The organism is Mesorhizobium sp. U510 (assembly GCF_059180695.1).
Genome location: NZ_CP180532.1, coordinates 1,966,635 through 2,889,380, shown reverse-complemented (window position 1 = coordinate 2,889,380; position 922,746 = coordinate 1,966,635). Strand labels below are relative to the sequence as shown.

761 protein-coding genes, 3 tRNA genes, 72 pseudogenes and 2 riboswitches (2 of these 838 running past the window's edge) are annotated in these 922,746 nt (G+C 61.1%); of the genes and pseudogenes, 322 read left to right on the top strand and 514 right to left on the bottom strand.

Annotation, left to right across the window (positions count from 1 at the left end):
- The 11 genes from copD to ACLGL5_RS15510 all read right to left on the bottom strand — a co-directional run.
- Window positions 1–299 carry the beginning of a copper homeostasis membrane protein CopD gene (gene copD / locus ACLGL5_RS15560; protein WP_171903267.1) on the bottom strand. The gene continues 586 nt to the left of window position 1, outside the view, so 299 of the gene's 885 nt are visible here — the first part of the coding sequence; the start codon lies at window positions 297–299; its stop codon lies beyond the left edge, outside the window.
- The gene (gene copC, locus ACLGL5_RS15555) at window positions 296–664 is read right to left on the bottom strand and encodes a copper homeostasis periplasmic binding protein CopC (protein WP_069091472.1); all 369 of its coding nucleotides are present in this window, start codon (window positions 662–664) and stop codon (window positions 296–298) included. The genes copD and copC overlap by 4 nt, the downstream gene beginning before the upstream one ends.
- 721 nt (window positions 665–1,385) lie before the next feature.
- Entirely contained in the window at window positions 1,386–3,371 is a 1,986-nt protein-coding gene (tkt, locus tag ACLGL5_RS15550; RefSeq protein ID WP_069091471.1) for a transketolase, read from the bottom strand.
- 80 nt (window positions 3,372–3,451) lie between these two features.
- Window positions 3,452–4,219 (bottom strand): triose-phosphate isomerase, encoded by a 768-nt coding sequence (locus tag ACLGL5_RS15545; protein WP_069091470.1) that lies wholly within the window; start codon window positions 4,217–4,219, stop codon window positions 3,452–3,454.
- Window positions 4,220–4,336: 117 nt separating this feature from the next.
- Window positions 4,337–5,260 (bottom strand): sugar phosphate isomerase/epimerase family protein, encoded by a 924-nt coding sequence (locus tag ACLGL5_RS15540; RefSeq protein WP_069091469.1) that lies wholly within the window; start codon window positions 5,258–5,260, stop codon window positions 4,337–4,339.
- Window positions 5,261–5,311: 51 nt separating this feature from the next.
- The gene (locus ACLGL5_RS15535; protein WP_069091468.1) at window positions 5,312–6,034 is read right to left on the bottom strand and encodes an HAD-IA family hydrolase; all 723 of its coding nucleotides are present in this window, start codon (window positions 6,032–6,034) and stop codon (window positions 5,312–5,314) included.
- A gap of 12 nt (window positions 6,035–6,046) precedes the next feature.
- The gene (gene lpdA, locus ACLGL5_RS15530; protein ID WP_069091467.1) at window positions 6,047–7,459 is read right to left on the bottom strand and encodes a dihydrolipoyl dehydrogenase; all 1,413 of its coding nucleotides are present in this window, start codon (window positions 7,457–7,459) and stop codon (window positions 6,047–6,049) included.
- A 110-nt stretch (window positions 7,460–7,569) separates the two neighbouring features.
- Entirely contained in the window at window positions 7,570–8,874 is a 1,305-nt protein-coding gene (locus tag ACLGL5_RS15525; protein WP_083246641.1) for an acetoin dehydrogenase dihydrolipoyllysine-residue acetyltransferase subunit, read from the bottom strand.
- A gap of 18 nt (window positions 8,875–8,892) precedes the next feature.
- Complete coding sequence (locus ACLGL5_RS15520; protein ID WP_083246640.1) at window positions 8,893–10,113, bottom strand: transaldolase family protein; 1,221 nt, start codon at window positions 10,111–10,113, stop codon at window positions 8,893–8,895.
- A gap of 33 nt (window positions 10,114–10,146) precedes the next feature.
- The gene (locus ACLGL5_RS15515) at window positions 10,147–11,151 is read right to left on the bottom strand and encodes an alpha-ketoacid dehydrogenase subunit beta (RefSeq protein ID WP_069091464.1); all 1,005 of its coding nucleotides are present in this window, start codon (window positions 11,149–11,151) and stop codon (window positions 10,147–10,149) included.
- Window positions 11,152–11,174: 23 nt separating this feature from the next.
- Window positions 11,175–12,116, bottom strand: coding sequence for a thiamine pyrophosphate-dependent dehydrogenase E1 component subunit alpha (locus ACLGL5_RS15510; protein ID WP_171903266.1), 942 nt, complete (start codon window positions 12,114–12,116; stop codon window positions 11,175–11,177).
- A gap of 521 nt (window positions 12,117–12,637) precedes the next feature.
- Here ACLGL5_RS15510 and ACLGL5_RS15505 point away from each other — a divergent pair.
- Complete coding sequence (locus ACLGL5_RS15505) at window positions 12,638–13,549, top strand: MurR/RpiR family transcriptional regulator (protein ID WP_069091462.1); 912 nt, start codon at window positions 12,638–12,640, stop codon at window positions 13,547–13,549.
- Between the two features lie 28 nt (window positions 13,550–13,577).
- On the opposite strand, the gene ACLGL5_RS15500 is transcribed toward ACLGL5_RS15505, so the two are convergent.
- The 9 genes from ACLGL5_RS15500 to ACLGL5_RS15460 all read right to left on the bottom strand — a co-directional run bounded on the left by ACLGL5_RS15500 (window position 13,578) and on the right by ACLGL5_RS15460 (window position 23,172).
- Window positions 13,578–14,297, bottom strand: coding sequence for an HAD-IA family hydrolase (locus ACLGL5_RS15500; RefSeq protein WP_069091461.1), 720 nt, complete (start codon window positions 14,295–14,297; stop codon window positions 13,578–13,580).
- 3 nt (window positions 14,298–14,300) lie between these two features.
- A complete protein-coding gene (locus ACLGL5_RS15495; RefSeq protein ID WP_069093329.1) occupies window positions 14,301–15,182 on the bottom strand; it encodes a class II fructose-bisphosphate aldolase in 882 nt (293 codons plus the stop codon).
- A 333-nt stretch (window positions 15,183–15,515) separates the two neighbouring features.
- Window positions 15,516–17,240, bottom strand: a complete 1,725-nt coding sequence (locus tag ACLGL5_RS15490) for an ABC transporter substrate-binding protein (RefSeq protein ID WP_069091460.1) — start codon at window positions 17,238–17,240, stop codon at window positions 15,516–15,518.
- A gap of 79 nt (window positions 17,241–17,319) precedes the next feature.
- Window positions 17,320–17,607 carry a DUF2160 domain-containing protein gene (locus ACLGL5_RS15485; protein ID WP_038652733.1) on the bottom strand — a complete coding sequence of 96 codons (288 nt, stop codon included), beginning with the start codon at window positions 17,605–17,607 and terminating at the stop codon, window positions 17,320–17,322.
- Between the two features lie 2 nt (window positions 17,608–17,609).
- Entirely contained in the window at window positions 17,610–18,533 is a 924-nt protein-coding gene (locus tag ACLGL5_RS15480; protein ID WP_069091459.1) for a carbohydrate ABC transporter permease, read from the bottom strand.
- Window position 18,534: 1 nt separating this feature from the next.
- On the bottom strand, window positions 18,535–19,401 hold the full coding sequence (locus tag ACLGL5_RS15475) for a carbohydrate ABC transporter permease (protein WP_069091458.1): 867 nt from the start codon (window positions 19,399–19,401) through the stop codon (window positions 18,535–18,537).
- Window positions 19,402–20,466 carry an ABC transporter ATP-binding protein gene (locus ACLGL5_RS15470; RefSeq protein ID WP_069091457.1) on the bottom strand — a complete coding sequence of 355 codons (1,065 nt, stop codon included), beginning with the start codon at window positions 20,464–20,466 and terminating at the stop codon, window positions 19,402–19,404.
- 10 nt (window positions 20,467–20,476) lie between these two features.
- Complete coding sequence (locus ACLGL5_RS15465; protein ID WP_069091456.1) at window positions 20,477–21,556, bottom strand: ABC transporter ATP-binding protein; 1,080 nt, start codon at window positions 21,554–21,556, stop codon at window positions 20,477–20,479.
- A 47-nt stretch (window positions 21,557–21,603) separates the two neighbouring features.
- Entirely contained in the window at window positions 21,604–23,172 is a 1,569-nt protein-coding gene (locus ACLGL5_RS15460; RefSeq protein WP_069091455.1) for an FGGY-family carbohydrate kinase, read from the bottom strand.
- Window positions 23,173–23,444: 272 nt separating this feature from the next.
- Between ACLGL5_RS15460 and ACLGL5_RS15455 the strand changes: the two genes are divergently transcribed.
- The 3 genes from ACLGL5_RS15455 (at window position 23,445) to lipA (ending at window position 27,023) form a co-directional block, all read left to right on the top strand.
- A complete protein-coding gene (locus ACLGL5_RS15455; protein WP_069091454.1) occupies window positions 23,445–25,157 on the top strand; it encodes a glycerol-3-phosphate dehydrogenase/oxidase in 1,713 nt (570 codons plus the stop codon).
- A 72-nt stretch (window positions 25,158–25,229) separates the two neighbouring features.
- On the top strand, window positions 25,230–25,991 hold the full coding sequence (gene tpiA / locus ACLGL5_RS15450; RefSeq protein WP_069093328.1) for a triose-phosphate isomerase: 762 nt from the start codon (window positions 25,230–25,232) through the stop codon (window positions 25,989–25,991).
- Between the two features lie 36 nt (window positions 25,992–26,027).
- Window positions 26,028–27,023 carry a lipoyl synthase gene (gene lipA, locus ACLGL5_RS15445; protein WP_069091453.1) on the top strand — a complete coding sequence of 332 codons (996 nt, stop codon included), beginning with the start codon at window positions 26,028–26,030 and terminating at the stop codon, window positions 27,021–27,023.
- Window positions 27,024–27,055: 32 nt separating this feature from the next.
- Here lipA and ACLGL5_RS15440 read toward each other — a convergent pair whose 3' ends face one another.
- The 9 genes from ACLGL5_RS15440 to ACLGL5_RS15400 all read right to left on the bottom strand — a co-directional run bounded on the left by ACLGL5_RS15440 (window position 27,056) and on the right by ACLGL5_RS15400 (window position 38,634).
- On the bottom strand, window positions 27,056–28,663 hold the full coding sequence (locus ACLGL5_RS15440) for an FGGY-family carbohydrate kinase (protein WP_069091452.1): 1,608 nt from the start codon (window positions 28,661–28,663) through the stop codon (window positions 27,056–27,058).
- A 6-nt stretch (window positions 28,664–28,669) separates the two neighbouring features.
- On the bottom strand, window positions 28,670–29,674 hold the full coding sequence (locus tag ACLGL5_RS15435) for an ABC transporter permease (protein ID WP_069091451.1): 1,005 nt from the start codon (window positions 29,672–29,674) through the stop codon (window positions 28,670–28,672).
- Window positions 29,671–30,675 carry an ABC transporter permease gene (locus ACLGL5_RS15430; protein ID WP_069091450.1) on the bottom strand — a complete coding sequence of 335 codons (1,005 nt, stop codon included), beginning with the start codon at window positions 30,673–30,675 and terminating at the stop codon, window positions 29,671–29,673. Before ACLGL5_RS15430 ends, ACLGL5_RS15435 begins: the two co-directional genes overlap by 4 nt.
- On the bottom strand, window positions 30,668–32,188 hold the full coding sequence (locus ACLGL5_RS15425) for a sugar ABC transporter ATP-binding protein (RefSeq protein WP_069091449.1): 1,521 nt from the start codon (window positions 32,186–32,188) through the stop codon (window positions 30,668–30,670). Before ACLGL5_RS15425 ends, ACLGL5_RS15430 begins: the two co-directional genes overlap by 8 nt.
- 78 nt (window positions 32,189–32,266) lie before the next feature.
- The gene (locus tag ACLGL5_RS15420; RefSeq protein ID WP_069091448.1) at window positions 32,267–33,277 is read right to left on the bottom strand and encodes a sugar ABC transporter substrate-binding protein; all 1,011 of its coding nucleotides are present in this window, start codon (window positions 33,275–33,277) and stop codon (window positions 32,267–32,269) included.
- A gap of 82 nt (window positions 33,278–33,359) precedes the next feature.
- Complete coding sequence (gene xylB, locus ACLGL5_RS15415) at window positions 33,360–34,862, bottom strand: xylulokinase (protein ID WP_069091447.1); 1,503 nt, start codon at window positions 34,860–34,862, stop codon at window positions 33,360–33,362.
- An 85-nt stretch (window positions 34,863–34,947) separates the two neighbouring features.
- Window positions 34,948–36,471: a glycerol-3-phosphate dehydrogenase gene (gene glpD / locus ACLGL5_RS15410; RefSeq protein WP_069091446.1), complete on the bottom strand. Its 1,524-nt coding sequence runs from the start codon at window positions 36,469–36,471 to the stop codon at window positions 34,948–34,950.
- Window positions 36,464–37,288: an HAD-IIB family hydrolase gene (locus tag ACLGL5_RS15405; RefSeq protein ID WP_069091445.1), complete on the bottom strand. Its 825-nt coding sequence runs from the start codon at window positions 37,286–37,288 to the stop codon at window positions 36,464–36,466. The genes glpD and ACLGL5_RS15405 overlap by 8 nt, the downstream gene beginning before the upstream one ends.
- Window positions 37,288–38,634 (bottom strand): sn-glycerol-1-phosphate dehydrogenase, encoded by a 1,347-nt coding sequence (locus ACLGL5_RS15400; RefSeq protein ID WP_069091444.1) that lies wholly within the window; start codon window positions 38,632–38,634, stop codon window positions 37,288–37,290. The genes ACLGL5_RS15405 and ACLGL5_RS15400 overlap by 1 nt, the downstream gene beginning before the upstream one ends.
- 224 nt (window positions 38,635–38,858) lie before the next feature.
- On the opposite strand from ACLGL5_RS15400, the gene ACLGL5_RS15395 reads away from it, so the two are divergent.
- The gene (locus tag ACLGL5_RS15395) at window positions 38,859–39,797 is read left to right on the top strand and encodes a sugar-binding transcriptional regulator (RefSeq protein WP_069091443.1); all 939 of its coding nucleotides are present in this window, start codon (window positions 38,859–38,861) and stop codon (window positions 39,795–39,797) included.
- A 402-nt stretch (window positions 39,798–40,199) separates the two neighbouring features.
- Here the strand turns inward: ACLGL5_RS15395 and ACLGL5_RS15390 are convergent, their stop codons facing one another.
- The 7 genes and pseudogenes from ACLGL5_RS15390 to ACLGL5_RS15360 form a co-directional block, all read right to left on the bottom strand.
- A complete protein-coding gene (locus ACLGL5_RS15390; protein WP_069091442.1) occupies window positions 40,200–40,994 on the bottom strand; it encodes a GNAT family N-acetyltransferase in 795 nt (264 codons plus the stop codon).
- 345 nt (window positions 40,995–41,339) lie between these two features.
- Window positions 41,340–41,504: pseudogene (locus tag ACLGL5_RS15385) on the bottom strand (Arm DNA-binding domain-containing protein); the annotation flags it as partial.
- A 293-nt stretch (window positions 41,505–41,797) separates the two neighbouring features.
- Window positions 41,798–43,360 carry a glutamine-hydrolyzing GMP synthase gene (gene guaA, locus ACLGL5_RS15380; RefSeq protein WP_069091440.1) on the bottom strand — a complete coding sequence of 521 codons (1,563 nt, stop codon included), beginning with the start codon at window positions 43,358–43,360 and terminating at the stop codon, window positions 41,798–41,800.
- A 55-nt stretch (window positions 43,361–43,415) separates the two neighbouring features.
- Window positions 43,416–44,081: a 5'-methylthioadenosine/S-adenosylhomocysteine nucleosidase gene (locus ACLGL5_RS15375; protein ID WP_038644938.1), complete on the bottom strand. Its 666-nt coding sequence runs from the start codon at window positions 44,079–44,081 to the stop codon at window positions 43,416–43,418.
- Window positions 44,081–44,539: a PaaI family thioesterase gene (locus tag ACLGL5_RS15370; RefSeq protein ID WP_023686843.1), complete on the bottom strand. Its 459-nt coding sequence runs from the start codon at window positions 44,537–44,539 to the stop codon at window positions 44,081–44,083. Before ACLGL5_RS15370 ends, ACLGL5_RS15375 begins: the two co-directional genes overlap by 1 nt.
- A gap of 96 nt (window positions 44,540–44,635) precedes the next feature.
- Window positions 44,636–45,088: a TspO/MBR family protein gene (locus ACLGL5_RS15365; RefSeq protein WP_064986472.1), complete on the bottom strand. Its 453-nt coding sequence runs from the start codon at window positions 45,086–45,088 to the stop codon at window positions 44,636–44,638.
- 75 nt (window positions 45,089–45,163) lie between these two features.
- Entirely contained in the window at window positions 45,164–46,453 is a 1,290-nt protein-coding gene (locus ACLGL5_RS15360) for an RsmB/NOP family class I SAM-dependent RNA methyltransferase (protein WP_069091439.1), read from the bottom strand.
- A 301-nt stretch (window positions 46,454–46,754) separates the two neighbouring features.
- On the opposite strand from ACLGL5_RS15360, the gene ACLGL5_RS15355 reads away from it, so the two are divergent.
- Window positions 46,755–47,432, top strand: a complete 678-nt coding sequence (locus ACLGL5_RS15355) for an MIP family channel protein (protein ID WP_019860000.1) — start codon at window positions 46,755–46,757, stop codon at window positions 47,430–47,432.
- 72 nt (window positions 47,433–47,504) lie between these two features.
- Here the strand turns inward: ACLGL5_RS15355 and katG are convergent, their stop codons facing one another.
- Window positions 47,505–49,703, bottom strand: coding sequence for a catalase/peroxidase HPI (gene katG / locus ACLGL5_RS15350; RefSeq protein ID WP_064986469.1), 2,199 nt, complete (start codon window positions 49,701–49,703; stop codon window positions 47,505–47,507).
- Window positions 49,704–49,853: 150 nt separating this feature from the next.
- Here katG and ACLGL5_RS15345 point away from each other — a divergent pair, with 150 nt between their 5' ends.
- Complete coding sequence (locus ACLGL5_RS15345; RefSeq protein ID WP_019860002.1) at window positions 49,854–50,762, top strand: hydrogen peroxide-inducible genes activator; 909 nt, start codon at window positions 49,854–49,856, stop codon at window positions 50,760–50,762.
- A gap of 18 nt (window positions 50,763–50,780) precedes the next feature.
- Here ACLGL5_RS15345 and ACLGL5_RS15340 read toward each other — a convergent pair whose 3' ends face one another.
- The 4 genes from ACLGL5_RS15340 to ACLGL5_RS15325 are packed head-to-tail and all read right to left on the bottom strand — an operon-like array spanning window position 50,781 to window position 54,484.
- Window positions 50,781–51,587, bottom strand: coding sequence for an amino acid ABC transporter ATP-binding protein (locus tag ACLGL5_RS15340; protein WP_019860003.1), 807 nt, complete (start codon window positions 51,585–51,587; stop codon window positions 50,781–50,783).
- Window positions 51,584–52,525, bottom strand: a complete 942-nt coding sequence (locus tag ACLGL5_RS15335) for an amino acid ABC transporter permease (RefSeq protein ID WP_069091438.1) — start codon at window positions 52,523–52,525, stop codon at window positions 51,584–51,586. Before ACLGL5_RS15335 ends, ACLGL5_RS15340 begins: the two co-directional genes overlap by 4 nt.
- Before the next feature lie 56 nt (window positions 52,526–52,581).
- Window positions 52,582–53,439, bottom strand: coding sequence for an ABC transporter substrate-binding protein (locus ACLGL5_RS15330; RefSeq protein ID WP_038644927.1), 858 nt, complete (start codon window positions 53,437–53,439; stop codon window positions 52,582–52,584).
- A gap of 31 nt (window positions 53,440–53,470) precedes the next feature.
- Window positions 53,471–54,484: an isopenicillin N synthase family dioxygenase gene (locus ACLGL5_RS15325; RefSeq protein WP_064986464.1), complete on the bottom strand. Its 1,014-nt coding sequence runs from the start codon at window positions 54,482–54,484 to the stop codon at window positions 53,471–53,473.
- A 103-nt stretch (window positions 54,485–54,587) separates the two neighbouring features.
- Here ACLGL5_RS15325 and ACLGL5_RS15320 point away from each other — a divergent pair, with 103 nt between their 5' ends.
- Both ACLGL5_RS15320 and ACLGL5_RS15315 read left to right on the top strand, forming a co-directional pair.
- The gene (locus ACLGL5_RS15320) at window positions 54,588–55,532 is read left to right on the top strand and encodes a nucleoside hydrolase (protein WP_038644923.1); all 945 of its coding nucleotides are present in this window, start codon (window positions 54,588–54,590) and stop codon (window positions 55,530–55,532) included.
- A 103-nt stretch (window positions 55,533–55,635) separates the two neighbouring features.
- The gene (locus ACLGL5_RS15315; protein ID WP_019860008.1) at window positions 55,636–56,307 is read left to right on the top strand and encodes a TetR/AcrR family transcriptional regulator; all 672 of its coding nucleotides are present in this window, start codon (window positions 55,636–55,638) and stop codon (window positions 56,305–56,307) included.
- A 52-nt stretch (window positions 56,308–56,359) separates the two neighbouring features.
- Here ACLGL5_RS15315 and ACLGL5_RS15310 read toward each other — a convergent pair whose 3' ends face one another.
- Window positions 56,360–56,884 (bottom strand): DUF8737 domain-containing protein, encoded by a 525-nt coding sequence (locus ACLGL5_RS15310; protein WP_069091437.1) that lies wholly within the window; start codon window positions 56,882–56,884, stop codon window positions 56,360–56,362.
- A gap of 12 nt (window positions 56,885–56,896) precedes the next feature.
- Window positions 56,897–57,727, bottom strand: a complete 831-nt coding sequence (locus ACLGL5_RS15305; protein ID WP_069091436.1) for a class I SAM-dependent methyltransferase — start codon at window positions 57,725–57,727, stop codon at window positions 56,897–56,899.
- Between the two features lie 77 nt (window positions 57,728–57,804).
- Here ACLGL5_RS15305 and ACLGL5_RS15300 point away from each other — a divergent pair, with 77 nt between their 5' ends.
- On the top strand, window positions 57,805–58,713 hold the full coding sequence (locus ACLGL5_RS15300; RefSeq protein ID WP_069091435.1) for a LysR family transcriptional regulator: 909 nt from the start codon (window positions 57,805–57,807) through the stop codon (window positions 58,711–58,713).
- A gap of 46 nt (window positions 58,714–58,759) precedes the next feature.
- Here ACLGL5_RS15300 and ACLGL5_RS15295 read toward each other — a convergent pair whose 3' ends face one another.
- The 5 genes from ACLGL5_RS15295 to hisS all read right to left on the bottom strand — a co-directional run bounded on the left by ACLGL5_RS15295 (window position 58,760) and on the right by hisS (window position 65,299).
- Window positions 58,760–59,863, bottom strand: coding sequence for a calcium:cation antiporter (locus ACLGL5_RS15295; RefSeq protein ID WP_069091434.1), 1,104 nt, complete (start codon window positions 59,861–59,863; stop codon window positions 58,760–58,762).
- A gap of 69 nt (window positions 59,864–59,932) precedes the next feature.
- On the bottom strand, window positions 59,933–61,705 hold the full coding sequence (locus tag ACLGL5_RS15290; protein WP_069091433.1) for an AMP-binding protein: 1,773 nt from the start codon (window positions 61,703–61,705) through the stop codon (window positions 59,933–59,935).
- Window positions 61,706–61,807: 102 nt separating this feature from the next.
- Window positions 61,808–62,506 carry an ATP phosphoribosyltransferase gene (hisG, locus tag ACLGL5_RS15285; protein ID WP_069091432.1) on the bottom strand — a complete coding sequence of 233 codons (699 nt, stop codon included), beginning with the start codon at window positions 62,504–62,506 and terminating at the stop codon, window positions 61,808–61,810.
- Window positions 62,503–63,624, bottom strand: coding sequence for an ATP phosphoribosyltransferase regulatory subunit (locus ACLGL5_RS15280; protein WP_069091431.1), 1,122 nt, complete (start codon window positions 63,622–63,624; stop codon window positions 62,503–62,505). The genes hisG and ACLGL5_RS15280 overlap by 4 nt, the downstream gene beginning before the upstream one ends.
- A gap of 178 nt (window positions 63,625–63,802) precedes the next feature.
- Window positions 63,803–65,299: a histidine--tRNA ligase gene (gene hisS / locus ACLGL5_RS15275; protein ID WP_069091430.1), complete on the bottom strand. Its 1,497-nt coding sequence runs from the start codon at window positions 65,297–65,299 to the stop codon at window positions 63,803–63,805.
- Window positions 65,300–65,649: 350 nt separating this feature from the next.
- On the opposite strand from hisS, the gene ACLGL5_RS15270 reads away from it, so the two are divergent.
- Window positions 65,650–65,901, top strand: a complete 252-nt coding sequence (locus tag ACLGL5_RS15270; protein WP_019860017.1) for a hypothetical protein — start codon at window positions 65,650–65,652, stop codon at window positions 65,899–65,901.
- 87 nt (window positions 65,902–65,988) lie between these two features.
- Here ACLGL5_RS15270 and ACLGL5_RS15265 read toward each other — a convergent pair whose 3' ends face one another.
- Entirely contained in the window at window positions 65,989–66,627 is a 639-nt protein-coding gene (locus ACLGL5_RS15265; RefSeq protein WP_038644905.1) for a DNA-3-methyladenine glycosylase I, read from the bottom strand.
- A gap of 214 nt (window positions 66,628–66,841) precedes the next feature.
- Between ACLGL5_RS15265 and ACLGL5_RS15260 the strand changes: the two genes are divergently transcribed.
- Together ACLGL5_RS15260 and ACLGL5_RS15255 are read left to right on the top strand one after the other, a co-directional pair.
- Entirely contained in the window at window positions 66,842–67,573 is a 732-nt protein-coding gene (locus ACLGL5_RS15260) for a L,D-transpeptidase (RefSeq protein ID WP_019860019.1), read from the top strand.
- A 264-nt stretch (window positions 67,574–67,837) separates the two neighbouring features.
- Window positions 67,838–68,758, top strand: a complete 921-nt coding sequence (locus tag ACLGL5_RS15255) for a bifunctional 5,10-methylenetetrahydrofolate dehydrogenase/5,10-methenyltetrahydrofolate cyclohydrolase (RefSeq protein WP_019860020.1) — start codon at window positions 67,838–67,840, stop codon at window positions 68,756–68,758.
- Between the two features lie 10 nt (window positions 68,759–68,768).
- Here the strand turns inward: ACLGL5_RS15255 and glcF are convergent, their stop codons facing one another.
- The 5 genes from glcF to ACLGL5_RS15230 form a co-directional block, all read right to left on the bottom strand.
- Entirely contained in the window at window positions 68,769–70,094 is a 1,326-nt protein-coding gene (gene glcF / locus ACLGL5_RS15250) for a glycolate oxidase subunit GlcF (RefSeq protein ID WP_038644901.1), read from the bottom strand.
- 10 nt (window positions 70,095–70,104) lie between these two features.
- Window positions 70,105–71,310: an FAD-binding protein gene (locus tag ACLGL5_RS15245; protein ID WP_069091429.1), complete on the bottom strand. Its 1,206-nt coding sequence runs from the start codon at window positions 71,308–71,310 to the stop codon at window positions 70,105–70,107.
- Window positions 71,307–71,891: an ASCH domain-containing protein gene (locus ACLGL5_RS15240; RefSeq protein WP_019860023.1), complete on the bottom strand. Its 585-nt coding sequence runs from the start codon at window positions 71,889–71,891 to the stop codon at window positions 71,307–71,309. Before ACLGL5_RS15240 ends, ACLGL5_RS15245 begins: the two co-directional genes overlap by 4 nt.
- 4 nt (window positions 71,892–71,895) lie before the next feature.
- The gene (locus ACLGL5_RS15235) at window positions 71,896–73,392 is read right to left on the bottom strand and encodes an FAD-linked oxidase C-terminal domain-containing protein (RefSeq protein ID WP_027047180.1); all 1,497 of its coding nucleotides are present in this window, start codon (window positions 73,390–73,392) and stop codon (window positions 71,896–71,898) included.
- 125 nt (window positions 73,393–73,517) lie between these two features.
- Window positions 73,518–74,840, bottom strand: coding sequence for a DUF3422 family protein (locus ACLGL5_RS15230; protein WP_010914419.1), 1,323 nt, complete (start codon window positions 74,838–74,840; stop codon window positions 73,518–73,520).
- 224 nt (window positions 74,841–75,064) lie between these two features.
- Here ACLGL5_RS15230 and ACLGL5_RS15225 point away from each other — a divergent pair, with 224 nt between their 5' ends.
- The 3 genes from ACLGL5_RS15225 to ACLGL5_RS15215 are packed head-to-tail and all read left to right on the top strand — an operon-like array spanning window position 75,065 to window position 77,833.
- Complete coding sequence (locus ACLGL5_RS15225) at window positions 75,065–75,868, top strand: FCD domain-containing protein (protein ID WP_019860026.1); 804 nt, start codon at window positions 75,065–75,067, stop codon at window positions 75,866–75,868.
- A 23-nt stretch (window positions 75,869–75,891) separates the two neighbouring features.
- Window positions 75,892–77,028: an alpha-hydroxy acid oxidase gene (locus ACLGL5_RS15220; RefSeq protein ID WP_069091428.1), complete on the top strand. Its 1,137-nt coding sequence runs from the start codon at window positions 75,892–75,894 to the stop codon at window positions 77,026–77,028.
- Between the two features lie 37 nt (window positions 77,029–77,065).
- Entirely contained in the window at window positions 77,066–77,833 is a 768-nt protein-coding gene (locus ACLGL5_RS15215; RefSeq protein ID WP_038644895.1) for a metallophosphoesterase family protein, read from the top strand.
- 44 nt (window positions 77,834–77,877) lie between these two features.
- On the opposite strand, the gene ACLGL5_RS15210 is transcribed toward ACLGL5_RS15215, so the two are convergent.
- Together ACLGL5_RS15210 and ACLGL5_RS15205 are read right to left on the bottom strand one after the other, a co-directional pair.
- Window positions 77,878–78,009: a hypothetical protein gene (locus ACLGL5_RS15210; RefSeq protein WP_257784452.1), complete on the bottom strand. Its 132-nt coding sequence runs from the start codon at window positions 78,007–78,009 to the stop codon at window positions 77,878–77,880.
- Between the two features lie 298 nt (window positions 78,010–78,307).
- Window positions 78,308–79,006 (bottom strand): type 1 glutamine amidotransferase, encoded by a 699-nt coding sequence (locus ACLGL5_RS15205; RefSeq protein ID WP_027047181.1) that lies wholly within the window; start codon window positions 79,004–79,006, stop codon window positions 78,308–78,310.
- An 87-nt stretch (window positions 79,007–79,093) separates the two neighbouring features.
- On the opposite strand from ACLGL5_RS15205, the gene ACLGL5_RS15200 reads away from it, so the two are divergent.
- The 4 genes from ACLGL5_RS15200 (at window position 79,094) to ACLGL5_RS15185 (ending at window position 83,127) form a co-directional block, all read left to right on the top strand.
- Complete coding sequence (locus ACLGL5_RS15200) at window positions 79,094–79,741, top strand: hypothetical protein (RefSeq protein ID WP_069091427.1); 648 nt, start codon at window positions 79,094–79,096, stop codon at window positions 79,739–79,741.
- Between the two features lie 31 nt (window positions 79,742–79,772).
- Complete coding sequence (locus ACLGL5_RS15195) at window positions 79,773–80,507, top strand: 16S rRNA (uracil(1498)-N(3))-methyltransferase (protein WP_069093327.1); 735 nt, start codon at window positions 79,773–79,775, stop codon at window positions 80,505–80,507.
- 143 nt (window positions 80,508–80,650) lie between these two features.
- Window positions 80,651–82,024, top strand: a complete 1,374-nt coding sequence (locus tag ACLGL5_RS15190; protein ID WP_019860032.1) for a glutamate--cysteine ligase — start codon at window positions 80,651–80,653, stop codon at window positions 82,022–82,024.
- An 89-nt stretch (window positions 82,025–82,113) separates the two neighbouring features.
- Window positions 82,114–83,127, top strand: a complete 1,014-nt coding sequence (locus ACLGL5_RS15185; protein ID WP_019860033.1) for a DUF937 domain-containing protein — start codon at window positions 82,114–82,116, stop codon at window positions 83,125–83,127.
- A gap of 171 nt (window positions 83,128–83,298) precedes the next feature.
- Here the strand turns inward: ACLGL5_RS15185 and ACLGL5_RS15180 are convergent, their stop codons facing one another.
- Window positions 83,299–83,589: a DUF1127 domain-containing protein gene (locus ACLGL5_RS15180; RefSeq protein ID WP_069091426.1), complete on the bottom strand. Its 291-nt coding sequence runs from the start codon at window positions 83,587–83,589 to the stop codon at window positions 83,299–83,301.
- A gap of 177 nt (window positions 83,590–83,766) precedes the next feature.
- On the opposite strand from ACLGL5_RS15180, the gene ACLGL5_RS15175 reads away from it, so the two are divergent.
- The gene (locus ACLGL5_RS15175) at window positions 83,767–84,723 is read left to right on the top strand and encodes a LysR substrate-binding domain-containing protein (RefSeq protein WP_019860035.1); all 957 of its coding nucleotides are present in this window, start codon (window positions 83,767–83,769) and stop codon (window positions 84,721–84,723) included.
- Between the two features lie 8 nt (window positions 84,724–84,731).
- On the opposite strand, the gene ACLGL5_RS15170 is transcribed toward ACLGL5_RS15175, so the two are convergent.
- Window positions 84,732–86,921, bottom strand: coding sequence for a bifunctional diguanylate cyclase/phosphodiesterase (locus ACLGL5_RS15170; RefSeq protein WP_083246633.1), 2,190 nt, complete (start codon window positions 86,919–86,921; stop codon window positions 84,732–84,734).
- A 157-nt stretch (window positions 86,922–87,078) separates the two neighbouring features.
- Here ACLGL5_RS15170 and xseA point away from each other — a divergent pair, with 157 nt between their 5' ends.
- Together xseA and ACLGL5_RS15160 are read left to right on the top strand one after the other, a co-directional pair.
- Window positions 87,079–88,644: an exodeoxyribonuclease VII large subunit gene (gene xseA, locus ACLGL5_RS15165; protein ID WP_069091424.1), complete on the top strand. Its 1,566-nt coding sequence runs from the start codon at window positions 87,079–87,081 to the stop codon at window positions 88,642–88,644.
- Window positions 88,645–88,646: 2 nt separating this feature from the next.
- Window positions 88,647–89,783 carry a DmpA family aminopeptidase gene (locus ACLGL5_RS15160; RefSeq protein ID WP_019860038.1) on the top strand — a complete coding sequence of 379 codons (1,137 nt, stop codon included), beginning with the start codon at window positions 88,647–88,649 and terminating at the stop codon, window positions 89,781–89,783.
- Between the two features lie 59 nt (window positions 89,784–89,842).
- Here the strand turns inward: ACLGL5_RS15160 and ACLGL5_RS15155 are convergent, their stop codons facing one another.
- From ACLGL5_RS15155 to ACLGL5_RS15145, 3 genes are all read right to left on the bottom strand, one after another.
- Window positions 89,843–90,094 (bottom strand): DUF768 domain-containing protein, encoded by a 252-nt coding sequence (locus ACLGL5_RS15155; protein ID WP_069091423.1) that lies wholly within the window; start codon window positions 90,092–90,094, stop codon window positions 89,843–89,845.
- A gap of 390 nt (window positions 90,095–90,484) precedes the next feature.
- The gene (locus ACLGL5_RS15150) at window positions 90,485–91,174 is read right to left on the bottom strand and encodes an SDR family NAD(P)-dependent oxidoreductase (RefSeq protein ID WP_069091422.1); all 690 of its coding nucleotides are present in this window, start codon (window positions 91,172–91,174) and stop codon (window positions 90,485–90,487) included.
- Window positions 91,175–91,466: 292 nt separating this feature from the next.
- Window positions 91,467–92,486 (bottom strand): isopenicillin N synthase family dioxygenase, encoded by a 1,020-nt coding sequence (locus ACLGL5_RS15145; protein WP_069091421.1) that lies wholly within the window; start codon window positions 92,484–92,486, stop codon window positions 91,467–91,469.
- 591 nt (window positions 92,487–93,077) lie between these two features.
- On the opposite strand from ACLGL5_RS15145, the gene ACLGL5_RS15140 reads away from it, so the two are divergent.
- The 11 genes from ACLGL5_RS15140 (at window position 93,078) to ACLGL5_RS15090 (ending at window position 103,599) form a co-directional block, all read left to right on the top strand.
- Window positions 93,078–94,127, top strand: a complete 1,050-nt coding sequence (locus ACLGL5_RS15140) for a hypothetical protein (RefSeq protein ID WP_069091420.1) — start codon at window positions 93,078–93,080, stop codon at window positions 94,125–94,127.
- A gap of 32 nt (window positions 94,128–94,159) precedes the next feature.
- Window positions 94,160–95,452: a hypothetical protein gene (locus ACLGL5_RS15135; protein WP_064986434.1), complete on the top strand. Its 1,293-nt coding sequence runs from the start codon at window positions 94,160–94,162 to the stop codon at window positions 95,450–95,452.
- An 11-nt stretch (window positions 95,453–95,463) separates the two neighbouring features.
- Complete coding sequence (locus ACLGL5_RS15130; RefSeq protein ID WP_244748261.1) at window positions 95,464–97,224, top strand: hypothetical protein; 1,761 nt, start codon at window positions 95,464–95,466, stop codon at window positions 97,222–97,224.
- 23 nt (window positions 97,225–97,247) lie between these two features.
- Window positions 97,248–97,922, top strand: coding sequence for a hypothetical protein (locus ACLGL5_RS15125; protein WP_069091419.1), 675 nt, complete (start codon window positions 97,248–97,250; stop codon window positions 97,920–97,922).
- Window positions 97,923–97,994: 72 nt separating this feature from the next.
- Complete coding sequence (locus ACLGL5_RS15120) at window positions 97,995–99,098, top strand: hypothetical protein (RefSeq protein ID WP_019860046.1); 1,104 nt, start codon at window positions 97,995–97,997, stop codon at window positions 99,096–99,098.
- 30 nt (window positions 99,099–99,128) lie between these two features.
- On the top strand, window positions 99,129–99,965 hold the full coding sequence (locus ACLGL5_RS15115; protein ID WP_038644874.1) for a hypothetical protein: 837 nt from the start codon (window positions 99,129–99,131) through the stop codon (window positions 99,963–99,965).
- On the top strand, window positions 99,962–100,996 hold the full coding sequence (locus ACLGL5_RS15110; protein ID WP_019860048.1) for a DUF4438 domain-containing protein: 1,035 nt from the start codon (window positions 99,962–99,964) through the stop codon (window positions 100,994–100,996). Before ACLGL5_RS15115 ends, ACLGL5_RS15110 begins: the two co-directional genes overlap by 4 nt.
- A 44-nt stretch (window positions 100,997–101,040) precedes the next feature.
- Window positions 101,041–101,742: a hypothetical protein gene (locus ACLGL5_RS15105; RefSeq protein ID WP_069091418.1), complete on the top strand. Its 702-nt coding sequence runs from the start codon at window positions 101,041–101,043 to the stop codon at window positions 101,740–101,742.
- A 16-nt stretch (window positions 101,743–101,758) separates the two neighbouring features.
- The gene (locus ACLGL5_RS15100) at window positions 101,759–102,115 is read left to right on the top strand and encodes a hypothetical protein (RefSeq protein ID WP_019860050.1); all 357 of its coding nucleotides are present in this window, start codon (window positions 101,759–101,761) and stop codon (window positions 102,113–102,115) included.
- Window positions 102,112–102,927 carry a trypsin-like serine peptidase gene (locus ACLGL5_RS15095; RefSeq protein WP_019860051.1) on the top strand — a complete coding sequence of 272 codons (816 nt, stop codon included), beginning with the start codon at window positions 102,112–102,114 and terminating at the stop codon, window positions 102,925–102,927. The genes ACLGL5_RS15100 and ACLGL5_RS15095 overlap by 4 nt, the downstream gene beginning before the upstream one ends.
- A gap of 183 nt (window positions 102,928–103,110) precedes the next feature.
- A complete protein-coding gene (locus tag ACLGL5_RS15090; RefSeq protein ID WP_064986423.1) occupies window positions 103,111–103,599 on the top strand; it encodes a response regulator transcription factor in 489 nt (162 codons plus the stop codon).
- A gap of 271 nt (window positions 103,600–103,870) precedes the next feature.
- Here ACLGL5_RS15090 and ACLGL5_RS15085 read toward each other — a convergent pair whose 3' ends face one another.
- Window positions 103,871–105,310, bottom strand: coding sequence for an FAD-binding oxidoreductase (locus tag ACLGL5_RS15085; RefSeq protein WP_019860053.1), 1,440 nt, complete (start codon window positions 105,308–105,310; stop codon window positions 103,871–103,873).
- A 199-nt stretch (window positions 105,311–105,509) separates the two neighbouring features.
- Here ACLGL5_RS15085 and ACLGL5_RS15080 point away from each other — a divergent pair, with 199 nt between their 5' ends.
- Both ACLGL5_RS15080 and ACLGL5_RS15075 read left to right on the top strand, forming a co-directional pair.
- Entirely contained in the window at window positions 105,510–105,986 is a 477-nt protein-coding gene (locus ACLGL5_RS15080) for a carboxymuconolactone decarboxylase family protein (protein ID WP_069093325.1), read from the top strand.
- Complete coding sequence (locus ACLGL5_RS15075) at window positions 105,986–106,843, top strand: sigma-70 family RNA polymerase sigma factor (protein ID WP_069091417.1); 858 nt, start codon at window positions 105,986–105,988, stop codon at window positions 106,841–106,843. Before ACLGL5_RS15080 ends, ACLGL5_RS15075 begins: the two co-directional genes overlap by 1 nt.
- Before the next feature lie 7 nt (window positions 106,844–106,850).
- Here the strand turns inward: ACLGL5_RS15075 and uxuA are convergent, their stop codons facing one another.
- Window positions 106,851–108,035, bottom strand: coding sequence for a mannonate dehydratase (gene uxuA / locus ACLGL5_RS15070; protein WP_069091416.1), 1,185 nt, complete (start codon window positions 108,033–108,035; stop codon window positions 106,851–106,853).
- Between the two features lie 101 nt (window positions 108,036–108,136).
- Between uxuA and ACLGL5_RS15065 the strand changes: the two genes are divergently transcribed.
- On the top strand, window positions 108,137–108,922 hold the full coding sequence (locus ACLGL5_RS15065) for an SDR family NAD(P)-dependent oxidoreductase (RefSeq protein ID WP_019860056.1): 786 nt from the start codon (window positions 108,137–108,139) through the stop codon (window positions 108,920–108,922).
- A gap of 42 nt (window positions 108,923–108,964) precedes the next feature.
- On the opposite strand, the gene ACLGL5_RS15060 is transcribed toward ACLGL5_RS15065, so the two are convergent.
- Complete coding sequence (locus ACLGL5_RS15060) at window positions 108,965–109,579, bottom strand: alpha-ketoglutarate-dependent dioxygenase AlkB (protein WP_069091415.1); 615 nt, start codon at window positions 109,577–109,579, stop codon at window positions 108,965–108,967.
- Window positions 109,580–109,717: 138 nt separating this feature from the next.
- On the opposite strand from ACLGL5_RS15060, the gene ACLGL5_RS15055 reads away from it, so the two are divergent.
- From ACLGL5_RS15055 to ACLGL5_RS15035, 5 genes and pseudogenes are all read left to right on the top strand, one after another.
- Window positions 109,718–109,918: a KTSC domain-containing protein gene (locus ACLGL5_RS15055; protein ID WP_027047184.1), complete on the top strand. Its 201-nt coding sequence runs from the start codon at window positions 109,718–109,720 to the stop codon at window positions 109,916–109,918.
- Window positions 109,919–109,997: 79 nt separating this feature from the next.
- Window positions 109,998–110,963, top strand: coding sequence for an SDR family oxidoreductase (locus ACLGL5_RS15050; protein ID WP_069093324.1), 966 nt, complete (start codon window positions 109,998–110,000; stop codon window positions 110,961–110,963).
- A 10-nt stretch (window positions 110,964–110,973) separates the two neighbouring features.
- Window positions 110,974–112,686: an HAD family hydrolase gene (locus ACLGL5_RS15045; RefSeq protein ID WP_069091414.1), complete on the top strand. Its 1,713-nt coding sequence runs from the start codon at window positions 110,974–110,976 to the stop codon at window positions 112,684–112,686.
- Between the two features lie 101 nt (window positions 112,687–112,787).
- Window positions 112,788–113,105, top strand: a complete 318-nt coding sequence (locus tag ACLGL5_RS15040; RefSeq protein WP_019860061.1) for a hypothetical protein — start codon at window positions 112,788–112,790, stop codon at window positions 113,103–113,105.
- Between the two features lie 56 nt (window positions 113,106–113,161).
- A pseudogene (locus ACLGL5_RS15035) lies at window positions 113,162–113,595 on the top strand (PPC domain-containing DNA-binding protein).
- A 35-nt stretch (window positions 113,596–113,630) separates the two neighbouring features.
- Here the strand turns inward: ACLGL5_RS15035 and ACLGL5_RS15030 are convergent.
- The 9 genes from ACLGL5_RS15030 to cyoA all read right to left on the bottom strand — a co-directional run bounded on the left by ACLGL5_RS15030 (window position 113,631) and on the right by cyoA (window position 122,784).
- The gene (locus ACLGL5_RS15030) at window positions 113,631–114,869 is read right to left on the bottom strand and encodes a DUF763 domain-containing protein (RefSeq protein ID WP_069091413.1); all 1,239 of its coding nucleotides are present in this window, start codon (window positions 114,867–114,869) and stop codon (window positions 113,631–113,633) included.
- 102 nt (window positions 114,870–114,971) lie between these two features.
- Window positions 114,972–115,580, bottom strand: a complete 609-nt coding sequence (locus ACLGL5_RS15025) for a cysteine hydrolase family protein (protein WP_027047187.1) — start codon at window positions 115,578–115,580, stop codon at window positions 114,972–114,974.
- A gap of 317 nt (window positions 115,581–115,897) precedes the next feature.
- Window positions 115,898–116,434, bottom strand: coding sequence for a response regulator transcription factor (locus ACLGL5_RS15020; protein WP_069091412.1), 537 nt, complete (start codon window positions 116,432–116,434; stop codon window positions 115,898–115,900).
- Window positions 116,424–117,776 (bottom strand): ATP-binding protein, encoded by a 1,353-nt coding sequence (locus ACLGL5_RS15015; protein ID WP_069091411.1) that lies wholly within the window; start codon window positions 117,774–117,776, stop codon window positions 116,424–116,426. Before ACLGL5_RS15015 ends, ACLGL5_RS15020 begins: the two co-directional genes overlap by 11 nt.
- Window positions 117,773–118,588 carry an SURF1 family protein gene (locus tag ACLGL5_RS15010; protein WP_083246628.1) on the bottom strand — a complete coding sequence of 272 codons (816 nt, stop codon included), beginning with the start codon at window positions 118,586–118,588 and terminating at the stop codon, window positions 117,773–117,775. The genes ACLGL5_RS15015 and ACLGL5_RS15010 overlap by 4 nt, the downstream gene beginning before the upstream one ends.
- On the bottom strand, window positions 118,585–118,962 hold the full coding sequence (gene cyoD / locus ACLGL5_RS15005; RefSeq protein WP_038644851.1) for a cytochrome o ubiquinol oxidase subunit IV: 378 nt from the start codon (window positions 118,960–118,962) through the stop codon (window positions 118,585–118,587). The genes ACLGL5_RS15010 and cyoD overlap by 4 nt, the downstream gene beginning before the upstream one ends.
- Window positions 118,959–119,585 carry a cytochrome o ubiquinol oxidase subunit III gene (cyoC, locus tag ACLGL5_RS15000; protein WP_038644849.1) on the bottom strand — a complete coding sequence of 209 codons (627 nt, stop codon included), beginning with the start codon at window positions 119,583–119,585 and terminating at the stop codon, window positions 118,959–118,961. The genes cyoD and cyoC overlap by 4 nt, the downstream gene beginning before the upstream one ends.
- Before the next feature lie 9 nt (window positions 119,586–119,594).
- On the bottom strand, window positions 119,595–121,592 hold the full coding sequence (gene cyoB, locus ACLGL5_RS14995) for a cytochrome o ubiquinol oxidase subunit I (protein ID WP_069091410.1): 1,998 nt from the start codon (window positions 121,590–121,592) through the stop codon (window positions 119,595–119,597).
- Between the two features lie 10 nt (window positions 121,593–121,602).
- On the bottom strand, window positions 121,603–122,784 hold the full coding sequence (gene cyoA, locus ACLGL5_RS14990; protein WP_494372931.1) for a ubiquinol oxidase subunit II: 1,182 nt from the start codon (window positions 122,782–122,784) through the stop codon (window positions 121,603–121,605).
- A 218-nt stretch (window positions 122,785–123,002) separates the two neighbouring features.
- On the opposite strand from cyoA, the gene ACLGL5_RS14985 reads away from it, so the two are divergent.
- Complete coding sequence (locus ACLGL5_RS14985; protein WP_069091408.1) at window positions 123,003–124,325, top strand: MFS transporter; 1,323 nt, start codon at window positions 123,003–123,005, stop codon at window positions 124,323–124,325.
- Between the two features lie 119 nt (window positions 124,326–124,444).
- Here the strand turns inward: ACLGL5_RS14985 and ACLGL5_RS14980 are convergent, their stop codons facing one another.
- Window positions 124,445–125,974: an MDR family MFS transporter gene (locus ACLGL5_RS14980; RefSeq protein WP_083246627.1), complete on the bottom strand. Its 1,530-nt coding sequence runs from the start codon at window positions 125,972–125,974 to the stop codon at window positions 124,445–124,447.
- Between the two features lie 118 nt (window positions 125,975–126,092).
- Here ACLGL5_RS14980 and ACLGL5_RS14975 point away from each other — a divergent pair, with 118 nt between their 5' ends.
- The 7 genes from ACLGL5_RS14975 to gspG all read left to right on the top strand — a co-directional run bounded on the left by ACLGL5_RS14975 (window position 126,093) and on the right by gspG (window position 133,052).
- Complete coding sequence (locus ACLGL5_RS14975; RefSeq protein WP_069091407.1) at window positions 126,093–126,731, top strand: MarR family winged helix-turn-helix transcriptional regulator; 639 nt, start codon at window positions 126,093–126,095, stop codon at window positions 126,729–126,731.
- 50 nt (window positions 126,732–126,781) lie between these two features.
- Window positions 126,782–128,935 (top strand): RHS repeat-associated core domain-containing protein, encoded by a 2,154-nt coding sequence (locus ACLGL5_RS14970; protein ID WP_069091406.1) that lies wholly within the window; start codon window positions 126,782–126,784, stop codon window positions 128,933–128,935.
- Window positions 128,919–129,392: a hypothetical protein gene (locus ACLGL5_RS14965; RefSeq protein WP_171903265.1), complete on the top strand. Its 474-nt coding sequence runs from the start codon at window positions 128,919–128,921 to the stop codon at window positions 129,390–129,392. The genes ACLGL5_RS14970 and ACLGL5_RS14965 overlap by 17 nt, the downstream gene beginning before the upstream one ends.
- A 72-nt stretch (window positions 129,393–129,464) precedes the next feature.
- Window positions 129,465–129,734, top strand: coding sequence for a transposase (locus ACLGL5_RS14960; protein WP_069091405.1), 270 nt, complete (start codon window positions 129,465–129,467; stop codon window positions 129,732–129,734).
- A 224-nt stretch (window positions 129,735–129,958) separates the two neighbouring features.
- Window positions 129,959–132,085, top strand: a complete 2,127-nt coding sequence (gene gspD / locus ACLGL5_RS14955; protein ID WP_069091404.1) for a type II secretion system secretin GspD — start codon at window positions 129,959–129,961, stop codon at window positions 132,083–132,085.
- Between the two features lie 2 nt (window positions 132,086–132,087).
- Complete coding sequence (locus ACLGL5_RS14950; protein ID WP_069091403.1) at window positions 132,088–132,582, top strand: prepilin peptidase; 495 nt, start codon at window positions 132,088–132,090, stop codon at window positions 132,580–132,582.
- Complete coding sequence (gene gspG / locus ACLGL5_RS14945) at window positions 132,582–133,052, top strand: type II secretion system major pseudopilin GspG (protein WP_245307093.1); 471 nt, start codon at window positions 132,582–132,584, stop codon at window positions 133,050–133,052. Before ACLGL5_RS14950 ends, gspG begins: the two co-directional genes overlap by 1 nt.
- A 21-nt stretch (window positions 133,053–133,073) precedes the next feature.
- Here the strand turns inward: gspG and ACLGL5_RS14940 are convergent, their stop codons facing one another.
- The 12 genes from ACLGL5_RS14940 to ACLGL5_RS14885 all read right to left on the bottom strand — a co-directional run bounded on the left by ACLGL5_RS14940 (window position 133,074) and on the right by ACLGL5_RS14885 (window position 143,237).
- Complete coding sequence (locus tag ACLGL5_RS14940) at window positions 133,074–133,793, bottom strand: general secretion pathway protein GspJ (protein WP_083246625.1); 720 nt, start codon at window positions 133,791–133,793, stop codon at window positions 133,074–133,076.
- A complete protein-coding gene (locus ACLGL5_RS14935; protein ID WP_069091402.1) occupies window positions 133,790–134,164 on the bottom strand; it encodes a PulJ/GspJ family protein in 375 nt (124 codons plus the stop codon). The genes ACLGL5_RS14940 and ACLGL5_RS14935 overlap by 4 nt, the downstream gene beginning before the upstream one ends.
- Window positions 134,146–134,619, bottom strand: coding sequence for a GspH/FimT family pseudopilin (locus tag ACLGL5_RS14930; protein WP_069091401.1), 474 nt, complete (start codon window positions 134,617–134,619; stop codon window positions 134,146–134,148). The genes ACLGL5_RS14935 and ACLGL5_RS14930 overlap by 19 nt, the downstream gene beginning before the upstream one ends.
- Window positions 134,616–135,833 (bottom strand): type II secretion system F family protein, encoded by a 1,218-nt coding sequence (locus tag ACLGL5_RS14925; RefSeq protein ID WP_069091400.1) that lies wholly within the window; start codon window positions 135,831–135,833, stop codon window positions 134,616–134,618. The genes ACLGL5_RS14930 and ACLGL5_RS14925 overlap by 4 nt, the downstream gene beginning before the upstream one ends.
- Complete coding sequence (locus ACLGL5_RS14920; protein ID WP_069093319.1) at window positions 135,833–137,476, bottom strand: GspE/PulE family protein; 1,644 nt, start codon at window positions 137,474–137,476, stop codon at window positions 135,833–135,835. The genes ACLGL5_RS14925 and ACLGL5_RS14920 overlap by 1 nt, the downstream gene beginning before the upstream one ends.
- A complete protein-coding gene (locus ACLGL5_RS14915) occupies window positions 137,473–138,402 on the bottom strand; it encodes a hypothetical protein (RefSeq protein WP_069091399.1) in 930 nt (309 codons plus the stop codon). Before ACLGL5_RS14915 ends, ACLGL5_RS14920 begins: the two co-directional genes overlap by 4 nt.
- Window positions 138,399–138,971 (bottom strand): hypothetical protein, encoded by a 573-nt coding sequence (locus tag ACLGL5_RS14910; RefSeq protein ID WP_069091398.1) that lies wholly within the window; start codon window positions 138,969–138,971, stop codon window positions 138,399–138,401. Before ACLGL5_RS14910 ends, ACLGL5_RS14915 begins: the two co-directional genes overlap by 4 nt.
- On the bottom strand, window positions 138,968–139,561 hold the full coding sequence (gene gspM, locus ACLGL5_RS14905) for a type II secretion system protein GspM (RefSeq protein WP_069091397.1): 594 nt from the start codon (window positions 139,559–139,561) through the stop codon (window positions 138,968–138,970). Before gspM ends, ACLGL5_RS14910 begins: the two co-directional genes overlap by 4 nt.
- A gap of 2 nt (window positions 139,562–139,563) precedes the next feature.
- A complete protein-coding gene (locus ACLGL5_RS14900) occupies window positions 139,564–140,613 on the bottom strand; it encodes a PilN domain-containing protein (protein ID WP_069093318.1) in 1,050 nt (349 codons plus the stop codon).
- A 294-nt stretch (window positions 140,614–140,907) separates the two neighbouring features.
- Window positions 140,908–141,195 carry a serine hydrolase gene (locus ACLGL5_RS14895; protein ID WP_348628529.1) on the bottom strand — a complete coding sequence of 96 codons (288 nt, stop codon included), beginning with the start codon at window positions 141,193–141,195 and terminating at the stop codon, window positions 140,908–140,910.
- Complete coding sequence (locus ACLGL5_RS14890; protein WP_280949016.1) at window positions 141,195–142,034, bottom strand: serine hydrolase domain-containing protein; 840 nt, start codon at window positions 142,032–142,034, stop codon at window positions 141,195–141,197. Before ACLGL5_RS14890 ends, ACLGL5_RS14895 begins: the two co-directional genes overlap by 1 nt.
- Window positions 142,035–142,196: 162 nt before the next feature.
- Window positions 142,197–143,237: a proline racemase family protein gene (locus tag ACLGL5_RS14885; RefSeq protein WP_069091396.1), complete on the bottom strand. Its 1,041-nt coding sequence runs from the start codon at window positions 143,235–143,237 to the stop codon at window positions 142,197–142,199.
- A gap of 108 nt (window positions 143,238–143,345) precedes the next feature.
- Between ACLGL5_RS14885 and ACLGL5_RS14880 the strand changes: the two genes are divergently transcribed.
- Window positions 143,346–144,308 carry a dihydrodipicolinate synthase family protein gene (locus ACLGL5_RS14880; protein WP_069091395.1) on the top strand — a complete coding sequence of 321 codons (963 nt, stop codon included), beginning with the start codon at window positions 143,346–143,348 and terminating at the stop codon, window positions 144,306–144,308.
- 71 nt (window positions 144,309–144,379) lie between these two features.
- Here the strand turns inward: ACLGL5_RS14880 and pldH are convergent, their stop codons facing one another.
- The 7 genes from pldH to ACLGL5_RS14845 form a co-directional block, all read right to left on the bottom strand.
- Window positions 144,380–145,126 carry a pyridoxal 4-dehydrogenase, SDR-type gene (gene pldH / locus ACLGL5_RS14875; protein ID WP_064986367.1) on the bottom strand — a complete coding sequence of 249 codons (747 nt, stop codon included), beginning with the start codon at window positions 145,124–145,126 and terminating at the stop codon, window positions 144,380–144,382.
- Between the two features lie 37 nt (window positions 145,127–145,163).
- A complete protein-coding gene (ppaT, locus tag ACLGL5_RS14870; RefSeq protein ID WP_019860083.1) occupies window positions 145,164–146,342 on the bottom strand; it encodes a pyridoxamine--pyruvate transaminase in 1,179 nt (392 codons plus the stop codon).
- Window positions 146,343–146,367: 25 nt separating this feature from the next.
- On the bottom strand, window positions 146,368–147,174 hold the full coding sequence (gene pldA, locus ACLGL5_RS14865) for a 4-pyridoxolactonase (RefSeq protein ID WP_019860084.1): 807 nt from the start codon (window positions 147,172–147,174) through the stop codon (window positions 146,368–146,370).
- A 47-nt stretch (window positions 147,175–147,221) separates the two neighbouring features.
- Window positions 147,222–148,157 carry a putative B6 ABC transporter permease subunit 1 gene (locus ACLGL5_RS14860; protein WP_019860085.1) on the bottom strand — a complete coding sequence of 312 codons (936 nt, stop codon included), beginning with the start codon at window positions 148,155–148,157 and terminating at the stop codon, window positions 147,222–147,224.
- A 3-nt stretch (window positions 148,158–148,160) separates the two neighbouring features.
- On the bottom strand, window positions 148,161–149,258 hold the full coding sequence (locus ACLGL5_RS14855; RefSeq protein ID WP_064986365.1) for a putative B6 ABC transporter permease subunit 2: 1,098 nt from the start codon (window positions 149,256–149,258) through the stop codon (window positions 148,161–148,163).
- Entirely contained in the window at window positions 149,255–150,823 is a 1,569-nt protein-coding gene (locus ACLGL5_RS14850) for a putative B6 ABC transporter ATP-binding protein (RefSeq protein WP_069093317.1), read from the bottom strand. Before ACLGL5_RS14850 ends, ACLGL5_RS14855 begins: the two co-directional genes overlap by 4 nt.
- Window positions 150,824–150,901: 78 nt before the next feature.
- Entirely contained in the window at window positions 150,902–151,930 is a 1,029-nt protein-coding gene (locus ACLGL5_RS14845; protein ID WP_069091394.1) for a putative B6 ABC transporter substrate-binding protein, read from the bottom strand.
- Window positions 151,931–152,030: 100 nt separating this feature from the next.
- Here ACLGL5_RS14845 and ACLGL5_RS14840 point away from each other — a divergent pair, with 100 nt between their 5' ends.
- Window positions 152,031–152,456 (top strand): hypothetical protein, encoded by a 426-nt coding sequence (locus ACLGL5_RS14840; protein ID WP_027047190.1) that lies wholly within the window; start codon window positions 152,031–152,033, stop codon window positions 152,454–152,456.
- A 37-nt stretch (window positions 152,457–152,493) separates the two neighbouring features.
- Here ACLGL5_RS14840 and ACLGL5_RS14835 read toward each other — a convergent pair whose 3' ends face one another.
- From ACLGL5_RS14835 to ACLGL5_RS14790, 10 genes are all read right to left on the bottom strand, one after another.
- The gene (locus ACLGL5_RS14835; RefSeq protein WP_027047191.1) at window positions 152,494–153,504 is read right to left on the bottom strand and encodes an ABC transporter substrate-binding protein; all 1,011 of its coding nucleotides are present in this window, start codon (window positions 153,502–153,504) and stop codon (window positions 152,494–152,496) included.
- 33 nt (window positions 153,505–153,537) lie between these two features.
- The gene (locus ACLGL5_RS14830) at window positions 153,538–154,365 is read right to left on the bottom strand and encodes an ABC transporter permease (protein WP_019860091.1); all 828 of its coding nucleotides are present in this window, start codon (window positions 154,363–154,365) and stop codon (window positions 153,538–153,540) included.
- On the bottom strand, window positions 154,362–155,192 hold the full coding sequence (locus tag ACLGL5_RS14825; protein WP_019860092.1) for an ABC transporter ATP-binding protein: 831 nt from the start codon (window positions 155,190–155,192) through the stop codon (window positions 154,362–154,364). Before ACLGL5_RS14825 ends, ACLGL5_RS14830 begins: the two co-directional genes overlap by 4 nt.
- 91 nt (window positions 155,193–155,283) lie before the next feature.
- Entirely contained in the window at window positions 155,284–156,213 is a 930-nt protein-coding gene (gene fhmpcd1, locus ACLGL5_RS14820; protein WP_019860093.1) for a 5-formyl-3-hydroxy-2-methylpyridine 4-carboxylate 5-dehydrogenase, read from the bottom strand.
- Window positions 156,210–157,841 (bottom strand): GMC family oxidoreductase, encoded by a 1,632-nt coding sequence (locus tag ACLGL5_RS14815; RefSeq protein WP_069091393.1) that lies wholly within the window; start codon window positions 157,839–157,841, stop codon window positions 156,210–156,212. The genes fhmpcd1 and ACLGL5_RS14815 overlap by 4 nt, the downstream gene beginning before the upstream one ends.
- Before the next feature lie 111 nt (window positions 157,842–157,952).
- Complete coding sequence (locus ACLGL5_RS14810; protein ID WP_245307089.1) at window positions 157,953–158,609, bottom strand: class II aldolase/adducin family protein; 657 nt, start codon at window positions 158,607–158,609, stop codon at window positions 157,953–157,955.
- Window positions 158,610–158,745: 136 nt separating this feature from the next.
- Entirely contained in the window at window positions 158,746–159,204 is a 459-nt protein-coding gene (locus ACLGL5_RS14805) for a YbhB/YbcL family Raf kinase inhibitor-like protein (protein WP_019860098.1), read from the bottom strand.
- Between the two features lie 30 nt (window positions 159,205–159,234).
- The gene (locus ACLGL5_RS14800) at window positions 159,235–159,825 is read right to left on the bottom strand and encodes an amino acid synthesis family protein (RefSeq protein ID WP_019860099.1); all 591 of its coding nucleotides are present in this window, start codon (window positions 159,823–159,825) and stop codon (window positions 159,235–159,237) included.
- A 69-nt stretch (window positions 159,826–159,894) separates the two neighbouring features.
- Window positions 159,895–161,034: an FAD-dependent oxidoreductase gene (locus ACLGL5_RS14795; protein WP_019860100.1), complete on the bottom strand. Its 1,140-nt coding sequence runs from the start codon at window positions 161,032–161,034 to the stop codon at window positions 159,895–159,897.
- Between the two features lie 42 nt (window positions 161,035–161,076).
- A complete protein-coding gene (locus ACLGL5_RS14790; RefSeq protein WP_064986356.1) occupies window positions 161,077–161,913 on the bottom strand; it encodes a 2-(acetamidomethylene)succinate hydrolase in 837 nt (278 codons plus the stop codon).
- 181 nt (window positions 161,914–162,094) lie between these two features.
- On the opposite strand from ACLGL5_RS14790, the gene ACLGL5_RS14785 reads away from it, so the two are divergent.
- Both ACLGL5_RS14785 and ACLGL5_RS14780 read left to right on the top strand, forming a co-directional pair.
- Window positions 162,095–162,766: a GntR family transcriptional regulator gene (locus tag ACLGL5_RS14785; protein WP_010914325.1), complete on the top strand. Its 672-nt coding sequence runs from the start codon at window positions 162,095–162,097 to the stop codon at window positions 162,764–162,766.
- A gap of 131 nt (window positions 162,767–162,897) precedes the next feature.
- A complete protein-coding gene (locus ACLGL5_RS14780; protein ID WP_069091391.1) occupies window positions 162,898–164,460 on the top strand; it encodes a GMC family oxidoreductase in 1,563 nt (520 codons plus the stop codon).
- Here the strand turns inward: ACLGL5_RS14780 and ACLGL5_RS14775 are convergent.
- Window positions 164,457–165,500 carry a bile acid:sodium symporter family protein gene (locus ACLGL5_RS14775; RefSeq protein WP_069091390.1) on the bottom strand — a complete coding sequence of 348 codons (1,044 nt, stop codon included), beginning with the start codon at window positions 165,498–165,500 and terminating at the stop codon, window positions 164,457–164,459. The genes ACLGL5_RS14780 and ACLGL5_RS14775 overlap by 4 nt on opposite strands.
- A 48-nt stretch (window positions 165,501–165,548) precedes the next feature.
- Between ACLGL5_RS14775 and ACLGL5_RS14770 the strand changes: the two genes are divergently transcribed.
- On the top strand, window positions 165,549–166,397 hold the full coding sequence (locus tag ACLGL5_RS14770) for a LysR substrate-binding domain-containing protein (protein ID WP_069091389.1): 849 nt from the start codon (window positions 165,549–165,551) through the stop codon (window positions 166,395–166,397).
- 177 nt (window positions 166,398–166,574) lie between these two features.
- Window positions 166,575–167,249 (top strand): GntR family transcriptional regulator, encoded by a 675-nt coding sequence (locus ACLGL5_RS14765; RefSeq protein ID WP_064986351.1) that lies wholly within the window; start codon window positions 166,575–166,577, stop codon window positions 167,247–167,249.
- Window positions 167,250–167,459: 210 nt separating this feature from the next.
- Here ACLGL5_RS14765 and ACLGL5_RS14760 read toward each other — a convergent pair whose 3' ends face one another.
- Window positions 167,460–167,900 carry an Lrp/AsnC family transcriptional regulator gene (locus ACLGL5_RS14760; protein ID WP_038644816.1) on the bottom strand — a complete coding sequence of 147 codons (441 nt, stop codon included), beginning with the start codon at window positions 167,898–167,900 and terminating at the stop codon, window positions 167,460–167,462.
- Window positions 167,901–168,034: 134 nt separating this feature from the next.
- On the opposite strand from ACLGL5_RS14760, the gene rocF reads away from it, so the two are divergent.
- Together rocF and ocd are read left to right on the top strand one after the other, a co-directional pair.
- Window positions 168,035–168,967: an arginase gene (gene rocF / locus ACLGL5_RS14755; RefSeq protein WP_019860107.1), complete on the top strand. Its 933-nt coding sequence runs from the start codon at window positions 168,035–168,037 to the stop codon at window positions 168,965–168,967.
- Between the two features lie 2 nt (window positions 168,968–168,969).
- Window positions 168,970–170,025 (top strand): ornithine cyclodeaminase, encoded by a 1,056-nt coding sequence (ocd, locus tag ACLGL5_RS14750; RefSeq protein WP_064986349.1) that lies wholly within the window; start codon window positions 168,970–168,972, stop codon window positions 170,023–170,025.
- Window positions 170,026–170,128: 103 nt separating this feature from the next.
- Here ocd and glmS (ACLGL5_RS14745) read toward each other — a convergent pair whose 3' ends face one another.
- A complete protein-coding gene (gene glmS / locus ACLGL5_RS14745; protein ID WP_069091388.1) occupies window positions 170,129–171,952 on the bottom strand; it encodes a glutamine--fructose-6-phosphate transaminase (isomerizing) in 1,824 nt (607 codons plus the stop codon).
- 667 nt (window positions 171,953–172,619) lie between these two features.
- Here glmS (ACLGL5_RS14745) and ACLGL5_RS14740 point away from each other — a divergent pair.
- Window positions 172,620–174,077 (top strand): coiled-coil domain-containing protein, encoded by a 1,458-nt coding sequence (locus tag ACLGL5_RS14740; protein WP_027047195.1) that lies wholly within the window; start codon window positions 172,620–172,622, stop codon window positions 174,075–174,077.
- 53 nt (window positions 174,078–174,130) lie between these two features.
- Here the strand turns inward: ACLGL5_RS14740 and ACLGL5_RS14735 are convergent, their stop codons facing one another.
- The 9 genes from ACLGL5_RS14735 to ACLGL5_RS14695 all read right to left on the bottom strand — a co-directional run bounded on the left by ACLGL5_RS14735 (window position 174,131) and on the right by ACLGL5_RS14695 (window position 184,761).
- Window positions 174,131–175,474 carry an HlyD family type I secretion periplasmic adaptor subunit gene (locus ACLGL5_RS14735; RefSeq protein ID WP_019860110.1) on the bottom strand — a complete coding sequence of 448 codons (1,344 nt, stop codon included), beginning with the start codon at window positions 175,472–175,474 and terminating at the stop codon, window positions 174,131–174,133.
- A 26-nt stretch (window positions 175,475–175,500) separates the two neighbouring features.
- Window positions 175,501–177,213: a type I secretion system permease/ATPase gene (locus tag ACLGL5_RS14730; protein ID WP_245307083.1), complete on the bottom strand. Its 1,713-nt coding sequence runs from the start codon at window positions 177,211–177,213 to the stop codon at window positions 175,501–175,503.
- Between the two features lie 391 nt (window positions 177,214–177,604).
- Window positions 177,605–178,366, bottom strand: coding sequence for a class I SAM-dependent methyltransferase (locus ACLGL5_RS14725; RefSeq protein WP_038644810.1), 762 nt, complete (start codon window positions 178,364–178,366; stop codon window positions 177,605–177,607).
- 237 nt (window positions 178,367–178,603) lie between these two features.
- Complete coding sequence (locus tag ACLGL5_RS14720) at window positions 178,604–179,863, bottom strand: polysaccharide biosynthesis/export family protein (protein WP_069091384.1); 1,260 nt, start codon at window positions 179,861–179,863, stop codon at window positions 178,604–178,606.
- Complete coding sequence (locus tag ACLGL5_RS14715; protein WP_069091383.1) at window positions 179,850–181,133, bottom strand: hypothetical protein; 1,284 nt, start codon at window positions 181,131–181,133, stop codon at window positions 179,850–179,852. The genes ACLGL5_RS14720 and ACLGL5_RS14715 overlap by 14 nt, the downstream gene beginning before the upstream one ends.
- Window positions 181,130–182,134, bottom strand: a complete 1,005-nt coding sequence (locus ACLGL5_RS14710; RefSeq protein WP_019860115.1) for an NAD-dependent epimerase/dehydratase family protein — start codon at window positions 182,132–182,134, stop codon at window positions 181,130–181,132. Before ACLGL5_RS14710 ends, ACLGL5_RS14715 begins: the two co-directional genes overlap by 4 nt.
- A 46-nt stretch (window positions 182,135–182,180) precedes the next feature.
- Window positions 182,181–182,855, bottom strand: coding sequence for a sugar transferase (locus tag ACLGL5_RS14705; protein WP_494372930.1), 675 nt, complete (start codon window positions 182,853–182,855; stop codon window positions 182,181–182,183).
- Window positions 182,852–183,988, bottom strand: a complete 1,137-nt coding sequence (locus tag ACLGL5_RS14700; protein ID WP_038644803.1) for a DegT/DnrJ/EryC1/StrS family aminotransferase — start codon at window positions 183,986–183,988, stop codon at window positions 182,852–182,854. Before ACLGL5_RS14700 ends, ACLGL5_RS14705 begins: the two co-directional genes overlap by 4 nt.
- Window positions 183,989–184,038: 50 nt before the next feature.
- Window positions 184,039–184,761, bottom strand: a complete 723-nt coding sequence (locus ACLGL5_RS14695; protein ID WP_069091382.1) for a nucleotidyltransferase family protein — start codon at window positions 184,759–184,761, stop codon at window positions 184,039–184,041.
- A 623-nt stretch (window positions 184,762–185,384) separates the two neighbouring features.
- Here ACLGL5_RS14695 and ACLGL5_RS14690 point away from each other — a divergent pair.
- Window positions 185,385–186,062, top strand: a complete 678-nt coding sequence (locus ACLGL5_RS14690) for a LuxR C-terminal-related transcriptional regulator (RefSeq protein WP_019860122.1) — start codon at window positions 185,385–185,387, stop codon at window positions 186,060–186,062.
- Window positions 186,063–186,201: 139 nt separating this feature from the next.
- On the opposite strand, the gene ACLGL5_RS14685 is transcribed toward ACLGL5_RS14690, so the two are convergent.
- A complete protein-coding gene (locus ACLGL5_RS14685) occupies window positions 186,202–187,944 on the bottom strand; it encodes a sensor histidine kinase (protein WP_038644798.1) in 1,743 nt (580 codons plus the stop codon).
- Between the two features lie 289 nt (window positions 187,945–188,233).
- Here ACLGL5_RS14685 and ACLGL5_RS14680 point away from each other — a divergent pair, with 289 nt between their 5' ends.
- The gene (locus tag ACLGL5_RS14680) at window positions 188,234–188,911 is read left to right on the top strand and encodes a helix-turn-helix transcriptional regulator (protein WP_019860125.1); all 678 of its coding nucleotides are present in this window, start codon (window positions 188,234–188,236) and stop codon (window positions 188,909–188,911) included.
- 258 nt (window positions 188,912–189,169) lie between these two features.
- A complete protein-coding gene (locus tag ACLGL5_RS14675) occupies window positions 189,170–190,231 on the top strand; it encodes an NAD-dependent epimerase/dehydratase family protein (protein ID WP_083246932.1) in 1,062 nt (353 codons plus the stop codon).
- A gap of 133 nt (window positions 190,232–190,364) precedes the next feature.
- Here the strand turns inward: ACLGL5_RS14675 and ACLGL5_RS14670 are convergent, their stop codons facing one another.
- From ACLGL5_RS14670 to ACLGL5_RS14650, 5 genes are all read right to left on the bottom strand, one after another.
- Complete coding sequence (locus ACLGL5_RS14670; RefSeq protein WP_064986338.1) at window positions 190,365–192,599, bottom strand: oligosaccharide flippase family protein; 2,235 nt, start codon at window positions 192,597–192,599, stop codon at window positions 190,365–190,367.
- A 76-nt stretch (window positions 192,600–192,675) separates the two neighbouring features.
- Window positions 192,676–194,880, bottom strand: coding sequence for a GumC family protein (locus tag ACLGL5_RS14665; RefSeq protein WP_069091381.1), 2,205 nt, complete (start codon window positions 194,878–194,880; stop codon window positions 192,676–192,678).
- Between the two features lies 1 nt (window position 194,881).
- Window positions 194,882–196,879, bottom strand: a complete 1,998-nt coding sequence (gene asnB, locus ACLGL5_RS14660; protein WP_069091380.1) for an asparagine synthase (glutamine-hydrolyzing) — start codon at window positions 196,877–196,879, stop codon at window positions 194,882–194,884.
- Window position 196,880: 1 nt separating this feature from the next.
- Window positions 196,881–198,140: an O-antigen ligase family protein gene (locus tag ACLGL5_RS14655; protein WP_069091379.1), complete on the bottom strand. Its 1,260-nt coding sequence runs from the start codon at window positions 198,138–198,140 to the stop codon at window positions 196,881–196,883.
- Entirely contained in the window at window positions 198,137–199,360 is a 1,224-nt protein-coding gene (locus ACLGL5_RS14650; RefSeq protein ID WP_064986334.1) for a glycosyltransferase, read from the bottom strand. The genes ACLGL5_RS14655 and ACLGL5_RS14650 overlap by 4 nt, the downstream gene beginning before the upstream one ends.
- Window positions 199,361–199,846: 486 nt before the next feature.
- Here ACLGL5_RS14650 and ACLGL5_RS14645 point away from each other — a divergent pair, with 486 nt between their 5' ends.
- The 3 genes from ACLGL5_RS14645 (at window position 199,847) to ACLGL5_RS14635 (ending at window position 204,547) form a co-directional block, all read left to right on the top strand.
- Entirely contained in the window at window positions 199,847–202,426 is a 2,580-nt protein-coding gene (locus ACLGL5_RS14645) for an AMP-binding protein (protein ID WP_494372929.1), read from the top strand.
- 303 nt (window positions 202,427–202,729) lie between these two features.
- The gene (locus ACLGL5_RS14640; RefSeq protein WP_494372928.1) at window positions 202,730–204,217 is read left to right on the top strand and encodes a calcium-binding protein; all 1,488 of its coding nucleotides are present in this window, start codon (window positions 202,730–202,732) and stop codon (window positions 204,215–204,217) included.
- Between the two features lie 117 nt (window positions 204,218–204,334).
- A complete protein-coding gene (locus ACLGL5_RS14635) occupies window positions 204,335–204,547 on the top strand; it encodes a DUF768 domain-containing protein (RefSeq protein WP_019860134.1) in 213 nt (70 codons plus the stop codon).
- Window positions 204,548–204,677: 130 nt separating this feature from the next.
- Here ACLGL5_RS14635 and ACLGL5_RS14630 read toward each other — a convergent pair whose 3' ends face one another.
- Window positions 204,678–205,403 (bottom strand): AAA family ATPase, encoded by a 726-nt coding sequence (locus ACLGL5_RS14630; RefSeq protein ID WP_064986330.1) that lies wholly within the window; start codon window positions 205,401–205,403, stop codon window positions 204,678–204,680.
- Between the two features lie 316 nt (window positions 205,404–205,719).
- Between ACLGL5_RS14630 and ACLGL5_RS14625 the strand changes: the two genes are divergently transcribed.
- From ACLGL5_RS14625 to ACLGL5_RS14605, 5 genes are read left to right on the top strand one after another with little or no spacing between them, the layout of a single operon-like run.
- Window positions 205,720–208,476, top strand: a complete 2,757-nt coding sequence (locus ACLGL5_RS14625) for a non-ribosomal peptide synthetase (protein ID WP_069091376.1) — start codon at window positions 205,720–205,722, stop codon at window positions 208,474–208,476.
- The gene (gene nadE / locus ACLGL5_RS14620; protein ID WP_083246621.1) at window positions 208,473–209,456 is read left to right on the top strand and encodes an NAD(+) synthase; all 984 of its coding nucleotides are present in this window, start codon (window positions 208,473–208,475) and stop codon (window positions 209,454–209,456) included. The genes ACLGL5_RS14625 and nadE overlap by 4 nt, the downstream gene beginning before the upstream one ends.
- A 6-nt stretch (window positions 209,457–209,462) precedes the next feature.
- The gene (asnB, locus tag ACLGL5_RS14615; protein WP_038644781.1) at window positions 209,463–211,490 is read left to right on the top strand and encodes an asparagine synthase (glutamine-hydrolyzing); all 2,028 of its coding nucleotides are present in this window, start codon (window positions 209,463–209,465) and stop codon (window positions 211,488–211,490) included.
- Window positions 211,480–213,033, top strand: coding sequence for a class I adenylate-forming enzyme family protein (locus tag ACLGL5_RS14610; RefSeq protein ID WP_069091375.1), 1,554 nt, complete (start codon window positions 211,480–211,482; stop codon window positions 213,031–213,033). The genes asnB (ACLGL5_RS14615) and ACLGL5_RS14610 overlap by 11 nt, the downstream gene beginning before the upstream one ends.
- Before the next feature lie 55 nt (window positions 213,034–213,088).
- On the top strand, window positions 213,089–213,355 hold the full coding sequence (locus ACLGL5_RS14605; protein WP_494372927.1) for an acyl carrier protein: 267 nt from the start codon (window positions 213,089–213,091) through the stop codon (window positions 213,353–213,355).
- A 54-nt stretch (window positions 213,356–213,409) separates the two neighbouring features.
- Here the strand turns inward: ACLGL5_RS14605 and ACLGL5_RS14600 are convergent, their stop codons facing one another.
- On the bottom strand, window positions 213,410–214,102 hold the full coding sequence (locus ACLGL5_RS14600; protein ID WP_019860143.1) for a N5-glutamine methyltransferase family protein: 693 nt from the start codon (window positions 214,100–214,102) through the stop codon (window positions 213,410–213,412).
- Window positions 214,103–214,197: 95 nt separating this feature from the next.
- The gene (locus tag ACLGL5_RS14595) at window positions 214,198–215,028 is read right to left on the bottom strand and encodes an aldo/keto reductase (protein ID WP_348628528.1); all 831 of its coding nucleotides are present in this window, start codon (window positions 215,026–215,028) and stop codon (window positions 214,198–214,200) included.
- Between the two features lie 793 nt (window positions 215,029–215,821).
- On the opposite strand from ACLGL5_RS14595, the gene ACLGL5_RS14590 reads away from it, so the two are divergent.
- The 3 genes from ACLGL5_RS14590 to ACLGL5_RS14580 all read left to right on the top strand — a co-directional run bounded on the left by ACLGL5_RS14590 (window position 215,822) and on the right by ACLGL5_RS14580 (window position 218,852).
- Window positions 215,822–216,784: a GAF domain-containing protein gene (locus ACLGL5_RS14590; RefSeq protein WP_069091374.1), complete on the top strand. Its 963-nt coding sequence runs from the start codon at window positions 215,822–215,824 to the stop codon at window positions 216,782–216,784.
- 144 nt (window positions 216,785–216,928) lie between these two features.
- On the top strand, window positions 216,929–218,446 hold the full coding sequence (gene adh / locus ACLGL5_RS14585; RefSeq protein ID WP_019860147.1) for an aldehyde dehydrogenase: 1,518 nt from the start codon (window positions 216,929–216,931) through the stop codon (window positions 218,444–218,446).
- Window positions 218,447–218,513: 67 nt separating this feature from the next.
- The gene (locus tag ACLGL5_RS14580) at window positions 218,514–218,852 is read left to right on the top strand and encodes a DUF779 domain-containing protein (RefSeq protein ID WP_010914203.1); all 339 of its coding nucleotides are present in this window, start codon (window positions 218,514–218,516) and stop codon (window positions 218,850–218,852) included.
- A gap of 216 nt (window positions 218,853–219,068) precedes the next feature.
- On the opposite strand, the gene ACLGL5_RS14575 is transcribed toward ACLGL5_RS14580, so the two are convergent.
- The 5 genes from ACLGL5_RS14575 to ACLGL5_RS14555 form a co-directional block, all read right to left on the bottom strand.
- Window positions 219,069–219,434 carry a hypothetical protein gene (locus ACLGL5_RS14575; protein ID WP_027047201.1) on the bottom strand — a complete coding sequence of 122 codons (366 nt, stop codon included), beginning with the start codon at window positions 219,432–219,434 and terminating at the stop codon, window positions 219,069–219,071.
- Window positions 219,435–219,587: 153 nt separating this feature from the next.
- The gene (locus ACLGL5_RS14570) at window positions 219,588–220,661 is read right to left on the bottom strand and encodes an HD domain-containing phosphohydrolase (RefSeq protein ID WP_019860150.1); all 1,074 of its coding nucleotides are present in this window, start codon (window positions 220,659–220,661) and stop codon (window positions 219,588–219,590) included.
- A 2-nt stretch (window positions 220,662–220,663) separates the two neighbouring features.
- A complete protein-coding gene (locus tag ACLGL5_RS14565; protein ID WP_069091373.1) occupies window positions 220,664–222,853 on the bottom strand; it encodes an ATP-binding protein in 2,190 nt (729 codons plus the stop codon).
- Window positions 222,850–223,353 carry a putative pterin-binding protein gene (locus ACLGL5_RS14560; RefSeq protein ID WP_027047202.1) on the bottom strand — a complete coding sequence of 168 codons (504 nt, stop codon included), beginning with the start codon at window positions 223,351–223,353 and terminating at the stop codon, window positions 222,850–222,852. Before ACLGL5_RS14560 ends, ACLGL5_RS14565 begins: the two co-directional genes overlap by 4 nt.
- 165 nt (window positions 223,354–223,518) lie before the next feature.
- Window positions 223,519–223,785 carry a hypothetical protein gene (locus ACLGL5_RS14555; protein ID WP_494372926.1) on the bottom strand — a complete coding sequence of 89 codons (267 nt, stop codon included), beginning with the start codon at window positions 223,783–223,785 and terminating at the stop codon, window positions 223,519–223,521.
- 24 nt (window positions 223,786–223,809) lie between these two features.
- Between ACLGL5_RS14555 and ACLGL5_RS14550 the strand changes: the two genes are divergently transcribed.
- A complete protein-coding gene (locus ACLGL5_RS14550; RefSeq protein WP_236952284.1) occupies window positions 223,810–224,097 on the top strand; it encodes a potassium channel family protein in 288 nt (95 codons plus the stop codon).
- A 12-nt stretch (window positions 224,098–224,109) separates the two neighbouring features.
- Here ACLGL5_RS14550 and hemN (ACLGL5_RS14545) read toward each other — a convergent pair whose 3' ends face one another.
- A complete protein-coding gene (hemN, locus tag ACLGL5_RS14545; protein ID WP_019860154.1) occupies window positions 224,110–225,459 on the bottom strand; it encodes an oxygen-independent coproporphyrinogen III oxidase in 1,350 nt (449 codons plus the stop codon).
- Window positions 225,460–225,615: 156 nt separating this feature from the next.
- Between hemN (ACLGL5_RS14545) and ACLGL5_RS14540 the strand changes: the two genes are divergently transcribed.
- A complete protein-coding gene (locus tag ACLGL5_RS14540) occupies window positions 225,616–226,344 on the top strand; it encodes a Crp/Fnr family transcriptional regulator (RefSeq protein WP_027047203.1) in 729 nt (242 codons plus the stop codon).
- 2 nt (window positions 226,345–226,346) lie between these two features.
- Here ACLGL5_RS14540 and ACLGL5_RS14535 read toward each other — a convergent pair whose 3' ends face one another.
- Window positions 226,347–226,757, bottom strand: coding sequence for a hemerythrin domain-containing protein (locus ACLGL5_RS14535; RefSeq protein ID WP_038652171.1), 411 nt, complete (start codon window positions 226,755–226,757; stop codon window positions 226,347–226,349).
- 242 nt (window positions 226,758–226,999) lie between these two features.
- On the opposite strand from ACLGL5_RS14535, the gene ccoN (ACLGL5_RS14530) reads away from it, so the two are divergent.
- The 8 genes and pseudogenes from ccoN (ACLGL5_RS14530) to ccoS (ACLGL5_RS14495) all read left to right on the top strand — a co-directional run.
- Window positions 227,000–228,610 carry a cytochrome-c oxidase, cbb3-type subunit I gene (ccoN, locus tag ACLGL5_RS14530; protein ID WP_019860158.1) on the top strand — a complete coding sequence of 537 codons (1,611 nt, stop codon included), beginning with the start codon at window positions 227,000–227,002 and terminating at the stop codon, window positions 228,608–228,610.
- 9 nt (window positions 228,611–228,619) lie between these two features.
- Complete coding sequence (gene ccoO / locus ACLGL5_RS14525) at window positions 228,620–229,351, top strand: cytochrome-c oxidase, cbb3-type subunit II (RefSeq protein WP_494372925.1); 732 nt, start codon at window positions 228,620–228,622, stop codon at window positions 229,349–229,351.
- A gap of 11 nt (window positions 229,352–229,362) precedes the next feature.
- A complete protein-coding gene (locus ACLGL5_RS14520) occupies window positions 229,363–229,512 on the top strand; it encodes a CcoQ/FixQ family Cbb3-type cytochrome c oxidase assembly chaperone (protein WP_019860163.1) in 150 nt (49 codons plus the stop codon).
- 2 nt (window positions 229,513–229,514) lie between these two features.
- A complete protein-coding gene (gene ccoP, locus ACLGL5_RS14515) occupies window positions 229,515–230,378 on the top strand; it encodes a cytochrome-c oxidase, cbb3-type subunit III (RefSeq protein ID WP_019860164.1) in 864 nt (287 codons plus the stop codon).
- 210 nt (window positions 230,379–230,588) lie between these two features.
- Window positions 230,589–232,148, top strand: a complete 1,560-nt coding sequence (gene ccoG, locus ACLGL5_RS14510) for a cytochrome c oxidase accessory protein CcoG (RefSeq protein ID WP_069091372.1) — start codon at window positions 230,589–230,591, stop codon at window positions 232,146–232,148.
- On the top strand, window positions 232,145–232,642 hold the full coding sequence (locus ACLGL5_RS14505) for a FixH family protein (protein ID WP_069091371.1): 498 nt from the start codon (window positions 232,145–232,147) through the stop codon (window positions 232,640–232,642). The genes ccoG (ACLGL5_RS14510) and ACLGL5_RS14505 overlap by 4 nt, the downstream gene beginning before the upstream one ends.
- Complete coding sequence (locus ACLGL5_RS14500) at window positions 232,639–234,930, top strand: cation-translocating P-type ATPase (protein ID WP_069091370.1); 2,292 nt, start codon at window positions 232,639–232,641, stop codon at window positions 234,928–234,930. The genes ACLGL5_RS14505 and ACLGL5_RS14500 overlap by 4 nt, the downstream gene beginning before the upstream one ends.
- Window positions 234,927–235,067 (top strand): annotated as a pseudogene (ccoS, locus tag ACLGL5_RS14495) (cbb3-type cytochrome oxidase assembly protein CcoS); the annotation flags it as partial. The gene ACLGL5_RS14500 and the pseudogene ccoS (ACLGL5_RS14495), both read left to right, overlap by 4 nt.
- A 59-nt stretch (window positions 235,068–235,126) precedes the next feature.
- On the opposite strand, the gene ACLGL5_RS14490 reads toward ccoS (ACLGL5_RS14495), so the two are convergent.
- The 5 genes from ACLGL5_RS14490 to ACLGL5_RS14470 form a co-directional block, all read right to left on the bottom strand.
- Complete coding sequence (locus ACLGL5_RS14490; RefSeq protein WP_069091369.1) at window positions 235,127–236,182, bottom strand: ABC transporter ATP-binding protein; 1,056 nt, start codon at window positions 236,180–236,182, stop codon at window positions 235,127–235,129.
- A gap of 25 nt (window positions 236,183–236,207) precedes the next feature.
- The gene (locus ACLGL5_RS14485; protein ID WP_069091368.1) at window positions 236,208–236,963 is read right to left on the bottom strand and encodes an RraA family protein; all 756 of its coding nucleotides are present in this window, start codon (window positions 236,961–236,963) and stop codon (window positions 236,208–236,210) included.
- Between the two features lie 109 nt (window positions 236,964–237,072).
- Entirely contained in the window at window positions 237,073–237,951 is an 879-nt protein-coding gene (locus ACLGL5_RS14480; protein ID WP_083246618.1) for a carbohydrate ABC transporter permease, read from the bottom strand.
- On the bottom strand, window positions 237,948–238,871 hold the full coding sequence (locus ACLGL5_RS14475; RefSeq protein ID WP_051726728.1) for a carbohydrate ABC transporter permease: 924 nt from the start codon (window positions 238,869–238,871) through the stop codon (window positions 237,948–237,950). The genes ACLGL5_RS14480 and ACLGL5_RS14475 overlap by 4 nt, the downstream gene beginning before the upstream one ends.
- Window positions 238,872–238,873: 2 nt before the next feature.
- Entirely contained in the window at window positions 238,874–240,154 is a 1,281-nt protein-coding gene (locus ACLGL5_RS14470) for an ABC transporter substrate-binding protein (RefSeq protein WP_069091367.1), read from the bottom strand.
- 403 nt (window positions 240,155–240,557) lie between these two features.
- On the opposite strand from ACLGL5_RS14470, the gene ACLGL5_RS14465 reads away from it, so the two are divergent.
- Window positions 240,558–241,211, top strand: coding sequence for a FadR/GntR family transcriptional regulator (locus ACLGL5_RS14465; RefSeq protein ID WP_196774196.1), 654 nt, complete (start codon window positions 240,558–240,560; stop codon window positions 241,209–241,211).
- Window positions 241,212–241,298: 87 nt separating this feature from the next.
- On the opposite strand, the gene ACLGL5_RS14460 is transcribed toward ACLGL5_RS14465, so the two are convergent.
- On the bottom strand, window positions 241,299–242,285 hold the full coding sequence (locus tag ACLGL5_RS14460; RefSeq protein WP_064986303.1) for an aldo/keto reductase: 987 nt from the start codon (window positions 242,283–242,285) through the stop codon (window positions 241,299–241,301).
- A 287-nt stretch (window positions 242,286–242,572) separates the two neighbouring features.
- On the opposite strand from ACLGL5_RS14460, the gene ACLGL5_RS14455 reads away from it, so the two are divergent.
- The 8 genes from ACLGL5_RS14455 to ACLGL5_RS14420 all read left to right on the top strand — a co-directional run bounded on the left by ACLGL5_RS14455 (window position 242,573) and on the right by ACLGL5_RS14420 (window position 251,603).
- Window positions 242,573–243,730 carry a mandelate racemase/muconate lactonizing enzyme family protein gene (locus ACLGL5_RS14455; RefSeq protein ID WP_069091366.1) on the top strand — a complete coding sequence of 386 codons (1,158 nt, stop codon included), beginning with the start codon at window positions 242,573–242,575 and terminating at the stop codon, window positions 243,728–243,730.
- A 62-nt stretch (window positions 243,731–243,792) separates the two neighbouring features.
- Window positions 243,793–244,686, top strand: a complete 894-nt coding sequence (locus ACLGL5_RS14450; RefSeq protein ID WP_038644760.1) for an NAD-dependent epimerase/dehydratase family protein — start codon at window positions 243,793–243,795, stop codon at window positions 244,684–244,686.
- Window positions 244,687–245,243: 557 nt separating this feature from the next.
- Window positions 245,244–246,416, top strand: a complete 1,173-nt coding sequence (gene dgoD / locus ACLGL5_RS14445; RefSeq protein WP_069091365.1) for a galactonate dehydratase — start codon at window positions 245,244–245,246, stop codon at window positions 246,414–246,416.
- A 5-nt stretch (window positions 246,417–246,421) separates the two neighbouring features.
- The gene (locus ACLGL5_RS14440) at window positions 246,422–247,198 is read left to right on the top strand and encodes an SDR family oxidoreductase (protein ID WP_069091364.1); all 777 of its coding nucleotides are present in this window, start codon (window positions 246,422–246,424) and stop codon (window positions 247,196–247,198) included.
- 22 nt (window positions 247,199–247,220) lie between these two features.
- Window positions 247,221–248,204 (top strand): substrate-binding domain-containing protein, encoded by a 984-nt coding sequence (locus ACLGL5_RS14435; RefSeq protein WP_019860184.1) that lies wholly within the window; start codon window positions 247,221–247,223, stop codon window positions 248,202–248,204.
- A 74-nt stretch (window positions 248,205–248,278) separates the two neighbouring features.
- Window positions 248,279–249,802, top strand: coding sequence for a sugar ABC transporter ATP-binding protein (locus ACLGL5_RS14430; RefSeq protein WP_069091363.1), 1,524 nt, complete (start codon window positions 248,279–248,281; stop codon window positions 249,800–249,802).
- Complete coding sequence (locus ACLGL5_RS14425) at window positions 249,799–250,800, top strand: ABC transporter permease (protein WP_064986293.1); 1,002 nt, start codon at window positions 249,799–249,801, stop codon at window positions 250,798–250,800. The genes ACLGL5_RS14430 and ACLGL5_RS14425 overlap by 4 nt, the downstream gene beginning before the upstream one ends.
- A 2-nt stretch (window positions 250,801–250,802) precedes the next feature.
- Window positions 250,803–251,603: a FadR/GntR family transcriptional regulator gene (locus ACLGL5_RS14420; RefSeq protein WP_245307079.1), complete on the top strand. Its 801-nt coding sequence runs from the start codon at window positions 250,803–250,805 to the stop codon at window positions 251,601–251,603.
- Between the two features lie 128 nt (window positions 251,604–251,731).
- Here ACLGL5_RS14420 and ACLGL5_RS14415 read toward each other — a convergent pair whose 3' ends face one another.
- The 3 genes and pseudogenes from ACLGL5_RS14415 to ACLGL5_RS14405 form a co-directional block, all read right to left on the bottom strand.
- The gene (locus ACLGL5_RS14415; RefSeq protein WP_069091361.1) at window positions 251,732–252,421 is read right to left on the bottom strand and encodes an SDR family NAD(P)-dependent oxidoreductase; all 690 of its coding nucleotides are present in this window, start codon (window positions 252,419–252,421) and stop codon (window positions 251,732–251,734) included.
- Between the two features lie 42 nt (window positions 252,422–252,463).
- Window positions 252,464–253,594: pseudogene (locus ACLGL5_RS14410) on the bottom strand (NAD-dependent succinate-semialdehyde dehydrogenase); the annotation flags it as partial.
- Between the two features lie 143 nt (window positions 253,595–253,737).
- Window positions 253,738–254,643 carry a LysR family transcriptional regulator gene (locus ACLGL5_RS14405; RefSeq protein WP_019860191.1) on the bottom strand — a complete coding sequence of 302 codons (906 nt, stop codon included), beginning with the start codon at window positions 254,641–254,643 and terminating at the stop codon, window positions 253,738–253,740.
- 135 nt (window positions 254,644–254,778) lie between these two features.
- On the opposite strand from ACLGL5_RS14405, the gene pxpA reads away from it, so the two are divergent.
- From pxpA to ACLGL5_RS14355, 10 genes are all read left to right on the top strand, one after another.
- The gene (pxpA, locus tag ACLGL5_RS14400) at window positions 254,779–255,501 is read left to right on the top strand and encodes a 5-oxoprolinase subunit PxpA (RefSeq protein ID WP_019860192.1); all 723 of its coding nucleotides are present in this window, start codon (window positions 254,779–254,781) and stop codon (window positions 255,499–255,501) included.
- 64 nt (window positions 255,502–255,565) lie between these two features.
- Window positions 255,566–255,799 carry an acetyl-CoA carboxylase gene (locus ACLGL5_RS14395; protein WP_019860193.1) on the top strand — a complete coding sequence of 78 codons (234 nt, stop codon included), beginning with the start codon at window positions 255,566–255,568 and terminating at the stop codon, window positions 255,797–255,799.
- A complete protein-coding gene (locus ACLGL5_RS14390) occupies window positions 255,799–257,163 on the top strand; it encodes an acetyl-CoA carboxylase biotin carboxylase subunit (protein ID WP_019860194.1) in 1,365 nt (454 codons plus the stop codon). The genes ACLGL5_RS14395 and ACLGL5_RS14390 overlap by 1 nt, the downstream gene beginning before the upstream one ends.
- 9 nt (window positions 257,164–257,172) lie before the next feature.
- Window positions 257,173–258,048, top strand: coding sequence for a 5-oxoprolinase subunit B family protein (locus ACLGL5_RS14385; protein WP_019860195.1), 876 nt, complete (start codon window positions 257,173–257,175; stop codon window positions 258,046–258,048).
- Window positions 258,038–259,009 carry a 5-oxoprolinase subunit C family protein gene (locus ACLGL5_RS14380; protein WP_069091359.1) on the top strand — a complete coding sequence of 324 codons (972 nt, stop codon included), beginning with the start codon at window positions 258,038–258,040 and terminating at the stop codon, window positions 259,007–259,009. Before ACLGL5_RS14385 ends, ACLGL5_RS14380 begins: the two co-directional genes overlap by 11 nt.
- Window positions 259,010–259,258: 249 nt before the next feature.
- Entirely contained in the window at window positions 259,259–260,011 is a 753-nt protein-coding gene (locus tag ACLGL5_RS14375; RefSeq protein ID WP_069091358.1) for an ABC transporter ATP-binding protein, read from the top strand.
- On the top strand, window positions 260,008–260,742 hold the full coding sequence (locus tag ACLGL5_RS14370) for an ABC transporter ATP-binding protein (RefSeq protein ID WP_019860198.1): 735 nt from the start codon (window positions 260,008–260,010) through the stop codon (window positions 260,740–260,742). The genes ACLGL5_RS14375 and ACLGL5_RS14370 overlap by 4 nt, the downstream gene beginning before the upstream one ends.
- Before the next feature lies 1 nt (window position 260,743).
- The gene (locus ACLGL5_RS14365) at window positions 260,744–261,649 is read left to right on the top strand and encodes a branched-chain amino acid ABC transporter permease (RefSeq protein ID WP_019860199.1); all 906 of its coding nucleotides are present in this window, start codon (window positions 260,744–260,746) and stop codon (window positions 261,647–261,649) included.
- A 3-nt stretch (window positions 261,650–261,652) separates the two neighbouring features.
- A complete protein-coding gene (locus tag ACLGL5_RS14360; RefSeq protein ID WP_051726724.1) occupies window positions 261,653–262,741 on the top strand; it encodes a branched-chain amino acid ABC transporter permease in 1,089 nt (362 codons plus the stop codon).
- A gap of 42 nt (window positions 262,742–262,783) precedes the next feature.
- Window positions 262,784–263,980: an ABC transporter substrate-binding protein gene (locus ACLGL5_RS14355; RefSeq protein WP_038644746.1), complete on the top strand. Its 1,197-nt coding sequence runs from the start codon at window positions 262,784–262,786 to the stop codon at window positions 263,978–263,980.
- A 99-nt stretch (window positions 263,981–264,079) separates the two neighbouring features.
- On the opposite strand, the gene ACLGL5_RS14350 is transcribed toward ACLGL5_RS14355, so the two are convergent.
- From ACLGL5_RS14350 to ACLGL5_RS14245, 22 genes are all read right to left on the bottom strand, one after another.
- Window positions 264,080–264,493, bottom strand: a complete 414-nt coding sequence (locus tag ACLGL5_RS14350; RefSeq protein ID WP_019860203.1) for a nuclear transport factor 2 family protein — start codon at window positions 264,491–264,493, stop codon at window positions 264,080–264,082.
- Complete coding sequence (locus ACLGL5_RS14345; RefSeq protein ID WP_019860204.1) at window positions 264,490–265,872, bottom strand: aspartate aminotransferase family protein; 1,383 nt, start codon at window positions 265,870–265,872, stop codon at window positions 264,490–264,492. The genes ACLGL5_RS14350 and ACLGL5_RS14345 overlap by 4 nt, the downstream gene beginning before the upstream one ends.
- Before the next feature lie 96 nt (window positions 265,873–265,968).
- Window positions 265,969–266,700: a LamB/YcsF family protein gene (locus ACLGL5_RS14340; protein ID WP_020628982.1), complete on the bottom strand. Its 732-nt coding sequence runs from the start codon at window positions 266,698–266,700 to the stop codon at window positions 265,969–265,971.
- A 12-nt stretch (window positions 266,701–266,712) separates the two neighbouring features.
- Window positions 266,713–269,061 carry a xanthine dehydrogenase family protein molybdopterin-binding subunit gene (locus tag ACLGL5_RS14335; protein WP_019860207.1) on the bottom strand — a complete coding sequence of 783 codons (2,349 nt, stop codon included), beginning with the start codon at window positions 269,059–269,061 and terminating at the stop codon, window positions 266,713–266,715.
- Window positions 269,054–269,551: a (2Fe-2S)-binding protein gene (locus tag ACLGL5_RS14330; protein WP_069091357.1), complete on the bottom strand. Its 498-nt coding sequence runs from the start codon at window positions 269,549–269,551 to the stop codon at window positions 269,054–269,056. The genes ACLGL5_RS14335 and ACLGL5_RS14330 overlap by 8 nt, the downstream gene beginning before the upstream one ends.
- Window positions 269,542–270,396 carry an FAD binding domain-containing protein gene (locus ACLGL5_RS14325; protein ID WP_038644744.1) on the bottom strand — a complete coding sequence of 285 codons (855 nt, stop codon included), beginning with the start codon at window positions 270,394–270,396 and terminating at the stop codon, window positions 269,542–269,544. The genes ACLGL5_RS14330 and ACLGL5_RS14325 overlap by 10 nt, the downstream gene beginning before the upstream one ends.
- Before the next feature lie 163 nt (window positions 270,397–270,559).
- The gene (locus ACLGL5_RS14320; RefSeq protein WP_019860212.1) at window positions 270,560–272,527 is read right to left on the bottom strand and encodes a hydantoinase B/oxoprolinase family protein; all 1,968 of its coding nucleotides are present in this window, start codon (window positions 272,525–272,527) and stop codon (window positions 270,560–270,562) included.
- A 3-nt stretch (window positions 272,528–272,530) separates the two neighbouring features.
- Window positions 272,531–274,558 carry a hydantoinase/oxoprolinase family protein gene (locus ACLGL5_RS14315; RefSeq protein WP_069091356.1) on the bottom strand — a complete coding sequence of 676 codons (2,028 nt, stop codon included), beginning with the start codon at window positions 274,556–274,558 and terminating at the stop codon, window positions 272,531–272,533.
- 102 nt (window positions 274,559–274,660) lie between these two features.
- A complete protein-coding gene (locus ACLGL5_RS14310) occupies window positions 274,661–275,641 on the bottom strand; it encodes an AraC-like ligand-binding domain-containing protein (RefSeq protein WP_019860215.1) in 981 nt (326 codons plus the stop codon).
- Between the two features lie 324 nt (window positions 275,642–275,965).
- On the bottom strand, window positions 275,966–276,934 hold the full coding sequence (locus tag ACLGL5_RS14305; protein ID WP_038644738.1) for a cyclase family protein: 969 nt from the start codon (window positions 276,932–276,934) through the stop codon (window positions 275,966–275,968).
- Window positions 276,935–277,002: 68 nt separating this feature from the next.
- Window positions 277,003–278,376: an amidase gene (locus tag ACLGL5_RS14300; RefSeq protein WP_494372924.1), complete on the bottom strand. Its 1,374-nt coding sequence runs from the start codon at window positions 278,374–278,376 to the stop codon at window positions 277,003–277,005.
- A 21-nt stretch (window positions 278,377–278,397) separates the two neighbouring features.
- The gene (locus ACLGL5_RS14295) at window positions 278,398–279,618 is read right to left on the bottom strand and encodes an ABC transporter substrate-binding protein (RefSeq protein WP_069091355.1); all 1,221 of its coding nucleotides are present in this window, start codon (window positions 279,616–279,618) and stop codon (window positions 278,398–278,400) included.
- A 5-nt stretch (window positions 279,619–279,623) separates the two neighbouring features.
- Window positions 279,624–280,673, bottom strand: coding sequence for a CobW family GTP-binding protein (locus ACLGL5_RS14290; protein ID WP_069091354.1), 1,050 nt, complete (start codon window positions 280,671–280,673; stop codon window positions 279,624–279,626).
- Window positions 280,666–280,998: a hypothetical protein gene (locus ACLGL5_RS14285; RefSeq protein ID WP_069091353.1), complete on the bottom strand. Its 333-nt coding sequence runs from the start codon at window positions 280,996–280,998 to the stop codon at window positions 280,666–280,668. The genes ACLGL5_RS14290 and ACLGL5_RS14285 overlap by 8 nt, the downstream gene beginning before the upstream one ends.
- Window positions 280,999–281,040: 42 nt before the next feature.
- Window positions 281,041–281,922 (bottom strand): polysaccharide deacetylase family protein, encoded by an 882-nt coding sequence (locus ACLGL5_RS14280; protein ID WP_019860221.1) that lies wholly within the window; start codon window positions 281,920–281,922, stop codon window positions 281,041–281,043.
- A gap of 51 nt (window positions 281,923–281,973) precedes the next feature.
- Window positions 281,974–283,083 (bottom strand): ABC transporter ATP-binding protein, encoded by a 1,110-nt coding sequence (locus ACLGL5_RS14275; RefSeq protein ID WP_019860222.1) that lies wholly within the window; start codon window positions 283,081–283,083, stop codon window positions 281,974–281,976.
- A 65-nt stretch (window positions 283,084–283,148) separates the two neighbouring features.
- Complete coding sequence (locus ACLGL5_RS14270; RefSeq protein WP_027047212.1) at window positions 283,149–284,384, bottom strand: ABC transporter substrate-binding protein; 1,236 nt, start codon at window positions 284,382–284,384, stop codon at window positions 283,149–283,151.
- 117 nt (window positions 284,385–284,501) lie between these two features.
- Window positions 284,502–285,275, bottom strand: a complete 774-nt coding sequence (locus tag ACLGL5_RS14265; protein ID WP_027047213.1) for an SDR family NAD(P)-dependent oxidoreductase — start codon at window positions 285,273–285,275, stop codon at window positions 284,502–284,504.
- A 17-nt stretch (window positions 285,276–285,292) separates the two neighbouring features.
- A complete protein-coding gene (locus tag ACLGL5_RS14260) occupies window positions 285,293–286,039 on the bottom strand; it encodes an SDR family NAD(P)-dependent oxidoreductase (RefSeq protein WP_120145541.1) in 747 nt (248 codons plus the stop codon).
- Window positions 286,036–286,881, bottom strand: a complete 846-nt coding sequence (locus ACLGL5_RS14255) for an ABC transporter permease (protein WP_069091352.1) — start codon at window positions 286,879–286,881, stop codon at window positions 286,036–286,038. Before ACLGL5_RS14255 ends, ACLGL5_RS14260 begins: the two co-directional genes overlap by 4 nt.
- A 2-nt stretch (window positions 286,882–286,883) precedes the next feature.
- Window positions 286,884–287,783 carry an ABC transporter permease gene (locus ACLGL5_RS14250; protein WP_019860227.1) on the bottom strand — a complete coding sequence of 300 codons (900 nt, stop codon included), beginning with the start codon at window positions 287,781–287,783 and terminating at the stop codon, window positions 286,884–286,886.
- Window positions 287,784–287,830: 47 nt separating this feature from the next.
- The gene (locus ACLGL5_RS14245) at window positions 287,831–288,907 is read right to left on the bottom strand and encodes an ABC transporter ATP-binding protein (protein ID WP_027047215.1); all 1,077 of its coding nucleotides are present in this window, start codon (window positions 288,905–288,907) and stop codon (window positions 287,831–287,833) included.
- Between the two features lie 629 nt (window positions 288,908–289,536).
- Here ACLGL5_RS14245 and ACLGL5_RS14240 point away from each other — a divergent pair.
- Window positions 289,537–290,544, top strand: coding sequence for a GntR family transcriptional regulator (locus tag ACLGL5_RS14240; protein ID WP_019860229.1), 1,008 nt, complete (start codon window positions 289,537–289,539; stop codon window positions 290,542–290,544).
- Between the two features lie 115 nt (window positions 290,545–290,659).
- Here ACLGL5_RS14240 and kce read toward each other — a convergent pair whose 3' ends face one another.
- The 10 genes from kce to ACLGL5_RS14190 form a co-directional block, all read right to left on the bottom strand.
- Complete coding sequence (gene kce / locus ACLGL5_RS14235; protein ID WP_069093313.1) at window positions 290,660–291,589, bottom strand: 3,5-dioxohexanoate:acetyl-CoA acetone transferase; 930 nt, start codon at window positions 291,587–291,589, stop codon at window positions 290,660–290,662.
- A gap of 47 nt (window positions 291,590–291,636) precedes the next feature.
- Window positions 291,637–292,650 carry a branched-chain amino acid ABC transporter permease gene (locus tag ACLGL5_RS14230; RefSeq protein ID WP_069091351.1) on the bottom strand — a complete coding sequence of 338 codons (1,014 nt, stop codon included), beginning with the start codon at window positions 292,648–292,650 and terminating at the stop codon, window positions 291,637–291,639.
- A complete protein-coding gene (locus tag ACLGL5_RS14225; RefSeq protein ID WP_019860233.1) occupies window positions 292,650–293,513 on the bottom strand; it encodes a branched-chain amino acid ABC transporter permease in 864 nt (287 codons plus the stop codon). Before ACLGL5_RS14225 ends, ACLGL5_RS14230 begins: the two co-directional genes overlap by 1 nt.
- On the bottom strand, window positions 293,513–294,223 hold the full coding sequence (locus tag ACLGL5_RS14220) for an ABC transporter ATP-binding protein (protein ID WP_069091350.1): 711 nt from the start codon (window positions 294,221–294,223) through the stop codon (window positions 293,513–293,515). Before ACLGL5_RS14220 ends, ACLGL5_RS14225 begins: the two co-directional genes overlap by 1 nt.
- Window positions 294,216–294,950 carry an ABC transporter ATP-binding protein gene (locus ACLGL5_RS14215; protein ID WP_069091349.1) on the bottom strand — a complete coding sequence of 245 codons (735 nt, stop codon included), beginning with the start codon at window positions 294,948–294,950 and terminating at the stop codon, window positions 294,216–294,218. Before ACLGL5_RS14215 ends, ACLGL5_RS14220 begins: the two co-directional genes overlap by 8 nt.
- Window positions 294,951–295,012: 62 nt before the next feature.
- Window positions 295,013–296,311: an ABC transporter substrate-binding protein gene (locus ACLGL5_RS14210; RefSeq protein WP_069091348.1), complete on the bottom strand. Its 1,299-nt coding sequence runs from the start codon at window positions 296,309–296,311 to the stop codon at window positions 295,013–295,015.
- Window positions 296,274–297,239, bottom strand: coding sequence for a 3-hydroxyacyl-CoA dehydrogenase family protein (locus tag ACLGL5_RS14205; RefSeq protein ID WP_069091347.1), 966 nt, complete (start codon window positions 297,237–297,239; stop codon window positions 296,274–296,276). Before ACLGL5_RS14205 ends, ACLGL5_RS14210 begins: the two co-directional genes overlap by 38 nt.
- Window positions 297,240–297,242: 3 nt before the next feature.
- A complete protein-coding gene (locus ACLGL5_RS14200; protein WP_069091346.1) occupies window positions 297,243–298,043 on the bottom strand; it encodes an SDR family NAD(P)-dependent oxidoreductase in 801 nt (266 codons plus the stop codon).
- Between the two features lie 92 nt (window positions 298,044–298,135).
- On the bottom strand, window positions 298,136–298,486 hold the full coding sequence (locus ACLGL5_RS14195) for a cupin domain-containing protein (protein WP_019860240.1): 351 nt from the start codon (window positions 298,484–298,486) through the stop codon (window positions 298,136–298,138).
- Window positions 298,486–299,325: a cyclase family protein gene (locus tag ACLGL5_RS14190; protein WP_069093312.1), complete on the bottom strand. Its 840-nt coding sequence runs from the start codon at window positions 299,323–299,325 to the stop codon at window positions 298,486–298,488. Before ACLGL5_RS14190 ends, ACLGL5_RS14195 begins: the two co-directional genes overlap by 1 nt.
- 213 nt (window positions 299,326–299,538) lie before the next feature.
- On the opposite strand from ACLGL5_RS14190, the gene ACLGL5_RS14185 reads away from it, so the two are divergent.
- Entirely contained in the window at window positions 299,539–300,297 is a 759-nt protein-coding gene (locus tag ACLGL5_RS14185) for an IclR family transcriptional regulator (RefSeq protein ID WP_069091345.1), read from the top strand.
- A gap of 80 nt (window positions 300,298–300,377) precedes the next feature.
- On the opposite strand, the gene ACLGL5_RS14180 is transcribed toward ACLGL5_RS14185, so the two are convergent.
- On the bottom strand, window positions 300,378–300,629 hold the full coding sequence (locus ACLGL5_RS14180; RefSeq protein WP_027047219.1) for a hypothetical protein: 252 nt from the start codon (window positions 300,627–300,629) through the stop codon (window positions 300,378–300,380).
- 111 nt (window positions 300,630–300,740) lie between these two features.
- Window positions 300,741–301,043: a hypothetical protein gene (locus ACLGL5_RS14175; RefSeq protein WP_069091344.1), complete on the bottom strand. Its 303-nt coding sequence runs from the start codon at window positions 301,041–301,043 to the stop codon at window positions 300,741–300,743.
- A gap of 230 nt (window positions 301,044–301,273) precedes the next feature.
- Between ACLGL5_RS14175 and ACLGL5_RS14170 the strand changes: the two genes are divergently transcribed.
- From ACLGL5_RS14170 to ACLGL5_RS14130, 9 genes are all read left to right on the top strand, one after another.
- Entirely contained in the window at window positions 301,274–302,416 is a 1,143-nt protein-coding gene (locus tag ACLGL5_RS14170; protein WP_019860244.1) for a helix-turn-helix domain-containing protein, read from the top strand.
- 394 nt (window positions 302,417–302,810) lie between these two features.
- Window positions 302,811–304,457 (top strand): putative bifunctional diguanylate cyclase/phosphodiesterase, encoded by a 1,647-nt coding sequence (locus ACLGL5_RS14165; protein WP_069091343.1) that lies wholly within the window; start codon window positions 302,811–302,813, stop codon window positions 304,455–304,457.
- A gap of 175 nt (window positions 304,458–304,632) precedes the next feature.
- A complete protein-coding gene (locus ACLGL5_RS14160) occupies window positions 304,633–305,148 on the top strand; it encodes a hypothetical protein (protein ID WP_027047220.1) in 516 nt (171 codons plus the stop codon).
- 2 nt (window positions 305,149–305,150) lie between these two features.
- Complete coding sequence (locus ACLGL5_RS14155) at window positions 305,151–306,329, top strand: class I SAM-dependent methyltransferase (protein WP_069091342.1); 1,179 nt, start codon at window positions 305,151–305,153, stop codon at window positions 306,327–306,329.
- On the top strand, window positions 306,326–308,692 hold the full coding sequence (locus ACLGL5_RS14150; protein ID WP_069091341.1) for a SpoIIE family protein phosphatase: 2,367 nt from the start codon (window positions 306,326–306,328) through the stop codon (window positions 308,690–308,692). Before ACLGL5_RS14155 ends, ACLGL5_RS14150 begins: the two co-directional genes overlap by 4 nt.
- A 2-nt stretch (window positions 308,693–308,694) precedes the next feature.
- On the top strand, window positions 308,695–309,255 hold the full coding sequence (locus ACLGL5_RS14145) for a slr1658 superfamily regulator (protein WP_019860250.1): 561 nt from the start codon (window positions 308,695–308,697) through the stop codon (window positions 309,253–309,255).
- 18 nt (window positions 309,256–309,273) lie between these two features.
- On the top strand, window positions 309,274–309,612 hold the full coding sequence (locus ACLGL5_RS14140) for a slr1659 superfamily regulator (RefSeq protein ID WP_019860251.1): 339 nt from the start codon (window positions 309,274–309,276) through the stop codon (window positions 309,610–309,612).
- 344 nt (window positions 309,613–309,956) lie between these two features.
- On the top strand, window positions 309,957–310,598 hold the full coding sequence (locus ACLGL5_RS14135; protein WP_236952276.1) for an ATP-dependent DNA ligase: 642 nt from the start codon (window positions 309,957–309,959) through the stop codon (window positions 310,596–310,598).
- A gap of 118 nt (window positions 310,599–310,716) precedes the next feature.
- Window positions 310,717–311,019, top strand: coding sequence for an Hpt domain-containing protein (locus ACLGL5_RS14130; RefSeq protein WP_080643801.1), 303 nt, complete (start codon window positions 310,717–310,719; stop codon window positions 311,017–311,019).
- Between the two features lie 15 nt (window positions 311,020–311,034).
- Here ACLGL5_RS14130 and ACLGL5_RS14125 read toward each other — a convergent pair whose 3' ends face one another.
- The 6 genes from ACLGL5_RS14125 to ACLGL5_RS14100 all read right to left on the bottom strand — a co-directional run bounded on the left by ACLGL5_RS14125 (window position 311,035) and on the right by ACLGL5_RS14100 (window position 318,739).
- Window positions 311,035–312,462: a glycosyltransferase family 2 protein gene (locus tag ACLGL5_RS14125; RefSeq protein ID WP_064986241.1), complete on the bottom strand. Its 1,428-nt coding sequence runs from the start codon at window positions 312,460–312,462 to the stop codon at window positions 311,035–311,037.
- Window positions 312,459–313,496, bottom strand: a complete 1,038-nt coding sequence (locus tag ACLGL5_RS14120; protein WP_069091339.1) for a HEAT repeat domain-containing protein — start codon at window positions 313,494–313,496, stop codon at window positions 312,459–312,461. Before ACLGL5_RS14120 ends, ACLGL5_RS14125 begins: the two co-directional genes overlap by 4 nt.
- A 2-nt stretch (window positions 313,497–313,498) precedes the next feature.
- Window positions 313,499–315,256, bottom strand: a complete 1,758-nt coding sequence (locus ACLGL5_RS14115) for a YaiO family outer membrane beta-barrel protein (protein WP_494372923.1) — start codon at window positions 315,254–315,256, stop codon at window positions 313,499–313,501.
- Window positions 315,256–315,648 carry a response regulator transcription factor gene (locus ACLGL5_RS14110; RefSeq protein ID WP_019860258.1) on the bottom strand — a complete coding sequence of 131 codons (393 nt, stop codon included), beginning with the start codon at window positions 315,646–315,648 and terminating at the stop codon, window positions 315,256–315,258. The genes ACLGL5_RS14115 and ACLGL5_RS14110 overlap by 1 nt, the downstream gene beginning before the upstream one ends.
- A gap of 257 nt (window positions 315,649–315,905) precedes the next feature.
- Window positions 315,906–316,292, bottom strand: coding sequence for a response regulator (locus tag ACLGL5_RS14105; protein WP_080643975.1), 387 nt, complete (start codon window positions 316,290–316,292; stop codon window positions 315,906–315,908).
- A gap of 5 nt (window positions 316,293–316,297) precedes the next feature.
- Window positions 316,298–318,739 (bottom strand): ATP-binding response regulator, encoded by a 2,442-nt coding sequence (locus ACLGL5_RS14100; protein WP_069091337.1) that lies wholly within the window; start codon window positions 318,737–318,739, stop codon window positions 316,298–316,300.
- Between ACLGL5_RS14100 and ACLGL5_RS14095 the strand changes: the two genes are divergently transcribed.
- The gene (locus ACLGL5_RS14095; protein ID WP_019860263.1) at window positions 318,738–318,926 is read left to right on the top strand and encodes a hypothetical protein; all 189 of its coding nucleotides are present in this window, start codon (window positions 318,738–318,740) and stop codon (window positions 318,924–318,926) included. The two genes, ACLGL5_RS14100 and ACLGL5_RS14095, sit on opposite strands and share 2 nt — an antisense overlap.
- 534 nt (window positions 318,927–319,460) lie before the next feature.
- On the opposite strand, the gene ACLGL5_RS14090 is transcribed toward ACLGL5_RS14095, so the two are convergent.
- On the bottom strand, window positions 319,461–320,363 hold the full coding sequence (locus ACLGL5_RS14090; protein WP_069091336.1) for a GNAT family N-acetyltransferase: 903 nt from the start codon (window positions 320,361–320,363) through the stop codon (window positions 319,461–319,463).
- Between the two features lie 238 nt (window positions 320,364–320,601).
- On the opposite strand from ACLGL5_RS14090, the gene argE reads away from it, so the two are divergent.
- The 6 genes from argE to ACLGL5_RS14060 all read left to right on the top strand — a co-directional run bounded on the left by argE (window position 320,602) and on the right by ACLGL5_RS14060 (window position 327,179).
- Complete coding sequence (gene argE, locus ACLGL5_RS14085) at window positions 320,602–321,726, top strand: acetylornithine deacetylase (protein WP_069091335.1); 1,125 nt, start codon at window positions 320,602–320,604, stop codon at window positions 321,724–321,726.
- An 11-nt stretch (window positions 321,727–321,737) separates the two neighbouring features.
- The gene (locus ACLGL5_RS14080) at window positions 321,738–322,661 is read left to right on the top strand and encodes a 2-hydroxyacid dehydrogenase (RefSeq protein ID WP_069091334.1); all 924 of its coding nucleotides are present in this window, start codon (window positions 321,738–321,740) and stop codon (window positions 322,659–322,661) included.
- 22 nt (window positions 322,662–322,683) lie between these two features.
- Window positions 322,684–323,037, top strand: coding sequence for a cupin domain-containing protein (locus ACLGL5_RS14075; protein ID WP_027047222.1), 354 nt, complete (start codon window positions 322,684–322,686; stop codon window positions 323,035–323,037).
- 149 nt (window positions 323,038–323,186) lie between these two features.
- Window positions 323,187–324,650 (top strand): aldehyde dehydrogenase family protein, encoded by a 1,464-nt coding sequence (locus ACLGL5_RS14070; protein ID WP_069091333.1) that lies wholly within the window; start codon window positions 323,187–323,189, stop codon window positions 324,648–324,650.
- Between the two features lie 10 nt (window positions 324,651–324,660).
- Window positions 324,661–325,704, top strand: a complete 1,044-nt coding sequence (locus tag ACLGL5_RS14065) for a tartrate dehydrogenase (protein ID WP_038644698.1) — start codon at window positions 324,661–324,663, stop codon at window positions 325,702–325,704.
- Window positions 325,705–325,721: 17 nt separating this feature from the next.
- Window positions 325,722–327,179 carry an NAD-dependent succinate-semialdehyde dehydrogenase gene (locus ACLGL5_RS14060; RefSeq protein WP_069091332.1) on the top strand — a complete coding sequence of 486 codons (1,458 nt, stop codon included), beginning with the start codon at window positions 325,722–325,724 and terminating at the stop codon, window positions 327,177–327,179.
- A gap of 53 nt (window positions 327,180–327,232) precedes the next feature.
- Here ACLGL5_RS14060 and ACLGL5_RS14055 read toward each other — a convergent pair whose 3' ends face one another.
- Together ACLGL5_RS14055 and ACLGL5_RS14050 are read right to left on the bottom strand one after the other, a co-directional pair.
- Window positions 327,233–328,507 carry an NAD(P)/FAD-dependent oxidoreductase gene (locus ACLGL5_RS14055; protein ID WP_069091331.1) on the bottom strand — a complete coding sequence of 425 codons (1,275 nt, stop codon included), beginning with the start codon at window positions 328,505–328,507 and terminating at the stop codon, window positions 327,233–327,235.
- Between the two features lie 16 nt (window positions 328,508–328,523).
- A complete protein-coding gene (locus ACLGL5_RS14050) occupies window positions 328,524–329,192 on the bottom strand; it encodes a haloacid dehalogenase type II (RefSeq protein WP_038652131.1) in 669 nt (222 codons plus the stop codon).
- Window positions 329,193–329,501: 309 nt separating this feature from the next.
- Here ACLGL5_RS14050 and ACLGL5_RS14045 point away from each other — a divergent pair, with 309 nt between their 5' ends.
- The 7 genes from ACLGL5_RS14045 (at window position 329,502) to ACLGL5_RS14015 (ending at window position 337,893) form a co-directional block, all read left to right on the top strand.
- Window positions 329,502–330,341, top strand: coding sequence for a GNAT family N-acetyltransferase (locus ACLGL5_RS14045; protein ID WP_027047224.1), 840 nt, complete (start codon window positions 329,502–329,504; stop codon window positions 330,339–330,341).
- A 10-nt stretch (window positions 330,342–330,351) separates the two neighbouring features.
- A complete protein-coding gene (locus tag ACLGL5_RS14040; RefSeq protein WP_069091330.1) occupies window positions 330,352–331,725 on the top strand; it encodes an aspartate aminotransferase family protein in 1,374 nt (457 codons plus the stop codon).
- 264 nt (window positions 331,726–331,989) lie between these two features.
- Complete coding sequence (locus ACLGL5_RS14035) at window positions 331,990–332,682, top strand: HAD-IA family hydrolase (RefSeq protein WP_420871198.1); 693 nt, start codon at window positions 331,990–331,992, stop codon at window positions 332,680–332,682.
- A 63-nt stretch (window positions 332,683–332,745) separates the two neighbouring features.
- A complete protein-coding gene (locus tag ACLGL5_RS14030; RefSeq protein WP_069091329.1) occupies window positions 332,746–334,356 on the top strand; it encodes an ABC transporter substrate-binding protein in 1,611 nt (536 codons plus the stop codon).
- A gap of 86 nt (window positions 334,357–334,442) precedes the next feature.
- Entirely contained in the window at window positions 334,443–335,393 is a 951-nt protein-coding gene (locus ACLGL5_RS14025; protein ID WP_069091328.1) for an ABC transporter permease, read from the top strand.
- Between the two features lie 2 nt (window positions 335,394–335,395).
- Complete coding sequence (locus ACLGL5_RS14020; protein ID WP_141700908.1) at window positions 335,396–336,241, top strand: ABC transporter permease; 846 nt, start codon at window positions 335,396–335,398, stop codon at window positions 336,239–336,241.
- Window positions 336,238–337,893, top strand: a complete 1,656-nt coding sequence (locus tag ACLGL5_RS14015) for an ABC transporter ATP-binding protein (RefSeq protein ID WP_069091327.1) — start codon at window positions 336,238–336,240, stop codon at window positions 337,891–337,893. The genes ACLGL5_RS14020 and ACLGL5_RS14015 overlap by 4 nt, the downstream gene beginning before the upstream one ends.
- A 15-nt stretch (window positions 337,894–337,908) precedes the next feature.
- On the opposite strand, the gene ACLGL5_RS14010 is transcribed toward ACLGL5_RS14015, so the two are convergent.
- A complete protein-coding gene (locus ACLGL5_RS14010; protein ID WP_038644676.1) occupies window positions 337,909–338,385 on the bottom strand; it encodes an Lrp/AsnC family transcriptional regulator in 477 nt (158 codons plus the stop codon).
- A 223-nt stretch (window positions 338,386–338,608) separates the two neighbouring features.
- Here ACLGL5_RS14010 and ACLGL5_RS14005 point away from each other — a divergent pair, with 223 nt between their 5' ends.
- Window positions 338,609–339,934, top strand: a complete 1,326-nt coding sequence (locus ACLGL5_RS14005) for an NAD(P)/FAD-dependent oxidoreductase (protein ID WP_069091326.1) — start codon at window positions 338,609–338,611, stop codon at window positions 339,932–339,934.
- A 38-nt stretch (window positions 339,935–339,972) separates the two neighbouring features.
- Here the strand turns inward: ACLGL5_RS14005 and ACLGL5_RS14000 are convergent, their stop codons facing one another.
- From ACLGL5_RS14000 to ACLGL5_RS13980, 5 genes are all read right to left on the bottom strand, one after another.
- On the bottom strand, window positions 339,973–341,340 hold the full coding sequence (locus ACLGL5_RS14000; RefSeq protein WP_069091325.1) for an FAD/NAD(P)-dependent oxidoreductase: 1,368 nt from the start codon (window positions 341,338–341,340) through the stop codon (window positions 339,973–339,975).
- Window positions 341,337–341,639, bottom strand: a complete 303-nt coding sequence (locus ACLGL5_RS13995; protein WP_019860290.1) for a (2Fe-2S)-binding protein — start codon at window positions 341,637–341,639, stop codon at window positions 341,337–341,339. The genes ACLGL5_RS14000 and ACLGL5_RS13995 overlap by 4 nt, the downstream gene beginning before the upstream one ends.
- Entirely contained in the window at window positions 341,636–343,621 is a 1,986-nt protein-coding gene (locus ACLGL5_RS13990) for a hydantoinase B/oxoprolinase family protein (protein ID WP_069091324.1), read from the bottom strand. Before ACLGL5_RS13990 ends, ACLGL5_RS13995 begins: the two co-directional genes overlap by 4 nt.
- A 4-nt stretch (window positions 343,622–343,625) precedes the next feature.
- A complete protein-coding gene (locus ACLGL5_RS13985) occupies window positions 343,626–345,704 on the bottom strand; it encodes a hydantoinase/oxoprolinase family protein (RefSeq protein WP_069091323.1) in 2,079 nt (692 codons plus the stop codon).
- An 89-nt stretch (window positions 345,705–345,793) separates the two neighbouring features.
- Window positions 345,794–346,699 carry a LysR family transcriptional regulator gene (locus tag ACLGL5_RS13980; RefSeq protein ID WP_069091322.1) on the bottom strand — a complete coding sequence of 302 codons (906 nt, stop codon included), beginning with the start codon at window positions 346,697–346,699 and terminating at the stop codon, window positions 345,794–345,796.
- 114 nt (window positions 346,700–346,813) lie between these two features.
- On the opposite strand from ACLGL5_RS13980, the gene ACLGL5_RS13975 reads away from it, so the two are divergent.
- The 11 genes from ACLGL5_RS13975 to apnL all read left to right on the top strand — a co-directional run bounded on the left by ACLGL5_RS13975 (window position 346,814) and on the right by apnL (window position 361,559).
- Window positions 346,814–347,932: an NAD(P)/FAD-dependent oxidoreductase gene (locus ACLGL5_RS13975; RefSeq protein ID WP_069093311.1), complete on the top strand. Its 1,119-nt coding sequence runs from the start codon at window positions 346,814–346,816 to the stop codon at window positions 347,930–347,932.
- Window positions 347,933–348,556: 624 nt separating this feature from the next.
- Window positions 348,557–349,579, top strand: coding sequence for an ABC transporter substrate-binding protein (locus ACLGL5_RS13970; RefSeq protein ID WP_027047226.1), 1,023 nt, complete (start codon window positions 348,557–348,559; stop codon window positions 349,577–349,579).
- 67 nt (window positions 349,580–349,646) lie between these two features.
- A complete protein-coding gene (locus tag ACLGL5_RS13965) occupies window positions 349,647–352,130 on the top strand; it encodes an ATP-binding cassette domain-containing protein (RefSeq protein WP_083246614.1) in 2,484 nt (827 codons plus the stop codon).
- Window positions 352,127–353,152, top strand: coding sequence for an ABC transporter permease (locus tag ACLGL5_RS13960; RefSeq protein WP_069091321.1), 1,026 nt, complete (start codon window positions 352,127–352,129; stop codon window positions 353,150–353,152). Before ACLGL5_RS13965 ends, ACLGL5_RS13960 begins: the two co-directional genes overlap by 4 nt.
- Window positions 353,153–353,259: 107 nt before the next feature.
- Window positions 353,260–354,087: a phosphogluconate dehydrogenase C-terminal domain-containing protein gene (locus ACLGL5_RS13955; RefSeq protein ID WP_027047227.1), complete on the top strand. Its 828-nt coding sequence runs from the start codon at window positions 353,260–353,262 to the stop codon at window positions 354,085–354,087.
- A gap of 289 nt (window positions 354,088–354,376) precedes the next feature.
- Window positions 354,377–355,318: a D-ribose ABC transporter substrate-binding protein gene (locus ACLGL5_RS13950; RefSeq protein ID WP_019860299.1), complete on the top strand. Its 942-nt coding sequence runs from the start codon at window positions 354,377–354,379 to the stop codon at window positions 355,316–355,318.
- 78 nt (window positions 355,319–355,396) lie between these two features.
- Window positions 355,397–356,062 (top strand): DUF2291 family protein, encoded by a 666-nt coding sequence (locus ACLGL5_RS13945; RefSeq protein WP_019860300.1) that lies wholly within the window; start codon window positions 355,397–355,399, stop codon window positions 356,060–356,062.
- Window positions 356,059–357,630, top strand: a complete 1,572-nt coding sequence (locus ACLGL5_RS13940; protein ID WP_019860301.1) for a sugar ABC transporter ATP-binding protein — start codon at window positions 356,059–356,061, stop codon at window positions 357,628–357,630. The genes ACLGL5_RS13945 and ACLGL5_RS13940 overlap by 4 nt, the downstream gene beginning before the upstream one ends.
- On the top strand, window positions 357,623–358,687 hold the full coding sequence (locus ACLGL5_RS13935) for an ABC transporter permease (RefSeq protein WP_038644660.1): 1,065 nt from the start codon (window positions 357,623–357,625) through the stop codon (window positions 358,685–358,687). The genes ACLGL5_RS13940 and ACLGL5_RS13935 overlap by 8 nt, the downstream gene beginning before the upstream one ends.
- Window positions 358,688–358,689: 2 nt before the next feature.
- Entirely contained in the window at window positions 358,690–359,724 is a 1,035-nt protein-coding gene (locus ACLGL5_RS13930; protein WP_069091320.1) for a Gfo/Idh/MocA family protein, read from the top strand.
- On the top strand, window positions 359,721–361,559 hold the full coding sequence (apnL, locus tag ACLGL5_RS13925) for a D-apionate lactonase (protein ID WP_069091319.1): 1,839 nt from the start codon (window positions 359,721–359,723) through the stop codon (window positions 361,557–361,559). The genes ACLGL5_RS13930 and apnL overlap by 4 nt, the downstream gene beginning before the upstream one ends.
- A 6-nt stretch (window positions 361,560–361,565) precedes the next feature.
- On the opposite strand, the gene ACLGL5_RS13920 is transcribed toward apnL, so the two are convergent.
- Window positions 361,566–362,279, bottom strand: a complete 714-nt coding sequence (locus ACLGL5_RS13920) for a transcriptional regulator NanR (protein ID WP_019860305.1) — start codon at window positions 362,277–362,279, stop codon at window positions 361,566–361,568.
- A 183-nt stretch (window positions 362,280–362,462) separates the two neighbouring features.
- On the opposite strand from ACLGL5_RS13920, the gene oiaX reads away from it, so the two are divergent.
- Both oiaX and ACLGL5_RS13910 read left to right on the top strand, forming a co-directional pair.
- A complete protein-coding gene (gene oiaX, locus ACLGL5_RS13915; protein ID WP_069091318.1) occupies window positions 362,463–363,713 on the top strand; it encodes a 3-oxo-isoapionate-4-phosphate decarboxylase OiaX in 1,251 nt (416 codons plus the stop codon).
- Between the two features lie 4 nt (window positions 363,714–363,717).
- A complete protein-coding gene (locus ACLGL5_RS13910; protein ID WP_069091317.1) occupies window positions 363,718–365,046 on the top strand; it encodes a four-carbon acid sugar kinase family protein in 1,329 nt (442 codons plus the stop codon).
- A 258-nt stretch (window positions 365,047–365,304) separates the two neighbouring features.
- On the opposite strand, the gene ACLGL5_RS13905 is transcribed toward ACLGL5_RS13910, so the two are convergent.
- The 5 genes from ACLGL5_RS13905 to ACLGL5_RS13885 all read right to left on the bottom strand — a co-directional run bounded on the left by ACLGL5_RS13905 (window position 365,305) and on the right by ACLGL5_RS13885 (window position 371,068).
- Entirely contained in the window at window positions 365,305–366,369 is a 1,065-nt protein-coding gene (locus tag ACLGL5_RS13905) for an ABC transporter ATP-binding protein (protein ID WP_019860311.1), read from the bottom strand.
- Window positions 366,370–366,385: 16 nt separating this feature from the next.
- Window positions 366,386–367,903 (bottom strand): DUF5060 domain-containing protein, encoded by a 1,518-nt coding sequence (locus tag ACLGL5_RS13900; protein ID WP_069091316.1) that lies wholly within the window; start codon window positions 367,901–367,903, stop codon window positions 366,386–366,388.
- An 18-nt stretch (window positions 367,904–367,921) separates the two neighbouring features.
- Window positions 367,922–368,788: a carbohydrate ABC transporter permease gene (locus ACLGL5_RS13895; RefSeq protein ID WP_051726721.1), complete on the bottom strand. Its 867-nt coding sequence runs from the start codon at window positions 368,786–368,788 to the stop codon at window positions 367,922–367,924.
- On the bottom strand, window positions 368,785–369,738 hold the full coding sequence (locus ACLGL5_RS13890; protein ID WP_019860315.1) for a carbohydrate ABC transporter permease: 954 nt from the start codon (window positions 369,736–369,738) through the stop codon (window positions 368,785–368,787). Before ACLGL5_RS13890 ends, ACLGL5_RS13895 begins: the two co-directional genes overlap by 4 nt.
- 85 nt (window positions 369,739–369,823) lie before the next feature.
- Window positions 369,824–371,068 carry an ABC transporter substrate-binding protein gene (locus tag ACLGL5_RS13885; protein ID WP_069091315.1) on the bottom strand — a complete coding sequence of 415 codons (1,245 nt, stop codon included), beginning with the start codon at window positions 371,066–371,068 and terminating at the stop codon, window positions 369,824–369,826.
- A gap of 263 nt (window positions 371,069–371,331) precedes the next feature.
- Here ACLGL5_RS13885 and ACLGL5_RS13880 point away from each other — a divergent pair, with 263 nt between their 5' ends.
- Complete coding sequence (locus ACLGL5_RS13880) at window positions 371,332–371,736, top strand: ABC transporter permease family protein (RefSeq protein WP_171903262.1); 405 nt, start codon at window positions 371,332–371,334, stop codon at window positions 371,734–371,736.
- Window positions 371,737–372,001: 265 nt separating this feature from the next.
- Here ACLGL5_RS13880 and ACLGL5_RS13875 read toward each other — a convergent pair.
- A tRNA-His gene (locus ACLGL5_RS13875) sits at window positions 372,002–372,078 on the bottom strand.
- Window positions 372,079–372,433: 355 nt separating this feature from the next.
- Entirely contained in the window at window positions 372,434–372,892 is a 459-nt protein-coding gene (locus ACLGL5_RS13870; RefSeq protein ID WP_019860319.1) for a phasin, read from the bottom strand.
- A gap of 250 nt (window positions 372,893–373,142) precedes the next feature.
- Between ACLGL5_RS13870 and ACLGL5_RS13865 the strand changes: the two genes are divergently transcribed.
- Entirely contained in the window at window positions 373,143–377,144 is a 4,002-nt protein-coding gene (locus ACLGL5_RS13865) for a PAS domain S-box protein (RefSeq protein WP_069091313.1), read from the top strand.
- A 373-nt stretch (window positions 377,145–377,517) separates the two neighbouring features.
- Here the strand turns inward: ACLGL5_RS13865 and ACLGL5_RS13860 are convergent, their stop codons facing one another.
- Window positions 377,518–379,476, bottom strand: a complete 1,959-nt coding sequence (locus ACLGL5_RS13860) for an acetoacetate--CoA ligase (protein ID WP_069091312.1) — start codon at window positions 379,474–379,476, stop codon at window positions 377,518–377,520.
- Between the two features lie 197 nt (window positions 379,477–379,673).
- Between ACLGL5_RS13860 and ACLGL5_RS13855 the strand changes: the two genes are divergently transcribed.
- The gene (locus ACLGL5_RS13855; protein WP_064986141.1) at window positions 379,674–381,527 is read left to right on the top strand and encodes an AsmA family protein; all 1,854 of its coding nucleotides are present in this window, start codon (window positions 379,674–379,676) and stop codon (window positions 381,525–381,527) included.
- A gap of 139 nt (window positions 381,528–381,666) precedes the next feature.
- Here ACLGL5_RS13855 and ACLGL5_RS13850 read toward each other — a convergent pair whose 3' ends face one another.
- The 6 genes from ACLGL5_RS13850 to ACLGL5_RS13825 form a co-directional block, all read right to left on the bottom strand.
- A complete protein-coding gene (locus ACLGL5_RS13850; protein ID WP_019860323.1) occupies window positions 381,667–382,485 on the bottom strand; it encodes an ABC transporter permease in 819 nt (272 codons plus the stop codon).
- The gene (locus ACLGL5_RS13845; RefSeq protein WP_069091311.1) at window positions 382,482–383,447 is read right to left on the bottom strand and encodes an ABC transporter permease subunit; all 966 of its coding nucleotides are present in this window, start codon (window positions 383,445–383,447) and stop codon (window positions 382,482–382,484) included. The genes ACLGL5_RS13850 and ACLGL5_RS13845 overlap by 4 nt, the downstream gene beginning before the upstream one ends.
- 9 nt (window positions 383,448–383,456) lie before the next feature.
- Entirely contained in the window at window positions 383,457–384,599 is a 1,143-nt protein-coding gene (locus tag ACLGL5_RS13840; RefSeq protein WP_019860325.1) for an ABC transporter ATP-binding protein, read from the bottom strand.
- 82 nt (window positions 384,600–384,681) lie between these two features.
- Window positions 384,682–385,779: a polyamine ABC transporter substrate-binding protein gene (locus tag ACLGL5_RS13835; RefSeq protein ID WP_019860326.1), complete on the bottom strand. Its 1,098-nt coding sequence runs from the start codon at window positions 385,777–385,779 to the stop codon at window positions 384,682–384,684.
- Between the two features lie 326 nt (window positions 385,780–386,105).
- A complete protein-coding gene (locus ACLGL5_RS13830) occupies window positions 386,106–387,059 on the bottom strand; it encodes a DMT family transporter (RefSeq protein WP_069091310.1) in 954 nt (317 codons plus the stop codon).
- A gap of 136 nt (window positions 387,060–387,195) precedes the next feature.
- Window positions 387,196–388,644, bottom strand: coding sequence for a helix-turn-helix domain-containing protein (locus ACLGL5_RS13825; protein WP_027047235.1), 1,449 nt, complete (start codon window positions 388,642–388,644; stop codon window positions 387,196–387,198).
- 237 nt (window positions 388,645–388,881) lie between these two features.
- On the opposite strand from ACLGL5_RS13825, the gene aceA reads away from it, so the two are divergent.
- From aceA to ACLGL5_RS13810, 3 genes are all read left to right on the top strand, one after another.
- Window positions 388,882–390,171, top strand: coding sequence for an isocitrate lyase (gene aceA, locus ACLGL5_RS13820; protein WP_038644640.1), 1,290 nt, complete (start codon window positions 388,882–388,884; stop codon window positions 390,169–390,171).
- Window positions 390,172–390,227: 56 nt separating this feature from the next.
- Complete coding sequence (locus ACLGL5_RS13815) at window positions 390,228–390,470, top strand: SMc00767 family acetate metabolism repressor (protein ID WP_006202762.1); 243 nt, start codon at window positions 390,228–390,230, stop codon at window positions 390,468–390,470.
- A 240-nt stretch (window positions 390,471–390,710) separates the two neighbouring features.
- The gene (locus ACLGL5_RS13810) at window positions 390,711–391,154 is read left to right on the top strand and encodes an ANTAR domain-containing protein (protein WP_038644637.1); all 444 of its coding nucleotides are present in this window, start codon (window positions 390,711–390,713) and stop codon (window positions 391,152–391,154) included.
- An 89-nt stretch (window positions 391,155–391,243) separates the two neighbouring features.
- Here ACLGL5_RS13810 and ACLGL5_RS13805 read toward each other — a convergent pair whose 3' ends face one another.
- Entirely contained in the window at window positions 391,244–391,960 is a 717-nt protein-coding gene (locus tag ACLGL5_RS13805; protein ID WP_038644635.1) for an HAD family hydrolase, read from the bottom strand.
- Window positions 391,961–392,103: 143 nt separating this feature from the next.
- On the opposite strand from ACLGL5_RS13805, the gene ACLGL5_RS13800 reads away from it, so the two are divergent.
- From ACLGL5_RS13800 to ACLGL5_RS13785, 4 genes and pseudogenes are all read left to right on the top strand, one after another.
- Window positions 392,104–393,540: a glutamine synthetase family protein gene (locus ACLGL5_RS13800; protein ID WP_019860333.1), complete on the top strand. Its 1,437-nt coding sequence runs from the start codon at window positions 392,104–392,106 to the stop codon at window positions 393,538–393,540.
- A gap of 79 nt (window positions 393,541–393,619) precedes the next feature.
- A pseudogene (locus tag ACLGL5_RS13795) lies at window positions 393,620–393,989 on the top strand (four helix bundle protein).
- Window positions 393,990–394,094: 105 nt separating this feature from the next.
- Window positions 394,095–395,381, top strand: coding sequence for an NAD(P)/FAD-dependent oxidoreductase (locus ACLGL5_RS13790; protein WP_069091309.1), 1,287 nt, complete (start codon window positions 394,095–394,097; stop codon window positions 395,379–395,381).
- A 407-nt stretch (window positions 395,382–395,788) separates the two neighbouring features.
- Window positions 395,789–396,616: an SH3 domain-containing protein gene (locus tag ACLGL5_RS13785; protein WP_245307074.1), complete on the top strand. Its 828-nt coding sequence runs from the start codon at window positions 395,789–395,791 to the stop codon at window positions 396,614–396,616.
- Between the two features lie 123 nt (window positions 396,617–396,739).
- On the opposite strand, the gene ACLGL5_RS13780 is transcribed toward ACLGL5_RS13785, so the two are convergent.
- The gene (locus tag ACLGL5_RS13780) at window positions 396,740–397,486 is read right to left on the bottom strand and encodes an SDR family oxidoreductase (RefSeq protein ID WP_038644630.1); all 747 of its coding nucleotides are present in this window, start codon (window positions 397,484–397,486) and stop codon (window positions 396,740–396,742) included.
- Between the two features lie 309 nt (window positions 397,487–397,795).
- Between ACLGL5_RS13780 and zwf the strand changes: the two genes are divergently transcribed.
- From zwf to edd, 3 genes are all read left to right on the top strand, one after another.
- Complete coding sequence (gene zwf / locus ACLGL5_RS13775) at window positions 397,796–399,265, top strand: glucose-6-phosphate dehydrogenase (protein ID WP_019860336.1); 1,470 nt, start codon at window positions 397,796–397,798, stop codon at window positions 399,263–399,265.
- Window positions 399,247–399,963 (top strand): 6-phosphogluconolactonase, encoded by a 717-nt coding sequence (pgl, locus tag ACLGL5_RS13770; protein WP_069091308.1) that lies wholly within the window; start codon window positions 399,247–399,249, stop codon window positions 399,961–399,963. Before zwf ends, pgl begins: the two co-directional genes overlap by 19 nt.
- Window positions 399,964–400,033: 70 nt before the next feature.
- Window positions 400,034–401,857, top strand: coding sequence for a phosphogluconate dehydratase (gene edd / locus ACLGL5_RS13765; RefSeq protein ID WP_064980331.1), 1,824 nt, complete (start codon window positions 400,034–400,036; stop codon window positions 401,855–401,857).
- 65 nt (window positions 401,858–401,922) lie between these two features.
- On the opposite strand, the gene ACLGL5_RS13760 is transcribed toward edd, so the two are convergent.
- The 4 genes from ACLGL5_RS13760 to ACLGL5_RS13745 all read right to left on the bottom strand — a co-directional run bounded on the left by ACLGL5_RS13760 (window position 401,923) and on the right by ACLGL5_RS13745 (window position 408,408).
- Window positions 401,923–403,584 (bottom strand): vWA domain-containing protein, encoded by a 1,662-nt coding sequence (locus tag ACLGL5_RS13760; protein ID WP_069091307.1) that lies wholly within the window; start codon window positions 403,582–403,584, stop codon window positions 401,923–401,925.
- Between the two features lie 171 nt (window positions 403,585–403,755).
- A complete protein-coding gene (locus ACLGL5_RS13755; protein WP_032920700.1) occupies window positions 403,756–404,754 on the bottom strand; it encodes a GlxA family transcriptional regulator in 999 nt (332 codons plus the stop codon).
- Between the two features lie 28 nt (window positions 404,755–404,782).
- Complete coding sequence (gene folD, locus ACLGL5_RS13750) at window positions 404,783–405,682, bottom strand: bifunctional methylenetetrahydrofolate dehydrogenase/methenyltetrahydrofolate cyclohydrolase FolD (protein WP_038644621.1); 900 nt, start codon at window positions 405,680–405,682, stop codon at window positions 404,783–404,785.
- Between the two features lie 182 nt (window positions 405,683–405,864).
- The gene (locus ACLGL5_RS13745; protein WP_069091306.1) at window positions 405,865–408,408 is read right to left on the bottom strand and encodes a GumC family protein; all 2,544 of its coding nucleotides are present in this window, start codon (window positions 408,406–408,408) and stop codon (window positions 405,865–405,867) included.
- Window positions 408,409–408,607: 199 nt separating this feature from the next.
- On the opposite strand from ACLGL5_RS13745, the gene ACLGL5_RS13740 reads away from it, so the two are divergent.
- Window positions 408,608–409,903, top strand: a complete 1,296-nt coding sequence (locus ACLGL5_RS13740) for a lipopolysaccharide biosynthesis protein (RefSeq protein ID WP_038644617.1) — start codon at window positions 408,608–408,610, stop codon at window positions 409,901–409,903.
- Between the two features lie 128 nt (window positions 409,904–410,031).
- Here the strand turns inward: ACLGL5_RS13740 and ACLGL5_RS13735 are convergent, their stop codons facing one another.
- The 3 genes from ACLGL5_RS13735 to ACLGL5_RS13725 are packed head-to-tail and all read right to left on the bottom strand — an operon-like array spanning window position 410,032 to window position 412,915.
- The gene (locus ACLGL5_RS13735; protein WP_069091305.1) at window positions 410,032–410,955 is read right to left on the bottom strand and encodes a DUF6492 family protein; all 924 of its coding nucleotides are present in this window, start codon (window positions 410,953–410,955) and stop codon (window positions 410,032–410,034) included.
- Entirely contained in the window at window positions 410,952–411,746 is a 795-nt protein-coding gene (locus tag ACLGL5_RS13730) for a WecB/TagA/CpsF family glycosyltransferase (RefSeq protein ID WP_069091304.1), read from the bottom strand. Before ACLGL5_RS13730 ends, ACLGL5_RS13735 begins: the two co-directional genes overlap by 4 nt.
- On the bottom strand, window positions 411,743–412,915 hold the full coding sequence (locus ACLGL5_RS13725; protein WP_069091303.1) for a glycosyltransferase family 4 protein: 1,173 nt from the start codon (window positions 412,913–412,915) through the stop codon (window positions 411,743–411,745). Before ACLGL5_RS13725 ends, ACLGL5_RS13730 begins: the two co-directional genes overlap by 4 nt.
- 171 nt (window positions 412,916–413,086) lie before the next feature.
- Here ACLGL5_RS13725 and ACLGL5_RS13720 point away from each other — a divergent pair, with 171 nt between their 5' ends.
- The 3 genes from ACLGL5_RS13720 to proC are packed head-to-tail and all read left to right on the top strand — an operon-like array spanning window position 413,087 to window position 416,276.
- Window positions 413,087–414,085 carry a glycosyltransferase family 2 protein gene (locus ACLGL5_RS13720; RefSeq protein WP_069091302.1) on the top strand — a complete coding sequence of 333 codons (999 nt, stop codon included), beginning with the start codon at window positions 413,087–413,089 and terminating at the stop codon, window positions 414,083–414,085.
- A complete protein-coding gene (locus tag ACLGL5_RS13715) occupies window positions 414,054–415,400 on the top strand; it encodes an O-antigen ligase family protein (RefSeq protein WP_038644609.1) in 1,347 nt (448 codons plus the stop codon). Before ACLGL5_RS13720 ends, ACLGL5_RS13715 begins: the two co-directional genes overlap by 32 nt.
- 60 nt (window positions 415,401–415,460) lie before the next feature.
- Window positions 415,461–416,276 carry a pyrroline-5-carboxylate reductase gene (gene proC / locus ACLGL5_RS13710; RefSeq protein WP_069091301.1) on the top strand — a complete coding sequence of 272 codons (816 nt, stop codon included), beginning with the start codon at window positions 415,461–415,463 and terminating at the stop codon, window positions 416,274–416,276.
- A gap of 4 nt (window positions 416,277–416,280) precedes the next feature.
- Here the strand turns inward: proC and ACLGL5_RS13705 are convergent, their stop codons facing one another.
- The 5 genes from ACLGL5_RS13705 to ACLGL5_RS13685 all read right to left on the bottom strand — a co-directional run bounded on the left by ACLGL5_RS13705 (window position 416,281) and on the right by ACLGL5_RS13685 (window position 423,084).
- Entirely contained in the window at window positions 416,281–417,597 is a 1,317-nt protein-coding gene (locus tag ACLGL5_RS13705) for an NAD(P)H-dependent oxidoreductase (protein WP_019860350.1), read from the bottom strand.
- Between the two features lie 88 nt (window positions 417,598–417,685).
- The gene (locus ACLGL5_RS13700) at window positions 417,686–419,080 is read right to left on the bottom strand and encodes a multicopper oxidase family protein (RefSeq protein WP_069091300.1); all 1,395 of its coding nucleotides are present in this window, start codon (window positions 419,078–419,080) and stop codon (window positions 417,686–417,688) included.
- A gap of 139 nt (window positions 419,081–419,219) precedes the next feature.
- Window positions 419,220–420,848 carry a peptidoglycan L,D-endopeptidase MepK gene (locus tag ACLGL5_RS13695; RefSeq protein ID WP_069091299.1) on the bottom strand — a complete coding sequence of 543 codons (1,629 nt, stop codon included), beginning with the start codon at window positions 420,846–420,848 and terminating at the stop codon, window positions 419,220–419,222.
- Window positions 420,849–421,051: 203 nt separating this feature from the next.
- Window positions 421,052–422,194, bottom strand: a complete 1,143-nt coding sequence (locus ACLGL5_RS13690; RefSeq protein WP_069091298.1) for a hypothetical protein — start codon at window positions 422,192–422,194, stop codon at window positions 421,052–421,054.
- 170 nt (window positions 422,195–422,364) lie between these two features.
- Window positions 422,365–423,084 carry a methyltransferase family protein gene (locus ACLGL5_RS13685; protein WP_244748276.1) on the bottom strand — a complete coding sequence of 240 codons (720 nt, stop codon included), beginning with the start codon at window positions 423,082–423,084 and terminating at the stop codon, window positions 422,365–422,367.
- A gap of 170 nt (window positions 423,085–423,254) precedes the next feature.
- Here ACLGL5_RS13685 and ACLGL5_RS13680 point away from each other — a divergent pair, with 170 nt between their 5' ends.
- The gene (locus ACLGL5_RS13680) at window positions 423,255–424,091 is read left to right on the top strand and encodes a sterol desaturase family protein (protein ID WP_069091297.1); all 837 of its coding nucleotides are present in this window, start codon (window positions 423,255–423,257) and stop codon (window positions 424,089–424,091) included.
- 19 nt (window positions 424,092–424,110) lie between these two features.
- On the opposite strand, the gene ACLGL5_RS13675 is transcribed toward ACLGL5_RS13680, so the two are convergent.
- The 5 genes from ACLGL5_RS13675 to ACLGL5_RS13655 are packed head-to-tail and all read right to left on the bottom strand — an operon-like array spanning window position 424,111 to window position 428,570.
- Window positions 424,111–424,635: a prepilin peptidase gene (locus ACLGL5_RS13675; RefSeq protein WP_019860358.1), complete on the bottom strand. Its 525-nt coding sequence runs from the start codon at window positions 424,633–424,635 to the stop codon at window positions 424,111–424,113.
- A gap of 1 nt (window position 424,636) precedes the next feature.
- Window positions 424,637–425,194, bottom strand: coding sequence for a tetratricopeptide repeat protein (locus tag ACLGL5_RS13670; protein ID WP_069091296.1), 558 nt, complete (start codon window positions 425,192–425,194; stop codon window positions 424,637–424,639).
- 53 nt (window positions 425,195–425,247) lie between these two features.
- Window positions 425,248–426,165: a type II secretion system F family protein gene (locus ACLGL5_RS13665; protein WP_244748278.1), complete on the bottom strand. Its 918-nt coding sequence runs from the start codon at window positions 426,163–426,165 to the stop codon at window positions 425,248–425,250.
- A gap of 48 nt (window positions 426,166–426,213) precedes the next feature.
- Window positions 426,214–427,185: a type II secretion system F family protein gene (locus tag ACLGL5_RS13660; RefSeq protein ID WP_069091294.1), complete on the bottom strand. Its 972-nt coding sequence runs from the start codon at window positions 427,183–427,185 to the stop codon at window positions 426,214–426,216.
- Window positions 427,185–428,570, bottom strand: a complete 1,386-nt coding sequence (locus tag ACLGL5_RS13655; protein ID WP_069091293.1) for a TadA family conjugal transfer-associated ATPase — start codon at window positions 428,568–428,570, stop codon at window positions 427,185–427,187. Before ACLGL5_RS13655 ends, ACLGL5_RS13660 begins: the two co-directional genes overlap by 1 nt.
- 541 nt (window positions 428,571–429,111) lie before the next feature.
- Here ACLGL5_RS13655 and ACLGL5_RS13650 point away from each other — a divergent pair.
- From ACLGL5_RS13650 to ACLGL5_RS13600, 11 genes are all read left to right on the top strand, one after another.
- Complete coding sequence (locus ACLGL5_RS13650; protein ID WP_027047241.1) at window positions 429,112–429,303, top strand: Flp family type IVb pilin; 192 nt, start codon at window positions 429,112–429,114, stop codon at window positions 429,301–429,303.
- Window positions 429,304–429,460: 157 nt separating this feature from the next.
- On the top strand, window positions 429,461–429,706 hold the full coding sequence (locus ACLGL5_RS13645) for a Flp family type IVb pilin (protein ID WP_069091292.1): 246 nt from the start codon (window positions 429,461–429,463) through the stop codon (window positions 429,704–429,706).
- A gap of 143 nt (window positions 429,707–429,849) precedes the next feature.
- Complete coding sequence (cpaB, locus tag ACLGL5_RS13640; RefSeq protein ID WP_019860366.1) at window positions 429,850–430,914, top strand: Flp pilus assembly protein CpaB; 1,065 nt, start codon at window positions 429,850–429,852, stop codon at window positions 430,912–430,914.
- 54 nt (window positions 430,915–430,968) lie between these two features.
- A complete protein-coding gene (locus ACLGL5_RS13635) occupies window positions 430,969–432,414 on the top strand; it encodes a type II and III secretion system protein family protein (protein ID WP_069091291.1) in 1,446 nt (481 codons plus the stop codon).
- Between the two features lie 4 nt (window positions 432,415–432,418).
- On the top strand, window positions 432,419–432,706 hold the full coding sequence (locus ACLGL5_RS13630) for a hypothetical protein (protein WP_019860370.1): 288 nt from the start codon (window positions 432,419–432,421) through the stop codon (window positions 432,704–432,706).
- A 78-nt stretch (window positions 432,707–432,784) separates the two neighbouring features.
- On the top strand, window positions 432,785–434,287 hold the full coding sequence (locus tag ACLGL5_RS13625; protein ID WP_069091290.1) for a TadE/TadG family type IV pilus assembly protein: 1,503 nt from the start codon (window positions 432,785–432,787) through the stop codon (window positions 434,285–434,287).
- Window positions 434,288–434,292: 5 nt separating this feature from the next.
- On the top strand, window positions 434,293–434,835 hold the full coding sequence (locus ACLGL5_RS13620; protein WP_223217872.1) for a TadE/TadG family type IV pilus assembly protein: 543 nt from the start codon (window positions 434,293–434,295) through the stop codon (window positions 434,833–434,835).
- A 2-nt stretch (window positions 434,836–434,837) separates the two neighbouring features.
- Entirely contained in the window at window positions 434,838–435,473 is a 636-nt protein-coding gene (locus ACLGL5_RS13615) for a TadE/TadG family type IV pilus assembly protein (RefSeq protein WP_069091289.1), read from the top strand.
- Window positions 435,470–436,633 carry a CpaE/TadZ family protein gene (locus tag ACLGL5_RS13610; protein WP_019860373.1) on the top strand — a complete coding sequence of 388 codons (1,164 nt, stop codon included), beginning with the start codon at window positions 435,470–435,472 and terminating at the stop codon, window positions 436,631–436,633. Before ACLGL5_RS13615 ends, ACLGL5_RS13610 begins: the two co-directional genes overlap by 4 nt.
- Window positions 436,617–437,207: a L,D-transpeptidase gene (locus tag ACLGL5_RS13605; protein ID WP_069091288.1), complete on the top strand. Its 591-nt coding sequence runs from the start codon at window positions 436,617–436,619 to the stop codon at window positions 437,205–437,207. The genes ACLGL5_RS13610 and ACLGL5_RS13605 overlap by 17 nt, the downstream gene beginning before the upstream one ends.
- Window positions 437,204–437,779 carry a hypothetical protein gene (locus tag ACLGL5_RS13600; RefSeq protein ID WP_069091287.1) on the top strand — a complete coding sequence of 192 codons (576 nt, stop codon included), beginning with the start codon at window positions 437,204–437,206 and terminating at the stop codon, window positions 437,777–437,779. Before ACLGL5_RS13605 ends, ACLGL5_RS13600 begins: the two co-directional genes overlap by 4 nt.
- Before the next feature lie 88 nt (window positions 437,780–437,867).
- Here ACLGL5_RS13600 and ACLGL5_RS13595 read toward each other — a convergent pair whose 3' ends face one another.
- Window positions 437,868–438,404 (bottom strand): hypothetical protein, encoded by a 537-nt coding sequence (locus tag ACLGL5_RS13595; RefSeq protein ID WP_069091286.1) that lies wholly within the window; start codon window positions 438,402–438,404, stop codon window positions 437,868–437,870.
- A 451-nt stretch (window positions 438,405–438,855) separates the two neighbouring features.
- Here ACLGL5_RS13595 and ACLGL5_RS13590 point away from each other — a divergent pair, with 451 nt between their 5' ends.
- From ACLGL5_RS13590 to ACLGL5_RS13575, 4 genes are read left to right on the top strand one after another with little or no spacing between them, the layout of a single operon-like run.
- The gene (locus ACLGL5_RS13590; protein WP_081295854.1) at window positions 438,856–440,304 is read left to right on the top strand and encodes a TolC family protein; all 1,449 of its coding nucleotides are present in this window, start codon (window positions 438,856–438,858) and stop codon (window positions 440,302–440,304) included.
- 40 nt (window positions 440,305–440,344) lie between these two features.
- Complete coding sequence (locus ACLGL5_RS13585) at window positions 440,345–442,477, top strand: type I secretion system permease/ATPase (protein ID WP_083246608.1); 2,133 nt, start codon at window positions 440,345–440,347, stop codon at window positions 442,475–442,477.
- Between the two features lie 45 nt (window positions 442,478–442,522).
- Window positions 442,523–443,812: an HlyD family type I secretion periplasmic adaptor subunit gene (locus tag ACLGL5_RS13580; protein ID WP_069091284.1), complete on the top strand. Its 1,290-nt coding sequence runs from the start codon at window positions 442,523–442,525 to the stop codon at window positions 443,810–443,812.
- The gene (locus ACLGL5_RS13575; RefSeq protein WP_019860381.1) at window positions 443,802–444,443 is read left to right on the top strand and encodes a ribbon-helix-helix domain-containing protein; all 642 of its coding nucleotides are present in this window, start codon (window positions 443,802–443,804) and stop codon (window positions 444,441–444,443) included. Before ACLGL5_RS13580 ends, ACLGL5_RS13575 begins: the two co-directional genes overlap by 11 nt.
- Before the next feature lie 85 nt (window positions 444,444–444,528).
- Here ACLGL5_RS13575 and ACLGL5_RS13570 read toward each other — a convergent pair whose 3' ends face one another.
- Window positions 444,529–445,473 (bottom strand): transglutaminase-like cysteine peptidase, encoded by a 945-nt coding sequence (locus ACLGL5_RS13570; protein ID WP_038644568.1) that lies wholly within the window; start codon window positions 445,471–445,473, stop codon window positions 444,529–444,531.
- A 322-nt stretch (window positions 445,474–445,795) separates the two neighbouring features.
- On the opposite strand from ACLGL5_RS13570, the gene ACLGL5_RS13565 reads away from it, so the two are divergent.
- The 6 genes from ACLGL5_RS13565 to ACLGL5_RS13540 all read left to right on the top strand — a co-directional run bounded on the left by ACLGL5_RS13565 (window position 445,796) and on the right by ACLGL5_RS13540 (window position 459,949).
- Complete coding sequence (locus ACLGL5_RS13565; RefSeq protein WP_494372922.1) at window positions 445,796–456,343, top strand: beta strand repeat-containing protein; 10,548 nt, start codon at window positions 445,796–445,798, stop codon at window positions 456,341–456,343.
- 72 nt (window positions 456,344–456,415) lie between these two features.
- The gene (locus ACLGL5_RS13560) at window positions 456,416–456,784 is read left to right on the top strand and encodes a hypothetical protein (RefSeq protein WP_027047245.1); all 369 of its coding nucleotides are present in this window, start codon (window positions 456,416–456,418) and stop codon (window positions 456,782–456,784) included.
- A gap of 18 nt (window positions 456,785–456,802) precedes the next feature.
- A complete protein-coding gene (locus ACLGL5_RS13555; protein WP_141700907.1) occupies window positions 456,803–457,009 on the top strand; it encodes a hypothetical protein in 207 nt (68 codons plus the stop codon).
- Window positions 457,010–457,094: 85 nt separating this feature from the next.
- Window positions 457,095–458,294 carry a type 1 periplasmic-binding domain-containing protein gene (locus tag ACLGL5_RS13550; RefSeq protein WP_069091282.1) on the top strand — a complete coding sequence of 400 codons (1,200 nt, stop codon included), beginning with the start codon at window positions 457,095–457,097 and terminating at the stop codon, window positions 458,292–458,294.
- Between the two features lie 63 nt (window positions 458,295–458,357).
- The gene (locus ACLGL5_RS13545) at window positions 458,358–459,035 is read left to right on the top strand and encodes a thermonuclease family protein (RefSeq protein WP_236952272.1); all 678 of its coding nucleotides are present in this window, start codon (window positions 458,358–458,360) and stop codon (window positions 459,033–459,035) included.
- 161 nt (window positions 459,036–459,196) lie between these two features.
- Entirely contained in the window at window positions 459,197–459,949 is a 753-nt protein-coding gene (locus ACLGL5_RS13540; protein ID WP_027047246.1) for a GGDEF domain-containing protein, read from the top strand.
- Window positions 459,950–460,135: 186 nt separating this feature from the next.
- Here the strand turns inward: ACLGL5_RS13540 and ACLGL5_RS13535 are convergent, their stop codons facing one another.
- The 4 genes from ACLGL5_RS13535 to ACLGL5_RS13520 all read right to left on the bottom strand — a co-directional run bounded on the left by ACLGL5_RS13535 (window position 460,136) and on the right by ACLGL5_RS13520 (window position 464,089).
- Entirely contained in the window at window positions 460,136–461,179 is a 1,044-nt protein-coding gene (locus ACLGL5_RS13535; protein WP_494372921.1) for a CBS domain-containing anti-phage protein, read from the bottom strand.
- A 42-nt stretch (window positions 461,180–461,221) separates the two neighbouring features.
- Window positions 461,222–461,914 (bottom strand): hypothetical protein, encoded by a 693-nt coding sequence (locus tag ACLGL5_RS13530; protein WP_245307070.1) that lies wholly within the window; start codon window positions 461,912–461,914, stop codon window positions 461,222–461,224.
- 139 nt (window positions 461,915–462,053) lie between these two features.
- Window positions 462,054–463,364, bottom strand: coding sequence for a hypothetical protein (locus ACLGL5_RS13525; protein WP_069091281.1), 1,311 nt, complete (start codon window positions 463,362–463,364; stop codon window positions 462,054–462,056).
- 143 nt (window positions 463,365–463,507) lie between these two features.
- Entirely contained in the window at window positions 463,508–464,089 is a 582-nt protein-coding gene (locus tag ACLGL5_RS13520; protein WP_069091280.1) for a recombinase family protein, read from the bottom strand.
- Window positions 464,090–464,261: 172 nt separating this feature from the next.
- Between ACLGL5_RS13520 and ACLGL5_RS13515 the strand changes: the two genes are divergently transcribed.
- The 5 genes from ACLGL5_RS13515 to ACLGL5_RS13495 all read left to right on the top strand — a co-directional run bounded on the left by ACLGL5_RS13515 (window position 464,262) and on the right by ACLGL5_RS13495 (window position 471,312).
- Entirely contained in the window at window positions 464,262–464,783 is a 522-nt protein-coding gene (locus ACLGL5_RS13515; protein WP_141700906.1) for a hypothetical protein, read from the top strand.
- A 93-nt stretch (window positions 464,784–464,876) separates the two neighbouring features.
- A complete protein-coding gene (locus ACLGL5_RS13510) occupies window positions 464,877–465,098 on the top strand; it encodes a hypothetical protein (RefSeq protein ID WP_023732381.1) in 222 nt (73 codons plus the stop codon).
- 82 nt (window positions 465,099–465,180) lie between these two features.
- The gene (locus ACLGL5_RS13505) at window positions 465,181–466,749 is read left to right on the top strand and encodes a type I restriction-modification system subunit M (RefSeq protein WP_069091278.1); all 1,569 of its coding nucleotides are present in this window, start codon (window positions 465,181–465,183) and stop codon (window positions 466,747–466,749) included.
- Window positions 466,746–468,041, top strand: a complete 1,296-nt coding sequence (locus ACLGL5_RS13500; RefSeq protein ID WP_141700905.1) for a restriction endonuclease subunit S — start codon at window positions 466,746–466,748, stop codon at window positions 468,039–468,041. Before ACLGL5_RS13505 ends, ACLGL5_RS13500 begins: the two co-directional genes overlap by 4 nt.
- A gap of 49 nt (window positions 468,042–468,090) precedes the next feature.
- A complete protein-coding gene (locus tag ACLGL5_RS13495; protein ID WP_069091277.1) occupies window positions 468,091–471,312 on the top strand; it encodes a type I restriction endonuclease subunit R in 3,222 nt (1,073 codons plus the stop codon).
- A gap of 23 nt (window positions 471,313–471,335) precedes the next feature.
- On the opposite strand, the gene ACLGL5_RS13490 is transcribed toward ACLGL5_RS13495, so the two are convergent.
- Window positions 471,336–473,009 carry a DUF6538 domain-containing protein gene (locus tag ACLGL5_RS13490; protein WP_069093305.1) on the bottom strand — a complete coding sequence of 558 codons (1,674 nt, stop codon included), beginning with the start codon at window positions 473,007–473,009 and terminating at the stop codon, window positions 471,336–471,338.
- A 79-nt stretch (window positions 473,010–473,088) separates the two neighbouring features.
- Window positions 473,089–473,163 (bottom strand) — tRNA-Thr (locus ACLGL5_RS13485).
- Between the two features lie 94 nt (window positions 473,164–473,257).
- Between ACLGL5_RS13485 and ACLGL5_RS13480 the strand changes: the two genes are divergently transcribed.
- The 9 genes from ACLGL5_RS13480 to yacG all read left to right on the top strand — a co-directional run bounded on the left by ACLGL5_RS13480 (window position 473,258) and on the right by yacG (window position 478,922).
- Window positions 473,258–473,503: a hypothetical protein gene (locus ACLGL5_RS13480; protein ID WP_069091276.1), complete on the top strand. Its 246-nt coding sequence runs from the start codon at window positions 473,258–473,260 to the stop codon at window positions 473,501–473,503.
- Between the two features lie 128 nt (window positions 473,504–473,631).
- Entirely contained in the window at window positions 473,632–474,924 is a 1,293-nt protein-coding gene (murA, locus tag ACLGL5_RS13475; RefSeq protein ID WP_010914066.1) for a UDP-N-acetylglucosamine 1-carboxyvinyltransferase, read from the top strand.
- 168 nt (window positions 474,925–475,092) lie between these two features.
- Window positions 475,093–475,524, top strand: a complete 432-nt coding sequence (locus ACLGL5_RS13470; RefSeq protein ID WP_019860404.1) for a DUF2948 family protein — start codon at window positions 475,093–475,095, stop codon at window positions 475,522–475,524.
- Window positions 475,525–475,530: 6 nt separating this feature from the next.
- Window positions 475,531–476,823 carry a histidinol dehydrogenase gene (gene hisD, locus ACLGL5_RS13465; protein WP_038644550.1) on the top strand — a complete coding sequence of 431 codons (1,293 nt, stop codon included), beginning with the start codon at window positions 475,531–475,533 and terminating at the stop codon, window positions 476,821–476,823.
- Window positions 476,824–476,829: 6 nt separating this feature from the next.
- Window positions 476,830–477,315 carry a UPF0262 family protein gene (locus ACLGL5_RS13460; RefSeq protein WP_019860406.1) on the top strand — a complete coding sequence of 162 codons (486 nt, stop codon included), beginning with the start codon at window positions 476,830–476,832 and terminating at the stop codon, window positions 477,313–477,315.
- Window positions 477,303–477,773 carry an arsenate-mycothiol transferase ArsC gene (locus tag ACLGL5_RS13455; RefSeq protein ID WP_080643811.1) on the top strand — a complete coding sequence of 157 codons (471 nt, stop codon included), beginning with the start codon at window positions 477,303–477,305 and terminating at the stop codon, window positions 477,771–477,773. The genes ACLGL5_RS13460 and ACLGL5_RS13455 overlap by 13 nt, the downstream gene beginning before the upstream one ends.
- 87 nt (window positions 477,774–477,860) lie before the next feature.
- Window positions 477,861–478,079, top strand: coding sequence for a translation initiation factor IF-1 (gene infA, locus ACLGL5_RS13450; RefSeq protein WP_006200926.1), 219 nt, complete (start codon window positions 477,861–477,863; stop codon window positions 478,077–478,079).
- Between the two features lie 22 nt (window positions 478,080–478,101).
- Entirely contained in the window at window positions 478,102–478,728 is a 627-nt protein-coding gene (locus tag ACLGL5_RS13445; protein ID WP_019860408.1) for a Maf-like protein, read from the top strand.
- A complete protein-coding gene (yacG, locus tag ACLGL5_RS13440) occupies window positions 478,725–478,922 on the top strand; it encodes a DNA gyrase inhibitor YacG (RefSeq protein ID WP_019860409.1) in 198 nt (65 codons plus the stop codon). The genes ACLGL5_RS13445 and yacG overlap by 4 nt, the downstream gene beginning before the upstream one ends.
- 15 nt (window positions 478,923–478,937) lie before the next feature.
- Here the strand turns inward: yacG and ACLGL5_RS13435 are convergent, their stop codons facing one another.
- From ACLGL5_RS13435 to ACLGL5_RS13410, 6 genes are all read right to left on the bottom strand, one after another.
- The gene (locus ACLGL5_RS13435) at window positions 478,938–480,308 is read right to left on the bottom strand and encodes an alpha-glucosidase/alpha-galactosidase (RefSeq protein ID WP_027047248.1); all 1,371 of its coding nucleotides are present in this window, start codon (window positions 480,306–480,308) and stop codon (window positions 478,938–478,940) included.
- A gap of 19 nt (window positions 480,309–480,327) precedes the next feature.
- Window positions 480,328–481,995: an ABC transporter ATP-binding protein gene (locus ACLGL5_RS13430; RefSeq protein ID WP_069091275.1), complete on the bottom strand. Its 1,668-nt coding sequence runs from the start codon at window positions 481,993–481,995 to the stop codon at window positions 480,328–480,330.
- Window positions 481,996–482,005: 10 nt separating this feature from the next.
- Entirely contained in the window at window positions 482,006–483,145 is a 1,140-nt protein-coding gene (locus tag ACLGL5_RS13425; RefSeq protein ID WP_019860413.1) for an ABC transporter permease, read from the bottom strand.
- Complete coding sequence (locus tag ACLGL5_RS13420; RefSeq protein WP_069091274.1) at window positions 483,146–484,153, bottom strand: ABC transporter permease; 1,008 nt, start codon at window positions 484,151–484,153, stop codon at window positions 483,146–483,148.
- Window positions 484,154–484,269: 116 nt separating this feature from the next.
- Window positions 484,270–486,351, bottom strand: coding sequence for an ABC transporter substrate-binding protein (locus tag ACLGL5_RS13415; protein ID WP_069091273.1), 2,082 nt, complete (start codon window positions 486,349–486,351; stop codon window positions 484,270–484,272).
- Between the two features lie 103 nt (window positions 486,352–486,454).
- A complete protein-coding gene (locus tag ACLGL5_RS13410; RefSeq protein ID WP_019860416.1) occupies window positions 486,455–487,921 on the bottom strand; it encodes an alpha-glucosidase/alpha-galactosidase in 1,467 nt (488 codons plus the stop codon).
- 66 nt (window positions 487,922–487,987) lie between these two features.
- Here ACLGL5_RS13410 and ACLGL5_RS13405 point away from each other — a divergent pair, with 66 nt between their 5' ends.
- Window positions 487,988–489,043 carry an AraC family transcriptional regulator gene (locus ACLGL5_RS13405; protein WP_019860418.1) on the top strand — a complete coding sequence of 352 codons (1,056 nt, stop codon included), beginning with the start codon at window positions 487,988–487,990 and terminating at the stop codon, window positions 489,041–489,043.
- Between the two features lie 24 nt (window positions 489,044–489,067).
- On the opposite strand, the gene ACLGL5_RS13400 is transcribed toward ACLGL5_RS13405, so the two are convergent.
- The 5 genes from ACLGL5_RS13400 to ACLGL5_RS13380 all read right to left on the bottom strand — a co-directional run bounded on the left by ACLGL5_RS13400 (window position 489,068) and on the right by ACLGL5_RS13380 (window position 495,280).
- On the bottom strand, window positions 489,068–491,095 hold the full coding sequence (locus tag ACLGL5_RS13400) for an aldo/keto reductase (protein ID WP_069091272.1): 2,028 nt from the start codon (window positions 491,093–491,095) through the stop codon (window positions 489,068–489,070).
- A gap of 36 nt (window positions 491,096–491,131) precedes the next feature.
- Entirely contained in the window at window positions 491,132–492,211 is a 1,080-nt protein-coding gene (locus ACLGL5_RS13395) for an ABC transporter ATP-binding protein (protein ID WP_019860420.1), read from the bottom strand.
- 8 nt (window positions 492,212–492,219) lie between these two features.
- Window positions 492,220–493,056 (bottom strand): carbohydrate ABC transporter permease, encoded by an 837-nt coding sequence (locus ACLGL5_RS13390; protein WP_019860421.1) that lies wholly within the window; start codon window positions 493,054–493,056, stop codon window positions 492,220–492,222.
- Window positions 493,053–493,913 carry a carbohydrate ABC transporter permease gene (locus ACLGL5_RS13385; protein ID WP_069091271.1) on the bottom strand — a complete coding sequence of 287 codons (861 nt, stop codon included), beginning with the start codon at window positions 493,911–493,913 and terminating at the stop codon, window positions 493,053–493,055. Before ACLGL5_RS13385 ends, ACLGL5_RS13390 begins: the two co-directional genes overlap by 4 nt.
- A 95-nt stretch (window positions 493,914–494,008) precedes the next feature.
- Window positions 494,009–495,280 (bottom strand): ABC transporter substrate-binding protein, encoded by a 1,272-nt coding sequence (locus ACLGL5_RS13380; RefSeq protein WP_019860423.1) that lies wholly within the window; start codon window positions 495,278–495,280, stop codon window positions 494,009–494,011.
- A 104-nt stretch (window positions 495,281–495,384) separates the two neighbouring features.
- Between ACLGL5_RS13380 and ACLGL5_RS13375 the strand changes: the two genes are divergently transcribed.
- From ACLGL5_RS13375 to ACLGL5_RS13365, 3 genes are all read left to right on the top strand, one after another.
- A complete protein-coding gene (locus tag ACLGL5_RS13375) occupies window positions 495,385–496,257 on the top strand; it encodes a helix-turn-helix domain-containing protein (protein WP_064980434.1) in 873 nt (290 codons plus the stop codon).
- A gap of 304 nt (window positions 496,258–496,561) precedes the next feature.
- A tRNA-Phe gene (locus tag ACLGL5_RS13370) sits at window positions 496,562–496,637 on the top strand.
- 212 nt (window positions 496,638–496,849) lie between these two features.
- Complete coding sequence (locus ACLGL5_RS13365; protein WP_069093304.1) at window positions 496,850–498,160, top strand: tyrosine-type recombinase/integrase; 1,311 nt, start codon at window positions 496,850–496,852, stop codon at window positions 498,158–498,160.
- A gap of 100 nt (window positions 498,161–498,260) precedes the next feature.
- On the opposite strand, the gene ACLGL5_RS13360 is transcribed toward ACLGL5_RS13365, so the two are convergent.
- From ACLGL5_RS13360 to ACLGL5_RS13335, 6 genes are all read right to left on the bottom strand, one after another.
- Window positions 498,261–500,903, bottom strand: coding sequence for a GAP1-N1 domain-containing protein (locus tag ACLGL5_RS13360; RefSeq protein WP_069091270.1), 2,643 nt, complete (start codon window positions 500,901–500,903; stop codon window positions 498,261–498,263).
- A 2-nt stretch (window positions 500,904–500,905) separates the two neighbouring features.
- Window positions 500,906–501,751 carry a TRAFAC clade GTPase domain-containing protein gene (locus ACLGL5_RS13355; protein ID WP_069091269.1) on the bottom strand — a complete coding sequence of 282 codons (846 nt, stop codon included), beginning with the start codon at window positions 501,749–501,751 and terminating at the stop codon, window positions 500,906–500,908.
- Window positions 501,748–502,779 (bottom strand): TRAFAC clade GTPase domain-containing protein, encoded by a 1,032-nt coding sequence (locus tag ACLGL5_RS13350; RefSeq protein WP_069091268.1) that lies wholly within the window; start codon window positions 502,777–502,779, stop codon window positions 501,748–501,750. The genes ACLGL5_RS13355 and ACLGL5_RS13350 overlap by 4 nt, the downstream gene beginning before the upstream one ends.
- Complete coding sequence (locus ACLGL5_RS13345) at window positions 502,776–503,804, bottom strand: GTPase-associated system all-helical protein GASH (RefSeq protein ID WP_069091267.1); 1,029 nt, start codon at window positions 503,802–503,804, stop codon at window positions 502,776–502,778. Before ACLGL5_RS13345 ends, ACLGL5_RS13350 begins: the two co-directional genes overlap by 4 nt.
- Window positions 503,804–505,165, bottom strand: coding sequence for a metallophosphoesterase (locus ACLGL5_RS13340; RefSeq protein ID WP_494372920.1), 1,362 nt, complete (start codon window positions 505,163–505,165; stop codon window positions 503,804–503,806). The genes ACLGL5_RS13345 and ACLGL5_RS13340 overlap by 1 nt, the downstream gene beginning before the upstream one ends.
- Before the next feature lie 446 nt (window positions 505,166–505,611).
- The gene (locus tag ACLGL5_RS13335) at window positions 505,612–506,094 is read right to left on the bottom strand and encodes a hypothetical protein (protein ID WP_069091266.1); all 483 of its coding nucleotides are present in this window, start codon (window positions 506,092–506,094) and stop codon (window positions 505,612–505,614) included.
- A 433-nt stretch (window positions 506,095–506,527) separates the two neighbouring features.
- Between ACLGL5_RS13335 and ACLGL5_RS13330 the strand changes: the two genes are divergently transcribed.
- The 3 genes and pseudogenes from ACLGL5_RS13330 to ACLGL5_RS13320 form a co-directional block, all read left to right on the top strand.
- A complete protein-coding gene (locus ACLGL5_RS13330) occupies window positions 506,528–506,698 on the top strand; it encodes a hypothetical protein (protein ID WP_210184872.1) in 171 nt (56 codons plus the stop codon).
- 453 nt (window positions 506,699–507,151) lie between these two features.
- The gene (locus tag ACLGL5_RS13325) at window positions 507,152–508,339 is read left to right on the top strand and encodes a Fic family protein (protein WP_006329252.1); all 1,188 of its coding nucleotides are present in this window, start codon (window positions 507,152–507,154) and stop codon (window positions 508,337–508,339) included.
- Between the two features lie 10 nt (window positions 508,340–508,349).
- Window positions 508,350–508,857: pseudogene (locus ACLGL5_RS13320) on the top strand (tyrosine-type recombinase/integrase); the annotation flags it as partial.
- Between the two features lie 225 nt (window positions 508,858–509,082).
- On the opposite strand, the gene ccoS (ACLGL5_RS13315) reads toward ACLGL5_RS13320, so the two are convergent.
- The 8 genes from ccoS (ACLGL5_RS13315) to ccoN (ACLGL5_RS13280) form a co-directional block, all read right to left on the bottom strand.
- Complete coding sequence (ccoS, locus tag ACLGL5_RS13315; protein WP_006329249.1) at window positions 509,083–509,232, bottom strand: cbb3-type cytochrome oxidase assembly protein CcoS; 150 nt, start codon at window positions 509,230–509,232, stop codon at window positions 509,083–509,085.
- Window positions 509,229–511,517 (bottom strand): cation-translocating P-type ATPase, encoded by a 2,289-nt coding sequence (locus ACLGL5_RS13310; RefSeq protein WP_069091265.1) that lies wholly within the window; start codon window positions 511,515–511,517, stop codon window positions 509,229–509,231. The genes ccoS (ACLGL5_RS13315) and ACLGL5_RS13310 overlap by 4 nt, the downstream gene beginning before the upstream one ends.
- Entirely contained in the window at window positions 511,514–512,011 is a 498-nt protein-coding gene (locus tag ACLGL5_RS13305; RefSeq protein ID WP_069091264.1) for a FixH family protein, read from the bottom strand. The genes ACLGL5_RS13310 and ACLGL5_RS13305 overlap by 4 nt, the downstream gene beginning before the upstream one ends.
- On the bottom strand, window positions 512,008–513,573 hold the full coding sequence (gene ccoG, locus ACLGL5_RS13300) for a cytochrome c oxidase accessory protein CcoG (protein ID WP_083246600.1): 1,566 nt from the start codon (window positions 513,571–513,573) through the stop codon (window positions 512,008–512,010). Before ccoG (ACLGL5_RS13300) ends, ACLGL5_RS13305 begins: the two co-directional genes overlap by 4 nt.
- A gap of 203 nt (window positions 513,574–513,776) precedes the next feature.
- Window positions 513,777–514,640 carry a cytochrome-c oxidase, cbb3-type subunit III gene (gene ccoP / locus ACLGL5_RS13295; protein WP_069091262.1) on the bottom strand — a complete coding sequence of 288 codons (864 nt, stop codon included), beginning with the start codon at window positions 514,638–514,640 and terminating at the stop codon, window positions 513,777–513,779.
- A gap of 2 nt (window positions 514,641–514,642) precedes the next feature.
- Window positions 514,643–514,792: a CcoQ/FixQ family Cbb3-type cytochrome c oxidase assembly chaperone gene (locus tag ACLGL5_RS13290; RefSeq protein ID WP_069091261.1), complete on the bottom strand. Its 150-nt coding sequence runs from the start codon at window positions 514,790–514,792 to the stop codon at window positions 514,643–514,645.
- Window positions 514,793–514,802: 10 nt separating this feature from the next.
- The gene (gene ccoO, locus ACLGL5_RS13285; protein WP_027056289.1) at window positions 514,803–515,534 is read right to left on the bottom strand and encodes a cytochrome-c oxidase, cbb3-type subunit II; all 732 of its coding nucleotides are present in this window, start codon (window positions 515,532–515,534) and stop codon (window positions 514,803–514,805) included.
- 11 nt (window positions 515,535–515,545) lie between these two features.
- On the bottom strand, window positions 515,546–517,156 hold the full coding sequence (gene ccoN / locus ACLGL5_RS13280; protein WP_069091260.1) for a cytochrome-c oxidase, cbb3-type subunit I: 1,611 nt from the start codon (window positions 517,154–517,156) through the stop codon (window positions 515,546–515,548).
- A gap of 129 nt (window positions 517,157–517,285) precedes the next feature.
- On the opposite strand from ccoN (ACLGL5_RS13280), the gene ACLGL5_RS13275 reads away from it, so the two are divergent.
- Window positions 517,286–517,825 carry a hemerythrin domain-containing protein gene (locus ACLGL5_RS13275; protein WP_010914029.1) on the top strand — a complete coding sequence of 180 codons (540 nt, stop codon included), beginning with the start codon at window positions 517,286–517,288 and terminating at the stop codon, window positions 517,823–517,825.
- A gap of 3 nt (window positions 517,826–517,828) precedes the next feature.
- Here the strand turns inward: ACLGL5_RS13275 and ACLGL5_RS13270 are convergent, their stop codons facing one another.
- Entirely contained in the window at window positions 517,829–518,584 is a 756-nt protein-coding gene (locus tag ACLGL5_RS13270; protein WP_069091259.1) for a Crp/Fnr family transcriptional regulator, read from the bottom strand.
- Window positions 518,585–518,741: 157 nt separating this feature from the next.
- Between ACLGL5_RS13270 and hemN (ACLGL5_RS13265) the strand changes: the two genes are divergently transcribed.
- Window positions 518,742–520,091 carry an oxygen-independent coproporphyrinogen III oxidase gene (gene hemN, locus ACLGL5_RS13265; RefSeq protein WP_069091258.1) on the top strand — a complete coding sequence of 450 codons (1,350 nt, stop codon included), beginning with the start codon at window positions 518,742–518,744 and terminating at the stop codon, window positions 520,089–520,091.
- 104 nt (window positions 520,092–520,195) lie between these two features.
- Here the strand turns inward: hemN (ACLGL5_RS13265) and ACLGL5_RS13260 are convergent, their stop codons facing one another.
- The 15 genes from ACLGL5_RS13260 to hemN (ACLGL5_RS13190) all read right to left on the bottom strand — a co-directional run bounded on the left by ACLGL5_RS13260 (window position 520,196) and on the right by hemN (ACLGL5_RS13190) (window position 535,459).
- Window positions 520,196–520,468: a DUF2274 domain-containing protein gene (locus ACLGL5_RS13260; RefSeq protein WP_027033457.1), complete on the bottom strand. Its 273-nt coding sequence runs from the start codon at window positions 520,466–520,468 to the stop codon at window positions 520,196–520,198.
- Window positions 520,469–520,480: 12 nt separating this feature from the next.
- A complete protein-coding gene (locus ACLGL5_RS13255) occupies window positions 520,481–521,695 on the bottom strand; it encodes a TraB/TrbI/VirB10 family type IV secretion system protein (RefSeq protein WP_069091257.1) in 1,215 nt (404 codons plus the stop codon).
- Window positions 521,696–521,705: 10 nt separating this feature from the next.
- Window positions 521,706–522,734, bottom strand: coding sequence for a P-type conjugative transfer protein TrbG (gene trbG, locus ACLGL5_RS13250; protein ID WP_069091256.1), 1,029 nt, complete (start codon window positions 522,732–522,734; stop codon window positions 521,706–521,708).
- Window positions 522,731–523,456: a conjugal transfer protein TrbF gene (trbF, locus tag ACLGL5_RS13245; RefSeq protein WP_010914023.1), complete on the bottom strand. Its 726-nt coding sequence runs from the start codon at window positions 523,454–523,456 to the stop codon at window positions 522,731–522,733. The genes trbG and trbF overlap by 4 nt, the downstream gene beginning before the upstream one ends.
- Window positions 523,457–524,779 (bottom strand): P-type conjugative transfer protein TrbL, encoded by a 1,323-nt coding sequence (trbL, locus tag ACLGL5_RS13240; protein ID WP_069091255.1) that lies wholly within the window; start codon window positions 524,777–524,779, stop codon window positions 523,457–523,459.
- Between the two features lie 31 nt (window positions 524,780–524,810).
- The gene (trbJ, locus tag ACLGL5_RS13235) at window positions 524,811–525,536 is read right to left on the bottom strand and encodes a P-type conjugative transfer protein TrbJ (protein WP_069091254.1); all 726 of its coding nucleotides are present in this window, start codon (window positions 525,534–525,536) and stop codon (window positions 524,811–524,813) included.
- Window positions 525,533–527,983 (bottom strand): conjugal transfer protein TrbE, encoded by a 2,451-nt coding sequence (gene trbE / locus ACLGL5_RS13230; RefSeq protein WP_069091253.1) that lies wholly within the window; start codon window positions 527,981–527,983, stop codon window positions 525,533–525,535. The genes trbJ and trbE overlap by 4 nt, the downstream gene beginning before the upstream one ends.
- Entirely contained in the window at window positions 527,977–528,249 is a 273-nt protein-coding gene (locus tag ACLGL5_RS13225; protein WP_069091252.1) for a VirB3 family type IV secretion system protein, read from the bottom strand. Before ACLGL5_RS13225 ends, trbE begins: the two co-directional genes overlap by 7 nt.
- Window positions 528,249–528,557: a TrbC/VirB2 family type IV secretion system protein gene (locus ACLGL5_RS13220; protein WP_010914020.1), complete on the bottom strand. Its 309-nt coding sequence runs from the start codon at window positions 528,555–528,557 to the stop codon at window positions 528,249–528,251. Before ACLGL5_RS13220 ends, ACLGL5_RS13225 begins: the two co-directional genes overlap by 1 nt.
- 11 nt (window positions 528,558–528,568) lie before the next feature.
- Window positions 528,569–529,537 (bottom strand): P-type conjugative transfer ATPase TrbB, encoded by a 969-nt coding sequence (gene trbB, locus ACLGL5_RS13215; protein ID WP_069091251.1) that lies wholly within the window; start codon window positions 529,535–529,537, stop codon window positions 528,569–528,571.
- Entirely contained in the window at window positions 529,534–529,947 is a 414-nt protein-coding gene (locus ACLGL5_RS13210; RefSeq protein WP_069091250.1) for a CopG family transcriptional regulator, read from the bottom strand. The genes trbB and ACLGL5_RS13210 overlap by 4 nt, the downstream gene beginning before the upstream one ends.
- Window positions 529,948–530,065: 118 nt before the next feature.
- The gene (locus tag ACLGL5_RS13205; RefSeq protein WP_006329207.1) at window positions 530,066–532,096 is read right to left on the bottom strand and encodes a conjugal transfer protein TraG; all 2,031 of its coding nucleotides are present in this window, start codon (window positions 532,094–532,096) and stop codon (window positions 530,066–530,068) included.
- 664 nt (window positions 532,097–532,760) lie between these two features.
- Window positions 532,761–533,150 carry a hypothetical protein gene (locus ACLGL5_RS13200; RefSeq protein WP_069091249.1) on the bottom strand — a complete coding sequence of 130 codons (390 nt, stop codon included), beginning with the start codon at window positions 533,148–533,150 and terminating at the stop codon, window positions 532,761–532,763.
- Window positions 533,141–533,539 carry a hypothetical protein gene (locus ACLGL5_RS13195; RefSeq protein WP_167434262.1) on the bottom strand — a complete coding sequence of 133 codons (399 nt, stop codon included), beginning with the start codon at window positions 533,537–533,539 and terminating at the stop codon, window positions 533,141–533,143. The genes ACLGL5_RS13200 and ACLGL5_RS13195 overlap by 10 nt, the downstream gene beginning before the upstream one ends.
- 594 nt (window positions 533,540–534,133) lie before the next feature.
- Window positions 534,134–535,459, bottom strand: a complete 1,326-nt coding sequence (gene hemN / locus ACLGL5_RS13190) for an oxygen-independent coproporphyrinogen III oxidase (RefSeq protein ID WP_069091248.1) — start codon at window positions 535,457–535,459, stop codon at window positions 534,134–534,136.
- A gap of 1,077 nt (window positions 535,460–536,536) precedes the next feature.
- Here hemN (ACLGL5_RS13190) and ACLGL5_RS13185 point away from each other — a divergent pair.
- Window positions 536,537–537,700: a porin gene (locus tag ACLGL5_RS13185; RefSeq protein ID WP_069091247.1), complete on the top strand. Its 1,164-nt coding sequence runs from the start codon at window positions 536,537–536,539 to the stop codon at window positions 537,698–537,700.
- A 331-nt stretch (window positions 537,701–538,031) separates the two neighbouring features.
- A complete protein-coding gene (locus ACLGL5_RS13180; RefSeq protein WP_069091246.1) occupies window positions 538,032–538,439 on the top strand; it encodes a hypothetical protein in 408 nt (135 codons plus the stop codon).
- A gap of 145 nt (window positions 538,440–538,584) precedes the next feature.
- On the opposite strand, the gene glmS (ACLGL5_RS13175) is transcribed toward ACLGL5_RS13180, so the two are convergent.
- Window positions 538,585–540,408, bottom strand: coding sequence for a glutamine--fructose-6-phosphate transaminase (isomerizing) (gene glmS / locus ACLGL5_RS13175; protein WP_069091245.1), 1,824 nt, complete (start codon window positions 540,406–540,408; stop codon window positions 538,585–538,587).
- A gap of 451 nt (window positions 540,409–540,859) precedes the next feature.
- Window positions 540,860–541,504 (bottom strand): acyl-homoserine-lactone synthase, encoded by a 645-nt coding sequence (locus ACLGL5_RS13170; protein WP_069091244.1) that lies wholly within the window; start codon window positions 541,502–541,504, stop codon window positions 540,860–540,862.
- Window positions 541,505–542,185: 681 nt separating this feature from the next.
- Between ACLGL5_RS13170 and ACLGL5_RS13165 the strand changes: the two genes are divergently transcribed.
- The 7 genes and pseudogenes from ACLGL5_RS13165 to ACLGL5_RS13135 all read left to right on the top strand — a co-directional run bounded on the left by ACLGL5_RS13165 (window position 542,186) and on the right by ACLGL5_RS13135 (window position 550,025).
- A complete protein-coding gene (locus ACLGL5_RS13165) occupies window positions 542,186–542,938 on the top strand; it encodes a carbonic anhydrase (RefSeq protein ID WP_069091243.1) in 753 nt (250 codons plus the stop codon).
- A 399-nt stretch (window positions 542,939–543,337) separates the two neighbouring features.
- The gene (locus tag ACLGL5_RS13160) at window positions 543,338–544,027 is read left to right on the top strand and encodes a B3/B4 domain-containing protein (RefSeq protein WP_069091242.1); all 690 of its coding nucleotides are present in this window, start codon (window positions 543,338–543,340) and stop codon (window positions 544,025–544,027) included.
- Between the two features lie 84 nt (window positions 544,028–544,111).
- Window positions 544,112–544,750 (top strand): LysE family translocator, encoded by a 639-nt coding sequence (locus ACLGL5_RS13155; protein WP_010914002.1) that lies wholly within the window; start codon window positions 544,112–544,114, stop codon window positions 544,748–544,750.
- An 18-nt stretch (window positions 544,751–544,768) separates the two neighbouring features.
- Window positions 544,769–545,656: a dihydrodipicolinate synthase family protein gene (locus ACLGL5_RS13150; protein WP_069093303.1), complete on the top strand. Its 888-nt coding sequence runs from the start codon at window positions 544,769–544,771 to the stop codon at window positions 545,654–545,656.
- 112 nt (window positions 545,657–545,768) lie between these two features.
- A pseudogene (locus tag ACLGL5_RS13145) lies at window positions 545,769–545,896 on the top strand (IS630 family transposase); the annotation flags it as partial.
- 14 nt (window positions 545,897–545,910) lie between these two features.
- A pseudogene (locus tag ACLGL5_RS13140) lies at window positions 545,911–546,522 on the top strand (ISKra4 family transposase); the annotation flags it as partial.
- A gap of 983 nt (window positions 546,523–547,505) precedes the next feature.
- The gene (locus tag ACLGL5_RS13135) at window positions 547,506–550,025 is read left to right on the top strand and encodes an ATP-binding protein (RefSeq protein WP_069093302.1); all 2,520 of its coding nucleotides are present in this window, start codon (window positions 547,506–547,508) and stop codon (window positions 550,023–550,025) included.
- A gap of 122 nt (window positions 550,026–550,147) precedes the next feature.
- On the opposite strand, the gene virB11 is transcribed toward ACLGL5_RS13135, so the two are convergent.
- The 11 genes from virB11 to ACLGL5_RS13080 are packed head-to-tail and all read right to left on the bottom strand — an operon-like array spanning window position 550,148 to window position 559,571.
- On the bottom strand, window positions 550,148–551,188 hold the full coding sequence (virB11, locus tag ACLGL5_RS13130; RefSeq protein ID WP_069091240.1) for a P-type DNA transfer ATPase VirB11: 1,041 nt from the start codon (window positions 551,186–551,188) through the stop codon (window positions 550,148–550,150).
- Window positions 551,172–552,311: a type IV secretion system protein VirB10 gene (gene virB10, locus ACLGL5_RS13125; protein ID WP_069091239.1), complete on the bottom strand. Its 1,140-nt coding sequence runs from the start codon at window positions 552,309–552,311 to the stop codon at window positions 551,172–551,174. The genes virB11 and virB10 overlap by 17 nt, the downstream gene beginning before the upstream one ends.
- Window positions 552,308–553,189 carry a TrbG/VirB9 family P-type conjugative transfer protein gene (locus tag ACLGL5_RS13120; protein WP_494372919.1) on the bottom strand — a complete coding sequence of 294 codons (882 nt, stop codon included), beginning with the start codon at window positions 553,187–553,189 and terminating at the stop codon, window positions 552,308–552,310. Before ACLGL5_RS13120 ends, virB10 begins: the two co-directional genes overlap by 4 nt.
- Window positions 553,186–553,899: a type IV secretion system protein VirB8 gene (locus ACLGL5_RS13115; RefSeq protein WP_006329145.1), complete on the bottom strand. Its 714-nt coding sequence runs from the start codon at window positions 553,897–553,899 to the stop codon at window positions 553,186–553,188. Before ACLGL5_RS13115 ends, ACLGL5_RS13120 begins: the two co-directional genes overlap by 4 nt.
- The gene (locus ACLGL5_RS13110; RefSeq protein WP_081609673.1) at window positions 553,896–554,054 is read right to left on the bottom strand and encodes a type IV secretion system lipoprotein VirB7; all 159 of its coding nucleotides are present in this window, start codon (window positions 554,052–554,054) and stop codon (window positions 553,896–553,898) included. The genes ACLGL5_RS13115 and ACLGL5_RS13110 overlap by 4 nt, the downstream gene beginning before the upstream one ends.
- A 26-nt stretch (window positions 554,055–554,080) precedes the next feature.
- Entirely contained in the window at window positions 554,081–554,968 is an 888-nt protein-coding gene (locus tag ACLGL5_RS13105) for a type IV secretion system protein (RefSeq protein ID WP_027056320.1), read from the bottom strand.
- Between the two features lie 57 nt (window positions 554,969–555,025).
- Window positions 555,026–555,700, bottom strand: coding sequence for a TrbJ/VirB5 family protein (locus ACLGL5_RS13100; protein WP_006329143.1), 675 nt, complete (start codon window positions 555,698–555,700; stop codon window positions 555,026–555,028).
- Between the two features lie 13 nt (window positions 555,701–555,713).
- The gene (gene virB4 / locus ACLGL5_RS13095) at window positions 555,714–558,083 is read right to left on the bottom strand and encodes a type IV secretion/conjugal transfer ATPase VirB4 (protein ID WP_069091237.1); all 2,370 of its coding nucleotides are present in this window, start codon (window positions 558,081–558,083) and stop codon (window positions 555,714–555,716) included.
- Window positions 558,083–558,409, bottom strand: coding sequence for a type IV secretion system protein VirB3 (locus tag ACLGL5_RS13090; RefSeq protein ID WP_006329140.1), 327 nt, complete (start codon window positions 558,407–558,409; stop codon window positions 558,083–558,085). Before ACLGL5_RS13090 ends, virB4 begins: the two co-directional genes overlap by 1 nt.
- Entirely contained in the window at window positions 558,409–558,774 is a 366-nt protein-coding gene (gene virB2, locus ACLGL5_RS13085; protein ID WP_032925931.1) for a pilin major subunit VirB2, read from the bottom strand. Before virB2 ends, ACLGL5_RS13090 begins: the two co-directional genes overlap by 1 nt.
- A 14-nt stretch (window positions 558,775–558,788) precedes the next feature.
- Window positions 558,789–559,571 carry a type IV secretion system lytic transglycosylase VirB1 gene (locus tag ACLGL5_RS13080; protein WP_006329137.1) on the bottom strand — a complete coding sequence of 261 codons (783 nt, stop codon included), beginning with the start codon at window positions 559,569–559,571 and terminating at the stop codon, window positions 558,789–558,791.
- A 1,302-nt stretch (window positions 559,572–560,873) separates the two neighbouring features.
- Here ACLGL5_RS13080 and virG point away from each other — a divergent pair.
- Window positions 560,874–561,599, top strand: a complete 726-nt coding sequence (gene virG, locus ACLGL5_RS13075) for a two-component system response regulator VirG (RefSeq protein WP_027033428.1) — start codon at window positions 560,874–560,876, stop codon at window positions 561,597–561,599.
- Window positions 561,600–561,688: 89 nt separating this feature from the next.
- Here virG and ACLGL5_RS13070 read toward each other — a convergent pair.
- The 16 genes and pseudogenes from ACLGL5_RS13070 to ACLGL5_RS12995 all read right to left on the bottom strand — a co-directional run.
- Window positions 561,689–562,151: pseudogene (locus tag ACLGL5_RS13070) on the bottom strand (IS66 family transposase); the annotation flags it as partial.
- A gap of 121 nt (window positions 562,152–562,272) precedes the next feature.
- Window positions 562,273–567,933 carry a Ulp1 family isopeptidase gene (locus ACLGL5_RS13065; RefSeq protein ID WP_436251097.1) on the bottom strand — a complete coding sequence of 1,887 codons (5,661 nt, stop codon included), beginning with the start codon at window positions 567,931–567,933 and terminating at the stop codon, window positions 562,273–562,275.
- Window positions 567,934–567,997: 64 nt separating this feature from the next.
- Window positions 567,998–568,291, bottom strand: a pseudogene (locus ACLGL5_RS13060) (type IV secretory system conjugative DNA transfer family protein); the annotation flags it as partial.
- Window positions 568,292–568,346: 55 nt separating this feature from the next.
- Window positions 568,347–569,387: a type III secretion protein gene (locus tag ACLGL5_RS13055; RefSeq protein WP_245307067.1), complete on the bottom strand. Its 1,041-nt coding sequence runs from the start codon at window positions 569,385–569,387 to the stop codon at window positions 568,347–568,349.
- Window positions 569,388–569,741: 354 nt separating this feature from the next.
- Window positions 569,742–571,433: a type IV secretion system ATPase VirD4 gene (gene virD4 / locus ACLGL5_RS13050; protein WP_069091234.1), complete on the bottom strand. Its 1,692-nt coding sequence runs from the start codon at window positions 571,431–571,433 to the stop codon at window positions 569,742–569,744.
- A gap of 1,411 nt (window positions 571,434–572,844) precedes the next feature.
- A pseudogene (locus ACLGL5_RS13045) lies at window positions 572,845–573,055 on the bottom strand (cold-shock protein).
- Window positions 573,056–573,411: 356 nt separating this feature from the next.
- Window positions 573,412–575,064 (bottom strand): MFS transporter, encoded by a 1,653-nt coding sequence (locus tag ACLGL5_RS13040; protein ID WP_006329112.1) that lies wholly within the window; start codon window positions 575,062–575,064, stop codon window positions 573,412–573,414.
- A 405-nt stretch (window positions 575,065–575,469) separates the two neighbouring features.
- Entirely contained in the window at window positions 575,470–576,525 is a 1,056-nt protein-coding gene (gene fni / locus ACLGL5_RS13035) for a type 2 isopentenyl-diphosphate Delta-isomerase (protein ID WP_006329110.1), read from the bottom strand.
- Between the two features lie 84 nt (window positions 576,526–576,609).
- Entirely contained in the window at window positions 576,610–577,512 is a 903-nt protein-coding gene (locus ACLGL5_RS13030; protein WP_027033421.1) for a terpene synthase family protein, read from the bottom strand.
- Entirely contained in the window at window positions 577,509–579,059 is a 1,551-nt protein-coding gene (locus tag ACLGL5_RS13025; protein ID WP_069091233.1) for a hypothetical protein, read from the bottom strand. Before ACLGL5_RS13025 ends, ACLGL5_RS13030 begins: the two co-directional genes overlap by 4 nt.
- Window positions 579,060–579,369: 310 nt before the next feature.
- Entirely contained in the window at window positions 579,370–580,335 is a 966-nt protein-coding gene (locus ACLGL5_RS13020) for a polyprenyl synthetase family protein (protein WP_069093301.1), read from the bottom strand.
- 150 nt (window positions 580,336–580,485) lie between these two features.
- A complete protein-coding gene (locus tag ACLGL5_RS13015; RefSeq protein WP_069091232.1) occupies window positions 580,486–581,829 on the bottom strand; it encodes a cytochrome P450 in 1,344 nt (447 codons plus the stop codon).
- Window positions 581,829–582,653: an SDR family oxidoreductase gene (locus ACLGL5_RS13010; protein ID WP_027033417.1), complete on the bottom strand. Its 825-nt coding sequence runs from the start codon at window positions 582,651–582,653 to the stop codon at window positions 581,829–581,831. Before ACLGL5_RS13010 ends, ACLGL5_RS13015 begins: the two co-directional genes overlap by 1 nt.
- A gap of 18 nt (window positions 582,654–582,671) precedes the next feature.
- Window positions 582,672–582,953 (bottom strand): annotated as a pseudogene (locus ACLGL5_RS13005) (ferredoxin); the annotation flags it as partial.
- A 1-nt stretch (window position 582,954) separates the two neighbouring features.
- A complete protein-coding gene (locus tag ACLGL5_RS13000) occupies window positions 582,955–584,244 on the bottom strand; it encodes a cytochrome P450 (protein ID WP_069091231.1) in 1,290 nt (429 codons plus the stop codon).
- Window positions 584,245–584,338: 94 nt separating this feature from the next.
- Window positions 584,339–585,541, bottom strand: a complete 1,203-nt coding sequence (locus ACLGL5_RS12995) for a cytochrome P450 (protein ID WP_069091230.1) — start codon at window positions 585,539–585,541, stop codon at window positions 584,339–584,341.
- A 698-nt stretch (window positions 585,542–586,239) separates the two neighbouring features.
- Here ACLGL5_RS12995 and ACLGL5_RS12990 point away from each other — a divergent pair.
- A pseudogene (locus ACLGL5_RS12990) lies at window positions 586,240–586,714 on the top strand (Tn3 family transposase); the annotation flags it as partial.
- Between the two features lie 204 nt (window positions 586,715–586,918).
- On the opposite strand, the gene ACLGL5_RS12985 reads toward ACLGL5_RS12990, so the two are convergent.
- Window positions 586,919–587,401 carry a ProQ/FINO family protein gene (locus tag ACLGL5_RS12985; RefSeq protein WP_245307066.1) on the bottom strand — a complete coding sequence of 161 codons (483 nt, stop codon included), beginning with the start codon at window positions 587,399–587,401 and terminating at the stop codon, window positions 586,919–586,921.
- Between the two features lie 687 nt (window positions 587,402–588,088).
- Complete coding sequence (locus ACLGL5_RS12980) at window positions 588,089–588,280, bottom strand: hypothetical protein (RefSeq protein ID WP_027033412.1); 192 nt, start codon at window positions 588,278–588,280, stop codon at window positions 588,089–588,091.
- Window positions 588,281–588,483: 203 nt separating this feature from the next.
- On the opposite strand from ACLGL5_RS12980, the gene ACLGL5_RS12975 reads away from it, so the two are divergent.
- Window positions 588,484–588,798: an aminotransferase class I/II-fold pyridoxal phosphate-dependent enzyme gene (locus ACLGL5_RS12975; protein WP_263496943.1), complete on the top strand. Its 315-nt coding sequence runs from the start codon at window positions 588,484–588,486 to the stop codon at window positions 588,796–588,798.
- The gene (locus ACLGL5_RS12970) at window positions 588,701–589,258 is read left to right on the top strand and encodes an aminotransferase class I/II-fold pyridoxal phosphate-dependent enzyme (protein WP_027033411.1); all 558 of its coding nucleotides are present in this window, start codon (window positions 588,701–588,703) and stop codon (window positions 589,256–589,258) included. Before ACLGL5_RS12975 ends, ACLGL5_RS12970 begins: the two co-directional genes overlap by 98 nt.
- Window positions 589,259–589,905: 647 nt before the next feature.
- On the opposite strand, the gene ACLGL5_RS12965 is transcribed toward ACLGL5_RS12970, so the two are convergent.
- Entirely contained in the window at window positions 589,906–590,901 is a 996-nt protein-coding gene (locus ACLGL5_RS12965) for a LysR substrate-binding domain-containing protein (RefSeq protein WP_069091229.1), read from the bottom strand.
- 103 nt (window positions 590,902–591,004) lie between these two features.
- Here ACLGL5_RS12965 and ACLGL5_RS12960 point away from each other — a divergent pair, with 103 nt between their 5' ends.
- From ACLGL5_RS12960 to ACLGL5_RS12925, 8 genes are all read left to right on the top strand, one after another.
- Window positions 591,005–592,537: an ATP-binding cassette domain-containing protein gene (locus ACLGL5_RS12960; RefSeq protein ID WP_141700901.1), complete on the top strand. Its 1,533-nt coding sequence runs from the start codon at window positions 591,005–591,007 to the stop codon at window positions 592,535–592,537.
- Window positions 592,534–593,538 carry an ABC transporter permease gene (locus ACLGL5_RS12955; protein ID WP_069091228.1) on the top strand — a complete coding sequence of 335 codons (1,005 nt, stop codon included), beginning with the start codon at window positions 592,534–592,536 and terminating at the stop codon, window positions 593,536–593,538. Before ACLGL5_RS12960 ends, ACLGL5_RS12955 begins: the two co-directional genes overlap by 4 nt.
- 22 nt (window positions 593,539–593,560) lie before the next feature.
- Window positions 593,561–594,523: a substrate-binding domain-containing protein gene (locus tag ACLGL5_RS12950; protein WP_069091227.1), complete on the top strand. Its 963-nt coding sequence runs from the start codon at window positions 593,561–593,563 to the stop codon at window positions 594,521–594,523.
- Between the two features lie 66 nt (window positions 594,524–594,589).
- Window positions 594,590–595,483: an amidohydrolase family protein gene (locus tag ACLGL5_RS12945; protein ID WP_069091226.1), complete on the top strand. Its 894-nt coding sequence runs from the start codon at window positions 594,590–594,592 to the stop codon at window positions 595,481–595,483.
- 34 nt (window positions 595,484–595,517) lie between these two features.
- Window positions 595,518–596,270, top strand: coding sequence for an SDR family NAD(P)-dependent oxidoreductase (locus tag ACLGL5_RS12940; protein WP_069091225.1), 753 nt, complete (start codon window positions 595,518–595,520; stop codon window positions 596,268–596,270).
- A gap of 19 nt (window positions 596,271–596,289) precedes the next feature.
- A complete protein-coding gene (locus ACLGL5_RS12935; RefSeq protein WP_106406568.1) occupies window positions 596,290–597,129 on the top strand; it encodes a transketolase in 840 nt (279 codons plus the stop codon).
- Window positions 597,126–598,148: a transketolase family protein gene (locus ACLGL5_RS12930; RefSeq protein WP_069091224.1), complete on the top strand. Its 1,023-nt coding sequence runs from the start codon at window positions 597,126–597,128 to the stop codon at window positions 598,146–598,148. The genes ACLGL5_RS12935 and ACLGL5_RS12930 overlap by 4 nt, the downstream gene beginning before the upstream one ends.
- Before the next feature lie 119 nt (window positions 598,149–598,267).
- Entirely contained in the window at window positions 598,268–598,483 is a 216-nt protein-coding gene (locus ACLGL5_RS12925; RefSeq protein WP_083246596.1) for a helix-turn-helix domain-containing protein, read from the top strand.
- A 643-nt stretch (window positions 598,484–599,126) separates the two neighbouring features.
- On the opposite strand, the gene groL is transcribed toward ACLGL5_RS12925, so the two are convergent.
- Both groL and groES read right to left on the bottom strand, forming a co-directional pair.
- A complete protein-coding gene (gene groL, locus ACLGL5_RS12920) occupies window positions 599,127–600,785 on the bottom strand; it encodes a chaperonin GroEL (protein WP_494372918.1) in 1,659 nt (552 codons plus the stop codon).
- A gap of 65 nt (window positions 600,786–600,850) precedes the next feature.
- Complete coding sequence (gene groES, locus ACLGL5_RS12915; protein ID WP_069091223.1) at window positions 600,851–601,147, bottom strand: co-chaperone GroES; 297 nt, start codon at window positions 601,145–601,147, stop codon at window positions 600,851–600,853.
- A gap of 486 nt (window positions 601,148–601,633) precedes the next feature.
- Between groES and ACLGL5_RS12910 the strand changes: the two are divergent.
- Window positions 601,634–601,896, top strand: a pseudogene (locus ACLGL5_RS12910) (DNA -binding domain-containing protein).
- A gap of 404 nt (window positions 601,897–602,300) precedes the next feature.
- On the opposite strand, the gene ACLGL5_RS12905 reads toward ACLGL5_RS12910, so the two are convergent.
- The 3 genes and pseudogenes from ACLGL5_RS12905 to ACLGL5_RS12895 form a co-directional block, all read right to left on the bottom strand.
- Window positions 602,301–602,957 carry a molybdopterin-binding protein gene (locus tag ACLGL5_RS12905; RefSeq protein WP_245307065.1) on the bottom strand — a complete coding sequence of 219 codons (657 nt, stop codon included), beginning with the start codon at window positions 602,955–602,957 and terminating at the stop codon, window positions 602,301–602,303.
- Window positions 602,958–603,006: 49 nt separating this feature from the next.
- Window positions 603,007–603,356 (bottom strand): annotated as a pseudogene (locus ACLGL5_RS12900) (c-type cytochrome).
- A 1,498-nt stretch (window positions 603,357–604,854) separates the two neighbouring features.
- Window positions 604,855–605,037: pseudogene (locus tag ACLGL5_RS12895) on the bottom strand (Tn3 family transposase); the annotation flags it as partial.
- Between the two features lie 436 nt (window positions 605,038–605,473).
- Here ACLGL5_RS12895 and ACLGL5_RS12890 point away from each other — a divergent pair.
- Together ACLGL5_RS12890 and ACLGL5_RS12885 are read left to right on the top strand one after the other, a co-directional pair.
- Window positions 605,474–605,821 (top strand): hypothetical protein, encoded by a 348-nt coding sequence (locus tag ACLGL5_RS12890; protein WP_069091219.1) that lies wholly within the window; start codon window positions 605,474–605,476, stop codon window positions 605,819–605,821.
- A pseudogene (locus ACLGL5_RS12885) lies at window positions 605,703–606,173 on the top strand (trehalose-6-phosphate synthase); the annotation flags it as partial. The gene ACLGL5_RS12890 and the pseudogene ACLGL5_RS12885, both read left to right, overlap by 119 nt.
- An 84-nt stretch (window positions 606,174–606,257) precedes the next feature.
- Here the strand turns inward: ACLGL5_RS12885 and ACLGL5_RS12880 are convergent.
- From ACLGL5_RS12880 to ACLGL5_RS12850, 7 genes and pseudogenes are all read right to left on the bottom strand, one after another.
- Window positions 606,258–606,962 (bottom strand): annotated as a pseudogene (locus tag ACLGL5_RS12880) (IS110 family RNA-guided transposase); the annotation flags it as partial.
- Between the two features lie 170 nt (window positions 606,963–607,132).
- Entirely contained in the window at window positions 607,133–607,828 is a 696-nt protein-coding gene (locus tag ACLGL5_RS12875) for a histidine phosphatase family protein (RefSeq protein WP_069091218.1), read from the bottom strand.
- A complete protein-coding gene (gene kdsB, locus ACLGL5_RS12870; RefSeq protein WP_069091217.1) occupies window positions 607,825–608,694 on the bottom strand; it encodes a 3-deoxy-manno-octulosonate cytidylyltransferase in 870 nt (289 codons plus the stop codon). Before kdsB ends, ACLGL5_RS12875 begins: the two co-directional genes overlap by 4 nt.
- A 27-nt stretch (window positions 608,695–608,721) precedes the next feature.
- Complete coding sequence (locus ACLGL5_RS12865) at window positions 608,722–609,993, bottom strand: sialidase family protein (RefSeq protein WP_069091216.1); 1,272 nt, start codon at window positions 609,991–609,993, stop codon at window positions 608,722–608,724.
- Window positions 609,994–610,067: 74 nt separating this feature from the next.
- Complete coding sequence (locus ACLGL5_RS12860; RefSeq protein WP_083246591.1) at window positions 610,068–611,132, bottom strand: KpsF/GutQ family sugar-phosphate isomerase; 1,065 nt, start codon at window positions 611,130–611,132, stop codon at window positions 610,068–610,070.
- Window positions 611,133–611,342: 210 nt separating this feature from the next.
- Window positions 611,343–612,347 (bottom strand): zinc-dependent alcohol dehydrogenase, encoded by a 1,005-nt coding sequence (locus ACLGL5_RS12855; RefSeq protein ID WP_171903259.1) that lies wholly within the window; start codon window positions 612,345–612,347, stop codon window positions 611,343–611,345.
- 16 nt (window positions 612,348–612,363) lie between these two features.
- Window positions 612,364–613,686, bottom strand: coding sequence for an aspartate aminotransferase family protein (locus ACLGL5_RS12850; protein ID WP_069091212.1), 1,323 nt, complete (start codon window positions 613,684–613,686; stop codon window positions 612,364–612,366).
- A 1,294-nt stretch (window positions 613,687–614,980) separates the two neighbouring features.
- On the opposite strand from ACLGL5_RS12850, the gene ACLGL5_RS12845 reads away from it, so the two are divergent.
- Entirely contained in the window at window positions 614,981–616,750 is a 1,770-nt protein-coding gene (locus ACLGL5_RS12845) for a GMC family oxidoreductase (protein ID WP_083246588.1), read from the top strand.
- Window positions 616,751–617,104: 354 nt separating this feature from the next.
- Here the strand turns inward: ACLGL5_RS12845 and ACLGL5_RS12840 are convergent.
- Window positions 617,105–617,954 (bottom strand): annotated as a pseudogene (locus ACLGL5_RS12840) (IS110 family RNA-guided transposase); the annotation flags it as partial.
- 47 nt (window positions 617,955–618,001) lie between these two features.
- Between ACLGL5_RS12840 and ACLGL5_RS12835 the strand changes: the two are divergent.
- The 3 genes and pseudogenes from ACLGL5_RS12835 to ACLGL5_RS12825 form a co-directional block, all read left to right on the top strand.
- Window positions 618,002–618,612 (top strand): annotated as a pseudogene (locus ACLGL5_RS12835) (transposase family protein); the annotation flags it as partial.
- A gap of 272 nt (window positions 618,613–618,884) precedes the next feature.
- On the top strand, window positions 618,885–619,571 hold the full coding sequence (locus tag ACLGL5_RS12830; protein WP_069091209.1) for a Rossmann-like fold-containing protein: 687 nt from the start codon (window positions 618,885–618,887) through the stop codon (window positions 619,569–619,571).
- Window positions 619,572–620,071: 500 nt separating this feature from the next.
- Window positions 620,072–620,851 carry an IclR family transcriptional regulator gene (locus ACLGL5_RS12825; protein ID WP_069091208.1) on the top strand — a complete coding sequence of 260 codons (780 nt, stop codon included), beginning with the start codon at window positions 620,072–620,074 and terminating at the stop codon, window positions 620,849–620,851.
- Between the two features lie 645 nt (window positions 620,852–621,496).
- Here the strand turns inward: ACLGL5_RS12825 and ACLGL5_RS12820 are convergent.
- Window positions 621,497–621,769 (bottom strand): annotated as a pseudogene (locus tag ACLGL5_RS12820) (integrase core domain-containing protein); the annotation flags it as partial.
- A gap of 78 nt (window positions 621,770–621,847) precedes the next feature.
- Between ACLGL5_RS12820 and ACLGL5_RS12815 the strand changes: the two are divergent.
- Window positions 621,848–622,867 (top strand): IS110 family RNA-guided transposase, encoded by a 1,020-nt coding sequence (locus ACLGL5_RS12815; RefSeq protein ID WP_069091206.1) that lies wholly within the window; start codon window positions 621,848–621,850, stop codon window positions 622,865–622,867.
- Between the two features lie 865 nt (window positions 622,868–623,732).
- On the opposite strand, the gene ACLGL5_RS12810 is transcribed toward ACLGL5_RS12815, so the two are convergent.
- Both ACLGL5_RS12810 and ACLGL5_RS12805 read right to left on the bottom strand, forming a co-directional pair.
- Complete coding sequence (locus tag ACLGL5_RS12810; protein ID WP_069091205.1) at window positions 623,733–625,088, bottom strand: aspartate aminotransferase family protein; 1,356 nt, start codon at window positions 625,086–625,088, stop codon at window positions 623,733–623,735.
- Between the two features lie 8 nt (window positions 625,089–625,096).
- Window positions 625,097–626,167, bottom strand: coding sequence for a phosphotransferase (locus tag ACLGL5_RS12805; RefSeq protein WP_069091204.1), 1,071 nt, complete (start codon window positions 626,165–626,167; stop codon window positions 625,097–625,099).
- 662 nt (window positions 626,168–626,829) lie between these two features.
- On the opposite strand from ACLGL5_RS12805, the pseudogene ACLGL5_RS12800 reads away from it, so the two are divergent.
- The 6 genes and pseudogenes from ACLGL5_RS12800 (at window position 626,830) to ACLGL5_RS12775 (ending at window position 633,943) form a co-directional block, all read left to right on the top strand.
- Window positions 626,830–627,905 (top strand): annotated as a pseudogene (locus ACLGL5_RS12800) (IS5 family transposase).
- A 470-nt stretch (window positions 627,906–628,375) separates the two neighbouring features.
- Window positions 628,376–628,684: a hypothetical protein gene (locus ACLGL5_RS12795; RefSeq protein WP_141700899.1), complete on the top strand. Its 309-nt coding sequence runs from the start codon at window positions 628,376–628,378 to the stop codon at window positions 628,682–628,684.
- Window positions 628,685–628,846: 162 nt separating this feature from the next.
- On the top strand, window positions 628,847–630,220 hold the full coding sequence (locus ACLGL5_RS12790) for an aspartate aminotransferase family protein (RefSeq protein WP_171903258.1): 1,374 nt from the start codon (window positions 628,847–628,849) through the stop codon (window positions 630,218–630,220).
- Between the two features lie 374 nt (window positions 630,221–630,594).
- Window positions 630,595–631,698 carry a CaiB/BaiF CoA transferase family protein gene (locus tag ACLGL5_RS12785; RefSeq protein ID WP_171903257.1) on the top strand — a complete coding sequence of 368 codons (1,104 nt, stop codon included), beginning with the start codon at window positions 630,595–630,597 and terminating at the stop codon, window positions 631,696–631,698.
- A gap of 170 nt (window positions 631,699–631,868) precedes the next feature.
- Window positions 631,869–633,137, top strand: coding sequence for a CaiB/BaiF CoA transferase family protein (locus tag ACLGL5_RS12780; RefSeq protein ID WP_069091200.1), 1,269 nt, complete (start codon window positions 631,869–631,871; stop codon window positions 633,135–633,137).
- A 164-nt stretch (window positions 633,138–633,301) separates the two neighbouring features.
- Entirely contained in the window at window positions 633,302–633,943 is a 642-nt protein-coding gene (locus tag ACLGL5_RS12775) for a GNAT family N-acetyltransferase (protein WP_069091199.1), read from the top strand.
- Window positions 633,944–634,255: 312 nt separating this feature from the next.
- Here the strand turns inward: ACLGL5_RS12775 and ACLGL5_RS12770 are convergent.
- The 13 genes and pseudogenes from ACLGL5_RS12770 to ACLGL5_RS12710 form a co-directional block, all read right to left on the bottom strand.
- Window positions 634,256–634,782, bottom strand: a pseudogene (locus ACLGL5_RS12770) (ATP-binding protein).
- The gene (locus tag ACLGL5_RS12765; protein WP_494372953.1) at window positions 634,779–635,147 is read right to left on the bottom strand and encodes a Mu transposase domain-containing protein; all 369 of its coding nucleotides are present in this window, start codon (window positions 635,145–635,147) and stop codon (window positions 634,779–634,781) included. The pseudogene ACLGL5_RS12770 and the gene ACLGL5_RS12765 overlap by 4 nt, the downstream one beginning before the upstream one ends.
- 156 nt (window positions 635,148–635,303) lie before the next feature.
- A pseudogene (gene istB / locus ACLGL5_RS12760) lies at window positions 635,304–636,117 on the bottom strand (IS21-like element helper ATPase IstB).
- Window positions 636,114–637,545, bottom strand: a pseudogene (locus ACLGL5_RS12755) (IS21 family transposase). The pseudogenes istB and ACLGL5_RS12755 overlap by 4 nt, the downstream one beginning before the upstream one ends.
- A gap of 193 nt (window positions 637,546–637,738) precedes the next feature.
- Window positions 637,739–638,362 (bottom strand): annotated as a pseudogene (gene istA / locus ACLGL5_RS12750) (IS21 family transposase); the annotation flags it as partial.
- Between the two features lie 523 nt (window positions 638,363–638,885).
- Entirely contained in the window at window positions 638,886–639,446 is a 561-nt protein-coding gene (locus ACLGL5_RS12745) for a GNAT family N-acetyltransferase (protein WP_069091198.1), read from the bottom strand.
- A gap of 49 nt (window positions 639,447–639,495) precedes the next feature.
- A complete protein-coding gene (locus tag ACLGL5_RS12740) occupies window positions 639,496–640,926 on the bottom strand; it encodes an amidase (RefSeq protein ID WP_494372917.1) in 1,431 nt (476 codons plus the stop codon).
- Between the two features lie 9 nt (window positions 640,927–640,935).
- Window positions 640,936–641,334, bottom strand: a complete 399-nt coding sequence (locus ACLGL5_RS12735; RefSeq protein ID WP_069091196.1) for a RidA family protein — start codon at window positions 641,332–641,334, stop codon at window positions 640,936–640,938.
- Window positions 641,335–641,391: 57 nt separating this feature from the next.
- A complete protein-coding gene (locus ACLGL5_RS12730; RefSeq protein WP_083246585.1) occupies window positions 641,392–642,414 on the bottom strand; it encodes a histone deacetylase family protein in 1,023 nt (340 codons plus the stop codon).
- 6 nt (window positions 642,415–642,420) lie between these two features.
- Window positions 642,421–643,965, bottom strand: coding sequence for a UxaA family hydrolase (locus tag ACLGL5_RS12725; protein WP_069093298.1), 1,545 nt, complete (start codon window positions 643,963–643,965; stop codon window positions 642,421–642,423).
- Between the two features lie 60 nt (window positions 643,966–644,025).
- Entirely contained in the window at window positions 644,026–644,931 is a 906-nt protein-coding gene (locus tag ACLGL5_RS12720; protein ID WP_069091194.1) for a fumarylacetoacetate hydrolase family protein, read from the bottom strand.
- Window positions 644,932–644,940: 9 nt separating this feature from the next.
- A complete protein-coding gene (locus ACLGL5_RS12715) occupies window positions 644,941–645,618 on the bottom strand; it encodes a hypothetical protein (protein ID WP_141700898.1) in 678 nt (225 codons plus the stop codon).
- 12 nt (window positions 645,619–645,630) lie between these two features.
- Complete coding sequence (locus tag ACLGL5_RS12710) at window positions 645,631–646,329, bottom strand: fumarylacetoacetate hydrolase family protein (RefSeq protein ID WP_494372916.1); 699 nt, start codon at window positions 646,327–646,329, stop codon at window positions 645,631–645,633.
- A 154-nt stretch (window positions 646,330–646,483) separates the two neighbouring features.
- On the opposite strand from ACLGL5_RS12710, the gene ACLGL5_RS12705 reads away from it, so the two are divergent.
- Together ACLGL5_RS12705 and ACLGL5_RS12700 are read left to right on the top strand one after the other, a co-directional pair.
- Entirely contained in the window at window positions 646,484–648,013 is a 1,530-nt protein-coding gene (locus ACLGL5_RS12705; protein WP_280949014.1) for an FAD-dependent oxidoreductase, read from the top strand.
- A gap of 62 nt (window positions 648,014–648,075) precedes the next feature.
- On the top strand, window positions 648,076–648,840 hold the full coding sequence (locus ACLGL5_RS12700; RefSeq protein ID WP_245307254.1) for an IclR family transcriptional regulator: 765 nt from the start codon (window positions 648,076–648,078) through the stop codon (window positions 648,838–648,840).
- 105 nt (window positions 648,841–648,945) lie between these two features.
- On the opposite strand, the gene ACLGL5_RS12695 is transcribed toward ACLGL5_RS12700, so the two are convergent.
- From ACLGL5_RS12695 to ACLGL5_RS12675, 5 genes are all read right to left on the bottom strand, one after another.
- On the bottom strand, window positions 648,946–650,553 hold the full coding sequence (locus ACLGL5_RS12695; protein WP_069093296.1) for a GMC family oxidoreductase: 1,608 nt from the start codon (window positions 650,551–650,553) through the stop codon (window positions 648,946–648,948).
- 81 nt (window positions 650,554–650,634) lie between these two features.
- Window positions 650,635–651,486 (bottom strand): ABC transporter ATP-binding protein, encoded by an 852-nt coding sequence (locus ACLGL5_RS12690; RefSeq protein WP_245307060.1) that lies wholly within the window; start codon window positions 651,484–651,486, stop codon window positions 650,635–650,637.
- The gene (locus ACLGL5_RS12685; protein WP_069091190.1) at window positions 651,483–652,283 is read right to left on the bottom strand and encodes an ABC transporter permease; all 801 of its coding nucleotides are present in this window, start codon (window positions 652,281–652,283) and stop codon (window positions 651,483–651,485) included. The genes ACLGL5_RS12690 and ACLGL5_RS12685 overlap by 4 nt, the downstream gene beginning before the upstream one ends.
- 81 nt (window positions 652,284–652,364) lie before the next feature.
- Window positions 652,365–653,372 (bottom strand): ABC transporter substrate-binding protein, encoded by a 1,008-nt coding sequence (locus ACLGL5_RS12680; RefSeq protein ID WP_069091189.1) that lies wholly within the window; start codon window positions 653,370–653,372, stop codon window positions 652,365–652,367.
- A gap of 45 nt (window positions 653,373–653,417) precedes the next feature.
- Window positions 653,418–654,188, bottom strand: coding sequence for an ABC transporter permease (locus tag ACLGL5_RS12675; protein ID WP_069091188.1), 771 nt, complete (start codon window positions 654,186–654,188; stop codon window positions 653,418–653,420).
- A 385-nt stretch (window positions 654,189–654,573) separates the two neighbouring features.
- On the opposite strand from ACLGL5_RS12675, the pseudogene ACLGL5_RS12670 reads away from it, so the two are divergent.
- The 3 genes and pseudogenes from ACLGL5_RS12670 to ACLGL5_RS12660 all read left to right on the top strand — a co-directional run bounded on the left by ACLGL5_RS12670 (window position 654,574) and on the right by ACLGL5_RS12660 (window position 657,584).
- Window positions 654,574–655,667 (top strand): annotated as a pseudogene (locus ACLGL5_RS12670) (IS1595 family transposase).
- A 132-nt stretch (window positions 655,668–655,799) separates the two neighbouring features.
- Window positions 655,800–656,390, top strand: a complete 591-nt coding sequence (locus ACLGL5_RS12665; RefSeq protein ID WP_069091187.1) for a PD-(D/E)XK nuclease family protein — start codon at window positions 655,800–655,802, stop codon at window positions 656,388–656,390.
- Window positions 656,391–656,597: 207 nt separating this feature from the next.
- Entirely contained in the window at window positions 656,598–657,584 is a 987-nt protein-coding gene (locus ACLGL5_RS12660) for a hypothetical protein (protein WP_141700896.1), read from the top strand.
- Window positions 657,585–657,769: 185 nt separating this feature from the next.
- On the opposite strand, the gene scpB is transcribed toward ACLGL5_RS12660, so the two are convergent.
- Together scpB and ACLGL5_RS12650 are read right to left on the bottom strand one after the other, a co-directional pair.
- Complete coding sequence (gene scpB / locus ACLGL5_RS12655; protein WP_069091186.1) at window positions 657,770–658,531, bottom strand: SMC-Scp complex subunit ScpB; 762 nt, start codon at window positions 658,529–658,531, stop codon at window positions 657,770–657,772.
- A 5-nt stretch (window positions 658,532–658,536) separates the two neighbouring features.
- Window positions 658,537–659,559: pseudogene (locus ACLGL5_RS12650) on the bottom strand (DUF1403 family protein).
- Window positions 659,560–660,281: 722 nt separating this feature from the next.
- Between ACLGL5_RS12650 and ACLGL5_RS12645 the strand changes: the two are divergent.
- The 6 genes from ACLGL5_RS12645 (at window position 660,282) to ACLGL5_RS12620 (ending at window position 663,227) form a co-directional block, all read left to right on the top strand.
- Window positions 660,282–660,575 (top strand): DUF2604 domain-containing protein, encoded by a 294-nt coding sequence (locus ACLGL5_RS12645; RefSeq protein ID WP_069091185.1) that lies wholly within the window; start codon window positions 660,282–660,284, stop codon window positions 660,573–660,575.
- Window positions 660,568–660,864: a putative metal-binding protein gene (locus ACLGL5_RS12640; RefSeq protein WP_245307059.1), complete on the top strand. Its 297-nt coding sequence runs from the start codon at window positions 660,568–660,570 to the stop codon at window positions 660,862–660,864. Before ACLGL5_RS12645 ends, ACLGL5_RS12640 begins: the two co-directional genes overlap by 8 nt.
- Entirely contained in the window at window positions 660,857–661,186 is a 330-nt protein-coding gene (locus tag ACLGL5_RS12635) for a putative metal-binding protein (protein ID WP_494372915.1), read from the top strand. The genes ACLGL5_RS12640 and ACLGL5_RS12635 overlap by 8 nt, the downstream gene beginning before the upstream one ends.
- Before the next feature lie 98 nt (window positions 661,187–661,284).
- Window positions 661,285–661,671, top strand: coding sequence for a Mov34/MPN/PAD-1 family protein (locus tag ACLGL5_RS12630; protein WP_245307057.1), 387 nt, complete (start codon window positions 661,285–661,287; stop codon window positions 661,669–661,671).
- A gap of 3 nt (window positions 661,672–661,674) precedes the next feature.
- Window positions 661,675–662,739 (top strand): E2 ligase fold family C protein, encoded by a 1,065-nt coding sequence (locus ACLGL5_RS12625; RefSeq protein WP_245307056.1) that lies wholly within the window; start codon window positions 661,675–661,677, stop codon window positions 662,737–662,739.
- Window positions 662,697–663,227 (top strand): ThiF family adenylyltransferase, encoded by a 531-nt coding sequence (locus ACLGL5_RS12620; protein WP_245307054.1) that lies wholly within the window; start codon window positions 662,697–662,699, stop codon window positions 663,225–663,227. The genes ACLGL5_RS12625 and ACLGL5_RS12620 overlap by 43 nt, the downstream gene beginning before the upstream one ends.
- Before the next feature lie 57 nt (window positions 663,228–663,284).
- On the opposite strand, the pseudogene ACLGL5_RS12615 reads toward ACLGL5_RS12620, so the two are convergent.
- From ACLGL5_RS12615 to ACLGL5_RS12560, 12 genes and pseudogenes are all read right to left on the bottom strand, one after another.
- Window positions 663,285–663,864: pseudogene (locus ACLGL5_RS12615) on the bottom strand (DUF3363 domain-containing protein).
- Window positions 663,818–664,261 carry a nucleoside 2-deoxyribosyltransferase gene (locus ACLGL5_RS12610; RefSeq protein ID WP_210184870.1) on the bottom strand — a complete coding sequence of 148 codons (444 nt, stop codon included), beginning with the start codon at window positions 664,259–664,261 and terminating at the stop codon, window positions 663,818–663,820. The pseudogene ACLGL5_RS12615 and the gene ACLGL5_RS12610 overlap by 47 nt, the downstream one beginning before the upstream one ends.
- Before the next feature lie 13 nt (window positions 664,262–664,274).
- Entirely contained in the window at window positions 664,275–665,894 is a 1,620-nt protein-coding gene (locus ACLGL5_RS12605) for an SIR2 family protein (RefSeq protein WP_069091182.1), read from the bottom strand.
- A complete protein-coding gene (locus ACLGL5_RS12600) occupies window positions 665,887–667,065 on the bottom strand; it encodes a GIY-YIG domain-containing protein (protein ID WP_083246580.1) in 1,179 nt (392 codons plus the stop codon). Before ACLGL5_RS12600 ends, ACLGL5_RS12605 begins: the two co-directional genes overlap by 8 nt.
- Window positions 667,066–667,719: 654 nt before the next feature.
- Window positions 667,720–668,619: a hypothetical protein gene (locus ACLGL5_RS12595; protein ID WP_069091181.1), complete on the bottom strand. Its 900-nt coding sequence runs from the start codon at window positions 668,617–668,619 to the stop codon at window positions 667,720–667,722.
- 11 nt (window positions 668,620–668,630) lie between these two features.
- Complete coding sequence (locus ACLGL5_RS12590) at window positions 668,631–670,994, bottom strand: S8 family peptidase (RefSeq protein WP_245307253.1); 2,364 nt, start codon at window positions 670,992–670,994, stop codon at window positions 668,631–668,633.
- 103 nt (window positions 670,995–671,097) lie between these two features.
- Window positions 671,098–672,180 (bottom strand): AAA family ATPase, encoded by a 1,083-nt coding sequence (locus ACLGL5_RS12585; protein ID WP_069091179.1) that lies wholly within the window; start codon window positions 672,178–672,180, stop codon window positions 671,098–671,100.
- Between the two features lie 231 nt (window positions 672,181–672,411).
- Entirely contained in the window at window positions 672,412–674,382 is a 1,971-nt protein-coding gene (gene rlxS, locus ACLGL5_RS12580) for a relaxase/mobilization nuclease RlxS (protein WP_069091178.1), read from the bottom strand.
- Between the two features lie 190 nt (window positions 674,383–674,572).
- Window positions 674,573–675,256, bottom strand: coding sequence for a lytic transglycosylase domain-containing protein (locus ACLGL5_RS12575; RefSeq protein WP_069091177.1), 684 nt, complete (start codon window positions 675,254–675,256; stop codon window positions 674,573–674,575).
- Window positions 675,244–675,792 (bottom strand): S26 family signal peptidase, encoded by a 549-nt coding sequence (locus ACLGL5_RS12570; RefSeq protein ID WP_069091176.1) that lies wholly within the window; start codon window positions 675,790–675,792, stop codon window positions 675,244–675,246. Before ACLGL5_RS12570 ends, ACLGL5_RS12575 begins: the two co-directional genes overlap by 13 nt.
- Window positions 675,789–676,058, bottom strand: a complete 270-nt coding sequence (locus tag ACLGL5_RS12565) for a helix-turn-helix transcriptional regulator (protein WP_069091175.1) — start codon at window positions 676,056–676,058, stop codon at window positions 675,789–675,791. Before ACLGL5_RS12565 ends, ACLGL5_RS12570 begins: the two co-directional genes overlap by 4 nt.
- Before the next feature lie 162 nt (window positions 676,059–676,220).
- Entirely contained in the window at window positions 676,221–676,544 is a 324-nt protein-coding gene (locus ACLGL5_RS12560) for a DUF736 domain-containing protein (protein ID WP_006328923.1), read from the bottom strand.
- 1,685 nt (window positions 676,545–678,229) lie between these two features.
- Between ACLGL5_RS12560 and ACLGL5_RS12555 the strand changes: the two are divergent.
- Window positions 678,230–678,620, top strand: a pseudogene (locus tag ACLGL5_RS12555) (RNA polymerase factor sigma-54); the annotation flags it as partial.
- Between the two features lie 56 nt (window positions 678,621–678,676).
- Window positions 678,677–679,903, top strand: a complete 1,227-nt coding sequence (locus tag ACLGL5_RS12550) for an MFS transporter (RefSeq protein ID WP_069091172.1) — start codon at window positions 678,677–678,679, stop codon at window positions 679,901–679,903.
- Between the two features lie 623 nt (window positions 679,904–680,526).
- Here the strand turns inward: ACLGL5_RS12550 and ACLGL5_RS12545 are convergent.
- Window positions 680,527–680,642 (bottom strand): annotated as a pseudogene (locus ACLGL5_RS12545) (nitrogen fixation protein NifQ); the annotation flags it as partial.
- A 111-nt stretch (window positions 680,643–680,753) separates the two neighbouring features.
- The gene (locus ACLGL5_RS12540) at window positions 680,754–681,659 is read right to left on the bottom strand and encodes a LysR family transcriptional regulator (protein ID WP_172352351.1); all 906 of its coding nucleotides are present in this window, start codon (window positions 681,657–681,659) and stop codon (window positions 680,754–680,756) included.
- Between ACLGL5_RS12540 and ACLGL5_RS12535 the strand changes: the two genes are divergently transcribed.
- Window positions 681,571–681,858 carry a GNAT family protein gene (locus tag ACLGL5_RS12535; protein WP_085987813.1) on the top strand — a complete coding sequence of 96 codons (288 nt, stop codon included), beginning with the start codon at window positions 681,571–681,573 and terminating at the stop codon, window positions 681,856–681,858. The genes ACLGL5_RS12540 and ACLGL5_RS12535 overlap by 89 nt on opposite strands.
- Before the next feature lie 35 nt (window positions 681,859–681,893).
- On the opposite strand, the gene nolL is transcribed toward ACLGL5_RS12535, so the two are convergent.
- Window positions 681,894–683,015, bottom strand: a complete 1,122-nt coding sequence (nolL, locus tag ACLGL5_RS12530; protein ID WP_069091169.1) for a nodulation factor fucose acetyltransferase NolL — start codon at window positions 683,013–683,015, stop codon at window positions 681,894–681,896.
- Window positions 683,008–683,523: pseudogene (locus tag ACLGL5_RS12525) on the bottom strand (GNAT family protein); the annotation flags it as partial. The gene nolL and the pseudogene ACLGL5_RS12525, both read right to left, overlap by 8 nt.
- Window positions 683,524–683,729: 206 nt before the next feature.
- Here ACLGL5_RS12525 and ACLGL5_RS12520 point away from each other — a divergent pair.
- Window positions 683,730–684,674, top strand: a complete 945-nt coding sequence (locus tag ACLGL5_RS12520; protein WP_436175696.1) for a LysR family transcriptional regulator — start codon at window positions 683,730–683,732, stop codon at window positions 684,672–684,674.
- A 13-nt stretch (window positions 684,675–684,687) separates the two neighbouring features.
- Here the strand turns inward: ACLGL5_RS12520 and ACLGL5_RS12515 are convergent, their stop codons facing one another.
- The 4 genes from ACLGL5_RS12515 to nodB form a co-directional block, all read right to left on the bottom strand.
- Window positions 684,688–685,500, bottom strand: coding sequence for a TIM barrel protein (locus ACLGL5_RS12515; protein ID WP_245307053.1), 813 nt, complete (start codon window positions 685,498–685,500; stop codon window positions 684,688–684,690).
- A 263-nt stretch (window positions 685,501–685,763) separates the two neighbouring features.
- Window positions 685,764–686,414: a LysE family translocator gene (locus ACLGL5_RS12510; protein WP_069091166.1), complete on the bottom strand. Its 651-nt coding sequence runs from the start codon at window positions 686,412–686,414 to the stop codon at window positions 685,764–685,766.
- A gap of 27 nt (window positions 686,415–686,441) precedes the next feature.
- A complete protein-coding gene (locus ACLGL5_RS12505) occupies window positions 686,442–687,065 on the bottom strand; it encodes an FMN-binding negative transcriptional regulator (protein ID WP_494372914.1) in 624 nt (207 codons plus the stop codon).
- A 494-nt stretch (window positions 687,066–687,559) separates the two neighbouring features.
- Window positions 687,560–688,219, bottom strand: coding sequence for a chitooligosaccharide deacetylase NodB (nodB, locus tag ACLGL5_RS12500; protein ID WP_069091164.1), 660 nt, complete (start codon window positions 688,217–688,219; stop codon window positions 687,560–687,562).
- 329 nt (window positions 688,220–688,548) lie between these two features.
- Between nodB and ACLGL5_RS12495 the strand changes: the two are divergent.
- A pseudogene (locus ACLGL5_RS12495) lies at window positions 688,549–688,709 on the top strand (LysR family transcriptional regulator); the annotation flags it as partial.
- A 22-nt stretch (window positions 688,710–688,731) separates the two neighbouring features.
- Here the strand turns inward: ACLGL5_RS12495 and pdxR are convergent.
- Window positions 688,732–690,201 (bottom strand): MocR-like pyridoxine biosynthesis transcription factor PdxR, encoded by a 1,470-nt coding sequence (gene pdxR / locus ACLGL5_RS12490; RefSeq protein ID WP_069091163.1) that lies wholly within the window; start codon window positions 690,199–690,201, stop codon window positions 688,732–688,734.
- A 318-nt stretch (window positions 690,202–690,519) separates the two neighbouring features.
- Here pdxR and ACLGL5_RS12485 point away from each other — a divergent pair, with 318 nt between their 5' ends.
- Window positions 690,520–690,642 carry a PLP-dependent transferase gene (locus ACLGL5_RS12485; protein WP_245307051.1) on the top strand — a complete coding sequence of 41 codons (123 nt, stop codon included), beginning with the start codon at window positions 690,520–690,522 and terminating at the stop codon, window positions 690,640–690,642.
- Window positions 690,643–690,900: 258 nt separating this feature from the next.
- Here ACLGL5_RS12485 and ACLGL5_RS12480 read toward each other — a convergent pair whose 3' ends face one another.
- The 17 genes from ACLGL5_RS12480 to ACLGL5_RS12400 form a co-directional block, all read right to left on the bottom strand.
- Window positions 690,901–691,011, bottom strand: coding sequence for a nodulation protein NodZ (locus ACLGL5_RS12480; RefSeq protein ID WP_083246576.1), 111 nt, complete (start codon window positions 691,009–691,011; stop codon window positions 690,901–690,903).
- Between the two features lie 117 nt (window positions 691,012–691,128).
- The gene (locus tag ACLGL5_RS12475; RefSeq protein ID WP_069091162.1) at window positions 691,129–693,150 is read right to left on the bottom strand and encodes a carbamoyltransferase family protein; all 2,022 of its coding nucleotides are present in this window, start codon (window positions 693,148–693,150) and stop codon (window positions 691,129–691,131) included.
- A gap of 305 nt (window positions 693,151–693,455) precedes the next feature.
- Complete coding sequence (locus ACLGL5_RS12470; protein ID WP_010913823.1) at window positions 693,456–694,244, bottom strand: ABC transporter permease; 789 nt, start codon at window positions 694,242–694,244, stop codon at window positions 693,456–693,458.
- A 3-nt stretch (window positions 694,245–694,247) separates the two neighbouring features.
- Window positions 694,248–695,270, bottom strand: a complete 1,023-nt coding sequence (nodI, locus tag ACLGL5_RS12465) for a nodulation factor ABC transporter ATP-binding protein NodI (RefSeq protein ID WP_006328887.1) — start codon at window positions 695,268–695,270, stop codon at window positions 694,248–694,250.
- 49 nt (window positions 695,271–695,319) lie between these two features.
- Window positions 695,320–696,594 carry a chitooligosaccharide synthase NodC gene (nodC, locus tag ACLGL5_RS12460; protein WP_069091161.1) on the bottom strand — a complete coding sequence of 425 codons (1,275 nt, stop codon included), beginning with the start codon at window positions 696,592–696,594 and terminating at the stop codon, window positions 695,320–695,322.
- A gap of 127 nt (window positions 696,595–696,721) precedes the next feature.
- Window positions 696,722–697,315 carry a NodA family N-acyltransferase gene (locus ACLGL5_RS12455; RefSeq protein ID WP_069091160.1) on the bottom strand — a complete coding sequence of 198 codons (594 nt, stop codon included), beginning with the start codon at window positions 697,313–697,315 and terminating at the stop codon, window positions 696,722–696,724.
- Window positions 697,316–697,988: 673 nt separating this feature from the next.
- Window positions 697,989–698,597 carry a nodulation methyltransferase NodS gene (gene nodS / locus ACLGL5_RS12450; protein WP_083246575.1) on the bottom strand — a complete coding sequence of 203 codons (609 nt, stop codon included), beginning with the start codon at window positions 698,595–698,597 and terminating at the stop codon, window positions 697,989–697,991.
- Between the two features lie 1,020 nt (window positions 698,598–699,617).
- A complete protein-coding gene (ubiM, locus tag ACLGL5_RS12445) occupies window positions 699,618–700,799 on the bottom strand; it encodes a 5-demethoxyubiquinol-8 5-hydroxylase UbiM (protein ID WP_069091158.1) in 1,182 nt (393 codons plus the stop codon).
- Between the two features lie 419 nt (window positions 700,800–701,218).
- The gene (locus tag ACLGL5_RS12440) at window positions 701,219–702,193 is read right to left on the bottom strand and encodes a hypothetical protein (RefSeq protein ID WP_069091157.1); all 975 of its coding nucleotides are present in this window, start codon (window positions 702,191–702,193) and stop codon (window positions 701,219–701,221) included.
- 213 nt (window positions 702,194–702,406) lie between these two features.
- Window positions 702,407–704,092 (bottom strand): ParB/RepB/Spo0J family partition protein, encoded by a 1,686-nt coding sequence (locus ACLGL5_RS12435; RefSeq protein WP_245307049.1) that lies wholly within the window; start codon window positions 704,090–704,092, stop codon window positions 702,407–702,409.
- Between the two features lie 79 nt (window positions 704,093–704,171).
- On the bottom strand, window positions 704,172–704,591 hold the full coding sequence (locus ACLGL5_RS12430) for a DUF2958 domain-containing protein (RefSeq protein WP_069091156.1): 420 nt from the start codon (window positions 704,589–704,591) through the stop codon (window positions 704,172–704,174).
- A 44-nt stretch (window positions 704,592–704,635) separates the two neighbouring features.
- Entirely contained in the window at window positions 704,636–704,794 is a 159-nt protein-coding gene (locus ACLGL5_RS12425; RefSeq protein ID WP_171903255.1) for a hypothetical protein, read from the bottom strand.
- A complete protein-coding gene (locus ACLGL5_RS12420; protein WP_069091155.1) occupies window positions 704,791–705,753 on the bottom strand; it encodes an ArdC family protein in 963 nt (320 codons plus the stop codon). The genes ACLGL5_RS12425 and ACLGL5_RS12420 overlap by 4 nt, the downstream gene beginning before the upstream one ends.
- A 424-nt stretch (window positions 705,754–706,177) precedes the next feature.
- Window positions 706,178–707,146: an omptin family outer membrane protease gene (locus ACLGL5_RS12415; protein WP_069091153.1), complete on the bottom strand. Its 969-nt coding sequence runs from the start codon at window positions 707,144–707,146 to the stop codon at window positions 706,178–706,180.
- Between the two features lie 344 nt (window positions 707,147–707,490).
- Window positions 707,491–707,946 carry a GNAT family N-acetyltransferase gene (locus tag ACLGL5_RS12410; protein ID WP_069091152.1) on the bottom strand — a complete coding sequence of 152 codons (456 nt, stop codon included), beginning with the start codon at window positions 707,944–707,946 and terminating at the stop codon, window positions 707,491–707,493.
- 379 nt (window positions 707,947–708,325) lie between these two features.
- Window positions 708,326–709,414 carry a threonine aldolase family protein gene (locus ACLGL5_RS12405; protein ID WP_069091151.1) on the bottom strand — a complete coding sequence of 363 codons (1,089 nt, stop codon included), beginning with the start codon at window positions 709,412–709,414 and terminating at the stop codon, window positions 708,326–708,328.
- Between the two features lie 70 nt (window positions 709,415–709,484).
- Window positions 709,485–710,360, bottom strand: coding sequence for an AraC family transcriptional regulator (locus ACLGL5_RS12400; RefSeq protein ID WP_069091150.1), 876 nt, complete (start codon window positions 710,358–710,360; stop codon window positions 709,485–709,487).
- A 231-nt stretch (window positions 710,361–710,591) separates the two neighbouring features.
- On the opposite strand from ACLGL5_RS12400, the gene ACLGL5_RS12395 reads away from it, so the two are divergent.
- The 5 genes and pseudogenes from ACLGL5_RS12395 to metE all read left to right on the top strand — a co-directional run bounded on the left by ACLGL5_RS12395 (window position 710,592) and on the right by metE (window position 716,334).
- A complete protein-coding gene (locus tag ACLGL5_RS12395; RefSeq protein WP_069091149.1) occupies window positions 710,592–710,909 on the top strand; it encodes a transposase in 318 nt (105 codons plus the stop codon).
- 230 nt (window positions 710,910–711,139) lie between these two features.
- Window positions 711,140–711,832: an OmpW/AlkL family protein gene (locus ACLGL5_RS12390; RefSeq protein WP_069091148.1), complete on the top strand. Its 693-nt coding sequence runs from the start codon at window positions 711,140–711,142 to the stop codon at window positions 711,830–711,832.
- Between the two features lie 90 nt (window positions 711,833–711,922).
- A complete protein-coding gene (locus tag ACLGL5_RS12385; protein ID WP_069091147.1) occupies window positions 711,923–713,155 on the top strand; it encodes a cytochrome P450 family protein in 1,233 nt (410 codons plus the stop codon).
- A gap of 16 nt (window positions 713,156–713,171) precedes the next feature.
- A pseudogene (locus tag ACLGL5_RS12380) lies at window positions 713,172–713,414 on the top strand (cytochrome P450); the annotation flags it as partial.
- Between the two features lie 273 nt (window positions 713,415–713,687).
- Window positions 713,688–713,887, top strand: a riboswitch (cobalamin riboswitch).
- 116 nt (window positions 713,888–714,003) lie between these two features.
- Entirely contained in the window at window positions 714,004–716,334 is a 2,331-nt protein-coding gene (metE, locus tag ACLGL5_RS12375; protein ID WP_069091145.1) for a 5-methyltetrahydropteroyltriglutamate--homocysteine S-methyltransferase, read from the top strand.
- Between the two features lie 708 nt (window positions 716,335–717,042).
- On the opposite strand, the gene ACLGL5_RS12370 is transcribed toward metE, so the two are convergent.
- Both ACLGL5_RS12370 and ACLGL5_RS12365 read right to left on the bottom strand, forming a co-directional pair.
- On the bottom strand, window positions 717,043–717,291 hold the full coding sequence (locus tag ACLGL5_RS12370) for a DUF982 domain-containing protein (protein ID WP_069091144.1): 249 nt from the start codon (window positions 717,289–717,291) through the stop codon (window positions 717,043–717,045).
- Window positions 717,292–717,562: 271 nt separating this feature from the next.
- Entirely contained in the window at window positions 717,563–717,865 is a 303-nt protein-coding gene (locus tag ACLGL5_RS12365) for a DUF982 domain-containing protein (protein WP_019863483.1), read from the bottom strand.
- Window positions 717,866–718,109: 244 nt separating this feature from the next.
- On the opposite strand from ACLGL5_RS12365, the gene ACLGL5_RS12360 reads away from it, so the two are divergent.
- A complete protein-coding gene (locus tag ACLGL5_RS12360; protein WP_069091143.1) occupies window positions 718,110–718,574 on the top strand; it encodes a Ros/MucR family transcriptional regulator in 465 nt (154 codons plus the stop codon).
- 256 nt (window positions 718,575–718,830) lie between these two features.
- Here the strand turns inward: ACLGL5_RS12360 and ACLGL5_RS12355 are convergent, their stop codons facing one another.
- The 5 genes from ACLGL5_RS12355 to ACLGL5_RS12335 all read right to left on the bottom strand — a co-directional run bounded on the left by ACLGL5_RS12355 (window position 718,831) and on the right by ACLGL5_RS12335 (window position 724,121).
- Entirely contained in the window at window positions 718,831–719,433 is a 603-nt protein-coding gene (locus ACLGL5_RS12355; protein WP_083246573.1) for a cold-shock protein, read from the bottom strand.
- 376 nt (window positions 719,434–719,809) lie between these two features.
- Window positions 719,810–720,802: an adenosine kinase gene (locus tag ACLGL5_RS12350; protein ID WP_069091142.1), complete on the bottom strand. Its 993-nt coding sequence runs from the start codon at window positions 720,800–720,802 to the stop codon at window positions 719,810–719,812.
- 101 nt (window positions 720,803–720,903) lie between these two features.
- Window positions 720,904–722,079 carry a methionine adenosyltransferase gene (metK, locus tag ACLGL5_RS12345; RefSeq protein WP_069091141.1) on the bottom strand — a complete coding sequence of 392 codons (1,176 nt, stop codon included), beginning with the start codon at window positions 722,077–722,079 and terminating at the stop codon, window positions 720,904–720,906.
- A 57-nt stretch (window positions 722,080–722,136) separates the two neighbouring features.
- Entirely contained in the window at window positions 722,137–723,474 is a 1,338-nt protein-coding gene (gene glyA / locus ACLGL5_RS12340) for a serine hydroxymethyltransferase (RefSeq protein ID WP_069091140.1), read from the bottom strand.
- 338 nt (window positions 723,475–723,812) lie between these two features.
- Window positions 723,813–724,121, bottom strand: coding sequence for a hypothetical protein (locus tag ACLGL5_RS12335; RefSeq protein ID WP_171903254.1), 309 nt, complete (start codon window positions 724,119–724,121; stop codon window positions 723,813–723,815).
- 88 nt (window positions 724,122–724,209) lie between these two features.
- On the opposite strand from ACLGL5_RS12335, the gene ACLGL5_RS12330 reads away from it, so the two are divergent.
- Complete coding sequence (locus ACLGL5_RS12330) at window positions 724,210–724,521, top strand: hypothetical protein (RefSeq protein ID WP_141700895.1); 312 nt, start codon at window positions 724,210–724,212, stop codon at window positions 724,519–724,521.
- A gap of 58 nt (window positions 724,522–724,579) precedes the next feature.
- Here the strand turns inward: ACLGL5_RS12330 and ACLGL5_RS12325 are convergent.
- A pseudogene (locus ACLGL5_RS12325) lies at window positions 724,580–724,721 on the bottom strand (LuxR family transcriptional regulator); the annotation flags it as partial.
- A gap of 834 nt (window positions 724,722–725,555) precedes the next feature.
- Complete coding sequence (locus tag ACLGL5_RS12320) at window positions 725,556–725,906, bottom strand: molybdopterin cofactor-binding domain-containing protein (RefSeq protein ID WP_141700894.1); 351 nt, start codon at window positions 725,904–725,906, stop codon at window positions 725,556–725,558.
- Window positions 725,907–726,219: 313 nt separating this feature from the next.
- On the opposite strand from ACLGL5_RS12320, the gene ACLGL5_RS12315 reads away from it, so the two are divergent.
- The 5 genes from ACLGL5_RS12315 (at window position 726,220) to ACLGL5_RS12295 (ending at window position 730,880) form a co-directional block, all read left to right on the top strand.
- Entirely contained in the window at window positions 726,220–726,612 is a 393-nt protein-coding gene (locus tag ACLGL5_RS12315; protein WP_171903252.1) for a hypothetical protein, read from the top strand.
- A gap of 134 nt (window positions 726,613–726,746) precedes the next feature.
- Window positions 726,747–727,919: a M20 aminoacylase family protein gene (locus ACLGL5_RS12310; protein WP_494372913.1), complete on the top strand. Its 1,173-nt coding sequence runs from the start codon at window positions 726,747–726,749 to the stop codon at window positions 727,917–727,919.
- 384 nt (window positions 727,920–728,303) lie between these two features.
- Entirely contained in the window at window positions 728,304–729,002 is a 699-nt protein-coding gene (locus ACLGL5_RS12305; RefSeq protein ID WP_069091135.1) for a CoA transferase subunit A, read from the top strand.
- Between the two features lie 16 nt (window positions 729,003–729,018).
- Entirely contained in the window at window positions 729,019–729,648 is a 630-nt protein-coding gene (locus ACLGL5_RS12300) for a 3-oxoacid CoA-transferase subunit B (RefSeq protein ID WP_069091134.1), read from the top strand.
- 53 nt (window positions 729,649–729,701) lie between these two features.
- Window positions 729,702–730,880 (top strand): acetyl-CoA C-acetyltransferase, encoded by a 1,179-nt coding sequence (locus ACLGL5_RS12295; RefSeq protein WP_069091133.1) that lies wholly within the window; start codon window positions 729,702–729,704, stop codon window positions 730,878–730,880.
- A 367-nt stretch (window positions 730,881–731,247) separates the two neighbouring features.
- On the opposite strand, the gene ACLGL5_RS12290 is transcribed toward ACLGL5_RS12295, so the two are convergent.
- On the bottom strand, window positions 731,248–731,454 hold the full coding sequence (locus ACLGL5_RS12290; protein WP_494372912.1) for a hypothetical protein: 207 nt from the start codon (window positions 731,452–731,454) through the stop codon (window positions 731,248–731,250).
- Between the two features lie 751 nt (window positions 731,455–732,205).
- On the opposite strand from ACLGL5_RS12290, the pseudogene ACLGL5_RS12285 reads away from it, so the two are divergent.
- The 4 genes and pseudogenes from ACLGL5_RS12285 (at window position 732,206) to asnB (ACLGL5_RS12270) (ending at window position 735,195) form a co-directional block, all read left to right on the top strand.
- A pseudogene (locus ACLGL5_RS12285) lies at window positions 732,206–732,996 on the top strand (nucleotide-binding protein).
- Between the two features lie 105 nt (window positions 732,997–733,101).
- Window positions 733,102–733,194 (top strand): annotated as a pseudogene (locus tag ACLGL5_RS12280) (nitrogenase); the annotation flags it as partial.
- Window positions 733,194–733,350, top strand: a pseudogene (locus ACLGL5_RS12275) (nitrogenase molybdenum-iron protein subunit beta); the annotation flags it as partial. The pseudogenes ACLGL5_RS12280 and ACLGL5_RS12275, both read left to right, overlap by 1 nt.
- A 12-nt stretch (window positions 733,351–733,362) precedes the next feature.
- A complete protein-coding gene (gene asnB / locus ACLGL5_RS12270) occupies window positions 733,363–735,195 on the top strand; it encodes an asparagine synthase (glutamine-hydrolyzing) (protein ID WP_069091130.1) in 1,833 nt (610 codons plus the stop codon).
- 8 nt (window positions 735,196–735,203) lie between these two features.
- On the opposite strand, the pseudogene ACLGL5_RS12265 reads toward asnB (ACLGL5_RS12270), so the two are convergent.
- The 3 genes and pseudogenes from ACLGL5_RS12265 to ACLGL5_RS12255 form a co-directional block, all read right to left on the bottom strand.
- Window positions 735,204–735,461 (bottom strand): annotated as a pseudogene (locus tag ACLGL5_RS12265) (nitrogenase iron-molybdenum cofactor biosynthesis protein NifE); the annotation flags it as partial.
- A 708-nt stretch (window positions 735,462–736,169) separates the two neighbouring features.
- A complete protein-coding gene (locus ACLGL5_RS12260) occupies window positions 736,170–736,613 on the bottom strand; it encodes a hypothetical protein (RefSeq protein WP_069091129.1) in 444 nt (147 codons plus the stop codon).
- A gap of 208 nt (window positions 736,614–736,821) precedes the next feature.
- Window positions 736,822–737,136: pseudogene (locus ACLGL5_RS12255) on the bottom strand (transposase); the annotation flags it as partial.
- A gap of 608 nt (window positions 737,137–737,744) precedes the next feature.
- On the opposite strand from ACLGL5_RS12255, the gene ACLGL5_RS12250 reads away from it, so the two are divergent.
- The 5 genes and pseudogenes from ACLGL5_RS12250 (at window position 737,745) to tnpC (ACLGL5_RS12230) (ending at window position 741,197) form a co-directional block, all read left to right on the top strand.
- Window positions 737,745–738,482, top strand: a complete 738-nt coding sequence (locus tag ACLGL5_RS12250) for a class I SAM-dependent DNA methyltransferase (RefSeq protein ID WP_069091127.1) — start codon at window positions 737,745–737,747, stop codon at window positions 738,480–738,482.
- Window positions 738,483–738,579: 97 nt separating this feature from the next.
- Window positions 738,580–738,719 (top strand): annotated as a pseudogene (locus ACLGL5_RS12245) (IS1380 family transposase); the annotation flags it as partial.
- A 75-nt stretch (window positions 738,720–738,794) separates the two neighbouring features.
- The gene (gene tnpA, locus ACLGL5_RS12240) at window positions 738,795–739,241 is read left to right on the top strand and encodes an IS66-like element accessory protein TnpA (protein WP_069091117.1); all 447 of its coding nucleotides are present in this window, start codon (window positions 738,795–738,797) and stop codon (window positions 739,239–739,241) included.
- The gene (gene tnpB, locus ACLGL5_RS12235) at window positions 739,238–739,594 is read left to right on the top strand and encodes an IS66 family insertion sequence element accessory protein TnpB (protein WP_023709031.1); all 357 of its coding nucleotides are present in this window, start codon (window positions 739,238–739,240) and stop codon (window positions 739,592–739,594) included. The genes tnpA (ACLGL5_RS12240) and tnpB (ACLGL5_RS12235) overlap by 4 nt, the downstream gene beginning before the upstream one ends.
- Window positions 739,595–739,663: 69 nt before the next feature.
- Window positions 739,664–741,197 (top strand): annotated as a pseudogene (gene tnpC / locus ACLGL5_RS12230) (IS66 family transposase).
- 386 nt (window positions 741,198–741,583) lie between these two features.
- On the opposite strand, the gene ACLGL5_RS12225 reads toward tnpC (ACLGL5_RS12230), so the two are convergent.
- The 4 genes and pseudogenes from ACLGL5_RS12225 to ACLGL5_RS12210 form a co-directional block, all read right to left on the bottom strand.
- Window positions 741,584–742,525, bottom strand: a complete 942-nt coding sequence (locus ACLGL5_RS12225; RefSeq protein ID WP_069091126.1) for a methyltransferase domain-containing protein — start codon at window positions 742,523–742,525, stop codon at window positions 741,584–741,586.
- A gap of 153 nt (window positions 742,526–742,678) precedes the next feature.
- Window positions 742,679–745,354, bottom strand: coding sequence for a condensation domain-containing protein (locus ACLGL5_RS12220; RefSeq protein ID WP_171903251.1), 2,676 nt, complete (start codon window positions 745,352–745,354; stop codon window positions 742,679–742,681).
- A 239-nt stretch (window positions 745,355–745,593) separates the two neighbouring features.
- A pseudogene (locus ACLGL5_RS12215) lies at window positions 745,594–746,879 on the bottom strand (IS256 family transposase).
- A gap of 312 nt (window positions 746,880–747,191) precedes the next feature.
- Window positions 747,192–747,950, bottom strand: coding sequence for a class I SAM-dependent methyltransferase (locus ACLGL5_RS12210; RefSeq protein WP_083246569.1), 759 nt, complete (start codon window positions 747,948–747,950; stop codon window positions 747,192–747,194).
- Window positions 747,951–748,799: 849 nt separating this feature from the next.
- Here ACLGL5_RS12210 and ACLGL5_RS12205 point away from each other — a divergent pair.
- Window positions 748,800–749,747: a tyrosine-type recombinase/integrase gene (locus ACLGL5_RS12205; RefSeq protein WP_245307046.1), complete on the top strand. Its 948-nt coding sequence runs from the start codon at window positions 748,800–748,802 to the stop codon at window positions 749,745–749,747.
- A gap of 140 nt (window positions 749,748–749,887) precedes the next feature.
- Here the strand turns inward: ACLGL5_RS12205 and tnpB (ACLGL5_RS12200) are convergent, their stop codons facing one another.
- Both tnpB (ACLGL5_RS12200) and tnpA (ACLGL5_RS12195) read right to left on the bottom strand, forming a co-directional pair.
- The gene (gene tnpB, locus ACLGL5_RS12200; RefSeq protein WP_069091125.1) at window positions 749,888–750,043 is read right to left on the bottom strand and encodes an IS66 family insertion sequence element accessory protein TnpB; all 156 of its coding nucleotides are present in this window, start codon (window positions 750,041–750,043) and stop codon (window positions 749,888–749,890) included.
- 22 nt (window positions 750,044–750,065) lie between these two features.
- Entirely contained in the window at window positions 750,066–750,413 is a 348-nt protein-coding gene (gene tnpA / locus ACLGL5_RS12195; RefSeq protein ID WP_141700892.1) for an IS66-like element accessory protein TnpA, read from the bottom strand.
- Between the two features lie 76 nt (window positions 750,414–750,489).
- On the opposite strand from tnpA (ACLGL5_RS12195), the pseudogene ACLGL5_RS12190 reads away from it, so the two are divergent.
- Window positions 750,490–750,895, top strand: a pseudogene (locus tag ACLGL5_RS12190) (hypothetical protein); the annotation flags it as partial.
- A gap of 387 nt (window positions 750,896–751,282) precedes the next feature.
- Here ACLGL5_RS12190 and ACLGL5_RS12185 read toward each other — a convergent pair.
- From ACLGL5_RS12185 to ACLGL5_RS12175, 3 genes are read right to left on the bottom strand one after another with little or no spacing between them, the layout of a single operon-like run.
- Window positions 751,283–753,985, bottom strand: coding sequence for a lyase family protein (locus ACLGL5_RS12185; RefSeq protein WP_494372911.1), 2,703 nt, complete (start codon window positions 753,983–753,985; stop codon window positions 751,283–751,285).
- Window positions 753,982–755,040, bottom strand: a complete 1,059-nt coding sequence (locus ACLGL5_RS12180) for a cysteine synthase family protein (RefSeq protein ID WP_069091123.1) — start codon at window positions 755,038–755,040, stop codon at window positions 753,982–753,984. The genes ACLGL5_RS12185 and ACLGL5_RS12180 overlap by 4 nt, the downstream gene beginning before the upstream one ends.
- A gap of 10 nt (window positions 755,041–755,050) precedes the next feature.
- Window positions 755,051–756,106: a GHMP family kinase ATP-binding protein gene (locus tag ACLGL5_RS12175; protein ID WP_069091122.1), complete on the bottom strand. Its 1,056-nt coding sequence runs from the start codon at window positions 756,104–756,106 to the stop codon at window positions 755,051–755,053.
- A gap of 273 nt (window positions 756,107–756,379) precedes the next feature.
- On the opposite strand from ACLGL5_RS12175, the pseudogene ACLGL5_RS12170 reads away from it, so the two are divergent.
- Window positions 756,380–756,643: pseudogene (locus tag ACLGL5_RS12170) on the top strand (transposase); the annotation flags it as partial.
- A 237-nt stretch (window positions 756,644–756,880) separates the two neighbouring features.
- Here the strand turns inward: ACLGL5_RS12170 and ACLGL5_RS12165 are convergent.
- Window positions 756,881–757,933 carry an IS110 family RNA-guided transposase gene (locus ACLGL5_RS12165; protein ID WP_069093289.1) on the bottom strand — a complete coding sequence of 351 codons (1,053 nt, stop codon included), beginning with the start codon at window positions 757,931–757,933 and terminating at the stop codon, window positions 756,881–756,883.
- A 65-nt stretch (window positions 757,934–757,998) separates the two neighbouring features.
- On the opposite strand from ACLGL5_RS12165, the pseudogene ACLGL5_RS12160 reads away from it, so the two are divergent.
- A pseudogene (locus ACLGL5_RS12160) lies at window positions 757,999–758,927 on the top strand (IS3 family transposase); the annotation flags it as partial.
- A 79-nt stretch (window positions 758,928–759,006) separates the two neighbouring features.
- Here the strand turns inward: ACLGL5_RS12160 and ACLGL5_RS12155 are convergent.
- Window positions 759,007–760,220: pseudogene (locus tag ACLGL5_RS12155) on the bottom strand (IS5 family transposase); the annotation flags it as partial.
- 55 nt (window positions 760,221–760,275) lie between these two features.
- On the opposite strand from ACLGL5_RS12155, the pseudogene ACLGL5_RS12150 reads away from it, so the two are divergent.
- Window positions 760,276–761,040 (top strand): annotated as a pseudogene (locus tag ACLGL5_RS12150) (DDE-type integrase/transposase/recombinase); the annotation flags it as partial.
- Between the two features lie 95 nt (window positions 761,041–761,135).
- Here ACLGL5_RS12150 and ACLGL5_RS12145 read toward each other — a convergent pair.
- Window positions 761,136–762,339: pseudogene (locus tag ACLGL5_RS12145) on the bottom strand (IS110 family RNA-guided transposase).
- Window positions 762,340–762,596: 257 nt separating this feature from the next.
- Here ACLGL5_RS12145 and ACLGL5_RS12140 point away from each other — a divergent pair.
- A pseudogene (locus ACLGL5_RS12140) lies at window positions 762,597–762,839 on the top strand (integrase core domain-containing protein); the annotation flags it as partial.
- A gap of 306 nt (window positions 762,840–763,145) precedes the next feature.
- Entirely contained in the window at window positions 763,146–763,448 is a 303-nt protein-coding gene (locus ACLGL5_RS12135; RefSeq protein ID WP_245307252.1) for an Lrp/AsnC family transcriptional regulator, read from the top strand.
- Window positions 763,449–763,734: 286 nt separating this feature from the next.
- Here the strand turns inward: ACLGL5_RS12135 and ACLGL5_RS12130 are convergent, their stop codons facing one another.
- The 6 genes and pseudogenes from ACLGL5_RS12130 to ACLGL5_RS12105 form a co-directional block, all read right to left on the bottom strand.
- A complete protein-coding gene (locus ACLGL5_RS12130; RefSeq protein WP_069091121.1) occupies window positions 763,735–763,935 on the bottom strand; it encodes a hypothetical protein in 201 nt (66 codons plus the stop codon).
- A gap of 173 nt (window positions 763,936–764,108) precedes the next feature.
- Window positions 764,109–764,478 (bottom strand): annotated as a pseudogene (locus tag ACLGL5_RS12125) (Ros/MucR family transcriptional regulator); the annotation flags it as partial.
- Between the two features lie 30 nt (window positions 764,479–764,508).
- Window positions 764,509–764,697: an IS3 family transposase gene (locus ACLGL5_RS12120; protein ID WP_083246567.1), complete on the bottom strand. Its 189-nt coding sequence runs from the start codon at window positions 764,695–764,697 to the stop codon at window positions 764,509–764,511.
- A gap of 57 nt (window positions 764,698–764,754) precedes the next feature.
- A pseudogene (locus ACLGL5_RS12115) lies at window positions 764,755–764,919 on the bottom strand (IS3 family transposase); the annotation flags it as partial.
- Between the two features lie 133 nt (window positions 764,920–765,052).
- Window positions 765,053–766,567, bottom strand: coding sequence for a group II intron reverse transcriptase/maturase (ltrA, locus tag ACLGL5_RS12110; RefSeq protein ID WP_069091120.1), 1,515 nt, complete (start codon window positions 766,565–766,567; stop codon window positions 765,053–765,055).
- Window positions 766,568–767,199: 632 nt separating this feature from the next.
- Window positions 767,200–767,472, bottom strand: coding sequence for a helix-turn-helix domain-containing protein (locus ACLGL5_RS12105; RefSeq protein ID WP_083246566.1), 273 nt, complete (start codon window positions 767,470–767,472; stop codon window positions 767,200–767,202).
- 217 nt (window positions 767,473–767,689) lie between these two features.
- Here ACLGL5_RS12105 and ACLGL5_RS12100 point away from each other — a divergent pair, with 217 nt between their 5' ends.
- Window positions 767,690–768,937 carry an ATP-grasp domain-containing protein gene (locus ACLGL5_RS12100; RefSeq protein WP_069093288.1) on the top strand — a complete coding sequence of 416 codons (1,248 nt, stop codon included), beginning with the start codon at window positions 767,690–767,692 and terminating at the stop codon, window positions 768,935–768,937.
- Between the two features lie 457 nt (window positions 768,938–769,394).
- On the opposite strand, the pseudogene ACLGL5_RS12095 reads toward ACLGL5_RS12100, so the two are convergent.
- The 4 genes and pseudogenes from ACLGL5_RS12095 to tnpA (ACLGL5_RS12080) form a co-directional block, all read right to left on the bottom strand.
- Window positions 769,395–769,914, bottom strand: a pseudogene (locus ACLGL5_RS12095) (ATP-grasp domain-containing protein); the annotation flags it as partial.
- A 147-nt stretch (window positions 769,915–770,061) separates the two neighbouring features.
- A pseudogene (gene tnpC / locus ACLGL5_RS12090) lies at window positions 770,062–771,595 on the bottom strand (IS66 family transposase).
- 69 nt (window positions 771,596–771,664) lie between these two features.
- Complete coding sequence (gene tnpB, locus ACLGL5_RS12085; protein ID WP_023709031.1) at window positions 771,665–772,021, bottom strand: IS66 family insertion sequence element accessory protein TnpB; 357 nt, start codon at window positions 772,019–772,021, stop codon at window positions 771,665–771,667.
- Window positions 772,018–772,464: an IS66-like element accessory protein TnpA gene (gene tnpA, locus ACLGL5_RS12080; protein ID WP_069091117.1), complete on the bottom strand. Its 447-nt coding sequence runs from the start codon at window positions 772,462–772,464 to the stop codon at window positions 772,018–772,020. Before tnpA (ACLGL5_RS12080) ends, tnpB (ACLGL5_RS12085) begins: the two co-directional genes overlap by 4 nt.
- A 1,285-nt stretch (window positions 772,465–773,749) precedes the next feature.
- Between tnpA (ACLGL5_RS12080) and ACLGL5_RS12075 the strand changes: the two genes are divergently transcribed.
- Window positions 773,750–774,841 carry a hypothetical protein gene (locus tag ACLGL5_RS12075; protein WP_171903248.1) on the top strand — a complete coding sequence of 364 codons (1,092 nt, stop codon included), beginning with the start codon at window positions 773,750–773,752 and terminating at the stop codon, window positions 774,839–774,841.
- Between the two features lie 333 nt (window positions 774,842–775,174).
- Window positions 775,175–775,903, top strand: coding sequence for a LuxR family transcriptional regulator (locus ACLGL5_RS12070; protein ID WP_069091115.1), 729 nt, complete (start codon window positions 775,175–775,177; stop codon window positions 775,901–775,903).
- 339 nt (window positions 775,904–776,242) lie between these two features.
- Here ACLGL5_RS12070 and ACLGL5_RS12065 read toward each other — a convergent pair whose 3' ends face one another.
- Window positions 776,243–776,524 carry a DNA -binding domain-containing protein gene (locus tag ACLGL5_RS12065; protein ID WP_069091114.1) on the bottom strand — a complete coding sequence of 94 codons (282 nt, stop codon included), beginning with the start codon at window positions 776,522–776,524 and terminating at the stop codon, window positions 776,243–776,245.
- A gap of 116 nt (window positions 776,525–776,640) precedes the next feature.
- Between ACLGL5_RS12065 and ACLGL5_RS12060 the strand changes: the two genes are divergently transcribed.
- Window positions 776,641–776,874 carry a helix-turn-helix domain-containing protein gene (locus tag ACLGL5_RS12060; protein WP_069091113.1) on the top strand — a complete coding sequence of 78 codons (234 nt, stop codon included), beginning with the start codon at window positions 776,641–776,643 and terminating at the stop codon, window positions 776,872–776,874.
- A 372-nt stretch (window positions 776,875–777,246) separates the two neighbouring features.
- Here the strand turns inward: ACLGL5_RS12060 and ACLGL5_RS12055 are convergent.
- Together ACLGL5_RS12055 and ACLGL5_RS12050 are read right to left on the bottom strand one after the other, a co-directional pair.
- Window positions 777,247–777,844, bottom strand: a pseudogene (locus ACLGL5_RS12055) (mobile mystery protein B).
- A pseudogene (locus tag ACLGL5_RS12050) lies at window positions 777,841–778,226 on the bottom strand (mobile mystery protein A); the annotation flags it as partial. The pseudogenes ACLGL5_RS12050 and ACLGL5_RS12055, both read right to left, overlap by 4 nt.
- Before the next feature lie 412 nt (window positions 778,227–778,638).
- Between ACLGL5_RS12050 and ACLGL5_RS12045 the strand changes: the two are divergent.
- Window positions 778,639–778,902: pseudogene (locus ACLGL5_RS12045) on the top strand (transcriptional regulator domain-containing protein); the annotation flags it as partial.
- 115 nt (window positions 778,903–779,017) lie between these two features.
- Complete coding sequence (locus tag ACLGL5_RS12040; RefSeq protein WP_171903247.1) at window positions 779,018–779,533, top strand: DUF2285 domain-containing protein; 516 nt, start codon at window positions 779,018–779,020, stop codon at window positions 779,531–779,533.
- A 580-nt stretch (window positions 779,534–780,113) separates the two neighbouring features.
- Here ACLGL5_RS12040 and ACLGL5_RS12035 read toward each other — a convergent pair.
- Entirely contained in the window at window positions 780,114–780,341 is a 228-nt protein-coding gene (locus tag ACLGL5_RS12035; protein ID WP_245307043.1) for an aldehyde dehydrogenase family protein, read from the bottom strand.
- Between the two features lie 265 nt (window positions 780,342–780,606).
- Window positions 780,607–780,717 (bottom strand): annotated as a pseudogene (locus ACLGL5_RS12030) (aldehyde dehydrogenase family protein); the annotation flags it as partial.
- A 51-nt stretch (window positions 780,718–780,768) separates the two neighbouring features.
- Here ACLGL5_RS12030 and ACLGL5_RS12025 point away from each other — a divergent pair.
- Window positions 780,769–780,932 (top strand): annotated as a pseudogene (locus ACLGL5_RS12025) (aldehyde dehydrogenase family protein); the annotation flags it as partial.
- Between the two features lie 23 nt (window positions 780,933–780,955).
- Here ACLGL5_RS12025 and ACLGL5_RS12020 read toward each other — a convergent pair.
- A pseudogene (locus ACLGL5_RS12020) lies at window positions 780,956–781,033 on the bottom strand (iron-sulfur cluster assembly accessory protein); the annotation flags it as partial.
- Window positions 781,034–781,136: 103 nt separating this feature from the next.
- On the opposite strand from ACLGL5_RS12020, the pseudogene ACLGL5_RS12015 reads away from it, so the two are divergent.
- Both ACLGL5_RS12015 and ACLGL5_RS12010 read left to right on the top strand, forming a co-directional pair.
- Window positions 781,137–781,379: pseudogene (locus ACLGL5_RS12015) on the top strand (iron-sulfur cluster assembly accessory protein); the annotation flags it as partial.
- 26 nt (window positions 781,380–781,405) lie between these two features.
- The gene (locus ACLGL5_RS12010; RefSeq protein WP_245307041.1) at window positions 781,406–781,558 is read left to right on the top strand and encodes an iron-sulfur cluster assembly scaffold protein; all 153 of its coding nucleotides are present in this window, start codon (window positions 781,406–781,408) and stop codon (window positions 781,556–781,558) included.
- Window positions 781,559–781,706: 148 nt separating this feature from the next.
- Here ACLGL5_RS12010 and ACLGL5_RS12005 read toward each other — a convergent pair whose 3' ends face one another.
- From ACLGL5_RS12005 to ACLGL5_RS11955, 11 genes are all read right to left on the bottom strand, one after another.
- Window positions 781,707–782,492 (bottom strand): crotonase/enoyl-CoA hydratase family protein, encoded by a 786-nt coding sequence (locus ACLGL5_RS12005; RefSeq protein WP_069091111.1) that lies wholly within the window; start codon window positions 782,490–782,492, stop codon window positions 781,707–781,709.
- Window positions 782,489–783,349 (bottom strand): hydroxymethylglutaryl-CoA lyase, encoded by an 861-nt coding sequence (locus tag ACLGL5_RS12000; RefSeq protein ID WP_069091110.1) that lies wholly within the window; start codon window positions 783,347–783,349, stop codon window positions 782,489–782,491. The genes ACLGL5_RS12005 and ACLGL5_RS12000 overlap by 4 nt, the downstream gene beginning before the upstream one ends.
- Window positions 783,350–783,654: 305 nt before the next feature.
- On the bottom strand, window positions 783,655–785,775 hold the full coding sequence (locus ACLGL5_RS11995) for an acetate--CoA ligase family protein (RefSeq protein ID WP_069091109.1): 2,121 nt from the start codon (window positions 785,773–785,775) through the stop codon (window positions 783,655–783,657).
- 3 nt (window positions 785,776–785,778) lie between these two features.
- On the bottom strand, window positions 785,779–786,552 hold the full coding sequence (locus tag ACLGL5_RS11990; RefSeq protein WP_069091108.1) for an enoyl-CoA hydratase/isomerase family protein: 774 nt from the start codon (window positions 786,550–786,552) through the stop codon (window positions 785,779–785,781).
- 757 nt (window positions 786,553–787,309) lie between these two features.
- Window positions 787,310–789,082, bottom strand: a complete 1,773-nt coding sequence (locus tag ACLGL5_RS11985) for a CocE/NonD family hydrolase (RefSeq protein ID WP_069091107.1) — start codon at window positions 789,080–789,082, stop codon at window positions 787,310–787,312.
- A gap of 521 nt (window positions 789,083–789,603) precedes the next feature.
- The gene (locus ACLGL5_RS11980; protein ID WP_494372910.1) at window positions 789,604–790,782 is read right to left on the bottom strand and encodes a M20 aminoacylase family protein; all 1,179 of its coding nucleotides are present in this window, start codon (window positions 790,780–790,782) and stop codon (window positions 789,604–789,606) included.
- 647 nt (window positions 790,783–791,429) lie between these two features.
- Window positions 791,430–793,112 carry an ABC transporter ATP-binding protein gene (locus tag ACLGL5_RS11975; protein WP_494372909.1) on the bottom strand — a complete coding sequence of 561 codons (1,683 nt, stop codon included), beginning with the start codon at window positions 793,110–793,112 and terminating at the stop codon, window positions 791,430–791,432.
- Window positions 793,105–793,986 (bottom strand): ABC transporter permease, encoded by an 882-nt coding sequence (locus tag ACLGL5_RS11970; protein ID WP_083246923.1) that lies wholly within the window; start codon window positions 793,984–793,986, stop codon window positions 793,105–793,107. Before ACLGL5_RS11970 ends, ACLGL5_RS11975 begins: the two co-directional genes overlap by 8 nt.
- A 12-nt stretch (window positions 793,987–793,998) precedes the next feature.
- Window positions 793,999–794,949 carry an ABC transporter permease gene (locus ACLGL5_RS11965; RefSeq protein WP_348628527.1) on the bottom strand — a complete coding sequence of 317 codons (951 nt, stop codon included), beginning with the start codon at window positions 794,947–794,949 and terminating at the stop codon, window positions 793,999–794,001.
- A gap of 171 nt (window positions 794,950–795,120) precedes the next feature.
- Window positions 795,121–796,692 (bottom strand): ABC transporter substrate-binding protein, encoded by a 1,572-nt coding sequence (locus tag ACLGL5_RS11960; protein WP_171903246.1) that lies wholly within the window; start codon window positions 796,690–796,692, stop codon window positions 795,121–795,123.
- A 477-nt stretch (window positions 796,693–797,169) separates the two neighbouring features.
- Window positions 797,170–798,153: a LysR family transcriptional regulator gene (locus ACLGL5_RS11955; protein WP_069091103.1), complete on the bottom strand. Its 984-nt coding sequence runs from the start codon at window positions 798,151–798,153 to the stop codon at window positions 797,170–797,172.
- A gap of 172 nt (window positions 798,154–798,325) precedes the next feature.
- Between ACLGL5_RS11955 and ACLGL5_RS11950 the strand changes: the two genes are divergently transcribed.
- Together ACLGL5_RS11950 and ACLGL5_RS11945 are read left to right on the top strand one after the other, a co-directional pair.
- Window positions 798,326–799,192, top strand: coding sequence for a carbon-nitrogen hydrolase family protein (locus ACLGL5_RS11950; RefSeq protein WP_210184868.1), 867 nt, complete (start codon window positions 798,326–798,328; stop codon window positions 799,190–799,192).
- 26 nt (window positions 799,193–799,218) lie between these two features.
- Window positions 799,219–800,004: an aspartate/glutamate racemase family protein gene (locus ACLGL5_RS11945; protein WP_348628493.1), complete on the top strand. Its 786-nt coding sequence runs from the start codon at window positions 799,219–799,221 to the stop codon at window positions 800,002–800,004.
- A gap of 163 nt (window positions 800,005–800,167) precedes the next feature.
- On the opposite strand, the pseudogene ACLGL5_RS11940 reads toward ACLGL5_RS11945, so the two are convergent.
- From ACLGL5_RS11940 to ACLGL5_RS11900, 9 genes and pseudogenes are all read right to left on the bottom strand, one after another.
- Window positions 800,168–800,425 (bottom strand): annotated as a pseudogene (locus ACLGL5_RS11940) (IS110 family transposase); the annotation flags it as partial.
- A 108-nt stretch (window positions 800,426–800,533) separates the two neighbouring features.
- Window positions 800,534–801,745, bottom strand: coding sequence for an NAD(P)/FAD-dependent oxidoreductase (locus ACLGL5_RS11935; RefSeq protein WP_494372908.1), 1,212 nt, complete (start codon window positions 801,743–801,745; stop codon window positions 800,534–800,536).
- 304 nt (window positions 801,746–802,049) lie between these two features.
- Window positions 802,050–802,260, bottom strand: a pseudogene (locus ACLGL5_RS11930) (IS6 family transposase); the annotation flags it as partial.
- A gap of 317 nt (window positions 802,261–802,577) precedes the next feature.
- On the bottom strand, window positions 802,578–803,981 hold the full coding sequence (locus tag ACLGL5_RS11925; protein WP_069091099.1) for a CapA family protein: 1,404 nt from the start codon (window positions 803,979–803,981) through the stop codon (window positions 802,578–802,580).
- Window positions 803,982–804,021: 40 nt separating this feature from the next.
- Window positions 804,022–805,083, bottom strand: a complete 1,062-nt coding sequence (locus tag ACLGL5_RS11920) for an ABC transporter ATP-binding protein (RefSeq protein WP_245307035.1) — start codon at window positions 805,081–805,083, stop codon at window positions 804,022–804,024.
- Window positions 805,080–806,081: an ABC transporter ATP-binding protein gene (locus ACLGL5_RS11915; RefSeq protein ID WP_171903320.1), complete on the bottom strand. Its 1,002-nt coding sequence runs from the start codon at window positions 806,079–806,081 to the stop codon at window positions 805,080–805,082. Before ACLGL5_RS11915 ends, ACLGL5_RS11920 begins: the two co-directional genes overlap by 4 nt.
- A gap of 7 nt (window positions 806,082–806,088) precedes the next feature.
- A complete protein-coding gene (locus ACLGL5_RS11910) occupies window positions 806,089–806,970 on the bottom strand; it encodes an ABC transporter permease (RefSeq protein WP_069091097.1) in 882 nt (293 codons plus the stop codon).
- Window position 806,971: 1 nt separating this feature from the next.
- The gene (locus tag ACLGL5_RS11905) at window positions 806,972–807,913 is read right to left on the bottom strand and encodes an ABC transporter permease (RefSeq protein WP_494372907.1); all 942 of its coding nucleotides are present in this window, start codon (window positions 807,911–807,913) and stop codon (window positions 806,972–806,974) included.
- A 3-nt stretch (window positions 807,914–807,916) separates the two neighbouring features.
- Complete coding sequence (locus ACLGL5_RS11900) at window positions 807,917–809,521, bottom strand: ABC transporter substrate-binding protein (RefSeq protein ID WP_069093283.1); 1,605 nt, start codon at window positions 809,519–809,521, stop codon at window positions 807,917–807,919.
- Between the two features lie 507 nt (window positions 809,522–810,028).
- Here ACLGL5_RS11900 and ACLGL5_RS11895 point away from each other — a divergent pair.
- A complete protein-coding gene (locus ACLGL5_RS11895) occupies window positions 810,029–810,613 on the top strand; it encodes a hypothetical protein (RefSeq protein WP_171903245.1) in 585 nt (194 codons plus the stop codon).
- A 174-nt stretch (window positions 810,614–810,787) separates the two neighbouring features.
- Here the strand turns inward: ACLGL5_RS11895 and ACLGL5_RS11890 are convergent, their stop codons facing one another.
- The 6 genes and pseudogenes from ACLGL5_RS11890 to ACLGL5_RS11865 all read right to left on the bottom strand — a co-directional run.
- On the bottom strand, window positions 810,788–811,987 hold the full coding sequence (locus ACLGL5_RS11890) for a glycine C-acetyltransferase (protein ID WP_069091095.1): 1,200 nt from the start codon (window positions 811,985–811,987) through the stop codon (window positions 810,788–810,790).
- Between the two features lie 380 nt (window positions 811,988–812,367).
- Window positions 812,368–813,336 (bottom strand): aminotransferase class IV, encoded by a 969-nt coding sequence (locus tag ACLGL5_RS11885; protein ID WP_083246557.1) that lies wholly within the window; start codon window positions 813,334–813,336, stop codon window positions 812,368–812,370.
- A 193-nt stretch (window positions 813,337–813,529) separates the two neighbouring features.
- A complete protein-coding gene (locus ACLGL5_RS11880) occupies window positions 813,530–813,982 on the bottom strand; it encodes an Lrp/AsnC family transcriptional regulator (RefSeq protein WP_069091094.1) in 453 nt (150 codons plus the stop codon).
- Between the two features lie 352 nt (window positions 813,983–814,334).
- Window positions 814,335–814,848 (bottom strand): annotated as a pseudogene (locus ACLGL5_RS11875) (IS110 family RNA-guided transposase); the annotation flags it as partial.
- A gap of 183 nt (window positions 814,849–815,031) precedes the next feature.
- Window positions 815,032–816,273 carry a D-amino acid dehydrogenase gene (locus tag ACLGL5_RS11870; RefSeq protein WP_069091093.1) on the bottom strand — a complete coding sequence of 414 codons (1,242 nt, stop codon included), beginning with the start codon at window positions 816,271–816,273 and terminating at the stop codon, window positions 815,032–815,034.
- 139 nt (window positions 816,274–816,412) lie between these two features.
- Window positions 816,413–816,503: riboswitch (glycine riboswitch) on the bottom strand.
- A gap of 163 nt (window positions 816,504–816,666) precedes the next feature.
- A pseudogene (locus ACLGL5_RS11865) lies at window positions 816,667–816,891 on the bottom strand (IS701 family transposase); the annotation flags it as partial.
- Between the two features lie 893 nt (window positions 816,892–817,784).
- Between ACLGL5_RS11865 and ACLGL5_RS11860 the strand changes: the two are divergent.
- Window positions 817,785–818,105, top strand: coding sequence for an iron-sulfur cluster assembly accessory protein (locus tag ACLGL5_RS11860; RefSeq protein ID WP_069091091.1), 321 nt, complete (start codon window positions 817,785–817,787; stop codon window positions 818,103–818,105).
- 288 nt (window positions 818,106–818,393) lie between these two features.
- Window positions 818,394–818,558 (top strand): hypothetical protein, encoded by a 165-nt coding sequence (locus ACLGL5_RS11855; RefSeq protein WP_171903244.1) that lies wholly within the window; start codon window positions 818,394–818,396, stop codon window positions 818,556–818,558.
- 578 nt (window positions 818,559–819,136) lie between these two features.
- Here ACLGL5_RS11855 and ACLGL5_RS11850 read toward each other — a convergent pair.
- The 12 genes and pseudogenes from ACLGL5_RS11850 to ACLGL5_RS11795 all read right to left on the bottom strand — a co-directional run bounded on the left by ACLGL5_RS11850 (window position 819,137) and on the right by ACLGL5_RS11795 (window position 832,697).
- Window positions 819,137–820,150, bottom strand: a complete 1,014-nt coding sequence (locus tag ACLGL5_RS11850) for a 1-aminocyclopropane-1-carboxylate deaminase (RefSeq protein WP_069093281.1) — start codon at window positions 820,148–820,150, stop codon at window positions 819,137–819,139.
- Between the two features lie 402 nt (window positions 820,151–820,552).
- A complete protein-coding gene (locus tag ACLGL5_RS11845; protein WP_083246555.1) occupies window positions 820,553–821,512 on the bottom strand; it encodes a S8/S53 family peptidase in 960 nt (319 codons plus the stop codon).
- A 220-nt stretch (window positions 821,513–821,732) separates the two neighbouring features.
- Window positions 821,733–822,719 (bottom strand): S8/S53 family peptidase, encoded by a 987-nt coding sequence (locus ACLGL5_RS11840; RefSeq protein WP_245307033.1) that lies wholly within the window; start codon window positions 822,717–822,719, stop codon window positions 821,733–821,735.
- 34 nt (window positions 822,720–822,753) lie between these two features.
- Entirely contained in the window at window positions 822,754–823,314 is a 561-nt protein-coding gene (locus ACLGL5_RS11835) for a hypothetical protein (RefSeq protein ID WP_069093279.1), read from the bottom strand.
- Window positions 823,315–825,066: 1,752 nt separating this feature from the next.
- On the bottom strand, window positions 825,067–825,387 hold the full coding sequence (locus ACLGL5_RS11830; RefSeq protein ID WP_069091089.1) for an exopolysaccharide production repressor protein: 321 nt from the start codon (window positions 825,385–825,387) through the stop codon (window positions 825,067–825,069).
- Window positions 825,388–825,424: 37 nt separating this feature from the next.
- Window positions 825,425–825,742 (bottom strand): ferredoxin III, nif-specific, encoded by a 318-nt coding sequence (fdxB, locus tag ACLGL5_RS11825; protein WP_069091088.1) that lies wholly within the window; start codon window positions 825,740–825,742, stop codon window positions 825,425–825,427.
- Window positions 825,739–825,942 (bottom strand): CCE_0567 family metalloprotein, encoded by a 204-nt coding sequence (locus ACLGL5_RS11820; RefSeq protein WP_027033222.1) that lies wholly within the window; start codon window positions 825,940–825,942, stop codon window positions 825,739–825,741. The genes fdxB (ACLGL5_RS11825) and ACLGL5_RS11820 overlap by 4 nt, the downstream gene beginning before the upstream one ends.
- Before the next feature lie 25 nt (window positions 825,943–825,967).
- Window positions 825,968–826,386 (bottom strand): annotated as a pseudogene (locus ACLGL5_RS11815) (DUF269 domain-containing protein).
- 1,136 nt (window positions 826,387–827,522) lie between these two features.
- Window positions 827,523–829,523 (bottom strand): class I tRNA ligase family protein, encoded by a 2,001-nt coding sequence (locus tag ACLGL5_RS11810; protein ID WP_069091087.1) that lies wholly within the window; start codon window positions 829,521–829,523, stop codon window positions 827,523–827,525.
- Window positions 829,524–829,689: 166 nt separating this feature from the next.
- Window positions 829,690–829,827 carry a hypothetical protein gene (locus ACLGL5_RS11805; protein WP_171903243.1) on the bottom strand — a complete coding sequence of 46 codons (138 nt, stop codon included), beginning with the start codon at window positions 829,825–829,827 and terminating at the stop codon, window positions 829,690–829,692.
- Between the two features lie 22 nt (window positions 829,828–829,849).
- The gene (locus ACLGL5_RS11800) at window positions 829,850–830,629 is read right to left on the bottom strand and encodes a phytanoyl-CoA dioxygenase family protein (protein ID WP_069091086.1); all 780 of its coding nucleotides are present in this window, start codon (window positions 830,627–830,629) and stop codon (window positions 829,850–829,852) included.
- Window positions 830,630–831,392: 763 nt separating this feature from the next.
- Complete coding sequence (locus tag ACLGL5_RS11795) at window positions 831,393–832,697, bottom strand: lysine N(6)-hydroxylase/L-ornithine N(5)-oxygenase family protein (protein ID WP_069093278.1); 1,305 nt, start codon at window positions 832,695–832,697, stop codon at window positions 831,393–831,395.
- A gap of 656 nt (window positions 832,698–833,353) precedes the next feature.
- On the opposite strand from ACLGL5_RS11795, the pseudogene ACLGL5_RS11790 reads away from it, so the two are divergent.
- From ACLGL5_RS11790 to ACLGL5_RS11780, 3 genes and pseudogenes are all read left to right on the top strand, one after another.
- A pseudogene (locus ACLGL5_RS11790) lies at window positions 833,354–834,243 on the top strand (GDP-mannose 4,6-dehydratase); the annotation flags it as partial.
- A gap of 1,712 nt (window positions 834,244–835,955) precedes the next feature.
- A complete protein-coding gene (locus ACLGL5_RS11785; RefSeq protein ID WP_069091082.1) occupies window positions 835,956–836,699 on the top strand; it encodes an acetoacetate decarboxylase in 744 nt (247 codons plus the stop codon).
- 24 nt (window positions 836,700–836,723) lie between these two features.
- A complete protein-coding gene (locus ACLGL5_RS11780) occupies window positions 836,724–837,125 on the top strand; it encodes a hypothetical protein (RefSeq protein ID WP_069091081.1) in 402 nt (133 codons plus the stop codon).
- A gap of 723 nt (window positions 837,126–837,848) precedes the next feature.
- On the opposite strand, the pseudogene ACLGL5_RS11775 reads toward ACLGL5_RS11780, so the two are convergent.
- From ACLGL5_RS11775 to ACLGL5_RS11575, 41 genes and pseudogenes are all read right to left on the bottom strand, one after another.
- Window positions 837,849–838,470, bottom strand: a pseudogene (locus ACLGL5_RS11775) (NAD(P)/FAD-dependent oxidoreductase); the annotation flags it as partial.
- A 176-nt stretch (window positions 838,471–838,646) separates the two neighbouring features.
- Entirely contained in the window at window positions 838,647–839,534 is an 888-nt protein-coding gene (locus tag ACLGL5_RS11770; protein WP_069091080.1) for a universal stress protein, read from the bottom strand.
- A 99-nt stretch (window positions 839,535–839,633) separates the two neighbouring features.
- Window positions 839,634–840,419: a response regulator transcription factor gene (locus tag ACLGL5_RS11765; RefSeq protein WP_069091079.1), complete on the bottom strand. Its 786-nt coding sequence runs from the start codon at window positions 840,417–840,419 to the stop codon at window positions 839,634–839,636.
- A 24-nt stretch (window positions 840,420–840,443) separates the two neighbouring features.
- Window positions 840,444–840,923: a NifX-associated nitrogen fixation protein gene (locus ACLGL5_RS11760; RefSeq protein WP_006331754.1), complete on the bottom strand. Its 480-nt coding sequence runs from the start codon at window positions 840,921–840,923 to the stop codon at window positions 840,444–840,446.
- Window positions 840,924–840,940: 17 nt separating this feature from the next.
- On the bottom strand, window positions 840,941–841,438 hold the full coding sequence (gene nifX / locus ACLGL5_RS11755; RefSeq protein WP_069091078.1) for a nitrogen fixation protein NifX: 498 nt from the start codon (window positions 841,436–841,438) through the stop codon (window positions 840,941–840,943).
- Complete coding sequence (gene nifN / locus ACLGL5_RS11750) at window positions 841,404–842,786, bottom strand: nitrogenase iron-molybdenum cofactor biosynthesis protein NifN (RefSeq protein WP_069091077.1); 1,383 nt, start codon at window positions 842,784–842,786, stop codon at window positions 841,404–841,406. Before nifN ends, nifX begins: the two co-directional genes overlap by 35 nt.
- A gap of 9 nt (window positions 842,787–842,795) precedes the next feature.
- Window positions 842,796–844,286: a nitrogenase iron-molybdenum cofactor biosynthesis protein NifE gene (gene nifE, locus ACLGL5_RS11745; protein ID WP_069091076.1), complete on the bottom strand. Its 1,491-nt coding sequence runs from the start codon at window positions 844,284–844,286 to the stop codon at window positions 842,796–842,798.
- A 60-nt stretch (window positions 844,287–844,346) separates the two neighbouring features.
- On the bottom strand, window positions 844,347–845,888 hold the full coding sequence (nifK, locus tag ACLGL5_RS11740; RefSeq protein WP_069091075.1) for a nitrogenase molybdenum-iron protein subunit beta: 1,542 nt from the start codon (window positions 845,886–845,888) through the stop codon (window positions 844,347–844,349).
- A gap of 127 nt (window positions 845,889–846,015) precedes the next feature.
- Complete coding sequence (gene nifD / locus ACLGL5_RS11735; RefSeq protein ID WP_069091074.1) at window positions 846,016–847,521, bottom strand: nitrogenase molybdenum-iron protein alpha chain; 1,506 nt, start codon at window positions 847,519–847,521, stop codon at window positions 846,016–846,018.
- A gap of 105 nt (window positions 847,522–847,626) precedes the next feature.
- A complete protein-coding gene (gene nifH, locus ACLGL5_RS11730; protein WP_069091073.1) occupies window positions 847,627–848,520 on the bottom strand; it encodes a nitrogenase iron protein in 894 nt (297 codons plus the stop codon).
- Window positions 848,521–849,860: 1,340 nt separating this feature from the next.
- Complete coding sequence (locus ACLGL5_RS11725) at window positions 849,861–851,528, bottom strand: DUF6119 family protein (protein WP_069091072.1); 1,668 nt, start codon at window positions 851,526–851,528, stop codon at window positions 849,861–849,863.
- 326 nt (window positions 851,529–851,854) lie between these two features.
- Window positions 851,855–852,604 (bottom strand): phosphonate C-P lyase system protein PhnL, encoded by a 750-nt coding sequence (phnL, locus tag ACLGL5_RS11720; RefSeq protein ID WP_069093277.1) that lies wholly within the window; start codon window positions 852,602–852,604, stop codon window positions 851,855–851,857.
- Window positions 852,605–852,656: 52 nt separating this feature from the next.
- Window positions 852,657–853,862: a phosphonate metabolism protein PhnM gene (gene phnM, locus ACLGL5_RS11715; protein WP_069091071.1), complete on the bottom strand. Its 1,206-nt coding sequence runs from the start codon at window positions 853,860–853,862 to the stop codon at window positions 852,657–852,659.
- Window positions 853,863–854,660, bottom strand: a complete 798-nt coding sequence (gene phnK / locus ACLGL5_RS11710; protein ID WP_069091070.1) for a phosphonate C-P lyase system protein PhnK — start codon at window positions 854,658–854,660, stop codon at window positions 853,863–853,865. It lies immediately after the preceding gene.
- Window positions 854,657–855,607, bottom strand: coding sequence for an alpha-D-ribose 1-methylphosphonate 5-phosphate C-P-lyase PhnJ (locus tag ACLGL5_RS11705; RefSeq protein WP_069091069.1), 951 nt, complete (start codon window positions 855,605–855,607; stop codon window positions 854,657–854,659). Before ACLGL5_RS11705 ends, phnK begins: the two co-directional genes overlap by 4 nt.
- Window positions 855,604–856,710 carry a carbon-phosphorus lyase complex subunit gene (locus ACLGL5_RS11700; RefSeq protein ID WP_069091068.1) on the bottom strand — a complete coding sequence of 369 codons (1,107 nt, stop codon included), beginning with the start codon at window positions 856,708–856,710 and terminating at the stop codon, window positions 855,604–855,606. The genes ACLGL5_RS11705 and ACLGL5_RS11700 overlap by 4 nt, the downstream gene beginning before the upstream one ends.
- Entirely contained in the window at window positions 856,711–857,316 is a 606-nt protein-coding gene (gene phnH, locus ACLGL5_RS11695; protein WP_069091067.1) for a phosphonate C-P lyase system protein PhnH, read from the bottom strand.
- Window positions 857,313–857,768, bottom strand: a complete 456-nt coding sequence (gene phnG / locus ACLGL5_RS11690; protein WP_069091066.1) for a phosphonate C-P lyase system protein PhnG — start codon at window positions 857,766–857,768, stop codon at window positions 857,313–857,315. The genes phnH and phnG overlap by 4 nt, the downstream gene beginning before the upstream one ends.
- Before the next feature lie 238 nt (window positions 857,769–858,006).
- Entirely contained in the window at window positions 858,007–858,708 is a 702-nt protein-coding gene (gene phnF, locus ACLGL5_RS11685) for a phosphonate metabolism transcriptional regulator PhnF (RefSeq protein WP_083246551.1), read from the bottom strand.
- Window positions 858,709–858,771: 63 nt separating this feature from the next.
- Window positions 858,772–859,974 carry an alkaline phosphatase family protein gene (locus ACLGL5_RS11680; RefSeq protein WP_280949034.1) on the bottom strand — a complete coding sequence of 401 codons (1,203 nt, stop codon included), beginning with the start codon at window positions 859,972–859,974 and terminating at the stop codon, window positions 858,772–858,774.
- A gap of 53 nt (window positions 859,975–860,027) precedes the next feature.
- Entirely contained in the window at window positions 860,028–861,056 is a 1,029-nt protein-coding gene (locus ACLGL5_RS11675) for an ABC transporter ATP-binding protein (protein ID WP_083246549.1), read from the bottom strand.
- Window positions 861,053–862,069: an ABC transporter ATP-binding protein gene (locus tag ACLGL5_RS11670; RefSeq protein WP_069091065.1), complete on the bottom strand. Its 1,017-nt coding sequence runs from the start codon at window positions 862,067–862,069 to the stop codon at window positions 861,053–861,055. Before ACLGL5_RS11670 ends, ACLGL5_RS11675 begins: the two co-directional genes overlap by 4 nt.
- 35 nt (window positions 862,070–862,104) lie before the next feature.
- Entirely contained in the window at window positions 862,105–863,619 is a 1,515-nt protein-coding gene (locus ACLGL5_RS11665; RefSeq protein WP_245307029.1) for an ABC transporter substrate-binding protein, read from the bottom strand.
- Between the two features lie 70 nt (window positions 863,620–863,689).
- Window positions 863,690–864,592: an ABC transporter permease gene (locus ACLGL5_RS11660; protein ID WP_069091064.1), complete on the bottom strand. Its 903-nt coding sequence runs from the start codon at window positions 864,590–864,592 to the stop codon at window positions 863,690–863,692.
- 2 nt (window positions 864,593–864,594) lie between these two features.
- On the bottom strand, window positions 864,595–865,506 hold the full coding sequence (locus ACLGL5_RS11655) for an ABC transporter permease (RefSeq protein WP_027033194.1): 912 nt from the start codon (window positions 865,504–865,506) through the stop codon (window positions 864,595–864,597).
- 721 nt (window positions 865,507–866,227) lie between these two features.
- Window positions 866,228–866,929, bottom strand: a complete 702-nt coding sequence (gene phnF / locus ACLGL5_RS11650) for a phosphonate metabolism transcriptional regulator PhnF (protein ID WP_069091063.1) — start codon at window positions 866,927–866,929, stop codon at window positions 866,228–866,230.
- Between the two features lie 245 nt (window positions 866,930–867,174).
- Window positions 867,175–867,951 carry a class I SAM-dependent methyltransferase gene (locus ACLGL5_RS11645; RefSeq protein ID WP_069091062.1) on the bottom strand — a complete coding sequence of 259 codons (777 nt, stop codon included), beginning with the start codon at window positions 867,949–867,951 and terminating at the stop codon, window positions 867,175–867,177.
- Between the two features lie 344 nt (window positions 867,952–868,295).
- A pseudogene (nifH, locus tag ACLGL5_RS11640) lies at window positions 868,296–868,494 on the bottom strand (nitrogenase reductase); the annotation flags it as partial.
- A gap of 699 nt (window positions 868,495–869,193) precedes the next feature.
- Window positions 869,194–870,903 carry a pyridoxal phosphate-dependent aminotransferase gene (locus ACLGL5_RS11635; RefSeq protein WP_069091061.1) on the bottom strand — a complete coding sequence of 570 codons (1,710 nt, stop codon included), beginning with the start codon at window positions 870,901–870,903 and terminating at the stop codon, window positions 869,194–869,196.
- Window positions 870,904–871,032: 129 nt separating this feature from the next.
- On the bottom strand, window positions 871,033–872,925 hold the full coding sequence (asnB, locus tag ACLGL5_RS11630) for an asparagine synthase (glutamine-hydrolyzing) (protein WP_069091060.1): 1,893 nt from the start codon (window positions 872,923–872,925) through the stop codon (window positions 871,033–871,035).
- A 32-nt stretch (window positions 872,926–872,957) separates the two neighbouring features.
- The gene (locus tag ACLGL5_RS11625) at window positions 872,958–873,872 is read right to left on the bottom strand and encodes a class I SAM-dependent methyltransferase (protein WP_069091059.1); all 915 of its coding nucleotides are present in this window, start codon (window positions 873,870–873,872) and stop codon (window positions 872,958–872,960) included.
- A 30-nt stretch (window positions 873,873–873,902) separates the two neighbouring features.
- Window positions 873,903–874,502, bottom strand: coding sequence for a CDP-alcohol phosphatidyltransferase family protein (locus ACLGL5_RS11620; protein WP_069091058.1), 600 nt, complete (start codon window positions 874,500–874,502; stop codon window positions 873,903–873,905).
- Window positions 874,499–875,317, bottom strand: a complete 819-nt coding sequence (locus ACLGL5_RS11615; RefSeq protein WP_069091057.1) for a phosphocholine cytidylyltransferase family protein — start codon at window positions 875,315–875,317, stop codon at window positions 874,499–874,501. Before ACLGL5_RS11615 ends, ACLGL5_RS11620 begins: the two co-directional genes overlap by 4 nt.
- A 30-nt stretch (window positions 875,318–875,347) precedes the next feature.
- Window positions 875,348–876,538: a pyridoxal phosphate-dependent aminotransferase gene (locus ACLGL5_RS11610; protein WP_069091056.1), complete on the bottom strand. Its 1,191-nt coding sequence runs from the start codon at window positions 876,536–876,538 to the stop codon at window positions 875,348–875,350.
- A gap of 45 nt (window positions 876,539–876,583) precedes the next feature.
- Window positions 876,584–877,492, bottom strand: a complete 909-nt coding sequence (aepX, locus tag ACLGL5_RS11605) for a phosphoenolpyruvate mutase (protein WP_069091055.1) — start codon at window positions 877,490–877,492, stop codon at window positions 876,584–876,586.
- A 511-nt stretch (window positions 877,493–878,003) separates the two neighbouring features.
- Window positions 878,004–879,047 carry an LLM class flavin-dependent oxidoreductase gene (locus tag ACLGL5_RS11600; RefSeq protein WP_069091054.1) on the bottom strand — a complete coding sequence of 348 codons (1,044 nt, stop codon included), beginning with the start codon at window positions 879,045–879,047 and terminating at the stop codon, window positions 878,004–878,006.
- A 227-nt stretch (window positions 879,048–879,274) separates the two neighbouring features.
- Window positions 879,275–880,915, bottom strand: coding sequence for an SDR family oxidoreductase (locus ACLGL5_RS11595; RefSeq protein WP_069091053.1), 1,641 nt, complete (start codon window positions 880,913–880,915; stop codon window positions 879,275–879,277).
- Window positions 880,916–881,098: 183 nt separating this feature from the next.
- A complete protein-coding gene (locus ACLGL5_RS11590) occupies window positions 881,099–881,638 on the bottom strand; it encodes a nuclear transport factor 2 family protein (protein ID WP_069091052.1) in 540 nt (179 codons plus the stop codon).
- Window positions 881,639–881,849: 211 nt separating this feature from the next.
- Window positions 881,850–882,095, bottom strand: a complete 246-nt coding sequence (locus tag ACLGL5_RS11585) for a ferredoxin (protein WP_027056547.1) — start codon at window positions 882,093–882,095, stop codon at window positions 881,850–881,852.
- A 38-nt stretch (window positions 882,096–882,133) separates the two neighbouring features.
- Window positions 882,134–883,351, bottom strand: a complete 1,218-nt coding sequence (locus ACLGL5_RS11580) for a cytochrome P450 (RefSeq protein WP_027056548.1) — start codon at window positions 883,349–883,351, stop codon at window positions 882,134–882,136.
- A 17-nt stretch (window positions 883,352–883,368) separates the two neighbouring features.
- Window positions 883,369–883,842, bottom strand: a complete 474-nt coding sequence (locus ACLGL5_RS11575; protein WP_141700890.1) for a hypothetical protein — start codon at window positions 883,840–883,842, stop codon at window positions 883,369–883,371.
- A gap of 923 nt (window positions 883,843–884,765) precedes the next feature.
- On the opposite strand from ACLGL5_RS11575, the gene ACLGL5_RS11570 reads away from it, so the two are divergent.
- Together ACLGL5_RS11570 and rpoN are read left to right on the top strand one after the other, a co-directional pair.
- Window positions 884,766–885,314: a peroxiredoxin gene (locus ACLGL5_RS11570; RefSeq protein WP_069093274.1), complete on the top strand. Its 549-nt coding sequence runs from the start codon at window positions 884,766–884,768 to the stop codon at window positions 885,312–885,314.
- A gap of 74 nt (window positions 885,315–885,388) precedes the next feature.
- Entirely contained in the window at window positions 885,389–886,843 is a 1,455-nt protein-coding gene (gene rpoN, locus ACLGL5_RS11565; protein ID WP_069091050.1) for an RNA polymerase factor sigma-54, read from the top strand.
- On the opposite strand, the gene ACLGL5_RS11560 is transcribed toward rpoN, so the two are convergent.
- From ACLGL5_RS11560 to ACLGL5_RS11550, 3 genes are read right to left on the bottom strand one after another with little or no spacing between them, the layout of a single operon-like run.
- A complete protein-coding gene (locus ACLGL5_RS11560; protein ID WP_069091049.1) occupies window positions 886,840–887,487 on the bottom strand; it encodes a nitrogen fixation protein NifQ in 648 nt (215 codons plus the stop codon). The two genes, rpoN and ACLGL5_RS11560, sit on opposite strands and share 4 nt — an antisense overlap.
- Window positions 887,484–887,801 carry a ferredoxin III, nif-specific gene (gene fdxB, locus ACLGL5_RS11555; RefSeq protein ID WP_006333844.1) on the bottom strand — a complete coding sequence of 106 codons (318 nt, stop codon included), beginning with the start codon at window positions 887,799–887,801 and terminating at the stop codon, window positions 887,484–887,486. Before fdxB (ACLGL5_RS11555) ends, ACLGL5_RS11560 begins: the two co-directional genes overlap by 4 nt.
- The gene (locus ACLGL5_RS11550; protein WP_069091048.1) at window positions 887,798–888,001 is read right to left on the bottom strand and encodes a CCE_0567 family metalloprotein; all 204 of its coding nucleotides are present in this window, start codon (window positions 887,999–888,001) and stop codon (window positions 887,798–887,800) included. Before ACLGL5_RS11550 ends, fdxB (ACLGL5_RS11555) begins: the two co-directional genes overlap by 4 nt.
- Here ACLGL5_RS11550 and ACLGL5_RS11545 point away from each other — a divergent pair.
- Window positions 888,000–888,128 (top strand): hypothetical protein, encoded by a 129-nt coding sequence (locus tag ACLGL5_RS11545; protein WP_494372906.1) that lies wholly within the window; start codon window positions 888,000–888,002, stop codon window positions 888,126–888,128. The two genes, ACLGL5_RS11550 and ACLGL5_RS11545, sit on opposite strands and share 2 nt — an antisense overlap.
- Before the next feature lie 491 nt (window positions 888,129–888,619).
- Here ACLGL5_RS11545 and ACLGL5_RS11540 read toward each other — a convergent pair whose 3' ends face one another.
- Window positions 888,620–890,515, bottom strand: a complete 1,896-nt coding sequence (locus ACLGL5_RS11540; RefSeq protein WP_245307250.1) for an ABC transporter ATP-binding protein — start codon at window positions 890,513–890,515, stop codon at window positions 888,620–888,622.
- A 34-nt stretch (window positions 890,516–890,549) separates the two neighbouring features.
- Here ACLGL5_RS11540 and ACLGL5_RS11535 point away from each other — a divergent pair, with 34 nt between their 5' ends.
- The 13 genes from ACLGL5_RS11535 to ACLGL5_RS11475 all read left to right on the top strand — a co-directional run bounded on the left by ACLGL5_RS11535 (window position 890,550) and on the right by ACLGL5_RS11475 (window position 902,099).
- Complete coding sequence (locus ACLGL5_RS11535) at window positions 890,550–890,705, top strand: hypothetical protein (RefSeq protein WP_171903241.1); 156 nt, start codon at window positions 890,550–890,552, stop codon at window positions 890,703–890,705.
- Window positions 890,706–891,226: 521 nt separating this feature from the next.
- Complete coding sequence (gene nifS, locus ACLGL5_RS11530; protein WP_069091046.1) at window positions 891,227–892,483, top strand: cysteine desulfurase NifS; 1,257 nt, start codon at window positions 891,227–891,229, stop codon at window positions 892,481–892,483.
- Entirely contained in the window at window positions 892,464–892,847 is a 384-nt protein-coding gene (gene nifW / locus ACLGL5_RS11525) for a nitrogenase stabilizing/protective protein NifW (RefSeq protein ID WP_027056555.1), read from the top strand. The genes nifS and nifW overlap by 20 nt, the downstream gene beginning before the upstream one ends.
- Window positions 892,848–893,033: 186 nt before the next feature.
- Window positions 893,034–893,885: an electron transfer flavoprotein subunit beta/FixA family protein gene (locus tag ACLGL5_RS11520; RefSeq protein ID WP_010913571.1), complete on the top strand. Its 852-nt coding sequence runs from the start codon at window positions 893,034–893,036 to the stop codon at window positions 893,883–893,885.
- 20 nt (window positions 893,886–893,905) lie between these two features.
- The gene (locus ACLGL5_RS11515; RefSeq protein WP_069093273.1) at window positions 893,906–895,012 is read left to right on the top strand and encodes an electron transfer flavoprotein subunit alpha/FixB family protein; all 1,107 of its coding nucleotides are present in this window, start codon (window positions 893,906–893,908) and stop codon (window positions 895,010–895,012) included.
- Window positions 895,013–895,023: 11 nt separating this feature from the next.
- The gene (locus tag ACLGL5_RS11510) at window positions 895,024–896,331 is read left to right on the top strand and encodes an FAD-dependent oxidoreductase (RefSeq protein ID WP_069091045.1); all 1,308 of its coding nucleotides are present in this window, start codon (window positions 895,024–895,026) and stop codon (window positions 896,329–896,331) included.
- Between the two features lie 12 nt (window positions 896,332–896,343).
- The gene (locus tag ACLGL5_RS11505; protein ID WP_006333856.1) at window positions 896,344–896,643 is read left to right on the top strand and encodes a ferredoxin family protein; all 300 of its coding nucleotides are present in this window, start codon (window positions 896,344–896,346) and stop codon (window positions 896,641–896,643) included.
- 157 nt (window positions 896,644–896,800) lie between these two features.
- Window positions 896,801–898,561, top strand: a complete 1,761-nt coding sequence (nifA, locus tag ACLGL5_RS11500; RefSeq protein ID WP_069091044.1) for a nif-specific transcriptional activator NifA — start codon at window positions 896,801–896,803, stop codon at window positions 898,559–898,561.
- A gap of 250 nt (window positions 898,562–898,811) precedes the next feature.
- Window positions 898,812–900,293, top strand: a complete 1,482-nt coding sequence (gene nifB / locus ACLGL5_RS11495) for a nitrogenase cofactor biosynthesis protein NifB (protein WP_069091043.1) — start codon at window positions 898,812–898,814, stop codon at window positions 900,291–900,293.
- A gap of 32 nt (window positions 900,294–900,325) precedes the next feature.
- Window positions 900,326–900,520, top strand: coding sequence for a 4Fe-4S binding protein (locus ACLGL5_RS11490; RefSeq protein WP_083246548.1), 195 nt, complete (start codon window positions 900,326–900,328; stop codon window positions 900,518–900,520).
- Between the two features lie 90 nt (window positions 900,521–900,610).
- Window positions 900,611–900,937, top strand: coding sequence for a nitrogen fixation protein NifZ (locus ACLGL5_RS11485; RefSeq protein ID WP_006333875.1), 327 nt, complete (start codon window positions 900,611–900,613; stop codon window positions 900,935–900,937).
- Window positions 900,934–901,146 (top strand): putative nitrogen fixation protein NifT, encoded by a 213-nt coding sequence (gene nifT / locus ACLGL5_RS11480; RefSeq protein WP_069091042.1) that lies wholly within the window; start codon window positions 900,934–900,936, stop codon window positions 901,144–901,146. Before ACLGL5_RS11485 ends, nifT begins: the two co-directional genes overlap by 4 nt.
- A 41-nt stretch (window positions 901,147–901,187) precedes the next feature.
- Window positions 901,188–902,099 carry an SIR2 family NAD-dependent protein deacylase gene (locus ACLGL5_RS11475; protein ID WP_069091041.1) on the top strand — a complete coding sequence of 304 codons (912 nt, stop codon included), beginning with the start codon at window positions 901,188–901,190 and terminating at the stop codon, window positions 902,097–902,099.
- A gap of 302 nt (window positions 902,100–902,401) precedes the next feature.
- Here the strand turns inward: ACLGL5_RS11475 and ACLGL5_RS11470 are convergent, their stop codons facing one another.
- From ACLGL5_RS11470 to ACLGL5_RS11455, 4 genes are all read right to left on the bottom strand, one after another.
- A complete protein-coding gene (locus ACLGL5_RS11470; protein ID WP_069091040.1) occupies window positions 902,402–902,785 on the bottom strand; it encodes a hypothetical protein in 384 nt (127 codons plus the stop codon).
- Between the two features lie 395 nt (window positions 902,786–903,180).
- Window positions 903,181–904,149 carry a GDP-L-fucose synthase family protein gene (locus ACLGL5_RS11465; protein ID WP_069091039.1) on the bottom strand — a complete coding sequence of 323 codons (969 nt, stop codon included), beginning with the start codon at window positions 904,147–904,149 and terminating at the stop codon, window positions 903,181–903,183.
- Between the two features lie 73 nt (window positions 904,150–904,222).
- Window positions 904,223–905,323 carry a GDP-mannose 4,6-dehydratase gene (gene gmd / locus ACLGL5_RS11460; protein WP_069091038.1) on the bottom strand — a complete coding sequence of 367 codons (1,101 nt, stop codon included), beginning with the start codon at window positions 905,321–905,323 and terminating at the stop codon, window positions 904,223–904,225.
- A gap of 142 nt (window positions 905,324–905,465) precedes the next feature.
- Window positions 905,466–906,455, bottom strand: coding sequence for a nodulation protein NodZ (locus ACLGL5_RS11455; protein WP_069091037.1), 990 nt, complete (start codon window positions 906,453–906,455; stop codon window positions 905,466–905,468).
- A gap of 462 nt (window positions 906,456–906,917) precedes the next feature.
- Here ACLGL5_RS11455 and ACLGL5_RS11450 point away from each other — a divergent pair.
- Window positions 906,918–907,319 (top strand): annotated as a pseudogene (locus ACLGL5_RS11450) (transposase family protein); the annotation flags it as partial.
- 68 nt (window positions 907,320–907,387) lie between these two features.
- On the opposite strand, the pseudogene ACLGL5_RS11445 reads toward ACLGL5_RS11450, so the two are convergent.
- The 5 genes and pseudogenes from ACLGL5_RS11445 to ACLGL5_RS11425 all read right to left on the bottom strand — a co-directional run bounded on the left by ACLGL5_RS11445 (window position 907,388) and on the right by ACLGL5_RS11425 (window position 913,207).
- Window positions 907,388–908,554: pseudogene (locus ACLGL5_RS11445) on the bottom strand (NAD(P)/FAD-dependent oxidoreductase).
- 132 nt (window positions 908,555–908,686) lie between these two features.
- Window positions 908,687–908,824 (bottom strand): methionine adenosyltransferase domain-containing protein, encoded by a 138-nt coding sequence (locus ACLGL5_RS11440; protein WP_425280318.1) that lies wholly within the window; start codon window positions 908,822–908,824, stop codon window positions 908,687–908,689.
- Window positions 908,825–909,382: 558 nt separating this feature from the next.
- Window positions 909,383–909,896: pseudogene (locus ACLGL5_RS11435) on the bottom strand (IS3 family transposase); the annotation flags it as partial.
- Between the two features lie 75 nt (window positions 909,897–909,971).
- On the bottom strand, window positions 909,972–911,339 hold the full coding sequence (locus tag ACLGL5_RS11430; RefSeq protein WP_069091035.1) for a sigma-54-dependent transcriptional regulator: 1,368 nt from the start codon (window positions 911,337–911,339) through the stop codon (window positions 909,972–909,974).
- A complete protein-coding gene (locus tag ACLGL5_RS11425) occupies window positions 911,336–913,207 on the bottom strand; it encodes a sensor histidine kinase (protein ID WP_083246921.1) in 1,872 nt (623 codons plus the stop codon). Before ACLGL5_RS11425 ends, ACLGL5_RS11430 begins: the two co-directional genes overlap by 4 nt.
- Window positions 913,208–913,463: 256 nt before the next feature.
- Between ACLGL5_RS11425 and ACLGL5_RS11420 the strand changes: the two genes are divergently transcribed.
- From ACLGL5_RS11420 to nifA (ACLGL5_RS11410), 3 genes are all read left to right on the top strand, one after another.
- Window positions 913,464–914,897 carry a dicarboxylate/amino acid:cation symporter gene (locus ACLGL5_RS11420; protein ID WP_494372952.1) on the top strand — a complete coding sequence of 478 codons (1,434 nt, stop codon included), beginning with the start codon at window positions 913,464–913,466 and terminating at the stop codon, window positions 914,895–914,897.
- A 318-nt stretch (window positions 914,898–915,215) separates the two neighbouring features.
- A complete protein-coding gene (locus tag ACLGL5_RS11415) occupies window positions 915,216–916,247 on the top strand; it encodes a LacI family DNA-binding transcriptional regulator (protein ID WP_069091033.1) in 1,032 nt (343 codons plus the stop codon).
- A gap of 546 nt (window positions 916,248–916,793) precedes the next feature.
- Window positions 916,794–918,620, top strand: a complete 1,827-nt coding sequence (gene nifA / locus ACLGL5_RS11410; RefSeq protein WP_083246543.1) for a nif-specific transcriptional activator NifA — start codon at window positions 916,794–916,796, stop codon at window positions 918,618–918,620.
- A gap of 184 nt (window positions 918,621–918,804) precedes the next feature.
- Here the strand turns inward: nifA (ACLGL5_RS11410) and ACLGL5_RS11405 are convergent, their stop codons facing one another.
- The 3 genes from ACLGL5_RS11405 to panB form a co-directional block, all read right to left on the bottom strand.
- The gene (locus ACLGL5_RS11405) at window positions 918,805–919,320 is read right to left on the bottom strand and encodes a hypothetical protein (protein WP_069091032.1); all 516 of its coding nucleotides are present in this window, start codon (window positions 919,318–919,320) and stop codon (window positions 918,805–918,807) included.
- A 984-nt stretch (window positions 919,321–920,304) separates the two neighbouring features.
- The gene (locus ACLGL5_RS11400) at window positions 920,305–920,415 is read right to left on the bottom strand and encodes a pantoate--beta-alanine ligase (RefSeq protein WP_340163197.1); all 111 of its coding nucleotides are present in this window, start codon (window positions 920,413–920,415) and stop codon (window positions 920,305–920,307) included.
- The gene (gene panB / locus ACLGL5_RS11395; RefSeq protein WP_069091030.1) at window positions 920,412–921,257 is read right to left on the bottom strand and encodes a 3-methyl-2-oxobutanoate hydroxymethyltransferase; all 846 of its coding nucleotides are present in this window, start codon (window positions 921,255–921,257) and stop codon (window positions 920,412–920,414) included. The genes ACLGL5_RS11400 and panB overlap by 4 nt, the downstream gene beginning before the upstream one ends.
- Before the next feature lie 178 nt (window positions 921,258–921,435).
- On the opposite strand from panB, the gene ACLGL5_RS11390 reads away from it, so the two are divergent.
- Both ACLGL5_RS11390 and nadA read left to right on the top strand, forming a co-directional pair.
- Window positions 921,436–922,392 carry an NUDIX hydrolase gene (locus tag ACLGL5_RS11390; protein WP_069091029.1) on the top strand — a complete coding sequence of 319 codons (957 nt, stop codon included), beginning with the start codon at window positions 921,436–921,438 and terminating at the stop codon, window positions 922,390–922,392.
- 64 nt (window positions 922,393–922,456) lie between these two features.
- Window positions 922,457–922,746 carry the start of a quinolinate synthase NadA gene (gene nadA / locus ACLGL5_RS11385; protein ID WP_069091028.1) on the top strand. It continues 685 nt past the right edge of the window, so only the first 290 of its 975 coding nucleotides appear in the window; the start codon lies at window positions 922,457–922,459; its stop codon lies off the right edge, out of view.

The window sequence follows — 922,746 nt, the reverse complement described above, 5'->3', positions numbered from 1 at the left end:
AGTATATCCCATGCCCGTCCACTGGTTGTCAGCGTGAGAAACGACCACAACGTCTGCGGGTCAACGGTCGCGCGCCAATCATCGGTCACGACAGCAATCTGCGCCGGAAGGACGACCAGGACGCTTCCCGCCACCATCATTGTGCAAATTGCGGAGACCCCTGAAAAGCGCCGCACCAGGAGGGCGCATAAGGGTGGCGGCGTAGCGGCCGAAAACAACCCCCAACACCCCCAGAGCAACATGAGGGTGGTGTCAATAACGGCACGACCCAAAATCCAAAGCCCTTGCGGATCGATCAAGGCTTGACCGTGAAGCTGTAGCTGCCGTCGCTCTTGTGACCGTCGTTGGAAAGAATGTGCCATTTGACCGTATAGTCGCCAGGCCTGATCGCCGATTGCAGAGGAATGGTGAGGGTTTCGTCTTCGTTCGACAGCTGCGCCTTGCCCGACGAAACCTGCGAACCCGAAGCGTCCTGCAGATTGGCACCGGAAAAAGCTAGATTCAGTCCCTCTGTAAAGTCGAGCGTCAGCGCCATCGGCGAGGTCGATATGAGCGCCTTGTCGGCGGGCGTGACGCTCTTGAGATGGGCATGCGCGAACGCCGGGCCGGCTGCAAGAAAGAAACCGACGCCGGCGAATGCGAGGAAAACGGAAGCATGTTTCATCGATATGTCCTTCCATGCGTGGAGTGATTTCCACCCATGTGGACATCCTGGAAGCGCGATTATTCCATCGGACAACGAAAATTGCCGCAGGTAATGTTGCAAGAGAGACGAGGCGTTCACGCAGAAATTCGCTTAGGAGAGCCAGACACTAAGGGGTCCAAGAAGATGGTCTTCGTGGACACGTGAATGTCGGATTCTCCAAACCCATCAATTTCGACAGCTTTCGTGGGTGATGCCTTAGTTGGATGCCGATTGGCGGAAAACAAAGTATGCATTGGCTCTCGGCCCAGGGGATTCGTCTGCTTTTGGGACCCTGCACAACAGTCCGCAACGACCGATATGAGGCGCAAAGCTGCCGTTCAAAATGTTGCATAGTTGTAAGTTCGTGCTGACACGCTATCCGGCGCACGTCCCAGAAATCGGTGCCTTCAGACCTATCCAAACACCGAATCTACTATCCCACTTTGTCGATAAGCACCCGCAATTCGAGCTGAGGCGCTACCCAGAAAGTTCGAAAAGCTTCCAGGAACCCCAGCCAAATTGGATGCCTCGTCAGCCACACATCCCCACGAGCTTGTGCAACTGCCGCAGACGCGGCCGTTCCGGCAAGTAAATCAAACGGTTGCCTGAAAACCGCGCGGACCTCGCCGCGATTCCATTCGCAGTTCGACAGCACCACTCCGCAGGCATGGTTCCGGGACATGACGGGCCCGCCTCGGTCTTATCTCGCGGGGGGCAACTTCCTCAGCGCGATAGCGACGATCGCTTCGGCGGTTATGCCGAAATGCCGGAACAGATCCTTGCCGGGGCCGGATGCGCCAAAGGACTGCATCCCGACGAAATCGCCATCCCGGCCAATGAAGCAATCCCAGCCTTGACGAATGGCGGCCTCGACGGCGATGTTGACCGGCGTATTGCCGATGACAGACGCGCGATAGGCGGCCGGCTGTTCGGTGAACAATTCGAAGCAGGGGACAGAGACGACACGCGCGGCGATGCCCTTGTCCGTGAGATCGGCGGCGGCCTTGACCGCAAGCTCGACCTCGGAGCCGGATGCGAAGATTGATACCTTCGCCTCGTCGGCCGCGATCAGCTCGTAGGCGCCGAGCGCACAAAGGTTTTGCGCCTCATGTGTCAGGCGCACGGGCGAAAGGTTCTGGCGGCTCAACGCCAGGCCGGAGGGGCGGCGCTGCTGCTTGAGCGCCATCTGCCAGCATTCCGCCGTCTCGATGGCATCGGCCGGCCGGAACATCAGCAAGTCGGGAATGGCGCGCAACGCCGCCATGTGTTCGACGGGCTCGTGCGTCGGGCCGTCTTCGCCGACACCGATCGAATCATGCGTCAGGACGTGGATGACGCGAATGCCCATCAGGGCGGCCAGGCGGATCGACGGGCGGCAATAATCCGAGAAGATCATGAAGCCGCCGGAGTAGGGAATCAGGCCGCCATGCAACGCGATGCCGTTCATGGCGGCGGCCATGCCGTGCTCGCGAACTCCCCAATGGACGTAGCGGCCGGAGAAGTCCGTCGGCGTGAGCGAGGCCATCTGGCTGGTCTTGGTGTTGTTGGACGGCGTCAGATCCGCCGAACCGCCGAGCATTTCGGGCAGCACACCGTTGATGACCTCAAGCACGTCCTCGGACGCCTTGCGGGTGGCGATGAGGGGGGGCTTCTCGGCAAGCGTCCTCTTGTAAGCCGCGATCGACGCATCCAGGTCCAAAGGCAGCGCGCCGGCGAAGCGGCGGGTGAATTCGGATTCAGCCGCGGCCGCCGCCAGACGGCCTTCCCAGGCCTTTCTCTGCTCGACGGAGCGGCTGCCGGCTCTGCGCCAGTCGTCGAGAATGTCGGCCGGCACCGCGAAGGCCTCGGCTTCCCAGTGAAGCGCCTTGCGGGTGGCGGCGATTTCCTCCGCCCCGAGCGGCGAACCATGCACCTTGTGGGTGCCAGCCTTGTTGGGTGCACCGAAACCGATGACGGTCCTGCATGCGATGAAGGTGGGGCTGTCGGATTTCTGCGCGGCTTCGATGGCAGCTGCGATCGCATCAGGATCATGGCCGTCGATTTCGATGGTGTTCCAGTGGACCGCCTCGAAACGCATGATCTGGTCGGTCGAATCCGCCAAGCTCACGGCGCCGTCGATCGTGATCCTGTTGTCGTCCCAGAACAGCACCAGCCTGTTCAACTTCAGATGTCCGGCAAGCGCAATCGCCTCCTGGCTGATGCCTTCCATCAGGCAGCCGTCGCCGCACAGCACATAGGTGAAGTGATCCTGCAGTTCGCTCCCAAACTCCTCACGCAGCCTGCGCTCGGCAATCGCCATGCCGACCGCATTGGCAAGCCCCTGGCCGAGCGGGCCGGTGGTTGTCTCTATGCCGGTGGCATGGCCGTATTCCGGGTGACCGGCCGTCTTGGAACCAAGCTGGCGGAACTGCCTGAGATCATCGATGCTCATGTCCTCATATCCCGTGAGATAGAGGAGCGAGTAAAGGAGCATCGAACCATGGCCGGCCGAAAGGACGAAACGGTCCCGGTCGGGCCACAGCGGCGTCTTCGGATCGACCTTCAGGTAACGGGAGAACAGCACCGTGGCCACATCCGCCGCGCCCATCGGCAGGCCGGGATGCCCGGAATTGGCCTTTTCGATCGCATCCATGGAAAGAAAGCGGATCGCATTTGCCATCCGGTCGTGCTGTTCGCGAGAGATCATGGTGGTGTTTCCTGATGCCAGACCGTGAGCTTCCGGCTTGCAACTTGGCAAGCTGGGGCATGTCGTCATGTTGGGTTCATCTACAGAGAGGCGGCGACCCGCTGCAGAATGTCGAGATAGCCTGTGACCGTCCAAGCCGACCGGCCGATGAACAGGCCATCTATGGCAGGCTGACTCACGAGTTCCGCGCAGTTCTGTGGATTGACGCTGCCGCCATAGAGTATTGGGACCGCGACCCCGAGGGCCGCTTTGGCAACGGCCGCGATTTTCTCATGCCGTGCGTTGGCATAGTCAATCGTTGCGGGAATTCCGTTGACGCCGATGGCCCAGACCGGCTCGTAGGCGATGAGAATCGTGGCCGCCTTCTCATCTTCTGAGAGCTGCGACAAGGCCGCTTCAACCTGCCGACGAAGCACGGCATCGGCTTCCCCGGCCTCCCGCTGAGCCAGTGTCTCGCCAATGCAGATGAGTGGCACCAGCCGATGGCGGACTGCGGCTGCCGTCTTGAGGCCAACCGCCCTATCCGTCTCATTGAAGAACTCGCGCCGCTCGCTGTGCCCGATCTCGACGAGATCGAGATTGCAGTCCTTGAGCATCAACGGCGAGATTTCGCCCGTCCAGGCGCCGCCGTCATCCCAGTGCATGTTCTGCGCACCAACCTTCACGCTGGTGCCAGCCAGCCTTTCCTTGACCTGACGCATGGCCGTGAACGGCGGAATGATGAAGCGCTGGACCCGCTCGTGCCTGCCGGCATCGGCGGCGGCCAGACCGTCCGCGAAGGCCATCGCCTCGGCAAGCGTCTTGTTCATCTTCCAGCTGGTGCCGACCCAGAGACTTGATGCAGTCATCCTCTATTCCTTCCGGCGGCCAAGCCGCGCTCGCGGAGGATTCTTTCGAATAGGCCCCCGCCTCTTTCTCTGAATACTGGTCTTCCCGGACCCGGTTCCCAACTCGGGGCCGATGCTCTAGCGATTGAAGCCGGTGTCGATATGGGGCTCCCAATAGGCGACGGATTCGCGGATCATGTCGACGACGTTGCTGTCGGTGGGTTCGCGCTCGCGAAAAGACAGCTCCATGCAGATCTCGTTGTCGGTGCCGCCGGCGGCCTCCACGGTCCTGATAAGCTTTTCCGGTTGGATGCGGCCGTCCTTGTTGTGCTCGGCTGTGAAGGGCCAATGGCCACCCTTGTTCATCGACGATTGCTTCACGTGGATGATGGGCGATTCGCGTGGAAAGGCCGCGGCCCAGGCATAGGGATCCACATCGTCGGGATTGCTGGAAGTGACGTCGCCATGATCGACATCGACGATCATCTTGAACGGCAGCGGTAGCTTTGCCTTGGCCAGGCGCATGTCGAAGGAGCGGCATTCGGCGATCGTGTGACCGAATTCGCGACCGACCGACATCGGTTCCCAAAAAATATAGGACAGTCCGGCCGCCTTCGCGTGCTCGGCCACGTCGCGCCAGCAGTCGATGACAATGTCGATCAGCGCCTCGCGTCGGACTGGATCGTTGTAGTCCTTCTGGGTGAAGACGGCGAACTGGGTGCCCATGCCTTCGGCGCCGAGTTCGCCGGAAATGTCGGCCAGCGTGCGGAACCAGTCGAGGTAGTAGCGCCGGATATCTGCATCGGGATGGCCGAAATGATTGAGGCGGCCGTAGGTGCTGGTCATCACCGATGTGACCTTGACCCCGGTGCGGTCGAGTGCGTTGCGAAACTGGCGCACCCGCTTGGCGATGGTCGCGGCCGGCCAGGACGGATTGATGAACTCCGGCGTCAGTTGGATATGGCCGATGCGGATGCGTTCGGCCAGCGTATCGACCAGATCGTCCACCTCGGCAAAGCGGTTGATAAGCGGGTTCGTGTTGAGCGACAATCGCAATGCCATGATGTTCCTCCTCGGCTAGGGGGCGTGGGCCGCCTATGCCGTCATCCGTCTTCAGTTGCGTTTTGGCTTCGCTTGCCCTTGATCCGGGACAGACTGAGCCAGGATGCGGTTCAGGCCAGCTGGAAGATCGGCGAAGCGATCGACCAGCGCATCCGGTAAAAGCGAGGCGAGTGGGGCTTTTGAATAACCGTAGCTGACTGCGACGATGGGAACGCCGGCTGCCTTGGCCGTGGCGATGTCGACCTCGGAATCGCCGACGAAGATCACCGGACCGTCGGCCCCCACGGCTCTCGCGGTTTCCAGGAGATGACGTGGATCGGGCTTACCGAAGCCGAACGTGTCGGGGCCGGCAATGATTGAAAAAAAGACATCAAGGCCAAGATCCCGGATGATCGTCTTGGCGTACCGCTCCATCTTGTTGGTGCAGACCGCCATGCGCCACCCGTCCTGCGCCAGAAGCGAGAGGGTCTGCTCGACATCCGCATAGGGCCGCGTCTCCCGCGATACGCGCTGCGCGTAGATGTCGGTGAAGCGCTTGATATCGGCAGCGCCCTGCCCGTCCCAATCGACGCCACGCAGCGCCAGCGCACCGCGCACCAGATTGGGAATACCATGGCCGATCAGTTTCCTTGCCGCCACAATCCCGATGGCCTCCAGCCCCTTGTCGGCCATGAGGCTGTCGAGCGAGCCAGCAAGATCGGGTATGCTGTCGACGAGCGTGCCGTCGAGATCGAAAATGACGGTGCCTCTGGAGTGATCTTGCGGTCCGTTCATTGCCCTCGGTCCCTATGCATGAATGGCGCGCCCGTCGGAGGCGAGAATAGCCTCATGCATAGCCTCGGAAATCGTGGGATGTGGAAAAATAGCCGTTATGAGCTGCTCGCGCGTGGCCCCCAGCGTCATCGCTAGCGAGAAAACCGCGATGAGTTCGCTCACCGAAGGCCCGATCATATGCGCACCGACGACTTTCCGGCTCGCCCCATCGAAAATGACCTTGACCATGCCGTCGGTTTCGCCGAGCGTCACCGCCTTGCCATTGCCGCGCAGGCTGAAACGACCGATTTCGACCGGCCGTCCAACCGCGCTGGCCGCCTCCTCGGTGAGGCCGATAGATGCGATCTGCGGATGGGCGTAGACGCAGGACGGCACCGCCCCCAACGCCGAATGCACGCTTTTCCCAGCGATCGCCTCGACGCATAACACGCCTTCATGCTCTGCCTTGTGCGCCAGCATGGGCGGGCCTGCCACATCGCCGATTGCATGGATGCCCGCGACATTGGTACGCCCGTTCGCGTCGATCCGGATCGTGCCATTCGAAAGCTCGACCCCGAGGCGCTCCAATCCAAGCCCCTCGATGTTGGCAACGACACCGGCAGCCGACAGCAGCCGCTCGGCTTCCACTGTGCGAACCCCACCGCCGGCCTGCCCGATTTCGGCGGCAAGTCCAGCCATACCCGCAACAACCTTCGTCACGCCGCCGCCGCAGACGACCTCGACACCCTTCTTCTTCAGGGCCTTGGCCATCAGATCGGCAATCTCCGCGTCCTCGAGCGGCAGGATGCGCGGCATGCTCTCGACAAGCGTCACCTTCGTTCCCAGCGCCGCGTAGAAGGAAGCGAACTCGACGCCGATGGCGCCACCGCCGATGACGATCAGCGACGCCGGTCGCTCGCGTGCGGTCATGGCATGATGATAGGACCAGATACGCTGACCGTCGGGTTCTATTCCCGGCAACGCGCGCTCGCGCGCGCCCGTCGCCACGATGATGTCAGCTGCCTCGTAGTCACCGGCCGGCAACGTGCCCTTGGGCGGTTCTCCCGCGGTTGGCTTGACGCGCACATGCCCGTGGCCGGCCAGTTCCGCCTGGCCCCAGATGATATCGATCTTGTTCTTGCGCAGAAGAAACTGGACGCCGGCGTTCAATTGACCGGCAACGCTGCGGGACCGCTCGACCATCTTCGACAGGCTGACGGCCTGTTCACCAGGCTCGACGCCGAACTGCGGCGCCAGGGTCTGGCCAAGGACGACCTCGGCGGAATGCAGCAGCGACTTCGTCGGGATGCAACCCCAGTTCAGGCAAATGCCACCGAGGTGTTGTCGTTCGACCACGGCCGTGCGTAGGCCGAGTTGAGCGGCGCGGATCGCGGCGACATAGCCGCCCGGGCCAGCACCGATGATAATCAGATCATAGGCTGGCATCCACCTGCCCTTTCACGCAAAATGGTCAGAACTTCTGGACTGGCGCGCGATTTTCATTTCAGCGGTCACCACGCGTCCTGGCGGACGCGTGGTGCGGCCTGAGTGCCGGCTCAACCGGCACTTCGAACGTTTTCAGCGACCAGCCGCCCGACCAGGCGCGCGGCCTCGAGTTGCGGCAGATGGCCGATATTGGCAAGGCGGTACAGGCCGACATGCGCCGGCACCGCATCTGATTGCTCGGCCGGGATGATCTGGTCCTCGCGCCCGACGATCACGCGCGACGGACCGGCAAACCTCTGAAGCGCCTCGCGGATCGAGAAGAGCTGGGTGTTTGCGGAAAAGACACCGGATGCAAGACGGGCTTGATTGCTGGCCAAGGGGGTGCCTTCGCGTGCCGCAAGCGTGGCCCGGACGAGCACCCCTGGGAGAGAAGCCGGATCGTGAACTAACAGCTCCAGCCAGATCTTCAATGCTGCCTCGCTCGACGACGACAGGAAACCGGCGACAAAATCGCCGTTGATCTTGGGGCCGAGGCCAGCCGGCGATAGCAAGGAGAGAGAGCGGATATCGAGGTCGCCGCCGCCCGCGATATTTGCCGCCACCGCCGCCCCAAGCGAGTGGCCCACAAGATGAAGCCTCTCGATGCGTTCGCCGCAAAGGGCCGAGCGAACAGAGGCGGTCAGGCTCTCGAAATCGGTTGCCGGCAAGGCTGCGGACGCGCCGTGGGCGGGCAGGTCGAGCGCCAGGATCGGGTTTGTCAGTCCGAGATGGGCGACGAACGGCCGCCAGGCCGAGAGTTCGGCGCCAAAACCGTGGATCAGCAGAACCGGATCGCCCGTTCCAGCCTGCAGCGTGCGGATCGGCAAGGCGCCACCGGAGCTGGCGGCCGCGCCGCCAGTGAAGGCAACAACGGAAGAAACGCCGGGCTTGCCGCGCTGATAGTTTTCGATATCGCGCTTGACGACGGCGCCGCGGGAACCGCTTCCCTTGACGGCGGCGATGTCGACGCCTGCCAGGGCAGCCAGACGCCGGGCCAGCGGCGAGGAGCCGCCGGTTCCGGTTTTGAGGAACGCGGTTTCGACTTCGCGGGTGGCTTGCTCGGGGGCAGCCCTGCTGACGATCGCCTCGGCATCCTCACCCGCAAAGCCGACGGTGGAGACCGTTTCGAGGATCTCCCCTTCCTCGCCGACCATGATTATCGGTTCGAGGACGATTGCCATGTCACCGACATTGTAGCGGATTTCGAGGACTGTTCCGGTTTCGAAAGCTTCCACCTCGAACACGGCCTTTTCCGATTCCACCTCGGCTACGATATCGCCTTTCTTGACCTTGTCGCCGACCTTCACGTTCAGCGCGGTTATCTTGCCTTCGGTCAGATCCTGTCCGACCTGCGGCATGAGAATGGGACGTGCCATGACGTTTGCTTTCTTTTCTCAGGCAACCCGGCGCCGGACGGATTCGACCGACCGGGCGACGAAATCGACGGTTTTGCGGGTCGCGGCGGCGAATTCCCCCGCTGTCGTTGCGAATGCGGCGAACTGCGAAAACTCTTCCGCGCGCATGCCGTCGAACTCGTAGGCCTGCCGGAAATATGGGATGCGCAGCAGCTTCTCGATCGTCTCGGCCGGCGCGTCCTCGTCGATGGCGCGCGGATCGAAATCGGGAAGCCTGTCTTCGGCGTGCATCAGTTGCGCGATATAGCCCGGTGGGCACGTGTAGACGAAATCGCCTCCGGCAAGCTTGGCGATGTGCCAGCTCGACGCCATCCCGCCGGGACCGCTGTCCGTTACACGCATGGAGCATTGCAGCATCTTGCTGGGATGTCCGCGGTCCTTGCCGTAACGATAGGCCCGCTTCAGAACGGCAAGCTCGCCATGAAGGATGTCCTCCGCCGACAGCGCAATGCCGCGGGCGTCCGCCTGGGCCTTGAGATCGCCGACATTGCCGAGCCGAGCCGACATGTGGGTGATGACCGACCGCCATTTCGACAGGTCCACCCCCTTCGCCCTGGCTCGCTCCAGACCCCGCGAAACCGCATCCATGCAGGCAACATATTGCGGCACGGTGAAGGAGGTCGTGTTGTTGGTGGAGATACCCCGCGCCGTCAGTTCCTCGATGACCTCGTAGCCTTCTTTCGACCCGGGAATCTTGACCATGACGTTGGGGGCGATTTCGGCAAGCTGCAGCCCCTGTTCGAGCATGCGCTCCCGGTCCATGACGAACCGCGGATCGACCTGCCCGGAAACCAGCCCATACTTTCCGCCAGATACGTCGTAGACCTTGCTGATCATCGCGGCACCACGGCGAACCACCTCAAGATAGATGGCCCAGTAGATATGCTCGATGTCGTCCGAGCCGCAGGCCGTGGCGAGCTTGCGGATTTCATCCGCCCAGAATGCCGGGTCGGACTGGATCGCCTGCAGCGACAGCGGCGGATTTGTAGTGACCCCGCGAAACCCCATCTGACCGGTCGCCAGTGCGTGGTCCGCATCGAACAGGCGCGTCAGCTGGGCTTCCCAGTCGGCCCGCTTTTCAGCCGGCGCATCTTTCAGAAGCGATGCTTTCCATCCCGGGTAGACCAGCGGCGAGGAATCCCACCAGATTTCGCAATCCGGATTGGTTGCGGCAAGTTTTTCCAACACATTCATAGACATCGTCGTTTTCCTGTCCTGTCCGGGGATCCGCACTCATTCAGCGGCAAGCGCGAAAGGCTTGGCATGAAGGGTGCGGCGGGCGGCGGCGATGATGTCGTCAACCTGGGGAACGCTGGCCTTTTCGAGCTCGAGGTTGAACGGAACGGGAATATTGAGGCCAGCCACGATCTCGATTGGCGCATCGAGGTGGTAGAAGGCTTCCTCCTGGATGATGGAAGCGATGTCGGAGGCGACGCCGCCTCGGCGGACGGCTTCCTGGACGATGACAGCCCGGTTGGTCTTGGCAACCGAAGCAAGGATCATTTCCCTGTCGAGCGGCACCAGCGTGCGCGGATCGAAGACCTCGGCGTCAATTCCCTCCTCGGCCAGCTTGGCGGCTGCTTCCAGCGCGCGTGGGATCATGTTTGACCAGGCGATGATGGTCACGTCCTTGCCCGGGCGCTTGATGTCGCCCTTGCCAAACTCGATGACATGCTCGCCGTCGGGCACGAGGCCCTTGGTCATGTAGAGGTGCTTGTGCTCAAGGAAAATGACCGGGTCCTGCTGCCGCAACGCATATTTCAGCAGCCCCTTGGCATCGGAAGGCACCGACGGCATGACGACCTGGAGACCGGGAATGTGGTAGAACAGGGCCTCAAGGCTCTGCGAATGCTGCGCGGCCACGCCGCCGCCCGTGCCGCCCTGGGTGCGCATGACGAAAGGCACGCGGCCGTCGCCGCCGGTCATCAGCCGGAACTTCGCCGCCTGGTTGACGAGCATGTCCATGCCGAGCATGGCGAAGTCGACATAAAGGATTTCCACGATCGGGCGGGCACCCGCGATCGCGGCACCGACACCGACGCCGATCATGCCGGCCTCGGCGATCGGCGTGTCACGGACACGCTTCGAGCCATATTTTTCGAGCAGCCCTTCCGTCACCTTGTAGGAGCCGCCGCGCTCGGCGATCCCCTCGCCGATGATGAACACCGAGCTGTCGCGCCCCATTTCCTCGTCGATCGCCTCGCGAAGGGCGTCGCGATACATGATTTCTCTGGCCATTATGGTTCTCTCTCCCGGGAAACTCAGTAAGCGGCGGCGAATTCGCGGAAATCCGCGATCGTCACTTCACCGCTCGCCTTCGAAAATTCGATCGCGTTCTCGAACTCCTGCCTGATCTCGCTCTCGATCGCTTCGATTTCGGACTGATCGATGCCCGACATTTCGATCAGCGCGTTGCGCGCCCGATCCACAGGATCGCGCTCTTTGTAATAGGCAAGGCGGTCGGCCGGCATGTACTTGCCGGGATCGTTCACATGGTGCCCCATGTGGCGGTAGGTCTTTGCCTCGATAAGGATCGGGCCTTCGCCGCGCCGGCATTTCTCGACCGCTTCCTTCGTCATGTTGTAGACGGCGAGCGGATCGTTGCCGTCGACCTGATGGCTCTCCACGCCAATGGCGAGGCCACGCTTGTAGAGATCGACGTCGCGGGTCGATTCCTCGATCCTGGTTGAAACCGCGTACTGATTGTTCTCGACGACCAGTACGAAGGCGAGGTTCCAGATCGCCGCGAGATTGAGCGATTCCAAGAAGGTGCCGTTGTTCGCCGCACCATCCGTGGTGAAGGTGACGGTGACGGCATCAGAACCCTTGATCTGCGCGGCGAGCGCCGCTCCGACGCCGAGCGGCGTTCCGGCGCCGACGATGCCGTTGGCGCCGAGGTTGCCGGCCTTGATATCGGCGATGTGCATGGAGCCGCCGTAACCGCGGCAATAGCCGGTGTCTTTTTGGAGCAGTTCGGCGACCATCTTGTTGATGCTGGCGCCCCAGGCGATGCAGTGACCGTGGCCGCGATGGGTCGATGCAATGTAGTCGCCGTCTCGCAAGGCCGCACAGACACCCGTCGCAATGCCTTCCTGCCCCAGATAGGGGTGGAAGTAGCCGCGGATCAGGCCCTGACGGTAAAGCTTGATGCCCTCCGTTTCGAAGACGCGGATCTTAAAGGCCGTTTTGAAAAGTTTTTCCAAAAGCTCCCGCGATGGGGCATTAGCCTTTCTGGACTGGGCTGACATGGATTCTTTTCTCCCCGAATTTGTCCGCTTGTTCATTGTGGAAATCTCTCTAGCATCCAGGAATAGACCTGTCGAGAAAATTTTCTTCACAAAATCTCCGATCTGAAAATTCGAAACGACGCGTCAATCGATCCAGGAGCCCCTCTTAACGAATTGTTTTAAAGGAACAAAGGTGAGAGCGCCGCAAAAGCCGGAGATTTCACTCCGGCAGTTTCCTGCTGACACCGCGCCTCTGCCGTCACAATTTTTTATTTTCAGAAAATTATTTTCAGGCCGAAATACGAAGAGTCCAAGCGGCAGCCGGCACGCTCTTCCGAGCTGCAAGAGATCTCGTCCACCGACCTCCCGGCGGCGGCCTCGCATCCAATCGGAAAAGCCTGAACTTAGCGGGTGAAAACTTTTATTCTTCTACCGGAAATGCTAGTGTCGAGGTACGCTGTCGCGATGGCGGCACATTTCGGGAATGGACGTCCTGCATGACAGAGCCTCGCCAGCTTTCGGATCTTCAGCAAAGCGATCTTCTCGAGCGGATACAGGAGCGTTACGGCACACTGCGCAAGTCCGAACGGATCGTTGCCGATTTCCTGCGCAACAATGCCGGCAAGCGATTGGACTCTTCGATCACCGAGTTGGGCCGGAATCTGGGTGTCAGCGAAGCCACCATCAGCCGCGTCAGCCGCGCTCTCGGCTACGAGGGCTACCCGGATATGAAGCTGTCTCTCGCGGAGGGCGCACGCAGCCGCCGATCTTTCGTCAACATTCCCCTCGAGATCGACGACAGCGATTCCCTGATCGTGACCAGCGGTAAGCTCGCGTCTCTCTTGATTTCGGGCCTCGAAGGCACGCATCGCATGCTCGACGCACAACGCCTTGAACTCGCTGTCGAAGCCCTGCGCAAGGCACGCAAAATAGTCTTCGTCGGCGTTGGCGGCGCTGCCGCCATCTGCGACGAAGCGGCTCACCTCTTCATGAAGGCAGGCTTCGACGCGACCAGCTACCGCGACGGCTACACGCAAACGATCGTGGCAGCGACACTTCAGCCCGACGACGTGATGATTGGCGTGTCACACACCGGAACGACGGAAACGGTCACCGGCGCGTTGCTCCTCGCCCGCGAAAAGAAGGCGACGACGATCGCCATTACCAGCAATGCCGCCTCGGACGTAGCGAAGGCCGCCAACGTTTCACTGACGACTTGGGGGGCGAGCCCGCAACTCGTGCCACTGCACGGCGACTTTCTCGAAGGCAGGATCAGCCAGTTGTTCTTGATCGACCTGCTTTACGTCGGCACACTGTTCCGCATGGGAGAAAAGACGGCCGAGAGTCTGCGGACAACCGGCACCGCCCTTGAAAAGCGTTACCGGCACGGCGGCAACAGCGCGGCCTGAACCGGTGGACCTCATGACGCCCTGATATCTATAGAACCGCCTGAGCGGATGCGTCGACGATCGCGCGGCATGCCGGAATGTCGACGCCGGCATCGAGGTCGGCGACAACCCTGTCGGCGAGCGTAAAATCCTCTTCGCTGGTGTAGGACGAAATGGTGACGATGCACTTCATGCCGGCCGCCTTGGCCGCCCGCAGCCCATTGTTGCTGTCTTCGATCACCATGCAGTGCGCCGGCGAAAGACCGAGTGTTTTGGCGGCGAGATCATAGATGTCGGGCGCGGGCTTCTTTGCCCCGACCGCGTCGCCAGCGAAAACGGATATTTTTCCGGACCGTTGCGGTCCGAGCATGACGTCCACCACGGACTGCACCGCTTTTTCGTCGGAGGTGGAACAAACGGCAAGCGTGACGTTTTCGGCAATGGCCTCATCGACGATCCGGCGCACGCCCGGTCTCAGGGGGAGTTCTCCAGTCCTGATCAAGGCCATGAAGATATCTGTCTTCAGACCGTGGATGAGAGCGATCAAAGCTTGGCGGTCCGGATAATTTGGCGGCCATTGCGTCTCGTCGAAATGCCGGCGCATACGCTCCTTGCCGCCAGCGGTCGCCAGCAATTCGCCGTAGCGCTCGATACTCCAGACGCAATCGATGCCAAGCTGGGCGAAAGCCTGATTGAAAGCGACGCGGTGGCCGTCCCGCTCGGTATCGACGAGCACGCCGTCGCAATCGAAAATGAGCGCCTGCATCATCGCTCAGGCCTCCGCGCCTGCCGCATGCGCCGCCTTGCCCGCCGAACCGAAGGCGACGATCATGTCCGTCACATCCTTTTTCATGGCATCATACTGGCCGATGATGAAGGGCAGCGGCTCCTCAAGCTTGGGCTTGTCCTGCCGGACGGCGACGAAACCATCGATGAAGCGATGCTTGTGCATGGTGGAGATGTTGACCTTTGCACAGCCTCCGGCAATGCATCGGTCGAATTGCTCCTGGCTGAGGCCCGTGCCGCCATGCAGGGCGATGGGAATGGCGACCGCGGCGGTAATTTTCTCCAGCAGGGCATAGGCGATCTTTGGCTGCCCCTTGTAGAAGCCATGCGCAGTGCCGATGGCGGGCGCGAAAACGGCAAGGTTTGGCATGTTCTTCACGAATTCGAGGCATTCGTCATAGTCTGCCAAGATGGCCGAATCCTCGGCGACAAACTTGTCGTCCTCGACGCCGCCGATCGCGCCGATCTCGGCCTCTAGCCCGACACCGGCCGCCTCGGTCAGCCGATAGATCTCTTCCGAACGTGCCTTGTTTTCCACGAACGGCAACGACGAGCCGTCAAACATCACGGATGTCCAACCCGCGTCGATGCACCGCCTTATGACATCGCCGTCGCTGCAATGGTCGAGATGAAGAGCTACCGGCACCTCTACGGCTTCCGCCAGCATCCGCACCCATGTCGCGATCGGCTTGAAGCCCCAATGCCTGATGGTCTTGACCGAGACCTGAACGATCATCGGCGCCTTCATGTCGGCGGCACCCTCGACGATAGATCGCGCACTGTTGTAGTCGATCATGTTGAAGGCGGCGATGCCATAGCCGGCCGCCTGTGCCCGCTTCAGCATCGGCCCCATCGATACAAGTGCCATGTCCGTGCCCATCCCATCCGTTGTCTGTTGTTGCGATCGCCATCATGCGGCGCTGGCGCCGGGCGATTGCGAGTCAATAGCGACCCTTGCCAAGATTGATACCAAACTTGGACGATTTGTAAATATTTTTCTGGCTTCACGTATACAAAATTATCAATCATTTCAACGTAGTCAGCCTTGCTGACCGGATCGACATTCCGATTCATTCATTTTTTAGATGCCATCTTGAAAATTATTTCATTCGCATTGCCTTATCCTTGATCAACGAGGAACGCCCGGAGTGCTGCTCCGGGCGTTCTCCATGGGTTGATCAGTTTCAGCTTGCGCCCACGGTTACTTCTGCCAGCTCTTCACCAGCTCGTCATAGTTGATGGTGATCGGCTTTTCCTTCTCGTTCTCGATCTTGAGCTGAGGCGCGAGATTGCCCTTCTTGACCGCGTCGGCGTTCCAGTAAGCAAGGTCATGCTCTTCGGCCATCTTCGGGCCGATATCGCCCTGGACGCCCGACTTCTCGATGCGGCTCATGACCTTTTCCTGCTCGCCGCAGAGCGAGTCCATCGCTTCCTGCGCCGTCTTGGCGCCCGACGAGGCGTCACCGATCGCCTGCCACCAGAGCTGCGCCAGCTTCGGATAGTCCGGCACGTTGGTGCCGGTCGGCGACCACTGAACGCGGGCCGGCGAGCGGTAGAACTCGATCAGACCGCCGAGCTTGGGCGCGCGTTCGGTGAAGCTCTTGTCATGGATGGTGGAGTCGCGAATGAAGGTCAGGCCGACATGGCTCTTCTTCACATCGACGGTCTTCGAGGTGACGAACTGCGCGTAAAGCCAGGCGGCCTTGGCGCGGTCGGTCGGCGTCGACTTCATCAGCGTCCAGGAACCGACGTCCTGATAGCCGAGCTTCATGCCGTCCTTCCAGTAGACGCCATGCGGCGACGGTGCGTAACGCCATTTCGGCGTGCCGTCATCGTTCATCACCGGCAGGCCGGGCTTGACCATTCCGGCGGTGAACGCCGTATACATGAATATCTGCTGGGCGATGTTCCCCTGCGCCGGAACAGGACCCGCTTCAGAGAAGGTCATGCCCTGCGCTTCCTGCGGCGCATAGGCTTTTAGCCAGTCGAGGTACTTCTGGATCGAATAGACGGCTGCCGGACCATTGGTGTCGCCGCCGCGCGCCGTGCAGGAGCCGACCGGCCGCGACTTCTCGTCGACCTTGATGCCCCATTCGTCGACCGGCAGGCCGTTCGGCAGGCCCTTGTCGCCATTGCCGGCCATCGACAGCCAGGCATCGGTGAACCGCCAGCCAAGCGACGGATCCTTCTTGCCGTAGTCCATGTGGCCATAGACCTTCTTGCCGTCGATCTCGCGGCCGGTGAAGAATTCGGCGATGTCCTCATAGGCCGACCAGTTGACCGGGACGCCGAGCTCGTAGCCGTACTTGGCCTTGAAGTCGGCCTTGTTCTTCTCGTCGTTGAACCAGTCGTAACGGAACCAGTAGACGTTCGCGAACTGCTGGTCAGGCAGTTGGTAGAGCTTCTTGTCCGGAGCCGTCGTGAACGAGGTGCCGACAAAATCCTTGAGATCAAGGTTTGGGTTGGTGACGTCCTTGCCGTCGCCGGCCATCCAGTCGGTCAAATTGCGCACCTGCTGGTAGCGCCAGTGGGTGCCGATCAGGTCGGAATCGTTGACCCAGCCGTCATAGAGGTTCTGGCCGGTCTGCATCTGGGTCTGGATCTTTTCGACGACGTCGCCTTCCTGCAGCAGATCATGCGTGACCTTGATGCCGGTGATGGCGGTAAAGGCCGGGGCCAGCACCTGCGATTCATACTCATGCGTGGCGATGGTTTCGGAAACCACCTTGATGTCCATGCCGGCGAAAGGCTTGGCTGCATCGATGAACCACTGCATCTCGGCTTCCTGGCCGGCGCGGTCGAGCGTCGAGAGCGGGCCTATCTCTTTGTCCAGAAAGGCTTTTGCCTCATCCATCCCGGCATAGGCATTGCCCACGCCGAGCAACAGGACAAGGGCCGTTGTTGATGTTAAAAATTGCCGTCGCATGTGTTTCCTCCACTGTTTTAGGTTTCTAGTGCGATCTGGAGCGGTCGCCGGCACGCTGCCGCTCCAACAGTTTCCCCCTCTATACGTAGCGGAACACGCCAATGGCGTAGACCACGGAGAGAGCGAGAGCCCACCACAGGTTGGATCCAACGAGACCCAGCCAAGCGAGATGAATAAAGGCGCTGCCAAGCAGCGACAGGAAAAGACGATCGCCGCGCGTCGTCTCGAAGCGCAGGATACCGACGCGGGGATTGCCGCCCGGCGAGGCGTATTCCCACGCCGCCATGCCGCACAGCAACAGCAGGACGGTCGCGAAGAAGGCCGCCGTCGGCCACGTCCACGCCATCCAGGAGAGGTCTAGGTTCATGATCACACCCTCCCCAGGGCAAAGCCCTTGGCGATATAATTTCGCACGAACCAGATGACGAGCGCGCCGGGGATCAACGTCAGCACGCCGGCGGCGGCGAGCAGGCCCCAATCCATGCCCGCGGCCGAAACGGTGCGCGTCATGGTGGCGGCGATCGGCTTGGCGTCGGTGGTCGTCAGCGTGCGTGCGATCAGCAATTCGACCCACGAGAACATGAAGCAGAAGAAGCAGGCCACACCGATGCCGCTGGCGATCAGCGGCATGAAGATCTTTACGAAGAAGCGCGGGAAGGAATAGCCGTCGATATAGGCGGTCTCGTCGATTTCCTTCGGCACGCCCGACATGAAGCCCTCGAGGATCCACACCGCCAAGGGCACGTTGAACAGGCAGTGCGCCAGCGCCACAGCGATATGCGTGTCGATCAGCCCGAAGGCCGAGTAGAGTTGGAAGAACGGCAGTGCGAACACCGCCGGCGGCGCCATGCGGTTGGTCAGCAGCCAGAAGAACAGATGTTTGTCGCCAAGGAATCGGTAGCGCGAGAAGGCATAGGCCGCCGGCAGCGCCACCGATACCGAAATCACCATGTTCATGACCACATAGGTGATCGAATTGATGTAGCCGGAGTACCAGGACGCATCGGTGAAGATGGTGACGTAGTTGGCGAGCGTCGGCGCGTGCGGGTAGAGCGTCAGCGACGAGACGATCTCGGCATTGGTCTTGAAGCTCATATTGATGAGCCAGTAGATCGGCAGCAAAAGTACGATGATGTAGAGCGTCGGCACGATCCACCACCAGCGCGATTCCTCACCGCGCCGGCGCATCAGCCGCGCTATCTGGTCCTGCGACATTGCGCTGGCAAGCCCTTCCGAAGCCGTCGTTTCACTCACTCTGTCCTGCCTCGTCGTTCGTTCATTGGCGCCGCTCATCTCAGCGCTCCGCGTCGTAGTTGGTCATCACGGTGTAGAACACCCATGACAACAACAGGATGATGAGGAAGTAGACGAGCGACATGGCCGCGGCCGGGCCAAGGTCGAACTGGCCGAGCGCCGTCTTGACGAGATCGATCGACAGGAAGGTCGTCGAACTGCCCGGCCCGCCGCCGGTGACGACGAAGGGTTCGGTGTAGATCATGAAACTGTCCATGAAGCGCAGCAGCACGGCGATCAAAAGCACGCGCTGCATCTTCGGCAGCTGGATGTAGCGGAACACCGCCCAGCGCGAGGCCCCGTCGATCTTGGCCGCCTGGTAGAAGGCATCGGGGATCGAGACCAGTCCGGCATAGCAGAGCAGCACGACGAGGCTGGTCCAGTGCCAGACATCCATGACGATGACGGTGACCCAAGCGTCGAACGGATCCTGTCCATAGTTGTAGTCGATGCCGAGCGCGTTGACGTAGTAGCCCATCAGCCCGATGTCGTTGCGTCCGAACACCTGCCAGATGGTGCCGACGACGTTCCACGGGATCAGCAGTGGCAGTGCCATCAGCACCAGGCAGACCGGCACGCCCCAGCCCTTCTTCGGCATGTTGAGCGCGATGAAGATGCCGAGCGGCACCTCGATCGCCAGGATGATGAAGGAAAAGATCAGGTTGCGGACCATCGCCTCCCAGAAGCGGCTGGACGACAGCAGTTCCTCGAACCATTCGGTGCCGGCCCAGAAGAAGACATTGTTGCCGAACGTGTCCTGCACCGAATAGTTGACCACCGTCATCAGCGGGATGACGGCCGAGAATGCCACCAGCACCAGCACCGGCAGCACGAGGAACCAGGCCTTGTTGTTCCAGGTCTTGTCCATCTATGCCCCCATCTCGACACGCCAGGAATCGGCATAGATGTTGATGCCGGCCGGATCGAACCGCACCTTCGGTTCGGCTGGCACGGTCTCGTCCTCGCCGATGACGGCCGCGATGTCGCGCCCCTCCAGCTTGGCGCGAACCACCTTGTGGCGGCCGAGATCCTCGACCTTGCTGATCGAGACGGCCATGCCGTCACGGCCGAGCCGCACATATTCGGGGCGGATGCCGAGTTCGACAGCGCCGGCGGCTTTGGGCGCGCCCGGCAGGTCGATCCGCTGCGAGCCAAGCGTCGCCGTCCTGCCGTCGATCGCCACCGGCATGACGTTCATGCCCGGCGAGCCGATGAAATAACCGACAAAGGTATGACGCGGCCGCTCGAACAGTTCCGCCGGCGTGCCGATCTGCACGATGCCGCCATCATACATGACGACGACCTGGTCGGCGAAGGTCAGCGCCTCGGTCTGGTCATGGGTGACGTAGACCATGGTATAGCCGAAGCGGCGGTGAAGCTGCTTCAATTGCGAGCGCAGCACCCACTTCATATGCGGGTCGATGACGGTCAATGGCTCGTCGAACAGGATGGCGTTGACGTCGGAGCGCACCAGGCCGCGGCCGAGCGAGATTTTCTGCTTCTGGTCGGCGGTCAGGCCTCTCGCCTTCTTCTTGGCCCAGGACGCCAGGTCGATCATCTCCAGCGTCTCGCGCACCTTGCGGTCGACATCGACCTCCGGCACGCCGCGGTTGCGAAGCGGGAAGGCCAGATTGTCGTAGACGGTCATGGTGTCGTAGATGACCGGAAACTGGAACACCTGCGCGATGTTGCGTTCCTGCGTCGACAGATTGGTGACGTCCCTGCCGTTGAACAGCAACTGGCCGTGCGAGGGATGCAGCAGTCCCGAAATGATGTTGAGCAGCGTGGTCTTGCCGCAGCCCGAGGGCCCGAGCAGCGCATAGGCGCCGCCATCCTCGAATGTGTGGTGCACTTCCCTGAGCGCGAAATCGGCATCCTTCTGCGGGTTCGGCAGGTAGGAATGCCTGACATGGTTGACGTCGATGCGCGCCATATCGCCCTCCTCAAGCCGCCAGCTTCGGCGCGGTCACGGCGCGGCCGTGCTCGTCGAAGACCATGATGTGACGCGGATCGATGAACACCTCGACCACTTCGTCGGTCTCGAAATCCCTGATGCCGTGGGTCAGCATGACCCAGCGCACGTCGGCAAAATCGAGATGGATGAAACTCTCCGACCCGGTGATCTCGGTGATGGTCACCTTGGCCCGCACAGGCACGGCGCCGGCGTTGGGACGATCGAGCGACAGATGGTGCGGTTGGAAGCCGATCGTGTAGTTGCCGTCGGCGATGCCGACGAGTTCGGGCGGCACCGGCAGCTTCACCCCGCCTTCGAGCAGGAAGTCGACGCCCTTCTTGGCCAGCACGATGGTGTTGAGCGGCGGATCGGCGAAGGTCCTGGCCGTCACCAGGTCGACCGGCTTGCGGAAGACGTCGATGGTCGGTCCGAACTGCGTGATGCGGCCTTCCGACAGCGTTGCCGTATTGCCGCCGAGCAGCAGCGCCTCGTGCGGCTCTGTCGTGGCGTAGACGAAGATGGTGCCGGCGGCGGCGAAGATCCTCGGCAGTTCGGCCCGCAACTCCTCGCGCAATTTGTAGTCGAGATTGGCGAGCGGCTCGTCGAGCAGCACCAGGCTGGCATTCTTGACGATGGCGCGCGCCAGCGCGGTGCGCTGCTGCTGGCCGCCCGACAGGCTGAGCGGCGTGCGGTCGAGATAGGGCGTCAGCTTCAGCAGCGCCGCGGCCTCGCGCACCTGGCTGTCGATCTTGCCTTGCTCCCCGCCGGCCACCCGGAGCGGCGAAGCGATGTTCTCATAGACGGTCATCGCCGGATAGTTGATGAACTGCTGGTAGACCATGGCGATCTTGCGCTTCTGCACCGGCACACCGGTGACATCCTGGCCATCGAACCAGACCGAGCCGGAGGTCGGCACATCGAGACCTGCCATCAGCCGCATCAGGCTGGTCTTGCCGGAGAGCGTCGGCCCGAGCAGGACGTTGAGCGAGCCGTGCTGAAGCGTCAGCGAGACATCGCGTACGTGCTCGACCGCACCGACCGTCTTGGTGACGTTCCTCAGTTCAAGCATGCGTCGCAATACCTTCCATAAAACATCGATGGCTCATGAGCGGCACGTCAGACAACAGCAAGCGCCGGCCTGGACCGGCTGATTTCATGCTGAGCATCCTGGACCTGGGTTTGCGACCAGAGGGGGGCAATGACGTCGATGGCGTTGCGGTAGATGTTGTACTTCGCGGTCAACACGTTCGCCCGCACCGGATCCGGCTCGAACCGCTGATCGATGCGAACCATGGCTGCGATCGCCGCCGGAATATCGGCATGGATACCAGTTGCCACGGAAGCGCAGATGGCAGCGCCCTTAGCCCCAAACTCGGTTCCGTTGGCGATCTCGATGGGAAGACCGAGACCATCGGCGAACATCTGCGCCCAGACAGCGCTTCGCGACGGGCCGCCGGCGAGACGGATTACCTTGGGGTCTGCGGCATCCGCGCCGTTGAGCAGATAGGACATGTCATAACGATGAGCGAAAACCACCCCCTCGTAGACCGCCCGCACGATATCGGCGAGCGAAACGCCCGCCCTCAACCCGAGAAACCCCGCGGGCGCACCGTTAGGACCATCATAAAGGAAGGGGAAGAAGAGAATTTTGTTGTCGCGCGCCAGTGCGCCTGCGACCAGATCGTTGCAAATATCGTAGACGCTACGGCCTTCGAGCAGCGCACGCTGCGCCTCGGCCGAAAGCATGGTCTTGCACATCCATTCCAGATTGCTCGCGGAGGTCGGCGTCGCCGTGGTTGCCAGTATCTGGCCTCCAACCGGATAAGGCGTCTGGATCGTCGGCAACGGGTTCAGCGACGGCTTGCCGTGAACGGTCGAGTGAATGCTGAACGTCCCCGCGACCGCTGCAAGCTGGTCAGGGTGCTCGACGCCCGAAGCGAGCGAGCAGCCGACAACGTCGTATACGCCTCGCACGACCGGCGTGCCGGCACGCAGGCCCGTTTGTCGTGCAGCTTCGTCGCTGATGCCACCGACGATCTCCACCCCTGGACCGATCGATGGCAGCTTGCCGAGCCATGACGTGAGGCCCGCCTCCTCGAAGGCTTCTCGCGAAATTTCGGAACACGAGACATTGATGATGCCCGCGCAGCCGGCATCCGTCGGGTCGGTCGAGATATCGCCGCAAAGGCGCAAGCGCAGGAAGTCCTTGCACGACATGACATGCGCCGTGCGACGCAACACCTCCGGCTCGTTCTCCTGTATCCATGCAAGGATCGGCAATGTCTGACCGGGCCAGATCTGTTGCTGGATGTGCCGGGAGACCGCGGCCGCGCGACCAGTCGCCGTCCATCGCGAAATTAGCGGAATAGATCGGGTATCGGTGGACACCAGCGCGTTTCGAACAGGAGTTCCGCGATCGTCAACCAAATAGACGCCGCCGCCATAGCCAGAAGGCGTGACGGCGACTATGTCCGCGGGATCGGTACCCGTCTTCTCCAGCAAGGTCCGGACGCACTCGCACGTTGCGCGCCACATTCTATCCGCATCGCGCTCCGTCCAGCCCTCGTGCGGCAGCAACATCACATTGGCCCGCCGCTCGCTGGCGACTTCATTTCCGTGGACGTCAAACAGAACGACTTTCGTCATCGTCCCACCGGCGTCGATGCCAATAAGGCGCTCGCGCATGGTTCCTCCTCCAGACCGGCACGCATCGTCTCCAACCGACGCGCTAGGAACGCGAATTCCTGCCCGGCATTCTCCTCTGCAGTGAGGCTATTTGACCGAGAAAAATTGTCAATCCAATTTGTAAGAAAATTTTTTACATGCATAACTATCAGATATATATTGGTTTTTTAGATTTCAATCGGAAAATTTCTCATTGCTTCGCTTCCAAAAGGAATAAACTGCCATTATGCAGAGCCCCTGGATGTCAGCCCCAGAAGAGCCAGGAGAAGACGATGCGTAATCGCGAAGAGGTGTTGCGGCAGCTCAGCGCCTTGCCTGATGGGAGCGCGCCCATCTTGATTGTCGGCGGCGGCATTAACGGCATCGGCCTCTATCGCGATCTCGCCCTGCAGGGCGTACCGGCCGTCCTGATCGACAAGTACGATTTTTGTTCAGGAACGAGCGCCGCACCCTCGCGTCTTGTCCATGGCGGACTGCGCTATCTTGAAACGGGCGAGTTCGAGCTGGTGCAAGAGTCCGTCATCGAGCGCAATCATCTGCTGAGGAATGCGCCGCATCTGGTGAAGCCGATCCCGGTCTGGGTTCCGGCTTTCAGTTGGCTTGGCGGCATCTTCTCGGCGGGCCTCCGCTTCCTGAAGCTCAAGAAGAGGCCTGGCGCCAAGGGCATTCTCGTCGTCAAGCTCGGCCTCGTCTTCTTCGATCGCTTCGGCGGGGCCAGCCAGACCATGCCTCGACACCGGCTCGTACCGCACGCGGAAAGCCGACGCAGGATGCCTGGGCTGTCGGACAAGGTGCGTGCTGTCGCCGAATATTTCGATGCGCGCCTTCTGCATCCGGAGCGCCTGGCCCTCGAACTGATCAAGGACGCCGAGCGAGACTGCCCGCGGTCCCTCGCCATTCCTTATGTTTCGCTTGAGGAAACCCGGGACGGCGTTGTTCGCCTGAAGGATGGCATCACCGGCGAGATGTTCGCAATGGACCCGCGGCTTGTCATCAATTGCTCAGGCGCATGGGTCGACGACGTCAATCGCCGGCTGAACATTGACAAGCGCCTGATCGGTGGCACGCGCGGATCGCATCTCATCATGCGTCGGCCCGATCTGGCACGGCAGTTGGACGATGGCATGCTCTACTTCGAAACCAAGGATTTTCGCGCCTGTCTGGTCTACGCTCTCGACTCGCAAAACATCCTCCTCGGCACCACCGATATCCGCGCCAGCGATCCAGAGGCCGCCAGTTGCTCCGATGAAGAAATCGACTACCTCTTCGACGCCCTGGAACAAGTGCTGCCCGGCGCCAGGGGCCAAAGGTCGGAAATCGTTTTTGCCTACGCCGGCATTCGCCCTCTGCCCTGGAGCGGCGACACTACAACTGGCGCGATCAGTCGTGACCATGCGCTGCATGAATTCGAACCAGGGTCAGATCGCCCCTTTCCCGTTCTGACATTGGTCGGCGGGAAATGGACGACCTATCGCGCCTGTGCGGAACAGATATGCGATGCCGTCCTCAAACGCCTAGCCATCAGGAGGTCCGGCAGCACGATCTTGCAAGCCATCGGTGCCGCACGGGCTCTTCCAACCAACGAGATCGGAAGCGACCGCGCTCTGGAAGAAATCGTCAACGCATCGGGATTGGAGCGCCAGCTTGTGGCGAAGCTGTTGCGTCGCTACGGCGGCGCAGCCGGACAGGTCGCCGCCATGGTGGCTGACGGCGGTCGGCAGACACTCGGCCGCGAGGGCCAGTATCACGAAGGCGAAATTCGCTGGGTCGCGCGGAACGAGCGCGTAACCCGTCTTGCCGATATCGTTTTGCGCCGCACGCTTCTTCCATTCGAAAATGCAATCACAGGCGATGCCATTACCGGCATCGCCGCGATTGCCGCTCGCGAACTGGGTTGGGACGAGGCGCGGCGGGCTGAGGAGGTCAAGCTGACCACAGCCCTGTTGACGCAGCATCACAGGGTCAAGTCGCTGGCCGCGGCGTAAACGGCGCTCCCCTTCCCGCAAACAGTATCTCCGCTTTGACATTTTTGAGACACGCGAAAGGCATCGATGACCATGACACCCGGAACAAAGCCGCTGGTTGCCGGCAACTGGAAAATGAACGGCCTGCGCTCGTCTCTAGACACATTGAAGAACATCGCTAGCGGAGCCGCGGCCTTTGTCGGCAAAACGGACATGCTGATCTGTCCGCCGGCAACCCTGCTTCGGGAGGCAACATCACTGTGTTCGGGAGCGGTTCTCCAGATTGGCGCGCAGGATTGCCACCCTCTCCCGTCGGGTGCTCATACGGGGGAGATATCCGCGGCGATGGTCGCGGATTGCGGCGCTACCTTCGTCATCGTGGGGCATTCGGAGCGTCGTGATTTTCAAAACGAGACCGATGCTATCGTTCGCAGCAAGGCAGTGGCGGCGCACGGCGCAGGACTGGTCGCCATCGTGTGCGTCGGCGAAACCGGAGCGGAGCGGCAGTCCGGTGAAACCCTGAATGTCTTGAAGCGGCAGCTTGCCTGTTCCGTTCCCGACGGCGCCGCCGCCGTCAACACGGTCATCGCCTACGAGCCGGTCTGGGCGATCGGGACAGGGCTCACGCCGACGACGGACGACATTCGCGAAGCCCATGCTTTCATGCGCGCCGAACTCGTGTCCCGTTTCGGTAGAGGCGGCACAAATATGCGGATTCTCTACGGCGGTTCGGTCAAGGCTTCCAACGCCGCCGAACTGATGGCGATCGACAATGTGGATGGCGCGCTTGTCGGAGGCGCGAGCCTGAAGGCCGACGATTTTCTCGCCATCGCCGGGATCTATGAAACCCTTTGAAGCCGGTCGTCAGACGGCGACGGAGCAGGAACGAATATGGTCACCATTCTCGACAGAACCAATCCAGCCGCGGCAACAACCCGGCCACGGCATCCGGAGAAGGCCCACAAGCCCGATAAGGAAATGCTGAAGAAGCCAGACTGGATTCGCGTCAGGGCATCCATGTCGGCAAGTTACCACGAAACGCGCTCGATCGTGAAGTCGCACAAGCTCGTGACCGTCTGCGAGGAGGCCGGTTGCCCCAACATCGGCGAGTGCTGGGATAAGAAGCACGCAACCTTCATGATCATGGGCGAGATCTGCACCCGCGCTTGCGCCTTTTGCAATGTCGCGACGGGTCGGCCCAGCGCGTTGGACATCGCCGAGCCACAAAATATTGCCCACGCAGTCAAGCAGATGGGCCTCAGCCATGTCGTCATCACCTCGGTCGACCGCGACGATCTGGACGATGGCGGCGCGGAGCATTTCGAGAGAGTTATCTTCGCGATCCGCGCGGCCTCGCCACAGACGACCATTGAGATCCTGACACCCGATTTTCTGAGAAAGCCCGGGGCACTCGAGCGCGTCGTCGCGGCCAGGCCGGACGTTTTCAACCACAATATGGAAACCGTGGCGTCCAACTATCTGACCGTTCGTCCCGGCGCGCGTTACTTCCACTCCATCAGGCTTCTGCAGCGGGTCAAGGAACTCGTCCCCACTGTGTTCACCAAGTCCGGCATCATGCTGGGCCTGGGCGAGGCGCGCAACGAAGTGCTGCAGTTGATGGACGACCTGCGCGTCGCCGACGTCGATTTCCTGACCATCGGCCAATACCTCCAACCGACGCGCAAGCACCACAAGGTAGAGGCCTTCGTGACGCCGGAAGAGTTCAAATCCTACGAAACAGTTGCCTATAGCAAGGGCTTCCTGATGGTGGCTTCAAGCCCGCTGACCCGCTCCTCCCATCATGCCGGCGACGATTTTTCCCGGCTGAGGGCAGCGCGCGAAAAGAAGGTGGAGGCTGCCGGGATTGCGGCTTGGGAAAAGGCCTGATCAGCCCGCCGCCCAGATCGTCCGCCACTCCACTACAGGGCCGCCTGCCGCTGCTGCGGCTTTAAATCCGGGACCGACGCCCGCGGGAAAGCAGCCGCTTCCATGCCCGGTTTCCGTTCGCCACGCCGCGCCATGCGATGCATCAGAGGTGCCAGCGCTGCGTGCGTATCGCGGTAGAAGCCGAAAACCTCGCCATACTGGTCGTTGCGGCGCATGTCGGGTTCGACGATATGATCTTCGGCGACCATGGCTGCGGCGGCCTCGGGGAGACTGCCGTAGAAACCGGCGCCAACGGCTGCGGCAATTGCCGATCCAAGAGCGGTCGCTTCCAGAACCTTCGGAACGATGATCGGAATGCCGCAGACATCGGCATGCATCTGCATCAGGAACGGGGTGCGCGTCGCACCGCCGCATATCACCATGGTCTGGACGGCGACATCATGGCGGGCGAGCGTGCGCAGAATGTTTTCGGTACCATAGGCAATGGATTCCAGCAGCGCCCGCAGCATATGCGCCGGCGTATGCTTCAGGGTCAGACCCCAGAGCGCGCCCTGAAGATCGTAGTCGATATAGGGGTTTCGGTTGCCCTGCCAGAAATCGAGCGCGATGAGGCCGTCGGCGCCGATGGGAATATCGCCTGCCTCCCGCAGCATCCGCTCATATGCGTCGGGTCCAGAACCCACGAGCTTTCCCATGTGATCGTGCCACCAGCGGATGATCGAGCCGGAGGAGACCTGCCCGCCCTCCATGACGAAGAGGTTCGGCACGACGCAATCGGGATGCGGACCGAAGATGCCGGGAACCTCGGTGTCCTGATCTGTCATCGGCAGGACGAGATGGGACGAACCGGTGATGAAGGCAGTCCTGCCGGGCTCGCACACGTTGAGGCCCACCATCGCCACATAGGCATCCGTTCCACCGCACACCACCGTCGTGTGGGGCGCCAGGCCCATGGCTTCGGCCGCCTCCGGCACGATCCGGCCTATGGAGGCGCCCAGTGGCTGGATATCATCGGGGAAACGTCCGGTAATATCGCCGAGTCCGATCTTGCGGTAGAACTCTTGCGGCCAGCCGCCACGGCGCCCATCGTAGAACCAGCGGTTGGTGATCTGGTTGAGGCCAAGGGTCAGCCTGCCAGTCATGCGGAAGGCGAGATAGTCGGCCATCTCGACGAACCAGCGCGAGCGCTCGTAAATCTCCGGCCGGTTTTCCTTGATCCACAGGATTTTGGGAATCATCCATTCCGAACTGACGCCAAGTTGCGAACGCCGGAGGGCTGCGTCGTTTGTCTCCATCATCCGCCGCGCCTGGGGTGACGCCCGATTGTCCATCCAAAGGATCGCCGGCATGCTTGGCGTGCCGTCCCGCTCGAGCGCCACCAGCGTGCTCGACGTGCCGTCGGCCGAGATGGCCGAAATGTCGGCCGGGCTAACGCCGGACATGTGGACGGCCTGACGCACCGCAAGGCAGGCGGCGTGCCACCAGTCGGCGGGCGTCTGCTCGGCCCAGCCGGCACGGGGGAACCTCGTCTCGTATTCGTGGGTCGCCATGGCGACGACCTTGCCATCGAGATCGGCAACGATCGCCCGCGCGCCTCCAGTGCCGCCGTCGAGGCCAATGAAGTAAGCAGACTTTTTCATCGGCTCCTAAGCTCCCTGTACGGGTGACGACGACCGGTGCCCGAACTGCATGGCCACAGCGACGCCAACCAGCAGAAGCACACCCTTGATGATCTGGCGCTGATAGTCGGCCCAGCCGAACATGGCGCTGCCGCTGACGAGAACCGACAGCAACAGGATGGCTGTCGTCGTGCCGAGCACATTCGGCTTGCCAATGCGCAGCATCAAGCCGCCCAGCAGCACCGCCGTCAGCCCGTCGATGAAATAGGAGGAGCCGATCATGGGCTGGCCGGACGACAGGCTTGCCGCCAGCAGGACGCCGGCGATCGCCGAACAGATGCCGGAGAAGACGAAGAGAAAGAGAAGGAGGCTGCGGGCAGCGATCCCCGCCTCGTTGACTGCCTTCTCGTTCTGCGCCAAGGCGAAGATATAGTGTCCAAAGGTGAGCTTCTCCTGCGCGTACCAGGAGACCAGGTAGAGCAGCGCGGTGATGACCGCGATCACCGGCACCGGCCCCCAATTCGTAAAAAGCAGGTCGCCGAGAGGTCCCGCATCCGCGATGCGGATCGACGTTCCCTTGCCAAGTGCTGCCGCGATGGAGGCGCAGATGCCGCCGGTGGCGATGGTGACGATCAGCGCCGGAATCCTGAGGATCGCGATCAGGGCGCCATTGAGCAAGCCGGCCACCGCGCCGACGGCGACGCCGCAGATCGCCGCCAGGCTCCAGCCGCTTCCGCTCGCCAGAAGCCAGGCCGTCGTCATGTTGCCGAGGGCCGCGACCTGCATGAAGCTGACGTCGATCTTGCCGGCGGCAATGACCCATGTGAGCCCGAGGATCATGATCGCCATCAACGCTGAGGAGCGCAGTATCGTCGCGATATTGGAGTTATCGAGCAACTGCGGTCGGAGGAAAGCGAAGACGGCGATCATGACAAGTAAGGTCGCAACCAGCCAGTAGCGCCCTATAATGCGATTGATTGCTTTCGAGTGCCGGCGTTCCGCGACGGCGTGCGTGGAAATGACATCCGTCATGAACGTTTCTCACTGGCTGATGTGACCGGCTGAATGAACGAGGCCAGATCGCTGAAAAGCTCGCGGACCCGCGCATCGAACAGCACCACGCCGGTGAGCAGGATCGCGCTGACGACACCGTCGCTGTAGTAGTAGGGCACTCCGAGAAGCGAGAACCCATCCAGCAGCATGGTGATGAGAAAGGTGCCGGCCAGTGTCGCCAGAACCGAGGTGCCGCCTAGAAGCGCGGCGCCGAGGAAGACGCCGGCATAGGCAGGCATCAAGAGGGTTGCGCCCTTGTTCGTGTCGGCCGTTCCTGATTCGGCAAGAATGAGCACAACGGCGAGGACAGAGGTGACGGCGCAGATGACGAAGGCCATCATCGTGTAGGTCCGGACGGGAACGCCCGAGAAATAGGCAGAGACAGGGTTCTCGCCGGTTGCATAGAACGAGGCGCCGTAGCGCGTGCGGTGCATGAACACCCAGGCGATGGCGTAGAGTGCGATCAGGAAGAAGAACGAGACGCTGTAACCGAAAAGGCGAGCATCGTTGAGGTTCAGAATGCCCGAGGTGACGAAGTTCTGGAAGATCGTCCTGCCATTGGAATACAGGAACGCCAGGCCTCCGGCGATCGAACCGGTGGCAATGGTGGTGACGATGTCGGGTAAGCCGAAATAGCTGATTGCCATGCCGTTGAAAGCGCCGACGATGGCCGCGGCTAGGACACCCACCAGAATGCAGAGCCAGAGTTCATGTCCCCCGGCAATCATGAAGCCGATGGTCATGGCCGCGAAGCAGGCAGTCCCCGCAAAGGAAAGATCGAATTTCCGTACGATGACCACCAGGGTGAGGCCGAGGGCAGCCAGTCCGTTCGCGGCCATGTGCCGGGTGACGGCGGATATGTTCTGGGTGGACAGAAATCGCGGCTCGACCGTCGTGAAGGCGGCGCCGATTATGAAAACCAGTGCAGCGAACGCCAGGAACCGGACGGTCCCGGCGGACACGATCCCAAATTTAAGCATGACTTGGGTCTCCCATGATGCCGGCCATCAGAAGTTCGTTGCGGGTGAAGACCCTGTCGCCGGGAACGACCTGCCGCCCTTTGTAGAGGGCGAAGGCGCGATCGGAGATACCATGCGCCTCGTCGCAATCCGTCGACATGACGATCACGCCCGACGTCATGGCGAGTTCGCGCATCAGCCCGTAGAGCTTCGCTCGCGCGCCGATATCCACGCCGACCGTCGGCTCGACGAAAATATAGACATCCGCATCGGCGAAGAGGCCTTTCGCCACGACGATCTTCTGCTGGTTGCCACCGCTGAAGCCGCTTACCGGCATCGTCACATTAGCCGGGCTGAGCGTGACACGGGCCGCAAACTCCTCGCTCTTGCGCCGGTTGGCCGAACGCTTGAGAAAGCCGGCAAAGCTCGAGGCGCGGCCGAGATTGGCAAGCGTGATGTTGAAGATCGAGGATTGCTGCAGCGCCAACCCTTCGACACGACGGTCGCCGGGAACAAGGAAGATCCCCGCCTTCAGGGCTTCGGCTGGAGATTTCGGGCTGACTTTCCTGCCGTTCAGTTCGACAGAGCCCGCTTCGGTCGCCAGCGCGCCGTAAAGCACCTTCGACAACTCGTCGATACCGGAACCGACGAGGCCGAAAACGCCGAGAATTTCGCCCCGTCTCAATTGGAAGCTGACATTGGAGAACAGCCGCTGATGCCGCAGATTGCGGACATCCAGTACCAGTTCGCCCAATTGCTCCGGTTCGGCCTTTTCCGGAAAGACGGCACCAAGCGTTTCGCCAAGCATCAACTCCGCAAGCGACAGGTTCTTGTCGCGAACCTGCTGCGGTGTCATCGTCGAAATCATCCGCCCGCCGCGAAACACGGAAAACCGGTCCGCGATTTCCATGACCTCTTCAAGCCGGTGCGTAATGTAGAGAATTGAGATACCGCTGGCGCGCAGCGTGTTCATAAGGCGGAAAAGCACTTCCTTTTCCACTTCCGTAAGCGTCGATGTCGGCTCGTCGAGAATGAGAATGCGAATGTGATCCCCGGCGATCGCCTGCAGGATCGCGATGATCTCGCGTTCCACCGCCGGCATGTCGTCGATTCGCCGCGAAAGATCGATCTCGACCGGGAAACGCGACAGAAGCTCGTCACCGCGGCGTTTCAGGACGCTCCGATCGATGCCGGAAAGGAAACGCCCGCGCTCGGATTCGCGGCCAAGAAATATATTCTCATAGCCGGTGAAATCAGCGACCAGTTCGGGATGCTGCTGCACCGTGGCGATACCGCAGCGAATGGCATCCTTAGGGTTGTGGCAATCGATCTCGCGACCATCGACTTCGATCACACCCTTATCCCTAGTATAGACGCCGGAGAGGATTTTGATGAATGTCGATTTTCCAGCACCGTTGACGCCAAGGAGCGCGTGGACCTCGCCCTTCTCCAGCACGAAATCGACATCGTCGAGCGCGTTGATCCATCCGAACCGCTTCGAAACCGCCTTGGCGCATAGTGCGGGAACCGTCATCACCCACTCCTGAGCTGCATTGTCACATGCCGTCGTGGACCGACGCGACCCTTTCGAGCCGCGCCGGCCTTTTCGCAATCACACCGCGCGAACCCATCCGAGTTCGGCGCCACGACCGGGAACGTCAAAGTCGTCCGGAATGCTATCCTTCAGCATCGACTGATCGACGGCATAAGTCGGCGTCACCACCAGTCGCGGCGTCTTTTTGCCTTCCAGATGCTGATGCGCGTAGAAAACCGATAGGTAGGCCATTTCGTAGAAGCTCTGCGCCATGGAGAGCTTCAACTGCGAGGGAGCAGCGATGTAGTTGAAGGCCTGCGAGCCGCCGTCGATGCCCGTGATGATGAGGTTCGGCCGATCCGCTGCGCGGGCGGCCAGCGTGCCTTCGACAGCAGCGCCATCCCAGGCGCACCAGATTGCGTCGATATCGGCATTTGCCGTCAGAATGTTGTCAACGGCCTGGCGTGGGGTCACGTTTCCGGCAAGCGCAAAGGCCCAGTCGGTTACGATCTTGATGTCTGGATAGCGGCGCAGCGTCCATTCCATGCCGAGTGTACGCTGGTCCCAACTTTCGTTTTGCGGCAGGAGAACGCGCGCGATGCGACCCTTGCCCTTCAGTTGCTTGGCGATGTACTCGCAGGAGTATTCACCCATGCCGAAATTGTTCGACATCGAGGTGGTGTTCACAGCCACGCCCGGCACGGCGCTGTCGGCACAGAAGACCGGGATACCGGCGGCAATGGCGCGCTGGACGGCTGGCGCGATCGCGACGGCGTCGGCCGGCGTGATGAACAGCGCTTCCGGCTTCGATGCGATCAGCGAGTCGATCTGGTCGGTCTGGGTCTTGGCGTCGAAGCCGGCATCCGTGGTGGTCAGCGTGCCGCCGAGTTCCTTGACTGCGGCGTTGAAGCCGTCCTGAAGATGGCGGCCGGAATCGTAGGTCGTCCAGCCGAGCGCCGCTGCGAACTTGCGGTCCGCCGCTTGCGCACGAGCACCGGTCGAACCAAGATATTGCGCGGCGATGAGCGCTGCTGTTCCGCCGAGCATTGCGCGACGGGAAAGTCCAAAGTTCAGTTCGTCGAAATTCATGTCTATCCTCCCATGAGAAACATTTGCCGTTCAATCCCGGACATCGTCCTGATGTCCGCGGACAGTCTCGCCTTCGCCACCTTCAGTGCCGAAGGACGTTCTTTGCGAGCCCCTCCGCGCTTGTCGCCACCGATACGCGCCGAACCTCCGGCAGCACGGTGAGCCACGTCCGATAGGCATCCGAATATGCGGGGGCGAGGTTCTGCACCGGATAGATCGTCCGGCTGATTTTCGGCGGCTTCAGCACATCGCCGACGCTGGCGCCGGTGGCGGCGATCATGCCCAGACGCGCCGCGCCGAAAGCGGCGCCAAGCTCGCTTGCTTCCGGCACCCTGAGCTCGACGCCAAGACATGTGGAAACTATCGACAGCCAGATGTCGGACCGCGAACCACCACCGATCGCCAGCAGCCTGTCGATCGAGGTGCCGGTCGAACGGAAGGCTTCGGCACATTCCAGAAGCGCAAAGGCGACACCCTGCAGCACAGCACGGGTCAACTCTTCATCGCCTGACGAGTGCTGCAGGCCGATGAGCGCACCACGAATTTCCGCATCGCTGCGCGGCGACCAGCACCCGTCCAGGAAGGGCACGAACACGACAGGGCTGGGTGCATTGAGGACCATGCCGAGTTCGGCAATCAACTCCGCCGCTGGGCGTTTGACCAGCCGCGACAGCCAGTTGACGCAGGACGTCGCGGAGAGAATGACCGACATCTGGTGCCAGACACCGGGAACGGAATGGCAAAGCGTCTCGATGGCGTGCTCGTGGCTGGGTCGCGCATCGTGCATGGCGACGAAAAGAACGCCTGAGGTTCCCAGCGATACCGTGCCCTCGCCCTCGTGGACGACGCCCGTCCCGCAGGCGCCGCACGCATTGTCGCCACCGCCGGCGGCGATCACCGGGCGACCCGGGATGCCCCATCGATCCGCCAATTCACGGCGCAATTGCCCGGTCGCTTCGGTTCCTTCGTAAAGTCGCGGCATCTGCCTGCGCTGCATGTTCGTTGCGTCGAGCAGACGATCGGACCAGTCGCGCGCGGCGACATTCATCCACATCGTGCCGCTTGAGTCGGCCATGTCAGAGGCCTTGTCGCCGGATAGCAGGAGACGGATGTAGTCCTTTGGCAGCAGCACATGTTCGACCTGCCTGAAAACCTCCGGCTCGTTGTCGCGTATCCAGGCAAGTTTTGTCGCTGTGACGCCCGGCGTCGGCCTTCGTCCGGCGATGCCGCGCACATCGGGCACGCGCATTTCAAGATCGGCGCACTGCTGTTTCGTCCGGGTGTCGTTCCACAAGATAGCGGGACGCAAGGGCCTGTCGGACGCATCCAGCACCGTCGCGCCATACATTTGACCCGACAGGCCGATGCCATGGACGCTGGCCAGCGCGGGTCCATGCTGTGCGGCAAGGCCATCCAGACTTTCGCAGACCGCATTCCACCACAGATCGGGTTGCTGCTCCGACCAGCCGCGATGCGGACGTGATATTTCGAGCGGCCGGGAACTATGCTCCCCCACGAGCTTCTGATCATCGTCGATCAGAACAGATTTCACGCCCGATGTACCCAGATCTATCCCGAGATACATGACATTCTCCTCCCTTGCCGGTCTTTGAGGCGCCCTGCGTTCCCCTGCCTTTCCTGCCCGTCACGTTGTGTCAGCGATGGCGGGATCAGCCCGCCATCAGCATTCGCTTTCCCTCCAGAAAGCGATCGATTGCGTCTATTTCGGATTGCGTCAGCCTGATACCGAGCTTGCTCCTGCGGAAAACGATATCGCTCGCCGAGCGCGCCCATTCCTCGCGAACCATGTAGTCAACTTCTGCTTCGGTCAGTCCCATCCCGAAGCCGATGCCCAGATCGGCCCAGGATCGCGCCTGCCCGAGAATCTTGTCGGCGCGCGTGCCGTAGTAACGGAACAGCCGGGTCGCATCGCGCTTGCCAAGAAACGGATAGGCTACACGAAGGGCCTTGACCCTTTCGTCGAAAGAGTCGATCGGGAAATCGCCGCCGGGCAGAGGTTTGCGCCCGGTCCAGCCAGCTTTGGCCGCGACGGCCCTTGCCTTCTCCGCCGGGAGATGGGAGGCAACTTTCTCCATGACGGATTCAGCAAGCCGGCGAAATGTAGTGATCTTGCCGCCGAACACCGACACCAGGGGGGCGCCGTCCGCGTCGTCGACCTCCAGAACATAGTCGCGTGTCGCCTTTTGAGCGGCGCCGCCGCCGTCATCGTAGAGCGGCCTGACGCCGGAATAGCTCCAGACAACGTCGGAAACGAGAACCGGCCGTTGGAAATAGCGACTGGCGGCATGGCACAGATATTCGATCTCTGCGTCGGTGGCTTCGACATTCGCCAGGTCGCCGGCGAAATCGCGATCGGTGGTGCCGATCAAGGTGTAATCGTCCTCGTAGGGAATGGTGAAGACGATGCGGCCGTCGCCGTTCTGAAAAATGAAGCAGCGATCATGCGAGTAGAGCTTCGGCACGACGACGTGGGAGCCCTGGACCAGGCGAACCTTGCCCCTGGCGGGACGCTTTGCGCACAATTCGACAATGTCATTGGCCCAGGGGCCGGCGGCGTTGACCACCACGCGTGCCCTTACGGTCTTCTGAAGATCGCCGGCGGCGATCTTCAACGACCAGCCGTCCGTCCTTCGCGAAGCGCCGACGCAACACGCATGCGTGTCAATGACGGCACCGAGTTCCTCGGCGGACCTGGCATTCATGACGACGAGTCGATTGTCCTCGACCCAGCAGTCCGAATATTCATAGCCGACCGAAAGCGATGGAACGAGGCCTTCACCGATGCGGCTCTGCTGAAACCTTACGACGGACGTTGGCGGCAGGCGTTTACGGCCACCGATATGGTCGTAGATGAACAGACCGAGCCTGAGCAGCCATCTGGGCCTCATCCCCGGCATGTGTGGCAGGACGAACCGCAACGGACGCACGAAGTGCGGGGCGACGCTCCACAGCGCCTCGCGCTCCTGCAGGGCCTCGCGAACTAGACGAAACTCATAATGTTCGAGGTAACGCAGGCCACCGTGCAGAAGCTTTGTCGACGACGACGATGTCGCGCCGCCGAGGTCACCCTTTTCGCAGAGATAGACCTTGAGGCCACGCCCTGCCGCGTCGCGCGCAATGCCGCAGCCGTTGACGCCGCCGCCGATGATGGCCAGGTCGAAAACCTCAGCCATGCGCCCGCTCCCGTCCCTGCAGGAAACTGATGGCAAGCAGACGCTCGGCAATTTCCACGAAGCCGCCACCGCCGCGACGCACGGCGACGAAGGCAGGCAATGCGGTGCCGTTGTCGCTGAAATCGCGGACATTGGCGACGCCGCAGGAATTGGGAAAGAACGAAAACATCGGCCCGTCGTTCGGACTGTCCCCGGCAAATACGACGCGCTCCTTTTGGGCATCGAGATCGAAGCCCAGAATGTCAGCGGCGAAAATGCGGCTCATGGACAGCTTGTCGTAGTCCCCGAACCAGCCGTTCACATGGATGGACGAAAGTTTCGCCACCGCACCTTCTTCCTCGAAGATTTCCAGAATGCGGGCGACCTCGCGAGGATGAAGCGGCTTAACGTCCTCGCAGACATCGATGGCGAGATCCGCCTCACGGTAGAGCTGGTCCGAGGCGATGCCGGCTCCAGGCACCTCGCGCAGAATGCGCTCCCGCAGCCGGTCGAGTCTCGCACGGTTCGCCTTGCGCTCGGCATCGGGTGCAAAGAACCGCTGGCGCATTTTTCGAGCCGAACGGTCGTAGGAGAAATAGAAAGCGCCATTCTCGCCGACGATTCCGGTGACCGGCCAGAAACGGGCGATCATATCGCACCAGCCGGCGGGGCGGCCGGTGATCGGCACCACGTCGAAACCCGCCCGCGCCAGTTGCTCAAGTGCAGCGTAGGCATCCGCCAGAAGCTGGCCCTCGGTGGTCAGCGTGTCGTCGATGTCGGTGAACACGGTTGTCACCTTCGATAGCGATGCGTCGGAAAGCTCACTGAGGGGGCGCATCAGCACTCCTCCTCGATGAACTGATCGAGAATGCCCATGTCGGAGGCAAGGTCGAGCATGGAATAGCGGTTTCGCATCTCCTTCGAATAGCGCACGGCATCGCGGTACAAGTCGCGGTCCATGCCGATCTCAGAAGCCGTCGCACCGCCGCCGGCGGCGCGAAGATGTGCGGCAAGCGCGGCGGAGGGAATGGTCATTGCCTTGAGCCGTTCGCGCAGGACCGGCCAAAGCCGTTCGAGGTCGGCATTGAACCGGTCCACCCGCGCAGCATCCATCACCTTGGCACGCGACGCCTGGAGACAATCTTCGACGGCGGCAGCGGGGTAGCGGGCCCGGATATCCATCTCGTCGAACAGGCTTGGGCGCACTGTCGGCGCGGTTTCGCTGCCGAGGATGATTTCCTGCAGCCGCGCCATCGTAACCGAGGCAACGCCGACCTGCTGGCCGTGGACGGTTCCGGGGCGACGCTCGCCGGCGAAGCTGTCGATCCAGTGCGAAATCTGGTGTTCGCCCATGGAGCCCGGATGGCTCATGCCCGTGATGGTGATGCCGAAACCACCGAGAGCCAGGATGCGATGCAGATATCCGATCGCTTCATGGTCCCGGCGCCCCAGGCCTTGCGAACGCGCCAGGATCGCTTTTTCATCGTCGGCCTGCAGCACATAGGGCGACGTGGCATATTCGGTGCCCAGCAACAGATGGGAAAAATACCAGTCCACCTGCGCCGTGGAGCGGCACAAACTGTCGCCGAATCCGGCCGCGATCAGATATTGCGGCGCGGCAGCGCTTACCGCGACATCCAGGAAAACGCCCTTGGCCGCGTGCGCCGGCTTTGTCGTCTTCAGGCCGCTGTCGAGCGTGATCGACGCGGTGGTCGATGTGTAGCCGTTCATCGACGGGGCCGTGCCAAAGACACTGTAGGAGCGGCCGTCGCACGCGGTGGCGTATTTGCAAAGATCGTTGATGGTGCCCGAGCCCACCGCGATCAGCGCTTCGACATGGCGCGTCTGGTCGCACAACGCCCTGACCTGCTCCTCATCGGCATGAGGATGGTCGAGAACGAAGACCGAGGCCCGGCCGCCGAGGCTGCGGGCAATGGCATGGCCGTAAGCGTCGTATGTATTCTGGTCCGCCACCACGCCATAGGTTCCGGCGGGCATGGTCCGCTCAATGAGATCGGCTTCCGCCCCAAGGAGGCTGTCCTCGATGATCACCGTTTTGAACGGGATTTCCGCCTTCAGGCCGGTGTCCGGGTTGACCCAAAGGCCGGCGGTCACGTCCTCGATCAGATGGTTCCACCCGCGTCGCGTCAAATCGCTGGGAATAGCGCCCGCCGAATTGTGCATTTTCCCCTCCCAAAGCATGGTGGCAATTTTCATGTGCCAGTGCAAAATGTCAATGGCTTTTTTTTAGTGGCCGTGGCAAATGCCAAAATTGTGAAGCGTGGGAATTTCCACGACTGGACTTGCCGTCAAAAAACTGCCAATCATCTGCGCGGGGAGACTTATCGAATTCAATGCGCGCGCCCAGGGCTGCCGACAAAACCGAGAGGCGGAAGCCATCTCCTCCCATGCAGTTCGGCGCGGATCAGGCGCTCTGGGCGGCATGGCTCTATTACGAAGAAGATCTGAAACAGGACGAGATCGCCGAACGCCTCGGCATTTCTCGCGCCTCGGTGTTCAACCTGCTGCAAAAAGCGCGCGAAGAACGCATCGTCACCATCACCATCGATCCGACGCGCCTGGAGCGCGCGGATCTTTCCGTTGAGCTGAAGGAAAAAGGCGGCTTGCTGGAATGCTACGTGCTTCCGGCAGGCGGGTCGGCCGCAACGCTATACGATCGGATCGGCCTGCTCGGCGCACGTATCCTTGACCAAAAGATCGAGGGTGATGACGTTATTGGCGTCGCATGGGGACGCACGGTCATGTCCCTATCAAAGGCACTTTCGCCCGCCAACAAACCCGGCGTGACCGTGGCGCAGGTGACCGGGAGTTCGATCGCGACCTACGACTTCTCCCCGGAACTGTGCACCTCCAACATTGCCGCCCGGCTCAACGCGCGATGCGTCAACCTGCACGCACCGGGCGTGGTCTCGAATTCGAGGATGAAGACGCTGTTGATGCAGGAGCCCATCATCGATCAGCATTTCAACCTGCTGCGCCAATGCACCAAGACGCTGTTCGGCGTCACCCATCTGAGTGGTCCCACGCTTCTCGAGGACAGTGGAGTGATGACCGAGGAGTTGCTGATGCAATATCAGAACAGCGGCGCGGTTGGTTTTGCTTCGGGTTACTTCTTCGACCCCGACGGCAGGATTGTTCGGACAGGGTTCGATGACCGCCACATCGTCATGCCGATCGAGGACTTCATAAAGGTCCCGCAGCGCATCTGCATCGGCGGCGGCATCGAGAAGATAGCGGCAATCCAAGGAATGCTGAAAGCCGCGCTCGCAAATGTGCTGATCACCGATCAGGAGACCGCCAGCAGCCTATGTGCCCGCCTGCGTTGATTGCCACTTAGAAGTGACCCGGTGCTGAAGGATGTTTCTGTCGAGAATAGATCCATGTCTGAATCACACTGCGCAATCGTTAAGCCGCGTGCCTCCGGTTGCAGAAGAGTGCTTCCTGGATAGTGGGTCTCGCGATGTGCGCCCCCACAGGTGCTTGAATCAAGGTTGCACTACAGCGGGTCCAGGCAGCCCAACCTCCTTCAGAAGGGCGCGCATTTCGACTGGAGCCGTAACACAGAAAGTTTGAAAAGCTTCCAAGAATCCCAGTAGTCGATTCCTACTTGTAGAACCGTGCGCTGACCGCTTTGGGGCCGAAAGCAGGCCGTCCGGTATCCGACTGCACCCGGAGACAAGCTGCCGTTTAGTTTGTGGCCCTACAACGAACGTTGGAGCACTGTTGAATTACCGCGTCAGACGTGGGCTCTGGCGAGGCGTTGCAATGCCGCAGACAAGCTCAGATTCGTGCCTTAGCCCGCACGCCTCCATCATTCGACGGGATGGTAAGTTCGTTGGTGAGATAAGCTCGTAGACGTGGGTCGCGTTGAGATCGCGGAATACGCTGACAATCATACGCGCGTTGACATAGCTGCCCAACCCTTTACCCCGCTGCGCTTCCGCCACAGCAACAAGCCCGCCCCAAGCATATTGGTGATAGGGGCTGAAGGAGTTGTGTGGCAGGTAGCCGTGAGCCGCTGCCACTACAGTGCCGTCCTTTTCACCAATCGTCATAGTGGATGCGGGGCCTACGCCGCCCGTCAGCATTGAGCCTGAAAACGGCACCACGCCCGCATCATTCATAAGGGTCTGAATTCTAGCCATGTCCCTACCCTGCGGGTCGGCCGGCCGCTCAAGCTCCCTAAATTCGTCCGGTAGACCATGTGACAGGATTGCCTCCGAAGCTGCGAGAGCGGAACGGCGATCAGCGAGGAAAACGTCCCATCTATCGAAGCGGAAACCCTGCGCTTCCAGATGGGACTGTAGCTTGTCCGCATTGCTGGATGGGATAAGACGGAAGCCGCAGACGCCGTCGCGATCGAGAAATTCAGCAATCCGTGCCCAGCCCAGTCGCTCGGGGTCGTCGCAGCCCATGGTACGCCCTGTCTGGCAGGCACCGGCTGTTACGTTGATGAACTCAGCACTCGCCTCCGCCTGGGCCTGCAGGCGCTGCTGTATCGGCGTGCCGAAATAGCCTGTCATGATTGTTCCCTCCGAGGGGTTCAACCTACCCAGAGAGAAATAACTTGCCAAGCAACCGTCGCCACGAACGCTAGCCGTCCCATCGCAAACATGCGGAGCCATACGCATGGCCACGGCGCCTCAGCCGTCCCGTCTGTTCGGTAATTGGCACGGCCACCGGTTTCATCACGATGTATTGTGTCCGATCTAATCGGACACGTTATGGTCCACGAGCTAGGATCGCATCGAAATTGCAATCAACGAGTCGGCGACGCGGTCGAGGCGGCAGGAGTTGTCAGCGTTGGCGACGGCGCAGCCCTCGTCGCCAGCCAGATTACTGAATGGCGGCTTTGGCAACATAGAATCATATCTGCCCAGGTAGACCGTCTCGCGGCGTCCATTGAGCCTGTAATCCAGCCGAAACGAGATCGCGCCACTGGGCATGACGCGGACATACATGCCATCACGGTCCACAATTTTGTAGACTTTCTCCTTTGGTTTCAGTGCCTTAAGGGCGGCGTCCGTGAGCATAGCAATTGCCTCCTAAAAAGTACCGTCAGTACAATTTCGAGGTTTCGTGACAGGAAATTCCTTTTTTGTTCAATGCCTTAAGGCACAAAAAAGTACCGTCACGAGCCTCACTGGCTGTGACGGTACTTAGAAAAATTCGGGTGGGCAATATGCGGGAGGTCCGTCAAGCGGTCCGTCAAAGCCAATCTCTGCGTACCGATTGTCGCCGATTGTCCCTGGAAGGATTTATTTTTATTTTCAGTACGTTACGTCGCAGATTGGCGTATTTTCGGCGGCGTTTGAGTGGGTCTGAATCATTCCCACTCGATCGTACCAGGCGGCTTCGACGTCACGTCGTAGACGACGCGGTTGATGCCGCGGACCTCGTTGATGATGCGGGTGGCGGCGGCGCCCAGGAAGGCCATGTCGTAGTGGTAGAAGTCCGCCGTCATGCCGTCGACCGAGGTGACGGCGCGCAGCGCGCAGACGAATTCGTAGGTGCGGCCATCGCCCATCACACCGACGGTCTGCACCGGCAAGAGCACGGCGAAGGCCTGCCAGATGGCGTCGTAGAGCCCGGCCTTGCGGATCTCGTCGAGATAGATGGCGTCGGCCTCGCGCAGGATCTCCAGCTTCTCGCAGGTGATGCCGCCCGGGCAGCGTATGGCAAGGCCAGGACCTGGGAACGGATGGCGGCCGATGAAGCTTTCGGGCAGGCCGAGCTCCTTGCCCAGCGCCCGCACCTCGTCCTTGAACAGTTCGCGCAGCGGCTCGACCAGTTGCATGTTCATACGCTCAGGCAGGCCGCCGACATTGTGGTGCGACTTGATGGTCACGGACGGGCCGCCGGTGAAGGAGACGCTCTCGATGACGTCGGGATAGAGTGTGCCCTGTGCCAGGAAGTCGGCGCCGCCGAGCTTTTTGGCCTCTTCCTCGAACACTTCGATGAACAGCCGGCCGATGGTCTTGCGCTTCTTCTCGGGGTCAACCTCGCCTTCCAGCGCCGAGATGAATTTTTCCGAGGCATCGACCAGGATCAGCGGCAAATTGTAATGCTGACGGAACATCGCCACCACGCCCGCCGCCTCATCCTTGCGCATCAGGCCATGGTCGACGAGGATGCAGGTGAGCTGGTCGCCGACCGCCTCGTGGATCAGCAGCGCGGCGACCGAGGAATCCACACCGCCCGACAGCGCGCAGATGACCTTGCCCTTGCCGACCTGCTTGCGGATCGCCTCGACCGCGTGTTCGCGATAGGCGCGCATCGTCCAGTCGCCCTCGATGCCGGCGATGTTGTGGACGAAGTTCCGGAGCAGCCTGGCGCCGTCGGGCGTGTGCACCACCTCGGGGTGGAACATGATGCCGTACATCTTGCGCTCGACATTGCCAAAAATGGCGAAAGGCGAGCTTTCCGACTTGCCGAAAACCTGAAAACCCGGCGGCAAGGCAATGACGCGATCGCCATGGCTCATCCACACCTGGTGGCGCTGGCCGGTCGCCCACAGCCCCTCGAACAGTGGGCTGTCCTTCTCGATCTCAACGAAAGCGCGTCCGAACTCGCGATGGTTGGAGCTTTCGGCGACACCGCCCATCTGCACGCACATGGCCATCTGGCCGTAGCAGATGCCAAGCACCGGCACGCCGGCATCGAAGACGATCTGCGGCGCGCGCGGGCTGCCGATATCCGATGTCGAAGCCGGGCCGCCCGACAGGATGACGGCTTTGGGATTGATGCGCTTGAACGCGGCTTCGGCCGATTGGAACGGCACGATCTCGGAAAACACGCCGGCCTCACGGATGCGGCGGGCGATGAGCTGCGTAAACTGGCTGCCGAAATCGACAATCAGGACGGTGTCGGGATGATTGGCTGTTTTCATGGCGAGCGTTTAGAGAAAGAAATGAGTCGACGCAATGGGTTGCGTAGCCTGACTTTCAGACTGGTCTGGCCTGGTCGTTGGACGGAGCCGTCCGCAGCAGACCCGAGCCGATCGCCTGTTCGAGGCGCATGACGGCGTCGGCCAGCCTTTCGTCGATGACATGAAGATATTCGGTCCAGTCGCCGACATGCCTGAGATCGGCAGCGCCGTCAGAAATACCGCGCAGCCCGATCAGGGGCACATCGAACAGCTGGCAGGCGCGCAGGCAGGCGAAGGTCTCCATGTCGACCATGTCGGCCGCGATTGCGTCATAGGCAGCGCCGGTGATGATGGCGCCGCCGGTCGACAGTGTGGCTTGTCTGATTTCAGGAATACGAAACGGCAGCGGCACGGTGACCGGCAGATCGAGGAACGGCGTCGCACCTTTCTCGAAACCCAAAGCCGAGGCATCGATGTCGCGATAGCTGACCGAGACGGCCTGATAGATTTCCGTCTGTTCCAGCGTCCGGCTGCCGGCTGAGCCGAGCGAGACGACAAGGTCGGGCAACGCCTTCTGCGACTTCAGCCAGGACAGTTCCGCACCTAGCCGGACGGCTGCCTCGACCGGACCGACGCCCGTCATCAGCGGTGTGAACAGTTTTTGCAGATGCGAACCATATTCGGCCTGCGCCGCCATGACGAAGAGGACGTCCTTGCCGCCAATTCGCGTAACGTTGGCCATCACCCAGCAATCCCGTCACGCCCAACCACCGTCATCATCGTTCCGGTCATGGTGGCGATGAGCTTGGCCTCGCCATCGGCGGCGAAGGCGTAGGCCTGGCCGTCGGCGACGATGATGGTGCGGCCGGGCTTGGTCACCGAGCCGCGGAACAGGAAACGTTCGCCCCTGCCCGGCGCCAGTAGGTTGACCTTGAATTCGATGGTCAGCACGCCGGAATTCTCAGGCATCAGCGAAAAAGCCGCGTAACCGCAGGCCGAGTCCAGCGCCGTCGAGATGACGCCGGCATGGAGGAAGCCGTGCTGCTGGGTCAGTGCCGCCGAATAGGGCATCTCGATCTCGATGATGCCGGGCGTCACCAGTGTCAGTTCGGCGCCGATCGTCGCCATTGCCTGCTGGCGCGCGAAGGACGCCCTGACGCGATCCTCATAGTCCGGGGCCGGTACGATCTTTGCTGCCATCGCAATTGCCTTCAGTTTTGCCGGGAAAGCTTATCGCAGAGGCACGCGCGGCAGGCAAATGCTTTTGCTGCACTGCAACAAAACGATCTGAAGCAGCTAGTTCAACCCCAGAAGCGAAGCATTGAGCACGGTGGCGAAGGCCACCCATGCCGCGTAAGGCGCGAACAACCAGCCGGAAAGCCTGTCACGGTTCCAGACGCTGGCGATGAACAAGACGATGCTGGCGAGGAGACAGACGATGACGACCAAGGCAGGTCCCATCATTTTTGCGCCGAAGAAGGTTGGCGACCATGCGAAATTCAAGATGAGCTGGACGCCCCAGACCTTCATTGCCGCTCCCGTCGGCTCTCGTCTCCATGTCCGCCAGCCGGCTATCGCGATCAGCACATAGAGCAGTGTCCAAGCGGGCCCAAATACCCAGTTGGGCGGATTGAAGGGCGGTTTGACCAGCGATGCATACCAGGCGCCCGGCAATGTGGCATAGCCGATCAGCAGGCCTCCACCGAGCACCATGACAAGGAAAAGCAGCAGCGACAGATATTTCTTCAAGAATCCCACCCCAGTGGCGGCACGGCGCCGCGCAACTGCAACTGGGGCACGATCGCTACCTGTCAACGGCAGCGTTCAACTCACGTTGCGCATGGCGCAGAAGTAAAACCCGTCCGTGCCGCTCAGCGCCGGGGACAGCGATATATCCCCGCCAGCGCCGATCCGCGTTGCGGCCTCGTGGCCCGGAAAATAGCGATCCCACAACGCGCGGTGGTCCACCGGAACAAAACGGCTGTTGCGCTCGCGGAACGCGGCGATCTGCTCGTCATTCTCCTCGGAGAATACCGAGCAGGTGATGTAGACCAGCAGGCCGCCGGGTTTGACATAGGCTCGTGCGGCATCGAGGATCGCCGACTGCTCGCCCTTGCGGGCATCGAGCTGCCTTTGCGTCAGCCGCCATTTGGCATCGGGACGGCGCCGCCAGGTGCCGCTGCCGGTGCAAGGCGCGTCGACCAGCACGATGTCCATGTGATTGGAGAGCGGAGCGAGTTCGACCGGCTTGGTGACGACCTGCACGTTGCGGTTTTCTGAGCGGCGGATGCGATCGAAGATTGGCGCAAGGCGCGCCTTTTCGGCATCATGGGCAAAGATCTGGCCGCGATTGTCCATCGCAGCCGACAGCGCCAATGTCTTGCCGCCGGCGCCGGCACAGAAGTCGAGCACCTGCATGCCGGCCTCGGCGCCGGCAAGTGTTGCCGCTATTTGCGAGCCCTCGTCCTGGACCTCGAACCAGCCTTTCTGGAAGGCGGGCTCGACCTGCACGTTCGGGTGCCTGCCGTCGCCGTCGATGGGCGGAATGCGGATGCCGAGCGGCGCGATCCGCGTGGCCTGCGCCCCTGTATCGGCCAGTTCCTTGAGCACCCTGGCGCGATCGGCCTGCAACGTGTTGACCCTTATGTCGAGCGGCGGGCGGGTCGCCAGCGCCGCGCCCTCCCCGACCCATGCCTCGCCAAAAGCCCGTTCGAAAAGCGGTTCACACCAATCTGGTATGTCGGCACGCACCGCGGGCGGCGCGTCGGCAAGCCGGCGACCGGCAATCGTCTGCAGCTCGGTCGCGCTGAGCAGCGGCGGCGCGAACTTGTCGCCATCGAGTGCGTCGTTGAGCGACTGCGCTGTCTGGCCCCATTCGAGCAGCAATGCGCCGAAGCCGACGGCGCGCGGCGTGTCCTCGCCGAGCAGCCAGCCGGCGGAACGTTTGTGGCGCAGCGCGTCGTAGACGATGTTGCCGATCGCCGCGCGATCACCGCCACCGGCGAAGCGGTGTGACAGGCCCCAATCCTTCAGCGCATCGGCCACCGGCCGGTGCCGCCGGCCGATGTCCTCCAGCACTTCGATGGCCGCAGCCAGCCGTCCGCCCAGTCGCATTGATCATTCCATCAAATCAAGATTTATCGCCTGCTCTTAGAGCCTTTCGCGTCCGGATTGAACCCCGCTGCGTCACGCGACGAAGAGGTCGCCTGAAATCTTCCGATCGATAAATATCGCGGGCCGGCAACAGCAGATCGACCAATAAATGCAAGGTCTCTAATGTTCGCAACTGGCGACTGCAAGCACGGCCTGTGGCGCAACCGCTCTGCTTTCCAAGTTTTTCCGTTGGGAATACTATTCACGCTATGATTCGCGGCGCGGAAAACGCGAACCGGCGGATCGCTACGAGGAGAGGGCAATGAAAACTTATCTGGCGGAAGTTCTAGGCACATTTCTGTTGGTGTTCATCGGCACGGCGTCGGTGGTGACGGGCGGCTTCGGCGGCGCGCTGCCGCTCGGTCAGGAAGGCATCGGTCTGGCATTCGGCATCGGCCTCATCGCCGCGGCCTATGCGATCGGCCCGATTTCGGGCGCGCATCTCAATCCGGCTGTGACGCTCGGCGTCTTCCTCGCCGGCCGGCTGCCGGCCAAGGACGTCATCCCCTACTGGATCGCGCAGATCATCGGCGCCATCCTGGCTTCGCTGGCACTGTGGATCATCGTCTCGGGCAAGGCCAGCGAACCCATCACCAACTTTGGCGCCAATGGCTGGGATGTGGCCAAATGGGGCATGAGCTCGGCGTTCCTGTGGGAGCTGATCGGCACCTTCACCTTCGTCACGGTGATCCTCGGCGTTACCGCTGAAAAGCACTCGACGGCATTTGCCGGTCTGGTCATCGGCCTGACGCTGGCGGGCATTCACTTCGCCATGATCCCGGTCACCGGCACCTCGGTCAATCCGGCCCGCTCCATCGGCCCGGCGCTGTTCACCGGCGGTGCAGCGCTCAGCCAGCTCTGGCTGTTCATCGTCGCCCCGCTGATCGGCGGCGCCATCGCTGGTGTCGTCGCCAAGGCACGCATCTTCGAGAAGGATTGATCTCGAGAGCCTGAATGCAAAAGGCGCGGGCCACGGCCCGCGCCTTTTTTGTTGGATAGAGCCTTGTCTGGATCAGCCGGCGATGTCGAAACGGTCGGCGTTCATCACCTTGGTCCAGGCCACGACGAAGTCCTTCGCGAACTTCGCCTTGGCGTCCGCCGTCGCATAGACTTCGGCCAGCGCGCGCAGTTGCGAGTGCGAACCGAAGATCAGGTCGGCACGGGTGCCGGTCCACTTGACTTCACCGGTCTTGCGGTCGCGGCCTTCGAACACGTCCTTGGCGTCCGATGTCGCCTTCCACTCGGTGCCCATGTCGAGCAGGTTGACGAAGAAGTCGTTGCTCAGCGTTTCCGGCTGTTTGGTGAACGCGCCATGCTTCGACTGCCCGGCATTGGCGCCGAGAACACGCAGGCCGCCGACGAGGACCGTCATTTCCGGAGCCGTCAGCGTCAGCAGCTGCGCCCGGTCGACCAGCGCTTCCTCGACGGTGAGCCGCTGCTTGCCGCTGACATAGTTGCGGAAGCCGTCAACAGTCGGCTCCAGCGGCGCGAAGGAGTGGATGTCGGTCTGCTCCTGCGAGGCGTCCATGCGGCCCGGCCAGAAGGGAACGTCGACGCTGTGGCCGGCGGCCTTCGCGGCCTTCTCGATCGCGGCGTTGCCGCCGAGAACGATCAGGTCGGCAAGCGAGACTTTCTTGCTGCCGGTCTGTGCGGCGTTGAAGTCCTTGGCGATCGTCTGGAGCTTGTCGAGCACCTTGGCGAGCTCGGCCGGCTGGTTGACGGCCCAGTCCTTCTGCGGGCTGAGGCGGATGCGCGCGCCATTGGCGCCGCCGCGCTTGTCCGAACCACGGAAGGTCGAGGCCGACGCCCACGCCGTCGAGACCAGCTGCGACACCGACAGGCCCGAAGCCAGTATCTTGGCCTTGAGCGCTTCGGCATCCTGCTCGTCGATCAGCACATGATCGACCACCGGGATGACGTCCTGCCAGGGCAGCTCTTCCTTCGGAACCAACGGGCCGAGATAACGGGCGACCGGGCCCATGTCGCGGTGGGTCAGCTTGTACCAGGCACGGGCGAAGGCGTCGGCGAACTGATCCGGATTCTCGTGGAAGCGCTTCGAGATCGTTGCGTAGGAGGGATCGAAACGCAGCGCGAGGTCGGTGGTCAGCATGGAGGGTGCGTGGCGCTTGGCCGAATTGTGTGCGTCCGGCACCGTGCCGGCGCCGGCACCGCCCTTCGGCGTCCACTGATGCGCGCCCGCCGGGCTTTTGGTCAGCTCCCAGTCGAAGCCGAACAGATTGTCGAAGAAGTTGTTGCTCCATTTGGTCGGCGTCGTCGTCCAGATGACTTCCAGACCGCTGCCGATGGCGTCACCGCCCTTGCCGGTGCCGAATTTGCTCGCCCAGCCAAGGCCTTGCTGCTCGATATCGGCGCCTTCCGGCTCGACACCCACCAGGCTCGCATCGCCCGCACCATGGGTCTTGCCGAACGTATGGCCACCGGCGATGAGGGCTACGGTTTCCTCGTCGTTCATCGCCATGCGCGCGAATGTATCCCTGATATCGCGCGCCGCGGCCAGCGGATCCGGATTGCCGTTCGGCCCTTCCGGGTTGACGTAGATCAGCCCCATCTGCACGGCGCCGAGCGGGTTCTGCAGGTCACGGTCGCCGCTGTAGCGCTCGTCGGCCAGCCATTTGCCTTCGGGACCCCAGTAAACGTCCTGCTCGGGCTCCCAGACGTCGGCGCGGCCGCCGGCAAAGCCAAAGGTCTTGAAGCCCATCGATTCCAGCGCGACGTTGCCGGTGAGGATCAGAAGGTCGGCCCAGGAGATCTTGCGGCCATATTTCTGCTTGATCGGCCACAAGAGCCGGCGGGCCTTGTCGAGGTTGACGTTGTCGGGCCAGCTGTTGAGCGGCGCGAAACGCTGCTGGCCAGCCCCGGCGCCGCCGCGACCGTCGGCGATGCGGTAGGTGCCTGCGCTGTGCCAGGCCATGCGGATGAACAGCGGGCCGTAATGGCCAAAGTCGGCCGGCCACCATTCCTGCGAATCCGTCATCAGCGCATGCAGGTCCTTGATGACAGCATCAAGGTCGAGGCTTTTGAATTCCTCGGCATAATCGAACGCCTCGCCCATCGGATCAGACAGGGATGACTGCTGATGCAGGATCTGGACGTTCAGCTGGTTCGGCCACCAGTCGCGGTTGGTCCTGCCAACGGCTCCGTGCGCAACCGGGCATTTGCCCGCGCTTTTGTCATCGGTGTTCGCGTCCATCTTCAGTCTCCGATTTTTGCCGAGTTTTGATCTTTGCCAGGATTTTGGGTGCGGGCTGGTCGGCCGCACCATCTTGGAATGATTCCAGACTAGGCCGCATTGGCGATAAAAACAAATTGCCTTTCCTGTTCATTTCGATAGGATTTTCTTATGATCGGATTGACAGTTCGCCAGATGCATTATTTCGACGCGCTGGCGCAGACGCTGCATTTCGGACGCGCGGCAAAACTCGCCGGTGTCAGCCAGCCGGCGCTGTCCTCGCAGATCGCGGAGATGGAGCAGAGGCTGAACTGCCGGCTGTTCGAACGCGGCGGCAAGTCGGTGCGCATGACCGACGAAGCGATCGCGCTTTTGCCGCGCATCGAACGCATCCTGGCCGACATACGCGATGTCGAAACGACGGCAAGACGCGGCCGCACCGCCATGGAGGGACGCTTCCGGCTGGGCATCATCCCGACGGTCGCGCCCTATCTCCTGCCGCGCGCTTTGCCCGAACTGAAAAAGCATTTTCCGGCCCTGCTGCTCGAATTGCGCGAGGCGGTCACCGCCACGCTGGTCGATGACATCGCATCGCGCAAGCTCGACGCCTTTATCGCAGCGCTTCCACTCGATCATCCGGGCCTGATCACCGAGGCGCTGTTTTCGGACCGGTTCTTCCTTGCCGTCCCGGCTGGCGACCCGGCATTCGCCTCGCCGCCGGTTCCGCCCGAAAGCCCGGCGCTGGAAAGGCTCATGCTGCTGGAAGAGGGCCATTGCCTGCGCGAACAGGCGCTCGCGGTCTGCGGCAATGTGCGGCCGGTGGCGATGGCCAGCTACGGCGCCACCAGCCTGACCACGCTGTTGCAAATGGTGGCGCACGGGCTCGGTGTCACGCTGATCCCGGAAATGGCGACCGGCCCCGCCGGCACCATCCCCGACCTCAAGATCGTGCCGTTCCAGGAACCGATGCCGCAGCGCATGATCTGCCTCGCCTGGCGGCGCAACAATGCAAGACATGGCGAATGCGTCGAACTCGCCAAGATCATCCGCAGCCTCGGCGCGGCGGTGTTGGCCGCGTGAGAAATGATCAACCGGACGTCACAGAACGCGGGACAGAAACTCGCGGGTGCGCGGCGATTTCGGGTTGGCGATCATCTCGCGCGGCGCGCCACGTTCGACGATCACACCACCATCCATGAAGACGAGCTGATCGCCGATCTCGCGGGCAAAGCCGATCTCGTGGGTGACGACGACCATCGTCATGCCGCTCTCGGCCAGATCGCGCATCACCTGCAGCACCTCGCCGACCAGTTCCGGGTCGAGTGCCGATGTCGGCTCGTCGAACAGCAGCACCTTCGGCTTCATCGCCATGGCGCGCGCAATCGCCACACGCTGCTGCTGGCCGCCGGACAGTTCGCGCGGATAGCGGTCGACCTTGTCGGCAAGGCCGACGCGCCTTAGCAGGACTTCCGCCTCGGCCTTGGCCTGGTCGACCGGGATGCGCCGCACCTGCGTCGGCGCCTCGATCAGGTTCTCCATCACCGTCATATGCGAGAACAGATTGAACGACTGGAACAGCATGCCGATCTCGGCCCGGCGCTGGCACAGGAGATCGTCCTTGACCTCGTAGAGCCTGTCGCCCTGGAGGTCGTAGCCGACGAACTGGCTGTCCACCAACAGGATGCCGCCGCTGAGTTTTTCCAGATGGTTGATGCAGCGCAGGAACGTGCTCTTGCCAGATCCCGACGGGCCGATGATGCAGGCCACCGAGCCCTCGGGCACGTCGAAGTCGACACCCTTGAGGACCTCGAGCGAGCCATAGGTTTTGCGCACGCCGCGCGCGAACACCATGGAATCGGCCGGCACGCCGAAGCGAGCGCGATTATCGGACTTCACATCGCTCATCGGGCAATGCCGAGCAGGCTGACCAGATTGCGCAAGGCGCGCATCGTCAGAGGTTCACGGCGCGTGTCGCTGCGGCCGAAATGACGCTCCAGGAAATGCTGCCCCACCGACAGGATGCTGACCACGGCGAGGTACCAGAAGGCGACCACGATCAAGAGCGGGATCGTCTCGAAGGTGCGGGCATAGATGCTTTGCGCAGTGTAGAACAGATCGTCGACCGCAATGAAGGTCACCAGCGAGGTCATCTTCAGGAGATTGATCGCCTCGTTGCCGGTCGGCGGCAGCACGAAGCGCATGGCTTGCGGCAGGGTGATGCGCTTCAGGATCATCCTGTAGGGCATGCCGAGCGCGCTCGCGGCTTCCGCCTGGCCCGTCGGCACCGACTTGATGCCGGCGCGGATGATCTCGGCCATATAGCCGGCCTCGCACAGCGAAAGCGCCACGACGGCGGAGAAGAACGGGGTCATGAAATCATTGGTGCGCACGGAAAACAGCGTGCCCAGGAAAGGCAGAGTGAGCGAGATTTCTCGCACCAGCAGCGACAGGTTGAACCAGAAGATCAGCTGGATTAGCGCCGGGACACCCCGGAAGAACCAGACATAGACGCCCGCGAAGGCGCGCAGCACCGGACTTGGCGACACCCGCATGATGGCGATGACGGTGCCGACCACGATCGCCAGCGCCATGATGATGACGGTGAGCACCAGCGTGTTGCCAAGGCCGCGCATGATCGAGGGATGGAACAGGTAGCCGGCGGCCGTGCCCCAGGCGAAGGCCGGGTTGCTGGCGAAAGCGCGGATGATCAGGAAGGCCAGCAGCAAGGCGAACGCCGTGCCGACCCAGATGCCATAGCGGCGCTGCGGCACCACGGTCAGTCGTGACACGGCGGCGGCAACGCCGGGCTCGACGCCGATCTCGGTCGGGTGGGCCACGCCCATCAATGGTCTCCTGGTTGCTGGCCGGCGCCTGACCAGGATCAGGCGCCGGGTAATTCCTATTCGGCGCGAAGCGCGTCCATGGTGCCGACGAAATAGGGTTCCTTGATCGCGTAGGCGCCCATGCCGTATCTGTCGAGGATAGCCTTGTAGGTGCCGTTCTTGAACAGTTCGGCTAGTGCTGCCACCATCATGTCGGCGGTCTCCTTGTCGTCCTTGGCAATCGCCATGCCGAGCGGCGCGACGTCGTAAAGCGTCGGCAGCACCACCAGCTGGCCCTTGCTCGTCACCTCGAAATAGCTCGAAGCGGTCGCATCGTCCATGCGAGCGTCGACGCGATCCGACAGCACGGCCTGGACGATATCGGTCGAGGAGTTGAAGACCGACTTCTCGATGGCCGCCTGGCCCTTGTCCGTGCATTCCTTGCTCAGCTTGTCGACCAGGAAGTCCGAGGCGCTGCCGGCCGAAACGCCGATGCGCTTGCCGCAAAGCGGGGTGTCGCCGCTGAAGCTCGCCTTCTTGTCGGGCGATGTCGAGACGGCGAGGCCGGCCTTGAGGAACATGACGAAATCGACCTGCTTCAGCCGCTCCGGCGTCGCCGAGAACGTCTCCCAGGCGATCTTGAAACGGCCGGCCGCAAGGCCTGGGATCATCGAGGGAAAGGGCGTGCGCTGCACGTCGAGCTTGGCGTCGACGAGCTTGGCCACCTCGCCGGCCAGCTCGATGATGATGCCGGTCTGCTTGCCGTCAGCATCGAGATATTCGAACGGAGCATAGTCCAGCGTGTTGGCGACGGCGAGCGTTCCGCTCTGCTTGACCTCGGTGGATTTCGCAACCTCGGCGGCCCGGGAAACCCCGCCCCAGGCCACGGTGGATATCGCCAGCGCAAGGCCGGTCATTCGCAGATATGCATTCATTGCTGTTCCCCTTTCTCTTGCTTGTTTGCCGTTATGCGCCGGCGGCTTCCGCCGCCTTCTTCTTGCGATAGTGGTAGTTCTTGTCGATGCGCTCCATCAGATAGTCGCCGTAGAGCACCGGCCCGTATTTCGGCTGCGTGCCGGCCGGCACGCAGACCGACAGCGCCTCGATCGTCTCGTCCATGGACGGATCGAAGAAGAAGGGCTGCGAATAGCGCTCGCGTCCCGACCGGTTGATGACCCGGTGCGGCGTCGAGACGAACTGGTCGTTCGACCAGCGCGCCAGTATGTCGCCGACATTCATCACGAAGGAATCCGGGACGGGAGGTGCCGGAACCCAGTCGCCGGCCTTGTTCTTCACCTCGAGGCCGCCGACATTGTCCTGCGCCAGCAAGGTGATGAAGCCATAGTCGGTGTGCGGCGCCGAGCCGAAGAGGCCTTCTTCCTGGGGCTGGGTCGGATAGTGCAGCAGCCGCAGGAAGGTGGTCGGCTGCTCGAAATGGCGGTCGAGACTGTCGGAGGGCAGTCCGAGCGAGAGCGCGATGGCGCGAACCATCTTGCGCGCGAGCGTTCCCATCTCCTCGACATAGCGCTCTATCGTCTCCCTGAAACCGGCAAGCGCTGTTTCGTCGGGCCATTGGTTGGGGCCCTGCAGCGGCTTTTCGGCCAGGGCCCTTGGATCGTCGGCGCCGACCTCGTGCATGAAGAAGATCGATTCGCTCTGGTTGGGCTTGCTGACGGTTGCCACCGACGAGGTGACGATGGTCGAACCGGCAAAGGGCAGATAGCCGCGGAAATTCCTATCGATCTTCAGCTTCGCCTTTTCCTCCTCGGGCAAGGCAAAGAAGCGCTTGCTGGCTTCGCGCACGGCTTCGACATCGGCGCGCGGAATGGGGTGCCCGGTGACATAGAGGAAGCCGATCGTCTCGAGATAGCGGCGCAGCGTCGCCGCCGTTGCCCGGATGGCGCCCTCATCGTCGCCATAGAGCGCCGAAACGTCGAGGATCGGAATTTCGGAAAAATCGCCGCGCTCTTGTGCATCCATTTTCGAACACCCTGTCTTGAACATAAGATACAGTACTGTATTTCTACACATCCGAACGGCCTCATCAATAGGCTTTCGATCGCGAAAGGAAGAGCGCTGAAACATGGCACCACGCAAGATCATCATCGACACCGATCCGGGCCAGGACGACGCCTTCGCCATCCTCTTCGCGCTGGGGTCGCCGGCCGAGCTCGACGTGGTCGGCATCACCACGGTCGGCGGCAACGTGCCGCTTGCCCTGACGTCGAAGAACGCACTGAAGGTGGTGGAGCTTGCCGGGCGGCCTGATGTGCCGGTGCATGCCGGATGCCCGGCGCCGATGGTGCGCAAGCTGATCACCGCCGAATATGTTCACGGCGAAACCGGCCTCGACGGCGCCGATCTTCCCGAACCGGTGACGCCACTGCAGAGCGAACACGCGGTTAATTATCTCGTGCGCACCATCATGGACGCGCCGGAGGGCGAGTTGACCGTCTGCACGCTCGGGCCGATGACCAATCTCGCAATGGCCATGACCATGGAGCCGAGGATCGTGCCCCGGCTGCGCGAAGTCGTGCTGATGGGCGGCGGCTTCTTCCAGGGCGGCAACGCCACGCCTGCGGCGGAATTCAACATCTTCGTCGATCCGCATGCCGCGCATAAGGTATTCGACAGCGGCGTGCCTGTGACCATGGCAGGCATAGACTGCACCTACACCGCGCTGATGACGCCGGAATGGCTCGACCGACTGCGGGCAACCGGCAGCCGGGCGGCGATCGAGGCCGCCAATCTGGCCGACTTCTACCGCCAATACGGCACGCACAAATTCGAAACGCCGGCGCGCCCCATCCATGATGCCTGCGTCACCGGCTATCTGCTGGCGCCGCAAATCTATGAGCAGCGCCAATGCGCGGTGACGGTCGACATCGTCTCGCCGGAGACGATCGGCATGACCGTGGTCGACTGGTGGCATGTGACCGGCCGGCGGAAGAACTGCAACGTCCTGCGGCGCATCGATCCGGCGCCATTCTTCGAACTCATGCTGGAGCGGATCAGCGCATTGCCCTGAGCTGCGCCTTCCGCGATAGATGGACACTTGATGAGTCGCGAAGCGCATCGAAGCCGGCGAACGGGTTGCAGGCGTCGCATATGGCGATGAAGGTCTTGATCAGATGAAAGCGGACCCTGCCCCGGCCCGGGCCAAAAGACCGAAGGCCGCCCCGCCTGCGAAGCCGGCGCGGCAGACGCTCAGCCGCGAGGCCTGGATCACGGCTGCGCGCAAGGTGCTGGAGAAGCGCGGCATCGGTGAGGTCAAGATCGACCGCCTGGCGCACCAGTTCAAGGTGACACGCGGCAGTTTCTACTTCCACTTCGCCAGCCTGGCCGACCTTCGCGACGGCCTGCTGCAGGAATGGCGAAACACCAATTGCGCGCCGTTCTGGGCCATGCGCGACGTGCACGACATAGACGGCCTGCAATTCTTCACCGACATCGTGCATGTCTGGGTCGATGAGGCGCCTTTCAGCCCGCTGCTTGATCTGGCCGTGCGCGACTGGTCGCGAACGTCGAAGAAGCTGGCGCAGGAGGTCAAGGACATGGACGATCTGCGCATCGCGTTGTTGATCCGCTCCTTCCGCGCCATGGGCTATCCGGAGGACGAAAGCCTGGTCCGGGCGCGCATCACCTATTTCCACCAGATCGGCCAGTATGCGCTGTCCTTCAAGGAGGATCCGGCGGTGCGCAGGAGCTACCAGCCGCTGTTCGGAGAGGTGCTGCTTGGACCGCTCGTGCAGGAACCGGGCTCGGCGCCACGGCCGTCGGAGATTCAGAGCGGACGGCGTTAAAGGGCGTGCCAGCGATAGCGGGCTGCGGTGCGTCCAGCGACCTGCCAATCATCTAGGAAGCAGCCGCATCACCTGCCATGGCGCGAGTCGCGTTCTGCTGGGGACGTAGCAGAAAATAGAACGCGGCGACGTGCGTGATCATCAGCAGCGGCACGTAGATGACCGGGATCGCATAGGTCGCACCCAACAATCCCGCATGGGCGGGAAGACCGGCCTGGATCGCTTGGTAATAATCGACGATGAGGTCGATGGTCCCGACGACATTGAAGGCAACGACGAATAACCAGAAAAGCGGGCGTACCCTCACGGCAGACAGTGCCAGCATGGCCAGCACCCCGGTTGCGAAGTCGCCGTAGGCGGCGAAGGTAGCGAAGCTTGCGGGCAGGTCGGGGCTGACGACGCCCGGAAGGATGAAGACGAGCCCGAAGAAACGGAAACTGTGCAGGGTGGCAATGGCGCGTTGCGCTGCGACCCCGTCCATCGAGCTCAGCCGGGGGCAGATGTACACACCGAAGCACAGCAGCCATACAACATAGCCGAGAACGAGCTGGATCTGAAAAAGGACTTCCGTCGACATTGTGGTCTCCCGTCAGCTGTTGGTCGACGCGGCCTCGAACACCGCGGTCAGGATGCCGAGCCGGCCTTCCATGAGGTTTCGTCCCAGATTGGCTGCAAGCTCGGCGAAGTCCGGCCCCATCACCACGCCGAGATTTGGCGAAGGCGGCGGACCCGACGCCCGTAGTTGCGCGAACCAGGCCTTGGCGGTCTCGGTGTCGTCTTGCCATGCCAGCATACGGAAGCCGGCCGGCTCGATCGCCTCACGCGTCGCATCGATTGTCATGAGGAAGCTCGTCGCCGGTGTTCGCGCCCAGGGAAGCGGATAGTCCGGCTGCCCGCCGCCTAACACGACATCGAAGGTGGCAAACCTGCCGCCTGATTTCAGCACGCGCCGAATCTCACGATAGAGCCGCCCCCGGTCGAAGATGTTCATTGCTACATGCTGCAGCAGCACGATGTCGAAACAGCCGTCATCGGACGGAAGCTCCAGGGCGTTGGCGGTCTGGAAAGACAGCCGCTCGTCCTGCCCCGTGCGCTCGGTCAGGTAGCGCGCGGCATCCACGAATGGCTCGCTGAGGTCCACGCCGGTAACCCGGCAGTCATAAGTCGCAGCCAGGAAGCGCGCCGGCCCGCCGACGCCCGAGCCGACGTCCAGAACCGACATGCCAGCGATGATGTCAGCCAATTGGGCAAGCTCGGCGGTGGCGGCAAGCCCACGGGTGTGAAACTGGTCGAGGGTGCCCAGTTGCTGCGGCGTGAGAAGCTGATCCTCAGGGCCAACAGCAGCCAATACCGCCCTCAACCGGTCAGTCAGGCCGGTCGCGCGATAGTGGTCGCGCACTCCATCAAGTTCATCGGTCATGGCAAGATGCTCCTGTCTCAAGCTCTTACCTAAACCCGCTTCCATCGTTCGACTATCCGCTGTAATTACAACAACCCATGAAGCAGAACTACACAATCCGGCACGGGGCGCTGGAGGGCGTCGAGGTGTTCCTGGCTGTCGCCAGACACCGCAACTTCCGCCGCGCCGCCGCCGATCTCGGGGTGACGCCATCGGCTGTGAGCCAGGCGGTGCGCGTGCTGGAAGCGCGGCTTGGTGCGGCGCTGTTTGTCCGCACGACGCGCAGTGTCGGTCTGACCGAGGCCGGTCAGCGCTTCCTCGACCGTGCCGGCCCTGGCTTCGAGGAGATCGTCGCCGCAGGCGAGGCCGCGCGTGATGTCGGCCAACGACCGACCGGCCTGCTGCGCCTGTCGGTGCCGCGCGCCGTCGTGCCGTTGATCCTTGAGCCGGTGATCGCGTCGTTCTGCCAGGCCTATCCCGAAGTCGAATTGGAGATCGCCGCGAGCGACGAGATGGTCGATCTGGCGACAGGCGGGTTCGATGCCGGCATCCGCCTCGGCCAGTTCATTGCCACCGACATGGTGGCGGTGCGGCTGACCCCGTCCTTCCGGTTCGTGGTCGTTGGCAGTCCCGACTATCTCGATCGCCAGGGCCGCCCTGAGCGTATCGACGATTTGCGCCGGCATGCCTGCCTGCGCCTGCGCCGTTCCAACGGCGCCATCGCGCCGTGGACATTCGTCGACGGCAACGAAGCGATCGAGGCGATGGTCTCAGGTCCGCTGATCGCCCACGACTATCCGACATTGCTCGGCGCCGCGGTGCGAGGGATTGGGCTGGCGCAGATCCCGCGACCGGTCGCCGAAGGTCCGATAGAACAGGGAAAACTCGAGCCTGTGCTGGACGCCATCGCGGCGACGACGCCGGGCGTCTTCCTCTATCATCCCGGCAAGCGCCAGATCCTGCCGAAGCTGCGCGCCTTCATCGATCACCTCAAATCCTCGGTCTGAGCAGCGGAGGATGTCGGAGCCTGATCGCTCACTTGTACCAAAGCTCTCATGGTATAAATATCAGAAATATATAGGTAAAAAATACGACAAGATGGACCATTCCGGTCAAGAACGTCGTTCTTTCCGTGCTGAAACTTACATTGCATATGAAAAGTGCCAGGACCAAAAGGACCGCATCAGCAGGCGGCAGCCCCAGGGTCAGTCCTCTCCCCGTCAGCAGGCTGGCGGCTGCGACTGCCGGTATGGTCAGGCCGATCGTGGCGCAAGCCGAGCCCATCGCGACATTCAAGCCGCGCTGCAGCTCGTTGTTGAGTGAAGCGCGCACCGCCGAAATGGCCTCCGGCATCAACACCAGCCCCGCGATCATTGCCCCGACAATGCTGTCAGCCTGGGTCACCTGGTAGGCAACGAGCGTATCTTCGATGCTTGCCGCGACCTGCTCGGCGAGCATGACAATTCCGATCAGCCCGGCCATCAGCAGCAGAGCGCTGGAAGAGATGTTCTCGTGAGGGGCAGCGCGCACCGAAACGTCGTGTGGTTGTCCCTGGATAAAGTCTTCCCGGTGCCGGACGGTCTGCGCGAACACGAAGCTTGCATAGAGCAGCACTGAAAGGACGCTGACGAAACCAAGTTGGGCTGCCGAAAACGTGCCGGGATCCGTGGTCTGGGTGTAGGTCGGCAGAATAAGCGTCATGACGGTCAGCGCGATCAGAACCGCCAGATAGGCACTGGTCCCCTGCCGCACGATGGCCTGCTTGCGATGACGCCAGCCGCCAAACGCGAGACACATGCCGACGACGCCGGTGGATGCGATCATCACCGTCGAGAAGACGGACTCCCGTGCCAGCGTCGGGTTGTTCTCTCCATGCAGCATCATGGAAACGATGATCGACACTTCAATTGCCGTGACGGCAAACGTCAGCACCAGCGTGCCGTACGGCTCCCCTACCCGCCGAGCTACCGCCTCGGCGTGGTCGAGCACCACGAAAATGGTGACGAACATGATCGCACTCGACAGCGCACCGACAAGGATCCTGGCGTTCAGCAAACCCTCGTCCACGGACAGCCCGCTGGCTCTGACCGCGACAGCCATCGCTAGCGCAGCGAGGGGCATCGCGTAGGAAATCGCCGATCGTCCGAAACCGCTCATCCAAGCCCCTGTGCGCTTCTGCGAACCTTGGCTGCATTCGCGCACCGACAGATCGAAGCGTTCACCCGTTCACGCCGTCTTCTGCGCCACCAGCCCCAATTCCTCGACCATCGCCTGACGCATCAGGAACTTCTGCGGCTTGCCGGTCACCGTCATCGGCAATTCGGTGCGGAAGCGGATGTGGCGCGGGATCTTGTAGTGTGCGATCTGGCCCGCACAGAAGGTCTTGATCTCCTGCTCGGTGGCGATCTGGCCGGGCTTGAGCACGATCCAGGCGCACAGCTCCTCGCCATATTTCTGGTCGGGAATACCGAACACCTGCACCTCCCTGACCTTGGGATGGCGGTAGAGGAATTCCTCGACCTCTCTGGGATAGACGTTCTCGCCGCCGCGGATGACCATGTCCTTGACCCGGCCGACGATGTTGCAATAGCCCTCGGCGTCGATGGTGGCGAGGTCGCCGGTGTGCATCCAGCCATCGGCGTCGATCGCCTCGCGGGTCTTTTCGGCGTCGTCCCAATAGCCCTTCATCACGGAATAGCCGCGTGTGCAGAGCTCGCCCGGCGCGCCGACCGCGACGGTGGAGCCGTCGGCGTCGATGGCCTTGACCTCGACATGAGGGTGGATGCGCCCGACGGTGGAGACGCGCTTTTCCAGAGGGTCGTCGACGCCGCTCTGGAAGGAGACCGGGCTTGTCTCGGTCATGCCGTAGGCGATGGTCACCTCGGACATATGCATCAGCGACACCACCTTCTTCATCACCTCGATCGGGCATGGCGAGCCGGCCATGATGCCGGTGCGCAGGCTGGAGAGCTCGAAGGTCGCGAAATCCGCATGGTCGAGCATGCCGACGAACATGGTCGGCACGCCATAGAGGCCGGTGCAGCGCTCCTGCGCCACGGCCTTCAGTGTGGCGCACGGATCGAAACCCTCACCCGGAAACACCATGGTCGCACCCTTGGTGACGCAGCCCATCGTGCCCATCGACATGCCGAAGCAGTGATAGAGCGGCACCGGGATGCAGAGCCGGTCGTCGACGGTGAGCTTGATCGCCGAGGTCACGAAATTGCCGTTGTTGACGATGTTGTGGTGGGTCAGCGTCGCACCCTTGGGCGCGCCCGTCGTGCCCGAGGTGAACTGGATGTTGATGGCATCATTCGGCTTCAGCCCCTCGGAAATGCGGTCAAGACTGTCATGCTCGTCGCGGCCGGCCATGGCCAGCACGTCGGCAAAATTGAACATGCCCGGCGAATTGTCCTCGCCCATGCGGATGACGATCTTCAGGGCCGGCAGTTTTTGCGCCTTCAGCTTGCCTGGCGTGGCCTTGGCGATCTCCGGCGCCAGCGTCTCGATCATGCCGAGATAGTCCGAGGTCTTGAAACTGGCGGCCGTGACCAAAGCCTTGCAGCCGACCTTGTTCAGCGCATATTCCAGCTCAGTCAGCCGGTAGGCCGGGTTGATGTTGACCAGGATCAGGCCGATGCGGGCAGTGGCGAACTGCGTCACCAGCCATTCCCAGCGGTTGGGCGACCAGATGCCGACGCGGTCGCCTTTCTCGAGACCCAGCGCCAGGAAGCCGGCGGCGAGCGCATCCACCGTGTCGGACAGTTCGCTCCAGGTGAAGCGCTTGTCCTGGCCGACGAAGACGGCGGCATCTTGCGTGGCGTATTTGCTTGCGGTGTCGGAGAAAAGCGCCGGAATGGTCTTGTCGAGCAGCGGCACCTTGCGCTCTCCCGAGACATGCGCCCTGCCATCGATGGGTGCGATAAAGACGCTGCCGGCGCGCCCGGCGCGGCCGCGCAGATTGGTGGCGTTCTTCAGCTCGTCGAGATTGACCGGCATCGCTGTTTCCTCCCCAGGCCGCGCCGAGTCTATCAGCCCGGCGTGGCAGTGGAAATCCTGTCGATGGTCGTGGAGTTCTGGTCCCTCGGACGGACGGGATGGCTATCCGACCGCCACCGCCATCTTCGCAGCGATGTCGCGCAAGACCGCTTCGTCAGCCGCCGAACGCGATCTGCGCGATGCCACCAGACAGGCCTGCGACTTCAAGACCACGCCGTCGCCCAGCACCTTGAGATGGTTGGCGCGCAGCGTCGAGCCGGTGGTGGTGATGTCGACGATGACGTCGGCCAACCCAGCCGCCGGCGCGCCTTCGGTGGCACCCAGGCTCTCGACGATGCGATAGACCTGGATGCCGTGTTTCTGCGAAAAGAACTGCTGCGTCAGCCGCCAATATTTGGTGGCGATGCGCAGCCGCCGGCCGTGGCGCTGGCGAAAATCGGCGGCGACGTCGTCGAGATCGGCCATGGTGTCGACATCGAGCCAGATTTCGGGCACCGCCACCACGACATCGGCATGGCCGAAGCCGAGACGGGCGACGATCTCGGCGCGGGCTTCCCAGTCGGCGAGGTTTTCGCGCACCAGATCCTCACCCGTGATGCCGAGGTCGACCGCGCCCTGGCCGATCTCGCCCGATATTTCGGAAGCCGACAGGAAAGCGACCTCGACATTGTCCATGCCCTCGACCCGAGCATGATATTTGCGCTCGTCGCCGGGCAGGCTGATGGCAAGGCCGGCCTTGGCCAGCACCTCGAGCGCCTGCTCCTTGAGCCGGCCTTTCGACGGGATCGCCAGCGTGATCATGGTGCTGTCTCCCGCAACGCCTCGATGCGGTCGACCCAGACGGAAAAGCCGACGCCGGGGATCGCCGTCTTGGCGCCAAGCAGCGTCAGCAGCCGATCGTAGCGGCCGCCACCGGCCAGGGGACGCTCGCCGCCTTGCGCCGCGATTTCGAAGACCACACCGGTGTAATAGTCGAGCGGACGGCCGAAGGCGGCATCGTAGCGGATTTTTTCCGCCGGCAAGCCATGCGCCTCGATCGCCTTGGCACGGGCAGCGAATTTCTCCAGCGCGGCACCGAGCGACAGCCCGGCACCGGCAGCAAAGGTTTCCAGCGCCTCAGCCGCGCCATCGAGCGGCACGTCGATCGCCAGAAAATTCTTCAATGCCGCGAAGGCTTCGTTCGACAGCCGCACACTGCGCAATTCGGCCTTCTCGATCAATCGCCGCGCAATGTCTGTGGGCGCGCGTCCGGCCGATGCCGACAGGCCTGCCTCCTCCATGCCGCCGGCAATGTGCGTGGAAAGACTTTCGAGATCCCCGTCGAGGACAAGGGCGGCGACCTCGCCGGAGAGCTGGCCGTTGCGCGGCGGGTTGGCGAGGTCGGCGAGTGCCGCCTGCAGCATCGGCGCCGAGCCGAAGGCACGGGCCAGCCGCATGCGCCAGCCGCGCGGCAGGCCGAGTGCGGCCAGCACCGCTTCGAAGATGCCCTGGTCGCCCAGCGTGACCGCCAGCGACCGGCCGGGCAGCACCAGCGACAGCAGCGCATGCGCGTCGGCCACGGAGCGGGCGTCGGCCTCAGCGGTGTCGCGGTCGCCAAGGTCCTCGATGCCGGCCTGGAAGAACTCGTTGCCGCCTTCGCGGCGCTGGCGAAACACTTCGCCGAGATAGGAATAGCGGCGCGGCGTGCCGGCCTGCGAGCTTATATGGTCGAGGCAGACCGGAATGGTGAATTCCGGCCGCAGGCACAATGTCTGCCCGGTCTCGCTTTCGGTGAGGAAGATGCGGCGGCGCAGATCCTCGCCGGCCATGTCGAGGAACGGGTCCGCCGGCTGCAGGATGGCGACCTCGACCGCGTGCGTGTTGCGCGTAGCGAAGAGTTTTACGATGTCGGCCGCGATGGCGGGGAAGCGGGAGGTCATGTGGCGCGCCCTTCCCTTCTCCCCTTGTGGGAGAAGGTGTCGCCGAAGGCGACGGATGAGGGGTGTTCCAGCGAAGTGAGACGCTGGCATTCCCTGGAGCACCCCTCAACCGTCTCGGCGCTGCGCGCCGATCCACCTTCTCCCACAAGGGGGGAAGGGAAGAACAGCGCGGCGCTCATCATTTCGCCCGTTCCTCGGCCTGCGCCGCCAGGATCTTCTTCACCTCTGCGACCAACTCACTTTCCGCAACCGTCACCTGCGCCGGGCGCGCGGCGCGCCATTCGGCGTTGTCGGTGATTTCGGCGGACATGCGCGCGCCTTCGATCAGGTCCTTGATCTGCAGTTCGCCCTTGGCGCGCTCGTCGCCGCCCTGGATGACAGCGACCGGGCAACCGCGCCTGTCGGCATATTTCAGCTGCGCCTTCATGCCGGCGCCGCCGAGATACATTTCGGAACGAATGCCGGCGGCCCGCAACTCGCTGACCATCTTCTGGTAGCGGCCGAGGCTTTCGGTGTCCTTGTCCATGACCAGGACCACGACCGGCGCGATCACATCGGCGCTGTCGAGCTTGCCGAGGTTCTTCAGCGCCGTCATCAATCTGGAGACGCCGATGGAAAAGCCGGTCGCCGGCACCGGCTCGCCGCGGAAGCGCGAGACCAGGCCATCATAGCGCCCGCCGCCGCCGACCGAGCCGAAGCGCACGATCTGGCCGTCCTCATTGGGGATTTCGGCCAGGAGTTCGGCTTCGAAGACCGGGCCGGTGTAATATTCCAAGCCGCGCACCACCGAGCGGTCCATGGCGATGCGGTCTTCGCCGTATCCTGCCGCCCTGACCAGGGCTTCGATCGTCGCGAGTTCGCCGACGCCTTCCTGATAGGTCGCGTTGGAATTGACCACGGAATCCTGGCCGGCCTGCGCATTTCTCGCGGTTGCTTGAAGAACCGCCTCGGCTTGCCCGTTGTCCAAGCCCGCGCCCTTGGCGAAATCGCCTTCGCCTTCCTTGCCGCCATCCCAGCGCCCCGGGCCAAGCAGAAGCTTCACGCCTTCCGGCCCGAGCTTGTCCAGCTTGTCGATGGCGCGCAGCACGGTCAGCCGGCGTCCGGCATTCTCGTCGCCGCCAAGGCCGATCGCCTCCAGCACGCCGTCAAGCACCTTGCGGTTGTTGACGCGGATGACGTAGTCGCCACGCTTGATGCCGAGCGCTTCCATGACGTCGGCCATCATCATCGCCATTTCGGCGTCGGCGGCGACGCCCGGCGTGCCGATCGTGTCGGCGTCGAATTGCATGAACTGGCGGAAGCGGCCGGGGCCTGGCTTCTCGTTGCGGAACACCCAGCCCGAGCGGTAGCTGCGATAGGGCTTGGGCAGGCGCTCGTAGTTCTCGGCTACGAAACGCGCCGTCGGCGCGGTCAGATCGTAGCGCAGCGACAGCCACTGCTCGTCATCGTCCTGGAAGGAGAACACGCCCTCGTTCGGCCGGTCCTGGTCGGGCAGGAATTTTCCGAGCGCATCGGTGTATTCGATCAGCGGCTGGTCGGCCGGTTCGAAACCATAGAGCTCATAGACCGAGCGGATCGTCGCCATCATCTTCTCGACGACGCGGATGTCCTCAGCGCTGCGGTCGGCAAAACCGCGCGGCAGCCGCGCTTTCGTCTTTTCCGATTTGTCGGCCATGAGATGGGTCTTTTTGCTAAGTAAAGGATGACTTATTTTCGAGTGCGCGTGTCCTAGCCGAAGCTACCGAGAGCGGCAAGGGTTAGCGCCTCTCCCTTCTCCCCTTGCGGGAGAAGGTGGCCTCGCGAAGCGAGGTCGGATGAGGGTGCTCCAGGGAATGCCAACGCCTCACTCCGTCACGCACCCCTCAACCGTCTCGGCGGCGCGCCGATCCACCTTCTCCCACAAGGGGAGAAGGAAAGATGACTGAAACAGAAACGCACCGAGAATGAAACAATCCCGCCACGGGCACGGCATCGTGCCGACACAATCGGCGCCGATACAGCGCAGGACACGAAGGGGTTCGGAACATGACCAGCGCAGCGAAATTCCATGCCAACAGCGATGCCGGCGAATTGCCTGCGCGGCTGCGCCCGGCCGGCACCCACGCGCCGAAACTGGTTGGCCAGGCTGCCGGGCCGTTCAATGTGCCCGCCGACACCGGCAAGGGCCCCTCCCTGCGCGATGCATTGGTGACCGGCCTGCTGGTGATCTATCCGACGGTGGCCACGGTGGTGGCAATCGTCGCCGGACTGTTCCTTGCCAGCGTCAACGGCACCTGAAACCGCCCGCTTCGTCGGGTTCCATATTTTCTGATCGAGGGATTGAGCAGGCGACTGGGCTTCTCCCCGTGAACGGGGAGAAGGGAGCTACGCCGGCCGCTTGAACGCCTTGCGTTCCTTCTCGACCTGCTTGCGGCAGACACAGCCCTCGAGATGGTCGTTGACCAGGCCCATGGCCTGCATGAAGGCATAGACTGTGGTCGGGCCGACAAAACTCCAGCCGCGCTTCTTCAGCTCCTTCGATATCCGCACCGAGACCGCCGTCGTCGGGTTGGCGCGCAGATGGGCGAGGTCGACGATTTCGGGCCGTTCCGCCTTGCCGGGTTCGAACTTCCAGAACCAGGCGGCGAGCGAGCCGAACTCGTCGACCATTTCGCGGGCGCGCTTGGCGTTGTTGATGGTCGAGACGATCTTGCCGCGATGGCGGATGATGCCGGCATTGCCGAGCAGGCGTTCGACATCCTTGTCGGTGAAGGCGGCGACCTTGTCGAAATCGAAGCCGGCGAAGGCCTCGCGAAAATTCTCGCGCTTTCGCAGGATGGTCAGCCACGACAGGCCCGACTGGAAACCTTCAAGGCAGATCTTTTCGAACAGCCTGCGGTCGTCGGCCACCGGCCGCCCCCATTCATGATCATGATAGTGCAGATAGTCGGGCAGGTTGCCGTGCCAGAAGCAGCGCACGACACCGTCGGGACCGGCGAGCAGGCCGGTGTTTTCATTGCTCATTGCGAAAAATCCATCCGTTAACGCGCTTTAGCGCTGCTTTTACCGTGGCTTTACCAGATTCCTGAACCCGGCGGTAACCACACCAAAAGGTTTACTGACAAAGCCGCATTTTACGCATTCCGATTCATGTTTCGGTTGCTGCTTGCGCGCCAATGATCGCTGGACCGGGGAGCGTTTCCACCCGGTGTATCAGACGATCTAAGGTGCGTTCCCGATGAAGAGAGTTGTGTTTTCCGTGTTCGGCGCCGTGGCTGTGTTTGCCGGCGTCACACCCTCGGCCGCTGGCGACCGCTATGCCGACAGGCCGCCTGTGATGGTGAGCCCCGACCTTTCCGCCCCCTGGGTGCTGCAGCTCGGCAATGCGCCCGGCATCGTGCGGCAGAACCGCCAGCAGCCGCGCCTGCGCACCGCGCAACCGGCACAGCCAGACCGCGTGCAGACGGCGGCAGTGCAGGCACCGGCGAAGCGCATGGTCATGCGCCCGCAGATCAATCCGATCTACCTGCCGCAGGAAGTCGCCTATGACGGCACGCAGAAGCCGGGCACGATCGTCATCGATACGACGCAGAATTTTCTCTATCTGGTCGAGAAGAACGGCAAGGCGCGGCGCTACGGCGTCGGCACCGGCAAGCCCGGCTTCGAATGGTCGGGCACGCACAAGATCACCAACAAGCGCGAGTGGCCGGACTGGCGCCCGCCGGCGCAGATGATCAAGCGCGAAGCCGCCAAGGGCCGTTATCTGCCGACCTATCTGGCCGGCGGCATCGAGAACCCGCTCGGCGCCCGCGCGCTCTATCTCGGCACGACCGAATACCGCATCCATGGCACCAACCAGCCATGGACGATCGGCGGCGCGGTGTCGTCTGGCTGCATCCGCATGCGCAACGAGGACGTGGTCGACCTTTATGAGCGGGTCAATGTCGGAACCACGGTCGAGGTGATATAGTAGCTGCAGCGAATCATCTGGTCGGGAAGCACATCGTTTCCTGAAGTCGAAAGGAACAACGGGGGACGGGCCGTATGGGGATGCGGTCAGTCAGGAAGGGCAGCACGGGAAACCGCGCTGCCCTTCTTCTTTGATCGGCGTCCTGTCCCAGCGACAAAGCCCGCGTCGTTGCGTCGCGCAGAAGGCATGGCGCTTCGCTTTCATGCTGCCATTTTCGGCGGTCCTTTGCTATGTCGGCGCCAACGCAAGCAAAGAGTCCCACCCATGTCCCTGCCCGACGACAGCCGCTATCTCAAGGGCGGCCCGGTTGCCCAGCGCATCATCGCCGCCGTGCGCGAGGATGCGGCGATTGCCAAGGCCGAGGGTTTTCCGCCCAAGCTGATCTCGATCACCGTCGGCGATACCGATGCCGTGGATGTCTATGTGCGCAACCAACGCGCCAAGGCGCAGCTTGCCGGCATCGATTTCGAGGAACGGCGTTTTCCCGCCACCATCACCTCGGGCGAACTGGAAGCGGCCATCCACGGCCTGAACGCCGATCCACGCGTCACCGGCATCATCATCCAGCGGCCGGTGCCGGCGCATATTTCGGTCAAGACGCTGCAGGCGGCTGTGCATCCGCTCAAGGATGTCGAAGGCATGCACCCGGCTTCGATCGGCAACATCGTCTACAACCAGCTTGATCTGGCGCCCTGCACGGCGGCTGCATCCGTCGAACTGCTCAAGGAGACCGGCCTTGACCTCAAGGGGCTGGAAGTCGTCATCGTCGGCCATTCGGAAATCGTCGGCAAGCCGATTGCTTTCCTCTTGATGAGCGAAGGCGCGACGGTCACGGTCTGCCATCACATGACGCGATCGGTCGCAGCGCATGCGCGCCGCGCCGACGCGCTGTTCGTCGCCGTGGGCAAGCCGCGGCTGATCAAGGCCGACATGGTCAAGCCAGGGGCTGCCGTCATCGATATCGGCATCAATTCCGAGATCGGACCCGATGGGACGAGCCGCATCGTCGGCGACGTCGACACCGACAGTGTGAAAGACGTGGCCTCCTGGATTACGCCGGTACCGGGCGGCGTCGGCCCGATCACGGTGGCGATCCTGCTGCGCAACACGATGGTGGCGCTTAGCCGCCAGCGCGCGCTGTACGAGGCGACCTACGGCACCGCGGACAGGCTGGCGGCGGAGTAAGCGCCGATCCCTACTCCGCGGCGATTAGGCTCTCGTCGCGAACACCCTCCGGCTTTGGCCCGCCATAGGCCCAGTCAAGCAGCTTGATGGTATGTATGACGGGCATGCTGGCGGCCGACGCAATCTGGGTGATGCAGCCGATGTTGCCGGTGGCCACGATCGAAGCCCCGGTCGCCTCGATATTCCTGACCTTGCGGTCGCGCAGCTTGGCTGAAATCTCGGATTGCAGGATGTTGTAGGTGCCGGCCGAGCCGCAGCACAGATGACCCTCGCGCGGCTCGCGCACAATGAAGCCGGCCTTGGCCAGCAACTCTTTCGGCTGGCGTGTGATCTTCTGGCCGTGCTGCATCGAACAAGCGGAGTGATAGGCGACGATAGTACCTGGCTTGCGCACCGGCTCCGGCAAGTCGAGGCTTGCCAGATATTCGGTGATGTCCTTGGCCAGCGCCGACACCCGCGCGGCTTTCTCCGCATAGGCCGGATCGAGCCGCAGCATGAAGCCATAGTCCTTGATCGTCGTGCCGCAACCGGACGCGGTGATGATGATGGCGTCGAGCCCGCCCTGGTCTATGGTGCGCGTCCAGGCATCGACATTCTGTCTTGCCGAGGCAAGTGCGGCCTCTTCTCGCCCCATATGATGGACCAATGCGCCGCAGCAGCCCTCACCGGGCGGCACCACGACGTCGACGCCGAGGCGCGTCAGCAGCGAAATCGTCGTGTCGTTTATGGCGGGATCGAGTACCGATTGCGCGCAGCCGGTGAGAATGGCGACGCGGCCCTTTTTGGCCCCCTGCCCGGCATGGACGCCCGGCGAGGCCATCGGCGAGGCTGCCGGGATCGAGGCCGGCGCGAGCTTAAGCATGGCGGCGAGCGGCTTTAGCGCCGGCAGCTTCTCGAACAGGCCGATGAAGGGCTTGCCGAGTTTCGCCAGTCTGAGAGCGGCGCGAAAACGCCGGGGATAGGGCAGCACGAAGGCCAGCATGGCGCGCGTCAAGCGGTCGAGCAGCGGCCTGTCATAGGTCTCCTGGATGTGGGCGCGGGCATGGTCGACCAGGTGCATGTAGTTCACACCCGAAGGGCAAGTGGTCATGCAGGCAAGGCACGACAGGCAGCGGTCGATATGGGTGACGATCTCCTTGTCGGCCGGACGGCCGTTCTCCAGCATGTCCTTGATCAAATAGATGCGCCCGCGCGGCGAATCGAGCTCGTTGCCGAGCGTCACATAGGTCGGGCAAGTGGCCGTGCAGAAGCCGCAATGCACGCATTTGCGCAGGATCTTTTCGGATTCCGCGACATGCGGGTCGGCGAGCTGGGCGGATGAGAAATTCGTCTGCATCGCTGATGTCCTAGGCCATGCGGCCGGGATTGAGGATGTTCTTCGGGTCGAATTCCTGCTTCAGCCGCTGGCTGAGCGCTGCCAGCGCCGGCGGCTGCGGCTCGAACACCGGCAGCGCGGCGCGATGGGCAGGGGCGGCGCGCACCAGCGTCGCATGGCCGCCGCCATGTTTGCGCAACAGGCCGCGCAGCAGGGCGGCTTCGGGGTCGCCCTCTTCCATGCGCAGCCACACCAGCCCGCCCTGCCAGTCATAGAAGGCGCTGGCGGCCGCCTGCATGCGCAGGGTTAGCACCATCTGATGCGCGTGAAAGGGCGCCATCGACACGCGCCAGACCGGTTTCTCGCTGCCGTCGGCGAACGGCCTGATATCGCGCACATCGCGCCAGATCAGATGCGAAGCCTCGCCGGCAATCTCCTCCAGCGGCCCGGCCTTGCCGAGCAGCGTCTTCAGCGCGGCGATGCGATAGGCGACCGACGGGCCAAAACCTTCAACGCGCAGCAGCGTGGCGGCGTCGCTGCCGAGCGCACCGCCGGCGACGCGCGCGGCAATGCGCTCCGGCAGATGGGCAGCGCTCGACACTTCGGCACTGGACCCGAGCGCCAGCGCCATGGCACTTGCCGCGGCATCGTCGAGCAGCCCACGGATAGCGAGCGTCACCTCGGTCTCGGCTGATGGCAGCACCTTGAAAGTGACGTCGGTGAAAACGGCGAGCGTGCCCCAGCTGTTGGCCATCAGCTTCGACATGTCGTAGCCGGTGACATTCTTGACCACGCGGCCGCCGGACTTGAAAGCTTCGCCCCTGCCGGACACGACGTTGATGCCGAGGATATGATCGCGCGCCGCACCGGCCTTCAGCCGGCGCGGACCGGAGAGGTTCGCGCCAAGCACGCCGCCGATCGTGCCTTTGCCCGGCTCCCCGCCGAGCAGCGGGCCATAATCCATCGGCTCGAAGGCCAGTTGCTGGCCGTTTTCCGCCAGCAGCTTTTCGATATCGGCCAAAGGCGTACCGGCCTTTGCCGACAGCACCAGTTCGGCGGGTTCATAGAGGGTCACGCCGGTGAGTGTCGACAGGTCGAGCGTGTGTTCCGTCTGCAGCGGCCGGCCAATGCCGCGCTTGGAGCCGTGGCCGATAATTTCGAGCGGCGTCTCGTCCCCCACCGCCCAGGCGACGGTGGAAAGGACCTCGTCTGACGTGGTTGGGGTCAAAGTCGTCAAAGCCTGTGCTCCCTGAGCTTCTCGAGCACGGCTTCGCCCCTCGGCGACAGCCGGTAACCGCTCTCGAGGCTCTCGGTCAGGCCGAATTCCCCAAGCTTGCGGACATCCTGTTTGAACTTCAGCGTCTCGACCCCGGCCTTGGCCGCCAGGTCAGCCGCCCGCACTTCCGGATGGGCGCCGATTGCCCGCAGGATCGACGGGAAATACCCGGGTGCCGTCTTGTCCCAGCGGGCAAAGCGTGCGGTCAGGGCGTGCCAGTCCGCATCGGAAAGCGAAGCCTCGCCGCGCAAGGCAACCCGTTCGTCGGGTTCAAGACCGATGAGTTCGATGCGATAGACCGGGGCGCCGTCGTCGGACCCCAGCATCTCCCGAAGAGCTTCGAGTGTTGGAAAGCCGGCGGCACTCGAATCCTTTTCCGACAATGCGGACATCTCCACGACCGCGATACCGCCGATCAGCACGACACCCGACGCCGTTCTCACCCGCCCGCCAGCCTTGACCGTCGGTCGCTTCCAGCGGCGAAAGGCGAGCGTCACTTCGCCCAACGCAATGGCCGCAAGGGTCTGGTCCCGGAACAGCATCCCCTCAAAACCTCGGAATGTCCGGAAATGCCACCTGCCCCCGGTGCACATGCATGCGCCCAAGCTCGGCGCAACGGCGCAGTTGCGGGAAGACTTTTCCCGGGTTGAGCAGATGGTTGGGGTCGAAGGCGCATTTGACGCGCATCTGCTGGTCGAGATCGACCTGGTTGAACATTTCCGGCATCAGATCGCGCTTCTCGACCCCAACCCCATGTTCGCCTGTCAGCACGCCGCCGACCTTGACGCAGAGGCGCAATATATCGGCGCCAAAACTTTCGGCCTTGTCGAGTTCGCCGGGAACATTGGCATCGTAGAGGATCAGCGGATGCAGATTGCCGTCGCCGGCGTGGAAGACATTGGCGACGCCGAGACCGTATTTTTCCGACAACTCGCGCATGCCGGCGAGCACGCGCGGCAATTCCTTGCGCGGGATGGTGCCGTCCATGCAGTAGTAGTCGGGCGAGATGCGGCCGACCGCCGGGAAGGCCGCCTTGCGGCCGGCCCAGAAGCTCAGCCGCTCCTGCTCGGATTGCGAGATGCGGCAGGTGGTCGAGCCGTTGCTTATGGCGATCGCCTCGACCGCGGTGATGAGGTGATCGACCTCGACGCCCGGCCCGTCGAGCTCGACGATCAGCAACGCCTCGACATCGAGTGGATAGCCGGCATGGACGAAATCCTCAGCGGCATGGATCGCCGGCCGGTCCATCATTTCCATGCCGCCGGGGATGATGCCGGCGCCGATAATGTCGGCGACGCACTGGCCGCCCTGCTCGCTGGTCGGAAAGCCGATCAGCAGCGCGCGCGCCGTTTCCGGCTTCTTCAGGATGCGCACCGTAACCTCGGTGACGACGCCGAGCAGGCCTTCCGAACCGGTCATCACGCCAAGCAGATCGTAGCCTTCGGCGTCGAGATGGCTGCCGCCGAGCCGCACCACCTCGCCATTCATCAGCACCATCTCGATGCCGAGCACATTGTTGGCGGTGAGGCCGTATTTCAGGCAGTGCACGCCGCCGGAATTCTCCGCGACATTGCCGCCGATCGAGCAGGCGATCTGGGAGGATGGATCGGGGGCGTAGTAAAAGCCCTCCTGCTCGACGGCGGTGGTGATGCCGAGATTGGTGACGCCCGGCTGGGCGACGACGATGCGATTTGGAAAATCGATCGCCAGGATGCGGTTGAAGCGGCTCATCACCAGAAGCACCGCGTCTTCCAGCGGCAGCGCACCACCCGACAGCGAGGTGCCGGAACCGCGCGGCACGACGCGGATGTTGCGATCGTTGCAGTATTTCAGCACCCGGGAGACCTGCGCCACCGTCTCGGGCAGAACGACGACCAGCGGCAATTGTCGATAGGCGGTCAGGCCATCGCTCTCGAAGGCACGCATGGCGTTGGCCGCGTCGACCACGCCCTCGCCCGGCACGATGATGCGCATGTCGGCGACGATCTCTTCGCGCCGACGCATCGTGGCGTCGTCTGGTTTCGGCATGGCCAGGCCGGACATCAGCAGCCTCATTTTGCTTCACTGGTCAAAATCTTTTACCAGTGAAGCGCGCTGCTTGCAAATGCCGCGGTGATGGGAGGCGCCCGCGTCGGGCCGGGACAGGTTTCCGCAGCGGCAATCTGCCGCTATTCGCCCGGGTGCTTGGCCGGCTCGGAATGCATCCGCCGCACGCGGCGCACGCCCCACCAGACCAGCAGGATGGCGACCGGCACCGAGGCGGCGGTGACGACTTCCGGCGCGAAAGCATGGCCGAAGATCGAGGCGCCCTTGGCGACATAACCGATGAGCCCGACGACATAGTAGGAGACGGCGGCGACCGAGAGGCCCTCGACGGTCTGCTGCAGGCGCAGTTGCAGCCGGGCGCGGTTGTTCATCGAGGCGAGCAGGTCACGATTCTGCTTCTCGACCTCGACATCGACCCAGGTGCGCAGCAGCGTCGTGGCGCGGGTCAGTTTGCGCGACAGATTGGCTTGCCGCTCCTCGACCGAGCGGCAGGTGCGCATGGCAGGCGCAACGCGGCGCTGCAGGAACCCACCCCAGGTGTCATAGCCGGGCACGGCCTCTTCCTCGAGCGCTTCCAGCCGCTCGACGACAATGCCGTCATAGGCGCGGCTGGCGCCGAAGCGGTAGAGGCTGGAGGCAGCGTCGGCCTCCAGTTCGGCGGCAAGTTCGGTCAGGTCGGCGAGCAAAGTCTGGCTGTCACGGGTCTCGGCAACCTTCATTTCCAGCGTGGTCTGCGCCAGCCTGTCCTCGATGCGGCGGGCGCGGCCGGACAAGGTCAGTGCCAGCGGCAGGCCGAGCATGGCGAGCGTCCGGTAGGTCTCGATGTCGATCAGCCGCTGCGACAGCGCCCCGGTACGCGCGGGCGTCAGGCCACGGTCGAGCACCAAGATGCGGGTCATGCCGTCGCCATCCTGGCGGAAATCCGTGACGATGGCTGCGTTGCCGCGCTCAACCAGCGAGTAGCACAGGCTGGTCGGGTCGAAAGCCGCAATCAGCCGCTCGCTCGTCTGCGTCCATTTGCGGATCTCCAGCCGAATGCCCGAAATGACGGTGCCCGGCGGCGAAAAGCCGTTGCCGAAGGGCGTATCCTCCTGCGCCCTGCCGCTTTCGGAAAGCGGGCCTTCCCAGAGATAGGTCGAGAACTCCGTATGCCGTTCCCAACGCAGCGAACCCTTGCCCCACTTCATGGCATGGTGACGGGCCTGGCGATCGGGCGCGGCGATACCGAGGCGCCGCGACAGTTCGGAAAGCACGGCATGGTCGACGCCGGAGCCACCCTCGGTCATGAAGGCGAGTTGCACCAGGACGCGCGGCTTCTCGATCAGCGGATGCGGCCGGGCATGGACCTCTCCCAGCGCGCCGGGCCGGCCCTCATGCGCGGGGAAACCCATGACGCTGCCCTTGGCGCGCGGCTGGAATTCGAGATTGGACGGGTCGTCTGACACGGCTTGTCCCCCGGGGTTCTCTAGACCCTCTTTCTCTGACCTTTTGGCAGTCGCGTCCCTCTAGAGCCAATAGGCTGACGACGCAAACAGCAAAGTTTAGCCGAAGATGATATTGCGCCGCGCGGCGAAACCGACACGCTTCGACCAATTGGATAAATAATTTGACCAGTTGGCGACGCAGGCTTTATCCTGCGCGACACCGGTTCAATTCCCAGGCACAGCTGTTGAGCGATATTTTTTCCAGGATCGAGCATTCGCGCACCGCCGACGAGGTGGTGCAGCAGATCGAGAGCCTCATCCTCGAAGGCGTGCTGCGCACCGGCGACCGGCTGCCGGGCGAGCGCGAACTGGCACGCCAGTTCGACGTATCGCGGCCGATCCTGCGCGACGCGCTGAAGGCGCTGGAAGGGCGCGGGCTGCTGACGACCAAGGCCGGCGGCGGCACGCATGTCGCCGACATCATCGGCCAGCTGTTCACCAAGCCGGTGGCCGACCTGATCTCGACGCATCGCAAGGCGGTGACCGATTATCTGGAATATCGCCGCGAGATCGAAGGCATAGCCGCCGAATATGCGGCGCGGCGCGCCACCCCCGAGGATCTGGCGCTGCTCGACCGCATCATGGCGCGCATGGACGAGGCGCATCGCACCGGCGATTTCGACGACGAGGCCGAGATCGACGTCGAGTTCCACCAAGCGATCTGCGAATGCGCGCACAACATCCTGCTCTTGCACACGCTGCGTTCCTGCTACCGGCTTTTGTCGGAAGGCGTCTTCCAGAACCGGCTGCTGGTCTTCACCGTGCCTGGCGCGCGCGAGGCGCTGCTGGCGCAGCACAAGGCAATCCACGCCGCGGTCAAGGCCGGCGATCCCCACGCTGCCCGGCACGCGGCAATGGACCACATGACCTATGTCGAGCGGTCGATGGCCGAAGCCGAGCGTAGCGGCGACTGGCAACGCGTGTCACGGCTGCGGTTGCGGCAGCGTTCGGAAGCCGGCGACACCGAACCGGCGCGCAGGCGCTCCTAGTAGTACGATCAAGCAGGGACATCATGAGCGACATTCTCACCATCGCGGACCTCAAGGATCTCGCCCGCCGGCGCGTGCCCAAGATGTTCTTCGACTATGCCGATTCCGGCGCCTGGACCGAGAGCACCTATCGGGCCAACGAGGAGGACTTCCAGAAGATCAAGTTCCGCCAGCGCGTGATGGTCGACATGAGCAACCGCTCACTGGAATCGACCATGATCGGCCAGAAAGTGTCGATGCCGGTGGCGCTGGCGCCCACCGGCCTGACCGGCATGCAGCATGCCGATGGCGAGATGCTGGCGGCGCAGGCGGCCGAGGAATTCGGTGTGCCTTTCACCCTGTCGACGATGAGCATCTGCTCGATCGAAGATGTCGCCTCGGCGACGACGAAACCGTTCTGGTTCCAGCTCTATGTGCTGCGCGACAAGGATTTCGTGCTCGATTTGATCGATCGGGCAAAAGCGGCGAAATGCTCGGCGCTGGTGCTGACGCTCGACCTGCAGATCCTCGGCCAGCGCCACAAGGATGTGCGCAACGGGCTTTCGGCGCCGCCCAAGATGACGCTGGCCAACATCATTGACCTGGCCAGCAAGCCGCGCTGGTGCCTGGGTATCGCCGGCACCAAGCGCCGCACCTTCCGCAACATCGTCGGCCACGCCAAGGGTGTCGGTGACGTCTCTTCACTGTCGTCCTGGACAAACGAGCAGTTCGACCCGCAGCTGTCGTGGAAAGATGTCGCCTGGATCAAGGAACGCTGGGGCGGCAAGCTGATCCTGAAAGGCATCCTCGACAAGGAGGACGCGCTGATGGCGGCCAAGACCGGCGCCGACGCGATCGTGGTTTCCAACCATGGCGGGCGCCAGCTCGACGGCGCATCGTCCTCGATCATGGCGCTGGAAGAAATCGCGGACGCGGTCGGCGACAAGATCGAGGTGCATATGGACGGCGGCATCCGCTCCGGCCAGGACGTGCTGAAAGCGCTCTGTCTCGGCGCCAAGGGCACCTATATCGGCCGGCCATTCCTTTACGGCCTGGGCGCGCTCGGCAAGGAAGGGGTTACCAAAGCGTTGGAAATCATCCGCAAGGAGATGGACATCACGCTGGCTCTGTGCGGAAAGCGTCTGGTCACCGACATGGGCAAGGATCAGCTCCGGCGCTAGGGTCCGGTGACAGCCTGACCACGGAGACCACGAGGCGTTGGCGGAACCCGGCATCCATTTTCTCGACGCGCATGGGCCGGAAGGTGTGCGTCTTTACGCCATCGGCGACGTGCATGGCCGGCTCGACCTGCTGGCAGCCATGCACCAGCGGATCGAGAGCGAGCTGGAGTGGAAACCGGTTCGCGACTGGCGGGTGATCCATCTCGGCGACTATGTCGACCGCGGACCGGATTCCAAGGGCGTCATCGATTTCCTGATCGCGGCGCGCGAACGCGATCCTCGCCATCTGATGCTCGCCGGCAACCACGACATCGGCTTTCTCGATTTTCTCAGGACCCCCGAGCCGGAAGGGCTTTTCATGCGCTATGGCGGCGTCCAGACGGCGCTGTCCTATGGCGTGTCGCTGACTGCTGACGCCAGCTGGTTCGGCAAGATGGAGACGATGAGACGCGGACATCAGGCCTTGCTTGAGGCGATGCCGCCGGGCCATGTCGATTTCCTGCGATCGCTGCCGTTCTCGCTAACGTTCGGCGACTTCTTCTTCTGCCATGCCGGCATCAGGCCAGGCATTCCGCTGGACAAGCAGAACCCGCAGGACCTGATCTGGATCCGCGACGTTTTCCACGATCACACCGGCCTGTTCCCAAAGATCGTGGTGCACGGCCACACACCCGTCCCCGAGGCCGAAGTGATGGCCAACCGCGTCAATGTCGACACGCTTGCCTGGCAGTCAGGCATGCTGACCGCCCTCGTCGTCGACGGGGCGGACAAACGCATCCTGGAAATGGCTATGAAGGGAGCTTGAGTCCAGCCGCGGCGCAGGGATGCGTCGCGAGCGGGCCGGCTTTTCTAGCGAAGCGAGGCGGTGACGCCGTAGCCGTCGACGGCGTTGTGGTTGTTGGCGGCATCGGCGGAATAGATGCCGAGACCGCACAGCACGATGGCGGACAACATGGCAAAGGACAGAAGAGCTGCTTTCACGGACGTCATCTCTTGTTGAGCTTCCTGCATCTGTGCACCAGGCGGTTACCAATGCGTTGAAACGGAGAATTCGCTTCAAAGTTTCGACGATTTCGCGCTTCTAAGCGCGTTCTGTATCGGAGGTGTGTCGCACGGGTCACACAAAAGGTTCATCCCGGTTGCACAGCCGATGCAGAGCGCGCGCCTTCTAGGATGGCGGTCTGACACAAGCCAAGGATGAAAGGGGTTTTCCCCAGCCGGTTTCACGGCTGCGTGCCAATTATGTCACGTATGTCACGCGAGGCACGAGGGCAGGCTCTCAGATCGTGGCTACCCAGGCGCGGGCAATCGCCATACCGGCGGCATCGGCGTCGGGTCCGTTAAGGGCCATTTCGCCATCGAGCCTCTCGGCCCAATCGGGATGCCGCGAAGCGATTGTCGACGCGAAGGAGGTACTCCAGTCCTTCACCATCGGCCGGTCGGCCTCGAAATGGAACTGGAAACCATAGATAGCGCGGCCGACACGGAACGCCTGGTTGTCGGCGACTTCGTTGCCGGCCAGCCGCACGGCGTTATGCGGCAGATCGAACGTGTCGTCGTGCCACTGGAAGATCGGGAACATTTCCGGCAGTTCAGCCAATACCGGATCGGCCCTGGCGTCTGGCGTCAGCGACACGCCGCACCAACCGAATTCATTGGCGCCGCCGATGCGGTTCTCGCCGCCGAAGGCGCGGGCGACGAGCTGGCTGCCAAGGCAGATGCCGAGCACGGCGCGATCCTTGCCGGCGAAATCGCGGGTGAGTTCGAGCAGTGCTGGGAAATAGGGATACTCATCATCGGCCAGCGCATTCTGGCCGCCGCCGAGCACCACCATCGCATCATGCTCCGTGGCGTCGTCCGGCAGCGGATCACCCTTGTAAGGGAGACGCACGTCGAGATCGGCGCCGGCTTCAGCAAGTGCGGCACCGACCTGGCCGAGGCCGGTATTGTCGTAGTTCTGAACCACCAGCACCCGCATCGCAAAACCCTGCTGACATGAAAATGATGCCAGGAGCGATATCATGCCGCCCGCGTTGCAGCCAAGATCGTATTCTGGGAGAGAACTATGCCACTGCAGAACCGGGTCGATCCGTTCGGCACCATCCACGCCGTGCCCGAGCGCGCACTGTTCACCGGCAATCGCGGCATCATCCACGATCCCGCGACCAAGACGTTGCTGAAGAAGCGCTGGGCGCTTCAGGCCTGGATCATCTGCATATGCCAATTCCGCAATGTGCGGCGCGAGCCGATGGGCAAAAACCGTCCTGGTGGCAAGGCCGGCTGGACCGAGCTGTTCTTCCTCGACGAGGTGACGGCGCTTTCCGCCGGTCATCGGCCGTGCTTCTTTTGCCAGCGCGAACGGGCCAGGGATTTTGTCGGCCGCTTCGGCGAAGCCTTTGGCATTGCCGAACCCCGTGCGCCACAAGTCGACAAAAGGCTGCACAAGGAGCGGCTGGCGTCGAGTGGCAAACGTCCTGCTGTGGCGATGCATGAGCTGTCCAGCCTGCCCGACGGCGCGGTGGTCGCCACCAGCGGCAACGCCTATGCCTTGCGTCACGGCAAGGCGTTGCGTTGGTCCTTCGCCGGATATGGCCCACCCGCCGGCCTTGGCCAACTGGAAGACAAGGCGCTTATGCTGCTGACCCCGCAGACAACGCTTGCCGTCCTGCGGCATGGCTTTCGACCGGTTTGGCATCCGTCGGCCGAGGCTTGACGCCAGCCGCCGGCTCGCTCATTCCTCGGCCATGCGCGCCAATTACAAGATGCAACGTCTGTTCGTGCCTGACGACCTTGGGCCGGATGCCGACTTCGACACCGACCAGCAGCAGAGCCATTATCTCATGCATGTGCTGCGGCTTGGCGAAGGCGCCGAAATCCTGCTGTTCAATGGCCGCGACGGCGAATGGTCGGCGGCCATCGCGGCGAAGTCGAAGAAAGCGGTCAGACTCAGGGTGCGGACCTTGCAGCGGCCACAGCCACCACTGCCCGACCTCATCTATTGTTTCGCACCGCTGAAGCAGGGCCGGCTCGACTATCTCGTGCAGAAAGCGGTCGAGATGGGCGCCGGCGTCCTGCAGCCTGTCATCACGCAGCACACGCAAGTGGCCAAGCCGTCCATCGATCGGCTGCGTGCCAATGTCGTCGAGGCCGCCGAGCAATGCGGCATCCTGGCGGTTCCGGAAGTACGCGAAGCAGAAAAGTTCGAACGCCTGCTGACCGGCTGGGACAGAGAGCGGCGGCTGGTCTTCTGCGACGAGGACGCCTCGACCAACAATCCGCTGCCTGCCTTGCAAGCCGTAAAGGAGAAGAAGCTCGCGCTGCTGGTCGGGCCGGAGGGCGGCTTTTCCGACGATGAACGCAAGATGCTGCGCGCCCTGCCCTTCGTGACCGCCATTCCGCTCGGTCCGCGCATCCTGCGCGCCGACACGGCGGCGGTGGCCGCACTTGCGGTGATGCAGGCAACTGTCGGAGACTGGTAGGACGTCATGTCCTGCAAGAGGCCGCCCGGATCGTGGCCTTCAATTCCTCTTGACCTGTGGCTCAGGATTTTTCGCTTGATCGGCTACTGACATTTCGTCCATTTACCGCCGGCGGTCGCCCGACCGCCTCTGAGGGCTGAACCATGGCGCGCGACACAACCGATTTCCGGCCGATCGAAGGCGTCGACGAACTCGTCGACCACCTGGCCGAGGGCAACAAGCCGCGCGACAAGTGGCGCATCGGCACCGAGCACGAGAAATTCCCCTTCTATGTCGATGGCAACGCGCCGGTGCCCTATGGCGGCGAGCGCGGCATCCGCGCCATCCTTGAAGGCATGCAGTCAAAGCTTGGCTGGGATCCGATCATCGACGACGGCCGCATCATCGGCCTGGTCGAACCGACAGGCCAGGGCGCGATTTCGCTGGAGCCCGGCGGCCAGTTCGAGCTTTCCGGCGCGCCGCTGGAGACCATCCACCAGACCTGCCGCGAGGGCAACGCGCATCTGGCGCAGGTGCGCGAGATCGCCGAGCCGATGGGCATCCGCTTCCTCGGGCTCGGCGGCAGCCCGAAATGGTCGCTGGCCGAAACGCCGAAAATGCCGAAGTCGCGCTATGAGATCATGACGCGTTACATGCCCAAGGTCGGCACCAAGGGCCTCGACATGATGTACCGTACCTGTACGATCCAGGTGAATCTCGACTTCGAGAGCGAGGCTGACATGCGCCGCAAGATGCAGGTGTCGCTGAAGCTGCAGCCGCTGTCGACGGCGCTGTTCGCCAACTCGCCCTTCACCGAAAGCCGGCCGAACGGCTTGCAGAGCTGGCGCGGCGACATCTGGCGCGACACCGACAACCAGCGCTCGGGCCTGCTCGAATTCTGCTTCTCGCCCGATTTCGGTTTCGCCGACTATGTCGAATGGGCGCTCGACGTGCCGATGTATTTCGTCATCCGTGACGGCCGCTATCACGATATGACGCGCATCACCTTCCGCCAGTTCATGGCCGGTGCCGCGCGCAACGAAGTGCCGGACGGCCTGCCGACCATGGGCGACTGGGCGAACCACCTGTCGACGCTGTTCCCCGACGTGCGGCTGAAGCGTTTCCTCGAAATGCGTGGCGCCGATGGCGGCCCGTGGCGGCGCATCTGCGCGCTGCCGGCCTTCTGGGTCGGACTGCTCTATGACGAGGCGGCACTCGATGCGGCCGAGGCGTTGACGGCGAGCTGGACCTACAAGGAAGTGCTGGCGATGCGTAACGCCGTGCCCGAGCTCGGCATTGCCGCGCCCTTCCGCAACGCCACGCTGCGCGAGATGGCGCGCGATGTGCTGGCCATTTCGCGCACCGGGCTGAAGAACCGCGGCAAGAAAAACCGCGACGGCTACGACGAAACCTCGTTCCTCAACACTTTGGACGAGGTGGTCGCGCGCGGCACGACCAGCGCCGAGGAGATGCTTTCAGCCTACCACACGCGCTGGGGCGGCTCGATCGAACCGGTGTTCATGGAATACGCCTATTAACCGCGCGCGTTAGGGAGCGGCAAAAGCCGCTTCAATCGAGCATTGAAACGAATTAGGCTCCCTTCCTAGGAATTCAGGAGGAGAAGCCGATGCCTACCTTGTTCGACATGCTGGCGCAGGCCCAGAACGGCAACGGCATGCAGGCCCTTGCCCAGCAATATGGGCTTTCGATGCAGCAGACACAGGCAGCGGTCGCCGCCCTGCTGCCGGCCTTTTCGCAAGGGTTGCAACGCAACACCGCCGATCCTTACGGGCTCGGCGCCTTCATGACGGCGATGGCAAGCGGCCAGCACGCCAAATATTTCGAGGACGCGACGCGCGCCTTCTCGCCGCAAGGCGTCGACGAAGGCAACGGCATTCTCGGGCATCTGTTCGGCTCGAAGGACCTGTCGCGCGCCGTCGCCAGCCAGGCGGCGCAGGCGAGCGGCGTCAGCCAGCAGATCCTGCAGCAAATGCTGCCGGCGATCGCCTCGATGGTGATGGGCGGACTGTTCAAGCAAACGACAAGTCAGATGCAGGCCGCAGGCGGTTTCGGCGGCGGCAACAATCCGCTCGGCGAGATCATCGAGCAGATGATGCGCCAAGGCGGCATGCAGGCGCCGGCGCCACAACAGCGCCAGGCACCTCAACCCCAGAACCCGATGGACAACCCGCTCGGCAAGGTCTTGCAGGACATGTTCGGCGGCAGCGCACCGCAACCGCAGCCGCAGCCGGCACCCAATCCCTATGGCGACAATCCGTTGGGGAAGGTGCTGCAGGACATGTTCGGTGGCGGTACCCCGCAACCGCAAGGCCGGGCGCAGCCGCAGCAGACGCAGAGCCCCTATGGCGACAACCCGCTCGGGAAAATCTTCGAGGAGATGCTGCGCGGAGGTGGTGGAGGTGGCTTCGGCATGCCTGGGGGGCAGCCGGCGCCGCAGCCGCAGGCACCGCAGCAGCGCCAAGCCCCACAGCCGCAAACCAATCCGAGCGGCCGGCCAAGAAACCCGTTCGACGATCTGTTCGGCAAGATGTTCGAGACCGGCGCCCAGCAGCGTGACGACTACCAGAAGGGCGTGGAAACGATCTTCGACCAGTTCAAGCGAGACATGGACCGTCGGTAGGCGCCAAACCTACGGCCCTTTCTGAGCAAGCCAGAAAAGAAAAGCCCGGTCCTTGGGAGGACCGGGCAACGTGCAGGCAGGCCGGCGGGGAACCGGCAGGGAGTGGGGAGCCTGCATAATCCTTGGTCGCGCTGAACCCTGAAAAGGTTCAGCAGGACCGAAATCAGCCGATCAGGCCACCTTGCGGGCGATGTCCTCGATCGTTTCGACGCGATCGCTGGCGATTTCGCGCAGGATCGCGGTCGGGTCGCGGCCCAATGGCACGTCGATAGCGACATGCAGGTCGGCGCGCGTCAGACCGATATCGGCGAGCTCAGCGTCCGACATCTCGCCAAGGCGATAGAAGGCGCGACGGTTTTTCCAGGCGCGGTAGAAATTGAAGACGGTATTGGCCACGCGCATCGCAACGGCCGGACGCGAGGTGATGCGCGAGGTCTCGGTGGCGAAATCGATCGTGGTCATGTCGGTCTCCTTCAGTCTCGAACAGACAAAGCCAAGCAGTCGGCGCTGGCGACAGCGGCCGTTCCGGCTTCGATTCACATGCCTTCATGTGGATGTCAGCAATTTGCCATCGACCGATTGATTAATCCAACGAATGTTTTTAATCTTTAGCATCAACACCAGTGATGGATCACGCCGATGAAAGCGCCGCTCGATCTCGATCAGTTGCAAACCTTCATCTCGATCGCCGATACCGGCAGCTTCACGCGGGCGGCCGAAGAGGTGCACCGGACCCAGTCGGCGGTGTCGATGCAGATGCGCCGGCTGGAGGAGCGGATCGGCAAGCCGCTGTTCGAGAAGGAGGGGCGCTCCAACAGGCTGACGGAGGAAGGCGACAAGCTGCTCTCCTATGCAAGACGGCTGCTCTACCTCAACCGCGAAACGCTCGCCGCCTTCGACGACCAGCGGCTCGAAGGCACGATCCGCATCGGCACACCGGACGATTATGCCGACCGTTTCCTGCCCGAGATCATGGCGCGCTTCACGCGCTCCAACCCGCGCGTCGAGCTGACAGTCATCTGCGAGCCGACACCGGGACTGGTCGAGCACATCAAGCGCGGCAATCTCGACCTGGCGCTGGTGACGCACAATGATGTGCGCGGCCAGTCGGAGGTGGTGCGGCGCGAGCCGCTGCTGTGGGTCACCTCGGCCAATCATGCGACGCATGAACAGGAAACGCTGCCGATGGCCTTTGGCCGCCCCAACTGCATCTGGCGGCGCGCCGCCGTCGATGTGCTGGACCAGCAGAACCGCGACTATCGCATCCTGTTCACCAGCTTCTCGGCGACCGTCATCACCGCCGCCGTGCTATCGGGCCTGGCGATCTCGGTGCTGCCGGAATGCGCGCTCAGGCCCGGCATGCGGGTGCTGGGCGAAGCCGACGGCTTCGGCGCCCTGCCCGACTGCCGCATCGGCATCATGCGTGGCCAAACCTCGCGGCCTGAAATCGTCGATGCACTCGCCCGCCACATCTCGGAGAGCCTGGACAACATCTCGGTGCCGCTCGTCGAAGAGGCCGGGACGTTCGATTTCGCCGCACTTGCCTACGCCAAGATCAGGCGGACCAAGGCAAACCAGATCCTGCCGGGCTGGTAGGACGGCTCTCAGGCACGGGCAGTGGCTTGACCGCCCTGCTCGCCGGGCAAAGCCAGACCCGGCAAGCCAAGCAACTGAACCGACTCCAGCGGCGGCGACAGCAGGTAGCCTTGCAGTTGATGGCAACCCATGCCGACGAGCAATGCCTTTTGCTGCTCGGTCTCGACGCCTTCCGCGGTGACATCGACGTTAAGCGCGATTGCAAGGTCGATCACCGCCTTGACGATTGCCGTCGAATTGCCCTCGGTGCCGAGCAGGCGCACGAACGAACGGTCGATCTTGAGCTTGTCGATGGCGTGACGCCGCAGATAGCTCAGCGACGAATAACCGGTGCCGAAATCATCGAGCACGATGCCGATGCCGGCCTGGCGCAGAGCCACCAGGGCCGCCGCGGTCATATCGTTGTTTTCCAGGAGGACGTTTTCGGTGATCTCAAGCTGCAGACGTGTCGGCGCAAGGCCTGTCTCGGCAAGGATCGCAGCGACCATTGTGGGAAAGCCGGCATCGCGCAGCTGCAGCGGCGACACATTGACCGCCACCCATGGCAGCGCCGATCGAACGGCGAACCGGCAGGCTTCCAGCAGCACCCATTTCCCGAGTTCGCCGATCAGGCCGCGTTCCTCGGCGATGGCGATGAACTGCGCCGCCGGTAGGGCGCCATGGACTTCGTGGCTCCAGCGGATCAATGCCTCCGCGCCAAGGATCGCCCTGCCGTCAACGGCAAACACAGGCTGATAGTTGAGCTTGATGCCCGTGCCACCGATCAGCGCCTTGCGCAGTTCGCTTTCGACCTTACGCTTGCGCAGCAGCAGATCGTCCATGTCGCCGGCAAAGACCTGGTAGCGGCCGCGGCCATTTTTCTTGGCTTCGTAGAGCGCGATGTCGGCCTTGCGCAGCAGATCGTCGGCGTCGGCCTCGGGACCTGTCGACACGGCGATGCCGATGCTGGCACTGACAAAGACCTGATCGTCCATCAGTTTGAACGGTTCCCGCAACCGCTGCTGAAGCAGCTCCGATACATCCTCGGCATCACGCACGCCGCGGATGTCGACGAGAATGACGGCGAACTCATCGCCGCCAAGCCGCGCCACGGTGTCGACGTCGCGAATGGTCCGTTGCAGCCTGGCCGCGGTCTGGCGCACCAGTTCGTCGCCGGCCGGATGACCGAGCGTATCGTTGACATGTTTGAAGCGGTCGATATCGAGATAGAGTAGCGCCACCTTGGCGGCATCATGGCCGGCAGTCAGCAAGGCGCGGCGCAGCCGGTCCTCGAACAGCGCTCGGTTGGGCAAGCCTGTAAGCGTATCATGAAAGGCAAGATACTGGGCTTCGTTGCGGCTGGTCTGCAGCGCCGTGGATGCGCGACGCAGACGCCGCAGTAGAAATGCCAGCACGCTCGCCGCAAGGAGCATCGCGGCGATCAAGGCTGGGCCGGCCTTGCGCATCAGCGTCAGGCCGGGGCGCTCCTGATCCCAAGCGATATAGCCCAGGATAACCCCACGCGAGTCGAGCAGTGGGATGGCGGCCGAGCCAGTCGGCTGCGACAACGAGAGGAGATGCGCGCCGTCCAGCAGATATTTTCGGGCGATCTTGTCGATAACGGTGTCGTTGATGAACTCGACGGAAACATACAGATATTCGCTGCCCCGCGCTTGGGTGACGCGGTCGGAGCTCGGTATCAACGGCATGACGCTGAGGATGGCCGGCTTGCCGCCGAGCGATATCAGATCCTCCGCAACCATCTTGACCGGGCCGCCGGCCACAGTCTCGTCCGGTGGCCGGTCGATCAGGCCACGCAGCTTTTCGACGGTGGATCGCAAGGCAGTTTCGTCCTCGGCATAGAGGTCCGGCGCCACCACCTTGCCCTCACGCATGGCGTGGATGGGACGGTTGGCCTCATCCAGCACGTAGACGCGGTTGTGGCCGTAATAGGAGTACATCCAGACGCTGAGGTTTTCGGCCATCCACGTCTGATTGCCTGATTTGGCATTTATGACGGAATCGTCCCAGACCGAGACACTTTCCTGCTCTCGCTCAACGGCAGCGATCTGGTCCTGCAAGCCATTGGCGAAGAATATCTTTTGGCGCTCAAGCGAAACGTGATCAGCCTGCACGGCGGCGTAGAACCCAAATCCTACGACCATGACGAACGAGAAAGCGGCAAGCGCCAGCACGGTCAGCGTGACCTGATACGTCAATGGGCTCCGATGTGCGCGTGTGCTCATGCGTCCTTGGCCAGCTGCTTCGAGCGCCAGTCAACTAAAATAGGCTTAAGATCGCGATAAGATCGCGCTATGACATGCGGGCCGACACCGGCGCCTTGACGCGAGGCGCCAACCAGCCCCCAATCGGCCGATGAGCGAAGCAGCATCCGAATCACGCACCAACGCCACCGAATACACGGTGAGCGAGATTTCCGGCGCACTGAAGCGCACGGTCGAGGACGTCTTCGGCAATGTGCGGGTGCGCGGCGAAATCTCGGGCTATCGCGGGCCGCATTCCTCCGGCCATGCCTATTTCGCGCTGAAGGACGACCGTGCCCGGCTCGACGCCGTGGTGTGGAAAGGCACGATGAGCCGGTTGAAATTCCGCCCCGAGGAAGGGATGGAGGTGATCGCCACCGGCAAGCTCACCACCTATCCCGGCAAATCCAACTACCAGATCGTCATCGACAATCTGGAGCCGGCCGGCGCCGGCGCGCTGATGGCGCTGCTGGAAGAGCGCAAACGCCGGCTGCAGGCGGAGGGGCTTTTCGACGCCGGCCGCAAACGCCGGCTGCCCTTCATGCCGCGCGTCATCGGCGTCGTCACCTCGCCGACCGGGTCCGTCATCCGCGACATCATCCACCGCATCAAGGACCGCTTTCCGCTGCATGTGCTGGTCTGGCCGGTGCGCGTTCAGGGCGAGACTTCGGGCGTGGAAGTGACCAATGCCGTCAACGGCTTCAACGCGCTGGCCTGGGATGGCTCCATCCAGCGCCCCGATCTCCTGATCGTCGCGCGCGGCGGCGGCAGCCTCGAGGACCTCTGGGGCTTCAACGACGAGGCGCTGGCCCGCGCCGTTGCGGCCTCCGGCATTCCGGTGATTTCCGCTGTGGGCCACGAAACCGACTGGACATTGATCGACCTCGTCGCCGATGTGCGGGCGCCGACGCCGACGGGCGCCGCCGAAATCGCCGTGCCGGTGAAGGCCGACCTCGAAGCGACGCTGGCCAGCCTTGGCGCACGGCTCAAGGCGGCGGTGTTGCGCAATTTCGAACGCAAGCGGCAGGCCGCCCGCGCGGCGGCGCGGGCCCTGCCCTCGCCTGACCAATTGCTGGCGCTGCCGCGCCGGCGCCTCGACGAGGCGACATCAAGGCTCGGCCGTGGCCTGTCCGTCAGCGTCGATCGCAAGCGGGCGCGTCTCCAGGGCCAGAGGCTGACTCCGGCCACGCTGTCGCGGCGCATGAACGAGGCGCGCACGCTGACCGGGCGTGACCTTGCCCGCGCGCAGGCGGCGTTCTTCGCCATTGTGCGCGAACGGCGCGCGCGCTTCGCGCGCACCGCGACGCGGCTGTCGCCGGCACCGATCGCGCGCAGGCAGAAACTGCAGGCCGACACGCTGGCGGCGCTCGCCAGGCGGCAGGATCGGGTCATCTCGCTGCGGCTCGAGCGCCTGCGCGGCCAGTTGAGCCAGGCCGAACGCCTCTTGACCACGCTTTCGCACAAGGCCGTGCTCGCGCGCGGCTTCGCGCTGGTGAAGGATGCCGACGGCGCCGTCATCAAGCAGGCGGCTGACGTGGCATCGGGGATGGCGCTTTCGCTGGAGTTTGCCGACGGCACGGCGGACGCGGTGGCAACCAGCGGTGCGGCGCGCCCAAAGCCGGCAGCCAAGCCATCAACAAAGGCCAAAGAACCCGGAAATCAGGGATCGCTGTTCTGATCATGACCGATAATCCCCACCATCTGGCAACGCCCAGTGGCAAGCCGCGCGTGCGCAGCTTCGGCATCGGTTTCGACGGAACGCCCGGACCGTTCAATGCAATCACCGACGTGCCCGGTGTCGCGGTCGGCTATGCGACGCTGATTTCAGGCGACGGGCCGCTCGTCGTCGGCAAGGGGCCGGTGCGCACCGGTGTCACGGCGATCCTGCCCAGACCGCGCGCCGACCTGGCTACACCGGTCTTCGCCGGCATCTTCAGCCAGAACGGCAATGGTGAGTTGACCGGCTCGCACATCATCGAGGAAACCGGCGCTTTCAACTTCCCCATCACCATCACCAACACGCATTCCTGCGGTGTTTCGCGTGACGGCACGCTGCGCTGGATGCAACGCGTACTGCCCACCGCGCTCGACAGCGCCTGGGGCCTGCCGGTGGCCGCGGAAACCTATGACGGGTTTCTCAACGACATCAATGGCCACCATTTGACATCAGAGCACGTCGCCCAGGCACTCGATGACGCAAACGGCGGCCCGATCGAGGAAGGCAGCGTCGGCGGCGGCACCGGCATGATCACTTTCGGCTTCAAGGCTGGCTCGGGCACGGCGTCGCGCATCATAGGGTGGCAGGGAAATTCCTACACGGTCGGCGCCTTCGTGCAGTCGAATTTCGGCAAGCGGCGCAATTTCACCCTTCGTGGCCTGCGCGCCGGATCCGAACTCGCGGAGCCCGCGATCCGCGAAGGCACGCCACGCGCCGAAAAGGGTTCGATCATCGCCGTTGTCGCCACCGATGCGCCGTTCCTGCCGCACCAGATGAAGCGGCTGGCACGCCGGGTGCCGCTGGGCGTCGCCATGACCGGCGGCTTCGGCTATCACAGCTCAGGTGACATCTTTCTCGCCTTCTCGACAGCCAATCCTGCCGCCGCACTTGCGCCGTCGGGCCGTATCGCCACGGCCGATTTCATTCCCGATACAGACATCGATCCATTCTTCGATGCGGTGATCCAGACGGTGGAGGAATCGATCCTCAACGCCCTGGCCGCCAATGACGACATGACCGGGCGCGACGGCAATTTCGTGCCGGCGCTGCCGAAGGCGTGGCTGAAAGAAAAATTTGGGCTGATAGAAAAGTTCGACTGAAACGAAAACGCGGGCCAAAAGGCCCGCGCATTCAGACAAACAGAAGTTCAGGGTAAAATCTATTCCGCGGCCTTGCTGGCCGCCTGCTGGTTCTCGTCGGCCTCGGCGGCTTCCTCGAGCCGGGAGGCAATGAGCTCCTGGATGTCGCCGACTTCTTCCTGGATATCCTCCAGGGGAATACCGACTTCCGCAGCCTTGGCGGCACATTCCCTGGCCAAGGTCTCGGCCTGCTTGTCGATCCTGGCCTGGGACTGGCAATGGACCTTTTCGCCGATCCATCCCCGCAAGAACTCGATCGCGTGTTCACTCATACTGCTGTTCCCTGGCGGCAAAGCCGGTTGGTAATCATAAACGTCGGCATCCCGCAAAGGATGCATGCTCCCATTCCAGCCGAGTCGCGGCCAGCCGGCAAGTCAATGCCGTGCAGGGTCCACAGAGTCGAAGGAAATCGAGGGTTCAAGCACATTTCTGATTCTGGAGGGTTGCTTCCGTGAGCTGGATCAACCCAGCTTCGCGCCACTGTTTCTATTTGCTTTTCCGGTTTTCCAGCCGATTTTTGGTCACAAATGATGGCGCAATGCGTAACACATTTTTACAGTCGCTCCGGAGGGCTGCGCTGGGCGCGCCGGTCGAAGCCGCCGCTATATAGTGATATCCCCATGCAATGTCGACTCCCGGAACGTCGCACCTCGCCGGCCCCATCAGAAGGTCTCAACCCAGGGCCTGAGCTCCATTTCCCAAGTCCAGGCGCTGCGGTGCTGGCGATGGATGGAGAGATAGGCCTCGGCGATCGCGTCCGGGGACAGCCGGCGATCCTGCGGCCCGGACTCCTGTCCGGACGCGGCCGAGGCAATGGCGCCATCGATGATGAAATGCGCGACGTGGATGTTCTTCGGCGCCAGTTCACGGGCCATGGACTGGGCCAGCCCGCGCAAGCCGAATTTTGGCATGGCAAAACCGGCGGAGCCGGCGAACCCCTTCACGCTGGCCGTCGCGCCGGTGAAAAGGATCGAGCCCGATCCTCGCGCGACGAGCCGGCGAGCCGCCTGCTGGCCAACCAGGAACCCGCCATAGGCCCCAACCAGCAAAGCTTGACGGACGGCCTCGGGATCGAGCTCCGCTATTGGTCCGCGAGCGCGTCCGCTGGCGTTGAAAATCACCAGCGAGAGCGGGCCGGCCTTGTCGGCGACATCGAACAGGTGCTCCACCGATGCGGGATCGGAGACATCCGTTGCCACGGCCTGCGCGCCGGTCTCAGCCTGCAAGGCACCAAGCTTCTCAATGTTGCGGGCGGCCAGAACGACGCTGAACCCTTCCTTCGCGAGGAGGCGCGCCAGCGAGGCGCTCAAGCCGGAACCCGCACCGGCGATGATTACGACATTGGTTGTCATGAAACCTCTCCTTCTTTCCACGGGACTGCGGTCGATGGCTGGCGAATGTGCTGTGGTGAAACTTGCCGGATCGGCGCGGCGACGGCAACGCGCCTAGAAAAAGGCCGGGCGCGAAACCGGCCCGGCCAAAAAGAAGGTCATAACCTTCAGAGGGGAACACCGCTCGGTGAAATGGGAGGAAAACACCGAACGGATTTTTCTCTTTTGAACCGATTCGCGGGTAGATACGACGAATTGTTTTCCAAAGATCGGACAGAATGGCGAAAATCCTATCCTTTGTTCGCCAGGAAGCTCAGCCAACCCGGCTTTCCCCTTCGAGCATATCCGCATAATGGCGCCGCGCGACGTCGGGATGCGAGCGCAACCGGCTTTTCAGCACATTGGTTCCGACATCGCGAAACAGCGGATTGTCCGGATCGCTGGCCGGCCCGCGCGCCTGCGCCGCCAGTTCCTCGGAAAGGCCAAGCAGCGGGATCGTCGCATCGAGTCTGGCGCTGAAGAAGAACGGCACCGAAATGCGCTCGACGCCGGCGGGCGGCGTCACGACACGATGCACGGTCGCGCGCAAATAGCCGTTGGAGGCCAGTTCAAGCAATTCGCCGATGTTGACGACGAGCGTGCCGGGAATGGGGTCCACATCCACCCAGCTGCCGTCATAATCGACCTGCAGCCCCCTATTGTCATCCTGGAGCAGCAGGGTCAGGAAGCCACCATCCTTGTGCGCGCCGACACCCTGGTCGCCGCCGGTTGCATCACGGCCGGGGTAGCGCACGATCTTCATGCGATGGTTGGGCTCGCTGCTGTAGATCGGGTCGAAGGCATCCTCGGGCTGATCGAGCGACAGGGCGAAGGCTTTCAAGAGCCGGATCGCCACGGCCGTCACCTTGCTCTGCCAGGCAAGCAGAGCCGGTTTGAGATCCGGCAGCGCCGCGGGCCACTGGTTCGGTCCCTGCAGCCGCGTCCAGGCGGGAATTCCCGGCCCTTGCGCGATTGCCTGGCGTTCAACGCCGATGTCGAGCTGCTCGCGCCAGTCCTCCTTGCCCTTGGTCAGTTCGCCGCCGGCGCGGGTGTAGCCGCGAAACTGCGAGGACTTGAGCATCTCGATCGCCCGCTTGTCGGCCTCCGGCAAGGCAAAGAACTGGCGCGATGCGGTGAGCACCTCGCTGATCTCCGCCCAGGAGATGCCATGTCCGGCCAGATAGAAAAAGCCGATGTCGCGCGACGCGGAACGAAGATCCGCCAGAAATGTCCGGCGTTCCGACGCGCCTTGTTCAAGACGGCTCAGATCGAGCACAGGCACTATTCTGGGCATATCAAGCTCCTTTCCCAGTGCTTTCCGGATGTTGCTTGGAATTTCCGTCCGAAAAACCCAGCCGATTGAACATGCAGGCACTTTTGCGCGACCCTGGCCGCCATCATTGCGCGCTAGTCTTATCGACTTCGAATGGCCGGGAAAGGAACGATCGGCCCTTCGGCGCGGCCGTGACGAACAATTTTTCCATTCGCAGGGGCAAGCGGATGATGATCGCGATCCGAGGGAATTCAGGCGGAGTGGGAGTCGCTCTGCCTTGCGCGGCGGCTGCTTCGATATCACCGTCCCTTCAGCTGGCAAGTCCAAGGCCGTAGGGCGAAATATTGGTGGTCGCTCACGATTTGATTGGGCCACATCAATCCACCCTCTCATCGACCACTATGAAAATAAAGATAAAATAATATCTTCATTGTAACTATGATTACGCACAAAATCACTCGACTGAACAGTCGCTGATATTGGCGACCACCTTTCAACTACCCGTTCCTGTCGACTTGAGAGCTATTGTATCGAGGGCGACTATCCCGACCGGCGTTAATCGCTTTGGTCCCGCTCCCCTGAGGGGCCGATCGCTCAAGAGGAGATCTCGAGATGGACGGGTATGACGAATCGATGTTCGACGACCTTGCCTTTGATGAAGCGGAAGGCCCTGCCGACAGTTACGACGAATTCGACGAAATGGACGAGGGCGACGGCTTCGATGAGGCCGACGAAGGCGACGAGTTCGACGAAGGCGACGAATTCGAGGCCTCGGGCTTCGACGAGATGGACGCCGGCGACGAATTCGATGCCGGTGACGAGTTCGACGAAGGCGACGGTTTCGATGAAGGCGATGAGTCCGACGACGATGCCTGGGACCAGGCCATGAGCTACGCGCTTGCGGCTGAAGACAGCGACGAGTTCTTCCGTCGCATCGCCCGCGGCGTGCGCGGCGTCGTACGCACCGTCAGGCGTGCCGCTCCCACAATTGGACGCATTGCTCGCGCGGTGGCACCAGTCGCCAGCCTTATTCCCGGCTACGGCACCGCGATTGGTGGCATCGCCAATGTCGTCGGCCAGTTGATGGCGGACGAAGCCTCCGAGGACGAGGCGCTTGACGCCTTCGCCGAGCTCGCGGTGCGCAATCGTGCCGCCATTCCCGTTGTGGCCGCGCTTGCGACGAGGCGAGTGCTTGGCCCGGTGGCGGTGCGCATGCCCGCGGCCGCACGCACCCAGGCGGTTCGCACCGTGCGCCGCGCCGCCACCCAGCTCGTCAATCGTGGCGGGCCGACAGCGATCCGCGCTCTGCCGCGCATCGCCAACAGCGTCCGCCGAACGGCCGTGACGCGCCGCACCCCGGCGTCTGTCCGGCCGCTGGTCCTGGCGCGTACCGCGCGCCGTGTCGCGGCGCGCGGGCACGGCCTGCGCCGGCAGTTGACCAGGCCCTTGCCGGCTGGTCGCCAGATCGTGCGCCGCACCGCGGCGGCGGTTCGCGCCGGCATGGCCCCAGGACGCAACCTGGCGCGTATCGCCGGACGGACCTTGGGGCGGACTGCCGGCGGATGGCCAGGCGGTTGGACTGGCGGATATGGCCCAAATCACGGGCGCCGGCGGCGTATCGTGATCCGCGGTCCGGTCAGCATCACCATCCGGCCCAATTAAACCCAGTCGGTGCAACAAGAAGGATCGCGGCGATGCGCACGGGTTCTTCGACCAGGCGGTTCCTGGACACCAAGCTGCGGGCTTTGAAGGCTCGCGCACAACGCCTCAACCGCCTGACACCGAGGCGCATCGGACTTCGTCCCGAAGACCTGCCCTATGCGCCGTCGCGGGCTCACTTCCATGCCGCCAACAAGCGGCTGGCGACCATCGGCAACGCCATCAACCGGCATATCGCCGAGATCGAGCGCGGCTGGCCGCCCGCGACGGCCGAGGTCGCGCTCACCCAGATGGCGATGCTCGACCGCAGGATCGATCGGCTGCGCCGGACCTTCGGCATGTTCTTCGAGGTGATGTCGCAGCGCGGCTCGGGCTTCGCGCCGGCGCTCGCCGCCCATGATGCGATCGCCCTCGACTGCTACACGGTCGTCCGCGCGGCCTTGCCGGGCGTCTTCGGCGGCCCGCTGCTCAAACCGCTGACCTACATGGAACACGGCTATTCGCCTGCCACGCAGCGTCGCGGCGTCGCCCTTGCCCGCTTGCTCGGCGACAGCAACCCGTTCCCGGTGATCCGCATTCCGTGGGATCGCGACAATCCCTGGCAGTCGGTCTTCCTGCACGAGGTCGCCCACAATCTGCAGGCCGACATGGGCCTATGGCAGGAGAACGCGCAAGCGGTCGCCAACCGCCTGGCCTCGATGCGTTTCGACCCGTTGGTGGTGACGATCCTGCGCCGCTGGCACAAGGAAATCTTCGCCGACCTCGCCGCACTGCTGCTCGGCGGCACCGCGTCGGTCTGGGGTATGATGGAATTCCTCGCCCATCCTGGCGCGCGGGCCCTCACCTATCGCCCCGGCGGGGCGCATCCAACCGGCTGGATCCGGGTTCTGATCTTGACCGAGATGTTGCGTCGCATGGGCTTTGCCGCCGAGGCGGCGCGTGCCGAACGCGTCTGGCGTGGCCTTTACAATCCGGCGCGCGGCCACAGGCTGCCTCCGGTCCTGCTTGCTTCGGTTCCTCGCGTCGTTCCGGCGGTGGTCGACGAGATCGCCTACCAGCCGCGCCGGGGTCTTGGGCAGCACGCGCTGGCCGACGCCATCCCTTTCACGCGCGCCGACGAAGCCCGCATCCGCCGTGGCGGAATCCAGATCGCGGCGGGGCAAGTGCCTGACCTGCCGCCACGTTTTCTTGTGTCGGCCAGCCGTTTCGCGCTGGAGGCCGGCGCCGAACCGGACGCCATTGCAAAGCTTGTCATCAGAAACCTGGCCCAGCGTCAGGCAAACCGACGGCCTACTGCGCAACCGTCCCCAGCCGCACTCGTTGCATGAGGTGAGATGTCATGGTCGACGTATTTACAGCCGCCGCCAGCCCGGTCTCGAAATTTCGGTCTCCTGCCACGGTTGCCGTGGACAATCTGCTGCGCAAGACGCTTCGCGTCAGTGACCCGCGCGATCCCGACCAGATCGCCAACGCTCTCTTGAACTTCTATCCCGAGGAAGCAGACAGGGATCGACGCGAACAAGCCGGCCTGCCTTATTCGAGCGTGCCCGACTATGTGCCGCAAGCCCGCAACACGGGCCCGTCTTCCGTCGAGATGGCACAGGCGCAGGACGATCTCGAACGCGACCTGCAGACGCTTTCGACCTCCTCGCCGCTGAAGGACATCCGCATCGAGATGATCGGCTGGGGCCGCTCGATCCGGCAGCTCGCCAATGATGGGCTGGCTGCCGCCAGGCTCGCTCTCGATTCGGTCAATCACGACCGTGCCATGTCGGCGCGCCGCCAGCTCGGCGAGTATTCGCGCCTGGCGCGCTATGTCGGCACGCTCACCGACGGCAGCGCCATCCTGTTCAGGCGGTTTGCCCAGAGCTGCGATGTGCTGGCGGGGCTCATTCTTGTCGCCATCGGCGAGGGGCTGGCGTCCAACGGCATCACCCGCAGCACCTCGATCGTGCGTTCGGCCGCCGGAGAACTGCAGGCACGCCGCAACGCCGTCATCATGGCGCTGCGCAGCCTGACCGGTTCGGTCGAAAGCACGCTTGGCCAGGAAGACTGGCCGCGCGGCATCGAGGCCTACCGAAATCTGGTGCAGCAGCTGGAGGCCGGCGGCCAGGCTGATCTGCGCGCGCTGCTGGAAGAGAACGCACTGTCGCAAGCGATGGACGACCTTGTCGACCTCTCGACCGGAGCAAGCGTCGAAGGCTTGCGCGAGCTGTCGACCGCGTCGGCGATGCTGGTCCACCGCTTCCAGCGCCTGATCCAGTTCGGCCAGAGCGTCCCGGTTCCGATCGACGTGCCGATCACTTCAGGCCCGCCGGAATCGCCGCCGCTGGTGGCATTCGTCTCCAGCCTGCAGCTGTTCGTCGACGCCTTCGTCTCGAAAGGCAGCTCGCGGCTGCTCTACGTGGCGCGCCCGCCGATCATCGTCTATGGCCTCTACGGCGCCGGCGGACCGGACCAGGGTGCCATCCGCCTGATGAACCTGACCATCGCGCGCGGTTTCCTGCTCGAGCAGGTCGACTGCTTTGCCGGCTGCGGCTGCGATGACGACGACATCTCCTGCCAGGTGCTGCTGGATTACCTGCTGTTCCTGCTCGACAGAGCGATCGACCTCTATGCGGTCGGCACGGATCCGGACGGCCTCGGCGAACAGGAAAGGCGGGCTACCGCCGTTGGCCTCGCCATCGGCGCGGCGCTGGACCTGACCGACCAGTTGAAGAATCCGGGCGTGCTTCTGTGTGAATTCAGCGACAAGCTGAAAAACAAGCTCGGTGTCATCCGTGATGAGTTGCTCGACCCATTCGGCGCTCCTGGGGCTTGGGACCCGGGCCTGAAGTCGCTGATGGTGCGTGAGCTGCGTATCGCCTACCAGGCTGAGGACCAGACGGAACGCCTGGTGCGTTCGCTGACGCCGCAATGCGACTTCAACGTCTTCAATTTCCGCAACAATCAGTCGCTGATCCGCTGGATGATCCGCGCGATCCTCCAGGATATGTTCGGCCTTGGCACCAATCTGCCGAGCCCGGTCCAGATGCCCTCGCCGATCGCCAGCTCGATGGCGAGCATGGGTCAGAACCGTCCCGACTACTGGTCGGCCTGAGCTGGCAGGAGAGGAGCACGACAATGGCTGCGAAGATTCCGTTTCCCTACCACCCGGCCAACAAGTTCCACGCCGGGGTCAAGGCCCGCTTCGAGATCGAGGCCGAGACACCGCAATCGATCGATAGGCTGACCGACAAGGTCGTCACCAGCGGCGACGGGACCATGACCGCCATCGGCGACGTTGCCAGCGCAATCAGGGAGTTCCCCGATGGAAAACGGTCGAAGCAGATTTTCGACCGGCTGATAGCCGCGATCGAAACCATCGCGACTGGACTGCCCGATGGCGACGCCATCGACAAGAAGCTCGGCGAGATCACCACGGCGATCAACAGGTTGGATGAAACGGTGCAGTCGCTTGGTCTGCGCGACAAGGACAATGTCACGGCGCTCTATGCCGCCGCTGTCGACACGTCGGGCGACATTGTCGGCCGGACGATCGCTGGGCGTTGGTTCAACCAGGCGAAATTCGCGTCGTTGCAGGACATCGTGGCATTGCAGAAGGGCAAGCCGCAGGAGAATCGCCGCAACGAGTTCGTCAAGCGCCTGCGCGATGCCAACACGTTCAGTGGCGGCCTGCCGTCGGTCGTCACCGATAGCGAACTGGTTCGCTTCTTCGACCTCGCGCCAGCCGTGATGAACGCGATCGCCGCCAGCCAGGACGCAGCGTCCGGCGGCCAACAGCCGCCAAGTGCCTGAGAACCCAAGTGCCTGAGATCCCGAGTGCCTGAGAACTATGAGCAGCCAATTCGAGCAAGATGAGGTCTGATTATGGCTAGTGAATCCAACCAGGTCATCCAGCGGCTGTTCCAGCGCTTCTTCAGGGACGAGCTGGCGGGTTTGTCGCCGGCTGACCGCGCCGCTTTCGAGAGCGAATTCGAGGGTCGTTACGGGGAATTGCTTGATCGCTCGTCCAGTGCCAAGACCACCAGTTTCGCCGACCTGGTCGGCTTCGGCGACGGACCGATCAAGCCGTTCGATTCGCTGCAGATGCCGCTGCTGCGCAACGATTTCGACGAATCGATCATACCGCCGCAGCTTCAGGCATCGGCCGAGCTTTACTACATCTACCAGATGGACCGCATGAAGCTGTTCCAGGTTGTCGATGTGCTGCGCCGGCTGTTCCAGAACGGCCAGATCCGCATCCAGCGCGGCCCCGGCGCGCGCGGGCTCTACATCCTCGAGAAATGGCGCCCCATCCGCTACAAGCGCCGCGACCGGCTGATCGCCTATCGACGCGTCTTCAACTACGGTCGCGCCCCGGTGCCCGCCGGAGCCATCGTCAACCGCAGCTTCCACTTCCAGCTGGTCGCCTTCATGAATGCGATGTCGCAGTACTTCCAGGATCTGACCATCGGTCAGGTTATTCGCGGCAGCTCCACCATCAACGACCGGCCCTTCGCAGCGCTGGCCACGGTGCAGCGCGTCGGCACCGACCTGCGCTATCACCTCGACCGGTCGAGCTATGGCAACATCCTGGCCCTGACCCGTGAAACCGGACAGTACGTACAGCAGATCTTCGAGCTGTTCGACGCACCGGACATCAAGAAATCCTTCGACGCCAACACCAAATGGGACGTTATCGAAGCCGTCGCCAACCGTCATCTGGGCGGCGCCACCGAGATGTCGGAGCGCGCCAAGATGGCCGATGCGGGGCGCAGAATCCTGCAATACATCGCCGAGAACGATTTCCGCACGACGATCACGCCGGAGGAGTTCGACGCGGATGCCAAGAAGATGGGCGCGCAGGCCGACGCATGGCTGGCGGCCTACCGGCTGACACGCGAAGGGCGGCGCTTCCCCGGCCTCGACGGCGATCGTGTGCACTGGTCATATGGGCTGAACCGCAACACCGCGTCGCGTATAGCCGCCTGAACCGTTCGCCGGGACTGAAGGGGGTGTGCGATGGACCACCAACTTGCTCTTGCGGGGCGTTTCGCGGCCAAGCCGCCGAACATCGTCATCGACGCCCCGCTGGCGCTGTCGCCGATGGGGCTGCTTGTGACGGTAACGCTTTCGCAATCAGCGCGGGTGTGGCTGCCGCGCGGCTTCTACACCTTGCTCGACAACGACGAGTACTATCGGCGCCGGCCCGATCAGATGGGAGGCGGCTGGCTCGCCCCCGGCACGCGCGATGCCATCCTCAGGGAATTGACCCTGGAGCTCGAACCGTGGCGCCGGGCGTGGCAGAACGGCCGCCTGTCATCGCGGGTGCACTGGATCGGCGACGCCCAGTATGAGAGCGCGCTGCCCGAGCGCGAGGAAACAGCCCTGTTACCGCGCTTTGAAGGCTGCTGCGCCGCGCTTGAAACACGTCTTGGCGATGCGGCCGGCACCGCCGCTCCGCTCGACGAATGCGCGCGCGACGTGATCGCGCTCTCCGCCGCGCTTCAGCCCGATAGCACCTACATTCTCACCATCGCCGGCAATGACGGCGCCAGGCCGCCATTGTGCGACTATCTCGAGCGGCTGGCATTTCCCGCCAAACGCCATCCTGGAGCAACCCCCGGATGGTCCGGCCCGGCGCTGTGGCCCGCCGCGGCTCCAATCGCCGCGAGCGGCCGCAATGCGGCGATCGTGCAGGTGGTCGCCCCGGTCATCCTGGCGCTGCCCGACGGATGGAGCGAGACCGACTGGGCGCTAGAAGATCCGGCCGACCACGATGACGGGACGCCGGACGATCCCTGGCGCAATGCCTGCGCGCTCTGGTACGATGTCGTGCCGGCGGAGGCCGCGGCATGAAACCGCCCCGCATCCACCCGGTGCATGGGCTGCGCACCAATGCGCGCGACCTGGTGATGATCAGCGTCGCCGGACAAGTGGCATCGCCGACCGAGAGGGGCACGCCATGGCGCATCGGTTACGACGGCAGGCCGCGCTCGCTGCCGGGTACCGGCGGCATCGTGCTCAACCATCGCGTCGGCGACCCCTGTGTCGGGCTGGCCGGCGACCATGTCGAACCGGCGGTGTCGATCCGCAACGAAGCGCGCGCCGCCGGCGGCAACCCCGACGCCGCGAACCAGGCGCTGCAGAGCTATTCCTGCGTCGGCAACCACGCCATCGTCACGTCAGGACGCGCGGTCGGCGCACGCGGCGTGGTGACCGGCAAGCATGGCGGCGTCGACACCGTGCTGATCGACTTTCCGCTGCCGGCGATGCGGCAGATGGCGATCGGCGACCGGATCCAGGTCTGGGCTTACGGGCTTGGCCTGCGCCTGACCGACTATCCCGACGTCGCGATCTGGAACTGCTCGCCAAGGCTGCTGGCGCGCTGGCGCCCGGTCGAGCGCAACGGCAGGATCCACGTCAAGGTGACGCACCGCATCCCTGCCCGCGTCATGGGCTCGGGTCTCGGCCGCAACAATGTGCTGCGCGGCGACTACGACATCCAGATGTCCGATCCCGGCATGGTGCGGCGCTACAAGCTCGGATCGCTGCGCTTCGGCGACATTGTCGGCATCATGGATGCCGACAACCGCTATGGCCGGTCGCGGCTGGGAGGACATGTGTCGGTTGGCGTCATCGTGCACAGCGACTCCACTGTCGCGGGTCACGGCCCGGGCGTCGTCTCGCTGCTTTCAGCGCCTGCCTCTGTTCTCCAGCTGGAGCTCAGCCCGGACGCCAACATCGCGCGCTACCTGGACATTCGCCCACCCCGACCGGCACGGCCGTCCTTTCCCTTGCCGACCGTCGAGCAGAGGGAACGAACCGTGGCAAGGCTGCGCCGGCGGGCGACGGCGTCGGACGCAAGCATGGTGGCCGGATCCGGCTAGATCCGAGCCCGAGCGGAAAAACGAGTTACGAGAAAGGGATCGGCATGTCATATCTCGACGAACAACTCGACGCGCTGGTCAACGAGGCCGCGCAAACAGTCGCTCACCGCTCGCCATGCGGCTGCGCGCGCTGTCGCCGGCAGCAGGGCTTTCGCGCCGTCGAGGTCAGGCGCCGGCATTTTCCGAGTTGCGGCTGCGGAAGTTGCGGAGACGTCGCTTCCTTCGACGAGACAGCCACACGGCGCGGGCGCACCCCGAGGCCGGCACGCGGCCAAACTTCGATGCGGGCGCGCGGGTCGCAACTGCCGGGCTGGCGCGGCTGGACGCCGCCGGTCTCGCTGGCGGCGATCGACGCGGCGCGCACCGCCGTGAGCCGGGGCGGACACGTCGATGCTTTGCTGCGGCCGTTCCTGGCACCGGGGCCGCAGGTCTATCGCATCACCCGCGCCGGCATCGACCGCGACCGGCCGCTCAGCATCGGCATGACCAAGGGCAACAATTCGATCGCGCAGAGAATTGTCGAACACTACCGGCAGCCGAGCCGGGCCGACCCCAGGGTAAACACCGCGATCCGCAATCTGCAGCCGGGCCAGATCCTGGTCCAGGCAGCCCGGCTCACCCGCCAGGCCATGCATCCAAGGCGGGCCAGGAACTACGAAGGCTGGCTGCAGGACCGGGAGCGCCCGCTGCTCTACGACCCCAACAGCACGACATTCGATGAAACGGCGCTGATGCGCAACAGTTGAACCAAGGGAGATTCCCATGCACGGGCAAGCCGCAACTCATGCAAGGTCGGTATGGGCCGACCTCGACGCCATCGTTCTTCAGGAGGTCAAGGCGCTGCACGCCGCGTCGCCGCGCCCAGCTGAAACACCCTTCGGCTCCGACGAGGAATTCATGGACCGCGCGGCGGCCTATCTCGAAGGCCGTGGCGACGAGGCTCATCTTCTGATGGAGCGCCTGCGCGGCCTGCTTGGCCTCACTGCAAGTGCTGGCGCGGATCAGGCCGAGGCGTCGCAAGAGCCCGCGCATGAAGGTGGGATCGATGATGCGGCGCAACCGGGAGCCATGCCGGCAGATGCCGCCTCGCCGGGAGCCGAACACGAGCAAGAAACATGATGCTGTTCTCGACCGCGCCATTCGAACTCGACCGGCTAGCGGACGAAGCGGACTATGCGGTGGTTGGACCGACCGACGGGCGCGCCAGGGTCACCCACACCAACCGCTTTCCGCACAGCGCGGTCTGCCACATCGAGCGCGATTTCGGCGACGGCAGGTTGACCGGCTGTACCGCCTTCCTGATTTCGCCGACGCGGCTGTTGACCGCGGCGCACTGCATCACCAGCCCGATCCGTCAGCGGCTTGGCCTGCCCAATCTTGCCGTGCGCATTCGTGTCACGCCGGGTCGGGCCTCGCGTGACGCGCGGCCCTTCGGCTGGCAATGGGCCAAGCAATGGCACGTCAACCCGCCTTACCGCCGCCGTCCGTCAGGCCTGCACGATGTTGGATTGATCGAACTCGAGCGGCCGTTTTCGCCATCGCCCGGACACTTCCAGCTCTGGTCGCCGAACCGTCAGGACCTCGAGCGGCTTCGCACCACGCGTCTGCTGCACATTTCGGGTTATCCGGCCGACAAGCCGGACGGCACGCAATGGGAGCATTCCGAGCGCCTGGACCGGATCACCGAACGGCAGCTTTTCTACAGTGTCGATACCTGTCCGGGGCACAGCGGCGCTCCAGTATGGATCCATCGCCAGCAGGCCGGCGTACCCGTGGTGATCGCGGTTCACACCGCCGGTCCGCGTCCACATTCGGGTGGGGCCTGGGGATGCCGGCCCGGCGTGCCGCTTGCCCCAGCGGGCCTGTTCAACCGGGGCGTCAGGCTGACCCCCGATCTCTTGCGTTCGATCCGCGCCGGATTCAGGCGCTGAACTGGGAAAATTGACGACCCAACGATAATTTTTGGAATGCTAATATTTCGAAAAGTGCTATAGTCCAGACTATCTATGCAGCATTCATACTGGTCGCGCCGGGGTTCGGCGGCGTGGCAGTTTTGTTGGGACGCCAGGGGCTTGTGATTGTACTGAGTTTCCTGCCAACTGGGGCGTTCGGCCATGATTGCACGTGCCGAGAACTTGCAGAGACTTTCCGACTTCGCTGATGAGATTTCCGCGTCACGAAAAGAGTGCGACCCGGAAACGGATACTTCGAGCTTTGTCGTGAACGGCCATTCGCTGGTCGCCATCCGTTACGCGGACGATCGCGGTGATCCAAACAATCATGCAGATCAGCGCCGGCCAGTAGGACGCATCGTCTGCGCCGGCACGCAATACCTGATCTATGACGCCGTCTGCATGCCGGGCGCCACCGCCGATCTTCCGCTCTCGGCCGCCGAGATATTGACCCGGCGTGAGCTGCAAATAGCCCTGCTGATCAGTGACGGAAAAGTCGACAAGGAGATCGCAAGGCAGCTCGGCATCAGCGGCTACACCGTACGCGAGCATATCCGGCGGATTTTCGCCAAGCTGAATATCGGCCGCCGCTCGGCGATTGCGTCCTGTGTGCTCGCGGGTCGGGCGGACTTTCGCCAAGACGCGCGATAGGTCGGTCGAGCGGCTTTTTCGAGGGATCCCCGCCGTCCTCGTCGAGATCCGGCAGGATTTGCTGGCGAGCCGGGCCGGCATAGAGGAGTGGGCGAACCGGCTGGCGGCGGCGCTGCCCGCGCATGAGACCGAGACGGTTTCGTGAGGACCAGCGCCTGACGCGGTGGCAGTCCATGTGAACTGAGCCGCTGAAGAGCCAGACCCTATGGCCATGCGAAAGCCCACGCCTGTGGCGGAGACGCGGGCTTTTCGTCACTGCCATGCGGGCGGCTCAGGCGGCCTGCTGGCTTTGTTTCGGCCGCAAATTCTGGTTCATGCGGAACAGGTTCAGCGGGTCATAGCGCTGCTTGATCTCCAGAAGCCGCTGGTAATTGCCGCCATAGGCCGCTTCCACCCGGTCGACCTCGTCCTCAGGCATGAAGTTCACATAGGCCGTGCCGGCAGCATAGGGCTTGGCCGCCTCATAGAGGCCGCGCGCCCAGCCGATGCAGGCCCTGTCCATTGCCGGTTCGCGCCAGCGGGCATGAACATTCATGACGAAGTGCGAGCTGCGTTGCGGAAACGCCGTCGCGTTCTGCGCCACACGGCCCGCCGCACCGCCGACATGGCCGATGAATATCTCGCATTCCGGGCCAGGAAGCTCACGTATCGCTTCGGTGACGACCTCAACTGCCCTGTCGGAGAGCTCGGTGAAGTCGTGGCTCTTCCAGTAGTTACGGGCGCCGGGGGCGAGCAATGGGTCGAATGCCTGCTGCCAGCCGGCAAACGGGTTGGGGCCAACGACATCGGCAATCGGCGAGCCGATGGCGCGAAGCTTCTTCGTCGCCTTTTCACCCGCCTGGAGATCACCGCAATAGCACATGGCCAGCACCAGAACATCCTTGCCATGCCACTCCGCCGGCAGGAAGGGCAGTGGCGGCGCTTGCCGCATGACCACCCAGCAGGTCAGCTCGTCGGGCGCTGTTTCGAGCGCGTTGCGATACTCCTCCAGCACCTTCTCGGCATCGGCGAAAGGATGCACGACAAGCCCCGACAGAACCTGGGGACCCATCTGGTGGAGCTGAAACTCGAATGCCGTGACAATGCCGAAATTGCCGCCGCCGCCACGCAGTGCCCAGAACAGGTCCGGATTTTCCGTCTGGCTGGCGCGCAGCAACTTGCCGTCGGCGGTGACGACATCGGCGGAGACCAGATTGTCGATGGTCAGGCCGAATTTGCGGGTGATCCAGCCAAAGCCACCGCCCAGGGTCAAGCCCGATATGCCGGTGGTCGAATTGATGCCGGTCGGCACCGCCAGCCCGAAGGCCTGCGTTTCGCGGTCGACATCGGCGAGCGTGGCGCCGGGTCCAACCCATGCCCGCCGTGCGGCGGGATCGACCCGCACCGACTTCATCGGCGACAGATCAATCATCAGGCCGCCATCGCAGACGGCGCTGCCGGCAATGTTATGGCCGCCGCCGCGCACGGAGACGAGAAGCCTGTTTTCCCTGGCGAAATTCACGGCACGAATGACGTCGGAGGCGCCGACGCAACACACGATCAGCCCGGGCCGCCGGTCGACCGTGGCATTCCAGATGGTGCGGGCTTCGTCGTAGGCAGCGTCCCCCTGCTGAAGCAGTGTGCCGCGCAATTGTGCCGAAAGCGCTTCGATGGCTGCAGCGTCGACTGTCGTCTTGCCGCGGTCAAGCGTGGTGAGGCTCATGGTGTTCATGGTTTCCTCCCGATTTGCTTATGAGCCGATCTCCTTCAAACGCCTTCAATTCTGCTCTTATATTAGGCATCGCGCAAGTTATGAGCCAGACGGTGGGCCGCCGAATGACGCGCATCAACGGACGAAAATTCTGGCGTGCATGTCACACTGGCAGATGCTGCTTCGTCATGTGGTCGGCACCAACAGAAGGAAGCCCACCATGACTGCAAAAATCGACCTCTTCGCCGCTGCCCCTTCGCTGATGAAGAACTGGCAACGCTCTTCGATCGAGCTCTCCGCCGCTGCCAGTCTCGAGCACAGCCTCACCGAACTGGTGAAGCTGCGTGCCTCGCAGATCAATGGCTGCGCCAACTGCATCAATCTTCACGCCACCGAGGCGCGTGAGAACGGGGAAACCGAGCAGCGCATTTACCTTTTGCCGGCCTGGCGCGAGGCGCCCTGCTACAGCGACCGCGAACGCGCGGCACTTGGCTGGACCGAGGCCTTGACCCGACTCTCGGAAGGTACCAGCCATGCAAGCGCCTATGACGAGTTGAAGGTGCATTTCACGGAGGAGGAGCAGATCAAGCTTACCTTGACGATCAACATCATCAACGCCTGGAACCGTATCGCTGTCGGTTTCGGCCTCTATGCCGACCCGGCTGCCGTGAAGGCCGCCCGGGTGGCCGCGGCCTGATGACGAGCTCAGCGCCCGACGACGCCGCTGCGGGCTTCGGCCCGCTGCGCCCCAAGCTCATGCGCGTAGCCTACCGCATGCTGGGTTCGGTGTCGGACGCCGAGGACGTCGTGCAGGAGGCCTTCATCCGCTGGATGAAGGCCGACCGCGCCGCGGTGCGCGAGCCCGAGGCATTCCTGCGCCGCACGGTGACGCGGCTGTGTCTCGACCAGCTCAAATCCGCGCGACGCAAACGCGAGACCTACGTCGGCCCCTGGCTTCCCGATCCCGTTGTGGAAGAGGACGAGGTGGAGGACGTCACCTTGCCGCTGATGCTGGTGCTGGAGCGCCTGTCTCCGCTCGAGCGTGCGGCCTTCCTGCTGCACGATGTGTTCGGGCTTGGGTTCGACGAGGTCGCGGCCGCCATCGAGCGCGACCCGGCGGCCTGCCGCCAGCTGGCGGCCCGGGCGCGTGGCCATGTCCGCGAGGCGCGGCCCCGCTTCACGGTGGAAAGGCAACGCGGCCTAGCGCTTGCCGAGGCCTTCTTCATGGCCTCGCGCAGCGGCGACATGAAGGCGCTTGGCGCCATGCTCGCGACCGATGTCATCGCCCATGCCGACGGTGGCGGCAAGCGTCCGGCGGCCACCCAGCCGGCCCTGGGCTTCGATGCCGTCATGAGACAGTATGAACAGGTCGCGGCCTGGTTGCGCACGCATGGCTCGAAGCTTGTCCGCGTCGGTTTCATCAACGGGTTGCCGGGGTTCGTCACCCTGGAAGCCGATGGAGAATTCCAGACCACCGCACTCGACATCGAAGACGGCAAGATCGTGGCCATCTATGTCGTGCGCAATCCCGACAAGCTCAGACATCTCCACTAGGCGCCGCTCAGGCCAGCCCGAACTGCTCCACGGCGCGCATGATGCCACGCAACTCGGCGAGACCCTTCAGCCGGCCGATCAGCGAGTAGCCGGGATTGATCTTCTTCTTGCCGATGTCGTCGGCAAGAAGGTGGCCGTGGTCCGGCCGCATCGGGATGCGCCAGTCGGCACGGCCCTCCTTGCGGCGGCGCGCCTCCTCCTGCATCAGAGCGAGGATGACATGCGCCATGTCGGTGCCGCCCTCGAGATGCTCGGCTTCATAGAACGAGCCGTCCTCCTCGATGGCGATGTTGCGCAGATGGACGAAATGGATGCGGTCGGCGAATTCCTTGACCATGGCGACGATGTCGTTGTCGGCGCGCGTGCCGTAGGAGCCGGTGCAGAAGGTCAGCCCATTGGCCGGGCTGTCGACGGCGTTGAGGATGAAGCGCGCATCCTGCGCGGTGGAAACGACGCGCGGCAGGCCATAGAGCGAAAAGGGCGGGTCGTCGGGATGGATGCACATGCGCACCCCCTCCTCTTCCGCGACCGGAATGATCTCGCGCAGAAACCAGGCGAGGTTGTCGCGCAACTCCTTCGGCCCGATCCCGTCATACTCCGCCAGAGCCTCGCGGAAACTGTCGCGGTCATATTTGCGCTCGGTTGCCGGCAGGCCGGCGATGAGGTTGCGCTCGATCTGATCGACCTGCTCTGACGTCAACGCCTTCAGCCGCTTCTCGGCTTCGGAAATCCGCGCCGGCGTATAGCTGGCGGCGCCGTTCTTGCGCTGCAGCACGAAAAGATCATAGGCGGCAAAATCGATGGCGTCGAAACGCAAGGCATAGCCGGTAGTCGGCAGGCGATACATCAGGTCGGTGCGCGTCCAGTCCACCACCGGCATGAAATTGTAGCAGATTGTTTCGATGCCGGCCTTGGCGAGCGTGCGGATGCTGTCGCGATAGTAGCCGGCGTAGCGCTCGCGTTCGGGCGCGCCGATCTTGAAGGAATTGTGGACCGGGATGCTTTCGACCACCGACCATGTCAGGCCTGCGGCCTCGATGATCCGTTTGCGCTCGAGCACATCGGCTTCGGGCCAGGCTCTGCCGTCGTAGATGTGGTGAAGCGCCGAAACCACGCCGGTGGCGCCAGCCTGTCTGACATGATCGAGTGTCACCGGATCATCCGGACCATACCAGCGCCAGCACTGTTCCATTGCAACTTTCCTTTTTGCGAGAGACCGGCAACCTATTGTTTGACACCGATGAGTGTCAAACTCAGAACCACGTTTTGATAGCGCATGAAGGAGCTCCCGCGATGAAGGATTTCGACGGCAAGGTGGCATTGGTAACGGGGACGACCGGCATCGCGCTCGCTACCGCAAGGCGGCTGGCGCAGGGCGGTGCGGCGATCATCGCCTGCGGCATCGATCGGGCCGCCAATACCGCCATGCAGGAAAGCCTTGCCAAGGCCAGAGCGGACGCGCTGGTGCAAACAGTCGACGTGTCCGTTTCCGACCAGGTGCGTGACGCGGTCGCGGCCGGCGTCAAACGATTCGGCGGCATCGACGTCATCGTCAATTCCGCCGCGGTCCATCCGTACGGAACCGCGACGACGACCGATTGGGAAACCTGGAACCGGGCGATGACGGTCAATGTCGGCTCGATCTACCTGACCGCACATTTCGGCATTCCGGAAATGATCAAGCGCGGCGGCGGCGCCATCGTCAACGTCGCTTCGGTGCAGGGCTTCGCCTGCCAGCAGAATGTCGCCGCCTATGCCACGACCAAGGGCGCCATCCATACGCTGACACGCTCACTGGCGCTCGACTACGCGGCAGCAGGCATAAGGGTGAATTCGGTCAGCCCGGGCTCGATCCGCACGCCCATCCTGGAGAAGGCCGCGCGTGGCGACCACGGCAGCGACGCCGATGTCGAGGAAGCCTACAAGCGCTTCGGCGCGGCTCATCCGCTTGGCCGCATCGGCGAGCCGGAGGAAGTGGCGGAGTTGATCGCTTTCCTGTGCTCGTCCAAGGCCGGCTTCTGCACCGGCGCCGACTACAAGATCGACGGCGGCCTGACCGCCGGCATCGGAGTGAAGTAGAGCCTCGGCGATCGGCCTGGCCTTTCATCGCCGGAGTGATGTTCAGGGGATTTGTGACCGCAGCGTCCGCAGGGTGATCGAGTAGCGATGCTCGGCAAGCGGCGGAATGCTGTGCTCCCACTCCGTGCGCGAAGGTCCCGTCATGAGATAGGCCGATCTTGGCTCGACGACGATGGTCCGACGCTCCCACCGGTCACCGCTCTTTCGCCGAAGCCGGAAGCTGCAGGGCGCCAGCAGCGAGATGCCGGCGACATCCTCGAAATGCGGCTTGTCGCGATGCCAGCCGATACCGGCGCCAGGCCGGTATTCATTGATCAGCACCTGCGCGAAAGCCTCGACGGGCCGGCGCGCAAGGGCCGCGACCCTCTCGCGCACAGGCAGCAGGAAGTCGGGGATCGGCAGCGCCTCGACGACTTCGCGCCGGTCATAATCGTAGCGCAGGCCAAACCCGACGACACGCCGGTTTGCCAGATGGCCATGGAAATCGAACGCCTGGAACGGCAGTCCCTCGAGATGCCGGGCAAGCTCTGTCTCTTCCTGCGGCGTGATCAATCCCGGCTGGTAGGCAAAACCTTCGGGCAGATCCTGCGCGGCACCAAAGAGATCATGCTGGAATGCCGGAGTGCGACCGGTGGCTTTCGATTTGAGTGACGACATCCCGCCTAGATGGTGAGGGCCGAGCCGCAGAGCAATATCGGGTCGCTCTTGGGTGCGCGACAGATAGTGCTGTGGCGAAAGGCAGGGAACCGGACCATTTCTGGCGGATTTATCTGGCTGCGCAGTCAGGTTGCCAACATGCCGTCGACCGCGATCCGGAGCACACAATACGATCCCGCGACCAGAATCCTCTCCGTCTGGTTCGTGCCGAGCGGCCATCGCTACGACTATGCGGACGTTGCCCCGGCAACCTATGCCGCTTTCAGGAAGGCTGCCTCGAAAGGCCGCTTCTTCAATGAATTCATCAGGGATCACTACAGCTACCGCCGCGTGGCATGACGCTGGCGGCAAGATCGTCTTTTGCGCAAACCTTTTCGTCCGACGCGCGTTGTTCTTCCTCGAAGCCGAGGAGACAGACATGCAGAGCAAGACAGCCAGCGAAGCCGCCAAGCAGCGTCGCATCCAGCGTGGCATCGATGCCAGGGACAAATCGAAAGGCAACGGCAAGGGCCAGCACGCCATGCAGGCCGGCGCCCGAAAATATCCGGAGCCACCCTTTCCCGAGCAACATCATCCCAAGCCGGGGGATGAATGGGCGATCGACCCGGCGCCGCTCTACGACGCGCCCTTCTATCTCGGATCGAAAAAGCTCGAAGACAAAGTCGCTCTCATCACCGGCGGCGATTCCGGCATCGGCCGTTCGGTGGCGGTTCTGTTCGCGCGCGAGGGCGCTGACATTGCGATTGTCTATCTGACCGAGGACAGGGATGCCAAGGCGACAAAATCCGCCGTCGAAGCGGAAGGACGGCGCTGTATCCTGGTGAAGGCAGACGTCAGCGAACGCGACCAATGCCGCAACGCGGTGGCGCAAACGGTCAAGGCATTCGGCCGCATCGACGTGCTGGTCAACAATGCGGCATTCCAGATTCATTCAAGCGAGTTCGCCGAACTGACCGAAGAGCATTTCGACACGACGCTGAAGACCAACCTCTACGGCTATTTCCATATGGCACAGGAAGCCGTGCCGCATATGAAGCCGGGCTCGGCCATCATCAACACCGGTTCGGTCACCGGCATAGACGGGTCGAAGGCGCTGGTCGACTACTCCATGACCAAGGGAGGCATCCATGCCTTCACCCGCGCCCTCTCCGGCAATCTTCTCGGCAAGGGCATCCGGGTGAACGCGGTTGCACCGGGTCCGGTATGGACCCCGCTCAACCCTTCGGACAAGGAAGCCGGTGACGTTTCGAAGTTCGGCGCGGATACACCGATGAAGCGGCCGGCGCAGCCGGAAGAACTCGCACCGGCCTATGTGTTTCTCGCCTCGCCGCATTGCTCGAGCTACATCACCGGCGAGATATTGCCCGTGGTCGGCGGCTACTGAGGTCCGTGCAATGTATTTCATCGCATTGGCGACGGACTACGACGGCACGCTGGCGCATGACGGGATCGTCTCGAAGAAGACTCTTGCCGCGCTGGAGCGGTTCAAGAAAAGCGGCCGCAAGCTCATTCTTGTGACCGGGCGCGAGCTGCCTGACCTCAAGCGCGTCTTTCCCGAGATCGGCCTGTTCGACAAGGTCGTCGCCGAGAACGGAGCGCTGATCTACACGCCGGCCAGTGAGGAAGAGCGGGTCATCTCACCATCGCCGGAAGCCGAATTCGTCTCCAGACTGAAGAAGCAGGGCGTCAAGCCGCTGTCGGTCGGCCGGTCGATCGTCGCGACCTGGGAGCCGCATCAGGCCACGGTGCTCGAAACCATCAAGAAGATGGGGCTCGAACTCGAAATCATCTTCAACAAGGGCGCGGTGATGATCCTGCCGAGCGGCATCAACAAGGCCACCGGGCTGGCCGCGGCGCTGCAGGATCTCCGGCTGTCGCCACACAATGTGGTCGGTGTCGGCGACGCCGAGAACGACCATGCCTTCTTGAAGGCCTGCGGCTGCAGCGTCGCCGTCGACAATGCGATTCCCGCGGTCAAGACCACAGCGGATATGGTCACGCGTGGCGCACGCGGGAAAGGCGTGGAGGAGCTCATCGACAGGCTAATCAAACGCGATCACGACATCCTGCCAAGGCGGCATGACGGCATCGTGCTGGGCTCCGCCGGCGGCGACGATATCTATCTGTCGCCAACCGACACGGTCCTCATCGCCGGCAGCTCCGGCATTGGCAAGTCCACCCTGGCCACCGCGCTGACGGAACGCTTCGTCGAGAGCGGGTTTCAATTCTGCATCTTCGATCCCGAAGGCGATTATGACGGCCTCGAAGGCGCCGTGCGTCTGGGCGACGGCTCAAGCGCGCCGACCAAGGCGCAAGTGCTGGACCTCATCGAGAAAGCCGACAGCAATGTCGTCATCAATGGATTGGCGCTGCGCGTCAATGAACGCCCAGATTTCTTTGCTGACCTGCTGCCTGGCCTCGGCAGTTTTCGACGTCGAACGGCCAGGCCACACTGGCTCGTCATCGACGAAGCGCACCACCTTCTGCCCAAACGACGCGATGACACGCGCACGATCCTGTCCCTGGAATTGCCGGGCACGGTGCTGATCACAGTGCATCCCGAAGCGATCTCGACCGACGCGTTGCGCCTGGTGACCGCCATCATCGCCCTTGGCCCCAAGGCGAAGGATGTCGTCAAGGCCTACTGCAGCGAGACCGGCATCGACCCGCCCAAGGACATGGCCCCTCCCAAGGGCGAGCGCGTGCTGTTCTGGCGACCGCAGAAACGCAAGAAGATCGCCGTGGTCAAGGTCATCGAGCCGCGTCAATCCCTTAAGCGGCACAGCCGCAAATATGCCGAGGGGCAACTCGACGAGGCGGGCAGTTTCTATTTCCACGGCCCCGACGATGCGATGAACCTCAGGGCCCATAATCTGATGATTTTCGCTCAGATCGCCGAGGGCATCGACGACAGGACCTGGGAGTTCCACCTGCGTGCCGGCGACTATTCCAAATGGTTCCGCAACCAGATCAGAGACAAGGATCTGGCGCGCGAAACCGCCGAGGCGGAGAACGATAAAAAGCTCTCCGCCGAGGAGAGCCGCAAGCATGTGCTGGAAGCAGTGCGCCGCCGCTACACGGCTCCCGCCACGGCACCGGAAGACTAGCGCGCAACGTGTCGCTCCGCCTGTCCATGAGCCTTTCAGGCATCGGTTGGAACTCACCCGGCGGCTTCACGTTCAGAGCCTGTTCAACAGGAGATACGGCCATGCCACGAGGCGACAAATCGAAATACACCGACAAGCAGGAACGCAAAGCCGACCACATTGCGGAAGGCTATGAGAAGCGCGGCGTCTCCGAGAAGGAGGCCGAACGCCGCGCCTGGGCGACCGTCAACAAGGATGATGGCGGCGGCAAGAAAGAAGGCGGCTCCGGGCGCGGCAAGCACACCGGCCACCCGGCGGCACACAAGGGCGGCAAAAGCGGCGGCAAGGCGTCAGCCGCACGCCCAGCTGCAAGTCGGTCGGAATCGGCGAGGAAGGCCGCGGCAACGCGCAAGCGGAATGCCGAGCACCATGCCCATTGACGTCGACAAACACCCTTTGGTCTGTCCTGAAAGACCAACATGATGAGGGCACAGGCATGAAATCGCGGCTCGTCAGCGAGGCCGGTGGACAGCGAACATTTGTCGTGGTGCTCGACCCCGGCGAAGAAGCATTCGCCGCGCTGACCGCCTTCGCGATCGACCAAGGAGTCGACAGTGCTTCCCTGACAGCGATCGGCGCCTTTGAAAGAGCGATCGTGGGCTGGTTCGACCCCAATGCGAAGACCTACCGCAAGACGAACAATGCGAAGTTCCGAGCGCCATCGGCGATTTGGCGCTGGGCGATGACGGCAAGCCCAGCCTCCACGTTCATACGGTGTTGGGATTGAGCGACGGCACGACCCGGGGTGGACACCTGCTTTAGGCCATGGTGCGACCGACGCTGGAAGTGACCCTGGTGGAGGCGCCCGGCCATCTGCGCCGTAGCAGGCGTCCGGAATTGGGCGTTGCGTTGATCGATCTGGACGGTTGATTTCGAGCCCGACTGCGGAGTTCAGCCTGCCCCTGTCATGCCTTGTCCGGCGGCGGCTCCCAGCCAAAGACACTGCGGCCGCCAAGCAGGTGCGACTGGTCGAATTCGCCGGCAACGATTTCCTTCAGGCTGGGGCCGGTGACATATCGTTCGACCTGCCGCGACTGATCGTCGAGCCGCTTCAACGCGCCGATTTCCTCCTCGCGGCCAAGCCTGGCTTTCTGCACAGCCGACTTCAGCACGCCGATCGTCTCATCATAGACCTTGAACGGAACGGGGAACGGGTGCCTGTCCTTGCCGCCATGGGCGATTGAAAACCGGCCCGGATCCGAAAACCGGCACGGCGCGCCATGCACCACTTCGGCGACCAGCGCCAGCGCGCGCACCGTGCGCGCGCCCACGCCAGGAACCAGAAGAAGTTCGGAGAAATCCGCCGGGCCGCGTTCGGCGGCGGCGGCCATGTTTCCATGCAGGCGGCGCATGACGATATCGCTTTCGCGCACATCATGGTGAGCCGGCATGATCAGATGCGGCAGCATCGGCTGTTCGGGAGCCGCCGCTGTGCCCGCATCCAGGGCAGCGAATTCGCGCAGGATGCGGTCCGGGCCGAGATCCTGGAGCAAGTCCAGCTGTCCCTGGCGCGAGGCCTCGGCACGATGGTCGGTCAGGTTGACGATCTCGCCCTGGTTGGCGCCCTCGATGGCGGCGTGCGGCTGATCGACGAAACTCTTCAAACCTTCGGACAGCCAATGGTAGCGGCGCGCCACCTTGCTGTCGCCGTTCATGCCTTGCTGCACCACCACCCAGTCGCCGTCATCGGTGACGATGAAGCCGTGCAGATAGAGGTCGAACCCATCCTGGACGGCGGCACTGTCCACCTTGGCGACAAGCCGGCTGACGCTTGCCAGGCGGGTTCCGTCGAAGCCGATGCGCTCGCCGATGGCGGCCAACTCATGCGGGGTTTTGCGCGAGTGGGCGCCACGGCCCCCGCAGACATGAATGCCGAGTTCGCCCGACAGCGGCGTCAGACCGCGTTTCAAGGCGCCGACGACGCTGGTCGTGATGCCGGACGAGTGCCAGTCCATGCCCATAACGGCGCCGAAGGACTGGAACCAGAAGGGATGCGCCAGACGCCGCAGCAGCTCGTTGCGCCCATAATGATGGATGATCGCCTCGCACATCACGGCGCCAAGGCGCGTCATGCGGTCGCCGAGCCACTTCGGCACGCGTCCGCCGTGAAGTGGAAGATCAGCACTGCCCGATCGTTGCGCCAATTCCGTTGCCTGTTCCGATCTCTGTCTTGTCTCGACAGATAGGTATCCGAGCCCGCGCGAAGAAGCACCTGATGCTTCGGCCTCCTCGACGCCTGGTGACATTCAAGTCCAGTTCGAAAGAACCGTCTCCATCTCGACCGTCTCGACCTGCTGCGCGAAACGTTGGTGATAGACGGTGAGCAGGGCGTCATGCGTTGCATCGGAAGAACTGCACAGCGCGTCCGTGACGAGAACGACACGGTAGCCGAAATCGATGGCGCCGAGCACCGTGGCCAGTACGCACACGTCGGTTTCACCGCCGGTGATGACCAGCGTATCGATCTCGTGTTCCATCAGAAAGGCTCGCAGACGGCCTTCAAACCAGGGCGAATAAATATGCTTGTCGATGACCGCCGCCGGCGGACAGCAAGCAGCCAATGACGGCAACAGCTCGACCATTTCCGGGCCGATATTGTCGATCGCCATCGAAGACCAGCGCTCATAGTAGCGCTTCCATGCCCCGACACCCTGCCCCGCCCTCTGCGCGGGAAGGAAGCGCGTGAAGACCGTCTGTTCTGCCCGTCTTTCAACGAGCCTCTCAATCTGAGGGAGGACACGCGTGATCCAGGGCGTCGCCCACGGCGACGGTTCCGCGAACAGCCGCTGCATATCCACGCAGACATGCATGCAGCCGTGACCCAACGGCCCATATGCCAAGCCCGGCACCGACATCAAAGAATATCCGGCTGGTGGTGTCTTCTCATGGACTTCTCCCATTGCTGCCCAGGACACGGGAACGCCATAAGCCAGGACTCGTTCCTGGTGGACCGGCGGCAACCAACGCGATTGGTCGACGCGTTCAGCCTGTGGATCGCCGCTCAGCCCGACCTACGATGCATCGCCCAACCAAGGTAGCGATGCATGTCGGCACGTTCGACGATCCGGCCTCGTTACAGCCCCACTACAATTATGGATCAAGCCAGCGGCTTATCTGGGTTTGCTGCGGAATAGACCTGCCGCACCACGACACTGAAGAACGACGGTTGAGCCTACCTCACCACGCGTTTCTCGAGCTTGCGGGCCAAAGTGCGCCGATGCAGGCCGAGCCGGCGCGCCGTTTCGGAGATGTTGAAGCCGGTCTCGACGAGCGTCTCGTGGATACGCTCCCATTCGAGGTTCTTGATCGAGGTGGGACGGCTGCTCAGCGAGACCGAAACATCGCCCTCGGCCCGGCCGAAGGCGGCTTCGATATCGTCGGTGTTGGCGGGCTTGGCCAGATAATGACATGCGCCAAGCTTGATCGCCTCGACCGCCGTGGCGATGCTGGCGAAGCCGGTCAGCACAACGATCCTCATCGACGTGTCGCGGGCGCTGAGCAGCTTGACGCATTCCAGCCCGGAGCCGCCGGCGCCAAGCTTGAGATCGACGACGGCGTAGGCTGGAACCGCCGTTTCGAGGGCGCCGAGCAGATCTTCCCTGCCTTGGCAGACCACGACGTCGTAGTCGCGCTTTTCGAAGGAGCGTTTCAGCGTCTTCGCGAAAGTGGTGTCGTCCTCGACGATAAACAGGGATCGATCAGGCCTCATGATCATCTCCATCGGTCAGCGCCGCGAGCGGCAACGAGAGCGTAACACAGGCGCCCTGCTCGATGTTGCGCGCCGAAAAGTCACCTCCCAGCTTTCGAACCACGTTGACGACGAGGAAAAGGCCAAGGCCGCCGCCGGGTCGCCCCTTGCTCGACATATAGGGCTGGCCGAGCGCAGCCAGAATACCCTCGTCAAAGCCCGGCCCGCGGTCGCGCACCGAAATCACCAGTTTCTCGCCCTGCCGCTCGGCGGCGACGCCGACCCAATCCGGCGATGCCTCCAGAGCATTGTCGAACACGTTGAAGATGACCTGCTTCAGCGCCGTGTCGGAGACGATCTGTTCGTCAGGTTCGAAATCGTTCTTGTACTCCAGATTGAGCGGCTGGCGGCTGACCCGCCATTCCTGGACCAGATCGTCGAGGAAATGGCGGATGCTGGTGCGGATCGTGCCTTCGCCCCGCGCCTGCCCCGACGACATCAATATGCCCGAGACGATGCTTTTGCAGCGCTCGATCTGCGCCTGCATTTCGGCCACGTCCCCGGCCAGCTCGCGGTTGCGGGTGACGCTGCGCATCTGGCGCCAGTCGGAAAGGATGACGGAGATGGTCGACAGCGGCGTGCCCAACTCATGCGCGGCACCGGAGGCCAGCAGGCCCATGCGCACGATATGATCCTCCTCGGCCGAGTGCTGGCGCAGATCGGCGAGATAGGCATCGCGCTCGCGCAGATTGCGGTTGATGCGCGTCATGAAGATGACGATCAGGCCGGCCGCCAGCACGAAGCAGATGAACATGCCCCTGATATGCAGGGCCAGCAGGTCGCTGCCGCCGTGATGCGGGATGGCGATCGGCTGGAACTGGAAGGTGAGGAAGACGAAGCAGGCGGAGGCGGCCGCCACCAGGCTCCAGGTGGACCAGGGCGTCAAAAGCGCGGCGCCAAGCGTGATCTGCAAGAGATAGAGCGACACGAACGGGTTCGAGGCACCGCCACTGAGGTAAAGCTGGGTCGTCAGCGCCGCCATGTCGAAGATGAGCGCGACGAACAGCTGCGCGTTGCTGATCGGCCGCTGGCCGCGCAAAGCGAGCAGGCTGAAGATGTTCAGCCCGACCAGGAAAACCACCACCCCGGCCATCTCCCCCAGTGGCAGCGGGATGTCGAACCAGTATTGCGTCACCAGGATGGTGAGCACCTGACCCGCCACCGCCAGCCAACGCAGTTGGATGAGCAGGAGCAGGTTTTTTCTGTTCGCCGCGTCGGGATCCGAGGCCGTGCCGCCGTTGCCCGCAAGCGATGCGGTCGCGAAGGATTTGTCGTTGCGAAGCGTATGCGTCGGGGCGCTCATCGTGCCGGTCCTTGCCGCCGGCGGGCGCCGATCATCGGCGCGGCCAAGGCCGCGGCAAGCATCGCAGCGAGCGTGAACCAGGTCAAAGCATAGACGAGGTGGCTGTTGCGGAAAGTCACGACCGTCAGGCCGCCGCGCGGCCCGCCCGCGGATGCTTCCGCATCGACGAAATAAGGGGCGATGTCGTTCGTCAAGCCGCGCGCGGCTGCGATGGCGACGACGTCGCGCGAATACCAGCGATTGCCCGCCGCATCGTTGCTGCGCAGGAAGCCGCCGCCGCGCTCGCTCATGCGCAACAGGCCGTCAATGACGGTCGACGAGCCGAGGCCGCCGCGCTCTTGTTCGAACTCGGCCTTGCGCTCCTGGGGGATGAAGCCGCGGTTGACCAGCACGACGAAGCCACGGTCTGTCCGCATCGGCGTCAGCACCCAATAGCCGCCGCCAAGCTCCGTCACCGCCTGCACGAGCGTGTTCTTGCCGCCCAAAAACCGTCCGGCCAATCGCACATGGCTATACTCGTCGCCGGCCGCGGTCATGCCACCCCATGTCGCCGGACCCGGCGCATCGACAACCGGCGCATGGATGCGCTGGTCGACGCGGGCGATCAGGTCGAGCTTCCAGACCCGCCTTTCCAGCTGCCAAATGCCGAGCCCAAGGAACACCGCCACGCCGACGAGCCCGAGCAATGCGAGAAGAAGCCGCGACGCGGACGACCTGCCGGCATCCCTTCCTGGCGCGGCGGGCAAGCTGATGCCGGCCTGTCCGATCCTTACTTCGGCAGTGGTCCTCCCCGCGCCCGGCGCCGGGCTCATGGCATCTCGCGCATGTCGTGAAGCCCCGGCATCATGTTGGCGTTGAGGTGGTACATCACCCAGAGCGAGCCGGTCAGCACGATGACGACCAGGATCAGCGTGAAGATCAGCGCCAGCATCGACCATCCGCCTTCCGAGGCGGTGTTCATGTGCAGGAAGAAAACCATGTGCACGACGATCTGCACCACCGCGAAAGCCATGATGACGATGGCCGTGGCCTGCTTATTGTCGATGGCGCCGCTCATGACCAGCCAGAACGGAATGGCGGTCAGGATCACCGACAGGACGAAGCCGATCAGATAGCCTTTGAACGATCCGTGCGCGGCGCCGCCATGGGCGTGGCCGTGACCCTCGGCATGATCATGAGCGCTCATCGCAACATTCCCATCAGATAGACGAAGGTGAAGACGCCGATCCAGACGACGTCGAGGAAATGCCAGAACATCGAGAGGCACATCAGTCGGCGGCGGTTGGCCTCGGTGAGGCCGAACCGGGCGACCTGCGTCATCAGCGTCACCAGCCAGACGGTGCCGAAGGTGACGTGCAGCCCGTGCGTTCCGACCAGCGTGAAGAAGGACGACAGGAAGGCGCTGCGCTGCGGCGTGGCGCCTTCATGGATCATGTGGGCGAATTCGTAGAGCTCGATCGACAGGAAGGCCAGGCCGAACAGGCCGGTCACGGCAAGCCACGCTTGCGTCGCCGCGACGCGGCCTTTGTCCATGGTCAGCATGGCAAAGCCATAGGTGATCGAGGACAAGAGCAGCATGGTGGTGTTGACCGCCACCAGATCAAGATCGAACAGGTCCTTCGGCGCGGGTCCCGCCGCGTAATTGCCGCCGAGCACGCCATAGGCCGCGAACAGCATGGCGAAGATCAGGCAGTCGCTCATCAGATAGAGCCAGAAGCCGAGCATGGTGCTGCTGCCTTCGGCATGCGCATGCTCTTCTTCCAGGTGGAAGACCGGTCCGGTGCCGGCCGTGGTTACACTCGAAGCCATGCTCAAACCCTAGCCCTGGGCGGCGAGGAGCGTCGTCCTCGCCTCCTCCGTCTGCGTGACCTCGGCAGCCGGAATGTGGAAATCGCGGTGATAGTTGAAGGTGTGGCCGATCGCGGTGGCGATCAGGCAGACGAAGCTCAGCGCCGCCAGCCACCAGATGTACCAGATCAGGCCGAAGCCGAGCGCGACGCTGAAGGCGGCCAGGACGACGCCGGTGCCGGTATTGCTGGGCATATGGATCGGCTTGAAGCCGGAGAGCGGCCTGGCGTAGCCGGCCTTCTTCATGTCCCACCAGGCATCGTTGTCGCGCACCACGGGCGTGAAGGCGAAGTTGTAGGCGGGCGGCGGCGAAGAGGTCGACCATTCGAGCGTGCGGCCGTCCCAGGGATCGCCGGTCGGATCGGTCAAGGCCTCGCGCTTGCGGATGGAGACGAAGATCTGGATCAGGAAGGCAGCGATGCCGGCAGCGATCAGCACCGCGCCGAAGGCGGCGATGACGAACCAGATCTGCAGCGAGGGATCGTCGAAGACACGCATGCGGCGCGTCACGCCCATCAGGCCGAGTATGTAGAGCGGCATGAAGGCGAACCAGAAGCCGACCACCCAGCACCAGAACGACACCTTGCCCCAGAACGGATCGAGCTTGAAGCCGAAGGCCTTGGGCCACCAGTAGGCGATGCCGGCGAACAGGCCGAACAGCACGCCGCCGATGATGACATTGTGGAAATGCGCGATCAGGAACAGGCTGTTGTGCAGCACGAAATCCGCCGGCGGCACGGCAAGCAGCACGCCGGTCATGCCGCCGACGACGAAGGTGAGCATGAAGGCCATCGTCCACATCATCGGCAGTTCGAAGCGGATGCGGCCGCGATACATGGTGAACAGCCAGTTGAATATCTTCGCTCCCGTCGGGATCGAGATGATCATCGTGGTGATGCCGAAGAAGGAATTGACGCTGGCGCCGGAGCCCATGGTGAAGAAATGGTGCAGCCAGACCAGGTAGGATAGGATGGTGATGACCACCGTGGCGTAGACCATCGAGGTGTAGCCGAACAGGCGCTTGCCGGAGAAGGTGGAAGTGACCTCGGAAAAGACGCCGAACAGCGGCAGGATAAGAATGTAGACTTCCGGGTGACCCCATATCCAGATGAGGTTCACATACATCATCGGGTTGCCGCCGAAGTCGTTGGTGAAGAAGTTGGTGCCGACATAGCGGTCGAGCGCCAGCAGCGAGAGCACGGCCGTCAGCACCGGGAAGGACGCCACGATCAGCACGTTGGTGCAGAGCGACGTCCAGGTGAAGACAGGCATGCGCATCATCGTCATGCCGGGCGCGCGCATCTTGATGATCGTGCAAATCAGGTTGATGCCCGACAGCGTCGTGCCGACGCCCGCCACCTGCAGCGCCCAGATGTAATAATCGACGCCGACATCCGGACTGTAGCCGATGCCGGAGAGCGGCGGATAGGCGAGCCAGCCGGTGCGGGCGAATTCGCCGACGAACAGCGAGGCCATGACCAGGATGGCGCCGCCGACCGTCATCCAGAAGCTGAAATTGTTGAGGAACGGGAAGGAGACATCGCGCGCGCCGATCTGCAGCGGCACGACGAAGTTCATCAGCCCGGTGACGAAGGGCATCGCCACGAAGAAGATCATGATCACGCCGTGCGCGGTGAAGATCTGGTCGTAGTGATGCGAATTAAGGTAGCCCTCGGAGCCATTGAAGGCGATGGCCTGCTGCAGGCGCATCATGATGGCGTCGGAGAAGCCGCGCAGCAGCATGACGAGACCGAGCACCATGTACATGATGCCGATCTTCTTGTGGTCGACGCTGGTGAACCACTCGCGCCACAGATACGTCCACAGCTTGAAATAGGTGATCGCTCCAAGAAGGGCGATGCCGCCGAGCGCCACCGCGACGAAGGTGGCGACGACGATCGGCTCATGCAGCGGCAGCGAGTCTAAGGTGAGACGGCCGAAAATGAATTTGGTCAGCGTATCGGGCATCGGCTGTCTCTCACAATTCGCGCCGCAGCAGGCCGAGCGACGGCGTATCCGCCTCGGCGCGACGGCTCTCGGTCCCGGGCCTCAGCAGCCCTGCCCCGCGCAGCGGGGAAAAATTCCTGGCCGGCCAATCCTTCGGCGTGACATCGCTGGCCGCGCGCGCCGCGGCAGCCGCTTCCTCCGCCGTGCAGATGCTGGCGACATAGGACGGATCGTTGCCGAACACCGCGCCGCGCCGGGCGAGCTTGTCGTATTGCAGCGGCAGCGTGTTGCGCACTCCCGCGAGGCCGAGGCCACCCTTGGCGTCGATCGATATCATCTCGTTCATGCACATCTTGCCGCGCTCGACGCACAGATTGAGGATGGCGCCGTAAAGGCCGGGATCGACGGAGGCATAGTGGCGGACCGGCTCGTTCTCGCTCGGCTTTTCAAGGTCGAGATAGTTTTCGCGGCTGAGCGTCGCCGGCGCGGTTCTGGCCTGCGTCACCCACTGATCGAAAGCCTGGTCGGACAGGCCGTGGAAGGCAAAGCGCATTCCGGAAAAACCGGCGCCGCTGTAGTTGGCCGAGAAGCCGCTATAGGTGCCAGGCCGGTTGATGACGGCGTGCAGCTTGGTTTCCATCGCCGGCATGGCATAGATCTGCCCGGCAAGGGCTGGAATGTAGAAGGAATTCATCACCGCCGACGATGTGATGCGGAAGTCGATCGGCTGGTTGACCGGCGCCGCCAGCTCGTTGACGGAGGCGATGCCGTAATCCGGATAGATGAAGAGCCATTTCCAGTCGAGCGCCACGACCTCGACCCGGAGCGGCTTGTGCGCTTCAGTGACCGGCTGGCCGGGTTCGATCCGGTCGATGCGGCGGTACGGATCGAGCAGATGCGTGCCGAGCCAGGTCAGCGCGCCGAGGCAGATGATGATGAGCAGGGGCGCCGCCCAGATCACCAGTTCCAGCTTCGTCGAATGATCCCAGTCCGGCGCGTAGGTCGCCGCGGCGTTGGATTGCCGGTAGCGCCAGGCGAAGAAGACCGTCAGCGTCATGACCGGGATGATGATGACCAGCATCAGCAGGGTCGAGACCACGAGCAGGTCGCGCTGCTGGGCCGCGACGTCGCCGGCGGGCGCCAGCACGACCAGATCGCAGCCGCTCAACAGCCCGGCCAGGGGGAACAGAAGCAAGGCTCCAAATCGTTTCATCAAACGCTGCCCTCGAATGACCGCCCCAACCGTTCATGTTGCAGTGCGGTATCGATCCAAGGGCTACTGCTCGCGGCGCTGTGGTAACATTGGACAATTTGTCCAATGCCCAGCAGGCATGGCTTTGGCGCAGTGTGCAGTGCACAATAGACCCCCCCCGGGGGAATCCCCGGAATTGGGTTCCGGACAGTTCATTCCACGCGGTGGCGACGGATAAGATGGCTCAGACTTCGACTGCCGAAACAAACAGCGAGCTGATCGGCTCGCATCATGGCCAGGTCAGCGCGGGCGATATCGCGGTCGGCGTGATCGTGGGCAGGACGTCGGAATTCTTCGACTTCTTCGTCTATGCGATCGCCTCCGTCATCGTGTTTCCCAAACTGGTGTTTCCGACGCACGATCCGCTCGTTGGCACGCTCTATTCCTTCTGCATCTTCGCGCTGGCCTTCGTCGCGCGCCCGTTCGGCTCCGTGCTGTTCATGGCGATCGACCGCGCCTATGGCCGCGGCGCGAAACTGACGATCGCGCTGTTCCTGCTCGGCACGTCGACCGTTGCCATCGCGTTTCTGCCGGCCTATGGCGACATCGGTGCGGTCGCGGTGTGGCTTTTGGCGCTTGCCCGCATCGGCCAGGGGCTGGCACTCGGCGGAACATGGGACGGACTGCCATCGCTGCTGGCGCTGAACGCGCCGCAGAACCGGCGCGGCTTCTATGCCATGATCCCGCAGCTGGGCGCGCCCATCGGGCTCATCGTGGCAAGCTCCCTCTTCGCCTTCTTCGTCGCCAATCTGTCGGCCGACGACTTCTTCTCCTGGGGCTGGCGCTATCCCTTCTTCGTCGCCTTCGCCATCAATGTCGTGGCCCTGTTCGCCCGGCTGCGCATCGTCGTCACGCCTGAATTCTCGAAATTGTACGAGAGCGGCGACCTGCAGCCGACGCGCATCAGGGACACGATCCGGGCCGAGGGCCACAACGTCGTTATCGGCGCCTTCGCGCCGCTGGCGAGTTTCGCCCTGTTCCACATGGTGACGGTGTTTCCGCTTTCCTGGGTGTTCCTGTTCACCAATGAGGGGCCGGCACGCTTCCTGATGATCGAGGCGGTGAGCGCGCTGTTCGGCATTGCGGCCATCGTCGCATCGGGGCCATTGGCCGATCGCGTCGGACGCCGTGCGCTGCTCGGCGGTTCGGCGATCGCCATCGCGACCTTCAGCGGCTTTGCCCCACAGCTTCTGGATGGCGGCGCCCTCGGCGAGGCGCTGTTCATGGTGCTGGGCTTCATCCTGCTGGGGCTGAGCTTCGGGCAATCGTCGGGCGTCGTCGCCTCGCGCTTTTCCCGGCAGTATCGCTATACCGGCTCGGCGATCACCTCGGATCTGGCGTGGATGTTCGGTGCCGGCTTCGCGCCGCTCGCCGCCCTGCTGCTGGCCGGCAATTTCGGCCTCATCGCCGCCGGCGCCTATCTGCTGTCGGGCGCTGCCTGCACGTTGCTTGCCCTGTGGATCGACGGGCGCCGTCCGGCCGCGGACCGTCAGCCCGACTAGATCGTTTCACTGTTTCATGGAAACGGCGAACCGCTCTAACTCTTTGTTTTGACGCAATTCCCTAAGGAAAGCGCTCCGCGCTTTCCTGGGAAAGCCGCTCAAACTTTTCCTGGATTGCTCTAGCCGCGCTTCGGAATCTGGATATCCTCCAGCAGAAGCGTCAGCGCCATGGCGACGACGTAAAGCGCCGCCACCCAGATGAACATCACGTTGAAACCGCTGGAATAGTGGGCGAGCACCACGTCGCGGACCGCGGCCGGCAGGCTTGACGCCAGATGCGGGTTCAGCCCGGTCAGGCCATCGGGCAGCAGAGCGGCGGCATCGGCGGGAAGCTCCGAAGTCTGCCGGTTCAGGGCCCAGGTCATCACCGCGCCGTTCAGCGCCAGCCCCAGCGATGCGCCGATCGTGCGCGCCTGGGTGATCAGCGACGTCACCGCGCCGATATCCTGCAGCGGAGCGGCGGCCTGGATCGCCACGATCAGCACCTGGAACTGCAGGCCCATGCTGATGCCGAACAGGCCCATCATCCCCGCCAGCACCCAGATCGGCGTGTGCGAATTGATGAAGACAAAACCTATCATCAGCAGCCCGCCAATACCCATCGCCACCACCGGCATCCATTTGTAGCGGCCGGTCGCGGCAATCACCCGCCCGGCCACGATCGAGATGACCATCGAGGTCAAGGAAGCCGGCAGGAACAGGAAGCCGACTTCGGCCGGACTAAGCCCGGTCAGCGTCTGCATGTAGAGCGCGAAATAGAAGAACATGCCGAGCGTCACCGATCCGGCAACCACCGACACGCCCGAGACGATGCGCACCGTCGAGGAGCCGAACAGCCGCAAGGGCACGATCGGCTCCTCGGCCCGCCGCTCGACCAGGATGAACGAGGCGATTGCCGCCAGCGCGACGACGGGCAGCGCCAAGGTGAGCAGGTCCGGTCCGGCGGGGTCGAGCACATGATAGCCCCAATAGACGATTGCCGTGGTGCCGGTCGCCAGCAGCAAGCCGCCCAGATAGTCGATGCTGTGCCTCGTCTCGTTGAACCGGCTGCGCATGGCGAACGCCAGGATCGCCAGCACGACGATGCCGATCGGCAGGTTGACCAGGAACACCCAGCGCCAGCCGAACAGGCTGGTTATATAGCCGCCGGCCAAGGGGCCGAGGACCGACGACAGCGCGAACACCGCCGAACTGTAGCCCTGGTATTTGGCGCGATCGCGCGGCCCGAACAGTTCGCCGATCATGGCAAAGGCCGAGACCATCAGGCCGCCGCCACCGATGCCTTGCAGGACACGTGCCGCGATCAAGCTCTCCATCGACCATGCCATGCCGCAGACCAGCGAGCCCAGCAGGAACAAGGCGATCGCCGTCAGCACCACGTTCTTGCGGCCGTACATGTCGCCGAGCTTGCCGTAGAAGGGCGCGACGGCGGCGGTGGACAGCAGGTAGGCGGCGCCGACCCAGCCGAACAGATGCAGATTGCCGAGTTCGCCGGCAATGGTGGGCAAGGCGGTGACGACGATCTGCATGTCGATGGTGGCCATGAACATGGCGATCAGCGCGCCGGAATAGACGACCAGCGTCGTCATGTCGGGCTTGGCCCCGGCCTCTGCGGGCGGCGCATCCGGGAGGGTCGAGTCGATGCTCATGGGTGTCTCCGACATTCGCGGGCGGTTTATGTGCCCACAGCAGATATATGTCAACATCAAATATATGCTATTAGCATGCAATTGACATCGGCATATATTTTTGCTAGCGCGCTGTGACATGAGCAGCAACGACACCGGGCCGGACAAGCCCGACCGATTTTCCGCCCCGAGCCAGATGCATGGCGATCAGGATCTCGCCGATCTGGCGCGCAGCAATGGCCTGTCCGAAGCGGCCGCCGAGGCCGTCGCCGCCATCGATGCGGTGTTGAACAAGGTGCGCCGCTCCATCCAGCGCCGGGACTTCGGTCGCTTGATCCTGGCCCGCATCGACCCTTCGCTGGAAGTGAGCCATCTCGATGTGATCATCGCCATTGCGCACAATCCGGCCGTCGGCGACGCGCCGCAGGACCAGGTGACGGTCGGCAACATCGCCGAGCGCCTGGGGATCGACCCGTCCCGCGCCAGCCGCATCTCGGCCGACCTCGTCGAGCGCGGCTACGCCTTGCGCGTCGCATCGCAACTCGATGCCCGTCGCATCTGCCTCAGGCTCACCGCCCGCAGCGAGCGCCTGGTGACGGCGGTGCGCCAGACCAAATGGCGGATTTTTGCCGAGTCCCTGGCGCAATGGGACGAGCAGGAGCTGGTGACGTTCGCCCACCTGCTGGAACGCTTTGCCGGCTTGGCCACGGACGATGCGAGCATGCGCAGGTCGGCGGATGCGGTGAAGCAGATAATGGACGAGGCGGAGCCGGTGTAGGCTGCCGGGTTTCAGCTTGCGCAACCCGCACCTTCGACGTGCTGGGCCGGTTGGTCGGCCTTACCGACACCAGCGGCTCGGCCTGGACCTACACCTACGACATGCTCGGCAACCGGCTGTCGGCATCGGATCCCGATCTCGGCACCTGGACCTACACCTACGATGGCGCCAACCGTCTGGTCAGCCAGACCGATGCCAGGGGCACGGTCACCAATCTCAGCTACGACCAGGTGGACCGGCCGACGCTGAACACGGCAACCGCTTCTGGCGGCACCCCCGTTGTGCTGACCCAGAACGCTTACGACCAGGCGGCTCCAAGCTATTGGTACAATATCGGCCAGCTCACCACCTCGACCAATGCGGCGGCGACGCACAGCTACAATTATGACGGGCTTGGCAAGCTTGGCCGGCATGACACGACCATTGCCGGCCTGACGCACATCACGGTCGATATCCACGACAGGTCCGGCCAGACCATCCTGAAGAATTACCAACCGGGCGACCTGTGGTTCGGCACCTGGACCAACCCCTTGCAATACACCGCCGGCAACAAGCTCTACTCGGCACCCGGCTTCACCACCTCGACCATCTACGAGGCCGATGGCCAGACCAAGGAGATCACCTACGCCAACGGCGTGAAGACAAGCTTCACTTATTCGCCGACACGCCGCTGGGTGACGCGCATCACCACCTCGAAGGGTGCGACCGTTCTCCTCGATGAGCAATATGCGCGTGACAACCTTGGCCGCATCACCGGCACAACGGGGCTGACCGCCTCCGACAGCTGGACCTATGTCTATGACAATGCCGACCGGCTAACCTCAAGCACCAATCGGGGCAACACCGGCTTGAGCGAAAGCTTCGTCTATGCCGCCAACGACAACATGCTCTCACGCACCCGCGTCGCCGGCAGCTGTGTCTACCCCTCGGCGAGCGCGGCTCGTCCGCATGCACCAATCTCTGTCGGCGCCAATGCGATGGCCTATGATGCCAATGGCAACCTCACCTCGGACGGCAGCCGCACGCTCGCCTGGGACGAGGCCAACCGGCTGAAGACAGTCAGCCTTGCCTCCAACACCGTCAATCTTGCCTACGGCCCTGACGGCGCCCGCGCCAAGAAAACATCGAGCTTTGCCACGACGCTCTATCCCGACGCCGATGTCGAGATCAATCCGGCGACGCCGGGCGCGGAGATCTACACGCGCTACCCCCATCCCGACATCAAGGTGGTCGGCACGACCAAATACTTCCTGCACCGCGAGCATCTGGCCTCGGTGCGCCTGGTCACCGACATGTCGGGAGCCGTGGTGGAAGGCAACAGCTACGCCACCTATGGCGAGAGCCTCAACACCGGCTTCCAGACGCAAAAGTCCTATATCGGCGAGCGCTTCGACGCCGAGACGGGGCTGCTCTATCTCAATGCCAGGTATATGGACCCGGTGCTGGGGCGGTTTATTTCGCCGGATGATTGGGATCCGACGCTACCGGGTGCTGGGACCAACCGGTATGCCTATGCGCAGAACGATCCTACCAACAAGAGTGACGCGAATGGTCATCTTGTGGGTGTAGACGACGGAATAGCGGCAACGATTGTTGGCGGGCTTATGTTGGCGGAAGCATATCGTGAATGCAGTTCCTGTCATCAAGCTTTGGCTAAAGCGTTGGCCTCGCCTCCTTCGTTAAGCCTTGCGAACTTGGCTAAGATGACCGTATTTGGTCTCCCAATGGCGATGCTAACGGGGGAGGAAGCCAAACCATCCCCTAGTGAAGCAAGACGTGGCCCGGACGTGTCAATTCACGGTGTTGGGCAAAGCGACTGGGGCAACAAAGGCGCCCATGTAAGTGTGGACGGAATAAGGGGGAACAAAGGCCCTATTGAGATCGGGATTACAGTTGGCCCAAACGGCAGTTGGCAACTCGATGGCGCCCGAGCCAAAGACCGCAACAACCCCAACATAGATAAAGCAAAGAATGCTGTCGATGGTTGGCTCAAAGATCGCGACAACCTTTCTAAGCTTGGCGAAAAGGCCAGAAAAACGGCAGACTCCTTGAGGGGTGATCCGAAGGTTAGGGGAGCAAGAATTGATGACATAGAAGCCGTTGCCGACAAAGCAGAGCATGACGCGGCAGCAGCTGGGCAGGGCGATAACAACGGTGGTAACGGCGATCATGGCGGCAACCAGAATAATGACCAACAGCAATAAACTTTTTACTCAACTAAAAGAATCAACATTTTGGAAATTACTTAGAGGAGAGGTTGTATATAACCTTGACGGGCTATCTACGCCTCAAACTATAAACGAAAGTCTTGGACCGGACCCTTTCTGGAATGAGATGGAGAGCCTGATGTGCTTCGATGATGTCGAAGTAGGGCTCGATGAGACGAAAGACCGATCCTCCGCGCGTTACTTTGGTTTATATCCTGGAAAGACAGATAATAAGAAAATAAAGATGCCAGGAAAAGAAGAAATAAGATCAGATAATTTGAGAATGGAAACTGTTTTGTGGTACCTCATAGATCAATCTGTTCCATTCTTTTATGACAAAACCTTTGACAGCGAATCCGACCGTGGAATTCGATTCCATGATGGCGGCACCGCTCACTTCTACAAAAAAAACGAGGCATTCTACTTAGGATCCGTTTTTTTGAAAAAGATATAATGAATTCGAATTACGGTGACAGTGCACTTTTTACCCTGTTCGCTTGGCTATCGCCGCGTTTAGATTAACCGCATGGCCCGCCTTGCCCGCATCGTCGTTCCCGATTTGCCGCACCACGTCACGCAACGCGGCAACGGGCGGGCCAAAGTATTCTTCACGCCCGAGGACTATGCGCTCTACAAGACCCTGCTGGTCGAGCATTGCCGTGCTGCCAATGTCGGCATCTGGGCATGGTGCCTGATGCCGAACCATGTGCATTTGATCCTGACGCCTGCCGATCCGAACGGAATTGCGGCGACAGTGCATTTATTGCCAGACCGTCTTGACCACTCGAGCTGCTAAAGCCACGCCACCTCTGTAGTCCAAAGCAGTGCCGGACGAGACCAATCTGCTCTGCTGGAGCGCAAGCGTCCCCATCGATATCCCGATCGCTGACGCTCCCACCCTACCCCAGCAGCCTGTCCCCCTCCCCCCACCTACCCTGTGGATAGACCCCAAACACCGCCATCATTCCCGACATCGGCCTGCAAGAAGCCCTAGACTGAAGCCCTTGGGGAATCGGGTGGATGTCGAGCAAGCCGAGTCATTGCGTCGTGTTGTTCACGCTGCTGGCTGTTGCCGGCTGCACCTCCGCGCCGGGCAAGGACTTCTTCACCGAGACCATCGACAGCCTGCACGCCAAGAACTCGCCGCTGCGGGCGGGCTATAGCGGGCCTGCCGCCGTCACTTCGGCGTCGAGCGCGGCACAGCGCTTCAACGGCGCGCAATATCAGGGCACTGGCCAGTTCGTCTCGTCGGGCGCGCCAGTCACCAAGGTGACGAGCGACGGTTCCGGCAAGTTCGAGCTCAACCTGGTCAACGCGCCGATCGCCGACGCGGCCAAGGCGGTGCTGGGCGACGCGCTGCACCTCAACTACATCGTCGACCCGCGCGTGCAGGGCACGGTCACGCTGCAGACCTCGCAGCCGGTGTCGCAGGATGCGCTGGTCGATATCCTGCAATCGGCGCTGGCGGTGAATGCCGCCGGCATCACCAGCCGCAGCGGCACCTACCAGATCGTGCCGCTGTCGGAGATCATGGCCTCGACGCCACCAGTCAGCGTGCCGTCGACCTCGCCGTCCGGCCCCGGCGTCAAGGTGCAGGTCCTGCAGCTGCAATTCATCGCCGCCGACGAGATGAAGACCATTCTGGAGCCGATCACCCGCCAGGGCTCGGTGCTGCGTGTCGATTCCACCCGCAACATCATCACCGTCGCCGGCAGCGACAGCGACCTCAATGCCATCCGGGAAGCGGTTTCGGTGTTCGATGTCGACTGGATGCGCGGCATGTCGGTGGCGCTGCACCCCTTGAAGACCTCCAAGCCGGAAGCGGTCGCCGCCGAACTCGATTCGATCTTCGGCACCAAGGACGGCCCGGGCGCCAAGCTCATCCAGTTCATCCCCAACGACCGGCTGAATTCGGTGCTGGTGATCACCTCGCGCCCGGCCTATCTGGCGCGCGCGGCGACCTGGATCAACAAGCTCGACAGGCTGGCCGAGACCAATGAAAGCCAGCTCTTCGTCTACCAGATCCAGAACCGGCCGGCCAAGGAACTGGCATCGGTGCTGAGCTCGGTGCTCGGCACCACGGTGAAGACCGAAGGCCAATCGGGCGGCTCGAACGTGTCGCCCGACCAGACGCCGATCGCCATGCAGTCGGACGGCGTCACGCCGGCGCCGCTGACCGGACCCTCGCCCTCGCTGCCTCAGCAAGACAATGACGCGCCCGCCCATGCCACTGTCGTCGCCGATGTCGAGAACAATGCGCTGCTGATCCAGACCACGGCGCGCGACTACCAGCGCATCGAGCAGATCCTGACCAAGGTCGACGTGCTGCCGACGCAAGTCATGCTGGAGGCGGTGATCGCCGAGGTCACGCTCAACGACGACCTGAAATACGGCCTGCGCTGGTTCTTCGAGAATGGCGGCACCAAGGTCTCCGTGACCGACGTCGCCAAGGCCGCCGCGGCGGCCACCCTGCCCGGCTTCAACTGGAGCTATGCAACCGACAACATCCAGGTGACGCTCAGCGCGCTTTCCAAGATCACCGACGTCAACGTCATTTCGGCGCCGACCATCATGGCGCTCAACAACCAGAAGGCGATCTTGCAGGTCGGCGACCAGGTGCCGATCCTGACCCAGCAATCGCAGGACACCGGCAACGGCAGCGCGCCGATCATCAACTCGGTCCAGATGAAGGATACCGGCGTCATCCTGACGGTGACGCCGCGCATCAACAATGCCGGCAGGGTCATGCTCGACATCCAGCAGGAGGTCAGCAACGTCACCAAGACAGACAGTTCCGATATCGACTCGCCAACCATCCAGCAGCGCAAGATCCAGACGCGCGTGCTGGTCAATGACGGCGAGAGCCTGGCACTGGGCGGCCTCATCCAGCAGAACAACAGCGTCGACCGCAGCCAGGTGCCGATCCTCGGCGACATCCCGATTTTCGGCAACGCGTTCAAGCAAAAGGACGACACCATCAGGCGGACCGAATTGATCATCTTCATCCGGCCGCATGTCGTGCGTGATATCAACGAGGCCCGCGAGGTGACCGACGAATTCCGCGGCAAGATCAGCCTGCAGACGCCGATCCAGAAGCGGCGAGGCGGCACCAAGCTGCAGCAGGATCTGAAGAGGCTGGCGTATTGACGATGGCCACGCACCCTTCTCTCGTGCTTGCCGCCACGATCGCCCTGGCGGTCGTTCTCGCCGCCATTTCGATTACCGATTTCCGCCGGCAGATCATACCGGACGGGCTCAACCTGGCGCTGGCCGGCATCGGCCTTTCCTACCAGCTGGCGGCGGATGCCGAGAGGGTGCCGGTGCAGATCCTCTTCGCCGCAGCGACTTTCGCCGCTGCCTGGCTGCTGCGGCGTGGCCATTTCCTCATGACGGGCCGCATCGGCCTCGGCCTCGGCGACGTCAAGATGCTGGCGGCCGCTTCATGCTGGATCAGCCCGCTGCTCCTGCCGGTGCTGCTGTTCATCGCCAGCGCCAGCGCTTTGCTGTTCGTCGGCGGCCAGGTGGTCGCGACAGGGCCGGCGGCAGCGCGAGCCCGCGTCGCCTTCGGTCCGTTCATCGCCATCGGCCTCGGCGCAAGCTGGGCGCTGGAGCAATTTGCAGGTCTAGACATGGGACTGCTCTGATGATGCGCTTTCTTCAACCCTCCGAAAAGCTTCAATCCTCCGAAAAAATGGGCCGCGCTCGCGACGATCGCGAAAGCGGCTTCACCCTGGTCGAGCTTCTGGTCGTGCTCGCCATCATCGCGCTGATCGCCACGCTGGCGGCACCACAGGTGCTGCGCTATCTCGGCGCGGCCAGGACCAATGCGGCCAAGGCGCAGATCCGCAACATCGAAAGCGCGCTCGAACTCTACTATGTCGACAATGCGAAATACCCGACCTCTGAAGAAGGACTCAACGCCTTGGTCGCGCAGCCGGCCGGTGAAACGCGCTGGAACGGGCCTTATCTCAAGGGAAGCACCGGCCTTAAGGATCCATGGGGCAGGCCCTACTCCTACGAAGTGAAGGCCGATGCCAGCGGCGTGGTCATCCGCAGCCTTGGCAAGGATGGCAAGCCCGACGGAACCGGCGAGGACCAGGACGTCACCAACTGACGGCGGGTGGTGAGAGCGCGCTCAATTCGTGCGAGGGGGGCCGGCCAGATCGAGGCGGGCAAACCCTCGCGATGAATAGGCCGCGCCATCGCGCACCACCGAAAGGGTGAAGCGCACGGCGGCGGGCAGTTGTCGCGGGGCATTCCAGCCCGGCAGCCACGATGGGGGCGCCAACGCGTTGTCGAGATATTCGAATTTCATGGCACTCACGCCGCCGATCAGCCGCACCGGTTCGCTCGACACCGCCGCGCCGGGTTTGCTGCCGCGCCGCGTTTTCTGGACGATGGCCAGCGCCGCCCCCGTCTGGCCTCCGTCGGCAACCGACACGCTGATCTCGCGCAAAGCCGAGGATTTGAAACCGATCGCCTGAACGGCATTGAACTCGATCCGGGCACCATCGCCGCTGAGATAGAGCACCTGGTCCGGCGACGATTTCGACAAGGGCAAAGGCTCGGCATGGCTTATCGCCGTCTCGAGAAACCGCGATGCGGCGTCAACCTCCATCTGGAACTCGGTCGCCTTTTCGATGCGCATCATCGTTCGCGCCTGGCCGAGAAAGACCATCATCAGCGATGTGATGACGCCGATCAGCGCCAACCCCACCAACACATCGATGAGCGCAAAACCCGCCACCGGAGCCGAGGGTTGCGGATGCGCATTGACGCCTGATGAAGCGGCGCCTGCAAGATTGCGGCGAACGGAGCGGGCCTTCGTCCCAGTGCGGGAGAACGGCCAACTCATGGCGCGGCCGGGCCTTGCGCGGGCACAAAGGTCAGAAACGGCGCGCTTGGAAACGCGCCGCCCGGCTTCTCGATGAGAACAGCGGTCACCTTCGCTTTCGCGACGTCTATCGTGCGGGTCTTCAGGGTCCAGCCGGGTTGCGCCGCGGTTTGTGCCCGGGCCTCGTAGTCGGCCAGCATCATGCGAACCGTTCTGGCCGCTTCGACCTGGCGCTTGGCCGCGGCAATGCTGCGGCTGGCCAGCACGATCGACTGGCTGGCGATGCCCAGCACCAGCGCCAGGATCGTCATGGCGACGATCATCTCCAGGATCGAGAATCCGTCTTCGGATGAGGATCGGGGCGATGGCCCGGTCACAGCAGGGTTCGCCATGTCGGAAGCCCTGTCAGCCAGTTGACCCCGATGCGCGCGGTCCGGCCTTTTTGCTCCAGCGTGATGTCCATGCCGGAAGCGCGGCCGTCGGGAAGGAAGGTCAACACCGTCTGCCGGTCGGCGACGACAGTCTCCCGGCCGGTGATGACGGTCATTTTAACATCGTCCGGCAAGGCCAGACTGTCTCGTTCGCCGAAACGGATGAGACGGCTACCCAGATCGACAAGGACCTGCCGCGGCCGCGCGGTGGCGATCGCCGAGGTGCGCGACAGGCGCAACCGCATGGTGATCTCGCCGGCCACCGTTTCCAGGCTCTTGGTGCGATAGTGGCTGACCAGCCCCGGTGCGGCGATGGCCGCGACAAGCGCCATGATCGCCAGCACGACCAGCATCTCGACCAGGGTGAACCCTGCCGTCGCGTGTGCCTGCGTTTCGGCTGCGGGAGCGGCGGTCATTGCAGCGCCAGATCGTTGATGGAGAGGATCGTCGTCATCACCGAAATGACCAGGCTGCCGACGAGAAAGCCGAGTGAGATCGTCAGCGCCGGCGTCAACAGCTTCAGCACGGTGTCGATCCGTCGCGTCAGCGTCAGCTGAAGCATTTTCGCGGCGCGATCCAGCACCACCGGAAGCGCATTGGCCTCTTCGCCAAGGGAGACCAGCGACATGGTCGCGTGATCGAAAATACCCGCCTTGACGATCGCGCCGTGCAGGCGGGCGCCATTGGCGACATTGTCCTCGATCGATGCAAAGCTTGCCGCCAGCGAACTCTGCCTGGAAACATTGGCCGCAAGGCCAAGCGCCTCGGTCATCGCCACGCCATTGCCGAGCAGCAGCGCAAGCGTTTCGAGATAACGCGCGATCACCGCGTCCCTGACCAGCGCGCCGATCAGCGGGATCCGCAGCAGCCAGTGCGAAAGCCGTCTTCTGGCGCCGGCGGAACGGGACAGCAGGAGATAGCAAAGCAGGCCGAGCACCGCCGCCAGCGGGAAAACGAAGGGGTAGTCGCGGAACACCGTGCCGAAGGCGGAAAGCATGGTCATGGTGAACGGCTTGGGGGCGGATGAGCCCTCGAAGATCGGCTCCAGCGCCGGCACCAGGACCGTTGCCAGAATGACGAGCGCCCCGCTCATGACCAGGAGCAGGAAGGCCGGATAGGCCAGCGCCTCGATGATCGCGGCGCGGCGCTTGGCCGTCGCCTCGAACGTGTCCGCCAGCCGCTGGCAGATAAAGGCCATCTTGCCGCTGCGCTCGCCGCTGGCAAGCAAGGCGGCAACGTCCGGCGTGATGCCCGGCAGTGCGGCAAAGGCTTCGGCGATCGGCCGGCCGCCGGTCGTCAGGTCGAGCACCGATTGCAGTTGCTGGCGCCGCTGCCGGTTGGCTTCGCCCGAAATGACCGCGCCCAGGGCGCGGTCGACCGTGAAGCCGGCGTTCAGGAGAACCGAAAGCTCGGAGAACAAGCGGCTGAGGTCGACCCTGCGGGTCAGCGTCAGCGCGCTGCGGCCCGGCAGGCGAAGCTGCGGCCTTTCGCTGTTCACGGGTGCAAGATGATAGGACCGGCGACCCTGCTGCGCCAGTTTTCGGGCGGCGTCCTGTTTGGTCGACGCATCGAGAACGCCGGCCTCCGTCGAGCCGTCGGCCAGGTAGGCGCGATAGGCGAAAGCCGGCATCAGTCACCTCCCGCGAGATCGATGACACGGCGGACCTCGTCCATCGTGGTGACCTGCGATCGGGCAAGCGCGGTTGCGTGGACCGACATCGGCACGAGATCGTCCTCGGCGGCAATGCGGCCGATCTCCATTTCGCCGGCGCCCTGGTCGATGAGTTCGGCGATCCGCGGCGACACTTGCAGCATTTCATAGGTCACCGTGCGCCCGCTGTAGCCGGAGCCGTTGCAGGTGCGGCAGGCCGGACCGGTCTGCTCGGCACCCCGGCAGGTCGGGCAGATGCGGCGCAACAGCCGCTGCGCGATGACGCCGCGGATCGTCGCACCGAGCAGATAGCCATCGATGCCCATGTCGCGCAGGCGCGTCAGCGCGCCTGCGGCACTGTTGGTATGCAGTGTCGAGAACACGAGATGGCCGGTCAAAGCCGCCTGGACCGCGACCTGCGCCGTCTCGCGGTCACGGATTTCCCCGAGCAGGATGATGTCGGGATCCTGGCGCAGGATCGAGCGCAAGGCAGCGGCGAAGTCGAGGTCGATCGCAGGATTGACCTGCAGCTGAGTGATGCCGGCCATGCGGTACTCGACCGGATCCTCGACGGTGAAAATCTTGACGTCCGGCCGCGAACGTTCGGCCAGGATCGAATAGAGCGTCGTCGTCTTGCCACTACCGGTCGGCCCGGTGATCAGCACGATGCCATTGGCCGCTTGCGACATGGAGCGGATCTTCGCCTGCGCAGCACCGTCAAAGCCAAGCTTCTCCAGCTTCAGTTCGACGCCGGCGCGATCGAGAATGCGCAGCACGATGGCTTCGCCGTGGATGGACGGAATGACCGAGACGCGCAGGTCGACGTCACGGCCGCGCACGGCAATGCGCATGCGGCCGTCCTGCGGCAGGCGCCGTTCGGCAATGTTGAGCCGCGACAGGATCTTGATGCGGGTCGAGATGCCGGACAGCATCGCGATCGACGCGGTGTCGACGGTGGACAGCATGCCATCATGCCTGAAGCGGATGCGGACATGGTCCTCGAGCGGCTCGATGTGAATGTCGGTGGCTCTCGCGTCGACCGCCTTGTGGATGGTCTCGGCGACGAAGCGCACGATCGGCGCCTCACGGGCGAAATCCTTCAAGCGCTCGAGATCGTCAGGGCCGAAATCCAGGATTTCACCATTGCCGCCGCCATTCGAAACGGCGGCCAGCGCCGATTGCTCGATGCGGTCGATGCATTCGGCGATCATGCGCCTTGGCAAGATGCGCAGCGCCAGGGTCCGCTCATAGTGAAAGGCCAATGCATCGATGGTGGCCGAGGAGAAAGGATCGGCCACGGCGACGACCAGCCGTTCGGCGTCCATCTGCAGCGGCAGGATGGCGTTTTCCCTGAGATAGGCCAACGGCACGCTTGCCAGCATTTCGGGACTGACCTGTTCGGGGATCTCGACCGGCATCGGCGCTTCGAGGTAGCGGCTGAGGCTGCTGGCTAGCTCCTGCTCGCCGATCAGCCCAAGTTCCGTCATCACCGTATCGAACGGGTGTCCCGATGTTCGCGATGCTCCCAAGGCGCGTTGGGCGGCATGCGCGCTCAGCACTTTCTCGCCCTCGAGAAAGGCGAGAAACGCCTCGATCCCCTTCGTCTGGGCGGAAGCGTTCATGAGCTCCATCCCTTCAGGATCTGCGCCGCCTCGGTGCCGAAAAGCACCTCGCAGCCCGCGGCGCTGCCGGCGACTGGCGGCAATGCGCCGCCTTCGATGGCCGGGCTCCGGGCGACGCGGGAGAATGCCGCGCCCGTCCGAGATTTCTCGATGATGAACCCGGCTTCGCCAGTAATCGCGGAGCCGTCCCGCCTCACCACCACGTCGACCGTGTAGGCAGATGCATCGGCCTCCGCCTGCACGACCGAAGCGCTGGAGCCGCTTGCAAGGGCTGCGCGAAGCCGGCTTGGCGCGCGGTCGGCGCTGATCGTACCACGCTTCGAGTTGACGGTGAAAACGCCATTCAGGATATGCAGCGGTATCGACGACAGCGCTGAAAACTCCTGCAGTTCGGACACGGATTCGAACGGCGCCTGCTTGTCCTCGGCCGGCCCGACGGCGCTTCTCGACCGCGGCAGGTCGGCGAACAGCTTGGCGTTGTCGCGAAACCGGATCGCGGCCTTGGCCAGTTCGGCCGATGTCTGCTGCTCGAAGCCGAACGCCGCAAAGCCAATCTCCAGCAGGCGGTCATCCGCGGCGTTGAGATCGATCAGTCCGCCATGATCCTGGACGCGCACGGTGAAGCTATATTCTCCCGACCGGCATGATGTCGGTGTGGAATCCAGCGGAAACTTTTGCCCGCCGGCGCCGCCGGTCAATGTGCTCGCGACCACATTGCCTAGGCCTTCGGCCAGCAGCGCGAGGCGCTCCTGTTCGACCTCGCTGTTGGCGATCATCAACCGTGTCTTGGCCGTCACGGCAAAGGGGACGACGATCGCCGAGACGATCAGCATGAAGATCAGCACGGCAACCAGCGAAAAGCCGCCGCGGGCGCTTTCATCCCGCGAGTTGGTGCCCGCGCTGTCATGGGGGGCGCGGGCGCTCATAGTTGCGGTTCGCTCGGGGGTGGCGGCGCATTCACGGGTGCCGGGACATTCTTCCATGGCGGATAAAGCGGGATGCGCGCCAGCTTGCCATCCCGCTCCAGCACGGCCTGATCCTTGTCGATCGCCGACACCCTCCAGCCGTCGACGGTGTCGCCACTGCCATACCAGACCGCGGCTTCGCTGCCGGCGACACGCAGCAGCGCCTTCGCCCCGCCGCCGTGAATGCTGATGCCCAGCAGCGATGGGGCAACCGCCGGTGGGGCTTCGGGTGGCGGCGGCGCCGGCGCCGGCTCGACCGGGGCAACAGCAACCTCGACCGGCGGCGGCGCAACCGGCGGGGGCACGAATTTCCGGCGTGTCGGCGTGAACAGCGGACGCTGGAACGTCTCGCTGAAGTCGCCGGCTTCGGGAAATTGCAGCGATCCCGCGACTGAGACCGGGCCGCCATCATGCCCCTTGCCGGAAGCGACGGGCGTGATGTCGACAGGCGTATCGTAGAGCGCGACATTGACGAAAGCGATGGCCGCGATCACAGCCGCAATCGCCAGGCCCGCGAACTTCCCGGTCATGGCTTGACCCCGGCGGGCGCCATCGGTGTTTGCAGCGGCCCGTAAAACAGGATCTCGGCGAAAATCTCGGGATCGCCGGTCCGCCCTGCCGCCGGCCCAACATCGGTTGTGCGCAAGGTGGCCTCGCGGATGAACAGCACCGGCAGCGACGTCTCGATGGCGAGAATGGCGTTGTGGATGCCTTCCAGCGGCCCCGAAAGATTGGCCCGCAGCCCGATGAAATCGACGCCGGCTTCGCTGAGCACCGGTGCATTGCCGGCAGACAGCACGCTGACCCCATTGGCGGCGGCGATCGCGTTCAGCCGGGTCTGCAGCCCGCCGCGGATGATCGCCTCGCTGCCGCCGGTGAGAAATTCGGGATTGGCCGCCGCTTCCGGACTGGCGGCGCTTTCGAGGCGCTTTGCCAGGGCGGCCACGCTCTGCAGCTGGCCGAGAAGCTCGCGCTTTTCCGCGATCCCGGCCTGCGCGGAGGCGACGCTGTCGAACGCCGCGAACACCACCCAGGCAAGCACGCAGGCCGTGACCGCGGCGATCGCCAGCGCGATCAGGCGGCGGATCGTCGGCCTCGTGTTGAGGATGGCGGAGAGCATCGTCAGAGCGCCCCGATCTTGGCCGAAATGGTGAAGTGCTCGCCATCCTGACCGGGAACCTTGACCACCGGCGAGGCGAATTCAGGCGCCGAAAACAGTGGCGAGGCGTCGATCGGCTGGATCAGTTCGGCGGCCGAGGTGGAAAAGCCTGAAATGGTCAGGTCGTCGCCCTTGGCCGAGAGATCGGTAAGCCAGGCCGTGTCGGGCAGCAGATGCGTAAGCTCGGCCCAGACGCGCACCAGCGACGCCGTCGTCTTCTTTTCCTGGCGGATCTTTTCGATCCGCTCGATGCCGGCCTGGCGCTTCTGCAGCGAGGCGCGCGCCGCCTTGGCCAGCACCTGCGCATCGGCGATCTGCGTATCCAGTTCGGCCTCGGCCTGCCAGGCGCGCCAATGCGCGTGCGCGAAGGTCACCAGCACGGCCCCGGCCAGCACAGAAAGGGCCGCAATCCAGGCGGTCCTGGCACGCCGGTCACGCGCTGTCGGCGGCCAGATGGCGGCGAGGCTCAGCGGATCGGCGCGCAGCGCGTTTTCGGGCTGCGACAGCGATAGGCAGCGAACCGACCCGCCGGCCCGGCGGACCGCGTCCAGCACGGCGGCAAGCGTCTTGGCCTTGACGACATGGTAGGCGCTGTCCTGTTCCGCCGTCGCGGCGAAGACGACATGCACCTGCGCCGGGTCGATCGGCGTCGCGGCCATAAGGTCGAGTTCGGCCATGTCGCGCGCCTGCCGAACCGGCAGCCGCCGCGCCGCCAGATGGCGGGTCAGGAACAGGCCTGGCTGGACCCTGATATCGAAGCTCGGCCGCGCGCGCCGAGACCCGCCTTGGAGCAGTGCCAGGATCTCGTCGGAGGAAGCCGTCAGCGCCAGAGGGATCGACTGGAACTCCGGCGCCTTGGCCTCGCGCACGCGAATGCCGTCATCCGCCAGGCTGACGATCCAGTCGGCGTTGGACGCTTGCTCTTTCCCGGGAACAACCCGCGTCCAGACCCCTCGCAGCTCATCGAGCCACCAGTCGAAAAAATCCAGAAATTGCGCGTTGAGTGTCGCCACAATCAACCACCCGCCGCCCCGGCTGATTCTCAACCGAGGTTCAGGCTGAGACTACTACAGATGCTGGTGCGATGCGGATATTTGCGAAGGCGCGGGAGAGGGATTAGCCACAGCTTTTGTTGGAGCGCCAAGAGATAGCGAGAGCTATGTGTCTTCCATCGGAATGGCAGGCCTACAATCTCGAACAACCCGAAGCCGGCAAGCCACCGGCGCGAACCAGGGTCAATTTTCACTTCGCCGACAGCGCACCGCTTCCAGGCTGCGGGACCACCCGGCTGGCCTTCGGCCATTCAGTCAGAGCGAGTCGTAAACGGCGTCGATCAACATCTTGCGGCGTGGGTCCATGTCGTCAAAACCCAGCATGCGGTTGGTGACATAGCCGAAACCGACGCCGGCACCGGGATCGGCAAAGCCGATGGCGCCGCCCCAGCCGGTGTGGCCGAACGTTTGCGGCGATGCACGGCCGGCATAGACCGGATCTTCCATCTGATAACCGGCGGCGAAGGCAGTGGGGGCGGCGAAGCTTTCATCCATGCCGCGAACACGCTGACGCGCCGCCGCTTCGATTGCCGCGCGGCCGATCAGTGGATGGCCCCCCAGACGCCACCGGCTGCCATCATGCCGTAAATACGCGCCAATGCGTGCGCCGTCGACTGGCCATTGCCGCCCGGCACCTCGGCGGCGCGCCAGACGCGGTCGTTGGGGGCCAATGCACGGGGCGCCGGATTGTCGCCTGCGTGGGGAAATGGCGAGGCGCGGACAAATTCGACCCAGTCCGAAGCCCCCGGGCCTTCGATCATCTCGGCGACCCTGGATTCCTCGCGGTCCGGCAGACCGACATGAAAATCGGCACCGAGCGGGCCTGCTATCTCTTGCGCGATGAAGCGGCCGATGCTTCGCCCGTCGACGCGTCGCAAAACTTCGCCAGCAAGGTGGCCATAGGTAAGCGCGTGATAGATGCAGCGGCTGCCGGGCTCCCATAGGGGCGGCATGGCGGCGAGCGCGTCGACAAAGGGCGTCCACGCGAACATGCCCGCTTCGTCCATCGGCACGGCAAGACCATTCAGCCCGGCCTGGTGCGACATCACCTGGTCAAGCGTGATGCGCTCCTTCCCGCCGGCCGCGAATTCCGGCCAGTAGCGGGCAATGGGTGCGGCATAGTCCAGTCTGCCGCGCTCCACCAACATTGCGATCGCCAGCGCGACGACGCCCTTGGTGGAGGACCAGACATTGATCAGCGTGTCCTGCCGCCACGGACGGGTTCGCGCGGCATCCGCATGACCGCCCCACAGGTCAACAACGGTCTTGCCGTGGACCACGACGGATACGCCTCCGCCATGTTCCAGCCCTTGGGCGAAACACTCGGCGAATGCCGCGCGCACGGCGCCAAAGCGCGGATCGCAGATACCATCCATGTTCATGCGTGAACTCTCACCAGGCTGATATGACGGGATGCCGCCGTTGACCATTCTGGCTCGGCGGGAACCCGCCAGTCCAGCGAATTGCCGACACTCAAGATCGTCGCCCACATGATGCGACCCGAAAATCATGGCAACCAGGGCAATCGACGGGCCGGCTCAGGCCTACTGCTTCACCGAGGTGGAGGTGCCCCAGGTATCCGACAGCACGTAGCCTTGGGGATAGGGATCGGTCGGATCGAGATAGTAGCTGTGCTCGCCGGTGATCCAGGCCCGGCCGGTGATCTCCGGAACGATCGCCTTGCGCCCGGCGATTTCCGCCAGCTCCACGATCCTGCCGGTGAAGCGCGAGCCGATGATCGATTCATGGATCAGCACGTCGCCAACGCCCATCAAGCCGCGCGCCTGCAGCACGGCCATGCGGGCCGATGTGCCCGTTCCGGTAGGGCTGCGGTCGGAGCGGCCCGGCGAGACGATGCAGGTGTTGCGCGTGACATTGCCCGGCCCCTGGAACGGCATGGCGAACTGGACGATCGACACGCCGCGCACATGATCGAATTGCGGATGGACGACATCGAGCTGCTCGCGCGCGGCCCGCCTTATCTTCTCGCCGGCCACCGCCAGTTCGCGCGCCTCGTCGGGCGCGACCGAGAAGCCAAGCGCCTTGGCATCGACGATGGCGTAGAACATGCCGCCATAGGCGATGTCGACGGTGAGCGTTCCGAGCCCTTCAACCTCGATGTTGGCATCCAGGCGGTCAACAAAGGCCGGCGCGTTGCGCAAGGTGATCGAGACGCATTTGCCGTCGCGGCATTGGGCGCGCACCTCGATGACGCCACCCGGCATGTCGAGCTTGAAGCGCGTCTCGGGCTCCTGCATCGGCACCATGCCGGTCTCCAGCAGCACCGTGGCGACGCAGATCGTGTTGGAACCGGACATCGGCGGATATTCCGTCGGCTCCATGATGATGGCGCCGGCGGCGCAATCCTCGCGCGTCGATGGAACGAGCAGGTTGACGTGGCGCGCGACGCTGCCGCGCGGCTCGCAGATCAGCATGCGCCTGATATGGTCGTGATCGCGCTCCATCGTGATCATCTTGTCCATCATCGTGCGGCCAGCCGGCGGCAGAACACCGCCGATGATGACGTCGCCGACTTCACCTTCGGCATGGCAGCCGACGACACGAATGCTGGTTTTGCTGCGCATTGCTGTTCCTGCGTTTGTCCCTGCCGGCCACGACTATTTTGCTTGGCAAGCCGTGCCGCTTCGGGACAAACTGATCAATCCGCGTGCAAGCCTCAAGGAGAATCCGAAATGACCTCTAATGTTTTTTCCGGCTGCATGCCGGCGTTGATGACCCCGTGCACGCAGGACCGCCAGCCCGACTTCGACGCGCTGGTGCGCAAGGGACGCGCGCTGATCGCGGCCGGCATGTCGGCCGTCGTCTATTGCGGCTCGATGGGAGACTGGCCGCTCCTGACCGACGAGCAGCGCATGGAAGGCGTCGAGCGCCTGGTGAAGGCCGGCGTGCCGGTGATCGTCGGCACCGGCGCGGTCAACACCGCCAAGGCCGTGGCGCACGCGGCGCACGCCCAGAAGGTCGGCGCCCGGGGCCTGATGGTGATCCCGCGTGTTTTGTCGCGCGGGCCTTCGGTGACGGCGCAGCGCCATCACTTCAAGGCAATTCTTGCCGCCGCGCCTGATCTGCCGGCGGTCATCTACAACAGCCCCTATTACGGCTTTGCCACACGTGCGGACCTGTTCTTCGCCCTTCGCGCCGAACATCCGAACCTCGTCGGCTTCAAGGAGTTCGGCGGCCCGTCGGATCTGCGCTACGCGGCGGAAAATATCACCAGCCGCGACGATGAGGTCGCGCTGATGATCGGCGTCGACACCGCCGTCTTCCACGGTTTCGTCAATTGCGGCGCGTCCGGCGCCATCACCGGCATCGGCAACGTCCTGCCGAAGGAGGTGCTGCACCTTGTGGGCTTGAGCCAGGCGGCGGCCAAGGGCGACGCCGAGGCCCGCCAGCGCGCGCTGGAACTGGACGCCGCGCTCGCCGTGCTGTCCTCCTTCGACGAAGGCCCCGACCTGGTGCTCTATTTCAAGCACATGATGGTGCTGAAGGGTAATCCCGAGTACCTGCTGCACTTCAATGAGACGGATGCCCTCACCGACAGCCAGCGCGGCTATGCCGAGGCGCAGCTCAAATTGTTCGACAGCTGGTATGCCCAGTGGTCGAGGCAACCCGGCGTGATCGCAAGGTCCGCAGCCTGACCCGGCAGGCGCGACAGGCGGCCATAGTACGGCCGCCTTTGCATTGCGGGGCTGAGCAGCCGCTGTCTGACTTAGTGCCTGACCATCCCGGCGTCGACATTCAGCGTCTGGCCGGTGATCCAGCGCGCATCGTCGGAGGCCAGGAACGAAACCACGTCGGCGATATGTTCCGGCTGCCCCTTGCCCTTCATCGCCTGCAGCATTTCGACAAAGCCGAACGCCTCGTTGTGCGGGCTCGCCTTGACGCCGTCGCTCTCGATCAGGCCAGGCGTCACCGCGTTCGCCGTGATGTTGTATTTGCCGAGTTCGGTGGCGAGCGCCCGGGTGAAGCCGATGACGCCGCCCTTGGCCGCGACATAGGCCGCCATGTTCGGCGTGCCGGCAAAGAAGGTGTTGGAGGCGATGCTGATCACCCGCCCGGCCTTGCCAGCCGCGCGCATCTGGTCCGTACCCGCGCGGGTGACGATGAAGGTCCCTGTCAGATTGACGTCGATGATCTTGCGCCAATGGTCGAGATCGACGTCGTCCCAGGCGACGAACGGCACGATGCTGGCATTGTTGACCAGGATATCGACGCCTCCGGTCAGTGCCTGGATTTCGGCGAAGAGTGCCTTGACCGAGGCCGGATCGGAAATGTCGGCGGCGATCGCCCTCGCCTTCCCGCCGATCGACACGGCGGCAGCCTTGGCGCCTTCGGCGTTGATGTCGCTGAGGATGACGGTTGCCCCGTCGGCGGCAAGCCGCGCGGCGATCGCCTTGCCAATACCCTGTGCGGCGCCGGTAACCAGGGCCGTCTTTCCCGCAAGCCGTTCAGTCATGAAAATGCTCCCTCAATCCGTATCTGTTGATGTCTGTTCAGGCGTCGGCGTCGATAACAGCCAGCGCCGCCTCGATGCCTTTGCCGATCGCGAGTTTCTGGCCAGCCGCGTTCACGGCGCCGCCAAGTGCCGTCAGCGCCGCGATCGCATAGATCGGCTGCGCCGTCGGCCCCATATGGCCGATCCGCGTCAGCTTCCCCAATGTCTCGCCGCGGCCCGACGAAAACACCACGCCGTAGCGGGCGCGCGCGGCCTGGCGAAGCGCCGTCTCGTCGACACCATCGGGGGTGCGGACGGCGGTGGTGGTCGGCGACGCGATGCTGTCGCTGGCCGCCCAGATCGATAGGCCCATCGCGGTGACGCCCGCGCGCATGGCCTTGGCGGTGAGCGCGTGGCGCGCCCATACAGCCTCAGGCCCCTCATTGAGATAGAGGTCGAGCGCGACGTCGAGCCCGTTGATCTCCGAGACCGACGGCGTGAACGGAAACGGCTTGTCCCTCGACCAGGCAGTTTCCCAGTCGACAATGCTCAGCATCGATGCGCGCGGCGCCAGGGGATTGGCCTTCATCTTGCCCCAGGCCCGCTCGCTGACGCCCATCATTGTGAGGCCGGGAGGGGCACCCAGGCATTTGTTGGGGCCGGTGACATAGATATCGGCCTTGCAATCCTCGGGATGCGTCTTCATGCCGCCAAAGGACGAGACCGCGTCGACGATGAGATAGCCGCCATGTGCCGAAACCAGCGCGCCGATGGCGTCGATCGGGTTGATGGTGCCCGACGGCGTGTCGTGATGACAGACCGACACGATGGTGATCTCCGGATGCGCCTTGAGCATGTCGGCGACCGCCTGCGGATCGATAGCCTCATTGTAGGGCACTTCAATCTCGAGCAGATGCGGCGAGTACCGCTTCGCCCAGTAGCCAAAGCCCTTGCCGTAGACGCCCGAGGCAAGATTGAGCACGACATCGTCGGGCGCGATCAGCGACGCCGCCGCCGCTTCGAGGCCGAGCACCGGTTCGCCATGCAGGATGACCGGCTTGTTCGACAGCCGCATCGCCTTCTGCGCCTTGTCGACCACACCCTCGTAGAAGAGCTGGAACGCAGGATCGTAGTCGTAGAGCACCGTGCGGCCGAGGCCGCGCAGCACTTCTGGATAGGCGTTTACCGGACCCGCGGTCAGGGTGATGACCGGATCGGCATGATCGGAATAGCGCATGGTGTTGTCTCCGGATTGGCGGCGGTCAGCCGTAGAATTGCGTGCCGGTCCTGTAGGTCTTGAAGTTTTCCATGTCGTGCGAGTACATCAGCTCGGCGCCATGGTCCTCGGCGAGCTTCTTCACCTTGCGCATCGAATTGACGCCTGCCACCGGGTCGATGTGGAAGGCAGCCTGGCACAGCGTCTCCAGGCTCTTCTGGGTGTAGGCGGCGTCGATGGTGAACATGATCGGCTTGCGCTTGGGGAACTCGACCAGCAGGCTGTAGTGGCCGATCGAATGGCCGGGCGTCGAGATCAGCTTGACGCCCTTGGCGAGATCGACGTCGCCGTCGATGCCCTCGAAGGTCGAGTTGGCGCGGGTCGTGCCTTCCAGCAGTTGCGCCGTCGCGCCTCGCGCTTCGGCGGCCTCCGCCGAGAAGCTGAGGTCCGAATAGCCGAGATGTTCGAAAGGCTGCGGATTGCAGGCCTGCGGCACCTCCGAGCGATGGCAGATCTTCTTGGCATGCGGAAAATACTTGTTGCCGCCGCAATGGTCGAAATGGAAATGCGAGTTGACGACGACGTCGATATCCTTCGGCTCGAGGCCGAGCAGCGCAAGCGCGCCGGGGATGGTCTGGTGCTTTTCCTGGATCGGCTTCTCGAAGGGCAGCACCTTCATGACGTGATCGTAGTCGTAGCCGGTGTCGATCAGGAACCGGCCCTCGGCATGCTCGATCAGAATCGAATAGACGGGGAAGCGCACTTCGCCGCCAGGGCCTCGGTTCCAGAACACGTGGTAGCCGTCGAGAACGAGCGAGCCGCCGTCGAGCAGGTAGACTTTGGTATCCGACATTCTTGCCTCCTGTTTGGCGCGGGTCCCTTCCGCGCATCTGATTGTGGTCAGCGCGCGCCGCGCTCGTATGGAATGCCTAGTGCCGCCGGCAGGCTGGCACGCCGGCCAAACAGCACCAGCATGATCATCACCGCCAGGAACGGCAGCATCTGGATGACGTCGGTCGGTATGTTGATGCCCGCCACCTGCATAGCCGTTGTCAGCGACAGGCAGACGCCGAACAGCAGGGCGCCGAACAGCACCCAGACCGGACGGCCGCGCGCCAGCATGGCCAGCACGATGCCGAGAAAGCCGGCGCCATTGGTGATGAACGGAATGAACAGGCCCGCACCGACATTGGCGAGATAGGCGCCGCCGAGCCCGGCCAGCGCACCGGTCGTCAGCACCGCGATGGTCCGGGTCCTGATGACGTCGATGCCGGCGACGTCGAGTGCTGCCGGCTTGTCGCCCGCTGCCTGCAGATTGAGGCCGAGCTGCGTGCGCCGATAGAGGTAGCCCATGCCGAACACCAGCGCGACCGCCAGATAGACGATCAGATGATGTTTGAAGAAGGCGGGTCCGATGACAGGAATATCCGACAGCAGCGGAATGATGGTGGCGTCCGCCGCCGGCAGGCGGGGATAGCTGCGCGAGAACTGGAAATGATGAAGCAGCGCCGTCAGACCTTCGAGACCGAGCGTCAACGCGATGCCGATGACGATCTGGTTCAGCCCGATGCGCACGCACAGCAGCGCCATGATCATCGCCACGGCGACACCGCCGGCGGCACCGGTAAGGAACCCCAGCCACAGCGACCCGGAATAGAAGGCGCCGACAAAGCCGAGATAGGCGCCGGCCAGCATCATGCCTTCGATGCCGATGTTGAGCACGCCGGCTTTTTCCGACATCTGCTCGCCGAGGCCGGCCAGCAGCAGCGGGATGGCGGCGGTGACGGCGCCGAACAGCAGCGCGCTGAGAAAGACTTCGCTGAAGAGCCCGGTCATGCCCTAAGCCTTTCTCGACTGGTTGTAGCGATGGTCGACATATTCGGCGAGCGCGAGCACGATCAGCACGATGGAGACCAGCACCAGCGTGAAATGGTTGGGCACGCCAAGCCGCCGCGCCGCGCTTTCGCCGCCGATCGACAGCACCGAAAGCAGGAACACGAAACCGATAGCAGCAAAGCCGTTCATGCGGGCGAGGAACACGGCTGGAATGACGGCAAGCCCGTAAGCGGGATTCCAGTCGGCGCGGACATTGCCCTGGACGCCGATGATGTCGACAGCGCCGGCAAGGCCGGCCAGCCCGGCCGAAATGGCGAAGACGGTGACGGTCAGGCCAGACACGCCGAGCCCCGCGTGGACCGCGGCGCGCGGATTGGCGCCGACGATCCGCAATTTCAGCCCGAACGCCGTGCGCGTCATCACCAGATGCACGATGATGATTGCCGCCAGGCCGAGCAGCAGGCCGCTGGTGATGGTCGTTTCGAACAGGCGCGGCAGCCTGTCTTCCACCGGCAGCGTACGCGTCTGCGGCACGGTCGTGCTGGGGTCGCGAAACATGAGCTTGACCAGCACATTTGCGAGCGAGGTGCCCAGGAACGTCATCATCAGCGTGGTGATGATCTCGTTGACGCCCTGATAGGCACGCAGCAGAGCTGGGATCAGCGACCAGATCATCGCCACCGCCATGGCGATGAGGAACGAAAAGGTCAGCGCCAGCCAGGATGGCATGATCTGAACGAGTACGGGCGCGCTGGCCGCCGCCGTCACCGCGCCAAGCAGGAACTGGCCGTCGCCACCGAGATTCCACATGCCCGCGCGAAAGGCGACGATGAGGCCGGCGGCAAGAAACAGCAGCGGAGCCATCCGCGTCAGCGTCTGCTGGATACCGAGCGGGGAGAACAGTCCTTTCTCCAGCACGAAACCGTAATAGGCGAGCGGGTCGACGCCGACGGCAAGCAGGATGCAGCCGGCTATGATGAGGGCGATGAGGATCGGGCCGAGCGTCATCAGCAGCCGATGCAGGATGTCGCGGCGCGTCGCCGTCCCGCTCGTGGCATCGAGCGCGGTGGCACTGGCCGTGGGGGCGGTGTCGATGCTCATGCGGCAAGTCCGATCATCAGGCGGCCGATCCTGGTGCGGGCATCGTCGGTGTTCTCGACCGTGCCGACGAGCGCTCCGTTGGCGATGACGGCGACGCGGTCGCACATAGCAAGCAACTCCTCGAGGTCGGTGGAAATGAGCAGCACGGCAAGGCCGCGGGCCGCCGTATCGCGGATGCGCTGGCGCGATGCCAAAGTATTGGCGAGATCGAGTCCATAGGTCGGCTTGTTGAAGATCACCACCTTGGCGCCCTCTGCCAGTTCGCGTGCCAGAAGCACTTTCTGGATGTTGCCGCCCGACAGCCGGGCGACCGGCGTCTTCAGGCTTGGCGTGCGCACGTCGTATTCGCGCACGAGCTGGGCGGCGCGCTCGTCAATCTCGCCACGCTGCTCGACGCCGTGGCGCCAGAACGGGGCAGCGCCGACCTGCTTGAGGAAAAAGTTGATCGAGACCGGGAAGGTGCCGACAGTGCCTTCGCCGAGCCGGTCGTCGGTCAGGTAGCGCAGACCGCGCCGGCGGCGTTCGCCGACGCTCAGCGCCTCGATGGCGACGCCCTCCAGCCGCACCGAACCGCCTGTCGCGGCGCGCTGGCCGGCCAGCGCTTCGGCAAGCTGCTTCTGACCGTTGCCGTCGATGCCGGCGATGCCGAGGATCTCGCCCGGGCGGACGTCGAAGGAGATCGACGACAGGCCGGGCGCATTGTCCGTCGGCGCGACCGCCAGATCCGCGACCTGGAGCAGCGGCGCCGCTTCGGCCTGGACTGTACGGACCGGACGCTCGACGGCTTCCGGATCGTCCTTCTGCTTGCCGAACATCAATTCCACGATCTCCGAGATGATCGCCTGCTCGCCCAGCGCACGAAACCGCTCGGGTGGGATCTCGCCGACCTTGCGGCCGAGCTTCAGCACCGAGATGCGGTCGCCGAAGGCCGCCGCCTCCTTGAGCTTGTGGGTGATGAAGACGATGGCCAGACCCTGCTCGACAAGGCGGCGCATCAGTGCGCCCAGTTCTTCGATGCCTTTCGGCGTCAGCATGGAGGTGGACTCGTCCAGGATCAGCAGCCGGCTGTTGCGCACCATGGCGCGCAGGATTTCGACCTGCTGCTGCTCGCCGAGCGAAAGCTCCGACACCTTGGCATGCAGCTTCACCGTGATGCCGAGACGGCGGGTGATCTCGGCGACGCGCGCCTCAAGCTCCTCGGTCCTGGGGCGTTGCCACCAGGGTCCGCCAAGCAACAGGTTTTCCGCCACCGTCAGCGTCGGCACCAGCATCATGTGCTGGAAGACAGTGCCGATGCCCAGCGCCAGCGCATGGCGCGGCGAGGTGATCGGCGTTGGCTTGCCGTCGACCAATATGCGCCCTTCGTCCGGCTGCTGCAGGCCAGACAGCATGCCGATCAACGTCGATTTTCCCGCGCCGTTCTCGCCGAGCAGCACATGCACCTCGCCGGGACGGATCGACAGGTCGACGCTGTCATTGGCGACAATGCCGGGAAACCGCTTGGTCACGCCCTCAAGCGCGACGATGTCGCGGCCGGCAACGGACGATGAAAAAGAACCGCTCATGAAAGCCTGCACCAAGAAAATGGTAATCGGCCGGAGAGGCGAACGGATCACCCCTCCGGCAGCTAACCCGTGATCGCCTTACTGGGCGACGCTGGTCATCAGCGCCCTTACGGCGGCCGCGTCATAGACCGGATCGACCTTGATCTTGCCCGAAATGACGTCTTCGCGCAGCGTCTGGATTTCCGCCCAGACATTGTCCGGAATGGCGGCGGTTTTCAGCAGCTTCACCGAGTCGTCCTTGAGGCCGATCGTATAGTGCTTGGTGCCGAACGTGTCGGCCTTGATGTCGGCGATCATCGCCGCATAGACCGGCTCGATGTTCCACACCACCGACGACAGCAGGAAGCCCTTGTCGATCGGCGATTTGTCACCGATGACGTCGATGAAATAGACCTTGCCGCCATCTGCTGCCTTGGTCGTCTCGACCGCCTGCAGCATGCCGAAGCTCGAACCGTTGCCCTGGCCGAAGATGATGTCGGCGCCCGACGCGATCACGCTTTCGGTGACCCGCTTGCCGCCGGCCGCATCGCTGTAGGCGGCCGGTCCGATCACCGCATAGGTGATCTTGACGTCCGGGTTTTCCGCCTTCACGCCTTGCGCGAACGCCGCCGACTGCGAATTCCATGATGGCGGTTCGCCCGAGACGACGATGCCGACCGACTTGGAGCGCGACATCTTGGCGGCGAGACGGCCGGCGAGATAGGCGCCCTGGTGGCCACTCAGCGTGTAGTCGGCGACGAGGCCCTTCTCCAGGCCGTTCGGCGTGTCGACGATCGCCACCGGAACCTTCAACTCCTTGGCGATTTCAGGCGCCGAGGTGTTGTAGCCGCTGGCGTGGGCGATCAGCAGGCTGGCACCGTCTGACGCAAGTTCCCGCAGGGTCGGACGAACGTCGCCATAGCCGAGGCCCTGGGCCACGACCACTTCGACGCCGGCGGCCTTGCCAGCCGCCTTGGCGGCGTCGATGCCTTGCTGGTTCCAGCCGTAATCAGTGCCTTCTTCGGGTGTCAGGATGGCGATCGACTTGACTTCGCCAGCAAGCGCGCCACCTATCAAGATGCCGCTCAGTATAACTGCACTTACACTGCTCTTAAGAATCTTTAACATGTTACCCTCTCTGTTGATTTTGCCAACCAATATTCTTATTGTTATTGCGCAGAAGCGAGGTAGACTGCCTGATAAAGTTTACCATTGGAGTTCAGGCAAAGTGAAGATTCGTTATGTTCTCCCTGTCGCGCTGGCGTTCACATCCTTCGCCAACGCGGTCGAGTTGCACCATGTCATCGTCCGCAAGGGCACCGACGGGCTCGACATGGTGCCGTTGACGATTTCGAATGCGAGCAAGGAAGGGCTGTCCTGCAATGCCGACTTCGCCCACTGGTATTCGGCCGGGATCGCGACGGTCGAGCCGGGCAAGAGCGCCCGCGTCGAGCTCTGGTTCGACGCCAAGACCGGCACGTTCACGATCCTCAACGACAAGCGCGAGAACCTGCCGGTCGAGCGGCTGTGGTGCGGCCTGTCGGGCCGCGCATATGCCACACGGGTGCAGATCACGCTTGACCGCAACGACGCGGCCAAGGGAGCGCGCGCCGTGTCCTGCGGCGTGGAGCGGGACACGCTGGCGTGCCGGTAGGCGCTCATCGATCCGTTGGCCCGCGACATAGCGCGGCCTACTCCTTGGCCAGGAATTTGTCGGTGAAGACGTCGTCCGCCGACAGGGCCGCCTTGAGCACGCCCTGATCGGTGAGCGTCTTCAACGTTTCTTCCCACTGCGTCTTCGTCATCCAGCCGAGGCCGTGTTCCTTGGTGTCCGGGCTGGTGAAGGTCGACGCGATGTCGGCGTTGATCTGCGCCAGAAGCACGTCTTTCTTGTCGGCGTAGCCGGGTGCGGCCTTGGCGGTGATCTCAGCTGCCTCTTCGGGGTGTGCCACGACATAGTCGAAGGCCTCCCTGTACGCCTTGACGAAGCGGGCGACGATTTCGGGCTTGTCCTTGATCATCTTCTGCGAGGTGAACAGACCTGAGCCATAGGCCTTCCAGCCATGGTCAGAACCCATCATGATGCTGAGCGAGCCGGGACCGCCGGCCTTGGCCTCAAGCTCGGGAACCTCGGCGTCGACATAGCCGACCACCGTCTGGACCCGTCCCAGAAGCAGGTAGCTTTCATAGGGCGGCGAGACGCTGTTCAGCGTCATGTCCTTCTCGGTCAGGCCATTGGCCGCCAGGAAGCCCTTGAAGAAGATGTAGGTCGAACCGGCCGGATGAATGCCGATGGTGAGACCCTTCAGATCCGCCGGCTTGGTGAGCTTCATCGTCTTCGCCAGCGAGATGATCGCCAGGGGCGAGTGCTGGTTGACGGCCGCCAGCGCCACGACGGGAACATTCTGCGACCGCGCGACGGCGAGCGTGGGAAGATCGCCGAAACCGAAATCCGCGTTCTCATTGCCCACCAGCCGCATGGCGTCCGGCGAGCCCGACCCCTTGCGGATCTCGGCGACGTCGATGTCGTTCTTGGCGAAGAAGCCTTTCTCCTTGCCGACGAAGAACATGGCGTGGTTGCCGCGCACCACCCAGTCGAGCTGGACGTTGACCTTGTCGGCCGCCAGGGCCACGCTGGAGAAGCCGAGTGTCCCGACACACGCCGCAAGCGCGGCTGCCTTGATGAGTGAGCGTCTGAGCATTTTTGTTCCCTTTTTCGTTTGTTGAGAGCGGACCTAGGACTGGCTGAATTTCGGCGCCCATGGCACCACGATGCGTTCGAGAATTTCGGCCGCGTAGTAGAAGGCGATGCCCAGCACCGAAACGAGGAGCAGGGCAGCGAAGACCAGCGCGGTATCGAGCTGGGTCGAGGCGAACTGGATGACGTAGCCGAGCCCGTCCGAGGCGCCGGCGAATTCGCCGACGATGGCGCCGATGACGCTGAGCGTCGCGGCGATCTTGGTGCCGGCCATCAGGTTGGGCAGCGAATGCGGAACGCGGATCCTGAACAGGATCTGCGTGCGGCTGGCGCCGACCGAATTCATCAGCGACAGCAGCGAACGATCGACCGACTGCATTCCCGCCAGCATCGACAAGGTCACCGGGAAGAAGGCGATGACCAGGATCAGGCCGATCTTGGGCGCGAGCCCATAGCCGAACCAGAGGATGAAGATCGGTGCCAGCGCCACCTTGGGCACATTCTGGAACAGCACCACCAGCGGATAGAGCGCTCGCCCCAGCCAGTCGAAGCGTACGATGACCAAGGCGATGGCAATGCCGACCACGACAGAGACAAGGAATCCGAACAGGATCTCGCCCGCCGTCACCAGCGTCGCCTGCATCAGCGTTCCCCATTGCGCGACCAGCGATTGCGCGATCTCGGACGGAGCGGGAATGATGAAGGCGGATATCGCGAAAATCCGCACCACGGCTTCCCACACCACGATCGTCGCCAGTAGAAGGATGACCGCGGGAAGCCAGCTGCCGGTCGCTGCGCCCCAGCTTGAGGCAAACCGCGACTCGGGCCTCGACTCGGAGAAATTGGTGACGGGTTGATCGCTCATGATGCGTCTCCCGGTTGATGGCTGGCGCGCAGCATGGTGCGCAGTTGAACCACGAGCCTGACGAACTCCGGATCCTCGGTGACCGTCAGGTCGCGCGGATAGGGCAGACCAATGTCGAGGCTTTCGGTGATCCGCCCAGGCTTGATCCCCAGCACGTGGACATGGCGCGACAGGTGAATGGCCTCATCTATCGAATGGGTGACGAGCACGATGGTCTTGCCGGTGCGCTGCCAGATCTCCAGCAGCGACTGGCCCATCGCATCGCGGGTAATGGCGTCGAGCGCGCCGAACGGCTCGTCCATCAGCAGCACCGCCGGATCGAGCGCCAGGGCCCGCGCGATGGCGACGCGCTGGCGCATGCCGCCGGACAATTCATGGGGGCGCTTGTGGGCGCTGTCGCCCAACCCCACCAGTTCCAGCATCTCCTGGCCGCGCCCGCGCAACTCAGCGCGCGAGAGCGACTTGTCGGCGATACTGAGCAGCATCGATGCGTTGTCGACGGCGTTCTTCCAGGGAAGCAAATTGGCGTCCTGGAAGACGAGGCCGATCATGCGCTTGCGCGCCGCTTCGACCGGCGAAAGCCCAGCGATCGAAACGCTGCCGCTCGTCGGATTGACAAGCCCGGCCAGGACCTTGAGCAAGGTGCTCTTGCCGCAGCCGGACGGACCAATAAGGGACACAAACGACCCCTTCGGCACCGAAAGATCGATATTCTGCAGAACCAGCTGCTTGGCCATGACCACCGACACACCCTTGGCGGAGATCAGGTCGTCATGGCGGATATGGGCCGGCCGGCCGCCGGCCGCTCGAATGGTCTCAACGCGCATGGCTTGCCACCTCATGCACTGCCGTCAGCCTCGACCGCACCGTCCAGTCCCCGACGGCGTGCCTGTCTTTGTGAGCTCGATAAACCATTGGCTACTCCCGGCCTTCCAGGATGCGTCGCACCGCGACGAGTTTGCGCGCCCTTTCGCCTTGCAGCGCCTTGGTCTGCTCGGGCGTATAGGAGAACATGCCCTCGCCCGACTTGATGCCGAACTTCGACGCGTTGGTCTTTTCCAGCACCATGGGCGCGACATCGCCGCGATTGGAGAGATCGGCGTTGAGGAAGGACGAGACGGACTTGTAGATATCCAGCCCCGCCATATCGAGCAGAGCCATCGGCCCGATCACGGCGATCTTGTAGCCGATGCCCCAGGACACGCAGGTGTCGAGATCTTCCGGATCGATGACGCCTCGCTCGACGAGGTCGACCGCCTCGCGCAGCAGCGCATAGAGCACGCGGTTTTCGACGAAGCCTGGAACATCCTTCTTCACCACCACCGGCAGCAAACCTATCGAGCGGATGAGGTCGCGGATCGTCGCCACGGTTTGCGGCGCGGTCTTCTCGCCGGCGATCACCTCGATCATCGGGATGATGTGCGGCGGGTTCGACCAGTGCATGCCGACCATCCGCTCGGGATGCGAGATATGCGCCTGCAGCTTGGTGATCGGGATACCCGACGTGTCGGACGCGACGATCGTATCCGGGCCGATCAGGCCGTCGACGGTGCGATAGACATCGGCCTTGACCGAAATGTTTTCAGGAACGTTCTCGATGACGAGGTCGGCGCCGGATATCGCATCGCCGATATCGTCGGTGAAGCGAACCGTCCCGACGCCGGCCGACGGTGGCGCGATGCCCAAGGCGTCCAGAACGGTCTCGGCCACGCTCAGCATGGATCGCGCGCGCTCGATCGCTGCCGGGGCAACATCGTAGGCGACCACCTGCAGGCCGCCTCTGGCGAGCCGGGCGGCCATGCCCGGCCCCATCGTACCCAGGCCGATGATGGCGATATTTCGGATCATTGCACTGCCCTGCTTTCTTTTGAGCTCGCGATGAGGTCGGCGGCCTTTTCGGCAATCATGATCACTGCCGCGTTGATGTTTCCGCAGACCAGGTCGGGCATGACGGAAGCGTCCACCACTCTAAGCCGGTCGACGCCGCGAACCCGCAATTGCGGGTCGACGACCGAGGCCGCATCGGCCCCCATCCGGCAGGTCCCGGCCGGGTGATGCACGGTGATGGAGGTCTTGCGGATATGCTCGTCGATCTCGTCGTCGCTCTGGCACTTCGGACCGGGAAAGAACTCCGCCTCGATGAAGGGCTGCATGGAGGGCTGCGCGGCCAGATCCCTTGCCACCCGGAAACCGGCCCGCAGCGACTCCCAATCCTTCGGCGAGGCGAGGAAATTCTGGTGGATCAGGGGCGCCGCGGAAGGATCGGCCGAGGCCAGTTTCACGGCTCCGCGGCTTTCGGGCTGCGTCGCCACGATGCGCGTTGCGAAGCCGTCCGCAAACGGCGCCTTGAACGGCTTGAAGTATGGCCATGCCGCAAGCGGCGCCGCCGTGAAGAGCAATTGCACATCCGGCAATGGTCGCGCCGGGCCGCTCTTGAGGAAGGCGACGACACCGCCGGGCACGTCGCCCGAAAAACCGCGTCCCGTGAGGTAGGTCTTGACGAAATCGAAGCCGATGCGATCGGCACGCATGTTGCGCAGGAAAGGGCCGCCCGGAGCCCGGCGCCGGTACATGAGGATGACCGAGACGTGATCCTGCAGGTTCTTGCCGACCGCCGGCAGATTGACCCGCGTCTGGATACCGTGCGCGGCAAGCTCATCCTGCGCCCCGATACCCGACAGCATCATCAGTTGCGGCGTGTTGATCACGCCGCCGGCAAGCAGCACTTCCTTGCGGGCGAGAACCGTACGTTCGCCACCGCGATGGTTGATGATGACGCCGGTTGCGCGCGCACCCTCCAGTACGATCCTGGTTGCGTTCGCTTCCGTCAGAACGGTCAGATTGGGCCGCTTCAGCACCGGCCGCAGATAGGCTGACGCGGTCGAGGCGCGCCGACCTTTCGAAATCGTCATCTGGAGGCGGCCGAACCCTTCCTGCCGCTCGCCATTGTAGTCCTTCGTCTGCGCATAGCCTGCCTGCACGCTGGCTTGCGCGAAGGCGTCGATCAGCGTGTCCTTGTAGCGGCAGAACTGGGTGCTGACCGGGCCGGCGCCGCCGCGATACTGGTCCTCGCCCCCTTCCCAGCTTTCCTGCTTGCGGAAATACGGCAGCACCTTGTCGTACGACCAGTCGCTGAGACCTGTCGCCGCCCAACGATCGTAGTCCCCGCGATTGCCGCGCACATAGGCCATGGCGTTGGTCGACGATGATCCGCCAATGACCTTTCCGCGCGCACACTCGACCCTGCGCCCGCCTACATTGTCTTCCGGCTCGCAGAAATACATCCAGTCATGGCGGCGCTCGGTCAGGATCTTGCCCCATCCAAGCGGAATGTGGATCATCGGATCGCGGTCCCAGCCGCCGGCCTCCAGCAGCAGCACCGAACATCTCGGATCGGCGCTCAGCCGGTTGGCGAGCACGCAACCGGCCGATCCGGCTCCAACGATGATGTAATCGTAACTTTCCGCGTGCGGCATGGTTTCATTGCTTTCGTCCGACGCCCCGGCGCCAGAGAACTAGTGCGATTGAGGCTGGAAAGTCCTGGCCGACACCAGGCTTCCCAGCTGATGTTCAAAGCCTGATGGACATCAGGCGAGGCCTGCTTTCCTGAGGCGCTGCGACCAGTGGTTCCATCCTCGATCGATCTGGGCGCCGACGAGTTTTCCTGCCGTCTTGATCTCGCCCGGCGACAGGTATTTGACATTGCCGATCTTCAAGCCGGCGGTGAGCGCTGCTGCTTCCTGCTCGAGATAGAAGGCCCGGAAGACGACCTCCCGCACGGAGTTGCCTACATTGACGACGCCATGCCGCGCCATGAGAACCACGGTCTGGCTGCCGAGACTCTCGGCGATATCAGCGCAAACGTCTGGGCTGCCGCCGAAGAGATCCGTTTCGTCGCCGTGCTTGTCGCGAATCTCGTAGACCGGGACCGACTCGCCGATAAAAGCTCCCATGTGGGTGACCGGCCGAAGCGGCGTGTCGACGAAGCAGTACGGCAGGACAGCCGGAGAATGGGTGTGGAGTACACACTGAACGTCGGGCCGCGTTTTGTAGATCTCGCTGTGGATGTACCGCTCGAGATAGGACGGCCGGTTGTCCGAGGTCTCGCCATCCAGATTGAAGCGTTGGATGTCGTCGACGGTGATCAAGCTCGGGGCCAGTTTCTGCGCCAGGAAGAAACTAGCGGGATCCTCGGGGTCACGGGCACTGATATGCCCGAACGTATCCATGATGCCTTCGTTCAAAAGGATCTTGGTCGCTGTGACCAGCTCTTCGAAGACCTTCCGACGCACTGGGCTGTTGTCTGTCATTTCCAAATTCTCCCATTGCGGCGATGGCGACCATTCTTGTTGTTGTTATCGGTCGCCAGGGCCGCGGATTTCACTTGTTTTCGTAGATGCCGACGATCCGGTTCTGCTCGATGATGTTGCCGGCGTATTTCTGCAGGAACTCCTCCCTGGTGGGCGTCCCGTCGACCTTCGTGTCCAGGGCATAGACCCAGAAATAGTAGTGATGCTCTCCATGGCCAGCGGGCGGCTGGGGTCCGTAATATTGCTTGCCGCCGGCGCCGTTGGGTCCCACGCGGAACTTTTCCTGTGCTCCAGAAAGATCCGTCGTCGACGGATCGATGCCGTAGACTACCCAATGCGTGAAGCCATTGGGCAGGGGCGCGTCGGGATCGTGGCAGATGACCGCAAGCTCTTTCGTCCCTGCCGGGACGCCGCTGACCCTAAGCTTGGGCAATACGTTGCCCTTGTCGCCGGCATGCTCGTCGCGCATTTTCCCGAGCGGCTGGAAATCCGCTGACGTAATCTTGAGGTCCTTGATGTTCAGGGGCATGGAATTCGTCCTTCAGTAACTTCGATCGAGCTAGGCGCCGGCCTTGAGGTCGGCGACGGATTTGCCGCCGACGCGCTGGTGCACGCGCGGACCCGATGCGACGGCGACGCAGATCAGAAGTTCGTCCGGGCGCGGGGCATCCGGCACGCAAAAGGTGACGGCATCGTAGTGGGAACGGATGTAGAGCTCGTCCTTGTGGGCAAGCGGGATATCGATGGTCGTGCCGGCGACAGCGACCTTGCTGACCGAGGAGATCCAGGCCTTGCCGCCCCCCACCTGCTGGCGCAGCGGATCTCCGAACACCGTGGTGATGCAGGCGACGACATGTTCCTGTTCGCCTGATGTACCCGCGATACCGCCCTTGCCATAGCTTTCGACCGGCCTGTTGCCGAGCAGCGCCACCGCCCTCTCGCCGAGCGCATGACCGATCGCTGCACTCGGATTGGTCAGATCGGACAGTTCGGCGACGAACTTTCCGGCGAAGGGATTGCGTATGACAACGCCAGTCGCGACTTTGACGAGGGTTTCGCCAGGCGTGCCACCGTCATGCCGGCTTTCCTGGACCGAGGAATACCATCCCCTGACATCATAATCTCTTTCGACTTCACTGGAATAGTTCATCTTTATCTCCTGAAAGGCGCGCGCTGTTTCCGCACGCACCGATTAATTCTTTGACCTGCTCGCCCGACGCTACTGCGGCCACGAGTAGACACGGCGCAGCGGGTCGTAGCGGGCGGCTTCCAGCGCCGCCGGCGTGAACATGTTTCCCTTCGAGAGCGAGCGGTTCGCCGCATAGTCGCCAGACAGGGCCTGGCAGCGATCGGTGATCGGGCGAATGCGCGTCTCCCAAGCGACCAGCGCATCCTCGACCGAAGCGCCCTCCTCCAGGTCCTGCGACAGGCTGAAGGCGTTGACCATCGCGCAACCGGCGCCCTGGGCAAGAGCCGGGCACATGGCATGCGCGGCATCCCCGACAAGGGCGACCTTGCCTCTTGTCCAGCTATCCAGCTTGGTCGTTTCGTACTTGTCGTACCTGGCGGTTTTCAGCTTGGCCGCCTCGACCAGGCATGGCTCCAGGAAAGGAAACATCTCGACCCAGACTTCGAGATCGATCGGAACGCTCGATCCACGAGGATCGGCGGCCGGAGCCATCAAGCCGAGGTAGAGCTCATTCTCATTGCAGGGCGAATAGAGAATCCGCTGAACACGCGGCCAGAAGTTCCACATGTCGATGGTATTGTCCCACTCGCCATGACCGAGCTCTTTCTTCATGCGCGGGACAATCAGCCGGATGAGGCCATCTTTCGAAACCCAGCGATCCTGTTTGAAGCCGATGGAATCCCTGACCTTGGAACCAACGCCATCGGCGCCAACGATCAGGTCGGCTTCGAGAACCTCGCCGGTCTGGAGGGTCAGGCGCCCTTCCGGGTCGGCGGCGACCGCCTCGGAATTGACGCGGATGTCGACGCCCAAGGCGCGGGCCCGGTTGACCAGGGCATCGTGCAGGTGGCTGCGGGTCATGATGCGCCAGGGGAGACCGTTGAACGTCTCCTTGGAAACCGACTTGTTGTGCATCCAGGTCTCGTAGGTCGGAGGCGTGTGCGAGCCCTGGAGAACATCGTCCAAGGCGCCCAGCCCTTCGAGCACGCGAAGGCCATTGTGCCAGAGATAGATGCCCGCGCCGAATGCCCGCAGTTCCGAGCTCTTTTCGTGCAGCCTGACATCCCAACCCTTCTGCTTGAGAGCGATGGCGGCTGTCAGCCCGGCAAAGCCGCCGCCGGCTACCTCGGCACGACGCGTTTTACCCGGAGTTTTGTTTAGATTGGCCATTTTCTATCCTGATGCTGCGTGCAAGAAGACGGCGCTTGGCCGTCAGGCGTCTATGAAGTTGGTGATGGCTTTCAACGTGATCTCGGGAGATACCTCGTTGACGTAGTGGTCGGCGCCCGGAACGACGACGACAGGCAGATCGGGCCGCAGTCGGCTTGTCTTCGCCAGCGCCGCCGCCGAAACCAGCTTGCTCGCCTCACCCCGAACGATGAGGACGGGCTTCGTCACGTCTCGGTAGGCGGGCACCAGATCCGATCGCAGGCCCTTGGCGGTCTGCGCCATGGCCGCGGGCGATGCCAATGGACGCAATCCGCCGTCGACCGGCTGATAGCCGCTTTCAGCCCTGATCCTGATGGCGTCGGCGGGAATGTTCGGATAGCGGCCGGCTAGGTATGCTTCGACGGCCTTCACATCCTCGAAAAGCTGGCTCCCCGCGTTCACGCGCGCTTCCAAGGCGTCCAAGGCGTCGGTCTCGATGTAGGGCGTAAAGTCGATCGCAACGACCGACCGCACCAGATCCGGGTATTTCGTCGCGGCCGTGACGGAGTTTCGAGCACCAAGCGAATGTCCGACGAGGATGGCACGGCCGCGATCGAGCGTGCGTATCAGGCCGGCGATGTCGTCCGCGTAGTCATTCGCCTCGTAGCCGGTTTCCGGCTTGTCGCTGAGGCCATGCCCCCTCTGATCAACCGCAATCGTCGTAAACCGGTCCGAAAGCCGGATCATCAACGGTTCGAAGACGGCGGAGTTGGAGGTGATGCCGTGGAAGAACAGCATCAAGGGACCGCTGCCCTTCTCGCGCACGTTCAAGGTGACGCGGCCAATGTCGACGCGTCGCGAGATGAAGTGGTCGGAAGCTATGTCTGCCGCCATGTCCATGATCCCTGGATCCTCGCCTCGCTGCCCGTCTCCTGCAAAAGGATCATACAGACCGGGGTTACGTCAAGCCGATTGTCTGACAATCTTCATATTTGACAATCTGGCTATCCTGCTGTCAAATTTACGCGGCGTGGCGTATGCTGCTTCAGTTTTGCGACTCAAAGGCCATGAGACGTTACCGATGCCCCCAGATTTGAATTTGCGAATTTCGCCACGGACCGTGCAACGGGAAACCGTCGACAAGTTACGGCTGGCCATCTTCTCCGGTTTGTTCCAGCCGGGAAGCCGCCTCATCGAAAGTCAACTGTGCACACAACTCGGCATCAGCCGCCCCTCGCTGAGGGAGGCTTTGCGCAGTCTTGAGGCGGAACGCCTGATCGAGATCGTGCCCAACCGCGGGCCGTCGATACCGGCGCTTTCGTGGGAGGTGGCAACCGCCATCTACGAGGTTCGAGAGTTGCTGGAAGTCGAGGCAGCAGGACGATGCGCGTTAAGGATTTCCCCGGAACAGTTGCGTGAACTCGAGAAATCGCTTTCTGCATTCGAAGAGGCTGCATCCAGCAATGACAGCCTGGCGCAGGTCATGACCGCCGCGGATTTCTATTCGATCATACTGGCGAATTGCGGCAACCCTATCCTGGAGGAAGTCCATCGTGGTCTGGTGGCCAGGATCAGCTTCTTTCGAGGACGATCGATGTCCCTGGAGGGCAGAGCACAAAGCAGCCTGGCGGAGATGAGGGAGATATTCGAATCCATCGCCGCCGGCGACGAGAAGGCCGCCCGCAAAGCCTCCAAACAGCATGTCTTGAGGGCGAAAGCGGCAGCGAAGATATCCATGGACAACGGGATTTGAGGTCTTCGATGGACTGTCGTTCCGCCTGAAGACTCGAAGTCCTTCATGACGTTTCGGATCGGCCGAACGCGGATTCGTGTGCGGGCCTTCTCCGTGTCGGTGTCAGACATGACGGCTATCGCAACCGGCAAATGGCAGATGGAGTGAGGATGACCAGGGCCAATGTTGAGCACGCACCGAATTGCGATATCGTCATCGTCGGCGGCGGGTCGGCCGGGTCGTTGCTCGCCGCGCGGCTGAGCGAAGATCCGGGCAGCCGCGTTCTGCTGATCGAGGCAGGCGAGGAGGCGACAGATCCCGATATCTGGAACCCCGCCGCCTGGCCGGCACTTCAGGGCCGCAGCTACGATTGGGACTATCGCACGGAGCCGCAAGCCGGCACCGCGGGCCGGGTGCATCATTGGGCGCGCGGGCGGTTGATCGGCGGATCGAGCTGCCTGCACGCGATGGGCTACATGCGCGGTCATCCCTCAGACTTCCAGGCCTGGGTCGACGCAACCGGGGATCGCCGATGGAGTTGGGATGAACTTCTGCCCGTTTTCCAGGCTATCGAAGACCATCCGCTTGGTGGCGACGGCATTCACGGCAAGGGTGGGCCGTTGCCGATCCATTTGCCGGCGGACGAAGTCAGTCCACTTGCTCGCGCCTTCATCGAGGCAGGCGCATCGTTGGGTCTGCCTCGCCTTGAAGGCCACAACCGCGGAGAGATGATCGGCGTCACCCCGAACTCCATGAACATTCGCGACGGGCGCCGGGTTACGGCGGCGGACGCCTGGCTCACAAAGGCGGTTCGAGGCCGCGAGAACCTGACCATCCTCACGGGCTCCCGAGTGCAGCGGCTCAAGCTGGAGGGCAATCAGGTCCGCAGCCTCGAGGTCGTGGGGCGACAGGGTTCGGCCGAAGTGTTTGCGGACAAGATTGTGCTTTGTGCCGGAGCGTTGGAAAGCCCGGCCTTGCTGATGCGTTCGGGCATCGGTCCGCGCGATGTGCTCGATGCGGCGGGCGTCGGCTGCCTGATCGATATGCCTGACATCGGTCGAAACCTTCAGGATCACCTGCTTGGCGCCGGCAACCTTTACGCGACCCGCCAGCCGGTGCCGCCATCGCGCCTCCAACATTCGGAATCGATGGCCTATATGCGGGCTGACAGCTTCACCGCTGGCGGGCAGCCTGAAATTGTCGTTGGCTGCGGTGTCGCGCCGATCGTGTCGGAACGCTTTAAGGCACCCGCCGCCGGCACCGCCTACTCGCTGCTGTTCGGCATCACCCATCCGACGAGCCGCGGCAGCGTGCGCATCAGCGGGCCTGAGCTCGGTGACCGGTTGATCATCGACCCGGGATACCTGCAAACTGATCGGGACCGCGAACGGTTTCGCAGAGCACTTGAGGCAGCACGGACCATCGGGCACAGAGAGGAACTCGCCGGCTGGCGAGAGCGCGAACTCCTGCCAGGAACGCTGAACAGTGAGGCCGAGATGGACGACTTCATCGCGCGATCGGTCATCACGCACCACCATCCCTGCGGCACCTGCAGAATGGGCAGGGACCCGGACGCCGTCGTCGATGCAAATCTGCGGCTCAAGGCGCTCGACAATCTTTTTGTCGTGGACGCGTCGATCATGCCCAACCTCACCGCGGGACCGATTCATGCCGCGGTCCTCGCGATCGCCGAAACTTTCGCCCGACGGCGCTAAGCCACCGAGGCCGTCGGCTCGGCTGGCAGAACCGTCGGCCGGCGCGCCGCCTTGGCATATTTCTGGGCGATCATGGCGCAGACCATGAGCTGTATCTGGTGGAAGAGCATCAGCGGCAGAACGATCGCGCCGACACCCTGGCCGGCAAAGATCACATTGGCCATCGGCACGCCGCTCGCCAGGCTCTTCTTCGAACCGCAGAAGGTGATCGTGATCTGATCGGCCCTGTCGAAGCCGAGAAGCCGGCTGCCATAGGTCGTCAGCACAAGCACCAGGCCGAGCAGCACCATGTCGGCGACAACGACCACGGCAATGTCGCGCAGCGAGAACATGTGCCACAGCCCCTCGGCGACCGCCGTGCTGAAGGCCAGATAGACGACCATCAGGATCGAACCGCGATCGACAGGCATCAGCAGTGTCTTGCGGGAGCGTATCCAGTTGCCGGTCCGCGGTTCCAGCAGCTGTCCGAGCGCAAAAGGCAGGAGCAGCTGCACCAGGATCTGGCTCACCGCATCCCACGAAAATCCGCCATGGCCACCTATGGAGAAGAGCAGGCCGACGAGCAAGGGTGTCAGGAACATGCCGAAGATGTTGGAGGCGGAAGCCGAACAGATGGCCGCGGGGACGTTTCCGCCGGCGATCGAGGTGAAGGCGATCGATGACTGCACCGTCGACGGCAAGACACAGAGAAACAGAATGCCAAGGTAAAGCGGCTTGGGCAGGATCGAAGCCGGCAGGTAGCCAAGCGCCAGACCCAGCAGCGGGAACAGGCCAAAGGTCGTCAGAAGGATCACCAGGTGCAGGCGCCAATGCATCAGGCCGGCGACAACGACATCGCGCGAGAGCCTCGCACCATGCAGGAAAAACAGCAGCGCCACGGCAAGATTGGTCGCGATCGCGAACCATCCCGCGAACGTCCCGGTCGCCGGTGCGACCGACGCGAGCGCGACGGTGCACAACAGGAGGATCAGAAAGGTGTCGGGCAGAAAGCGGCGCATGACATGTTCGCTCCAGAGTGGCGACGCCGTCTTTTTACGCATTGCAAAACAAGATACAATGAATAACAGTTATCGTGATTTGGGATACAAATGCTCGATCTGGTCCAACTTCGCAGCTTCGTCGCCGTCCAGCAGATGGGAAGCTTTACCTTCGCGGCGGAGAGGCTGGGGCTCGGGCAATCCACCGTCAGCCAGCACATCGGCAAGCTCGAGGCCGCGCTTGGCAGGCAGTTGCTGGCCCGCGATACGCACAAGGTGGTGCTGACGCCAGACGGCGAAGCCCTGCTCGGCCATGCCCGGACCCTGTTGTCGATAGAGGGACAGGTGCAGGCGCTTTTCACCGCGCAGAGGCTGCGGGGCACTTTGAGGCTCGGCGTATCCGAGGACCTGGTGACGAGCCGGCTGCCGCTGGTGCTGGAGGATTTCGTCCGGTCCCACCCATCCGTTGATCTTGAACTGACCGTCGCGTTGAGCGGCGTGCTCTACCAGATGCAGGACAATGGCGAGCTCGATCTCGTTCTGGCAAAGCGCCGGCTGGGCGACAGCCGTGGCCGGCTCGTCTATCGCGAGCCGCTTGTCTGGCTCGCCCGCGATCCGGAACACGTCCTGTCGCTCGCGGCCTTGCCGTTGATTGCCTTCCCCGCGCCGAGCGTCACGCGCAGCATTGCGCTGGAAGTGCTCGAACGGCACCGCATGCCGTGGCGCATTGTCTGCACATGCGGGAGCCTGAGCGGGCTGACGGCCGCCGCCCGTGCCGGCATGGGGGTTCTGGTGCAACCGCAAAGCATGTCGCCCCCGGGTTTGAAGGAGATCCCATCCGGGCGCCTGCCGCCGTTGGAGGATGTGGAATTTGTCCTTATCCCCAGCAAGGGCGCCGACAGGGCGCTCGTCTCGGCGCTGTCGGAAGATATTCTGACCAAGGTGAGAGGTCTGCGCTGACCTATTGCGTTGGGGATGCCGGCGGCGAATTTGACGTTGGACAGAAGCCTTCACGCCCGGAAGCGTCTGGCTGATGCCTCTTAGCTGTTGGGGAGGCCCTGGGCCCCTTGTCCCTGGTGCGTTGTATTTGACATTCTAATATTGACCATCTCAGGCGAACGAAGATACGGATTTGCCATGGACCTGGATCCTTCGACGCTCAATCGGGCGCTGCCGCTGCGCGATCAAATCTATCACAAGATCCGCAATCTGATTGTCGTCGGCCAGTTGAAGCCGGGGGAAGTCATCAACGAGGTGGCTATCGCCGAGGCGCTCGGCGTTTCGCGCACTCCGGTGCGGGAAGCGGTCAAGCGCATCAGCGACGAAGGCCTGGTGACAATCCTGGCACAGACCGGCACCTATGTCGCGCCGATCAGCCGCGCCGACCTGGAAGAGGCCTATGTCATCCGCCGGGCGCTCGAGATGGAAAGCGCCAGGCGCGCCGCCGCCAAGATGACCCCGGCGTCCGCCGAACTGCTGGAGGACAATATGGCGGCGCACAAGCTCGCCATAGCGCGCGGGCGGTATGCCACCGCGATCCAGCTCGACGACGTCTTCCATCGCACCATTGCGGAGATCTGCGGCCTGCCGATGATCTGGCGGGCGGTCGATATCTCCAAGGCACAGATGGACCGCGGCCGCTATCTCGCCATTCCCAAGCCCGGCTACGGCGAACAGACGATCGAACAGCACGAGGCCATTCTCGACTCGCTGAAGCGCCACGATGCCGAGGGCGCCGCGCAGGCGATGGAGAACCATCTCGAGACGTCGCTCCGCAACACACTCGAAGTCGCCGCCGAGCTTCTCGGCTGACGCTCGCCATCGATCGCAACGGATCAACACATGCGAAGAATGGGACTGTGTATCGGACTGAAGGGCTGAGGCGATCGCTGAATATAAGCGCGTCCATGCGCGATCTGGCCCGAGGAGCTCGCCGTCATCAGCCGTGCGAAAATCCGCACGATTTGCCCTCGGCTTCGTCGGGGAGAACTTCGGCCACCAGCGTCTTCATTGAACGAGTACCTACGTCAGTCGTGCTCGCGTCGTGCGCGGCGTGGCCAGGAGCAGGCTCGTTTCACTGCCCGTTATGCCGGCAATCAGTCGGATGCGCCGTAGCACGGCATCGAAATCGGTCAATGATGCCGTCCCGAGCTCGACCACCAGATCCCAGCGACCGTTGGTGGTATGAATGGTCGAGACTTCCGGGAAGCCGCCCAGTGCCCGGACCACGCGGTCGGCGGCGTGGCCCTCGATCTCGATGAGCATGATGCCGCGGATGCGCTGATCGACGGCGTCGGCGCGCAGCACCACCGTGTAGCCGATGATGTCGCCGGACCGTTCCAGCCGCTCCATGCGTGCCCGAACCGTGGCGCGCGAGACGCCGAGATCGATGGCGAGATCCGACACGCTGCGCCGGGCGTCATGTCGCAGCAAGGTCACGAGCCGTTCGTCCAAAGCATCCATCAGATTACCATTTCGATAAATTCTGCCGCCATTATGATAGGTTATGCTTCGCGGACTGCCAATTCTCTCTGTTCATATTGCCGGCTCGCCATGATCTCCTGTCGACCATTCGAACTTTGGCCGCGGGAAAAACAATGCGTTGCAGGATCGTCGGGGCGCCGGTGCAGGACGGCGCCGGCAGAATGGGCTGCGAAATGGGGCCGAGTGCGCTGAGGACGGCGGGGCTTGCCGAGGTGCTGTCCGGCCTCGGCCACGCTGTCGAGGATATGGGCGCCGTCCAGCCAATGCCGGCGAGGCGCGTCGTGCACGGCAACCTCGCCCTGAAGGCCCTGCCCGAAATATCGGCCTGGACATCCGCCATCGCAGCGGCAGCCTACGCGGCGAGCGAGGACGCCATGCCGATCTTTCTCGGCGGCGACCATTCGATCTCGGCCGGCACCGTGTCTGGCCTCGCCCGCCGCGCCGCCGAGGCCGGGCGCCCGCTGTTCGTGCTGTGGCTCGACGCGCATCCGGACTTCCACACGCTGGACACCACCGCCAGCGGCAATCTGCATGGTGTCCCGCTCGCGTACGCCAGCGGCCAGCCAGGTTTCAGTGGCTATTTCCCGGATCTGCCGGCGGCGGTCGATCCCAAGCGTATCTGCACCATGGGCCTGCGCAGTGTCGACCCGGCCGAGCGCAGCGCGCTCAACCAGGCGGGCGTGACCGTGCACGACATGCGCGCCATCGATGAACATGGCATCGCGCCGCTGCTGCGCGCTTTCCTGGCGCGCGTGTCTGATGAAGACGGGCTGCTGCACGTCAGTCTCGACGTTGACTTTCTCGACCCGTCGATTGCGCCGGCTGTCGGCACCACGGTTCCTGGCGGCGCGACGTTCCGCGAAGCGCATCTGGTGATGGAGATGCTGTCCGACACCGGCCTCGTCTCCAGCCTCGACCTGGTCGAGCTGAATCCTTTTCTGGACGAGCGTGGCCGAACCGCGACGCTTATGGTCGACCTGACGGCGAGCCTGATGGGCCGCCGCATCATGGATCGCCCGACCCGCAGCCATTCCGGGAGCTTTTGATCATGACCACGGCAAAGCTGAACATTGTCCCCTTCGTCAGCGTCGACCGTATGATGAAGCTGGTGCTTGCCATCGGCGTCGAGCGCTTCCTGACCGAGCTCGCCAGCTACATCGAAGAAGATTTCCGGCGCTGGGAGCTTTTCGACAAAACGCCCCGCATCGCATCACACAGCCATGACGGCGTCATCGAGCTGATGCCGACAAGCGACGGGCGGCTCTATGGCTTCAAATATGTCAACGGCCATCCCAAGAACATGCGCCAGGGCTTGCAGACGGTCACCGCTTTCGGCGTGCTTGCCGATGTCGGCAGCGGCTACCCGATGCTGCTCACCGAGATGACCATTCTCACGGCGCTGCGCACCGCCGCGACTTCCGCCGTCGCGGCCAAGTATCTGGCACCACGCGGCGCGCGCACCATGGCCATCATCGGCAATGGCGCACAGTCGGAATTCCAGGCGATCGCCTTCAAGGCGCTGACCGGCGTCGACCGGCTCAGGCTCTACGACATCGACCGATCCGCCTCGCTGAAATGCGCCAAGAACCTGGCTGCCATGGGATTTGACATCACCATCTGCGAAACCGGGCAGGAAGCGGTCGAAGGAGCCGGGATCATCACGACCGTCACCGCCGACAAGCAATGCGCCACCATCCTCACCGACAACATGGTCGGCTCCGGCGTCCACATCAACGCCGTCGGCGGCGATTGCCCCGGCAAGACCGAACTGCACAGGGACATCCTGCTGCGCTCCGACATTTTCGTCGAGTTCCCGCCGCAGACACGCATAGAGGGTGAAATCCAACAGCTTGATCCCGACCATCAGGTGACCGAGCTCTGGCAAGTGATCGCCGCCAAGGTGCCAGGCCGCCGGGACGCCAAGCAGATCACGCTGTTCGATTCCGTCGGCTTCGCCATCGAGGACTTTTCGGCGCTGCGCTATGTGCGCGACCAGCTGCAGGCAACGGGCCTCTACGAGGAGCTCGATCTGCTGGCCGATCCGGACGAACCGCGCGACCTCTATGGCATGCTGCTGAGAGCGGCCATGCAGACCGCGGCATAACAAGAACCGATGAGATGCCGCGAGCGATCCCGCAGGCATTGATAGTGACTGCGGGTCTTGTCGAACGTCCCCTCGACGAGATGAAGGGCCATCGACGTTGCCGTCACTCCACCGTCACGGATTTCGCCAGATTTCGGGGCTGGTCGACGTCGGTGCCCATGAACACGGCGGCGAAGTAGGCCAGCATCTGGATCGGCAGCGCATAGATGATCGGCGAGATGATTTCAGGCACGTCGGGCAGGATGATGGTTTCCATCGTCTTGACGCTCACCTGTGCGGCGCCTTTGCTGTCGGTGATCAGGATGATCTTGCCGCCGCGCGCCGCCACTTCCTGCATGTTCGACACGGTCTTCTCGAAAATGCGGTCATGCGGCGCAATGACGATGACCGGCATGTTCTCGTCGATCAGCGCGATCGGCCCGTGCTTCAATTCACCCGCCGCATAGCCCTCGGCATGGATGTAGGAGATTTCCTTGAGTTTTAGCGCGCCTTCCATGGCCAGCGGGAAATTGGTGTCGCGGCCGAGATAGAGCACGTCCTTGTAGCGTGACAGTTCGCGCGCGATCCGCTCGATCTGCTCTTCGAGCTTGAGCACCTGGTTGGCATAGCGCGGCGCTTCCGAAAGCGCGCGCACCAGGGTCTTTTCCTGCTCCTTCGAAATCACCCCGCGCGCCACGCCGGCGCGCACCGCAAGCGAGGCCAGCACCGACAGCTGGCAGGTGAAAGCCTTGGTCGAGGCGACGCCGATCTCGGGGCCGGCCAGTGTCGGCAGCACGACGTCGGATTCGCGCGCCATGGTCGATTCGCGCACATTGACGACGGCGCCGATCTTCATGCCGGCCTTGCGGCAATAACGCAGCGAGGCCAGCGTGTCGGCGGTCTCGCCCGATTGCGAGATGAAGAAGGCGGCGTCATTGGCCGACAGCGGCATCTCGCGGTAGCGGAACTCCGAGGCGACATCGATGTCGACCGGCAGCCGCGCATAGCGCTCGAACCAGTATTTGCCGATCAGGCCGGCGAGATAGGCGGTGCCGCAGGCCGAAATCGCCAGCCGGCCGATCTTGGCGAAGTCGAACGGCAGGTCGAGCGGCTTGGAGACGCCGGAGACGAAGTCGACATAATGCGCCAGCGTGTGCGAGATCACCTCGGGCTGTTCATGGATTTCCTTCTCCATGAAATGCCGGCGGTTGCCCTTGTCGACCATGAAGGAGGTCGACAGCGACTGCTGGCGCTTGCGCTCGACTTGTCTGCCGTCGATGTCGAAGATGGCGACGCTGTCGCGGCGCACCACCGCCCAGTCGCCGTCCTCGAGATAGGTGATCGAATTGGTGAATGGCGCCAGCGCAATGGCATCGGAGCCCAGGAACATCTCGCCGTCGCCATGGCCGACGGCCAGCGGCGGGCCATTGCGGGCGCCGACGATCAGGTCCTCATCGCCCTTGAACATGATGGCCAGCGCAAAGGCGCCTTCCAGCCGCTTCAGCGCCTGATGCGCCGCCTCGACCGGCTTCAGTCCCTTGGCCAGTTCGCGCGCCACCAGATGCGCCACGACCTCGGTGTCGGTCTGCGAGGAGAAGGCATAGCCGTCGCGGACCAGTTCGTCGCGCAGCTCGGCAAAGTTCTCGATGATGCCGTTGTGGACGATGGCGACGCCGTCGGAAAAATGCGGATGCGCATTGGTCTCGTTGGGCACGCCATGGGTGGCCCAGCGTGTGTGGCCGATGCCGATCGTGCCGTCGAGCGGCTCCTCCTTGAGCCGGCGTTCGAGGTTGATCAGCTTGCCTTCGGCGCGGCGGCGGGCGAGCTGACCATGTTCGATGGTGGCCACACCGGCCGAGTCATAGCCGCGATATTCCAGCCGCTTCAGCGTGGTGAGGATGAGCGGCGTAACCTGCGAATGGCCGACGATTCCAACGATGCCGCACATGGTTTTGCCCCCTGATCTGCAGAATTCCGGCCTTATCGCCGTAGAAGGCAAGATATCCCTCCTTGATTACGGACTGATCGTTCATTCGAAGGAGCCTACGGCCTTAATCGCGACCAGAAACCGCCATGCTGTGAAGTGGTTCGAGAGGGGGCAGGGTCAGGTAGCGGAGTTTGCGTCGTCGGCCGCGTGAAGCCGCCCGACGAACAGTTCGTTCGAATGATGCGCTTCCGTTGGCCCAGGCGCATGTTGAGGCAGCCGGCAAACCAAAACACACCCAACAGCCGGTTAGGCCCGGCCGCCTGATGCCCCCCTACAAGAGGCTGTCGGGCCGCTTGATCTATCTGGGGCTTGCACGCGAAAGCGCTCCCGACTGCCTCGCGTGCCGGAAAGCGAGCGGCGCTGGGGTCCACGCGACGAAAAACGTCAAGATGAACACGAGAAGGGTCATCCCGGCACAGGTTAAAAAGGTTGGTGGGGAATGACCGACGACCCCCGAACCTTAGGGCTGTCGCTTACAATTCTCGACGACTCTTCGCCGTTAAAGCGATGAATTGCCGGCACCCGGCATCGTTTGATTGAACGAAGACACCGAACTGATCTCTCGATACAGAAGAAAGCTCAGTCCGCGCCTTGCTGGGTCCAGGCATGCGGAAGGGGGATGCAGGGCATGAAGTTCAGAGATCTGATCAGACGTGCCGACAACAATGTGGAGAAGTCATTCGAGGATCTCGAAGCTGACTTGGCTGATGCCGTCGACGAGTGCCTTGGCTTGGATGACCTGTCGGCGCTGGCAATGGACGATGTCGCGGACCAGCCGCCCATGCCAAACGACAACAGCGAACAGGACGAGAGCGCGCAAACCAAGGATGATGCCGGCAGCGACGATGCCGGCACTCCCGAACCCGTGCGACGGCTGACCTCTCATACGCAGAGCCGTATGGCTGCCTTGAGTTCCTTTGACGGGCTGTTTCGCGATGCGAAGCTCCATTTCGAGGAGATCAACGCGAAACTGTCCGAGATCGCAAGCACACATCAGCTGACCTTTGAATTCTTTCACATCCTTCATGCCGACATTCTCCGCGCCAACGAATTGGAGCTGGCCAATCAAAGCCTGACCGCAGAGCAAAAGAGCCTGTCGGACAAGCTCAATGACCTGACCCGAAGGCATCACGAGCGTGAAAGCATGGTGGAGGCCTTGCAGCAGCGCGAGGCAAGCCTGGTTCAGGACGCCGAGGCGCTTCGTGGCGCATTGGCAGCGGCAAGGCTGGAACTCGTGGAAGCCGCGAACACCAACGCAAGAAGCCAAGCGGAATTCGGAGACCTCACAAACACGCTTGCCGCCGCGACCGTCGAGGCCGACCGGCGCGCGCGAGAAAACAAACTGCTGCGTGAAAAGAACGTCAGCCTGTCGATCGACCTGGAAAAGGCGCTGAAGCGGGAGGACGAGGCGCGGCACAGGCTGGACGCCTTCTCCACGATCCATGCCAACGAAGCCGCGCGAAATTCCGAAGTGCTTGGTGCGCTCGGCAAGAGCGAAAAGGAAGCGGCACGGCTCCACACCGCGCTCGAGGCCGCCCAGGCGAAATTGTCGGAAGTGACGGAAACCGCCAGGATCATGGAGGCGGACAAGGGTGCCGAGCTCGAACGCAGCCGTGCCGAGATCCGAGGATTGCGTTCCGAAATTCAGAATCTCCACTCGCGACTAGAGGTCGCGTCGAACGCAAGCAGCGAGGCCTCGGCCGAGATCGCCAGGCTCAAGCTTCAATGGAGCGACGCGGTGGCGGAAAAACAGGTGGCGGACGAAAGGTTGGCGGCCCTCACCAAAGAGGCCGAGACCGACAAGCTGAACCTTTCGAAGATGACCGCGAATTTCTCACAGCTTTCGCTGCAGCAGGCATCCGATCAGCTACAACTCGATATCCGCCGGCAGGAATGCGAAGACCTGCGAGCCGAAATTGCATCGGTCAACGCCCGGATCAGGGAATTGCTGCCCTATGAGAGGTTCCGTGGCGCCGCGAACGCCTTGCCGCATACGAACGATGTGGCCAAGACGCTTCCGGTGGCGGCGGAGCGAGCGGTGCGCACCGCTCGCCGTGTTCGTCGGAGGGCGCTCACCGCGTCGTAGGAGGACGAGCCAGCTGATCATATTTTGCAGCTCGCTTCCAACAGTTCGTCACGTCATTGGCGGAAAGCCCTGGACATCTGATCCGTGAGCGGCTTCAGCAGATAAGACCAGACGCTGCGTTCGTCGGTGCTGATGTGAACCTCCGCCGGCATGCCAGGTTTGAGCACCTTGGCATCGGTCAGGCAGGCCGCCTTGTTCTCGACATTGATGCGCGCCGAGAAATACGAAAGCTGTTTTTGCTGATCCTTGATCAGATCCGCCGAGATGCGCTTGACCGATCCCTGGCAAGCAGGCGTGGTGCCGGCATCGAAGGCCGGAAACCGGATGGAGACGTGCTGGCCTGGACGAACGTCATCTATGCGCGACGGGGGGATCAGAGCGTCGACGACGAGGTTGTCGGTGTCGGGGACGATCATCATGATCACCTCCCCCGGAGCGATCACACCGCCGATTGTGTGGATAGCCGATTCCTGCACCGTTCCCGATTGCGGAGCGCGGATGTTGGTTTTGGTCAGTTCGTCTTGCGCCACGACCTTGCGCTCGCTGAGTTCGGTCTGCTTGGCTTCGGTTTCACGAAGTTCGCTCGTTACTTCACTGCGCCTTTGCTCATCCAGCTGAAGAACCTGCAATTCGGTCTCGCTGACCTTGGCCTGTGCCTCAGCCACCGCCGCCGCCAGGCGTCCTGATTCTCCGTGCGCTCGGGTGGCATCCAATCGGATGTTGCTCAGTCGCTCCTTGGACACCAATTTTTTTGTATAGAGCGCCTGGACATCGCCAAGGTCTCCGTCCAGCAGGACCACGGACTGGTCTTCCGCGGCCTGCTGCGCCTTGAGGCCATCGATCTGGCGTTCGAGTTGCTTCGAGCGGCTTTCCAACTGCGCCTTCTGCCCCGTCAACGCCGTTGCGCGGCTTTCGAAGAGGGTGCGCTCTCCTCTGACCAGTGCAGCCAGCTCCGGGTCGCCCATGCGTTCTTGAAGGCTGGACGGAAGCTGCATTTCCGGCAGGCCTTGCCGCTCGGCCTCCAGCCGTGCAAGCCGCACGGTTGCGCGATCAAGATCCTCGCTGATTATCTGCAGATTGGCCCGTGTCAGCGTGTCATCCAGCCTGGCCACCACATCGCCAGCCCGCACATGATCCCCATCTTGCGCGAAGATGCCCCCGATCGTGCCGCCCGTCAGATGCTGGACTTTCTTGATGTTGCTTTCGACCACCACGGTGGCAGGCGCGATCACGGCGCCGGCGATCTTGGTCAACCCAAGCCAAAGCCCGCCGCCGACAACCAACATGGCCGTGACCGCCGCACCGAGGATCAGGTTGGACCTGATATCATCGCGCGCCTCGACCGAATTCGCCTCGACCCTTCGGCTCCCGTTATCGAACGGAGCATACGAGACCATCGTCGCGTCAGACATGAAACAGCACCTCACGCATGACCGCTCACCCCTTTCTGCATCGGAACAACCGATGCCTGCCGTTCGGCAGGCGTCGGGAAGGGCCGGATGACATTGGCCAGGACCTCCTCGCGCGAGCCGAAGGAGTGAAGCATCCCATTCGACATGACGAGTACCTTGTCGATATTGGTGAGGGCAGAAGGACGATGCGCAACAATGATGACGATGCCTCCACGTCGGCGCACCCCCAGGATCGCGCCGGCCAGGGCGGCATCGCCATCGACGTCCAGGTTTGAATTCGGCTCGTCCAGGACGACCAGAAACGGGTCGCCATAAAGTGCCCGGGCAAGCCCAACCAGTTGCCTCTGTCCGGCCGACAAGGCTGCGCCTCCCTCGCCTACGCGTGTTTGAAAACCATTCGGCAACCGCATGATCATCTTGTCGATGCCGGCGGCCCTGGCAGCCGCCAGCACGCCCTTGGCGTCGTCCTTGCCACCAAATCGCGAAATGTTGTCGGCAACCGTCCCGTCAAACAGTTCGACGTCCTGCGGCAGATAGCCGACATGAGCGCCAAGCTCTTCCGAATTCCATTGGTCGAGCGAGGCTTCGTCCAGCCTTACCCTCCCGCGAAGTGGCTGCCACACTCCAACCAGCGCGCGCACAAGTGTCGTTTTCCCAGAACCGCTCGGGCCGACAATGGCCATTCCCGCGCCCCCGGGCAGGCTAAAGCTGACATTGGCGACCGTCGGTTTTTGCTGGCCCGGCGGCGCTATTGTCAGGTCCTCGACCGCAAGCGCCGCCTGCGGGCGCGGCAGTTCCATGACTTCTTCATGCCCACCGACGACAGCCAGCACCTTGGCCAGCTGGGAATAGCTTTGCCGGAAAGCCGCGAAGCCTCGCCAGTTTGCGAGCGCAGCGTCAACCGGAGCCAACGAGCGGCCCAGCAGTATCGACGATGCTATGATCACACCTGGCGATGCTTCCCCCCCGATCACGAGATAGGCGCCCAGTCCCAGAACAGAGGACTGCAAGGCCATCCGCAGCGCCCTCGAGAGGGCACCGGTGGCGCCGACAATGTCGGAAAGCCGTTCCTGGTGCGTGAGATAGGCGTGGTTGATCTCGCTCCAGCGGCGGGCAAGCCGCCCGGAAAGGCCCATCGCGCGCACAACCTCCGCGTTGCGGCGGCCGGAATCGGCAAGATTGCGTTGCGACACCATCGTCTCGGACGCGCGTGCCGCGGATGCGCGGCCAAGGACTTCCGCTATCACCGTGAGCAGAACGACAATAATCGCACCGCTTGTTGCCAGCAGACCGAGCGCAGGATGCAGAAGATAGATGATCAGCAGATAAAACGGTATCCAAGGCGCGTCGAAGATGACGGTCGGCCCCAATCCCGAAAGGAAGCCGCGGATCTGATCCAGATCACGCAGCGGCTGTATCCGGTTCGCGTCCTGCCCGCCGATGAGCGGTAAGGACAGCGACAGGCCGAACACCCTTCGCTGCAGATTCTTATGGAGACGATTGCCTATTCGAACCAGGAGGCGAAGCCGTACGAAATCCAGCAATCCATAGACCGCGTAAAGGCCCAGCATTCCGACCGTAAATCCGACAAGGGTCGGAACGCTCTGCGAAGGCAGAACGCGGTCGTAGATCTGCAGCATATAGACGGAGCCAGTCAGGGCGAGAAGGTTTATCACCGCCGAGAAGACGCCGACGCCTACCAGCCCGGGCACGGCACCAAGCATGGCGCCACGCAGATCGGGCGAACGTATCCCTCCGGAGCTCATCGCTTGCGACCTCCGGTGAGAAATCGTTGCGCAAGCTCACTGGCCCCGTTGGCCACGGACAATTTTTGGGTTTTCAGGAGCGTATCCCTCTTTGCCTTCTAATTTACGCCCCACTAACGTACGTGGCCTTCGGTCAAAATGTAGCGAAATCGTGGCGCCGAGCCGAGAAACCCGAATCTGACGCATTAAATCAGGGGAAAACTACCGTTTTAAGGAGTACCGGAAGGCTGTGGAGGTCGCGTTCCCGGCAACGCGAGCGACACCGCGCCGTCCTTTTCGGAGGGTGAGTCGCCCCTCAGGCAAACGGCTCCAGGCCGTTTTCACGTGGCCATTTGAGTGTGCGATTCCGCTAGCGCTTCTTCGCGATAACCAGGAAATGTTGCGCCAGTTGTCCAGGAACGTGAAGAGTTCTGGACGCCTTTTCGAAGGGCTCCATCAACGCTTCACAGACTCCGGGCAAGAGGTTTCCCGGCCGGGGCAGATAGCCGTAAGGTATCATCTCCTCGACAAGGAATCCCGACGCGGTCAGGAGCTCCTTGAACTTCGCCACGCTCAGCGTGTTGCGAATTGTGCGTCCAAACAGCCGATTGAGCAGCCGGCAAACCAGGCCGATTGGTGAAGTCGCATTCATGTGAACGTTGCACACAAGACGCCCGCCGTCCTTCAAATGTTCATTTATCGCCTTCAACGCATCCCGCTTCAGCTGATCCTCGGCGTTCAGGAAGAAGCGAAATGCCGTTACGACATCAAAGGTTTCGCCGAGAGGTTCTGTTGTCATGTCGACGTGGCGCAGTCTCACATTGGGCGGAACTTGCGCGCTGCCCAGCATGGATCTCGAAATGTCGGCGCCGACCACCTCGCCAAACACGCCGGCTGCCACGCTGGTGATGCGACCTGTTCCGCATGCGAAATCGAGGCAGTTCCGGCCGGCTCCGCCCATTGGGCGAAGAACGTCCAGGATCAAGGGTTTTTCGATTTTCTCCCAAAGCGCGCCGTAGTAGCCGGACTCGTGCGTCTTGTTGTAATGCGCGCCGTAGCCCGGTGCGCAATGGCTGGCCCTGTAGTCGTCCGACACCCGGTCGCCCGGCGTGTGGACCTGCTGGTTGGACATCAGCTCCTGCCAAATTCCGGGCTCACCGGTCCGCGGCTTGGCCCGGGGAACTCGCGATGCCGAAGGCGTATCGAAAGCGTAACTTGCTGACTGAGCCATCCGAGCCGCGTTCGTCGGCGGCACCCCTTGCCTGGAATTGAGCCTCACCTGTATCTCCCGTTCGGTTGTGTTCGACGCCCTGATCGAACAGTAAGTTCCCCCAACTCATTTCTTTTTTCGGACTGCGACTAAAGCGGCCTATTGGATTGCCGCGCTTTGCAGATCGCTGCTGAACCTGGCTTCGACAGTATCTCCCGGCATCACGATCGTGTCTTCGTCAGCCGACAGCTTGCGCCACTCATCGCCGACCTTGCGGACGATCGTGACCTGAGCCCGGATTGTTTCGCCGGCAATCGGCAATGGCTGGGCGGACGCTCCGGTCGGTTGCAGCTTCTCGCTGGCGGCGTGGAGCCTGGCGGTGATATCACCCAGCCGCGCGTTGGTGTCCTTCAGATCCGTCAGCAAGGCAATCCTCCTTTGATTGTCATTGCGTTCGTGCTGCCTGACATAGTCCTCCTGCTGGCGCCGCGCTCTCATGAGCTCGACCGAGGTTTGCAGCGCACCGCTCGACGACAGAAGCAAGGCGCGCCTGACATCGGCGAGCCGAGTGTTGGTCAGATTGCCTGCATCAAACGCCTTGGTTACTTTCGCCAGGTCTTCCTGATCCGCCTTCACGCTCTCGGCCTCGACCTGTTCGCGCTTCTGCAAAACCTCGATTTGATCAGCCGCATCCTTCTCGCCCCTCTCAAGAAAAGTCTGCTCCTGCTGGAAATCGCTCAGCGCAATCTTCAGCCCGTCCGTTTCAGCCTGGGCGATCGCAGCTCCGACGCTGGGCGACAGAGGTGACCCCTGCGGCGTCTGCTTGTCGAAATCCGCCTGGCCCTGAAGTTCGGCGCGGACACGGGCGGCGTGAAAATAGTCTTTGGTGTACTCCCCCCAAAGTGTTTCGTAATCGCGCCTGAGATCAACCGGATCGGGACCCGTTTGGCCCGCCCGTGACCGCAAAAGGCTGAAGCCGCCGGAGACGGCAAGCGCCTGCCGTACGGTCATGAGCGGACGGTAGGCCTGTTGTCCAGGGGTGAGCACGTCGCCCATCACGTAGATTGGACGATACTCCACGATGATGGCGGTCACGTCGTCCGGTTTGACGACAACCATCTGCTCCCGTCCATCGGCCAGACGCACGTGAAAGATCTTGGTCGGCAAAAGCGCTTGCATGCGCGTCTGCAATTGAGACGCCGTCAGGCCTGCGACCATGATCATCCCGACCTCGGGAAGGGCGATATTGCCATCCATCTGGACCACAGCGCGCTGCGCTCGATCCGGGATCGGCGCTATCCCTATCTCGACGGTATCGCCAGGTGACAGTTGATATTGCTCGGCTTCGCCTGCGGCGGCCATCGATGTCAGGGACATCACCGCAACCGCGGCAAGAACGGTTCGTTTATTGAAGGCCATTTGCGACAATCTCCTTCTGGTTCGGGACCGGCTCCGAAGGCCACTCAACACGGGTAACGAAATCGTATACCGGGCCACCGGGCACACCCCAATTGCTCGACCAGATTACCTGTGAGCCGTCCGGCGAGGGCGAGGCATGCGTCTCGCTCCAGTAGTCGAAGTGGGTGTTCTGCGTTTCCACGATACGGCGGACCTCTCCGCTGCCGTCCGTGCGCACCGCAATGACCTGCTGCGCGTAAGGCGCCCAGTCCGGGTGCTGCGATACTTCGGCTGGCGTTCCGCCATAGCTCAGGAACGCCCAGCCGGGCCTGTCCAGGGACCTGAGCGACGCATGCATGGCCTCGCCATATTTCATCAGCGACGTGACCTTGCCGTCGGCCAATCGGCGCTTGATCACCTGATATATGTCGGGATTCGATTTGCTGATCCCGACATAGATTTCGCTGCCGTCGGCATCGACCGTCATGTCGCCGTGACCGGGCCGGTGGTGCTCCATCCACTTCTGTTGCAAGACGCCGTCGATGGAAAAGACGAAGGTCGGTTCATGGTCTTCCGACAATGCCTGTGAGCACACAATATTGATCCCCAGCGGAGAGATCGAGCAGGAGCCGGTGGTCCCCGGAAGCTGGGTAAGATCGATATCCGGGAATTTCCGCCGCTGCTTGAGGTCGTAGCCAAAGACCACCGATTTGCCGTCATTGCGCGTTGCACGCACCGCAATACGGTTGCCGTCGCGGCTCGGATTGCCTTTGTAAGGTCCGAACTGAAGTTTGCTGTAGGCTGCCGTGTCGAACACGACATCCTCATGATTTGTGCGCGGCGCCCAGGTGTAAATCTGCCTGCCAGCGACGCAGATCATCAGCTGGGGATCCCTGGGATGCCACTCGCATTCAGTTTCATTCGAGCGGTCGCGATGGAACAATGGCACGTAGCTGTGCCCGTCGAGGAAGCACATGCCACCACAACCATTGACGATCACGAGAAGGCTCTGGTCAGCATTCCAGGCCTGTGCACTCGAGTAACGGTGGGTGCAGTATTTCTTCCCGCAGACACCCGCCAGGCCGAGAATTCCAGGCTGGGTGATCCGTACGAAAGTCGTGCCGGACCAGGGATCCGTTGCTTCGCCAAGATAGTCCGGCAGGTTTTTCACCGGTGGTGTGGCCGACGTTTGCGATGCGCTGCTTTCGCGACCACCGAGCATATAAATATTCGCGAACATGGCACCGGCAATCAGCAGCAGTACCAACATGTGCCGGCGGAGCAGGGTCATGTCATGTAACCCATTTCGCGCCGTACCCGGCCTTCACTAAGGCGCGCGCGCCACCATGCGATCGTTCGCTCCAGCCCGTCGCGCAGGCTGGTCTGCGCCTGCCACCCAGTCTCGCCTTCAAAACGCGAGGAATCGGCGAGCAAGGCGCGAACCTCCGAATTTTGCGGCCGCAAACGCCTTTCGTCACGATGGACCGGTTTCTTGGAACCGCTTAGTTCCAGGACAAGATCCAATACGTCGGAGATGGTCACGGCGCGTTGGCTGCCGGCATTGTAGGCGTGGCCGAATTCGAGCCCGGCCAGGCCCGCGGTCTGGAAGGCCGCCGCGGTGTCTTCGACAAAGGTCAGGTCACGGATCGGGCTCGTATCGCCGACCATGATCGCCGGGCAATTCGGATCGAGAGCCTGCCGGATGATGGTCGGCACGATGGCGCGTTCGCTCTGGCGCGGACCATAAGTGTTGAAGGGCCGCATGATGACCACAGGGACATCGAACGACCTGGCGTAGGACTCCGCCATCATGTCGGCGCCTATCTTGGATGCCGAATAGGGCGACTGTCCCTGCAGCGGATGCGTTTCGCTGATGGGCATGGTCTGGGCGGTTCCATAGACCTCGCTCGTGGAGGTATGCACCACCCGCTCCGTCTCCCATTGACGCGCCGCTTCAAGAACGTTCACCGTACCCAGGATGTTGGTTTCCACATAGGACTGGGCAGCCGCGTAGGAATATGGAATCGCAATGAGCGCAGCCAGGTGAAACACGACGGCCTGACCGCGCACGATCCGGTTCAGGAACGCGCTGTCGCGGACGTCACCGCGGACGAGCTTCAGCTGGCTGCGGATCTTGTCCGGCAAATCGTCCAGCCATCCATGGCTGTCGAAGGAATTGTAAAGCGCCAGAGCAGTGACATCCGCGCCGTTGCGGACGAGCGCCTCAGTGAGATGCGAACCGATAAATCCATCCGCGCCTGTCACCAGAACTTTCTTGCCGTTGTAGCTCATGACTGCGCATTCCCTTGGCTGACTGGAGCGCTTTTCCTTTTGGGGTTCATACGTCGATCGGCTGTGATGGAACCCAGCCGACAACCGCCAGGACGCCACGCGCCATCCACACGATGTCGGAGACGATGGTGCGCTGCGGATAATAGGAGAGGTCGAGTTTGGCCTTGGCGGGGAACATAACCTCCCGATAGAACAGGATCGGATCCGCGGATCGGGGGAAGAAATGCGCCTCGTGCCGGAAGACAACCTGGGTTGGCCCCAGCAGGCCGGGCTTGTATTGCAGGACCGCCTCGAGGCCGCCTCGGAAACAATCGGCGAAAGCCATGCTCTCGGGTCGTGGCCCGACGATCGCCATTTCGCCTTTGAGGACGTTCCACAGCTGCGGCAGTTCGTCGAACTTTGTTGCCGCGAGGAACCGGCCCACCGTCGTCATGCGGCTGTCGCCCACGACGGTCAGTGCGAGGCCTTGGGAACCGCAGTTCACACCGAACTTGCGAAATTTGTACATGCGGAAGGGTCGGCCACCGGCGCCCATGCGGGTCTGTGCGAACAAGATCGAGCCACCGCCTTCGAGCAGAAGCGCTCCGGCGATCAAAAGCATCAGCGGTGCAAATACGATGAGCGCGGCGCCCGCGACCGCGAGATCGATCGAGCGTCGCGCCAAACCATGAGCGGGGTTTGAGACGAAGCGCCGATGAAGGGAACGGTCCGACGCATTCATGCCGCAGTTCCTGTTTGGGCACCGCCGTTGAGTGCGCTTGCAAGTGCAGCCACAACCGCCTCGGCGAGAGTTGAGGTGATTTGAGGGTGCAGCGGGATTGTCAGCTCTCGCTGAGCAAAGTCCTCTGTACGCGGCAGAGTGATGTCGGGATAACGCTCGCGATAGAACGTCATCTGGTGCACCGGCGGATAATGGATCGTGGTCTGTATCCCCTGCGTCCGCAGTTCGTCGATCACGTCCTGCCGCCTTGCGTAGCGCGGCAGGAGGATCGGCATGATGTGGTGAGCCGACGTCCGGGGTTCGCTGAATGGAATGGTCACGGCCGGGCAATGTTCCGCGATGAGGCGCCGATACAGGACGGCCAGGATACGCCTGATCTCGTTCCACTCTTGCAGGTTCTGCAGTTGAACGAGCCCGATTGCCGCACGCATTTCGTCCATGCGGTAGTTGAACCCGAGCATCGTGACATCATATTGCGGGGTACGGCTGTTCAGCCGCTGGTGCGTCCCGCTGGTCATCCCGTGCCCGCGGGCTTGGCGAACCCTGTCGAGCAGATCGGAATCACGGGCGATCACGGCGCCGCCTTCCGCCGTCGTCATGTTCTTGTTGCCATAGAAGCTGAAGGCCGCCGCAGTGCCGAACGTTCCCACTTCCCTCAGGCCAGGGGCATGCGCGGCGTCCTCGATGATATGGAGCCCTCGAACCCGGGCGAACCGCTGCCATTGTTCCCTATTGGCGAGATAGCCCGCGAAGTGAACGAGAATGACCGCCTTCGTGCGCGATGTGCACCGCGCTTCGGCTTCCGCGAGAGACATCAACGGCACGTCGACCGACTCGATATCGACGAAGACCGGAGTCGCTCCGACATAAAGCACCGCATTCGCGGTCGCCACGAAAGTCAGCGACGGGACCAATACTTCGTCGCCGGGTCCTATTCCCAGTGCATGCAGGATGAGATGAAGCGCTGCGGTGCAGGAACCAACCGCCACGCAATCTCGCGCGCCATGCATATCGGCAAAGGCCAGTTCGAATGCGCGCACCTGCTCCCCCATGGTAAGCCAGCCGCTGTCAATCACCTTTGACAAGGCTGCCTTCTCCGGCTCGCCTAGAATTGGGGCGCTCACCAAGAGCATCTTGACCTCCTAAAGATCCTTGTGATGGGTTCGGCCTCTACATCCGGATTTCATGCGGCCGCGGCGGCTACCTCGATCGAGGTCGACTGCTCTTCCCAGGCAATCGCCTGCGCATTTTGGAAGTCATCGACGCGACCGATATCGAGCCAGAGACCGTCATGCTTGTACACGTGCACGGTCGTGCCACCCTGCATCATCTGCAACATCAGGTCATCGAACCCGAATGGGATGCCCGAAGGTATGAACCGCAGGACATCCGGGTTCATGCAGTAAATCCCCATGCTGACAAGGTGGGAAAGCGTCGGCTTTTCCCGGAAGAGCTGAACGGCATTGTCGACCTCGTCGATGACGCCGAAATCCATCTTGATGAGGCGGCAGGCAGTGGCGATCGTAACCGGATCCTTATGCATGCGGTGCGCCGCCACAAACCGGCTGAGGCTCAGGTCGGTAAGAACATCGCCGTTGAGCACGACAAAGGTCTCGTTCAGTTCATCCCTGATCAGAGAGAGAGGCCCAATGGTGCCCAATGGCTCCATTTCCTGCGTGTATTTGATCTTCAGATTCCATTGCGATCCGTCGCCGCAGACGCTACGGATCAGGTGCCCGAGATACCCGGTCGTGATATAGACCTCCTCGATGCCGTTGCGCCGCAGCCACTTCAGAAGCAGCTCAAGAACGGGCCTGGCTCCTATCGGCATCAAGGGTTTCGGTAGGACCGACGTGAAGGGCCGAAGGCGCGTACCCATCCCACCACATTGAATCACCGCTTTCATCCGATCCTCCTGATTTGCAGTTGCCTGTGTCCGGGCATTTCGTGTTCGAGCTCATTCGGACCTGGCATTCCGTCAAATCCGGCTCGACCCTCGGCGGCAATCCGAACATCATACTTGAAGGGTATGTGACAGCCGGGGCGGCTGTCGTCGTGCATTCGAATGGTACCGATCCGAAGCGTTTCCGGTATTAGATAACCGTGAGATCAAGGACGGACCCAAGCATCTGGACCTGGCCATGAGACCAATGAAGCCGAACGAGTCCTGCGATCAAAAAGCAGCGATCCGCCAAGTGCCGGAACCATCCCGCGCACCCTCGGTGAAGGCAAGTGCCGCCATCAAAATGCCCTGCCGCACACCGAACATTGGAGGCGGGCACTCGATATCGCTCGGTAGGCAGGCACGGGACGCCAGCGTTAAAAAAAATAACGACGGCTCTCACAAATTAGTATTATATTAGCCATGTGTGATGTGCGTGGGTTGGGACGCTGCGACCATCACAGTGATGTGATGACCAGCGGTTGGCCACGACTTTTAGACTCACCGCGGTTCCGACCATCACAGAGGACTGGGAGGTTCCAGCGAGTGTTCTCGTCGGGAACCGGGTAACGCGTTGGGGTAGTTCAATGTATCGGATCGTCATCGCCGACGATCACGGCTTGTATCGGCGCGGCCTTCGGCTGGCACTTTTGGCTGGAATTCCAAACGCCGAAATATTCGAGGCCTCGTGTTTCGATGCTGTGGTCAATCTTCTAGAGGAGCAGGCATCCATCGATCTTGCGATCCTCGACCTGAACATGCCGGGGCTGGTTAACCAGGAGGTGCTCAGCGACGTTCTGTCTGCGTATCCTGACACACGTTTTGCGATCGTTTCCGGGGACGATTCCCGCTCGGAGATCCTGACCGCTCTTTCGATCGGGCTTCATGGTTACATCGTCAAATCGCAAAAAGACGAAGAAGTCGTTTTGGCGGTAAATGAGATCCTTGCAGGCCGGATCTATGTACCATCACTCTTGTCTCGAACGTCTGCCGACCAGAGAGCGTATGCCGCCCTCCCCTCGGTGAAAAATCCAATCCGTCAGCGCATGGGCTCAAGCGATCTTGGCAGACTGACGTCGAGGCAAAGGGACGTCCTCAAGCTGATGGCGGAAGGGTACTCGAACAAGGAGATCGCCCGCAATCTGGATATTGCCGAAGCGACAACGAAAATCCATGCCGCCGCCATTCTGCGCGAGCTCGGGGTGCGAAACCGGACTGAAGCAGCCGTTTTGCTGCAAACGTGGATGTCGAGAAATATGAACTGATGTTTGCCACCCGAAGCGGGAAGCGGTTCGGGCCGGCATGCATGGGATAGACTTAGGCGCGTGCCATGACACCGGCGCGCTTTTGATCGTCTTACTGTGCATGTGCCCAAATCCGAAGTCGCTTTCGGAGCGGCAGGCACTACAACTCAATTTCCTTCCGCGATAACCGCAACGAATATCGCAGTCCATACTCCGATATTTCCAATTTCGGCGAATGCCCGACAAGCGGCGTGCCGTCCACGCCGATTATCATGGACCCGAACCCATGGCGCACGACGTTTGAGTTCTTCCGACCTCCCGATTCCACCCAATCGAAAACCAGATCGTCCCCTGCCCCGTCGGATGCGAATTGCCACTTAACTCCGACCTTGCCTTGTGAGTCACCCAACGCGCCGTGTTTCACGGAGTTTGTCGTCAGCTCGTGAAGGATCATCGCAAAGCTCTCTGCGACGCCACTTGGCACTGTGAGCGAGGGGCCACTGATCGTTATGTCCCGTGTCTCCTTGAAGGGCTGCAGCTCCCGAGCCACGAGATCGTGGAGCATCCCCGACAGGCTCTTATGACGAGACAGGATGAGATGCGTCGCTTCCAGCGTTCTGATCCGATCGATCAGCATCTCCTTGTATTTGGCAACGTCGTTCTCGGGAACATTGATCATTTTTACCAGGGCCGTGATCACCGGGAACAAATTGCTGAACCGATGGCGGTCTTCGAGCATGATGCGCTCGTGCTTCTTTACGGCGGCGCGAAGAAGCGTGGTCTGTCGACGTTCTGTCAGATCGGCCGCCACCCCGATGCGCATTGCGCGGTCGCCATGTTCTTCCTGCCGTCCGCGCAGAGCAACCCAGCGTATGTGCCCGTCCATCCGCCTGACACGAATCTCGACGTCGTAGTTCACTGCCTGCGAGGGTTTTGCCGAGGCAGCCAATTTCGGCCAGTCGGCCGGATGGACCACGGCCGAGAGTTCTTCCAAGGGGCGGACGGGCTTGGAGGGCAGGCCGAGAATGTCCCAGAACTTGCCGGAGCCCGCGACTGTCCCCTCCTTGATATCTATTCGCCACGTGCCCAGGCGTCCGGCAGACAGAGCGAGATCGAGCCATTCCTTCTGAGCCCGGAGGGCCTCGCGTGCGGCTCGTCGCTCGGAAATATCGTCGACCACCACGAACACGCTTTCGGTGGATGCCTCGTCAGGCCGCGACGAGGACAGGGCCAGACGAGCCCAGAATGCCTTGCCGTCCTTGCGCAACACGCGAATATCGGCCGCGGACGACGCGGCGCCATTATCCAGATCCTTCAACAAGGCCCGCACGGCATCTCGATCGTCGGGAAGAACGAGCCCTTCCAGCTTCAGCTGGGCAAGCTCCTTTTCTCCGTAGCCGGTCATCTCAAAAAAACGTCTGTTCGATTGCAACAGTTCGCCACGTCGATTGGCATTTGCAAAACCCAAGGCAGCGCGCTCGAAGGCCCAACGATAGCGGCTCTCGGCTGCATCGATGGCAGCGAGCCTCGCCTCTGCAACCTCGAGCGCCCCGCGCAAATCCTGTCGCAGGCGATGGAACACGGATGCGATCAGGCCACCCGAGACCAGAAGGAAGATAGCGCTCGTCCAGTCTTCAGCTGAGAGTTGGGCGTTCAGGACGCGTCGCATCCACAAGCCGGCGGCGGCCATGAGAAGCGTTACGGCGATGGCAACCAACCGCCCTTCGAGGTACACGATAACAATAATTACGGGGATAAACGCAATAAACGTAACCCCCTGGCCGATGTATATCGTATTTATCGCTTCGAGTATTATCGATCCGGCAAGCACCAATAGCGAAGCTACATGAGCCAACGGGGTGCTTGACACGTTCGATTTAAGCCAGCGCAGATACGAACCCATGCGCCCAGACTACATCCTTATGTCTAGTTCGTCGAGACTAGGCCACGAGGAGGCAGCCTAATACCACTGCCGGATTGCCATGCCTTTGCCTGCGAATAGAATCAGGATCGGCAGGGTTCTTCAGGAAGCCATATTCAAGGAACGCTGCGGAAAAACCTTCCGCAGATTTCTACAATTGTGTCGAAATTCGAGTCGAAGGAGCAAGTTCCCGCCAGCAGGCGGAATTCAAATCAAGTAAATCATACAAAATTTACTTGAGTGGGCAGCAACTAGGGTTGGGGTAGAAGCGATGACACTGATTGAGAGGCGCAACGAAACCGTTGCAGTCAGCCAATACATTGTATTGAAAGATTCTCGTCACGCACGTCCGATACATCTTTCGGATCGGCCAGACGCCAGACCTGGCGGGCCGCAGCGACGCAGTTTGGAATCCATAACCGGCATGCTTGAGCGTATCGGCTGCGGCTATATCGTGCTGGACCGCGACAGGAAAGTAATCGAATGGAACGCAGCCGCGCAGGAGACGCTTGAGCGCCAGGGCGAAGCGGCTGACACGGCCGTCGAGCTGTCCGCAGGGCTAAGGCGGCTGGTCGCGAATGTTCCGGTCCATTTCCAGCCGGGATTACTCTCATGGGTGGTGATCCGCAGCAGAGGCGATAGGCCTGTGATCCTGAATGAGGCGGGCGTCGTCACACCCGACGGGACAAGCATCGTCGCATTGCTGGACCGGGAGAACACATCGGCGGCCAACCCTCAGACCTTGCAAAGGATGTTCGGTCTGACCAGCGCGGAGACGCAGCTGGCATTGCGCCTGGCGCAAGGCGATGCGCCCCTGGAGATTGCTCGCAGTTGGCATCTCAGTCGCACGACGATCCGCTCCCAGCTTGCCTCGCTGTTCGCCAAGACCGAAACAAGGCGTCAGGCTGAACTGGTTGCTCTTCTGGGACGCATTTCGGTCCTGCCATGAAATAGCGATTTCGGCGGGCGTCAGCACCCGCTCGAATTCAGCAAACCGAGATATGTGCCATGGCAACGCGGCCGCAAATTCTGCGGCCGCGGTTGCGCAGATTGCAAAGCTGGCGGTGCCATCTCCAGCCTGTCCACGCGCTATCGAACGCGGGCGGAGCGCGGAATCTCACAATTGGAGTGACTTGCCATGGTCGAACCAAATTCGACGGTCCACAAGCTGGCTGATGCCGCTCGTACGCGGTCGGATGGTGCTGTACTGAAACTTGCACGCGCGGGACCGATCGTCGTCACAGGTGCCGCCGGTTTCATCGGGTTTCATGTCGCGTTGCGGCTTTTGCGGCGCGGCCTTGTCGTTATCGGCGTCGACAATTTTGCGCCCTACTACGACGTCGTGCTGAAGGAGGCGCGATTTGCGCAGCTCTGTGCCGAGCCGAGGTTCACTCCCATGCGGATGGACCTGGCGGACCAGGCGCGGGTGAAGGCGCTGTTTTCCGACTTCCAGCCATCGCACTTCGTGCACCTCGCCGCCCAGGCTGGGGTGCGTTATTCGCTCGCCGACCCGCATGCCTATGTGCAGTCGAATATAGTGGCGTTTCTCAATGTTCTGGAGGGCTGCCGGCACGCCGGCGTCAGCCATCTCGTCTATGCCTCGTCGAGTTCCGTTTACGGCGCCAATCGAAGCATACCGTTTTCCGAGCACCATGGCGCCAGTCATCCGGTCAGCTTCTATGCCGCGACCAAAAGCGCAAACGAATGCATGGCGCATTCCTACAGCCACCTGTTCGGCTTGCCGGTGACAGGATTGCGCTTCTTCACCGTCTATGGTCCATGGGGCAGGCCTGACATGGCAGTCTATACGTTCACCCATGCCATCGCCGAGGGGCGCACGATCGAGATTGCCAATGCCGGCCGCGTATGGCGAGATTTCACCTATATCGACGACATCGTAGAGGGGGTGGTTCGCGTGCTCGCCGCGCCGCCTCGTCCGGATCCGGACTGGGACAGCCGCGCGGCTGACCCCGCCACAAGTTCGGCGCCATATCGGATCTACAATATCGGCAATGACCGGCCCGAAGAAATCAACCGTCTGATCGCGATCATCGAAGCTGCCCTTGGCCGCCGCGCCCTTCGCGTCAACGTGCCTTTACCTCCAGGTGACGTCCTGAAAACCCGCGCCGACGTCAGCGATCTCCGCCGCGCTGTCGGCTTCGCACCGGCGACGGCACTGGAGGACGGCGTGCAACGTTTCGTGGAATGGTACCGGGATTTCCATGCAAGCCCCGTCGGCCGAGAACGACAAGCATTCGTTCAGGCATAGGGCGAGACGACGGGAGGCCGGACGGCCGCCACTGACCTGCTCCTTCAACCATGTTGGAGGCATGGGCTAGCGGTCGCACGCCGATCGATGCGCCGGCGCTGTCGTGAGGGACATCATCGATGGATCGGCCACTTCATTTGCCGGCTCTCAATAACCAGTTCCATTGTAGGCCGCCAATCGCGCTTGGCCTGATCGAGAGCAGGGCAGACACCAAGCCAGGCAGCATCTTCAGTCGCTTGCCGATATAGACCGCCATGGCAACGTTCCAGATGGCCAGGGCAAGCGCGACACCGACAGCCGCGCCAATTGGGCCGTATATCTCGACGCCCACGGCACAGGCTATGACGTTGGCCGCCGCGCCGGCGATCATGGTCGTTGCCGCGGCCCATTCGTTTCCGGTCATCGCCAGCAGATTCTGCTGAGGCCCGCACAGCGCAACAAAAACATAGCCCAAAATGAGAACCCGCGCGATTGGCGCTCCCGCAGCAAAGCCCTCCCCGAAGAAGCTCAAGAACGGCTCGGCAATCACCATCATTGGGATGGCCACCGCGATGGCGCCGCCCGCAGACAGCAAGGTGGCCCGCGCGAACAGCTGCTGCAGGCCTTTATGATCGCCTCTGGCATGCAGGTCGGCCGCTGTAGGCGAAAACATGGTAGCGACAGCGATGCGGGAAAGCCCCACAAGCATCGCCACGTTCAACGCCAGGGCGAAAATACCGGCCTCACGGATATGGTTGGTCCAGCCCAACACCAGCACGCCGGCACGACTGACGAAAACATCGAGGCCGGTGATGAGCATGAGCGGGGGGACGGCAAGCCACCATCCCCTCGGTTCGTAAGCGGGCTGAGCCTGCCGCAGGCCAGGTGGTTCAAACTTCCTGGCGGTGATGAACACCAGCGCAACCGTGATGGCCGAACTTGTCAGCACCGCCAGCATCACTTGCGGCGCGTGCACCGCCCACAATCCGGACCCGGCCATGATCGCCACCAATACCAGCAGCAGCCCGTCTCGCACGATGCGCTCCGGCAACAATGCCGAAACCACGCCGCCGAAAGCACGCACAAGCGTAGCGCCAATGGCATAAGCGGTAATCAAGGGTACGGCCGCCATGCCAAGCATGGTGCTTATCTCAAGTCCTCTTTGCGTATGATCCGGTTGCGCCTGCTCTGAAAAGAAAAGGACCAAGGCAGCACCCGCCATCCCGAACAGTGTCGCCGCGAGCAGCGATCTCCGCAGGGCGAATCTTATCACCCCTCGCGCCAGATCAAGCCTGCCGTTGGCTCTATAGGCGGGCACAAAACGCAACAGGGACACATTGAAACCAAGCGTTGCCAGATAGGCGAGCACGGAGGTCCAGGCTAGAACGTAGGCATAGATTCCGTAGTCGCGAGGCCCGATGAGGCGCGCAATGGCCAGCTGTGCAAGGCTGGTCAGCCCAGCACCTCCGATATAGATCAAGAGGGCGAAGACGCTCGCCCTCGCGAGCCGTGAGCCGACGTCCCTATTTCGCCGGGGTGTGGCTATTGGAAGAGCACCGGCGGGATGGCCCGGAGACTTTCGAGACACGCGACTATCGATTGCCGCAGCATGCGCAAGTGGTGCGCTTTCTTTTTGGTCTCGATTTGCGAATCCTTTATCCATCCGTGACAGCGCGGAAATGATTTGCTTCTCGACCTTACAAATACTTTTGAGCCCTGATTGACTGTCGGCGTTCTCAACGGAAACGACACTTCGGCCGGAAATCGCGAGGAGATCGTTTATCGATTCGAACACGCCAAAGGCGCTCATATTCACGTCCAAGTCGGCCTCGAAAATCCGCTCCGCCGGCGGCTCGTGCTCCATCCGATGTCTGAGACGGCTCTCAACGATCGCAGATGGCACCACCAGCCTGATGGTGAGATCGGCCGGCGGCGCGAGGCTGAGCGCCTTTTCGAGCGCTTCGCGGTCGTTGCCCCCATTGAACATCGCCAGCGATCCAATCGCTTGAACGTATCCTTGATCGAATATGACAATTTCGGGCGATTGCTTCGCGGCGCTCCAGCAACGCGAAAGGTGCAAGATATATCGCCAGATCCGGGCGCGCCACATTCGTTTCTTTGGCGGTATCAACCTTACCATCGACACCGAACTTGAAATATCGTCCAGTCGCCCGATCGACGATAGAAATATTCCAGCAGTCGAGAATATCGCCGATACTATTCTGGAGACGAACAGAATGATCCCAAGGTCGAAGCTTCCGGCCCTGGTGCTGGGCTTATAGCTGAGAGCGACCTTGGCGTGATAGCCTTTCCCGCGCAACTGCTGCGCGAGCGCATGCGCAAATGTTGTTTTGCCGGATCCTGGCGGTCCGAAAAATTCAATGATCATTCTGGGGCAGGTCCGATTGCTGGAACGCAGTTGGTTCCCTGTGGCATTTTTTGAAGAGCGGAGACGACGGTTCTCATCAAACCCTCTCCAACAGCAGGTCGGCGTTGTCCTCGAGCCTGGAGCCGGCGTACCGCTTTAAATTCACCTGGGTGAGCACACTCCCGACTGGAACTGCGACGGATCCACCGGCCCGGAGCGACTCCAGAACGCCACGGGCGATGCTGCGCCTCGTCTTGGCCCATCGAACGGCAAAAAGCACTGCGTCGGCCCAGCGCTTCAGGAGCCTGGTTTCGGGGCCTCCGAGTCCCAACGGCCCGTTGATGATGACGACGTCGTAGACCGAGAGAAGTTCTTCGGTGAACTGGGATTTGTCGACCGTGGACAGAAGCGTCAGCAGATCATCCGAAGGTGCTGGAGCGGCCATGAGATCGATGCCGACTTCTGGCATTCTCGTGATCGCATCCTGGAGCACGCAGCGTTCACTCACATAGTCTCCAAAGGAGTTGTGAGCCTTGATGGTGCCGAATTCGCCACGAAACTCGTTCGTGAGGCGCGCGTCCTTGCGGTCGAGGTCGAGGAAAAGCACCCTTCCTCCCAATCGCGTTGCCGCCAGCGCCAGACTCCACGCCAACTCTGTCTTGCCATCGTCGAGGATGCTGGACGTCACGAGGACGATGTGCGGCGGCTGCCCCCTTCCCTGAGTTGGCGCCGCAGTGACCAGAAGGGATGTCGCCGCGCGACTGAACGGCGAGTTCTGCTGGCCCAGAACCAGATGCCGCAATTGTTTGGCATGGAGTCCCGAAACCTTGGGAAGCAGTCCTACGCACGGGATCCCAAGCTCGGCTTCGGCTTCAGCTTCGCTGCGCAAGGTCTGGTTGAACATGTTACGGATCAGGACGAAGACCGCCGCCATCAGACCAAATACGATCATGCCGGGTGGAACCAGGAAGATTCTCGACAGGGTGCTGGGATTTGACGGCGGCCATGCCGTCGACAGGACCGCTACACCTGGCGTGGGAGCGGCGATGCGCCGTATCAGGTCCTGCTGCCGGCTAAGGAGCTCGTTGTAGTGCTGTGTCACGATGGTGACCTGCGGCTCAAGGGCACGCAAGCCGGAAAGCTGGCTCGCAGTGTCGGCCACGGCCGCGTCGCGCACCCTCTTGCGGTCTTCGAGAGCCGCAACCTGGGCGTGGTAGACGTTTGCCTCGGCGGCGATGCGCGCGATGCCCTGCTCTATCTCACGGTTGATCGCATTGCCCAGATCGCCGTCCGCAGCGGCACCCGACTGACGTGTCAGGAGGTCGGCCAACACAGGCGATCCGATTTCTTCAGCGATGGCCGATACAGGGGCGCCCGCCTTTCGCAGGTCCTCGATATGGTGAAGGCGCGATTCCGAGGCGGAAAGATTGGCTTTCGACAAGAAGATCTGTCGGCCGAGCTCCGCTGTCTCATTGGCCGCGTTGTTGGCCGCGCTTTGATCAACGGCGCCATGTGTCAGCCGGTACGTCTCCAGCCGATCGGTCGCGTCGACCAGGTCCCTTTGTACTTGCGGCAGGCTGGCGACCAGCGATTCCAGTTCGCGCTGATCCGATGCACGCCGTTTCTGTACGAGATCTTCGATATACACCTGAGCGAATGTGTTCGCGACAAGCGCGGCACGTACCGGACTGGTATCGGTGAAGCCGATGGTGATGACGCGCGAGCGCAGCTCTTGTCCGACCCTCATTCCGCCCCGCAGCGTCTTCAGCGCGGCCGCATCCGCAGCTTCCGGACTTTCGGCGGCAGGTCCACCCTTCGACCAGACCCGGCTCAGCAGGTTGCCCACGAACGAGCCTGAGGTGGGCGGGACGGCACTGATGCCGCTTTTTCCGGCGGCGTCGGCTGCCGGCGGTTGGCGCAGTGCCGTCAGAACTCGGCGCAGGTGGGCTTGCGACGAGAGCATCGTCAGATGGTCATCGATGCTCGAATCCAGCGAGTCCTGGGCGGTCGCCGTAGGGTTCGAAGTGCCGGTGCTCGGGGCGTCTATGATGATCTGGGTCGTCGCCTCGAACAGCACCGGACGAGCAAAGCCCGCGAGGCCGGCTAGTATGCCGCCCAGAAGGGCCACGGCAAGCAAGAGCCATTTTCCCGTCGCCAGAGTGACCACGAGCTGATGGAAGGGAGACGGCGGTTGCACGGGCTCGCGCGGCGGTCGCCTCATCCGCGGATTGGTGTCGAGCGTAGCGACGGCCATCTGCGTGGCACGCGGAAGCCTGGCGCGGCTGGCTATGGAACCTTCCATCTCAATCCCCTGTCAGTTCGATATCGTAAGAAGCGTGCGTTGCCGGCGCCGATGGCCGCATGGCTTCGTTGCGCCATGCCTGGAACATCAGCAGCGGCCACAAGTCACGGAAATGATCCTGGTTTCCATGCAGATGATCGCGCCAACATGCGTCGACCTTCGCACAGTCGATGACCCCATCTCCGGACAGGCGTGTCGTGGCAATGATATCCGTTGCCCAGTCGCGCAGGGGTCCTCTCAGCCAGGCTCCGATCGGAACGTCGAAACCCTGCTTGGGCCGATCGACCAGTCGGCGCGGTACATAACGATCAAGGAGCTGGCGCAGTATCCATTTGCCCTTGCCACTTCGGACCTTGGCGTCGGTTGGCAGTCGCCAGGCGAATTCAACGACGCGATGGTCCAGGATCGGGCATCGCCCCTCGAGGCTGTTGGCCATGGTGGCACGATCGAGCTTCACCAGGATGTCGCCGGGGAGATAGCCGGTCATGTCGTCGAACAGGAGGCGCGACAGCAGGCCGTCGAGTTGTGTGGCGCTGGCATTGGATGCCGCTGGCTTGTGATGAAGAAGCTTGTTGGTCGAAGATTCCGTCAGCCGCTGAAGCAGTTGGTCCTCATTTGCCGCCGCGAACAGGCGGGCGAGGCGGTTCAACCGGTCACCGCGCAATCCGTGCCGCATGTTCGCCGAAAGCGGCAGGCTGCCGAACATGTCTTTCTGGGAGGCCTGGGCCAGCAATCCTGCCCCCGCCGCCAACATCCGCCGAAATGATGATGGCAGCTCATGCTGCCTTCTGAGGCGGGTTGCCAGGAAGTGTCGAGAGTAGCCCGCGAAGCACTCGTCGCCGCCATCGCCCGACAGAGCCACGGTGACGTGCCGCCGGGCGAGGCGCGACACCAGCAGCGTCGGTATCTGCGACTCGTCGGCGAACGGCTCGTCCCAGATCCTCGGCAACTCCGGGATGACCTCAAGCGCCGCGGCCGGTGAAAGATGAAGTTCCGTATGGTCGGTGCCCAGATGCCGCGCAACCGCGGCCGCATGAGGGGCCTCGTCGAACCCGCTCTCGCCGAACGCTATGGTGAACGTGCGAACAGGCGTCGGGGACTGCGCCTGCATCAGGGCGACGACCGTCGAGCTGTCAATTCCACCCGACAGAAAGGCGCCAAGCGGCACATCGGCAACCATTCGTTCTTTGACGGCAAGGCGAAGCAGGCTGTCGAGTTCGGTCGTAAGGTCCTCGTCGCTGCCGGCGATCGGATCCCGCTGCGCCTTGCAGGCGACATCGGCCAGCGACCACCAGCGGCGAATGCGATGCGCAAGCGAGCCGGCGCCGCGGGCATTGGCGAAATCCTCCGCCGTCACCGACAGGACTGAACCGGGCGGCAGCTTGAACACGCCCTGCCAGATGCAACGGTCATCCGGCACCCACCCTTTCGAAAGCATCGTCGCCGCAGCATCGACATCGAGTTCCGGGGCGAAGCCCGGGAAACAGGTGATCGCCTTCAGCTCCGAGGCGAAGACAAGCGCTTCACGTGTCGAGGCGACATAGAGCGGCTTTTTGCCCATCCGGTCGCGGGCGAGGTGGAGAGTCCGGTTCTTCAGATCCCATAGCCCGAAAGCAAACATGCCGGCGAAGCGCGCAAGTGCCGCCTCGAGACCCCAGCTCTCGATCGCGCACAGCATCACTTCCGTGTCGCTGGTGCCGCGGAAATGGTGGCCCGCCCCTTCCAGTTCGCGGCGCAGATCGCGAAAATTGTATATTTCGCCATTGAAGGTAATGACATACCGGCCGCTCGCGGAGTGCATCGGCTGGCGACCCGCCTCCGACAGGTCGACGATGGCCAGACGCCGGTGCCCGAAGGCGATCCCGGCTTCACGGCTCGTCCAGAATGCCTCGCCATCGGGCCCGCGATGACGAAGGGCCGTCATCATCGGCCCGATCGCCCTGAGCGCGTTGGTATTGGCTGCATCGGGCGCCAAGAGGATTCCGGCGATCCCACACATTCTAATATCTCCTCTGGCGAACGATCGCGGGGATCGCCTGCGGCGTTCCGGCGACAAGGCAGAGGGTCACACAGAACCACACGATCGGATGGCGGATGATCAGGTGCGGAGCACTGAAGACAGCGATCGAAGCCACGAGCGCCACGAGCGTGTCCTGTCTCGCGCCCCAGGCGGACAAGGCGGCCGAGCCGAGGATCCACAGCAAGGCCAGGACTGAAATCAGGCCACCCTGAGTGTAGAGATCGAGGATCGTGCTATGGGCCTCGAAAGGCCGCGGCAGAAACTGCTGATCGACTGTGGAGGGACGATCAAGGTGCGGGCCTGGTCCGAGACCCAGCGATCCGGATCTTGCTCCCTTGTCCAATGCCTCGTCCCAAAGCTGGAGGCGAAGTGTCGCGGTTTCCGCGGTTGCTTCCCCGCCCTTGTCCTTGGTGAGGCTCTTGGCGAAGTTTTCGGCGTTGGCGGCCTCGCTGAGGGCGTAAGGCGCGATGGAGACCGCCAATGGAAGGAATGCAACGGTGAACAGGAGGGCAAGTTGCCGTGAAAGGCTGACCTTGCCGCCGTCGCTAGTAAGCCATGCCCGAACCCTCAGCCCAAGAAGGATCAGGCAGGCCAGGATCGTCGTATAGAGATAGGTATCGCTCTTTGTCAGCCTTCCGACATAGAAGGTGAGGATCAGGCTGGACAGCCCGAGACATCTTCCCCATGGATTGCTGGTGGTTGTGGCAAGATGCAGGGCCAGTGGACCGAGGAGCGCGCAGTAGAGCGCAAGCTGGTTCGGATTGTCAGACCAACCGCTGAAGCGGTCCCAGAACCAGGGGTGGACGCCAGACTGATGGATCCAGCCGAAACCAAGCCCCACCTGGATGACAAAGCCTGCATTCGCGACAGCGATCATCCACCAGGCGATACGGCGTAAACGGGAAGCAGCGTTGGGTTCCGCGGCTGCCAGGCAGGTAACGCAGACCAACAGCACGTACGCCATCGTGTCATGCATCAACGGATCGAGGAACAGCGTGGTGGTCAGAAAGCCGATGATGGACCCCACGCCCAGGGCAAGCGTCAGGATCACCCAGAAACATGCAAGTTTGGTGAGGGCCGGCGTAACCTCCAGTCGGCCGCCGGCAAGGATGCGGGTGATCGACAGCAATATCCAGAGCGTGAGGAACAGTTCGCTGTAGCCGAACGGCAGCCCGGGGATGCTGAGCTGCACCGCGTAGGACATTGCGATGCCGAAGGCCAGGATCACATCACGGATCATTGCCGCGCCTCACCCAGTCGGGGGCCCCGCGCACCCTCTTCCCTCGAGATCACGGGCGCGGGCCGAGCAAGACTGCCGCGGTATTTGCCACCGAGGACAGTCTTGTACAGATCGCAATACTGGTCGACGACCCACGACAGCGAAAAGCGCTCCCGCACGAGGCCGACGGAACGGCTGCCCATGACCTTTCCACGGGCGCGGTCGGACAGAAGATCGACTATTCTGGACGCCAGGCCATCGGCATCGCGCGGCGCGACGAGATAGCCATTCCAGCCATCTTCAACCACGTCATTGCAGCCGGGCATTCTCGAGGCGACGATTGGCAACCCGGACAAACCCGCTTCCAGCAGGACGCGCGGAATTCCCTCGCGATACTGTGTTGGAAACGCGAACAGATCCGCCATGCCAAGGAGAGCTGGAACGTCCCGCCTTGGCCCCAAGGCGACGACGTAAGGAGCATATTGCTCGATATCGGACCTGCTGACCGCGAACGGACCTTCAGAGTCCTGCGGACCGACAAGCACGAAACGCGCATTGGGCCTCTTGGAGAGGACGCGGGGAACCGCCTTGATCAGGGTCGGAATCCCTTTCTGGCGAGTCAGCCGACCGACAAAGATTACGACTTCGGCCGACTGAAGCCCAAGCTCCTCGCGCATGGCGGCGGCCGAAGGGCCACGGTACCTTGCTGTCGAGAATGCATTCGGGTCGATGCCAGAACTCCGGATCAGTCGCCCTTTGCCGCGACCCACCAGCCGATAGCGGTCGAAGAAGGCCTGATCGTCACGATTCTGGAAGACCGTCATGGCTGTCCAGAGTGACGCCAGCCCCTGAAGGCCACAAAAGACCGGACGTAGCGCCAGCGCCCGCGGTTCCCGTGATGAGAATGTCCAACCAAGCCCATTGATGGTGCGAATGACCGGAACCTGCCCGCGCACGGCCAGAGGCGTGAGGAGGTTGGGCTTGGTGTCGAAACTTTGAACAATGTCCGGACGCAAATCGGACATCAATTTACGGATCGCGCTGACAGCTCCCCATTCTCCACCGCCACTGGCAAAGCGGTCGAACCCAAAGCTGCGATGCGGAATGCCGTGAGGCGAAAAGGCGTCTCCGGCATCGCTCGAGACGGCAGTGACCCGAAAGCCCCTTTCGCGCAGCGCCAGGAGGAACGGAATTCTAAGCCGGTGATCCTCGCCTCCTATGCAAACCAGATGTGGACTCATCCTGTCCCTCCTGGATGCCGGCAGAATCCCAACCGCGCAAAGCCGCTGGCCCTGTGATCTGTTCACGGCCCGGCTTCATCGCCCCAGTACGCACAACACCCAGCCTCACGCTAGGAGCAGGCTTGCGCGTTGTCCTCGTCTGTTTAAATGAAGCAAGGGATTGGGCGGTGCGGCGATGCAGCGGCAACCGCTGTCGGATCGATGAGTTGAGCGGAAACTCATTCGTTCTAACGATGCCAGGGCCGACATGGTCGCGTAGGACACGGCAAAGCCAATCAGCAAAACAAGGGGGCTGTGTTGGAGACGTCGGGGTACCCGCGTTTAGAAAGCCGTTTTCCACGTGCCTTGCCATCCGTTGGCGGTCCGACAACGGATCAAGATGTTGTGATAGCTCGCAACAGCAGCCCTCCAGACGGCTTCACATGGAAACAGGCCTCCACCCGCCCTCTGGATATGGGCGGACCAACCACCCGTCTCTTCCCGCGGATGGGCGACGACTTCTCCGAAAAATCGGCGTTCTCGCACCTGGAGCGGGTTGTCGAAAAATACCCGGCCAAGATCGCGATCAGTGACGGCTCTACGTCCCTCAGCTTTTCGGAACTGCTCAACGCAGTCCAAAACCTGGCGGCTGCGATTGCCGGTTCCACCCCACCAGGCAAGGCGGTCGGGATTCTGATCGGAAATACCCTCTGGTATCCGGTGGCCATGCTCGCCGCCATGCGGGCCGGCAGGCCCGCCGTGCCGTTGAACCCCCGGGATCCATTTCAGCGCCTCGTCGCAATTTCGACCAGCGCGCGGCTGGCCGCGATCATCAAGCCAGGGCCAGGCAAACCGGCAGGCTGGCCGGATGCTTCCTCGCTTGAATGGATCGACGCGACAAGTTGCACGGCCGCAACGCCGGATGGCAGCCTATCGGCGTTGCCGCCCGAAGTATCGGTCGATGCTCCGGCAATCGTTCTGTACACGTCAGGCAGCACCGGAGCGCCGAAGGGCGTCGTGAACAGCCAGCGGGCGATCCTCCAACGCGTTCAGCAATATGTGGATGCCTGCCACTTCGGTCCCGACGACGTCTTCATGCCGCTGACCGGGCCGGCGACGATCGCGGGATGCCGCGAGATGATGACCCCGATGCTGTGCGGCGCCACATTGTACCTCTCGGATATAGAGAGCGCCGGCATTCGCGCCGTCCGCGACAATTTCGAGAAATGGCAGGTGACGGTCGTCTATCTTGTGCCGGCGCTGCTGCGCGTGTTGATGAATGGTTCTGCGCCCAACACATTCTCTTCCTTGCGGATCGTGCGGGTCGGCGGAGAAAAGATTCTATGGTCCGATATCGACCGGCTCCGCGACAGCGTCCCCGAGTCCTGCCTTGTCCAGATCAGCTATTCGTCCACGGAAACGACCGGCACGCAATGGTTCCTGCCGAGGGGCTACCAGGAACGCGGCGCAACGGTCCCGGTTGGCTTCGTGCTACCCGGCATCGAATACACCGTCGTGGATGAGAACGCATGCGAGGTCGCCCCGGGCGATGAAGGAGAGTTGCTGATCAGAGGCAACTACTCCACGCTTGGCTACTGGACGGATGGGGAAAACGTCCCTCTCCAGGCGAACTCCGGCAACCCGCTGCTTCGAATCTTCGCAACAGGTGATCTGGTCAAGGTCGACGACACCGGAATGATGTGGATCGTCGGACGAAAGGGACGCCAGATCAAAATAAACGGAAGGCGGGTCGAACCCGCCGAACTGGAACTCGTCCTGCGCCGGGCGCCTCAGGTGGATGATGCCGTTGCGGTGGTGACGGACTTGAACGAACTGGTGGCCTTTGCCGTCCCCGCCAGACCTGGCGGAAGCGAGTTCATTGCTGAATTGCGCGACCTGATCAGGACGGCCCTGCCGCCGGCTGTTCATCCGACGCGCCTGCACAGTGTTGCCGAGATACCGCGGCTCAAAGGCGGCAAGGTCGACGGTGTCAAGCTGCGGGAACTGGATCGCGCACTGAACGCGCAAGGCGCCCAGAACACGCCCATGGCCCGGCAGGCGGCAAACCCGCTTGATATCGAAGGCACCGCGGCGGTCGTATGGGAGAGAATTCTCCCGGGCAAAAGGGCAGCTGGCAGCCGCTGGGACGATGCCGGCGGCGATTTATTGAAATTGCTGCAATTCGTCATGGAACTGGAAACGGCTCTGGGGCGGGAACTCAACCTGGACGCGTTCACGGTCGGGATGAGTTTCGCCGATGTCGTCCGGGCAGCGTCTCCAGGACAAGACACAAGCAGCTCGCTTGTCGAGGCTCCCGACCCGAGACCCGTTTTGTTCATCGTGCCCGGATCGATCGGTTACGGTCCAAGCCTGGCTGCCTTCGGCGCCGAGATGGGCAATGTCGCCAGGGTTGTTGCCGTGCGCTACGGGGATCTGAACGATCTGCTGAAGGGACATGGCACGATACCGCGGATGGTGGATGCGGTTGTCGACCAGATCAACCAGGCCCAGCCCGATGGCAATGTGAAGCTGATCGGTTATTCGCTTGGCGGCGGCGTCGCCTTCGAGGTTGCCGCCAAACTTGCTGCCGCCGGTCGGTCGGTCACGTTCCTGGGAATCCTCGACACCAATATCGGGCCTGGACAGCACAACTATCGTGAAAGACTCGCACGCACCGCCCAGCGCATCCGCACGCATCGCGTGACGGTGGATCGCATGATTTTGCGGGCTCTGGCAAAATTGTTTGCCCAATTTGGCGCCGAGGCTTTGCTTGCGAGGGGTATCGACTGGCTGAAATGGAGGAGCTTCGCCAGAACGCGATTCATCTTGCGCCTTGAGCTCGAAGAAGTCCTGCGGATGCGCGCATTTGGCCAGTGGCTCGCGCAACCGAAGCCCACATTGCCGATCACCGCCACCCTGTTTCGATGCAGGCGCACAGGCGTTCCGTCAGACCTTGGCTGGAGTGCTTTCGTCACAGGCCTGAACATAATCCCGATCGTCGGCGGGCACCTGGACATGCTCGTTGAACCCTATCTCAGCCACAACCGTCCGCTGATAGAAAAAGCCTTTGTAGTGAGCGGCACATAGCGGGTGATTCGCGCACGCGGAGGCTGAATCCAGACCGGATGCCCGTGTATCTTGCTGACGGATCCACAACAAATCCGCTGGCACTGCCGTCGTAGCGAGAACAGCCTGGTGCTGCGTCGCCGCGCTGAAATATCCCTAAATAATCAACAAGTACCAGGACCCGGGCAGCCTTCCCGTCGCATAGGCTCTCCTTGCCATGATCAACGATTCTATCAATGGGCGCCGGTATTTGATTTGGCCCTAATATATCCTTTCCAATAGGCAGGCATGGGGCACCACCGAATCGGACGTAAGGATATTTGCATGACAACCCTCCACTATGCCTCGGGTGGGTCGGCCTCCGAGGTCGCAACCGCCGGGTTCAATCTTGTCGACGTTTCATCCGTGGACGAACTCAACGCCTTGCCGGCTGGCACGAAAGGTCTGGTTTGGCTGGATGAAGCCAATGGCGCAACCTCGTCTTTCATTGACAAAGTCACGCCCTTCATCGGCAACCCGAAGGTGTTCGGCTTCTTCCTCGTCGACGAGCCCGATCCCACGGGCAAATGGGGAACCTATGCCACAGCCGACAATCTGAAGGCGGAATCCGACTGGATCCACACCCACCTGCCCGGCGCCAAGACCTTCATCACCATGATGAACATGGGGTCTTCGGCTGATCCCGATTTTTCAAACACTTTCAATCCCGCCAACACGCATATCGACTATTACGGCGTGGATCCCTACCCGGTGCGCACCGGCACAAGCACCGTCGACTACAATATGATCGACAGGACCGTGGCCGCGGCGGTCGCCTCTGGCGTTCCGCTCAGCCAGATCGTTCCGGTTTATCAGACGTTCGGCGGCGGCAACTACACCACCGATACGGGCGGCCAATATGTCCTTCCCAGCGTCGCCCAGGAGCAGACCATGCTGGACCACTGGGCCAAGGTTGCGCCATCGCCCGCCTTCGACTATGCCTATGCATGGGGCTCTCAACAGGGTGACACCGCGCTTGGCGATTTGCCGGCGCTGCAGGCCCTCTTCCTTCAGCACAATCAGAGCACCACCAGCGTGCCTTCGACCGGCGAAACAACTCCGCCCACCAGCACTGTGCCCCCTCCCAGCACGGTGCCCCCAACCAGTACCGTGCCTTCGAGCAGCGATCACACTTTCTACGGCACGGGCGGCGCGGATGTGTTTCACAGCACCACCGGCGTAGATACGATGATCGGTGGCGGCTACAACGACACCTACTATGTCAACAACGTCGGCGACAAGGTGGTGGAACTGTTGGGCGGCGGCAACGATACTGTGCTGGCATCGGTGAGTTATGCGCTGTCGGCCGGCTCGGAGATCGAGCACCTCGCCACCACAAGCAAGTCCGGCACTACGACCATGAACCTCAAGGGAAACGAGTTCTCCCAAACCATAGACGGAAATGCCGGCAGCAACGTCATCAACGGCGGTGGCGGGAAAGACGTGCTGACGGGAAATGGGGGCAAGGACTTCTTTTTCTTCAATGCCGCCCTCAAGACCGGCAATGTCGACAAGATCACCGATTTTAATGTGACCCAGGACAAGATCGTGCTCGACCACAATGTGTTTACCGGCCTTCAAGCGGGCGCCCTTCCCACCTCGGCGTTCCACGAAGGCAGGGGTGCGCACGACAGCGGCGATCACGTCATCTATAACAGTTCGACCGGCGCCCTGTCTTTCGACAGCGACGGCGAGGGTGGCGCACATCAGATCCAGTTTGCCACCCTGTCTCAGCATCTGTCTTTGACTGCGTCCTCGTTCATCGTAGCGTGAGCCTTGGGAAACGTCAGACCCTGATCACAAGGGTCTGACGTTTTCTTGAATATACCTCAATATACTTCGGTGAAATACTTTGATGGAACGAACCGCTCCAACGAGCATTGGTCCATCATGAGCACTCGCGGCATCGAATTCCTGCAGAAATGGGTGGAGGATAATGTGCCGCCCTATTCGAAATCCGACCCGACCCTTGCGGCCAAACTCGCCGAGCAAGTGACGGCGGACGCCATCAAGGCGGGAATTCGCCCCGAGGAAATCTCGGAAGAAGTCGGAAGCATGTTGACCACCATGCTTGAAGTGCTCGACCAACGCGATACGAAATGATTGCGCGGCCAGTTGCATTGACAACGTCGCACAGGTCCACGGCCAACACGCCTGCTGCTCGGCCGAAGTGAGGTCCCCACCACTTCATGATTACCAGCCAAGCCAGTGTTTTTGGCTTTTATCGCCTTGGTCAACCCGGGACGGTCTCGTACTCTTCCAAGACTCGCGCGATGATCTTGTCGAGGTCGTGAGGTTCAGCACCGTTGACTTGTATCAAGGGCCATCCATCCTGGCGCAAGCACTTGCCGATCTCCCTTGAGATATCGGCCTGCCTCAAGCCCCTGTCCACGCCGAGTTCGAACAGGAGGACCTCCAGGAGCGGTTGCTGCGCATGCCGATCCATAAGACGGCGGCGCAGCGTTTCCTGCGGCGCATCGATCTGGATAAGGAGGTCTGGTCGCGGCATGAACGCCAGGCAGTCACGAACCACGTCAATGCTTGGAGTTCGCGCCAGCACAACCAGCGCGCATAAAGCCTGGATTAGGCCCTCTTCGAAAATGAAATAACCTTCCGATTGCTGCGCTTGACGCCATGACTCGCACAGCAGGGCGATATCGACCTTCATGCGCCATGACCATGTGCGGCTTCGTAGTGGGATTGACGCCAGAAGCCGCGCCGCGACACCATCCTTCGGCAGGGTCGACAGCAAGACTGGGCCGGAGGTGGCAATCTTTTTGCCAATGCGCCCAATGCCATGGCGTACTTCCGGACCATCTTCCTGGGCCGACCCATATTCAATCAGGCGATACCCGTTCACTGTCTTCACGTTGATGCCGTGTTTCGCCATCCCCTGGCAGAGGCCGCGAAGAAGTGTGGTCTTGCCTGCACCAGGCGGCCCAAACAACTCGATGATCATCACGCAATGCCCAAATGTCTCCGAGCAAGCAGTCATTCGCCTGCATGTCAAAGATTAGCCGGATTACGAGCCACACCAACGTTCGTTTGAATGACCTTTCATATATGCCGGAGGCACGCGGGATTGGCCCTTGGCAAGCGTCTCAAGATCGGGGACCTCCGGGCGGACCGGCCGTTCCTGAAGGGGAATTGGAGAACTTCCTCGAGGCCGGGGGCGGGAAAGCGCTGTCTGATCAAGATTGAGGCATCATCCGAATGATTGATGAAAAGATTTCGGTGGCGAGTGATGGTCGACGTTCAGCTTGGTGGGGCCCTGAATGTCTTCAGCGTATTTGCAGTCTGAAGCGGTGAATCAAGACCTGCGGGTGGATTGTCGACCGACGACGACCCGCGGATGGTCAGATATTCCCGAATATGCTCTTGACGAAGGGGAACTCCTCTGGCGCCGCTATCAGCGGATGGGCGCCGGTTTTGCTGACATTCCCGTCTTCGATCACCTTAGAAACGTCGCAAGGCAATATCCCGACAAGCTCGCGATCGGCGACGGCGTCAATCGCCTGACTTATTCCGAGCTTTTCAGGGCTGTCGAGACATTGTCGTACCGTATCGCTGCCGTCGTTCCCGAAGGACAGGCGGTCGGAATCCTTCAGGCCAACTCGGCCTGGTACGCTGTGGCGATACTGGCGAGTATGGCGGCCGGGCGGCCTTCGGTTCCGCTCAACATGAGAGATCCGGGCTCTCGGATCATCGAGATTGTGAATGCCGCACGCCTCGGCGCCATTATAGGCGCTGGAAACGTTCGCCCAATCGATTTGCCGCAGGAAGTCCTATGGATCGATATTGCGGCTGGCGTCGCGCAGAACGGTCAACAGGCATCACAGCAGCCACAGCTCCCTTCGGTTTCCGTCGATGCGCCCGCAATGGTGCTTTACACATCAGGCAGCACAGGACGCCCCAAAGGCATCGTCAACAGCCAACGCAGCCTGCTGTGGCGGGTCCGGCAATATGTCGACGCGTGCCATATCAACGCGGATGACGTTTTCCTGCCGCTGACCGGGCCTGCCACGATTGCCGGTTGCCGGGAGATTTTTACCGCACTGCTGACGGGCGCCACGTTGCACCTTCTCGAGGTGGAGGCGGTCGGCCTCCGCGCAGTCCGTGCTCGGGTTCAAGCCGAAGGTGTGACGATCGCCTATCTTGTGCCGGCGCTGCTTCGAGCACTGTTGACCGACGCCCCTCCTGACGCTTTCCAGTCGCTCAGAGTGGCCCGGATCGGTGGCGAGAAGGTATCGTGGACGGACATCGCCTTGCTGCGCAAAGCCGTTTCGGACCAGTGCCTGATCCAGATCGGCTACTCGTCAACCGAGACCACCGGCTCGCAATGGTTCCTGCCGCAGGATTGGCCGGAGCAAGACGCATCGATCCCCGTCGGCAGGCTGCTTCCCGGGATGGCATTCGCCATTGTCGACGAAGCAGGACACGATGTCGGGCCAGGCGAGAGTGGAGAGCTTCTGATCAGAAGCCCCTATGTTCTGCTTGGTTATTGGGAGAACGGCGTCGTCATTCCCGCGCGGCCGGACCCGGACGATCCCGGTGTGCGGGTTTTTGCGACGGGCGACCTCGTTCGGCTGGACGATGATGGCCTGTTGCGCATCGTCGGCCGCAAGGGGCGCCAGATCAAGATCAATGGTCGACGCGTCGAGCCCGCCGAGCTCGAACGGGTCCTGCGTTGCGCGCCTTCGGTGGCGGATGCCGTGGCAATCGTGACGCCGGCCGAGGAACTCATTGCATTCGCGGTTGCAAAGCGCTTCGCCGGGGCTGCTTTCGCGGAGGAGCTTCGTCAGCTCGTCAGAACGACGTTGCCGGCGCCGCTGCGTCCCTTGCGGTTGCACACCATCGCGGAGATCCCACGCTTGCCGGGAGGCAAGGTTGACCTGGCAACGCTCACCGAAATGGATCGTACGGAGAGAAAGACCGCGCCAGCCGTCCAGCCGCCCGCTGCCCGACCGCTCCCCACAGGAGGCCAACTGAATACAAGGCAAATGGTGCAGCACGCGTGGATGCAGGTTCTCAACACGGGCGCTGCGGCTGGAAATTGGGATGAGGCGGGGGGAGATTCGCTGCAGCTGCTGCATTGCGTCATGGCGATCGAGAGCGCCATAGGGCAAGAGCTCGGCCTCGAGGCCTTCACCGTCGGTATGAGCTTCGACGAGATGGTTGAGGCTGTCGTATCCGCACAGGCGGGCGAACGACACGCCAAGAAGCATCACCCTCCGGTTCTTTTCCTGTTTCCAGGGTCCGTCGGTTATGGTCCGAGCCTGGCTGCGTTCGCAGCCGCCATGGGCAAAGTCGCCCGGGTGAACCCCATTCGATATCCTGGCCTCGCTGCGATATTGGACGGACGTAACAGTCTCTCTGCCATGGCTGCCGCCGCACTCGAGCAGATAGACCGCGCCCAGCCTGACGGCCCTGTGCGACTTCTCGGCCATTCGCTTGGTGGCGCGGTTGCGTTCGAGGTCGCGGCGCGGCTTCTGGCGGCCGGTCGATCGGTAAGGTTTTTGGGTATCCTCGATACGAGCCTTCTGGACGAGCCGAGCAACCATTGGGAAACACTTACCCGCACGTTCCATCGCATTCGCACCAATCGCATATCCGCCCACCGGATGGCTTGCCGAGCTCTTGCCAAGATCACCGTCGCCATGGGTTGCGAGGCGTATCTCGCCAGGATTCTCGACCGCTTTGGCAAGGGAGAGTTCAGCCCGACAAGCTTCAGAACCAAACTGGAACTGCAGGAAGTCTTGCGGGCGCAGTCTTTCTTCCAGTGGCTCGCGGCACCCAAACCGGCCCTGCCCATCTCCGGCACCTTGTTCCGATGCCGTCGGGAGGGAATGCCTCGGGCCCTGGGCTGGGAAAGTGCTCTGGCACATTTGGACGTGGTTCCGATCATCGGCAACCACATCGACCTTGTCATAGAGCCCAATCTTGCCACCAACCGCCCGCTCATCGAGACGGCCGTCGTGCAGACCTACTCCCCGGCCGAGTCTCGCAAAAGGGAGGATCTGTCATCGACGTGATCTCACATTTCAGCAAGGACATGCTGGTGCTCGATGCTCGTGCGGAGGTCGATCGAATTGTTGACACCTTGCGCAAGCAGGTTCTTGGCACGCTCCGCCGTCGCGGAGTGGTTGTCGGCCTTTCCGGCGGCATCGACAGCTCCGTCGTCGCGACCCTGTGCACACGGGCGTTCGGCAAGGACAAGGTCTTGGGCCTGTTCATGCCGGAGCGCGATTCCTCCGGCGACTCCCTGAGACTTGGCCGCCGGGTCGCGTCACAGCTTGGCATTGAGAATATCCTGGAAGACATAGGCCCGGCAGTGGAGGCCGTCGGCGCCTACCGTCGGCAGATCGAGGCGATCCGGACCGTCGTTCCCGACTACGGGGACGGCTGGAAATGCAAGCTGGTGATCGAACCGGTTCTCGAGAGCAACGGCCTCAACATCACCCGGCTCACCGTCCAGGATCCGGAGGGCAAGGTCGACACGGTGCGTCTGTCGCCTGCTGCCTATCTGCAGATCGTCGCCGCAACCAACTATAAGCAGCGTCTGCGCAAGATGACGGAATACTACCACGCCGACCGCCTCAAATATGCGGTTGCGGGGACACCAAATCGTCTTGAGTACGACCAGGGGTTCTTCGTCAAGCAGGGTGACGGAACCGCCGACGTGATGCCGATCGTCCACCTTTACAAAACCCAGGTTTACCAGCTCGCGGAATATCTCGGCGTGGACGAGGAAATCCGCCAGCGGGCACCGACCACCGACACATTCTCCATGGCGCAAAGCCAGGAGGAGTTCTACTTCGCGCTGCCCTATCATCTGATGGATCTATGCCTCTACGGCCTGAACCAAGGGATCGCCAACGACGAGGTCGCGGCGGTTGCCGGCCTCACCGAGCCCCAGCTGCAGAAGGTTTTCAAGGACATCGACGCGAAACGGCGGGCCGCCCACTATCTTCACGCACGGCCTTTGCTCTCCGTGGAAATTGGCGAGGATTGAGCGGGAATGTGCGGCATCGCTGGAATTGTGGCCCTGAACGCCGCGGCGGCTTCTCCTTCACGCGAGGCGCTGATGAGAATGGTGGGCACGCTCTCGCACAGAGGTCCGGACGAGCGCGGCCTTTACCGGGACAAACGCGCGGGGCTGGCGCATGCCCGCCTGTCCGTCGTCGATCTTTCCAGCGGCCAGCAGCCGCTTGCGGACACAGGCGATACGACCTGGATCGTGTTCAACGGCGAGATATTCAACTATGTCGAGCTGCGGGAAAAGCTGATTGCGCTCGGCCACCGCTTCCGAACCCGCAGCGACACCGAGGTCGCGCTGCATGCGTATCGCGCGTGGGGCGAAGCGGCCTTCGAGCGGATGAACGGCCAATGGGCGATCGCAATCTGGGACTCAATAGCAGGTCGTCTCGTCCTGTCGCGCGACCGGTTCGGCATTTGCCCCCTGCATTTTTGCGAGCATGCGGGCCGCCTTTATTTCGCCAGTGAAGTGAAGGCCATTTTCGCCGCCGATCCAACCATCCCCCGCGCGTTTGATCCTGCCGGCCTCGATCAGACCTTCACGCTCTGGACGGTCGTTCCACCGCAGGGGGTATTTCAGGGAATCCACGAGCTCGTGCCCGGGCATGTCCGCATCTACCAGGATGGCACTGTTCGCGAGCAGGTCTTTTGGCAGCCTTCCTACCCCGAGAATATTGGAGCGCTGCAGGGCGAGTTCACCGGGTCGTGCGATGACGCGGTGGACCGCGTGCGTGGCGCCCTCGAAGCCGCGACGGCACTTCGAATGGTGCGCGCCGACGTGCCTGTGGGGTGTTACCTCTCGGGAGGGCTGGACAGCTCGCTTGTGGCGACACTGGGAAGGCGCTTCGCCGGCCGACGCTTCCAGACCTTCTCCTTGCGTTTTGCCGACGCCGAATATGACGAGACCCGCTTCCAGCGGCTGGTTGCCGAAGCAACCGGCAGCGAACACCACGAGGTGGTGGTTTCGCGCGGCGATATCGCGGCAATCTTTCCTGAGGTGATCTACCACACCGAGCGCCCGATACTGAGGACCGCCCCGGCGCCGCTGTTCCTGCTGTCGAGGCTGGTGCGCGAGCGTGGCATCAAGGTCGTGCTGACCGGCGAGGGTGCCGACGAAATGTTCGCCGGCTACGACCTGTTCCGCGAAGCCAAGGTCCGCCGATTCTGGGGACGCCAGCCGACGTCGACACGACGCTCACGCCTCCTGGAGCGGCTTTACCCGTATCTCACCCGCTCGCCGGTGCAACAGCAAGCGATGGCGCGCCAGTTTTTCGGGCGCGGGATCGAGGCCTATGAGGCGCCCGGCTTTGCCCATGATACGCGCTGGCGCAGCACCGGCGCCATCAAGCGCCTGTTCTCCGCGGATCTGCGCGCCGAATCCCAGCGCCGCGACGCCGTGTCGGAGTTGCTTGGCCGTCTGCCCGAGGCGTTTTCGCGCTGGAGCCCTCTTGCGCAGGACCAGTATCTTGAGGTCCAGACGTTGATGTCGGGCTATCTGCTTTCCTCGCAGGGCGACAGGATGCTGATGGCTAACTCCGTCGAGGGACGCTTCCCATTCCTGGACGATGAACTTGTGAGGCTCGCCAATTCACTTCCGCCTTCCTACAAGCTGCGTGTCCTCGATGAGAAGCACGTGCTGAAACGCGTGGCGGAGCCAATCGTGCCCTCCGAGATCGTAACCCGCAAGAAGCAGCCATTCCGGGCACCCAATGCGCTTTGCTTCGCTGCCGACGCCGCACCGGAGTACATTCGCGAAGCGCTTTCGGAGACGGCTATACGCAAGGCGAATGTTTTCGATCCGGCTTCGGTCACACGGCTGCTCGACAAGTGCCAGGCCAGGACCGGTGACGGTGATCTTTCCAATGCCGACAACATGGCGCTTGTCGGCGTGCTGTCGACCCAGCTCCTTCACCAGCAGTTTGTCGCGAGCTGTCCCAGTGCAACCCACGTGCGTGGACTCAGCGTCGACGTCGACCGCGAACATCGGGAGGAGCGCTTGCATGTTGCATGATGCCGTACCCCTGCTGCATGACTACCTCGCCCACTCCGCCGGCCGGCTCGGCGACAAGGTGGCGCTGGTGTGCGGCAAGCAACGTGTCACCTATGGCGAGCTCGAGGCGCGCGCCAATGCAGTCGCCACAGATTTGGCCGCATCAGGGGTCGGGCGCGGCGACCGCGTGATGATCTTCGCCGACAACACCGTCGAGACGGTGGTGAGCTTCTGGGCGGTGCTCAAGGCGAATGCGGTGGTGTGCATCGTGAACCCGCTGACCAAGAGCGACAAGCTTGACTATCTGCTCAACGACTGCCTACCCGCGGCGCTGATCACGGACGCGCATCTGCACTCGATCTTCCGCGAACCGGCGCGCAGCTGCCCGTCACTTCTGCGGACGATCGTTTCCGGATCGATCGATGACGACGAGCTCTCCCGATTGCCGCAAGCCGTACGCTGGGACATCGCGGTCGCCGCCAGCGCCAAGCCGCCGGCGCGGCGCTGCATCGATATCGATCTTGCCGCCATCATCTACACGTCCGGCTCGACAGGGGAACCCAAGGGCGTGATGCTGACGCACAGGAACATGATTACCGCATGCACGTCGATCGCTTCCTACCTCGAGCTTGCCGAGGACGAGGTGATCCTCAATGTCCTGCCCCTCGCCTTCGATTACGGCCTGTACCAGATGATCATGGCGTTTCGCACCGGGGCCCGGCTGGTGCTCGAACGTTCGTTCGCCTTCCCGGCGCAGGTCCTTGGGCTGATCAGGCAAGAAGGGGTTACGGGTTTTCCCGGCGTGCCGACCATCTTTGCGGCACTCTCCGAGCTCAAGTCCCTCAAGGACCAGGATTTCTCAAGCATTCGCTACGTGACGAACACCGCGGCGGCCCTGCCTCTCAAGCATATTCTCATGCTTCGGGAGCTGTTTTCGAGCGCACGCATCTATTCGATGTACGGCCTCACCGAATGCAAGCGTTGCACCTATTTGCCGCCGGAGGATCTCGCGCGAAAGCCGTTGAGCGTCGGGATTGCGATCCCGAACACGGAAATGTGGATCGTTGACGAACATGACAGGCGGGTCGCCGCCGGCGTCGTCGGCCAGCTCGTCATTCGCGGCGCGACAGTGATGAAGGGATACTGGGGCAAGCCCGAAGCGACGGCCAGGAAGCTCAAACCCGGCCCGCTGCCCGGCGAGCAGGTCCTATACACCGGCGACTACTGCCGGATGGACGCGGAGGGCTACCTCTACTTCGTCGGCCGTGGTGACGAGATCATAAAGTCGCGAGGCGAGAAGGTGGCGCCGAAGGAAGTGGAGAACGCCCTTATGGATATTCCCGGTGTCCGGGAAGCAGCGGTCATCGGTGTTCCCGACGAACTCCTTGGGCAGGCCGTGAAGGCGTTCGTCGTGATGGAGAATGGAAGAACCATCGGCGAAAAACAGCTGCAGATGGAATGCCAGAAACGACTGGAAAACTTCATGGTTCCGAAGTCCATCGTCGTTGTGGCCAGCCTGCCGATGACGGATACCGGCAAACTCAAGAAAACAGCTTTGTCATGAGGTGGGCTCGGGGACGAGGTCGCTTAATTTATGGTGTCTTACAGAGGGCGAATTCATGTTGACGATCAAGGACCGCACCGGAATCTACAGCGAGCAGATCCGCAGTTTCCTGGTTTCGAATTTCTACGTGAGCGACGTGAAGACATTGATGAACGACACGTCCTTGCTCGATCAAGGCATCGTCAACTCGACGGGAGTGCTTGAGATTATCGGCTTCATCGAGGAGACCTTTGGCATCATCGTGGAAGACAGCGAGCTCTTGCCTGAAAACCTCGATTCCATTCAAGGGATCGAGCAATACATCATCCGCAAGATGAACTGATTGCCGGCGCAAAGCCCGGACCGGTTCGCGCAATTGCTCTGGCTTTCGGCACGCTCATGCCTGCGCCTTGGCTTGTCCCAGAACCACCCGGCCCTCGCCCGCTTCATTCGACACAGCGCGGATGTTCTCGTATGCCTTGCTGCGCTCCAGCAGTCCCATCACCTGCCGGTCCTGGCCAAGGCCGACCTCGAAGAGCAGGGTGCCGCCAGGCCGCAAGTATCGTGGCGCGTCCTTCATCACCCGCATGTGGATGCTCAGGCCGTAAGGGCCGGCCGCGAACGCTTCGCGCGGCTCGAGTTCGACCAGATGCGCTCGGTCGCCCTCTAGCCGCTTTTCCGAAATGTAGGGCGGATTGCAGACGATCACGTCGATCGTCCCGTCGAGCCCGAGGCCCGAGAGAGCGTCGAACAAGTCGCCCTGAAGCACCGAAACGCGGTCAGCCATGCCGTGATGGGCGGCGTTGCGGCGCGCCACGTCGACGCATCCATCGGTGAGGTCGCTCGCCCAGACACGTGCGGTGGGAATGTGGTGGGCGATGGCACACGCCAGATTGCCAGTGCCGCAGCACATGTCGACGATGCGCGGCGCCGGCAGGTTCATTTGATGCAAAACACCAAGGGCCGTCGTGCCCAGCAATTCCGTCTCTGGCCGGGGGACGAGCGCACCGGGCGCGACGAGCAACTCAAGTCCCATGAAGATGGCGCGGCCCGTACCATAGGCGTCGGCGACACTGAACTCTTTGCTCATGGCGACCCCACTGGTTTGATCTTCCCAGTATAGCTGTTCGGCATTCCTGCGCCAGTCAAACCTGTCGTTGGATAACCCGGCAAGCTGCCAACCGATCAGTCTTCCACACCCATGTCGAGCGCGGCTATGACGGCATTCAGGCGGTCGGGTGTTGGATCGTGCTTCAATCGCCGCAGATTGAAATCGAGGTGTTCCTTCTTGAACATGGAGACCAGGGTGACGCCGGCTGAATTCGTTGCGAATGCGTAATCGGCGAGAAATGCGATCGCAATTTCAGTGGGACTGCCGTGGTATCCGAGGTCACCAAGAGCGACCAGTATTTCCTTGCGCGCATTGAATTTCGCGACGATTCGATTGAGGCCCGAGAATGTCCCGTGCGTTACGAACGTTCTGTGCCGGTGAGAGCGCGCCTTCAACTTGGCGAGGTTTGACTCCAGCGGGGTATTGGCAATCTGCACGAACCGATAAGGCAGCGATTCCTGGAGAGCCGTCATTCCGGCCTCGAGATCTCCCGCGACCGAGATGGCCCGGGCTTTCCCGTCCTGAATCACGCGCTCCACGGCCCGGATGATATCCTCGCGAACAAGCTCTTCGGCGGTCGGACGATGCAGTGCGAGGACGTCGACATAATCCGTGCGAAGACGCCCCAGGCTTTCCTCGACACTTGATCTTATCAACGCCGCAGACAGCGGCACCTTGAAAGGCGTGGGGCGCACTCTTGAAGCATGCTGCTTAAGCGCCGGAACCGTCGCCACAGCTATCCGCGACAACGGCTTCAGCAGTCGCATGGTGGCGGAGGTCTTCGGTGGGCGCATGCCAACCTTGGTGCAGACACAGACGCGATCGCGTTTCCTGGACGCAAATTCACCCCAGATCGATTCAGCCATGCCGTCGCCATAAGAAGGCGCTACGTCGTACCAGGTCACCCCTGCTTCGTAGCGCGTTCCAAGGTCTCGATGCCCTTGCGAACTCCGATGCGAGAGCCAAGCGAAGCGCAGCCAAAACCGATACTTGAAACCTTGCTGCCGATAGCTTCGACAAAGACCCGCTTCATGGCGAAGCCTCTTTTTGATATCGGCACCCCAAGCCGCCGTTTTCTCAGTCGAATGATTTTTTATCTTTCTGTCAAGAGACAAGTAAGAAAATCATGAATCCTTCCCCAATTAAAAGGCGGCATGAAATGGCATATCTGCGGGTTTCGGATCTTAACCCCAGGTGACTTCATGCATAGTTTGGCCAGATGCTTCTCCATTGGAACTCACTCCTGAAAGATATTTTCAGGCGCGAAAGATACATTTATATTTTTGATTCTGTTGATTTTTCGTGGATTGGGATCAGAAATCTTCCTGCATTGTTCCACATCGATCAGCGACGTCTGCAGGGCAGTTATCTGTATGCCTTGGCGGTAATTTCGGCAACCAGGCCATAATGAGCAGATCTTTGCTCTCGATCAATGAATGCCCGGTTCTTTGTGCTAGATTTTGAACCACCTGATGGACGCCTAGGAGCAAAGAGTGTTCTCGGCGAGGAGGGCTATGGCTTGGCCGGATATCGCACTTCGATGACTCCTCCTCTGGTTCTTCTGTCGAATTGACAGTGTCATGACTGAAAGCCGAATCTGGTATGGCACCAGCGCGACCTTGTCTTGAAGCAGCGATGTTCCAGGAGCTGAAGGAAAGCCTGATTTAGTTGAAGGAAAGACTGGTCTTGGGAGGAAGCATGGGCGAGGACCTATCCGGTCATCATGCCGACCGCATTCAGGCCGCGATCGCTTCGGACGCGGCGGCGAAATCCGCGCTGGTCGCGTCCTGGCGACGGTCTTCCAATTTGCACCGGCTCGATCCAGCCGACTGCAGTTCCCCACGCTACCTCACGGAGACTGAGCTGGGGCAGGCCCGACAACGCATCGAACCACTCGTCCGGGCTGCCCAATCGAGTCTGGACCGGCTCTATCTTGCGGTGGGCGGCGTCGGGTGCTGTGTCCTCCTCGCCGATCGTGACGGCGTGCCGGTCGAACGGCGCGGCGCGCCCGTGGATGACGAAACGTTTCATTCCTGGGGTTTGTGGACTGGCTCCGTCTGGAACGAACAAAGCGAGGGCACCAACGGTATCGGCACCTGTCTGGTCGAACAGCGCGCGCTGACGATCCACCGCGACCAGCATTTCCATGCGCGCAATACGGGGCTCAGCTGCACCACGGCTCCGATCTACGATCACCAGGGAGATCTGGTGGCAGCGCTTGATGTGTCTTCCTGCCGTGCTGACCTGACCGAAGCTTTTGCCAACCTTATTTCGCTGGCCGTTATCGACGCGGCGCGTCGGATCGAAGCAGAAAACTTCAAAATGGCATTCCCCAAGGCGCGCATTTTGCTGGCGCCGGTGGCCGACAAAGGCTCCGGCGCTCTAATCGCTGTAGATACCGACGATTTGGTGGTCGGCGCGACCCGGTCGGCTCGCCTTGCGCTTGGAATTACCCAGCAGTGCCTCGACAAGCCGATGCCCGCGGCCGATCTGCTCGGCTGGGCTGGCCCCGAAGTCCTTGCCGAGGCGGAGCGCGGTGTTCTGCAGCGAGCGCTCGCGCGGGCAGACGGAAATATCTCGGCCGCAGCCCAGGCGCTTGGCATCAGCCGCGCGACGCTTCACCGCAAGCTCAATCGCCTGGATGTACACAGGTCGCACTGACCAGTCGAAACCTCAAAGGACTGTCGCAATTCTGCGACACATCCCGCCCGCCCGCTGTCTCCGGGGCGGTGACATTGGCAGCATAAATCGCAAGTCTCTTCCGAAGCGTCGCATCCCGCGACGTCAGCTTTGGGAGGAAGACACATGAACAAGGTTGAATTCTCACGCCCGGTCAAGGCGCCTTTCGACAAGCGTTACGGCAATTTCATCGGCGGCAAATGGACCGAGCCTCGCTCCGGCCGCTACTTCGATAACCACTCCCCGGTGAACGGCCAGCTGCTGTGCGAGGTGGCGCGCTCGGATGCCCAGGACATCGAGGCGGCCCTGGATGCGGCCCATGCCGCCAAGGACGCGTGGGGACGCACCAGCGTGGCCGAGCGGTCGCTTATCCTCAACCGCATCGCCGACCGCATGGAGGAGAATCTCGATCTCCTCGCCTGCGCCGAAACCTGGGACAACGGCAAACCGATCCGGGAAACGACCGCGGCTGATCTGCCTCTGGCCATCGACCATTTCCGCTATTTCGCCGGCGCCGTGCGCGGCCAGGAAGGCAGCCTTTCGCAGATCGACGACGACACTGTCGCCTACCATTTCCACGAGCCGCTCGGCGTGGTCGGCCAGATCATTCCCTGGAACTTCCCGCTGCTGATGGCATGCTGGAAGCTTGCGCCCGCGCTTGCGGCCGGCAACTGCGTGGTGCTGAAGCCCGCCGAGCAGACACCGGCCGCCATCCTGCTTTGGGCCGATCTTATCGGCGATCTGCTGCCGCCAGGCGTGCTCAACATCGTCAACGGCTTCGGCCTCGAGGCCGGCAAGCCACTCGCGTCGTCGCCGCGCATCGCCAAGATCGCCTTTACCGGCGAGACCACGACGGGCCGGCTGATCATGCAGTATGCCAGCCAGAACCTCATCCCCGTCACACTGGAACTGGGCGGCAAGTCGCCCAACATCTTCTTCAAGGACGTTGTCGCCGAGGACGACGATTTCTTCGACAAGGCCATCGAAGGCTTCGTCATGTTCGCGCTGAACCAGGGTGAGGTCTGCACCTGCCCGAGCCGTGCGCTCATCCATGAATCGATCTACGACAGGTTCATGGAACGTGCCCTCAAGCGCGTCGAAGCGATCGTGCAGGGCGATCCGCTCGACCCGGCGACGATGATTGGCGCCCAGGCCTCGTCCGAGCAGCTGGAAAAGATCCTGTCCTACATCGACATCGGCCGCCAGGAAGGCGCCGAGGTGCTGACCGGCGGTGCTCGCAATGTTCTGCCTGGCGACCTGGCGGGCGGCTATTACGTCAAGCCGACCGTGTTCAGGGGCCACAACAAGATGCGCATCTTCCAGGAAGAGATTTTCGGACCGGTGGTTTCGGTCACGACCTTCAAGGACGACGACGAAGCGCTCAGCATTGCCAACGACACGCTCTACGGGCTCGGCGCCGGCGTCTGGACCCGTGACGGCAACCGCGCCTATCGCTTCGGCCGCGCGATCCAGGCCGGCCGCGTCTGGACCAACTGCTACCACGCCTATCCCGCGCATGCGGCCTTCGGCGGTTACAAGCAGTCCGGCATCGGCCGCGAGACGCACAAGATGATGCTCGACCATTATCAGCAGACCAAGAACATGCTGGTCAGCTATAGCCCGAAGAAGCTCGGCTTCTTCTGATCGGCTCTTTGTCGCACAGGCGCGACTCCGCGAGGGGCCGCGCCCAAGACTGGAGATCGGAAAGACCATGCACGCAAAGGTCACGGCGACGCCGGCCGCCCTCGAACTGATCGCGGAGATCGTTGCCGAACATGGGCCGGTGCTGTTCCACCAATCCGGCGGCTGCTGCGACGGCTCGTCGCCCATGTGCTATCCGCGCGCCGGCTTCATCGTCGGCGACCACGATGTACTGCTCGGCCACATCGAAGACGCGCCCTTCTACATCGGCGCTTCGCAATTCGAGGCCTGGAAGCACACCGATCTGATCATCGACGTGGTGCCTGGTCGCGGCGGCATGTTCTCGCTCGACAATGGTCGTGAGAAGCGATTCCTGACGCGGTCGACGATCTGCGCCGTTCAGATGTGATGTCGGTGCATCGGGCTGCTTGCCCTTTGCCTCGGTGAAAGGACGCACCAGAAAACAGACGCGTGGACAACCGACAGGCGGCAGGCGGCGCGTGCTTCGGTCCCCACATGCGCGGCTTCCCAGTCCGAACCCGCCACCTGCGACAGCAGCGGGCAAATCGACAGCTCTCGGACGAAGACGGTGTTCGCCAAGCAGATCTGCGGGCTCGGTCGCGCCTTAAAGGCTTAGTATAGCCTTGGACAGTGCCAGGCGTATGTTCATCGCCGATGGATCGGCCGCCGCTACCGATGGCAGCGGATCCACCGCCATGACCTTGACCGCGTTTTCACTGTGCTCGGACAGAAACACGTTGCACCAGATCGCGTTGGCGGTGCCGTTGGCGCCTTGGAAGACGATATCGCGATTGGAAACTCCGAGCACCCTGAAGCCGAAAATCCTGGAACCGTCTTCGGCCCGCTTTTGGCTCCTCATGCCAATGGACTGAACGACGTCGAAGCCATGGGCGGCCAGCGCGCCAGTAACATAGGGAACGGCCCTGGCCAGCGTCATATGGATCATTGTGCTGATGCCGTTGGTAGACATGACGTCGCGTGTGCTCCCCCCTCGCCTCTCCGGAGCGTTTCGCACACAAACGACAGTCGGGCTTTGATCTGGCGCAAAGGCGTCGGATCAAGCAGCCGGCAAGGAGGGAACTGGCAGACCTGCGCCCCGGTTGCTGGACACCTGTATGCGACTTCAAGCCATGTAGCGCTTCTCGGCGGGATCGTCTGGATAGGCGGCTTTCACTTCGAGGATGTCCTTGGACGCCGCTAGCAGTGCCTGGACGCAGGCTGGGTCGAAATGGCGTTCGGATTGTTCCTTGATGTAGTCGAATGCCCGGCCGACAGGCCATGCGGCTTTGTAAGGACGCTCCGAGGTGAGGGCATCGAAGACATCGGCCACCGCGGCGATGCGTCCGACCTGCGGAATTGCCTCGCCCTTGAGACCGTTTGGATACCCACCCCCGTCCCAGCGCTCATGGTGCGATTCAGCGATCTCGGCGGCCAGTTTCAGCAGCGAGCATGTCGATCCGGAGAGGATGGCGCTGCCGATCAGTGTGTGTTCGTTCATCCGCTGTCGCTCGGCATCGCTGAGCTTCTGCTGTTTAAGGAGGATAGCATCGCGAATGCCCACCTTGCCGATGTCATGCATCGGTGCCGCGAGCTGGATGTCGCGGCATTGCTCGGGGGAAAATCCCAGCTGTTTCGCTAGCACGGCGCTGTAGTGCGCCATCCTGGTCGTGTGCATGGCGGTTTCCCGGTCCTTGTATCCGGCGGCGAGGGTCAAGCGATTTATGATCTCTTCCTCGCGGTGGCGCAGTTCGAGCGTGGCCTTTGCCACCTCGCTCCTCAGCCACTCCGCCCTGTGGGCAAGCTCCTTCTGCGCCTCGCACAGCCTCACCAGGTTTCTTGTGCGAGCCTTGAACTCCACGGGCTCGATCGGCTTGTGCAGAAATTCGATGGCGCCCGCATGGATGGCATCCATGCGCGTGCTGGCGTCGCCATCGGCCGTCACCATCACGAAGGGCGTGTCGGCGAACCGTCGGTCGCTGCGGATGTGTTCGATGAGCTCGATGCCGTTGATGCCTGGCATCTGGTAGTCGACGATGCCGAGGTCGAAGCTGATCGAAGGCAGATCGCGCAGCACATCCGCCGGCGCCGGATAGCTGGTGACAACACAGTTCGGGATCTGGCCGACCAGCATCTCCATCAGCATCCGGTTGGTGCGGTTGTCCTCGACGATCAATATGCCGATGCTTTCGTTGCTCATCACTACGCCGCCCTTCTGCCGTTTCGGTCGATCCGCGCAACTTCCTGCTCGATATCCTTGGTCAGCTTGACGTCGAGTGGTCGGCAGCGGCCCTCATCAGCCAAGGCCGCGAGTGACGTCAGGCCCAGATTGGCAGCGGCGCCCTTGAGCGAATGGAGCGTTCTGTCGGCGAGCGTCCGGTCGCTGCTCGACATTGCGCGATGCAGGTCGCGAAGCAGCGCGGCGGAGTCGTCCAGAAACGAATCCATCAATCTGTGGAATGCATCCTGTCCAAGAGTCTCGATCAATTCGCGCGTCCGCAGTTCCATGGGAGTTCCGCCGTCAGCGGCTTCATCGCCGCCCAGGCGGGGTATGACAGGCGCCATTCGGCCGGCGGCTCCGGCGAGCCCGTCAATCAGATGGCCGAGCCTCGCCATGGTGACCGGCTTGGCCTCGAACCCGTCCATGCCCGCCTCGATGCAGCGTCTGCGATCTTCATCGGACGCATTTGCCGTCATCGCAACGATCGGCACCCTGTTGCCCGCCGCCCTGATGGTACGGGTGGCCTCGATCCCATCCATGACCGGCATCTGCATGTCCATGAGGATCAGATCGAACTGCCATTCGGATGCCAGACGAACGCCTTCGCGCCCATCTGCGGCCAGAACGGCGCGTTGGCCCAGCAATTCGAGAAACTGCTGCGCCACCTCGCGGTTCACCGCATTGTCCTCGACCACAAGGATGTTGAATGATGGCAGCACAACGGCGCGCGTCGTGGTGACGACGGGCGGATCGCTGCGCTTGGCCGGCACCTCGAACCAGAAGCAGCTCCCGACCCCTAGGCTGCTGTCGACCCCGATCGTGCCGCCGAGCCCCTCGACCACTTTCTTGCAGATGGCCAGCCCAAGGCCGGTACCCCCGAAGCGTCTGCTGATCGTGCCATCGACCTGGCTGAACGGCATGAACAGGCGATGGCGTGATTCCAGCGGGATTCCGATGCCGGTGTCGGACACCTGGAAGCGCAACCGCGCCCCATCTTCGCTTTCCGCCATGCTGAGACGTATCAGGCCATTCTCGGTGAATTTCACCGCATTGCTCAACAGATTGAGCAGCACGCGCCGCAGCCGGGTGGGATCGCCGACGTACCATCCGCCATGATGCGCGCAGCCATTCGATATCTCGATGCGATCGCGCTGCTCGCCCGCCCTGCCCTCCATGACCCTGGCGACGTCACGCAACATGGCCGGCGCGTCGAAGGGAACACTTTCGGCGGCGAAGTCGCCGTGTTCGATCTTGGCGAAGTCGAGGATCTCATTGATGACCTCGAGCAGGGCTTGACCGGAGCTTGTGATGATACGCACACTCTCCATGTCGCGCGGCGCGAGTTGCGAAAGGGAGAGCAGTTCGGACATGCCGAGAATGGCATTGAGTGGAGTGCGGATCTCATGGCCGACGGTGGCCATGAATTCGGACTTGGCGCGGTTGCCAACCTCGGCCGCACGGTACGCCATCGACAATTCGTCCGCCGTCGCCTCAAGCTGACGGCTAGTGACCTGAACGATGCGCAACTGGCGCATGAGATTCAGGATCAGCAGTCCGATCGAGCAGCCCAGCGCCAGGACGACCAGCGCCGACAGCTGCTGCAGCCGCATCACCTCGTCGCGGGCATCGGCGCGTGAGGCCGAAACCGAGGCGTTGGTGTAGCTGAGCAGGCCTTCCGTGACCTTCAGCAGGCGAACAAGGGTATCCGAGGCGCCGATCAAGGTCGCATGCTCGACCGCTCCGTCGGCGGCTATGCGGTCGAAGACGGATTCAAGTCCGACGACGAGACCCCGCACCTGCATACGCACGCCTCGGAAGGTTTCGTTGGTTTCAAAGAAGGAGGCATATTTTGAATTGTCGAGGATCGAGAGCCGCGAATAAAGGATGTCATAGCGCAGATTGAGCGCCCTGACCTCCTCGGCGCTGACGGCGCTTTTGCTGGTCAGCCGGTCTATCGCCTGCGCGAGGCTCCGGCTTTCCCTATCCAGCTGGTAGACCGCCCACAAGGCGTCCTCGCGAATGCTATCCTGCAGTGTGTTCTGCCTAGCGGCCAGATGGGCGAAGGCGCCCCCAAGCGCAAGCATCAGCCCCACGGAGACCGCGATCAGGTATCGCGTCGCCTTCCCGGCCCGCCGAACGGCCTCCCGGCTCTCGATCAGCTCGGGCTTCAATCGACGACCTCGATTTCCTTGATCTGCCACACCGAACGCGAGAAGTATTTCTCGTTGTAGAGTTCGTGGTTCTTGTCGAACGGGTAGATCATGAAGAGGGGCCCCTTGTCGCGAACCGACATCGGCTTGCCGTTCATCTTGAGTGCAAGGATCGTCTCATAGTCGGTGGCATCCTCGACCGGAACGTCGGCCGCGTAGTCGTTGAGGGCTTTGACCCGCAGCGTCTTGCCATGGGCGCCGGCGGCATCGAGGACGGCCTTCAGATATGGCCCATCGAACTCGGTGGCGCCCTCGGTCCAGGGGGTTTCCATGCTCGCCCGCCTGCCGGCAAGTGCCTGCAGCATGGCAATGTCAAAGGTCGCGGTGTTTCCAGCGTTGGTGTTGTCGATGTGACCGGTGACCGTCAGGACGACATCGCCCCTGGGTGCTCCAAGCGTGGCGCACATGGCATTGGATAGAGGCAGTGCGCCCAGCAGCGCCGCCACGATCAGGATTTTCATCGGATAGCCTTTCGGAAGCCGACGCGCTTGGCGCGGCGGCGAAACAGGGCGCATCGCCGGCGCCGCAGTCATGCGTGAAGAGCGCAACCGCCGGCCTCAAACCGGCACGGACGGGGCGGCATCATGCCTTCGCCTGGCGGCGATCGTCCGAGATATCGATGTACCTTAGCAGATGACTGATTGTAATTCGGTAAAGTCGACCGCGAAATATTTGCGCAATGCCGGATCTTGGCCGGCGCCCCAGAAGAAGGCCGCCTCCATCGGTTTGATCTTGCACAATGCAAAGCGCCGCTGCGCCGCTACGATCAGCATATGGTCATAAATCTGTTCGCCGGCACGATCGTCATCAGCCTGACGGTCCTCATCCACACCTTCGGCCTCATCGCGATCACCCACGCCATGGCGCACCTCGTCGCTCGCTTCCGCATGCATGGCCGGCGCAGCCGAGTGATTGCGATGATCAGCGTCGTCATGGGGCTCTTTGCCGTCATCACGGCCGAGGTGTGGCTGTGGGCCGGCGTATATCTTGAACTCGGCGTCTTGCCTGACTTCGAGACCGCGCTTTATTTTTCCACCATCACCTTTTCGACGGTCGGATATGGCGACGTGGTTCCCGCCCATGGCTGGCGCGTCCTGGCGGCGCTCGAGGGCGTGAACGGGTTTCTCCTGATCGGCTGGTCGACCGCTTATCTGATCGCGGCGGGAACGCGTATCGGCCCGTTCAGGGTCGGCGAGCACTTCTGACCGGACAGGCGCTCAGACCGCCACTGAATGCCTGGCCGTGCCGGCTTCGAGATACTTGTCGAACTTCGCTGCCACCGTCCTGACAAGCGGCCGGCTGTCCTTCGGCACGACGAAGTTTTCGCCGTCGAGCCGAAGCAGCAGGTCGCCGCCGCTGATCGCAAGTCGACTTGCTAGGGCCAGGAGTCGCTGGCCGACGTCGCCGAAGCGTTCGACCAGTTCGATGGCCGAGAAGGCGAAATGGCACATCAGACGCTCGATGATCCAGCCTCTCGCCAGATCGTCGACGCTGAGCTCGATGCCGCGCGCCACTGCCAGCTGTCCGGAATCCACGGCCTTCTCGTATGCGCCGGTTGCGACGATGTTCTGGGCGTAGCCCTGGCGGTACCGGCTGATCGCGGACGGCCCGAGCCCGATCAGCGTCTCGCAATTGTCCTCTGTATAGCCCTGGAAATTGCGACGTATCTTGCCGGTGCGAGCCGAGATGGCGAGCGTATCGTCCGGCTTGGCGAAATGGTCCAGGCCCAGGGCCTCGTATCCGGCGTCCACGATCAGCCGGGCGGCGAGCTGCGATTGCGCCAACCGTCCGGCAGAATCGGGGAGCCATGCTTCGTCGATCATGGTCTGATGTTTCTTGAACCAGGGAACATGTGCATAGCCGAACAGCGCTAGCCTGTCGGGCTGCAACGTCAACGCCTGGGCGACGGTCCGGGCAACACTCTCAAGGGTCTGGTGCGGCAGTCCGTAGAGCAGGTCGAGGTTCACCGAATTCACGCCACGCGCCCGCACGGCGTCCACTACGCTCTTGGTCAGCAGGAAGCTTTGCTCGCGATTGATGGCTTGCTGCACCTTGGGATCGAAATCCTGAACGCCGAGGCTCGCTCTCGTCATGCCGATCGCGCAGAGGGCGTCGAGCCGGGCCTCATCCATGTCGCTGGGATCGATTTCGACACTGAGGCTGGCATCGTCGAGCACATCGAAACGATCACGCAGCGCTTTTCCCAGCGACAGGATGTCCTCGGGCTTCAGCATCGTCGGCGAGCCGCCGCCGAAATGGATGGCGCGCACCCGGCCCTTGCCGCGCACGAGGCTGCCAATCGTCTCGATCTCTCTATGCAAGGAGTGTAGAAAATTTGCCACCGGCTGATAGTGCCGGGTCTGCTTGGTGTGGCATGCGCAGAACCAGCACAGCTTGTCGCAGTAGGGAATATGCAGATAGAGCGATATCTCGTCATGGCTTTCGAGCGCTTCGAGCCAAGTCCGACAGACAGTCGCATCAACCCCCGGGTGGAAATGAGGCGCCGTCGGATAGCTCGTGTAGCGCGGTACATTTTCGCCAAGCCTGGCGGCCACTTCCGGTTGCATGTCGCTTTCCCTGTGTTTGCAAGGTCAGGCAATGGCCCCAATCACGCGCCAATGCCTTGATTTCGGTCAAAGCCTTTGCACCGGACAAACTGTCACAAGGCTTTTTCAATGGCCGACACTTATCTTGCCGATACCCAGGGCCATCGGACGATCGTGATGACAGTGCGTCAAGATGTTCATAGCGCCGGCATTCCCGTGCTTTGCCAATCATGCGAGGCGCGGCATCGCGGCGTCTGCGGTGCGCTCGACGCCGATCAATTGGTCGGGCTCGCCAAGATTTCGTCAAAGCACACCATTGAACCGGGCGTGGAACTGATTGGCGACGCCGAGACCGTCGACAGCTATTCCAACGTGCTTTCCGGCGTGGTGAAGCTGACGAAAAGCCTTTCGGACGGTCGCCAACAGATTGTCGGGCTTCAGTTTGCTCCCGATTTTCTGGGGCGGCCATTCAAGGTGGAAAGCGCTATCAACGCCGAAGCGGCAACGGCCGTCTCCCTGTGCTCGTTTCCAAGAGCGTCCATCGAGAGAATGATGAGGGAATCGCCAGAGCTCGAGCATCGCCTGCTCAAGCAGACATTGAACGAGCTTGACGAAGCACGCGACTGGATGGTGACGCTGGGACGCAAGACGGCCGCCGAAAAAGTGGCGAGCTTCCTGCTGATGATTGCCAGAAACATCGATCCCACGCTCGATCCGGCCACCAACGCGACGAGCTTCGAGCTGCCGCTCACACGCGCCGACATCGCCGATTTCCTCGGCCTGACGATCGAGACGGTGAGCCGCCAGTTGACCCGGCTGCGGACAGATGGGCTAATCCGGACCGAGAACAATCGACATGTGACGGTGACCAGCCTTACCCGCTTGGCCGGCCGCTCTGGCGCCTGACCTCAATCAGCGATCCCGATCATCGGCAGCACATGCTCGCGTTCAAACGCGATGTGCCGGCGCAAGTTCTCGAACAGGCCGCGCAACATGAACCCGATGGCTTCAGGATTCTCGACTGTCTCGCCATGTCCGATGGCCAGCAGGATTTCAGTCACCTCACCGGCAAAGCATTCGTCTTCCACATGCTCGGCCCGCAATCGCCGGGTCGAGGCAAGGTTCGCCTCGCTGCCGACCACCGCCTCCTCGTAAGCCGGAAAAATGATCGCCTCTTCGTACTGATGGATACTGCGCAGAAGCGGCACGATCGAGTTGGCTGTGCTGAGGCATATCATCCGATCAACACCCGGCAGAGCGTCCGCGATTTTTTCCAAAGCATCGCAAAGGCGGAGTTTCTCGTCATGCGCACGCCGCATCACAGCGGTCGGGACGGCCTCCCGCCCGGCCAGCGTGGAGATGTCCCGGTAGTTTTCAAACAGCGACGATCCTCGCACTTTCTCCGAATTCAATGTCAGCCTCCGGTCTTTCACAAGGCTTACGCTGCCCAATGATAACGCGGTGGGCTTTGACATGGATCAAGGCGCCGGCAACCCGGCTGAGGAATTGGTGCTGATGCGGATTGTTCTCCGCGCACGGAATCCGAGGTCGGGGACATGTCATGAAATTCGGCACTGAAACTGTGGCTCTAAGCCTGTTTGCATTCGCGGCCCTGGTGGCCGCCGGCTTTGGCGTGGATGAGCCTTTCCGCCAGCATATGTGGGTGCTGTTCATCGTGCTGCTGGGCTTTATCGCTATTCTTCTGCGCAAGACCAGTTTCGCGCCGGCAGCGCGGATCGATCCGTCCGCCTATATGGATGGGCCGATCCGCTACGGCGCCATCGCCACCATGTTCTGGGGCGTGGTCGGCATGCTCGTCGGCGTGGTCATCGCGCTGCAGCTTGCCTACCCGGATCTCAACATCCAGCCCTGGTTCAATTTTGGGCGCTTGCGGCCGCTGCACACATCCGGCGTCGTTTTTGCCTTCGGCGGCAACGCTCTGCTTTGCACGTCAATGTATGTGGTGCAGCGCACCTGCCGCGCCCGGCTTTTCGGCGGCAATCTCGCCTGGTTCGTGTTCTGGGGCTACCAGCTTTTCATCGTCATGGCGGCCACCGGCTATCTGCTCGGCATTACCGAATCCCGCGAATACGCCGAGCCTGAATGGTATGTCGACATCTGGCTGACCATCGTCTGGGTCGCCTATCTCCTCCTGTTCCTCGGCACGATCCTGAAGCGCAAGGAACCGCATATCTACGTCGCCAACTGGTTCTACCTGTCGTTCATCGTGACCATCGCGATGCTGCATGTGGTCAACAACCTGTCGATGCCAGCCTCCTTCCTGGGCTCGAAGAGCTACTCCGCATTTTCCGGTGTCCAGGATGCGCTGACGCAATGGTGGTACGGCCACAATGCGGTCGGCTTCTTCCTGACGGCCGGCTTCCTCGGCATGATGTATTACTTCGTGCCCAAGCAGGCCAACCGGCCGGTCTACTCCTATCGCCTTTCGATCATCCACTTCTGGGCGCTGATCTTCCTCTATATCTGGGCTGGCCCTCACCATCTCCACTATACCGCCCTGCCCGATTGGGCGCAGACGCTCGGCATGGTGTTCTCGATCATGCTCTGGATGCCGTCATGGGGCGGAATGATCAACGGCCTGATGACACTGTCCGGTGCCTGGGACAAGATCCGCACCGATCCGATCATCCGCATGATGGTGATCGCCATCGCCTTCTACGGCATGTCGACCTTCGAAGGCCCGATGATGTCGATCAAGTCGGTCAACTCGCTCAGCCACTACACCGACTGGACCATCGGCCACGTTCATTCCGGCGCACTCGGCTGGGTCGGCATGATCTCGTTCGGCGCGATCTATTACATGGTGCCGAAGCTGTGGAACCGTGAACGCCTCTACTCGCTGCGCCTCGTGACCTGGCACTTCTGGCTGGCGACACTCGGCATCGTCGTCTACGCCGCGGTCATGTGGGTTTCCGGCATCATGCAGGGCCTGATGTGGCGCGAATACGACGAGCAGGGCTTCCTGGTCTACTCCTTCGCCGAAACCGTCGCCGCCATGCATCCCTATTACGTCATGCGCGCCATCGGCGGAGCCATGTACCTGTCCGGCGCCCTGATCATGGCCTGGAACATCACCATGACGATCCTCGGCCACCAGCGCCAGGAGCAACCGTTGCCGGGCTCCGTTCCCGCTCTCCAGCCTGCACAATAGGAGCCAGAAATGGGCTTGATGGACAGACACGCGATCATCGAGAAGAACGCCACGCTTCTTCTCGTTGGTTCCCTTCTGGTGGTGACGGTCGGCGGCATCGTCGAGATCGCCCCGCTCTTCTATCTCGACAATACGATCGAGAAGGTCGAAGGCATGCGGCCTTACTCGCCGCTCGAACTCGCCGGCCGCAATATCTATGTGCGTGAGGGCTGCTACCTCTGCCACAGCCAGATGATCAGGCCATTCCGGGACGAGGTCGAGCGCTATGGTCATTACAGCCTGGCGGCCGAGTTGATGTACGATCACCCGTTCCAATGGGGATCAAAGCGAACCGGGCCGGATCTGGCCCGGGTCGGCGATCGCTACTCGAACACGTGGCATGTGCAGCATCTGTCCGATCCCCGATCGGTGGTGCCGGAATTGATCATGCCGGGCTATGCCTTTCTCAAAGACAAGCCGATCGAGGTGAAGGACTTCTCGACGCATCTGGTTGCGAACAGGCGCGTTGGCGTCCCCTACTCCGACGACATGATCGCGAACGCCAACGCCGATTTGACGGCGCAGGCCGATCCCAACGCCGACACATCCGGCCTCTTGGCCCGCTATCCGAAAGCGAAGGTCGGCGATCTCGACGGCAATCCGCAGCAGGTCACCGAGATGGACGCGCTTGTCGCCTATCTGCAGATGCTCGGCACGCTGGTCGATTTCAAACACTACGACGAAGCCGCCGGTTACCGCTGAGGAGGACGACCATGGACTACAATCTGATGCGGGAATTCGCTGACAGTTGGGGCTTGCTGGCGATGGCGCTCTTTTTTGTCGGATGCATTGCCTTCGCACTTCGACCAGGCGGCCGCAGCCAGGCCGATGAAGCCGCCCGCATTCCCCTCAAGGATGACTGATCATGAGCACAGAGCATATCGACGACGTGTCGGGCATCTCGACGACCGGCCATGAATGGGATGGCATCAGGGAACTCAACAACCCTCTTCCCAGGTGGTGGGTGATAACCTTCTACATCACCATCGCCTGGGCTATCGGCTACACCATCGCCTATCCGGCATGGCCGATGCTGTCCTCCGCGACGAGTGGGCTGCTTGGCTATTCGAGCCGAAATGACGTCAAGAACGAGCTGGCGGCGGCCGAACTTGCGAAGGGCAAGTATGTCGCGGCAATTCAATCGAAGACCGTGTCCGAGATTGCCGCCGACGATGCCCTCCGTGAATTCGCGGTCGCGGCCGGCGGAGCCACATTCAAGGTCAATTGCGTTCAGTGTCATGGCTCTGGCGCACAGGGGTCCAAGGGCTTTCCCAACCTGAATGACGACGACTGGCTGTGGGGCGGCAAGGCCGACCAGATCCAGCAGACGATCACGCACGGCATCCGCTTCGCGTCCGACCCGGACACACGCATCTCCGAGATGCCGGGCTTTGGCGACATCATCACGCCCGAGCAAATCACACAGGTCAGCGCCTACGTGGCGAGCCTCTCCGGCAAGGTCCAGGACGCAAGTCTGATCGAGCCCGGCGCCAAGGTCTTCGCGGAAAACTGCGTGGCCTGTCATGGCGCCAACGCGAAAGGCAACAGGGAGTTCGGCGCCCCCGATCTGACCGATGCCATCTGGCTCTACGGGTCCGGCGAGGCAGCCATCGCCGCCCAGGTGCGCGCGCCGAAACACGGCGTGATGCCAGCCTGGATTGACCGTCTCGGCGAGACCAAGGTCAAGGAGCTCGCAGTCTACGTACATTCGCTTGGCGGCGGAGAATAGCGACGGGGGCCTATTCTCCTGCCCTCTCCGTCCAGGCGACGAGGCCCGGCCCTGCCGGGCCTCGACTGTATTCTAGTCCCGGGATTGACCTGCATCAACGCGTCGCGATCCAACCGGAGGCAAAGTCCGGTCGACGCTGCATTTCGCGCTGCCACGCATCGATAGGGCGACCGCCTGGCGAAATCACAAGCTGCATGACGGGAGAGACCGGTGCTGGACAATACGCAGGTAGAACGGCTCGAAGCAGAGGCGGTCAACTCCGCCAAAGTGCGCCAGCCATTGTATGCTGCGCGCAAGAAGGTTTTCCCCAAGCGTGCATCGGGCAGCTTTCGCCAGTTCAAATGGCTCGTGATGGCGATCACGCTCGGCATTTACTACCTGACGCCGTGGTTGCGATGGGATCGCGGTCCGTTCGCCCCGGACCAGGCGGTGCTGCTCGATGTCGCCAACCGGCGCTTCTACTTCTTCTTCATCGAAATATGGCCGCAGGAATTCTACTATGTGGCCGGCCTCCTGGTCATGGCCGGCGTCGGCCTCTTCCTGATCACCTCGACGGTCGGGCGCGCCTGGTGCGGCTATACGTGCCCGCAGACCGTTTGGGTCGATCTATTTCTGGTCGTCGAGCGCGCCATCGAGGGCGACCGCAATGCTCGCATGAAGCTCGATGCCGGCCCCTGGACCGCCCGCAAGCTCGTGCTGCGGGTCTCGAAACACGCCATCTGGCTGGTCATAGGCGCGGCCACCGGCGGCGCCTGGATCTTCTATTTCGCCGATGCGCCAACGCTGGCCGGCGAAATCTTCACCGGCACGGCGGCTCCCGTCGCCTACATCACCATCGCCGTACTGACGGCGACGACCTATACGTTCGGCGGGCTGATGCGCGAGCAGGTCTGCACCTATATGTGCCCTTGGCCGCGCATCCAGGCGGCCATGCTCGACGAGAACTCCCTCACCGTCACCTACAATGACTGGCGCGGGGAGCCGCGCTCGCGCCACGCCAAGAAGGTGATCGCCGCGGGGCAGCCTGTCGGCGACTGCGTCGACTGCAATGCCTGCGTCGCGGTCTGCCCGATGGGGATCGACATCCGCGACGGCCAGCAACTCGAATGCATCACCTGCGCGCTCTGCATCGACGCTTGCGACGGCGTCATGGACAAGCTCGGCAGGGAGCATGGGTTGATCTCCTACGCGACGCTCTCCGACTACAACGCCAACATGATGCTGGCGACCGCCGGGGGCTCGGGTTCAGTCAATCCGTCGCTGGTCCGAACCGCTGACGGCCTGTTCTCCGACAAGGTGGCCCATTTCCACATTCGCAAGATCTTTCGGCCGCGCACCTACGTCTACATGGGCCTGTGGTCGCTGATCGGCCTTGGGCTGCTGTATTCGCTGCTGACGCGCGACCGGCTCGAAGTGAACGTGCTGCACGACCGCAATCCGCAGTTCGTCACTCTTTCCGACGGTTCCATCCGCAATGGCTACACCGTCAAGCTGCTCAACATGATCCCCGAGCCCAGGACGATCGTCGTCACCCTTCAGGGCCTGGAAGGAGCAGAGATGAGCGTGGTCGGCATCGATCAGCCGGCAGGCCGCTCCGTTCCCATCTCGGTCGAACCCGACCGGCTGAAGATGCTGAAGGTTTTCGTACGTCAGCCGGCAGGCCAGATCCAGGGCACGGCACAGACCTTCAAGTTCCGGGCCGAGGACAAGGCGAGCTTCGAGTCGGACGAATACACCGCCACCTTCAACGCACCGGAGATCGCCAGATGACCGCCAAGGCGCAAAAGTCCCGCGAATTCACCGGCAGGCACATGCTGGCCATCGTCCTTGCCTTCTTCGGCGTGGTCATCGCGGTCAATCTGACCATGGCGACGCTCGCCAGCACGAGTTGGACCGGCCTGGTGGTCGAGAACACCTATGTGGCGAGCCAACAATTCAACAAGAAAGCCGAGGAGGGGCGCGCGCAGGCGGCCCTCGGCTGGACCGGCAAACTGACCATCGCAGCGGGCGAGGTTCGCTACAGCCTTACCGATGCCGGAGGTAAGCCGGTCGCCTTGCATGGCGTCAGGGTGCTGTTTCGCCATCCCGCCTATGAGAAGGAGGATAAGGCCATCACGCTCACCCTCGCCTCGGGTCAGGACTTCGCCGCGCAGCATACGCCGAAGGATGGTGTCTGGATCGTCGAAGTCGACGCCGATGCCGGTCTGGACAAAGCCTATCGTGACGTCCGCAGGATCATGATTTCCCATGGGGCGATGAAATGAGCTGTTGTGCACCTGGCGCTGAAATGACGCTGGATCTGGCGGGCGCTACATCGGTTCTGCCGTCCAGCCAGGAGATCAGGCTGGCAAGCCGATCGATCGGCGACAACCTTTGCCAGACCGATCTTTCGGTACCCACGGTCCACTGCGCGGCCTGCATCCAGACGATCGAGACGGCACTGGGAAAGCTCGATCGCGTCGAGAGCGCTCGCGTCAACCTGTCGACCAAACGGGTCTCGGTCCAGTGGCATGGCGACGAGGCTCCGCCATTTTTCGCAACGCTCGGGCGGCTGGGCTACCAAGCGCATCTCTTCGATCCGGAGACCGGCAGCAAGGACAAGACGCTTTCGGAGCTGATCCGGGCGGTCGCGGTCGCGGGTTTTGCCGCCGGCAACATCATGCTGCTGTCGGTCTCGGTCTGGTCCGGCGCCGAAGGCGCGACCCGCGACCTGTTCCACTGGGTCTCGGCGCTGATCGCCATCCCGGCATTGGCCTTTGCCGGCGGCATCTATTTCCGCTCGGCCTGGAATGCATTGCGCCACGGGCGCATGAACATGGACGTCCCGATTGCGGTCGGCGTGTCACTTGCCTACGCCATGAGCCTCTACGAAACCGTCAACCATGGCGACCACGCCTATTTTGACGCTTCCGTTTCGCTGCTGTTCTTCCTCCTGATCGGCCGCACGCTTGACCACGTCATGCGCGAACGGGCGCGCACCGCGGTGAATGGCCTGTCGCGGCTCGCGGCGCGCGGCGCCGTCGTGCTGCGCGGTGATGGCGTGCGCGATTACCTGCCGGTCGGCGAGATCGAACCGGGCATGGCGCTGCACATCGCCGCCGGCGAGCGAATTCCGGTCGACGGCAATATCCTCAGCGGTATTTCGGATATCGATTGTTCACTGGTATCCGGGGAAAGCACGCCCCGGACCGTGGGAGCGGGAGCCCAGGTTCAGGCAGGCACGCTCAATCTCACCGGCCCGCTGACCATGCAGGCGACGGCCGCGGCGAAGGATTCTTTCCTGGCCGAAATGGTCCGGCTCATGGAAGCCGCGGAGGGCGGCCGCTCGCAGTATCGCAGGATCGCCGACCGGGTCTCGGCGCTCTACGCTCCGGTGGTCCATCTCGCTGCCTTGCTGACGTTCCTTGGATGGATGGTCGCTTCGGGCGACTGGCATCTGGCAATGACGATCGCGATTGCCGTTCTCATCATCACTTGCCCATGCGCGCTCGGCCTGGCCGTGCCGATCGTGCAGGTCGTCGCGGCGCGACGTCTTTTCGAGGCCGGCGTCATGGTCAAGGACGGTTCGGCCATGGAACGACTGGCGGCGATCGATACGGTGCTGTTCGACAAGACCGGGACCCTCACGCTCGGACGGCCAAGGCTGATCAATGGGCCATCCATCGACCCGGCCATGCTGGCGATCGCGGCCGACATGGCCTCGCATTCGCGCCATCCATTCTCGAAGGCCATAGCCGGTTTCGCGGGCTCTTCCAGTCAACCCGGTCTCCAGTCCGTCAGCGAGCACCCCGGCTTCGGAATGGAAGCCGTCACCGAAGGCAACACCTGGCGCCTCGGCCGGCGCGGATGGGCTGGATGGAAGGCGCGGACCGGCGGCGAAGGCAAATATGGCGGCTATGGCGGGACGGTGCTTTCGAAGAACGGGATGATCGTTGCCACCTTTGCCTTCGAAGACGCCGCGCGCGCCGACGCCAAGGCCGCGGTCGGGCAACTGCAGGATGCCGGAATGTCGGTCCAGATGTTGTCCGGCGACACCGCCAATGCCTGTCGCGACGTCGCCAAGACCTTGGGGATCGAGGACTTCGTTCCAGCCCTGCTCCCGTCCGGCAAGGTCGAGTGGATCGAGGCGCTGTCGAGGGAAGGCCACAAGGTCCTGATGGTGGGCGACGGACTCAACGATACTCCGGCGCTCGGCGCGGCGCATGTCTCGATGGCCCCGGCCACCGCGGCCGATGTCGGTCGCAATGCCGCCGATTTCGTCTTCCTGCGCGAAAGCCTACTGGCGGTGCCCTTGGCATTGGATATCTCGCGAAAGGCAGGCCGGCTCATTCGACAGAACATCGCCATTGCCATTGTCTACAACGCGTTCGCCGTGCCGATCGCCATATCGGGGCACGTGACGCCGCTCATCGCGGCGATTGCGATGTCCGCCTCGTCGCTGCTGGTGATCGGAAACGCCATGCGGCTGCAAGGTTTCGCGAAAAGCTCATCGCCTGAAAACACTTCGCGCAACCGGCGCGAACGCCCCGGCCTGTCGGTCCAACACCCATGACGACGCTCGTCTATCTCATCCCCGTGGCGCTCTTCCTCGGGGCGCTTGGACTGAGCGGCTTTCTGTGGGCCCTGAGAAGCGGCCAGTATGAGGATCTTGATGGAGCGGCGGAGCGCATTCTCATCGATGGGGATGAGCCGCCGAGCGGGCGCATCGCCTTGGCGAAAGTGGACAGTGTCGAGAGAACAAGCGCCCCCTAGTTTATCCTGGTGCCGCTCTGGGTGTCGAACAGATGCACCTTGTGCACCAAGATCTCCAGGTTCACCTCTTGATCAGGTTTGAATGGTGGCTGTTCCCGGATTTCCGCCATCAGGTCGACGCCATCAGCAGTCAGGGTGATTTCCTGGGCTTCCCCGGTTGGCTCGACCACTTGGACCCTCGCCTTTGCGTGACTGCCACCGATAGCGATGTGCTGGGGGCGAATCCCGTAAACCACGCCTTGCCTGTTCCCTATCCCTGCCTCCTTCGGCAGTGGCAGGCGCAGGCCTTGTTCGGCGATGAATGCGCCACTCTCGACGCGGCCCCTGACCAGGTTCATTTCCGGAGATCCTATGAAGCTCGCAACGAACAGATTGGCCGGGTTCTCGTAGAGTTCGGAGGGCGTTCCGATCTGTTCGATGCGGCCTTTGTTCAGCACCACGATGCGGTCGGCGAGCGTCATCGCCTCGGTCTGGTCGTGGGTCACGTAGATGCTGGTGCGGCCGAGCCGCTGGTGAAGCTTCTTGATCTCGGCCCGCATCTTCACGCGCAGCTTGGCGTCGAGATTGCTGAGCGGCTCGTCGAATAGAAAGGCGGAGGGGTCGCGCACGATGGCGCGGCCCATGGCGACGCGCTGGCGCTGGCCGCCGGACAATTGCCGCGGCATGCGGCCAAGCAAATCCTGCAGACCAAGGATTTCGGCCGCCGCCTTCACCCTCGAGACAATCTCTTGCCTGGGAACCTTGGCCAGCCGAAGCGCGAAGCTCATATTGTCGGCCACGCTCATATGCGGATAGAGCGCGTAACTCTGGAAGACCATCGCTATGTCGCGCGACTTGGCGGGCATTTCGTCGACGACGCGTCCGCCGATGCGGATCTCGCCTGTCGTCTGCTCTTCCAGCCCGGCTATCATGCGCAGCAGCGTGGACTTGCCGCAGCCCGACGGACCGACCAGCACCACAAACTCGCCGCTCGCGATTTCGATGTTCACGTCGCGCAGAACTTCCACGGCGCCGAAGCTCTTGCCGAGCTGTTCTATTTCGATTGCAGACATCTGGTTTCCTCCCGTCCGGCATCACTCATTTCTGTTGAGCATGCCGCCATGCGCGGTATTCGGCCTCGCCCTCGGCACTCAGCGGGTAGTATTTCCGCAGGTCTCCTCCTTGCGCCAGGCGCGAGCGCGAAAACTCTTCCCACTCGATATGCGCGCCGGCGAGTTCAACCAATTTTGCCGCAAGGGCGATAGGCACGACGACCACGCCGTCATCGTCGGCGACAATGATGTCGCCAGGGATGACAAGCACGTTAGAGCAGGCGATGGGAACGTTGACGGCAAAGGGGACGATGTTGGTCTGGGCGTGGAAATTCGGCGTGACGTCCCTCACCCAGATGCCGATATCCAATGCCGCCGCCTGGGCCGAATCGCGGATGCAGCCATCGACCACCACGCCGGCCCCGCCGCGCCCGGCGAAATAGGTCAGCATCATCTCACCGAAGATGCCGCTGCCGAGGTCGCCGCGTGCATCGACCACCACCATGTCGCCCGGTTGCGTGGGGTAAAGCACGTGACGGTGCAACTGCCGCTCCGGCTCCTCATACTCGGTCTCGTTGTAGAGATCCTCGCGCTTCGGCATGCACTGGAGCGTGAGAGCAGGTCCCGCCGCCGTTCGGCCAGGTCTCAGAGGATGCGGGCCTCGTATTTGCGGGTCGCGAATGCCCATCTTATGGTAAAGCTCGCTGGCCAGTGTCGCCGAGCCGATCGCCGCAAGCGCGTCGACCAATTCTCTCGGCGGTCGGGAAATATCTGATATCGCCGGTATCTGGTCAGCTGCCATGCCGTTTCCTCCATTGCACGGTGAGGTGACAACCTCATCGATCGTCATTCAGTTGCGTATCCAACCCGTCGTCGAAGCCATCGAGTTCCTTGTGGCGCATGTCCGCCGTTCAGCCGCGAACCGCGCCGGTTGTGAGGCCCTTGACCAGCAGGCCCTGGGCAAACCAGACGAACACAAGGGTCGGGATGACCATGAGGACGCCGGCAGCCGACATGGCGCCCCAGTCGATGCCGTACTGCGAGACGAAGTTGGTGAGCCCGACCGGCAGCGTCTGCGCGGCCTTGCTCGAGGTCAGCGTCAAGGCGAGCAGCAGGTCGTTCCAGGTGAAGAGGAAGGTGATGACCGCGCTCGCGCCGATGCCAGGTGCAATCAGCGGCGCCACGATCTGGACCAAAGTGCGCACCGTGCCGGCGCCGTCCGACTGGGCTGCCTCCTCGATCTCTTTCGGCACATCCTGGATGAAGCCCAGGAGCAGCCAGATGGCGACAGGCAGTTTGGCCGCCGTATGGCTCAGGATCAGCGCCCAGATGGTGTCGAGCAGGCCCAAGGCGGCAAATACGGCAAAGAGCGGTATGGCAAGCGCGATGACCGGGATCATGCGCATGATCAAAAGCAGCCCGAAAATCAGCATGGCGCCAGGCATCCTGAAGCGCGACAGCGCATAGGCGCAAGGAATGGCCAGCAGATGGACCAGGATGACCGTCGCGATCGAGACGATGACGGTGTTCCAGACATAACCCATCGTGTCGTACTCGGCGAAAACCGCCACGTATTGTGTCAGGGTCGCGGTCTCGGGGATAATGTGTACCGGGACGGAGAAGATGTCGGCCGAACTGCGGATCGAGGTCAGGAACAGCCACACAAGCGGAAAGACGGTGAAGGCGACGGTCAAGGCCAGCGCCAGGTATTGACCAGCGGTCCCTGCCGTGAACCGACGGCGTCGGCGCTTTGGCCTGGCGCGTGCGTTGACGATGGCGGCTTCGCTCATATCGCTCTCCGTTTCGCAATCAGCCACGGCACTCCGTAGAGGAGCCCGAGCACGAACAGCGACATCCCGAGGGCGATGTAGGAGACCGCCGCCGCGTGCCCGAAATCCACCGCCTGAAACGCCAGCAGGTAGGAGTAAACGGTGAGCAGGTTGGTGGCGCCACCCGGCCCGCCCTGCGTCATCAGCCACACGACGTCGAAGGTCCGGAACGTGTCGATGATGCGCAGCATCAGCGCTATCATGATGACCGGGCGCATCAGCGGCAGCACGATGTGCCAGAAGCGCTGCCATGGCGTGGCGCCGTCCACCGTAGCGGCTTCGAGCGGCTCCTGCGGCAAGGACTGCAGGCCGGCGAGGAACAGCAGCACCATCAGCGGCGTGTTCTGCCAGACATCGGCGACAATCACCGAGACAAGAGCCCAGGTGGGGTCGTTGAGCCATGGAATGTCGGGCAGATTGAACATGCGCAGCAGCGCGTCGACCAGACCGTACTGGGTGTTGAACAGCCAGCGGAAATTCAGGCCCACCACGGCGGGCGCGATCATCGGCGGCACCAAAAGCAACGTGCGGGCGAGCCGCATGCCGCGCAATTTGCCGTTGACGAGCACGGCGATCGCCATTCCAGCCACCACCTCGATCGTGATGGAAATGATGCTGAATATGGCCTGATTTCGCAGCGCCTGGTTGAACTGGCGGCCAAAGAGTTCGTCTGTGTAGTTTCCCATCCCGATGAAAGGCGCCGAGCCGCTGAGATCCCAGCGGAAGAAACTCATGATGAACGAGTATCCAAGCGGGTAGATCAGGATGGCCAGCATGACGAGGAGCGCCGGGCTGGCCAGAAGGTATCCTCTCTGCCAGGTGTAGGGCAGCGGCGAACGTCGCCGACGCCCCGGCACCTGATGCTGCGCGACGGGCGGCATCGTCAATCGTAAGCTCCGGCCCGGCGCATGATCTCCTCGGCCTCGGTCGCCGCCTGGTTGAGCGAGTCGGCGGGAGAGGCCTGGTCGGTCAGGGCCTGTTCGATGGCCGAGAACATCAGCGTGCAGACTTTCGAGAAGCCGGCGAGCTTCGGCCATTCCTTGCCGTTGGCTATCGTCGTCTCGAGTTGCTGCAGCCACACGGCCTGAGGCCCCTTAGCCGCTGATATCACTTCCTTGGCGATCGCCTGGCTGCTGGGGAAGTTGGTGAACTGATCGAACTGCAGCCGCTGCGCTTCCGGACCGACCGTATATTTGATGAATTCGACGGCGGCGTCCTTGCGTCCGGATTGCCCGTTGAGCGCCATGGCATGGGAGATGGCGCATGAGATCGCCGCCTTGTCCCTGACATAAGGTGCTGTCGACCATTTGCCGACGACGCGCGAGGTCTCCGGATTGGACAGGGTCGCGAAGGCGCCCGGCCAATCGAAATTGGCATAGACCGTGCCCGAGGAGAATTCGGTCGAATTTTCGTTCCACTGATAGCCGACCGCGTCGGGCGGCACGATTTTGTGCTTCTGGATGAGATCGCGATAGAAGGTCAGGGCCTTGATGCCGGCTTCGGAATTGAAAGCCGGTTTGTTGGCCTGGTCCACCCAATCGCCGCCGGCTTGCCAGAGCAGATCGCTGAAGGTGCGTTGCGCGGGGTCGCCCTGCCCCGGCACGACCAGCCCATAATGGCCATTGCCGGTCAGTTTCAGCCCGACATCGACGAGTTCCTCCCAGGTCTCGGCCGGCTTCAGGCCTTTCTCCTGGTAGATGTCGCTGCGGTAGTACTGGACGCGGGAATCCATGTTGCGCGGAATGGCCGCCAGATTACCTGTCTTGGGGTCGCGCAGGTACTTGACCGCAACCGGATAGAATTCCGCCAGTTCGGAATCGCTGAAATAGCTGTTCAGCGGAGCGAAATGGTTGAAGTAGGAATCGATCTGCGCCGTGTGGGTGCTGTAGACGTCGTATTGGCTTGATCGCGCCGCGCTCAGCGTGACCACCTTCGCCGTCAGCGGGGTAAATTCCAGCAGGTCGTAGCGAACCTTTACGCCGGTCTTGGCGGTGAAATCCTGAACGATCTTTTCCCAGTATTTGGGATAGAGCGGGCCGCCGGTTATCAGCAGTGCGGTGATCTCGTTCGCGTCTGCCCTGGCAATCCACGGCGCGGCGAGCGAGCCGGCCGTCACTGCCGCACTTGCGGCCAGGAATTTGCGTCTCGATAGGTTTGCGGACATCACAATCTCCTCCTTGGTTTGATTGGTCGGCCCATCCAGGGGTCGGCCGATAACTTTCAACCCTTCTGGCAAGTCCGCGGCGGCTTGCTCCTCCCGCAGCGATACTGCCTGGATTACGTCCCGGACGACGCTTGCGCGCCCGCCGGGCGATTAGGCACGTTTGTCCCAACGCGAAAGCGTAACGATCCTGATCTCGGACGACGGAAAGCCAGGAAAGCCAGGAATGGAACTGTCGGGGACCTCCACCGTTCGATCCTCCCTTCCCGCAGACCGAGTTATGGGTTAGTGAGCATCCATGAGATAAGTTGACTGCATATCTAGCTATCAGCCTATAAGCTTATCAGACAAGTGGATGTTAATGATGGATGCCATGGAGGTCAAGCTTCAAACTTTGCCCAAGCAGGTGGCCGGCGTGCTCGCGCGTCGAATTGCCAGCAGCGGCATCACCGGTGGCCAGGGACCGTCGGAACAGCAGATCCTTCAGGAGTTCGGGGTTTCGCGCGCGGTCGCGCGGGAGGCGCTGAAGATCCTGGCGTCTCTCGACATGATCGAGATCGCGCAGGGCCGGCGCGTGGTGGTGCGTCCGGCCGAAGAGTGGGACTATCTCAGTCCATTGCTCATCGACTGGCTGCCGCCCGAGCAGAGCCGCGAGATTTTGGCCGAAGCGCATGCGACGCGGATAATCATCGAACCGGCCATCGCCGCGATCGCGGCCAAGCATATGACCAAGGAAAACCTTGAGCGTCTTGGCACCTTGCTGGCGGCGATGTCGGCCAGCGAGGACAATCCGGACGCCTATCTGAAACTCGACCTGGATTTCCACATGGAGATTTGCCGGGCGGCCCAGAACAGGATCCTCGACCGTTTCATGTATTCGTCCCGGTGGTGGCAGATGGCGAGCAGGCGCATTAGCAATCAGATGCCGCATGCGCTGCCCTCGGCAACCGAAATGCACCGGGCAATCTACGAGGCGCTCGTGGCGCGCGATGAAAAGCGAGCGGAAGAAGCCATGCGCCGGCACCTCAAGAAAACCACCGCGGTCGGCTTGCCTCGATGAAGGAGCGGCGCAGCCAGCATTGGCGCTGGCCGCACCGCAGCGTGTCGGGAGGACACGGCTTGATTTGGAGCAATCCGGAAAAGTGAACTAAGCTCTCTTCGCTTGCTGTTCCTGGCGCTGGCGTGCACGGAAACCGAACATGTCGCCCTTGTCCTTGATTTCCGCCCACACCGGCGCGGTAATCCTGTCGATGGCGGCTATGTCCGCGTCGGAAATCGTCCAGCCGGCGCTCTCGACATTTTCCTCCAGCTCCTTGACGGTGCGCGCGCCGACCAGCGGCGAGCTGACGCCCGGCCTGCTGGTCAGCCACTGGATCGCAAGCTGCGGAACCGTCCTGCCATAGCGCGCCGCGATCGGCTTGAGGGCGTCGACGGCGTTCACCGCGCGCTCGTAGGTGCCCGGCTGGAAAAGAACGGTGGTACGACGCTCATCGCCCTCGACGAATTTGGTATCCGCTGACAACAGGCCGGTAAGCAGTCCCTGGGCGAGACCGCTATAAGGCATCACGCCGATATTGTGCTTGCGGCAATAGGGCAGCGTCTCAGCCTCGACCTCGCGCCACAGCATGTTGTAGGGCGGCTGGAGAACATCGATCACGCCATGCTGGCGCGCACTGTCCATGTCGGCGGTGCTGAAATTCGAAACGCCGACCGCCCTGATGCGCCCTGACGAGCGCAGCCGCTCCATCATCTCCATGGTCGGGCCGATCGGAAAATCCGAGTTCGGCCAGTGGACGAAATAGACGTCAACATAGTCCGTCTGCATGCGCTTCAACGAACCGTCGAGTGCCGCCTCAATCGCGGCGGGTTCGAGATGGTTGGGCGCGACCTTGGTCGCGATAACAGCATGGCCCCGGCGGCCGGCCAGCGCCTTGCCGACGACCTCCTCGGCATGGCCATGTCCATAGGCTTCGGCCGTATCGATCAGCGTGATGCCGAGCTCCAGGGCGCGTCTGATCACCCGGATCGATTCCTCATCGTCGGCCGCGCCCCAAAACGCGCCGGACATACCCCAAGTCCCAAGGCCGATCTCCGATACCTTGACCGGCGACGATCCGAGCTGTCGCTGTTGCATCCTGTTCCTCCTGATTGACGGCATGCGTGGGCTATCGCCCTGCAGAAACCTAATTTATACGCTTATATACTCGTCTAACAAGTAGGTTCTTGCGATTTGTGATTCCTGATCGGGAGCCACGAGTTTCTCAAATAACTCAATGGTATTAAATGGTTGATGGGCCATTCACGCAAAATCCCTCAAAGGGGGTTTACGTCTTGTCGCTTCATCTTGTATGCTTATTAGACAAGTTTGGCTTAGATAGAAATCTGCGTCTGTAAGCGCGGCGGCATCACGGGGAGGATTCGATGAAGATCGTGGACATCAAGACGGCGGTGGTCGCGTACCACGGCAAGGCGACCTTGATCCGTATCGATACGGACGCCGGCATCTCCGGCTATGGCGAAGCCAATCCCGACGCAGGTGCGGCCGCAATCGTCGGGCTGATCTCGGAGTTGAAGTCGGAACTCATCGGCCAGGATCCGCGCAATGTCGAATATTGTTGGGACAAGATTCGCCGCGATCATGTTTTTTCCGGCGCCCAGGCCGGCATCTTCCTCATCGCCCTGACCGGGCTAGAAATGGCTTTGTGGGACGTGGCGGCGAAAGCCGCCGGCCAGCCGCTCTACCGCATGTTCGGCGGCAAGTTCCGCGACCGCATAAGGCTCTATGCCGATTGCGGCGACGGCGATGATGAATCGGGATCGCCGCAGGGATGCGCGGCACGCGCGCGCCGCATGGTGGCGGAAGGCTTCACCGCGCTGAAATTCGACATCGACAATCTGCACCACCCTGCGAAGTTCGACGCGGTGAACCACACCATCAATGGCGCCGAGCTGCGCTCCATGATCGAGCGCGTCGCGGCGGTGCGCGATGCGGTCGGCCCTGACATCGATCTGTGCATCGATCTGCACGCACGCTATGACGTGCTCAGCGCCAGCCGCATAGCGGCCGAGATGGAACGCTTCAATCTTCTGTGGCTGGAAGAGCCGATCCCGGCGGAAAATGTCGAGGCCCTGAAGCAGATCCGCATGCGGACCAAGACGCCGATCTGCGTTGGCGAAAATCTATATCTGCGCTGGGGCTTTCGGGAACTGCTCCAGAATTACGGCGCCGACGTCATCATGCCCGACGTGCCAAAATGCGGCGGCTTGGCTGAAAGCCGCAAGATCGCGAATCTCGCCGAGATGTACTACGTGCCGTTCGCGCCGCATCTGGTGTCGACGCCGCTGGGCACGATGGCGACATGTCATGTTTGCGCCAGCGTTCCGAACTTCCTGGTGCTGGAATGGCACGCGCTCGAGGAGCGGGAAGCGTGGGACAGTTATATCCGCCTGCCGAACGGCGCTAGGTCGATCGTCGAAGACGGCCATATCGTGGTGCCCGACGTGCCCGGCATCGGCGTCGAGCTCGACATGGACGGAGTCCGCAAACACGCCGTCCCCGGCTTCGGCGTCTTTGAATAGCGGATGACCGGCTTGGCTGACGGGATCCGGCGCACGATCAAATAAATCCTTGGGAGGAAACCATGGGCAAGCGGATCGTCTTCACCGGCGGCAGCGGCAAGATCGGCCGGCATGTCATACCCTATTTGCTGAGACGCGGGCATCAGGTCCTGAACCTCGACTTGACGCCGCTCGATGTTCCAGGGGTCGACACCGTCATCACCAACCTTGCCGACGCCGGCGAAACCTACAATGCGCTGACGCTGCATTTCGGGTTCAAAGAGTATTTCGGCGGAAAGGGCCGCGGCCCGGTCGACGCAGTGGTCCACTTCGCGGCGATCCCGCGGATATTCCTGCGACCGGACAACGCCATGTTCGCCGCCAATGTGCAGTCGACCTACAATGTGATCGAGGCCGCCACCAAGCTCGGCATCCGCAAGATCGTCACCGCTTCCAGCGAAACGGTCTATGGCGTGTGCTTTGCCGAGGGCGAACGCGATTTCACGTCGTTTCCGGTGGATGAGGATTACGACGTCGATCCGACCGACAGCTATGGTCTTTCCAAAGTGTTGGGCGAGAAGATTGCACGCTCTTTCGCCTCCCGTAGCGGAGCCGACATCTATGCACTCAGGATCGGCGGTGTCGTTGAACCGCAGGACTATGCACGCTTCCCGGAATTCCTGGCCGACGCGTCAAAACGGCGGAGAGACGGCTGGACCTATATGGATGCGCGCGATCTCGGCCAGATCGTGGATCTGTGCATCGAGAAGGACGGTTTGGGATTCCAGATCTTCAACGCCGTCAACGACAACATCGTTGCGGACACGCCAACGGCGGAGTTTCTCAAGAAACATGCCCCCGACACGCCAATTACGCGCTCCATGGATGTGTTCGAGGGGCCAATCTCAAATCGAAAAGTGCGCGAGGTCCTAGGGTTCAGGCAAGTACATGATTGGCGAAGCCCGGCGAATTCATGACAGTGCCTGCGCGATTGGAACGGCGATGTCGCGCGCGCATCCACGTTCGACCCAAATCTTGTGAGGAGCTTGGGGAATCATCGCGAGATGCGGCGGATTCAATTTGGCGTAGAAGCCTTCGCCTGCGAGCAATGTCCTGTCCGGCTCTGATGAGCGGCAGGATCACGGAATCGACCCAGGCCTTCCGCAACGCAGGTGGCGATGCCGAGACGTTCATGATGGCATGGCGTCGGAAGATATCGCCGCGCAGAGAACTGACGGGCGGGACCGGTTTTTTCTGATCAACCTCCCCGCGTTTCATCGACGTGACCTGACCCTATGAAGCCATTGCGGGCTCAGACCCGATGAGGGCTTCGCGCCCGCTGCGGTCATTCGCTGGTGAAAAGCGATGACGGACCCTGACCATTCTGGATCCATCCAACGGTAGTCAGCCGCCAGCACGGCAGCCGAATACGACGCGAAGCCGGTGCAGCCGACGAAGCGCTTGACTTGCTCATATGATCCATAATAAATCATACATAATAACTTTTAAAAAGACGGCGCACCTGGGAGCATCTATGAAAATTACGGCCATCAAGACGCTCGTCTGCAATGCGGAAATGCGCAATTGGGTTTTCGTTCGGGTCGAAACCGATGAGCCCGGCCTGTTTGGCTGGGGCGAGGCAACGCTGGAATGGAAGACGCGTGCCGTCGTTGGCGCGCTTCAGGATCTTGAGGCACTGCTCATCGGGCAGGATCCGCGTAATGTGGAGCAGTGCTACCAGATCCTGACGCGCCACGGTTTCTGGCGTCTCGGCGTCGAGGGAATGTCGGCCGTCAGCGGCATCGAGATCGCGCTCTGGGACATTCTGGGCAAGTCGCTGGGCGTCCCGGTCTGGCGGCTTCTCGGCGGCCAGGTCCGCGATTATCTGCGCACCTATACGCATCTCGGCCTCGGCGACATGAAGGCGGTCTATGAGAGCGGGTCGGCGGACACGATCGTCGAGCGCGGACGCATCGTCACGCAGGCCGGCTACGATGCGGTCAAGGTCGTCTGCATTCCCTACACCCACTATGTCTCGCCGGCGAAGGCGGTCGACTCCGTTGCCAACATGGTTGGCGCGCTGCGCGAGGCCGTCGGTCCCGATATCGACATCATGGTCGACTTTCACGGACGCCCGGCCTCCGTCAACGCGGCAATGGACTATCTCAAGGCGATCGAACCGGCCCGCATCATGTTCGCCGAAGAGCCGGTACCGCCGGAAGATGTCGCCGGCCTGGCGCATATCACCGCGCGATCGTCGATCCCCATCGCGTCCGGCGAGCGGCTGATCGGGCGCCGCGAATTCACCCATTCGATTGCGGCGCGCGCCTTCCACATCGCCCAGCCCGATATCTGCCATACTGGCGGCCTGCTCGAGACCAAGAAGATCGCGGCTCTGGCCGAAACCGCCGGCATCGGCCTTGCGCCGCACAACCCGCTCGGCCCGATCGCCGGTGTCGCAGCGCTTCACTTCGGCATATCGACGCCGAACGTCATCATCCAGGAGGAGATGTCGGGCGCGGTTGCCTGGTACGACGATGTCGTCACCTGGCCGATCGATCGCAAACCCGGCCGCTGGGACGTGCCCGATCTGCCGGGCCTTGGCGTCACCGTGAATGAAGAAGTCATTGCGCGCCATCCCTTCAAGCAGGAAGTGCTGCATGCCCGCAACGCCGTCATGCCCGACGGCACCGTGGTCGACTGGTGAGCGCCATGACAGGCAGGCTTCAGGGAAAGATCGCAATCATCACCGGCGCCGGCCAGGGCATCGGCGCCGCCACCGCCCGGGCCTTTGCGATGCAGGGAGCAAAGACCGTGATTGCCGAGCTCAATGCGACAACCGGCAAGGCGGTCGCCGACGAATTGCGTGCCAAGGGCGCCGACGCCATTTTCGTCGAAACCGATGTCACCGACACCGCGGCAGTGGCCGACATGGTGGCGAAGACGATCGCGGCCTATGGCGGCGTCGATGTTCTCGTCAACAATGCCGGCGCCAATGTCTTCCACGAACCTTTGCAGATGCCGGACGAGGAATGGGACCGCTGTCTCAGGCTCGATCTTGAGGCCACGTGGTTCTGTGCCAAAGCGGTGTTGCCGACGATGCTGGCAAACGGTTCGGGGTCGATCGTCAACATAGCCAGCTGCCACGCCTTCAAGATCATTCCCCACACATTTCCCTATCCGGTCGCCAAGCATGCGCTTGTCGGCCTGACTCGCTCGCTCGCCATCGAATATGCGGCGCGCGGCATCCGCGTGAATGCGATCGCCCCTGGCTACATCGAGACGCCGATCGCGCAAGCCTATTGGAACACGTTTCCCGACCCGGCCGAGGAGAAGCGGCGGGCCTACGACCTTCATCCGCCCAAGCGCATTGGCAGGCCGGACGAAGTTGCAATGACGGCGGTTTTTCTCGCTTCGGACGAAGCGCCGTTCATCAATGCCGAGACGATCACCATCGATGGTGGACGCTCGGTTCTGTACCACGACTGACAACCAAGCAGGGAGGATCCACATGAAAACGACGACAAAGGCTCTGGCAACATTGGCGATACTGGCTGCCGGACTGATGGCTGGCGCAGCAAGCGCCGACGACATCAAGATCGGCTACATCAACAAGATGGGCGAGCATCCATGGTTCGTCGCCGAAGTCGGCGGCGCCAAGAAAGCGGCCGAGGCGGCCGGCGCCACCTTCGTTTCGCAAGACGTCCAGTTCGACTCCAATCTGACGATCACCACCTTCGACACGATGGTCGGTGACGGCGTCAAGGGCATCGCCATCGTCGTTCCCGACAAGGCGCTGGGGCCGGTCATCGCCGAGAAGGCCAAGGCGGCGAAAATCCCCCTGGTGGCGGTCGATGACGATATCTACTATCAGGACGGCACCCAGGTCCCCTATGTCGGCATGAATGCCCACAATATTGGTGCGCGGGTGGGCGAAGAACTGGCCAAGCTCTACAAGGCCGATGGCTGGGCCGGCAAGGAGGTGCGTATCGCCTCGATCGAGGACCGCAAGGCCGACACTTGCATGCAGCGCAACAAGGGTGCCGAGGAAGCATTCCTGAAGGCGGTGCCCGATTTCAAGCCGGCAAATATCCTTCGCGTCCCCTATGACAACACGATGGTCAACGCCATCGACGTCATGACGACCACGTTGACGGCCAATCCCGGCGTCACCAACTGGATCTTCTATTCCTGCAACGATGACGGCGTGCTGGGCGCGGCGCGAGCGCTGGAAAACGCCGGCTATGCCGCGGACCAGGGCATGGGCATCGGCATTGACGGCAGCCGCGCCTGCGAAGCCTTCGGATCAGGAAAGCCTTCGGCATTCCGTGGTACGATGTGGCTCAATTCGGCAAACCATGGCGCGCTGGCGGTGAAGATCCTGCTGGCCTCGATTAAGGACGGAACGAAGCTGCCCGTTCAGTCCTTCACCGACCCGGAATACATCACCGCCGGCAATTTTGCATCTGACTACAAGGCCAAGCTCTGCCACTGAGCCGGACCTGCGTCATGCGCCTCCAAGGCGCATGACGCTCTTCAACTGCTCGGATCGATCCTTGGGAGTGAGCTTTGACGCAATCCGACTTCTTCTCGCTCGATGGCATATCGAAACGCTTCGGCGTCGTGCAGGCGCTCGACAACGTTTCGATCGCCTTCCGGCCAGGCGAGGTGCTCGCTCTGGTCGGCGAGAACGGGGCCGGCAAATCGACGATGATGCGCATTCTCGAGGGCGTCTTCGGGCCCGATAGCGGCACCGTGCGGCACGGCGCGACGCCGATCGTTTTCGGCGAACCGCGCGACAGCCACCGGGCCGGAATTCGCGTCATCCATCAGGAGCCGGAGATCGTTCCGAACCTGACGGTGGCCGAGAACATTTTCGTCGGCGAATTGCCGCGCCTGGCTGGCGTCCTGCTCGACTGGCGCAAGCTGGAGGAGCAGACCGACCGGGTGCTTGCGACCTTCGGCATGCAGCAGGACATGCGGCCACGCCAACTCTGCGGCACGCTCGGCCCCGCGCAACGCCAGATGATCGAGATCATGCGCGCCATCCGTGCCGGCGGCCGGCTGATCGCCTTCGATGAGCCGACCTCGTCACTGACCGATGATGAAGCGCGTCGCCTGTTTTCCGTCATCCGCCGGCTGCGCGAGGAAGGCACATCGATCATCTACATCTCGCACCGGCTGAACGAGATCATCGATCTTGCCGACCGCATTGTCGTTTTGCGCGACGGCAGGCTGGTCGACGATTCGCCGGCGGCCGGCGCCAGCGAGCAGACCATCGCCAAGCTCATGGTCGGCCGCAACATCGACGATCTGTTCACCCGCGAGACCTGGCGGTCCGGGGAACAATTGCTGGATGTGGCCGGATTGACCACAGACCGCGTCAGCGATGTCAGCCTCAGGGTTCGTCGCGGCGAAGTGCTCGGCATCGCCGGCCTTATGGGTGCGGGCCGCTCCGAATTGGCAAAGGCGATTGTCGGCTATGACCGGCGCATCGCCGGCACCATAGCCATGAACGGCGTGCCCGTTCTCCCCAACAGTCCGCATGCGGCAATCGTCGCGGGCATCGGTTTTGCTCCCGAAGACCGCAAGCACGAGGCGTTGCTCCTGTTCCGAAGCATTCTCGACAACGCAGCACTTTGCGTGCCCGACAAGACGTCGAGCTTCGGCTTCTTCAACCGCCGCAAGGCGCTGGAGATTGTCTCGCCGCTGGCAGCCAAGATGTCGATCAAGGCACCCAACCTCGACGAGCAGGTTTCGAAACTGTCGGGCGGCAATCAGCAGAAGGTCGTTCTGGCGCGCTGGCTTGCCCGGCAGCCGATGCTGCTCATCCTCGACGAACCGACGCGCGGCATCGATATCGGCGCCAAGGCGGAAATCTATCGGCTGATCGATGAACTCGCGGCAAGCGGCATTGGTATCATCCTGATTTCCTCGGAAATGCCGGAACTGATCGGTCTCGCCGACAGGGTTCTTGTCATGGCAGGCGGCCGCATCACGGCAGAACTTGCCCGCCCCGACGTCGACGAAGCGACGATCCTCAAACACGCCATGCCGCAATCCGCACCAGCGCCTGGAGACCACATTCAATGAACAGCCTCGAGCTTCGCGCATCGAAAGCGCAGACCGACGCCAGGGGCGCTTCCGCGCGCGTCGTCGAGCGCCTCGGCGTTCACAACATCAGCCTTCTGGTGGCGCTTGCCATTCTCATCATCATCTTCGGCTCGCTGCGCGGCGACGTGTTCTTCTCCAGCCGAAACCTGCTCAACATCGGCCTTGGCGTCACCATTCTCGGCGTGCTGGCGATGAGCCAGACCGTGGTCATCGTCGCCGGCGGTCTCGATATCGCCGTCGGCGCCACGGTCGGTCTGACCACAGTCTCGACGGCAATGGCCATCCAGGCAACCGGGTCGCCGGCGGCCGGCATCGTTGCCGGCCTGGTGCTTGGTGGCCTTGCCGGTCTCGTCAACGGCATCATCATCACCTACGGGCGCGTCAACGCGGTCATTGCCACGCTCGGCACCATGGCGATCTTTCGCGGCATCGCCTTCATCATGTCCGACGGTCAGTCGATCGCCATCTTCAGCGACACGTTCCGGTTCATCGGCATTGGACGCATCCTCGGCCTGCCGTTGCTGGTCTGGATTTTGGTGCTGACCGCGATCGCATTCCACCTCTTCCTCGCGCGTTCGATCGTCGGCCGCAACATCTATGCGCTCGGCGGCAATCCCGTTGTCGCCCGCTTCTCCGGCATCAACATCAACCGCTACCGCGTCGGCATCTACATCATGAGTGGTGTTGCCGCCGGATTGGCCGGGATCCTGCTGGCTGCCCGTACCGGTTCGGGTCAGCCCGTATCCGGATCCCAGGGCCTGGAACTCGAGGCAATCACGGCGGCCGTGCTGGGTGGCTGTGCCTTGCAGGGCGGCAAGGGCACGATTGTCGGCGCGCTGCTCGGCGTCGCCATCATTGGCGTGCTCAACAATGGAATGATACTGACGTCCGTGCCAACCTTCTATCAATTGCTTGCAAAAGGCTCACTGCTGATCCTTGCTGTGGTCATTGCCGAGTACCACTTGAACAGGACATGACGATGGACGCGGCGACCGCTGCAATCGATCAAGGCAAGCAGGACCTTCCTGCCGGGGATGGCGCCAATCTGTCCCTGAAGGATCGCATCGCGCGCGATCTCGGACAGCGCATTCTCGCCGGCACCTACGCGCAGCACGTGGTCCTGCCGACGGAAGCTGAACTGTGCGTCATATACGGCGCCAGCCGCACGGCGCTTCGCGATGCGCTGCTGACACTTTCGGCCAAGGGACTGATCGAGGCGCGCAAGCGGGCTGGCACGCGTGTGCGCGCGTCGAGCGAATGGAACAGGCTTGACGCGCAGGTCCTCGAATGGATGCGCGATATCGAGCCTGATCTCGATTTCGTCCGCGGCTTGATCGAGGCGCGGCTGGTCATCGAGCCGGCTGCCGCCCAGCTTGCGGCCAGGATGGCGACCTCGGGCGATCTCGCAGTGATCGAAGCCGCCTATGAGGCCATGCGCATTGCGCCGGAGGACGACCTCGCGGCCTGTCTCGATGCCGACGTCCGCTTTCATACCGCTATCCTGCGCGCCAGCCGCAACCCGGTTTTCGCCAATCTCGGCAATATGCTGGCAGCCGCACTCAGCTTCTCTTTCCGACTGACCACATCGGCCACGGCCAATTATCAGCAGACGCTCAGCGCCCATGGCGATGTGCTGGAAGCAATCCGCATGCGTAGGGTCGACGACGCTCACGACCAGATGAAAGCGCTGATCGGCATCGCCTCGAACGACCTTCTCGCTGTCGCTCGCAAAGGCCGCCACCAACAGCCGGTCCCTACTGCCAGTGCCGACCCCATCTGAGTTTGATGATCCGGACCATTGTGGAACATCAAAGATATCCCGCGGCGCGAGCAGAATGATCGGCAAGGCCGAGCGACGCACCGTGGACAGGAACAACTGCGCGCGAGGTCACACCGTGTGCGCAGCGCCTACCAAGCAAGGGGTTGGTTGCGGAAATCGACGAAATGAATGCCACCAGCGCCTGAACGGGCGATCAATGTCTCGGCAATTCCGGTGGCGCTCGTCTCTATGTCGAGCGGCGCCCCATCGCCCCCCATCCCCGTGCGTACCCATCCCGGCGACATGGCGATATAGGTTCGCCCGTCTCCTTTGCGGATCGCGAAACTTTTCATCATCTGATTAAGGGCCGCCTTGCTGGCGCGATAGATTTCCCATCCGCCGCCGGCATTGTCGTTGAAGCTGCCCATACCCGAAGACATCACTGCGACAACACCTTCGGGATCGACCATATCGTGGAGCGCTCCAATGACGCGTAAAGGAGAAAGCGCGTTCGTGACCATGACGTCCACGAAGTCCTGGGTCGAGACGGTTTCTGCGGCAATGGAAGGGTCGATAGCAACGCCCGCATTGACGAACAACACGTCGAGCGCGCGCCCCGAGAGCATCGTCCGAAGAGCGGCTATGCCTTCTGGTTTGTTAATGTCCATGTGCGCAATGGAAACCAACCCGTTGCCGGCAAAGGTTTCCAGGGCGCCGCGGCCATGTGCGCTGCGTACGGTCGCGATCACCTCCCACCCGCGTGACACAAAGGCATGAGCGAGCCCGAGACCCAGGCCTCGCGAGGCACCGACGACGAGGGCGACTTTTCGATCTTGCATCTTAGTCCCTTTCAGGGCCTGCCCCTGTTTGGCGAATAAGCGTCATGCCTCACCCACCTTCAACCTGCCGAAGCAGGCATATTTCAGCTCCACATATTCCTCGATGCCGTACTTGGAGCCTTCGCGGCCGAAACCGCTTTCCTTGACCCCGCCAAAGGGGGCAAGCTCGGTGGAGATCAGGCCTTCGTTGATGCCAACCATGCCGAACTGCAACTCTTCGAGGACGTGCCAGATGCGGTTGACATCACGGGCGTAAAAGTAGGCCATCAGGCCGTAGCGTGTGTCGTTGGCGAGGCGGATGACTTCCGCTTCGTCCTTGAAGCGAAAGACCGGAGCGATCGGACCGAAGGCTTCTTCCTGTGCGAGCCGCATCGGCGCCTGCATTCCGCTCAGCACGGTTGGTTCGAACCAGGTGCCGCCGAGCGCATGCGGCTTGCCGCCAGTCTCGATGCGCGCGCCGCGATCCACGGCGTCGCCGACAAGCTCCGCCACCTTCGCCACGGCTTTCGCGTTGATGAGCGGCCCCTGCACCACCTCCGGCGCGGCGCCGTCACCGACTTTCAGACCAGCAACCTGCTCGGTCAGCTTTGCCACGAAGGCAGCGTGGATGCCGTCCTGCACATAGATGCGGTTGGTGCAGACGCAGGTCTGGCCGGAATTGCGGAATTTCGAGGCGATGGCGCCGGCGACGGCGAGATCGAGATCGGCGTCGTCGAAGACGATGAACGGCGCATTGCCGCCGAGTTCCAGCGACAGCTTCTTCAGCGTATCGGTGCACTGCCGCATCAGGAGCTTGCCGACGGCTGTCGAGCCGGTGAAGGAGAGTTTTCGGATCACCGGATGCTCGCAGAGCATTCGCCCGATGCCGGCGGCGTCCTTCGACGGCACGATGTTGAGCACGCCGGCCGGAATGCCGGCCTGCCGGGCAAGCTCGGCGATTGCGAGCGCCGTCAGCGGCGTTTCCTCCGAGGGTTTGACGACCATGGTGCAGCCCGCGGCGAGTGCCGCCGCCGCCTTGCGGGTGATCATCACCAGCGGGAAGTTCCAGGGCGTGATGGCGGCGCAGACGCCGATCGGCTGTTTCAACACGATGAAACGCCGGTCGCGACCGGCCGACGGGATGACGTCGCCATAGACGCGCTTGGCTTCTTCCGAGAACCAATCGACGAAGGAGTTTAGAATCCGGCACGACCACTCGCCGAGCAGTCTACATTCTGGCCGTATAAACTGCGGATGCGCAGGCGAGGTGCCTTGTGGGCTACCCGCTGCTCAACCCAGCTAGCCTGAGGTAAAGTGTCTGTCTGACGGGCTGGCGGTTAGCCGCCGCCGCCCATGGTCACGGACATAAAAGCCCGGAAGGCGGCCGCCGCCGGGCCGATTGGTCTATCACGCGACCAGGCCAAGCCGACATCCATACTGGGGATCGGTTCGACAAGCCGGCGCACTTCGATGCGCTGCCCCTCCAACGACCATGGTCGGTAGACCATGTCGGACAGAACAGTGACTCCCATGCCGGCAGCCACGAGCGAACGCACGGCCTCGACCGAACTGGTGGTAAGCACTGGGCGGAGCGTAAGCCCCGCGGCATCCCAGTAACGGGCTGCCGTCGTGCGTGCCTCGTCCACCGTCAGCATGACATAATCTTCCGCCGCCACATCGGCGAGGCTGATTTCCTGCCGCGCGAGCAGATGATGATCCGCCGAGAGCCAGAGCCGGCGGTTCGACCGCATCAAGACCTCCTGCGCCAGTTCCTCGGTGTGCGCCAGGTTGGACACCAGCATCACAGCCATGTCGATCTCCCCGCTCATCAAGCCGCTTTCGAGAGCGTCTCGAGGAAGTTCCAGCACCTCGACCTCGATCTGGGGGTAGGTCTTTCGAAACCGCGTGTAGTGGCGCGACATGTAGTAGCCGACGACCGTGTAGGTCATGCCCAGCCGCAGCTTACCCTCCAGACCCTTCCTGTCGCGCAACGGGCTTCGGACAGCGGCTGCGACTGCCCCGGTGATGACACGCGCATGTTCAAGAAACCGCGCGCCCTCCATCGTCAACCTTACGCCAGCGTGGTTACGCTCCAAAAGCCGTACGCCCAGATCAGCCTCCAGCGTCTTTATCGCCGCAGTGACCGCCGATTGTGAGATGTTGAGTTCCACCGCAGCATGACTGACCTGTCCGCTCTCGGCGGTGGCGATGAAATAATCGAGCTGTTTCAAGGTGATGGTCATGGCGCACTCCGACCCAGAACCATTATCTGTTTTTTTGATATCACAATCAATAAACTACTATTTCACAAATGCCCGCGCATGCGCAAAAAATGCTGCAACGCCGCAAAGACGGCAGCTTCGAGGGGTAACAATGCGATGGCGGTGACGCTAAACTGCGACATGGGCGAAAGCTTTGGCCTTTACAAGGTTGGCGACGATGTGGGCATGATGCCGATCATCGACGTTGCCAATGTCGCCTGTGGTTTTCACGCTTCCGATCCGGATCACATGCACGCAGCCGTCCGCGGCGCCAAGGCGAATGGCGTAAAGATCGGCGCCCATCCAGGCTTGCCGGACATTCAGGGTTTCGGCCGGCGGGAGATGCGGATGACCCGCGACGAGGTCAGGAACGCCATCATTTACCAGGTGGGAGCGCTTGCCGGCTTCCTCAAGGCAGAGGGTGTGGAACTCCACCATATCAAGCCGCATGGCAGCCTCTACTTCATGGCCATGCAGCAGGAGGCAATTGCCCATGGCGTATGCGACGCGGCAGAGGTTTTCGGCGTCCCCCTCTTCGGCATGACGGGCACCCTGCACGAGAAGATCTATCAACAGCGCGGCATCCCATTCGTCGCCGAGTTCTATGCCGATCTCGACTACGATGCCTCCGGCAAGCTGATCCTGACACGCGTTCATGACGCCAAGGACCCCACGGAGATGGCCGAGCGTTGCGTGCGCGCCATCAGCGAGGGCGAGGGCACGGCACAGGACGGCAGTTTCTTTCCCGTGCGCTGCGAAACCATCTGCGTGCATTCCGATACGCCGAACGCCATCGAAATAGCCAGGGCCGTGCGCGCCGCAATTGCCCCTTGGCATTGAGCCAACCGAAACCGCCGCGCAGGCGGTTTCAAATCAGTCTGTCTGCAGTTTTCCGGAGCTTTTCATGGCCCAGATTCTATCGCCTCTTCCCGGCACTTTCTATCGGAGCGCTTCGCCGGACCAGCCGCCCTACAAGGCGGATGGCGACGCGGTCTCCGCCGGAGACGTAATCGGTCTCATCGAAGTGATGAAGTCGTTCCACGAAGTGAGGGCCGAGACGGCCGGTAAGAACATCCGCTTCCTTGCCGACAATGAAGAGCCCATCATGGCTGGCGCGCCTATTGCGGATCTCGACTGATGCTGAAAAAGCTTCTGGTTGCCAACCGGGGCGAGATCGCGGTCAGGATCATCCGGGCCGCACAAGATCTGGGCATCGCCACTGTGGCGGTGTATTCGGCCGCGGATGCCGGGGCGCTCCACGTCGAGCTTGCGGACGAAGCGGTCAACATCGGCCCACCGGCAGCAAAGAAGTCCTATCTCAACATCGAAGCAATTTTGACGGCTGCCCGCGAAACCGGCTGCGACAGCGTTCATCCTGGCTATGGCTTCCTTGCCGAGAATGCCGCCTTTTCAGATGCGGTCACAGGCGCCGGACTGGTTTTCGTCGGCCCGTCGGGGGATGCGATCCGGATGATGGGCGACAAGGTCTCGGCGCGATCAGCCGCCGCCGCCGCGGGTGTCCCAGTGGTGCCAGGCTCGGCTGGACGGGTCGAGGGCCTCGAGGCTGGCCGCGAGGTGCTGGCCGAAACCGGCTTTCCGGTGATGATCAAGGCTGCGGCAGGCGGTGGCGGGCGGGGCATCCGCATTGCGAACTCGTTCGCCGAATTCGAGCAAGCCTTTCCTCAGGCCGAAGCAGAAGCCCTCGCCGCCTTTGGCGACGGTGGTCTCTACATGGAAAAGGTGATCGGCAAGGCCCGCCATGTCGAGGTGCAGATCCTGGCAGACGGAAGCGATGCCATCCACTGCTACGAGCGGGAATGCTCGCTGCAGCGGCGACGCCAGAAGGTCTGGGAGGAGGCTCCGTCGCGCGCACTTTCCGACGGGCTGCGCGAGGAGCTCTGCGCTTCCGCGGTCGCTTTGGCAAAGGCGGTCAAGTACTCTGGTGCGGGTACGGTAGAGTATCTTTATGACGATGAAGCAGACCGCTTTTACTTCATCGAGATGAACACCCGTATTCAGGTCGAGCACCCGGTCACCGAGGCGATTACCGGCATCGACCTCGTGGCTGAGATGCTTCGCATAGCCGGCGGCGAGAAGCTGCGGATTCGGCAGGGCGATGTCTCCGTCAAGGGGCATGCGATCGAAGTACGGCTCAATGCCGAAGATCCGGCGAAGGAGTTCGCTCCATTCCCCGGGCAGGTGGCCGAGCTTCGCGTTCCCGGCGGTCCGGGCGTACGCTTCGACTCGATGCTCTACCAAGGCTATCAGGTGCCGCCCTTCTATGACTCGCTGCTTGCCAAGCTGATCGTCCATGCAGAGACGCGCGAGGCGGCGATAGTGCGGTTGATCCGCGCGCTTAACGAGTTGAAGATCGGCGGGCTCAAGACCACCAAGCCGCTGTTTCTTGCGCTGGCCGCCGATCCGGCGGTGCGGGCGGGAGACGTGCATACCCGCTGGCTGGAAGGCTGGCTCATCGAAAACGCCGCAGCATCGGCGGGCTAAGGAGGACCGATGTCGATACGATTCAACTTCGGCGGTGACGAACATATCTTCGGCGAGGTTTCCGAGGAAATGTCGCTCACCTCGTTCTTTACCGGCCTTTCGATGACCAACGCGGTGCGTACGGCAGGCATCCGGGGCGTCACCGAGATCTGCCCAGCCAACGCCAGCTTCCAGATCCGCTTCGACCCCGACATCGTCAGGCCGCAGGATTTGCTCAGCGAACTGAAGTCGATGGAAGAGGCGGCCTCAAAGGCTGCCCCGGTGCTGAAGACCCGGATCATCGAACTGCCGGTTTTTTTCCAGGATCCATGGACGCGTGAAACCTGCTTGCGCTTCCGCGAGCGCCATCAGGACCCATCCTCCACCGATCTTGAATATTCGGCACGCATCAACGGCTACGCCACGGTGGAAGAGTTTATCGCGGCCTATTCCGGCCAGCCTTGGTTCGTATCCATGGTCGGCTTCGTCGCCGGACTGCCCTTCCTGTACCAGATGGTTGAGCGCAAGAAACAGATTCAGGCTCCGAAATATTTGCGTCCACGCACCGACACTCCCAAGCTTACCATTGGCCATGGCGGCTGCTTTGCAGCGATCTATTCGGTGCGCGGCGCTGGCGGCTACCAGATGTATGGCATAACCCCGGCCCCGATCTACGACCCTACCAGGAAGGTGCGCTACCTCGCCGATGATATGTGCCTGTTCAAGCCAGGCGACATCGTCAAGTTCAAGGCCATTGGTCGCGATGAGTACGACGCCACGCTGGAGGAAATCGAAGCCAATCAGTGGCAGCCGACGATTCGCGAATGCACCTTCAGCCTGACCGACTTCAACAGCGATATTTACGGCACAAATGCAAAGCTGATGGAGCTTATCAATGGCCGCTAAGGTAATCTCTCCCGGCCTCTCCACTTCGGTGCAGGACCTTGGCCGACCAGGCCACTATCATGTCGGCATCCCCGAAGGCGGCGGCATGGACCGCTTTGCCACACGCATCGCGAACCTGCTTGTCGGCAACGATCCCGGTGCGGCGGTGCTCGAAGCCACCTTCATGGGGCCTGAACTGGAATTCACCCAATCGGCAGTCATCGCCGTCACGGGGGCAGAGCTGCCACCCAAACTTAATGGCGAGGAACGGCCGACCTGGGAAAGCTTTCCGGTGAAGACAGGTGACCGGCTGTCCTTTGGCTTCCTCAAGGGCGGCGCGCGCGCTTATCTAGCCATCTCCGGCGGCATCGACGTACCCGTGGTTCTCGGCTCGCGCTCGACCTATATTCTGGGCGCACTCGGCGGCCATCAAGGCCGCACGCTGAAGGCCGGCGACGAGCTTCCCATCGGTGAAGGCTCCGGAAAAGCCGGTCTTTCGCTGCCTGCCAATCTGCGCCGTATGTGGAATAGTCCGGCGGAACTCAGAATGCTTCCTGGCATGTACTGGCATCGGATTACTGAAGCCGCAGGCAATCGGTTCTTTGAGGAAACCTGGAAGGTCGCGCCCGAGGCTGACCGCATCGGCTATCGCTTCCGCGGCGGGACGCCGCTGGAGTTCGTTGAGCGTGAGCAGCCTTTCGGCGCAGGCTCCGACCCCTCGAACATCGTCGACGCCTGCTATCCCTACGGATCCGTCCAGGTGCCGAGTGGCACGGAGCCGATCGTTCTTCACCGGGACGCGGTTTCGGGTGGCGGCTATATGATGCTGGGTGTGGTGATCTCGGCCGACATGGACCTGATCGCCCAGCTTCAGCCGCACACCCCGGCGCGCTTCGTTGCGGTGACGCTGGAAGACGCGCTGGCCGCGCGAGCGGAACAGCGCGCCGCGCTGGCGCGTGCCGAAGGGTATCTGGCCGGCTGACGTCAGCCGGGAAATGCCGGCGGAGGAGCCGGAGGTGAGGAGATCGGCCGGCCAAAACCGACCGCGCGCGGCGGAAGACAAAATCCGGTGCGCGAAACGACAAGACGACGCCGGGCAACGGCGTGAATTTGGCCATCCGAGCAGTCCGCTAGAGACCGCCGGAACCGACAGGGGAAGACATCAGCAACGTGACTGGCCGCAAGGCCGGATGCTTCGCGCCTTTCCGTCGGTAACAAGAAGGAAAGGGACATGAGTCATCTGAGCGCGGAGAACGTCTCGGTGTCGTTTGCGGGGCTAAAGGCCCTGTCATCGGTGGACCTCCAAATTACGCCTGGGCGCATCGTTGGCCTCATCGGCCCCAACGGCGCTGGCAAGACCACGCTGGTCAACGTGCTGACGGGCTTCCAGGCTCCAACGGAAGGCACCGTCAAGCTCGACGGGGCGGCACTCTCGGGTCTCAAGCCGCATCAGGTCCGCCGGCGCGGCATCGCCCGCACCTTCCAGGGTGGGCGGCTCTTCCGCGACCTGCCGGTGCTGGACAATCTGGAGGTAACCGGCGTTGGTCTGGGAATGAGCCGGCGCGCAGCCATCGCCGAAGCGGAAGCGATGCTCGACTGGATCGGCATCGGCGCGCTGGGTCCCCGCGTCGCCGGAACCTTGCCTTATACGGATGAGCGCCGCGTGGCCATTGGCCGCGCCCTGATGGGACGGCCCGCATACATCCTGCTTGACGAGCCCGCGGCCGGCATGAGCACGCCGGAGGCGCGGGAGCTTTCGGCGCTGATAAGACACATCGCCGGCGATCTCGGCTGCGGTGTCCTGCTCATCGAGCACAATGTCGGGCTGGTGCTCGGCCTTTGCGAGCATATCGTCGTGCTCGATTCCGGAGCGATCATCGAGGAGGGTCCGCCCGCCGCGATCCGCGATAGCGAGAAGGTGCGCCACGCCTATATGGGCACGGCCGCGAACACCGACCTGCCCGTGCTGGAGGTGATGGAATGAGCCTGCTCGCCCTTTCCGATATCACCATCCGCTATAGCCGTCTCACGGCGGTGCGCGACGTCTCCTTCTCCATGGACGAAGGAGAAATCCTGTTCATCACCGGCCCGAACGGAGCTGGGAAGTCTTCGCTGCTGCGTGCGATCGCCGGTGTGACGCCGGTGGCGGGCGGCCGGATCGACCTGGCGGGCCATGAGATCACCGGCCAGGCACCGGAGAACATCGCCCGGCTCGGATTCTCCATGGTGCCGGAGGGGCGCGATGTCTTCGGCTCGCTGACGACCGAAGAGAACCTTCTCGTCGGCACTGGCATGCACGCTCGTGACCGCGGCTGGCGAAGCCGAACGGCGGGCGACCTCGAAGCCGTCTACGCAACCTTCCCGATGCTGAAAGAGAGGCGGCACGGGCAGGCGGGATTGCTGTCCGGCGGGCAGCAGCAAATGCTGGTCATCGGACGCGCGCTGATGACCAATCCGCGGCTCATAGCCATCGACGAGCCTTCGCTGGGCCTCGCCCCCAACATCAACGACCAGGTCTACGAGCGGCTCATCGCGCTGCGTGCGCAGCGCCAACTCACGCTGCTGATCGTAGAGCAGAGTTCGGCCCGGGCGATGATGGTGGGTGGGCGCATGATCCTGATGCGTGGCGGGCAGATCGTGCTCGATGGTGACGCCCGGACACTCGGAAACGGCGAGGCGATCCAGGCTGCCTACTTCGGTTACGAGGACCATTGAGATGCTCCAGATCCTGTTTGACGCACTCTCGCTTGGTTCGCTCTACGCGCTCGGGGCACTTGGCATTGCCCTCATCTTCGGCGTCATGCGGCTTGTGAACTTCGCGCATGGCGACGTCATCGCCTTCTGCGTCTTCGCGCTGCTGTGGCCATCGACGGATGCCATGGCCATCGTCTTTGCTGGCCAATTGCCGTGGTACCTGCTGGTGCCCTTCGTGCTGCTCTGCGGAGCCGGGCTGTCGGTGCTGTGCGAAATCGTCGTCTTCAGGCGGTTCCGCAACGCCAACCCGGCAACGATGATGATTGCTTCTTTCGCGCTCGGTTTCGTCATTCGCTATTTTCTGCTGATGCTTTTCTCGAGCCGGCCGAAGTCGATCAATCTCCTCCCAGAACTCTCCCAGCCCATCGAGATCTTCGGCGCCAGGCTGCCGCTTCTCCAGCTCATCACCATCATCGCGACGATGTTGATCCTGATAGGTCTGACCCTCTTTCTGCGCCGGACCCGGTTCGGACTGGAAATGCGGGCGGCGGCGGAGAATTTCTCCATGGCGCGCATGCTCGGCGTCCGCGCCAACCGGGTCATCATGGGGGCCTTCGCGCTGTCAGGCGCGCTGGCAGGTGCCATCGCCTTGATCTTCGGGGTGCAGACCGGCACCGCCGATATCCAGATGGGGGCGGCGATCATGCTGATGGCGTTCATCGCAACGGTTATCGGCGGCTTGGGCAGCCTGGCTGGCGCCGTGCTGGCGGGCTTCCTGCTCGGTGCCGCGTCGGTGATCATGCAGGTCATGCTGCCTATCGACGCCCGGCCCTTCCGCGATGCCTTTGTCTACGGAGCGGTCATCCTCGTTTTGCTCTTCCGTCCGCAAGGCCTGATTTCGGCGCGTGGCACAAAGGAAAGGGTCTGATCCATGTCCGCAGCGTCCCCGGCCATCGAGCCGCAAATGACCACCGGCGCCATTGTCGCCAAAACCCCCCGGCCCTTCGTGCTGGCGCGTCGTACCATCATCACGCCGATCCTGCTGTCGCTGTTGATGATCGCCATCGCACTCCTGACGATGATGACCGGATCGAGACCGTTCAATCAGGTGATCATTGACGTCTTCCTCCGGGTCATCCTCGTCGTCGGCCTTTATGTATTTATTGGAAATTCGGGCGTGCTGAGCTTCGGGCATATCGGCTTCACCTGCCTCGGCGCCTATGTGGCGGCATGGCTGACGATCAATCCCATCATGAAGAAGATGGCCTTTTCCGGTCTTCCCGGCTGGCTGATAAAAGCCCAGATGCCCTATTGGGAGGCGGCCATTATTGCCGCGATCTTTGCGGGGTTGGCGGCGCTGATCTTCGGACGGATCCTGATGCGGCTGTCGGGCATCGCCGCCTCCATCGCGACCTTCGCCATGCTGGCGATGATCAACACCATCTACTCCAACTGGGAAACCGTTACCGGCGGGACATCGTCGGTCGTCGGGATCCCGATCATCCGTTCGATCTGGCCCTATCTGATCGCCGCCATCCTCTCGGTCTTCATTGCCTGGGCACATGCAATTTCGCGTTCCGGCCTGGCACTGCGTGCCGCCCGCGACGAACCGACGGCCGCGGCAGCCTCCGGCATCGATATTCCCAGGGAGCGGCTTGTCGCCTTCGTGATCTCCGGTGCCATAATGGGTCTCGGCGGCGCCTTGATGGCTCACTCCATCGGGGTTGTGACGCCCGACACCTTCTATCTCGGTCTCACCTTCATCACCATCGCCATGCTCGTCGTTGGCGGCATGGGCAGCCTTTCGGGCGGCGTGATCGGTGTCGTGTTCCTGTCGGCCCTCATTCAGACCCTGCGCTGGCTGGAAGCCGGGGTTTCCATTGGCGACGTCGCGTTCGCCATACCGAAAGGCCTTCAGGAGATCGCCCTGGGCATCATCATGATCATCATTCTGGCGCTTCGTCCGGCAGGCGTCTTCGGCAATCGCGAGATCTCTTTAACCCGCAACCGCGGTGACTGACCGGCGGATTGTAAGCCGCCGCAACCCTGAAAGGAGAAGTCTATGATAAACAAACTGAAAATAACGACAATGACGATGCTCTTCACCGCAACAGCTGCCTTTCCAGCCTTGGCGGACGACAGCAAGATCGTCGTCGGTTTCGCCACGGCGGAATCGGGCTTCATGGAGGCTTACGACAAGCCCGCCACCGATGCCGCGCTGATCCGCATCGACGAAATCAATGCCGCCGGCGGTCTTCTTGGGAAGAAAATTGAAGTCGTGAAAGCCGACACCAAGTCCGACCGTGCAGAAGGCGCAAAGGCCGGTCTTTCCGTTCTCGACCAGGGCGCTGACCTCGTCGTCGTTTCCTGCGACTACGACTTCGGTTCGCCAGCGGCGCTTGCCGCCGAGGCGGCTGGCAAGGTTTCCTTCTTCCTCTGTGCTGAATCCGTAAAGGCGGGCATCCAGGGCGTAGGCCCGCACAGCTTCTCGGCGTCGGTGCTGGCGGCCGTGCAAGGAGCGACGATGGCCGAATGGGCATACAACAAGAAGGAGGCCAAGACCTTCTATCGCCTGCTCGACAGCTGGACGGAATACAACAAGGGCATCTGCGACGGCTTCGACTGGATGATGCCGAAGCTGGAGGCCAAGGGCGCCAAACTTCTGGGTCAAGACACCTTCAAGAATGACGACCCTTCAATCGCTGCCCAGATCAGCCGCATCAAGGCCCTGCCAAAAGAACCCGATGCGATCATGCTTTGCACCATGATGCCGGGCGGCGTTTCGGCGATAAAACAAATCCGTGCCGCTGGCATCAATTCGATGATCCTCAACGGCTCCGGCATGGACGGCAGCTACTGGCTGTCGGCGGTACCTGACCTTTCCAACTTCTACGTTCCGGTTCAGGGTTCCATCTATGGCGACGACCCGAACCCGGAAGTCACCAAGTTCAACGCAGCCTACAAGGCCAAGACCGGCGGCGACCCATCTTCCATGTATGTCTATCCAGGCTATGTCATGATCGACGTCTGGGCAAAGGCCGTCGAGCGCGCCAAGAGCATCGATGCCGATGCCGTTGTCGCGGAACTCGAAAAAATGAAGAACGAGCCGACCCTCTTCGGTTCGCGCACTTTCACCTCCGAACTGCACCACCAGAACCAGACCAAATACCTGGTCGCCGACACCGAGAAGGGCAAGCCAGCGATCATCGACAGTTGGACGATCTCCGAACCGATCCCGCTTGACGCGCTCTTGAAGTAGTCGTGGCGCCGGCTTGGTCCGGCCGTCCTTCCCAAGCAAAGAACCCGGCCCGCACGATGTGGGCCGGGTTCAACCTATCAGTCCATGACATGCGAACTTTTATGTCCGGGCCTTGCGATAGGAATCCTTGAGCGCAATTCGCGCGCCTGAAAAAACGAAGATGTCGCAGCCATCGACCTCGATCTTGTCTCCCGCGGCCGTTGTTCCCGTGAAGCGCCACGAAGACAGTCCGGTATCTCCGCTGACCACATGGTTGTCATTTGACCAGGCAGCGTCCGAAAAGGTTGAGAAGATAGCGGCATAGGCTGCCCGCACGGCCTCCCGCCCAGTGTGACGGCGACCGTTGGGGTCGGGTCCAGCCGAAGCATGGAAGGCGCAATCCTCCGCCATGCAGGCCATCAAGCCGTCGAGGTCATGGGCGTTCCACGCCGCCATGAACCGGCCTAGAAGCGCGGATCGCTGCAACGAAAGATCGCCTCCGGTCATGCCGGTCTGGTCCGCATCGCCGATCATTCCAGCCCTTCCTTCGCCACCGCGCCGACCAGCCGGTCCAGCGATCTCGACATGCGGGTCATGATTTCGGCGATGTCCTCTCCCGTCACGATCATCGGCGGGCAAAGCGCAAGCTGGTCGCCGATATTGCGGAAGATGAGACCTTCTTCGTGACCGATCACCGACGCTATCGCGCCCGCGCGTCCTACTTTTGCGAAAGGCCGCTTGGTCGCCTTGTCAGCAACCAGCTCGACCGCCCCGATCAGGCCGGTGCCGCGAGCCTCCCCGACAAGGGGATGATCGGCAAACGAGCGAATGCCCGCCTGGAAGAGCGCTTCCATGCGGGCCGCATTGCCCATCAAATCGCGCTCCTCGATGATGGCGAGATTTTCCAGCGCAACGGCTGTCGCGACCGGGTGGCCCGACGCCGTGAAGCCATGGCCGAAATTACCGATCGTCACGGTGTTGTCGGCAATCGCCTGATAGATCGCTTCAGAGAAAATGACGGCGGCAAGCGGCATGTAAGAGGAGGTGATCTGCTTGGAGACCGTCATGATATCAGGCGTGAAGCTGAATTTCTGGCAGCCAAAGGGCGTGCCGAGCCGCCCGAAACCACAGATCACCTCATCTGCTATCAGAATAATATCATTTGCCCGGCAGATTTTCTCCACGCCTTCCCAATACCCGACCGGCGGGGGCAGAACGCCGCCAGCTGCCATAAGCGGCTCCCCTATGAAGGCCGCGATCGTATCAGCCCCTTCTTCCGCGATCACCGCCTCCAGTTCGGCGAGCAGGCGCGCCGTGAAGGCGGCTTCGTCTTCGCCTTCCATGCCGAAACGATAGAAGTGCGGGCAGGTCAGGTGACGAACGGGAATCGCCGGCAGGTCGAAGTCGCGATGGTTGATCGGCAGGCCCGTCAGGCTGCCGGAGGCGACTGTGATGCCGTGATAACCCTTGGTCCGCGCCAGGAATTTCTTCTTCTTGGGTCGGCCGAGCGCATTGTTCATGAACCACACCATCTTGACGATGGTGTCGTTGGCTTCCGAGCCCGACGACGTGAAGAAGACACGCGTCAGGTTTTGCGGCGTCATCTCCACGAGTTTCTCCGCGAGCCGGATGGACGGCTCATGCGCCTTGGAGGAGAAGGTGTGATAGTAGGGCAGCTTCAGCATCTGCTGATAGGCGGCGTCGGCCAACCGCTTTTCCGAAAAGCCGACGGCCACCGACCATAGCCCGGCGAGCCCTTCGATATATTCCTTGCCGCGCTCGTCATACACACGGATGCCGTCGCCGCGGCTGATGATCAGCGGCCCGGTTTTTTCGTGCTGACGCAGGTTGGTGTAGGGATGCATGGTGGCGCCGATGTCGGCGGCGGCGAGAGAGTTGGAAAGCGCGTCCATGGAAGTCCTCAGCGGCTTGGGGAAGTGGTTCGGGGTTGTGAGTTCGAGATAGTTTTCGATCCCATGCGCGGAGCCTTCACGATACGGAAGAATGAATCATGGCAGGCTTTTGGAATGCGTGTCGATGATCCGCCGCATCAGCGCGGCGACGTCGCGCGCATTCGGCGGATCGGAGTGGATGCAGACGGTGTCGAAGTCGACCGGGCGGACCGTACCGTCTACCGCGACGAGTTCGCGTCGGGTAAGCGCCCCCATCATGCGGTGCTCGGCAAGTGTCAGGTCGATAGCCGACTGTACGCGCGGGATGATCAGGCTGCCGCCGGGAGCGTAGGTAAGATCGGGAAAGAACTCGCCCACGAAGGCAACGTCAAGCTCAACTGCCGCCGTCTCGTGACAGGTTCCCGCCATGCCGAAGAGCGGGACGCCGAACGGCTTGACCGCCGCGGCGATTGCCCGGGCGGTGTCCATGTCGCGCGCGGCCATGCCGTAGATAATGCCGTGCGGCTTGACGTGGCTGAGCCGCCCGCCCTCGGCGGCCAGTATCCCTTTCAGAGCACCGATCTGATAGAGAAAGGCGGCTGTCAGTTCCTCTGGCTGAAGTTTCATTTCCCGCCGACCGAACCCCTCCCGATCGGGAAGGGAAGGATGCGCGCCGACCTGCTTGCCATGCGAGAGCGCTAGCCGCACGGTCTTCAGCATCGTCCACGGATCGGAGGCGTGGAAGCCGCAGGCGATATTGGCGCAATCGATATGAGGCATGATGCCGGCATCGTCGCCGAAACGCCAGTTGCCGTAGCTTTCCCCCATGTCGCAGTTCAGGGTGACCATGGTTTGCTTGCCTCAGCCCAGGGTGTTCGACGCCCAGCCGGGGGCGATGTGCGGGAAATCCGGCGGCGGTTCGCGCTCGTGCAGCAGTCGAAGCACGCGCGGAGGCGTCAGTGGCAGCTGCCGCACCGGCTTGCCGATGGCACGTGCCACTGCGCAGCCGATCGCCGCGCCAACGGCCAGGATTGGCACCTCGCCGGCGCCCTTGGTGCCGAGCGGGCCCATCGACGGTGCGCCCTCGTAGAGGTCGGCGGCGACCGCAATCACGTCCTGTGCCAGCGGCAGGCGATAGGTCTCGAAATCGTCCTGCGCGATGCGTCCGTCGGCGGTGATCGTCACCTCCTCATGCAACGCATAACCCAGCCCCTGCACCACGCCGCCTTGTATCTGGCCCAGGATGGCGCGCGGGTTGAGCGCGCGGCCGACATCCTGCACCACGCGATAGGCGAGCACCTCGACATGACCGGTGTCCGCATCAACCGCCACCTCGGCCTCGTGAACAACGAAGACGGGGATGTCGAGAGCGTCGATGAAATGCCCCATGGCGCAGCCGGACATTGCCGGGGCGTTCCTGGCGGTAAAGGCTCCGCTTCCTGTGATCGGGCCGGTGGTGGCCTGCGCATGGGCGACGATAGCGGGGATCGACATTCCGGAACCAGGACGTCCCGTGATCTCCACACGCCCCTCGCGCAGCACCAAGTCTTCCGGTCGGGTCTGGAGCATCTCGCCAGCGGTCCGCAGCAACTTCTCACGCACTTCCGCGCAGGCGGCCACGCTGGCCGCGCCGATGGATACAGTGGTTCGTCCCCCGCCAACGCCGACATCGAGACCGGCGGCATCCGTATCGGCTTCGCGCACGATCACCTGGTCGGGAGCGAGGCCAAGCTGCCCAGCCACGATCTGTGGCAAGGATTGCACCATCGTGCCCGATCCGATCTCCACACCCGACGTGACCAGCGTTGCGCTGCCGTCGGCGTTCAAATTCACCGTCGCCGCCGAGGGTCCGACGAAAACGAACCATGTGCCGACCGTGGTCGCAATTCCATAGAGCCTGCCGTCGGCCTTGGCTTGCGATGTGCCGGTGCTGGCGCGCAACGTCTCCATGCGATCGAGCATCGGACCCAGCACGTCGGCCTCGAAAACCTGGCCGGTGGCACCGAGATCGCCATCTCCCAGGACATTCTTCTTCCGAAACGCCATCGGGTCGAAGCCCAGCGCCTCGCAGATTTCGTCGGTATGTCGCTCCAACGCGAAGGTGTTGTAGACGCCGTTGCAGGCTCGGAACGCGCCGTTGGGTGGCGTGTTGGTGTATACGGCGCGGCTGACGAGCCGCGTTGCGCCAACCCTGTAATTGCCGCCCAGCGTGTGCGCCGTCATCGTCGTCAAGAAAACCTGCTCGCCTCCATACGCACCGCAGTCCATCAGCACGACCGCCTCGCGCCCGGCGATGTATCCTTCGGCGGTGACAGCGGACCGAATGCGGATTTCCGCATTCTCACGGCAGAGGCAGGTTGCCATCTCTTCCTGCCGGGTATTTTCCAGCACCACGGTGCGCCCGGTCATCCGCGCCAGAAGTGCCGTGATCGGCTCTATGGACGCATCGAATTTCAGGCCGAATCCGCCACCAACAGGTGGTACGGTGACCCGCACACGCCCGGGCGGAAGCTGCATGACCCTTCCGGTGACGTTGCGCACTGTCCAAGGCACCTGTGTCGAGGTCTGGATGTGAGCACGGCCGTCCTCCCAGGAGCCAATGGCAACACGCGGCTCGAAGGGCACATGGCTCTGCCGGCCGACGGTGAAACTGCTTTCGACAATGCGTATATCGGGACGGGCGAAGGCAGCGTCGACGTCGCCGCGACTGGATTTTGCCTCCCATGCGATGTTGCCTGAACGTGCACCGCCTTCCGTGATCACCTCATAGCCGCGCCAGCCCTCGTGGACGAGACGGGCGGCGGGCTGGAGCGCCTCGGCCATGGTAAACACCGGTGCCAGCGGTTCGACCTCCAGCACGATGGCGGCAAGTGCCGCCCGCGCCTGCTTCTCCGTCTCGGCGGCGATGACGGCGATTGGCTCGCCGTGATAGCGGATCGTGTCGATGGCCAGGAGCGGATGGTCGGCAATGCCGATGCCGTAGAGCCCTGGCGCATCGGCGCCGGTCGCCACCGCGCGCACGCCAGGACAGCGAAGTGCCGCCGAAACGTCGAGCTTGCGGATACGCCCCGCGGGAACGGTCGACCGCAGCAGCACGGCGTGCAACATGTCTGGGCGAGTCCGGTCGTTGGTGTATTTCGTCCGCCCTCGCAGCTTGTCCTGTGCATCGCGGCGCGGAAGATTCATCACCGTGGCCGCCAGCTCAGACATGGATGCCTCCCACCAACTGGCCGGCCTTTCGCGCCTGGTCGAGGCAGTCGGCCACGGCGTCGACGATCCGCTCATATCCCGTGCAGCGGCATATGTTGCCGACCATCGCGGCCTTGATTTCGGGGCGGCTCGCATGCGGATTGTCACGCACGAACGCCGAAAGGCTCATGACCATTCCCGGGAAACACATGCCGCATTGCACGGCATCGGCCGCCTCGAAATTGGCCTGGAGCGGGTGCAGCACCTGGTTTCCCGAACTCAATCCCTCGATGGTCGTCACCGCGCATCCCTGGACGAGTCCAACCGGCTTCAAGCAGGACGGCACCGCTTCGTCGTCGACATGCACCGTGCACGCGCCGCAAAAGCCTTCGCGGCACACAGCCTTGGTCCCCGTCAGGAACCGTTCCTGTCTCAGGATGTCGACGAGCGGCGTCATCGGATCTCCATCAAAGCAGCAGTCCTCGCCATTCAGCTGGAATGTCACAACCATGCCAGGCCCTCGGTCTTGAGAAGTGCGGCAACAGCGCGCCTGACCAGTGTCGGAAGAACCTGGCGCCGGTACCAACCCTCCGCTTCCTTGCCGTCGCGGCCCTGAAAATCATTGTGTTCCAGTGCAAGCTCGGCGGCGCGCTTCGGATCGAGCGCGGGCGCCGGGCCAGCCGCCATCGCCTGTTCGAGCGCCGTCCAGCGCCGCGCTACCGGCTCCACCGAGCCGACGGCGATGCGACATTTGTCTTTGTCCACCGCGAAGGAGACGATAGCGACCGGATAGTCGCCGGCTTGCCGGAGCGGCAGGCGGATGTGAGCACTTGCGATCAAGTCGCGGCGCAGATGAATTCTCGTCACCATCGCTTCGGTCAGCAGCGCAGGCCTGTCTTTGAGGAAATCCGAAATACCGAGGAGTCTTGAGCCTTCGAACGTCTGCAACTCCACCGTCGCCTCACAGGCGAGAAGCGCAGGGGCGAGATCGGCGGCGGCAAAGCCGAGGGCACAGAGGTTGCCGCCCACGGTGGCGACCCTTCGGATGCCGGGATTGGCCGCACCCTCGGCCGCGGCAACCAGACCTTCGAAGCCCGCTACCGCACGCAGCGCGCGGCCAAGCACCGTGTGGGTAACGGCCGCGCCGATCACGATATGGTCGGGCTCGATTTCGACCTTGGACAAGGCCGGTATTCGGTGGAGTGCGACCACCGCCTCGGGAAGGTCGACCCCGCGCCGCGGGTCACGCATCATCCAGGTGCCGCCGGCAAGCACCGTCGCGCCTTGCCGGCGTGCGGCCAATGCCTCTTCAATCGTGCTGGCCGCGGTGAACAATCGTTCCACGCTTGCTGCCATCTGTCATACCCCTCGGAAGCAGCCAACTTTCGCGACGCTGCAACATAGTTGCTCCAGCTTCACGCTCCTGTGAAATAGTAATTCTTTGAATATGGTATCGAAAAAACAGATAACTGCGGCATCCCGCAAGCGCCCGCAAGGTTTGCGGCGCGCTCGTTAGCGCTCAGACCCAGTGGGCGACGGTCCGTTTCTCAAAGCTTTCACGGAACTGGACGGTGGTTTTGGGAAGCAGTTCGCCAGTCTCCCAATCGAGGATCACGGCATAGTGCCGAACCGCATCGAGCGCATCGATCTCGCCCGAGCGGTATTTGCGCGCGACCTCCTCGGGATCCATGCGTGCCCTATCCTTCCGTTTCGCTCGGATGTCGGCGCGGCAGGCTTCGGTCGCCGTCTCGTCGATTTCGTATTGGCACAGGTCGCGGTCGATTTCGCGGATCACCACGCCGTAGTCGGTCCTGGCACGCTCCAGGGAAACGTAGTCGTCGATCACGTCCTCCATCACCTTGCGAGGCTCGCGCTCCAGTGGATCGCCGAAACCACCGCCGCCGGCCGTCGGACGCGCGAACTGGTCGCCTGTGTGGACGGAGTAATCTGAGAACACGGAGCCGAGCCAGATCTCGGTCTCTTCTCCGGCGCGCTTCATGGTCAAGCCGTGGGGCATCGACGGCAGCCCCCCTTCGACGCCCCAGACGACGGCGCGTTCGCGGTCGCAAATATAGGACATGACGGCATTTTCGGCGTCGAGCAACAACGAGGTCTTCTGCACGCCGACGCCACCGCGCCATTTGCCGGGACCGGCTGAATCCTGCTTGATCTGGAACTCGATCGTTCGAGTGGGATTCACCCGCTCGTTGCCTTCGTTCGGTTGCGACATCAGGCCCGTTCCGAAGCAGGCGGTGGTGACATCGGCGCCATCCTTGCCGTTGCGCCCGCCCCAGCCGCCAGGCAGCCATTCGTAGAACATGAAGATCGGCTTTTCGGGTTTGCGTGCGTCCCGCCCCCCGGCCAGCAGATATTCGAGGTTGAAGGCGCAGGCAATGGCGCGTTGGGGCATGATCTTCGACCACATCTCGAAGATCGCGTTCATGATCTTTTCGAATGGCATGAGGAACCCGGTCACCGCCACCGGCCATTCCGCGCTGACGATGCTGTTCTTCGGCGCGGTCACCTCGATCATCCGGTAAAACCCGCTGTTGAGTGGAAGGTCCGGGAAGAAGGTCTTCATACCGGCGACCACGGCCGAGAAGGTCGCGCCCGGCGCGGAATTGTACATCGAGGCGATGGTCGAATGGCTTCCCGTAAAATCGTAGTGGATCGTGTCGCCCTTGATCGTCATCTTGATGCGGATCGGGATCATTCCCTCGCCAGCGCCGAGATCGCGATCGATGTAGTCGACCGTCTCCCAGGTGCCGTCGGGCAGCTCCGCGAGACGCTTTCTCACGGCGCGTTCGACGTAGTCCTGAACCTCCTCCATACCGCGCATGACCTGGCGTCGCCCGTACTTCTTGACCAGCCGCAACAGTTCTCGCTCGGCCGCCTGCGTCGCCTGCGCCTGGGAATGGATGTCGCCAATGATCGATGCCGGATCGCGTGTGTTGGCCGCGATCATGTTGGCGACGTCGGAGCAGAAGCGGCCGCGCTGGAAAAGGCGCAACGGCGTGATCCGCAGGCCTTCGCGGAACATGTCGCGGGCGGTGACGTCGAAGGAACCCGGCACGGAGCCGCCGAGGTCCGACCAGTGGCCGTTCGACTGGGAGAAGCCGATCAGTTTGTCTTCGTCGAAGATCGGACGGACGAGCCGAACATCGCTGAAATGCGTACCGCCGGCATAAGGATCATTGATTGCGTAGACGTCACCGGGTGCCATATCGCCTTCAAAGACCCGGATCACCTCCTTGCATGTGTTGTGCAGTGTGCCGACATGGACCGCGATATCGTAGTTGCCCTGGGCGACGGAGTTGCCATCGGCGTCGTGCAGAGCGTTTGAAAAGTCCCGGTTGTAGATGACGAAGGAATAGCAGGTGCGAAGCATCTGTTCGGCCATCTGGTCGACGGTGGTGATGAAGGAGTTCTTCAGCACCTCGAACGTTACCGGATCGAGGCCAGGGTTCGTTTCAATCAGCTTTGTCATGTCTCAGCCTTTCGTCACGATGAGAATGTTCAGGAAGCCATCGACGGTCGCGCTCATTCCCGGCGGAACCACGGTGGTGGAATCGAACTGTTCGACAATGGCAGGCCCTGTGAAAGCAGCACCGGCGCTGAGCTGATCACGTTCATACACGGCTGCATCGTGAGATACGCCGTCGAACCAGACGCCGCGGCGGCCGAGGGGCTCGGGCACATGAGGCACTACTTCGTGCCACGGTATCTCGGCTTTCGGAACGATGCCGATCGCCTTGACCGCGATGCGGAAGATCGACACCGGCGCCTCTTCGCGGCGGTAGTTGAACTCTCGTTCGTGCTCGTTGTGGAACGCCTCGATCAGCGAGCAGATGCTCTCGATCCGCGCCGGTGCCGACACCGCAAGTGAGCGCCACTGGCCCTGGTACATCATCTCGACCGTGCGCTGCAGCGCCATGTCTTCCTGCGCCACGCCCTCATGGGCCAGGCGTTCGACAGCCTGTTTTTCCATGAGAACAAACGCCGTCTGCATCTCGGCGGGCGAGACAGTCGAAGCATCGGCCATGAAGCTTTCGGAGAAATCGTGCTGCACGTCGACGAGAAGGCAACCGAGCGCGGAGGTGACGCCGGGATTGGGCGGTACGATCACGGTTGGAATCGAAAGCTCCTTGGCCACGGCCGCTCCGTGCAAAGCGCCCGCACCGCCGAATGCGACGAGTGCAAAATCGCGCGGGTCATAGCCTCGGCTGATGGAAAGAAGCCGGACGGCGTTGCCCATGTTGGCGTTAGCGACGGCGATGATCGCCTCGGCCGCTTGATGGAGTTCCATGCCGAAGGGTGCCGCCACCGTCCCCTGCACCGCCTGGGCGGCCAGAGCGGGGTCGAGAGTGATCTTGCCGCCTGCAAGGCTGGTTCCGAGACGGCCGAGCACGACATTGGCATCGGTGTTGGTGGCGGTGCGGTTGCCATTCTTGTAGCAGGCCGGACCTGGAAAGGCGCCGGCGGACTGCGGTCCGTTGCGCAAGCTGCCGCCTTCGTCCTGCCATGCCAGCGACCCGCCGCCCGCACCGATGGTCAGCACTTCGATGGAAGGAAAGCGGATCGGATATCCGAATTCAATGTACCAGTCTTTTGTGATGCGCGACTCCCCGTTCCATGCGAGCGAGACGTCGGTGCTGGTGCCGCCCATGTCGAAGCCGATCGAGTTCGGGAAGCCACAGAGATTTCCGATGAAACGGCTTGCGATCGCGCCGGCAGCGATGCCAGATCCTGCGAGCCGGGCTGAAAAATCCTTGACGCTCGCGGGTGTCATGACGCCGCCACCGCTGTGCAGCAACAGAAGATCTCGCTTGTATCCGGCCGCGGCAAGTTTTTCTCCAAGACGGGACACGTAATCGACGACGACGGGAGCGCAGACGGCGTTCGCCATGGTGGTGGAAAAACGTTCGTGCTCGAAGATTTCCGGCATGACTTCCGAGGAGATCGAGACCGGCACATCCGGCATTGCCTCCTTCAGGATCTCACGCATGCGGCGCTCGTTGGCGCCGTTGACATAGGAGTTCATGAAGCAGACGGCGATGGACTTGACCTGCCGTTTCTTGAGAATGTCGGCGGCACGGCGCGCAGCCTCTTCGTCCAGCGCTTCCAGGATCGCGCCCTCGGCACTGACTCGTTCCCGGACGGTCAGGCGGTCGCGGCGCGGGATATAGGGCTTGGCGACATCTTTATAGGTGTCCCAGAGATCTTCCTTGTTGGCGCGACGGATCTCGACAACGTCACGGAAACCCTCGGTGCAGACCATTGCGGTGCGTGGCAGGCGGCGGGTGATCAACGCATTGGTGGCGACCGTCGTACCGTGAGAAAACATCGTCACCTGTGAAAGATCGATGCGGCCCTGGTCCACGCCATTCATGATGGCTTGCATGGGATCGTCAGGCGTGGAGGCGGTCTTTTCGATGCGGATCGCGCCGCTGTCTTCGTCCATGATGCAGATGTCAGTGAAGGTCCCTCCGACATCGACGGCAACTCTAATTCGGCTCATGACAGTTCCTTCGCAAGGTCTTTGCGGGCAAAGCCCCGCCTTCGCCGCCCCTCGCCGGGGCGACGTTGCAATAAATGGTGGAATGGCCCGGATTCGTCGGGTCTAGTGGCGCGCTCTCGAGGCCGAAGGGCGGCCTGCCCGGTTCGCCGCTTCGCGACGGGTATCGGTCGGTGCGCAGCCGAACCGCGTCCGGTAGTGCTTGCAGAACTGAGACTGGTCAGCGAAACCCCAGCGGTAAGCGATCTCGGCAACGCTGCTGGTGTTGGTCACCGACATCAGCTCCTCGGCGCAAAGTTCAAGCCGGGCGTCGCGGATGAAGCCGTTGATCGACTGGTTGCTGTCCTGAAAAAGAACCTGCAGGTAACGCAGGGAGATGCCGCAGGCATCAGCCACCGCCTGCGGGCCGAGGCCGAAATTCTTCAGGTTGTCACGAATATACTGCTCGGCGCGATGCAAATGTCCGGCCCGGATCGACGAGATGCTGCTGTCCAGCACGCGATCGTCGCTCACGATCGACAGGCACAGCATTTCCAGGATGTGCCTGCCCATCATCTCACGAGCGGCTTCAGTGATCTCATCGACATGGCCGATCGTGGTGCGCACCGTGTCGAGGAAGAGCGCGGCGATGCCTTGGGTCGCATCGAAACTGAGCGCACTGAGCCGTTCGGCGGATCCGATCCGCGCCCGAACACTCGATGACGGCACCTTCAGGACCCACAGCGCGTTTGGCTTGCCATGCCAGAATTCGTAAGGCGCATCTCCCCTTTCAACGAGGAAGCCCCCCGGACCGCAATTGACGGTTCTCGACCCTTGCGAGAAATTCACCTCCGACATCTCCGGGATGGTGATGAGCAGGCTGGCGTCACGCTCGTTGAGGAAGTGGCGGCGATGGCGACGATAGCTTACGGCATCGCAGCGCATTTTAGACACGCTGACGAGCCCGAGGGAGAAGGTTTCCAGCGTACCTGAAAATTCGCGACGGTTCCGATACTCGGTGTCGAGCGGAAAATAGGCTTCGGTAACAGCGGCTTGCCAGGCATCACCACCTGCGGGACCGCCGATCGTATCGACGACGTATTTCATTCCCCGACCTTTCTGGTTGGCCCGGTTATCCCGGTGTTTTTCCGAAGATTACAGGAATCTGCCAGCGCGTATTGGTCAAAAACGAATAAACTTATGTGGCCGTTTGGTGGTTGGCTTGCTTTCCCATGCCTGCGCGAGGTTCGAGTTCCCTTGAAGCAGTCACTGTTTCATGGAAACGGTGACTGCTCCAACTCTTTGTTTCGACGCAATCCCGGACGAAAAACCGTTCACACTTTTCCTGGAATTGCTCTGGCCTGTTGCTGTCGATCGAACGGCCGCGAACATTTGCTTGCAAGCGCGCGGCTTCGTGGGCGTGCGCGCAATTTATCGAAGCGGCATCGCCACCGGCCGCATCGGCGTTCCCGTGGCGCCGCGCAGCTTGATGCAGGCACCAAAAAAGGCAAACTCATAGACCTTTTCCGCCGCCAGCTCCTCCAGCTGGGCCATTTCCAAAATAGGGACGCCGGCTTCGGCCAGGAGATAGGTGTGAACGGGGAAGAAATTCTCCGGATGTGCCGAAGGTGTCTGTTCCAGCGTCAGATTGTCGGCACCGATCATGATCACGCCGTGCTTGGCGAGATACTCGGCGCCTTCGCGATTAAGCCCCGGCGTGTTGCTGGCGAACGCCTTGTCGGGCCACAGCAGCATTTGGCCCGTACGAAGCAGGACGACATCACCAGGCTTGATCGACAGGCCCTGCTTCTTCAGGCAGCCCTCGATATCGGCCCTGCCGATCGGATGGCTCGGCGGCAACGTATCGACGCCGTGCAGAGCCGCGACATCCAGCAGAATGCCACGTGCAAAAATCGGCGGATATTTTTCCGGTCCGCATTTTTGCCAGGCGCGGCTGCCGAGATGGTCCCGCGCGGTAAAGCCGTTGAATATCTCACCATTGTAGCCGAAATGGTTGAAGGTATCGATGTGGGTCCCGCAATGGGTGTACATCGATATCGCATCGCCGGAATAACCGACGAGCTTGTTGGCTTCGGGGGTAACGCCCATGGCGTTGGCAACGATCTCACCCTGCGGCGTGTGCGTCATCCAGATCTGATATGGCTGATCGCCGGCACCAAACCAGCCGGGCATGCCGATGAAATGATCCACCGACAGATCGAACACCTTGGATGGATCGGTGCGGCTCATGATGGCCGAGCGGGACTCGGCATCGATGAGGTTCAGCATGCCGATCTCGTCGTCGCTGCCGTAGGGGCTCTTGGTGACCTTATGGAATTCGGCGTTGTAGGCAATAATTCTGCTCTTCATCGCCTCGTCGACGTAACACGCCATGCACATTGCCGTTCTCCTTGTTCTTCAGGTGGAAAACCCGACCAAAGGCTTGCCTATTCATCTGGACGGCAGCGCTATTCGCCGCGAATGACCGCTTCGGCACAAAGTGCCGCCGACAGCAGTTGCTCATCGCGCGCCGGCAGCGCCGACAGCAGGAAGCCGACAGGCATGCCGGCCTCGCCCGTGCCGCAAGGTATGGAAACGCCGCACCAGTCCAGGAAATTGCCGAGCAGCGTATTGCGCAGCGTGCGCATATTGGTTTTGACGAATAGCTCGTCATCGGTTTTCAACGGCTCCATCGGCGGGGCCACGTGCGCGACGGTCGGGAAGGCGATCAGCGCTCCGGCATCCACGAGTCCAGCGACCTCCCCGATCAGCCGGGTGCGCGAAGTGATGATTTTCAGATAGTCGACAAGGGTAATCTTCGCGCCGAGCCGCGTGCGGGTCACCACGCGCGGATCCATGTCGGCTGCCTCAGGGCCGGCAAGCCGTTGCTGATGCAGGGCATAGGCTTCCGCCGTCACCAGCGCGCCATGCTTGGCCGTCAGGTCCAGAATCTCATCGAACGCAGGAATGGCAAACCGCACGATTTTGACGCCTGCCTTGGCAAGGCGGGCGGTTGCGGCCTCGAACGCGTCCGACACGCCGGACTGGACATCGTCGAACACCACATTCTGCGGGATCACGATGGTCAGTCCCTGGAGGGTGCCTCGGCCTATCGAGGGTGCCGACAAGCCGCGCATGGCGGCATCGATCCAGACGGCATCCTGTACCGTGCGGCAGAGCGGCCCCAGCGCATCAAGGCTCTGCGCCAGCGGAAAGACGCCACGCATCGAGTAGCGCCCGCGGGTGGCCTTGTATCCGACAATCCCGTTGAAAGCGGCCGGGATGCGCACGGAGCCGCCGGTGTCGGTTCCGATCGAGACCGGAACCAGACCGGCCGCGACAGCAACGCCAGAGCCCGACGAGGAGCCGCCCGGAATGCGTGGCACATCCGTACTTCTGGGGTTTTTCGGTGTGCCGTAATGGGGATTGATACCGAGCCCCGAAAACGCAAACTCGCTCATGTTGACGCGGCCGATGGCAACCATGCCCGCGGCTTTCAAATGCGAAACCACATCGGCATCGTCGAGGGCCGGCGCAGTATGGGCAAGAACCTTGGAGCCCGCCGTCGTCGCCAGACCGGTGATGTCGAACAGGTCCTTCCAGGCAACCGGAATGCCATCGAGAAGGCCATGTGAACGGCCATCCCTGATCCGGCGTGAGGCAGCACCCGCCTCGCTCATTGCCCGGTCGCGCAACAGGCTGATGAAAACAGCCGGATCGGCATGAGCGGCAATTGCGTCGGACGTCGCCTCAGCCACTTCGACCGGGTCCACCGCACCGGACTGGATCATCACCGAGAGTTGGGCAACAGACAGGGAATTGAGTTTTTGTGTAATGACCATGCTTCCTTTTTTGAGGCGCGCTCAGGCCGCGACAAATTGCATCCAGCGGCGCACGAGATAATTGTGTTCGTCCATGGTGGTGTTCCAGACGGCAATGGAATTGGCACGCTGCCAGTAGGAGCCGCCGCTTCTGACCGCTCCCGCCTTGACCCGAAGCAATCCATCCGGTCCCGGAAGATCGTTCGCCGCCGGCAGCCCCTGGTACCAGTAGTCCCACTCGGCGGGCGTCATGTGTGCCCGGGATCGTTCCGGCGTCGACATGTAGTAGCCCTGGCGCGCGACCACGGCGCCCGGCCATCCTGACAGCCACCAGTTCAGATATTCGTAGGCCGCGTCCAGCATGCGTCCGCTCAGCCGCTTGGACAGGCATAGCCCGCCATGCCACGCGCGGTAGCCTTCCACCGGATTTGCCAGCTCCACGGGAACGCCGCGCAGATCCAGCTTGCTGATGCCGAGCGACCACATGCTTTCGATCACGGCGTCGCCGCAGGTCATCAGATCTGCGGCATCTTCGGCAGACCTCCAGAATCCCTTGAAAAATCCGGATTTCTTGCGTGCCTCCAGAATATCCATCAGCTTGTCGATCTCCTCGACCGACATGTTGCCGAGATTTTTGAATGCCATCAGGCCCGCCGCCTGGGCTGCCAGCGCCGCGTCGAAAATGCCGATCGCCGGCTCGTTGACCAGCGCCGCGTGTCCGTGAAACTCCTCGTTGAGCAGCGCTGCCCACGAGTTCATTCGCGCGGAGTTTTTCCTTACGACCTCGGGACTGTAGGCGAAGCTGTCGAAATTGTGGGTCGTCGGCAGCATGGAAATCCAGCGCGACGGCTTTTCGTCCAAGGCAAGGTTCGGTTGTACGAAAAGTTTGGTGACCGGCGCATCGCCCTGGCCGATCCGCGCGTTCGGACCGATGCGCCCCGTCTTGGTCAGATCGGTGATTTCATCCCAAAGACCGATGCGGTCGATATCGATCGGCTGCACCGCGCGCCAGTACCAGACGATATCGAGATTGTGAAAACACTGGTCGTAAATATCATAGGTGTCCGGCTCCAGCGCCGCCTTGTGCTGCGCCGTCATGAAATCCTGATTGTCGAATTCGATGTCCATGCCGAGATCGCGCTCGGCGCCGAGCCGCAGTTCCTCCAGCAGGGAAATGGCGGTGCCGAGAATGCGAAGCTTCGGCCGACCCTCTGTGTGAACCGCTGGCGACGAAAGCGCCGATGGCTTGTGATGCTTGGTCATGGCCTCTACGCGGTCTCGGTGATGTTGGCTGCGGGTTGTGGCAGCCCGAGCCGATTGAAGGCTGAAAAGGAGCGTCGGATCAAATCGGCATCCAGTCCGTCAACAATGAAAACGATGCGGGAGCGGCGATCATCGGATGGCCATCCCGTCATGTGAACAGGGGGATGGACGAGATGCTGGACGCCGTGAATGGCGACGGGGTTGTCCTCTCCCTCGATGTTGAGGATGCCCTTGACCCGCAGAACCTTGTCGCCGTGCCTGTTGAGCAGCATGGTCAACCACAGTCCGAAAGCGGTCCAGTCGATACGCGCGTCGATGGTCATGACGAAGGAATGCACCGGCTTTTGATGGGCGCTGCCGGCTTCGCCAATGACGGACACCGGCTCCTCGCAATAAAAGCCGCTCCTTGCAGGCGCGCCCTCACCCGAACCCGATGCCCCGCTCAACAGACGATCGATATCGAAGTGATCGCCATGCGCATCGACAAAGGGAGCATCCGGATTGATCCGGCGCACGCGCTGCATAAGCCGGGCAACCGCCGGCTCGTCGGTCAGGTCGGTCTTGGTCAAAACGATCGCATCGGCGATTGCCGCCTGCCGCACCGATTCGCCATGGGTTTCGAGCTGTGCCAGGCCATTGACTGCATCAAGCGTGGTGATCACATTCGCCGCCTTGAAATGATGGCGCAGCACAGGATCGGATTTGAGGGTGGACAAAACCGGGAACGGATCGGCAAGCCCGGTGCTCTCCATGATCAGCCGCCGGAAGGGCGGCACGATGCCGCGCTCGCGCTTGGACTGCAGGTCGCGCATCGCCTGCGCCAGTTCGCCCCGGATGGTGCAGCACACGCAGCCTGATTGCAGCAGCACCATGGTGTCATCGATCCGCTCCAGCAGATGATGGTCAAGACCGACTTCACCGAACTCGTTGATCAGCACCGCTGTATCGGACAGGGCCGGATCCTGCAGCAGACGGTGCAGCAGCGTGGTCTTGCCGGAACCCAGAAACCCGGTCAGCAGATTGACCGGCGTGAAGTCGGGGAAGGCATCAGACATCGCCGCCGCCCTCCAGCCTCTCGATCAGAGCATGAGACAGCGGATCGCAGACGCGGCCGGATATCTTTTCCGCCAGCGGCCACAGATGTCCAAGATCCTCGACCATCTCCGTCTTGCCCGTGCGGGTCGACAGAAGGAACGAGCTGCCCTGCCAGTCCGACAGGGTCATGCCGAACTCGGTGAGAATACGGCTGGCAATACGGACGCGCTTCGCCCTCTCCCGGCTGCGGTCGACACGCTCGGTGTTGCGCGTGAACACGCCCGGACGTGCAACCGCATCGGTCCAATGCTCATTGCTTCCGAGAATTCCGCACAGCGAACACATGACAAAGACCTCAGGACGGACAAGGCGCTGGCACTATCGGCCTTATTTCCGACGCGGAAAGCGCTTGGCGAAATCATCGGCGATCTCGTTCATCGTAACGAATTTGACGCCGGGATGACTGCTGATATGGGCATAGAGCCGTTCCAGCATCATCAGGACCTGTGGCCTGCCGGCGACATCGGGATGGATGGTGATCGGGAAGACCGCGTAGTCCATTTCGCGATAGACCCAGTCGAACTGCGCCTTCCACATGTCCTCGATATCGCGCGGATTGACGAAGCCATGACTGTTGGGTGACTTCTTGATGAACATCATCGGCGGCAGATCGTCGAGATACCAGGATGCCGGGATTTCGATCAGGTCCGTTTCATGGCCGCGCTTCAGCGGCACCATCCAGTCGGCGGGCTTTTTGGAATAGTCGATCTTGGTCCAGCTGTCGCCGACACGCACGTAATACGGTGTGAAATCGTTGTGCATCAGCGAGTGATCGTACTTGATGCCGCGCTCCAGCAGCAGTTCGTTGGTGACGGTGGAAAACTCCCACCATGGCGCCACATAGCCGGTCGGGCGTTTGCCGGACAGTTTCGTCACCAGTTCGATGCACTTGTCGAGGACCTCGATCTCCTGTTCGCGTGTCATCGCGATCGGGTTTTCGTGGGTGTAGCCGTGGATACCGATTTCATGGCCTGCGTCCGCCACGGCCTGCATCTGTTCCGGGAACGTCTCGATCGAGTGACCGGGAATGAACCATGTGGTCTTGATGCCGAACCGTTCGAACAGTTTCAAAAGGCGCATGCTGCCGACTTCGCCGGCAAACAGGCCGCGTGAAATATCGTCTGGCGAATCCTCGCCGCCATAAGACCCGAGCCAACCGGCCACTGCATCGACATCGATGCCAAAGCTGCACAGAATTTCCTTAGCCACGTCATTTTCTCCTTGAGGTTTTCCGGTCCATTTTATGGGCTCGATGGTCTTTCAGGTCGCCGGGATGACTGTTGCCTGACCCGGGTTCCAGGCAAGCAGGATGTCCGATCCCTCGGGAAAGACTCCAGGCGGATACTTGTCGATATGGGCCTCGAGCGCGATCGCCCGCCCATCCGGCAACTCGACCGAAAGATGGGAAATGTGGCCGACGACATCGAAGCGGCTGACTTTGGCGTCGATGACATTGCCGCCAGACTGCCTGGAGATCGCAGCGCGGGTGACGCTGCTCAATGTATGAACTTCCATGGCTTCGGCCGGAATGACGACATTGACCGCGGCGCCAGGGCTCATGTCGCCATTGGCGCTGCCGGCAAGCGTTCCAAGTGGCGTGTCGACTATGGTGCGCCCGTCTTCAATGCCCCTGACCGCGCCAGTGAAGATCGTGTTGCGGCCGATAAACCGGGCAACAAACGGGGTGTTGGGACGCGTATAGAGCTGATGCGGCGGGCTGATCTGTTCGACCCGGCCCTGGTTCATCACCACGACGCGATCGGAGAGCGCTAGGGCTTCCGACTGCGCATGCGTCACGAACACGAAGGTGATGCCAAGCGTCCTTTGCAGCAGCTTCAACTCGTTCTGGATGGCTTTGCGCAGATTGGCATCGAGCGCGCCCAGCGGCTCGTCCAGAAGAAGAATATCCGGCTCGACCACCAGGCCGCGGGCGAGCGCGATGCGCTGGCGCTGGCCGCCGGAAAGCCTGTCGGTTTTTTTCTCGGCAATATCGTCCAGACCAAGCTTCGAAAGCATGCGATCGACCTTGGCGTCACGCTCGGCCTTCGCCATCCCCTTGACCTCGAGGCCATAGCCGACATTGCGGCGGACCGTCATGTGCGGGAACAAGGCGTAGTTCTGAAAGATCATTGATGTCGGGCGGTCGGCAGGCCGCATGTCGTTGATGCGAACGCCCTTGACCATCATGTCGCCGGAGGAAATGCTCTCGAACCCGGCGATCATTCGCAGAGTCGTTGTCTTGCCGCAGCCCGACGGGCCGAGGAAAGCGATGAACTCGCCCTTGCTGACGGACAGGTTGAAGTCGATCACGGCTGGCGTGCCGCTGTCGTAAACCTTGCCAATCCTGTACAGTTCGAGATCGTAAATCATCGCACTCGCTTCGCAAAAAAGGGGTGGGGCGGGCAAGCAAGGCTGATCGCCCGCCCCGTCAGATATCAGGCGCTCAGGAACTCATCCCACTTCTGCACCAGGTGATCATATTCTTCCGGCCATTGGTGCCAGTAGGCGACGTTGGCCGCGCGCGTTTCGAGTGAACCGCCGTCACGCAGATCGCCTTCCTTGATGCCGCGCTCCGTGGCGCCGACCCAAGGCTTGCCTTCATACCAGAAGGCATATTTTTCCGGCGACATGACCTCTTTGATGTTGGTCGTCGGCGAATAGTAGCCCTGCTCGGAAACGATGATGCCCGGAGGCCCCGACAGCCAGTAGTCGGCGTAAGCTTCGACGGCAGCCTTGTTCGGCGTGCCCTTCAGCATGGTGTTGCCGATCGACCAGCCGCGATAGCCTTCCTTGGGAATGGCGTATTTGCACGCCTTGCCCTGTGCCTTGACAGCCATGACGGCCGGCTGCCAGGCGTCGCACACGACGATTTCGCCGGAGGCGAGGAAGTTGACGAGTTCGCCGAAATCGCCCCAAAGTGCGCGGAACTGGCCGTCCTTCTTCTTGGAAATCAGGAATTTCGCAGCTTCGTCGATCTCGGCCGCCGATGCATTGCCCGGGTTCTTCACATCCGAGAGGCCAAGCGTGTTCATCGCCATCACGGCTTGGCCGAAAGCGGTCAATGGGTCGGTGTTGAGGCCGGACTTGCCCTTCCACTTGGAATCGAAAATCGCCGTCCAGCTGTTTGCTTCTTCCTCGGAAACGATGTCGGGATTGTAGCCAACGGAATCGAAGTTGAAGACCGAAGGCACCATCCACAACGCCGTCTGTGTGTCGTCGGTCCAGATCTGTCCGACGATCTGCGCCGAGGCAGGCCACTTCGGATCGGGCTTCTTGAAGATGTCACGGATGTTCGACCAGTTCTTCAGCGCCGACGTCGCGATCGGATCGGCATTGTCGGTCATGACGACGGACGGCAGACGCTCGCCAATGGTTTCCCAGACGTCATAGTCCTTGGAGCCGGACAGGATCTTGGTCTGCGCATCCGGGAAGGTTGCCGCCGTGCCCGAGGTCGAGCCGACGCCGCTTGCCTTTTTGAAGTCGGCCAGGATGCGTTCCTGAACGGTCACCGAAAGACCGATGGTGCGCAGCTGCTCGGACGCAAGTGCTGTGCTTTGCGCATAAGCGGCGCTTGAAGACAGGAAATGCGTACCGCCTCCCATCGCAAGCGCCATGGCGCCCGCGGAACGCTTCAACAGTGAACGACGATTGATTTCTGACGAAACTGACATTGCTTTGTCTCCAGTTGTTCTTGTGTTCCCCGGAGCGTCCCCTTGTGGACACCCTGATCCGTTGCTCTGGCGAATAATTCCGAAAGGCCGTTGAGGATTTTCGGAGGACGTCGTGTGCTAGTACCGGCCCACAAGGAGGCCGCCGTCCACGACCAGCGTCTGACCGGTCATGTATCTCGCGCCGTGTGATGCAAGGAACGTGATCACGTCTGCGATTTCCTCGGGTTCGCCGATGCGCCCCATTGGAATGAAGGTGCCGGCGGCTTCGGCGCCCGCCGCGCCCAGCGAATTTTCCTCCGACAGCAGCTGGGCGGTGCGGATGTAGCCAGGCGCCATGCCGTTGACGCGGATGCCGTCACGGGCGAGTTCCACGGCAAGGGCGCGCACCAGGCCGACGACGCCGGCCTTGGCGGCGGAATAGTGCACATGCTCGTCCCAGCCGTAGGACGTCCCCATGATCGAGGAGAGCGCGACGATGGCGCCGGATCTTCGTGCCTTCATTGCGGGGACCGCAGCACGCGCAACGCGGAAGATACCCTTCAGATCGATATCGAACGTCAGGTCCCACTTGTCGTCGTCAAGCGTTTCGAGCGGCGCCTTGTGGGCGATACCGGCATTGGCAACGACTACGTCGATCCGGCCCAGACGCGCCTCCACATTGGCGACCAGCGCATCGACGGCGGACGTCGAACGCACGTCCAGCGCATGGAATTCAGCCGAACCACCAGCCATCCGGATGGCCTCGACCGTGTCGTTGCCCTCGCGCTCCAGCACATCGGTGACGACGACATGGTCGCCAAGTGCCGCGAAGGCCTTGGCTGTCGCATGCCCGATGCCGATGCCAGCGCCGGTGATGAGAACAACACGGGAAGAGAGCAGCGTGTCAGTCATGATCGTCATGTCCTCGCTCACAGCATCACGTCGCCGGAATTCGGACCGAGCGTCTGTCCGACAAACAGGCTGGCCTGCGGCGACGCAAGAAAGGCAACGGTTGCCGCCACCTCCTCAGGCTCGCCGAAACGGCCAAGCGGCAGCTCGGATGCCTTGCGGGTGCGCCATTCCTGCGACAGTTCCCGAACAAGCGGTGTGTTGATGGGCCCAGGCGCAACCGCATTGACGCGCACGCCGCGGCTCGACACCTCACGGGCCAGCGACTTGGTCATGCCAATGATCGCGGATTTGGCGGCCGCGTAATGCGAAAGCTCGATACCCCCGACCTGGCCAAGCTGCGACGCGACATTGATGACGGCGCCCTTGCCGGCCTTCAGCATCGCCGGCAGAACCATCTTCGTCATCAGGAAGGTTCCGCGGACATGCACCGCAAACATCCGGTCGAAATCCGCTATTTCGAGATTTTCAAACAGCGACTGATGCACGATGCCGGCATTGTTGATCAGCAGGTCCGTGTCGCCGAAGGCCGCCACGGCCGCCGCATGGATGGCCCTTGCGTCCACTTCGGATGAGACGTCGCCGGCGGCAGCGACAGCCTTTGCGCCAGAGACGGCAATCTCCGAAACCACCGCTTGGGCGCGCCCGAGATCGAGGTCGTTGACCAGTACGGCGTAGCCATCGGCGGCGAGCCGGATGGCTATTGCCCTGCCGATCCCGGAACCGGCGCCGGTTACGATTGCGCTCGCTGTCTCGCCGGGCATCATGCCTCCTCCTGGATGGCCACCCGGCGGGCACGGCGGATCGACAGCATCATCAGCGCCGCATAGGTGCCAAGCAGTGCGAAGGAGAACAGCGTCGTCAGCACACCGAACGCAAAGACGTTCGGATGGACCTCCACCGAGAACGTTCCGTAGATTGCGAGTGGCAACGTCAGGTCACGGCCCGACGCAAACAGGGTGCGCGAAAACTCGTCGTAGGACAGCGTGAAGGCGAACAGCATGGCCGAGAGGACGCCCGGAAAGATCAGCGGAAACGTCACTTTGCGGAACGTTTTCACCGGCGACACGCCAAGCGACCAGGAGGCCTCCTCGACGTTCTGGTCGAAGCGGTTGAGGATTGCCAGCATCACCAGGAACGCGAAGGGATAGGTGTAGACGACGTGCAGCACGAAGGTCGTCCCCCACCAGTGCCGGTCGATACCCAGTGCATTGGCGATCAGCGCCATGCCGAGCCCGACCAGCACACCGGGCACCATCATGCCGAGCACGATCAGGTAGAAAGCAAAACCGGAGCCGGTGAATTTCTTGCGGAATGCCTGTGCCGAGGTGACCCCGAGAACGGTCGAGACGATCATCGTCATCACGGCCAGGACGAGTGAGCGGACGAGCGCCTCCTCGATCGGCAACGGCGCAATGCGCGTCGGCGGCGTCATGCCAAACAGATGCTTGTACCAATAGACCGACCATTCGATGATCGGAAATTGCGGACCGCCTTCCGGTCCTGTCTGGAAGGACAGGATCGCGAGAACCACCATCGGACCGTAAAGGAACACGAGGAACAGTGTCGTGTAGACGCCAAGAACCAGCTTCGTGCCGCTTGCCTGCATGATCAGAGCTCCTTCCTGAGATCGACCACACGCAGCAGCGCAGCCACGACGATGCCCATCAGGATGGTCAGGATCACGCCCGCGACCGCCGCGAAGGCCCATTTCAGCGACCCGACCTGCGTCACGATGATGTTGCCCAGGAGATTGACCTTGCGGCCGGACAAGGCCGCGGACGTCGCGAATTCGCCAAGCACCATCACGGACACGAAGATCGCGCCGACCACGACGCCTGGCATCGACAACGGCAGGATGATGGTGCGGAAAATTCGCCAGAAGCCGGCACCGAGGTCCTGCGCGGCTTCAATGACGCTTTGGTCGATGCGGCCCATCATGAAGGCGATCGGCCCGACCATGAACACGCAATAGATCTGCGTCATGCCGATAATGACCGACAGCTCGGAAAACAGCAGCACCTCGATCGGCTTGTTGATAAGCCCGACACCCTGAAGAATGAGGTTGATTGCGCCCTCCTTGCCGAGCATCGGACGCCAGGCAAGAACGCGGATCAGAAACGACGTCCAGAACGGAATGACGCAGAGCACCAAGAGCACCGTCTGCACGGTCTTGTTGCGCACGAACAGCCCGACGAAGAGAGCAGCCGGATAACCGACGATCAGGGTTGCCGCCAGGACGATGAGCCAGATGCGAATTGTCGTCCAAAGCGCGCTGAGATAGGTGTCGCTGGAGAAAAACATCACCCAGCTCTTGATCGTCAGCGTCGGCGTGATCGCAAATGTGGTCTGCGTCCAGAACGAGACGTAAACCATCATCAGAATCGGCACGACGAGAAAAAGAACCATCCAGATCACGCCAGGCGCAAGCAGCCACAACGTCCTGTCGGGCATTTTCCTTGCGGGCCGGTCGGCGGACGCCGGTTCAGCCGTGGCGGCAGTCATCGCCATCGTTCACAATCTCCATTCCGCAGGCAGACACAGGACCCAAGCGCGTTTCATGCATAGACAAGTGCATTCTGGCGTTTCCAGACGAGGGCGTAGCGGCCGTGCGGCACACAGGTCTGTGGCGCGGCCTGGCTGAGATGGGACTCGACCTCGATCACGCGCCCGTCATCGAGCGAGAAAAACGAATTGATGGCCGCGCCCGAATACTCGTCGGCGATGAACGTGCCCTCGATGCGGACTTCCTCCGCTGTAACAGGGGCCGCGAGCGGCCTGACGGAGATCCGATCGTAACGGATGGCATAGGCTGGTTGACCGCGCACATCGGCCTTCTGCCCCTGCAACGGAAACCTTCCCACCGGACTGATGAAATCGTCCTTCGAGAGCTGTCCCTCGAAAAGATTGTAGCAATTGAGAAATCGTGCCACGGCCGCGGACCGCGGCCGGTTGTAGACGGTGTCGGCGTCGTCAGCCTGCGCGATGCGTCCGCGATCCAGCACGAGTACGGTGTCACCCATTGCCAGTGCCTCGGTTTCGCTGCCGGTCACATGCAGAAACGTTACGCCGCAGCGCTCGCGGATCGCCCGCAGCTCGGCGCGCATGCGCGTGCGCAAATTGGCATCGAGCGCGCCAAGCGGCTCGTCCAGCAGGACCAGCGACGGCTCGGTTATCAATGTTCGGGCCAGCGCCACGCGCTGACGCTGGCCGCCTGAAATCTGCGCGACGCCTCGGTCTTCAAGACCGGTCAGACCGACCAGAGCGACGATATCCTTGACCCTGGCGCGAACGACGGCCGAATCCGTGATTGGATTCAATTCCCGGTTCTCCAGACCGAAAGCTATGTTACCCGCGACGGACAGGTGCGGGAACAGAGCGAAATTCTGGAACACGAAGCCGATGTTGCGGCGATGCGGCGGAACCGCTTCGACGCGTTCGCCCTTGAAAAGGATGCTGCCGCTATCGGGAGCCTCGAAGCCGGCAATCACGCGTAACAGGATTGTCTTGCCCGATCCACTCGGACCGAGAAGCGAGATGTAGGCATTGTCCGGCAGCGAGATATCGATGCCGTCGAGCGCCCGCAGCGCGCCGTACGCCTTTGTCACCTGAGAGAGCTGCAAAACTGCCGCCACGATTTCCCTGCCGGTTTCTCGCAAGTAAACTGTCGCTTACGTCACCGCGTGGTGACGCGGAAACGTTTCCGCGAACGGGCAAGCCGATAGCGGTTGCGCGCATGATCTGCGCGCATTGAAGCAATCCGTTTCTTGTGGTTGTGCTCATCCACCTCGGGATGCTTCTTCCGGCATCCGCTTCAAAATTTATGACATAAATGATTTTTGTATTCAATAGGCTTTTTAGGATTTCGCTATTTTGACCGCATCGCGTCAAATGGCTCACCGGCGCTGGCGCCTGCATCGACATTTCACAAACGGCTTCCCCCATCGAAATGATCAATAGGCTTGTAACGGAGCAACAATTTATGCCCAGGCAATGCAAAACGCTGCCTGTTTGGTGCAAACAGAGCCTAAATTTACGGCACGAACCTCACTCTCAAGCGCAGATTCGCTGACTGCCATGGGTTCAAAGCAAGCGCCATGCCAACTATACGCGCGCCGAAAATTTTGGCGTTGCCGCTCTGGCTTTTCAGATTTTGTATGCAAAAGTCATTATTTGTCGATGTGAAACGTTCGCAAAATAGCGTACACACAGGCATCCAATTTCCTGTTCTCATCAGGGTCAAAGACGGAGAACGCCTCTCGCCATGACACGCAGCAATGCAGGCCAGAACACGCAGCGGCGCTACGAAATTGCAGAAGATGTGCTGCGCAACAATATTAAGGACGGGTTGCTTCCTCGCGGGCTGGTTCTTCTTGAAGGACCGATCGCGGAAATCCTTCAGATCTCTCGGGCTCCCGTTCAGCGCGCACTTCTACGCCTCGAAGCCGAAGGCCTTGTCCATCGCTTCAAGGGCAGAGGTTTTCTTGTCGGCCCGCAAGGTCGCGATGTCGTGCCCAACCGCACCGACATAAAGTCGCTCGGCCTTGTCGTTCTGCAGCATGCCGATGAAGCGCTTCAGAGCCGCTCGTCCTGGGAGCGCATCTACAACACGGTCGAAGCCGACGTCGCCGGCTGCGTCGTTTTCGGCAAGTACCGGATCATCGAGATAGAAATCGCCAATCACTTCAATGTCAGCCGTACGGTGGTGCGAGACGTCCTCAGCCGCCTGCAGGAACGTGGCCTCGTGCGCAAGAACCAGAGTTCCCATTGGATGGCCGGCCCCCTCACCGCCCAGACGATCAAGGATCACTTTGCGCTCCGCCGCATGCTGGAGCCGTCGTCGCTGCTGGCGGGTGCGCCGCTCATCGACCGCGACAGACTGACAAAGCTCTTCAGCCAGCTTGTGACCCTTGAGGAACTGGATACCACCGATCACCTGAAGAACATCGAGGAGCTTCAAACGCGGCTGATCGAAACCTGCATACTGACCACGGAGAACGAGCAATTGCGCGAGCTCATTCGCAACAACCTGCTTCCCGTCGGCGCGTCCGAGCGGCTGCTGCGCAAGCTCGGGCTTCCCGGTGATCCGACGGTCATCACCGAACTGCGCCTGATTGTGGAGCTTCTCATCCGCGGTGCGGTGACAGCAGCCGCCGCGATGCTGGAAACGCATCTCGACGCGGCGATGAAACGCATGATTGCCCAGATGAAAATCGTCGCGATCATTCCAGGCCCGAGTGTGACCGCCGGTTATCTGACGCGAGTCGAGTAGCCGGCCTATAACTATCTTCATGTTCACGGCGCTGAACAGCGTACCGATCACCTCATATCCTTGGTGCTCGTCTGTTCGACGGTTGGCGCGAATGCGATCCAACCGCGGCGCGGTCTCAAAAGCCAACCAGATCGCCGCCCTTCAATCCCAGTATCGCGCGGGCCTCCGACGGGGTGGCGATCTCGTGGCCGAGTTCGGTCAGGATGGCGCGGATCTTGCGTACCTGTTCGGCGTTCGAGCCCGCAAGCTTGCCGCGGCCGATATAAAGCGAGTCCTCCAGCCCGACCCGCACCGAACCGCCGAGCATGGCGGCCTGGGTGGCGAATGGCATCTGGAAGCGGCCGGCAGCCAGCACCGACCAGCGATAGTCCGAACCGAACAGCTTGTCGGCCTTGTGCTTCATGAAGGTGAGATTGTCCATGTCGGGGCCGATGCCGCCGAGAATGCCGAAGATCATCTGGACGAAGAAAGGCGGCTTCACCAGACCGCGATCGACGAAATGCGCCAGACTGTAGAGATGGCCGACATCGTAGCATTCATGCTCGAACCTGGTGCCGTGGCCGTCTCCGAGCAATTTCAGGATGCGCTCAATGTCGCGAAAGGTGTTGCGAAAGATGAAGTCGTCAGTGCCGCGCAGATACGGCTCCTCCCACTCATACTTCCACGACGAATAGCGGTCGGCGAGCGGATAGATGCCGAAATTCATCGAGCCCATGTTGAGCGAGCACATTTCCGGCTTGGCCAAGAGAGGAACGGCCAGCCGCTGCTCGACGCTCATGTTGAGGCCGCCGCCGGTGGTGACGTTGATGACCGCGTCGGTCGCCTGCTTGATGCGCGGCAGGAACTGCATGAACACCGCCGGGTCCGGCGTTGGACGGCCATCCTTCGGATCGCGTGCGTGCAGATGCAGGATCGAGGCACCTGCCTCGGCCGCTTCGATCGACTGGCGGGCAATGTCGTCCGGCGTGAAAGGCAGCGCATCCGACATGGTCGGCGTGTGGATGCCGCCGGTGACGGCACAGGTGATGATGACTTTCTTCGACAGGTCGGCCACGGGCTGGTCCTTTCCTTGCACGGGAAGCGATGATTGTTCTACTGGTCCTGAAAGGTCACGCGCCGGCGTGTGGGCACCAGCGAGAGGCCGGTCTTCTCGGCGAGGATGCCCCATAGCCCTTTCGGCGCTTTCAGCATGACGAGGATGGCGACCGCGCCGAGGATCAACAGGTAGGTGGTTCCGAGGTCGGACAGGGTCTCGCGCAGCAGGAAGAACAGGATCGTGCCGACGATCGGGCCTTCGATGGTGCCGATGCCGCCAATGACGGCGATGAAGATGACATAGGCCGTCCAGTCGTTGACACTGAAGGCGGCATCTGGCGAGATGCGTAGCTTCTGCAGGAAGATGAAGGCGCCCGTCATCGAGGTCAGTCCGGCGACTGCGACATAGACGAAAAGCTTACTGCGCCAGATGTCGATGCCGAGGCTTTCAGAGGCGATCTCGCTGTCGCGAAGCGCCGTCAGCGCCAACCCCATGCGCGAGCGCAGCAGCAGGATGATGAAGGCCAACGCCGCGAGGGCGAGCGCCAGTGCCGTCCAGTAGACCAGCATTTCGCGCACGTCGCGGTTGGCCGCGATGCCGGTGACGACGCTCGCGGTGAGGCTGGTTCCAGAGCCGCCGCCGAGCACCGAGAGCTGGGCGAAACCGAGACGGAAGACTTCGGCCAGGGCCCAGGTGCCGATGGCAAAATAGGCGCCCTGCAGGCGAAACAGCAGCGGTGCGAGTGGAATGGCGATCAGTGCGCCCAGCACACCGGCAAGCAGGATCGCCAGCAACGGATGGACGCCAAGGAACATGGCGAGCGCAAACAGCGCATAGCCGCCGAAGCCGACATAGGCCTGCTGGCCGACAGAGACCAGGCCGGTATAGCCGGCAAGCAGGTTCCACAGGCTGGCCAGCGCGATGAAGGAATAGATCTCGCCAAGCAGCCGGATGTTGGCGCGACCCGCCCACCAGGGTGCCGCGACAAGGCCGACAAGAAGGACAAGGGTTGCAATCGCGGTCACCCGGCTGGTCGCGGTGGAGCGCTCGATCGAGAAACTGGCGTGCATCAGTCCATCCTCGGGAACAGGCCTTTCGGCCGCAGCGCAAGCACCAGGAAGAAGACGAGATGGCCGGCAAGGATCTGCCAGCCTGGCGAGATCTGCGCACCGATCCCCTGCGCGACGCCAAGCACGATGCCGCCGGCGAGCGTGCCCCACAGATTGCCGAGCCCGCCGATGATGACAGCCTCGAAACCAAACAGCAGCCGCGTCGGGCCGGATGACGGGTCGAAATTGGTGCGGATGGCGAGGAAGATGCCGGCGATCGCCACCACCCCGGCCGACAGCGCCATCGCCATGCCGAAGATATGGCGGCGGTCGATCATCATCAACTGCGCGATCTCGGCGTCATCGGAGGTCGCGCGGAAGGCTCGGCCGAGACTGGTCCGGTAGAAAATCCATTCGAGACCGAAAATGAGCAGCACCGACACCGCGAACATGAAGAGCGGCAGGATGCCCAGGCTCAGGCCCGGCAGCACCTGGATGCTGGCCGTTTCCAGCGCACCGGCGGCCAACCGCCGACTGTCGGCCGTAAAAGTCGCCAGCAAGCCGTTCTGCAGGATGACCGAGATGCCGAAGGTGACGAGCAGCGGCGACAAGAGATCCTTGCCGATCGTCGGGTTGAGCAGCAGGCGCTGCAGGCCGTAGCCGATCGCCGCCATCAGCGGAACGACGATAATGGCCGACGCCAGTGGGTGCAGGCCGGTCGCGTGCACCACGACCAGGGCGATATAGGCAGCGAGCACGATCAGATCGCCATGGGCAATGTTGACCAGCCGCATGACGCCGAAGATCAGCGACAGGCCGGCGGCGAACAGTGCATAGAGCCCGCCGAGCAGAACGCCCTGGACGATGGCGTTGACCCAGTCCATCAGCGATGCATCCCGAAATAGGCGGCGGTGATCGCCGCGCGGTCATGCTCTGCGGGCAAGCCCGCAAGCGATACCTTGCCCTCTTGCAGGCAGACGAATGTCTTGGCGACGCCAAGCGCACGCGAGACGTCCTGCTCGACCAGGATGATCGAGACGCCGGTGGCGGCAATTGGGGGCAAGGCGGCGTAGATATCCTTGATGACCACCGGTGCCAGCCCAAGCGAGATTTCGTCGAACAGGATGATGTCGGGATTGGCCATCAAGGCACGGCCGATGGCGACCATCTGCTGCTGGCCGCCCGACAGCGCCGTACCGGGTCTGCGCCGCCGCTCGCCAAGGATCGGAAACAGCTGGTAGACCGCGTCGAGCGTCCAGCGGCCGGGTTTGGCGCGCTCGCCGCCGATCATCAGATTCTCCTCGACGCTGAGCGAGCGGAACAAGCGGCGCCCTTCCGGCACCAGGGCGATGCCGCGCCGCGCGATACGGTCAGGCCGTTCGCCGCCGATCGGCTCGCCGCGCAGCAGCACCATGTCCGGGCTGCAGGGCACCAGCCCGGTGATCGCCTTGAGCAGAGTCGATTTTCCGGCTCCGTTGGCGCCGATAAGTGCCAGCACCTCACCGGCCCCAAGCTCGAGGTCAACACCGAACAAGGCCTGGAAATCGCCATAGAAGGCCCTGAGCCCACATATGGCGAGCAATGCTTCAGCCATGCACGGCCTCCGCGTCCAGACCCATGTAGATTTCGGCGACCTGCGGGCTGGCCATGACGGTGCGCGGGTCACCGTCGGCGATCTTCCGGCCGAAGTCGATCACCGCGATGCGGTCGACCACGGCAAGCAGGGCGTTGACGACATGCTCGATCCAGATGATCGAGACGCCAGCGGCGCGCACCTGCCGGATCGCCTCGACAAGGTCCAGGCATTCCGGTTCGGTCAGCCCGCCGGCAATCTCGTCGAGCAGAAGCAGCTTGGGATCGCTTGCCAGGGCGCGGGCCATTTCCAGGCGCTTGCGTTCCAACAACGTCAACTGGCCGGCCAGCACATTCGCCTTGCGCCGGAGACCGGTAAGTTCGAGCACCTCTACCGCCCTCGCCTCGCTGTCGCGCTCCGATGCCTTGCGGCCGAAGGCAGCACCCACCAGGATGTTCTCGTAGGTCGTCATCCCGGCAAAGGGATGCGGAATCTGAAAGGAACGGGCAATGCCGCGGTGGCAGCGCTGGCGTGCCGGCATGCGGGTGACATCGGTGCCGTCGAAGTCGATCGTGCCGGCGTCGGCCAGCACGGTGCCGGCGATCAGGTTGAACAGGGTGGTCTTGCCCGCGCCGTTGGGGCCGATAATGCCCAGAGCTTCGCCCTTGGCAACCGACAGCGTGACATTGTCGGTAACCTGCAGGGCTCCGTAGCGCTTGCTTACGCCGTTGACAGCCAGGATGGGCAAAGCGAGTTTCCTTCAAATGAGTGCGGCAGCGACCGTGCCGGAGCACGGCCGCCGCCCGAAGCTTACAGAAGGACGAGTTCGCCGCCGATCGCAATTTCCGGCGCCTGGGTGTTGGTGGTGATCACCAGTTCCAGCTTGTCATCCCTGCGCTGCCATTGGCCCGCGACGAGCGGTGTCTTGGAGACGTTCTTCACCGGCCCCTTCGACCAGTCGATGGTGCCGACGATGGTCTTCAGGCTGGTGGCGCGGATCGCCTCGACGATCGCGGCCGCGTCCTCCAGATCGGCCGCGCGCTTGACCACGTCCGCCACCACTTCGAACAGCGCATGGCGAAAGCCGATCGGCTGCGTCCACGGCTTGCCTGTCGCGGCGGTGTAGCCATCGGCAAGGGCTTTAGAGGTCGTGCCGTCGAGCGATGAGACGAAAGGATGGTTGGGCGACCACCATATCTCGGAGGACAAGCCGTTGCCGCGCTCGCCCAGCGCCGCCACGGCCGAGGGGAACAGCAGAGCCTTGCCGACGGTGACGATCTTTGGCTTGAGACCTTGCTGGCCAGCCTGCGCCCAGAAGGTGCCGAAGTCCGGCGGGATCATCACGCCGGTGATGATTTCGGCATTGGCTGCCTTGAAGGCCGATATCTGTGCCGAGAAATCGTCGCTCAGCGGTTGATAGCGGCCCGGATCGGTGAGCGCGAAACCGCCTGCCGCGAGCGGTTTGGGGAAGCCGAGCTCGGCGTCGCCCCAGGCATTGCCATCGGCATCGTTGGGGAACAGCCCGCCGACTTTCTTCTCGACGTCGGGATGGTTCCACAGCGCGGTAAAATTGGCGATGACGTCTTCCAGCCCCCAGAAGAAATGATAGGTCGACTCGAAGCCCTTGTCCGGCTTGCCGCCGCGGCCGAAGAAGTAGGGCTGCCAGGGGCAATCCGTGGTGATGCATGGCTTGCCGTTGATCTCGGCCTGGTCGGAAACCGGATTGGTCGTGTCGGGCGTCGCGGCGCCCAGCAGGATGTCGACCTCGTCCTTGAGGATCAACTGCGAAGCGACCTCGGCGGCGCGGTTCGGGTTCGACTGACTGTCGCGGACGATGATTTCGACCGCCCACGACTTGCCATTGTTCTGCAGTCCGCCGGCGAAGGCCTTGTTGATGCCGCCGACGATGTAATCGTCGGCTTCCGCGAAACCGGCAAGCGGTCCGGTCCTCGGGCTGACATAGCCGACCTTGATGGTCGGCGTGTCGGCATAGGCGCGCGTCATGCTGAGGATTGCCGGTGCGGCAAGCGCCGTCCCGGCCGCAGTCTTCAAAAAGTTGCGGCGCGTGACCTTATGCTCCGCGCCGGCTGCTTTCATCGTCTTCACCATGGTCTCCTCCCGAGCCTGTTGGCGTTGATGCGAAATTTCTCAGATAGGAAAATACCGTGCCCCGCAGCCCGCCGGCCTGTTCGTCGGTCCAGTTGCGAAACCCTTCGCCCGACTTCATGCCGAGCCTGCCCGACGCGACGAGATCGCTAAGGTAAGGCGACGGCTCAGGCGAGCGGTTCAAATGCTGGAGAACCACATTGTGGATGTCGAGCGTCAGATCGGTGCCGACGAGATCGGCATTCTCGAGCGGACCGAGCACCGCGAGCCGCCGGCCGAAACTGGCCTTGACGACCGTGTCGACGGTCTCTGCATCGGCGATGCCCTCCGCAACGATGGCGATTGCCTCGCGCCACAGCGCGTGCTGAAGCCGGTTGCCGACAAAGCCTGGAACATCCTTCCTCACATGCACCGGTGTTTTGCCCACCGACGACAAGAGGGCGATCATCGCGGCGATCGCCTCGGGTGATGTATCGGGGGATCCCACCACTTCGACCAGCGGCACCAGGAAGGGCGGATTCCACCAATGTGTACCGAGAATACGCGCGCGTGTTTCCAGCCCTTCGGCGATCTGGCCGATCGGAATGACCGATGTGTTGGAGGCAAGCAGCGCCGATTTCGGCGCCAGCCGAACCAACTCGGCAAAGATCGAGCGTTTCAGCTCAAGCTTTTCCGGCGCCGCCTCGATGACGATATCGGCAACGGCGACGGCCTCGGCGAGATCGGCGTGGCCGGACACGTTGCGTTCCGAGCCGATCCCGAAACCCAGGTCAGCGAGGTTTTTCGCGATGCGCGACTGCAGCGTATGAAGAGCCATCGCTTGCGCGTCGAAGACGCGGACGCGATGGCCGGCCCTTGCAAAGACCTGAGCGATGCCATGGCCCATGAGGCCGGCGCCGACGATCGCGATGGTTTGCTTGGCTCGGGTCATGCCTCAGCCTGCCGTATAGCCGCCATCGGCGTAAAGCGTGTGGCCGGTGTAGAAATCCGACGCCTTCGAGACCAGAAACAGCAGAGGCCCGGCCAGGTCCTGGGGCTCGCCGAGGCGGCCCTTGGGTACGCGCGCCAGAAACCCCTTGCGGACAGTTTGGGCGTTTTCCGTATCCTCGAACATCCACGCTGTCAGCGGCGAGCGGAAGACGGTCGGCGCGATGGCATTGACTGTGATGCCGGTCGCCCCCCACTCGCAGCCGAGCGCCCTGGTGATGCCGTCGACGGCGGCCTTCGACGCGCAATAGGCGGTGTAACCGGCGGGATGGCCGAGCAGGCCGCGCGCCGAGGACATCAGCACCATCTTGCCGCCCTCGCCTTGCCCCAGCATCTGCTTGCCGGCGGCGCGCGCCATCAGCCAGGATTGCGTGACGTTGGCATCCATCACGTCCAAGAACCGGGCCGGCGCCATCTCGGTGATTTTCGCGACGTCGTTCTTGCCTGACGCAACGACGAGAATGTCGACTCGGCCGAAACGTTCGACCGTCTTCGATATGATCGCCTCGCAGGCGGCCTCATCGGACGGGCGAGCATTGATCGCTTCGACCTCGGCGCCGAGTTCACGACACGCTGCCGCCGTGTCCTCCAGGGCCTTTGCGCTGCCCGCAACAATGGCGAGTTTTGCTCCCGCTCCGGCAAGGACCTGCGAGGCCAGTGCGCCGAAGGCGCCGGATGCGCCCGTGATGATTGCAACCTTGCCGGCAATGTCGAACAGCGACAGTGGTTTCTTTAGAAAGTCGCTCATGGCTTCCCACCTCTGGTCTTCAGGTCGCTCATGGCTTCGCATTCCTGGTCTTCAGGTCGCTCATGGCTTCGCATTCCTGGTCTTCAGGTCGCTCATGGCTTCGCTCCGGGCGGATAGGGAATGACGACCAGCATCGTGCAGACATGGTTCGTGCGATTGACGATCTCGCGCACTTCGCCTGGTGCGATGGTGCAGGAATCATATTTCTGCAGGACCGTCTCGACGCCATTAGCGATCACCGTCATTTGCCCCTCGAGGACGACGTAGACTTTTTCGAACGGCGTCGAGTCCGGCCCTGCTCCACCCCACGGAAGGAATTGCGACAGGCCGACCCACTGGTTCTCCGGGCCGCCTGCCTCGAAGCCCTGGAGACGAAGCCCAACAACGTCGCGATGGTTGGGCGCCAAGTAGGGCTTTGCGTCGGCAAAGCGTTTGGCAAGCATCAGAACGCCTCGCCGGGCTCGATGCGGTATTTCTGGCCTTTGTCGATCATCGCCACTAGGCGGATAATGCAGCCATCGCCGCGGTCCCAGTTGATCGGGAAGAAGGCGAAGGTGCAGCGCTTGCCGGTGACGGCATCGAGATCGCCGCCGACATTCTCGATGCCGAGGATGCCCGCCTTGAATATCTTCTGGTGCACCGGCTCCCATTCGGGGAAAGCATCATTCCAGTCGATGCCGCCCGACCACTGCTTGTACTCCTCCGCCAGATGCGGCAGCAGCGGACCGTTGCGCTGCGGCCCGATGGCGGTGGCCAGCGGATGGTCATTGGCCTGGGTGTCGTGCCCCACCACCTTGACGCCCTTCTCGATCATCCAGTCGGCGGCCGAGGGCACGAAGCCCGGGCAGTAGGGGAAATAATCGCCGTCTTCGTAGACCTTGTGCCAGCCGGTGTTGATGATCAGCACGTCGCCCTTGCGGATTGCCTTGCCGCAGGCCTTTTCGAGGTCGTCTGCGGTGATCTGTTCCCACTTCTTCTTCGGCAGCGACACGACGATGCCGGAGCCGAAGAAATGCGGCAGCGGCACTTCGTCGATGAAGGGGGTGCCCTGCACGACATGCGCCGGCGCGTCGATATGCGTCGTCACATGCATGGTCGTGGTGATTGTCTGCGACAGCACGCCGGACTTGGCCATGTAGTGCATGCGCTCGATGCGGACGTCGCGGAAATAGGGCCAGTTCGGGCACTGGTAGCCGAAACGATGCGACAGATTGTAGAATTCGATGCCCATCGGATTGTCCAGATTGCTCTGGAATTCGATGCCGCGAACCGTGATCGTCATGACAAAATCCTCCATCCCCCACCGAGGCAGGGCCAGGTCTGCAGATTGAAATATGGAAAGCTCCTCCCCGAGTTTCCTGTACTGCAATTTGATACATATGTACCGTATTGCAGTCAAGCTGTATCATGATACGGTTTACGAAACCCACAATGAGGCTGGCGCGCCCAGGGTTTCCGTGGCAAACGCCAGACTTCGGAGAGTTGGAGCAGGACGATGTCGGAAGCCGATACAGCCGAGGCGAGGAACGGCATTCAAGTCATCGCGCGCGCGGCATCGGTGCTGCGGGCGCTGAAGGGTTCGCAGACCGGGATGAGCCTCGGCCAGATCGCCGAACGGGTCGACCTGCCGAGATCGACCGTGCAGCGCATCGTCGGCGCGCTTCAAGCCGAGCGGCTGGTGATCGCTTCGAGCGCCGGCTCAGGCATAAGGCTCGGGCCCGAGTTGCATTCGCTCGCAGAATCCGCCCACTACAACATCGCGGAAACCATCCGGCCGCTGCTTCAGGACCTGTCGCGCGATACCGAGGAGACCGTCGACCTGTCGATCCTGCGTGGCAACATCCTGATCTTCATCGACCAGATCGCTGGCACGCAAAGGTTGCGCGCGGTTTCCTCAGTCGGGGAAACGTTCCCGCTGACGACAACCGCGAACGGCAAGGCCTGCCTGGCGCTGATGGATGACGACGCGTTGGAGCGCTTCGCGCGCGGCGAATGGGCGCGCGCGAGCATCAAGCGCGACATGCGTGGCTTCATCGAAGAAATTGCGCAAGTCCGCCAGCACGGTGTCGCCTTCGACCGCGATGAACATACAGCAGGCATTTCGGCGGTCGGTATCGCCTTCAAGGACTGGAAGGGGGACTTCTACGGCGTGTCGATCCCGACGCCGTCGACGCGCTTCAAACAAAGCGAGGCCGGCCTCACGGCGGCTATCCTGAAACTGCGCCACGACATAGAAGCGCTGACCGGGGGATGATTTGTGCGCTGGGGCCGCCCCGAGCCCGCCCTGACCAATTCCGATCATACCGTCACGCCGCCGCGACAAGCCAAGCCGCTTCACACTTTTCCTGGAATTGCTCGGGTGCCCGGTTGCCGGAGCCTTTGCCGACGAGACCTGACCGCCTCCAGCAGCTCGCGCTCGCTGGTGCGAGCATTTCGAAAAATGGACACAACCATCACCGCCAAGATTTCGGCGTCCGGGTCCAAAGGGTCGAGCTTCTCATCCGAGCAGACCTGTTCGAACACGCGTTCGCAAATAGCCAGATCGTGAGGGCTCAGGCAGGTGCGATTGAAACGTCGACGCAGCATCTGTGCGAACCTTTCAGGGCCCGCCCCTTACTTGCGGCGGGCTTTGCTGATGAACCGCTGACGCGATGCAATTCTCAAGCGAAAATATCGTCCACAGTGTATTGGAATCAGTTACCTGTTGCCTGATGATTCCTCTGTTAGGAGTCCCAAAATCACCGCACACTCGCGAGCTCTATACTGCCCAGCAATCATAAGCTGGTAGTAATCTCGCCGTTTGTTTTCCGGGACGTGAAAACCGCGCCGAAATTCCGCCGCCTCCTTCGGAGTTCGAGTGCATCCGAGCTTACTGGCGGTGACTTTCAGACTCGCCAGTGAGCATCCGATCCTTTCCGCAATAACCTTCAACGGCTCGTTGTTACCGTATCCATCAAGAATTATCTTGCGCCGAGCTTCGCTGTTGAGTTTTGTGTTCATTTCGCGGCTTCCTCAACTCCTAGTTCACGATGCCAGATTCTATATGCATCGAGTTGAAGAGTGTCGTTAGCTTCGCATCCATAAACTTATCTCGGAATGCATTTCTTACTGCAATCCAGCGGATCGCCGTTTCGGTCGACTCGAGTTCCGCCAGTCTTGCCAGATGGCTGAAATACACCACATGATTGAGAGGGGCATGGGCATACCCGATTCGGATATGGCACCACGCGATGGATACTAAGAGGCAAGACGAGGCCCCAGCGAGGCAGCCGCGGGACCGTGATAGGCGTCGCTGGCCGCGCGAAGGTCAACCCCACGATGAGGCCGCTCCATCGCTCGTGCCAGTGCTCGAACCTCTGGCCTTTTCAACGCTCGAACTGGCGCCACGCGATCAATTCGCCGCTTGGCAACTGCATATGGCGCCGCTTGTCGATGTCAGATTGCCGGATGACAAATCGCCGGACGATGGCTTTCCCGCCTCCCACACAGCTTGGAATCTCGGTGGAATGCTGATCGTTCAGCAGCGCGCGCCGGCACATAGCTACATCCGTTCGGCCGCCAAGCTCCGATCCAGTTCAATCGATCATTGGTATATCGTCTTGCCACGCACTGGCCGGTCGTGGACGGAGGTCGATCGCCGCGTTGCGGAGACCCAGTCAGGCAAATTGGAGATCAGATCGCTTGGCTACCCGTTTCGGGGGAGGGTAACGGACTCGGAAAGTCTCTTCCTCTATCTGCCGCGCGATTTGTTCTCTGATGCGGCATCAACCCTCGACGCAAAGAACAATTCAATTCTGTCCGGCAACTTTGCCGACCTCTTGGCCGACTACGTCAATAGCGTCGAAGCAAGACTGCGCAGTCTCACGGCTGAAGATCTGCCCCGCATCGTACACGCAACCCGCAGCATGATCATTGCCTGCCTCGCGCCTCCGGCGGACCATGCTGCGGCCGCCGAACAATTGGCGAGCGTCGGGCTGATGGAGCGAGCGCGTCGATACGTCCAAAACAATCTGGATGCGGCTCATTTGACGCCGGATTCAATGTGCAGGGCTCTCGGCGTATCACGCTCCCGTCTCTATCAATTGTTCGAACCGAGCGGGGGTGTTCTCCACTACATACAAAGTCGCCGACTTCTGGCAGCCCATGTTGCGCTCAGCGACCCGGCGGACAGTCGGCGAATTGTTGATATTGCTGAGACCTTCGGGTTTAGTTCAGCGGCTAATTTCAGCCGGGCATTCAGCAAGGAATTCGGTTACAGCCCCCGAGAAGGCCGCAGTACCATGATGTTGCCGCGCCCCGCCCACTCTGTTTCGCTTGCTGAACGCGAGAAGACCTCTTCCTTTGAAGGTTGGCTCAAAGCGCTCGGAAGCTGAGTGCAGGACCGGCGATGATCGAGATTGAGCGGGCTCAACACAGGGGCGAGCCACGCCGTGTCATGGGCCAGAATATTTCGTGTCCCGTCCATCACGCCGTCAATCATATAGCCAATTCCCGCCAATTTTCGATTTAGTAACCAACTGGACTGTTCATCGTTGTCGCCGCCAACCGCAGCGGAGCACACATTGCAACTACGCCGCGTCGGCACTTGTTAAGACTGCAAGTGGAAAGTTTGCCAAGTCTGGCGGTTATGCTATTTCTACATTTGGGGGACGTGGATTCGCACCGAGGTGGTTCTTGCACCCAGAGGCATCAGGCGTCGGCTCGGAGAGTGAGGGGCCTTCCTCAAGCGATGCTCCGCGTCCGGGCGAAGCGCTTCTCGCTGACCTTTTGGCGAACACGACCGAGCTCTTGTCGTTCTATGACCGCGACTTCTGTCTCACACACTACGCAACCAAGCTCAAAGGCGTATACGGAGGCGTGGTGGCGACGGGCGCCGCCATCTGGGCGATCTACCCGAGCTTCCTCGATGCGAGGTGCCGCGACGAATTTCTTCGGGTGTTCCAGGGCGGCTCTCCGGCAAGCATCGACTTGCCGCCATCATCGGGCGAAGCGCCCCGGTCCGTTTTCGTCTTCGGCACCGCAAATGGTGTGGGGATCATCGAATCAAGGAAGCATGGCGGGCGAAGCGCGGCGGAGGAGCAGGAGCATGGAATTCTGCTCCATCTGGCGACGCATGACGTGCTGACTGGACTGCAGAATCGGCGGCGATTCGGCGAGCAGTTGCAGCAGGCCCTGGCGACCCTCGGTGAACCAAAGCCGAAAGCCGCCCTGCTGCAGATCGACCTTGACGATTTCAAATCGGTCAACGATACGCTCGGCCATGGAGCGGGCGATACGCTTCTTCAACTGGCTGCGGGCCGTATCCGCGACGCGCTGCAGGACGGCGAATCCGCGTACCGGTATGCCGGCGATGAGTTCGCTGTCATCCAATTGGGAAGGGAGCAGCCAGCAGAGGCTGAGCGCCTCGCCGGGTCGCTGGTCGACGCCTTCAAGATCCCCTTCGTCATCAACGACATCCCCGTCTTCGTCGGCTCGAGCATTGGAATTGCTTTCGGGCCGGAACACGGGACCGATGGCGAGCAGTTGATGAAAGCCGCTGACATTGCTCTTTACGCAGCCAAGACAGATGGACGCGGTTGCGCTCGAACATTCAACCGCTCGATGCTGCTCTTACTAGAGCAACGCGAGAATCTGAGGCGCAGCCTTCGAACCGCGCTGGAGCGGGGCGAGCTTTATCTGGAGTATCAGCCGCTCATTCGCCCTCCCGCGTCGGTGATCGGTTTCGAAGCGCTGTTGCGGTGGCGGCACCCCGAGGTCGGAATCATTCCTCCCGGCGTGTTCATACCGATCGCCGAAGCCGACGGCCTGATGGATCAGATTGGACGATGGGTGCTCGAGGAAGCCTGTCGCCAGGCATTGACCTGGCCTTCCTCGCTGACAGTCGCAGTCAACCTCTCGCCGGCTCAGTTCCTTAGCGGCACGCTGACAGACACGGTCGCTCAGATCATCGATGCAGTTGGAATCCGGGCAGACAGACTTGAACTTGAGATAACGGAGACGGTTCTTCTTGAGAAGACGATCGACAATATCGACACGTTAAATACTCTGAATGTCTTAGGAATACGAATTTCGCTCGACGATTTCGGAACATACTATTCGTCGTTGAGTTACCTCAAGAATTTTCCATTCGACACATTGAAGATAGACCAATACTTCATTGCAGACCTAGACACCGACCTCAAGAGCCAGACGATCGTGCGATCGATCATAAGTCTGGCGCACGGCCTGGGAATAAGCGTCACCGCCGAGGGGGTCGAGACGTCGGTACAGGCACGGTGGCTGATCAAGGAGAACTGCGATTGCCTGCAGGGCAATTTCCTGGGTCGGCCGCTCGGAGCCGAGGCGACCAGCGATTTCATCAGGCGGTCCCCGCTGAGAGTGGTACGCGCGATGGAGGCAAATCGGGCGGTCTAGCGCCTTGCACTCTTTGTTAACGGTGAAATGGAGATTTGTAGAAACGATCGAGGCAGATACCGCACAATTCTTCGAGTCGGTGCGAGACTGACTCATGATGGGCGCGGTGAAATTTTCCATCTCGGAGGTCATGGCTCAACCAGGGCTCATATCGACGAAACAAGGGAATATGCCGATGGGACCTGTTCAACATGACCTGGCTGGCGAGCCGACGTTTGAGCCCATGATCCAGGTCGACATGGAAATCAAGGCTTTCGTCTCCGCTTGGAGACACTGCGATTATGTCTCGACATACATGGCGCGGATGATCAGTCAAAATAGATCAGACTCGGTCCGGCATTCAAATCTCTTTTCCTCTGCCTTTAACGAACTGCTGGAAGTCGCCTTTCGCACGCGCCTCGCCGACGGCGAATTGGCGTGCAGGGTGTCTCGCCATGGCGCCACGGATAGGATCGAGCTGACATTCCCTTGCCTGCCAGGGGAGCGCCAATTCTACCAAGAGGCCCTGTCGCAAGTCGCAGCATTCGAGGCCAAGGAGCGATACCTTAACTCGGTGTCTGGGGATCTTGCGCCCAGCCGGGAGATGGTCCTCCTGGAACTGGCTGTCGACTACAACGCGACACTCTGGGTCGAGGAAGCCGACGGCGATGCAATCAAGCTTGTCGTGGATCTTCCGCTTGAGGGCCAGTAAAATTGGGCCCGTACGACCTTCTCCCGCGCTTCAAGGCGCAATACGACGCGAACAACCAGGAGTTCTCCATATCGGGGGTGGTCCGGCCTCAGGCGATCGATGAGCTTGGCCCCAGCATAGCATTGCTTCGCGATGCGATCGGTCGTGTGCGCGGCGTTCTCTATGTCAATGTCAGACGCCTGACGCAGATGAACAGCGCTGCGTTTCACGCCTTTTCGAGGATCATCATCGATGCCTGCCGCGCTCGCCCTGATCTCAAATTCGTCGTCATCACGTCAAGCGTCGTCGGATGGAGTTCGCGAAAATTCCGTCGCTTGAGCGGAATCGAACCGAACATCACGGTCGAGGAGTATGACAGTCAATTCTATCCGGGGCAGGGCTTCCTCGAGGAAGGCGCGTTCGTTCCGATCCTGCGCACGCAAACAAAGATGACCTGGCGCCACGAGCGCGCAATCTTGCCGCGACACGGCATGAGGCCCGGGATCGTCATGGCCGACATCTGTTGTGGGATCGGAGATTTCGCCGTGCTCGTGCAGAAGGAGTTCCAGCCGTCGCGGATCGTCGCCCTCGACCACTCCATGTCAAGCCTCAGCTATGCTCGACGCGTGATGAAGGAGTTCGATATCCGGGGCATCGAGTATACCTATGGCGATGCATCGGAGATGCTGCTCGACGAGGCGCAGTTCGACCTGGTCACCTGCCGGCATTCCCTTCAAATCTTCAATCGGCCTGAACTCATCCTCAAGGAGCTCTACCGCATATGCAAGCCGGGCGGGCGGGTCTACATTACCAACGAGAAGAATTCGCATTGCCTCGGCGAGCCGCGCGCCGAAAGCATTCGTTGGACCTACAACGAGGTGGCGAAGCTGTTCAGGCATTTCGAGATGGACGTCGAGCTCGGGCCCAAGAGTCGGCGATACCTGGTCGAAGCCGGGTTCGAAGATATACGTGTGGAGTCCTTCATGGTCACTAACCTTGACGGCGATCCGCAGGACTTCGCCAATGTCATTGTGGCCTGGGCGGATGTCTATGCGGGCGAGATGGCGACCCGACGCGGCGACGGACCGGAGTTCATCGCACGGTTCCGGCAGGGCTTCCAGGACCACATTTTCGCTGCACTCCACCCCAAGGGTTACGCGGGTTGGCCGATCTGGGTCGCATCGGGGCAACGGCCACAATGAAAGCCGACAATGAGCCCACACCGCGCTTCGGCCTGCGCTCCTTTCGAGCGAAATTCGTATTGGTCGTTGGCGGCGCCGTCCTGTTCGACCTACTGCTGAGCGGCGGTCTGGCGCTTTGGAACGTTCAAAAGCTGTCGCGCGATGCCACATCCGAAGTCGGTGAGGGCCTGACGACCGCAAACCAGGAATACATTCGTTCCTATGCGCAATCGACGGCGTTGAGCGTCGACCTGTTGCTCGATCGGGTTCATGGCGACGTCAAGGCGCTGGCCGGCGTGCTGCAGGCCCAGATCGACGATCCGAGTAGGCAGCAACAGGTCGGAGCGACGCTTTCGCATCAGGCGCCCGGCTCCGTGAAGATCGTCTACGACGCGCAGGGCAATTGGGCGCAGAATCTGCCGGGCGCGCCTTCCGTGGTGAGCGTCTGGGGCTACCTGCTGGGTGCCGACCATACCCCGCTACCGGGCGTTCAGAAGGAAATAGAAGACAGTACCGTGATCGATCTCGTCGCGCCGACCCTCATGGCCAGCGGGTCGTCCAAATTGCAGATGTACTATATTGGTCCAAAAGAACGGCCCATCTTCAGGACGGTTCCGTATACGGACCAGGCGCAGACCTTCGACAAGCTCTATCCGGGCCACAACAAGGCGGAGTTCTGGGAATTCTTCTTTCCGGGTATCTATGGTTCGTGGCAGCAATGGGCCAAGGATCCTGCCTCCCGTCCGGTTCCTGACGACATTACCCAGACAGCGCCTTACACGGATGCGATCACGGGAAAGCTGATCGTCAGCTTTTTCCACCCGCTGTGGACGCTTGATCGCACCAGTATCGCCGGCACGGCGGGAGCAGACATTACGCTCGATCAGCTGGCGGAAGTCGTCGAAAGGGTGAAGATCGCTCAAACCGGATTCGGCTTTCTCACGATGTCGACCGGCAATGTGGTGGCGATCAATCCGTCTGGCCAGGCGATCATCGGCCTGACTTCATCGAGCGATGCCGGCACGCAGGGCGTCACCGGCTTGGAAAGGTCTCTGCGGGGAAGTACGCAGCCGGCTATCGCGTCGCTGCCTCTCGACCAGAACAATGACGGTGTCATCCAGCACATCATGCTCGACAACAAGGGCGAACACGTTCCCTACATCGTTGTCCTCAAGAGATTGAAGCCGACCAATCTGTGGAGTTCGGGACCGATTAAATCCGAAACGATGTCGGTCGGGATCGTCGTTCCCGAACGGGAGATCTATGCGTCCCTGTTCGCCGCGCAGGAGAGTATTTCGCGCGCAACCAATCGCATCCTGCTGTTTCAGGTCGGTGCGATCATCGTTTCGCTTCTGATTGTCTTTGCGGCCGTGCTCGGAATTTCGAAGCGGATCACAGCGGGCCTGAGGGCGCTTGCCAGTGCCGCCCAGAAGCTCCAGTCCAAAGATTATTCAGTGCGCGTGAGCATTCCAACGCGCGACGAGGTTGGAGCGGCAGGGATTGCCTTCAACCGGATGGCTGAGGAGATCAGCTTTCACACTGAAAACCTCGAGCAACTCGTCGACGAACGAACCAAGGAGTTGGGGGACGCCAATCAGGAGATTTCCGCACTCAACGAAAAGTTGCGGGACGAGAACGTCCGCCTCGGTGCCGAACTCGCGGTTGCCAGACACATCCAGATGATGGTCCTGCCGAAACCAATCGAACTCGAAGCGATTCCGGGGCTGGAGATCGCAGCGTATATGCGGCCGGCAGACGAGGTCGGCGGCGACTACTACGACGTTCTGCAGAACGGTTCACGGGTCAAGGTCGGCATTGGCGACGTGACCGGTCATGGTCTCGAAAGCGGCGTGCTGATGCTGATGGTCCAATCCGTCGCACGCGCGCTGCAGGAGACCAACGAAGCGGATCCGCACCAGTTTCTGGATCGGTTGAACAGAGCGATCTACAAGAACATTGAGCGGACGAACACCGACAAGCATCTCTCGCTGGCCTTCCTTGACTTTGAGGATGGACGGGTAACGCTATCCGGCCAACATGAGGACGTCCTTGTCGTCCGTGCGGGCGGGGAAGTCGAACGTATCGACACGCTTGATCTGGGTCTGCCGGTTGGTCTGGAGAGTGACATCTCGCCGTTCATTGACACGTATGACATCAAGTTCGGGACCGGCGACGTGATCGTGCTGCACACCGACGGTGTGACCGAGGCGGAAGACCAGGACAGAAGGCTGTTCGGGTTCGAGCGCCTTTGCCAGAGCGCACGAAAACGTCAAGGCGGGAGCGCAGAGGAAATCAAAACCGGAATCGTCGAGGATCTGATGGCCCATATCGGAATCCAGAAGATCCATGACGACATCACCCTCGTGATCATAAGGCACACATAGAAATGACCACGCTGTTCGGCACATCTGAGCTTGCTATCGGGACGATGGAAGGTGTCAGTCGTGTGCGGCTGTTCGACGGACCACTCGACTTGAGTTGGCGTCATTGTGCCACGACCTCGGACTTCTTCGCCGATCTTTTTGCGTTGCGCTTTCAGGCGTCCCGCAATGACTACAGGGAAGTGCACCATAGCATCGGATATCTGGTCAACGAGCTCATCGAAAATGCCGTCAAGTTTCGCGCACAAGGTGAGATCGTGATCGAGGCATCGATGGATTCGGAGCACTTCAAGCTCAAGGTGTTGAATGACGTCGATGGTGATGACGTGTCCGAGTTCCAAAGTCTCCTGGCGAACATCACGGTTGGCGACCCCAAGGACCTGCTGATACAGCGAATCGAAGCGAATGCCGCGAACCCCGACATGGCAGGCTCCGGACTCGGATTGCTGACGTTGATGAGCGACTATGGCGCACGCATGGCTTGGATATTCAGCACCGCCGACGAAAGCGATCGGATTTGCCTGGAGACATATGCCTCCATTCCGATCTCGCAAACTCACAACTAGCTGAGGCGAAGCCAGTCTATGGAAATCAAAACAGACGACTACCGCGTGTGGCTTGAAGGAAGCGATATTTTTTTCGACGGTGTCATGCGGCTTGCCAGTTCCGAAGCCGGCGCGCCTATCATGGCCCTGGCGACCAGTGTTCTTGCCTCAAATCCCTCTTCCATGACGCTCAACTTAAAAGACCTTCACTTTCTCAACTCTTCTGGCATCAACTTGCTGGCGAAATTTACCATCGAGGTGCGCAAGCATCCCGATGTTCGGTTCGTCGTGCGTGGAACGCCCGACATACCCTGGCAATCGAAATCCTTGCCGAATCTGAAGAAGCTGCATCCCGCCCTGGTGCTTTTGATGGACTAAGGTCTGTTGACATTCAGGTGAGGTCGGCCTGCGAACGGCGACTTCCCGCGCTTCCTGTACTCAAGTAGCTAAACGTACGCTCCGTTCCGGTTCTCGGAACCCGCCATTCTCGGCTCGGCCTGACCTGAATCTCAACGGACCTTAACCTGGTCGCCCGAAATCAGCCTCCGGACTGCGTACTACAAGAGTGACGCACCGAGTGAGATATGTACTCCATGACAAGTATTTGGATGCGAAGGTAACGACAATTCGGCCTGGTGCGCAGATGCTGGCAATGGCTCGGCGGGGGCTCGGCACAGGCGGCAGGCGTCCATGTTGGGGGGATGTCGGGCTGCCTGTGCCGATTGGCCGCCGTTGCGCGATCAAAGGTGGCGTCATTGAGTAAGCGTGCCAAGGCGACCGGCCGCCGGCTGGAGTTCATTCCGCCGCAGATCCCGACTTGCGTCGAGGAGCCGCCCGGAGATGAGGGATGGGTTCACGAGGTCAATCTTGACGGCTACCGAACGCAGATCATCATCGATAAAGGCGGCGTGCGCCTCTACAGCAAGAACGGCCGTGACTGGACCACCAAATATTGGCCCATCGCGCTGGCTGTCGAGCTGCCATGCCGGGCCGCCATTATCGACGGCGATGTCATTGTGCCAGACGAGCAGGGCGCCCACGATTGCCCTTCGCTGGAAGCCGCGATCTGGAACGAACCGAGCCGGCTCGCGTTCGTCGCGTTCGACATCCTCCATCTCGACGGTCGCAATCTAGTCTCCTTGCCCCTCCTGCAGCGCAAGCAGGCGCTACGGCAACTGGTTGAGCACGGCCTCGGCAAGATCCAGTACAGCGAGCATTTCGAGAGCAGTGCGCCAGCGATCTTTCGCGCCATCGAGAGGGTGGGGCTCAAGAGCATCATCTCGAAGCGCGCCGACAGCAGCTACACGAGCGGACCGTCGAACACATGGTTGAAGGCCAAATACTTCGAGGAGGCCGATTTCTGAGCATCGACGACGCTTCTGGCGCAACCGCGGCCTCGGGCAGTCCTCGGGCAGAGGTCGTGCGCGACAAGCAGCCAGTTCAAACCTACCCCGCTTTCTGCTTGAATAGTTTCGACATCCCATTGGAGCACCACCCATCTCAAACGATCCTTTCGCCCCCCTGCGGCAACGCTTCCTTATCCGGTGCGCCGATCAGCTCGGGCAGCTGAAGGCCATCGCATGTGAGGGCGGCCCTTTGCCCCGGGAGGCGGGCGATCCGCTGGTCAGGATAGCGCACTCGCTGGCGGGTGCTGCCGGAACGTTCGGCTTTCCGGGTATCAGCGCACGAGCGTCGGAGCTGGAGACGCTGCTGATCGAGCAGCCGCACGCCGCCCGGGCCGCGCTCGAGACGCTTATCGCGGAGATCGAGCGCACTCTGGAATGACGCGGCCGGCCGGGCTCATTTCTTGGCGCCGGTCAGGCCGGTTCTAGTCATCTCGCCCCACCCCTGGTTGCCGCGCAAATATTGCCACCAGCCCTTCACGCGCCAGAAATTGTTGAGCTGGCGGTAGCCGAAATTCTCGATCACGGCGACGGCCGTGAGCACGGCGAGGTCCCTGGCGCGCGGAAAACGCTGCAACTCAGCCTCTTCGAGAACCAGGGAACACACGCTGACGCAGACGCCGTAGGTGAAGATGAGCGAGGTGAAAGCCAGCAGATACTCGGTCGACAGGATGCCGAGCAGCCAGAATGCCGGGATCAGGATGTAGCCCAGCACCTCCGCTACCGGCCCTAGCACGTCGACAACCAATATGTGACCGAAGCCGAGGAAGCCGACGCGGCCATAGCGCGGATTGAACAGCATGGAGCGGTAACGGAAGAAGCATTCGAGCGCGCCGCGCTGCCAGCGCGTTCGCTGCCTGGCAAGCACGCCCAGCGTCTCCGGCGCCTCGGTCCAGCACACCGGCTCCGGAATGAACTGGATGCGGTATTTGCGCCCGGCATCTCTCATGTGGCGGTGCAGCTTGATGACGAGGTCGAGGTCCTCGCCCATCGAGCCCTTGGTGAAGCCCCCCACCGCCACCACCTCCGTGCGGCGGAACATGCCGAAGGCGCCGGACACCAGCATCAGCGTGTTGATGCGGCTCCAGGCCAGCCGGGCCATGAGAAAGGCCCTTAGATATTCGACGACCTGGAGCAACGGCAGCAAGCGGTTGGACAGGTGGATCTCGCGCACCCTGCCGGCTTCGATCCTCGATCCGTTGGCGATGCGGATCGTGCCGCCGACGGCGATGGTGCGCTCGGGGTCGTCGATGAAGGGCTGGGCGGCGCGCATCAGCGCATCGGGCTCGAGGATGGAATCGCCGTCGATCACGCAGAAAAGCGGCGCGCGGCAGACATTGATGCCGGCATTCTGGGCATCGGCCTTGCCGCCGTTTTCCTTGTCGACCACGAACAGCCGCTCGGTCATTGGCGAGGAATAGAGGCCGCGGATCGGCTCGTGCGCCAGCGCCTCCTCATAAGGCCGGCGGAATTTCACCAGCTTGAAGGCCTCGATCAGGCGCTGCAGCGTGTGGTCCTTGGAACCGTCGTTGATGACGATCACCTCGAAATTCGGATACTCGAGCGCCAGCATCGAATGGACGCTCTCGACCACGTTCACTTCCTCATTATAGGCGGGTACGAGGAGCGCGATCGGCGGCGCGACATCGCCATAGCGGTGCCACAGCAGCGCCGAGCGCGCGACCGGCGGGCGCCTGGAAAGCGCGTAGGCCGCAATAATGAGCTGCAACAGATAGATCGTGGTCTGCGCCAGCCCTGCCCCGATGATGAACCAGGACAGAATGGAGGCGGCCAGAACGATCTCGTGGCTCCAGTCGGACATCATGCGGCCGGCCCCTCGGCAAGGATGAGCGAGGCGGTGCGCTGGCTGCGCGAGACCTCGCTCGCAGCGATGTCACGCAGCAGCCGTTCTCCCGGCTGGCCAAACGAGCGCAGCGCGTTGGCGGCGGCATAGCGCACTGTCCATGCCTCATCGTCCATCAGCGCAGAGAGCGGCGCGGCGAGCCCGGCGAGCCCGAGGCGCCCGGCCGCATCAGCGGCGGCGGCGCGCACGTCCCAGTCGCCGTTGGCCATCGCGCTCGCCAGGATGGCAGGCGCCTCGGCGTGCCCGGTGAGGCCCAGCGCGCGTAGCGCCGCGGCGGCGACCTCGGGCGATTGATCACCGGTGGCGCGGGCGAAGAAATCGGCGAAATGGAACCCGGCGGCATGAGCCAGCGCGTCGATCGCGGCGGCCCGGATGAAGGGTATCGCGTCGGTGCGCGCGGCATGATCCCTGAGCTCCTCGAAGCGCGCCGGCGGAAAGCGCCTGAACAGCTCGATCAGGCGCCGCGAGCGCTGTCCCGCCACGCCGACCTTGCCCAGCGCGATATCGAGCGGCGGCAGGCTGCCGAGATCGCAGAGCGCGATGGCGGCGGCGATCCTCACCTCGCGCGAACGATCACGGTCGAGCGCCGAGAGCAGGCTCGCCACCGCGTTTTCCGAACGCAGCGCAGCAAGCATCTCGGCCGCGTGCATGCGCTCGGCGCTGTTGCCTTTTTCCAGCTGCTTGCCGACAAGCGCCGGCAGGCCGCATTCGTCGAAGGCGGCAAGGACGTCGTCATACTCCTCGCCGCGAAGCAGCGAAATGAACTCGAAGCCGGCATTGATCGCCACGCCCGCCGGCACCGCGAGCAACACCACCTTCAAGGCCTCGCGGTCCCGGTTTTCCGTGAAGGCGATCAGTGCCGTGTGAAGCTGGCGCCGCTGATCGATCTGTGCCCTGCCTCGGCGTTCCTGCAGTACCCGCCGCGCGATCAGGAACAGCATGATCACCAGGGAAAGGGCGCTGAGCAAAATGGAAAGATCCCAGATGTACCACATGATCAGAACCGCGCGGTCAAGCCGAGCCCGAATGTGCTTCGGTCGAATGTCGGGCGTTGCTCATGTGCGATACTGGCGCGGAGCGTCAGCGGATCGTTGACGTCCCAGGAGATGCCGCCGAAGACGGTGCGCGTCGGCACCAGCGTGCCGTCGGAGATTTCGGGGGCGTCCGCATAGCCGCCGAACACGTTGAAGCGCTGCGTCATCGCAAGGTCGGCCCTAAGCACATAGCCGTCCGCGCGCGTGCCGATATTGTCGGCCGCATGCACCCAGCGGGCGGAAAGCCCCAGCCGGCCGTCGAAGATATAGGCCTGCACCCAGGGCGAGACACTGGTGACGTTTGTGTCGGTGAAATTGTCGTAGCGGGTGTCGATGTTGAGCGACAAGGGGCCGAACGCCTTCGCCGCCGCCATAACCTGCAAGGACGCGCCGGCGCCGATCGAATAGCGCGCCAGGAAATCGGCGTCCGGCGTCACCGCGGCGAGCGCATAGGCGGAGAAGGCAGGCGAGAAGGCCTCGTCGATGCGGCCCTCGATCTGAACGTCGGTGCGGTCGAAGCGGGTTGCCACGCGGGTGCGGCCCGAAATCGTCGTGCGCGGCGACAGCCGATAAGCAAGGCCAGCCGAGCTGTCGGTCCAGTCTCCCAGCCCGTTGGTGAGATCGCTCACCTCGGTGCCAAGGTCGAGCCGCCATTTGCGCGGGGGCGGCACGGCCAGTCTTTTCTCGATGTCGGATGAGCCGGGCTCGATGGCGAGCGCCTCTCTGTAGGCCTGCCGCGCTGCATCGTCGTCGCCTTGGGCGCGGCGCACATCGCCGATCCCCACCAGCGCCTCGGCATTGCGCGGATCGATCGCAAGCACGCGCTGGAACGACTGCCCGGCCCGCGTGTAGTCGGCCTCGAGCAGGGCGATCTTGGCATCGAGGTCGAGCGCCTCCACATTGTCCGGCGACGAGGCCAACACGTCATCGACCAGCGCGCGGGCGCCCGGCACGTCGCCCTGCCAAATCGCCAGGCGGATCTTGCCGATCCGCGCGTCGAGAAGGCCGGGCTTTATGGCCAGCGCCCGGTCGAAGAAATGCCCGGCTTCGTCGAACCGCTGGCTGGAGCCCACGATAAGGCCAAGGGCGACCAAGATGTCGGTGTTCTTCGGCGCCAGCCCAAGCGCGCGGCGATAAACCTTCTCCGCTTCGGGCAGCTTTCCCGTTGTTCGCAACCGCCGACCTTGCTCCATCAGGCCGGCGACGGGATCGTGCCGCCGGAGGGGCGGTTTCGCCCTCGGCGCCGGGGCCGCCACCGACGCCTTCCTCGCTTCACTGCCGGCGGCCTCTATGGCCTTGCTGATGTTCTCTACAAGCGCGGCGACGTCGGTGTTGCCGGGCTGGGCGCGCGCCACCAATTCGGCGAGCGGCAGCGCGGCATCCAGATTGCCCGAACGGAACTCGATCTCGGCCAGGCCGAAGCTGGCATCTTGATAGGTCGGAGCAAGGGAAAGCGCCTTGGAAAAGGCGTCGCGCGCCGCCGCCAGATCGTTGCGGCCGAGCTCGGCGAAGCCGAGCTGAACCAAGGCATCGGCGTTGTCGGGTTTGAGCGCGAGTGCGCGCCGAAGCAGATCCACCGCCTCGTCGAAATGCCGGGCCTGCCTGGCTTTCACGGCGGACGCGTAGAGCTCATCGACCGTCTGCGCAAGCACCGCACCAGGAGTGGCCGCGATGGCCAGGATCAGGCATGCGGCAAGCGCTGTGCGCCGGCTGCCCCTCATCAGCGTTTCCCATTCTTGCGCGCGATCAAACGCGCCAGCCGGGCCAGCAGTTCCTCGGGGATGAATGGCTTTACCAGATAGTCGTCAGCTCCCTTCTCGAGGGCCGAGACGATGTCCCTTTCGGCCTTGCGGGCGGTCAGCATCACCACCGGCGTGTCTGACAGGGCCGGGTCGCTCTTGAGGCGAGCCAGCACCTCCAGGCCGTCGGCCTTGGGCATCATCGCGTCGAGCACGATGATGTCGGGTCCCTCCTGTTCCGCCTTCGCCAGTGCCTCGGCACCGTCCACTGCCGTGATGACCTCGTATCCCTTCGCCCTCAGCCTGAATTCCATCAGTTCAAGCAACAAGGGGTCATCATCGCAGATCAGAACTCTTGCCTTCGCTCCATTCACCAGTGCTGCTCCGGTTCACGCCTCGTGCCCCCCGGAGTGATCAACCCATGAACCGACATCCGCCAATGCGGTCCATGCAAACAAGGCCGGTGCGGGTCTCCCGCGCCGGCCGATGCCGCGCGATCATAAATAAAACCGATTCGCGACGGCCGTATTTCGATACAATCAGTAGATGAATATTGGGGTATGGTATAGGTGCCCTAAACGGCAAACGGAGCTTGCTGACAGGCTTCTTGCCGCTGCCTTCGACCCAGCGGCTACGCGCGCCCGGGATGCTCCGAGAGCAGCTTCCTGACTTCGCCGGCGAGGGCCAGCGGATCGAAGGGTTTGGCGATGACGCCGATCGCTCCCATGGCGAGATAGCGCTCGACCTGATGCGTCTGGGTGCGCGCGGTGATAAAGGCCACGGGTATCGACGCCGTCAGCGGTGAAGCAGCCAGGCGCTTCAGCGTCTCCGGCCCGTCCATGTCCGGCATCATCACGTCGAGCAAGATGAGGTCGGGATGCCATGCGGCGGCATCGGTCAGCGCCGCGGCGCCCGAAGAGCAGGACCGCACCTCGAATTCCGGCTCGAGCTCCAGCGACATCTGAGCGATTTCGCGGATATCGTCCTCGTCATCCACGTAGAGGATTCTTGCCGGCATGATCGTCACTCCTTGGCACGGGCGGCGGGTCTGGTGCCATCTCGCGATGAGGCCAACATGGTTCTGACCAGCTTTGCCACATCGATCTCCGATGCCCTGGTCTTGGTCATCATCGCTTGCACCCGATCGCCGAGTTTCTGGTCCGGTTCGGCCGCCGAGAACACGATGACTCCGGTCTCCAGCGGCAGATCGGCGAGCAGGTCCAGTCCCGATCCGTCTGGAAGCACTATGTCGAGGATGACCAGGTCGAAGTGACGCTTCGCAACCGCCCGCCGTGCCTCCTGCAGCGTTTTCGCCGAGATGATCGAGACGTCGGAGCCCAGCCCCGCCGACATCACGGCTAGCACACCCTCGTCGTCTTCGACATGGAGGATCTTCGGCCTCTGCTCATTCCTGCTGGCGACGATCTTGGCAAGAGCGGCGTGAAGCCGCCCCGAATCCACCGGCTTCTCCAACCAGTCGACAATGCCGACCGCGGTGCCGTTCAGCGAGCGCCTGGCCTCATCGGCGACGGCGGAGATGACGATTACCGCAATGTCGGAATTCACTGGTGAGGCCCTGATGTCATGGAAGAGCTTGATACCCGATTCTTCTGCCAGCTTGATGTCGAGTGTCAGTGCCGCATAATCGCGGGACTGCAGAAGCGCCTTCGCGGTGGCGATGTCCGGGGCCACGTCGCTGGAAAAGCCTTCCGAGTCCAGGAGTGCCGCAATCACCGTGGCGATGTCGGTCTCGTCTTCGCAGATCAGAACCCGTAGGCGGCCATCGGGCTCCCGCGGCGGGCGCGGTGGCGGATACGGCCTCGGGTGGAGCCTGCGGGCTTCGGCAAGGTCGACGTGGAACGAGGTTCCTTTCTCTTCCTCGGTTTCGAAGGAAACGGCGCCGCCCAGCTTCTCCACGATGGTCTTGACGATGCTGAGGCCGAGGCCGGTGCCGCCTTTCTTGCGGGTGCTGGACGCGTCGGCCTGTTCGAACTTGCCGAATATACGGCTGCGAAACGCCTCGGGGATACCCGTCCCCTGATCGATCACCGAGATGCGCAACATGTCGCGATCGCGACGCTGTAGCTTCACCATCACGGTGCCGTCGGCGTGCGAGAACTTGATCGCGTTCGACAGAAGGTTGGCCATCACCTGGTGCAGGCGGTCCGGATCGATGTTGGCTTCGGCGCGCGGGGCATCGTCGACCAGGACGATACGTATCCGGCTCTCGGCCATGTAATTGGAACTAGCGGCAATCGCCTGCTCCATGATCGGGCGCACAGGCATCTGCTTGATCTTGAAGGCGATCACACCTGACTCGATCTTCTCCATGTCGAGGATGTCATTGATGAGAAGAACCAGTCTCTCGCTATTGGTGTGGGCGATATTGACGAGGTTGGCGGCCTTCGGCGGCAATTCACCTGCCACGCCCGCCGCGATCAGGCCCAGCGAGCCGCGGATGGATGTCAGAGGGGTGCGCAGCTCATGACTGACCGTCGAAATGAAATCGTTCTTGAGTTGAGCGTTTCGCTTCTGCTCGGTAATCTCGCGATTGTAGGTGATGACACCGGTGATCTTGCCGGCCTCGTCGCGGAACGGCGCCTTGAGCGTGTAAAGCCAACCCTGTTTGCCATCCGGAAAGACCGCCGGCTGTTCGATGCGCAATGTCTGCCCCGCCTTCAGTGCGCCCACCTCGTCCTGCCTGAAGCGCTCGGCCACGTCCTTCGAATAGAAATCGAAATCGGTCTTGCCGATGAGCTCCTCGACTGAAGCGGCCCCCAGCATTTCGGCGGTGGCGGGATTGGCGGCGATGAAGCGGCCGTCCACATCCTTTATGTTCAGGCAGTCCGGCAGTGCACGAACCATGGCCCGATAGATCATGTTGGACATGGAGAGATCGCGCCGCCGCTGTTGCCGGTCGAGCAGGATGCCGATCACCATGGTACTGAGGAAGCGGAACAGGAGGGACGGGAACGTGCTCTGCTGGATCAGGCCTGTGATGACTTGCGGGGGTATGACCAGGAGCGTGATCAGCCCGGCGAGTGCAACTGACACGCCGAAGCCGAATATGTCGAGCATCGTGCGCGACCGGGCCGCGACAATGTGGTGCCATGCCAGGCCGACGACGGCGGTGATCAGGATGCCCATGACGCCGACATTGGCCCCCTGCCCGCCAAGATAGAGGCGATAGGCAATGGAGCCGGTCGTGGCAACGATCATTGCCGGCCATCCGCCGAAGAACGCCGCGGCGCCGATAAAAGCGGCGCGCAGATCGACCACGAAGCCGGAGACAGACAAGGCGGTCGCCATTGAAATGACCGCCCCCACGCACATGACCGCGCCGAGAAGCAGCGACTGTATCCGCGGCGAGAGACGCCCGGTGAAATCGGCGACAAGGTCCCAGGCGACGACCAGGACGGAGACCAGGGCAAGATTGGCGAGGAGTGATTGCCAGATCTCGGTCATGATTTTCCGACTCCTTTTTTCCGATGAATATCGGCTAAAGAAGCTGCGCACCAGTCCGCAGGGCCGGACCTGTGGCACCCCGAGCAAAGGCGACATGGGCAGCGACATGGCAGGCGTCTTGGTACAGCGCGCTTATCGAGCATCAAGTCGAAGCCTGATCTTCGGCACGGGCATCGCCGCGTACTGACGATGGCCCCGACGTGCTCGGCCGCGCCGCCGTGACGGTTGATACGTCCAAGCCCCCTACGGGCTCACGGACTACTACAGCCGGCACCTTTTTTCTGGACGCCCCGCTCCGCTGAATGCCGAGAGGGGCTCCTCCGCACGACGGCTGGATCGGCACCTCGTCTTCGAGCATTTTTGATGCCTGCTGCCGAATCAGGAGCGGCCCAATTGCACATCGTTGCCGCCGATTACCGCACGTGTCGTTGCAAGGTCTTTCGAAACCGGCAGGGCCGAGCTACGTGTGACGAGCGCCATCAACGAGACGGAGAAAATTGACGAAGAGGCCCAAAGTCGTTTCGCTCAGCCCTCAAATTTGTCCGCTAAGTAGCACAATAGGTAACACAAATGAGTAGAAGGAAGCGAAAATTGACAGCTAAAAAATTTGAAATTTATGCAGCAAAATCAATTATTTACCGAGAAATTTATGGTACCGTTGGCTAGCGCCGCTAGAGTGACGCGAGGTGGGGCAGCCGCGACGGTACGGGTCCTGGGTCAACTACCCGAGAGTTTGACTGGCGAGTGCATAGGTCACCGGTGCAACGGCGTCGCCGACGGCAAAATCGTTGAGGCGTTTGCCCATGGACATAGTGAGCACCGTGTCGAAAACCGGCATTCCGCTGTGCGACAGAAAGTCGGCGAACTCGCCAGTGTCCATGTGGGTGTCGATCCGCAGGAAAGACCCCGAATGGTCGGCCACGTGCGGCCGGACGATCGCCACGGCGTCGGCGTCGCTTTCCGCCACGACCGGTCCCACGACATGGCCCCGCCCGAACGGCCGACAAAGCGCGAACGCGTTCAGCTTGTCACCCTTGAAAAGACCATAGCCGACCGAATGCGCGAAAAGCTTTTCAATGAGCGCCGCCCGCCTCACGCCAAATCCTGCCGCGTCGAGCGCGATTGCCGCGGGAATATCCCTTGCGTCCAAAGTCCGGACATCGCCTCGCGCATTTGCCGGCCCAGCCATCGTCTGCATCCGGGCGATGCCCTGGCATTGATAAACGGTCTTCTCCGGCTGGAAGTCGAGCGAGAGATAGAGCCGCTTTGCCGCGCGCGTTGCATTGAGGCGCAGATCGCGACCGACCACCTTGTCGAAGACCCGCTTCATCAGCCATTGCCCCGCTCCCAGCGTTTGGAGTCGCGGCGATGTGATGACCATCCCCACGGTGGCGAAATCGTCACCATGCGCGAACCACATAGCCGAACCTAGAACCCTGCCGATCTCGTCGAGGGCCACGACCCCCTCTCCCGATTCACGCAGAAATTGCCAGTCCTCGGCGCGATGCGGCCATCCCACAGCGAGCGAGTGCGCGTGCAAGCGGTCCAGTTCGACGCCTTCGATGTCGCCGATCCGCATCGAGAAAGTGTCGATCTTCAAGCTTCCCGACGGCTTCAAGTCCATGCCCCTAAAAGATTGTCGTCCTGAGCGCCGCACACCGATGGCCACCCTCTGCCCGCCAACGCTAAACGAGCGGACCGGTACGATTAGCTCGAAAGCCGTGCAGCAACGCAAGATTCAACTGAAACATTTCAGCTTTCGGCACGCAATAGCGCAAGAATGCACACACTCTCTCCGGAAATCTAGCAGCATATGGTCGACGGCACTGATCCCGGCGAACCCGAACGTTTTGAGGGCAGGAATGGACGTCTTCGACATCCTCGACCGTCTCGTCGCCTTTCCATCGGTCGCCGGCAAACCGAACGGCGACATCGCTGGCTGGATCGAAGCCTATCTCGCAAAACACGCGACGCAGGTCACGCTGCTTCCAGGGCCGGAAGGCGATCGTTCCAATCTTTTCGCGACGATCGGCCCCTGTGATGTCCCGGGCTATATCCTGTCCGGCCATATGGATGTCGTTCCCGCTAGCGAGCCGCAATGGAGTTCGAGCCCTTTCGCGCTGCGCAAGGAGGGCGAACGGCTCTACGGACGCGGCACCACGGACATGAAGGGGTTTCTGGCCGCAGTGCTCGCCGCCGTGCCCACGCTGGCGAGACTGCGCCTTGCCAGGCCGATCCATTTCGCCTTCTCCTATGACGAGGAGGTGGGATGCCGCGGCGTGCCGCATTTGATCGCCCGCCTTCCCGAACTCTGCGCCAAGCCGCTCGGCGTGATCGTCGGCGAGCCGAGCGGCTTGCGCGCCGTGCGCGGCCACAAGGGCAAGGCAGCCGCCCGCTTGATGATCAATGGGCGCTCCGGCCATTCGTCGCGGCCCGATCTCGGCCTCAACGCCATCCACGCCATGGCCGGCGCGCTAAGTGCGGCCGTGAGCGAAGCGGAGCGGCTGACGAACGGTCCGTTCGACCCTGATTTCGAGCCGCCCTACTCCTCGCTGCAGGCCGGCGTGGTGGCGGGTGGACATCAGGTCAACATCATTCCCGACACCTGCACGCTGGACCTTGAGGCGCGCGCCGTACCCGGCGTCGACCCTGCCAGCCTGCTCGCGCCCGTCAAGGCACGGGCAGAGGCGCTTGCGGCCCAAGGCTTTCGGGTCGAGTGGAAACCGATGAGCGCCTATCCGGCGCTGTCGCTCCCACAAGACGCGGCACTGGCGGCACTTCTGCGCGAGTTGACAGGCGAGGTGCCGCTTGCCGCCGTCAGCTACGGCACAGAGGCCGGACTTTACCAGGACGCCGGGTTCGATGCGATCATCTGCGGACCAGGCGACATCGATCGCGCCCACAAGCCTGACGAATACATTCTCGCGAGTGAACTCGCCGCCTGCCAGCGGTTGACCGAGGCGCTGGGCGCCCGCTGCGCGGCTTGAAGGGAACCGGAATGACATTCCTGTTCAATTCCGACGCGCGGCGCGGGGCGATCTTCGCCGAAGCCTTCGCCAAAGAACTGCCAGACGTACCCTTCACGATGGATGCCGCAACGGTCGATCCCGACGCGGTGCGTTATCTCATTGCCTGGACTGCACCAGAAGACCTCGCGCGCTACAGGAACCTGGAGATCCTGTTTTCCATTGGCGCCGGCGCGGACCAGTTCCACCTCGATACCGTACCGGAACACGTGAAGATCGTGCGGACGATCGAGGCAGGCATCGTGCGCATGATGCAGGAGTATGTGACGCTTGCCGTGCTCGCCCTGCACCGCAACCTGCCGGCCTATCTCGCGCAGCAGCGCGCCGGCCAATGGCGCGACATCACGCAACTCCAAGCCGGGTCGCGCCGGATCGGCGTGCTCGGCCTCGGGCAACTCGGGCAGGCCGTCCTCGATCGCCTGAAACCCTTCGGCTTTCCGCTCGCCGGCTGGAGCCGCTCGCCACGGCAGATCGAGGGCGTCTCCTGTCATCATGGCGAGCTTGGACTGAAGGAGATGCTTGCGGCCAGCGACATACTCGTTTGCCTGCTTCCGCTGACCAGGGATACGCGTGGTTTCCTCGATGCCGACCTGTTCGCGAAACTGCCCAAGGGCGCGGCGCTCGTTCACACGGGCCGGGGACCACAGCTCGACCACGAGGCGCTTGTCGCCGCGCTCGACCACGGCCACCTTTCGGCGGCGATGATTGACGTCACGGATCCCGAACCGCTGCCTGTCGGCCATCCGTTCTGGCGGCATCCGAAGATCATCCTGACTCCGCATGTCGCCAGCGTCACCCAGCCCGCGACAGCCGCGCGGGCCGTCATCGAAAACATCCGACGCCACCGCGCCGGCCTCGACCCCATCGGGCTCGTCGACCGGTCGCGCGGCTATTGAATCCAACCTGAAAGGCCATCCCTTGTCCCTGCTCAAGACCGTCGACACCAGCCCCGCCTTCCCGCCGCGTGAATCCCAGGCGCTGCCCGAACGGCTGATTGCCGGCAACCCCGCCTTCAAGACCTGGGCGCAGGACACGGCCAAGGGCGATCTCGTCCATACCGGCGTCTGGGAAGCGACGCCCGGCGAGACGCGCTCGATCAAGGGGGAGACCTTCGAGTTTTGCCATATCCTCACCGGCGTGATTGAGATCACGCCCGATGGCGGCGAGGCGGTGACTTACCGCACCGGCGACAGCTTCGTGATGAAGCCTGGCTTCACCGGTGTCTGGAAGACCATCGAAACGGTGCGCAAAATCTACGTCACAGTAGGGTAACGGCTCCGCCTGAGGTGCTGGCCTCCGCAACAGATTTTGCCGTCCCTCATTGCCAGCACGCAACAATCATCCGCGACCGATCGCCGAACGGCGCATGCTGCGCTCCTGCCAGCGCTAGGGTCGTCCAGAATAGCTGAAAGTAGGCGCCCATGGGCCTGAGCTTCGACCCGGATACCGTCTCCCTTCCCGTCGGCCATTTCATCGGCGGAGAACTCATCGCGACCGAGGGTGCGCTCGAGTTGCGCCGACCGTCGGATGGCAAGGCATACGCCGCCAGCCCGGTGGCGGACGTTGATATGGTCGACCGCGCGGTGGCGAGCGCCAAGGCGGCGCTAAAGGCCAGCAACTGGGGCGGCGTCCGGCCGCGCGAGCGCACCAGGGCACTCCAGGCTTGGGCCGGCCTGATCGAGGCGGAAGCCGAAACGCTGGCAAAAATCGAGGCCCTGTGCTCGACCCGGCCCGTCGGCCAGATCGTCGCCGGCGACATCGGCGTGACTGCCGAGCAGATTCGCTTCTTTGCCGAATTCGCCGACAAGGAAGGCAGCGAGCTGGTGCCGACCGACGACACCACTCTCGGCATGATCATGAGCCAGCCCTATGGTGTGGTCGGCGCGATCACACCCTGGAATTTTCCGATCTCGATGGCCGGGTGGAAGCTTGGTCCGGCGCTGGCGGCGGGCAATGCGGTGGTGCTGAAGCCGTCGGAAATGACGCCCTTTTCGGCAGTCTACATGGCACAACTCGCCGTCAGAGCAGGCTTGCCGGCGGGGCTCATAAACGTGGTGCTGGGCGACGGTTCGACGACCGGCACGGCACTGACCGGACATCCCGAGATCGCCAAGGTCAGCTTCACCGGCTCGACCCGCGCCGGCTCGGCCATCATGGAGAATGTCGCACGCACCGGCGTAAAGCCGATGACGCTGGAACTCGGCGGCAAGAGCCCGCAGATCGTCTTTGCCGATGCCGATCTGGACAAGGCGGCGACCGCGATTGCCGGCAGCGTCACCTTCAACGCCGGTCAGGCCTGTGTGGCCGGTACGCGCCTGATCGTCAAGAAGAGTGTGGCCGACAGGCTGACGGCCGCGATCCTGGAGAAGATGAAGGCGGTACGGCCCGGCCCGACCTGGGACGAGGCGACGCAGTATTCGCCCATAATCTCGGAGCGGCAGCGGGCGCGTGTCGACGGCATCGTGCGGGCCGCGGTCGAAGCCGGCGGCCAATGCCTGACCGGCGGCGGGGTCATGGACAGCCCAGGCTATTTCTACGAGCCGACGCTGATCGCAGATGTAGACCAGGCCAATCCGGCGATCGTCGAGGAAATCTTTGGCCCGGTCTTGACCGTCCAGACCTTCGAGACCGAGGAGGAGGCGCTGGCGCTGTCCAGCCACCCGACCTACGGACTGGCTTCCGGCCTGTTCACTTCAGACCTGTCCCGCACCATCCGCTTCGCGCGCAAGCTCGAAGCGGGCACCGTCTGGGTCAACCGCTACAGCCGCTCGCGCGACCATATCCTGCCGACCGGCGGCTACAAGCGCTCCGGCATCGGCAAGGATCTCGGCCGCGAGGCCTATCTCGCCAACCGCAGGACCAAGAGCGTCCTGATCAGCCTCTAGAGAGATGCCGATGAAGTCCTATTCGATCGCCCTGATCCCCGGTGACGGCATTGGCCGCGATGTGACCGCCGCCGCCTGGTCAGTGCTGGAGACCGCAACCAAACACGCGGGCTTTGCCTTGACCGGAACCGAGTTCCCCTGGTCCTGCAAATTCTACAAGGAGACCGGCCGCATGATGCCGCAGGACGGCATCGAGACCTTGCGCGGCTTCGACGCCATCCTTCTCGGCGCGGTCGGCTGGCCGGCGGAGGTGCCGGATTCCGTTTCGCTGCACGGCCTGCTGCTGCCGATCCGCAAGGCATTCGTGCAGTACGCCAACATCCGCCCGCACCGGCTGCTGCCGGGCGTGACAGGGCCGCTGCGGGCGGAAGGTTTCGACATATTGTGCATCCGCGAGAACACCGAAGGCGAATATTCGGGCGCCGGCGGGCGCGTGCATCAAGGCACGCTGGACGAGGTTGCGGTGGAGACCTCGATCTTCACCCGCGCCGGTGTCGAGCGCATCCTGCGCTTCGGCTTCGAACAGGCGCGGTCGCGGCGGGGCAAGCTGGCCTCCGTCACCAAGTCCAACGCGCAGAAATACTCGATGGTGTTCTGGGACGAGATCGCGCGAAAGCTGGCTGCGGATTACCCTGACGTCGAAGTGACCAGCTATCATGTCGATGCGCTCGCCGCGCGCATGATCATGGCGCCGGAGAGCCTCGACGTGGTGGTCGCCTCCAATCTGTTTGGCGACATCCTCACCGACATCGGCGCAGCGATCCAGGGCGGGCTCGGTTACGCCGCCTCCGCCAACATCAATCCCGACCGCTCGGCGCCGTCCATGTTCGAGCCGGTGCATGGCTCGGCGCCCGACATCGCGCATCTGGGCATCGCCAATCCGATCGCCACCATCTGGTCCGGCGCCATGATGCTCGATCATCTCGGCGAAAAGGCCGCGGCCGACCGCGTCATGAAGGCGGTCGAAGCCGCAACCGCCAGAGGCATAGGCACCGTTGCCGGCAAGGACCGCACGGAAGCCATCACCGCCGCGGTCGTCGCGGCGCTCACCTGATTGCAAGGTCGTTTTCGATGAAAAACCTGAAAGACAGATATCTCTTCCGCGAAGCCGGCCTGATCGGCGGCGAATGGGTCGCTGCCGGCTCCGGCAAGATCGTCAATGTCATCGATCCGGCGACGCAGGTTGCCATCGGCACCGTACCGGACATGGCCGGCCCGGAGACCCGCGCGGCCATAGACGCCGCCTCCTGCGCCTATGGCGACTGGAAGAAGAAAACCAACGCCGAGCGTGCTGGCCTCCTCGAGGCATGGCACGGCCTGATGCTGGCGCATCTGGACGATCTCGCGCTGATCCTGACGACGGAACAAGGCAAGCCGCTGGACGAGGCCAAAGGCGAGATCCGTTACGGCGCCTCCTTCGTCAAATGGTTCGCGGAGGAGGCGCGCCGCATCAACGGCCACACCATCCCCTCGCCGACGCAAGACCGTCGCATCATCGTGCTGAAGGAGCCGGTGGGCGTTTGCGGCATCATCACGCCGTGGAATTTCCCCAATGCGATGATCACTCGCAAGGTCGCGCCGGCATTGGCCGCCGGCTGCACCGTGGTGATCAAGCCGTCCGAGTTCACGCCCTATTCGGCGCTGGCGCTCGGCGTGCTTGCCGAACGGGCTGGTATTCCCGCCGGCGTCATCAACATCGTCACCGGCATGCCCACGGAGATCGGCAACGAGATCATGGCGAACGAAACCGTCCGCAAAATCTCCTTTACCGGTTCGACGCGTGTCGGCTCGCTGCTGATGCGCGGTGCGGCCGACAGCGTGAAGCGGCTCAGCCTCGAACTCGGCGGCAACGCGCCCTTCATCGTCTTTGACGACGCCGATCTCGACCTCGCCGTCGAGGGCGCGCTGGTGTCAAAATTCCGCAATGGTGGCCAGACCTGCGTCTGCGCCAACCGCATCCTCGTCCAGGCTGGTGTCTACGAAACCTTCGCCGCCAAGCTTTCGGCTCGCGTCAACGCCATGACGGTGGGACCGGGCACGCAGCCCGGCGTCGCTATCGGGCCGATGATCAACATGGCGGCGGTCGAGAAGATCAACCGCCACGTCGAGGACGCGCTCGCCAAGGGTGCTGCCATCATCACCGAGAAACCGGTGCTGCCGGAGGGCCCTCAGTATGTCGCGCCGCTGGTGCTGAGCGGCGCCACAAAGGACATGCAGCTTGCCGGTGAAGAGACGTTCGGTCCGGTCGCGCCGCTCTTCCGGTTCGAGACGGAAGAGGAAGCGATCGCGCTGGCCAATGGCACGCCCTACGGACTTGCCTCCTATTTCTACACCGAGAATTTGAAACGCGCCTGGCGCGTCGGCGAGGCGCTGGAGTTCGGCATGGTGGGCTTGAACACCGGTTCGGTCTCCATCGAAGTCGCCCCCTTCGGCGGCGTCAAGCTGTCCGGCCTCGGCCGCGAGGGCGCGCAGGCCGGCATCGAGGAATATCTCGAGATGAAGAGCTTCCACATGGGAATAGGGCAGTAAGGGAGTAAGGCAATACGGCAGTACGGAAGACAGCACCCTACTGCCCTACTGCCCTACCTCACCCGGTCGAGCGCCTTGTAGTAGAGGCCTACCATCGGCAGGAACCAGGGTTTGCCGGAATAGCCGGGAATGGATGGCCATTCGAGGCCCTTGAGCGGATTGCGGTCCTCGCGGCCGAGCATGGCATCGGCCAGGATCATGCCGAGATGGGTGGAAAGCTGCGCACCGTGGCCGGAATAGCCCATCGCGTACCAGACACCGTCATGGTAACCGGCGCGCGGAAAGCGGTCCTTGGTCATGTCGACCAGCCCGCCCCAGCAATAGTCGATCTCAACCTTGGCAAGCTGCGGAAAGATCGCCGCGAGGCCCGCCCGCAAGATCTGTCCGCTCCTTGCGTCGGAGCGCTGATCCGATGTCGCCGAAAAGCGTGCGCGGCCGCCGAAGATCAGACGATTGTCCGGCGAGAGCCGGAAGTAGTTACCGATGTTCATCGAGGTCACGCATGTCCGGTTGCCGGGCATGGTGGCAGTGATCTCGGCGTCGCTTAGCGGCCGCGTGGCGATGATGAAGCTGCCGACGGAAATGATCCTGCGGCGGAAATAGCTGAAGTCAGGCGTGGTGTAGGCGCCGGTCGCCACCAGCACGTTGTCGGCGCTAATGCGGCCGCGCGAAGTGGTCAGCTCATGCCTGCTGCCGGCCTGCTTGCGATCGGTCACCGCCGTGTTCTCATGGATGACGGCGCCATGGCGGGTGGCAGAAGTGGCGAGACCCGCCACATAGCGGCCCATATGCATCATGGCACTCTTCTTCGACAGCATCGCGCCATGGAAGGGCGAGCCGATCTCGGATTCCAGATCGGCCGCCGACAGCAGCGCCGTATCCGGGTCCACCTCGGCATGGAGGGCTTCGAAGTTGCGGGCGATTGCTTCGAAATGCTGCGGCTTCGAGGCGAGCTTCAGCTTGCCGGCGCGGCGGAAATTGCAGTCGATGCCCTCTTCGGCAACCAGCGCCTCGATGGTGTCGACGGAACTGTCGAACGCCCGGTAGAGCGCGATTGCCCGCTCCTTGCCGAGCTCCGCCTTGGCCGAGAGATAGCTGTGGGCGAGGCCGTTGTTGAGGTGTCCGCCATTGCGCCCGGACGCGCCCCAGCCAACACGCTCCGCCTCCAACACGGCCACCTTGGCACCGGCCTTCGCCAGCTGGCGCGCGGCGGCAAGGCCGGTGAAGCCGCCGCCGATGATGGCGGCATCATAGTGCCCCTCGACCGGGCCTTGCGCCCCGCCGGAAAAGACCGGGGCGGTATCGTGCCAGTAGGAGACGAACTTCATCGGCAATCCGCCTGTTTCAGAGCCCAACGACGCCCGCCAGACCGGAAATGTCCGATATCTCGACATAGCCGTAGTACGGGTTGGCCGGTTCGTGGCCGCGATTGACCCAGACCTTGTTCTTGATGCCGAGATCGTGCGCGGACATCAGGTCGTAGCGGAACGAAGACGAGCAGTGAAGCACATCCTCCGGGCCGCAACCCAACCTGTCGAACATGTATTCGAAGGCCTTGAAACGGGGCTTGTAGGCCTGCGCCTGCTCGGCCGTGTAGACTGCATGGAACGGCGCGCCGAGCTTCTCGACATTGGACATGATCTGCGCGTTCATGGCGTTGGAGAGGATGACCAGCGGAATTTCCTTGGCGACCTTCGCCAGGCCCGCCGGAACGTCGGCGTGCGGCCCCCAGGTCGGAACGCGCTCATAGACCATCCTGGCGTCGTCGTCGCTGAAGGCGACGCCGTTGCGCTTGCAGGTACGCTCGAGCGCGCTATGGACGACGTCGGCATAGGGCTTCCAGTCGCCCATGATCTCGTCGAGCCGATACGCCGAGAAATTCTTGATGAACTCCTGCATGCGCGGCTCGTCGAGGCGGCTGCCGTAGAGGTCGCGCGCCGCTTCCGCCATCTGGAAATGGATCAACGTGCCGTAGCAGTCGAAGGTGATGTATTTGGGCCTGAAGGAAGCCATGTCCGTCGATCTCCGGTGGAAGCACATCCGCGTTGGGATGTATTCATCATAGGACGGCAGGCAGCGGCCCACCTGACCGAAATCACCCTCTCGAAAGCAGAAAGTTCCGTATCCGCGGTCCGGTTTGGCACGCTGTAGCATCTGGCGTGCCGATTGTGGTGCCGCCCGCGGCGTGAGGCGCCTGCACCGCCAGCACAAGATGCGGCGCACCGCCTGCGCTACGGCGAAAGATACCGTCGAAGCCAGGGCCTTCAGACGATCTGCGGCGCGCTGATGGTCGAAACTTGGCATCAGACGGAAGGATGCCTCATGCCGCAGGGCGAGATCGAACTCCAGGCCTTCGGGCCGCACCATATCGAGGGCGCCGTGGCGCTTTCTCGCCAGGAGAATTGGCCGCATCGCCCGCAGGATTGGCAGATGGCGTTGCAGCTTTCGAGCGGCGCGGTCGCGCTCGATGGTCAGGGCCGCGTCACCGGAACCATCCTGGTCACCCCCTACGGCATGGATTGCGCCATGATCAACATGGTGATCGTCGACAGGAACGCGCGCGGCAAGGGGCTTGGACGCCAGCTTATGGATCAGGCCTTCGCCTTGGCCGGGAACCGTCCGCTGCGGCTCGTCGCGACGGCAGACGGCATGCCTCTCTATGAGAAATTGGGCTTCGTGCCGTCCGGCACCATCCTGCAGCATCAGGGCAAGGTTGCGGAGCTTGGTGCGCCCGGTGGCGTGGCAGCCGCAGGCATCGACGATCTCCCTGAAATCAAGGCGCTGGACCGCGACGCCTATGGCGCCGACCGCGAAGCTCTGATCGATGCGCTGGCGGAGCGCGGCCAGTTCGCCGTCTTCCGCCGCAACGGCGCCATCGAGGCCTATGCCGCGATCCGCCCGTTCGGACGCGGCGAGGTGATCGGTCCGGTCATCGCGGGAAGCGCCGACGAGGCGAAGGCCCTGATCGGCTTCTTTGCCGCGCCGCGTCCCGGCGCCTTCCTGCGCGTGGATACCGGCAGCGTGACCGGCATCGCCAGCTGGCTCGAGGAAATCGGCCTCACCCATGTCGGCGGCGGTGTGGCCATGGACCGTCCACCCAGGACGGGCGCGGACCGGATCAGGCCGAAAGTTTACGCGCTCGCCAACCAGGCGCTCGGCTAGGAGGATAACAATGCTCGCCAATTCGCTGATCGAACTCGACCGCGCCCATCTCATCCACCCGGTCGCTTCATATCGTGGCCATGAGGCGCTTGGCGTGCGTGTGCTGAAATCGGCGAAAGGGGCGACCGTGACCGACGCGTCCGGCAAGCAACTCGTCGATGGCTTCGCCGGGCTGTGGTGCGTCAATGCCGGCTACGGCCATGACAGCATCGTCGAGGCGGCGGCCCGGCAGATGCGCGAGCTTCCCTACGCCACTGCCTATTTCGATCTCGGTTCGGAGCCCGCGATCCGGCTCGCCTCAGAACTGGCCGAGCGGGCGCCGGGCGACCTCAATCACGTCTTTTTCACGCTTGGCGGGTCGGACGCGGTCGACAGCACGATCCGTTTCGTCCGCTATTACTGGAATGCCAAAGGCGAGCCGCAACGCGACCAGTTCATTTCCATCGAACAGGGTTACCATGGGTCGTCGGTGGTCGGCGCGGGCCTGACCGCCCTGCCCGCCTTTCACGCCGGTTTCGGCATTCCCTTCGAATGGCAGCACAAGATTCCTTCACCCTATCCCTATCGCAACCCGGTCGGCGAGGACGGTAACGCGATCATCGCCGCATCGCTCGCCGCGCTGAAGGCCAAGATCGAGGCGATCGGGCCGGAACGGGTCGCCGCCTTCTATGCCGAGCCGATACAGGGCTCGGGCGGCGTCATCGTTCCGCCAAAAGGCTGGATCAAGGCCATGCGCGAACTCTGCCGGGAGTACGGCATCCTGTTCATCGCCGACGAGGTGATCACCGGTTTCGGGCGCACGGGACCGCTGTTCGCCTGCACCGACGAGGAGATCGTCCCCGATTTCATGACGACCGCCAAGGGGCTGACCTCGGGTTATGTTCCCATGGGCGCCGTGTTCATGGCCGATCATGTCTACAATGTCATTGCCGATGGCGCGGGCAGTTCGGCCGTCGGCCACGGCTATACCTATTCCGCCCATCCCGTCAGCGCTGCCGTCGCGCTCGAAGTGTTAAAGCTCTATGAAGACGGCCTTCTGGACAATGGCATCAAGGCCGGTGCCCGCCTGATGGCGGGATTGGAGGGCTTGAGGGGCCATCCGCTTGTCGGCGATGTACGCGGTCGCGGCATGCTTGCCGCCATCGAACTGGTGGTCGACAAGGACAAGAAGACGCCGCTTCCGGCGTCGGCAATGCCGGCACGGCGTATCTTCGACAGGGCGTGGGACAACGGCCTCATCATCCGTGCCTTTGCCAACGGGGTTCTCGGCTATGCTCCCCCGCTCTGCTGCACCGACGCCGACATCGACGCGGTCATCGAGCGCACACGCCGGACGCTCGACCAGACGCTGGCCGATCCCGATGTCCGCCAGGCCGTGGCATGAAGGCGGCGGAATATGTCGCGTCTCGAAATATCGCCGGGGCGGATGATTTCGCAATTTTGTGCCGCCCCTTCACGCCTTTTCGGCGAATCCAGCGCGGGGGAAGTGCCAGACTGCTCATAAGACAAGGCCAGAAAGCTTGGATCTCCGGGCCTTCGAAAGGCCACGCCCCAGGCAGCACGGAATTTTGTTCTGTTCAACACATGCAATTCGGCCGAACGCAGAGGAGAGCCAGTCTTGGCCAGGGGCTTTAGCGAATTCAAATATATGACCTTCGACGTGGTTGGTACGCTGATCGACTTCGAAGGCGGGATCACGACCTGCCTGGCGGGAATTGCCGCCGAGGCCGGCGTTTCGATCGATGGCGAGGAAGCGCTGAGCCTCTACCGGCAGGCCCGTTACATGCCCGATGCCGGCCTGTTTCCCGACGATCTCGTGCGTGTCTACACAGCCATCGCGCCGCAACTCGGCCTGCCGGCCGAGGAGAAATACGGCATCCGGCTGCGGGACTCGGCCAGCGTCTGGCAAGGCTTCCCCGACAGCGCGGCGGCATTGGCGGACCTTGCGAAGTCGCACAGGCTGATCGCCATGACCAATGCAAGACGTTGGGCACTAGATCATTTCGAAAAGCAGCTCGGTTCGCCCTTTTTCGCCACCTTCACGGCCGATGATACAGGCACGGAGAAACCGGACCCGGCCTTCTTCCAGAAGGTCTTCGATTTCGTGGCCTCCCGGGGCGACAGCAAGGATGACATCCTGCACGTCGCGCAAAGTCAGTACCACGACATCGGCATATCCCGAGCGCTTGGCGTGACCAATTGCTGGATCGAGCGCCGGCACGCCCAGAAGGGCTATGGCGGCACGATCGAGCCCGATCGCTTCACCGCGCCGAACTACCACTTCACGTCAATGGCCGCCCTTGCCGCAGCGGTGCGGGAAAGCCTGAAGGAACGAACCTGAACCCAAACCCGGAAAGCCGCAGCAAGACGAGCAAGCCGGAAAACAAACAGAAAGGGGAATGATATGACCGACAAGATCACGAACTGGACCAGCGCAGACGATGCCATGGTCGAAAATGCCATCCGGCGGGGCGCGAGCCGCCGCGAACTCCTCAAGATGCTGCTGGCCGGCGGCGCCGCGGTCGCCGCGGGCAGCATGGTGCTTGGCCGTGCCACCAATGCGGTCGCCGCCACACCGGTTTCCGGCGGAACGTTCAAGGCCGCCGGCTGGTCGTCCTCGACCGCCGACACGCTCGATCCGGCAAAGGCGTCGCTGTCGACCGACTATGTCCGCTGCTGCTCGCTCTACAACCGCCTGACTTTCCTCGACAAGGACGGCGTCACGCAGATGGAGCTGGCTGAAAGCTTCGACAGCAAGGACGCCAAGACCTGGACGGTGAAGCTGCGCAAGGGTGTCACCTTCCACGATGGAAAGGCTCTCACCGCCGATGACGTGGTGTTCTCGCTGAAGCGCCATCTCGATCCGGCGGTCGGTTCCAAGGTCGCCAAGATCGCAGCGCAGATGACCGGCTTCAAGGCGGTCGACAAGTCGACCGTGGAGATCACGCTCGCCGACCCGAATGCCGACCTTCCGACCATCCTGGCGCTACACCATTTCATGATCGTCCAGGACGGCACCACGGACTTCTCCAAGGGCAACGGCACCGGCGCCTTCGTGCTGCAGACGTTCGAGCCGGGCGTGCGGTCGGTCGTCACCAAGAACAAGAATTATTGGAAATCAGGCAAGCCCTATCTCGACTCCTTCGAGTTCATCGCCATCAGCGACGACAGCGCCCGCGTCAACGCCCTGCTTTCTGGTGACATCAATTTTGCGGCTTCGATCAATCCACGCGCGATGAAGCTCATTGGCGGGCAGCAGGGCTTCGAGTTGTCGAAGACGACCTCGGGCAACTACACCGACCTCAACATCCGGCTCGACATGGATCCGGGCAACAAGGCCGACTTCGTGGCTGGCATGAAGTATCTGGTAAACCGCGAGCAGATCGTCAAATCGGCGTTGCGTGGACTTGGCGAGATTGGCAACGACCAGCCTGTCTCCCCGGCAAACATCTTCCACAATCCCGACATCAAGCCGAAGGCTTTCGACCCGGACAAGGCCAAGTTCCACTTCCAGAAGTCAGGCTTGCTCGGCCAGTCCATCCCCGTGATTGCTTCCGACGCCGCGACCTCGTCGATCGACATGGCTGTTATCATCCAGGCCGCCGGCGCCGATATCGGCATGAAGCTGGACGTCCAGCGCGTTCCGTCGGACGGCTACTGGGACAATTACTGGCTCAAGGCGCCGATCCATTTCGGCAACATCAATCCGCGCCCGACGCCGGACATCCTGTTCTCGCTCCTCTACGCCTCCAACGCGCCCTGGAACGAAAGCCAGTACAAGTCCGAGAAGTTCGACAAGCTGCTCGTCGAGGCGCGCGGCTCGCTTGATCAGGCCAAGCGCAAGGAAATCTACAACCAGATGCAGGGCATGGTCTCAGAGGAGGCCGGCACCATCATCCCGGCCTACATTTCCAACGTTGATGCTCTCTCCAGCAAGGTGAAGGGTTTGGAGGCGAACCCGCTCGGTGGCATGATGGGCTACGCAATGGCGGAATATCTCTGGCTCGAAGCCTGAGAGGCACCTGCCGGGGACCGGACAGCCGGTCCCCGGCACCTATTGCGCAACATGGCTTGGCCGAACGCAACCGCAGGAGCGCTTCAATGACGTCTGGGGTTCTAAACCTCGTGCTGAAGCGGCTGGCGATCGCGGTCGTCACGCTTCTGATAGTGCTATTCGCGGTTTTTTTCGCCACCAGCATGTTGCCTGGCGATACCGCCTCGATCCTGCTCGGCCAGGCGGCGACTCCGGAAGCCGTCGCCGGCCTGCGCGATGCCATGCATCTCAACGATCCGGCAATCCTGCGCTTCCTGCGCTGGCTTCTCGGCCTGCTCCACGGTGACCTCGGCACCTCCTATGCCAATGAGATGCCTGTCGCGGCGCTGATCGGCGGGCGCTTTGTCAACACAATGGAGCTCGCCGGCATCACCACCCTGCTCTCGGTGCCGCTGGCGCTGACGCTCGGCATCACCGCCGCCATGCTGCGTGGCTCCCTCTACGACCGAACCGTCACCATCCTTTCGATCGGCGTCATCTCGGTGCCGGAATTCATGGTCGCGACCCTCGCGGTCCTGCTTTTCGCTGTCTATCTCAAATGGCTGCCGGCACTTTCCTCGGTCAATGAGGCGCACACGCTGACCGACCTCGTGCGCATCTATGCAATGCCAGTGATCACACTCACTTTCGTCATCTCCGCACAGATGATCCGCATGACCCGTGCGGCTGTGATCGAAACGCTCTCCACGCCTTATGTCGAGATGGCGCTTCTCAAGGGCGCTTCACGCGGCCGCATGGTGCTCAAGCACGCGCTTCCCAATGCGCTCGGGCCGATCGTCAACGCGGTTGCGCTGTCTTTGTCCTATCTGGTCGGCGGCGTCATCATCGTGGAGACGATCTTCAACTACCCCGGCATCGCCAAGCTGATGGTCGATGCGGTTGCGACCCGCGACCTGCCGTTGATCCAAAGCTGCGCAATGATCTTCTGCCTCGGCTATCTCTTGCTCATCACCGCCGCCGACATTATCGCCATCATGTCCAACCCGAGGCTCAGGTGACAATGGCGCGTGTGGCAGCTTCCCCACGGTCCTTCCTGGGCCACAGCTACAATCTCGTGGGCGTCGTGGCCGCGCTGGTCATCCTGGCGTGGACGCTGATCGCCATCTTCGCGCCCGCCATCATTCCCCATTCGATCGGCGACATAGTCGACGACGACTATTTCGGCCCGATGCGTCAGGGTCTATGGCTCGGCTCCGACTATCTGGGGCGCGACATGCTCTCACGGGTGCTCATGGGCGCGCGCTACACTGTCGGCATATCGCTCGCCGCCGTCGCCATCGCCTGCTTTTCGGGCGTGGTGCTGGGGATGGTCGCGGCCGTCACCGGCGGCTGGCTCGACACCTGCCTAAGCCGATTCCTTGACGCCATGAACTCCATCCCCAGCAAGCTGTTCGGCCTTGTGGTCGTCGCCGCGGTGGGCTCGTCGATCCCGGCGCTGATCCTGACGCTCGCCGTCATCTACATACCCGGCGCCTACCGCTTCGCACGGGCGCTCGCCGTCAACATCAATACCATGGACTTCATGACCGTCGCCCGCGTCCGCGGCGAAAGCACCGCCTATCTCATCGGGTCCGAGATCCTGCCCAACATCATCCGCCCGGTTCTGGCCGATTTTGGCCTGCGCTTCGTCTTCATCGTGCTCTTGCTCTCAGGCCTGTCCTTCCTCGGACTCGGCCTGCAGCCGCCGCTCGCCGACTGGGGCGCCCTGGTACGCGAGAACATCGGCGGCCTGCCCTTCGCGGCTCCCGCCGTCATCATTCCCTCGCTGGCGATCGCCAGTCTCACCATCAGCGTCAACCTGCTGATCGACAACCTGCCGCAGAAGATCAGGGACAGGGACACATGACCAATCTCGTCGAGGTCAGGAACCTGAGGATCGAGGCGACGACGGACGCCGGACGCATCGTCGAAATCATCAAGGGCGTCAGCATCGACATCGCCGACGGCGAGATCGTCGCCCTGATCGGGGAGAGCGGCTCCGGCAAGACAACGGTGGCGCTCTCCCTCATGGGCTATGCGCGGCCCGGCTGCCGGATCACCGGCGGCGAGATCAATGTGAACGGCAAGAACATGGCGGCACTGTCCGAAAAGCAGCGCGCCAAATTGCGCGGCACCGACATTGCCTATGTTCCGCAAAGTGCCGCCGCCTCCTTCAACCCCTCGTCGACGATCATGGAGCAAGTGATCGAGGTCACGCGCATCCACGGCCTTATGCCGCCCGAGCAGGCGCGAAAGCGCGCGGTCGAACTGTTCCGGGCTTTGTCGCTGCCGGATCCGGAAGGGATTGGCGCGCGCTACCCGCACCAGGTTTCAGGCGGGCAATTGCAGCGGCTGTCGGCGGCCATGGCGCTTATCGGCGATCCCAAGCTGGTCATCTTCGACGAGCCAACCACCGCGCTCGACGTGACCACGCAGATCGACGTGCTGAAAGCATTCAAGGCGGTTATGCGGGCGGGTCGGATAGCGGGGGTCTATGTTTCGCACGACCTCGCCGTCGTCGCCCAGATCGCCGACCACATCGTTGTGCTGAAGGGCGGCGAAGTGCAGGAGACCGGCACCACCGCTCAGATTCTTTCGGCCGCCCAGCACCCCTATACGCGCGACCTTTTGGCTGCCTTCGAGCCGAAGCCGCGGCAAGCGCACGCGGACACGGATGCCGGCGCGAAGCCGTTGCTGCGTATCGACAATGTGACCGCCGGCTATGGCGCGGTGCGGGATAACGGGCTGCCACTCATCCGGGCCGTCGATTCCGTCAGCCTGGTCGTCGAGAAGGGACGCAACCTCGGCATTATCGGCGAATCCGGCTGCGGAAAATCGACGCTGGCGCGAGTCATCGCCGGCATCCATCCGGCGGCGGCCGGCGACATCATATTCGACGGCAAAGAACTGCAGCGCGCCGCGGGGAAACGCAGCCAGGACCAGTTGCGCGAGATGCAGATCGTGTTCCAGTATGCCGATACCGCGCTCAACCCGGCCAAGCCTGTGGAGGACATCATTGCCCGGCCGCTGGCCTTCTATCACCAACTCGACAGGCAGGCGCGCTCGAAGCGCGTCGATGAACTGCTCGACATGGTTCGCCTGCCCAGGACGCTGCGCTACCGTCGGCCGTCGGAGCTCTCGGGCGGCCAGAAGCAGCGCGTGAACTTCGCACGCGCCCTGGCGGCCGGCCCTAAGCTCATCATCTGCGACGAAATCACCTCGGCGCTCGACACGGTGGTGGCGGCCGCCGTGATCGAACTGCTCAAGGAGCTGCAGCGCGAGCTGGGCCTTTCCTACATTTTCATCAGCCACGACCTTTCAGTCGTCGAAGCGATCTGCGACGAGATCATGGTCATGTACAATGGCGAGCGGGTCGAGCAGATCACGCCCGACAAACTGAAGGCGCCCACCCACCCTTATTCCAAGCTTCTGTTCTCCTCCGTCCCGAAGCTTGACCCGACGTGGCTCGACGGCCTCGTCCGCGATCCCGAGTTGGTCAGCCAGTACGGCCATCGCTGACAAAACGGCAGAGGCTCACCTCGGAAACAGGCTGGGCAGCGGCATGTGCGCCTTGACGATGGGGGACTTCAGCACGACGAAGCTGAAATACTTGTCGATGCCGATATCCATGTCGGTCAGCCGCTCCATGATCGTCTGGTACTCGGCTATGCCGGCGGTCACGAATTTCATCAAATAGTCGTAGCCGCCCGACACGAGGTGGCATTCGATGACCTGATCGATCTTCTCGACGACGGCGAGAAAGCGGGCGAAGTCCACCTGGCGATGGTTCTTCAAGGTGATTTCGGTGAACACGGTCAGCGTCTGGCCAAGCTTGCCGATATTGACCTGTGCGGAATAGCCCTCAATGTAGCCCTCCGACTGGAGCTTCTTGACCCGCATCAGGCACGGGCTTGGCGACAGATGCACCAGGTCGGCCAATTCCACATTGGTGATGCGGCCGTTCTTCTGCAATTCGTGAAGAATCTTGATATCGATCCGATCCAGCTTCATGGTCGTCTCCGCAGAACGCACGCCACAGCACAAAATGCTGCCTTGCATATAGACATTGACACTACCACAGCCCGTTGGCCTGTCCATCCAAGCGGACAGCGCTTTGAAACGCAGTCGCTCCCGATTTTGACCGAGCTGCCGAAATAAAATTCTGCTTCGGCTTCAACTGCGGCAGCGGCTGCCTGCGCAACACGGTAGATTGGCGCTTCAAGGCAGAGAGACCATGCGCGCGCCGCTACAGCAAATCGAGACATCTGGCGAACTGCCGCGATCCGCGGACGCGGTGGTGATTGGCGGCGGCATCGTGGGTGTCTTCGCGGCCTATTATCTGGCCAGGCGCGGCATGCGGGTCGCGCTTGTCGAAAAAGGGCGCATCGGCGCCGAGCAGTCCTCCAGGAACTGGGGATGGTGCCGCCAGCAGAATCGCGACGCCCGCGAGTTACCGATGGCGACACGCAGCCTCGATTTGTGGGACAGCTTTGCCACGGAAACCGGCGAAGACACCGGCTTTCGCCGATGCGGTTTGCTTTATCTCAGCAATGACGAGGCAGAACTGGCCGGCTGGGCACGCTGGCGTGACTTCGCCAAAACGGCCGGCGTCACCACGCAGATGCTCGACGGCGCCGAGGCCAGCGAGCGGGGCCGTGCCACCGGCCGGGCCTGGAAGGGCGGTGTCTTCTCCCCGACCGACGGCACCGCCGACCCGTCGCGAGCTGCTCCCTCTGTCGCCCGGGCCATCCTCAAGCTCGGGAGCACCGTGCATCAGAATTGCGCCGCGCGCGGCATCGAGACCGAAAGCGGGCGCCTGAGTGGGGTGGTCACCGAAAGCGGAACGATCAGGACGAAGGTGGCAGTGCTCGCCGGCGGCGCCTGGGCTTCGTCCTTTTGCCGGCAGTTTGGCTTCCGCTTTCCGCAAGCATCGATCCGCTCCTCCATCCTGTCCGTCTCGCCAGGCGCGGAAGGTCTGCCGGATGCGCTGCACACGGCAAGGATCTCGGCCACGCGCCGCGGCGATGGCGGCTACACGCTCGCCATAAGCGGACGTGGCCGCGTGGACGTGACGCCGCAGCAATTGCGTTTCTCCTCGCAGTTCCTGCCGATGTTCCTGAAGCGGTGGCGAAGCCTCGCGCCCGGCGGGCTGCAGGGCGTGCGCTCGGGCCACGAAACGCTTCGGCACTGGCGACTCGATCAGCCGACGCCGATGGAGCGGATGCGCATTCTCGATCCGGTTCCGGACCAGGCAACAATCCGCTTGACCCATGCCCGGGCGCTTGAACTTCTGCCCGACCTTCAAAAGACCAGGATCAGCGCGGCCTGGGCCGGCTACATCGACAGCACGCCGGACGGTGTGCCCGCCATCGGCGAGATTCAAAGCGTTCCGGGCTTCTTCCTGGCAGCCGGGTTTTCAGGACACGGCTTCGGCATTGGACCCGGCGCCGGTCACCTCATCGCCGATCTGATGATCGGGTCGCAACCGATCGTCGATCCGAAATCCTACGATCCGCAGCGCTTCGATGTTTCGGCCTGGGGAAAGGTCGCCGATTTCTAAGACGTGACCGATGCCGAGGCGCGGTTTTCGCAATGGCATCAGCCCTTCCGGAGAAAGGCGTCGACAGGCGCAGGCCGCGCAGGGGCCTGCCCGCGAAACCGGCCGACGGCGTCGGGCGTGCAGCCGGCGTGCGCCGCTGCGAGTTCGACGGCCGCCAACTGGCAGTAGCGCCCCTGGCAGCGGCCCATGCCTACGCGCGACAGCGACTTCACCCGGTTGGCCTCGCCGCCGCCGAAATCCAGACTCTGGCGTACCTCTCCGGCAGTTACGTTCTCGCAGCGGCAGACGATCGCGGCGTCGGGGAGCGCCCGCACCATCGCTGCCGGCCAGGGAAAAGCGCAAGCCAGGCCGTGGGCAAAGCGCTCTAGCCGCGCAAGCTCACGCAGATCGGCCGCGTTGGAGGGCGCTGGAAATCCAAGATCGGCAAGGCATGCCGCCGCCGCGAGACGCCCAGCGATCTCCGCGCCGTCCGCTCCCAGAAGACGAACCCCATCGCCCGCAAGATAGACTCCGTTGCCGGCGCGACCCATCCGGTCTGTCTTTGGCAGCCATTGCCGCCACTGCTCGTCGTAGGTGAAGGCGCATCCCGCCAGATCGGCCAGGTGCGTCTCCGCCCGCAGGTGCCAACCCATGCCTATCGTGTCACATGGAGTGAAGCGCTGCCTTCCGCCGGCGTCGCGCCAGCGCATCGCCGTGACACCTTGCCCGTCGGCCTCGATCTTTTCGAGACTGACGCCTGCGTGATAGCGACCGCCGAGCCTTGCCCGCAGGGCGAGGCCGCGCAGTGCGACGAACGGCCGGGCGGCCAGCTTCCAGAGCCCGCGCATCTGCTGATCCCAGGGAGAGGTGTCGAGCACCGCCGCCACATCCGCTCCAGCCTTGACGAGTTGGGCACCGACCAGCGACAGCAGAGGCCCTGACCCCATCAGGACGATCCGCCGCCCGAGCGCCACGCCCTGCGCCTTGAGCGCGATCTGCGCCGCGCCAAGGCTATAGACACCGGCACTCTGCCAGCCCGGGACTGGAGCGACACGATCGGACGCGCCCGTCGCGAGGATCAGACGGTCATAGAAGATCATCTGCACGCCGCCCTCGCCCAGCACGTGCAGCCGCCCCGCCTGCACGGCGATGACCGAGCTTCCCGTGCAATGGGTGAGTCGCCCGTCGGCCGCCAACCGGTCGAAGACCGCATGCAGCGCACGCGCCTTCGCCGCCTCCGACCCATAGAGGTGCTCCGGCGTGCGGACGAACCCGTCAGGCGGGCGACGATAGATCTGGCCGCCGGCGCGCTGCCCTTCGTCGATCACAACCGGATGGAGCCCCGCATCGACCAGCGCCGCCGCCGCCCTTATGCCGGCGGGACCAGCGCCGACGATCACGATCCGCGTCGACGGGGCCTCACTCACGGCCAATTCTCCGGCGGCGTGGTGCGCAACCGCATGCCTTCGGCGATCAGGGTTGTGCACGCCCGCAGGCGCGGTCCCTCCTCCTGCCACACCCAGCAATCCTGGCAGGCCCCCATCAGGCAGAAGCCGGCGCGCGGCTCAGGCCCGAACTCGGACATCCGCAAGGCATGCCCTGACGCCAGCATCGCGGTCAGCACAGTGTCGCCCTCGAGCGCCCTACGGATCTGCCCGTCAAAAAAGAAATGCACCCCCGCCCGGTCGCGCTCGGCCAGCCGAACGATACGGCCGGTGGTGATCATTCCGCGGCCTCGCGCACGGGGAGAGGACGCGGCAGTTCGGGGAAGCGTTCGCAAACGGCATCGAAAGCCGCCTGAACACCCTCCGACCCGGAGCGTCCCTTCATGCGGCGGAAGATCTCCGTCTTGGCGAAGAACCGCCAATGGATCGGCAAGTCCCTTAGTATGGCGGTGAGCCGGTCATAGGCTGGCGGCGTCCACTGCGCCTCGTAGCCTTCGCGCTCCGGACCGAAATGGAAATGGCCGGTGGCCGGCTCGTGATGCGCGCGCACTTGCCCCGTTGCCTGCTCGTCAACCTCGTCGCCACGGAGGACGACGCCATAGTCGCGTTCGGCCGCACCCGGCGAAAGATAGCCGCGCCGCACATCCTGCGCGACCCGCCAGGGCTCGCGTTCATACGGATCGCCGCGCCCACCGCCTCCGGCGGAGCGGATCTCGAGCACGTCGCCGGGCTGCAGGACCGCAGTGTCGATATTGCCCAGCGGCCGCTCCCGCTCGCTGCCCGGATTGACGACCATGTCCGACAGTCCGGCGGCCTTGCCGCCCAGCACACCCCAGGGACGGAAGAAACTGCGGTCGCGGTTGCGCGCCGTGATCCTGGAGTCTGGGGCAAAGACGCGAAAGGCCATCTCGGTCGCCAGCCCGCCGCGCCAGCGGCCCGCGCCACCACTATCCCTGGCGAGCCCGTATCTCACGAATTCGATTGGGGTCTCGGTCTCGGTGATCTCGATCGGCGTGTTCTTGAGGTAGGCGGCATCCGCGCCAGAGCCGTTGGTGCCGTCGCGATGCGGCATCGCGCCGCCGCCGCCCACGACCGGGTTCACCGCCGCGATGACGGTGCGGCTGGTGCGCTCGTCCGTGGTCATGACGTTGACGATGCAGTTGTTGCCGGCCGGAGCCGCGGGCAGGCGCTCCGGCACGGCTTGCGAGAAGGCGCCGAAGATGACCGACCGCAGCCGGGCGCAGGTGAGCGAGCGCATGCCAACCGCGGCGGGATGCACAGGATTCAGCACCGACCCAGTGGGTGCGATGCAGGTGAACGGCCGGGTGAGGCCTGTGTTGAGCAGGATCTTTGGGTTCAGCGTATAAAGCACATAGTAGACACCCACCAGCAGCATAGTGTGACGCGGATCGCCGCCCGAAGGCACGTTGAGCGAGGAACCGAGTTGCGGATCGGAGCCGGTGAAGTCTAGCACCGCCTCGTCGCCCTTGATCGTCAGCGTCAGCTTCAGCCGGCATGGATTGGCCTCGACCGAATCCTCGTCGGCGTAGTCGGCGAATTCCCAGGTGCCGTCGGGCATGGCGCGCAGCACGTCGCGCGCTTGCGCCTCCGCATGGTCGAGAAGCGCCGAAACACCTTCGATGAAACCGGCCTTGCCAAACTTCCGCACCATCGCCTGGATCTTGCGCTCGCCGGTGTTGAGCGCCCCGACCAGCGCCTTGATGTCGCCGATGTTGAGGTCGGGCTTGCGCACATTGGTGCTCATGATCCGCAGGATCATCTCGTCGAAGACACCTTCCCGCACCAGCTTCATCGGCGGAAAGCGGATGCCTTCCTGATGGATTTCGGTCAGCGCCCGGCTGAGCGACGCCGGCACCGCCCCACCCATGTCGGTGTTGTGGATATGCCCACCGGTCCAGGCGACAATCTCGCCGTCGACGAAGACCGGCTTCCACAGATGCGTGTCGGGCGCGTGCGTGGCGACGTGGCCGGAATAGGGATCGTTGGTGAAGGCAATGTCGCCGGGCCGGTAGTCGCCGACCATCGCAATGGCGCGGTGATAGGAAAGCCCCGGATACCAGGTGGCGCCAAGCTCCATCGGCACGGCGAAGGTCGCTCCCGACCGATCCATCAGCATCACCGTAAAATCCTGCGTCTCCTTGACGAAGGCGGAGTGCGCGGTGCGATGCAGCGTATGGGCCATGTTCTCGGCGGCCGCGCGGGCATGGTTGGCCAGAACCTGGAGGTTTGTACGGTCAAACATGGCGTCACTCCGCGAAGGTCAGCAGAAGGTTGAGATGGCGGTCTACCCGTGCCTGCGCTCCGGCGGGAATGGCTAAGGTAGTGTCTTCCTGAACGACCACGGCAGGCCCGTGGAACATGCTGCCCGGCACGAGGGCCTGGCGGTCGTGGAGGTCGACCGTTTCGACGCGGAGGCCCGTATAGACCGGGAGCCGGCGCGCCGGGATGGCCGCAACGTCCACTTCTTCGGTCTCCGGGAGGGAGAGTTTCGGCCCAGCGCCTATAGCGGACAGCCTGATATCCACAAGCTCGACCTCGCCATCCGGGTCATGGAAATCGTAAAGCCTCTGATGGGTAAGATGGAAGGCCTGCTCGATCGGGGCTACGTCGTCGCCCGTCAGCCATTCCGGCGAAAGGACGACCTCGATCTCATAGCTTTGGCCGAAGTAGCGCATGTCGCAGGAGAGAGTGAGTTCCGCCGCCGCGTCGTGGCCCTGCGCCGCAAGCCAGCCGCGGCCCTCATGCGCGAGCGTCTCGAAGGCCTTGCGAATTGTCGGGAGCGTAGCGCCCGACAGCGGGGTGAAGACCGTGCGGATGAAGTCGCCGCGCAGATCCGCCACCAGGCCGCCCAGCGCCGACACCACGCCGGGGCGGCGGGGCGCCATGACGCGCTTCATCCCGAGTTCACGGGCAAGGAAGGCGCCGAGCATGGGGCCGCCGCCGCCGAAGGGCATCAGCGTGAAATCGCGCAAGTCGACGCCGGCGCGCGAGGCGAGTTTCTCGACCTCGACGAACATTTCCGACACCGCGATGTCGAGGATCGCCTGCGCCGTCTGCTCGATCGGGCGGCCGAGCCGGGCGGCAAGGTCGCCAACCGCGCGATGCGCCAGTTGGGTATCGATCCTGAGCTGGCCGTAGGCCATCTCGCTGTGGCCAAGCCATCCGCACACCACCATGGCGTCCGTCACCGTCGCGCGTTCGCCGCCACGGCCATAGCAGGCTGGTCCAGGCGTCGAGCCGGCCGACTCCGGCCCGACCCGCAGCACCCCTTGCGCGTCGACACTGGCGATCGAGCCGCCGCCGACGCCGATCGAGCTCACTGACACGGACGGGATATGGAGCGGAAATTCGCCGATCAGTTCACCGGTGCCGAACTGCGGCTCGCCATCGATGATGAGCGCGAAGTCGGCCGAGGTCCCGCCAATGTCGAGGGTAAGGACCTTGTCCTCGCCTGCCTGGCGCGCCAGCCACGAGGCGCCGATGACGCCGGAGGCCGTTCCCGACAAAAGCATGTTCACGCAGGCGCGCTTGCCTTCGGCAGCGTTCATCAGCCCGCCGTTCGACTTTGTCAGCATCGGACGGGCCGGCACGCCGCGGTCCTTCAGCCGCTCTTCCAGCGCCGTCAGATAGCCCGAGACGCGCGGATGGACATAGCCATTGAGGATAGCGGTCGAGGTGCGTTCATATTCGCGGATGACAGGCCACACCTCGGCCGAAGAGAAGACGAAGAGGTCTGGCGCGAGACGCGCGATCGTTGCCTTGACGGCGGCCTCCTGCGCGGCATTGCGCCATGAATGGAGGAAGGAGACGATGATCCCCTGCGCCCCATTCGCTTTCGCCGCCGCCACCGCGCTGGCCACCCCCGCCATATCAGGCGCCTGGGATTCGCTCCCATCGGCACGCATGCGAGCCGGGATGCCGAACACCATGTCGCGCGAGATCAGCGGGTCCGGCCGCGAGCAGAACAGCGAATACATGTCCGGCATGCGCAACCGCGCGAGTTCGATCACGTCCTCGAAGCCGGCATTGGTGAACAGCGCCAGCGGCGCGCCCTTGCGCTGGATGATGGTGTTGATGCCGACGGTCGTGCCGTGCACGAAACGCGTCATACGGTTGGGGTCAAAGCCTTCGCGCTCGGCAAGAAGCCTGAGGCCCGTCATCAGCTCGGCGCCCGGATCCTCCGGCGTCGTCAGCACTTTCAGCGAGGCGACGTGCCCGGAATTGGCTTCGAGCGCGCAGAAATCGATGAATGTGCCACCGATATCGACGCCGACCTTCCAGTCGGCTTCGTTCCGCGCCTCGTCCGCCGCGATGGAACCATCCATGATACGTCCCTTCCTGTGTGCCAACCAAAGCTGACACGACAGGATGGCCAGGGTCCAAGACGTATGACGAGGAACGATATAAGTCTTACTTATGCCCCTGTCTTGTCGTCGCCCAGCACAACGGAACAGGCCGCGCGAATCTGGTCGCGCATCATCTCATCGGCACGCGAAAGAGCCCGTGTGCGCGAGGTGAGCAGCGCGATCGGGAATTCCGGGCCATTCGAGAGAGGCCGGACGGCAAGCCCGGCAAACTGGTGCCAGGGCAGCAGCGCATCGACGAGGGCGATCCCCAAACCGGCCTGGACGAAGCCAACCGCCGAAATGGAGACATCGATCTCGAGCGATGGCGAAACCTCCACACCTTGTGCGCGCGCGGCATGGGCCAGTTCGTCGGCGGGGCGGGTGTTTCCACGATAGGATATCAATTCCTCTCCGGCGAGATCGGAGAGCGTCAGCTCGGTTTTCCCGGCCAACGCATGCCCGATGGGCAGCAAGCAGGCGAAGCCGACGCTGCCGAGCACCTCCGCCTCGATGTCGGGAGGCAGGCGGTCGTCCAAGGCCACGCCAAGGCTGGCATCGCCGGCGCGCAGCATGTCGACGATGGCGGCGATCGGCGCCATGTGGGAGCGCAGCAAAATATCGGGATGCCGCGCCCGGAAGCTGGTGAAAGCGCGCGGCAAGATCGCCAGGGCCGGCGGCGGCGAGGCCGCGACCCGGACCAGCCCCGTCCGACCCAGACGCAGGTCAGTGGTCTTGCGGCGCAAGCCCTCCAACCCCGCCGATAGACGCTCGGCATCGGCGAATATCTCGAGCGCCTCCGGGGTTGGCCGCAGCCGGCCCTTGATGCGCTCGAATAACGTGAAGCCGAGTTCGTCCTCGGTGTGGAGCAGGATCTGGCTGAGTGCGGGTTGGGAGATGTTCAGCATCCGCGCCGCGGCAGTCACGGTACCCGCGCGCATGACGGCGATGAACACTTCGAGCTGACGGGCCCGCATTGCCACTCCATAGGTCAAGCTTATGGCTGTTGTCCAAACCCATCTTTGACGCAACGAAGCGGTGCCGACAAGATCGGCGACTTCAGGATCATTCGCTCCGCGCAGGGAACAACCATGGATGTGATCGTGCTGGGCGGTGGATTGATGGGGACGGCTTCGGCCTATTTCCTCGCCAGGCGCGGTGCGCACGTGACGCTGATCGAGCGCAACCGGGTCGGCACCGGAGCGACCGTCGCTTCCTTCGGCAACATCCGGCGCACGGGGCGTCATCTGTCCCAACTTCCGCTGGCCCATCGCTCGCTTGAGCTGTGGCGAGAGGCCGATCAGATGCTGGGCCGTGACGTGGAATTCCGCGCCACCGGTCATATCCGGCTGATCTTTGATGAAGGTAGTCTTGCCGACATGCGGGCTTATGCCGAGGCGGCGCGACCTTGGGGGCTTGAACTGGAGGAACTCGGACAGCGCGAAACCTCCTCCCGGTTTCCCGGCCTCGGCCCTGACGCGATCGCCGCGTCGTTCTCGCCGCATGACGGCAGCGGCAATCCCCGACTGATCGCGCCGGCCTTCGCCGAAGCCGCCCGCAAGCTTGGCGTGGCGATCGTCGAGGATGCTGAAATCGACACGATCAGGCGCTCAGGGTCCGGGTTCGTTGTGGTATGTTCCAAAGGTACATTCGCCGCCGAGTGTCTGCTCAATACCGCCGGGGCCTGGGGCGCGCGCGTCGCCGCGCAGTTCGGCGAAGAGGTTCCGCTCGACGCCTGCGGTCCGCAGATGGGCGTGACCGAGCCGCTGCCGCACCGGATTCTGCCGGTGATCGGCATCTGGACGCGCGACAAGGACCATGGCGCCTATCTGCGTCAGGTCGAGCGGGGCAACATCGTCTTCGGCGGCGCAGCCGAAAGGGTACCGGTGGACCTCGATCCAGGTCATGCGGTCGCCGATCCCAAGCGCCTTCCGCTGCAATTGCGCGCGGTCGCGCGACTGCTGCCGGCAATCGCGCAGGTCGCGGTCATCCGCACCTGGTCCGGCTGCGAGGGTTATGTGCGCGACATGCTGCCGGTCATGGGACGCTCGGCGACGACGCCAGGCCTGTTCCATGCCTTCGGCTTCAGCGGACATGGCTTCCAGCTTGGTCCGGGCGTCGGCGACGCCATGGCCGAACTCATCATGACCGACCGTTGCGAAACACCGCTCGACGATTTCAGGGTTGATCGCTTCGGCCGCGCAGCCTGATCGAGCAACTGACGACATCCGCGCCACGATGGTTCTCTTGGCCGCGAAAGGCGGGAGGTTACATGCGCCTTCGGGCATGACAATCTCAGGCGAAGAGGTGACGCTGTAAGGCGCGAACTTTTCTCAACGACCTTAGCCACCAACCCTGGCACCGGCGGCGTGCACGGCCGAAATCGGAACCGACCTAGTCGTAAACATTGCCGCCGATTGCCGCACGCATCGTTACAGGGTCTTTCGGTCCAACATCAGAGTTCTTTCGCGTCATCCCGTATCGTACCGCAACTCTCGTGCGCACAGGTGACTTTAGCTGGCATTGAATGCCACCTCGCAACAAGAGCGGCCCGTTCCGAACCATTCTGGAATGACCGCATTGGGGGCGTTTCGCATAAGGAAGGCTCGACCTGACCCTCGGGATCCGGGCTTGTCTGACCAGACGACATGCCAATTCAACGGGATTGCTTGATTGCTTGGCCGGCGCTTTTCACCCGGCGACCCCGAGCAGGCAGCAAAGCCCTTGTCTATTTGGTATGCTGGTATAATATGTACCTGACATAGCGTGTCCCCAAGGGTTCCGCTGTGCTCGTGTGGCAAGCCAAGCCGATCGTGTTTTTGGGAGGAAATACCATGAAATTTACAATCGTGGCGGCGCTCGCCAGCGCTGCGATGATGGGCGTTGCTGTGATGCCGGCAATGGCATCTTCGGACGCGCCGGTCATCGCGCTCACTAACGCCTATTACGGCAACACCTGGCGGCATCAGATGGTGGAGGCTTTCGAAGCGTCGGCCAAGGAAGCGAAGGCGGCTGGGCAGATCGCCGATTACATCGTCATGAATGGCGATGGTTCGGTGGCGCAGCAGAACAGCCAGATCGCCGAACTGATCCTCAAGAAGGTCGACGTGCTCGCCGTCGACGCCGCCTCGGAAACCGCGGTCAACGGCATCATCGAGAAAGCCTGCAAGGCCGGCATCATCGTCGTCTCCTTCGATTCTGTCGCGTCTGCGCCCTGCAACTACCAGCTCAATTTCGACTTCAAGGGCTACAAGGCGACCCAGGCGGAAGCTGTGTTCAAGATGCTCGGCGGCAAGGGCAACGTCATCCAGGTGCGCGGCGTCAAGGGCTCGGCCCCGGACAACGACATGTTCAACGCGCAGCAATCGGTGCTGGCGAAATATCCCGACATCAAGGTTGTCGCCACCGTCTATGGCCAGGCAACCGCCTCGGTGGCGCAGGCGGCCATCGCCAATGTCCTGCCCTCGCTGCCGCATGTCGATGCGGTGCTCGGCCAGGGCGGCAGCGACGATGTCGGCATTGCCCAAGCCTTCGTCCAGTATGGCGGCGAGTACAAGGACAAGATGCCGATCATCGAGGGCGGCGGCGGTACCGACTTCGTCAAATGGTGGGCCGACGAGAACGCCAAGAACAGCTACCAGACCGTCTCCATGAACACGACGCCGGGCATTGGCGGCGCTGCTTTCTGGCTCGGCCTGTCCCTGCTCAAAGGCGCCAAGGCGCCCAAGATGATGATCATGCCGGTCGCAACAGTCGATGCCAGCAACCTCAAGGAATACGCCAAGCTGCCAGGCGGCCAGATCATCAGCCCCAGCTATTCGCTCGACTGGGTCAAGCAGAATTTGCTGAGCAAGTAACGCGACAAGCACAAGGGATCGGACCGCCGAAAGCGCCCGATCCCCGACCGTGAAGAACGGAGGACGAATGTCCCACCTTGCCGTTGCCGATCAGAAGGGTGCAGCCGCCATGGCGCCCGCCTTTTCGATCCGGCAGGAAATCGTCTCGCTTTCACAGATCACCAAGAGCTTCGGGCCGACGCTGGCGAACGCCGAGATCGACCTCGCCGTTTCGGCCGGCGAGATCATCGGACTCGTCGGCGGCAACGGCGCCGGCAAATCGACCCTGATGCGCATTCTTTGCGGCACGATGTGGCCGACCCTCGGCTCGATCTCGTTCGCGGGCCAGATGCTCAGCTTCGCCGACTACAACACGATGGAAGCGCAACGGCGCGGCATCCGCATGGTGCATCAGGAACTGTCGCTGTGCGCCAATCTGTCCGTGGCAGAGAACTTCTTTCTGGAGACGCCGCAGGACGCGGCCAGCCGGCCCGGCTGGCGGATGCTTTTCAGAGGCCGCGCACGCTCGGCGCTTGATGCCGTCTTTCCCGGCAACGGCATCGATGTGAATGCGGAAGTCGGCCAGCTGTCCATCGCCGAGCGGCAGATGGTCGAGATCGCGCGTGCCGCCGCCACACCCGGCGTCAGGCTGATCGTTCTCGATGAGCCGACCTCGTCGCTCGATCTCGATCGCTCCAAGCAGTTGCGGGCCTTCATCCGCGAGCGGGCCGAGGCCGGGCTCGCCTTCATCTTCATCAGCCACAAGCTGCAGGAAATCATCGACATCGCCGCGCAGGTTGTCGTGCTGCGCAACGGACGCATCGCCTGGCGCGGCGACGTGGCGGACACCTCGATAAGCAAGCTGGTGCAGCTCATGGGCGGCGACGCAAACTCGATCCACCAGCATGGCGCCACCGTCGCCAGCACCGGAGGCGCATTGGTGGGGCTGTCCGGGGCGCTGACATCCGAACTCGGCCGCGACATCGAGATCGCGCGCGGTGAGATCGTCGGACTGGCGGGGCTCGAGGGCAGCGGCCAGAAGGAGTTGCTGCACGCCATCTTCAAGCCCAATCCGGCGAAGGATGCCGCCGTCACCCGGTCTGGCGAAGCCGGCTTCATTGCAGGCGACCGCCAAAAGGAAGGCGTATTCCCGCTGTGGAGCGTGCTGGGCAACATCTCCATCGGCAGCCTTGCGCGCCGCCCGTCGCTGGGCCTGGTCTCGAACCGGGTCAATCGCGAGGCCGCGGCCGACGCCGCCGGCCGGCTGCGGCTCGACGAAAACCGCTTCGGGTCCAACATTCTGGAGCTGAGCGGCGGCAACCAGCAAAAGGCGCTGGTTGCCCGTGCGCTGGTCGCCGATACGCCGATCATCCTGCTCGACGATCCGACGCGCGGCGTCGACATCGCCACCAAGCAGGATTTCTACCGGCTCTGCAACGACATCGCACGCAGCGGGCGGACACTCGTCTGGCATACGACCGAGGACGCCGAATTGCTGGCTTGCGACCGCGTGCTGGTCTTTGCCGGCGGCCGGATCGTCAAGGAACTGACCGGCGAGGCGATCACCGAAGCGGCGATCGTCGGGGCGTCTTTCGTCCAGCCGACGGACAAGCGCATCGACGCCGCGCACGGCAAGGCCGGCGCGGCCGGGCTTGTCCGCGGGCTGGTGAACGCAGCCCCCTTCATCGGCCTCGCCGCCGTGCTGGCGGTGATGGTCTCGGCCAATCCGGCGGTCGCCTCGATCTTCGGCCTCGACCTGCTCTTGATGCCGGCGCTGTCACTGGTGCTGGTAACGGCGGCGCAGATGTTCATCGTCGGCGGCAGCGAAATCGATCTCGGCGTCGGCGCGTTCGCCGGGCTGATCAGCGTGCTCAGCGCCACGCTGCTCTACGATCAGCCATGGCTCGGCGCGCTAGCGCTTTTTGTGGCAGTGGCCGCCTATGCTGGTCTCGGCGGGCTAATCCAGGCACGAAAGATCCCGGCGATCGTCGTCACGCTCGGCGCCTCCTTCATCTGGGTGGGGCTGGGCTATGCGCTGCAGCCGACGCCAGGCGGCGCCAGCCCTGAATGGCTTACGGCGCTATTCGGCTGGTCGCTCGACTTCTTGCCGACATCTATCATCCTCATCGCGGCGGTCGCCCTGGTGGTCTTGACGATCGACCGGTTGCCACTCGGCGTGGTGCTGCGCGGCTTCGGCAACAATCCGACGGCAATGGTCCGCTCGGGCTGGTCGCCAACACGCTACGCGCTGGTGCGCTATCTCATCGGCGGGCTGTTCGCCGCGGCCGCCGGCCTGTCACTGACGGCGATCAACACGGCGAGCGACATCAACTCGGGCAATTCGTTCACGCTGCTCAGCGTCGCCGCCGTGGTGATGGGCGGCTGCTCGCTGCTTGGCGGTATCGTCTCGCCGGTCGGCGCCATCGCCGGCGCGGTGACGCTGTCGCTGATCGGCGCACTGCTCGGCACGCTCAATGTCAGCAGCGACTTCAACGCCGCGACGCAAGGGCTGATCCTGATCGCGCTCCTGACGTTGCGCGGCCTGACCGCGGACCGCGAGAGCGAACAATGAACGCGTTGTCCGCCTTCACTCTTTGGGCCCAGAAAAACCGCTGGGTCTGGGCAGCGATCGGCGTGCTCCTGCTCTGGCTCGTGCTCTCTGTGGTCACCAACCGGTTCAGCCTGTCCAGCCTGTCAGGCATCGTGCTGTCGGCCTCGTTCCTGACCGTCGTCGGCATCGGTCAGATGTTCGTCGTCACCACAGGGCGCGGCAACATCGATCTTTCCGTCGCCTCGGTGATCACGCTCAGCGCCTTCGTCGCGCTGCTCACCATCAAGGGCCAGGATGCCAATCTTGCCATTGGCGTCACGGCTGCCGTCCTGCTCGGTCTCGCGGTCGGGCTGCTCAATTCGCTGCTTGTCGTCGGCCTCGGCATTCCGGCGATTATCGCGACGCTCGCCACCGGCTATGTGCTGGCGACCGCGACGCTGCTGTCGAACAAGGCAATCCCCGGCTTTGCCGTCAGCCCGGCGCTCAAGGATCTGGCGACGGGCCGCATCTCGGGCGTTCCGATCATGGCCATCATCGCCATCCTCGGCGTAGCGGCGGCTTCCTTTGTGCTGCGCTGCACCGTGTTCGGGCAGCTCCTGTCGGCGGTCGGCCAGAACCGCGCGGCCGCCCGGCTCGCCGCCATCAGGAATGGCCGGGTGATCGCGGCGGCCTTCATCATCTCGTCGGTGCTGGCCTCGCTCGATGGCCTGCTGCTCGGCGCCTATATCGGCGGCGCCTTCCTCGAAATGGGCCAGCCCTATCTGTTGCAGTCGATCGCCGCCGTGGTGCTCGGCGGCACGCTGATCTTCGGCGGCTCGGCGACCGCGCTCGGCACCCTGTTCGCCAGCATCCTGCTCATCCTGATCGTGACGACCATGCAGATTATCGGGCTGCCGCCCGGCGCCCAGGACATCGTCCAGGGCATCGTCGTCATCTTTGTCCTGGCGCTTGCCGGTCGACAGGTATTGGCGCGGCGCACCACTGCCGAGCCCGCAGATGGAGCGACGCCGCAGGCAGAGGCGGCCGCGTCGTTGCCGGAGTGACCAGCCAGGCCGACAATTCCACTTGCCAAATTATGGTAGAGTGATCATACCAGTATATAAGATGACGATCGCTGATGATCGCCCCAGGGTTCAAGGAGCAAAGCCAGATGACAACGATTGCGCTTTTTGGTGCGGGCGGGAAAATGGGCTACCGCCTGTCGACCAATTTTCGCGGATCGGACTACACGATCCGCCATGTCGAGATCAGCGAGGCCGGCAAGGAGCGGCTGAAAACCGGTCTGGGCGTCGATGCGGTCGGCGTCGATGAGGCGCTCAATGGTGCTGAGGTCGTGATCCTGGCGGTGCCGGACACACATATCGGCAAGGTCGCCGCCAGCATCGAAAGCAAGCTGGCCCCTGGCACGATGGTGATCGTGCTCGATGCTGCGGCGCCCTTTGCTGGGCATCTGCCCGATCGTCCCGACCTTACCTATTTTGTGACCCATCCCTGCCATCCGCCGATCTTCAACGACGAGACCGAGATGACCGCCAAGAAGGACTTCTTCGGAGGCGTCGCGGCCAAGCAGCATTTCGTCAGCGCGCTGATGCAAGGGCCGGAGGAAGACTACGCCAAGGGCGAGAGGATCGCCCAGATCATCTGGGCACCGGTGATGCGCTCGCACCGCGTCACGGTCGAGCACATGGCCCTGCTCGAGCCAGGCCTTTCGGAAACGGTGTGCGCCTCGCTGCTCGTCGTCATGAAGGAGGCCCTCGACGAGGTCGTGGCGCGCGGCGTCGACCGGCAGGCCGCGCTCGATTTCCTGCTCGGCCACATGAATGTGCTCGGCGCCGTCATCTTCGGCGAGACCAAGGGTGTGTTCTCGGATGCCTGCAACAAGGCCATCGAGTTCGGCAAGCCGGTGCTGATGCGCGACGACTGGAAGCGCGTCTTCGAACCGGAAGAAATCGCCGCCAGCATCCAGCGGATCACGTGAAACGCGCCTTCCCTTCTCCCCTTGCGGGAGACGGACGAAACATCGATCACTCATATACAGATCATCTGAAATAGTGGTTGACTCATCATACCAGTTGGCTAAGCTGGCCGCGAACTCGGATCAAACAAGGTTTGCTGGGAAACCTGGACGAGTGGAGGACGGCGGGGAGCAACGATCCGTTCAGGAGGAGCAGGCACGCGGCTCTTGAACCCGGCGCCATCCGCAGCCTGACCAATTCAATGCATCAGCCTTGCTCGATCAAGGCACGAGCTTTCAAAGGGAGGACTTCATGAAACTTACTCGCAGAATGACGCTTGCGGCTTTCGCCGGCGTGTTGGCACTTGGCACGGCGGCACCGGCCTTCGCGGCCGACCTCATCGCCATCATTACCCCCTCGCACGACAATCCGTTCTTCAAGGCGGAGGCCGTCGGCGCCGAGGCAAAGGCCAAGGAGCTCGGCTACGAAGCGCTGGTGCTGGTGCATGACGACGACGCCAACAAGCAGTCCGAACTCATCGACACGGCGATCGGCCGTGGCGCCAAGGCGATCATCCTCGACAATGCCGGCGCCGACGCCACCGTCGCCGCGGTGCAGAAGGCCAAGGACGCCGGCATCCCCTCCTTCCTGATCGACCGCGAGATCAACGCCACGGGCGTCGCCGTGGCGCAAATCGTCTCCAACAATTACCAGGGCGCCCAGCTCGGCGCGCAGGAGTTCGTCAAGCTGATGGGCGAGAAGGGTAACTTCGTCGAACTGGTCGGCAAGGAATCCGACACCAATGCCGGCATCCGCTCCAAGGGCTATCACGACGTCATCAACGACTATCCAGACCTGAAGATGGTTGCGCAGCAATCGGCCAATTGGAGCCAGACCGAGGCCTATGCCAAGATGGAATCGATCCTGCAGGCCAATCCCGACATCAAGGGCGTGATCTCCGGCAACGACACGATGGCGATGGGTGCCTATGCGGCGCTCGCCGCGGCGAACCGCAAGGACGTCATTGTCGTCGGCTTCGATGGCTCCAACGACGTGCGCGACTCCATCACATCAGGCGGCATCAAGGCCACGGTGCTGCAGCCGGCCTTCGCCCAGGCGCAGATGGCAGTTGAACAGGCCAACGACTTCATCAAGAACAAGAAGTCGCCCGAGAAGGAAAAGCAGTTGATGGACTGCGTGCTTGTCAATGGTGACAACGCCGCCAAACTGGAAACCTTCGCGCTGAAGAACTGAACCTGTGCAACGCAAACAGCGGGGGGCGAACTCAGGGTTCGTCCCTCGCCTTCATTTCACCGGGATGCTTTGACCGCAATGTTGAACAAGCCGATCTGGCCGATTAAGTCGACTTGGCCGATCCTTGCGCTGGCCGCCGGCATCGGCCTCAGCGCCTGCAAGATCCTGCCGACGCCATCAGCGCAAGGCAGTGCAGGCGACGCGTCAGGCTTCAACCCGGACAAGATGGTCGAGGAGATCTGGGCCTCCAAGGTCATCCCGTATCTGCAGCAAAAGGCCGGGCCGTTTGCCGAGGTCCATGCTCTGGCGAAGACCGATCCGGCGGCGGCCGGCGCCAAATACGGCAATCCCAAGAAGCAGGCGAATTCGCCATGGACTTTCGCGGTCCGCGTCGAAGGCAAGATCATCGCCGCCAACACACAGTCGCGCGCGGGCACGATGGATATCGACGTCGACGGCGACGGCAAGGCGGATGCGCGCGTGCAGATCGGGCCGGCGGTGCGCGGCACGGCGCTGCGCGACAGCCTGGATTTCGTCCAGTTCAACGATTTCACCAACCAGATCGACTTTGCCCAGTTCGGCAAGGCGTTCAATGCCTATGCCGACAAGACCGTGCTGTCCAAGCTGCCGCGCGAGGCGCTGGAGGGCCGCACCGCCAAGGTGCTTGGCGCCTACACGATCGAAGGCGGCCAGGATCTGCCATTGGTGACCCCGGCGGAGGCTGAGATCGGGCCTAAGCCATGACCACGGCGCCCAGTTACGACGTCATCCTGAAGCTGGAAGACGTCTCGAAAGTCTATGCCGGCACCGTGGCGGTCAAGCAGGCCAATTTCGAGGTGCGCAAGGGCGCGGTCAATGTGCTCGTCGGCGAAAACGGCGCCGGCAAATCGACGCTGATGAAGATCATCGCCGGGGTCGAGCAGCCGACGGCCGGCCGCATTCTGCTCGACGGCAACGAGGTCTCCTTCTCATCCTCCGGTGACGCGGTGAACCGCGGCATCGGCATGGTGTTCCAGGAGTTGAACCTGTTCGGCAACATGACGGTCGCCGAGAACATTTTCGCCACGCGCGAGATCACCAACCGGTTTCGCAAGATTGACCGCAAGGCGCAGGAGCGGCGGGCTGGCGAATTTCTCGATCGGCTCGAAGCCGGTATCCGGCCGGACATGCTGGTCGAGGATCTGCGTATCGGCCAGCAGCAGTTGGTCGAGATCGCCAAGGCTGTCTCGCTCGACGCGCGCATCCTGATCATGGACGAGCCGACCTCGGCGCTGAGCGCGGCGGAAGTCGAGATCCTGTTCAAGGTGATCGCCGACCTCAAGGCGCACGGCGTGGCGATCGTCTACATCTCGCACCGGTTGGAGGAGCTCATCCGCATCGGCGACTACATCACCGTTTTGCGCGACGGCCGCATCACCGGCCAGGAGGAGATGAGAGACGTCGACACGCAGTGGATCGTGCGGCAGATGATCGGCTCGGACGCCAAGGATTTCGCCAAGGCCGACGGCCATGTTCCCGGCGAGGAGGTGTTCCGCGCCGAAGACATCTGCCTGCCGCGTGTCACCGGCGGACTGGCGGTCGACCACGTCTCACTGTCGCTGCGCGCCGGCGAGATCCTGGGCATCTACGGACTGATGGGCGCCGGACGCAGTGAGTTGTTCGACTGCATCATGGGCCGCCACGGCCATGCCAGCGGCAAGATCTTCATCGACGGAAAACAGATCAGGGAACGCGACACGACGCGGCGCATACGGCGCGGGCTGGCGCTGATCCCGGAAGACCGCCAACGCGAAGGCCTGGTGTCGATCCTCTCGGTCGCCAGCAATCTGACGCTGGCCAGCCTGTCGCGCTTCGTGCGCCTGTTCCACATAAGAGGCGGCGCCGAGCGGCAGGCTGTCTCGCAGATGGTGCGGGAGCTCTCGATCAAGGTCGCAGACCCGGCACAGGAAGTCTCTTCGCTTTCCGGCGGCAACCAGCAGAAGGTGGTGATCGGCAAGGCGCTGCTCACCGGACCGAAGGTGCTTTTGATGGACGAGCCGAGCCGCGGCATCGATGTCGGCGCCAAGGCCGACGTCTTCCGCACCATGCGCAAGCTGTCGCGCGATGGGCTGGGCATCCTCTTCGCCACTTCCGATCTCGACGAGGTGATGGCGCTGTCCGACCGGATCGCGGTGATGAGCAATGGCAGACTGACCGGCATGTTCGACCGCGCCGAGGCGAGCGAGGCCGCGATCGTCGCCGCATCGGCGTTCGGCCATGGCCCCGCCCCGCACATCTTGCCCCAGAATTTGGAGAGCAACACTGATGACTGACATTCCGGCCAGGGCAGCCCCCTCTTCGGTCTCCAGCGGCTCAGCGCTGCTGACGCTGATGAAGCTCAGGACCTTCATTGCGCTGATCGCCGTGCTGGTGTTCTTCTCCATCGCGGCGCCGAATTTCCTGTCGGCCGCCAATCTGATCCTGATGGCCAAGCATGTGGCGCTCAATGCCTTCCTCGCCATGGGCATGACCTTTGTCATCATCACCGGCGGCATCGACCTTTCGGTCGGCTCGATCGTCGGCCTGTGCGGCATGGTGGCCGGCTATCTCGTGCTCAACGGCATCGATCTGCAGATCGGCTACACCATCTATTTCAACGTGGTCGAGATCGCCTTGATCACCCTGGCGGTCGGCATAGCGATCGGCGCCGTCAACGGACTGCTGATCACCAGGCTCAACGTCGCGCCCTTCATCGCCACGCTCGGCGTGCTTTATGTAGCGCGCGGCCTGGCGCTGCTGTCGTCCGACGGCCGCACTTTCCCCAATCTGGTCGGCAAACCGGAACTTGGCACCACCGGCTTCGGCTTCCTCGGCGCCGGCCGGCTCATCGGCCTGCCGGTGTCGATCTGGATCCTGATCGTGGTAGCGCTGGGCGCGGCCTATCTCGCCCGGTACACGCCGCTCGGCCGCCACATCTTCGCCGTCGGCGGCAACGAGCGCGCGGCGCGCATTTCGGGCGTACGCGTCAACATGGTCAAGATGTTCGTCTACATGTTCTCCGGCTTCTGCGCGGCGATCGTCGGCCTGATCATCTCGTCGGAGCTGATGGCCTCGCATCCGGCGACCGGCGAAAGCTTCGAGTTGAACGCCATCGCCGCGGCGGTGCTTGGCGGCACCTCGATGTCGGGCGGCCGCGGCACGATCGGCGGCACCATCGTCGGCGCCTTCGTCATCGGCATCCTGTCGGACGGGCTGGTGATGATGGGCGTAAGCTCCTTCTGGCAGATGGTGATCAAGGGTCTGGTCATCATCGTCGCCGTCGTCGTCGACCAGGCGCAGCGCCGGCTTCAGCAGCGTGTCACCCTGATGCAGATGGCAAAGGCGGGTTGATCATGGCGACTTTGAGTGGAGCGCTGATCGGTTGCGGCTTCTTCGCCGTCAATCAGATGCATGCCTGGCGCGACATCGACGGCGCCTCGATCGTCGCCATCTGCGACCGCGACCCGGAGCGGCTCAGGATCGTCGGCGACCAGTTCGGCGTGGCGAAGCGCTACACCGATGCAGCGGCGCTGTTTTCGGCCGAGACGCTCGACTTCGTCGACATCGCCACCACCGTCGGCAGTCATCGGCCGCTGGTCGAGATGGCGGCCGCCCACCGCGTCCCGGTGATCTGCCAGAAACCGTTCGCGCCGACGCTCGCCGACGCCAAGGCGATGGTCGCGGCCTGCGCCAAGGCCGGCGTGCCGCTGATGGTGCATGAGAACTTCCGCTGGCAGTCACCGATCCAGGCGGTGCGCGCGGTGCTCGACAGCGGTGAGATCGGCACGCCCTTCTTCGGGCGCATCTCCTTCCGCTCCGCCTATGACGTGTTTTCCGGTCAGCCTTATCTGGCGACGGGAAAGCGCTTCATCATCGAGGATCTCGGCATCCACATCCTCGACATTGCGCGTTTTCTCCTCGGCGATGTGTCGAGCCTCACTGCCCGTACCGCGCGCATCAACCCGGCCATCGCCGGCGAGGATGTCGCCACCATGCTGATGGATCACGAGAGCGGCGCCATTTCAGTGGTCGATTGCAGCTATGCCACCCGACTTGCGGCGGAGCCGTTTCCCGAAACGCTGATCGAGATCGACGGAAGCGACGGCACGCTCCGGCTGGCGCAGGGCTACCAGCTCACCGTCACCGGCAAGAGCGGTACGATGGTCAGGGATATTTCGCCGACGCTGCTGCCCTGGGCCTCGCGGCCATGGCACAACATCCAGGAAAGCGTGCTGGCGATCCAGCGGCACTGGGTCGACTGCCTTGCATCAGGCAAGGAGCCGGCGACCGCGGGCGCCGATAACCTCAAGACATTCGCGCTGGTCGAGGCCGCCTATGCCGGCGCCGCGAGCCGGGAACCGGTGCGCATCGACGACCTGCTGAAATGACCTGGGATCGCTTCCTCCTTTGCGGCACGAGCGCGGCGGAGACCGAACCGGTCCGGTTGACCGCCGGTCCGCTCAACGCCGATTTCGTCAACGGCAATCTGCGCATGATCCGCCACGGCGGCACGGAGGTGCTGCGCGCCATCGCCTATGTCGTGCGCGACCGCGACTGGGGCACCTATGAGCCAGCGCTGACGGACTTGACCATCGACCAGGGTGCCGATGCTTTCTCCGTCAGCTACGCGGCAAGCTGCACCGGGCCTGGCGGAAGCCGGCTCGCCTTCCGCGCCACCATCAAAGGCTCTTCTGATGGGCAGCTGGTCTTCGACGTCAGCGCCCTGCCCGACAGCGACTTCGAGACCAACCGCTGCGGCTTCTGCATCCTGCATCCGATCGCCGGCCTCGCCGGCAGCCCCGTGACGGTCGAGCACACGGATGGCAGCGTTGTGGCGACGAAACTGCCTGACCTGATCGACCCGTGGCAGCCTTTCAAGGATTTGCGCGCCATCACGCATGAAGTGCGGCCCGGCGTCACCGCGCAATGCCGCATGGAAGGCGACGTCTTCGAAATGGAGGACCAGCGCAACTGGTCCGATGCGTCCTACAAGACCTATGTGCGGCCGCTGGCGCTGCCGTGGCCCTATGTGCTGCCGGCCGGCGAGACCAACCGCCAGACGATCAGCCTGCGCATTGCCAGTGACGACAACACACCGGCCACCATCGAGGCATCCGGTCCGATCCGTGTGACGCTCGGCGACCCCGGTCCGGCGCTGCCGGATGTCGGCATGATCATCCACCCCGGCGATGTCGAGACGGCGTTGGCGAACCTCGCCACCCTGTCCGTGCTCGGCCCGCAACAATTGCTGTTTCACTACGATCCGACGCGCGGCCATGGGCTCGATACCTTGCGCTCCTTCGCCCGGGTCGCCGCTGCCTATCCCGCCCTTACAACGCTCGAATGCGTGGTCGCCTGCAGCGGCGATCTCGATGCTGAACTCGCAGAGGTCGCCGACACGGTGCGCCGGGCAAATCTGCGGCTCGACGCCATCGCGGTTTCGCCCTCTGTCGATCGGCAATCGACGCCGCCGGGCAGTGCCTGGCCGCCCTGCCCGCCGCTGGAAGATGTCTACGCCGCAGCGCGCCGCGCCTTCCCGGATATCCGTCTTGGCGGCGGTATGTTCAGCTATTTCACTGAGCTGAACCGCAAGCGCGTTCCGGCCGGGCTGCTCGATTTCGTGACCCATTGCACCTGCCCGATCGTACACGCCGCCGACGATCTCAGCGTCATGCAGTCGCTCGAGGCGTTGCCGTTCATTACCCGCTCGGTGCGGGCGATCTTCGGCGACAAGCCCTACCGGATCGGGCCGTCGACCATTGCCATGCGGCAGAACCCTTATGGCGGCGCCACCAAGGACAACCCGCAGGGACAACGCATCGCCATGGCGAACCGCGATCCGCGCCAGAATGGCCAGTTCGCCGCCGCCTGGACCATCGGCTATGCTGCGCGTGTCGCGCCGGTCGGTCTGGAGATGCTGACGCTGTCCGCCTTCACCGGGCCATTCGGCGTGCTGGCGGCATCCGGGGAACCCGTTGCGGAAAGGTCACCCCGGCCGATCTTCCAGGCCATCAAGGGGCTTTGCGAACTGGCCGGCCTTAAACACGTCGCGGCCAAAACGAGCGACGAGACCCGGGTACTGGCGCTGGCCGGGCGCTCATCCTCGGGCAAGACGGTCGTGTGGCTGACGAACCTGACGGCAAGCGACGTGGCGGTCGACCTTTCGGAGTTTGGCCGCGACCGTATTGTGATGACACCCTACGCGATCGCGCGGATCGGCTGAATCAGATTACTTTTCAGAATTCATCACATAGAGGGCGCGCGAGCGCTCCAGATGCTTGATCATCGCCTTCTCGGCGCCATCGGTATCTTTCTTCTCGATGCGTCCGATGATCTCTTCGTGCTCGGTCAGCGTGAACTGTTCCTTGCCGGTCCAGATCAGCATTTCGGTGTGATACTCCTTCAGCCAGCCCAGCATCGCCTCGCTGACAGCGACATAGATCGGGTTGCCGGAGATCGCAGCGATCTGCGTATGAAACTTCATGTCGGCCGATATAAAAGCTTCGGAGTCGCCGCTGAAGCCGCGCTGTTCGGCAAGGGTTGCGCGCAGCAGCTTAATATTCTCGGCGGTGGCCTTTTCGGCGGCTTCCCTGACCATGCCACGCTCGAAGAAGATGCGCGCGGTCTTGAGATGCTCCAGCGTGTCCTTCGATGACGACAGGATGATCTTGGCCGCGCTATCGACCTGTTTGATTATCGACTTGGCGGTCAGTTGCAGCACCTTGGCGCGCTCGCCATGCGAGATCGCCACGAGGCCCATATTGCTCAGCGCCTGCATCGCCTCGCGGATCGCCGGACGGCCGACCTCGAAACGCTCCATCAATTCACGCTCCGACGGCATATCGTCGCCCGGCATCAATTCGCCGCTGGTAATCAGGCGCTTCAGCCGCAAGAAGACCTCGTCGGAAAGCTTGCGCCGGACAATCGGTTCCGAACGGTTCATCGTCGCGAATCACTCCCTTGACCCGGCCCTATCTAACACTGCCGCCACAATTCGCGGAAATGCCGGCTGTCGACCTCGCAAACCTTCCAGCCGGATATGTCTTGCAATACTTATGTACTCATTATACCAGATTTCGAACACCGGTGAACCTTTTTCGAACGCCTGGGCTTGAGACAGCAGACTATGATCACCCTCACCTATCGCATCGAAACGTCCGAAAGCATCGAGGCCTTGGCAGCCAAGATCGCCAGCGACCAGTCGACTGGCACCTTCGTAGCGCTGCCCGGCGAGACCGAGGAACTGAAGGCCCGGGTGGCGGCGCGTGTCCTGGCGATCCGGCATCTACCCGAAGCCTTGCAGCCCTCCATTCCGGAAGCCGGCAATGGACCGTTTAAGCGCGCCGATGTCGACATCGGCTTTCCCTTCGACGCTATCGGCACGGACCTGTCAGCGCTAATGACCATCGCCATCGGCGGCACCTATTCGATCAAAGGCCTGTCGGGCATCCGCATTGTCGACATGAAGCTGCCTGATGACTATCGCGGCGCCCATCCCGGCCCACAGTTCGGCGTTGCCGGCAGCCGCAAGCTGACCGGCGTCGAGGGACGCCCGATCATCGGCACCATCGTCAAGCCGGCGCTGGGCTTGCGGCCGCATGAGACGGCCGCGATGGTGGGTGAACTGATTGCAGCCGGCGTCGATTTCATCAAGGACGACGAGAAGTTGATGAGCCCGACCTATTCGCCGCTGGCCGAGCGGGTGAAGGAGATCATGCCGCTCATCCTCGATTACGAGCAGAAGACCGGCAAAAAGGTGATGTACGCCTTCGGTATCTCGCATGCCGATCCCGACGTGATGATGCGCAACCATGATCTGGTGCTCGAGGCCGGCGGCAATTGCGCCGTGGTCAACATCAACTCCATCGGCTTCGGCGGCATGGCCTACTTGAGAAAGCGCTCCAGCCTGGTGCTGCACGCCCACCGCAACGGCTGGGACATCCTCACCCGCCATCCGGGGCTCGGCATGGATTTCAAGGTGTGGCAGCAGTTCTGGCGGCTGCTTGGCGTCGACCAGTTCCAGATCAACGGCATCACCTCGAAATACTGGGAGCCGGACGACTCCTTCATCCGCTCCTTCGAGGCAGTGACGACGCCGATCTTTTCGCCTGACGATTGCGCGCTGCCGGTCGCAGGTTCCGGCCAGTGGGGCGGACAGGCGCCCGAGACCTACCAACGAACCGGCCGCACGGTCGATCTGCTCTATCTCTGCGGCGGCGGCATCGTCAGCCATCCGGACGGGCCAGGCGCCGGCGTGCGCGCCGTCCAGCAAGCCTGGCAAGCGGCAGTCGACGGCATCCCGCTGGCGAAATTCGCCCTGAAGCATCCCGAGCTGGCACGGTCGATCGAAAAGTTCGGCGACGGCAAGGCGGCCTGACGTCATGCAGCACCTCCTGCTCAGCTACTATGGCGACGACCTCACCGGCTCGACCGACGTCATGGAAGCGCTCGAGCTCGGCGGCGTGCCGACCGTGCTGTTCATGCGTCAACCCGACCAGCAGCTGCTAGGGCGGTTTTCGCATTGCCGTGCCATGGGGCTGGCCGGTACGAGCCGCAGCGAGACGCCGCAATGGATGGACGAAAATCTGGCGCCGGCCTTCGAATGGCTAAGCCGGCTGCAAGCGACGGTTTGCCATTACAAGATCTGCTCGACCTTCGATTCCAGCCCGGCGATCGGCAGCATTGGCCGCGCCATCGAGATCGGCCGGCGTGTCTTCAACCAGAAGAGCGTGCCGTTGGTTGTCGGGGCTCCCCAGCTCAAGCGATACACGGCGTTCGGCAACCTCTTCGCGGCATTTCGCGGTAGCTATTTCCGCATCGATCGCCACCCGGTCATGAGCCGGCATCCGGTGACGCCGATGAAGGAGGCTGATCTCCTCATCCACCTCCATCGGCAGACCGATCTCGGTTCCGGCCTTGTCGACCTGACGGCGTTGCAGGCGGATGATCTTTCGCAGACGGTCGACCAGGCTCTTCAGGACAAGGAAATCGTCCTGTTCGACGTCGAAAGCCGCCAGACGCAGGCACGCGTCGGCGAGCAGATCTGGCGGATTTGCGAACAAGGCTATGGTTTCGTCGTCGGATCCTCGGGCGTCGAATATGCGCTGCTCGCCGAATGGGCCGGCAAGGGCATCGCCGCGGGGCACGCGTCCTTCGCGCCACCCGGTCCGGTGGACCGGCTCGCCGTGGTCTCGGGCAGTGTGTCGCCAACCACAGAGAAGCAGATCCGCTTCGCGCTCGCCCATGGGTTCGACGGCATCCAGATCGATGCCATGCAGTTGGTCTCGGACAGCGCCGGCGGAGCGATCGAACGTGCCGTAGCGAGCGGCCTGGCGAGTCTCACGGCAGGGCGCAGCGTCATCCTCTACACCGCCCTTGGTCCCCAGGCCGATCGCAGTGCCGAGATCGACCATATTGAAGGTGCGCGAAACCGGCTCGGCCGGGCGCTGGGCGACATTCTGCGCCAGCTGGTCGTCGAGCAGAAACTCAGGCGCGCGGTCGTCGCCGGCGGAGACACCTCCAGCCATGCGCTGGGACAGTTGTCCATCGACGCACTGACCGTGCGCATGCCATTGCCGCAATCACCGGGTTCGCCGCTCTGCCTTGCCCATGGCGGCGGCGAGGTCGACGGCCTCGAAATCGCGCTGAAGGGCGGCCAGGTCGGATCCGATCGCTATTTTAGCGCAATTCGCGACGGCCTCGGAGATTGACGGGATTGCCTAGCGGCAAATAGCGTCACGGCGGCTCGCGGCGTTCCGGGGCAAAAGACGGGAAAGCGCCGTGGTCAGCACCGCGATGTCGAGCGCCGCCGTTGATCACTAGCCCGGCAACACTGGCGGCATCGACCGCACTGTCAGCACTTCACCCCAGAAGCCCGCGACGCCCCCCTGTCGCTACGACGAGCACGCCGCCGCGTCGCTGGCAGAACCACCCCTCGAACATCCCGGACGGCCTATCGCCAAACATCATCAGATACGGCTTCCCGACGCCGGATCGAAGAAATGCACGGCCGACTTTCGTACGGAAAGCATGACGGTCTCATCCGGCTTCAAAGTGACGCGTTCGCGCAGCACGCAGACGAGTTCATGGCCCGCCATTTCGACCGAAAGATGCGTCTCGGCGCCCGTCGGCTCGACGACGATCACCTTCGCCGCGGCGCCGGTTTCGCTGTCGATATGAATGTCCTCCGGACGCACGCCCAGCACTAGGCGCCGTCCGGAGGCGCCGGGGGGAATGGCTGACAGCGGGATGATTGATCCGTCGTCCAGTTCGAGGCCGGGATGCGGGTCGTCGCGCACCGTTCCTTCGATGAAATTCATCGCCGGCGATCCAAGGAAGCCGGCGACGAACATGTTGACCGGGCGGTCATAGAGTTGGAGCGGGCTTCCAACCTGCTCGATCCTGCCGCCGTTGAGCACCACGATCTTGTCGGCCATCGTCATGGCCTCGATCTGGTCGTGGGTGACATAGACGATGGTCGATTTGAGCCGCTGGTGCAGCGCCTTGATCTCGGTGCGCATCTGCACGCGCAGCTTGGCGTCGAGGTTGGACAGCGGTTCGTCGAACAGGAACACCTTGGGATCGCGCACGATGGCGCGGCCCATGGCGACGCGTTGGCGCTGGCCGCCGGATAACTGGCGCGGATAACGCGCGAGCAGCGGCTGCAGCCCCAGGATCGATGCCGCCGTATCTACCTTTTCCTTGATCTCGGCTTTCCTGGCGCCAGCGAGTTCGAGGGCGAAACCCATATTCTGCGCAACGGTCATCTGCGGATAGAGCGCATAGTTCTGGAACACCATGGCGATGTCCCGTTCCTTTGGCTGGAGATGGTTGACCACCCGGTCGCCGATCGAAATCTCTCCGCCCGAGATCGTTTCGAGCCCGGCGATCATGCGCAGCAGCGTCGATTTTCCACAGCCCGAAGGGCCGACCAGAATGACAAATTCACCGTCCTCGATGTCGACGCTGACCCCATGGATCACGGGGGTCGCACCATAGGACTTCTTCACGTCGACAATCTGGACAGAAGACATCTTGTAACCCCGTTTACTAGCGCCGTGGCCTGACGCGGATGGCTTGGTAGGGCTTGCCGGGTAACTCGACCCCGAAAGCAGCGTCCGCCTTGCCCCCGCGCACGACCGAGCCATGACGTGTTGGATGCGGAATTGGCGCCGCCACTTTCGTGGCGGGCGTCACGGTCATCTTCCAGGCATCGATCACATCGACGTCGTAGTCGCCATCTTCGAGCGGTAGGCCGGTAGACCAGATGACCGGCTGATGCTCGCCGAGATAGATGTAGCGAAGATCGCCCTCGCTGGCGCCGGAGACCCGGCTCCACGGCCAGGCACTGTTGTGGCCCATCGGCTCCAACCCATTGCTGACGTCCTCTTCGATGAGGTCGCGCAGGAAGCCGATCCGCTTCCACGCCTCGCCGTGAAGCCGGCCGCCCTTGGCCCACCAGATCAGATCCTGGGGGTGCATGTAGGTTTCGCCATGCCCGGCATAGCCGCCGCGCATGACGGTGAGCCAGAAGCGGTGCACCAGTTCTTCGGCACTAATGTTGCCCCATGGGAAGACGATGTTGCCTTCATATTCAGGTTCGTCGTTTACGACCGGCTTGCCGTAGGCGTCGCGCCATTCGGGCGTGCGTTTCACATCCCAGTTCTGGATGCAGACATGGCTGACCCACGGTTTGCGGTGGTCGAAATTCATCGACTGCTCGCCATTGTGGATCGATTTCAGATGTTGGTAGGGGTCGTTTTCCTCGAGGATATGGAAGTAGCGGTCCCACTGCGCCATCGGCTTGGTGTCAAGCAGGAAGTCGTACTCGTTGGCCAGCGACCACCAGACGTTGCGGTACGCGGCAAGCCGTGCTGCGAGGTAGGCGACATAACGGAAATCCTGGGCCGCGCTCATGTTGGCGTAGCCCCAACGGTCATAGGGATGGAAGATGATGATGTCGGCCTCGATGCCGAGATCGCGCAACGCGCCGACCTGCGCCTCGAAATGGCGGAACGCCAGAGGGTTCGGCCGGTCGAAATCTTCCTTGCCGTCCGGCCCGGCCTCGAAGATCGCGTGCAGCGCCGCATTGACGTTGAAGGGATAGTCTTTCGGGAAGACACCCATGCGCAGCTTGTTGAAGCGCGCATTCTTCAAGGTCGCCAGCGTCTCGGCCTGCATGTCGAGCGGCTGGTGCGTCCAGGCATAGCAAGTGGTGCCGAACGGGAAGTAGGGCGTGCCATCGGCATAGGCGAAATGGAATTTGTTGCGCACGCGCACCGGACCGTGGTTGCCCGCGGACGGTGCGGTTGCCTCGAAGGCGCCGCTCTTGCCCGCCAGCGACGGGATGTTGGAGTGCGTGACATAGCTCCAGCTGCCTTCATTGTCCGGCATGAAACGGATGCGGTAGGTGCCGTCGCCATCGTAAAAGCCTGGAACCGCGATGCTGCGGTTCGCTTGCGAAAAGCTAGCGGACAACTCGATCTCGACGAAGGGGTTGCTATCCGCGGGGCCCTTCAGTGCGATCTCGAATATGTCCCATTTCTCGACTGTCGTGCCGTCGGCCATGCGTGGTTCCTTGCGTTGCTATTCCTTGACCGCGCCTGAGGTCAGCCCCGAGACGAAGTAGCGCTGGAAGATGAGGTAGACGATCGCCGCCGGCAGCACCGTCATCACGATCGCCGCGTTGAGCTGGCCGTAGTCGCGGGCGAACTGGCTCTGGAACGACATCAGGCCGAGCGGCAACGTCCAGCGATCCGGATCCTGCAGGATGACCAGCGCCATGGCGAACTCGTTCCAGGTGGCGACGAAGTCGAGGATCAGCAGCGCCGCAAGCACCGGCAGCGACACCGGCAGGAAGATACGCCGGAATACGGTGAAATGCGACGCACCGTCGATAAGCGCCGCCTCGCTGAGCTCCTTGGGCACCTCCTTGAAGAAGCCATGCAGGATGAAGACCTGGTAAGGGACGCCGAAGGCGAGATAAGGCAGGATGATGCCGACATAGGTGTTGATCAGCCCGAAGCTGTTCACCTGCTTGAAGATCGGCGCCAGCATCACCTGGAACGGGATCATCGTGCCAAACACGATGGCAAGGAAGACCACCTTGTGTCCCCAGACCTGGATGCGGCTCAGCGAATAGGCGGCCATGGCCGATATCATCAGCCCGAGCGGCACCTTGATGACGGTGATGATGGTACTGTTGACGACCGTTGTGCCGAAATCGCCGCGCCGCCAGGCATTGGTGAAATTCTCCCAGGCGAGGCTGGTGGGCGGAGAGAATGCGCCGGTCCCCATCACCGTGGCGTTCGATTTCAGCGACGTGAAGAGGATGAAGATGAACGGAGCGATCCAGACCACGGCGACGATGATCAGCGCGATCCACAATGCCACCAGCAGCGGATCCACCCGCTCCGCGCCGGCCTGGCGAAAGGGGCTGGCCACGCCGCTCATTGATAGGCCTCCTGCCGCTTGAGCGTCCAGCGCAGATAGGGGATGACGATGGCAACGGTGATGAGCAAGAGTACGACGGAGATGGCGCTGCCACGGCCGAAGTCACCGAGTTGCATGGCTTGCGTATAGGCCCACATGGCGAGCATCTGCGTCGATTGCGCCGGTCCGCCGCCGGTCATCCCGTAGACGATGTCGAAGGCTTTCAGCGAGTTGATCAGCGACAGGATCAGGACGATGGTTATGGTGGGCCTCAGCGCCGGCAGTGTCACATAGCGGAACAGCTGGAAGCGTCCTGCGCCATCGATGCGGGCGGCTTCGACCAGCGTCTGCGAGACGCCTTGCAGCCCGGCCAGGAACAACACCATCGAGAAGCCCGCGACCTCCCAGACATAGCCTATGAAGACCGAATAGAGCGCGACGTTGCGGTCGCCCAGCCAATCCTGGATCAGGTTGGGCCATCCGGCCGCGGAGAGCAAACTGTTGAACAACCCGAAGAAAGGGTCGAACATCCAGCGCCACATGGTTGCCACGGCGATCGGCGCTATGATCACGGGCATGTAGAACAGGGCGCGCAGCGGCGAGCGGCCAGGGATGTTCTGGTTCAGGCCAAGCGCCAGCCCAAAGCCGATCAGCGGCGGGAAGATGACCGACAGGAAAGTCCAGATCAGCGTGTTCTTGAAGGCGACCCAGAACACCGGATCGTCGTGCAGCACGTAGCGGTAGTTGTCGAGCCCCACCCAATGCTTGTCCGCGTTCAGTCCATTCCATTTCATGAAGCTGAGCTGGATGACGTCGATCATCGGATAGAAGGCAAAGACTGCGTAGGCCAGCACCGCGGGCGCCAACAGCATCAATCCCTGCAGGGTCGGATCCTGCAGTTTTCGGCGAAGCTGGCCTGACCGGGCAGGCATTCGCGCATGGCGATCGGCGGCGGAAATGTTCACGGCCATGTATCGTCCCAGGAGCGGTGCAAGAGAATCGGCTGGCCGGCCCCGGCCTGCGGCTTGTCGGGGCCGGCCATCGCGAGGTTCAATATCAGCTGCGGTTGCCGATGAATTTCTGCAGCTCGGCGGCTGCCGCCTTGGGATCGAGAGTGTCGCTAGCAACCTCGTTGATCACCCGGAAATATTCGGTGGTGACGTCGAGCGGGAAGGCCTGGTCGCCATTGACGAACGTCGACGGGAACTTGCCGAAGATCTCGATCCATTTCTGGTCGAGCGGTTCGGCGCTCGTGTACTTGACGTTCTTGTTGACCGAGATCGAACCGAAATCGCCAAGGTGCTTTTGCTGCACGTCGGTGGATTCGAGATAGTTCAGGAACTTGGCGGCGATGTCGGGAACTTTGCTCTTGGTCGAAATGTAGTTGTACTCGGCGAAGCCGTAGAGGCGGTCAGTACCGGTCGGGAATGGGAACAGACCAAAATCCGCAGTGCGGTTTTCGCCCTTAAGCTGACCCACCAGCCAGTCGCCTTCAAGCATCATGGCGGCTCGACCGCCGAGGAAGAGATTGAACGACTGCGCCTGATCGATCCCCATGAACGGCTTCAGCGTGTAATTCGATGTCCATTTGTGGAACTCCTCGAAGGAGGCCGTGGCGCAGGCCTCGTCTGCCCAGCTCACCTGCATCCCCATCAGACGGTCATGCTTCTCGACCCCGCATTTGGTTTCCAGGATCATGTCCATGAGACGCATGACGTGCCAGTTGACGGTTCCGCCAAAGGTGATTGCCGGGATGCCGGCGGCTTTCAGCTTCTCGGCGTCCGCGACAAGTTCATCATAGGTCGCCGGGGCCGTGGTGATGCCGGCCTTCTCGAACAACGCCTTGTTGTAATAGAGCGCCTCGCCGTGGAATGTGTAGGGCACGCCGTGCCTGCCACCCTCATACTGCTTGGAGAAGGAAAGCGCCGGTGAGAGCAGTTCATCGTCCCATTTGTATTCGGCGTAGTATTTGTCGAGCGGCAGGCTGAGTCCCGCCTTGACGAATTCGCCGCCAAGGCCAAGGCCGCCCCACATGAAATAGATGTCCGGTCCCTGTTCGGAACCTGAGGCGACCCGCAGCGCCGACTTGTGTTCATCGGTGCCGCGGCCTTCCACCTTGATGGTGACACCAGGATTGGCAGCCTCGAATTCCTTGACGATGTCAGCCCATGCCTTGTTGGCGGAATCATTGGCGAAGGTCAGGGTCCAGACCTTGACCTCTTGCGCGGACGCCGCGCTGGCGACCACCATGGCGATGGCGCCAAAAAGCGCTACGCGCCGAAGTTTCCTCGATGTCTGCATAGTCTCCTCCCTTGACCGTGTACCCGCATCCGCCGAGCCCTGACCAACCTTAGCGGCAACCATCATCATGTCAACTGGTATGATGAGATGAAGAGCAGAGTTGTTTGGCCAGGGCTTTCCCCGAACCGGCGGACCGGCGCATGCTGGTCGTACCTTTCCTTCGCCGACTGCGTGCGCCTCGTCGCTGCATTTCTCACCGCGCCGCGCGGCCACACGATCTCCTTCGGCATCTCGGTTGCCCTCAGCCATCGCGGAGCTTTCTTTTGCAATTCGCCAAGCGGATTCGACATCCCGCCTTGCTGCGGCTTCCGCTTCCTTGGGATTACGTGACCGGATGGCTTGGCCTGTCGAAAACACGGATCATGATTTCCGTCCTTCTCCCGCAGGCTTTCAGGTCGGCGCTGCCGGCGATCGGCGGTCAGAACATCCTGCTGTTGAAGGGAACTGCCCTGGCCTCGACGATCACCGTCTTCGAACTTATGGGGGCGGCCAACCTCGTTCGCGCAGACCTTTCGGGTTTACGAGCCTCTGTTCGCCGCGGCTCTTGGATATTTCTTGCTCGCGGCATTGATCACGGTTGGTTTCGGTTTTTTCGAGAGACGACTTGTTCGACGGTATCGAGTGGCACCGGTTCGGGTCACCTGTTTATTCCACACAGGGTTCACTGAATCCGTCATTCGCTTCGGCCAGCCATGGCAGCGAAGCCGGAACTGGTGGTTCGATGGGTGGGGGAAAGGCGGTAGCGCTCTCCCGCCATCATCCCCCACGAGCAGAGAGCCATCCCTATTTGCAGGTCGCAGCCGCCGATAAGCGCCCGAACCGAACGCCGGCCTTCATTGCACCAGGAAAGTCCGCCCACCCACAAGGCAGGCTACATTCCACGGCCTTGCAGGAAACCCTTCAGCAAAACCAATAACTTGTCGGAGATGCCGATGGTACCGTTGGCTGGGATCGAACCAGCGACCTCCGGATCCACAATCCGGCGCTCTAACCAGCTGAGCTACAACGGCACATTTGCCTGAGCAGAATCTCTTCGGGAACTCGTCCTAAGCGATCCGCTCTGTCGTTCGGCGATGCGTCCATACGGGCTTATGGATTTTAATTCAAGGCTTTTGCGAAGCAAAGACCACTTCCCCACATGTGCCGCAACGGCGGCGGTTTCGCAGGGCAAAGAAAAAGGCCGGCGGGAGGAGGTGCCGGCCTTTTCCTGTTACGAGCCAGCGGGAGGAGGAGCTGGCTGGTCACCCCGGGGAGCAGAGGGAGGAGGTTCCACTCGCCGGGTATTTCTTGATGGCTACCATCATACGCCTGATCGTTTTTAAGAAAATGCGACCTTTTGTTGCATCCTCAGATCATGCGCAAATATTAGGCAGCCTTGATGTCCTTGATCGCCTTCTCGAAGGCGGTCTTGATCGGCTTGGAGACGTCTTCCGCCGCCTTGGAGGCAACAGCCTGGAAGTCCTTGGCCTGCTCGACCGTCAACTCGACGCGCTTGCGCAGGAAGGCGGTCTGCAGCTCGACGACTTCCGACAGCGACTTGGCGCCGATCAGGGCTTCGAGATGCGAGAAGCCGGCTTCGGCGTTGGCGCGCAGCGCCGCGATGGTCTTGAGCGACAGGTCGCTGGAAACAGTCTTGGCGGTCTCGTAGGTCGACTCCAGAGCCTTCTGGGTCTCCTCGGCGCCGGTCTTGAGCTTGGCATAGGCCTCTTTCGACTGCTCAACGCCCTTTTCGGCGAAGGCACGGATCTGGTCGGTGGCCTTGGAAGCGTCGAAGCTCGGGAATTCAACGTTTTCGATCGTCTCGGCAGTTTTGGTCCTGGACATTTTCCATCCTTTTCAGCGGCAGCGGCTTTGACGGAAAGCCGTCTCGTTCAGTTATAATGGCAATATAAAGGCAAATTTTGTGCATTGCAATATCTTTGTTGCAGTGCACCATAAATTTCTTTCCGGCCGTTAACCAAAAGCCCAGAAACCAGCCTTTGCACGTTCTGGCTTGTGGACCTTCGCGGCTGCGGCTTTTATTAACAAAGCGTTAACTGCAAATTTCGCCGCTCCGTGAGGGTTCGCCAAGCGCATGCCGTCCGAATATTCCTTCCTCGACGTGGCCGTGCTCGACGCGGTGCGCCAGCGTTTTGCCGCCGGCGACGCGATCGCGATCCTGTCGGTGGATCTGGAGCAGGTAATCTGGGCCAATGGGCCGGGCGCCGCCGTGTTCGGCTATCCCGACATCGAGGCGATCATCGGGGCCTCGGCACAGCTGCCGCTGATCGCCCGCCGCCAGATCATGGCGACCAGCGGCTTTCCCGAGATCGGCAGCGATCGCGGCATCACCGTCAGGTTGGCGACCGGCATGACCAGCAGGACCGTCGGCTTCCAGGCAAATGCCGTGACGCTGCCCGACGGCGAGAAGGCGATCATGCTGGCGGTGCCGGCGGCGCAGACAGGCTCGCGCGGAGCCGCCGAAATCGCCAGCCGGGCGATCAGCGGCTTCACCGAAGACGGCCATTTCATCGCCTTCATCGACGCCGGGGGCAATGTCGAGGCCGCGTCGGACGGCTTTTCGAAGCTCGGCATTCAGCCCGCGACGCTGGCCGCCCTGGTCGCCGATGTGGCCGCCGAGGGCGAACGCATCGTCAAGCGCCTCGTTCCGGGCGGCAACACCTCCTACCCCGCCGGGCTCGCGCGGCTGACGCCGGAGCGGCATCTCCTGGTTGTGATCGATGAGGATCAGCTCGAGGACAATGCGTCTATCTCAGAGGCTTCGGCAGAAGCCGCCCATAAGGTAACGGAAAGCACCGCCGCAAAACCCGCTCATCAGGACAATCAACCGACGGCGGATGTTTCGCAGGCGGAGGCCGTCGAACGGTCAACTGGCACTGCCGAGATCGAGCCCGAGCCCGCCCCTTCCAAGCCGGCCGCTGAAGATCGGCCGGAACGGGCAACGCAAGAGATTTCGGAGCCGACCGGGCCAACACCGGTTGCCGCCGACAACGATCAGCCGACAGCGGGCGGCACGCCGCCACAGCACGATCACTGGTACTTCAATGTCGGCGAGGATGACGCGCGACCCGCACCTGCCGCGCCAGAAGCGAATAATGCGGTCCAAGCGACCGGCGCCGAGGCTCCCGTGGACAGCGCGAAGGAGAGCAAGCCCGCCTCCCCGGCAGCCCAGACCATGCCCCCAGTTCGGACAATAGACCGCTCGGCAGCGCCGCTGCGCTTCGTCTGGCGCACCGACGCCGAAGGCAAGTTCAGCGCACTGTCGCCGGAATTCGCCGACATTGTCGGCAAGCCGGCGGCCGACGTGATTGGCCGGCGCTTCAGGGATGTCGCAGCGGCCTTCGGCCTTGACGCATCCGGCGAGATCGCCGGCCTGCTGGAGCGGCGCGATACATGGTCCGGCCGCTCCGTGCTGTGGCCAGTCGTCGGCACCGACCTGAAGATCCCCGTCGACCTGGCGGCTTTGCCTGTCTATGGCCGCAGCCGCGCCTTCGAAGGTTTTCGCGGCTTCGGCGTTGCCCGGACCGGCGATGCGATCGTCGATCCGGAAGCCATCGGCATGGCCCTGGTGCCCAATGGCGAGCAGCCGGCTACGCCGGAACCGGAAGCCGTCGAACCTCCCGCTGAAGAGCCGAAGGCGGACGAGTCGAAGGCCGAGGAACCAGATGCAGCGGACCCGTTCAAGGGCGAGGTGCCCGCGCTGACCATCGTGCCGAAACAGGAACGGCGCTTTGCCGACAAGGTCATCCGCCTGGCCGAACACCGGCAGCCGGCCAACGACAAGGGGCTGTCGACGCTGGAACGCAGCGCCTTCCGTGAGATCGGCGAGCGGCTGAAGAAGGACAGTGCGCCGGCCGAGCCGCCGGAAGCCGACAAGCCCGGCATCGAAAGCCCGCCGAAACCGGAGCCCGGCACACCGGCTGAGCCAGCGGCTGAAACAGCCGTGGAGGCCCCGGCCGCCAAGACGGAAACTCCGATCGAGGCGGTCTCCGATGTTGCGTCGACGCCAGACGCCGCCCCGGATCAGGCGCCGGCCGAGACCGGCGAAATCCCGGTGGCGGAACCGGAGAGCGACGCGGTACCGGCCGAGCCATCCGAGACCGACGCCGAGGACGAGGCGGATCTCGCACGGCTCGACGGCGCTCATCCCGACGACGTGGTTCGCCAGGAGGATAGTGACACGCCGGCCGGCGCGACAGGCTCGCTGCTCAGCTATGCCGAGGCGAGCCCCGTCGCGGACAATGACGAGCCCACGGCCTCTGAACCGGTCCCCACAGAATCGGAAAGTGCCGAGCCCGCCGCAATCGACGATGAACCGGCAGTTGCAGAGGCCGGACATGTCGGGACCGACGACGATGACAGCATGACGTCAGCCGATTTTCGCGATGCCGAGGACAGTGAGGACTGGGTCGACGGCGCGAAAACCGCTGCCGCCGATGAGCAGGCCGCAACATTCAGCGGTGAAACCGCCAAAGCGGCCAACGCCGTCGGGAGCCCGGCCGAACGGCCGCGCCTGAAAGTGCCGCCGCTCAAGACCGAAGGGATCGTGCCGTCGGCCTTTTCCGTCGGTGACGAAAGCAAGACTCCAGACACTTCGCTGCTCGGCAAGCTGCCGGTGCCGCTGCTCATCCATTCGGGCGATCAGTTGCATTATGCCAACGAGGAGTTCCTCGACCTGACCGGTTACGACACGCTCGATGACCTCGAGGATGCCGGTGGCCTCGGTGCGCTGTTTGCCGATCCCTATGCCGATGACGGCGCCTCCGAAGGTAGCGACCAGGCGTTGCGGCTGAAGACACGCGATGGCCAGGAATTCCCGATCGACGCCATCCTGCGCTCCGTTCCCTGGCGTGACGGCAAGGCGCTGATGCTGGTCGTGCGCCGTTCCGGTGATGATGACGCGCCCGCAGCCCTGCACTTGGTCGGCGAAGAGCCGACGCAACCCGACATTTCCGAGCTCAAGGCCCGCATCGCCGAGATGCGCACCATCATCGACACCGCCACCGACGGCGTCGTGCTGATCGGCAGCGACGGCACCATCCGCTCGATCAGCCGTCCGGCCGAAGCGCTGTTCGGTTTCGACAGTGACGAGGTGACCGGCAAGCCCTTCGCCTCGCTGTTTGCCATCGAAAGCCAGCGCGCGGCGCGCGACTATCTCGCCGGGCTTTCCGAACCCGGCGTGGCGAGCGTCATGAATGACGGCCGCGAGGTGATCGGGCGCGAGGCGCAAGGGCGCTTCATCCCGCTGTTCATGACAATCGGCCGGCTGCCCAATGACAGCGGCTTTTGTGCCGTCGTGCGCGACATCACGCAATGGAAGCGAGCCGAGGAAGATCTCACCCAGGCGCGCGCGGTGGCCGAACGGGCATCCTCGCAGAAGACCGATTTCCTTGCCCGCATCAGCCACGAGATCCGCACGCCGCTCAATGCGATCATCGGCTTTTCCGAATTGATGGTCGACGAGAAGTTCGGGCCGGTCGCCAATGACCGCTACCGCGACTATCTGCGAGACATCAATCGCTCGGGCAACCATGTGCTCGACCTGGTCAACGACCTGCTCGACATCTCGAAGATCGAGGCCGGCCAGCAGGAAATGGCCTATGAGGCGGTCTCGCTCAACGACACGCTGGCCGAGACCGTGGCGATGATGCAGCCGCAGGCCAACCGCGAACGCGTCATCATCCGCTCCAGCTTCGCCTCGCGGCTGCCGGAGGTGGTGGCCGATTTGCGCAGCGTGCGCCAGATCGCGCTCAACATCCTGTCCAACGCCATCCGCTACACCCAGGCCGGCGGCCAGGTGATCGTCTCGACCGCCTATGAGACTTCAGGCGACGTCGTCATGCGGGTGCGCGACACCGGCATCGGCATGAGCCAGGCCGAGATCGAACAGGCGCTCAAGCCGTTCAAGCAGATCAACGCGCTGAAGCGCGGTCGCGGCGACGGCACCGGCCTTGGCCTGCCGTTGACCAAGGCGATGGTGGAAGCCAACCGCGCCCGCTTCACCATCAATTCGACGCCCGGCGAAGGCACGCTGGTCGAGGTTGCGTTTCCTTCGACCCGAGTGCTGGCGGAGTAGAGCAATTCCAAGAAAAGTGTCAGCGGTTTTCCCGGGAGAAGCGCGTAGCGCTTTTCCCTTGGGAATTGCGTCAAAACAATGAGTTAGAGCGGTTCGCCGTTTCCGTGAAATGGCGAACCGCTCTAACAAGCCCAAAAGAAAAGGCGCCCTGGAGGACGCCTTAAGAGATGGGATTGCTGTCACAACGGGGGCTTGAGCGAATTCAGATCCTCCGGGGGCTGAGGAACGGGATTTCTCCCTCAAGTTACATGCGACTATCGGGGCCGGGCCTTAACAAGTCCTTACCGGCTCGCCGAAAAATTTACGAATGTGTACCACTCGTGAAATCTAGGTAAATTCCCGCGACATGTTTCGTTAACCATGCCGGTCGGGATCATTCGGCAAGCTGCGGCAGGTTCCTGAACAGCTCCAGCGCTTCCGGGTTGGCGAGCGCTTCCTTGTTCTTGATGGCGCGGCCATGCACGACGTCGCGCACGGCGAGTTCGGTGATCTTGCCCGACTTGGTGCGCGGAATGTCGGTGACGGCGACGATCCTGGCCGGTACGTGACGCGGGCTCGCCCCGCTGCGGATCTTGGCGCGGATGCGTTTCTCCAGATCCTCGTCCAGTTCGGCGCCCGCGGCCAGCCGCACGAACAGCACGACACGCACGTCATTGTCGAAATCCTGGCCGATGCACAGCGCTTCGAGGATTTCCGGCATCTGTTCGACCTGGTTGTAGATCTCCGCCGTGCCGATGCGCACCCCGCCCGGATTGAGCGTGGCATCCGAGCGGCCATGGATGATCATGCCGCCATGCGCCGTCCATTCAGCGAAATCGCCATGGCACCAGACATTGTCGAAACGCTCGAAATAGGCAGCCTGGTATTTCTTGCCGTCGGGGTCGTTCCAGAAGCCGATCGGCATCGACGGAAACGCCTTGGTGCAGACCAGTTCGCCCTTCTCCTGCCGGATCGGCTTGCCGTCGTCGTCCCAGACATCGACGGCCAGGCCAAGGCCAGGTCCCTGGATCTCGCCGGTCCAGACAGCTTGCGTCGGCACGCCGAGCACGAAGCAGGAGACGATGTCGGTGCCCCCGGAAACCGAGGCGAGATGCACGTCCTTCTTGATGCCGTCATAGACGAAGCGGAAATCCTCGGGCGACAGCGGCGAACCGGTGGAGGAGATCGCCCGCACTGTCGACAGGTCATGGCTGCGGATCGGCTTGAGGCCGGCCTTGCGCACGGAATCGATGAACTTGGCCGAGGTGCCGAAGAAGGTCATCTTCTCGGCATCGGCGAAGTCGAACAGCACATTGCCGTCGGGGTAGAAGGGCGAGCCGTCATAGAGCAGCAGCGTCGCCCCGGAAGCCAGGCCCGACACCAGCCAGTTCCACATCATCCAGCCGCATGTGGTGAAGTAAAAGAAGCGGTCGCCGTCGACAAGGCCGGCATGCAGCCGATGTTCCTTGACATGCTGGATCAGCGTCCCGCCGGCCGAATGGACGATGCATTTGGGGATGCCGGTGGTTCCTGATGAAAACAGGATGTAGAGCGGATGCGAAAACGGCAGAGGCTCGAAGCTGACTGGCTTGGCGGCGAAGGGCGACAGCGCCTCTTCCATCGCCACCGCCTTGTCGATGGTTGCCGCCACATCGGCCGAAGTGCCGAGATAATCGACAAGCAGCACCTTGCGGACACTGCCGAGCTTGGCCGCGACCGCGGCGACCTTGTCGGCGACCTCGATCGCCTTGCCATTGTACCAATAGCCGTCGGGCGCGATGAAGATGACGGGCTCGATCTGGCCGAACCGGTCGAGCACACCCTGTTCGCCGAAATCGGGGGAGCAGGACGACCACACCGCGCCGATCGAGGCGGCGGCCAGCATGGCGGCGACGGTCTCGGGCATGTTGGGCATCATCGCCGCGATGCGGTCGCCCTTCTTGACCTTGAGCGACAGGAAAAGCTGCTGCAGGCGCGAGACCAGGCCATGCAGCTGGTTCCAGGACAGCCGCCGCTCCACCTTGTCCTCGCCGCGAAAGACGATCGCCTCGCCCGCGCCGGTTTTCTTCAACAGGTTCTCGGCGAAATTCAACGTCGCGTCGGGAAAGAAGGAGGCACCGGGCATCCTGTCGCCATCGGCCAGCAGGCGCTCGCCCTTTTCACCGACAATGCCGGAAAAGTCCCAGACCAGGCTCCAGAACCCTTCGCGATCCTCGACCGACCAGCGGTGAAGGTCGCCGTAGGAGGCGAATGTGGCGCCGGCTTCCGCCTCCGCCGCCTTCAGGAAAGCAGTTAATGGCGAAGCGTCGATCCGGTCTTGCGTCGGGGTCCAGAGCGGTACTTCGGCAGCCATGATCGATCCTCCCACGGTCGTCATCGCTTATGCATATTGCAGCGCAGCAGAGCAAGATTTTGTTGGGCCGAAGCGCTCAGGTGTGCGCAAATGCCATCGCCGGGCCATAAAGACTTGAAATGCCTCAGTCCTAAGTCGTAGTGACGACTGGGGTTTTACGTCAGGCGATTAATCGGAACGGAAGCATATAGGGCGAGATGCCATCATCCTTGATCCGCCGCGGAGTATGGGCGATCGGCGCTGCCGTGATCGTCATCGCTCTGGTGGTCGCAGCCCTGCCGCTGATCGCCTCGACGCGCATCGTGCGCGATCGCATCGCCTGGGAAATGAGCGCCTGGAGCGGCTTCCGGGTCGCCATCGAAGGCTCGCCGCGCATCGAGGTCTGGCCGAAATTCCGGGCGATCCTGACGGATGTCACGCTTTCGAAATGGACGGACGCCGACGCGCCGCCGGTCGTCGAAGCCGAACGCGTCGAAATCGACCTATCGGCGATGGCGGCGTTGCAGGGCGATGTGGTGTTTTCCACGGCGCGGCTGGTGCGGCCGACGATCCGGGTCCAGCGGACCGCGGACGGCCTGTTCCTGCCCACCGCGCCGACCGGTGGGCGCATCGCGCGCTCCATCGACACGGCACGCGGCGTGGTCAGTGCCGACCCCGCCAAACCCAACCTGGACAAACTGCCGACAGATGCCTTCGGCACGGTTGAATTCAGGGACGGCCGCATGGTGGCTTCCGTCAACGGCAAGGACGTGGAGATCCTGAGCAGCCTTAGCGGCCAGGCGACCTGGGCGGCGATGAACAGCAATGCGACACTGTCGGCAACCGGGATCTGGCGCGGCGAAAGCGTCGCCCTCGACGCCGCCTCGCAGAAGCCGCTGGTGCTGTTTGCCGGCGGTGTGGCGCCGCTCACCCTGTCTTTCAAAGCAGCACCCGCCACCTTCTCCTTCGACGGCACGGCCAGCATGGCCGACAACGCCTATTTCGACGGCCAGGTGAAGTTCGCGGCCCCCTCGCTGCGCCGTGTGCTGGAATGGTCGCAGGCCGGTATCGCGCCAAGTGCCGCGATCGGCTCGGTCAGCATTTCGAGCAAGGTCACGGCGTCGGCCGGACGCGTCAAGTTCGAGAACACCGCGCTGACGCTGGACAACAATCCGGGCATGGGCGCGCTCGACCTGTCGCTTGGCGACGCCCAACCCGTGATCTCGGGCACGCTCGCCTTCGACACGCTCGACCTCAGATCGTTTCTGTCCGCCTTTACCCCGCTCGGACCAGCGAGCGGGACCGGCCCAGGTGACGTGGAGGCAAGTTTCGCCGACCGGGTCAATCTGGATCTGAGGCTGTCGGCGGCGCACGCCACGGCCGGCACGATCCAGCTTGCCGATGTTGCCGCCACCGCCCAGGTCAAGGACGGTCTTTCCGTCTTCGATATCTCCGACGCCTCGGCCTTTGGCGGCAACATCCAGACCAGTCTTCGTTTCGACCGCAAGCCCGAGGGCACACAGGTAGAGATCCGGCTGCTTGCGTCCGATGTCGATGGCGGCGCGTTCGGCACGGCGGCCGGCATGACCCGGCTGGTGCCGGTCGGCACAGGCACCGTTTCTGTCATCCTCAAGGGACCGGGCAGGACCTGGGATTCGATCTTTGAAAACGCCGACGGCTCGGTCTCGGCGACCTTCGGTCCCGGCGCACTCAGCAAGTTCAACCTGCCGGCCTTTCTCAAGCATACCGAACAGGGCGGCTTCTTCGCGCTCGACGACGTCTCGGACGGCACGCTGCCGATCGACGGCGCCGAAGTGAAAGCGACCATTTCGCGCGGCGTGGCGAGGCTGGACAAGGCCGAGGCCAATTCGGCGAAATACAAGATCTGGCTTTCCGGCATCGCCTCCTATGCGGGGCGCGGGCTGGCGCTGTCCGGCGGCGTTATCCAGCCGGACCAGGCGGCGGCGCAGAAGACCGGCCAGCAAGGCCCCAACCAGTCGTCCTTCTTCGTCGGCGGAACCTGGAGCACGCCGTTCATTTCGCCGATAAGCCGTGGCGTTTCGGGCGAATAGAAGCGCGCTTACGTTTCGCTGGGCATCAAACAGGCTTCACCCTCGGGTCAGGCCCGAGGGCATGCTTTTCGGGATCATGCTTCCGTTCAGTTGAGCATGATCTTGTCCGAAAACCGGCTTCCACTTTTCGGGATCATGCTCAGCCGCGTTGCGCCGCCTGTTCGTCGAGCTGGCGCTGCACCTCACGACGCTTGTTGGCGATCGAAGCGATGATGACGCCGACCGCGACGACGGCGATCAGGATGGTGCAGGCGGCATTGATCTCCGGCGTCACGCCGAGACGGACCTGGCTGTAGATCTTCATCGGCAGCGTCGTGGCGCCCGGTCCCGAGGTGAAGGAGGCGATGACCAGATCGTCGAGCGACAGCGTGAAGGCCAGCATCCAGCCGGATACGATCGCCGGCAGGATGACCGGCAGCGTGATCTGGAAGAAGGTCTTGGCCGGCGTTGCGCCGAGATCCATCGCCGCCTCCTCCAGCGACCGGTCGAAGGAGACCAGGCGCGACTGCACGACGACCGCCACGAAGCACATCGTCAGCGTGATGTGGGCGAGCGTCACCGTGAAGAAGCCGCGGTCGAGGCCGACGGCAACGAAAAGCAGCAGCAGCGACAGGCCGGTGATGACTTCCGGCATGACGAGCGGTGCGAAGACCATGCCGGAAAACAGCACCCTGCCGCGGAACCGCGTGTAGCGCGTCAGGGTGAGCGCCGCCAGCGTGCCCAGCACGGTCGCCACGGTGGCCGAAATGACGCCGACACGCGCCGTCACCCAGGTGGCGTCCATCAAGCCCTGATTGTGGAACAGCGACACGTACCATTTGGTCGAGAAGCCGCCCCAGACGGTGACGAGCTTGGATTCGTTGAAGGAGAAGACGATGAGCAGCACGATCGGCAGGTACAGGAAGGCAAAGCCAAGCACGATCGAGGTGACGTTGAAGCGGCTCCAGGTCGCGTTCATTTGCCCTGCTCCTGGCCACGCGCCTGTGCCTGCTGGAAAAGCATGATCGGCACGGTGAGCAGCAGAAGCAGGATGACGGCGACGGCCGACGAGACCGGCCAGTCACGGTTGGCGAAGAACTCGTTCCACAGCGTCTTGCCGATCATCAGCGTCTGCGATCCGCCGAGCAGGTCGGGAATGACGAACTCGCCGACGGCCGGGATGAACACCAACAGGCAGCCGGCTATGACGCCCGGCAGCGACAGCGGGAAGGTGATCTTCCAGAAAGCCGCGGTCGGCGGGCAGCCCAGATCCTTGGCCGCCTCGATCAGCGAGTAATCCATCTTTTCCAGTGACGAATAGAGCGGCAGCACCATGAAGGGCAGGTAGGAATAGACGATGCCGATGAAGATCGCCGTATAGGTGTTGAGGATGACCAGCGGCTGGTTGATGATGTGCAGCGACAAGAGCAGCTGATTGAGCAGGCCCTCGGGCTTCAGAATGCCGATCCAGGCATAGACCCGGATCAGGAACGACGTCCAGAACGGCAGGATGACCAGCATCAGCAAGGTCGGGCGGATGGTCGCCGGCGCGCGTGACATGCCATAGGCGATGGGGTAGCCGACGATCAGCGTCAGCACGGTCGAGATCGCGGCAATGATGACGCTCGTCACATAGGCCTTGAAATAGAGCGCGTCCTGCGTCAGCCAGACATAGTTGTCGAAGTTGAGGTCGCGAAACCCGGCAAAGAAGCCGGAGACGCCGTCGCTGAAGTCGAGCACCGGCGTGTAGGGCGGCATGGCGATCGCCGTCTGCGACAATGAAATCTTGAAGACGATGACGAAGGGGATAAGGAAGAAGAACAGCAGCCACAGGTAGGGGACGATGATGACGAGCCGATTGACGAAACCGGCACCCAGCCGCGTCAGGAAAGGCTTGGCAGTCGATGGCGCGGCGGCATCGGCGACAGCGATGTTGGACATATCAGCCCCCTACCGCGCCAGCACGACGCCGGCATCGGGCCGGAATGACACCCAGGCGCGATCGTTCCAGGTCAGCGGATCCTCGGTCACGCGCGCCGCGTTCAAGGCGCTTGCCCGCACGATCTGCCCATCGTCGAGCCTGATGTGGTAGACGGTCATGTCGCCGAGATAGGCAACGTCATAGACCTCGCCTTCCATCGCGTTGACGGCATCGGCCGGCTTCTTCGACGAGACCTTGATCTTCTCCGGCCTGATGGCGAAGACGATATCGGCATTGGGCGCGGCCACGGCACCGCCATTCTCGACGACGATCTGGGCTCCGCTCGCTCCGGTTATGCGGGTGGTATTGGCCGACCGCTCGGCGACCTTGCCCTCGAACATGTTCACATTGCCGACGAAATGGGCGACGAAGCGCGAGGCCGGGGCTTCGTAGACTTCCGCGGGCGTCGCCACCTGCATGACCTCGCCCTTGTCCATGATGGCGATGCGATCTGCCATGGTCATCGCTTCTTCCTGGTCGTGGGTGACGACGACGAAGGTGAGACCAAGCTCCTGCTGCAGGTCCATCAGTTCGAACTGGGTCTCCTCGCGCAGCTTCTTGTCGAGCGCGCCGAGCGGCTCGTCGAGCAGCAGCACCTTCGGCCGCTTGGCGACCGAGCGGGCGAGAGCGACGCGCTGGCGCTGGCCGCCGGAGAGTTGGTGCGGCTTGCGCTTGGCGAACTGCTCGAGCTTGACCAGCTTCAGCATCTCGGCGACGCGCTTTTCGATATCGGGCTTGGGCATGCCTTCCTGCTTGAGGCCGAAGGCGATGTTGTTCTCCACCGTCATATGCGGGAACAGCGCATAGGACTGGAACATCATGTTGACCGGCCGGCGATAGGGCGGGATGCCGCGCAGATCCTGGCCATCGAGCAGGATGCGGCCGGCCGTCGGTTCCTCGAAACCGGCGAGCATCCGCAGCAGCGTCGACTTTCCGCAACCCGAGGCGCCGAGCAGGGCGAAGAACTCGCGCTCGAAGATGGTCAGCGACAGATTGTTGACGGCGGTGAAGTCACCGAACTTCTTGGTGACGTTGTCGAACTGGATGTATGGCTTGGCGTTCGGGTCGTTCCATGGCGCGAAATCCCTGCGGATGCTGCCAAGCGATTTCATATCCCCACTCCGTTCTGTTTCTTGCTTCGTGCCCCAAAAAAACGCGACCCCGGCAGCTGCCCGCCGAGGTCGCTTCAGATGCTTATTGGCCGGTGACGATCTTGGTCCAGGTGCGCGTGATGACGCGCTGGGCCTTGGGATCGTACGGCTGGACCGTATAGAGCTTCTGCACCGTCGCTTCGTCCGGATAGATTGACGGATCGTCCAGGATCGCCTTGTCGACGAACTGCTGCGAAGCCTTGTTGCCGTTGGCGTAGAGCACGAAGTTTGAAGACTTGGCGATGACTTCGGGCTTCATCATGTAGTTGATGAATTCATGCGCCTCGGCGACATGCGGCGCATCAGCGGGGATCGCCATCTGGTCGAACCATATCTGGGCGCCTTCCTTCGGCACGGAATAGCCGATCTCGACACCCTGCTTGGCCTCCTGGGCGCGGTTGCGGGCCTGGAAGACGTCCCCAGAGAAGCCGATAGCCAGGCAGATGTCGCCGTTTGCCAAGGCGTTGATATATTCGGACGAGTGGAATTTCCTGATAAAGGGGCGGACCTTCATCAGGGCTTCCTCGGCCTTGGCGATATCGTCGGGCGAGGTGCTGTTCGGGTCGAGGCCGACATATTTCAGCGCCGCCGGAATGATGTCGGCCGGCGAATCCAGCACATAGACGCCGCAATCCTTCAGCTTGGCGAGACTTTCGGGATTGAAGAACACATCCCAGCTGTCGATCTTGTCGGTGCCGAGCGCGGCCTGCACTTTCTTGACGTTATAGCCGATGCCGACGGTGCCCCACATGTAGTTGACCGAGTATTCGTTGCCGGGATCGTACTTGGCGGTGCGTTCCGAAATGACGTCCCACATGTTGGAGATGTTCGGCAGCTTCGACTTGTCGAGCTTCTGGAAGACGCCGGCCTGGATCTGGCGGGCAAGGAAATTGCCGCTGGGCACGACGACGTCGTAGCCGCTACCGCCGGCAAGCAGCTTCGTTTCCAGGATCTCGTTGGAATCGAAGGTGTCGTAGACAACCTTGATGCCGGTCTGCTTGGTGAAGTCCTCGATGACGGAGCTGTCGATGTAATCCGACCAGTTAAAGACGTTGACGACACGGTCCTCGGCATGGCCGGCCGGTGTGAACAATGTCAGAAATACCGAGGTCGCCGAAAGCCAGAGCGCTTTGCGGATCATGCTATTCTCCTTTGGTGAGTGTTCCATCGCCGGCTCGTCGCGACATGTGCGCGACCGGGCATTTGTTTCAGACTTTTGAGCTTTCCAGGGGACAACAAGCGCCGATTGGCGCGACGGCCACGGCCGCGCAATCGTCCGAGGCTGGAAGGAATCGCGGTGCCGTCAGAAGCTTTCGCCGCCGCGCGGACAGAAATACAGAAATATGGAGCGGTCTCGATCGGGCCGCCGGGGAGACTTGGCAAGATACGCCTGTCTTGTTGTTGCTGTGGACCCAGCCTGCCCGGGCGGCAGCAACATTGTCAATGGCAAAGCTTCAGCGGCCCGCATCAATTCGGCGACGGCACTCCGGTGACCCCTGCCCGCCGCGGCCGTGCCTGGCGCTTGAATTCGAGCCCGATATGGACGAGCAGCGCCGTGACCACCACGGCGCCGCCGATGATGGTGCGGCCGGACGGCACCTCGGAATGGATGAGCCAGACCCATATCGGCCCAAGGATCGGCTCGAAGGTGCCGAGCAGTGCCGCGACGGCGGCCGGGATCAGCCGCGCGCCAGTTGCGAAGAAGGCGAGACCGATGCCGAGATTGACCACGCCGAAAGCGAAGAGAAAACCCATGTCGCCCGCTGAAACCGTGAAGGTCGACGCCTGCGAGGCGGCAAAGCCCGCGGCCAGGAACGTGCCGAGACAGGTCGCCGGCGTCATCCGCACACTGGCGAACCGCCTTGTGATGACGGTCGCGATCGAGAACATGAACGCGATCAGCAGCGCCAGCCCGTCGCCTATGGGCGAGACGGCGCCATTGAGTGATTCCGACACCATGATGGCAACGCCGGCAATGACGGCGGCAATCGCCACCCAAGTCACGGCACTGACCCGTTCGCGAAACAAGGCCCAGGCCAACAGCGCCGCCAGAAGCGGCACACCGGCTTGCATCAAAAGGATATTGGCGACGGTGGTGTAGGCGAGCGCCACGACGAAGGCGGTCGATGCGATGGCGAAACAGAAGCCGACGGCAAGGCCAGGCAGGCCCATCTCACGAAACGATTTCAGCATGCCGCGCCAGCCGTCACGCCAGGTCATGAACAGGAGCAGGAAGGCGGCGGCCCAGACGGAGCGCCAGAAAATAACCGTCCAGCTGTCGCCAACGGTGATGAAGCGGGCGATGGTGCCGCCGAAACTCCACATCAGCGCCGACAGGAAGACCAGAAGCATGCCGACACGTTCCTCGCGCGGCGAGGAGGTCGATGCAACAAGGCCCGGCGATGATGCTGCGTCTGTCATGGGCGCGACTGTCGAGCTTTTGTGGACGGGACGATGCGCAAGGGACGACAAAAAACTGCTCTGTTCGCGTAACGCAAAGACTAAGGCCGCGGGTGATCCAGACACCGGCGACGATTGTGGCACCTTTGTTCTCGCATTACTGGAAGTCGAAAGCGCTCAGGCCCGTCACCATCTCGTCGAGGCCAAGCGGACGCGTCACCGGCGGTTCGGCCCGCGCCAGGCAGCCGACGCGCTCGCAAAGCCGGCAGGCGGGTCCGACCGGCGTCGCCGCGACGGCGCCTTGTCCAGCCCTTGCACCGACCACGGCGCCGGGCAGCGCCGCGCCATAGACGATGTCGTCGCGAAAGCCGATGTCGCAACCAAGCAGCAGCGCCGTGCGGCGTGGGCGCTCCGCGAACGCGCCCTGCGGCCCTTCCAGCGTGCGGGCGATGCACAGGAACTCGGCGCCGTCAGGCATTTCCACCGCTTCGACGAAAACCTGACCCGGCTGGGTGAAGGCGGCATGCACGGGCAGCTTGGGGCAACCGCCACCAAAGCGGCTGTGCGGAAAGCCCTGGCTGCCGGCCCTGCGAAAACGGTTCCCCGCATTGTCGACCTCCAGCATGAAGAACGGCACGCCCGGTGCGCCCTGCCGCTGCAGCATGGTCAGCCGGTTCGCGGCCTGCTCGAAAGAGACGCCGAAGCGCGAGCGCAGGACATCGATGTCGTAGCGGGCGCGGATGGCGGCGGCATGAAAGGCCTGGTAGGGCATCATCAGCGCATGCGCGGCATAGCGGCCGAGCTCGAAACGTGCGAGGCGGCGGGCTTCGTCGGTGGTCAGCTTGAGCGCCTGGATCTCGCCGGCGACCGCCACCGTCATGCGGATCAGGCAGGCCTCCATCGCCACTTCGCGTAGCTGGTCGAACGGCGACAGCCTCTCGGACAGGAACAGGCGCTGCGAATGGCGGTCGTAGCGACGGCGCCAGTTCGGCATGGTGGCGACCGGCAGCACTTTGACCACGATGCCGTATTCGCGCTTCAGCCATGCCTTCAACGCACCGAACAGATCGTCGCCGGGATCGAGCACCGCGGTGAACGCCTCGGCCTCTTCCTCAAGTGCCGTAAAATGGTTCGGCCGCCGCTCGAAGGTCTCATGCACCTCGTCGATTGGCAGGCGAGCGCCGGATAGCGCGGTCGCCCGCCCTTCGCGCGCCAGGAGTTCATTGAGGTCTGACAGTCGCTCGGCCTGCTCGCGATAGGCGCGAAACAGTTTTATCACCGCCGCGGACGCATTGGGCGCTGCCTCGGCAAGTTCGATCAACTCCTGGTCTCCCGGCAATTCGCCAACCAGCAGCGGATCGGTGAACACTTCCTTCAAGGCCGCGACCGACCCCCTCGCCTCGCCCTGCAGCTCATGCGGGTCGACCTTGTAGACTGAGGCCAGTTTCAGGATCAGCTGCACCGTCAGCGGCCGCTGGTTGCGCTCGATCAGGTTGAGGTAGGACGGCGAGATGCCGAGCCCTTCGGCCATCGCCGTCTGGGTCAGGCCCTTGGCGTTGCGAATGCGGCGGATGCGCGGCCCGGCGAAAATCTTCTGCTCAGCCATCAACTGCTCTTGACAGGAATTTACACGACATTCGCGGCATCCCATTGCCAGTGAGTTTTACAACTATGACAAATTTACAGCAACCCTCTGTCAAACACAACACAGGTTTTCCCCAATCTTCGGCCGTATCGGCTGATTTTTCTGGCTGATTTTGCGCCGCAATGTAAATTCAGTCACATCCCGATGCGCCAAGAGATTGGCGCGCGGACAAAATCCAGCAATCCTTCGGAGTGACTCATGACCGATTTTTACAATCTCGTTCCCTCGGCGCCGGAAGGCCGCTTCGACGGCATCGAACGTCCCTATTCGCCAGAGGATGTGAAGCGGCTGCGCGGCTCGGTGCAGATCCGTCAGAGTCTCGCCGAAATGGGTGCCAACCGGCTGTGGAAGCTCATCCACGAGGAGGATTTCGTCAACGCGCTCGGCGCCATGTCCGGCAATCAGGCTATGCAGCAGGTGCGCGCCGGACTGAAGGCGATCTATTTGTCGGGCTGGCAGGTCGCCGCCGACGCCAACACCGCCTCGGCGATGTACCCCGACCAGTCGCTTTATCCGGCCAATGCCGCGCCGGAGCTGGTCAAGCGCATCAACCGGACGCTGCAGCGCGCCGACCAGATCGAGACCTCCGAGGGCAACGGGCTTTCGGTCGAGACCTGGTTCGCGCCGATTGTCGCCGACGCCGAAGCCGGCTTCGGCGGGCCGCTCAACGCCTTCGAGATCATGAAGGCGTTCATCGAAGCGGGCGCCGCCGGCGTTCACTACGAGGACCAGTTGGCGTCGGAAAAGAAGTGCGGCCATCTCGGCGGCAAGGTGCTGATCCCGACCGCCGCGCATATCCGCAACCTCAACGCCGCGCGCCTGGCAGCGGATGTGATGGGCACGCCGACCCTGGTCGTGGCACGCACCGACGCCGAAGCCGCGAAGCTTCTGACATCCGACATCGACGAGCGCGACCAGCCCTTCGTCGACTACGATGCCGGACGCACGGTGGAAGGCTTCTACCAGGTCAGGAACGGCATCGAGCCCTGCATCGCGCGGGCCATCGCCTACGCCCCCCACGCGGACCTGATCTGGTGCGAGACCTCGAAGCCGGACCTCGCACAGGCCAAAAAATTCGCCGAGGGCGTGCGCAAGCACCATCCGGGCAAGCTGCTCGCCTACAATTGCTCGCCCTCCTTCAACTGGAAGAAGAATCTCGACGACGCGACGATCGCTAAGTTCCAGAGGGAACTCGGCGCCATGGGCTACAAGTTCCAGTTCATCACGCTCGCCGGCTTCCACCAGCTCAACTACGGCATGTTCGAACTGGCGCGTGGTTACAAGGAACGGCAGATGGCGGCCTATTCCGAATTGCAGGAGGCCGAATTCGCGGCGGAAGCCAATGGCTACACCGCGACCAAGCACCAGCGCGAGGTCGGCACCGGCTATTTCGATGCCGTGTCGATGGCAATCACCGGCGGCAAGTCCTCGACCACCGCCATGCATGAATCGACCGAGCACGCACAGTTCAGGCCGGCCGCCGAATAGCGGATCAGAAACACCGAGGAAACGCCCAACAGGGCTTCACACACAGGAGAAGACCAATGGCATCGATAAGCCGCGTCAAGGAACGGGCAGAAGAACAATCGACCACGATGAGCGTCGACCAGCAGGCGACGATCCGCATGCTGGCCAACGATCTGCACAGGCTCAACCAGTCGGTGATGAAGGCGGTCGAGGCCGGCGTCTCGGTGGAGCTGGTGCGCTCGGCGAGGCACCATGGCGGCGACGGCAATTGGGGCGACCTTCTGATCCCGGTGATCGTCACACAACAGAGCCATGGCTGACCGGAAATCGTTGCAACCTGCCCTTCACCTGCGCAGCGTATGCGCAGGTGAATTTTATTTTTACGCAACCAATCCGTGGACAGGGCAGTACAGTACTGTTGCTTGACTCCACTATCGCAGGAGCGTTTTCGGAAGGCTTTTATTTCAACTTGACATGGGCTGCTATCTCACGCCAATTGTCGCCCAGATTCAACTCTGCATTGAAATAGGGGCGAGCTTCTTGGCCGACTTGGGTGCCCAGTGAGAAACGAGGGCGAGACCGCAAAACATCCGAATCTGGTGACCCAGGATTCAAGCACCGAGACGATACGCAGTCCCTCGCAAGTGCTTGTTGTCGGGAAATCGCCGATCAATCGCGTGGTGGTGTCGAAGATCGTCGAGCGATCCGGGCTCAAGCCAATCTCGGAATCGCCCGACATGGCGGCGAAGACCTTGCGGACACTCGTGCCAGGCGTGATCGTGCTGGATGGCGGCGCGGACAACAAGGACTGCGACATCCTGATGTCCGGCATCGAAACATTGCGACGGGCTTCGGGAAAATCGTTTCCTCCCGTGATCCTGCTTTCGACCAAGACCGGTACGCCGGAGAGCCTGGGCCTGTCGAACGTGATTGACGTCGTCGTCGCCAAGCCGATCACGCCCGAGCGGCTGCAACCGGTGATCGATCGCCTGATAAGCCGCTAAGCGCGTCACCTGGCGCGCTTCAGGTCGTTGTTCCATGCATATCGTTCTCCCCAAACCGAGGTTACTTTTGGGCGACGTGCAGAGCGCGATCAACTCCCTCTGGCGATGGTTTGGACCAGTTCGGGCAATTGCCCGAGGTTGGATATCTGGCGAAACCGCGGCTCGGCGAGCGGCGCCTCGACATGCTCGAGCACCCAGGTGAGTTCGTGCGGCACATGAACGCCCCAACCGCCGGCCTCGATGGCCGGCACCACGTCCGACTTCAGCGAATTGCCGACCATCATGCTCTTTGCGGGGCCGTCACCGTGGCGACTGAAAAGGCGGGAATAGGTCGCGGCATTCTTGTCGCTGACGATCTCGACCGCGTCGAACAGGTCGCCGAGGCCGGACCCGGCCAGCTTGCGCTCCTGGTCGAAGAGGTCGCCCTTGGTGATCAGCACGAGGCGGTAGGCGCCGGCAAGTTTCTCCACTGTGTCGCGCACATGCGGCAAGACCTCGATCGGGTGGCTCAGCATCTCGCGGCCAGCCTCGAGGATCTCCGCTATGACCGAAGCCGGTACACGCCCGTCGGTGACCTCGATCGCCGTTTCGATCATCGACAGGGTGAACCCCTTGATGCCGAAGCCATAGACGGCAAGGTTGCGCCGCTCGGCCTCGAGCAATCGCGCCGAAATCTGTTTCTCCTCGCCATGATCGGCAAGCATGGTGGCGAAACGCTTCTCCGTCATGCGGAAGAACTGTTCGTTCTGCCAAAGCGTGTCGTCGGCGTCGAAGCCAATGGTCGTCAGTTCGTTGTTGTTTCGCATCGATGCCTTCCGGGTTGGGAGCCGTACGAACCTAGGCCGACCGACGTGATTTTCAACCGGAACGAGGACTGCCGGCGGCACCTCCCCTTCCCTTACACAGTGGGGCACGGCTATACTCGCAAATCCGCAACCCAATCTGGTGAATGATGCCGCCTGCAAAAAAGGAAGTCCGTCCGTCGAGCCGCGGAGGACGAGCGCGTACGCCTGCCTTCGTGAAAAACCTGCGTGGTGTGAAGAACTGGAAGGAAGTCAGCGACTGGCTGGAATGGCGCGGCATCGAGGACATCGAATGCATCACCCCTGATCAGGCGGGCGTGGCGCGCGGCAAGATGATGCCGTCGAAGAAATTCACCTCCAACACCTCGCTGGCGCTGCCTTCGGCCGTCTTCATGACGACGATTTCCGGCGGCTATCCCGAAGACGGCAACGGCTTCCACTATCCGGAAGACGACGGCGACCTCAAGCTGATGCCGGACCTGTCGACGCTGACAGTCGTGCCCTGGGAAGAAGACCCGACGGCCGCCGTCATCTGCGACCTCGTTCACCAGGACGGCCGCTCGGTCGAATTCACGCCGCGCAATGTGTTGAAGCGCGTGCTTGCCGCCTATGACAAGCTCGGGCTGAGGCCGGTGGTGGCGCCCGAGATCGAGTTCTACCTGGTGCGCAAGAACCCGGACCCGGACTATCCGCTCACCCCGCCCGTCGGTCGCTCGGGCCGTGCAATCGGCGGCGGCGCCGGCTATTCGATCGCCGGCGTCAACGAGTTCGACGAACTGATCGACGACATCTACCACTTCTCCGAAAGCCAGGGCCTGGAGATCGACACGCTCATCCATGAAGAGGGCGCCGGCCAGCTTGAGATCAATCTGCGCCACGGCGACCCGATCGAGCTCGCCGACCAGGTGTTCATGTTCAAGCGCACCATCCGCGAAGCCGCGCTCAAGCACGAGATCTACGCCACCTTCATGGCCAAGCCGATCCAGGGCCAGCCGGGTTCTGCCATGCATATCCACCAGTCGATCATCGACAAGAAGACTGGCAAGAACATCTTCTCGGCCGAGGACGGCTCGGAGACCGAGGCGTTCTTCCATTTCATCGGCGGCATGCAGAAACACGTGCCGAACGCGCTGGTGATGTTCGCGCCCTATGTCAATTCCTACCGGCGGCTGACGCAGGCGGCCTCGGCTCCGGTCAACAACAAATGGGGCTATGACAACCGCACCACGGCGTTCCGCGTGCCGCGTTCGGATCCGGCGGCGCGGCGTGTCGAAAACCGCATCCCGTCCTCCGATGCCAATCCCTACTTGGCGCTGGCGGCTTCGCTTGCCTGCGGGCTGATCGGCATCACCAGGAAGATCAAGGCCGAGCCGCCGGTGCTGACGACCGCCAATGCGGACGAGATCGACCTGCCGCGCAGCCTGCTCGAAGCCGTCGACCTGTTCGAGGGCGACGAGGAACTCTGCGCGCTGCTGGGCAAATCCTTCGCCGCCACCTATGCGGCGATCAAGCGGGCGGAATTCGAGACCTTCATGGAAGTGATCAGCCCGTGGGAGCGGGAGTATCTTCTGCTGAATGTTTAGGGGAATAGGGGAGTAAGGCAGTAGGGCAGTAGGGCAGTAGGGCAGTAGGGCAGTAGGGCAGTAGGGCAGTAGGGCAAGGATGGCGGCCAAGATTGAATCGTACAGAGATTTGATTGTCTGGCAGCAAGCTATGGATCTGGCGGTTTCGATCTACGAAACAACCAGAGCCTGGCCAAAGGATGAGCACTACGGGCTGACGGCTCAGGTACGTCGTGCAGCTACCTCCGTTCCCGCCAACATTGCCGAGGGTTATGGGCGAGAAAGCCGAGCTTCATATCAGCAGTTTCTCAGAATTGCACAGGGATCTCTCAAAGAGTTGGAGACCCATCTGCTGATCGCGCCGCGCGTCGGAATCACCTCCCATCAGGCAACCGAACCATTGATGAACCGAAGTGAGAGCCGTGGGAACGCTCTTGCGGCTTCTCATCCGCAAATTGTCCCCTGAATAGTTCTACCTACTGCCCTACTGCCCTACTGCCCTACTGCCCTACTGCCCTACTGCCCTACTGCCCTACTGCCCTACTGCCCTACTGCCCTACTGCCCAGTGAGCACCATGCCTTACCAATCCCCCATTTCTCCCGGCCGCTCGTGGTATGAGGACACGGCCGGACCTAGACCAGAATATCCGGCACTCGATGGCGACCGGAGTTGCGATGTCGTCATCATCGGCGGCGGCTTTACCGGGCTGTCGGCGGCGATCCATCTAGCCAAGGCGGGGACCAATGTCGTCTTGATCGAAGCCTATCGCTTCGGTGACGGCGCATCGGGTCGCAATGGCGGCCAACTCGGCACCGGCCAGCGCGCCTGGGCAGAAGATCTGGAGGCCGAATACGGTCTGTCCCGCGCCAAGGCGCTGTTCGATCTCGCCGAAGAGGCGAAGGCGCATCTCATCGAATTCGCCGCCGCCAACCAGATCGATATCGACTACATGCCGGGTCAGCTCTCGGTGGCGCACAAGCCGCGCTATGTCGACGACTACAAGGCGCATGCCGAGATCATGGCCAGCCGTTTCTCCTATCCGCATATTTCCTTCATGGATAAGACCGAGACGGCGGAGCGGCTGGGTTCGACCGCCTATTTCGGCGGCACCCGCGACACCGGCACGGGCCATATCCATCCGATGAAGCTGGTGATCGGCACGGCGCGGGTGGCGGCGCATGCCGGCGCGCAGTTGTTCGAAGGGACGCCATCGACCGGCATCGTTTCCGCCGGCGGCAAGGTCAGGGTTTCCACACCGAGAGGTACTGTGACGGCGCAGAAATGCCTGATCGCGGTCAACGCCTATGGCGGCACGCTCGAGCCGGTGAGTGCCGCGCACATCATGCCGATCGGCTCCTTCATCGGTGCGACCGTGCCTTTGGGGGCAGATTCGAAAGTGCTGCCCGGCGGCGAGTCCGTCGACGATTCCCGCTTTGTGGTGCGCTATTTCCGCAAATCGCGGGACGGCCGGTTGCTGTTCGGCGGACGCGAGGTCTACGGCGTCAACGACCCGAAGGACATCCACATCCATATCCGCCGCCAGATCGTGGAGCTCTATCCGGCGCTGAAAGACATCGAGATCACCCATGGCTGGGGCGGCTATGTCGGCATCACCGTGCCGAGGAAACCATTCGTGCGCGAAGTGATGCCCAATGTGATCTCGGCCGGGGGCTATTCCGGCCACGGCGTCATGCTGTCGAACTTCTTCGGCAAGCTCTATGCCGAAACCGTTGCCGGCAATCGCGACCGGCTGAAACTGATCGAGGATTTGAAAATTCCGCCATTTCCCGGCGGCCGCCGTTTCCGCACACCGTTGCTTTTCCTGGCGCTCAACTGGTTCGCGCTACGCGACCGGATCTAGGGGCATATTGGCCAGAAATGCCCCCCGCTTAGGGGAAACTATATAGGCCTGAAGTGAGTCGCATGGACCGGTTTCGAGGCGACGCGCCTCGTGCTGTATCCAATCGCCATCACGATCTGATGTAATATTGTAATATTCATTGCCCTTGCGACACATTGCGGAAATGGCGGTAAAGGCGCAGAATCGCTTATAATGGCGTACTGATGCCACAATCGGGGGCGAAAGGTTCGCGCTTCTGGGCGACTATTCGGGGATTGCTGCGGGCTTGCCCGTGTTGATTTTTGGGACCGATGCCGATTAGACGCCGGACTGCCGGCAACGATCGAAAGAACATCGGCCCGCGTATGGAGGTGGCGAGAGTGAGAGAGCCCTTCAGTTTCGGTGTTCCGGAACGTCGGCGCTTTGCCATGCAGTTTGGATACGACATGCGGCCGTCCTTCTGGCAGGGAGTCCGTTCGAACTCGCATCTGGTGATTGCCGCGGTCGGCACCGCCGCACTGCTCGGCGTGGCCGCGGTGGCGCTCTGGCTGGCATTGCCGACGAGCGAGCGGCAAGCAGCCGCCAGCCAGGAACAGAGCATTCCGACCATTCCGGTGAAGACGACGAAGATCGTCCCGGTCGGAACCACGGTGGCCGCGGCGACCGTGCCACAGCCCGCCCGCAAGTCCGACCAGGTCTCACCGACGATGGCGGCGGCGAAAGCAACCATACAAACGCTAGCGGCCAATGATCCCCGCTGGACTGGAGCGCCGCCGAAGGCCGCTTCGGCGGCACCCGATCAGGCGGCTGCCCCCAGCCAGGCGGCCAATCAGGCTAAGCCGACGCCAGACAAGCCGGCCGTCGCGGCGGCATTCGCGCCATCGGCGACCGATACCGATGCCGCCAGCGAACTTGCCAAGGTTGCCGCGCCGGCACCAGCGGCAAGCAGCAATCCGGATGGAGCCAAGACCGCCGCGATCCCTGAAGTGCAGCCACAAGCGCCCGAACAGCAGCCGACGGCGAGTGATGATGGCAGCAAGGCCAAGGCCAAGCCACGCAAGGTGGCGGCGGCCGGCAACGGGCGCATCCTGAGACCGGTGACCATGCGCAGCGGCCCGAAGAAGAACGCAGCCGCCATCGGTACTGTGCCGGCAAGAACCTCGGTGCAGGTGATGAACTGCAAGCAATGGTGCCAGATCGTCTACAACGGCAAGACCGGCTGGGTCTACAAGACCTACATCAAGACCGGCGGCTGATGTACCGGCGCATTTGCGGCTGAGGCCGGACTCGCCACCGCACGATTTGCGCCCTGCCGGTACAAGTCAAACTTGAAGTCACAGGCTCGGTCGAACCGACCTGCGCAACAATGACGATGCGCTTCAGATGCAGCGGCCGCCATCGACCTCCAGCGCCACGCCGGTGATGAAGGCAGCTTCGTCCGACGCCAGCCAGAGTGCGGCATTGGCGATGTCGAGCGGCGTCGAAAGCCGGCCGAGCGGGATCGAGGCGCGGAAAGTCTCGCGAATCTGCGGCGTATCGGCGCCCATGAATTTCTCCAGCATGCCGGTTTCGCCGGCGACCGGGCAGAGGCAATTGACGCGAATGTTCTTCGGCGCGAGTTCCACCGCCATCGACTTGGTGGCGGTGATCGCCCAACCTTTCGAGGCATTGTACCAGGTGAGGCCGGGTCGAGGCCTGAGGCCAGCGGTGGAGGCCGTGGTCAGGATGACGCCGCCACCTTGCCGCTCCATGATCGGCACCACGGCAAGGGCCGCGTGATAGATCGCCTTCATATTGACAGCGGTGATCAGGTCGAAGGTTTCCTCGTCGACCTTCAGCATGTCGCCGTTGCGGTGCGTGTAACCGGCATTGTTGACCATGATGTCGATGCGGCCGAAGGCGCTTTTGGCGGTATAGACCATCTCGTCGAATTCGGAGCGCAGCGAGACATCGGTCTGCGTCCAGATCGCCGCCTCGCCGATCTCGCCGGCGACGCGCTCCGCACCCTTGGCGTTGAGGTCGGCCACAACGACCCTGGCGCCTTCCTGCGCGAAGCGCTTGGCCATGCCTTCGCCGAAGCCTGATGCCGCGCCGGTGATGATGGCGACCTTGTTTTCCAGACGCATGCTTTTCCCGCTCATCGATGTCTTCCTGGAACCAATAGAGCGGCTGACCGGCGCGGCCGATGCCGCGACAGACAAGGCGCTATTTCTCCCTTAGCTTTCGTCACATTCACGTTCTATGCTGCAACTGCGAAAGCTTCCGGAGTCTTCGTTCACCGACAAGCCTCCGGTAAGCGCCAGTGTCAAGCGCACATGTGGATCCAATCAATATCCAGCGATTGGTCCTCGATGTGACACCATGGCACTGGAAAATTTAAATCGATTAGAATATATCAGCCGCGTACTCGCGACCGGCGTCAAAGCGGACAGACCATGACCAGCCAGATCATTCCCGTCGACCCTTTCGACTTCATCATTTTCGGCGGCACCGGCGACCTGTCGGAACGCAAGCTTCTGCCGTCGCTCTATTATCGCCAGCGCGACCACCAATTCTCCGAGCCGACACGCATCATCGGCACATCGCGCTCGAAAATGAGCGACGAGGAATTCCGGGCCTTCGCCAGCCAGGCGATCTCCGACCACGTCAAGCCGGCCGATATCGACGCCAAGGAGTTGAAGACCTTTCTGGCGCGGCTTTCCTATGTCTCGGCCGATGCGACGAGCGGCGCCGGCTTCGACAAGCTTAAGAAAGCGATCGGCGAGAGCGAGAGCATCCGCGCCTTCTATCTGGCGGTAGCGCCGGCGCTGTTCGGCGATATCTCGCACAAGCTCAAAGAGCACAAGCTGATCACGCCGAACTCGCGCATCGTGCTGGAGAAGCCGATCGGCCGCGACCTTGCCTCGGCGCAGGCGCTCAACGATCTGGTCGGCGACGACTTCCACGAAAGCCAGATCTTCCGCATCGACCACTATCTCGGCAAGGAGACGGTGCAGAACCTGATGGCGCTGCGCTTTGCCAACGCGCTTTACGAGCCGCTGTGGAATTCCGCGCATATCGACCACGTACAGATCACCGTCGCCGAGACCGTCGGCCTGGAAGACCGCGTCACCTACTACGACAAGGCCGGCGCGCTGCGCGACATGGTGCAGAACCACATGCTGCAGTTGCTCTGCCTCGTCGCCATGGAGGCGCCGTCGTCGATGGACGCCGACGCCGTGCGCGACGAGAAGCTCAAGGTGCTGCGGGCGCTGAAGCGCATCAACGGCAACGAGGCGCCGAAGCACACGGTGCGCGGCCAGTATCGCGCCGGTGCATCGGCCGGCGGGCCGGTAAAGGGCTATGTCGAGGAGCTCGGCAAGGACAGCAACACCGAAACCTTCGTGGCCATCAAGGCCGAGATCGGCACCTGGCGCTGGGCTGGCGTTCCGTTCTACCTCAGGACCGGCAAGCGGCTGGCGACCCGGGTTTCGGAAATCGTTATCGAGTTCAAGCCGATCCCGCATTCGATCTTCGGTGACAGCGCCGGGCCGATCTTCGCCAACCAACTGGTCATCCGGCTGCAGCCCGACGAGGGCGTCAAGCAGTTCATCATGATCAAGGATCCAGGCCCAGGCGGCATGCGGCTGCGCCAGATCTCGCTCGACATGAGCTTCGCGCAGTCCTTCGACGGCCGCGCGCCCGATGCCTATGAACGGCTGATCATGGACGTCATCCGCGGCAACCAGACGCTGTTCATGCGCCGCGACGAGGTCGAGGCGGCGTGGAAATGGATCGACCCGATCCAGAATGCCTGGGAAGGCGCCAAGCAGGAGGCGCAGGGCTATACGGCAGGCACATGGGGGCCGTCGGCCTCGATAGCGCTGATCGAACGTGACGGGCGGACATGGCACGAGAGCAATTGAACGGCGCCAGCTACAACTGGAACGCTTTCCCCGACCGTCCGCAACTGGCAGCGGCGCTGGCCGGCCGCGTGGCCGACCGGCTAACCAAGGCGATCGCCGAGCGCGGCACGGCCGTGCTGGCCGTCTCCGGCGGCACGACGCCGGCAAAATTCTTCGCCGCCCTCTCGGCGATGCCGATCGCCTGGGACAAGGTGATCGTGACGCTGGTCGACGAGCGTTTCGTGCCCGCCTCCTCGCCGCGCTCCAATGCCGGGCTGGTGGCCGCCAATCTCTTGCAGAACGCGGCCAAGGCGGCGCGCTTCGTGCCCCTCTACCATGAGGCATCGGGCATCGAGGATGCAGCGGCATCCGACGATGCGGCGCTGCGCTCCCTGCCCTGGCCGCTCGATGTCGTGGTGCTCGGCATGGGGCCGGACGGCCACACCGCCTCGTTCTTTCCCGATGCCGACGATCTGGCCAAGCTGCTCGACCCGGCCTCGGACCGGATCATCCTGCCGGTCCACGCGGCCAGTGCGGGCGAGCCGCGGCTCACCTTGACGCTGGCGCGCATCATCGATGCCGGCTTCATCGCGCTGCACATAGAGGGCGAGGACAAGCGCGCCGCCTTCGACGGCGCGGTCGCGCCCGGACCGCGAAAGCCGATCCGTGCCGTTCTCGACGCCGCGCCCAGGCCCGTAGAGGTTTTCTGGGCGCCCTGATTTTAGATTTAGTGGTCCCGGCAACGGCGGGAGGATGTTTCCGGGACCTCGCCTGAAAGGACCGACCGCCATGACCGCAAGACGCGACATCGAAGCCATCACGGAGCGCATCCGCCAACGTTCGAAGGCGGGCCGCGAGCGCTATCTCGGCCGTATCGCCGAAGCGTCGAACCAGACCGCCAACCGGTCGGTTCTGTCCTGCGGCAACCTCGCCCACGGCTTTGCGGTGTGCAGCCCCTCGGAGAAGCTGGCGCTCGGCGCCGACAAGGTGCCCAATCTCGGCATCATCACCTCCTACAACGACATGCTGTCGGCGCATCAGCCCTTCGAAACCTTCCCTGCCCTGATCAAGGAGGCCGCGCGCGAGGCCGGCGGCATCGCCCAGGTGGCCGGTGGCGTGCCGGCGATGTGCGACGGCGTCACGCAGGGCCAGCCCGGCATGGAATTGTCGCTGTTCTCGCGCGACGTGATCGCCATGTCGGCGGCGGTCGGCCTGTCGCACAACATGTTCGACGCCGCCGTCTTTCTCGGCGTCTGCGACAAGATCGTACCGGGATTGGTGATCGCGGCGCTGACCTTCGGCCATCTGCCGGCGGTGTTCATCCCGGCCGGACCGATGACGACCGGGCTTCCCAACGACGAGAAGGCCAAGGTCCGCCAGCTTTATGCCGAGGGCAAGGCGGGGCGCGCCGAACTGCTGGAAGCCGAGTCCAAATCCTACCACGGGCCGGGCACCTGCACCTTCTACGGCACGGCGAACTCCAACCAGATGCTGATGGAGATCATGGGCCTGCACACGCCCGGCGCCTCCTTCGTCAATCCCGGCACGCCGTTGCGTGATGCGCTAACCCGCGAAGCGACGAAGCGGGCCCTCGCCATCACCGCGCTCGGCAATGCCTATACGCCGGTCGGGCGGATGATCGACGAGCGGTCCATCGTCAACGGCGTCGTCGGCCTGCATGCCACCGGCGGCTCGACCAATCATACCATCCACCTGATCGCCATGGCGGCGGCAGCCGGCATCGCACTGACCTGGCAGGATATTTCCGACCTCTCGGAAGCGGTGCCGCTTCTGGCCCGCGTCTATCCGAACGGGCTTGCCGACGTGAACCATTTCCATGCCGCCGGCGGGCTCGGCTTCCTGATCCGCGAACTGCTTGACGAAGGCGTGTTGCACGAGGATGTGCAGACGGTGTGGGGCGAAGGCCTGCGGCCCTATGCGGTCGAGGCAAAGCTCGGTGCCGACGGCTCTGTGGTGCGCGAGGCCTCGCCGCAGGCCAGCGGCGACGAAAAGGTGCTGGCGCCGTTCAGCAAGGCGTTCCAGCCGACAGGCGGCCTGAAAGTGCTGGCGGGTAATCTCGGCCACGCCGTCATCAAGACCTCCGCCGTCAAGCCGGAACGACGCCTCATCGAGGCGCCGGCCAAGGTGTTCGACAGCCAGCAGGGCCTGAACGATGCGTTCAAGGCCGGCACGCTCACCGGCGACTTCATCGCCGTCATCCGCTTCCAGGGTCCGAAGGCCAATGGCATGCCGGAACTGCACAAGCTGACCACCGTGCTCGGCATCCTGCAGGACCGAGGCCAGCGCGTCGCGCTGGTGACAGACGGGCGCATGTCGGGCGCTTCCGGCAAGGTCCCAGCGGCGATCCATGTGACGCCGGAAGCCGTCGAGGACGGGCCGATCGCCCGGATCCATGACGGCGACATCATCCGCCTCGACGCCGATGCCGGAACGCTGGAGGTGCTGGTGCCGGGAACCGAGTTCGCGCTGCGCCGCACCGCCGAAGCCGACCTCATCGGCAACGAGTTCGGCTTCGGCCGCGAGCTTTTCGCCGGCTTCCGGCAGCTGGTGGGCCGTGCCGACCATGGCGCCAGCGCCTTCGGAACCGCCTGATATTCCTGACTTCCAAATGAAAAGGGCGGCCTTGAGCCGCCCTTTTTTGTTTGTCCTGCCGGATGCTACTCGACTTTGAGTTCACTCCGCTCGCCGGCCTTGACCGTGAAGGGCGTTTCCTTGTCGGCCTTGTCTGTGGTGAAGTTGGTCACGAGCACGTAGTCGCCCGCCGCCAGCGTGGACTGCATCTTTTCGCCATAGGCGTAGGTCACCTGCTTGCGTTCGCCCTGGATGTTCTTCTTGGCCTCGTAGATCTTGAAGCCATCCGCGCCTGGCGCGTCGACGGCCAGGACGCCCGCGTTCAGCGTCACGTTGACATCGGTCATCTGCCCGACCGTCACGCTGAAAGGCTGTTCCGTGGACACGGCCTGCACGTCGACACCGATCACATAGTCGCCCGGAGGCAGATCGAACTGGCTGTCGGGGCCGTAGGCGTAAGTCACCTGATCGCGGCTGCCATCAAGCTTCTTGGCCGCCTTGTACACCTTCCAACCCACATCGGTTTCGGCCTTCTCGCCGCCCTTTGTGTAGAAGGCGTTTGCCTTGGCCTTGCCGACGCCGACGATCATGTCCTTGTCGACGACCTGGCCGGCGGCAAGCTGCATGGTTTCGCTTGCCTCGCCGGCTCCCAGCTTCACGGTGACCTTGGTCTCGCCGGCCGGAACGACGAACTTGACCTCGCCATAGTTGCTGTCCGACGTGCCGCCGGGATAGGCGATGCTGATCTGCGCATTGCGGTCGACATCGGCGCCTGGCGCCGGCCGGGCGTGGATGGAGAGCTCGGCGGCGTTTAGATTGAGCGAAAGCTCTGTTGCCTTGTCCGCCGTCAGCGTGACCTTCTGCTCGGCCTTGGCGCCGCCGCTCGAGGCGACGACGATGTAGTTGCCAGCGGGAACGTGGAATTTGACGGCATTGTAGCCGTCATTGACATGGTCTCCACCGACACCTTTGGCATCGTCCGGAAAGACTTCATAGTAGACGTCGATCTTCGGCACCTCGCCGCCCTCTTTCAAGAACGCTTGCGGGATGAGGTTGTAGTCGACCTCGGCGGCTTTCGGCGCAGGCGCCAGTGCGGGAGCCGGTTTAGGCGCGGGTGCCGGCGCCGGCGCAGCGACGGTTTCGACCAAGGCTTCCTGCAACGCCTTCTCATCGGAGGCCTGGATGTATTTGCCGCCGGTGTTTTCAGCCAGGCACGCGATCTGCTTGCCCTCGTCGGCTGTCAATCCGAAGCCGACGACATCGGCGGTGAAGTCGACGCCGGATGCCTTGAGTTCCTTGCCCAGTGCACAGGGGTCGCCGCCGCAGGTTTCGAGCCCATCGGTGATCAGGACGACGGTTGCCTTGTCCTCGGTGTATTTCAGCGCTTCCGCCGCCTGCTTGACGGCCGCCGTCAACGGCGTCTTGCCAAGGAATTTCAGACTGTCGGCGGCATCCGTGATGGCGCTTGCCGAGCCTGCCTGAGGCGGCACGATCAGCTGAATGTCCTCGCAGCTGCCTTTTTCGCGATGGCCGTAGGCCATGAAGCCGATCTCGTCGTCGGCGGGAACCGATTGAAGCACGGTCCTCAGAGATTCCCTGGCGATTTCGAGCTTGGGCTTGCCGTCGATCTGCGCCCACATCGAGCCGGAAGCATCAAGAATGATGATGACCTTGTTTGCGGCAAAGCCGAACGTCGTCATCGACAAAAGGAGGATCGCCGCAGCGAAGCTCCGCGCAAATACCGCCATCGAAATCTCCTGAGTTAGCCCCCTAATCCGCACAGGGAAGCTATTTGAGGCGGCGTCAGGACACAAGCCCGGCGCGGCCGTGTCGCTCAGGCCTCTGGGCGGGGAAAAAAGCGTTCATGCGGCAGGATCGCCCGAGCAGCAGGCGTCTTGGAGCCAGGCCGAAGCCCCGGCTCAGTAGGTGGTGCGGCGCTCTTCCGAAGGCGGCCTGCCGAACTGCAGCCGGTAGCTCTGGGCGAAATAGGAGTGCGAGGTGAAGCCGGTCGCGATCGCCACGTCGAGGATCGGCATGTTGGTCTGGCGCAGCAATTCGCGCGCCCGCTCCAGCCGCAACCGCATGTAGTAGCGGCCCGGCGTGACGTTGAGGTGGCGCAGGAACAGACGCTCGACCTGGCGCACCGAAAGGCCGGCCGATTTGGCGAGTTGCACCGCCGAGAGCGGCTCGTCGAGATGGTCGGCCATCAGCTCGACGATGCGCCTCAGCTTCTCCGACTTGCCGGTCAGATCGCGTTCCGGCCCGACGCGCTGGCGGTCGCCGGCCGAGCGGATGCGCTCGTGCTGGAACTGGTTGGCGACGCCATTGGCGAGGTTCGAGCCGAAATCGCCGCGCACGATCTCCAGCATCAAATCGATCGAGGTCGTGCCGCCGGCGCAGGTGTAGCGCTTGCGGTCGATCTCGAAGACATTGCCGGTGCAGTTGATGTCGGGGAAGCGCTCCATGAAGCCGGCGCGGTTTTCCCAATGGATGGTGCAGCGGTAACCGTCGAGCTGGCCGGCCTCGGCCAATAGGTAGGACCCGACCGACAGTGCGCCGAGCGCGTTGCCGCGCCGGCCCCAGCTGCGCAACGCCGCCAGAACCTTGCTCTTGCCGGGAAATTCGGTTGTCAGCCCTACCGAAACGAAGAGGATGTCGACCGGCGGCAGGTCGGCGACGGCATAGTCGATCTTGAGAGGCAGGCCGTTGGACGCCATCACCGGATCGCCATCGGCCGACACCGTGGTCCAGCCATAGAAATCGCGGCCGAGCAGACGGTTCGCCGACCGGAACGTGTCGATCGCCGCGGCCAACGAGAACATGGAAAACTTGTCGACCAGCAGGAAGGCGAACTGCCGGCCACCTTGAACGGGATCAGTCGTGACCGGCCGTTCCGGGGAAATGGTGGGGTTCGGCAAAACTGGCGCTTTCAGGGTCAACCCGGGCTCAGAAGGAGGGCCGCTTCAATCCGGCCGCAAGGTAGGCAGAAGCTAACGTATTGGCCATCAGCATGGCAATGGTCATCGGCCCGACACCGCCGGGCACCGGCGTGATGGCGCCGGCTTGCTTGGCCGCCTCGGCATAGGCGACATCGCCGACGAGGCGCGACTTGCCCTCGCCCTTCTCCGGCGCGGGAATGCGGTTGATACCGACATCGATGACGGTGGCGCCCGGCTTCACCCAATCCCCCTTGATCATTTCCGGCCGGCCGACGGCGGCGACCAGGATGTCTGCCGTGCGGGCAAGCGCCGGCAGGTCCTTGGTGCGGCTGTGGGCGATGGTGACGGTGCAGTTGGCGGCAAGCAGCAGATTGGCCATCGGCTTGCCGACAATGTTGGAGCGGCCGACGACGACGGCGTTGAGGCCGGACAGGTCCTTGCCGCGCACGCGCTCGATCAGAAGCATAGAGCCGGCCGGCGTGCAGGGAACGAAGGCCGTGTCGAGCTCGCCCGTGCCGAGCTTGCCGACATTGATGAAATGGAAGCCGTCGACATCCTTCTGAGGCGCAATCGCCTGGATGATCTTGCCGGCGTCGATATGGGCGGGCAGCGGCAGCTGCACCAGGATGCCGTTGATGGCCGGATCGGCGTTGAGGTCAGCGATGATCTTGAGCAACGCCTCTTGGGAAGTCTCGGCCGGCAGCGTGTGCTGGAGCGAATGAAAGCCGCATTCCTTGGCCGTGCGCGACTTGGAAGCGACATAGACCTGGCTGGCCGGATCCTCGCCGACGATGACCACGGCCAGACCAGGCTTGGCGTTGCCCTTGGCGACCAGCTCGGCGGTCAACGCCTTGACAGTCCGCACCACATCCTCGGCAACGCTCTTTCCGTCAATGACTTCGGCCATGAACCATCCTCAACCCTGTTTCGCGCAACGCCGCTTTCGAGACGCGATGTCCCGGCGCCGGCAAGATGCAGTGCGGCATTGTCACGAAAATTCCGGCACGCAATCCCGTCAAAGCGCCGTCCAATGCCGTTTACGCGAAAACCGGGAGGGTTTTATTCGGCCTCGGTGATGTATCTTGTGGCTCAGAAGTAGCGGCGGCGGGCGCGGCTCTCGGTGAGTTCGCGGACCGCCTCGCGGAATTCGCGCAGGCTGGCACGAATTTCCTCGATCGGCGCCTGTTCGGCGCCTTCCTCAACCGGCGAAGGCTCCACCGATGGCTGCGGTGGATAGGCCGGTGGTTGCGGCGGCGCGGGCTGCGGCGGATACGGCATGTGCCCGGCATAGGGCGCCATGGCTTGGGTATAGGGGTAACCTGCAGGCGGCGGCGCCTGCCAGGGCTGCATCGAGCCGGCCTGTAATGCAGGGGGCGGCGGAGCCGGATAGATCGGCAGTGGCGGCATCAGGGGCGACCGTGACGGCGGTCCCATCGGCTGGGAATAGGTGGCATCGAAGCCTGGCGGGAAAGGCGGCCGCGAGTAGTCCGACGACCGCGGCATGAAGGCGGCATCCGGATTCGGGAAGCCGGAGGGCATAGCAGCATCCGCCGGCCGCGCCTTGTCGGCAAAGGCGGCGAATCCGCTGTCATCGTCCGCCTCAGTGGATGGCTTGCGGGACAGAGCATTGCGCAATTTCGCCATGAGCGCGGCGACCCGCCCGGGCCGCTTGGCGGGAGCGGCTTCGGCCTGTGCCAAGGGCGGTGGCGGTGCTGGTGGCGGGGGTGGCACCGGCGGCACGGGCGCTGCCGGCATTGGCGACGCGGGCGGCGGTGCTGCCCGGAATGCCTGGTCTTCGACAGGCGCCTTGCGGTCGCGGCGCGAGCGCGATGTGGCGGTCTCGCGCAGGCTTTCATAGGCGCCGCGCATGGCACCGAGACCAACACCGGAGGCAAAGCCCAGGAACAGGCCGGCAAGCGCCATCACGACCCGCGATGGACCGTTCGGCTCGAGCGGAATGGAGGGCGGCGAGATGACGGTCATATTGGCGGTATTGATACCCTTCTGCTCGCCAATCTCCTTGGCGCGCAGAAGATATTGTTCATAGACCGAGCGCTTGGCCGCGGCGTCGCGTTCCAGTTCGCGCATCGAGACCAGGTCGCTGTTGACGTCGCCGCTGCGGACCTTCATCTGCGCCAGTTGGGACGAAAGGTCCTGTTGGACCTGGATCGAGCGTTTCAGGTCAACCTGCAGCGACGAGGCGATGCGGCTGAGTTCCGCGGCAATGCGATCGCGTGCGCCGGCCAGCTGCGCGTTGAGCGCCTGGAGTTCGGGATGGCGCGGACCCAGCCGGACCGCGGCACGATCGGCCTCCTGCTTGAGCGTGGCATATTGCGCGCGCAGATCGCTCATCGTGTTGGAATTGATTTCTTCCGGCAAAGTACCGCCAAGCACCGAATTGACATTGATCGAGCGGGCGGAGGCAGCGCGGGCGTTCAGTTCCGCCGTACGCGCGCGAGCAACCGACAGTTGCTCGTTGACCTTGAGCATCTGATCATCGCTGATCAGGTGGCCCTGCGCGTCGACAAGGTCGTGCGTGGCCCTGAAATCCTCGACCTTGCGCTCGGCCGCCTCGACGCTTTTGCGCATCTCCTCGAGTTTTGCCGTCAATTCGTTGTTGGCCCGGCCGGCGGTGAGGGATTGAAATTCACCCGAGGTCTGCAGAAAGACATCCGTCATCGTTTCCGCGATGCGCGCCGATTTCTGGGCGTTCTGGGTGGTGACGCCGATCATGATCGTGGAGGTCTTGCCCGCGCGCTCGACCGAAAGGCTTTCAGCCAGATTGCCGACGGCAAGGGACAGGCGACGCGGTTCATCGGCACCGCCTGGTCCATCGTGGCGCAACAGGATCGAGCGGATCAGTGACATGGCGCCCAGGCCGCCCGAGCCTTGGCCATTGAACTCCGGATCGTCGGCGAGATTGAGCTTGTTGACGACCTTGCCCAGCACCGTGCCCGAGGTCAGCAACCTGATCTGGTTTTCGACATTGACGAGTGTCGCGTCAGGAACAACCGCCATCTGGGTGAGGTCACGGTCCGAAAGTTTCAGGTCGCGCGGATCGACGACCAATTCGGTCATCGATTCGTATTTCTTCGGTGTCGACAGCGCGATCGCGATGCCGAGCCCGGCACCGATCAGGGTGGTGGTGATGATCAGCAGTTTCGACCTGGCAATGCCACGCACGACCTGCATCGGATCGATCAGCGGCTTCCACTGTTGATCGTCCCTGCGATCGTCAAAGGATGCATTGGCCTCGCCTGCCTGGCGGGATCCGGCCGTGTCATGCGAGCGAGTGCTGCCGGAAGGTTCTTCAGCGGACTGCCTTGAATCCGGCATGGCCGGCTGCAGATTGTCGGCGTCCTCTTGCGAGCGCCAGGCGTCGTCTTGTGCAGCCGCTTCCCGCTCTGGCCGCAAGCGTTCTGTTCCGGCGGCGGCGGACGGCGTTGGGTTCGTCCGCGCTTCGCGCCGTGAACGGGCAAGGCGATGGCGCGTGGCGGCATCCTCGCGCCATGCCGAATCCGCGCGATCGCCTATCGAGACCAGGGATGCGTCGTCCTCACCGCGCATGGCCTGGCCGAGCGCCAGCAACGAACGCTCGCGCCTCCAGTCTTCACGGTTTTCCCTGTCGACCATTGTCTTGGAGCTTCACTCTTTGGCCGCTGGGCAGCGGCGGTCGGCTATTCGTTAAGCCACGCTAAACAAGCATAGGAAACAAAAGGTTAATTTCGGCAGGCCGGCGTGTAAGCTTTCCATAACCTCAAGTGCCGGAATTTCAGCGCCTTCGGGCCTCAGAACGGCACGTTAAGCTTTCCCGCCTATGGCTTCCCGGCACATGACCGAAGCTCGCGGCATACCGCAAAGGCGCACTTTCGCCCGGATCGGCACTTTCGTGGCCGAGCGACGGGGGCTGGTGCGCGACTATTTTTCGGCGATCAGCGGCGCCGGCGGGCGACTGGTGTTTTCGCTGGCCTATTTCATCGCCCTTGCCAACACTTTGTCGATCTCCGAATTCGGTATGTTCGCCACCGCTTCGGCGGCCGGCGTGATGCTGTCGCGGATCCTGGCCTTCGGTTTCATCTCGGCGCTCTACCGCACCGCCACCATCCGCCCCAATCTGATCGGCACCTTCACGGCCGGCTTCCTGCTGCTCGGCGTCGTTTCGCTGCCGCTCCTGACGCTGGCCTCGTTCGGGGTCTACCTGATCTTCTTCGCCGGCACCGTGCCGCTGTCGGTGTTTTCGGCGATCGTGTTTGCCGAAGCGCTGTTGTGGCGGCCGGTCGAGGTGGCGCTGATCGTCAACAACGGGTTGGGCAAGTTCGGCCGCGCTGCGATCCTGGCGATCATGGCGACGGCACTGCGGGCGCTTGGCGCGGTGCTGTTCATGGTCTCGGCGCAACACAGCATCTGGGCTTGGTCGTGGTTCTATATCGGCGCCAACGCCGCCTCGCTGGTTCTGGCTTTCGGCTGGTTCTATCCGCGCCAAAGACTGCGGCTGCGCATCGAGCTCTATCTCAGGCGGCTTGCCGATTCCATCTACGTCGCCGGCGCGGAAGTGTTGTTCTACCTGCAATCGGAATTCGACAAGCTGCTGGTGCTGGCGATCGGCGGCCCGCATCTGGCCGGCATCTATGCCATCATCATGCGGCTGGTCGACCTGACCGCGATCCCGATCCGCACCTTCTCGATGATGCTGGTACAACGCATGATGCGCGCGCCGGACCTGTTGTCGCGGCTGGCGGTCAAGAGCGGCATAGAAGGCGGCGTGTTCCTGGTTTCGACGCTGGCGCTGCTGGCGCTCGGCATCGTGCTGCATTTCTTCCCCAACGCCCTCGGCAGGAACGTCTCCGAGGCCGCGCCGCTGGTGGCGCTGGCAATCTGCGTTCCGGGATTGCGCAATCTGGTCGAATACCAGGCGGAGCTTCTGTTCGCGCGCGGCCAGACGGCGGTGCGGGCGCTCAATCTCGGCTTGTTAGCCGCCCTGAAGGCGCTGCTTTTGACCTATGTGCTAACCACCATCACCGATACGTCAACGCTGGTGCTGTCGCTCAACATCGTCTTCCTGCTGCTCTATCTCGCCTCGATGCTGCTGACCTATTCGGCGCTGCGCAGGCCGGCGAAAGCAATCTGAATTCAGGTGAGGCCGGCCTGCAAACAGCGGCTCCCTGCGCTTCCGGTGCTCACGTACAGTAGTACGCTCCGCTCCGGTTCTCGGAAGCCACTGTTTTCGGCTCGTCCTGACCTGAATTCCTGCTCAGGCTAACCCAGCCCGATCAGACGACGGATGCGGCCGATATCGGTGCCGATGAAGGATTGCATGCCGATCGCCACCTGCTGCGGCGCCATGCCGGCAACGAAGCGGCGAAACTCGTCGTCCGATAAGGCCTCTCCCGTCCAGTGGACGCGGCAGAATTCCTCAGAACCGTGGAAGTGGCCGGCACCGTCCTGCAGATCGTCGACATAGCGACCATAGATCATGCATTCGGAGAATCTGCGCGCCGAGCCGACCACCTCGACCCAGGCGCGGCCATGGGCCTTCTCGATCTGGCCGCACATGGCAAGCACGGTGTCGCGGCGCCAGGCGATCAGCGTCGAGATATAGTCGTGGGCCGACGCGCGCGACGGGTCGATGCCGAGCGCGGAACCCGCATTGCGCGACCAGATGCGATGCTCGTCGTGACCGTCATCGGCAAGCACGCCGTCGCGGCGGAACAGCCGCGCCTTGCCGTCGCGCCAGAAGGCGCCGCAGTCGAAGGCCTTCAGGAAAGCGACGTCGGAATCGCAGAAGACCAGAACGTCTTCCCGGGCATGCGCCGCGATGGCAATGCGGCGCAGCTGCTGCACGTGCCAGCCACGCAGCGGCTGCGTCTTCAGGCTGAACCAGACACGCCGGCGGAACAGGCTAAGCGGATCGTCGAAAGCGCGCAGCCAGCGCGGCAGCAGGTCACGCTCGTCGACAACTGTGCGCCGGTTGGTCTCCAGCTGCCGGAAAAGCGCGACGTCGCGGTGTTCGACCAGGATGTAGTGGTGCGCGGCGCCGGAAACATGCCGGTCAAGCGTTTCGCACAACAGGCGGCAGCGCAAGAAATCCGGCGCGTAGCTCGCCGTCACCACCGCCGCCGTCGGCGTCTCCGGCAACAGGCCCGGGCCGACGAGAGCGTCTGGAACGAACCTTTTGTTCAACGGAGCTCTCCGGCCGTTTCGGCGCCGCGCGACCATCTCTGCTTGACGACCCGCCACAGGAACACCGGATTGCCGACGACGTAGCGGCGCCAGAGCCGGCCCGGCTCGACCGCCAGCCGGAACAGCCATTCCAGGCGCATGCGGCGCATCCACAGCGGCGCGCGGGGCACCGAGCCACTCAGGAAATCGAGCAGTGCGCCGACCGCGACCGGCATCGTGCAGTGGCGTTCGTCGATGTGGCGGGCGATCCACAGTTCCTGGCGGGGCACGCCCATGGCGACCAGCAGCATATCGGGCCGCAGCGCCGCGATCCGGCCAATGATCTCCGGCTCCTGCGCGGCGGAGAAATAGCCGTCATGAATGACCACGAAATTGTGCTGCACGGCAAGGGCCGCGAGCTTGACCGACGCCGCCTCGGCGTTGACACGCGTCGCGCCAAGCAGGCCGACGGTCAGCGGCCGCGTCGAGGCCTGCAGGAAGGCCGGCACGAAATCGGTGCCGTTAAGGTTGTCCGGAAAGGGCGCGCCATAGAGAAGCTGCGCGGCGAGATCGACGCCGATGCCGTCCGGCAGGATGAGGAAGTCGTCGAGCGCCTCGGCGAAAACCGGGTCTGAATAGGCGATGTTGGCATTGTGGGCGTTGAGGAAACTGACCTTGGTGAAGCGCCGCTCGGCGATCAGACGGGTGAGCAGGGCGATAGCATCGTCCCAGCGGATGGCGAGCACGGAGATGCCGAGGATCCTCTTCAAGCTGTCGAGCCCGAAGGCCGCGCGGGCGGTGTGCATATTCATGCAAACACCTCCTGCCTGACGGCCCCGAGTTTTTCCAAGCCATGCCGGATGGCGACATCCAGCGCCTTGACCTGCCGATGACGGAACGCGCCGCCATCGACGTCCCTGATATCGGCGGCCGCGGCCTCCAGGGCCCTGGCGAAGCCGGCCGGATCGTCGGTGACGACGCAATTGTCGGGGCGATGGTCGATGCCGCGCAATGAGCGGCTGGTGGCGACCGAAGGCAGGCCGAGTTCGAAGGTCTCGATGGTCTTCAGCTGCACGCCGCTGCCGGCGGTGCTGATCAGCGGGACGACGGCCGCGCCGCACACGAACGCCCTGGCATCCGGGACACGGCCGACAAACTCGACGCCCGGATGCGCCGAGGTGACGCCCGAAGGCACGTGGCCGGCGATGCGGATGCGGAAATCGGGCCGCAGATGCGGCACCACCTTGCCCAGGAACCAGTCAAGGCCAATGCGGTTCGGCTGCCAGGTCCAGGTGCCTATGAGGGCAGCGTCGCATTCAATCCGGCGCGGGCCGTTCCGGGTTGGCGCCTCGGCGCCGGTCACCAGCGGCAGCACCGCCGATCGGTCGGCGGCAGCGACACCGAGTGCCGCCCGGTCTTCCTCGGCCAGCGTGAAGACATAGCGTGCGCGGCGGCAGAGACGCTCTTCCACGACCTTGAGCAGCCTTGCCTCGCGGCGGAACAGCAGGCGCTGGAAGGGGCCGGCGGCAGCAGCCGCGTTCTCCCGCGCCGAGAGATGCTCGACATTGTGGGCGATGAAGATCGAAGGCTTGTCTTCGAAGAGCTTTTCGAAGGCGCCGGCGAACTGGACGGAATTCAGCACATAGCCATCGAACGGCCCGGCCTGTTCGAGAGCGGCCTGCACTTCGTGCTCGGATACCGCACGCAGCTTGACCGAGGCGAAGGTAAGGCCCGACAGCATCGCCTTGCCGACCCAAGCGAGCTTTTGGGGCGCCGAGGCGCTTTCCGTGCGCACGTCGATCGCACCCAGCACAACGGTGTTTTCCGGGTCGGCCGCGGCCTTCCCGGGCCAGGTGAAACCGATGACCGTGACGCGCGCGCCGGCCCGCCGCAACGCAGCGATGATCGCAGCATTGGCGATCTCGTAGCCCGAGGCGAGAGCGCCGTCGGGCACGATCGATGTGGCGAACAGCAGATGCATCTCACCTATCCTGTGGTGTAGCCGGTAGCAAAGCGCGGTGAACCCTTGATTAAGCGAGCACAATCAACGGCCGAAAGCCCCTGCCCGACGGGCCTCTCCGTGCAAGGTGATTAACGAAACCTTATCACCGTGGTGCTACCAGAACGCGACTCACCATGTGGCTGGACACGGATGATCCCTTTGCCATCGGATGGTTCGGTATCGATCGCTGGACGGTCTCCCCGGCTTAACGTCGAGGCTGTCGAAGCGGTCGTCACCTTGCCTACCTTCAAGCGGCCCGAACAGGTGCTGGAAACGCTGGTTTCGCTGCGCGCGCAGCGGACCGGCAGGCGCTTTGCCGTCATCGTCATGGAGAACGAAGCCGAGGCGCGGGAAGGCGCCAAGGCGGTGCTGCCGCTGTTCGAGCGTGGCGGGATGCCGGGCATGGTCATCATCGCGCATGAGCGCGGCAATTGCACCGCCTACAATGCCGGCTGGCAGACGGCGATGCTGCACTTTCCGAACTTCAGGCATCTGCTGGTCATCGACGATGACGAGATCGCCGATCCGCACTGGCTGGAACGCATGTGCACGGCTGCCGAGACGCTCGGCGCCGATATTGTCGGCGGCCCGCAAGTGCCTGTCTTCGCAGACGCTGTCCATGCGAGATGGGCGGAGCATCCGGTGTTCGCGCCGCCCTACCGGGAAACCGGGCGCGTGCCGGCGCTCTATTCGTCCGGCAATCTTCTGGTCGGGCGCAACGTGCTGATCGCCATGGGGCCGCCCTTCCTCGATCTCAGATTCAACTTCATGGGCGGCGGCGATTCCGACTTTCTCAGCCGTGCGGCTCAGAAGGGCTTTGTGCTCGGCTGGTGTGCCGAGGCCAAGGTTCGCGAGACCGTCCCGGCGCGGCGCGTCGAGCCCGACTGGATCCGGGCCCGCAGCCTGCGCAACGGCGTGATCTCGACGCTGGTCGAGAAGAAGAAGCGCGCCGGCACGCCGCTGGCCGGCGCCAGGGTGCTGGCGAAAAGCCTGGCGCTGCTGGCCGCCGCGCCGTTTCGCGGCCTGGTCCGGCTGGCGCGCACAGGATCGCCGGCGATCGCCATCTACCCCGTCCATGTGGCGCTCGGCCGCGTGCTGGCCGAATTCGGATATGCCAATGAGCAGTATCGCCAGCCCGAGAAAAACTGAGCGCGCCCCGCTCAGCGACGCGTTCACGCGCGACGGCGTGGCGACGGCCGTCGCCGCACTGCTGTTCACCGTCATCATGGTGTCCTTCCGCCCGTTCCAGCCGGCCGGCGCCGAGCTGACCGGCGACGGCGGCGACATCGTCAACCAGCTCGGCTTCGGCTCGCTCGGCGCCGTTTCGATCTTCTCGTTGATGGCCTTTGCCGATCCGCGCATCGTGCGCTCGCTGCTCAGCCCGTCCTGGGCGCTGATGCTGGGCTTCTTCTTCCTGTCGGTGGTGCTGGCGACCGACCCGCCCTCGGCGATGCGCGCCGCGTCCTTCACCATGATCGGCATCCTGACCATGGCAACGATCCTGGCGCTGCCGCGCGATGCCGAGTCCTTCTCGAAAGTCATCATATTCACCGCCGTGGTGGTGATGGGCCTCTCCTATGTCGGCCTGATCGTCTTTCCGCACGAAGCGCTGCACACGGCCGATTCCCAGGAGCCCGAACATGCGGGCCTGTGGCGCGGCGTGTTCACCCACAAGAACATCGCAGGCCCGATCATGGCCTGCTTTAGTTTCGCCGGCCTCTACCTCTACCGGCGCGGGCAACGCTGGTGGGGCGCGGGTATCTTCTGCGCCGCGATGATCTTCATGCTGCACACCGGCTCCAAGACCACCGCCGGCCTGGTGCCGTTCTCAATCCTGATCGTCGTTCTGCCGAGCCTGATGGGCATGCGGCTCGGCACGCCGATCCTGTTTACGCTGGCGATCATCGCCACCGCGGTCGGCACGCTGGGCATCGTCTTCCTGCCGCCGGTGAAGCATCTGGCGGCGATCTATTTTCCCGACATGACCTATACCGGCCGCACGACGCTGTGGGAGTTCGCCGGCTCGATGCTGGCGAAGAAACCATGGACCGGCTACGGCTATGAAAGCTTCTGGGGCACGCCGCTGCTGCTCAACCAGGACCAGCCCTTCGACCGGCCATGGGATATCAGGACCATCGTGCACGGCCATGACGGCTATCTCGACATCGCCGTGTTGATGGGCATCCCCGCCCTTTGCGTGGCGGTCTATACTTTCCTGATCGCGCCGCTGCGCGACTACATGCGCATTCCGCTGCGCAAGGAAAACATCTATCTCGGCGACTTCTTCATGATGGTGGTGCTGTTCACCGCGCTCAACGCTTTCCTCGAAAGCTTCTTCTTCCATCGCGGCGACCCGGTCTGGCTGTTCTTCGTGCTCGGCGTGCTTGGCCTGAGACAGGTGTCGCTACGGCCGATCCCAGTGCGTAGCTCCAACCGTAACGTGCGATCGCCCGGTCCGTCCTGACGGGGCTTCCCCCCTGAACCGTGAGCGTCTATGTCAAAGCCTTCCTTCGGAGGGCTTTCGATGACGATCAGGCTTGTTCTCGCCGGCTGCGGCAATATGGGTTACGCCATGCTTTCGGGCTGGCTGAAATCCGGCAAGCTTGCACCCTCGGCGGTTTTCGTGGTCGAACCCAATTCCGAGCTGCGCCAGCGCGCCGCAACGCTTGGCTGCGCCACATCAGCGGATGCCAGTGAGATTCCAGGCGACGCCGTGCCCGACCTTGTCGTCATCGCGGTAAAACCCCAGGTGATCCGCGATGTCACCGCCGCCTACAAGCGTTTCGGCGACGGACGCACCACATTCGTCAGCATCGCCGCCGGCACGCCGGTCGCCACCTTCGAGGACATCCTCGGCGGCCGCGCGCCTGTCGTGCGCTGCATGCCCAACACGCCCGCCTCCATCGGCAAGGGCATGATGGTGGTGTTTTCCAACCCGCTCGTCTCGGATGATACCAAGCGCTTTGTCGCCGACCTGCTGTCGGCCAGCGGCGAAGTGGCCACCATCGACGACGAGGGTCTGATGCATGCGGTGACCGCCGTGTCGGGATCCGGGCCGGCCTACATCTTCCACTTCATCGAAGCGCTGACCGTGGCCGCCGAGAAGGCGGGCCTGCCGAAGGCAACCGCCAGGCTGCTCGCCATGCAGACGGTCTATGGGGCGGCCTCGCTGGCCGCCGAAAGCCAGGAGGAACCGGGCGTGCTGCGCCAGCAGGTGACCAGCCCCAACGGCACGACGGCTGCGGCTCTTGGCGTGCTGATGGGCGAGGACCGGATGACCAAGCTGCTGACGCAGGCAGTGGAAGCGGCGCGGCTGCGGTCGATCGAGTTGGGGAAGTAAGCCCTCAGTTCGTTCCGTACAGCATCTCGTCCTGCAGCCGGCGCAAGGCGAACAGCCTCGTCGTCTGGTCGGGCGCGGCGTTGTCGGCGGTCAGCAGTTCGCCCTTCCTGACCGGTTTCAGCACCTTGCCGCCCTCGAGCAGGCCGACCGGCACGGCGCGTTGGGCTCGGGCTTCGCCGACGGTCATGGTCCAGGAACGGTAGCAGGTCTCGCCGATCGCATCGAAGGTCTCGCCGGCCGCCAGGTCCCGCTTGGCGACCGCGCAGACCTCGGCGACCGGCCTTGGCAGCGGCACCATGTCGGGCTTGCCGGAAAGCACGATGCGGGCAGCGGTGAGCGGCACTTCCAACGATGTCAGATGATAAGGCCGGAACAGGCTGTAGTAGGGACCATGGCCGATATGCAGATCGTCCATGCGCTCGATGATGCGCGGATGTGTGGCCTCGACGATGACGAAGACACCCGGCGCCACACCCTTGCCGATCGTGTAGTCGACGACGCCCTTTCTCAACAACAGTCCGCCATCCTCGCGCGGGATGAGCACCTTGACGAGATCGTCGCGGTCGGCCTTCGGGCCATGCATGCCGGGCACATCGGGCACCAGCCCGGTGGCGTTGGCGATGGCGCACATCTCGACCATGGTTTTGGAGCCGTCGACGAACTCGACCAGCATGCGCGGGTTCATGTTGCGGCGGATCGCTTCCTCGCGATAGTCGTCGGGCATGGCGTCGTGGTTGAGCGGGTTGTTCTTGCCCTTGCCGGCCGAGACGATGGTCAGGCCGAGGGCGGACGCGAACTCGATCAGTTCCATGCAGCTCGACGGCTCGTCGCCGGCGCCAACCGAATAGACGACGCCAAGCCGGTCGGCCTGCTGCTTCAGATAGCACCCGATGGTGACGTCGGCCTCGACATTCATCATCACCAGATGCTTGCCATGCTCCATCGCCATCAGGTCGAAATCGGCGGCGACGCCCGGTTTTCCCGTGGCGTCGATGACGACGTCGATCAGTGGATTGGTGACCAGCAGCTCGTTCGAGGTGACGGCGATCTTTCCTGCCTCGATGGCCGCGGTGACTTTCGACGCCGCGTCTGCCTCGACTGCCATCGCCTCGTCGCCATAGGCGATGCGGATGGCATCACGCGCGGTGTGCGGGCGCCGGGTGGAGACGGCGCAGACCGAAATGCCTGGCATCAGCATGCCTTGCGTGACGAGGTCTGTTCCCATCTCGCCCGAACCGATAACACCGATGCGCACCGGACGACCGTCGGCGGCACGGCTGGCGAGATCGCGGGCAAGTCCGGTCAAGGCGACATTGGTCATGCGTGAGATGTCCACAGTTTCTTGATTTTGGATGCGGCAATAGCAGGGAACCACCCGCTTTTGCCAACGAAACCGTTCGAACCTGGCTTCAGACCACCCTGACGTAACTCGTCATGCCCGATTTCTGGTGCTCGATGATGTGGCAGTGCAGCAGCCAGTCGCCGGGATTGTCGGCGACGAAGCCGAGATGAACCTTCTCGTTGGGCTGGATAAGATAGGTGTCGGAAATCAGCGGCTGCACCGGCCGCGTCGAGGACGACAGCACCTTGAAGCTCATGCCGTGCAGATGCATCGGATGCGATTGCGGCGTCAGGTTCTCCATCTCGATGACATAGCTCTTGCCGAGCTTCAGTTCGGCCAGCGGCGCGGTCGGATCGGATGTATCGCCTGGCCACGGCACCTTGTTGATGGCCCAGAAACTGTAGCCTAGCGAACCGCAGATGCCGTCGCTCGGGACGTTTTCCGCCGTGGCGCTGAGCGCCAGGGAAATGTGCTGGGCGGCGGCGAGATCGACCTCCGCCACCGGATTGACCTCCAGCGGCGCAACGTCGCGAAAATCCCGCTTGAGCGAACTGCCCGTCGCCCGGACGGTCGCCAGGATTTTGGGCTTGGTGCCCCTGACATCCCGCAGGCTCACCACCGCGCCTTCCTGGTCGGGCATGCGGATGGCGAGCTCCATGCGCTGTCCCGGCCCAAGCAGCAAGGCATCGGGTGAAAAACGCTCGGGCACCGGATTGCCGTCCAGCGCCATCACGATCGCCTCGGCGCCGTCGACGCGAAAGGCATAGATGCGGGTGACATCGGTGATGGCCACGCGCAGCCGCACCAGGCCTCCGGCCGGCGCGTCATATTGCGGCTGGTCAAGCCAGTTGGCGGTGCGCACGGTGCCGTAGGTGCCGGTTTTCGCGGCGTCGCGCGGCCGGAACTGGTCGATGAACTGGCCGTCGTCGCCCAGGCGCCAGTCACGCAGATTGAGGACGAACTCGGCTTCGAATTTCGGATCGTTCGGGTTTTCGACAACGATCACGCCGGTCAGGCCGTGGCCCATCTGCTCCAGCGTGTTGCAATGCGGGTGGTACCAGAAGGTGCCGGCGTCGGGCGGCGTGAAGGCGTAGTCGAAATGGTCGCCGGTGTAGACGTAAGGCTGCACCAGGAAGGGCACTCCATCCATCTTGTTGGGCAGGCGAATGCCGTGCCAATGGATGGTCGTGGGATCATCGATGGCGTTGACCAGGCGCGCCGCGAAGGGTTCGCCCTTCCTCATCCTCAGCACTGGCGGCATTCCGGCATTGCCATAGGTCAGCACATTGTTGGTCGGGCCGATATCCATCAGCCTGGCCTGGATTTTGGCCGTCTGCAGCACCACCGGTTCCGGGCTGGCGGCGGCGAGGCTGCCAAGCCTGCCGATGGCCGAGAGCCCCATTCCGGTTGCGCCAGCGATGGCGGCCGTTTTCAAGAGCCCGCGGCGTGTCCATCCGGTCATTCAGCGCTCCAAATGCAAAGCCTGGATTTATCGTCGCCTTGGATCACGGGCGAGCCACCAGTGCAAATGCCGATATTGGCACACGGCGTCTGGCCAATGCCATGGCGACGGGTGGCATCCGCTCGGAAGCCTTCGCCCCCTATTTGAAACTGGCGATGGGCAGGAATTTCACGGCGGAACCTGTGAAGCGGCGGTGATCCGACGTCTGTCCCCGCGGCTGGAATCCGTCGAGATAGACCTGCTGCGGGGCCGTGCGGATGAAATTGGCTGCAATGACGGGCGCCGCTGCCGCGCCGGTTCCCCCGGAAATGCCGCGCTCCGCCACGGGCACAATCACGGCGGTGGCCTCGGGATCGAGGCGTGGCTGGACACGATCGGCCTTGGGGCTGGTCCTGACACGATCCTCGGATTTCGGTGCCGGAACGGCAACCCGCTGAGCGGCCGATCCATCAAGGACGGCATCGGGATGGTGCATGGCCAGCAAGGCAGCGACGGCATCGGCGGATTTGACCGCTTCCGGCTGACGCGCCAGGCTTGCCTCATTCTGCAGCCGCCATGTCGGCAAGGGGACGTTGAGCGCCACCACGTCCGGCGCGCTCGCGGCAGCGGCTTCCGTCTTGCCCAAGGGCATTTCGGCATTGGCCACCACCGGCTTGGTCACGGAGGGTTCGGCCTGCGCCGTGGACGCGCGAGCCATCGCGAACGGCGCGGTTTGCGGGGCCGGAATGCTGGCCGTGGCAACGGCGCGCGGGGCGAAGGCGGGCAACGGCACCGCGCTGGGCGCCATGGCCATGACGATCGCTTCCGGCGTCTTGCCCTTCTGCTCAGCGAGCGGTTCTTCGGCCGCACCGGCGGAAGCCATCTGGATGTCCGCCCGCTGGGCTGCCTCCGGCGGCACGACGGCGATACCCTGCCCCGCGGTCTTGGGCTCAACGGACTTGGCCGGTTTGCGTGGCGCGGGTGCGGCGTCGGCGATATCCTCGGACTCGTCGGCGCCGCGACCGCCCAGAAGCGTCGCCAGCAGGCCGCGCGACTTGCGCTGACCGCCGTCGGCGGTTGCCAGCTCGATGTTGGGCGTGCCGGCGGCCTTGCGCGATTTGTAGGCGGCAAGCGCCTGGTCGTAGCCGGGCAGCGGCCTGCCGTCGCTCGGCACATGGAGCGTGTTGCCGTTCGGGAAAACCCTGGCAAGTTCCTGGCGGCTGATGCCCGGCCAGTGCCGCACATTGCCGACGTCCATGTGAATGAAAGGCGAGCCGGAGGTCGGGTAGTAACCAACACCGCCGCCCTGCATCCTGAGGCCGATGTCGCGCAGCTTTTTCAGCGGCACATCCGGCAGGAAGAAATCCATGGCACGGCCGACCATGTGCTGGCTTTCCCGGGCCACGCCCTTCGAGCGGCTGCGCAGCATGGCGTTGGTCGCCGGCGAGCGATAGGCGCTGACGACATGGATATAGCCGCTCGAGCCGCTGGCGCGATAGGCCTGCCAGACGAGGTCGAGCAGGCGCGGATCCATCCTGGTCGGCTCGTTGCGGCGCCAGTCGCGCAGCATGAAATTGATCTTCTTCAATCCCGCCTGATCGTAGCGCCCGTTGCGCTTGAAGACGATCTCGGCCTTCTCGCCGGTATGGAGATGCTGGATCTTCAAGGCGCGCGTCTCGGCGAACGCACTGGTGACGCACAGGCAAAGCAACGCGACGACAATGGCCGGCAACCATGTCCAACGATGGGAGGCGCCGGGCGCGTTCTGTTCGCTTTCAGTCACGTTCATGCCTTGCACGTTGTTCTTGTTTCGGGCGATTTGACGACTTCGCCGGAAGCGGAGCCTTCTTTTCGAACCCTGGACACGCAGGCTTCGCCGGCCAGGCGGGCATCCGTCCTACGAACTCGTCCTGTCGATGAACAGCATCTTGGTTAACGAATCGTGTTCGGGAACGAACCTTCCCTGCCCCGGAATGACTTCAACCGACCGCTTCAGCGGAACAGATATTTCGAGACTTCCGGATTGCTGCGCCGCCACATCACATTGTCCAGGAAGTAGTGGTGCACGTTGATGAATATCCAGGCGATGAAGAGGAAGAGCGACGAGCCGAGCACCGCCTTGTTGTAGGGGACCATGGCCGTCAGCGCCATTGGCACCAGCCAGAAACCGAGCGCCCCAAGAATCCCGCCGAAGACCACGAACGCCAGCACGCGCAGCCTGTACAGCGGTCCAAGAACGGACAGGGCCTTCAATGCCGGCCTCTCGACGGCATCCGCACGGTCGCGCTCGACATTGGTCTGGTAGCGCCAGACCACGGCCAGGTACTGCAACGAATGCATCGCCGGCACGACGAGCAGCCAGAGCGGGTTCAGCGTCACGAACAGGATCCAGGCATAGAGGGACACGACGTAGGCGACGACGCCATTATAGGGCAGCGCCCCACCATGTTTGCGCCAGCGGTTGATGAACATCACCGCGGTTGCCGCCGAGGAGGCGGCGGCGATCGACATGGCGATGGTGATGAGCCATGGCGGGACCGCGAAGGTGTAATAGTCCAGGCCCCAGAACTGCCTTTGGGTGATCACCACGTTCGTCTGAAGCCAGGCGAACAGCCAGACGGCGTAGCCGTTGAACAGCAACACCTTCTTGTCTTGATCGCTGAAGAATTTGCGCTTCAGCACGGCATCCACCATCAGCATGCCGTAGCCTTGCTTGACGTAATGCCAGCCGACGAAAAAGCCCATCGCGTTTGTTGCATTGCCCAGCAGGCGGGCGTTGCCCGTCAGCGCGCCGTAGGCAAAGAAGGCAATCATCGCCAGCGGGACGACGATGCCCGCGAGAATATAGCGGATCTGGAGGCTCCGGCCGTAGCCCTCGCCGCGCACCTTGCGCGCGAAATTGCGATAGAAGATCTGGTACGAATGACCGAAATGCGGCTGGTTTATCAGGTGCGAGAGCAAGAACATCGTCAGCGTCACGGTGGCTTCATACCGCAGCGGCAGGAAATACAGGACCGGCAGGATGAGAAGCGCGCTTCCGCCAAGCATGAAGAAGTCGATGAACGGCCCGAAGAGATATCTTTGCGGGGCGGTCGCGACTGAAGCCGGGGTATCCGCCGAAAGGTGAAGTGCCATGATGCCTTCTCCCCCTGTGGTGGTCTATTTAGCCATCGACCCGCTTATCCGGCAAGGTGTCGGCGCAGCTATCACGATCGTGACATCATCGAGCGTTCTGGTGTGGAACCATTTCACCAAAATGATCGCTGGGGCTTGCCTCTCATTGTTCTGGAAGCGTGGCGGTCTTATCACTGGCCAGGTGCTGGCACTTCCGAACGACGAAAACGTGGCAGAAGCATCGGAACGCGCCGAGCATATTCATCATATTCGGAGAACGTCTGCCGAAGGATACCTTCCTCGTTCCGTGCACGTCGATACTGCAGAAGAAATTGGACCGCGCCTAACGCCACCATCAACACCGACAGGTGCGAAAGGATCATCCCAAGAATGAACGTCGCCTCGCAGATGTAAAGCGGATGGCGAACAATGGAATATGGGCCAGAGGTAACCAACTGCCGGGCCGTAGCCATAATGGAGAACGAGCGGCCGAGCCAGTAGAGGCAAAACACGGAGCCCACCATGCCGACGAAAATCAAGCACAGCGCGACCATTTGCGCTGCCTCGCTTTCCAGTGCTGGGGTCACAAACATTGCAACGATGATCAGGAAAGTTCCGGCTACAGAAGTGACCCTTGGCTCGATTCCCTGCGCGGTTCCTTTTGGCGGGAGGCGACCGACCGTCAGGAAAACCTGCAGGGCGGATATAACAGTCGCCAAGACTTGATTGACGACGGCCAGCGAATTTACCGATCCGTTCTGATGAAAATAGGCGAGCAGAGGAATCGCGCTGAGAACCGCCAGGACCGTCATGATACAGACGATCGCGATCCGGCCGAGAAAATCTTCATTCAACATTTTGGCCCCCTGCAAAGCAGCACTGAAGCATTCCTTGCGTGCGCCGACAAGCAAATGGTTTCCAAAGCGTTAACGGCCAAACTGGCCGCCAATCGAGATGCATCATCAGGCCATCAAAGCCTCCCGGGCAGAAGGTCAGGGCGCACCGGTTAACTGTTTGGAAACCATTGCCTTGTGTGAGGGAGCATGAAGTGGTTCACTCCTCTGGTAAATGACATTGAGAGATGGAGCCGATGGACCTCTTTGGTCTGAAATCGCTGCTCATTTGCGCCCTGATCTTCGTACCGCTGGAGCACATGCTCGCCCTGCGGACGCAACAGAAGATCTTCCGCAAGGGCATCGGCACCGATGTGATCTACGCGGTCGTCAACGGCGCGTTCCTCAAGATCTGCATATTCCTTATGGCGGCGGCGGCAATGAGTGCCTCGGCGTCCTTGGTACCGGCGACGGTAACAACGACGGTGGGCGGTCAAGCAACATGGCTCCAGGTTATAGAAATCATCATCCTGGCCGATCTCGGCGTCTACGCCTCACACCGGGCGTTTCATGCTATCCCGGCGCTCTGGAGATTTCACGCGATCCATCACGGCATTGAAGAGTTGGACTGGATGGTTGCCTTCCGGGCGCATCCGGTGGACCAGATCGTCACCAAGGCTGTCTCGCTTCTGCCTGTATTCTTTCTGGCATTTTCGTCAGAGGCCATCGCGGTGTACGTCATCATTGCTACCGGGCACGCGTTGCTTCTACACGCCAACGTCAGGATGAACTTCGGGCCGCTCAAATGGGTGATCGCAAGCCCTCAATTCCACCATTGGCATCATGCCGATCAACGCGACGCCTATGACAAGAACTTCGCCAGTCACTTGGCCATCATCGACGCGCTGTTCGGTACATTCCATATTCCAGGCTCCAGAATGCCCGAGAAGTATGGAGTCGATGAAGCGATCCCTACGGATTATATCGGCCAGCACGGCTACCCGTTCGTGCGCGGCACTCAACAACGCCGGAATATAGCGGATGCCGTCGTCAAGCCGGCGCCCGAAGAAGTAGCGCGTAGGTAGCCTAGCGCCCGTCAATTGTTCACATCGATAGAGAGCCGGGGACCATAAAGCCGTATCCGACCTGCAAGGCGATTATGCAAATCGACGCCACGGAGATAGGTACGCCAAACGGGACGACACCTTTGCGATCAAGGTGTTGAACGTAGACGCGGAATGCGCCTTGCGGCAGCAAGAACGGATTCTTCACAACCATGGCCGTGGCAAGAGCAAAAAGCAGCAGCAAGATGGAAAACCCGACGAGATCATTCCCGCCGACCAGAAACGGCACGACTGCCATCAGCTTGACATCGCCTGCACCGACCTTTCGCAGAACCCAGAACGGAAAGAGCCCCACGAACAGCACAAGCGCTGCGATGGCGCTCAGCCCCATGTCCCACCACGATCCGGACTGAAGCGACAAAAGCAGCAGCGACCCCGCCCCCAGGCAGAGCAGCAGCAGCGCGTCGCGATTGGCTATCTTCTGTGTCGTGAAGTCCAGCCACGCAATCCTTGCGAGCAGGGGTATGGCGAGCGCCTTCAGCAGCAACACTTCGACGAGCAACATGCTAGCGCTCGATGTTCTGCACGCTTGACGACAGAAGTTTCAGATTGTTGGCTACCGTCGGATCGTTGGGCGCCAATTCATAGGCCTTGAGGAAACTGCTGCGTGCGTCCTGCAGCTTGCCGCGCAGCAGGTAGGAATAACCGATATTGTTGTAATATTCGGGTGACGCGCCAACCAGCTTGAAGGCTCGGCCATACGCCCGGTCCGCGAGGTCGAAGCGGTGGATGCGGTCGCACGAAGCGGCCAGCCCCATCCAGGCACCGCCATCATTGGGCGCCAGTTGCGTCGCCTTGAAGAACAAGGCACCAGCATTACCGTAATTTTCGGCGCGAAACTGGTTCGTGGCTTCGGCCACGGCCTGGTCCGAGGCGTAATACTCGACGTTGCCGACTGTCTTCAGCCCGTCGAAGGCATCGCCAAAGGCCGTCACGTCGCCTTTCGACGGCTCGTTGGTGCGCACGACACCATCGGTGCTGTCCGCACCATTCGTTTGGCAACCGGCAAGCGCCATCAAAAGACTGGCTGCGGCTACAACTGCGAGGCGCATTGGCCCTGTCATTTTGTCTCCCAAGAGTCGTCCGACTCCATTTTAGAACCAAAGCATATAAACATTTAGAAGAAAATGCCCTTCATGCGGATGAGCACAGGCAGCATGACGACCATCATCACGACCGGAAAGATGCAGAGGCCCAGCGGGATCATCATCTTGACCGGCAGCGCGTTGGCACGTTCCTCGGCGTTCATGATTCTCTGGGTGCGCATTTCGTCGCTGTAAATGCGCAGTGCATCTGTAAGACTGGTGCCCAATTCTTCCGATTGGCGAAACAGGACGGCCAAGGCGCGCGCCTCCTCAAGCCCGATGCGGTCGGCAAGTTCGCGCAATGCCTCGCGCAACGGTTTGCCCGCACGCAACTGCAGGGTCACGATCGACAGCTGAATGCCCAGCCATTTGTGCGTGCCGGCCAGTTCGGCGCCGACGCGCTCCACGGCCGCTTCCAGGCTCATCCCGGCGTCAGCACAGGTGATCATCATGTCCATGAAATCGGGAAAGCCGCGCCGATAAACCTGCTTTTGCCCCTTCTCAAAGCGGTCGAGAGCAATGCTGGGAATGACCATGCAGCCAAGCCCGATCAAGGCTGACCCTGCAAATGCCACGAGCCCCGGCAATTGCGGCGGCAACACCCGCGATAGAACCGCATAACAGGCCAGGAAGCCGATACAGACGGCGCCGAGGCGAGAGAGCGTGTAAATCACTGGTGCGCTTGATTGATAGAACCCTGCCCGGAACAGTTTCGCTTCCAGCGCATTCGGCTCGCCGCGTTCCTTTTCCAGGCCGCGGAAATAGGCATCGACCGGTCGCTGCGCGGAAATCCTGTTGAGCTCCTGCTGGGCATGGAGCGAGCGGCGATTGGTGATCCCCTCGGCCAGAAGGGTTTGTGTGACCAGCTTCCTTGTCTGGAAGACCGGGATGAGGATAAAGGCGGCCAGCAAGAAAAGCGCCACTGCTGCCAGGAAGATAGCGAGCGACAACAGCGTGGCTGAATTTCCTAGATTGCTAAACACGTCCCCTGCCCGCCACTAGAAATCGAAGTTGACCATTCGGTACATTATGAAGTCGCCCAACAACGCCCAAGATCCGAAGATCACAAACACCGGCATGATGATCGGGTTGCCCCAGACGTCACCGTAAAAGCTCGGCGCAGCGATTGACAACACGCCGAGCATCAGAAGCGGAAATAGCGAGATTATCCAAGCCGACATGCGACCCTCGGCGGACAGTGCCCTGATCTTCATGCGCAATTTCCGGCGTTCACGCAATACCGACGACAGGTTTGACAGTATTTCAGTGAGATTGCCGCCAGTCTTGGCCTGGATGGAAAGCGACACCGAAAGCAGATGCAGGCCTTCGAAACCGACCCGCTCCGACAATTTTCGAACAGCCTGCTCCAGACTGAGGCCAAAGCTGATTTCGTCGGAGACAATGCCGAATTCGGTACCGAGCGGATCAGGCATTTCACGTGCAACCAGCCCTATCGCGACGGTGGTTGGGTGGCCGGCGCGCAGAGAACGCACGATCATATCGAGTGCATCGGGAAGCTGGACCGCAAATTTCTTGATCCGCTTGTCCCTGGCACGTCGCAAAACGAGAATCGGCAGGGCAAATCCGACAATCAGGAAGACGATGACGGCGACAATGACGGAAAAGTGCAGAAGCAACGGCAAAAGGAGCGCCAAAACGAGGCCGGCGAGCAGGAAAACTGCCAGGAAAGCCAGTGGATTGCCGGTGATGCCGGATTGCGTATAGAGCCGGTTGAGCGCGATTGCGCCAAAAATGAAGTCCCCCGATGCCGTCAACCCGCGTTCCTGCAGCAGTCCCTGCAAACTCTGCTCGGCCGGCTTTTCTTCTCCCAGTCTCTGCAAGCGTCGATTTATGACGCCTGCCCGCGCTCGCCGACCGGCGATTGAAAGAAAGAAGGATTCGGCAGCGAGAATGACCGATGCCGCCGCCAGCACATAAATGAAGTAGAGGAGGGTCTGACCGGTCGGCATCAGAGTGGAACCTGCGGATTGAATGCGTCCTTTGCGAAATGGTACCCCATTGCCGCGGCTTCAGTGGCAAAACGCGGCCGTACACCGGTGGCGCGAAATTCACCGACAATCGCGCCATCGGCGCGGACATCGCGGCGAACGAAGTGATAGATTTCCTGAAGCTGGACGACATTGCCTTCCATGCCGGTCAGTTCCGATATCGAGGTGACGCGCCTGCCGCCGTCCGAGAGCCGTTGTGTCTGTACGATGATATCGATGGCCGAGGCGATTTGCGCACGGATGGAATCATTGGTCATCGGCATGCCGGCCATGCCGACCATCTGCTCGAGCCGCGAGATCGAATCGCGCGGCGTGTTGGCGTGGATGGTGGTCATCGAGCCTTCATGGCCGGTGTTCATCGCCTGCAGCATGTCGAAGGCCTCCTCGCCGCGCACCTCGCCGACGATGATGCGGTCCGGTCGCATGCGCAGTGCGTTCTTGAGCAGCTCGCGTTGGCGGACCTCGCCCTTGCCCTCGACATTGGGCGGGCGCGTCTCCAGCCGTCCGACATGCGGTTGCTGCAGTTGCAGCTCCGCCGCATCCTCGATGGTGATCAGGCGTTCCCTCGACGGGATGTAGCTCGACAACGCGTTGAGCAAGGTCGTCTTGCCGCTGCCGGTGCCGCCGGAAACCAGGATTGATTTGCGCGACTGTACCGCGATGCGCAGCAGATCGACCATCGGCTGTCGGATCGAGTTGAACGCCATCAGACGCTCTAGAGAATAAGGGTTCTTGGAAAATTTACGGATGGAGACCAGCGGGCCGTCCACCGAGATCGGCCGCACCGCGATGTTAACGCGTGAGCCGTCTGCCAGCCGGGCATCGACCATCGGTGCTGATTCGTCGACACGCCGGCCGATCGCCGAGACGATCTTGTTGATGACGCGCAACAGATGCGCCTCGTCGCGGAAGCGAATCGCGGTTTCCTCGATCACGCCATATCGCTCGATGAAGACACGCTTGTGGGTGTTGATCAGGATGTCGGCAATCGAATCGTCTTTCAGCAAGGGCTCGATCGGCCCCAGGCCAAGCATTTCGTCGGCCGTGTCGCTGGTCAGCTGATCGAGTTCGCGCGCGTTTAGCGGAACGTTGCGACCGCGCACGAACTCGCGCACGATGGGGCGGATTTCGTTCAGGATCTCGTCCTTCGACGCAGTTTCGAGTGACGCGAGGTTGAACCGGTCAATCAGATGTCGATGCAGATCGACTTTCAGCGCCAGGAACTCGTCGCCATGCGGTTCGAGATCCGCGACAGGCGAGGCGCCGCTGGCAACTTGGAGGACCGCCGTCGACTCCAGCTTTGGCTCGATCCGCGTCTCGCCACCCTTGATGAACCGCCCCAGCATAACCCCTTATACCCCTCCAGCGCACATTAGCGGAAACTAAACGTTAACCAACCGCCGCACAAGCGCCCGGACGGCTCACGCCCAGGCAATACTTTCAACATAGTTAAGAAGCGGCGCTAGAAAATATCGTTTTTGTATCCGGTCGCTACGCCGTCAGTCATGAGTGAAGCATCAAGCCTCGGAGCGCCCGAGTCCCTTGCGTGCTCAAACACCGATATCCATCCCATAATTGGCTATAACCCCTTAGATATAAAGGAATATGCCAAACTGCTAAAATAGGGATAGCTCAATTAGCATGGCGACATAATTGTGAACGAATGGTTAAGAGCGCTTGAAAAATTAGACGAATCAAGGTGTTGCTGAAATTTCAGGCCGCGTTCAACTCGAAAGTTCATGTATTGGAAAGTTAAGGAAACATTAATCCCGTTTGACTCCGCAATTTCTCGAGACCTAGGATCGAGATGACGGGGGATGCTTGGGTATGGGGTTCATCCTTGGCTCTGTCTCGTCGGGTTCTAACCTCCAAAAGGGAGAAATTGACATGAAGAAGCTCATGACGATGACCCGGCAGTTCCGCGACGACGAAAACGGCGCTGCTATGGTCGAGTATACGGTCCTGCTCGGCATCATCACCGTTGCGGTCATCGCTACTGTGGTGCTGGTCGGCACTTGGGTCGGCGGAAGGTGGACCGCGCTCAACACCGCCCTCCAGGCTGCTACCCCAGCCGCGTGATTCTCTTACAGGGCCAGAGCCGTAAAGTCCTGGCCCTGTCCTCAGAACGAGAGATCGATCGACCTCGGTTGGCAGGCCGGAATACGCGCAAAGACTGGCATGGTTTCGTTCACAATGTCGCCTTTGCGTGTTGGCTGCCGATTTGAAGATGACGGGAATGGGTATGAATTTCATCCCCGTTCGTCTCGTCGGGTTTAAGGGAGAAATTGGCGTGAGGAAGCTTATGACTGTGGCCCGGCAGTTCCGCGACGACGAAAAAGGCGCTGCCATGGTCGAATATACGGTGCTGCTCGGCATCATTACCGTGGCTGTCATAGCCACAGTAATCTTAGTCGGCACATGGGTGGGTGGCCAGTGGACGACACTGAATACCACTCTGCAAGCAGCTACGCCTGCGGCCTAGCCGCCGGCAACTAAACTAAGTGGTTGGAGAGGCACAGACGGGCCACGCCAACTGTAGCTAACATTCAGGCCCGGGTTTTAAACCTGGGCCTGACATCGGTCGCTGCGGGCGAACCCCGCACTATGGACTTGGGGGCTTGGGCTATGCGTGCAAATACTGTCATCATGATCGTCCTCGCCGGCGTGTTCGGCGTGCTTGCAGTGGTGCTCGCCAATATCTGGCTGGCCAATCAGCGCAGCGCGCTGGCTCAGACGAACGATATCCAGCGCGATACTGTCGTGGTAGCGGCTGTTGCGCTGAAGTTCGGCGACACCCTGTCCGCCGACAAATTGCGTGAAGTCGCGTGGCCTGCAGGCGCGGTTCCGGCCGGCGCATTCAGGACGGCAGAGGAACTTCTCACCAAGGACCTTCCGGCTGGCGGCGGCTCCAAGCAGGCGTTGCAGTCGATCGGTGTCAACGAACCGGTCCTTGCCACCAAGATAACCGGCCCGGGCCAGCGCGCCACGCTTTCGGCGGTGCTTGCTGAAGGCATGAAGGCAGTTTCCATCCGCGTCAACGACGTGCTTGGTGTCGCCGGCTTCGTCTTCCCGGGAGACCGGGTCGATGTGCTGCTGACGCGCACCGTGCGTGACAGTGACGGCACGGACCAGAGTTTTGTCGACGTGCTGCTGCAGGGCATGAAGGTGCTCGCCGTCGACCAGGTGGCCGACGAAAGCAAGGACAGCCCGACCGTCGTCAAATCGGTCACGCTCGAGGCCAGCACCAAGGACGCGCAGAAGCTGACGCTGGCGGCAGGCGCCGGCCAATTGTCGCTTGCGCTTCGCCAGGCCGCCGCCAGCAAGGGCGAAACGACCGAGCGGGTGACGCTTTCCGACCTGACCGGCGAAATGCCGGCCGACGTCGCCAAAAAGCAAGCGGAACTCGCCAGGCAGGCAGCGGCTGACGCTGCTGCGGCAGCCGAACGTCAGCGCGCGGAAGATGCACAGAAGCGCGCCGACGACAAGATCGCAGGATTGGCACAGGCCGTGGACCGGGTGGGAAGCAAGCTCGACGAGTTGGGCAAGGTCAAGCCGACTCCGGCCGTGGCCTCCGCGCCGGAAGCCCGGGAAGTTGTCAAATATGTCACACCTGAGCCGCCGTCGCGTGCCACCGTGGGCGTTTTCCGGGGTGTGAAGCTCGAGACATATGACGTGCCGCGACAACCGTGATAAGCTGCAGCTAATAAAATGGGGTTGCCATAGGCAGCAATCGGGGAGACGGGGATGCAGGGGTTTTGGGTAAGGATGGCGGCGGTCGCGCTGTCCTGTTTCGCGACGCTACCAACGTGGAGTCACGTGGCCGAGGCCGCAGACCGCTTCATCGATGTGTCGAATCCCAGCGTTCATCGTGTTTTCCTGCCGATGTCGCAGTCGGTGACGATCGCGGTGAACGCCACCCTTGGCGATATCGTCGTCGGTGACGAAAAAATCGCCGACGCTCAGCCGATGACCGACCGCACGCTCTATGTCATCGGCAAGGGGGCCGGCACCACCACGGTCAATCTGTTTTCAACGGACAAGCGTTCACTCGGCGTCATCCAGATCGAGGTCGGCGTCGACGTCAGCGACATGGCGCAGGCGATCCGCCAAGTGGCGCCGAGGTCGCGCATCGAAGTCGCCTCGGTCAACGGCAGGGTCAGGCTTGGCGGTCATGTCAAGGACGGCGCCACGCTGGCGGCGATCATGGCGGTTGCGCAGCAATATGGTCCCGACGCCATCATCAACTCCGTGATCGTCGACGACAGCCAGCAGGTCAATCTGGAAGTACGCGTGCTGGAGGCCAAGCGCAATGCTGGCCGCGACCTGGGCGTGTCGATCAGGAGCACAAACAGCCGGGGTACGACTCAAGTCGGAACCGGTATTACCGCCGTCGACAAGGACAATGTGGTGCTCGGCACCGGCGGTTTTCTCAGCGACCTCCTGTCCACCTCTACTCCCTTCGGAGCGCTGCTCACCCGCGTCATCGACAGCAACATCAAGGTCGATCTGTACATCGAGGCGCTTGAGGCCAAGGGCGCGGTGCGCACGCTTGCCAATCCCAATCTCACCACGCTCTCCGGCGAACAGGCAAGCTTCAACGCCGGTGGCGAAGTTCCTATCCGAACCCTCGACAAGGAGGGCCAGATCAGCATCGTCTACAAGCAATTCGGCGTCAATCTTCTGTTCACGCCGGTCGTGCTCGACGACGGCAAGATCCACATGAACCTGGCGCCGGAAGTCAGCGACCTGAACGGCTTCACCACCGCCGGCGACCCGATTTTCACCAACCGCAAACTGTCCACCGTCGTCGAATTGCGCGACGGCCAGAGCTTCGCGGTCGGCGGGCTTTTGTCCAGCAGGACCACCAAGCTGCAGAACCAGGTGCCATGGCTCGGTCAGGTGCCGGTGATCGGAACGCTGTTCCGCAATTCGAGCAACCAGAAGGAAGAGACGGAACTGGTCGTCATCGTCACGCCGCACATCGTGCGGCCGGTGAAGCCCGGCGAACAGCTGGCAACGCCTTTCGACAAGACGCGGCCCGCCAACGACCCGGAATTCTTCGTGCTCGGTCAGCTCGAAGTGAACAAGGACATGATCCGGAAATATGAAACGGGCGACGGCGTCACCGGCCCCTATGGCCACATGCTCAACTTCAAATCGAAGGACAAGATGCTCTATGTCAAAAAATAGCGCCTTGATCCTCGTCCTGAGCGCCGGTCTGCTGACGGGCTGTGCGGCGGACTATTTAAATCACTACGATTCAGTGACCTTGGCCGCGGGCGACTCGCAGAAGTACAATTCGCTTCTGCAGACGGTCGATCCGTTCAACCCGGCCTCCAGGAATACACACATAGGAGGCGATGGTGCGCGCGCAGCCGCTGTTGCCAACAACTACAAATTTCCACCACCACCGCCGCCACCGCCTGCCATCACGGTCAATGTCGGCGGGGCGGGGTCGGGTGTGACGACGACGACGCCGTAAACTGAAACGGAAGGATGCGGTTTCAGCGCGCCAGGCCATACGAGGAAACCTGGCGTCAGGGAGCAAAGAGTAAGAGCCATGCTGCGAACCATTCGCGCGTTCTGGCACGATCAGAGGGGAATAGCGCTGCTCCTCGTCAGCGTTACGCTGCCGGCGATCATCGGCTTTTCGCTGTTGGCGATCGACATGAGCCGGGTCAACAATTTGCATAACGACCTGCAGAAGGGCGCCGATGCCTTTGCGTTGGCCGGAGCCGCCGAGCTCGATGGCTTGCCCGGCTCATGGGCTAGGGCCGAACGCGCCATGGCGACATTGGTTGCCAACCAGGCCGCATTCTCGACCGTTGGCGCCAATGGTCGGTTCACTTTGACGTCCGGGCAACCGGGCGGCACCGCACAGTGCAACAGCGCCGGCAACATTTCGTGGTGTTTCCTCAAGAGCTTACCCGCAACAGACGGAGCCCCGGTCACCAGCGCAAATTATGCCAATGCAACGCAATCCATCGGCGAAGATGAAACTGCTTTCATTGAAGTGAAGGTGGCGCCGACCGGTTTCGCCGCAATATTCCCGGCGTCGTTTCTGACGGGCAATTCGGCCAGTAACGGTTTCAACGTTGCAGCCCGGGCGACTGCCGGGTTCACGTCGGGCGTCTGCGATTACACGCCCGTTTTCATGTGCAATCCGTATGAGGACACATCCATCACCGGCGGCGTCACGCTCGAACAGGCGGCACAATCCAGGCAATACCGTCGCCGTCAGATCGTGCTGCGCGGCGACGGATCTTACTTTCCCGGCAACTTCGCTTTCCTGGCTTCACCATTTGGCAATGGCGCCAATCAGCTCGAAAAGATGCTCGCCGACTCCAAGCCGCAGAATTGTTATTCGCGCGACGGCGTCAATACCGAGCCTGGACAGAATGCCGGCCCTGTCGAGAACGGTATCAACTCGCGCTTCGGCATCGATTCTTCAAACTATTCGGACGGACCTGGAGTCAATGTGCGCAAGGGTGCCAAGAACGGCAGCCAGTTCGTCTCGAGCAACAAGGTCGACTACGAAACAGACCCGACAAAGGGTGTCGGGCTTGAGCGTGACTCGTGCCAGATCGCCGGCAACTGCACCATGATGGGCGGCCGCATGGGCGACGGTGACTGGAATTTCGCGCGCTACTGGGCCGCCAATCATCCAACACGTGCCGTGCCATCGGCTCTATCCGGAACCGGCGCCAATCTCCCGACACGTTATGAGGTCTATCGCTACGAGATCGACAACAATATCTATCAGGATCCTGCAGTCGGTGGCGAAACGGGTGTCCCGCCTGCGGCGGCAGGCACCCCGATCTCGATCCCAGACCGCCGGTTGCTGTACGGCGCAATCCTCGACTGCAATGCGCTTCAGGCTTCGGGCACGAATTTCAGCGGCCGCCAGACGGGGATTCCCGTGAGGAGGTTCGGTAGCTTCTTCATCACCGAGCCTATCAAGGACGGGAAGAATATCTACGTCGAGTTGGTCGACATCACCGGCAAAGGCGGCAACGGTACGCTCGACAACTATCTGCGCGACGAAGCGCAGCTCTATCGGTGACCGCGATGTTCAAGATGCTGTCCCGATATCTCAGTCGATTTCGTCGCGATCAACGCGGCGCGGTGATTGTCGAGATGACACTGATCACGCCGCTGATGCTGGTCTTGTCGGCGGGAGTGTTCGAGTTCGGCAACCTGATCCATGACAAGCTGCTGATGGAGGCCGGGCTTACAGACGCCGCTCGCTATGCCGCGCGCTGCAACAGTCAGTTGTATACCGACTCCGGGCTGGCGGCGATCAACTGTACCACCATTGCCGCCAACATCGCCGTCTACGGCAAGCCATCTGTAACCGTTGTCAACGGCGTCGTGACCGACACTCCGCGCGTCAGCGGCTGGCAGACATCGAATGTCACCGTGACCACCAACAACTCCTGCCAGGATACCGTGGTGGGCGGCGTTACCCAATATCGCTCCACCACCGCACAAGTCTGCACCGTCCGCGCATCCGGTACCTACCCATACACCGGTGTCGGGATGCTTGCGTTCATCGGCATCGGGCCGATCACGCTTCAGGGGTCCCACGACGAGCGGTTGATCCGGTTCTGACCATGATCCAGCGTTTCGCAAAATCAGAAGACGGCGCGGCGATGGTGGAAATGACCATCGTATCGACGCTGCTGTTCTCGCTTGTCCTGGGCTTCGTCGATTTCGGCTATGCCTTCTATCAATGGAACGCGGCCACCAAGGCGGTGCAGGTCGGCGCCCGGCTGGCGTCGATATCGGATGCGGTGGCAACCAATCTCGCGACCGCGGGTCCGATCTCCTCTCCCGGCGCCCCGGTTGCCGCCGGCGCCTATGGTCCCTTCGTCTGCACCTACACCGCCGGCACGGGCGGCTGCAGCAATGGCGGCGGCTTCAGCGCCGCCAATTTCAGTCGCATCTTTCGTGGCGACACCGCAAACACCAATGATGACGCCTGTCCCAATCTGGCCACAAACCAGCGGCCGGGCATGTGTCACTTCTTCCCGGGCTTGCTGCGCAGCAACGTCGTCGTCACTTACTCGGCCACCGGCCTTGGCTATCAGACCCGGCTAAGCGGTCCGGTGCCGACAATCACCGTCAGCCTGCAGAACAGAACCTTCCAGTTCTTCTTCCTCCAGGGACTGATGGGTTTCGCCAACATCAACATGCCCTCCATGCTGAGCACGGTCACGGGCGAAGACATCAAGAGCACCTGGCCATGAATGCCATCAACACCAAGGTTACACCGACCAAGCGCAAGCAGGTGGCGCTGTTTTCGTCGGATCCGAATTTCAAGCGCGACGTGGCGACGCGGCTCGATGCGCTGGCGATCTATGACGTCAGGGTTTCCGAGACGGACGATTTTCTCAAAGGTCCGCCGGCCGATACGCGTCCCGGCATCGTCATCCTCGATCTCGGCGCTGGCGAGTTGCTCGGCAAGCCCGGCATCGTCGAGGCGCGCGCGCTGTGGGCGACGGTGCCGCTGATCGCGGTTTCCGATGAGCTGACGTCGGAACAGACGCGCGTGCTGGTGCGCATGAACGCCTCGGACTGGCTGCACAAGCCGCTAGACGGCAAGGAACTGCTCAATGCGGTGACCTTCCACGATACCGGCAACCAGGGCACGAAAAGCCGGATCATCACCTTCATCAGCGCCAGCGGTGGCGCCGGTGCCACGACGCTCGCTTTGTCGGCGGCCGAATTCCTGGCCTCGAAATCGGCCGAGCGCGCGGCCTCGACCTGCCTGGTCGATCTCGACTTCCAGAGCGCCAATTGCGGCGCCTATCTCAATCTGTTCAACCAGTTCGATCTCGCGGGCATTATCAATCAGCCGGAAAGGCTGGATGTCGAGCTGATGGATGTCATCAAGTTGACGCGCCCGTCCGGTCTCACCCTCTATGCGTTCGAGAGGCCGCAACTGCCCTTCGAGCCGCACGGCAGCGATTTCGTCTTCCGGCTTCTGGACCTCGTCGCCTACCGCTTCGACGACATCGTCATCGACCTGCCCAATATCGAAACGCCCTGGCACAATTCGGTGCTGTCGACCAGCGACGAGATCTTCATCGTCTTCGAACTCAACGTCGCTTCGCTGCGGCAAGGCAAGCGGCTCTACAAGAAGATCCGCGAACTGCGCGGCAATGCGGTCAGCATCACGCTGGTCGCCAACAAGCACAAGCGCAAATGGTTCGGGAACCATTTTTCGCGCAGCGAGCTCGAGAAGATATTCAAGGCGCCGCACATCAAATCGGTCGCGCTGGACAATGCCCTTCTGACCGATGCCTTGAACCGGGCGATCCTTCCCTCCGAAGTGGACGGCAGGGCGCGCTTCAACAAGGATCTGAAGAAGATGTTCAAAGAGCGGCTCGATGACGCTGCCCGGTAGAAATGGCCTCGTCCCCAGGCTGGCCGGCACCTGCGTGCTCGGCCTGGTGCTGGCGATGTCCGCCCAGGGCTTCGCCGAGGCGCGGTCGGGGCTCTCGGATCGGCCGCCGCTGCCGGCGATGGGCCCCAGCCTGCGCAAGGCGGTTGCCTTTGCGACCACCGAGCAGCCGGGAACGATCATCATCCGCAAGAGCGAGAAGGCACTTTACCTGGTGACCCGCCAGGGCCAGGCATTGCGCTACCAGATCAGCGTCGGGCGTGACGGATTTGGCTGGACCGGGGTGGTGAAGGTCGGCGCCAAGACGGAATGGCCGCAGTGGCGCCCGCCCCGGGAAATGCGCGCCCGCCAACCGGAACTGCCGGAGTTGGTGCCTTCGGGTCCTTATAACCCCTTGGGCGCGCGGGCGCTGTATCTGCTGCGGGACGGACACGACACGCTCTATCGCATCCATGGCACCAACGATCCCTCAGGCGTGGGATTCGATGGCACGTCGGGCTGCTTTCGCCTTACCAACACGGATGTGATCGATCTTTTCAAGCGCGTGCCAGTTGGCACCAAGGTGGTGGTTCAATGACGACGATCAGCGACCCGCATGTACCGACTGTCTCGGCCGAGCCGATTGAACCGCAACTGCTCGGCAAGGATGCGAGCCGGTCGCGGCTGGCCGTCGTCGTCGGCGTTGGATTGACCCTGTTCGCCGTGCTGAACGCAACCGCCGCCATCTACCTCTATCGAGGCATCAACGACCTGCGTACCGTGGAGGGACGTCTCGAGGAACTCGGTGCGTTCGAGCAGCGGATCGTTGCCCGGCTCGATACGGTCAACAACGGTTTTCAAAGCCGATTTGAACGGCTGGACAGCCAACTGCAGGGCAATTTCAACGAAATCAACGGCAGCATATCCAGGTTGGCACAAAACCCACCCTCGGCGCGCGACGACAGCAGCATCGGCGCGGCTGAACCCGTCGTCGTCACCAGCACCGTGGCGGACGCTTCTTCCGACACCAGCGATGTCGCGGCCGAACCCGCGGCTGTCGAGACGCCACGGCCAATCAAGCGCAGGAGTGCAGCGCCTCCTGGCCCGAACCCCGCCTACCAGCGAACGGAAACGCCGGACGGCAAGGTCTATTATCGCAAGATCAATTGAGGCGTATTAGGGTCCCGGTGAAGCCGGACGGAAGTGAGCCTCATGCAGTTCCCGACGTCCGGACGTTTTCGAAACGCCCTATGCCAGACTAAAGATCCCGTCCCAAAGTCATGAGCCGCAGGGCCAGAGACTCACCGCGCAGTCGCGTCTCGCGAAGGAACGCGACATGACAGTACGCGCAGGCCGCGAAGCCCAGGACGAGCACCAGGCTGTTCTGCCAGGTGAAATCGATCTTCAGGGCGAATTGGAGGCCGTTGGACATAGGAAATGCCGCGACCGTGCTCGCCGTCTCCGAATGACTGCTGGAAGCGATCATCAGTCCGGCAAAGAGCAGGGCGACGTGGTTGGCCAGGAAGAAGGCGGCCGCCGGTCTCACCCGGCAAGCGCTCCAGAACACCAGTGCAGCGGCAACCAGGATGACGGCATCCAGGGCCATCGAACCATAGAGATACGCGTCGATCTGTTGCCAGAACATCGCCGACAAGGGGCGCAGTTCAAGCCAGATCCTCCACATTGCGGGGCTTGCGGGATAGCTCCCGAGCAGCATGGTCGCTATTCGCTCGCAGGCCAAAACCACCAGGATGAAAGCCGGAAAAGCGAAGAGTAGTATCGGCCTGCGCTTCATTTTAACCTCGACAATTTGGCATCAGCATAGATTGCAGAGGTTGAGCGAGGCTTAACGCAAGGGCGAACTATGGCCGTGCTTGGCGGTTTATTCGGGCAGCCCTCAATCCAGTATCGGCCCTTCATGTGGGTCGCATGGTCTTGGCCGATCGCCGTCCAATTTCCACGGCCGCCTTCCGGCCATGCAGGCGTCATACGATTCTGCCGGCATTGAGCCGTATCCGCGTGTGGACTTTTTCCACGCCAGGCGGCGTTTGGCTGAAGCCGCAGCCAACCCATTTTGTGCCATTTTTGCTACATTTCCCAACCTTGTGGATCAGACGAGTGATTTAGGCTCCCCTAAATTAATAATAACTCAGATATTTTCTTGAAATTGTTGGATAGTTGCCTGAGAAGGCTCAGGCTTGGGTCAGCGCCCGCAAGGGCGCAGGGGAAACGTTGGGGCGGGTTAGATGAATACGAGAAGCATCTCGACTGTGGGCAAGCGCCTAGGTCTTTTGATGGCGGCTACGATGCTGACCTGCGCAAGTGCGAGTGCGCTTACGCTCAAGGAAGCGATGGCGGTTGCGGTCGAATCCAATCCTGAAATCGGCCAGGCCATAGAAAATCGCGAAGCAATCGAGTTCGAGCTGCGTCAGGCCAAGGGCCTCTATCTTCCCAGCGTCGACGTGGAAGCGTCGGCCGGAGCTCGCCGTCTCGACAATTCCTCCCGACGCGCGCTCTCGATAGAGGATGACGCACTTTATCCGGCGGAAACCGATCTGACGGTTTCGCAGACGCTCTATGACAGCGGCGCAAGGCGGGCCGAACTGAACCGCCAGGCCTCGCGCGTCGACGGCGCGTCGTTTCGTGTGCTGGAGCGGTCTGAATTCATAGGACTCTCGGTTGTCCAGGACTACCTCGAATACATGCTTCAGGCTTCGATCGTGGCAGAGGCAAAGAAGAACCTGGGCTTTCACCAAGCAATCCTCCACGACATCCAGGAAGGCATTGCTGGCGGTGGCTTGAACGAGGCCGACCGGCAACAGGCCGAAGAGCGCCTGTTTGCGGCCAAGGCCCGCATGCAGGAAGCCTCGGAGGAGCTGGAGGCCTCGAGGATCCGGTTCTTCAAGACCGTCGGGAAGCCGTTGACCAATGCATCGAGGCCGGCCGATGTTTCCGGCACGCTGCCAAGGTCGCTGGACGATGCGATTGGCCTTGCGCGGGAGAGCAATCCGCGCGTCCATATGGCCAACAGCGATATCGCCGCCGCGGCCTCGCTGGTGGATGCGGCTCGCGCGAAATACGGCCCCTCGATCGTCGCCGAAGGCGTCGCCCGGGCTGGGTATGACATCGACGGTGACAATGGCGACACATCCGACCTGCAGGCACGCCTGGTGCTGCGGTGGAACTTGTATCGGGGCGGCATCGACAAGGCCAATGAACAGGAGCAGATCCGTCGCACCAGCGAGCAGCGGCTTGCGCAGCATCAGGTGCTGCGGGAAATCGAAGAAGCCGTTCGCACATCGTGGGATCGCCGCTTCCGGCAAGCCGACCTGGCAAAGACGCTGAAGCTGCAGGCCGCTTCCAACGAGAAGCTGGTCGCGTCCTATCGCGAGCAATTCAAGGTCGGGCAGCGCTCGTTGCTCGATGTGCTGGATGCGCAGAATACGCGTTTCAACACGGCGACACTGGCCGACACCGCATCCTACGCCTCTCTCTTTGCCCAATACCGGCTTCTCGCGGCCACCGGGCAGTTGCTGAAAACGATGGACATCCGCCCGCCAAAACAGGCCGCGGCCTATGCGCGGACCGAGTTCGGCGCACCGGAAACGGCCGACACGGAAACCTATGCGCGCACGCCGTCGGAACAGAAGAACGACCTGCCGTTCGATATCCTGGCACCGGTCAGGAAAAAGTAAGCGGATGTAAGGACCGATCGAAAGTCCCTAAGGGCAGATCGTGAATCAGCAACCCAACATCCTCTCCCCGAAGGAGGCGTTCAAGGCCTGCTTCTCGGCCATTGCCGGGTATCTCGGCAGGCCGAGCGCGCAAACGGTGCTGTTCGCCGGCGTGCCGCTGTCGGACACGCGTATCGACATCGAAGCCATCCGGCATATTGCCGAGCGCATCGGCCTCGAAATCACCGAATTCAGCCATCGCGAGTTTCTTCGGGGACGCATCGACCTCCCCGCCATCGTGTTTCGCGTCAGTCAATTGCCGGTTGCCCTGCTGGCCGAAACGGAGGACGGCGCATTCACGACCGCTCCCCAGGAAGACGGCCGCGTAACCATCACGAAATCCGAATTGGCCGCCAGCTACATCAGTGGCGGCGTTTCCTTCTCGATAACATATGCCAACACTGCCGAAGGGATGAATGTCGGTTCGGCGCCGAAGATCGAGCGGCGACATTGGCTGACGGGAACGATGGGTCCGTTCTGGCGCACCTATTCGAAGGTTATCCTGGCGGCAATCTTCATCAACATGCTGGCCATCGCCTCGCCGATCTTCACCATGAACGTCTATGACAGGATCTTGCCGAACAAGGCGATATCGACGCTGTGGGTGCTGTCGATCGGCATCGCCACGGTCATCCTGTTCGACCTGCTTCTGAAGACCGCCAGAGCGTCCCTCATCGACTATGCCGGGCGCAAGGCGGATCTGCGCATTTCCTATTTGCTGTTCGAGAAAGTGCTGAACTCGTCCCTGTCGGCGCGGCCAGGCTCGACAGGCGAATATGCAAATCGGGTGACGCAGTATGAATTCGTGCGCGAATTCTTCACGTCCAACACCATCAGCGTGTTTATCGACACCGCCTTCGTGTTCGTCTTTCTCCTGGTCATCTATGCGATCGGCGGATGGCTGGTCATCATACCGGCGCTGGCCTTCGTGGCTTCCGTGATCGTCGGGCTGATCACGCAACAGCGCATCGGCAAGCGTGTCGCGGCCTCCATGAACGAGGCCTCGCAACGGCAGGCCCTGCTGGTCGAATCCATCTCCACGCTGGAGACGATCAAGTCGCTGCGGGCCGAGGCGTATTTGTTGCGAAAATGGGGAGAGCATTCCAAGAACGCGTCCAACACATCCGAGAAGATCAAGCAGCTTTCGGCCGCCGCTGGCAACATAACGCAGGCCATCCAGCAGATGGTCACCGTCGCCCTGATCGTGGCCGGCGCCTACGCCTTCTCGGAAGGACACGTCTCCACCGGAGCCATTATCGGCACCGTGATGCTGGCCAGCCGGGCGGTGTCTCCACTCGGCCAGATCGCCATCACCTTGTCCAGGCTTCGCCAGGCCATGCTCTCCCTGCGCATGGTGAACTCGATCATGGCGCAGCCGGAGGATCGCCCGGATACGGTGGGTTTCGTCAACCGGCCCATTCGCAACGGCGCCATGGTTTTCAGGAATGTCGGCTTTGTCTATCCGGGCTCCGAGAACGAGGTCCTGACCGGCCTGAATTTCTCGGTGAAGCCAGGTGAGCGCATCGGCATCATCGGCCGCATAGGTTCGGGAAAGACAACGATGGGCCGGCTGATCGGCAGGCTCTTCCTGCCGACATCAGGCGAGTTGCTGCTGGACGGGATCGACATCCGCCAATACCACCCTTCGGAGGTTCGCGCCGCGGTCGGGATCGTCGCACAGGCCAACGATCTGTTTTCGGGTACCATCAAGGAAAATCTCCTGATGGCATGTCCGGAGGCGACCGATGAGCAGATCGTCGAAGCGGCAAAGGCTGCCGGCGTCGACGATTTCGTCTCCCGTCACCCGCGTGGCTACGACATGAATGTCGGCGAGCGCGGCACCAATCTCTCGGGCGGCCAGAGGCAGACGATGGCGATTGCCCGTCTGTTGCTGACCAAACCGAAAATCGTCTTCCTGGACGAGCCGTCGGGTTCGATGGACCTGGCTTCCGAGCGGCAGCTGATCAAGCAGCTCAAAGTGGCTTTCGACCGGAACACGACGCTGATCGTTTCAACGCATCGCTTCAGCATGCTCGAACTGGCCGACCGTCTTATCGTCATCGAGCAAGGCAGGATCGTTGCCGATGGACCAAAGGACCAAGTGATACAGGCGCTGCAGAAAACAAGCACCTGAAAAACAGACTTATTGAACGCATTCAATGCGTTGGGGTTGTAGGACATGCTTGCAAGGGAAGACCGGCCGCCGCTTTTCGCGTCGGCGTCCTTGTTCATCATAGGGGCACTGTTTGTGTCTTCCGTCGCCTGGGCGTCCTTTGCCGAGGTCGACGAAATCGCGCGCGGCGAAGGCAAGGTCATACCGGCTTCCAAGACCCAGATCATCCAGGCCAGCGAGCCGGGCGTCGTTCAGGAAATTGCCGTGAAGATCGGGCAGATCGTCAAGAAGAACGATCTCATCATCCGCCTCGACAACACGATGAACACGTCCAGCCTCGGCGAGCAGCAGGCCAAGGCAAGGGCGCTCCGGACGCGCATTGCACGGCTGAAATTCGAGCAGACCGGCAATATAGACGGTCCATTTCCCTGTCCGGCCGAAATTCAGAAGGTCGCGCCGGAAATCTGCGACAACGAGCAGAAACTGCTCGTTGCGCGCCGTGACAACTTCCAGGTCAAGCTGTCGGTCCTCAAGTCGCGTCTCGATCAGCGCCTGAACGAATTGGACGAAGCCAACGCCAATCTCGATCGCCTCACCAAGAATCTCGAAGTCAGCGACCGGGGAACGGCGCTGGTCGAATCCATGGTCAAGAAGGGGCTGATGGCCAGGACCGAGCAGATCCGCGTCGAGCGGGAGCAGACCGAACTGCGTGGGCAGCTGAACCTCGCCGGTGAATCCATCAAGAAAGCCAAGGCGGCCATCACCGAAGCCCAGCTTCAAGTCAACGAGCTCGGCCTGCAGCTGCAACAGGAGGCGCTGAGCGACCTGACCCAGGCGCTGGCCGATCTTTCGGTCGTCGATGAGACCATACGCGGCGCCACCGACAAGGTGGCGCGCACGGACATCCGCTCGCCTGTCGACGGTATCGTCAACACGCTTGACATCAACACGGTCGGCGCCTTCGTGCAGCCCGGCGCGGTCGTGGCCGGCATCGTGCCCACATCCGAGACGCTGCTGGTCGAAGCGCGGGTTTCACCGCGCGATGTTGCCTTCATCCGGCCGGACCAGGACGCGCTGATCAAGATTACCGCCTATGATTTCTCGATCTTCGGCGGTATCGAGGGCAAGGTCTCCAACATCACCGCCGACAGCCTGGTCGACCAGAAGACGGGCGAGCCCTACTACCAGGTACGCGTCGCCACCGAGAGGTCGACGCTGACGCGAGATGGCAAGACCTATTCGATCATCCCCGGCATGATCTGTTCGGTCGATATCAAGACCGGACACAAAACCATCCTCACCTATCTGCTGAAGCCGATCAACAAGGCACGCGAGGAGGCAATGAGTGAACGATAGCGTCACGTCTCCCGCCGCCGATCGCGAGCAGCTGCTGCCGCCCATGGCGACAGAGGATTTCGGGCTGGAATTCCGGGTCGTGGCACGTGGCGGCACGCGACGCGGCATTCGTCTGGAGCGGGCGTTCTGGACCGCGCTGAAGCAGATGGCCGAAAGCCGCAAATGCACGATCGGCATGCTGATCGACGAGATCGCCGACAGCCATGCCCACACCGGAAACCTGACATCGGCAATCCGGGTGGCCTGCATGCGCGGACTGGCCGACGAAAACCAGACCTTGCGAAGGCTTGCGTCGATCAAGACGATCAACGCCATTCTGGTCGCCTGCCCGTCACCGGCTTTTGCGCTCTCATCGTCGAAGAGGATCCTGACCTTCAACGCGCCGTTCCAGCAGCTGGTCAGGCGCCAATTGCCGGTCGCGCCAAGCGAAGATGCGCGCCACGACCTGAAGCTTGCCCTGGATCTCAATGTCGCTGACATATTCGCGCGGCTCGACGCCAATGGCGAAACGCCGGTCGCCACCGGTTTCGTCATCGGCGCGGGCGACCGCCGCTACCGGGGGCAATTGAATGCGGCGCGGGCGCCGGTGCTCGAGCCGGAGCTGCTGATGGCCTTCGTCTTCGGCGGCTAGTGCATATCGCCCGAAAGTGACCCCAGTTCTGGGGAGAAGACATGAGAGCGAAGGCGTGCCGAACCGGGTGCTTCGCTTGGCTATGCTATGGCTGCAGGCCCTCGCCAGGTGCGACCGTCGCAAGTCCGCCCTTGATATCGGCGACTTGGGCCGCGCCGGGCCTGGTGCCGTGGATCCACGCTCGGTCGGTGCTGAACGAGTACAATGGCACGTAGTCTGGAAGATCGCTGTCCCGCGAGACGACGTTGCTCAGGCTGTCCAGAATAAAGACGCCGCTGCCGGTGCTGACAGACAGCACGGCATGAAAGAAACCGCGCTTGCGATCTTGCAAGACGACGAGCGACATGCTCTGCGCCGGAATGCCGGCACGCAGCAGCGCCGCCATCTTGAGAATGGCGAAATCCTCGCAGTCGCCCGCCCGCCGCTCGAGAATTTCGGAAGGTTTGGCCCAGTAGTCGAGCTTGCCGTAAACCACGCTGTCCTTCTTGTAGGCGATCGCGTGATTTATGCTTGAGTTGATGAAGGACAGCTTGTCGACAAACCGCTTGTCCTTGGCGGCGTTGACGATCGCGGTGAAGATGCTGTTCTTGCCGTCGCACGCAGTGCCCGCGGAACAGTCGACGATTGCCTTGTAGACCGGTGCCCAACGCGCGGAAACCGGAAAATTATGCATGGACAGCGCAACCGATCCGAACACGCCGGGAATGATCGCCGCCGTCTGGATGGGATCGATCCCGGCGTTGCCTTGCGCCGTCGAAAGGCCGGTTTCCTGACCGCTGGTGGCCGGACCGTAGCTGCCGAGAACCATGCCTATTCTGTAGGCCGAGGCCGGCTGCCAGGGCTGCCGCCGCAGCAGCGAAATGCCCCCGAGGACAGGAGGCGTTTCGACGTTCGCCAGCAGCGAATCGACACGATCGGCGCCGGCTGGGACCGTGCTGGCGAACGATGGATGCGACAGGCCGAAAATGCCGATTGCCAGCAGCAGCGCTTTGAGCCCGGTTGCCCCCAGGGCAGATTTTTCTTTTGTCATAACGCCCACCTTTGACTGTGGACGCTACCAATCTCGTCTCAAATTATTGGAAAAGAAGGTGGATAAATTTCCTGTACTTCATGACAGTTGTTTTGTGTAAAATTTTACACAAATTTATACTTCCATTTGCCAAGCAACCGAGGCCGGACCCCGCCAAGCGGATTGCACATCGGCCAATGTATATCAGGTTATATGTTTCGAGTTTACCACGCATAAAAAATGCCGAGGCCCGCATATCATAATATATGAAACAGATTGCGGGATAGTTGCAAAGTAGAAGTGGCCCATGTCTCTTTCCGGGAAATACCGAAGGGGTTTGGCTATGACCACCAGTAACGATTTGGACACCGTCTCTCATTCCTGGGACGAGCACTCTGAACATAACGGCCTGCCGTCGCAGGCGCAGGTCGCGGAGGCCAACCCGGCGCAAAAGGCGGCTCCGGCCGCCGCTGAACCGGTTCCCGTCGATGTCGGCAACGGCACGCCCGTCAAACCGGAAGCACCCGCGGAAGCCAAGGCCCCGGCGGCAGCCGCGCCGCACGAATATGTGGCCGACGCCAACCATGTGGTGAAGCTTCCGGCCAACGTCTCGATCGACAACATCAAGGTCGATGGCCATAACCTCGTGCTCGAGCAGGCGGACGGTTCGGTGATCGTCATCAAGGACGGCGCCCTCAACGTGCCGACCTTCATCATCGGCGATGTAGAAGTGCCGCGCGTTGCCTTGATCGCGGCGTTGGAAGCAAGTCATGTCGACGTCGCCTTCGGCGCCGACGGATCGATATCGGCAGGCGCCGGCGGTTCACCCTCGAGTGCCGGCGGAGACTTCTCGGTTCCCCCTGGCGGTATCGGTGACGGGTTCGGCCTGTCGGCGCTGTTGCCGCCGACGGATCTTGCGTTCGGCCAGCCGGAACATCGCGAACTGTTCCCGAGCCTGCTGCCCAACTCCACGCCGACGATCCTCGACCTGAACCCTGAGACCAGCGGCGGCGACACGATCGTGTATGAACACGGCCTGACGTCGGTTGCCGACACCAGCGAGATCAACACCGGAACCTTCGCCATTTCCTCGCCCGACGGAATCGGTTCGCTGACCGTCAACGGCCAGGTGATTTCGGGCGCCGCGCTTGCCAACAGCGCATCGGCGCCGATCAACATCACCACGCCGCTCGGCAACACGCTGACCATCAACGGCTTCGACGCCGCGACCGGCAAGGTGAGCTACAGCTACACGCTTGAGCATAGCGAGCAGCATCCGGCAGGCGCCGACAACAATTCCATCTTCGACAACATGACGGTGACGGTCACCGACACGGACGGCGACGTCTCGGCTCCCGGCACACTGTCGGTTCAGATCGTCGATGACATGCCGGTTGCGCACAATGCCGATGCCGGCGCGCTGACCGAGGACGGCGCCGCGACCACCGTCGGCGGCAACGTCACGACCGACTACAACAACACGTTCGGCGCCGATGGCCCGGCAGCAGCGAGCCCAGTGAACTGGGGCACGGCGACCGCCATGCTGAACGGTGGCGCTGTCAACCTGACCGACTACGGCACGCTGACGCAGAACGCCAACGGCACCTGGAGCTTCGTGCTGGACAACAGCAAGCCCGCGACGCAGGCGCTGGAGACCGGCGATACCATCAACGTGTCGCTCGGCTATACGCTAACCGATCACGACAGCGACGCCGACAGCAAGACCATCACCTTCGAGATCAATGGCGCCCACGACAGCTCCACCGTCACGGTCACGCCGAGCGACGACGCCAATGCCGGTGGCGCTTCCAATGTCGTTTACGAACACGGCCTGACCTCGGTTGCCGACACCAGCGAGACCGACACCGGCACGTTCAAGGTCACCGCCACCGACGGCATCAAGGACGTGACCATCGGCACCGAGACCCACACGCTGTCCGACTGGCTCGGCAAGACCATCAACACGGGTGAAGGCACGCTGACGATCACCGGCGTGACGCCGGCGGGAGCCGGCACGGAAGCCACCTTCGCCTACAGCTACACGCTCAATGCCGCGCAGGCCCACCCTGCCGGCAACGGCAACAACACGCTGCCCGACAGCGTTGCCGTCGCGGTTGACGGCATCGGCGGGACCCACGGCGACGGCACCATCAGCATCGTCATCGTCGACGACGTGCCGGTTGCGCACAATGCGAATGCCGGCGCGCTGACCGAGGACGGCGCCGCGACCACCGTCGGCGGCAACGTCACGACCGACTACAACAACACGTTCGGCGCCGATGGCCCGGCAGCAGCGAGCCCAGTGAACTGGGGCACGGCGACCGCCATGCTGAACGGTGGCGCTGTCAACCTGACCGACTACGGCACGCTGACGCAGAACGCCAACGGCACCTGGAGCTTCGTGCTGGACAACAGCAAGCCCGCGACGCAGGCGCTGGAGACCGGCGATACCATCAACGTGTCGCTCGGCTATACGCTAACCGATCACGACAGCGACGCCGACAGCAAGACCATCACCTTCGAGATCAATGGCGCCCACGACAGCTCGACCGTCACGGTCACGCCGAGCGACGACGCCAATGCCGGTGGCGCTTCCAATGTCGTTTACGAACACGGCCTGACCTCGGTTGCCGACACCAGCGAGACCGACACCGGCACGTTCAAGGTCACCGCCACCGACGGCATCAAGGACGTGACCATCGGCACCGAGACCCACACGCTGTCCGACTGGCTCGGCAAGACCATCAACACGGGTGAAGGCACGCTGACGATCACCGGCGTGACGCCGGCGGGAGCCGGCACGGAAGCCACCTTCGCCTACAGCTACACGCTCAATGCCGCGCAGGCCCACCCTGCCGGCAACGGCAACAACACGCTGCCCGACAGCGTTGCCGTCGCGGTTGACGGCATCGGCGGGACCCACGGCGACGGCACCATCAGCATCGTCATCGTCGACGACGTGCCGGTTGCGCACAATGCGAATGCCGGCGCGCTGACCGAGGACGGCGCCGCGACCACCGTCGGCGGCAACGTCACGACCGACTACAACAACACGTTCGGCGCCGATGGCCCGGCAGCAGCGAGCCCAGTGAACTGGGGCACGGCGACCGCCATGCTGAACGGTGGCGCTGTCAACCTGACCGACTACGGCACGCTGACGCAGAACGCCAACGGCACCTGGAGCTTCGTGCTGGACAACAGCAAGCCCGCGACGCAGGCGCTGGAGACCGGCGATACCATCAACGTGTCGCTCGGCTATACGCTAACCGATCACGACAGCGACGCCGACAGCAAGACCATCACCTTCGAGATCAATGGCGCCCACGACAGCTCCACCGTCACGGTCACGCCGAGCGACGACGCCAATGCCGGTGGCGCTTCCAATGTCGTTTACGAACACGGCCTGACCTCGGTTGCCGACACCAGCGAGACCGACACCGGCACGTTCAAGGTCACCGCCACCGACGGCATCAAGGACGTGACCATCGGCACCGAGACCCACACGCTGTCCGACTGGCTCGGCAAGACCATCAACACGGGTGAAGGCACGCTGACGATCACCGGCGTGACGCCGGCGGGAGCCGGCACGGAAGCCACCTTCGCCTACAGCTACACGCTCAATGCCGCGCAGGCCCACCCTGCCGGCAACGGCAACAACACGCTGCCCGACAGCGTTGCCGTCGCGGTTGACGGCATCGGCGGGACCCACGGCGACGGCACCATCAGCATCGTCATCGTCGACGACGTGCCGGTTGCGCACAATGCGAATGCCGGCGCGCTGACCGAGGACGGCGCCGCGACCACCGTCGGCGGCAACGTCACGACCGACTACAACAACACGTTCGGCGCCGATGGCCCGGCAGCAGCGAGCCCAGTGAACTGGGGCACGGCGACCGCCATGCTGAACGGTGGCGCTGTCAACCTGACCGACTACGGCACGCTGACGCAGAACGCCAACGGCACCTGGAGCTTCGTGCTGGACAACAGCAAGCCCGCGACGCAGGCGCTGGAGACCGGCGATACCATCAACGTGTCGCTCGGCTATACGCTAACCGATCACGACAGCGACGCCGACAGCAAGACCATCACCTTCGAGATCAATGGCGCCCACGACAGCTCGACCGTCACGGTCACGCCGAGCGACGACGCCAATGCCGGTGGCGCTTCCAATGTCGTTTACGAACACGGCCTGACCTCGGTTGCCGACACCAGCGAGACCGACACCGGCACGTTCAAGGTCACCGCCACCGACGGCATCAAGGACGTGACCATCGGCACCGAGACCCACACGCTGTCCGACTGGCTCGGCAAGACCATCAACACGGGTGAAGGCACGCTGACGATCACCGGCGTGACGCCGGCGGGAGCCGGCACGGAAGCCACCTTCGCCTACAGCTACACGCTCAATGCCGCGCAGGCCCACCCTGCCGGCAACGGCAACAACACGCTGCCCGACAGCGTTGCCGTCGCGGTTGACGGCATCGGCGGGACCCACGGCGACGGCACCATCAGCATCGTCATCGTCGACGACGTGCCGGTTGCGCACAATGCGAATGCCGGCGCGCTGACCGAGGACGGCGCCGCGACCACCGTCGGCGGCAACGTCACGACCGACTACAACAACACGTTCGGCGCCGATGGCCCGGCAGCAGCGAGCCCAGTGAACTGGGGCACGGCGACCGCCATGCTGAACGGTGGCGCTGTCAACCTGACCGACTACGGCACGCTGACGCAGAACGCCAACGGCACCTGGAGCTTCGTGCTGGACAACAGCAAGCCCGCGACGCAGGCGCTGGAGACCGGCGATACCATCAACGTGTCGCTCGGCTATACGCTAACCGATCACGACAGCGACGCCGACAGCAAGACCATCACCTTCGAGATCAATGGCGCCCACGACAGCTCGACCGTCACGGTCACGCCGAGCGACGACGCCAATGCCGGTGGCGCTTCCAATGTCGTTTACGAACACGGCCTGACCTCGGTTGCCGACACCAGCGAGACCGACACCGGCACGTTCAAGGTCACCGCCACCGACGGCATCAAGGACGTGACCATCGGCACCGAGACCCACACGCTGTCCGACTGGCTCGGCAAGACCATCAACACGGGTGAAGGCACGCTGACGATCACCGGCGTGACGCCGGCGGGAGCCGGCACGGAAGCCACCTTCGCCTACAGCTACACGCTCAATGCCGCGCAGGCCCACCCTGCCGGCAACGGCAACAACACGCTGCCCGACAGCGTTGCCGTCGCGGTTGACGGCATCGGCGGGACCCACGGCGACGGCACCATCAGCATCGTCATCGTCGACGACGTGCCGGTTGCGCACAATGCGAATGCCGGCGCGCTGACCGAGGACGGCGCCGCGACCACCGTCGGCGGCAACGTCACGACCGACTACAACAACACGTTCGGCGCCGATGGCCCGGCAGCAGCGAGCCCAGTGAACTGGGGCACGGCGACCGCCATGCTGAACGGTGGCGCTGTCAACCTGACCGACTACGGCACGCTGACGCAGAACGCCAACGGCACCTGGAGCTTCGTGCTGGACAACAGCAAGCCCGCGACGCAGGCGCTGGAGACCGGCGATACCATCAACGTGTCGCTCGGCTATACGCTAACCGATCACGACAGCGACGCCGACAGCAAGACCATCACATTCACGATCAACGGCACCAATGACACACCCACGATCACCGGAGACAGCACGGGTGCGGTCGTCGAAGCCGGCAATGCCGATCCCGGCACTGTGATTGCCGGCACGACCTCGACCGATCCGGGCGCACTGACGGCCGGCACGCCGACGGTGAGCGGCACGCTGACCGCACACGATCCCGACGTGGGCGCCACGGCCACCTGGAGCGGCAATGCCGCCGGCACTTATGGCAGCTTCGCCGTCAACCCGACCACGGGCGTGTGGACCTACACGCTGGACAACAGCAAGCCCGCCACCAACGCGCTGGCCGAAGGCGCCAGCGCGACCGAGACCTTCACCGTGACGGTGACGGACGACAAGGGCGCGACCTCCACCCAGAACGTGACCGTCACCATCACCGGCGCCAACGACAGCCCGGTCATCAGCTATGCGGCGGGCAATGCGGCCGGCGGCGTGACCGAAGACGGCACGCTGACCACGGGCGGCCAACTGGCCTCGGCCGATCCCGACACCGGCCACACCGCCGCCTGGAGCATCAGCCCCAACAGCCCGCAGGGCACCGGCACGGCTTACGGCACCTTCAGCGTCAACAGCAGCGGCCAGTGGACCTACACCCTCAACAACGCCAGTGCCGCCGTCCAGGCGCTGGCCCAGGGCCAGAGCGTGACCGAGACCTATACGGTGCGCGTCACCGACGACAAGGGCGCCTGGGACGACCAGCAGGTCACCGTCGTCATCAACGGCACCAATGACACACCCACGATCACTGGAGACAGCACGGGTGCGGTCGTCGAAGCCGGCAATGCCGATCCCGGCACTGTGATTGCCGGCACGACCTCGACCGATCCGGGCGCGCCGACGGCCGGCACGCCGACGGTGAGCGGCACGCTGACCGCACACGATCCCGACGTGGGCGCCACGGCCACCTGGAGCGGCAATGCCGCCGGCACTTATGGCAGCTTCGCCGTCAACCCGACCACGGGCGTGTGGACCTACACGCTGGACAACAGCAAGCCCGCCACCAACGCGCTGGCCGAAGGCGCCAGCGCGACCGAGACCTTCACCGTGACGGTGACGGACGACAAGGGCGCGACCTCCACCCAGAACGTGACCGTCACTATCACCGGCGCCAACGACAGCCCGGTCATCAGCTATGCGGCGGGCAATGCGGCCGGCGGCGTGACCGAAGACGGCACGCTGACCACGGGCGGCCAACTGGCCTCGGCCGATCCCGACACCGGCCACACCGCCGCCTGGAGCATCAGCCCCAACAGCCCGCAGGGCACCGGCACGGCTTACGGCACCTTCAGCGTCAACAGCAGCGGCCAGTGGACCTACACCCTCAACAACGCCAGTGCCGCCGTCCAGGCGCTGGCCCAGGGCCAGAGCGTGACCGAGACCTATACGGTGCGCGTCACCGACGACAAGGGCGCCTGGGACGACCAGCAGGTCACCGTCGTCATCAACGGCACCAATGACACACCCACGATCACTGGAGACAGCACGGGTGCGGTCGTCGAAGCCGGCAATGCCGATCCCGGCACTGTGATTGCCGGCACGACCTCGACCGATCCGGGCGCGCCGACGGCCGGCACGCCGACGGTGAGCGGCACGCTGACCGCACACGATCCCGACGTGGGCGCCACGGCCACCTGGAGCGGCAATGCCGCCGGCACTTATGGCAGCTTCGCCGTCAACCCGACCACGGGCGTGTGGACCTACACGCTGGACAACAGCAAGCCCGCCACCAACGCGCTGGCCGAAGGCGCCAGCGCGACCGAGACCTTCACCGTGACGGTGACGGACGACAAGGGCGCGACCTCCACCCAGAACGTGACCGTCACCATCACCGGCGCCAACGACAGCCCGGTCATCAGCTATGCGGCGGGCAATGCGGCCGGCGGCGTGACCGAAGACGGCACGCTGACCACGGGCGGCCAACTGGCCTCGGCCGATCCCGACACCGGCCACACCGCCGCCTGGAGCATCAGCCCCAACAGCCCGCAGGGCACCGGCACGGCTTACGGCACCTTCAGCGTCAACAGCAGCGGCCAGTGGACCTACACCCTCAACAACGCCAGTGCCGCCGTCCAGGCGCTGGCCCAGGGCCAGAGCGTGACCGAGACCTATACGGTGCGCGTCACCGACGACAAGGGCGCCTGGGACGACCAGCAGGTCACCGTCGTCATCAACGGCACCAATGACACACCCACGATCACTGGAGACAGCACGGGTGCGGTCGTCGAAGCCGGCAATGCCGATCCCGGCACTGTGATTGCCGGCACGACCTCGACCGATCCGGGCGCGCCGACGGCCGGCACGCCGACGGTGAGCGGCACGCTGACCGCACACGATCCCGACGTGGGCGCCACGGCCACCTGGAGCGGCAATGCCGCCGGCACTTATGGCAGCTTCGCCGTCAACCCGACCACGGGCGTGTGGACCTACACGCTGGACAACAGCAAGCCCGCCACCAACGCGCTGGCCGAAGGCGCCAGCGCGACCGAGACCTTCACCGTGACGGTGACGGACGACAAGGGCGCGACCTCCACCCAGAACGTGACCGTCACCATCACCGGCGCCAACGACAGCCCGGTCATCAGCTATGCGGCGGGCAATGCGGCCGGCGGCGTGACCGAAGACGGCACGCTGACCACGGGCGGCCAACTGGCCTCGGCCGATCCCGACACCGGCCACACCGCCGCCTGGAGCATCAGCCCCAACAGCCCGCAGGGCACCGGCACGGCTTACGGCACCTTCAGCGTCAACAGCAGCGGCCAGTGGACCTACACCCTCAACAACGCCAGTGCCGCCGTCCAGGCGCTGGCCCAGGGCCAGAGCGTGACCGAGACCTATACGGTGCGCGTCACCGACGACAAGGGCGCCTGGGACGACCAGCAGGTCACCGTCGTCATCAACGGCACCAATGACACACCCACGATCACGGTTGATACCGGCAATCCTGGTGGCGCCAACGACATGGTGTACGAAGCCGGCCTGCCCGCGGGCTCCAAGGTCGGTCCAACTACCATCGATGTCGACGGCACATTCAAGGTTTCAGATCCGGACGGCCTGAGCGATGTTGCCTCTGTCACCATCAAGGGCACGACCATCCTCATCGCCAACCTGGGCAACAACAATGTAATCAACGGTGATCACGGCACACTCACGATCACGAGTTACAATGCCGCAACCGGGGTTGCGACCTATGTCTATCACCTGACCTCTCCAACCACCGATTTGCCCAACGCAACGGAAACCGACGTCTTCGGGCTAACGGTCATCGACAAGACCGGCGCCAATGCCCAGGCAGCGATCACCATTGAGATCGTCGACGACGTTCCGACTTTAGGCCCCGTGCAGAATCAGCAGACCAACGACGATCCTTCGCAGACACCTGCGGTCGGCACGCTCCATTTTGTCGCCGGTGCCGACGGCGTTGGGTCAACCGTGGCGATCACAGCCGATACGACCGGTCTGACCTCAGGCGGCCACAACCTGGTTACAGTTCAGAACGGCAACGTCCTGACAGCCTATGCCGACAATGATGGCAGCCATAGCTTCACTCCGGGCGACACTGCGGTTTTCACCCTGACCGTGAATCCCACCGCCGGCGCGTCGGGGCAATATGTATTCGATTTGCGGGCACCGCTCGATGGCACGTTAAACCCTGTTTCGATCGGGAGCGGCAGTTCTTTCGGCGCAGGCCCAACTGCATCCATCGTTGTGGATGTGAGCAAGACGAACCACGAGCATATCGTCATGGTAACCGGCTGGGGCGCGTCTATCGATAACAAAGGCGACGTCTCATCCCCAATGTCCTCAAGCCAGGAAGCGGCGTGGCTATTGGGGGGCAACCCGGTGTTGAAGCAGGACGTCAACGTGAACGGCTCGGCATCCGGTTGGGGACTGGACAACAATAATTTCGATCAAGGGGAGTTCATGCGTTTCGACTTCGGAACGCCGAACTCTTACGCAAACTCTTACACCGATCCAGCTGGCACCAATCCCTACGCTGCACCAAATGGTATCACCATGGATAACGTCTCCTATGCGACGTTCACCTTTGGTGCGGTTGATCCAATCACCAACAAGATTGAATTCGTCGCGCATTACATCGACGGAACATCGCAAGCCTTTACTCCAGCGACCGGCGCGACGTCGGTGACCATCCAATCGCCCACCGGGTTACAGATTGCCTGGATCGATGCGTACGAGTCCTCGGGCTCGACGAAACTCAACCTGACGAGCGTCGGGGCGATTTCCACCAGTGTCGACCATACGATCCCCTTTACCCTGCAACTCACGGATGGCGATGGGGACACGACAACGACCGCCAGTTTCTCAGTCCACGTGAAAGATGGCCTGACGCCCAATCTCGCGACTCCAGTCGTGCTCGACCTCAACCACGACGGTGTCCACACGACCGATCTGACGCACTCGACGGTTTCGTTCGACTATAACGGCGACGGCGTCGCTTCGAAGACGGCCTGGGTCGACACGCATGACGGCATCCTGGCGATCGATCTCAATGGCGACGGCAGGGTGAACAACGGTTCGGAGATCGTCTTCACACAGCATGCCGCCGGTGCTCCGACCGATCTTGCCGCACTCGAGCAGCTCTATGACACGAACCATGATGGCAAGCTGACTGCCGCCGATCACGACTTTGCGCAATTTGGTGTCTGGCAGGATGCCAACGGCAACGGCGTGTCGGATCCAGGCGAGTTCAAGTCTCTGGCGGCCTTGGGCATCGTTGAGATCGGTCTTGAGAGCAACCACCAGCAGTCGGTGTCCGTCGACGGCTCGGTCGTGACCTATGGCGAAGCCGCGTTCACTACCGCCGACGGCGCGACAGGTGAGGTGGCTGACATTGGCTTCGGCAATTTCGATAACGCCAGTTCCGGGAGCACCGCGACCATCGCCGGCACTTCGGGCGCCGACACATTCAAGATCGACAATCTGAACATCAAGGATCTGGTCGCCGACTACCATGGCGGCGAGGGCGACAAGATCGACTTGAGCGCGCTGTTCGACACGGCGCCAGCCAATAGCATCAGCAACTACGTGCACTACAACAGCGCGACCAGTACTGTGAGCGTCGACACCAGCGGTTCCGGCAATGCGGCCAACTTCGTGGATGTTGCCGTTCTGCAAAACGCGCCTGCCGCCGGAACAATCAACATTCTCTACGACGACTCGAACCACGTGCAGCACACGGCCACGATTTAGCACTTATGCGTGGCCGAGCTGGCGTGCTATATATTAGCGAAGAATAAAATGGCGGTTTGGAGAGGGACTTAAATGAAGCGTTGTACAAAATTGCTGGCTTCGGCCGCGCTGCTGCTGCTGGCTGGAACGGCGAGCTTCGCCGCCGACATCATCGAAGGGCCAACAGGCGACTATTGCCGCGTCGTGGGGACGTCCAACCTGGTCCTGAACGACAACATCGTCGACCTCAAGCAGCAGGTGGTGAAGCTGATGGACGAATCGGTTGCCGTCGCCAACAGCTCGGAATGGATCAACTCATCCCGGCCTGCCTTCGTCTGGGCTTCGGAAGCCAAGGTCGCCTGCGGCATGGCCTATGGCTATCTGAAGACGAACTACAAGGACGAAGACACGCTCAACAAATGCGAGTGTTTCCACGATCGCATGGTCGAGTACATGCACTGACCGGATGAGCCGCGCCTGTTGGCCATCATGACATCAGACGGATCAATTCCATGGGCGATCGCCGCAACGATCGCCCTGTTCAGCCTTGATCTGTCTGCCGCGCAGGCCGGTGCCGATTGCGTGCGCGGCGCGTTCGTACCCGGGCCACGACAGATGAAATGCTACCGACTATCGCGCCGCCAGGCGCGTCAAGGCACCGACTCCCGGCTGTCGACGGTTGAATAACAGCAAGACGGCGCGGCAAGTCCGCCCTAACATGAGTTGAGGACCAGACCGGGAAATATCCGGCGGCAGACGGGGTGGACCAATCATGGAAGCTGTCCGACAGGGCCGCAGTCCGCAGATCTGGGCGATAGCCCTGGCGCTCGCCGTGCCGTTATCGGGCTGCCAGTCGAAAGGCGGCGTTTCCGAAGTGCTCGATCCGGCCGCGGTCGCCGCGCCTGCGGGACAGAATGGCGCCGCCAGCACCAGTCCGGCCCAGGCGAGCCAGTCGCTCGGTACCGGTTCGGCCAAGGTCACGATGCTGCTGCCCTTGTCCGCTTCCGGGACGTCGGGGGAAACCGGCAGGAAGATGCTCGACGGCGCCAAGCTGGCGATGACGGATATCGGCAATGGATTGCTGACGCTGACGATAGAGGACACGAAAGGCGACAGCGCGCAGGCCGGCAAATTGGCCGTGCAAGCCATCACGACGGGATCCAAGGTCGTCATCGGCCCGACTGAACTGCCGGCAGCCCAGCATATTGCCACGCTGTCCGGCTCGACGCGCCCTCCCGTTCTGGCGCTTGCCGACAATTTCGCCGGCAGCGCCGGGGTTTATGCCGTGCGTCTCAGCGAAGGCGACAGCGCCGCGGCGGGTGCAGCGGGGCTCGCCGCGAAAGGCCGCAAGAAGTTCGTGTTGCTTGTCGCGGAAGGCTCGAACGCCAGCGCCGTGGAGAAGCGGGTGGCGAACGGCCTCAGCATCTATGGCGCGACGCTCGCGGTCACCTTGCCCTATGCGGCCGGCGACGGGGGCACCAAGGCTGTCGACCAGATGGGCTCACTCGTCGACGCTCCCGACGCGGTCATTGTTGCCAGCGGCGATGCCAGCCCCGCGCCCGTCCTTGCCGCCCTCAAATCAAAGGGCATTCCGGGGAAAGCGGTTTCAGTCGTCGGAACCGACCGTTGGCTGGAGCGCCCGATGGATCCGCTGTTCGAGGGGGCATACATCGCCACGCTCGATCCAGGCGAAACCGGACCGATCGCCGACCGCTTCAGGACGACATACAACTACCCTGCCGACGTCAATGTGGCCTATGCCTATGATATGGTTGCCCTGACGGCAGGGATCGCCAGCGCGGTCGGACCCGACGGCTTCAGCAAACAGACCCTCGAAAACCCGAACGGGTTTCGCGGATCGACAGGTCTGTTCCGTTTTCGCGCTGACGGTTCCAGCCAAAGATCGATGCCATTCTATCGGATAGAAAAGGGTGCGCTCAAACTGGTTGCCAAATCGACGTCGGGTTTCTGACCGGCCGCCGGCGGGTCATCGCGCGAACGCCGCGCCGGCCTGATGGGTTGGCATGCCCGCCTGGTGATCGCGATCGGGGGCCTCGAGCTCGTGCTCGGAATTGTCCTGATCATGCGGGCCGGAGCCTTGCTTTCTCTCGACCGGCCCGTCCCTGCGCCATCCCTGGAAATTGCCGGCAAGCAAGCACCCCCGGCAGCCGCGGCCATTCCCGACCGACAGTTGCGGGAACCGGCGCGGCGGATTGCCGAGAGCCTTGTCGCCCCGCCACCGGTCGACCTGTCGGAAATCGAGCGGGTCGAAGCCCGGCCGCCGCTCGGCGAACTCGGCCTAGCAATCCGCCCCAAAACGCCCATGCCGCAAAACTGGCGCGAAACCCTGCTCTACCGTCCGATTGCAACGTCGTCGGCGACTTTCGAATCGATGGGATGGAAACTGGCGATCAGCGGAGCTCTGGACATCGGCGTGGACCAGACCTGTTCGTTTCGCGACGAGGTCTGGCCCTGCGGCCAGCGGGCCCGCGCGGCCTTCAATGCCTGGCTGCGGGGGCGCGCGCTGAACTGTTTCCTGCCGCCGGAAACCGAGCGCTTTGCCATCGCAGCATCATGCCGGCTGGGCAAGCAGGATGTCGGCGCCTGGCTGGTGTCCAATGGCTGGGCGACGGCGCTGCCGGGCGGTATCTATGGCAAGGCGGAAGCAGTTGCCAGGAATGCCGGGATGGGCATCTTCGGACCGCCGCAATAGGCAGCAGTTGATCGTCAAAACGCAGGGTTTTTCGCAAACCGGCTTCGTCCCAGTTATGGAAAAACACCATTCGGCCTTTTTCCATCAAATTGTACAGTTCGGCGAAACCGAAATTACGGCAGGCAGGCCTTATACCAGCAGACCTGACAGGAGATCGGCCGATGACGAGACCAATGGCGACCACCACTGCCCGGCCCTGGAAGCAGGTCGCGTGGCTGACATTGCTCGGAACCGCCGGGAGCCTCGGCCTTTCCCTTGGCCTCAACTACCTGCTCCTGTTCAGCGACGCGCTGACGCCGTTCGCCCGCAGCATGATCACCGCGGGACTGCTGCCGGTGATCATCGGCCTGCCGCTTTTCGCGCTGGTCGGCTGGAATCGGGTCGAAATCCACCGCTATCGGCAGGAACTCAACAGATCCGGGACGTATGACAGGCTGACGGGCTGCCTGAACGGGCCGGTCTTTACGTCGATGGTCGAGCGACGGGCAGCCAGGCGATCGGGGCCAGGACCGCGCTCGGGCGCCTTCCTGATCATCCATCCCGAACATCTACGGTCCATCAACATGCGCTTCGGCCTTGAATGGGGCGACGAGGCCTTGCGGCTCATCGTCTCGACCATCCAGTCGTCGGTGCGCGAGGAGGACCTGATCGGACGCATCGGGGCCTCGATGTTCGGAGTTTTCCTCTCGGGCGCCACCGAAGCGGAGGCCAAGGAGATCGGCGAGCGTATCCGCACGCGCATCGCGCAAGTCTACTTCGCGCCAAAAGGCACCGAGGATGTCCTCACCATCAAGGTTGGCGGTGTGATGCTGGAGAGCGAAATGGAGTTCTCGGACATGTTCCGGTCCGCCGAACAGCACCTGTCCGACGCCCAGGATGACGCCGGGTTTGAACTGACGCACCTCCACAGCTGACAGCAGCCGGCGGCGCCAAAGAGGGTCAATTCAGGAACCAGGGAAATCTGGTGCTGCGAGAGAGGATTGAACTCGCCCATCTCGACAGTAACTATCTGTTTTATCTTGCTAAATTCGCTTCGCCAACGCGATCTGTGTACCACCCCTGTGTCCAGCAAGCAAGATCATCTGATCGCGCTGGTACGCCTATACGCCTCTTATTGACTGAAGCTGCTTAAGGAAGCCCGTGAATTTTCGAAGGGTGTCCAAATCTGCCGGAGTGATCCCATCCGGATCGAAATGAGTGACATCGTTTCTGATCTTCCTTACTTTATCTAGGTCGCCACAGAATAGACCTCTGTCAATCTGAAGCCCAAGCGAAGACCACCTCTCAGGATGCTCCAGAAGTCTAATGTATTCTCCGAAAGTAAGATCGGAAACGCCGTTTATTTCCCTCGACTTCGATCCTGGCTCTCGAATAGAAAGAAGCTGCTTTATCGAGAAACTCTCGCTTATGATGTTACGAACCATGTTCTCGATTTCGCTTAGCAGCAAGAATGGCTCAGTCAACAAAAGAAACTGTAAGCTAAGATCTGTAGCTGTTATAATTCCAGTTATTCTATTTCCGTCTCCCCTGACCAAGACATAATCATACTGAACTATAAGTCCGATTGCATCAAATATTGATGATGTAGACCCGACTTCGCAGGCTATCTCCATATGATGCCGAACTTCTTGGCCGCCGTAACCAAGTGCCAACCGCGCTCCTATAGACTTCCAGCTTACGATGCCCTTCAATTCGCGCTCACTTGTCATCACTGGCAGCTGTGAGAAGTCGCGCGAAAGCATAACCGTGACAGCCTCGGAAAGGGGCGCGCCTGGATTGATAGAGACAACCCCGCCGTTCGCCGCTGCTAACTTGCTTATTCTATAGGTGGGGTCACGACGGACCCAATTCGCTTGCTCCTCCACCGGATGATTTGGATCGTCATTAGATGCTTGCGGCTCAGATTCATGCTCAACGGCGGCCTCACTCGCCAGTTGAAACTCGATCAGAGCATCAAGCCAACAAGATTCAAAATCAGGAACTGTGTTGATACCAACTCGAGCCAGCTCGCGTCGAATTTGACTAACGACCCACCCTCCGCGACGCTGAGCCCCAAACCAACCTAGAAACGTCCGGGCAGTGATTGGCGCAACGGTGCGCCCAGCTTTGAGATCCTCGACGATCGCCGCGAGTTCCTGCTTCATCAAATCAATCCTTGGACCGCCTGGAGAAGTAACAATCCGGTATTACAGAAAGAGTTCGCGCCTTTCAAACCTTTGCGCTGCCAGCTCTGCTGCGCCCTCCAAGTCTTTTCCAATGTGCCGAAGCACTTGCCCTCGGGACCTTGGGAAGACGTGCAGTTCCTTCGCGCTCGCTCCATCTCCCCACCGCTTGTGTGTTCCAGAGGCCATGCGGTGGACGAGTTTGGCAGCTTGGACGCGCTTGAACTCCGACTTGGACTCGCGCTGAGGATCGCTTTGGATCGCGAGTTCGATCGTTAGCCACACAGCAACCACCTGTCGGGGTTCCACGGCGGCCTTGCGCAGCCTCGCCCAGGCGGCTTTGGCCCGAGCTTCAGGAGACAGCCCGCGAAGCCTGAACGCCTCTATGTGCGGCCCTGCGGCCCGGTAGAGCGTCTCCACGCGATCGATAGCGTTGCGCACCCATTGGTCGTCGGCGTTCAACTCCAACCACGCCACCGCCGTCTTGCGATATGGTGTGAGTTCCTTGGCGGTGTAGGAGCGTTTGTACGCGCTGCCGTGACGGGCAAGGTGGTCCGAGTGCATTCGACAGAACCGAGTGTCCAGACCGTCGTCTGTGCCCGCACGGGCAGGCTTCGTGCAGCCCACGACTCGGCAGTGCCGGAACATATGGCTTGGCTCGGCAGCGCGGGCTTTGACCTCGTTCTTCCGCTCGCGCTTCTTGGCCCAGTTCGTCAATCTCGAGTCCCTCTTAGGTGTTCCGTGGGTTTCCCATTAAGGGTACCAAGCAGTGGGTGAAGGAGCTACCTGATCAGGGTAGAGGTAGCTGAGCATGTATCTGAGGGTTGAGACTCCGTACAGGAAGGAAGTCCCCTCTCTAGCCTTCAACCGTAACAGTGCCTTGAACATGGGCATGAGCATTGAACACGCACAGCATGACCTCCTCAGTGATCGACATCTTTGAAGCTGGTACCATCACCGCGTCATGGATCGGCAGGGCGACAACGCCTTTGGCTCGGAGGTCAAGGAGAACGTCGACAAGGATGCTGCTCTCGATGAATTGAGCGTCGTGGCCAAGACCCTTGTGGAATTGATCCTTGATCAGCGGGTGCTTCGCTTCGATGGCGTCGACCACCTCTCCGATCCTGTCGGTCTTGCGAAAGAGCTGCCTAGTACCCTTGGGGAACCGGTCTAGCCGCGCCTCAGCGAATATCATGGCACTCATCACCTTTTTGATGCCGTCCCGCTGCTGACCGTAGCCGTGCATCCAATAGAGGTCGTCGGTGGCCGGGAAATGGCCTGTCATGCCGTAGAGAATGCGAGCGCCCACCTGACCATAGTCCAACTCCACGGCCTTCTCTCCGGCGATCCTGAGCCCTTGCCGTCGCTCGTGCTTCCGCAGTTGCTGCCAGAAGCCTCCGAACATTCTACCGCCACTGTCGAACCGGGCTCGGGCGAAGATACGACGCAATCGCCTGTCGCGGATGTCGAAAGCCGTGTGCGGCTCAGGAATACGGAGCGGATCGTAGCGTAGGTCTGCCGACGCCAGCCATTGATTGATCTCATCAAGCTCCTGGCGATAACGGTTCGTGGCGGGTGTGTCGTCGTATTGCTCCAATCCGCCTTCGTCCCAGTAGTCGTCTCGGTCCTTCGTCCGCTTGAGGATGATTGTCTCGCCATGCGAATGTTCGTCGAGATCATCGGCATCGATGTCGGCATCGCGCATCCGAGCCAGTAAGGTTGGCCCCGGGCGAATTACCGTCGATTTGGAAGCACCCGGTATCGGAGCGGCCTTGTCCTGCTGGACGTATCCCAGTTCGGGCTTGGCCAAGAGGTCGATGATGCGCGGAAATACCTTGCTGTAGGCCCGTGGCCGATACCGGCTCCTTGTTCCCAAGACCCGATTGGACCGGGTGACATAGATGTCGAGCGGATATTCGATGATATGATGGTGCATCAGGTCGGACAGGACCGCGTCCACCGTCAGATCGAACGTCTGCTGGTCAACGTCGCGGCGCTTGTTCTTCCCCAGTCCGAAGCGCTCCTCGTAGTTCAGCAGCAGCGCGATGGCTTCCGCGACGATCCCCCTGGCGTTGTCGGATGCGGCGAACCGATAGGCGTTGAAGGGGCGATCTCGTTCTTCATCCTCATCATCAGGCGTTGCGAGAAGCGGCGCGATCTGGTCCAACTGCAATCTTCCAATTCATCAAAATAGCCACCCCGCTCCCAAGGCCACACAGAGAGCCATAGGCGGGCAAGACTGGACGGGGCGGCTGAGAGACTGGGCTGCATCTCGTGACTCTGTATGGCACCCATACGTTCGCCTATGACTCACGGCAGAGGAGACGGGCTGATGCCGGCAGCCTCCAGCGCCCGATACACCGAACCCCTGCCAATGCCAACAGCCTTGGCGACTTGCGACACCGTCTTTCCCTGCTGGAACAGCGTCACGGCGTCACCGGCCTTGGCTCGTGCCGTAGGCTTGCGGCCTTTGTATTTCTGCTCCGCCTTGGCTTTAGCGATGCCTTCCTTCTGCCGCTCCTTCATTAGATCGCGCTCGAACTCCGCGAAGGCGGCGAACATATTGAGCATCAGTCGGCCATAGGCGCCCGTCGTGTCCACCGTCTCGTTTCCGAACTGAAGCACCTTCAGCCCTATGCCCCGACCATGAAGGTCGTCGACAATCTCGCCAAGCGTCCGCGTGTTGCGGGCAAGGCGATCAATCTTAGTGATCACCAGCGTATCGCCCTTACGCAGGTGCTTGAGGGCGCGCTCCAGCTCCTTCCGGTCACCGAGAGCCGATACCTGTTCTGAGAAGACCTCCTCACAACCGGCAGCCTGGAGATCACGCACCTGAGCCTCCAGCCCTGCCACCTGTTCTTCCGTCGATGTTCTTGCGTAACCAAACTGCATACCAAGCCTCCTATGTCCAATAGCATCTAGGCTTGTGAGTCAGTGGCGTCCAAAAGTCAACACCCATTCTTCTGGACATGGAAGGAGGTTCGTAGTCGGACGTCCGATGGACCCTGCCCATATGGACAAGTCGCTCGCAAGACGCGTACGTGAGCCTGCGGAGGGCAGGTCTATGCCGGTCATCAACGATTTAGGACAGCTTCGAGCGGATTTGGAGCGGCGAGCCTCCACGTTTGCCGCACGTGCGCTAGAACTCTTTTCAGGTGAGATCGGCAATCTCGACCAACAAATGAAGCTCCTACAGCAGTTTCGTTCCCAAAGCTACGAACTGCTCAATCAGTTGCAGCATGAGTTCCTCATCATCCGCGCGCTTGATTGGTTGAAAGAGCGGCCCGCGTATGGCCGTGTGACGCAATGGACTTGGCATCCCACATCCACGGGAACGGCGATAGAGCCTGACCTGCTTGGATGCCGAGGAGAGGTCGCGCTTATTTCGGCGGAGATAACGACCTCGGCCAACCCCGATGGAGTCATCGACCAGAGGATGAGGCGAACGCTGCACAAGTTGGCAAACATGCCGGGAGAGCGATTCTATTTCGTGGCATCTGCGACCATGGCCGCGAGAGCAACGACGAAGGTCGGCAAGGCAAATTATCCAATAACGGTTGTCAACTTAAACTCCGACATGGCCTAGAGGCAAAGGCGGGGGTACGGGGGGAACTGTCAGGCAGCCGATTATTCGATCGGGCAGACGGATTTTTTGGTGAAATATTTATGAAAGGTTCACATGCGCATTTATGCGGTCACAAACGGCGTCGAGAAGGAAGCCTACCGGCTGTCCGGAACTCACTACAAATGTTTCCCGCGCAGCGATAATGAGGTCACGAACGCGAGGGAGTTTGCCACGATCGAGGAGGCTGCGATCTTCATGATCAGCAACCCTGGCTGGGGTATTCGAATGAACCCCGGTTCGGCGATCATCTACAACGGCATCCAAATCGAGCTGTAAGCGCCACGATCTTATCGCTCAGGTTGCCATTTTTTACCATTGCGCTGTATTGCTGGGCGAGAACCGAGGGGGAGTGCATCCGATGGCGATTGATCTGGCTGAGATCGAGAAGCGTCTTTGGAGCGTGGCGGATCAGCTTCGCGCCAATTCCGGGCTCAAGCCGTCCGAATATTCCCGACCGGTCCTCGGACTGCTCTTCCTCCGTTATGCGGAAAGCAGGTTCGCTGCGGTCGAGAAGGAATTGCAGCCGCGCGAAGGCAGCCGCCTCGGGCCGCCCGGACCTGATGCCTACAAGGCCCGCAACGTCATCTATCTGTCGCCCGAGTCCCGCTTCTCGCATCTCCTGCAGTTGCCCGATGGGTCGAACCTTGGACGAGCCCTCAATCATGCAATGGAAGATATCGAGAAGAACAATCCCGATCTGGCCGATGCGCTTCCGAAGAACTATGGGGCGGTCGGCGATGACATCCTGCGCGAACTGATAAAGCTTCTTGCCCCGGTCGAGATCGCAGGCGACGCCTTCGGCAAGGTGTACGAATATTTCATGGGCTCGTTCGCCTTGCAGGAAATGCAGAAGGGTGGCGAGTACTACACGCCATCGAGCATCGTCCGGCTGATCGTCGAGATCATCGAGCCCTATCGCGGGCGCATCCTCGATCCTGCCTGCGGCTCGGGCGGCATGTTCGTACATTCGGCGGATTTCGTCCGCGCGCATCAGAATGCTCCTGAGAAAGAGCTTTCGATCTACGGCATCGAGAAGGTCAGCGAAACGCTGCGCCTTGCGAAGATGAACCTTGCCGTGCATGGACTGGGTGGCACGATCATGGACGCCAACGCCTACTATGACGAGCCTTTCGCCGAACTCGGCAGCGTTGTTGGCAAATTCGATTTCGTCATGGCCAATCCGCCCTTCAACGTTACCGGCGTCGACAAGGAGAGAGAAGCGGTCGCCAAGCGCCCTGACCGCTTCCCCTTCGGTCTACCAAGGCCGGACAATGGCAACTATCTCTGGATCGAATTGTTCTGGTCGGCGCTGAACGACACTGGCCGCGCAGGTTTCGTCATGGCCAATTCGGCGGCGGACGCACGGGGGTCGGAAGCCGAGATCAGGCAAAAGCTCGTCGAAACCGGCGGCATAGATGTCATCGTCTCGGTCGGACCCAACTTCTTCTACACGGTGACTCTGCCCTGCACCCTTTGGTTCTTCGACAAGGCGAAGCGCAAGAGCCATAGGGCGGGCCAAGTGCTGTTCATCGACGCTCGCCATACGTTCCACCAGATCGACCGGGCGCACCGCGACTTTACTGACGCTCAGATCGAGTTCCTGGCCAATATCGTGCGAATGTGGCGCGGCGAGGAAATCGAGGCGAATTGGGGGAGCCAGGACCTACTGGCAATGAACGGCCTAGACGGAGGCTATTCGGACGTGCTGGGCCTTTGCAAGGCGGCCACACGCGCCGAGATCGAAGCGCAGGGCTGGAGCCTCAATCCGGGCCGATATGTCGGAGCAAAGGCTGGCGTGGCTGACGATCTCGATTTCGCCGAGCGGCTGGAGGAATTGCAGGAGGAGTTCGAGCGACTGACGGCAGAAGCGAGAGCACTGGAGAACATCATTGGAACAAATGTAGCGCTTTTGGTTGCAGGCTCATGACCGGTCGTTCTATCGCATGGCCAATCGTTCCAACGGTGGAGATTGCCGCGCAAGAGAAGGGTGCAATCGTTTCTGGCCCTTTCGGTTCGGCAATTAGCAGCAAATACTTCGAGGATGTCGGGACTCCGGTTATCAGAGGGAACAATCTCACCCTTGGCGTCACGCGTTTTGTCGACAACGGATTTGTCTTTCTCGGCGATCAGAAGACCCATCAGTTTAGGAACATGAAAGCGGTCGCTGGTGACATCATTTTTACAGCCGCAGGAACCCTTGGGCAGGTAGGGATAATCCCAGAAGACAGTCGTTTTCCATTCTACATCATCTCGAACAAGCAACTTCGCCTGCGTGTTGATCGAAAGAAGGTTGATCCAATATACGCGTATTATTGGTATAGTTCTCCGGAGATTAGGCAACAGATAATTGCTTCCAACAGGGGGTCGTCCGTCCCCCTCATTACTCTTCAAGTTCTTCGTTCACTACCGATTGCAATTCCTGCTTTAGACATCCAATGCCGCATCGCTGCAATCCTTTCCGCCTATGACGACCTAATCGAGAACAACAAACGTCGGATCGCGATCCTGGAGGAGAAGGCGCGGCGCATCTACGAGGAATGGTTCGTTCATTTCCGCGCCCCCGGCTGCGAAGGACTGCCGCTCGTCGACAGCCCGCTTGGACCGATCCCCGTCGGTTGGGCAGCGACAGTAAGTGTCATCGCAGACTACATCAACCGAGGCATAGCACCCAGATACGACGAAACCTCCCAAACGGTCGTCATCAATCAAAAGTGTATACGCGAAGGGCGTTTATCTCTGGAGCCTGCTCGACCACAGAGTAAGCCGGTCCCTGCAGAGAAGCTGGCACGACATCTTGATGTGCTAATCAATTCAACAGGCGTAGGAACACTTGGGCGCGTTGCACAGGCATTCCGGCCACCCAGCGGCTGTACGGTAGACAGTCACGTCACTATCGCGAGGCCAAGGTTAGAAGTCGATCCGCATTTCTTTGGTCTGACACTCATGCGCCTCCAGTCCAAATTCGAGGCGGCTGGCGTAGGATCAACTGGTCAGACAGAATTGTCGCGCGATCGCATCCGCGCCGAAACGGTTGTGAACCCGCCACATTCGCTTCAGCGGGCTTTCGGCGAGAAGATTGAGCCGATGCGCGAGTTGGCTCAACTACTCAGTTTGCAAAACGGCAACCTTCGCGCCCAACGCGACTTTCTGCTGCCCAAGCTGATTTCGGGCGAGTTCGATGTCTCAGCGGCGGAACAGCTTCTGGAGGCGGCGGAGTGACTGTCCCGGAACTTAGGTGGCTGCCGACGATTCCCGCCGACGAGGACCAATGAGCGAAGGGGGCAATCTCGTCTATCAACAGAATACGCCGAGCTATCGCGGTTTCTCGGAAGATGAGCTTGTCGAGCAACCTGCGATCGACCTCTTCAAGGTCCTCGGCTGGCAGGCTGCTAATCTTTACGGCGAGTTCGGCCCTCCCGCGACGCCACGGCCAAGCCCTGAGGGTCGAGAATCTCGTCGCGACGCCTTCCTGCCGCATCGTCTCACGGCGGCGCTTTCGAAGTTGAACCCCGTTCTCCCCCAGTCAGCACTCGACGAGGCCTATGTGCTGCTGACAAGCGAGCGCACGGCACTGGAGCCAGTTCGCGCCAATGCCGACCTGCATCAAATGCTGCGCGACGGCGTGAAGGTGAAGGTGCGGTCGTCGGGCGGATCGTTGCGCGACGAAACAGTCCGCATCATCGACTGGGCGAATACCAGCGCGAACGATTTCCTCCTTGCCAATCAGGTCTGGTTCTCAGGCGATCTCTACACCCGCCGTGCCGATCTGGTTGGCTTCGTCAACGGCATTCCGCTGCTCTTCATCGAACTCAAGGCGCTCTATCGTTCGATTGCGGACGCCTATGACGGCAATCTCAAAGACTACCGAACCGCAATCCCGCAGGTCTTTGTCCCCAACGCCTTCGTCATCCTTTCAAATGGCCATGAAGCCAAGCTCGGAGCGCCGCTCGCACCCTTCGAGTTCTTTACCGATTGGAAGAAGATCGACGAGGAGGAGGAGGAGGGCGTCGTCTCGTTGGAGACCTTGATCCGAGGCACTTGCCGTCCCGAACGCTTCCTCGACATTGTCGAGAACTTCATTGCCTTCCAAGAGGGCGCGAAGGGCCTGATCAAAATTCTCGCCAAGAACCATCAATACCTTGGCGTCAACCGCGCGATCGAGGCTGTAGGCAAGCTGAAGGAGAACCAAGGCCGTCTCGGGGTGTTCTGGCACACCCAAGGCTCGGGCAAGAGCTTCTCCATGATGTTCTTCAGCCGCAAGGTGCTGAGGAAACGTCCCGGCGATTGGACCTTCGTCATCGTCACCGATCGAACGGAACTCGATGACCAGATTGCCGATACCTTCTCCTCTTGCGGTGCACTGACCAAGGACCGCCAATTGGTTCAGGCAGGGTCGCGCAAGCATCTCCAGGAACTCCTAACCGGGAACGAACGATACATATTCTCGCTGATTCAGAAGTTCGGCACTGAGCGCGGCGAGGTCTATCCAATGCTGTCGGACCGTTCCGATGTCATCGTCATCACCGACGAGGCACATCGCAGCCAGTACGACGTGCTTGCCGCCAACATGCGGGCGGCACTCCCCAACGCTGCTTTCCTCGGCTTCACCGGAACGCCGCTGATCGCAGGCGAAGAGGAACGTACGCGCGAGGTGTTCGGCGACTATGTCTCGGTCTACGACTTCGCCCAGTCGATCGCGGATGGCGCGACGGTGCCCCTCTATTACGAAAGCCGGTTGCCGGAACTGCAACTGAAGAGTGCCGACCTCGACGAGGAGATAGCCAAGGTACTCGACGAAGCTGGGCTCGACCCCGAAGCGGAAGAGCAATTGGCGAAGCGGTTCGCCAAGCAATACCACCTTATCACCAACGATGACCGGCTCGACAAGATCGCGGCCGATTTGGTGCGTCATTTCACCGGGCGCGGTTATCGCGGCAAGGCGATGTTCGTGGCGATCGACAAGGCGACCGCCGTGCGGATGTACGACAAGGTGCAGACGCATTGGACAGCGCATCTGAAGCAAGAGCGGACCCGCATTGCAGCAATCTCCGATGCTGTCGAGCGCAAGGCGCTGGAGGAGCAGTTGGCGTGGCTGGAGGCGACCGACATGGCCGTCATCGTCAGCCAGTCGCAGAATGAAATCGAGGTCATCGCAAAGCGCGGAGCCGACATACGACCGCACCGTCAACGGATGGTCAAGGAGGAACTCGACGAGCGCTTCAAGGCGGCGGACGATCCGCTGAGGCTGGTCTTCGTCTGCGCCATGTGGATCACCGGCTTCGACGTACCGACCTGCTCGACGATCTATCTGGACAAACCGATGAAGAACCATACGCTGATGCAGACGATCGCTCGGGCGAACCGTGTCGCGCCAGGCAAGCAGGCGGGCCTCATCGTCGACTATGTTGGTGTGTTCCGGAACCTCAAGGAGGCGCTCGCGATCTACGCCAAGCCCCGCCCGGGCGTAGAAACAGACCCGATCAAGGAGAAGGCGCAACTACTCGCAGAAATGAAGGCGGCGCTGGATAAGGCGCTGGCCTTTGCCGCCGCGCGAGGAGTCGATCCGGACGCAGTCATCGCCGCGCAAGGCTTTGAGCGCGCTGCAAAGATCCGGCATGCCGCAGAAGCCTTGCTCGGCACCGACGAGGCCAAACGCGAGTTTCTTGGGCTGGTGGGCGCGGCATGGAAGCTCTTCAAGGCAGCTCTGCCAGACCCAGCCGTGCTTCCCTATCGGGGTGCTATGGTGGTCCTTCAGGTCATAGCCGAGACGATGCGCAGCCTCACAAGGGCCGGGCCGTCGAAGGACCTTGAAGCTGTGCTTGCAGAGATCGAACGGCTCGTCGATCAGGCGATTTCAGGGATCGCGATCCGGGCTCCGATCCTTCAGGGCGGTGATCTGAAGAAGTTGCTCGACCTGTCGACGATCGATTTCGACAAGCTCGCCGCACTGTTCGCCCAAGGCTCCAAGAAGACCGCCACGGAGGTTCTGAGGGGCACGGCAGAGAGGCGGGCAAAAGATCTCGCCGCAAGGAACCCAGCCCGCGTGAGCCTTCTGGAGCGGCTGCAGAAGATGATCGACGAATACAACACTGGCAGCATGGATATCCAGGAACTGTTCCAGCAATTGATGGCCTTTGTCGGCGATCTCGACGAGGAAGAGCAGCGCCACATTCGCGAGGGTCTGAGCGAGGAAGAACTCGCGATCTTCGACATCCTCACCAAGCCCGAACCGAAACTGACAAAGACCCAGGAGATCGAGGTCAAGAAACTGGCGCGGGAATTGCTCGCCAAGCTCAAGAAAGAGAAGCTCGTTCTCGACTGGCGGTCCAAGGAAACCGCAAAGGCAGGCGTACGTCAGACAATCGGCGAGGAGTTCGACGCATATCTGCCCGAGGTCTACGACCGCAAGCTGTTCGAGGAGAAGGTCCAGCGGACCTATCAGTTCGTGTTCGAGCGGTTGGGAGCTTCAAACGAACATGCCGCGCAGTAGGGACGGCAACTACGCCCGCCGCCTCACACAGCCTTCCGCTCGGCCCCCGGTTTGCCTATCTGACGCTCGCGTTGGGGTTGAGCCGCTACGGTTTGGTTTGATGGCCTCCATGCCGATGCCTTAATGTCGAAGCGCGGCAGCTTCTTGATTTCCCTCGCAAGGGCACTGGGCGGCCAATCGCCATACCCTTCGCGCGCATCTTGGGCACCACTGCCAAGCATGTAATCCCGAGGTTCCTTGTCCAAGTCGTGCTTGCGCGAAAGCGTTGTGAACAGGTGCCGCCAAGCGTGGTTGGGCTTTCCGCCTGGTGCGGGGATGCCCAATTCCTCGGTGACCCAATTCCCAACCCGAACGCCCGCCTCTTGCGACCGGGGCTTACCTGTCAGCTTGGTGAGGTCGGTCCCATCGGGGTAAGGGACGTAGAAGGCAGGACCGGCCCCCACCTCATCGAACATGGCCAACAAGCCCAACTCTACAAGGTGCGGATGAACGGCAGTCATCCACGCCCTGCCGCTCTTTGTGGAACCGGCCTCAGGCGTGATGAGTAAATAGGGTGTGTCGCCATCCGCCTTGACATCCACGCCCCGAAGCTGAGTGATCTCCGTCACCCGTAGACCTGTGTAAGCGCAAATCCATGGCACCCAGAAGAGCGCGCGCTTGTGGGGCGCTGAAATGTCCTTAGGGCTTCCGTTGAATGTGGCGCTGAGGATCGCCTCGGCCTCCTCCATGTCGTAGCCCTTCTTGCGCGGTGCGGGGCCGTCCCTGCGGTCTCGAATGTCGCCGGCAACGTTTGTCGATAAGCCGAACTCCCTGACCGCATGGGTGAGGACCGCGCTCAACGCCGCAAGTGCCTTGCCGTTGACCTTCGACGGCGAGAGCCCCTCGGCTATCAATTCGTCACGCCACTTCCGAACGTCCTCATTCGTCACGTCCTGAGCATTCCGGTGCCCACAGCTCTTGACGAATTTGGCGAGGTCCCGCGCGTAGTCCCTCTTGGTCCCTTCTTTGAGGCTCTGTGTCGCAAACTTGTGGTCCAGTAGGGCAAATAGGTCCAAGTCCCCCGCCGCCCGTGGCGCTGGCTTGGCTTCGCCGCGCTCGGCCTCCCAATTGGGGAAACGCTTTCGCGCTTCGTCGGGCGAATAGTCGCCTCCGGCCTTCCTGAGATTGGTTTCAGCCGCAAGCTGGATCGCCTTGGTGGCCGCATTGATGACGCGGGTCCGACTGAAGAGGTCGGTGTTGACGCCCAGCTCGGCGAACAACTCGTCGACCGTGGGGCCGAACCATTGGTCAAGCTCACCACCCTCCTCCTTGCCTTTGTTCAGCCGCAGGACCGCTTTCCAGATGCTTTCCTCCCCCGGCTCACCGTCCATCATGTCGACAAGGCGAGCGTAGAGGAGGCCCGCAAGGGCCTGGATTTGCTTGCTGGTGAGCGGCTGAGGGCCTTCCCTGAACCGCTGCCAGAACTCATGCAGTGCAGCATCGGCCTCACGGTGGCGCTTCTTGGCTTCTGCAGGGTCTTTCGTATCGAGGCTGACCTTGACGACGGCGCCCGCCTTAACGGCTCTGATGATGTCGCCAACGGGAATTGCGACCTGTCCAGTCATCGGCGTATTCTTCAAATCAGTCGGCGCGCGTTGCCGAAGGTAGTAGATACCAGTCTTCGGATGCTTCCAAGGTCCAGGCATTCGCAAGCTCATGTGTACCACCCCTGTGTACCAGACAGGCGGCGAAAAGACCAAGAAAGTCAGATAGTTGTTTCCAAACAAGGGCTTGGAATGGTGCTGCGAGAGAGGATTGAACTCTCGACCTCTCCCTTACCAAGGGAGTGCTCTACCACTGAGCTACCGCAGCCGCTGATGGCGGGGCTTCTGCCATATCGAACCGGCAAGCGCAAGGCCAAGAACAACGCTTCTGTGAAAGCCTTTGCCGGATAGCTTTCAATGACATGGCGGCGCCACAATGTTGGCTATCCCTGAACGGCAGGTTTGGCCGGGTCGTCGGCCGGGACGGGACGATGAGCGACAAGACGATATCACCGAAAAAGGGCGGCACGGACCGCAAGGACCGGCTCGCCGAGCAATTGCGCGCCAATCTGCAGAAGCGCAAGGCGCAGTCGCGCTCGCGCCGCACGGGTGATGCCGACCAGAGGCCGGACGGGCTCGGTGCGGCCCAGGAAAGACGGAAGGATTAACTCAAATCGGCCACTCTTGGCCCGGATGCGTGGAAATCCTATTTCTTGAACCACACCGGCCAATGGTCTAGACGGGCCGATACTCAAACGATTGAACCGGCCTTTTTGGCCGAGAGGGACATTCTCCAATGGATCGCATCAGAATTGTCGGCGGCAACAAGCTTGCCGGGAGCATTCCGATCTCAGGCGCGAAAAACGCCGCTTTGCCGCTGATGATCGCCTCGCTGCTAACCGACGACACGCTGACGCTGGAAAACGTGCCGCATCTGGCCGATGTAGAGCAGCTGATCCGCATCCTCGGCAATCACGGCGTCGATTACTCGGTCAATGGCCGCCGCGAGAAGCAGAATGAAGGCTATTCACGCACCATCAACTTCTCCGCCCGCAACATCGTCGACACGACGGCGCCCTACGAACTGGTGTCGAAGATGCGGGCTTCATTCTGGGTGATCGGGCCGCTGCTGGCCCGCATGGGCGAGGCCAAGGTGTCGCTGCCCGGCGGCTGCGCCATCGGCACGCGCCCGGTCGACCTGTTCCTCGAAGGCCTGCAGGCGCTTGGCGCCGATCTCGACGTCGACACCGGCTATGTCATCGCCAAGACCAAGAATGGCCGCCTGGTCGGCAACCGCTATGTCTTCCCCAAGGTCTCGGTCGGCGCCACCCATGTGCTGATGATGGCGGCTTCGCTGGCCAAGGGCGAGACAGTGCTGGAAAACGCCGCCTGCGAGCCTGAAATCGTCAACCTCGCCGAATGCCTCAACGCCATGGGCGCCAGGATTTCCGGCGCCGGCACACCGACCATCACCATCGACGGTGTCGAATCGCTGTCGGGCGCGCGCGTGCGCGTCATTCCCGACCGCATCGAGACCGGCACCTATGCCATGGCGGTCGCCATGACGGGCGGCGACGTCGTGCTCGAAGGCGCGCGGCCGGAACTGTTGCAGACCGCGCTGGACGTGATTTCGCAGACGGGTGCCGAGATCACCCAGACCAATTCCGGCATCCGCGTGAAGCGCAACGGCGCCGGCATTTCGCCGGTCGACGTGACGACGGCGCCCTTCCCGGCCTTCCCGACCGATCTGCAGGCGCAGTTCATGGGCCTGATGACCATGGCCAAGGGCAAGTCGCGCATCACCGAGACGATCTTCGAGAACCGCTTCATGCACGTCCAGGAACTGGCCCGGCTCGGCGCCCACATCACGCTTTCGGGCCAGACGGCGATCGTCGACGGCGTGGCGAAGCTGAAAGGTGCGCCGGTCATGGCCACCGACCTTCGCGCTTCCGTCTCGCTGGTCATCGCCGGCCTCGCCGCCGAAGGCGAGACCACGGTCAACCGCGTCTACCACCTCGACCGCGGCTTCGAGCGGCTGGAGGAAAAACTGTCCAATTGCGGCGCGGTGATCGAGCGCATTTCCGCCTGACGATCGAACGGCGGCAGCTTCGGACGGAGGCTGCCCGGGCGGCCTTCATCCCCCTGCCAGCACCGCAAAGCCGAGGCAATTGCCTCGGGCGGAAGTCGTGTCGCGGTTGCACCGGCCGGAAAGACCGCCTAACAGAGGGCTGAAACCAACCTTAGGTACAAATCCCGCATGGCCCTCAAGCTTATCGCGCTCGACGACCAGGATCTGAGCATCGTCTCGGCCCATGTCCAGGACGCCGTGATGAAGGTGTCGGACCTCGAATTCCTGCCTGCGGCCAAGCGTTTCGTGCTGACCATGAACCGTTTCGTCTGGGAGGCGAAGTCGGGTCTGTTCCGCCAGCACAATGAGCGGCGGCAGGCCGTGCTGCATTTCGACCGGGTGCTGGGCGCCAAAACCAATGGCATTGCCCGCGACAAGCCGGCCGAGGTGCTGTCCCTGCTGGCGATCAGCTTCATCGAGATCAGCAAGCCGGCCGGCATCGTCGAACTCATCTTTTCGGGCGGCGGCACCATCATGCTCGATGTCGAATGCATCGAGGCCCGCCTTGCCGACATAGGCGGCGCGTGGGAAGCCACGTCGCGCCCCATCCACAAGGCTTGAGCGCCCATGGCCATCACGCTTCGCCAGTCCGACGCCGATTTCGAGCAGCGCTTCGCCGCTTTCCTGACGACCAAGCGGGAAGTGTCCGAGGACGTCGACGCAGGGGTTCGCCAGATCATCGCGCGTGTGCGCGCCGAAGGTGACGCGGCACTGATCGACTATACGCAACGATACGATCGGGCCGATTTGAAGAGCCTCGGCATTGCCGTGTCGAAGCAAGACATTGCGGCCGCTTACGAGACGGCCGATCCAAAGGCGATCGAAGCGCTCGAATTCGCGCGCGATCGCATCCGCTCCCACCACGAGCGGCAGCGGCCGAAGGACGATCGCTACACGGATGCCGCCGGCGTCGAGCTCGGCTGGCGCTGGACAGCGATCGAGGCGGTTGGGCTCTATGTGCCGGGCGGCACGGCGAGCTATCCAAGCTCGGTGCTGATGAACGCCGTGCCGGCCCGGGTGGCCGGCGTCGAGCGCGTTGTCATGGTGGTGCCGGCGCCGGGTGGCATCATCAATCCGCTGGTGCTGGTGGCGGCCGACATATCAGGCGTGACCGAAATCTACCGCGTCGGCGGCGCGCATGCGATCGCTGCCCTTGCCTATGGCACAGAGACCATAAAGCCGGTTGCCAAGATCGTCGGACCGGGCAATGCCTATGTCGCGGCGGCCAAACGCCAGGTGTTCGGCACGGTCGGCATCGACATGATCGCCGGCCCCTCGGAAGTGCTCGTGGTGGCCGACGGCAGCAACAATCCCGACTGGATCGCCGCCGATCTGCTCGCCCAGGCCGAACACGATGTGTCGGCGCAATCGATCCTGATCACCGACGATCCGGCCTTCGGCAAGGCGGTCGAACAGGCGGTCGAACGGCAATTGCAGACCCTGCCGCGCGGTGAAACGGCAGCGGCGAGCTGGCGCGATTTCGGCGCGGTGATCGAGGTCGCGACCATCGAGGCCGCGCTGCCGCTGGTCGACCGCATCGCCGCCGAACATGTCGAACTGGCCATCGACGATGCCGAAGGTTTCCTGTCGCGGATGCGCAATGCCGGCGCCGTCTTTCTCGGGCGCCACACGCCGGAAGCCATCGGCGACTATGTCGGCGGCTCCAACCACGTGCTGCCGACGGCACGCTCGGCGCGCTTCTCGTCAGGCCTGTCCGTGCTCGATTTCGTCAAGCGCACCTCGATCTTGAAACTCGGGCCGGAGCAATTGCGCGTGCTCGCGCCTGCGGCGATCGCGCTCGCCAAGGCGGAAGGGCTCGACGCGCATGGCCGCTCCGTCGCCATCCGGCTGAACATGTAGGCCGAGATGACGGGCTCCGATCAAACCCGCGCAAAACTGATCGATGTCGAACTCGATGAATCGATCGGCCGTTCGACGCCCGATGTCGAGCATGAGCGGGCAGTGGCGATCTTCGACCTGATCGAGGAGAACAGTTTTCAGCCCGTCAACGACAGCGGGGCCGGCCCCTACCGGCTGAAACTGTCGCTGGCCGAGCAGCGTCTGGTCTTTGCCGTTACCCGCGAGGACGGTACCCCGGTGGTCACCCACATCCTGTCGCTGACGCCGCTCAGGCGCATCGTCAAGGATTACTACATGATCTGCGAAAGCTACTACGACGCCATCCGCTCCTCGACGCCGAGCCATATCGAGGCGATCGACATGGGCCGGCGCGGCTTGCACAATGAAGGTTCGCAGACGCTGATGGACCGGCTGTCCGGCAAGATCGACATCGACTTCGACACGGCGCGCCGGCTGTTCACGCTGGTCTGCGTGCTGCACTGGCGGGGCTAGCCCTGGCACCCGGCGCCCTGCCCCGCTCGATCCTGTTCGTGTGCGGCATGAATGCCGTGCGCTCGCCAATGGCCGAGCAACTGGCGCGCCGGATGCTGCCCGCCACTATCTTCGTCGCTTCGGCCGGCGTGCGCGCCGGCGAGCGCGACCCATTCGTCGATGCCGTGCTGGCGGAGGAGGGCCTGTCGCTGGGCGAGCGTCATCCCAGAACGCTGGACGATCTCGAGGACGACTATTTCGACCTGATCGTGACGCTGGCGCCGGAAGCGCACCATGCCGCGCTGGAACTCACCCGCTCGCTCGCCGTCGAGGTCGAATACTGGCCGACACAGGACCCGACTGGCGCCAGCGGCACGCGCGAACAGATCATGGCGGCCTACCGCGAGGTGCGCGAGCGGCTGAAGTTGCGCATAAGCCGACGTTTCTTGGCTTCAGAGGCAAAAAACGCGACGGATTAAGCGTGTTCACAAGCGGACGATTATCATATAGGTTCCGCCGAAATTCCAGCCGGGGCGCTGGAACTGCCATCCAAGCAAAGGTATCGAATGCCGAAGGAAGAAGTCCTCGAGTTTCCGGGTGTCGTGACGGAATTGTTGCCGAACGCGATGTTCCGGGTGAAGCTCGAAAACGAACACGAGATCATCGCCCATACGGCCGGCCGCATGCGCAAGAACCGCATCCGCGTGCTGACCGGCGACAAGGTTCTGGTCGAGATGACGCCATACGACCTGACCAAGGGCCGCATCACCTACCGCTTCAAGTAAGATCAAGCCTGACTGGTCCGCGATGAGCATTTTGCAGAAGCTGGTGCTTGCTTCGGGTTCGCCGCGCCGCATCGAACTGTTGCAGCAGGCCGGCATCGAGCCGGACCGTATCCTGCCAGCCGATATCGACGAAACGCCGCTGCGTGCGGAGCATCCGCGCTCGCTGGCCAAGCGGCTATCGACGGAAAAAGCCGAGAAGGCGTTCGCCTCGCTGAAGACCGAGACGGACTATGCGCCAAGCTTCGTTCTGGCCGCCGACACGGTGGTCGCGGTCGGGCGGCGCATCCTGCCCAAGGCCGAAACGCTGGACGATGCCGCCAACTGCCTCGGGCTGCTGTCCGGCCGCTCTCACCGGGTCTATTCCGGCATCTGCCTGATCACACCGGGCGGCAAGCTGCGCCAGCGGCTGGTCGAGACGCGGGTGCGTTTCAAGCGGCTGCCGCGCGAGGAGATCGAAGCCTATGTCGCCTCGGGCGAATGGCGCGGCAAGGCCGGCGGCTATGCCGTCCAGGGTCTCGCCGGCTCGTTCGTCGTCAAGCTGGTCGGCTCCTACACCAACATCGTCGGCCTGCCGCTCTATGAGACGGTGGCCCTGCTATCGGGCGAAGGCTTCATGATCCATCAGAACTGGCTGACCGCACGGCCATGAATTCCGACTCCAAAGTCACGCCGCTGCGGCCAAAGCGCCCCTGCCCCGAATGCGGCAAGCCGTCGGCGCGCGACACCTTTCCGTTCTGCTCGGCCCGCTGCAAGGACATCGACCTCAACCGCTGGCTGAAGGGCGCCTATGTCATCAAGGCCCGCGACGACGAGGAAGAACCCGACGCCGACGAGCCCAAGTAAGACCGAGATCGCCCGTCAGGCAGCCTCGGTCTTGCGGCTCACGCGCGCCCAGGCCGGCAGCCAGTCGCCGTGAGCGGCCAGGAGATCGTCGACCAGTGACCAGATCTGGTCGAGGTCGAGTTCGGCCGCCGTGTGCGGATCCATCATCGCCGCATGATAGATGTGCTCGCGATTCTCGCTCATCAGCGCCCGCACCGTCAGTTCCTGGACGTTGATGTTGGTGCGGATCAGCGCCGTCAGCTGCGGCGGGAGATCGCCTATATAGGTCGGCTGGATGCCGGAAGCATCGACCAGGCAGGGCACTTCGGCAGCGCAGTCGCGGGGCAGCGAGGTGATGCAGCCATTGTTGCGGACATTGCCGTAGATAACCGATGGTTCGCCGGTCCAGACCGAGTTCATGATCGAGGAGGCATACTCCCTGGACTCCTCGACCTCGATGCGCTGCGCCGAGCGGTAGGCCTGCGCCTGGTCTTTCCAGCGCTCGATCTGCTCGATGCAGCGCTTGGGGTATTCGTCGAGCGGAATGCCGTATTTCTCGATCAGATCGGGGCGACCTTCCTTGATGAAATAGGGCGTGTATTCGGCGAAATGCTCCGAGCTTTCGGTGACGAAATAGCCAAGCCTGGTCAGCATCTCGTAGCGCACCTTGTTGGGGCAGCGCGGATTCCAGCCCGGCTTGGGCGCGCGACCTTCGCGATAGGCGCGCACGAGATCCGGATAGAGGTCGCGGTAGGAGCCGTCGGGCTGGCGGTGCTCGAATTTTAGGTAGAAGGCCATGTGGTTGATGCCGGCCGAGCGGTAGCGGATGTCTTCGTAGGGAAGGCCGAGATCATGCGCCAGTTCCATCGCCGTGCCCTGCACCGAGTGACAGAGCCCGACCTGCTTGATGGCGGGGTATTTCTCCGAAATCGCCCAGGTGTTGATCGCCATCGGGTTGACATATTGCAGCATGATCGCTTCGGGGCAGACGGCGAGCATGTCCTCGCAGATCTTCCACAGATGCGGCACGGTCCTCAGGCCGCGCATGATGCCGCCGACACCGAGCGTGTCGGCGATCGTCTGGCGCAGGCCGTATTTCTTCGGCACTTCGAAATCGGTGACCGTGCAGGGCTCGTAGCCGCCGATCTGGAAAGCGACGACGACGAAATCGGCCCCGGCAAGCGCCTTGCGCTGGTCGGAATAGGTCTCGGCCTTCGCCTTCACGCCGAGCGTCGCGATCAGCTTGTTGACGACGATGGCGCTCTCTTCCAGCCGCTGCGGATTGATGTCCATCAGCGCGATCGTTGCGCCCGAGAGTGCTGGCCGCTGCAGCACGTCGCCGACAATGTTCTTCATGAACACGGTCGAGCCGGCGCCGATGAAAGTGATCCTGGGATGTCTTGCCATACTAACCTCCGGCATATGTTCAAGCCACGTCGAAAGCGGCTCGGACGAGCCGTTCGGTGTAGGCGGTCTTGGGATTGGTGAGGACCTCGTCGACAGGTCCCTGCTCGACGATCTTGCCGTGCTGCATGACGATGACGCGGTGGCACAGCGCGCGCACCACCTTGAGATCGTGCGAGATGAAGAGGTAGCTGAGGCCGCGCTCGTCCTGCAGCTTGCGCAGTAGGTCGATGATCTGCGCCTGGACGGAGAGGTCGAGCGCGGATGTCGGCTCGTCGAGCAGGATGAATTCGGGCTCAAGCGCGATGGCGCGGGCGATCGCGACGCGCTGGCGCTGGCCGCCGGAGAATTCGTGCGGGAACCGCGACAGGATATCGCCCGGCATGCCGGCACTGACCAGCGCCTCGCGCACCCGGTCCACCCGCTCCGCCCGCGTCGCGCCGATGCTGTTGACGACCAGCCCTTCCTCGATGATCTGGCCGATCGTCATGCGCGGATTGAGCGACGAGAACGGATCCTGGAAAACGATCTGCATGCGCGAGCGCAGCGGCCGCATCTCGTTGCGCGACAGGCCCTGGATCGGTTGGCCGTCGAAACGGATTTCGCCGCGCCTGGTGTCGATCAATCTCAGCAGCGCCTGGCCGAAGGTGGTCTTGCCGGAACCGGATTCACCGACCAGCCCCAGCGTCTCATGGCGGCAAAGCTTGAGGCCGAGATCGTCGACGGCGACCAGTTCGCGCCAGTCCGGCTTCAGGAAACCGCCGTGGCGCAGCATGAAGCAGACGCGCACATCATTCGCCTCGAGGATGGCGCCGCTGCCCTCAGGAAGCGGTTGCGGACGCCCGCGCGGCTCCGCGGCGAGCAGCCGCTGCGTGTAGGGATGCTGCGGGTCGGCAAACAGCCGTTCGGTGACGTTGTGCTCGCACATCGCGCCATGCTGCATGACATAGACATAGTCGGAGAATTTGCGCACCACTGTGAGATCGTGGGTGATCAGGATCACCGCCATCCGCAGCTCTTTCTGCAGATTGCGGATCAGGTTGAGGATTTGCGCCTGGACGGTGACGTCGAGCGCGGTGGTCGGCTCATCGGCGATCAACACGTCAGGATTGTTGGCCAGCGCCATGGCGATCATCACGCGCTGCCGCTGACCGCCCGAAAGCTGGTGCGGATATTGCTTGAGCCGTGCTTCCGGCTCGGGGATCTGGACGTGCCGCAGCAGCTCGAGCGCCCGTGCCCAGGCTTGCCGGCGGCTCACCTTACGGTGCACCCGGATCGCCTCGACGATCTGGCTGCCGACCGTATAGATCGGGTTAAGCGAGCTCATCGGCTCCTGGAAGATCATCGAGATGCGGTTACCGCGCAGCTTGCGCCGCTCGCTCTCGGGAAATTTCAGGATGTTCTGGCCGTCGTAACAGATGCTCGATTTCGGCGACACGGTGGCCCGGCGCGACAGCAGCCCCATGACGGCGCGAGCCGTCACCGACTTGCCGGAACCGGATTCGCCGACGATGGCAATCGTCTCGCCACGATAGAGCTGGAACGAGATGTCCTTGACCGCTTCGACAACACCGTGCTCGACCTTGAAGGCGACCTCGATATTGCGAGCGTCGATGATGGGCTGGTCCTGGCGCCCGTCATGGTCATGACGGACGGTGGGGGCGAAGGATTCGGCGAGTACGACGGTCATCCCAGCCACCTCAATACGGATCGACGGCGTCGCGCAGGCCGTCGCCCAGCGCGTTGAAGGCAAAGACGGTGGCGAGCACGAAACCGACTGGCGACAGGATCCAGGGATAGGTGCCGATGACGGAATAGGTCGCGGTGTCCTGCAGCATCAGGCCCCAGGAGATCAGTGGCGGCTTGACCGCGAAGCCGAGGAACCCGAGGAAGCATTCGAGCAGCACCACCGTCGGGATTGCCAAGGTGACGGCGACGATCACGTGGCTCATCACATTGGGCAAGATGTGCTGCAGGATGATGCGCCGGTCGGTGGCGCCGACCGCCATGGCGGCGCGCACATATTCGATGCGCGCCAGCGCCAACGTCTTACCGCGCACCTCGCGCGACATCTGCGCCCAGCCCAGCGCCGACATGACGATGATGACGAAAGCGAGGAAGACATTGGTCGGCGCGGTGACGGGGATCAGCGTCGTCAGCGCCAGATAGAGCGGCAGCTGCGGGAAGGCGAGCACCAGTTCGACGAAGCGCTGCATCCAGATATCGAACCGGCCGCCGAAATAGCCGGAAACAGTGCCGACGGTGGTGCCGATGACGGTTATGATAAAGACGACCGTCAGCGCGATCATCAGCGAGACCCGTGAGCCATGGATGGCGCGCGACAGCACATCGCGGCCGAACTTGTCGGTGCCGAGGAAATGCACCGGCTGGCCGTCCATCGAGGCGAAGAAATGCCGGTTCGCCGGTATTAGTCCGAAGAGCTTGTAAGGCGCGCCCTCGGTAAAGAAGCCGAGCAGCCTTGGATGGTCGTAGTCGGGGCCGACCACGGGCTGGAAGGTGACCGGATCGAGGTCGGCCGAATCGGCCAGCGCATAGACCCGCGGCCGCGCGACGAAATTGCCGTCCTTATCGTGGAAGGAGGGCAGTTGCGGCGGCGCGAAGCCGACATCGGTCGCCTTCGGGTCCATCGGCGCCAGGAACTCGGCGAACACGGCCATGACCAGCAGCAGCACCACGAGCCAAAGCCCGGCCATGCCGGTCCAGGAGCGCTTCAGCCGGCGCCAGACCAGCGCGATATAGCTTTCATTGCCGCGCGCCGGTTTGGCGACGATAGGCCCTTCGGCGGGCAGCGGCGGCGGTGATGGATCGCGGGCCAGCATCTAGCTCTCTCCGTATTGGCGGATGCGCGGGTCGAGCAGGACGAGCAGCATGTCGGCGATGATGTTGCCGACGATCAGCGTCGCCGCCAGCACCATCATGAAGGTGGCGGTGACGTAGACATCGCCGACCGCCATCGAACCGACAACCGCCGGGCCGACGGTCGGCAGCGCGAAGATGATTGCCGTCTCGATCTCGCCGGTGAGCATGTAGGGCAACACCACACCCTGATACATGACGAGCGGATGCAGCGCATTGGGCACTGCGTGGCGCATGACGACGGCGCTGCCGGTCAGGCCCTTGGCTCTCGCGGTTTCGACATATTGCGCGTTGAGGGTATCGAGCAGATTGCCGCGCATGACCCGCATATTGTAGGCGAGGCCGCCGAAAGTGGCGATCGCGACCACCGGCCAGACATGCTTGACCAGGTCGACGAACTTCGCCCACGACCATGGCGCACCGCCATATTGCGGCGAGAAGAATGAGCCGATCTCCGACACGTTGAACTGGAAGACCAGCAGATAGACGATGATCAGCGCCATCAGGAAGCGCGGCACGGTCATGCCGAGGAAGGCGATGGCCGAAAGCGTCGAGTCGATCCAGGTGTATTGCCTTGTCGCCGCCCATATGCCGAAGGTGATGCCCAGCACCGAGGCAAGCAAATGGCAGACCAGCGCCAGGAGCAGCGTGCGCGGCAGGCGCTCGCCCACCACATCGGCGACCGGCTTGTTGTAGTAGAGGCTGTAGCCGAAATCGCCGCGAGTGATGATCCCGCCGATCCAGTTGAGGTACTGGACGGGCAGCGGCTTATCGAGGCCGTGTTCGACGCGGTAGGCCTGGGCCTGCGCATCGGCCTCGGCGAAGGAGGCACCGCCCTGGTTGATCAGCTGCGAACGGATGTAGTCGGCATAGTCACCAGGTGGTGCCTGGATGATGGCGAAGGTGACGAGGCTCAGGATTGCGAGGACCGGTATTGCCGACGCTATGCGCATAGTCAAGAATCGCAGCATGGACGGTCGGCTTCCTCATTTCGCCGGACGCTCCCATCGAGGGTCGTTCGGAGGGTTGGTTTGCCCCGGCCGCGCCAGCGGCGCGGCCGGGTCTCTTTTGGTCAGGGGAGGTAAACTTACATCGGACCCTTGTCTCCGGGCTTGCCCGGGAGCTCCTGCGGGAACAATTCGTATTTCGCCTGCTTGTCGGCCGCGACGAAGACGCGTTCGCGGACGATCGAATCCTCGGCCCAGTTGAACATGAAGATCGGCGTGCCCTGCGGAATGTTCGAGAAGCGCTTGTTGACGATCAGCGCGCCGGGATATTCCGTCAGGCCGACATTGTAGACATGTTCGGTCGAGATCTTCTGGAACTCTTTCATCAGGCTGGCGCGTTTGTCATTGTCTTCCGACGCGACGAACTTGTTGACAATGTCGACCAGGTCTTTTTCGAAAGGCATCAGGTCGACCTCGCCGCTTTCCGGCGCGCGGTGGTTCCAACTGGTCTTCGGACCGACAGGCGCGAGCTGCTCCGTGTTCTGCACGACCGAGGTCAGTTCCTGGTCGTTGCGCCTGATCAGCCAGTCGAAGCGGCCGGAGTATTGCGAGGCATCGCGCTGGGTGCCGTTGAGGCCGTTGAGCACGACCCTCAAGCCCAGCTTTTCCATCTGGGCGACAACACCTTCGGCGAGGCTTTTGTCTGTGCCGTAGTCGTTGTTGACCAGCATCACGATCTCGACGTTCTTGCCGCCGGCGGTGCCGGCCGGGAAGTTCACGAAACCGTCGCCGTCGGTATCCTTGAGGCCGGCCTTTGCGAGTTCGGCCTTGGCGCCAGCGAGGTCGAACGGATAGTAGACGGTCGACTTGCGGTCATAGAAGCTGGTGCCCGAGGAGAAGCCGCCGGGATAGATGGCGGTGAACGGCCCCTTGACCAGGGAGTCGCCCAGCGCCTTGCGGTCGAGCGCCATGGTGATGGCCTTGCGGAAATCCTCGTTGCGGTTCAGCTCGCGAACCGCCTGGCTGCGTTCGTCCGGGTTGCCCCAGCCGTTGGCTGAAAAATTCATGCGCAGATTGTAGCCGATGAGGCGTGGACCGAAGGCGAGCCGTGCCGGCGCGTTCGCTTCAGCGGCGCGCTTCAGCGAGGCGACAAAGTTTTCCGGCTGCTCGAGGTTGGAGAAGTCGCCCGAGCCGGCGACCGCCTGGACATCGCGGTCGGCCCAGGTCGACAGCTTGTACTGCAGTTCGTTGAGGTAGGGCAGCTGGTTTCCCTTTTCATCGACCTTCCAGTAGTAGGGGTTGCGGCGCATGACGATGATGTCGTCCGGCCGGTATTCGACCGGAACCCAGGCGCCCATCACCGGCATGTTCATAAATTCCGGCGGGAAGGCGTTCTTGAACTGGTCGTAGGTGTTCTTCGAATATTTCGGATGCTGCGGCTTCAATATGTGCGCCGGGCCGGGACAGAAGGTGCCGTAAGCCATGGCGTAGAGGTACTGTTTCGGAAAGGCGTCCTTGAACGTCCATTCGACAGTGTAGTCGTCGATCTTCTTCAGCGTCGTGCCGACGCCGAAGGTTTCGGGCGTCGCGCCATTGAGCGGCGAGACGTTCGGGTCGACCACCTCGTCATCCCAATAGAACATGACGTCGTCGGCGTTGAAGGCCACGCCATCGGACCATTTCGCGCCCTCGATCAGATGCATGGTCAGCTTGTGGCCGTCCTTCGACCAGTCCCAGCTTTTGGCCAGATTCGGCAGCGGCTCGGTGTCCTTGGCTTCGACCTGGAACAGCGGCGCCGTGCGCGTCAGGCATTCGGAGAGGCCGATATCGATGCCGCCCCAGCCCTGCGTTTGGCCGGCGCCGTAGTTCCAGCCTTCGGGCCGGCCGCCGATGACATGGCGCATGGTGTCGCCATAGACGCCGATGCCGTTTGGCATGTTGGCCGTCTTGAAGACCAGCGGCTCCTTCGGCAACCTGTCCTTGACCGGCGGCAGTTTGCCGGTCTTGACGTATTTTTCGGTCACCCAATCCGGCTCGTGATATTCCGGCAGGGCCTTGAACTCCAGGATGGAGTCGCGCGCCACGTATTTGATCTTGCCCTCGGCCGGAAAGGTCGCCGGCACCGGCGGGACTGTCGGCTCTGAAGCGAAAGCGTTGAGTGCCGGAACCGAGACGCTCAGCGCCAGTCCGGCGGCAATGCCAATGCTGCGTAGGTTTCTCATAGTCTCCTCCCTCATGTTCAGACGTTTTCTGCTGCTCGTCTCTGCTCGGACGGCTCAATGCGATGGACCTGCCTCCCAAGGTCCGCCGCCGCGCCCGGGTTTTTCAGCCGGCCTGTTTGAGCGCGGCTTTTTCGGCGCGCAATTCCTCGATCGAGCGCACGTTTCGCCGCGCAGCACCGGCCCATTCGCGGGTCTTGACCGCGGATTTCGACAGCCGCTCCTTGGCGGCCGGAACGGCATGCGCATATTGCGGCAGCCATTGAGCCTGGGCGACGACCATTTCGTCCACCATCTGCCAGACTTCCTCCGGCGTCGATACCGCACCGACCAGCGGGTCATGCAGCACGGCCAGTTTCAAGAGATCGATGTCGCCTGATACCGCGGCATGGACCGACATGCGCTGGACGTTGATCGAGGACATGCAGGTGGCCGCACAGGCCTCCGGCAGCGTGATGCCGGCGGCCATATTGATGCCGAAACGGTCGACGAAGCCGGGCGACTCGATGATGGCATCCTGCGGTAAATTGGTGATCACGCCGTCATTCCTGACGTTGAAGTGGCCACGATAGACGCGGTTGGTCTCCAGCGCCTCCAATATGTGGCTGGCATGTTCGTTGGAGCGCTTGGCCGGATCGATCGGCTTCGACGCCGCTTCGAGGAATTGCGGATACTCCGTCTCGAACCAGTTGCGGGTTTCGGTGGAGTAGCGGAGATAGCCGCCGGTCTCGCCATGGATCCAATCCGACATGTCGATCCAGCGCGTGATCTCGTCGGGGCGCTTGCGGTACCATGGCAGATATTCGGAGAGATGGCCGTTGCTCTCGGTCGAATAGACGCCGAAGCGCTTCAAGACATCGATGCGCAGCTTTTCCTGCTGCGAATAGACCGGATGCGCCTCGAAGGCGGCAACCAGTTCATCCTTGCCGATCTTGCGGCCATTCAGCCGCAAATCGATGAACCAGGTCTGGTGATTGATGCCGGAACAGACATAGTCGAGCTCGTGCCTGGACTTCGCACCAAGCACCTCGGCGATCTGCTCGGCACCATGCTGGACGCCGTGGCAGAGGCCGACCGTGTCGACCTTGCCGTACTCGATCGCCGCCCAGGTGTTCATGGCCATCGGGTTGGCATAGTTGAGGAATTTGGCGCCCGTCGCGGCGACCTCGCGTATGTCCTTGCAGAAGTCGAGGATCACCGGAATGTTGCGCTGGCCATAGAGGATACCACCGGCGCAGATCGTGTCGCCGACGCACTGGTCGATGCCATATTTCAACGGAATGCGGATATCGTCGGCATAGGCTTCCAGACCGCCGACCCGCACACAGCTGATGATATAGCGCGCGCCTTCGAGCGCCTTGCGGCGATCGGTTGTCGCGGTCACCCTGGTTGGCAACCCATTCGCCTCGACGACCTTGTCGAGAATAGCCTTGATCATCCCGAGATTGTGTTCGCTGAGGTCGGTCAGCGCGAATTCGATATCCCTGAATTCGGGCACGCACAGGATGTCGGTGAACAGTTTCTTGGTGAATCCGACACTGCCGGCTCCGATGATAGCGATTTTGAAACTCATCAGCCGTACCTCATCCTGTTCCAGTGACAGGCCGGGAATGACAGGGGTGGGTCGCAGCCACATGCCATGGCAGGTGTACGGGACAAGCCGGATTCCGGCCTGCCAACCTCCCTGTCCGCTCCTCGCCTGCGGATCTCTCTCGCTTTTCGAGGGGGATTATGCCCTTATTCACGAGCGCGACCAGAGAAGGATTATGCTTTCAAGGGTAATTTTGTGCTACGAGATTTGATCGCCAACGGACAGTCGATGCGCACGATCTCGCTGCCGCGCGGCCGGCAGCGCCTGCATGCCATGCCGACAAGCACCGGCTATGAGGTGCGCGAGGACGAGATCTATGACTGGGACGGACGCAAACGCGGCCAGACGCCGTTCACCGTGCTCCAGCACACGATCAGCGGCACCGGCCGGCTGCGCTACGAGAACCGCAACTATCGCCTGCAAGAGAACGACACGCTGCTGGTGCTGGTGCCGCACAACCACCGCTATTGGCTGGCGAGCGACGAGCGCTGGGAATATTTCTGGATCTCGATGAACGGCGAGGAGGCGCTGCGCATCCACAAGTCGATCCTCAGCATCTCCGGTCCGGTGTTCCGGCTTAAGCCGGCGACGATCGACCATCTTGCCGATTGCAGCCTGCGCCTCATCAAGGGGGCGGCCTCAGCGGGTGCCGCGTCCGCTATCGCCTACGAGGCGGCGATGGCGCTCTATGACGATGTCTTCGGCTCGCATGCCTTTGCCGAAAAACAGAGCGCCATGCAGCCGGTCATCGATCATATCAACGCCAATCTCGACAAACCGCTGCCGGTGGCGGACCTCGTCCAGATCAGTGGTCTCAGCCGGGCCCATTTTTCGCGCTGCTTCGCCGAGAGCGAAGGCCTGCCGCCCGCCGAGTTCGTGCTGCAGCAGCGCCTGCAGCGGGCGGCGAAGCTGTTGACCAAGGCGGACTTCCTGCCGGTGAAGGAAGTCGCCATCCTGAGCGGCTTCGAGGATGCGAATTATTTTTCGAAGGTATTCCGTCGCCTCTACGGCACCACGCCCAGCCAGTTCCGCACCACCGGCATGTATGCCAGTCTGCGGACTCCGGCCAGGCGCGGCGTCAGGGTGTCGGACGACGAGACCTGACGCCGCTTTTTGCGACCTGTTCTATCAGGCCGCGTGCAGGCTGCCGCCGTCCAGCCACTCGAGATCGGCCGGCGAAAGCGCGATGTCCAGCGCCCGCAGGCTGTCTTCCAACTCGCCCAGCGTGCGCGGCCCGATCAATGGGACCGACGGGAAGGGCTGGTTGAGCACATAGGCCAAAGCAACATGGATCGGGCTCTTGCGCAGTCGCGCGGCGAGCTCGATGGCGCGGTCGCGGCGGCCGAAATTGCGCTCCGAATACCAGACCCGCACCAGTTCCTCGCTGTCGCGCCTGTCGCGCCCGGCGCGCTCGGTGAAGAAGCCACGGCCCTGGCTCGACCAGGCGAAATTCGGCATCTGCCTGGATGTCAGCCAGGCCTTCCAGTCGTCGGTGGACGAAGCCACACAACCCGCCCAGATCGGCTCCAGCATCTCGGCCAGCGAAAAATTGTTGGAGAGCGCGCCGGGCTTCTGCTTGCCGGCGCGCTCGGCATAGGCAATCGCCTCGTCCATGCGCTGCATCGTCCAGTTCGAGCCGCCGAACGGGCCACGGATGCGCCCGGCCTTCACCTCACGGTCCATGGCATCGACGAACTCGCCGACCGGCACATCCGGATTGTCGCGGTGCATGAAATAGATGTCGACATGGTCGGTCTGCAGGCGGTCGAGCGACTGGGCAAGCTGCTTGCCGATCACGTCGGGATAGCAGAGCGGCGAATGCGCGCCCTTGGCGATGATCACCGACTGCTCGCGCACGCCGCGGTTCTGCAACCACTGGCCAAGCAGCGTCTCGGTGTAGCCGCCGCCGTAGACAAAACCGGTGTCGAAGAGATTGCCGCCGGCCTCGAAGAAGGCATCGAGCAGGATCGAGCCCGAGGAGAAAGTGCGGAAATCCTCGAAGCCGAGCGCCACCACCGACGCCGGCTTCACCAGGCCCGGAATGGTGCGCTTGCCGATCGCCGTGCCGCCCGACCGCAAAGGCCTGCCGGAGATGGTGCTGGTGCGCAGCGGGGCCTTTTCGATCTCGTACTCCAGCCCGACGGCAGCGCGCCACCTGTCGAGCACCCGCAAGGTGCCGAGACTGTCGGCCCAATCCATGCCCGGCCAGGCGAATTCCTGCCGCCCGGCGAGGATGGCCTCGCCGGCGCCGTCGACCTCGAAGGAATAGACATGGCGCTTTTCATCGACGCTGATCGTCTCGCGCGAACCGTCGGCGCCGATCACGTCGATCCGGCCGAGGCCGACATCGCGATTTCCGCCGGCGAACCAGAAGTCCGGCACTTCGATGCGGCCCTTGGTGCCGAGGATACGCAGCACATTGTCCTGGTTCAGCGAGATGCTGCAGGAAACCTCGGCGACGATGCCGCCGGGAAAATGCAGCAGCGCCGAGGCCCATTCGTCGACGCCGGACTGGCCAAGATGAGCGGTGCCAACCACCTTGTCTGGCTCGGCGAAGGGGAGGCCCGCTGCCGCCCCGGCAATCAGCCGCGCCATCGAGACGGTATAGCCGCCGACGTCCAGTATGCCGCCGCCGGCAGAATCATTGGCAAAGAGCCGGTGCCGCGGCATGAAGCCCGGCATGGCGAAGCCGAAGCTGGACTTGATCATCCTGACCTCGCCGATGACGCCCGACTTGATCAGTTCCACCAGCTTCAGCGTCTGAGGGTGCAGCCGGTACATGAAGGCTTCGCCGAGAAAGGTGCCGGCCTTGCGCGCGGCATGGAACATGGCGTCGGCCTCGAAGGCGGTCAGCGCCAGCGGCTTTTCGCACAGCACGTGCTTGCCCGCTTCCGCGGCCCGGATCGCCCATTGCGCATGGCCGGGATGTGGAACCGCGATGTAGATCGCATCGATGTCGGGATCGGCTAGCAACGCTTCGTAGCCGTCGACGATGCGGGCGCCGGGAAAATTCCCGGCGAGGCTCGGCTTGCTCGGATTGCGCGCGCCGATGGCGACCAGTTTTCCGGTGCGCGAAGCGGCCACGCCGCCGGCGAAGGCCTGGGCGATGCTGCCCGGGCCGAGAATGCCCCAGCGAATGGGCGTGGTTGCGGTCATTGTCATTCTCCTTGAAGGCTGGAATGGGGCGGCCGGTCAGCGCAGCCGCAGCCCTTTTTCGTCGAACAGGTAGGATTTGCGGATGGAAACGGTGACTTCGGAGGTTGTGGGAACCTTCGCCGCGTCGCGCTGGATCACCACGTCTTCGCCATGGGCCGTTCGGGCGTAGAGGAAGCTCGTGCCGCCGAGATGCTCGACCACGTCGATGGCGACGACAAGGTCGGTGTCGCCTTCCCCGGCGCTGCCGAAATGTTCGGGCCGCACGCCGACGATGACCTTGCTGCCCACTTCTGGCGCGGCGCCGGCCAATGGCTGGGTGATACGGGTCTTCTCCTGGCCCGCCAACTCGACCACGACGCCACGCGCATCCTGCCCGACGATTTGCGCCTTGATGAAGTTCATCTTCGGCGAGCCGACAAACCCGGCCACGAACAGATTGTCGGGATCGTCATAGAGATCGAGCGGTCGGCCGATCTGCTCGATATGGCCGGCGCGCAGCACGACGATCCGGTCGGCGAGCGTCATCGCTTCGGTCTGGTCGTGCGTGACGTAGATCATGGTGGCGCCGAGCTCCTTGTGCAGGCGCGAGATCTCGACCCGCATCTGGACGCGCAGTTCGGCGTCGAGATTGGAGAGCGGCTCGTCGAACAGGAACACTTGCGGCTCGCGCACGATGGCGCGGCCGATGGCGACGCGCTGACGCTGGCCGCCGGAGAGTTTCCTCGGGCGCCGGTCCATCAATTCGCTGATGCGCAGGATCTCGGCCGCGCGCTTCACCCGCCGGTCGGTGTCGGCCTTGGGGTTGCCGGTCATGCGCAGCCCGAAGGAGAGATTTTGCTCGACGCTCATATGCGGATAGAGCGCGTAGGACTGGAACACCATGGCGATGCCTCGATCGGCCGGCTCGACATCGTTGACCAGTTTGCCGCCGATGGCAATCTCGCCGCCGCTGATGTCCTCGAGCCCGGCGATCATCCTGAGCAGGGTCGACTTGCCGCAGCCGGACGGGCCGACGAAGACGACGAACTCACCGTGCTTGATGTCGATGTTGGCGCCATGGACGACTTCGAAGGCGCCGAAGCGCTTGACCACATTGCTCAGCGTAACGGTTGCCATGCTGCCTCTTACTTGACTGCGCCGGCGGCGATGCCGGCGATGAAATGGCGCTGCAGAAGCACGAAGACGATCAGCATCGGCACGGTGAGCATCACGGCCCCTGCCATGATGCCGCCCCACGACACTTTGGTGAGGCCGATCAGGGTGCCGAGCGCCACCGGCGCCGTCATCGAACCGGGCTGGCTGTTGATCAAAAGCGGCCAGAGATAATTGTTCCAGGAGGCGAGGAACAGGATGATGGCGAGTGCGGCCAGCATCGGCCGCGCCAGCGGCAGCGCGACAAAGAGGAAGATGCGCCACTCCTTCACACCTTCGACGCGGGCGGCGTCGAAGAGGTCGTCCGGCATCATCGAAAAACTTTGCCGCATGAACAGCACACCGAGTGAATTGAACAGCGGCGGCACGATCAGCGCCACCCAGGTGTTGGCGAGCTGGAAGTCGCGCGCCACCATGATGAATTGCGGGATCAGCACCACCGCATAGGGCAGCGTGATGGTGCCGAAGATGATGCCGACGACCACGCCTTTGCCGAAGAACTGGTAGCGCGCCAGCGCCCAGCCGGCCATCGACGTCAACAGCACCGACAGGAAGGTGTAGGTCACCGCCACCGAGACGGAGATGCCGATGGCGCCGACGAAATTGGTGTCGCGCTGCAGATTGTTGAAATTGTCGACGAAATTGCCGTGCGGCAAGAGCTCGATGCCGGGGCTGAAGATGCCGTTGTCGGGCATCGTCGAGAACACCACCATCATCCACAGCGGGAACAGCCAGATCAGCGCCAGCGGTGTGAGGAAAAGATGCAGCGCGATGCTGCGCCTCAGGCGGGCGGAGGAGAGCGAACTCATTGCTTTTCCCTCGTCAGCCACAGCTGCACCAGCGTGATCGCGATCGCCAGCGCCGCCATGGTGTAGGCGACGGCCGAGGCATAGCCGAAATTGAGCGACCGGAACCCCTGGCGGTAGAGCAGCAGGCCGAGCGTCTCGGTGCCGCCGCCCGGCCCGCCGCGCTCGGTGATCAGGAAGGGCTCGGTGAACAATTGCATGGTGCCGATGATCGACAGCACCAGGCAAAACACGATGACCGGCTTCAACAGCGGCAAGGTGATGTGGAAGAACTGCTTGAGCTTGCTGACGCGGTCGAGCGTCGCCGCCTCGTAGACATCCTCGGGGATGGATTGCATGCCGGCCAGAAGGATAATGGCGTTGTAGCCGGCCCAGCGCCAGGTGACAGCGATCATGATCAGCGCCATGGCCGGCGTGACATTGGAGAACCAGTCGATCTTGGGCAGCCCGATGCTGTTCAGGAGCTTGTTGATGATGCCGAAATCGAGGCTGAACATCAGCCGGAACACCGCCGAATAGGCGACCTCACCGACCACCACCGGGGCGAAGAAGGCGAAGCGATAGAGGCCCCTCGCCTTGAGGAGCGGCGAATTCAAAAGCACGGCCATCACCATGGCCAGCGCGATCATCACCGGCACCTGGATGACGAGGATGAGCAACGTGTTCTTCAGCGCGTTGAAGAAGGCCGGATCGCCGATCAGACGGCCCCAGTTGAAGCCCGGCGCGAAACGCCAGGGCACGGTGCGTGTCGCCTGGAAGGAGATCATGAACGACGAGATGATCGGCCACACCCAGAAGACGGAGAAGATCAGCAGATAAGGCGCCAGAAAACGATAGGCCGTGGCGTTGCGGTTGCGCATCCTGCTCCTCCTCCCTCATATCCGGTGTTTCAGACAAGCTCGCAGGCGACAGGGTCCGGGCGGCAAGAGTCGTCCCGGACCCCATACCTGGGAGGTTATGACTTGACCGGCAGTCCGGTCGCCGCGGCGATCTGTTTTGCCGCATCGTCGAGTGCCGCCTTGGCGTCGGGATAGCCGCCGGCCAGATATTTGGTCTGCACCGCGCGGACGATGATTTCGGCATCGCTCTGGAACTGCGTGCCGCGGCTGGGGACGACCTTGGGCAAGGTGCCCAGAATATCCTTCCACACCGCCTGGCCACCCCAATAGGGCAGGCCTTGGCTGACATAAGGATCATTCAGCGCCGAGACCAGCGAAGGGACGAGACCAAACTCCTTCAGCATGGTGATCTGGCCTTCATTGGTTCCGAGCGTGTATTTCAGATACTCGTAGGCCGCTTCCTTGTTCTTCGAGGCCGAGGTGATGGCCAGCGACGAGCCGCCGAGATTGGCGGCGCGCGGACCGTCGGCGGTTAGGCTCGGCATTAGATAGACGCCCCATTTGCCGTTCTCGCCGGCCGATTCGGTGCGGATTGTGCCTTCATACCAGCCGCCATAGACTTGGGTGGCGACGGTGCCCGCCGTGTTGTTGGTGATCTTGGTGCCCCAGTCGGCGGACGACACGATGCCGGCGTCCTTCATCTCCTTGACCTTGGTCATGGCGTCGACGCATTTGGGTTCGCTGACCGTGATCGACTGGCCGTCCTCGGCGAAATAGGCGCAGCCCTGCTCGTTGGAGATCATGCGGAAGAATTCACTGTCGCCGTTGAAATCGGCATTGGTCATCGAGACGCCCGGATTGGCCGCCTGGATCTTCTTGCCGGCGGCGATGAAATCGTCCCAGGTCTTGATCGATGCCGGATCGACGCCGGCCTTCTCGTAGAAGTCGCGGCGATAGAAGGCGGCGACGGGCCCGGAATCCCACGGCATGGCATAGGCCTTGTCGCCGACCTCAAGTTCGGTGCGTTTGAAATCGGGGAATTTCTTCTGGTCCTCGGCACTGTAGCCCAGCGTATGCAGGTCGACGAAGCAGTCGGGGAACTGGCTCCAGTAATTCTCGGCTTCGCCGTTCTCGATGGTGACGATGTCGGGCAGACCGACGCCGCCGGCCGCACAGCCGGCGATCGACTTGTCGTAGGTCGGCTGGTTGCCGAGATCCTGAACCGTGACCTTGATGTCGGGATGCAGCTTGTTGAAGCCGGCAACCGTCGCCTTCAGCGACGAAGCGGCGACATTCCAGCTCCAGATGGTGATTTCGCCGGACTGCGCAAAGGCCGGGGCTGAGCCCAGGGCAAGCGCGAGCGCGGCGCAAGTCAGTGTGATGCGCATTGAAATCCTCCCATTTCATTTGCTCTCTCTGCGAGCGTGGCTACACTATTCGGCGCGGAAGGCTTGTCGCCGACAAAGGGAATACGGAATTGGCGGAAAGTAAGATGCCGGAACGGCCGTTTTACCAGCCGGGCGCCAGCAGCGTGGAGGGCCTGCCGCTGCTCCTGCAGATGTTTCACACCGCTCCGCTGGTGATGCTCAAGCCGCACTGGCATGCCCAGGTCGAGGTGAATTTCATCGTGCGCGGCAGCGTGCACTACCGCATGAACGAGCACGAAATCTCACTTTCGGCCGGCGAGATGTGCTTCTTCTGGGGCGGCCTGCCGCACCAGATGGACGATCTCAGCGACGACGCCATCTATGCCGGCGCGCATCTGCCGCTGGTGCATTTCTTCCGGCTGCATCTGCCGGCGGACGTGCGCCACCGGCTGATGACGGGCGCGACGCTGGTGACCAGCGCCACCGACCAATCCGACAACGACAATTTCGCCCGCTGGAACCGCTATGCCCGCTCGGGCGATCCGGCCAAGGCCGAACACGCCGTCAACGAGCTTCTGCTGCGGCTGGAGCGGGTGCGGTTCGAACCCTACAGGCTGGTGCCAGAGACGGCGGCCGGGCAGGAAGCCGGCAGTGCGTTCGACCAGCAATCCTCGCGCAATGTCGGGCGCATGTGCGATTTCATCGCCGAGAATTTCCTCTACGACATCGATTGCATGAACATAGCGGCGGCGGCCGATATCCATCCCAAATACGCCATGAGCCTGTTCAAGAAATCGACCGGCATGACGCTCAACGAATATGTCAACCTTTTGCGGCTGAGCTACGCGCAGGCGCTTCTGATGCATCAGGATGCCAATGTGCTGCGCGTCGCCATGGACTCCGGTTTCGGCTCGCTCAGCGCCTTCAACAAGTCCTTCCGCAAGCTGGCCGGCATGACCCCCTCCGACTTCCGCAAAGGCGTGGCCGGCGCCAGGTAGGGCGACAGCTCGTTGCCCCCGCGGCATCTCCACCGTCGGCTAACGAGGGATCCCGGCGGTTGCAGCGCGGCATGGCGGCGCTAGGACAGAGGCCAAAGGGCAGAAGGAGGCCAGCCCGCGCGCCATTGCGGTTGTGAAAGCGCCTGAGGAGGCCGGCCTTTCCACAACCTCGCTTTTCCTGCCGGAAATCGCCACCTAGGCGCTGGACAGGCTAAATTCCCGTGCTATAACCCACGCGCTTTCAAGGGGTGCCCCACGGCGCCTTCATGAAATCCGGTTCACGCGTTTTCGTTTGCCGGAACAGGCCCAGATAGCTCAGTTGGTAGAGCAGCGGACTGAAAATCCGCGTGTCGGTGGTTCGAATCCGCCTCTGGGCACCATCCCCTCCTCTCCCGACATTCCCTTTCGCCGAAGCCTCTACGCTTCTGTCTCGTCAACTAGCTGAAATACTTACTGATTTCGGCGCGCAAAGCGCGGATGGTCGGGTTTTGTGGAATTTCGGCGCAGTTGATCCAACGAGGCGGGGGGCTGGTATTTTCGCTGGTATTGGAGATCCTGATGGTATCGATGCAGCCAAATGGAGGTCCGGAAAATGGCCCTTTCCGACGTAAAATGCCGAAATGCCCGACCCATTTCTAAGCTCGTAAAATTGTCTGACGGTGGCGGGCTCCAGCTTTGGGTGCAGCCTACCGGATCTCGCCTATGGCGCCTCGCCTATCGTTTTGGCGGCAAGCAGAAGCTTCTGGCGTTGGGCAGCTATCCCCTCATCTCCCTCGCTGAGGCACGCGAGGCGCGCGATACCGCCAAACGTCTCCTCCTACGTGGCATCGACCCCGCACAGGAGCGTAAGTCGCAAAAGGCTTCGGCGGAGGACACCTTTCGCTCAATCGCGGAGGACTATGTCGACAAGCTGAAGAAGGAGGGACGTGCCGACCGGACCATCACCAAGGTCAAATGGCTGCTCGACTTTGCCTATCCAACGTTTGGGGACAAAAGCGTTCGGGAGATCGATCCGGCCACAATTCTTGCCGCTCTCCGCAGCGTGGAGGTTCGCGGTCGATACGAGTCGGCAAGGCGAATGCGCTCCACCATCGGCAGCGTGTTTCGATATGCAATCGCAACCGCACGCGCCGATGTAGATCCGACGATCGCCCTGAGGGGCGCACTCGTCGGTCCGACGGTCACGCCGCGTGCCGCGGTTACCGATCCTAAGGCCTTGGGAGGCTTGCTGAGGGCGATTAATGCATTTGACGGACAGCCGACAACCCGAGCCGCTCTGAAGCTGATGGCCCTGCTGTTCCCCCGCCCCGGCGAGCTGCGCGCGGCCGGATGGGACGAGTTCGATTTCGAGAGCTCCGTGTGGAGCATCCCTGAAGGACGCATGAAGATGCGACGGCCGCACCGCGTACCTCTTTCCAGGCAGGCCGTCAGCGTCCTGACCTCACTTAGAGAAATCTCTGGTGGTGGATCGCTGTTGTTTCCTAGTGTTAGATCGGGTTCGCGTCCGATTTCCGACAACACGCTTAACGCCGCCCTTCGCCGTATGGGCTATGGCAAAGAAGAAGCTACCGCGCACGGCTTTCGAGCAACGGCATCAACTCTGCTAAACGAATGCGGCAAGTGGCACCCGGACGCCGTAGAGCGGCAGCTGGCCCACATTGAGAACAACGACGTTCGGCGCGCCTACGCCCGGGCAGAGCACTGGGAAGAGCGCGTCAGGATGATGCAATGGTGGGCCGATTATCTGGATGAACTCGAGAGCAAAAACTCGCGGGTGGTCTCAATCGGGGGACGCGAGGCAAGCCTGCTGTCCATACATCCTCGCGAGGGTCTAGTTTGGAAGCCAACAGCGACGGTTCGCCAAACGACGAGACGAACCTCCAACCTCCGAAAATCACACTGAACCCCGTCGAAAACACCGAGACTGGGCGCCCAATGTTGCAGGCCCCGAGGGTCATCGTTTTCCGCAGGAAATCAATACGTTAAGTTGGCCGACGAAGTGCTCAATCGCGCCAATCGTACTTCGCCGAAGGATTGGCCCGCACCTGCGAAATCGCGTTCTCGACGGCCTTCCGGCAGCCTTCCGGCAGCTTGCCAACATCGGAGGCGATCAGCTTGATGTAAGCCTCACCGTCGTGCTGCTTGGCCACCCGACGGATGATCCTGGCTATCTCGTTGGCGCGGCAGGCGGTCAGGGCAAGGTCGCGGGGCGGCCACGACGACGACATGAAGGCGTCGATGAGCTCATGCCGCACCGCCTTGCACCGATCCCAATCCATGAACGGGATGAACTTGAAGAATTCGGGCAGGTCGTCGGCCTTGGCAAACTCGCGATGGATCGGGGGAAACACCGCTGCGACCATAAGCGACACGGGCCGGTTGCGTGAACGCAGCAGGGTCGGCAAGAGGTAGCCGGCGGCCTCGAGAAGAGCGCTGGGGATGGCCTTCTCGGCGTCGAACATGAAGGCCGCGCAGGCCTTCACCGCCTCCTCGTCCAGATCGAAGCTGCGGCGATCCCGCAAGACCTGAGCTACCTCCGCGACCGACAAGACCATCCGAAGCCTGGCCGGCTGGGTCGCCTTCCTGAAGGCAACCATGTTCCGGCTGGCAATGGCCGCGTCAACGTTCTTCGCCAGGCCGATTCGGGCGGCCCATGCGCCGTCTAGCTGATCCCCCACTATGCTGAGCATCGATGCCAGGAACGCGACCTCGTCATTACCGAAGCGGCAGCCAAGGCAACGGCTGAGAGCATGTTGGGCCAATTTCACCTTCGTGTCGCCAGGCAGCCCGTCAAGCACGCGTGGCAAGATCTTGACGAACGTCGCGATCGGAAGCGCATCGCTGGACACGGCGCGGAGTCGCAAGTCGGGAGCCCGCGTCGTCAGCCTGTCGATCGCGCGCTCCCCCACTACCTTGTCGACGAGCATAGCAGCGAACTGCCGGTCATCGGCTTGGCGCAGGAGATCGAGCAACATCGTGGTGGCTGCCGCCTGATCAAGCGCATCGCTATCCGCGAGCCAGCGCGCATCCTCGACGCTGGGGATCAGCGTCCGGGCAATCATAGCGTCGCGGCTCGTAGTGGGCGAAAGTGACACGAGCGCCGACCGCACCTCCGCTCCGGAAGAGGCGGAGAGCGCCCTGTCCAGAACTAAACCGGAGAGCTGTGCCGCGCCGAAGTTGTTGACCTCCCCAAGGCGACGCAATTCTATCGCCAACTGCGGACCATCAAGCCGGCCGAGCAGCGGCTCTGCGGCGGGGATCTGCCAATCCTCAGTCAGCAGCGGTAGCAGACTTCGGCCAATCACATCGAGCGTGGCAGCATCGAGCTGCGGCAGGACCTGTCCAAGGCGATCGACAAGCGGGGGGTCATCGGCAACACGCCCGATCAGCGGCCCATCCTGGGCCAGCAGCCGCCCCAGTACCGAGGCATTGGCTTCGAGCAGCGCGCGCGCTGCTCGGTCCGTGAACGCGCCTCCGATGCCCGACGCGATCTTCGGCAGCAGGTCGGCGACCACACCCCGCGGATCGTCCTGCGACAGTAGCGCGACGGCGCCTTCCGGCGCACGCGCGGCGAGCTGTTCGACCGCCTCGGCGACTGCAGCCCGACCCATGGGCATCGATCGCCCCTGCAGCTTACGGGCGAGCGCGCCCAGGAAGCTCCATGCTTCGACCTCGGGGAAAGTCGCGGAAGCCTGATGCGCCGCACTCGCCAGCGACGGCTCGATCGCCGTAAGGGCGAGAGAGTCGCGAACCTTGCCGGAATTGGCGATGTCCAGCAGCCCGAGCGCCGCCGTCGGCGTGGTGTGCAGCTTCGCGACCAGTTCGTCCCACAGCATCGCTATGCGAAACGCGGCTGTGTTGTCGATGTCCGGATCGCCTCCGCCAACCAGTTCAACCTCGGTGGCAGAGAGTAGCCGCGGATAGACTTGGTCGAAAACCCGAGACACGATCGCCCGGGTCCACGGGTGCCGACCGCCCTGAGCCGAGCGACCATCCACTCGGCGGCCGTTCCAGTCCGCGAACTTCGCCCGCGCATCCTTCGGCGCGAACACTAGATCGAAGTCGCGGCCCGCGACCTTGCGGGGTGACAGTGCGAACGTCGAGACCGCGAACCGCCGACGGAGCGACGGCCACAGCGCGGTCAGCAGGCGCGTCGCGATGAGATCGGGATCGACGGCATCAAGAACGACAACCGGTCTCGCCTCTTCGAGGAAGAGCGCCTCCAGCAGTTCACTGCCACCGAAACCAGTAGCGGGTGGAAGCGGCTCTGCCGGCGTCGCACGCACGACGACTTGAGTCGCGTCACTGTCGTCGGGAAGCCGATCTATGCCCACCAGATCAAGATAGGCAGATATGCCCTCGGCCTCGGCCCAATCTGTCATCGGGATGATCAGGCTCAAGGTCCGCACGCATCCGGCCCGGGCAACCGTCAAGTCCTGCCATGTCCGCGCCAGAACGAAGTGCTGAGCGCCGGGGAGCGGATAGGCCGTCAGATAAGATTCGAAACGTTCACGCGGACGCAGCGGTCCCGCCACGTCCGACAGCCGATCGACGACCGACTGGTCATCCTTTGGAAGTTGCGCGGACGCGGCTAAGAGCTGATGCCCTTGCCGATATCCATGGACCTGACGTTCGATGACGGACACGGTCAGCTACCGACCGCCCACGCAATTGGCAGGGTGAGGTCTGTGTCCTTTTGCCAGACCCCCTCGTCATCCTGCACGGCGACCCAGCCTCGACCGTCCAATCCGTTCTCCTGTACATCGTTCCTACAGATATCGTCGACTTTCAGATCGCCGCCGACAACGCTGAGGCCGAAGACCCGCAGGTCAATCGCCTCGATGTCTTTGAGGCGGCCCGCGAGCAGAGGGTACTCGCGTTCGAGCCAAGCCTTTGGCCCCATCGCGAATTTCTGTTGATCGACTATGTCCCACGCGCTGACCACGATGGAGACGCGAGGCGGCTGCCCGTCCGGTCGTTCCGACAGCGTGGTTTCCAGAAACCGCAGCAACTCACACAGCATCACCTGGGTTGGCATCCCCTCATCATCGGCGTTGCCCAGCTTGGCCAGTAGCTGCTTCGAAGTCACCCAGTTCAACGGGCGGACGTCGGCCTCCGAGTTAACGCGTACGAACAGCAGTGCTCCGTTGGCCGACCGCATCTCCTCCATCAGCGCGGTCGCGACTTCCCCATGCTCGGCGGCGTTCAGCCACAGCTCTCCTGAAATGTCTGGGATAACGATCGTCGTCTGCTCGCCGCCCTTCTCAGCCGCCACCACCACCTCGAAGTCGCGCCTGTCGTCGGCGTGCTCAGATCGCGGCGCGAAGTTGCCTGAATATAGGTGATCAGCGACATCAAGGACGAAGCGGATGTCCTTGGGCTGCACGGCCGCATGCAGGAGACCCCTTCCCGCGTCGAGTGCAGGCCAGACGCGCCCAACATAGTTGGTCTTTCCAGAGTCAGGACCGCCAAGAAGCACGATCGAGCGACTCATCGATCACTCCTGTAGCCGATGTAGGAGCGCGCGCCCTCTGCAGGGTCAGAGGGTGCCCAAAATTTCACGGGCGGCAGGCCGCTGGTTGTGGAGGCGGTGATGAGACTATCGAGGCCGAAGCCGGGCTTCACCTGCTCGTCGTTATCGGAGAATGGCGCGACTGGCACGACGGTTGCCGTCACCCCCCGCTTCGCCAACTCCGCCTCTAGGCGGGTCGTGATTGCGGCCGACGGCTCGCCGGCATCACGATGGGTAATCACGAGCAGCAGCTTTGGCAGCTCGCCGCCGAGCAGTGTTCCCAGCCGGCCAGCAAGCTGGCCTACTCGCGAAATAACGCCCTGCCGGCGCTCCTTGTTCTCAAGCGCGCGACCGTCCAGCACGACCCAGATCACCTCGGCTGCCTTGAGGAACTCGAAGCGGTCGGCCCGAGAGGTGCCGACTAACTCGGTTGTCCATTCCCCAGGGAGGTCGGGCAGAGCGAGATCGACTCGCCGGCCATCCGAATCACGGACCAAGCGCATATGCAGGAAACCAGGGCGCCGGTCATCGGACAGTTCGGTGTGTACGGTCATCTGCTCGGGCGGGTTGCCCGCATCCCATTCACGAGCGCCCCGCGCGATGTCCTCGAACGCCATGAGGCTCTTGCTATCGGCGAACATCCATCCGGCCAGCTCAGCGTTCGAGATCATCAGGTACAGACTGGCGAGACAGGCGGTCTTGCCCGACTCTGGATCGCCCAGGATACCGATCACGGTCACATAGCGCGACGCCATCATTTTGGAGATCGCGTCGGAGCCAAGCATCCTGCTTGACGGAAACGCGGAGGTGCCCGTCGGTCGTTCGAGCACAGGCGCACCAATGGCGGACAGAGCAGTTGGGTCTGACGGCTCGCCTTTGCTGGCCGAATCAACAGCGGTCGCCGATGCCGCGTTGCCAACACGATGCTCGCAGGTCGCCGGATCGCGTTCCAGTGCACACGTCCCGGTCTCCCCGACCGTGCAACCATCGAAATTGCATGCGGCACTCACAGCTTCAGGACTCCGTTGTCATACATTCTGCTCAGACCGGCCTCGAGCAGGGCGCGACCGGCCCAGGTCGACGCTTTGCGCTTCTCGTCGGCTCCGGAGGTGTCGACTTCGCCGGTTGCTAGGGAGTGTAGGAGCGGGAAAACAGACGAATGGCGAGCAACAAGAGTCGAATTGAACGATGCTGCGAGCAACTGACGGTCTTCGCCGATCACCTCGATCAGTTCCTTAAGGTCAAGTTCAGGATCCTCGTCGAGCGTGCGGAGCACAAGATCGTAATGCAAATCTGCGGGAAGGCGGCGAAGATGACCGGCCGCCTCAATTCCACAGGCCACGAGGCGCAGTGGCTCGGCCATGCCGCCAAACGCACGTTTCAGCAACCGGCTTCGGTTAAGTTGCACCCACCAAAGGAAATCGAGTTCTTCCCGATCAAGTGCAGCGTTCCGCCGAAGCGCATCGATCGTAGCCCCAGTCGCCTCCTTGAAAGTCGTTGTGGGTTCGGCCCCTTCGCCGATCGTCACAGCCAAGTTGCCCACGTCGGGAACCGCAGTGCGCTCGCGAGCCTTGTCCGCCGCCAACTGGCTGCGCTTCTGCGCTAGGTCTAGCACTTCGCGACGCAGTTTCTCGCGCTTTTCTTCAGTCAGTGTTGGCTGAAACGCCAGTGCGGACCACAAGGCGTTCGAGTAGATATCAGCAATCGTCCAGCCGCCAGTGCCGGGAACGCTAGCAAGGATCGAAAGGGCGGCAATGCCGGCGCAGACACCAACGTCAAGGGGGCTCTCAGTGTAGAGGAAGGCGGAGGCGTGCTTCTGCAATGCTTCCTGCACCTCAAGGCCGAAATCGTCACAGGGTTGACCATCGCCTCCTAGCGAGTCGGCGATCATCTCGGCCTTATTTAGAATCTTGCCGACATCGGTAATCTTGCCCCAAGCGGCGGAAAGCTTCCGTATGGCCGCTCGCCGCGCATCGACATCCTCGTTCGTCGGCGCAAGCGACGTGATCCTCATATGCACCGGAAGATTGTCCATTACACGTCTCTCTCTTCTCGTTCGCTTATCAGCCTATCGATCATCGAATTCACGTCTGGGAGCCTGCCCTCCCGGACAAGCCAGTCAAAGAGCCGCCGCTCCAGACCTTGGTTCATTCGCTCGTTGGATTCGACAGGGAGGGCATCGAGCTCTACGAGGATCTTCAGCCGTTCGCTCTCATAGAGGTCGCGGAAAAACCGCAGGAGGGCGAGTTCGTAGCCTTCGGCATCCGGCGGCATTGGCGCTAGCTCCCCTGGGCTGGTCTCCACACCTTCAGCGGGAACCAGTTCGACGTTTGGCTCAGCCTCTGCATCACGCCCACCGACATGCGCCTCCTCCGCGGACGCGGTCGGTACTGGACCAACCTTCTTGAAGTTCGAAGATCCCAGCGTGAAGCGCGGCTCCTTGCCGCCAAGGCGCTTGTCGTCCGCCTCGAAGCAAGTCTTGACCGGGTTCCATACGCGCGGATGTATCGTGACAACGAGGTTATCCGTCCCATCGTCCCAGTCGAATTCAAGAATGTTGTACGTGAAGGTATAGATGTCATTAGATCGGAACGGAACAGCGGCGCCGGCGGCGAGCATCATCACGTCACAGCCCTTCTCGACCCGGTCAATGTTGACCTTTGGATCGTGTTCATGGCCAGAGATGAACACGCGCGCCCGGCTGCGCACATACTGAAGAACATCCGCAGCATCCTTATACCAGTTCAGCGGATGGTGGGCGAGGACAACGTTCTCCTCACCCGCGTGCCGGGGGATGACGAACTGACGTTCACCCATCACGAGCTCCGGCTGGTCGTCCCGCTCCTCTCCATGGCACAGTAGCGAAGAGTTGAGCCGGACGAACCTGATCCACCGATCCGGTCCCACCTCGATGCGGAGGTTGGTTGCGTATTTCGCCTCCTCGTCGAGCCCGCAGTTGTAGCCGATGCAAAACCGGCCGTATTCCTCGAATCTGGAGAAGAGTGTCGCGCGGTCGTTCTCGTTCGAGATGACCTTCTCGTATTCCGCCGGGCCACCCGCCCGGATGAAGTCGAGGAGCTTCCCGCCGCCGATGGATAATTTGTCGCGATCGAGGTCGTGATTCCCTGGGATCATCTGGACCCGATGGATCGGGCACCCGATCCCTTGGGCGAGAGTATCAAGCCACTTGCCTGCGGCTTCGTATTGTTCGGCCTTGCCCGAAAACGCGATGTCGCCCGTGACGAGAATGCCCTGCGCCGCGCCCGACGGCAGGCCGGCGACCACCTCCGCCGCGTCCGTGACCAGCTCCTTCTTCACATCGTCATGGATGTGAACGACGTGGTCGCGTTCCTGGCCAAAATGAATGTCCGATACGTGGACGAAGATCGCCGCCATAAATCCCCCGATTCGCAATCGTTGTGCGACGCGGAAAGGATGTAGGTGCTTCCGGAGGGTATTTCTATCGAAAAGACGATGTAACGAACGGCCCGGTGGATCTTAGCCCGAAGCCGTCAGCGGACGAGCGCGGTTTACCTTGGCAGCATTCGACCAAGCTGATCCGAAGATCGTCGATCCGGCACGGTGACCTGGCAGGTTCGCCATTGTCGGCACCTTCGCTTCCCGCAACCAAGATGAAAAGCAGCCTGAGCGCGTCGCGATGTCTAAAGCTCGGCTCAAGCGATGTTCGGAAAGGCGTCCCAGCTTCACCCTCTGGCCCCTTTCCTTCGACGTAAGCATCCATATACGATATCTCAAACGGTTCAATTCCGCGAATCTAGTCAGGCACTACTTCGGCGTATTCTGAAGTAGATGGGAAATGGTGGAAATAGCGACATCGGCTATCATGCCGGTTCGGCTACGGTTCTTTCAGACCTCTCGATTTGCGCTTCAATTTTCGCCCGAGGGGTTTTAGTGGCAAGGTACTCAACCAATTCTGCAGCGTGGTTTTCGCAGCCCTTTGCCTGCTTTCGAAGGAGCGAGACGTGGTCAGAAAGTTCTTGCGTTGTGCAGAGGCCTATTGGAACCAGGGACCGTTCGCCGTTCCGAAGCACAGGATACGATTTGACTAAGCGAGTATGGCCGGGAAGGACCATCTGAGGGGACGCAGGATCGTCGCTCATGCCCACGCGCTTCAACATGCGTGTAACGACACCCACAAGTTCTTTCTTGGCAAATGCTCTATAGAAGTCGGCATGCGGGCCTGTCAAAGGTTTGCTTTTGAATATCTCCTCAACGATTTCGCTCGGCTGCGCGATCTGGCCACCCTCCATCCGTTGCCCGATGAGTTTGTGCAGCTCAGACAGAAGCGCAGAGTCTTTGGCCATGACTTCTATCCCATCAATTGTTGAATGGTGAAGCTGGTAAAGCCTAAACGGTCGTTAATCCGTTTGTGGGGCCACAGCACCCAAACTAGACGTGAATCACTGGTAAGTTGAGTGGGTATCATCCGCCGATTCTAAGATTTGTCAAAGTCGTTGTTCTGACTTTGTTCGAATTTGCAGTTGACACGACACAGGCGAACCTCAGGCGGCTGCCGGGACAATGCCGCGACTGGTAGATCGCCGGCCACCTTTAGTTAAATGGGTAACCGAATTGGGCGGCGGGTACCGGCGAATCGAATGTCCGCTCTTCGTGTGCCACGGCGACCCATTGGATGACCGATATTGCCGGCGAGCCGCCGCATGTCTGACGCTTCGCAGAATTGTTGACTGAACTGCCCACGCTGCCTAGCTACAACACGTGAGCAGAAGACAGAGGTTGTATAGCGTGAATCTGCCGAACATTATTTGCGAAAACGCGCTTGCCCAGAGCCTGTTCGAGCGCTGCGCGGAGTCGCTACCGAAATTCCACAATCCGTTCATCGGCGCGCTCTATGACTGGCAGACGTTGCTTACAGGTGTATTGTCGGCACGTACAGTCGCGATTTGAGAGCGAATGGATCGCACTCGAACGCAAACGTGAGAACCTTGGCCCTCGCATCGGGCTTCCACACGCTCTCGCAGAGCTCAGCAGATATTGGGCTGCCTCGTTCGAGTCCTCGCGCAGCCTGGTCGCAGCGTCGCGTGCTTCCGCAGTCTCTGGAGAATCATTTGGAGTCGCCTGTATTTTCCTGGTCGTATATCCCTAGTCAGCGCGACCGGCGAAGTTCGGCCAAGCGATCGGCCAAATCGACCTACCGATCGCAAATTTGTACATGCTATCAATGCGCTAAGCATAGCGAATATCGGCCATCATCGGCATCGGCATTGGCGTCGTCGATCAACCGTCTCGGTGAAGCTGAGGTAGCGCCTAACATCGGCCAAATGATCGGCCAGTTATGGGCGCTCAGCTAAAATTTCTGTTGACATATACGTACTTAGCGCGATCTAACATCGGCCAATTATGGAAGAGACTGTACAGCGCATCGAGCCGGCGCGCCTGGAAGACGTTGCGGAGCCTATCTCCGACGCGCTGGCTGAGCTGTCAGCAAGCTCGGCGGTTCTCGGCGCCAAGCTGCATCCGCGCACGGCCGCGAACCTGGCGGATCTCGTGCGCATCATGAACACCTATTACAGCAACCTGATCGAGGGCCACAACACGCGCCCCCGCGACATCGAACGCGCCCTCGCCGGCGAATTCGACAAAGACCAGGAACGACGCAACCTGCAGGTGGAAGCCGCGGCCCATGTTCGACTGCAGGGGGAAATCGATCGCCTGGCAGCGGAGGGTCAGCTCCCAGAACCGGCTTCGCTTGATTTTTTGCGCTGGCTGCATGCGGAATTCTACCGTGACGCCGATGAGGCGATGTTGCGCATTCGCGGCGCAGACAGAGAATTCTTGATGGTTCCGGGTCGGTGGCGATCACAGCCTGAACATGATGTCACTGTCGGCCGCCACCAGCCGCCGTCAAGCGATCGCGTCGAAGCGTTCATGGAGCATTTCGCTAGCCGGTACCGCTTCCAACGTACGGGCAAAGCGGCTAGGATATTGGCGATTCCGGCCGCGCATCATCGGTTCAATTATATTCATCCCTTCCCAGACGGCAATGGACGCGTCAGTCGCTTGATGAGTCACGCCATGGCCCATGAGGCAGGAATCGCCGCGCACGGGCTGTGGTCGATTTCCCGAGGCCTGGCGCGGGGTCTGGAAAGCCGCGGCGACTATAAACGCATGATGGATCACGCCGACATGCCACGCCAAGGCGATCGCGACGGCCGCGGTAATCTTTCTATGCGGGCGCTGGCGGATTTTACCTTATGGTTTCTACGCGTATGCATCGACCAGGTCAGTTTCATGTCCAGCCTGTTCGATTTGAACCAACTTGCCCGGCGCCTGCAGCGGTTCGTTCAACGCTACGACCTGAAGCCGGAAGCTTTCCGGCTGCTCGAGGAGGCGCTTCTGCGCGGCGAGTTCGATCGCGGTGAGGCCTCACGTATCGCTGGCTTGCCGGAACGTACGGCCCGCCGCGTGTTTACCGAGGTGCTCGAGCTTGGCCTGCTTGCGTCCGATACCCCGAAAGGACCGGTATCGCTACGCTTCCCGGTCGACACGTTGGACGAACTGTTTCCTAAGCTATTTCCGGAAACTTAGCGTCGCATAACTGCGCCTACTGTTTCCCCGCCCCGGCGAGTTGCGAGCCGCCGGATGGGAAGAGTTCGACTTCGAAGGCTCGGTGTGGACCATCCCGGAAGCAGGCATGAAAATGCGGCGGCCGCACCGCGTTGCACTTTCGAGGCAGGCCATCAAAATCCCGACCGATCTCAGAGACATTTCCGGCAGCGAGGCGCTGCTGTTTCCAAGTGCGCGATCGGGTTCTCGTCCGATTTCCGACTATACACTTAACGCCGCCCTGCGTCGCATGGGTTACAGCAAGAAAGAAGCAACGGCTCACGGTTTCCGAGCAACGGCATCAACTCTGTTGAATGAATGCGGCAAGTGGCATCCAGACGCAAGAGAGACAGCTGACCCATATTGAAAAGAACGACGTTCGGCGCGCTTACGCCAGGGCAGAGCACTGGAAAAAGCGCGTCAGTATGATGCAGTGGTGGGCCGATTATCTGGACGAAATTGGGTGCACGAAACCTGCAGTTGAACCCAAACAAGTGTAACTGCAACCCCGTGTCCGCACCTATCGTGAACATGAACATCAGCTTTGCGTACGTTATGACATTGGCCGCGTCTATGTTGGGGCGGAACCGGCGACGCAGTCCTTCGAGGGACAGGGGCTTTTCACAAATCTACGTCAAGCGGCTTAACTGGTTGTGGAGCTTCAATCGTTATTCCGAGTCGGCTGACGGCCGGCGTCAGCACAGCGTCAGGAACAGCGGTCTGGCTCAGCGTTCCGGCTTGTCGTCCCGGAGGATGCGCTCAGCGGCTCCGTCAAGATCCTCGTATTGGCCACTCTTCAACGCCCACAGAAAGCCAGTCAGCCCCAGTGCGCCAAGAAATAGGGCGACTGGCATGAGGTAGACGAGTATCGTCATGATGACCGCGCTAATGGGTGAATGCCGGAATGCGTTGCCGAAGAAGCCCTCGTCAGCTCGGCGAGCCTAAAGCCCTGCAGCCGCAGCCCGTTTCCGATCACCAGCAGCGATGAGGCGGACATCGCGACCGCGGCGATCAACGGCGTGACGTTGCCGAAGATGGCGATCGGCACGGCAACAGCGTTGTAGATGATCGCGATGGCTATGTTCTGGCGGATCAGCCGCCCTGCCTTCCGCGAGACGTCCAGCGCAAGGGGTACGGCCGAAAGGCTTTCACGCAGGAACACGAAATCGGCGGCGTTGCGGCCAATATCGGCGGCGGTCGCGGGAGCGATCGAGACGTGCGCTGCGCCCAGCGCTGGCGTGTCGTTGAGCCCGTCGCCCACCATCAGGACCTTGTGGCCGGCCTTGGTCAGCACTTCGATCCGCTCAGCCTTCTCGGACGGCAGCAGCGCCGAAACAAAACGGTCGATGCCCAATATTCTTGCGACATCGCCACAAGCGTCCGGGGTATCGCCCGACAGCATTTCGACCGACACGCCGGCATCCTTCAATTGCCCGACCGCCGCCTTGGCGTCGGCGCGCGTAGCGTCCTCGAACGTGAAGGAGGCTACGATCCTCCCATTCTTCGAAAGCACCGTCCCGCCATAGCCGCCATACTTGCCTTTGCCACCGGTCCGGGCTTTCCATCCGGCCCAGCCGCGCCGGCAAAGACGCCAGGTGCTGTCCGCGGTCGTGGCTTCGATGCCGAGACCCGGGTGCTCGCTGACGGCTTCCAGCTTCGGCTGGCCGGCAAAACCCGCGAATGCGGCGATGGCCTTCGAGAACGGGTGACGGGAGTGCGCCGCCATGTCGGCTGCGATCGCCAGCATCGCCGGATCGATGGTCGACGCGTTGACCAGCCTGGGCTGACCGAGCGTCAGCGTGCCGGTCTTGTCGAATACCGCCACGTCTATCGCGGCCAAGCGCTCAATGGCCGATCCGTCCTTGACCATCACGCCGGCTTCGAACAAGCGGCGCGCCGCGACCACTTGCACGATAGGCACGGCCAGACCGAGCGCGCATGGGCATGTGATGATGAGAACGGCGATCGCGATCGTCACTGCCCGGTGCCAGTCGCCGGTTACCGCCATCCAGCCAAGGAACGTCACGAAGGCGGTGAGATGGACCACCGGCGCGTAGAGCGCCGAGACACGGTCGGCGATCCGCCGATAGTGCGCACGACCACCTTCGGCGGCTTCCATCAGCCGGACCATTTCCGCCAGGAAGGAGTCCTTTGCCGCAGCGGTCGCTTCGATGGTCAGCGGGCCGGTAAGGTTGAGCGTGCCGGCCTGAACCTGTTGCCCGGACGTCACGGTTTTTGGTGTGCTCTCGCCAGAAACCAGCGAGCAGTCGAGATCCGACGCGCCCCGAATGATCCGGCCGTCGACAGGGACCCTTTCGCCTGCGGCGACCAGAAGGTGCATGCCCGGTTCGATCTCGCCAACCGGCAGGTAGTCGCGCGCGCCATCGCCGCGCAGCACCATGGCGCCACGTGCGGCCAACTGGGACAGGCCTTTCACGGCGGTCCGTGCCCGTTCGCGCATGACGTGATCCAGGGTGCGGCCGATCAACAGGAAAAACAGCAGGGATACGGACGCGTCGAAATAGGCGTGATCGCCATGATTGATCGTCTCGTAGAGGCTCATGGCATAAGCGAGCGACACCCCAACCGCGATCGGCACGTCCATGTTCATGCGGCCGTGGCGCAGTGCATTCCAGGCCGAGCGGAAGAAGATGCCGCCGGCAAAGGTGAGCGCCGGGATGGCGATCGATGCAGAGACCCAGTGAAACAGGTCGCGGGTAGCACCTTCGGCGCCGGACCAGACCGAGACCGAAAGCAGCATGATGTTGCCGGCGGCGAACCCGGCGACCGCGACCGCGCGGATCAGATCGGCAAGCGTCTTGTCTTTTTCATCGATCTCGGCGGCGAACAGATGCGCCTCGTAGCCCAGTCGTCTCAGCGCAGCGACGAAGGGCGGCACCTCGTCGCCTCGCCACCGGATCGCGACCCGCTTCGTCGACAAGTTGACACGCGCGTCTTCGACATTGTCGAGCTTTGCCAGCGCCGTCTCGATCGCCTGGATGCAGGCTGCGCAATGAACCGTCGGTACTGAAAGGTCGGTCTGGCGAAGACCATCGCCAACCAAGCGGCTCGCCAACCTGATCTCCTGGCCAGATGGCAGGACCGATGTGGTACCGGTCAGATCCATTGCCTGTTCCGCGCCGGGTGCACAGCAGCTCATTGCAGCGCTCCTTGCGAAATCATGATCCTGCGGACGTCGCGATAGGGTTGCGCCAGGCCGGCATCGGCGTCGACTTCGACGATCCAGACGCCGTCCTTCGGCATGTGCCGCGCCGCGAATTCCTCGCCGGAGGCGAGGGCGAGCGTAACGGACTTGTCCTCTTTCTCGTATGCGGGATGGCGAAACAGCACCTTGACGCCATGCAAGGGGACCGGCTTGCCGGTGGTATCGCTCAAGCTGTAGCGGACCTCACCCCGAGCGATCGTCAGTTTGCCGGTCCAGCCGAGTGCCGCCTGCGCGCGCCCTTCCTCGGCCTTTTTGTTGAATTGCTGGCTGGCCACATAGGTGTTCTCGACGACAAGGCCGGTCCAGCTCGTGCTGGCGAGTGTCGCCATCGTGAGATTGACCGCGATGATCACGCCGAAAAAGCCGAGAATGGTGAGCAGCATGTGCCTCCCGGTGAACTCACGCGTCTTTTGCGTATTGGTGCTCATCTGGCGATCTCCGGGGCGTTGAAGGTGGCGGTGTATTCGTCCGATTCGAAGCTCGCTCTGTCCTCGACACGCAACTTGAAGGTTTGTGCAGCGTGCCGAACCTCACCCGCTGGCTGGCGCACGAAGACCTTCAGCATGTTCAGCCGGTCGGCTTCGACCGCGACGGCGAAGAAGCGAGCTGCCGGCAGATCACTGCCGACGACGCTCATTTCAGCTCCCTGCAAGCCCTGCATCGTGACGACGATCGTCCTTGGCTCGGGGATCATGTTAAGCAGCTTGACGGTGTAACCGTTGCGGATCGAGCCGTCGGACAGGGTCACGAATTGCGGATTGCGGTCGTGCAGGACGTTGATCTCGAGTCGGTCGCGCGTCAGCAGCGAATAGATCAAGGCAAGCCCGACCGCCGTCCACGCGCCCATGTAGAAGAAGATCCTCGGCCGGAAGATCTTGCGAATATGGAAATGCGCCAACCTGGCGGAGAATGTGCTGTCGGCCGTTCTGACGAGTGAAGGGTTCACGGGACCGGAGCCGCCTGCGGTCGCCACAGCCATGTTGGCGTTGTAGTCGGACAGCGTCGCATAGGAGATCAGCCCGCGCTCCTTGCCGAGCTTGTTCATGACGCCGTCGCAGGCATCAAGGCACAGCGCGCAAGTGATGCATTCGAGTTGCTGGCCGTCGCGAATGTCGATCCCCATCGGGCAGACTGCGACACAGGCATTGCAGTCGACGCAGTCACCGACCGGCTGCCCCGCAGCCTGGACCTTCTTGGCGTGCCGCGAACGAGGTTCGCCACGCCAGTCATTGTAGGTGACAGTGAGCGAATTCTCGTCGAGCATGGCAGCCTGGATGCGCGGCCACGGGCACATGTAGGTGCAGACTTGCTCGCGCATCAGCCCGCCGAACGTGTAGGTGGTCGCCGTCAGCACCGCGACGGTAATGTAGGCGACGGGCGCCGCGGTGCCAGCGAGGAGCTTACCGACAAGTGCCGGTGCATCGGCGAAGTAGAAAATCCAGGCGCCGCCGGTTGCCGCACCAATGACCAGCCAGATCGCGTGCTTCGATACGCGCAGCAGCAGCTTGCGCGCGTTCCAGGGGCCTGTATCGAGTTTCATGCGGGCGTTGCGGTCGCCCTCTATCGCGCGTTCGACGACGAGGAACAGATCGACCCACACCGTCTGAGGGCATGTGTAGCCGCACCAGGCGCGGCCGACGGTGGACGTGATCAGGAAGAGGCCGATGCCGGCCATCATCAGAAGGCCGGCGACATAGTAGAATTCCTGCGGCCATATCTCGATGAAGAAGACGTAGAAACGGCGGTTGGCAAGATCGATCAGCACGGCCTGATCAGGAGCAAACGGACCTCGATCCCAGCGCAACCAGGGCATCAGATAATAGATGCCCAGCGTGATCGCCATCACCAGCCATTTGAAGCGGCGAAAGCTGCCCGAGGCGCGTTTAGGGAAGATTTTCTTGCGCGGAGCATAGAGCGGCTGTCGTGTCTTGGCGGAGTTGACCGCTTTTGCCTCGAGCCGCTCCATCTGCGTTTTATCCAGCACGTGCATCTCCACTCGCGCGCGGCCTATGACATCGTTGTGCGACGGACTTGTCTGCTTCGACAGACGTCCGGTCTGCAGTGAGCCCGCTTCGCCGTGTGGGCCGCGCCGCCTTGCTGCAGGTCAATCGCCGCATGCCGGAATGGTGTCGGGGCCCGACTCGTGCCGGGCCCCGTCGCTTGGCGGGGAGGGCCGAGAATAGGCTTCCGTTCCTATTCTCCGCCGCCAAGCGAATGGACATAAACCGCAAGTTCCTTAACCTTGGTCTCGCCGAGACGCCCGATCCAGGCCGGCATGACACCGTGCTTCGGCGCGCGGACTTGGACGGCGATGGCTGTCTCGCCGGGTGCGTAGAGCCAGATCGCATCGGTCAGATTGGGCGCGCCGAGCTCTTTGTTGCCTTTCGCATTATCGCCATGACAGGCGACGCAGTTTTCCGCGAATACCTTGGCGCCGGGCTCGATAAGACTTGCATCCTGGACCTTGCCCGAGAGGCTGGCGACATAGGCGCCGACCTGTGCGATCTGTTCGGGCGTGATGATGTCACCGAAGGGGGGCATTTCCGACTGCCGAGTATCCGGGTCGGATGCGAAACGGATGCCGTGCGCGATCGTTTGCTGGATCTGCTCGGCCTTGCCGCCCCATAGCCAATCGTCGTCGTTGAGGTTGGGAAAGCCCTTGGAACCCTGAGCGCCCGAGCCGTGGCATTGCACGCAATTGACCTTGAAGGTAGCTCCGCCGGCCGCTACCGCGAATTCACGCAGCGCGTCGTCGGCTGCAATCTCGGATACGGTCTTCTGCTGGATGGCCGCGACATATTTGCCCTTGGCGGCTTCGGCAGCCGCCAGCTCAATCTTGACAGCGTTGCGGCTGGAATAGCCAAGCACACCCTTGGTCGCGGAAGACAGCATCGGCCAAGCCGGATACGCAATTGTATAAGCCACCGCCCAAGCGACGGTGATGTAGAAGGTTATCACCCACCATCGGGGCAATGGGTTGTTGAGTTCCCTTATCCCGTCCCATTCATGACCGGTCGTTGAGATGCCCGAGACTTCATCGATATGCTCGCTGCTCATGATCAGTCGTCCTTGAGTGGAATCTGGGCGGCTTGATCGGCCTGTATTTTGCCGCCGGGACGCAAGGCAAAGGCAATGCAGCCGACGAAGAAGAGCGCCATGGCAAGCAGACCCCAGCTGTCCGCGAATTCCCGCATCAAATTATAGCTCATTGCGTCCCCCTCAGCGGTAGCCGGCTGCATCGTCATAGGTCTTGAAATCGACCAGCGTGCCGAGCATCTGGAGATAGGCGACCAGCGCATCCATCTCGGTCACCTGCTGCGGATTGCCGTCCAGATCACCGACTTTGGCTTTCGGATAGCGTTTCTCGACGCCGGAGGCATCGGCATTCGGGTCGGCCTGGGCCATCAGATCGGCATTGGCGTGCGCGATCATGTCATCGGAGTACGGGACGCCAACACGCGCGTTCGCAACCAGATGCGTCGAGAAGTCCTTCACCTCGATCGGAGCGTCCTTCAGGAACGCATAGCTCGGCATGATCGATTCCGGCACCACGGAACGTGGATCGGAAAGATGTGCGACGTGCCATGCGTTCGAATAGCGGTCACCGACCCGGGCGAGATCGGGCCCGGTGCGCTTCGATCCCCATTGGAAGGGATGATCGTACATCGACTCGGCGGCCAGGCTGTAGTGGCCGTAGCGCTCGACCTCGTCCCGGAAAGGCCTGATCATCTGGCTGTGGCAGAGGTAGCAGCCCTCGCGCACATAGATGTTGCGTCCGGCGAGTTCGAGTGGCGAGTAAGGGCGCATGCCTTCCACCTTCTCGATCGTGTTGTCGAGATAGAAGAGCGGCGCAATCTCGACGATGCCGCCGACGGTCACGACAAGAAGAGAGCCAACGAGAAGAAGCGTGGCGTTCTTCTCGATGATCGCGTGTTTGTCCATCAAGCCCATTGTCTGGCTCCCTATTCGGCAGGCCGGAGGGCGGGCTCGGAACCTGGCATTGGTTGCTCTTCGCGCTGGTGGCCAAGAATGGTCATGGTCACGTTCCAGGCCATGAGCAGGGCGCCGGAGAGGTACATGGCACCGCCGATGGCGCGCATGACGTAGAAGGGATGCATGGCGGCGACGGTTTCGGCGAAGGAGTAGACGAGGAAACCCTGCTCGTCGTATTCGCGCCACATCAAGCCCTGCATGATGCCGGAAACCCACATCACCGCGGCGTAGACGACGATTCCGAGCGTCGCCAGCCAGAAGTGCCAGGTGACGAGCCGCAGTGAATAGAGACGTTCACGGTTCCACAGTTTCGGCACCATGTAGTAGATTGCGCCGAACGAGATCATGCCAACCCAGCCGAGCGCGCCGGAATGGACATGGCCGATGGTCCAGTCCGTGTAGTGCGACAGCGAATTGACCGTCTTGATCGACATAATCGGACCTTCGAAGGTCGACATGCCGTAGAAGGCGACTGCCATCACCATCATGCGGATGATCGGATCGGTGCGCAGCTTGTCCCAGGCGCCAGACAGCGTCATCAGGCCATTGATCATACCGCCCCATGACGGCATCCACAGCATGATCGAGAACGCCATGCCGAGCGTCTGCGCCCAGTCGGGTAAGGCGGTGTAATGCAGGTGGTGCGGGCCGGCCCAGATGTAGAGAAAGATGATCGCCCAGAAGTGGACGATCGACAGGCGGTAGGAATAGACCGGCCGGTTCGCCTGCTTGGGCACGAAATAATACATCATGCCGAGGAACCCGGCGGTGAGGAAGAAACCGACGGCGTTGTGGCCATACCACCATTGCGTCAAGGCGTCCTGGACGCCGGAGAAGGCGGAGTAGCTCTTCGAGCCCAGGAACGACGCCGGCATCGACAGATTGTTGACCACATGCAGCATCGCGATTGTCACGATGAAGGACAGGTAGAACCAGTTGGCGACGTAGATATGCGGTTCCTTGCGCTTCAGGATCGTGCCGAGGAACAGGATGAGATAGGCGACCCAGACGATGGTCAGCCAGAGATCCACATACCATTCGGGTTCGGCGTATTCGCGGGCTTCGGTGATGCCGAGCAGGTAGCCGGTCGCGGCCATGACGATGAACAGCTGGTAACCCCAGAACACAAACCAGGCCAGTTTGCCGCCAAACAGCCGGGCGCGGCACGTGCGCTGCACGACATAGAGAGACGTGCAAAGCAAAGCGTTGCCGCCGAAGGCGAAGACGACGCCGGATGTGTGCAGCGGCCGCAGCCGGCCGAAATTGAACCAGGGTTGGATGTTGAGGTGAGGGTATGCCAGCTGCAGGGCAATGATCACACCGACGAGCATGCCGACGACGCCCCAGAATACCGTTGCAATGGCTCCGTAGCGGATCGGGCCATCCTTGTAGGCGGAGGTGTCGATCGGAGCCGCCGGCTTGAAATCTGTGTTGCGCAGCAGGATCGCGGTAAAGCCAGCCACGGCGAAGAACAAAACCCCCATATGCTGGCGAAAAGGTCCTTCTACGCCGAAGCCGGCAGCCACCAGGGCCGCAAAAGCAAACAGGCTTAGAACGACGATCTCCGTGCCGAATTTCATGACATGTCCCCGACCAGGATTCCAATGCGCGGACGCCAAATCCGCGGTGCATTAATTCCGTAGTTGCCGCCTGCTCGCCCTGATCCATGTCAGAGCCGCACGATTTTGCTTCGGGCAGCATCGAGTTCGGTGCAATCAGAAGGTGGCGATTTGAACAAGGAAACGCAGCACGGGCCAACCCGCTCATGGACAAGTGCGGCTTTCTCGCGCCAGGCCGGCACAGAGGCGATTCCGGGCGAGGTCATGAAGCTTGCCCATCGGGAAAAGCTGGAGCTCTGCTTCTCGCTGGAAAGCATTGCCGATGCACTGCCGAACGTCGACCGCCTCAAATGTCTTGGAACGGCCAAGAAGATCGTTCCGCTGCTCCGTGACATTCATGGGTTTGAGGAGAGGGTGATTTTCCCTGCGTATGAGGCGCACTTGACTCCGGCCGAGGCCAAACTTGCCTCTACCAGCCGGTTGCGCATCGAGCACCTTGAGGATCAATGCTTCGCTGGCGAGGTGGCCGAAACGCTCCTAGCGATCGGTCATGGTGATCCGATAGAGAGCGCGGAAGCTGTCGGATTCATGCTACGCGGCTTCTTCGAAGGCTTGCGGCGACACATCGCTTTCGAACGCGAGCATGTCCTGCCGCGGATCGTAATAAGCGACGAAGGCCCCGACGCTTAGGTCTCATTCAAAGGCCGGTTGCCGCGCGCCTCGGCCGCCGCAGCGCTGCTCCAGCCGGCTCATGCTGTCGACCGTTACATGGCGTTTGTTCTCGATCCGGATCACGCCGTCAGCCCGCAATCGCGTAAGCTGGCGGCTCACGGTCTCGTTCGTCAGTCCAAGGAAATCAGAGATGTCGGCACGTGTCAGCGGCAGATCGAAGCATGCCGACCCAGCCGCCGGGTCGATACTGGAATCCATATTCCGGGCGATCATGAGGAGAAAGCTCGCCACCTTCTCGGGTGCGGTCTTGCGCCCGAGAGTCACCATCCATTCAAGTGCCTCGTCGAGTTCGTCCAGCGTCTGCTTGAGCAGGCGATGCTCGAGTCCCGATGATTCCTTCATTATCCGTTCAACGGCCGCCTTCGGAAACGAGCACAGCGAGACGGAGGTTGCCGCTTCCACATTGATCGTGCTTTTCACCTTGAAGGGCCGTCCCAGAAAATCCGGTGCGAACCGAAGACCGACAATCTGCTGGCGGCCGTCCGAAAGGCACTTCGTCAGCTTCACAACGCCTGAAAGCAAGTTTGAATAGCTGTCGACGGCCTCGGCGTCGGCGATCAGTTCGACCCCCGGCTCGAGCTTGTGCCGCGACGAAGTTTTGGCGAGCCCAACCAAATGGTTTGGATCGAGCGCACCGCAGACGCCGCGATGTCGTGCTGCGCAAGACAGGCAAAGAACGGGAATGCCGGAACTGTGAATGTCTTGCCGTACTGTCATTACGCTCGCGCTACCGATCCCAAGTTTCGGCAGGATAGCAAGCGATGGCAGAGAAATCCTTGCGGCAGTTTGTCCGTGCTGGAGGCTGACCGAAATCAGGGCATTGGCTCTTCGACGCGTCCAGACTTCCGGCGAGGCAAAAACGGCGGACCACCAAATGAGACCGGAATTAGCTGCCAGGCTTGGCGAGAACGTCCCGCGTTATACCAGTTACCCGACCACGCCGCATTTCCATCCTGGCGTCGACGCTGATGTCTATCGAAGCTGGTTGAAGGCGCTCGAAAGCGGTGACGAGGTCTCGCTCTACCTGCACATCCCTTATTGCGACCGGCTGTGCTGGTTCTGTGCGTGCCATACAAAGCAGACCCGCCGCTACGAGCCGGTGGCTTCGTATCTCCGCTCGCTTCACGCGGAGATCGCGACTGTCGCCGGTTTTGTCGGCGGCAAGGCCCATGTCCGCGCCGTGCATTTCGGCGGCGGCTCGCCGACCATGCTGAAGCCCGAGGATATGATAGCCTTGGGAACTGTCCTGCGGGATAGCTTCGATTTTCTTGCCGATGCGAAGATCAGCGTCGAAATCGAACCGAACGACATGGACGAAGCCCGCCTTGATACACTTGCCGAGATCGGCATGGCGCGGGCGAGCCTCGGCGTTCAGGATTTCGATCCGAAGGTGCAGAAGGCGATCAACCGCGAGCAGAGCTTTTTGCAGACCAAGGCGGTTGTCGACGGCATTCGCTCTCGAGGCGTAGGGTCCGTGAACCTCGATTTGCTTTACGGCCTGCCGCATCAGACCAGGGAGAGCGTCTGTTCCACCGTGGCGCAGGCGCTGACTCTGGAGCCGGACCGGATGGCGCTGTTCGGCTACGCGCATGTGCCCTGGTTCAAGAAGCATCAGACTATGATCGACGAGGCATGGTTGCCGGGTCCGGCCGAACGGTTCGCTCAGTGGCAAATTGCCGCCCGTCTGATCATGGGCGCCGGATACGAGGCGATTGGAATAGACCATTTCGCCAAGCCGGATGATGCGCTTGCAGTCTCGGCTCGCGCGGGAACAATCCGCCGCAATTTCCAGGGCTACACCGAGGATCGCTGCGAAACACTGATCGGGCTCGGGCCGTCATCGATCAGCCGGTTTCGACAGGGCTATTCGCAGAACATGCCGTCGACAGCCGAATATGGACGCATGGTCGAGAGGGGACATCTGGCCACGGTCCGCGGCATCGCGTTTTCCGAAGATGACCGTGTTCGCGGCTGGATCATCGAGCGCTTGATGTGCGATTTCGGCTTTTCAGCAGCCGATCTGGTGGAACGCTTCGGGGAAGCCGGACAAAAGCTTCTTTTCCAAGCAAGCTCCATCGCCATTGGCGACCCTGCTCGACCGCTTGAACTCCAAGGTGACAGTTACGTCGTATCGGCGGAAAGTCGTCCCTTTGTAAGGAGCATTGCAGCGAAGTTCGACAAATATTTCGAAAGTGGAACGGCCAGGCACTCAGTGGCAGTCTGAGTGCCACAGACGAACGTCACCGTCTTCAGTCGATCGCGAACCTCCTCAAAATCGCCGAAACCAGCAGCTAACAATTCGATAGCGCATATGACGCCACTTTACGATTACTCGGAATCTGAACCTGACACGCGTCGCGATTTCTCTGACATGCCGGCGGCAGGCAAGCTTTCCTTTCTGGCCTTGGCAAACGCTCTGTCACCTTCCAGAAACCCTGCCAGCATGAAAGGTATGAGTTCCGCTACCGTTTCAGACTCGCCATAGGTCTGGCGGTAAAGCGCCGCATAGTCCTTGAGTGCTTGGTTCAGATCCGCGCTAACGGTGATGGTCATCTTCGAAGGTGTCCGGTCTGGAAGCTTTCCAAGTTTCAGATCTGCCATGATTACTCCTGTTCAAGTCGGGTATGGGCGCAGCACAAGATCCTTGTGTACAATCACGCGTAGGGGCCAACCGGGGCGGACGATAATGGTGGGTTGAATATTCAGGTTCTTTTCGGTGATGCGCTGGCCGGCTTGACTGATGTTTTGCTGAGTGGATTCCCGGATCGCCTTAACTAGGTCGCTTTCGTTTTCCCCAAAGCTCAACTCGGTACCAACGCCCAGTAGTGTCGCTAGAGCAACTCCCTTGATCAGCTGCCAGGTGTGAAAATCGACCTTGTCCTCAAGCCCGGCATAGCCGGCAGTATCCGTCGCTGGCAGATTGTCGATTTCGATCGAGGAACCGTCGGGCAGGATTATTCGCTGCCAGACCAGCAATGCGCGCCTCTGCCCAAAAGCCACGACGCTGTCATAAGTGCCGATGAGGCGTGAGCCTTGCGGAATGAGCACAATGCTGCCGGTGACTGTGTCGTGCACATTCTCGGTGACCTGCGCGACGACAAGGCCAGGCAAGTCGGAATTTATGCCGGTGACGAGACTGGCCGCAATCACGCTGCCGGCCATCAGTTGGTAGGGTGAGGCCGGCGTCTGCAGCGCGTGCTGATTGTAGATCCCGCTTGTGTTCCGCTGACTGATAAAATCGAGCTTGCGCTGTTGGTTGTTCTGGTCACCCTCGGCTGGGGCAACGGAAGCTGACGCGCGCGTCGCTCCGGATTGCGGAAGCGCCTCAGACGGCTGCTGCGCACTCGGCCCGCCGCCGGCGACATCTGTCTGTCTGGGTCGATTGTCGATCCGGAATAAGACTTGCGACTCGCGCGCCTCAATTGCTTGCTGGGCAAGGCGCTGCTCCTCGGCGGAGATATCCTGCCCTGGCGCGATGCCGAGCTGACGTTGGCGTTCAAGGATGGGGCGACCGAGGTCGCCGGGCAGTGGCGGTCCGAGCACAGGGGCCTTCGGCATGATCCCGGAATAGTCCTTGGGAAGCGCTTCTAGTCCCTCGGCGGGTGGCTTGCGCTCGGTGTTATAGCGGTCCTCTGCCTGGTGCTTGATACGCCATGCCGGTCCTTGAAGCGCCATCATCGTGACGCCCAGAATGGCACCGGATCCGACTGCAGCGATGGCGACGATCACACCGCGCCTGAATCGGACAGCGCGGCGGGGCGAGGCTCGCAATTGCAGCTGCTCGGGATCGAGTTTCGGCGGCGCATCGGATCGGGAAGTATCGGTCATGAGCGCTCCCTCACCTGCTGGGCCGCGCAAAGAGCGGAATCCGCCGCGGCGGTTGCCGGCCGTCAGTCCTGGTGATGCGCACCACCTGCTGCTGCTTGCTGCCTAGACGCAGTTCTGCAGCGCCAAAGAGGCGATCGACGATGTAGTAGTTGCCGCGCATGCGATAATTGACGAGCTGGCTGTCCCCATCGGCACCGACGATGAAGAGAGGAGGCGCTTCACCCTGATCAATGCGACGGGGGAATTCGATATAGACCTTGCTGCCATCGTCGAAAGCGCGCGTCGGCCTCCAGGGTGGTGTGTCGCCGGTGATTGAATACCGAAAGCGGATATTCTCGAGCGCCACATTCGACGCCACCGGCATGGCAGCCTCGGCTTGGGCGTTGCGCTGGCGTAGCGCGATGATCTGGTCCTCGCTATAGGTCCAGGAGATCGCCGCCATTGAGGTCTTCTCGGTGCTTTGAAGCTGCAAATGGTAGGTGCGTCGTTCCGTGGTGATCACCAGATTTGTGTTAAGTCCCGGCGCGAAGGGTTTTACCAGCACATGGGTGCGCTGATTGTCACCGGTGCCGCTGACGGTATCGCCGATCACCCAACGCACCGTGTCGCCGGCCGACACGGCTGTTAGCTTCTCGCCCGGCTGGAGTGCGATATCGGTAACGCGCTCCGGCGCGGCATAGAGCTGATAGAGTGCGCCATCGGCGAATGGATAGACCTGAACCGCATTCACGTACCCATACCTGGTGGGTTGCTGCGTCGCTGCTTTATTGGCATCGGAGACCCGTTCTTCAGGAGAGCGCTTGTCATCGGCCACCCTGCCCGGATCGGGCTGTAGCTGACCTGGCAACGGCAGCGGCTTTGGCACTTCGACTATCTTGACCGGCTTCTCCGGCGGCTTCTCGATTGCGGCTGGTTTGAAATCGGCAGCATCATAGGAAATCTCAGGCGGCGGTACCGGCTTCGACGCGCAGGCGGAGAGGACTGCTGTAGAGGCCGACAGGATCAGCACGGCACGGACCGACGACATTCTATTCTTCATTGGTGGACTCCTTTTGGGGAAACGGACGTCGGCGCAGCACTGTCGAGCTCGCGCGACCAGTCGATCGCATTGATGAAGACGCCGAGCGGGTTGTTGCGCAGTTGGTCAGTATTGCTTGGCGGGCGGATCACGATGGTGAGGATCGCGGTCCAGCGCGTCGTGCTGGCAAGGCTGCCGCGCTCAAAAACCTGCTCGGCCCATTTGACCTGGAACGAGCTGTCGGAAGCCCTGACCACGCTGGTCACTTGCACCGACACGCTGCGTGTGCCGATCTGGCCGAAAGGATCGTTCGCCTTGGCGTACTCGTTGAGAAAGAGCGCCGCGCGGTCGGTGGCGAAGTCATAGGCCGAAAGCCAGTTCTGCCGCACCAGCACCGGATCGGTGGAAACGGAACGGACATTCTGAATGAAGCGGCCGAGATGCCACGCGATCTGGGCATCGGAGGGCTCGTAGTCCCGGATTGCCGGCGCAACGGCGCGTGCCTCGCCGAAGCCGTCGACCTCGACGACGTAAGGCACGACGCGGCTCTGCATCGACTGCCACACGAGTCCGCCGGAAAGTCCGGCCGCCAAGGTCAGACAGCCAAGAGCCATGAACCGCCAGTTGCGGGCCTGCACTCGAGATGAGCCTATGCGCTCGTCCCAGAGCTGCGCGGCCTTCTGATACGGCGTGACCGGCTCGGGCGTCTTGCCGTAACGTTGAATGGGTCGCTTGAATAGCATTTAGTCGTCCTTGTCGTTGAGAGAGGGATTGGCGCTGCCTCCCGGCCTGTCGCCTTCACGGACGGCCTGCATGGCGGTGTGACGGTGGGCACGGGCTGTCTGTTCGGAACGCAGGCGCCTGGCCCAGCCGGGCGCGGCATCAGCGACCGGACCAGTAGGGCTTCCGGTCATGGATGCGGTCGGCGCACCACCGGTCGCGGTCCAGGCAGCTTCGCGCCCGGCATCAACGCTGCGCCCGAAGCCTCCTGCGGCAGATCGTGCCGCCCGCATTGCGGCGCCGCCGGCGGCGCTGGTCACACCATGCATTCCAGCAGCTACACCGGACAGGCCGGACTCGGGCGATGTTGCGCGCCCCATCTGCCAGGCCGTGAAAGCCGCCGACCCCATGGTCGTGCCGGCACGGAGTGCGGCGAGACCGCTGCCGGTTGCCGTGCGCGCGCCGGCAAATGCTGCGCCTGCGGCAACGAGCGATGCACCGGCTGCGGCTGCCGTGGTTCCAAGTGCGGCGCCCGCGCCAAGCTGCGGCGCGCCCGAGACAAGACCGGAGGCTATCCCAGGTCCGAAAATGCCGAGACCAAGGAGCGCCAAGGCGCCCAGGACCTGTGACATGGCGGCGGCCAGATCCGGCTCCTTGCCTTGCAGCGCGGAAGCGAACTCGCCAAAGAGCGTGGAGCCGATGCCGATAATGACGGCCAACACCATCACCTTGATGCCCGACGAGATGACATTGCCGAGCACGCGCTCGGCGAGAAACGCTGACCGGTTCCAAAGCGCGAAGGGCACAAGAATGAATCCGGCCAGAGTGGTGAGTTTGAATTCGAGGATGGTGATGAAGAGTTGGATGGAGAGGATGAAGAAGGCGATGATGACCAGGAACCAGGCCACGAGCAGCACGAAGATGGTGAGCGCGTTGCCGAAGATTTCTGGGAAGCCGAGAAGCTGGCTTGCCTGATCGAGAAGCGGCCAGGCGCCCTCGAAACCGGTTGCGGCAATGCGGCCCGGATGCAGGAGATTGTCGGCAGATAGGTTGCCGGATGACGCATTGATGCCGAGACCGGCAAAAGACCGATAAATGATGTCGGCGAGGTTCTTGAAGTTATTCAAGATGAAGGCAAAGACGCCGACATAGAGCACTTTGCGGATGAGCCGGCCGAATATGTTGGGTTCGCCGCCGAATGCCCAGGCGAGGCCGGCAAGTGTGACGTCGATGCCGATCAGGGTCGTGGTAAGGAAGGCGACATCGCCCGAGAGCAGACCGAACCCGCTATCGATGTAGCGGATGAAGGTCTCCATGAAGCGATCAATGACCCCAAGGTCGTTCATGCCGCCTTCCTCGTCGTCAAGAGATTGGTGATCAGTTGCCGGGATAGGCCCTGCCTGTGCCGAGGAAGCGCTTTGTCGTCTCGCGCGCGGCCTCCTCGGACTGCGCCTTGCGCGCCGCATCCTCGGCCTCAGCGCGGAACTGCGTTGCGAGCAGCGTCTGGATCTGCATCTGCTGCTTGGTCGAAAGCGCAAGGAGCTGGTTAGTGGCCTGACTTGCCTGAAGCGCACCGGCCGCGCCTTGGCTGCGGTTGACGAGATCGGCAAGCAGGTCGCCATCACCTCGAACATTCTCGACGATCTGCGACTGAACACCCAGGGTCTGACGGAATGCCTGCATTGCGCTTTGCCAGCGGTCACGTGCGGCGCTCGCCACATCGCTGACCTTGATCGTGGCGTCGTAGCTTTCCGGATATTGATTACGCCACTGGTCCTGAAGCTTGTTGAGATCAAAGCTCAGGCCACTTGCCTGGTCCATCAGACCGTCGATCCGTTGGAGCGAGCCGGTAAGCTGACCCACGGAAGAAAAATCCAGACTCTGAAGATTGCGTGCCATGTTCTGCAGCACGGTCGCCTGGTTCTGGAGCGACTGGATCTGGTTGTTGATCTGCTCCAGCGAGCGCGCCGCCGTGAGCACGTTCTGTGCGTAGTTCGACGGATCGAACACGATGAGCGCGTAGGCCGGCTGCACGTAGTCGGCCATCGGCTTGGCGATCAACGAAAGGGTGATCAGGCCCGAGAGAAAGCGGCGCCGCATCATGACGATTGCTCCTTGGTTGGTTGAGGGAATTGCTGGAGAAGCTCGGCCGCCCAATCCAGGCTGCGGGCGCCGAGGAAGCGAAAGACAAAGCTGTCCTGCCCGTGCTTGGACAGGACCCTGTCGATCAGGCTTTGCGCGGCTGGACCCGAGGCGCCGCAAAGTGCAAGCGCGATGGGGCCGAGCCCGAGCTCGAAGAGACGGTTGCCGCAGCGCGACTGCAAATAGTAGTGCCGCTTCGGCGTGGCCCGGGCGATCAGTTCAATCTGCCGGTCGTTGAGACCGAAGCGCTCATAGGCAGTCCGTGCCTGCGGTTCCACGGCACGATCATTGGGAAGAAAAATGCGCTGTGGGCAGCTCTCGATGATCGCCGGCGCTATTGCAGAGCCGGCGATGTCGGCAAGCGACTGCGTGGCGAAGATCACCGATACGTTCTTCTTTCGCAGCACCTTCAGCCATTCGCGGATGCGGGCAGCAAAAAGCGGATTGTCGAGATAGACCCAGGCCTCATCGAGCATGAGCAGCGTCGGTCGCCCGTCGAACCGCTCCTCAAGGCGATGGAAGAGATAGGTGAGCACAGGCAGCACAGCGCTTTGGCTATGCATCAGCTCCTCGGTCTCGAAGCACTGCACATCCGACAAGGCCAGCCGATCGTCGTCGGCATCGAGCAATCGGCCGAAGGGACCGTCGAGCGTGTAGGGCATTAAGGCGGACTTCAGTGCATTGGACTGAAGCAGGACCGACAGACCGGTCAGCGTGCGCTCCTGCGCCGGCGCGGTGGCGAGGCTGTTGAGCGCCGACCAGATCGCCTCCTTCACCTCCGGCGTGAGGGTGACGTTCTCATGGGCAATCAGGCCGGCGATCCATTCAGCTGCCCAGCTGCGCCTACCCTGATTACCGATATTGCGCAGTGGCTGGAAGGCAAGCGCACCGTCCGAACCCAAGACATGATGCTCTCCACCCATGGCGAGCGTTGCCGCGCGCGCCGAATTGCCTTTGTCGAAGACATAGACCTGCGCGCCGGCATAGCGACGAAACTGCAGGGCGATCAGGGCAAGCAGCACCGATTTTCCGGCGCCGGTCGGTCCAACGATCAGCATGTGGCCGACATCTTCGACATGGGAAGAAAGCCGGAACGGACTCGACCCGCTGGTTTCGGCGATGAGGAGCGGCGGGGCCTCTCGTCCAGTGACTTCAGCCAGATGCTCGTTCGCCGCAGGACCGGCCCACACCGAGGAAAGCGGCATGAGATGGGCAAGGTTCAGCGTGTGAACGAGCGGCTGACGAACGTTGGCATAGACATGACCCGGCAGCGAGCCGAGCCAGGCTTCGACCGCATTGACGCTTTCGCGGATGGTGGTGAACCCGAGCCCATTGATGATGCGCTCGACCGCGCGAAGTTTCTCAGCGGCGGCTTGGCGATCCTCGTCCCATACCGTCACCGTTGCAGTGAGATACCCGAAGCCGACATGATCGCCGCCCAACGCCTGAAGTGCTTCATCGGCGTCGAGCGCCTTATTGTCGGCGTCGCTGTCGACGAGCGGAACGGGTTCGTTGCTTACAACCTCGCGCAGGATTGCGACGATCGATTTGCGCTTGGCAAACCACTGCCGGCGCAAGCGGGTCAGCGTCTTGGTGGCCTCGGTCTTGCCGAGCGGAATGAAGCGCGTCATCCAGCGATAGGCGAAATCCTGATGATTGAGGGCATCGAGGATTCCGGGCCGGGTGAGGTTCGGAAAGCCGAGGATGGTAAGTGTGCGAAGATGTTGCTCACCCAGCATCGGCTCCAAGCCGCCGGTAAGCGGCACATCGACCAGGATGCCGTCCAGATACATTGGCGTTTCCGGCACGGCGACCGGATGGCGGCGGGTCGAGATCGTGTCGTGCAGGTATGTCAGCGTCTCGGCGTCATCGAGCGGACGCACTTCGGGCATGAAGCCCGACAGAAGATCCAGCACACGGTCGGTCTCGTCACGGAACCGCGCCATCTCCTGGCGCCAGTCTCTTTCGCCTTCTGAATGATGCGAGTCGACGAGCGCGCTTTCCGCCCGCGCCTGGGCGTCCGGTGGCGGCATGGACAGCAAGGTCAGGTGATAGCGGCTCTCGAAATGCGCGACCTTGCCTTCGAAGGCAGCACGCCGTTCTTCATCAACCAGCCATGACGCCGCGTCCGGGAAACGCGAGGACGGATAGCCCAGCGCTTCGATGCGCTCCGCCTCGAAAAACAATGTCCAGCCGGAGCCAAGGCGTCTAAGCGCATTGTTGGCCCGGGCGCAGATGCCGATGAGTTCGGCTTCGGTCGAGCTTTCCAGATCGGGCCCGCGAAACCGAAGAGTCCGCTGAACGCTGCCGTCCTTGTTGAGCACGATGCCGGGCCCCACCAGTGCTGCCCAGGGCAGATGGTCGGCAAGCCGGTCGGCCTTGCCGCGATATTCCGAAAGGTTCAGCATGCGAGCCATCCCCTCAGGCGAAGGTGACGGACAAGCACGCTGGCAAAGTCGGGATCGCGCCTTGCGGCAAAGACCGCGAGCGTGTGGCCGCTAAGCCAGAGCACTAGCCCGGCAATCCATTGCTGCAAGCCTAGTCCGATGGCCGCAGCCACCGTGCCGTTGAGGATCGCCACCGCCCGCGGCGCGCCGCCAAGCAGGATCGGTTCAGTCAATGCCCGGTGAACGGGAACCTCGAAGCCCTCGATATGTTGCACTCCGGCGGCCATCAGACGAGCGCCCCGCCGCCGAAGGAGAAGAACGAGAGGAAGAAGCTCGATGCGGCGAAGGCGATCGACAGGCCGAAGACGATCTGAATCAGCCGGCGGAAACCGCCTGCAGTATCGCCGAAGGCAAGGGTCAGGCCGGTGGTGATGATGATGATCACCGCGACGATTTTGGCGACCGGTCCCTGCACCGATTCCAGGATCTGCTGCAGCGGCTGTTCCCAAGGCATGCCGGAGCCGGCAGCGTGCGCCGGAACTGTGAGAAGAAACGCGAGCGCGGCAAACGATAGAAAGCGGAGCTTCTTGCGCATAAGGGGGCCTTTCAGAGTTGCTGGAGTTGCGGAGGCGTGAGTGGGGTGACGGCGTAGTCGCCGCTGCCGTCGAGACCTGTGACCTCAGCGATTGCATCGATGCGGCGCGACGAGCCGCGCCCCGCGATGAAGACGATGAGATCGATGGCATCGGCGATGAGGCGGCGCGGCACGGTGACGACAGCTTCCTGTGCAAGCTGCTCGATGCGATAGAGGGCAGAGCGCGCCGAATTGGCATGAACCGTGGCGATGCCGCCGGGGTGCCCGGTGTTCCATGCCTTGAGCATGTCCAGCGCTTCCGCGCCCCTGACTTCACCGACGATGATGCGGTCGGGGCGGAGCCGGAGCGTCGAGCGCACGAGATCGGCGAGTGTGACCGAGCCCCGCCTGGTTCTCAGGGCAACGCAGTCCTTTGCTGCGCATTGCAGTTCGCGGGTGTCCTCGATGAGGATCACTCGCTCGTCGCATTCGGCGACTTCGGCCAGCAGCGCATTGGCAAGCGTCGTCTTACCCGACGACGTGCCTCCGGCGACAAGGATGTTGCGCCGTTCTCGGACTGCCTTTATCAACGCATCGGCCTGCAGCGGCAACATGATGCGATCGGCAACATAGTTGGCCAGCGTGTAGAGCTTTGCGGCTGGTTTGCGGATGGCAAAGCAAGGCGCCAGCACGACAGGCGGCAGCAGTCCCTCGAAGCGTTCGCCCGACGGCAATTCGGCGCTGACAATCGGATTGTCCGCATGCGCCTCGGCACGCACGTGGGAAGCGACCAGGCGGATGATGCGTTCCGCCTCGGAAGGATGCATATGCACGGCCGTATCGATTCGGCCTTCTCCCAGCCGGTCGAGCCGCAGCGCGCCATCGGGATTGACCATCACCTCGATGACCAATGGATCGGCCAGCGCCTCAGTGATCGTCGGACCCATGGCGGTGCGCAGCATGGCGCGGCGTCGGTGGTCGGCCTCTGGATGAGCGCTCATCCTTCCCCTCCTCCGCCATTGTCTTTGCCAAGCGAGCGTTTCCCCGATGCGATCTGGCGACCGACCTGCTCGACGAATTTGTCGAAACGCTCCTGGGCAATCGCCTGCGTCGCCTTGTCCGGAACAGGCGTGTGGGCATGAAGCGTGATCGAAAAGCGGATGAAGAGCGCCAAGCTTTCCAATGTCATGTCGACATCGCGCCTGACGTGACTGAGCTCGCGGGAAAGACGGTCCAGCCTCATGCCATAGCGCCGATCGAGTTCATTCTCGCCACGCCGCTCGATGAAAGCTTCTACGGCCTTCGCGACGACCGCGGATTTTGTGGTCGAGGGATCGCGGCTGAGGTTGTCCAGCTTCTCGCTCAATTCCGGTTCGAGCAGAAACTGGTGACGAATGCGGTGGGGCTTCATGCGCTTGTTCCAACTGGCCGGCGCTGGCGGGCCGGCGGCGGAACAAGCATTATCGAGATGCCCAAAATTGCTTACGGCCGTTATCTACGCTGAGATACGCTCGAGCTGCGGAAAGCGTTCAGAAGCCGGGGACGATATCCTTATCATCGCCCCTTCCCTCGTTGATGCCATAGGCACCTGCGACGGTGGAGATCCGGTCCATGACGCGCTTGTCCGCCATCGCCTCGCTATCATCGTCTGCGGGTCTGGACAGATCGTCCTGGTCCGGTTCCTGGGTGACGGCGGTATGTTCTTCGGGTAGGCCAGGATGGCGCTGCTGCTGAACACCTCCCTCGTCCGCAAGCGCGGCGCCAGCGCTTTCATCGTCGGACGCAAGACGACGGTCGACGCCGCGTACTTGCCCAGTCCAATCGTCCGGCCGCGACATCGGGCAGTCCGCGTAGGGTCCGTCGCGCAACACCGGCGAAGGCAGCACCCGCTCGGTGAAATTGTGATCCTCATAGTATCGCAGCTTTTTGGCCCGGATGGGGGGCAATCCCGAAACCAGCACCAGTTCGTCCGCGGGCGGCAATTGCATCACCTCGCCCGGTGTCAGCAGCGGGCGGGCGGTTTCCTGGCGGCTCACCATGACATGCGAGAGCCAAGGTGCCAGCCGGTGGCCCGCATAGTTGCGCATGGATCTGAGTTCCGTGGCCGTGCCAAGCGCGTCCGAGATTCGCTTGGCCGTGCGCTCATCATTGGAGGAAAAGGCAATTCGCAAATGGCAGTTGTCCAGAATGGCGTTGTTGTCGCCATACGCTTTGGAGATCTGGTTCAACGATTGCGCGATCAAGTAGGCACGAATTCCGTAACCGGCCATAAACGCGAGCGCGGTCTCAAAGAAGTCGAGGCGACCGAGCGCCGGAAACTCATCCAGCATCATGAGCAGTTGATGCTTGCGGCTCTTCTTTGGGTCACCCTCGAGGCGCTCCGTCAGCCGCCTGCCGATCTGGTTCAGGATCAGTCGCACCAAGGGCTTGGTGCGCGAGATGTCCGATGGCGGCACGACCAGATAGAGCGACATCGGCCACTCCGCATCCATCAGATCGGCAATGCGCCAGTCGCAGTCCGATGTTACCGCCGCCACGGTCGGATCACGGTAGAGGCCGAGAAAAGACATGGCGGTCGAGAGGACGCCTGAACGTTCGTTCTCCGATTTGTTCAACACCTCTCGTGCCGCCGAGGCCACGACGGGATGGACCTGAGGCTTATTGGCCGCGCCGAGATGGTTGGTCGTCATCATTCGCCGCAAAGTCGCGGCAAACGAGCGTTGCGGGTCCGACAGAAAGGTGGCGACGCGGGCAAGAGTCTTTTCCTCTTCGGCGTAGAGCACGTGCAAGATAGCGCCGACCAGGAGTGAATGACTGGTCTTCTCCCAATGATTCCGCCGCTCCAGCGCGCCTTCCGGATCGACGAGAATGTCGGCGATGTTTTGGACATCGCGAATCTCGTCCGAACCTTTGCGTACCTCCAGCAGCGGGTTGTAGCGGGCCGATCGCGGATCAGTCGGATTGAATAAAAGGCAATGCGAGAACCTCGACCGCCAGCCGGAGCTCAGCTGCCAGTTCTCGCCTTTGATGTCGTGAATGACGGCCGAGCCGGACCAGGAGAGAAGGGTTGGGACAACCAGTCCGACGCCCTTGCCGGAACGTGTCGGCGCAAAGGCCATGACGTGCTCAGGCCCGTCATGACGCAGATACCGGTCCTTCAGTTTGCCGAGGAAGACGCCTGCCGGCTGAAACAGCCCTGCTTTCTCGATCTCCCGCGTCGCCGCCCATCGAGAGGAGCCATAGGTGGTGACCAAGCCGCGCTGGCGCGCGCGCCAGAGGGAACCAGCGATCGCAGCGGCACAGCCCATGAATCCACTGGTGCCCGCAAGCATGCCCGCCTTGTCGAATACCTCGGGCGCATAGGCATCGAATTGGAACCACCATTCCAACAGTTTCCACGGCTCGTAGATCGGCCAGCCAGCCGCGACAAACCATGGCGCGCCGAGTTGTTCCTGAAAGGCTAGCATATGAGCGCACCATTGCGTGGCAGCCCACACGCCGAGGAGAACGATGGCGAACACAATGGCGATCTGCCCAATCAGAAGCTTCGTGGGCGTCACTGGCTTGCTCCGCTGTTCTGGAGAGATGGATCGAGCATCGCCCGGGACGGCCGGAACAGGAATGCGCCCTATGTACGACTTGGTGCGATGAGAGGCTGTTTGGCGCGCCGTCGCTCTCCTTCGAGGTGTATCAATATTCGCGCATTCCCGAGGACTGCTAAGTCGGAGGGGACTCATATCGGTCGTGCCTATCGTGAGCACGTGGTCGGGGAGCGGCGGTGGCGTGCGGGCAAGCCGCTGAGGAAATTCTGAACATCGAGTCCGGTCTGAGGTACAACAAGCCTATCGAGATCGGATCGCGAGGTAGCCCTGCCCGCCATGGGAATTCCTCAGGCGAGTACCGACATATTGGGCGCTGCCTTATAAGTGGAAGGGGCCTTCCCGTTGCCTCTATCGCAGATAAGTTACCTTCCGGCCTTCGCGCTGGGTTTCCCAGCTGGACTGCGTTTCAGTCTCAATTCGCTGTGCTTCTTGTGAGCAAGACACCATTTCTCGGACGGTGAATTGACGACATTCATTGTCCGACAAGCCCTCGCCGGCGATCTGTTGGGCAGAGGCGGCTATCACCCCGGCCGTGGCACATCCGCGCGCTGCAGAACCTCGATGAGCCGCCGGATCAAACGCCCAGGCGGATGCAAAGATCCACAGATGCGTTCCGCCAGCGCTAGTTGCCAAGCATATGACCGGCATTTCGCAACGCGCCTAGGAAGAGGCCGGCATAGTGAGTGACATCGATTTTGGCCTGCATTGACACCGGCATGCTGGTCCAATTCTCCAACGGTGCAATGATGCGGGAGAAGGTACCGTCGACGACGCAGTAGCGGCTAATAAGGCCTTGTCTGTCCAACGCCAGCACACCAATCTGCCCGCCTCGATATCGGATGGCTGCGAGCCGTTGGACCTCGGCGTCATCATCGATCCGCACATCGAAAAGTAGGTTTCCGCGGCTCCTCGCGGCTATCTCCGCCGCTTTATCATTGAAGCTCAAGCAGAGTGAGCGGACGCTTTCCACTGCCATCTGGAAAACCAACAAATCCAGTTCATTCACGGCCATGTGGGCAGTTGAGCCAATAAATGGATGATTGCAATGTCGCACACGGCTTGTTCACAGGTGTCGGCGACTGATCGTTCGTGGCTTTCTGTCCGCTGCCGGCGATGGAATATTTGAAGGACGGCGGGTCCCGTATTTCCTGTCGCGTTGGCAACCGCGGCGGCCACCTGCCGGGCGGCAGCGGCAGAGATAATGTCATAGACAGATGGAAGCGTGGGCTTTCTGCCCTTCAATAGTTCCCTGACCCTACAGATTTGCACGCGCGGCCGCAGCTTGCCGCCCGCCTCAACGGATTCGGCTTCTCTGGCAGCACGTTCCATTGCTGCGGTCGCCTTGTTGAGCGTCACCAGAACGCCAAGCTTCGTGGCTGGCAAGATCGCCAACTCGCTCAAGCTCACGACCTCTATTCGATGGACGGGCACGGCTGTGCATCGCCGCGGCAGGGGACAACATCGTCGTGACCGACCCTCAAGCCCTATATCGTGTCGGCGGGATCGTTCACCAGGAACGGCGAGATCGCCGTGGAGGGCAAGCCCTTCCACATCGTGGCCGTCGGCGGGAGCGGCAAGATCAACGATCAAGCAGCTGAGAAAGATCACGCATATAGCCACGATCCCGCGGTCCAGCCGATCTACATTTGAGGACGACCAGATCAAGCAGCGCGCCCTGTCGAATTTGGGTCCGGGATTGGCAGTTGGTCTATCCCTTCCTGACGATGGAACGCTCGATCCAGTCATGGCTTATAAGGCGGAGAGCGGCGACCAGAGCGCAGATGAGTACGCGCCTACTACGAGATCGGCTATCGCACCAATTCGAGCGGATCACGATCGATGGCGACACCGTGGCTTTCTTCGAGGGCGGGAAGCCGCTTGAGGCCTGCTAGGCCGGCGACGGCTGTGAAATCCTGACCTCGAAGAAAGGAAACCGCATGGGCGTCAAATTTCGCTTCGGCGTCGCCTTGGCCTCCTCACACTTGGTTGGCTGACTCAGCGGGCAACCCGGTCGAGAAAAGCGTCGAATGCGGCAGCGACAACGCGCATCGCAAAGCGATGCTGCCGCCGTACGCGGACAAAACCCTTTTCGATGTCCACAATCCCGTCCTTGGCAAGCATCGCCAAGCGTTCAGCTGAATCGAGAAAATGGATCGGATCAGATCCGTGGGCGGCACAGATTGCCGGCACATCGGCCTCGAGATCGCACATTAGTCGCTCGATGATTGCGGCTCGCGCGCGGTCTTCGTCGGTGAGACGGTAGCCCTTTGACGTCGCCAGACGGCCAGCTGCGATGTGCCGGCAGTAGGAATCCCGTGTAACCTCGTTCTGGACGTAGCCCTCGCCGACACGCCCGATAGCCGACGCGCCGAAACCGATCAGGGTTTTGCAGGTGTCGGCCGAGTAGCCCAGCGAGTTGCGCCGCAGGCGACCGGTTTTCTGTGCCAGCGCGAGATCGTCGTCCGGCAAGGCGAAATGGTCGAGCCCGATCTCTCGGTAGCCGGCGGCAATCAGCGTCACGGCAATGGCCGCATCCTGTTCGGCGCGGGCAGCGCTGCCCGGAAGCGATGCCTCCTCGATGAGGCGCTGATTCTTAATAAAGGACGGAATGTGCGAGTAGCCGAACACCGCAAGCCGGTTGGGGCGCATGGCGACCGCCGCCCTCGTGGTCTCGACGCAAGACTGCACCGTTTGATGCGGGAGACCAAAGATGAGGTCGAAGTTGATGCTTGTCACTCCATGCCGACGCAGCATTTCGACGGCAGCCGCCGTCTGCGCCTCACTCTGGACCCGGTTGATCGCTTTTTGAACAATGGGATCGAAGCTCTGCACGCCGAGGCTCGCGCGGTTCACGCCGGCTGCTTGCAAGGCTTCGGCCATATCGGCCGTGAACGTGCGTGGATCGATCTCGACGGCGATCGTAGCTGTTTCCGCAAGCGCAAAGTGGCGGCGCAGGAATTCCGTCAGGGCGAGGAACTCAACTGGCCCCATGAGAGTTGGCGTTCCGCCGCCGAAATGCACATCGCTCACGGGCAGCGCCTGCGGCGCGTGCTCCGAGACCAAACGTATCTCGTCACGCAGCGCCGCCAGATAATTAACGATCGGCGCATCATAGCGGGTGATGGTGGTGGGGAAGCCGCAATACCAGCACTTTGATCGGCAGAACGGAACGTGCAAGTAGAGTGACGCCGGATCGTTAGCCGGTAGGTTCCTGAGCCATTCCTCATAAGCGTCGGCGCCGACCGCCCCAGAGAACTCCGCGACAGTCGGATAGATGGTGTACCAAGGCAGGCGGGCTTCGCGATGTTTTGTGGTCTGCAACAGTTACCGTCCCATGTTGTTGCCTTCCATCCTGACCACTGCGCTCTCCTGTGTCTTTGCGCTATATCAGTCCGGTCCGCTTTGGGCCCGATTATTTCGCAGCGATAGCCCCATTCAGCCTTGGCTGGACAGCGATGGTATGAGCACGCGCTGGTCAGGGACAAGCGCCATGGGTTTCCCGTCAAGACTTTCCCGCACACCGTTTGGTTTTACTATCCTATCCTATCCTATCCCCTCCCTTCAGCGTCCGATGGAACGCAGCATGCCACATCCGACCAGTCGATTCGGCGTTGGGACCAGACTTTTGCTCGCCGGCTGGTGCGTAAGACGGCGTCACGTAGCGATACCTGGCATCTCGATGAGTTCGTCGTATTAATTGCCGGCACGAGGCCTTGGCCGTGGCGCACCGTCTGTCAGAGGGGGAATTGTGCTTGAGGAGACCGTCCAGGTCCGCCCCTGCCAAGGCTGCAAGCCCGATGAACCAATTTAGAAAGTAGCGCTACGCCAGGCGCATGATCACCGACAAATCGCGCTCCTGTGGCCCGGCAAAGCGCCGGAGTGAAGCGCAACTCAAGCATCGCTCGCAACTGACAATCGAGCGAATTCGCTATCGCCATTGAACGATACTGTCGCGAAGCGAACAGACGAACCATGTCCGAAACATTTGCGTTTCGTGCTCAGCTTGACCCTCAGAGCAAAAAAGGAAACGCAAACCAAGGTCCGACGGCAAACTTGAGTGTCAATCGTAGCTTGGTCGTGAAATTGGCACGTCATTTGCGGGGTGATTTTCGAAGCCGTTGTGACGGTACGCCCGCAGCTATCGGAGATAATCATGGCGATCGACTCGGAAGTGTTTGATTCCTCCCCGGGCATTTCAAGCAGGTGATATGAGAACAACAACTTATCGTGTTAAAGTATGATTCAGCTTCATCGCCCCTGTTGTTGAATAATTATTATGATCCGTGTGTCACACTGCGATAGGCGCAGCGCGATGTGCATCGTTTTCGATTGTGGGGACAGGAAGGGCTGGCTCGTTCGTTGACGTCCCGTTCTTCAATATTTGAACGGAGATCAAGAATGAACATCAGGAGCCTCCTGCTCGGCTCAGCTGCGGCCCTGATCGCCGTTTCCTGTGCCCGAGCCGCCGACGCCATCGTCCTGGCCGAGCCTGAGCCCGTTGAATACGTCAAGATCTGCGACGTTTACGGCGCTGGTTACTACTACATCCCCGGCACCGAGACCTGCCTGCGCATCGGCGGCTATATCCGTTACGACATCGGCCTCGGCGATGTCGTATCGTATGACAAAGCTAGAACCACGGATGTGAAGACTGGCGAGGCCCAGGGCATATGGCAAAACCACACGCGTTTCACATTCAAAACTTGGACCGGGCAAGAGACCGAACTCGGTACATTGCAGACCTACATCGAGACCCGGATGAACTACGGCAAGCACACCGCCTATTCCGGTTCGGACAGTCCTCGATACTATGCCTTCAGCCAAGGCATCACGTTGACTTTCGCCTGGGTTCAGCTTGGTGGCCTCCGAGTTGGCAAGGACTGGTCCGCCTTCGACATGTTTATTGGCTACGCGGGCGACGTGCTCAATCAGATGCTTATCCCGTACGGCGCCTTCGATACTAATGTGGTTCAGTACTACTTTGACGCCGGTAACGGCTTTTCGGCTGTGGTTTCACTCGAAGAAGGCTCGGGCCTGGTCGGCACCATCGACAGCTACGTTCCGCACCTAGTCGGCGGAGTGAAATACACACAACACTGGGGCGCGATCACCGGCGTTGTCGCTTATGATAGCAACTACGAATCGGTCGCCGGCAAGGTCCGCATCGACGTCGATGTTACCGACCAACTCTCGCTATTCGGAATGTTCGGCTATGGCTCCAGCGACAAGCTCAACGATGACGTCACTAACGCAATCGACGCTCATGGTCGCGGGTTCTACAAAAGTTGGGGCGGTAACTGGGCTTTCTGGGCCGGCGCCACTTACAAGCTCAATGAGACAACTTCGTTGAATCTTCAGCTCTCGGGTGATCAGCTCAGGAACTATGGAGTCGCTGCAAACGTTGCCTATGCGTTTCTTGCAGATTTCACAATTACAGCCGAACTCGACTATGACCGCTACGGCGACTTCGCCGTCGGCAAGGTCGACCCTTCCATTAGCTGGGCTAATGCCAACAAAAAGAGCAGTGTCGGCGGCATCCTCCGTTTCGAACGTTCATTCTAACGGGAGGAAGAGCTTCATCTCGGTGGCCTCAGGCGGGGAATGACGATTATGGGGGGACCTGCCACGCCTGCGGCAGATAAGCCCTGACACGTTTGCAATCGGATACAGCTGCGATTAGGGCGCGGCCGATGCCCCGCTTGCCGGGATGTGACAGCTGGTAAAGCGTTGCGGCAGGTTTGCTGGCGGTCCCGGCGCTTGCGCTGACGCGTGCGGCGCAGTCCGGCGACACGGTGGAGGCCGCCGGCAGATGGGTGGGCGCGTGATCGCCGAAGCAATCGCCGAACTCGCCCAGTATCCCAGCTTCGATAACGACTGAATCGGCGGCGACTCAATGCAACCTTGGCTTCCGGAGACCGCGCTGACCGCCGCCGGCCTGACCGCGCTCGCCGCGCAGGATGCTTCGGACAAGCAAATCACCTGCGTCAAGGCGCCCTTCAAGTCGCTGATCGACCATGTCTTTATCTCGCCCAATCTCGTGCCGTGCGACCACGATTTCATGATCCTCGCGCTCGACCGAACCATCGAGCGGTTCCTGGAAGTGTCGATCATCGCCCGGTCCTCTTGCGACTGGCCGGGCCTATCGGTGAGCGTTAGATCCAGAACGAGGTTACACGGGAAGTGGACAGCGAAGGGTTTTATCCGCATGCGGCAGGAGGATCGCTTTGTGGTTAGCGCTATTGCTGCGTATTCGATGCTTTTCTCGACCGGGTTTGCCCGTAGGCACAGCCAAGCAGCGTGAGGGGAGGCCAAAGGGATAACCAATCGTCGCTAAACGGCATGCTCCAGCAAATAACGGCAAGGCGGTAGCGGCGCGCTTGAGCCCCGGTTGAAGTGCTTGGAGTTTTTCCGAATGGGCGAGCGTTGCGACTAATGAAGGCGTCACATCATTCGACGGTGACTGATTTTGCCAGGTTGCGTGGCTGGTCGAGATCTGTGCCCATGAAGAGCGCCGTGTGGTACGCAAGAAGCTGTATCGGCAGCGAGAAGATCATCGGCGCGATAATCTCGTCGGTGGCCGGCAGCACGATCGTGTGCATCGTATCGAGTTTCGATGCGGCTGCCCCTTTTCCATCGGTGATGAGGATAATGCGCCCTCCGCGGGCGGCCACTTCCTGCATGTTGGAGAGGGTCTTGTCGAAAAAGCGATCATGTGGCGCGATGACGATCACTGGCATGTTCTCGTCTATCAATGCGATAGGACCGTGCTTCAATTCACCCGCCGCATAGCCTTCGGCGTGGATGTAGGAAATCTCCTTGAGCTTCAGCGCACCCTCCATCGCCAGTGGGAAATTTGTGCCACGGCCGAGATAAAGGACATGATGACACTTTGACAGTTCGCGCGACAGAAGCTCAATCTCCGGCTGGATGCTGTCCAGTACCTGCCTCATGAGGCCCGGCATTTCGGCGAGGCTCTCGACGAGCGCCTGCACCTCATCTTCGGTCACGGTTCCGCGGGCCTTGGCTGCGTGGATGGCGAGTGCGGCAAGAGCGGCTAGCTGGCAGGTGAAGGCCTTGGTGGAGGCGACGCCGATCTCTGGGCCGGCAAGGATCGGGAAGACCACATCGGCCTCCCGAGCGATGGTCGATTCGCGCGCATTGACGACAGCGCCAATTTTCAGCCCAAGCTGCTTGCAGTACCTCAGCGATGCCAGCGTATCGGCGGTTTCGCCCGACTGTGAAATGAACAGAGCCGCAGACTGCGGCGACAACGGAATCTCGCGATAGCGGAATTCGGATGCAACATCTATTTCGACCGGCAGGCGCGCATAGCGCTCGAACCAGTATTTTCCGATCAGCCCGGCGAGATATGCGGTGCCGCAGGCAGAGATCGCCAAGCTCGGGATCTTGGCGAAGTCGATGCCAAAAACCGCATCGGCACCATTTTCGATGAAATTGATATAATGACCGAGCGCATCGGCGATGACCTCGGGCTGCTCGAGGATTTCCTTCTCCATGAAGTGGCGATGGCTGCCCTTGTTGGCCAGAGTGGCCACGGCCACGGAGGTCTGGCGCGGACGCGCGACGGGGTGGCCGTCGTAATCAAAGATATCAGCGCCCGTCCTGCCGACAACGGCCCAGTCACCGTCGATGAGATAGGTGATTTCATTCGTGAATGGAGCAAGCGCGATCGCGTCGGAGCCCAGGAACATCTCGCCGTCGCCGTGACCGATCGCCAGCGGTGGTCCATTGCGCGCCGCAATGATGGTCGACGGATCATCCTCAAAGAGGATGGCAAGCGCGTAGGCACCCCTGACGCTTTTCAGCATGGCATGCACCGCCTCACCACGCCTCATGCCCTCCCGGCGGTGCCTTGCCAAGAGATGCGCAAGGACCTCAGTGTCGGTGTCGGTCTGGAACTCGGCTCCCGTCGCCGCCAATTCGTCCTTCAGTTCGGCGAAATTCTCGATGATGCCGTTATGGACGACGGCCACACCATCCGTGAAGTGCGGGTGTGCATTGCGTTCCGTCGGTGGCCCATGGGTTGCCCAGCGGGTGTGGGCGATGCCGATGGTACCACCCAGCGGCTCTTCCTTGAGTCTCCTCTCGAGATTGACGAGCTTGCCCTCCGCGCGCCGGCGGTGCAAGGTGCCCTCGGTGATCGTCGCAATGCCGGCCGAATCATAGCCGCGGTATTCCAGACGCTTCAATGCGTCGACCAGGCGTTCCGACACCGGCTGTTGCCCAACGATGCCAACAATTCCGCACATGTTCTTCTCCGAATTCTTCCCGGCAGCCTTAGCCGACGCAGACGAGGGACGCCGCCCGGCATGCGCTCAGTTAGAGTCTTCTAATGGAATCCAGTAGGTTCGGTAAAATTGATTGTTGGGATAGCCATCATCCACGCCATGGATGAACTGAACCCAGTCCAATGCGGGTGATGTGAACCGGGGCGTACGCTTCCGCCTTCAACGGGTGCGCATATCATGGCCGGCGCCCTCACCTGCGTTAATAGCATGCAAGCCGGCCGCAGGAGACGGGGAATACTTGGGCCGAGTGCGAATGGGTAGCCCCGCACTCTTTGATCTCGCCGTTCAATTGTGCGGACGCTGCTTCATGCATCATTCCTCGGTTTGCTTCTCCAGGCCGGACGCAATGACTCCTTTCGGCGACGAGAAGCAAACCCTCTTCCGATCCCTGGGGCCACGCACCACGTCTTGGCTATCCGCATGGGCCGTGCGGCATGCCGAGAATCGGTTGCCACAGTACCGGCCCATTCAGACGTCCCCTCCAGCGGATGCGCAACAGGCTGGCGTGAGAGATCTCGAGAAACCCGGCCACCGCCTCCGTTTTGCCGACGGGCTGCGGCTTTCCGATGCGCGACAATGGCCACGTTGCGAGGCGAAGGATCCGTTCCATACGCGTATCGGTCACCGTCACGATCCGGGTGAGATTGTTGGCCAAGCCGAATTCGATCATGCCGGCGAAGAGCTCGTAGGTTGCTTGGGCAAGGCCGCCTGCCGCCTTGGGCGTTGATGGGGGCAAATCGAGCGCGAAACGGCTGCTTTCCCATATGTCAGGACTCGCGGGCGCCACAGCCTCACCCAGCAGCGCCGGGAATGTGTCGCGCAACATGGTCGGCCCAGTGGTTGGCAAGAGGCGCACGCAGCCACGAATTCGCCAATCGGATCCCTTGAGCAGCAGATAGACAGGCTTCAAGTCGTCAAAGGTGTCTGTTTCCATTTCGCCTCCGGTCTGAACTTCCCAATCGAGCCTCTCCTTGAAAACCCGATATCTGAGCCCGTGCATCTCTTTGAGCTCGCCTGCGAATTCGCTGTAGAGGCCAGGTGTGATCAGCTGAATCATTCGTCGCCTCCGTGCGGGTTGTGTTCCCGCCATCGAAGGGCAAAGCGCACAGCGATGCAGCCTGTGGACGTTTACAGCTATCCTCGCGGAAGGATCCGGATCTCGCCTGACCGGAGGCAGCCAGCCTGGCAACCGCATGGATCGTCCGAACGCGAGCTTTGCTTGGCATTTTCCAGATGGAAGGTCCCCTTGGCCTTTGAGACCTGCTTTCCAAGGCGTATTCGCGAATTTTATCCATGCCTTTTATGGTCTTGGAGAGCGTGGCGGGCAGGCTACACAGTGGGTGGCCGAGAGGTCGGGAATCAGTTGGAATGGAGGAATTCGTCTCGCCAAAGAGGGATCCTTTGCAATGCACTGCCTGCCCGACACTCCCGCTTCAACGTTACGCGCCACATACCGCCGAGTAACAGCCGGACCGGCGACGCCGGCTGTGCTGGTTGTTGGCCTGATCAGCGGCAGCACGGTGAATCTGAGCCACGTCGCCAGCCATTTCCACGGACCGGCGAGCGTAGCCTCCAACGATCGCCGGCGGCGACGCTTCTTCCAGTTTACCAGTTCGACGAGGACTGGCTGGCGTGTACGCTGGTGGCGCGGCTCAACCTACGCCCGTCCTTGCGGCTGTGCCTTGACTGCACCAATTGGAAGCAAGGACATAAGGTTCGCATCAAGGAGCGAGGCAATATGCATCGTCGTAACCTGATTAGAGCATTCATCGCGCTGGGCGTGTGCCCGATCTGCGCCCAGACCGCGCGTGCGGCCAGCGCCCATTGGGGATATGGCGGCTCGGTCGGGCCGGAGCATTGGGCCGATCTGGACACGAGAAATTTCGCCTGTTCGGCGGGCAGGCAGCAGTCACCCATCGACATCGCCGGCACGGTAAAGGCGGATATACCGCGCATCGACATCAGTTGGCTCAAGGGCGGCGGCAGGATGGTGAACAACGGCCACACCATTCAAATCAACATGCCGGAAGGCAGCACCTTGACCCGCGGGGATCGCGTCTACCAACTGGCACAGTTGCATTTCCACGCGCCGAGCGAGCATCACGTGGCGGGCATGAGCTTCCCGATGGAAGCGCATTTTGTCCATAAAGACACAAAGAGCGATACTCTGGGTGTGCTGAGCGCCCTTCTTACGCCTGGCGCGACAAATAACAGCTTTGCCGGTCTCGCCAAGGTCTTTCCGGCCCGGCCCGGCGAGGAGATGGCAGTTGACGAGTTCGATCCCAACGGGCTTTTGCCGGCCTCGCTCGGCTACTGGACCTATGAGGGATCATTAACGACTCCGCCCTGCACCGAAAACGTGGAGTGGATGGTTGCAATGGAACCGGTCGAGGTCGACACCGCAGACATCAAGCGGTTTACGACGCTTTACGCATCTAACGCGCGGTCGATCCGTCCCTCCAATCGGCGCTTCATCCTAGGCCTCAGCTAAGGTCATCGCGCGCGTCAAGCAAAACCGCGGTAACAATCGGGGGGTTTCGAACAGTACGACGCCACCCTGGTGGCGCTGGCATCGACCATAATGCCCTAGGGTTCACGACAGCATGACCGGATCATGGGGAACTTGTGGGCCGCTTGCTTGCGGAGAACTGGGTGGCGTCACCGACACCCGTACACTCCGGCCTGGATCTGCTCCATCAGGGATTGATAAATTCGACGCGTCGCTCCCGTGCTGCGAGAACCCTCCTTATACTGGACCAATTAAAATCTCCAAAAGTGGCAGTTTAGTTTGGACCAGTGAACTGCAATATTGGCTTGCAGTCAGGGAAGCGATCGTGACTGGTCGCGCCGGTCATGGATTGCTTGCGCTCGAACTGATGGAGTTGCCTGGATGTTTGAGGGTCCCATCATCGACGGTCGAATTAAGAATATTGCATCGGGATTTAGAGCCGTAAGCGTCTACGTCGATGCCACTTCAGCTGGAGAAGGACGTTTCGATCCCCGATTGCTTGGTGAAGCCTGCGATTGCGCGTTGGCGGATGGCCCGGCTTGGGCAGAAGCTCATCTGGCGAGTTGGTCCGACGCCTACGTCGTCTTTGGCGCGAAGCCTAACCGTACGCCGTGCTCAGCCCAGGCCCTCAGAAAGCGGGTTCTGAAAGACGGCACTCTTTCGACGATCAACCCGATCGTCGATCTCTACAACGCCATCAGCCTGAAATACGCAGTCCCGGTGGGTGGAGAGAATTTTGACGCCTATGTCGGAAGACCCCACCTGACGATCGCTGACGGGAGTGAGACGTTCGACACCATGATGAATGGAGAGGCGGTCAACGATCCTCCCTTGCCCGGTGAGGTCATCTGGCGCGACGACATCGGCGTCACCTGCCGACGCTGGAACTGGCGACAGGGCACTCGAACCCGCATGAAGACCCTAACAGGCCGGATGTGGTTCGTACTGGAGGCGTTGGAGACCATGCCGGACGATGCATTGGCAGAGGCGACGGATGCCATGGTCGGAGGGCTGAATGCCTTGATGCCTGGCTGCAAAATCGCGAGCCAAGAAATTGCCATCGCCGGATGAGGTTTCCGGTCGAGCGAGTGGATCCATGGCCGCCCGGGGCATCCGGCGCGATCGATCCGATCGAGATTATCAAGGGCTGAGAGAATGAATGTCGATCTCCATCAGTTGCTCATCGTCTTTGCTGCATATGTCATTGCCGCGGGGAGCCCCGGCCCGAGCAACATGCGCATTATGGGGGTTGCGATGGCGCGCGGCAGAGGTGCTGCGCTCATGCTTGCCTCCGGCGTCGTCAGCGGCTCGATCTTTTGGGGTTTTATGGCCTCCACCGGCATCTCCGCCCTGTTGGCCAGGTACGCCCAGGCACTGCTCGTTCTGCAGGTTTTCGGGGGGCTTTACCTGCTATTCCTCGCCTTCAGGGCGGGACGGTCGGCGCTTACGTCGAACGAGAAGCTGGCGGTGCGCGCATCGACCGACCAAGTCGCTCTTTCGCGGGGTGAGCTCTATAGGAAGGGCCTCTTGATGCATTTGGCGAACCCAAAATCCGTGCTGGCATGGATCGCGCTCGTCACGCTGGGGATCGGTCCGAATTCATCGTGGCAAAGCATCGCGGCGATATTGGGTGGCTGCGCCATCCTAAGTGTCACGATATTCTGCGGCTACGCCATTGTCTTCTCCACACCGCCTATGGTGGCTCTATATCGCCGCTGCCGCCGCTGGATCGAAAGTCTGTTGGCGATGTTCTTCGCGTTCGCCGGGCTGCGTATGCTGCTTTCCCGTATGTAGTTTCGAAAGGAATGGATGATGACTTTGTTTCGCGGCCTGTCGGCGTTCCCCCTTACGCCAACCGATGCGGAAGGGCATGTCGACACCGAGGGTCTGGCTCGTTTTCTCGAGCGTATTCAACGCGCCGGAGCGGACTCCATCGGCCTTCTGGGGAGCACGGGCGGTTATGCTTACCTCACCAGGGAAGAACGCAAGCGTGCCGTTCAGGCTGCCGTGGAATGCATCGGCGGCAAAACGCCTCTTGTCGTGGGTGTGGGTGCATTGCGTACCGATGAAGCTCAGGCTCTGGCGCGCGATGCCAAATCCGCTGGCGCTGACGGCCTGCTCCTGGCACCGATGTCCTACGTTCCCCTGAACGAGGACGAAGTCTTCCAGCACTTCGTCGCCGTGGCCGAGGCGGGGGAATTGCCTTTGTGCATATATAACAATCCAAGCACCACGCGCTTCACATTCAGCGACGCATTGATCGCCCGGCTGTCAGAGGTGTCCAACATCGTCGCGGTGAAAATGCCTCTGGCGGCGAATGACGATTACGCGGGGGAACTGGCACGTTTGCGGTCGATGACGCCTGACACGTTCACAATCGGATACAGCGGCGATTGGGGCGCGGCGGATGCCCTGCTTGCCGGATGTGACACCTGGTACAGCGTTGCGGCAGGTCTGCTGCCGGTCCCAGCGCTTGCGCTGACGCGTGCAGCGCAGTCCGGCGACGCGGTGGAGTCCACTCGGTTGAACCGCGCTTTCGGGCCGCTCTGGACCTTGTTCAAACACTACGGCAGCTTCCGCGTTATGTTCGTCATCGCCGACTACCTCGGTCTGGCGCACGTCCAGCCACCGCGCCCTATTTTGCCGTTGCCGGAGGACGCCGGAGATGACATTAGGCAGGCATTGGAGAAGCTCGAATAGCCGAGCACAGGGCATGCCCAGTGCCACTGCTAGTTAGGCACCCGGCGCGCGGGCGTTCCGCGCACCGTTCGAGATGGAAGTTGGGCGGCGCAGAATTGGATCGGGTTGGTCGCGCTTTGGCTTTGCGGTCTCTTCGGTGGTGAAATGGTCGCAACGTTATCGTGCTCCGGTAGCGCCGGGAAGATGGGCGGCCATCGCAAACGCGTTCTGCAGCCGCATCGAACTTTCATCCGCGACCAAACGACCGGAAGTAGAATTTCGAGCTGATCGTAGGCCGCTCGCTGCCTGAAGAGGGTGCTCCGCGCTACATCGGTTTCGTCTATGGCTATGATCGCGAGCCGTAACGGCGCATTCTCGACCATCTCAAGAAGCAGCCCGTCCAAGCCAATCAGGATATCACCTTCATCACCGACGGTGGGGAAGAATCGCCGACTGGTTCCATATCACCGTGCGCATCAGGGTCCTTCGGCAGTTCGTGCAAGGGCTCGAAAACCAGGACGAGCAGACCGGACAGGACCTGCTCGAAACTCTGCGCAGGATCAAATGGCATCTCTGGCATGTTGACGTCTATCGGGCCCGTCACGAAATCGCCGACCTGCAATTCGACGCGGAAGGTCTCGAAACAGGCTAGCCGAACATGCGCAAGTTCCTGACCGCCATCGGCGAGCTCACCAGGCCTACATCGCCTCCAACAGTGCCAGCCTGATTAATTACGGCGAGCGTTAGCGGTCCGGAGATCGCATCTCTTCGGCCCTCGTCAAGGCCACCGTCAACGCCGTTCCAAGCGGGTCGCCAACAAATGGCAGATGCAGTGGAGCAGGATCGGCGCACATCTTCTGCTGCAAACCCGCACGCAGATCCTCGATGACCGTCCCGACGCGCTTGGCGTGCAGCCCCTCACCTCGCCCGCGCCCCGCGGTGGTTCTTGCCAAGAGACGCTCGCTCGCATCTAACGAAAACCGCCGCTGCATTTAGCTGCATCCATTGTTCGGATGCGTGCGATCCAAACAATCAATTTGTTCAATCAGCTTCTTGAAAGCTAACCCTTGTTTGGTGGAACATGGGCTCTGGTCGTCGACGCTGGCTTAATGCAGGGGCTGCACGCAGGAGATACAATGCACAGAGATCGCAACCGGGTAGCGGCATAATGGCTGGCCGACCGGTGTCATCCCCAGGCTGCCGCAGCGTGCGGCTTGTCTGTCCCTCCATGATCTCTCGGAAGACAGTTCCGAATACTGCGACCGGTTGCCCGCCTTGTGTGTCGCCTCGATCTCATAACCGATGGTGAGCTGCTCAATGGGCTATCCTTCGCCGGATAAGAGATGAAGTGCGAACGCTCTCGGGGATCATGCCGATCGTACGTACGTCCTGCTTACTCTGGTCAGGCATAGGGCGCAATTTGTTGGCCCAGCTATGAAACTCATGCCGGAAGTTAGCTCTGCCGCGTGCGTGATGGCTTGAGCGGACTGACGCAACGAAGGCTCACGAGTATTCGGTTCCTGCCGTCATTATGACGAGACTCAACGGTACCTTCAACATCGGCGTGGTTCGACTCGCCGCGCGAAAACAGGCAAATCTCGATTGAATCCGTCACGCGGTGTCAGCCTGGCATTGGTGCCTTCCCTTCTCAACAACTATCAAATCAGCATTCACGATAGCCCAGTTATCGTTCTCACGTGCCGTAACGCCGTGCCTTCAGTTTCCACGTTCGCGTCGAGCTCGCGAGTGGCCAGAGTTCGGAACAGAACGGTCGAAGTCTAATCGCCGCGAAATTCAACGGAGGGTCAGCGGGGCCAAGGGGGCAAAGTGCGACGGTGTCTAAGCCGTCTTTATGAGGGGAGAGGTACACATGGCTTTCCTGTTCCAGCAGCATCCGGCCGCATACCGAACCGATGCGGAGCTAGAATTCAGGTCAGACTTTCGCAACCCATGCGCTGCGGGTCGAACGCCGTTCCCTTGGGAAACATGGCTCAGTGGCGACAAAGCATTTGTCCTCGCCTTAGCCGCCTCGATTGCGCTCTTGGTCGGGACGCAGAGGCAGGCCCCCAAGATCAACGACGCGGTCATAAGCGAGCTGCGAACGATTCAGATCAACGATGCATTGCTCCAGCGCGACGTCGCCCGTGCTCGGACCGACATGGAAGTGGACCACTCGGTTGCTTCTACCGGACAGGCATTGCAAAGGAATCTTGAAGACTTGCAGCGCGATTTCGAGATTTCGCCCGATGAGGCCTCCGGGCAATCCAGATTGCTCGCGCAGCTCGTAAACTCGATCGAAAACACGCAGGCTGCCATCTCAGCCTTGGTCAAGCATAATCAGCGTATGCAAAGCTCTCTCGCAGATCTTGCTCGTTCAATTGACCGCCTTGAGGGCGGCAAGCTTGAACTCTCCGAACTGATCGTGTTTTCAGTCGAACCGGGGCTTACCCTCGCCTCACAGATGGAGCTTCTCGAAAGATTTACTCCGGGCCAGGCCCGAGCTGTCGCGGATGTCGTGGCCAGGTTCCGCCCTGTCCTGTCTTCTTTATGGAGGTTGGAGCAAGCTGCCGATCAGATCGCATCCCTCGACACGTTCTCCAAGGCTGCCGAACTGGAGCGAGAGCATCTGAAAGGCTACAGTTTGGCCGGCGCACAGGCGCAGCGTACGTGGCTTTTCTTTGGCTCTGTGTCCATATGCCTTTGCTTGGCAGCGATCATTAGGGCGTTCAGGCAGCATCTGCGGACCAACCGGTTAGAAAAAAGGTTGGAGCTTGAAGAGGAATTGAGCGCGATCGAAGCTCGCTTCAACGATAGTATAGCAAAGAATGCCTCGGCGCGCTGTTCCACCGAAGCAGCCCTTAGACTCATTCAACGCGTTTTCGATGCGGACCAATGCGCGCTTACTCTGGTGGATCCGAGTCTCATCAGGCATACCGAGTACTTTGTGGCGAACACCTGCATGCGCGTCTGGAACGTCGCGCTTATTGATGAACTCGTTTCACTTGTCCGCGCCGGACGGCCATTGTTTCGCGTCATCCCGGCGGCGGAAATGGTTCGGACCGCCAGAGGCTCTTCCGGTGTTTGTCAAATTGTTGGTTGCAGCGCCTCCGGTCAGCAGGTTGCCGTTTGCATCCTCGTCTTTGAAGGAGATCGCTCACTCCCTTCAGCCGACGACCTCCGGGTTCTTGCCAGTGCTATTGCGCGTCTAAGCAACCATCTTGAAATGCAGCGTATAAATGCGGAACGCGACCTTCTGGTGAATCGATGGGAGCATGTGGAAAGGCTGAGGACTGTCGGCACAATCGCAAGCGGCGCTACACATGAATTCAATAATATTTTAGGATCAATAATTGGATTTTCAGAGATCGCACTAGGTCTTGTGCGTCGGCCCTCGAGAATTCAAAACTCCATCAACCAAATCCTCTTAGCTGGACACCGAGCCAAGCTGATCGTTGACCAGATTTTGGCACTCAGCCAAAAACGCAAGCGCGTGGCAGTGCCTTTCAATATCTCCGAAATTGTAATGGACCTTGCGCCACTGCTGCGCATTACAGTTCGTGCAGATGTTCAGTTGCATTTCAAAATCAACGAGTGGCAAACGGTTGTCGAGGGCAGCCCAACCGAGATACAGCAGATCCTTATGAATCTGTGCAAGAACGCATCGGAGGCTGTCTTGAACGACGGCCGTGTCGAGGTTGGCGTTTCACGGACCCGCATCTGCGAAACAAAGCGGTTGGCTCAGGGCACCTTGAGACCTGGAGATTACGTTGTGCTCTCCATCAGCGACGATGGCCCAGGAATCGCAGGTTCGGTACTTCCGCATGTCTTTGAGCCTTTTTTTACCACACGCTCTCGCGTCGGCGGGACCGGGCTGGGTCTTGCTGCAGTGGACAGGCAGGTGTGCGCGCTCGCAGGATGCCTAGACGTCAGCTCGGTTGTTGGCCGAGGTACGCGCTTTGATATTTACTTGCCAGCCTCCGAGGAGGAGCCAGTCAGCGCTGACGTCACTTTCGGCCCATACAACGGATCACCGGCCAACGGCGGAATCATTGCAGTCGTGGAGCCCGATCCAGCAGAGTTGGAGATTCACAAGGACAATATCGCCGCGCTGGGTTATGAGCCGATCGGCTTCGCGACCTTCGAAAGTCTTTGCGGCTGGATCGAGAGCGGGAAGGCAGCTGACCTGCTGATTTTGGCGAAGACGCCTTTCCTCGAGCGAGGACGGGCCGAGTCCGTATGCCCCACCATCATGGCGGTGCCTTTCATGGTCATCGGTGACATCGACCCCATGCCGGTCACATCTGACAATCAGGCCTTCGTCCTTCGGCTAGCGAGACCGGTCTCGTCCAGGACAATAGAGCATGCGATTCGTATAATGATGATGGCGTGATGCCGCCGACGCGCTCATTCTATGCAAGTAATGTGAGAAGGCCTGGCAAAAGACATCGAAGCAGAACAAAACGACGCGTCGCGTCACAATGGACTTATCGATGCAGAGACGTTGTTCTAGCCTTAGTGCTTGTTAAGGAGGTCGGTTACTGTCTCTCCCCGTCGCCGGGCATCGGCGGCAAGCCATACCTCTCCCACCTCGTACAGGTCACCTTGGGTGTGGAACGGCACAATGACGTCAACGGCAGCCGACAGCATGTCAAGAAGCGTTCGATCTTCCACAGCGGCTCCTTGCGGGCTGCTCTTGACGAGGGAAAAGAGCTTTTTGAAGCCCTGGACCGGATCAGCCCCATGGATCGTTGATATTGATCCCGCATGGCCGGAGACGACTTCGCTAAGGTAGGCCCATGCAGCATCATCGCGCATCTCGCCGAGCAATATTCGATCAGGGCGCATGCGCAAGCTCGCTTGCAGCAGTTGCTCGGCTGTCACCGCACCTACGCCGGCTCGGTCCTTTGGATAGAGTAACCGGACATGGTTCTCGTGCGGGATTACAAGCTCCAGCGTGTCCTCGATACTTATCAGTCTCTCTTGCGGGGGTATAGCGTTGATCAAAGTCTTGCTCATTGTCGTTTTGCCGCTTCCAGTAGGTCCGCAAAGCAGCATCGTGAGCCGTCCCGAAACACACGCTTGCAAAAACTTCTCCAAGTCACCATCGTCGTATTGCTGAAGAATAGTTTCGTCCTGCCGCTCTTGGCGCTGTTTTCGTGACCGCCATTGATTCCAACGTGAGTATTCGTAGCGAGAAGAAACTTCCTTCAGTTCGGTCACACGACTTGAAGGACGCCGTATCGTCAGGCTTACTGTTCCTGAGGGAACGGCGGGCGGCAAACAGATCTGCAGCCGCTCTCCGTTCGGCAGCTCAGTCGCACAGAGGGGGCTTTGCGGTCCGACATCTTGCTTGCGCAGCGCTCCAGCGAGAATCGCGATGTCCTCCAGATCGTTATAACCTAGCGGTAGCGGATGTTTCGTGAAGACGCCGGCTTGTCGCACAAACGCTTCCCCAGGCCGGTTGATAGCGACCTCTTCGGTCCTCGGCTCCTCAAGCCATTTCAGAACGGGGTCGAGAAGCAAACGCAATTGAGGGTCAGCCTCCGATCGCATTGTTGTCTCTCCGGCGTTGGCGATGTTGGGGGGCTGGCGCCACGACAGTTGCCGTGAGACCGTATACATCCGAGAAATCGAGGTCGCGAGCCACAAAGATGGATACAGCATCTCCCTGGTTTTTCTTCAGGGTTGGCGGAATGTTGACCGTCGCTCTCAGTGTCGTCTCGACGGCTTGTCCGCCATTGCTCTGGAAGCTGTTGATGCCGCTTCCTCCGCCAGAGCTCGCCGCGTATTGACCGGCCGCCTGGAACGCGCCTTGAAGGACGCTCATCAGCATTGCTCCGCCAAAGCGTTCCCGGAAGTGATTATCCACCGTGCCAGGCACTCCGGAGCGGCCGAGCTCGTCAGCGCCCGGCGATGCTATCGAAACGAGGGCATGGTCAGGTGTTTCGATGCGCGTCCACAGCACGAAGACACGCGCATCCCCCTGTTCGAGACCGTGCTGGATCTCGCCAATCACGGTCGTCCCACGATCCAAGAGCACGACATTGTTGGTGGCTCCGCGGACGTCTTTAGGTAAGACGCACTTCACATAGCCGGGTAAATTTGTGTCGACCGCCGTTTGCAAAAGGCAAGGAATGATCGTTCCCTGAGTAATCACGAGATCAGGGTGCGGCAAAAGTGTGGCCCGGCTCGGCTCCTGTATATCTGGCTTCAATCGGCCTGACAGATCGCCACCGTTCGAGATCTCATCCGCGGTCGCGGGAGCATCCTTGTGGTCGTCTTCGCTCCGCTTAGCCACGTCGGGCTTTTGACTGCCGCTGCTGTAGGCGAAAATTGGTGATTCCTCGGGCGGCGGTTCAGCTGCCGCGGGTTGCGGCGTGGATGGCGCAGGATCTGCCGCCTGCGCCGCCTTCGCAGGTGCTGGAGGTTCGGGAGCAAGCTCAATAGGCACGGGGCGGAACGGCTCGGCGTTCGGGGAAATTGGCGGGTTTGGCTGAGAGGGTTCGTCTTGTGTGCTGGGACGACTTCCGAGCCAGATGAGCGACAGAGATGAGATGAGAACAAGACCGGCGACGGCCAATTTCTGTGGTCCCGAAACATGCCGGCGGGCCGGCTCCGAGACCAACGATGCGGATGCATTTACATCGTGTCCCGACTGTGGGCCGGTTTCATTCATCGGCCCGAGCCTTTCAAAACGCGCCACACGTCGGGTCTCACTGTACCGGTGCCCGGCGCTCGTCCAACAGGATCATATGCCCTGTTGAAAATCGACAATACCGTATTGCCATCTCTCAGACGCCATTCCCGGGCGACTGCGGCTACTTCAACAAAGTCGCCTTTGACTGTGAAGTTGGCAGCGGCTTCCTTGCCGTCGGGATTGATAATGTAGAGGGAGGGTATACGGGAATTGCTTGCGAAGCCAAATACGGTGGTAAAGCCATTGTCGAAAACCTGCAGCGGCGCCAGCGATCGATCGCCCTTTGCGACGTAGTGAAAATTGCTTTCGTCGGAACTGGCAGTTGTACCGGGCCAATTCAACAAATCCTGAACCCTCTGTTCCTGCTGCACCTTTGCCCGGGCCTGACCAAGAATCGAGCGCTTTTCTGCTGCCTGTCTCAAAGCAGCGGCCTCATCACCGGGATAGGTGAACTGCACACTGTAGTATAAGTCAGGTTGCTGCTCATCTAATTTTGGCATCGCTCTCGTTGAAATGCTGAAGACATATCTGCGGGTGCCGGACTCACTGTCGGCCAGAACGACGACCGGCTGCGGCGGCAGGATCCGGCTGGCCTTGAAGAACAGGTAGTTGGCGCGTGGGAGCGCAGCCAGGTCTTTGCTATTGGAAACGGCCACGGCTGCAACGGTCTCGTTGGCCGCGAATGTGACGACCAGCGTTGCCCCCACCGCGGTCGACAGGCGCACCACTTCGTCGGGACGGTAAGCCAAGTAGCGCATCCGCGCATCATGCTTGCCGGCAAGCGGGGTGTCTTCCGCGGAAGCCTCCAGCGTTAAGAGTAGTGAACAGGCCAGTGCGAGAAACGCTCTTTTTGTCATGGCTGCACGTCACCCAGGTTCGACACGCTATCTTCCGAGGTTTGATAGGAAGTGACGAGTAGACCTCCCGGATTGGTGAGCCTTGATTGGGCAGGCAGATCTGTCAGGCGCTCGTAGCGGATGGTTGCTGTCCAGGTGGTCACCAACGGCATCTGCCCATCGATGGAAAGGGTGCGTTTGTATCGGATCTGTTGAACGTCCGGACTGATGTCGTTTGAGGAAATATGCCCGACTTCGAGCTTGCCGAGCTTGCCGACTGTGACTTGCGGCGAGGTGGGATTCGGATAATTGAAGAACTCTTGATATTGCTGCCGCACAGCCGGTGCGCTGAAACTGGATACGAGGTCATAGCCGTATTGGGCGGAATCGGCTGTGTAGCTCTCGCGCAGGCGTACATATTCCCACAGCGAAGCATTTATGACGGCTCGCTCTTGGGTTGCCGGCAGTCGAGAGACTGACACTTCGCTGTCAACTGTTCCATCCGGGCGTACCCAGAGGAACACAGGTACGAGCTTGGCCAACGGGACCATGGCAGCGATGGTAAATGCCTGCGCAACATTTCCTAGGACCGCCGCTGCCGCAAAGGCTATGAGGGCCTTTGACAGGCGCCGCGCAGACTTCGCTCGTGAAGTTTGAAACGCTTCCACCTTCTTATAGTGGGCGGCTAGCGTTTCTCTCTCCACCAGAAGGGCATGTTCAGGAAATTTCACTTGGGCTCTTTCGCACATTCGACTTCAAGATCTTCAGGGGAGGTTTCCCATTGTCCCACGTTCAGTTGGAATGGCGAACCCGTGCAGGTGGCAAGCTTATCGGTTGTCTTGCAGGCCGCCAAAGCCAGTATTGACAAAAGTAGATAGTATTTCATGTTGAGGTACCGCGCTTGTCGATTGATTAACCACCTGCCGTTTTGGCAATGCGGCGATTGAGGCTGCTAAGAGATTGGTTCGCACCTGCCCAAGAACCGCCGGCTATGCTGCTGGCGATCGTCGGAAGCGCGACGATCAGGGCGTCACCAGCTAGGAAAAGCATATCGAGCTCGTAAAGCCCGATGATCTTGGCTGCTGTCGTACCCTTGTATTTGATCACCGCAAGCATGACTCCCAGCGCGACTGATTCGGCCGCGATAACTATCGTTGCAACGATGTTGAGGAGGACAAGCAGCAGCCCGTATGAGAGCAGTTGGCCGATCCATCTGGTAGCCATGTCTCGAGTGTGATCAAAAAGATAGCCTACAAGAACGAGGGGGCCGATCGCCAGGAGCACCTTCGTCAGAATTCCAACGGCATCATAGATCTCGAACGCTGTCCAGAGCGAGCCGTACAAAATCCATTGCGCTCCCTGGAAGGCAAGTATGTCCTGCTGATTCATTGGCCCAATTTCGGAAGCAATCCGCTGAAAGGCACTCTGACTTGCAGCGAACATTACGTCGAGCTTCTGGGGGATACCGATGAAGGGCAAGGTGCTTCCGCTGATCTGGTGGGCAAGCTTTGGAATCGTGTCGTCGAAGACCGATTCAATGTACAGCTGATAGTTGGCCTGCCCTAAGATGAGGGCGACGACAATCGATACCGTGACTACGCGCGAGATACCTCCGCGCGCGTCGACTTGACCGCGCATGACCAGAAAGCCTTGGATTATGATCCAGAGCGTGACGCACGCAACCAGAGGCGCACTGACCGCCTCTTGGACGTTTCCAATCACTTTGTGCAGCCCCACCGTAAAGGCCCCATGAAAGATCGCGTGTATGGCCGTGAATGGCGCAGGAATTCTGAAAACCATTGCGTGAACCTTATTTGCCCCTGATCAGCGCAGATGAGCCGGATGAACTAAGCGTCGCTACTCAAACATTCTGGCGGTGTCCTGGCGTTCGCGACGCTGCATCGCGGCCTCCTCTGCGGCGTGAAGGCTCGCTTGTGCAGTGGCCATCGTCAGCAGACTCGTGGCCTGGACATTTTGGATAATCGCATCATGAATCTGCTTGAGGACCAGACCGTTGGTGACGGTGGCCTGCACAATATTTCCCGAGCGGGAAAGCTGACCAAGCGTGTTGTCGTTGGCCTTAAGGCGCTTGTCCATTACGCCCAGAGTGTCGGCCGCAAGAGCTGCGGCATTGATGGCACCAGCGATTTGTCCCTGTAACAGTTTCGCTTCTGAATCCGTGCCGTCGACTTTCCGGTTTGGGTTGTCCGCAATTGCACGCGCTTTAATCGAAGTTGGCGCCTGACCCTCAAACATCTGCCTCTCAAGCTGATTGCCCGACGGGTAGTGATTTCCTTGGTTCAGTGAACTTAGCAGCCCCGTGACACCGAATGACGACCTTAGTATCTCCACCATTTCCATCGTCGTAGCGACCGTCTGGGCTGACTTTATCAGGATCTGCGCAGTGGAAACCGCTGTTAAGCCCGCTTGTGTTACTACCGCCGGGTCGATGACGACAAATTGCGCCCGGGCCTGTCCGCTAAGCAGAAAGGAAGCGGCAAGCGTCGTTGCTGCAAGCGTGGGAAATCTCATGAATATTCCTCCGTCAGTCTTGAATTTCGTGGTAACGAGTCATGAACTTGTCGAGCCACCCGCTTGGGGCATCTCCGTGCTGGTCACGAAGCTGGTCGACAAAGCGCACGGTGTTGGCCCGCCCCGAGAGTACGGCTACATACTCGCGCATCTGGCCAAGATCGAATTCGCAAACAACACTCCCGCTCTCGCGCTTGAGCAAAAACTTGCGGCTGCCAATTGCCATTCCCTGGCGGATTGCCTCGAACTCCTGCGTGGTGCACTTCAAGCCATCGACATACGCGGCCCGGTCGGCCGTCGGTGATGGGTAGAAGATCTTGGTCATGCATTGTGCAACGAGACTGGCTCCAAGGGGCGATTCAAGCACGTGTTCAGGCTGCTGCGTTGCGAGTATCAACATGCCGTTGTTCTTGCGGACGGTGAGCAGGAACTTGTCGATAACAGCCGAGAACTGCGGGTTGAGCAGATAGAAGCGAAATTCGTCGCAGCTCATGACGAACCGACGGCCATCGACAACAGCGCCCACGCGGTGCAGAAGATATGCGGCGGCCGGCGCACAGACCTCCTCAAATTCCAGGAGCTGCGTCATGTCGAAGCCGGTAATGGAGGCATCCAGCCTGACTTCGTCCTCATCGCCGTCAAAGGCCCATCCAAGCGCATTCCCTCTACACCACCGCTGCAGCCGTGCTCCCGCGCCCTCCGAGGGGCTGTGCAGCAGGAATTCGCGCAGGCCCGCAAGTGAGCGCATGGCGGGTTCGAACGAAAGTTGACGAAGAATGCCACGTTCCAGTCGACGGCTTTCCTCCGGCGAGATCGGACCACGGCCGTCACTCTCGATGAGGGCCATCAGCCATTCGCGCAGAAAATCCAACGAGGCGGAGGTGTTGTCCAGTCCGCGCAGAGGGGCCAAGCCGCTCGGAGCGCCTCTGCGCAACGCAAGGTATGTCCCTCCCGTGGCTCGCACCAGCAGTTCACCACCCCGGTCTTTATCGAAAAAGACGATGGCACCATTGCGATCGACCACGCTTTGCTCAAGCATCGCGAGGATAAAGGTCATCAGCGTCGTCTTGCCTTTGCCGACGGGTCCGAATATCGCCGTCATGCCGACGTCATTCTCATGGGGGATGTAGTCGAAAGACGTTCCACCGTTTGTGCGAAAGCGCGCAACAGCTTTGCCCCAGTGGCCGGAGCTGGAACCGCTGGGGAAGTTCTCAAATGAGACAAGCCCGGCAAAATTGTACGAGGTGATCGCCCCGGGGCGCGTGCGCCACCTGTTGTTCCCCGGGAGTTGGGACCAGTACGCGGCCTCCATGCCGATACCCTCTTGGACGATAACGGCGCCTGTGTCGGCCAGCCTTGCGCGCGCATTTGCTGCGCGATCGGCAAGGCTATTGAGGCTGTCGCCATAGACGCACAGGCTCAGATGATGCGAACCCATGACGAACTCGTTGCTTGCCAGTGCGTCCTCTGCCTCGGCAAGTTCATTGATCTGGGTGAGAGCCTTGTCGCCGGCGCTCGTCATCTGGCTGGATTTAAGGCTAAGCTTCGCATGAGCTTGTGGCCGAGTGAGGAAGGAAAAGCTCTGGCTCAGGACAAGCGGGAAGTTGGCGGACAGTAAGGGATTTAGCATGCCTGGCCGCGTCGTCGCCGGATATTCACGGAACGAAAACAATGATCCCACGGAGCTATCCCCGGGTCTTCGAATCTCAAGCGCCCGCTTCCCGCAGATGACCCTATCAGTGTAGATCGAGGCGCCAAGCGAGCCGGTAACCATCGGAACCGGAAGAAACCGGCAAGTCATTATCAGCCGAAGCGCCTCACCAATTTCCGTGAAGAGCACGTTGCCTTTCTCGCGAATACCCAACCGGCGCAGACCGTAACCGCCGAGTGAGCCAGCAATGATCTGCCAGAGGTCCTCCAGGCTTCGCATTTGTGTGGCCAGATCGTTGTCATTCCGTCTGGGGGATTTGGCAATGCGCCAGCCGATCTTACCGATTGCGGCGCGGGGGGACACGACGATAGTGAGGAAGTGATCGTTGCGGAAGAGCTTGCCCGACAGCACATGGCGCTCATAGGCCTCGCTCAGACTGCCAGCAAATGCACTTTGAAACTGGCGCGATGCCGGCTCCGGCACATCGTTGTTTCGCACAAGATGAGCGTATAGCGTGACATTGTCATCCGCGATGTTGCGCAAGAGAGTGTTGAACGCGCGGCAGCGCGAATTGCGCATCTCTGCGTCTTCCAAATCAAAGGGCAGGCCGTTCACGTGTGCCATGGCCATGATCGATCCGTCTTCCAGCAGGACAACCTGATCGCTGAGATGACCGACATACGGAAGATAGATCTCGCCAGATCTCTCGGTCCGGCCACTGGCGCCAAACATTACACCATTCCTCTTCCGCGTTTCGGCACTCTGATCGGATTGACGCTGACGCTCGCGCCACCCCAGACCGGCCCGTCCACGCTTCTGCCGGCCGTCTGCAAATAGAGGAGCGCGACGCTTGCGGCGTTATAGTCACGCTCAACCACCAGCCGTGCCCCGAACCAGAGTGGCACGAGCACGATTTCATAAAGTGGGTTTTGAAGGACAATGATGACGAGACCAGCCAACATCATCAGCAATCCGGCCAGCGTCAGCGGCACCCCCAGAAACAGTGCGGGACGTGTCGCCGCCACATAGAGGGTGCTCACTTCCAACCGGTCGCTCATCAGCCACCGCCTATGAGCGCCTTGCCCAGGAAGCTTGCGCCGAACATGATGACGATCCCTCCAACGACACCCGCAACCAAGCCAAGTGAAGCACGACCGAACATCCAAGAGATGCCGATGGCCACGAGTCCGAGCACGGCCAGTGATTGTCCGAAGGGGCCAAGTATGAAGGTGCAGATATTCTGGACCATCTTGGCGGGATCCGTCCCTCCGGTCACCTGAGCCGAGGCTGGCCCGATGGAGAAGACCGTCCACGCGGCGCCTGCAGCAGCCGCCGGTACATATTCAGCCGTCGTGCGCAGCATGGAAAAAGGCGAAGGAACACGCGTTTTAAGCGCACGAAGTATTTTGAATGGCTTCATCATTGTATCTCCATGGTTCAATCGAATACGAGTTTGTTCGGGTTCGAGGGTTCCCGCTCTTCCGCAGCCTGGCTGCCTGTCGGACCGGAGGGATCGGCCCCGGAGCGGTTTGACTCATACGAGCCCCAGATGTCCCAAGAATTTTGTTTGGGCTGCTTTCCATTGGCCTGTTGGCTCTGTTGGAGCAGAGCCGGCACGGCTTTCCGACCGGATGCCTCAAGGTGTGGCGCATCTGGAGCGGTCGGCTCCAGCGTTCGCTCGAGATGACTCGCGATGTCCTTTGCGGCCGACTCGACCTTGCGTACATAACCGTTGGTGAAGCCACGCGTGACGTCGCCCGTGTTGTAGGCCGAGATGGCACGGCGAAGCGCCAGTTGCTGCGCCGGAGCAGTCGTGCCGCCGGCATACCGGCTTTCAAGCAAGTGGGCGGCGGCCGATAGCGAGGCGCAGGGCTCGAAAGCCTTTTCCGGCGTGAGATTGAGGAAGGAAAAGTTCTTGCTGTTTATCTGCATCAATCCGACATCGACAGAATGTTGTGCTTCGAGGCGGTTCTTGATGCCCCGCGTCGCTTCCAGGCGGTCTATCCAGCGAAGCTGCTCACCTGTGGTGTTGTCATGAGCCACCAGCGTTTCAAAGCCACTTTCAATTTTGGCAATCGCGGCGAGCGTGGACGGCGCAACCCAGGGAGCGCATTTGCGCGACAGGCCGTGGAATTCACGGGGCGAAAGTGGCGCGGGCTCGGCTGGGAATGACATGGATGTCAACAGGGCGATGGCCAGCGGCCAAGCTGCAATAAACATTCCTATCCCCTACCTTTCGAAGCGTCCGGACCGGTTCTGGCCCTGTCCGGCACGCGCTTATCGGGCAGGTTTGTTACTGCGTGATGTTCAAGTTCAGCTTTTTCGGTTTCAACTGAAGCAAAGAGCTTGTTCGTGTCCGGGTGCATGGGCACCTTGCGCATGCGCGGGTTGCGCGGGCGCGATCAGCCGGCACATCTCGACCATCGCGGTGGATCATTCCAGCGCGGGATTGCCCGTCCCGGCTGTCCGTTGCTCTTGCAGCGTCAACCGCGACTTGGCATGGGCGGTGATGGAATCTTGTGTCAGCGCCTGGCCGAAGGACAAAATGGGGAGCTTGGCGGGTTCATCTCAGGCTGCGGAAGCTTGGGTCGATCGAACGCGAGAACCGACTAGGGCGCCGAGCTGCCCAATGTTGCGACATGCTGCCGTTGTTGCAAGAGACAGCCATGCGCCCTGCATACTCAGGCATTGGTTGAAACCGCGAGTTCGTCCGCGAAGCTCGTCGGAGGCGCAAATACGCGGGACGAGGGTCAACTGGGAAGACGTGGCGGCGCAGCCGGCCTGGTGCGAGACCTGGTTCAGCTGTTCGGCCGCGCCGCGAACTGGTGGGTCACGCACAGTCCCATCGGCAGAAACCGCAGGCGGATTGACGCAGTCCGACAGCGCTCTCGACAAGTACAGTGACAGGCTCAAAAGGAAAGGTATTGCATTCAACCGAGAAATGTTAGCTCGCAAGGTAACCGCAACCGGACCTGCCGATCGCTCGGACCAGGATTGGCGCCGCCGGCCACCTCCCAATGACCTGCCTTGGGCAGGAGACATACCGTTGGCACAAGGTCACTATAGCGAATCACGGCCGTTCTTCGGCCAACCGCCTCTGCGATCAGTCAAACGCCGCGCTGCTCCACCGCGTCCGAGCCGCACGCACGAGCGGGAGGATTTCGAGGTGATCCAGGTCCGCAAGCGCCAGAAACGCGAAGAAGATGCAAGGACATGGCAAGCGACCGAGCGTCCGTGCCGTCGTAATCAAGTGGTGTTGGCAGGCCTGCACCAACGGCGGAGCTCGCGAATAAGCGAAGGACCACACGGCAGGGTCACACCGGCGCTTGCAGATGTGTGGTGGCCACCGGCTGCCTGGATGCGGTCAATTCGCTGTGGATGAAAAGACCAGGCCGAGCAACGGCCTCACATTGGCCGCACGCACCCGCGAGTGGTAGCAAGGGGCAGCTGTTCTGCGTCGGTGCCCCAAGGGTTGCTCGGCAACAGCTTTAGACAAGGGGATTCAAGATTGAAGGTGAGCCGTTGAAACATGTTCTTGTCATTGACGATGATGCCGCAATGCGACGCCTCATCTCCCAGTATCTCATGATGCATGCCTTGAAGGTGACCGCAGTCAACGATAGCAAGCAGTTTAACTACGTTCTATCGCATGAGCCAGTCGATCTCGTGGTTGTTGACCTCAACCTAGGCCGGGAGGATGGGCTTGCCATCGTCCGCAACCTGGCGACAAAATCGGATTTACCCATCATAGTGATCAGCGGCGACCGGCTTGATGAGGCGGAAAAAGTCGTTGCGCTGGAGCTCGGCGCAACCGATTTCATCCCCAAGCCTTTCGGGCTGCGCGAGTTCTTGGCCCGCATTCGAGTAGGGCTACGCCAGCGCATTTCCAGTCCGCGAACGAAAGATCATCGCTCATTTCGGTTCGGAGCCTGGAAGCTCAGCGTCAAGCAGCGGCGACTGATCTGTGCGGAGCGTGGCGAAGTCAAGCTTACCGCATGTGAGTTCAACCTGCTGATCGCGTTCCTGGAGAACCCCCGCAATGTCCTATCCAGAGAACGGCTTTTGCTCGCGAGCCGTGTGCGTGGAGAAGAGGTCTACGATCGAAGTATCGATGTCCTAATCTTGCGCTTGCGCCGAAAGCTGGAGGCTGATGCGGCCAATCCAAGGCTAGTCAAGACATGCCGTGGTGCAGGGTATTTCTTCAACGCTGACGTAGACGTTAGCTACGGAGGCACCTTGGCCGCGTGACAGGAGCTATTCTGGAGATTGGCTGACGAGGCTGATGAAGCGTGGCGGTGTTTTCTGGCGGCCTTTAGCTCGGCGCCTGGATGTCGGACCCAAGGCAGCATCTCGTCGATCTGGCTGGGATGGCTGTTGACGATCCTGGTGGTGAGGACGTCGGCGAGATAACCGAGTGACTCGACACCATTGAGCCTGCAGCTTTCGATCAGCGACGCAATGACTGCCCAGTGTTCGGCACCGCGGTTCGAGCCGGCGAAGAGCGCGTTCTTGCGGACGGATTGAGCGCTCGACGGTGTTGTTGTCGATCTCGGTGCGACCGTCGTCAACGAAGCGCGAGAGGCCTTCGCAGCGTGAGAGCGTGTAGCGGATTGCCTCGGCAACCTTGGTCTTCTGACCGATCAGGCCGAGCTTTCACGCAGCCAAGGTTCAAGATGGCGACAATAGCGCGGCTATTTTCCCGACGCGTCGCACGGCCTTCATCGGCCGATCGGCCGCGGATATCGTCCTCGATCTTATTGAGGTGGGCGATCGTCTCAGCGCCTCGCTGGCGATCGGCGAGTTCCAGGCCTACATCGCCTTCCAACAGTGCCAGTCTGATCAATTTCGGCGAGAGCTACCGGTCCGGAGATCGCATCAGCCTCTCCGTCGCCAAAAGAGCTGTTCTGCTTAGCCGTCGAGCTCAACGCCCAGCGTCGGAGCGCTCTCTGCTTCTGAAGGAAGCCATGAGGTCCGCTCGGGCTTGATCGGAGGCTTGGCCGATGGACGTTGTGTTTGCCTCGCTCGGCTGCCGCCCGATGGCGAGGCTTTGCGAATTGTCAGTCCTTTGCCTTTTCGCTGGTCTCAACGGCGCTGTGTAACGTTCAGTGTTGATGATGACGCCCTCGCTGTTCACGCGGTTGCTCCTGTGCAGTGTACTCGTCAGCTTGTCCTCGGCCTCGCGCGTCTGGCCCAAGTGCCGTTCCAACGGCGCTGGCGCGACCTGTCTGGCTTGCTGCTCTTGCAAGGCGGCGTGTTGCACCTGCGACCCGGCTGCTGCCAAAGCTTCGGCAGGGCTTGCGGCAAGCTCGTGCGGCAAGCGCCCCTCTCTCAGTCGGTTTTGCAGCGCCTGCCGATCGGCGACGAGGTAGTTGAGGTGCAGCGGCAGCTGCTGGTCTGGCCGCTCTTCGTTCGCCAATCGACGAACCAGCTCGCGCGTGCCGTCCACCACGAAGACGCCGCAGTCAACAGCGTTTTTCTGCTGCGCCATGTCGGGTGTTACCAGGGTCGCGTCCAGTCTTGTAGCGAGCTTTCGTGCAGGCGCGTCGTTGTATCGCTGTTCATTTTGCTGGATGGAGTCGTAGTGATAGGCGACCGCTCTTTCCGGATCGCGGCGATCTACGAGGAGCAGCGACCAATGGGTGCCGCGGTCAATACCCACCCCATCGTTCACTGGCACGAACAGGAAGTCGGATGGGCCGGCGTTTCGATCATAAATCGACTGCAATGTGCCTCGCGCGTCTTGCTGCTCCATGTGGCGCAGCAGATGGGAGACCGACGGATCGACCAGCCGCGTCCGGGCGGCGAGCGCTGGATCGGCCTGCTGCAGTTGCTGCTCGAGGAATTCGTAATCCCTCTGGATATGTTCGTCGCCCAGCAGTTCGGTGGCCCCGAGCACCGCCCCCCGGGGGAGATTGGACGAGCCTGACGGAAGGGCTTCGATGTGTGCATCGGAGGAGGTGGTCAGATCGACCAACGGAACACCGAGATGGGTGTCTGAGAGCCTGGCGGTCGCTGGCAAGGCGGGTCCCGGAGCCCTTGCCGGTACTGCTGCCGCTCCAGCTTCCCTTATCGCTCCGCGATGGAGGAGCCAAACGTCATTACCCTCCTCTGGCCTCCGGGCGGTGTAGCCGTGGCCTTTAATCTCGTAGTTCCATTCCGGCTTGTCCGCGTCCGGCAAGAGGCCATAATGGTACAAGGAAGAGAGCATCGCCTCTGGGACGAGTTGAGTCCCATGGGAGAAGCCTTTGGGCACGGCGAATGAGACGTTTATGGAGTTCTCGATGGCAGCGGGGGGTGCCTCAGACCTTGCAAAGGGCGCGGCCTCCGCATGCAGGCTTCCAATGTGTTCGGACCCTGGGCCTTGAACGGGTACCCCTGCCAATGGCAATCCACCCAACTGCTGCATGGGGGGCTGCATCGGCACGCGGCCGCCTTCGCTCGGCGGCTGCTGAATGGCGATGCTTTGCGGATTATCAGTCCCCTGCCTCTCCGCCGGCCGCAACGGCGCCGTCGAATGTTCATTGTTGATGATGAACCGCTCGGGTGGCAGGAGGTTGCCCTGGTCAAGCGCATCCGGCCAGGGCCGGTGTTGGCTGACAGCTAACGCTGGCGGGGCGGCGGCCTCAACTCCGGCGTGCCCAGAGCCGGCCGCTGCCAAAGCGTCCGCCACGATCCTGTCTGACGCAGGCTTCGCATCGCGAACCCGTTCAAGCGCCAAGCGGAGATAATCGTTGCCTGGAAACAACACCTCGGCGAATTCGATCCGCGAATCATGATCCAGCCCAGAGATCGTCCGGCCCCGCCTGTCAAGCGCCTCAGAAAATCTGCGAAGACTATGACCATAGACAACACGGGTGCTTGGGGCCAAGCTGCTGTCACTGGTCACTTGTTCCAAGACATGCGCATCTGCCTTTGAAGGCACCGTCACTGGCCACCGGCCAGTCGCTGAATAGCCCGGCTCATGATACGCACGCAGGACGTTCAACGCCGGCCTTATATCCCTTATGTCAGTGTCTTTCGGAAAGAAGGTATTGAGGTGATCGACCAGGGATTGGTGATTTTTTAGATCAGTCGCTTGGCCACGAGCACCGAGATCATTCGCCAATCGGCGAAGCGCATTCGAGTATATTCGCAGCGTCGGCGCGCTATGGTGTTGCTGAGCCTCAGCATGGGCGATCGCCTTATCAATCACGTCCCGGTGTTCGTCGGACAAGTGGGGATAGCGGTTAGCCGGGGCACCAACAGTCGCTGAATAGCCCGGCTCATGATAGGCACGCAGGACGTTCAACGCCCTCTTCATATCATCGTTTTTCGGAAAGAAAGCATCGAGGTGATCGACCAGGGATTGGTGATTTTTTAGATCAGTCGCTTGGCCACGAGCGCCGAGATCATTTGCCAATCGGCGAAGTGCATACCTGTATTTTAGGACCGTGCTCTCGCTATATTTTTGCTGAGCCGCAGCGTGGGCGATCGCCTTATCGATAAGGTCGCGGTGTTCGTCGGACAAATGGCGATAGCCGGTGGCACGGGCGCCACTCGCGACAGGTTCGGCTCGGCGCGGCTCGGCCACGTGCTGCTCAAAACCCGCTTGCCGCGCTTGGCCAGCATCCGGCAAGGGGCCAGGGCGGTCCAAGAAAGAGAGCATCGCGTCTGGGACGCGTTGAGTCCCATGGGAGAAGCCTTTGGGGACGGCGAATGAGACGTTTATGGAGTTCTCGATGGCAGCGGGGGGTGCCTCAGCCCTTGCGGAGGGCGCGGCCTCCGCATGCAGCCTTCCGATGTGTTCGGACCCTGTCCCTTGAACCGGTACCCCTTCCAATGGCAATTCACCCAACTGCTGCGTGGGGGGCTGCATCGGCACGCGGCCGCCTGAATTGCCGATTTCGCTCAGCGGCTGCTGAATGGCGACGGCTTGCGGCCTATCCACGGCCCTCTGCCTCTTCGCTGGCCGGAACAGCGCTGTGGAATGTTCGTTGTTGATGATGTCGCCCTGGGGTGGCAGATGGTTGCCCTGGTCAAGCGCATCCGGCGAGGGCCGGATCTGCTGTTGGCTGGCAGCCAAGACTGGCGGAGCGGCGGCCTGAACTCCGGCGTGCCCAGATGTTGCGAAAGCGTCCGACACGCTTCTGTTGGGGTCCTCCGGTCCAGCACGCATCCCTGGATTGCTGAACAAAGATGAGGCGGCTTGATCACCCTGCCGCTGCTGAAGCACTTCGCGGAACCCCTGTTCCAGTCGCAGAAGCTCGTCTGCGTTGGTTGGCGGCTGGTGAGCTCGATCATCGAACAACGGCCGGAGCGCCTCGGGAACCTCAGCGCTGAAAGAAGGCGAGGCGGCTTGATCACCCTGCCGCTGCTGAAGCACTTCGCGGAACCCCTGTTCCAGTCGCAGAAGCTCCTCTGCATTGGTTGGCGGCTGGTGAGCTCGATCATCGAACAACGGCCGGAGCGCCTCGGGAACCTCAGCGCTGAAAGAAGGCGAGGTGGCTTGATCACCCTGCCGCTGCTCAAGCACTTCGTGGAGCCCCTGGTCCAGTCGCAGAAGCTCCTCTGGATTGGTTGGCGGCTGGTGAGATCGATCATCCAACAGCGGCCGGAGCGCCTCGGGAACCTCCGCGCTGAAAGAAGACGAGGTGCCTTGATCATCCTGCCGCTGCTGAAGCACTTCGCGGAACCCCTGTTCCAGTCGCAGAAGCTCCTCTGGATTGGTTGGCGGCTTGTGAGCTCGATTATCGAACAGCGGCCGCAAGGCCTCGGGAACCTCCGCATTGTGAACCCGCTGCAGCGCCAAGCGGAGTTTCTTGTTGCCTGGAAACAACGCCTCGGCGAGTTCGGTCCGCGAATTGTGATCCAGCCCAGAGATCGTCTGGCCCCGACTCTCAAGCTCCTCAGAAAATCTGCGAAGAAGACGACCATAGACGACACGGGTGCTTAAGGCCAACCCGCTGTCACTGCTTAATTTTTCCAGGATACGCGCATCTGCCTTTGACGGCACCGCCGCTGGCCACCAGCCAGTCGCTGCATTGCCCGGATCATGATACGCACGTAGGACGTTCAACGCCGTTTTAATGTTCTGGTCATTCGGAAAGAAAGTATCGAGGTGATCGACCAGGGATTGGTGATTTTTTAGATCAGTCGCTTGGCCACGAGCGCCGAGATCATTCGCCAATCGGCGAAGCGCATTCGAGTATATTCGCAGCGTGTCCGCGCTCTGGTTTTGCTGAGCCGCAGCGCGGTCGATCGCCTTGTCAATAACGTCCCGGTGTTCGGCGGACAGATGGGGATAGCTGGCAGCAGGGCCGCCAGCAGTCGCTGAATAGCCCGGCTCATGATACGCACGCAGGGCCTTCAACGCGCTCTTCATATCAACGTCTTTCGGAAAGAAAGCACCGACGTGATCGACCAGGGATTTGTGATTTCTTAGATCGATCGCTTGGCCACGAGCGCTGAGATCATTCGCCAACCGGCGAAGTGCAAACGTGTATTTTCGGGCCGTGGTCTCGCTATATTTTTCCTGGGAGTGGGCGATCGCTCTATCAATAAGGTCCCGGTGTTCGCCGGACAGATGGTGATAACGGGAAGCACGGGCGCCACTCGCAACGGGGTCGGCTCGGCGCGGCTCGGCCACGTGCTGCTCAAAGCCCGCTTGCCGCGCTTGGCCAGCATCCGGCAAGGGGCCAGGGCGGTCCAAGAAAGGGAGCATCGCGTCTGGGACGCGTTGAGTCCCATGGGAGAAGTCTTTGGGGACGGCGAACGAAACATTTATGGAGTCCTCGATCGCAGCCGGGGGCGCCTCGGACCTTGCTGAGGGCGCGGCCCCCGCATGCAGCCTTCCGATGTGTTCGGACCCTGTCCCTTGAACCGGTACCCCTTGCAATGGCAATTCACCCAATTGCTGCATGGGGGGCTGCATCGGCATGCGGCCGCCTGAATTGCCAATTTCGCTCAGCGGCTGCTGAATGGCGACGGCTTGCGGCCTATCCACGGCCCTCTGCCTCTCCGCTGGCCGCAACAGCGGTGTGGAATGTTCATTGTTGATGATGCCCCCCTGGGGTGGCAGGTGGTTGCCCTGGTCGAGCGCATCCGGCGAGGGCCGGATCTGCTGTTGGCTGGCAGCCAAGACTGGCGGGGCGGCGGCCTGAACTCCGGCGTGCCCAGATGTTGCGAAAGCCTCCGACACGCTTCTATTGGGGTCCTCCGGTCCAGCACGCATCCCTGGGTTGCTGAGCGAAGACGAGGCGGCTTGATCATCCTGCCGCTGCTGAAGCACTTCGCGGAACCCCTGTTCCACTCGCAGAAGCTCCTCTGCATTGGTTGGCGGCTGGTGAGATCGATCATCGAACAGCGGCCGGAGCGCCTCGGGAACCTCAGCGCTGAAAGAAGGCGAGGCGGCTTGCTCATCCTGCCATTGCTGAAGCACTTCGCGGAGCCCCTGGTCCAGTCGCTGAAGCTCCTCTGGATTGGTTGGCGACTCGTCAGCTTGATCGAACAGCCTCCGGGCCTCGGCAAGGTGCTGCTCAACGCCCACTTGCCTGGCCTGGACCGCTTGATCCTCTTCCAAGCTGGCGTCCTGCACCTGCGGCAAAGCTGTTACACGGGATGGATTACTATTTCGCGGGTCCACACTAGCCTCACATCAAACTGTATCGTCAAAAATCCTGCGCCAATTCACGCAGCGGGTCATCGAGTTGAGATTCTGCCGAGAGCCCCTCGTCCGCTATCGTCAAGGGTACCGGCTCCGGGAGGGCGCCTGTCTGGCTTTCGAAGATGCGTTTAAGGATGCGGTCCTAAAAATATCGCACCTTCCTCAATTGCAATGGTGGCAGGCCTTTGATGAGAACAATCTCGTAGTCTTCATCGAGCAGCCGAACCTGTTCGGGACGCAGCAGCGGTGCACCTTGATGCGAATTCTGAATGTTCCAATCGAACGTTCGCGCCTGGCTGGCAAGGCCGTGAACGGGATTCGAGGAGAAACCGTCACTTACCATGGCCGAGACCTCAACGGCCGGAGCGATCTCTGCTTCTGGAGGCAGCCATTAGATCCTCGCGGGCGTGATCATAGGGGTGACTTAGGGACTGCCCGATTTCACCACCCCGCCGCAGCTGTTGACGGGAGGTTTGCGGGCCTACTGTATCACGGACTGAAGCCGCAATACCTGCTATGTGGTCGTCCAAATTCGCATTCCGTTCCTCTACTGCATGCCGCGGCGGAGGCATGTGCGGCAAGATATCTTGCATGCCGGGAACTGCGTGAGCTTGGGCCTGTTGATTTGCGTCGAACTGGTGATACACCGCCAATTCCGGCGGCGCGACAGGAGGCCGGGGCAGCGAGTCCAGTTGGTTGGCGGCCACCAGAACTGATTCCACTGCGTCTTGGTGCGTGCGCGAGGAAGGATCCATTCCGTAGGCTCCCTGAATCATCAGTGATGCGATTTCCTTTTGTTGGTCTTCAGGAATACGGGACAATGCGTTGCGTACACTATCAGCGAACTCGGGTGAGATCACTTGTACTTCTGCATATTTTTTCCACGATACGGGTGCGTTTTGCTTCCGGCGCAAATCGTTGGCAGTCTGTTCATTTGTGTCCGGATGCACGAACGGAATCAACCCCTCAACACGGTTTTTCAGGAATTCGGCGGTGCTTTTGTCCATCGACCAATGACCTTCCTTGACCGGCACTCCGCTCCATGCGCTGTCTTTCAACCGAACAGCGGGACCGTTGGCCCAGGCATCCATAACCACGGTCGACCTCGGGTCGCGGCTTCCGCGCCGCAGTTCGTTCCAAATGTGACCCGCCTTGACTGAGATCTCATCACCTTTGTCGGTTATCTCTTTCATTGACACGGAAGCACTAGAGGTCATACTCCGCTCGTCGGCCGCCATGTGTGGGGCGTGGACGATAGCGGAAAGGGGAGCGGTCTGATTGCAGCACGCCGCTCCCATGACTACGGCCACTGCAACCTTAATGTTGTCGTCTGCTCCCATCATTGCAACCGACGATCCGATGCTGTTGTGGCCGTGAGAGGGAATGTCGTCCACCTTAACGTTTCCCCGGCCATGCTTGAGCAGCAGGCGAACGTCGTGAACTGTTTGCCCCGCTGTCGCGAGTCTTATCGGGCTGGTGACGTCGTCACCGACGACACACGCTCCCATATGATAGGCGGCCTGCTGGATCTGATGTGGCTCCAGAGGCGCATCTCCGCCCCGCCGCAACCTGTCGGCAGGCGTGCCCACGGAGACCTTCAGCGCTGCCGTGGATTCTCGCGGCGACTCTTCCGTGTCATATGTGGCATGTCGAGTTGATCCGGAGGATTTGGAGATGCAAATTCCCATAGCCGTTCACCTGTAGTGGAGTTTCTGATCGCCGAGGGACGGGATACGCGAGACGGGCGCTTAACCGTCAGTGTCATCTGGATGAGCTTCCATCAAGGGTGCCGGCTCCGGGAGGGCGCCTGTCTGGCTTTCAAAGATGCGTTTAAGGATGCGGTCCGAAAAATATCGCACCTTCCTCAGTTGCAATGGCGGCAGACCTTTGATGAGAACAATCTCGTACTCGTCATTGAGCAGCCGAACCTGTTCGGGACGCAGCAGCGGCGCACCTTGAAACGAATTCTGAATGTTCCGGTCGAACGCTCGCGACTGGCTGTAGGAAATCGATTTGGCTTCAAACGTGTATTCACCGATGGCTTTGGAAATGTAGTTCGGAGTCTCATCATCGGCCGTGGCCATGAACACTTGCAGTCCGGTATTGCTGAGAAAATTCTGCTTACCAGCCTCTCCATAAGCCCCCGTTAGTGCCGAAAGGCTTTGGATGATGAGCATGAAACGCCCCTTGTAGCCCGCGATAGTCGTAATTGCGGTCTCGATCGCCTCCAGCTTCCCCAAGTGCTTGAACTCATCGAGCAGAAAGAGAACCTCGTGCTTTTCGTCCTGGCGGGGCAGCGACCGCTGTAGAATTGAAACGGTTTGCTGAAAAAATAAGCGTATCAAAGGCGCGATCACCTCAAGGTCGTTCGGACCAACGCAAAGATAGATGCACGTTCTGCGACGGCGAAGATCATAGACCGAAAAGTCCGAGCGACTTGTAGCCGCCTTGACAGCCGGATCCGCCCACAAGTTGAGCCCGCCATCGCCGAGCACGGACGTGTAGGAGGTTAGGATTTTTGTATCGTTCCCCGCCATGTCGTCGAAGATGCGTTGTGCCTCTTTGTTCCGGGTCTCCATGGCGAGCTGCGCGAAGAGCTTAAACTTCTCCCCCGGCTGAGCGAACAGATCATAGACGGCGCCGATTGTTGGCGTGCCCCGCTCGATGCAGGCAAGGATCCCCGCGACAAAGATATCTCGCGCGCCGCTGACGAAACCTTCCGCCCCCTCCCCCTTGGCCGTAATCAGGTTCGCGGCCAAGCGGCGGGCTTCGGTGAATTGCTGCTGTGGATGCAGTGCTATGAGATCCAACAGTGGATTGTAGCAGTTTGTGCGCCGCTCTGAATCCAGTGGCGCGAATTTGAACACTTCGTGGCCTGCGGCTTTACGCGCCCTCGATGTGAGCTCAAAGAGCTCCCCCTTGACGTCCAGAGCTATCACAGAGCCTTTAAATGTAAGTAGCGTTGGAATGACTATGCCGACACCCTTGCCAGCGCGGGTCGGCGCAACGATGAGGCTGTGAGGCTGCTCGCCATTGGTCAGGTAATAGCCAGGCCAGAAAGGACCACTCGTCTTCCCGAAGACCGGCCCTGTCACGCCACGGTATCGTCGCAGATATCCCGTGCGTCGCATTTCGTCCACTCGAGCCCAACGAGCGGTCCCGTGGTGTTCGAGCTTGCGGCGCAATACGAACTGCTGAATCAGCAAGACAACCGCGGATGTCGAGAGCACGATAGCCGCGCCCTGATAGAAAACGGGGGTTGCGAAACCCAAATAGAAGGGCGTCTCAAACCAAAAGGCACGGACATCAAACGCCATCAGAGCCTCGCCGCTACCCCCGTGGCGGAAGGTTGCGTACAGACTTGCCGCACAGAACCCCAAGGCGAGTGAGCACGCGATGCTAATGGCTATGTTGGGGGACGTCGTTTTTGTAGAAGACATTGTTCCATGGCCGAATTAGCCGTGCTGATGCTGCGCTTGCTTCAGACACCGAACCGAGGTCGCGATGCCGACGCTCGACAGATCGATGCCGCAGCGGGTGGTGCGATGCTTGCATCGCGCCACCCGGCAGACGTGGATTTTGAAAGTTTCACTAAGCAGCTACGTCGACGGCCAGCGAATTGGAAACAGCAAGGCCGTGAACGGAATTCGGGAGAGGAAGCGTTACTGCCATGGCCGAGACCTCAACGGCCGGTGCGATCTCTGCTTCTCCTAGCCTCCATTAGATCCTCTCGGGCGTGATTGTAGGAGTGGCTTATGTCCCGGCCGACTTGACCACCCCGCTGCAGCTGTTCGTGGGAGGTTTGCGGGCCAACTGTATCACGGACTGCAGCCCCAATACCTGCTATGTGGGCGTCCAGATCCGCACTGCGTTCCTCTGCTGCATGCCGCGGAGGAGGCATCTGCGGCAAGATGTCTTGCATGCCGGGAATCGAGTGAGCTTGGGCCTGTTGATTTGGATCTAACTGGTGATACATCGCGTACATAGCATTGGATGCTGTCGACCTGACGTGGCCATCCGGATCGGTAGCCAATTCAGCGGCCTGATCAAAAATGCGAGCTTTATTTTCAGCGTTAAACTTGCTGAAGTTTTGCGCAGCGTAAAGCGCTCCGATAGCTTGCGAAGGTGGGTCCATGTTGCCAATGCGATTAACAATACTATCTTGTGTCTCTGGCCGAAGGTAATGAGACACGTTACTGACTGCTCTGAATTGCTCCAATGCTACTTCATCCGGGGTGTGTCCCAACCCGGCAGTCAATTTATCCCCCAGATCGACGGCTGATCGTCCAAGCTGATTGGTCCGCGTTTCAAACTTCGCGAGGTCAGTTTCTGGCTCGGTTCGAGTGCCCCGAACGGCTATGCGCTCTCGCCTCCCGAGTTCTTTGAAGGTCCCAAGATTTCGCGCTGTATCGCGCGGGTTAGCGCTTACCAGCCGTTCTGCAACATCGGTCAATGGTCCGTATGGAAGGTCACGGAGGGTACTGCGATTCCCCACGTCTTGGGATGAACTTGCAGCTGCGCGTGCCCGTTTGTTATCGCGATCCATTGCTCGGCCTCCAAAGTCGTTAAGTTACCCAATCAGGGTACCACCGACGCTTGACCTGCTAAACCGATATGAGGTTACAGTTGTAGTCTGGCAGAAGCTTCTCCCAACTCTGGGATACGCCGAGAGCCGTAACCGGGGCAGATTTCCGGGCGGAAGGGTTTGCGGCGAGAGCGTTCGTGATTCACCGTTTGCGTGACGCATCAGGATCGTCTCATATAAGAGAGTCCGTCGCGATACGCCCCGCGAATGACGATGGTACCTTCGGCTTGACTTATCCTTCGCGCTCTGCGGGTCCGACGAGAAAATCAGCCTACCTTGCTGAGACTACCTGCGGAGGACTTGCCGCTACGGCGGTCCTGCTCGATCTCGTACTTGATCTTCTGCCCATCAACGAGGTTTGAAAGTCCAGCCCGTTCTACAGCTGAAATATGGACGAAAACGTCCTGACCGCCGTCATCGGGCTGGATGAAGCCAAAACCTTTGGCTGTTGAACCACTTCACTGTTCCGGTCGCCATATCTGTGTATTCCTCTGTGGCCAGTGCGAACCAGACGGGCCGTGAAGCCGATCCTGTTCATATTTCGTAGAGTTAAACCCAGCAAAAACCAGAATTACCCACCTCGGGGTTGCGGCGCGAAAAGCCATTGCTCTGTTTGGGAACGCACCGAACAGGTGCCGGTGAGCTTGAGCGCAACGCGCTGCAAGACGCTCGAGTGCCGAGGAATCTCTCCGACAAGGATACGTCTGAGCCGCCCAGTATGCCGGCTCGGCAACCACCCGAATGGATCGAAGCCGATCTGCAAAACGGATGGTGAGAGCGGTGGCTCGTTTCCAACCCATCCTGTCTCACCAGCGCGGACGCCTGGACGGATGTCAACGCCGGAAAAAGAACCGCATCGATTGGTCCCGCTTGCGGCCAGCTCCAGTCGGCCGCTCGATCGCAAGCGTGGTTCGAGGAGGAAGCTCTCCCAGGTGCAATGCGAGGAGACGCTGGTCCAACTCCTTGTCGGCTGCCGTAAGGCGGTGGTTCAGGCGAAGGTAGTCCATCCAGGTCGGGGTGCGGAAGGTTTCTGTCCAACGCGAAGGCTGCTGGAGGTCGCGCTGGAGATTCCAGTGTCGCGCACCAACGCCGCTTTGTACTCGCCGCCGTTCCCGCATCTGCTCCAGGAACGCTTCGACATTTGCTTCGGGTATTGAATATTCGATCTTGGCGACGATCGGCCCGCTTCGGGGCTTCAAATCCAGGGCAACCTGAGGCGTTTCGAAGCCAAGAGGAGCCTGATCGGAATCTTTCCATTGACGGATGGGCAGCAGGAAGCCGGTGCCAGCGACCAGCAGCAGCGCGCCACCTGAAAGCTCCAGAGCCGAGCTCAGCGAATAGCTCTCGGCCACCGTACCCCACAGCCAGCTGCCAGCCGCGATGCCGCCGGATGAAAGGGCGTAATAGATCGAGAGCGTGCGACCAACGACCCACCTTGGACTCGCCAACTGGACGCTTACGTCCAGCCCGGTCCAGGTCACGACCCAGCCCGCGCCGCCGAGCGCCAGCGCGATAGCCGCCACCGCCACCGAGGGGGTGAAAGCAAGCGATAGACAACAAGCCGCACAGGCGATGCACGACAGTGTCGTCAAACGTTCCTGGGACAGCCTCCGTCTCAGAATGTTGTTGCAGATGCCGGCGAACAAGGCGCCGGTCCCGAAGCCGGCCATCAGGATGCCGTAAACGACTGGCCCTCCCCCCAGCTGATCGCGGGCGACGAGAGGCAAGAGCGCTAGTATAGAGATGCTAGTCAGCCCAAAGAGGGCACCGCGGGCAATTGCTGCCTTGATTTCGGATGACAGGGCAGTGAAGCGCGCTCCGTCATGGATCGCCGTGGTCAATGGTTCACTCGGCAGCGGTGACGGGCGAACATGCCATTTGCAGCGCCCTATGGTCCACAGCAGCATCAGATATGTAAGCGTCGCCACTGCGAAAGCCGTCAAAGGGCCAAAGGAAGCAACGACGACGCCACCGAGAGCGGGACCGATGCTTCGGACGGCGTTATATCCGACCGAGATAAGCGTGACGGCGGCCGGAACATCGCGCTTTCGCAGGATATCGCCAACCGACGCGTGCCAGGCGGGGTCGGTGAAAGCGGCGCCTACTCCGGCCAAACAGCTGAATGCAAGAACCATCCATGGATTGAAAATTCCGAGACCTGCAAGAACAGTCAGCATCGTCGAGGACAATGCTATCACGCACCAGCCAGCAAACATGAGATTGCGGCGGCTGTAATTGTCCGCTAGGGCGCCGGCGATAATTGACAGGAGGAATGTGGGCAAGGTTGTCGAAGCCTGCACCAAGGCGACCATCACATCCGATGTCGAAATGGTCGCCATCAGCCAACTGATGGCAACCATTTGAATCAGCCACCCTAGACTGGATACCTGTGTGGCAATCCAGATCGGACGGAAAGTTGAATTCTCGAGCGGCGCGAACGTTGCCGATGACACCGGATTAACTTCTTCACGCGCCACCCCGCTCATTGGGCCGAGCCTCCCTTCGCTGCCAGTTGTATGAGATTTCTCCCCGCCCACGTGCCCATGGAGGAATGGCAGGATCAGGGCATTTTATCTGCGCAACGCAAGTTATTTTTGCCTGGCCGATGCTGTGGCAGAACCGAATGCTTCCGGTGGAGCTATCGTTCCGCTATGCGGGACGAGACCGGTTCGATCCTGTCGCTCTCGATCCCCGACCACGTTACAAGAATCGTCAGTTTGACGTTCCTTAGCGTCTCCAACCAAGCCACGTCCTGGGCATCGACTTCCCTTCTGGTGATCACGAGCTCCCGCGCATTGAACCGCCTCGCCAAGGTGGATCAGTAGTCATCTTTGGCGTAGGTATTCAGCAGCCTGCTAGGCGCCCGCCGCCACGTGCGGGCGACGCCGGCATCAACCGGCGGGCAGATGCGCCGAGGGCAACAACCGCGCCTGACGCAACGCCGCCAGATCAGCCGAGCCGGTGCAGAAGCAGGCAACGGCCAACTGGCGGATGACGATCTCGAAATGCGCGACAACCGCCTCGGTGGACACCGTCGCCGCGCGCAGCACGCCGGCCGCCTGCCCGGCGATGTCCGCGCCCAGGCGGATGGCCTTGGCCACGTCGACGCCGTCGCGGATCCCGCCCGACGCGATCAGCTTCACAGTTGGCAGCGCCCGACGTACCGCCTGCACGCTGGCCGGGGTCGGAATCCCCCAGTCGGCGAACGCCATCGCCACTGCACGGTCGGCGGCATCGCGGGCGCGCTCGCCCTCCACCGCGGCCCAACTGGTGCCGCCGGCGCCGGCGACATCGATGACCGCCACGCCCGCCTTGACGAGCGCGCAGGCCACCGAGGCGGACAGGCCCGACCCCACTTCCTTGGCCACAATCGGCACGTCCACGCTGCGCGCGGCGCGAGCGATCTGCGCCAGGACGCCGCGCCAGTCGCGGTCGCCCTCCGGCTGTACCGCTTCCTGCAGCGCATTGAGATGGACGATGAGTCCATCGGCCTCCAGCGCATCCACCGCCCGGCGCGCCAGGTCCAGGCCGTCGGCCTCGCGCAGTTGCGCGGCGCCGATATTAGCCAGCAAGGGAATGTCTGGGGCCATGCGGCGCAGCGCGCGCGTCAGCCCCTGGGAGTTGCGGGATTGCAGGCTCACGCGCTGCGAACCGACGCACATGGCGATCCCCAAGGCTTGTGCTGCCTCGCTCAGATGCCGGTTGATGGCCTCGGCGCGTGGCACGCCGCCGGTCATGGAGCTGATCAGCAGCGGCGCGCGCATGGTCTTGCCCAGCAGCGAGGCGCGCAGGTCGATCTGCGTCAGGTCCAACTCGGGCAATGCGCAGTGTTCGAAACGGATGTACTCCCAGCCGGCGGCGACCGTGGCCGGCGCCGTTCGCCGATCCAGCACGATGTCCAGATGGTCGTCCTTGCGCCGGCTCGGGATGTTGTCGCTATCGCTCATGCTCGCTCCATCCGTCGCATCGGGGGACGGCGTTGCATCGGATCGGACCGACGGCAGCGCGCGCACGCAGCCGCATCCCGCCGTTCAGGCGGGCGCACGCTGGCCTCCCCCCGCAGCGTCGCTGCGGTAGCGGCTGGTCGAGGTCTGGTAGTACTGCGCGCGGATGGCCGCCATGGCCTCGATCAACGCTCCCCACGGCGCGGGAAAGCGTTCTTCCGCCATCACCCGGTGCAGCATGCGCGTATGGCCGGCCAACTCGTCGTTGAGGAACTCCACCACAGGCATAGCCGGATAGCGCTGCCGCAGCAGGATCGCCGCGTTGTCGGCCTCGCCCGCCGACCTGTCCTTGTCGCGTCCATGCAGATCGTTCTGCAGGCGCCCTATCGCGGAGATGAGCCGCAGGACCTGGCGAAACGCCGGACGCGCGCGCAAGGTCGCCATGTCCAGCCCCCACAGCAACGACAGGCAACAGAACACGTTCGTGTAGGCGATCGAATCGATGCCGTTGTGCAGGTACTCGGCGTAGGACCAGCGTTCCGCCCCTACCGCCTGCGCGTGTCCGGCGCGCAGCGCCGCGCAGTAGCACCGAGTGTCGTCGAGCAGCCGAGCATAGTCGCGACGATCGTAGGCGAGCGCGGCCAGCGAAGCGCGCAGCACAGCGCAGCCCTCGAATCCGGGGAGCGCGCACGGCACGCCCTGCCCCAGCGCCTGCTCCACCGCGGCGAGCTCCTCCGGCGCGATCAGGCCAAGGTCGTTGCAATCGTCGAGCCAGAACAGCAGCGCCAGTTCGCGATAGAACGCCACGATCAGCGTTTCGGCCTGCGGATCGCGGCCAGTGCGGGCGCAGGTGTCGCGCAGGCTCGGGTGGATGCGCTGCAGGATGTACTGGCCGCCCCTGACCGCTTCCACGGCATGCTCGTCGGCGAACCCTGTCAGGGAACGCCCCCACTCCAGCACCTGCTGCAGCGCGCGTTCGGTCTGGATCATGGCGCCGCTCCTGCTCCCTCGGCCAGGACGCGCCGCCCCCAACGAAGCGCCAGCCACAACCCGGCGAGTTCGGCCACGCGGACGACCCGGGTGGGGCAATACAGTTCCTTGCCGATCCACAGCGCCGTCTGCGGCAATGCATGCGCCACATGGCGAGCGAGCATCCACTCCAGCGCACGCGCCACCGCCTGCGCGATGCGCCGGCGCCCTGTCGGCTCTTCGCTCCCGTCCATGACGTGCAACGCGAACAGCGCATAGGCGGTTTCCTCAAATGAGGACGCGCGACCGGCGCCCCAGCCGCCGTCATCGCGCTGCGCCTGCAGCAGCGCCGCCAGCGCGCGCTCGTCGCGCCACTGGGGCTTGCCTTGCGCCAGCGCAGCGACCGCATGCGCGGTGGGATACAGCCACGAAACGTGCCATTTTTCGTTGTCCCATAGACCGTGCGGGTTGCGATTGGCCTCGACGTAGTAGCTGGTGCCGGCGGCGGGCTCTCCCAACAGTCGCAACGCATGCAGGGCATGGATGTTGGTCGACACCGAGGCATTGCGCTCGCCGGGGAAGGTGACGAATAGCTCGCCGATTTCGAAATCGCGCAGCGCATCGACCGGCGGGTCGCGACCTGCAAGGCGCAGGACGCACAACGCAACGGAGGTGTCGTCGGCATCGGCTGCGAAGTGCAAGGCCGGGCCCAGACCGCGCACGCCCATGCGGGCGTCGAGCTGCGCGACGATCACGCGCACGGCATCGGCGAACGCGGGATGCGCGAACAGCCCGGCCAGATGCAGGGTGTACAGCGACCAGCATGGCTCGAACACATTGATCGGCCAGACGTTGGGAACGACACCTTCGATGCCGCTGCGCGTCGCCCGCGATGCCGCCTGCAGATACGCGTCGGTGCGCCCGACCTGCGGCGTGCTCCCATGTGTTACGGCGTGCGCACGCCACGCGGCGGTGGCCGCCGGACTGATGCCAATGCTGCCGTCGTCGTCGGGGCATGCGGTGGTCGGCGACGTTCCCCAGGCTTCCCAGGAGTGCAGCAACGGATGGCCGCTCGGCAACGTCGCCACCGCCCCCAACTTGACAAGGCACGCCTGCCGCAACGGCAACAGCGCCGGGTGGCGCGGAAACCCCACGCCGCCCAGCAAGGATGCGGCCTCGCCGCACAACTGCGGCAGGATCAGCTCCGCGCCGATCGGCGCGTCCTCCGGCACCGAATGCGCGTAGGGATCGGGCTGGCGCTCGAGGAACCGGGTTGCAGCCTGGACTGCGTCGGCCGCGCCGGGAAGAGGATCGGCACGCTGCAATGTCAGCAACGCCGCCCAGGTGGGCGCATGGCGGAACAGCGGGAAGTCCGCGCTTCCCCATCCGCCATCGGCCTGTTGTTGCGCGATGAGCCACGCGTATGCGTCCTGCCGACCGGTGACGTTGCCGTGGAACTGCAGAGCTCGCGCCGTGTCGTAGACGGACGGACCGACGCTGCCGCCGTCGCTCATCTCGATCAGCAGGTGGCGCAATTCGGAAAGGATCTGTTCGGACAGCGCGTTCACGCGGTATGTTCCTTCTGCAGACAGTTGACGGGAACCTGGATCGGGCAGACGCCGCGCACGTCGCCGCAGGCCCGTCGCGGCCCGGCGCACGGGCAGCGCCGGACGGCCGCCCTGCTCCGGCGCGGCGACGCGCCCCATGCTGGGGCCGGTCCGCCGCATAGGCTTGCGCGCAGCGCGCCGCGTGAGCCGCGGCTGTGCTGGGCAACCGCTGCGATCGCCGCCGCCGACTTGGACACAGTGCAGCATGCACCGCTCACGCCGGCCGATCGATCGCAGCGGCACAGGGGCGACTCCATGCGGACGGGCGCGCTCATGCGCATGGCGCGTGCTTGAACAGATACGCGTTGGCCCGCTGCAGCATCTGCGCCAACCGTTCCGCACGCGTTCCCAGCGGGGCGATGGCCTCCCCGGCGTCGCGCAACAGATCCAGCGCCAACTGGCGCGCTGCCTGCAGCCCCATGATCGACGCACAGGTCGGCTTCTGCGCCGCCGCGTCCTTGCCGGGGGTCTTGCCCAACGTCGCGGTATCCGCTGTCGCGTCGAGAATGTCGTCGACCACCTGCAACGCCAGGCCGAAACAGGCGGAGTAGCGATCGAGCGCACAGTACAGCGCAGCGTGGGCGGCATCCTCCGCGATGGCGCATAGCGCGCCCATGCGAACGGACGCGCGCACTAGTGCTCCGCTCTTCATCCGGTGCATCGCCACGATCCTGTCCAGCTCGACGTGCTTTCCTACCAGCGACAGATCCATGGCCTGCCCGCCTGCGGCACCCTCGGCGGACACCGCCTGCGCCAGTTCGCGCACGAGCGCGATACGATTGTCGCTCGGCGCATCCAGGCTCGCCAGGGTCAGGAAGGCGTGCGCCTGCAGCGCATCGCCGACCAGGATCGCAGTGGCTTCGCCGAACTTGACGTGCACGGTCGGAAGGCCGCGGCGAAGCACGTCATCGTCCATTGCGGGCAGGTCGTCGTGGACCAGGGTACAGGCGTGCATCATCTCGATGGCGGCGCCGACATCGTCGAGCATGGGCCCCGGCGTGTCGGCCAGTGCGCCGGTAGCCAGACAGAGCAAGGCGCGGGTGCGCTTTCCGCCATGCAAGGTGGCGTAGCGCATCGCCGCCATCAGCTCGGTCTCACCGTCGTCTTCGGCGCAGAGAAGACGCGCCAGCGCCTGTTCGACCCGCCTTGCGCCGTCCTGCATCCAGATCTCCGACGGCAGCCTGCCGGATGCGCCGCGCGCCTGCGCGTCGTCGTGTAGCGTGGAATCGGTCTGCATGTCGTTCATGTCCTTGTACCTGGCACGGCCACGGCGAGCGTCCGAGCCGCCGCGGTGTTGGCGGGGTCGCACCGAGCGCGCGCGCCGAGTGCAGCATTGCCGCGCGTCGCCGGCGCAGCTGCCTCGCCACACGGGGCATGCGATGCCAGCTCATGAGAATCCGATGCGGATTTTCATGGACGGATGTGCGGTCGGGAAATAGCGCCGACCTTTTTCGACGGCGCTCAGCAACCGCGGCCGCACCCCGGCCTTGTGCATGGTCAGTGCCAAGGCGATGCAGAACTGCACCATTTCCAGCCATACCAGGTGGTAACCGATGCAGACGTGTGGGCCGGTACCGAACTGCAGCATGTCCACCGGCCGGATCGGCTCCGTGCGTTGCAGCCACCGTGCCAGGCGGAACTGATCAGGCGCCTCGTGCAGCAGCGCAGAGGTCGAGAAATGCAGCAGCGGGATGCACAGAGGGGTGCCCGCAGGAATGCGCCGTTGGCCGAGTTGCAATTCCTGCAGCGCGCGACGCGGCAGGAGCGTGGTCGCCGGATGCACGCGCAGCGTCTCGCGGAACAGCGCCTCGGCGACCGGACACTGCGCCAGGTCCGCGTGCCGGGTCGGCACCGCGCCCACGCGTTGCGCCTCCTCGACCAGGGCGTCCCATAGCCCAGGCTGCCGCGCCAGCTCGATCACCATCCAGGCCATCGTCGAGGCGGTGGTGTCGTGACCGGCAAGCAGCAGCAGGCGGATATTGGCGACCAGGACGTCGTCGGAGAGCGCATCGTCGCCGCGATCGAAGGAGCTCACCATGTCATTGATCAACCCAGTGCGCGCGGCATGTGCGCGCGCGTCGCGGACGAACTGGCGCAACTGCGCGTCGATCCAGTCGCGGGCGGCGCGGCCGCGCCGCAAGGGCAGTCCAGGCAGGTCGACCGGGGGCGCGACGATCAACTGCAGCAGTTGCCGGTATTTGCGATGCCATCCCGGCAGGTCCTGCGCTGGGATTCCCATGAGGCTGAAGATGAGCTTGAGCATCAGGTCGCCGGTTTCGCGCAGGATGGTTACGTCGCCGCGGTCGCGCCACGCCTGCACCCGCGCCTGGATGACGGGCGCGAACAGGTTGCCGATGCCGGCTTGGGTCAGCCCCTTGGGCAGGAACGCCGCCTTGATCGCGTCGCGCGCCTGCCGGTGCGCGCCGCCGTCCTGGGCGACCAACGTTCCGCCAAGCAATTCGGGCGCGATCTCTTCGATCAGCGCCGAGGACACGTCCTTGTGCCGGAGCAGTGCAAACGCATCCGGATCCACGCAGGTCATCAGGTGTCCGGCAGGGCCGAAATCCAGCCAGAAGTGGCTGCCCAACGTCCGTTCCGCGCGCCGCAGCAGGCGCGGCAGGTCGCATACGATGGCGGGAAGATGTCCGACCAGGGGGAAAGCGCCGGGCGCGACCGGGATGTCGTCCCGCAGCCGGTGCCGACGGTCCAGCGGGTTGAGCAGCATGTCCATCAGCAGCGCGGCCCCGCGGCCGCTTTGGCGGTGTCGCCGGCAGGCCGCGCGGCGCGGCTGTTGCCACCGTCGGCGTACGTCGGCACATGCGCCAGCATGCCGCCGTCGATGCACAGGACCTGGCCGGTGATGAACGCAGCATCGTCGGAGAGCAGGAACGCCACCAGCGCGGCCACGTCCTCGGGGCGGCCGACGCGCTGCAGGAGTTGGTGCCGGCTCAGATGCCGTTGCATGCACTCGTCCAGCTTGGCGAGGAGACGCTCGGTCATGATGAGACCCGGCGCAACCGCGTTGCAGCGGATCTGCGCATGACCGTACTGGGTGGCGAGCGAGGCCGACAGCATGTTCATCGCCGCCTTCGACGCGGCGTAGGACGTCTGCGCGGTGTCACCGCTGAGCCCCTGGCACGACGACATGTTGACGATCGCGCCACCGCCGCGGGCGATCATTCGTGGGATGGCCTGCCGGCAGCAGAGCAGCGTGCCGCGCAGATTGGTCGCCATGGTCTGATCCCAGACCGCCAGGTCCAGGTCGAGGATCGTGCGGTCGCGCGGTGTCAGATGCATGGCGCTCGCGTTGTTCACCAGCAGGTCGACCCCACCGAAGTGCCGCTCCGCCGTCTCGAACAGCGCTGCCACCGCCTGCGCATCGGCGATGTCCATGGCCAGGGCCAGCGCGTGGCCCGCTTCGGCCGCGATCTGCGCGGTGCAGGCGACGGCCGCCGAGCCATCAATGTCGGCCACCACCACTCTGCCGCCCTCGCGCGCGATGGCGAGGGCGCATGCCTTGCCGATGCCGGCGCCGGCGCCGGTCACCACGGCCACCTTGCCTTCAAACCGTCCTCCTGGGTTGCGTTGGTCTTTCGCGGCATGCCGCTCAGCCTGCGCCGGAGAAGGCGCAGGGTCGGCGCTGGCGCGCTCGCCAGCGTCGCTTTCGATGACCCGAATGGCGGCGACCGGACACTGGCTGGCCGCGAGCCGCGCGGCGGCGTGCAGCGCCTGCGGGACCGTCGCCACGCACACTTCCGCCACGCCGTCCGGTTCGCGCTGGCGAAAGGTGCCCGGCAGCGTCAGCACACACTGCCCGGTGGTTCCGCATAGATCCTGATCGATCACGACGCGCATCTCAGCCCCCCTGAGCATGCAGTCGCACCGGCAGCGCGCGGAACGTCCTGAGGAACGCGGATGGCTCCCGGGTCGGCTGCTCGGCCAATGCCAGCGTGGGGAAGCGCGCCTCGATCCGCGGCAGGCTCTCGGCCAACTGCACCCGGGCCAGTTGCGCACCGAGGCAGAAGTGGATGCCGTGGCCAAAGCTCAGCATGATCTTCCCGTCGGTCGACATGCCAGGAGTGGTGCCGTAGAACCGCGCGGGATCGAAGCGGTCGGGATCGGAGAAGGCGTCCGGGTCGCGATTGCCGGCCGCGATCAGCACGCGCACGTCCGCGTTCTTCGGGATCACCACGCCGCCCAGTTCGATGTCGCGCTGGGCGATACGCGGAATGGAGCTGAACATGGCAGGCGCGTCGCAGCGCAGGACTTCTTCGACGAATGCCTTCACCCCCACGGCGTCTCCCTGCAGCCAGTGCCGCTGTTCGGGATACGCCAGCATCGCTAGGACAGCATGGTCGATGGTCGCAGCAGTGGTGGCGAAGCCGCCCAGCAGCATGCCCCACAGCATGCTGATCAACTCCGCATCCGACAGCGTGTCGGCATCGTCGTCGTGTGCGGCGACCACCATCGACACGATGTCGTTGCGGGGATCGGTGCGCTTGCGCTGTATGAGGTCGCCGAAGTAGGCCTGCACCCTGGCGCTGGCCGCGTCCGCCTCGGCGAGCTGGGGATCGCTGGCGTGTGGGCTCAGGCCTTCCAGAATGGCGCCGATGCCGGCGGCGAGCCCGAACATGTCATCCTGGGGCATGCCGAACAGTTCGGCGAAGACCAGAATGGGCACAGCCAGCGCGAATTCCCAATGCAGGTCCACCGCCTCCCCGCGCTCCAGCGCGGGCGCCATGCCGTCCAGGCGCGCTGCGACGATGCGTGCGATGCTCGGCCGCAGGTTGTCGATCTGGCGTATGGTGAAATCGCGCGAGATCAGCCGGCGCAGACGCGTATGCGTCGGTGGTTCCTTCATCGCTAGCGTGGACGCGAGGAGATTGAGTGACAGGCTGGTCTCCGCACGCGGGAAATAGCGCGCCAGTTCGCCCGGCGCCGGTCCCCGAAACACATCGCCCGTGGCCTTGAGCGCCCAGTAGATGTCGGCGTGGCGGCTCAACAGAAAGAGGCCCGACGCCGCACGATGCACCGGATCGTGCTCGCGCAACCACCGCATGAACGTATACGGGTCTTGGATACACGCTGGCGACGCAAGTTCGGCGAAGGCGTCCCGGCATGCTGCCGTGGTTTCTTGCACGTCCATCTTGGTTACCTGTTGGCTGGCTGATCTGACCGGCGCGTGCTAGGCGCGCCGGCAAATTGCGGAGTAGATCGCGATTCCGGGCGGCGTCCGCGCGTCACCAGAGCACCGGGAACTCCTCGAACCCGCCAGTGATGATCTCCTTGCGCAACTTCAGTTCTTCGGGCGCCACGGCCAGGCGCAGCGCGGGAAAGCGCTGGAAGATCGAGCCGACCACCACCTTGAGTTCCAGCCTGGCCAGCGCCATGCCGATGCAGTAGTGCGGCCCGTGCGAAAACGTCAGGTGCGGATTTTCGTCGCGTCCGATGTCGAAGATTTCCGGGTCGTCGAAATGGCGCGGATCGAACGACGTCGCCGGCAGGCCGACCAGCACCTTGCTCTCCGCGGGAATATGCACGCCCGCGATAGTCACGTCGGTCCTCGGATAGCGCATGATGCCGTCCCAGCCCGCGCCCGGCGGGTACATGCGCAGGATTTCCTCCACCGCCTTGTCCACCAGGGATGGATCGCCGACTAGGCGTTCGCGCTGTTGCGGATGGCGGAACATGGCCAGCAGGCCGAATTCGATCTGCGCGACGGTGCTCTCGTGCCCCGCCACCAGCATGCCCGCCGCCAGGCCGATCGCCTCTTCCTCGGTCGCATTGCCCTGCTCGATCGCCGCGAGCAGATCCGTCAGCAGGTTGTCGCCCGGATCCTGGCGCTTGTCCCACATCTTGCCGCGAATGTAGGCGCGCAGTTCTTCCCAGGCCAGGCGCGACGCGCTGCGCGGGCCGCTTTCATGCTGGTGCGTCATCACTTCGTCGGACAGCCCGGCGAAAAAGGCGTGATCCTCGTAGAGCACGCCCATCAGCGCGCTGATGACCATGGCCGGCAGCGGAAAGGAGAGGTGGCGCCTCAGGTCGGCGGGCTGGGGCTGGGCCGCCAGCGTCTCGAACAACTGCGCGGCGATCGCCTCGACCTGCTGCGCGAGCACCTTCACCCTGCGGTTGCTGAAGGCCGGCGCCACGATCGTGCGTAACCGGGCATGCTCGCCCCCCTCGTGCGAGACAAGCCACCCCGGCGAACCGAGAATCACCGAATCCGGGGTGAATGCCGCCGGCGGCATTCCCGCGGGCCGGAACGCCGCGTCGGACAGCGCCGCCTTGGCCTCGTCGTAGCCTGTCACCCACCAGCCTTCGTGCCCGGACGGGAAGCGTACGCGGTGGATCGGACCGTTGGCGCGTAGCGCCAACATCTCAGGCGAGGGCTCGATGTGATTGACGCGCCACATCGGCAGCGTCGGCAAGGGTTGTTCGGACATGGTGGCACTTCACTCTCTAAGCGATGGAAGGGCGGAAGGCGCTGCGGGCAGCGAATGATTACGACGGCACGTAGACGTCCTCCGGGGAGTAGCCCGACTCGATGTCAAGATCGGCCAACGTGTAACTGTCTAGGCATACCGCGCGGCGAGATGCAGAACTTTATCCTGCGCCTTCGAGTTCAGGATTAAGGCGAGTGTGGTGGGCCCTTGAGTCGCAGCCGGCCATCAAGATTTCCTGCGCAAGCGTCGACAAGGTTGGCAGCCTGTTTGGGTACGGGCGGTTTCGCCAAGGCCCCCTTGCCATAGGATGCTATCTGATGCGGATTTGACATTATGCTTTTCTTTCTTCGTTCCATCGATCGCGGTGTCATCCACGAAATGAAGATCGGTCGTCGGCTCCCGGCTCCCAACGAAGGAGTTTCAAAACTCGTGCCAATTTGGCCGACCCAGCAGAAGAAAAACATTGTGATTGCTTTTCAGGGGATTAGCCTGAGGCAGACAAGAGCTCGATGAAATAGCCCGGTGTCGCGGACCCAACAAAGGCGACAAAACAGTGTCGGATAGTATACGGTCGTCAGACGCCAGACCGGCGACACCTTCTTTATTAGTAGTCCTGTCGTGGAATGATGGCAGGCGACCTGACCGTATTGACCCATAGGAGGGCTCCTGGTTGGCTCAGGGGTCACGTGCTTGCTCCGGGCGCGCTCGAGGTGGCTTGCGGGCTCGTTGCCAATGCAACACAGGCGATCCGCAACACCGCCATCTGGGGCGAAGCCGGCACGGCCCAAGAAGTTCGGCGCTTGGGACGGCAACCTGATGACGGAATGGCATGTCCGCTATGGCGGTCGCGCCGTGATGATCTACTGGCATGTCGAAAAGGGCTCGACCTGCATTTTCTCGCAGCTCAAGCGCTGTTCGTCTTCGGAGGTCGCGGCGATGACCAAGGTCTTGCTGCGACATTACACCAACGTGGAGATCCAGCGCCAATATGTCGACAGCCATGGCCAGAGCGCCCTCGGCGTCCCTTTTGCCGCCTGCTCGGGTTCAACCTGCCGCCACGCCTGAGGGCGATCGCCTGGCAGAAGCTGGCGCTGCCAGGCCTGCGCGCTGAATTGCCAAATGCTTCCCATTCTTTCCAAGGTCCTCACTTGGGAGGAGGTCGAGCAGCAGTATGGCCACAGTCAATCTGGGCCGGCCAGAACGACATCGGAATAGCGTCCGGCCTTCGTTCATCTCGAAGAAGGGATGACCGACCGGTCCGTTTTTCGCGCATGCGGCAGCTCCATTGCGATCGCGGCAATTTGGATTGGCGCGGGCGCCATGTGCTCCGACCCTGAGGGGCTGTCCCGGTCGACAAGAGCCATCGCTCAGCGGCGATCAAGTCATCGGCTTTCGGAATGACCGGCGACGCTTGGTCTCAACGACTACGCCGGTCGGGCTGTCGGCCGTATTCTTCGCCTTGAACACGGCGGTTCGCTTCGGTTTTGGTTTGGGTAGCGCTTGAGGCTCTGCCCTTGGCTCCGGCGTTTGCTTGCTCTTTTGTTTGTCCTTGCGGGCGCAAAGTAAAGCCTTGGCGGTCGCCGCGTCCGCATCCGAGACCATGCCGGCCGGCTTGCCATTGAGATCGATCCGTGCGGCGCCGGCATCCAGTCTTGCCAAGTATCTGGCCATCTTGGTATACGCCAGCAGGGCTCTCCTCAATTCATCATCAGACAGTTCGCCGTCGAGCGCTCGAATGTCACGATGGATGCCGATCTTGAGCGGCCTGGGCGCTTTCGGATTGAACGCCGCAGGCCACTTGGCCGATAGATAGCGGAAAAGCTGTGCAGGCGATTTGCCTCGGCTACAGCTCAACATCATAAGCCTCGCCCCATTTTTTCGTTTCCAATTTGGACCTTCCTAGCGCTGATATATGCAATGATTATGGGAAAATGGGCATTCGCCCCGCAGGGCAAAGCAGCGGCCGCCTCCTCATTCGGACAGACGAAGTGCCTGGTGGACCGAGCAGGATCGGCACCAATCACGCCGAGCCGTCCGGATAAAGTTCACAGCCATACAGCAGGGTCGGTGGAACGCTGTTTCCCCATTCTCCGCCAGCCATTGACCCTTGGCGGCGCATCTGAAACGCCGGCAGCGAAAAGACTCCCTCCGCTGAGGGCCGTCGGCGAGTAGGACCCGAAACCGTCGCGGCTCCCCTCACCCGTTCGGCCGTTCCGTAGTACCAGCGCGTCGCGCAGCGCGAAAGCTATTCAGGCGACCGTTCCGTGATCTCGGCCGGATCGACGCCGTCCTGGGACAGGAAGGCAGGCGAATGGCTGGCAAAAAGCGTTCCGCCGCAAACCGGCGTCGATCACCAGAACCTGGCGGAACTGCCGGGCGGCGGCCTTTCCGGAATAGCTGCCGCCGATGACAATTGGCGCAGCGAAATTCGGAAGATTGCGAGCGACAGGCTTCGGACTCCCATTCGATTGCCGACTCGGCTCATGCATTGGCGGGCACTGAGAATGTTTGCACATCACGTTGATGGTTACCGCCATGGAGATCGCCTCAGAAGCGGCGCCCAATCGGAAACATTAGCACCTGCGCGTTTTGGCTCGGCTGCTTGAACTCCTCGACGGCAACTGCCTCAATTAGCAGATCCAAGGCTTCGCGCCCCCTCTGGCTCATCGGGTCATCGCCTCGCAGATAATGATACGCTCGATCTAGATGCACTCGCGCGGCAGAAAAATCGCTTGTCATATGACCCTCTCAGTTGCCGCCCGCGTTAGCCGTCTACGAGGTGAGGGTCACGCAATCGTCAATATCCACAGACGGATTTGATTTAAATCGCAGATGATCCGGGAGAAACCAAACACCGGCTTGTCCTATGCGAGTGCCCCTTGATTATGTCGCCGGCGGCCCGGTGGACTCTGCAATAGGGTTGCTAAAGCGAGCCTGCCAATATGTCCCCAGCATCCTCCAATAAGCCGTCCCGAGTTTCTGGTCAGTCCAGCACTTTTGCGTCCGACGCTGGATACGGCGATCCACGTGGTGCGCGCGTCCTGCGGCTGGCACTTGCCGATTATCTAGCAAGCGATCGTGGACTTGCGGCCTCGCCTGATGAGATACTGGTGACAAGGGGCAGCCAGATGGGGCTGTTCCTGGCAGCGGCTGCGGTTATTGACCCTGGCCAAGCCATTGCCGTGGAGGTGCCAGGCTATCCTCTGGTGGACGGCGTTTCGGGCAGCAGGCGCCAGAATCATCGCCGTACCAGTTGACACCCAGGGTATCGACGTCACGCAACTCGAAAATATCGCCCAGCAGGAAACGGCCCCGAAAGCGATCTATGTCACGCCACACCATCAATACCCGACGCTCGGTGCCGGTCGCCGGCTAAAACTGCTCGACATCGCGCGAAAGCGTGGACTGGTCGTCATCGAGGACGACTATGATCACGAATACCGATTCGAAGGACGACCCGTGCTGCCGCTAGCCGCACGGGCGCACCCGGAACAGCCCACCGTCTATGTCGGCTCCCTGTCCAAGCTGCTCACACCCGCTATCCGGATCGGATATATAACCGCGCGGCCGAACATCCTGGCGCGTATAGCCGACCGGCGAGAGGCAATCGACCGCCAGGGAGATTTCCCACTCGAACAAGCCCTGGCCAGGCTGATTGGAGACGGAGTGTTGCAACGGCACCCGCAAGGCCCGACGCATCTACGCGTCGCGGCGTGATCTCCTGGCCGAGGAAGCCAGCCGGCCTCTCGGCGACGATGTCATGTTCGACCTCCCGGCGGGTGGCCTGGCACTCTGGTTGCGCCTGCGAAACGGGCTGAGCGGGGAAACCTGGGCCGCGAACGCGGCCAGCGCGGGCCTTGCCATCACGCCCGGGATTCGCTTTGCACTCGACCCCGCGAACGCGCCCGAGGCATTCCGGTTCGGCTACGCCCATCATGAAAGCCGAACTTCAGCACATCGTTCAACTGCTTTCGCGCACGCGGCCGAGCCGATAGCGGTGCAGCTCGGCCGAGAGAAAAAATCCTGTCAGTCTTTCCAGAAGGTTCCTAGGCATCTTCGTCACAGCCCGAATTTGCTCGGCCGCCCTGCGATACTCATTCGATTTAGGGCCTTTGCCCCAATGAACCCGCCCGCAGACCACGGTCGGCGTGTCGGGATTTCAGATAGCCACCACGGAGGCGGAAAGATATCCGGTCGACTTCGTGCGTATTATAACCTCCTGTTTCGGTGGAATTGGCTTTGCCTCCTTGCGACAGGACCACCGCATGGTGCGCCTCGACCTGCTGAGAACGTTATTGTCGCCATGCGCACAAGGTCAACTTGGCCGTTCTGAAAAACTCTAATACGGGATCAACATTGTTGTATCACGCCATTGGTGTGGCTCTGTCATCCTGCGCGCCGAAATGCGGCCGTCGCTCGAACGATATGTGGAGTTGCTTCTCCAACAGAAAATGGCGAGCCAGATCGGTATCACGCTTTCCGATCCGTGACACCCATTCCGAAAACAGGCGAACCGCGCGCCGGTTCATATGCCGCGAAGGACAGACCAGCCAATAGCCCGGAAACTCTATGACGTCGAACTCGGTTGAGACCGGCACCAGGGAGCCCGACACCAGGTCCTCGAATGCGATCGATGTGCTCTCCAGGACCACGCCTGCCCCATCCTTAGCCAACTGAACCGACATCGATGAACGGTCAAAACGATAGGGATAGGTCATGCGGGCCCCCTGGATGGCGTTGCGCGGCAGCCAGTAATCCCAACGGAAATAGGCCTTCACACTGTCGATCAATCGCGCATGGCGAAGCTGCTCGCGCGGATCCGGCGAGATCGCGTGCAGTTCGGCAAGATAGGAAGGCGAGCACATCGGCAGGATCAGGTCGTTGACGACGCAATCGGAATAGAGGCCGGCCCAGCCGCCGTCGCCGTAACGAAGATCGAGATCGATGACCTCCGTTTCGAAGTCGGAGAAGTTGGGTGTCGCGTCGACCCGCAAATTCCAGCTCGGATAGTCCTTGCTGAATTCGGCCAAGCGCGGTGCCAGCCACTTCTCACCGAAAGAAGGACTGACACGGACGCTGAGCTGGAAGCTCTCACGCTGCCGAACGATGGCGTTGCGCACCTCGCGGATGGATTCGAAAGCCTGCGTGGTGGTCTGAAAGAGCCGCTCGCCGTCGATAGTGAGCGAGAGATGACGCTTCTCGCGTTGAAAAAGCCGCACCCCGAGCTGGTGTTCCAGCAGCCGCAGTTGCTGGCTGACCGCCGAAGGTGTCACGCGCAATTCCTGCGCGGCCTTCGCCACGCCTCCGAGACGCGCGACCGCCTCGAAATGGGTCATGGAATGGAACTTGAAATCCGACATTGTGCTCGTCAGTTAAGCTCAGCTACACAAAATGTTAAGAAACGAGAATTGAGCCGAATGTCAATCGGTCGCATGATCCTGCCGTCTCGGGAGGAGATAGAGGATGGAACCAGGTTCAGCTCAAAGCTTGGGCACTTGCGGCAATGTGCCGGGCGTTGGGCTGGCATCAGCCAGGAAGACGCTGATCGAAGCTTCCAACGTCGAGAAGAGCTACGGCGCGACGCGAGTCCTCCGGGGCGTGAGTTTTCAGGTCCGGGCTGGCGAAATCCACGCGCTCCTGGGCGGCAATGGCGCCGGCAAAAGCACCTTCATCCGCATCATCACGGGGCTGACCTCGCGCGATGCCGGCGATATTGACTTGCGCTCGTCGAAGGCCGGCCGCACCAGCCCGATCATCGCTGTGGTGCATCAGGAACTAGCGCTGTTGCCCGAGCTGTCGGTGGCGGAAAACTTCGGCATTGTGCATGCCAGGTCAGGCTGGTCGCTGATCAGCCGCCGCCGCATGCGCGAAATTGCGCTTGGTGCGCTCCGCCTGATCGACCCAGCGATCGGCGAAGAAATCATCGATTTGCCGGCACGCAAATTGTCGCTTCACGAGGGCCAGATCGTCGAGATCGCTCGTGCGCTTTCCACTGGAGCCGAAGTGCTGCTTCTCGACGAGCCCACGGCCAATCTCACCGCCGGCGAGACAGCCAAACTTTTCTCGGTGCTGAGGCGGCTGGTGCGCGAGGAAGGCATCGGCATCGTCTTTGTTTCTCACCGTATGCGTGAAATCCGCGAGGTCTGCGATGTCTGCACTATTTTGCGCGATGGCGTCACCATCGCGAATGCTACCCCTGTCGCCTCGCTCAGCGACGCTGAGATTGTCCAGCAGATGGGACAACCCACGCAGAGTTCGGCAACGCATCGCAACCCGCAAAAGCACCTCCGGCAGGGCGCACCAATCCAACTCCTGGGCCCAGACGACGTCCGTATCGCGATTTTGTCCGGCACCATCCTGGGTCTGGCAGGCGCACCGGCGGGTCCGACCGGTCTCATTGCTCCCCTTGTGGGCGCGGGACCCGGAGCGGGCTGGCGCCTTTCCGGCGAGGGTTTTGGGGACCGCTTCTCGTCCCCAGCGGCAGCGGCGCGCGCCGGCATCGGTTTTGTCTCGGGTGACCGGGCAACCAAGGGCATCCTTTCGCAGCTTCCGATCGTCGACAACGTGCTTGCAGCGCGCAGGGTTCGCGAGAGGCGGCGGATCGTTGCCGCGGCCGAGAGGCAGGAATGTCTGGATCTCGTTTCAGCGCTAAAACTAAAGGCCTCCTCGATCTGGGACCTGCCGGCCTCGCTTTCCGGCGGCAACCAGCAGAAGCTTCTCGTCGCACGCTGGCTTGGGCTGCCGCTCAAAATAGTAGTGCTGGAAGAGCCGACGAGTGGCGTCGACATCGGCACAAAGCATGACATCTATGGCTTGATCCGGGAGATGGCAGACGCTGGCGCGATCATCATCTGGTGGTCGACCGAGAACGTCGAACTGCTTGAGCTTTGCGACGCCATTTTCGCCTTTGACACCGATGGGCGGCCAAAGGGATTCCTGCCAGCAGAACGCTACACAGAGGGCGGGCTCGCCGAACTGACGGGGATGGCGGCATGAGCGACACAGCGAACCGCGCCACGACAACCAACAAACTCCGGACCACCAGGTCGCGCGTCCCAGCAGTTCTTTTGTCCTACCGCACGGAAGCCGCGATTGCCGCGGCAATCGTCGTTCTGCTGGTGGCCGTCGGAATGTTCGTGCCCGCCGCACTCAGCATGGGCAATTTGCAAAACATTATTCAAGCCGCCGCGCCTCTCATCATCATGTCGCTTGGTGTTTTGCTGGTCGTTGTCACCGGCGGTATCGATCTTTCGGTCGGCTCCGTTTTCTCCCTCACCGGAATGGTAACCGCGCTGGCGATGGCCAGTGGCGCTGATGGACTAACCGCGAGCGCTGCCGGCCTGGCGGTCGGCCTTGTGTTCGGTTCGATCAATGGCCTTCTGGTCACGGTCGTCGGGCTCGCGCCGTTCGTCGTCACGCTCATCACCTACGCGGTGGCGGGCAGCCTTGCCTTCATCGTCACAAACGGTCGTTCGATGCCGATCGGAGCGCCGGATTTCTGGCTCCTGAATTCGGGCGAGATTATTCCCGCAATACCCAACCATCTGCTGTTCTGCATCATACTGATGGTCGTGCTGGAATACGTCCTGCGCAAGGTCGTGGTCGGACGCTGGTTCTATGCTGTCGGCTCATCGGCGGTTGCCGCTCGGCTGCTCGGCATCCCGGTTCTGCGCATCAAGTTCGCGGCCTATGTCGTATCGAGCCTGCTTGCTTCTTTCGCCGGACTTTTGACCGTCAGCTACATCCTCAACGCCGAAGCCACGGCCGGTGCCAGCCTTATGCTGCAGGCGATTGCCGCCGTCGTCATCGGCGGGGCCAGCCTCTTTGGCGGAACGGGCAGCGCCATTGGTGCCGTGCTGGGCGCGCTGATGATCACCTGCATCCAGAACGGCGTGAACCTCATTGGCGTGAACAGCTTCTGGCAGGGGTCCGTGACAGGCGCCGCAATCCTGCTCGCGGTTTTGATCGACCGCTTCAGCAACAAGAACCGCATCTAGATCATCAACGGGAGGAACCAAGATGAAGTTGAAGACCATTCTACTTGCAGCATTGGCGGCAACCGCGCTGTCCAGCGCATCATACGCCGAGGACAAGAAAACCGTCGCCTATATCGCCCCGTCGCTGGACATCTCCTATTGGCAGTGGGTCGGCTACGGCGTGAAGGAGAAGGCCAAGGAGCTTGGCATGGATTATGTCGAGTACACGTCGGAGAATTCGCCCGCCAAGCAGATGGACAATGCCAGGACAGCTGTCACCAAAGGTGTCTCGGCCATCGTGATCGGGCCTGTCAGCTCAACGTCGACGCCGCCACTGCTCGACTATCTGGCGAAGCAGAAGGTGCCGATCGCCTTTGCCGGCATCGGGCCACAGCCGGGCCTCACGAACTACACGTCCTCGGTGACCGCGAACAACTACGAGACCGGCAAGGCGCAGGGAAAGTTCACCTGCGAGCTCGCAAAGGAGCGTGGCGGCAACAAGGTCGGCATGCTGTCCTTGCCACAGGATCGGGAGAATGCGCAGAAGTATCTCAAAGGCGCCAAGGAGGCGTTCGCTGCCTCGGGCTGCGACCTCGTCCAGATGCTGGAGACACGCGGCCTCACCATCAGCGAAGCCGTAACCCAGGCAAACGACCTGTTGACGGCCAATCCCGACATCAAGGCCATTTACGGCATGTATGACGAAGCTGGCACCGGCGCCGCCAAGGTGGTCGAAACCAGGGGCCTGTCCGGCAAGATCGGCATTACCGTCGCCGACGGCTCGCCAACAACGATCGCGCTTCTCAAAAAGGGAGCGATCCAGGGCATCTTCTTCCAGGAGGCGGTGGGCCAGGGCATCGACGGTACCCAACAGGTCTACAACGCCCTCACGGGCGCACCGGTGACCCAGGACCTTGCGTTGGTCATGCCTCTGGTGACCGCCGACAAGGTCGACAGTCCCGAGGCCAAGAAGGTCATCGCCCGCGTTTTTCCCCCGAGCAACTGACCGCCACCCAGTGGACCCGCCGGCTAGCTGCTGGCGGGTCCAGACCCCGAGCGAGGAATCCCGACCGTGGCCGAGCTGCCCTTCATCGATCCGCACCATCATTTGTGGGATTTGGAGACCAATTACTATCCGTGGCTGACCGACGGGGTTAAGCCGTCGGCCTTCGGCGACTACGAGGCGATCCGCAAAAGCTACCTTCTCGACGACTATCTGGAAGACGCCAGGAATCAGAACCTGGTGAAATCAGTGCATCTTGATGTGGGGTTCGATCCCGGCGATCCGGTCGGGGAAACCCGTTGGCTGCAGGAGATCGCGAACAAGCGGGGGTTTCCCCACGGCATTGTCGGTTATGCCGACCTCTCCAAACCCGATGTGGGCGACCTTCTCGACCAGCACATGGAGTATGCGAACTTCAGGGGTGTCCGGCAGTCGATGAATTACCACCCCGACCCCGCCAAGACGTATCAGGCCCGGTCGGAAGTGAGCCGGACACCCGAATGGCGGCGAGGCTTCCAGGAGCTGGCGAAACGTCGACTGAGCTTCGACTTGCAGCTCTATTACCCCCAGATGGGCGAGTTTCTCGAGCTCGCGCGCGATTTTCCCGACGTGCAGATCATTCTTAACCACACAGGAATGCAAATTGATGGCCCTGAACATTTCGGGGCCTGGAGAAAAGCCATGCGCCAGTTGGCGCAGGCGCCGAACGTCGCCTGCAAGATCTCGGGTCTTGGCATGGGTGACTGGTCCTGGACCACTGCATCGATCCGTCCCTATGTCGAGGAAGCGATCGCGGCCTTCGGCGTCGACCGCAGCATGTTCGCCACGAACTTCCCCGTCGACAAGCTGTTCTCGAGCTTCGACGCCATCGTTAATGCCTTCAAGGAGATCACGAAGGCTTACCCCCATGAGCAGCGGCTTGCGTTGTTCCACGACAACGCGGCCCGGTACTACCGCCTTTAGACCATTCGTCGCGTAAACAGCAGGAGACTTTGACATGTTGCTGAAGGGCAAGGCCGCGGTGATTTCGGGTGCCGCGAGCCCTAGAGGAATTGGCCGCTCCACGGCAACGCTGATGGCGGAGCAAGGCGCGCGTATTGCCATTCTTGACCTTGATGAGGGACAAGCCCGTGACGCAGCCGCGTCGCTTGGGCCCGAGCACATTGGTCTCGCCTGCAATGTCGCCGATCTCGATGCCTGCAAGAAGGCTGCTGCGGAAGTGACTGAAGTTTTCAGCAAGGTCGACGTGCTGTGCAACATTGCCGGGATCACTCAGCCAGTAAAGACACTGGATATCGGCCCCGCTGATTGGGACCGCATCCTCGATGTCAATCTGCGCGGCGTCCTCTATCTCAGCCAGGCCTTCATCCCGCATATGCGCGAAAATGGCGGTGGATCGATCATCTGCATGTCGTCGGTTTCCGCACAGCGCGGCGGCGGCATCTTCGGCGGCCCGCACTATTCAGCCGCCAAGGCGGGCGTGCTCGGGCTTGCCAAGGCCATGGCGCGCGAATTCGGACCCGACGGTATCCGCATCAACTGTGTTACGCCGGGCCTCATCCAGACTGACATTACCGGTGACAAACTGACCGACGCCATGCGCGCCGATATCATCAAGGGTATCCCGCTCAGTCGGCTGGGCGATGCCCGCGACGTGGCGGGCGCCTATCTCTTCCTCGCGTCCGATCTGGCCAGCTACATCACCGGCGCCGTCATCGACGTCAATGGCGGGATGCTGATCCATGGCTGAAGGGACAACGGAGATCGACATGCCACGGGCCGGCAGCAATGTCGGCCTTGCCGAACGAGCCTATCGTATCCGTCGGCATGCGGTGCGCATGGGTCAAGTCCAGGGCCAGGGCTATGTCGGACAGGCTCTGGGTGTCGCCGACGTGCTCGCCGTCGCCTATTTCCATGCGCTTCGTTACCGGCCTACCGATACGCGCTGGGAGGGACGCGACCGCTTCCTGCTGTCGATCGGACACTACGCGATCGCGCTGTACGCCGCGCTGATCGAAGCGGGCGTGCTCCCGGAGGAAGAGCTCGAAACCTATGGCACCGACGACAGCCGGATGCCGATGTCCGGCATGGCGGCGTATACGCCCGGCATGGAGATCACCGGCGGGTCGCTCGGCCACGGCCTTGGCATCGCCGTCGGCATGTGCCTGGGGCTGAAACGCAAGCGGAGCGGCAGTTTCGTCTACAATCTGATGTCCGATGGTGAGCTCGGCGAGGGCTCGACCTGGGAAGCAGCGATGTCGGCCGCACACCACAGGCTCGACAATCTCATCGCCATCGTCGACTTCAACAATCAGCAAGCCGACGGCCCATCGACCGCGATGCTTTCCTCCGAGCCGGTGACCGACAAGTTCGAGGCGTTCGGCTGGCACGCACAGCGTGTCGACGGCAACGACATTGAGGCAGTCCGCATGGCCTTCGATCTGGCGCGCGGGCTTAAGGAACCTCGCCCGCGTGTCATCGTCTGCGACACTCGCATGGCCAAGGGCGTGCCGTTCCTTGAATCCCGCGACATTGCACACTTCATTCGGGTCGAGCCGCATGAATGGACGTTGGCCCTCGAAGCTTTGGAAAGGGGACGTTCGCATTGAGGCTGTCAAAGTTCGCGCCGCGCCACGCCGTCAACGCGGGTGAGCGCAAAACCACGTCGGCAATGATCGCCTCGATTGCGCCCGATGGCATTGCGACCCGCAACGCGCCGTTTGGGCACACACTTGCCAGATTGGCACACGAGCGGCTCGGGATCGTGGGTTTGACGGCTGATCTTGCGAAATACACCGACCTACATGTCTTCGCGCAGGAGCATCCGGATCGCTTCTACCAAATGGGCATGGCGGAGCAGGTGCTGATGAGCGCTGCCGCTGGCCTGGCGCGGGAGGGTTTCACGCCCTTCGCCACGACCTACGCTGTCTTTGCCTCGCGACGTGCCTACGATTTCATATGCATGGCGATTGCCGAGGAGAACCTCGACGTCAAAATTGTCTGCGCTCTGCCGGGATTGACCACCGGCTACGGCCCCAGCCACCAGGCGACGGAAGACATCGCGATTTTCCGTGGCATGCCGAACCTGACGATCATCGATCCATGCGACGCGCTCGACATCGAACAGGCCACGGAGGCGATCGCGGACTACAAGGGGCCGGTCTACATGCGGCTGTTGCGGGGCAAGGTCCCCGTCGTGCTCGACGAATATGATTACACATTCCAGATCGGCAAGGCGTGGCTGCTGCGCGACGGTGCGGATGTGCTGTTCATTTCCAGCGGGCTGATGACCATGCGCGTGCTGGAGGCGGCGAAGGCGCTTGAAGCGGACCGCATCGACTGCGCGGTGCTGCACGTGCCGACCATCAAGCCGCTCGATACGGACGCAATCCTTGCCGCCGCGCGCCGGGCTGGACGGATGGTGGTCGTTGCGGAGAACCACACGATGATCGGCGGGTTGGGCGAAGGTGTCGCTGGCCTGCTGATGCGCGAGGGCGTGACCCCTGTCTTCCGCCAGATCGCACTGCCCGACGAATTTCTCGACGCCGGCGCGCTACCGACACTTCACGACCGCTACGGGATCTCAACATCAGAGATCGTGCGCCGCGTGCGCAAGTGGGTGAAATAGATACGAGGTCCTGACGCGTAACTAGGCTTGGGGTCTGACCCTATGGTGCCTATGTGCCCCTGAAACGCGGTTTCTAGTGCGAAAGCGATCCGCAGCATGGTCAGCGCCGGGAATGCACCCTGACGCGTCGCTCCTGCGACGCTAGAGAGATCGAATGCCTGAAATGGGACGCGAGGGGAGAGAAGGTCAAACGGACCGCAGAGATACTGTCGCTATCTGCTCGCATGGTCCGATTTCATCTTGATCTGGCAAGGGCCAAGCTGGGTGCCAAAAGCTTGGCCCATGCGGTTGCGATCGCGGCAGAGCGCGGCCTTTTCTTTCAGAGACTGTTCTGATCGATATCCAAGCGCTTCGCGGGAAGCCGCCGGCAAAACTCGGCTCCGTTTCGTGAAGCTAGGAATGATAGAATGACTGGATCATGGGGAAAGAAGGGAGACGTCGCTCTGGACATCTGATCCGGAAAGGCACCGCGACGCTCTGAGGCTAGAATGCTGGCCAAACCAAGTGCCCTATTCGCAAACCATACGGTACCGCTTGCCAGGCTCGCTGACGTTCTTGCAGACAAGCACTTTGTGCGGCTCGGAAGAGGAGAGCGGCGGACTTGCGGCCCGCCAAACAACTCTCTGTGATGTCTTTTGACTTGCCGAACGGCGCGGTTCGAGCCTCTCCGGCGCCTCTGGCGCCACCGGAAACACGCTGGTTTCGATCTGTTGCTGCTGCAGGCGTGGCGGCTCTTTGTCAAAGAATCGCCTAGCATCAAGCGATCTCGGAATAATCACTGTACCATCATCGCTGTGCGCGCAGCCGCCGCCCAAGAGTAAGGCCAGGCCCAGGAAAAAAGGCAGTATCCGTCCAGACATAAGCATAACCCTTGGCGGGCATATACCCCGGCTCGCGGGTCGCCGACAACCGGCGCAATGGACACGAAGAAAGGGCGGCATTGCTGCCGCCCTTCGAGATTGGTGAGAGGCGCGGACCTTAGAAGTCCATGCCGCCCATGCCGCCCATGCCGCCGCCGCCCATGCCGCCAGGCATGCCGCCGCCGCCAGCCGACTCCTTCTTCGGAGCCTCCGCGATCATGGCTTCGGTGGTGACCAGCAGGCCGGCGACCGAGGCCGCGTCCTGGAGAGCCGTGCGCACGACCTTGACCGGATCGACGATGCCCATGGCGATCATGTCGCCATATTCGCCGGTCTGGGCGTTGTAGCCGAAGGTTGCGCCCTTGTTCTCAAGGATCTTGCCGGCAACGATCGAAGCTTCCGCACCGGCGTTGGCAGCGATCTGGCGGGCCGGAGCCTGCAGCGCACGACGCACGATGCTGATGCCAGCGGTCTGGTCGGAGTTTGCGCCGACAGCGTTGATGCTCAGCGAAGCGCGCAGCAGGGCAACGCCGCCGCCGGGAACGATGCCTTCTTCCACGGCCGCGCGTGTCGCGTTCAGCGCATCGTCAACGCGGTCCTTCTTTTCCTTGACTTCGACTTCCGTCGCACCGCCGACGCGGATCACCGCAACGCCGCCCGCGAGCTTCGCGAGACGTTCCTGCAGCTTCTCCTTGTCGTAGTCCGACGTGGTCTCTTCGATCTGCTGCTTGATCTGGGCAACGCGGCCCTGGATCTCTTCCTTCTTGCCGGCGCCGTCGACGATGGTGGTGTTCTCCTTGGAGATCGACACCTTCTTGGCGCGGCCAAGCATGTTGAGGCCGACGTTCTCGAGCTTGATGCCGAGGTCTTCGGAGATGACCTGGCCACCGGTGAGGATGGCGATGTCTTCCAGCATGGCCTTGCGGCGATCACCGAAGCCCGGCGCCTTGACGGCGGCGATCTTCAGGCCGCCACGCAGCTTGTTGACGACCAGCGTGGCCAGAGCCTCGCCTTCGACGTCTTCCGAGATGATGAGCAGCGGCTTGGAGGTCTGCACGACGGCTTCGAGAACCGGCAGCATGGCCTGCAGGTTGGAGAGCTTCTTCTCGTGCAGCAGGATGTAGACGTCCTCGAGATCGGCAACCATCTTGTCGGCGTTGGTGACGAAGTAGGGCGAGAGATAGCCGCGGTCGAACTGCATGCCTTCGACGACTTCGAGTTCCGTCTCGGCAGTCTTGGCTTCCTCGACCGTGATGACGCCTTCATTGCCGACCTTCTGCATCGCTTCCGCGATCATCTTGCCGACCGACTCGTCGCCATTGCCGGCGATCGTGCCGACCTGGGCAACCTCTTCCGAGGTCTTGATCTTCTTGGCGTTCTTGATCAGCGTCGCGACGACGTCGGTCACGGCAAGATCGATGCCGCGCTTCAGGTCCATCGGGTTCATGCCGGCGGCAACCGCCTTGTGGCCTTCCTGGACGATCGACTGCGCCAGAACGGTCGCAGTCGTGGTGCCGTCGCCGGCGATGTCGTTGGTCTTCGAAGCGACTTCGCGGACCATCTGTGCGCCCATGTTTTCGAACTTGTCTTCAAGCTCGATTTCCTTGGCGACGGTGACGCCGTCCTTGGTGATGCGCGGGGCACCGAACGACTTGTCGATAACGACGTTGCGGCCCTTGGGGCCGAGCGTCACCTTCACCGCGTCGGCGAGGATGTTGACGCCGCGCAGCATGCGCTCGCGGGCGTCACGGGAGAATTTTACGTCTTTGGCAGCCATTTTGTACTCCTGGGCATTTCGCCCGAAATTCAGATTGGATGGTACGGATGAAAGGCAGCGGCGTGTTAGCCGATGATGCCCATGATGTCGGCTTCCTTCATGATCAGAAGGTCTTCGCCATTGAGCTTGACTTCGGTGCCCGACCACTTGCCGAACAGGATACGGTCGCCAGCCTTGACGTCCAGGGGCACGAGCTTGCCAGCTTCGTCGCGGGCGCCGGAGCCGACGGCGATGATCTCGCCTTCCTGCGGCTTTTCCTTCGCCGTATCCGGGATGATGATCCCGCCGGCGGTCTTGGATTCGGATTCGACCCGGCGAACGACCACGCGGTCGTGAAGCGGCCGCAACTTCGACTGTGCCATTTTTATTATCCCTGGTGCGTAGGTTGAAAGGTTCTCCGTTGCCGGAGGGTGGTTAGCACTCGCTATTGGGGAGTGCTAAGATGTCGGTGAGATAGGCTGTAGGTTCGTACTTAGTCAAGACGGGCGGGGGGACGGACCGAAGGGCAAAAGATGTGGAATTGGCGCGGAAGCCTGCCCGTTACGGTGCATCCAACTGCCTAAGCGAGCGTTTCGGCCGTAAGTTCTGGGCCGACTTTCGTCTGTGTTAAAAATGTGAAATTATGTGAAGTTAACGGCCGAGCAGTCGGCGGAATCGACGGCCAGCCGAAACAGTCTTTTGCAATCATCCCTAACCTCGGGTTGCATCGCCAAAAGGAGCGCTCATCGCTTCGGCAGGCACTTGCAGACCATGATCGGGAACGTCGTGTTGAGGCGATATTCCCTCGGGCTCGGGTAGCCTATCGAAGCGAGGTCTTCGACCAGTTGCTTACGGAGCTCGATATCGTGATGAAATACCCAGACGTTAAATCAGGTCTTAAAGATGAAGTCCCTTGGTCGGACAGCCTGACCGCGTACGACAAGGAGGACTTCACGACCTACATGAGGTTTCTGGATGCGTCCGCCGACGATGAAGCTATGAGGAGATGGCGCAGGTCATCCTCGGCATCAATCCGGCGGAAGAGCCGCAACGCGCGCGGAGAGCCGCGAGAAGCCATCTCGATCGGGCGAACTGGATGATGACGACCGATTACAAGGAGTTGTTCGCGTAAATGAGGGTGAACGGGCGGCGACACACGCTGCTTGTCAGACGTGATCACGGCCGTTCGCCGCAAGAATGACATGGCACCCGGGCCCTGCGGGATTGCAGGCTTCCGCTGACGTCTATTCATTGTCAAACTCCGCTCCTCGGACACGCAGAAGATTCGCTGCGCCGATGCGTCTGTGCGTGGCCATGCAGGTCAGCGGCGGCCGCTCGTCATACTTGGCCGGTGCAGCAAAGGCGGAGAAGAGGAAGCCGTGTTCTTGAGGGTCAAAGCCGGACGATGTTCCAATCGTTTTTTTGTCGGGACCATGTAGATATGCCGCCTGGTGAGCCACCGCAGGAGGATCGATAAACTCCGAGGTTTTCGGCAGCCGCTTTTCGTACGACGTGCAGTGTACAGCTGTCGATTCCTCAATGCATGGCCCCAGATCGCCGAGACCCGATCCATGAGGCCGCCCTCTCGCCTGCCGAGACCCCGCCTCTGGTAACCAGGGCATCACAGGACGTGAGGGCGCGAGCGACAACGTCTTTGAGAAACCCCAGGCAGTCAGGGACCATGCCGAAGTCGACGATTTCCGCCCAAGGACAAGCCGCCAGCAACGAGCTCAGCATTATCTGGTTGGAATCGTAAATCTGACCGTGCTCAAGGGGTTCACCCGGCTCTTTAATTCGGTTCCGGTCGAGAGCAGTCCTATCCGGATTTTTCGAAGCACTTGGACGTCGGCGATCCCCGCCGCTGCCAACGAGGTTAGATCCCCTGGCGGATACGCCCTTGCCCCGCCTTATCAGTTCCGAGCCGGCGCTGACGTCTTCGCCAGCAAAACGGATGTGATGGCCCCGACGGGGCCGCTCGTGAATCGTAACGGTGTCGTCAATTCGCTCGCAGCGCTCTTGCATGACCACGGCGTCGAAGGTCCACGGAACAGGTGCTCCCGTGAATATCCGGAGTGCAGTTCGGGTCAGGTTCTCAAGAACGCGTACAACGCCGGCTACCGCCGTCTCAACGGGACAGCTTCGCCACTCTGTCCGGCTGAACAGTGGGCTTTCAAAACAGGTTTCACGAAACACGATCGCTCCCTCCTGGCGTTGTTCTCGTAAACGCAACGGCCAAAGGTTTCTAACCTGACACACACTTGAGATAGGCGATGACGTTTTTGACGTCCTCGGGATTCTTGAGGCCAGGGAACCCCATTTTGTTCGCCGGCACTTTCGCCTTGGGATTGGCCAAATACTCCATCAGGTTCGGCTCATCCCATACGAGGCCCGCTGCGCCCGCATCCTTCATGGCTTTTGAGTACGAATAGCCCGGGACGGTCCCAACTGTCCGCCTACAACGCCTTTCAAGGTTGGCCCGACCTTATTCGCGTCGGTATCAGCGCTGTGGCAGGCGGCACACTTTTTGAAGACTGTCTTTCCGGCCTCGATATCCTGAGCCCGGGCGACCGGAGGCAAGCACGCCAAAACCATTGTGGCACCGACGAATAGAGATTTCGCGCGGGCATTCCCCGATTGACGATGCGGCAGGCGGTCGAAATTTTTATGAGCCATGATCCAATCCTTGCTTAAAATACGCCGCTCAGGCGGCCGTAAAGAAGCCTCGACTCCCTCGGCGTAGATTTCGCCCTCGGCGTCAATGCGCAGCTCGTATTGAGGAATATTGGCCGTCGACTGGTCCCAGATCTGCTACCTTTCTCCAATGTGAGTAGTGGCCGGGACACCTAAAGGAGTGGTCATCGGCGTTGTAGTTCCATGGGAAGCCCTTGTGCAGGCACGTGGTCCAGAATCCGACAATGTCGCGGCCCGGCCCGCGCCGTCTGGTAACTGACGTCGAGGGTTCGTTCGGCTTCATCCTGTTCGATGGATATTCGATGAGTGTCAGCCCCAGTGCAGACTTTGTCTGAGTTTGCGCAGGGAGGGCCACAGGTATGGCCATTCCTGCATCGGCAAACGTTCCTTCCCTTAGAAATTGACGGCGGCCCCATGTCAGGCAGCTTGTGCAGCAATTCATGCGTCCTACCCATTAGGCGAAATGTTCTCGAAAAAAGCTCTGCAACGCTTGTGCCAACCGGAAAAGCCGGCGATTTCATACAAAATGCGAATGGGATCCACATCCGAGGAGTCGCGGCCAAGGCCCCGCAGACCCATATCGCAAATCGTCTGTCAGCGGTCTCGACCGGGTCGCAAAGATCGGTCGTGTAGACAGTACAAGCACAATGGATGGCCATCGGAGGACGTGGGAAATTGCGGTTCGGTGAACCAGTGTTGTCGTTTTCGTTCGCTCCAACAGGTCCGAAGCGCTAGCTCCGAGGTTTGGAAGCCGGCGTTTGAAGTTCCTCCCAAGCTGAAATGTCATTTGGGACTCGATGACGAACCGTCATGGATTTATGCGGACGAGATCAACGCATTCTCATGGTGTGTCGTCTGATCAACGACCTGTCGACATCTTTTGCATTCATAAGTCTGGCGATGCATTTGTCTGGAGAAGGTCTTCACTCTTCGGCCCTGCTGCGCCCGCGGAATGAACCCGAGCTAGCGCCGCGCGTTCCCCTTGCCACGCCCAAGGTCGGCGGAGGCGCCGGCAGTCGATGCGGCCGGCAGAACCCGCGCTACCGCGAGGCGCTGCCATCTCGATATAGGAGCTGTTGACTTGCAGAACACTGCACTATCTGCGAACGCATCGCGACATGGCATCCCTCGGCTTAGACTAGAGAGCCGCCGCTAGAACTAGCTTCGTTCGCCGCGTCGGCCGCAGCGGGATCCGATACTCGCTCAGCATTGTGACAACATCGGCGATACGAGTCTTGTCACTCTCCGTCAGCCGCAGATCAACCTCGACGAATGCGCGCCGACTTCCGATACGGGCGCGTCAGTGGGCGCTTGCTCAAGCCGAATGTAACCAGGCGGCCTGCCGGGTTTGCGACCGCGTTTCACATAACCGTTGCTCTCAGCGCCATCAGGACGACCGGGCCTGAGATCGCCGGCGCAATGCGGGACTCGAATAGCATTCGATCATGGAGAGCGACCGCTCGATGCGGCCGAGTTCCCGAAGAGTTTGGCCAGTTGGCTTTCCTTCGGTAATGCCGAGAGCTTCTTCAAGATCGTCGAAGGCACGGCACGGGTGTTGATCGATGGCCGCCAGATGAAGCAGTCGATTTCCAGCTTGCGCAGGAAGGCAATCCGGTCGGTCAGCCCGCCAGGTTTCACGAGGCGCATCCGCCGCCGATCGGAGCCAATGAGAGCCTGTCTGGCCAATGGTCGGGTCGCGGCGTTGGATTTCGGCTTCGACCGACACCCAACCCACGCCGACCGTTAACTGAGCGTGGGCGAATTCGTGGACGTGGTGACAAAGCTCTGGGAAAGTTGGGAGGTTGATGCGCTCATCGCGAACCCGGGGGCGCCGGTCGCCACACTTGTGGTCGTACGGAATCGGCCCACGCTCTCAGTTAAAAAACTTAGGAGCAACATGATCCAAAAACCGAAGCTTTGCGAGCTCAGTTCCTGCCCCGCTTAGTGCCTATTTGTGTGCGCTATTCTGCCATACGCCTAATGAGATTGTCCCACCTGATGACCGTCCCGGAGTGACCATGAAGAACATTATGAGTGTTGGGGACGGTGGAGATGGTAGACTGGTCATCGTGTCAAACAGGGTTGCGCTGCCCGACCAGCACGGGTCATTGCCGCCGGGCGGAATGGCCATTGCGCTGAACGCAGCGCTCCAGCAACGGGGCGGCCTTTGGATGGGCTGGTCGGGGAAGGTGAAAACCGAGAAGAACCAGGTGTCACCGACCATGCAGGAGGCCAACGGCATCACCTATGCCCTTGCCGATCTCTCGCAGAAGGATCTGGACGAATATTACTACGGCTTCGCCAACAGGGGTTCTTTGGCCGGTCTTCCACTGCCGTGTCGACCTCGCCGAATACAACGACGCTAGAAAGTCAGGATACTACCGCGTCAACCGACTCTTCGCAGAGTCTTTGATGCCGCTCCACCGCGAGGACGACGTCATATGGGTGCAGGATTATCACCTGATCCCTCTAGGGAAAGAACTGCGCGAACGCGGCTGCCGCAACCGGATCGGCTTTTTCCTGCACATACCATGGCCGCCGGCGGACATCCTCGCCACCGTGCCGCTCTGCGAAGAATTACTGGAAGCGCTTTCGTTCTATGACCTTGTCGGCTTTCAAACCGACGACGATCTTGACAACTTCGCCGAATGTCTACGCCGCCGAAACTTAGGGCGTCTCATGAAAGACCGTAGCTGCCTGGTCAAAGGGCGGGAGTTTCGCTGCGGGGTTTTTCCAATCGGTATCGACACGGCCAAGTTCGCGAGCCTCGCAGAGCTAGCGACGCGCGACGGGGATCTGCGCGTCCGTTACGGTCGCGGCGATCGCGCTTGCAGTGATTGGGCCGATGCCAGGAATTGTCTCAAGGCGTCGGCGCAGTTCATTCGAGCGATGCCACTCATGAATATTGCGGTCCAGCTCGCTGATCTTCTCATGTACCTCCCGCAACTGACCGATCAGGGGAAGGAGCGCGGCCTGCGCAAGCGGAGGAATGAGTTCGTCACCCTGGTCTTCGATGAGCGCGATTAGCGTGCCCACACCCGCAATGCCTTGGCGCGTCACGACACCGAACTCCGCCAGGTGGCCGCGCAGGGCGTTCACCAGCATCGTCCGCTGGCGGCGGATCAACAGCTCACGGACCCGATGCAGCATCAGCACACTTTGCTGCTCCTCGCTCTTCACCGGAACGAAGCGCATCGTCGGTCGCGTCACCGCTTCGCAGATCGCCTCGGCATCGGTCGCATCATTCTTCTGTCTCTTCACGTATGGCTTGACGTAGGACGCCGGCATTAGCCGAACCTCGTGACCCAGCGCCATAAGAACCCGAGCCCAGTGGTGTCCAGTCGCGCATGCCTCAACGCCGATCAGGCACGGCGGCAATGCTTTGAAGTATCCAACGACATCATCGCGGCGAAGCTTGCGGCGGACGACCGCCCCGACACCATCGACTCCGTGGACCTGAAATACATGCTTCGCGATATCCAGACCAATTGTGGTAATCCTTTCCATGGACGGCTCTCCCTTATGTGACTTTCGACAGCCACACTATGGCACCTCGATGCCGGGAGCGGAGGCCGTCCACCACATCAGGTCACACATCTTGAACCTCGCGAAAATTGACGCAAGGTTCCTCCACGCGACCAGTTACCAAAAGTTTGCAACACAACCCGCGCGCGAGGCTAAGGGCTGGATACGGTATCGGTTGATCCCCTGCGCGGCACCTTACTCATTAGTTCTGACAAATAATCCGGATCTGGTGCAATGTTCCAAGCGTGGACCTGGCAATTCCCCTGCCGTACGTCAAGAATGCAAATATTTCCGGTGGCGACCTTGCCACTCCGAAGTTCCAATTTTCCCTTGAGTGTATTGCCGTCGAGCCACAGGAAGTAGCGTAGCACGCCGCTGCTGGTTACAGCGAGGACCGCTCTATCCTTCCCCGTTCGGGTGACGTGCTCCACAAATGTCGTGACGCCATGTGCCAACGTGGGCTCGGAAGGGCTCCAACCAGGCGATTCCGGCCACGCGCCGCTGCGTTCCCACGCCTCTAATTCCTCCTTCCCGAATTGCGCTATGATCTCCTGGCTGCTCAAACCCTCCCATGCACCATAATCTATCTCGGCTAGCCTCGAATCGACAATCGGTACGGGGGCGACACCGATCCGCTCCACGATGATGTTGGCATACTGACGCGTGCGCAGCAGCGGTCCGCAGTAAAGGCCACCGAGCATAACACCCGACTGGCAGAGGGCGTTGCCGAGATGCTGGGCCTGGCGGCACCCTTCTGCTGTAAGCGCGAGATCGGTTCTGCGACCGACCCACGCGATCTTGTCGCCGGGCCCAAACGTGTTGCCATGACGGCTGAGGATCAACATCATGGACGTTCGCCGCTTTGTGTTGCCGATCCTCCCGCCGATCGGGGCTCTAGGCCCGCCTCAACGAGATCGCCCTCTTCGGCGATGATTGCCTCAACGCGCTTCAAGTCATCCAGGCTATCGACAGCCCAGTGAGTCCGGCCTCCATAGTCGACTTCTACCACCCGGACAGGAATCCCATACTCAAGCGCACGCAATTGCTCGAGGTTCTCAGAGCGTTCGAGGGGACCGTGTTCGAGACTAACATATCGGCAAAGGGTTTCGTAGCGGTATGCGTACAGCCCGATATGACGAAAGATAGGCAGCGGATCCTTGTTATTACCTGGTCCATCATTGCGAACGAACGGGATGATGGATTTCGAGAAGTAGAGTGCGTTGCCGCACCGGTCGAAGGTCACTGTCGTGCCACCGACCTCGCCGCGCCCTTTGGCCGTTCGTAGGGCTTCATAACTCCGCTGGTCCATCCGGACCGCGGAAGTCGCTATCTCGACTGTTGGGTCTTGGCGCATCTTATCAATCAGAGCGGCGATGACCCAGGGCGGCGTAAGGACCGCGTCACCCTGGAGATTCACCACAACTGCAGGCGTCGTGGCGAGCATCTTTGCTGCGGCCAGCACCCGCTCGGTGCCGTTTGTGCATTCCTTCGGGGTTATCACCACGTCACCACCAAAGCTTCGGACATGCTCGGCGATGCGCTCATCGTCAGTCGCAACGCACACGACATCAGCGCCTGCTGCGGCACAGGCCAAAGACCAGACACGATTGATCATGGTCCGGCCAGTGATCGTCGCGAGCGGCTTGCCGAGGAGGCGGCTCGACCCGTAGCGGGCCGGGATGATGATAGCGATTGGGCTCGAGCCCCTGGGCATTTTTCCCACCTTCAGAAATACAAAAGATTAATAGACGAGGTTGCGGAATTCCTTGACGCGATGGAACGTGATCAGGTTCGTGTATTGAGGATCCCTCCCCTCGTCATCGCCGGAGCGGCACACCACGAGAAGATCATTGCCGTCGACCGCCATGCTCGCGTAGTTCCGTGCGTGACGCTCGGTCTGACCCGCGGCGACAAGTCCGGCAAAGCACCAGTCGAGGCAGTTTCTGGAGAAGTGAAGTTGCAGTCTATGGCGCTCATTGTTCGGTAAATTGTAGCGTGCCTCCGACATATGAGTAAGGCGCACCATAGAGTCGGTCGCTTGTGAACTCAGCAACCAGTAGAGCCGCGTCTTGTCATCATAAATTAAAAAGAATTTCAGATGGCCTCCCGGAAGTGGAACGAAAAGCGCCCTTTTCCCCGACGGCATGGTTTCTAATTCCGTGGTCAGGCGACCATCAGCCTGCTCAATGACCTTCGCCACGGCGGCATAGCCCGTTCCGCCCGTGTTGGTGCGCAAAAAGAGGTGCAATGTCCGCCCGGCCGGATCGTGCCACAGATGTGCAGGATCGTAGAACCGAACGATATTGGGTTCAAGCCAGCCCATCGGTGAACACAGGCGTCCCGCTCCAAGCTGGGCCGGACCTCGCGCTGGGGTATTGTAGAACGGAACCCCAAACAAATCGATATCGCTGGACGAGACTATCTCGTTGAATGCAAGGGACTCCGAGATAGTCCAGCTCATGGGGTCAAGGAGATCGTGGTCGATTTTCGCGCGGAGCACCCGCGGTGCCAAACCTGCTGTATTCCATCCTTCGATCGCAAGATCGCGCCGCTCGTCCAAGGCGAGGTAGAGATACCTATTGGTGTAGTGGACGTTGCAGGACGAGCCGTGCCATTTCATATTTGAGGTTAGTGCAACCGGCGCACTCCACGTCTCCCCTTCATCGTCGGAGGCTATGATCATGACGTCGCCGGCATGACCAAGAATGTAGAGCCGCCCGCCAGCCACGAACGGGCGCGCATGCCAGAATGGAAACCTGCATCGCTCGGCCCAGGAACGCCCCCGATCGTCGGACACATAGACCATGCCCATACCGAAGCGAGTACCACGGTCGCGAGATCCCTTCGGTCCGAGGAGGTCCTTGATCCCGTCCCCGCCGAGATCAAAGGTCGCTATCACTCTGCGGCCTCCCGTGACGGCAATACCCGGTGTGTAGCAATAGATATCTTGTGGCCGCTCGGAGCGGTACACGATGTCGCAATCATCCGCCAAGGCACGCATCGTCGAAGTCATTCTGATTCAGCCTTCGTATAAGAGAGGCGGAGCTAGACCCTCCCTCGGATGATCGCGTTTTGCACAAAGTGTCATCATTTAGGACGTAGTTTCAGGACGTCCTGGCGAGATATCAGCCCGACAAACCGTTCTTGGTCATCGTGAACTGGCAGCTGCTCGATTTCGTGCTGACGGAAGATCTGCACGGCTTGATCGAGAAATGCGTGCGCGGAAATTACGGTGAGCGGCTGCTGCATGTGCCGCTTCACCGGATCATTCAAGTCGGGAGTTGCGCCGCAATCGACTAGTCGGCCGAGGGACTCCGCAATCAAAATCCCGACGACCTTACTTCGCTCGGATAGCACTGCGCCGACGCCTAACTTTCGGGGGGCGCGGCACATCGACAAGAGGGCCAGCGACAGTGGCGTATCCAGCCCGAAGACTGGAACCGCTTCAAGCGGCCACATTAGGTCGCGCACTCGCATCAGCTCCCATCCGAGACTTCCACCCGGGTGAAGACGAGCGAAATCCTGACGCGTAAACCCCCGCCGCTCCTGCAGGATAAGGGCTAGGGCATCCCCCACTGCCGCCATGGCGATAGTCGAGGTGGTCGGTGTAAGACCAAGCGCGCACGCTTCCTGCATCGGTCCAATGTCGACCACAAAATCGGCGACCTGCGCTAGTGACGAGTTGGCTCCTCCCGTGATCGCGGCAACCGTAACGGGAAGCTGACGGACTGCGCGGATGAAGTGTATAAGTTCAGCAGTCTCGCCAGAATTGGAGAGCGCAATAATGACATCTCCCGCGCGCACGCGGCCGATATCTCCATGCAAGGCATCGACCGGGTCTAGCGTGATGGATCGAGTGCCAGTCGATGTGAGAATTGCTGAGATCTTTTCTCCAACCAGCCGCGATTTTCCGATACCACATACGACCACAATGCCAGTTGAGGAAAGAATATAATCCGCGAGCGAGCAGACATGCTCGTCGATCCTGTTTGAAAGGATTTCCAGTGCGGCAGCCTCTTGGCGGATGATGGCCCTTGCCCGCTCAAGCATAGCCATTTTGCTATTACTATAGTTCCTGTCATATTTCATATGTTGCTGATCAGGATCTCCGCGTGGACGCAGGTCTATGGGCTTGGGGTTAACAATCGCCATGATGACAGCCTCCAGTTTAAGCGGTGATTTTCGTTTCTCGCAGTGAGGTCGAATGGGTCGGCAGTATGGGCGATAAACCAGGAAATGGGCGTGACTTTTTGATTAAATTAGTGCTGCAGTTTCGTAAACTGGTTAGTCCCTCTCGCTTTAGGCGGAACCTCGACGGTGGCATCGCCAGAAGCCTCTCCGATGAGTAATTGGAGTGATTGATCATTCCATTGAGATTATCTTCTTATTTGCAGGTAGAGATCCGTATTTAGCGAATACCTTATCAATATCGCCGAGAGGGTGGAAGCTGAGCAAGTGGTCGTGATCCGGCCCCCAGCTCCTTTTCATCAAAGCAGATGCTTTAGCGAACGAATCACCATGTCCATTCAGATGGACGAAATAGATGTTAGGCTGCTTCCATGGGAGCCTGTCGGGGATAGCAGGCTCGTTGGAATGGTACCTACTGACGACAATTAGCCTGCCAAGCTTCGCCAACCGACCGCAACCGTGAAGGAAGCCGTCCGAACTGCCGGTAGCTTCGAAAACTACGTTGAACACACGGTCATCGGCGATGTCCAATATCTTGATCCGGCTCGGATAAAGATCCTTCAAGGCGGCCATCTTGTGGCGATCCTTGTCATGGATCCATATTTCGCCACCCTGTGTCTCAAGTAGATTGAAGACCAGCAACGTGCCGATACCGCCGATGCCTAGTACCAGCGTTGCCTCGTCAGGCAGCACGCATTTGGAGATGTCTGCGGCATTAATCGCAACGGATAATGGCTCAACCAATGCACCTAGATAGCGAGATCTGTATTCCGGAAGCTTAAGAAGATACGAGGCTCTTATGTCGACGAATTTAGCATAGCCTCGATTTGAATACCAATTAACCGTCGAGCTCTCGCACAAATGACCGGCACCTGTCCTGCAATAGAAACAGGAACCGCAACGAAAATTCGGATCAATCGCGACAAAATCTCCGACCTGATAGCTCGTGACCCGATCTCCGACCGCGACAATGCTGCCGCAGTGCTCGTGACCGAGACTGATTGGATAGCCTTCGTCGCGGTGGCCCAGATAGAACGATCTATCTGTCCCGCAGACCCCACAGAATTCGATCTTGATTCGTACGAAATCAGCGGGGAGGTCCTCGCTCAGTGCATCGCACGTCAGGATAAAACGACGCGGTGAAATGAGGCGAGCGACACGGTTGGATGATACGGGCATAATGCGTCCCCTGTGTTTATAGCGACGAGAGGCTTTGAAGCGCATCCTGCGCAGCATTGAGAGTGATTGCTACGTCGTTGGCGGAGTGCGCTGCCGAGACGTACCAGAGGCCCTCTGGCGTAATCCGGATGCCTCGATCCTGCAATGCGAGGTGCCACGCGCGTTGGAGGCTATAATCCAGACCTTTAGCTGCTGAGCGATGGTTGATGACCGGCGATGCAGCGGCTCTGAAGGCAGTAGTGATCGCGCCAGGGCTCGCCCGAACAAGAAGAGGTAGCTGACTTTGACCTGCTAGGTCTCTGAGGCCCTGTTCGAGCATCGCTGCATGTTGATGGACCTGCTGAAGCCTTGCGCCGGAACTCGCCGCAAGGAGGGTCAGATGCTTCAACGCCCCTACGACGGCCGGTGGGTAGGCATTATACGTTCCTGTATGCACGGTATTGGTTTCAACAAGGCGCCTCATAACCTCCTTACGGCCAGCAAAGGCTGCCAGACAGACGCCTCCGCTTAGTGCCTTTGCAAAGGCGCTCAGATCGGCGGCGACGCCGAAGTGCTCCGCGGCTCCTCCGAGCGAACTCCGAAAGCCTGTTTGAACCTCGTCGAAAACCAACAGCGCGCCGTTGGCGTTGCATTGTTCCCGAAGAAATCCGAGAAATCTTTCAAAAGGCTGGATATTGCTCCAGAAGCCATTGAACATAATTGGCTCGGTAATTACTGCGGCGATTTCTCCGCCATACGTTCTAAATGCGTTTACAACTGCTTGCGAGTCATTCCATTCAATCGCCACTATATTGGATGCATCAGAGGATGGTTGGCCGAGAGACATCGGCACTGGAAACGATGGCCCGTCGTCGAGGGGGACGTCGACCCCCGAAAATCCCCAAGCAATACCATCGTACCATCCGTGATAGTGGCCGGCGAACCTGATAATTTTCTCTCGGCCCGTTGCTGATCGAGCTAACCGGATACACGCATGTACTGCCTCTGAACCGGAGTTGCAAAACCGCACCATTTCGGCATTACTTACAACCGAGCTGATTAGCTCTGCAAGTTCTATCTCGGCCTCTGTCTGCCCCGCAAAAAATTGCCCGGTTCTGAGTTGGCGACATACTGCATCTATGACTTCAGGTTCTCCGTGCCCAAGAATAAGTGGTCCCCTCCCCAATACGTAATCAATGTACTCGTTGTCATCTACATCCCATACTCGAGAACCACTGCCTCGAGCGTAGTATAGCGGAAAAGGAGTCCAATTCGATCGATTTCCGCTCGAAACACCACCTGGGATAACAGCACGTGCTCTCCCGAGGAGAGCTTCGGAAATTTTATAGGAATTGCTCACTTTGCCTCGCTATGTCGATATCTTCGTATGTTCTTGACACTTTGGAACGCCGGTCGGAACGTGGCCGAGACGCTTAACGTCCGCCTTGTGCGAGCACAATTGACCGGGGCATATGTCTTGCTGCAGGGGCCAATCGATTCCCCCGTCAGTTCTCAAGAAACGCTTGATCGCCGTACCTCGAACCGCCGCATGTTATCCGCAGGTGCAGCTGTAACGCATCCTACACCGCCGCTTTTGTCTCTTCCGTTCCTGGGCGGTTGGGGATCATTCTGCATGTTCCGTGCCAACAAAGAAAAGCCCCTTAAAACAATCCGATAGATCCGGCTCGTATCCGATATCGTCGGACATCAGACAATACCGAACGTGGTTGAATGTCGCGAGTTGCCGTGGATCCAGTCCCCGCGCCTGTAGGGGCAGAACTGGCGAGCGCACGGCACGCATCCACGACCACGCCGGGTAACCGATGTTGCATGCTCCTCGATTAGGTCACCCTCCATGTTGATCGAGGCGGTGCAGCGGCGCATCTCGTCCTACACCGGAAGGGCGGCGCTAAGAACCGCCTACCATCGCCTTGTCCGCGCTCGCGGCCGGCGACGGTTCGTACCGACGAGGATACGCTAGCGCTGCTGCGGCGGCTGGCACCGTACTATCCCGACGCCATGATCGTCGTCATTCTCAACAATCGAGGCCGTCGAACGGCGTACAGCCACCGGTTCGACGGTTCGACGCCAACCGCGTCGGCTATCTACGCAACGACTGGAAGATCCCTATCTGCAAGACCAAGTCACCGGCCGCCGACGGCGACATCGTCACCGTCCGTCAGGCCGCCGCCAACCTCGGCGTGGTGCCGTCGAGCTCCGTCGTTCTGAACCGGGTACTAATTGCGCAGGTTTCATATGGCTGACAGGGTGCTCTGGAGAGTACGTGGTTCACCCGCCATTCACCACTTTCGGTATTGTCCGATCTCCGACTATGTCGCGTACGCAACGTAGGACGGCCAGATCTGTCGGTGTGTTTAAACGCTTTTCTCCCTTGGCACGGTATATGCGACGTTATCAACACGTGTCACGGACTAGAGGAGAAGTCGTTCCATGGTCACGCTTACCGAAAATGCCGCTGCCGCAGGGTTGCACAACCATGGAGGAATGTCTGGCAACATCACGATTGCTTGCGTCCTCCGCGCTAGCGGCGATACGCGCATGTTACCCCTATGTTGGGTTAGGTGACCAAGCATTTTCCTTGCGCCAAAGTTTCGTAGCTTCTCCGACATCAACCTGCAGGGGGTAAGGTGAAGATGGAGCTGTTGCGCCCGGAGGCTGCGCAGGTCGAGCTCTATTCCTTCGGGAGGTATAATGACTTAGTCCACCCAAATTCCGATCCAAGACATGATAAGCAGCGACACATTAAAAGGGATAAGCGATTGCGGTTAAGGCGGGACATGCAACTAACCCATCACATTGAATGCGACTTTTGCATTGTTGGGGCAGGGTCAGCCGGCAGCGTTGTTGCTGACCGATTATCTGAAGATGGCCGCTTCAGAGTCCTGCTCCTTGAAGCGGGTCCAGTTGACAAGAATCCATTGATTTATGTGCCAGCCGGGTTTCTCAAGCTTCAAAATGACAGAACTATCAACTGGAGATTCCGCAGTGAACGGTGTCCGGAGCTCAATGGTCGGAGGCTTGATCTACCTCAAGGAAAGGTTTTGGGAGGTAGCAGTTCGATAAACGGAACGCTGTTCGTTCGCGGGTATCCGGAGGAGTATGATCGCTGGGCTCACCTCGGATGCACGGGTTGGAGCTACGATGAGCTATTGCCCCACTTCCGATCGATTGAGCATTACGATGGTGGCCATTCGGTAGACCGGGGAACTGGTGGCCCTCTGCCGGTGGCGGCTTTGGCAATCCGTCATCCGCTATCTTCGGCGTTTATCGAGAGCGCCAAGTCTCTCGGTTTTCCCATGCTGGCGGATATCAATGCTCCCCGTGATGTCGGTGTCGGATGGTTTCAGCAGAATCGCCAAGGTCGTTTTAGGGCAAGCACTTCAAGAACCTTCCTGAAGCGGGCGATGGGGCGTTCAAACTTTCAATTGATGACAAATGCGCTGTGCACGCGCGTACTTTTTGAAGCTCGTGGTGCGGTAGGGGTCCAATTCCTAAGGGCTGGCCATCTATTCCACGTGAAGGCAAGGCGGGAGGTTATCCTCGCCGCAGGAGCTCTCAAGTCACCACAAATATTGCAGTTGTCCGGCGTTGGCGACGCCAACCTTCTATCGAAATACGGCATTCCGTTGGTGCATCATGCGGCTGGTGTTGGCGAGAATTTAAAGGATCACTTCCTTGTTAGGGTCGCGCACCGAGTTCAAGGGTGCGCAACCCTCAATGAGCGGGCACGGGGGTGGCGACTTTTGCGCGAGTCGTTGGCATATGTATTGTTTGGAGGAGGTCTCATGTCCCTAGGGGCGAGCAATGCAGTTCTCTTCGCTCGAAGCCTGGAGGGTGGGGTCGCTGCCGACCTCCAATTGAGCTTCACTCCAGGAAGCTACGCTGGCTTAGGCAAACTTGAGCCGGTGCCGGGCATGACAGTAGGCTTATGGCAATCATTTCCTGAAAGCAGTGGACGTGTGAGTATCGTTTCCGCTGACCCGAATGTCCCCCCTGCAATATCGCTCGGCCATCTCTCGGCAGATTTGGACAGTGAAGTCCTCTTGGCAGGCATAAGATTAGCCCGCAAACTGTTCGAGAGGCCCGAACTCGCTCGATTTAGCGTTTGCGAAACCCTGCCAGGCCTTCCAATAACAAGCGACGCGGAGCTGCTGGATTATGTACGAGAATATGGTACGTCTGCTCTTCACTTCTCAAGCACCTGTCGAATGGGGGTTAATGAAAGAGCCGTTGTCGATCCTAAACTCCACGTTCACGGAGTGAAGGGACTGCGGGTTGTCGATGCGTCGGTCATGCCAATAGCATCGTCTGTCAATACGCATGCGGTAACAATGGCAATTGCCGAGAAGGCGTCGTCCATTATCCGTTCGTCGGTTAACTCTTATGACCGTGGTCAAGAATGATGGATGACCTTTTTCGCCCTATGCCTTTTGCCACAGGTTTTGTTTGTCATTGATGAGGGCAGCACGGAGACGGGATGGGCTTGAGACGACGGTTGATCCAGCTCTTATCCGCGGGTTGGTTACCGCACTTCCGTAATCCGTCCTGGGCTATCCCTGTCTAGTATCGGGCGTTGGGCTGATGCCCAGCCACATAGTTAGGGACGGGAGTTCCCCACCGTGGCCACATCCCGTCGCCGTGCTGCCCGGTTTTTCCGCCGAGAGATTCGGCGCGGGCAGAGCCTTCAATCCGGCGGCGCCCGCGCCGGGGGCGCGCTTGTCGGGATCCTGATCTTCGATGAAGAAGCGCACCGCATCTCAACGCACCGGTTCGACCTGGTGGCCGATGGCCCACAGGAAAGCTGCCATCTCGCGGGCGATCGCCGCCACGACGATCGGTCTCTTCTTGCCAGAGGCCGTCAGGCGCCGGTAGCGCGCGCAAAGCCGCGTCTGCGCCTTCCAGGCGGCCTTCGGCAGACCCTCGAGGAGGATGCGAATAGTTTCCGTCACCCGGGCCGGATAGCGGTAGCTCCAGGCGCCCTCCATCAGGACGCGGCGTGCGCGCCGATTGCCGGTCAACGTCAGGCCCCCGCGCTTCACCGTCTCGCCGGTCGAACGCTCCGAGGGCACCAGGCCGAGAAAGGCCATCAGCTGCCGCGGAGTGTCGAACCGGCGGACATCGCCGACTTCGCTGACGAAAGTGACGGCGACGATGAAGGACAAACCACGCAGCGCCTGAAAGGCCGTCACCACCGGCGCCATCGACCAGCTCTGCACCAGCTCGGCCAGTTGTGCATCCAGCCGCTCCAGCCGGTCCTGCGCATCGGTGATCACGTCGACCTGGTCCTGGAACACGATCTGCTGGGCCGGGTGGTCGAACTTTTGCGCCGCCAGCCAGCGGGCATGGGTCCGGGTCCAGTTCTTGCGTCCGGTAAAGACCCGGCCATGGCGCAGCAGGAACGACAGAAGCTGCTGGCGCTTCTTGCGCAGATCCTCGCTCGCCGCGGAGCGCACCCGCACTAGATCGCGCACCACTTCATGCACCGCGTCCGGAATCCGAGATTCCCTTCAATTCTCCGGCCCGCAGCAGCCGCGCCAGACTGACCGCGTCGCGCCGGCTCGTCTTGACGCGCTCGCCCGGGCGCTTGGGGATCAGCGAAGGCGCAACGCGCCACCTCCTTGCGCACCGAGCTGACGGAGATGGGCTTCCCATAGGTCGTCGGTGTCCAGACCTCGATCCGCCCTGTGGTCGCCGGGGACGCAACCACTGCCGCCCAAGCCATGGAGCGGTCGCGGTCGCCCGTCTTCGCTCGTCTGGCGCCAGCCCGGGCACGCGCCGGTTTCCGCCAAGGAATTGGCGCCTTGCCCGAAGACGCCCGGCGCCGCATCACCTAGCGCGAGGGCTCCAAGGCGCCGCTCGCCTAACGCTTTGCCGCCGTCCGCGTCCGCCCAGCCCATCTCGACTACTGGCGCTCCGCACCACGAGTTGAGGAATGGTTCCTGATCGAGTGGCCGTAGGGCGAGGTCGAGCCGACCAAGTACTGGCTCTCGACCTTGCCGGAAGATACCGAGCTCGCCGACCTCGTCGATCAGGCCAAGCTGAGATGGTGGATTGAACGGGACTATCATGAACTCTAGCAGGAGATCGACCTTGGCCATATGAAGGCCGAGGTTGGGGCGGCTTCCATCTCCCACGCCACGCTCGTGATCGCTGCTTACGGATTTCTGGTCTCCGAACAGCGTCTGATTTCCCCTCAGCCCCACGCGCAGCGCCGCTCCTCAAGGCACCTGCGCTACCCGAAGATTATCGACCCGCGGCGCCACCGCTCCGTCCCGAATGCCACGTAAGCAATTCAATCGCCACCATCAGGATTAGACTCGCCCACGCATTGGCGCGGCGACTGCCACGATGTCCCACGCTACCAACACAGTTTTATGAAACGGTAGTATTAGTGTCGCAATTTATACTCAAAACATCACAAGCAATTCAAGAATTCTGCCCCGCACCCTGCTAATATCCCTCTGGGCACAAGCTTTGGCCATCGCATGCCAAACCGGCCTGCTACACGATTGTCCATCAGCTACGAGGAGTGCGCGCATGAGCATGGTGAGCGAAATCGATCAGCTGAAATGCCGTCTTGCTGATAGTCAGAACCAGACTTACCCATACTTTATGGATGCATTCGGGTTGGATCTCATCGTTCATGAAGGTGTGTTCCCACCGTCTCACTTCTTCTCATGGCGGTGGTCTGTAGAGAACTTTCCATCCGTCAGGGGACAGCGCGTCCTTGAAATCGGCTGCGGCTTCGGTCTGCCCTCAATCTACCTGGCGAAGAACGGAGCTGCCGTCGTCGTCGCGGTCGACCTAGATCCTCGCGCGGTCGCAAATACCCGAGAGAACGCTGAACGAAATCACGCCGACAACATTGTAGTTATGCAAAGCGACATTTTCTCTGCTGTGGAGGCCTCTCAAAAATTCGACACGATTTACTGGAATTTTCCAGACGTTTACGTTCCAGAAGACTATGAATGCGCCAATGAGCTTGAGCGAGGCGTCTTCGATCCCGGATATAAGATGCTCCGCAGTTTTCTGGAACAAGCCCCCGCGCATCTCGCGGAAGACGGACGATTACTCCTGGAATTTGCCGAAGGCGACCGCGTCACCACTTTGTCCGACTTGGCAAAGGCAAATGGATATGCCATCAAGCTGATCGCTCGAGGGGTCCTTCCCGAAGGAGGGAGAGTGTATCAATTCTACGAGCTGAAGACACGCATCGCAACCTGAACAAATGCGCGGTGGGTTAGCCGATGGCAAATCTTTTGTGATTATCGCTAACCGTGACATGCTTCTCTCCGATGAGCAGCGACTACGACAACGGCAGGCTTTCAGCCGATCGTCGGCGCGTAACCGACTGGCGCGGGGGTATCCTTAACCTCCTCGCCGGTGACGCCTCCTAGGGTCCCGGGCAGGTCCAGGCCGCGGGCAGATTCGTTCTGACTCTCGTTCGCCATTTCAGGACTTCGCCGTGGCAGAGGACAAGTTCTACAGTTTCGATCGCCGCCCAATTTAGTAAGCGACGCATAGCTCAGTTGTGGGTGACTTCTTCGGAAGCGTCTAACTCTTTGTGAAACTCCAAGTTTGTAAAATCTAAGCGGGGACAGATCGACATTTAAGAGCAGCTAAACGTTCATCTACCGGTATTTCGTCAGAAAAGTTCCTCAATAACTCCAACGTACATAGTGTCTAGGTCTAAATTCTTATTTGAACGATATCGGAGATGGTTCATGCGGATCGTAAACTCGCTTGTGGAGCGGTGTTTCGCGGTGATTGAGTTGTTGGCAACCGAGGCATCTGCAATGCGGCTTGGCGAAATTGCTGAAAGGCTCGATTTGCAAAAAAGTGCTGCTCACCGGATGCTCAATACTCTGTCCGAAAAGGGCTGGGTTGAGCAGGTGCCGGAAACGGGTTTTTACAAGCTCACCCTCCGACTTGCCATTCTTGGACAGCGCTTTTTAAGTGCCACACACCTGACTGACGTTTGCCAGCCTGTGATAGAGGAATTGGCCGCCGAGAGCGGGGAGCTCGTTCGTATGGCGGTCGTGCAGAGTGAGACGTTGACTTGGATTATCCAAGTTCAAGGCGCTCGGAACGGTTTGAAATACCAGCCCGAAATGGTGGCCAGGGTTCGCTTAGCGACAACAGCCAATGGCAAGGCATATCTATCGAGGTTAGATCCGACAGACGCAATTCGCATCGCTATTAGTGACAGCGCTCGTGATGGGGAGAGGCGGTCTATCGTCGTGGTGGAAGAGTTTATGGAGGAGCTGAAGCTGACTCTTAATAGAGGCTGGGCGATTTCCAGGGAGGAGGTCGAGATTGGTGTTGTTGCAATCGCTGCAGCGATAGACAGAGGTGGCCAAACGGTCGGCACCGTCAGCGTCGCGGGTCCGAGTTCGCGCGTAACTGCAGAGCGGCACGAGGAAATAGCGTCCTCGGTAATGTCCACGGCTGCCAAACTCGGAGAGCTCTGGCCGCTGAGACAACGATACAATAACGAAAATTGAATACATAGGTTCGACCTGCATTGCGTCTTGTCTCCCGGCAGCTAGTCCCACGTTTGGATCGCTCTTGATGTGCCGTCGGCAGCCGCGGCATTGACATCTTGAGGCTGTTGCGAACCGGCTGTTCGCTGGCCCGCAGCGTCCGCGGCGCGCGGTTCGACGGAAACGCGGCTTGGCTGAAGAGACTATGACGCAGGGTGAGATCGCGGCATAATCTGAGGTCGGGCGGCGTTGTAGGGAGCCGAGTTTGTCAGTAATCATGCGCCAGGGCGGACAGCTTTGAGAAGACGGGTGAGCGAGCACCTGGCCGCGTTGGCGACCGCCCGTGTCTCGAGGATATAGCCGTCTTAGTCGACGGCATTCCACAGCCAGTGCCTCTTGCTACCAATACTGTTCGTAGAGGTGCCAGAGTCACTGTTCGCAGCGCTTATGTCAGATTTGGAGCCGGTGCCTTGCCCATGGACGAGCATCTTGCCTGACCGCCAGTCGATGTCGTCAAGCCTGAGGGCCGCAACCTCGCTGCCACGCAAGCCGAGCTTGGCCAGCATCATCAGAACCGCATAGTCCCGATGCCCCTTGCGACATCGCTCACGCGCGCGTGGGCACGCGGCTCTCAGCCATGATCCGCGCTGACGTTGCCCCCAGTTTCTATCCAGTTTTGAGTTCGTTTCCGGCGTGGGTTGTGCCCTGCTGGGCGGGTGAAGCGACGGTCGCTGGCGTGGAGCCTTTGGCATAGCGCAGCGCGAGCGACCGTCGCGGATTGAAGGTGGCGGCGAACTCGGCCGGTGTCTGCCAGGCGATTTGGGAGTGCGGCCGCGCGGTGTTGTAGTCGGCGCGCCACAGGGCGATGGCTACGCGCGCCTGAGCCAGCGAGGTAAACAGCGTCTCGTTGAGTAGTTCATCGCGCAGTCGGCCGTTGATGGGATGGACGGCCCCTGCACCCCGGCATCGGCGTGGCATAATGGCGGCCGGTGCATACCAGTCAGCAGGAGGCTTCCGATGCAGATCAGCGTCATTGGACTCGATATCGCAAAGCAGGTTTTCCAAGTGCATGCCGCCGATGCGGCAGGTCGCACAGTTGCTCAGATCAAGCTGCGACGAGCGCAGGTTCTCGACTATTTCCGAGCTCTGCCGCCCTGCGTTGTGGGCCTTGAAGCGTGCGCAACGGCACATTACTGGGCACGTGAGTTGAGCGCGATCGGCCACTCTGTGCGGCTCATGCCGCCGGCCTACGTGAAGCCCTACGTCAGACGCAACAAGACCGATGCCGCCGACGCACAGGCAATAGCGGAGGCGCTCACGCGTCCAACCATGCGCTTCGTGCCCGTGAAGTCAGCCGACCAACAGGCCATGCTGATGTTGCACCGGGCTCGCGAGCTGCTCGTGCGCCAGCGCACGATGCTCGCCACCGCGCTGCGCGCGCATCTCGCCGAGTTCGGCATCATTGCACCCCAAGGTATCCATCGCGTTGAGAAGCTGGCGGCGCAACTGCATGACCCGTCCGTGCCGCCTCTCGCGCGCGACGCGCTGAACCTGCTTGTCGAGCAGCTCGCTAGCACATGGAAGCAGATCGACGCGATCGAGATGCAGCTTGTCGCGATCCACCGAACCCAAGCCGTCAGCCGGCGGCTCGCCTCCATCCCGGGCGTCGGCCCGATCACGGCTATGGCAATCGCGAGTACTGTGCCCGATCCCACCATGTTCCGCTCGGGTCGTGAGTTCGCCGCCTGGCTTGGCCTTACACCCAAGAGCCATTCGAGCGGCGGCAAGGACAGGCTGGGGCGAATATCGAAGCGCGGCGACCGTTATATCCGTCACTTGCTTAATGTGGGCGCCGGCAACGTGATCCGGTTTGCGAAGGCGCGCGCCGCAGCGGGCGAGAACTGGATCCGCGGACTGCAGCAGCGCCGTCCGCCTAAGGTCGTCATCATCGCGCTGGCCAACAAGATAGCGCGGATCGCCTGGGCCCTGATGGTGCGCGAGCAACCCTTCCGCTCGCCAGCTCAGGCGGCGCTGTAAGGAGCAGGTTAATCGACGAGGTTCACAGGTTGCGAGGGCGAACGTGAGGTGATGGCACAACCGGGCGGACCGGGGATCGACAAAGCCCGCAGAGCTTTGGGCGCCACGAGCGCGACCCGTTGATGAGGCGTCGATCCGCGAACTCCATCAGGGCCAGCGGTCATGAGCAAGGGCCGCATCAACAGGCCGTATACATGAACGCACCCGACCCGAGCGCTGCCTAAACCTCACTACGAGCCTTGCAACTCAGGGGCCGTCCATACATGAAGCTCTCGATGAGGCCATTATCCGGCATGTTGTTGCTGGTGCCAGCGTTTGTTCGGTCGCCAGGTTGGGTAGGCTTGGCGAATCCCGGCCACGGGGCACCGGGAGCACGCAAGTGCGGGCAGGCCGTCGTATGCAGATGAACTGAGAGTTCGAGCACATTATCTGGCCGCCCCTACAACTCGCCCGGATACGCTGCGAGCGCGGATCCGTATTGGTCGTGTTGCCCGCTGGCTCCCTGTCTGTGACCAACGATGGAGGGAACCGGATCCGGGGACCCTTGCGCTCCGAAGACAGGTCACCAGGCGGACACAGCTGGTTCGCCGTAAGCGCCCGGTAACGACTGCCTTCCGGGACTGGATTCGGATCGGATAGCGATCGGGCTCTGGACGCTGAAGATAGTGCGAGCAGATCAGTCGTCAACATCACAGGCTCCCGGCTTTTTTCGTAAAATCTACGCAATATTTCGGGCTGTTTCAATGGTGGCTGGGCTAAAGCCGTCTCATCTGGGCGCGCTTTGCTATGCATCAGGATCTGCCGACAGTGCTGCGACGCCACGGGCAGGCGTTCGATGCGATCGGCGGCGTCCCGCGTACTGCCATCACAGGGATCGGAGCGTCTGTTCAATCCCCTCGAGCAAACGCGCGGCGTGTTCGCTTGTGAAGACCAAGGGCGGCCTGATCTTTAATATGTGGGCATGAGCACCTGTTCCGGAAATCAATATTCTCCGGTCCCGCAGACCATTGACGATAGCCAAAGCGCAATCCATGTCAGGCGCCTTGGAACAGCGGTCTTTCACCAATTCAACCCCAAAATAGAGACCCGTTCCCCTTACATCACCTACACACTCATATTGCTTCTGGAAATCCCTGAGGCCGTCAAGAATCTGGCCGCCAACCTTGATAGCATTTGCCATCAGGCGTTCTTCGCAGATGGTCTCCAACACGGTCCTAGCGGCGGCAATAGCGACGTTGTTCCCACCAAAGGTATTGAAATAGCGCCCAAACTCGGCGACGAGTTCAGGTCGCAATACAACCGCCGCAACGGGGTATCCGTTACCCATAGATTTGCCCATTGTCACAATATCAGGCTCGGCTTTATGTCGCACGTGGCCCCAAAGATGAGTGCCGGTGCGGCCAAAACCGGACTGGACTTCATCGGCAATGAAAAGTCCCCCAGCTTGGCGAACAACATCGGCTACGGGAGCAAGAACATTCACCGGATCAAAATAAAGACCATCTGAAGAGAAAACCGAGTCAACGATAAAGGCTGCGAGACCACCTCCGTGCCGCTCGATGTCGGCGATTTGACGCGCGACATCCTCTGCCATCCTGCGACCAATCTCTGCGGTAGGCATTCGATAGGAGTCGGGCGCAGGCACAAGCCTCAGAAGTGGATCTAGTGGTGAGTTTTCCCCCAGGGATGGAGAAATGGCTGCGACGGCGCCGCTGTTGCCGTGATAGGCTTCAGCAGTGACAATGACGCTGGAATTTCCTGTGAAGAACCGAGCCACGCGCAGAGCCAAATCGTTTGCCTCCGATCCTGTACAAGTGAACATTGCGCAACCGTTTTTGCCAAGCTCTCCGTCAAATGTCCCGACCAACTTTTCTGCAAACTCAACTAACTGATCCTGCATGTAGCGGGTATGCGTACACAACGTCCCAAGCTGATTGTGAATCGCTGCCACAACTCTCGGATGGGAGTGTCCCAGTGAGGCGACATTATTATAGGCATCGAGATACTCATTGCCTTGCTTGTCGTAGAGAAATACTCCCTTTCCTCGGGAAACTTTAACCGGGGACTGATAGAGCAATCGATACGCAGGACCGAGAACGCGTTGCCGTCGCTCGATGTGCTTCCGGTCGTGTTCGCTCAAATGAGACACGTCCTTCGGATTGAAGCCGTTCACCGTATCCCCGCGAAAACCCTTGGAGAAGTTTCTACTATGCTTGGTCATGTTAGCCCCTATTGGAATAGCAGATCCGAGATCTTGCGGGTTGAAAGAGAATTAAACCAAGCAAGATGCATCCATCCCATTTCGGTGTTGCGAAGGATATAACGGCTGTTCTCCGGGAAAAGCCGCGCTCGCCAGGATGTCAGCAATACTCGAGCGGCAAGCCGGCCCATCGACAAAAACGGGATGAGCCGCAACTCTTCCTCGCTTAAATCAGCGAAGCGTGTGTAACCGCGCAAAACGTCGCGGGCCTCGTCGAATAGATCACGTCGATTAGCATCGCCGATGTCCTTCGGCATCTGATTCAACAGCGCAGTGGAGACATCCACAGCAATTGCAGTTCTGACGGCGTCGCCAAAGTCGATGATGCCGTTGACGAAATGCGGATTGTTGTGACTAACTATCAAGTTGGACGTATTAAAATCATTGTGGAGAACCTGCCGACGGCACCGGTCGAGGCGCGGCCTGATTTCTGCGAAACGTTCAAGCGTAATTCTGGCCCAGTCGCGTCGTTCATAGTCTGGAATGTAATCAATAAGGTCCGACAAATTAAGCAAGTGGGTGACGTCCCAAGCTAGCACGCGGCTGTCGGACGGGTGCGAGAAGTTAGCCATTGCGTGGCGAAGCTGGGCGAGAAGCTCACCGATGCGGGCACGCTGTTCGGGTTTTGAAGTCGTTGTGGCGAGCGGAGCGCCCGGGATGAACGAAAATAGACGTACGATGCGCGGCTCGCCCGTGCTGGTCGTTATGACTGGTAGCATTTGACCGTGCCGGTCCTGAAACACTCGAGGTATTGGGAGAGAGGGAGCCTCACGCTCGATATGCCGTATCAGCCTTACCTGAAAGTCTAGCTCTTCCGGGCTTTCCGACGGATGCGCGATCTTCAGCACAAATTGTACCTTGCTTTCACAATCCAACAGGAACGTGTCATCCTTCTCGGATTCAAAGCGTTTCGTTGAACCGCTCTTTCCATAGAGCCGATCAGCTATGCACTCTGCTTCATTATTGCTTACGGGACGCCAAGAAACCGAAAGAGCAGAAGATCGCGAAGATGGCGGTCGGTGAGTTGGTCGGTGCCGCATATTGAACCTAACTTGTTCCTGCGGCGCTCTGTGTCCGCCGCCTCGATGACATCCCGACTGGTGGAATCCCATGCCAAGGGATACACAAGTATCGTGCCAACCTCACAAGAAAGGCCCGCGATCACACCCTATCGGCATGTAATTCAAAAGCTTAGAGGACGAACGGGGACCCGCTCGCATGACGCGGCGGCAGGAATTTAACAATCCGATTCTGGGTACTGTCTGGTTTACGCCAATTGCGGCGACCTAAAGCGTATGGCGTTTAATATCATAACCGGCAGCTTGGAAAAGTCTCTGAACAGTAGCGGTCGAACGGGGGCGTAAGCGTTGAAGGATCGCGCGGCACGTTTTCTGAGCTGCGCCTGAACTTTGAGAAGGCGTTCTCGATTGATGGTGTGTCTAATCCCAGGTGGGGCGTTAAGCGCGGAGTTTGTTGAAGCGACACAGCCGATGCATGGCTGTCTTCGCGGTCGACACTCGTCGCCGCATGATGATCCTTCGCGGACGAGCCTTCAATGTGGACGAGGCACTTGCTGAAATAGCGGTGCAACCCCATCAGCGGAATGGGTCGGCTCACGTCTTGGCATATGGACACCTCGAAAAACCTCCCCATTTCGACCGTTTCGTGATTTACTGTCATTGTGATTTGCGGGAGGCTGCGAATGCGGGGACAGGCTGGTTTCTGGGACATTGAGGAGCGATATGTCCGGCTGAGCGAGATCGGCGATCCGCTGGAGAAGCTGAACACGGTGGTGCCGTGGGAGGTTTTCCGCAATCCGCTCGGCAAGGCGCTGAAGCGCTCCGATGGCGCGAAGGGTGGCCGGCCGCCTTACGATCCTGTGATGATGTTCAAGATCATGGTTCTGCAGGCGCTCTACGGCCTGTCTGACGACCAGGCCGAGTTCCAGATCCAGGACCGACTATCCTTCATGCGCTTCCTCGGGTTGGGCCTCGCAGACAGCTGCCCGACGCCAAGACGATCAGGCTGTTCCGGGAGCATCTCACACAGGCCGGCGCGGTGGACAACTTGTTCGCCCGTTTCGACAAGCACCTCAGCAAGGCCGGCTACCTGGCGATGGGGCAGATCGTCGATGCCACCATCGTGGCGGCGCCCAAACAGCGCAACACCGACGCCGAGAAGACTGACATCAAGGCAGGCAAGGTTCCAGACGAGTGGAAAGACAAGCCTGCCAAGCTGCGCCACAAGGACCGCGATGCACGCTGGACGGTGAAGTTCTCGAAAGCCAAGGTCGCCGAGGAGGGAAAGGCGCAGCAACGCGACATCGCCATCCCCGCCTTCGGCTACAAGAGCCATGCCGCGATCGATCGCCGGCATGGCTTCATCCGGGGCTGGAACGTCACGAGCGCGGCGGCCTATGACGGTGCTCAGCTTCGCAATGTGCTCAACCGCGCCAACACCGGTTCGACTGTCTGGGCCGACACGGCCTATCGCTCGAAAAAGAACGAGGAGTGGCTGGAGAAGAACGGCTACGTCTCTGACATCCACCAGAAGAAACCGAAGGGTCGGCCCATGAGCGAGGCGACGTCGCGGGCCAATGGGCGGCGATCGAAACCCGGCGCTTTCGTCGAACACGTCTTCGCGCAGCAGAAATCCCGCATGGGCCTGTTCGTGCGCACCATCGGCATCGCCCGCGCCAGGACGAAGATCGGCATGGCCAACCTTGCCTACAATCTCACCCGCTTCGTGTGGCACCAGGGGCGGACTGCGTCCGCATGACGGCGAAGGCGGCGCAAACCGCCGCCGCGACGCCGAAATCGGCAACCGGATCAATCTCAAACAACCAAATCCGAAGCGATCGCCGTTCATCAGTCCACGCAGAACGTCGGCGCGGCCCTACCGGTCCGCGAAACGCCGGAAGTTCGAGGTGTCCATATGTGGACGTATATGGACCCCGCCCGATTGCAACAGGTTGGCTGGAGCAGGATCGCTGGTCAGTGGGCCGTTCCATCTCATCAATCTGGGAGATGCCTCTCATTGCCTCGTCTGGATTGCTCCTGAGATCATTGTCTGATGTCCGACGCTGTCGAACATGCGATGTGGCATTATTTGCGACATCACCTTGTTTCCTAAATGAATTTCTCCTTTGGCACGGGACATGCGGTGTCATTCGCAAATGCCTCAAAGACCGGAGCCATCGTCCCATGGTCACGCTTATTCGAATGTCTCCTCCCGGGCGGAGCGACATCATGCTTTACATGGTGGATAGCCGGCGAGCGGCGGATCAGCAGCCAGAGCACTGGCGCGCGACCGGAGACCCTGACGCAACTCACGACGTTGAGCACGTCCTTAAGCACCGCGCCCAAGCTGAGAACCGCGCAGGATGCATTCCCGGCCGCACCATCATCATGCCCACCCTCGATCAGGTCTTTATCGAAGTGTATGACCAGTTACGACGGCGTCATGGGACTAGCAAGCGTGGCTCCCTTAACGTGGGGCCAGGCCGTTGGATCTGCGGACATGCCTACAAGATTCTTGATCCGACGTTCCGGTTTTGAGGTCTTTCGCGTGTCGATGAGCGGGCAGCGGCAACAGGCCAGATCATTGAGATCCGAAGCAAATTCACTTGGTTCGCGAGGACCTAATACCAGCACCCAACAACGTCAGCCCAGGTGGCCGATAAACGCGGTTTTGCGATAACGCTAGGAATGAGGTACGTCATGTCAACCAACATTGGTCGAAATACTGGTTCAACTGTCCGAAGCATCGTCGGTTCGGCCCAAATGTTCGGACGCGGGCAGCGCGTTATTACCGGAGGAAACGCTCGCCTATCTGTGTTCCAGCGTCCCCACCCAATATATATCGCAAACGGAACCGGAGTTAATATTGTTGACGTTGATGGGAATACCTATTTAGATTTCCTAAATAACTTTACAGCTTTGATTCACGGTCATAGCTTCCGACCGGTACTGGACAGTCTGCGTCATCAATTAGAACTTGGCATAAGCTTCAGCGGGCCCACGAAGCTGGAAGTTGAATTTGCCGAACTGCTTTGTGGTAGGGTCCCCTATTTTGACCAGATCCGTTTCATGAACTCAGGTACTGAAGCGGTCATGTATACTATTAAGGCAGCGCGTGCCCTGACGGGAAAGTTGAAAATTGCCAAGCTCGAAGGCGCTTTTCATGGGGGGTATGATCCGATTGAAGTCAGCCTCGACGCCGCTCCGGCGAACTGGGGCCCGCGGTCGGCGCCTAACGCCGTGCCCTATTGTGCGGGTACCCCTGAATGGCCTACCGCCGACACGGTCGTCTTGCCATTCAATCAGCTCGTGGCAACCCGGGAACTTCTCGAAGGAAACAAAGACACGCTCGCAGCGGTCATAATAGATGTTCTTCCGCAACGTGCCGGATTGGTGCCCATAGACCGCTCCTATCTTGCCTTTCTGCGCGAGTTCACGGCCCAACACGGCATCGTTCTGATCTCTGACGAGGTGATGAGCTTCCGGCTGTCGTATCGTGGCGCTATAACCCGATTCGGGTTTGAGGCGGACTTATGTGCCTTTGCCAAGATCATTGGTGGCGGTCTGCCAATTGGCGCGGTCGGAGGCCCATCGAAGTTCATGCTTGCCTTTGATCCGACGAATGGCAAGCCTCTCGTCCCTCAGTCCGGCACCTTCAGTGCTAATCCGATGTCGATGGCAGCAGGCATTGCCGCATTGGAATCGCTGTCAAAGCAAAGTTTTCAGCGATTCGATGATTTGGGCGAATATGCCTGCTCTTCGTTAACCGAGATGTTTCGTCGGGAATGCCTGCCATACTCCGTAACTGGCATGGGATCGATGTTCCGCATACACCTGCGGCCTGAAGCTCCTAAAGACTACCGTGAGGCCCAGCTAGCGCCCGAGCAGCAGGAAAAACTTGGTATGCTCATTCGGGCTTTACAGGAAAGAGGTGTGATTGTCTCGCCGACCTGCCAACTGTGCCTATCCACTCCGATGTCTACGGATCATATCGACGAAATGGTGACGTCCGTTCATGAAGCCGCCCAAGTGGTCGAAAGCAGCGCGATTGGAGAACCTCGGCGGGGATCGTAAGTTACGGATCATTGACATCGAGAGGGCCTTCGGCCGTCGCGTGGGCGATAATAGGTAATGTTCCGAGGCAAACGACGGTGGTGGTCGGAGGGATAAAAGCCTAACGGGATGGCAATCGGATTATTGATGGAGACGGAGCGCCAAATCTAGCTGGTTACTTGAACAACTCGGTGAAGCGATCTCGTCGGCGGCTCGTTCGGTTCCTGCCGTCGCGATCCCCAATAAGCCCTGATATGGCGACGACCTAGGCAGCAGTATAGCGCAACAAACTCTTCACAAACTCGTATCGCCAATGTCAAATGCAATACGATAAGCTCGGCGGCAGTCTATAAGCGACTTGTCGAACTTGTGTTCACCGAAAGATGGGTAGGCAAATGAAGATCCGATCGCCACTCGAGGGAGTCAGAGTACTTAGTCTAGCGGAACAGTATCCTGGCCCATATGCGACCCTGCTGCTGGCAGACCTGGGTGCAAATGTCACCCTTATTGAGAGGCCTCATGGCGGCGATCCTGCTCGCAACTTTAGAAGCCTCTTTGCGGCGCTGAATCGTAATAAAAGAAGCATTGCTCTTGACCTTAAGTCACCTCGTGACCGTGACATTCTATTAGATATGAGCAAAACGACAGACGTTCTGATCGAGGGTTTCCGCCCTGATGTAATGAAACGCCTGGGGCTAGGTTATTCAGTAATCAGTCGGCAAAACCGTCGCCTAGTCTATCTCTCACTGACCGGCTTCGGTCAAAATGGACCTTACCGCAGGCGTCCCGTGCACGACCTTTCCTGTCAAGGATTGTCCGGCGTTCTGTTTCAGCAAGCTCGAACAGGAAGTTTGGAGAAACCATTTCAATTGCCGGTCGCTGACCTCGCCTCGGGTACCCTAGCGGCGTTTGGCGTGGCTTCGGCTTTGCTGGCACGCGAGCGAACAGGTCACGGCTGCTACATCGATCTGTCCATGACCGATAGTCTAGTCTCATGGATGACCACGTATCTCTACGCAGCTTTAAACGAAAGACCATTGGCAGAGGTGTATGAAGAAGAACCAGCGTATGGGACATTCGCCTGCGCGGACAATAAGATGATTACGCTAAGCATTGCCGCCGAGGATCACTATTGGCAGGCTTTGTGCGCAGCTACTGGTCTGACACACCTCGCCTCCGCGAGCCATCAGGAACGCGTACAACACGTCGCTGTTTATCGCGCGCAACTTGCCGCCGCAATCGCGAAGCAAAGACAAGAGACATGGGCGAATCTTTTCAACGCTATCGAAATTCCGTGGGGTCACGTGCATGATTTGAAAGACGTCGCAGTAGATCCGCAGCTCCGTACGAGAGAGCTGTTTGTGCAGCTTAGCCTTGAGAAGGGTGGTGAATGGCATGTAAACCAACCGCTGCGGTTCGACTGCTATGAAACGGGAATTGAGCTTCCCGCCCCCAAGCTCGGCGAGCACACTCGCGCGATCTGCCCTGATGCGATTTGAGTGCTCTGTGGGTCGTGGTCGAGTAGCTTCGGCTTTAGGCTCCGCCCGGACATGCATATACGGGACCATCCTTCTGACCGCGGCGGCAAGTTGCGTGCGATGCCTGTTCCGTCTCACAAGCAGGTGCTCGGCTGGGCTTTGCAGCGGATGAAAGAACCAGAGGTCGTAAAATGCTGAACAATTCAGACGCCAACACCAATTTGGAAACAGACAGCGATATACATCCGTTAAGCGGCATTCGGGTCTTGGCATTTACCCACTATGCCGCCGGCCCGATCGCCGCGCAGTATCTGGGCTCCCTCGGCGCAGAAGTTATCAAGATCGAGGCGCCAACGGGTGATTTCCAGCGTAGCGGTATCAAGGAGCCGACGGCTCCCGACGACGAGCCGAGTCCGTATTTCCTGGGCATGAACCGAAACCAGCGGTCGCTATGTATCAACCTCAAGAAGCCGGATGCCCGATCTGTCGTCCGGAAGATGGTCTCGCAGGTGGATGTGATACTCGAAAATTTTCGGCCAGGCGTTCTGGAGCGAATGGGTCTTGGTAACAAAGAAATTATCTCCGAGCATCCTGCCATGGTCTATTGCTCCATAGCTGCATATGATCCGGCTGGACCCTGCAAGGATAAGCCAGGTCAAGACTTAATTATTCAGGCTCTTTCAGGCATTGCAAGCCTCGGCGGGCCGGCGGGCGGTCCACCCATCCCAGCGGGTGCCTATGTCGTGGATACCTATACTGCATCGCAAGCCGTGATTGGCATACAGGCAGCTCTGAGGCAGCGTGATCAAACAGGCCGCGGACAATGGGTCCGTGTCGACATGATGTCGTGCGCGTTACACTTGTTGGCTTCGGAATCCACCTATTTTCTGAACGCACAGACACCGCCAACAAGAGCTCGAAATGGCATCAGCCACGTCTGCCAAGGGGCGCCTTATGGTATCTATGCAACTGTTGATGGTGCGGTAGCCCTTGTAGCACATGCGGCGTCTTTGCCAGACGTAGCGGCGGCGCTGGGACTGTCAGATCAAATCGTGCCATTGCTCGAAGGCAAGGGTGCCTTGACGAACCGTGATCAAATTGCGGAACACCTGTCAAACAGGATCCGCCAGCTAACTACTGACGAGGCATTTTCAAGCCTTTCACCGACGGGCATCTTGCTTGCTCCAGTCCGCAGCGTTGGCGAGGCGCTTGCCGATCCAGGCGTCGTCCGCGACCTCATCCGCGAGGTCGACCACACTTATGGCGGCAGATACCGGGTAGCCGTTGAGCCATTGAAGTTTACCGATTCTCCTCTCATCTTCGATCGTCCGGCGCCTGCGTTGGGAGAGCACTCGATCGAGGTCCTCCGCGATGCGGGAGTCGGCGCAGATGACATCAAGGACTTGATCTCCAGCGGAGCGGTTCGGGTCCCTGCGGCTTCGGTAGGTCGCGAGTCGTGATCTTGAAGACAAGCGCTTATAACGCGTCAAGGTCAGGTTAATAACGCTTAACCAAGACCGGTGCAGGGAGCTAGCTACGGCGGGGATACCGGTAAACTGCATTACTCGGCGGAGTTTGATGGTGGGTTTGGTTTGTCGGACGCGTGTTGGCTCGCGTCGGATGAATGCAGTTCTCCACGGGCGCAGTGTTTGGCATCTCCGCGGGACGGGGCGAGCGAATGATGAACCTACGAACGAAACGCCTCGTATTGCGCGAATGGAATGACGACGACCTGGAACCATTGGCACGTATCAATGACAATCCGAGAGTGGTCAGGTATGTCGCAGAACTTTTGGATCGCGGTGCGGTGGCAGCTTGGATTGCGGACCAACGCGAGCATTTTAAGAAGCACAGGTTTGGCCTTTGGGCACTGGAATTACCTAGTGTGGCTAAACTGATTGGCTTCTGTGGCCTTGTCAACGTGCCATATCAAGCGCACTTCACGCCAGCGGTTGACATTGAATGGCGGCTCGATCCGGCCGATTGGGGCCAAGGTTACGCAACTGAAGCAGCCTCGGCTGCGCTTTCGTTCGGATTCGCACATCTCGGATTGAACGAAATTGTCGCTAACGCAGCTGTTGCGAATTTGGATTCCAGACGCGTAATGGAGCGGCTGGGGATGACCCACAACCCAAAAGATGATTTCGACCACCCGCTCAAGGCTGGAGATGATCCACTGCAGCGCCAAGTGCTGTACCGGGTCAGGTCTGAGAACTGGTGCATAAGCACGTCCGCCCTGAAGGGATTCGGAATTGATCGGGAATAGGGGAGACCTCACAGCTCCGCCCCGGGGCAACGCATGCTCCAAAGGACTGGGTCACAAGTCGTCCGCGAAGAACTCGCAAGGCTCTGATTCAATTGGGATTCTGCTCCAGTTTTGTAAGACCGTATTTCCGCCTCTGATGGTGAGGTGGCTCGCCCTACACTGCGCGTCCTAATCGTTGTGATGCGACCGGCACTGCAACCCTCGCGAACTCACCTCATTCATCGTCCCGCGAAGGACGCTCTTTCCACCGGCTGGTGGAACTGTCAATACCGGGTGAACTTTCCTCAAAAGTGCCGAAGTAAAATTCCCCAATTATGCCGTCTCGGACGGCATGGAGAATTGGGTATTTTTCGGCGGCCGCCCTCGCGGCCGTGATGGTGGGGCGAAGGACGGTGGAGTAATCAGGGCTTTCGAACGGACGTGTTCAGGCATCAATTCGGCATGTTGGCGCAGCCTGTAGCTTGATCCTTCGATCTGAACGACGACAGCATGATGCAAAAGCCTGTCGAGAAGCGCGGCCCCTTTCTCGTAGCGGGCGTTGACGAGCTGGAAGAACAGGTTGCCGCCGCCGAGGGCTGGAAAGTGAAATCGAAGCCGGCGAGCGTTTTGATGGTTGCCAGCCGACCCATCCGCAGCGCCGTCTTTATGCGACTGTTCTCGCGCAGGGTCAGCTCTTCGGAAAGGAGAATGTCGATCGCTTCGAGTGCCGACAGCTCGCCATGCTCCAGGCGGCGGACAATATGGTCGAGCGCTTCAAGGGCACGTGGCATCTTCAAGCCGACAAGGTCATGGCGAATGCGGTCGATCATCGACGGCACGGCATCGAGAGCGGCGTTCATGGGCGGTTCTCCTGCGCCAAGGCTCTGGCGACGGCGTCGTAGAAGGCGAGCGGCCGCTGCGTGACCCGGTCTCCGGATCCATGAAGAATGATCTCGTCATTGTTGACGCGCGATCGCGATCGCGGCGGTGAGCGAAGGGTTCTGTGTCCTGGTTCGACGCGGCGCTGATGGCGACCTTCCAACACCGGATGGACAGCAATCAGCGCGCCGTCTTCGAAGATTCGAACCTCATTGGCCAAGGTGTGAACCTCGACGAGCCGCCTTCTGGTGGCGTCGGGCACGCTGTATGCGTTTCCACCGACACTCACCATGCCCTCTCGGGATATCCTTCGCTCAAGCCGCAGAACCGATCGGAACGGAGCCATCGGCAAGGGACGCAGATGAAGGCTATAGCGCGACAATCTGGGAGAGAAGCGCGCGACAATCTGGATGAGAATCTGGTGTCGCGGCGGTGGCGATAATCGCGGCATGGATTGTCGCGCGCAAGAGGTCTTGTCGATTTGATTGTCGCGGCGCGTCAATCAGGGAGCGACGTTCGTGGGTGTCGCATATGACGGCGGCCTGCCTGGCCCCCGCTTTCGCTCGATGGCCTCGCGCCGCCGATAGCTCTCGACATTAAGCTCGAAGATTGTGGCGTGATGGACGAGGCGATCCACCCGCGGCGAGCGTCATGGCGGGATCGGGGAAGACCTTCCCCCATTCGCCGAAGGGCTGATTGGCGGTGATCAGCAGGGACCGCCGCTCGTAGCGAGCGCTGATGAGTTCGAACAGCACGCTCGTTTCGGCCTGGTCCTTGGTGACATAGGCGAGATCGTCGAGGATGAGCAGGTGGAAGCGATCGAGCCGGTTGATGGCGGCCTCGAGGCCGAGTTCGCGGCGCGCGACCTGAAGCTTCTGGACGAGATCAGTGGTGCGGGTGAACATGACCCGCCATCCGGTCTCGATAAGAGCAAGTCCGATGGCCGAGGCGAGATGGCTCTTTCCGCCGCCGGGCGGGCCGAACAGAAGCAGGTTCGCTCCCTTCTCGAGCCAGCTATCGCCGGCGGTGATGGCCATCACCTGGGCCTTGGAGATCATCGGAACGGCTTCGAACTCGAACGTGTCGAGGGTCTTGCCCGGCAGGAGGCGCGCCTCGGCGAGATGGCGTTCGATACGTCGCCGGTCGCGCTCAGCCAGTTCATGTTCAGTGATCGCAGCCAGGAAGCGAGCGGCCGGCCAACCTTCCTTGTCGGCCTGTTCGGCAAATTGCGGCCACATAACCTGGATGGCCGGCAAGCGCAGTTCGTTGAGGAGCAAGCTCAGTTTGGCTGAATCGACAGCGGGGTTCGTCTTCATGCCGCATCTCCTGTCAGATTGGCGCCAAGCAGGGCTTCATAGGCGTTGAGCGGAGCAAGGTGCACGACGACCCTCGGCAGTCGGGCGGGATCCGGCGCGAACCGTTCCCGCAAAGCAGCTATGTCGGGCAATCGCCGTGCCTGCAGCGAGGCAGTCAGTTGATCGGCCAGTTCGCTCTCGCAGCCGCGCTCGTGCGCCATGGCAAGAAGCTCGCCCATGATGCGGCAGGCCTGCCGCTCAGGCAGTCGCTCCATGAGCTTGTCGAAGGTTCGCCGGTAGGCCTCGCGGGGGAAGAGCTGGTCCCGATAGACGAGGTTGACCAGCGCCATCGGCTTGCGGCGCAGCAAATGGATAACATGCCGATAATTGACGACCTGGTCGTGCTTGCCGGTTGAAGAGGCGCGCCCGCGCGGCAGCGTCATGAGCTGCGTGCCGCCGATGAAGATATCCAGCCGATCATCGAAGAGCCGCACCCTGAGGCGGTGGCCTATCAGGCGTGAGGGCACGGTGTAGAATACCTTGCGCAACGTGAACCCGCCCGATGACGTGATGCGCACAGTGACCTCCTCGTAGTCGCAAGTGCGCCGGACGGGCAGTTCCTGGAGTTCGGCCCGCTCGATGTCGATGCGCTTGGAATTGCGGGCGTTCACACGGCTGACAATCTCGTCGACAAAGCGACGGTAGGCGGCCAGGTCGTCGAAATCGCTCGACCCCCGCATCAGCAGCGCGTCATTGATCGCCCGCTTGAGATGGCCGTGCGGGCCTTCGATGGAGCCGTTCTCATGCGCGACGCCAGCATTGTTGCGGGAAACGGTCATGCCGTAGTGGCCGCACAGTTCGTCGTAGCGGCGCGTGAGGTCCTCCCGGGCGTCCTTGTCCAGGTTGCGGAAGGCCGCCGAGAGGCTGTCGCTGCGATGCTCGCGGGGAGCCCCGCCGAGCGACCACAGCGCGTTCTGCAGGCCTTCCGCCAGGGTGATCGAGTGGTTGGCCTGCGATCGTCACGCCGGTGGCGGCCATGTCGGTGAAATCCGACAATCCCATGCGTCCGGGTTCGTGGACCTGCGGGAAAATGACCTCCTGCTCCTCGCCATGGACGGCGCGCCAGGATCGAATACGGCGCTCGATCGTGCGACGAATGCCGTTGCCCAGTTCGGGATGTCGCCTGATCATCTCCTCGAAAATGGCGACCGGCCGGATGCCGGGAGCCGCCCGCAGCAGCGGCACGATCTCGGCGTCGAAGATCTCTGCGAGCGGATCGGGCCGGCGCCTTTCCCGCGGAACCGTCCTCTGCGAAGGCAGCCTCGTCTCGATGCGATAGGCCGTGGCTGTGCTGATCGACGCCTTTGCCGCTGCGACGGCCGTCGTATTGGTCTTCCGGAACTTCATGAAAAGCCTCATTTGGTGATCGGTTACGTGGCGGCCGGGCACAAAGTGATTCCTCCCCAACAGGAAAAACCACCGCATACCCGGTCGACCGTGATCACCAGACGACACCCGAAAAGGAACGCGCCGCCGGCGGGTTGAAACTCCAGTCGGGCTACGCCCTCCCTGCGTTCCAACCCGCCGGCATTCTCATCCTGATTGACGCTGCGCTCTCACGTTGATTGCCGCGCCGCAGAAGGCGCTCTTCCGCGAAGGCCTCGACGACGACGCGCTGCGTTGTGGCGTGCACGCGCGGATTGGCAACGGCATCCAGCCATTGCCGCAGTTGGGTGTTAAGATCATCAAGGTTGCGAAACGAGCGCGCCAGGAAGAAGTCTTCACGAATATAGCGGAATGGTCGCTCGACCTTTCCCTTCGTCTTGGCGCGATATGGTTTGCAGGCCTTCGGATGAAAGCCGAAATGGCGGGCGAGATCGAGCAGAGCGCGGTTATAAACAATGCCGCCCGTTTCGCCTTCGCCGATGACCGCAGTCTTCATTCTGTCGTAAAGGATCTCGCGCGGAACGCCGCCGATCGCATCGAACGCCGCCGCGTGGCATCGCAGCACCGTCGGCAGATCCTGATGCATGGCAAAGCGCGCTCAGATGAGACGGCTATAGCCCAGCACCATAGAAAACAGCCAGACGATCCTGGGGGTGCCGGCTCGTCGGTGAAGACGACATGGAATTGGGCGAAATCCACCTGTGCCTGTTCGCCGGGAGCTGTTTCGAACCGAACTTCAGCCGGCTTCTGAGGTCGGACGAACGTCTCTGAGGAAGGCCGTGACGGTAGTGTAGCCACCGGCGTACCCACGATCCTTCAGGCCGCTTGAAGATCTGGCGGAAGGAAAAGGCACACGCGATGGTGTTCGGCCCAATGCACGTGGAGCCGGCAATCGAGCTGATCGCGCATTGATGGAATCCCAGCCCAGCGGAACATTATGGTGAGGCAACGGAAAGATCGTTCGGGAGCATTCCAGGGTGAGGCAATACGATACCCTACATTTGTGTCGCATGCGCGTTACGCCGAGGACTTCATCCTGCGGTGTCAGGAACAAGGGAGGAGGCCTTGGCGGTGTCCGCTCTGGCTGAAAACCTGGGTGACCAACGCGCGCTTCTCGGTGCAACTCCACAGCCTCTGTTGCCGCACGCGCCCGGGCACCGTTGTAAGATCTTCGGCCGCTGCGGCGCCGCTTATATTTAATAAGACGATAATATCTGGTATGGAGTTACCGGCAGTATGTATGAAAGTAGTTGGTTAATAAGTATTGATAATAGCCATTAAGTTAAACGCCGATCGAACGTGGGGCGTCAAGTCAGTTATAATAGTCGCGAGTTCTCCACATGTCAAGACGGGTTACGCCTCTTAGCCCATTCGTCGCGACTCAATCGGAAGAGGACTTGCGACTTCTGGCCACTGGCGGCCGGCTTTAGAGGGTGCTGGAAGTTATTTCTGGCATCATGGGACATGCCGAGTCGTCTCATGACCTGCAGCGAGTTGGCATTGGCTACCGAAGCGGTAGCCACAATCTCGACGAGACCTAAACGCTCGAAGCCGTAAGCGATGACCGCTTCAGCAGCCTCGGTCGCCAACCCCTTACCCCAAAACTCAGGTTTGAGGATCCACGAAATTTCGACTGCCGGTGTAAAATGGGCCTGGTAGGAGACAGTAGAAAGGCCGCAATAACCTACGAAGGCGCCAGTTCCCTTTTCCTCAAGTATCCATACGCCATAGCCGTGCTGTCTGTGATGTTCAACCTGGTCATGAACCCAAGCCTCCACCTGGTTTCGATCAGTCAGCCGTGTAAGATGTTGCATGACGTTCGTGTCGGCATGCATCTGACTAGCCAACTCAACGTCATCGTATGACCACCTCCGGAAATCAAGCCGCGGCGTTTGCAAACACATAGGATAACCCCTTAGCAAAGTTGATCGGCTTAAGGTCCCTTAGCCCTTGTTACGGCTGTGACCGGGGCAAGTTAATAGCATTCGGGACCACTATCGGCTGTAGTTTCTCGAAGGCCCGACTAGCCTGAAGAACAAGGCTATCGGCATACTTTGGACCCACAATTTGGAGAGCTATGGGAAGGCCCTGATCCGAGAAGCCGCAAGGCATCGCAGCAGCAGGCTGATGCGTCAGATTGAATGGAAAACAAAACGCAATCCAATCCCACATGGACTTGAGATGGGATGGGTAAAGAGGTCCAGCCTCAAAAGCCGTGACCGAAAGTTGGGGAGTGATCAATAAGTCAAACTTCTGGTGAAACTCACTCATAGTGCGAGCTAGTCTCTCACGGGTTTGCCAAGCTGCGAGCAACTGGGCTGCCGTCACGCCCCGACCCTTCTCAGCAATCTTACGCAGACCTGGATCGCACATCTCCAAGTCGACTTCGGAGATGCCAACGAGGCTGCACGCTAAAGAGGCTTCATAGAATGTCAAAAAGCATGCCAAAGGGTCATCAATCGGTGGAGATACTTCTTCCACCACAGCTCCCAGTTGCTCGAACCGTTTGACAGCTTGCGCAACAGTGGAAGCGACCTCGGCGTCCACATGTGCATACCCTAACGTTTCACTATAAGCGATACGAAGACCTTCAACTCCTCTATCGAGTTTATCTACGTACGATCGCGAATCGTGGTCTACGGCTAGCCAGTCTCTAGCATCAGGCCTCGAAATCACATCCAGCATCAAAGCTGCATCCGAGACGGTGCGGGTGATGGGACCATAATGGCCAAGCTGCGCCATCGAGCCCAAACCCTGCGGATACATCGGCACACGACCAAAAGTCGGTTTCAGGCCATACACCCCGCAGAGGGCTGCGGGGATTTTAACTGAGCCACCTGCGTCACTTCCTTGGTGAAGGGCTCCCATCCCGGCCGCAGCTGCAATCGCGGCACCGCCGCTCGACCCTCCACACGTTAAATTGGGATCCCACGGATTTCGACTGGTCCCCGACAATGGGCTATCCGTTACGGATTTCCATCCAAACTCCGGCGTCGTGGTCTTACCGAATAGAATGCCACCACTCTCTTTCAAACGGCCAACGACAGGCGCGTCTTCATTCCAAGGCCCATCCGCCTTTACCGTTAACGAGCCCCTGCGGGTCGGCCAACCTTGGGTAAGCGATTGATCTTTGACCGTTACTGGCACCCCATCAATTGCGCCGACAGGATTGCCTGAGAGCCATCGCGCCTCGGAAGCCCGGGCAGCGGCACGCCCTCTATCGGGATCCATAAGAACCAATGCGTTTAGAACAGGGTCCACACTGGTCACTCGGGCTACTACTGCTTCAAAAACGTCCACGGGCGAGAATTCCCGAGTCGCATAGCCGCGAAGCAAGTCTGTCGCGCTATAATCTGCGTTTTTGCCGCGACAAGGATGCGACACGGTGTTCGATCACGGAATTACCGCGAGGATCTCGATCTCGATGCTAACCCCGCCCACGAGACTGGCAACGCCGATCAGGGCGGACGCTGGAGGTGTCTGAGTAGAAAGAAAGCCACTTCGCACCTTCCGGAGGGTGGATACCCGATCCTCGTTGAGGCCAACAACGTAGTAAGTGAGCCGGGCAATGTGCTCGAACCCTAGGTCCGCTGCAGCAAGGGTCCTTTGAATTTCTACAAAGACAGCGTTGACCTCTTCTTCGAATGATGAGGTGACGATGTTCCCCTGATCATCGACGGGGATAAGCACTGAGATAAAGATGCCACTTCCTTTAATTATCATTCCGTCGGACATAAGAGTCGAAGCCTGGCGTGTGTTTACTGGCGTTAGATGTGAAAAGCCTTCGGTCATCGAAATCTCCTGAAAATGCAAGCAGTTGCCGTGAGTGTGGATGGCCTTGGTCTTGGATCAGTCTTGGATCCCGCCAAGGAACGCGACGAGGTTTCGGCCGAGTTCGACGCTCGGATATCCACCTTCCTGGATGAGAGCCACGGGTCCCCGGAACTCGTTTATTGCTGTCGCGGCCTGTGCGAAGCCCTCGGTGGTAACGTCCAAGACGCTCAACGGGTCGCCTCGATAGGCATCAAGGCCAAGGGCGACCACGAGAACGTCGGGGGCGAAAGTTTGAATACGAGACAGGCCTTTGCCTATAGCCGCCACGAAGGCGCGATCGTCACTGCCGTGAGGCAAAGGAAGATTGAGATTATGCCCCTCCCCCTCCCCGATACCGGTTTCATTGCTATAACCGGAGAAGAACATGGGAAACCGATCAGGATCGGCGTGCACAGAGACCGTAAGAACGTCAGACCGCTCATAGAAGATCTGCTGGGTGCCGTTTCCATGGTGAATGTCGATGTCGAGCACGGCAACGCGTTCGGCGCCAGACAACCGGAGTGACTCGGCGAGTACAGCCACATTGTTCAAATAGCAAAATCCCGACGCCATTTCGGTAAAGGCGTGATGGCCGGGTGGGCGGCAAAGGCCGTAGGCGCTTCGCGCACCGCCCTCGATCAGCGCGCCCACGTTCAGAGCGATATCCACGCTACCGCGGGCTGCGCGCCAGGTCCCAGCACTAATCGGACATGACGTATCACCTTGGTGAAAGCCTGCGCGAGCCAAGATGTGACTGGCATAATGAGAAGCGAAGCGGTTGGGATGAGTATTAGGGACGATTTCAGGTCCAGCGTTCGGAAGGACGGACCATTCGGCAATGCCGTTCTCGAGGAAGTCCAGATATCTTGCGGAATGAACTAGTCCAATGGCAGCTGAAGCCATCGGCTTCGCTTCCACACCCATGTGTCCGGCATCGATCGCAGCAGATAGCAGCGCGTAGGCGCGCTCCGGACGTTCTGGACTTTCCACCAACCGACCACGCTGGATGAACGTCTGCGGGCTATGAAGCTGGTGGAGATCTGAATGAACGATTTTCATGTTCTCTCACACAGTTGCGCCGAGCACCCAAGGCGCGAACTCGTTAGCGCCGAAATCGAAGCTTTCGCTTTTTGATGGGGTTCCTGAAGCCACGTCGAGCATGAGATCGAAGATGCGCTGTCCGCATTCTTCAACGCTTTCGGCCCCTGTGATGACCTCGCCGCAGTTGACGTCCATGTCGTCCTGCATGCGTGTATACATAGGTGTATTAGACGCGAGCTTGATCGTCGGCGAGGGCTTGCACCCGAAAACACTGCCCCTGCCCGTCGTGAAGCAGATTAGGTTTGCACCTCCAGCCACTTGGCCGGTGGCAGAGACCGGATCATATCCCGGAGTATCCATAAACACGAAGCCGGGACCCCTCACAGGCTCGGCATACCCCACCACTTCGACGAGGTTGGTAGTTCCCGCCTTTGCCATTGCCCCTAAAGACTTTTCAACGATTGTGCTTATCCCCCCCGCCATGTTTCCGGGCGAACGATTGTCGTTCATCACGGCTCCTTCGCGTTGGAAATAACTCTCCCACCACGCCATATGCTTTAAGAGACGCTCACCCACCTCGCGTGATACAGCGCGGCGTGTCAGCAGATGCTCGGCTCCGAAGGTCTCAGGCGTTTCCGACAGGATAACGGTACCGCCGTGTCGCACGAGGATATCGCTTGCCGCCCCGAGGGCCGGGTTTGCTGTCACCCCTGAAAGACCATCAGATCCTCCGCATTGGAGGCCGACCACCAGTTCACTCGCCGGAATTGGTTCGCGCGTGACGCGATTAGACTCTTCAAGGACCTCGCGGACGAATGAGACTGCCGCCTCAACAGTCCTGCGCGCCCCGCCCATTGTCTGGATATCCATGCTGCGGACGCGACCAGCCAGCCCCTGTTCCTCAAGGAGACCACCTACCTGATTGACTTCGCATCCTAGGCCAAGGACTACAACATGGCTGAAATTTACGTGACGGGCGTACCCTCCCATGGTCCGGCGTAAAAGCCGAAGAGGCTCGCCGCTCGTCATCCCGCAGCCGGACTTGTGCGTTAGAGCTACAACGCCGTCGACGTTCGGGTAGGCTGATAGGGGATCGTCCCCCTTAAACGGGTTCTTGCGAAAGACGTCCGCAACGAGTTCAGCCACGTGGCTGCTGCAGTTCACTGTGCTCAATATGCCCACGTAATTACGAGTGGCGGCACGGCCATCTGGCCGTCGAATGCCCATAAACGTGGCGGGCGTATCCACGTATTGGGTTGGCGTGACAGCTGAGCTGAACGCATAGTCTTTCTCAAACTCGCCCATAGCCATGTTTTGAAGGTGAACGTGGCTGCCTGGCTGGATGTCACTCGTGGCAAACCCGATAACTTGCCCATAGCGCAGGACAGGCTCACCTTTCTGTATCAGGCGTCGCGCAACCTTGTGTCCTGCGGGCACTGCGTTCACGGTCACAAGCCCGCTCCCCAAGTCGGTACCGTGAAGCAAGGCTCTCCGAGCAATCAATACGTTATCGGCGCAGTTCAAGGTCAGAGTGGCTGCCGCACCGAGCAAATTGGTTTCAAGCTGCATCGTCTTCTCCCAACCGGCATAGAGGGTCATCGTTAAGGCCGTCCCGGCGAATTCTGAGGCCTAAGCGTCCCGCGCAGATCCGGTTATTGTCCCGTGAACGCGCGCCTCGCTGCGAGGCCGCCTTGGAGCGGCGACGACAACTTGACGCTGGCTACCAAGGCCCGTCGCTCCCAATTCCACGACATCACCTTCGTTCAGAAACTGCGGCGGTTTTAAACCGAGCCCAACACCGTGCGGTGTGCCGGTGGTGATGACGTCGCCAGGCTCCAGGGCCATGAATTGGGAGATGTAAGTTATCAAATAGGCAAACGAGAATATCATCTTCCCTGTCGTGCCGGCCTGCCGAGAGACACCGTTGACTGTTAGCCAAATGTCGAGGTTTTGAGGATCGGATACCTCATCAGGGGTGACGAGCCACGGACCCAAAGGGCCGAAACCAGGGCGAGACTTTCCTTTCATCCACTGTCCACCTCGGTGAATTTGGTCGTGCCGCTCAGAAACATCGTGACAAAGCAGGTAACCGGCGACGATGGAGAGGGCGTCAGATTCGGGGACTTGAAAGCCATGCTCGCCAATTACGACGGCGATTTCAGCTTCCCAGTCGAGCATGTCTGAACCCGCTGGCATTGGAATGTTGTCCATCGGGCCCGAAATTGAGGACGGTGCTTTCGAGAAGACGACAGGCTCCTCGGGTATAGGCGTGCCGGTTTCCGTCGCGTGGTCAACATAGTTGAGGCCAACCGCGATAAAGTGACGAACGTCCGAAACCGGAGGGCCTAGACGAACGTCCTCGGGAATTACAGGCAGCAGCGCGACATCTAGGGAGCGCAGGTGATCCATAGTCCGTCGCGAGAGTGTCTCACGGCCGACGTCATCGATAACGCTGCTAAGATCCCGGATGGTACCTTCCGCGTCTAGTATTCCTGGCCTTTCGGCGCCGGCCGCGCCGTGTCGCAACAGTTTCATGACAACCTCTCAGCCTGCCGCCGTTTCAGTCTTCAGTCGTGTGTATTCTAACTGGTAGCGACCTATTCTTGGTCGGCTGACATAGGGATGTTGCAAGATCGACTGTGTCGGGGACCAAAGGGCTTCAATGCTGCATCCCTCGAGGACAATGAACCAAGCCGGAGGCGCATCGTAGTCACTCTCTTTGCGGGTTTCGGCCGTCTTAGCCTGGGTAGCATCATCATCAGATCGACACAGATGGGCCCCGGTTAGCAGTGGGGCTTTCGACAAAGCTTTCAGAACGTCCGTCAGCTCATCAACCGCATCCTTGGGCGCCTCAGAGGGAAGTTCGAATCGCACCGTCGCAACAGCACCGCCTGGTCCTGCACCACCGGAATACAGCACTCGGGCTAGACCGCGCGACGTGTTGAGGAAGTGGGACGTGGCTCGACGCGTCCAGGCCGTCGGTGCATTCAGACGCTTTGCATATTCCGGGCCGATTAGGACATCGAATTCATCGACTTCGTATAATGTGAAGAATTCCGGATGGGTGTACGCGTCGGCTGCCCTGTATCGGCGTCCCCGCAGGAAGCCGGGTATGTCTGTTCGTTCGGGCATATGCTCGTGAATGTGCCATTGATAGAAATCGAGCCTTCCCTCATTGGCGATACCATTCCAGATACCCACAACGCCGTTGCCGCTAAGCATCATTCACTCCTGCTATGCGCCTGTCCCAAATGTTACGGATACAGGCTCAAACCCTTCAAATTCTGCAGAGACCACGTCACCAGGTCTGGCTGTGACTAGACCGGTGAAACTCCCGGTAGTGACGACGGTACCAGGTTGAATTTCGATCTTCCGATCGCGCAGATCTTTAACAAACCTGACAAGTAACCCGACCAGATCGCTGTCAGGGTGGCCGCCAGTTGTGCGATGGGTCACGACACCGTTCAGTCGCAGACTTGCATCCAGTGACGCGAAGCACGCCGAAGCCCAGTTCTCGTTAAACGGTCCGCAAACAAGCGCACCGTTAGCTAAAAGGTCTGCAACCATGGCGTTGCGTGAAGCAGGAAGAGGCCCGCCCCAACGGCTGGTGACGACCTCGATCGCTGCGCAAGCCCCATCTAAGGCGTCGATCACGCCGGCTTTCGTAACGCTAACTTCTTCCTTGGGCGCGCGGGCGAATTGGAACGCGATCTCGCATTCGACGCCGCCAGTCCCATAGAGATTGGCTCCGAGGATGCACGGGCTGGAGAAGAACCGGCTGGCCACGATGGGAGCTGAAACCAGGTCTCCGTCGGGGAGCGCAGCAGTTTTCCAAGCCGCAACTGGAGCGGCCAGTCCCTTTATGACACGCTGCTGGATTTCGAGTGCGGCGGGCCTGCTCACCTCTTGCAAGAGCGCAGCGTCGACAACCAATGGAGAGCCTCCGCCATGTGCGGATAGCAGCCCCTCGGCGAGATAATGAATGTGATCGCTTGCTCTGTGTGACATGATATACTAATTGGAATGATGTTCTACATAACGCTTAGGCGGTCTTTTCGCCGGGGTCAACAGGGAAGTGGAACCGACAGTGGCCACTTTTGTATCACCCCCCGATTCACCCGCCTCAATGGAGATGAAAGCCGTGGCTCGAACAGGCGCTAAATTTGACGTGATCGTAGTTGGCGGCGGAGGGTCAGGTCTCTTCGCTGCCGTGGAAGCGGCCGAATTGGGTCGTCGTGTTCTGGTGTTGGAAAAGAATCCGCGCCCTGGGGGCATGACGAATTGGGCTATTGGCTCACTTTCCTCAAGCGGGTCTCCCATGCAGAAGGCGGTAGGGATTGACGACGTTCCCCACGACCACTTCGCTGATATGGCACTTTTCCATGGCGCGCTCTTATCCCGGGACAATCCTGAATTGAGGCGCGCGTTTGTCGACAACGTCCCGCAGACCCTCAAAAAGCTTCTCGACATGGGTGTCGTATTTTTCGGACCAATGCCTGAGCCTCCGCACAGGGTTCCCAGGATGCATAACGTTCTGCCCAATTCCCGATCTTACGGACATGCTCTTTATCGAAGAGCAAGGCGGTTAGGCGTGACGGTCCTCCTTAATCATCAGGTGACCAGTCTTGTCCGAGAGAACGGGCGAATAACTGGCGTCGTCGCGGAAAACGCTGGCGTCGAATGGCAGTTTTTTGCCAGTGGGGGAGTCGTGCTCGCCGGCGGCGATTTCAGTGCGAACCGAGAAATGAAGCAAGCTTATGCGGGAGAAACGGTTTCCCATGCCGATGCGCTCGTGACGACTAGTACCGGCGATGCGATCCGTTTGGGACTAGGCGCTGGAGGTGAGGTTGTTAACGGGGATCTCGTGAGCGGTCCGCAGCTTCGCTTTATCCCGCCCCAGAACAATTTGATGACAAAACTGCCGCCGAACCGGTTCCTTGCACTGGTGATGAAGTGGTCAATGACACATCTCCCCCAGGCTCTTATCCGCCCGTTCATCATGATGTTTCTCACTACTGTTCTGGAACCGCAGAAAAAACTTTACGAGAGCGGAGCGATATTGGTGAATCGGTCGGGAGAGCGGTTTACAGATGAGTGCGATAAACCTCAGTTCAGCGTACCTTTACAGCAAGGCCGTGAGGCCTTTATCCTGCTAGACGGGGCACTCGCTGAAACATTCAGTAAGTGGCCATTCTATATTTCAACAGCGCCCGGCGTGGCGTATGCATATTTGCCGGACTATCGGCGAAACCGGAAGGACATTTATTATCAAGCTGGCTCGATCCAAGGGCTGGCAGCGAAGATTGGTGTACCAGGCCACGCCCTTGAAAAGACCATTGCTGCCTACAATCAAAACCCAAGGGGAGGCACTCCGGGGCTTATTCGCGCCCCCTACATCGCGCTAGGCCCAGTGCGGAGTTGGGTGCTTACAGAGGGTGGGTTGAGGATCAACGCATCGATGCAGGTCCTAACCCCCGAAGGCAAGGTCATTCCCGGGCTATTTGCAGCCGGTGCAACCGGTCAGGGTGGAATTATACTCGAGGGACACGGACATCACCTGGGCTGGGCATTTACCTCAGGGCGGCTTGCCGGGAGGGGGGCGGCGACGATCCCATAACAGTTGACCAGGAGTTCTCAATAGAATATTATTCTTACTGGAACAGGAGATCTCCGTTGCGCGTGGTGAATTCACTTGTTGAGCGCTGCTTTGCGGTGGTCGAACTACTTGCTACAGATGCGGCCGCCATGCGGCTTGGCGAAGTAGCGGAGCGTCTGGACATCCAGAAAAGTGCTGCGCACAGAATGCTAACGGTGTTGTGCGAGATCGGATGGGTCGAACAAGACCCTGCCACCGGGTTCTACAAGCTGACTTTGCGGTTAGCCATCCTTGGCCAACGCTTTCTAAGTGCGACGCGGTTGACGGACGTTTGTCAGCCGGTCCTTGAAGAGCTTGCTGCTAAAAGCTCCGATCTGGTGCGCATGGCAGTCGTTCAGGGTGAAACGCTCACCTGGATTACTCAGATACAGGGCGCGCATCACGGCCTTAAATATCAACCGGAATTGGTAGCTACAGTCCGTTTGGTGGCAACTGCCAATGGCAAGGCCTACTTATCCACGCTCGGCGACGAGGAAGCCCTCCGCATTGCCCTCAACACTCCGGATGGCAAATCTTACGCTGGCGGCGTTGAAGCGTTGATGAAGGAACTGAGCACTACGAGGGAGCGTGGTTGGGCAATATCCATTGAGGAAGCCGAATCGGGTGTCGTTGCGATCGCCGCTCCGATTGCAGCCGAAGGCCAGGTGGTTGGCACCGTCAGCGTAGCTGGGCCGAGTTCTCGCCTTACCGCAGACCGTCACGCCGGTATCGCTGCAGAAGTAACCACGGCTGCACGCCAATTGGGCGAGCTCTGGCCCCTGCGTGGACATCCAGGGGATAGGGGCTAGAAGGAGGCTACCCTATTCCGTCGTAACGCCGCACATCGGCTAGCTGCCTCGTTGGAAACCTCCTCCAAGCCTTTCTTGCCGGTGCGGCGGTCGGCAAGCGATAGCCTAGGCTGCTTTCAGGAGATCTGCGGCCTTCTCGCCAATGGCAATTGCGGTGGCGTTCATGCCTCCCGATACAGGAGAGGGGATCACAGAGTTGTCAACCACCCGGAGGCCTGAGACCCCCCGCACACGAAGATCCAGATCAGTCACTGACTGATCCTCAGGGCCCATTTGGCACGTTCCTGCATAATGAGCAGCGGACGCCCCTACCCTGCGTGCATAATCGAACAACTCTTCGTCGGATTGAACTTGACGACCTGGGACAGTCTCCTCGACGCTCCACCGACGGAGTGCGTCCATTGAATAAAGTTCGCGGGCTGTGCGCAGACCCGAGAGAAGTCGAGGCCAATCTCTCGGATCGCTCAAGTAACGGGGGTGGATCAAAGGCTTATCATGCATGTCGCCTGTTTGTGCGAAGATCGTGCCGTGGCTATCAGGGCAAACGAGGAAGACCCCGATTGTCATACCACCCGCTTTTTCCAATTTTCCTGGAGCTGTAGGAGAAAAACTGACGGGGGCGAACATCAGCTGCAAATCCGGGAATCGGGCATCCGGCGAGCTCCGGCAGTAAAGCGCAGCCATACTGGCACCCAACGTGAGTAGCCCACGATTTCGGAATACATATTTGAGGGTCTCGACCGCAATGCGGCCGAATGTATTGGTCTCATTGATGGTCTGAACACCTTTGACCCTGTGAGACATTCTCACCATGTACTGGTCGCGGAGGTTCCGCCCAACTTGGGGCGACGATTGGACGACTGGCACGCCGATCGCCGCGAGCAGATCTGGATCCCCGATGCCGCTTACCTGCAGCAGTTGGGGGGAGCGGATCGCGCCGCTAGAAATGATGACTTCCCTGGTGACCTTCACCCGGGTTTGCTGACCTGCTCGGGTAAACTCGATGCCTTCAACCTTGCGTCCATTGAAAATGATCCGGGTGCAGACTGCGTTGGTCTCGACCCGGATAGAAGGGTTTCGCCTCATGGCCGGTCTGAGATAGGCGGAAGACGTATTGTCTCTAAAGCGGCCCCGGCGATTTTGTTGGAAGAGGCTTGCACCTTCACGCTGTGGCGAATTCATATCTGAAACGCGGTCGTAACCAGCCTCGACGGCGGCCTCTACGAAATCGCCCGCGAGAGGATGAACTGTGCGAAATGGCTCTACTGAGACAGGTCCAGTCCCACCTCGATGCTGGGACTCGCTTCCGGAGAACGTCTCTGCACGTCGAAAAAAGGGTAAAAGATCGGAAAACCCCCAGCCCCGGCATCCCAAGTCTTTTGACCACCTATCATATTCGGCAGCCTGCCCTCTGGCAAAGAGCATCCCATTGATCGAACTGCTACCACCCAGCCCGCGCCCGGCAAAAAGGCCAATTTTCCTAGATTTCGTTAATTCCTCGGGCTGCGTCTCATACATCCAGTTGAAGGTGGGGTTTTTCAAAAGGTAGAAGTAACCAGCTGGGATGTGAATGTGAGGATGCCAATCGCGTGATCCCGCTTCCACCAGAAGCACCTTTGTGCCTTTATCCTCTGACAACCGAGCAGCCACAACGCAGCCTGCCGACCCCGCGCCGACAACGCAGAAATCCGTCTCGAAAGCCCAGTCGTTCATTCCAATCCCCAATCACGCGACGGCTGATAAAAAATGTCTCGCCGTGGGCAGTTGCCGCGCAGCCCATGTACCGAAGTCCGGCTAGAACTTGTAAATACCCAGGTTCTGGAAGGTCTCATGGATCTCCTCAGCGTATCTATCAAATTCTGGGTATCTCCCAAGATAGGCGGGTCGAGGACGCGGCAAATCGACTTTGATTTCCTTCACAATCCGCCCAGGACTATTGGACATGACCAGGATGCGATCCGAGAGCCCTATCGCCTCCTCAATCGAATGCGTGATGAATAGAACGCTCTTGCGAGTTTCCATCCACAAAGTCTCGAGGTCGTGTCTGATCTGGGTGCGTGAAATTGCGTCTAGGGCACCGAATGGCTCATCCATCAGCAAGACTGACGGATCATGGACCAGGGCACGTGCTATAGAAACGCGCTGCTGCATTCCACCAGATAGTTGCCGCGGATAGCGGGACTGCGCCCCGGAAAGTCCCAACTTCGCGAAAAGCTCATTCGCACGTTGCTGAGTTGCAGCTCGATCGAGCCGCCGAATTTCCTGTTGGAGGAGCACGTTGTCCATGGCAGTTCGAAATTCAAGAAGCAAATGATCCTGAAAGACGATTCCAACGTCAGTCATCGGGCTCGTAAGCTGTTTCCCATTGACCTCGACTGAGCCGGTCGTTGGCTTAAGCAAGCCTGCCATAATTAGCATAAGCGTACTTTTGCCACACCCGGATGGACCAAGAACACTGACGAATTCGCCTTCAGCTATCTCGATCCGGACAGGTCCAAGTGCACGAACTTTCCCATAATGTTTCTCGATATCGGACGCCACTATAGACCTGCGTGGCCCCGGCGTAACGGACGCCCGAACGCCTCTAGATTCATCTGAGTATCCATACTGGGACCGCGCCATTTTTAAACTCGCAATCTTGGTCACAGGCCTCTCCTCCAGGGCATCATCACAGTTTCCAGGCCAAGCAAGATGCCCGTTAACAACATTGCTAATATCGCCGTGGCAAAAACTGCTGCGAACATTAACGCCATATCCATGTAGCTCGATGCAGAAAGTATTAATACTTCAAGGCCTTCGTTTGCACCGATGAACTCGACCGTTATGCATGCCGACACCGCATAAACCATTCCAATTTTCATCCCGGAGAAAATATACGGTAGTGCCGCCGGGAGTCGGATAAACCGAAAGGTCTGCCACGAACTGGCTCCCATCGATTGTGTAATGAAATGCAAGCGCGGGTTAATCGACGAAAAGCCGGCGATACTGTTCACTAGGATTGGAAAGACGGTCATGATAATCGTCAATCCAATGCGGGGGGTGAACCCGAAGCCAAACCACACTATCAGAAGGGGGGCAGTGATCGTCTTCGGTATAATTTCAAAAAAGACGATCAAGGGAAACAAACTGCGTTTCAGTGCGGGGTACGAAGCAATGGCCAATCCCAAGGGGATGGCAACCAGAGTGGCGAAAGCAAACCCGATGGCTACGACATACCCCGTGGCCGCAAAATTGTAGGCGAGCACACCCCGATCGGAGACAAACCTTCCCATGAAGTCGCCCGGCGCCGGGAGGAGGTATACTGGAATGCCAAACCAATCACTGCTGAATTGCCAGGTCACGATAAATGCGACCAACACCAGCGCCGGAGGCAGTAACCGACCGGCGCCATTTAAAACATGTATTCTAACTGGGGTGGCGGATTCAGCGTAAACGTTTGCCATGAGTTGTCCTGCACATTGCTGCCAGCTACCTTCTAAGGCTAGTGGCGGCGCAAACGCCGCCACCGCCCCGTCTAACCATCATTACGGACAGGCAGGGACCTGAGCGGGAAGATAGTCGTCAGTGTGCTTGGCCTCGATGCCCCCCTCGCCCAGCGACCCGAAGGTCGCTGTCAGCACCTCTCCGGTAGTCTTCCACAAGATCGCAGGCGGCTTGCCCAGGCCTGTGGCGCCAGATACGCAGAAGTCGCTCATGACGTATTTCGTCAACTCCTCCAAAAGCGCGGCCTTTGTTGCAGAGTCGGGGTACCTTGAGCGAAGCGCATCGACGGCGGCCTCGGGGTTCTTGATAGTAGCAGCGTACCCCTTCAGAGTGGCCTCGATGAATTTTTTGTAGAGCTCCGGATTTTTCTTAAGCTTGTCGTCGCGAGCAATAACGCTTAGGCCTACGATAGGTGCGCCGTTGTCTCTGTAGAACATTATTTTCGTTTTAATACCTTTTTCTCCAAGAGGTATCATCACGTCGCCCGGCGTAGCTGATACCCCGTCAACCTTTTTCTCGGCAAGCAATCCGAGATAACCAGAAGCGTCGGCTGAAAGAATATTAATCTTTGACTTGTCAACGCCATTGGCGCGCAACATGGTCTCAAAGAGTGCGATATCTGCAGAGCCTGCAGGAATGGCTATAGTTTTTCCTTCCAAATCCTTTGGTTTTAGGATGGAGGAATCCTCAAGAGAAATGATCCCCCACTCCGGCGCCTGGTAAATCGGGGCAATGATTTTGATAGGTGCGCCTTTCGCTGCAATCGCGATGGCGGAAGAACCACTCGCCAGTCCGACATCAGTGCTGCCAGCTGCGACGAGCTGCGACGTCGTTCCAGAGCCTTTGCCAGGCTCGATCTCAAGATCGATCCCTGCCGCTTTATAAAAGCCTAGGGCATCCGCATACTGAATACCGATATCTGAGTTGCCTGGGGTCCAGTTGATTGTCAGCTTGAGCTTTTCTGCACCCATTGCTGGTGAGATGGCAAGCGCAGCCACTAACAACCCTGCTTCTGCTGAACGTAGGCAATACTTTATGTACTCTTGCATGTCGTTCTCCTCTTGTTGATGATTGTCCGATCTAGGATGTTTCCCCTAGCCTCTATATTTTCGCATGACCTTTGTTTCCAAAAGCAAACTTAGCGAATTAAGTACGACGCCGATGAGTGCGGTGATGAGCACGACCGCGACGATTTGTTGAGTATCTCTATTTCGAGCGCCGATCAGCGCCGCGAACCCAAGCCCGTCGTTTGATGCGAGGAACTCACTAACTACCGCGGTGGTAGTGGCTACCGCGAGGGCGATGCGGAAGGCGCTCATGAGATACGGGAGCATCGCTGGCCAGTCGATGTACCGAAACGTCTGCAGCGTACTTGCACCCATGGTTCGCGTGACAAAATACAGACGATCCGGGGTGCTTCTTATGCCTGCAACAGCATTCACTAAAACGGGGAAAAAAACGCTGAACCCCACGAGGATCGAAGGGGCCACCACGCCATATCCAAACCAGATGATCAGAATTGGCACCAACGTTATCAGCGGCATGGCCTGCAGAAAAACGACGAAGGGGTACAGCGCTTTTTCCAGCAAGCGTACCTTTGCTAGCGCCAGTCCCGTGGGAACGGCTGCTGCCACGCCGCACCCGAATCCTATCGCTATTACCGTCAAGGTTGATGCTGCATGAGCTAAAAAATAGCCGAACTTGGAACCGACGAGACCGAGCACCTGCTCTGGACTTGGGAGAATGTAATCCGGAATGTTTAGCAATCTCACCGAGACCGACCAAACCACAGCAAGGAAAAGAAGCCAAAACAAGGTGACAACCCCATCTGGCAGCGTGCCAGTCAATCGAAAAAGCCTTGTCATCCTGTCACCGATCTCACTTGGGATGCATGGACATGCGGAGCGCTCACACTTTCTGCTCCGCCATGCAAATCCCGACTGCTGTCTGGAACATCAACTCAGATAGAACACCATTCCATTAATCACATGCTGGCGCTGTGGTCAATCATGATTCGCTAATACCAAGTCATGGGAGTTGACCGATATGGGCCCACTCCCGCATTCCGATTGAAGTGATGGCATCCGGGACGGCGAGGAGTTTGTGCCAAGCCTCGCGTGCGGCGTTGATGATGGGTCGGAACAAGAGCAGTGCGAAATCGTACGCGGCCTTCATCAACCAAAGACAGCAATATCCTTGTGATCTATGGCTTTCCATGCGATTCTTCGGGCTGATCTGAAGGAGATGAGAATGCCTGAAATGCTTGCAGCGCTTTCCAGCATTCGGACTGTTGAAGAAATGATCGCGGCCTTCCGGGATGAGCAGCATTGCCGTCGATTGCTGGAAAGCATGGTGTGGCCGGATGGCCGGATCTGCCCCGCCTGCGGATACAAACGCTCGATTGCGCTTGCCGGCCGCGATACCGGCAAGCGGCGCGCCCGACTGGGTCTTTATCAATGTTCCAGCGGCGATTGCCGGTTCCAATTCACGGTGACGACACACACGCCTCTGCACTCCACGAAGCTTCCCTTGCGTGTTTGGCTGAAGGCCATGTGGCTGTTACTGCAATCCGACAAGGGCTTGTCGTCGGTGCGCCTGGCCGAGGCGCTCGGGGTGAGCCAGCCAACGGCCTGGCGGATGGGACATGCACTGCGTCTCATGGTGGCGCGGGAAGACATGCTCGCCGGCACGGTGGAGATCGACCATTTCCATCTCGGCGGAAGGCCCAGAAAGAATCCCGACGAGCCGCCTCCGGGCCGCGGCCGGAAAGGCCAGGCGAATACGGACAAAACGCCAGTCATGGCAATGGTGCGGCGGCCGACTGATGTCATGCCTGGCACTCTGGCCGGCGACACGCGTGCGGCGGTCGTGACCGTCTCTCGGCGCGCGCAAGCGAACGCGTCATCGAAGCGCAGATCGAATCCGGAGCTCATTTGATGAGCGACGAGTGGAAGGCATTCATGGCCATTGGTGAGAGCTTTGCCAAGCATGAGACCGTGAAGCATTCCAGCGGTGAGTACGTTCGCGACGCCGTTCACGTCAATTCGGTGGAGGGTTTCAACTCCCGCGTCTGCCGTACCATCGCCGGCGTCTTTCATCATATCAGCCCGCAGCATGCCGGCCTGTATTTCCACGAGATCGGCTTCCGATGGTCGCAGCGCGTCGTCACAGGAAACGTCATTCGCAAAACCCGGCATGGCCAGGAGAGCGTGCGAACCTTGTGGTCGCGCGTGCCGCCTGCGCTGCAATTGACGAATGTTTTTCGCACCGCCACGGGTCGTCAGATGCGCCGAAGCCCGGATGGCGGCATCATCATCAAATCAGCCGTCGCTGTCTTTGGTTGATAAAGGCCGCGTACGATTTCGCACTGCTCTTGTTCCGACCCCATCTTCGCCACGGAAGCCGAAGCCATTACCGAGCGGCAGGCGCGGCTGATCTGGCTTGCGCCCAGCCGGGATGAGAACACGGCCGGAGCCGTGCTGCAGGAAGAAGAGGCCAGGGTCTGGACCGGATCGGCTTATGACCAGCCAGCCGAACTGCAAGCCGCTGTTTTGGTTCAAGGAAGCCGCGAACGCGGACTGATCCTGCATAAGCTCATGGAAGAGGTGCTGACCAGGGAAACCAATGAGGCAAAGGCAGCCCTTGCAGACCGAGCCACTATACTCATCCGCGCCCTCGGCCGGTTTCCGGTCGCCGACCCGGCGACGGGACTGTCTGCCGAGGAACTGGCGGGCTGTGTCGTCCAGACCCTTGCCCTGCCCCAAATCGCGGCCTTGCGGCCGGCTCTCCTGGCCGAGTTTCCCGTCTACGCCGCGCTTGCGGACGATAGGATGGAAACGGCAACGGCCGGAATCGCGGATGCCCTAACTCTGACGTCTGAAGGCCGTCCAGCCGTCGTCGTCGATTGGAAGAGCGATGTGGCGCCCGATCCCCAGACACTCGACCACTACCGCGCGCAGGTTCGGGCCTATCTCGACATGACCGGAGCCGAGCGCGGTCTGATCGTGCTAATGACCACAGGTGCGGTGATCGGTGTCGGGCCGACAGCCCAGCCGATGGCGGCCTGATCGGAGGGACCGTGCATGCCATCAACGTCTAGCGACGGTCGACGCATTGAGGGCTTGCTGCCGCGATCGACGATCTGCCGACCTCCTCTCGGTTTTTTCTGGCGAATGCAAAGGCTCAATACCGGCTGCCGTGATTGGTCGGCTTAACCGAGCCTCAGTACGCCGTCGGTAAAAGGCATGAAGACTGGGTACATTTGGGGTAGCGATTTGGCAGGCGAAATCTATGTCATCATGACGGGGAACGAAAACAGCCTTTGGTCTCGGTGCCTCAGCGAGAGCCTCGTAGCCCTCGAATTTGGCAAGACCTATTTTGATCCATGGCGCGCAGAAGACTACGATAGCTATCTGGACGTTACGAAAGCTGACGCCGCCAAAGACGACTCAGAGGCCGACGTCAAAGGTCGGGCGACGCTCTGGTTCAATCGAGGTAACGACCTGACGCGCAGCGAAGGCGATTTCTGGCTCCACAGAGACAAGAACAGCGATAGTCTCTATTGGGCCCAGACGACGAGTGCCGATCCGGTTTTTGATCACTCCGATCCCGACAGCGTTATGCTCGCGAAGCCTGTCACCAAGTGGTCCCGCCATGACAAGAAAATGAAGCCGTTGTCATGGAAGACGATCCATCCCGTGGCGAAGGGCTATATCTCCTCAATGGCAGCGATGTTCAGCGTCGCCAATGCGGATATGAAGGCCTATGTACAGGCCCTGATCGACGGAGGTGACCTCACTCAGTGGCATTCGCGCCCCAAGTGGGAAGAACGCCTCGGCGTGCACAAAGGGAAGGCCCTCGGATCGAGCGTATCGCTGCATGAGCTCACCCTCGCAAACCTCATGCTCTCGATCACGGGCGCGGTTGCGAATTCGAATGGCCAGAAGGTCTTCAAAACCTTGAAGAACAAGGAACTCCATTGTTCCGAGGCCGAGATGAAGGCTCATCTTGCCAACCTCTACGAGGAGCAGAAGGGGAAATGCGCTATCACCGGCCTTACGATGCATCTGCATGGGCAGGACGATTGCGATAGCGATATGCTCGTTTCTCCGGACCGGATTGACAGCTACGGTCACTATTCGATCGGCAATGTTCAGCTCGTCTGCCGTTTCGTGAATTTCTGGAAGATGGCCCAGGATAATAATCGCTTTGCTGAACTCCTGGACCGTGTGGTGGCCCACCGGCTCGCAGATACATTGTAGCCAGACCACAGATCGTGCATTTCCGTTGCTGCGTCGTCCCGGCGGGGCATCAATATCTATCGAGCCAATCTTGTCGAAGGCGACAGCATCGCCGTTCATGACCCGATCATCGGCTGCCACACGATCAGTCGTCCTGATCGTGAATTGCCGACTGCTGCCGAAGTCGCAATGAGGCAACGACGTGCTCAAGACAATTGATCCTCAGTGAAATTGTTCTCTGGTTCTTCCTCTTCGCCATCACCTGTCCCGCGGCCTAGTCCCGCTGAAATATCTCCTGCGAGCAGCTTTTCTTTCGACAGCAATCCGGCATCCTCGAGGGCCTCGAAGTCCGGGAGATCGCGCAGCGTGTCGAGGCCGAACTCGAGCAGGAACGCTTTTGTCGTCACATAGGTGCAGGGAGCGCCGGGCGTCGGACTGCGCGGGCCCGACGCAATCAGGCCGGCGCCGCGCAGATGGCCGATCAGGTCGCGACTGATTTCCTTGCCGAGAAACGACGACAGTTCGGCGCGGGTGATCGGCTGGAAATAGGCGATGCACATTAGCACCAGGACGTCCGACTGCGTCAGGTCTACGGCGGGCTCGCTCTCGCCGACGGCTGTGCCAAATGCCCTGCGGATCGCATCGGCGTAGGCCGGCCGGGTCAGGTGCCGAAAACCGCCGGCGAGGGCGACCAGATCGTAAGGGCGGCTGCGTAGCTCCTCGCGAATGTCGTCGATCAAAAGATCGATGCTGCCGCTTTTGCCGACGATGCGGGCAAGCGTCTCGCGACCAACAGGCTCGCTCGCCGCGAAGATGGTGGCCTCGACGCGCTGCATCCATTCCCGCCAACGCGCCTCCGGCGGCAGGTGATCCAACTCCCGGTCAAACAGGTGGTCAGCTGATCGCCGTTCGCCTGATCGGCGGTCATCTGACCGGCTCCCTCCTCGTCTGCGCGCGGCCTCCGCCATTGTCGTCAGAGTCCGTAGATGCGGAAGGTTGGCCGGCCGGACAGCTCGCGCACGGCGCCGAGCTCAACCAGCCGGTCGAACAGGCGGCGCAGACCGCGGTCACTCATGCCTGCGATGTTTTCCGAGGCAACGATCGCGTCGTCGGACAAGAGCTTTTCGACGACGATGTCCGTCGCCTTGGCCCTGAGTTTCGGCGTAACGGCAAGCAGCCGGTCCGCGCGGCGCTCGAGCTCGGCGGAAAGATCGATTGCGCGCAACGCGGCGCGCGCCTGCGCGGCAAGCAGATTTTTGGCACGCTCAGGATTTGTCTCAGCGCCTGTCGCCACAGAGCTGGCTGCCTATCGACGCGGGCGGGCGCTTGTCCCCAAGGCTGCCTCGGCGCCCAGCAGCGGCACCGCGTGCGCCCAACCCAGCCGTTGCGCCAGCAGGGCGTCGGCGAGCCAGCATCCGAAGGCTCGTGCGAAGCCAAATCTTTCGGCGGCCGTGAACGCGCCGGTCAGCATGCCGACCATTCCGATGCCCGCGGAAAGCTGTCGCAGATCGTCTACCAGGTCGCTGACTGGGTCGTCGTCGCGGCGGAGACCGAGGTCATCCAGCACCGCGCCGATGGCCGCGTCGGTCAGCAGATTCTCGGCAGGCGTGCCGGCCAGCCGACGCCAGGCGAGCAGCATCGATCCGGCCGGGCCGACGGACAAAAAATCGCCCGGGCGTGTGAGCAGCACGGCGTTACGCAGCGCGCTTTCATCCTCGACGCGGCCGGCCTGCTTCGCCGTCACCGCGGCCGCCGCAAGCGCCAGTCGCTGCCGCCAGGCGCCGGCCCACCGCTGCTGCCGGCGGATCAGCGCGTCGAGCGCGCCGATGGCGGCGCCGGCAGCGAGCGCGACGTCTTCAACCTCTTTGCCCGCAAGGCTTTGCGCATCCGGGATGGCCCGGCGCAGCCAGGCCGGCACCGTTGCCGTCGGCGCGATTGAAGGGGCGCCGGCAAGCGTGGCGTGGTGACGCGGAGTGGGTTTGGGACGCAGAATCATCGACAGCACGATGAATCATGGCGGCGCTTTTGGCAACAGAAGTGGATAGAAAACGCCGCGCCTGTCGTCAACTTACAACGAATGATAATCTTGCCTTATCAGTCACTTAGCTCTACTCTTCCACTCGCAACAAGTTAGCTGGATAACATTACTCTTCGGGCACACCCGGACGACGGTTCGGTGCAGCCACTCACGTCAATCCGGACAGTCCCGTCTTCTCGTCGCGACTATCCCGGTACCCGGAGTTGGTCACGGCGACCTGCTTCCGAGCCACCTTTCGAATAGGCCGAGCTCGGATCACCAACTCTAAAGCTCCACGTGATTGCCTATTCGATAAACCCTCCGTCAAGATTGCAGCGGCTAGAAGCCGCCGCAGCCAAACCGTCACAGCGCCCGCCCAATCGAACCTGAAATCATACCGGCAGGCGGACTTGCACGGGGGCTGTCAGTGGAGCAGGCGCGTGAAAGAGCACATGAAATAGGTGTATCGCCAATATTTTCGTATTGCTCTAATCGATTATAGTTGTGAAGCGCAATTTCAGCCCGTTTACTTGCCGCTCAAGTCACGCATAAAAGAAGGTAGCACCAATTCGGTAGGTTATCCCCTGTCTTTTGCGTACTCGCGGCCCGTGGCGCCGAGTGGACGATTGAAGATCGCCGGTCTCACTAGCAGGTGGGCACAAGCGCCTGGGGCCGGTTGGCAAGCCACAGGAGTAGGACAAATGTCGAAGGATTCGGGTAAGGGCGATCACGGCGGCGGGCCAGGCAAGATCGAGATCACGGTGGTGGTGAACGGCCAGCCCACGCAGGTCGAAGCCAATCCCAACCAGCCGCTTCACGTCGTTCGTGCCAAAGCCCTTGAGAACACGCAGAACGTCGCCCAGCCGGCCGAGAATTGGGAATTCAAGGATGAGGCCGGCAACCTGCTCGACGTTGACAAAAAAGTTGGCGATTTCGGTTTCCCGAACATTGTGACCCTGTTCCTCAGCCTGAAGGCGGGCGTAGCAGGTGCCTGAAATCCAAACTGTGGACCCTGCGGTTTCGCGAGCGAAGTTCGATCGGCAGATCGGCTGGTTCCAGACACAGGCAGGTGTTTACCGGGCTCAGGGTTGTTTCCTGATCGAGCGGAGCTTCCCTACCGCCTTCTTCATCTTCGCACCGCCCAAGATAAAGCCACAGATAATCGGTGCAGCTGTCGAGATCGACTTTTCCAATTACGACCTCCCGACCTCCGTCGGTGGTTTTCGTCGACCCCTTTACGCGCCGGCCGATTGCCCGGAAGGATTTACTGCTAAGGATGCTTAGACGACCGCATCTACCCGGAGCCCAACCGGATATGATTTCGGTCCTCATGCAGCAGAACGCTCTGTCGCTATCCGACTTCATCCAGGCCAACAGTGCGGAACACACGCCATTCCTGTGCATGGCAGGCGTCCGGGAATACCACGACAATCCAGCCCATTCAGGTGATTCATGGCTTCTCCACCGGGGTTCTGGCGAAGGCTGTTTGGCCTTTATCCTGGACAAGATCATCAAGTACGGGACCGGCCCTGTGGAGCAGCTTCAGTATCAGTTCCAAATCTCAGTGGGAGTCATGGTGGCACCCCTACCCGCCATCCCGGAATGAGCGCTTTCACGGATGTAACGACCGTGGCTCTCCCGCGCGGCTGCATCTCGAGCACGCATGCGCATCTGCGCAGAGTTGGTCGCGAGGGCAATGAGGGGATGGCGCTCTGGGTCGGCGTTCAGCAAGACCGGCACTTTGCCGTAACGGAGACCGTTATCCCGGCGCAGCATCACATTCGGACAAGCGATGGCGTTTGCGTGATAGTTCCGGCCGAAGAACTGCACCGGCTCAATGTCTGGCTCTACAAAAACGGCCTGAAACTCATGGCCCAGATTCACAGCCATCCGGGCCGCGCCTACCATTCGACGACCGACGACGCTTATGCGGTTGCTACCACGGTTGGGTGTCTGTCGCTGGTAGTGCCGAATTTCGCCCGCGAGCCTTTCGATTTTGCTCGGGTCGCCGCCTATCGGCTTGACGGAAAGGCCAACTGGAATGCGCTCTCTTCCGCGGCACTGTTGCGAATGATAACGATAACGAGTTGAACAATGGCATTCGCTAACTTCATCGACCGTGCCGCCACGGCGGCATCTCAGGTCCTTGCCGATTTTCATCTGGAAGACTTCAAAGCAGCTCTTGAAAAGCAGGTCGTGGCCATCGCTTTCGACAATCAGGCGGCCTCGTGCGCCGAAGGCCAGGCGACGCTGGATCTTGCGGTGAGGTTGCTCGCCAGACTCTATCCGGTTCTGGCAATACTCCCCTTGGACAGCGCAGCGAGTTCTCAAGCTCAAGCGCTAGAGCGCCTGCCAAAGTCGATCAATCCAAGAATCGGCATCCGGCGCTCCGGCAAGTTCGCGACGGTCGGCATCGTTGCAGGGGCGACGCGCCCATTACTTCGGTGCCCAACCGTCTTCATTGGATCGGACGGCTGGGCAGCAAAGCTGTCGCATACGGACCCGGTGGGCTCCGGCTCGAGTTTGCTGCCCTATGGAGCTGGCGCCGCCAGTTGCTTCGCTGCCGCCAACGTCTTTCGAACGATCTTCGCCGCCCAGTTGACCGGCGCCGAGTTGGACGAAAACATCGACCTCTCATTATACAGTTATAACAAGACCAAAGCAGGCGACGCAGGCCCGACCGAGTTTAGCGTCGACCTTGGTGAAATGCACTTCGTTGGACTGGGCGCGATAGGCCATGGCACGCTTTGGACCCTGGCGAAGCAACCGGGCCTTTCGGGTCGGCTGCATGTAGTCGATCACGAAACGATCGAGCTCTCAAACCTGCAGCGCTACGTATTGGCCGGCCAGGCAGAGGTCGGCGTGTCCAAGGCGGTCCTTGCAACCACCGCCCTTCGATCGACCGCTCTCGAGGTCGAGGCGCATCCACTGAAGTGGGCAGAATATGTTGCGCGCCGCGGCGACTGGGTTTTCGACCGGTGGCGCTTGACACCGCCGCCGACCGTCTGGCGGTCCAAGGTGCTCTGCCTCGATGGATCGCGAATGCCTGGACGCAGGAGCACGACCTCGGCATCTCGCGGCACGGTTTCGATGACGGCCAAGCTTGCCTTTGTTGCATGTACATGCCGTCCCGGAAATCCAAGGACGAGCACGAGCTGATTGCCGAGGAACTTGGACTACCGGATGCACACGAGCAGGTGAAAACTCTCCTGCAGACCGATGCCGGAGTTCCCAACGACTTTGTAGTTCGGGTAGCTACAGCGATGGCTGTGCCGTTTGAACCGCTAGCCCCGTTTGTTGGCCAGCCCCTGCGCTCCTTTTATCAGCAGGCTATCTGCGGCGGTTTGGTGTTCCAGCTCAGTGATGGAAGTCGCCGCGTTCGAACCGTGGTTGCAATGGCCTTTCAGTCAGCGCTTGCCGGGATTATGCTTGCCGCGGAGCTGGTCAAACATAGTGGGGGTTTTCCCGTGAGCCCGACGACGAGCACTCGGGTGAATCTTCTGCGCCCCCTCAGCTCCCACTTGCACGATCCGAAGGCCAAAGATTCCAGCGGCCGCTGCATCTGTAGCGACGACGATTTCATCGCCGCTTACAGGCGCAAATACGGCAAGCGCGTTGAACAGCTAAGCGATGTCTCCGCCCCCTAAGCAGACGCGGATATCTCGATCCCAGGGCCGGCGGCTTGTGCTCGTGACGAGGGCGAACTACACGCTGGGCCCGCTCCTCTGCCGACCTATCGTCCATGATATCCCCTCCCCGCTCACGATCCCGGACACCTTCTTGCCGATGTGCCGCTCGAGCACCGGCCGCCATGGCACCAGCGTGAACTCGCGACTTTTCAACGACGGCATATTTTCCGCTGGCGAGCTCGACGGACCGGCGTAGCGTACCCTCTACTCGTTCTCTAGACCGGGCTTCGACACAAGGCAGTCCAAGTTCCTCCGACAGCTGCCCGGCAACCCGGTTCAGCTCGCGCTGGCGCAACATCGAAAGCATGTTGGCGCGGTAGACGGACCGATTCTGCCCTTCATGCGCGAGGCCTTGCGCGATCAACCACTGCCGCCGGCGGACTTGCGCTTCCCGTACCTCACCGCCAAAGCCGGAGTTGCGCAAGGCCTCCGGTCGGTCGGCAACGAGCGGCTGGTCAATCCAGGTGGCGCCGTCAAAGCTGACCTGTCGCTCCAGCGAATCCGCAGCGTGATGCGCCTCATCATGACTCGGGTAGCGTGCCGCCCCTTCAACCTGCGTCGCGTGCCGAGAGAAATCCCCGGCGTAACCAAGCAACGAGTTCGATGGTGTTAGCAAAAATCTTCTTGCATCCTGCAATAATCATGGGATTGTCGCCGGAGGGTAGCAATGTGCGATCATCGGTCTTGAGACCAAGGCACACCTTGTTGAGCGCCCGACCGTAGCCAATTTCAAATGCCACGCCTTCATCAATCGTGCGACCATCCAGTACAGCAACGATATAATTGCACCTCCTAATCGCATTGATGTCCGCCTCAAACACCAATTGCCTGGCAGCCTCCAATGGCATCCCTCCATCGACTAGATCGCGCATGAGCTTTCCGTCGCGTTGAGGAAGAAAAACGTGCGCCATAGGCTCAAGAAGGCTTGTCAGCCGCTCATTGAAGCTGCGCTCAATGTCATTGAACAGTGGCGCTGCCAGATAGATACGCATGGACGTTCGAGCATCATTCATAGCGGGCGATAATCGTGTTGAGCTCGGTCGGTTCATATTCCTCGAATAGAACGTGCCGAGCCACCTTGCGAGCAACGTCACCTGGACTGTTCTCATCGGTTGAGAGGACAAACGACGGATTGTAGATCATTTTGAGGGTCATAGTCTGTGCATCAAAATAGGGTTGCTTGCCCGCCTCCTCCGGAGGGCGACCTCGCGCCATATTTCGCTTCACTAGCGTCTTGGAGTCCGCCTCGATAAAAATGATCTCTCCTTTCTGAAGAGGCTGATCGCGAGTTACTAGATCGCGCAATGCATGAGACTTTACCTTATTCTCGTCATCGCCTTTAGAGAAGGCATAAAGATCCAAAGGGGCACGATCCATAAAATGAAGCCCCGCCGTCGCCGCATGCATACGGCGATTCTTCTCCTTCAGTTCCGAATATATGAATTGATCTACCATTTTCTGCTGATCTTCAGTGATCTTACTTGACGCCATATACATTTCACGAGGAGGTGGCCGTGTCCATTCTTCGTGTGTTTGAAAGCATCGCAAGTGCTCGAGCAATGTCGATTTCCCGGAGGCGACAGGCCCCACTATATAATAGTGATACCGAGAGCGCCGATCCTTTCCAAGCGTTTCCACGGTTTCGCTGAACCCTCTTTCATCAAGATTAAGAATATCGAGAAAATTTCTGATCTCAGCAGACGTGAGAAATATCGTTACCAAGTTATACAGCTCGAGATTGGCCTCGAATATGTCCTGTCTTCGCGCCTCTGATAGGACCCCTTCTTCCTTAATCCAGTATATCATATAGTGATGGTTAGCTGGGCTCTTATCCCGGTTGAGGCGTAGGTAATTTTTGAGTGAGCTATCGGCAAGCGAATGACCAATCAACAGCATTGTGTTTTGAACAAAGCGAAGGAACAGATACTCAGAACTGACACCGGGGGAACGTGCACGAGCATCCGCGAAAGAATCTTCCGTGAATATCAGTTGGGGGCTGCGCTTCTTAAGGCTGACACGGGGCAATATTCCATTGACGTGATAAACTGTCGTCAGATTCCCTCGATCGGTAAGAGGCGGTTGCCAAGTGACGCTTAGGGCATTACCGGACTCGCTGCCAAAAGCGCTTTGCTTTACCTGCTCCCCTATCGCATCAGCCAGAAGATCGTCGAAGTTGAAATTTATTACCAGTGATACTTTGCGAGACAGATCACGCAGCTGTGCGAGATAGGGATGCGTTTGTATGACCTCGGCGATTGTTTGCGGGACCTTCTCATAGATCGCCTTGTGAATAGCGTCGCCCCATTCATATTCGACCGTTGCGGACCTAAGCTCTGCCGGCTCCGTGACAGGACATGCCCCCCTGAAGCGATGATAGATGATCTGTCCGAGATATTCAGGTTGGAGTCCCGCCGCAACGTGTGCTGCTAAATCATCAGGGAGGCCGCCCTGAATCTCCGCAAGCCTTTTCAATAGATCCTGCCACCCGGGCACCTTGGCGTCGATTGAAATTCCGGCTCCAGTCACCAGGTTCAGCCGTTGCAGTCTCAGCCTCTGGTAGAGGTGGCACAAAAATCGCGGGAGACGCGGCTGTCGCGCGATGGCGGCATGAAGGTCACTAACCATTATTCAGACCTCGAAATATCGAGGCGACTGAGCCCGCTGCGGCTGGATCATATTTCCCCCCGATCCCACGGATGTTCCATAGTCCAGATTGGCGGATTTGCGCTACAGGAGATTTGAGGCCGAGCCAGTCAGGACCGGGACAATCAATTGTGCGCATTGATTCGCTAAATAGTGCAATCAACTGCATCTCGACCTTAGCGCGCAAGCTTTCCTTGCTAGGTTCGTCATCAACTTCAAGCAGAACCACCTCTAAATCCTGAAGATATCGCGAGACCGCAAGCTCATGCGCAATCTCCAAACTCTTCACCTCGGGGCGCGCGTCCTGACCCTCACCCCAAGTCGCAAGGCTGCCATGGCCGGGGCCGGCCTCCAGCATCGCTCTACCAATGTGCAGACGGAAGATGGAGCCACGATGGTTGCCGATCTGACTGGAAGGTCCCAGGTGATTGCGCAATCGACCCCGCAGGGAAGCCTGCGAGCCAGCGCTAACTGCGTGGGTACCGATCCGCACCACTCGGAAACCAGCGCCTCGGAAGTTCCGTTCGGCGCCGTCCAGGAATATGTAGACCCCGCGTTTTGGCACGGATCTCGATGAAAGTTCCCTGAACGAGAACACACGGTCCGCTATACGCTCTTCACCAATCCAATTATAGAGCCGATCCAGGTCCTGTATCCTTGCGGCCATTCGTTTTGCTTCCGCTAGCCAAATGGCGTGGTCAGAGTATTCAAGGCCCAACCAGGGCGCGACGATATCCAACGGAGAGGCCCTGGCCCTGTTCAGCTCCAGCAACGGCATACTGTATTCGTTAGCAGCAAGCAGCGTCACCTGCCTGCTTTCGGCACGAGCAGCAAGCGCATCAAGCACCTGCTCAGCCCAATCGCGTTGATTGGCTTCAGGCAGATCGGGGAGATTGAGATCATACGGCGCGATAACCATCTCGCCCGCGACGATCCCGTGTTTGCCCGACAAAATTGCGTACGGCGCGCCGAGCGATCGAACAAGATTGATGCAACTTTTGAATCGGTCCGAAGTATAGAGCTGATCTGCGGGGGCGGCTTCTTGGCGCTTCTTTCGGCCGCAGCCAATGACAATGAGTGGAACGACGCCGTTGCGACCGAGCACAGCTTCTCGGAGAAGCATTGTCGGAGGCTCGAACAGTTCGCCCTGCATCACGCCAATCCTCTGACTGCAGGATCATCCGCGGCTTTCATGCTGTGGAATGGCTTGGCAAGAGCGAGTCGACAAAGGAGCAGACCAGCCGTTAACGCCACCGGGGTCCGATTGACAATGATTCGACGAGTCCTTGCGGAGCCTACGTCATGGCTATCACGCAGTGATCGACCGACCTTTAGCTGAACAAGCCTGTGATAAACAGGAGCCCCAGCGGCATACGGCTTTTTGGTAAGGCTCGCGCACTGCCAAGGAGCACTGGGCTGCGTCCGTGTGCGTGTAAGATCGGGTGCAAATCCCATGCGCCTAACTACAGCCGATCTGTTTGTCGCCACCGAACTCGCCAAGGCTGCCGCGCCGCGTGGCTTCTTAGCCGATAGGCCTACTCGTGCGAAAACCGGGCTGACTTGAACATCGAGGATAGGCAGCTCAGCCGGCAACGTGGCGATGCCCCCCAGACAGTCCAGCACCTCCTCATGCTTACGACTCTTGGAGATGGAATTGGGTTTCCTGCCGAGGAGAGATGCGGATTCTCGGACGCTCAAACCCGTCTTGCCAAATCCGTCAATAGAGTCATCATAGGACATGATCGAGCACAGCTTCTCACACGGTTCTGTGATTTTGCTGCATTGAATCATGTTCCCCCCTGGACGCTCAAGGCGCTGCTTGACCGGCTCGTGTGACCCCAAAGATCATGTAATTGAGAGCGATGGGGGAAGCGCCGCTGAGCTTGGGAGCGACAGTTCCGCTCTGCCTGCTAAAGACGAAATCGCTCCAATTCCAGCCGACCTCATTTGTCTGCACAACGACATATGAGCCTAACCGCAATTTGGCGGAAGTGGCAGTTTTCGAGAAATCCAAGCCCAGACCGAATGAAAAGACAGGCCGGTTGTTGCCTTGCTTCTCGATCGCACGAACAACGCCCTTGGCGAGCTGAACGAAGGGCACTAGCACGGGCTGCGCGGTGGTCAGAAGCGATAGCCCTTCCTTGAAAGCAGAGTTATCCAGCGCTTCCACCAGCATGTCGGTTCCGCCGCTGCGAACGTTGATGGTGCGCCCTTCGAAGCTCAGGCCGTCGTTGCCAACGTTCACTCCAACGAAGATGGGCAAGCTTAGCAACGGGGCTGCGCTACCGTCAGTGGCGATGGTCTTCAACGCAAATCGCATCTCCTCCGACTTGCTCCCAGCCTGGTTCTTCCCCGTAAATTCGCACAGTATCTCGTGGCGGCCGGAGCCCGGATAGTTGTGAACGTAGAACCGATCGAGGGTGATTTTCAAACTCGCGCCTTGGAGCTTTTCATCGGGCGCCATCGACGTTGCGTGAACGATGTCCAGTCTATCTCCCGCCGAAGATCCATTCTCGGGAATGAACCCGATCGCCGCGCCAGTGTTAGCCCATTGGTCGTTGGTGAAGAAGGGAACGCTGATCGCCTGACTTCGAGCCCCCAGCTGATGGAAACGGGAAGCCGCTTCGTGATCGCCGATTTCCTCCAGATAGGCGGCGATCTCCAAAGGATGCTTGGCTCCGATGCAATCTGATTTGTCGAATTCCATTCGGTCCCCTTTCAAGCACGTACGCGCGGCCTTGGCCGGATGGCCTCGCGAACGGAGGCGTAAATATCCTCCCGCACGGTGGCGCCGACTTCCAACGTCACCGCGAGCGCATAGGGAACCGCAGCCTGCTGGAAATTCCGGTGGTTGGCGCGCGCCTGGACTCCTATGAACAGCCCGCTGGAGTCCATGAAGGCAGTGCTGTTGCTTCCCTCAAGGATGAAGTGCGCCACGGTTCCGCGCCTTATATCATCCGGATGGGGCTGCATGATCGTCTTCACACCTCGCCAGAACTTACGCTTTCCGTCCTGGTCGACGACGTCCAGCATCACACCTCGATAGGCGATGGAGGTTGGATGAATTGGGGGCAGCCATGCGAGCGTCATCGTGATCCTACGGATCTCCCTTGAGCGGATCATGCTGGTTGGGATTGGAATGCGGTACTCGTGAAGCTGCTCGTGGCTGATCTCATCATCGGCAAGCAGGGTGACACGGTTGACCGCACCTGATATCACCCGCTCGACCGTCGGCTTGCCGTATCCTAGGAATTTCGTGACCGTTGCCCTGCGCCGCCGCCATTGTTTCGTGCCCGGCGGTGGATAAGAGGCGTCCAGCAAGGTACCGGCATCGCCCCACTGGGAGCCGTGCACCAGCAATGCTTTCGTGGCGAGAGCCGCCCGTTTGAAATCCCGCAGGCTGACCCCGTCTTCGGCCAGCACCTCCTCAAGAGCATCGACAATCTGGATACCCGAACGCGTTACGAGAGCTGCTGCGTTGCTCGTACCGGTCGAGCGACGGGTACGCGTAACAGATCCTGCCGAAGGGTCGGGTGCTGCCGTCTCCAGGCCAATGTGTCCGATCTCGTCCGGCCAGACGAGGTGCCCATCGGCGTGATCGGCCGCCCTTGCGACCTGCCGACCTCCAATGTCCACAATATCCGGCTTGAGTGAACGGTTGATCCCGGGGCCGATCGCCGATCCGAGATTTGGAACGCCAATCGGCGCGAACGGGTCGATAGTGTCCGAAGGGCAGGCGCCCGCCCCGTCCGCATGCACGGCACCCACGCTTAGGACATTCATGGCCTCGGCAGGGCTGAGCAGACCGCGAATGCCCTTGCTTGCCTCGACCGCACGAATGAGCGCGATCTGTCGTTCCAGGGGCGAAGCTGCGTTGAACGATGCCTGATCCGGATATCCGGAGGGAAACCGTGCTGTTATATTTCCGGCGCTGACGACGAACAGGATGCCGTATTTGTGCGATAGCCAGTCAAGCAGTCGCGCCCAGGGAGTTGGCCGACGCACGAAAGGCCCTTCTGCGTCACAGATCGAGTGATTGATGATCAGGACATCGGGCCCCGCCGGCCCAGCCTGCTGGTGCTCGTCCTTCAGGGCAAAGACCGCCCGATAGATGATGCCGATAGGAAGAAGGTCCTGGTGGGTACGCTCGTCATTAAGATGCTGGGGTGCGGCCAGGACAGGAACCGCCTTGAGGCTTCTCGTCAGTGGCGCCTCTCCATTTGCTAGATCGCCGTGGATGATCAGGGAAGCAATCGCAGTACCATGATATCGCCGAGCGACGGGAACCCAGGCGCTCGGCACGTCAACCTCGATGACATCCACCCGCCCATCCAGAAGGCGGTGGTTCTGCATTGGGTATCCATCCAGGATCGCGGCCACCGCGGGACGCAGTCCGTCATTTGTGCCCTCACGCAGGCTAGTCACCGCAGAATCCGGCTCGGAGAGGGGCCTGGTGGCGTATAGCGACTGGGGACGGATCGACATGATCGGGTCGGCATTGGCCAAGCGCCCGGTGCGGGAACTAATCGCGCTAGCCTGTTGGGCCGGGACCTCAATCAGTGCCACTTGGTACCGGATGGGCTCGATCGTCACGAAATCGACAATCCGGCCACCCACCGCTGAAAGAATGCCCTCGAGCGCCTGCTTCGCATTCTTGCGGAGTTCCTCGTTCTCGTGGAACCACAGATCGAGTTCAAGCCGCACCGGCGCCTGCGGATCCTTCGCGAGACGGCGGTGGATGAAGAACTGGGTGGCCGGTTCAACCCTGTCAGAAGCATTCCACACCCGGATTTTGGAAAGGTAGCCGAATATTTTCCACCAATCCTTTTCGTCTTCGCGAGGCGATAGCTTCGACTCGAACCGCCGCCACATGGCAAGCAGCTGGCGCATGCCGTTTTCGGTCGGCATGGTGAGGTAGAGGCGAGACATAGCGGAGTCGGCATCTCCCGCGTCGTCCTGGTCCGCATCGTCATCGGTGACAGGGTCGGGGTCTGAGCCGACATAGTCCTCGGTCAGCCACTCGAATCCAAGCTGCTCGGCGGCCGCAACGAACCGCTCGACCGGACCGATGGTTTCGAACACCAAGGCACGTTCGGGAGAAGCGAACGCTGCATTCGTGGTTGCCCCAGCTTCTAGTGATTCCTTTAGAAGGGCGATGCCCGGAGCTAGCCTCCTGGATTGTTCCTCAGAGGAGCGAGCCCTCGGGAAGCGAGCCTTTCGGCTCCCCTTTAAGCGCTTGAGCACGTTTTCGCTTCGGCGAATGCGTATGATCGGCCGGTCTACTATCTTCAGCCCCCCCCCGAATTGACCGTTTCCGCCGGAGCTTGGCCAGACCTTCAAGCAGCGCTTGGTCGGCGGCAAGTTTTCCGCGAGACAAAACGACCTTCCTTCTCACGTCTAAAGTGAAGGCTTCGATATCTGAGAAATTCAGACCGTTCAATGTGCGTACGAATTTTTCCTCAATAAAGGCAATAGAGTCACCGTAGTCTTTCCGGAGCCGATGAAACCACTGGGATATTTCCTGCGGACGTGGAAGTGGCACGTCCACTCGAAGCTCGAAGCGCCTCCACACGGCACGGTCCAAGAGCTCGGGGTGATTGGTGGCGCACACAATCACGCAGTTCGTCGGTATCGCATCCATTTGCAACAGAAGCGAACTCACGACGCGCTTGATTTCTCCGGTCTCCTGGGTATCGCCCCGTTCCTTGCCAACCGTGTCGAATTCGTCGAAAAACACCACGCAGGACTGCCCGGCGACAAAATCAGTGAGCCGGCGAAGGCGGGATGCGGTCTCGCCGAGATAGCTGGCGATAAGTCCGTCATACCGGACGACATAAAATGGCAGCCGCAGCTCGTGCGAGAGTATTTCAGCGAGACTGGTCTTGCCCGTCCCGGGCGGCCCGACCAACAGCACCTTATGCCGCGGCTCGAGACCGTGGGACCGCAACAATCCGATTTCCGAATACTCGTCAATGAATTCCTGGATTTCCCCCGACGTCTCCGGTGCAAGGACGAGATCCTTGAGCCTACGGCTCGGCTTGAGCTCGACCAGTGCGTCACTCAATTCTGGCGGGATGGCGTATTCACGCATTCTCGGCGCACTGGACCTCTTCCTACGATCTGCGTCGATCGCGTCGACTAGTCGCTCAGCGATTCCGTTCTGTTGTTGGGCCCGCGCCTCGGCGACAAGCGCCTGAAGCGGCAGCGAGGCACGGTCGCTGGAAAAGCCAAGATCGTCATCCTTCCGTGCGATGCCGGTTCGCGCCATTGTTCCGTTACCTTCCGCGCTCGACTCGTCCCCAATGCGGCGCTGTTTCCCATTAATGATAAGCCAATTGGCAACCAGCGCCAGAGGCAGGGTGCAAAAAGCTGCCCCTCTCCTGACGATCCTATTGTCATTCGAAGCCCGTTAACGTTCGGTTTTGAGGCTGCCACGACGGTTCAAAGGTGACACGGTTTCGATGAGACGTGCAGTACCTCCTTTCACGCCGCGCCGCCACTACGAAACGCTCTGTCCGCTCCTCTGCCGTCCGAGGGTCCATGAGATGGCCTCCCCGCGCACCACACCGGAAACCTCCTTGCCGAGATGTCGGTCAAGCACTGGTCGCCATGGCACCAGCGTGAATTCTCGCGACTTCTCGATGACAGCGTACTTGCCGCTAGCAAGGTCGACGGATCGGCGCAGCGTGCCTTCTATTCGATCTCCAGGCTGCGCTTCGGCATACGAGAGACCGAGCTGATCCGACAGCTGGCCGGCGACACGGTTCAGCTCGCGCTGGCGCAGGATCGAAATCATGTTGGCACGATAGACGACCCGGTCCTGTTCTTCGTGCGCGAGGCCTTGCGCGATCAGCCACTGCCGCCGACGGGCATGCGCCTCCCGCACCTCATGCCCGAAGCCTGAGTTGCGCAACGGCTCCGGTCTCTCGGCAACCAGGTTCCGGTCGAGCCAGGTGGCGCCTTCGAAGCTGACTTGGCGTTCCAGCGGCATTGATGAGAGCTTCTCGACTATCACAGGCTCGACCCTGGCCCGCAGGCGCTCGTATTCCGCGACACGATCGAGATGATCCGGCGCGATGATCCAAGTGCCATTCGGCTCGCGCTCCACGCCGCCGGTGGAGCGCCGGATCGCCTCCAGCCGGCGGATATGCGTCTCGGCAAAGCTTTCGGTGGCGAACGCATCATGCTTGAGGTGCATATCGACGCTGTAACGGCCGCCGTGTGCGGTAGCGATGTCGGCGATTGTACGGTCGACTTGCCTGGGCTTGGTATCCCTCGACGTGACACGCACGATGCAGCCGTCGGGCGTCGGTTCTGTCAACTCGCCTTTGCCGATGTCTACCCAATGGCTTTTGCCGTCAACGCCGTCGACGATGAGGTAATGCCGATCGTTGATTTCGTCGGCGAGCCCGCGCGCGACGAGGCGGCCGACGACCGGTGGGGAGGGCTCTTCACGTCGATCGTGGACAAGGTAATCGGCGGCACTGCGAGCGACCCCCTTGCCAGTCAGCTCGCGGTGCATGGTCTTGATGATGTCGCCGCGTTCGCCGGTGCGGCGCAGGGTGGCTTCCAGCTCATCATCCAGGCGCCAGCGGACCGGGTCGACCTCCTCGGCTAAGCCCATCCGCTCGAGCTTGCGCAGACGGCCCTGATGCAGCGTCTGGCGAAAGGCGTCGCGGCCGTTCGTAGAAACAAGTCGTTCCTCATCGCGCATGCGCAGCAGCTGCCGGTCGATGCTGGTGAAGCGTTCCTGCTCCATTTCCTGGCGCAAGCGCTGTTCAATCTCGCGGTCGGTGCGGGGACCGAGGTCGAGGCTCACCAGTTCGGCCGCCCGCTCGCGGATGCCGCTCGAAATATACTCCCGCGCGATGACGAGGTTTTCGCCGCGATCATCCTTGCCGCGGACAATGATATGGGTGTGCGGATGGCCGGTGTTGAAATGGTCGACGGCAACCCAGTCGAGCTTCGTACCGAGATCCTCCTCCATCTGCGCCATGAGCCGCCGCGTCAGCGGCTTGAGGTCGTCATACTCAATGCCGTCTTCCGGTGCGACGATAAAGCGGAATTGATGCCGGTCGCTATCTGCGCGATCGACGAAGGCCTTACTGTCGATGCGATCCCTGCCGGGGCCATAGAGTTTGCCGGGTTCGCCTTCCCTGGTGACGCCATCGCGCTGGATGTAGCGCAGATGCGCACGCGCTCCGTCCGCACCCTTGCCGGCCAGCTTCACTATCCGCGCCTTGACCATCACCCGCCGCTGCCGGAAGGCGGCATACCGGTCGCGTGACTTGAGCAGCGCGGCCGCCGCCCCGCCGCGGCCTGTCCGGCTCCCCGTGAAGCGACCGCCGCGCTGGAGGCGGCCGCCGGCTCGGTTGATCGCTGCCTTGACCTGGCCGGCATAGCGCTTGCCGGCTTTCGAGCCACGCGAGCCGATCTTGCCGAGCTTCGGCCTGAACTCATCGTCCTGCATACCAGCCTCCGGGCAAATTCAAGCGAAACCTGGGTCTCGCTGGCCCACCCTCCTGGCGCCGCCGGCAGCCTCCGGCAAAAAGGATGTGCAGACAAAGGCTTCGCCGCCTCATGGAGGCGGTGCCTTTATCTTGCCTTACGCGCCCCTCGCCTTAAGCGTCCCTGGCCCCTCCCGGATGCCCTCAACATCGCTAGCCATTGTGCTTCTTTGGCCGCGCGCGATCCCTGCCGAGCGGCACGAAAAGGCCGCCATTCGTTTCACCGGCGCGAACACCGCCGCGAAGGAAGAACAAAGAGCGTCCGGAGGGAGCGTTCCGCCCCTTTGAAGTTGTGGATTGGCCTTTGAATTCGTTCATGTCGGCCGCCGAAATCCCCGTCGCCTCAAGCTGTTTCAGATAGGCAACGGTCTCTTTCGGCAGCGGCGTTCGAAGCTTCAAATGGCCTTCATAGCGCTCGGGTCCAGCGTTGTAGGCGGCAAACAGGCCGGGGAATCCGAAACGCTTATACATGGCGCTGAGATAGGCGGTTCCGGCCAAGATGTTGTCGCGCGGATCGTGCGGGTCGGCTCCCAGACCGTGCTCGACGCGCATCTCCTGATAGGTGCCGGGCATCACCTGCATAAGGCCCATGGCGCCGGCGCGGGAGGTGATGGGACGGCCATCGAGGACGGTCTTGCCGCGGCTTTCGGCATCGATGACGGCGCAAATCCAGGCCTGGGGAATGTGGAAGCGTGCGCTTGCTTCCGATACGAAGTGCTGCCATCGTTGCAGCTGCGGACTTTGGGAGATGACGGCTGGCTCAGCGCCGGTCGAGGCGGAACAGGCGCATGGCGCGACGGCGATCATGCCGAGCATCAGGAGGGTCACTCGGTCCATAGCGGCACCAGCCTCCCGATGATGTTTTCGGCCGGCACCGGCCCGAAATAGCGACTGTCGAAGGAGTGATTTTTTTCGTTGCCGAGCAGGAAAACCTCGTCATGGGCGAGCGCTCGGCAGCCGTTCCACCAGGGCAGCGGACGGCCTTGCGTGTCGATTTTGAGCCGACGGGCGACGATCTCGCCGCCTATGATGATGGCATTACTAAAGGCGCAGACATGCTCGTCCGGCAGCGCGGCGAGACGCTTCACCAGCGGTATATTGCGAGGCAGATAACCGCGTTGGTCGGCGAGATAGGCAACGAAGCCAGGCGGGCGGGCGAGCACAAGATCGCCGCGCGCAGGCGTGCCAGACCCAACGCGATAGAGACCGACCGGCGCGCTAGCCGAGGCGTTCCAGACCAGCAAGGGAGACGGCTTTGGGAGCGCCGTGAAGCCTGTCAGGCTCAGGCCAATCGCGGCGATGGCGATTGCCTTGCGCGCCCGAACGCGCCGCAAACGGGTGCCGATCAGATGGATGGAAGGCCGCCGGCTCATGAGCGGTCTCCCTCGTCGGCTGAGCCGGAACCGCCCTTGTCATCGTCGGAGCCAGGTTCTGGCGGGCGGCCTTTCGACCAGTCGTCGAGTTCGTCGATGTGGTAGCGGACATAGCGGCCATGCTTGCGGTATTTCGGGCCGCCGCCGGTCAGCCGCATCTTTTCCAGGGTGCGCTGGGACAGGCCGATATAGAAGGCAGCCTGCGCGGTGTTCAGAAACGGACTGCCCTTCTTGGCGCGGGCCGCGCGGTCGTTTTCGTCGTCCATGATGGTCCTCGTTTCGCTTCGGACAAGCGACCGCGAGGATCGGCGAACGAGGTCGTCGTGGGGACGGGCGAAGAGTCGGGTGGGAGTTTTCGCCGCCCCTTCGGGCGAGCGTCGGCGGGAACCCCCGCGCCGAGTTGCGGCGCGAGGGCTTGAGCCGGCCGGTCAGTCGGCCGGGTTCCAGATGACGGCGTAGGTGTCTTGATCGTCTTGGCCGGCGGCGCGGCCGAGATTGGCGTAGAGCTTACGCGGACCGAACTCCGGTGCGGCGATGGACAAGCTCACATAGTCGTTGCCGGAAGTCTCCCCGGTTCGGATCCAGCCGGCGCCGACCTCCACGCCCTGCGTCAGCACCCGGAAGTCGGGATGGTTGTCGGCGGACTTGCTCCGATTGGGCACGATATCGATGTCGGCGCGGACGCTGAGCGTCCTGAGCTGGCCTTTGTAGCTGCCGTTTTCCTGCTTGTTGACGTAACCGATCGCGGTCATTTTCCTGTCTCCTTTTGCTGTCGCCGGGGACCATTCCCCTGCGATGGCGGACCGTGATGGGCGCGTCCGGACCGCCCGAACCCGGCAGGGCCGCAGCGGCAGCGAAGGACCCGAGCGGGCAGCTTTTTTGAAGCGAAGCGGGCGCGAGGAAGCCGCGTCATGCGGCGGGGAAAAAAGCTGGTGGCGAGGGTCTCGGGCGGGCTGGAACCGCCCATAGGTCAATGAGCCAGCCGCAGGGGAATGGCCCTCAAGACGCGTGGGGACAGGTCGCGTGATCGGTTGAGCACAACAAGCAATCAGAACGCGTGCGGCGGGTTCCGCACGCTCAACACCGTGCCGGATCGATTAATGTGCCCGTGCACCGGGAGCCCCAGCAGGCATCTCGGCGTGGTAATCGAGTACTGACAAGGGCGAGCTTTGGCGGCCAGAGGTTGTTGCTGGAGGCGGGGTCCAAGGGGGCGGAATGTGCAGCCAACGCGCCCCGGAGAGGCGCCAACCCGCGGCTATCGACGAGCCGCCTCGGCATGGCGGACTCATTCGAGGGTAACAGCGACCGGGCCTTGGCCCATTGATCGGCGGTCGGAAGCCGCCGCGTTTCGTTTGTTTTCGGTTGGGAACTTGGTCGAATCCGCGCCAGCAGGTTCCATTGGAGCGAAACCGATCGTCTCGGCGTGATCGAGGAATTCGACCACATTGATACCGATGGCCTTCGCGAGGTCCGCCTGGCTGAGACCAGACGCTTTTCTTTTATCGACGCGGACATACCCGGGTGATCGGCCAGCCGCCATCCGCCAAGGTTAGGTCGTTCCTAGCGGCGCGGCGGGCACGGCTGAGCCCGCGTCCGAAGTCGACGAGGAAAGGGTATTGCTCCGCCGATTTCCGAAGAAGGCCACTGGTCGCAATTGCCCCTGTGGGCCGTGGCGATCTTTTGGTCGCGCTTGCGACATTCTTGTCAGCCTTCGGGACACAACAATGTTTTCGGATAGGCGCGCACGAGGGAGCAAATCAAGGAATCTCAATCATGCAAACGCCGTGACGCCCAGCCGGACTCGATCCTCACGGCGTGGAGACCGGCGCGCCGTGCTGAAGAGCTCGAAGGTGTCAAAGGCCTTCCTCGACAGGGGGAGCAGCAACAGCGCGATCGTAGGCGCGACGGCCGCGTCTTCGCAGATCGCAGCCTGCGCACGCAATTACACGCTAGAGACAAAGCCTTACGCGGTCGATGCCGGCGTGCGGCAATGCATCGGCTCGGCCCGTCCGGAACGGTTTTCGCCTTCCCTTGCCGGTGCGGAAGTTCTGACTACTCCGACAGTACAGCACCTTTGCTCGGTCCGGGTGACCACGCGATTGTGCGGCGCGCTCGGTCTCGGTCAAGGCACGGCGCCCCTGCTCAAGCCGACAGGGCTTCGGCAAAAGATAGTCCGATTCGGTGCCCCCAAGTGAAATGGCATAGCGCTTGCTGTTATCCGTTAGAGCCCACCAAAGCACGTAGAAAGCTATGAACAGAACCATGGCAAAAACGCGAAGTTCCATACAAGCGCCCAAGGAGACCGTGCACGTTTGCGCCGAACGTCCCCTCCAGACGTCCCTCCTCCGGTATCTGATTTGCTATGGCTGGTTCGAGACTGACGGAGCCGTGGCGCTCGCCCAATTGTCGCTTACCCGCCTCCGCCAGGAGGATGCCTTTTTTGGAACACGGCATCGACCAAGTGCGGCCTCTCGGGCCCAGGACTGTCGTCGACGCGATCAACGTGCATCAGGCGACGGTAAGCCGGGTGACGTCGAACACATACATGCAGACCCCGCGCGAAGTGTTCGAACTGAAGTATTTTTTCACCGTCGCGAGCGCGTCCTCCCAAGGTGGCGACGCGCGGTCCCCCCCGAAGCTGTCCGCCATCGGATCAAGGCGACAATCGCCGACGAATCGCAAGATGACGTGCTTTCCGACGACGACATCGTCGTCCGGCCCAAGGAAAGGGCCATCGATTTGCGCGCCGCACCGTCACAAAATATCGCGAAGCGATGAACATCCCCTCGTCCGTGCAATGCCGCAGGGAATGGCGCTTCTGGCGTTAATCCGGGTCAACGCAGCAACCCGAGTTTGCAGCACATCCAAACTGGAGACCCTGTTGATGACCGAATCCGCTACGGGCTTCATGGACGGAGTTCTGCATGACCCAAAACAGCCAGATCAACGGTCTGGTCCCGCATGGGGTGCAGTCATTTCGCTTGCCTTAGGCACCTTTGGGCTTGTGACGGCAGAGTTTCTGCCTGCCAGCGTGCTGACGCCGCTCGCGCATGATCTCTCTATCACCGAGGGTGCAGTTGGACAGGCGCTGACAACGACCGCCATCGTGGGGGCGATCTCGGCGCCGACGATGGCCGTCATCACAAGGCCCCTGGACCGCAGGATCGTCATATGGGCGATGACGCTGCTGCTGATCCTGTCGAACGTTCTATCGGCCGTCGCGGGGTCGCTGCCGGTTCTCCTGGCCGCCCGCGTCGTGCTCGGCATAGCACTCGGAGGGTTCTGGTCGATTTCGGCAGCGCTGGCGATGCGGCTCGTTCCAAGTCACCTCCTGCGGCGCGCCATGTCGATCATCCTCACCGGCGTTACCTGCGCTACCGTTTGCGCGGCTCCAATCGGCGCCTATGTCGGCGATATCTGGGGATGGCGAACCGCCTTCATGATCGCTGCGGTCGTCGGCGCCGTTACGCTGGTAGTGCAACTCATAACCATTCCGAGGCTGCCTCCGATTGGAGTGGCCAGCTTCCGCAGTCTGCTGGATGTGGCCAAGAATCCGATGATCAAAGTCGCGATGTTGGTCGTCCTGCTGGTCGCTTCCGGGCACTTCGCCGGCTTCACCTATATCCGCGCCTTCCTTGAGAAGTTTCCCGCGCTTGATATCGAGACGATCTCGCTGGTGTTGCTCGTCTTTGGCATCGGCGGCTTCTTCGGCAATTTGGCCGGCGGATTCCTGGCCGAGCACAGCCTCAAGGCAGCCGCGGCCCTGCCGCCCCTGCTCATAGCGATGGCCACTGTCTCGCTGCTGACGCTGGGAGCATCGGCTTGGGCCACGGCGATTGCGGTTACCGTATGGGGCTTTGCCTTCGGCGCGGTGCCGGTGGGACTGCAGACATGGATGGTGCTGCACGCCGCTCCCGAGCAGGCCGAAAGCGCCGGTGGGCTGATGGCCGCAACGTTCCAGGTGGCCATCGCAGCGGGCGCGATTTTCGGCGGACTACTGATGGACAATGCCGGCGTCGCCAGTTCCCTTGCCTACAGCGCCGTTGCCTCGTTCCTCGGCGCCCTGACAGTGTTCTTGCTCGGCCCGAAGCGCGAACCTCAGACCACCTGACAGAGAGGCCATCAGTGCAGCGCGGGAAGATGCAATCATCAGCCGCGCGGTGCGATCCTACGCACGATTTTTGGCGGTTGCAGGCCTCGTCTCCGGGTGATCGGACGCTGTTGTCCGGTCGATTTCGACCGGCGGGGGCGTTTCGAATGATGGTGCCGACGAGAGAACCTAAGAGTGCGGGACCGAACCGGACCGCCTCGCCGTCGACCGCTCTGGCATGGCGAGAATGCCGCTGCAGTGTGGGTATAACCATCTGAATTCTGAAAGATCCTCCAACAGGCGAGAACACGCTACGTGGCCACAAAGGCCGCTGCTAACGGTCAGAACGTGCGGTCTATGCGGCTCTGTCTTGCGGCGAGCATCGGGCGGATCGCGCGCCTGATCTCTTACATGAAGCTCGGGGCCGAACATGCCCCGCAGCTTCTGATTCGGCCCGAAATAGAGGATCGTTCGGCGATATCGTAGTTGTATTCACCAACTGTGATCCAGCCGCGATTGAACGTCGACAGCCCCGCGCGGCGGATTTCCAGCGGCGGACTCTCAAGCGCCGCCTGCCCTTGGTAAGGCGGCTTACCGGAATTCGGCAGGAGGACGAGACGAGTTATCTCACGCTCAGTATCCCCGCAATTCGGTGCGGCGCATGGCGAAAACCTTCAGCCTCGCATAGCTTGCGGTAAAAGTACTTCTTCCACTTCATGTTTTTGGTGTTGCCGGCTGCCAGCGTGGGGAAACACGTGGCACGCCGTCATGCAAAATCATCGAATGTGCGTCAGACCCAATTTTGCACGCCGGTTCGCACCCGTATGAGGCGCTGAGTAAATCTAGACTGAGACCAGGAGTGCCCGCGACTTCACATGCGGGATGCCTCCTGCAACATTATCTGCCGCATCCAGATGCTTGCCGGATCACTGTTGTGGAGGGTGGGCCATTGGACGGCCTCGGTGAACGTGGGTAGTGGCCGCGGAAGTTCGATGATCCGCAAGGGGAAGGTTTTTTTGAAATGCTGAACCAGCCGGAAGGGCATGGTCGCTATCCGAGCTGTGCCTGAGACCATCGGCGGGATCATGCTAAAGGCCTGTACGACGATCTCAACACGTCTCTTGAGACCATGCTCAAGCAAAAACTGTTCCTCGATGGATGGCATCTGGGCACCGCCGACCCTGAACGCAATGTGTTTCATCGACACGTATCTCTCGAATGTAAGCTGACGTGGCAACTGCTTGTTCGTGGGGCAGCCCACGCACACGAATGTCTCGTCGAACAGCGCCGCTCTTGGATGGGCGCTCGACATGAAAAATTCCGGAAGAATCACAAAATCGACGTCACCGCGCCGGAGAAGCTCATCGGGGTCGTTGTCGAGCGGCCGCAATTCGAAGCTGACGGCGGGTGCTTCGCGTGCAACCCGCTCCACGACCTTTTCAAAAAACACGAGTGTGGCGAAATCGGAAAGAATGATCCTGAAGCGGCGATCGGATTGAGCCGGATTAAACGGATCCCAAGAAATAATCGAGCATTGGATGTGCAAGAGTGCGCCACGAACTGCGGGGGCGAGTGTTTCCGCACGCGGGGTTAGAACGCGTTCGCGGCCGCTCATCGTAAACAGTTCATCGTTGAAATAGTCGCGCAGCCGGGCGACGGCCGCGCTCATGGCCGGCTGACTAAGGTTGATGCTGCTTGCCGCGGCCGTGAGGTTGCGCGCGGTCAGCAGTGCGTCGAGCACGACGAGAAGGTTCAGATCAAGGCCTTTGAAACGCATGCCTCATCTGTCCGTAACGTGGTTGTTTGTCATCGTGACCATTATGGGCGCTCGTTTACGGTCCCACTCAGAGGTGTTGTGTCCCGACCTGCCGCCCGCGCGCGTGGAGGACGTGCTCGTCGTAGTTATGGGGATAGCGCGGCCGATGAGCGAATGGCCGACCGGTACAACAGTCGATCGGATAGGTCCGGAGCTATGAAACATGTCGATTACAGATGCGAATTTTTCACGTGACTAATTGATTACAGATTGAGATTTGAGCAGACTTGGGCGTGGCGGCGCTCCGACAACGATCCGCGACACATATCCGAGGTTGCGCGCAATCCTGCGAATTGCCATCGCTATGACGACAATCGCCACTCCAAGCACAGTTGCGAAGGCGATTCTGGTCGTGAGATTCCAGACTTCTCCAAACTGTATCAAATCCATGAGGCGAAACACGGCACCCTGGACCAGGTAAAGCAGCAGCGTGCTCTGACCAAGCTGCACCGCGACGAAGCGAGCTACTCTAGTCGAATAGACAAGTCTCCAGCATTGGAACATAGACTGCATTGCTACTGCAGAAGCCGCCAAAGAGCCAGAGAACATCAGAAAAACTTGTTTAGCTGACTGTTCATCATGAATTAAAACGAGATTATTGTAGGCATAAGTCTCCTTGCCCCACCCGAGGAAGCATATGAAAGCCGCTATCGAAAGTAAGACAACAAAAATCCATTTGTAACGCCAGATGACGCCATTCTGCCATCCGATCGGCTGGGCAAACAGGAACCCTAAACAATAAAATGGGTAGGTGTATTTTAACAACGGGGTTATTGATAACGTGATGGGTGCGAATGCGACCGCAATTGCAGATGCGCTTATGATCCATATCGATAGACGGTTGAAAGTTGTAAGAACTCTAATCAGAATGAACGAAATAAATGCCGCCCATATGAACCAGTAGGTTCCAATAACTTCCGTCGGCAAGTCCAGCAATGTGTCGGTTAAACTCTTCGTAGGAAAAATCACTACGAACTTTAGCGTCCAGATCAACATACACCAAAAAAGCATTGGCAGTATTAGCTGCATTGCCCGCTCACCGACACCCTGGGTGAACGATTTTCGCAAAATTGCCCCAGAAGAAAGATATCCGCTTATCGCCATAAAGAGAGGCATATGAAACATATAGATCGACTTGAAATACGGCGACAGCCAGAATGCGTCGGTGCCCTGGTAGATTAAATATTGTAACAGGTGCCCAATTATCACCAAAGTAATGAGTATACCTTTGGCGAAATCAAAGCTTAGGTCTCGGTTGTTTGTCCCTGCTGGGCACGAGCCGCGTCCCTTCGCTCCGGCTCTTATGTGATCAAGCATCAGACTCCAGCCTATCTGTTGCAGTTGCTACTTGCCGTTTCTGGGCACGGCGAGCGCGGTGCAAAGGATCGAAAATCACGCGGATCGCGGCGTGGTATGGAGGGCCGATTGGCTGCAACCGAGCGGACAAAATCCCAGTGCCTGATCGCAAACCTCGAGCGCATTGGTGGTCGCGATCATGTGTGGCGATGCGAACGCCCGGCACTATGGTCGTCTGGCCGTCTCTGCAGAACCTCTCAAGATGGTTTCGCAACGGGTGCCGAACCATGCCAAAAGCGAATGGAATGCCACGCTGCTGCAGCACCGGCCGCATGATGCGGATAGAATGACTTATTCCGTGTCTCTCAAGATCCGGATGCATCCTGTACGATCCGAGTTCGCCTCCCAAGAAATCAACCTCGCCAACCGTGAAGAAATGGCGCAGCAGGTCCTAGTGAGCTGCTACGCCGTGCACATCAGAGCCGATTGCGCGAACCTTCGGCCCTGCACCGGCCCAGCTACAACCGCCTGAAAGCCCCTGTCGCCCATAGGCCTTTTGGAAGAAGGCGGAGAGTTCGACATGATCGGCTACTTACAAGTCATTTCCCAGCACACGCTGCAGAAGCAGTGGCGTGATCGGGCGCATGTAAAGTGCGGTCATCTATGCAGCGCCCTGGAAGTTTGGTAAAATCGATTGTTTAGATCGCGAGCATCCACGCTATGGATAAGTGAAAGATGCGCTTCAAGGGCCTTGATCTGAACCTTCTCGTCGTGCTCGACGCACTGCTGACCGAGCGGACCCTCACGGCGGCGGCAAGCAGCATCAACCTTAGTCAGCCGGCCATGAGCGCGGCCGTCGCCCGGCTGCGCGACTATTTCAACGATGAACTGTTTACGACGAGCGGCCGCGAACGCGTTCTAACCCCGCGTGCGGAAACACTCGCCCCCGCAGTTCGCAGCGCACTGCTAAAAATCCAGTGCTCGATTATCTCTTGGGATCCGTTTAATCCGGCTCAATCCGATCGCCGTTTCAGGATCATTCTTTCCGATTTCGCCACACTCGTGTTTTTTGAAAAGGTCGTGGAGCGGGTTGCACGCGAAGCACCCGCCGTCAGCTTCGAATTGTTGCCTATAGACGACGACCCCGATGAGCTTCTCCGGCGCGGTGACGTCGATTTTCTGATTTTTCCAGAATTGTTCATGTCAAGTGCCCATCCAAGAGCGGCGCTGTTCGACGACACGCTCGTGTGCGTGGGCTGCTCCACGAACAAGCAGCTGCCACGGCAGCTTACATTCGAGAGATACATGTCGATGAGGCACGTTGCGGTCAAGTTCGGGCGGACGCTGAAGCCCTCCATCGAGGAACAGTTTTTTCTTGAGCATGGTCTTAAGAGACGTGTTGAGATCGTTGTGCAGGCCTTTAGCATGATCCCGCCGATGGTCTCAGGCACAGCTCGGATAGCGACCATGCCCTTCCGGCTGGTTCAGCATTTCAAAAAAACCTTTCCCCTGCGGATCATCGACCTTCCGCTGCCACTACCCACGTTCACCGAGGCCGTTCAATGGCCCGCCCTTCACAACAGTGATCCGGCAAGCATCTGGCTGCGAGAGATATTGCTACAGGAGGCGTCTCGAATGACTTCTCCGGGGGACGCCAAAAGGCGCCCCAGGCAGCCCTAATTTACTCCGCATCTCACGCCGGCACTCGCGTCAATAGCCCGTGTCGGAAGAGAGCGATGCTCGCGGCAAGTGCGCCTGCGAGGTCGTCCAGCGGGTGGGCTGCATCGACAAACGGTGCGAATGAGAAGGGCCCACCATAGCCGCCATCAAGCAGCGCCCGGATCTGGCTGCCATTGTCGGAACCGACTAGGACGCGATCCGGGTAAATCCAGTGGATCGGATCGTTCACGCTTGAAATGTGGACGAGACCGGTCAGCTCGGAGGAGAAGAACGTCTCCCCGGCAAGCGTGTGGTGGAACGTGTCGTGCACGAGGCGGAAGACGGATTGGCCATCAATGGCGGCAATGGCCTTAGCCGCTTCGTTCTTCGATCGAAGCGAGCAGGTCCGGAAGCCCAGCGGCTCGATGAGACCGATCAGACCGCGCGACTGGAGGATCGGCTTGAGCGCCTTCAAGGCGACGCGGAGATCGCCCCGGCGCTCGACATTGGCGGGCCAGGAGCCGTCGTTGACCGGCACTAGCATGAGCGTCTTGGCTCCGCAGGCCGCTGCATAATCGGCGAGCTTGCTCGCCTCGGCCCTGCGGGCGGGGATCCACTCATTGAAGCGCTGGAGGGCATTGACGGAAATAATCCCAACGCCTGTGTCGGCGGCCGCAGACCGGACGTCCGCCGCCGGCATGCCGCGTGCAATAGCATTGCTGCCCGGTTGGCTGCGGATCTGGACATCGGTTAGGCCCTGGTCGCGGGCAAAAGCGAAAAGTGCCCTGACGTCAAGTCCGGGCGTCGCCAAATAATCGAGTGCAAAGCGGGGCGATGCTTCGCGCATGGCTTGGCTTTCCTTCCATGAAACGGGCGTCATTCTCGGCTGACTGGCTTCTACCGTGCGTTGATTCGCGAGGTCCGAAATGATGGGCATGAGCGAGGCGAGGCAGTCGTACTCACGTTTCTCTCACGCTATGTTTTTCTCTCATTTATGAGCCGACGTTCACCCAAACGGCGGTGCCGCGCCTCCTGAGACATGGTTAAATAGGTGCAATGACCGAACTCGCTCGCAGCCATCCAACTGCTTCCGCAAGGTACCCGCCAAAGTCAGGCAGCAGGGTGTTTCGCCAGAGCGAGGCCGACGCCCAGCGCGATCATCGCGCCACCTGACGCCTCCCTCAGGGGGCGGATCAACCCGGGACGCGCTGCCGCGCCGTCTTGAATGCCGCTGGCCACGACGGCAACCACGATGTCGGCGAGCGTGTTGAGCGCAATGGACACGGAGCCAAGCACCACGAATTGCAGAGCTACGAGCCCTGCGCTCGGATTCACGAACTGCGGAATGAAGGCGAGGAAAAAGACTGCCGTCTTCGGGTTGAGCGCCTCGACCAGTACCCCTTCACGAAACGCCCGCCGGGGTCCGACTGGACCCACTGCGGCGCCGTCATCGCCGCCAGTCGCTCCCTTGAGGCGGGCGGCTTGAAAGGTGCGAAAGCCGAGCCAGACGAGGTAGACCGCGCCGAACAGCTTTAATGCGGAGAACAGTTCCGAGCTCTCGAGCACGATCGCGGAAATACCTAAGCTTGCGGCGAGGACGTGGATCATGCCCCCCAACCCCGTGCCGAAGCTGGAAGCGATACCTTCCCGACGACCACCGGCGAGCGTGCGCGCGGCAACGTAGAAGATGCCCGGACCGGGGGTGATGGCGAGCACGGAGGCCGCGGCGAGGTACAGGGCGAGTGGGGTCAGTTCTGGCATGATGGTCGATTCCGACGAAGTTCATGATTATTTTGGGATGAGAGCGGCGACGTCGCGGTCAGATGCCCGCTCGCTCGCCGCAAGGCCCGCCGCCACGCCAGCGCGGTCGGCCGCGTTCCGGTTCTGGCTCATTTTGCGCTTGCCCTCCAGCCTCGTGATTGGCATGCGCAGGCCGACGATTTCGCGGAGTTGCGCCTGTATAAAATCCGGCGGCGCGTCCGACACCGCCCAAGGCGAGGCGCGCTCGCCCTCGTGGTGGTCGGTCAGCCGATTTACGACGTCCAGCAATCTTCCCGCATCCTCGAAGAACTCGACCGGGCCATAGGCGTGGACGGCGACGTAATTCCAGGTCGGGACGACCTTCCCGGTTTCCCGCTTGGTCGCATACCATGCCGGCGTCACGTAAGCGTCCGGCCCCATGAAGATGGCCAAGCCGTCGCCCAGCGGCGGAACACGGCGCTGGGGATTGGCCTTCGCCAGGTGCCCGTAGATCACGCCGTGCTCGCCCTCGCTCTCGTCAAGGAAGAGGGGCAGTGGCGTTGCGAGCGGCCCTTCCGCCGTGACGGTAACGAAGTTCGCCAGCAGCGCCGCGCGAATGGTCGCGCGCAGGCATTCCTTGTCGTCGTCGCGGAAAGCGGGAGGGATGTACATCGCGAAACTCCTTGCGTTACCAAGTCAGGTATCGGCAAGCTGGCCTGCTGGAAACAGCCAGTCAGAAGCTATTGAGGTAGTCCAGTTGGTGAAAGATGGCATCGCGCGCCGGATCAGAGCACCGGAATCCCCGGTGCCGGTCACGGTATGCGAATTGCCTGCCAAACCTTTCGGACGCAGCCAGCGATCCCGCAGGGTCGCGCTATGTGAGCCTGTGACAAGCCCAATGAAATCGATCCAACGCGAAGTGAACCATACATTCAACAATCGTCGAAGAGTGAACCTACCGGCGGTGCTGGGCCATGTCATGCCGAGAGCGTGCGCGGGTCCTCATCGTAGCAGGTGACAACAGACGTCTAGCCAACTGTCGGAGCCGACCAGTTCGTCCGATGTCGACGAAGTGCTTGTTCGCAGGGCGTAAACGGCCTGTAAGCCTTCATAAGCGAGACCACACAGGTACTGGCTGGGAAAGCAGGTCCATGGGATCTCGCATTTCAGTGATGTTCTGGAAGCGAGCGAATTTCATATCCGCAGGCATCTAATGCAGGAATCAGATTGGACAGCGCCATAACGGTCTGGTTGCGCAGACTGGCTTGAGTGCTCCGTGTCGACTCGTCGGGAGGGCATCCGTCGTGCAAGAGCACGATTGCGCCGGGGCGTACCGAGGCGAGCACTGCATCGACGATCGCGTCGGTGCCGGGGCGCGACCAGTCTCTTGGGTCGATCGACCAATGAAGGGCCGCCAGCCCCGCGATCTCTGAGGCAGTGAACACTTCTTCGCTCCAGGCGCCGTATGGCGCGCGAATGTAGCGGATCGAGGCCTGCGGGCATGCCAGCATGATGGCCTGGTTCGCCTCAGATACCTCACGTTGCACTTCGCCCAAACCGCATTTGGACAGGTCCGGATGAGACATCGTGTGGTTGCCTACCTCATGCCCTTCTGCGATCATTCGCTGGATGAGATCCGGATGCTCTGCGGCGTAAGCACCAATGACGAAGAATGTCGCTGGCACCCGATTTTGCGCCAGCACATCGAGTATCTGTGGTGTGAAACATGGATTGGGACCGTCGTCAAACGTCAGATAAACGCTTCGACGCCCGGTGCCGTCAGCGCATTCACTCTGCACCTTCCATCTGTCATCGAGACGTCTCATAGCTGCGAACCCTTGCGGTCAATTGTTGTACCGGTCGGCCATTCGCAATCGGCATAACCCCGATCCTTGAGGTAGGGGCCTACGCTATCGGGGGGAGCTTGTCGCGAAGAGCCGACGCGATGCAGCTTGCGCCGATCACCGATGTACCTGGTCGAAAAGGGGGTCGGCTCGCTTGATGTTCGGCGCAGACCAGGAGGGACACACCAGAAAATGCTCCTCGGAGCCAACGCATGCATCGACAATCTCCTTAGGGCTGCATCCTTGAATTCTTCCTATGGGACGTTCTGTCGAATCGGCAAAATCGATTGTTTCGATGACAAGCATCCACGTTGCGGATAGATGAGACAAAGGCTTGGATCGCGTGCAACCTCACGGCGGCGGCAGCAGCATCAACCTTAGTCAGCCGGCCATGAGCGCGGCCGTCGCCCGGCCGCGCGACTATTTCAAGGATGAACTGTTTACGATGAGCGGCCGCGAATGCGTTCTAACCCGCGTGCGGAACCGTCAGCGTCTCAGAGTCGAGCGACGACGTCCCGCAGCATCTCGACGCCTTTTTCGATCTGCCGGATGCTCAGGGCGGAATAGCCCATGACAAGCCCGACGCGGTCGGCTTCGCCTGCTCCCGACTGCCGATGATAAAGCGGCGAAATCGGGGGCAGACCCAGACCCGCGTATTGGGCAGCTTCGACCAACGCCGTTTCACGCGATCGCGGCAGGTCGTTGAACCATATGACGACGTGCAGTCCAGCCTCTGCCCCCTGGACGGCGATCCGACCTTGAAAACTCCGCTTCAGGGCGGTCAGCAATGCCTCCCGGCGCTCGCCGTTGATGCGGCGCACGCGGCGCACATGGCTTTCATAGCCACCGCTCTCGATCAGAGAGGCCAATGACTCCTGCCCCGCCATCGGAGAATGCCGGTCGGCAAGCTGCTTGGCGGTTTCGAAAACCTGCAGGAATTCCGCTGGGACGACGAGATAACCGATCCGCAGCATCGGCGAGAGCGTCTTGGAGATGGTGCCGAGGTAGATGACGGCCCCATGATCCTCGAGGCTATGCAGCGGGGGAACGGGGCTGATATCGTAGCGATATTCGCTGTCGTAGTCGTCCTCGATGACATAGGCGCCCTGATCCCGCGCCCATTCCAGAAGCTGATGCCGCCGCGGGATCGGCATGACGCCGCCGAGCGGAAACTGATGCGAGGGCGTCACATAGGCCAGCCGGGCCGCGACCCCCGCCAGTTGCTCCGTTTGCATGCCGTGATCGTCAACCTCGACGGGAACGGGCGTGGCACCTGTACTGGCAAAGACCTGGCGCGCCATCCTGTAGCAGGGGTCCTCGATGACGAAGCTGTCCCCGGGGTCGAGCAGCAGGCGCGCGCAGAGATCGAGGCCCTGCTGCGAACCATTGACGATGACGATCTGCTCGGGGTCGCAGCGCACAGTACGGGCGCGCCAGAGATAGCCCTGAAGCGCTTGGCGGAGCCGGCTCGAACCGCACGGATCGTCATAGGCGAGCCGTGCCGGCCGCTGCGCCATCGCCGCGTTCATCGCGCGCTTCCAAACCGATGCGGGGAAATCTGAGGGCGCCAGGACGCCATATCGGAAATCAACCTTCAGCGTGTTCGGCAGGTAATCCGGCCAGCGCGGAGTGCCAAGCAGCCGTTCGCCATAGCTTGACAAGTGAACCGGGCCGAACCGTTTTGGGGGATTGGCGGCCAGCTCATGTCCCAGCAGTGAGGATGCGACACGAGGGCGCGCGCCTTGACGGATGTCGATGAAACCTTCCGCGGCCAGCTGCTCGTAGGCGACGGTGACGGTCGTTCGCGAGACTCCAAGTTCCTCGGCGAGACCACGGGAGGACGGCAGCTGGCTTCCGGTGCCGTAAACGCCTCTGAGGATCTGCTCGCGAAGCGCTTCGTAGATCTGGCGCGCGCCCATGCCATGCGAGCGGGTTGAAGCACCGGGACCTGGAGACTGGACCATTTCTTTTCCTGCCAACTGGACATTCCATATCAACCAGTTTGCAGCCACTCCTTCCGAAAGCCAAGGCACGTCTGAAGCCGATGCCCGAGACCGCAACCCAAGACCGGAAAGTGGCACATCTGCGAACGATGCCAAATTCGGCTTCGCTACCCGCGCGATCCATCACGGCTACGATCCGGCTGGTTTTCCCAATGCCGGTCAACCACGCGTCTTCCTGAGCTCGACCTACGATCGAAAGTGTTGCGGCGATTGAGGCCGCCGCCTTGGCGGCGCAATCCTCGGCGACGCGGAAGCCTCCACACGCTGTACGAAACGGGCTTGCGCTACATCACCGGCGCGGCGCTCTCGACCATGTCCTCCTACCTGGTTCTGCGCGGGCTGAAAAGGACTCTCACGCTTCGCATGGAATGGCACAGCACCACGGCGCTTGCGATCGCGTAGGTGCGCGACGGGCATTCGGCCGTGGGTTAGGTGAGCTCCCCTTCCTCGACTCGCATCCCGATCAGGCGATTGCCCGAAAGGAGATGTCGGGCATCGCCAACGAGGGGGCCGAAGGGTCAAGGCGCGCTAAGACATGATCGTCGCCTCACCAACGCATTTTGCCAAAAGCATCTCAACGACGAATATGCCGGCTTGGCGCGCCGTAGGGCCGCCGCCTTATCCCGCGAGCCGGCGCAGCCCGCTCGCACGTCCCGTCCGCTATGCGTAACACCAGGCTGATGCCGGAGACCATAGGCAGTCACCGAACCGGGTCCGCCGTCGAGAAACGACGAATTGGTGCTGTCTTGAGCCACCGGCAAGCAAATCCATTACTGATCCTCGACTGCCATAGGCGTTATGCATGCTCGCAGCCTGGGCACAGTCATATGAAGATGCTTGGACAGACCGGTGTTTCGGCAACTGTTATCTGTCGTCCAGCTTTTGGCATCAGTTTTGATGGACGCGAGCAGCTTGCGAGGGACGCATCCGAACGCGGCGCTGCTCCCACAACCGTCGCAGTTCTCCTGTGAGAGCCTCGCGCTGGGCCTGATCCAGCGTAATTGTATCGAGGAGATCCGCGAGCACGGCTTCGCCCTCGATTCGCGTCAGCAGATCGAACAAGTCATGTGAAATACGCACACCGTCACGGCTGGAGTGATCCGTTCGGATTTCGCAGATGGTCTCCTGGCGATCCAGCGCCGTGTGAGCGCGGACCTTATACAGGGATACATAAGGCGGCAATGAAACCGCGAGCGCAGTCCAATCCTCCAGCGTTGTGGCCCGTTTTTTGACGAGGAACGGCCCGACCACAAGTCCATCCAACCCTGTCGTCAGGAACGTGGCAATCGAGTCTGCAACTGAATCCACGATCGGCTCGGCATTGTTGTTAAAGGACGTGTTGAGCAGAATTGGGATGCCAGTGCGCTGCTTGAAGGCATTGATGACGTCCCAGTAGGCCGGACTGGCCTTGCGCGATACTGTTTGCAGCCGAGCCGTACCGTCGACGTGCGTGATGGCGCCGAGCAAACCACGCTTGGAGTCGCGCACACGGACCACGAAATTCATGAAGGGAAATTCGCACGCACTGCCTGGGAGGTCGAAAAATTCGCGCGCATCCTCCTCCAGCACTGATGGGGCGAACGGGCGATACCCTTCCCGCTTCTTGACCATAGCGTTGATCCGGTCCTTGTTTGTGGCGGGCCTGGGGTCGGCAAGAATGCTGCGATTTCCGAGCGCGCGCGGCCCGAACTCCGAACGACCTTGCACCCATCCGATCACGGCGCCACCGGCCATCCACTCGGCTGCCCTATCCGCCACCTCCTCAGTGCGTTCAAACTCCAGGTGCCCCGCCCATGCCTTTAGTTCCTCTTCCACAGCATGATCGCTCGCGAGATCCGGCCCCCAATAAACCTCCTGCAATCGCGCACGCGGCGCGGGGCGGCCCAGCTCACCAGACACGATGAGTGCAGCGCCCAATGCGCAGCCAGCGTCGTGCGATGCGGGCTGCACGAAGATGTCTTCGAAAAGGCCTGAATAAAGCAGCTTGCCGTTCATGGAGCAATTGTGCGCAACGCCGCCGGCCAGGCACAACCGCGTCATCCCTGTGGCCTCACGATGATGCCGAAGAATGTGAAACACGATGCGTTCGAGTGCTTCCTGTAGCGACGCACTCACATCTTTGTGCTGCTGAGTGAATGGCATTCCCTTTTGCCGGACCTGAATGGTGCGAAGCAAAGTCGGACCGATGCGGTCCAGGTGGACGCGATACTCGCCGTTTGCAGACAGTTCATAGAACTGCTCGAAAAGCTCGCGATAGGGAACGGGATCGCCGTAGGGGGCAAGCCCCATTACCTTATATTCATCGAACAAGCCGTAGCCGAGATACCGGATCACCTCGAGATAAAATAGCCCAAGGGAATTGTTCTCTGGGAAAGTCGCGAGTTGCGAAATTTCAGCACCAGATCCTACCGCCACAAGACCCGACTGGAAATCACCAGAGCCATCAATCGCGAAAATCAGACTTTGCTCGAAGCCCGACATTGCAAAAGCACTCACGGCGTGCGCCTGATGATGACTTACGAATGAGATACGCGAAGGGTCGAGCTCGCTACCGAACTCCTGCGCCAACAGCTGCTGCACCAAAAGTTTGGCATCCAACGGAATGGAGGCGTCCGGCTCGGAAGCAAGCATGTTTTCGAGCATGGCGTTGCAATAGGCTTCGGTAGCGTAGTACGCCACATGATCGATTTCGCTGAGCTGAACCCCAGCGGCTGAAAGACAGTATTGAACCGAACTGATTGGGAGCTTGTTGGAGTGTTTGATCCGATTGAGGCGCTCCTCTTCTACGGCCGCGATGACCTGTCCGTCTCGGACGAGCACCGCAGCGCCATCGTGCATGAATGTATTCGCAATCTGGAATCGGTTTTCATAGACTTTGTCTAATCCGCCGCTCAATCCTAGACACAGCATCTCGCTCTCCGTTTATCGTACAGGAAGACTGAATTGGCCTGTCTCAAGGCCGTTTGATCAAAAACACAGGCTGCGTTGTCGTTCGCCGCCGCGAACGCCAGTCAGACATCACCAACCTCAAAGAAATTCTCTTACGCCTGGATCAACATGAGATCCTGTGATCGAGGTCCCGGGCGTTCCATAACGTTGAGAGATTTTGAGTGGATGCCACGGAGACCCTGGGTGGCATGCCGATTTCCGCTGGCGATGTCGTTTTTATTTGCAGCACGAAGTCCGTAGCGCATTGTTTATCTCACTCTCTTTCGTCAGCGCATTAGTCGGCGGCGCAACAGCGCCATCGAGAGGAAGAATGGCAACAGCGCGTACAGGCCGAGCACACCGACGTGCAGGGCGATGCCGCTGATCGGGCGATCAAGCATAACCGGACGAATGAGGTCGATCGCATGTGACAGCGGCATGCATCGCGCTATCTGCTGAAAGGCGCCAGGCAGCTGGTTCAATGGGAAAACGGCGCCCGACAGGAACAGCATAGGTGTGAGGACAAGCGTCTGGTAAAACACGAAGTAATCGTAGCTGGGCGAAAGTGCGGTGACGATCATCGCGAGGCTCGCAAATACGCACCCTGTCAGAGCAATGATTGGCAGCGCATAGAGTACGGACGGCCAGGCGGCATAGCCCAAGGTTGCGGTGACGATGGTAATAGCCGTACCGGCCATGAAGGCCTTGGTGGCTGCCCACGCCAGTTCACCCAGAACGATGTCGCCGAGGGTAACGTGCGTATACAGCATGGCTTCCCATGTGCGTTGAGAATGCATGCGAGCGAAAGCCGCGTACAATGTTTCCAGGGTAGATGCGGTCATCGCACTTACCGCGACCATGCCGGCCGCCAAAAAGGCGATATACGACGCACCGTCGACGCGGCCGACCATTATGCCGAGGCCGGTGCCTAGGCCGAAAAGGTAGATCATAGGATCGGCAAGGTTGCCGAGAAGCGACACGAGTGCGACTTTCTTCCATGCCAGATAGTTGCGGCGCCATACCGCAACCCAGTTCCACGCATTGGCCGGCAGCGCCGCCGCAAAACCTTCAATCATCGTTCACTCCTCCATCTCGCGCCCGGTCAGCCGCAAGAAAACATCCTCGAGATTGGCTGGACGCAGAAGAAGACGCAGACCTGCTCGCCCCTGCAGTTGCGTGCGCACCTGGTCAGGGTCTGGCGCATAGCAATAAAGGGTTTCGCCGCTGACCTCGATGCGCTGGGAATGTGGCTTGACCAGCGACAGCAACTCGTGCGGATCGCCGCCATAAATCTCCATGACCTGGCATCCGATATGCTCGTCGATCAGCGCCTGCGGGCCGCCTTCGGCGATGTTGCGGCCCTTTTCGAGCACGCACAGCCGATCGCATAATCGCTCAGCCTCTTCCATGAAATGCGTCGTCAGGATAATCGTCTTGCCGCGTGCCAACAGGGCGCGCAGCCGCTCCCAGATCAGGTGGCGCGCGTGCGGATCGAGGCCGGTGGTCGGCTCGTCCATCACAATGAGCTGGGGGTCGTTGATCAACGCCCGCGCCATTGTCAGGCATCGCTTCATGCCGCCGGATAGTTCCGAGACGCGCGCATCCGCCTTGCGCTCGAGGCGAGCGAACTCGAGAAGCGACGGGATGACCGCTTCGCTCTGACGTGTGCTCATGCCGAAGTAGCGTCCGAACACCAGCAGGTTCTCGCGTACGGTGAATTCCTGGTCAAGATTGTCGAATTGCGGGACCACGCCAATGCCCCTGCGTGCCAGCCGAGCGCGCGCCGGCACCGGGACGCCGAGCACCGTGATCGTGCCCGCGTCAGGGCATGTCATGCCGAGGAGCATACGCGCAATCGTGCTTTTGCCCGCCCCGTTTGGTCCGAGGAGGCCGAAACACTCTCCCGACGCAACGGAGAACGACAGTTCGTCGACAACGATCTTGTTCCCATACGACTTGGTTACGCCGGCAAAATCGACTGCCACGGTCGACAGAGAGTCAGGCACGGAGCTTTTCGCGCTTGTTTGCCCGTGAGACTCCCGTTCGATCGCAGGAGTCTCGAATCGCCGCAAATCCTCTGGGCCCAACTTACGCTTCAACACTTGATGTTTCTGGTCCTGGCTCAAAACTCTTCTACCTGCGATCAAGTAACTATTGCTGTTCGCTGTAAGCGGCGTCAGATCCCACCAGGTTTGGCTTTGGAAGGGCGTCGCCGGTGTCTTGCACATTGGCCGCCGAGCTTCGCGACAACCAATCGCTGTTGCTCAATGTACACAGCGCGTATGCTTTCAAGGGGAGCAAGAGAAAGATGTTGATGAGTGTGTGGAGCGAGAATCCGAGAAATCGAAGTTGGCGCGCACGAAACGCTGCCACGCTGCAGCGAACTATAGTCATGGCTGCAATCATCAGGCATGCCGTCCAAGGCACAGTACCTGTCGTTACGAATTGCGCGAGCCCCGCCAGAATCGACAAAGAGAGCAATAATGGGCCAATATTCTGGCCAATCACGTCCAATGTGAGATAAATATTAAGGCCGCGCAGCAGTTGGAACGCCAGCAACGTGTCACGGAAAGTGCTCCGGGCCCAGCGAAGCTGTTGGCGCAGATAGGGACCCATGCTGTTGGGAACGACTGTTGCCGCGACGGCCTCCGGGACATACTCTGTTCGAAAGCCTGCTTTCAGCATCAGGATCGTAAGGTGGCGGTCCTCGCCGAAGTCGCTCGGCTTCCCTCGAAAGCGCTGCGTCTCGTACTGATCCAGCAGCGAAACAAGCGCGGATCGCCGGTACATGGCACACGGACCGCAGCAACACATGACGGCACCGAACCGAGCCTGCGCTGCCCGCTCTTCGTTGCAGGCGAGCCAGTATTCCATGTCGATCAACCGCGTCAGCCAAGTTTCACTGCGATTGCTAGCCGCCAACTGGCCCATGGCGGCGCCGACCGCTTGATCTTGCATCTTTAGCGCAAGCCTGGTGATGACGTCCGGGGCGAGTATCGTGTCCGAATCTACATTGAGCACCAAATCTCCGCACGAGCGGCGAATGGCGGCAATCTGCGCCTTGCGCTTTCCGACATTCTTTGGGAGCGCAATGAAGTTGAACCTCGGGTCGCCCGCGTATTCCTCGTGTACACCCACGAGGGCATCGCGGTTTGCAGAACCGTCATCAACAACATAGACCTGCAGTTTGCCGGCGTAGTCCTGACTTGCAATGGAAGCCAGGCAGTCCGAGAGGGTGCGAGGCGCCTCGTTGTAGCACGGGATAATGACATCGACGCTCGGCCAAGGCTCACCGCTGGGCGGGTCGCCCAAGGTCGGCGGTACGTTTGTAGGCAGGGTATAAAAGACCTGCGCGGTTTTATAGACAGTCGACAGCAGCGCGTAAGAGCAGATGGCAACAGTACTGGCTGAGGCAAATAGGTTCATGAGATGTCAGATTTTTCAGTGAATTTGAGGGAAGCGGGCGGATAGTAAAACCGCGGCCAATGCTGGAATCAGCTCGATCAACGCCATGGGGGCGGGTCGCGCTGACTGACGTCGTAGCGGGTGTCCTTCATAGCTCTGGACCGTTCCGATCGATCAAAGTGCCGGCCGGCCACTCGCTCATTGAGCGTCCAATTGGGAGCACCAGGACGAGTACGTTGTCGTCGACTCGCGTGGGAGGCAGATCGAGGTACACGTCCGGGTGGGTTGAACGCACGCGAACGCCCGACAAAATGTTCGCCAAGCCTTTGCGGCAGAACCTCGAAACATGGTTCCGGAGCGCGGGCCGCACCGAGCCGAACGCGAATGGAACGCCAAGCTGCTGCAGCACCGGATACATCACGCTGATCGAATGGGCGATTCCCAGCCCCTCAAGATCCGGACGCACCCCGTATAGACCGAGTTCAGCGACAAGCAGATCATCGTCGCCAACTTTGATGTATCGGCGCAGCAGGCCCAAGTGAGCCGCTACCCCGTGCACATCACGGCCGATTACGCGGAGCTCCGGCCTTGCACCGGCCCAACTTCGACCGCCTGCGAATTGCTTCCCATTAAAGGCTCCGGTCGGCTCATAGGTCTTCCGGAAGAACTCAGAGAGTTCGAGGTGTTCGGGAAGCTGCAACTCATTTTCCCAGCATAACCTCCACTGCATGTCAGGGCGCATGCGAAGACTTCCTCTTTTTCGGGTTCTTTTGTGCACCTCACGCGGTAGAGCAATGGCGGTGCATGTCATGGGTCTATGAACGACCCTCCCGGATTGGTAAAATTGATTGTTTAGATCGCGAGCATCCACGCTATGGATGTTAAAACCATGCCTTTCAAAGGCCCTGATCTGAACCTTCTGGTCGTGCTCGATTGGCCCGATAAGCGGCGGCACCGATGGCAGCTGTCGGTGACACAACCTGATTCAAGAGCGGCTGCCAGCGCGTGGCTGCGCCCGTGCCGAAGCAGCGATCAAGTGGAGGATGGCCCGACTGTTAGGCGTCAGCAAACGCGGCGACCGTTGGCGCACGCTGATGATGCATGGCGATCGCGCAGCTCTGGATCGCCGGCGGCAAACAGGTTCCGCGAAGCTCTGGCTCGACAAGTTGCGGCAAGGCGGCATGCCAATGGCGCGATGGTCGCGCTCGCCAACAGGAATCGTCTGGTCAATGCTTTCGAGTGTTGCCAGTCAACCGGACTGTCGGTGAAAGCACCTAGAGAGCGGGAAGGAGGGCGCGCCCGGATGGCGCTACTTCGAACGAATTGCTTGAGGTTTGGCAGCCTGGAACCCCTAGCTTGAGCACCTGAGGGTCAGCTTGACACCACAGAAGCGCACACAGTTTCCAAGTGTTTTATCAGGAAGCGGAAATCGGCTTTCGGAAGAGGGCCAACAGGCAGTCTTCATTGATCGACGCGCCCCGGCACTCGATGCACTCGATCTCGGTCAACGATTCGTTCAGCATGGCGATGGTGGTCTCTGCACCAGCAGCGTGCCCCCAGCGTTGGCAATTGGCGTCACGTGCCGACCCGAAAACCAGCTGCCCGCCTGGCGCAAGCAGACCTACCAGGTTGCGGACTGCCGCGCGGATCTGAACGAGGTCTCCGACGTAGTAAAGAACCTCCGCCACGACGATCAGGTCGAACAGCTCATCACTCGAAAACTGTTGAACATCGGAAATTATCCAGCTGATGTGCGGCGTCTCCTTCATGCGTAAACGTGCTCGCGTAATCGCTGGCTCGACGACATCGATCACAGTGAGCCGCTGGCAAATGGGGGCTAGCCGCTCCGTAAAAGCGCCGGCAGCGCAGCCGACTTCGAGCGCATTTGCGACCCGACCTTGCGCAAGTGACAACCGGAGAATTTGGGTGTGGCGCTCCCGCTCGAACGGGTTGCCATCGAGCCGCCATGGATCGTCTGCGGCCATTTCTCGATTCAGCAGTTCATGATCGATTTTATGGGTCAAATTCGCACCTAGCTAAGGCAGCAATCACCGGCGCTGCAAATGCCGTCAGATGTCGGTAGGGTCGGGACCCGGGCACGCTAATTCTGAGAAGCGGGGGCGTTCGTGAGACCCGATGTCAAAACACGAGTCCGTTTGACGCGCGACATAGACACCGATGAGGAAGAACGTCCCGGCAGCAATTTCCACTGCATTCGGGTCGTTGCATTCTGTTGCTCCTTAGGGCCCAGGTGGTTGGTGCTCAGGCTTTTTCGTCGGGCGTACTGCGGGCCGAGGCACTTGATTTCGGTCACCCTCCTAATAGGGTCGGCAGGATTGGCAAAATTGATTGTTTGGATAACAACCATCCGCGCCCTAAAACATCGAAGGCGGAATTGGCGTGGCTGGGTCCGCGCCTGTGTGGCTGGCCGGCAAACGCATTGCGGCGCGCGGAAATTGCGCACACACACGGCGATTGACACGCTGACGATCCGCGATGGAAGAGGCTCGCGGCATTCAGCAGCCCCATCTTCATCAAATATGGATCCTATCTTGCGCAGGAGATTGTCGATCTCGCGGACGCGATCGAGTTTGTGGAGGAGTGGCCGGAGGGCCGCCGCAGTCTGATCCATGCCGTGGATCGCTGCTTCCGGTTCGGGCGGTGGACAGGTGTAGGTTCGTTCGGCCGCCCACCTCATCTTGTGCCGCGTATGCCGTCTGCTCGGTCGCGCTGTTGGGCAGGGCACGACCGATGAAGGCAGAATATCACCAGCCTGCGCCGGATGCGGCTGACCATGGTGGAGAACGACAAGCGTGCAACCGCGGAACCGCTACCTGGTGTAAAGATACCTCGTTGTCCGCCCGAACCAGGAACACGAACGCTTGAAAGAGCAGATTACGCTTTCGCCCATGCAAGGGGAGGAAGGCGTCATGCTCTTCACTGGGATCGTCGATTCCGCGCAGCCGCGACCGCTCACATCGAACCACACTCGCCAGCCTGCTACGACGCCAGCACGCTGATGATGAGACTATGGTGACTGGGGTTCACCGCCTCAGCATGGCCGCAATGCCATGACGGACAAAGGGAAGATGTTGGCCGAGGCGCAGCCCGACATGCCTTGCAAGCCGTGCCGCCGGATGCTCGCTTGAGTAGAGTCCGACGAGGATATTCGTAGCGTGATAGAGCGGCGCCGCCGACAGGCGCAGTCGGCTTTCATATCTGTGGAGCATGTCGGGGTCGGCAATGTCGCGACGGTCGCGCCATGCGGTCTCTATACCGCGGGCGAGCTGCTTCTGGCCGCCAAGGCCGATGTTGAAGCCATGCGCGGTCACCGGGTGCATGCCAATGGCAGCGTCGCCGATCAATGCGGCGCTCGGCGCCCGGAACCTGTGCGCCCAGGTCGTGGCCAACGGATAGATATAACGTTGGCTTGCCAGGCTCATGTTGCCGAGGCGCCCTCGACAGCGCTTTGTCAACTCCCTCAGGAACAACTCGTCGTCGAGGGCAAGCAGTCCGTCGGCCTCGTTTGAGGGCAAAGTCAAAAGCAGCGACGACACGCCTGGCGCGAGGGGCAACATCGCCACCGTCTGATGGTGATCGAACCATTCGATCGCGATCTGGCGGTGGGGGCGCTCGTGCCTCACCCGGCAAATCAGCATCGAGTTGCCAAGCCGATTGATATCGGCGCCAATGCCGAGCAGATTGCGGGTGGCGGAAAAACGCGAATCGGCTGCAACGAGAAGCCGAGCGCTCAGCTGCCTGCCATTGGAGAGCGTTATCACTGCTCCTTGACGGCTGTTTGTTGCACGCACGACCGAGTGGCCGCACAGCAGCCGGGCATGGCCCCGCAAGCGGATGATCTTGAACAGGGCATCGCGGATCTGGCAATTCGGGACCAGAACGCCCAGTGGTTCCGCGGATCCGCCGGGGGAATCGAAACACAACGCAAACGGGCTCGATCCGTTGAGGACGCGTGCGCCTTGAAGCGGTGACTTGTCCGAAGCGGAGATAACATCCCAGGCGCCGAGCTCGCGAAGGATTCCAATCGAGGCGTGGGTGAGCGCGATCTCGCGACCGTCGAAAGCCGGACTTGCCAGTCTTTCCAGGGACTGCCCTTCGACAACCGCCAGTTTGAGCTGGCTATAGGCAAGCGATGCGGCGAAGGAAAGTCCGACCGGCCCGGCGCCCACGACAATAATGTCGAAGCTGTCGTCACAGCCGGCCATCAGCGTGGCGCCAGCGCGTCGGTTCTCTTCGTGAGATGTTGGGGGAGTCGAGCCGCAGGTCGTGCATCGATTGCGCTGTGATCTATTGCCCGCATCGCCTCAAGCGCGGTTCTCACGTCGGTTCCTGGCTGGTGAAGCGTCATTTGCCTGCTGTATGATCTGGATTGTCAAGATGATGGGAGCGACGACCAGGCTGTCGGTCAGCCCATGCGTTTTCCCGTGAAGGACTGGGCGATCAAACCACGCCGACAAGGGCGTGGCCTTGATCTGGGTCAGTCGAGGCCCAACCGGCGTCAGATGACATCGATCCAATCCAGTCATGTGCCAGCTGATCCCATGACGACGCCATGGCACCAGCCAGCCCAAGGAAGAACCAGGCGTCTGATCTGGGGAAGGCTGTTTTAAGGACTTTTGCGAGATCAGCGAATAACCGGCTCGCCATGAAAGCGCCGGCGCGAGGGCGGGGAGACGCCGAAGCCGACTTCCATCATCAGCCGTGGCGTGCGCGAAGGCACGGTGCCCATATGGAAGCCGAACGGATCCTCGACAAAGCCGAGGCCGGCTTCGCCGGTCAGCGTGACGGGGCTGTCATCGCCATAGACCTTGAGAACCTCCTGCGCCGGATGGCCGACAAGCAGCGTCAGCTGATGCTTGATGGCGCGGCGGTTATGACTGCCACGGACATAGACATGCGGGCCGGTGCCTTCGTCGACGGGCGTCAGATAGAAGAAGAATTTCAGCATCCGCCAGTCATCGAGATCGAAATGATACTTGCCGAGCGAGGCACGGTTCTTGTCGGCGTCGGAAGCCTCGCTGGTCGGGAAGCTCCACCACACGCGTGTGGTGATCAGTTTCGCCTGAGCGCCCAGATAATGCGCGGCGATGTCGAGCAGCAGCGGGTCGTTCTGGATGGCGACCGCTGCCTTGCAGCCGAGGATGTGTTCGAAAAAGTGGCCGCTGAGCAGCGAGCGGCCGAAACGCGTCTCGGCCTCGGCATGGTCCTCAGCCATGAATTCGAGACGGCGATCGAAATTGCCGAAACAAGGCGTGTAGCGGGCGAAGGCTGCGATCTCCTCATGGATGGAAGTCGGCAGGACGAGCCCGCAAAACAGCCCGTCCGACCGCAGCGCCTCGAGAACGTCCTGGCGATCGACGCCGGCAAACATGGTATCGTGGGCTTTTTGCGACACGCGAACCGGCTTTGCCCCACGCCAGTGCATCCGGCGCGCCGGCATGGTGCGGGCGAGCACGAACATGGGCAGCCATGCCGGGTTCTCGCGAATGTCCGACAGATAGGTCGGAATGCGCACGGCGATGCGGCGCAGCACGCCGCCGTTTCGCGCGATGGCCTCGAGACTGGTGGCGCCGGATTTGTCAGGGCTCGAAAGGGTCATGAAGGTCCTCAGCTATGAATGCAATATGATATCGACGAAGCATCTCTTTTCACTGCCTCGCCGCTGGTCCAAGCCCGATTCCCGCAACGGAAGGACGTGTAGGCGCGCGTCGGTTTTTGCGCAACGCACAATAGCCTTGCGCGTGGCAAATGCTGTTCGGATCGCCGTGCGCATCAGCCAATATCCAGCGGCAGGCAAACGAGGCGGCGGCACTTAAAAAGAGCCGCCGCCCGGCTTGGCAGCTATTGGCGGACGAACAGCGGCTGGACGCTCGCCCATTGATCGGCGGTGCGGAAGCCGCGGCGTTTCGTGTAGCTTTCGACCGGGAATTTCATCCAGTTGGGCAGCCAGTTGTCGATTTTCTCGCGGCCGTTCTCGCCCGCGAGGCAATCGCGGATGATCTTCTTTTGCGTCTTGACCTTCTCGGCGACATTGCCGTCGGCGACATGCTTGCCGGCGAGGTCGGCCAGCATCGAGTTGGCGATCTCCCTGTCGCGCAGCAGGTCGAAGAAGGCGTCGTCCGCTTGCCACCACGCGCCCATGTCGATGCTGAGATGGTTGCCGAGGGCCTCGACGACGGCTGCCGGCTTCGAGCGTCTCGGCCATGACAAGGCTGAGAACGCGCATGACGTCATCGTCGCAAAGTGCGAGCAAACGGGCGAAGACGGCGGCAAGCGCAAAGGCGTCGCCATTGCCGCCGGCTATCGCACCCTCCTCGTCGGCCTGCCCAAGCAGCGCCAGCACCGCGCGCCGTTTTTCGGCGAATGCGGCTTCGGCCTTGCAGGCTGCGATGCTTGCCGCCACCGCTTCATTGGCGGTGCGCTGCGGCTCGCGGCGAACCTGCCACAGGCCCGAACCCGCGATGGCATGCGCCACCATCAGGCGCAGCGCGACACAAGGATGGTCGAGCATGGCGGTACGCACGGCACCGTGGCGGTGCAGATCGACATAGTTCTGCATCGGCCCGGTGAGTTCCGGCAGCGACGGCCTGGCGGGGATTTCGTCGAGCGCGCCGCGATGCGAGACTGAGATGAAGACCTTGCCGCCCTTCTTCCTCGGCGTCTTCTCATAGTCCCATGACTGGAAATGCTGCCCCGGTTCGAGCACGGCCACCTCGGGCCAGCCGGCTTCCAGATAGGCATCGCGTCTGGCGGCAATGGCCTCGTTCTGCTTTTGCCAGAACAGGTCGGCATCGGCGAAATAGCTGTCCTCGCCGAACAGGTCGCAGACGATCAGGCCCGGATAATCCTCGATGGCAAACAGCGCCACCTTGGTGGAAATCGACTGACCGCCGAACAGCCATTGCTTCAACTGGTGGCCGCGTGGCGCGTATTGTTCGGGGTCGGCATAAAGCGCCAGCCAATCCTTCTGCTGCGCCTTGGAGGCCATGGTCAGATGGCGCGCCGTCTCGGCGTCGATGTCCTCGCGCCGATAGGCCTCGCGGATCTTGGGCAGAAGATCGCCGAGCGCCAGAATGCGTTTGACCAGAAGCTCGGTGATGCCGAAGGTGGCGGCGATATCTGGAATGGTGCGGCCTTCCCTTATCAGCCGCGAAAACGTCTCCCACTGCGACACCTCGTCGGGATCGAGCCGGGCGAAGTTTTCGATCAGCGAGGCCTCGAGCGCGTCGGCGTCGTCGCCGTCTTCCATGATGGCGCAGGGCAAGGCATTGCCCTCGCCGCGCTCGTCGGCGAGCGACTTCGCGGCGAAATAGCGGCGCCGGCCGGCGACGATCTCGAAGCTTTCCGGCGTGCCGTTGGGCCGCACCAGAAGCGGCACCAGGACGCCGCGCGCGCGAACCGACGGCAGGATGTCCGACACGTCGGGCGCGCGTTTGGAATGGCGCATGTTGAGCGCGGAAATGTTGAGCTTATCAAGCGGAATGTGGGCAAGTTGCATGGTTTGTCTCCTTCGTTTCAGGGGTGGGATTTCCCCGCCGCAGAGGCTGCAAGCCGGCGCGGCGGGACGGTTTTCGCGCCTAGCGGCGCGTCTGTTCCGCCGTATCGGGCGGAAGCTTGGAATGGGCGTTGCCAAGGGCCTCTGCCGCCTGTCGCAGCAGCCGCACGGCTTCGGTGATGTGGCCGGCGCTGCACGCTGCCTGGGCGTAGACGGAGAGCGGAAAGCGCGGCTTGAAGCAGAGGTCGCGCTCGATGCCGAGGCCAAGCCGCCCCTTGACGCTTGCAAGCTCGGCAAGACTGACGCTGCCGAGTTCGGGGAAGCCGATGCCGAGGTCGCAAAGGCCGAAAAGGGTGTCGCCGTCGGCGTCGAGTTCGGTGAGAAGCCAGGTTGCTGGCCCGGTCGGATCGAACAGTTTGACCACCGGGACATGGTCGGTTTCGGTGTCGGTTGCGCCATTGGCGAGCAGCCGGGCGCAAAGCTCGTCGGTGATCAGGATCATGGGAAAACTCCTCTCAAAACAGGTCGCGTTGATTTCTGGGGGCGTCATCGAACAGCCCGATATCGAGCGGCTTTTGCGCCGCGCGCGGTCGCGTCGGCCAAAAGGGCGAGGCGGTCGCGCGTGGTGAGCGGCCGGACACCGGGAATGAGCGTCTGCTCGCCTTGCGGCGTCGGTTCGGGGGTGTGGCGATCGCGCGCGCTCATGCCGCGATCTCGTCTTGCTGCGCGCCTTCGGCCTCGGCGTTGAAGCCGAGAAGAAAATCGGCGGCCTTGGAGGCAAGGCTGGCGGCGCGGAAGATGGCGCGATTGTCCTCGCGCAGCACCTTCAGCCATGTGCCGATATAGTCGGCATGGCGCACGGTCGGCTCGATGCCGAGCGTCGAGCAGACAAAGGCTGCGGTGATTTCGGCAACCAGTTCCTCGCGCGCATAGGTCTTGGAACCGAAGGCGCCGGAGAGGTCGCGCGCCAGCCGCGCCGGGTGGCCGGTCCAGTGGCCAAGCTCGTGGAAGCAGGTGCGGTAATAGTCGATCTGCTGAAAGAACGCCGGCTGCGGCGGCACCTGAATGGTGTCACTGCCCGGCATGTAGAAAGCGCGATCGCCGCCGATGCGGAAATCCGCGCCGCTTGCTCGAATAAGTGCCTCGGCCTGCGGGACGATCTGGCGTTCGGGCAGCGGTTCGGCGTTGCCATAAAGGTGCTTGGGCAGGCCGTCGCACTGCGCGACGTTGAAGACGGTGAAGCGCTTCAGGAAAGGGACCGCCTGCGGTTCGTCGCCATCGGCCTTGGCGCGCTCCTGCTCGCCCTTTGGGACAAAGCGGTCGGCATGCACGATTGTGGTGCCGCGCTCGCCCTTCCTGACATTGCCGCCAAGGGCAAGCGCCTGCCGGAAGGTCAGCCAGTTCTGGCCGGGATAGCTGCGCTCGATGACGGCGCCCCACAGGATGAGGATGTTGATGCCGGAATAGCGGCGCCCGGTGGCCGCGTTGCTGGGCAGGCCGAGGTCGGACTTTGCGCTGCCCCATGGCTTGACCCATGGCACGGTGCCGCGCTCCAGTTCGGCAATGATGCGGTCCGTGATTTCCTGATAAAGGCTGGCGCCCGAGCGCCCGCCCCTGCCCGCGCCAGCCTCTCGGCTGCCGGAACGCTGGTGTTTTGCACGCATCGTCTGGTCCTCCGCTCTTCAATCCCGCGCCTTTCCCCGGAAGCGGGGTGGGCGGCGAGACGCGACCGGAAAGGCTCGCCGTCGGAGGCGGCCCGCATCCGAAGGACCGGAACGAAGAGGAGGACCCGAAGCGAAGCGAAGGGTTGCGGGATGCCGCGGCGGGCCTAGAAGGGAGTGCCGCCCACCCCGCGCCGCCGGGAACGGCCAACGGACAAACCGCGCCGGCCGACAGGGCGGCGACCGTCAGCAGCCGACAGGCTGCCCGCGCCAGGGGGCGAAGCCGGATGGCCGAGACCGCCTGAGCCTGGCGAAGAAAAAGCGGGCTCGGTTCACGAGCACCCGGCACGCGCCGTCAGGCGCGCGGGCGCGTCAGATTTCGGCGCCGTGCGGACATCGGTTTGGTGTTTCGGTCGAACTCGTTCAATCAGAACGAGGTCTTGATGCCGACCATCACCGTCGCCGCGGCAAAATCGCCGCCGATCCAGTCGTCTTGGCCGCCAGTCTCTTTGCCGGTCGCAATGTCATAGGTGTTGTAGTCGCCGCGAGCGGTGAACACCTTTTCGTAGGAACCGGAGACGAAGAAGCTGGTCCGCTCGTTGTACTGGTAGCCGACGCTGCCGCCGACCATCAGAACCGGCGCCGATTCGAAATCATCCTCGAAGCGCAGGTCACGCATCCAGTGATGATCGGTAGCGCCGGCCGAGAAGGTCGTGCCGCCCTTCAGCGCAAAGCCGAAGTTCCAGCGATCCTGGACATAGGTCGCATCGATGCCGGCGAAGGCGACCGGCAATTTCTGCTGGTAGCTGATGGCCTTTGCGTCTCCTGGGAAGTCGCCAACCGAATCCCGGAAGCCGGCAACGCTGTAGACATAGGAGCCGCCATAGGCAGTCCACTTGACCGAGGTGTACTTGAAACCACCGTTGACGTTGATCAGCAGCTGGTCGCTGAACTGGAAATCGTGGCCGAGCGCGACGGTTGCCGAATAGAAGTAATCAAGATCGGTGTCGGAATGGCGCGAACGGTTGCTCCAGTCGTTCCAGCCATCATTGGTCGAGAATGGCGGGATCCAGTCATAGTCTTCCATGTAGCTGTTGCCGCTGAAGGCGATCTGGCCGGAAAGCTTGGCGGTCCAGCCGGCCTCGCTGCGCGCCGTCATCTCGGCTGAAATGACCGCAGAGGTGCTTTCCCAGATAAGGTGGCTCAGCTTCGAGCCGCTGCCGGGAGCCTGATAGACCAGCTCGTTGGCCTCGATGTCGATGACGCCGACGCCGCCAACGAAAGAGAAATTGGGATTGTAGGGCGCCGGTTCGCTCGCCACCGCGTCGCTGGCCATCGCCGGCCAGGCAGCGAGCAACGCTGCCGCTCCACCAAAGACTTTCGCGTACAACTTCATAGGACTACCCTCATGGGAATGATCCGCCATTTGGTTATACGCAGCGTAACCGGGTGCACGTCACGTGCGGTCGTCTATGCAGCGCCCCTGTAGGTTGGCAAAATCGCCGCCCTCGGCTCTGTTCCTCAACACTCAAGGAAACGTCGTTGGCGTGACCCGATTGACGGCGGTTTTTGCCGATGCGTTCCGGGCAGCCGGCGTGACGGGAACCCCTGCATTATCCGAGGCACACATTTGCGATGACGATGCTGGTACGATTGCAGCGGCAGGCAGCGACCACGCCGGACCTCAATCCGCTGAGATCGTGCAGGTTGCTTTGAGCAGCCCATAGCAAACTCTCTAGTCTAGATAATCCGAAAGAGCCGAGGGCCGAGTTCCTCGAACCCGTTGCGCAGGTAGAAATCGAGCGTGCGCTTCCATTTTGGTTGCCTGGGCGCTGCAAGCTCAAGTCGCTTCCAACCACGCGCACGGCCTTCCCGCGAGGCGACCTCAAGCAGTTGAGGGGCAATCCCTTTGGAGCGCTTTTCGGGTCGAACATACAGCTCCGAAATATAGCCGAACTTGCCTCCTGCATAGATCGCCGTGCATTCATTCAGCACCATGATGCCGACCGGCTCGTCATCTGCACTTGCGATCACTGCGACCACGCCAGCGTCGGCAAGCATTATCTGCGCGCTTTGTCTCACGTCGTCGGGCGCGGGCGCTTTCCCGCCAGTGAGTTCATCGAGCAGCGCGTGAATAAAACGGACGACTGTCCCTGCGTCCGTTGCGTTGGCGCGGCGCGTAGATATGGAAGGCATATTTTCTCCTGCTAGTGGTCAAAATCCCTCAAGCTGCTATCCGCGCAGATCCGACTCACTCTTTTAAGTAACTCGGACGAGTGAACAGCATTTTTCATAAAAAATATGATAAAAGAATGCGAAATATATATTACAGGCATGCAGTGTTCCGGATGACTTTAGCTCAATTGCGCAGATAGAGGAGCTTCTTACAGAAAATCAACCGGTCACATCGCAACTGCACGGTGAACCCCCTTGCCGAGGTAAGATGAATTTGCAGGTCTGAGCCTGGACAAACGATACAGCCTGAGATGCCCGTGCGGCCAGAACGCTCGGACAATGCAGTCGAGCAAAGAGGACATCCGTGACGGGCGGCGAGAGCGCTCGACGGTCGCCACACTCATTCGGCGCCAGCCGGAACAGCCGAGCCGACCGGTGCGCAGAGGCTGGTCGCCGCGCCGATCAAGTCGGACACGTCAGCCTCGGTCGTCGCGAAAGAGGTGACGAACCTCACGATCCCGGTCTGCCAGCGATCATGGTAGAAGCGGAATCCCATGTCGAGCAGCCCCCGGATCAGGGACATGGGAAGTCGGCAGAACAGGATGTTGGCCTCGGGACGCTGCTGGATTTTCACGCCTGGCACCAGGGCCAACCCCCGCGCGAGCGCCGATGCCATCGAATTGGCATGGGTCGCGTTGCGAAGCCAGACACCTTCCCTCAGATAACCGTCCATTTGCGCCGCCATGAAGCGCATCTTGGAACTCAACTGGCCGGCACGCTTTCGGCGAAAGGCTATCGTGCTCGCGAGATCTCCGCGGAACGAGACGACTGCATCGACGCCAAACGTTCCATTCTTGGTGGCGCCAAATGACACAAGGTCGACGCCGGCCTTCCACGTCATCTCGGCTGGCGAGCAGCGCAGAGTGACGAGGGCGTTGGCGAAGCGAGCACCGTCCATGTGGAGCGCCAGGTTCGCTGACCGGCAGATATGTCCGATCGCCCTGATTTCGTCGAGCGCGTAGACCGATCCCATCTCGGTCGCCTGCGTGATGCTGACGCTGGAGGGCTGGACCGAGTGGATATCGCCCACCATGCGCGTTGCATTGGCCGCCAAGGCGTCGATGTCGATTTTGCCAGCCTCGCCTGGAAGCTGCACCAACTTCGCACCGGCGGTGTAGAACTCCGGCGCGCCGCACTCGTCCCGGTTGATGTGTGCGTCGGCGTGCGAGAGGATGCTGCCCCATGGCGGCGTAATCGCCGCGAGCGCCAGCGCGTTTGCCGCCGACCCCGTCGAAACGAGGAACACGTCGACCGCATGCTCGAACACCTCGGCGAGCTGGCGCTCGACGGTATGCGTCAGCTCATCGTTGCCGTAGGGAAGCGCCTGACCCGACGCGCACGCGGTGATGGCTGCGATCACCTCGGGGGAGACGCCGGCGATGTTGTCGCTGGTGAAGTCGCGGGGGCGGGTCTGCTTGCTTTCGTTCATGGTCTGACGCTCGTTTCATCCATTGAGCGTCCAAGCTAGACGGTTCGCCGCGCGCTTTATTGAACGATATTCAAACCGAGAGGTAACGCGCCGGCGTCACCCCCAGCACCGCCTTGAAGTGCCGGGTCAGGTGGCTCTGGTCCGCGAACCCTACCGCGACGGCGACCTCGGCGACCTGCTGACCTCGCCTCAGCAGCCGTCGCGCCTCGTCGATGCGGACCTGGATGAGGTAGCGGGTGGGGGGCAACCCGAAATGCGCCTTGAAGCCATCGATCAAGGTCGCCTTGGAGCATCCGGCGAGGGCGGCCAGGGCGGCGAGCTGCAGGACTTCGTCGGAGTGGGCATGGATGAAGTCACGGACGTCGCGGAACCTCGGCGGTACAAATTTTCGCTCAGCAACGCGCGACCCGCCGGCCTCTGCGAAGACGTGGGGCAGGAAACGGATCAGATACTCCTCGATCTCCAGTGCCGAGCTATGCCCATGTTCAAGCAGGCGCCAAAACGCGCTGAGGCCGTGTGCAACTGGGGCATTCTCCTGGAACGGGCTTCTGAAGTCGATCGTTCCGGGTTCGTTTTGGCCGCTGTCCTCAAGGACTTGCCGGACAAGGCCATCGGGCATGTAGAAGATCTTCTGGCTCCAGCCAAGATCGTCACCAGCACCCCCGAAATGCGGTTCGCCGGGCGCGAAGGTCGCGACGGTGCCGCTACCGGCGTGCCAAACCTCACCTCGGCACCAGACATCATGGACGCCCCGCTCGATCAGCCCGATCAGATACTCGTTGTGGACATGCTTGGAGAAATCCTGCCGGTGATAGTCCGCCGCCAGGTAATCGAGCCCGCCAAGGACATCGGAGTGCTTCATCACCGCACGATTGCGCGGCGGCCGCCCCGGGGGTTCAGAACGGCCACGCGCCTTTTCGTCGCATTCTACGGCGGTATCGGCCACTTGATGATCAATCCAGGTCGGTCGTCACAACGATATCGTGCTCTCGTAGCGAATTTCAAACCGAAGCAGGATTAATTGCCGCCCGAAGAGGGGCCTGCTGCAGGGCGGGCAGCGGATTGGCGGGATTAATCGTGTTTCAAGCTTGGGATGTGGACCCGAGCGACGCGTGGCCGTGTGGCCGATATCAAGAAGAAGACCAAGCGCTATCCCCTCCGATCTGACGCATGAGGAATGGTCGCGGATAAACCGTTCCTGCCGGGCGCGGCCAAGACCGGGCGGCGCGTGGTGACGGACCTGCGCGAGGTCTTGAACGCGATCCGCTACATGGCCCGATCAGATGGCGGCTGGCGCATGCTGCCAAAGGATTTCCCGCCCATATCGGTCGCGGTCGAGACGCCTTACGGACATGCCCACGAACTGCGCCAACTGGCTGGAACGTTCCCCGGCCTGACGGCGAAGCAGCAGGCGCCGATCAAAGCGCTGAACGCAGAATACGCCAAAACTCGAAGCCGAGTACGAGCATGCCAACGAACTGCCGGCCGATGTTGACGAACGGCTACCAGGGGCGGCTACGGCTGCACTCATTGTCGGATCTTCGACGAAGTCGGACATGAGACACAGCGCTATCGGAGTGACCGCATTGTTCTGCAACGATTTTCTCATTTGGCACGACACATGCGGGGGCTATCCCGCATGAGCGCTCCGTCAATCTCGATTGATGCGAGCAGGATTCAATCAAGGCGCAGTGCGTCGCTTCTGAAGATCAAGGAGAGAAAAGTATGGCGAGAGCGCGAATTGGCGTGGCGCGGGCAATGACAGCGGCTGTCGTCCTCATCGTTGCGGGACAGGCCGGCGCGGCAGATGTTGGGCAAGCCGCGAGCGTCCCGCAGGCAGAAGCCTGCGTCGCGGAAGCGCCAAGCCCCTGGCAGATCCGCCTGCGTGCGTTGGGGGTGATCACCGAGGATTCGGGCTATGTCAATGCGGTGCCCGGCTCCGGTCTTTCGTATTCGGACACCGTGACGCCGGAACTCGATATCTCATATTTCTTCACGGACAACATCGCCGCCGAACTCATACTCGGCACCACCTATGCCAACATCGATGGCCAAGGTGCGATCGGCGGGCTGGGCGAGGTCGGCAAGGTTTGGCTGCTGCCGCCCACGCTCACATTGCAGTATCATTTTACCGATTTCGGCGCCTTCGAGCCCTATATCGGCGCCGGCGTGAACTATACGATCTTCTATCATCAGCAAGTCGGCAGCGCCGATGATCTCAAGGTCAAGAACACATTCGGCGCCGCGCTGCAGGTCGGATTCGACTACATGGTGGACCAGCACTGGGGCGTCAACTTCGACGTGAAGAAGCTTTTCCTCAAGCCCGACTTCGACGTCACTGTCGCCGGCGCCAAGCTCACGGGCAAGGCCAAGCTCGATCCCTGGTTGATAGGCGCAGGTCTCACCTACCGCTTCTGAGGACGAAGCACGGGGCACTTTTCGAAGTCCGCGCGCGGATCTTCCGTGCCGAGAAGTGGACCCGCGATGGTTCTTAAAGGAGTTGTTGGCATGCGCGTAGAAAACGATCATTGCGACGTGATCGGTGTGCCGGCCGCTCCCACGCAACTTGATCGTCTTTCTTCTGCGATTCTGCGGCAGGGGGGGATGGCGCGAGTGTCGCTGCCAGGCGATGTGGTGACCTGGGCGGCAGCCCGTCACCAGACGCTCAGGCAGATGCTTTCCGACCAGCGTTTCAACAAGGACTGGCGACAGTGGCGGGCGCTGCAGGACGGCGAGATTCCCGAGGATCATCCGCTGATCGGGATATGCAAAGTGGACAACATGACCACGGCGCACGGCGCCGATCACCGGCGCTTGCGCGGCCTGCTGTCCAGCAGCTTCGCGCCCAGTCGTATCGCCTTGCTGGCGCCACGGGTCGAACAATGCGTCGATCGACTCCTGGCCGAGATGGCGCAGCGCGGCGGCAGTGCCGATCTGATGAGCGAGTTCGCCGCTCCGCTGCCCACCAACGTGATCGCCGAACTGCTCGGTTTGCCGGACGAACAGCGCGAAGAGATCGTCGCGCTCACCTACAGCCTGGCCAACACCTCCGCCACAGGCGAAGAGGTGCGACAGACGCGGCAGCGCATCCCGGAGTTCTTCCGTCGCCTGATCGCGCTCAAGCGGGGCCAGCTCGGCGATGATCTGGCTTCGGCCCTGATCGTCGCGCGTGACAAAGGCGAGCTCGTTTCCGACACCGAGCTCATCGACATGCTGTTCATGGTGCTCTCTGCGGGCTTCGTGACCACCGCCGGCGTCATCGGCAATGGCGTGCTGGCATTGCTGACGCATCCGCAGCAACTGCACTTGGTGCGCAGCGGCCAAGTTCAGTGGTCACAGGCGATCGAGGAGATCCTGCGCTGGGGCAGCTCAGCGGCCAATCTGCCGTTCCGCTATGCCACCCAGGACGTGGAGATCGACGGATGCCTGGTCCGCCGCGGCGATGCCGTCCTGATGGCGTTCCATGCGGCGAACCGGGACGAAAAGGCCTTCGGTCCCGGCGCCAACAGGTTCGATGTCACCCGGCGGCACAACCCGCATTTGTCATTCGGCGAGGGGCCGCATTCCTGCCTGGGCGCTGCGCTGGCGCGCCTGGAATTGTGCTGCGCCTTCCCTGCGCTGTTCGGGCGGCTGGAGGATCTGGCGCTGGCCATCGCCGCGGAGGACGTCGTCTACATGCCGTCTTACGTCATTCGCTGCCCGCAGCGCCTGCCGGTCACCTTCCGCCCTTCCGTCGCTTAGCGAGTGCGGCATGCACCCAGATACAGCGATTCTCGGTTCGCCGAGGTGGCTGGTCTCGCACGAGGGGGGCGAGCATGCCCGGTTACGCACGATCGTGGCGCCGGCCTTCAGCAACCGCAGGGTGAAGCTGCTCGCGCAGCAGGTCGAGGCGATCGCCGCGCAGTTGTTCGAGACGCTGGCGGTCCAGCCCCAGCCCGCCGACCTGAGGCGCCACCTCTCCTTTCCGCTTCCGGACATGGTTATCAGCGTGCTGATGGGCGAGTGCGCAAGCACGCTGAGCGAAGCCGAGCGGGAACAAGTACCGGGATTCCCGGCTGACCGTGACGACCTGGCCCGACTTTACGCCCTTTGAGCCCGGCGACCTCGATCTGATCGGCGTCGCCGATGGGGACAAGGATCTCTCCGAGCCTGCACTGATAAGAGGCGGCATCGTAAGCGGCTTTGGGCGAAAGAGACCGATCAGCGCAAGGGCATTATTCGCATCATCACATAAACATCTCGTTATATGTATTGACAAGGAGCGAAGCTGCTGTGATTGTGCGCATGTCGTGGTTCTCCGCGCGGCACTGCTGTAGCGGAGCTAAGAGGGAAGCCGGTGCGATGCCGGCGCTGCCCCCGCAACTGTTAGCGGCGAGCCAAGCCCATTGGTGTCACTGAGGCGAACGGCCTCGGGAAGACGGGCAGAGGCTTTGACCCGCGAGCCAGGAGACCTGCCACGACGAACAACGTCCACGGGCGGGGTGTCTCGGTGGCCGCGGTAGCCTGGCTTCGTGCCGCCTGCTCGCGCGTTCCTTGTCCCCACGCCCCAACCATCGGGGTATGGCATGACTGTCTCTCAACAAATTCCAGTGGCAACGCTCGGCGTGCCGCGTATCGGTCGACGGCGGGAACTCAAATTCGCGCTTGAAAGCTACTGGTCCGGAAAATCTCCCGCAGCCGACCTGCTCGCGACGGCGAAGGCGCTACGCGCCGCCAGCTGGAGGGAGCAGCACGATCGCGGCGTGTCGAAAATCCCGTCCAACGATTTCTCGCTTTATGACCATGTGCTCGACACCGTCGCCATGGTCGGCGCCGTGCCGGCACGATACGCCTGGACTGACGGCGAGGTCCCACTCGATACCTATTTCGCAATGGCGCGCGGCAACCAAGATCAGGCCGCTGATTGCGGACATGCCGGTGACGAGCATGCGGCCAACGGGCATGGCCTTGCCGCGATGGAAATGACCAAATGGTTCGACACCAACTATCACTACATTGTGCCGGAACTTACCGACGATCAGAGCTTTGCCCTCTCGTCGGCGAAACCGGTCGATCATTTCCTCGAGGCCAAGGCGCTCGGCATCCACACGCGCCCGGTCCTGCTTGGACCGGTTACCTTTCTCAAGTTGGCGAAGTCACCTGAGGAAGGTTTCAACCCTATCGCGCTCCTGCCACGGCTGCTGCCCGTCTACGAGGAGCTCCTGCGGAGGCTGAAGCTCGCGGGAGCCGATTGGGTGCAGATCGATGAGCCGGCGCTCGTGGTCGATCTGGTTCCCAACGAACGGGATGCGCTCCAATTCGCCTACTGCCGGCTGTCAAAAGCAGCACCTGAGTTGAAGATCATGGTCGCTACCTATTTCGGATCGCTCGGAGACAATCTCGAGACCGCAATTTCTCTGCCCGTGGCGGGACTGCACGTCGATCTCGTGCGCGCTCCAGAGCAGTTGGAGACCCTCGGCCGGCTCGCGCAGAAGGAACTTGTGCTCTCGCTCGGACTGATCGACGGCCGCAACGTCTGGCGTGCGAACCTGCCTGCCATACTTGACCGCATCAAGCCGATCGTCGCCGGCTGGCCGCTGGACCGCGTGGAGATTGCCCCGTCCTGCTCGATGCTGCATGTGCCGATCGACCTGGACATGGAGACGGCACTCGATGCGGATGTGAAGTCGTGGCTCGCCTTCGCGGCGCAAAAGACCGGCGAGCTGGTCGTGCTCGCCCGTGCGCTGGCCGAAGGCCGGGACGCGGTCGCCGCCGAACTGGAGGCGTCGGCTGAGGCTGCCGCCGTTCGCGCGACATCCGCGAAGGTGCATGATCCGCTCGTCGAAGGTCGGGTCGCCAGCATCAAGGTCGCCATGACGCGCCGGAAGAGCGCATTCGACGTGCGCTCCAAGCTTCAGGGCGACACGTTTGGCTTGCCATCCTTCCCCACCACGACGATCGGCTCCTTCCCGCAAACAGCCGAGGTTCGCAAGGCGCGGGCAGCCCATGCCAAGGGCGAGCTGAGTTACGTCGACTATGAGGCCTTCCTGAAAAAAGAGATAGAAGCCGCCGTTCGCTGGCAAGAAGAGATCGGACTCGACGTGCTGGTCCACGGCGAATTCGAGCGCAACGATATGGTGCAGTATTTCGCTGAGCAGCTCTGCGGCTTCGCCTTCACGCAACATGGGTGGGTGCAGAGCTACGGCTCGCGCTTTGTGCGACCCCCGATCATCATTGGAGATGTGTCGCGACAACAGCCCATGACATTACACTGGTGGCGATATGCCCAGTCGCTGACGCTAAAGCCGGTGAAGGGCATGCTTACCGGCCCGGTGACGATCCTCAACTGGTCCTTCGTCCGGGACGACCTTCCGCGCTCAGCCGTCTGCCGCCAGGTCGCGCTCGCCATTCGCGATGAAGTGAGCGACCTCGAAAAGGCCGGCGCCAGGATGATCCAGATCGACGAAGCCGCACTGCGCGAGGGCTTGCCGCTGCGCGAGGCCGACTGGCAGGCCTATCTCGACTGGGCCGTCGAATGCTTCCGGCTGGCTTCAACGGCGGTCGGCGATGCGACCCAGATCCACACCCATATGTGCTACTCCGAGTTCGGCGATATCGTGGACGCGATTGCCGCAATGGATGCCGATGTGATCTCCATTGAAACCTCGCGCTCGCAGATGGAACTGCTCGATACGCTCCGAAGCTTCAAGTATCCGAACGGGATCGGTCCTGGTGTCTATGACATTCACTCGCCGCGGGTCCCGGAAGTGGGGGAGATTTCCAACCTCATCATGCTTGCGCGCGAGCGATTGCTGGATGGCCAACTGTGGGTGAATCCCGACTGCGGTCTCAAGACGCGCAGATGGGAGGAGGTCCGCCCTGCCCTGATGAACATGGTGGCTGCAGCACGCGCAATTCGGGAAAAAGCGCAGACCGCGTAGGGCTCGGTGCCCCTCGCCGGCGGTGGGCGGCAACGCCACACACCGGGCAATCTTGGGGTGAGTCCATCCGGCGCACCCAAGGCAATCGAGCTGCCCGCGAAAGCGCCTCGGCAACCTTGGCCTGGCCGGGGCCCTTGTCATGGCGCGTCGAAGTCAGCTGTTCCAGAGGCCGCCGTTGGCGGGTGATCGAAGGAGGCTTGGGTCCCAAATGAGCCGGCCAGAAACGAGAAGGCTCTCCGCCAGCCCGTTTCGGACTATTCCGTATTGGGATAGTCGAAATCACTATCGTCGCCCCAACCTTGATCGCCGAAACCCGCGACCATCGGGAGAAGCATCGGCGATCACGCGCCCCGGTCCGCGGAGCGTGTTCCGAGAAACCGGATGCAGGGCCAAGCTGGGGGAAGGGTCAAACAGCGCTTCTAGACTTTTGAGGCGGCATCGACGCTCCACCATCTGCAGCGGGCCAATTCCCGCTCGATGGCGTCTGCCTCTGGCTGCAATCACCATCACCGCGACGGCGAAGCCGAGCGGCCGCAGCTGGCTGGCGGACCCTTGTGTTTTGATGGTGGAAGATCAGGCGCCGGACCAGGAAAGCCGCCGCGGAAAGAGCGGGGTTGGCTTGCTCCTGGCGGATGCCGGCAGAGGTGTTTGGACCGCGCTCAATACCGATGCGCAGATGGCCGAAATTTACGAGCGGCGTCCCAAATCTCAATCGCTGCGCAGAATGCGTGCTTCGAGTGCGGCTGCGACGAAAGCTCGTCGAGCGGCTGGTGGATGGGTCTTACCGCGTAACACCTGCAGACAGGTGTCCATCGCGATCCTGCGTTTATCGGTCTCATGATGCAGATCCCGCAGCAAGATAGCGGCCGCGTCGTTGACGTCGAACACGACACGCTCCGAGCTGCGGCGGCTAACCTGAACTACGACTGGCCTCTCAAATCTGATCAACCCGGTCATCCCCCTCCTCCACAGCCACTATGCGGCAAACAGCCCGGGTCGCATTTCTTTACTCAGCCGAACGCGACGGCTGCATCTGCGCCACTGAGCCTGGCTATTGGCGGGCAAGCGATCGCCATGAGGCGCGTCTGGCCATGGTCAGCTTGCGTGCGATCTGCGGTTTTGCAGTCGGTGGTGAGGAACTGCTTCTCATTCGCGTGGTCTAGCTGTGAAACCTGGACATAGTGCACTGTTTGACGCGCCTCGCCAGTCTCAAACTCGTCGTCGAAGTCTACACCTGCACTTTTCCACTGCCCGATCTGCAGGCGGCGATCCACTGCATGGCGGAGGTTGGATCTTCCAATATGGCGACGCGCTTCGCAAAGCCGAAAAAGGCATTGCGCGCCGTGCTTACCGGCTTGCGCCCATCGTATGCATCGTAGCATGCCCTCAGGGCGGCTTCGTGGATCAGGTCTCTGCGATCTTCCGGCCATTCATTGAGAAAATCGATTGCATCCGCAAGGCCGGCAATCTCTTGGATGATGTGCGTTGCGCGCCTCACGAAAAGCGGGCTGCTGAAAGCCTCAGCGTTCATTCGTTCCTCCAACCTTCCAAATAGCCAATTTGTGTGAAAAGGCGCCGCATCGACGCGATGCCGACCCTGGCACAATGTGTTGTCAGGGCGATGACGGTTCAAGAGGAAGATCCGTAACAGCGGCCGGGTGCGTAGCGATCCGCCAGCACGTCATGCAATGGCTTGGTTGCCATCAAACGCCGTCGTCACTATTAAGCTACGAAGTGATTCTCACCGCCTAGTCTAAGCCCGCAGGAGCGTTTTTATGACCGAAGAAACCGAGAGCAAAGCTGACAGTCTCATCGAACTCACCGCCCATGTCGTCTCAGCCTATGTTTCGAACAATCCGGTTCCCGTCGGTGAACTGCCTGGGCTTATCGGCCAGATCCACATCGCATTGAAAGCCACTGCTGGTGGGGCCGCACCAGAAAAATCGGAAGCTCTCAAGCCTGCCGTGCCGATCAGAAAATCGGTTACACCCGATTACATTATCAGCCTTGAGGACGGTAAGAAGTTCAAGTCGCTCAAGCGTCACCTGGCTACCCACTATGGCCTCACACCCGACGAATATCGCGCGAAATGGGAGCTGCCGGCGGACTATCCCATGGTGGCGCCGAACTACGCTGCGGCGCGCTCGGCATTGGCCAAGACCATGGGTCTGGGCCGCAAGCCGAAGGAACCGGAAACGCCGGCACCTGCCAAGCGTGCCCGCAAGAAAGCGGCAGCCTGACCGCACTTTTTCAGGATGGGCTAAGCGGATCAGGCATCATTTCGCAGTCGCGAGATAGAATTTGTGCGTTGCAATATCCGCGGCGATCGGTATGATCATGGTGTCGGCCATCTACTCCTCCCAGATGTGGTGCCGACGCTGAATGGGGCGCACCTCCTCCCGCGTCTCATTCTAAATCGAGCCCGCTGCCCCTCCTCCCGGTAGCGGGCTTTTTCTTTGTCTGAGGCGCGATTTCGGTAGGGCCGACGCATTGGCTCTAAGGGAGGCGAATGCTCCGAACTTCCGGGCCTTTCTTGCCCTGTCCGCATTGGACAAACACCTTCTGACCCTCCATCAGCATGCTCAGTCCTGAGCGGGTCAGCGCGGTGGCATGAACGAAGATGTCCTTCTCACCGTTTTCAGGAGCAATGAAGCCGAAGCCCTTTTGGGGATTGTACCACTTAACGGTACCCTCGCTCTCCAACTCGGCACTCGTCCCGGCGGTGGACTCTCCAGCGCAACGCGTATGTAGCTGAGTTCTCGCGGTCTGATCGCCGACCGCCAGCACTCGCGAGACCTGGTGACCACCTCTTGGACTTTCTTCCGTTGTGACCTTGAGACGTGTTCCCTCGGAAACACCGCGGCTCCCGGCCGCCTCCAGCACCCGGATATGCAGATAGGCCTCGATGCCCTCCGGCAATTTGACAAAGCCAAAACCCTTGCTGGTGTTGAACCACACCACTTCGGCGTCGACAGGGTCCGCGGTTACGATCGACGAACGCTGAAAGTAGCTCGGCTCGGAAGATCGTTCGGAAAAAGTAACCGCGTCATTGTCATGACGATGCCGGCGTGGCTCACGATGGTCTTTGTATTTGCCCATGATCGTCCGACTGGCTTGAACAACGCACTGCGCTCCCGGCAGGATAATCTCAATGGGCGATGCGTTGATGTCAATTCACCAGTTGGCCTCTTCGCCCGCTCGATCGCATCACGATCCCGGCCGACCTGTTGCCACACGAGTCGACGATGGCGAGTGAGCACTATATGCGACGGATCGAGCTGCTGAACGGAAAGCTCCCCTGCATCGCAAGGCAGAAGGTTCGCACTGGAGGGCGACAACGGCATCAACCTTTCGATCACGGCATGCCGCGGGCTGCCGTCTCACGCGGATGCGCATCCGACATTTCGATTTACGCGCACTTTTTCCGCACAGTCTGCAGGAGGGCAGACGGGCAGCTCGTCATTAAATCGCCCGGCTAAATCAACCCCGCCTGCTCGGCCTCACGGCGCAGATTCTGGCGTGGCCTGGGTCCGATCTGCTGGATCACCAGGCCGGCCGCCAGTGAGCCAAGATCGCCGCAATCCTTCAGGCTGCGTCCGGTCGTGTAGCCGTAGAGGAAGCCGGCGGCATAGAGGTCGCCGGCGCCGGTGGTGTCGACCAGCTCGCGGATCGTCGTCGCCTTGATGGTGACGGTCTCGTCGCCGCGCACGATGACCGAGCCTTTTTCCGAGCGGGTGACGGCGGCGATCCGGCAATCCCTGCGGATCTGCGCCAGCGCCTTGTCGAAGGACGATGTCTGATAGAGCGATTTGATCTCGTGGCTGTTGGCGAAGACGATATCGACGGTGCCCGAGCGCATCAGGTCGAGGAACTCGTCGCGGTAGCGGTCGACGCAGAACGAATCCGAGAGGGTCATCGACACTTCGCGGCCCGCCGCGTGGGCCAGCTTCGCCGTCTGCCGGATCGCCTCCTTGGCGCGCGGCGGATCCCAAAGATAGCCCTCGAAATAGGTGACCTTGGCGCCGGAAGCCTTGTCGGCCTCGACATCCTCCGGTCCGAGCTCGACGCAGGCGCCGAGATAGGTGTTCATCGAGCGTTCGCCGTCGGGGGTGACGAAGATCATCGAGCGCGCCGTTGGCGGCAGGCCCGCCAGCGGCTTTGTGTCGAAGGCGACGCCCTGCGCGTGGATGTCATGGGCGTAGATTTCGCCCAGCGCATCGTTCGAAACCTTGCCGAAGAAGGCGGCACGGCCGCCGAAACTGGCGACACCGGCCGCCGTGTTGCCGGCGCTGCCGCCGGACGCCTCGATCGCCGGGCCCATGCGGCTGTAGAGCAGTTCGGCGCGCTGGGTGTCGATGAGGTTCATCGCGCCCTTGATGATGCCGTTGGTCTCGAGGAATTCCTCGTCGCACTGGGCGATGATGTCGACAATGGCATTGCCGATGCAAAGCACGTCATAATCCGGCATCAATGTCTCCGCCAAAAACCCGAGCCGGCTTCTTGCCATGCCGGCCGGGCGCGGGTCTAGCGAGTTGAAATGGGTGCCGCATGCGCTTGATCCAGCCGCGCTCACGCAGCTGCCGGTCCTGCCTCACGCAGCAAGTCGTCGGCTTTGTCGGTCTTCTCCCAGGTGAACTCAGGCTCTTCACGGCCGAAGTGTCCGTATGTCGCGGTCTTGCGGTATATCGGGCGTAAGAGATCAAGCATCTTGATGATGCCTTTCGGTCGGAGATCGAACAGCTCAAGAACAAGGCACTCGATCCTTTTTTCGTCAATCCTTGCGGTTCCGAAGGTGTTGACCATGACAGAAACCGGACTGGCCACGCCGATCGCGTAGGCAAGTTGAACCTCGCAGACCTCCGCAAGTCCGCTGGCAACGATATTCTTCGCGACATACCGGGCGGCATAGGCCGCCGAGCGGTCAACCTTGGATGGGTCCTTGCCCGAAAAGGCACCGCCGCCGTGACGCCCCGTTCCACCGTAGGAATCGACGATGATCTTGCGTCCAGTGAGGCCGCAGTCGCCGGCGGGCCCCCCGACCACGAACCGCCCTGTTGGGTTGACCAGAAATCTGATCTCCGAAGTATCCAGATGGGTTGGCAGGACCGGTTTTATGATCTCCTCAATGACGCCTTCGCGGACTATATCTTGGGAGACCGCCTCGTCATGCTGCGTTGACAGGACTATAGTGTCCAGCGCCACCGGGCGGAGACCCTCGTAGCGTACGGACACTTGAGATTTCACGTCCGGACGCAGCCAGCCAAGTAGTCCCGTTCTCCGGACCTCTGCCTGTCTTTTCGTCAAATGGTGAGCGAGCTGGATCGGCAAGGGCATCAATGTATCCGTCTCGTTGCATGCGAATCCAAACATGAGGCCCTGATCCCCCGCGCCCTGCTCGAGATCCTGCCCTCGTCCTTCGTCAACGCCCTGGCTTATGTCGGGCGACTGCTCGGTGAGAGCCAGAACGACGGCGCAACGTCGACCATCAAAGCCGATGGCATCGTCGTCGTAGCCAATATCGAGGATCGTATCGCGGGCAACTTGAGTGTAATCGATCTCCGCGTGGCTGGTGATCTCTCCAGCCAGAACGACCATCCCTGACTTCACTAACGTTTCACAGGCGACGCGCGCCTTCGGGTCGGTGCGGAGGATGGCATCGAGGATGGCATCGGAGATGTTGTCTGCCATCTTATCGGGGTGTCCCGCGCCGACGGATTCGGAAGAGAACACGAACTGCCTGGTCATAAAATGCCCTCGCTTCAAGTGTTGGAGTTAGGTGGGGAGTTTCTGGATTGGGCTGGCTTACCGGTCGGGGATGCCGGGGACGTCGAACGCAGAGCAGAAGTCGGCAACGTCTCTTCGCACGCGCGCATGAACTTCCTGGTCGTCGGGCTGGCGACAGACGGAGTCAATGAAAGCGGCGATCTGCACCATGTCTCCCTCACGCATGCCCATGGACGTCACTGCCGGCGACCCCAAGCGGATTCCGCTTGTGACCGCCGGATCGCGCGGGTCGCCCGGCACCATATTAAAGTTCGTAATGATGCCTGCCTTGGCCAAGCGCTCGGCATAGGCTTTGCCTGACAGCGGCCGGTCCCGCAGATCAAGGATCAGCATGTGATTGTCAGTCCCGCCGGTGACCAAGCCATAACCACGGTCCAGAAGCGCCTCGGCCAGAGCCCTGGCATTCTTGACGATCTGGTGACCGTAGGTACGGAAAGAGGGGGTCGCGGCTTCCTGCAAAGCAACAGCTAACGCGGCGATGACATTCATGTGCGGCCCACCTTGCAGTTGAGGAAACACCGCGCGATCAATCCGTCTGGCGAGGTTGTATTTACTCGTGGGATGATAGAGCGCCTGATAGCGATCTTCATTCTTCGACAAAATAAAGCCTCCACGGGGGCCGCGGATCGACTTGTGAGATGTGCTGGTGACGACGTCGCAATGAGCCACAGGATTCGGATGCGCTCCAGCGACAATCAGGCCGCTGATGTGCGCAATGTCGGCCACGAGATAGGAGTTGGCCTCCAGAGCGATTTCTGCCATTGCCGCGTAGTCAAAGACACGCGGATAGGCAGTTCCGCCTACCCAAATCAGTTTCGGTCGTTCCCGCCTGGCTGTCTCGCGCAAGCGGTCATAGTCGATTTGTTGCGTCTTTTCGTGCAGGCCATAGGGGACGCGTTGATAATCAGTGCCGGAAAAGTTAACGGACCAACCATGAGTCAGATGGCCGCCTTCGGGTAAAGGTAATCCCATGACTTTGTCACGGGGGTTCAAAAGCGCACGATAGACAGCCTGGTTGGCTGGTGAGCCCGAATAAGGTTGGACGTTGGCGTGCTCACTGCCAAATAGCGCTTTCAGGCGCTCGATCGCGAGGGTCTCAAGCCCATCGACGATCTCGTTTCCCGCGTAGTAGCGCGCACCCGGGTACCCCTCGGCATACTTGTTCGCAAAGATCGAGCCGGTCGCTTCCAGCACGGCCGATGAGGCAAAGTTCTCAGATGCGATAAGTTTGAGCGTTGTCCGCTCCTGCCGCTCCTGTCTTAGAAGCAGTTCGTGAACGCGGGAGTCGACGGCGGCTAAGTGAGGCCGCCCGTAAGTGTCGGGCTGCGCGATGGCGCTGACGGCGGAGTTGTCCATGGTAGTCGCGCTCCATTTGGCCTGATCTACTTCACGATCAAGCACGCGGTCCCTTCAACCGCGCGTCTTGTATCGCTTCGAGGCGTTGTAGGTCTCGTTTATGGTGGCCATCGTCGTGGGGCAGGAGATCGACCAACAATTGAGCCAGCCCGCCATCCCTGCCTGCTGCCTGCAGATGGTACGAAGACTGCGGACGTTGTTCGTTGCAGCAAAGAAAGTTGGCTCTGGTGAGCACCCTCACGTGTCGCACGACCTGCTCGCGACGCAGACGCAGAACGTCCGCCAGCTCGCAGATTGTTAGGTCCGCATGTGCGCAAAGGCCCAGAATTCGAAGACGATCAAGATGCGCTGCCGCCTGCAGGCGGCTGACCAGTGTCATCATTTTTCAGCAGCCCGTAGATAGACTGCATACTTGTCCTGCTGGCTTTGTCATTTCGGGCTCTCCGCAAATGCTGTTCGGCGGCAACATAAAACGACGCCAGATTTCTGCCGCCACTGAACTCGAAAGTTGTGGTGAGCGTACCATTGACAGCGATTGGCGGTCGCAAAGATTCCATGAATTTCTTTGAAGGATCTGTTGCAACGCGTAAACGCAACGAGATCGGCGAGATGCTGGTGAACGGCAAGCTGGCGAACTGCTTGGTCAAGAGGGAGGGCGATCGGCCCCATTACACCCCAGGCGACAGAGCTAACCTGAATGGTGCACCTGATCTGCCATTTACTTGATTTCGTGTCATGGAAGGATCGCAAAGCCGTCGTGGCGACGCTCAGCGCCATCTGCCCGGGGCGCGAACGCCAAGCCGGCATAAAGGCTCTGGAGGACTTCGACGGCGACTGCCCGGCGACCAGTCAGAGCAGCGGCGCGACTGGCAGCACGTCGTGCCGTTCTTCGCCTATCCGAGTGTGCGCAGCATCATCATCTACCCGACAAATACGGTCGAATGTCGGCGGCGCGTCGGCGCCATTTCCAATCGTTTAATCCTGGTCAGTCAGCTCGCCGCCTCGCGTGGAACTGAGTGTCTGGGAAAGCAGTGGTTTAGCCCTTGATCTCCCATCGTCTGCACCGAGCGCAGTGGGAGTATTGCTGTTGCCACCTGCGAACTCCGACACCGCCGCCACGGTCGACAAAGTGGAATCGTCAGTCGGCAGCAGATGCCGAATTCGGCAGCCTCATCAAAAGCTGTTGCTGTCGCTTTGAAATGCCGGCATGCCAAAAACCCGGTCCGCATTGAAGGGCATTCGCTGCAGCTTTCTCATTCGAAGGCGCTGGGAGCGTTGGCCAGTGCGTTGCCGAAGACGAGCTCCTGCGACTGTTTCAATCAAACCTGCGACTTTCTGGCTTTTTGGCAGCTAACGGCGAGAAGACTCGCCAAAAGAGAATTCACCCCCGACCTTCGCTGCTGCGGGCCCGGCCTGCCGGATTCCCGTGTGATGAACCAGTCTCTCACCGCGTGCGCCAGTTCCAATGATCGGTCGTGGGCTATGTCCAACGGGCCAGACCGTCCGCGCAAGCGGTCACAGTCCATAACGAAGAGCCGCCGCTCGATCAGCGCCTCGGTACATCTCCCGTATCGCATCGATGTGTCGCCAGTGGATGTGAACCGACGTGCCGCCATCACACCGGCGGCAGCCAAGATGGCGCTGCGTCTGAGATCCCGCCCAAGGGCACTCCCCGCCCGGGCGAGACGGAGCAGCCAGCAGAATCCTGTCGTCGGGATAGGTCAGCGGATTGCCGGCAGCCACAACGAACAGAATATCGAATCCACTGGCTGCTTCTGAAATAGGCTCTGCTTCGAACACACCCGAGACGGAACTGACATCCACCCGCCCCTGGCCGACATGAAGCTGAGATCGTAAAGCTGCTGCTCGATGAGCAGGTTGGCAGCCCGCAGCGGTTCGACTGCAGAGGCGGTGGACATCAGGGCAAAGTCTTGGACTAACAGGAACCCGTATCGCTGCGGGCTAACGTGATTTCCGTCATCCCATGGAAAATTTTGACGTCCGGAAACACGGCTGAGACAAGCACTAGGAAAGTCAATTCTGAAAACCCCTCACAGCGTTTGCCGTGATGTCTCGGCAATTCAAGGAGTGCTCGGTATGAGGTTTTCGGAACGCGGACGAGCCGGACTCGAATTGGCGACAGAACTGGAACTGACCGCGGCCTCTATTCGTGGCCGTAGCCGCCGTGGCGCTGATTGCGCTGTTACCTGGGCGGCCGCGTTGGCCCACCTCCTGGCTTCACGGTAGTGGCCGACGCCCATCGCCAGGCCGCCCTGGAGCTGACCCGAGACGAGTTCCGGCACGATTTGAGTGCCGCATTCGAGGATGGAATGATGCGAAAGGAGCTTCACGTCGCCTGAGGCGGTGTCCACGGCGACTTCGGTAATCGTCGCCATGCCAGTGTAACAGGTGCCGGCAGCGCTCTGGCGCATCCGTGCGATAGCTGCCTTTCATGATGCGGAAAGCGTGCGTGGAGCGATCCACCACAAGCGTCCAGAAGGCATGGCGCTTCAACCCCATCTGGAACTGGTCGAACCGACCATTGGCAAGACACACCGGCCGGCCGTGGCCACCATTGAGGCCCGCCAGAATGGGGTGGCGTGTCGTACCCGCCGGCCTCGCCCCAGCGCACGACGCCCTCGGCGAACGGACCAGCCGCGCCGTTCCTCGCGATCTTGGGCGATCTCGGCGTCGAGCGCGGCTTCGAAGTCGGCAAGTTTGGCGTCGCCGCGCGGCGAGCCGCGGATGCTGAAGTGGCCGGCATCCGGCGGTGATCATTTGCGTCTTACGGTCGAAACCCATTGTCAATTTCAGCTTGCAAGCGGATCGCGATCGTTGCTGCTCTGCTGCAGGACAGGGCGCGTCCGCTCCATGCCGATCTATCGTTGGCAGCGCGACGACCCTGACAACGAGAACACTCTGTCTGGCTTCTGTTTCGGTTGGCGCGGGCAGCAGTATCTGGCGCGCGTCTATTCGCTGCTGGACGACTATGTCATCCGCAGCCTACATTTCACACCGCGCCGCATCGTTGCATCCATGTTGCAACAGCAAAGGCAGATTGGCGCAAATCTCTCGTTCTCATGTGTCATCATCGTCAAGTTCGGACTCAAGAATTCTACAGCGATTGAACGAAGTTAAGAATTGAAGTTTGATTGTGATCCCGCGTTGAGCAGGGGTTCAATTCATCCCGCTGTCCTTTCCCACCAGATCGCCGTTGGAGAAGGACATCGAGACGGCTCAGCGGAATGAGTCTAAAAAGGGTCTAATGCAACATGAGAAGTGTTGAAGCTTTCGGCGGGGATCTGCAGCGCGAGGTAACCGAGTGGCGCCGATACCTCCATGAAAATCCAGAACTCGACTTTCAAGAACACAACACAGCGAGGTTCGTGACCGAGAAACTGGCATCCTTCGGTATCAATCACATCGAAACGGGGATAGCTGAGACCGGCATCGTCGCAGTGATTCAGGGCGAAGGCGGAGACGGGCCGACGATCGGGCTGAGAGCGGACATGGATGCCCTGCCAATCGTTGAGGCGTCAGGCAAACCCTGGTCGTCGAAAAGCCCGGGCATAATGCATGCGTGCGGCCATGACGGTCATACGGCTATGTTGCTGGGCGCAGCGAAATACCTGGCGTCTAGGCGCAAGTTCAAGGGCTCGGTTGCCTTGATCTTTCAACCGGCAGAAGAACCAGAATTCCCAACAGGCGGCTTTAAGATGGTTCAGGAAGGAATCATGGACCGCTTCGGCATATCCCAGGTTTTTGGCATGCATAGTTGGCCGGGCTTGGAGGTGGGCAAATTCGCCATCTGCCATGGCTCGATCATGGGATCGCAAGACGACTTCGATATCGTCGTGAAGGGCAGGGGTGGCCATGCGGCCCACCCGTATCGGACCATCGACCCCGTTGTCATTGCAGCACAGATCATTCTAGGGCTGCAAACCCTGGTCTCGCGCAAGACCGATCCTCTGGACTCGCTGGTGATCTCCGTCACCAAGTTGAGCGCGGCACAGGCCTACAACGTTATCCCCGATCAGGTCGAAATCGCCGGAACGGTCAGGACCCTAGCATCCGGCCTGCGAGACTTCGCCGAGCAAGAGATTTTGGCATCCGCTCAGGGTATCGCGCGCGGGTTCGGCGCGGATATCGAGTTCAGGTACCTTCGATCCGTTCCAGCGACCTTCAATCACGCGGAGGGGACCGATCTGGCGATCCAGGCGGCACGCAGTCTCGTCGGGGCTGCATCCGTGAACGACAAGATGAAACCAAGCATAGGAGCGGAGGATTTCGCCTACATGCTTGAGGCGCGGCCTGGCGCATATATTTTCCTTGGTAATGGACCGACGGCTCAGTGTCATAACCCGGCATATGACTTTGACGACCACGCCCTGCCTTACGGCATCGGCTATTGGGTCAATCTGGTGGAGACGGTATTGGGTACTTGATTGTGTGGGCGGACTGGAGTTGGCGAGGTGCGCTCGAACGTGATGTCAGCAAGAGCGTGTTATGCTCACTGGCACCGTCAGCCGTTCGGCGGCGCGGGCTCCCCGGCCGCCCACCAAGCGCTAAGCCATGATGATCGCCGGATGGCTGGGCTCAAGCCGCACATCCGGCGAGATGTGCGCGGTGACCAGCGCAGTTCACACAACTGCAATGCGGACCATCTGCCAGTCACGGCAATGTTAAGACTATGAAAGGACAGAGAACTCGTTTCTTAGAGGGTAAGTCGCGAGGCAATTCGCTGCCAAAAGCATCCAGTCTCTGTTGATCATCGTATAAGGCGTTTCGTTTCAACGGCAAAGTAGTGGTAAATACTTGGGGTGAACTTTATGAATAAGGTCTGTGGAGACGCCGGTGCTGCGCTGGAAGGTCTATTGTTTGACGGGATGATGATCGCAGCCGGCGGATTTGGGCTTTGCGGGATCCCGGAGCTTTTGATAGGGGCGATCCGGGACGTCGGCGTCAAGGGGCTGACGATTGCATCGAACAATTGCGGCGTGGACGATTTCGGGCTTGGCGTACTGCTGAAGACGAAGCAGATCAAGAAGATGATTTCGTCCTATGTCGGCGAGAACGCCGAGTTCATGCGCCAGTACCTGAGCGGTGAACTGGATCTCGAATTCAATCCCCAGGGGACGCTCGCCGAGCGCATGCGCGCTTGCGGCGCCGGCATCGCAGGCTTTTATACGAAGACCGGCGTGGGTACCGTGGTCGCCCAGTATAAAGAGCACAAGACCTTCAACGGCGAGACCTATGTGCTCGAGACCGGGATTGTCGCCGACCTGTCGATCGTCAAAGCCTGGAAGGCGGATCGTTCGGGCAACCTCGTCTTCCGCAAGACTGCTCGCAACTTCAACCCGCCGGCCGCCACCTGCGGCAGGATTTGCGTCGCCGAGGTGGAGGAAATTGTACCGGTCGGCAGCCTCGACCCTGACCACGTTCACCTGCCTGGCATCTACGTACACCGCCTGATCCAAGGTGTGCACGAGAAGCGCATTGAACAGCGCACAACGCGCGCGGCAGCGTGAGGCCGGGGAGAGACGAATGGCTTGGGACAGGAACCAGATGGCGGCACGGGCCGCGCGCGAACTTGAAGACGGCACCTACGTCAATCTCGGCATCGGCATTCCGACCCTGGTCGCCAACCATATTCCCGAGGGTGTCCGGGTAACGCTGCAATCGGAGAACGGGCTGTTGGGTATCGGTCCGTTTCCGACTGACGATGAGGTCGATGCCGATCTTATCAATGCCGGCAAGCAGACGGTGACCGGACTACCGCATTCGGCCTTCTTTGACTCGGCGCAGAGCTTCGCAATGATCCGCGGCGGTAAGATCTCCGTGGCGATCCTCAGCGCGATGGAGGTTGCCGAAAACGGCGATCTGGCAAACTGGATGATACCGGGCAAGCTCGTCAAAGGTATGGGTGGGGCGATGGACCTGGTTGCTGGGGTGAAGCGTGTGGTCGTAGTCATGGATCACACCAGCAAGGCCGGAGAGTCCAAGGTGCTGAAGGCCTGCACCCTGCCACTTACCGGTCAGCGCGTGGTCGATCGGATCATCACCAACCTCGGTGTGCTCGATGTGGTCGACGGCGGGTTGAGGTTGTTGGAACTGGCAGAAGGCGTCACCGACACCGAAATCCGCAATGCCACCGAGGCAACGATCGTCAATTGAGGCTTGGCGCCCAGTCGGAGCAAAAGGCAAGTCCAAAATCAGAGGAAGCCATCATGAGCAATTCAATCGTCGTTGCCAGCGCCACACGCACCGCTGTCGGCTCCTTCAACGGCGCCTTCGCCGCCACGCCGGCGCATGAGCTTGGCGCCGTCGTTATCCGGGAGCTGCTGTCGCGCGCCAATGTCGAGCCGGGCGAAGTCGACGAGGTCATTCTCGGCCAGGTGCTGACGGCGGCCCAGGGCCAGAACCCCGCCCGCCAGGCGTCGATCAACGCCGGCCTGCCCAAGGAGACCACCGCCTGGGGCCTCAATCAGGTTTGCGGCTCGGGCCTGCGCGCCATCGCGCTCGGCATGCAGCAGATCGCCGCCGGCGACGCCAAGGTGATCGTCGCCGGTGGACAGGAATCGATGTCGCTCTCGGCGCATGCCCAGCATCTGCGCGCCGGCGTCAAGATGGGCGACTACAAGATGATCGACACCATGATCAAGGACGCGCTGTGGGACGCCTTCAATGGCTACCACATGGGCAACACCGCCGAAAACGTCGCTCGCCAGTTCCAGATCACCCGCGACGACCAGGACCAGTTCGCACTGGCCTCACAGAACAAGGCCGAGGCCGCGCAGAAGGCCGGCAAGTTCAAGGATGAGATCGTCGCCGTCACCATCAAGGGCAGGAAGGGCGATACCATTGTCGACCAGGATGAATACATCCGCCACGGTGCCACGATCGATGCCATGACCAAGCTGAAGCCGGCCTTCGACAAGGACGGTACGGTGACCGCCGCCAACGCTTCCGGCATCAATGACGGCGCCGCGGGCGCGCTGCTGATGACCGAGGCCGAAGCATCGCGGCGCGGCATCACTCCGCTGGTGCGCATCGTGTCCTGGGCCACCGCCGGCGTCGATCCGCAGATCATGGGCACCGGGCCCATTCCCGCCTCGCGCAGGGCGCTGGCCAAGGCCGGCTGGTCGGTCGGCGACCTCGACCTGGTCGAGGCCAACGAGGCCTTCGCCGCGCAGGCCTGCGCCGTCAACAAGGACATGGGCTGGGATCCGTCTATCGTCAACGTCAATGGCGGGGCTATCGCCATCGGCCATCCGATCGGCGCTTCGGGTGCCCGCATCTTCAACACGCTGGTTTTCGAAATGCGCCGCCGCGGTGCGAAGAAAGGCCTCGCCACGCTCTGCATCGGCGGCGGCATGGGTGTCGCCATGTGCGTCGAAGCGCTGTGAGCCTGGCGGAGCCTCTCAACGTCTCGGCTTTTCCAGTTTCCGCTTGGCGGCTTCTATCAGCAACAGCCCGCAGATCAAGAAGGGCCAGTGACAGGAATCTTTACATGAGGATTCCAGAGCGGAGCTAAACGGGGAATCGAGTTGCTAGGCCAAGGCACAGTCTGCCGCCCTGTCCGGTCGCCGCGCGACCGCGACTTTCGCGGCGCACCCTGCCGGTATTCCTCCCTACCGGCAGGGTACCATTTTCGGAGCACTGGATAAGAATGCGGTCCGGATCTAATATAGGGCTCGCGCATGGGCATCGCGCATAAGGGCATTCGGTCCCGATGCGAGAATGAACGATTGAAGCGCTTGCCATCCTTCTCGATCATGGCCTACTGCAGCTGGTCCAAGTCGCGCAGCAGATCGCCCATTCGACGCTGTAGCCTTTGGCGGCGCAAAGATCCGACACGAACAGGCGGTGCAGGACTTTGACGAACACCGCCCGTTCGACGGCGAACTCAAAGCCGCGGATTTTCAGAAGATCGCCCAGAACCTTTGCGATCCCCAGCCGCTCCCACAGACGGCTGAACAACAGCGGCCCAACCAATGCGCACCGCGCTCAGCACACCGGTGTCGATGTCATTTAAGATCAGGCTTCGTTCGCAGTGCCGGCCCAGCGACTCCACCAGCCGATTTGAGCTCGCCGCTGGCCTTCAACTGATCCTCCCGTCCCAGCGGCCGGATCAGCCGCTGGCGCACCAGGCCGCCTCGCGCACACTTTCGGCGGTAGATAGCGATGGCCTCGCGCGACTTTCTCCACGTCGAACATGCCGGTATTGTGCAGTGAGTATCACAGATCATTCAAAAACAATAAGTAACCGATAAATGTTTTTCACTACAAATCCTGCGCGCCGATAACCCGGATCGACAAAAACAGCTTACAAAGCCAGTTGCCAGCTTGTTCCGCCGTTAATGTTCAAGTCGGGTCTCACAAGCATTTGCACGGCTGACCCAGTTGGAGTCCTGCGCGAGATGCGCACGGCACAGCAGCGTCTCGTGGAAGCTGCCCAACATGTTCCTCGCGTCGATCAGTGTGTAACGGCTTCGACGATCGCTATCCGACGCGTTGTGTCGCCACTGTCGGGTCCGCGACACGGCTTGTTCCGACGTGGGCCTTCTTTGTCCTCGAGCCAAACAGCTGAAAAGCAAGAACAAAATCTCTTCTTCTGTGACCAAGCCAATTGGCACGAGTCTTGAGACTCTTTGGACGTGAGGCGGCGACAGCTGCCGACGGCATTCATGTCGTTGGCATCAGCGAGGGATTGAGAAGGAAGGAAGGCAACATGTCAGGTCTGCGTCAGATCGCATTCTACGGAAAGGGAGGCATCGGCAAGTCCACCACCTCTCAAAATACGCTAGCCGCCTTGGTCGACCTCGGACAGAAAATCCTGATCGTCGGCTGCGACCCCAAAGCCGACTCCACCCGCCTGATCCTGAACGCAAAGGCGCAGGATACGGTCCTGCATCTCGCCGCCCAGGACGGCCGCGGCGTCATCACCTCGATCAACTTCCTCGAGGAGAACGGCGCCTATGATAATGTCGACTATGTCTCCTACGACGTGCTGGGCGATGTGGTGTGCGGCGGCTTTGCGATGCCGATCCGCGAAAACAAGGCCCAGGAATCTACATCGTCATGTCCGGCGAGATGATGGCGCTCTATGCCGCCAACAACATCGCCAAGGGTATCCTGAAATACGCCCATTCGGGCGGCGTGCGGCTCGGCGGGCTGATCTGCAACGAGCGCCAGACCGACCGCGAGCTCGACCTCTCCGAGGCGCTGGCCGCCAGGCTCAATTCCAAGCTCATCCACTTCGTGCCGCGCGACAACATCGTCCAGCACGCCGAACTGAGGAAGATGACGGTAATCCAATATGCGCCGGACTCCAAACAGGCAGGGGAGTACCGCGCGTTGGCCGAGAAGATCCATGTCAATTCGGGCCAGGGCACCATCCCGACCCCAATCACCATGGAGGAGCTCGAGGACATGCTGCTCGACTTCGGCATCATGAAGACGGACGAGCAGATGCTTGCCGAGCTTCAGGCCAAGGAAGCGAAATTGGCCGTCGCTCAGTAACCGCCGCTACCGACAGGGGGCGCCGACCGTGACCTGGCGCCCCTTTCTTACGAAACAAGGCCTCGTTGGCGAGGCGTTACCCGAACCTTGAAAGGGGCAGGTCCCATGGGCCTCGACTATGAGAATGACGGCGCTTTGCATGCGAAGCTTATCGAAGACGTGCTGTCCCAATATCCAGACAAGGCGGCGAAGCGTCGCTTGTCCGTCTGGTGTCTCCGATTTTCGACCGGCATCATCACCGTCGCTCTGCGCTCATGGGCTGCCGAAGCGGGTCGCGCATGCTGACGGCAATCCTCGACAGGCTCGCTCGCGAGACCAGCGTGACGGATTATCGCTTACGACCTCACCCGCTAAAGGAGCGAAAATATGTGCGGCATCTGTGGATGGATTGATTTCGATCGTGACCTAGGAGGTCCCGACGCGCGTAGGGAGCTTGCCGACATGACGGCCACCATGGCTTACCGCGGTCCGGACGACGAGGGGACTTGGATTCACGGGCCGGCGGCGCTGGGACACCGCCGCCTGGCGGTCATCGACCTCCAGGGCGGCCGCCAGCCGATGACGCTCCAGGAGGACGGCGGACCCGCCTTGGTGCTCGTCTATAGCGGCGAGACTTACAACTACCGCGAACTGCGTCAACGGCTCGCCGTCCTAGGCCATCGGTTCGACACGAGTAGTGACACCGAGGTGGTGCTGCACGCCCACCGCGAGTGGGGCCACCGCGACCCCCGCACCGCCGTGAGCGAACTCAACGGAATGTTCGCCTACGCACTCTGGGACGCCGCCAAGCGCGAACTGCTACTCATACGCGACCGACTCGGCATCAAGCCGCTTTACTACTATCCCACCGAGCACGGAGTGCTATTCGGCTCCGAACCAAAGGCGATCCTCGCTAATAGTCTCGCGGAACGGGCCATGGACGCCGAGGGGCTTCGTCGCGCCCTATGCTCCAACTCCTTCGCCGACCCGTACAACACCGTGTTTCGCGGCATGCATGAGGTACGGCCCGGCCACATCGTCCGCGTGAGTCGCGACGGCATCCAGCAGATAACCTACTGGCAGCTCACCGACAGCGGGCACACCGACGACGTGCCTACCACCGTTCGACGCGTCCGCCAGTTGCTCGACGACACGATTCAGCGGCAGCTCATAGCCGACGTGCCGCTGTGTACACTTTTGTCGGGTGGGCTTGATTCTTCGGCCATGACTGCACTGGCCGCGCGCTTCAGCGACGATCGGATCCGGTCCTTCGCCCTCGACTTCGTCGGCTACACCGAAAACTTTACCCCCGACCCGAAGCGCCCCACACCCGACGGACCGTACGTGGAGGAGGTCGCGAAGTTCGTTGATACCGACCACACGGATATTACGTTGTCGGCGGACGAACTCATCGACCCGAGCGTGCGGGCGGCTATTCTCCACGCCCGCGACCTACCCATGACCTTGGGCGACGTTGATAGCTCGCTCTACCTGCTGTTTCGGGCGATCGGGCAACACTCGACGGTGGGCCTGTCCGGCGAGGCGGCCGACGAGCTTTTCGGCGGCTATAGGTGCTTCCACGATCCCGCGTACGTTCAGCGCGACACGTTTCCCTGGTACGAAGTAAGCGAGATCGCACTCCAGTCTCTAGACCCCGGCCTCGTCGAGAAACTCAACCTCCCCGGCTATCTCGACGACCAGTATCGCAGGGCGCTTGCTGAAGTACCCGCCCTGACTGGGCCGGCCTCGGTCGATCCGTACGAGCGTCGCATGCGAGAAGTCTGCTACCTCGTTCTCACGCGTTTCCTGCCGACTCTGCTCGACCGCAAGGATCGGCTGAGCATGGCTTCAGGTCTTGAGGTGCGGGTCCCCTATTGCGATCACCGCCTCGTTGAGTACGTATTCGGCACCCCATGGGCCCACAAGACATTCGATAGGCGCGAGAAGAGCCTTCTGCGGGCCGCCGCTGCGGACCTACTGCCGCAGTCGGTGTTGCAGCGACTCAAGAGCGGATATCCGGCTATTCAGGATCCGGCCTACGACAGAATGCTGCGCACGCGGTTCACCGCACTGCTGAATGACCGCAATGCGGCAGTGGCACCACTGCTGTCTGTCGACGGTTCTCGAGCGTTGCTTAATGCGACCGACAACCTCAGGTTGGAGCATATCCTGACCCTCCAGGATTTCCTGTCCGATTACAACGTGAGCCTCACGGTCTAAGACGGTCGAACACACATAGCCGCCCAGGCGCCGTGAGCGGAAGCAACGTTGAGGTAGCAGGGTCGCCCGGAACGCAGGCGCGCACCCTTATCCCGAGCCGGTCAAGGAGCTACATCACCAGCCGACGTCGTAGGGCCCGGAGTCGTCCGGTTCCACCGTGCCGATGACGTGATCGAGCAACGCCTCCCTGGCGAGCTTGTTGCCCAGGTTTTGAAGCCCACCAGGCCCGACGCATTGATCGGCACCACGGCCAAGCCGAATTTATCCCAGGGGTATTTTTGGGTTTGCTGCGCGCGATGAACGATGCGCTGAGCCACCGGTTCTTCAAGCGTTGATCGGCTGAGATCCGTGGACCCATCCGACAGAAGAATGAATGCCGTCGATGTCGCCGGCCTCGACGACGAGTCGAGTACGCGCGCGCCTTATTCAGGTTAACTCATGGCTCATTTGCCGTCCGCCGTCCGCCGCCCGCCGGAAGACCGGAATTTTGTGATGCGACCTGTGCGTGGTGACCCGGTCCCGTGTCTAGGCGCTTGACCCGGTCACATCTGGTTTTTCGGCCGAAGAAGCAGTTCGGGTCTCTGCGTAGCGGCGATCCCAGCGCCAACGAAGGACTGCCGATCGGTTTTGCCATCAGTGTCGTGTTGCCTGACCTAATTTTGTTACCGCCTGCCTCACCAAGAATGTTACCCGCCCGCCATGGCGCTAGGCTGCCGACCTCGCCGATGAGCCGCTGCCCGGCTTGTTGTAGTCACGCCCTTACTCGCTTCTGCAACGTGTGAAGCAAGCTGTATCGTCCGGGATAACGCCTGGAACTCGACGAGAAGTTCAAGTGCGGTCTGATCCGGAAGCGCTCTTCAAGGCAGCGCGCCATCTATTCCCAATGGTCGACCACGCGGTTTGTCGTTGAGCCGGCGATACGTCTTCGTCCCAACGACAACACCGCGCGCGAGCCGGTTGGCGCCAGAGATTGACTAGTCGAACGAGTTTTCTGTACTGCTTGTGGGAAAATCGACCTGGAAACTGGACGGCGCAGCCCCTCGAAGAGTTGCGTGGCGTTGATGTTGGGGGAATTCCTCCAATCGGCGACAAACGATCGGCGACACCATGCGGAGCGCCTGAACGCGGGCTTGGCCAGGCTCGGCGTAGACCGGCGTCGGCTTCTCCTGCATCTGCGCGGCTGTCGCGGCAGGAATGGGTGGGATGGCTTGAGCGGCGGTGGGAGCCGCAATAAGGGTTTGTGTCGAGAACTTTTGTAGACTGCGCAGGTAACGCGCTTTGGCTTCGATGGAGAAGTGTCGGGCGGATTCGCCGGCGCGCCAGGCACTCGACAGGCTTGCTACGAACGCAGCCAGGTTGGCCGGTTCCGATGTCGCCGGCGGCGGTGTTTCGCCGTCAGCCTGCGTATCCGATTTCATTCCGGCCGACGTTCCGACTTGAAGGCGGCCATTTTCGAGTCATCCTGGGTCTGGTTGATGTTTGGATCGGGTTTTGTTTGAGGTCAAGCTTCAATGTTTTCGGGTGCGATTGGCGGCCGCTGTTTCCGCATGCTCTCGCCGGGACCTGCGGTCTGCGGCCCGATCGACTTGGCCCAACGACGAAAGCGCTCCGTGTCCATTCGGCAATGAGCTCGTTCATCACCCGCAGCCAGAACTTAGCGCCTTCATTCTGCTCGAGCCACAGGCCGAGCACCTCCTTGGCTCCCTCGGCGCGGACGCTCGGCGCGATAGGGATGGCTTTGTTGAGAACCATCCCTTCCTCCCCAATCTTGACCCGGATCGCGTCGAAGAAAATGAGCGAATAAACGGGATCGAGCGGGCGCTGCTGCCAAGTGGCGACTTCATCAAGTATGGCGTCCGTCACCGTGCTGATCAGATCCGGCGACACATCGATGCCGTACAGATCATGCAGGTGCCCGGTGATCTCACGGGTGCTCATGCCGCCCGTCTTCACGGGTTCGGAATATCAACGCCTTAGCCCTTATTCAGGGCCGACGAGCTACTCGACCATGATCTGAGACGCGATACTTTTCGCAACCGGCATCGCTTGCCCAATGGTTGGAAGCCCGACAAAGTTGTGACAAAGCGAACAAGCAGAAACGGACGCGAAAAGCCAACGAATTGGATTGAAACCGTTCTTTGAGTTGGCACACCCCTTGCGCGTTGAACTGCGACTTTTACGCAGCAATGGAGCGGCTCAATGTTCGTATAGACGATTTTCGCTAGAGAGTTATCTCTCGAACAGTTGCTAGCGACGGAACGGGCCAATGCAGGAGACATTATCGGGCGCGTTGGAATCTCCTGTCGTTTCAGAAGCCAGAGTTCGCGGTCATTTAACATGTGCGCTCAGTTCTATGGCGACCTGCTTTTTGCACGGCGAGTCGCAGGCGCATCGAGCGACATCATTTCAAGCTTTGCTTGCACGGAACACGTTTCGCGGTCGGCGGGAGACTAGACGTATTCGGTACCGGCAACGCAAATAGGTTTTCGAATAGTACGGGATGAGGAAAGTTAGGTAAATCGCTAAACCACGTAGTAGGGAAATCGAACATGTCTGATGAATTAACTTATGGCGAAATTTACGCCACGATCTATGAAGAATACACCACCATCCAAGGTAGAGTTGCTGATGTAGAAGAGACGGTCGACTTTCTTGAGCGATATTGCAGCGGAGGCAGTGCCCTTGAACTAGGTATAGGCAACGGGCGTGTGGCAGTGCCGTTGAGCGAGCGTGGCGTCAAGGTCGAAGGTATCGACAACTCGGACAGCATGTTGAAACTTCTCGCCAGGCGCACCGACCTGATCAAGGCTTGGAAGGGGGACATTGCCGATTTCAGCTCAGAACAACGCTACGATCTGGTGTATTGTGTTTATGGCACGTTCCCGCTGCTTTTCACGCGTGAAGCGCAAATAGCTTGCCTCCGATCTGCCGCAGAGGCGCTAGATGATAAGGGGGTTTTAGTGATAGAACTGTGGGTACCAGGCTTGAATCCTCTCGTCGCCGGCCAAACTACAAAGGCGCGGCTGGTGGATCATGAGAATACGATCATCAATGTGTCTGTCCACGATCCGCTAAACCAGAACTTGATTTCAACCCTCCTCTGGTTTTCTGGTACGTCGGTCAAACGATTACCGCAACGCGTTCGTTACGTTTATCACCAGGAGCTCGATACCATGGCCGAATGCGCGGGTCTGGAGCTGACGGAGCGGTGGGGGGATTGGTCGAGAGGTGCGTTCACCGAACGTTCCAAACGTCACATGTCAGTCTACCGCCGAAGCAGCCCGTAGAGTGGTTCATGGCCATTTGCCGTCATCTTCGGCGAGCGCTTCATCAAAGCCATGGCGGCATAACCGCCCGCCCGCACACGGAATTCCTTACCGTCCCCTCGTCCTGCACTCCGCCGCATATTGGCTGATGCGCACGCTGCTCAAGGCGGTGCCCACAACCGATCATCTCAGCAACGTCGAGTTCGCAACGCGCTGCGGCTCAGGTCTCCTCAACTCGGCGTCCGCGTCCTTGAAACGTAAGCGATGTTCCGACGGCACCTTTCGGGGATCGGCGTGAAGGACGATGTTCGGAGCCTTTGAGGGCTTCGACATATGACGATTTCAGAGCTTACGCTTAAGTCGAACGACTTGGAGCCGGTGCGCCGGTTCGAGGTGTTCACGGGCTCCGGCCGGCGACGCGAATGGCCTCCAGAGGAGAAGGCGCGGATCGTTGCGGAGAGCTACGAGGCTGGCGAGACGGTTTGTGCTGTAGCTCGCCGATATGCGCTTTCCCCGCAGCAATTGTTTGCCTGGCGCCGATCTGCGCGTCAGCCCGGGGCGGAGACGACGGCATCAGAATCCCTGTTCGTTCCTGCGGTGGTTGCGGCGTCCTTGCCGGAACCGGTGGCGCAGCGCCCAGCACGACCACGGAAGCAGAAGGCGGTCCGCGACGCTGGCGTGATCGAGCTTGAGATCGACGGAGTCGCCATGCGCGTTGGCCGCGGCGCCGACACCAAAACGGTGGCCGCAGTGATCCGCGCGCTGAAGGCGACGTCGTGATCGGGCCGACGGGTGCGGTCAAGGTCATGGTGGCGACGAAGCCGGTCGACTTCCGCAAGGGTGCGGAAGGATTGGCGGCGCTGGTGCGAGAGACAATGGGGGCCGATCCGTTCAGCGGGGCCGTCTACGTCTTCCGGGCGAAGCGGACTGACCGGATCAAGCTGATCTTCTGGGATGGCACCGGGGTTTGCCTCTATGCCAAGCGTTTGGAGGATGGGGAGTTCCGCTGGCCGAAAGTGCATGACGGCATGATGCGGCTGACGGCCGCGCAGCTCTCGGCGCTACTCGAAGGGCTTGACTGGCGGCGAGTCCACGAAGCGCGCCGGACCCGCGTTCCAGCCCAGGCCGGCTGACCCGCGACGAAGTGAATCAGCTTGGATTCCGCTGTCGCGGGCTGTCGGCGAATATGGTCTGATCCTGTCATGGCGATGACTGCTGACCAGCTTCCCGACGATCCGGACGCGCTGAAGGCGATGGTCCTGGCGCGCGACGTCGAGAACGCCCGACTGATCCAGATCATCAAGGAATTGCAGCCGCCACCGCTTCGGCCGTCGTGCTGAGACGCTCCCCGAAGATCAATTGCTGCTGGGGCTCGAAGAGGCCGAGCAGATCGAGGCGGCCGGTGAGGAAGAGAAGGAGCAATCTGCTCCCGCCGAGCGCCAAGCAAAGGCCACGAGGCGCCGAGCGAACCGGGGCGCGCTGCCACCCCATCTGCCGCGCGTGGAGACGGTCGTCGACATCGAGGACCATGCCTGCCCATGCTGCCGCAATGGCCTGCATCGGATCGGTGAGGATGTGAGCGAGCGGCTCGATATCGTTCCCGCGCAGCTGCGTGTGATCGTCGTGCGCCGGCCCAAATATGCCTGCCGCGCCTGTGAGGATGTGGTCGTTCAGGCTCCCGCGCCGGCCCGGCTGATCGAGGGAGGTCTTCCGACCGAGGCAACGGTCGCCCAGGTGCTGGTCTCCAAATACGCCGATCACTTGCCGCTCTATCGTCAGGCGCAGATCTATGCCCGGCAAGGCATTAATCTCGATCGCTCCACGCTCGCCGACTGGGTCGGCCGCGCCGCCTGGCATCTGCGTCCGGTGCATGAGCGGCTGCTTGGCAAGCTGAAGGCTTCGCCGAAGCTCTTCGCCGACGAGACGACCGCGCCGGTGCTCGATCCGGGCCGCGGCAAAACGAAGACGGGCCAACTCTGGGCCTATGCCCGAGATGACCGACCATAGCAGGGAAGCGATCCGCCGGGCGTCGCCTATGTCTATGCGCCGGACCGAAAGGCCGAACGTCCGATCGCTCATCTCGCAGGCTTCACCGGAATCCTTCAGGTCGACGGCTATGGCGGCTATCGGGTGCTGGCCGACAAGAGCGGCGTCACGCTCGCCTTCTGCTGGGCGCATGTCCGCCGGCGATTCTATGAGCTGGCAGCAGCCGGTCCCGCGCCGATTGCCAGCGAGGCGCTCAGACGGATCGCCGAACTCTACAAGATCGAGGATGCCATCCGCGGCCGATCGGCCGACGAACGCCTTGCCGCACGCCAGGAGAAGAGTACTCCAATCGTAGCTGCACTCGACCCATGGCTGCGTGAGAAGCTCGGCCTGATCAGTCAGAAGACCAAGCTCGCAGAGGCAATCCGCTACACGCTCTCACGCTGGGAGGGCCTCTCGCGCTTCCTCGAAGACGGCCGCATCGAGATCGACAGCAACGTGGTCGAGCGCTCCATCCGTCCCATCGCGCTCAACCGCAAGAATGAGCTCTTCGCAGGCTCCGACGGCGGCGCCGGACACTGGGCCGTTGTCGCCTCGCTGATTGAAACCTGCAAGCTCAACGGCGTTGAGCCGCTGGGCTATCTCGACGATGTCCTCACCAGGATCGTCAACGGCCACCCTAACAGCCAGATCGACGATCTCCTGCCCTGGGCCTACATCAACAAGCTCGAGCTCAAAGCCGTGGCCTGAGAACAGCGCTTACCTTGAAACCGTCTGGTGCATACAATCAGCCTTCGCGGCCGCCGTCCCCAAGGCAGCCTGTTTCCAAATCGCTCTCACGCTGAAGCCCGCAGGATCATGATTGCCGGGGCATCAAAGCCCCGCCGAACCCGACACCTTCACCCTCCAGAGCGTTCCAAAGTCCAGTCTCCGCTGCGGTGAAAAGGACGTAAGACCGTATGTCCGCCTCTGCCGGTGAGGTGGCTCGCCCTACACTGCGCGTCCGAGGGTTGCTCGGGCGGTCCGAGCCGATCCTCATCATCAGGAGGACGAGCCACCTCACCGGCAGAGGCGGACATACGGTCTTACGAAAGGAGGCGTCAGCTGGCCATTAATAGGGGCCCGCGACACTCTGTTCATACTCGTTGCCCGCTGCCGACCAAAGCATTGCGCGCTATGCGTGCTTCGAACTCACCGTGAGCGGTTTGTGTCACGACGAGCCCGAAATACTCATCAAGGAGAGTGAGCACGCGCTGCGTGTGGCTCCGGAGCTGCTCTAGCCCGTACATCTTCACGACGTATTCGGCTAACAGTTCGAGAGCGCTCTCTTCGTCTCCTGAGTGGAAGACGAACGGGTCTGCGATTCGCTGGACAGTTACCCCATCGAACTCCGCAGCAGCAAACAGATCAAGCACCTCGCCCGCCGTAAAATGAGGATAGTCATGTGGGGTCACGGAATGAGTTGACACCACGTCAGTGAACCAGCGGGCAGTGGGGGAGCCCTCTTCGAAGTCATGAAGAACAAAGATGCCACCGGGCCGGAGAATTCGCGCAGCCGCCCGGACAGCGGTGGCGCGCTGAACGCGCGGGATGTGGTGCGTGCCGTAAGCCATCAGCACACCATCCACCGACCCATCTTTTATCCAGAACGGATCGGTCGCGCCCTGCCAGATCGCAAACAGACCATCGCGGATGCAACGGTCTACCATGAACTGGGAGACGTCAGAGTTGATGAAACTTGGGCAGCGCGCCTCACCCAAGAGCCGGTGCGCTACCTTGTTCACGTAGCCGTCACCGGCGAGAAGATCGCAGAAGATCAATGATGAGCACAGTCCGTCGCGACCATTAGGGTGCATCTTGCCTAGAAGATCCATCACACCCTCCGATCGTGCAAGCAGGGACAGTTGGATGCTATCGAGGTATTCCGAACCACGCCCTTCCGAGGTGAACTCATTGCGCGACAGGTCGGCAAGGCAGTCGAATGACTCTCTAGTTATTCGGGGCTCGATGGCCTTCAGGGCCAACGGATTTATCTCTCTTAAGCGGGCGATGTGGGCCTCTATACCGTCGGGAAACATCGTAGTACTCCTTGGTGAGCAACCGCCGGCGAGCCGAGCGATAGTATCGCGTTACTTTCTTCTTTTTCTAAATACCTATCGGCTGTCTTCTGATATGGGTCAATCAGGAATGCCAACTGCGGGCACGCCGTATTTCATGCACGCCTTTGAATCTTATCCTTCCGGCAAATCTTCCAACCAGCAGGCCGCCTCGAGGTGCGGCCGGGAAAAAATCTTGCCTATCTTTTCGGGAATCTTGTTTTGATGGTATCGCATATACACGCGGCCATCGGCTCCAAGGTCGAGGATCTCGATCTTTCCTGTGTGATGGGACATGATGTATTTGAAGGTTTTTTGGATGCCGCTGAGGCGTTGGTTGATGCCGCGAGCAATCTCTATTCCGCGGAGCAGAGAAACCTGAAAATGGGAAGCGCCTTTCACCGGTCTGGCCTGAAAGAGATAATACGGGCGGACACCCATCTGGTGAAACTTGGCGAATGTGGCAGCCAAGATCTCAGGATCATCGTTGACTTTCGCGAGAAGCACGGTTTGGTTCAGGAACTGCACGCCCTGAGCGCGCAAGGAGCGAATCTCGTGCTCCGCCTTGACGGAGATTTCGCCGATGTGGTCGAAGTGTGTGACGATCACTGCGGCTTTACCCGCTTCGTCGATCCGTTTGAACAAAGCCGGTAAAGCGGGATCCTCGAACCGTTTAGGCTGATAGGCCAGTGTTTTTGTACCGAATCGAATTGACTCCAAATGTGGGATCGGCAGCAGATGATCAAGCATCTTGTCGAGCTTGGCCGTACTGAGTACCAGCGGGTCGCCCCCTGTTATCAGCACGTTCGTCATCTCGGGATGGCCCCGAATATATTGCGCAATTCGGGCGAAATCAGCTGCGATTTCATCGGAAGCCTTTCCGACAAGGCGTTTACGAAGGCAATATCGGCAATATGAAGCACAACGGTCCGTTACCAGCAACAACCCGGTTTGCGCATACTTGTGCTGAAAACCGGGAACGATCGTGTTTTCTTGCTCGCCGCTCGTATCCAGGTTGCCAGGACTTTCCAACTCTTCGATTGAGGGCTCCACGATGTACTTGAGCTGCTCGTAGTAACCGCTGTTGGTGATCTGCTCACGATAAGCCTTTGTGACATGATAACGCATGATACTACTGGCTTGCAGTTCACCCTCGGTAACGACGCGCGGCCCCTCGATGAAAGTCATCACCGCTGTGTCGGGCCGCGGGGCCGAGTTGGCGGGTGGTGCTTGAGGAGGGCAAACGCGAGGCGCCCCTGCGGTCGCCCGCGCTTTCAGCTCACGTTCGCTAAGGCTCTGGTCTTCATGCACGACCGCGTTCGCCTCCGGATCCCGCTCCGGCCGCGCCGCTAGCAGTTCGTGAACCCAGCGGTCCTGTGGAGAGGCCACTTCCTTCGGGTTCGACTCGACCGGAAATCGACATTCCTCCGCCAATAGAAGCGGTACCGACCAGACTCGCTGTCCGGGGTCGGCAACCATCTGGCTCAACGCCAGCTGCAAATACCCCACAAACCGCTCCACCGTGCTCCGGTCAAACAGCGACGTCGGGTAGATCAGCCTGCCACAGATCGCCTCGCCGACCTCGGAAAGGTTAAGCGCAAGATCGTGTTGGGCGACACCATCGCCAACGCGAACATACTCGAGCTCGAGCCCCGGCAGTTCGTCCGCCTCCCCGGGATTGTTTTGCCATGTAAGTATAACCTTCGGTTTTTGGGGCGGATCGACGAGTTCCACCGCCTGCTCAAATGGCAGGTCCTGATCATCCTGCGACCTTGGCCAGGCGGCATTCGCCCGTTCTAGCAATGTCTCCAGTGTCGGATCTCCCGACAGGTCAATCCGCAGCGCGAAGGTCCTGACGAAGCAGCCGATCAGCCCCTTGATCTCGGAGCGGGCGCGGTTTGCGCGAGGTGTGCCAATCACCAGCTCGTTCTGACCGGACAGCTGCGCCAGTACCAGCGACCAGCCCGCCAGGAGGGTTACGAACAGCGTCGTCCCATGACGCTTGCTCAGCTCTTTGAGCTGTGCACTCAGCCGCTCGTGCAACACGAACTCGACGTAACTGCCCCTGTAGTCCCACTGCGCCGGACGCGGCCGGTCTGTCGGCAGCTCCAGCACCGCTGGCGTGCCGTCTAGCATTCGGAGCCAGTATTCCGACTGGCGCTGCAAGAGTTCCCCTGCCAACCGACCTCGCTGCCAAATCGCGTAGTCCGCATACTGCACCGGCAATGGCCTCAGCCGATCAGCGCGGCCCTCCCGGGCCGCGGCGTAGAGCTCGCTAAGCTCGCCGATCAGAATCTCCCGCGACCGGCCGTCAGAGACCATGCGGTGCATGATGATCAGCAGCATATGATCGTCCTCCGCCAAGCGCAGCAGTCGTGTGCGGATCAGCGGCCCGGCTTCTAGGTCGAACACCGCCTGCCCTTCAAAAGGCATCAGCTCCGCGAGGGCCGCCTCGACATCCGCAGCCGCCGTCAGATCGTCTCGTTTCAGTGGCAGGCCGATGTCCGCCGGTCCAATCCTTTGGAACGGCTCGCCGTCCTCCACCCCGAAGGTGGTGCGCAGCACCTCATGACGCGCCACCAACCCGTTCAGGGCGGACTGCAGGGCCGCCTCGTCCAATTCATTGCGAAGCCGAAGCCCCACATAGATGTGATCGGCCTGACTGCCGCCCTTCCGACGTGACAGGAACCAAAGCCGCTGTTGGGGAAGCGACAGTGGCACCCGTGTCGGACGCGGCAAAGCTTCAATTGGCGGGACCGCACTCAGTGGAGCGTCTGTAGCATTGATTTGGATTGTTCTACCAAGTTTCATGTAAACCTCCTCGGTCGGAGCATGACACCAGTATGGGCGCATCGGGTCCACCGTGGCCATGCAATCGGCGTGCCACCGAGGAGGTTGTGCGAGCAAGAGGGGCAAAACGGTAGTGTTTTGCACCCGAACGGTGGATTGCTTGCGCATCATTGTGTCGAGTTCCGAACAGTAGTGTCTTCAACCGGATACGGTTCGCAGAGAAGGTCGTGGTCAAGTAGCGTAGCCATTCGGCTTTCGCCCTAGCAGAGCGGGCGGGCGAACGGGACTGTCAGGAATTTCGTGTGCGGACAGGCGGTTGAACATTGCGCCACCATGGCCTTGATGAAGCGTTCGCCGAAGATGAGGGCGAACTGAGCCTTTGCCATGGCCCACTCACGTGGCGGCATTTTCCACTCTTTCTCGGAGCGGTTCAAGATCAGATAGAGCAGCTTGGTCGCGGCCTCGTCGCTGGGGAAGTGTCCCCTGGCTCTGATGGCTCTTCTGAGTTTCGAGTTCAGCGCCTCGATGGCGTTGGTGGTGTAGATGATCCGGCGAACCGCTTCGGGGAAGGCAAAGAAGGGGATCACTTCGTTCCACGCGCGCCGCCAGCTCTGCCGATGGCGGGATAACGCTGGCCCCACTCGCTGGCTTCGAACGCCGTCAGCGCCTGCTCGGCGGCCTTGGCATCGACGGCACGATAAATGCCCTTGAGCGCGGCAACGAGCGGCTTTGCGGTCCTTCCATGATACGAAGTCCATCGAGTTCCTCAGCCAGGTGGACGATGCAGGTCTGGACGATCGCGTCGGGGACAACGCGGTGATGGCGTCAGGGAAGCCCTTGAGGCCATCAACGACGGCTAGCATGATATCCTCGGTGCCCTGGTTTCTGAGTTCGTTCATGACCCGGAGCCAGAACTTGGCGCCTTCGTTCTGCTCGACCCACAGGCCGAGCACCTCCTTGCCGCCATCGGCGCGCACGCCGAGCGCGATATGGATCGCCTTGGAGCGGACCAGCCCCCGTCGCGGATCTTCACCCGGATCGCGTCGAAGAACACCAGCGGATAGGCCCGGTCGAGCGGCCGGGTCTGCCAGGCGGCAACCTCCTCGAGCACCGCATCGGTGACCGTCGATATCAGGTCCGGCGAGACGTCGATGCCGTACAGCTCTCGCAGGTGGCCGGTGATCTCGCGCGTGCTCATGCCACGCGCGTACATCGACACGATTTTGTCATCAAAGCCAGGGAAGCGGCGCTGATATTTGGCGATCAGCTGCGGGTCGAACCTGCTTTGCCGGTCGCGCGGCAAATCGATGTCGATCTTGCCCGTGTCGGTCACCACCGTCTTGCGGCCATAGCCATTCCGGCTGTTATCCACCTCGGCGTCGTCACCCAGGTGATGATCCATTTCGGCATTAAGGGCACGTTCAGCCAGCGCCTTCTTCAAGGCGTCGAGCAAGCCGCCTTGATCCAGCGCAGCGGCCGCATCGCCACCAGCCAGAAGTTGATCGAGTAGTTCAGCCGGGATTGCAGGCTCTTTGCGTCGGGACATACTGGGACTCCTTTTCACCACTATGCCTGTCCGCACACGAAATTCCTGACAGTCCCCGGGCGAATTTCTCTGCCCTATGCCTCACCCGCAAATGTTGCAGGAAGATGCTGCCGTAGCCTCATCAATGCGGGAAATGAACATACAATTTGTTTGATTGCCTGATCGACGTTTACCGGGCCGAAGACCATCGACTGCGCCTTTTACTTGCGCCATAACTTCGTTCCGCTTCGCGGGTGTCCGTTCGCAACTCACTATTCGGACTAGCCGGCGATCAGGTCGGCATCAGTACCCAAATCGCCATCGACGGGCCTTTTACTTGTGCGCTACAACAACGATGCGCGGGCCATAAGGTGTGAACGCTCCGCCATCCTGCCCATAGGCTTCAACAGCATCGAATCCCGCGTCTCGCAACATACGAACATATTCGGGAAACCCATAAAGTCTGAAAGAAAAGCGCATTCGTCTAACGCATCCATCGCGGACGACAATCCTCTTCCAGTTTATACGATCCGTCAGTGCGTCGGTGTCCACTATGTCGATCCTTACATCGTTCTCGCGCTGCACAACGAAGCAGGCAGGCTTTTCGCGCAGCCAAGCGAAGCGATTGAGGTGATCGATCAGCAGACGTCCGCCCTTTCGAAGTGAACAAGCGGCTTCATAAAGAACTCTCTCGTTCTCAGCGTCATCGAAATAGCCAAAACTCGTGAACCACAGAAGAGCGGCGTCAAAACGATCTCGCCACGGGAGTGAGCGCATATCGCCAGGAACATACTCAACATTCACTCGGCGTTCAGCCGCATCCGCTTCGGCTTTTTTTAGCAAGGTAGGCGAGATATCAAGTCCGGTTACTCGCGCCCCTTTTTCCGCCAATCGGTTGGTAATCCGCCCATGACCACATCCCAGTTCAAGAACTTGGTTGCCTTGCCCTAGTGAAAGAAGGTTCCAAATTGCCTCTGCTTCTCGGTCACTTTCCTCTGGAGGTTTTACAGCATCGCTAAAATGGAGGTAGTCTTCACTGAAGTATCGCTCAAGTTCTCCTGAAGAAAGTGGATTATTTTCGTTGTTTTCCATATTTACTTCTCGCGTTCAATAAGTACTATCTACTGCAGTCGACATTAATGGCATAGGTCATAGATATTTAAAAGGAGATAATTGTGAATATTTTGTTTCTATTTTGAACTTTTTGTAATAGTCGCTAACTTGCCTTTCGCGGCGCCCACTTGGCTCTCCACAGCGATCATGACTCTTTGACGGTTCATTTTGGATAGGATCTGGCCAACTTCATGCCGGCTTCGTCGGTGGAGAATATCCACTTGTGACGCAGACTTCAATGTCGGCCATGTTGAGCCAACTGGCGTGCATGTGATGTAATGGAAACTCCAGCCTTGTGAAAATGCGGCGCCCTTCTGACTTTGGTAGGGTTTGGTGGAGCGCGGCGGGCGTGTGGGTCGACAGGTCGTCGAGCACCCACCCGGATGCGCTCGCCACTCGAGTTTGTTCGTGAACAACTGCACTCTGCCAAAGAAGGCCGCTATCCACCCGCCCCTGGGATCTGATAGTCCCTGCACGTCGCGATCAGTGAGAGCGTCCGCACCTTCGCCAAAATCGAGGGATCCTCGATCAATTGGATATTTTCGACCTAGCAGGTGAGCCTCAAGGTAGCCTAGGCCTTTCCAAAGCCAACCGTCAAAGAGTCATGATCGCTGTGCAGAGCCCTAGAGTCCTACGCTCCTACGCGCATTGGCAAGGACCAGATAGTGGCGCATGCAAAGCCAGGATTTGACTAAAACCGACGTCCTTTGAGCACGCCAACACTCCGAAATTTGTCGAGACGCCCCGTGCCACACCCCCGGCGTCGAAGACGTTGCAACAATGCTTTCAAATTCACAGACTCTTTGCGAGCAACGATCCCTGATAACGGTGGCGCCGCTGCTCGAGGAGACTGGCGCCGCGCTCGCCGACTACGTCCTGCGCGCTCGACCGAAGGTGGAGTCCTATTTCCGCCGGCGCCTGACCAAGCAGCGGAACGCGACTCCCGCGACCGTGGCCAGCTATCAGGACGCCTTGGGCATGCTGATCCTCTTTGCCGCCGCCCGATTGCGGAAGAAGCCGGCGGCGTTGGCGTTCGAAGAGCTTGATCGAGACCTCGTTCTCGCTTACCTCGACGAACTCGAGGAGAAGCGGAACAATTCCGTCACGACGCGCAACGCCCGACTAGCGGCCATCCGATCCTTCTTCCAGCACGTAGCAGCCGCTGACCCGGCGTCCTTCGGTGTCGCCCAACGCGTCCTGACGATTCCAATAAAACGGGCTCACATTGAGGTGACGCACCACCTCACCAAGGCCGAAGTGGACGCCCTCATCGCGGCGCCCGATCCAAAGACGTCCCGTGGTCGGCGCGACCGAGCCTTTCTGCTCTTCCTGGCACGGACCGGCGCCCGGGTCTCCGAAGCCACCGGCGTCAACGCAAACGACCTTCAGTTGAAGCGGCCGCACCCACAAGTGCTGCTGCGCGGCAAAGGGCGCAGAGACCGCGTCGTCCCCATTGCTAAGGACCTGGGTCGGGCGCTGACATCCTTGTTGAGCGAGCGCGGGATCGGCCATCACGAGCCGCGACCGATATTTATCGGCGCCCGCAACGAGCGCCTGACTCGTTTCGGAGCGACCCATCTCGTGCGGCGTGCGGCCACCGAGGCCGTGCCTACCAGGCCGGCCTTGGCCGACAAGCCCATATCGCCGCACATCTTCCGGCACTCCCTCGCCATGAAGCTTCTCCAGTCCGGCGTGGACCTTTTGACGATCCAAGCCTGGCTCGGGCACGCCAGGTCGCCACGACCCACCGCTATGCCGCAGCGGATGTCGAGATGATGCGCAATGGACTCGAGAAGGGAGCGTCACCGGCGATCACGGCGTGCGTTTCCGACCAAATGACTCCGTTCTGCAACTGCTGAACTCCATCTGAATATTATGTGGCGGAAGCAATCTGGGTTTGGTCGGCTCGAAAGGGGTCAGAGCGGCTCCGCCACATAAACTCGCCCGATGCATAAGAACGGATCGGTCCCCATCGTCTCTCGCACCAGCGCCGCCAATCCCTCCGCGCCCTTGCGGAAGTCGACGGGCTTCGTCGCCACCATGACCTTGACCGCACCCGTCGGCCCGATCACGACGTCGCCTTCAGCGCGCGGATCACTGCGGCCACCGTCTTGGTATCGGCGCCCCGCCGACGCGCATCGCGATGCCGTCGATCTCAAGCTCGATCAGGCCGGCATCTCGAGTGGCTTGCCGTTTCCGCTGCTTCGGTGAACGGCTCGCTACAGGTTCCGCCGCCGCCACAACCGCCGGCACAAAGGCAGGAGACTCTTGCTGCGCCGAAGCAGCATGTTTGCGCGCTTCGCGGCGCCAGGCGAAGACTTGCTGCGGCCTAAGGCCATACCGACGGGCGACTTCGGAAATGATTGCGTTCGGCTCCAGCGTCTCCGCGACGATCCGCGCCTTGTCATCCATCGACCAGTGACGCCGGCCGCCAGCACCCATCACCTCGAAACGCCGAAGCTGCCGCTCCGGGTCAAGCGTAAGGTCAAGTCCAGACACAAGCCGATCTCCGATCCCAATACAGGATCGGCAACCTCACAGATCGCGACCACTCCCGAAAGGTGGCCCCACAACAGCGCTTACGGCTGATCCAGCTCGTTACAACTATCTTGCGGTGGAGGGTTTGAGGCAGTCCGTGTCGATACAGACAATCTCGATGCGCTGAGCCACGAAGTTTCCCGGCTACGTGCTACCTATGACATTGCTGGAATTTTGGATTTACGGGCCTCGACGAGTCGGTCTATGCGACAGTTGGCAAGCTCTGCCGACATTTCGGTCTACGGGGACCGAACCGCAAATCCTCTGAACGATGCTGCGACAAATGCGATCAACGTCAGTTCCTTACGCAGACTGGCGTTCCAATGCCTGCTTATCGTTTGGCATCGGATGCGACGGAGGTGGAAAGCGCTGCCGCGAAGATCGGCTAGCAACGGTGTCCGACTGTGCCGCACCGTCGTGCGCGCTACAGCGACGTCGGCAACCCGATGGTCGGCGCCTTGGCCCGGATAGGGACGAAGCGCGCTGCAACGGTCCCGCCGCCTTGGCGGCTGTCCAAGCGGCTTTCACCCGGCATCGCGCAAGCGTGGCTGCGTCCGATCTTGCTGATCCGGTCATGATGTGCGGGGCCGAGGCCCGACTGATGCCTACGCGGATTGAGATTTCACAGACCTTGACCCGCATTAAGGGTGGCCAGTATCCGAGATCGAAGCGTTCATGCCCTTGAGCTTCAAACCTGGCGGCAGGGGCTGACCGCTCCGCAAGCCCTGTCCGGTTCCGAGAACCCGTCAGATTTTGGCCACAGACGTCACTTTTCAAGTGGATCGGTGTTTATCGATGAGTCCTTTCACCCTCGCTTTGCAGTGCGCCTCAGCGTGCGCCCAGCGTTCGGATATCTCGGCGCATTTCAACTGCATGTCCCGAAAAAGCGTTTTTGCTACGGAAAGCTGGTCGTCGGTTGATCGTTTTCCGGGTCCTCCTCCGAACTGCAGAGCATCCCTGCATTCTTCAAGACTTGCCGGCAACACATCACCGAGTTGGCTGGCAAGCTCGCTTCGGCGCTGCGCGACGCCGCTATCCTGAGACAGGCGCTGGGCGATCTCGCCAATTTGTGTGTGGGCCTTCCTGAAAGGGATGCCTCGCGACGTCATCCGTTCGGCGGCTACGGCCGTCATTGACGACCCGTCTTCGAGATGTTCGCGCATAGACTTCACGTTGAACGACATGTATTTCACGATGAGTGATGTGAGGGTGATGGCCCTCTTCAGGGCCTCCTCTGAAAGCCTGAGAGGAAAGCAGCCGTAGTTGCTTGCTTCAATCGAGTTGCTGAAAGGTGCTTTGCAGGTAGCTGTTGCCGCGGAAACGTATGCGCCAATTACGGTGCTTGCCGACCCCTTGATGTGTTCAAGTAGGAACGGGTTCTTCTTTTGCGGCAGCATGGACGAGCCTCCGGCAAGATTTCGAGGCATGTCGATAAGAGCAAACTCACGAGTGGTCCAGACCTGCAGATCCTGGGCCACACGACTGAGCAGGATTGAAACGCCAGCGAAGACTGAAAGCCCTTGTAGGTGATGGTCACGGCTCGCGACCGCATCAAGAGAGTTGAAGGAAGGCAGTTCGAATCCCAAAAGATTCGCGGTCTTCAAGGGATCGATAGGAACGCTGGTGCCTCCGCCGGCCCCGGCGCCCATAGGGCAGTTCCTGATGTCTTCCAGCAGGCAATGGAGGCGCTGGCGCTCGCGCCCGAGAGCAAAGAAGACGCCAAGCAAGTAGTGCCCTGGGGATCCGGGGAGTGCGATCTGGTATTGACTGTACAGCGGAGCCACCAGTCTCGATGCCTCTTCCGCTCGCTGAAGCAGGGCGTCTTGTGCAATTCCGATCTGCTGGGAGATGGAACACGCGGCCTCCCGAAGGCCCAGGAGAGAGATGGTCGCGTTCAAGTCGTTGCGGGACCTAGAGAGGTGCAGCCAGCCGGCCCTTTCCGGGCCAGCTCTGGCGGCAAGTTCGGCCTCATAAGCAAGATAGAGGCCACGCGGAGCCTCGCGACCCTCCAAGGACTGAAAGCCCTCGTCCTGGAGGTCCAAGATATACTTGAGGAGATCAGCGGCAGCTGCCTGGCTGATCAAGCCCTGGTCGGCGAGCATCACCAGATGTGCCTCGTCTATAGTCGCTTGATACTGCAGAAGGCGACCGTCGCGCGAGATTTCGATAGGTGGAGCGAGCAACTTCATCGCTTCGGGATGTAGGTTCCACCAGCCCTCGCTTAACCCAGTGACTTGCGTGTTGGCCGTTTCGTCGGAAGCTGTCTCGATTTCGATTACGATGGAATTGATCATCCGTTGCGCTGCCGCGACGGCGGCATTTAGTTCATCAGCGACGCCTATGGCGTAGCCTACCCGGTCTCTGAAGTCGCCATTTGTTTGAACTTCCTCCCCCTCAGATTTCAGAAGACCTGCTTCAGGCACTGTAGGCTCTGGATTTCGAGAAAAGCCCAGGCGTTTGAGCTTGCCGGATCTATGAACGAGTTGGAAACGAATGGCTCCCGCCCTTGCTCTCGCACGTGGAGGCGTGAACCCTTCTCCCGCGTAAAGTTCAATCACCATGTCAAGGATTGATGTGCCCAAGGCGTGCGTGAGCATGACCGGAATCATCCCTCCAGCCAGCCTGGGGTTGACCTCGATGATGACAGGCCCCGACCGCGTTATCACGAACTCCACATGAGCCGGTCCGAAATTCAGGCCCAGAGCCGACACCGCACCTGCGGCAAAAGAAGCCAATTCCTGGCGGGATGGCTCCGGTAGCGGGGCCGGAAAGTCATGCCCTACCTCGACGAAGCAGGGAGCCGGCCCTTTGTGCTTGGCAAGAATTCCAAGACAATGCAGCGTCCCATCGTACGCAATTATCTCTGCAGAGTATTCCTTACCCTCGACATATTGCTGGATGAGGATGTCGGGACTGGGCAGATCTACTTGATCGAGCAGTGCGCCCCTTGCGCTCTCAAACGCCTTGATGGCGGCTGCGGCACTATCGCACAACCTCACGCCGCTACTACCACTGCCGGACACCGGTTTGACGACCACCGGCAGAGTAGCTTGGGCAAGAATCTTCTCGACATCGCTGACCGAAGTGGCCAGCCCTGTTTCAGGGATCGTGATTGATTGTCGCCGCAACTCGGCCGCTTGCTTCCATTTGTTGCGGCATGTGGCTATAGCCTCCGGATTCGCTGCTGGCAGCCCTATCGCCGTAGCGACACGTGACGCTGCTTCCACAAAATACTCCGACGACGAGTATATACCTGCCAGCCTACTTAATTTGGTAGCGACCCCGATGAGTTCATTCGGGCTGCGGGTCTCAGCTTCGATCACTTGAGCGACCGAGTCCTTAAGAAACGGATAGCGCGCAGGATTGCGCGTAACGAGATAGGGCTCAAAGCCCAGGGCTCGGGCTCGCTTCACCAACAGTTCGCCAGTGCCCGTTGTGTTGCTCTCCACAAAAAGGAAGCTACCTCGGTTCATCATGACGCGTCCTCCAGAACGTTTAGGACAGCTTCCCGGCTTCTCCGCTTCCAGAGATATCGGTTCCATGGCGGGAGAGCGGTCGAAGGGTGATTTTCGGTTGCCGGCCTGTTCAGCAGAACACCTTCATGTAGACATCCGTGCTGCTTCAGCCATTGGCGGTCGTAAACGGCTTCGACGTAGCGGTGACCTTCATCGGGGCATATTACGACTACGGTTTCTTCTGGATGCTTCCGAGCTCGCCAGCGCCCCACGATGTAACTCGCTCCGGAGGTCGGACCGGCGAAAACGGCGTGCCGCTCGTGGAGGGTTCGCGTTGCAGCAAATGCGAGCGGAGCTGAGATGAGATGCACCTCGTCATACAGTTCATGCTTCACGTTCTTGGGGACAAGACTGTTCCCCAGGCCCCGCAGTTTCCGTTCGCCATCCTGTTGGCCAAAGATGACACTGTTAAACGTGTCAACTCCAATCAGGCGCGCGCCAAGGGCTTTTTGGCGGAGGCGCTCTATCGTTCCGCAAGTAGAACCGCCTGACCCCACAGAACCGACCAAATTTACGTCGGCGTCCAACATCCCCGATATCTGATCGGCGAAGAGCTCATAGGCTGCGGGGTTGTCGGGTGTTTCATATTGCCGGGGCCAAAAACAGGAGTGGCCCAACTGTCTCATCCTGGCGTGTAATGCGTCGAGGCGGCTTCTTTGATAGCCACCCTGCTTCGCCTTTTCAGTTATTATGAAGACTTTGGCTCCCAAGGAGATCAACCTGTTTTCGAGGCCTTTGTCCATCACTGGGTCTGTGAAGATTTCGAGCTGGAATCCATGTTCCCGGCAAACTACGGCCAAACCCAGCGCGAACGTTCCGCTCGAGGTCTCGAGAACTTTCATGCCGTGCGTCAAAGTCCCTCGAGCCAGTGCTTTCTCAATGATGTACTTTGCAGGGAGAAGCTTCATGAACGCGAACTGCGCAAGATAAAGGTTTGTCTCACATCTAATGATGCTGGGAAGAGCATAGGCATCAGAATAGCCGGAGAATGGCAGGCATTTGCGATCAGCGTCCATATTGCTTACCTCAGCCAGTCATGGTCAGATATATTTTTGGCGAGTTGTCGAACGCCGATACATGGGAGAGCACGGACCGAAGCTTCCATGGAAAGTCAGCCGCCATTCGATCAAGCAGGATTCCAATCATTGTGCCGCTGTGCGCGACTATGACCCCGAGAGCGTCAGTGGCCTCGGATGCTTTCAGCATCGAGGTCAGATGCTCCTTTGGAACCCGCTCCTGATGCAGGAGCGCGCTGGCCGTAGCTATTCTGCCTATGGTTGCGGTGTCACCCAGCGGAATTGCTATTCGCGCATGGTCGAATAATTGGTGATATTCTGCTCTGTGACTGGCGGAGATTTCACCTCGCCGTTGATCATAGTCGACGGTTTCGACCGTTCCTCCTTCGTCGATACCAACGATTGCAAGCGGCGGCATTTGCCCCAGGAACGAGAGAAGGCTACATGCTCGCTGCTGATATGCGACCACTCCTGGGTACATTACCCCGTCGGATGGCTCGATCTCCGCCATTAGCTTCTCGATCAATGATGTTCGGACTCTACGCTTGAAGCTGCAGGCGATTGACCGTGCGGTCGCAACGAGATCCGCAGACGAACTCGCCAACCCTTTGCCTTCCGGGAGCTCAGATTCCAAAAAGAGGATTCCTCCCGAGGCGCCGAGCGCAATCACGAGATTCTCAGCCAGTCGTTTTGCTTTGACTTTACGTGACGGATAAACGGTTACGGATCGTGTGCCCGCGATCGGCACGAAGTGAGCACGCGCAAAGAGCGCGATGGGCATCGTGACCAAGAAATGAGGGTCTCGGGAAACCGAGCCGACCGGTAACTGGCCTTGCAGCAACTCGCCGAATGTGCCGCAACAAAGAGCGTCGCCGTGGCCACAATTATTCCCTGGCTGCGGCCCGTCCTCGGCGATAATCTCTGCCGCATCTGCGCCGCCGAACGCCTGGTGAAACATGTATGGCCGCCAAACTCCATCGGCGGCCGCTTCTATAAGCTCTCTAGTTGTGCTGCTCGCCATTCCTCCTGCAGGCTCGATGGAACTGGTGGAATGCTGGGTCGGCATGTCACTTTCCTTAGGTGCGCTGATGTGTGATTTGCTGCCAGGGCACGAGGCTTGGACCATCAGAGCACGGATCCTGTTTCAGTCTAGTAAGTAACGGGTGCCGGCTGCCTAAACCCCGAGTTGGAGTGAACGTACCATTTGTCACGATTAGCGGGGGCAAAGATTCTGTGAAGTTACATGTAAGATCTGTTACACTGTTTTGACGGGGCTGACCTTGCCCCTATGATCTAATCCGGTTTGAAGTTCGTTCTGGCCCATCGAGAGGACCAGGACATGAAACGTAGCCGCTTCTCTGCAGAGCAGATCATCGGAATTTTGAAGGAACACGAGGCCGGGGTATCGGTTGCCGATCTGTGCCGCAAGCACGGGGTCAGCGACGCCTCGATCTACAACTGGAAGGCCCGCTTCGGCGGGATGGATGTCTCCGAGGCTCGGCGACTGAAGGCGCTGGAGGACGAAAACACGCGGCTGAAGCGGCTTCTGGCCGACGCCATGCTCGACAATGCCGCGTTGAAGGATCTTGTGGGAAAGAATGTATGGTCCGCCCCGTCCGTGCAAGGGTTCGCGACATCGCCGATGACGATTCCAGTTGCGTAAATGTATCCGGCCTCTCGCGAGTGAGCTGCTGTTGCAGCCAGGCCATGATGAGATCCGCGCACGCCGTTCCCAATAAATGGTTCGGGCACGAAGCCCGCTTTTTTGCACAGGGCTTACGGCATGCTGATCCACTGTTTCGTCATCACTATTCCCGAGCCTTGCAATCGAGCCGGAGCGTCAGGCGAAAGCAGGGTCCCTGCGTTCGTAGAGCGCTCCCGGCTTGGTCAGGACAACCCAGACAATGCGCGCCATCTTGGCGGCAAGTGCGACAACAGCTTTGTTCGGGTGCATACGGCTCTGCAACCCGTCAAGCCAGCTTCCCAGGCGATCCCGGGTTCGATCCAGGTGACGGAAGCATGATCGCGCGCCATGAACGAGCAGCTTGCGAACGTAGCGGTTCCCGCGCTTGCTGATACCGAGTAGCTTCTGCTTGCCTCCGGTCGAGTATTCTCGAGGGACCAGCCCCAGCCATGCGGCCAGGTCGCGAGCCTTCTGGAACTGGCATCCGGTGCCGACGGCCGCCAGTAGCGCGGTGGCTCCCAATGCTCCGATTCCGGGGATCGTCATGAGCCGGCGGGCAACATCTTCTCGGTCTGCGATCGCTGCGATCTCCCTCGTCACGTCGTTGATGCGCTGCTCCAACTGGCGCAGATCTGCGAACAGGTCCACGAGCAGTTTGCGCATTGCCGGCGTGAGGTCATTCGAAAGGTCATCGAGAACCAGTGGCAAGTCGAGCTTGAACAGTCCGGCGCCCTGTCTCAATGCGATGCCGTATTCCAGGCAGAATGCTCGCATCTGGTTGATCAGACGGGTTCGCGTGCCGATCATCTGGTCGCGCACCCGATGCAAAGCTTGGAGGTCGGATTGCTCCTCGCTCTTGATCGCGGCAAATCGCATCGTCGGCCGCGTGGCTGCTTCGGCGATAGCTTCGGCATCGATGATGTCGCTCTTGTTCGACTTGACGTATGGCTTCACGAACTGCGCTGGGATCAGGCGAACCCTGTGCCCCAGTGCCTGAAGTCTCCTGGCGATCCATTGCGATCCAGCGCACGATTCCATCCCGACGATTGCCGGCGCTGCCCGCTCAAAGAACTTCATCAACGTATCGCGTCGGAAGCGAACTCGCTGGACGGGCTCGCCGTCGCTGTCCAAGCCGACGACGTGGAAGATGTTCTTGCCGATATCGACACCATAGACGGCCGCAGGGCGCGGCGCATTGCGTGGGGACATTGCAACCTCCTTTGTTGTGACTGCCCAGATGATGCTGCGGGAGGACGGGGCGGACCATCCCATTAATGGTGACGCCCGCGGCCAAGCGGAAAGCTGTCGCCCGCCTGAAGGAAGGCTTCGGGATGAGCGAACGGCGGGCGTGTAAAGCCATCGGCTGTTGCCGCATGACGGTTCGCTACGAGACCAGCAGGCCGGACGACCGCGAGGTTCGCGAGCGGATGAAGGCGATCGCGCAGGAGCGTCGCCGGTTCGGCTACCGGCGTCTTCTCGTGATGCTGAGGCGGGAGGGCCTGGTCGTGAACCACAAGAAGCTGTTTCGGCTCTATCGGGAGGAGAAGCTCGCCGTTCGCCGCCGTGGCGGCCGCAAGCGGGCGATCGGGACCAGGGCGCCAATGCTGGTGCCGCTGAGGCCCGACGAGCGCTGGTCGCTTGACTTCGTATCGGACCAGCTGACCGACGGGCGCCGCTTCCGCATCCTGGCCGTCGTCGACGACTGCACGAGAGAGTGCCTGGAACTCATCGTTGATACGTCTCTCTCGGGCATGCGGGTTGCCCGCGAATTGGACCGGCTCATCACCGAGCGCGGACGGCCGAGGATGATCGTCAGCGACAATGGCAGCGAGTTCACCTCGAACGCCATCCTCTCCTGGGCGGATCAGAACCGCGTCGAATGGCATTACATTGCGCCCGGCAAGCCGATGCAGAATGGCTTCATCGAGAGCTTCAACGGCCGACTGCGCGATGAACTGCTCAACGAGACGCTGTTTCCTCGCTGGCTCAGGCGCGCGTAGCCATCGCCCTGTGGCGCGCCGACTAGAGGACTGCGCGGCCGCACTCCCAAATCACCTGGCAGACACCGGCCGAGTTCGCCAGCACCTTCAATCCGCGACGGTCGCTCGCGCTGCGCTATGCCAAAGGCTCCGCGCCAGCGCCCGTCGCTTCACCCGCCCAGCACGGCACAACCCACGCCGGAAACGAACTCAAAACTGGATAGAAACTGGGGGCAACGTCAGGGCGCATGACGACGGTGGATGCGACGTTCGTCGTTCGTTAATAAGCGGATCAGGCTGGACAGGTTTTGTCAGGCAATTGAGCGCCGCGATGAGAAGCAACAAAAGCTGCCTGAACCAGGTGAGCAGCAGCGAGAGGTTGTAGCCGGCGGCGGCTAACATGGCGTTGACTGCGTCACCCTGCTCGCGAGCGAGGTAGTTGCGTCCCATTCGGTGCTCGGCCTTGATGTGGCCAATGACGGGCTCGATCGCCGAGCGGCGGCGCATCTGGCGCTTGATGGCCGGTGTGACGCGGCGCTTCTGGCCGGCGGTGAAGATCCTGAACTTGTGGCTGTAGGCTGCATTGTGGCCACGATAGGCCTGCATCGGCAGGATGCGGCCGATCTCGTTTCCGATGGTCTTCTCGATGGGATGACGCTTGCGAGGGTGTGGCCGTCAAAAGGATTGCTCGGCAGCGCTTTCGCGTGCAGGGCGAACTGGCCGCCTTTAGAGCGCTGCAGCGACGTAAGCAGCGAGACCTTGACGCCGAACTCGTAAGGGGCACGCGCCTTGCCCTTGCCGATGCACTCGACCTCGTGAGCGTGCAGGCTGTAGATCTTGCGGCCGCGCTGGCGCTGCCTCTGCTCCAGAACCGCCGAGGCCTGATAGAGCGGCCATTTGGAGATCTCCTCGAGCTGCTCTTCGCTGGCAACCTGGGAGATGTCGCGAACAGTCCGGCCGAGGTAGGTCTCAGCTTGCGCAGCGCCTTGTTGGCCCGCTTCAACTGCTTGGCGTGCGCATAATGCTGGTGCTTGATCGGCGCCAGCTTGCCGACCCGCACATAGCTCTGGCGCAAATCCGGACCCACCTGTCTGCCCATGCGCTCCAGCCGTTCGCGCGCCCAGCGAATGAGCTTGGCGTCGGTCGGGAACATCACGTTCTTCGGCTGCACGGTCGTGTCGACGATCAACCGGCGCGTGTCAGCCGGCTTCATCGCCCCGCTCTTGACCGCAACCGCGAGGCTCTCCCGACGATCCGCTCCTCGCTCACGCGTTGGCCAGCGTGTCATCGACGAGCGGTCGAAGGGCCGTGCGTGGCGGAAGAACTCCTCGCCGCGCAGGTGCTGGAAGTAGGGGTTCTCTACCCAGCTGGCGCAGAGCTCCTCGTCCGACAGACCGAAGCTGTGCTTCAGGATCGCGAGCCCCGCCATCAGCCGGGTCGGCAGCGGCGGCATGCCCCGCGCCGAAACGCTCCTCCAGCACAGGCCAGTCGATCGCCTGCGCCAGCCGCACAGTGTCTGGTCCCAGAGTGTGGGGGAATCAGTCAAGCTGACCCTTCATTCAAGGATCAGCTATGGGACAGATACTCCACGGCAGCGCCACGACCACGCACGCCATCCGAGCAGCGATACGGCGATCGAAAGCTCCGCTCAAAGAACTCGCCACGCAGCACGGTCTAAATCGGAAAACTGTCGCCAGGTGGCGCAAGCGGACCTTCGTCCATGATGCGCCAATGGGCCCGAAGACCGTATGCTCTACCGTTCTGACTGCCGAGGAGGAAGCGGCGATAGTCGCCTTCCGCAAGCATACGCTGCTGCCTCTGGATGAGTGTCTATGCGCTGCAGGCGACGGTCCCGCACCTGACGCGGTCGTCCTTGCATCGTTGCTTTCAGCGCCACGGTATCAGCCGCCTGCCCGAGGTCGCTGGCGCAAGCCAGCCAAACAGCCCTTCAAGAGCTACCCGATCGGCTACTTCCACATCGACATTGCCGAGGTCCGGACCGAGCAGGGCAAGCTGCACATGTTCGTCGCCATCGACCGCACCTCGAAGTTCGCCTTCGTCGAGTTGCACGAGAAGGCCCCCACCGCCGTATCGAGAGACTTTCTGCTGCGGTTGATCGCGGCCATGCCCGACAAGATCCACACCGTGCTCACCGACAACGGCATCCAGTTCCCGACGCCCGGCGCCGGCGGTTCGGCCGTGTCATTGATCAAGGAGGCCATCGCAAACGGCGAGCGCTTCTGGGCCCATGCGTTCGAATACGCTTGCGCCACAAACGACATCGTGCACCGGACGACCAAGGCAAGGCATCCATGGACCACTGATGTGATCGACAAGAGCCTTTTTGATAAATCTGCGCTATTCTCTTTTCGCGCACGGACGACCGCGTGGCGAAGAGCAGGGTCCGAGGTGAGAGCCCTGCCGCGCAGCCTCTATCGTCGCACCTCGTTTGCGGCATCCGTGCGCGCCTTTCTCGGGCCTCGCGGGTTCCAACCGGCGACGAAGCGTGCATAGGCGCCCTCGGCCTGCTCCACCCAGCGGCGCTCTTCTTCCCGGTGGCTCTTGATGTTCGGCCGCGCACAGCCTTGCTCCCGGCCTTGAGTTCCATATCGCGGAGCTTCTTGGCATGCAGGGAGGGTCGAGCCCACGCGTAACTCGCGCCCTTCATCAACAGATGCCAGATCACGACAGAGAGTTTGCGTGCGGTTGCCACGGCCGCGACATGCTGTCCGCGCCGGGCTCGCACGCGCAGGAAGAAGGCTCGCAACGGTCCGGGGGCACGAGCGGCCGCCCAGGCCGCCTCGACGAGCATGCCGCGCGCATGACCACGGCCCTGCTTGGTGATCCGCCATGGTAGGCCGGACCTGGCCCGGACTGTCGGACGCTTGGGTTCAACCCGAGATAGCTCACGAGCTTCCGCGGATCGTCGAAGCGCGACACGTCGCCGATCGCCGCCTTCATCGCCAGCGCGACGGTCATGTCGACGCCGGAATGGCCATCAGCCGCTTCACGCCTTCATCCGCGTGAGCCGAGCGGGCAAGATCGCGTTCGATGACCTGGAGGTCTTCGCCCAATCGGTCGAACTCGCGCAGATGCCGATCGATCGCGAGGCGCTCGTCCTGCGGTACGACCTGCTCGCTCAACCATGACCGGCCCTTATTTCCGCACAGGTCGGCATGCGGGCAGGACGGGATCAGGTGGCTATGAAGGATCGACTGGATGATGTTCTTCAATCGAGATCTCTGCCGGATAATTTGATTGCGCCGTGTCACCTGTCGACGCATAGGTTGGGTCGGCTCATCCGGAATCCAGACTTCCGGCAGGAAGCCGCTGGCATAGAGCTGTGCCAGAACGCTGGCATCGATCGTGTCCGTCTTGATCTTGGCATAGGCGATGATGCGCACCTGCTTCGGGTTTGCGATCACCACTTTCTTCACATGCGGCGCGACAACCGCGGCGGCCGAGGACGCGTTGCCTTCGCCTCGATCACCACGACATCATCCAACGACAGCTTTGCGGCGAAGGCATCCAGCAGATCGCGCCGCATGTCGACACGACCCAGCCGTCTGAGCCTGCCGTCCCCCAAGCTACCGCCTCGGCGAAGGCGCGATGGATATCCAGTCCGATGATGCGCATGCCCGTTCCTCCTTCTTGGCTCGGTCAAAGACGGGAGCTGGCGGGCAACACGACATCTACTGATCCGCGCTCGCAGCGCATCGGGGAAAGTCGCGAGGGGCGGCCATGTAACGAGCTCGGGCTCTCAGCCCACGGTCTATTGACGGCCTGCCTGCACCTTCGTGCTCCCGGTGCCCCACGTCCCGGATGGGCTCACCATAGGGCCGTCCAAAAGAAGAACAGCAGGACGAAAGGGCACCACAGATCACATACCGGATAACGGCCAAGTCGAACGGATGAACCGGACGCTGAAGGAGGCAACCGTCCGGCGATATCACTAAAAGACCCACCGGCAACTTGAAAATCACCTTGCCGCCTTCCTCGATGGATACAACTTCGCCAGGCGGCTCAAGACCCTTCATGGCCTTACACCTTACGAAGCTATCTGCACGGCATGGGCCAAACAGCCAGATCGCTTCCGCATCGATCCGGTCCACTTGACCTCGGGACTGAACACCTAGTCGCTGTGCAAAGGCACGCCAACATGGAGACGCACTTCGGACAATTTTTGGTTGAGCCGGAAGGCGCATATTGATCATGTGCGGATCCTGAATACCGCGTGTGAAACGTTCAAAATTGTTAAAAATTACTAAGTAAATATTAAATTTTGAGGTATGGCCAGCATTGGACGGCGGGCGACCTAGACAAAAGGATGCCAAAAGCGCTATGCAGGAACAATCGGAAGTCTTTGTCGAACCATCTGTTCTCGCGATCCGGAGAATCCGTCGGATAACAAGTTCCATGCAGAAGATGTTATTGTGGATGATATGTCACTCGTCGATCCGAATGATTTTTGCAAATCGCTTACCGTTGTTGTGACAGTAGAGCTTGACCGTGAACGTCTGGAGCTTGTCAACCACTTCAAGCGCGAGATGTGCGCTGCCAAGGAGGTCACCCAATGCTATATGGTTACCGGCGAAGTCGATTTCGTCCTCATCGTGACTGTCGAGGACGTCGAGGCATTTTACGTCTTCGTCCAGAAGACGCTCTATAACGACCCTAACGTGCGAAAATTTAAGAGCATGATCAATTTTGATCTTGTCAAGTTCGAGCCAAGGATCACAGTATAGCTTTTGGCGGATTTCGCTGAAGTCATCGGTCTAGCCGCTTTTGAAGTGCCCGTTGCGTCTCTAACTTCTACCTGAACCTGTGCGGCTTGAACTGCATCGGCGGGTGTTCATCGACGAGATCGGAAGCACTACGGAGATGACGCGCCTACGCGGTCGCTGACCGAAGGGCCAACGGCTGGTAGACCTTATCGCCGGATACGCTGCCATGGCCTATCGCCCCTTTCGTCGTCGACACGCCAAAGAACCGGCGCATCTTCGAGACCTACGACAAAACACGGCGAGGTCGTCACCCTCCCTCGACAATCTCGCTGCCCAGTCCGGTCGCCGAGGCAGCGATCAGAGCCAAGAATGCATCGTTGCGCCGCCCGAAAACGGGGTTGGAGTAGTCAATTGGCCGCCTTTCGCTGCCGCCTTGGATGCTGAATCCCCTTTCCTTCATGTGGCCGAACGGCGTTTCGACGGTGTAAGAGCCGGCAGCACGCGCCACGTCCCGGATGTGCTGACCCGCTCGATCAGAGCGGGCGAGAACGTGGCTCGACGGCCGCGAATTTCTTGTGAAACAATAACATTTGCAAGGGAAGGCGGGGCTGTTGCCGCCTTCTCGCTTCTGCGCAAATGCCGACGGCGGCTGCGCCTCCAGAACAAACCCGGAAGATAAAGTCAGGCTGCAGCCTTCTTCCGCGTCTTGGCAGAAGCTGGCGTTACCGACTCCTTCGGTTTGCGGCCAAGACCCATGGTCTTGGCCCAGGCCGAGCGCGCCCAGGCGTAATTCGGCGCGACCATGGGATAATCCACCGGCAGACCCCACTTGGCGCGATATTGATCCGGCGTCAGCCCATAGTGGCTCGATAGATGACGCTTGAGCGATTTGAATTTCTTCCAGTCATCCAGGCAGATGATATAGTTCGGGTTCACCGACTTCCTGATCGGTGCAGCAGGCTTGAGAGCCTCCGGCTCTGCTGCCGAAACGCCTCCGGCCGTCCAGTGCTGCGTGTACCTGGTCAATCAGGGCAGGGAGTTCACCCGCCGGGTGGAGTGCGCCCCTTGGGGCGGACATCTATCAGGCGGCGTTTTGACCGGTCTGCCGGATGTGTTGATCCTCAAATTGCTGCGGGCTGAGGAATCCCAGCGCCGAATGTAGCCTTCGCTTGTTGTAGACCTCCTCAATGAAGCGAGGAAGGTGCTCGGTGACTTCCTCGAACGTTTCGAACGCCATCGGGTAAACGGCCTCCACCTTGAGCGTCTTCAATGAAGCTCTCGGCCTTGGCGTTGTCACAGGGATTGCCCTTGCGTCCCATCGAACCGATCAGCCCTGCATTGCCAGGAGGTCTCGATAGGCTTCCGCCGCATATTGCGATCCGCGATCGGAATGATGAATGCAGCCAGGCGGCGGCTGTCTTCCGGCAATTGCCGCTTGCAGGGCAGCGATTGTCAAACGCGCGTCGATGGACCGGCCAATGGCGTCGCCGACGACGAGACGCGACCAGCATCAAGAATGATGGCGACATAGACGAAGCGCGTCGGCAGCCAGTGGAGTAAGAAGCGCTGCTGCGCTTCTCCTCCCCGAACCGTACGTGCACCTTTCAGCGCATACGGCTCTCTATTCAATCTTGGCCCATGGCCATGGCAACATCATGATAGTTTGAGGTGACGGTGCTGCGAGATTCGCTCCGGAAGATGTATGGATTGATCTCCGGGTTCCGCCATCGGAACTGCGCCTTGGGACTAGACACCATTCGGCGCAGCGCTTTGCCAACACGGTTTCCGCGTTCACTTCGTCCGTAGACGAGCCAGGTTTTTGCCTTGCCCGCATCGGGCGCTCGATACCAGCTCCGCATCAAGGGCTTGATGCGTGACCGATATTTTCGCGCCAGCCAGTGCGCCAGTTTCCAGAACACGACGTGGTCGATGCGCCGGAAGGTGCGTGCTGTGAAGTCGGTGAACTTGTAGAAGGCCGCCCATCCCGCCAGCTGGCGGTTCAGGCGGTCCACCATGTCGACCTTGCCAACATCATGATTGCCGGAAAGGGTCTCGGTCAGTTTGCGAACAAACGCCTTGGCCTTTTCCTTGGGTATCGTCGTGACGACGGACATGTGCCCGTTCGACCCTCGCTTGCGAATGATCCGATGCCCCAGAAAGACGAACCCGTCATCGACGTGGGTGATATGGGTCTTTTCCATATTCAACGTCAGCTTCAGGCGGTCTTCCAGAAAGACCCGGCACTCCTCGCGGATTTCCTCGGCATGGACCTTCGTCCCTTTGACGATGACGACGAAGTCATCGGCATAGCGACAATAGGCAATCGCAGGTTTCCATTGCCGGTTCTCTCGAACCGTGATGGGGCGTCCCTGCTGAATGCCGAAGTTCCATGCCCAGCGATCCTTGCGGGCTTTCCGGTTCAGGTATTTCGCCTCCAGCCAAGCATCAAACTCGTGGAGCATGATGTTGGACAGGAGCGGCGACAGCACGCCGCCTTGCGGAACACCCTCGCTGGACGCCATAAACAGACCACGATCGAGGTGGCCCGCCTTCAGGATTTGCCAGAGTAGATCAACAAACCGTCCGTCCTGCACCCGTCGTCGCACGCATCGCAGAAGCAACCGGTGATGAACGGTGTCGAAGTAGCTTGCCAGATCACCTTCGATGATCCAGCGGCCCCTCGCCGTATCCGTGCCATCCTGAAGCTGCAACTTCACGGTACGAACGGCATGGTGCACGCTGCGTTCCGGCCGGAAGCCATAGGACAGGCGATGGAAGTCGCTTTCCCAGATCGGCTCCATGGCCATCAGCATGGCGCGCTGGACAATGCGGTCTGTCAGGGTCGGTATACCCAGCGGTCGTAGCTTGCCATTGGCTTTCGGGATATAGATCCGCTTGACCGGCTTCGGGCGATAGGTGCCCTTCAGCAGGTTCGCCCGCAGGTCGGCCAGATGGCGATCCAGTCCGGCCTGCATGCGTCGCTTATCCATTCCGTCAATGCCCGGCGTCCGGGCGCCACTTGACGCCAGAACGATCCGGGCGGCCTCGGCAAGCCATTCCCGATCGGCAATGAGCCGAAGAAGACGATCGAACCGCCGGTTCGGATCGCTTTCAGCCCATGTTGCGAGCTTGTGCTGCATTTCGCTGATTATCAAAGGTCTTCACCTCGTTTGGTCAGGTAATTTGCACTCCAAGCAGATTTGAACTGTTCCCCTTCGCCATGTGGCAGGCTTTCCCTGCCTCGGACTACTACGGGAACTCCGCCAGCATGATGGACATCAGGGTCAACTCCCTTGCGACGCAGAACATCGTGGGCATTCCATCATGCCTTCCCTCGTTCATATGCTGGACATTCCACGCACTGGGGAGGTTGCCGGTCGCAGTCGTTGTCCTTGCGTCCCGCAAGTCGATGCCGCTGCCATGGTCTGGCTGTGTTCTCCCATGGCTCCCTGCAGGCGACCTACATGTACGCCCACATTCGGATGCCGCCGACATACGTCTCCGGCGACCTCATCAGCATTTCGCCTGTTAAGCCGTGTAGGCGAAGGCGACATTTCAGCCCTCGGATGCGGATTAACCGGTTCGTGTTCCTCAACCTTCCAGTGCTACAGCCTCGGGAACCATCTCGGCGTAACGGCTTCGCCTCAATCCCCTTTACCTGCGGGCTACGTCACCCTGCCAGTTGACAGCAGGTCACCGCCGCTTGGGCTCAAGTCCCCTCACAGCAGGGGACAGGGCATTCTTCAATTCCTCCTTTCTCAAAGCATTCCAGTCATATGCACCCCGGACCATCCGGGACGAGGCGCACCATAGGTGATGTCGCCCACCCAGAGATGGTTTGGACCGTTCGCGAGAACATCTCGGGCCAGATTCGGATGGATCGGCCGCGTGACTCTATGAAGCGGCGCCGCATCTTCGGCCGCCGACCGTGCTCGTGCATCTGGCACCGGATCTTCTTATGATTGACGACAACGCCCTGTTGCCGCAACGCGGCGCCGAGACGACGGTAGCCGTAGCTTTCGAATTCGTCGCAGACTTCAAACATGGCTTCGAATTGTTGCGAATTCGGCGCGCTCCGCAAGACCGCTGGCGATGAAAAACATTGCAACAATAGCTTCAAGTAAATTTACCGACACCTTACGACCGCAGATCGCCGACTATGATAGCTTCACTGCAAAGCCCGACGTCCCGCTCAGCTGAAAAAGCTGATGCCGATTCATCGCGGGCCACGGCCACAGCACGCAACGGAAGGGCAACAGCAAATGGCAAAAAGAGCACTTATCCTGCTTGAAGGGCACAAGAGTATTGGCCTGCTATACGTGAAGGCGGCCCAGCGGCTTGGGCTTCATCCAATTACACTGTCAGCTGATCCAGCTCAGTACGACTACATTGCGGCGGAAGGGCTTGAGGCAGTCCGTGTCGACACGGACGATCTCGAAGCATTGATCCGCGAGTGTTCGCGGCTAGGTGCGGCCTCCGAGATTGCTGGCATTACTGGCTTCACGGGGCTCGACGAGTTGGTTTATGCGGCGGTTGGCAAGCTCTGCCGGCATTTTGAGCTACCGGGACCGAACCCCGCATCCATCGAACGATGCAGCGACAAATTCGTTCAACGTCAAGTCCTCGCGGAGGCCAGTGTTCCAATGCCCGCTTATCGCTTGGCAGCCGATGCGCGGGAAGTAAAAAGCGCTGCTGCGGAGATCGGCATACCGGTGGTCCTTAAGCCGGCCGCCGGCAGCGGTAGCAACGGTGTCCGATTGTGCCGCACTGTCGATGAATTGGCCGAACATACGACCTATTTATTAAGCGGGAAGCCCATTTGGCACTCTTCGCCGAGAATGGTGGTTGAAGAATTCGCACAAGGCCCCCATTATAGCGCTCATATCATGGGAAGTGAGATCGTTGGGATTACCGCTACCGAATTCGGCCCCCCACCGCATTTTGTCGTGCGTGAGAGCATCTTTCCAGCCCCGCTGACTGATGATGAGCATAAACGTATTGCAGATGTTTCGCTGAGCTGTTTGCAAGCTCTCGGCCTTGGCTGGGGGCCAGCGAACATTGAATTCCGGTGGACGAAGCGTGGCCCCGTGGTTATCGAGGTCAATCCGCGTCTTCCGGGTGGGATCATTCCTCGAGTCACTCAGGCGGCCTACGGCGTTGATATCGTCACCGAGCACATCAAACTCGTCATCGGCGAGGAATGGGATTTGCGCAGAAGGCATTTGCAGACTGCGGCAGCGCGATTCCTACTTCCCGATCACGACGGCATCCTCGAATGGATCGACGGCGACACTCGGGCGGCCGCCATACTCGGTGTGGCCGAGGTCAAATTCTATGTTGAACACAATACGCCGATCGTCAGGAAAGGCGACTACCGAGACACGATCGGCCATGTCATCGCCGCTTCAGCCAGCCCAGCTCAGACCGAGACGATCCTTCAGCGTGCCGTCGACATAATCAAATGGTCGATCACGCCATTTCCGACGTTTAGCGAAAAAAAGGACCTATGAGCGGCCCCTTATGTTCGGCTACCAACGCAAATCGTTCCAGACAAAGTGATCGTTGCTGAACGGTGGTCCAAAGCAGGAGAAGGGCACAGGTCGAGGAGGATCCCCAATATCGTTCACTTTTGGACGGTCCAATATCCCACTTTGCCTCATCTCGCAGGCTGAGATCACGAGCCGGCCGTCTTCCAGCGGAGGCATCGGTTTCTTCTTCGACCGCGTCGAGCTTCATTACCTCTAGGCCTGTCGCGTTCGGGGGTGCCCGAAAATCGTCGCCAGCTGCGCGTTGCGCCGGAAAGACGACGCATTCTTAGGAGTTGCCCAGTTAGCTCAACATGGTCGACATCGAGGCGGCGTGCTGCGCAGCCAAAAGCAAAGCCATTCTCGCTTAATCGCCGAGGTCGCTGGCTTGGAATGCGGCAGAATGCCAGCTGAGCTCGCATGAAGTCAATGTTCTGAGCCGCTAGCGCATCCGTTGGCCGGAGCCAATCCTAAAGCGAATGAAGGAAGCGGCGATAAAATGTCCGATGCGGTCTCGGATACCGTCTTTCCTGACGATCGACGTCTGGAGTTCAACATAGAATTTGATTTCGGCGATGCCTGGTATAGTAGCCGCGCGACTGTCGATATGGATCCAGTCGAGGATGCCGTCGCGATCAGGAACAAGGAGACGCGCGGCCGCAGTGTGCGAATGTTTGCTGCGGAGATCCCATTCCTCGCCGATAACAAGTTTGATGTGCTCGCTGACGGGAACGACACCGCAAGCCAGCCGACCATTTGACGAGCTATGCCACCCGGAAGACGCGGATTGACTTCAATGACGACGGGGCCACGCTTCGTCCACTTGATTTCAATGTTCGCTGGCCCCCAGCCGAGGCCGAGTGCTTGCAAACAGCTCAGCGAAACATCTGCGATATGTTTAGCTCGTGATCAGTCAGCGTTGTTGGAAAGATGTTCTCACGAAAGACGAAATAGGGTGGCGGGGCCGAACTCATCGGTAATTTGCTGTGCCCTTCCGCTTCGTGCTTTGCCGTGGTCCGCGCGATTAATCAGCATAAGCTTTTTTCAGCCGAGCGTGACGGCTTTGCAGTGAAGCTATCATAGTCGGCGATCTACGGTAAGCGCTGTTCTCAGGCCACGGCTTTGAGCTCGAGCTTGTTGATGTAGGCCCAGGGCAGGAGATCGTCGATCTGGCTGTTAGGGTGGCCGTTGACGATCCTGGTGAGGACATCGTCGAGATAGCCCAGCGGCTCAACGCCGTTGAGCTTGCAGGTTTCAATCAGCGAGGCGACAACGGCCCAGTGTCCGGCGCCGCCGTCGGAGCCTGCGAAGAGCTCATTCTTGCGGTTGAGCGCGATGGGACGGATGGAGCGCTCGACCACGTTGCTGTCGATCTCGATGCGGCCGTCTTCGAGGAAGCGCGAGAGGCCCTCCCAGCGTGAGAGCGTGTAGCGGATTGCCTCTGCGAGCTTGGTCTTCTGACTGATCAGGCCGAGCTTCTCACGCAGCCATGGGTCGAGTGCAGCTACGATTGGAGTACTCTTCTCCTGGCGTGCGGCAAGGCGTTCGTCGGCCGATCGGCCGCGGATGGCATCCTCGATCTTGTAGAGTTCGGCGATCCGTCTGAGCGCCTCGCTGGCAATCGGCGCGGGACCGGCTGCTGCCAGCTCATAGAATCGCCGGCGGACATGCGCCCAGCAGAAGGCGAGCGTGACGCCGCTCTTGTCGGCCAGCACCCGATAGCCGCCATAGCCGTCGACCTGAAGGATTCCGGTGAAGCCTGCGAGATGAGCGATCGGACGTTCGGCCTTTCGGTCCGGCGCATAGACATAGGCGACGCCCGGCGGATCGCTTCCCTGCTATGGTCGGTCATCTCGGGCATAGGCCCAGAGTTGGCCCGTCTTCGTTTTGCCGCGGCCCGGATCGAGCACCGGCGCGGTCGTCTCGTCGGCGAAGAGCTTCGGCGAAGCCTTCAGCTTGCCAAGCAGCCGCTCATGCACCGGACGCAGATGCCAGGCGGCGCGGCCGACCCAGTCGGCGAGCGTGGAGCGATCGAGATTAATGCCTTGCCGGGCATAGATCTGCGCCTGACGATAGAGCGGCAAGTGATCGGCGTATTTGGAGACCAGCACCTGGGCGACCGTTGCCTCGGTCGGAAGACCTCCCTCGATCAGCCGGGCCGGCGCGGGAGCCTGAACGACCACATCCTCACAGGCGCGGCAGGCATATTTGGGCCGGCGCACGACGATCACACGCAGCTGCGCGGGAACGATATCGAGCCGCTCGCTCACATCCTCACCGATCCGATGCAGGCCATTGCGGCAGCATGGGCAGGCATGGTCCTCGATGTCGACGACCGTCTCCACGCGCGGCAGATGGGGTGGCAGCGCGCCCCGGTTCGCTCGGCGCCTCGTGGCCTTTGCTTGGCGCTCGGCGGGAGCAGATTGCTCCTTCTCTTCCTCACCGGCCGCCTCGATCTGCTCGGCCTCTTCGAGCCCCAGCAGCAATTGATCTTCGGGGAGCGTCTCAGCACGACGGCCGAAGCGGTGGCGGCTGCAATTCCTTGATGATCTGGATCAGTCGGGCGTTCTCGACGTCGCGCGCCAGGACCATCGCCTTCAGCGCGTCCGGATCGTCGGGAAGCTGGTCAGCAGTCATCGCCATGACAGGATCAGACCATATTCGCCGACAGCCCGCGACAGCGGAATCCAAGCTGATTCACTTCGTCGCGGGTCAGCCGGCCTGGGCTGGAACGCGGGTCCGGCGCGCTTCGTGGACTCGCCGCCAGTCAAGCCCTTCGAGTAGCGCCGAGAGCTGCGCGGCCGTCAGCCGCATCATGCCGTCATGCACTTTCGGCCAGCGGAACTCCCCATCCTCCAAACGCTTGGCATAGAGGCAAACCCCGGTGCCATCCCAGAAGATCAGCTTGATCCGGTCAGTCCGCTTCGCCCGGAAGACGTAGACGGCCCCGCTGAACGGATCGGCCCCCATTGTCTCTCGCACCAGCGCCGCCAATCCTTCCGCACCCTTGCGGAAGTCGACCGGCTTCGTCGCCACCATGACCTTGACCGCACCCGTCGGCCCGATCACGACGTCGCCTTCAGCGCGCGGATCACTGCGGCCACCGTTTTGGTGTCGGCGCCGCGGCCAACGCGCATGGCGACTCCGTCGATCTCAAGCTCGATCACGCCAGCGTCGCGGACCGCCTTCTGCTTCCGTGGTCGTGCTGGGCGCTGCGCCACCGGTTCCGGCAAGGACGCCGCAACCACCGCAGGAACGAACAGGGATTCTGATGCCGTCGTCTCCGCCCCGGGCTGACGCGCAGATCGGCGCCAGGCAAACAATTGCTGCGGGGAAAGCGCATATCGGCGAGCTACAGCACAAACCGTCTCGCCAGCCTCGTAGCTCTCCGCAACGATCCGCGCCTTCTCCTCTGGAGGCCATTCGCGTCGCCGGCCGGAGCCCGTGAACACCTCGAACCGGCGCACCGGCTCCAAGTCGTTCGACTTAAGCGTAAGCTCTGAAATCGTCATATGTCGAAGCCCTCAAAGGCTCCGAACATCGTCCTTCACGCCGATCCCCGAAAGGTGCCGTCGGAACATCGCTTACGATCTACGGTCGCAAAGTGTCGGTAAAAAGCTGTTGCAATGTTTGTCGTCGCCAGCGGTTTGGTACGGAGCGCCTCGACGAGTTCGGAGCGTCACAACGTTCCAGAGTACCGCGGCACCTGTGTTCCAGGCGTGCCCTGTTACAAACTTGGCGTGATCGACGTCGTTGAGGGCGGACTGGCGCTTGTGGAACTAGTCGATGGGGGGTTTCCGATTGGTGCTGGAAGCTTTGCAAAAGGCCGAGCTACGCGCCTATTCCTCGCCGCGGCGAGGTAGCGTTCGAAGACGCTGAAGAAATCTGCACTGCATTTACAGACGTATCAATGCCTACATCGATGTTTGCGTCTGCAGCCCTGCTCCAGTCGCTCTGATTTGGCTGAACTGGAAAATCGGCCGGAGGCCGATTTCGCTGAGCGCCACGCCTGGGATGTTCAACACTCTGCCACACAGATTCGAAGCAACGGTCCAAGGCCATGTCCAATCACAGCGCGCAAAGCAGAGGCTGTGAGTTTCAAGGCGTTCCGGTTTCTGCAGCCTACATTTCAGCAGTCAACGCATTTTGGCGCAAACTCTCGTCCCCAATTATTATAGTTCTCAAAATGCAAGTCTTATCCGACGACCTATCAATCCGCCCCTACGGCGGCGTGACGAACTCCATCCTTCCATCTTGCCCTTCCTCACGGGCAGAAAACCCCATTATCAGGCGTACGAACGCGGAGTGATGCTTGTCGGCGCGACCGCGCATTACACGACGCTGCCGTCGACGTAGATTTGGATACTGAGCGCGTTCAAACGTTATGACTGCAGAAATTTATAGCGACGGCGATGCGATATCAAAAGCCGCGTCCCTCGCACAGGCCGCCAAACTGCATCTCGAGCCGCGGGTATGCTAAACCGAAATAAAGCAATCGTAGTCTCAGCTTAGCTGAGAACGCCGAGATGTGAAAATCTGTATCTTCGACCAAGCCAAAAAGGAGAAGCAACTTGGCACGCTCCCCAATCCTGGGCAATCCGGGCCACACCCCGCCCTCACCCCGCCCGACTGGGTCCCACGCCCGCTGGGTGGCGTTCCGGGTCGTCCCCTCGGGGTTCCTCCCGGTCCTAAGGATCCGCCTCGGCCACCCGACCGTCCTGTAGGATGACCTGGGTAGGCTATCCCGATCTGAAGCCAGGTATGCTCCCTTACTGGGAGCCTACCTGCGTAGGACGATTGGATTTCGAACTTCGTGACCTCGCATTCTTCGCTCGAGACTCGCTGCGAATCGACGAAGATCAAGTGAAAAACGGGGTACTCTGCGTCCAGTTCGAGTGGCCGCTTGCATCCGGGGAAGCCTGCCAGCTTCGCGCAGTTTTCCCCGACAGCTATCCCTTCGTCCGCCCGCAAGTCTCCCTTCGAGGAGACCCGGAAATGTTTCCGCACAAGCGTTGCTCGCCGACTGACGGTAACGTTTGCTTGTTGGGCCATGACGCGGGACTGTGGTCCATCGAGTGGACATTGGGGAAACTTCTTGAAAAACAGCTCGCTAACGCTGTGAATGGCACGGGCATGGAGGATCCGCAGGGCGAACCGATGGATTTCTGGTGGAACATCATTGCCCTAGCATTCCCCGGCTATGTCGATGGGAGTTACATGCTGATCGACACCGCCTGGAACGTAGGAGATCAAACAGAGGGGACGCTAAGGGTGTCTTTCACCCTGCAGAAGATGGACAACAAAATCAGATTCCAGGGTGCGGTTGACGAAATCAAGGCTAAGGACGGAACCTTTCTAGCTACTCGGACATATCCTCTCCCCCACGGGCTCGAATCGAAGAAGGTCACCGGCACAATTCAATGGAGGCGCGTAAGTCGTTTCGCGCCGCCATCGCGCGAGGGCTGGCGTGATGGAAAGGTGCAGGACCAGATTACCTTCGGAAGGCGTGCGGTTACTACTGCATCGCCAGCCATTTCGATGTCTGTCACCGTCCAGTCGATGGAACTCAGCCACGGTATTGACGGCGATACTTGGCTATTTCCACTGTTTTACGGACCAGCACAGTCGTTCCAGCCTGTGAAGCAGGGGCAGAGGGGTAGCAGCCCCTCGATGATCATCGTGCCCACGCTCCGCGCAGGCGCCTCAGACATCGGTGCCCGAGTTCCGTCGGTGGGCATTTTGAAGGACAAGGTGATTGCCATCTTCGGAATGGGAGCTATTGGGGCTCCAGTTGCGATCGAGCTTGCCCGCAACAACTGTTCTCATCTCACGGTCATCAACCATGACATCGTCGAACCGATGATTTCTCTTTTCGGAACGCTGTCATGAAAGGGGGTGTCGTTGCGGCCTACCACCCTAAACTCCTGCTGTCCCACCCGCCGCGAATTCGCCTATGCAAAAGGTTTGATCGAGAAAGCTCCTGGGTCAGGAGAAATCTCCGCGGCATTGCGCTGCTTGCAAACGTCTCGACGCGTCTTTGCTCGAGCGGGCACAAGGTCAGCGCGTCGTGGTGCCGACTTCGCGGCGTTGGATCTGCTTTTATGACGTGCTGCATTCCCGACGAGTTAGGCCCGTCTACCCGGTGTCTGCCCGGCGGGATGCGCCGTAGCAGCGCTTCGCTGCCTGTGGATCGGGGGTGAGTTCAAGGTAGGGACCAGATACGTGCAAGCTGTGTTCGAGAGATTTTTGGAAAGGCTTTCAGAAAGCGTCGATGAGGCTGATCTCCGCAGCGCTATGGCCGATGTCGCCTCTGGATTCGATCTGCTCGCTTTTGCCTACCTCTCCTTGCCACCCCGTCCTAATGGCAAGCCCACGCTGATCTCAAATTATCCGGCGCCCTGGATGGAACGCTATCTTGCGAACCGATATCAGAGTGTCGACCCCGTCATTGTGCGTGCACGCGGTGGCGGATGCACATTTCAATGGGGATCCGATCTGCGCGGCGCGGAGGCTTCAGGGGCTCAAATTTTCGACGAAGCGGCGGAGTTTGGCATCCGCTGCGGCGTCACGTTTCCGATTGTTGATCGTCGAGGTAATTTCGCGGCGATGTCCTTTGCCGCTGAAAAGCCTGATCCTGCATTTTTCCGCGTGGCAGAACGCTATGAAGAAGGTCTTTCTTATATCGCGACTTGTTTTCATGTGTTCGTTCGCCGCAAACTGACCGCCAATCGAATGATCGACGGTGCCTTGCTGACGCCGCGCGAATACGAGTGCCTACAGTGGGCAGCACAAGGCAAGTCTGATTGGGAGATCGGCTGCATCCTGGGGATCACGCAGCGCACGACCGCCTTTCATCTGGGCAACGTTCGCCGCAAGCTTGGGGTGACGACCACCAGGCAGGCAATTGGGCGCCTCGCGCGTTCGGATTTTTTCGCTTCACTGTCAAGTTAGCTTCGCCTGTGCAACGGCCAGCTGCCTTGGCGCGAATGTTCGCCAATGGTCGGAATTTTCCCATAAGAAGGCCACGCACGGAAGCATCCCCTGTGGGCGCTCGAGAAAACGCGGCCCCCCGAGCGAACTTCGTTCTTCGGGCTCTCGACGTCGCTCGCCGGAACGTCACATCGCGAGATCGCTGAAGTGCTGATAGGGGAAAGGCCGCGTCCACGCCGACTGGAGGGATCCTCTCGATCACCTCCGCGACCGCATCCGCCACCGTCTCTCGCGGCGTGCGCTCACGAATGGGGCTATAGCGAGTTCCTTGCTTGAAAAAATGACAGTCCGCGCCGCGCGTCATCCAGCGAACAGTTCCTTGTAGCCGGTTGTCACTATCCAGTTCGCCCGATCGATATGGCTGCGAACAGCCCGTCGAGCGCGCACCGGTTCAAGAGCCGGGTCGATGCCGAGAATGAGATTTGCCATCTCCTCTAAGCTGGCATTGTCGGCGCAGGCGTCGATGATCCTCAGATAGATCTTGAAATGCTGCCTGTCATAGCTCGTGAGGCTCTCCGACCAGGGGACTTCGTCGCGCAGTGTTGAGCTTTGATGGCCGTCGGTTCCCGTTGATCCATTCATGTCTGCCGCGAACCTCGCATGTTGATCGCTGGATTCAAGGAAGAATATCCCAAAATGGGATAATCCGGAACCGGGATTAGTCGCTGAGCCGGTCTTTATCTGACCGGTTCACCTGCATGTCCAAATCGCTTCGATCTCCCCGCCACCAGCGGTTTCTGGCCCAGCTGATATCGCTACGCAAGGCCAAAGGCCTGACCCAGGCGCACGTAGCTGAGAAACTTGGTCGGCCGCAATCCTTCGTGGCGAAGTATGAGGGTGGAGAGCGGCGTCTCGACATCATCGAGTTTCTCGACGTAACTGCGGTGCTTGACGCTGATCCGTGTGAGATTCTATTGAACCTCCGGACGTAGCGGTGAAACGAGCGAATTCTGGATTTTCACGGTACAGTGATACGCGAAGCAGGCACGGAGCCACGCTCGGCGTCCAGGCGCTTGTCAGTGGCTGGGCGAGAGTAATGAACAAGGGCTTCGCCATGCTCGATATGGCGCAAGCCCTGTGCGCAAGGTCGAAGCAGGACTGGTAGGTGCGCGGCGCGACATGGCCCGGTCAGTGGCAAAGCGAGTCACCGCGCGCCCGTAAGGATCGTTGCGTCGCTATTCAGCCAGCATCGCGACTGGTGTGATGACGCGCTCGGATCGGTTTTTTTGACCGACGCTTACAACAAGGTGCACGATCTGTTCGGATACCCTCGCGCGACGCCGGAGAACCCAAGGAAGCTGCTCTCAAGCTGAGTATGAGCGCGCAAATGCGAGAAGCGGCCCGGTGTTCTGGCTATCAGCGGCTTTCAAAGCGGCGATATAGCGCGTCCGCAGTTCGCCGGATCGGCAAGATTGCCGCTGCGCCCCAGCTGAACGCCTCGCCGCCGAGCGTCTTGATCAGCAGGTCGGCTATCAGCCGGGACTGGCGGCCATTGCCGTTCGGAAAAGGATGGATCGAGATCAACTGATGATGAAGCCGAACGGCGATTCATCGGGCGGATAGGTTTCATGCTCTATCCAGTAGTGCACATTATCGAAGAGCGCCTCCATCGGTATCGGGTAGGTGTCGATGCCGATATTCGGTATCGTCCGGCAAAAGGTGCCGGCCCATTTCTACACTTCGCCGAACATCCTCTTGTCCAGCGCCAGCGCGAAGCCGATGTTCAGCAGGTTAGTCAGCTTGCGCGCCCGTGCGCCGCGGGCCATGCCGCGCCCTTGGTGATGTTCTCCTGCTCGGTTCATTCAGATCGCTGCTGTGCGTGATCCAGCTTTGCAGGAGTCCTTCGCGCCCCCCCGGCTCGAGCGGTGTTGCGTCTTACGGCTCCTGGAACAGGTCCGTCACGGCTCGCTCCAGAGGTCGCGGTCCTTGAGAGCATCGCGGATATAGGCCTTGATGCGCGCCTCCATGCCGGCATAGCCGGTCTCCTGCGCCTCTAACCGCATCGTATGAGCGACGCGCTGAAGATCGCGGATGGCGATTTTCCGGGCCCGCTGATAGACCGCGCTCTCGAGCGAACTGTTCAGAACGAGCGCGTAGACCAGCGTGCAGTCCATAGCCTCGGCGGCGCGTCGGAACGTGCTGAACTGGATGGACCCGCCTGCTTCGGTTTCTCGATGGCTTCGACCGTCTCCGGGCGCACGCCAAGCCGGGCGGCGAGCTGGACGCCGGTCATGCCGACCACATCGCGAATCGCGCGTATCCAGCCTTTTGGCGGCGGGCGGAAGAGGCGTCCAGCTGTCCAGTCACAACTTTGGCGATTAGAAACGATCGACTCTGCGAGATTCCTCGACGCAGCTGCCAATCCTATCCTGCTCGGCTGTCGGCGGTGGCTTAACCTGTACAACTGCACAGGCTGCCATCGCATGAAACTTGGCACCAAATGGACCGAAATTTTCCCCGAGGAGACCTGCGATGACAGAGCTTTTAGCGCCGGCGCTACGGCAACTTGCACACAACCAGCGTGCAATCCACCTCCGTGCGACTGCGCCTTCAAACAACCTCTTGGACCGAATACAAAAGCCGATCGCCCCTGTAAAATCGATCCCGTTTGCGTGCAGAGGCCGCGCTAGCTGTCGCTGTGCAAGTTCGACGGTCTGCTCGATGTTTGCGAGCGTCTTCTGCCCTCGACAGTGCCAATGGCGCACGCTTCCGCGAAACGGCGCGACCCCTGCCGAGTGGCACGATGTTTCGACTTCCTTGGGGGCGGGCAGGGCGGCACAGTCGTGCCTACAGTTCTCGTGACTGGCGCGGACGAGGCTGATTGGTGGGACGAAAGCTCATATAATTACACCACTGGTCTGACGCCGCGCGAATGGGCCTGGGAGTTTTTACGCCGCAATCCAGCCTTCCAGCGTGACCTGATCGCAGCGCGTCAGCAGGCCAATAACTGGTCTCACCAACCCTTGCTCGACGTGGCCGCGTCGGACGGCGACCTGTCACGCTGGGGCGTTCTGTTTCGCCGAGTCTTATGGCCGCAATTCCCTTGTGTTCTGGTGTCCGCTCTGGTGCCGCCATGTGCTGCCGGTCATTGCAGAACAACTGTCGGCATCGTCGGCGACATCGCCGTTCGAGCTCTCGGCGTTGCCATGTCGTGCGACGGTTCTGCTATCGCCCGACAAGGGCCAACATGTTCTTCTTCGCAATGCGGAGCATACGCTTCAGCTCGCCGTCTCTGGCGCGGATATCTTGCACCCTGTTTGCCTCCGTACCGACGCTATCTGGCCCGTGACGCTTTCGAAGCATCGCCTGAGGGCGCTCGAGTGCCTCAATGCTCTAAGTCTGGGTCAGCAACCGCCTGCCCGCTCATTTTCGCGGGAAAAACGCGGTCCCCGTTTGACCTTCGTTCTTCGTGCGCTCGACGGCTCACTTGCTGGCGCATCACATCGCGAGCTCGCCGAAGCTCTGGTTGGTCAACGGCGTGTCAACGCCGACTGGAGGGATCCTCGCGATCATCTGCGCGACCGCATTCGCCGCGCCGTCTCTCGTGGCCGCGCGCTCATGAATGGAGGCTACAGAGATTTCCTCATTTGAAAAGTGACAGTCCGCCCTGTGCGTCAGCCGGCGGACAGTTCGGAGTTAAACCGGTCACCATGAGTTCGCCCAGTCGACATGGTAGCGACCTTGCGGGTGCTCTTGTTCAGGCATCGGTCGAGGCCGAGAGGCACGTTCGGTGTTGTCCGATAGACGACAATTTCATGTACGCAACAAAAAGGAAGCAGAGCATCGGTTGTTTTTAAGCGCTTTTGCTCTGGCACGGTACATGCACGTATTTCAGCAAAAACGCGCGAACTGAGCGGTTCCCACCGCCATGAACGTCGCAACTTACGCCACCTCCCAAGGCGTACCCGGCCCGGCAGCGAGCTCAGTCTCCTGCCGGGCATACCTTTTCAGAGACGTACTCGCGTTCGGAATTTCAGATTAGGCAGGGCATGTCCGGCTAAAGAGGATTGCGTCCAATGGAATATGAGGCCGTTTCGACGGCTCTCCGATGCACCCTGGCCGGAGCGCGAAGGGGCGCTCCTGTGGGGAGCCGCCCGTCGGCTTCCGATCGAGGGGCCTGTATTCGAAGAGTGCCTGATCTGCGAAACCGCCAAAGGACGCCGCTTCCGCTTCATGCCGCCAAAGGGCGCCGCTTCCGAAGACATACCGCCCCGTGTTGATGCCAACCCATGCTATGTTCCAATGCCTCGGCCACGCGCCAGACACGCTTTAGGTTCGAGGCATAGAAATAGGCGGCGAGCCCGTAAATCCCGTCGTTTGCCATAGACAACCTCATCCGCATCGTGGAAGCGGATGATCGACGCCAACGGCCGAAAGTTTCCTCCTGCGCAACCGCCATTATGCTGGAGATTTCGGTGAGGCTGTGGGTTTAAACACGTGCCATCCTTGCCCATATGTTCGGCCCGCATCGAATTGTGCCATCTTTGGCAACGGCATCTGCGATGTGGGACTCGATCTTGGCCAAAGCATGCATGTCGATGAGCGGTCCGATGTCCACCGGAAGCGAAGCCGCCGCCAACCGATAAGTGCCGGACTTTCTCCACGACGACATAAAGACGATTCGCCGAAACGCAAGTGTGGGCGGCATTACGGAACTTCGCCTGGATCGCGCCGTCAACCGCAGCGTCGACATCGGCGTCGTCGAACAGGATGAACGGGGCATTGCCGCCGAACTCGAGGCTGACCTTCTCGAACTGATCCGAGCACTGGCGCATGAGCAGCCTTCGGACGCATAGACCAGGTTGACGACGCCTGGAGCTGGGCCGGTGATCAGGCAGCCAATCGCTGTCGTCGGCACAATTACGCCCTGGAATTTCCCAGCGTCGATGGCGGCGCGCAAGATCTCGCCCGCCCGGCGGCGGGCTGCGCGATCGTGCTCAAACCTGCTGAACAGACGGCGCTCGTGGCAGGTGCAATGTTCGCCCTCGCGCCATCGGGAAAGCCGGCTTGGTGCCAGCCTTCCGCCGGTTCGTCGGCGCGGGAAAGCGCGGCCTTGACGGCGGCGACGGCGTTTTCAGTGAGCGTGATCATGGACTATTTTCTTGCTAATGCGTTCGCAAGCCACGCTGCACAGAACGTCCCAGAGAGGAAATCCATTTGCCACAAGTGGTTATCGGATTTGGCGCTATGTCTACGCATCATGGTCGAGGCGGGCGGCTGCGCCGGTCTCAAATACCTTGATGGGTCTGGAAAGCGTCTCGCGCGAGAGGGATGCCGTCATGGAGACGGACGGGTTCAAGGTGTTCGTCGACGCAAACTCCCAGCCCCATCTCGCCGCCATGACCGTTGACTTCGTCACGGACCGGGAGTCCTGGGCTTTGTCTTCGACAATCCCAATGCGCGGGACAAATGCGCCTGCGGCAAGTCCTTCGGCTAGCCGCCATAACGACAAGGATCGGCGCCATGCGGGATGACACCGACAACGTTTACCTCTTCAGCGACAAGGTCTATTTCATCAACCCAAACAACGTCGGCGCTCTGGACACCCCCAATGGTGCAGCCGAGGTCGGCGCCGTCGCCTGCGGCAGTGGGCCGGGGATAATCTCGTCACGGTGACGGTGCCACGTGCGAGGATCTGCCGTTCAAAACAGTTGCCGGATTAGCCCCCGCCGGGGGTTGAGCGGCCAGGCGCAAAGATACGCCGGCGGCGTTGGCAATTCGACGTTCGTCGCTCCTGCTGACCACGAACGGCTCCCGGCCAGCACTACGCCTGCCAACGCGGCCTGCGGTGATCGAAGAAGGCTGCGATACCTTGGGCGGCATCGGTGGTTTCCCACGCATCGGCCAGAAGTGCGACCGTCTCGCAAATGATCGCGTCGTCGATTGCCGGCCCAAGTCGACGTGCGAGGGCCTTTGAGGCGGCGACCGCCTGCGGCGAGGCAGAGCGATAGGGCCGGATCTCGGCTTCGACCGCCGCCCCCAGGTCGGCCGGTGGCACGGCACTTGAAATCAGTCCAAGCTCGCAGGCTTCGTTGGCGTCGAATACTCTGGCTGACATGAACACCCGCCTTGCTCGGCCCTCTCCCATCCGAGCCAGAACATAGGGAGAGATCGTCGCAGGGATGAGACCGAGCCGGACCTCGGTGAAGCCAAACCTCGCGGTGTCGACGGCGACTGCGACGTCGCAGACGCTCATCAGGCCGAGACCGCCACCGAATGCCTGACCGTTGATGCGGCCGATCAGCGGCTTGGGCAATTCGTTGAGCGCGCGAAGAACCCGTGCCAGCTTATTGCCCTCTGCGATTCGCTCGTCACGCGCGGCGGAGACCTGCGTCCGCATCCAGGCGAGATCGGCGCCGGCACAGAAGCTGTCGCCCTCGCCCGTCAGCACCACCGCCCGCACCTTGTCGTCATTGGTGAGCACTTCAGCGGCGCTCGCGAGTTCGGCGATCATCTGTCCCGACATGGCGTTGTGTTTGTCTGGGCGTGCGAGCGTCAAGGTAGCGACGCCTATCTCATCCGTCGTGACGCGGATGGTCTCGAAGTTCATGGCCGCTCCTCTCTCAAGCCGCGCGCGAAGCGTGCCGCCTCATCCAGTCGCCCCATATCGAGGCCTGTTTCATAACCCCTCCCGGCGAGCATGGCGGCCACGGCGAGCGTGTCGACATTGCCTTTGGCGCCTGGCGCGAAGGGGCAACCGCCAAGGCCACCGACCGCCGCGTCGAAGGTGCGCAGGCTTCTTTCCAGACTCACCAGGATGTTGTCGAGTGCCCATCCTTTTGTGTCATGGTAATGTCCGGCAAGATTTTCGGGCGGTACCTCTTTCAGCACGGCATCGAGCATGGCCCCGATGGTTGCAGGCGTCCCGTGGCCGATTGTGTCGCCCAGGCAAATCTCATAGCAACCCATTTTAAACAGTTCGGCCGCGACCCTCGCGGCGGTTGCCGGTAGTGTCGGGCCTTCGTAAGGGCAGTCTGTGACGCAGGAGACATAGCCTCGCACCGGAATGCCGTCGGCGGCAGCCGCAGCGAGCACTGGACGGAAACGCTCGACGCTCTCGGCAATGGAGCAGTTAATATTCATGCGGCTGAAGGTTTCGGAGGCCGACGCGAAGACGGCGACCTCATCAGCCTTCGCCGCCCTCGCCGCCGCATAGCCCTTCAGGTTGGGGACCAGGACAGCGTAGACGACGCCGCGCGCACGCCGAATGCCGGCCATGACCTCCATCGCATCGGCCATCTGCGGCACCCATTTCGGCGACACGAAGGAGGTCGCCTCGATCTTTTGCAAGCCGCAGTCCGACAGCATGTCGACGAGCCGAGTCTTTTCCGCGGCCGGCACGAGGCGCTTCTCGTTCTGCAGACCGTCGCGCGGTCCCATCTCGAAGATGCGGACGAATTCCCCCATCGGGTCAGGCCTGCCGCTCGAGACACGTAAACCAGGAGCGGTGGCGCTTGCAGCTGGCGGGCCAAGTCTTCATAAAGCTAGTTGATGTAATGTCACCTGGCAAGGTATTGCCCTCCATGCTCTAAGCGAACACGCCATGCATTTGGGGCTTCATATATTCCGACTAGAAGCGCGCAATGAGGCTGATTCAGTAATCAGGAACTCCCAGTAACCCTTCCGGGCGGGGCGTTCAGAAGTTCTTTTTTGGCGTTAATCTTTGCGCATGAAAAGAATTGAGCCCTTAGTCTCGCCTCTAGCGCTGCAGATTATTGCCCGACCAGCCTCACATCTACGGGGTAGATACCGCCTTCGGTGGCGATGATTGGATTGATGTCGAGTTCGGCAAGGTTCTCCATGCTCATTATTGCGTTGGACACGGACGAGATGAAGTTGGCGAGGGATCGCTTGTCGACTTTCGGATAATTCCTGAAACCGTCGAGGAGTTTCGCGACACGCGTCTCGTTGATCATGTCCAAAGCCTCCATAGGAGAAAGCGGTGCAGCGCGAAAGCTCACGTCCTTGACCGCCTCGACCAGCACGCCCCCGGAACCGAACACGATCACCGGGCCGAAGACCGGATCGTTGGTGGCACCTACGAATAATTCTACGCCGTTATTCACCATAGGCGCGACGATGAAACCGAAGTCAGTCACCGGAGGTACCTGGGAAGCCATGGCCTCTGTGATGCCGACTGCGGCAGAGCGTGCAGATTCTCGAGTTACACCGAGATGCACGCCACCGACGTCAGATTTGTGTACCACCAAAGACGAGTCCAGCTTGACCGCACAAGGCGTGGCAAATTTGGAGATGGCCGCTTCTACCGACTGAGCATCGCTTGCAGCCGACCATTTCCCGGTATGGACCCCGAGGTCCTGCAATATCTCTCGGGCTGTCGTCTCCGCTGACAGCCCGCTGGGAACGGCAACGCGTTTGCCCTTGGATGTTACCCCCCGGTCAAGGAAGTTTTTCTTGGAAAGCCAGTTCGCCCTTTCAAACAATGCCCTGGTGCCAGCGATAGCCCAATCCAGCGACGGGAAAACCTGGATCCCGCCTTCTCTTAAGATGTCGTCGCTCTTAAGCATGCGAGTCGCATAGCAGTTATGAAATATCAGTGGAACGCTGGTGGTTTTTTTGAAAGCAACGATCCGCTCAGCGGCTAGATTTTCACCGTCTAGGAGGGTCTGGTTGAATCTAATATGGTAACCGCCGAACATTCCAATTGTTAAAACAAGCCCTATGTGTGGATCCATTGCTAGAATTTCGATGCACTTCGGGAAAACGTCTGGCAGGGCATCGATGGCGCTGTAAACGTCAATCGGATTTCCGACGGTTGCCTCCTCGCCAATCACCTTTCGCAATCTGGCCTTGGTGTCCTCCGACAGTGACGCTAAAGGCACCCCAGCACGGGATAGTGCATCCACGGCAAGTGTAGCGTGACCACCGCCATCAGTTAAAACCGCTACCCCTGTTTGCATCTTGGGAAGAGAGGCAGTCGCAAGAAGCGCAGCAATAGGTAGAAGTTCATCAGATCGATCAACTAATATAACGCCCTGTTGAGGCAACACCCTCGACGCGATCTCATCCGACCCGGCGATCGAACCTGTGTGGGAAAGCGCCGCCTTTCCACCTTCGATTGATCGCGCTCCACGGAGCATCACAATCGGACAGTGTTGACTGACTCGCCCGGCCGCCTCGACGAAGCGCCGCCCGTTCGTGAAGCCCTCGTTGTAAATAGCAATCGATCGGGTGCTTTCACGCTGTCCAAGCTCTTCAATCAGTTCGTCGTATCCGACGTCAGCCTGGTTCCCGAGTCCGAAGATGACATCGAAACCCGGGCCGTTAATCGAGCGGTTATCCTCCAGTAGCGTCAGGATCATGCCGCCACTTTGCGTGACGACGCTAATGGGCCCCGTTGGCGGCAGTTCAGGCAAGCCGATTAGATCCGCTTGCGCTGTGCAATTCAGCATCCCCGATGTGTTCGGCCCAATGATTCGAACACCGCTCGTCGCCAGGGCTTGACGCAATCTTTTTTCCGTCGCAGAGCCCTTGTCGCCCCACTCTCCAAATCCATGCGCGACGACCACCGCGCCCGCAATGCCTTTTTTGCCGCATTGAATAAGGATGTCAGGCACTTCTTCCGCTGGTCGAATAATCACTGCCAAATCGACGCCGTTAGGAAGTGAAGCGATGTCACTGCAGACGTCCAATCCGAGAATCGTCCCTCCCCTCGGATTAACCGGCAAGATGGGATGACTGTAGCCAGCCTTTTGAAGGGCGTTGATCATATGATAGCCGCGCTTATCCGGGTTCGCTGACGCGCCGATGATCGCGACGGAACGCGGCTCGACTATGCGGCTCACCGCAGATGCTTTGGTGTGGGTATTCATTTTCTATTTTCCCTCAAAACGTGGGGAGCGACGCTCCGCGAAGGCGGCGACGCCTTCTGCCCAATCTTTGGTTTCCATCATCCCCAAGACCCCATCGGTCTCTGTTTGGAAAACAGTTTCGGCGCTTGGTTGAACATTGATCGCGGCCTTAAGGCGCGCCATTGGTATTGGAGCATTTTTGACGATGCGCTCCACCAACGCGGATGTGCGCTCCTGCAGCTGATCCGCTGGTGGAGACTCTGTTGCTAAGCCTATCTCCAGGCATCTCGCGCCGGATATCCTGTCGCCCAGCATCAAAAGATTCGAAGCGTGTCTTAACCCAATCAACCGGGGAAGTCGGAGCGTCACGCCCCCCCCCACGTAAGTGCCGATGGCGAGTTCGGGAAACCCGAGCTGGGCATCTTCGGCAATGATAAGAAAATCGGCTGAGGTTGCGATTTCGGCCCCTCCGCCAACAGCGTAACCATGCACCACGGCAACGACAGGCTTACTCATCGTTTGAATCCGTTCGCACACGCGCTGGCCGAGCACGATATAGGCCTCGCGATCTTCCCGCGTTCGAACACCGGACTTATGGGCCTTCATATCGGCACCGGCGCAGAACGCCCGGCCGTTTCCGGAAATAACCACGCATCGGACACTGGGATCCTCGGCGGCCCGATTCAGTGCGTCTAGCGTTTGTTGATACAGGGCTTCGTTGACAGCATTTAACCGTTCAGGTCGATTGAAAATGATGTGAAGAGCTTGGTTTTCTTGCTTTGTAACGATTTCGCTCATGGATGATCTCTTTAAGACGCTGCTTCTCGACACTTCGCTAAAAAATTATTGCGCGTCCAACACTTTGTCGGCATAGATTGATCGCGAATGGGCAACGATACCGTTTGCGGGCATTCGTCGCGATCGCGGATTGCGGCGGATATTACCGCCGCCGCCCACTCCCTTTATAGGCAGGCGGTGACCGCCTTGCGAATTGACGCGCAAGTTTGTGAGTTTGCGCTCTTAGGACTGGACTTAAAGAGTGCATTGAGCGATCCATGCATGCCGTTTTGCTGGCGGAGCCGGAGCGGCGACGGCGATGGTCGTTGATAATCGCGCGAAGATTCTGGTCAAGGCTTTCGCGCCAGGCGCGGTGGTTAGCAGCGCTTTGAGGTTTCGACTTGGCCTGATCTGTACGTGGCGGCGGCAAGCTTTGGCGAAGGAAGCCGATCCCGAGTTTGCGCCTGCTAGGCTCGTTAATTTTTCGCGCACGATGGGGTCGAACCGGCCCTGTGAGTCACGACTCGATGCCGATCAAACCGTCTGACGCAGCGCGGCCTCGGGCGCGCCAAAGTGATTAGGCAATTGGCACGCGGAAATCATCATGGCCAGTGGTCGATGACCGCGACGACAGGCCGGACGTATGACTGCACTGTCCGACCCGATTTGCACAACGATTGCCTTTGCCAACCGGGCCGTTCCGCCTATGCGTCAGAGCCCTTTCGCACGGAACACTGCGGTCTCGGTTCGGTGAACATTAGTAATATCGGCCTTCTGTTCAGGGCTCAATAATCGGCAGGTCGACGTAACAGCCTGCGGGGCCACGATGAAACTTGAGGAACGGCGGCGTGCCTTCCGCAGGGATGTTAGCAAACGTGGTCCTGTCGCTGCCAGCGAGACACACCCTCAGGCGGTAGCCTGCCGGGATGCGGGCAGAGATTGGGTGGAAAGTGAAAGTCAGCACGGCCGCCTCGTCCGGGGTCAGCGGTTCGGCGTCGCGGCTCAGGTAGCTATGCTGCGGTCCAAGCGCGCGGAATGGTGAGTCGGCCCACACCTTCCGGTGCAGAGCGCGAAGCTGGCCTTCCGTGAGATAAACCGACACTCCGTCAGGCTTTACGGCTTCAAGATACACAAAAAAAGCGCCGTCCTCGCGGGTCGAAGTGACGTTCAGGTGGGCCACTGGATGTCCAGTTATCTCGAGGTCCCGCTCCAACGGCTCGCTCGTGTAGGCGAGGCGAGCGGCGTCTAACTGTCGTCGATCTCCATAATTCACTCTGCCGTAGTCGTTGCCAGTGGCCCACCGATTTGATGTGACCTCACCCAAAGCAGGATCTACCTGGAGCGAGTCGAAGCCCGTCTCGCCAGGCAATGCGCTTAGCCGGAAGCCACTAGCCATGTGCCATCGACGGCGGACGGCGCGGGGCGGCCATGAGCGCGTCGATTTCCAAGCGCCTTCACCGAGGGTGTAGTAATGGAGGATCTTCACCTGCTCGTGGCCGGCCTGACCGCTAAAGCAGGCGTCCGCAAAGTGGATGTCGTTTGCCTGCTGCGTCGGCGTCGTTGGAAGGATCGTCTCACCGGGGTCGTGGAGGGGATCGTAAGGAATGTCGCCGCCATGGTTCCACGGACCGATGATCACGTTCATGGGATATGACTGCCGCAGGAAACGACGAACGGCCCCTTGGGCTGTGCCTCCATCGAACCAGCCCGCCCAGGTCTGGGTTGGAGTGGCTGAGCTATCCACTGTGTCCGCTACTTCCTGAATACTCCAGTCAAGCATGGAGGCCCCCCCCCAGGACGGAGGACGATCGTCCTTGAACGCCACCTGCCGAAATCCCTCCCAAACAGACGGAACCCGCTCGTGATCGCGCAGAGCCGCGTCAAGCTCCGCCTCACCGTTAGAGCCGACTGGACGCACGCCCGGCGATTTCTCGCCGTCCGCAAGCATCCACAGATTGCGGTCGAGATCTTTGACCCGGTTGCCCCAAGTTTGCCCTATGAAGGCATTAGGCACTCCTCCAGGGTAGTAATCGTCTTCATACGGATCGTAGTCTGGAAATCGTGGAATAATCCCCTTGAGCGCAACATGGTTTCGCTCCGCCATCCAGTCGGCTGTAATGGCGGTGTAAGATAATCCGTAGCCCACAACTCGGCCAGTGGACCAAGGCTGCGCGACGATCCAGTCGAGCACTTCGCTAAAATCCAATGTCTCATCGCGGGCGCGATGGTAAGGCCACACTCCGAAAGATGCCCCGGTGCCGCGAACATCTCCAACGACAACGGCATAACCGTGCGGTACAAATTGGTCGGCAAATTGGTTGGACGGCTCCCCTTTGACCCCGCGCCAGTAGCGAGTCATAATCAAAATAGTATCACAACTAGTGCTGGAATACTTGCCTAATGGGCGGGAGACATCCAAGGCGAGCTTCACGCCGTCGCGCATCGTCACGTATGTCGATTCCACCGGTCCGACTTCGCAGCGCATCGCAGCAACGCCATCGAGAGCCAACCCGAGGATCGAATCTGGCGTCCCCAGACGAGAGAGACTCATACAGTTCTCCTTATCCTGAAGTCTTTCCCGAATGCAGTCGAAATTCTCGCGTCCGATCTGCAGGTCAGGCTCATTCTGACGATAGGAACGATTGGCGCGTTATACAGGACTGCGTCCAACATTTTGTGGGCATGGATTGATCGCAAATGGGACAAATAATTTTGCCCGTCAGGCATTTGCGTTTGCAGATCCCGACGATTACCGGACGGCATTCTGATCAAAAACCGGACGCGATCATTCCGAGTGCGGCCTCAACGGGCCGGCTCGGCAGAAGCGCCACCTGACGAAAAAGCGCTGCAGCCCTTGTCGCATGGCGCCCGGCAGCGCCCCGCTTTCCCTCGCGGATCTTCACCCCGGCCGCCGCCAACAGGATGAATCCCTTGAAGAAAAGGCGTGCTGGGCGCTTTGTTTTGCAGCGTGCCATAGAGTCTCCAAAGCCTCATGAGCCTCCCAGGAATAGCTTCCGCTGAAGACCTGCTTCGCGCGCAAAAACGTCAGGATGGATCAACAAATCGGTCGGGCTACCGCCCAATGGGCAGCACTGTCTCTACCAGATTGACCCAATAGCCGATGCCGTAAGGCAGGGCGTGGTCGTCAAAATCATACGCTGGGTTATGACACTGAGCCGTCGGTCCATTGCCAAGGAAAATATATGCGCCAGGCCGCGCCTCAAGCATGTAGGCGAAATCCTCCGCTCCTATGCTTGGTTTCATCTTGTCAACCACGGATGCAGACCCGACTAGACTGCGTGCCGCCTGGATCGCCAGATCGGTCCCCTCCGCGTGATTGAAGGTCGCTGGAACGGATCGAAGGTACCTGAACTCGATATCCGCGCCGAACCCGCGCGCGATACCCTGAGCGGATACCAAAATCTCTTGCTCGGCGAAGTCTCGCAGGCCGGATGCTAGGGTCCTGACCGTTCCGGCGATTTCGACCTGATCGGGGATAACGTTGTAGGCCTGGGCCGCGCTCAACTTGGTGACGGAGATCACCAGCGAGTCCAGAGGATCGGTCTTGCGCGAGACCAGGGTTTGCAGCCCTAGAATGATCTGTGCTGCAATGACAACGGGGTCGATGGTCCAATGCGGGTCGGCCGCATGGCCACCCCTGCCCTTCACGATGATATCGAAGTCGTCTTGCGATCCCATGATCGAGCCATGGCAGATGGCGAATTTGCCCACCTCCAAGCCCGGCCAACTATGCATGCCAAAAACCTGGGATATGCCGAAGCGGTCCATGATTCCTTCCTGAACCATCTTAAAGCCGCCTGTTGGGAATTCTGGTTCTTCTGCCGGTTGAAAGATCAAGGCAACCGAGCCCTTGAACTTGCGCGTAGACGCCAGGTATTTCGCTGCGCCCAGCAACATAGCCGTATGACCGTCATGGCCGCACGCATGCATTATGCCCGGGCTTTTCGACGACCAGGGTTTGCCTGACGCCTCAACGATTGGCAGGGCATCCATGTCCGCTCTCAGCCCGATCGTCGGCCCGTCTCCGCCTTCGCCCTGAATCACTGCGACGATGCCGGTCTCAGCTATCCCCGTTTCGATGTGATTGATACCGAAGGATGCCAGTTTCTCGGTCACGAACCTCGCTGTGTTGTGTTCTTGAAAGTCGAGTTCTGGATTTTCATGGAGGTATCGGCGCCACTCGGTTACCTCGCGCTGCAGATCCCCGCCGAAAGCTTCAACACTTCTCATGTTGCATTAGACCCTTTTTAGACTCATTCCGCTGAGCCGTCTCGATGTCCTTCTCCAACGGCGATCTGGTGGGAAAGGACAGCGGGATGAATTGAACCCCTGCTCAACGCGGGATCACAATCAAACTTCAATTCTTAACTTCGTTCAATCGCTGTAGAATTCTTGAGTCCGAACTTGACGATGATGACACATGAGAACGAGAGATTTGCGCCAATCTGCCTTTGCTGTTGCAACATGGATGCAACGATGCGGCGCGGTGTGAAATGTAGGCTGCGGATAGCGGCAGCGACCACCGAACCGCTATCGTGGAAGCGCTCGGCCCTGAACGTTCCATCAAGGATGGCGCGGCAAGTGCTGGCGGAGCTCAATTCAATAGCAGAAATGCACCCGATGGACGATGGACGATGGACGCTTGAGGTAATCGGCCGAATGACTTGGCATATGCTTGCGGCCGACGGGTCGACTTCGCCGAAGAAGCGGACTTCTCTCCGCCCGCCCGCCCGCATACGCAATCGCGCTCCTCAGCTTCGCGACATCAATTCGTGCTAGACCAGGATGGTCAACGGCCATTGCAACAGCCCGATTGACGACCTCCTGCTTGGTCCCACAGTACAAAGCCAAACCTCACGCCTGTGGTCTGAAGCCGCTTACTTTCCAAATCGTGCCGGCATGATCACGCCGGCACAATTCTGGATCACGCTATCTAGCCATTCTGGATCCATCTGCGGCACCGAACTCATCAACAGTTGCGTATAGTTGTCGAACGGCGGCGAGAGAACGGTATTCTTCTCTCCGACTCTAACCACTCGACCACGGTGCATGACAGCGACTTCGTCCGCAATCGCATTCACGGCGGCGAGATCATGCGTAATGAAGAGATACGAGATCGACAGCTCCTTCTGGAGTGAAATCAACAGCTTCAGGATGCCCTCTTGTACCACTTGATCGAGGGACGAAGTCACTTCATCGCAGACGATCAAGTCGGGATTGGCCGCCAACGCGCGAGCGATGGAGATGCGCTGCTTCTGCCCGCCGGAGAGCTCCGAAGGGTAGCGATCGATATACGCTCCGCTCAACTCGATCATGTCGAGCAGCTCGTTCGCACGCTGATTGGCGGCCGACCCCTTCAGTCCGCAGTAGAGTCGCAGCGGACGCGAGAGCAGCTTGCGAACTGTATGGCTGGGGTTGAGTGAGGTGTCGGCGGATTGGTAGACCAGCTGGATACGACGCAGGACATCGGCATTACGCGCTCCTCGCAAAGGTGGCAGCCGAGCGCCATCAAACACTACCTCGCCTTGCTGTACTTCCATCAAACCGCAGACTACCCGAGCCAGGGTTGACTTGCCTGAACCGGACTCGCCGACTACCGCAACAGTGTGGCCGCGCGGTACCGTAAGGCTGACATCCTCCAGTACCCGGAGCTGACCGTAGGCCGCGTTGATATGCCGGATATCGAGTATCGGGGGAGCCGCGCTGGCGGGCGGTTTTTCAAGAGAGCGGACCGCCCAGAGGGTCCTCGTATAGGGATGCTCGGGCGCCGCCAGCATGCGTCGCGTCTCGGCTTCCTCAACCTTCACACCATCCTTCAGGACCACGATGCGGTGGGCCATTTGCGAGACAAGGGCCAAGTCGTGGCTAATGTATATGGCCGCTGTTCCGAACTTTTGGACGACATTGCGAATGGCGGTAAGAACCTCCACCTGCGTTGTCACATCCAGGGCTGTGGTCGGCTCGTCGAAGATGATGAGGTCCGGCCGGCAGTTCATTGCCATCGCCGTCATTAGGCGCTGCAGCTGGCCACCTGAGACTTGGTGAGGGTATCGTTCGCCGATACGAGTGGGGTCCGGGAGGGCAAGCCCACCGAACAAGGTTATCGCTTTTTCAACGGCTCGCTTGCGCGATTCGGTCTTGTAAATCTCCGCACTTTCGACCACCTGATCGATCAGCTTGTGCGCGGGGTTGAAGGATGCGGCGGCGCTTTGCGCGACATAGGCGATGCGTGCGCCGCGTAGGTCACGTTTTACGGATTCTGGGCTGTTGCGGAGGTCGATACCGTCGAAAGTGATGCTTCCATCGACGAGTATGCAGCCTTCGTTCACTATGCCCAGTGCTGCCAATCCAAGGGTCGATTTTCCGGCACCGGACTCACCAATCAGCCCGACAACCTCGCCCCGATTAACGTCAAGGTCAATGCCACGCAGAATTGGAACAACGGCATCGTCGACGAGGCCATTGATGACGAGATTGCGTATGGTGAGCAGCGCGGGACCGCGTTCAGTTCCATCCGGTGAAAATTCCATCTGCATGGTTGTGGTAATCCACTCAGCCATTGGAAGCACCACTGATCTGCAAGTACCAATCGACGATGAAGTTGATAGCTACGGTGATCACTGCGATGGCCGTCGCAGGAACCAGCGGCGTGAGGTCGCCGAAGGTAATAAGGCTCGCGTTCTCACGCACCATGGAGCCCCAGTCCGCCATCGGCGGCGGGACGCCAAGGCCCAGGAATGACAGCGAAGAGATCGTCAGGAAAACAAAACAGAAGCGCAACCCGAATTCCGCCACCAAGATAGGGCGAATGTTGGGCAATATCTCATGAGCGATGAGCCATAGCAGGCTTTCTCCCCGCAGCTGTGCGGCCTCTACGTAGTCTGTCACCGCTACGTTCATGGCCAGTGCGCGGGCGAGCCGAAAAACTCGGGTTGAATCGAGAACCGCAATGATAATAATCAGATTCTGGATCGATGTTCCGAAGATGGACAGCAGCATCAGCGCGAAGATCAGCTGCGGAATCGCCATGAAGACATCAATCACGCGTGCGACGACTTGATCCACCCATCCGCGGAATAGTGCGGCAATGGTGCCTAGCGTGCCGCCCAATAAAAAGGCGATAGTGGTTGTCACCACGGCGATACCAATGGAATTACGCGCGCCGTAGATCAGCCGGCTGAGGACGTCCCGGCCGAGCTGATCCGTTCCAAGCAGATTCACGCTGTTCCAAGGCGCGAATGGCTCGGGAGAGACCAATTCGGATTCGCCGAAAGGAGCAATCAGGCCCGTAAAAAGAACGGCGAAAAGGTAGACCGCGACGATGGCGAAGCAGAGCTTGACGTTGAGCGGCGCTCTTCGAAGCGCATAGCTGAACCTGCTGCGCCGCCCGGGGGTGGGCTCGGCGAGCGAAGAGCGTTCGATTGTGTTGGGCATCTCCACCATCCGTCACCTCGGGTGAAGCAGTTTGGGGTTAGTCGAAATTGCGATTATGTCCGCAAGGAGATTTAGGAGAATATAGGCGCTCGCAAATATCAGTGCGCATGCTTGTACTACCGGTATGTCACGTGAGCGCACTGCATCCACCATTGTGTGGCCTATCCCGGGATAGACAAAGACCGTCTCCACCACCACGACCCCCACTACTAGATAAGCCAGGTTCACGGCAACGACATTAGCAATGGGTGCCCAAGCATTGGGCAAGGCGTGGCGCAGGATGACTCGTGCTGGGGAAGCACCCTTGCATTTTGCCATGTGGATATAGGGCCTGGACAACACGCCGATAATCGCCGACCTGGTCATGCGCATTATATGGGCAACAATCCCGAGCGTCAGGGTGGAAACCGGCAGGATCATAAGCCGGACCCACTCGACGAAGCTCATACCGTCGCTGACATTGGATAGTGTCGGCAGCCAGCGCAGTCTTACGGCCAGGAAAATGAGCAGGATATACGCTATAAAGAATTCTGGAACTGAGATCGTGGTTAGCGAAACCCCATTCACTAGGCGGTCGAAGGTGGTGCCCCGATAAAGTGCGGAAAGGACGCCGAGGGCGATCGAAAGTGGGACTGCAATGAGCGCCGTCACGCCGGCCAGCAGCAAAGTATTGCGGAGGCCCGAAGAAACGATGTCGGCGACGAACCGAGGCTCACCTGGATTGGACGATAAAGATTCGCCAAGATCACCATGAAGGAAGCCGCCGACCCATTTAAAATAACGAGTCGTGGCGGGCTGATCTAAGCCGAGGTGAGACTCAAAAGCCGCAACTGTTTCCGGGGCGGCGGACTGACCCAAGATCGCGGTGGCAAAGTTGCCTGGAAGCATGCTGACGGTCGAAAAGATGATCATCGAGACAGCTGCTAGCGTCAAACTGCCAAGGAACAGCCGAGAAATGATCATTCGGGCAAGAGGCGACATCATATAGTAAATACCAGGTTGGGAAGGGGTCCTCGGCACACAACTAAAGCAGCGGGCCTCAAAATGGTTGCTTGGCGCAATCGTATCATCGACCCACCCTATTGTTTGGCGAGCGCCTGAAGCCTCAGGCGCTCGAGGACAGTTCGATTTGCACTATGCGTTCAGCCACCAACGCTCAGAGGCCTTCCCGTTGTCCATCGGGAACACACCGCCGACGGTATCGAAACCAACCCGGTTGGAAACGCCACTGATGTAGTTCAGGAACGCAACTACGATCGCGCCGCCTTCGTCGTGAAGGATCTGCTGCATTTCCGCATATTGAGAGGAGCGCTTGGCTTGGTTGGTTTCGGCGCGGGCTGCGGCCAGGATCTCGTCGAACCGCTTGTTGCTGAACTTTGTCGCATTCCAGGCAGCACCTGACTCATAGAATTGAGTGAAGAGCCAGTCGGCAGTTGCCCGACCGAAATACTCTACCGAAACGAAGGGCTTCTTCAACCACACTTTATCATAGTAGCCGTCGTCGCTCTCACGGATCAAATTGATTTCGATGCCAGCCTTCGCAGCTTGCTCCTTGAACAGAGTACCGGCCTCAATGGACCCAAAGAAACTATTCTCCGCTACCGACAAATCGACTTTCAATTTCTCGTACCCAGCCTTCTTCAGATATTCCTTTGCCTTCGCTATATCGTACTTGTGTTGCGGCTGGGGATCGATGGCGAACGGCATCGACGGGCTCAGCGGGTTATCGTTGCCGACTTGGGCCGTGCCGAAATATACCTTTTGTAAGATCTCCTCGCGATTAATCGCGTGCTTCAGAGCCAAGCGAACATCATTATTGTTAAATGGCTCTACCTGTGTGTTCATATCGAACGAATTGTGAACCGCACTGCGAACCATCTGAACCGCGATGTCCGGGTTGCGCTTTAACAAGTTGATGGTCTTGGTATCGACCTGCTCCATATACTGGACCACGTCGGTGACAAGTGCATTGGTGCGGGCAACTGCGTCCCTGATGACGATAAACTCAACTTCGTCGAAATATGGCTTTCCGTCCTTGTGGTAGTTTGGATTTCGTTTCAGCTTGGCGTTCACACCAGGATCAAAGTGCTCAAGTACGAATGGACCAGTCCCGATCTTTGCAGTCCAGTCCAAACCTCCCTCAGCCTTGGCCGGCATGATTGCCAGGTGCCAGTCGGCGAGAAGGTAAGCGAAGTCGGCGACGCCGCTGTTCAACTTGACGACGACAGTGTCCTTGCCGTCCGCCTCGATCGATCCAACCTGTTCCAGCACGGCCTTCGCGGCGGACTGGCTATCCTTGCCCATATGGTGTCGCATAGATTCAATAATGTCCGCAGGGGTGACATCCTTGCCATTGTGAAAAGTCGCACCCTTGCGCAGCTTGAAGACCCATTTGGTAGCACCCCCTGAAGGTTCAAAGCTCTCGACCAAATCGGGCACGACGGAGCCGTCGGGGAGAATCTCAGTCAGATTATTGCACATCGATCCGCCGAGCGCTGAAACTGTGAAACTACTTGGCCAGGTCGCGGGATCGAGTGTGTCAGTCTGGGATCCATTGGACATGCCGAACTTCATCAAGCCTCCCTTCGTGGGTTCGGCCGCATTGGCAATCCCGGGTTTCGGCAGGATAAAACTGATGCCAGCGGCCCCGGCCAAGGCAGCCGCGCCGCTGAGGAATTCGCGGCGAGAAGCATGGAAACGACCCATTCCTTTGTTCCTCACAGACATGTTGATACCTCCCTTTGTGACACCTCGTTGATGTCTTTAATGCTTTTCGACCGGTCGCCCCGAGAAGCGCGCTGGCATTCCCATTTTTCGCAGGTTCGTCCGAGGATTGTCACACGTCTAGTATTTTTTGGGCATGGATCAATCGCGAATGGGCAATAATGTCGCCCTTTAAGAGCTTACGGTTGCCGCATGGATGGCTCTGTGGGCTCCGCGGACGGCTCCCCGTCAGAACGACACGCCACGTTCGGTAACATCGCGGCGCGTCACCGCTAAGCCGCTATTGATGGGCACTTAACCAGGGCGCCGCCAAGCCGCAGAAACAGGTCAGGAAGTCGTGCGCAAAAGGGACAGCACTTTCAGCCGTGGTGCGTTGTAGTGTCCCGTCAGAGACAGTGTCTCCAAGACGGCGATTTTCCGTCTTGACGCGCAGCCTGAGCCCCTGTCCGACCTAAGCCTTCAAACAGGGGAACTGCCGCCTAAACTGCTCCGCCGAAGTTGGGTCGGACCATCATCCACCCATCTCGTCCCGTTCGGAATTGGGAACCCATGCTTCGCGCCTTGTCGTAACATGTCCATGAAAATCTCTGCGGCTGGAGGACGCGTTGTCTGCGGATCGTACACAAGGTAGATTTCGCGTTCGACTACAGGACCCACCAATTTTTTTTGGGTGAATTCACCAAACTGCATCATGGGCAAGACAAGGCTTGGCACCACGGATACGCCTATATCGGCGGAAACGAGGCCCGCAACCGTGCCAATGTCACGAGCCTCTGTGATGGTCCCAATTTGGATTTCGGCAATTTGCAGTGCGCGATCCACCGAAGTGCGAATGCTGCTCCCAGGATCAAATGCGACGAAGTCTTCGCCAGCCAAGTCATTCCAGTACACCATATCCATGCCCGCAAACCTATGAGATTTTGAGCAGATGCACAGCAGATCATCCGCCGCGATCTGTTCGCAAATCAGCTGTTTTTTCACCTTCGGAAAGGAAGTGATGCCAAAATCGACGTGTCCATCGGACACATATCGAACCACCTCGTTCGCGAAGCCATCCTTCACCGACATTCTGACGTGAGGCCTGGTTTTCCTGAATTCGGAAATGACCGCGGGCAGTATGATGGACGCAACCGAAGAAAGTGCTCCTAAGCTCACGACTCCATCGAGTCCGTTTTGGTAGAGCTGGAACCGTGATAACGCGCTTTCAAATTCCTCGAGCACACGCCGCGCGCTCTTCAATAGCTGCTCGCCGGATGCCGTAAGCACGACCCTCCTTGTCGTACGCTCGAAAAGGCGGGTGACCAGTTCCTCCTCGATCTCCATTATCGTTCGGCTTAAGGCTGATTGAGCGATGTTCAAGGAGCGGGCCGCTGCGGTATACCCACCGAAATCCGCGATCGCGACGAACGCCCGCAAATGCCTGAGGGTGATATTGTTGTTCATTCGCGATCAATCTATGCCAAAGAAATGTTGGACGCAATGCTGCGGGAGGGCCAAGCATTCCGATCATCAGGACAGGCCCACCTGCGGATTCGACGCGAGAAATTTCGATAATTCGGGAAAGGCGGCCGTTCCTACACCGCCAACACGGCGGATAGGGGCGTAACAAACGGATATGCAGAAGATGATTGCGCAAAGCCCCAAGCCGGGACTTCGGCTGCTCGCCTACCAGATTTTCGTCCCGCCAACCCGCAATCCCGCTGAGCGCGACAGGCATCTGGCACGTGCCGCCGCAATGGTCTCGAACCGGCTGTCGCGCGAGCCGGAGCCCATCGATCTCGTTGTCCTCCCCGAACTATCGAGCATCGAATACTCTCGCGAAGCCTTCGAGGCCCTGGACGTTTTGGCGGAGCCGCTTGATGGCCTGAGCTTCAAGACCTGGCGCGCCGTGGCGGAGCGCTTCGGCGTAACGATTGCTTATGGCCTTCCCGTCGTCACCGATGGCCTCCGCCAGATCACACAGGTGGTCGTTGGCCCGGACGGAGAACGTCGCGGTGCCTATGCAAAGCTCCACACTGCCCAATTCGGTGCCTCTATGGAAAAGGAATTCTTCAGCAGCGGCGACCATATTTTCGTCTTTGACGTTTCCGGGTTTCGCGTTGCGCCGATCATTTGCTACGATATTCGAATACCGGAGCTGAGCCGCACGCTGTGCGTCGACCATGGCGTAGATCTACTACTCCACTGCGGCGCCTATGCGCGGGATCTAACTTACGTTAGCTGGCACCATTTCGTGATAACGCGCGCACTTGAAAACCAGGTTTATGTGTTGAGCGTCAACCGGGCCGGCCAGGATTTTGGGGGTTCGATACTCTGCCCACCCTGGATCGACCAAACCCAGTCACCGCATCACTTCGGTGACGGCGAAGTCATCGAGACGTTGACAGTGACCCGGTCCGCGATCGAAGCGGCGCGCCGGACCTACCCCTTCCTCGCCGACCGGTTGGCCGACTATTCAAACCTTACTTTGCAGCTTGGATAACGGACCCATTCACCGGCCGGCCGGGCATGGCGCAGCTCGCCCCCTCGACCAACTCAACAGTGAGCGTTAGAATGAAGCATATTGGGATTGTCGCGCATAGCGCTGAAGGATCGTCCCTCTGCTATCTAGAGATTTGCCACCGTGGCTCATCAGAACTGGGGGAGCATATGCATCCCGAGGTTACAATGAGCGTAATTCCCATGGGAGCTAGCTTGGCGGATTGGGAGCTTGAAAGTCTACAGCCGATCCGTGCGAGACTGCTGTTGTCGGCAAAACGTCTCAAGGCGGCAGGATGTGATTTTTTCATATGCCCGGACAACACCGCTCACCTAGCCCTTGAGTCGGCCGGCCGAGAATTGCCTCTACCTGGACTTCATATCGCCGATGTGGTCGTCTCGGAGGCGGTGCGGAAAGGTTATTTGAAGCTCGGTATCTTAGGCACAACATGGACAATGTCTAAGTCCATGTACTACGAGGCCGCTCGGCGTAGAAATATCGTAGCCATTTCGCCTAATTATGAAGATAGTGATTACATCCATAATACAATATTTTCTGAGCTATGCAATGGCGTAGTGAAAGAAACAACGAGGCAAAAATACTTTGATATTATTGGCAGATTAAAGAAGGACGGTTGCAATGCAGTTGTGCTCGGCTGCACGGAGATTCCGTTGCTTATCTCAGCCGAGCAATCGCCTTTGCCAATTTTGGACTCGACCCGCCTACTGGCTCATTACGCGTTAAAGGTGGCATTAGGTCAGAAGCATGTTCCAATTTGGCGAGGGGGTGATTTCAAAAACGCTGTTGATCAATGAGCCATCGCCAGGACGTAGTTCAGGCTACGGCCTTGAGCGGTTCAGTAGGGAAGCCATAGCAGCATCGATCCGGCTTTGTTGGTAGCCGGCGAGGCATGCCGCGAAGACTTCTCCGTCGCCTACCACCGGGTTCCCCGGCTGTTCACCGCCCTCTCGCGATCCACGGGGACCTGACTTGTAACGATGGTTGCGAACGGATCAGCCGATAGAGACCATAGCCGGTCGGGCCGGCCTCGTAACAGAAATACACCCGGTCGAACTTGGTGGCGATCCGCTGGATAACTCGGCGCATGCTCGTATTCGATGCGTCGACCTCGCCGAAGAAGCGAACCTTTCCCTCCCGGCCAGCATCCGCAATCGCGATGGCGTTCCTCGCCTTCGCGAGATCAATTCCGACAAATGCTTCCCTAAAATCTGCCACGGCTCGTCCTCCTGCGATGAGGATCGGCTCGGACCGCCCGAGCAACCCTCGGACGCGCAGTGTCGGGCGAGCCACCTCACCGGCGGAGGCGAACACACGGTCTTAGGATCAATCTACGCGCTGGGACGGATCTACCGAATGTTGCGAGACCTGGCGCTGAAGCCAAGCGGTGTCGGCGGCCTTGCAGCCGAAGCGAGCAGGGGCGCAGTGAGATGTGTCAAAGCTCGGCTTGGCCTCTGTGACAAGCTCGGCGGTAAGGCGCCCTGCCATTGCCGACCAAGTGACGCCTTCGGAATTCATAGCCGTGCAAAGGAACAGTCCTTCGACATCCGGCCAAGGCCCAATCAAGGGTGATCCATCTGGGGTGAATAATTCGGGGCCGTTGATGAAGCGGCGAATGGGTGCGTCCGCCAAAACCGGGAAAATCTCCATCGCGCTTTCGAAATACGGCGCTATCTTGTCCCAGTCGGGATTGAGCAGGGTGAAGGCAAAAGGATCGGGTAGGGCTGCTGCATCAATCGTCTTGGCGTTCTCATCGAAGAAACCGACGAGCATGCCGCCCGCCTCCTCGCGACCGTACATCCTGTGCTCGGACATCACAAAGGATGGAGTTGATGCCGCTAATCGCGGTGTTACGTCTGCGATGATGTAGAAATGCTCGCAAGACCACTGTGGTAAGGCGATTCCGCTGGTCGCCATGAGTAGACGAGACCACTGTCCACCCGCGACAACCACGGCATCTGCGGCAATGGGGCCGGTGGATGTGCCAAGACCGACAACGCGGCCGCTACGGATTTCCAGTCCGGTTACCCGGCAGTTCTCGACGATTCGAACCCCGCGTTGCCGAGCGCCGCGCGCGTAAGCGGCGGTAAGATCGGCGGGATTAACGCGGCCGGAAAGAGGATTGAGCCAGAAGACCGCAGCGGATGCCGGATCCAGCAGAGGATGCACGCGACCGACTTCCTCGCGCGAGAGCATTCGCCCTGCAATGTCTCGTATTGTGGCTTCACGATTGTAAGATTCATACTTGCGTACGGCATCGGCGTCTTGAGCGATATGCAAGCGCCCAGTCTTCAGCCACCCCGTGCTCTGCCCAGTTTCTCGCTCAAGTCTCTCTATTGTATCGAAGGCATAGAGCACACTTAAGTCATGACTCGGTACCGGGCTCCAAGTAATATTGCCTGCTGAATGCCAAGTTGTGCCGGATCCCAGTTGCTCGCGCTCAAGCAATACGACGTCACCCGCACCGGCATCCGCCAGGTGCCAGGCGACGCTGCAACCTACGACTCCGCCGCCGATAATAACAATCCGTCGACTCATGACTTGTTCCTAACCGCTGACGGGTTGTTCGGAGAACCCGTGCAACATTAAGGTCGCGATCCCGTATAAGGGCATCAAATTGCCAAGGCCCATGAAACAAATGGTCCATAATTCTTCAGTGCTTGATCGAAGTGCGCGGGGCAAAGCGGCAGTGAAAATGTTTTGATACAACGACTGAGTGAGGGGCAGGTCTTACCCGAGCCCAACCACGCGTAAAGGATCGACGCCGTTTAGGATGATCGCGGCTGATGCTGGTTACATGAAGCCGAGCTTTAAACGATGAGACGCTTGATGTGCGTCTCGTCACATGGCACGTCCCGGCTATGCTATTGCGCCGGTTGAATCCCGTCTAATAGCGAGCGAGAAGTGCACGACCCAACGATGCACAGTCGAATGGTTGACGCTCAGGCCGCACTCGACGATGACTATCCCAGATCGCGCAAACTTCAATTGTAGGGCAGATACCAGCGAACGCAGAGTATCACGGATCGATGAGAATAGCGGCCTTTGAACATGACAAACTCGCGGAAAAAGGAGCAGCGTCATGCAGACCGTTCAGAAATCCTGACGGGGGCGCATAGCGATCGCCTCCATCTCCCGCACATAGGCGGAGATATACTCCAAAACGCTGCTAAAAGTGCGTTCAACAAGCCAGCGGCGGCGTGGCGCGCCCGATCGCGGTGCCTATGGAGAAGCCGTCGCCTTGAGCGCGGACGCGGGAAATGGTGTTTCGGGACATATGTGGCCTTATCAATGAAGCTACCGGGGCGAACCTGAGCAGGATCGGAGGACGCCGAGTTTCGCGAGAGACCACCCAGCCAGGGCGCAATTGCTACACGCTCCGTTGGGCTGAGCCCGGCTGGAGTCGGATCAATCCTACACCGTTATCAATCTCGATTGGGGGTCCAAAGGGCTTAGAAAGCGTCTGCAACCGCTCGAGAATAGCTTTTGCTTGCGGTTCGGGGGCAAGCCGCGGCACGCCTCGGTTCGCTAGTCTTTTCGAGCGTCCGAGCTCGATTGGATAGAGCCGCAATTGAGCAAGCTGATTGTCTTCATAGCGGCTGACGGCGACAACGCTCTCATAGTAGACCGCGCCGGAGATTGACACAAATCCTTCTGGCGTTGGATATCCTCTTGCCACCTCATCGACTGTGACCTCAGCGTCGGTATCGACCCGCGGATCCTTCCCGTATGTCTCGAACATGTCGGCTCCAACCGGCGTTCTGAGGTCTTCGTTGAAGAAATTGCCCAGTCCGTAAAAGATGGGCCGGCCTTTGTATATTTCGATGGCCCTAACATGATGGGGCCCATGATTTATGTAGGCATCTGCTCCGGCGTCGATCGTCTTGCGTGCGAATGTTTGTTCATAGTCCGCTGGATCGCGGCTGAATTCCCCGGGCTCGTGTCCGTGGTTCGTGGCGATGCAGAAGTCTGCGAACTGCTTACCTCTACGCACGTTTCGTAGAATATTGTCGACGTCGCGTGGATTGGGTTCAAAGCTGTATCCTGCTTTCTGCCCTGCTTTGAAGACTACGCCGCCAATTACCACACGAGAGGCGTCCTTCGGGGGGGGGGCATACCAAGGAAGTGTCTCGCGCACCTGCCTGAGGTTTTCAAGCATCTCCGGCGTGACCACAATGCTTTTCGCCAAGCGAAGAGGGTTGAGCCCTGGTCTGCCCGGCGCCTCGCCGGCCTGGTCGCAAGCACGAGCCATAGGTTCGAAGGTTGTGGCAAAAGACACCAACGCTACGCGGCCGCGAGGGGTCTCCAAAAAGCGAGCAGCCCCTGCTTGTGCTAAATTCTCGCCCGCACCGGCATGAGTGATTCCGTTCTCATCAAGCGCACGGGTCGTCTCGCGCATGCCTTCTATGCCCCAATCAAGTGTATGGTTGTTTGCGCGACTAACCATGTTGAAGCCCATTGACCTCAAGTCACCTCCCAGCTCCGGGGCACTGATCAAATACGCACCGCCGTACTCAGCCTGCGGGCATCCCTTGGACTGAACGTCCAAGATGTTTGTCTCCAAGTTGCCGAACGTCACATCAGCTCCGTGGAAGATCTTAAGAACATCGGCAAGGCCTGGGTGATAGCCCTTCGTTACGGGCCGCGCGTAAAGAAGATCACCGACTGCAGCCATGGTGAAGCCATTTTCCACATGAGTGGCAATCGAACCAACCGTATCCAAGGCATGCTCCTCATCCTGAACTGGCCGATTGGAATTAACAAGAGATCCCATATGCTCCACCTTTCATGACCAAACGTTCAACAGTGACTAGTCAGCCCCTCAATGCCTTACCACCGGTTACGACCGATTTCCGCGTGTGCAACCCGAACTCCTGGGCGTCAAGTCGACTGTATTTGTCCTCGGCCGGAGCGCGCACGTGACAGGCCACGACGCGGCCGTCGACCATCGGCACCAAGGGCGGTACGTCGATGCCGCAACGCTCTACCGCGAGCGGGCAACGTGGGTGGAACGCACACCCACTCGGCGGGTTGATCGGGCTTGGCACCTCACCCTCGACGGGCACCTCCAGCCGAACCCGCGTCGGATCCGGCACTGGAGCTGCCGCGATCAGTGCCTCAGTGTAGGGATGGACCGGCTTGGCGAAGAGCGCCTCGCTCGGGGCGAGTTCCACGATCCGCCCCAGATACATGACGGCTACGCGATGGGCGATATGCTGCACGACGCCGAGGTCATGCGAGATGAACACGAAGGCGATGTCCATCTGCTGCTGGAGATCCAGAAGGAGATTCAGGATCTGTGCCTGCACAGAAACGTCAAGGGCTGACACCGCCTCGTCGGCGATGATGATAGAGGGGTTAAGCGATAGGGCGCGTGCAATTCCGAGCCGCTGGCGCTGACCGCCCGACAATTCGGATGGGAGCCTGTGCATCATTTCAGGCGACATTCCGACTTTTCGAAGAAGGTCCGATGCCAGTGCGTTGCGCTGCTTCCGGCTTAGACGCTCAAAGTTTTCGACGGGTTCGGTGATGATTTGCCTGGCAGTAAGGCGCGGGTTCAGCGACGAGTAAGGATCCTGAAAGACCATCTGCATCCGGCGGCGCCAAGCGTGAAGCGCGTCCTTCGTAAGGCCCGCAATATCGGTCCCGTCAATCAGCACGCGGCCTGCCGTCGGCTCGACAAGCCGCATCAGGAGCCGCGCGACAGTCGACTTGCCACAGCCGGATTCACCGACGATGCAAAGCATCTCGCCCGCCTCGACCGAAAAGGATACATCTTCCACCGCCCGGATCACCGGGACGTTTTTCTTGCAGATTCCCGAGCCAAGCGGATAGTGCTTGGTCAGATTCTCGACTTTCAGCAGAGGACCATTCATGCGCCCATCACCTCTTCGGCGCGCCAGCAAGCTGCGGCGTGGCCAAGCCCGACATCACGGAGGATGGGTGTCTTTTCGCGGCAAATATCGATAGCGAACGGGCAGCGGGGCGCAAAGCTGCACCCGACAATAGGCTCGCGCAGGTTTGGCACGATGCCGGGGATTTCTGGAAGGCGCCGCTGCCGGCCGCGGCGCGGATCAGGCACCGAGCGCATGAGACCCTGAGTGTAGGGATGTGCGGGGCGCGCAAACAAATCTATCACGTTAGCTTGTTCTACGATCCGGCCAGCATACATGACGATCACGCGCTGGCATGTCTCGGCGACAACGCCCAGGTCATGCGTGATGAACATAACGGCCGTTCCCGTGCGCTCTTTCAGAGCGACGATGAGCCGCAGGATTTGCGCCTGGATAGTAACGTCTAGCGCGGTCGTCGGCTCGTCAGCGATCAGCAGTTCTGGTGAGCAGGCGAGAGCCATGGCGATCATGGCGCGCTGTCGCATCCCGCCAGACATTTCGTGGGGATAGTTGTTGACCCGGCGCTCGGGATCCGCGATGCGGACGAGACGGAGCATCTCCTCGGCCTTTGCCATCGCCACCGAGTGGGACGCCTTCGTGTGGATCTGCACCACCTCGGCGATCTGGTGGCCGACCGTATAGACCGGGTTTAGACTCGTCATCGGCTCCTGGAAGATCATGGCGATCTGGTCGCCGCGGATCTTTCGCATCTCCCGCTCCGGCAGCTCAAGGATGTCGCGTCCGTGGAAGCGGACCTCGCCACCGACAGTCCTGGCAGTCAGCTTCGGCAGCAGACGAAGAATTGAGAGAGCAGTGACGCTCTTCCCGCATCCGGATTCGCCAACGACGCCGAGCGTCTCTCCTTTTTTGACCTGGAAGCTGACGCCGCCCAAGGCGCGGGTAACACTTTCCTCGCCGTAAAAGTGCGTCTCAAGGTCTCGAACGTCGAGAAGTACGTCGTTGCCTGCAGTCTGATGCATCTGCACGTTAGCGCCTCCGCTTGGCGCGGGGATCGAACATGTCGCGCAAACCATCCCCGAGCAGGTTGACGGCAAGGACCGTGACGGCAAGGCAGATACCGGGGGCGAAGATCGTCAATGGGACGATAGCGAGATATAGGCGCGAACTGGCGATCATGTTACCCCAGCTCGGAATCTCGGGCGGCACACCCACGCCGAGGAAGCTCAGCCCCGCCTCCGTCAAGATCGCGCTGGCGCAGACAGTAGCGCCCTGGACCATGAGCGCCGGAATGGTGCTGGGAAGGATATGTCGCCACAGCACCTTGGGCAGGGGCGCCCCGCCGCAGACCGCCGCCTCCACGTAGGGACGCTCGCGAACACCCAGCACCACCGAACGAACCAGCCTCGCTACGGCCGGCGTCTCAGGGATTGCGATCGCAACGATAAGGATGCCGATTCCCGGTCCTGTCAGAGAAATGAGCGCAATCGCCAGCAGAATCGTGGGGATCGACATCAGGCCGTCCATGACCCGCATGACGACATTGTCGAAACTGCGGCTGTAGCCGGCAACGACACCGATCAGAAGCCCGGCAAGAGCCGCGCACGCCGCCGACATCAATCCGACCATGAGGGAGATGCGGGCGCCGAAAATCGTTCGCGCAAACACGTCCCGGCCGAGATTGTCGCTCCCGAACCACATCTCGGCGGACGACGGCTGGAGGCGCTTGAACGGATCCATGTTCACTGGGTCGCCGGCGTAAAGCGGGGCAGCGAGCGCCAGCATGATCAGGAGCGCCAACAGGCCGCCGCCGACCAGGACCAGCGGGTGCCGCCTTGCCAGACGGGGAACCTCGGCTGGCCGCAGCCGACCCATCGGCACGGCTTCAACTTGTGCGGAGAGGAGGCTCATATCAGTACCGGATACGGGGATCGATCAGCGTGTAAGCCAGATCGACCGTGAGGTTGATGAGGACGTACAGACCCGAAGTTAGGATGAGCACGCTCTGGATGATGGGATAGTCGCGATTGTTGATCGCATCGACGACCAGACGACCGATACCGGGTATGTTGAACACCGTTTCCGTGAGGACGACGCCGCCGATCAGATAGGCGAAGCTTATGCCGATGACGGTCAGGATCGGGACGCCGGCATTCTTCAGAGCGTGGTGGAAAAGCATGGCATAGGACGAAGCGCCCTTGGCGGCGGCCGTTCGCATATAGTCTTCCGACAGGACCTCGAGCATGCTCGCCCGCGTGACCCGGGCGATGAACGCAATGTAGCCAAGACCCAAAGCCACGGTGGGAAGGATCAGGTGCACAAACCAACCCCCGAGGCCACTATCGATCGGCGCATATCCCTGGACCGGTAGCCAGTGTGTCCTAATGGCGAAGAAATATATGAGAAAATAACCGATGACAAAGACCGGGACGGAATAGCCAAACGCCGAAAAGGCCGCGAGGAGTTGGTCGATGATCCCGCCAGTTCGCCACGCGGCGAGGATACCGAAAGAGACTCCGACCGTCACCGAAAGGATCATGGTCAGGCTCGACAGGGAAAGGGTCGGTTCAAGCCGCTGCGAGATGAGCTCGAGAACCGGTCGGCCAGAAAAAATTGAGATCCCAAAATCACCGCTGAGGATGCCCAATGCCCAGTGTACGAATTGAACGGGCAAAGCTTCGTTCAGTCCCAGCCGCTCCCGAATGGCGGCGATCATCTCCGCCGTGGCCGACTTACCGGCGATTATGGCTGCTGGATCTCCCGGCGCGAGCCGGAGAAGCAGAAAGACGAAGGCTCCGACCATCGCCATGACAGCGATGGTCGAAACCAATCTGCGTAGAATGTAGACGGACACGCGTCACGCTTTCTCTATGTTCCACAATGGAACGACATCTGACGATACCTCGATCAGTCCTGTGAGCGACTGGCGCCGCCCGATTGGCGTCACGATCTGGCCCAACCGCACGTCCCCTACGAACTCCCACCAGATCTGCTGCATCTTTCGAGCTAACGCCTTTCGCTCATCCAGCGTTTCCACGTCAGGCCATTTGGCGCGAAGAGCCTCATACTCGTCGTTCTTCGGCCAGCCGAACCACCCCTTCTCGCCGCTTGCGTTCAGGAACACTGCTGAGATGGGATCGGCCTGCACCGGCTCGGGGTCGTCAGTAATGAAGATGCTCCAGCCGCCGCTCTCAACAGGACCTTTGTTTGCCCGCCGGGCGGCAACGCCGCCCCAGTCGCTCGGTGCAAGCTCGGCATTGATCCCAATCTTTCGCAGGTTCTCCGCCAAAAGCTGCGAGGCGCTGTTGCCGGCCGCCCAATTCGTGGGCTGAAGAATGACAATCTTCTCACCGGCATATCCCGCCTCATTGAAGAGCTGCTTGGCTTTTTCCGGGTCGCCGCCCTTCTTGTGCCAACTGGTATTTTCGTCATTTGAATAAGGCGTGGTGTTGCCAAATATCGAAGTGACAGGGTGGCCATATTTGGAGTCAGGCGCCGTAACGCGCAAAAACGCCTCTTGGTCGATTAGGTGAAGCATCGCTTGGCGCGCTTTCACGTTAGCGAACGGCGTCTGCAGGTGGTTCATGCGCAGGCACATGTCGACGCCCGACTTATTCAGAACCTGGAGTGCAAGACTGGAGTCGCTTTCGATCGTTGAGTAAAGGTCAGCAGGTGGGAACCGAACGAAATCAAGCTCACTCGCTTGCAAGGCTGCCAAAGCAGTTTGGTCATCGGCAATGCCGTCCCAGATGACGCGATCGACCTTGACGATCTTCCCTCCGGCAAATCCGTCGGAAGCCTCCTTGCGCGGCACGTATTTTTCGTTGCGATCATAGGTAAAAGTCGCACCCGGTTTCGCAAGATCCTTATTGAAGGTGAACGGCCCCGATCCGATATTCGTCGTAACCTGTTCGGTTGCAGGCCGGTCAGCGTCCTTCTCGGGCATGATGTACAGCAAGCTTCCAGAAATCGTCGCCAATATATCTATCAGCAGCCCTAACGGCTCCTTGAGCGTGATAGTAAAAGTCTTCTCGTCCTTCTTTGATATATCGCTGGCTCGCGCCATGATCAATTGACCACCGGAAGCCACTTGACCCCATCGGCGGATCGACGCGACACAGTCGGCTGCGGTAACGGGAGTACCATCGTGCCAAGCCAAGCCATCCCGGAGCTCAAATGTATAAGTCTTCTTGTCATCGGAAACACCCCACTTCCCCACCATTTGCGGCTGCGGCAATGACTTGGAGTCGGGCGCAAACAACGTATCGTAAATTGCCAGGCCATGGATCTGGGTGGACGTATCGGTCGTAAAGATCGGATCGAAGACTTTGAGGTCACCTAGCGCCATACGGACCGTCCGTTCAAACGGTGGCGCCGCCTGCGCCCGCAAGACCGACGGGATCGACAAAGCCGTTCCCGCGGCCATGCCCAGCTTAATGAGACTGCGTCGAGAGATTTCCATATTCGGTTCCCCTTTCGTGTTCATGGCGCGGTTGATCCGCGCTTTTTTCGAGTTTTGCGGACGCCACCAGAGCAGGATTCCTTTGTCGTTCCTAACAAGCGCCTGACGGGTGGTGGCAATTGGGAAATTGTAGCACCCGGGCGGAGTGCAGTTTGCACCAAAATGTGTCCACTGCTGAAATACAGGCCCCACAAAGTGACGGAGTTTGAAATATCTCAGCCTCCGCTGGCGCGAAAGCTTATCGTCGGTTGCAGACCCACGAGCGTTAGAGACGGGAATTTTTCAAGCGGTGCGCCAGACGCGAGACGGGGAACGTGATCGAAATCAATCTCTTCCCGCTCGGCGATCAACAGACATGTGCTTTCGTGCCATGATCGCGAGCTTTGTCGTCTTTACAGTATCTTCGCGACAGTTAGGCCATGTGGACGAATTGACAGGTATTGGTTCACGTGTTCCCGGAGCGATTTCTATCTGACCCATATGTTGCCCACTGATTTGGAGGTCGGCATGTGCACCAAGATGGAGGATACGGATTGGGCGAACGAGTTCCGCCCGTCGCTGCCACAGCGCGGTGCCAACAGCCGGGATGATCGGCTATTTTATTTCTGGAAGCGCTGCTCTCGATTCACAACATCACCTGGCGGGCGCTGCCGGAGCGGTTCGGCAAGTGGAACAGCGTGTGGAAGCGCTTTCGACCGGCTGAGCAAGAGGCGGCTTCTCGACCAAAATCCACCTGAAGACGGATTCGACGGGCATCCCATCGCCTCCGACCTGACCGGTGGCGAGAAGGCTGATGCGCCGCACTTTCCCATCCTGCTCGGGCTCGGCCCCGATACCGACCCGCGTGCTGTCATCGGCGACGAGCGCTATGCCAGCAAGGCCAACCGGCAAGAGGCACGGATCGCGGCGCAATTCCCGTCATCCCGCACAAGGTCAACGAAAGGGACACGCCGGCATTCTTCGCAAAGGCACTATACAAGGGCCGAGCCCGCTCGAAAAGGCCGTCGGCAAGATCAAGCGCTCCAAGTGCATTGCCTTAGGCTGCGAAAAGACAAAGCGAAACTTCCCATCCATCGTCGCACTCGCCGCTAGCTTCATCTTGCTCAAATCCGTCCACTCCGCCTAGCAATGTTCGCCACAAATTCCGCCAGCCAGCTGCACTCGTGCCAACTGGGGGCGGGCTCATCAGGTGTGGCGCGTCGCGTTCGATCATCCACCTGTTTCCCTTGAGAATCGCCGCCAGCGGTTCCAGACTTCAGCGTTGGCTTATGTTCGAGATGGGATGACTCCCATTTCCCTGCCCACCTCGGTGAAGGCCTCGACGGCGCGGTCAATGTCCGTGCTCGTATGCGCGGCAGACATTTGCGTGCGGATGCGCGCCTGACCTCTCGGCACCACGGGGAACGAGAAGGCGGTTACATAGACGCTGCGCTGAAACATCTTCTCGGCCATTTGCTGCGCGAGGCACGCGTCGCCTAACATCAAAGGGATGATCGGGTGGTTCGCACCAGCAATCGTGAAGCCCACCTTCGATATTTTCGAGCGGAAGCGGTCGGCGTTGGCATAAAGCTTTTCGCGTAGCGCATCGCCTTGTTCGACCAGATCGATCGCCTTCAGCGACGCCCCTGCTATGACTGGCATCAGCGTATTGGAGAAGAGGTACGGCCGTGAGCGCTGGCGAAGCCAATCGATGACCTCGCGCTTTCCTGACGTGTAGCCGCCCGAGGCGCCTCCAAGCGCCTTGCCGAGCGTGCCGGTGATGATGTCCACCCTGCCCTCGACGCCGCAATGCTCGGGCGAGCCGCGGCCATTCTTGCCCACAAAGCCGACGGCATGGCTGTCGTCGATCATGACCATGGCGTCGTATTTGTCGGCGAGGTCGCAGACCCCCCTGAGGTTGGCTATGATGCCGTCCATGGAAAACACGCCGTCGGTGGCAATCAGCCGGAAGCGGCAATCCCGCGCGTCCTTCAGCCGCGCCTCCAGCCCGGCCATGTCGTTGTTGGCGTAGCGGAAGCGCTTTGCTTTCGACAGCCTGACACCGTCGATGATCGAGGCATGGTTCAGCGTATCGGAAATGATCGCGTCCTCCTCGCCGAGCAACGCCTCGAACAGGCCGCCATTGGCGTCAAAACAGGATGAATAGAGGACCGTGTCTTCCATCTTGAGAAATGAGGAGATGCGCGCCTCGAGCTGCTTGTGCTCTTCCTGGGTGCCGCAGATGAAGCGGACCGACGCCATGCCGTATCCATAGCGGTCGAGCACAGCCTTCGCCGCAATCCGTAGATCTTCATTGTCGGCGAGGCCAAGATAATTGTTGGCACCAAAATTCAGGACCTTGCTGCCATCCTCGAGTTCGATCTCCGACGATTGCGCCGAGGTGATGACGCGCTCGGATTTGTAGAGCCCCGCCGACTTCAAGCCGGCTAGTTCCGCCGACAAATAGGCAATGAAGGCGTTCCTCATCTGCAACTCCGCAGGAACGGCATGACGTTAGCCCTCACAAGAACTGACCGGCGGGGACTGGACACTCATCACCGAATGGTAACGGCTGCCGATTCAGTCAATCCCGCGCCCGCGCGGTTCGAGACAAGAGCGAAGAGGGGCCAGCTCCGAGCCCGTCTTATCCCACAGGATTTGTGACATCGAGCAGACCGGCATCACTATCTCGCGCGGTCGGTCGCCTCGTTGAGGTAAGCGTCGCCGGCTCGGCAGCAAGTTGCCGCACCCTTGGGGACCCAACCAAATCCAGGGCGCACTGCGCCGGCTTGGCTTTCTGGAGTTTGCGTCACGATAGCTCATCGCCACCGTCACGATTCCGATCGCCAAGTTTGCTGTCGCATGGCTCATTCTGACGACCGGTAGATGACAGCAGTCGACCATGCAGGATCGTCGTGCTTTTGCCAGTAGAGATTCATGAGCCGGCGGGTGACAGGTCCGACGCGCCCATTAGCGATTGCGGAGTCGTCGATACGCGTCACGGGCATAATGCCGCCGGCAGTCGACGTGATGAATACCTCGTCAGCCGCTTTGATCTTGGCGCGACTGACATCAGTAGCCGTGGCCGGGAGCCCCATCTCGGCACAAAGGTCGAAGACAGTCCGGCGCGTGATGCCTGGCAGCACCCCAAAAGCTGGCGTCCTCAGGGATCCGTCCTCTACAACGAACACATTGAAGCCGGGGCCCTCCGCAACGTGCCCGTTTGCATCCAGGATCAGTGCTGTTTCCGCCCCCATGTCGTAGGCTTCAAAAAGGCCCTTCACGAGATCGAGCCAATGATAGTTCTTGATTGAGGGATCAATCGATTTTGGCGGGATGCGAACGGTATCGCTGATTGCAACATGCAGGCCTCTTTCCAGCTGTTCCTCGTTGGCAACCGACCCAAATGGGACGGCGAATGCCATGAAGCGGTTCTCCGCCTGGCGAGGATCGCGACTGAACGTCGGCGATGATCCACGCGTGCAGATCATCTCCACGTACGCCGATTTGTGGCCCGACAAAGCAACGCAATCGTTGAGGATCGATGTTATTTTTTCACGATCATAGGGCAGCTTCATTCGCAGCCGTTCCACACCTTGGAAGAACCGGTCAAGGTGCAAGTCCAACCGGAAGAATCTGCCATTCCAGACGTGCACCGTATCGTAAGTCGCGTCGGAGTGGAGGAAACCCCAATCGAGCACGGAGATCTTGGCCTCGGACATCGGCACATATTGTCCATCCATGAACGCAACCCCGCGCGGGTAGCGCCCTCGATCAACGTAATGCTTGTCGACAGTTGGAAGCGCAGGTAAGAGCTGTGTCATCGGGGGCGCCATTCTTCTTCCATACACCAGGACGGTTGCTTTCCCGCGTGGAACGGTCGGGCAACCCACACCGTCCTAACGCAAGATCAACTGCGTCCTAAATCGCACGGTTGAAAAGGCGAAAAAACTCAATCTAATGCTGGACGCGCAATGGCGGTTTCAAAAAGCGGCCCGGAGTGATGACTTCAGCGCAACCCGCCCTACGCTACTCCGCAACGCGTGGCTCGAACTTGACACGATCAAGCGAAATCATGCTCCGGAATTTTCGGACATTAGGGTTGGTATAGAGCTTTGTCTTGACGAAGACGTCAAAGGCCTCGACGTCCTCAACGGAGACGAGCAGCACGAAATCGGCGTCGCCCGTAACCATGTAGCACTGGGTAACCTCTTTGGCCGCGCGCATCGCGCGCTTGAACTCATCGACAAGGTCAAGACGCTCACGGTCGAGCTCCACCGTGACGACAACCGTGAGCAACTTACCAAAAGCCTTCGGATCCACCAGTGAGATGTCCGCAAGGATCACACCATCCAAACGCAGCTTGTTAACTCGACGCATACATGACGCTGCCGAAGAACCGACCAGTTCCGCCAGTTCGGCAAAAGAGAGCCGGTTGTTCTTTTGTAGAGCCTTAAGGATCCTTCGATCTAGGTCATCCATGACTAACGCCCGCTGTGATTGCAACCTGAATAATCGTCCTAAAGTGGTGCTGCAAACATTGCAGTTTGGCCTGAAAATTGAAATAGCTAAGTCAATCTTGACCTACGGACCGCAGGAATTCGCCGCCGCTAATGGTCCAAGAGTCCGTCAATGGGCGCTGCAAGCGCAGAGGCGGTGACGGGACCGATGCCGGGAACGCTCATCAGACGGCGCGCGGTCTCATCGGCTCTGGTGAGAGCCAGAATGGCCTGATCGCTTTGTCCGATCTCATGATCGAGTTCGTTCAGCCGACGCACGACAGGCAACAGCGCCGAGCGTATGATCGCCGGGTCATGTCGTTGCTTTCCATGATGAGAACCGCCAGACCACGAGCATTGTTCGGTCCCTGCGCGGCGATGATCCCGATCTCGGCCAGATGGCTGCGCAGTGCATTGAGCAGTTGCGTACGCTGTGCCACCAAAAGTTCGCGCACCTTATGGTGCATAAGCGCAGCCTGGTTCGCGACCGATCGCACCGGTACAAAACGCATGGAGGGCCGCGTCACCGCCTCGCAGATGGCCGCTGCATCAGCGGCGTCGTTCTTCTGGCGACTCACATAGGCCTTCACATACGCTGGCGGCATCAGCCGCACGTCATGGCCAAGACTTGCCAGTTCGCGAGCCCAATGATGAGCCGAGCCGCATGCTTCCATGCCGATCAGGCACGACGGTAGACGCTCGAAGAATGCCAGCACATCTTTGCGCCGCAGCGCACGAGACATGACGACACGGCCGGCAGCGTCGACAGCGTGGGACCTGGAAGACATGCTTGGCCAGATCGAGGCCGACAGTGGCTACAGCATTGAATTCGATGTCAGTCTTTTCCATGGACGGTGCTCCTTCAGATGAGTGCTCGACAGCAGCCATCTTTTCACGCCTCTCACCAGGATTGCGGATGCCCGTGCCCGGTAGCGCCTCGTCACGCATGAAGTCGTGCAGCTCCCGCGCGATTTTGAGCCCGGCAGTCTCGATGCGGACAGTGTTTAGCTGCTGGTGGTCCACCTTATCCTCCTATGCCACCAGTCGATTGTCGACAGGAAGATCTTTTGCGACGACCTCAGCCAACATCGCTGATGTCGCGGCAGACAGTGTCCAGCCAAGGTGCCCGTGGCCGGTGTTATAGTAAACGCCCGGCGCTTTCCCTTTGCCGACACGCGGCATCATGTTCGGCCTCATAGGACGGAGGCCCGCCCATGGCACGATGTGGTTCGTGTTGACGCCCGGGAAGAGTTGCCGCGTCCAGTCTACTAAAGGTCTTACCCGGTCATCCCTTATGTCCAGGTTCTGGCCGTTGAACTCTGCGGTCCCAGCCACACGGAAGCGCGCTTCGCCAAGCCGGCTGGTAACGATTTTGGCCCTATCGTCGAGGATGCTCACCCAGGGAGCGGCTTCCTGTGCCGCATTGCCCCCCAGCTGTATCGTGATCGAGTAGCCCTTGACAGGATAGATGTTGAGACGATCGCCCAGCATCGCCGCGAAGTCACGGCTGTTCGAGCCCGCGCATACGACGATCGCGTCGGCCTCGATAACCTGCGCCGGGGCAGCCTGGCTCGAGTACGTCACCCTGAAACGACCGCGTCGCTCAATTCTTGTCACCGACGCTTCGTAGTGGAAACTTCCACCGCGCCGTTCGCATGCTCGGGCCAAGCCGGTGGTGTACTTGTGGATGTCACCTGTTGAGTCCGAAGGCGTGTAGAACCCACCATAGAAAGCGCCTTGCAAGGCCGGCTCAATGGACGCGATCTCGCCAGGCGTGACCGGCCGCCTGTCAAGGCCTCCTTCGAGGAGGAGTTGGTTGACTTTCGTGCCGTGATCGAAGCCCGGCTTGTCCCAATAGACATGTAGAATCCCGCGACGAACGTGGTCGAAATCGATGCTTTCACGCTTAGCGATGTCGAAGATGTGCCTGCGCGCAGCGATAGCCAAACGGGTCGTGGCAACAGTATTCTCGCGGTACTTCGCGATATGGGATACAAATTCCGCAAGCCAGCTGTACTTGTGCCATGTCGGCGCCGGATTCATCAGGAGTGGCGCGTCGCGCCTCGCCATCCACTTAATGCCCTTTAAGATGGTCGACCAATGGTTCCAGACTTCCGCGTTGCTCGCCGAGAGCTGGCCGCCGTTTGCAAACGAAGTCTCCATTGCGGCATAGCGCTGACGCTCTAGCACGGTGACGTCATAGCCGTGGTCCAAAAGGGTATAGGCTGTCGACACACCGATAATGCCGGCACCAATCACAACAATCTTGGGCATTTCGCTCTCCAGACAAGACAATGGGTTCGGGCCAGTCGGCCCGCGGCTCTTCCCCAAATCTGTCACTGTACCTGAGAGCTTGACCGGGTGGCCCGGCTTTCCCCTTCGGTGGACGCTCCCGGCGTCTCTCTCCAGATTGTTCGGCAGCACGGTCGCTTGTACCTGAGAGTTTCCTTGGGGGGTTGCTCCGTCGGTGTCGGCAACATGCCGATCTCTCCCGTACTGCCTATTGAACGGTCTATTAATAGCTCCGTCCACCGATAGTTACAGCCCTAGCTCGCGGCTTAACGGTGAAACATGCCCATCATTTTCGCCAGCAAGCTGAAACGCGTGAACCGAGGATGCCCGTTTCTTCGGCAACCAGCGTCTCCAGCAAGACCATGCGATGCGGGTTCAATGCGTCGTTGTGCCAAGCGGTTTGCGATGCGGCGCACTTCCTGCGGGCTTGGGTGGGCTGGTGCCCCGCCGTTTCGTTTTTTGGGGCGTCGCGTTGTTGGCCTGATGGCGCACGGTTGCCATCATGGCGAAGGCCAGCATAACGAAGGAAACATGCCGATGCCAGCCGCGCCAGGATCTGGTCTCATTATGATCGAGGCAAAGCTCGTTCTTGGCCGCTTCGGCAGACGGCATCATCGGCTTGATTGCCGCCCAAATCTGGTCGAAATTACGATAGGCTATTATGCCCCCTCCTCATTGAGAACAGGAATGTCTGCTCTGGCATAGAACGCCAGCATGGGTCCGAGATCAAAGGTCGTTGCGGGCGCAAGCCTCTGGACCGACCGTGGCCATGTTTCGGTTGAGATGCCGTCGATCCCTCGCGCCAGCGTGCTGGCAAATCGGGGCATCAGCGGTGCGAGTGTCTGTGCCAGGATCCCAGCGGCGGTAGCCTGAAGCGCGAGCGAAGTGCGGGTGCGGGCGGGATAGAGACGTCGCGCCGCTGCTTCGATATGACGGCGAGACCGGGGCTCGCTCGAGTTTCGTTTTGGAACGCGGACGAGCCAGACCGCGAACTGGCGACAGAACTGGAACTGACCGCGGTCTCTAATCGCGGCCGTGGCGGCCGTGCCGGTGATTGGGCTGTTCCCTGGACGGCGCGTTGGCCCACCTGGCTTGACGGCATTTACAATGCCTTAGTCGGCCCTCGCGAGGTGACGGCCGCACCGCAGGCCACGGGCCGAGCACGGGCGCGATCGATGCGGTTATCGACCACCCGGTGTTCGCCACCTTACCGTGTGGTGACGATGCCGCGGCTTTTGGAGCGCAGCACGACTAAGAGTTCCACGCTTACAATGGTTAACATTCATATGATCGAAAACGCTGGCTCAGGCGACGACGCTAGCGATTTGCCCGATGCCGCTTTTTGTACGCAAGGTTTCACTCTGTTCGACATCCGACAATTGTTGATGTCAGACAGGGCGCCAAATCCTCTAACCAGTTGTTTTAATCGAATTTCTTCTCTGGCACATTCTGTGCTGCGCGGCTTGCGAATGCATCAGCAAGAAAATCGTCCCATGATCACACTCACTGAAAACGCCGTCGCCGCCGTCAAGGCCGCGCTTTCCCGCGCCGACGAACGGGCGGAAGGCTTTCGCATCAAGGTCGAGGCGGGCGGCTGCGCCGGCCTCAAATACCTGATGGGTCTGGAAAGCGTCTCGCGGGAGGGCGATGCCATCATGGAGACGGACGGGTTCAAGGTGTTCGTTGACGCAAACTCCCAGCCCCATCTCGCCGGCATGACCGTTGACTTCGTTACGGACCGGGAGTCCTCGGGCTTTGTCTTCGACAATCCCAATGCGCGGGACAAATGCGCCTGCGGCAAGTCCTTCGGCTAGCCGCCACAACGACACCTAATTTTGTGTGGAGTTCGGCCGAACGGGTTTTTTGCATCGAGCCTCGACGGTGGACCGAGCTACAAAACGTGCAGTGGGACATTTCCCACCTTTGCCGCGTCTCGTAAGCGCCCGGGCGATGGCAATGGCCAGATGCGACTTCCGGTTCCGGGCCACCAATCAGCACGCCATAGGACAAACGCTATCAAGGGCATCTGAACCGCCGGGAGGCGGCGGAGTTCGAGAGCCCCGGCGAGTTCCGCCGCGCGGCTGGCCTAGGCAGAGATTGCCTTGACCCTCAAGCTCAAGCAGCCCTCGGTCTCGAAGATCGAGAAGCGGGCCGATATGTATCTGCCGACACTCAAGGGGTACATAGAGGCGATTCGGGGGGACAACCCCCTCATCGTCGCCTCCCCTCGCGCGCCCCTCGGTATAGAGCAGGTCGGCGATATATAGCACCCAACCCCTCTCCACATGTAATGCTCAGCGCAAGGTGGACGAACCCGCCCGAAGGCCACGCGGGCCGGCTGGACGCGCCTTTTGGTCATAGATTGCCGAAGGGACGACGGTCTCGTCGACGCTCGCAATAGTATGAGCAATCCCTCGTTAAGCCGGATACCGACCTGCCCGCTGTCACGCTTGCGTGCGTTCGCGGGGACCCTCTTCCCTCGCCCATGCTGGCCCAGGAGTGTCCGACGATGTGCTCGCCAACGACGCTTGGTCACAGCTTCCATATCTGATCAAGTAGATGCCTCCGCGCCTGCGCGACATCTTCGGTGGCTTACAATTTATCAAATTTACGGCGATCATCGCCGCACCCGCAAAGCGACAAAAAACGTTAAACGGCCATGTCTGCTGCCTTCTTATGCGGCTCGAGGACACATTGAGCACAGGCAAATACTGGCAAGCATGCTAGCGCCACGACCTCACCTCGCGGCGGCAGTTAACGACCCACTGCGGTTTCCCAAAGGCCTTCGGACAAACTTGGCGCAGCGCTGTTACGCCAGGCACAGCACGTCGAGATCTGTCGAGCATCAGCCGTTGCGAAAGGTGTAGCCATAACCGTTGAGCGCCGGCGCGCCGCCGAGATGCGCGTAGAGTATCCTCGAGCCCTCTGGAAAAAAGCCTTTTTGGACGAGGTCAATCATCCCTTGCATCGATTTGCCTTCATAGACGGGATCGGTAATCATACCTTCGAGCCGCGCACACAGACGGATCGCATCCTTGGTTTCCTCGGATGGAATGCCGTACCGCGGGTGCGCGTAGTTCTCGAGCAACACCACGTCATCCTCGGCAAGTTCCGATCCGAGTTCGACGAGGGTCGCTGTATGTCGGGCAATGCTTAGCACCTGCGCCTTGGTCTTGGCCGGGATAGCAGAGGCATCAATACCGATCACGTTGCGCTGTCGACCGTCCTTGGCGAATCCGACGAGCATGCCGGCGTGCGTTGAACCGGTGACCGTGCAAACGACCATGTAGTCGAAGCCAAACCCTAGCTGTTCCTCCTGGGCGCGCACTTCCTCCGCGAACCCCACATAGCCGAGGCCTCCATTCGGGTGAACAGACGCGCCGGCCGGTATCGCATAGGGCCTGCCGCCCCTTGCCTTGACCTCATAGAGCGCTCTTTCCCAACTGTGCCGGATGCCGATGTCAAAGCCTTCGTCGACCAGGCGCACCTCTGCGCCCAAGATGCGGCTCAAGAGAATGTTGCCGACCCGGTCGTAGACGACATCCTCATGTGGAACCCAGCTCTCCTGGACCAGGAGACATTTCATGCCGATCTTGGCGGCAACGGCGGCGACCATGCGCGTGTGGTTGGACTGCACGCCGCCGATGGTGACGAGGGTATCGGCATCCGACGCGATCGCGTCGGGGATGATGTATTCGAGCTTGCGCAGCTTGTTGCCGCCGAACGCCAGACCGGAGTTGCAGTCCTCGCGTTTGGCGTAGATCTCCACCTTGCCGCCCAGATGCTTGCCGAGCCGGTCGAGCTTCTCGATGGGTGTGGGTCCAAAGGTGAGCGGGTAACGCTCGAATTTTTCCAGCATATTCTCTCCGGCGATGATCATTAAGCTGAAATAGCCCCGCAAAACTCGTTCCATAAGCGCCGCTTGGATTGGTCGGCCGCGCTTTCCGACCTTCCATCAGAGCCCTGGGGATTTCCACCGCTTTCCTTGCGATTGAGACGAAGCGATCCACATGCCGGCATGCTGCGGTGAGGCGACCATCGCCTAGCAAACCTACGACGACACGCGATCGGCATCTGCGTTTTTGCCAGCTTTGCGAGCGCAGGCAGACCGCCAACCAACAGACTTCGATAAAAACGCAGTGGTTCTTGTCTGCGATTGGACCGACATGAACCGCACAGTTGCCGAGGCGAATTCTGCGAGGCGATTTTTGTGGCGCTCAACGCCTCACAGAAGGTTCAGCTGCTCGATCGAAGTGCTCGTCTACCTGATCGAAACGGGTGCCAATGCCCTCGAAAGGCTGGCCTCGCCGCGGCCGTAAGTCTCCGGATTGTAGTTAACGAGCGTGTCGGTTCTAGCCGTATCCAGCAACTGATTAGTTATCTGTGTCGGTGTTGCTGACGTGAATTTGCTGCCCAGAATGGCGGCATAGCCTGCAACCACGGGTGCCGCGACAGACGTCCCGGATAGCCCAATCTTGTCACTATCGACCCCCACTGTCAGGAACTGGTTCTGCACCTCCGAATCTGAACCGGCGTAATTCGAATAGGAGGCGAGCTTTGCCTTGTTTTCGGGAGTGCCATTGCGCTCTAGCGCACCCACAAAGATTGCCGATTGCTTCCCAATCAGGTCGAGAGAAAGGAAATCAATATCCCCATCGGCAAGGGTATCTACCGCTACGGACCCGTTGCCGGCTGCCTTTGTGAAGACCGCAGCACCCGCCCGAGCCGCATCGACAATCGACTGCTCAAGCCGGTACCCGCTCACTGGTTCCTCAAGGCCATAGCTCAGATTAATGACATTGAGGCCCTGCTTCAGCGTGAGCGGAACTTGTTCCGAATAGTCAAGCTCGGTTATGTTTGCGCCAGGTGCGACCATGCCGGCTGCTTGAGCGACCCACTGCCCATGTTGCCGCCATTGGGAGCCATGGCCGAGATCCCCCTCCTGTCCCATGTTACTTGTGAAGTCATCTATGACAGTTACCGACACGCCAGACCCATTATAGCCCGAGGCCCATGCTGCGCCGACGTCCGGGCTCATCCAGCAAAAGGTGCCATCGGCATTTTGTGGGCAACGCGAGCTGCTGCCGTCCATGGCTGGCCTTGCAGCTCCTCCATCGCCGGCGAGCCTGGATTGGAGGTCATCGGCGAAACCGGGTGGTGCCGACGTCCATAGGACAAGACTGGCAAGGTACGCCACCGGCAACAATCGCTTCATCTGCATTCAACTCTCCTGTTTGAACTGTTCTTCATCAACAAGACGAAGCGTTTCACCATGGCTAGAACACCTCTGAACCAGAGCCCGATGTTCAGCGGATTCAGATGAGCGTTCGCCAGGTATTTCAACGTGTCCGCCAGCCGGAGCAGCGACGCCACAGACGGCAATTCACAGCCTGGGCGCCGCGATCCACCCACGTTCGGGCGCATGAGGGTAGGGTGGCAGTCTAGTGGATCGAAACGGGTGCCAGCGCCCTCGAAAGGCTGGCTTCGCCGCGGCCGTAAGTCGCCGGATTGTAGTTGACGAGCGTATCGGTCCTGGCTGTATCCAGCAGCTGATTAGTAATCTGTGTCGGAGTTGCGGACGTGAACTTGCTGCCAAGGATGGCGGCATAGCCTGCAACCACAGGTGCCGCATAAGACGTGCCGTATAGGCCAGTCTTGTCACCCTCGACACCCACGGTCAGGAACTGGTTCCGCACCTCGGGGTTTGAGCCGGGATAATTCGAGTATCGGGCCAGCCGCGTCTTGTTCCCGGGAGTGCCATTATGGTCGAGCGCACCCACGAAGATTGCCGATGGCGCCCCGATCAGCCCGAGGGTTAGCCCATCGAAATCCCCTTCGTGCGGCCTACCTACCTCGTTGCTGTGGTTGTCGGCACTCTTTGTGACGATGGCAGTGCCCGCCCAGGCGGCATCGACGATCGCCTGCTCGCGCGGATGCTGGCTCAGTGGCTCTATAATGCGGTAGCTTGCATTGATGATATTGAGGCCGTCCTGCAGCCCGATCGAAGACCCCTCGAGATAGTCATACTTGAATATGTTTGCGCCAGGGGCGACCATGCCGGCAATTTCAGCGACCCAATCTCCATGTCGCTGCCTCTGCGTACCGCGACCGAGGTCTGCATCAAATGGCTGTTCCTTGAAATCATCTATGACATTTATCGATACGCCGGAACCGATAAAGCCTGATGTCCATGCTTCACCAATATCTGGGCTCATCCAGCAGAATGTGCCGTCGGCATTTTGTGGACAGCCCGAGCTACTGCTTTCCGCGGCTGGAGTACCGGTCGTTCCTTTGCGGCTGATACCGGCATCGAGATCACCCGCGAAACCGGGTGCAGCCAACAGGCACGCTATAAGACCGACAACGAAACCTGCCGGGAACAATTGTGTTTTGTGCATAATAGACTTCCTGTCTGGATTGTTCTTCATCAACGAAATGTACCGGCTATGCCTTTCCCTATCTCTAGAATTCACCCCTGAACCGGAGATCGAGTTTCAATCGGCTTGGATTGATGTTTGCCATATATTTCAGCGTGTCCGCAGGCCGGAGTTGCGACGCGGCCAGACGGCAATTCACTGTCTGGAAGCCGCTGACGGCGCCATAGTCAGCCGTGCAAGGTCGTTCCGTCAGGTTCCCGCCCAAAATCGAACTGACGGTGAGAGAAAGCGTCGTGGACGGTGTCGGTCGCTTTTGCAGAATAAGGCCGAGTTTCACACCTGGCTCGATTCGGACCTTTTCCGCATGTTGGCCGGTGCTCGCACCCCACAGGAGACCGAAATCATCCGACAGCTGCGTCAACATTTCGAATCGCATGTCGATCCATTTGCTATGGTACCACTTGTCGAAAGACACTTTGGTACCGCCCGACAGCTCGTATCCGCCTTGTTCCAGATGGTTGGCGGCCGCGGTTAGCTCCGAACCCTGGTAAATGCCGACAAGGCTGGTCTCCTGTCCGTTCGCAGTTATCGGGCTGGCGAAGAATGCCATCACGAACAGGACGTAACTCGCCGACCGTATGCACATCTGCAACCCCCCTCGTTGGATCCGCCAGCAAATCATGTGATCGACACGCGTACTGCAGTCCCTTGCCGCATGTTCAAACCACACGGAGGGTCCAGCCGCAGACGCATGGCCGCCAGCGGCCAACGTGTTCATTCGCAACAAATCTGTGATCTCCCGTCCTTCAATTTCGCCCGAGCCATCTCTTCGCTCTCCCTGGCAAGCAGCTCCCGCCCTCTCAACGGAAGCCAACAAAATTCATGCCGATCTAGATGACGGCGCCATAGAAGGAATAGTATGTTTGTTTTCAGCGGCTTAGACAAAACGTCCAAGACGCCGGCCAACCAAGGCCGTGTCGTCGAACCGACAAAGCCGACACAATTGCCGGATATCGACGAACACGCTGAGCGTGAACCCTCCCGTATGGCAACACTCCCTTCTCGCTCCAGCCATGCGTCGGAGAGCCTCGAAACGGCTTTCATTTTCCATTCGACGCAATCCTCTTCAGTCGGACATTGCGCCGCCCAATTTGAAGTTCTGTACGCGAATCGTCTGAAAAGGCATGCCCGGCAGAGACGGAGCTCCCTGCCGGGCCGGGTTCGCCTTGGGAGGCGGCGTAAGCTAGCGACTTTCGTGGCGGTGGGACCACTCAATCCGTGCGTTTTGCGCAATAACGAGCATCTGCCGTGCCAAGCCAAAAGCATTTAAAAAACACCCGAGAGTCAGCTTCCTCTACGTTGCGTACCCGACATTGTCGGCTATCGGACAATGCCGAACGAGGCCTCTCGGCATCGACCTACACCTTAACCAGAGCGCACTCACCAGGCCGTTCGATGCCATTTCGACCTGGCGAACTGGTGGTGACCGGGTTTTAGCTCCGAACTGTTCGCAGGCTGACGGACAGGGCGGATGTTTACCTTCAATGCAGAGGGCGCGGCCACGAGAGACGGCGCGGCGAATGTGGCGGGCAGATGATCGCGAGGATCGCCACAATCGGCATGGCCGCGCCGTAGGCCAATCAGCCCTTCGGCGACCTCGCGATGTGACGCCCCAGCAAGTGAGCCGTCGAGCCCACGAAGAACGAAGGTTAGACGCGTTTTTTCCGGCTTTGGCCCAGACTTAGTTCATTGAGGCACTCGAGCGCCCTCAGGCGGTGCTTCGAAAACATCGCGGGCCAGGTCGCCTCGGCACGGAGGTAAATAGGGTGCAAGATATCCGCGCGGCAGCGGGCGACAGCAGGCCCGTCGCACGACATGGCAATGCCAAGAGCTCGAGCGGCGATACGGCGATGTCGCCGAGGATGCGGACAGCAGTTCGAGGATCAACACATCCGGCAGACTGGCAAATCAGCAGCCTGATATCTGTCCACCCTCAGGGCCGCACTCCAGATCGGCGTCCACTTATTGCCTCCGCTTGCATAAGCGCGACGAGGAGCGCTCGCCGGGCGGAGCTGGTCGGGTTGCGCAGCCCGGCGAGTGCGGATTGTTTGGGCGGTGGGCGCGTCAGGCGCGGTTCTTGAAGCTCATCATACGGCTGTGGCAGAGCCGGACATGTGCCGCCTTCACACATGTTAAGTTTTCCGGCGCTTCGTTCGCCTTCGAGATGAAGCAACCCGCGTGCCGCGCGCTGCGATCGACTACCGTTGCCCGGAGAACCGAAACTGCATTCCCCTGGCGTTAGAACGATGAGAATGCCGTCCGACCATACCAGGCCATGACCTCAATAATCAAACTTGAACAAAGTGACGAATCTGAGCCCTGATCTTGTTACGGCGCCTCAAGGGAGGAGCAGCGATATGCCGAGCGTTTGATTGCGCTGTGGCACATCTTGAGCTTCATTCCTATGCTCATCGTCGCGCGACTGGTACCGAACTTCCTGGGACCCATCGAAAAGCTCAGCCCCTTGCCCGACTTTGCCAGCGCAGCTCGATCGCCAAATCAGAAAGAGCACACTTGCGAAATAGCCCAGCTGAAGAAGTAGCGAACAGCCCAGCGTCGTGACGACTGCTAGACGGAACGAATGCGAGGCGAAGTAAACCGTCACAGCGTTGCCGCACAGGACCAGCCCGAGGAGCCGACAAAAGATGATGAAGCGCATGCCGTTCTCCTGATTTTGTCTCGTCAAATTATGCAGCTCATGCTGCGATCTGGTCGGCCGCGAGATGGGTCTGGCAGTTCTTTGGGCAGACGCGGCCGCAGGCTCCGCAGCCAATGCAGCGGCCGGCATGGTCGACAACCATGATCATACGATTGAGCTCACCGTCGAAATCGTCGTCATCGGCGTCGCAGGCGCCGAGGATTTCACCCGTGTCATCGACGCCGTAAAGATGCATGACCTCCCGCGAGCAGACTTTGAAGCAGCGGCCGCAGCCGATACAGATCTTGCCATCGATAGCGATCAGATATTCCGGCACCCATATGGAGCCGTCGCGGCTGATGAATTTGCTCCTCATCGCAAAGTCTTCATTTTGGCAAGCTCTCTCCTGGCACCATCCAACTCGGCATAAACGGCATGCGTTTTCTCGGCGACTTCCTCTATCTCAATCCATTTGACCGGGAGACCCTCGGCAAGGTCGCGCAAGTTCGTCTTGGCAATTGCCGCGCGCAGTTGAAGCTTTCGGACTTTCTTCGCCATCTCATCCAGGTTTGACATGATCCTTCCTCGAAAATGGATTTCTTCACGCCCGCGCCACGTCGGGATAGGCAATAGCTGCAGTCGCATCGCCGACCAGTTTCGCGCCGGTGTCCGCGAGTTTCCGGAGAGTCTCGAAGCCGAACCGGTAGACGTCTCGACAGACGTTTGATTCTGTTGTTGACAATGTCATCACGCCTGAGCGCCCCTCGATCGCCAGCTCCGCTACGGTCTAAAACATGTCGAGCCTCCACAGCACGTCCGGATCCGGATTGCCAATGAGTGGATATTCCGGCGCAGTTCCTCGATGATAATGAAATCGGCCAGCAGCCCGGTGTCCGATTTCCGTTGGCATGAGCCGTGGAAATCCTGAGCACGGGTCAGCCGCAGGAGGCATTTGACGAACGGGCGGGCAAGGGCCTCGCCATCCTTGTTGACGGCAGGGCCAAGCGCTGCGTGAGACATTTCGTTTCCTCAATTTCAGGTCTCGTCCTCAACGGAGGATTTCTGCTTTCGGTTACGCCGACTTCGGGCCCGCTTACGCAGCCGACGTCCGGCCTCGCCAGGCCGATTCCACGTAAATGCTGCCCCTGTGGCCGACCTTGAACAGGTCCTGGACTGTGACGTCTTCAACGGCGGGCCAAATTCGCGTCGAATATCGCCGCCGCGGCTATTCGGTTGGAAGTCTAAGGTCCGAGCCCTGAGCTGGAGCAAACCGTCGACCCTGTGCTCCATGGACACAGTTACTGCGGGCGCGCCGCAGAAAATGGGCGAATTGACCAGGGGTCCATTCCACTTGTCATCCCTACACCTTGCCGGGCTGAAAGTTCGTGAGAGGTTAGCCACGCAGCCAGTTGTCCACTTTGATCAGAGGAGCCGGGGACTCTCTACGCAACATGTTGTTCTCCATTCCCACACCTTTCCTGACGTTTATGCGCTAGCTGGTTCTTCTCTCAGAACGGGACACACCGGTTAGGAGACCATCAAAGCCTTGCGTGTTCTCATGCGATCAGCCTCACTCAGTATTGCCGATCTCAACCAGCAAACGTCATGCCAGCGCTTTGCCCGCAGTAAATGCATGATTCTGCCTCGAAAACCTCACAAGCCCAAGACGGCCGGTTGTTTTGAACCCGACATGTTTTCTGCCGCTGTCCGCTTTTGGACACGCATCATGCGTCAGACGCTTGAGGGCGAGAACGGCTTGGCTGTCTGCCCTGCGGTAATGTTGGCGTCGGCTCATCTAGCATCATTCGCCGCCGGCGATGCGCGGGCGCGCACAGCTAGGCCGACCCAGCGCCCCGAACCGCATGACCTTCTTGACCGGCCGGCATTAGGTCGGAAATTCCGCGATTCCGAAAAAGTTGGTCAGCGCAGTGCAGCCCGCTCGGCATTTGCCGCACGAATGGCAAGCGCCCGAAAGCTGTCAACCGAGCGATCCTCCAAGGCGCGGGCCGGCGTCTCGACGATATGTTGGTTAAGGCCGGCCAGTGTTTGTGCCTATGGTCTGGGAGTGGCCTTCGGGCAGCCAGTGGTAGCGAGTAAAGCTTCGGCATCCTCGGCTTTGATTGCCGCCAAAATCTGGTCGAAATCACGATAGGCTATTATGCCTCCTCCTCATTGAGAACAGGAATGTCTGCTCTGGCGTAGAAGCCTAGCACGGGTCCGAGATCAAAGGTCGTTCCTGGCGCAAGGCGCCGGACGGACGTAGGCCATGTTTCGGTCGAGAAGCCATCGATACCTCGCGCCAGCGTGCTGGCGAATCGGGGCATCAGCGGTGCGAGTGTCTGCGCCAGGATCGCAGCGGCCGTCGTCTGAAGGGCGAGCGAAGTGCGGGTGCGGGCGGGATAGAGACGTCGCGCCGCTTCATAGTCTTGCGCCTGTCGGTAGACTACACAATCGCTCACGAAATCGCAGGCCTGCGCGGCCGCGCGCCGGACCGAGAAGCCATCGTCCGAATAAGCGCGTTCCATCGCCGCGCGATGGATCTCTATCCGAGCAAAGAAAGCGCGATCGGCGGGAGCCCAGTCGCCTGCATCGGGCACACAGCCGCCAAAGTCCTGCTTGATTTCCCGGTGCAGCGCATCAAGCCAATTCAGCCAGATCCCTTGGAACACCTCGTTCTCGGTGCGGCGTAGCGCGTCCAGCGTGAAGTTCGTTCGCTCACCTTCCGGGCGTGTCAGGCCCAAATGAAGACGGACGACATCGACTGTCTTTGGGCCCAGAACCTCTTTGCCCCAGACCGCATGACCGCGGCTGGTCGAGAATTTCTGGCCGTCGAGCAGGTAGAACTCGTTCACATGATACCGGATGCGCGGGGTCCAGTGGGAGAAGACCTCAGCATAAAGCGCCGGATAAAGCAGGGCGTGATAGAAGGAATTATCGAAGCCGAAGAAATGGACAATCTGCCAGTCATTGCTGGGCAGGGCCGCATTCCAGTCTCGACCGAGCGATGTAGCTAGCGTCTGGATGTTGTAAAGAAAACCAAACGCCATCTCTGGCCAGACCCAGGTCACCTGCCCCGGGAACCCCTCGGCCGGTAGCCCCCAGTCCGACGGGTGGATGATGGGCACGGAAAAGTCGCCACGTTGGCGTAGGCGCGCGAAGAGGTCCATGATCCGAACGGGGGCGCCCGACGCCCTTAAATGCCGGTCGATATTGTCGTAGCACCGTTCCAGCGCAAGTTCGGGACGGCGCACCGAGCCGACCACCGGCGCCTCGGCCGAGTGCCGCGACCGGACTGCATCTAGGTCGTGGCATAGGTTCGGCGCGCCGCATTCCTCGCAGATGTTGCCACCAGCGGAGCTGCCGCAATCGGGGCAGAGGCCGCTTACATCCGGCTCGTAAAGGTAGTCGCCTGTCACAGCATCGAAGAGCGCAGGGCTCTGGCGCAGATCTACCGCCGTGCTGCTCAGAAGACTACGGAAACACGCTGCTTGAAACTCTGCATAAGCGCTATCGCCCAAAGTCGGGAGGAAGCTGTGGACCTCACAGTCGAGAAGCGCAAGCGTGGCTCGAATCTCACGGGCGTAGTGGCGCACCATCTTTGCGGGCGTCGATTGCTCGGCATCGGCACGCGTGGCCACGTAGCTCTGATAATCGTCGCTTCCAGTCAGGTGATAGGCTTCGACCCCTTTCATGCGCAGGAAACGCGTGTAGACATCGGCGCCAAGATAAGGGCCAGAAAGATGCCCCAGATGCAGATCGCCATTAGGCGTCGGCGGCGTGGAGAAGACGAAGATCGGCCCGCGGGGAATCGCGACCTGTGCAGCAGCTTCGAGGGCGGCCTTGCCGTCGCGCCAGTAGACATCGACGAAGTTTAGGTCTTCGACCCCATCGTTGTGCAGCACATGCGCTTCAAAAGGATGGAACAGAACGACATCGCCGGGTGCGACCGAGATTTCCCCAAGGTCGGTCCTGACCTTGCCCGCTCCAGACAGGACCACGAAAGCCTCGATTTCGTCGTGCCGATGGGGCTCGGATGTGGCGCCTGGTGCCACCTTGCCAAATGAAAACCCGGTGCCCGCGCTTCCCGTCCCAAGCGCAGCCATGTCGATACCGAACGCCCGCGACAGCTGCGTTCGAGAAAACGTGGATTTCCGCATGACGAACCTCAGCTGTCGAAACAGTTGTCTCTTCGGCTGCCGACGCAACAGCCTCTGCTGCAAGTTGCGAAGAGAGCGGCAGCCCGACACGTTGGCCCCCCGTCAGAATAGTCCGGCTCTGGGCCCCAGGCGGGCGAAACTACGGGCGCCAGGAGGGCTTTAGGCGTCACAGAAGAGCGCCCGGCGACACCTCCACATCGACATCCCGAAGCGTGGTGATGGACTGCCGGCGATGCTCCAGTAGCCGGCAATCAAAACCATGCTCTCCGCGCATTTTTTGGCGGCCGATCAGTTTCGTATCCATGGCCTCGCCTGGTTCCGTGAGCTCAGTCGCGATAGAAAATGCCGTTTGGGAGCTTGAGGTTGTCGAGATCAGCCACTTTGTCCTCTGGCGGATTAAGGGCGCGCTTAAGCACGTTATATTCAGCGCGGGTCGGTCCACCGGTTGAAGCACGCTGGAACACCAAGTAAAGCGTCCGCCGCGAACGATTGCTTTTATTCGGCTTCGAGTAATGCGGTGCGTAATCGTCGAAGATGAAGATGTCGCCAGCCTTCCATACTACGGGTTCCCAGGAGAATGTTTCGGCGACCTCAGGATCAATCACCCCGCCGGCATCCATGGGAAATACCCCCTTCTTATGGTTGCCGGGGCTGAAGAAAAGGCCACCATTGTCCGGGTCGGAATCGTCAATGCCTATGGCAACGATCGCATGGACCATCCGGTCGGGCAGCCTGTGTGGAATGTGATAAATGTCCTGATGCGGGCGATAACCGCCGCTATCGGGATAGTGGAAGATCAGCAACTCCTTGAGTCTGCGCGAATCTTCGCCAAGCAAATCCTCGACCGCAGAGTTTATGCGCTGATCTTCTAGGAGGAGAAGACGCAATGGGTCATGGAAGTCGAGAAAATTCTCGGCCTTGGAGGTGATCTTTCGATCATCAGTCGTCTTCTCGAACCACATGAGCCATTTATCATCGCTGACATCCCAGCGTGATACGTCTTCAACAAAGCTTGAAATCCGTTCCACAGCCGCGGGATCGAAGAACCTTTCGAGCCTGATGTATCCGTCTTTCTGCCACTTTTCTCTTTGTGCATCAGTCAACATGCGAAAGGCCTCCTGTTGGAAAAAATGGTTGGTCGAACATTCCGGTTAGAGGCAGTCGGGCGCTGGCCAGGGTGTGGCCCACGGAGACGATACTCCACGGCATGTGGGCGGCGACGCTAAGTGCATTCCGCTCCGGCTGGATTTCAAGGCTGTGTTGTCCCTCCTCAATGGAGCGATTGTCCAGGCTCGTAAAGATTTGTCGATCCGGTACGTCTTTATAGGAGTCACGGCCGAGAATGCTGTTGATGGTGCGACTGCCCGATAAGGCGACCTTTCGTGCAGCTTGACGCGAAGCAAGCCGTGGGCCACGCGAATGTTTACGGCAAGTTCCCGTTCCGGTCGGCCGATCAGGGAGGGCACGTCGGCGGCATGAGTCCATCGATCTCCAAGAACGGGTACTATCCGCGGAGAGTTCAGCGCTAGACTGGCCATCCCAGGCCGAGCCGGGCCAGGGCTTCCCTAAGCTCGTCCCGATCATTTACCTCACCCGGTCTAGCCATCACACGCATCGCTACGAGCCGGAAGCCTCCGCTGACGGCCGACGCAGCCATGGCCGCCAGGGCCACTGCGCACTTTCGAGTGAGCGACCTGGTACGGTTTCGACGACCGTGGGGCAAATGGACGCCCGCAGAATAAAGCGATGCGCCCATAGGTCCAAGGGCATCTTCAGTCACGATGAGTTCGGAGCGGACTGCGGCCGTCGCCGCAGCGGAGGCGGATAAAATTCCTTGGATGCCACCGCCGATGATCAGTAGTCGCTGAGTCATATCCCGCTGCCCATTTCTTCGGCTACCGGGTCGGGCCAGCTCTCGACGGTGGTACGGCTGATAAAGCCAGGATGCTCAGGGTTCGCGCACGGCGCGCGCTGTAGAAGGCTGTCAAGAATGCGGCGAGCTCGCCAGGCCAGCAGGCTTAGGTTCGGATCGGCCAGCCCGCGCTGCCCGGGATTGGCGTTCTGTACGAAGATGCGTCTGTCACGCGGTCCATCCCAGCACACCGAAAAATCCTCGTTGATGACCAACTCATTGTCGGTCTGTTGCAGCCGATCCGCCATCGGTTCCAAAAAACTTGGCACGGCGTTCTCGTAACCGGTGGCCAGGATGACGATGTCGGCCGTGACTTCTTCGACGTCGCCCAAGCCGCGCTGCAGCGTCAAGTTATGACCCGCGCCGGCGTTGATGCAGCGCGAAACGTTGCAACCCGGCCGCAGTGCGATGTCACATAGGTCTGGCTCAAGAAATTCGTGGCGATACAGCGCCTGGTAGACGGCGCGCAAAGTGCGATCCGAAATACCATCCGAGGCGAGCACGAAACGCCGCAGGAACAGCTTGCGCTGCGGCTCGCTCATTGCCGCGAAACGATCCGAAAAACAGGGCATGAACAACTCGTTTGTGAACGGGCTGTTGTCGAGGGGGAGGTAGTTTTCGCGCTGCGAGACCCAGGTGATCGAGGCAGGCCGCCGTTCTCTTGGCCCACCGACCAAATGCAACAGCACCTCGGCTCCAGACTGGCCTCCACCAACGACGCAAACATGTTTTTGCCGCACCTCAGGATGGATGTGCAGCAAATCGGATGAATGGAACAGGTTGCGTCCGATCCAGCCCTGAAATTGAGGTGGAATCCGCGCTTGCTTGCCGATGCCGACCACCAGGTCTCTGGCACTAAGCACCGCGTCGTCCGTCCGCACCCGAAACTCGCCATCATAGCGTATTTCGCGGACGGTCTCGCCGCCGCGCACAAGGGGGTTCCTGCGGAACGCCCAGTTCAGGTATTGCTCGAACTCAGCCCTGAGCACAGCATCGAACTGTGCATTCAGGAAGTGGTACAGACGCCCGTTCTCGTGCAGGTAGTTTATGAAAGTGTAGGCGGATCGCGGATTCACCAGCGTGACCAGATCCTTGATGTGGCTGACCTGGAGTTCTGAGGAGTCGAAAGCGCTGCCTGGATGCCAGCGGAAGTCAACTTGCCGATCCAAGAACAGTGCCCCGTGCCCGATTTGCTCGTGTATCTGACACGCAAGGCTCAAATTGGACGGGCCAGCACCGATCCCAATGCAAGAGAGATCCAGGTGCCTTGCTCCTGCTGACGCCTCCCAATCAGGCGCTGTACGCGGCGAATGTCGGCCATAGCCGTTGGGCTTGCCCTCCCCGCACGCATCATCGACACCACAGGACTTGCAACAGTTTGTCCGCGCGTTCGTAGTATCGGGTGTGACGCCCGCGGATGCCGGCTCCGTGATGAGATCGGCACTCATGCCGACGACATGTTGCGCGTGGCTGGCATCAATACTCCCGCCTCGATGACCCGGAGTGGTCAGTGACATGCTTTCGCAGCCTATCCCTCATTGCAATTGGGCTCGGTTGCCCGCCTCGACCGTGATGAGCCGACCTTCGGCCTGCTTGGCGACCAGCGAGGGCACGGTCATGAGTGCGGCGACAGCATTTTTCCGTGGGTTTGATCATAGAAGACATCTGCTGCTGCGTTCGGGAGGTCCCCTGCATCGAACGTGCCAGAGCAAAACATCAGCAAAAGCAACGGAAGGCAGGCTTGCGATCCTGTCGAGTATCCAACATCGAGGCCGAAACCTTGCACCGGCGCCGATTTTTGCACGTAATCGTACTTTTCGACTTCATAGCGTTGCAGGCGCTCTTGGCACTTTCCACACGGCCGTCATCGAGGGCTGGCCCCGGCGCCGAGTGTCGATCCCTGAAAAGGAATTTCCGTTATCAAGGTCCTCATGAGGACTATCCCGACATGGTCCTGCATTACGGCGACACGACGGATGCGGCAAACCTGATCCTTCTCCGGCAAGAAAGCCGGACGAAATCTACAATCTGGCTGCGCAAAGCCACGTGCAGTCTCCTTCGGGACCGGGAATACACCGCCAATGCCGATACGCTCGGCACGCTGCTGCTGCTGAGCGATCCGCATTCTTCGTCTCGAGAAAGAAACGCGGTTCTACCAGGCGTCAACTTCCGAACTCTTTGGTTCGGTCCAGGGCATCCCGCAGCAGGAGAGCACTCCGTTTTATCCACGCTCGACCTATGCGGTGGCGAAGCTCTACGCCCACTGGATCACCATGAACTACCGCGAGGTATACGGGCTCTATGGCATCCTGTTCAATCACGAAGGGCCGACGCGCGGCGAAACTTTCATCACGCGCAAGGTGACGCGTGCGGTGGCTCGATCATGGCCGGCAAACAGGACTGTCTCTATCTCGGAAACCTGGAAGCAAAGCGCGACTGGGGCTCGGCGCGCGCCTATGTCGAGGGCATGTGGCGCATCTTGCAGCATCAACCTGACGATCTCGTGCTGGCAACCGGCGAGACACACACGGTCCGCACCTTTGTCGGGGCTTGCCTTCAGGCGAGTCGAAAAGGAGCTCGTCTGGGAGGGCGAAGGCGTTGACGAGGTGGGCCGTGAACGCATGAGTAATCAAGCGCTGATCCGGATCGACAAACGCTGTTTCGGGCCAATCGAGGTTGACCGGCTGATCGGCGATGCCTCCAAGACAGCCGACAAAACTCGATTGGAAACCGAAGACCGCTTTCGAGGACTTCGTCTCGGAAATGGTCGAGGCTGACTGCCGCGCCTACGGGATCGTGTTAGCGTGAGTGAAAACACGATGACTTCGCGGGCATGTGCATCTTGCCGTTTCAGGGACGTCGGCATTTCAGGCCCGCCGCGGTCAGCCGGCGTCAGTCAGTTCTATCGTTTGGATCGGCAAACTCACACATCCTGCAAAGCAGAAAACCAGCCGCTCCATTCATGCGATCGACGATTTCGCAAAAAACTGGGCTTTTAAAGAGATCGCCATATTCGTCGCATAGAAGGTTGCCCAATACGTGACGCCGCTCAAAATCCATGGAGCAGAGAGTACCTCGCCGTTTGGAAGGAGTACATTCCGATACTGCCGTTCGTCCACGCGTATCAGCGCTCCGACGACTGGCTGCCGTGGTTCTACAATCTTTGGGTCTACGCTTCCACCCCTGCTGCTCACCGGTCGCGCGTGAACTGACAATATGAACATCCCACGATGCATCCGGTGGTCGTCGTTATCTCCAAAACTCTGCCGGCTGGGATAGCAGAGCGCAGTTCCGGTAAAATCATTCGTTGTGACTCCCACTCGTCTTGGTCATGCATAACGTCCAGTATGGTGTCTTTGGCTTCATGACACCGACGGTCAAGACAGTCCGAATGAGCCCAGCCATCTCCGCCTTGGCAGCAGTCAACAGCCGGTTTCCTCAATCTGCCGAGCGGACTATCAACGAACTTTGGGCGCATCGGCGCGGCAGGGCGGCGCAACCGCAAAGTCGCGCGTCAGCCATTGCCAAAGATGTAGCCGTGACCGTTGAGCGGGCGCGCCGCCGAGATGGCGCAGCAGACCATCAATCGTCTCGCGTTCTTATGCGGTCAGCCCCCACTCAATATTGCAGCATCTCCAGCAAAGGCCGTGCCAGCGCGCTTAGCCGCAGCAACTGCACGAGTAGGCTTCGAGAAACCTCACGCCCAAGGCGGCCGGTGGTTTTGGACCAGACATGTTTTTTGTCGCTGTCAGCTTTTGGACATGCATTTCAGACGCTTGAGGACAGACTTGGCTGTCTCCCCTGCGGTAATGTTGGCGTCGGCTCATCATCTAGCATCATTTCGGCGCCGGCTGTGTGCGCGGAAGATCTACACGACCTGACCGCCGCGTGCAGCGACTGCCTGCCGGCTCATAGCTGATCTTTTCTCCTGGAGCCGGCGATGGGGCCAGGCCGTCGAGTGCGTGCTGCCGGATGCTGCGTATGCTGTTTGGCTAGACGGCGGATACCGCGTCACCTCCATATTTTTTCGCGAAGAGGTTTGGTGGCGTCGCAGGCCTTCTTGCTACCTCACCGCAGTGCTCGGGAATTCGTATCTGATCCGCATGAGGCGAAGACCTTCTCTCTCTCGACTGGCTCGCCGAGGCCGTCTGTCCTCGGGCACCGAACGATTTCTCATTTGGCATGGCGCATGCGCGTCGATCCGCAAACCCCGTCATGAGGACAAATCGGAGCTGGCCGCCACTCCACCTCCTCCTACCACGAGGTCAGACGGGAAGCAGCGCCTTCAAATGAGGAACAAAATCACTTTATCTCGAATCTTGCCTCTCGATCACAACCGGAGCCATGGAACCGCGTCCGCGACCATCGCCTCGCGCCCCAAGGCAATTGCCCAGCGCAAATGGCTACGCGCGATTACGCCATGCATCCCTTACGAGGCTACGACAGCACCTCGGAGAGCCTCGCCGCCATCATGCAGACCGATCTAAGCCCACCTGATCCAGCACAAAGGAATTTCAAACATGCACCAAGATACCGTCCGTGGGAAAGCTTTCGCCATGCCCCTGACCAGCCCGGCCTACCCGGCCGGCCCATATCGCTTCCGCAACCGGGAGTATCTGATCATCACATATCGCACCGATCCGCAGAAACTGCGCAACCTTGTGCCGGAGCCGCTTCAGGTGTGCGAGCCTATGGTCAGGTTCGAGTTCATTCGCATGCCGGACTCGACGGGCTTCGGCGACTACACGGAAGGCGGACAGGTCATCCCTGTCTCATTCTGTGGCCGCAGGGGGAGCTATACCCACTGCATGTTTCTCGACGACCATCCGCCGATAGCGGGCGGACGCGAGCTGTGGGGCTTTCCCAAGAAGCTCGCTAGCCCAACGCTCCGAACGGAGACGGATACCCTTGTTGGCACGCTGGACTACGGGCCGGTCCGCGTCGCGACGGGTACCATGGGCTACAAGCACCGAGCCGCCGACCTCGCGAGCGTGAGGGCCTCGCTCGCTGAACCGAACTTCCTCCTCAAAATTATCCCGCATGTCGACGGCACGCCGCGCATCTGTGAGCTCGTGGAATATCATCTAGAGGACGTCCATTTGAGGGGCGCCTGGACCGGCCCGGCAGCCCTGAACCTCTGGTCGCATGCGCTTGCCCCCGTCGCCGAACTGCCGGTGCTGGAAGTAGTCTCGGCAGTACACCTCGTCGCAGATCTCACGCTCGCGCTCGGGAAGGTCGTCCACGACTATCTCGCGGAAGCCTAGCCTCGCCATCGGAAAGGAAGAACCATGAACTTTTACAGTGATATCTCATTGAACCAACGCGATGGGGAGCTGGTGGACGGCTTCTCGACAAGGAACGCCACTGACAATCTCATACAACGTCTTTCCAGCTACCTAGCCTTAGAGGACATTCCGCCGCTTTGCAGCGAGTGCAGGCGCCTCGCGAGTAAGAGCGATTGCCCTTGCCCATCCTCCCTGCTTTTGGTGCAACATATGCTCGCTGCCGTTTACCAGCGGCTTGACGCCATTGACTGCCTCTCAGAGCAAGGCGCCATAAGACTGAAGGCTTTTACCGATTATCTGGCGGCGGTCGTTCGAATAGCTTCAGAGAGCGGCGACGCGGCACCCTGGATTGATCTAGCAACCCGGTTTAGCGCTCTTTTCGATCCCGACGAGGTTGCCCATTGATCTCGCGCTTATCGCTTTTTCGTGGAACGAGCAGTCTCGTCGGCAGATGCGTCATCGATCGCCAGCGGCGTGCCGGCGCATATGCGAGCGTAAAAGCGCCGAGCAGCCGGTGATGTATCTCGAACGTGACGACGCCGATTGGCGCGATGCGCGTTGGCTCGGGGCCCTCGTGCCCAAGCATGGGTGCGTTCCCATTCCACGGCATCGTACTCGCGATCCCGTCTGTGGAGTGCTCAAGCAAACGAGCTCGAGCGAACCGCCCCAGGTTGCGGATTTAGACAGTCGTTGATGGAGTTGGCTGGCGAATTGGCGCGTTCGGCCTTCGGTTGGAAGACCGGTTTGAGGGGGGCCAACGAAACGGAATTGGCGAAGCCACGCTGGAGTATGCCTTCACTGGGGTCGCGTCCCTACACGTGCTGTAGCGCAGCGTTCGCGAAGCCGCTCGCGAGCGCGCCCTCATAGCGCTGAGCGGGCGAGCGGCTTCGGGGCGGGCGCAGAGGCTGGGTAGACTGGGCCGAACTCACCTCACCCGGTCCGGCCACGACATGCATCGCCAAAAGCAAGGACCCCGCTGACCGCGCCCGCAAGAGGGGAGATTGGCCGTCATCGCTGCCTTCGCCAATCTCCAAGGCTAGAAGTTTGGAGCCGCCAGTGAAGCTGCCGGCCTCCCCCCTTGCGGGGGAGATGGCCGGCAGGCCAGAGAGGGGGGCTGTCCCGCCAGCGTTAGATCACATTCAATTCCCTGAACGCCCGCCCTTCAGCGACACGGCTGTACCCAAACGCCGAGCAGTCCACCGTGCGGTAGCCGCCGTGCACGATCAGCTCGGCCAGCGCCTTGCCGACCGCCGGCGCCTGCTGCAGGCCGTGGCCGGAAAAACCATTGGCGAAGAGGAAATTCTTAACCTGCGGATGCGGGCCGATCACCGCGTTCTGGTCGAGCGTGTTGTAGTCGTAATGGCCGGCCCAGGCGCGTGTCGGCTTGATCCTCGAAGGCGGGAATGCGGATCGCCAGCACCGGCCAGATCACCTCTTCGAACAGCGGCCAGTCGGACTCGAAATCGCCGGGGTCGGCGGGACCGTCTCCCTCTTCCGGCTCGGCGCCGCCAGTGATGTAGACCGAGCCTTCCGGACGGACATAGATGCCGGAGGGATCGACCAGCAGCGGCATATCAGAATATTTGTCGCGCGCCTCGAAGACGATGACGTTGCGCTTGCGCGGCTCGACCGGCAACACCAGCCCCGCCATGGCAGCCACCGTGCCGGCATTCGGCCCGGCTGAGTTGACGACGATGCCGACTTCCAGCCTGTCGCCATTGTCGAGGCTGACACTGGTCACGCTCTGGCCGTTCCACCTCCGCCTCGCGCATGACTGGAGAGATTTCCGGCGGGCGTCGCCTCCCGAGCAATGCTTTTCATGTTCGTTACTCTTCGTAAGATCGATTATTTCGATGGAGCCCATCTACGTATGAATGCAGGCGTCACAGTAGAGCTTTGAACAGCATCGGTGCGGGTCCGGAACCGTCATCGAGCCAAAAACAGCGGCAATGTCGGCTTTTCAAAGATCCATCTGGTCACACCGCCAAAGAGCCGCTCACGCAGCCGACGGCTGCCATAGGCGCCCATGACGATCATGTCCGCAGAAATGTCGATTGCGTGCTGCGCAAGGACCGTGGCCGCCGATTTGCCGGCACTTGGTAGGAGGTCAACCGACACCCGAGCACCGTGCCGAGTGAGATAGGCAGCGATGTCGGCTCCAGGCTCCGCACCGTTCCCGTTGTAGTTGGCCTTCGGATCGACCAGGGCGACACGAACTTCCTCAGCAACGCATAGGAGGCCCAGCGCTTCTCGAACCGCACGGGACGCCTCGACTCGCGAATCCCAACCGACCAGGACGCGCCGTGGCCACAGCGTCGCCTCAGCCCCCTTCGGCACAACGAGCACCGGCTTTCCCGTATCGAACAAGCAGCCGTTGACCACAGGAGGTCCGAGATTCTCGTCGTTGAGGAGCCCCGGTCCGATGATCGTGAGGTCGGCGCAGAGCGCCCGCTGTCGTGCCACTTCACCGAGGCTGGCCGGATCGTAATAGTCGGTGTCAACGTCATAGGCGAGCGACATAGATTCCAGCAGTTTCTGAATATCTCTCGAGCGTTTTTCCAGTCTGACCGCGTTCTGTGTAAATCGATCGATTTGCCGAAACCGATCGTTCAATCTGGCAATTGCCTGTCGACGTGCTACCGGCCACTCTGGGACACCATCTCCGATCCGCCGATGCGACATAAGGAGCATCGGAGGGGGTATGATCAGTACGGAAAGATGCGCGCCGATCTCCGCACACAAGCCGGCAGCAGTTCTGACGTCCCGATCGGAATGGTCAGCGCCGGTCGAACAGAGTACCGTTTTAAAGCCCATTTTCCTGCTTCTTCCTGAGTGTTCGATGAGGGCGTTTCAGGCCGCAAGACCGGCTCACAGCGCGAGGAAAAGGGAGTGGCACCAGACCCGGCACTCGATTCAGCCGTCCAGCTTCTCAAGCGAGTAGCCGGCCGACCTGACGGTACGAATGACGATACCGGTCGAGGCCGTCTCCAGTGCCTTTCTGAGCCGACTGATATGGACATCGACTGTGCGTAGACCGACATGGATATTGGCCGGCCAGGCCCCGCCGATCAGCTCGTCCCGGCTGAAGACCTTGCCGGGAGCCTCCAGCAAATGCCGCAGCACGTTGAACTCGATCGGTCCGAGATGGATGTCATGGCCATTGCCGCAAACCCGGTGGGCATCGAGCTTCATCTCAAGGCTGCCATAGGAAAGCCAGCTGTCGTTTTCAATCCCGTTTGAACCCGGCTTCGGCAGCGCCAGCCTCGTCCGCAGATAATCGAGCAGCTTGGCCGGCGCCATTGGCCGCACAAAGCTCTCGTCAATGCCGGCCTTCAACAGATCAAGGTGCTGGTTCTCGGCGCCGGGCGCGATCAGGGCAATGATGGGCAGGCCGCCGGTCCGGGGTTCCCGCTTGAGCCGGGCGCAGATTGCGGACCCGGTAAGGCTCGTTGGACCGCAGTCCAGCACCACGGCCTGGAATTCCCGTTCGTCGGCCTTTGCAAGCGCTTCCTTGGCGCCGCCTGCCGGCTCACTGACGAAGCCGTCCACCTCCAGTATGTGGCTGAGGAACAGATAGAACTCCGCATCTTGCGAACAGATCAGGACGAGTGGCTTCATCAGCGGCACCCCGAGAACCACATTGGCCTCGACCGCGTCGGCCGTGTGGGCTGGCCATCGCGGCTCCTCAAGGCCTGACATGATCCTCTTGCTCGAAAATTGGTTTCATGCCCGTGCCACCTCGGGATACGCGTCGATGGCTGCGATGGCATCGTCGACCAGTTTCGTACCGGCGGCGGCGAGTTTGCAGAACGTCTCGAAGCCGAACCGATGGACGTCGCGCACGGTCTTGGACAAAACGACCAGCCGCCCGGCGGTGAAAAGCACGCGCCCGAACCCCTCATGGCTCATTTCGATCATCGGCGATGCCATCAGGCCGGAGCGCTCCTCGATCGCAAGGGCGACGGCAGTGTAAAACTTGTCGAGCCTCCACAGCACGTCCGGATCGGGATCGCCGATGATTGGGATCGTACGACGCCGTTCCTTACTGACGATGAAGTCGGCCAGCAACTCGGCGTCCGCTTTGCCGTCCCACGACCCGTGGGAATCTTGAGCAAGGATCAGCCGCACGAGGCACTTGACGAACGGGCTGGCAAGGGCCGCCTCGTCATCGTTGACAGCAGGGCTGATCGCGACTTCAAACATTTTGCTCTTTCCTTGTTTCAGTCCTCATCCTCGAAGGAGGGTTTCTTTTCGGCGACACCAGCTTCGGCCAGCACCTTGCGCAGCCAGGGCGGAGGACACGTTCTCAGCATCATCTGCGTGCGCAACAGCACCTCTTGGATGGTTTGTGGCTGCGGCACCTTGATTGGATGGATTTTTGCCGAAATAACCTTGGCTGCCGAAGGCCCGCCGATGGCCAGACAAAACAGCAGATGGCAGCCCTTCAGCGCCTCCACCTTCGGCGTGACGCGGTCATCGCCCTTGGTCCGACGCTTCCCGCTCTCATCGGAAACGTCATCGAAGGCCACGGCTTCCACGAGATGCCACTCCTCGCGCGTCACGTCGTAGACAGCAAAGCGCTTGGCCGACCCGAAATGGGCATTGAGATTCGTCATGTCTTGCGTGGCGATGGCTACGCGCAATGCGCCTGCCCGTCGGTCCGTCATCGGTGCGTGAACCTCGTCAGTGACGAGTGAGAGGCGACGAACGGAGCTCATCTGGCATTTCTCGTTTCCGGAATAGATCAAGCGCCTCAGGCGTCGGCGCGTGCTGGTTGGCCTGAAAGATATTGGCAACATCGAAGATCAGGTCGCGGGTCCCCCGATAGAGGATTGTGAGCTTGTGCTGGCTGCCGAGCCGGTCGAAGATCGGGAAGCCGACGCGCATGAGCGGAATGCCAAGGCGTCGCGACGCCTGGCGACCGTGGGAATGTGTTACGAGAAGATCCGCGCCCGCTGCAAGAGCTTCCAAATCGCCGAGATCGCCGATCTGAACCCACTCCGCCGGTACTTTTTGCAGAATCTTCGACATATCGGTCGTCGTGACCGCCGCCGCGATGTCACAGCCCATGCCGGTGAAGAAGGTTGCGAGTTGATAGAGTTGGTCTGGTTCAGCAGCGATCGCAATTTTCTTGCCTCCGAAATGGAAATGTCCGTCGAGCAATGCATCCTCCAATTGCGCCCGGTGACGGCGAACCCGGTCCGGCACCGCCGCGCCCGAAACCGCCGATAGCAGCGAGACGAACCGGTCGACGGCCTTTAATCCGGTCAGCGACTGGAACACCGCGTAAGGCACGCCGGTCAACCCGTGCAGCGTTTTCGCCGGGTGGCGCATGTGCTCGCCGATGACGATGCATTGCGCGGCCGTGCCAAGCTCGCGGATTTCCTCGACGCTGGTGCCGCCATAGGTAGTGGTTACCCAGCGGTCAGGAACCGTGCCGTCGAGCGAGCCGGAGACGTCCGGCAGGATAACCGGCTGGAGCCCAAAACTTTCAACCATGTCACGCAAATGCTCGACGTCAGCGACAGTGAGGTTGCATCCGGGCAGGATCGCGATCTTCTTCGGCTGCCGGGTCCGTGCGCCCGACCGTGTAATCCCTTCGATCATCGCCGCGACAGCCTTGGCCCAGCCTTCTTCGATAGCGCCGCCGAAATCAGGCGTGTTGGCCAGCACAACCTCCGTACCCGCGAGCTCTTCCGCATGCTTCAGCTTGACGTTGGCGATATCACCCGCGCAGTCTTCGCCACGGGTCTCCACCAGCGCGGTCGTGCACACTCCTATCAGCTTTGGCTTAGTGCGGGTTTTGAGGTTGAGGATCGCCTCTTCCAGATGGTCCGCTCCGCCGAGTATGGTTGCCACCTCATCCATCGCCGTTGTCTGCAAGGGGATCGCTTCCTTGAAATGCCGCACGAAGAGCACGAGCGCGAAGCTGGTGCAGCCTTGGCTGCCATGGAACAGGGGCATCGCACCCTCGACTCCAAGAAAAGCGAAGGCGGCACCCAGCGGCTGCGACGACTTCAGCGGGTTGACCGCCGCTGATTTGGTATTGCGAAGGATGCGGACCATCGGATTTCCTCAACGGTTGCCGAAGCGGTGAGCCGTCGCGCCGGGGAATTCATTGAAGGCGTTCACAGTCGCTGTCCCGTTCTTCGTGCTCGCCAGATCGTCCTCCCCGGCAGGCTGGGAATCCCATGGCGCCGGCTCCCGCACCTGGCCCCAGATCGGGTTATGAATGGCGAGGTCGATCTGCCGTACAAGTTCCACCATGCCGTCATAGCCGGCATAAGGATGTTGGCGCTCCTGGTTGATATCGAGCCAGGGTGTCTTGGCCTTCAGGGCGACGAATTGCGTACGCCCGCCCGACAGCATGATATCGGCCTTGTGTTTTGAGAGCATGGCGTAGAGATCGCGCGCTGCCATCTGCTCGAACATGTGGTTTTCGTCCTTGAGGATCCGCTTGATCCGCTCCTTGTCTTCGACGGTGGATTTCTTGACCGAGGTGCCGACGATCTCCATGCCGATCTCCATCAGCGCGTGGACGACTGACCAGGACTTCACACCGCCCGTGTTGAGCAGAACGCGCTTGCCTTGAAGCCGCCGGCGGTAGGCCTCGAGCTTCTTCCACGCAATCGCCTCCTGCTCAGCGATCAGCGTGTCTGTGCGATCGAGGATCTCCGCATCGGCGCCCTTCCTCACCAGCAGCTCAGCAATGTTGCGAAGTGCCTCCGAGGTATCGGTTATGCCGTAGAAGGAGCCCTCGAAGAACGGGATGTCCCAGCGCTCCTCCATCTTGCGGGCCAGATTGATCATTGCGCTCGAGCACACCAACATAGCCGCCTGGGCGCGGTGCGCGGATGCAACGTCGATGTAACGCGCATCGCCCGGAATGCAGGCGCGCACCCGGATGCCGAGCCGATCAAGCAGCGGCTTCACCAGCCAGAATTCGCCGGAGAGGTTGAATTCGCCAAGGATGTTGATGTCGTAGGGCCCGGCGTCGTCGGGTTCCACCGTGCCGATGACATGATCGAGCAACGCTTCGGCGGCAAGTTTGTTGCCGAGGTTCTTGGAGCCGGCCAAGCCCGGAGCATTGATCGGCACCACGGCCAAGCCGAATTTTTCGGCCGCGCGTTTGCACACGGCCTCGATGTCGTCGCCGATCAGCGCCGTCACGCAGGTCGAATAGACGAAGACTGCCGGCGGCGCATATGTATCCTTGATCTCGCGGATCGCCCTGAAGAGCTTCCGCTCGCCCTGCCCCATCACGACGTCGAGTTCGGTGAGGTCGGTTGTGAAGCTTGTCCGCCACAGGGTTGGCCCGGACGAAGCTGCGCCTCTGTTGTCCCAGGAATTGCCCTCGCAGGCGAGCGGCGCGTGGACCAGGTGCGCAACGTCGGTGATCGGCTGCAGGACGATCTTGGCGCCGTCAAAGGCGCAGCCGCCGGCTGCCGCCCCGGGGGTCAGCGGCTTCGAGCAGCCCTGCTTGCGCGCTTTGGCATCCTTGCCGCGGTTGGTATCGCAGGCGGGCTCGTCGAAAACGTCGTGGATCTTGGCACTGAGCGAGGTCATTGCGTCAGTCTCCGAAGTCCATTGGGCAATGGACGGCCTCGACGAAAAGCCGGTACGGGCTTAGCGGGTGAGGTCATAGGAATAGTCCGTCACGCCCGTTTCGCTCGTCTCGCGATCGAGCTTGTCGAATATCTTGTCGAGGATCGTCGTCAGCACGCGTAATCCACCCTGGTAGCCCATGAGGGGAAAGCGATGGTGATGGTGCCGGTCGAAGATTGGAAACATCAGCCGGATCAGCGGCGTGCCGGTGTCGCGCTCCAGATACTTGCCATAGGAATTGCCGATTAGCAGGTCCACCGGCTCTGTAAACAGCAGGGAACGCATCGCCCAGAGATCCTTGCCCGCCCAGATCTGGGCATCCTGCCCGAAGGACGAGGATGCAAGCAATTCCTTCATCTCGGCCTCCCAGGCCGATGTGCCGTTGGTCGCGAGGCAATGTGTCGGCTCGCCGCCGGTCTCCATGACGAAGCGGGCCATGGCGTAGACGAAGTCCGGATCCCCATAGATTGCGTACTTCTTGCCGTGCAGCCATGACTGGCTGTCCGCCATGGCGTCAACCAGTCGGCCGCGCTCCATCCGGATTGTCTCGGGGATCTCCTGGCCGGAAATTGCCGAGACCTTCATCAGGAATTCGTCGGTCGCCTGGACACCCAGCGGATAGTGGAAGGATGCCGTCGCCTGCCCGACCTCGTTGCAATATTCCATCGTCTTGCGGGTGTTGTAATGCTGCAGCGACAGCGTCGCCTCCGCGTTGAGTGCCCCTTTCACGTCTTCGATCTTGGTGCCACCGTCATACATGCGGTATTCGCCGTCCGACGGCGTGTCGAACTGGTCTGAGGCGTCCTGAATGACGGTATAGGTGACACCCATCAGGTCGAGGAGGCGCTTGAGTTCCCGGTTGTTTCCGACGCAGAATCCGTCGAAGCCTGGAATGATGTTGATGGTCCCAGCGGCTTGCGAGCGCTCGCTGCCCTTCCAGAAATGCTCCAGCACGCCCTTCACCATGCCGTCGTAGCCATCGACATGGCTGCCGACGAAGGCAGGCGTATGAGCGAAAGGCACGTCGAAGTCGCACGGGACCGAGCCTTCGTTCTTGGCGTTCTCTATGAAGCTGCGCAGGTCGTCGCCAATGACCTCGGCCATGCAGGTGGTCGAGACGGCGATCATCTTGGGGTCGTAGAGCTTGTAGGTATTGGCGAGCCCGTCGACCATGTTCTTCAAGCCGCCAAACACTGCCGCGTCCTCGGTCATCGAGGAGGAAACCGCTGACGAAGGCTCCTTGAAATGTCGCGACAAATGCGAGCGGTAGTAGGCAACGCAGCCCTGGCTACCGTGGACGAAAGACATGGTGCGCTCGAAGCCCGCGGCCGCGAACACCGCACCGAGCGGCTGGCAGGCCTTGGCGGGGTTTATGACGAGCGCCTCGCGAGCGAGGTTCTTTTCGCGGTATTCCCAAGTTTTGGTCAATTCGCGTTGATCGGTGACGATCTGATCAGGGTGCGGACATTCGAAATTCAGTTTCTTCTCGGCAAGCATTTGTCTGTATTCCGGCTCGCGGAACAGGGGAGCATGGTCGAGAACTTTTTCGGCCGATTGCGGCATGGTGGTCACCTTTTCCATCTGGCCGCGGCAAGCGGCAGCACAGGGACATCGAAACTTTGAAGGGCCTCCGCGGATCGAGTGCCCCCGAGCATTTATCGGCCTCCCTGCCTGGCAGGGAGGCCAGTCCTCATTCGGCGGCGACCGCCCTCAGCGGTGCGTCCTTCATCTTCTTCCACGGCGCGCGGTAGAGACCCCAGACCGGGTTGTTGATGGCCAGATCCATGTCGCGGGCGAAGATGGCGAAGCCGTCATAGCCGTGATACGGGCCGGAGTAGTCCCAAGAGTGCATCTGGCGGAACGGGATGCCCATCTTCTGCACCGGGTATTTCTCCTTGATACCGGAGCCAACGAGATCAGGGCGGATGCCTTCGATGAACTTCTCCAGTTCGTAACCGGTGACGTCGTCATAGAGGAGCGTGCCATTCTTCACGTAATGGCCGGTGCGCTGGTAGTCGTCGTTGTGGGCGAACTCGTAGCCGGTGCCGACGATCACCATAGCGAGGTCCTCGTAAGCAGTGATGACGTGACGAGGACGCAGCCCGCCGACATAGAGCATCACCGTGTTGCCTTCGAGGCGCGGTCGGTACTTGGCGATGACGGCATCGACCAAGGGCCGGTACTTGGCGATGACCTTTTCGGTCTTCTCCTCGATTTCCGGGCCGAAATGCTTGGCGATGTTGCGCAGGGAGGCCTCGATCTGGGTGGGGCCGAAGAAATTGTATTCCATCCAGGCGATGCCGTACTTTTCCTCCATGTGCCGGCAGATGTAGTTCATCGATCGGTAGCAGTGGATCAGGTTGAGCTTGGCCTTGGGCGCGCGCTCTATCTCGGCGAGTGTGGCGTCGCCCGACCAGTTGCCGACCACCCGAAGCCCAATCTCTTCGAGCAGGATTCGCGAGGCCCAGGCATCGCCGCCAATGTTGTAGTCGCCGACGACGTTGACGTCGTATGGGCCGGACTCGAACGCGACATCGTCCTTGTCGAAGACCCAATCGCGGATCGCATCATTGGCAATGTGGTGGCCGAGCGATTGTGAAACGCCGCGGAAACCTTCGCAGCGCACCGGTACAATCGTCTTTTCGTGCTCCTTGGCCTTCTTGCGCGACACTGCCTCGATATCGTCCCCGATCAGGCCGATCGGGCACTCTGACTGCACCGAGATGCCGCCACTGAGCGGAAACAGGTCCTCGATCTCGTCGATGATCTTTTCCAGCTTCTTGTCGCCACCGAAAACGATGTCCTTCTCCTGGAAGTCGGAGGTGAACTGCATTGTCACGAATGTGTCGATGCCTGTCGTGCCGACGTAATAGTTGCGGCGTTGCGACCAGGAATATTGCCCACAACCGACCGGCCCGTGCGAGATGTGGACCATATCCTTGACCGGACCCCACACCACGCCCTTGGAGCCGGCATAGGCGCAGCCGCGGATTGTCATCACGCCCGGAATGGATTTGATGTTCGATTTGACGTCGCATTCGGAAAGGCCCTTGTCCTCCCCTTCGGCCTCGTCCTTGCTCGTTGCGACACTGAGGTGCTTCTTGCGACGCTTCGCCGCCTTGTCTGGATATTGGGACAGCACGTCTTCGATAAGCTTCGCATGCAAAGCGCCGTCATTCTCATAGTCGAGGCCCATGGGACCTGCCCCTTTCAAGGTTCGGGTAACGCCTCGCCAACGAGGCCTTGTTTCGTAAGAAAGGGGCGCCAGGTCACGGTCGGCGCCCCCTGTCGGTAGCGGCGGTTACTGAGCGACGGCCAATTTCGCTTCCTTGGCCTGAAGCTCGGCAAGCATCTGCTCGTCCGTCTTCATGATGCCGAAGTCGAGCAGCATGTCCTCGAGCTCCTCCATGGTGATTGGGGTCGGGATGGTGCCCTGGCCCGAATTGACATGGATCTTCTCGGCCAACGCGCGGTACTCCCCTGCCTGTTTGGAGTCCGGCGCATATTGGATTACCGTCATCTTCCTCAGTTCGGCGTGCTGGACGATGTTGTCGCGCGGCACGAAGTGGATGAGCTTGGAATTGAGCCTGGCGGCCAGCGCCTCGGAGAGGTCGAGCTCGCGGTCGGTCTGGCGCTCGTTGCAGATCAGCCCGCCGAGCCGCACGCCGCCCGAATGGGCGTATTTCAGGATACCCTTGGCGATGTTGTTGGCGGCATAGAGCGCCATCATCTCGCCGGACATGACGATGTAGATTTCCTGGGCCTTGTTTTCGCGGATCGGCATCGCAAAGCCGCCGCACACCACGTCGCCCAGCACGTCGTAGGAGACATAGTCGACATTGTCATAGGCGCCGTTTTCCTCGAGGAAGTTGATCGAGGTGATGACGCCACGGCCGGCGCAGCCGACACCCGGCTCGGGGCCGCCGGACTCCACGCACTTGATGTCTTTGTAGCCGATCTTGAGCACGTCCTGGAGTTCAAGGTCTTCCACAGAACCTTCCTGGGCGGCGAGATGCAGAACCGTATCCTGCGCCTTTGCGTTCAGAATCAGGCGGGTGGAGTCGGCTTTGGGGTCGCAGCCGACGATGAGGATCCTCTGTCCGAGGTCGACCAGAGCTGCGAGCGTATTTTGAGAGGTGGTGGATTTGCCGATGCCTCCCTTTCCGTAGAATGCGATCTGACGCAGACCTGACATGTTGCTTTCCTTCCTTCTTTCCATCCGTAGCGGCTACCCGCGACTTGAATGCCGGTCGGCAGATCCCGGCGCCTCGCACTGATCGTTTCAAAACTCGTGCCAATTTGGCCGGCTGGATCGAAGAAGAAATTTTATGATTGCTTTTCAGCTATTTAACATTTGGCAAAAATATTAAATTGGCTAAATAAACTTGTGTCGCGGGCCCGACAAAGGCGACAGGAGATGTGGGATGGCGTTGAGTGAGGCCGGCAATCGCCTTGAGATGACGTTGCTCCGGGCCGGCGTCGGGAAGCCTCCAGGGAAAGAACCCGCGGGCATGCAGAGCGGTGAAGAGCTGTTGTGGTCGTGACGCCCTCGTCCATGGCGGCGCGGGCGTAACCGGTTAGCCGATCCGACTTGTGAACTCGGTGAACATAGAGATTCGTCAGCGTCACGAGGGCTCGCCGCGCACTTCCGGATAGCCCATATTCTTCGTCTTCGAGCCAATCAGTTTCTGGTAGGCAACGTTCGCGACCCGCAACGCTGTCTCCGCAGCCTTGTTCGCCTCGCCTGCGAACTTCAGGCGTAGACCACGCTTGGACACTAGGTCAGGCAGGCCTTCGCCGACGTCGTCGCCATCGGCAAGAAGCTCTGGCGTTCGCTTGATGAGACCGTAAATTGCGTGGACGACCTCCTGGGGTGTGGGGAAGGACGCACCACGAGAGAAAAGCGCTCATAGGTATCGAGGAGCGCCGGTTCGTGGAGGAACCGGAATTTGAGGGAGAAGATCAAATGAGCGTCATCATTAAAGATAACGGAAGAGTGTCATTCGTGGCATTTACCCGAGGTGCCCACGAATTGTATGCCACCGCTTGGCGAGCCAACTTTTTCATGAACTTAGCGACACAGCGAAAGTTGCGATTATACGGTACGCTTGGCGCTCTTGCTTGCCGTGGACCCATCATTGCGGTCACAACGAAGTCGTGCGCTTCAATTGCGGTGCCAACTCTTTCCTGCGATTATTGGCGAAGGGGAGCGGGCGATGATTAAAGGCTCAATTGCTGGATGCTTGTTGGTTCTGACACCGCTGCCGGCATTGGCCGGCGATTTCGGTGGTCTGACGTTAACTTCGACGTGCGACCAATATAACGAGTCATCAGGTTCGAACCGCGCCGGCTTCGTCCACGATGTCGGACGACACAGAAGTCTGGACAACGAGATAAGGTTGGACTCGTGAAGCGCTCTGCACCGGTAGCTTCCTTGACCGCTGTTACGAAGCACCTCGACCATTTCGAGGATGTTGCCATCCTAGCTTCGGATCTGCGAACGCTGCCTCGTCTGCGTTAGAGAGAAGTGGCCAATTATGCCTCCTCTGCTACATCTGGGGCGGGTGCATCCACCGGGCCTTTCTTCTTCCGTTTCTTTTTCTTTCCCTCTCCGGCGGCCGTCTCGTCGCTGATGAAGATCACACTTCCCGGAACATCCATAAGATGCAGCGTTTTCATTCCCCGCATCAGACTGATCCGTGAAAACAACGGCAGGTTCTGTGACCGACCTGCGGGGTCCTTTCGTGTCACGATGCCGAAAACGATACGGTACTTCCGGCCGCGGATGAGAGCGACCAGAGGATCGCGCAGGCCGTCGGCATCGCCATCCCGAATCAGCGCTTCGAGCTTGTCGACAGCCTGTTCTTCAAGTCGCATTAGTTGGACCGCGTTTATGCCCTGATTGAACAGATGGCTCAGCTGCGCCGACAGGGTCGAAACCTTGATATGGTAGAACGCGGCGACGCCCTCGCGCGCGGCCAAAAGGTCGCACGGCTCAATCTGACTCTGCCCGTCCGGGCTAATGTTTTTCCTGTCAAGACAAACAACGTCGGCGTCGCCGGCGGCAACCGCTTCGTTATAGTCCCCTTCACTGCCATGATCGTAGGCCGGGAGATCGCTTACCGCACAGAGCGGGTCGAGATAGTTGCTGAGGCGCGTGATGTAGTCATTGTCGATCTTGTACCAGTTGCCTTCGCAGAGATGAAACGTCTCGCCTTTGGCGCCTTCCAGCGAGGTGTCGAACACAAGGCTTTTGAAGAGGCTGTAACGGTCCCGGCTGTTGCCCTCCTCATCGGTCAGGACGAGTGCGTGGCGACGCAGGGTCTCGACGTCCATCGTTGCCTGATTGACCTCATTCGCGTCGAGATAGTGGTAGTAGTGTCCGATATAGACGTCGTCATAGACCAGGCTGCGGCCCGCACCCCCGAACGCGACGTAGAGGTTGTCGCTGTAGTTGATGATTTCAGGAACGGTAACGTTCAGGTCGGGATTGCGGGCATGAAAGGCTTCCAAGAGCCGACCGTTGAGCGCCTCGACCTGAGCCGGGTCGCGCACGGGGGCAATATTCTGGATTTCGGGAAAAGCCGTTTTGTAATCATCGCTTTGGTAGAGCGCGAGTAGCTTCTCGCAAAGTTCCGCCAACCCATCCGCCGCCACGTCCGAGCTGATGCGCAGGTTGCTGCCGCCTGTCGCATGCTTGAATAGTTCCTTATATTCGTCACGCACCTTGCCCGTTAGACTGCGGAGAATGGTGCTGTCGCGGTCGAAATCGAAAAACGTCAGTTCGGACTCAATCGGGAGTTGGGTGCGCTGACGCTTGGCAGCGCCGGGATCAAGCGTGTCCGTGCTTTTGAGCTTGTGAGGATCAAGACTGTTTAGCGTAACTCGTAACCCGAAATCATACTCGAAGCTTACGTCCAGCAAGTTGTGGGCGACATGGCCGAAGGACAGCGCGAAGCAGCGCTTCGCCACAGGCAGAAAAATAAGCGCGCCTTTGTTCACCTGCGGCAGATTCTTCTCGATGCCGAAATAGGCCTTCCACCATGGCGGGCGGGGTTCGCTGTCGAGAACGAAAAGCAACGCATCCTTCGGCAGCGCCTTGGCGTTGATATCGTCCGCAAGGGCATGATCTTCCCGCAAGGCATTTGTCGCATCATAGCCTTCCTTTAGAAGGTAGATCGAAAAAGACCGGCTCTTGGTCATGCCCCCCCCGACAAGTGATGCGCTTCGCATCCCAGATAATATTCCTGCTTGAGAAGCATTTAATGGGAATAACTGAAGATGGTCAATGTTCGTCAAACACGAATAAGATGAAGGCGACACCTTACTGACGTTGTGAAATATCTTGTACACAGAATCGTGCTCTACCGCGATGGGATCGCCCTACTTAAATGGCCGGAAACGGTCATCTCAAGTTAGTTGCCGAACTAGCTGGAACCGATAGCAAGCGAGCGCGGCTGGGTCGGTTTTGCTTGCCGAACCCGTCGGAGCGCGATTAGATCGCGTATCAGGTGAGAATGGGTCCCGCATCAGACCGCAACCTTGCCGGCAGCAAGTTGCGACAGCCCGTCGTCTGCCGAAAGCTTCCCGACCGCGAACAACCGATCAGCAACCGCTCGGCGTACCTCTTCATCATGGAAGATGCCGACGATCGCTGCCCCGCGCGCCTTGGCTTCGGTGATGAGGTCGACGACGGTAGCCCGGTTGGCGGCGTCGAGAGAAGCCGTCGGTTCGTCGAGGAGTAGGATGGGGTAGTCGACGACGAAGCCGCGGGCGATATTGACACGCTGCTGCTCGCCACCGGAGAAGGTTGCTGGTGCGAGCGGCCAGAGCCGTTCGGGAATGTTGAGACGCGTGAGCAGCGTTTTGGAAAGCGCTTTGGCCTGGTCGGCCGAGATGCCCTTGGCGATGGCGGGGCCCGCGACGACGTCGAGGGCGGGCACCCGCGGGATGACGCGCAGGAACTGGCTAACGTAGCCGATCGCGCTGCGGCGGATTTCGACGACCTCCCAAGGTTCGGCGGCGAGAAGATCGACGGTTTCGTTCCTATGTACGACGAGGATCTTGCCGGCATCCGGCTTGTAATTGGCGTAAAGCGAGCGCAGGAGCGTCGACTTGCCGGCGCCGGAAGGACCGACGAGGCAGACGCACTCACCGGCATTGACCGTGAGTTCGATATTGTCGAAGACAGGCAGGACAATGCCGCCCTGGGCGTGCAGCGTGAAGGTCTTGGCAAGGCCAATGGCGCGAAGTGCGGGGTCTGTTGCTGAGGATATCACCAAACAATTTTCCTTGAGGTTATCGGACCGTATGCTTGCGGTCCGCTTTCTGTCAAAATACTTGACGACCTTGCCTCCACACTCTGCGAACAACGGGAATGTCGGCGATTTCAACGAAGTGGCAGAGATCGGCGCGGGCGCCGATTCCAATCATCCCTCTGTCGCAAAGGCCGGTCACCGAGGCAGGGACCGAACTAACCGTGGAAATGGCCTTCGCAAGACTCATCCCGATCGGATTCCTTGTCAGTTGAAAGGCTCCATGCAACAGGCTCGCCGGAACGTAATCCGAGGCAAGGATGTCGAGGTGACCGGTTGTCGCCAGCTCACGGGCGCTTATGTTTCCCGAGTGCGAGCTGCCGCGAACGATGTTCGGTGCGCCCATTAAGATGCAAATGCCAAGGGAGCGCGCAATCTCCGCAGCAGCCCGGGTTGTCGGAAATTCAGAGATCAAAACTCCAGCGTCATTCGCTTCTCGAACATGTTCAGCTGTTTCATCATCATGGCTGGCGAGCGGCAGTTGCCGAGCGCGCGCAAGGGCAATAATTCGGCTTCGGTTTTGAGGTCCGATCGTCCGTGAGGCATCGATCCATGCTTCGATTCGACGGTCGGCGTCCTCTGCCGACCAGCCATACTGCTTGATCTGCATTTCACGGAAGCGGTCGAGTTGGGGCGATTGGCGATGACCAGGGGCATGGTCCATCACCGATACGAGTTTCACAAGCGGATCGCCGACCAATGGCGTGAACACGGACATCACCTCTTTGTCGGTCACCTCGCAACGCAAATGCAGAAAATGATCCGCTCGAAGCAGTCCATGGGCCCTGGCTTCACGAATCCCGTCGATGAGAACGGGTAGGATGCGAGCTCGATCAGCTTGCCTGGTATGATCCCGGGTCGTTGATCCTATGCAAAGGGAATCGAAAACTGTCGTGATGCCGGCTGCTATGACCAGCGCATCGTGTGCCATGACCGCCGAAAGATGATTCCACACCACGCCGGCGCGCGGCAGTGCATGCTTCTCCGAATTGTCGGTATGGAGATCGATGAGGCCTGGCGTCACATAGCCGCCTTCGAGGTCGATCGCGCCAGGCACTGTGCTTCTGCCGGCGGCGATGTCGTCGATGTAACCATCGATAATGTGGACTGTTCCATCATAAACTTCATCCGGCAAAACAAGTCGCGCGCCGGTTAATGTCAGTTCGTTCGGGGAGAGCTTTGCCGCTGCACGGTGCGGTGAAGTATCCGTTCTTATGATCATTCAGAGCACCGAGGAAACGAGAAGCTGCGTGTAGGGATGATGCGGATCGTCCAGAACCTGGTCGGCGAGGCCGGTCTCCACCATGTTTCCTCGCCACATCACGATGATGCGGTCCGCCAACAGTCGGGCAACAGACAGGTCGTGGGTGACTATCACGACAGCCACTCCGATATTCATGACCAGGCACCGCAGCAGGTCGAGCAGCCGGGCTTGAACCGATACATCGAGGCCGCCCGTCGGTTCGTCCATAAAGACGAGGCGCGGCTTGGTAACGAGAATTCTGGCAATTTGCAGACGTTGCTGCATGCCACCGGAAAACGTTTTCGGTCGATGATCTGTGCGCAGCAGGTCAATCTCAACCTTGGCAAGCCAATCCTGAGCTTCTTCTCGTATGCGACCATAGTGGCGTGCACCGACTGCCATTGGCCGCTCCCCTATATTGCCACCAGCGGTGACTTCCATTCTAAGGCCATCTCGCGGGTTTTGGTGGACGAGTCCCCAGTCCGTCCGCATCAGCTTCCGGCGTTCCGGCTCCGATAAGGTCAAAATGTCCGTCGGTCCTTTATGATTAAGATCGTAAATGACGGAACCCTGATCAGGCATCAAACGTCCCGACAGGCAGCTGAGCAACGTCGACTTTCCGGATCCGGATTCCCCGACGATCGCGATGATTTCCCGTGGAAAGAGATCGAACGAAAGGTCCCGGCAGCCTACCGTCTTTCCATACATTTTCGTGAGCTGCCGGACGGAAAGCAGCGGCTGGCGGCGGGCGGGCTGGAACTGAGCCGCTGCTCTCATCGTGATTCCGATCCCGTTGCGATTTTCGAGAGTAAGAGCAATTCGATGTCGGCGGGATCGCCACGATCCGGTCCAAGGTGACCATGGTTCCGGCGAGTAGTGCAGTAGTCGGTGTCCGAGCAAACGAACATCCGACGACCCTTGTCACTCATCACGATCTCATCGAGATAACTGTCAGTCGCCCCACAAAGGGAGCAGCATTGCCTCCATCGCTGCACACGAAACGGATGGTCTTCGAAATCGAGGCTCTGCACCTGTGTGTAGGGGGGGACGGCGTAAATCCGCTTTTCACGGCCCGCGCCGAAAAGCTGAATGGCTGGATTGTTCGCTATCTTCGGGTTGTCAAATTTGGGAATAGGTGAAGGCGACATCAAATATCGCCCGTTTGTCATAACTGGATAGCTGTTGGTCGTCGCAATATGACCAAAGCGCGCGATATCTTCGTAAAGTTCGACACTCATCAGACCATATTCTGCATAAGCATGCATCTTACGGGTTTCGGAGTCCCTCGGTTCCAGCCGGCGCAACGGTTCGGGCGACGGCACTTGGTAGACGATAATTTGTCCCTCCTTGAGAGGCGTTTCGGGCACCCGATGACGCGTCTGAATGATTGTGGCAGCCTCGGTTATTTCGGTCGTAGCGATGCCGGCCACACGCTTGAAAAAACGCCGGATGGAGACAGCATTGGTTGCGTCGTCCGCGCCCTGGTCAATCACCTTCAGCGTGTCGTTTGGTCCAATGACACTGGCTGTGACTTGAATGCCGCCGGTCCCCCACCCGTAGGCCAGCGGCATTTCGCGGCTGCCAAATGGAACCTGAAGGCCTGGAACGGCCATGGACTTCAAAATGCATCGCCGGATCATCCTTTTGGACTGTTCGTCCAGATACGCAAAATTGTAGGGTTGGCGGAAGCTGCGGCCGGCTGCGTTGCCATGAGGTCCCGTCATTCCGCGGCCTCCTTGCTTGAAAGGCGGCGGTTATGCTCCTCCCGCAACTGTCTTAGGAATTGCAGGTCGCCCTGGAAATCGACATAGTGAGGCAAAGTGAGATGCGAGACGAAACCGGCCGCCTCGAGATTGTCAGTATGGGACAGAACGAACTCTTCATCCTGAACAGGGTATTTTGCTTCCTCGCCGTATTCCCGACAGCGCAACGATCGGTCAACGATTGCCATTGCCATCGCCTTGCGCTCACTCTTTCCAAATGAGAGACCATATCCGCGGGTGAAGCGCGCAGGCTCGTCTTCCGAGCCCCCGAAGAAATCCAGCATCTGGCATTCCGTGACGATGATGTCGCCAATAGAAACAGAAAAGCCCAATTCCTCGGGTAGGATTTCTATCGTAACGTCCCCAACCCTTGTTTCCCCCACGTAGGGATGGGCAGCGCCATAGCCACGCAGCGCTGAATACGCCAAACCCACGACAAATCCCTCATCGCCACGGGCTAGATTTTGCAAGCGCTGATCGCGACCGGCGGGCATGGCAAGAGGATCTCGGGTGAGATCGAAAACCGGTGACTGGTCGGGTTCCGGCAACTCGGCTTCAATCAGGTCTTCGTCGGAAATGCTGTCGAAGGCACGCGGAAAAGTTGGATCCAGCGGATCATCCGCGACCTTCGCTTTCGGCTTATCGCAATCAACAATATCGAGGTGATCAAAATCAAGCAGCCTATGTGTGTACTCATAGGTCGAACCGAGTATCTGCCCTCCGGGAATGTCCTTGAAGGTAGCTGAGACACGTCGCTGAATGGCCATCCGGGCTGTATCGAGCGCGTTTGACACTGCCAAGCGCGGTAGAGTTGTGCGAAACGCCCGGAGAAGGAAGATCGCCTCAACGGCGTCGCCTTGGGCTTGTTTCAATGCCAATGCCGCAAGCTCTCTATCGTAGACAGAGCCCTCACACATCACTCGGTCGACGGCAAGACCGAACTGCTCGGCAATCTGCCGGACCGTGAGTTCGGGAACTGCTGGGTCTCCCCGCCGATCCTCCGCAACCAAACCATGTGAGTTGAGGATAGCCTCCTCCCCACCTTTTACGGCAACATAGGCCATCTAGATCTCCCCGGAGATGCTGCGAGGAAGAGCGATGATTGCATTTCCGGACGTAAAGAGAACATCGACTCCACTCGGATAAAGCTCATGATTGAGCTTCCAGTCCTTCCAAAACCAGGATGCAAGCCCATCAACGTCCACCGAAACTTCGCGCTGGATGCCCGGTCCACGCCACCGAACGGGCGGACCGCCGTTTAAAGATGGCACCTGGATAACAATCGTCGTCGAGGCCTGAGGCTCCAATTCTGTTCCGGGATTGAACTCGGCCAAGCGCGGCATCGTTATCGGATTGGCCACAATGGCAAATGTCGACCTTTCAACGCTGTCCACAAACGGCACCCCGCAGTGAAACCCAAGGCACTTGCGAACCGAAGGTAGATTCGACCGGGGATCGAGCCAGACTGGTGTTTCGCAATCCGCAAGCGTGAGGCAGACGGCGGCAGTCGCCGGATCAAGGGGACCGACTGCTGCGGTGGCAGAGACCAGCGTTTGCGGCCTGCCGACATATGCATACGCATCTAACACACGGCGGAATGTGTCCTGGCTATCGAAGACAGGATTTGCGAATCCGGGCTCAAGCCCGGCAGTATCCAAAACGCTTATCATTCCGGACTCATGCCTCGAGCCATTGCGAAAAAGTGGACCTTAGTCGAAGCCGCTTTGCGGCTCTTGATCTCACGGCGGGCGGATTGCGCGATTCCAAATTCGGTAACGAAACGAAGTACACCGCTCGCACTGTCATCTGTTCCCTGCAACAGCGCATCGAAAACTGCCGCCAGTTGTGCATGACGCTGGTCGCGCCCGAGGACGAAGGCGAAGCCCGTCATGCCATCGGCCAACCTAACGGCACATCGGGTCATCGTGACTTCACCAAGGTTGAATAGGGCCCCCGTACCCCCGGCGCGTGCGCGCACAAGCACGAGGCCGGTTTCCGGTCGGCGAAGCCAATCAAATTGCGGCTGGATGGCCAGGTTGTCCCAGGCCCGCTCAAGTTCATCGCACCGGGCTCGCGCGAGAACCGCCATCCATCGTTGCCGCTTTTCAACTTCAATCCGCACCGGTGTTCGCCGCTTCGATTAAACGCCCGGCTCAGGTCCGGGCTCATCAGGGTGTTGGGCATTGATGCCTAGATATCTAGGTATCTCCCGGATAGACATAGTTCCTTTTTGCAACGATTTGATGACAGGGCATCGGCCCATCAAGTATTATTGCGATCCCGACTGGCAGAGGGCCGCCTGATCCGCCAGAGGTGGTCTCGGCGAATAAGCCGCCGTGTTCACACGCGACTTTTCGTGCTTATTCGTTCGTTTCAATAAGATATTCGTACCGGTCGCTTCGTATGACGCTGAAAGCGTATTTGATCGGTAAGCCATCCGGCGTTACGTCGACATTGGTCTCAAAAAGTACCGGGCTGGACGAAGATATTCGCAGAAGCTGCGCTTCTTGCGGGCTAGGTCTTCGGGCCGTGATCCGTGTCCATTTCCGCTTATATTCCGCGATGCCGCAGCGCTTCAAGGCGGCAGTGGGAGAGTTCATTCCCTCGAATGCGGTGGCGAGGCCAGGAACGCGCGCTGCCGGATAGTAGCTCGTTCCGGTCGCCAAAGGCCAATCATTGATGAATGAGGTCGACCTGACCTCGGTAACCAGTGCTGAGGGAGCGATGTTCAAATGACTTGCAATATCAGGTTCGACAGAAGTTTCGTTGATCGACAGTATCTCCCGCTTCACGGACTTGTTCTGACCAAGGAGCTTATAAGTGAACCTGGGATCGCTGTTCAGTTTGTGTGAAACGAAATCATCAGCAACAAAGGTTCCGACACCATGCCGAACTCGCAAGGCGCCTTCAGATTCCAAAGCCTTGATGGCATTGCGCACGGTATGCCGATTGACGCCAAATCGGTCTGCCAAGACAAAATCGCCAGGCAGGCGGCCATCCTGGAAGGCTCCCGCATCAATATCATTGAGTAGAGCGGACCGAACCAGTTCCCAACGCTTCATTGATCACCATTTTCTTTTCGATTCGAATCAATATCGTCTCCTGGAGCGATATAACTCCGTGTATTATCGGAAAAGCGGGCAATCGGAAAATGTATCGCCGGGCAGTCCAAGGACGCATGAAAGCGTTGGAGTTAAGCGCGTCGCTTCAGCCCCTTCCGCGACCTCATTCGGAACAGCCGGCCCGGAAATAATGCAAACACGATCATCCGCAGCAGAGCCAGGTCGAAAACCATGGGTAGATTTGTATTTCGGACAGCCGACCGGTTGGTCTGCCGGATGGTCTGCCGGAGTCTCTTCGAAATCACATTCTGGCGGCGCCGTGAAAGTGGCAATTCTGTTGCGGAGTTCAATTGGTAGATGATCGCCATTCCAGGCCTCTGCGCCATACTGGAGCAATTTCTTGGCTACCTCTCGGCGGTCCATATCGCTTTCAACCAAAACGTGCAGCGTCGCACCTTCGGACTGCCACACCTTTCCCGGAATGATCAGGTCCGGCAAGATTGATGTTTTGATGTTACGGTGGCCATGATCGCTGACGATCGCAATCGTGTAATCATCACGCCGACCTGCCCGGCGCAGACTATCCAAACAACGACCAACGAGAGAATCCGCGAAAGCGATCGCGAAATGAGCTTCGTCGCTCCCATAGCCGAAGTCATGCTGGAAGGCGTCCGTGGCATTGATCTCCGTAATGAGAAGATCAGGTGCCTCTTCTGACTCGAGCAGGCTGGCGGCCGCGGCGATCGTAAGCTGGTCACCGATAAGCGTCCTGGTAATGCTGGATACGCCGTCCGGTCCGCTGTATTCAGGTACATAAGAGGGCAGCGGGATGGCCCCCAGTCGGCCGCGTGGATCCTTTATCTTCAGCAGTGACGGCGTACTCCCATCGCTGGGGATCTTGATGAAGCCCGGGCCACGCAGCCAGCAAGGTGGAACATAGATGGACGTATCTTCCGGCTTAATGAGGGCGTGCCCGATGCAAGCCACGTCGAGGCCGGCACGCGAGGCAAGGGTCGCAATCGTCGGAACGAGGAGGTGTTCTGCTTCAGCTGCAACAAAGGCGCCGTCACTCAGGATGCGATTGCCAAAGATACCATGTATCTCGGCTCCGACACCTGTGAGTATGGAAGCCCGACCCGGCATGGAGGTCGCTGGTACCGCAGAGCGCATGCGGCGGACGAGATACCCATCGGCTGCCAGTGACGATAAGTTTGGCAGACGGTTGGCATGTTCTTGGAAATAGTCGGCGCTCACGCCATCGATCATTATGAGAAGAAGTTTTCGATGCGTCATTGCAATCTAGCTCACTCAAAGAGAGATTAACGTTTTATACATGCTATCCAGTGGCCTGCGCCGACTTGCCGAAGATCTGGCGTGACCTTGGCACATTCTGCGCTGGCAATTGAGCACCTCGTTCTAAAGACGCAGCCTGATGGAGGTGTAACAGCGCTCGGAACTTCGCCTTTCAGAACTACCCGTGCTCGGCGAAGACTTGGATGGGGAACGGGAAGCGCTGAAACCAGGGCTTCGGTATAAGGATGAGCGGGCGCATTTCGAAATATTTCGGCCGGTGCGATTTCCACAACCTTACCGAGATACATTACGATTACCCGATCTGCTATATGGCTAACCACTCGCAGATCATGCGAGATGAACAGGATCGTAAGAGCATGCCTTTCCTTCAGATCAAGAAGTAGATTAACGATCTGAGCCTGGACCGAAACATCGAGCGCCGATACGGGCTCATCGGCGACGACGAAATCCGGCTCGGTGGCCAGGGCCCTGGCGATGGCAATCCTTTGGCGTTGCCCCCCACTAAAAGCGTGAGGGTGACGCGAGCCGTGGGCCGGGGATATTCCGACTTGAGATAAGAGTTCGGCGATCCGTACCTGCCGCGCCTGCGTTGTCAGATGAGCTTTGTAGATTGACAGCGGGTCACCAACAATTTCCGCCACAGTCATGCGCGGGTTGAGGCTGCTATACGGGTCCTGGAACACCATCTGCATTTGCCGCCGAAAAGAATACATCTCTTTGGACGACAGAGCTGTCAGATCGGTCCCTTTAAATCGGATCCGACCGGAACTCGGCGTGACAAGCCGCAGCAAGCTCCGACCTAATGTCGTCTTGCCTGAGCCGGATTCGCCGACCACGCCCACGATTTCGCCAGGAGCAATGCAAAACGATATTCCATCGACGGCTTTTATGGATCGTTTCAACCTGAACGGTGAGATGTTGCGGAGTGGCAGATGGACGCGAAGGCTGTCAACTTCAAGCAAGGGCTTGCCACCATTGGTGATCGGGACTGCACCGGTTTCGGGCGTTTCAATATCGCCAATATGAGCATTCATAGGACAGCCTCCGGCTCCCCAGCGGCCTCCACGATTTGACGCCAATGCATGCAACGCACACTGTGCCCGCGGACTGTTTCGAGGTCCGGTGGGCGGTAGGCGCAATCAGCGGCTGCATGGCAGCATCGTGGGCGAAAGGAGCAGCCAATTGACAGGTTTGCGAGGTCCGGAGGATCGCCGGGCACGGCAGAAAGCCGCCGGGAAGATCCGTCTCCGGAGTGGAGGCCCGGCCGCGCTTTTAGTAGACCGCGAGTGTAGGGCATCCACGGATCGTCGAATATCTGCATGACATCGCCTTCTTCGACAATTCGGCCGGCGTACATCACCAGAACCCGGTCAGCGATCTCGGCGACGACGCTGAGGTCATGCGTGATGAACAGCAGTGCCATGCCAGTGTCCGCCTGCAACTCGTGAAGGAGGCCGAGAATTTGCGATTGAACTGTCGCGTCGAGCGCTGTGGTCGGTTCATCGGCGATGAGTAACTTAGGGCGACACGAGAGTGCGATCGCGATCATTGCTCTTTGTCGCATGCCACCGGACAGCTGGTGCGGGTAATCGTCCAGGCGGCGTTGAGCGTCGGGAATACCGACGCGATCAAGCATTGCCTTTGCTTGCCGGCGCGCCTCACGAGCACTGCACTGTTTATGGGTTCGAAGAACCTCCGCGATCTGCTCGCCTATGGTGCAGACGGGATTAAGCGCCGCCGCGGGTTCTTGAAATATCATGGCAATTTCGTTGCCCAAGATCGTGCGTTGACGTCGTTGAGAAACCCGGAGAAGGTCCTCCCCTCCATAGAGGACCTTCCCCGCAACTACGCGCCCCATCGACTTTGGGATAAGGTTCAGGATAGAAAAGGCAGTTGCCGATTTGCCCGATCCGGATTCTCCGACAAGGCACACAGTACTCCCTTGCTGGACCGAGAACGACACATCTTCGACTGCTCTGACAGTGCGACCTTGGGAGTAGAAATAGGTGCGTAGATTTTCGACACGGAGAAGCTCGCTCTGTTTCATCCTAGACTTACCTAGTTGCCGGGAGATCTAGCTTTTCACTTCGTGAAGTGAATGTTGTCGCGGCGAAAGTCCATTGTGTATTCAGTGTTCGGGAGCCACTCAATACCTGATCGGACCCCGTAGAATTCCGGTGCGCGGTACAAATACGTGCCCGGAGCTTCCTCCTCAAAAAGGTCGATCATCTTCTGGTAGATGTCGTGACGACGTCCGCTGTCGAGGGTCGTCTCGCCCTCCTCGGCCAGTTCGTCGAAGCGCGCCTCGTCTTTCCAAAGGTCCTTCGACCAAGTCATGTAGAGGGTGACCGCAGGATCCGTTGGCACGACCCAGTCAGAGCTGTTTCGTGCGGTAAGTACCGGATTGTCCTTGGTGAGTTGGGTCCATCCTTCATCGACGCGGACACTGGCATTTACGCCAATCGCCTTCCACATCTGCACGACGGCTTCCGCAACAGCGACGCCATTGGTGTAGTACACTGGGTGCGTCACGTAGAAGATCGGCTGCCCTTTGTACGATGATTCCTTAAGCAGCTGACGAGCTCGATCCGGGTCGAACGGCGGAGTCGGGCGATTGGGGTCATAAAGCTCGGGTCCCCATGCCTCGTATTGCGCCGAATGCGGAAGCGTGGCCTTGCCATCCCATAGGGCATCGACGAGCAACTGGCGATTGATTGCCAGATTGAGGGCCTGTCGGAGCTTCACATCGGCCATCACCGGATTATAGGTGTTGTATTGAATGAAGTGGTGGTTCATCAAGACACTGCGAACTTCGCAGCAACCCAGACTTTCCACGGCTTTTAATTGATCCGGAGGTATGCTGTTGATAATGTCGACTTCACCATTTGCAAGTGCAGTTATTCTTCCCGACACCTCTGGTATGGACCTGAACGTCAATCTGGAGATCGTGGGGCGTCCACGGAAGTAGGAGTCATTTGCTTTGAGATCGATGCTTTCATCAGGCTGGAGCTTGACGAAATCGAATGGACCTGTGCCCACTGGCTTTTGCCCAAAACCGCTTTCTCCGACCGACTCGAAATATGCCTTCGGCACGATTTCGCTGGTGTGATAGGCCAGCAGCTGAAGCAGGATCGGGCTTGGTGCCTTCGTCGTGATCCTCACAGTTAGGTCATCGACGGCGTCGATTCGCTCGATAACCTTGAGAAGATTGCTGGCTTCGACATAATCGGAAGCCGGATCCAGGATGCGGTCGAACGTGAACTTGACATCAGCACTGGTGAGAGGCTGACCATTGTGGAAATGAACATCGGGCCGGAGTGAAAACTCCGTGGTGCGGTCATCGATCTGCTTCCAGCTCTCTGCCAAGCCGGGCACGAGTTGATAGGACGTCCGGTCCTTGCTTTTGGAAAAGTCCCTCGCGACCAGCGTATCAAACATGTTGTAGGTGATGGGTATGTCCACATTCCCGAGAGCTAGCCCAGGATCGTAATTGGCGCGAACCGTGTTGACGCCAACGGTGAGTGGCGGCCTCGTATCCTCCTGCGCGACAGCGAAGGTCGGCACCAGCATGGCGATGGCCAAGAGTAGTTTTCGCATATGGGGTCTCCAAGATTAAGGTGATGGTGGCTAGTCTTTCCTGCAGGAAATGGGATTGGAGCTGCGGCTCTTACGTGCGGCTCCGGGGATCGAGGGAGGCACGCAGCCAATCACCGATCGTGGCTGCCGCGACGGTGATCATAACGATCACGACACACGGGAATATCGCGAGCCAAGGTGTGGAGATCAGGTAGTTTCTGGCCTCGCCGAGTAGCGATCCGAGGGAAACATTTGGCGGCTGAACACCTACGCCGAGGAAAGAAAGTGAAGACTCCAGCACGACGATCTCGGCAAAGCTCAAGCTGGCCAGAACGACGACAGGCGAGAACGTGTTGGGAAGAACGTGACGCATCGCGATACGCCAAGGCGACGCCCCCGAACATCGAGCCGCTTCGATGAAACTGCGTCCTTGGAGGGCCACGACCTGCCCGCGGACGATGCGGGCATACCTATAGTAGTCCGAAAAGCCGATGATCAGCACCAAAACGAGTGGATGCGTACCAGCTAATGCGACTGCTGTCAGAGCCACCAAAGTGGTTGGCACAGCGGCCTGCGCGTCAACCACAGCCGACAGGCATTGGTCGGCCCATCCTCCTAACGTTCCGGAAATCAATCCGCCCAGCGTGCCCGCGACGACGCCAATAAAGACACCGGCAAAAGCGATGAATAGCGTGGTGCGCGTCGCGAAAAGGAGGCGAGAAAAAACATCGCGCCCAAGATGATCAGTTCCTAACGGATGGTCGTCTGTGCCGCCTGCGAAAACAGGCGGCTGGAGACGACTCAACAGGCTTTGCTCGGAGATATCGTGTGGAGTGATTGCGGGAGCAGCTAAAGCCAACAAGATCATGAGAAACAGAATGGAGAGCGAAATGATCCTCGCTGCCGGCGGGCTGCCACGCCGGGGCGGAGCCAGAACAAGCTTGTCTTCGGTTTCGCCAACAATTGGTTCCGGCACGCGGATATCAATGCTCATGATCACCTCTCACGTATCCTGGGATCCAGCAGGCCGTAGGCAACATCGACAAGAAGGTTGGCGAAGATAATCGCTGCCGAGAAAACCAGAATTCCGAATTGAAGCAGGGCGAAGTCGCGTTTCATGACAGCATCGATCACGAGACGCCCTGCGCCAGGCCAGGCAAAGACCGACTCCGTCACGACCGCGCCCGCAACCAGGCCGCCGAATTGCAAACCCATAATAGTCAAGACAGGGAGTATTGCGTTCCTCAGCCCGTGCTTCAGCACGACGACAGCTGGGCTCAATCCTTTGCTGCGGGCATAGCGCATGTAATCCTGTGCTAAGACCTCAAGCATGCAGGTTCGGACGAGGTGAGCTGTGTTCGCGCACGTCGCAAGAGCGAGCGTGATCACGGGCAGGATAAAATGTTTCCACGTCCCCATGCCGCCACTCGGCAGAAGCCTGAGGGAGAGGCTGAAGATTAAGATGGTGGCGATGCCGACCACGAAATTTGGGATAGCCTGCATCACAACTGTTGCAGTCGTGAGCGAACGATCGAAGAGACTATTGTGACGGAGCGCAGCCCATAGGCCGCCGCACAAGCCGATGGCGACAGACAACACAAACGCTGGAACGGTTAAAAGAAGAGTGTTGGGGACCCGCTCCATAAAAAGTTCGACAACTGGTCTTTTGGAGAAGAAACTTTGCCCAAAATCTCCCCGAAGGAGCGCTTCGCCATACCTTAGATATTGTGTCGCGATGTCATCATTCAGTCCAAGCTTTGCCCTAAGCTCAATTCGTTGTGCTTCGGGCATCTCTGGCGGCATAAGGAAGCCTGTTGGATCTCCCGTCAACCGTGTCGCAAAAAACACGATGGTAAGAATTGCCCATAAGGTAAGTGCGCTGCGCAAAGCTCTAGAGATGAAGAACACAGGTCTTGCTCCACGCAGCAGCCTGAACGGCTATGAGTGATGTACAGATGTCTAGGTATCTTAGGAACCTTCGTGTAACGCTTTGATGACAATGGGACCAAGGAATTTGGTTTTCCTGCAGACAGGGAGGGCTATGGTCGATGTACCGCCTCAGCCAAAGCCGGTTACGCAGCCAGCGTTGTTTGCGTCCCTCCGGCTTCAGCTAGCCCTGCTCCATCGCTGGCGTCATGAGACCGAACCCTCAGAATTTGGTCAGCCGGCGGGTCGTTTGCGGGTGATCGAACGTTGACTCTATCGGGTCGGTCACAAAAAAGCCGACTGCCAGCCACCCGGCTGCCGCGTCTTCGAATTCGCGCACCTTAATGAAAGTCCGGCAGTTCGGTGTGAGTGGAGGCGGGCAATGGGTGAGCGCGATGGCACGACGCTACCGGTGGCATTCGAGCCAGCTTTCACTTGGCAGCGCGTGGCGGGAGCGGCGAGAGCCCGGGCCGCATGGAGCACATCGGATCGATGGAGCACCGCTCGTGACGACCAAACCTGGCGAGTCCCTTCTGAGCTTCTTCTTGTATGCGGCCATAAAGCCGCGCGCCGATCGCCCTTGGCTCTGTCGTAATTCCCCACAGGCGCTAACTTCATCGTGACACCATCCCCTGTAAAGCGGGCCGGCTAATCCGCGGGGGCATCAGCGAATTAGCCACGGCTTCGTGCCGAATTCTCCGTGCTAATCATTGATTTCGATAAGATATTCATATCTGTCGCTTCGTATGACGCTGAATTCATATTTGATCGGCAACCCATCGGGGGTTACATCGACATTGGTCTCAAACAGTACCGGGCTGGACGACGATATCCGTAAGTGTTGTGCCTCCTGCTGGCTGGGTCTTCGTGCCGTTATCCGTGTCCATTTCCGCTTGTATTCCAGAATACCGCAGCGCCTCAAGGCGACAGTGAAGGAGCTTACTCCTTCGAACGCAACTGCAAGACCCGGAGCTCGGCTGATTGGAACGTGGCTCGATCCGGTGGCCAAGGGCCAGTCATTGAGGAACGAAACCCACCTGACCTCAGTAACCAACGCTAACGGAACGATCCTCAAACGCTTTGCGATATCGGATTCAACGGAAGTCTCGTAGACCGACAGTATCTCTCGCTTCACCGATTTGTTCCGACCGAGGACTTTGTAAGTGAACCTGCGATCGCTGTTCAGCCTAGGTGAAACGAAATCATCCGCAACAAAAGTCCCGACACCGTGCTGAACCCGCAAAGCGCCTTCAGATTCCAGGGCCTTAATCGCATTGCGCACCGTGTGGCGATTTACACCAAATCGTTCTGCCAAGACGAAGTCGCCAGGCAAGCGCCCATCCTCGAACGCACCAGCATCGATGTCACTGAGGATAGCAGATCGAACCACTTCCCAGCGCTTCATACCTCACGACTTCCTTTCCGACTTGCGTTAGGCACATGTGTCGTCATGCGCTCGGCGGATTTCGTCGTGATGATTTTGTTTTGGGGCACCATCTCGCCAGACATCGCAAGCAACCATATGGTCGATGGAATAATAACCGACCGGGGCGACGCCAGCGGCAAGCAACCCGTCGATCCAGCTCAACATCAGCCGCGAACGAAGCCGCGCGGCGAGCCCACGGCGTTTTCGATGGCGACACACAATTCTCATGGTGTTTTGCGAAATACCGACATGTACTGCCAAGATGCGTTGTCAAACGGGCGCCTATGCCAGTCTCCGTAACGCTCGAGAAGCTCAAGTCCGCTGATCTTTGCGAGCAAGTCGAGTTCCGTTGGATAAACATATCGCATTTTAATCGGCATCGTCCGGCTTCCGGCCGGTGTGATCCAAAGGTCTTGAGAAACAAAAAGTTGTCTAGGTCGGTCATGCCTGGTAAATCGCACCATCGCGCGCCGTTCATCGATATGAATAACGGTCGTTCGCTGGTCACCATAGAAGCCTGCGCCTGAAAAATTCTCAGTATCTGGATAGTACAAGTGCACCACAAAGCGACCGTCAGGCTTTAACGACTTCGCGACCGATTCAAAGCAGCCAATTTGTTGACCGACGGTCACCATAAGTGAAAAAGTGCTATTAACGCAGTAGACGAGATCATATTGAGTGCCCAGGTCAAACTCTGCCATGTCGCCAAGGTGCGTTGTGACCAAATCGCCACCGGCTTTGGCACGAAGCGATGCAAGCATCCTTTGCGAGTTGTCGAGACCGTGAACCGAAGCTCCCGTCGCCGAAAGGGGCAAGGCGATGTGGCCGTTTCCTACGCCCAGTTCGAGCGTGGTTCCGTTCCTTGCGAAGGGCGTGAGAAAATTGACTGCCCGCGCGTTCTCGACGGACTCATTGAGCGCTTCCACATATTCATCGTAGACATCGCCCCATATTTCACCATAGGCGGTGTAAGCGTCCTTCACTTGCGCATGATCTTTCATGACGTCTTCCTCAATTACCTGTCCAGCCAGTATGTTGATACAGGCCCTTCGGTAATCGCCCGCCAGAGTTGCGCGTACTGGTTTCGTGTCGCCACAGGTCACACTGCCTCGGGCTCGCGAGTACGGGCGTTATCTTTGCCGGCCATGGGTGCTTTCGTGAGCTATTCCTCATCCAAAAATCTGGCTTCAGCTCGAACAATGATGAAGTGCCGCGGAAAGTCCGTTTTGTAGAATTTCGCTTGGCGTTTCGGCGGACAATTTTGATGCATGTCATTTCGAAAGCTCTTGCCAGCAACAGCTTGACTCGAAGAGGGTGAGCTCGGCAGCGAGAGGACAGCCGAGCTTGAGCATGACTTTGCCGCGAGATGCAGGGCCGTATCCTTCGTGCTTTCGAGTTCATTATCAGACGGCTGTCGGCTTCGGGGTCACAGCCGACGATGCGGATCTTCTGCCCGAGGTCGACAAGGGCCGCGAGCTTTTTTGGGAGGCGGTGAACTGCCGATGCCCCCTGCCGTAGAATGCGATCTGACGCAGACCTAACATGTTGCTTCACTTCCTCCGTTCCATCCATCACGACTGACCGCGACATGAACGCTAGTCGACAGCTCTCGCTGCCTGTGCCGCAGCAATTCAAAACTCGTGCCAACTCTGGCCGATCGAGCGGAATGAAACTTTGTGGCTGCTTTTCATCGATTTAGCCTGAGCAAAAACAGGAGATCGGCTAAGGCTGTGTTGCGAATCCGACAAAAGGCGACAAGCTATGTCGGATGGCGTGTTTGAGACGACGGCATCGGAGGCCGGAAGGAAGTCAGGGGACCTCGGTGGCGAGACGAGGCGATTTTGATCGGAAGACCGCGGCAGGGAAGGCGGTTTACGCAAACTTGCGTATCGCTCCAGCCGGCGATTGATCCGAGAGGTTCGCACATCGAGCATGCGTTCGGCGCTAACCGCGACCACGTATCTGCCACTTTTTGCAGATGCTTTTTGCCTAGCGTCGACCCTACTTGTGCGGCCTCCATCTGCACGCTTTGCCGCTAATGGGGCACGTAGTCTACTAAGTATCCAATGTTGCGGACGACCTACCTTCGGAAATATTGAATCGCGCCGTCAAATCTCGGATGCACACTTCGCCATTGGCCTGATTATTTCGACGAGCCTTTTATGACGGTTATAAATAAGACAACGTGCTTTCCTCTCGCGGAATTTGAAAAGGACCAGTCAGTTCGAAGCGTACATGTCACGTCAGACATTGGTCTCAGAGACGGTAGATGAGTGGCTTAAAGTGCGACGCAGGGTTTTTGCCAGCCTTTCGTTCTCCGCCCGACTTCGAACCGTCAGGCGAAGATATCGATCTGCGTCGTCCATCGCTTGGTAGCCGCATTCTCTTACAAGGACGGATTCAAAGAGAACGAGGCGGCGCTTGAGCTCAGCGGCGGATACCGAATTTTCAGGCAGCCGGCATAGGATGAAATTCGTTTGCGAAGGAACGACGTCGAGGCCCGGTACCGTCTGCAGCTCCTGGATGAACAGCTCTCTATCCTTTCTTAACAGTCTCAGACTGTCTTCCAGTTCCTCTGCGAATTCGGGCAGCAGGAACAGTGTGTATTCCGCAATGCCGTTGATGTTCCACAACGGCAGTTTCCGGCGCACGGCCGCAACCAGGGCGGGATCGCCAGCCAAGAGGTAGGCGAGCCGGATTCCGCCGAGTCCGAAGACCTTTCCAAGGCTCTTCACCACGATCAGATTGCCACAGGACTGCACCAGATTCTCAACGCTGTTTGATCGGCCGTCGGCGGGAAAATCAATAAACGATTCATCCACGATCAGCCGACGCCCACGCGACCCTAGAGCCTCGGCCAGCCATGCCACGTCAGCGTAATCAACAAGTCGACCGGTCGGATTGTTTGGATTTACAACGATTGCCGTATCTGCGCCTGTCGCCGTTGCGAATTCCAAGAAAGCTCGAACGTCGAGATCGAAATAGGGCGGAGCGAGGACGAAGTTGTTCTTTCGTTCGTCATCGAGTGGCGTTTGAAAGCCGGCGAACGTGGGCGTGGGAATCGCGATTGTGGGGTTCAGCACTGAATAGAGCGCCTGGATGAGATCGGTCACCCCGTTTCCGACTGCAATAAAGTCCGGCTGCTGCGACGTCATCGCGCCAACAACTGAAACGATATCGATCTGCTGAGAAGGATAACATGTTAACACGCGTTCAAGCCTCGTCGCCAGCCGGTCGTAAAAAGCCGTCGGAGGGAAACGGGTATTGCAAAGAAGCATGTGCTCGGCGATTGGCTTACGCCAATAACCTCCGACGCTCGTTTCCAGACGCCGCAGCAAGTTCTCCTTGTCACATCGAAATTCCGCTATGGATGCGTCGACACCGTCGCGAATATCGAGCAGTTCGGAGCCAGCATTCAACTCATCTGCAGGGAGCGCCATCTCCAGCCCGGACAGACCCACGGCTAACGTGCTCAAGGTCTGACTTCGAACGTCAGATGCCGCGCCGTGGCTTTCAGGTAAAAAATTGCGTAGAACATCCGCACTCAATCGATAAATCCCGGTCGGTGCGTCGGGCCGCCAGGCAGAGCCGCGCAATCCGCTGTCGGTATCAATTCCGTCAAGAACCTCGCTGTCGAAAAGCGGCGTTCCCCATATTAGGAGAGTGTCACCCTCATGATCCCGTAGCCTCTCAATGAGGTCGCTGTGATGCGCATCGCGCCACGAAAGGGTATTTGTGCTGTCCTGTAGGCAAAACCTCTCGGATATGCCGCTGCTTAAATTTTCAACGAGAGCGACATCTTCAATGCCGTTTTCGGAACAGGCGTTGACGAGACGGTCCAAGAGCGGCTGACCGCTGATCGGGACCAATGGTGCATCGTAACTGCCGCTCCACAGATGTATTTTTGGCGTTCTGAAATCGAGGATAAAAACGGCACGAGTTGTACCTACCATTTCGGGGCTCCTTTCTCACACGAATGGAAGCCCCTCCATCCCCAAATGAAAACGACGAACAGGCGATCGAAATGTCCGTATGCGTTCATATCGGCGTCATCCGGAGCTTATAGGGAGCTCGGATATTCGTCATGAGAATACCTCTTTGAAGAATATCCCAAGGTTGGCCAGCAGCCAGAACTTCCGGCCAAACGAATCTGAAGGATTTCGTCGTCCGGCCTCGAACCAACGCCGCAAAGCAGCAGGGTCGAACAGATCTCCCAGCGGAGAGTCCCTGTGAAACAACAGCCTTCGATATTCCGTTGCTCCCTCGCCCACGACCCACTGACCCAGTGGAAGCGGAAACCCCATCTTTTTGCGAGATAGAACAGAGTTGGGCAAGACGCTCCGGTATTCCCTTCGCAAGGGGTATTTTGAGACGTCGAGACGTTCGCTGAAAGAAGCAACCGGATGCCAAAGAGCCTGGGCCGAGGCGATTGGAGACCTCCACCTCAACCGCTGGGAGCCGGGCATTGCCATTGCGGCGGTGACGAGCTGATAATCGGCATAAGGGACGCGAGCTTCAAGCCCGGCTGCCATTGTGGTGTTGTCAACCATTTCCAGCAACGCGGGCAAATGTGTAGAGACGAGAAGATATGAGATCTTGCTAAAGAAATCTCCGCCCGCCTCCGCAAATTGAGTCGAGAAATGATCGAAGAGCTCCGTGTCGTGCTCGGTTCGCATCTGGCCATCGATAGCAAGTGAACGGATCTCATCAGCCGGGAAGTAGCTATAGCGCTCCAGGAAGAACTGCAGCTGACTGCAATGGACGCCGAGTCCAAGGCGTCGACGTGCGATCTGAGCAAGAGCAGGTGGCAATGCGGTGATGATTTTGCTTCGATTGTAATCATACGGTGTACGGAACAATCGGCTGTAACCAGCAAAAATCTCATCGGCACCCTCGCCCGTGAGTACGACTTTGTGCTCCTTCGAAATCGCCTTTGCGAGCGTGAACATGGCGGTTTCGTTGTGCATTCCAAGCGGATGTCCACGCAAGCGCACCAGCTCCGCTACAGCGTTGATATCGGAAGGTTCTCCAATTGGGACGACCCGGTGAGTGAGCCCGAATTCAGCGGCGACCTCCATCGCATATGCCGTTTCGTCATAATCGGGGGTCTCGACCTTGCCGGTATAGCAGACCGGACGAATTTGTGAGCGAGCAGATGCCTCATAGGCCAGGATGCTCGAGTCAAGTCCACCGGACAACAATGCGGCGACAGGTACATCAGCCACCAGCTGACGCTGAACGGCACTTCCGAGTAGTCTGCGTATGTCGGAGTAGTCCGGCTTACATCGCGAAATGCGCTCTGACAGATTCCACCAACGCTCCAACGTGTGTCGCCCGTTTGTTATTTCGAGGAGATGGCCGGGCTCTAACTTGGAAATCCCGGCAAACAGCGTCCTGGCACCGACAACCGCGCGATAGGATAGAAAACTGAGCGCGCCGATCATGTCGGGTCCGCGCATTACGCCCGGCCAGCGAATGAGAGCGTTCGGCTGCGATGCAAAGAGAAGGCCAACATCGCAGATCGTGTAGTAAAGGGGTTTTACCCCCAAACGATCTCGGGCGATGAGAGCAAGCGAGTTCCGGGGATCGAAAAGCGCGAAGGCAAACATCCCGTCAAGGCGGTTTAAGAATGACTTTCCCCAAGCAATATAGCTAAGAATTAGAACCTCGGTGTCGGACGCCGTCGAAAACGAAAAACCCATGTCCCTCAATTCAGCTTTAATTTCCCGATAGTTGAATATCTCGCCGTTGTACGTTACCACCACTCCGGTATTGTCATCGCGATAGGGCTGATTGGCGCGAGAATGAGCGTCGACAATCGACAGCCGTCGATGCGCGAATGCGACCGATTGATCAATGTATAGGCCGCTGGCATCAGGCCCGCGATGAGCGAGAGCGTCAGCGCAACGCTCAACGGCCTCAGCACAAACGGGTGTTCCCTCGTTTTTGAGGACTATCCCAAAGATTCCGCACATTGGGGTCGCTCTCTTGGCACGAATAACGCCAACTACGTGCTCGGCTTTTCGCCGATCATCTGGATGCAGCCATCGCCGAACCAGAAGCGGGCCAGCGGGTGGTCATAATGACGGTACATCGGAGCGAGAAAGCGCCGAAGATTATGGAAATTTTTTGTATACCTTGAGATCCTGCGGATTTTCTCGAAGCCGAACTCGCCATACCAGCCTCGGATTTGCACCTCTGAGAAGGCGAACTCGTGATAGGTCGGCGCCTGGAAACGATCCCGGATCGTCACGAACAAATCATCGTCAAAAAGACTCCGAAAGAATTCGTTTTCGCCGGGTATATATTCTTCCTCTTCGCCGTCCTTTATTCGCAACAGCCAGTTGATGGCTTCGCGTGCGGTGGATGCGTCCAGATTGTCAATGGAACTGCGGAATTGTTCGTCGCTTTGGTAGAGTTCTCGCAAGTGATTGATGCATCGGTAAATGACGCCGTTGGCGGTGCCCATAATCGTCAAAAAGAAGCTGCCGCCGGGGCGGGTTACACGGGCAAGCTCTTCAAAGCCTTTTTTCGGATTGCTGGTGTGCGGCAAAACCCCTGCGCAATGGACAAAATCGAAACTGAAGTCGTCAAACGGCAGATCGAGCACATTGCCAGCGACCAGTTCCGAGCGCGGCCCAAATCGGCTGAGCCGTTTGCGCGCGCAATCCATCCAATCATTGCTCAATTCAAGCGAAACAACGTTTCGTGCCCCCTTGTCGAGAAACGCATAGGACGCATTCGCGTTGGAGCCGCAGCCCGCATCCAGGACATCAAGGCCGCGGAAGCTACCGGTTGGCAGGCCGAAATATTCCTCCTCGATTAGAGAGACCAACCTGTCGAATATGTGGTCGTCATTCTCCTGCTGGCGCTGGTAGCGATCAAAGACGGTGCGAGTTTCGATCTCGAAAGAGCTTTCCATGTATTCTCTTCCCTATAGCGACAAACTGATTCACATTGTGAGCAAGGCGACAGATCCGGCTGCGGCGAGTGTAAGGTTGCCCAAGCGCAACGCACTGCCGGTACCCGGAAATTTGAAGTTTGAAAGATGCAGGACCGACAGCACAAACCCTGCACCGATCAATAGGTTGCCCAGGCCTTGCACCGGCAAGTGATGGTCGGCGACGAACAGCAATGCCAACACGAAGAGGTTATTGTTCAAAGGCAATCCTCTGCCGAATCCGTCAGCGTCCAGTCCGAACGTCGAAAAATAACTGAGGCGCAGAGCCCCTGATAGGATGAGGCAATTGGCAGCCAACAATGCGGGAACGGAGAACGCGTTGAAGGACAAAATGAGAACCGCTGGAAAGACGGCTGCGTAGACCAAATCAAGCAGCCCGTCCAACGTGCCACCCAGCTGTGCCATCAAAGCGGACCGGTTCGGGGAACTCTTCGCGATCATGCCGTCGGCATCATCCGCCAAAAGAGCCCACAAGCCGAAACAGATGCCAATCTCGAAGCGCCCGATCAAAGCAAAGTAGATCGCCGTGGTGGCCAAGATCAGCCCAAGGGCCGTAATGGCATTTGCAGCGTCGAACAGATAGCGGATCATCCTCCTACCCCCGCCACGGCGGCCGGCGCGTCGGCACTATGTCTGTGAGGTCGCTCGAAGGCGAAAATCCTTTCCGCTACTCGCAGGTCCTGTTCACTGTCGATCTCGTACCATCGCAAATCGTCACATCGCGCCGCGGCGAGTTGCAGTCCGCGCTGCTCGATGAGATGCGCGAACAACTCCTCGGTATAGGCTTTGATTGCGCCCGAGCCGATCAGGTCGTGGAGGACCGGGACGATCACCGTTTGGAGTTCGGCGCCAGAGAACCGGGTGAGGTTCATCATCTTGAAGAGCACCGGGGTGCCTGATGCCAGATTTGCCGCCGTCTGCTTCAACCGGACTTCGGATATGAAGCCGTCGCTGGAAAGGACGGCCGCGGATCCTTCCATGGATGGATCGAAGGGCGCGACCGCAGCGGCATTGGGCGCCTCGACCCTGATCAGGTGGCGCAGCGCATCTTCTTCGAAGAAGACGTCACCTTCGAGGAGACAACAGTCGCCAGAAAGAAGCGTGTCGCGTGCCAGCCAGAGCGAGTAGGCGCTCCCTGTCTTGTCGAAGACCGAGGACTCGACATAGTTGATTTCAAGTCTGCCGAAGCGTTTGCCACAGGCATGGCGAATGGCATCCTTGCGATAGCCGACAACAATCGTCACCTCTTCGACTCCCACCGCCTGAAGGTTCCACAGTGCATTGTGAAGTATCGGTGTGCCGTTGACTTCGACGAGTGGCTTGGGACACAGATCGGTCAGCGGACGCAGGCGGGAGCCGAAGCCAGCAGCGAGAATGACGGCTTTCCTGGGAGCAGCGGGAGGCATCTCATTCACCTCTTTCGTTGTGTTGCGGTGTCATTTCCAGGCGTTGAGGAATTTGACGAGCCGGGCCAGGCCGGTCGCGAGTTTTTCAGGTGGAATTCCATAGGACAGGCGCAGGCCGGCGGGGTCGCCGAACGCGGTGCCCGACACAGCTGCGACGCCAGCTTCGGCAAGCAGAACCGTCACGAAATCGTCGGCTGTCGTTGAGGCGCCGTCTTCCGATCCCGGTCGCAGCAGATGGGAAAGGTCGAGATAGAAATAAAAGCCCCCTTGCGCCCTGGCGACCGGTACACGCGTCAACGAAGCAAGCACGTCGAGACCGACCCGTCTGGCGCTTGTCAGGCGTGAGCGCAGCTTGCCTTCATAGTCCGAGCCACCCCTTTGCAAATGGGCGAGCACCGCGTGCTGGGCAATTACGTTTGGATTCGAGGTGGTGTGCGATTGCAGGGCCTTGACGGCATTGATCACCTCTTTTGGACCCGCCAGATAACCGATGCGCCAGCCGGTCAATGCCAGTGATTTGCTGAAGGAATTGACGATCAGCGCGCGTGCTCGAATTTCGGGAGCGACCGAGACGATTGGATGGTGGGTATGACCCCCGTGCACGAAGTCGCCATAGCACTCGTCGAAAATGATCCACAGGTTGTGGCTGACCGCCAGTTGAGCGATGGCCATCAGGGTCTCAACATCGTAGACCGCACCGGCCGGATTGCTGGGCGTGTTGACGACGATCGCCCGCGTTCGTTCGGTGACCGCCTCCTTGATGTGCTCGGGGCGCGGGACGTAACCGTTGGATCTGGTGTCGACGAAGACCGGTGTGCCGCCGGCGATTAGCACCTGGGCCGGAAACGTTGTCCAGTAAGGCGCCGGGATGATGACCTCGTCGCCCGGGTTCAGCAGCACCATTGCGGCATTGAACAAGGCCTGCTTCGCTCCGGACGTCACGGCAACTTCCTCGGCCTTCCAGATCTGTCCGGTATCGAGGGAGATCTTCCGCGCCAGTGCCTCGCGCAGCTCCACCATGCCAACCGTATCGGTATAGCGATTGACGCCCTTATTGATGGCGTCGATCGCGCCGTCGCGAATCGTGGGAGCAAGCTCGCTCCAGATCTCGCCGGCGGTCAGATCGATGATCTCCTTGCCAGCATCGGCCGCCGCTTTTGCGGCAGCGCGCGCCGCGGCGGTACCCGATGTACCGAAAAGGTTTGTCCGATGCGCAAGCATGTGCGCTCCCGTTTTCGTTTGCTTTCAAAAGACGGGCTGGGCCTGCTACCGCACGCCGGTCGCCGTCTGCGGCAGATATTTCTCTTCCGCCGCTGAGAGTTCCTGGTAATTGAGCAGATCGAAGAGTTCATCGAGGGTCGCCACCTCGTCCTCGATACCGGCGATACTTTCTTCGCGGAGGATGCGGTCGCAGACCTGGCGCATCGCCGATATCGCCGCGCGCATGTTGTGGTTCGCCCAGATGACCGTGGAGATTCCAGCCGCCCGATACGCGGAGACCGGTGTGCGGTAATATTTCGTAGGCACGATCACGACCGGAAGGCGGTTCTGCCAGGCGCGCGTGAAGGCGAAAATCTGCTCAGCGTTGGACTTGCGGGAATGAATCAGAATAGCATCGGCGCCGGCCTCAGCGTAGGCTTGTGCTCGCGCCAGCGCCTCATCCTCTCCGCGGCCGGCGATGAGCGCCTCGATCCGGGCGACCAGAACGAACTCCGCATCCGGCACTTGGTCCTTCACCGCCTTAAGCCGGCCGCAGAACTCGGGAATATCGGCCAACGGGTGCCGATCACCGATGAACGAGTTCATTTTCGGGAACGCCGTGTCCTCGAGACATATGCCGCTCGCGCCATGTTGGCGCAGCTTGCGGGCGACCAAACGGGCATTGTTGAAGTTCCCGAACCCGCTGTCCCCGTCGACGAGGACTGGAATGTCCACCGTGTCGGAAATTCGCTCAACGACGTCGACGACTTGGGACCAGGAAGCTTCGTTAGCATCTCGATATCCGAGGCTGGATGAAATCGAGAGGCCGGACGCCCAGAGCGCCTTGAAGCCAGCGCGCTCGGCAATCGCCGCCGAAAGGCCGTCATGAGCCTCCATTGCGAAGGCGAGTTCACTGGACGCGATCATTCGGCGCAAGCTCTCGCGCGTCTGCGCACCAGACTGCCTCTCCACCATGCGGTCTCACCTCCACCGACGCTGTGCAGCCGACAGGCCTGTCATCGCTGCCGCACGAAGTACTTTCAGAGGCGAACCGCTCTGCCCACCGATCGGCGACCTGCCACTGTCGTGCCCATACAGAATCAATGAAGCAAGGCGCGTGCCGAATTGGCGAACCACCTGCGCCGCACCAGTTCTCCATACCGGCGGCCAGGTCCCCTCTCTACTCTTGGTCGGGCTTCCGACATCCTCGTCCAACTTCGGACACAAGAGGGGTCGTGGGAGTGGCTATTCGTCTGCGCCGTGGCGGGCGTCCCGTCAGGCTGCCGATCAACGATCGCAAGCGAGATGGCCCGGAGGGCGGAAGACCGGTGGTCCGTGCAGGCAAGGTGACGGACGGCGTTGGTCTTCGATCCCGGCAATCACCAGGCGGCTTGACTATATATCCATGCCGCATGGACGAAGTGTCGAGCATCGGCATGCGAGATTTCAACACCCCCAGGGGCCGCCCCGAGCTTCAAGCCTTAACCTAACCAAGCGACTTGTTGATCGCTGGAATGATCTTGTCTCCCCAGAGCTCAATCTGGCGTAGCATCGTCTTTTGGTCGAAATCTCCCAATTGGGTCTGAATTGCGATCTGGTCCGGCTTCAGGATACTTATCTCTTCCAGCAGGCGATCGATGACGCGACTTACGCTGCCGATCGGCAGGTTCTGGCGCATGGTCTCGAACGACAGATCCTGCTGCGTCGGTGTTTCCTGCAGCAGATAGCCGTCCCGGCTCTGCTGGCGGCGCTGATGAAGTGCTTCAGATAGCCGGCGCTGGAAGCGGGCGTTGTCGAGATAGCTGTCGATCTCCGCCTGATCGTCGCTGGCATAGCAGCAGCGCAGAAGCCCTATCTTGGCGGCGGTGACATCCTTACCCCGCGAGGCCGCTGCTGCCTCGATGGTCTCACGCAGCGTTCTCAAGTTTTCCAAGCCGTTGTGGAACGCCGTGACGAAAAGATTGTGGCCCTCACGATAGGCCCGGCACATGCTTCGCGCGGACCCGCAGGCGATCCAGATCGGTGGGGCTGGCCTTTGGATGGTGCGCAGCGAAATCGCCGTTAAAGGTATCTTCTCATACTGGCCATTGTGCTCGAAGACCTTCTGGTTAAGGCCCTTGAGAAGGATATCCAGGTATTCCGCAAACACGGCCGGCGCCTGATCGACATCGACGCCGAAGCGCTCGAACTCGAACTGCTGGTATCCCGAGCCGACGCCGAGTTCAAGGCGGCCGTTCGAAACGATATCGGCAAAGCCGATCTCGGAGAGCAGGCGCTGCGGTTGATATAGCGGCAGCACACACACACCGGTGCCAAGGCGAATGGTGCTCGTAAGGCCAGCACAGTGCGCCACCATCATCAAGGGCGAGGGAACCAGGCTGTAATTGTTGAAGTGGTGCTCGGCGAACCAAGCGGTGTTGAAGCCAGCCTGCTCCGAAGCGATTGTCTGTTCTATGGAGTTACCGATGACCCTGTCGCACGATTGATGATAGCCTCGCTGGGCCGCCAAGATGAACGTCGCGAATTCCATGGCGTGTCCCTCGTTTACACAAAGTGGCCAATGCGGGTGGGCCGCGGTATCGATCCGGCCTGGCGGCGACGTAGTCGACGATCTTGCGCAAAGCCGCTTATCGTTCGGCGGCCGCAGGCAAGCGCCAAAACCTGGCTAGTGATTCGACCCTGATGACGAGTTTTCCGTCACCGATGAAGACGATCACTTGGCAAGCCGCGCTTGGCACGTGCCATGCAGCCGCAGTCTCAATCCTCGAACCTCGTCGGCTTCGACGAACCGCAACCCGTCGCCGGCGAACATTCCGTTGGATTTTCTTGATCGGTTGGCTGGGCGTTTCGCGCGTCAGCCAACGAGGTCAAGCCGCCGTCCACGTAGAGGGTCGAGCCGTTTACGTATGAGGCATCAGGCGAGGCCAGAAAGAACACTGCCTCGGCGACGTCTTCGGGCTCTCCCATCCGCCCCATCGGGATGCGCCGTTTGATCGCTACGGAATCGATGCAGCCGGACTCGGCCAGCTGAGCAATGTCAGGCGTACGGATATAGCCAAGAGCGACGGTGGCCGTTCGGATGCCGACCGACCCGAGTTCGGCCGCCATGCACCGGGTCAGAATGTTCATACCCGCCCTGGACGCCCGATAGGCATGGCGCGGCACGAAGGGCAGGAAACTATTGATCGATCCAAGATTGAGGATTACGCCGCCGGCGTCCATCGACTTGATCGCCTCGCGCGCGCAGGTGAAGGTGCCGGTGAGATTGACGTCCAGTACCCGCTCGATCTGTCGCGGGATTTCGATCCCTCGCACAAACGTATCGGCAATAGCAGCACAGTTGACGAGGATCTCGATGCGACCGAAGCGCCCCCGTATTTCCTCGAACAGGGCCACCACCTCGCTCTCGACCGCCAAGTCGACGGATTTCGCCACGTGCCTGCCGCCCAGCAAACCAGCGAGTTCTGCCGCCCCAGCACCATCTTTATCAGCAATCACGACTGTGTCGGAGTTCGCGGCAAAGCGGCGAACGACGGCGGCGCCTATACCGTTCGCGCCGCCCGTCACGACCACTGTGCGCGCGCCAGTTCGTTCGGCCGGCCGGAAGAGTTCGGCTCTAGGCGTCTCGTCGACCGGCGGGTGCGCGTCGCCCGGCTGGTTGAACGACATCCAACCGCCGTCGACCGTCAGCACCGATCCTGTGATGTAGCCCGTCTGTGCGCTGGCCAAAAAACGCACGGCCCGAGCGATCTCGTCGGGGCGCGCCATTCGCCCCATGGGCACGCGGCGGCGCACGGCCGCGAGGTCCATCTTGCCCGCACGTTCCAGTTCCGCCACCATCGGCGTGCGCACGTATCCTGGCGCTACCGCCGTTACGCGGATGCCGCGCGAGGCCCATTCGCATGCAAGCGATCTCGTGAGAGCGATCAAGCCTGCCTTCGAGCTGGCATAGGCGTTGCGCTTGGGATTGCCGAGCACGCCCGCCAGCGAAGCGACGTTGACAATGGCAGCGCCGGGCTGCATGCGCCTCGCCGCTTCGCCGGCCATAATGAAAGGCCCGATCAGGTTTGTTGCCAGCACGCGTCGGAAGGCCTCGAAACCGGTGTCGATAGTCGCAGCCATGGCGGGTCCTATCGCCGCGTTGTTGACGAGAACATCGATTTTCGCGAACTGCGCTTCGATGCGGCCGTATAGGGCGACAATGTCCTCTTCTCGTGAGACATCGCATTCGAGGCCCAGATGCGGATGGCCGAGACCGCCGGCCAGTTCAAGAACGCCGCTGCCAGGAAGGTCCACCGCAACGACGATGTCTCCATCGGCGGCAACGATCTCGACCAGCGCACGGCCGATTCCGCCTGCCGCTCCCGTTATGATGACGACCCGTCCTGCCTGCTTCATATGAACCTCTCCGCAGCCAGCGTCAGAGATATCGACGCGAGTCAGCCGCAAGACCGGTCGCGGACGTCCTGGTGACGGCGAGTTTCCATACCGGGTAGACGTGTTGCGTTCCGCGACCGCTCCCGCGACGCGGCTCCGCAATTGGGAGCCTTGGAAAGCATTGTGGTGACATGCATCGCATTTTCATTTTGATGACGAGCTGCGGCGCTTCCTGAGCGCGTAAACCGGGTCATTGGGATGGGCTGCTCCGATCGGTTGCCGCAAGCCGAACCGTTCTGCCTCGGGGACCGCTGGTGGGGTCTGCTCTTCGATCCAATCGTAAACGACGGTCCGTTCGGCAATGCGCCACGCCCCTTCCCTCTTGTGAAAAAGATCGCAGTAACGGCCGCAGAGAAGCACCTGGCGTGCTTCTCCGTCATTGTCTGGTCCGCGTTGCAGCGCGGTGAAATAGCTTTCGACCACGGCCTCCGACGGGTCGATGAATTCGATCAAGACGTTCGTGATCTGGTGGATTAAGCGCGGTCCGGTTTTGAAGAGACCAAGCGCAAACTCAAAGAAGCCCTCGGCTGAGCCGCGATAGGCACCGTGATTGTCATGCGCATCGGGCCAATATGCACTGCGCAGCGCAGCCTCATCCGCGCGATCTATGCCGCGGCAGTACCGATAAAGGCAGTCGCGGATCGCCTCGCGGTCGCGCAGTTCGGTGATTTTCGCCTGGCCCATCGCTCTGTCGCAAATTTGAGATTGGAAGAGGCGTTTCGTGCCTCTAGGTGCGTGCAAGGACGAACCGATCGGCAACTGAAGAAGCCAGAACGGAGACGAACTTCACGTGTCGCGTGCGTGTCATTGAGGTCTCGATGCCGGAGAGGAGGTAGGCAGGGAAGCGGCCGGACATCTTGCTTTGCGGTGTGGGGTCACGTCTCGTCAATTCCACCTAAGCTTCCCCAGTTCTCGGTTGCATGGCGGCTGGTTCGAACCGCGCTGCCGACGTGCGATCGACTTCCAGCGCACGTTCGGGGCAGGATCGCGCGCCTTGTGACGCAAGCAGTTGCTCCCCCTCCGCAACCTGAATGTCACCGGGCAGGATGTAGCCATCGTCATCAAGCTTGAAGATGTCCGGCGCTTGCGCCCAGCATCGCGCGTGACCCTGGCATTTGGCATTGTGGACGATAATGCGCATAGCGCTGCCTCCATTGTCTTGGCATGGCTCGGCGATGGTCATGACCAGTCCAGGATCAGATTTTCGATCCCGAACACATGGCCGCCACAGGTGATGGGCGCTGTACCCTCCTTGATCCGGAAGGTCGGTATGCGCGCCAGCCACTCCTCCAGGCCAATGACAATCTCGCGCCGGGCAAGGTGTGAGCCAAGGCAACGGTGGGGACCATAGCCAAACGCGGCGTGGCGGTTGTGCTCTCGCGCCAGATCGACCGTGTTGGGGGATTCGAATTCCTCCGGGTCGCGATTTGCAATCATCGTGGCGCAGGAAACATAGTCCCCCTTTCGGATCGGCGCGCCTTCGAAGTCGATATCTTTCGTAGCCACGCGGATCAACTGAATGGGCGGATAGGCCCGCAGCAACTCTTCGGTTGCGAGCAGGATGCGGTCCGGTTCGCTGCGCAGCAGTTCCTGATCCTTGAGGTTGCGCGCTAGATAAGCCAGGTCAAAGCCAATAGCTGCTGCGACAGTGTCAAGTCCCGCGACGAACACAAGCACGCCGATGCCACGGATCTCCCCGTCGGTTAGCCGGCGGCCCTCGATCTGTGCCTGCACGATGAAGGTCATGAGATCGTCGACCGGATCCTTGCGGCGATTGGTTGCAAGTTCATCGATGAAAGCCACAATCTTGCGGGCAGCCACAGGTCGTTCCACATCGTCGCCGTGGAGCAGATCTTTCGCCCAGCCGACAAATGTATCGAGTCCCTGATCCGGCAACCCCAGAAAGCGAAGGAAGATGCTGACAGTGAACGGAAAGGCAAAATCCTTCATGACGTCGCAGCTCGTGGCCGATGCGGTGATCCGGTCGATCAGGGCTATCGCTCGCTCACGGACAGCCGGTTCCAGTGCCGTCACCCGCTTGGGCGAAAGCAGCGGACTGAGCAGTGAGCGAAATGCGCCATGGGCCGGTGGATCGAGCTCAAGCGGGATCGTCGGCCAGGTTTCGCCCAGTATGGAGGAGAAGATGCTGCGATGGCTGGAAAAAGTTTCAGCGTCCTGCAGCACCTTACGCTGGTCTGCGGCGCGGGTGATGACCCAGGTGCCCCGGCCATCTTGCGTGTTGTAGGGGGAATAGAAGATCGGAGGCCCGTCATGGGCGCAAGCGACGGCTGCGTGTGGATCCCCGTTGGGCGTTGGTGGCATGCCTGGCGATGTGAACAGGCTGAAGTCTCTCACCATTTCGGGCGGGACATGATCTGGAACCGGGTTGATCGCCATTGCATTTCTCCTGCCGTCTAACCACTAACCAGGCCGCGCGCCATGGCATCTTGGCCATCCAGCAAGCTTGTTGCCCTCTTGGCCAGACCGCTGCCTGCCCGCCAAAGAGCCGACGAGCGAAATCGTCGGAGACGCGGCGTTTTCAGCTTCGAACGGCGAACCGGAATGAAGCTCTTGCTCCACAGCGGTTCGGGGTCGATCATCTCTTCGAGGATATCCGCAGCGCGGCACGCGAAAGACCGGTTGGCCGCCGAAGTGCTCGCCGGTCTCCTCAAGCGCCGGCGAGAGGACAGGAGCAAGCACATTCTGGTCGAACAGTATCTGCAGGTCGATCGGTGGCCATTGGCCGGTGCCGGGCGGTTGTGACGGTGACGCCAGTCATGCCGGTCGATATTGCATTCTGCGGGCAATGCCCGTTTCGGATAGAATCTGAACTGACGCTGACCTGACATGTCGTCTTCCTTCATTGCATTGAGCGCGATATCACTCACCAATGGACGCCAGTCGGTATCTCCTGCCGTCTCACGTGAGAGCTTCAAAAGTCGTGCCAACGGGGCGGAAAGAGCCCTGCAGGAGATTTTCTACACATCATTCAACAGCTGGAACGAATGCGCAGCCGCAAGCCTGGCGGAGCAAAGCCGTGTCCCGGACATGACAAACCCGACAGCAAAGTCGCGGCAGCTTCAAAATGCTCCGAGAGCACAAGTCGGCTTTTTCCGTCAGTTCGGGACCGTGCCCGCCTCACGCAAGCGCAGTTCAGGAAGATGCACATAGGCCTGTCAGCCGTCTCAATCCTGAGAACGGAGGCCATAGGGACCCTCGTCAGGTTAACCCCGATCGACTCCTGTCCCTCGTTCCGAGTTTGAGCCGCAGATTTTCGCTTCGAATACGAGCCACCTGTTCTCCGCGCCGGCGACCTGGCGACCCTCCGGTCCGACTTCCGACATTTTTGTCCAGCTTCGGACAAAGAGGGGATCCCCTTTATGGGTATCAAGCCGCGACCCCTCCGCTCAGAGCCCACGATCAAGTGATTATGGGCGCGCTCGGTCTCGGCGAAGGCATGGTCCTGGCCGCTCAAGGCAGAGAATGTCGCTGCAAAAAACAGTGTGAACCCCAGCCTGAAAATCAAATGGCATGGCGCTTGCGTTGTACCCGGCAGAACCCATCACAAGGTGGCCAGGAGTAAGACCATTGCTGATATCGCGACGCCCCGTACAAGCGCGTACCGTTCTCGTTGCCGCCGCAAATCGAGACCTCGTTTCTTCAGACGCCCGTGCTTGCGAGCGGTTTTGCCATGGCTGATCCAAGGCCGACACAAAACGCGCGGCGCTCGGCCGAATTGCCGGCCGAGGTCGATGCCGTGTCAGTTTCAACCGAAAAAGCAGCGCACCAGTTTTCCTCCAGGAGCACATTGATGACGGTCAAAAAAAAGGTTCCTTTCGTCACCTTTCGCACGCGTGTTCGCGATGAGTCCATCGAGGGGCCAAACCCGTACCGCTGGGAAGACAAGACATCCGACGACTATTTCAGCGGCAAGCGCATCATCCTGTTCTCGCTGCCCGGTGCCTTCACCCCGACCTGCTCGACCTTGCAGTTGCCCGATTTCGAAATGCTCTACGACGAGTTCGAGAAGGTGGGAATTGACGCGATCTACTGCGTTTCCGTCAACGATGCCTTCGTCATGAATGCCTGGGGCAAGGCCCTGGGGCTGCAGAAAGTCCAGCTCATCCCAGACGGCTCGGGCGAGTTCACCCGCAAGATGGGCATGCTGGTTGCCAAGGACAATCTCGGCTTCGGCATGCGCTCCTGGCGCTACGCTGCCGTGATCAACAATGGCGTAGTGGAGCAGTGCTTCGAGGAGAACGGTTTCTGCGACAACTGCGAGGCCGACCCCTATGGCGTATCGTCGCCGCAGAACGTCCTTGAAACGCTGAGAGCCGCCAAAGCCGTGACGGCTGCATGATCTAGACGAGTCAACGTCTCGAAAATCCCCTTGCACAAGGCGAAGGGTCGCTCGGTAGGAGTTTCACGCTAGCCATGGAGTCCTCAGCAAGCCTGCTTCAGCGTCAGAAGCAATCGTTGGTTTTGACGCCGCAAATGATGGAATCCATTCGCCTGTTGCAACTGGCGCATCCCGAACTGCATCAGTTCGTCGAGCAGGAAATCGAGAAGAACCCCTTTCTGGAACGGGCCTCAAACCGGGCGCCGAAGGACATTCCGTCGATTTCGGCCGGGAACCCGCGCATCGGGCCGACCACGGGCGGAATATCGGATCGGGCCTCGCAGTGGAAATCAATCCGCGGCAAAAACAATGTCCAACCGGGGGGAAACCATGCGTTCGAAGATTCCTGGACATCCATCGAAACATTGCACGACCATGTCGCTCGTCAGATCGCTCTCAGCGCATTCGCGCCGCTGGAGCGGCGAATAGCTGGCGAGCTTGCCGGCCATCTGGAAGACACCGGATACCTTCCGGTGAACCTTTCGGAACTGGCCCGCAGCCTGAATGTCCGGGAGGCTGTTGTGGAACGGGTTCTCGGAACCTTGCAGCAGTTCGATCCACCGGGTATTTTTGCGCGAACTCTCAGCGAATGCCTTGAGATACAATTGCGGCAGCTGGACAGGTTCGACCCGGCAATGGCAGCGCTGGTCGCCAATCTTGAAGCGCTGGCGCGACGCGATTTTCAAACATTGAAGCGCCATTGCGGTGTCGATGAAGAAGACCTTCTCGACATGTTGCACGAAATCCGCGCGCTCGATCCCAAGCCTGGAAACCGATTCCAATCCGGAGGGCCTGAATCGATCATTCCCGACGTCTTGGTTCAGCCCTCTCCCGGAGGTGGGTGGCAAATCGAACTCAATCCAGACACGCTGCCCAGGCTGCTGATGAACCAGAACTATTTTGCCCAGGTCTCCCGCCTAAGCGCTCAAAATTCGAAAGATCAGTCATTTCTCAACGAATGCCTCCAAAACGCGAACTGGCTAATCCGCAGCCTTGATCAGCGCGCCAAGACGATCCTCAAGGTAGCGGCTGAAATCATCCGCCAGCAGGACGCCTTTTTTGAACATGGGGTCGCCCACCTGCGGCCTCTCAATCTCAGGACTGTCGCGGATGCGATCAACGTGCACCAGTCGACGGTAAGCCGGGTAACGTCGAACAAGTACATGCTGACCCCGCGCGGCGTGTTCGAACTGAAGTATTTTTTCACTGTCGCGATCGGCTCCTCCGAAGGCGGCGACGCGTACTCCGCCGAAGCTGTCCGCCATCAAATCAAGGCGATGGTTGCCGTGGAATCGCCCGACGAAGTGCTTTCCGACGACGACATCGCTACCCGGCTCAAGGAAACCGGGATCGACATTGCTCGCCGCACCGTTGCGAAATATCGTGAGGCGCTGAACATCCCGTCCTCCGCGCGACGTCGCCGGGAAAAGCGCGTGCGTCTTCGATGCCAATCAAGCCCGGACGGCGGCGGCGACGAAAGCGGCTCTTAAGCGAGCCCGTTCTTGATCCGTGCCAAGTGGCTTTCGCCTTCCTCCGGGCCAAAACAGCTTTCGAAATCGCCGCATTCCTGACAACTGGGCGCGGTGCATAGCGAAAAGCCTTCAGCCTCGCAGAGCTTACGATAGAAATACTTCTTCCATTTCATGTTTTTGGTGTTGCCGGCCGCCAGCGCCGGGAAATGCCTGGCCATTAAGCGGCTGAGTTCGGCCCGATTGAAAAGGCCAAGGTCCTGCCACAGATGGTCATTGCGCAAACTGCGCCTGGCGATGATCTTGGCGAAGAGGGTGCTCGCCGGATCGCCTTGCCTGGCATGTCCAATAAGCAAGCCGCGCAGAAGCCCTTCCTCCATATCCGGCTCGGGATCGGTCAGCTTTTCCAGCGCGAAGGCGTTGACGGGAACAGCCGGGAAATAGCGTGTCATGACATCTCGCAGGTCGGCACGCGAAAGGCCGGTTGCTTCGGTCGGGATCGCCTTGCCGGCCTCTACCTCCTCGAACGCGAGGTAGAAAACACAGGCAAGCACATGCCGGTCGAACGCCGCCGCCTGGTCTGTCGGCGGCCATTGGCTGGTGCTGAAACAGCCACGGTGATGGGCGAATGTGGCGCCGTTCTGCTGGTCTTGTCCCCAGCTCATGCAGCAAGCTTGTCGGCCGCAAGGTGGGTCTGGCAGTTCTTCGGGCAGACGCGGCCGCAAGCGCCGCAGCCGATGCAGCGGCCGGCATGGTCGACGATCATGACCATGCGGTTGAGCTCGCCGTCGAAGTCGTCGTCCTCGCCCGCGCAGATGCCGAGAATTTCGCCTGCGTCATCGACGCCATGAAGGTGCATGACCTCGCGCGAGCAGACCTTGAAGCAGCGGCCGCAGCCGATGCAGGTCGCGCCATCGATCGCCGTCAGATAGTGCGGCGTCCAGGGAGAGCCGTCGCGGGTGACGAAAGCGCCCGTCATTGTGAATTCTCCAACGCTGCGAGTTCTTCCTTTGCCGCATCCAACTCGGCAAAAACCTCGAAGGCTTTCCAGGCGACCGCCTTGATCTCGGTCCAGTTGACCGGAAGGTCCTCGGCAAGGTCGTGCAATTCCATCTTGGCGGCTCCCGCGCGCGACTGCAGCTTGCGGACCTTCTTCTGCAACAGCGCAAGGTCTGGCATGATCCCCTTCCTCGCAAGCCGGTCGTTACGCCCGCGCCATGTCGGGACGCGCTTCGAAGGCCACGAGCGCATCGCCGGCGCGCCGGCCTCGGCGGGTTTCCGGAACGTCTCGAAGCCGAACCGGTGATGCCGATGGACGCTGCAGCCAGCTTATGCAATCCCGCGCGGCGAGACGCAGGTCCGTATCCTTCGAGTTCGGCATAAGAGCGGTTGAGCGCAGACGACAATCAAGATCTTGTTCCCGACGTCGACGCGGGCGGTGAGCGCATATTGTGAGGGTGTCGATTTGGCGACGCCCCTATGCCAGAGAAGGCGGATCTCGCGTGGATCCGGCGCGTTGCTTTCCTTCGCTCCATTGATCGCATCAACCAGGATCTAAATAATCGCGCGGCGGCTGCCGCCTCAGGAGGAAGCCCCAAGCGCCGTGCCGGGAACGCAGGACGCAGCTCATACAAAGTTGTCTTCATCCCATTCATTGGTTTGCTCAAGAGCGCGGCAGGAAGACAGGCCGGCACCAGGCGTGTCGTGGATTGGACAAGCCCGACGACAGGTTGGGGCCGCTCGTTCAGGAACGGCCCGACAGGATTGCTGGGGAGGCAAGCTGAATTCACGCCGCGTTCAACCGTGTTGCACATTGGTCTCATCCCACCCCTTTGTCAGCTCCAAGGCCTGCCGCTCGAACAGGCGGCGGTAGATGCCGTCGCGACGGATCAGCGCGGCATGGTCGCCCTGCTCGGTGATGCAACCACGGTCGAAGACAAGCAGCCGGTCGAGTTCGCGCACCGTCGAGAGCCGGTGCGCAATGACGAGCGTGGTGCGCCCGACCATGAGCCGCTCCATCGCCTTCTGGATTAGCACCTCCGATTCCGAGTCGAGGCTTGATGTCGCCTCGTCCAGAATCAGGATCGGGGCATCGGCGAGGAAGGCGCGCGCTATCGCCACACGCTGGCGCTCGCCGCCTGAGAGCTTCACGCCGCGTTCGCCGACCAGCGTACCGTAGCCGTTCGGCAGGCGTGCAATGAAGTCATGCGCGCTGGCGAGCCGCGCCGCCTGCTCAATGTCGGACCGAGAAGCACCCGGCCGCCCATAGGCTATGTTCTCGGCCAGCGAGCGGTGGAACAGGAGGGGCTCCTGCTGTACGATCGCGATCTGCGAGCGCAGCGAACCCTGCGTCACCCGCGAAATGTCCTGCCCATCGATCAAGATTCGTCCAGCATCCAGGTCGTAAAGCCGCTGGATGAGCTTGACGAAGGTGGTCTTGCCGGAGCCAGAGGGGCCGACCAGACCGACCCGCGCGCCGGCCTCAATCGAAATCGACAAGTCGCTGTAGAAGGGCGACCAATGATTGCCGTAGTGGAAGTGGACGCTCTCAAAATCGATGTGACCCTTCGTGATCCGGATCGGCTTGGCGCCCGGAACATCGGCCACGTCGGGCGGCTGGCTGTAGGTTTGGACCAGTTCCTCCATCTCATTTACAGAGCGCTGGATGTTGCGCACGTGTATGGAAACATCACGCAAGTAGCCATATAGGACGGTGAAAGACCCGAGCACCAAGGCGATGTCACCTGGGGTAGTCTGGCCGCGCGACCACAAAAATAAGGCATAGCCGATCAAAGCCGCTCTCATCGCAAGAAGCATGATCCCCTGGAATGCAGCACTGACCGTCCCGCGCACCCAGGTCCGGAGGGTGCGGTGCCGCCACTTGGAGATGACTTTCGCGAAGCGATGATCTTCCCGCACCTCGGCGCCGAAGCCTTTGACCACCGCGTTACAGCTGATCGCGTCCGCAAGCGAGCCGCCAAGCCTCGTGTCCCAGTTGTTGGCGAGGTTTGCGGCTGGCGCCACATAGCCGAGCGACAGGACAATGATCAGCGCCACATAGCCAACCGAGCCGCAAGCGATGATCAGCCCCATCATCGGCCAATACCAGCCGAGCAGAACGCTCGACCCCACGAGCATGATGAGCGACGGGAACAAGGCAAGAAGGATCGTGTCGTTAAGGAGGCAGAACGCCCACATGCCGCGCGTGATCTTGCGCACCGTAGAGCCGGCGAAGGTTTTCGCATGCCAATCGGTCGAAAAGCGCTGGACGCGATGGAACGCGTCGCTGGCGATGTCCGACATCATCTTTAGAATGAAGTCATTGACGGCAATGAAGGCGACGTTGCGCATGACGACGGCGCCGAGTGCGAGCGCAATCAGCATTGAAAAGGCCGCAAGAGCCGCATCCCACACGACGGCGTCGGCTGCCGCTCCTTGGGCGACCGCGTTTACGAGCCGTCCGGAATAGAGCGGCGTCAGAACGTCAAGGAGCGTTGCGACAAGCACCGCGAGCATGATGATCGCGAGCCGGACCGGTTGCCTGCTCCAGTGGCGCATGGTGAAGGCGAAAACGTCGCGAAAGGCGGCGCCGCGTAGATCGATGTGAAAACGCCGCGTGGCTTTGTAAGAGCGCAGCAGGCCGCTCGGTCTCAAGAAACCCGAAATGGAAGGTCTGCGTGAGGACGAAAACATCGCTCGGAATGCGGGTGGCTGATCTGGAGCTGACATGTTGGTTTCTTTCCTTCGTTCCATCGATCGCGATGTCACCCGCGAGATGAATATCGGCCGCGGGCACGCGCTGCCCTACGAGGAGAGAACCGCAAAAGCCGCGCCAAAGGCTCAGAAAGAAGCTCAGAAGAATTTTCTGCATATTCTACAATGACAAACGAGATCTCAGCAGGGCAACGGGGGCGTAACAGTGGCGTGTCGCGCACTCGACAAACCCGACAGGACGCCTCGGTCGCGCGGGCATCCTTGGCGAACGGCCCGACAGGATTGCTCCTCACGCGAAGCGGAATCTACGCCCGATTTAACGGCGTTCCGCGTTGAACAATTCCCGCCGATGTCGGAAATGCGACATAGCAGTGTTAGAGCCATCATGTTGTTTTGAAATGATTCCCTTCTTTGGCACGGTCCATGCGTAGCTGTTCGCGAACGCGTCCGGCCTGAAGGAGAGACAGTCCATGATCAAGCGCACCGAAAACGCCGTGACCTAAAGACCGCGCTTGCCGGGGGCCGAGCCGGCGCAACGCTGGCGCACCAAGGTCGAGGCGGGTTGCCGCGCCGGCGCCAAGAAGCGCGCAGGCCGAATGTGGCGGCGGCAACTCCTTCGGCTAACCATCATCATCATGACAGACCGGGCGTGCGCCTTGTGTGATTGCGCTCAGGAGAAGGATCACATCCATGAGACCTGTTTATCTGGACAACAACGCAACGACACGGGTCGATCCGGAAGTCGTTCAAGCGATGCTGCCGTTTTTTACCGACCATTTCGGCAACCCTTCGTCGAGCCACGATTTTGGCGCTTCCGCCGGGGCGGCGGTGAGAAGGACGCGCCTGCAGGTGCAAACGCTCATCGGCGCGGAGTTCGACGACGAGATCACCTTCACCTCGGGCGGGACGGAAAGCGACAACGCGGCGATCCTTTCTGCGCTCGAGGTGATGCCTGAGCGCACAGAGATCGTGACTTCCGCAGTCGAGCATTCGGCCGTGCTGACGCTTTGCGCCCACCTGGAGAAGACGCGCGCCATCAAGGTGCATAGGATCCCGGTGGATCGCCACGGCCGGCTCGACCTCGACACTTATAAGGCCGCCCTCACCCCGCGCGTGGCGATCGTCTCGATCATGTCGGCGAACAACGAGACCGGAACGATCTTCCCGGTGGTCGAGCTTGCTGAGTTGGCCAAAGAAGTCGGCGCCCTTTTCCATACCGACGCGGTGCAAGCGGTCGGCAAGCTTGCGATCGACCTGAAATCGACGGCAATCGATATGCTGTCTCTCTCCGGTCACAAATTACACGGACCGAAAGGGATCGGCGCACTTTATATAAAGCGCGGCGTGCGCTTCTGTCCGCTGATCAAGGGGGGAGGCCAGGAGGGCAACCGCCGCGCCGGCACGGAGAATACGCCAGGCATCGTCGGCCTCGGCGTGGCAGCCGATCTTGCCTTGAACTTCATGGACGACGCGAACACACGGGTAAAGGCGTTGCGCGACCGCCTGGAGAAGGAACTTCTTCAAAGCATCCCAGACGCCTTCGTCGCCGGCGATTTGCTAAAGCGGTTGCCGAATACCGCAAACATCGCCTTTGGAGATATCGAAGGTGAGGGCATACTGCATTTCCTCAATCGCGAGGGCATTGCCTGCTCCTCCGGCTCTGCTTGCGCCTGCGGCTCGCTGGAGCCGAGCCACGTCTTGGTGGCGATGAATATCCCCAATAACGCGGCACACGGCGCAATCCGTTTCTCCTTTTCGCGCAACAACGGCGAGGAGGACGTCGACCGGGTGCTCGAGGTCATGCCCGGGATCGTGAAGAAGCTGCGTGAGCTTTCCCCATCTGCCAGCCAGGCGAGAGAACTTCAATCAACTCCAGGCCTGGGCGACAAGGCAAACCCGACAACCGTTTCCGGCCCAGGAGAATGCAATGCGCAGTTGTTTCGCTGAAAGCCGCGCCATCGATGTCACCGACATCCTCGCCCGGCTGAAGAGCCTGTCGGCTGCGGAGGAGTTCTTCGCAGTCCTTGGCATCTCTTATGATCCGAAGGTGCTCAATGTCTCACGGCTGCATATCCTGAAGCGCATGGGCCAATATCTCGCTGAAGAGGATTTCGCCGGTCTTCCCGACGGGGTGATCGCCGCGCGGGCGCGTGCGACGTTGGAACGCGCCTATGAGGATTTCGCGACATCCTCGCCACTCACCCACCGGGTCTTCAAGGTGCTCAAAGAGCACGATCCCGACAAACCGGCCACTCGGGACCACACCTTTGTCCCGTTCGAGTCGATCCTGAGGCGGTTCGGGACAGAATGAACGCGACACGAGTGCGACGCGACAATGTCGAAAAGCCGACAAACCCGGTCATCACGACGGTACCGTTCGGAAGAAAACAACCCCATGTCAAAAGGAAACAGAGCAACGCAAAGCGGTTGGCACGAATGATGCTGCGAAGGAGATGAACGCCAGGGCCGCTTGCGGATTGGAGCCGAGAAAGACGCAATGCACATTGTAATCTGTATCAAGCAGGTGCCGGACTCCGCGCAGATACGTGTCCACCCGGTGACGAACACGATCATGCGCCAGGGCGTGCCGACCATCATCAACCCTTACGACCTGTTCGCCCTCGAAGAGGCACTGAGATTGCGCGACGCCCATGGCGGCGAGGTCACCGTGCTTACGATGGGTCCGCCGATGGCAGAAGATGCGCTGCGCAAGGCGCTCACCTATGGCGCCGACCGCGCGGTACTCTTGACCGACCGCTGTTTTGCCGGCTCCGACACGCTGGCGACCTCCTTCGCGCTTTCTCGGGCAATCGTGAGAATTGGCGAGACCTTCGGCGCGCCGGACATCGTCTTCGCCGGCAAGCAGACGATTGACGGCGATACCGCCCAGGTCGGGCCCGGCATCGCCAAGCGCCTCGGCCTCCTGCAGTTCACCTATGTGGCGAAGATCGACTCTATCGATGTCGATGCTCGCGAGATCACCGTCAAGCGCCGTTCGGAAGGCGGTACGCAGATGCTGAAAAGCAGGCTGCCTTGCCTCATCACAATGCTGGAAGGCACCAACGAAATCCGCAGAGGCTCGCTCGAGGACGCCATGCGCGCCGCGCGCAGCCAGATCGTGAAATGGAGCGCGGCCGAAGCTGGCATTGAGGACCTCAACAAATGCGGCCTGCGCGGCTCGCCGACGGTCGTCAAGCGCGTTTTCGCCCCTACCACGCGGGCGGAAAAGGCGACGCAGATCGACATGACCGACAAGACGCAGCACGACCTCGCTGACGAACTGATCGCCTCAATCTTTACCCGCCAGCCAGCGCTGGAACACGAACTCGCCTTCGACGGCGGCCAGTGACGGGACGGCAAGGAGAGATGATGTCGAACGCTAACCGCGAAGCCCCTCCTTCCGCCGGCCGTGCCGGCATCAAGAGGGAATTGCCTGAGCACTTTAGGGACTATCGGCACGTCTGGGTTTTCATCGAACTGGAACGCAGCGAGGTCCATCCCGTGTCCTTCGAACTGCTTGGCGAAGGCCGCAAGCTCGCCGACAAGCTAGGCATCCAGCTTGCGGGGATCGTGCTTGGACCGCCGGGTGACGCGACGCAGCATGCCGTTGCCGAGGCCTTCGCTTACGGCGCCGACCTTGTCTACCTCGTCGAGGCACCGTTGCTTGCCGACTATCGCAACGAGCCTTTCACCAAGGCGATGACGGATCTGGTCAATACCCACAAGCCGGAGATCCTGCTTCTCGGTGCGACCACGCTCGGCAGGGATCTCGCTGGCTCAGTAGCGACCACCTTGCTGACAGGGCTCACTGCCGACTGTACCGAACTCGATGTAGATGTCGACGGTTCGCTCGCCGCGACCCGTCCGACTTTCGGCGGTTCCTTGCTATGCACGATCTATACGCTCAACTACCGGCCGCAGATGGCCACGGTACGACCGAGGGTTATGGCCATGCCACCGCGGACGGACAAGCCGGTCGGGCGTGTCATCCGGCACAAGCTGTCAATGACCGAGGAAGAGATCATCACCAAAGTCCTTGGCTTCAACCTCGATCGCCAATCGGCAAAGGCAAATCTCGCCTACGCCGACATCGTGGTTGCCGGAGGCCTCGGTCTCGGCTCAGCGGAGAATTTGCAGCTTGTGAAGAATTTAGCGCGGGCAATCGGCGCCGAATATGGCTGTTCGCGCCCGCTGGTCCAGAAGGGCTGGATGCCGGCCGATCGGCAGGTTGGCCAAACGGGCAAGACCATCCGGCCAAAGCTTTACATAGCGGCCGGGATTTCCGGCGCCATTCAGCATCGGGTTGGCGTGGAGGGGGCTGATTTGATCGTAGCCATCAACACCGACCCGAACGCCCCGATCTTCGACTTTGCCCACCTCGGCATCGTCACCGATGCAATCCGTTTCCTACCGGCATTGACGGAAGCTTTCACCCGGCGGCTGTCGCCGCACAGCCACGACAAGCTTGCGAGCTAAGGGAGAGGGCCATGATCGAGGAAGAATTCGACGCCATCGTCGTCGGGGCCGGTATGTCCGGAAACGCGGCCGCCTACACCATGGCAAGCCAGGGCCTGACGGTGCTGCAGTTGGAGCGCGGCGAATATCCGGGCTCCAAGAATGTCCAGGGCGCCATCATGTACGCCGACATGTTGGAGCAAATCATTCCGGATTTCCGGGATGATGCGCCTCTCGAGCGGCATCTGGTCGAGCAGCGATTCTGGGTGATGGACGACACCTCCCACACCGGGATGCAGTATCGATCGGACGATTTCAACGAGGCGAAGCCCAATCGCTACACGATCATCCGCGCCCAATTCGACAAGTGGTTTTCGCGCAAGGTGCGCCAGGCCGGCGCGACGGTGCTGTGCGAGACGACGGTGACCGAACTTGTCCGCAATGCCAGCGGCAAGGTGATCGGCGTGCGCACCGACCGGGCTGGCGGGCCGATCTACGCGGACGTCGTCGTGCTCGCAGAAGGTGTCAACGGACTGCTCGGTACACGGGCCGGCCTGCGCAAGATGCCGAAGCCAGAAAGCGTGGCGCTCGCTGTCAAGGAAATGCATTTCCTACCCGATGAGGTCATTGAGCAGCGGTTCGGCCTCCAGGGCGACGAAGGCTGCGTGATCGAAGCGGCGGGCACGATTTCCCGCAGCATGGCCGGACTGGCCTTCCTCTACACCAACAAGGAGTCGATCTCTCTCGGCATCGGCTGCCTCGTCTCCGATTTCGCCCAGACAATGGAGAGCCCTTACGTCCTCCTCGACGCCTTCAAAAACCATCCTTCGATCCGGCCGTTGATCGCGGGCTCGGAAGTCAAGGAGTATTCCGCGCATCTCATTCCCGAAGGTGGCTACAAGGCAATTCCGCAGCTCTTCGGCGACGGTTGGGTGGCGGTCGGTGATGCCGCCCAACTGAACAACGCTATCCACCGCGAGGGTTCGAACCTCGCCATGACTTCCGGCCGCATCGCGGGCGAGGCAATCATTGAGATCAAGGGCCGCAACCAGCCGATGATCAGGAGGAACCTCGCCCTCTACAAGACCCTGCTGGATAAGTCCTTCGTAGTCAAAGACCTGATGAAATATAAGGACATGCCGGCCCTGATACACACCAATTCCCGCAATTTCTTCATGACTTACCCGCAGTTGATGTCGCAGGCCGCGCAGAACTTCATGCGGGTCGACGGAACCCCAAAAATCGAGAAGGAAAAGGCGACCACTGCTGCCGTCATCAAGGCGCGTTCGCGCTGGGGGCTGATCAGCGATGTGGTCCGCCTGGCACTCGCGTGGCGCTGAAGGAGAAACAGGATGACGATGGCCGTGACGAAGTTACGTGTCGAGGAGAAGCTTTATCAGAACCGCTATCTGGTCGATCCGGGCCGCCCGCATATCAAAGTGCGACCGCACGAGAGGCCGAGCGCGAACCTGCTCGCGCTGACACACATCTGCCCGGCCAAGTGCTATGAGTTGAACGACAAGGGACAGGTGGAGACGACTTCCGACGGCTGCATGGAATGCGGCACCTGTCGCGTGCTGTGCGAGGCCAGCGGTGAGATCGTATGGAATTACCCGCGCGGCGGCTTTGGCGTTCTCTTCAAGTTTGGATAACTGCCGCAAAGAGCGGGAAACGAGAGGCTCGCAATTGCGGTCAAGACCGCCAATATTGTTCACAATTGCCGAAAGGCTGAAAATACTATGTTTCTGGAACTCGAAATACAAAAAAGGGGTTGGGAGGAGCACCTTGGACAACCCTTGAGGTGTTTGCATGGCTCACATGCTTCCAGATCAGGTCGGTGAAATTGTATCTCGGAACACTCCGCCTGAACCTGCGGTCGAAGCGGCGCGCAATGCGGACAGCTTGCTCAGGGGAATCTACGAGATATCGAAGATTCTGACTGCCCCGACCCGGCTGGAGATTACGCTTGCCAATGTCGCGAATATCCTCTCCTCGTTTGTGCAAATGCGTCATGGCGCAATCGTCGTCCTGGACGCTGAAGGAGAGCCGCAGATTAGCGCAGCCACCGGCGGCACTGTGCCTCAATCAGCCGCCGGCCGCGTCATACCCCAGGCTGTAATAGACAAAATCGTCGCTACTGGAGTGCCGATCGTCATACAAGACACAAGCACGTCCGAGCTATTTCAGGCTGATCCTCAATCGAGCAGCGGCACGGTGGCAACTGCGTTTATCGGTGTCCCGCTAAAGGCTGAGGAAAAGATCTTCGGGACGCTGTCGATCGACCGCGTCAGGAACGGTACCACCAGGTTCCGCTACGAGGAGGACTTACGTTTCCTGGCCATGGTCGCCAATCTGGTCGGCCGGACCATCCGCCTGCATCGCACTTTGAGCACGGCTGGTCAGCGACTTATCGAGAAGCAACCGAGACCAGAGCAGCCGCTCGACGAGGACAGGACCCATTCGGCCCGACATCCGCATGTCAAGATCGACGGAATCATCGGAGAAAGTCCCGCGCTCAAGCAAGTGCTGGAGATCGTCTCGGTCGTGGCCAGGACCAATTCCACCGTGCTTCTTCGAGGCGAAAGCGGTACCGGCAAGGAGTTCTTTGCACAGGCCATCCATAAGCTTTCACATCGGAGGGAGAAATCCTTCGTCAAATTGAACTGCGCCGCACTGCCCGAAAGCGTCTTGGAATCGGAGCTCTTTGGCCACGAGAAGGGCGCCTTCACCGGGGCTATCCTGCAGCGCGCCGGCCGGTTCGAATTGGCAAATGGCGGAACCCTGCTGCTTGATGAAATCGGCGAGATTTCGCCTGCCTTTCAAGCCAAGCTATTGCGCGTCTTGCAGGAAGGAGAACTGGAGCGAGTGGGCGGCACCAGGACCCTAAAAGTTGACGTGCGGCTCATATGCGCCACCAACAAGGACCTCGAGACGGCTGTCCGGAATGGAGAGTTCAGGGCCGACCTTTATTACCGCATCAATGTGGTGCCAATAGTCCTGCCTCCCCTCAGAGAACGACCGGGCGATATTCCACGCCTTGCGAACGCTCTCCTCGACCGATTCAACAAGGAGAACCATCGCGATCTTGGCTTCACGCCGTCGGCGCTTGACCTGATGTCGCAATGCTATTTCCCTGGCAACGTGCGTGAGTTGGAGAATTGTGTGAGACGGACGGCCACACTTGCGCGTTCAACGACAATAACTGCGTCGGATTTCGCCTGCAAGAACAGCCAGTGCCTGTCTTCGCTTCTGTGGAAAGGAGTCGGCCGTTCGCACGGCGCCTATGCCGTCGACGAGTTCGCACGTGGCAATATGATGCCGGTTGGATCGCCGCTGCCTGCCATGCGAGTCGGCCCCTCACAGAATGAGGCATCGCCCGGCGAGACCTGCGACCCCCACCATCCCGTTTGCCCTGCAATGAACCCGCGTCTGACGGAACGCGACCGGCTGATTGATGCGATGGAGAAAGCCGGCTGGGTTCAGGCCAAGGCGGCTCGTGTTCTTGGTCTCACGCCGCGGCAGGTCGGCTATGCTTTGCGCCGGCATCGTATCGGAGTGAAGAAGTTCTAAACGTCCCTGATGACATCAAACGTGGGGGCGCGGTTGCTGCCCGCACCGGGCGTAACTGAGACAAGACGTCACTTTTCGCGTTGCTTTTGACCGTTGTCGGCGACCTGACAAAACCGTGTCGCAGGAAACGGACACAATTGGACACAAAAGGCCGACGTAAAAGCCAACATGACGGATAAGACCGCTTTTGGGGTTGGCATATCTCTTGCGCTCTGAAGTGCGATGTTCACACCACGCACGGAGCCGCTCCATGTCCGCACCGATGATTTCGCTACAGGGCCTTTCCGGCACGACAGTCTTCGATCAGTCGCCGGCGAGAGCGAAACCCGGTGGCTGCGCATCTTCATCCTGCGGCTCCTCCGCGAAGCCGCACGAGATGGACTCGGCCGTCTGGGAGAAGATCAAGGATCATCCCTGCTTTTCAGAGGAAGCGCACCACTATTTCGCGCGCATGCATGTGGCGGTCGCCCCAGCCTGCAATATTCAATGTAACTACTGCAATCGCAAATATGACTGCGCCAACGAAAGCCGGCCTGGGGTCGTTTCGGAAAGGCTGACGCCCGACCAGGCGCTGCGCAAGGTGATCGGGGTTGCCAACGAAGTGCCGCAGCTTTCCGTGCTTGGCATCGCCGGACCGGGCGATGCCTGTTACGACTGGAAGAACACAAAGGCGACATTCCAACGGGTCGCCAAGGAAATCGCCGACATCAAGCTGTGCATCTCAACCAACGGGCTCGCGCTGCCAGACCGCGTCGCCGAGCTTGCCGAAATGAATGTCGATCACGTGACGATCACCATCAACATGGTCGACCCGCGGATCGGTGCCAAGATCTATCCGTGGATCTTCTATGACAACCGCCGTTATACCGGCGTTGAGGCAGCCACGATCCTGCACGAACGACAGATGTCGGGGCTGGAGATGCTGACGGCGCGCGGCATCCTCACCAAGATCAATTCGGTAATGATCCCCGGCGTAAACGATGAGCACCTGATCGAGGTGAATAAATGGGTCAAGGAGCGCGGCGCGTTCCTGCACAATGTCATGCCGCTGATTTCCGACCCGGCGCACGGTACGCATTACGGCCTGAGTGGGCAGCGCGGCCCCAAGGCAATGGAGCTGAAGGCCCTTCAGGATCGTCTCGAAGGCGGCGCCAAGTTGATGCGCCACTGCCGGCAGTGCCGGGCCGATGCTGTCGGCCTGCTCGGCGAGGATCGTGGCCAGGAATTCACGCTCGACCGGCTTCCCGACAAGGTCACGTACGACGCCAGCAAGCGCGAGACATATCGGGCAGTGGTCGCGCGCGAGCGGGGCGATCGCCTGGCGGCCAAGAGCGAGGCGCTCGGGATGGTCAAGACCGCAGGCTCCGGCAAATCGCTTCTGGTAGCGGTGGCGACCAAGGGTGGCGGCCGCATCAACGAGCATTTCGGCCATGCGAAGGAATTCCAGGTTTATGAGGCCTCTCCGAAAGGGATCAGTTTCGTCGGTCATCGCAAGGTCGAACAGTATTGCCTCGGCGGCCGGGCCGAGGACAGGAGCCTCGACGGCGTCATCTCTACGCTCGAAGGCGTAGACATCGTGCTGTGCGCGAGAATTGGAAATTGCCCCGAGGATCGTCTCAAGGAAGGTGGGATCCGAGCAACGGAGGCTTACGGGTATGACTACATCGAGACCGCGATCGGCGCGCTTTACGCCGCCGAGTTTGGGAGTGAGCCACTGGCTGCGACGGCCTGAGCCGCCTCATTCTAACCGAACCGGAGTTGAAAATGGCCTTTAAGATCATCGCTTCCCAATGCAGCCAGTGCGGTGCCTGTGAGTTTGAATGCCCTTCGGGCGCGATTAAGTTCAAGGGCGAGACCTACGTGATCGATCCGAAAAAGTGCACCGAATGCGAGGGGACCTTCGAAACGCAGCAATGCGCCTCGGTATGTCCGGTGTCGAAGACTTGCGTCCCTGCCTGACCTCCATTTCGGCTACCGACACGGTCGAGGCGCCTCCGCAGGACCATTGACCTCCTGTTGGAAAGCTGCAGCCGAGAGAAAGGAACGGCCATGAGCCTCGGACGCGAACAGGACATCGAAATCCGTACACCCCCGCGATTCATGCCGGGTGAGCGGGTCCGCGCCACACGCCACATAAAAAATGACGGCACCTATCCGGGCAAGGAGATCGGTGAAAATCTGGTGCGCAAAGGCGACGAGGGCTATGTGCGCGACATCGGCACCTTTCTCCAGCAGTTCTACATCTATGCGGTCGAATGGGTCGATCGCGGCACCGTCGTCGGCATGCGTGCGCGTGAACTCATGAGCCTTGAGACGGCCCGGACTCCTTCCAGTGCCGAAATCGGTGCCGGCTTTAACAAAGGAACGGCCCGATGAGGGTAATGATCCGCAGGACCGGTGCTGGCTTATCGGCATATATTCCCAAAAAGGATCTCGAAGAGCCGATCATCAAGGTCGACAACGAACACTTATGGGGCGGGGCTGTGACGCTGAAGAACGGCTGGCGGTTAGTTCTGCCCGACCTTCCGTGGGACACGCCTTTGCCGATTACCGTCGAAGCAAGGAAGATTTCCGACGAGGACTGACCTTCGGGTTTACACAAAGAGAGCGGCAAAGGGATACGAGCATGAACACAATGACCTCGGGCCATCTCGTCGTCATTCGGGACAGTTTTGCCGAAAGGCAGCTTGACCTTTTGAAGAAAGCGCTCGCGGCCGATCAGGTCATTCCCTATCTCGGCCCGGGTCTGCTTGAGATCCGCTCCGCGGGACCGCCCGTACCGCATACCCCCGAAGCCGTTGCCGCAGAGCTCAACAAGCGCACGCCAGCCCCTTCGAAGATTCGCACCAACATGTGGTCGGTAGCGCAGTATATCGAACAGCGCCGGCACCGCCGGACGCTTCAAGTTTGGATGGCCGAAATATTCGCGGCCCCGGTGGTGCCGACCATCTTGCATGCCTGGCTCGCAACGCTGCCGCTCTCCGTGATCGTCGACAGCTGGTACGACGGTGCCATGCGCGCGGCTCTAATACAGACCCGCCGAACGGACGTCGTCGAAATACAGGGCGTAACACGGGCGCACGAGATCGGTGACATTTGGACGAAAGCCTACGATTTGTCCGGGATATTACTCGAATCCGCACCGGCGGCGAAGACGGTTCTCTACGCCCCTCACGGCGGTGCCAGTCCGGCCGCAAACTTCCTCGTCGCAGATTCCGACTACGTTGAAGTGCTGAGCGAAATCGACATCCAGACGCCGATCCCTGACCTGGTGAAGGAACGGCGAGCTAGCCGTGGTCTTTTCTTCATCGGCTGCCGCTTCAACGATCAGATGCTGCGCACCTATGCCCGGCAGATCATGAAGCGCTCCAATGGCCCACATTTTGCGGCAATCGATACAGCGACGCTGACCAAGAACGAGCGTCGTTTCCTTGCGGCAAGCGCAATCACGGTCATTGACATGCCGACGGGTCAGGCCGCAGCCCGTCTCGTCGGACTGGGCGAGACATTGCATGAAGCCAAACGGGGTATCGTTTGAGCCATTCTCAGACGCCTCAACATTGCCGAAAAGGTAAAACGGGCAATTGTCTTCCGGGTTTTTCAACAACTCCGAGAGGCACTCTGAAAAGCTACGACGGTTATTTCATTCGAGGCTGCAGCGGATATGGCATTCGATGCTGCGGATGAACACAGCGGCGACGGGCTCGAGCCAGCCGAGCAGAGCATAGTCTGGCGCCAGGGTTGTCGCGGTGAGCGGTCGCAGCTGATCGGCTTCACTTGGCGGTAAAAGCTGTGGCACGGTGCGATGACCAGGGCCGGTTGGGGTCGATGCCAATCGAGCTAAGGCCAAGCGTGCTCACCGCATAGGCGGTCACCTGCCACTGCCATATAGGCGGTCACCTGCCACTGCCATCCCAGAGCGTCAGGATGATCGCGTTGCGCGACAGCTTGGCGCGCCGCAGACGCGAGCGATTGGTTCAGGGCAGCCCGCTTCGCCATCAACGAGACCCGCTGCTGCATGAGTTGTAACGCCCGCACCACGGCGCCGCGAATCCGCGCTTGTGGCGCCATGACCTTGAGGCGAGTGAGTTCGGCGCTAACAACGCAGACTGAACCAATCCGATCAGCCCGGCCCATGCCGGAGAGCACGGCGACCAATGCCGCCAGCTCCACCACGCAGGGGGACACGATCCCGCCTGCGGCTAAGCGCGAGTTGAAAAGCATACGTCGACGCCCGCCATTTCCGCATGCGCCGCCTTGGATAAGGCCTGCCTCGAGGCATGATGCGGGCCTGGTTGGCTTTCCTGTCGATGCCAGCTTCGTAAGCAGCGGCTCCCGCGAGGTCGAGCAGTTCTAACTGGCGGCTTGAGTTGACGGCGCTCACGCACAGCCGTTCCAGGTGCGGCCGGTTATGCGGCCTTCCCCTTCCCATTTGGCTTGGGCAAGCTTCTGGGTGATCCTCTGCACCGCCGGTCGCAGAGAGGTCCGGTCTGCAACGTCAGCACAGGCCACTATTGCGGCCGCCTCGGGATGTATGCGTCCCTCTCATTTGTTTGGCCGGACTGGGCGAGCTTGCACCCGGTCGGACATGCAGTCCAACCTGGATGCGCGCTTCCACATCAAGCCGCATGAAGGCGAAGAAAATCCTCATACGTCGCTTGCAACCCGGCACCAAGAGACGTTTTGGCTTTCCAGCCAAGGTTACGCAAGCGCGTTACGTCCAGTAGCTTGCGCGGAGTACCGTCTGGCTTCGTCGTGTCGAACACCAAATTGCCCTCCCAGCAGACCGCCGCCTTGACGAGTTCCGCCACCTCGCGAATTGTGACGTCCTCACCAACGCCAACATTAATCAGGGGCGCAGTGTCGGGGGCTGTCAAGGCGTCAAAATCCGAATCTGGCAGGCCAAGCAGGAACGCAATGGCATCGCCTACATCCGACGAATACATAAACTCTCGCCGAGGATTTCCGGATCCCCAGACCCCCACAGAGGAGTCGCCGTTCATTTTAGCTTGATGAAAGCGGCGTATCAGAGCAGGCAGAACGTGACAATTTTCGGGGTGATAATTATCGCCGGGACCATATAAATTGGTCGGCATCAACGCGAGATAGCGCGCCTTGTACTGCCGGTTGAAAGACCAGCACGATTCGACACCTGCGATTTTTGCCAAAGCGTAGGGACGATTCGTCGCTTCAAGCGGACCGGTGAGAAGGTATTCCTCCCGTATCGGCTGCGGACAGTCGCGTGGATAGATACACGAGGAGCCAAGAAAAATCATCCGTTCGACGCCGGAAGCGTAAGCGGCATCAAAAACACTGAGTTGAATCGCGAGGTTGTTATGAAGGAAATCGACAGGGGAGCTAGCGTTCGCCAGTATACCACCAACCTTTGCGGCGCACATAACGACGTAATCTGGCCGCTGCGACATGAAGAACCTGCGCGTCTCGCTCCGGTCAAATAGATCCAGTTCGTCGTGAGTACGTGTTATTATCTCATAGGATCCTAACGCCTCGAGGGCTCTCATTGTGGCGGATCCAACAAGGCCGCGATGGCCTGCCACATAGACTTTCTTCATCTTTTTGTTTTCCATTGTTAACGCTCTGGGCGCTCCTTAAGAAGGCCACCATTAGCACTGACAACAACCCAGCATGGCCCCGCCGTTGTCAGCATAACTCTCGTGGACTGTGTGAATAATAACCCTGCTTCATCAGCACTGCCTCACGCTCTGCCATGCGCAAATCTTCCCGAACCATCTCCCTAACCAATTCGATGAAGGAGATTTTGGGCTCCCACCCAAGTTTTTCTTTCGCCTTGCGGGCATCGCCGAGAAGTGTCTCGACTTCTGCAGGACGAAAATAACGGGGATCTACTTTTACGATCAGAGCTCCCGTCTTTGCATCGTACCCCTCTTCGTCGACCCCTTCCCCCACCCAACGAACATCGATGCCGAGTTCAGCGGCCGCGACGGTGACGAATTCGCGCACCGAATGTTGCTCACCGCTAGCGATCACAAAGTCTTCAGGTTGCTGCTGCTGCAGCATCAACCACTGCATCTGGACGTAGTCTCGAGCGTGCCCCCAATCGCGACGCGCATTAAGGTTGCCCAGGAATAGAGTGCGCTGCATTCCAAGCTTAATCCGAGTCAAGGCGCGCGTGATTTTGCGAGTTACAAATGTTTCTCCGCGCGCAGGTGACTCATGATTAAATAAAATGCCGTTACATGCATACAGATTGTAAGATTCTCGATAATTTACGGTGATCCAGTGAGCATACAATTTGGCAACAGCGTAGGGGGACCGGGGGTAGAACGGTGTCGTCTCGGTCTGTGGCGTTTCCCGCACCAGCCCGTAGAGCTCAGACGTCGAGGCTTGGTAGTAGCGCGTATGCTTGACGAGCCCCAGGATCCGAATTGCCTCGAGGATACGCAGCGCACCCAAGGCATCGGAGTTCGCGGTGTATTCTGGTTCTTCAAAGGAGACTGCAACGTGGCTCTGAGCTGCCAAATTGTAAATTTCGTCCGGCTGAACCAGTTGGATGACGCGCGTAAGGCTCGACGAGTCTGTCAAGTCCCCGTGGTGAAGTGTAAGATCAACGCCACTTTCATGAGGGTCATGATAGAGATGGTCTATACGGCCCGTATTAAAAAGAGACGACCGTCTCTTTATCCCATGCACAGAATAGCCCTTTTCTAAAAGCAATTCTGCGAGGTAGGAACCGTCTTGTCCCGTAACCCCGGTGATTAAAGCTACTTTTCTCTTTGACAAGCTTGAATCCTTTTGATTTTGACGCGCCCATGAAAACGCTCGCCTGTGGCGGGATTGCGTGGCGAGAAAGGGGCGTATTGGGCAGGGCGAACGGGGGCCTCTGCGCGAAGGCAAGGGAGAGTTCGAGCGGGATGCCAGCCTTTCATGGAGCCGGGGAACGTTCGAAAGAGTTGTCGATCAAGATCAAACGACGCGGGTCATTCAAATCGAATTCGACAATTCGTGGCACGAAGAGGCGGGCATAGCGGGTGAAGGCGCTAGTCGGAGGAAAGCGAATAACAGTGTCGCATCGACCGAGGAGATACATCTCAACGAGCGCGGAAAACCCCCCGTCGGTGCCCAGTGCTGCACTGTGTAAGGGGCCGGCCTGATCCGCCTGGAAGCGTTTTGGGACGGTGAAAAGTTCGGGAAATACGCCCGACAGGTGATCAACAACCTTGGCGCTGTCTGTACACAAGAACACCTTTACAGGTCTTGAATGCGGTTGCGCCTTGGCCATACGAATGGCAGTGCATACCTGCTCTAAGGCAACCTTCGGATCAGCCCAGTAAGGTGCGTGATCCATAATATCTTCGCCGTTGCCGTGGCGGACATGGACTCCAATTATGCAGTGCCCCTCAAAATGTTCCTGGTAGAGCGCTTCAATGCGATCCTCAATTTCGACCCTCGGTGTGATGCTCCTAAATATGGTTCGCTCGGCCTTTTCATCGCAGCGCCACATCAAGCAAGCATCACACACTACCGTGTTGGCTTCACAATCATCTTGGGCCTGGAAAAGATCGTTAAGCTCGTCACGTTCTTGGAAAATCTGTTCATCCGGACGGTACACGCAGTCGATGGATGGCTTGTTCCACCACGACGGGAAGAAGGGACCAGGGAATGAGACGTGGTTGATCTGGTCATCGCATATGACCCGTACACCACCGATATCCTCAATTGGCTTGAAGAAAGCTGGAAAGGCATTCGCAAACGGGTTGTCAAGGTAACAAGAGCCGCGCCAATCTATTGCTAAAGCTCGTCCCGTCCGATGTGCGTAGTCCCAAGCCGACGCGAGAGACCACAGGCAATCACCGAGACCCGTGCGCCGTCGAGAAACAACGAACCGATCGTTCCTTGAGCGATCAACAAGCATCTAAATTGCCTCTCTCCAGAACACCACAAGCCTCAGCTTTGCTGCTGCGTTTGAGGCAAGCGCCTGCGCAATTCGGGGAAGATTGTCGTGCTGTGCCAATGCGGTGTAGCTCGCGTCTGTCGCGGAAGTGCCTGGCCGCGATGGACGCGCGCCTGGGCTGGTCTTCCGCGCAGACCAGAAAATGCTCTTCGGAGCCAACGTAAACATCAACCACTTTCCTTAAGGCTGCTACATTCTTGAATTCTTTCTATGCATCGTGCCGTAACATCGGTAAAATCGTCTGTTTCGATGAAACGCATCCACGCCATGGATGGCTAGTGACATGGGTTCCAGAGCGTTGGCTGTGAACCCTCTCGCTGTGCTCGACGCACCGCTAACCCCAGCGGAACCTCACGGTGACAGCACGCAGCATCGACCTAAGTGAGCCGGCCATGAGCGCGGGCCGCGGCCACGAAGCTTCGACTGGGCCAGGTTCTGCATGGGAGCGCCACAAAGAAAGAGGCGATGCGTCGAGCTGTAAGCGAGCCTGAGCTCGCTTTCGAAGCGCTATGCCATCAACCCCAAGACGGTCGCGAAGTGGAGGAGCGGAGTTCGACCGCCGATCTGCCCACCGGCCCCAGGGAGCCGAGATCGAAGGTTCTGTCTGCCGTAGAAGAGGACCGTTGTTGTGGCCTTCCGCCGCAACACACTGCTGCCGCTGGACGGTTGCCTCTACGGCCTTGCAGCCGACGATCCCGCATCTGACGCGCTCTTCATTGCACCGATGTCTGCAGCGCAAGCATCGGCTTCTTCCACATTGATATTGCGGAGATCCCAACCGAACAGGGCAAGCTAAACATCAAGGCCTTTGTACCGCGCACCGCCTGTCGCGAACCTTCGCGCCCCTCTGGCCCGCCGGCACCAAAGGAGACCGTCGCGGCGCCGTTGTGTTGCTAGATCACATTCAATTCCCTAAACGCCCGCCCTTCGGCGACACGGATGTACCCAAACGCGGAGCAATCGACCGTGCGGTAGCCGCCATGCACGAGAAGCTCGGCCAGCGCCTTGCCGACCGCCGGGGCCTGCTACAGACCGTGGCCTGAAAATCCGTTGGCGAAGAGGAAATTTTTCACCTTGGGGTGCGGCCCGATCACCGCGTTCTGGTCGAGCGTGTTGTAATCGTAGTGCCCGGCCCAGGCGCGGGTAGGCTTGATGGCCTCGAATGCCGGAATGCGGGTCGCCAGCACCGGCCAAATCACCTCTTCGAACAGCGGCCAGTCGACCTCGAAATCCTGGGGATCGGCCGGGCCGTCGCCCTCTTCCGGCTCGGCGCCGCCGGTGAGATAGACCGAGCCTTCCGGCCGGACATAGATGCCGGAGGGATCGACCAGCAGCGGCATGTCGGCATATTTTTCGCGCGCCTCGAAGACGAAGACATTGCGCTTGCGCGGCTCGACCGGCAGCGCCAGCCCGGCGAGAGCGGCGACCTTGCCGGCATTCGGCCCGGCGGCATTGAGGACGGTGCCGGCTTCGATCGTCTCGCCATTGTCGAGCCTGACGCTGGTGACACGGTGGCCCTGCCGCTCGATGCCGATGACCGAGGCGGTCATAATGTCCACGTTCTTGCCGCGCAGCGCCTTGCGGAACAGCGTCAGCATTGCATGCGCGTCGAACCAGCCTTCGCCGCTGCGGCCATAGGAGCCGGCGGATATACCTTCGGTCGACAGCCAAGGGAAGCGGCGCGTCAGCTGATCCGCGTCCTCGAGCACGATGTCGGCCCCCTCGGCGACCTGCGCTTCGTGATTGGCATTCAGGATCGGCAGCCCGTTCTCGCTAGCGAGAATGAGAAAGCCGCCCTCGCGAAAACCGATGTCGGCGTCCGCGCCGAATTCTTCCTTCAGCCGCCGGAACAGTTTCATGGTGAACTGCGACAGGCGGATGTTCTGCGGGATCGAGAATTGCTGGCGAATGGAGGCGCAGGACAACGTCGTTGCCGCGTGCGCGAACTGCGGATCGCGCTCGATCAGCGCGATCGAGCCGGAAAACTCTTCCTCGCGCAGATAGTAGGCGATCGAGGAGCCGACGATGGCTCCTCCGATGATAACGATGTCGTAACGCACTTTTTTGTCGCCTTTCCGGTAACCGCCCGTGTCGATCACACAGCCGTCAGCATGATGTCGAAGCGCGTGCCGCGGCGGGCGCGGGCCTAGCGAGTTGAAAAGGGTTGCCGCATGCGCTTGATCCAGCGGCGCTCACGCAGCTGCCGGTCCTGCCTCACGCAGCAAGTCGTCGGCTCTGTCCGTCTTCTCCCAGGTGAACTCAGGCTCTTCACGGCCGAAGTGTCCGTATGTCGCCGTGTTGCGGTATATCGGGCGCACGAGATCAAGCATCTTGATGATGCCTTTCGGTCGGAGACCGAAAACATGCGAATCCAAACATGAGGCCCTGATCCCGCCCTTGCTCGAGATCCTGCCATCGTCCTTCATCAACGCCCTGGCTGATGTCGGGCGACTGCCCGGTGAGAGCCAGAACGACGGCGCAATTTCGACTCAAAGCCGATGGCATCGTCGTAGCCAATATAGAGTATCGTATCGCGGGCGACTTGGGTGTAATCGATGTGCGCATGGCTGGTACCCTCGTCCTGCTGGCTTTGTCATTTCGCGCTCTTCGCAAATGCTGTTTGGCGGCGGAACATAAAACGACACCAGATTTCTGCCGCCACTGATCTCGAAAGTTGTGATGAGCGTACCATTGACAGCGATTTGCGCTCGCAACGATTCCATGAATTTCTTTGAAGGATCTGTTGCAACGCTAAACAACAACGCAACGAGATTGGCGGGGGCCTGGTAAGACGGCAAGCTGGAACTGGTTGGCCAAGAGGGAGGCGATCGGCGCACCTTTCCCCAGGCGACGTGCTAACTTGCATCGTGCACCTCATCCGCCATTTGCTAAATGTTTTGTCCCGGCATTTGCTGGAGCGGATTGAAAGTGAACGCTCGGGCTGGGAAGCCCATGCCTTCCAGATGAACTCGCAGGGCGTGAGGCCCTTGAGGGTCTTCAGCTTGCGGCCGAAATTGTAGGCCGCGACGAAGTCGGCAAGATGCCGACGCAGTTGGTCGCGATCGTCGTAGTGGAAGCGCTTGACGGTTGCGTCTTGATGGTCCGGTTCATTCTCTCGACTCTTCTCGCCGGCCTGTCGCCTTCGACATCTGGCAATCGGCCGATGCTTGCCTGCAGACAGCGGTGGGAGCGCGTCAGATGCGGGACATCGGCTGCAACGCGTAGAGGCAATCGTCGAGCGGCAGCAGCCTTGTTGCGGCGGAAGGCCACAACAACGGTTTTCCTCGACAGACAGAACTGTCGACTTCCTGGAGCCGGTGGACAGATCGGCGGTCGAATTCCGCTTCTCCACTTCGCGACCGTCTTGGGGTTGATGCCATAGCGCTCCGAAAGCGACCTCACCTAGCCCATAGTGCATCCTTTGAGTCGGACGAGAATGGCGAAATTTCTTTTCCGCGACATGCAAGCAAGAAGGCTTCAGCCAATGGCGGTTTTTCGATAATCGGCCGTGTCTATCCCATGTCGTTTCAGCTTGTCGTAGAAGGTCTTGCGGGGAACTCCCAGGACTTCGATCGTGCGCCTCACGTCGCCGCCGCATTCCTGCAAGGCATCGCGGATGACAGTCGCCTCATAAAGGCTGACCTTCTCGGACAAGGGGAGGCTTGATATCGCTGGTTCCTTTCGACCTGATGCAATGGGCGTGCCTAGCCTTTCAAGTCCCAATGCAACGCGATCGGCGAAATGCACGAGTTCACGGACATTGCCGGGCCAATTGTGGCTCACGAGGCGATCGCGCACCCCAGCGCTTATGTCCGGAACTGGCCTGCTGAAGCGTTTGGAGGCGCGTTCCAGGAAATGCCCAAAGAGCATCGGGATGTCTTCGCGCCTTTCGCGAAGCGGCGGGATGCGGAGCGTCACCACATTCAGCCGGAAATAAAGGTCTTCCCGGAAATCTCCGCGGGCGGCCGGATCGCCGAGATCGGCCTTGGTAGCCGACACGACACGAAGGTCGATGCTGCGGGTTTCGTTCGTGCCAAGCGGCGTGACCTGCCGGGTCTCAAGCACCCTCAGAAGCTTCACCTGGAGTGCTGGCGGCATCGACTCGATTTCGTCGAGGAAGAGCGTCCCTCCGTTCGAATGCTCGATGCGCCCGGTCCTGCGCCTCTGCGCGCCAGTAAAGGCGCCTGCCTCGTGCCCGAAAAGTTCGCTATCGATGACGCTTTCGGGCAGCGCTCCACAATTCAGGGCAACGAAGGGCTTCGTGCGTCGTCTGCTCCAGCGGTGAAGCAGATCCGCGACCACCTCCTTGCCCGTGCCCGTCTCGCCTTCCACAAGGACATCCACATCGGTATCGGCGATCTGGCGGAGAGTTTCGCGCAATCGAATCATGGTCGGTGCCTCCCCGATCAGCGGGATATCGCCCGCAGATCGGACAACCGCATCCCTAAGACGTCTGTTTTCCAGGACCAGGCGCCGTTTTTCCGAAGCGCGATGCAGCGTCACGAGAAGCCGGTCGTTCGCATATGGCTTCGAGATGAAATCGTGGGCGCCATCCTTGATGGCGGCAACGGCCAGCTCGACGTCGGCATGCCCGGTGATCAGGACAACCGGAATTTCCGGGTCGATCGCCTTCACTCGCTCGAAGAGCTGAAGTCCGTTCAGCCCGGGCATACGGATGTCACTCACGACAGGGCCATCGAAGTTCCCGTCGATTCTGGCGAGTGCGGCCTCGGCCGAACCGAACACGCTCGGTGAGAACGAGGCAAGCTTCAGCATCTGCGTGGCTGCGCGAAGCACATCCTCGTCATCGTCGATAAAAATGACCGGTCCTGATTCAGCACTCATGCCGCTCGCCTCAGCTCGACCGTGAAAGAAGTCCCTCTCCCGTGGCCGGCATCATCATGCCGCAACGAGCCGCCGAGCTCACGCGCGATCTCTTGCGAAATGACCAGGCCAAGACCGAGACCCTTTTCCTTGTTGGTAACGAACGGCATGAAGAGGCTCCTGCGAATGTCGGGGGCAAGGCCGGGGCCGTTGTCCCGAAGGGAAATAGCGACCATTTCCCCGTTTTCGGCGAGCGCTATCTCGACGCGGGGCTCCGGTTGATACTTCAGAGCGTCAAGCGCGTTCTGGAGAAGGTTGACGAGTATCTGCTCCAGTCGCATGCGGCTTGCCATGACAATTGGAGACGGATCGATCCGCTTCCGTTCAATCGTCACCCCGGAATCGCGAATTCGGCCGGAAAGAAGCGACAGAGCGCCGTCGATCGCGTCGTCCGCCAGTATCGGTCCCATCGATCCGCTGGCGCGGCGGGAAAAGGACCTTAGCGTTTCAGTGATCGTGCCGATCCTGCCGGTCATGGCGACGATCGAGGTCAGATTCTCGGCGGTTTCTTGCGACCGGCCGATCCCTAGAAAACGCGCGGCATTTTCAGCATAGGTGCGGATTGCGGCGACCGGCTGGTTGATCTCGTGGGCGACCCCGGCCGTTATCTGTCCCAGGATTGACAAGCGGTTCGCCTGGGCGAGTTCGTCGCGCAGGCGACGCACTCTTGCTTCAGCGTTCTCTCGCTCGGCGATCTCACCGGCGAGCGCTGCGTTCGAGCTCTGGAGCTCCGCCGTGCGCAGTTCGACGCGATGCTCCAGTTCCGCATTCAGCAACACAAGCACTTCTTGCCGCTGCCGGGCCGCCCGCCGCCGTCGAACAATGATGAAAATGACGAATCCAACGAGAACGAGGGCAAGCAGCGTTGTCACGCGGGCTGTCATGACCGCCGAGGAGATCTCGGTGTCGGCGGGGATGAGCAACGACATGCGCCAGCCCGGAACTGCTTTGCCGAGATCCTGCGAAACCGCAACGAAACCGGCTGATCGACTCTCAGGAGTTGCGGTGACCAGGTTGTCGCCGCGGCGGGAAAGCGGCACCGGCTCGAAAGTCACGCCCGATAGCTGCAGACGATCGCGAGCGGTTTGCTTCTCCTTTTCGGAAAGCGGTGAGAGAGCGCCAAAACGCCATTGGGGCACGCTCGTGGCAAGAACCACGCCTCGCTCATCGGTCGTGAAGACCACGAAGCCGCTCTCCAGCCAGCGCGACTCGACGCGATCGAGCTCCATCTTCACGACAACCACACCGAGCGGCCCCTCCGGCCCATCGACCCGGCTCGACAGATAGAGCCCCGGCCGTGCGCTAACCGTGCCGAGCGCATATTGCATGGCCGGGCCATCCGCCATCGCCTCGGTGAAGTAGTGGCGAAAGCGGTAATCGCTGCCGACGAAACTGGTCGGCTCGCCGGCGTTGCTCGCAGCAACCGCTACGCCCTCAGGATTAATGATGTAGAGTATAGAAGAGCCGGCGTCGCGCGCGATGGCGCGAAGCTTCTCATCAAGCGCGGCTTCGTTGGCAGTGCTCGGACTGCGAAGCATCTCCTGAACGGCACCGTCGCGTGCCAGAACCAGCGGAATCATTCGCTGCTTCTCGATCTCTCCTTTCAAACTGTCGGCCGCAAGCGGGAACGCGGCAAGAGCACGGTCGCGTAGGGCATACTCTGCTCTGGTGCCGGCGATGCGTCCCGTTGCAAAGACGACGAAACAGAGCGCCGCACCAAGAATTGCAAGCAAAACCACAAGCCAGAGAGATCGACCGCCGGATCTACCAGGGAAGACCAATGGGGCGCGCTGGAAGGCGCCATTACCCATGCCTTCTTCTTCTGCCATCGTATTCTTAAAACCGATCATTGACGAACCATAGTGCGGGGTTCCGCCAGAAGGGAAGGCGATCCGTGCGGAAAACCGCACAATCTTGCTGCGCGATTTGTTGAAGATACCTGAGGCTCCGGCGGTTTCCGCGCTCTCTTGGCTTGGCACGGCTATTGCGGTCAACAACGCAGCAGCGTTCGACCGGGGCGCCGCGATGGGAGAAGCCGCGGGGAGGAACAGCCCGCCCCAAACCGGTCAGGGAGAGAAAACTTACATGTTGACCCCACTGGCTCCAAGCGTAAAGCGCGCACCCCGCAAGGCCCTTTTTGCCAAGCCTTATGTGCAGGTGCTTGTCGCAATCCTCCTCGGAGTTGCGGTTGGCCATTTTTATCCGCAAATCGGAGAAAACCTGAAGCCGCTCGGCGATGCCTTCATCAAGCTCGTCAAGATGATCATCGCGCCCGTTATCTTTCTGACCGTGTCGACTGGAATTGCCGGCATGAGCGATCTTCAGAAGGTCGGCCGTGTTGCCGGCAAGGCGATGGTCTATTTCTTCACCTTCTCGACGCTCGCGCTTATCGTCGGCCTCATCGTCGGCAATGTCATTCAGCCTGGCGCCGGCCTCAACATCGATCTGAACTCGCTCGACGTCCAAGCCGTCAATGGCTATGCCTCAAAGGCCCATGAGCAGTCCGTGACCGGCTTCCTCATGAACATGATCCCGACCACGATTGTCGGCGCCTTTGTGGAAGGCGACATTCTACAGGTGTTGTTCTTCTCCGTCCTCTTCGGCATCGCGCTGGCGATGGTCGGAGAATCGGGCAAATCGGTTCTTTCCTTCCTTCAGGACCTCACTGCACCCGTTTTCAAATTGGTCGGCATCCTGATGAAAGCCGCGCCGATCGGTGCTTTCGGAGCAATGGCCTTCACGATTGGCAAATATGGCATCGGTTCGGTAGCCAACCTTGCGATGCTGGTCGGGACCTTCTATCTCACGGCCTTCCTCTTCGTATTCGGGGTTCTCGGTGCAGTCTGTCGCTACAACGGCTTCTCGATCTTTTCTCTTATCCGCTACATAAAGGAAGAGCTGCTGCTGGTCCTCGGAACGTCCTCCTCCGAGGCTGCGCTGCCCTCTCTCATGGAGAAAATGGAAAAGGCCGGCGCCAAGCGCTCGGTCGTGGGCCTGGTTATCCCGACCGGATATTCCTTTAATCTGGATGGCACCAATATCTACATGACCCTCGCGGCCCTTTTCATCGCGCAGGCGACGAATACGGATTTGTCAGTTGGCGATCAGGTCCTGCTGCTGCTCGTCGCGATGCTTTCCTCCAAGGGTGCAGCAGGTGTCACAGGTGCCGGCTTCGTCACGTTGGCCGCTACGCTCTCCGTAGTGCCGGCAGTTCCCGTTGCTGGAATGGCGCTGATCCTTGGCGTCGATCGCTTCATGTCGGAATGCAGGGCACTGACGAATTTGGTCGGTAACGCGGTGGCATCGCTCGTCGTCGCCCGCTGGGAAGGCGAACTGGATCAGGCGCAATTGAAAGCTGCATTCTGCGGCCACCAGCCTGCCGAGACATCAACCGGCCAGCCACTGATAACGCCCGCGCCGAGCAACTCGGCAGCATCGCTGCCGGTTGAATTGCCTGGCTGGTCCCAAACGCCGGACGATCGGGCCGCGGGTTCCAAACAAACTCTCGCGGGCCGATGAAATCAAGAATCCCGAAATGCAGTGGGTGCAAAATCATCTGCGCCTTGCGAAGGTCTTGCACCGGTCACGACACACAAGCCATCGATGATGCGCTTAATGCCTCCGAAGTTTGCGACGGTTCGTGGAACCGGGCGCGGAGCTGGGTCGGAGCCGTCGGCACGGCTGAACAATTCGCCCAGGCTCTACGTTTCGGCTTCTACCTCGCACCATGCCATGACAAGAATTCGGTAGCGAACAGGATCAATGCAGGAATGACAGATTTTACTGAATCGACCTTTGCCGGATTTCTTCTTGATGTCGTTTAATCAGACTCGAACAATGGCGAAGCGACCTATAATTGCTGATATCGCCCGGGAAGCAGGGGTAAGTGTTGCCACCGTTGACCGAGTTCTGAATGCCCGTCATCCGGTGCGGAAGGAGACTGCGCAGCGGGTCTTAGCGGCGGCACAGGCCATCGGATATCACGCCGCAGGTCTTATCAAGCAGCGCCTGCAGCCGGACCTGCCGCAATATCGGCTTGGCTTCATCTTGAGAAAACCGACTCACCACTTCTACCAGGGCTTCGCGCGTGAGGTCGAAGCGGCGGTCAACGCGGCGAAGTGCTTCCATGGCACTTCGCTCATCGAATTCGCGCCGTCGCACATGCCGTGCGACCTTGTTCCACTGCTCAAGGAATTCGGCGCGCGCTGCCACGCGATCGCCATGGTGGCGCCGGACCATCCGGCGATCACGGCAGCCGTCCAAGAACTCAAGGCAAAAGGCATCCCCGTTTTCTCGCTGCTTTCCGATTTCGCCGAAGGTGTTCGTGAGGGTTATATCGGCCTCGACAACCGCAAGGTCGGGCGGACGACAGCGTGGATGCTTTCAAAGGTCGCAAGACGGCCGGGCAAGGTGGCGGTTTTTGTCGGCAGCCACCGTTTTCAGGGGCAGGAGCTGCGGGAGGTCGGCTTTCGCTCCTATTTCCGTGAGAATGCACCGGCATTCGAGCTGCTTGATCCGCTCGTGAACCTCGAGGCACGGCAGATCACCTACGAGGCCACGCTGGATCTCATGCAACGGGAACCCGAACTCACCGGCTTCTATGTGGCCGGCGGAGGTATGGAGGGAGCGATCTCCGCGCTCCGTGAAGAAGGCGAAAGCCGGGGTCTCGTCGCGATCGTTAACGAGATCACGCCGGAGTCACGGGCTGCACTCGCAGATGGCATGATCACGATGTCGGTCGCCACGCCCCAGCGCCTGCTTTGCCAGGAACTGATGACGCTGATGGCCCAGGCCATCAAGGTCGGCACTTCGGAGACGCTTGGGCAGACTTTTCTGCCGTTTGAGATCTATCTGCCGGAAAACATCTGAAAAACTGATAAAATACTATCATGAGAGCCTAATTTCCTTTCATTCATGAAAGAAAAGCAGCGGGAGTTTGATTGACTCACCTGCCTGATTCCGGTCTCGTTTAACAACGAATGATTGCTGCGCGGCGGAAGCCAGTCAGCCGAGAACGACGACCCGCACTTCATGAAGAGAGAGGAAAGCCATGCGTCAAGCATCGCTCCGCTTTGCGATCGACCGCATGACGCCGCCCCATCTTGCCAGGGCCGCACTTGCTCGCGGCCCGGGCCTGACTGGCATCGACATTAGCTATCATCTCGATGGCAATTTCATTGCGCGCGAAAAGCCGGCTGCAGACGTCCGTCTTGCTAACGGATCAATCGTCACGACTATCTTCATCAACGCCTTTTCGTGTTTCAATGAATCCCCGCGTGCAAGGGCGAGGCGAGCAAACTCGTCGATTGTGCAGCGGCCTGCGGAGCGAAGAGGCCTACGAATGCGATTCGCCAAGGACATCCACGCGCTGGACAATAGGCGCACTTGCCTCGGGCATCGATTTCATGGCGCGAGATGGATGATCACATGCAACACGATGCTCGCAACTCCGAGCAAAGTGCCAGGCAGATCTCGTCACGCTGCATATCGCTTCCAAAAATGAAAAGTCCTAATTCAAAGTCCGAGACGAATCACGTGGCCCCTAGTGTGCAGTTGCACGAGAGGGCGTCAGACATCTTCGAAGCATCGAAAGCACCCGCCGCCGCCTCTGGGCTCGAAGCCACGTTGGCCAACGTCCTCGACCTCCTGCCATCGTTGGTGCAGGTGCGGCACGGCATCATCTCGCTCAGCGACAGGTCCGGCATACCAGACATGACCGTCGGGGCCGGCTGGAGCGAAGGCAGTGATGAGCGCTGCCGGAAGCATCTGCCACGGGGGGCGATCGACCAGATCATGACGACGGGCATGGCACTGGTGGCCGAGAACATAGCGTTGGAACCGGCCTTCAACGCCACCGACAAGGACGTGCTCGGGGCGTCCGAAACCATGGAAGTGTCGTTCATCGGCGTACCCATTCGCGTCGATGCGAACGTCGTGGGCACGTTGACCATCGACCGCATCCTCGACAACAAATCAGGTTCCCTCCTCGAATACGACCTGCGCCTCCTCACCATAATCGCCAATCTGGTTGGGCAGACAGTGAAGCTGCATCGCCTGTTCGCCTCCGACCGCGAGCGCCTGATGGCCGAGAAAATCCGGATGCAAAAGCAATTCGGCGAGCTCAGGCAGCCTGGGCATGAGGGCAAAAGGGCTCATGTCAAGGGGATCATTGGCGACAGCCCGGCGCTTCGCGGGCTGCTTGAGAAGGTCGCGTTAGCAGCCAGGTCCAACAGCACCGTTTTGCTGCGCGGGGAATCCGGGACCGGCAAGGAGCTGGTCGCCAAGGCCGTTCACGAGCTGTCGGGGCGCGCCAAGCGGCCGTTCATCAAGCTCAATTGCGCAGCGCTCCCTGAGACAGTCCTGGAATCCGAACTGTTCGGTCACGAAAAGGGTGCCTTTACCAGTGCATTCAACTCGCGCAAGGGGCGCTTTGAGCTCGCTGACAAGGGAACCCTGTTTCTGGACGAGATCGGCGAGATTTCGGCCTCGTTCCAGGCAAAGCTGCTGCGCGTGCTGCAGGAGCAGGAATTCGAACGCGTCGGCAGCAACCAGACGATTAAGGTCGACGTTCGCGTGATTGCCGCTACGAACAGGAACCTGGAAGACGCTGTTGCAAGGAACGAGTTTCGCGCCGACCTTTATTATCGCATCAGCGTTGTTCCCTTGCTGGTGCCGCCATTGCGCGAAAGGCGCGGTGATATTCCGCTCCTTGCCGCTGAGTTTCTCAAGAATTTCAACAACGAGAACGGCCGTATGATGGTCTTCGATGCGAGTGCGACTGAAGTGCTGATGAACTGTGCTTTTCCCGGAAATGTCCGCGAGCTTGAAAATTGCGTGCAGCGGACAGCGACCCTCGCAGCGGGAACGTCAATCGTCAGAAGCGACTTTGACTGCTCACACGGCCGATGCCTTTCCGCGATGTTATGGAAGCACGCGTCTACGGAGACTTCGCCGAAATTCGAGGCGATCGCACCATCGCCACTAAACCCGGCCATGAAATCATCTGGTGCCTTTGCATCGCCCGCCGTTGCGACCCCGCCTGTTGACAGCGAGCAGGCACTGCCAGCGCCTGATCGGATAGGCCTCGTGAGCGACGGGAAGCTGACCGATCGCGAGCGTCTCATCGCGACGATGGAAAGATCCGGCTGGGTACAGGCAAAGGCAGCGCGCCTGCTTGGATTGACGCCGCGCCAGATTGGCTACGCGCTGAGGAAATACGGTATCGAGATCAAGTGTCTCTGAACGGGCTGTCGAACTTTCGATATGTGGGGGCCGCGCGACAGAGCGAGCGAGGCGAATAGCTGGGTCAAATCAAGGGTTGGTTCATTCGGCACGGACCTCCGCGAGGCGGTCCAGCCCCCTATCCGCGCCAAGAACGGCCCGCCGTTATGGTCGCTCTGTCGGTCCTGTCGATCGGCTCTGCGAACTAGTGCAATGAGGATTTGCCTGTGTAAAACCAGTTCGCCGGGTAGCCGGGCAGTGCGCCGGCGTTGTCGACGGAGTTCGCGCCAGAGCCGTCCCTGTAGTACCCCACCGTCTGAAAGATGAAGCTATTGCGTTCGATATCAACGAGAGCGATGACGTGCGGCCTCCAACCTAATCTCGGATCGAAATCGTTCGTCGGATCCTGGAAACGTGAGTCAACGCCCGCGGTCAGGTAATCCTTGCTGCCTTGTTCGCCGGATCCGCAGAGCATGTTATTGTCCTGCCCAAAAACGTGCGGTTTGTCGCGGCTTCTGTCACCGGAGAGTTCGTGCCATGCCTTGTCGCCGTAGGGTCGGTGATCGGCCTCGCGGGCTAAAGATTGAGAGCCGCCTCGACAAGCGTCGGTTCTGTCGCTGCGGTCAGGTCCCACGCTCACATCGTCCCGCTCATTTTCGATTGCTTCGGGAGTTGGTTGACCCCTAAGAAACTGTTTTAGCTGCAGGACAAGCTTTCTCATTTGCAGTCTCCCGATGCCCCCGCGACCAAGCACTTCGTATACCGCTCACCGAGCAATTGCGGTAATCGTTTGCCGTTATGAATGCATTTGCCGGATGGATGTTTTTTCACGTGCTCTTCGCCCTGCTGCCTTCAGTGACGGGCGGGACCGCGGCGGCCTGCACTTGGCGACATTCGACGCGCGAAACCGCTGGACGAGGATGTTGGCGATGCCCGCGCAGGACCGCCAGCTTGTAGCCAAAGGCCATTGGGCCGATGCAGTGACCAACTGGCCAGCACGGCTCTCCGAGGTGGCTTATTCGCTGCTCGTGCTCAGCAAGATAGGGTCGGGCCTCAGAGCGTGGGGCATGAACGTCGCCAACTGCGCAGTATGCCTCCGGCCCTTGTTGCTGTTGCCCGCGCGCTCGCCGTCATTCTGCGTCGCATGAGAGGTCGGTCTCGTCCATCAACACAAGCTTCGCCGGACCTGCGAAGGCAGACGCTCAAGGCGCTTTGGCTGATCCGCACCGACTGCTCACCTCCGTTGAAGGATTTTGAATCAGCACAAAAGCAACTGTCACATGACCATCGAGTCATCATCACAGGACATGCTGTAGTTGCAGCTCGGTCGGCTGGTCCGTAAAAGCAGATCGGGATCATCGTCGGCCCGTAGTCCGAGATATTCAACTTCTCTGTAGCCGGCGGCTAGGATGGCGTCGCCTGTCGCAGTGCCTTGGCCAGCCTCTCGGCCGCTTTAACAGTATTTCGCTTTGGGGGACCGCCACGCGCTGCTCGGCCGGCAGCTGAGAATTGCGATCGCCCATCCATGTGCTTCGCGCCTTTTCGGAAAGGCGATGATCTCGAGAAAGCGGGCAGGACGGCGCACGAGTTTCAACTGCTGGAAATCCTTCTCGCCAAGAAGGCCGGACCAGCAGCGGCCTGGAAAAGAGCTTCGTCACCAATCGCGCCACGAAGTGAACGCGGAAACCGTGTTTGAGATGGCCCTTCATGCAAGGGCGCCCATGGTTGACACGACCGCGACTTTCATGCCCTGCCTTCGCCATGCCGCCACGGATTTGCGCGACTCGGTGGCGGTCCGGACGATCGGTGTGCTCATGTCGCTTCTCCTCCTTTGATGGCTTTCGGTTCATCGCCGAAGACATGTTCGGCCGCCGGAAACCGGCGCTCCTTCACGTCGCACGCGTAGGCCTCGATCGCTGCCGAAGCGGCCTCTCCCAGTTCGACATAGCGCTTGACGAATTTCGGGCGGAAGTCGCCGAACAGGCCCAGCATGTCGTCGACGACCAGGATCTGCCCGTCGCAGGCCGCCGAGGCGCCGATGCCGATCGTCGGGATTGGGATTTCCTCGGTGATGCGTCGGGCGAGCGGTTCGGGCACTTTTTCCAGTACGACGGAAAAGGCGCCAGCCTCGCTGACCGCAAGAGCATCGCGCCAAATGCGCTCGGCATCCTCGCCTCTGCCCTGCACGCGATATCCGCCAAACAGGTTGACCGCCTGCGGCGTCAGGCCGACATGCGCCATGACCGGGATTCCGCGCGCTGTGAGGAAGCGGATCGTCTCGGCGATCGTCGCGCCGCCCTCGAGCTTGACCGCAGCGCATCCGGTCTCCGCCATAAGGCGCGCGGAATTGCGGAAGGCCTGCTCTAGGCTTTCCTCGTACGAGCCGAACGGCATGTCGACAACCAGCAGCGCCCGCTCCATTCCCCGCCGAACCGCCTTGGCGTGCATGATCATCATATCGAGCGTGACACTGAGCGTGGAGGGAAGGCCGTGGAGAACCATGCCGACGCTGTCGCCGACAAGAACGATGTCGCAGTGGCCGTCAACCAACCTTGCGACCGGCGTGGTGTAGGCCGTCAGGCAGACCAGCGGCGTGCTGCCCTTTCGCGCACGGATGTTCGGCGGCGTGATCGCCTTGACGACACCAGCGGCGCTCAATCCACGTCTCTCCTCACCCAGCGTCACCCACGGCCAGTGTCGCGTTTGGCATATTTTTGTCGAGGTGCGAAGAGGTAAAATCGCCAGAGCGCGTGGTGTTGACGCGACGGGTGGTATGATAAAGAACAGAACTAAATCGGTTTAGACAGGCGGAGCTCTGCCAAGTAGGTCAGGAACTATGGATCAGGCAAAGGGACCAAGGAAAGGCAGAGTCATAGGCAAGGCCAACGACGTCAACGCGGACCTCATCGCAGTCGTCGTTGCCGTGAACGACGCTGGACCTTGTGTTCTAACCATCGAAGAGGGGGCCGCCCTTCCCTCGGGCCCGTTTGAGCTCGCTCATCGTTCGCTCCAATCGGGCCTCCGAGCATGGGTGGAACTGCAGACCGGTCAGCCTCTCGGTTATATCGAGCAGCTCTACACCTTCGCCGATCGCGATCGGATCGGCGCCAACGAGCGCGTGATCTCGATCAGCTATCTCGCACTCACCCGCGAAGAAGATGCGGGCGCCTCGGGCAGGCGCAGCTGGGCCAGCTGGTACGACTATTTCCCCTGGGAGGATCATCGCTCCGGCAGGCCCCCGATGCTGGAAGAATTGTGGCCGCGCCTTATCGAATGGGCGGACGGCGCGGATGACGCCGCGACGCGCTTCGATCGCCGGCGGCGAGCGGCGGTCGCCTTTGGCTTGGACGACCGGGCATGGAACGAAGAGCTCACGCTGCAGCGCTACGAGCTGCTGTATGAAGCCGCCCTGGTGGAGGAAGCAAAACGCGGCGGAGATTCGGCCATCCTCGCTCCGGTGCCGGGCAGATCGATGAGCGCCGATCATCGCCGCATTCTGGCAACGGCTATTGCGCGGCTGCGTTCCAAGATCAAATACCGGCCTGTTGTGTTCGAACTGATGCCGCCGCTCTTCACGCTCTTACAGCTACAACGAACCGTGGAGGCGCTCTCCGGCAGGCTTATCAACAAGCCGAACTTTCGCCGGCTCATAGAGCAGCAGGAGCTGGTTGAGAAGACCGGGGCGACGACCGCCGAGACCGGCGGCCGGCCGGCGCAGCTCTACCGCTTCCACCATGCCATTCTAGACGAGAGGCCTGTGGCCGGCACAAAATTGCCGCTCGCACGGGCTTGACACCACTTATAGTCACAACGATTATATAGGCCTTATAATCGCGTTGACTATAACTGGAGGCTCGATGAGCGCCGTCCTGCCTTCGAGCGCCTCACTATACGACCGCGTTCGGCGCGTTATCCCACCGATCGAGTGGCCGCTCTTCGTCGAGGACATCGACGCGATCCTGGAACTGAAGCGACAGCGCAACGCGGTCATTCTGGCGCATAACTACCAGACGCCGGAGATTTTTCACTGCGTGGCTGACATCGTCGGGGACAGCCTGGCGCTGGCCCGCAAGGCGATGACGGTCGATGCCGAAATCATCGTGCTCGCGGGCGTGCATTTTATGGCCGAGACCGCCAAGCTCCTCAA

Coding starts and splice junctions, on each gene's coding strand:
- ACLGL5_RS11800 (WP_069091086.1), bottom strand. CDS start 830,629: ATGTTGACTGATGCACAAAGAGAAAAGTGGCAGAAAGACGGATACATC.
- ACLGL5_RS15180 (WP_069091426.1), bottom strand. CDS start 83,589: ATGACCACGATCGATTTCGCCACCGAGACCTCGCGCATCACCTCGCGT.
- ACLGL5_RS12830 (WP_069091209.1), top strand. CDS start 618,885: ATGAGCATGGTGAGCGAAATCGATCAGCTGAAATGCCGTCTTGCTGAT.
- phnF (WP_083246551.1), bottom strand. CDS start 858,708: ATGAAGCGTTGGGAACTGGTTCGGTCCGCTCTACTCAATGATATTGAT.
- ACLGL5_RS11515 (WP_069093273.1), top strand. CDS start 893,906: ATGTCGAACGCTAACCGCGAAGCCCCTCCTTCCGCCGGCCGTGCCGGC.
- ACLGL5_RS15370 (WP_023686843.1), bottom strand. CDS start 44,539: ATGGCAGCAAAGATCGTACCGGCCCCGGACTATGAGGATCGCGTCAGG.
- ACLGL5_RS11560 (WP_069091049.1), bottom strand. CDS start 887,487: ATGAGCTGGGGACAAGACCAGCAGAACGGCGCCACATTCGCCCATCAC.
- gspD (WP_069091404.1), top strand. CDS start 129,959: ATGTCGAGCAAGCCGAGTCATTGCGTCGTGTTGTTCACGCTGCTGGCT.
- ACLGL5_RS13965 (WP_083246614.1), top strand. CDS start 349,647: ATGTCCCACCTTGCCGTTGCCGATCAGAAGGGTGCAGCCGCCATGGCG.
- ACLGL5_RS12440 (WP_069091157.1), bottom strand. CDS start 702,193: ATGACCCTTTCGAGCCCTGACAAATCCGGCGCCACCAGTCTCGAGGCC.
- ACLGL5_RS14345 (WP_019860204.1), bottom strand. CDS start 265,872: ATGGACGCGCTTTCCAACTCTCTCGCCGCCGCCGACATCGGCGCCACC.
- ACLGL5_RS14330 (WP_069091357.1), bottom strand. CDS start 269,551: ATGGTTGTGACATTCCAGCTGAATGGCGAGGACTGCTGCTTTGATGGA.
- ACLGL5_RS13180 (WP_069091246.1), top strand. CDS start 538,032: ATGCAACCTTGGCTTCCGGAGACCGCGCTGACCGCCGCCGGCCTGACC.
- hemN (WP_069091258.1), top strand. CDS start 518,742: ATGAGACCGGAATTAGCTGCCAGGCTTGGCGAGAACGTCCCGCGTTAT.
- ACLGL5_RS13855 (WP_064986141.1), top strand. CDS start 379,674: ATGCCATCATCCTTGATCCGCCGCGGAGTATGGGCGATCGGCGCTGCC.
- ACLGL5_RS15025 (WP_027047187.1), bottom strand. CDS start 115,580: ATGTCGGTGCCGGGCTTGGCATATGGGCCGTTGGGTCACGGCTGCATG.
- ACLGL5_RS11895 (WP_171903245.1), top strand. CDS start 810,029: ATGTGCACCAAGATGGAGGATACGGATTGGGCGAACGAGTTCCGCCCG.
- ACLGL5_RS12975 (WP_263496943.1), top strand. CDS start 588,484: ATGTCCCCAGCATCCTCCAATAAGCCGTCCCGAGTTTCTGGTCAGTCC.
- ACLGL5_RS12565 (WP_069091175.1), bottom strand. CDS start 676,058: ATGGACGACGAAAACGACCGCGCGGCCCGCGCCAAGAAGGGCAGTCCG.
- glyA (WP_069091140.1), bottom strand. CDS start 723,474: ATGGACAACTCCGCCGTCAGCGCCATCGCGCAGCCCGACACTTACGGG.
- ACLGL5_RS12165 (WP_069093289.1), bottom strand. CDS start 757,933: ATGTCCCCACGCAATGCGCCGCGCCCTGCGGCCGTCTATGGTGTCGAT.
- ACLGL5_RS11770 (WP_069091080.1), bottom strand. CDS start 839,534: ATGGGCTTTAAAACGGTACTCTGTTCGACCGGCGCTGACCATTCCGAT.
- cyoC (WP_038644849.1), bottom strand. CDS start 119,585: ATGGCTTCGAGTGTAACCACGGCCGGCACCGGACCGGTCTTCCACCTG.
- ccoN (WP_069091260.1), bottom strand. CDS start 517,156: ATGAAATTCGGCACGGAGATCGTCGTTCTAAGCCTGTTTGCTTTTGCG.
- hisS (WP_069091430.1), bottom strand. CDS start 65,299: ATGGCCGACAAATCGGAAAAGACGAAAGCGCGGCTGCCGCGCGGTTTT.
- ACLGL5_RS13635 (WP_069091291.1), top strand. CDS start 430,969: ATGCAGGGGTTTTGGGTAAGGATGGCGGCGGTCGCGCTGTCCTGTTTC.
- ACLGL5_RS14475 (WP_051726728.1), bottom strand. CDS start 238,871: ATGCCGCCCGTCGCGCAGCATCAGGTGCCGGGGCGTCGGCGACGTTCG.
- ACLGL5_RS12955 (WP_069091228.1), top strand. CDS start 592,534: ATGAGCGACACAGCGAACCGCGCCACGACAACCAACAAACTCCGGACC.
- kdsB (WP_069091217.1), bottom strand. CDS start 608,694: ATGCCCAGGGGCTCGAGCCCAATCGCTATCATCATCCCGGCCCGCTAC.
- ACLGL5_RS13550 (WP_069091282.1), top strand. CDS start 457,095: ATGGAAGCTGTCCGACAGGGCCGCAGTCCGCAGATCTGGGCGATAGCC.
- ACLGL5_RS13515 (WP_141700906.1), top strand. CDS start 464,262: ATGCCGGTCATCAACGATTTAGGACAGCTTCGAGCGGATTTGGAGCGG.
- ACLGL5_RS12225 (WP_069091126.1), bottom strand. CDS start 742,525: ATGTTTCCCGACGGTATAGAGGCCCACATCGCCCGCTTAAGAGAGATA.
- ACLGL5_RS12535 (WP_085987813.1), top strand. CDS start 681,571: ATGCTGCTTGCCGCGGCCGTGAGGTTGCGCGCGGTCAGCAGTGCGTCG.
- ACLGL5_RS11890 (WP_069091095.1), bottom strand. CDS start 811,987: ATGAGGAACGCCTTCATTGCCTATTTGTCGGCGGAACTAGCCGGCTTG.
- ACLGL5_RS13835 (WP_019860326.1), bottom strand. CDS start 385,779: ATGATCCGCAAAGCGCTCTGGCTTTCGGCGACCTCGGTATTTCTGACA.
- ACLGL5_RS13415 (WP_069091273.1), bottom strand. CDS start 486,351: ATGAGAAACCTACGCAGCATTGGCATTGCCGCCGGACTGGCGCTGAGC.
- ACLGL5_RS15125 (WP_069091419.1), top strand. CDS start 97,248: ATGGCTGCGAAGATTCCGTTTCCCTACCACCCGGCCAACAAGTTCCAC.
- ACLGL5_RS11415 (WP_069091033.1), top strand. CDS start 915,216: ATGGCGAAGCGACCTATAATTGCTGATATCGCCCGGGAAGCAGGGGTA.
- ACLGL5_RS13260 (WP_027033457.1), bottom strand. CDS start 520,468: ATGGCAGATCTGAAACTTGGAAAGCTTCCAGACCGGACACCTTCGAAG.
- ACLGL5_RS12420 (WP_069091155.1), bottom strand. CDS start 705,753: ATGCGTGCAAAACACCAGCGTTCCGGCAGCCGAGAGGCTGGCGCGGGC.
- ACLGL5_RS12980 (WP_027033412.1), bottom strand. CDS start 588,280: ATGACAAGCGATTTTTCTGCCGCGCGAGTGCATCTAGATCGAGCGTAT.
- proC (WP_069091301.1), top strand. CDS start 415,461: ATGACGATCAGGCTTGTTCTCGCCGGCTGCGGCAATATGGGTTACGCC.
- ACLGL5_RS12735 (WP_069091196.1), bottom strand. CDS start 641,334: ATGACCGAAGGCTTTTCACATCTAACGCCAGTAAACACACGCCAGGCT.
- groES (WP_069091223.1), bottom strand. CDS start 601,147: ATGGCACAGTCGAAGTTGCGGCCGCTTCACGACCGCGTGGTCGTTCGC.
- ACLGL5_RS14170 (WP_019860244.1), top strand. CDS start 301,274: ATGGATACTAAGAGGCAAGACGAGGCCCCAGCGAGGCAGCCGCGGGAC.
- pldH (WP_064986367.1), bottom strand. CDS start 145,126: ATGACTGAACGGCTTGCGGGAAAGACGGCCCTGGTTACCGGCGCCGCA.
- ACLGL5_RS11580 (WP_027056548.1), bottom strand. CDS start 883,351: ATGGCGATCAACCCGGTTCCAGATCATGTCCCGCCCGAAATGGTGAGA.
- ACLGL5_RS15405 (WP_069091445.1), bottom strand. CDS start 37,288: ATGCGCCCCCTCAGTGAGCTTTCCGACGCATCGCTATCGAAGGTGACA.
- ACLGL5_RS11885 (WP_083246557.1), bottom strand. CDS start 813,336: ATGGCGCCCCCGATGACACAGCTCTTACCTGCGCTTCCAACTGTCGAC.
- ACLGL5_RS14860 (WP_019860085.1), bottom strand. CDS start 148,157: ATGACCGGGCTCTTCAGCGAAGTCTTTCTCAGCGCGCTGCTGTTCGGC.
- ACLGL5_RS14610 (WP_069091375.1), top strand. CDS start 211,480: ATGTTGCATGATGCCGTACCCCTGCTGCATGACTACCTCGCCCACTCC.
- ACLGL5_RS15395 (WP_069091443.1), top strand. CDS start 38,859: ATGCAGTTCGGCGCGGATCAGGCGCTCTGGGCGGCATGGCTCTATTAC.
- ACLGL5_RS13620 (WP_223217872.1), top strand. CDS start 434,293: ATGTTCAAGATGCTGTCCCGATATCTCAGTCGATTTCGTCGCGATCAA.
- ACLGL5_RS11615 (WP_069091057.1), bottom strand. CDS start 875,317: ATGCCTCCCGCTGCTCCCAGGAAAGCCGTCATTCTCGCTGCTGGCTTC.
- ACLGL5_RS13610 (WP_019860373.1), top strand. CDS start 435,470: ATGAATGCCATCAACACCAAGGTTACACCGACCAAGCGCAAGCAGGTG.
- ACLGL5_RS13210 (WP_069091250.1), bottom strand. CDS start 529,947: ATGAAGCCCCACCGCATTCGTCACCAGTTTCTGCTCGAACCGGAATTG.
- ACLGL5_RS15205 (WP_027047181.1), bottom strand. CDS start 79,006: ATGCGGGTGCTGGTGGTTCAGAACTACGACAATACCGGCCTCGGCCAG.
- ACLGL5_RS14645 (WP_494372929.1), top strand. CDS start 199,847: ATGGGCGACGACTTCTCCGAAAAATCGGCGTTCTCGCACCTGGAGCGG.
- ACLGL5_RS13150 (WP_069093303.1), top strand. CDS start 544,769: ATGACTTTGTTTCGCGGCCTGTCGGCGTTCCCCCTTACGCCAACCGAT.
- ACLGL5_RS12425 (WP_171903255.1), bottom strand. CDS start 704,794: ATGAGCGCGCGCGATCGCCACACCCCCGAACCGACGCCGCAAGGCGAG.
- ACLGL5_RS12435 (WP_245307049.1), bottom strand. CDS start 704,092: ATGCAACTTGCCCACATTCCGCTTGATAAGCTCAACATTTCCGCGCTC.
- ACLGL5_RS12210 (WP_083246569.1), bottom strand. CDS start 747,950: ATGGAAAACAACGAAAATAATCCACTTTCTTCAGGAGAACTTGAGCGA.
- ACLGL5_RS12480 (WP_083246576.1), bottom strand. CDS start 691,011: ATGGATTTGCTTGCCGGTGGCTCAAGACAGCACCAATTCGTCGTTTCT.
- ACLGL5_RS13390 (WP_019860421.1), bottom strand. CDS start 493,056: ATGAGTTCGCTCTCCTCCGCCCGCCTGAGGCGCAGCATCGCGCTGCAT.
- ACLGL5_RS14710 (WP_019860115.1), bottom strand. CDS start 182,134: ATGAGCTACAACGGCAAGAAAGTTCTGGTGACAGGCGCGGATGGATTT.
- ACLGL5_RS15195 (WP_069093327.1), top strand. CDS start 79,773: ATGCGCGCCAATTACAAGATGCAACGTCTGTTCGTGCCTGACGACCTT.
- ACLGL5_RS13645 (WP_069091292.1), top strand. CDS start 429,461: ATGGGTATGAATTTCATCCCCGTTCGTCTCGTCGGGTTTAAGGGAGAA.
- ACLGL5_RS11490 (WP_083246548.1), top strand. CDS start 900,326: ATGGCCTTTAAGATCATCGCTTCCCAATGCAGCCAGTGCGGTGCCTGT.
- glpD (WP_069091446.1), bottom strand. CDS start 36,471: ATGGCTGAGGTTTTCGACCTGGCCATCATCGGCGGCGGCGTCAACGGC.
- ACLGL5_RS13520 (WP_069091280.1), bottom strand. CDS start 464,089: ATGCAGTTTGGTTACGCAAGAACATCGACGGAAGAACAGGTGGCAGGG.
- ACLGL5_RS14690 (WP_019860122.1), top strand. CDS start 185,385: ATGTATCGGATCGTCATCGCCGACGATCACGGCTTGTATCGGCGCGGC.
- ACLGL5_RS12175 (WP_069091122.1), bottom strand. CDS start 756,106: ATGCCGACCCAGCATTCCACCAGTTCCATCGAGCCTGCAGGAGGAATG.
- ACLGL5_RS11700 (WP_069091068.1), bottom strand. CDS start 856,710: ATGGCCTATGTTGCCGTAAAAGGTGGGGAGGAGGCTATCCTCAACTCA.
- ACLGL5_RS13790 (WP_069091309.1), top strand. CDS start 394,095: ATGCCTTACCAATCCCCCATTTCTCCCGGCCGCTCGTGGTATGAGGAC.
- ACLGL5_RS14975 (WP_069091407.1), top strand. CDS start 126,093: ATGAGCAGCAACGACACCGGGCCGGACAAGCCCGACCGATTTTCCGCC.
- cyoD (WP_038644851.1), bottom strand. CDS start 118,962: ATGAGCGCTCATGATCATGCCGAGGGTCACGGCCACGCCCATGGCGGC.
- ACLGL5_RS14065 (WP_038644698.1), top strand. CDS start 324,661: ATGAAGTCCTATTCGATCGCCCTGATCCCCGGTGACGGCATTGGCCGC.
- ACLGL5_RS12805 (WP_069091204.1), bottom strand. CDS start 626,167: ATGCGGCACCGACCAACTCACCGACCGCCATCTTCGCGATCTTCTGCT.
- rpoN (WP_069091050.1), top strand. CDS start 885,389: ATGGAGTCCTCAGCAAGCCTGCTTCAGCGTCAGAAGCAATCGTTGGTT.
- ACLGL5_RS13890 (WP_019860315.1), bottom strand. CDS start 369,738: ATGGCCGTGAACATTTCCGCCGCCGATCGCCATGCGCGAATGCCTGCC.
- ACLGL5_RS12390 (WP_069091148.1), top strand. CDS start 711,140: ATGGCGAGAGCGCGAATTGGCGTGGCGCGGGCAATGACAGCGGCTGTC.
- ACLGL5_RS13470 (WP_019860404.1), top strand. CDS start 475,093: ATGGCCCTCAAGCTTATCGCGCTCGACGACCAGGATCTGAGCATCGTC.
- nifN (WP_069091077.1), bottom strand. CDS start 842,786: ATGGTCCGCATCCTTCGCAATACCAAATCAGCGGCGGTCAACCCGCTG.
- ACLGL5_RS14285 (WP_069091353.1), bottom strand. CDS start 280,998: ATGTGTTCGCTGTGCGGAATTCTCGGAAGCAATGAGCATTGGACCGAT.
- ACLGL5_RS11910 (WP_069091097.1), bottom strand. CDS start 806,970: ATGAGCCTCCTCTCCGCACAAGTTGAAGCCGTGCCGATGGGTCGGCTG.
- ACLGL5_RS14480 (WP_083246618.1), bottom strand. CDS start 237,951: ATGAGCGAAGCCGCCATCGTCAACGCACGCGCCAGGCCAAAGCGCCGA.
- ACLGL5_RS15120 (WP_019860046.1), top strand. CDS start 97,995: ATGGCTAGTGAATCCAACCAGGTCATCCAGCGGCTGTTCCAGCGCTTC.
- ACLGL5_RS14390 (WP_019860194.1), top strand. CDS start 255,799: ATGCTGAAAAAGCTTCTGGTTGCCAACCGGGGCGAGATCGCGGTCAGG.
- ACLGL5_RS11475 (WP_069091041.1), top strand. CDS start 901,188: ATGAACACAATGACCTCGGGCCATCTCGTCGTCATTCGGGACAGTTTT.
- ACLGL5_RS14500 (WP_069091370.1), top strand. CDS start 232,639: ATGAGCTGTTGTGCACCTGGCGCTGAAATGACGCTGGATCTGGCGGGC.
- ACLGL5_RS12935 (WP_106406568.1), top strand. CDS start 596,290: ATGCCACGGGCCGGCAGCAATGTCGGCCTTGCCGAACGAGCCTATCGT.
- ACLGL5_RS14740 (WP_027047195.1), top strand. CDS start 172,620: ATGAAGTTCAGAGATCTGATCAGACGTGCCGACAACAATGTGGAGAAG.
- ACLGL5_RS13740 (WP_038644617.1), top strand. CDS start 408,608: ATGACCGAAGCTCGCGGCATACCGCAAAGGCGCACTTTCGCCCGGATC.
- ACLGL5_RS11550 (WP_069091048.1), bottom strand. CDS start 888,001: ATGCCAGACCTTGCGCTGTTGCAGAAGAAGGTCCGCAAGCTGCAGTCG.
- ACLGL5_RS12940 (WP_069091225.1), top strand. CDS start 595,518: ATGTTGCTGAAGGGCAAGGCCGCGGTGATTTCGGGTGCCGCGAGCCCT.
- gspM (WP_069091397.1), bottom strand. CDS start 139,561: ATGCTCTCCGCCATCCTCAACACGAGGCCGACGATCCGCCGCCTGATC.
- ACLGL5_RS12355 (WP_083246573.1), bottom strand. CDS start 719,433: ATGGGCAAATACAAAGACCATCGTGAGCCACGCCGGCATCGTCATGAC.
- ACLGL5_RS15300 (WP_069091435.1), top strand. CDS start 57,805: ATGAAGCAGAACTACACAATCCGGCACGGGGCGCTGGAGGGCGTCGAG.
- ACLGL5_RS15290 (WP_069091433.1), bottom strand. CDS start 61,705: ATGCCGGTCAATCTCGACGAGCTGAAGAACGCCACCAATCTGCGCGGC.
- ACLGL5_RS12360 (WP_069091143.1), top strand. CDS start 718,110: ATGACCGAAGAAACCGAGAGCAAAGCTGACAGTCTCATCGAACTCACC.
- ACLGL5_RS14020 (WP_141700908.1), top strand. CDS start 335,396: ATGGCGCGTGTGGCAGCTTCCCCACGGTCCTTCCTGGGCCACAGCTAC.
- ACLGL5_RS15095 (WP_019860051.1), top strand. CDS start 102,112: ATGATGCTGTTCTCGACCGCGCCATTCGAACTCGACCGGCTAGCGGAC.
- ACLGL5_RS11965 (WP_348628527.1), bottom strand. CDS start 794,949: ATGATCATTTCTCGGCTGTTCCTTGGCAGTTTGACGCTAGCAGCTGTC.
- ACLGL5_RS13040 (WP_006329112.1), bottom strand. CDS start 575,064: ATGAGCGGGGTGGCGCGTGAAGAAGTTAATCCGGTGTCATCGGCAACG.
- ACLGL5_RS13505 (WP_069091278.1), top strand. CDS start 465,181: ATGGCGATTGATCTGGCTGAGATCGAGAAGCGTCTTTGGAGCGTGGCG.
- ACLGL5_RS13090 (WP_006329140.1), bottom strand. CDS start 558,409: ATGAGCGACCGGTTGGAAGTGAGCACCCTCTATGTGGCGGCGACACGT.
- ACLGL5_RS13700 (WP_069091300.1), bottom strand. CDS start 419,080: ATGACCGGATGGACACGCCGCGGGCTCTTGAAAACGGCCGCCATCGCT.
- ACLGL5_RS11950 (WP_210184868.1), top strand. CDS start 798,326: ATGCAGAAGATGATTGCGCAAAGCCCCAAGCCGGGACTTCGGCTGCTC.
- ACLGL5_RS14800 (WP_019860099.1), bottom strand. CDS start 159,825: ATGAACTATTCCAGTGAAGTCGAAAGAGATTATGATGTCAGGGGATGG.
- guaA (WP_069091440.1), bottom strand. CDS start 43,360: ATGAAAACAGCCAATCATCCCGACACCGTCCTGATTGTCGATTTCGGC.
- ACLGL5_RS11780 (WP_069091081.1), top strand. CDS start 836,724: ATGAACTTTTACAGTGATATCTCATTGAACCAACGCGATGGGGAGCTG.
- ACLGL5_RS15335 (WP_069091438.1), bottom strand. CDS start 52,525: ATGGGCGTGGCCCACCCGACCGAGATCGGCGTCGAGCCCGGCGTTGCC.
- ACLGL5_RS11520 (WP_010913571.1), top strand. CDS start 893,034: ATGCACATTGTAATCTGTATCAAGCAGGTGCCGGACTCCGCGCAGATA.
- ACLGL5_RS14805 (WP_019860098.1), bottom strand. CDS start 159,204: ATGCCCCTGAACATCAAGGACCTCAAGATTACGTCAGCGGATTTCCAG.
- ACLGL5_RS15140 (WP_069091420.1), top strand. CDS start 93,078: ATGGACGGGTATGACGAATCGATGTTCGACGACCTTGCCTTTGATGAA.
- ACLGL5_RS15330 (WP_038644927.1), bottom strand. CDS start 53,439: ATGAATGCATATCTGCGAATGACCGGCCTTGCGCTGGCGATATCCACC.
- ACLGL5_RS14625 (WP_069091376.1), top strand. CDS start 205,720: ATGTCTTCAGCGTATTTGCAGTCTGAAGCGGTGAATCAAGACCTGCGG.
- ACLGL5_RS12550 (WP_069091172.1), top strand. CDS start 678,677: ATGACCGAATCCGCTACGGGCTTCATGGACGGAGTTCTGCATGACCCA.
- ACLGL5_RS12305 (WP_069091135.1), top strand. CDS start 728,304: ATGAATAAGGTCTGTGGAGACGCCGGTGCTGCGCTGGAAGGTCTATTG.
- ACLGL5_RS14140 (WP_019860251.1), top strand. CDS start 309,274: ATGGAAATCAAAACAGACGACTACCGCGTGTGGCTTGAAGGAAGCGAT.
- ACLGL5_RS15265 (WP_038644905.1), bottom strand. CDS start 66,627: ATGAGCAATGAAAACACCGGCCTGCTCGCCGGTCCCGACGGTGTCGTG.
- ACLGL5_RS11920 (WP_245307035.1), bottom strand. CDS start 805,083: ATGAATGGTCCTCTGCTGAAAGTCGAGAATCTGACCAAGCACTATCCG.
- ACLGL5_RS13400 (WP_069091272.1), bottom strand. CDS start 491,095: ATGACCGCAACCACGCCCATTCGCTGGGGCATTCTCGGCCCGGGCAGC.
- ACLGL5_RS13590 (WP_081295854.1), top strand. CDS start 438,856: ATGAATACGAGAAGCATCTCGACTGTGGGCAAGCGCCTAGGTCTTTTG.
- ACLGL5_RS11420 (WP_494372952.1), top strand. CDS start 913,464: ATGTTGACCCCACTGGCTCCAAGCGTAAAGCGCGCACCCCGCAAGGCC.
- ACLGL5_RS12595 (WP_069091181.1), bottom strand. CDS start 668,619: ATGGAATTCGACAAATCAGATTGCATCGGAGCCAAGCATCCTTTGGAG.
- ACLGL5_RS14145 (WP_019860250.1), top strand. CDS start 308,695: ATGACCACGCTGTTCGGCACATCTGAGCTTGCTATCGGGACGATGGAA.
- ACLGL5_RS12605 (WP_069091182.1), bottom strand. CDS start 665,894: ATGGTTAGTGACCTTCATGCCGCCATCGCGCGACAGCCGCGTCTCCCG.
- ACLGL5_RS15185 (WP_019860033.1), top strand. CDS start 82,114: ATGCCTACCTTGTTCGACATGCTGGCGCAGGCCCAGAACGGCAACGGC.
- ACLGL5_RS14275 (WP_019860222.1), bottom strand. CDS start 283,083: ATGATTTACGATCTCGAACTGTACAGGATTGGCAAGGTTTACGACAGC.
- ACLGL5_RS12645 (WP_069091185.1), top strand. CDS start 660,282: ATGTCGAAGGATTCGGGTAAGGGCGATCACGGCGGCGGGCCAGGCAAG.
- ACLGL5_RS12515 (WP_245307053.1), bottom strand. CDS start 685,500: ATGCGCGAAGCATCGCCCCGCTTTGCACTCGATTATTTGGCGACGCCC.
- ACLGL5_RS13935 (WP_038644660.1), top strand. CDS start 357,623: ATGACTGACATTCCGGCCAGGGCAGCCCCCTCTTCGGTCTCCAGCGGC.
- ACLGL5_RS12575 (WP_069091177.1), bottom strand. CDS start 675,256: ATGGACCGAGTGACCCTCCTGATGCTCGGCATGATCGCCGTCGCGCCA.
- ACLGL5_RS13335 (WP_069091266.1), bottom strand. CDS start 506,094: ATGGCCAAAGACTCTGCGCTTCTGTCTGAGCTGCACAAACTCATCGGG.
- nodB (WP_069091164.1), bottom strand. CDS start 688,219: ATGAGACGTCTCGATGACAGATGGAAGGTGCAGAGTGAATGCGCTGAC.
- ACLGL5_RS14270 (WP_027047212.1), bottom strand. CDS start 284,384: ATGTCAGTTTCGTCAGAAATCAATCGTCGTTCACTGTTGAAGCGTTCC.
- ACLGL5_RS13500 (WP_141700905.1), top strand. CDS start 466,746: ATGACCGGTCGTTCTATCGCATGGCCAATCGTTCCAACGGTGGAGATT.
- ACLGL5_RS15500 (WP_069091461.1), bottom strand. CDS start 14,297: ATGATGCAGGCGCTCATTTTCGATTGCGACGGCGTGCTCGTCGATACC.
- rocF (WP_019860107.1), top strand. CDS start 168,035: ATGCGTTGCAGGATCGTCGGGGCGCCGGTGCAGGACGGCGCCGGCAGA.
- ACLGL5_RS13480 (WP_069091276.1), top strand. CDS start 473,258: ATGGCGGCGCCACAATGTTGGCTATCCCTGAACGGCAGGTTTGGCCGG.
- ACLGL5_RS11610 (WP_069091056.1), bottom strand. CDS start 876,538: ATGCTTGCGCATCGGACAAACCTTTTCGGTACATCGGGTACCGCCGCG.
- ACLGL5_RS15150 (WP_069091422.1), bottom strand. CDS start 91,174: ATGACAACCAATGTCGTAATCATCGCCGGTGCGGGTTCCGGCTTGAGC.
- ACLGL5_RS14190 (WP_069093312.1), bottom strand. CDS start 299,325: ATGACGATCACGGTTCGCGGCATCGAATTCCAGAGCAATCTGGACAAT.
- ACLGL5_RS15420 (WP_069091448.1), bottom strand. CDS start 33,277: ATGAATTTCGACGAACTGAACTTTGGACTTTCCCGTCGCGCAATGCTC.
- edd (WP_064980331.1), top strand. CDS start 400,034: ATGACCGCAAGACGCGACATCGAAGCCATCACGGAGCGCATCCGCCAA.
- aepX (WP_069091055.1), bottom strand. CDS start 877,492: ATGGTGGAGAGGCAGTCTGGTGCGCAGACGCGCGAGAGCTTGCGCCGA.
- ACLGL5_RS11860 (WP_069091091.1), top strand. CDS start 817,785: ATGATCACACTCACTGAAAACGCCGTCGCCGCCGTCAAGGCCGCGCTT.
- glmS (WP_069091388.1), bottom strand. CDS start 171,952: ATGTGCGGCATCGTTGGAATCGTCGGCCATTCGCAGGTTACGCCGCTC.
- ACLGL5_RS14295 (WP_069091355.1), bottom strand. CDS start 279,618: ATGACCAAGCATCACAAGCCATCGGCGCTTTCGTCGCCAGCGGTTCAC.
- folD (WP_038644621.1), bottom strand. CDS start 405,682: ATGGCCGAAGTCATTGACGGAAAGAGCGTTGCCGAGGATGTGGTGCGG.
- ACLGL5_RS13675 (WP_019860358.1), bottom strand. CDS start 424,635: ATGTTGCTCGTCGAAGTGTTGCTGCTGAAGGCGCTCGCCATACCCCTG.
- ACLGL5_RS15055 (WP_027047184.1), top strand. CDS start 109,718: ATGCCGTCGACCGCGATCCGGAGCACACAATACGATCCCGCGACCAGA.
- ACLGL5_RS12350 (WP_069091142.1), bottom strand. CDS start 720,802: ATGCCGGATTATGACGTGCTTTGCATCGGCAATGCCATTGTCGACATC.
- ACLGL5_RS13410 (WP_019860416.1), bottom strand. CDS start 487,921: ATGAGTTTCAAAATCGCTATCATCGGAGCCGGCAGTGTCGGATTCACC.
- tnpA (WP_069091117.1), top strand. CDS start 738,795: ATGACGATTTCAGAGCTTACGCTTAAGTCGAACGACTTGGAGCCGGTG.
- ACLGL5_RS12785 (WP_171903257.1), top strand. CDS start 630,595: ATGAAGATCCGATCGCCACTCGAGGGAGTCAGAGTACTTAGTCTAGCG.
- ACLGL5_RS14045 (WP_027047224.1), top strand. CDS start 329,502: ATGCCGCAGGGCGAGATCGAACTCCAGGCCTTCGGGCCGCACCATATC.
- ACLGL5_RS13380 (WP_019860423.1), bottom strand. CDS start 495,280: ATGCGCATCACACTGACTTGCGCCGCGCTCGCGCTTGCCCTGGGCTCA.
- ACLGL5_RS11845 (WP_083246555.1), bottom strand. CDS start 821,512: ATGCAGATGAAGCGATTGTTGCCGGTGGCGTACCTTGCCAGTCTTGTC.
- ACLGL5_RS13780 (WP_038644630.1), bottom strand. CDS start 397,486: ATGCGTCTGGAAAACAAGGTCGCCATCATCACCGGCGCGGCATCAGGC.
- ACLGL5_RS13030 (WP_027033421.1), bottom strand. CDS start 577,512: ATGATCCAGACCGAACGCGCGCTGCAGCAGGTGCTGGAGTGGGGGCGT.
- ACLGL5_RS14855 (WP_064986365.1), bottom strand. CDS start 149,258: ATGAGCATCGACACCGCCCCCACGGCCAGTGCCACCGCGCTCGATGCC.
- nifK (WP_069091075.1), bottom strand. CDS start 845,888: ATGCCGCAATCGGCCGAAAAAGTTCTCGACCATGCTCCCCTGTTCCGC.
- ACLGL5_RS11980 (WP_494372910.1), bottom strand. CDS start 790,782: ATGAGAAGTGTTGAAGCTTTCGGCGGGGATCTGCAGCGCGAGGTAACC.
- nifD (WP_069091074.1), bottom strand. CDS start 847,521: ATGGGCCTCGACTATGAGAATGACGGCGCTTTGCATGCGAAGCTTATC.
- ACLGL5_RS13655 (WP_069091293.1), bottom strand. CDS start 428,570: ATGCTGGGGCGGTTCATCAAGGGTGGCGAGACGCGGATCGAGCCAAAG.
- ACLGL5_RS15145 (WP_069091421.1), bottom strand. CDS start 92,486: ATGCCCAGAATAGTGCCTGTGCTCGATCTGAGCCGTCTTGAACAAGGC.
- ACLGL5_RS12960 (WP_141700901.1), top strand. CDS start 591,005: ATGGAACCAGGTTCAGCTCAAAGCTTGGGCACTTGCGGCAATGTGCCG.
- ACLGL5_RS13745 (WP_069091306.1), bottom strand. CDS start 408,408: ATGGTCGACAGGGAAAACCGTGAAGACTGGAGGCGCGAGCGTTCGTTG.
- ACLGL5_RS14880 (WP_069091395.1), top strand. CDS start 143,346: ATGACCTCTAATGTTTTTTCCGGCTGCATGCCGGCGTTGATGACCCCG.
- ACLGL5_RS12430 (WP_069091156.1), bottom strand. CDS start 704,591: ATGATCCTGATCACCGACGAGCTTTGCGCCCGGCTGCTCGCCAATGGC.
- ACLGL5_RS12300 (WP_069091134.1), top strand. CDS start 729,019: ATGGCTTGGGACAGGAACCAGATGGCGGCACGGGCCGCGCGCGAACTT.
- ACLGL5_RS11400 (WP_340163197.1), bottom strand. CDS start 920,415: ATGAGCACACCGATCGTCCGGACCGCCACCGAGTCGCGCAAATCCGTG.
- ACLGL5_RS13900 (WP_069091316.1), bottom strand. CDS start 367,903: ATGGCCGACGGCACGACAGTCGAGAAATGGGACATATTCGAGATCGCA.
- ACLGL5_RS15240 (WP_019860023.1), bottom strand. CDS start 71,891: ATGCTGTTCCGGGACCAGACCCTTGCGGCCATTGCGTTGGGCGAAGTG.
- ACLGL5_RS14570 (WP_019860150.1), bottom strand. CDS start 220,661: ATGAGCAACGAAAGCATCGGCATATTGATCGTCGAGGACAACCGCACC.
- nifS (WP_069091046.1), top strand. CDS start 891,227: ATGAGACCTGTTTATCTGGACAACAACGCAACGACACGGGTCGATCCG.
- ACLGL5_RS12620 (WP_245307054.1), top strand. CDS start 662,697: ATGTACATGCCGTCCCGGAAATCCAAGGACGAGCACGAGCTGATTGCC.
- ACLGL5_RS12395 (WP_069091149.1), top strand. CDS start 710,592: ATGGTCGCGGATAAACCGTTCCTGCCGGGCGCGGCCAAGACCGGGCGG.
- ACLGL5_RS11465 (WP_069091039.1), bottom strand. CDS start 904,149: ATGGAAAACAAAAAGATGAAGAAAGTCTATGTGGCAGGCCATCGCGGC.
- ACLGL5_RS14015 (WP_069091327.1), top strand. CDS start 336,238: ATGACCAATCTCGTCGAGGTCAGGAACCTGAGGATCGAGGCGACGACG.
- ACLGL5_RS13800 (WP_019860333.1), top strand. CDS start 392,104: ATGATGCCGCCTGCAAAAAAGGAAGTCCGTCCGTCGAGCCGCGGAGGA.
- ACLGL5_RS15135 (WP_064986434.1), top strand. CDS start 94,160: ATGCGCACGGGTTCTTCGACCAGGCGGTTCCTGGACACCAAGCTGCGG.
- ACLGL5_RS14460 (WP_064986303.1), bottom strand. CDS start 242,285: ATGCAACAGCGACAGCTCGGATCGTCGCCGGTCAAGGTATCGGAGATC.
- ACLGL5_RS15535 (WP_069091468.1), bottom strand. CDS start 6,034: ATGAACGGACCGCAAGATCACTCCAGAGGCACCGTCATTTTCGATCTC.
- ACLGL5_RS13850 (WP_019860323.1), bottom strand. CDS start 382,485: ATGAACGCGACCTGGAGCCGCTTCAACGTCACCTCGATCGTGCTTGGC.
- ACLGL5_RS13160 (WP_069091242.1), top strand. CDS start 543,338: ATGTTTGAGGGTCCCATCATCGACGGTCGAATTAAGAATATTGCATCG.
- ACLGL5_RS14415 (WP_069091361.1), bottom strand. CDS start 252,421: ATGCAAGATCGAAAAGTCGCCCTCGTCGTCGGTGCCTCGCGAGGCCTG.
- ACLGL5_RS12695 (WP_069093296.1), bottom strand. CDS start 650,553: ATGAACGACTGGGCTTTCGAGACGGATTTCTGCGTTGTCGGCGCGGGG.
- ACLGL5_RS12520 (WP_436175696.1), top strand. CDS start 683,730: ATGCGCTTCAAGGGCCTTGATCTGAACCTTCTCGTCGTGCTCGACGCA.
- ACLGL5_RS14370 (WP_019860198.1), top strand. CDS start 260,008: ATGAGCCTGCTCGCCCTTTCCGATATCACCATCCGCTATAGCCGTCTC.
- ACLGL5_RS12815 (WP_069091206.1), top strand. CDS start 621,848: ATGCAGATCAGCGTCATTGGACTCGATATCGCAAAGCAGGTTTTCCAA.
- ACLGL5_RS14470 (WP_069091367.1), bottom strand. CDS start 240,154: ATGTCCGCAAACCTATCGAGACGCAAATTCCTGGCCGCAAGTGCGGCA.
- ACLGL5_RS11440 (WP_425280318.1), bottom strand. CDS start 908,824: ATGCTTGATCTCGTGCGCCCGATATACCGCAACACGGCGACATACGGA.
- ccoO (WP_027056289.1), bottom strand. CDS start 515,534: ATGGGCTTGATGGACAAACACGCGATCATCGAGAAGAACGCCACGCTT.
- ACLGL5_RS12635 (WP_494372915.1), top strand. CDS start 660,857: ATGCTTAGACGACCGCATCTACCCGGAGCCCAACCGGATATGATTTCG.
- hemN (WP_019860154.1), bottom strand. CDS start 225,459: ATGCAACCGGAAGTGGCCGCCAGGCTTGGCGAAAATGTACCGCGCTAC.
- phnF (WP_069091063.1), bottom strand. CDS start 866,929: ATGAAGCGCTGGGAAGTGGTTCGATCTGCTATCCTCAGTGACATCGAT.
- ACLGL5_RS13270 (WP_069091259.1), bottom strand. CDS start 518,584: ATGACAGTACGGCAAGACATTCACAGTTCCGGCATTCCCGTTCTTTGC.
- xseA (WP_069091424.1), top strand. CDS start 87,079: ATGAGCGAAGCAGCATCCGAATCACGCACCAACGCCACCGAATACACG.
- ACLGL5_RS15310 (WP_069091437.1), bottom strand. CDS start 56,884: ATGTCGACGGAAGTCCTTTTTCAGATCCAGCTCGTTCTCGGCTATGTT.
- ACLGL5_RS13885 (WP_069091315.1), bottom strand. CDS start 371,068: ATGCAGACATCGAGGAAACTTCGGCGCGTAGCGCTTTTTGGCGCCATC.
- ACLGL5_RS13110 (WP_081609673.1), bottom strand. CDS start 554,054: ATGAAATACTATCTACTTTTGTCAATACTGGCTTTGGCGGCCTGCAAG.
- ACLGL5_RS15520 (WP_083246640.1), bottom strand. CDS start 10,113: ATGTCTATGAATGTGTTGGAAAAACTTGCCGCAACCAATCCGGATTGC.
- ACLGL5_RS14360 (WP_051726724.1), top strand. CDS start 261,653: ATGTCCGCAGCGTCCCCGGCCATCGAGCCGCAAATGACCACCGGCGCC.
- ACLGL5_RS14080 (WP_069091334.1), top strand. CDS start 321,738: ATGACATTCCTGTTCAATTCCGACGCGCGGCGCGGGGCGATCTTCGCC.
- ACLGL5_RS12570 (WP_069091176.1), bottom strand. CDS start 675,792: ATGAGCCGGCGGCCTTCCATCCATCTGATCGGCACCCGTTTGCGGCGC.
- ACLGL5_RS14950 (WP_069091403.1), top strand. CDS start 132,088: ATGGCCACGCACCCTTCTCTCGTGCTTGCCGCCACGATCGCCCTGGCG.
- ACLGL5_RS15355 (WP_019860000.1), top strand. CDS start 46,755: ATGAAAACTTATCTGGCGGAAGTTCTAGGCACATTTCTGTTGGTGTTC.
- ACLGL5_RS11900 (WP_069093283.1), bottom strand. CDS start 809,521: ATGGAAATCTCTCGACGCAGTCTCATTAAGCTGGGCATGGCCGCGGGA.
- ACLGL5_RS14035 (WP_420871198.1), top strand. CDS start 331,990: ATGACCTTCGACGTGGTTGGTACGCTGATCGACTTCGAAGGCGGGATC.
- ACLGL5_RS14385 (WP_019860195.1), top strand. CDS start 257,173: ATGTCGATACGATTCAACTTCGGCGGTGACGAACATATCTTCGGCGAG.
- ACLGL5_RS12795 (WP_141700899.1), top strand. CDS start 628,376: ATGCTTTACATGGTGGATAGCCGGCGAGCGGCGGATCAGCAGCCAGAG.
- zwf (WP_019860336.1), top strand. CDS start 397,796: ATGACCAGCCAGATCATTCCCGTCGACCCTTTCGACTTCATCATTTTC.
- ACLGL5_RS13420 (WP_069091274.1), bottom strand. CDS start 484,153: ATGCTGCGATTCTTGACTATGCGCATAGCGTCGGCAATACCGGTCCTC.
- ACLGL5_RS14925 (WP_069091400.1), bottom strand. CDS start 135,833: ATGCCGGCTTTCGCCTATCGCGCCTACCTGGCCGACGGCTCGACGGAG.
- ACLGL5_RS11945 (WP_348628493.1), top strand. CDS start 799,219: ATGGCGCAGCTCGCCCCCTCGACCAACTCAACAGTGAGCGTTAGAATG.
- ACLGL5_RS13255 (WP_069091257.1), bottom strand. CDS start 521,695: ATGACCGATACTTCCCGATCCGATGCGCCGCCGAAACTCGATCCCGAG.
- ACLGL5_RS15375 (WP_038644938.1), bottom strand. CDS start 44,081: ATGGCCAACGTTACGCGAATTGGCGGCAAGGACGTCCTCTTCGTCATG.
- nifW (WP_027056555.1), top strand. CDS start 892,464: ATGCGCAGTTGTTTCGCTGAAAGCCGCGCCATCGATGTCACCGACATC.
- ACLGL5_RS13725 (WP_069091303.1), bottom strand. CDS start 412,915: ATGCATCTGCTGTTCGCCACATCGATCGTGCCCGACGGCGCTCTCGCC.
- ACLGL5_RS14920 (WP_069093319.1), bottom strand. CDS start 137,476: ATGAACGCTTCCGCCCAGACGAAGGGGATCGAGGCGTTTCTCGCCTTT.
- ACLGL5_RS11455 (WP_069091037.1), bottom strand. CDS start 906,455: ATGCTTGTTGATCGCTCAAGGAACGATCGGTTCGTTGTTTCTCGACGG.
- ACLGL5_RS11540 (WP_245307250.1), bottom strand. CDS start 890,515: ATGTTTTCGTCCTCACGCAGACCTTCCATTTCGGGTTTCTTGAGACCG.
- ACLGL5_RS14115 (WP_494372923.1), bottom strand. CDS start 315,256: ATGAGGGGCAGCCGGCGCACAGCGCTTGCCGCATGCCTGATCCTGGCC.
- ACLGL5_RS11510 (WP_069091045.1), top strand. CDS start 895,024: ATGATCGAGGAAGAATTCGACGCCATCGTCGTCGGGGCCGGTATGTCC.
- ACLGL5_RS14060 (WP_069091332.1), top strand. CDS start 325,722: ATGAAAAACCTGAAAGACAGATATCTCTTCCGCGAAGCCGGCCTGATC.
- ACLGL5_RS15460 (WP_069091455.1), bottom strand. CDS start 23,172: ATGCGCGAGCGCCTTATTGGCATCGACGCCGGTGGGACGATGACGAAA.
- ACLGL5_RS14405 (WP_019860191.1), bottom strand. CDS start 254,643: ATGACCATCACCTTGAAACAGCTCGATTATTTCATCGCCACCGCCGAG.
- ACLGL5_RS15065 (WP_019860056.1), top strand. CDS start 108,137: ATGAAGGATTTCGACGGCAAGGTGGCATTGGTAACGGGGACGACCGGC.
- ACLGL5_RS13565 (WP_494372922.1), top strand. CDS start 445,796: ATGACCACCAGTAACGATTTGGACACCGTCTCTCATTCCTGGGACGAG.
- asnB (WP_069091380.1), bottom strand. CDS start 196,879: ATGTGTGGGATCGCCGGAATCCTCTTGGCGCCCGATGCAGCCAATACC.
- adh (WP_019860147.1), top strand. CDS start 216,929: ATGAACAAGGTTGAATTCTCACGCCCGGTCAAGGCGCCTTTCGACAAG.
- asnB (WP_038644781.1), top strand. CDS start 209,463: ATGTGCGGCATCGCTGGAATTGTGGCCCTGAACGCCGCGGCGGCTTCT.
- ACLGL5_RS14670 (WP_064986338.1), bottom strand. CDS start 192,599: ATGATCATTGAATTTTTCGGACCGCCAGGATCCGGCAAAACAACATTT.
- ACLGL5_RS15545 (WP_069091470.1), bottom strand. CDS start 4,219: ATGACTGCATCAAGTCTCTGGGTCGGCACCAGCTGGAAGATGAACAAG.
- ACLGL5_RS13155 (WP_010914002.1), top strand. CDS start 544,112: ATGAATGTCGATCTCCATCAGTTGCTCATCGTCTTTGCTGCATATGTC.
- ACLGL5_RS12385 (WP_069091147.1), top strand. CDS start 711,923: ATGCGCGTAGAAAACGATCATTGCGACGTGATCGGTGTGCCGGCCGCT.
- ACLGL5_RS15200 (WP_069091427.1), top strand. CDS start 79,094: ATGCCACTGCAGAACCGGGTCGATCCGTTCGGCACCATCCACGCCGTG.
- ACLGL5_RS15190 (WP_019860032.1), top strand. CDS start 80,651: ATGGCGCGCGACACAACCGATTTCCGGCCGATCGAAGGCGTCGACGAA.
- ACLGL5_RS14630 (WP_064986330.1), bottom strand. CDS start 205,403: ATGATCATCGAGTTGTTTGGGCCGCCTGGTGCAGGCAAGACCACACTT.
- fdxB (WP_006333844.1), bottom strand. CDS start 887,801: ATGACGGGCGCTTTCGTCACCCGCGACGGCTCTCCCTGGACGCCGCAC.
- ACLGL5_RS12185 (WP_494372911.1), bottom strand. CDS start 753,985: ATGATGAACCGAGGTAGCTTCCTTTTTGTGGAGAGCAACACAACGGGC.
- ACLGL5_RS13650 (WP_027047241.1), top strand. CDS start 429,112: ATGAAGAAGCTCATGACGATGACCCGGCAGTTCCGCGACGACGAAAAC.
- ACLGL5_RS14055 (WP_069091331.1), bottom strand. CDS start 328,507: ATGAAGTTCGTCTCCTACTGGCACGATACCGCCCCGGTCTTTTCCGGC.
- ACLGL5_RS14490 (WP_069091369.1), bottom strand. CDS start 236,182: ATGTCTGCAATCGAAATAGAACAGCTCGGCAAGAGCTTCGGCGCCGTG.
- ACLGL5_RS14040 (WP_069091330.1), top strand. CDS start 330,352: ATGCTCGCCAATTCGCTGATCGAACTCGACCGCGCCCATCTCATCCAC.
- ACLGL5_RS13705 (WP_019860350.1), bottom strand. CDS start 417,597: ATGACCAATGTCGCCTTGACCGGACTTGCCCGCGATCTCGCCAGCCGT.
- ACLGL5_RS14605 (WP_494372927.1), top strand. CDS start 213,089: ATGTTGACGATCAAGGACCGCACCGGAATCTACAGCGAGCAGATCCGC.
- ACLGL5_RS15010 (WP_083246628.1), bottom strand. CDS start 118,588: ATGAGCCCGGCGCCGGGCGCGGGGAGGACCACTGCCGAAGTAAGGATC.
- ACLGL5_RS13730 (WP_069091304.1), bottom strand. CDS start 411,746: ATGAATATGCACACCGCCCGCGCGGCCTTCGGGCTCGACAGCTTGAAG.
- ACLGL5_RS12295 (WP_069091133.1), top strand. CDS start 729,702: ATGAGCAATTCAATCGTCGTTGCCAGCGCCACACGCACCGCTGTCGGC.
- ACLGL5_RS13120 (WP_494372919.1), bottom strand. CDS start 553,189: ATGACAAAAAGAGCGTTTCTCGCACTGGCCTGTTCACTACTCTTAACG.
- ACLGL5_RS13950 (WP_019860299.1), top strand. CDS start 354,377: ATGAAACTTACTCGCAGAATGACGCTTGCGGCTTTCGCCGGCGTGTTG.
- ACLGL5_RS12410 (WP_069091152.1), bottom strand. CDS start 707,946: ATGCCTTCCATATCTACGCGCCGCGCCAACGCAACGGACGCAGGGACA.
- ACLGL5_RS14555 (WP_494372926.1), bottom strand. CDS start 223,785: ATGCATGCGGAAGCGAGCGACGAGGTGCGCCATGGCGTGGGTGATCGC.
- ACLGL5_RS11725 (WP_069091072.1), bottom strand. CDS start 851,528: ATGACCAAGAGCCGGTCTTTTTCGATCTACCTTCTAAAGGAAGGCTAT.
- ACLGL5_RS15255 (WP_019860020.1), top strand. CDS start 67,838: ATGTCCCTGCCCGACGACAGCCGCTATCTCAAGGGCGGCCCGGTTGCC.
- glmS (WP_069091245.1), bottom strand. CDS start 540,408: ATGTGCGGAATTGTTGGCATCGTTGGGCAACAGCCGGTGTCGGAACGC.
- ACLGL5_RS13825 (WP_027047235.1), bottom strand. CDS start 388,644: ATGGCTGAGCAGAAGATTTTCGCCGGGCCGCGCATCCGCCGCATTCGC.
- ACLGL5_RS11995 (WP_069091109.1), bottom strand. CDS start 785,775: ATGAATACCCACACCAAAGCATCTGCGGTGAGCCGCATAGTCGAGCCG.
- ACLGL5_RS13375 (WP_064980434.1), top strand. CDS start 495,385: ATGCCGGAACGGCCGTTTTACCAGCCGGGCGCCAGCAGCGTGGAGGGC.
- ACLGL5_RS13670 (WP_069091296.1), bottom strand. CDS start 425,194: ATGACAGGGCCAATGCGCCTCGCAGTTGTAGCCGCAGCCAGTCTTTTG.
- lipA (WP_069091453.1), top strand. CDS start 26,028: ATGGTCACCATTCTCGACAGAACCAATCCAGCCGCGGCAACAACCCGG.
- ACLGL5_RS13445 (WP_019860408.1), top strand. CDS start 478,102: ATGAGCATTTTGCAGAAGCTGGTGCTTGCTTCGGGTTCGCCGCGCCGC.
- ACLGL5_RS14795 (WP_019860100.1), bottom strand. CDS start 161,034: ATGGCCAATCTAAACAAAACTCCGGGTAAAACGCGTCGTGCCGAGGTA.
- ACLGL5_RS14210 (WP_069091348.1), bottom strand. CDS start 296,311: ATGGTGAAGACGATGAAAGCAGCCGGCGCGGAGCATAAGGTCACGCGC.
- ACLGL5_RS14700 (WP_038644803.1), bottom strand. CDS start 183,988: ATGCTCTTGGTGAGCGCCCCAATTCTAGGCGAGCCGGAGAAGGCAGCC.
- ACLGL5_RS13430 (WP_069091275.1), bottom strand. CDS start 481,995: ATGACCGTCGTACTCGCCGAATCCTTCGCCCCCACCGTCCGTCATGAC.
- ACLGL5_RS13365 (WP_069093304.1), top strand. CDS start 496,850: ATGGCCCTTTCCGACGTAAAATGCCGAAATGCCCGACCCATTTCTAAG.
- ACLGL5_RS13345 (WP_069091267.1), bottom strand. CDS start 503,804: ATGGACAATCTTCCGGTGCATATGAGGATCACGTCGCTTGCGCCGACG.
- ACLGL5_RS14120 (WP_069091339.1), bottom strand. CDS start 313,496: ATGTGGTACATCTGGGATCTTTCCATTTTGCTCAGCGCCCTTTCCCTG.
- ACLGL5_RS11660 (WP_069091064.1), bottom strand. CDS start 864,592: ATGAGCATTGATATCCGCGTGCCGGAACCAATTGTTGGCGAAACCGAA.
- ACLGL5_RS14765 (WP_064986351.1), top strand. CDS start 166,575: ATGGACCTGGATCCTTCGACGCTCAATCGGGCGCTGCCGCTGCGCGAT.
- ACLGL5_RS13225 (WP_069091252.1), bottom strand. CDS start 528,249: ATGGCCGCCGGAGTGCAACATATCGAGGGCTTCGAGGTTCCCGTTCAC.
- ACLGL5_RS14100 (WP_069091337.1), bottom strand. CDS start 318,739: ATGACCGAGATCTGGCAATCACTCCTCGCCAATCTTGCCCTGGTCTCC.
- ACLGL5_RS14680 (WP_019860125.1), top strand. CDS start 188,234: ATGACACTGATTGAGAGGCGCAACGAAACCGTTGCAGTCAGCCAATAC.
- ACLGL5_RS14180 (WP_027047219.1), bottom strand. CDS start 300,629: ATGCTGCGTCGACGTTTCAATCGCACCTGCCTGAGCCCTCACGATCTG.
- ACLGL5_RS14635 (WP_019860134.1), top strand. CDS start 204,335: ATGAGCACTCGCGGCATCGAATTCCTGCAGAAATGGGTGGAGGATAAT.
- trbL (WP_069091255.1), bottom strand. CDS start 524,779: ATGAACGACCTTGGGGTCATTGATCGCTTCATGGAGACCTTCATCCGC.
- ACLGL5_RS15235 (WP_027047180.1), bottom strand. CDS start 73,392: ATGTCCGGCCTGGCCATGCCGAAACCAGACGACGCCACGATGCGTCGG.
- ACLGL5_RS14665 (WP_069091381.1), bottom strand. CDS start 194,880: ATGGAAGGTTCCATAGCCAGCCGCGCCAGGCTTCCGCGTGCCACGCAG.
- ACLGL5_RS15475 (WP_069091458.1), bottom strand. CDS start 19,401: ATGGACAAGACCTGGAACAACAAGGCCTGGTTCCTCGTGCTGCCGGTG.
- ACLGL5_RS14175 (WP_069091344.1), bottom strand. CDS start 301,043: ATGAACACAAAACTCAACAGCGAAGCTCGGCGCAAGATAATTCTTGAT.
- ACLGL5_RS11835 (WP_069093279.1), bottom strand. CDS start 823,314: ATGTGCATACGGTCGGCGAGTTACGTCCTGTTCGTGATGGCATTCTTC.
- ACLGL5_RS12475 (WP_069091162.1), bottom strand. CDS start 693,150: ATGCTGTGTCTAGGATTGAGCGGCGGATTAGACAAAGTCTATGAAAAC.
- ACLGL5_RS13860 (WP_069091312.1), bottom strand. CDS start 379,476: ATGGCTGCCGAAGTACCGCTCTGGACCCCGACGCAAGACCGGATCGAC.
- ACLGL5_RS12730 (WP_083246585.1), bottom strand. CDS start 642,414: ATGAAAATCGTTCATTCAGATCTCCACCAGCTTCATAGCCCGCAGACG.
- ACLGL5_RS15515 (WP_069091464.1), bottom strand. CDS start 11,151: ATGGCCAGAGAAATCATGTATCGCGACGCCCTTCGCGAGGCGATCGAC.
- ACLGL5_RS14440 (WP_069091364.1), top strand. CDS start 246,422: ATGACAGGCAGGCTTCAGGGAAAGATCGCAATCATCACCGGCGCCGGC.
- ACLGL5_RS14350 (WP_019860203.1), bottom strand. CDS start 264,493: ATGATCGGCGATGCGGACCAGACCGGCATGACCGGAGGCGATCTTTCG.
- ACLGL5_RS11635 (WP_069091061.1), bottom strand. CDS start 870,903: ATGGTAGGTACAACTCGTGCCGTTTTTATCCTCGATTTCAGAACGCCA.
- ACLGL5_RS14195 (WP_019860240.1), bottom strand. CDS start 298,486: ATGCTTGCCAAACGCTTTGCCGACGCAAAGCCCTACTTGGCGCCCAAC.
- rlxS (WP_069091178.1), bottom strand. CDS start 674,382: ATGCAGGACGATGAGTTCAGGCCGAAGCTCGGCAAGATCGGCTCGCGT.
- ACLGL5_RS13425 (WP_019860413.1), bottom strand. CDS start 483,145: ATGCTGGCCCGCGATCCATCACCGCCGCCGCTGCCCGCCGAAGGGCCT.
- ACLGL5_RS14290 (WP_069091354.1), bottom strand. CDS start 280,673: ATGTCTGATGCCTTCCCCGACTTCACGCCGGTCAATCTGCTGACCGGG.
- ACLGL5_RS15080 (WP_069093325.1), top strand. CDS start 105,510: ATGACTGCAAAAATCGACCTCTTCGCCGCTGCCCCTTCGCTGATGAAG.
- ACLGL5_RS14835 (WP_027047191.1), bottom strand. CDS start 153,504: ATGCTCAGACGCTCACTCATCAAGGCAGCCGCGCTTGCGGCGTGTGTC.
- infA (WP_006200926.1), top strand. CDS start 477,861: ATGCCGAAGGAAGAAGTCCTCGAGTTTCCGGGTGTCGTGACGGAATTG.
- ACLGL5_RS14600 (WP_019860143.1), bottom strand. CDS start 214,102: ATGAGCAAAGAGTTCAGTGTCGCCGACGCCTATGGTACGGGCCGCGCC.
- ACLGL5_RS13690 (WP_069091298.1), bottom strand. CDS start 422,194: ATGGCACTTCACCTTTCGGCGGATACCCCGGCTTCAGTCGCGACCGCC.
- ACLGL5_RS11535 (WP_171903241.1), top strand. CDS start 890,550: ATGTTGGTTTCTTTCCTTCGTTCCATCGATCGCGATGTCACCCGCGAG.
- ACLGL5_RS14185 (WP_069091345.1), top strand. CDS start 299,539: ATGTCGGAAGCCGATACAGCCGAGGCGAGGAACGGCATTCAAGTCATC.
- ACLGL5_RS13920 (WP_019860305.1), bottom strand. CDS start 362,279: ATGAACCGTTCGGAACCGATTGTCCGGCGCAAGCTTTCCGACGAGGTC.
- ACLGL5_RS13945 (WP_019860300.1), top strand. CDS start 355,397: ATGTTGAACAAGCCGATCTGGCCGATTAAGTCGACTTGGCCGATCCTT.
- ACLGL5_RS14205 (WP_069091347.1), bottom strand. CDS start 297,239: ATGACCCGAGCCAAGCAAACCATCGCGATCGTCGGCGCCGGCCTCATG.
- ACLGL5_RS13990 (WP_069091324.1), bottom strand. CDS start 343,621: ATGTTTGACCGTACAAACCTCCAGGTTCTGGCCAACCATGCCCGCGCG.
- ccoP (WP_069091262.1), bottom strand. CDS start 514,640: ATGAGCAGCGAGCATATCGATGAAGTCTCGGGCATCTCAACGACCGGT.
- ACLGL5_RS13955 (WP_027047227.1), top strand. CDS start 353,260: ATGACAACGATTGCGCTTTTTGGTGCGGGCGGGAAAATGGGCTACCGC.
- ACLGL5_RS15075 (WP_069091417.1), top strand. CDS start 105,986: ATGACGAGCTCAGCGCCCGACGACGCCGCTGCGGGCTTCGGCCCGCTG.
- ubiM (WP_069091158.1), bottom strand. CDS start 700,799: ATGGCCGGCTGTGACGACAGCTTCGACATTATTGTCGTGGGCGCCGGG.
- ACLGL5_RS12875 (WP_069091218.1), bottom strand. CDS start 607,828: ATGATGTTGATCCTCAGCCGTCATGGCAACACGTTTGGGCCCGGCGAC.
- ACLGL5_RS13355 (WP_069091269.1), bottom strand. CDS start 501,751: ATGAGTCGCTCGATCGTGCTTCTTGGCGGTCCTGACTCTGGAAAGACC.
- trbB (WP_069091251.1), bottom strand. CDS start 529,537: ATGAGCGCTCATCCAGAGGCCGACCACCGACGCCGCGCCATGCTGCGC.
- ACLGL5_RS15040 (WP_019860061.1), top strand. CDS start 112,788: ATGCCACGAGGCGACAAATCGAAATACACCGACAAGCAGGAACGCAAA.
- ACLGL5_RS11850 (WP_069093281.1), bottom strand. CDS start 820,150: ATGCTGGAAAAATTCGAGCGTTACCCGCTCACCTTTGGACCCACACCC.
- ACLGL5_RS11990 (WP_069091108.1), bottom strand. CDS start 786,552: ATGAGCGAAATCGTTACAAAGCAAGAAAACCAAGCTCTTCACATCATT.
- ACLGL5_RS12685 (WP_069091190.1), bottom strand. CDS start 652,283: ATGGCAAACGTTTACGCTGAATCCGCCACCCCAGTTAGAATACATGTT.
- ACLGL5_RS13625 (WP_069091290.1), top strand. CDS start 432,785: ATGCTGCGAACCATTCGCGCGTTCTGGCACGATCAGAGGGGAATAGCG.
- ACLGL5_RS14935 (WP_069091402.1), bottom strand. CDS start 134,164: ATGGCGAACCCTGCTGTGACCGGGCCATCGCCCCGATCCTCATCCGAA.
- ACLGL5_RS12890 (WP_069091219.1), top strand. CDS start 605,474: ATGAAGAACATTATGAGTGTTGGGGACGGTGGAGATGGTAGACTGGTC.
- ACLGL5_RS11985 (WP_069091107.1), bottom strand. CDS start 789,082: ATGAGTCTCTCTCGTCTGGGGACGCCAGATTCGATCCTCGGGTTGGCT.
- nifE (WP_069091076.1), bottom strand. CDS start 844,286: ATGACCTCGCTCAGTGCCAAGATCCACGACGTTTTCGACGAGCCCGCC.
- ACLGL5_RS14425 (WP_064986293.1), top strand. CDS start 249,799: ATGAACAGCCTCGAGCTTCGCGCATCGAAAGCGCAGACCGACGCCAGG.
- ACLGL5_RS14030 (WP_069091329.1), top strand. CDS start 332,746: ATGACCGACAAGATCACGAACTGGACCAGCGCAGACGATGCCATGGTC.
- ACLGL5_RS14200 (WP_069091346.1), bottom strand. CDS start 298,043: ATGAGCGACTTTCTAAAGAAACCACTGTCGCTGTTCGACATTGCCGGC.
- ACLGL5_RS15160 (WP_019860038.1), top strand. CDS start 88,647: ATGACCGATAATCCCCACCATCTGGCAACGCCCAGTGGCAAGCCGCGC.
- pgl (WP_069091308.1), top strand. CDS start 399,247: ATGGCACGAGAGCAATTGAACGGCGCCAGCTACAACTGGAACGCTTTC.
- ACLGL5_RS12315 (WP_171903252.1), top strand. CDS start 726,220: ATGCTGAAGTGGCCGGCATCCGGCGGTGATCATTTGCGTCTTACGGTC.
- ACLGL5_RS13940 (WP_019860301.1), top strand. CDS start 356,059: ATGACCACGGCGCCCAGTTACGACGTCATCCTGAAGCTGGAAGACGTC.
- asnB (WP_069091060.1), bottom strand. CDS start 872,925: ATGTGCGGAATCTTTGGGATAGTCCTCAAAAACGAGGGAACACCCGTT.
- ACLGL5_RS14005 (WP_069091326.1), top strand. CDS start 338,609: ATGCGCGCGCCGCTACAGCAAATCGAGACATCTGGCGAACTGCCGCGA.
- scpB (WP_069091186.1), bottom strand. CDS start 658,531: ATGGCGGAGGCCGCGCGCAGACGAGGAGGGAGCCGGTCAGATGACCGC.
- ACLGL5_RS12610 (WP_210184870.1), bottom strand. CDS start 664,261: ATGCGTATCTATCTGGCAGCGCCACTGTTCAATGACATTGAGCGCAGC.
- ACLGL5_RS11915 (WP_171903320.1), bottom strand. CDS start 806,081: ATGCATCAGACTGCAGGCAACGACGTACTTCTCGACGTTCGAGACCTT.
- ACLGL5_RS11935 (WP_494372908.1), bottom strand. CDS start 801,745: ATGAGTCGACGGATTGTTATTATCGGCGGCGGAGTCGTAGGTTGCAGC.
- ACLGL5_RS13580 (WP_069091284.1), top strand. CDS start 442,523: ATGCTTGCAAGGGAAGACCGGCCGCCGCTTTTCGCGTCGGCGTCCTTG.
- ACLGL5_RS15015 (WP_069091411.1), bottom strand. CDS start 117,776: ATGAGCGCCCCGACGCATACGCTTCGCAACGACAAATCCTTCGCGACC.
- nifA (WP_083246543.1), top strand. CDS start 916,794: ATGGATGATCACATGCAACACGATGCTCGCAACTCCGAGCAAAGTGCC.
- ACLGL5_RS15315 (WP_019860008.1), top strand. CDS start 55,636: ATGAAAGCGGACCCTGCCCCGGCCCGGGCCAAAAGACCGAAGGCCGCC.
- ACLGL5_RS13895 (WP_051726721.1), bottom strand. CDS start 368,788: ATGAGCGGCGTGGCCAGCCCCTTTCGCCAGGCCGGCGCGGAGCGGGTG.
- ACLGL5_RS13185 (WP_069091247.1), top strand. CDS start 536,537: ATGAACATCAGGAGCCTCCTGCTCGGCTCAGCTGCGGCCCTGATCGCC.
- ACLGL5_RS14450 (WP_038644760.1), top strand. CDS start 243,793: ATGGGCAAGCGGATCGTCTTCACCGGCGGCAGCGGCAAGATCGGCCGG.
- ACLGL5_RS13760 (WP_069091307.1), bottom strand. CDS start 403,584: ATGGCGGTATTTGCGCGGAGCTTCGCTGCGGCGATCCTCCTTTTGTCG.
- ACLGL5_RS11570 (WP_069093274.1), top strand. CDS start 884,766: ATGACGGTCAAAAAAAAGGTTCCTTTCGTCACCTTTCGCACGCGTGTT.
- phnK (WP_069091070.1), bottom strand. CDS start 854,660: ATGAGAGCAGCGGCTCAGTTCCAGCCCGCCCGCCGCCAGCCGCTGCTT.
- ACLGL5_RS14940 (WP_083246625.1), bottom strand. CDS start 133,793: ATGAGTTGGCCGTTCTCCCGCACTGGGACGAAGGCCCGCTCCGTTCGC.
- virB11 (WP_069091240.1), bottom strand. CDS start 551,188: ATGCGATCGGAGGCTGACCCTCAATTGCGTTTGCTTCTCGACCCCGTT.
- ACLGL5_RS14125 (WP_064986241.1), bottom strand. CDS start 312,462: ATGATGTCCGACTGGAGCCACGAGATCGTTCTGGCCGCCTCCATTCTG.
- ACLGL5_RS11760 (WP_006331754.1), bottom strand. CDS start 840,923: ATGTTTGAAGTCGCGATCAGCCCTGCTGTCAACGATGACGAGGCGGCC.
- ACLGL5_RS14220 (WP_069091350.1), bottom strand. CDS start 294,223: ATGGCTGAAGCATTGCTCGCCATATGTGGGCTCAGGGCCTTCTATGGC.
- ACLGL5_RS15325 (WP_064986464.1), bottom strand. CDS start 54,484: ATGGATGCACAAGAGCGCGGCGATTTTTCCGAAATTCCGATCCTCGAC.
- apnL (WP_069091319.1), top strand. CDS start 359,721: ATGACCTGGGATCGCTTCCTCCTTTGCGGCACGAGCGCGGCGGAGACC.
- ACLGL5_RS13805 (WP_038644635.1), bottom strand. CDS start 391,960: ATGCGAAACAACAACGAACTGACGACCATTGGCTTCGACGCCGACGAC.
- nifX (WP_069091078.1), bottom strand. CDS start 841,438: ATGAGCTCCGTTCGTCGCCTCTCACTCGTCACTGACGAGGTTCACGCA.
- ACLGL5_RS11960 (WP_171903246.1), bottom strand. CDS start 796,692: ATGGGTCGTTTCCATGCTTCTCGCCGCGAATTCCTCAGCGGCGCGGCT.
- ACLGL5_RS14715 (WP_069091383.1), bottom strand. CDS start 181,133: ATGACCCTGCTCCGCCGGCACATGTTGGTACTGCTGCTGATTGCCGGT.
- ACLGL5_RS14310 (WP_019860215.1), bottom strand. CDS start 275,641: ATGAAATACGTCGTCGATACGATCGGCGGTCCCGCAGGTGGTGATGCC.
- ACLGL5_RS12010 (WP_245307041.1), top strand. CDS start 781,406: ATGCGGGATGACACCGACAACGTTTACCTCTTCAGCGACAAGGTCTAT.
- ACLGL5_RS14520 (WP_019860163.1), top strand. CDS start 229,363: ATGGACTACAATCTGATGCGGGAATTCGCTGACAGTTGGGGCTTGCTG.
- ACLGL5_RS15525 (WP_083246641.1), bottom strand. CDS start 8,874: ATGGCACGTCCCATTCTCATGCCGCAGGTCGGACAGGATCTGACCGAA.
- ccoG (WP_083246600.1), bottom strand. CDS start 513,573: ATGCACGTGCTGGATAAAACGCAGATGGAGCGGCTCGAGGCAAAAGCG.
- ACLGL5_RS13615 (WP_069091289.1), top strand. CDS start 434,838: ATGATCCAGCGTTTCGCAAAATCAGAAGACGGCGCGGCGATGGTGGAA.
- ACLGL5_RS12320 (WP_141700894.1), bottom strand. CDS start 725,906: ATGCGCCAGAGCGCTGCCGGCACCTGTTACACTGGCATGGCGACGATT.
- ACLGL5_RS14355 (WP_038644746.1), top strand. CDS start 262,784: ATGATAAACAAACTGAAAATAACGACAATGACGATGCTCTTCACCGCA.
- ACLGL5_RS15105 (WP_069091418.1), top strand. CDS start 101,041: ATGTCATATCTCGACGAACAACTCGACGCGCTGGTCAACGAGGCCGCG.
- ACLGL5_RS11505 (WP_006333856.1), top strand. CDS start 896,344: ATGACGATGGCCGTGACGAAGTTACGTGTCGAGGAGAAGCTTTATCAG.
- copC (WP_069091472.1), bottom strand. CDS start 664: ATGAAACATGCTTCCGTTTTCCTCGCATTCGCCGGCGTCGGTTTCTTT.
- ACLGL5_RS11880 (WP_069091094.1), bottom strand. CDS start 813,982: ATGGATGACCTAGATCGAAGGATCCTTAAGGCTCTACAAAAGAACAAC.
- ACLGL5_RS14260 (WP_120145541.1), bottom strand. CDS start 286,039: ATGATGCCCGGCGAGACAGCGAGCGCAATCGTAACCGGCGCCGGTTCC.
- ACLGL5_RS14455 (WP_069091366.1), top strand. CDS start 242,573: ATGAAGATCGTGGACATCAAGACGGCGGTGGTCGCGTACCACGGCAAG.
- ACLGL5_RS12775 (WP_069091199.1), top strand. CDS start 633,302: ATGCAGTTCTCCACGGGCGCAGTGTTTGGCATCTCCGCGGGACGGGGC.
- ACLGL5_RS13715 (WP_038644609.1), top strand. CDS start 414,054: ATGAGCAGTATCGCCAGCCCGAGAAAAACTGAGCGCGCCCCGCTCAGC.
- ACLGL5_RS15060 (WP_069091415.1), bottom strand. CDS start 109,579: ATGTCGTCACTCAAATCGAAAGCCACCGGTCGCACTCCGGCATTCCAG.
- xylB (WP_069091447.1), bottom strand. CDS start 34,862: ATGTATCTCGGGATAGATCTGGGTACATCGGGCGTGAAATCTGTTCTG.
- ACLGL5_RS11390 (WP_069091029.1), top strand. CDS start 921,436: ATGGATCAGGCAAAGGGACCAAGGAAAGGCAGAGTCATAGGCAAGGCC.
- ACLGL5_RS14365 (WP_019860199.1), top strand. CDS start 260,744: ATGCTCCAGATCCTGTTTGACGCACTCTCGCTTGGTTCGCTCTACGCG.
- ACLGL5_RS11670 (WP_069091065.1), bottom strand. CDS start 862,069: ATGAAACAGAGCGAGCTTCTCCGTGTCGAAAATCTACGCACCTATTTC.
- ACLGL5_RS13100 (WP_006329143.1), bottom strand. CDS start 555,700: ATGAGATTTCCCACGCTTGCAGCAACGACGCTTGCCGCTTCCTTTCTG.
- ACLGL5_RS14050 (WP_038652131.1), bottom strand. CDS start 329,192: ATGGCTTCCTTCAGGCCCAAATACATCACCTTCGACTGCTACGGCACG.
- ACLGL5_RS11955 (WP_069091103.1), bottom strand. CDS start 798,153: ATGAACAACAATATCACCCTCAGGCATTTGCGGGCGTTCGTCGCGATC.
- ACLGL5_RS13905 (WP_019860311.1), bottom strand. CDS start 366,369: ATGTCTTCTGTCCAGATTGTCGACGTGAAGAAGTCCTATGGTGCGACC.
- ACLGL5_RS14160 (WP_027047220.1), top strand. CDS start 304,633: ATGGGACCTGTTCAACATGACCTGGCTGGCGAGCCGACGTTTGAGCCC.
- ACLGL5_RS11765 (WP_069091079.1), bottom strand. CDS start 840,419: ATGTCAGGCCTTGAGGAGCCGCGATGGCCAGCCCACACGGCCGACGCG.
- ACLGL5_RS13595 (WP_069091286.1), bottom strand. CDS start 438,404: ATGAAGCGCAGGCCGATACTACTCTTCGCTTTTCCGGCTTTCATCCTG.
- ACLGL5_RS12365 (WP_019863483.1), bottom strand. CDS start 717,865: ATGAACGCTGAGGCTTTCAGCAGCCCGCTTTTCGTGAGGCGCGCAACG.
- ACLGL5_RS14655 (WP_069091379.1), bottom strand. CDS start 198,140: ATGATCCGTGATGTGATCCTGGCCTTCGGCATCGCAATGTCCTACGCG.
- ACLGL5_RS11470 (WP_069091040.1), bottom strand. CDS start 902,785: ATGCTTTTCAACTCGCGCTTAGCCGCAGGCGGGATCGTGTCCCCCTGC.
- ACLGL5_RS14340 (WP_020628982.1), bottom strand. CDS start 266,700: ATGGTCACCCTGAACTGCGACATGGGGGAAAGCTACGGCAACTGGCGT.
- ACLGL5_RS14025 (WP_069091328.1), top strand. CDS start 334,443: ATGACGTCTGGGGTTCTAAACCTCGTGCTGAAGCGGCTGGCGATCGCG.
- ACLGL5_RS12950 (WP_069091227.1), top strand. CDS start 593,561: ATGAAGTTGAAGACCATTCTACTTGCAGCATTGGCGGCAACCGCGCTG.
- ACLGL5_RS13785 (WP_245307074.1), top strand. CDS start 395,789: ATGCAGTTTGGATACGACATGCGGCCGTCCTTCTGGCAGGGAGTCCGT.
- ACLGL5_RS12510 (WP_069091166.1), bottom strand. CDS start 686,414: ATGCCAGAACTGACCCCACTCGCCCTGTACCTCGCCGCGGCCTCCGTG.
- ACLGL5_RS12000 (WP_069091110.1), bottom strand. CDS start 783,349: ATGGGGGAATTCGTCCGCATCTTCGAGATGGGACCGCGCGACGGTCTG.
- ACLGL5_RS15295 (WP_069091434.1), bottom strand. CDS start 59,863: ATGAGCGGTTTCGGACGATCGGCGATTTCCTACGCGATGCCCCTCGCT.
- ACLGL5_RS12065 (WP_069091114.1), bottom strand. CDS start 776,524: ATGAATGGATCAACGGGAACCGACGGCCATCAAAGCTCAACACTGCGC.
- nifH (WP_069091073.1), bottom strand. CDS start 848,520: ATGTCAGGTCTGCGTCAGATCGCATTCTACGGAAAGGGAGGCATCGGC.
- ACLGL5_RS13325 (WP_006329252.1), top strand. CDS start 507,152: ATGGAAGAGACTGTACAGCGCATCGAGCCGGCGCGCCTGGAAGACGTT.
- ACLGL5_RS12810 (WP_069091205.1), bottom strand. CDS start 625,088: ATGACCAAGCATAGTAGAAACTTCTCCAAGGGTTTTCGCGGGGATACG.
- ACLGL5_RS14250 (WP_019860227.1), bottom strand. CDS start 287,783: ATGGCGATGACTGCCGCCACGGCTGAACCGGCGTCCGCCGACCGGCCC.
- ACLGL5_RS14575 (WP_027047201.1), bottom strand. CDS start 219,434: ATGTCTACCAACGGCATCAGCACAATGATCCATATGACGCTGGCCAGG.
- glcF (WP_038644901.1), bottom strand. CDS start 70,094: ATGCAGACGAATTTCTCATCCGCCCAGCTCGCCGACCCGCATGTCGCG.
- ACLGL5_RS12005 (WP_069091111.1), bottom strand. CDS start 782,492: ATGAACTTCGAGACCATCCGCGTCACGACGGATGAGATAGGCGTCGCT.
- ACLGL5_RS11975 (WP_494372909.1), bottom strand. CDS start 793,112: ATGGCTGAGTGGATTACCACAACCATGCAGATGGAATTTTCACCGGAT.
- tnpA (WP_069091117.1), bottom strand. CDS start 772,464: ATGACGATTTCAGAGCTTACGCTTAAGTCGAACGACTTGGAGCCGGTG.
- ACLGL5_RS13980 (WP_069091322.1), bottom strand. CDS start 346,699: ATGCGGGCCCGTCAGCTCGAAGTGTTCATCGCCGTCATGCGCGCGGGT.
- ACLGL5_RS14685 (WP_038644798.1), bottom strand. CDS start 187,944: ATGGGTTCGTATCTGCGCTGGCTTAAATCGAACGTGTCAAGCACCCCG.
- ACLGL5_RS13910 (WP_069091317.1), top strand. CDS start 363,718: ATGCAGCACCTCCTGCTCAGCTACTATGGCGACGACCTCACCGGCTCG.
- ACLGL5_RS14735 (WP_019860110.1), bottom strand. CDS start 175,474: ATGGTCTCGTATGCTCCGTTCGATAACGGGAGCCGAAGGGTCGAGGCG.
- ACLGL5_RS11600 (WP_069091054.1), bottom strand. CDS start 879,047: ATGGAATTCGCGACGTTCATCTTGGCGGCCCAGCGAGGCTATCATCAA.
- ACLGL5_RS11430 (WP_069091035.1), bottom strand. CDS start 911,339: ATGAGTGCTGAATCAGGACCGGTCATTTTTATCGACGATGACGAGGAT.
- ACLGL5_RS12035 (WP_245307043.1), bottom strand. CDS start 780,341: ATGGCGGTTGCGCAGGAGGAAACTTTCGGCCGTTGGCGTCGATCATCC.
- ACLGL5_RS13000 (WP_069091231.1), bottom strand. CDS start 584,244: ATGGACGTGCAAGAAACCACGGCAGCATGCCGGGACGCCTTCGCCGAA.
- virB2 (WP_032925931.1), bottom strand. CDS start 558,774: ATGATGAAGCCATTCAAAATACTTCGTGCGCTTAAAACGCGTGTTCCT.
- ACLGL5_RS13460 (WP_019860406.1), top strand. CDS start 476,830: ATGACGGGCTCCGATCAAACCCGCGCAAAACTGATCGATGTCGAACTC.
- ACLGL5_RS11805 (WP_171903243.1), bottom strand. CDS start 829,827: ATGGATACGAAACTGATCGGCCGCCAAAAAATGCGCGGAGAGCATGGT.
- pxpA (WP_019860192.1), top strand. CDS start 254,779: ATGGCGGTGACGCTAAACTGCGACATGGGCGAAAGCTTTGGCCTTTAC.
- ACLGL5_RS12790 (WP_171903258.1), top strand. CDS start 628,847: ATGTCAACCAACATTGGTCGAAATACTGGTTCAACTGTCCGAAGCATC.
- ACLGL5_RS11970 (WP_083246923.1), bottom strand. CDS start 793,986: ATGCCCAACACAATCGAACGCTCTTCGCTCGCCGAGCCCACCCCCGGG.
- ACLGL5_RS13510 (WP_023732381.1), top strand. CDS start 464,877: ATGCGCATTTATGCGGTCACAAACGGCGTCGAGAAGGAAGCCTACCGG.
- ACLGL5_RS14780 (WP_069091391.1), top strand. CDS start 162,898: ATGGCAGATGGAGTGAGGATGACCAGGGCCAATGTTGAGCACGCACCG.
- ACLGL5_RS15360 (WP_069091439.1), bottom strand. CDS start 46,453: ATGCGACTGGGCGGACGGCTGGCTGCGGCCATCGAAGTGCTGGAGGAC.
- ACLGL5_RS14305 (WP_038644738.1), bottom strand. CDS start 276,934: ATGTGCATGGCGTGTTACGTCGACGAGGCGATGAAGAGCAGAATTATT.
- ACLGL5_RS15270 (WP_019860017.1), top strand. CDS start 65,650: ATGACCAGCGCAGCGAAATTCCATGCCAACAGCGATGCCGGCGAATTG.
- uxuA (WP_069091416.1), bottom strand. CDS start 108,035: ATGGAACAGTGCTGGCGCTGGTATGGTCCGGATGATCCGGTGACACTC.
- ACLGL5_RS14325 (WP_038644744.1), bottom strand. CDS start 270,396: ATGGCAGCAAGCGTGGAACGATTGTTCACCGCGGCCAGCACGATTGAA.
- ACLGL5_RS14230 (WP_069091351.1), bottom strand. CDS start 292,650: ATGCACGCCAGTTTCTCGATCGAGCGCTCCACCGCGACCAGCCGGGTG.
- ACLGL5_RS15345 (WP_019860002.1), top strand. CDS start 49,854: ATGATCGGATTGACAGTTCGCCAGATGCATTATTTCGACGCGCTGGCG.
- ACLGL5_RS15480 (WP_069091459.1), bottom strand. CDS start 18,533: ATGAGCGGCGCCAATGAACGAACGACGAGGCAGGACAGAGTGAGTGAA.
- ACLGL5_RS11810 (WP_069091087.1), bottom strand. CDS start 829,523: ATGCGGAAATCCACGTTTTCTCGAACGCAGCTGTCGCGGGCGTTCGGT.
- ACLGL5_RS14650 (WP_064986334.1), bottom strand. CDS start 199,360: ATGAGTCCACATCTGGTTTGCATAGGAGGCGAGGATCACCGGCTTAGA.
- ACLGL5_RS12600 (WP_083246580.1), bottom strand. CDS start 667,065: ATGCAGGGCGAACTGTTCGAGCCTCCGACAATGCTTCTCCGAGAAGCT.
- ACLGL5_RS11425 (WP_083246921.1), bottom strand. CDS start 913,207: ATGGCAGAAGAAGAAGGCATGGGTAATGGCGCCTTCCAGCGCGCCCCA.
- ACLGL5_RS12260 (WP_069091129.1), bottom strand. CDS start 736,613: ATGAAATCGGATACGCAGGCTGACGGCGAAACACCGCCGCCGGCGACA.
- ACLGL5_RS13535 (WP_494372921.1), bottom strand. CDS start 461,179: ATGAAGCAGGAACTCGCGGCGATCGTCGAGGATCTCAAAGCTGGGCGC.
- ACLGL5_RS13600 (WP_069091287.1), top strand. CDS start 437,204: ATGACGACGATCAGCGACCCGCATGTACCGACTGTCTCGGCCGAGCCG.
- ACLGL5_RS12470 (WP_010913823.1), bottom strand. CDS start 694,244: ATGATTGAAGGTTTTGCGGCGGCGCTGCCGGCCAATGCGTGGAACTGG.
- ACLGL5_RS14705 (WP_494372930.1), bottom strand. CDS start 182,855: ATGAATGCGTCGGACCGTTCCCTTCATCGGCGCTTCGTCTCAAACCCC.
- ACLGL5_RS12180 (WP_069091123.1), bottom strand. CDS start 755,040: ATGGACGCTGATCGCAAATGCCTGCCATTCTCCGGCTATTCTGATGCC.
- ACLGL5_RS12630 (WP_245307057.1), top strand. CDS start 661,285: ATGGCGCTCTGGGTCGGCGTTCAGCAAGACCGGCACTTTGCCGTAACG.
- ACLGL5_RS13490 (WP_069093305.1), bottom strand. CDS start 473,009: ATGAGCTTGCGAATGCCTGGACCTTGGAAGCATCCGAAGACTGGTATC.
- nifB (WP_069091043.1), top strand. CDS start 898,812: ATGTCCGCACCGATGATTTCGCTACAGGGCCTTTCCGGCACGACAGTC.
- ACLGL5_RS14785 (WP_010914325.1), top strand. CDS start 162,095: ATGCCCCCAGATTTGAATTTGCGAATTTCGCCACGGACCGTGCAACGG.
- metK (WP_069091141.1), bottom strand. CDS start 722,079: ATGACCAGGCAGTTCGTGTTCTCTTCCGAATCCGTCGGCGCGGGACAC.
- ACLGL5_RS11680 (WP_280949034.1), bottom strand. CDS start 859,974: ATGATCGATGGCGTGAGCGCCGACTATTTCCAAGAACATGCCAACCGT.
- ACLGL5_RS13340 (WP_494372920.1), bottom strand. CDS start 505,165: ATGGCGGCGATCTTCGTCCACGTATCGGACATTCATTTTGGCCAGGAA.
- ccoP (WP_019860164.1), top strand. CDS start 229,515: ATGAGCACAGAGCATATCGACGACGTGTCGGGCATCTCGACGACCGGC.
- ACLGL5_RS15430 (WP_069091450.1), bottom strand. CDS start 30,675: ATGCTTAAATTTGGGATCGTGTCCGCCGGGACCGTCCGGTTCCTGGCG.
- ACLGL5_RS15110 (WP_019860048.1), top strand. CDS start 99,962: ATGAAACCGCCCCGCATCCACCCGGTGCATGGGCTGCGCACCAATGCG.
- ACLGL5_RS13985 (WP_069091323.1), bottom strand. CDS start 345,704: ATGGATGGTTCCATCGCGGCGGACGAGGCGCGGAACGAAGCCGACTGG.
- trbG (WP_069091256.1), bottom strand. CDS start 522,734: ATGAAGAATAGAATGTCGTCGGTCCGTGCCGTGCTGATCCTGTCGGCC.
- ACLGL5_RS11625 (WP_069091059.1), bottom strand. CDS start 873,872: ATGGAAAGCTCTTTCGAGATCGAAACTCGCACCGTCTTTGATCGCTAC.
- ACLGL5_RS14240 (WP_019860229.1), top strand. CDS start 289,537: ATGACACGCAGCAATGCAGGCCAGAACACGCAGCGGCGCTACGAAATT.
- tnpA (WP_141700892.1), bottom strand. CDS start 750,413: ATGGGTGCTGGCGGCCGGCGTCACTGGTCGATGGATGACAAGGCGCGG.
- ACLGL5_RS14590 (WP_069091374.1), top strand. CDS start 215,822: ATGGGCGAGGACCTATCCGGTCATCATGCCGACCGCATTCAGGCCGCG.
- ocd (WP_064986349.1), top strand. CDS start 168,970: ATGACCACGGCAAAGCTGAACATTGTCCCCTTCGTCAGCGTCGACCGT.
- ACLGL5_RS15280 (WP_069091431.1), bottom strand. CDS start 63,624: ATGACCTCCCGCTTCCCCGCCATCGCGGCCGACATCGTAAAACTCTTC.
- ACLGL5_RS11485 (WP_006333875.1), top strand. CDS start 900,611: ATGAGCCTCGGACGCGAACAGGACATCGAAATCCGTACACCCCCGCGA.
- ACLGL5_RS14845 (WP_069091394.1), bottom strand. CDS start 151,930: ATGTTAAAGATTCTTAAGAGCAGTGTAAGTGCAGTTATACTGAGCGGC.
- ACLGL5_RS14010 (WP_038644676.1), bottom strand. CDS start 338,385: ATGAAGCTGGATCGGATCGATATCAAGATTCTTCACGAATTGCAGAAG.
- ACLGL5_RS15090 (WP_064986423.1), top strand. CDS start 103,111: ATGATTGCACGTGCCGAGAACTTGCAGAGACTTTCCGACTTCGCTGAT.
- ACLGL5_RS14850 (WP_069093317.1), bottom strand. CDS start 150,823: ATGAGCGGTTCTTTTTCATCGTCCGTTGCCGGCCGCGACATCGTCGCG.
- ACLGL5_RS14560 (WP_027047202.1), bottom strand. CDS start 223,353: ATGAAAATCCTGATCGTGGCGGCGCTGCTGGGCGCACTGCCTCTATCC.
- ACLGL5_RS11545 (WP_494372906.1), top strand. CDS start 888,000: ATGATCCCCTTCCTCGCAAGCCGGTCGTTACGCCCGCGCCATGTCGGG.
- ACLGL5_RS14980 (WP_083246627.1), bottom strand. CDS start 125,974: ATGAGCATCGACTCGACCCTCCCGGATGCGCCGCCCGCAGAGGCCGGG.
- ACLGL5_RS12825 (WP_069091208.1), top strand. CDS start 620,072: ATGCGGATCGTAAACTCGCTTGTGGAGCGGTGTTTCGCGGTGATTGAG.
- ACLGL5_RS14505 (WP_069091371.1), top strand. CDS start 232,145: ATGACCGCCAAGGCGCAAAAGTCCCGCGAATTCACCGGCAGGCACATG.
- ACLGL5_RS14255 (WP_069091352.1), bottom strand. CDS start 286,881: ATGCAGGCAAGCGGCACGAAGCTGGTTCTTGGCGTCTACACGACACTG.
- ACLGL5_RS13165 (WP_069091243.1), top strand. CDS start 542,186: ATGCATCGTCGTAACCTGATTAGAGCATTCATCGCGCTGGGCGTGTGC.
- nifA (WP_069091044.1), top strand. CDS start 896,801: ATGGCTCACATGCTTCCAGATCAGGTCGGTGAAATTGTATCTCGGAAC.
- ACLGL5_RS13975 (WP_069093311.1), top strand. CDS start 346,814: ATGGATGTGATCGTGCTGGGCGGTGGATTGATGGGGACGGCTTCGGCC.
- ACLGL5_RS15495 (WP_069093329.1), bottom strand. CDS start 15,182: ATGGCACTTGTATCGATGGGGCCGATGCTGAAGCGGGCACAGGCGGCC.
- ACLGL5_RS13020 (WP_069093301.1), bottom strand. CDS start 580,335: ATGCAGACCGATTCCACGCTACACGACGACGCGCAGGCGCGCGGCGCA.
- ACLGL5_RS12250 (WP_069091127.1), top strand. CDS start 737,745: ATGTCTGATGAATTAACTTATGGCGAAATTTACGCCACGATCTATGAA.
- ACLGL5_RS13395 (WP_019860420.1), bottom strand. CDS start 492,211: ATGGCAACCGTTACGCTGAGCAATGTGGTCAAGCGCTTCGGCGCCTTC.
- dgoD (WP_069091365.1), top strand. CDS start 245,244: ATGAAAATTACGGCCATCAAGACGCTCGTCTGCAATGCGGAAATGCGC.
- ACLGL5_RS12995 (WP_069091230.1), bottom strand. CDS start 585,541: ATGTCCGAACAACCCTTGCCGACGCTGCCGATGTGGCGCGTCAATCAC.
- ACLGL5_RS14815 (WP_069091393.1), bottom strand. CDS start 157,841: ATGCCGCACGCGGAAAGTTACGATTACATCATCGTTGGAGCCGGATCG.
- ACLGL5_RS13865 (WP_069091313.1), top strand. CDS start 373,143: ATGCCGTCCGAATATTCCTTCCTCGACGTGGCCGTGCTCGACGCGGTG.
- ACLGL5_RS14915 (WP_069091399.1), bottom strand. CDS start 138,402: ATGAGCGCCCGCGCCCCCCATGACAGCGCGGGCACCAACTCGCGGGAT.
- ACLGL5_RS15390 (WP_069091442.1), bottom strand. CDS start 40,994: ATGACAGGCTATTTCGGCACGCCGATACAGCAGCGCCTGCAGGCCCAG.
- ACLGL5_RS12330 (WP_141700895.1), top strand. CDS start 724,210: ATGGAAGGATCGCAAAGCCGTCGTGGCGACGCTCAGCGCCATCTGCCC.
- ltrA (WP_069091120.1), bottom strand. CDS start 766,567: ATGCAGCACAAGCTCGCAACATGGGCTGAAAGCGATCCGAACCGGCGG.
- ACLGL5_RS14095 (WP_019860263.1), top strand. CDS start 318,738: ATGATTTTCCGACTCCTTTTTTCCGATGAATATCGGCTAAAGAAGCTG.
- ACLGL5_RS13870 (WP_019860319.1), bottom strand. CDS start 372,892: ATGTCCAGGACCAAAACTGCCGAGACGATCGAAAACGTTGAATTCCCG.
- ACLGL5_RS13435 (WP_027047248.1), bottom strand. CDS start 480,308: ATGGCAAGACATCCCAGGATCACTTTCATCGGCGCCGGCTCGACCGTG.
- hisG (WP_069091432.1), bottom strand. CDS start 62,506: ATGATCACGCTGGCGATCCCGTCGAAAGGCCGGCTCAAGGAGCAGGCG.
- ACLGL5_RS11820 (WP_027033222.1), bottom strand. CDS start 825,942: ATGTCAAACCTGGATGAGATGGCGAAGAAAGTCCGAAAGCTTCAACTG.
- ACLGL5_RS13830 (WP_069091310.1), bottom strand. CDS start 387,059: ATGACAGACGCAGCATCATCGCCGGGCCTTGTTGCATCGACCTCCTCG.
- ACLGL5_RS12540 (WP_172352351.1), bottom strand. CDS start 681,659: ATGCGTTTCAAAGGCCTTGATCTGAACCTTCTCGTCGTGCTCGACGCA.
- ACLGL5_RS12220 (WP_171903251.1), bottom strand. CDS start 745,354: ATGAAACTTGGTAGAACAATCCAAATCAATGCTACAGACGCTCCACTG.
- ACLGL5_RS13960 (WP_069091321.1), top strand. CDS start 352,127: ATGAACGCGTTGTCCGCCTTCACTCTTTGGGCCCAGAAAAACCGCTGG.
- ACLGL5_RS12105 (WP_083246566.1), bottom strand. CDS start 767,472: ATGTTTGAAGTCTGCGACGAATTCGAAAGCTACGGCTACCGTCGTCTC.
- fhmpcd1 (WP_019860093.1), bottom strand. CDS start 156,213: ATGATCCGAAATATCGCCATCATCGGCCTGGGTACGATGGGGCCGGGC.
- ACLGL5_RS14395 (WP_019860193.1), top strand. CDS start 255,566: ATGGCCCAGATTCTATCGCCTCTTCCCGGCACTTTCTATCGGAGCGCT.
- ACLGL5_RS13310 (WP_069091265.1), bottom strand. CDS start 511,517: ATGAGCTGCTGTGCACCCGGCGCGGAACAGGCAATGGATCTGACCGGT.
- ACLGL5_RS13200 (WP_069091249.1), bottom strand. CDS start 533,150: ATGGCCGTGAATGAACTGGATTTGTTGGTTTTCCAGATGGCAGTGGAA.
- ACLGL5_RS13105 (WP_027056320.1), bottom strand. CDS start 554,968: ATGGTTTTCAGAATTCCTGCGCCATTCACGGCCATACACGCGATCTTT.
- ACLGL5_RS11620 (WP_069091058.1), bottom strand. CDS start 874,502: ATGATCCGCTATCTGTTCGACGCTGCAAATGCCATTACGGCCCTTGGG.
- ACLGL5_RS15400 (WP_069091444.1), bottom strand. CDS start 38,634: ATGCACAATTCGGCGGGCGCTATTCCCAGCGATTTGACGCGACGCGGG.
- ACLGL5_RS14265 (WP_027047213.1), bottom strand. CDS start 285,275: ATGACTGACACGCTGCTCTCTTCCCGTGTTGTTCTCATCACCGGCGCT.
- ACLGL5_RS14090 (WP_069091336.1), bottom strand. CDS start 320,363: ATGGACTTGAAGCCGTCGGGAAGCTTGAAGATCGACACTTTCTCGATG.
- ACLGL5_RS14885 (WP_069091396.1), bottom strand. CDS start 143,237: ATGCGCAGCAAAACCAGCATTCGTGTCGTCGGCTGCCATGCCGAAGGT.
- ACLGL5_RS15050 (WP_069093324.1), top strand. CDS start 109,998: ATGCAGAGCAAGACAGCCAGCGAAGCCGCCAAGCAGCGTCGCATCCAG.
- ACLGL5_RS11665 (WP_245307029.1), bottom strand. CDS start 863,619: ATGCGAAAACTACTCTTGGCCATCGCCATGCTGGTGCCGACCTTCGCT.
- ACLGL5_RS14150 (WP_069091341.1), top strand. CDS start 306,326: ATGAAAGCCGACAATGAGCCCACACCGCGCTTCGGCCTGCGCTCCTTT.
- ACLGL5_RS13840 (WP_019860325.1), bottom strand. CDS start 384,599: ATGAAATCGCTTGGCAGCATCCGCAGGGATTTCGCGCCATGGAACGAC.
- ACLGL5_RS13220 (WP_010914020.1), bottom strand. CDS start 528,557: ATGCGCAAGAAGCTCCGCTTTCTATCGTTTGCCGCGCTCGCGTTTCTT.
- ACLGL5_RS14105 (WP_080643975.1), bottom strand. CDS start 316,292: ATGCCGGCAAGAATCCTCTACGTGGATGACGAGGACGATATCCGCGAA.
- ACLGL5_RS11645 (WP_069091062.1), bottom strand. CDS start 867,951: ATGAAAGATCATGCGCAAGTGAAGGACGCTTACACCGCCTATGGTGAA.
- ACLGL5_RS13605 (WP_069091288.1), top strand. CDS start 436,617: ATGACGCTGCCCGGTAGAAATGGCCTCGTCCCCAGGCTGGCCGGCACC.
- ACLGL5_RS11870 (WP_069091093.1), bottom strand. CDS start 816,273: ATGCCCAAGATTGTTGTGATTGGTGCCGGCATTATCGGTGTGTCGACA.
- ACLGL5_RS14890 (WP_280949016.1), bottom strand. CDS start 142,034: ATGAACATGGATGGTATCTGCGATCCGCGCTTTGGCGCCGTGCGCGCG.
- pdxR (WP_069091163.1), bottom strand. CDS start 690,201: ATGGTCCAGTCTCCAGGTCCCGGTGCTTCAACCCGCTCGCATGGCATG.
- ACLGL5_RS14960 (WP_069091405.1), top strand. CDS start 129,465: ATGGCCCGCCTTGCCCGCATCGTCGTTCCCGATTTGCCGCACCACGTC.
- lpdA (WP_069091467.1), bottom strand. CDS start 7,459: ATGCCAGCCTATGATCTGATTATCATCGGTGCTGGCCCGGGCGGCTAT.
- cyoB (WP_069091410.1), bottom strand. CDS start 121,592: ATGCCCGATACGCTGACCAAATTCATTTTCGGCCGTCTCACCTTAGAC.
- ACLGL5_RS14725 (WP_038644810.1), bottom strand. CDS start 178,366: ATGTCCAACCAGCAGGTCCACACGCCGGGCGACCGGGTGTCGGACGAC.
- ACLGL5_RS13680 (WP_069091297.1), top strand. CDS start 423,255: ATGGAGCCGATGGACCTCTTTGGTCTGAAATCGCTGCTCATTTGCGCC.
- ACLGL5_RS14335 (WP_019860207.1), bottom strand. CDS start 269,061: ATGTCTGAGCTGGCGGCCACGGTGATGAATCTTCCGCGCCGCGATGCA.
- ACLGL5_RS14825 (WP_019860092.1), bottom strand. CDS start 155,192: ATGCGCGTTGAGACCATTCGAGCGGCCGGCGGCCGGCCGGCCCATATC.
- ACLGL5_RS14435 (WP_019860184.1), top strand. CDS start 247,221: ATGAAAACGACGACAAAGGCTCTGGCAACATTGGCGATACTGGCTGCC.
- ACLGL5_RS15305 (WP_069091436.1), bottom strand. CDS start 57,727: ATGACCGATGAACTTGATGGAGTGCGCGACCACTATCGCGCGACCGGC.
- ACLGL5_RS14420 (WP_245307079.1), top strand. CDS start 250,803: ATGGACGCGGCGACCGCTGCAATCGATCAAGGCAAGCAGGACCTTCCT.
- ACLGL5_RS14485 (WP_069091368.1), bottom strand. CDS start 236,963: ATGGCAGCTGACCAGATACCGGCGATATCAGATATTTCCCGACCGCCG.
- ACLGL5_RS14380 (WP_069091359.1), top strand. CDS start 258,038: ATGGCCGCTAAGGTAATCTCTCCCGGCCTCTCCACTTCGGTGCAGGAC.
- asnB (WP_069091130.1), top strand. CDS start 733,363: ATGTGCGGCATCTGTGGATGGATTGATTTCGATCGTGACCTAGGAGGT.
- ACLGL5_RS14730 (WP_245307083.1), bottom strand. CDS start 177,213: ATGCTTGGTGCCGTGCCCGGGCTGGTAGGCGTCGGCGTCTTCTCGGCG.
- ACLGL5_RS15455 (WP_069091454.1), top strand. CDS start 23,445: ATGCGTAATCGCGAAGAGGTGTTGCGGCAGCTCAGCGCCTTGCCTGAT.
- ACLGL5_RS13135 (WP_069093302.1), top strand. CDS start 547,506: ATGGCTTTCCTGTTCCAGCAGCATCCGGCCGCATACCGAACCGATGCG.
- yacG (WP_019860409.1), top strand. CDS start 478,725: ATGAATTCCGACTCCAAAGTCACGCCGCTGCGGCCAAAGCGCCCCTGC.
- ACLGL5_RS12310 (WP_494372913.1), top strand. CDS start 726,747: ATGAGAAGTGTTGAAGCTTTCGGCGGGGATCTGCAGCGCGAGGTAACC.
- ACLGL5_RS15020 (WP_069091412.1), bottom strand. CDS start 116,434: ATGAGGCCTGATCGATCCCTGTTTATCGTCGAGGACGACACCACTTTC.
- ACLGL5_RS15490 (WP_069091460.1), bottom strand. CDS start 17,240: ATGCGACGGCAATTTTTAACATCAACAACGGCCCTTGTCCTGTTGCTC.
- ACLGL5_RS13385 (WP_069091271.1), bottom strand. CDS start 493,913: ATGCGCAACCGCAACGCCACGGCCTATCGTTTTCTGGCGCCTTATCTG.
- ACLGL5_RS13695 (WP_069091299.1), bottom strand. CDS start 420,848: ATGAACGTGACTGAAAGCGAACAGAACGCGCCCGGCGCCTCCCATCGT.
- ACLGL5_RS15045 (WP_069091414.1), top strand. CDS start 110,974: ATGTATTTCATCGCATTGGCGACGGACTACGACGGCACGCTGGCGCAT.
- trbE (WP_069091253.1), bottom strand. CDS start 527,983: ATGCTGAACCTTTCGGAATATCGCGGCAAGGCCGACCGGCTTGCCGAC.
- ACLGL5_RS12455 (WP_069091160.1), bottom strand. CDS start 697,315: ATGCGCCCTGACATGCAGTGGAGGTTATGCTGGGAAAATGAGTTGCAG.
- ACLGL5_RS14695 (WP_069091382.1), bottom strand. CDS start 184,761: ATGAAAGCGGTGATTCAATGTGGTGGGATGGGTACGCGCCTTCGGCCC.
- ACLGL5_RS13660 (WP_069091294.1), bottom strand. CDS start 427,185: ATGCCGACCGGTCAGACCCTCCTCTACTTCATTTATGTGCTGGCGGCG.
- ACLGL5_RS15470 (WP_069091457.1), bottom strand. CDS start 20,466: ATGGCGCGCATCGACGTCAACCATGTCAGGCATTCCTACCTGCCGAAC.
- ACLGL5_RS12715 (WP_141700898.1), bottom strand. CDS start 645,618: ATGCTTAGCGGCAACGGCGTTGTGGGTATCTGGAATGGTATCGCCAAT.
- cpaB (WP_019860366.1), top strand. CDS start 429,850: ATGCGTGCAAATACTGTCATCATGATCGTCCTCGCCGGCGTGTTCGGC.
- fni (WP_006329110.1), bottom strand. CDS start 576,525: ATGAGCGATAGCGACAACATCCCGAGCCGGCGCAAGGACGACCATCTG.
- ACLGL5_RS12675 (WP_069091188.1), bottom strand. CDS start 654,188: ATGACAAGGCTTTTTCGATTGACTGGCACGCTGCCAGATGGGGTTGTC.
- tkt (WP_069091471.1), bottom strand. CDS start 3,371: ATGATCTCTCGCGAACAGCACGACCGGATGGCAAATGCGATCCGCTTT.
- ACLGL5_RS12720 (WP_069091194.1), bottom strand. CDS start 644,931: ATGAAACTGTTGCGACACGGCGCGGCCGGCGCCGAAAGGCCAGGAATA.
- ACLGL5_RS14070 (WP_069091333.1), top strand. CDS start 323,187: ATGGGCCTGAGCTTCGACCCGGATACCGTCTCCCTTCCCGTCGGCCAT.
- oiaX (WP_069091318.1), top strand. CDS start 362,463: ATGATCACCCTCACCTATCGCATCGAAACGTCCGAAAGCATCGAGGCC.
- ccoO (WP_494372925.1), top strand. CDS start 228,620: ATGGGCTTGATGGACAGACACGCGATCATCGAGAAGAACGCCACGCTT.
- ACLGL5_RS15485 (WP_038652733.1), bottom strand. CDS start 17,607: ATGAACCTAGACCTCTCCTGGATGGCGTGGACGTGGCCGACGGCGGCC.
- ACLGL5_RS13560 (WP_027047245.1), top strand. CDS start 456,416: ATGAAGCGTTGTACAAAATTGCTGGCTTCGGCCGCGCTGCTGCTGCTG.
- ACLGL5_RS12845 (WP_083246588.1), top strand. CDS start 614,981: ATGGAGCTGTTGCGCCCGGAGGCTGCGCAGGTCGAGCTCTATTCCTTC.
- argE (WP_069091335.1), top strand. CDS start 320,602: ATGGACGTCTTCGACATCCTCGACCGTCTCGTCGCCTTTCCATCGGTC.
- ACLGL5_RS13970 (WP_027047226.1), top strand. CDS start 348,557: ATGAAATTTACAATCGTGGCGGCGCTCGCCAGCGCTGCGATGATGGGC.
- ACLGL5_RS12680 (WP_069091189.1), bottom strand. CDS start 653,372: ATGCAAGAGTACATAAAGTATTGCCTACGTTCAGCAGAAGCAGGGTTG.
- ACLGL5_RS12135 (WP_245307252.1), top strand. CDS start 763,146: ATGTCACTCGTCGATCCGAATGATTTTTGCAAATCGCTTACCGTTGTT.
- ACLGL5_RS11585 (WP_027056547.1), bottom strand. CDS start 882,095: ATGCGCATTATCGTCCACAATGCCAAATGCCAGGGTCACGCGCGATGC.
- tpiA (WP_069093328.1), top strand. CDS start 25,230: ATGACACCCGGAACAAAGCCGCTGGTTGCCGGCAACTGGAAAATGAAC.
- ACLGL5_RS14910 (WP_069091398.1), bottom strand. CDS start 138,971: ATGACCGGGAAGTTCGCGGGCCTGGCGATTGCGGCTGTGATCGCGGCC.
- ppaT (WP_019860083.1), bottom strand. CDS start 146,342: ATGCGCTATTCCGATCATGCCGATCCGGTCATCACCCTGACCGCGGGT.
- groL (WP_494372918.1), bottom strand. CDS start 600,785: ATGGCTGCCAAAGACGTAAAATTCTCCCGTGACGCCCGCGAGCGCATG.
- pldA (WP_019860084.1), bottom strand. CDS start 147,174: ATGTCGGATACCAAAGTCTACCTGCTCGACGGCGGCTCGCTCGTTCTC.
- trbF (WP_010914023.1), bottom strand. CDS start 523,456: ATGCTATTCAAGCGACCCATTCAACGTTACGGCAAGACGCCCGAGCCG.
- ACLGL5_RS15435 (WP_069091451.1), bottom strand. CDS start 29,674: ATGACGGATGTCATTTCCACGCACGCCGTCGCGGAACGCCGGCACTCG.
- ACLGL5_RS12100 (WP_069093288.1), top strand. CDS start 767,690: ATGGCAAAAAGAGCACTTATCCTGCTTGAAGGGCACAAGAGTATTGGC.
- ACLGL5_RS14640 (WP_494372928.1), top strand. CDS start 202,730: ATGACAACCCTCCACTATGCCTCGGGTGGGTCGGCCTCCGAGGTCGCA.
- ACLGL5_RS15320 (WP_038644923.1), top strand. CDS start 54,588: ATGGCACCACGCAAGATCATCATCGACACCGATCCGGGCCAGGACGAC.
- ACLGL5_RS12585 (WP_069091179.1), bottom strand. CDS start 672,180: ATGGCGCGAACCGGCATCGCACGGAAGGATGACGATCTTGGCTTTTCC.
- ACLGL5_RS12560 (WP_006328923.1), bottom strand. CDS start 676,544: ATGACCGCGATCGGTTACGTCAACAAGCAGGAAAACGGCAGCTACAAA.
- ACLGL5_RS13290 (WP_069091261.1), bottom strand. CDS start 514,792: ATGAGCTATAATTTGATGCGGGAATTCGCGGACAGCTGGGGTCTGCTT.
- ACLGL5_RS11705 (WP_069091069.1), bottom strand. CDS start 855,607: ATGACGGGACCTCATGGCAACGCAGCCGGCCGCAGCTTCCGCCAACCC.
- nifT (WP_069091042.1), top strand. CDS start 900,934: ATGAGGGTAATGATCCGCAGGACCGGTGCTGGCTTATCGGCATATATT.
- ACLGL5_RS12405 (WP_069091151.1), bottom strand. CDS start 709,414: ATGAACGAAAGCAAGCAGACCCGCCCCCGCGACTTCACCAGCGACAAC.
- ACLGL5_RS15440 (WP_069091452.1), bottom strand. CDS start 28,663: ATGAAAAAGTCTGCTTACTTCATTGGCCTCGACGGCGGCACTGGAGGC.
- ACLGL5_RS12505 (WP_494372914.1), bottom strand. CDS start 687,065: ATGTACATCCCTCCCGCTTTCCGCGACGACGACAAGGAATGCCTGCGC.
- ACLGL5_RS13080 (WP_006329137.1), bottom strand. CDS start 559,571: ATGTTTATTGCAGCTTGGCCGCTGGCCATCGCCCTGTTGACATCCATG.
- ACLGL5_RS15100 (WP_019860050.1), top strand. CDS start 101,759: ATGCACGGGCAAGCCGCAACTCATGCAAGGTCGGTATGGGCCGACCTC.
- ACLGL5_RS12415 (WP_069091153.1), bottom strand. CDS start 707,146: ATGAAGTTGTACGCGAAAGTCTTTGGTGGAGCGGCAGCGTTGCTCGCT.
- ACLGL5_RS11590 (WP_069091052.1), bottom strand. CDS start 881,638: ATGGGCCAGGCGAAAATCACCGAACTGCGCGACCGCGAGGCGATCCGC.
- virB10 (WP_069091239.1), bottom strand. CDS start 552,311: ATGAATGAAACCGGCCCACAGTCGGGACACGATGTAAATGCATCCGCA.
- ACLGL5_RS14300 (WP_494372924.1), bottom strand. CDS start 278,376: ATGGTCATTACACAAAAACTCAATTCCCTGTCTGTTGCCCAACTCTCG.
- ACLGL5_RS15085 (WP_019860053.1), bottom strand. CDS start 105,310: ATGAACACCATGAGCCTCACCACGCTTGACCGCGGCAAGACGACAGTC.
- ACLGL5_RS15175 (WP_019860035.1), top strand. CDS start 83,767: ATGAAAGCGCCGCTCGATCTCGATCAGTTGCAAACCTTCATCTCGATC.
- ACLGL5_RS14320 (WP_019860212.1), bottom strand. CDS start 272,527: ATGACAAAGCTGATTGAAACGAACCCTGGCCTCGATCCGGTAACGTTC.
- ACLGL5_RS12985 (WP_245307066.1), bottom strand. CDS start 587,401: ATGATGTTGAGCTGTAGCCGAGGCAAATCGCCTGCACAGCTTTTCCGC.
- ACLGL5_RS12860 (WP_083246591.1), bottom strand. CDS start 611,132: ATGGCGATTGTTAACCCCAAGCCCATAGACCTGCGTCCACGCGGAGAT.
- ACLGL5_RS13995 (WP_019860290.1), bottom strand. CDS start 341,639: ATGATCACCACCGGCCGTATCGTTCGGCTGGCCGAGCGCGACCGGGCG.
- ACLGL5_RS14930 (WP_069091401.1), bottom strand. CDS start 134,619: ATGACCGCCGCTCCCGCAGCCGAAACGCAGGCACACGCGACGGCAGGG.
- ACLGL5_RS15220 (WP_069091428.1), top strand. CDS start 75,892: ATGAGCGACATTCTCACCATCGCGGACCTCAAGGATCTCGCCCGCCGG.
- ACLGL5_RS15425 (WP_069091449.1), bottom strand. CDS start 32,188: ATGACGGTTCCCGCACTATGCGCCAAGGCGGTTTCGAAGCGGTTCGGA.
- gspG (WP_245307093.1), top strand. CDS start 132,582: ATGATGCGCTTTCTTCAACCCTCCGAAAAGCTTCAATCCTCCGAAAAA.
- phnM (WP_069091071.1), bottom strand. CDS start 853,862: ATGATCATAAGAACGGATACTTCACCGCACCGTGCAGCGGCAAAGCTC.
- ACLGL5_RS13720 (WP_069091302.1), top strand. CDS start 413,087: ATGATCCCTTTGCCATCGGATGGTTCGGTATCGATCGCTGGACGGTCT.
- aceA (WP_038644640.1), top strand. CDS start 388,882: ATGACCGATTTTTACAATCTCGTTCCCTCGGCGCCGGAAGGCCGCTTC.
- nolL (WP_069091169.1), bottom strand. CDS start 683,015: ATGCTTGATCACATAAGAGCCGGAGCGAAGGGACGCGGCTCGTGCCCA.
- ACLGL5_RS13405 (WP_019860418.1), top strand. CDS start 487,988: ATGGCAGGTGTACGGGACAAGCCGGATTCCGGCCTGCCAACCTCCCTG.
- ACLGL5_RS15155 (WP_069091423.1), bottom strand. CDS start 90,094: ATGAGTGAACACGCGATCGAGTTCTTGCGGGGATGGATCGGCGAAAAG.
- ACLGL5_RS13570 (WP_038644568.1), bottom strand. CDS start 445,473: ATGACAAAAGAAAAATCTGCCCTGGGGGCAACCGGGCTCAAAGCGCTG.
- ACLGL5_RS14985 (WP_069091408.1), top strand. CDS start 123,003: ATGGCTCAGACTTCGACTGCCGAAACAAACAGCGAGCTGATCGGCTCG.
- ACLGL5_RS14375 (WP_069091358.1), top strand. CDS start 259,259: ATGAGTCATCTGAGCGCGGAGAACGTCTCGGTGTCGTTTGCGGGGCTA.
- ACLGL5_RS14965 (WP_171903265.1), top strand. CDS start 128,919: ATGACCAACAGCAATAAACTTTTTACTCAACTAAAAGAATCAACATTT.
- ACLGL5_RS11925 (WP_069091099.1), bottom strand. CDS start 803,981: ATGGGATCTCTTGTTAATTCCAATCGGCCAGTTCAGGATGAGGAGCAT.
- katG (WP_064986469.1), bottom strand. CDS start 49,703: ATGGACGCGAACACCGATGACAAAAGCGCGGGCAAATGCCCGGTTGCG.
- ACLGL5_RS13540 (WP_027047246.1), top strand. CDS start 459,197: ATGACGAGACCAATGGCGACCACCACTGCCCGGCCCTGGAAGCAGGTC.
- ACLGL5_RS15130 (WP_244748261.1), top strand. CDS start 95,464: ATGGTCGACGTATTTACAGCCGCCGCCAGCCCGGTCTCGAAATTTCGG.
- nodC (WP_069091161.1), bottom strand. CDS start 696,594: ATGAACCTATTTGCCTCAGCCAGTACTGTTGCCATCTGCTCTTACGCG.
- ACLGL5_RS15465 (WP_069091456.1), bottom strand. CDS start 21,556: ATGCTTGAACTGAGGAACGTCACCAAGACGGTCGGTGCGGTCGAGCAC.
- ACLGL5_RS14540 (WP_027047203.1), top strand. CDS start 225,616: ATGACAGTGCGTCAAGATGTTCATAGCGCCGGCATTCCCGTGCTTTGC.
- ACLGL5_RS11830 (WP_069091089.1), bottom strand. CDS start 825,387: ATGCGCTTCATCATCTTTTGTCGGCTCCTCGGGCTGGTCCTGTGCGGC.
- ACLGL5_RS14790 (WP_064986356.1), bottom strand. CDS start 161,913: ATGGACATGGCGGCAGACATAGCTTCCGACCACTTCATCTCGCGACGC.
- ACLGL5_RS15260 (WP_019860019.1), top strand. CDS start 66,842: ATGAAGAGAGTTGTGTTTTCCGTGTTCGGCGCCGTGGCTGTGTTTGCC.
- ACLGL5_RS14760 (WP_038644816.1), bottom strand. CDS start 167,900: ATGGATGCTTTGGACGAACGGCTCGTGACCTTGCTGCGACATGACGCC.
- ACLGL5_RS14770 (WP_069091389.1), top strand. CDS start 165,549: ATGCTCGATCTGGTCCAACTTCGCAGCTTCGTCGCCGTCCAGCAGATG.
- phnH (WP_069091067.1), bottom strand. CDS start 857,316: ATGATAAGCGTTTTGGATACTGCCGGGCTTGAGCCCGGATTCGCAAAT.
- ACLGL5_RS15340 (WP_019860003.1), bottom strand. CDS start 51,587: ATGAGCGATGTGAAGTCCGATAATCGCGCTCGCTTCGGCGTGCCGGCC.
- ACLGL5_RS15540 (WP_069091469.1), bottom strand. CDS start 5,260: ATGGCATTGCGATTGTCGCTCAACACGAACCCGCTTATCAACCGCTTT.
- ACLGL5_RS14580 (WP_010914203.1), top strand. CDS start 218,514: ATGCACGCAAAGGTCACGGCGACGCCGGCCGCCCTCGAACTGATCGCG.
- ACLGL5_RS14830 (WP_019860091.1), bottom strand. CDS start 154,365: ATGAGCGATCAACCCGTCACCAATTTCTCCGAGTCGAGGCCCGAGTCG.
- fdxB (WP_069091088.1), bottom strand. CDS start 825,742: ATGAGGAGCAAATTCATCAGCCGCGACGGCTCCATATGGGTGCCGGAA.
- ACLGL5_RS14315 (WP_069091356.1), bottom strand. CDS start 274,558: ATGAGCCGAATTAGAGTTGCCGTCGATGTCGGAGGGACCTTCACTGAC.
- ACLGL5_RS13845 (WP_069091311.1), bottom strand. CDS start 383,447: ATGTCCAACATCGCTGTCGCCGATGCCGCCGCGCCATCGACTGCCAAG.
- ACLGL5_RS12370 (WP_069091144.1), bottom strand. CDS start 717,291: ATGACCGGGTTGATCAGATTTGAGAGGCCAGTCGTAGTTCAGGTTAGC.
- ACLGL5_RS12965 (WP_069091229.1), bottom strand. CDS start 590,901: ATGTCGGATTTCAAGTTCCATTCCATGACCCATTTCGAGGCGGTCGCG.
- ACLGL5_RS12745 (WP_069091198.1), bottom strand. CDS start 639,446: ATGTGTTTGCAAACGCCGCGGCTTGATTTCCGGAGGTGGTCATACGAT.
- ACLGL5_RS12780 (WP_069091200.1), top strand. CDS start 631,869: ATGCTGAACAATTCAGACGCCAACACCAATTTGGAAACAGACAGCGAT.
- ACLGL5_RS13495 (WP_069091277.1), top strand. CDS start 468,091: ATGAGCGAAGGGGGCAATCTCGTCTATCAACAGAATACGCCGAGCTAT.
- ACLGL5_RS12725 (WP_069093298.1), bottom strand. CDS start 643,965: ATGCAGCTTGAAACCAATTTGCTCGGTGCGGCAGCCACTCTGACCTTG.
- ACLGL5_RS11405 (WP_069091032.1), bottom strand. CDS start 919,320: ATGAGAAAGCTTGTCCTGCAGCTAAAACAGTTTCTTAGGGGTCAACCA.
- trbJ (WP_069091254.1), bottom strand. CDS start 525,536: ATGATGCGGCGCCGCTTTCTCTCGGGCCTGATCACCCTTTCGTTGATC.
- ACLGL5_RS14535 (WP_038652171.1), bottom strand. CDS start 226,757: ATGCGGCGTGCGCATGACGAGAAACTCCGCCTTTGCGATGCTTTGGAA.
- ACLGL5_RS12865 (WP_069091216.1), bottom strand. CDS start 609,993: ATGACTTCGACGATGCGTGCCTTGGCGGATGATTGCGACATCGTGTAC.
- ACLGL5_RS12765 (WP_494372953.1), bottom strand. CDS start 635,147: ATGGCTCCGTTCCGATCGGTTCTGCGGCTTGAGCGAAGGATATCCCGA.
- ACLGL5_RS14550 (WP_236952284.1), top strand. CDS start 223,810: ATGATCAGCGTCGTCATGGGGCTCTTTGCCGTCATCACGGCCGAGGTG.
- ACLGL5_RS15115 (WP_038644874.1), top strand. CDS start 99,129: ATGGACCACCAACTTGCTCTTGCGGGGCGTTTCGCGGCCAAGCCGCCG.
- ACLGL5_RS14775 (WP_069091390.1), bottom strand. CDS start 165,500: ATGCGTAAAAAGACGGCGTCGCCACTCTGGAGCGAACATGTCATGCGC.
- hisD (WP_038644550.1), top strand. CDS start 475,531: ATGGCCATCACGCTTCGCCAGTCCGACGCCGATTTCGAGCAGCGCTTC.
- ccoS (WP_006329249.1), bottom strand. CDS start 509,232: ATGACGATACTCGTCTACCTCATGCCAGTCGCCCTATTTCTTGGCGCA.
- ACLGL5_RS14225 (WP_019860233.1), bottom strand. CDS start 293,513: ATGGACTGGGTCAACGCCATCGTCCAGGGCGTTCTGCTCGGCGGGCTC.
- ACLGL5_RS11840 (WP_245307033.1), bottom strand. CDS start 822,719: ATGAAGAACAATCCAGACAGGAAGTCTATTATGCACAAAACACAATTG.
- ACLGL5_RS12855 (WP_171903259.1), bottom strand. CDS start 612,347: ATGCCCGTATCATCCAACCGTGTCGCTCGCCTCATTTCACCGCGTCGT.
- murA (WP_010914066.1), top strand. CDS start 473,632: ATGGATCGCATCAGAATTGTCGGCGGCAACAAGCTTGCCGGGAGCATT.
- ACLGL5_RS14720 (WP_069091384.1), bottom strand. CDS start 179,863: ATGGCCTTCAATAAACGAACCGTTCTTGCCGCGGTTGCGGTGATGTCC.
- ACLGL5_RS13815 (WP_006202762.1), top strand. CDS start 390,228: ATGGCATCGATAAGCCGCGTCAAGGAACGGGCAGAAGAACAATCGACC.
- ACLGL5_RS15505 (WP_069091462.1), top strand. CDS start 12,638: ATGACAGAGCCTCGCCAGCTTTCGGATCTTCAGCAAAGCGATCTTCTC.
- ACLGL5_RS11785 (WP_069091082.1), top strand. CDS start 835,956: ATGCACCAAGATACCGTCCGTGGGAAAGCTTTCGCCATGCCCCTGACC.
- virB4 (WP_069091237.1), bottom strand. CDS start 558,083: ATGTTTGGCGCCAGTGGCCGGACCGAGAGATCTGGCGAGATCTATCTT.
- virD4 (WP_069091234.1), bottom strand. CDS start 571,433: ATGTCTTCTACAAAAACGACGTCCCCCAACATAGCCATTAGCATCGCG.
- ACLGL5_RS13930 (WP_069091320.1), top strand. CDS start 358,690: ATGGCGACTTTGAGTGGAGCGCTGATCGGTTGCGGCTTCTTCGCCGTC.
- ACLGL5_RS12625 (WP_245307056.1), top strand. CDS start 661,675: ATGGCATTCGCTAACTTCATCGACCGTGCCGCCACGGCGGCATCTCAG.
- ACLGL5_RS11595 (WP_069091053.1), bottom strand. CDS start 880,915: ATGAAGCAGGCAGGACGGGTCGTCATCATAACGGGAGCGGCAGGCGGA.
- ACLGL5_RS12060 (WP_069091113.1), top strand. CDS start 776,641: ATGTCCAAATCGCTTCGATCTCCCCGCCACCAGCGGTTTCTGGCCCAG.
- ACLGL5_RS11675 (WP_083246549.1), bottom strand. CDS start 861,056: ATGAATGCTCATATTGGCGATATTGAAACGCCCGAAACCGGTGCAGTC.
- ACLGL5_RS13015 (WP_069091232.1), bottom strand. CDS start 581,829: ATGGACATGCTGCTCAACCCGCTGGACCGTCGGCACCGGCTGCGGGAC.
- ACLGL5_RS13170 (WP_069091244.1), bottom strand. CDS start 541,504: ATGATTCAGCTGATCACACCTGGCCTCTACAGCGAATTCGCAGGCGAG.
- ACLGL5_RS13305 (WP_069091264.1), bottom strand. CDS start 512,011: ATGAGCACCAATACGCAAAAGACGCGTGAGTTCACCGGGAGGCACATG.
- ccoN (WP_019860158.1), top strand. CDS start 227,000: ATGAAATTCGGCACTGAAACTGTGGCTCTAAGCCTGTTTGCATTCGCG.
- cyoA (WP_494372931.1), bottom strand. CDS start 122,784: ATGAAACGATTTGGAGCCTTGCTTCTGTTCCCCCTGGCCGGGCTGTTG.